Here is a 914856-nt window from a genome sequence, read left to right as displayed (position 1 = left end):
CTACAGCTGCTACACCATGAGCTTTGATTACGGTCAGCGTCACCGTGCAGAACTCAACGCCGCTGCGCGAGTAGCCCGCGACCTGGGTGTGGTTGAGCACAAGGTCATCGGCCTGAACCTGGACGGCATCGGTGGCTCGGCCCTGACCGACACCAGCATCGATGTGCCCGAAGCGCCGAGCGAAGGCATCCCGGTGACCTACGTGCCGGCACGCAATACCGTGTTCCTGTCCTTGGCACTTGGCTGGGCTGAGGTGCTGGAGGCGCGGGATATCTTCATTGGCGTCAACGCCGTGGACTATTCAGGGTATCCGGATTGCCGCCCGGAGTTCGTTGAGGCGTTCGAACGCATGGCTAACCTGGCGACCAAGGCTGGTGTCGAAGGGCAGGGCTTTCGTATTCAGGCGCCACTGCAGAACCTGAGCAAGGCGCAGATCGTCCAGGCCGGTATTGCCCGTGGGGTGGACTACAGCCTGACAGTGTCCTGCTATCAGGCCGACGATGAAGGCCGAGCATGCGGTAAATGCGACAGCTGCCGCCTGCGTGCCGACGGCTTTAAAGCGGCGGGTGTAGAAGACCCAACACGTTATTTTTAAATTATTTTGCGATGGGGTGTTGATTTCCTGTTAGAAATCAGTATTATACGCGCCATCCAACGGGTCGTTAGCTCAGTTGGTAGAGCAGTTGGCTTTTAACCAATTGGTCGTAGGTTCGAATCCTACACGACCCACCATATATGGCCGGATGTGTGAATCTTGAAACGGTAAGGTATTGCCGGATTCATAATCATGCAGACGCCAGTGACGATCCCTAGTTTAGGGCGTCATGTGAAATAGCCCGCTTCCTGCAAAGGAGCGGGCTTTTTCGTGTCTGGACCGCAGCTATTTTCTGCGCGTTGCATCTAGTCGGCGCGTTCAGGTGCACCTCGAGCAATGCTGTAATAGAAAAGCACAAGGCCCATCAATTGATGGGCCTTGTGCGAAGTGGCGCCGTATTTCGGCTCAGGCAGCTTTCTTCAGCTCGCCTGTCTGAGCGACTGATGAAATCAACGAGATGGCCCGCTCAAGCGCGCTCTCGGAGTCATACAGGTGGCTGGTGAGCAGTTCGGTGTTGCCTGCTCCGCGTAGAACAAAGTAGTTCTTGCCACCGCTATGGATACCCTTCTTGAAACGCTCCACCGTCCCGCAGCTGTTCTGGATTGCCTCAATGGTTTGCTCAGCGCTGACGCTGTCCGGATACACTGCGCTTTGCAGTAACCGCTGGCCGTCGCGCGAATACAGATAAAAGCGACACGTACCATTGCTGTAGTTTTTCAGCTCGTACCAACCACTCATTGCAATTCCTTCCAACCTTCGATTAGTTCACTGCACCTGCGTGCAAACGAAGACCCAAGGCTATCAAGAGAGGTTTTGCGGCTTAATAAGATGAATCTGAAAGCATCCAGCGGTATTGCCCGGCCTGGTAACGCCGAATCGTTCTAAAAGCGAGGGATCAAGGCAGTAAAATGGTTAGCACAATGTAGCGCGAGGTTCATGGCGATGAGAACTTTCAGCACACTCGCATTTACCACAACAGTGGTCTTGGTGTTGGTAGCCCAGCAGGTACAAGCCTCTGAATACCAAGAGCCAATCGATAACTCTGCAGTGCATCTGCAGCCCCAACAGCAAAACGGTATCAGCTATGTGACTGGCGGCATTGGCCAGGATGAGTCACGGGCCATTCAGCAAGTCCAGGGTTACAACCTGCAGCTTACGTTTTCCAGCGGCTCGCAAAACAAGTACGTACCGGATGTTGATCTGATGATTCAGGGCGTGCAAGGCCAGATACTGTTGCGGTTGAACCAGGTTGGCCCGATGGTTCAGGTCAAGCTGCCTCCGGGGAAGTACAACCTGATTGCTTCGCGCAATGGTGAGCAACAGGTCGGCGCGGTCAATGTAGTGCCAGGCCAGACTGAGAAAGTGAATCTGCATTGGACGCAGGAGAACTGAGCGTCGAGTACAGACTGTGCCGCGCAAAGCAACAGACTGATTTATAGTAGCGACCTCGTTAACGGCGTCTCCGGGAAAAGGAAGTGGTGTGTTTTTCAGGTTTATTCTGATCGCCGTGATGCTGGCGATGTCCGCATGCAGTTCGCATTCTCCAAACTCTGGTGTCGCTGCTAACAAAGTTGTGGCCGGTACCTACAAGGTCAAGCGTGGCGACACCTTGTATTCGATTGCCTCACGCCACGGCTGGAATTTCAAGGAGCTGGCGCGTTACAACGGTATTGCTGCGCCCTATGCGGTGAATGTCGGCCAGACCATTCGCTTTGGTGGCTCGAAAACCACAACGCGTAGCACCTCGACGGCCAGCAAGAGCAAACCGGTTTCAACCACCAAGGTGACCTTGCGCGGTTGGGATTGGCCGGTGAAAGGCGCCGTGATTCGCCGCTTCTCGGCCGCCGACAAGTTGAACAAGGGCATTACCATTTCCGCGACCCAAGGCCAGCCGGTATATGCCAGCCTCGGTGGCAAGGTGGCTTTTGCGGTGAACATCCGCGGATACGGCAACCTGATCATCCTCCAGCACGGGTCGTCCCATGCCAGCGTCTACGGCCACAACAGCAAGTTGCTGGTCAAGGAAGGGCAGACGGTCAGCAAGGGGCAGAAAATCGCTGAAGCGGGCTCCCTGGACGCTGACAGGGTGCAGCTGTATTTCGAGATTCGCCAGAACGGCAAGCCGATTGATCCGCTGGCCGTGTTGCCGTCTGCCGGCTGAGCTTCGCGGTCTCACCAGGCGTATTGCAGGCGCAGGACCCACGTGTTGAGCTCAAGCCAGGTTGGGCCGATCAGTGAAGGCGATGCATTACTGGTACTTGATAACGATGCCTTTGAGCTTGCGCCCTTCGATGGTCTGGATATCGCGGTCCCAGAGCGGGCCGCTGACATAGGCTGAGACCGGTTGGATGCGGTCGTAGACCACTACGACTGCATCGCCGCCGATCTTCGCAGTTTCCTCGCGTAGTTTCTGTTCGACCTCGGTGATCGGTGGTGCTGGCTCGACGCTGGCGTCGACCACGATCTCGCCCAAGCGGTCGTGGGCGCGGGTTGGCTCGCTGCGCAGTACTTCGACGTTTGCCGCACTGCTGGGCGCGGCGTGAGGCGCACCGACGTACTCTGTGGTGCGGGCGTCAATACTGCTGCAACCTGCCAAGGCCAGCAGCAGAGCGCCAAGAAACCAAGGGGTTGGGCGGTGCGACAGCTGAGCTGCAAACATTCTCCGATGCCCTCCGAAGCAAGTCATATGTTGAAACAAGGACTTAGCTGAAAGTAGCTGCAATTGCGTCTGTCGCAAGTCGCCCGTCGTAAATACTCGTGCCGATTAACCCAGCACTTCGCGCAAGCGGTACCACAACATTCCCAATGCCAGCAGGGGGGAACGCAGCGCCTTGCCGCCCGGGAAGGTCATGTGCGGCACGGCACTGAACACATCCATGCCCTGGCTGTGGCCGACATCGATTGCTTCAGCAAGTAACCGGGCGGTCCAGTGGGTGACATTCAGGCCATGGCCTGAATAGCCTTGGGCGTAGTACACATTCGGGTGCTGTGACAGGCGACCGACCTGGGGAAAGCGATTGGCTGTGATGCCGATCTTGCCCCCCCACTGAAACTCAATGCGGGTGTTGGCCAGTTGCGGGAATACCTTGAGCATCTTCGGACGCATGTAGGCGGCGATGTCCAGGGGGTCGCGGCCGGAGTAGTGGCACGCGCCGCCAAACAACAGGCGCCGGTCGGCGCTGAGGCGGTAGTAGTCGAGGCCGACTTTCTGGTCGCACAGCGCCAGGTTCTGTGGGATCAGTTCACTGGCTTGGGCCGCTGACAGCGGTTCAGTAGCAATGATGTAGCTGCCGGCGGGCAACACCTTGCCGCTCAGGCGGGGTTCCAGTTCATCCAGGTGCGCGTTGCAGGCCAGCACCAAGCTGCCGGCGCGTACGCTGCCTTGGGCGCAGCGTACCTGCACGGTAGCGCCGTGATTGATCTCCAGCACTGGGCTGTGCTCAAAGATCCGTACGCCCAGCGAGGTCGCCACGCGGGCCTCGCCCAGCACCAGGTTGAGCGGGTGCAGATGGCCCGAGCCGCGATCGATCAAACCGCCGGCGTAAGCCGAAGAGGCGACCACCTGGTGCATCTGCTCAGGGCCGACCAATTGCGTTTCGTGGCGGTAGTCCAGTGCTGCCAGGCTGTCCTGCTCGGCGCGAAAGGCGGCGAACTGAGCCGGGGTGTTGGCCAGTTCACAGAAGCCCCAGCGCAGGTCGCAGTCAATGCTGTGCTCCTGGATGCGGTTGGCCACCACCTCGACCGATTCGATGCCGGCACGTTGCAGGTACTTCACACCGTCCTGGCCAACGTAGCGGGCAAAGCCTTCAACCTCGTGACCAATGCCACGGATCAGTTGGCCGCCGTTACGCCCGCTGGCGCCCCAGCCAATGCGTCGTCCCTCCAGCAGTATGACCGAGAGCCCGCGCTGGGCCAGTTCGATCGCCGTGTTGACGCCAGTAAAACCGCCGCCGATAACACACACATCAGCGCTCAGTTCGCCTGCCAAGGCCGGGTGTTCTGGCATCGGGCCTACCGATGCCTTGTAGTAGGAGCTGGCATGTTGCGCAGCAGGATTCATAGAGGCTCCCTGGTTCATTTATTCGACTTCACTTTGCTCCAGGAGCGGGTCATCACGCGCATGATCTGCGGGGTCGGGGTGTTGGAGACATAGAGTTTGTCCAGCACCGCTTGCGGCGGGTACACCTCGGGGTTCTTGACCAGGTCGGCGTCCATGTACTGCTGAGAAGGTGGAATCGCGTTGGCATAACCGACGGTGGCACTGACCTTGGCGATCACTTGCGGGTCGAGCAGGTAGTTCACAAAGGCATAGGCCTCTTTGGGGTTGCTGGCATCGGCGGGGATGGCCAGCAAATCGAACCACAGGTTGGCGCCTTCCTTGGGGATGGCATAGGCAATGTTGACGCCGTTTTTAGCTTCCTTGGCGCGGTTGGCCGCCTGGAACACGTCGCCGGAGTAGCCGAAAGCCACGCAGATATCACCGTTGGCCAGGTCCGAGACGTACTTGGAGGAGTGGAAATAGGTGATGTACGGGCGCAGGGTCAGCAGCTTGGCCTCGGCTTTTTTGTAGTCCTCGACGCTGTTGCTGCGCGGGTCCATGCCCATGTAGTTGAGCACGGCCGGGAACAGTTCATCGGCCGAGTCCATGAACGATACGCCGCACTGGCTGAGCTTCTTGAGGTTCTCCGGTTCGAACAACACCGCCCACGAGTCGATATGATCGATACCGAGCACCTGCTTGACCTTGTCGACGTTATAGCCGATGCCGTTGGTGCCCCACAGGTAGGGCACTGAGTGCTGGTTGCCGGCGTCATTCTCTTCCAGTGCCTTGAGCAGCACCGGGTCGAGGTTTTTCCAGTTCGGCAATTGGCTGCGGTCGAGTTTTAGAAACGCGCCAGCTTCCACCTGGCGCGCCAGAAAGTGGTTGGAAGGCACGACTACGTCGTAACCGGTGCGACCGGCCAGCAACTTGCCTTCCAGGGTTTCGTTGGAGTCGAACACGTCATAGATGACCTTGATGCCGGTGCTGCCCTGGAAATCCGCCAGGGTAGTTTCGCCGATATAGTCGGTCCAGTTGTACACGCTGACACTGGGCTGAGCCTGAGCCGCGGCGCTGACCAGCAGCGCCAGGGTTGCACTTGCAACTGTTTTCAATGAACGCATATCGACCTCTTCGAATTGTTTTATCGATGCTTGTTACGTAACGGCGCTCAGACGCTGAGCAGTAAGAACTCCCGCTCCCAGGAGCTGATCACCCGCTTGAAGTTTTCGTGTTCGGCGCGTTTGACCGCGACATAGCCACGGACAAACTTGCTGCCCAGGTGCTGCTCCACGCTCGGGCAGTCTTCCATGTTGGCCAAGGCGTCTTCGATGGTGATCGGCAGGCGCAGGTTGCGGCGCTCATAGGCCCGGCCTTGGACCGGGGCGCTGGGGTTGATCTTCTCGACCATACCCAGGTAACCGCACAACAGGCTCGCGGCAATCGCCAGGTACGGGTTGGCGTCGGCGCCGGGCAGGCGGTTTTCCACGCGCATGGCGTCTGGGCTTGAGGTTGGCACACGCAGGCCCACGGTACGGTTCTCTTCGCCCCACTCGACGTTAACCGGTGCCGAGGTATCGGGGAGGAAGCGGCGGAATGAGTTGACGTTCGGGGCGAACATCGGCAACACCTTGGGGATGTACTTCTGCAGGCCGCCGATGTGTTGCAGGAACAGCTCACTCATCTGCCCATCGTCGGTGACGAAGATCGGCTTGCCGGTGGCGATGTCGACCACGCTCTGGTGCAGGTGCATGGCGCTGCCGGGCTCGTCGCCGACCGGCTTGGCCATAAAGGTAGCGGTGACGTTGTGCTTGAGCGCTGCCTCGCGCATGGTGCGCTTGAATACGGTGATCTGGTCGGCCAGGTCCAGGGCGTCGCCGTGACGGAAGTTGATCTCCATCTGTGCCGGACCGTCTTCGTGAATCAGCGTGTCGAGGTCCAGGCCCTGGGCTTCGCACCAGTCGTAGACGTCTTCAAACAGCGGATCGAATTCGTTGGCAGCATCGATCGAAAACGACTGCCGACCACTTTCGGCGCGGCCGGAACGGCCCAGTGGCGCCTGCAGCGGTAGGTCAGGGTCTTCGCAACGCTGGGTCAGGTAGAACTCCATTTCTGGTGCGACGATCGGCTGCCAGCCCTTGTCGGCATACAGCTTGAGCACTTTTTTCAGGACATTGCGCGGCGACAGTTCAATCGGGTTGCCCTGCTTGTCGAAGGTGTCGTGGATGACGATGGCAGTTGGCTCCAGCGCCCAAGGCACCACATACACAGCCGCCGAGTCTGGGCGGCAGATCATGTCAATGTCGGCAGGATCGAGCAGGTCGTAGTAGATGTCGTCGTCGACAAAATCCCCGGTTACCGTTTGCAACAGCACACTTTCCGGCAGGCGCATGCCTCGCTCATGCAGGAACTTGTTGGTGGGTGCAATTTTGCCGCGGGCGATACCGGTCAGATCACTGACCACGCACTCGACTTCGGTAATCTTGTGTTCTTTCAGCCACGCAGACAGCTGATCGAAAGGGGCATTCATAAAGACCTCGTTATTGGTTTTATTCCGCGCCAGGACCAGCGATCAAGGCTGGTATGCCGTCTGGACGACTTCCCCTGCAGCGCGTTGCGGTCTATCTTGGGTGACGCTTGCGTATCCATCTATCCACTTTTCGCAGAATAAAATGCACCAAAAGAGTGCGTAACGAGCAGCTCATGACAGCGCCAAATCAGTTCCAGGTCCAGGCTTTCAGCACCGCAACCGTAATCGAGCAAGAGCGTGCATCACCCAATTGGGCGGTGCACTACCAGCAGATGTCACCCGGGCATTTCGCCGGGCGGATCCGTTGCCTGGAACTTGAGGGAGTGGAGATTTACGAAGAGTCGATGAACACGCGGGTGGAGCAGAGTTTTCATGCGCCGTCCGGTGCCCTGACGTTCTGTTTTGACCGTAGCGACAACAGCCTGTACCTGCTCAATGGCGAGAGCCGCAACATCTGGATCACCCCGGAGAACTACCAGGAAGTGGCGGTGGTTTTCGGCCCTGAGTTTGTCCAACGTCATGGGCTTGATATTGCGCGCCTGGAAGGGCTGTTCATGGCCCCGCTCAACTCGATGCAAAATGGGTTGTTCAGCAGTTGGTTGAGCAGCACCTTGACGCGCTTGGGGCAAGAGATCGATCCGCCGAGCCGTGAGGCATTGGCTGAGCAATTGCTCCAGGATTGTCTGTTCATCCTCGACAGTGCCTGTGTCTGTCTGGACCGCAGCGCCTTGTGGCGGCGCACCGAAGAACGCACGATCATGCGCCGGATCAGTCAATGGGCGGCTGACTGCCCGGAAGAAACCCTTAACCTGCTGGAACTGGCGCAGGTCGCCGAAGTGCCCTTGCGCCAACTGCAGCAAGCCTTCAAAACCTATACCGGGATGACCCCGGCCCATTGGCTGCGTTTGCGCCGCTTGAACAGTGCACGCCGCGAGCTGCTGGCCTGCCGTTCAAACGACAGCACCGTCGCCGAAGTGGCCATGCATTGGTCGTTCTGGCACTTGGGGCGGTTCTCCAGCAGCTACCAGCAACTGTTCAAAGAGTTGCCCAGCGAAACCCTCAAACGCGCACAGCGGCGCACTTGAGCGGGCAGGCGCCGTCAATCTGACCCTGTCGGCGAGGGGGCCTGCAGTGGTATGTTCTGTCCAATAAATGAAGTCGATAGATTGGAAAGACCATGCCAAGAGCCTCCCACCAAGACCTGCGTCGCGCGTTTCGTCAACTCCTTGCTTCTCCTGCCTGTTACCACACGGCCTCCGTGTTTGACCCCATGTCAGCGCGTATCGCCGCTGATCTGGGGTTCGAGGTGGGTATCCTGGGTGGTTCGGTCGCTTCCCTGCAGGTGCTGGCTGCACCTGATTTTGCCCTGATCACCCTCAGCGAGTTCGCTGAGCAGGCCACGCGTATTGGCCGTGTGGCGCAGTTGCCGGTGATTGCCGACGCTGACCACGGTTATGGCAATGCCTTGAACGTGATGCGCACGGTTACCGAACTGGAGCGCGCCGGTATTGCCGCGTTGACCATTGAAGACACCTTGCTGCCGGCCCAGTTCGGGCGTAAGTCCACCGACCTGATCAGTATTGCCGAGGGCGTCGGGAAGATTCGCGCAGCCTTGGAGGCACGGGTCGATCCGGAGCTTTCGATCATCGCCCGGACCAACGCGGCGCTGATCCCGGTCGAAGAAGTGATCGCCCGTACCGTGGCTTATCAGAATGCTGGTGCCGACGCGCTGTGCATGGTCGGCATCCGCGATTTTGAGCACCTTGAGCAGATCGCCGCGCACCTGAGCGTGCCGTTGATGCTGGTGACCTACGGCAACCCACAGCTGCACGACGATGCACGCTTGGCGCAACTGGGCGTGCGCATTGCGGTGGATGGCCATGGCGCTTACTTCGCGGCGATCAAGGCCACCTACGACTGCCTGCGCGAACAGCGGCGGATCACCAGCAGTGCCTCAGACCTGAGTGCCACCGAACTGACCCATACCTACACCGTGCCTGGCGACTACATCGTCTGGGCCCGTGAGTACATGGACGTCAACGAATAGGCCACTGGCCTTATAGCAACAACCCTCAACAAATGGACAAGCGGAACAATTCATGAAGAAGTCAGTAGGTGTACTTTCAGGCCTGGTCGTTGCCGTGGCAGCAGTCTGCACGGCCGGGGCCTGGTACACCGGCAAGCAATTGCCTGAAGTGCTTGAGCAGGCCATGGCGCAAGCCAATGTGCAGCTCAAGCAATCGTCGGGGTTAAGCGGTAAGGTGACCCTGGAACTGGCGTCGCTGGAGTCACACCTGTTCTCCAGTACCGCGCATTACCGGGTCAAAGTTACGGAACTGCAGGGCGCCGACGCCTCGCAGAGTTTCGAGCTGGGGTTTGTCGATCATATCGAACACGGCCCGTTGCCCTGGAGCCGGGTCAAGGCGTTGAAACTCATGCCGGTAATGGCAGCCAGTAATTACGCCTTGGAGAAGGACGCGCTCACGGCCGAGTGGTTTGCCGCCAGCGGTGAGGTGCCACCAGTGTTCGGCCAAAGTAGCCTGGGCTATGACGGCTCGACGGACGGCACGCTGATCATGCCGCCTATGCAAGTGACCGAGGTGGGTGGGGCTACGACCAAATTCTCCGGATTGGCGATTCAGGCCAGTGGCACGCGCGATGGCGAGCAGATCACATTCAGTGGCGCTGCGCCGAGCTTTAGCCTGGACCTGGTTGATAAGGAGATCGGGCCGCTGAAGATCGAGCTCAAGAACCTCAGCCTCGACGGTAACTTGACCAAGACGCCCTACGGTTTCTATGTCGGCTCCACCGACATGGTCCTTGACCACTTCAGTGCGGCCAAGGGTGAGGAGCAGAAAGTGCTTTTGCTCAAGCAACTTGAGCAGCGCAGCGAGTCCCGGGCCGACGGCGATCAGTTTGGCGGCAAGATCGTCTACAAAGTTGGCGACATCAGTTTTGATGGTAAGCCGGTAGGTTCCAGCGCCATGGTCTGGAACATCAAGAACATTGACATGCCAGCCATGCAGGCATTGCTGACTTGGTACCAGAGTCGGCTGCCGGAGTTCCAGGCAGCAGCAGCGCAAGGTCAGGTGTTGCCGTCCTTGCCGATGACCGAGTCTGAAAAAAACCAGGTCAACGCCAACGTCCAGCAACTGCTGGCTGCGAAGCCGCAGATTGCCCTAGAAGACTTTTCGTTCAAGACGGCCAACGGTGAAAGCCATTTCAAGCTAAGTGTCGATTTGGGCAAGCCATCTTCCCTGGAGCTACCGTCGGCAGAGCTGTACAAGCAGATGATCACTCAGGTGCAAAGTACGCTGCAGGTGTCCAAACCAATGGTGGGCGACCTGGCGACTTTACAGGCCCGCCTGCAGGGCCAGAGCGATGAACAAGTGCTTGCCCAGCAAGCGTCCCAGACCGGGGAAATGCTCGGCATGATGGCCGTGCAGAGCCAGATGGCAACGGTGCAAGGCAACGACATCCTGGCCAGCGTGCACTATGCCGATGGCATGGTTGACTTCAATGGCCAGAAAATGACCGTCGAACAGTTTGCCAGCCTGATCATGGCCAACTTGGGGGGCATGCCCCCACGCGAGGGCTGATCGTAGGCTTCGGGGCGGCAGGCCTGTCGCTCCGAGGCTGGTTTCACTAAAAAAACCTTTTGAATTCATCCGATTATCTGTAGCCTTCGGCATCCCATAAAAACCCGAGGCCGCAGAAGGTCTTTGGTTCTGCCAGCAACGCCGTTCAGCGCCTTGCCTGCGGAGCCTGTAGCCGATTTGCCAGGGCTCGGTGATACACTCGACTTACGCGCACAAGCGCCTGCAGGTCCAGCGATCATGACCCAGATTTCCGAACGCCTTTTGGTCCAAGCCCACCTCGATGCCAAGCAGCCCACGCCGCTGACCGCCGAGCAAGAGGCCGATTACCGTGCCGCCATCGCCGCCGAACTCAAGGCGCAGAACGCGGTGCTGGTTGCCCATTACTACTGTGACCCGGTGATCCAGGCGCTGGCCGAGGAAACCGGTGGCTGCGTGTCCGACTCACTGGAAATGGCCCGCTTCGGCAACCAGCACGAAGCCAGCACGGTGATTGTCGCCGGGGTGCGCTTCATGGGTGAGACGGCAAAAATCCTCAACCCGGAAAAGCGCGTGCTGATGCCGACCCTGGAAGCGACCTGTTCGCTTGACCTGGGCTGCCCGGTAGAAGAGTTTTCGGCGTTTTGCGACAAGCACCCGGAGCGCACGGTAGTGGTGTACGCCAACACCTCGGCGGCGGTCAAAGCCCGTGCCGACTGGGTGGTGACCTCCAGCTGCGCACTGGAAATCGTCGAAAGCCTGATGGACAACGGCGAAACCATCATCTGGGGGCCTGACCAGCATCTGGGGCGCTACATCCAGAAGCAGACCGGCGCCGACATGCTGCTGTGGGAAGGTGCTTGCATCGTCCATGAAGAGTTCAAGTCGCGTCAGCTGGCCGATATGAAGGCGCTGTATCCCGATGCCGCGATTCTGGTGCACCCGGAGTCGCCGGAGGCGGTGATCGATCTGGCCGATGCTGTGGGTTCCACCAGTCAGTTGATTGCCGCTGCGCAAACTCTGCCGAACAAAACCTTTATCGTTGCGACCGACCGCGGCATCTTCTACAAGATGCAGCAGTTGTGCCCGGACAAGGTGTTCATTGAGGCCCCTACGGCGGGTAACGGGGCGGCGTGCCGCAGTTGCGCCCATTGCCCGTGGATGGCGATGAATACCCTGGAGCGCACCTTGCAGTGCCTGCGTGAAGGCAGTAACGAGATCTTCGTGGAGCCTGCGCTGATTCCTCAGGCGATCAAGCCGCTCAAGCGTATGCTCGACTTTACTCAGGCCGCGCGGATGAAGCTGTCCGGTAATGCCTGATACCTGGGCTCCGTGATTCGACAGCCCCAACGAGGCGGCACCAACTGGCACCCAGCCGATACCCTCGCCAGCAAGGCAGGCTCCCACAATGGATCAGCAAGCGCTGATCGTGTGGGAGCGGGCTTGCCCGCGATGTCAGCGCATCATCTCTTTAATCATCCGCTGCTGCTCCAGCATTTCACGCTGACGCGCATCGATCTTCGACGCCAGCACAAAGTTGGTGCCGGCACGTTGCTTGGCATAGTCGAGCTGCTGCACCGCCTGGTCATAGTCGCCGACCAGGGCGAAGTACTCGGCACGTGCCTGGTGCAGGCCAATCGTATTGCCGGACAGCCCGCGAACTTCAGCGACGTCGTACCACACGTCTGGATCATCCGGGCGGTTCTTCAGTAGGGCATCCAGGGCTTTTTCAGCTTCCGCCGGACGGTTCTGTTTGAGCAACAGGTCAATCCGCGCTTGCTGCAGCGGGTAGTTCGCCGGGTACAGCGCTCGCATCCGCTCAACCCGCTGCTGGGCATCGGCCAGGCGATTGTTGGTGATCTCCAGGTCGATCTGCGCAAGGTTGTAGGTGATGTCGTTGGGCGCCTTGCTCAGCAACGGCTTGAGGCTGTCCCGCGCCTCATTGAGACGGCCACCCTTGATCTGTGCCAGGGCCAAACCATAACGGGCCGAGTCGAGGCTCGGATCCTCGTCCAGTTGGGCGCGAAAGCGCTTGGCGGCAAGGCCTGGGGTGCCCTCATAGATCAGCGCGACACGGGCGCGGATCAGTTGATAGCGCTTGCTGTCTTCGGTGCCGCCCTTGGGCGCTTGCTCTGCACGGTTACGGGTGTCGGCGATACGCGACTCGGTTACCGGGTGAGTCAACAGGAATTCGGGTGGTTTGGCGTCGTAGCGGTACTGGCGCATCAGGCGCTCGAACATGCTGGGCATGTTGCGCGGATCGTAACCGGCCTTTTCCAGGTTGAGGATGCCGATGCGGTCGGCTTCCTGTTCGTTCTGCCGAGAGAATCGCCGTTGTTCCTGAATGGCTGCTGCTTGGGTACCGGCGATAGCGGCGATACCCGCATCGCCCGCACCGGCGGCAGCGGCAACGATACCGGCGAGCAATGCCGCCATCATTGGCAACTGCATGCGCTGTTGGGCTTCAACGCCGCGAGCAAAGTGGCGTTGCGACAAGTGCGCCAATTCGTGGGCCAGTACCGAGGCGTATTCACCTTCGGTCTGGGCATTGAGAAACAGGCCACCGTTGACCCCGACAATCCCGCCCGGGGCGGCAAAGGCGTTGAGCTCGCGACTGTCGATGAGGATGAATTCCAGGCGCCGGTCCTGTAGCTGGCTGGTTTCGGCCAGGCGATAGACGCTGGTTTCAACATAGTCCTTGAGCTGGGGATCGTTCAGTTGGTTGACATTGCCCCGCAGCAGACTGAGCCAGGCGCGGCCCAACTGATGCTCTTGTTGTGGGGAGACAATGGCAGAACTGGCGTCGCCAAGTGACGGCAGGTCGTCGGCATGGCTTGGCAGCGCCATTAAACAGGCCAGCGTCAGCAGGGTAGGGCGCAGTAAATTCATGCACGAAGCTCTGGTCGACAAAGAGCCTTACTGTAGCTGGCTCACACGTTGGCGACCAGTGGCGGTATTCTACGAGACTTGATCGAATCTGCCTGGAGCCCCTGATGAGCGATACCCCGACGTTTGACGCCGAACTCGACGCCTGCGGTCTGAACTGCCCGCTGCCACTGCTCAAGGCGAAGATGGAGCTCAATCGCCTGGCCAGTGGCGCTGTGCTCAAAGTGCTGGCCACTGATGGCGGATCGCAACGCGACTTTCGCACTTTTGCCAAATTGGCCGGTCATACGCTGTTGCTCGAAACAGCTGAGGACGGTGTCTACACCTACTGGCTGCGCAAAGCCTGAGTTTTTCTCCTTAAGGATCGTCAATGTTCAAGGTGCTTCGCGACTGGATGCAACGCTACTTCTCCAATGAAGAAGCAGTGGTGCTGATGGTTCTGCTGTTTCTGGCCTTCACCGCCGTGCTGACCCTCGGTGGCATGCTGGCGCCAGTGCTGGCCGGTATGGTCCTGGCGTTCCTCATGCAGGGGCTGGTCAACGCCCTGGAGCGCCTGCGGGTGCCGACCCGCTATGCCGTCGGCCTGGTCTTTACCCTGTTCATGGGCGCGCTGGCGGTGTTTCTGCTGGTGTTGGTGCCGTTGCTTTGGCATCAGTTGATTACCTTGCTCAATGAGCTGCCAGGCATGCTCGGCAAATGGCAGTCACTGTTGCTGCTGTTGCCTGAACGTTATCCGCACCTGGTGTCTGACGAGCAAGTGCTGCGGGCGATTGAGGCCATGCGTGGTGAGATTGGCAAATTTGGTCAGTGGGCGTTGACCTTTTCGCTCTCCAGTCTGCCGTTGCTGATGAGCGTCATGATCTACCTGGTACTGGTGCCGATCCTGGTGTTTTTCTTCCTCAAGGACCGTGAACTGATCGCGCGCTGGGTCAGCGGCTATCTGCCACGCGAGCGGGCGCTGATGACCCGGGTCGCCGAGGAAATGAACCGGCAGATCGCCAATTACATTCGTGGCAAAGGCATCGAGATCTTGATTTGTGGCGTGGCGACCTACATCGCCTTTATCACCCTGGGGCTCAACTATGCGGCGCTGCTGGCGTTGCTGGTGGGATTGTCGGTGGTGGTGCCGTATGTCGGCGCCGTGGTGGTCACCGTGCCGGTCACCTTGATCGCGCTGTTCCAGTGGGGTTGGGGTGACCAGTTCATCTATTTGATGGCGGTCTACGCGATCATCCAGGCGCTGGATGGCAACGTCCTGGTGCCGCTGCTGTTCTCTGAGGCGGTGAGCCTGCACCCGGTGGCAATCATCTGTGCAGTGCTGCTGTTTGGTGGGCTATGGGGCTTCTGGGGGATTTTCTTCGCGATCCCATTGGCAACTCTGTTCAAGGCGGTGCTGGATGCCTGGCCGCGCCAGGAACCTGCGGTGGCGCCGCTGCTTTGATGATGAGCAGGGTTGTGGGAGCCAGCCTTGCGGCGATGCAGGCAGCGCGCATCAGCTGACACTGCGCTGAAACCATCGCCGCAAGGCCGGCTCCCACTACGGTGTTCAAGGCCGTGGGGCTTAGGCCTTGTTCAGTGCCTGTGCTTCAGCCAAAACGGCATCCACATGCCCAGGCACCTTCACGCCACGCCATTGCTTGCGCAGCACACCGTTCTTGTCGATCAGGAACGTGCTGCGATCAACGCCCAGGTATTCCTTGCCGTACAGCTTCTTCAGTTTGATCACGTCGAACAGCTGGCACAGGGCTTCATCCTTGTCGCTGATCAGTTCAAACGGGAATGCCTGCTTGGCTTTGAAGTTCTCGTGGGATTTGATCCCGTCACGAGACACGCCAAACACCTCGGTATTGGCTGCTTGGAAGGCCGCATACTGATCACGAAAGCCCTGGCCTTCAGTGGTGCAGCCGGGGGTGCTGTCCTTGGGGTAGAAGTAGAGCACCACTTGCTTACCCGCAAGGTCTGCCAGGCTGATGCTTTGGCCACTGGTGGCCTGGGCCTGGAAATCGGCGACGGGTTGGTCGAGTTCAACGGCCATGGAATGCTTCCTTACAGTGGGTTCTGTGGGCGCCAAGGTTCAATCAGCGCATCCAGGTTCAGGGCGTCGGAGAAGTCCAGGAACTGGTCGCGCAGCCAGCTGATCTGGGTGCCGGCCGGCAGGGTCACGGTGAACGTGGCGTTGAGCATGGTGCCGCCGGTCTGTGGCGCCTGGTAGGTGTCGCAGGTCAGGTTCTCCAGTTCGACATGGTGGTCGATGAAGAACTGACACAGCTCATTGATGATGTCCGGCCGATAGGCGGCGCTGACATAGGCCACGTACGGCAGGGCCAGTGGGCGCACTTCAAGTTCGGCGCTACGCACCACATTCACGGTGAAGGTGTGCTTCTTGGCCAGACCCGGCAGGGCGCCTTCAAAGCGCGCCAAGGCGTCCCAGCTACCGGCAACCTGGAGGACCAGCGCACTGCACTCGCCGTGGCGGGTCAGGCGCGAGGTGACGACCGAGCAGCGATTGTCGTTACTGGCTCGGCACAGGATGTTGGTCAGTTCCATGGGATTGGCACCCAAAGCACTGATGACAAGGAATTGTTCGCGAACGGTGGGGGTGGACATGCAGCATTCCTAAAGCGATGAGCGGTCGGTACCCGACAGGTCAGAATGGCGGGAAGGCGTGGTCCCGGGGCTCAGGATCGAGGCTTTGGGCACTGCCTGCGCAGGTTGTCGGCAGCCCGGCGGGCCGCTGTGTACCGATCAAAGAGAGAAGGGTAGCGAAAATGGCCGCTGAGGGGAATGCTCCAGCCGCCTGCTTCGCTTGTGCAAGGCCGATGGCGCCAGTACCATTACCGCTCTCTTTTTCCGGCAGGAGCAGTTTCATGATTGCGGGCAGTATGGTGGCATTGGTCACACCCATGGATGCACAAGGGCGTCTTGATTGGGACAGCCTCAGCAAACTCGTGGACTTCCACCTGGAAAACGGCACCCATGCCATCGTTGCCGTCGGTACCACCGGCGAGTCGGCGACCCTGGATGTCAATGAGCACATTGAAGTCATCAAGGCCGTGGTTAAGCAGGTCAATGGCCGTATCCCGGTGATCGCCGGTACCGGTGCCAACTCCACCAGCGAAGCGGTGCACCTGACCCAGAACGCCAAGGATGCCGGTGCTGATGCCTGCCTGCTGGTTGTCCCGTACTACAACAAGCCGACTCAGGAAGGTCTGTACCAGCACTTCAAGCACATTGCCGAAGCCGTCGACATCCCGCAGATCCTCTACAACGTACCCGGCCGCACCTCCTGCGACATGCAGGCCGAGACCGTGATTCGCCTGTCGAGCGTGCCGAACATCATCGGCATCAAGGAAGCCACCGGCGACCTGAAGCGCGCCAAGGCCATTCTCGATGGTGTGAGCGATGACTTCATCGTGCTCTCCGGCGATGATCCGACTGCAGTCGAGCTGATCCTGCTCGGCGGCAAAGGCAACATTTCCGTGACCGCCAACGTTGCCCCGCGGGAAATGGCTGATCTCTGTGAGGCCGCGCTCGAAGGCAATGCCGAGAAAGCCCGCGCCATCAACGAAAAATTAATGCCTCTGCACAAGGACCTGTTCATCGAAGCCAACCCGATTCCGGTGAAGTGGGCTTTGGTCGAAATGGGCCTGATGCACAAAGGCATCCGCTTGCCGCTGACCTGGCTGAGCGAATCCTGTCACGATACGGTACGCCAGGCGATGCGCCAGTGCGGCCTGAAGTTTTAATTGAGGACGTACACCGCATGAAGCGATTGGCTGGTCTTTCCGCCCTTGCCTTGATCATTTCCAGCACCAGTGGTTGTGGCTGGCTCTGGGGCGAAGAGGGTTACTTCCGTGACCGTGGCAGCGATTATCTGGAGGCCACTCAGAAGGCACCGATGCAACTGCCACCTGACGTCAGCAGTGCCAAACGCCTGGATCCGCTGCTGCCGATCCCGCGCAACGTCGCTGACGATAACGTCAAGGGTGAGTTCGAGGTGCCACGGCCATTGCCGTTGAACGCGGCAGCCGACATCAGTGATTTCAGCCTGCAGAAGAGCGGCAGTTCCCGTTGGGTCCTGGCCCAGCGTGCGCCTGCCGAAGTCTGGCCGGTCGCTCGGCAGTTCTTTGAAGACAACGGTTTCCGCATCGCCGAAGAGCGCCCACAGACCGGTGAGTTCAACACCACCTGGCAGCGTTTTGACGAGCTTTCCGGGGCGATGGCCGGTCGTCTGGCCAGTGCGTCGAGCAGCCGCGACAACGAAGTGCGTACCCGCATTCGTATTGAGCCGGGCGTGCAGCGCAACACCAGTGAGGTTTACATCGTCAGTGTCGAGCGTCCCGCCGGCAGTACTGCCGAGCCTGATTTCCCGGCCCGTTCGGAAAACACCGGTGTCGATGCCATGCTGGTCGATGAAATGCTCGCCAGCATGACCCGCAGCGCCGAGAAGGGCGGTTCGGTATCATTGCTCGCCGCGCGTGACTTCGATGCCCCGAGTCGTGTCAGCCTGAGCGAAGACGGCAGCGGCAACCCGGTGCTGAACATGGGTGCTGACCTTGATCGTGCCTGGTCCAGTGTTGGCCGTGCCCTGGAACAGGGCGAATGGCGCGTTGAAGACATCAACCGCAGCCTGGGCCTGTACTACATCAACCTGGCTGAAACCGCCGAGGCCAAAGACCAGGAGCCTGGTTTCTTCAGCAAGCTGTTCGGCAGCGCGCCGAGCAAGGAAGAGCGTGAAGCCCGTGCCGAGCGTTACCAGGTTCGCCTGAGCAAGGTCGGTGATAGCGTTCAGGTTACCGTCGAGAAGAACATCAACACTGTGGCCCCGACTGATGTCGCCCGCCGCGTGCTGAGCGCGATTCAGGACAACCTGGGTTAAGTGCGCTTCGCCGTACTTGGAAGTGGAAGCCAGGGAAATGGCACGCTGATCGCCAGTGGCAACACCCTTGTCTTGGTCGATTGCGGCTTTTCCCTGCGTGAAACCGAGCGGCGCCTGGCGCTGCTCGGCGTTTCTGCCCAGCAGTTGAGTGCTGTGCTGGTCACCCACGAACATGCCGATCACGTGCATGGGGTGGGGTTGCTGGCGCGGCGCTACAATGTACCGGTCTACCTCAGCCGCGGCACGTTGCGTGGCATGCGTAAGCCGGTCGAGGCAGCGGGTTTTCTGGCGGCAAATGAGCACCTGCAAATCGGTGGATTAAGCATCCGCGCCGTAGGCGTAACCCACGACGCGCTTGAGCCATTGCAGTACGTGTTTGACAACGGAAGCCGGCGTTTCGGCGTGCTGACCGACCTTGGCTCCTACGACGCAGCTCTGCTGGAAAGCTATCAAGGCCTGGATGCCTTGCTGATCGAGGCCAACCATTGCCGCGACCTGCTCGGACGCGGGCCTTACCCGATGTTTCTCAAGCAACGGGTGGGTGGCGACTACGGACATTTGAACAACCATCAGGCCGCGCGCCTGGTGTCGGAGCTGGACTGGCAGAACCTGCAACATCTGGTGCTGGCCCATCTCAGTAGCAAGAACAACCAGCCACAGCTGGCCCGGCAATGTTTCGTCGACACCCTCGGGTGCGACCCGGACTGGCTGCAAGTGGCCAACCAGGATTGCGGGCTCGACTGGCGCGAAATCGCCTAGCCCATCTTATTTAGCAAGCGGAGCCCATCATGGAAAAACGTGAAGAACTCTACCGCGGCAAAGCCAAGTCGGTTTACAAGACCGACGACGCTGACCGCTTGATCCTGCTGTTTCGCAACGACACCTCGGCGTTCGACGGTAAGCGTATCGAACAGCTCGACCGCAAAGGCATGGTGAACAACAAGTTCAACGCCTTCATCATGCAAAAGCTTGAAGAAGCCGGCATCCCTACTCAGTTCGACAAGCTGCTGGGCGACAACGAGTGCCTGGTCAAGAAGCTCGACATGATCCCGGTTGAATGCGTCGTGCGTAACTACGCTGCCGGCAGCCTGGTCAAGCGTCTGGGCGTGGAAGAGGGCATCAAGCTTGAGCCGTCGACCTTCGAGCTGTTTCTCAAGAACGACGAGAAGGGTGACCCGTTCATCAACGAATCCCACGTGGTTGCCTTTGGCTGGGGCACCGCCGAGCAGTTGGTGAAGATGAAAGCCCTGTCGCTCAAGGTCAACGAAGTGCTGAACAAGCTCTTCGACGACGCAGGCCTGCTGCTGGTCGACTTCAAGCTGGAGTTCGGCGTATTCCACGGCGAGATCGTCCTCGGTGACGAGTTCAGCCCGGACGGCTGCCGCCTGTGGGACAAAGAAACCCGCAAGAAGATGGACAAGGACCGCTTCCGCCAGGGTCTGGGCGACGTCATTGAAGCCTACGAAGAAGTTGCCAAACGCCTGGGCGTGCCGCTGTAAGCGGCAAGTTCACGCAAGCGCCTGATACCACGCGAATTTTTTTCGCAAACAGGCTTTGCCTTTGGGCAAACTGCTGGTATCATGCGCGCCACTGGAGAGATGCCGGAGTGGCCGAACGGGACGGATTCGAAATCCGTTGTACTGGCAACAGTACCTAGGGTTCAAATCCCTATCTCTCCGCCATATGCGAAATAGACGAAGCCCCCGAAAACGTTGACGTTCTCGGGGGCTTTGTCGTTCAGGTGTTTCGAGCTAGGGCGTTTTTAGGGCAATTAACCGGACTAATAGGCCGCGTTAGGTCGCCTCAGACCATCTGATTGGGGTGGAAAATAGCGCTTGATATCGTTATGGAATGACGTAGAATTTCGCGAATTTTTTCGGGAAACGGAACTCCGATGACAACGAATGTCTACGATAAGGGCGCGCTGAAGGCTGGTACGGATTCTCGCTGGTCTTTCAATACCGACTATGCTGTGTTTTACGTCGATGACAGCGGCTTTGAGAAGATTGTTGACACCGAGCACGCCGTTTTCCTTTTTGCTGGCGACTCTCAGGTCATTCAAGCTTGGAAAGAGTTCCTTTTCGACGACAGCATCAAGGATGATCCAGGCTTGTCCGGTATCGCAATGCTGATGGTTGACAAGTCTGATGGCAGCGTGATATTGGAATACGGACAGGATATCCAATACCCCGACGCAACTGGCGCAATGGTCGCTAGCTTTGCTGGTTCGGGCGCGAGACACGCAGCAGGTTGCTGGATTCGTAACAGTTGCGCTGTAAAGTCGGTGGACACAGCTAAGCTGATGGACCCATACAGCGGCGGCGAAACAAAATTTTTTGAACTGGCTACAAAGACGGGCAATCTTACTCAAGACGTTGGCCTGAAAGGCCTGAACGTAGCCTTCATGGAGAGGGGAATGGTAATGTACTTGACAAGCGGGCAGAATCCAGTGTCGATCGGAGAAGCGGCGGTCAACGATGATCGCGTGAAAAACGTCGTGGACCAGGTTGCTCAGGGCGCCGTAGCGCTAAGCGCGCCTTGCGACGCTCAGTACATGCAGCCGACTGCCGCTGACAAGGAGCGACTGAGAAGTGCTCTCGGTCGTATTATGCAGCGCTGAGGTTTATTCAGCGTAGCGCCCGAAGCCCCCGGAGTCCGGGGGCTTCGTCGTTTCTGGGGCATGTTACGGGCAGGTCGGTGTTAGTTCTCTTTTAACTCGGGATTCAGTCCTCCCCCGAATCCCATCATCTTTGAAACAATCTCCGCCATACTCTTGGTGTCTTTTGAGACCCACCTGCCATAGTGTTTGCGCACCATTGTTGTGTCGCTATGTCCCAGTTGGCGGGCTACCCACTCAATTGGTACATAGCTCGACAGTGCCTGACTCGCGAATGTGTGGCGTGCCTGGTTTGCTCCCCGATGACGGATGCCTGCTTTTTCAAGGTGAGCGGTGAACCAGTTGCTGACGGTCTTACCGTTCCACAGCAGGCCGCTTGATGAGCTGCGGAACAGGAAGCGCACGCGCTCATGCTTCTTGGTGATGTTGTCCCGCTGGACGACAGTGATGTGCGTCGGCTCAGTCAATGCCGCTTCGCCCACGATGGCGGTCATCAGTTCTAGGGCCGGTGTAATCAGCTCTACAGTGCGGATTCGTGCGCGCTCCTTAGGTACCTTGAACTCTCCAGTGACCAGAGCTCGGCGGATGGTGATGGTGCCGGCCACCAGGTCGACATCCTCGACTGCCGTCGCGATCAGCTCGGACAGAGACAGACCGGCCCAGCAGTTGAAGACGATCATCCGACTGTCTGGCGTGCGCTCAGGGTCTGCCTCTGCAACACGATCTATTTCGCTGCGGGTGAATGGATCGGCAAACTCAACGTCGGCATCAGACTGAATGTTCTCGATACGCGCCATAGGATCGGATTTTATGATCTCGTCGCTGAATGCGTCCGCCCATACCCCGCGCACGATAGTGAAGATGTCATTAACCGTTTTGGGGCTCAGCCCTGAAGTCAGTAGTTCTGCTTGGAATAATTCAATGTCGCTCTTTGAAATGCTTGATATGGTACGGTCGCCAAATTTTTTTATTACATGCTTTGACTTGCTTTTATAGTTAATGAATGTGCTGTTGGCACGTCTGACTTTTTGAACATCCAGCCACCGTTTTATGCCTTCTGCAACTGTGCGTTTCTCAGGTTGTACCTGTTCTTCAATGCGTGCCTTGAGCCAGCTTGAGTCGGGGAAGTGGGCCGCATAATCAAAGCGGCCCTCCCGGATTTCGGCAAGAATTGTCCTGCGCTTGTTATCCGCATATGCGATTGCCGCTTTGTTTATCTTGGCGACATTGCGCAGGGGCTCTCGCCGCCGTTGGCCTTCGTACATGAAGGCGACCCGTAGTTGGTTGCCGTTGATGTCGACGCCCGGGGGCAGCGCATCGACACCTGGTGGCAGCTTCGCTGTCATGGATGACCCGCCATCCATCTTTCAATCTCAACCCGGTTGTAAACAATGACGTTGGCTGGATCGACACGCCATTGCTTTTCCTCCAGCCAGATACCACGGTCTCGATATTTTCGTACTGCCTCGGTGCTCAGTCCAAATACAGGGAAAAGCAGCTCTTTACGTATCCATGTAGAAGGGGTAATCAAGAGTTGCAGTTTTCTCGGCTGGCCACTGGTTGGCCGGTGGCTATGGCAGTCGACTCGGGCAACCTGGTCAAGGTGACAAACGCAATGCGTGCCGCGTACCCGGGCGTACCGATCGTGGTAGCGGGTGATGATGACCCGAGCGCACCTGGTAACCCGGGGCGCACCAAGGCTGAAGCCGCCGCTCTCGAAGTCGGCGGTATTGCCGCGTTTCCGAATTTTGGGGAGGCTGCTTGATGTCCAGGGATTGGAATGATTTGCACATCGAGCAAGGTCTTGATGTGGTGCGTGGGCAGCTTGAGGCTGTGGCGCAACTGGTGGTACCAAACCAATGTGTTGACCTTCCCCACACCCCATCCCTGGCAGAGCCCGCTGATGCTGGCGGGGCTCCTGCTCCAGAGGGGGGCGGGGGGAGTGGCTGGACGGCAGAGCGGATCTTTCAGCGGTTTGCCTTGGTAGAGGGTAAGGCGGTGATTGTTGCCTGCGGCGTGGCCAAGCTTGAGGACGCTGCCGAGCAAACCTCGGCCATCATCGGCGGCGTCTTGGCCGACGGAACCCGTACCGGCCTGCAGGCGCTGCTCGATGGTAAAAGCCGTTTCAACGCCCACCCGTCTGCGCATGGCTGCTTTCATCGCCCAGATCGGTCATGAGTCCGGCCAGTTCCGTTATGTCCGCGAGCTGGGTGGGGATGCCTACCTGGCCAAGTACGACACCGGCAAACTTGCCCAGCGCCTGGGCAACACCCCCGAGGCTGATGGCGACGGGCAAAAGTATCGCGGTCGGGGGCTGATTCAAGTAACCGGGCGGGCTAACTATGAGGCCTGCAGTGAGGCTTTGTTCGGCGACAGCCGATTGCTTGCCACCCCTGAACTGCTGGAGCAGCCGGTGTATGCCTCGATGTCGGCGGGTTGGTTCTGGCATCGCGCCGGTCTGAACACCCTGGCCGATAAGGGCGACTTCCTCACCATCACCAAACGTATCAATGGCGGTACCAATGGCCTGGAGGATCGCGAGGCGCTTTATAAACTAGCGCTTGAGGTGCTGCAGTGAGCGCTCAAGGCTGGCGGTTGGCGGTCGTTGCACTGCTGCTCGGTGTATACGTCGGCGCCCGAGGCGCCTGGGCATGGCAGGCCAACCACTACCAAAAGGAACTCGCCGACCAGTCCAGCGCCTACCAGACGGAGCGAGAGCTTGCCGCCACGGCGGTGATCGATTGGCAGGAGAGCGAGCAGACCCAGCGCCGAGCGCTGGAGGATCGCCTGCAGGCGAATGATCAGACCCACTATCAGGAATTACGCGATGCCCAACAGACTCAAGCCCGCTTGCGTGACCGCCTTGCTACTGCTGATCTCCGGCTGTCAGTCCTACTCGACAGTACCGCCACGTGTAGTGGCAGTGGGCTGCCAGCCACCACCGGCAGCGGCGGCGTGGTTCATGGTGCCGTACGAGCCCAACTTGACCCAGCGCATGCTCGACGAATTATCAGCATCACCGACCATGGCGACCAAGGATTGATTGCCCTAAAGGCCTGTCAGGCCTACGTGCGAGCAATCACACGCTGAGTTGAAAAGGAGCGGGCCGAGTGGATGCGTCAACATCCGTTCGGCCCACCGAACCCGCAGACCCTTCCTGCAAGTCCAGCCGAGGCTCCTGCTCCGTGCACAAAGCGCGGCGAACAAGGCCCAACCCATCACTCGGCGCCTACAAAGATCCAGCATGACAGCTAGGCAATTCCGTGGCCCCTGGGCCCAGACATGGGTGATGTTGGTATCTCACATCTGGCTAGGCGCCGGAGCATCTAATTCCCGATTCAAGATGTTCCGGGTATCGAGTCGCTCTCCTGCCGCTCAGTTACCTAATTTTCCTAGTCCACAGACAAGCGAAAGGTTTTTGTTGCTTGCAGAACTTTCGGAAGGTAACCTACCATTGGTAACTTACTAAAGGTAACTTTGCGAAGCTCCTTCTTCATGCTCGTCCTCGACAAGGCAAGAACAACCTCCACACTCGCTCTACAGAAGGAAATAACAATGCAAAAGTACGATTTGGCGATCATCGGTGCCGGAGCCGGTGGGCTGAACGCGGCCCTGAGCGCTGCCGCCGTAGGCAAGCGTGTCATCCTCATTGAAAAGCACAATCCTGGCGGAGAGTGCACATGGGCTGGGTGCATACCCAGCAAGGCGCTCATCCAGATTGCTAAAGATGTGAAGGTGGCACAGCGGTTCGGTCACGTCAGCGTGGATAGCGCTGCAATCATGGGCAAGGTAAGAGCGCTCATCGAACAAGCCCATCAAGCGGAAACCGTTCCGTTGCTGGAAAGTGCCGGTATCGAATACTTGTGTGGGACTGCACAATTCACCGGTCTTCACACGCTAGATGTAGATGGGCAGACTGTGCATGCTGAGCACATTGTGATCGCCACAGGTTCATCCCCTATCGTGCCCGATATATGTGGTCTAGATACTGTTTCGTATCTCACTAATGAGAACGTCTTTCAGCTTGAATCGCTGCCGAAAAGTTTGATTATCCTAGGAGCCGGTGCGATCGGGGTCGAGCTATCCCAAGCAATGCAGCGCCTAGGCGTCAAGGTCAAGCTTGTGGATCGCGCCGCATCAGTACTCCCTCGCGAGGAGCACGAGTTTGCTGCGGCGGTGCAGCAGTTGCTAACAGAGGAAGGCGTAGAAGTCTATACAAATTGTGCGGTAGAGCACGTTCAGCAGCATGGGTCTGAAGTCATATTGACTGTGACGCATGGGGAGCAAACGGATGAAATTCGCGGAGAGGCTCTCCTGCTCGCTTTGGGCAGAAAACCTAACACTGCTACGATCAATTTGAATGTGATAGGTGTTGATTACGATGGCAAGGGAATCAAGGTCAATGAATTCTGCGAAACAACGGCGCAACGGACTTACGCAGTTGGTGATGTGGTCGGCCCATATCTTTTTTCGCATACAGCTGGCTACCAAGCACGCGGCCTGATCCGTAACCTCTTTGGAAGCGGCAAAAAAAAACCTATTGATCTTGGTGGGGTGGCTTGGTGTACGTTTACCGAGCCTGAATTGGCGCATTGCGGCTTAATGGAGGCGGACGCGCGACTCATGTATGGAGATAACATAACGGTATTCGTCACACAGTATTCGGAGCTTGATCGCGCAGTAGTTGACCAGAAAACCGTTGGGATGGCTAAGGTTATATGCGATGCAAAGGGGGAGATTTTGGGCGCCAGTATTCTGGGCGAGCGTGCCTGTGAACTGCTGGGCGAACTGCAGGTCATGAAGCAACAGCGCATCCCTTTCCAGAAGCTACAGGAAGTTATTCATCCGTACCCAGGGTATAGCGAAATTTTGCTGTATATGAGTTTGGATGCTTATGGACATTACAATAATGTCTGAACATTTCATGGCCGTTCGGGATTAAAAAAGGGGAGGGTATGGCTAAGCGTTTATCGAAAGATGACAGGCGAGAACAACTTCTATCAACCGCTGAAGAAATTGTCAGGACAGAAGGTACAGACGCATTGACGCTGATTACTCTTGCGGAAAAAGCGGGGGTAACAAAGGCATTGACCTACGACCACTTTTCATCGCGAGAGGGACTGCTTGTACAGCTCTACAGGCGTTACGACGAGCAGGTCATCGTCGCAACACAAGCTACTATGGTTTCTGGCAAACGAACTCTGGAATGTGCAGCTTATGCGGTGGCTGATTCGTACATGGCGTGCGTCAGTCTTTGCGGCCCCCAGTACGAATCGGTTGTGTCTGCACTGCTGGCATATCCAGATCATCAAGATATTCGGTTTCGTATACGAGATTTCTTTGTTGAGGCATATTTAGAGGTTTTTGGGAGTTTTCTATCTGGGTCAGAAGTAAAAAATCGTTTAAATGTAATCGCGATTTACGGAGCAATCGAAGAAGTTGCTAGGACCTTGATGGCTGAAGGGTTTGGCGCTCACGAGGCCGTCGAAGTGCTTTCCGCAATAATTATCTCTATACTAAAAGGAATTAAATAAGTTTCTTGAGGTGTGGGGCTGGTGTTTTCTAGGGTAAGCGATGTTGAGAAGATTTAGTCGGAGCGGGCGATAAAAATTTGTCCGTTGAAGCCTTTAAGGAAGACTGAATGGTAAATAAATGGTACGCGAACATATAGTTTTGGTTAAACCCCTTTTGAATCGAGGGCTGTGCCATGAGTCCCCCTATCCATCATTGCTCGGATCATTTCCGCTGCCAAATTTTGGTTCGAGGCGCTCGGTAAGACTGAGGGCGCTTCCGCATGCCGAGCAGCTCCGGCAGATTTAAGACCGCAAGCGTTCTATCCCACGGCAGATCGCTTCGCTATGCGTGTCCAGCGTTGTGAGGGCCACCATCACGTTATCGTGGATTTGAGTCGAGCCACGCTGACTGACCCAGAGCGATACCTCTTCCATCGCCGCTCTGATGGCGGTTTGGTTCATCATCAGCAGTTCCAATGTATCGGCAGTAATGGTCGCATTCTCGTCCATGTGTGATGTCCTGAAGGCTTCGAGAGGGAGCAGATATTTAGGGCACATTTAGGGCAAGTACCAGGCCGCAACGGGCCCAAGCGGGCCATGCGCCAATCAAGAATAGCCGCGTTTGCTGGCCTGTGGCGGTCTGCGGGGCGATCAGGGCGGGTTCAAATCCCTATCTCTCCGCCATACATCAAAAAACCCCTGAAGCCCTGGCTTCAGGGGTTTTTTGTTTTCTGGCCGTTTTAGTTGTTGTGCATGAAACCCTGCGCAGGTTCTTCAATTAATTTTAAAATCCTTTTACGGCAAGCTTCAGAATTTTCTATGGCAGGCTTCAGAATTTTCTACCGCAAGTTTCAGAACTTTCCTATTTTTTGTCAGAATGAGCGTTGTTATTGTTAAAGGCCCACAAAAAATGTGGGAAAGGGCATTTGCATAAGTGCCTCTCTCTGACAATGCATAAGGAAAGGTTTGTGAACAAGGTTTTCAAGTTGCTCGCCCTGTCGACGCTCATTGCTGCAGCCAGCGGTTGCACCAGCTATAACATCAGCCAACCGTCCTCTCCTATCGACAGCCAAGTTAAGGCTGATCTGAAGGCTGATGTTGCAGTAGGCGAAGCGATCTCCGGTCAGTCCTCGGTCAACATCTTGTTCGGTGTGTTCAAGTTCGGCGGTGACACCGAGTTTGCCGATGGCGTGAGCTATGGCGGTGAAAGTGGCGGTGCCCTGGGCATGCTGGACCCGATCAGCGCGGTCAAATCGGCTGCCGCTTACAAGGCTGTCAAGGCTTCTAACGCTGACTTGATCGTAGCGCCACGCTATGAAATCAGTGAAGAAAACTACTTTGTCTTCAAGAAGGTTTCTGTCACCGTTAAGGGCAGCAAAGGTAACATCCGCAGTATTCGTTAATCGAGCGTGCTACGTTTTTCGGTGATAGGGAACGTAGTACTAGCGAGATAAGCGAGTAGTTCACAAAGCAGCTTCGCTATTTAGCAAGCTGCTTTTTTGTGTTGGTAATAGCCCCAAATACCTGCTTCAGTTTGATGCTGTTAATAATTCAATGTGCTGTTGTATTTTTGCAAATAATTGGAAGCAGCTACGCTGCTGATCAGTCTATTTAAGCTCTGTACGAAATCCCGAGAAACCCAATCGCCGCCTCTACCTAAGCGACCGCTTAGCTCGACGGCATAAATCCACAGGCTCTGCGACGCTAACGGGACACCGTAGCGTTTCCTCCTCTCTGGCGGTCAAGCCAGTGACATCAGCTACGCACTGCTGCAAATGGTTGCTCGCCGACAAGGGCTATGACGCCAAGGCGTTACGCCGTTATTGCGACCAGTGTCGAATGCAACCCGTCATCCCGCTGCGTTCGATGAGGCGCAAACCTAAGCCAGGTTTACCGAGGCTGTTTGATCACTCCAAATACCGGCAGCGCAACATCATCGAGCGCATGTTCGGCTGGCAGAAGGAGAACCGTCGGATGGTGATGCGCTTCGACAAGCTCGCGAAAAGCTATGCCGCCATGGCTTCGCTGGCGTGTTCCATGCGGTGTCTGCGACAGCTCTTTTCATGCAGAACCTAGCTATGGATGTACAACTGCGAGGGCCCGTCCGAGGCATGGGTCAAGCAAATTTCTTGCAGGTTGCTGGTGTTGTTGCGTTTGAGGCTTTCCAGGCGGTTCAGCATAGCCTTGGGGAAATCGCCAACCACTGGTGCGGTGTTGTACAGGCGCCAGACCTGTGCATCCACACCGCTGCTGACATAGAGCAAGTTCAACTTCTTCGCTTTAAGGAAGTCGCGCATGCGCTCGGTCAGCCAGATGCTCCACTGCTTGCCCGGCGTTTTACCCAGCAATAAATGAATCTCGTCCTCGGACAGTGGCGCGCTCAATGCGGTCTGGTGCGTGGTCGACAAGCTCAAGCTTTCCAGCAGCGTTTCACGGATGGCGGAGGACCCTGAGTTGAGCGCCACAATGCCCTTCGCGCGGTCGATGACAGGGGTGGTGGCTTTGAGCGAATAGGTCACTTTGTTGATGCCGGTCTGGCATTGGTTCAAGGCAATGTCAAAACGCACCGTTCGCGGCTTGGCGTCAGCGTCGCGAAATTCGTGGAGTTGGTAGTCGTCACCCATGGCGACTGGCACAGAAGGGGTTTGGCAGGAGGCCGCATTTAATACGATGGGGTTGGTCAGGTTGAGTTTTTTCAGAATCAGATCATCGCTTTGCAGGCTCCCCAGGTAGCCCGCATCGACCTTGACTTGTGAGGCCAGCTCACCCGTCTTGACGATTTCCAACCGGTAATCACCTGCGCCGATGTGATAGCTGGGGTTCGCAGGGACACTTCCCGCAGCGAATTCATAGCGACTCATCGAAGCAATCCAGAGGCGGAACGAGAGCCCTGTTTTGCCTAGAGGGAGGGTGGTTGCCAGCTGGGCCGGTGTGCCAAATTTTGGATCCAAAAATATGCCGTACCGCGCGTTTTCCCTGCACAGCCAATGATGCGAAGTCCCTTGCAGGGTGTCTTGGTAGACCACCGTGCCATTGGGCGTATCGGCGGGGATTGTCAGGCTTGCGTTTGCCAGACTGGCGCCGAAGTTGAGGGTTTGGGTGGTGGATTCGATGTCAAAGCAACTCCCGGCCATGGCCTCTGACGTACAGGCGAGCAATGCTGAGGCGAGAACGGTGAGTAGCGGGTGCTGTGGTTTTAAACACTTCATCAGGAGGGCTATACGTGTCGGCCGGTAAGCGCCTTACGTTAAGCCTGCAGCATGCCGATGGATATCAGGCGATTCTTAGAACAGGGTGTTGCTGCCCATTGTCCAGGCTTCATCGATAGGGGGCGTTATTTTAAGCTGTTCCCGCTCTGTGGCCAGCTCCGCAACGTCGGCGCCCAAGACTTTTCACCATCAGAAAAAGGCCACACACCACATCCAGCCGTTCTACCTACGCTAAGTCGTTGCTCCAATTTGCGATGCACTTGGCATTGCGCCGCTTTTGCCAGCAGACCCTCCTGGAAATTCACCCGAGCTTGCCGACACTTATAGCAGAGGCTTTTTTTCTAGAGGAGTGTCAGCATGAAGACGACGTTACCTATAGCTAGTGTGGCCTTGCTCTTGAGCTTCTGCGCCGTGTGTCAGGCGTCGACGCCGATGGCTCAGGGGACGATCAGATTTACCGGCAGTATCGTCGAGTCGCCGTGCACGACATCCTCCCAGCTGAACGGTTGGCGAATGCAGGGGTGTTCGGCATCGGCGCGCGAGCCAGGCATTGAAGTGCGCCCGATCAATTCGCAGGCTGCGGTCAGGGCCTTGGATAATACATCGGTTCAGGTCAAGCGGGTTGCTGGCAGTGGGCACCCGGGCCGCTACTACGATCGGCAGTATGTGCTGGTCGATAACGTCGGTACGCCAGTCACCACTGGCACCTATGTGATTACCCTAACCTTGCCGTAACCCGCCTCAGGGCCGCTGGGTGCGGATAGGCAGTTCCACTTATGCCGCATTCGTTAGGGTGTCTGTGTTCTGGGCTAGCGTCACCCAGCGGCAAGGTCACGGTCAGATCTGTTAATATGCCAGCCTTCAACGCAAGGGCCAGGCTCCTGGCTCGTGCGCGTGGGTCGAAGCGAATCCCGATCCTCGACGTCATTCATCACCAATACGGTGATACCTAAGCGCTATGTTGGAACCGTGGGCGTCTCCCACCGTTTCAGGCCATTCATATTGAAGAAGGCACGGATCGTCCTCTGACGCCGCTTGCTTTACAGACTGAGTAGGGCCCTTCGCGGCCCTGCGCTTTATTTGGGAACATACGATGACAGCCGTGATCAACACACTCAATACCTACCTCTGGGAGTATGTCCTGATCTATGGCCTGCTGGCCGCAGGTATCTACTTCACTGTCCGCTTGGGCTTTATTCAGTTTCGCCATTTGCCCGAGTTCTTCCGCTCGGTGCTGCGTGCACCTGCCAACGACGCGTGCGGGATTACACCGTTCCAGGCGTTGTGCACCAGCCTTGCCTCGCGGGTAGGTACCGGCAACCTCGCTGGCGTCGCCGTGGCCATTACCCTGGGTGGGCCGGGTGCGGTGTTCTGGATGTGGGTGGTGGCCTCGCTGGGCATGGCAACGGCCTATGCCGAAAGCACCCTGGCGCAGTTGTACAAGGTCCGCAATGACCAAGGTGAGTATCGCGGCGGCCCGGCGTTCTATATCGCCAGGGGGTTGAATGCACCCTGGGCGGCGGCCATTTTCTCGGTGTGCCTGATCATTGCCTTTGGCCTGGTGTTTGGTGCGGTCCAGGCCAACTCCATTGCCGATGCCACCCAAGGCGCCTTTGGTGTGCCCAAGCTGACCACCGGCGTGGTGGTGGCAGTGTTGGCTGGGCTGGTGATTTTTGGCGGCATCAAGAAAATTGCTCGCTTTGCCGAGCTTGTCGTGCCGTTCATGGCTGGCGCCTATCTGTTGGTGGCGATCTATGTGATCGTGACCAACCTGGGTGAAGTGCCAGGTGTGTTGATGCTGATCATCAAGAGTGCCTTCGGCCTGGAGTCAGCGGTCGGCGGTGTGGCCGGAGCCATGCTCAACGGCGTCAAGCGTGGTTTGTTCTCCAACGAGGCCGGTATGGGCTCGGCACCGAACATTGCGGCTGTGGCCACTCCCAACCCTCACCATCCGTCCTCGCAAGGTTTTGTGCAGGCACTGGGGGTCTTTATCGATACTCTGCTGATCTGCAGTGCCACAGCGATCATGATCCTGCTGTCGGGTGTGATTCCTGGGCCTGAAATGACCGGCACGCCGCTGACTCAAGCCGCCATGAACGTGCACATTGGTTCGGCCGGGCAGTACTTCATTGCCGTGGCGATTTTCTTCTTTGCCTTTACCTCCATCATCGGCAACTACACCTATGCCGAAAACGCCATGGTCTACCTGAAGCTGAACAGCCGCCTGGGGCTGACCGTGCTGCGTATCGCGGCCCTGTTGATGGTGGTCTGGGGCGCTTACGAAAGTGTTGGCACGGTGTTCGATGCCGCCGATGCGGCAATGGGATTGATGGCAACCATTAACCTGATCGCGATTTGCCTGTTGTCGGGTGTGGTGATCAAACTGACCCGCGACTACTTCGCGCAGCGGGCGGTGGGCACGCCGGAATTCAACGCCAAGGATTATCCGGAGCTGTCGGGCAAGATCGACGCTGGAATCTGGGGGGCTGCCGATGGCGGCGGTCAGCCACTTGAAGTGGTGAAAGACCGGTAATAGCCAGGCTCATCGCGAGGCAACAGGTCATAATGGTCCGACGTTCCAACCATCAGTCAGGGCCTCGCGATGATCGGATTCACCTTCCGCCAGCTGGAGTATTTCGTCGCTGCTGCCGAGCAGGGCAGTGTCAGTGCCGCCGCGCGGGCCAAGCATATCTCCCAGCCTTCAGTCTCCCTGGCCCTGTCGCAGTTGGAGTCGATCCTGGGTGAAAAGCTCTTTCATCGCCAGGTCAGTCGCGGCTTGGAGCTGACCCCGGGCGGACGCAAGCTGCTGGAACGGGCGCGCGGTATTCTTGACATGGCAACGGCCATTACCGGGCCCGGTGAGCAACAAGCCGGGTTGCGCGGGGCGTTGAGCCTGATCTGTTTTCAGGATCTGGGGCCCTACTACGCGCCAAGGCTGTTGAGCGGGTTTCGCCAGCGTTATCCCGAGGTCAGTATCACCTTGTTCGAGGCCGATCTGGCCGAGGTCAATCGCAGGTTGGCTGATGGCAAGGCAGAGCTTGCGCTCACATACGATGTGGGGCTCGACTCGCCCATCGTGAAGCATGTGCTGGCACAACTGGCGCCCTACGCACTGTTGCCGGCTGATCATCCTTTGGCATTACAGGACAAGGTATCGCTGGTCGATCTGGCCGCCGAATGCTTGATCCTGGAAGACATTTCCAGAACCCGGGAGTACTTTCTGTCGTTATTCTGGGCACACGACCTGCAACCTGCGGCGCTGCAATTGACGCAAACGTTCGAGATGCAGCGCGGGCTGGTGGCCCATGGTTATGGCGTGGCGCTGTCTTGCACGCGGCCAGTGAGTGATTGCAGTTATGACGGCAAGCCCTTGGCCTGCCGCCCCTTGCTTGAGGCGGTGAGCCCGCAGCCGGTGGTGTTGGCCCAGTCCAGTGCCATGCGCCCCTCAGCGGCAGCGCAGGCGTTCCTGGACTGGGCAGCCCAGCAGTTTCCCGCTTAACTCAGCTGTTGGCCGACCCGGTTGCCACCACCAGTGGCTTGGATTGGCGCGCCACAAACAGCCAATAGCCCAGCGACAGCAACGCCAGCCAGCCGATGCCAACATACAGGGCCATGCGGGTGTCCGGGAACCAGGCCAGGACCCCAAAGATGAATAGCATGAACGCCGCCGCGCAGGCTGGGCCTACTGGCCACAGGGGGACCGGGAAGTGCAGTTTGGCGACCTCTTCGCTGCTCATGCTGCGGCGCATCACCATCTGTGACAGCAGGATCATCAGCCACACCCAAACGATTGAAAAAGTTACCACTGCGGCCAAGATCAGGAACAGGTTCTCTGGCGCCAGGTAGTTGAGCAACACCCCGAACAACAGCGCTGCACCCATGACCATTACGGTCATCCACGGCACGCCAAAGCGTGACAGGCGCGAGAAGCCTGTCGGCGCCTGACCGTTCTGGGCCATGCCGTACATCATGCGCCCGGCGGCGAAAATATCGCTGTTGATCGCCGACACCGCAGCAGAGATCACCACAATGTTCAGCAGGGTGGCGGCCGAGCCGATGCCCAGGCCACTGAAGATCTGTACGAAGGGGCTACCTTCGCTGCCGATGCGGGTCCAGGGGTAGATCGACATGAGGATGAACAGGGTGAACACGTAGAACAGCAGGATACGCAACGGCACCGAGTTGATGGCTTTGGGAATGACCCGCTGCGGATCCCGGGCTTCACCGGCGGTGATGCCGATCATTTCGACCCCGCCGAAGGCGAACATCACCACGGTGAAAGAGGCGATCATGCCGCTGACGCCGTTGGGGAAGAAGCCGCCGTGGCTCCACAGGTTACTGATGTTTGCCACCTGCTCGGCGGAGCCGCCCAGTTGGATGCCGAACATTAGCACCGCCGCACCGGCCAGGATCATCGACACAATCGCCGTGACCTTGAGCAGTGACAGCCAGAACTCCAGCTCGCCGAACACTTTGACGCTGCACAGGTTCAAGGCGCCGATGAAGAACACGATGCCCAGCACCCAGATCCAGCGCGGTGTCTGCGGAAACCAGAAACTCATGTAGACACCGAAGGCGGTGACGTCCGCCAGGCACACCACCAGCATGGAGAACGCATAGCTCCAACCGGTCAGGAAGCCCGGGAAGCGCCCAAGGTACTGGCTGGCGTACAGGCCAAAAGAGCCGGAGACAGGGTTGCGCACGGCCATCTCGCCCAGCGCGCGCATCATCATGTAGATGGCCGCGCCGCCAATCAGGTAGGCCAGTAGCACAGAGGGTCCGGCCAGTTTGATAGCCGAGGCCGAGCCATAGAACAGCCCGGTTCCAATGGCTGAACCGAGGGCCATGAAACGGATATGGCGGGTGCTCAGACCTCGCCGCAAGGCGGTGTTGTTGTCGTTCATCCCAGGTAACTCCTCATTGTTCTTATTGTTCAGTGGCAAAGCGCCGAAGGAGACAGGCAGGGCTATTAACCGGCCAATTGACGGGCCTGACAATAAGCCGGGTCATACAGAATGCTGATAGTGGCGAATAGGCAAAGTGTCGTTTACCGGCAGCGGGCTGGCGTCCAATACTTTTGGGCATTACAACAAGAGAGGACTGCCCCGATGAAAGCCGATATCGAACAATTCCAACGTGACGGTGCCATCGTCTTACGTGGCGTATTTCGTGACTGGATCGAGCGCTTGCGTGAAGGCTTCGAACAGAACCTGGCGGCCCCCAGCGCTTTTGCCATCGAGAACGTTGGCAGTGGCGAGGGCGGGCGCTTCTTCGAGGACTACTGCAACTGGCAGCGTATTCCCACGTTCACAGACTTTGTGCTCAATTCACCGGCGGCGGGTATTGCCGGGAGCTTGATGCAGTCCCAGCACGTGCAGGTATTCCATGACCATATTCTGGTCAAAGAACCCGGAACGTCCAAGCCAACGCCCTGGCACCAGGACCTGCCGTACTACTGCGTGGACGGACAGCAAACGGCCAGCTACTGGATTCCCCTTGACCCGGTGACCTGTCACAACACGTTGAGCGTGGTGTTGGGTTCCCATCGCTGGCCTAAACCTGTGCGCCCCAAAAGCTGGGCCAACAACAAGGATTTCTATGGCGCAACCGATTCTGAGTCCGGCGAAAGCGTGTTCATGGACATGCCGGATGTGGAAAACGGTGAGTACCACATTCTCTCCCCCGAACTTGAGCCGGGCGATGCCGTGGTTTTCGATTTTCGCACCGTGCATGGCGCTGCTGGCAACACCGGGAGCAACCGCCGGCGGGCCTTCTCGACACGCTTTTTGGGTGATGATGTGCGCTACGTGCAGCGACCGGGGCGCACTTCGCCGCCGTTTCCGGGCATTGACCTGAAGGCTGGCGATCGCATGCGCGAAGACTGGTTTCCAGTGGTTTGGTCACGCACTTGATATCGGTAATGGGACAAACAAAAGCCCCGCAGCAAGCTGCGGGGCTTTTTTATTCTGGGGGACTTTAGGGGTTCACATGGGCGACGATCTCGTCCTTGATCAGCAGGCGTTTTTTTCTCAGGTTGGTGATTTGCTCGTCGGTGGCGCTGCTGCTTTCTGCTTTAAGCACCTCAGCGTCGATGGCGTTGTATTTTTCGTGCAAGTCGCTGAGTCGCGAGTCGGTCTTCTTCTTGGCGTCGAACGCGTCCCTGGTCATGTTCAAGTCTGCGAGTAGATCGTGCTTGACCGGCATTTCTTCACCTCTCTGGGGGTTGGGGTGGAAGTCATGAACTATGAGGATAGTCGTCTTTGCCAGGTTTCGGGGCTGAGGTAGTCTGTTGCAACATTTGCCCCCAAGGATCCGCGAAATGCCTCATCTTCATGTTGAATACAGCGACAACCTCAAGGATCTGAACGCCGACCGCTTGTTGCTGCGCCTGAACCATGCTTTGGTGGGCAGCGGCCAGTTCGCTGATGAGCTGGACATCAAGAGCCGTGCCGTAGCCCTGGCCACTTACCGAGTGGGCGTTGCCCTGAACGAACGGGCCTTTGCCCATGTCAAGCTGGCGATCCTTAGCGGGCGTTCCCCGGAGGTTAAACAACAGCTGTCGGCAAGCCTGCTTGAGGTGCTCAAAGAAGCGATTCCGAGTGCGCCGGGGGTGGATATCCAGTTGTGTGTCGAGGTGCTCGATATTGATCGTGACTCTTATACCAAGCTTCGTTTGCCAGGTTAATGCCAGTTGGCACAACTAATGTGAAAAAAATGTAATGAATAAATAGACGTCGGCCCACTAAATATTGGCGTCTTTTTCACAAAAAATTTATGCGCTTCTAATTAACGTTTGCAAGGTCTAAAGGCAGTGTCGCAATGACACTCTTATCAGTAAATGACCAAGCGGGCATCATGTTCAAGATCAAACCACTGCGAGCCGAATGGGTTACGTTGTTTGCCAGTCTGTACCTGCTGTTCGCCTTCAACTCGGTACTCTGGGAACATTTGTCCAGCGTTGTCGAACCGGGTCTTTCGGGGCTGTTCCTGCGTTTGGCGTTTGCTGTTCTGATCGTCTGTGCGTTCAACCTGGTCTTGACCTTCGTGACCTTCAAGGGGTTGTTGAAACCGGTACTTGTTGTTCTGTTCATGGTCGGCGCTGGTGCGGCGTACTTCATGAACCAATATGGTGTATTGATTGATGTTGGCATGGTGCGCAACACGGCGGAAACCAATACGGCAGAAGTGTTTGATCTGCTTTCGTTGAAACTTGGTTTTTATATGGTGTTGCTGGGTGCGCTACCTTCCCTGTTGCTTTATTACACGCCGATAACTTATCGGGTTTGGTATCGCGAATTGTTTGGCAAGTTCATTACCAGTGTTATCTGTGTCGCCTTGCTCGGCATGGTGGCGTTGCTCAACTACCAGGGGCTGGCCTCATTGTTTCGCAATCATCATGAAATCCGCCTGATGCTGGTGCCCAGCAATGTGGTCGGCGCCTCTATTCGTTACGTCGGCGAGCAGATTGGCACGGCGGCCCAGCCCTTTGCCAAGGTGGGAGAAGACGCCCAGCGTGATCCAGCCTGGCAACAGCATGCACGCAAGTCGCTGACGGTGCTGGTAGTGGGGGAGAGCGCCCGGGCGCAGAACTTTGGGCTGTTGGGCTACAGCCGCGATACCACGCCGCAACTGAGCAAGGAGGCGGGGTTGATTGCCTTCAGTGATGTGCACTCCTGCGGAACTGAAACGGCCGTGTCGGTGCCTTGCATGTTCTCGAATCTGACTCGTAAGGATTATCAGGCCAGCACCGCCAAGCGCCAGGAGGGTGTGCTGGATGTACTACAGCGTGCCGGCTTGAGTGTCCGTTGGCGTGACAACCAGTCAGGCTGCAAGGGCACGTGCGACAGGGTGCAGTACGAAGATGTCAGCAATGGCAAAGACCCGACGCTGTGTACTGATAGCGAATGCCATGACGAGGTTCTCCTGCAAGGCCTGGGCGCGATGATTGACAACCTGCAGCAAGACACCGTGCTGGTCCTGCACCAGATGGGTAGTCATGGGCCGGAGTACTTCAAGCGCTACCCGGTGGCGTTCGAACGCTTCATGCCGGTGTGCCTGAGTAACGCGTTGAACCAGTGCAGCGAACAAAGCATCATCAATGCGTATGACAATACGCTGGTCTATACCGATCATGTGCTGGCGTCGTTGATTGATATCCTGCGCAGCAAACAAGACAAAGTCGACACTGCCATGCTTTACCTGTCTGACCATGGTGAGTCGTTGGGCGAGTACAACTTGTTCCTGCATGGTACGCCTTATGTGTTGGCGCCAGAGCAACAGAAGCACGTGCCGATGCTGGCCTGGTTCTCCGACAGTTATCGCCAGGATTTTGCGGTTGATACCGACTGCCTGAACCAGATGCGTAACGCGCCGTTGAGTCAGGACAATCTGTTCCACTCCATGCTTGGCCTGTTGCAGGTGCGCACTGCGGTCTACAAGCCACAACTGGACATGTTCGCCAGTTGCCGCCCGGTACTGGCTCAACATTGAAACAACGCTCAGGCCAGGCAGGGATAGCGGTCGAGCGGTTTCCCGGCAATGCCCTGCGACGTATATACTGCGCGCCATTGTTTGTGGGAGAGCCTTGTGGCTATCGAAATACACTGGATTTGCGACGACAGCAGCCTGGCCGAACACTGCCAGCAGTGGCGCCAGCTGCCCTTCGTGGCCGTCGACACCGAGTTCATGCGGGTTGATACCTTTTATCCGATTGCCGGGCTGATCCAGGTTGGCGATGGGGCGCGTGCCTACCTCATCGATCCCTTGCGGGTCAGCAACTGGCAGCCGCTGGCCGAGCTGCTCGAAGACACCCAGGTGATCAAGGTGCTGCATGCCTGCAGCGAAGACCTCGAAGTGCTCTCGCGCCTGACGGGCAGCCTGCCAGCGCCGCTGTTCGATACCCAGCTGGCCGCCGGTTACCTGAACCTGGGTTTCTCCATGGGCTATTCGCGTCTGGTCCAGGAAGTGCTCGGCATCGAGCTGCCCAAGGGCGAGACCCGCTCTGACTGGCTGCAACGTCCGTTGTCGGAGACTCAAGTCAGCTATGCCGCCGAAGATGCGGTGCACCTGGCCGAGCTCTACGAGCGCCTGCGCCCGCAACTGTCGGATGATAAGAATGCCTGGGTGTTGGAAGATGGTGCCGAACTGGTAGCCCAGTTGCGCCGTGAAATCGACCCTTACGAGTTGTACCGCGACGCCAAACTGGCCTGGAAACTTTCCCGGGCTCAGTTGGCGGTGCTGCGTGAACTGTGCGCCTGGCGCGAGCGTGAAGCGCGCGCCCGTGACCTGCCGCGTAATCGCATCCTGCGCGAGAATGCCCTGTGGCCGATAGCCAAGACCCAGCCGCAGACGCTTGCGGCGCTGGCTAAGATCGAAGACATGCATCCGCGCACCATCCGTCAGGACGGTGAGTTCCTGCTTGAGCTGATCAAGCAGGCCGCCAGCCTGCCGGCGGCGCAATGGCCGCCGGCCGTGCCCGAGCCATTGCCAATCGAGGCGTCGGCGCTGCTCAAGCAGTTGCGTGCCATCGGCCAGGCCGAGGCCGAGCGCCTGAACATCGCCCCGGAGCTGATGTTGCGCAAGAAAATCCTCGAATTGCTGCTCAAGAGCGGCTACCCGTCCGGACCTTATCAACTACCCGATGCGTTGCGCGGCTGGCGCCGTGAACGGATGGGGCAGGCGCTGCTCGACTGCCTGGCTAGCGCTGGAGAACCGAAATGAAACGCATCTGCTCGATCTACAAGAGCCCACGCAAGAACGAAATGTACCTTTACGTACTCAAGGCCGACGGCCTGGAGCGCGTTCCTGAGGCGCTGCTGCCTTTCTTCGGCAAGCCGGTACATGCTTTTGACTTGGTCCTCACCCCGGAGCGTCAGTTGGCCCGCGAAGACATCGCCAAGGTCCTGGAAAACCTCGAGCAGCAGGGGTATCACCTGCAGATGCCGCCGGTCGAGGATGAGTACATCGAGCACCTGCCCGAAGAGCTGTTGCGTCGCAACGACCCGGTATAAGTCAAGGTTGTAAGAACATGCGTGTTTTGATCGCGGAACAGGATCATGCCCTCTACGCTCGCCTGCTACGCGAGGCTGTACCGGCGCTTGAAGTCCTGACTAGCGGCGACTCGGCGGTATTGGCCGAGCAAGCTGCTCAATGTCCAGTATGGCTAGGTCAGCCTGACCTGCTTGCAACCTTATTGCGCCAGGGGCACCAGCCGCAGTGGTTGCAATCGACCTGGGCGGGTATCACGCCACTGCTGGCAGACGGCCTGCAGCGTGACTATCGCCTGACCCGTGCGGTTGGCATCTTCGGCCAGGTGATGGCCGAATACGTCCTGACCTACCTGCTGGGGCACGAACGGGAAGTGATGGCGCGCCTGGTCAGCCAGGTTGAGCGCAAGTGGGATGACCGCCCCGGGCGCAGCCTGGAAGGGCGCCGGGTGTTGATCGTCGGCACAGGTGATATTGGTCAGCGGGTTGCTGAGTTCCTCCTGCCGTTTGGCGTCAAACTCTACGGTATCGCCAGTCAGGCCCGTGAACAGGCCCCCTTCATCGAAGTGGCGGCCATGAGTGAACTGGGGCGTCTGGTCGGCGATGTCGATTACGTGGTCAATTTGCTCCCGGATACCCCGGCTACCCACGATCTGTACGATGCTGCGCTGTTTGCCCGGTTCAATCCCGATGCGCTGTTCATCAATGCCGGGCGTGGCGTGGCGGTGGTTGATGGTGATCTGGTTGAGGCGTTGAAGCTCGGGCATCTGGCAGGGGCGGTGATCGATGTCTGCCGCCAGGAGCCGCTGCCGGCCCGTCATCCGTTCTGGACCGCCTGGGGTTTGCTGTTGACCGGGCATAGTTCGGCACCGACTTCGCCTGCGGCGATGGTGCGCTTGTTTGTCGAGAATCTGCGGGCGTATCAGGTGGGTGAAGCGTTGCGCGGGGAAGTGGATTTCCAGCGCGGCTATTGAATCGGGTAGCCGCTGCCGCCAGGCTGCGATCGGTCGTGAAACGGCCGTAAAACCAGCCCCCCAGGCCCAATGAGGCGTCTGGGGGGGCGACTGCTTCGCAGTCGATCACAGCCTCGTGCCTCGGCAGCGGCTACAGCGTGAAATCACCCTCAGCCGCCAATTCGCTCAGCGAACGGCGCGGGCTAGGTTCTTCACGGGCCTGCAGCGCTTGAGCCAGGCTGGCCTTGTCGCCCAGCTTGCCAATCGCCACTACCGCATGCAGTGCGTAGCCTTCAGGAATCTTCAGCTCTTTGCGGGTCAGTTCCTGGTCGAAACCGGCCATGCCATGGGTGTGCCAACCGCTGAGGCTCGCTTGCAGGGCCAGGTGCCCCCAGGCAGAACCGGTGTCGAAGGTGTGCCACAAGGCAGGTTTCTCTTCGCTGCTGCCGGGCGCGGCGAAGGTGGTCTTGGAGATGACGATTACCAGCGCGGCGGCATGTTGCGCCCAGCTGCGGTTGAATTCATTGAGCAGGCCCAGATAGCGCTGCCAGTTCGGCGTGTCGCGGCGGGCATAAAGAAAGCGCCATGGCTGCGAGTTGTAAGCCGAAGGGGCCCAGCGTGCGGCTTCAAGGAAGCTCAGCAAGGTGGCTTCGCTGATCGGCTCATTAGTGAAGGCGCGTGGCGACCAGCGCTTGATGAATTGTTCGTCAATGGCATGTTCGGCAACGCGAAGATTTGCACTCATGGTGAGTTCCTGAAAGGTGAAGAGGGACCGCCGGTAAAGCTACTGTGTCGTACTGACACTGACAAGCGGTCTGGTATTGGTCCAAGACTCGCCCTAGACTGGCGCCGCCGCCCTGCGGCACCTCTTTTGAACAGGACACCCGTTACATGATTGCCAGTGCCGACGCTTTCTGGAAGCGTAAAACCCTCGAACAGCTCGACCACCAGGAATGGGAGTCGCTGTGTGACGGCTGTGGCCTGTGCTGCCTGCAAAAGCTTGAAGACGAAGACGACAACAGCGTCTATTACACACGTATCGCTTGCAAGCTGCTGGATTTGAACACCTGTCAGTGCAGCGACTACCCGAACCGGCTCAAGTGGGTGCCCGATTGCATTCAACTGACGCCGGGCAAGGCTGACCAGTTCAAATGGTTGCCGACCACCTGCGGTTACCGTCTGGTCAGCGAGGGCAAGGATCTGCCCAGCTGGCACCATCTGGTCTGTGGTGACCGCGAGCAGGTGCATAAACAGCGTATTTCCCAGTCCGGGCGCATGTTGAGCGAAAACAGCGTGGACGAAGACGACTGGGAAGATTATCTGATTTTCCGCGCTGGCTGAGCCGTCCAGGCTTGCCGGGTATCGCGTTAAAGGAACAAGGAGTTTCTGCATGCGTGTGCGTTGCCATTGGCTGTTGGCCCTGGGCCTGTTAGCCAGTTCGCCGGCCTGGGCGAAGAAGGTCAATCTGGATTATCACGTCCACTTCTTGCCGCACAGCGAGCAAGCCGAGGTGCAACTGACCCTGGCCGAAGGAGCTGCGGTGCGCAGCCTGGATTTTGACTTGGGCAAGGAAGGCGCCTACAGCGACTTCAAGGCTGACGGCCACTGGCAGATGCAAGGCGATGGCTTGCGCGGGCGCTGGCAGCCGGCTCCCGGCAAGAGCCAACTGACGTACCGCGTACGCCTGGCCCATCGCCTGAGCAATGGCAGCTATGAATCACGCGTGACCCCTGATTGGGCGCTGTTTCGCGGTGACGACCTGGTCCCGCCGGCGCGCCTTGATCAGCAAGATGGCACTGAGCTGGTAGCGCGCCTGAGTTTCGAGCTGCCTAAAGGCTGGAAAAGTGTCGAAACGCCCTGGCCGCGAATTGGCAAGCAGCGCTTTCGCATCGACAACGTCTCGCGTTTGTTCGACCGCCCCACCGGCTGGATGATTGCCGGCACCATCGGCACCCGGCGTGCGCGCCTTGGCGAGACCGAAGTCAGTGTCGCCGCGCCCCTGGGCCAGGGCATGCGCCGCATGGATAACCTGACTTTGCTGACCTTCGTCTGGCCGCAGCTGCAGGCGGTGTTCCCGCGCAATCCGGCAAAGCTACTTCTGGTCGGTGCACGAGAGCAGCTCTGGCGCGGCACTCGCGCTGGGCACAACTCAATCTACCTGCACAGTAGCCGGCCGTTGGTCAGTGAAAACGGCTCAAGTCCGTTGCTGCGTGAGCTGGTGCAGGTCTTTGCCCAGGTCAATGACCGTGAGGCCAGTGACTGGATTGGTGAAAGCATCAATGAATATTACGCCATCGAGTTGCTGCGCCGCGCGGGCGGTATTACCGAAGAGCGTTATCAGGCCTTGCAGACCGGGCTTGAACAACGCAGCGCCAAGGTCACCAGTCTGCGCGGCGAGCAGGTTGACAATGCAGTGATCGCACGTGGTGTGCTGCTGTTGCAGGCCTTGGATCGGGAGATCCGCCTGCACACCCACAATCAGCGTTCACTCGATGACGTCAGCCGCGCACTCATGCGCCTGAATGGCGTCAGCACCGCCGAGTTCATTCAACTCAGCGAACGGGTGCTGGGCCGTGAATCCGAGGTGCTGGCGAGCACATTGCTGCGTTAAGGGGTCGGGTTCTTCAGTGAGTCGTTGCCAGTGACTGTGGCGCTGCGGGTGGCGGCGTCGGCACTGGCCCTGAGTGCTTGCAGCTCTGCGCCGTTGCGCTCTAGGGTCGAGCGCAACTGGTCGAGGTCACTGCGGCCACGCTCCAGCAGGCTTTTCAGTGAACTGTGGCCGGTGATGCCACGCGCCAGGGCGACACCGCCGATGGCCACTTGAATCAGCCCGAACAGCCCGCCACGGCGCATGCCCTTGCTGACCATAATCACCCCACCGGCCACGGACGTGGCGCGTTCCCAGCCTTGTACGTTGTGCTCGGGCTTGTCTTGCAGGGCAGGGATTAACGTCTTGTTTGCGGACATGGTCATTCTCCAGTGGGGGCGATGATATCCAGCAGACCACCGCAGGCGCGGGACTGTTCCTTCGGATTACTTGAATTTCGGCCCGGAGCGGGTGTTCAAACCCTTGGCCAAGCGGTCGTAGAGCACCACGTTGACCGTGGCGGCGAGGTTCATGCAACCGTTGGTCGGGATGTAGATGGTCTCTTCGCACCAGGCCCGCACGCTTGGGTCCAGAGAGCCGTCTTCCGGGCCGAAGATGTAGATGGCACGGTCAGGGTGAGTGTACTCGGGCAATGGCCGGGCACCGTCGATCAGTTCAACCGCTACGGGCGTGCAGCCCAGGGGGATGATCTTCTGCAGGTCATCGATGCCGATCAGCGGAATGTCGTAATGCACCCGCTTGGTGTCGGTGACGAAGTCACGGGCGCGCTCATAGCGCTTGCCGGTGTAGAACACCGAGTTGACGCCGTAGCAACCCGCTGCGCGCATCACTGAACCGACGTTCTCCGCTGACTTGGGGTTGAACAGACCAATGCAGCTGTACCGTTTGTTCGCCACGTGCCGGGGCCCTTCGCAAAAAAGAACGCGATTATACGGGCTTGCCGGCGGCTGTGGGGCAGGGGATTTGGCTTAGTCTTTTTTCAGCAGACCGGCCAGCCCGGCGAACGGGTTGTGGGTGGCCTTGGCGATGGTCGGGCTGCTGGTGGAGCCTTCGCTGAAGTACTGCTGGTCGGTGTAGCGGGCGTGCTCGTTGTCGTGGCAATACAGGCACAGCAGCTCCCAGTTGGAACCGTCCTGGGGGTTGTTGTCGTGGTTGTGGTCACGGTGGTGCACGGTCAGCTCACTCAGGCGCTTGCCGGCGAACTCGCGGGCGCAACGGCCGCAGACGTGCGGGTACATACGCAGGGCTTTGTCGCGGTAGCCCATCTCCTTGTCGCGCTTGGCGTCGGCGAGGATACGGTCAAGCCGTGCGGTGGCGGAGGCGGAGGATGGCGAACTCATGGGATTACCTTTTCTCGGGCTTGTTACGGTTATGCCTTGAAGTTTAGCCTGATGACGGGCCATTCGGACAGGCAAACCGCTACGCTTGGGAGTAGCCTGTGAGAAGGTGTTTCAAGGAGTTTGCTCATGCGCTGCCTGACTATTGCCTTGCTGATCCTTGCCAGTGTGCAAACCACTCAGGCCGCCGACCTGCAACCGCGGCCGATAGCACCGGTGCCGGGCGCACCGGGTACGGCGACGCCAACGCCTTACCCACAAATCACCCCCAGTACCCCACCGCGGGCCGGTGATGCGCGACCGGGCTCGCCGCTGCTGCCGTCCATGCCGGTGCCCATGCCGCCCAGGGACCAACCCTTGCCGGGGCTCACACCCGAGGAGGGCAAGGGCGGGATGAAAGCGGACTAGACCTGGGCCAGGCGCTGACCGTCTTGCATGCGCAAACGTCGTGACAGCGCCACGGCCAGGGCGCGGATGATCTTGGCGGCGACCTTTGGGGCGTCGTTGATCATCTTTTCCAGTGAATCCTTGCCCAGGCTCAGCAGTTGGCAGTCGCTGGCGGCCACGCAGCTGGCCGAGCGACGCTCGCCATCGAGCACGGCCATTTCGCCAAAGGCACGGCCTTTGCGTAGGGTGGCGATTTCCACCTGGCGCTGTTCGCTGTCGGTTTTGCGCACCGAGACCACACCGTGGTGGATGATGCACATGAAGGTGCCCGCATCGCCTTCCGCGAAGATTTCTTCGCCAGTGCTCAAGGTGGCAATGCTGAAGTAGCCGGCGGCATGCTGGAAGTCGCCGGGCTGCAGTTGGTCGAACAGCCCGCAGTCCATGAGCATGTCGCGGATTTCGTTGTTCAGATGAGTCGGTTCAGGCATTTACGGTCGTTTCTTGTTGAATTGAGGTCCCAGCCTTTAATCGTGGGAGCGGATTGATACGCTCCCACAAAAGGCTTCATAGTCCTGTGTTCGCGATCAGACAACAAAAAATCCGATTTACACCACGCCCAGCACGTTAAATACAAAGGCATATTCCAGCGCCACATCGCGCAGCCCTTGATAGCGCCCGCTCATGCCGCCGTGGCCGGCATCCATTTCGGTCTTGAGCAGTAACAGGTTGTCGTCAGTCTTGGTCACCCGCAGCTTGGCCACCCACTTGGCCGCTTCCCAATACTGCACGCGGCTGTCGTTGTAACCGGCGACCACCAGCAAGGCCGGGTAGGCCTGGGCCTTGACGTTCTCGTAGGGCGCGTAGGCCTTGATCCGCTCATACACCTCAGGCTCTTGCGGATTGCCCCATTCGTCATACTCGGTGATGGTCAACGGCAGCTCCGGATCGAGCATGGTGTTGAGCACATCGACGAACGGCACCTCGGCAATCGCCGCTTTGAACAGCTCCGGGCGCTGGTTGAGCACCGCGCCGATGAGCAGGCCGCCCGCGCTGCCGCCACTGATAGCCAGCTGATCAGCACCGGTGACACCTTGAGCGATCAGGTGCTCGGCGCAGGCAATGAAATCGCTGAAGGTATTGTGTTTGTGTTCCTGTTTGCCTGCCCGGTACCAGGCTTCACCCAGCTCACCGCCACCACGCACATGCGCAATGGCGAAGGCCACGCCACGATCGAGCAGGCTCAGGCGGGCATGCGAGAACCACGGGTCGAGGCTTTCGCCATAGGCACCGTAGCCATACAGGTACAGTGGCACCGGCTTGCCCAGGTCGCTGCGGCGTTGCACCAGGCTGATCGGTATTTGCGTGCCGTCACTGGCAGTGGCCCACAGGCGCTGGCTGACGTAGGCGTCGGGGTCGAAGGGGCCGAGCACCGGGGTTTCCTTGAGCACCTGTTGGCTGCCATCGGCCAGTTCCAGCTGGCGCACCTGAGCCGGGCGATTCAGGGCCTGGTAGCGCAGGCGGATGCGAGTGCTGGCAAACTCCAGGCTGTCTTGCACGTACAGGCTGTAGGCCGCATCGGGCAACTCGACGCGATAGGGCGCAAGCCCGTGAGGGTGGACTTCGATGATCGGCAGGCCGCCTTCACGCAGGCTCAGGCTCAAGGCGCTGGCATTCAGGCTCAGGCCTTCGAGCATGACGTCGTCGCGATGGGGCACCAGCAGTTGCCACTGGGCGCGGGTCGGTACGTGCTCAGCCTCGGCCTGGTACAGGGCGAAGTTGATGCCGTCCTGGTTGCTGCGGATGAACCAGCGCCATTGGCCGTCGAGCTGACCGTGGTCGGGGAAGTATTCGTGGCCTTCAGCGCGGGGCGCCAGACAGGTGAAATCACCGTCAGGCTGCTCGGCGTCGAGCACCCAGGCTTCGCTGGTGGTCTTGCTGTTGAGCAGCAGGATCAGTTGGCGCTCGGAGCTGGCCCGGTAGCAATGCAGGAAGAAGCGTCCGTCGCTTTCTTCGAACACGTGCTGGCAACCTTCACGACCAAGGCGATGGCGCAGCAGCTTGTGCGGCCGGTGAGTGTCGTCCAGTTCAGCGAAGAACAGGGTCTGGCTGTCATTGGCCCAGGTCATGCTGCCGTCGCAATCTTCGAACGGCAGTTGTTCGATCGCGCCGCTGGTCAGTTCTTTGACGTACAGGGTGTAGATTTCATCGCCGCTGGTATCGAGGCTGTACGCCAGGCGCTGATGGTCGGGGCTGACGTTGAAGGCACCGAGCGAGAGAAAGCCGCCGTTGGCCAGCTGGTTGGGGTCCAGCAGCAGCTCTTCCTGGCTTTCGTCGACGGTGTTCGAGTCATCCGCCGGACGCGGGCAACGGTAATGGCGTGGGTACTCTTCGCCAGCGGTGGTGCGGCTGTAGTACAGGTACGGGCCCCAGGGCGAAGGCAGCGACAGATCGGTTTCCAGGATCCGCCCTTTGATCTCTTCGAACAGTTGCTCGCGCAGCTCGGCCTGGTCGGCCAGTTGTGCTTGCTGATAGGCGTTCTCGGCATTCAGGTAATCAATCACTTCGGGCGTGTCGCGTTCCTGAAGCCAGGCATAGGGATCGGCGCCTTCAGCCTTGCGGGCAATCGGGGCGCGGGGAGCGTTGGCGTCTGCGGACATTCGGGGATCTCTTGGCTGGGGGGCGCCTGCGCGCTGAAATGTGTTTATCATAAGCGTCTATTTGCTTAGCTTGCCACGGACACCATGACCGAGAACGACTATCTGCTCGCCTGGGGCCTTTACGCCCTGGCTGCCCTGGGGTGCCTGGCGGTGGGCTTTCGCCTGACCCGCTGGATGTGGCGCTGGCTGCGCGAACCGCTGCGGGTGGTGATGGCAGTATTGTTGCTGACCCCGACCATCATCGACCCGGTCAAGGACAAACTCGCACCGGCCATTGCCATTGTCGCCCTCGACCTACTGTTCAAGGTGGGCAACAACGCCTTGCGCGCCGCCGCCGACCTGGCTATGTACGGCATGATCGCCTTCGCCCTGTACGGGCTGTTCGTGCTCGTGCGCTGGCCCCTGCAAAAACGTGCCAGAGCCCGCCGCGAGCAGGCTGAGGCAGTCGCCAAGCGGGACGCGGAAGAAGCGCCGGCGGATGCCCCAGGTTTTACTGCCGACAATCGCGACCGCTATCGCAACCCGCCCGAAGCGCCACTGGGTGGCAACCGTCCGCGGGTTGAGCCGCGCTTGTAGTCTTTGCCCGGGAGCAGCCACACATGTGTGAATTATTGGGCATGAGCGCTAATGTGCCGACTGACATCGTTTTCAGCTTCACCGGGCTGATGCAACGTGGCGGGCGCACCGGACCACACCGTGATGGCTGGGGCATCGGCTTTTATGAAGGGCGTGGCCTGCGCCTGTTTCAGGACCCGGCAGCCAGTTGCGAGTCGGAAGTGGCCAATCTGGTCCAGCGTTATCCGATCAAGAGCGAAGTGGTCATTGGCCACATTCGCCAGGCCAATGTCGGCCAGGTCTGCCTGTCCAACACGCACCCCTTTGTGCGTGAGCTGTGGGGGCGTAACTGGTGCTTTGCGCACAACGGTCAGTTGGGTGAGTTCACGGGGCAGGCCACGTTCTATCGGCCGATCGGTGACACTGACAGCGAAGCGGCCTTCTGCGACGTACTCAACCGCATACGCGAGGCGTTCCCTGAACCGGTCGAGGTCGAAATGCTCCTACCGGTACTGGTGGAGGCGTGCGCCGAGTACCGTGACAAGGGCGTTTTCAACTGCTTGCTCAGCGATGGCGACTGGCTGTTCTGCTTCTGTTCGACCAAGCTTGTACACATCACCCGACGCGCACCGTTCGGGCCGGCGCGGCTCAAGGATGTCGATATGATCGTCGACTTCCAGGCCGAAACCACTCCTAACGACGTGGTCACGGTAATCGCCACCGAAGCGCTGACCGAAAACGAAACCTGGCAGCGCTACGAGCCCGGCCAGTGGGCACTGTGGCGCCGTGGTGAATGCATCGCCCAAGGACAACGCTAAGGGATAGTCCATGTTCAGAAGTTACCTGCGGTTGCTGCTGTTTACCTTTGGCTTGTTGGTAGGAGTGCAGGTCCCAGGCCTGATCAATGACTACAGCCAGCGGGTCGAAGCGCACCTGTTGGAGTCCCGTGAGGGCCTCAAAGGCTTCGAAGCCACTGCCCAGCGTTTCTTCAACGGTGATCTGCAGGCCTTGGTCCGTCACTACCGCAGCAGCGACGATCCGGTGTTCAACAGCGATGCCAACAGCATCGAGAGTCTGTTGATTCGCAATCGTCTGTTCGAACACGAGTGGCAGGTGCTTCAGGGCCCCTGGCTGCAGCGGACCTGGCATGTGCTGGTAAGCGCCGACAGCCAACTGCGCGAAGAAACCCTCAAAGGCTACAGCTACCAGATCCTACTGGCCCCCGAGGCCCTGGCCTGGGGCCTGAGTTGTGCCTTGTTGTTGGCGCTGCTGGTGGAAAGCCTGTTGCTGCTGATCGGCTGGGTGGTGCTCGGCGGACGGCGCAAAGCGGTGATCGAGAGCTGGCGCTAGACCAGCTTGATCCGCTGCGGTCCAGCGTTGCTGGCATAGCGTTCGAGCACATTGCGACACAGCGCCACCACTTCATCGACCAACTCGACCCCGGTCTGCCAGGCCACCACCAGCTCCAGGCTCGGTGGTTGTTGGATCAAGGGCAGCTGGGTCAGTTCTCCTCTGGCCAGTTCCTCGCTGACCAAGGCCGGCGGCAGGGCGCCAATGCCGAAGCCATCACGCAGCAAGCGGGTGATTGCCGCCACTGAGTTGACGCAGTTAAGGCGCGGTGCGCTGACCCCCTCAGCCTGAAGCAGGCTGAGGACTTCCTGATGCGGTCGGGAGTTTTTCGAAAAGGTCACGATGCGCTCGCGGGCAAGCTCGGCAAGCGAGGCATAGTCACGGTTGTAGATCGACTGCGTGGCGACAATCCAGCCCATCGGGTAGCGCGCCAGGTCCAGGCTGCGGATTGTCTCCTGACGTAGCAGGTCGGTTTGCAGGATCACATCAAGAAATCCTTTTTGCAGCTGTTCGCGCAAATTTAGCGCAGTATCGGCGACTATCTCGATTTCAACTTGTGGGTAGCGTTCCATCAGTTCCGAGACCAGCGGGCTCATCCAGGTATGGATGACCGTGTCCATCACCCCCAGGCGCACTCGACCGACTTTCGCCCGGTCACTGTCCAGCGATTGCTTGAGGGCCTTGGCGGTGGCGAGCATCTGTTCGGCAAACTCAAGCACCTTGCTGCCTTCGGGGGTCAGGCTGACGCCACGTGAGTCGCGCAGCAGCAGCTTTACCCCCAGGTCAGCCTCCAGCGCAGCGATGCGGCTGGAGATCGAGGCCTGGGTGGTGAAGAGCTTTTCGGCGGTCAGGCGAAAGCTCTTGAGTCTGGCGACCCAGACGAAGGTTTCGAGGAACTTGAGGTTCATGGCACGCTCACTGATCAATTTTTCTTATCCCAGACCGCTGGTATTTCTCGTTGGACGACAGTACGTCTGCGTCGAAAAATGACAGTCCGGTTGCGACAAAGATCGCCGCCTTTTAAAACAATACCAACAAGCTGAGGCAACCATGAACCCATCGGGCGTGCAGCAACAGGTCAAATCCAGTTCTGTAGCGGGACCTTTCGACTGGTACCGCAACATCAACAAACAGGAACGTCGGACTTTCTGGAGCTGCAAGATCGGCTACGGCCTGGATGGCATGGACACCCAGATGCTCAGCTTTGTTATCCCCACGCTGATCGCCCTGTGGGGTATCACCACCGCCGAAGCCGGCCTGATTCACACCAGTACCCTGATTGCATCGGCCCTGGGTGGCTGGATCGCCGGTATCCTCTCCGACCGCATCGGTCGCGTGCGCACCCTGCAACTGACGGTGTTGTGGTTCGCCTTTTTCACCTTCCTTTGCGGCTTTGCCCAGAACTATGAGCAACTGTTGATCGCTCGCACCCTGATGGGCTTTGGCTTCGGAGGTGAATGGACCGCCGGTGCCGTGCTGATCGGTGAGGTTATCCGCGCCAAGGATCGCGGCAAGGCGGTGGGCATGGTGCAGTCTGGCTGGGCCATTGGCTGGGGCCTGACGGCGATTCTCTACGCGGTGCTGTTCACCTTGCTGCCGCCTGAAGACGCCTGGCGCGCCCTGTTCCTGCTGGGGATCGTGCCTGCGGTGTTCGTGATTTTCGTCCGTCGCCTGGTCAAGGACCCAGAAGTTTACCGCCTGGCCAAGGCGGCGGAAAAAACCGAGGCGCCGTCGCACTTCTATGAAATCTTCGCGCCCGGCATGCTTTTCACTACGATCCGCGCATCGCTGCTGACCACCGGTGCCTTGGGCGGCTACTACGCCATCACCTCCTGGTTGCCGACCTTCCTCAAGAACGAACGTGGGCTGAGTGTGCTTGGCACTGGCGGCTACCTGGCGATGGTGATCTTCGGTTCTTACATCGGCTATGTAATCAGCGCTTACCTCACCGACCTGTTGGGGCGAAAAAAGAACTTCATCCTCTTCGCCGTGGGCTCGTTCATCATCGTCCTGCTGTACACCCAGATGCAGGTCAGTGATGGCGTGATGCTCTGGCTGGGCTTCCCCCTGGGCTTTTTCGCCTCGGGCATTTTCAGCGGCATGGGCGCGTTCCTCACTGAACTCTTCCCCACCCGTATTCGTGGTTCGGGGCAGGGTTTCTGCTACAACATCGGTCGTGCCCTGGCGGCGTTCTTCCCGCTGCTGATTGGTATGCTGAGCCAGAAGGTGCCGCTGGGCCTGGGGATCGGCGCATTTGCAGCGGTGTCCTACGGGGTGGTGATTCTGGCGGCCCTGAGCCTGCCGGAAACCCGCGGTAAAGAACTTGAAGCCTGCTAAGACCGAGCCTGAAGGAGTGACAGACGTGAGCCGCCTGCTACTGAATTGCGATATGGGTGAGAGTTTTGGCAGCTGGACCATGGGCCTGGATGCCCAGGTCATGCCGTTTGTTGATTGTGCCAACATCGCCTGTGGTTTCCATGCTGGCGATCCCGGCATCATGCGTCAGACCGTTGCCCTGGCCCTCGCCAACAACGTGCGCATTGGTGCCCATCCGGCCTACCAGGACCTGGCGGGTTTCGGCCGGCGCTCCATGGCCTGTAGCGCCGAGGAAATCCGCGACCTGCTGCATTACCAGATAGGTGCCCTGGATGGCATCTGTCGCACCCAAGGGGCTCGGGTTGCTTACGTCAAACCCCATGGTGCGCTGTACAACGACATGATGGCTGATCCGCTCAAACTGCGGGCGGTATTGGAAGCAGTGGCCAGCTATGACCGTGAGTTGCCGCTGATGCTCATGGCCACGGCCGACAACAGCGCTGCCCAGGCCTTGGGGGACGAATACGGTATCAGCTTGTGGTTCGAAGCCTTCGCTGACCGTGCCTACGACGCTGCCGGCCACCTGGTGTCGCGGCGCTTGCCAGGTGCCGTGCATCACGACCCGGCGCGGATCGTCGACCAGGCCCTGCGCCTGGCCCGTGGTGAGCCACTGATTGCGGTGGATGGCAGTGAGCTGCACCTGCAAGCCCAGACCCTGTGCGTGCATGGCGACAATGACAGTTCGGTGGCAGCCGTGCAGCAGATCCGTCAGGCGCTTGATGCGCTGGTGGCGTCATGAACTACCGGATTGAAACGGTGGCCATCGACTGCCTGATGGTGCGCCTGTTTGACGCCATCGATGAAGCCAACATGCCTTGGATGCTGGCGGCCAGTCAGCGTTTGCGCGCGGTGTTCGCCGAGCAGCTCCTTGATCTGGTGCCGTCCTATACCACGGTGATGGTGCATTTCGACTTGCTGCAGCTGTCGCCGGATCAGGCCCGGACCCTGATTCGTGAGGCCCTGGAAAACCTGCAGGCGGATAACGGCAGTGGCGGGCAGCTGCACGAGATTCCGGTCTGGTACGACCTCAGTGTCGGTCCGGAGCTGAGCCTATTGGCCGAGCGTTGTCGCACCTCGGTGGCCGATATCGTCCGTCGTCACAGCGAGCGCGAGTATCAAGTGTTCGCGCTTGGCTTCGCACCCGGGTTTGCCTTCATGGGCCTGGTCGAAGAGGCCCTGGCCGCGCCGCGCCTGGCCACCCCGCGCAAACGCGTGGCGGCCGGTAGCGTCGGCATCGCCGAGCGCCAGACCGCCGCGTATCCGGCAGTATCACCGGGGGGCTGGAACCTGATCGGCCGCACCCCAAGCAAGCTCTTCGATCGCCAGCGCGACGGCTATAGCTTGTTGCAGCCAGGGGATCGGGTCCGCTTCGTGGCGGTGGATCACGCCACCTTCATCAATCTGGGCGGCGACGATACTCCGCTGGAGGCCTTGGCATGAGCCGCTTGTCGATTGAGGCCAGTACACCGCTGTGCCTGTTGCAAGACGCTGGGCGCTTTGGCGTACGCCATTTGGGGGTGACCCAGGGCGGGGCGCTGGACTGGGTGTCGATGCGCTGGGCCAATTGGCTGCTGGGCAACGCCGCCGATGCTGCGGTGCTGGAGATTACCTTGGGCGGTTTTAGCCTGGTGGCTGAACAGGACTGTTGTCTGGCCCTGGCGGGGGCTGATCTGGATGCGCGTATTGACGGTGAGCCGCTCAAGCCATGGTCCAGCTTCACCCTGAACAAGGGCCAGCGGCTGCGTCTGAACCAGCCGTTGCTAGGTGCCCGGGCTTATCTGGCTGCCCCCGGAGGTTTCGATGCGCCGCAGGTATTGGGCAGTTGCGCCACTGTCCTACGTGAAGAACTGGGTGGGCTTGATGGCTTGGGTTCGCCTTTGGCCAAAGGCCTGCGACTGACTTACAGCGGCCAGTCGTCTGCCGGGCGGGAAGTACCGTTGGCGTTGCGTCCGGACTTCAGCAACCACAGCCTGGATCTGGTGCTGGGTGCACAGATCGGCGATTTCAGTGGTACTAGCCTGTTCGAAGCGTTCAACCGTGACTGGACCCTGGACAGCCGTGCTGATCGCATGGGTATGCGTTTGCTCGGGCCGGCCTTGCAGTATCAGGGGGCGCCGATGATTTCTGAAGGTATCCCACTGGGGGCGGTGCAGGTGCCGCCCGATGGGCAACCGATCGTGTTGCTCAATGATCGTCAGACCATTGGGGGGTATCCGCGCCTGGGGGCATTGACGCCGCTGGCTTTGGCACGTCTGGGACAGATGTTGCCGGGGAGTGTGGTCAGATTCAGGCCGGTGGTGCAGGAATTGGCTTGGGGCGAACAGCGAGACTTTCTGCAGAGATTTGTTGGCTGACAGGGCCTCACCGCCGGCAAGGCCGGCTCCCACATTGGCCTGCAGTAGACCTTGTGGGAGCCGGCCTTGCCGGCGATGGGCCGCTTAGCGGCCCCAAGCTTACTTGGACAAAAAGCGCATCCCTTCCTCCAACCCACGCAAGGTCAGTGGAAACATCCGGTCCTCGATCAGTTCGCGAACGATGTTGGTCGAAGCGGTATAGCCCCAGGTGTCCTTGGGGTACGGGTTGATCCAGATAAGCTTTTTGTATTTCTCCATGAAGCGCTGCATCCACACGTAGCCGGCTTCTTCGTTCCAATGCTCAACGCTACCGCCCGGCTGGGTGATTTCGTAGGGCGCCATGGCCGCGTCGCCAACGAACACCACTTTGTAGTCAGCGCCGTATTTGTGCAGCAAGTCCATGGTCGAGGTGCGCTCGGAGGTACGGCGCATGTTGTTCTTCCACACCGACTCGTACACGAAGTTGTGGAAGTAGTAGTACTCCAGGTGCTTGAACTCGGTTTTGCACGCCGAGAACAGCTCTTCGCAGATCCGCACATGCGCGTCCATCGAACCGCCGATGTCGAACAGCAACAGCAACTTGACGCTGTTGCGTCGCTCCGGACGCATCTGGATGTTGAGCAGGCCAGCGTCGCGAGCGGTGTGGTCGATGGTGCCATCGATGTCCAGCTCTTCGGCTGCGCCCTGGCGCGCGAACTTGCGCAACCGGCGCAGGGCCAGCTTGATGTTGCGCGTCCCCAGTTCGACCTGGTCGTCGAGGTTTTTGTACTCGCGCTGGTCCCAGACCTTGACCGCCTTGCCCTGGCGCTTGCCGGCATCACCGATGCGAATGCCTTCCGGGTTGAAGCCGCCTGAGCCGAACGGGCTGGTGCCACCGGTGCCGATCCACTTGTTGCCGCCGGCATGGCGTTCCTTCTGTTCTTCCAGGCGTTTCTTGAACTCTTCGATCAGCTTGTCGAGACCGCCCAGAGATTGAATCTGGGCGCGCTCTTCATCGGTCAGCGAGCGTTCGAATTCCTTGCGTAGCCAGTCTTCCGGAATCAATGCTTCCAGGTGCTGGTTGAGGTTCTCCAGGCCTTTGAAGTAGGCGGAGAAGGCGCGGTCGAACTTGTCGAAGTGCCGTTCGTCCTTGACCAGGATTGCCCGCGACAGGTAGTAGAACTCGTCCATGTCGGCGAAGGTGACCCGTTGTTTGAGGGCATTGAGCAAATCCAGCAGCTCACGCACCGACACCGGCACCTTGGCGGCGCGCATTTCATTGAACAGGTTGAGCAACATGGCAATTGCCCTCTGACTCAGCGGTTACCGCGACGGCTCATGAAGGCCAGGCGCTCGAGCAGTTGCACGTCTTGTTCGTTCTTCACCAGTGCGCCGGCCAAGGGTGGGATGGCTTTGGTCGGATCGCGTTCACGCAGTACGGCTTCGCCGATGTTGTCGGCCATCAGCAGCTTGAGCCAGTCGACCAGCTCGGAGGTGGACGGTTTTTTCTTCAGCCCCGGTACTTTGCGCACATCGAAGAACACGTCCAGCGCTTCGCTGACCAGGTCCTTCTTGATGTTGGGGTAGTGAACGTCGACGATCTTCTGCAGGGTGTCGCGATTCGGGAAGGCGATGTAGTGGAAGAAGCAGCGACGCAGGAAGGCGTCAGGCAGTTCTTTTTCGTTGTTCGAGGTAATGATGATGATCGGGCGCTGCTTGGCCTTGATCGTCTCGTCGGTCTCGTAAACGTAGAACTCCATCTTGTCCAGTTCTTGCAACAGGTCGTTGGGGAACTCGATGTCGGCTTTGTCGATTTCGTCGATCAGCAGGATCACCCGCTCTTCAGCCTCGAACGCTTCCCAAAGCTTGCCTTTCTTCAAGTAGTTGCGCACGTCGTGAACCTTGTCCACGCCCAGCTGCGAATCACGCAGGCGGCTGACCGCATCGTACTCATAGAGGCCTTGGTGGGCCTTGGTGGTCGACTTGATGTGCCAAGTGATCAGCTTGGCGCCAAAGGATTCGGCGAGCTGTTCGGCGAGCATGGTCTTGCCGGTACCCGGTTCGCCTTTGACCAGCAACGGCCGCTCCAGGGTGATCGCCGCGTTGACCGCCAGTTTCAGGTCGTCTGTAGCGACGTATGCGCGGGTGCCTTCGAACTTCATGAACCGATCCTCAAACGTAGCACCGGGGAGCAGGGCCCCCGGCGGGAAAATTGTTATGCCTGACTATAACGCGGGCCCCGGGCGACTGGGAACGCAGGCGACTCATTCAGTCTCTGAATCGGCCATTACAGCGTTGTTCAGTCAGACTTGGGCGGCGGTTGCTCATAGCGGGCATTAAAAGCCTGGATGAAACCGTTGCGCAGAATCTGCAAGAACGCCTCAAACGCGCTGATGTTGCTTTTATGCACGCTACCACTGAGCTCAACGCGGGTGGCGAACTGATTCTTGCGCTGGTTTTTCAGCACCGTCTCGCCACCCCCCACCAGCGCTTCCCAGATCGAACGGAAGAAGCCCTTGTCCTCTTCCTGGACGTCCTGCTGCCAGTTGAATACATCGACATCGCGCAGCAATGGCTTGATATAACCGTTGAGACGGCCTTTTTGCGCCTCGGCTTCGATTACCAGGTCGCCGTGGCCGGCATTGAAGTCGAACTTGCCGTAGGCTCTGGCAAAGTCATTAAGCCGACGCAACTCGATGCCCGTGACGCGCAGGCGAAACTGAAAGTCATCGAAATCACTGAAGGGGTCGAAGGTGGCACTGCTTTGCACTTGGGCATCGCCCAGCAGCAGCGCCTTACCCTCAAAGCGCGCATCGCGGCGGCCTTTGAGGTCCTCGACATTGGTCAGGTTGCGGATGCTGGCATCGAGTTGGCTGGCCTTGAGGTTGACCGGCGGTTTGGAATTGAAGTTACGAAAGGTCAGGGCGCCGTTGTTGATGCGTACCTCGTTGAGGGTAATGGGCAGCAGCTTTTCCAGCTGCTGGCGCCAGTCGGTGCCCTGACCGGTCTGCGAAGTCTGCTTGCTGGCACCGTCGACGAAGTTCAGTTCGGGGCGCACAAACACCACTTCGGCCACCACTGCATGGTCGTACCACAGCGCATGCCAACTGACCGACAGGTCGATGACGGGCGCCTGAAGAAACGGCACCGGCACCTTACCGGTGGTCTTGACGATGTTCAGGCCGTTGATTCTGTAAGCCCCGCGCCATAAGGCCAGGTCGACGTCGGTGATCTGGCCGCGGTAATCACCCATGTCGGCAAGTTTGTCATTGAGGTAGTTGCGCACCAGTACCGGTAAGGCCAGATGCAGGGCCAGCAGTAACAGGACAATGCTCAACAGCCCCCACAAGGACCAGCGATAGCGACGTTTCATCGGCGGCGGTTCCCGGCACGTTGGTGATCGGTTGACCGTTGTCAGCGCCAGGGGTTTCGCCGGATGTGGACGCACCGTCGCTGCAGGCTTACCCTTGAAGTTTTCCACCCGGTGCATAAAAGGACCCCTGCTATGAGCCGTATCTATGCTGACAATGCGCATTCCATCGGCAACACGCCGCTGGTGCAGATCAACCGTATCGCCCCACGTGGGGTCACCATCCTGGCCAAGACCGAAGGGCGTAATCCGGGCTATTCGGTCAAGTGCCGGATCGGCGCGAACATGATCTGGGACGCAGAAAGCAGCGGTAAGCTCAAGACCGGCATGACCATTGTCGAGCCGACCTCGGGCAACACCGGTATTGGCCTGGCCTTCGTTGCGGCAGCCCGAGGCTATAAATTGCAGTTGACCATGCCGGCCTCGATGAGCATCGAACGGCGCAAGGTGCTCAAGGCGTTAGGGGCCGAACTGGTGCTGACCGACCCTGCCAAGGGCATGAAAGGCGCGATCGAAAAAGCCAATGAAATTGTCGCCAGCGACCCCTCCAGCTACTACTTGCCCGGCCAGTTCGAGAACCCGGCCAACCCGGCGATCCATGAGAAAACCACGGGTCCGGAAATCTGGAACGATACCGATGGCGCGGTCGATGTGCTGGTCGCCGGGGTCGGCACCGGCGGTACCATTACTGGCATCTCGCGCTATATCAAACTGACGCAGGGCAAGGCGATTCTCTCGGTGGCGGTCGAGCCAATCACTTCACCTGTCATTACCCAGGCTCGTGCCGGTGAAGAGCTCAAGCCCAACCCGCACAAGATCCAGGGCATTGGCGCCGGTTTTGTACCGAAGAACCTTGATCTGGCCATGGTCGACCAGGTGGAGCTGGTCAGCGATGACGAGTCCAAAACCATGGCCCTGCGCTTGATGCAGGAAGAGGGCATTCTCTGCGGGATCTCCTCGGGGGCCGCCATGGCGGCGGCCGTGCGCCTGGCGGAAAAACCTGAGATGCAGGGCAAGACCATCGTCGTCATCCTCCCGGACTCTGGTGAACGTTACTTGTCGAGCATGCTCTTTGCTGACCTTTTCACCGAGCAGGAAAACCAGCAGTAAAGTGTTTGCGGGCTGACCCGGGGCAATTTTTTGCGCCGGGGTTTATTGCACAATCCTTAACACTGAATACTGGCAGCGGATATTTTTGCAGAGGCGGTATCCGTTTATGATGGTCGCGTAAACAGGCATAGATTGCCGGATCTTGATTTCAAGGAGTGTTGCATGAGCTTTTCCTTTGTCGCCAAGGCAGGTGTATTGCTGTTGTTTTTTGGCAGTACGCTGTTTGTCCACCTGCGCGGCAAGACGCGTTTGCCTATGCTGCGCCAGTTCGTCAACCATTCGGCGTTGTTCGCCCCGTATAACGCCTTGATGTACCTGTTCTCCGGGGTGCCGTCCAAACCTTACCTGGACCGTGAGCGCTTTCCCGAGCTTGATGTGCTCAAAGACAACTGGGAAGTGATCCGCGAAGAGGCCATGCACCTGTTCGACGAGGGTTACATCCGCGCTGCCGAGAAAGACAACGATGCCGGCTTCGGTTCGTTCTTCAAGAAGGGCTGGAAGCGTTTCTACCTGAAGTGGTACGACAAGGCCTTGCCGTCGGCCGAAGCACTCTGCCCCAAGACTGTCGAACTGGTTAACAGCATCCCCAATGTCAAAGGCGCGATGTTCGCCCTGCTGCCCGGAGGCAGCCACCTGAACCCGCACCGCGACCCCTTTGGCGGTTCCCTGCGCTATCACCTGGGCCTGTCGACGCCAAACTCCGACAACTGCCGGATTTATGTCGATGGTCAGGCGTATGCCTGGCGCGATGGTGAGGACGTGATGTTCGATGAAACCTATGTGCACTGGGTGAAGAACGAAACCGAGACTACCCGGGTGATTCTGTTCTGCGACGTCGAGCGCCCACTCAACAGCCCGTGGATGACTCGCATCAACCGTAAGGTCAGTGCCTTCCTCGGCCGCGCTACGGCACCGCAGAATACCGATGACGAACGGGTGGGTGGGATCAACCAGGCCTACGCTTGGAGCAAGCGCTTCAGCAATGTCATTAGCAGCCAGGTCAAGCAGTTCAAACGTGCCAATCCGAAGGCTTACCGGGTATTGCGCCCGGTGCTGGCTGGGGTGGTGGCTTACCTGTTGTATCGCTGGCTGTTTTGACCGAGTGGGAGCAGTTGATTGTGTGGGAGCGGATGAATCCGCTCCCACGAATATATCGACTTGCCAGCCAGAAACAGGCTGGTCTATAGTCAGCCACAGTTCACCTCACCGAAGACCTGCTCATGCCAGCTTCCCCACTCAGCACCGTATTCGCTACCGCGCCCGACGCGGCAGTAGTCGTGCGTGGGAATCAGCAACCGGCCATGATCAGTCATTACCCTCCACCTGTCAGTAGCGTGGTCGTGTGCGTTGTCGCACCGCCAGGCGTGGTAGTGCTGGGCTAAGCAGCCAATCGCTGCGTCCCATCACACCTGCACCCTACTGAATACGGTTGGCTGCTCAGCACGGGCAGCACCGTTCGGCTTATCTGCCCGAATACAGGTGGCATTTATGTTTGCTCTCTCGAAAGAATCCGTGGCCTCGGCGGCCACCACCAGCCTGTTTGTCCTGCTCTGGAGTAGCGGGGCGATTGTCTCAAAGCTGGGGCTGGCCCATGCCAGTCCCTTTGCCTTTTTACTGATGCGTGCTGCGTTGGCGCTGTGCGGGCTGTTGCTGCTCGCACCGCTGCTCAAGTTGCGCTGGCCACGTGGACGCACGGCGGTGCTACAGGCACTGGCCACCGGTGCGGTGCTGCTCGGCGCCTACCAGATCTTCTATCTTCTGGCACTCAACACTCAGGTCACTCCCGGTGTCATGGCCACGGTCATGGGCGTACAACCAATCCTCACCGTGGTGCTGATGGAGCGCCAGCGTTCCTGGAGCCGCGTGTTCGGATTGTGTCTGGGGTTGAGCGGGCTGATCATGGTGGTCTTTCAGGGCATCAATCTAGGCGGGGTTTCCCTGCTGGGGATGCTCTTTGCGCTGTTGGCGCTGGCGAGCATGACCTTCGGTTCGATCATGCAAAAACGCATCACCAGCAATCCCATGGGCACTCTGCCGTTGCAGTACATTGCCGCGCTGCTGATGTGTGCGGTATTTGCGCCGTTCCAGCCATTGCAGGTGGAATTAACCACGAGCTTCGTCGGCGCGTTGTTGTGGATGAGCCTGGTGGTGTCGTTGCTGGCGACGTTGCTGTTGTACCGCCTGATCGCTCGCGGCAACCTGGTCAATGTCACCAGCTTGTTCTACTTGGTGCCGGCGGTGACGGCAGTCATGGACTACCTGATCTTCGGCAACCGTCTGGCGGCGCTGAGCCTGTTGGGCATGGGCTTGATTGTGGTTGGCCTGCTGTTTGTCTTCCGTAAGCCAGCGATTGGCGCTGGGCAGTTTCAGGCAGAGTGATTCTCGGGGCGAGTCCGCTATCACAGGTTTTCTTCACACTGTGGGAGCGGGCTTGCCCCGCGATTTATTTAGCCGGCTTGAGCACCAGCCACAACGCCACGGCAATCAACAGCCCACCATACAAGTGCGCCATCGACAACGGCTCATCCAGCAGCCAGGCCCCCCACAGCACACCAAATGCCGGGATCATAAAGGTCACGGTACTGGCCTTGACCGGGCCGATTTCGCTGAGCAGACGGAAATAGAGGATGTAGGCAAACGCTGTACACACCAGGCCCAGGCCCAGCAACGACAGCCATACCTCCCAACCGCCCCAACTGGTGGGTGGCTGGCTTATCACGCTGTAACCGAACAGCGGTAACAGCAACAAGGTCGCCCCCATCATGCTGCCCAGTGCCGACAGTCGGCTATCAAGGCCGCCCTGGTGGTCAAGCCAACGCCGCGCGAGGAAGCCGGCAAAACCGTAGCAGATGGTCGCCGCCAGGCACGAAAGAGCGCCTTGCAGCAGTTGTTGGTCGAACGCTACCGGGCCCGCACCGCTGAGAATGCCGACCCCTAACAATCCAAGAAAAATGCCACTGAGCTTGGCCAGGGTCATCGGTTCGCGAAAGAACAGGGCGCCAATCAACACGCCCATCAGCGGTGTGGTGGCATTGAAGATGGCCGAGTAACCGGCCGGCAACACCTGGGCCGCTACCGAATAGAGCGTTGCCGGAATCCCTGAGTTGATCATGCCCAGCACCAGGCAGGCTTTGAGTTTGCCGTTGAAATCCCAGCGCACTCGCAGCAGAGCGAGAATCACCAGCAAGCCCAGGCAGGCAATCGACACCCGGAAGAAGGCGGTTGGCACGGTGCCCAGCACTGGCGCGATGATGCGCATGAAGAGAAAGCTGGCCCCCCAGACAGCGGCAAGTATTAATAAGCGGGTGACAGCGATGGGGCTCATGGGGCTCTCCGGGTCCTTTGGGGCGGGGCGCGAGTTTACGCCAGAACCCAAGGTCGGCTCTCTCCCTTTCTTGCGCTGAAATTGCCAAGGCGGTGAGTTTGGCCGATACACCCGGGTCACCAGGCTTTCCCTGCCTTCGGCTACTGGCTAAGCTCAGGCTTCGACATTCCTGCAGAGGTCTGATGTATGCCCCAGCACTGGCCGGCCGCCGATATCGCCCGGATGATCCTCGATGGCTTCGATGATTACCGTGAGCATTTTCGCCAGATTACCATCGGCGCCCGTGAGCGATTTGAACTCGCGCAGTGGCAACAGACCCAGAGCGCTTCAGCGGCGCGGATCAACCTCTACGAGGAAAAGGTCAGCGAAGTCAGTGCTTGGCTGCACGATGCCTTTGCCGAAGACCTGTTGTTGGATGTGGCGCAGTGGCCGTTGGTCAAGAGCGCTTATATTGGCCTGATCGACCCGCGCCTGGACGATGAGTTGTCGGAGACCTGGTACAACTCGATCTTCTGCAGCCTGTTCAGCCATGACCTGATCAGCGACGGTTGCATGTTCATTCATACCACCCGGCCCTCGCTGCGCAGCCATGAACGTGCAGCGCAAACCCGTACCTATCGACCGCAGGGCAGCCTGGCCAGTGTGCTGGCGCAGATTTTCGCCGACTATTGCTTTGATGTGCCTTATGGTGATCTGCACGGCGACCTGACTCGTCTTGAAGTACAGTTGCGTGGGCATCTGCCGGACTGGGTGTGTAAGGACCCGGCGCTAGCCGTGGAGTTGTTTTCACCGGTGCTGTACCGCAACAAGGGCGCCTATCTGGTCGGACGCCTCTATACCCAGGATGAGCAATGGCCGTTGGTGATCCCGTTGCTGCACCGCGAAGGCCACGGTATCGAGATTGATGCGTTGATCACCGACGAAGCCGAGGTGTCGATCATCTTTTCCTTCACCCGTTCCTATTTCATGGTCGATGTGCCGGTGCCTGCTGACTTTGTCAGCTTCCTCAAACGCATCCTGCCGGGCAAGCACATTGCCGAGCTGTACACCTCGATCGGCTTCTACAAACACGGTAAATCGGAGTTTTACCGCGCCCTGATCAACCACCTGGCCAGCACCGATGATCGCTTCATCATGGCGCCGGGTGTGCGTGGCATGGTCATGAGCGTGTTCACCCTGCCGGGCTTCAACACCGTGTTCAAGATCATCAAGGACCGCTTCTCGCCGTCCAAGAGTGTTGACCGGGCCACCGTGATAGAGAAGTACCGGCTGGTGAAAAGCGTCGATCGGGTCGGGCGCATGGCGGATACCCAGGAGTTTTCCGACTTCCGCTTCCCCTTGAGCAAGTTTGAGCCCGAGTGCCTCGCCGAACTGTTGGACGTTGCGCCTTCGACAGTCGCGGTGGAAGGTGACACCGTGCTGGTGCGCCACTGCTGGACCGAGCGGCGTATGACTCCGCTCAACCTCTATCTGGAGAACGCCAACGATGCCCAAGTGCGTGAGGCCCTCGAAGATTATGGTCTGGCGATCAAACAACTGGCAGCGGCGAATATCTTTCCCGGTGACATGTTGCTGAAGAACTTCGGCGTCACCCGTCATGGGCGGGTAGTGTTCTACGATTATGACGAAATTTGCTTTCTTACTGAGGTCAACTTCCGTTACATCCCGCCGCCGCGTTATCCGGAGGACGAAATGTCCGGAGAACCGTGGTACTCAATTGGGCCGCTCGATGTGTTCCCTGAGGAGTTTCCACCGTTTCTGTTCGCCGACAGTGGCCAGCGCCGGCTGTTCAGTCAGTTGCATGGCGAGTTGTACGATGCGGATTACTGGAAAAGCCTGCAGGAGGCGATTCGTGGCGGCAAGGTGATTGATGTGTTCCCGTACCGGCGCAAGGCGCGGTGACCGAATGACGGCTGCTTTGCAGCCGATCGCAGCCTGACGGCAGCGGCTACGCCTGTATGCACTTCAACGCACTGAAATCCTTGCGCACCTGGTCCAGCTTATGTTCCAGGTGCTGGCGCTGTTGTTCGCTGCTCTGCGCCATCAGGTCGACCAGCAACTTGCGTGCTGCCGCTTCGGCGCGTTGGGTGGTCAGGCGATATTCCGGGGTCCATAGGCTGTCACGGTCTTTGAGCAAGCGCGTCAGTTGCAGCTCGAAGCTGTCACTGTTGCGCTGTTCCATGGCGGCGCTAAAGTGCGCCTGCCAGTTGGCCCGGTTGGCGATCCACTGACGATTCTGTTCGCCCAGGCTTTGCGACCAGGTCATGATTCGCAACCGTTGCTGCGCGCTCAGCTCGCCGAGCCAGGGGGTCAGGCGTTTTTCCATGCGCTCGGCACGGCGCTCGATCTGCCGCGCCAGCGGCGTCTCTACATACTTGGCCTGACGCTCACTAATGTCCTCAGCGAAGGCCTGACGCATCTCGCGCACTTGTTCATCGTCCATCGCCCGCAGCAATTGCGCCGCAGAAGGGGTGATCTGGTCCGCCACTTTGGCGATGGCCTGTTTCGCCTCCTGCGTGCGAACTTGCAGTTGCTGCTCGGTGATCTGATCGTTGGCGACCATCTGTCGGACTTCTTCGATCCAGGCCACGTACCCCGGCAGTTGTGTGCGGCAATGCCAGGCCAGGTGCTGTTTGAGGCGCTGGTTGAGCCAGGTCTTCTGCTGGCGGTTCATGTTCAGGTAGTCGTTGAGCGACCACGGCACCAGCACGTCGAGGTTGCGATAAGCCAGGTCGATGCGGCTGCAGGACAGCACCAGCAGGGCCGAGAGCACCAGCAGTAGCAGGGGACGCAGGTACTTGCGCAGGCAGGCGTACATGAGCGAATCCTTGCAAAGGCTTGCATGTCTTTATAGAACAGCCTGAGCCCTCGGGGTTCCTTTTAGCGATGGGTAAGCAACGGCGACCGGGCGGTTTTGCCGGTTCAGGTGTAGAATGCCGACCTCGCAACGAGGATTTTCGGAAATGGCTTTAGTTGGGCGTTACAACAGTTTGCAAATCGTGAAACACACGGACTTCGGCCTGTACCTGGACGGCGGCGCGGATGGCGAAATCCTCCTGCCCAACCGCTACATCCCCAAGGACACGCCCACCGAGGTCGAAGATTGGCTGAACGTCTTTGTCTACCTGGACAGTGAAGACAAGCTGATCGCCACCACCGAAAAGACCAAACTGCAGGTCGGCGAATTCGCCAGCCTCAAGGTCAAGGAAATCAACAGTATCGGCATCTTCCTCGACTGGGGCCTGCCCAAGGACCTGTTGATGCCGTACTCCGAAGAAAAGCGCCAGATGCGTCAGGGTGAGTACTGCGTCGTGCATGCCTACCTGGACAAGCGAACCCGGCGGATCACCGCCACGGCGCGACTGGACCGCTACCTGGACAAGGTGCCGGCCAACTACGCGACCGGTCAGGAAGTTGATCTGCTGGTGGTCGAAGAAACCCCGATGGGCTTCAAGGCGATTATCAACAACAAGCACTGGGGCTTGATCCACAAGAACGAGGTGTTCAAGTTCCTGCGTTCGGGCAAGCAGGAGAAAGGTTACATCAAGGAGCTGCGCAGCGACGGCAAGATTGCCTTGAGCCTGCAGCCGATGGGTCAGGACCTTGCCAATAGCCTCAACGACAAGATCCTGGCCAAGCTCAAGGACGCCAACGGCGTACTACCGGTCAGCGACAAGAGCGATCCGCAACTGATCAGCGATCTGTTCGGGGTCAGCAAAGGTAACTTCAAGAAGGCCATCGGTGCCTTGTACAAGGATGGCCGTATCGTCATCCACGCTGACCGCATCGAACTGGTCTGATCAGGCCTGCTTGAAGCCTGCAAAACTCAGGTTTTCGCCACCTGGGCGCAGGTCCTGGAGCATCGAGTCGCGGTCGGCGCTCAATGCCAGGCTGATGGTCGAGCGCCGCTTGCCGGGGTGGCGCACTTCCATCTTCTCCAGATGGGCCTTCAGAAAGTTCACCGGCACCTTCAAGTGCTGCAGCTCATCGGTCTCGGGCGTGTGCAGCAGCAGGTTGACCCAGTCAGGCGTGTCTTTGCGCAGTACCAGCTTCACCGGCACATCAAACCACCACAGGCTGCGCTTGGTGTCGAGCACGGCAAACAGGGTGTTGTCGCTGGAAAGTACTGGTCTTTCCAGTTCCTGGTTGCGACGGGCAATGGCGGTGGGTTTATCGAGTTTCATGCAGGTTCCTACGGGTGACGCTTGAAAGGTCGCTCATTGTGCTGGGATTGGCTGGAAACATAAAGCGGCGGTGTGGTGAGCGTTTGTCACGCTGCGCAATGATTAAACCGCTAGCGCCCCACTAGGCCGCAGTTTTGCCGCCAGGCAAATAATTGAAACTCCTGCACAAGGCCACCGGTCCACTGACTGTCGACTCTGACAACCCGTTTTTCCCCTTCAGGAGAACTCCCATGAGTGGCACCAAAGACAAAGTCAAAGGCATGGCCAACGAAGCGGTTGGGAACATCAAGCAAGGCGTCGGTAAAGCCACCGACAATGAGCGGCTACGCGCCGAGGGTGAGCTGCAAGAACGCAAAGGTGAAGCCCAGCAAGTGGTCGGTAAGGTCAAAGATGCTCTGAAAAAGCCTTGATTGCTGTAGGTGTAGTGTCACGACGGCCACTTGAGGTGGCCGTTGTGCTATCTGCAGCAATCAATCGTAACTTAGGGTCGAACGTCGTTTAGACTTCAGTGCAGACCTTAATGAGACGCCTTGCCCATGACCCTCAAGCGGCGAAAGGAGACGCTATGATTTTCCCCGACCTGCGCGGCTTGCCGTTGCATCGTGTGCTGGTGCGCACTGTCAAAGAGTTTCTCGATGATGAGATGTCGACCTATGCCTCGGCACTGGCTTACCAGATGCTGTTCTCGCTGTTTCCCTTCCTGCTGTTCCTGATAGCGCTGATTGGCTTTCTGCACCTGCCTGATTTTTTCTCGTGGTTACGCCTGCAGTCGGAGTTGGTATTGCCACCCCAGGCCTTGGAGCAGGTCAACCCGGTGATTGATCAATTGCAGCAGTCCAAGGGCGGCTTGCTTTCAGTGGGTATTTTCATTGCCTTGTGGACTGCGTCGGCGGGCGTACGGCTGATGATGAGCGCAATGAATGCGGCCTACGATGTGGTCGAAGGCCGACCAGTGTGGAAGCGCATTCCGTTGTCGGTCATTTATACCGTGGGTATCGCCGGCATGCTGTTGGCGGCGGCGGCGTTGATGGTGCTTGGGCCGCAAGTCATGGAGTGGATTGCCTCGCAGATTGGTATGCAGGAGTTTATCGTTACCTTGTGGACGGTATTGCGCTGGCCAGCGATCATTATTCTGATGATGGTGGCGGTGGCGTTGATCTACTATGTGATGCCAGATGTTAAGCAGGAGTTTCGCTTTATTACACCGGGGTCGGTATTGGCGGTGGTGGTATGGATTGTTGCCTCGTTAGGCTTTGGTTATTACGTCAAAACCTTCGCTGACTACAATGCCATGTATGGCAGTATCGGTGCGATTATTGTCTTGCTGTTGTATTTTTATATTTCTGCCGCGGTGCTGTTGCTGGGGGCGGAAATGAATGCAGTGATTGAGCATATGTCCAACGAAGGCAAGAATCCCGGTGAAAAAGAAGCCGGTGAGCAGGTCGTTGAACATGAGAAAAAACATGTGTCCGGGTTGGGGCGCGATCATTCGCACGATCACTCGGACTTGTCTGAAGATCAACCCGTGAGCCGCACATCCCATGATTCGTGACATCCTGAAAATGGGCGATGAGCGCTTGTTGCGCATCGCCCCACCGGTTCCGCCGCAGTTGGTGGGCAGTGTCGAACTGGAGCAGTTGATTGCTGATATGTTCGAGACCATGCGCCATGTCGGGGGCGTTGGCCTGGCCGCGCCGCAGATTGGTGTTGATCTGCAGTTGGTGATTTTTGGCTTTGAACGCAGCGAGCGTTACCCCGATGCCGAGCCGGTGCCGCACACCATCTTGCTCAACCCGTTGATCACACCGTTAGGCAGCGAAGTCGAAGATGGCTGGGAAGGTTGCCTGTCGGTGCCGGGCTTGCGCGGTGTGGTGCCGCGTTTTCGGCGTATTCGCTATGAGGGCATCGATCCCCAGGGGCAGGTGATTGACCGCCTCGCCGAAGGCTTTCATGCGCGGGTGGTGCAGCATGAATGCGATCACCTGATCGGGCGCCTGTACCCTTCGCGGATCCATGACTTTAGTAAGTTTGGCTACACCGAGGTGCTGTTTCCTGGGCTGGATCCGGCCAGCGACGACTGAGGTCGGAACATTGCCAGTAGCGGTTTGCTGCGTTGGTAACGAGCCAGGCGCTCGGCCAATGCAGCGGGCGGGCCTGGGCAAGGGCTGAACCCTTGCTGTTGGTAGAAGTGCGTCAGGTCAGGATGGCAGAACAACCAGATAGTCCCGTCATTGCGTTGCAGCGCAGCCTCAATCAACTGCCGGGCAATCTGTTGCCCTCGGCAGCGTTCAGCCACCCATAACCCGGTCAGCCAATAGCCGTCGGCCTGTGGGCTCAAGCATAACGCCGCTACGATTTCCTCGGCCCGGGCGACCCAGAGCTGCGCTTGAGCGGCCGCGCGCATAGGCGAACCCTGGCTTTTGTAGAATTTATTCAATAGCGGCCGTTCGGCGTCGGTTAGCGGGCAGTAGCGTAAGGCGTTCACGGAGTCGGTCCAGCAGAGGCTCTGGTCCGGGCTTTTACACCGACGCGTGGCGTCTGTCGAGGGTGACAGTCTGGAGGTATTGTTACGGTTTTGGTAACAGTGATTGTCCGGAGTAGGGATTTAACCCCGTCGGGCAACTTGTAAACTATGTCTGTCCCCGCAAAAAACTAACAGTGGGATCGGTACTTCGTGTTATGTCGTCGTATTGATGTAACAACTTCTCCGCGCCAGCCCTGGCCAATGAAGTCAATCGATTAGTTTGATTGCTTTGCAGGCTTATTATCATGAAAAGTTTACTTGTTCTTGCGCTTGTCGGTGTTTCTTCTTTTGCGCTTGCAGATGAAGTTAAACTTGCCAGTGCTCAGGCAGTGGTTGAACAGTATGATTATTCGACCAACTTGGATATTGCCAAGGTGATCAGTTTGTCGACTATTCCTAATGTCTGTGAAGTAGTGCCGGCAACCATGGTGTATGAAGACCACCAAGGTCAGCGCCATACCCTTGAGTATCGCGCCATGGGTAATGGGTGCACCAACGGCTGAGTGCCGCACCTAGGCGCTGTACGAAAAGCCTTGATACTCGGTGATGCTGCGTTGAAACAGCCTGACCTTCGTCTCAAAACTTTTCATACAGAGCCTAGCGCCAATGCTTGATAGCCCGCCTTATTGGCGTTCGCGCTCCAGTAGCTGACGTTTACGCTCAATGCCCCAGCGGTAACCCGAAAGGTTGCCGTCGCTGCGTACCACCCGATGACAGGGAATGGCTACTGCCAGGGCGTTGGCCGCACAGGCCTGGGCCACCGCGCGCACCGCCTTGGGTGAGCCAATCCGTTGAGCGATTTCGGCGTAGCTGGCGGTGCTGCCGGCCGGGATGTTGCGTAACGCCTGCCAGACCCGTTCCTGAAACGCTGTGCCGCGCAGGTCCAGGGGCAAATTCAGACCGATTCCCGGTACTTCAATCAAGCCCACCACTTTGGCTACCAGGGTTTCGAACTCACTGTCGCCACCGAGCAAGTTGGCCTTGGGAAACTTGTCTTGTAAGTCGTGCAGTAATGCCTGCGGATCATCGCCGAGCAGGATCGCGCAGATGCCCCGTGCACTTTGCGCAACGAGAATGGCACCCAACGAACACTGGCCAATGGCAAAGCGGATATCGGTATTGGCACCGCCATCGCGGTAAGTGCCCGGGGTCATGCCCAGACGTGCATTACTGGATTCGTAAAAGCGGCTGTTGGAGTTGAATCCCGCTTCATACAGGGCGTCGGTAATCGTGCTGGAGTGCTGTAATTGGTGGCGCACCTTGCTTGCCCGGTGTGCTGAGGCATAGGCCTTGGGCGTAACCCCGGTGATCGCTTTGAACACCCGGTGAAAGTGGAACGGGCTCATGTTCAGTTGCTCGGCCAGTTGCTTGAGGCTGGGCGCTGACTCGGCGTTCTCGATCAACTGGCAGGCATGGGTGACGTGGGCCCGATGCTGTTCGGCGATCAAGGTCTGGTCGGCCCCGCGGCGTTTGCTCGGACGATAGCCGGCGGCTTCAGCTTGCGCGGCAGTGTCGAACAATTCGACGTTGTCGATCCGTGGCAGGCGCGAGCTGCTGCTTGGTCGGCAGTACACGCCAGTGGTACGCACGGCATAGACAAACGCATGGTCGGCAGCCGGGTCACGGGCCAGAATCGCTTGCCAGCGGGGGTCAGATTCGCTGATGAGGGGTTTGCCTTGGCTCATACCGGTCGTCTCATGCGCAGGGTCGATGCGCTCAGGTTACGGGGCAGGGAGCCTGAGAAAACTCCGGGTCTTGCGTTCAAACTCGCGAACTCGGCACCCGCCACAGGTACCAGGCCGCGATGGTGCGGTAAGGCTGCCAGGCATTGCCAAGTTCGATCATCTGTCGGCGTGTGGGCTGCGTGTCTAGCCCTTGCAGGCGGCGGTAGCCCTCGCGTACGCCAAAATCATCGGCGGGCAGGATATCCATACGTTCGAGGGTATAAATCAGCAGCATCTCCACCGTCCAGCGGCCGACGCCACGCAAACTGACCAGGCGCTCGATCAACTGCTCGTCATCCAGGCTCAGGGCTTCTTGATGGTCTGGCACCACACCTTCCTGGCGCGCCTTGGCGATGCCTTGAATAGTGGTCAGTTTACTGGCCGAGAAGCCGCAGGCGCGCAGTTGTTCGGTCGGGGTGGCCACTACCTGTTCGGGGCTGGGAAAGTCCACGCCAGGGTAAAGGGCGAGGAAGCGCCCGAGAATCGCATCGCCGGCCTTCACATGCAGTTGCTGATAGGCGATGGCGCGCACCAGGGCTTGATAGGGGTCACGCTCGGGGCGTGGCTGATGCAGGCAAGGGCCAATGGCCTGAATATGGGCGGCCCATTGGCAATCGAGTGCGGCGAGAAACTGCTCGGCCTGGCGGAAAAACGCGCTCATTACACCTCCATGGCCTGGACCACGCGTTCCAGGGCCTGCTTCAGTTCTGCGCGGCTGTTGGCAGCAGAGAGGCTGATGCGCACCGCTTGTACGTCGCTCTGTTTTACCGCAAATACGTCGGCAGGGACTACCTCGACAGCGTTGGCCCGGCAGCGCTGTACCAGTGATTGCGAAGGGATTGGGCAACTCACCCAGATGTGTGGCGCAGGTTGTTGGCCGAAGATCCGCTCGCTGCCTAGCAGCTTACGCGCCAGGCGCCAGCGTTGATCGATTTCTTCACGTTGCCAGGCCAGCCGACGGCTGGCACTGCCATCGCTGATCCAGCGGCAAGCGATCTGCAGGTTCAGCGGTGATACCTGCCAGTGTGTGGCCTGGGCATGCGGATCGATTTTGGCCAGCAGCACGGGGTCAGCGACAATCCAGCCCAGGCGTAATCCAGCAGCAACAGTCTTGGACAGGCTGCTGATCAGTATGCCGTGCGGGCCCAACAGCGGCCACAGGGGCGGCTGGTCGATCAGCGCACCATAAACGTCATCTTCAATCAGCAGCAGGCCGTGGCGATGTACCACCTCGGCAATGGCCTGCTGGCGTTCGCGACTCATGCAGGCACCGGTAGGGTTCTGCAGGCTTGGGGTGAGCACCACGACCCGTGCACCGGTTGCTCGCGCGACCCGATCCAGGTCCTCGGCGAGGACCCCTTGCCGGTCTTGGGCAATGCCGTGCAGGGGCAGGCGCAACTGGCGGCAGGCGGCCTTGATGCCCGGCGCGGTCAGGGCCTCGACCAGCACAGGTTCGCCGGCCTGGCACAGCGACAGCAGCAAGCTGAACAACGCTTGTTGGGCACCGCCACACAGTAGCACTTGCTTCGCGCTCAAGTGCAGGCCGCGGTTGCTCAACCAGGCAGCGCCTTGAAGCCGTGCCAACAGCAAGGTGTCGGCGCTCAGATAATGCTCCAGGCTGCGTACCTCGCCAGCCTCCAGCAACGCCTGCAAGGTGGATTCGATGTCGTGATTGTCGGGGTCGATCACGGGCACATTGGTCGACAGGTCAATCAGCCGGGGTTGCAGCTGTGGTTGCTTGAGCTGAAACAGCGTGACTTCCTTGCTGCCTGCCAGCACATAGGTGCCGCGCCCGACCTCACCACTGACCAGATGTCGGGCGGCGGCCTCACGGTAGGCCTGCTGGGTGGTGCTGGGGTTCAGGCCCAGGGCCCAGGCCAGGCGCCGTTGTGGTGGCAGCCGGGCACCGACCTGCAGCTCTCCACGCTCGATGGCTTGGGCAATGGCATCGACCAGTGCCAGGTAGCGGGGTTGGTCGGTATCGGCGAGGGTAGGGGTCCACATTTATTGTTGGCCATGCAATATAAGGTTTTACCCATACAATGAGCCGGCGCTAGGATCAGGTCAAATCCATTGCTGCCGAGGTATCCCATGTTCGACCTGACTGCCCTGCGAGAAGCTGCCCGTCTGGTGCATGCCAGTGTGCCCGCCACTGCTCAGTATGCCTGGCCACGGCTGGCCGAACGGCTGGGGTGCGACGTCTGGGTCAAGCATGAGAACCACGCGCCGACCGGTGCCTTCAAGGTACGTGGGGGCCTGCTGTATGTGCAATGGCTGCTGGAGCAAAAGCCGCAGGTTCGCGGGCTGGTCACCGCAACCCGTGGCAATCATGGGCAGAGCATGGCCCTGGCGGCGCGTAATGCGGGGCTGCCGATCATCATTGTTGTGCCGCAAGGCAATTCGCGGGAAAAAAATGCGGCGATGCGGGCCCTTGGCGCGGAGCTGATCGAGTACGGCGCAGACTTTGACCAGTCCCGTGAAGAGGCCGCACGGCAGGCGCAGCAGCATGGCTACGAAATGGTCCCCTCGTTCCACCCGCAACTGGTGCGCGGAGTGGCCACCTATGCGCTGGAACTGTTTGAGGCGGTTGCTGACCTCGACTGTGTCTACGTCCCAATCGGCATGGGTTCGGGCATTTGTGGGCTGATTCAGGCGCGTAACCTGCTGGGCCTGCGCACCGAAATCGTTGGTGTGGTGTCCAGTGCCGCCGATGCCTTCGCCTTGAGTTTTGAGCAAGGCCACATCGTTACCACCGCCACGGCCAACACCTTCGCCGATGGCATGGCCTGCCGGCTTCCGGTGCCTGAAGCCTTCGAGATTGTCCAACAGCATGCGGCGCGGATCGTGCGGGTCAGCGACGAAGAAATCGCCCAAGCCATGCGGATTTATCACGAAGACACCCACAACACCGCCGAAGGCGCGGGTGCGGCGGGTTTGGCCGCGTTGATGCAAGAGCGCGAGCGCCAGCACGGTCGCAAGGTAGCGGTGATCCTGAGTGGTGCCAACGTTGATCGGCAGCGTTATGCGCAGGTGCTGGGTGTTTAGCGCAGGCGTGCGAAGTGACGGTGGTTTGCAGTGGCTAGCGCGGGCAAGCCGCTGACCAATCGTGGGCGCCAGCGTTGCTGGCGATGGCATCGACGTCGTGTCAGAGAGTGCGCGGTGTCTGCATCGCTGGCAAGGCCGACTCCCACAAAGGCGAGCGCAATGCCTCGCTCTGCTCTGTATGAATGGAGCGAGCGGTTTTGCCTACTTTGCCCCAAAAAAAAGTAAGCCGCCGTAAGGGCGTATGGGGCCGGAAGCGTCAGCACATCGACGGATAAACTCGCGCTGAAGTCGCTCAACCCCGCAAGCACACGTGGCTGCGTCGGCTTACCTAGGGGCGAAGGGCAATTTCTTCCAATACAGCCACCATCAATCCGGCATTAATAATGCCTGTCTTCAGCGCTGTCTATGGAACGCCCGATGCCTTTCTCTAACGGATTTCTCCTCAGTCTTTCCCTGTGCCTGGATATCGGCATCGCCAATATCGCCATGATCACCCTGGCCATGCAGCGTGGTTTTCTCCAAGGCTTTTGGCTGGGGTTGGGCACCTGCGTCGGTGATCTTGTCTACGCCCTGGCGGCTTTGGCCGGGATGACGGTGCTGCTGCAATTCGAAGCCGTACGCTGGGTCCTGTGGTTGGGCGGATCGCTGCTACTGGTGTGGTTCGCGATAAAGATGCTGCTGGCTGCCTGGCGCGGTGACGGGCAGTTACAGCCAGGAAAAATGGTCGTGGAATCGTCCTGGCGGGAGTTTCTGCGTGGGATCTTTCTGGCCATGTCGTCACCCAGTGCGATCCTCTGGTTTGCCGCGGTAGGCGGTGTGCTGATTTCCCGTTCCGGCGGCGGCAGCCTGATGGAGGCTGGCTTGTTCCTGTCCGGTTTCTTTGCCGCAGGGCTGCTCTGGTGCCTGTCGTTGTGCTTGATCGCCAGCCATGGCGGACGGTTACTGGGGCAGCGTTTGCTGACCTGGTCCTACCTGCTCTCGGCGGCGATTTTTTGCTACTTCGCGGTGTACGTGATCGTTTCTGGTTATCGCGAGTTCATCCTCGCCGTGCCGCCTGCCACAGCGGGTCTATAATCAGTCGGGGTGCCCGTGTGCAGGTGCCGTCCGGCCGGAGGGTCTTCGAGATGAAAGGTCTTGATGCGAAAAAAATGGCCAAGAAAAAGCCGCTGAAAACCGCAGATGAAAAACGTGCCGCCAAGCGTGCCAAACGTTCAGCCAGCAGCGGTTTCCTTCCATGATATTGAGCCAGAGCCCCTCCCGGGGCTCTTTTGCTCAGGCGTGCCGGAACGCTGCGCAATAGGCTTGCGGGGTGACACCCATCACCCGGCCAAAGGCATTGATGAAATGGCTCTGGTCATAAAAGCCCAGCGCCAGGGCGACATCCCTGGGGTGAGCGCCTGCGCGCAGCCGTCGGCGCGCTTCAATCAGACGTAGCTGCATGTGGTACTGCAACGGCCCCAAGCCCTTGGCTTTCTTGAAGCAGCGCACGAAGTGGAATTTACTCATTTGCGCCGCTTGCGCCAGTTGATCCAGCGCCAGGCGCTCATCCACGTGAGCGCGCATAAATTTCACACTCTGCTCGATGGCCGGTGCCTGCTCACCAGAGGCTACCGGATCTTGCGCGAACAGCTCGGCCAGTAGCTGCAACAACGCGGCTTCCTGCTCGGCCTCGGAAGGCGCCGCAGCAAAATCCACGATCGAACGGTACAGCGTCGCGTGTTGCAACACCCCTTGCTCAAAAGTGGGGCACCCCTGGGTGGGCCCCAGGTTGTTGTCGCCCATCAGCCGCTGCAAGGCACTGACGTCCAGGTGCAGGCTGATGTACTCGACACCCTCTGGGCCAAAGGTCGAGCCTTGCACCGCCAGTGGGTTGTACAAGGTCACCGCGCCAGGGGGGACATCCAGGTGCATGCCATCAAGCCAGATGTGCTCGTGTCCGGACAGATTGGCACCGAGCACCAGCTCATCATGGGTATGGCGGGGAAAGCTCGCTGCGCTGGCACGCACCCAGGATGACTCGACCAGGCCGCAGCGGTGCAGGGGTTCAGCAATCAGGGCCATGGCTCGGTTCCGAAAACGCATAATTGCGACTACGCTAGCGGACGACCCTGCTGCCCTGCAATCCCTGGGTGGCGCAATGATTTATTGAAGAGGCAAAGGACATGTCCAACGCGAACCAGCAAGCAATTGAACCCGCCCGCTATGAAGACGCTCAAGCCATTACCATCGCCGGTATTGGCCGGCGCTTCACGCAGTCCACGACGGACAGAATTCCTGAGCTGTGGCAGCGCTTCGAACCTCATATTGGGCGGGTGCCCGGACAAGTCCAGGCGCACACTTACGGCGTGTGCTGTAACGCCGATGGCAAAGGCAACTTCGACTACATTGCCGGGGTTCAAGTAGAGAATGTCGAAGTGTTGCCCGTCGATTTTCAGTACGTTGAGCTTAAGCCTCAGCGCTATGCGGTGTTCGAACACCGCGGCAGCGTTGATACCCTCAAGGCGACCTTTCAGGCGATCTGGAACGACTGGCTACCGACGTCCGGCGAGCGAGTGGCGCAAGCGCCGGAGTTCGAACGCTATGGCAAGGATTTCGATCCGTTTGACAGCCGTAGCGTAATGGAAATCTGGCTGCCGCTGGAACGCCGCTAAGCACCGCAGGAAAAATTGCGCAGCGGCTGTCGATTCCTCACCACGTCATTCGACCATCTGTGAATGCGCCGATTTGTTCGGCGCCTGGTACCCGTCGAATTTCAGAGGACACGACCATGAGCAGTGCCGCCGAAAACGAAATCCGCCAACTCATCGAGGCCTGGATTCCCGCCGTCCGCGCCCGTGACATCCCCGCCATCATCGCGCCCTACGCCGACGATATCCTCGCCTTCGATGCCATCAAACAATTGCAGTTCAAGGGCAAGGCCGCTTACCGCGCTCACTGGCAAACCTGTATGGAGCATTGCCCCGGTGAGATGGTTTTTGAGATGGAGCAGTTGCAGATTCATGCCACCCCGGACCTGGCGTTTGCCCATTGGCTCAATCGGTGTGGCCCGCCGGTAGAAGAGGGTGGTGAGGATAAAAGCTGCTACATGCGCGCCACGGTCGGCTACCAACGTATCGGTGGGCAATGGAAGGTGATTCATGAGCATTGGTCGGCGCCGTTCGACATGGAGACCGGTGCCGCCCTGTTCTCGCTCAAGCCTTGAGCTGAAAGCGCAGTGGATTATGCCAATTCGCGCTTTCACCCAGCGCGCGATCTACAGTCATAGTGAGTACCTGCTGTGGAGACGACGATGAAATACCTTTGCCTGGTCTACTGTGAAGAAAGTCTGCTGCACAGCCTGCCTGACAGCCCTGCCGATGCCGAGTGCATGGCCTACGCCGAGTCGATTCAGGGCAGTGGCCGGATGCTCGCCGCCGAGGCGCTCAAGCCGGTACAGACCGCCACCACGGTGCGCGTGCGTGGTGGTCACATGAGCCTGACCGATGGGCCTTTTGCCGAAACCAAGGAGCAACTGGCCGGCTTCTATCTGGTCGATGCCCGCGACCTGAATGAAGCCTTGAACATTGCCAAGGGCATACCTGCCGCCAGGGTCGGCAGTGTTGAAGTGAGGCCGATCCGCGACTTGCAACCTTGAACCGAAGGAGAACCACACGATGAGCCTTCACCCGCCAGGGACCGTGCTGCACGAGCTGTCCCTCAGCCGATTGATCGATGCTCCGCGCAGCAAGGTGTTTCGGGCCTGGACCGAACCCGATTTGCTCGCGCAGTGGTGGGGGCCGAACGGCATGACCACGCCCTTGTGTGAAATGCAGTTGTGGGTAGGTGGCTTGTTTCGCACGGTGATGCGCGCACCTGATGGCACCGAATACCCTAATCAGGGTGTGTTTCTGGAGATTGTTACCCCGTCGCGCATTGTCTTTACCGACGCCTTCGGGCCAGGCTGGGTGCCGTCGAACCGGGCCTTCATGACGGCTGTGGTGACCTTTGAGGATGTCCAGGGTAAGACCCAGTACACCGCACGCGCCTGGCACTGGAGTGCCGCAGATTGCCTGGCCCATGAGGAAATGGGCTTTTACCGTGGCTGGGGGGAAAGCCTGGATCGCCTGGTGGCGTTGGTAACCACCCAGATGCCAGGCTGATGGCCACGCAGGTTCAGGTGCGGGCCGAGGTCGAGTCGGTCTACAGGCGTGAGTCGCGACGTATTCTGGCGACGCTGATTCGCTTGCTGGGTGATTTCGACTTGGCCGAGGAAGCCATGCATGAAGCGTTTTTTGTCGCGGTCGAACGCTGGCAGCGCGATGGTATTCCTGCCAATCCTCGGGCCTGGCTGGTGTCTGCAGGACGCTTCAAGGCCATCGACAGTTTACGTCGGCGTGCCCGTTTCGACCGCTCACAGACGCAGTTGATGATGGCGCTGGAGGCGCTGCAGGAGGACGACGTGAACGATGAGGAGCTACAAGATGATCGCCTGCGACTAATCTTCACCTGTTGTCACCCGGCGCTGGCTGCCGATGCCCAGGTGCCGCTGACTTTACGGGAAGTCTGCGACCTGACCACCGAGGAAATCGCCCGGGCTTTTCTGCTGAACCCGGCAACCATTGCCCAACGCATCGTGCGTGCCAAGGCCAAGATCCGTGACGCGCGGATTCCCTATCAGGTGCCATCGCTGGGCGAATTGCCCGAACGCCTGGACAGCGTCTTGCGCGTTATTTATCTGGTCTTTAACGAGGGTTATTCGGCGTCGTCGGGCGACAACCTGATGCGCAATGATCTGAGCGATGAGGCGATCCGCCTGGGGCGTCTGTTGCAGCAATTGCTGCCCGATCCGGAGGTCTTGGGTTTGCTCGCGCTGATGCTGTTACAGGCCTCGCGCCAGGCCGCGCGCAGCGATGAACAGGGCGATCTGATCCTACTTGATGAACAGGACCGTAGCCTGTGGAATCGCGAACTGATTGCCGAGGGTAGTCAATTGGTGCAACAGGCTTTGCGCAGCCAGCAGTTCGGGGTGTACAGCCTGCAGGCAGCGATCGCTGCGGTGCATGCCGAGGCGGCCAGTGCGCAAGAGACCGATTGGCAAGAGATCGTCGCTTTGTACGACGTATTGCTTCACGGCTGGCCTTCACCGGTGGTGGAACTCAATCGTGCGGCGGCGCTGGCGCGTCGCGATGGACCCCAGGCAGGGCTGTTGGCAGTGGAGGCGATTCTGGCGCGCGGGCAGTTACAGGATTATCACCTGGCCCATGCCGCCCGTGCCGAGCTGTGTCGGCAGTTGGGGCGGCGCGAACAGGCACGCGAGGCGTACCAGACCGCCTGGGGGCTGACCTCGCAAGGCGCTGAACGACGCTACATCGAGCGGCGCCTGAGCGAGTTGTAAGCCTTAACCGATGGTGATCGGTGGCGGGCTGACCAACTCAACAGTCTGCTGTTTGCGCGGGGCGAGGATCTCGGCCTCACCATCGACCACCAGCTCATCGTTCTGGTTGAACACGCGGGTGGCGATACGGACCTTGAACTTGGGCAGCTTTTCCAGGATTTCCAGGCGGACCGTCAGGGTGTCGCCGAACTTCACCGGCTTCTGAAAGCTCATGGTCTGGCCCAGGTAAATGGTGCCTGGCCCTGGCAGTTCGCAGGCCACCGCGGCACTGATCAGCGCGCCGCTGAACATGCCGTGGGCAATGCGTTCCTTGAACATGCTCTTGGCGGCGAACTCAGCATCCAGGTGCACCGGGTTATGGTCACCGGACATGGCAGCGAATAGCTGGATGTCACGTTCTTCGACGGTCTTGCTGAAACTGGCCGTCTGGCCGACTTCAAGGGCTTCGTAGGGCGTGTTGGTGACCTGGGTCATCGATTCGGTTCCTGCTTGGGGCGGGGGCGGCCGTCATTCGCTGCGGGCAGGGCGGCCAAGGGCCAGGGCCTGCTCCAACCAGTCGATGATTGCGGCCGTGACCTCGTCACGGTTGGTTTCATTGAGCAGTTCATGTCGCGCGTTAGGGTACAGCTGCAACTGAACATGCTGGTTGCCGGCCAGGCGCAAAGCACCGGCCAGATCCTTGAGACGCTTGCCGGCACTGACCGGATCACATTCGCCGCCCATCACCAGAATTGGCAGGTTCGGATCGATCTGTTTGAGGTTGGCCGGCAGGCTGATCTGTTCAAGGCCCATCAACAGATCAATCCACAAGCGATTGCTGCAGCGGAAGCCGCACAGCGGGTCGGCGACGTAGTGGTCGACCTCGGCGTTGTCACGGCTGAGCCAATCGAAGGCCGTGCGGGTTGGTTTGAAGGCCTTGTTGAACGAGCCAAACGACAACCATTCGATCAGCGCACTGTGGCCCAGTGGCCCCTGGCGCCAGGCCTCGAAGCGGGCAATCACGCAGGCGGTGCGGTACAGCGCCGGTGGTTGGAAGTTCGAGCCGCTGAGAATTGCTCCTTGCAGGCTGGCGCCGTGGTGCATCAGGTAGGCTTGGGCAATGTAGCTGCCCATGCTGTGACCGAAGAGGAATACTGGCGTGCCGGGGAATTGCTGGCCAATGTGCTGGCTGAGCAGTCCGAGGTCGTTGACCACAGCGCTCCAGCCATCGTGCCGGGCGAACAGGCCGAGGGTGCCGAGCTCGGCGGTACGGCCATGGCCACGCTGGTCATGGGCAATCAGCGCATAGCCTGCAGCGCTCAACGCCTCGCCCAGGCGCTGGTAGCGCCCGGCATGTTCGGCCATGCCATGGGCCAACAGCACCACCGCCTTGATGGGCGTGCTGGGCAGCCATTGGTAGACATACAGGCTGCAGTGATCGCTGGCCGGTAGCCAGAACGCATCGTGGTGCATGGCGAGTCCTTGTGCGCGCAAATGAATCAATCAGCTCAGTGTATAACTCAAGCGTGCAATCGAAGGGCAGCGACAAACAAGATTCACAATGTAAATGACAGCCCTTGGCATATTTGCCACCTGCGGCATACCTGCTAACGTCGGCACAACACCTCCTTCGCCAAGCAGGTCAAGGGGGCCGGAACGGCTCAGGTATGAGGACAAGAATAAATGCAGGCTGATTTCTGGAATGACAAGCGCCCCGCAGGCGTGCCTTCGAACATTGACATGAATGCTTACAAGTCTGTGGTCGAAGTCTTCGAACGCTCTTGCAAGAAATTTGCTGACCGTCCAGCGTTCAGCAACCTTGGGGTGACCCTGACTTACGCCGAACTGGAACGTCACTCGGCGGCCTTTGCCGCCTATCTGCAGCAACATACCGACTTGGTGCCAGGCGACCGCATCGCGGTGCAGATGCCCAATGTGCTGCAGTATCCGATCGCCGTGTTCGGCGCCTTGCGCGCCGGGCTGATCGTGGTCAACACCAATCCGTTGTATACGGCACGGGAAATGCGCCATCAATTCAAGGATTCCGGCGCCCGTGCGCTGGTCTACCTGAATATGTTCGGCAAGCTGGTACAAGAAGTGCTGCCCGATACCAACATCGAATTTCTCATCGAAGCGAAGATGGGCGACATGTTGCCGGCGGCCAAAGGCTGGCTGGTCAATACCATAGTGGCCAAGGTCAAGAAGATGGTCCCTGACTACCAGCTGCCTCAAGCCGTGCCTTTCAAGGCCGCGCTCAGCCAAGGCCGTGGGGTGGTGCCCAAACAAGTGGCGCTGAGCCTCGATGATATTGCCGTGCTGCAGTACACCGGCGGTACCACCGGCCTTGCCAAAGGCGCGATGCTGACCCATGGCAACCTGGTCGCCAACATGCTTCAGGTGCTGGCGTGCTTCTCCCAACATGGTGAGGATGGTCAGCGCATGATCAAAGAAGGGCAGGAGGTGATGATTGCACCACTGCCGCTTTACCATATCTACGCCTTCACCGCCAATTGCATGTGCATGATGGTGACTGGCAACCACAACGTGCTGATCACCAATCCCCGCGACATTCCCGGCTTCATCAAAGAGCTGAAAAAGTGGAAGTTCTCCGGGTTGCTCGGCCTGAACACCTTGTTTGTAGCGTTGATGAACCACCCGGAATTCAAGAACCTCGATTTCTCAGCGTTGAAAGTTACCAACTCCGGTGGCACCGCCTTGGTTACCGCCACTGCTGAACGCTGGGAAAGCCTGACTGGCTGCCGCATTGTGGAAGGCTATGGCCTGACCGAAACCTCGCCGGTAGCCAGCACCAACCCTTACGGCAAGCTGGCGCGCCTGGGGACAGTGGGTATCCCGGTACCGGGTACGGGGTTCAAGGTCATCGATGATGAAGGTCATGAACTGCCGATGGGCGAACGTGGCGAGCTGTGCATCAAAGGCCCGCAGGTGATGAAGGGCTACTGGCAGCATCCGCAAGCGACTGCCGAGTCGCTCGATAGCGAGGGTTGGTTCAAGACCGGTGACATCGCCGTGATCGACCCGGATGGCTTTACCCGGATCGTCGATCGCAAGAAAGACATGATCATTGTCTCGGGCTTCAACGTGTACCCGAACGAGATCGAAGAAGTGGTCATGGGTCATCCACAAGTGGCCAACTGCGCAGTGATCGGCGTCCCGGACGAACGCTCCGGCGAAGCGGTGAAACTCTTTGTCGTGCCGCGTGAAGGCGGGGTCAGCCTGGAAGAGCTCAAGGCCTACTGCAAAGCCAACTTCACCGGCTACAAAGTGCCCAAGCACATTGTCTTGCGCGATTCGTTGCCGATGACTGCGGTGGGCAAGATCCTGCGCCGGGAATTGCGCGATATCGCCTGAATGCCTGTGCCGTAGCCGCTGCCCAAAGGCTGCGATCGAACGCGAAGCGGTCGTCATTGAGCCCCGTCAACGGTGGATGGATGACGACTGCTTTGCAGTCAATCGCAGCCTCTTACCTCGGTAGCGGCCACCGTGAGAATAGGTGTTTAGGTTTTTTACTCTAAAAATGACTATTGAATTATCAAAAGTCATTTTTGTGACTGTTTGGGCTGCTTTAGCTCTAGGCGACCCTTGGCAAAGCTGCTACTCTCGGCCCGCTTCTGATTTTCTGGTTTGCAATAAACCGTAATCTTATATCAATAATAATCGCATCGACTGCGGTGAAGAATTCGCTGGTGCTGGAGGAGTGGGCTTCCATGATCGAAAATTTTTGGAAGGATAAGTACCCAGCCGGGGTTGCGGCGCAAATCAACCCTGATGAGTACCCGAATATCCAGGCAGTATTGAAACAGTCCTGCCAACGCTTTGCTGACAAACCAGCCTTTAGCAACCTGGGCAAAACCATTACCTACGGCCAGCTGTATGAGTTGTCGGGGGCCTTTGCCGCCTACCTGCAAAACCATACCGATCTGCAGCCCGGCGATCGCATCGCCGTGCAACTGCCCAACCTGCTGCAGTACCCAGTAGCAGTCTTTGGGGCCTTGCGTGCAGGCCTGATCGTGGTGAACACCAACCCGCTGTATACCGCACGGGAAATGGAGCACCAGTTCAATGATTCCGGCGCCAAAGCGCTGGTGTGCCTGGCCAACATGGCGCACCTGGCGGAAAAGGTAGTGCCCAAGACCCAGATCAAGCACGTTATTGTCACCGAAGTGGCCGATATGCTGCCACCGGTAAAGCGCCTGTTGATCAACAGCGTGATCAAGTACGTGAAGAAAATGGTCCCGGCCTATCACTTGCCCAAGGCCCTGAAGTTCAACGACGTGTTGAGCAAAGGTGCTGGCCAGCCGGTGAAGGACGCCAACCCCGACAGCAATGATGTTGCCGTGTTGCAGTACACCGGCGGCACCACCGGGGTGGCCAAGGGCGCCATGCTCACCCACCGTAACCTGGTGGCCAATATGCTGCAGTGTCGGGCGCTGATGGGCTCCAACCTCAATGAAGGTTGCGAGATCCTGATCACCCCGTTGCCGCTGTATCACATCTATGCCTTCACCTTTCATTGCATGGCAATGATGCTGATCGGCAACCACAACATCCTGATCAGCAACCCGCGCGACTTGCCGGCGATGGTCAAGGAGTTGTCGAAGTGGAAGTTCAGCGGCTTTGTCGGCTTGAACACGTTGTTCGTTGCCCTGTGCAACAGCGAAGCGTTCCGCAAGCTGGATTTCTCGGCGCTGAAAATCACCCTGTCGGGTGGCATGGCCTTGCAGTTGAGTGTCGCCGAACGCTGGAAAGCGGTGACCGGATGCGCGATCTGCGAAGGTTACGGCATGACCGAAACCAGCCCGGTGGCGGCCGTCAACCCGGCCACGCATAATCAGATCGGGACCATTGGCATTCCGGTGCCTTCGACCCTGTGCAAGATCGTTGATGATGCCGGTACCGAACTACCGCTGGGTGAGGTCGGTGAACTGTGCGTTAAAGGCCCGCAGGTAATGAAGGGTTACTGGCAACGCCAGGATGCCACCACCGAAATCCTCGACAGCGAAGGCTGGTTGAAGACCGGTGACATCGCCCTGATCCAGCCTGACGGCTACATGCGCATTGTCGACCGTAAGAAAGACATGATTCTGGTGTCCGGATTCAACGTCTATCCCAATGAGCTTGAAGACGTACTGGCAGCGCTGCCGGGTGTGCTGCAATGTGCAGCCATCGGTGTGCCTGACGAGAAGTCCGGTGAAGTGATCAAGCTCTTTATTGTCGCCCGACCTGGTGTAACGCTGACCAAAGAGCAGGTGATGGAGCACATGCGTGCCAATGTCACCGGTTACAAGGTGCCGCGTTTCATCGAGTTCCGTGATGCACTGCCGACCACCAACGTTGGCAAGATCCTGCGTCGCGAATTGCGTGATGAAGAGTTGAAAAAACTCGGTCTGAAAAAGATCGCCTGATTGTTGTGGGAGCGGCTTCAGCCGCGAAGGACTGCGTAGCAGTCCCATCCCCCTGGGGCCGCGTGACGGCCCCGGGGGGATGAAGCCGCGCCTACGACCTCAGCGCAACTTCTCAAGCATCTGGTAGTACCACATCCCCGCCGCCAATATCGGATTGCCCAGCACATCGCCCATGGGCACTTTGATGTGCTTGCAGCCAGCAAATGTATCGAACTTCTCCAGCGTACCGGTCAAGGCCTCGGCCATGATCTCGCCCATGATATGGCTGGTGGCGATGCCGTGCCCGGAGTAGCCCTGGCAGTACCAGACATTGTCGGAAAGCTTGCCCAGTTGTGGAATCCGGTTGACCACAATACCCATGGCGCAACTCCACTGGAATTCGATCGGCACGCCTTTGAGCGCCGGGAACGTGCGCTCGATGCAGGGGCGCAGTTCGCCAGCGATATCCCGCGAGTCACGGCCTGAATAGTTGGCGCCACCGCCAAACAACAAGCGGCCATCAGCGGTCAGGCGGTAATAGTCGAGGACAAAGCGGCAGTCATACACCGCCAGGTCCTGTGGGTTGATCTGCGCGGCCAGCTCGCCCAGTGGCGCGGTGGTGACGATGCCACCCATGGCCGGGAAGATCTTGCCTTTGAGCTGAGGCTTTTCCAGTTTGTGATAGACGTCACCGGCCAACAGAATCTGCTTGGCTTCAACCCGACCTTCGGCGGTTACGATGGCCGGCTGGTCACCATGGATGATCTCCAGCACCTCGGAGTTTTCGAAGATCAGTGCACCTAGGCTGTGCGCCGCGCGCGCTTCGCCCAGGCACAGGTTGAGTGGGTGCAGGTGCAGGTTGCGCAGGTTCTTCAAGGCACCAAGGTACAGAGGGCTCTGCAGGTGCTCGGCCATGGCCTTTTGGTCCAGCAGTTGCACCTGGTCGCCCATGCCCCGACGCTGCGCCTCCGATTCGAAGGCCTTCAGCTCACTCATATGCGAGGCCTTCATCGCCGCATGCAAGTGACCGCGCTTGAGGTCGCAGGCGATGCCGTAGCGCTTGACCCGTTGTTCGATAATCTGATGCCCGCGCCAGCGCAAATGCCAGATGAAGTCATCGACGTCTTCACCAAGTTTTTCACGCATCTGTTTGCGCATGGCTTCGTCGCCCGAGAGGCTACCGGTGACCTGGCCGCCGTTACGCCCGCTGGCGCCCCAACCAATCCGGTTGGTCTCGACGATGGCGACCTTCAGGCCGCGTTCGGCCAGCTCGACGGCGCTGGCCACCCCGGTAAAACCACCGCCGATGATCGCGACGTCAACCTTGACCGTGCCTTTGAGCGTCGGGTATTGGGTGGTGTCGTTGAGGCTGGCGGTGTAGTAGGAGGCACTGCGTTGAGCAGTGCCGGTATTCACGGCTGCGTTCATAAAAAATCCTTGGCGCAAAAATAAAGGGGATCAGGCCTGGGTCAGGTACCAGCGCCAGTCCTGTTCGCCGACTTCGGCCATGAACTGTCGGTACTCGGCACGTTTGACTGCCAGGTAGACGCCAAGGAAGGCTTCGCCGAAGGCTTCACGCGCCCACTCCGAGCTTTCCAGGGCCTTGAGCGAGGTGAGCCAGTCGGTGGGCAGCAGCTCCTTGGCCTGGGCGTAGCCGTTGCCTTCGACCGGAGCACCTGGGTCGAGCTGCTGGCACACGCCGTGGTGGATGCCGGCGAGGATCGCCGCTGCCGCCAGGTAGGGGTTGGCATCGGCGCCACAAATACGGTGCTCGATATGCCGGCTGTTGGCCGGGCCGCCGGGAACGCGCAGGCTCACGGTGCGGTTGTCGACGCCCCAGGTCGGTGCCAGGGGGGCATAGCTGTTGGCCTGGAAGCGCCGGTAGGAGTTGGCGTTGGGGCAGAACAGCAGCAACGAATCGAGCAGGTGCTTGAGCATGCCGGCCACCGACTGGCGCAGCAGCGGTGTGCCGGCCTTGTCGTCACTGGCGTAGAGGTTGTTGCCCTGAGCATCGGCCAGGCTCACATGCATGTGCATGCCGGTGCCGGCGAGGTGGTCGAAGGGTTTGGCCATGAAGCAGGCCTGCATGCCGTGTTTGTGCGCCACACCTTTGACCAGGCGCTTGTAGCGTACGGCCTGGTCCATCGCCAGCAAGGCGTCGCCATGCTCCAGAGTGATTTCGACTTGGCCGGGGGCGTATTCGGAAATGGCTGTGCGCGCCGGGATGCCCTGAGCTTTGCAGGCGCTATAGAGGTCCGCGAGAAACGGTTCGATCTGTTCCAGCTCGCGCAAGCCATAGACCTGGGTGCCCCGCGGACGGCCACCGTCGCTGTCTAGTGCTGGCTGCGGGTGCCCTTGGTGGTCGCGTTTTTGGTCCAGCAGGTAGAACTCTAGCTCGCAGGCCATGACCGGGTGATAACCTTCGGCCTTGAGCGCATCGATGACCTTGACCAGCAGGTGGCGCGGATCGGCGATGGTCGCCGGCAAGCCTTCAGTGGGGTGCATGCTCACTTGCAGCGCCGCTGTCGGAATCTGCCGCCAGGGCAAGCGCACCAGGCTGTCTTGCAGCGGATAGGCGCGGCAATCGATATCACCCACGTCCCAGACCAAACCTGAGTTTTCGACATCGTCGCCATTGAGGGTCAGGCCGAGAATGGTGCTGGGCAGAGGCCGGCCGCTTTCATAGACGGCCAGCAGTTCTTCGCGGTGTAACAGCTTGCCGCGTGGCACGCCGTTGGCGTCGAGGATAAACAGCTCAATCATCTCGATATCAGGATTGTTCGCCAGGAACGTTCGGGCCTGCTCGATAGGGGCAAAGTGCATGATGTTCTCGCTCGCGCCTACAGGCGCACAGGACTGTCTGTGCCAAAGGGCGACAGTCGTCGACAAAGAAGGTCGGCTAAAGCTTAGCCGTACGGTTCAGTGCAGAACGAGAAAGGCGTCAGGTGGGCGGGCATGGCGGCAGTGCCACAAGGCCCAGAAGGCGAGAATTACGTGAACCAGCGGGTTTTCCCCAGAGCGAGCCCGCACCTTCGGGAACGAAGGGCGCAACAGCAGGCGAGGCAAGCACAGGGGCGAAGTCATGGCTGGATACTCCCATGCCTGTGAAGGTTCATTAAATCAGCCTTTGTATACCTTCAGGTTGCTCGTGACTAAACAATCACCTGGTGAGCGCCAGCCGTGCCGAGCGGGGGCAAATCTGCGACAATCGCAGCCCTTCCTATGCCGATCATGAAAAAGCAGGCTCACCTGCACGACTAAAAAGCCCCCATGACTGACCACGCTATCGATCAACTGCTGAAAAACCTCGACCATGCCATGATTGCCGAGCGCCATCGCTTGCGTCGGCAGTTGCATGAACTGCGCAAGCGTCCGGACGAAGCCAAGCTGGCCCAGTGGGTCGAGAAGGTCCAGGCGTCCTGCGCCCAGGTCAACGCGCGCAAGCTGAGCGTGCCGAGCATCCGTTACGACGACAGCTTGCCGATTGCCGCCAAGCGTGACGAGATCAAGAAGGTACTGGCCGAGCATCAGGTGCTGATCATCGCCGGTGAAACCGGCTCGGGCAAAACCACCCAATTACCGAAGATCTGCCTGGAACTGGGGCGCGGCCAACATGGCCTGATTGCCCACACCCAGCCACGACGGATTGCCGCGCGTAGCGTGGCCACGCGGGTGGCTGAGGAAATCGGTACGCCGTTGGGGGCGCTGGTCGGTTACCAGGTGCGTTTCGAAGACCAGAGCGACGCCAACACCCTGGTCAAGCTGATGACTGACGGTATCCTGCTGGCCGAAACCCAGCATGATCGTTTTCTTGAGCGCTACGACACCATCATTGTCGACGAAGCCCACGAACGCAGCCTTAACATCGACTTCCTGCTCGGGTACCTGAAGACCCTGCTGCCACGGCGCCCAGACCTCAAGGTCATCATCACTTCGGCGACCATTGACCTGGAGCGTTTCTCCAAGCACTTCAACGATGCGCCAATCATCGAAGTGTCAGGGCGCACCTACCCGGTGGAAACCTGGTACCGGCCGCTGACCAGCGAGCAGGACGAAGAGGGCAACCGGGTTGAAGACGACCTGACGGTGGATCAGGCGATTCTCGCCACCCTCGACGAAATTGCTGCCTTTGAGCGCAGCGAACGCAAAAGCCCAGGTGATGTGCTGGTGTTCCTGCCCGGTGAGCGCGAGATTCGCGACGCTGCCGACATGCTGCGCAAGGCTCAACTGCGTCACACCGAAATTTTGCCGTTGTATGCACGGCTGTCACCGGCTGAGCAGCAGAAGATTTTCCAGTCCCATCCTGGCCGTCGTGTGGTGCTGGCGACCAACGTTGCAGAAACCTCGCTGACGGTGCCGGGGATTCGCTACGTGATCGACAGCGGTACCGCGCGGATCAGCCGTTACAGCTACCGGGCCAAGGTCCAGCGCCTGCCAATTGAGGCGGTCTCCCAGGCCAGTGCCAATCAGCGTAAGGGCCGCTGTGGCCGGGTTGAGCCGGGCATCTGTGTGCGCCTGTACAGCGAAGAGGATTTCAACGCGCGACCGGCATTTACTGATCCGGAGATCCTGCGCACCAACCTGGCGGCAGTGATCCTGCAGATGCTGCACTTGCGCCTCGGTGAGATCGATGCCTTCCCGTTTATCGAGCCGCCGGATGGCAAGGCGATCAGCGATGGCTTCAACCTGTTGCAGGAGCTTTCGGCGGTCAACCGTGAGAACCAGCTGACCCCGCTCGGGCGCCAGCTGGCGCGCTTGCCGGTCGACCCACGCTTGGGCCGCATGCTGCTCGAAGGCGCCAAGCAGGGTAGCCTTAATGAGTTGCTGATCGTCGCTAGTGCCTTGTCGGTGCAAGATCCGCGCGAGCGTCCGCCAGAGCGTCAGCAAGCCGCCGATCAAGCCCATGCCCAGTGGAAAGATGCCGACTCGGACTTCGCCGCGCTGGTCAATCTGTGGCGTGGTTTCGAGGAACAGCGCCAGGCGTTGACCGCCAGTCCGTTGCGCAACTGGTGCCGGAAGAACTTTCTCAACTACCTGCGCCTGCGTGAATGGCGCGATGCCCATCGGCAGTTGAGCCTGATCTGCCGTGATCTGCAGTTGAGCATCAATAAAGAGCCCGCCGACTACCCGAAACTGCACAAGGCGATACTTTCCGGCTTGCTCAGCCAGATCGGCCAGAAGAGTGAAGACGGCGATTACCTGGGGGCTCGCCAGCGGCGCTTCTGGGTGCACCCGTCTTCTGGTCTGGGCAAGAAGCGTCCGCAGTGGATCATGACTGCCGAGCTGGTCGAAACCACCAAGCTCTATGCGCGCATGGTGGCCAAGATCGAGCCGGATTGGATCGAACCACTGGCCACGCACCTGATCAAGAAGAACCATTTCGAACCGCACTGGGAGAAGAAGCGCGGGCAGGTGGTGGCCTATGAACAAATCACCCTCTTCGGCCTGATCGTGGTCGGTCGTCGCCCGGTGCATTTCGGCCCGGTCGATCCGGTGATGTCCCGTGAGTTGTTCATCCGCGAAGCACTGGTCGGTGGAGAGATTCAGTCCAAGGCTAAATGCCTGAGCGCCAACCGGCGCCTGCTCGAACAACTCGACGAGCTTGAAGCCAAGGCCCGGCGTCGGGACATCCTTGCCGATGAAGAGACCTTGTACGGCTTCTACGAAGCGCGCTTGCCGGCAGAGATCCACCAGACAGCGACTTTCGACAGCTGGTATCGGGTCAACAGCCAGAAGGACCCGCAACTGCTGATCATGCGGGAGGAGGATGTGCTGGCCCGTGAAGCCAGCGAGGTCACCGCTGCGCAGTACCCTGACACCCTGCGTCTGGGTGACTTGAGCCTGGCCTTGAGTTATCACTTTGAGCCCAACCATCCGCGGGACGGAGTCACGGTGCGGGTGCCAGCGCCGTTGCTGCCAAGCCTACCCGGCGAACGCCTGGAATGGCTGGTGCCGGGCTTGCTTGAAGCCAAATGCATTGCGCTGGTGCGTAACTTGCCCAAAGCCTTGCGCAAGAACTTCGTACCGGTCCCGGACTTCATCAAAGCCGCCTTGCAGCGCATGACCTTCGCCGAGGGCTCGTTGCCGCAGGCCTTGGGGCGTGAACTACTACGCATGACCGGGGTGCGGGTCAGTGATGAAGCCTGGGCGGAAGCGGCCGGGCAGGTGGACAGTCACCTGAAGATGAACCTGGAAGTGGTCGATGGTCAGGGTAAATTCCTTGGTGAAGGCCGCGACCTGACCGAGCTGACCGCGCGCTTCGTCGCTGCCAGCCAGGCTGCGCTGGCGGTGCCGCAGACCGAGAAAAGCCAGCAGCCGGTGCAGGCCAAGGCCTTTACTCAGGTTGCCGAAACCGCCCAGCAGAAGATTGCTGGCTTGTCGATGACGGTGTACCCAGCACTGGTTGAAGAGAACGGTACGGTCAAGGAAGGGCGTTTCTCAACCCAGGCCGAGGCTGAGTTCCAGCACCGACGCGCCTTGCAGCGCCTGCTCCTGCAGCAATTGGCCGAGCCGGCCAAGTTCCTGCGTGGCAAGCTCCCGGGCTTGACCGAGCTGGGACTGCTGTACCGCGAGCTGGGGCGGATCGAAGCGTTGGTCGAGGACATCCTTCTGGCCAGCCTCGACAGCTGCATTCTTGAAGGTGAAAGCACCTTGCCTCGTGATGGTGCCGGCCTGGCCTCGCTGGCTGAGCGCAAACGCGGCAGCTGGACCGAGCACGCCGAGCGCCTGGCTCGTCTGACCCTGGACATTCTCAAACTCTGGCATGGTCTGCAAAAGCGCTTCAAGGGCAAGATCGACCTGGCTCAGGCTGTAGCGCTCAACGACATCAAGCAACAACTGAGCAACCTGGTTTATACCGGCTTTGTCCGGGAAACTCCGGGGCTTTGGCTCAAGGAGCTGCCGCGCTACCTCAAGGCGATCGAGTTGCGCCTGGAGAAACTGGGTTCGCAAGTGCAGAAGGACCGTGTCTGGAGCGGTGAGCTGGGCAATTTGTGGACGCAGTACAAGGCCCGTGCCGACAAGCACGCCCAGGAAGGCAAGCGTGACGAACAGCTGACGCTCTACCGCTGGTGGCTGGAAGAGTACCGAGTCTCGCTGTTCGCTCAACAGTTGGGTACCAAAGTGCCGGTTTCTGACAAAAGACTCAGCAAGCAGTGGGCTCAGGTAGAAGCCTAACCCCCTGTAGTTGTGGCACACTTGGCCGATGTTCGCTGCTGCCATGCTCAACTTGCCGGCAGCAGCGCTTAACGAGTAAATCCCCTGCGGCTGTTGCGCTTGCAGGGGATATGGCGCGCAAGAGTTGGTACGTTCGTGCCAGCTGACCGAATCGAACAGGCCGTTGCCCGGGGGGCAGCGGCCCCTGAACAGAGGAACGACCGTGCATAACGTCGTCATCAGCGGCACCGGCCTGTACACCCCGGCCAACAGCATCTCCAACGAAGAGCTGGTGGAATCCTTCAACGCTTATGTACAGCAGTTCAACGCTGACAATGCCGAAGCCATCGAGCGGGGTGAAGTGCAGGCGCTGGCCGAATCGAGCGCCGCCTTCATCGAGAAAGCCTCGGGGATCAAGAGCCGTTTTGTCATGGACAAGGACGGTATCCTCGATCCGCAGCGCATGAAACCCCGTTTGCCGGAGCGTTCCAACGATGAGCCGTCGATTCTCTGCCAGATGGCCGTGGCGGCTGCCGAACAGGCCTTGCAACGCGCTGGCCGCACCGCAGCCGATGTCGATGCGGTGATCGTTGCCTGTTCCAACCTGCAGCGCCCGTACCCAGCCATTGCCATCGAAGTGCAACAGGCCTTGGGGATCAACGGCTTTGGCTTCGACATGAACGTCGCGTGCTCCTCGGCCACCTTTGGTATCCAGACTGCGTGCAACAGCGTGCAACTGGGCCAGGCCCGCGCCGTCCTGGTGATCAGCCCGGAGATCTGCACCGGTCACCTGAACTTCCGTGACCGTGACAGCCATTTCATCTTTGGCGATGCCGCCACTGCGGTGCTGGTGGAACGTGCTGACCTGGCAACCTCGGCGCATCAGTTCGATATCGTCAGCACCAAACTGCTGACCCAGTTCTCCAACAATATCCGCAACAATTTCGGCTTCCTCAACCGCGCGGCTGAAGAGGGCATCGGTGCGCCGGACAAACTCTTCGTTCAGGAAGGTCGCAAGGTCTTCCGTGAAGTGTGCCCGATGGTCGCCGAACTGATTGCCCAGCATCTGGCCGAAAACAGCATCGAAGTCAGTGACGTCAAACGCTTCTGGCTGCACCAGGCCAACCTGAGCATGAACCACCTGATCGTCAAGAAGCTGCTCGGTCGCGATGCCCTCGTAGAAGAGGCACCGGTGATTCTCGACAGCTATGCCAACACCAGTTCGGCAGGTTCGGTGATCGCCCTGCACAAGCATCAGGACGACCTGGCTAAAGGCTCGCTGGGCGTGCTCAGCTCGTTCGGTGCCGGCTATTCGATCGGTAGTGTGATCCTGCGCAAGCGCTGAGTGCGGCTGTAACAAACCGCACGCGTCGACGTTCATCGAGCAGGTTCAGGATGAGGTAGTGATGTCGGTCGACTTTGAAACACGCTTGCTTGAACGTCTGTTGCGCGGTGATCAGCAGGCGTTCAAGACGCTGGTGACCACCTACCAGGGCGCGATGCGTGCTGTGGCCTATGCCATCCTTGGCAGTCGCCAGGCTGATGAAGCTGTACAGGATGCCTGGCTGGCTGTGGTTCGCGGCTTGCCAGGCTTTCAGGGGCGCTCCAGCCTCAAGACCTGGCTGCTGACCATAACCGCCAATGCCGCCAAGAATCGCTATAAGCAGAACCGCCGCGAGGTGCTGCTGGATGACCTGCCAGCCCCGCATGGCAGTGTCGGTGACGAGCGCTTCGCCGGTGATGGCCATTGGTTGCTGGCGCCTTCCTCCTGGCATGAAGACTCCCCTGAAGGGCTGCTCAGCCAGGATGAGCTGCGTGAATGCCTGGAACACACCTTGCTCAGCCTGTCACAGCTGCAAAGCAGCGTTCTGATCTTGCGTGAGCGTCAGGGCCTGGAATTGGAAGAGATCTGTAATCTTCTCGATATCTCGCTCTCCAATGTCCGCGTGTTACTGCACCGGGCAAGGCTTAAGGTTTTTGCCACCCTGGAACACTTCGAGGAAACCGGCCAATGCTGAGCTGCAAGGAACTGGTCGCCCGCTCCAGCGATTACCTGGACGGACAACTGACCCTGGGTGAGAAGCTGCTGGCCCGCCAGCACCTGCTGTTCTGCAAAAACTGCCGACGCTTCATCCGGCAGATGCGCCTGACCCAGGCGACGATCAAGGCGCTGCCGGAAGCACCAGTAGACGATGTTGACGAAATCGTCCAGCGCATGACTGCCACCCGTCGGCCGCACGATACCCCCTGACCATCAGCCTGGAAGGCCCTGCAACGGGGTTTTCCTGCTTATTCGCATTCGAAGTAAAAAGTTCCCCTGTCATAAAACATTTATCTAAAAGCCACTGATCTGACATAACCCCCCGCCAAGATTCCTCCCCAGCACAAGCGGCCTGAGTCGCGTGTTTTTCCAACATTATCAAGACCATAAAGTAGGGGAGCTTCTTCGATGATCCGTAAGCACTTCGCAGGTTTCGCAGCCAGCGCCTTGGCCATGGCCGTAACCGCCCAGGCTTTCGCGGGTACCGTGACTACCGACGGCGCCGATATCGTAGTCAAGACCAAAGGTGGCCTCGAGGTCGCTACCACCGACAAGGAATTCAGCTTCAAGCTGGGCGGTCGCATCCAGGCTGACTATAGCAGTTTTGACGGTTTCTACACCAACAATGGCAACAGTGCGGATGCCGGCTACTTCCGCCGTGCCTACCTGGAGCTGGGTGGTGTGATGTACAAGGATTGGGCGTATGCAGTCGCCTATGACTTCTCGCACAACTCCGGCGGTGACAACCGTTCCGAAGATGGTTACTTCGATGAAGCCTCGTTAGCCTACAACGGTTTCAATCCGGTCTCGATCAAGGTGGGTCGCTTCGATCCTGAGTTTGGTCTGGAAAAAGCCACCAGCTCCAAGTGGGTGACCGCTCAAGAGCGTACCGCCGCTTACGACCTGGTCGACTGGACCAACTCGCACAACGGCGGCATGGGCCTGCAAGCATCGGGCACTGCAAGTGACTCGTTGTACGGTTCGGTCGGTGTGTTCGCCAAGGACGCTACCAACCAGGACGAAGACGGTGACAGCACCAAGCAGTTCAACCTGCGCGGTGTGTTCGCACCGATGCACGAAGCAGGCAACGTCCTGCACCTGGGCCTCAACTACGCTCAGCGTGACCTTTCCGACACCGCCTTCGATGGTCGTATCCGCAGCCGTCTGGGCATGCGTGGGGTAAGCACCGACGGTGGTCAGGATGCCGGCAGCAACGGCAACCGTCTGGTCCTGGGGGGCGCCAATAATACGCCGGCCGGCGCTTTCGATACCGATAAGGCCTGGAACGTGGAAGCTGCCTGGGCCTTGGGGCCGTTCTCGGTTCAAGGTGAGTACATCAAGCGTGATACTCAAGCTGATGACGCGGCCTATACCGACATCAAGTCTGAAGGCTACTACGGTCAACTGGCCTACACCCTCACCGGTGAGGCGCGTGGCTACAAGCTGGGTAAATTCGACGCGATCAAGCCGCAGAACAAACAGATTGGCGCCTGGGAAGTGTTCTACCGCTATGACCATCTGAGCACTGATGACGACAACGGTACTTTCGCCGATGTTGATGATGTCGAAGCCAAGGTTCACAACGTGGGTGTCAACTGGTACGCCAACGAGTCGATCAAGCTCAGCGGTGTGTACGTTAAAACCAAGGTCGACAATGCCGAGAACGCTGCCGGTGACGACAGCGGTGACGGTTTTGTCATGCGCGCGCAGTACGTGTTCTAAGCACTACCGCTCCTCATCCGTTAGATCTTCAGCCCCGCTTTGCGGGGCTTTTTTTTGCCTGCGCGAAGGGGCAGACTGCGCGCATGCCAAACCTAATCCTGCAACAGCTTGCCGACCTCGATGCCACCACCTGGGATGCCCTGGTCGCGCCAGAACAACCGTTCTTGTGTCACGCCTTTCTGAGCAGTCTGGAAGACAGTGGCAGCGTCAGCCGGCGCACCGGCTGGACGCCAGCACATCGGCTGTTGACCGACGGCACAGGTCACCTGCGTGCAGCGTTGCCGGCCTATGTGAAGACCCATTCCTTTGGCGAGTACGTGTTCGACCATGGCTGGGCTGACGCCTGCGAGCGGGCAGGTATTGCCTACTATCCCAAGCTCCTTTGCGCCGTGCCGTTCTCACCGGTGACTGGTCCGCGTTTGCTTGGCGATTCGCAGGGCGCGGCCGAACTGGTTGATCAGCTTAGCGCCCAGTTGTTGGAGCAAGGCTTGTCGGGTGCGCATATCAACTTCAGCGACGAGGCTGGCGATGCGTTGATGCGCGGCCGCGAAGGCTGGATGGAGCGCTTGGGGTGCCAGTTTCACTGGCGCAATCAGGGCTATCGGGATTTCCAGGACTTTCTCGACAACCTCAGTTCACGCAAGCGTAAGCAAATGCGCAAGGAGCGTGAGCAGGTGGCGGGGCAGGGCATCGAGTTTCGTTGGTATCGTGGCGATGAGTTGAGCGAGGCACAGTGGGATTTCGTGTTTGCCTGCTATGCCAATACCTATGCGATACGTCGTCGTGCACCTTACCTGACTCGGTCATTTTTCAGCTTGCTGGCTGAGCGTATGCCGAGCGCCATTCGTGTGGTCATGGCCCGGCAGGCGGGTCGCGATGTGGCAATGGCGTTCAGTCTGGTCGGCGGTGACAGTTTGTATGGCCGTTACTGGGGGTGCCTGGATGAATTCGACAGGTTGCATTTCGAGACCTGTTTCTACCAGGGGATGGAATTTGCCATTGCTGAGGGTTTGCAGCGTTTTGATGCCGGGGCGCAGGGTGAGCACAAGTTGATTCGTGGCTTTGAGCCGGTGATCACGCGCTCCTGGCATTACCTGTTGCACCCGGGTTTACGTAGAGCGGTGGCAGAGTTTCTTGAGCAGGAGCGGGTAGGGGTGTTGGCGTACGCCGAAGAGGCTTATACCGCATTGCCTTATCGGCAGGTTTGAGGGCACTTACGTTGGTATTGCCCACACTTGCTGTAGCCGCTGCCGAGGTACGAGGCTGCGATCGACTGCAGGGCAGTCGCAACGCGGGCACCTCGTTGGGTCTGAGGAATCGAGGTGGCCAGGTTTTACGGCCGTTTCACGCCCGATCGCAGCCCGGCGGCAGCGGCTACGGGGTCAGTCCAGACAGTTGCTCCCGCCTGTTGGGCTGACCTTGTATTCAGTCAATTCCGACAAACCCGCCAGTCTGGTGATGCCACAGTCGTGCATACAATCCCTGATGTGCCAACAGTTCAGCATGACTGCCCATCTCGGCAATCCGGCCTTTCTCCAGCACCACCAAGCGATCCATACGGGCAATGGTCGAGAGCCGGTGGGCGATAGCGATCACCGTCTTGCCCTGCATCAGTGTCTCGAGGCTTTCCTGAATCGCCGCTTCGACCTCCGAGTCCAGCGCCGAGGTGGCTTCGTCCATGATCAGGATCGGCGCGTTCTTGAGCAGCACCCGGGCAATGGCGATGCGTTGGCGCTGACCACCCGATAATTTGACCCCGCGCTCACCGACATGGGCATCAAATCCAGTGCGCCCTTGTGCATCGGACAACTGAGGGATGAACTCATCGGCGCGGGCGCGGCGTACCGCCTCCCAGAGTTCTTCTTCGCTGGCATCAGGTCGTCCGTACAACAGGTTTTCGCGGATCGAGCGGTGCAGTAGCGACGTGTCTTGGGTGATCATGCCGATCTGTGCACGCAAACTGGCTTGTGTCACCTGAGCAATGTCCTGGCCATCAATCAGGATGCGCCCGCCTTCCAGGTCGTACAGGCGCAGTAGCAGGTTGACCAGCGTTGATTTACCGGCCCCTGACGGACCGATCAAGCCAATCTTCTCGCCGGGGCGGATGTCCAGGTTCAGGTCGTCGATGATTCGGCTGCTTTTGCCATAGTGGAAACCGACATTCTCGAACTTCACCGCACCACGTTCGACCTTAAGTGCTGGTGCGTTGGGGCGGTCAGTCACGGTCACCGGCTGGGCAATGGTCTGCAGGCCATCCTGAACCATGCCAATGTTTTCGAAGATGCCGTTGACCACCCACATGATCCAGCCGGACATGTTGACGATACGAATGACCAGCCCCGTGGCCAGGGCGATGGCACCTACGGTGATCAGTGACTGGGTCCACAGCCACAGGGCCAGCCCCGTGGTCGTGACGATCAGCAAGCCGTTGAGGCTGGTGATGACCACGTCCATGCTGGTGATGACGCGGGACGCCAACTGGGTCTTTTCGGTCTGTTCGCGGATGGCTTCGCGCGCGTATTGCTGCTCGAAGTCGGTGTGGGCAAAGAGTTTCAGGGTGGCGATGTTGGTATAGCCATCGACGATACGGCCCATGAGCTTGGAGCGCGCATCCGAAGAAATCACCGCTCGGGCTTTGACCCGCGGTACGAAGTAGTAGAGCGCGCCAATGTAACAGAGGATCCAGCTGATCAGCGGCAGCATCAGGCGCCAGTCTGCCTCGGCAAACAGCACCAGCGAACTGATCGCATAAATCAGTACATGCCACAGGGCGTCCACTGCCTGCACGGCTGAATCACGCAGCGAGTTGCCGGTCTGCATGATGCGCTGAGCAATGCGCCCGGCAAAATCGCTCTGGAAAAAATTCAGGCTCTGCTTGAGCACATAGGTGTGGTTTTGCCAGCGGATCATGCTGGTCATGCCGGGGCTGATGGTCTGATGCACCAGCAGGTCGTGCAGGCCAACAAACACCGGGCGCAGGAGCAGGGCCACAACCAACATCCAGATCAGTTCGCCAGCATGTTCGCTGAAGAAATGGGTATTGGGGGTGCCCTGTGCCAGATCGATGATCCGGCTCAGGTAGCTGAACAATGCCACTTCGATCAGCGCGCCAATCAGGCCCACTACCAACAGGACGGCAAAGCTGGGCCAGACCTGGCGAAGGTAGTATAGGTAGAACGGCAACACCGTACTCGGTGGTGACGCGCTGGGTGCTTCACGAAAGATATCGATCAGCTTTTCGAAGCGGCGATACAACATGAAAAGGACAACTCCTGTCTGCTGCGACCCAAAGGCCTGGGTTCACGTCCCTGTGAAACCTTGGGTCAGTCGACGCGTTTGGCCGACTTGATGAACACCGGGTCGACCGGCACATCACGCATGCCTTTCTTGACCGTGGTAGGCGAATTGACGATCTGGTCGACCACGTCCATGCCTTTGACCACTTTGGCAAATACTGCGTAACCGGCGTCACGACCCGGGTCGAGGAAGGCGTTGTCCGCCACGTTGATGAAGAACTGGCTGGTGGCCGAGTTGGGATTGGAAGTACGCGCCATCGACAGCGTGCCGCGGACGTTTTTCAGGCCGTTGCTGGCTTCGTTGCGGATCGGATCCTTGGTTGGCTTTTGCACCATCTGCTCGGTGAAGCCGCCACCCTGGGCCATGAAGCCTGGGATCACGCGGTGGAAAATGGTGTTGTTGTAGAAGCCACTGTCCACGTATTGGAGGAAGTTCTGGCTGCTGATCGGTGCCTTGACCGGATCCAGTTCCACTTCAATCTGGCCGAAGCTGGTGTCGAACAATACGTGGGGTGCTTTATCGGCCGCCATCAGGCTGGTGGCGAAAACGACCGAGCAGGTGGCGAGCAGGAGTTTTTTCAGCATGGGCTCAATGTTCCTTGAGAGGTAGTGGACGCCGCCAGAAAGTGCAGCAGCGTCTGATTGAAAACGTGAGGTTGATCCAGGGGGGTAGCGTGCCGGGAATCTTCAATGACCGCCAGTCGCGCCTGAGGAATCAGGCGCACGTAGCGCTCTTTGAGGTCTACCGGGGTGTAATCATGGTCGGCGCTGATGACCAGCGTAGGACAGCGGATCTGCCCCAGGCGTTCGCTGACGCCCCAACCGACAATGGCATCGAAGCTGGCCAGGTAGGCGCGCTTGTCGTTTTTCGCCCAACGTTCGGCCATCTTGCGGCGCAGGTCGGCTTGTTCCGGCTTGGGAAACAAGCGGGAGGCCAAACCTTTGCCGATGGCTTCCAGACTCAGCAGGCGTGCCATGGCCCAGCGCTGGGCCCAAAATATCCATTCCTGGCGGGTACGGCGTTTGACCTCCGGGGCACTGTTGACGATGCACAGGCTGCGTAACCATTCGGAATGATCAACGGCGAACTGAAAGCCGACCATACCGCCCATGGACAGGCCGACCAGGTGTACAGGTCCAGTCTGCAGTTGTTCGAGCAGGGCCAGCAGGTCGGCGCTGAAACTCTGAATGCTATAGCGTTCGCGAGGCTTGTCGGAGCGGCCGTGACCGCGGATGTCCATGAGGATCACCCGGTAGTGACGGGCAAGTGTCGGCACCTGCATTTCCCAGTCCTGGCAACTCGACCCCAGCCCATGCAACAGCACCAGGGGTTCACCCTGGCCATATTCCTCGTAGTGCAACGAGCAACCTTCATGTTCGAAATAGGCCATGGGCGTGATTCCTGTCAGGCTTGGGCGGGAGCGGCGAAGGGCACGTCCAAGGGTGCTGTATCGAAATTGCGCAGCAACTCGATAAGAATCTGCGTGGCCGGGCCCAAGGGTTTGTCCTTGTTGGAGTAAAGGTAGAACAGTGGATGGCGACTGCCACCCTGATCCAGCGGCAGAGGCTTGAGTACGCCATCGCGCAACTCACGTTCAATCAGGTGGCGCGGTAGCCAGGCAAAGCCCAGGCCGCTGCTGACGAAGGTGGCGGCAGTGGCCAGGCTGCCGACCGTCCAGCGCTGCTCGGCGCCAAGCCAGCCCACATCGAGTGGTTGCGCGCGCCCCGAGTCACGGATGACCACTTGCAGCTGGCTTTCCAGGTCTTGGAAATTCAGCTCGCGGCCCAGGCGGTGCAGGCTGTGGTCAGGGTGGGCAACGGCGACGAACTCCACCGAACTGAGTTCGGTGCCCAGGTAACCGGAAATGCTGAAGCCGCTGATCGCCAGGTCAGCGATGCCTTCGTGCAGCACCTCTTCAACGCCGGACAGCACTTCTTCGCGCAGACGTACACGGCAACCCCGGCTCTGCGGCATGAACGCGCTCAGGGCGCGGACCAGGCGGGCGTTGGGGTAGGCGGCATCAACCACCAGCCGCACTTCAGCCTCCCAGCCCTGTTCCATGTGGTGGGCCAGGTCTTCCAGTTGGCTGGCCTGTTTGACCAACTGCCGCGAGCGGCGCAGCAGGACGTTCCCGGCTTCAGTCAGCACCGCCTTGCGCCCGTCGATGCGCAGCAGTGGCACGCCCAGTTGGTCTTGCATGCGCGCCACGGTGTAGCTCACCGAGGATTGCGAGCGGTGCAATGCTTCGGCCGCTTGGGCAAATCCACCGTGATCGACTACCGCTTGCAGGGTCCGCCACTGATCCAGGGTAACGCGCGGCGCTTTCATCTTCGGCTCCTGTTGTCCTAAGCTGGCGCTCTTTCATGGAGAGCGTCGTATGAAGAAATGTTGTGCTGTACTGCTGGCCCTGCTTCCGCTCACAGCCTTGGCTTATCCCATTGACGTGGAAAAGCATCTCGACGGCGTCAAGCTCGACTACGCCACCTATGACACCGACCGTGACATGGGCTCGATCACCTTGAACAACTATGGTGAGGTGCCCGCGCAATGCAAAGTAAGGTTCCAAAATGGTCCGGAAGCCCCCAGGGTGCGCCGCGTGCAGGTACCGGCCAAGCAGAGTAAGGATGTCACCGCCAAGTTCAACCGCGAGATTATCAAGCTGCGCATCAGCCTGGACTGCAAGCCGCAATAAGGCGCGCGCACTGAGGTTCAGGGTAGTGCACCGACACAATAAAACAAATTAACTGATAGATTGCACCCAGATTTTACGCTTTTTAATCGATCGGTCACTGTTTAGTCTTACCTCCATCGACTTACCGCATTTGCCGATGGAGGCAACCCCATGTCCCGTGTACTTGTTATCGAAAGCAGCGCTCGTCAGCAGGACTCGATCTCCCGGCAACTGACCCGTGACTTTGTCAGCCAGTGGCAAGCGGCCCACCCTGGCGACCAGATCACCCTGCGCGATCTGGCCATCAACCCGGTTCCGCACCTGGATGCCAACCTGCTCGGTGGTTGGATGAAGCCTAAAGACCAGCGTAATGCTGACGAGCTGCAGGCCCTGGCCCGCTCCAACGAATTGACCGATGAAGTACTGGCCGCCGATGTGCTGGTACTGGCTGCGCCGATGTACAACTTCACCATCCCAAGCACCTTGAAGGCCTGGCTGGACCATGTTCTACGTGCTGGCGTCACCTTCAAGTACACCGAAACCGGCCCACAAGGGCTGCTCACCGGCAAGAAGGCTTACATGCTCACTGCCCGCGGTGGCATCCATGCTGGCGCCACCACGGATCACCAGGAACCCTACCTGCGTCAGGTAATGGCGTTCATTGGCATCCACGATGTGACCTTCATTCACGCCGAAGGCCTGAACCTGGGAGGGGACTTCCACGAGAAGGGCTTGAACCAGGCCAAGGCACAACTGGCTGCGGTGGCCTGAGCCACCCCCTGAATTTTCCCGATTGATACCTGCTGCTCCTTTGGGTGTGCTTGCCCGGTCTGCGTATGCATGACCGGGATTTTTTTGTGTGGGCTTCCACAAAGGCGGAGCCTGTACAGGCCCTGTAGGGGCACGGGCTAGAGCGGACCCTTGTTTTTGCAGTTGCCGGGTAGGGAGTGACCGGCTAATGTCGCCGCCTCTACAGCAAGGGGCAACCATGGGCTATTTATTGATCGTCGCGCTGATCCAGGCATTTTCCTTCAGCCTGATTGGCGAGTACCTGGCTGGACATGTGGACAGTTACTTCGCCGTGCTGGCGCGGGTACTGCTGGCCGGACTGGTGTTTTTGCCCTTGACCCGCTGGCGTCAGGTCGAGCCGCGTTTCATGCGCTCGATGCTGCTGATCGGCGCGCTGCAATACGGCATCACCTATGTCTGCCTGTACCTGAGTTTCAGGGTGCTGACCGTGCCGGAAGTGCTGCTGTTCACCATCCTCACGCCGTTGCACGTGACCTTGATCGAAGATGCCCTGAACCGGCGCTTCAACCCGTGGGCACTGGTGGCAGCGCTGGTCGCGGTGGCGGGTGCGGCAGTCATTCGTTTCGACAGCATCAGCCCGGACTTCTTTATCGGTTTCTTGCTGCTGCAACTGGCCAACTTCACCTATGCGGCCGGGCAAGTGCTGTACCGTCACCTGATCGCGCGCAACCCCAGTGACCTGCCGCACTACCGGCGTTTCGGTTACTTCTACCTGGGCGCCTTGTTGGTGGTGTTGCCTGCGTTCCTGGCGTTCGGCAACAGCCAGCACCTGCCAAGCACCGATGTGCAATGGCTGGTGTTGCTGTTCCTCGGGCTATGCCCGACGGCATTGGGCTTGTACTGGTGGAACAAGGGCGCGTGCCTGGTTTCCGGCGCGACCCTGGCGGTGATGAACAACCTGCACGTACCGGTGGGGCTGCTGCTCAATTTGCTGATCTGGAACCAGCACGAGCCCCTGGGCAGGTTGTTCATCGGCGGGGCGATTATCCTGGCTTCGCTATGGCTCGGTCGTCTCGGCAGTCAGCGTCCGTTGCTGGTGGGGCAGGCTCGCCGGTAGCAGCCCGGCGCGCAGGTCGGTGCCGCTGGGTTGCTGGTACAGGCTCAGGCCGAACTCCGGCATCACTGCCAGCAGGTAGTCGAAGATGTCACCCTGGATCCGCTCGTAATCACCCCATGCGGTGGTGCGGGTGAAGCAGTAAATCTCTAGCGGGATGCCCTGGGCGGTGGTCTGCATCTGGCGGACCATGCAGGTCATGTTCGGCTGGATCTCCGCGTGGCTCTTCAGGTAGGCCAGGGCATAGGCGCGGAAGGTACCGATGTTGGTCATGCGCCGACGGTTGGCGGACAACTCGGCGACATTACCCTGAGCCTCGTTCCAGGCTTTGAGCTCGCTGCGCTTGCGGGCGATGTAGTCGGTCAGCAGGTGAACCTGGCTCAGACGCTGTTCTTCGTTGTCGGTCAGGAACCGTACACCGCCAGCGTCGATATACAGGCTGCGCTTGATCCGGCGCCCGCCTGATTGCTGCATGCCGCGCCAGTTCTTGAACGATTCGGACATCAATCGCCAGGTAGGGATCGAGACGATGGTCTTGTCGAAGTTCTGCACCTTGACCGTGTGCAAGGTGATGTCCACCACATCGCCGTCAGCACCGACCTGCGGCATCTCGATCCAGTCACCGACCCGCAGCATGTCGTTGCTGGTCAGCTGCACGCTGGCCACGAACGACAGCAAGGTGTCCTTATATACCAACAGAATCACCGCCGACATGGCACCCAGGCCTGACAGCAGCAACAGCGGCGAGCGGTCGATCAGGGTGGCGACGATGATGATCGCGCCAAAGATGAACAAGACCATCTTCGCCAGTTGCACATAACCCTTGATCGAGCGAGTGCGGGCGTGTTCGGTGCGCGCGTAGATGTCGAGCAGGGCGTCGAGCAGGGCGCTGATGGCCAGTACCAGAAACAGAATGGTGAAGGCCAACGCAACGTTGCCCAGGAAGTGCTGGCTGGTGGCGTTGAGCTCCGGAACTAGCTTCAGGCCGAATTGCACCACCAGCGATGGCGTCATTTGTGCCAGGCGGTGGAAAACTTTGTTGTTCAGCAGATCATTGAGCCAGTGCACAGCCGGCTGTCGGCTCAGCAGCTTGACCGCGTGAAGGATTAGAAAGCGTGCTACCCGGCCGAGCACTAGCGCGATGACCAGCAGAACGCCCAGCCCAAGGCCTGCGTGCAGCACGGGATGTTGATCGAGAGTGCCCCATAGATCGAGGGCGTTTTGCCAGAACTGTTCAATAGCCATGCGGTAGTTGACGTGTCCGATTGGAAAGTGAGGGCTTATTAGAGCGCGGAAAGGTGCATCAATGCCAAAAGAAATTCGGCGTGAGCGCCGGAAAACGTTACCCTATACGGCTGAATTTCTGCACATGCCCGAGGTACACCCGTGTTTTCCCAATTCGCCCTGCACGAACGCCTGCTCAAAGCCGTTGCTGCATTGAACTTCGAAGAGCCGACTCCGGTGCAGGCGGCCGCCATTCCCCTGGCTTTGCAGGGGCGTGACCTGCGGGTGACGGCGAAAACCGGTAGCGGCAAAACCGCAGCCTTCGTACTGCCCGTGCTCAACCGTCTGGTCGATCTGAAGCAGAAGCGCGTCGAGATCCGCGCCCTGGTGCTGCTGCCGACCCGTGAGCTGGCGCAGCAAACCCTGAAGGAAATCGAGCGTTTTGCCCAGTTCACCTTTATCAAGGCTGGCATGATCACCGGTGGTGAAGACTTCAAGGAACAGGCTGCCATGCTGCGCAAGGTGCCGGACATCCTGGTCGGCACCCCAGGCCGCATGCTTGAGCAGCTCAATGCCGGCAACCTGAAGCTTGAGCATGTGCAAGTGGTTGTCCTCGACGAAGCTGACCGCATGCTCGACATGGGCTTCTCCGAAGACGTCGAGCGCCTGTGCGGCGAGTGCCCGAACCGCGAACAAACCCTGCTGTTCTCCGCCACCACCGGCGGTGCAGGCCTGCGCGACATGATCGGCAAGGTGCTCAAAGACCCGGAGCACCTGATGCTCAACACCGTCAGCCAGCTCAACGACGGTACCCGTCAGCAGATCATTACCGCTGATCACAACCAGCACAAAGAGCAGATCGTTCAGTGGTTGCTGGCCAACGAGACCTACCAGAAGGCGATCATCTTCACCAATACCCGGGTCATGGCTGACCGTATCTACGGTCATTTGGTGGCCAAGGACATCAAAGCCTTCGTCCTGCATGGCGACAAAGACCAGAAAGACCGCAAGCTGGCTATCGAGCGTCTGAAGCAAGGCGGCGCCAAGGTGCTGGTGGCCACCGATGTCGCAGCCCGTGGCCTGGACGTCGATGGCCTGGATCTGGTGATCAACTTCGACATGCCGCGCAGCGGCGACGAATATGTGCACCGTATTGGCCGTACAGGTCGTGCCGGTAACGAAGGCCTGGCGGTTTCGCTGATCTGCCACGGCGACTGGAACCTGATGTCGAGCATCGAGCGCTACCTGAAGCAGAGCTTCGAGCGCCGTGTGATCAAGGAAGTCAAAGGCACCTACACCGGACCGAAGAAGGTCAAGGCCTCGGGCAAGGCTGCGGGCGTGAAGAAGAAAAAGACGGACAAGAAGGGCGACAAGAAAGTTGTGGCCAAGCGCAAGCCTACGGCCAAGCCTAAGCCGAACGCACCGTTGGCCAGTGCTGATGGTCTGGCGCCGCTCAAGCGTCGCAAGCCGGCCCCGGCTGCTGAGTAAGGTTATGCGGTGATGGCGCCCATTCGGGCGTCATCGCCGACAATGCCGGCTCCCACAGGGTTGGGCGTAAAACCAACCCTTGTGGGTGCAGGCATTGCCTGCGATTGCTTTACCATCCCTTCAAACCTTTTTCTCCGCCGTCCTCAATTCTTGCAACCGCTTGTCGATCAGTTGGCATTTGTCCGGCAGGTCCTTGCTGGCGCTGTCCAGCTTCATGCCTTGTAACTCGTCGTTGATCTCCTTGGCCTTCTGCGGATTCTGTTCCGTCAGTCGCGTGACCTCCTTGGCCAGTTCCTCGCGTTTCTCCGTGGCTTCCTCAAGTGTGCACGCCCAACTGGGCAGGGCCAGCAACAGGCTGGCGGCAGCAGCGATGTTCAGCAGGGTCTTCATGGTTGCGGCTCCCGTGGCATCAGTCTTGCGGTTGAGGGCTGTAACGCAGGCAAAGTTCAGTCGAACCGCAGCGACTGGCGTCGGTCACAACCTTACACACCCTTAATTGAGGTCATGCTGATGATCACCTACGACTGGGACCTGATCGAACGCCTGCTGCACGAAGTGCAGAACAGTGCCGGTCACAGCTTCACTCCGCGCCCTTATGCCGAACAGCATGCTGCCGAGCGTGCCGCCCATGGCGAGTCGGGTGCGGATCTGGATCACCTCAAAACCCTCGCCTGCGATTATGAAAAGCTGCTGTTCGAGCGCGACTACATCGCAAGTCGACCTGAAGACGAGGGTGGCAACGGCGAGAATTTCGTCCTCACAGCACGCGGTTCGCGTTTGCTTAGCCTGCTCGACAGCAGCATTCCCGGCAATGAACATCCGCGCCAGGTGCTCGATGAGCAGGAGGATGCGCTGGACGAAGCGACCTTCGACCAGTTGGCGTCGAACGTGCAAATTGCCTGAGGGCGACACAAGGCTGGTAATGAGTCCCTGCAGCCGCTGATAATCGGCGTTGGATCCACTGCTGCCGAGACGCTGCCATGCCGTTAACCGATAGCGGGTGCCCGCAATGAGCGCCACCCGTCGTAATACTGATGCCTTTGCTCTGCAAGTAATGGTGTTGCTGTGCCTGATCTGGGGCATCCAGCAAGTGATGATCAAATTGGCCGCTGGCGATATTGCGCCGGTGATGCAGCAGGCCTTGCGATCGGGGATGGCCGCCGTGCTGGTGGGCCTATTGATCTGTTGGCGTGGCGGCTGGAGTCAGGTCCCCCACACGTGGAAAGGCGGTCTGCTGGCGGGAGCCCTGTTCGGCGTGGAGTTTTTGTTCATCGCCGAAGGTTTGAAACTGACGTCGGCAGCGCATATGTCGGTGTTCCTCTACACCGCACCGGTGTTTACCGCCCTGGGGTTGCACTGGCTGCTGCCCAGCGAGCGGTTGCGTGCGCTGCAATGGCTGGGCATTGTGCTGGCCTTTGGCGGCATTGCGTACGCCTTTGCTGGCGGTGGGGCATTCGCGCAGATGGACAGCCGCATGCTCCTGGGCGATGCCTTTGGGGTGTTGGCCGGACTGGCCTGGGGCGCAACCACGGTGGTGGTGCGCAGCTCACGGCTCTCGGAAGCACCGGCGACCTTGACGTTGTTCTATCAACTGGCCGTCGGCTTCGTCGGCTTGCTGTTGATCGCCGCCCTCAGTGGTCAGGTCACCCAGGTGCATTTCACGCCGTTGTCGATTGGTAGCCTGTTGTTCCAGGGGCTGATCGTATCGTTCTTCAGCTACCTGACCTGGTTTTGGTTGCTGCGGCGCTACCTGGCCTCGAACCTGGCGGTATTTTCCTTCATCACGCCATTGTTCGGGGTGACCTTCGGTGTGTTGTTGCTGGATGAACCGCTGAGCCTGAACTTTGTCCTCGGCGCGGTCATGGTGCTGCTCGGTGTAACCCTGGTCAGTGCTGAGCAGTGGGTGCGCCGACGCTTGCGCAGCCTGCTCGGTTAGCCGGCGCGGTACCCTTAGAGGCAGGGGGCTTGGGTTGAGCTGCAACAAGGGGAAACAGTTACACCGACAGGAGAGGGGCAGTCAGGGCTTGATCAAGATCAAGCTTGCCCCCAACTTGTAGTCCATGAGCATGCGTAAAGTACGACATAGGACTATGATCTGTATGAAGCATCGCAGGATTGAAACGCCGTGCAGGCTGACCCGTAAGGGGGAGTTATGAGAAATAATCTGTTCAACTGGCTTCATGACTTGGCTGCGGCCTTGGGCTTGATTCCACCACCGTTGCAGCCGGTGCCGATCCCTACCGATGAGGAGCAGCGCAAGCGCCAGCCACGTCGCTAGGCGCTTTGCCAGGGCCGCCGCATCAGCATGATGCGACGGCCATCGTAGGCCTTGATCAGGCCAGGTTTACCGCACCCGCCGGACGACGAGACATCAGGCTCACGGCAACAAAGCTGACCAGCGCGATTGCCAGGCTGTAGTAGATTGGCGTGTTGGCAGCCATCCCGTCTTTGAACATAAATACCAACGCAGTGACAAAGCCCAGGGTCATGCTGGTAATTGCACCCGCAGTGGTCGCCCGCTTCCAGTAAATTGCACCGATCAATGGCACCAGCATGCCGCCGACCAACAGGTTGTAGGCCAGGGTCAGGGCGCTGATCACGTCTTCGACCACCAGGGCGATACCCAGGACGCAAATGCCGGTGAGCAAGGTGAACAGACGGTTGATCGCCAGGCTCGACTGTTTGCCGCCACGCAGCTTAGGCAGCAGGTCTTCGGTGAGAACGGTCGAGGCAGCCAGCAGGCCAGCACTGGCCGTAGACATCATCGCCGCCAGCGCAGCAGCAATCACCAAGCCGCGGATGCCGTCAGGCAGTGCAGATTTGACGATGGCGGCAAATGCGTTGTTGGCGTTGGCCAGATCCGGCAGCAGCACGTGGGCCGCCATACCGATTACCGCACACACCAGACCGTAGATCACGCAATAGATACCCGCAGTGGTACCGGCGCGCTTGGCGACTTTCTCGTCACGGGCGGTGAACACTCGCTGCCAGATATCCTGACCGATAAGGATGCCGAAGAAGTAGATCAGGAAGTAGGTGATGATGGTGTCCCAGCCGATGGTGGTCAGGCTGAAGCTTGACGCCGGCAGCTTGGCAACCAGTTCGTCCCAACCGCCCACGCGGTATAAGCAGATCGGCAGCAGGACAAACATCAGGCCTACGGTCTTGATCACGAACTGAACGATGTCGGTGAGGGTCAACGACCACATGCCACCGATGGTCGAGTACACCACCACAACGCCACCACCGAGCAGGATAGCGGCCCAGAACTGCATGTCGAACAGCACTTGCAGGACGGTACCGATCGCCAGGGTCGAGGTCACAGCAATCATCAGCGCATAGGCGAGCATGATGACTGCGCTGGCCTGACGGGCCATGGGGTTGTAGCGCTGTTCAAGCACCTGGGTCACGGTGAAGATCTTCAGGCGCAGCAGGGGTTTGGCCAGAAACAGGTTCAGGGCGATGATGCCCAGGCCCAGCGCGGCGCACAGCCAAAAGCCGGAGATGCCGTGAACGTAACCCAGCTTTACCGTACCGACGGTCGAGGCACCGCCCAATACTGTGGCGGCCATGGTGCCCATGTATAGGTTGGGGCCCAGGTTGCGTCCGGCCACCAGGTAGTCTTCATGGGTTTTGGCCCGTCGCATGCCATAGTAGCCAAGCGCGAGCATGCCGGCCGCGTAGATCAAGACAACGAATAAGTCTAAGGCCATGGGTGTCTCCGATTATCTTTATTATGGTGAGATCGATCCTGGCGCCAGGCAAGCCCGGCGCCGGTCATTCGTCTACTGCGCGGGCTGCTTGTGCGACCCGGCGCTCATGGCTCCTGCCTCGTTGTAGCTCCTGGTGCCTGTCGGTCAGCGGCGAGCAACGCCCGGCAAGACACAGAGCATTTCGTACAGCAGGTTGGCGCCGAGCAACGAGGTGTTGCCGGTGGTGTCGTAAGGGGGCGAGACTTCTACCAGGTCGCAACCGATCAGGTCCAGACCCTGGCAGCCACGGATGATTTCCATGGCCTGGATGGTGGTCAGGCCACCAATTTCCGGGGTGCCGGTACCGGGGGCCCAGGCCGGGTCGATACCGTCGATGTCGAAGCTCAAGTAGACCGGGCCACCACCGACTTTTTCGCGGACCTCAGCCATCAGTGGTTCAAGGGACTTGTGCCAGCATTCTTCAGCCTGAACTACACGGAAGCCCTGCTTGCGACTCCAGTTGAAGTCTTCAGCGGTATAACCCTGGGCGCGTAAACCGATCTGTACGACGCGGTCGCAGTCCAGCAGGCCTTCTTCCACCGCGCGGCGGAAGGTGGTGCCGTGGGCGATCTTTTCGCCGAACATGTGATCGTTGACGTCAGCGTGGGCATCGATGTGCACCAGGCCAACCTTGCCGTGTTTCTTGTGGATTGCCCGCAGGATCGGCAGGGTAATGGTGTGGTCACCACCCATGGTCATTGGGATGACGTTGTGTTCGAGGATTTCGTCGTAGGCCTCTTCGATGATGCGCACAGCGTCAAGCAGGTTGAAGGTGTTGATCGCCACGTCACCGATATCGGCGACCGACATCGAATCGAACGGAGCAGCGCCTGTGGCCATGTTGTAGGGACGGATCATCACCGACTCGGCGCGGATCTGCCGTGGGCCGAAACGGGTGCCGGAGCGCAACGAGGTACCGATGTCCAGGGGGATGCCGATGAAGGCAGCATCAAGGCCTTCGGCACTTTGCAGGTGAGGGAGACGGAGCATGGTGGCGATGCCGCCGAAACGCGGCATTTCGTTGCCGCCCAGTGGTTGGTGCAGAATCTTGTCCACGGTCGGGCCTCATCGATTCGATTGTTCTAGTTGTTGGAACCTGTCAGGCCGGTGCGCCAAGAACGCGCAAACGCTGGCAAGCAGGTGCATTGCGGCAGAGTCTGCAAAAGGTAGTGAGCAAAAAGAATCGCTACAGGCAAATACTTAGTTCAGGTTTTTCTAAACTAATGACGGAGAACTGGATAGACTTTCGCCATATGTCACCTTTCGGACCCTGTGAACCATGGCTTCTGCATTGCCTGACCTGAAACTCCTGCGCATTTTTGTCAGCGTCGTGCGCCATCAGGGCTTTGCTAACGCCCAGCGCGAACTCAACCTCTCGACCTCAGCCATCAGCACTTACATGAGTCAGCTGGAGGCGGCGCTGGGTATCGTGCTGTGCCATCGCGGGCGAGGGGGCTTCAGCCTGACCAGTAAGGGTGAGCTGTTCCATCAGGAAACCCTGCGCCTGCTGGCGGAAATGGACGGCTTCGAGCAGTACGCCGCCGCGCTCAAGGGTGAACTGCGCGGGACGTTGAACCTGGGGGTGATCGACTCGACGGTAGGCGATCGGGCCTTGCCGCTGGCCGAGGCCATTGGTGCCTACAGCCAGGAGCACCCGGCGGTGCACCTGCACCTGTCGGTGTCGAGCCCTTATGAACTGCAGTTGGGGGTCCAGGATAATCGCCTGGACCTGGCCATCGGCGCGTTCTCCACACGCATGAGCGGTCTGGTCTACCAACCGCTGTACCGTGAACAGCACTGGCTTTACTGCAGTAACCGCCATCCGCTTTACCACGAGCGGCGCATTCCCGAACAGGTCATCACCCAGCAACGCATGGTTGGGCGCGGCTATTGGAGCCAGGCCGAACTTGCCCGCCACGGCTTCAAACACAGTGCGGCGACGGTGGAAAGCATGGAGGCGCAACTGATTCTGGTGTTGTCCGGCGCTTATATCGGCTACCTACCGGAACACTATGCCCAGGCCTGGGCTGACAAGGGTGATTTGCGCGTGTTGTCGCCGGCGACTTTTGGCTATCAGGCGCCGTTTTCCATGATCATTCGACGCGGGCGCAGCCGTGAACCCTTGATTCAGACCTTCCGCGATTTGCTCAAGGCGCAACTTACACCAACGTGAACAAACGGCCTTCTGGAAAGTTGAATCAGGACCGTACATTTTTCTGAAAATCGTCCGCACCCCTGTAAATGCTCTGCTAAACCTGTACATGCTTGGCTGATGACCTGTGCGGCTGGGTAGCGCGTCCACTCAAGAATCCTTTTGTCTCTCCCACAGGGAAGTGGGCTTTTTCTGGGACTGCTGTGGCACACTTTGCTTGCCCAGGAGAACCCGATGTCCAGAATTCAATGTGAGCGCTGCCTGCGCCCACAAGCCCATTGCCTTTGCCCGTTGATCCCGTACCTCGACAGCCGCACTCGGGTGCTGCTATTGCAGCACCCCAGCGAAGTGCGCCATGCCCTCAATACTGCGAAACTGGCAGCGTTGGGCCTGCGTAATGCCGAATTGCGGGTGGGTGAGGTATTCGAGGACCTGGCCGCGCTGATTGAGCTACCAGGGTATCGCAGTGCCTTGCTGTTTCCGGGTGATGATGCCCAGCCGCTGACGGCCTATGTTAAGGCCCCTGATCAACGTCCGTGGTTGCTGGTGGTGCCAGATGGCACCTGGCGCAAGGCGAGCAAACTGCTGCACCTGAACCCATTACTGGCGGCGTTGCCGCGGGTGACACTGGCCCAGGTGCTGCCGTCGCGTTACCGCTTGCGCAAGGCCCCGGCTGAAGGCGCGCTGTCGACCTTGGAGGCGGTGGTACAGGCATTGAACGTGCTGGAAGCGCCGGCCTGTTTCGATGGCTTGTTAACGCCGTTCGAGGCGTTGATTGAGGGGCAGATTGTGGCGATGGGGCGTGATACCTACGAGCGTAACCATGTGCGCCCGATCGCCGGCAAGACCGGCTCCCACAGTGATTGATGTTGATTGCTAGTGTTTTGGCTGGCCCCTTGTAGCCGCAGCCGTGAGGCTGCGATCGGGCGTGAAACGGCCGCAAAACCTGGCCGCCGCGATTCGTCAGTCCCACTGAGGTGAGCGCATTGTGACTGCCCGCCAGTCGATCACTGCCTCACCGCTCACGCATGGCTTCAGTCCGTGCCTTGAGCACCGGCTTGAGCAAGTAATCGAGCACACTCTTGTGCCCGGTGATGATGTCCACCGTGGCAGTCATGCCAGGAATGATCAGCAGCGGCTTGTTGTCACCGCCCAGGTGATTTTTGTCGGTGCGCACCTGGATCAGGTAAAAGGCATTGCCTTTGTCATCGGTCACGGTGTCGGCGCTGATCAGTTCCAGCTTGGCTTTGAGCCCGCCGTAGATGGTGTAGTCGTAAGCACTGAACTTGACCATCGCCGCCTGCCCCGGATGCAGGAACGCGACGTCCTGAGGGCGGACCTTCGCTTCGATCAGCAGGTTGTCTTCCAACGGCACGATCTCCAGCAGGTCGCTGCCTGGCTGGACCACGCCGCCAATGGTGTTGACCTTGAGCAGCTTGATGATGCCATGCACCGGCGATACGACCGTGGTGCGCGAGACCCGGTCATCAATGGCGATGCTTGAGGCGGTAATCTTCGACAGATCAGTGCGTTTCTCATTGAGTTCCTTGGCCGCTTCCGAACGAAAACCTGCTTCCGACTCTTCGATCTTGCTCTTGATTTCCGCCACAGCCGCCTCGGCGCGAGGAATCGCCAGGGTGGTGGCATTAAGTGAGCCACGGGCTTCCACGGTACTGCGTTTGAGGCGCAGGATTTCCACCGGTGAGATGGCCCCGGTGCCCACCAACGGCGTCGACATGTTCAGCTCTTGCTGCAACAACCCCAGCGCCGAGCGGTATTGCTCGGCCTTGGACCGGAACTCGGCGAGCTCCTGGGTTTTTTGCCGCAGTTGTTCATTGAGGGTCTGCTTCTCGCTGGTCAGGCGCCGTTGCCGGGACTGATACAACGACAGCTCGTCTTCAGCTACCTGCGGCGCCTTGCTGCGCACCTCTTCAGAGACCTGGAAGGGGCGCCCCTCCGCTTCGGCTGAAAGCCGTTCGACCTGGGCGGTGAGGGCATAGCGATCGGCTTCACTCTCACCCTTGTTGGATTGGAAGCGGGTGTCATCCAGGCGCAGCAAGGTATCGCCCTTGTTGACCATTTGTCCTTCACGGACAAAGATTTCCGTGACGATGCCCCCTTCCAGGTTCTGGATGACCTGAACCTTGCTCGAAGGAATGGCCTTGCCTTCACCCATGGTGACCTCGTCCAGCACTGCAAACCAGGCCCACAGCAGTGCCGTCAGCAGCAAGGCAGCCGTTAGCCACACGGTGATGCGCGACAGGCGCGGCGAGTCCTGCAAGGTGGCACCGGCCACATCCGGCATGAAGTCGCGCTCGGCGGTCTTGCCGAAACTCTGCAAGTAACTGCTCAGGCCTTGGCGGATGGACATGACGGGACTCCCTAGATGGCCGTACCAACCCGGCCTTTGCGCAGTGCATCGATAACCGCTTCTTTCGGCCCATCGGCCACTACTTTGCCGTTGTCCAGGACCAGCAGACGGTCGACCAGACTGAGCATCGAAGTCCGGTGGGTGACCAGCAGCAGCGTCTTGCCTTCGACCCAGCCATGCAGGCGCTGGCGCAGCTGGTCTTCGCTGGCGTTGTCCATATGGCTGGTGGGTTCGTCGAGAATCATGATTGGTGGCTCCAGCAGCATCGCTCGGGCGAGCAACACCGCCTGGCGCTGACCACCGGAAAGCAGCTGGCCGCGCTCGCCCACCGGACGCTCGAACCCTTGCGGATGCTGGCGCGCCAGTTCACTGACGCCGGTCAGCTCAGCGACTTCAAGCATGCGCGCATCGCTGACATAGCGCGCGCCGAGGGTGAGGTTGTCACGCAGGCTGCCAGCCAGCAGCGGCAGGTCGTGAGCCACATAGCCGACCTGGTTGCGCAAGTCAGCTATGTCGAGTTGGCGCAGGTCGAGGTTGTCGAGCAGGATCTGCCCTTCATCCGGGGCGTAAAAGCCCATCAACAGTCGGGCCAGGGTACTTTTGCCCGAACCGCTGCGGCCGATGATACCGATGCGCTCGCCAGGCTTGACGCTGAAGCTCACCGCATTGAGGGCGGCGACGTTCTGCCCGGCATAGCGAAAGCTGACATGACTGACCTCAATGGCGCCGCGCAGCTGGGTGCGTTCCAAGGGTTGCTGGCCAGTTTGCCGCTCTTGCGGCAACGCCATCAGCGCGTCGGTGCTGCGCATGGTCAACTGCGCCTGCTGATAGCGGGTGATCAAGCCGGCAATCTGCCCCAGCGGCGCCAGCACCCGGCTGCCGAGCATATAGCTGGCGACCAGGGCGCCAACGCTGAGGTTGCCGGCAATGATGCTGTAAACCCCGGCGACAATGGTGGCCATGCCACAAAACTGCTGAATGAACAGCGTGCCGTTGGTCGCCAGTGCTGACAGGTTACGCGCGTGGGCGTCCAGGCGAGTGAGGGCGCCGTGGGTGCTTTCCCATTGGTACTGGCGCTCACTCTCGGCACTGCAGGCTTTGAGGGTTTCCAGGCCACCGAGGGTTTCGATCAGCAAGGCCTGGCGCACCGCGCCGAGGGTCAGACTTTTTTGCACGGTGTCGCGTAAACGTACCTGGATGAACAAGGCAAAGAGGATGGTGATTGGAAAGGCCACCAGTGGAATCACTACCAGCCAGCCGCCGAGCAGGCCGATCACCAGCAGCATCAGCACCACGAACGGCAGGTCGATGACACTGGTCAAGGTCACCGCGGTGAGAAATTCACGCAGGCCCTGGAAATCATGGATGCTTTGCGCAAATCCACCGACGGTCGCCGGGCGGGCCTTCATCGACATGCCCGTGATGCGCTCGAACAGTGTCGCCGAGAGGATCAGGTCGGTCTTCTTCCCGGCCTGGTCCAGCAGGTGCGCGCGGACCACACGCAGAATCAATTCGAACAGGGTGCCGACCAACAGGCCGATCACCAGCACCCACAGGGTCGAGATCGCTTGGTTGGGTACCACCCGGTCGTAGGTCTGCATGACGAACAGCGGCACCATCAACCCGAGCAGGTTGATCAACAGACTGGCCAGTACCGCGTCGCTGTACAGCCAGCGTGACTGCTTGAGCGTGTCGCGGAACCAGGCATTGACCCGTGGCATCAACGGCGTGCGCAGGTCTTCTAGCTCATGCCGGGGGCGGGCGAACAACGCTTCGCCGCTGTAGGCTTCAAGCAGTTCTTCGCGACTGACCCACTGCTCTCCACCTTCAGCTTCACTGGGCAGGATCAGCGCCTGACCGTCATCGCCCCAACGCCGCAGTACCGCGCAGCGGCCTTCCTTGAGCAGCAACAGTACCGGCAGGTTGAGCTTGGAGATTGCTGCCAGTTCCCGGCGCAGTACGCGTGCCTGCAAACCGGCGCGGGCAGCGGCCCGTGGCAGCAGGTCGAGGCTCAGGCGCTGCTGGGCCAGGGGCAGGCCGGCACTCAGGCCGGCGCGGCTGACGGTGCAACCATGTAGCTTGCAGAGGATCAACAAGCCATCGAGTAACGGATCATCGAAACTCAGGCGCGGATCCGCTGCCGAGCTCGCAGGTTGCATGCTGGTCACAATGGCCTACTCCTGCCGCGGATAGAGGGCTTAGCGCATGTCGGGCAAACGTGCTTCGCTCCTCACTTCACTCTTGGCGATGGCCTCAGGCGGCAGTGAGATACGCTGCTTGTTCAGCAGCTCACCCATGTTGGCCAGGACCCGGTACATCGAGAATTCCTCGACGTAGCGCACCTCGGTGTAGCGGCGGTTGGCGTTGTACAGCTCGTTCTCACTGTCGAGCAGGTCGAGCAGGGTCCGTTGGCCGAGGCCGAACTGATCCTGGTAGGCCGCACGCACACGGGTGGTGGTGTCAGCGTATTCGCGGGCGGTCGGGGTTTGCTTGCGGGCGTTGGTCATGGCGTTCCATGACAGCGCCAGATCCTCGTTGAGGGTGCGCAGGGCATTGTTGCGAATGTCCATGGCCTGGTTGATCTTGTGCGCATCGGATTGCAGGCGGGCCTTGTCGCTGCCGCCACGGAACAGGTTGTAGCTGAGCTCGACACCGGCTTGCCAGTCGTTGTTGTCGTGGCCGACCTGGCCTGCGGTGTTGTTGTTGGCGCCGGTTGCCAGCACGGCATCCAGGCGTGGATAGAATGGCGACTTGGCCACTTCGTACTGCTGTTCGGCAGCTTGCACGTCAGCTTGGGCTGACTTCAGGTAGGGGTTGTGCTCCAGCATGTCCTGACGTGCGTCGATCAGGCTTTGTGGCATTTCGCCCTTGATCGTGACCGGTGTTTCCAGCTCGTCGGGCATACGGCCGATGACACTGTAGAAGTTGGCTTCGGCATCGGCCAGGTCGACTTCGGCGGTGTACAGGTTGTTTTCCGCCAGGGCGCGACGGGCGGTGGATTGGTCCAGGTCGGCGGTACTGCCAACACCTCGCTCACTGCGCAAGCCAATCTGGTCGTTGACGCGCAAGTGGGCCTGCAGGTTGTTCTTGGCCAGGGTTACCAGCTCACGGCGCTTGAGCACCTCTAGGTACACCTCGATGGCACGCAGGGCAATGCTTTGGGCGGTAGCCTGGGTGTAGTAGGCGCGGGAATTGACCACCGCTTCAGTACGTCCCACTTCGTTCGAGGTGCTGAAACCGTCGAACAGCATCTGCCGCAAGCGCAGGTCTGACTGGGTGTAGTTCAACGTTTCGGTGTTGTGATTGCGTGTGCCGTCGGCGTTGAAACCGCGGGTATTGGTGTTGTCTGATTTTTGCCGGCCATAGCCGGCAATCAGGTCGACGCGTGGATACCAACCGCCCTTGGCAACGTTGACGTCTTCGTCGGCAGACAAGCGATTGTTGCGGCTGGCATTGATTTCAGGATGTTGGTCCACGGCGCTTTGTACAGCTTCCGTAATAGACATCGCCTGAGCATTGGCGCATGCCATGGCCAAAAGAATTGCACTGGTGATGGGGGTCAAAACGCGCATGGGGTACTTCTCCCTGATCTCTAATTTGGGTGTTGCTGTCGTCATAAAATTGACGAACTTTTAAGGTCAAACCGTTTCAGGCTTGTAACAACAGAGCTAAGAACATTTATAGGGCGAGCTAAGAAGAATTTTTCATAAGAGTTATGCGAAAAAAAACTTATGCGGTCTAAGGAATCCACGACATTGTTCATATCAGGCGACCCACTGATTCAGGTCTGGGGTGCATTTTTCGGGCGCCAGAAAAAGTTCAATTTTTTTTGCGGCAAAGGGCACGGATGTAGCGGAGGGGATGGAGAAAGAACGTAGATTGGCGACAATTTTTTGGCATATGCCAAATGGCCACTGCGATTTTTCACGTTCACCGAGTGTCTGCAGAGCGAAGGTGTTGATTTCATTGAAATCCACCGGCGCCTGCAGCGCTTTCCGGGTATTGGTCCAAGGCAAGCGCTGCGGGCCGACCACGCGAGATTCAGAGTGCTTTTCTGCGAAAAACCGTTCCGCAGCGGAGGAAAGCGCTCATGGCCAAGTTAATCGGTGTTGTCAGCAAAGTAGTCGGAGAGGTATTCGCGGTCGCCACTGACGGGACACGTCGGGCGCTGTCTGAAGGTGACCGGCTGTTTGCCGGCGAGCAGCTGCAGACAGGCGCAGCTGGCGCCATCGCCGTTCATCTGCAAAACGGCGCCGAATTGACCCTGGGCCGTGACAGCAGCCTGGCACTTTCACCCCAACTGCTGGCCAACCATGCGCCACATGTCGAATCACCCGAGGCGCTGACGCCGAGCCAGGCGCAACTGACTGATGTAGAGAAGCTCCAGCAAGCTATCGCTGCTGGTGCCGACCCGAGCCAGGAGGCTGATCCGACTGCGGCTGGCCCCGGCAGTGGCGGGGCCGCAGGCGCACTCGGTGGAGGGCACTCCTTCGTTCTGCTCAATGAAGTGGCTGGGCGGGTTGCTCCAGAGATTGGCTTCCCGACGGCTGGTTTCAACGGATTTGCAGAACTGCGCTCGCCGGATGCCGGCTTGCTCAACAACAACGATGACGCACCGCCACTGCCGCCAGTGGTCGATAACCCGGTCACCCTCGAAGGCCTGCAGGTGCAAGGCGGCGAACTGTCGCTCAACGAGGCTAATCTGGCCCAAGGCTCGGCCAGTAACCCCGCGGCACTGACCCAAACCGGCAGTTTTACCGTGGTAGCGCCGGATGGGGTATTCAACCTCAACGTCGGTGGTATCAACATCGTCACCGCGGGTGCGGTGACCGGAGTCGGCCAATCGATTACCACCGGCCTTGGCAACGTTTTGACCATCACCGGCTACGATGCGGCGACCGGTGTGGTCAGCTACAGCTACACCTTGACCGGTGCTGAAACGCACCCGAACGGTGGCGGTGCCAACGGGCTGGGTGAGAGCATCAGCGTTTCGGTCAGCGATACCGACGGTGATGTCGCCAGTGGTTCGCTGGATATCAATGTTACTGACGACACGCCGCGAGCGGTGGATGACAGCAATGCACTCACCGCCAGTGAGAATCAGCTGACGTTGACCGGTAATGTCCTTAGTAATGATGTGCAAGGTGCGGATCGCATTGCCTCCGGGCCAATCACTGCAGGCACCTTCACTGGCACCTACGGCACGCTGGTGTTGGCCGCTGATGGCTCCTACACCTATACGCTGAACAGTGCTGATCCTGATTTCATCAAGCTGCACGGTGGTGGCAGCGGTATCGAGACCTTCACCTACACCCTCAAGGATGCCGACGGCGATACCAGCACTGCCAACCTGGTACTCAATGTTACCAACATCGATGATCCAGTCGTCATCGGCGGATTGAGCATCAATGGCGGAGCGCTGACGTTCTACGAGAAAAACCTGGCTGATGGCAGCAGCCCGGATGCGGCGGCACTGACCCGTAGCGGTACTTTCAAAGTCAGCGCCGCCGATGGCCTGCAATCCCTTTCCGTCGGCGGCATCAATCTGATCAGCAATGGTGTGGCCATCACTTCTCCACAAACGGCCACCACCAGCCTCGGTAACAAGCTGTCTATCACCTACAACCCGCTGACCGGTGAGGTGTCCTTCAGCTTTACCCTGCAGGGCCGGGAAGGTCATGCCAGTGGTGAAGGCATCAACAACATGAGCGAAACGCTCGCGGTAACGGCCTCCGATGCCGATGGTCGCAGTGCCAGCCTCAACGTCAATGTCACCATTGTCGATGATGTACCGACGGCAGTTGCCGACACTAACGCGGTCACCGCTACCGAGAATCATCTGACGTTGACGGGCAACGTCCTGACGAACGACATCCAGGGTGCTGACCGTATTGCGAGCGGGCCGATTACGCCGCAGACCCTTGAGGGTGTGTACGGCAAATTGGTACTCGCGGCGGACGGTTCCTACACCTACACACTGAACACCGCGGATCCAGACTTCATCAATCTGCACGGTGGTGGCACAGGCATCGAGACGTTCACCTACACCCTCAAAGATTCTGATGGTGACAGCAGCACGGCGACATTGAAGCTCAACGTCAACAACCTCAACGACCCGATCACCCTCAACGGCCTGAATGTTGAAGGCGGTGAGCTGACGGTCTTCGAGAAGCATCTCTCCGACGGCAGCAACCCGAATGGGCCGGCATTGACCCAGGGCGGCAGCTTCTCGGTGACGGCGCCTGATGGCCTGCAAACCTTGACCATTGGTGGCATTACCGTGGTCAGTGGCGGCAGCGCGGTGGGTTTCCCGCAATCAGCCACGACGCCTGAAGGCAACACCCTGACCATCACTGGCTATAATGCCAGCACGGGGGTGGTGACTTACACCTATACGTTGCTCGACAACGAGTCCCATAGCACTGGCAATGGCACCACCCTGAGCGAGAACTTTGCAGTCGTCGCCACTGACACCGATGGCAGCACAGCCAACGGCACGATCAATGTGAATATCGTCGATGACACGCCGCAAGCCTTCAACGATATCAACAGCACCACCGCCACCGAGAGTCAGCTGACCGTGACTGGTAATGTGTTGACCAACGACACCCAAGGCGCTGACCGCATCGCCAGTGGACCGATCACACCGCAGTCCATCGAGGGCACCTACGGCAAGCTGGTACTGGCCGCCGACGGCTCCTATACCTACACGCTGAACACTGCCGACCCGGACTTCATCAACCGTACTGGCACCGGCGTTGAAACCTTCACCTACACCCTCAAGGATGCCGACGGCGACAGTAGCACCGCGACGCTGAAGATCAACGTCAATAACCTCAACGACCCGGTGACCTTGAAAGGCCTGGATATCGAATGCGGCGAACTGACTGTTTATGAGAAAAACCTGAGCGATGGCAGTAGTCCGAGTGGATCGGCACTGACCCAAAGCGGCAGCTTCACCGTGCATGCACCGGATGGCCTGAAAACCCTGACCATTGAAGGGGTCACGGTGATCAGCAACGGCACGGGTAGCTTTCCACAGTCGGGAACGACCCCGCTGGGCAATACGTTGACCATCACTGGCTACAACCCGGCCACCGGCGTGGTGACCTACACCTATACGTTGCTCGACAACGAAGAGCACACCAGCGGTAACGGCACTACCTTGAGCGAAAGCTTCACCGTGGTCGCGACGGATAACGATGGCAGCACGGCCAGTGGCAACATCGATGTAAACATCGTCGACGACGCGCCGAAAGCCTTCAATGACACCAACAGCACCACGGCCACCGAGAATCAGCTGAGCGTCACCGGTAACGTGTTGACCAACGACACCCAGGGCGCTGACCGCATCGCCAGTGGACCGATCACACCGCAGTCCATCGAGGGCACCTACGGCAAGCTGGTGCTGGCCGCCGACGGCTCCTATACCTACACGCTAAACACTGCCGACCCGGACTTCATCAACCGTACTGGCACCGGCGTCGAAACCTTCACCTACACCCTCAAGGATGCCGACGGCGACAGTAGCACCGCGACCTTGAAGATCAACGTCAATAACCTCAACGACCCGGTGACCTTGAAAGGCCTGGATATCGAATGCGGCGAACTGACTGTTTATGAGAAAAACCTGAGCGATGGCAGTAGTCCGAGTGGATCGGCACTGACCCAAAGCGGCAGCTTCACCGTGCATGCACCGGATGGCCTGAAAACCCTGACCATTGAAGGGGTCACGGTGATCAGCAACGGCACGGGTAGCTTTCCACAGTCGGGAACGACCCCGCTGGGCAATACGTTGACCATCACTGGCTACAACCCGGCCACCGGCGTGGTGACCTACACCTATACGTTGCTCGACAACGAAGAGCACACCAGCGGTAACGGCACTACCTTGAGCGAAAGCTTCACCGTGGTCGCGACGGATAACGATGGCAGCACGGCCAGTGGCAACATCGATGTAAACATCGTCGACGACGCGCCGAAAGCCTTCAATGACACCAACAGCACCACGGCCACCGAGAATCAGCTGAGCGTCACCGGTAACGTGTTGACCAACGACACCCAGGGCGCTGACCGCATCGCCAGTGGACCGATCACACCGCAGTCCATCGAGGGCACCTACGGCAAGCTGGTACTGGCCGCCGACGGCTCCTATACCTACACGCTGAACACTGCCGACCCGGACTTCATCAACCGTACTGGCACCGGCGTTGAAACCTTCACCTACACCCTCAAGGATGCCGACGGCGACAGTAGCACCGCGACGCTGAAGATCAACGTCAATAACCTCAACGACCCGGTGACCTTGAAAGGCCTGGATATCGAATGCGGCGAACTGACTGTTTATGAGAAAAACCTGAGCGATGGCAGTAGTCCGAGTGGATCGGCACTGACCCAAAGCGGCAGCTTCACCGTGCATGCACCGGATGGCCTGAAAACCCTGACCATTGAAGGGGTCACGGTGATCAGCAACGGCACGGGTAGCTTTCCACAGTCGGGAACGACCCCGCTGGGCAATACGTTGACCATCACTGGCTACAACCCGGCCACCGGCGTGGTGACCTACACCTATACGTTGCTCGACAACGAAGAGCACACCAGCGGTAACGGCACTACCTTGAGCGAAAGCTTCACCGTGGTCGCGACGGATAACGATGGCAGCACGGCCAGTGGCAACATCGATGTAAACATCGTCGACGACGCGCCGAAAGCCTTCAATGACACCAACAGCACCACGGCCACCGAGAATCAGCTGAGCGTCACCGGTAACGTGTTGACCAACGACACCCAGGGCGCTGACCGCATCGCCAGTGGACCGATCACACCGCAGTCCATCGAGGGCACCTACGGCAAGCTGGTGCTGGCCGCCGACGGCTCCTATACCTACACGCTAAACACTGCCGACCCGGACTTCATCAACCGTACTGGCACCGGCGTCGAAACCTTCACCTACACCCTCAAGGATGCCGACGGCGACAGTAGCACCGCGACCTTGAAGATCAACGTCAATAACCTCAACGACCCGGTGACCTTGAAAGGCCTGGATATCGAATGCGGCGAACTGACTGTTTATGAGAAAAACCTGAGCGATGGCAGTAGTCCGAGTGGATCGGCACTGACCCAAAGCGGCAGCTTCACCGTGCATGCACCGGATGGCCTGAAAACCCTGACCATTGAAGGGGTCACGGTGATCAGCAACGGCACGGGTAGCTTTCCACAGTCGGGAACGACCCCGCTGGGCAATACGTTGACCATCACTGGCTACAACCCGGCCACCGGCGTGGTGACCTACACCTATACGTTGCTCGACAACGAAGAGCACACCAGCGGTAACGGCACTACCTTGAGCGAAAGCTTCACCGTGGTCGCGACGGATAACGATGGCAGCACGGCCAGTGGCAACATCGATGTAAACATCGTCGACGACGCGCCGAAAGCCTTCAATGACACCAACAGCACCACGGCCACCGAAACCCAGCTGACCGTGACTGGTAACGTGTTGACCAACGATACCCAGGGCGCCGACCGTGTTTCGAGCGGACCGATTACGCCGCAGACACTCAACGGTGTCTACGGCAAGCTGGTGCTGGCCGCCGACGGCTCCTACACCTACACGCTGAACACCGCTGATCAGGATTTCGTCAACCTGCACGGTGGCGGCAGTGGTGTTGATAGCTTTACCTACACCCTCAAGGACGCCGATGGCGACAGCAGCACTGCAACACTGAAGATCAACGTCAGTAACCTGAACCATCCGGTCGTCATCAATGGCTTGGACGTCGAGGGTGGCGAGTTGACGGTCTATGAGAAAAACCTCAGCGACGGCAGCAGTCCAGACACCCCGCCGTTGACCCAGACGGGAAGCTTTAGCGTATCGGCCCCGGATGGTCTGCAAACCCTGACGGTAGGCGGTATCACCGTGGTCAGTGGCGGCAATGCGGTTGGCTTCCCGCAGACAGGGACTACCCCGTTGGGTAACTCGCTGACCATCACGGGTTACAACCCGAGCACGGGTGTGGTGACCTATTCCTACACCTTGCAGGGCAGTGAAAACCACCCTGGTGCCAACGGCATCAACAATCTCAACGAACCCATCACTGTCACCGCAACCGATAAAGATGGCAGTACTGACCATGCCACGCTGGATGTGACCATCGTTGATGATGTGTCTGCGGTAGCGGGCGCGGAGCGTTCGGTGACGCCAGGGCAGGTCGATTCCAATCTGCTGCTGATCATTGATGTGTCCGGCAGTATGCAAGACCCGTCAGGAGTCGGCGGTAAGACACGACTGCAACTGGCCAAGGATGCCATCAGCGCCTTGCTCGACAAGTACGACGAGATGGGCGATGTCAAAGTACAGATTGTGACTTTCAATTCATCGGCTTCGGAAGAGTCGACCACCTGGGTATCGGTCGCTCAAGCCAAGCAGATCGTCGCGGGCCTGTCGGCGGGCGGCGGTACCAACTACGATGACGCGGTCGCCGAAGCCAAGTCGGCGTTTGCCAATAGCGGTAGCCTGAACGGGGCACAAAACGTCGGCTATTTTTTCTCCGATGGCAACCCGTCCACGACCTCACAAGGCATCGGCTCGACCGACGAGGTTGCCTGGAAGTCCTTCCTCGACAGCAACGGCATCAAGTCGTATGCCATTGGTCTGGGCAGCGGCGTCAACGCCGGCAATCTCGATCCTCTGGCCTATGACGGCAGTACCCATACCAACACCAATTCGGTGGTGGTCACCGACCTCAACGAATTGAATCAAGTGTTGTCCGGTACGGTGCAGGCTGCACCCATCACCGGCAGCCTGATGAGCGGCGGATTGTTTGGCGCCGACGGCGGTTTTATCAAAGCGTTGCTGGTCGACGGCACCACCTATACCTATGACCCCAAAGCCTTGGGCGGGCAGGGCAGCTACAGCGCCAACGGTACTGATCGCGGCTCTTTCGACACGGCAACCAACACCTTCAACATCAAGACGGTCAAGGGCGGCACCTTGCTGGTCGACATGGATACGGGGGCGTTCACCTACACGCCACCGAAAGACAATGGCACGACGGTGACCGAGAATGTCGGTTTCACCGCCAGTGATAACGATGGCGACTTGAGCAGCGCCAACCTGGTGGTCACTGTCCACACAAACGCTGCGCCAGTGGCCGGTGCCGACCATATCATCACCAATATCCTCTCTAGTGCCATCACCGTCCCGGCCGAGGCGTTGTTGGCCAATGACAGTGATGCCAACAACGATAGGCTCAGCGCCGCGCCGATCACCTTCGATACCAATTGGGCGGCCAAAGGCGCTGGATTTTCGGTGGGCAGCGGCACGCCTACGGTCAACTTCCTTGGAAGCGCCAGTAGCCCTGCCAACCAACTCAAGGACCTGGCGCGTAGTTCATTCCGCGGCGCGTCAAATACCACTACCGCAGCGTTGATCGTCAGTGGCTACCTGGGGGCGCTGTCCACCAATGCCAATGCCGAAGACGTGCTCACTGTCACCTTGAAACAAGGCGAGACGCTCAAGCTTGATCATGATCGGCCTGCCGGCAACATCCTGATGGAATGGAAAGACGAGAACGGCGTCTATCAGACCATTGCCGATGGTTCCAGCTTTACCGCCAGTCATGACGGGCTCTACAGCATCCATGTGATCAACCAGACCAACCCCACGGGGAACAATGTCAACGGCTCAGAAAACTACGCATTGACCATGACGGTCGACTACGCCAATGCCCAGAATCAAACCTATAACGGCACTTATACAGTCAGTGATGGGCACGGCGGTACCGGCACCGGCAATGTCGATATCACCTACCAGCAAGGCAGCACCCTGACCGGCACCAATGGTCATGACACCCTGCTGGGCGGTTCGGGCAACGACACCCTCAACGCCGGAACGGGCAACGATGTGCTAATTGGCGGTGACGGTAACGACATCCTCAACGCAGGTGATGGCAATGACCTGTTGATCGGCGGTGCGGGTAATGACCAGCTCAATGGCGATGCTGGTATCGATACTGCCAGCTATGCCAGTGCCAACGGTGCGGTGACGGTAAGCCTGGCGAGCTCGTTGGAGCAAAACACTGGTGGGGCTGGTAACGATACCTTGACCGGTATCGAGAACCTGATCGGTTCGGACTACAACGACAACCTGACCGGCAATGGCACCGCCAACCTGCTCCAGGGTGGGCTGGGTAATGACACGCTGGTCGGCGGTGGCGGCAACGATGTCCTGATCGGCGGGCCGGGCAACAATGTCCTGACCGGCGGTGATGGCAACGATATCTTCCTTTGGCAACAGGGCAATTCCGGGCATGACAGGGTCACCGACTTCACCCCTGGCACCGATCGCCTCGACCTGTCGCAATTGCTCCAAGGGGAGAATGCAACGACGGCATCACTGGATGACTACCTGCACTTCAAGGTCACTGGCAGCGGCTCTGGCGTGGTCTCGACCATTGAGGTCAGTGCTGTGGCGGGGGCGGCGCCGACGCAGATCATTGACCTGGCAGGGGTCAACCTGGCCCAGCATTACGGGGTGACGGCGGGGGCGGGTGGGGTGATTGCTGCCGGGCAGGATACCGCGACCATTATCAATGGGATGCTCAATGATCATTCGTTGAAAGTGGATACGGTGTAGTAGGCAGGCGCGGAGGGAGCGTCTGGCCAGCTGTAGCCGCTGCCGTCAGGCTGCGATCGGGCGTGAAACGGCCGTTTAGCGGCCCTTTCCAGCGACGGAATTACAACTGCTTCGCAGCCGATTGCAGCCTGGCGGCAGCGGCTACGCAGGTTTACGAAGGCCGGCGCAAGGTCTTCTGGCGCACGATATAAATGCTGACCAGCACCGCACTGGTCAGCATGAACCCGCGTGCCCACGGCAGGGGCACTAGGTAGCAGGACAGTCCAATGCTCAACCACATCAAGCCGATTGCGTAGACTTTGCCTTTGAGCGGGATACCTTCACCACTGAGGTAGTCACGGATCCACGGGCCCAGCCGTGGGTGGTTGACCAACCAGTGGTGAAAGCGTGGCGAGCTGCGCGCAAAGCACGCCGCTGCCAGAAGCAGGAACGGAGTGGTCGGCAATACCGGCAGGAAGATGCCGATCACTCCCAGCGCGACGCTGAGCCAGCCGATGGCCAGCAGCAGGTAGCGCATGTACGCCGACTCAGTGGTGGCGAGGCTTGAGCAATGCAGGTGCAGGCTTTTCATCCGGCGCATGTTGCAGCAGGTACAGCGCCGTCAGGGCCTCGGGAATCTGCACGACCATGTCGTCCATCAGGTTGGCATCGCTGGCGATGTCGGCGAATTCAGGCTGTTCGTCGAACAGGCCGGAACCGACCATGATCGGCAGCAGCATTTCGCTGACTTCTTCTTCGGCGGTTTCGAACCAGGCTTCTTCACGCATGAACACGCCTTCCATGAAGCCGATGCACCAGCCGCGCAGGTCGGAGTCGTCCGGCTCGTCGCCCAGGTCCAGCTCGCACGGCAGCTCGAATTCCTCGTCGCTGGCCAGTTGGCGAGCGATGTGCGCCTTGAGCTGGATCAGCGTGGCTTCGATCTCTTCACGCTGGGCATCATCCTTGTAATGCGGCTCTTCGGCGAACAGGGCGTCGATCCATTCGCGCTCGGGAACGTTCTCGGTACCGATCGACAATGCCGTCAGGTAGCCGTGGGCGGCAACGTAGTCCAGCGCTTCTTCGTGCAGCTCGTCGGCGTCGAGGAAGGCTTGCAGGCGGTTCAATTGCTCGGCGAAGGACATTACAGGGCTACCTTGGGAATAAACGATGAACGAATTCTAGCATCTTGCGGCCCCTGCGAGGCAAAGTTGACGCCTATCGCAGAGCACCCTGTGCAAGGCAGTGCTCGGGTATAATGCCCGGCTTTTGTACTTGGCAGCGCTGTAATGGCCGGTCAGGTAAAAGCCGCTTACGCATTTTCAGGTGTGGCGGGGAAGATTTTCATCCAGCCTGTGGCCAGGATGGTTCTGCGATTTATGGAGTTTTTATGCTCGAACAGGCTCAGCGCGTCCTTAAGGACATCTTCGGCTACGACAGCTTTCGAGGGCGCCAGGGGGCGATCATCGAATGTGTAGCCAAAGGTGGCGATGCGCTGGTGTTGATGCCCACCGGGGGCGGTAAGTCCCTGTGCTTTCAGGTGCCGGCACTGTTGCGTCCGGGCCTGGCGGTGGTGGTGTCGCCACTGATCGCGCTGATGGAAGACCAGGTGGCGACTCTCGATGAATTGGGTGTTGCCGCCGCCTCGCTGAACTCTACCTTGAGCGCAGAGCAGCAGCGTGAGCTTGCTGGGCGCATTCGCCGTGGCGAAGTAAAGATGCTCTACCTGGCGCCGGAGCGTCTGGTGCAGCCGCGCATGCTGGATTTTCTGCGTACCCTGGATATTGCCCTGTTTGCCATTGACGAGGCTCACTGCGTTTCGCAATGGGGCCATGACTTCCGCCCCGAGTACCTGCAGTTGGGGCAACTGGCCGAGCTGTTCCCCAATGTACCGCGTATTGCCCTGACCGCCACCGCGGACATGCGTACCCGCGAAGAGATCGTCACTCGCCTGCATCTGCAAAATGCCGAGCGCTTCCTGTCGAGCTTCGACCGGCCGAATATTTTCTACCGTATCGTGCCCAAAGAGCAGCCGCGCAAGCAGTTGCTGACCTTCCTGGCTGAGCGACGTGGTAACGCTGGCATTGTCTATTGCCTGTCGCGCAAAAAGGTCGACGACGTTGCCGCCTACCTGTGCGAGCAGGGTTTTCCGGCGCTGCCTTATCACGCCGGCCTGCCGGCCGAGACCCGCGCGTCGAACCAGCGCCGCTTCCTCAACGAGGAAGGCCTGATCATGGTCGCGACCATTGCCTTTGGCATGGGCATCGACAAACCCAACGTGCGCTTCGTCGCTCACCTGGATCTGCCCAAGTCGCTGGAAGCCTACTATCAGGAAACCGGCCGGGCAGGGCGTGATGGCCTGCCGGCCGATGCCTGGATGGCCTATGGCCTGCAGGACATGGTGATGCTCAAGCAGATGCTGCAGAACTCCGAGGGTGACGAGCGGCACAAGCGCATTGAGCAACACAAACTTGACGCCATGCTTGCGCTCTGTGAAGAAACCCGTTGCCGCCGTCAGATCCTGCTCAACTACTTCGATGAAGAACTACCGCAGCCCTGCGGGCATTGCGACAACTGCATCGATGGTGTGCAGACCTGGGACGCCACTGAACCAGCACGCCAGGCCCTGTCAGCGGTGTATCGCACCGGCCAGCGCTATGGTGTCGGCCATTTGGTGGATGTACTGCTGGGTAAGGACAACGAGAAGATCCGTAACTTCGGCCATGAGAAGCTGGCGGTGTACGGCGTCGGTAAGGCCCGTTCCGAGGGTGAATGGCGCTCGCTGTTCCGCCAACTGGTAGCGCGCGGTCTGGCTGATATTGATCTGGAAGGTTATGGCGGCTTGCGCCTGTCCGATACCTGCCGACCCTTGTTGCGTGGTGAAGTCACCCTGGAATTGCGCCGCGATCTCAAGCCGCAGACCAGCAGCAAAGGCAGTAGTGGCGGCGGTAGCCCGGCCAGTCAGCTGGTACGTGGTGACGAGCGCGAGCAATGGGAAGCCCTGCGAGCGCTGCGGCGCAAGTTGGCTGAGGAGCACGGCGTGCCACCGTACGTCATTTTCCCAGATTCGACCCTGCTGGAGATGCTGCGCAGCCAGCCGTCCAGTCTCAGCGAAATGGCTCAGGTCAGTGGTGTTGGCGCACGCAAGCTGGAGCGCTATGGCGCAGCGTTCCTCGACGTGCTCGGCGGTGCTGCCGAGGCGCCGCCTCAGGTTGCTGACCTGCGCCACGAACTGACCAGCCTGGCGCGAGCCGGCATGACCCCGGCTCAAATCGCCGGGCAACTGAACTGCAGCGAAAAGAACGTCTATAGCATGCTTGCCGAAGCCATTGGCCGTCAGCAGTTGTCGCTGGAGCAGGCGCTAGATTTGCCCGAAGACCTGCTCGCCGAAGTGCAGGACGCCTTCCTCGACGGCGAAGGCGAATTGCCGCCAGTCTCAGCCATTGCCGAGCAGTTCGGCGCCCGGGTCCCGGAAGGGGTGCTGTACTGCGTGCGGGCGGCGTTAGCGGCTGAATTTGAGATGTAAACCCGGCATTGTCATCTTTTATAACGATTGTCAGACAGCTAGAGTCTTAATGAGCCTTGCCTGTTGCGCAGGAGCATGGTTAGCTGGCTAATAATTAGTTCTGATGATGAGTTTTCTATGCCGTTGACCGACCAACACCGCTTCGGAATGCAGCTGGCCCAGATGTCGCGGGGCTGGCGCGCCGAACTGGACCGCCGCCTGGCCGGGCTCAATCTGTCCCAGGCTCGCTGGCTGGTGCTGCTGCACCTGGCCCGTTTTGATGAAGCGCCTACCCAGCGTGAGCTCGCCCAGAGCGTTGGCGTCGAAGGGCCGACCCTGGCGCGTTTGCTCGACAGCCTGGAGGCACAAGGGCTGGTACGGCGCCAAGCGGTGCTGGAAGACCGGCGAGCGAAAAAAATCCACTTGTGCCCGCCGGCCAAGCCACTGATCGACCAGATCGAAACCATTGCCAACGCCTTGCGCGCCGAACTGTTCACGGGTGTCGACGAAGAAGAGATGCGCGTGTGCATGAAGGTCCACGCGCGAATCCTGGCCAACCTGGAAAAGTCCTGACCCTGTTTAGAAGGTGTGACCCAGATTGAGGTACAACGCCTTCTCATTCTCGCTGTTGGCCCCGTAGCTGAAGTTCAGTGGGCCCAACGGCGTCTCGAAACCAACGAAGATACTGGCGGCATTGATATAGCCGCTGTCGAATTCATTGTCATTGTTCCAGGCCCGGCCACGCTCCAGTGATCCACCGAGGTACAGTGGGAAATCCAGTGGCAGGTAGGCACGTGGTGTCAGCCGACGGTAGTACACCATGCGCATCAGGCTCATGTTTTGCCCTGACACCGAATCCTGGCGAAAGCCTGACAGCTGTCTGGCGCCACCCAATATAAAGCTTGAGGTGACCACCTCAGCCTCGTCCAGGGTCCGTCCGTACTGAGCCCCCAGCACCCAGGAGTTGGGACCACTGCTCAGGGCTTTGTCCAGTTTGAAGTTCCACTGCCGGTAGCGTTCATCCGAGCCCAGGTCCGGATCGAACTGGCGCAGGGTCAGGCTTATGTCTTCACCGGTGTGCGGGAAGTAGACATTGTCCAGGGTGTCGAACGAGTACTTCAGCTCGTAGAAGCCTTCGTTGAAACTGAAGTGCGGCAGGTCCTGATCACCAATGCGCACATCGGCCTTGCCCCAGGCCTGGCCGACGCCGAAGCGCACTTCACCGCTATTGCCGATCTGGCGCCCCAGGTTCAGACCGAAGCCGTAGCGTTCCAGACGGTACTCGGCAATCGGGTCGTCATCGAGCGTGGCTTCGACGTTCTGCGATCCCAGGTCCAGATACGGGGCGACGAAGTAGCGGGAACCGGTATCCAGCGGTTGATAGAATTCACTGTACAACTCCTGCTGATCACCGATCTGCGCCCGGGTCAGCCACTCTGCACCCAGTTCGTTGATGCCATTGACCCGGTAGCTGGCGCCGATGTTAAAGGCGCTGTCACCACGCATGTCATCCGACAGGTTCAGGCCCAGGCGCAGGTAATCGGTACCGCCACGGCGGCCGCGGGCATTGATTACCAGCGTGTTGTCATTGCCCTTGTGGACCACCCGGTACTGCACCCGGTCGAAATAGTCGAGGCCGTAGAGGGTGCCCATGTCGGTCTGTAAACGGCCCAGCTCCAGGGGTTCACCGATTGGCTGGCGGATATAGAAGCGGATTACATCGTCGCTGACTTTCGAGTCGTTCTCGATCCTGATTGCAGTGATCACTGGCGTACGCTGGCTTGGCGAGCGGGCGACGTTCAGTTCGGTATCTTCGGTGTCCGGGCGCTTGAGCGCGGCCAGGCGTGGGTCGAGGGCGCGGGCGGCGCGATAACCGGCGTCGATCATTTCCTTGGCGCGACCAAAATCGGTAACGCCAAAGCTGGCCAGCGGTGGCTGGATCAGGATGTCATCACGGTGCAAGGACGCCAGTTGCTCTTCGGAGTTGCGCCGGGTCATCAAGGTAATTGACTGATTGAGCACGTCGACCACGGTCGTCATTTCTTTGCGGCTGCGCAACGGGGTTCCGATGTCGACCACGATCGCCATGTCCACACCCATCTCGCGGGCAACGTCCAGGGGAATGTTGTCGACCATGCCACCATCAACCAGCAGCCGCCCATCCAGCTCGACGGGGGCAAACACCGCTGGGATCGACATACTGGCGCGAATCACCTGAGGCAGGTGACCCCGACGGAACACCACTTTCTCACCGCTGGCAATATCGGTGGCCACCGCGCGGAAGGGGATCGGCAACTTGTCGAAATCGCGGGTGTCGCTGGTATGGGCGAGCATGCTTTCCAGAAGCAGGGCCAGGTTTTGTCCCTGAATCACCCCCAGCGGCAGGCCCAGACTGCCATCGTCGCGAAAGCTCAGCTTCTGTTGGACCAGAAAATCGCGGTCATCCTGCTTGCGACGGAACGGCACGTCCTTGCGTGGTGGCGCGTCTGAGAGTGCCTCTTGCCAATCGATGCCAAGGGCCAGCTTTTCCAGCTCCTCGACCTTGTAGCCGGAGGCATACAGGCCGCCGACCACCGCGCCCATGCTGGTGCCGGCAATGGCATCGATCTTGATGCCTTGCTCTTCCAGGGCCTTGAGTACACCAATATGGGCAAGGCCTCGGGCGGCGCCACCGGACAGCACCAGGCCGATTTTCGGTCGCGGTGGTTCGGCAGCCAGGAGCGGGAAGGAAACGACGATCAGCATCAGACTTAACAGCAAGCGGTGCATCATGGCTCTCGGAGCTAGGGGCAAAGACCGCTAGTATAAGCGCGCCCGCCTGTCAGGAGACGGTTACCCCATGAATGCGCACAAAGCCGAAATTGTCATTACCTATTGCACCCAGTGCCAATGGCTGCTGCGTGCGGCCTGGCTTGCCCAGGAATTACTCAGTACGTTCAGCGATGATCTGGCTCGTGTTGCCCTGGAGCCCGCCACCGGCGGCACCTTCCGCATCACCTGTGACGGTGTGCAGATCTGGGAGCGCAAGGCCGATGGTGGCTTCCCGGAAGCCAAGGTGCTCAAGCAGCGGGTGCGCGACCAGATTGACCCCCAGCGCGACCTGGGGCACAGCGATCGTCCGTGACCACTGTCAGCCTTCGGCAGCCGCCGCCTTGGGGATCTGGTTGCTGGCGGCCAGGCGACTGGAAACGACAATCGCGAGAATGATCAGCGCGCCGCCGATCAGCATGCGCAGGGTCGGCGCTTCGGCGAAGATCAGCCAGGCCAGGGCAATGCCGTAAACCGGTTCCAGGGCAAACACCACCGCAGCGGTGCGCGCCTTGATCACCGCAAGGCTGGCGACGAACAGGCTATGGGCGACACCGGTGCAGAACACCCCCAGCAGGCCGATCCACAGCCAGTCCATTGCCGAGACTTCGGTCAGGGCTGGAGCGGCCACCGGCAGCAGACACAGGCCGACCACGGCGTTTTGGCACAATGCTGCCTGCACCGCCGGAATACGCCCGCTGGACGCCCGGTTGGTCAACGACAGCAATGAGAACAACAAGCCTGACAGCAACGACCAGAGCAGACCGCCGGTGGCCTGGCTGGCCAGGTCGAAGTCTGGGGTGACCAAGATCAAACCGATGCTCACCAGCAATACCAGGATGATTTCGTTGCGCCGAACGCGCTCGCGAAACAGCAGCCCTTCAAGGATCACGGTGAAGGCCGGAAAGCTGGCAAAGCCCAAAGTGGCAATGGCCACGCCGGCAACTTTGACGGCGATGAAGAAGCTGACCCAGTGCCCGGCCAGCAACACGCCGCCCAGCAGCAAACGCCGCCAGTCCTGGACCTGCAGGGGCTGCCAGGCTTTTTGTGCAAGGCGGGCGAAGATGCCCAGCGCCAATACGGCGAAGGCAGCCCGCCCAAAGACGATGACCGCAGGTGCCGCTTGGGCCAATTTGCCGAAGACGCCAGTCAGGCCGAAGAACAGCGCGCCAATGTGCAGGGCGCCGAGGGCGGTGCGAGGGTTCATGATGATCCTTGTTGGAAGCAGGGCAGCCCGTCCAGTGTACGAGGCGCCAGCTGCGGCTGTCTGTCGCGATCCTCGCGTCAGTTGTCGTCAGGCTCGCGGCGAAGCTCCCGAGGAGTACGGCCGAAGGTTTTGAGCATGGCGGCGCAAAAGGCACTTTGTGAGCTGTAGCCGACTCGATGGGCGACTTCGCCGATGGCCAGGTTGGTCTCAGCCAGTAAGCGGCGTGCTTGCAACAGGCGGCGTTGGCGGATGTAGTCCATCGGTGTCGTCGAGGCTTCGGCGATGAAGCGGGCATGCAAGCGAGCACTGGAAAGTCCAGCCAGGCGCGCCAGATCCGCTACCTGTAGTGGGTAGGCGGCGTTTTGCTCGATATGCGCATCGAAGCTGGCAAAGGGCAGCTGTTTTTGCACAACGGCAGGACGTGCCGGGGTGTTGAGGCTGGCCAGCAGCAACACCGCGCCTTGTTGTGCGATCAGTGGGTCAGTCATGGGGCTTGCTGCCAGCCAGTCGACCAGTTGCTGTTGGCGACTGTCCAGGGGGCGTGAGCCGCGATGTTCGAGCAGGCGCTGGCTCGCCCCGGCGTGCTCCCCCAAGCTATTTTCCAGCCATGTATCCCCAGGCACATCGAGGACCAGGCAGTGGCTGCCGGTGATACTGCCGCAAGTATGGTGGGCACCGCTTGGCACCACGATTGAGCCCTGGCGCTCGATGCGTGCACCGCGACCGTCAAGTTCGAAGTCCAATTGGCCGCGCAAGCCGAACACCAGTTGCGGGTGTTCGTGGCTGTGGGCAATCAGATCGTCACTGTAGTGACGTAGGGAAAGGATCGAGCCGCCGCTCATTGTGCGCAGTCCTCCAGGCAGTGCCTGCAGTGTACAGGGGCGGGCAAGGCGCTCATATGATCAGGTTGATGGGCAGTTGCCAGGTTTGCTTCGGCGATTCAGGGGTGCTCGCTCATCGATTGCAGCGCAGCCTTGTAGATCGACAGACGTGGCTGGGCGAACAGGCGCTTGAGCATCGGTTCGAAGAAGCTCAGTGGCAGGCTGTCATAGCCTGGATCGAAGGCGGCCGCATCGTAGTGGGCGCAGAATTCGATGGTCTGCTGGTACTGTGGGTGGTCTTGAAACTGTTCCCGCAGGTGCCGGTCCATCCCCAGGTGATGGAAGAAATAGTAGCCCTGGAAAATCCCGTGCTTTTCCACCATCCACAGGTTTTCCGAGCTGACAAACGGCTTGAGAATGGCCGCGGCAATATCGGGATGATTGTAGCTGCCCAAGGTGTCGCCAATATCGTGAAGCAGGGCACAGATCACGTATTCCTCGTCGCGCCCGTCACGCCAGGCACGGGTGGCGGTTTGCAGCGAATGGCTAAGACGATCAATGGGGAAACCGCCAAAGTCACCATCGAGCAGGCGCAGGTGGGCCAGGATCCGTTCGGCGAGCTGAGTGGCATAGACCCGGAAATCCTTGGCGATAATGGCCCAGTCCTGCTGAGTGCCATCCTGCATATGCGTGAAGCGGGCCTGCTGGTTCATTGGCGTTCCAGGCGTTGGGGCTGTGGAACCCACTCTACCTTGACCGCCCGTCGGAGCAGTGGCCGCTGAAGACGCGTTTCTGGCCCTGGGGGCCTAAATCAGAAGGATACTTTGCCACGTAGCATGTCGCGGTACATGGCGAAATCACCGATCAGGCTGTAAAGCGGGTGCGTGAAGGTCGCGGGGCGGTTTTTCTCGAAAAAGAAGTGCCCGACCCAGGCAAACCCATAGCCGGCAATCGGTACGACCAACAGCAATATCCACTGGCCACTGCCCAGGGTGTAGGCAAGTAGCGCAATAACCAGGGTGGTGCCGACGAAATGCAGGCGCCGACAGGTGGGATTGCTGTGTTCTTCCAGGTAATACGGATAGAACTCGGCAAAACTGCGAAATTGCTGAGGACTGTTCACGACACAGCTCCTGAAACTCTCGATACGGATGAAGATACACGGCGTGGAGCCTGAACTGAGTCTAGAGTGAGTAAAATCATCAAGCAGTGACAATAGGCGCCAATTGAGTATCCTTTGAGTTCACCGCAGGAGCGGTCAGTTCGAATATAAGAAGCCAGCCATGAGCGAGAGAACCACGTCAGCAAGCTGGGCATCAGGGATTGTCAAGGCACTTGAGCTCGAAGGGCTCGATTGCCGTGCCATGTTCAAACAACTGGGGCTGGATTTTTCCGCGCTGGACGACCCCGACGCGCGTTTTACCCAAGACTCGATGACCCGTCTGTGGCAACTGGCGGTCGATCTATCCGGCAATCAGGCCATTGGCCTGAACATGGCCCGGGTGGTGCGCCCGGCGTCATTTCATGTGGTCGGTTACGCCTTGATGTCAAGTCGCACCCTGGCCGAAGGGTTCGAGCGTCTGGTGCGTTATCAGCGCATCATTGCCGAAAGCTCTGATCTGAGTTTTCGCCTGGAACCGGACGGTTATGCGCTGATTCTCACCGTTCATGGCGACCACCTTCCACCAACCCGACACAGTGCCGAAGCCTCGTTGGCCTGTGCGCTGTCGCTGTGCAGCTGGTTGAGCGGGCGGGTGATTCAGCCACGACGGGTATTGATCCAGGGGCCACAGCCGGTGGACGTCATGCCTTACAAGACGGCATTTCATTCACCCTTGGTATTCGGCGCGGCCCATGATGCGCTGATTTTCGAGCGCGCCGACATGGAGGCGCCCCTGCCGACGGCTAACGAAGCCATGGCGACCTTGCATGATCGATTTGCCGGTGAGTACCTGGCGCGTTTTTCCGAAAGTCGGGTGACCCACCGTGCCCGTCAGGTCTTGTGTCGGGTGTTGCCGCAAGGTGAGCCCAAGCGTGAGACTGTGGCCCAAGCTCTGCACCTGTCCCAACGCACCTTGCAGCGGCGCCTGCAGGAAGAGGGCACCAGCTTCCAGACCCTGCTCGATGATACCCGTCGCGAGCTTGCCGAGCAGTACCTGGCGCAGCCGAACATGACCTTGCTGGAAACCGCTTACTTGCTCGGCTTTGCCGATCCGAGCAATTTCTTTCGGGCGTTTCGCCGCTGGTTTGATGCTACCCCCGGTGAGTATCGGGCGCGGATGGGAGCATCAGCCGCTGTGCCTGAACCGGGCAGCGAAAACCCGGTCAGTGACGCCAGAACGCCGGCATACACAGCACCAGCACCGTAATAATCTCCAGGCGCCCAAGCAGCATGCCGAACGCCAGGATCCACTTGGCGGCATCCGGTAGAGTGGCAAAGTTGCCGGCCGGGCCAATGGTTTCCCCTAGCCCCGGGCCAACACCGGAAACGGTACTGGCGGCACCGGTCAGAGCGGTCATCCAATCGACCCCAAGCAGCGACAGCAACAGGGCGATCACGCAGATGGTGATGGCGAAGAAGAACGAGAAAGTCAGAATCGAACGGACAATCTCTTCATCAAGACGGTGGCCGTTGTATTTCTGTTTGATCACCGCCCGTGGGTGGATCAGTTGATTGAGGTTGGCCTTGAGCAGGATGTAGGCCACCTGGAAGCGGAATATCTTGATGCCGCCAGCGGTGGAGCCGGAACACCCACCAACGAAGCCTAGGTAGAAGAACAGCATCAGCGAGAAATTGCCCCACAGGCTGTAATCGCCCAGGGCGAAACCGGTGGTGGTGACGACCGAGGTAACGTTCAGCGCGACGTGACGCAAGGCGTCCAGCCAGTGCAGGTCGGTGGTTGCCCAGTACCAGGTACCGAGCACCAGCCAGGTCATCAGTAGCATGGCCAGTAGGCCCTGGACCTGCTGGTCTTTGATCAGTGCCTTACGATTACCACGCAGGGTGGCGACGTAAAGGGCAAAGGGCAAGCTGCCGAGGATCATCACCACCACCGCCACCCAATGCACGGCCGGTTGCTCCCATTTGGCCAGGGATTGGTCGGAGGTGGAGAAGCCGCCGGTGGAAATCGCCGACATGGCATGGTTAATCGCATCGAAAACGTTCATCCCCGCCAGCCAGAACGCCAGCCCGCCCAAGGCGGTGATGCCCACGTAAACCGCGACGATCGACTTGGCGACCATGTGCGAACGCGGCATGACTTTTTCCGAACGGTCCGAAGATTCGGTCTGGAACAGGCGCATGCCACCAATGCGCAGCAGCGGCAGAATCGCTACGGCCATGGCGATAAAGCCGATACCGCCGAGCCAGTGCAGCAGCGAGCGCCACATCAAAATACCCGGCGACATGGTATCCAGACCACTGAGTACGGTGGCGCCAGTGGCGGTGATGCCAGACATGCTTTCAAAGAAGGCGTCGGTGTAACTGATGTGCTGGGTCAGTAGAAACGGCAGGGCGGCGAAGATGCACACCACCAGCCAACTGCTGACCGTCAGCAGGTACATGTCCCGCGGGCGCAGGTGCACATGCTCGGGGCGCCCCTGGAGCACCATGGCCAGTCCGGCGACAAAGGTGATCATGCTGGCCCACAGAAACGACGGCAAGTCGCTGGTGCGATCGAAGATCACCAGGGTGGCCATGGGCACGACCATGCTGATCGCCAGGGTGATCAGGAAGATGCCGATGATAAAACCAATGATCCTTAAGGTCGGCAACGCCATGTGATCTGCTCTGACTCGTAACGGAAGGGCGCCATTCTACCTATGGACCTTTTTAAGTAAACGCTAGAATAGCTGCACATTTCTTTTCAGGGGGTAGCCGATGGAGGCTCTCGACGCATTGCTCAACCGTGTTTCCGTTCCACGACTGGTGGAACCCGCGCCCAATGCTGCGCAGCGTGAGGCCCTGTTTCAGGCTGCGTTGCGGGCACCTGACCATGGTCAGCTACGGCCCTGGCGCTTTCTGACCGTCGAAGGGCAGGCGCGCGAAAAACTCGGCCAACTGCTGGCCGAGGCGGTAAAGCTTGAAGGTGATACCAGTGAGGCGGCCCTGGATAAGGCTCGCGCCATGCCATTGCGTGCACCATTGCTGGTGGTGGTGATTGCGCGTTTGCAGGACCATTTCAAGGTACCGGCGTCGGAGCAACGCCTGGCGGCGGGTTGCGCTGCCCACGGTATTCTGTTGGCGGCACATGCCCAGGGCATCGGTGCGGTCTGGCGTACCGGCGAGCTGTCGTACAGCAAGCATGTGGCCAAGGGCCTAGGGCTGGCTGACAATGAGGAAATCATTGCCTTCCTGTATCTGGGCACACCGCTGAATGAGCCACGTACCGCGCCGGTGCTGGCCACGGCTGATTTTGTCAGTGCCTGGGGGCAGTAAAGTGTTGTAGTACCGGTGCCGGCCTCATCGCCGGCACCCCTCCAAGGTCAGGCACTCCCAGGCCCGGCCAGCGGTAACTCCAGACGCGCGACGAATCCCCCTTCCGGGTGGTTCTCCAGCGTCAGAGTGCCGCCATGGCGCACTGCCGCCTTTCGCGCAATCGCCAGCCCCAGGCCGTGACCGGCGGCACTCTGCCCCGGCGCTCGGAAGAACGGCTCGCCCAATTGCGCCAGGTGCTCTTCAACTACCCCCGGCCCATGGTCGCGCACGCTCAGCACGATGCGTTCATTGTCACGTACCGCAGTGACTTCAATGGGCTGTCCAGGTGGATTAAAGCGCAAGGCGTTACGCAGCAAGTTGTCCAGCGCCCGTTCGATCAGCGTCGGCCAACCTTGCAGGCTCAGCCCACTTTCGTGCTGCAGCTGGATTCTCTGTTCAGGTGCATTGAGCTGAGCATCCTTGTGTACGGCTTGCAAAATCGCATCAAGGTCCACCGGCTCAGCCCGGGCCTGGTCGGCATCGACGCGGGCCAATACCAGAATCTCGCTGATCAGCGCTTCGAGGCGGTCGCATTCGCGGGTCAGGCGCGGCCATAGCGCCTGGCGTTGCTCCGGTTCGGCCCGTTCTGCCAGGGCGAGGGCGATGCGCAAACGTGCCAGCGGCGAGCGCAGTTCATGCGAGACGTCGCGCAACAATTGCCGCTGGCTGCCGATCAGGCTCTGCAGGCGCGAGCCCATGCGGTTGAAGTCATTGGCCAGGACGCCAAACTCGTCGCGACGGTTGGCCAGCCGCGCCAGGCTGTTTTGCTGATAAGTGGTCTGCCCCAGGTCATGCACCGCACCGCGCAGGCGGCTCAGTGGGCGGGTGATGGAGAGGGTCACCAGCAGGCTGAACAAGGTCAGCACCACCAGCGCTATGCCCAAAGCGCTGAGTGGCCACAGCAGGCTGTCACGGTGCCAGGCGTCCAGCTCCGGATGAGGGATGCGATAGATCAGCAGGTAGGTGTTACCGCTGTCAGGGCTGGTGTATTCCTCTGTCAGGCGCCGCCAGGGCAGGTGTCGTTCGTCGTTGTGGCGACGCGCCTCAAAGGCTGCGGCGCGGCGCGGGAAGGTTCCTGGCACAACCGCCTCACCACTGTCGTTGAGCACCTGAACATCGATGTTGTATCGACGTTTGCGTCGCTCAAGAAAGTATTGGGCCGAGTCCGCACCTTGCTGTTCGTAGTGCTGGGTCCATTTTTGCGCCAGGGTGTTGAGGCCCGGATGTCGGCTGAGGATCCAGGCGTCCTGGTTCAGCATGTGCCCAAGCAGGATCGACAGGCCCGCGACCAGGGCAATGGCCAGCCAGAAACTGGCCAGAATGCGCCAGAACAATGAACGCAAGAGGGACTCCTTCAACGGCAAAAAGCCCGGCCTGCTGAGGGGACAGGTCGGGCGGGTGGCTCACAGCTTACTGGGCCTTGCTGGCTTTTTCAGCTTTCCAGGCTTTGAATTCGCTCCATTCGGCGCTACGTTGATCCTGCTCTTTTTTCAGCTCATCGAATTTCTTCTGCTGATCAGGCTTGAGCAGGTCGCGGATCTCGGCGTGGGTCTTGTCTTTCTTGGCTTGCAGCTCGTCCTTAAGGGCTTTCTGATCGGCTGCAGGGAGTTTTTCCAGGTAACGGTTGGTGATTTCCTGACGGCTCTTCATCTGCTCGCCCATCAGTTTGCCGATCTGCTGGCGCTGTTCGCGGCTCAGGTCCAGCTGGGCGAAAGGCGCTCCACCGCGGTGGTGATCGCCGTGGCGCATACCGTCTTCAGGCATGGCCATGGCGACGGTCGGCAGTGCGGCAGCGAACATCAGGGCGATAAGGGTCTTGCGCATGGTGTCTCTCCTTTACTAGGGCCGGTGATTACCGGATGAGCCCAGTTTAGGGAGTTCAAGGTCAACGGCGGTCAGGCAAGGGTAAAGCTTGGGTAAAGATGACCGGGCACCGTGCTGACATTACAGGCTGTAGTAGTAGCCGCGACTGCGCAGGGCAACGATGCGCGGGCGGCCGTCCGGGTGCGGGCCGACCTTCTTGCGCAGGTTACTGACGTGCATGTCCAGGCTGCGATCGTATAGCGTCAGCTTGCGGCCGAGGGCGATCTGCGCCAGTTCCTGCTTGTCCAGTGGTTCGCCAGGCTGGCGCAGCAAGGCTTCGAGAATGCGACTTTCGGACAGGGTCAGGGTCAGTTCATGTTCATCGATACTGACCACGCCGCGGGCTGGGCTGAAACACAGATCACCGACTTCGACCTGGCTCGGTGTGGTGTTGGGGTGGCTGCGGCGCAGCACCGCCCGCAGGCGCGCAGTGAGCTCGCGTGGGTCGCAGGGTTTGGCCAGGTAGTCGTCGGCGCCCAGTTCCAGGCCGAGTATCCGGTCCAGTGGCTCGCCGCGGGCCGAGAGCATCAATACCGGCAGATCGGCATGTTCGCTACGCAGTTGCTTGAGCAACTCCAGGCCGCTGCCGTCGGGCAGCATCACATCCAGCACCACTGCCGCTGGCGCCTGTTCGGCCAGGGCTTTACGGGCGCTCAAACCGTCGTGACAGGCGCGTACCGTAAAACCTTCCTGGGTCAGCCAGCTGCCGAGCAGCTCGCAGAGTTCCTGGTCATCATCAATCAGTAACAGCTCGCTCATGACTCACTCAATTCAACCATTGCCGACGCTTTCTGTGTCCGCCACTGGCAAAGATACCGCAGAGTGCCGCCAAGAGGGCAACTGCTCCGCCAATCACAAACCATTGTTGCTGGTCACTGAGCAGGCGTTGTGGGGCGTTGGCCTGGAGTTCCTTGAGGGCCAGCTTGAGGCGCTGGTTCTCCTGGCGCAGGCGGGTGAGCTGGGCGCTTTCGCGTTCGCTGTCGGCATTGTGCAGTTGTTGGCTCAACGCTTCGCGCAGGCGTTCGCTTTCTGCAAGGCGCTGTTGCAAGTCGGTGATCTGACTGCCAGCACTGAGCGACAGCGGGGTGCTGGCAACGGCAGGCTCTTCGGCCTGGGCCAACGGGGTCAGCAACAACAGGCACAGCAGCAGGGACAACGGACCTTGACGCATTGGAACTCCTGATTCTTGTCGATTCAGCAGGTTGTCGGCTGATGGACGAGAATAATGAGCAGTGGCGTCAGTAAAAGGCGGGGAGTGCGGTGCGCACCGGGGCGCACCGCTTGCAGCAGGTTACGGCAGGACTTGCTTGAACGGTTTGACGATGACGTTTGCATAGACGCCAGCAGCGATGTACGGGTCAGCATCGGCCCAGGCCTGCGCAGCCGTCAGGGACTCGAACTCGGCGACAATCAGGCTGCCAGTGAAGCCGGCGGCACCTGGGTCATTGCTGTCGATGGCCGGGTGGGGCCCCGCCAGGACGACGCGGCCTTGTTCCTTGAGCTGCTGCAAGCGTTCGATATGCGCAGGACGAGCGGCCAGGCGCTTTTCCAGGGAGTCGGCAACGTCACTGGCGATAATGGCGTAGAGCATGTCAATCCTCGTGCTTCGGAGTGGAAGGCGGGGTGCTGGGGTCGTTGTCGTGCAGATGGCGCGACAAGTAGACGCCCTGGCCCACCAGGAACAGTACGGTCATGCCCAGGCTGCCGAACACTTTGAAGTCGACCCAGATTTCCTGAAAGGTAAAGGCGACGAACAGGTTGGCTGCGCCGCAGAACAGGAAAAAGACAATCCAGGCCAGGTTCAGGCGCGTCCAGACTGCGTCTGGCAGCGTAATGGCATGGCCCATGATGCGCTTGATCAGCACGCGGTCGCCGATGAAGTGGCTACCGGCGAAGGCCACGGCAAACAACCAGTTGACCACCGGCGCCTTCCATTTGAGGAAGGTTTCGCTGTGAAAGGCCAGGGTCAGGCCACCGAATACCAGGCAGGCGACCAGCGTCAGCCACTGGCCCTTTTCCAGCTTGCGCTGGCGAATGAACAGCGCGCCGTAGACCACGACGGAGCTGAGGATCAGCATGGCCGTGGCACTGAAGATGCCACCAAGTTCGAAGCTGTGGCCGGCAAATTCGACGGCACGTGGTTCGAGCTTGAAGACGATGAAAAACAGGAGCAGCGGGATGAAATCGATGAATTGTTTCACAGTGGCAGCCAGAAGCAGGATGTGACGGCATAATAACAAACATCAATGACAGCGAAAGCCACCTATGAATGTTGATCTGCACTGCCACAGCACGGCCTCCGACGGCGCCTTGACGCCGACGGTCCTGGTCGCCCGGGCCCATGAGCACGGCGTGCGGATGCTCTCGCTGACCGACCATGACACCCTGGATGGCCAGCGAGAGGCGCGCGCGGCCACCCAGGCCTTGGGCATGCAGTGGGTCAGCGGCATCGAGCTGTCGTGCACCTGGGGGGGCGCGACCATCCATGTTCTGGGCTACAACTTTGCCCTGGACGCCGCGCCGTTGCTGGAGGCCGTCGAGTCGCTGCATCGCGGGCGCTGGTTGCGCGCCGAAGAAATCGACCGACGGTTGGCGCTCAAGCATATGCCGGGTGCGCTGGACGGTGCGCGGGCCATCCAGCAGGAGTTGGGGGACAGCGGCAACGCCCCGGCACGCCCGCACTTTGCTGAGTTCCTGGTACGGGCAGGCCATGTCAAAGACCGTGCTGAAGCCTTTCGCAAGTGGTTGGGCGCCGGCAAGCTGGGCGACGTCAAGCTGCACTGGCCAACCCTCGACGAGACTGTGGACACCCTGCGCAAGTCTGGGGCTTGGGTCAGCCTCGCGCACCCGATGCACTATGAATTAACACGCAGCAAGCGCCGCCGGCTGATTGCCGACTATATTCAAGCAGGCGGCCAGGCGCTGGAAGTGGTCAACGGCATGATGCCAGCTGAACAAGTGGGCACTATGTCCATCCTGGCCCGTGAATTCGGTCTGCTGGCCAGTGCCGGCAGTGACTTCCATGGCCCTGGCACCTGGGGTGAGATCGGTGTCTACCGGCCATTGCCAGAGGACCTGCCACCCTTGTGGCGTCGATTCAAACATGAGCAGCCTATCGCGGCCGTCTGAACAGGAAGAGAATGTGAGTCAGTTTTTCCAGATTCATGCGGAGAACCCGCAACCGCGCCTGATCAAACAGGCTGTTGAAATTATTCGCAAGGGTGGGGTAGTGGTCTACCCGACCGACTCCTCCTACGCCATGGGTTGCCAGATCGGCGACAAAAATGCCGTGGAACGGGTTCGACGCCTGCGCCAGTTGGACAAGAACCACAACTTCACCCTGATTTGCTGTGACTTGTCGCAAATGGGCTTGTTCGCCAAGATCGATACCTCGACCTTCCGCTTGCTCAAGGCCCATGTCCCGGGGGCTTATACCTTCATCCTCAATGCTACTCGCGAAGTGCCGCGCCTGCTGCTGCACGAGAAACGCCGCACCATCGGTTTGCGCGTGCCATCCAACCCAATCGCCTTGGCGCTGTTGGAAGAGCTGGGTGAGCCGTTGATGAGCGTGAGCCTGATCATGCCGGACGAAGACGAGCCGTTGACCGATCCCTATGAAATTCGCCAGACCCTGGAGCATCACGTTGATCTGATCATCGACGGCGGTTTTGGCGACCTCAAGGCGTCCACGGTGATCAATCTGGCGGGTGATGAACCTGAAATCATCCGCGTCGGTTGCGGCGACCCGGCACCATTTATGGTCGAAGCGTGAGTCAGGCCTCACCCCCCGAGTCGAGCCTCGATCCACAAGCAGGTACTCAGCAGGAATTGCCGCTGGTGCTGGTGTATGGCGAGGCCATGACCGAAATGCCGGTGGACCTGTACATCCCGCCGGATGCCCTGGAAGTCTTTCTCGAAGCGTTCGAAGGCCCGTTGGACCTGTTGCTCTACCTGATTCGCAAGCAGAACGTCGACATTCTCGATATTCCCGTGGCGGAGATCACCCGTCAGTACATGGGCTACGTCGAATTGATGAAGACCGTGCGCCTGGAGCTGGCGGCCGAGTACCTGGTCATGGCCGCGATGTTGGCGGAGATCAAGTCGCGCATGCTCCTGCCGCGCTCTGCCGAGATCGAAGAGGAAGAGGGCGACCCGCGTGCCGAGCTGATTCGCCGTCTGCAGGAATACGAACGCTTCAAGGCAGCGGCCGAGGGCATCGATGGCCTCAGTCGGGTCGGTCGCGAAATCATCGTGCCGCGCCTGGATGCGCCGCAGGCCAAGGTCCGTAAGCTATTGCCTGAAGTCAGCCTGGAAGAGCTGCTGATGTCGATGGCTGAGGTGTTGCGCCGTGGTGATCTGTTTGAAAGTCACCAGGTCAGTCGTGAGGCGCTGTCGACCCGCGAGCGTATGAGTGAAGTGCTCGAACGCCTCAAAGGCGGTGGCTTTGTTCCGTTCGTCGAGCTGTTTACGGCCGAGGAAGGTAAGCTGGGCGTAGTGGTGACCTTCATGGCCATTCTGGAACTGGTGAAGGAATCCTTGATCGAACTGGTGCAAAATGAGCCCTTTGCGCCGATCCACGTCCGCGCCCGGGCCGAGTGACCACGAGCAACGCCATGAACCTGAACGATCCGCGCGACCTGGCGCCCCTGCTTGAAGCCTTTTTACTGGCCTCGGGAAAACCGCAATCACTGGAACGGCTGTTCGAGCTCTTTGAAGAAGCTGAACGCCCTGAACCTGTCGTGTTCAAGAAAGCCTTGGAAGTGCTGCGCAAATCGTGCAATGGGCGCGCTTTCGAACTCAAGGAAGTCGCTTCAGGCTATCGCCTGCAGATTCGCGAAGACTATGCGCCTTGGGTCGGTCGCCTGTGGGAAGAACGGCCACAACGCTATTCACGCGCCTTGTTGGAGACTATCGCCCTGATCGCCTACCGCCAGCCCATTACCCGCGGTGAGATCGAAGACGTGCGGGGCGTGGCGGTCAACAGCAACATCGTCAAGACCCTGCTCGAACGGGAGTGGATCCGTATCGTCGGCTACCGTGAAGTGCCCGGCAAACCGGCGATGTTCGCCACCACCAAGGCCTTTCTCGATCATTTCAACCTGAAGAACCTCGATGACCTGCCGGCCTTGGCTGACCTGCGCGAGATGGAGCCAGAGCCGATCCTGGAGCTGGATGATGCGCCGGTGCCGGCTCATCTGCAGGCGCTTGCCGATGAAAGTGCCGAACCTGAGGTGCCACTGGAAGAAACCAGTTTTCGCAGCCTGCTGGTCGAGCTCGACTCCATGGAGGAGGGCCTTAAAACCGATTTTGACGACTTGCTCGAGGCCGAGCCTGCGGCTGAAGACGCCGAGGCGCATGATCCGGAGCCAGAGACGCCACGCCAGTAACCCTACCGCAACGGATCACAAAATATGCACAAGGCTTGCGCACCAGCGGAAATTGGAACGCCAGCCGAAAACAAGCCCGGTCAGTGGGTGCAAACAGAGCGTAAGGCCCATGAAGATTGGGCCAACCTCATAGGTCGAAAGCCAAAGGCAGCGATGCTGCTGCACCATCTGGTGGCCAAAATGGGCCAACAAACGCAGTCGTTATTAGCCAAAAGACGTTGTCGGTGCTCGTGTCGTGCAGCATCGATACCGTCCAGCGATCTCTGCGCGTGCTGTTGTCGGATGGGATTATCAACCACAACCCGAGCGGTTTTATCCCGTTGGAGTTGCTCAGTCAGTATGGTGCTTACGCGGTACTAGGTACCTCCAGTGCAGCATCAGCCTCGGGTACGGCACTCCAATGGATTGGCGGCTCTGGCAGTGCGATGGAACTGGCCAAACGCTTGGGCGGCAGTTTGTGGACGATGGCTCCCCCCAATGTGAAGATCATGGTCGGCATGGTTTTACCCAACACAACTTCACCCGACAGCGCGTTCTACACGTCCGAGCAATACGCCGAATTCACCGAAGCCAATACGCGGGTGCGGGTAACCGTTAAACACCTGCCGGACGGTGCCGTCAGCCTGTACGGGTTCTATACCGGGACCAAGCGGGAATGGCAGAACGTGCCGATGATCAAGGCCGAGGCCAGCGGCGATCAGATGGTCGCGGATTTTGGCGATGGCATCAAAATTATCTGGACACCGGCCGTCGATCCCAAGGCCGTGTTGGGGATTCCGGCACTCCAGGGCGTCATGCTGAAACCCGCTGCATGGGTGTTTCCACCCGGTGAGAAAGCCGACCAAATTCTGATTAATCCGGCTTACCCACCGGACTATCAGGACGCGATTGTCTGGTTTCCGGACACGGACATTCAGCCGATTTACATCTCGCTGAGTGTGATGGGGGGGCATGCCTATCATCCTGCACCTAAAGGGCTAGCTGCTTTTCCTGATGTGGTAAAAGCGGATGCTAAAACCAAGGTGCAAGGTGGTGGCGGGCTTCGTAAGCGCTGGAAAGATCATAAAGGTCGTATTTATGAATGGGACAGTCAGCATGGTGCTGTTGAGATTTACGACAAACAAGGAAAGCATTTAGGGGAGTTCAACCCTGAAACTGGTGAGCAAACAAAGCCCGCAAAACCTGGCAGAAAAGTAGAAAGATAGGAGTGCTTATGTATTTGTGTATCAGTGGTTTTCTCCCTAATGGTTCAGAAGATGATCTGATCAAATTTGAGCTCGATGTTAATGCCTCGTTTAATGATCAAATTGTTAAAGCTCTCGGCCATAAAAGCCTTAATGCAATGGCCCAGGGCGAATGGTTATTGACTAGTGAGCAAGTAGAATTGGTTTCAGAAATTATCGGTCAGTCGCTTCCACCTGATTTGAAACTATTCATTGGTGTCGAGGCATAGATACAAACATAAAGCCGATGTGTGCAGGATAGGGGGAGTGCTTCAAATTGCCTGCAATTTGACTCTACTTTTGGGCATCGAAAAAACGGCAAAGGGGGTTTTGGGAGCACTGGAACAGAAAACCAAACCCCGTGTAGACCTTCGATCAGTAGCCTTTGAGGATCCTCCAGTTTTCGCCTTTGTCGCCGTAGCGGGTGGTAGAGCCATCCGCACCGATTTACCTATCGCTGAGCGTGCGCCGGGGCGAACCTGGTGTTGTCACTGGCATCGGTGAAAATGTCCCTGGTGAATGGCTCGACCATGCTCGAGCAGGACTCGGCGCACCGGTTCCAACCAGCATTGCCGACACACTCCGAGGCCGGAGTTTTTCGAGTATCGACTCGTTCAGGCGGGCATTTTGGGTTGCAGCTTCGAAAGATCCGTCTCTTAGCGGTCAATTTAGCGAGGACAGCCTGTCGCGTATGCAAGACGGGAAAGCACCGCGTGCACGAGAAGTTGACATGGTAGGGAAACGACAGACTCACAACCTTCACCACGTCGAGCAGATCTCGGAAGGTGGAGAGGTCTACAATGTCGATAATTTAAGGGTTAACACGCCGAAAAATCATATTGACGTGCACAAAAATTAAGGACGAAAAACATGAGCGATCCGTTTATAAAAAATAGCCTTTCTGATTACACCGAAGAGGATTTTGTGGGACTTGTCGAGGAAATTCGAAAAGAAGATAAAGCTCCTACTGATGAACGTGCGGATGAGCTGCTGTTCCATTTCAGACAAATCATCGGGCATCCCAGTGGAGCAGATTTAATTTATTACCCGGAACTGGGAGCAGACACATCGTCAGCAGGAATTACTAAGACGATCAAAAAATGGCGGGCAGCCCATGGCCTGCCGGGATTTAAAGAGTGATGGCAAGCCCTGTGTAGATCTTGATCAGTAGCCTTTGAGGATTATCCAGTATTCACCTTTGTCGCCGTAGCGGGTGGTAGAACCATCGCTGTTGAACTGCATGGGGTCGATCAGCGCGCACAGGCGCTTTTTATCCCTGCAATTGGTCAGCTGGATGCGCCCCCCTCGGCGTTCGAGGGCGGTCACGTTCCCAGCCCGGGCCGTTTCGCGCTGGATCTGCGTGACCTGCGGGCCTTCGTGAACCCGCCACCTTCGGGCAGAATTATCTGCCTGACTGAAGAATTTCAACTAGTCTCAGGTGCGCTCGGGGCGTGATCAGCGTATGATTTGCGACCTTTTTGGCGCTTGTTCGCCTATCCAGTTTTCAATTCTTACACCGGGAGGTGCCCAGATGAGTGATAAAGACCTGCAAGAAACCCAACCATTGCCGCCGTCAGGCGAGAAACTGCAAAAAGTTCTCGCGCGTATCGGCGTGGGTTCACGCCGTGACGTTGAAGCCTGGATCAGCCAGGGGCGGATCAAAGTCAACGGCGTCAACGCGACCTTGGGTCAGCGCGTCGATCTGCATGACGCGATTTCCGTTGATGGTCGCCTGATCAAGCGTGAAGAGTCTGCCGAGACTGTGCGCCGGGTGATCATGTACAACAAGCCCGACGGCGAGATCTGCACCCGTGACGACCCAGAAGGCCGTCCGACGGTATTCGACCGCCTGCCACGGCCAAAAGAAGGCCGTTGGATCAATATCGGTCGCCTCGACATCAATACCACTGGCCTGCTGATGTTCACCACAGACGGTGAGCTGGCCAACCGCCTGATGCACCCTTCCTACGAGATGGATCGTGAGTACGCGGTACGGGTTCGTGGCGAAGTCGACGAAGACATGATTGCCCGTCTGAAGGCGGGTGTTGTGCTCGAAGACGGCCCGGCGCGTTTTACCGACATTCAGGAAGCGCCTGGTGGTGAAGGCTTCAACCACTGGTATCACTGCGTGGTGATGGAAGGTCGCAACCGCGAAGTACGTCGCCTGTGGGAGTCCCAAGGCCTGGTGGTCAGCCGCCTCAAGCGCGTGCGTTTCGGTCCGGTGTTCCTCAACTCCGACCTGCCGATGGGCCGCTGGCGCGAAATGAGTCAGCAGGAAGTCGACATCCTTGCCGCCGAGGTAGGTTTGACTCCAGTAGCGATGCCAACCTTGAACCACAAGTCCAAGGACAAGCTGGAGCGTCTGCAGCGCAAGTCCACGCGTCCGTTGGGTCGTGGTGAGCGCGTGCGTACCCTGCGCCCGGCACAGGACGGTGCATCGCCAACGGCTGAGCGTCCGGCCCGTCAGCCGCGCGGGGGTGAAGCTGAGCGCCCGGCTCGCCAGCCGCGTGGCGAAGCGCCGCGCAAGGAAGGCGGGCGTGATGGCCGCAGCGCCGTGGCTGAGCGCCCAAGCGAGATGAACAAGCGTGGCAAGCCAGGGCCCAAGCGTCCAGGCAGCACTCGCAACAAGCCTCGCCCATAGTCCTCTAGCGGCACTTGTTTTGTGCTGAGCGTGTGGGGGCTGACTCCCAGAAAAAAGCCAACCTTCGGGTTGGCTTTTTTTGTTTTTCACGGACTCATCGGGAAGATGTTTTGGGTGCGGGTGCGGGTGCGGGTGCTGGGTGTTTAGAGCGTGAACTTATCCAGTCGATGTGGCGACGCTGTCGGCCCCTTCCGCCCTTACGGCGGCCTACTTTTTTCTTGGAAAAAGTAGGCAAAACCGCCCGCTCCATTCATACGGCCCTACGCTGCGCTTCGGGTTCCCTCGCTCCGGTGCCTTCCGGGGGATCGCGGCCTACGACTTGCTTCGCCAAGTCTACGTCTCGCGTCTTCGGCTAACGCCGAAGGGTGCTGCGCACCTACCCCCTCCAGACACCTCCGCTCGGCCTCCTGAAGTCGCGAAGTTACGGGCGGCGCCTGGGCTGGCGTTATCTTCGAACGCAAGCTTTGCAGTGGACAGTCGGACACCATCGCGGGCACGCCCGCTGATGAATTGTAGGAGCCGGTCTTGCCACCGGTGGTATCGATGCAGTGTCAGGTGTTGCGCGGTGTCTGCATCGCTGGCAAGACCAGCTCCCACAAAACAGTGCAATACCTCGCACTGCACCGCACTGCACCGCTTTTGATCTTCATGCGCGCAAGTTCATGCGCCGCAGTCTGCGACTTCAGGAGGCCGAGTGGAGGTACCAGTAGGGGCAGTGCGTAGCACCTTCGGCGTAGCCGAAGACGCGAGACGTAGACTTGGCGAAGCAAGTCGTAGGCCGCGTGGCCCCGGAGGGTGCCGGAGCGAGGGGACCCGGAGCGTAGCGTAGGGCCGTATGCAGGAGCGAGCGGTTTTGCTGGAACTGTCCCGTGACAACGGACGCCAAGAAGCGATACTTAAATCGCTCTCTTGGAGGTTGCCATGTACCCAAGCACTCGCCGTAACTATACCGATGAGTTCAAGGCTCAAGCCGTCGCATTAGCTGAAAGCGTTGGCAGAACCGAAGCTGCCCGCCAGCTAGAGATGTCCGTGAAAACGCTGGATAACTGGGTTGATGCCACGCGCAGAGGCCAGCCGTTGAGTTCACCTGAACGCAAGCCCATCACCAAGGAAGACAGTGAGCTCGCTCGCCTGCGGGCCGAGATTGCCGAGCTAAAAATGGAGCGTGAAATCCTAAAAAAGGCGGCGGTATTCTTTGCCAAAGAGTCCAGGTGAGATACGCCTTCGTCGCTACTGAGCGGACTCAATACCCCGTACGTGTGTTGTGTCGGGTGATGGATGTCTCGGTTTCAGGTTTCTACGATTACACGCACCGTCAGTCTCGCCCTGACCCTGACGCTCAAATTCGCATTGAGTTGCGTAAGGCCTATGCGGCCAGTCGAAACACCTACGGCCGGCCACGGCTAGTGGCAGCCTTGCGCCAGAAATTGCACGCGGTGGGCCACAAACGGGTTAGGCGGTTGATGCAGGAGGAGCAGATACGGGGCAAGTCCAAAGGCAGTTTCAGGCCCTGCACCACGGACAGCCACCATTACTTGCCGGTTGCAAGTAATGTGCTGGCGCGTCAGTTTTCCATCGATAACCTCACGCCAACCTGGGTCAGTGATATCACCTATCTCCCAACCAAGGAAGGTTGGTTGTATCTGGCCATAGTGTTGAGTATCCAAACCCGCCAGATACTGGGTTACAGCTTGTCTGATCGAATGCCTGACGACTTGGTCGAACGCGCGTTTCTGAACGCCTGGAGCGCCTGCTCTGGCGCCAACGGAGCGGTATTTCACTCCGATCAGGGCCGTCAGTACGCGAGCAGTAAGTTTCGCCTGACACTGGCCAAGAAGGACTTCACACAGAGCATGAGCCGAAGGGGAAACTGTTGGGACAACGCGGTGGCCGAGAGCTTTTTCGCTACGCTGAAAAGAGAGGAGGCTTGCGGGATCTACCCCACGAAAAAACAGGCGCAGTTATCAATCGCCAGTTACATCCATGGGTTTTACAACAGCAGCCGACTGCACTCTGCGCTGGGCTACCGTTCTCCGAACGAATATGCCAAAGGCTTGAGGCAGAGGGCTGGATAACCAGCTTCTTGGCGTCCGCTACCTGGGGGCAGACCCATGCCTACTTTTTCCAAGAAAAAAGTAGGCCGCCGTAAGGGCGGAAGGGGCCGGTAGCCTCACCATATCGAATGGATAAGCTCCCAGTACAACTCAGTACAACCCCGCACATCCCCCCCCACGATAATCCGTAAAGAACCTTTTTTGCCTTAAATAACCTTGCCTTACAGTCGCTAGCGTAAGCGTTGGCAAGTTTTCAAGCCGCCTTGTAAATAAATCGTTACAAAGGTGCCCGCGTGTTGTGGGTCTTTCCAGCATTCTCCGATGTTGTAAACAGAAGTTGCCGAAAACTCCGGTCAAGCGTGATTTACGTACACGTCAAGTGCTTGCCTCTGGCCCTTGGGAGCGGTGTGATGGACGCCATTGCCGTGTGCAAAGCCGGGCCGGAGAGCTGGGCATTCAATAAGAACAAATGGAGGCGCCATGTACGCCGATTTCCTCCCCAGGCTTGATCCTTCCCTCAGAAACGCTGCGTTTTGTCATAAGACATTGACGCAACGTGTTGACCCCTGCGCGGCTACAGGGGTATACAATGCGCCGCGTTTTACCTGTGACCCCAATGCGTACCGCGCACTCTTGTTGACACCCGGCTGATTTGCCCACGGCTTTTGCCCTGGAAGGGCAGCAGTTGTCCAAGACCCTCAAGGTAATCACCTTGTTAATTCCGCTGCGCCACGAGCGTGGTGGGTCCGATTCCGTCACAGATAAAAACAAGCAGGTGACTTCGTTCATGAGTGGACAAAACTCGCATTCAGGCGAGCTGAAACGCGGCCTGAAAAATCGCCACATTCAGTTGATCGCCTTGGGCGGTGCAATTGGTACCGGGCTGTTCCTGGGCTCGGCTGGCGTGATGAAATCGGCCGGTCCGTCGATGATTCTCGGTTATGCGATCTGTGGCTTCATCGCCTTCATGATCATGCGCCAACTGGGCGAGATGATCGTTGAAGAGCCGGTGGCCGGTTCGTTCAGCCATTTTGCCCACAAATACTGGGGTGGTTTCGCCGGCTTCCTGTCTGGCTGGAACTGCTGGGTTCTGTACATCCTGGTGGGTATGTCGGAGCTGACGGCAGTTGGTAAGTACGTCCACTACTGGTGGCCGGAGATCCCGACCTGGGCTTCGGCAGCAGCTTTCTTTGTCCTGATCAACGCGATCAACCTGGCCAACGTCAAGGTGTTCGGCGAGGCCGAGTTCTGGTTCGCGATCATCAAGGTCCTGGCCATCGTCGGCATGATCGCCCTGGGCAGCTACATGCTGGTCAGCGGTAGCGGCGGCCCGCAGGCGTCGGTGAGCAACCTGTGGGAGCACGGCGGTTTCTTCCCCAATGGCGTGAGCGGCCTGGTCATGGCGCTGGCGATCATCATGTTCTCGTTTGGTGGTCTGGAAATGCTCGGTTTCACCGCAGCAGAGGCCGACAAGCCAAAAACCGTGATCCCGAAAGCGATCAACCAGGTGATCTACCGCATTCTGATTTTCTACATCGGCGCCCTGGTGGTACTGCTGTCGCTGACCCCATGGGACAGCCTGGTGTCTAGTCTCGACGCTTCCGGTGGCACCTATGGCGCCAGCCCGTTCGTTCAGGTGTTCTCGCTTTTGGGTAGTGATGTGGCTGCGCACATCCTCAACTTTGTGGTCCTGACTGCGGCGCTGTCGGTGTACAACAGCGGTACTTACTGCAATGCCCGTATGCTCTACGGCATGGCTGCACAGGGCGATGCCCCAGCCGGCCTGGCGAAGATCGACAAGCGCGGTGTACCGGTGCGTTCGATCCTGGCGTCGGCGGCCGTGACCTTGGTCGCAGTACTGCTTAACTACTTCATCCCGCAGCATGCCCTGGAGCTACTGATGTCGCTGGTTGTGGCGGCTCTGGTAATCAACTGGGCAATGATCAGCTACTCGCACCTGAAATTCCGTCAGCACATGAACAAAACGGGTCAGAAGCCGCTGTTCAAAGCGCTGTGGTACCCCTACGGCAACTACCTGTGCCTGGCCTTCGTGGTGTTGATCCTGGGCATCATGCTGCAGATCCCGGGTATCCAGATGTCGGTGTATGCGATTCCGGTGTGGCTGGTGGTGATGTTTGCCTGCTATGGCCTCAAAGGTAATCGCCAGGCCCGTCGTATCCCTGAGGTAAACACGGCGGCCAAGTAAGGCACAGTCGTTGTTGAAGGAGCCCGGCCTTGTGCCGGGCTTTTTGTTTTATGCGGTATCCTTGGGGCCTTATCAGGCCTGTGACTTATGTTGATCATTTCCAATTCCGTGCAGATTCCCGACCATGAAATCGAACTGACGGCTATCCGCGCTCAAGGGGCGGGCGGGCAGAACGTCAACAAGGTTTCCAGTGCCATGCACCTGCGATTCGATACGCAAGCCTCGTCTTTGCCGCCGTTCTACAAGGAGCGCTTGCTGGAGTTGCGCGACAGCCGCATTACCCGTGACGGGGTGATCATCATCAAAGCCCAGCAATACCGAACCCAGGAGCAAAACCGTGCGGATGCGCTGGAGCGCTTGCGGGAGCTGATCCTGGCGGCGGTCAAAGTGGACAAGGCGCGGCGTCCGACCCGGCCAACTCTGGGTTCAAAAACTCGGCGTCTGGACACCAAGAGCAAGCGTGGGGCGATCAAGGCAGGGCGTGGCAAGATCGACTACTGAAAGTCGTGCCGGTGGCAAGTGCGAAGTATCTGTATTTACGGGCAGGCGGGGCGCCAAGGCGATGTGAGCGGGTTTCGAGGAATTCTTGACGGTGTGAAAACGTGTTAACGGGGGTGGTCCCTGCATCAGCCGTTTTCACACAGTCTGATCTGCGCGGTTATTCCTGGTCAGCGCTGGGGGTTTCGTCGCCGTCGTGGTCAGCCTGGGCTGGTTCGGCGCTGTGAGTGGCAGGTGTCTGCTCTTCTGGGTTCAGGCTTGGGAAGGGAAAGTTCGGGATTTCATGCATCTCGTCGTTCCTCGCAAGTGTGTGGAAAGGCTGCGCAAGGCGCGCGTGGCTTATTAAAAGCTCGTGCAGGATACAGGAGTCTGGATGACAGTATGAATTTTCCTGCCTGATGGCGCTTTTGTGGGAGCGGATGAATCCGCTCCCACAACTCAGCGACAGACGTCCGCGATGGCGGCAGCCAGGGCACCAAGGCGTGCCGCATCGGCGCCGGCAATATTTGCCCGGCCCGTGCCGACCATATAGACGCTATGGCGTTCACGCAGTTGTTTGACCTGCTCTGGCGACAAGCCCGTGTAGGAGAACATCCCGCGTTGCGCGGCAATGTGTGCAAAGCGTTCGCTCAATCCGTGCGGGGCAAGGGCCTCGACCAGGCCGATGCGCAGCTCAGCAATACGCTGGCGCATGGCCTCGACTTCTTCGACCCACAGTTGCTTGAGCGCGACATCACCGAGAATCTGTGCTACCACCGCCGCACCATGATCCGGTGGCGTGGACCACAGGTTGCGCGCCAGTAATGCCAGTTGACTGCGTACATCCAGCAATTTCTCGGCATCATGGCTGCACACCAGCAGGGCGCCGGTGCGATCACGGTAGAGGCCGAAGTTTTTTGAGCAGGAGCTGGTGATCAGCAGTTCTGGTAGTTCGGCAGCAAACAGGCGTACTGCCCAGGCATCTTCATGCAGGCCGTCACCGAAGCCTTGGTAGGCAAAGTCGATCAACGGCAGTAGCTCACGGCGGCGAACCACCTCCAGCACTGCGCGCCAGTCGTCCTGGGACAGGTCGAAGCCGGTTGGGTTGTGGCAGCAGGCGTGCAGCAGCACCACATCGCCTTTGGGTGCCATTTCCAGCGCCGCTAGCATCCCGCTTACATTCAACCGGTTGTCCGCCCCCACATAGGGGTAGTGGCTGACCTTGAGGCCGGCGCCAGCGAAAATGGTTTCATGGATGGGCCAGGTTGGGTCACTCAGCCAGATGCCGCGGCCCGGCAAGCAATGTTCGATGAACTCTGCTGCCAGGCGCAGGGCGCCGGTGCCACCCGGTGTCTGGGTGGCGCCGGCGCGCTTACTGGCCAGCAATGCCGAATCGCTGCCGAGCACCAGCTCGCTGATCAAGCGCGCAAATGCGGCATCGCCGTGACCGCCAACATAGCTTTTGCTCGATTGTTGGTCGAGCAGGCGCTGTTCGGCGAGTTTGACGGCAGCCGGAATCGGCGTCAGACCCTGGGCGTCCTTGAAGACTCCAACGCCCAGGTCGAACTTATGGGGGTTGCTGTCGTTGGCATAAGCCTCCATCAGCCCCAGAATTGGATCACCGGGTACGCGCCCAATCGCGCCGAAGTGCATTATTTACGGCCTTCAGCGGTACTGGCGACCTCGTCGGTGCGCGCAGCCATGATGAAGTCGTTACGGTGCAGGCCTTTGATCGAGTGGCTCCACCAGGTAACGGTGACTTTGCCCCATTCGGTCAGCAGACCTGGGTGGTGGCCTTCGGCTTCGGAGATTTCGCCAACGGCATTGGTGAAGGCCAAGGCGTGCTTGAAATTCTTGAACAGGAAGACTTTTTCCAGCTGCATGATGCCGTCACGGACTTCGATGTTCCAATCCGGGATCTGCTTGATCAGTACCGGCAGTTCTTCATCGCTGACCTGTGGGGCATCGGCGCGGCAGGCTTCGCAGTGGGCTTGGTTCAAGGCGTTCATAAGGTTTTCCGCAAGTGGTTTGTTATTGATTTACGAGGCGGCTCAGGCGGCCGCCTTCGGTGGAAATTTCGGTGCGTGCAGGCCCATCTTCATTGCTGTGTGGACCATGCCCATGATGTCTTCGTGAGCGAGGTCGAACAGTCGTTTGAGGTTGGGCAGGGCAAAGTACACCGGTTGCAGGATGTCGATGCGGTAGGGGGTGCGCATGGCTTCCAGCGGGTCGAAGACCTGATGCTCAGGCTCATCGGACAAACTGTAGACGGTCTCTTTCGGCGAGGAGAGGATACCGCCGCCATAGATCTTGCGTCCCTGGGGGGTGTCAACGAGGCCGAACTCGATAGTCATCCAGTACAAACGGGCCAGATAGACGCGCTCTTCCTTGGTCGCTTTGAGACCAAGTTTGCCGTAGGTGTGGGTGAACTCGGCGAACCAGGGGTTGGTCAGCAACGGGCAATGGCCGAAGATTTCGTGGAAAATATCCGGTTCTTGCAGGTAGTCGAGCTCTTCTTCGGTGCGAATGAAAGTTGCTACCGGAAAGCGCTTGCTGGCCAGCAGTTCAAAAAAGGTTTGGAAGGGGATCAGCGCAGGCACGCGGGCGACTTGCCAGCCAGTGGTGGCGCCCAGCACTTTATTGATTTCACCCAGCTGTGGGATGCGGTCGTGCGGCAAGCCCAGTTGTTCGATGCCGTCCAGGTACTCCTGGCACGCGCGGCCCTCGATCACTTTCAGTTGGCGGGTAATCAGGGTATTCCACACCGCGTGTTCCTGCTGCGGGTAGTCAATAAACCCTTGCGCATCGGGCTCGCGAGCCACGTATTGCGTCTGTTTCATACTGCTCTCCTGCTGAGGGCCTTTTTTGTTATGTGATCAAGCCGTTGCTTAAGAGATAACCCGCAGCGCCGTACTTTGCATCGGTCTAGCGCCTGGAGGGCTGGCTAATTTCGCTGCTTTCTGTAACGATTATTTTACATTCTTGGCGGGAGTCCGAAAAATCGAGGGCTGTTCTTGATCGGATTTCGACTTTTTGTCACGTAATCTTTACGAAAAATCTTCCGGGTGACTAAATAATTGCTCGTCCGGTGGGTGCCAAGGTTTTGTTCCAGACCTATAGGTAGGACAGTTCATGCGTATCAAAGTGCATTGCCAGAACCGCATCGGCATTCTGCGCGACATCCTCAACTTGCTGGTGGAGTACGGCATCAACGTCGCCCGCGGTGAGGTCGGCGGCGAGCATGGCAATGCGATCTATCTGCACTGTCCTAACCTGATTAACCTGCAGTTTCAGGCGTTACGGCCCAAGTTCGAATCGATCACCGGTGTGTTCGGCGTCAAGCGCGTAGGTCTGATGCCCAGTGAGCGGCGACACATGGAGCTCAATGCGTTGCTCGGGGCGCTGGATTTTCCGGTGTTGTCGATCGACATGGGGGGCTCTATCGTTGCTGCCAACCGAGCGGCGGCGCAGTTGCTCGGGGTGCGGGTGGATGAGGTTCCAGGGATCCCGTTGTCGCGGTATGCCGAGGATTTCGATTTGCCGGAGCTGGTGCGGGCGAACAAATCGCGGATCAATGGCCTACGGGTCAAGGTCAAGGGTGATGTGTTCCTGGCCGACATCGCACCGCTGCAATCGGAGCACGACGATAGCGAGGCGCTGGCAGGGGCTGTGTTGACCTTGCACCGAGCCGACCGGATTGGTGAGCGCATCTACAACGTGCGCAAGCAGGAGTTGCGCGGCTTCGACAGCATTTTCCAGAGTTCGCGGGTGATGGCGGCGGTGGTGCGTGAGGCGCGGCGCATGGCGCCGTTGGACGCGCCGTTACTGATCGAAGGGGAGACGGGTACCGGTAAAGAGTTGCTGGCCCGCGCCTGCCACTTGGCGAGCCCACGCGGGCAGGCGCCATTAATGGCACTCAATTGCGCTGGCCTGCCGGAATCGATGGCCGAAACCGAGTTGTTCGGTTATGGGCCTGGAGCCTTCGAAGGGGCGCGAGCCGAGGGCAAGCTGGGTTTATTGGAGCTGACGGCGGGGGGCACGCTGTTTCTGGATGGTGTGGGTGAGATGAGCCCGCGCTTGCAGGTCAAGTTGCTACGTTTTTTACAGGATGGTTGCTTCCGCCGGGTGGGCAGTGACGAGGAGGTGTATTTGGATGTGCGGGTTATCTGCGCGACCCAGGTTGACCTCTCGGAGCTCTGCGCGCGTGGCGAGTTCCGTCAGGATCTTTATCACCGCCTGAATGTGCTTTCACTGCACATTCCGCCATTGCGTGAGTGTCTGGATGGCTTGCCGCCACTGGTCGAGCACTTTCTCGATCAAGCCAGTCGGCAGATTGGTTGCCCGTTGCCGCGCCTGGCCCCTGCGGCAATGGAGCGCCTGAGTCAGTATCACTGGCCGGGTAACGTACGCCAGCTGGAGAACGTCTTGTTCCAAGCGGTGTCGTTGTGTGAGGGTGGGGTGGTCAAGGGCGAGCACATTCGCTTGCCGGACTATGGGGCGCGCCAACCGCTGGGGGAGTTTTCCCTGGAAGGCGATCTGGGCGACATTGTCGGGCGTTTTGAAAAGGCCGTGCTGGAACAATTGATGAGTGAATTTCCCACGAGTCGTGCGTTAGGAAAACGACTGGGTGTTTCACACACGACAATCGCCAACAAGTTGCGCGAACATGGTGTTGGTAGGTCGGTTGAGTAAACTAACTTTAATTACAAGGTTGTCAGCTTGACGATAGTTGGGTGTAACGATCTTGTGTGGTTTATTTGAACCGCGCGCCCCGGTCAATGGTGATCGAGGCGCGGCGAGCGGTAATCTTCAGATTATCCGTTAGAGCAACCGTTACCCATTACACGGTACTCAAGAATATGCCGCTGGCCCTGCGAGTCCTCGTAGGTCATGCGCGCCGGGACCACTTCGCAGACATTCGGGACTTCGCTCATGGAAATGACTTTGGCGATGTCCAGGTGCTGCGAGTAACTGTACTGTTCAACCGGAATCTGCTCGGCAGCACCGTTTGCAACTTCGTCGGCCATGGCCACGCTGCAAAGACTGCCAAGTGCCAATACCAGTAACGCTTTCATTTTCATTTTACCTGTCTAAGGTCGTAAGGGGGCACGCAGCGCTTGTGGCGCCGCGTGTGCAACTAAAGTTCAACTATCGGGGTTATCTCGGGATTAACGGCCTTCGTGGGGGCTGTAACAAGAAGTTAATCGCGATGCCGTTGCTGGCGAGGTGAATTTTAGGGGTGGGCGGGTACCTTAAACAGATGGCGTTTTGATAAACACTGTTGGCAAAAACTGTAACAATCGCAGGATTTGCACCTGGCGGATTTTATTTTCTACGCGCTAGTGCCCGGTCTTGAGCCTGCCGTCAATTGCGTGGGTGCAAAAGAGCAGGGCGTTACTACCAACGTCGAATGGTCGGCGAGGTCTGGTACAGTTACAACGAGGTCATACAAAAACAACTATTACACCGAGGTAGATAAAGATGAGTGCGGCTCCCCTGTATCCCGTTCGTCCCGAGGTTGCGGCCACTACGCTGACTGACGAGGCGACCTACAAGGCCATGTACCAGCAGTCGGTTATCAACCCGGATGGCTTCTGGCGTGAGCAGGCCCAGCGCCTGGACTGGATCAAGCCCTTCACCAAGGTCAAGCAGACCTCTTTTGACGACCATCATGTCGATATCAAATGGTTTGCAGACGGCACTCTGAACGTCTCTTACAACTGCCTTGATCGCCACCTGGCCGAGCGTGGTGATCAGGTTGCAATCATCTGGGAGGGTGACGATCCTTCCGAGCACCGCAACATCACCTACCGCGAACTGCACGAGCAGGTGTGCAAATTCGCCAACGCTTTGCGCGGTCAGGATGTGCACCGTGGTGACGTGGTCACCATCTACATGCCGATGATTCCCGAGGCGGTGGTTGCGATGCTGGCCTGTGCCCGTATCGGCGCAATCCACTCGGTCGTGTTCGGTGGCTTCTCCCCCGAGGCATTGGCTGGGCGCATCATCGACTGCAAGTCGAAAGTGGTGATCACCGCCGACGAGGGCCTGCGTGGCGGCCGTCGTACCCCGCTCAAGGCCAATGTTGATCTGGCCCTGACCAACCCGGAAACCGCCAGCGTGCAGAAAATCATCGTCTGCAAGCGCACTGGTGGTGATATTGCCTGGCACCAGCATCGTGACATTTGGTACGAAGACCTGATGAAGGTTGCTTCCAGTCACTGCGCACCGAAAGAAATGGGCGCCGAAGAAGCGCTGTTCATCCTCTATACCTCCGGCTCCACCGGCAAGCCTAAGGGTGTGCTGCATACCACTGGCGGCTATATGGTCTATGCCGCCCTGACCCACGAGCGGGTATTTGACTACCGTCCAGGTGAAGTCTACTGGTGCACCGCCGACGTTGGTTGGGTCACCGGTCACAGCTACATCGTTTATGGCCCGCTGGCCAACGGTGCGACCACTGTGTTGTTCGAAGGTGTGCCGAACTATCCGGATATCACTCGAGTGTCGAAGATCATCGACAAGCACAAGGTCAATATCCTTTACACCGCACCGACTGCCATTCGCGCAATGATGGCGGAAGGGCAGGCCGCCGTGGCTGGCGCTGATGGCTCCAGTTTGCGTCTGCTGGGGTCGGTGGGTGAGCCGATCAACCCGGAAGCCTGGAACTGGTACTACCAGACGGTGGGTAAGGAGCGCTGCCCGATTGTCGATACCTGGTGGCAAACCGAAACCGGTGGCGTGCTGATCAGCCCGCTGCCAGGTGCTACCGCGCTCAAGCCGGGTTCGGCGACGCGACCATTCTTCGGTGTGGTGCCGGCGTTGGTGGATAACCTGGGCAACCTGATTGATGGTGCTGCCGAAGGTAACCTGGTGATCCTTGATTCGTGGCCGGGTCAGTCGCGTTCGCTGTATGGCGATCACGATCGTTTCGTCGACACCTACTTCAAGACCTTCCGCGGCATGTATTTCACAGGTGATGGTGCCCGTCGTGATGAAGACGGTTACTACTGGATCACTGGTCGCGTTGATGATGTGCTCAACGTCTCCGGTCACCGTATGGGCACCGCCGAGATCGAGAGCGCAATGGTTGCGCACCCGAAAGTGGCTGAGGCGGCTGTGGTGGGTGTACCGCACGACATCAAGGGGCAGGGCATCTATGTCTATGTCACCCTAAATGGGGGTGAAGAGCCCAGTGAAGCGCTGCGTCTGGAATTGAAGAACTGGGTGCGCAAGGAGATCGGTCCGATCGCTTCGCCGGATGTTATTCAGTGGGCCCCCGGCCTGCCCAAGACCCGTTCAGGCAAGATCATGCGCCGCATTCTGCGCAAGATTGCCACGGCCGAGTATGACGCGTTGGGTGATATTTCGACCTTGGCTGATCCGGGCGTTGTCCAGCACTTGGTGGATACCCACAAGACCATGAATGTCGCGTAAGTAAAAACGAAGGGTGGGGCCAGCTCCCACCCGGTTTGTCACAAGGCCCCGCTCGGTCGATCCAGGCGGGGCCTTGTGCTTTTTGTTACGTGGGCAGTCATCGGTAACCTTTCTGTCACCACCATTGCCCGAAAGCGAGGCATAGGGAAACATCACCACCCACGTTGACGGCGTTTTAGTCATCAAGTGCGGTGTACTGAAACGCTACGCTTGCCGGATTAGAAGGCTTTGCCAATAATAGGCCCGCTTATTGCTTCGTTGATTGGTTATTTGTCTTTTGCTTTTGCATATTCCGCGAAAGCTGTCAATATCTCCGCTCTCGATTTCCTGCGCTTCTATAACTAGTTGTCGCATTGAGGAAATATCGGCTACGGAGCTGTCGTTAAAATGCCGATCACTCGCTCGTGGCACTCGACCTTCGTTGACGCTACGCAGCTCGCGTTGTACCCATTCGCATATCGGGCAGCGGTAACGCTCTGCCTCGTATTGCCCTTTACCGATGGAGTTCCAGATGAAGAAACTCGCACTGCTTGGCGCACTGGCGCTGTCCGTGTTTTCCCTGGCATCGCTGGCTGATGAGAAACCGCTGAAAATCGGTATCGAGGCCGCCTACCCACCGTTTGCCTCGAAAGCCCCAGATGGCAACATCGTCGGCTTCGACTACGACATCGGCAACGCCCTGTGCGAAGAGATGAAGGTCAAGTGCACCTGGGTTGAGCAAGAGTTCGATGGCCTGATCCCAGCACTGAAAGTGCGCAAGATCGACGCGATCCTCTCGTCCATGTCGATCACCGAAGATCGCAAGAAGTCCGTGGACTTCACCGGTAAGTACTACCTGACCCCGGCGCGTCTGGTGATGAAGGAAGGTACTGCCGTCAGCGATAACCTGGCCGAGCTCAAGGGCAAGAAGATCGGTGTGCAGCGTGGTTCGATCCACGACCGCTTCGCTAAGGAAGTCCTGGCGCCACAAGGCGCGACCATCGTTCCTTACGGCACCCAGAACGAAATTTACCTGGACGTCGCTGCCGGTCGCCTCGATGGCACCGTCGCCGATGCTACGCTGCTCGAAGATGGCTTCCTGAAAACTGACGCGGGCAAGGGTTACGCCTTTGTCGGTCCATCCTTCACTGACGTGAAGTACTTCGGTGACGGCGTTGGTATTGCGGTGCGCAAGGGCGACAAGGCCAATCTCGACCGCCTCAACGCTGCCATCGCGGCCATTCGCGCTAACGGCAAGTACAAGGCGATCCAGGACAAGTACTTCAACTTCGATATTTACGGCCCTGAAGCCAAGTAAATCGTCGACGTTTCACCTGTGTAATGGTGCAAGCAGCAGAGACTCTGAGGTTTGCACCATTTTTTCATCCCTAAGGTCGAGGACCTCATCATGTTGAAAGGCTACGGGGCAGTTATCCTCGACGGCGTGTGGCTAACGCTGCAGCTTGCCTTGTCGTCCATGGCCCTGGCCATTGTACTCGGCCTTATCGGTGTAGCCCTGCGTCTGTCGCCAGTGCGCTGGTTGGCATGGCTGGGTGACCTGTATTCCACGGTGATCCGCGGGATCCCCGACCTGGTACTGATCCTGCTGATTTTCTACGGTGGTCAGGACCTGCTCAACCGCGTAGCACCGCTGCTCGGTTATGACGATTACATCGACCTCAACCCGCTGGTGGCGGGTATCGGTACCCTGGGCTTCATTTTTGGTGCCTATCTTTCGGAAACCTTTCGCGGTGCCTTCATGGCCATTCCCAAAGGGCAGGCCGAAGCTGGCATGGCCTATGGCATGAGCAGCCTGCAGGTGTTTTTTCGGGTCATGGTGCCGCAGATGATTCGCCTGGCGATTCCAGGTTTCACCAACAACTGGCTGGTCCTGACCAAGGCCACGGCCCTGATTTCGGTGGTCGGCCTGCAGGACATGATGTTCAAGGCCAAGCAGGCGGCGGATGCCACTCGCGAGCCTTTCACCTTCTTCCTGGCGGTCGCGGCCCTGTACCTGATAATCACCAGTGTCTCGCTGCTGGCCCTGCGTTACCTCGAGAAGCGCTACTCGGTAGGCGTAAAGGCGGCTGAACTATGATTTTCGACTACAACGTCATCTGGGAAGCGCTGCCGCTGTACCTGGGCGGTTTGCTGACCACCCTCAAGCTGCTGGCGCTGTCGCTGCTGTTCGGTTTGCTGGCGGCGATCCCGCTGGGATTGATGCGGGTGTCCAAGCAGCCGTTGGTGAATATGACCGCCTGGCTCTACACCTACGTGATCCGTGGAACGCCGATGCTGGTCCAGCTGTTCCTGATCTATTACGGTCTGGCTCAGTTCGAGGCGGTGCGTGAGAGCTTCCTCTGGCCATGGCTGTCGAGTGCAACCTTCTGTGCCTGCCTGGCCTTTGCCATCAATACCAGTGCCTACACTGCAGAAATCATTGCTGGCAGCCTCAAGGCCACGCCCCATGGCGAGATTGAGGCGGCCAAGGCCATGGGGATGTCGCGGGTCAAAATGTACCGTCGGATTCTGCTGCCGTCGGCCCTGCGTCGGGCGCTGCCGCAGTACAGCAACGAAGTGATCATGATGCTGCAGACCACCAGTCTTGCCTCGATCGTCACCCTGATCGACATCACCGGTGCGGCGCGCACGGTCAATGCTCAGTATTACTTGCCGTTCGAGGCCTATATCACCGCCGGCGTCTTCTATCTGTGCCTGACCTTCATTCTGGTGCGCCTGTTCAAGCTGGCTGAACGCCGCTGGCTTGGCTATCTAGCGCCGCGTAAGCACTGAGGCCTGCGCTACTTTTTCGCCCTGAGCGTTAGCTCAAGACTGACTGCTTTGTGAGAATCGACAGCATGTACAAACTCGAAATCCAAGATCTGCATAAACGCTACGGCAGTCACGAAGTGCTCAAGGGTGTGTCCCTGGCGGCCAAGGCAGGCGACGTGATCAGCATCATCGGCTCCAGTGGCTCGGGAAAAAGTACCTTCCTGCGCTGCATCAACCTGCTTGAGCAGCCGCATGCGGGCAAGATCCTGCTCAATAACGAAGAACTCAAGCTAGTGGCAAACAAGGACGGCGCGCTCAAGGCTGCCGACCCCAAGCAACTGCAACGCATGCGTTCGCGCCTGTCGATGGTGTTCCAGCATTTCAATCTGTGGTCGCACATGACGGCGCTGGAAAACATCATCGAAGCACCGGTCCATGTGCTGGGCATGCCCAAAAAAGACGCCTTGGAAAAGGCTGAGCATTACTTGGCCAAGGTCGGTGTGGCGCATCGCAAAGATGCCTATCCTGGGCATATGTCCGGGGGCGAGCAGCAGCGAGTAGCGATTGCTCGAGCCCTGGCCATGGAGCCGGAAGTAATGTTGTTCGACGAGCCGACTTCGGCGCTCGACCCTGAGCTGGTCGGCGATGTGCTCAAGGTGATGCAGGCATTGGCCCAGGAAGGCCGGACCATGGTGGTGGTGACCCACGAAATGGGCTTTGCTCGCGAGGTGTCGAACCAGCTGGTGTTCCTGCATAAGGGACTGGTGGAAGAGAGCGGCAACCCACGTGAGGTGCTGGTCAATCCGCAATCCGAACGTTTGCAGCAGTTCCTGTCTGGCAGCTTGAAGTAAGATTGCCGTCTTGCACCAACATGGGTCATGCTGCGAATTCATCGCAGCATGACCAGGCTCTATCTTCTTGACCTCCCTCAGGTTTCGGACCGCACCCCATGACCACCCAGCGCATCGGTTTTCTCATCTGGCCCAGCACCAAAGCCCTGACCCTGGCGCTGGCTGAAGAGGTTTTGCGGGTTGCCCAGAAGGTTCATCCCGAAGTCGTCTATGAATTGTCCTTCCTGCAGGCTGAGCCTGCCGTTGAAGGTGCTTGGCGTTTGCCGGGCGAGCCTTGGGCGGGGCGCCTGGAAGGTTGTCAGAAGCTGTTTCTGCTTGCTGATGAGCCGCCGCAGGCGGTGGCTTCGGGGCTGGCCAGCGCCCTCAAGCAACTGGCCCGCGCCGGGTGTGTGGTCGGTGGCTTGTCGGCAGGGGTCTATCCCTTGGCTCAGTTGGGCTTGCTCGACGGCTATCGCGCGGCGGTGCACTGGCGTTGGCAGGATGATTTTGCTGAGCGTTTCCCCAAGGTCATCGCCACCAGTCATCTGTTCGACTGGGACCGAGATCGCCTGACCGCCTGTGGCGGTATGTCGGTGATCGACCTGTTGCTGGCGGTGCTGGCGCGTGACCACGGTGCTGAGTTGGCCGGGGCCGTGTCCGAGGAATTGGTGGTCGAGCGGATTCGTGAAGGCGGCGAGCGTCAGCGTATTCCATTGCAGAACCGTCTGGGCTCGAGCCATCCGAAACTGACCCAGGCCGTGCTGTTGATGGAGGCCAACATCGAAGAGCCGTTGACCACCGACGAGATCGCCCAGCATGTCTGCGTGTCGCGGCGTCAGCTGGAGCGGATCTTCAAGCAGTACCTCAATCGAGTGCCAAGCCAGTACTACCTGGAGTTGCGCTTGAACAAGGCGCGGCAGATGTTGATGCAGACCAGCAAATCGATCATCCAGATCGGCTTGTCCTGTGGCTTCTCATCGGGGCCACACTTCTCCAGTGCCTACCGCAACTTCTTTGGCGCCACGCCGCGCGAAGATCGTAACCAGCGACGAAGCAGCAGCCCGTTCGAATTGTCCTCGGTGCCTGCCGAGCGCGGTTGAGCTGCGCATTGTAGGAGCCAGCCTTGCTGGCGATGAAATCGGCGCGGTTTTAGCTGTTGCGCAGTGCCTGCATCGCTGGCAAGGCCAGCTCCCACAAAGATCGGGTAGGGCGGGCTGGCCCAGTGGTTGATCCAGTCAATTCCCCGTCCGTACAGAATCTCCCCACCACACCTGCGCACCGTTTAAACTGCGCCTTTGCGACCCTATTTGTCGCATTGCCGTAAGCCTTGGTAAAACAGGGTTTGGCGCTATAAGAAGTTGTCGCTTGGCGGCAAGGTCAGGCGCCAATCTGTCCTTACAATCCCCCCATCGCTCGCCAGTTTCAGGCAGGCGTTCCTCTTCAGGAGACTCCGATGTCCGTTGAGCAAGCTCCGGTGCAACGCGCCGATTTCGACCAGGTAATGGTCCCCAATTACGCACCGGCGGCTTTTATCCCCGTTCGTGGTGCGGGCTCCCGAGTCTGGGATCAGTCGGGCCGCGAGCTGATCGACTTCGCGGGCGGGATTGCTGTGAACGTCTTGGGGCATGCTCATCCGGCGCTGGTTGGCGCCTTGACCGAGCAGGCCAACAAACTGTGGCACGTGTCCAACGTGTTCACCAACGAACCCGCCCTGCGTCTGGCTCACAAGCTGGTTGATGCGACCTTCGCTGAGCGGGCGTTCTTCTGCAACTCCGGCGCCGAAGCCAACGAAGCTGCCTTCAAACTGGCCCGTCGTGTTGCCCACGACCGTTTCGGCCCAGAAAAGCACGAAATCATCGCGACGGTTAACAGCTTCCACGGTCGCACCCTGTTCACCGTAAGCGTTGGCGGTCAGCCAAAGTACTCCGATGGCTTCGGGCCGAAGATCACCGGTATCAGCCATGTGCCGTACAACGATCTGGAAGCGCTCAAGGCGCAGATCTCCGACAAGACCTGCGCGGTAGTGATTGAGCCGATCCAGGGTGAAAGCGGTGTGGTGCCAGCGGATGTTGCCTACCTGCAAGGGGCTCGCGAGCTGTGCGACAAACATAACGCACTGCTGATCTTCGACGAAGTGCAGACCGGTGTTGGCCGTACCGGCGAACTGTTCGCCTACATGCATTACGGCGTGACCCCAGACATCCTCTCCAGCGCCAAGAGCCTGGGGGGCGGCTTCCCGATCGGCGCCATGCTGACCACTGAAGACCTGGCCAAGCACCTGACCGTTGGGACTCACGGCACCACCTACGGCGGCAACCCGCTGGCGTGCGCCGTGGCTAATGCGGTACTGGATGTGGTCAACACCCCTGAAGTGCTGGCCGGCGTCAAGGCCAAGCATGAGCGCTTCAAAGCGCGGCTGGAGAAGATCGGCCAGCAATACGGCCTGTTCAGCCAGGTTCGTGGCGTGGGTCTGCTGATCGGTTGTGTACTGACCGATGCCTGGAAGGGCAAGGCCAAGGACGTGTTGAACGCCGCCGAAAAAGAAAACCTGATGGTGCTCCAGGCGGGTCCCGATGTGGTGCGTTTCGCCCCAAGTCTGGTGGTCGAAGAAGCCGACATCGACGAAGGTCTGGACCGTTTCGAACGCGCTGCAGCAAAACTGACCCAGGCCTGATTCGCGCCCGAGGTCCTTTCGCCGGCCCTGCGGGGTCGGTGAAACCGAATTCCAGAGCATGTGCCCCCGGGCGCCTGCTGTTCTTTTTTGTGCCGGCAGTGGCTGGCCTGTTTTCCCGAAAGGAGTGACACCATGCTGGTGATGCGCCCCGCGCAAATGGCTGATCTGGGCGAAGTACAGCGTCTGGCAGCGGACAGCCCCATTGGTGTCACGTCCTTGCCGGACGATGCCGGTCGCCTGAGCGACAAGATTACCGCCTCGGAAACCTCCTTTGCTGCCGAAGTCAGTTTTAACGGCGAGGAGAGCTATTTCTTTGTGCTTGAGGACAGCGACACCGGCAAGCTGGTCGGCTGCTCGGCCATCGTTGCCTCAGCCGGTTACTCCGAGCCGTTCTACAGCTTCCGTAACGAGACCTTTGTACATGCCTCGCGCGAGCTGAAGATTCACAACAAGATCCATGTCCTCTCGCAGTGCCATGACTTGACCGGCAACAGCTTGCTGACCAGCTTCTACGTCCTGCCGGAGTTGGTTGGCACCGGCTGGTCGGAGCTCAACTCCCGTGGCCGCCTACTGTTCATGGCTGCTCACCCTGAGCGGTTCGCCGATTCGGTAGTGACCGAAATCGTCGGTTACAGCGATGAGAAGGGTGATTCGCCATTCTGGGACGCCATTGGGCGTAACTTTTTTGATCTCAATTATGCGGAAGCCGAGCGCCTGTGCGGCCTCAAAAGCCGGACCTTTCTGGCCGAGTTGATGCCGCACTACCCAATCTACGTGCCATTGCTGCCAGATGCTGCGCAAGAGGCCATGGGCCAGGTTCATCCGCGGGCGCAGATCACCTTCGACATCCTGATGCGCGAAGGCTTCGAGACCGATCATTACATCGATATCTTCGACGGTGGTCCGACCCTGCATGCACGGGTGTCGAGCATCCGTTCGATTGCCCAGAGCCGCGTGGTGCCGGTCAAGCTCGACAGTAGCGTGGTCAAGGGCGGGCGTCTGTACCTGGTCTGCAATGGCCAACTCCAAGATTACCGCGCGGTGCTGCTGGAGCTCGATTGGGTACCAGGCAAGCCGGTTACCCTGAGTCTTGAAGCTGCCGAGGCCCTGGGCGTCGGTGAAGGCGCCAGCGTGCGCCTGGTCGCGGTTTGATCCCTGCGGTTCGATAACCGCGCACCCCAGGTCGAGTTTTGCGGCAGGCCAAAGGCCGCCGCCCGAGGAGATAGCATGATCGTTCGTCCCGTACGCAGCAGCGATTTACCGGCGCTGATCGAGTTGGCCCGCAGCACTGGCACCACCGGCTTGACCACCTTGCCGGCCAACGAGGAGCGCCTGGCGCACCGGGTTGGCTGGGCCGAGAAGACGTTCCGTGGCGAAGCTGAGCGCGGCGATGCCGATTACCTGTTCGTGCTGGAAAACGACGACGGCGTGGTCGTGGGTATTTCCGCCATTGCCGGAGCCGTCGGCTTGCGTGAGCCCTGGTACAACTACCGGGTCGGTCTGACGGTCAGTGCCTCTCAAGAGCTGAATATCTACCGTGAGATCCCGACGCTGTTTCTGGCCAACGACCTGACCGGCAACTCCGAGCTGTGCTCATTGTTCCTGCGCAGTGATTATCGCAGCGGCCTCAATGGCCGCCTGCTGGCCAAGGCGCGCCTGCTGTTCATTGCGGAGTTTGCCGAGCTGTTTGGCAACAAGATCATTGCCGAGATGCGCGGCATGTCTGATGAGGCAGGCCGTTCGCCGTTCTGGGAAAGCCTGGGCCGGCACTTCTTCAAAATGGAGTTCAGCCAGGCTGACTACCTCACCGGTGTCGGCAATAAGGCCTTTATCGCCGAGCTGATGCCCAAGTTTCCGTTGTACACCTGCTTCCTCTCCGAGGCTGCGCGGGGCGTGATTGGCCGCGTACATACCGATACCGAGCCGGCGCTTGCCATGCTCAAGAGCGAAGGTTTCAGTTACCAGGGCTACGTCGATATCTTCGACGCCGGCCCGGCAGTGGAGTGTGAAACCGCCAAGATCCGTGCGGTGCATGACAGTCAGGCCTTGGTGCTCGCCGTCGGTACCCCAGGCGACGACGCCACACCGTTCATCATCCATAACCGTAAGCGCGAAGAGTGCCGAATCACGGCAGCGCCAGCGCGCTTGGCGGCCGGCACCTTGGTGGTTGATCCTTTGACTGCTAAACGCCTGCGCCTGAGCGCCGGTGACCAAGTGCGTGCTGTGCCGCTGTCTGCTGCCCGGGAGGCCAAATAATGACGACTCACTTCATCGCCGGTAGCTGGCAGGTCGGGCAGGGCGAAGCACTGCAGTCACTGGATCCGGTTAGTCAAAAAGTTGTCTGGCAGGGCCAGGGGGCAACCACCGAACAGGTCGACAGCGCGGTCAAGGCTGCGCGTCAGGCCTTTGCTGGCTGGGCATTGCAGTCGCTGGAGGCACGCATCAGTGTGCTCGAGGCTTTTGCCGCCGCGCTCAAGGCCAACGCAGAGGCGCTGGCTCACTGCATCGGTGAAGAGACCGGCAAGCCGCTGTGGGAAGCCGCCACGGAAGTGACCAGTATGGTCAACAAGGTGGCCATCTCCGTACAAAGCTACCGTGAACGTACGGGTGAGAAGAGTGGCCCGCTGGCCGATGCCACCGCCGTGTTGCGGCACAAGCCCCACGGCGTGGTGGCAGTATTCGGGCCCTACAACTTCCCTGGCCACTTGCCTAATGGCCACATCGTTCCGGCGCTGCTGGCCGGTAATACCGTGGTGTTCAAACCTAGCGAACTGACCCCCAAAGTTGCTGAGCTGACGGTCAAGTGCTGGATTGAGGCGGGCCTACCGGCGGGTGTATTGAACCTGGTCCAAGGCGCGCGCGAAACCGGTGTGGCGCTTGCCGCCAATCCGGGTATCGACGGTTTGTTCTTCACCGGTTCGAGCCGTACCGGCAATCTGTTGCACCAGCAATTCGCCGGGCGCCCGGACAAGATTCTGGCGCTGGAAATGGGCGGCAACAACCCGCTGGTCGTTGATGAGGTCAAGGATCTGGAGGCGGCGGTCTACACCATCATCCAGTCGGCGTTTATTTCTGCCGGCCAGCGTTGCACCTGTGCTCGCCGCCTGCTGGTGCCGCAAGGCGCGTGGGGCGACGCGCTGCTCCAGCGTCTGGTCCAAGTGTGCAAAAACATCGCTGTCGGTGCCTTTGATCAGCAGCCGGCCCCGTTCATGGGCTCGGTTATTTCCCTGGCGGCGGCCAAGGCGTTGCTCGATGCTCAGGCGCAGTTGCTAGGTAACGGCGGTGTATCGCTGCTGAGCATGACCCAGCCGCAAGCCACCGCGGCCTTGCTGACCCCGGGGATCATCGACGTGACCGCCGTGGCCAATCGCCCGGATGAAGAATTCTTCGGCCCGCTACTGCAGGTCATTCGCTACAGCGACTTTGATGCAGCGATTGCTGAAGCCAACAACACCCAGTATGGCCTTGCTGCCGGTTTGCTGTCCGACTCCCATGCGCGCTACCAGTACTTCTGGCTGCAAAGCCGTGCCGGCATCGTCAACTGGAACAAGCAACTGACCGGCGCTGCTAGCAGCGCGCCGTTCGGTGGTGTGGGTGCCAGTGGCAACCACCGCGCCAGTGCTTACTATGCGGCCGACTATTGCGCTTACCCGGTAGCCTCGCTGGAGACCGCCAGCCTGACCCTACCTGCCACGCTGACGCCAGGCGTCTCCCTATAACAAAAGGTCCACGGAGCCTTGCCGATGAAATCGTTTGAAGTGAATTTTGATGGTCTGGTGGGACCGACGCATAACTACGGCGGGCTGTCCTACGGCAACGTTGCCTCGCAGAGCAACAGCCAGCAGGGCTCCAACCCGCGTGAAGCGGCGCGTCAGGGTCTGGCGAAGATGAAGGCGCTGATGGAGATGGGTTTCCAGCAGGGCGTGCTGGCGCCGCAAGAGCGTCCGGACGTGGGTGCGTTGCGCCGTCTGGGCTTCTGCGGCAGTGATGCCGAGGTTATCCAACGTGCGGCCAAAGAGGCCATGCCGCTGCTGGTTGCCAGCTGCTCGGCATCGAGCATGTGGGTCGCCAACGCTGCCACGGTCAGCCCGAGTGCTGATACCGCCGATGGCCGCGTGCATTTCACCGCAGCCAACCTCAACTGCAAGTATCACCGCAGCATTGAGCATCCCACCACCAGCCGTGTGCTGGGGGCAATGTTCGCTGACAGTAAGCACTTCGCTCATCACGCGGCGTTGCCGGCGGTGGCGCAATTCGGGGATGAAGGGGCGGCCAACCATACGCGCTTCTGCCGCAGCTATGGCGAGGCTGGTGTGGAGTTCTTTGTCTATGGTCGTAGCGCCTTTGACACCCGCTACCCGGCGCCGCAGAAATACCCGGCGCGCCAGACCCTGGAAGCTTCTCAGGCGGTTGCCCGGCTGCATGGTCTGAGCGAAGAGGGCGTAGTCTTTGCCCAGCAGAACCCTGCGGTAATCGACCAAGGTGTGTTTCACAATGATGTGATTTCGGTCGGTAACGGTGAGGTGCTGTTCTACCACGAAGATGCCTTCCTCGAGACCGAGGCGATGCTTGGCCAACTGCAAGCTAAACTGGCTAAACGGGGTGGCAACTTCAAGGCGATCTGTGTGCCACGCTCAGCTGTGACGGTAGAGGATGCAGTGCGTTCGTACTTGTTCAACAGCCAGCTGCTGTCCCGTGCCGACGGCTCGATGCTGCTGATCGTGCCGGAAGAATGCCGCAACAACGAGCGGGTCTGGGCTTACTTGTCGGCTTTGACCGGTCAAGGTGGTCCGGTTGCCGAGGTCAAGGTCTTCGACCTCAAGCAGAGCATGCAGAACGGCGGAGGCCCAGCATGTCTGCGGTTGCGCGTCGCACTCAACGAAACTGAACTGGCAGCGGTCAATCCAGGGGTTATCATGACGGCGCCGCTGTACGACACCCTGACCCAGTGGGTCGACAAGCACTACCGTGACCGCTTGAGCGAAACGGATCTGGCGGACCCGCAGTTGTTGCTGGAATGTCGTACGGCACTGGATGAACTGACCCAGATCCTCAAACTGGGTTCGGTCTATCCGTTCCAACTCCAACCTTGAAAGAGAATTCGACTATGTCCGACGCCCTGCAGCTGATCCTTGAAGATGACGATGGTACCCAGCTGGAAACTTCCTGCACCCGCTTCGCGGTGGTCTGGCAAGGCAAGGAGGTATGGATTCAGCAAGATGGCCGTGGTCAGCTGCTGATCGGCGTCGATGTTGAAGAAGACGATGCCGAATACGCCAACTTGTTGCTGCGCCCGCTGGCGACCAACCTGGTCAGCCTGCAGCTGGAAATGGAACCGGCCGATGCCGGCGACGATGACGATCACGTTCATGGTCCTGATTGCGGCCACCATCACTAAGGAATAGCCCATGCTCGCCCTCGGCAAACTGCTCGAACTCACCCTGGCCGGTCGTGAACCGGCAGAGAAGACCCAGTTGACTGTCGACGGCGTGCGCATGCGCTGGCTTGGCGAGGGCGCACTTGAAGTGCGCCCTCCAGAGGCGCGTGACAACGGTATGGACCTGCTGCTGTCGGCGGGCATCCATGGCAATGAAACCGCGCCGATCGAGTTGCTCGACGAGCTGCTGCACGGTGTCGCCAGGGGCGAAATCAAGCCGCGGGCGCGGATTCTGTTCCTGTTTGGTAACCCCGAAGCGATTCGCAAGGGCGAGCGTTACCTTGAGCAGGACGTCAATCGGCTGTTCAACGGTCGGCATGAACTGTCCAGTGGTTCGGAAGCCTTGCGCGCTTGCGAGCTGGAGCGTTTGGCCACCACCTTTTTCAGTGTGCCCGGGCGTACCCGGTTGCACTACGATCTGCATACCGCGATTCGCGGTTCGAAGATCGAGCAGTTCGCCTTGTATCCGTTCAAGGAAGGTCGTCAGCATTCGCGTCGTGAACTGGCGCGCCTGCATGCGGCCGGGATGGAGGCTGTGTTGCTGCAAAGCAAGACATCCGTCACGTTCACCGCCTTCACCTATGAGCAGCTTGAGGCTGAGGCCTTTACTCTGGAGCTGGGCAAGGCACGTCCCTTTGGGCAGAACGAGCAGGTCAACCTTGAGCGCCTGGAAACTCGCCTGAAGCAGATCATCGAAGGCAATGAACCTGAGGTGCCCGAAGCGCTGGATGGCCTGCAGCTGTTCAGTGTGGCGCGCGAGATCATCAAGCACAGCGACAGCTTCCATCTGCACCTGCCGGCAGACATCGAGAATTTCTCGGAATTGTCCAAAGGCTATCTGTTGGCTGAAGACCTGAGCAGCACGCGTTGGATTGTCGAGGAGGAGGGGGCTCGCATTATCTTCCCCAACCCTAAGGTCAAGAATGGCTTGCGCGCGGGAATTCTGATCGTGCCGACCACCCCCGACCAGTTGGCCTGATGGCCAGTGCCGGGGGCAATTGATTGATGTTGTGGGAGCCGGCCTTGCCGGCGATGCAGGCACCGTGCAACAGCTGATGTTGTGCCGATGCTATCGCCAGCAAGGCCGGCTCCCACTGAGTTGCTGTCAGCCTACGCGTTTCTGCGGCATTTCATTGCGACGCAGTGCGCGCAGTTTCTGCAGCGTATCAGCACAGGTCTTCGCCGCCTCGGCACCCTTGACCAGGAAATGCTCGAAGTAGAAATTCTGGTGCTCGTCGCCTGCATGGAAGTGATGCGGGGTCAGTACCACCGAGAACACCGGCACTTCGGTTTCCAGCTGAACCTGCATCAGGCCGCTGATCACCGACTGGGCGACGAACTCATGGCGATACAGGCCGCCATCGACCACCAAGCCAGCGGCGACAATGCCGGCATAGCGGCCGCTACGGGCCAGCAACTTGGCGTGCAAGGGAATTTCGAAGGCGCCACCGACTTCAAAAAAATCGATATCGCTTGCCTGATAGCCCAACACCCCCATTTCCTCGACAAAGGCTTTGCGTGCCTGATCGACGATATCCTTGTGCCAGCAGGCCTGGATGAACGCGATGCGCTCGTGGGACGGGTTTTTGCTATCGATTGCGGTAGGTTGCATTGAAACGGACTCCTGTTTGTATGAGAAACAGGGCAGTTGGATCGAAGGGGATTTCGTCACGCAGGCGCGCAACGACAGGCATAGCGGTGCCTATCCCGTTCTCTCTTTATCCGGACTATGACCGTCGGCCCCGGAATCACACCGGGTCTGCTGACCTTGCAAGACATGCCTGCAAGCGCTCGCGGGCTATGCGCATGGGCGCAATTACCGCCGGTGGGGAATTGCACCCCGCCCTGAGAACGTTGCCACCGGTCGCCGGTGGCGGGGAATTATTAGCACACCTGTCAGGCCGACGTATAGGCTGCTAACGATTATTTCCTGGATGAATGACATTTCATCCGGGAAACCTTGCCAATTGCTTTATACGTCCCCAGTAATAACGTATCAGCATGTAAACCAGGTCTAGGCCGCTCAGGCGTGTGTAGCGAAGGAGGTTTTAACCGCTTTTGTCTGCGAATGTCGTTGCAAGCCGTCCAATTGACGGTTTCTATAGCATAAACACACTGCACCCAAGCCTAAGGCCCGATATAATGCGGCCCTTTGCCGTCGTTTCGTCAATTTGACGCAAGCATTTGCCTCAGGGCCGCCGTTTCCGTGGAAGAACCTATGAAAAGCGCAGAAATCCGTGAAGCCTTCCTTCGCTTCTTCGAAGAGCAGGGACATACCCGAGTTGCCTCCAGCTCCTTGATTCCGGGCAATGACCCGACCCTGCTGTTCACCAACGCGGGGATGAACCAGTTCAAAGACTGCTTCCTTGGCCAGGAAAAGCGCGCCTACACCCGCGCCACCAGCAGCCAGAAGTGCGTGCGTGCCGGTGGCAAGAACAGCGACCTGGAAAACGTCGGCTACACCGCGCGTCACCACACCTTCTTCGAGATGCTGGGTAACTTCAGCTTCGGCGATTACTTCAAGAAGGACGCCATCACCTACGCCTGGACCTTCCTGACCAAGGTGCTGGGGCTGCCGGAAGAAAAGCTCTGGGTCACCGTCTACGCCAGTGACGATGAAGCCTACGACATCTGGACCCAGGAAATTGGCGTTCCGGCCGAGCGTATGGTGCGTATTGGCGACAACAAAGGCGCGCCTTACGCTTCCGACAACTTCTGGACCATGGGCGACACGGGCCCGTGCGGCCCTTGCACCGAGATCTTCTACGACCACGGCCCTGACATCTGGGGTGGCCCACCCGGCTCGCCAGAAGAAGACGGCGACCGTTACATCGAGATCTGGAACAACGTTTTCATGCAGTTCAACCGTACGGCCGATGGTGTGCTGCACCCGCTGCCTGCACCGTCGGTGGATACCGGTATGGGCCTTGAACGCATCAGTGCGGTCATGCAGCACGTGCACTCGAACTATGAGATCGACCTGTTCCGCAGCCTGCTCGAGGCCTCTGCCGCCGCTATCGGCTGCAAGAACGAAGAGCAGTCTTCGCTCAAAGTGGTTTCCGACCATATCCGCTCCTGCGGCTTCCTGATTGCCGATGGCGTGCTGCCATCCAATGAAGGTCGTGGTTACGTGCTGCGTCGGATCATTCGTCGCGCCTGCCGTCACGGCAACAAGCTGGGCGCCACGGGCAGCTTCTTCTACAAGATCGTTGCAGCGCTGGTCGCCGAGATGGGCGAAGCCTTCCCGGAACTCAAGCAGCAACAGGCCAACATCGAACGTGTGCTCAAGGCTGAAGAAGAGCAGTTCGCCAAGACCCTGGAGCAGGGCTTGAAGATCCTCGAGCAGGACCTGGCCGAGCTCAAAGGTAGCGTGGTTCCGGGTGACGTGGTGTTCAAACTCTACGACACCTACGGCTTCCCGATGGACCTGACCGCCGACATCGCCCGTGAGCGTGAGCTGACCATCGATGAGGCAGGCTTTGAGCGCGAAATGGAAGCGCAGCGTGAGCGCGCGCGTTCGGCCAGCGCCTTCGGCCTGGATTACAACACCCTGGTCAAAGTCGATGTGGCCACCGAGTTCACCGGTTACACCGCCACCGAAAGCGCTGCCAACATCGTTGCGCTCTATAAAGATGGCAAAGTCGTCGAGCAGTTGGCGGAAGGCGAGCAGGGCGTAGTGATCCTCGATCGCACGCCGTTCTATGCCGAATCCGGTGGCCAGGTCGGTGATACCGGCTACCTGCAGGCCGGCAATGTGCGCTTTGATGTGCGCGACACCACCAAGACCGGCGGTGCCTTCCTGCACCACGGCATCGTTGCCAGCGGTAGCCTGGTGGTCGGTGCTCAGGTTCAAGCCAAGGTCGATGCCGATGTCCAGCACGCCACGTCGCTGAACCACTCCGCCACTCACTTGCTGCACGCAGCCTTGCGTCAAGTGCTGGGCGATCACGTACAACAGAAAGGCTCGCTGGTCGACAGTCAGCGCCTGCGTTTCGACTTCAGTCACTTCGAAGCGGTCAAGCCAGAGCAGCTCAAGGCGCTGGAAGACATCGTCAATCGCGAAGTGCGCAAGAACTCCGAGGTGCAAACCGAAGAGACCGATATCGAAACCGCCAAACAGAAGGGCGCCATGGCGCTGTTCGGTGAGAAGTATGGCGATAACGTACGCGTGCTGAGCATGGGCGGTGACTTCTCCGTCGAGCTGTGCGGCGGTATCCACGCCAAACGTACCGGTGATATCGGCCTGCTCAAGATCATCAGCGAAGGTGGCGTTGCCTCCGGTGTGCGCCGTATTGAAGCGGTCACCGGTGAGGCGGCACTGGCTTACCTCAATGCTGCCGAAGAGCAGCTCAAGGAAGCCGCGCAACTGGTCAAGGGCAGTCGCGACAACCTGATCGACAAGCTCTCGGCAGTCCTGGAGCGCAATCGCCAGCTGGAAAAACAGCTGGAGCAACTGCAGGCCAAGGCCGCTAGCGCTGCGGGCGACGATCTGTCCAACTCGGCCGTTGAGGTCAAGGGTGTCAAGGTCCTGGCTGCACGTCTGGATGGTCAGGACGGCAAGGCGCTCTTGGCGCTGGTCGATCAGTTGAAGAACAAACTCGGCCGCGCAGTGATCCTGCTCGGCAGTGTCCATGAGGAAAAGGTTGTGCTGGTTGCTGGCGTAACCAAAGACCTGACTGGCCAACTCAAAGCCGGTGATTTGATGAAGCAAGCCGCTGCCGCGGTGGGCGGCAAGGGCGGCGGTCGTCCGGACATGGCGCAAGGTGGTGGCGTTGACACTGCAGCGCTGGACAACGCGCTGGCCCTGACCGTGCCATTCGTGGAACAGGGCGTTTAAGACAGCCTTTGGCCCGTCGTCTAGTGGCGGGCCTGGGTGTCGTTTGAATGTTTATTGGGTGCCCTTCATGGGCTGAGGCGGCTTTGAAATGGCGTTGATCGTACAGAAATTTGGCGGCACTTCGGTCGGCACGGTCGAGCGAATCGAGCAGGTTGCCGACAAGGTCAAGAAATTCCGCGAGGCCGGCGATGACCTGGTAGTTGTGCTATCGGCGATGAGTGGCGAAACCAATCGCCTGATCGACCTGGCCAGGCAGATCAGTGATCAGCCAGTTCCGCGTGAGCTGGATGTGATCGTGTCTACCGGTGAGCAAGTGACCATTGCCTTGCTGGCCATGGCGCTGATGAAGCGGGGCGTGCCTGCGGTGTCTTACACCGGCAACCAGGTGCGTATCCTCACCGACAGCGCGCACAACAAAGCACGCATCCTGCAGATCGATGACCAGAAGATCCGTGGCGACCTCAAGGCCGGGCGGGTGGTTGTGGTTGCCGGGTTCCAGGGTGTCGACGAGCACGGCAATATCACCACCCTCGGTCGCGGTGGCTCGGATACCACGGGGGTTGCCCTGGCGGCAGCGCTCAAGGCGGACGAGTGCCAGATCTACACCGACGTCGATGGTGTCTATACCACTGACCCGCGTGTGGTGCCTCAGGCGCAGCGTCTGGACAAGATCACCTTTGAAGAGATGCTGGAAATGGCCAGCCTCGGTTCCAAGGTTCTGCAGATCCGTGCCGTCGAGTTCGCCGGCAAGTACAACGTTCCGCTGCGCGTGCTGCACAGCTTCCAGGAGGGTCCGGGTACCCTCATTACTATTGATGAAGAGGAATCCATGGAACAGCCGATCATTTCCGGCATCGCCTTCAATCGCGATGAAGCCAAGCTGACTATCCGTGGCGTACCGGATACCCCGGGCGTTGCTTTCAAGATCCTCGGCCCGATCAGTGCCGCGAACATCGAAGTCGACATGATCGTGCAGAACGTTTCGCACGATAACACCACCGACTTCACCTTCACCGTGCACCGCAACGACTACGACAAGGCGCACAAGGTCCTGGATACCACCGCGCTGGAGCTCAATGCCCGCGAAGTGGTGGGTGACACCAACATCGCCAAGGTCTCGATTGTTGGCGTCGGCATGCGTTCCCATGCGGGTGTTGCCAGCCGTATGTTCGAAGCCCTGGCCAAGGAGAGCATCAACATCCAGATGATCTCCACGTCCGAGATCAAGGTCTCGGTGGTGATCGAAGAGAAGTACCTGGAGCTGGCGGTACGCGCTCTGCACACCGCCTTCGAGCTGGACGCCCCCGCCCGACAGGGTGAGTAACGCAGTGCCTCAAGGGCGCGGCTTAGCCGCGCCCTTCTTGTTTCTGGCTGGTGTGAGAAATCTGTCGTTTTACTCGCGCTGGTCAATACTTAGGCGTAGGTCGCTAGCCGTCACGGGCTAAAGGCTGAAGCCCTTTTTTTTGCAGACTGTTGTCCCTGAACTGAATTTCGTGAGGAGAAACATATGTTGATTCTGACTCGTCGGTGCGCCGAGAGCTTGATCATTGGCGACGGCGAAATCACCGTGACCGTACTCGGCGTCAAAGGAAACCAGGTGCGAATCGGTGTAAACGCCCCTAAAGAAGTGGCCGTCCACCGCGAGGAAATCTACCTGCGGATCAAGAAAGAGAAGGACGAAGAACCAAGCCATTAATTTTTATCGAGTTTTTTTCAAAAAAGAGTTTGCAAACGGGGAAGGGTCTGGTTATTATACGCCCCGTGTTGCGGAGAGGTGGCCGAGTGGCCGAAGGCGCTCCCCTGCTAAGGGAGTATACCTCACAAGGGTATCGGGGGTTCGAATCCCCCCTTCTCCGCCATTATTCATGTAGGACGCTGTAATCTGCCTGAATCGCCTAAGTCGTTGAAATTAAACGAAAAAGTGGTTGGCAAAAAGATTTAGCGGTCTATAATGCGCGGTAACAAATGCACTCATAGCTCAGCTGGATAGAGTACTCGGCTACGAACCGAGCGGTCGGAGGTTCGAATCCTCCTGAGTGCACCATACGACGAAGCGGTTTTCATCTTGAAAGTTGCTTCAGCTTCAACCAGAGGTGATCTGGTCCATCAAGCGCCAACCCTGCACTCATAGCTCAGCTGGATAGAGTACTCGGCTACGAACCGAGCGGTCGGAGGTTCGAATCCTCCTGAGTGCACCATACGACGAAACAGTGTTCATCTTGAATGTTGTTTCAGCTTCAACCAGAGGTGATCTGGTCTATCAAGCGCCAACCCTGCACTCATAGCTCAGCTGGATAGAGTACTCGGCTACGAACCGAGCGGTCGGAGGTTCGAATCCTCCTGAGTGCACCATACAACAGAAAGCCCGCCTACTCAGGCGGGCTTTTTGCTTTTCTGCGTTCTATCTTTTTCTTGCTGACATGTGTTTTTTTTATTCTGCTCGCCGTCGCACAGAGAGAGGCAGAGGTTGTCCTAACTCTGTCGCGCAAACGATTGTTCTAACCACGATTTTTTCAGCACTCTGACAGCATAAGCGGTGTATGATTGCGCCCGTCAGCCCCGCCGGGGCTTGTGGAATACCACCATGGACTTACCCAGTAGTTACTCAATAGCAAGTTTTGCCAATCAAGATCTGACTGATTGATTCTCCCGGCGTGCTCCGCTGCTGGGAGTGGAGTTCGCCTATGACTGAAATCGAAGCAAAAAAGACGCAAGAGAGCTTGCAGGATCGCCTGGCCCAGGTGGTCGAACTGCTGCAGCGTCAACGCGTGGTCGAAGACCTGACGCACCGTCAGGAGGGTCATCACCATGACCTGGTAGAAAACCTCGTTCACCGCCAGAACCTCGTTGAGCTGCAGCGCAAGCTCGATGATCTGCACTCTGCCGACGTCGCCTACATTCTTGAAGCCTTGCCCCTGGACGATCGTCTGACCGTCTGGCAACTGGTCAAGGCCGAGCGCGACGGCGACATCCTCCTGGAAGTATCCGACTCGGTTCGTGAAACCCTGATCGCCGACATGGACGATCATGAGCTGCTCGCTGCTGCCAAGGAAATGGACGCCGACGAGCTGGCTGACCTGGCGCCTGAGTTGCCGCGTGACGTTGTCCATGAGCTGATGGAAACCCTCGATGCCCAGCAACGTGAGCGTGTTCGCTCCGCGCTGAGCTATGACGAGGAGCAGGTCGGTGCGTTGATGGACTTCGAGATGGTCACCATCCGCGAAGACGTCAGCCTGGAAGTAGTATTGCGTTACCTACGCCGGCTCAAAGAGCTGCCGGGGCATACCGACAAACTGTTCGTTGTCGACTATGACGGCATTCTCAAGGGCGTGCTGCCAATCAAGCGCCTGCTGGTTAACGACCCCGAGAAGAAAGTCGCCGACGTCATGGCGGACGACCCGGTACTGTTCCAGCCGGAAGAGGACGCCTACGACGCTGCCCAGGCGTTCGAACGGTACGACCTGGTATCGGCGCCCGTGGTAGACAAGAACGGTCGCCTGATCGGCCGTCTGACTATCGACGAAATGGTCGACCTGATTCGTGAAGAGAGCGAGACCGAAGTGCTGAACATGGCCGGTCTGCGCGAAGAGGAAGACATCTTTGCCTCGGTCTGGCGTTCGTTGCGCAACCGTTGGGCGTGGCTGGCGATCAACCTGATTACGGCGTTTGTGGCCTCGCGTGTGATCGGCCTGTTTGAGGGCTCAATCGAGAAACTGGTGGCATTGGCGGCGCTGATGCCGATTGTGGCGGGTATCGGCGGCAACTCCGGTAACCAGACGATTACCATGATTGTGCGGGCCATGGCGCTCGATCAGGTCAGCCCTGGCAACACCTCGCGACTGATGCGCAAGGAGCTGGCTGTTGCCTTGATCAACGGCCTGGTGTGGGGCGGTGTGATCGGCGTGGTCGCGTACCTGTTGTACGGCAGTTGGTCACTGGGTGTGGTGATGACTGCGGCGATGACCCTCAACCTGCTGCTGGCGGCGCTGATGGGCGTACTGATTCCGATGACCCTGGCGCGCCTGGGGCGTGATCCGGCCATGGGCGCCAGTGTGATGATCACGGCCGTGACCGATAGCGGCGGGTTCTTTATCTTCCTCGGGTTGGCGACGATCTTCCTGTTGTAAGTGCCATAGCCCAGACACAAAAAAGCCAGCTTACGCTGGCTTTTTCAATTGCGGGTCAGTCTTCAGGAGGCGTCAGCTGCCATCTCGACGTCGTGGGCAATCAAGGCCACCAGAGCGTTCTGCTGGCGGTGGGAAAGTTGACGGAAGCGTTGCAGCAACTCACGTTCGTGCAGCGACAGCTCCGGGCTGTCCAGGCGCATGCTCAGCTCGTCACCCAGGGCTCCTTCCTGGATCAGGCTCTGTTCCAGGCGGGCGATGATTTCCGAGTTCATGCTGCGATGATGGTGGCGCGCTACCTCGGCAATGCGCTCACGCATTCCGTCGGGGAGGCGGACGACGAATTTGTCAGCGGTGCGGCTTGAGTAAACAGCCTGTTTCATTGGGCGCATATAATTGACCGGTTTTAGTTCAGGGGAAGCGGTTCTCGAAATTGGCCGCACGATTTCAGTACGACCATCACGGCGACAAAATGTTCAACCTGAATTGTGAATGAGGTGAGAATCATGCCTCATTGTCGCCGGTTCCTTGGCGTCAATTCTGTGACAAATATTGAGTCGGGTAAAGGCGTTTTGCCAGTACCAATTATCAGAAATGAGCACTGGTTTGAAAAGTTATCATTTTTTCCTTTTGCGGCCCGTCGGGACCTTTTGCTAAGTCCGTAGGCAATAGGCGAAAAAGGCCATGGAAAGCGTCTAGAATGCGCAGGCTTCCTTACCGATGAGCATAGTGGCTATGCAGCATGACGCAAGCGCCGACCCTCGTACAGCACTCCCTGGGCGCCTGATCTATTTGATGGGGCCTTCCGGTTCTGGCAAGGACTCACTGATCGATGCTGCCAGGGCAACGTTAGACACTCACAATGTGGTTGTCGCACGGCGGGTGATCACCCGTTCGGCTGAAGCCAAAGGTGAAGATGCTGTTGGCGTTTCCTGCGAACGCTTTGAACAGCTGTGTGCCGAGGGCGAGTTCGCCTTGCATTGGCGGGCCAATGGCCTGGCGTATGGAATCCCGGTGCAAATCGACAACTGGTTGGCGCAGGGCAGAGCAGTCCTGGTCAATGGATCACGCGCACACTTGGCGCAAGCACGGCAGCAATATCCTGATCTTCTGGCAATTTTGCTCAGCGTCGAACCACACGTCCTACGCCAGCGTTTGCTTGCCCGTGGCCGGGAAGCGCTTGAGGACATTGAGCAGCGTCTGGCGCGCAGTCAGCAATTGAGCGTCGCTGATCACGGCGTGCACCTGTTGGACAATTCCACGAGCCTTGATGAGGCCGTGGCGCGCTTGCTTGACCTGTTGCGGGAGCAGGGCGTGCTCGCCAGTGGATGAGCCTTTAGAACACCAAGCGCTCCTGCGGGGCGCTGGGTTGCAGCAGGGAAGGCTGGGTCGCAGCAGGCGGCTTTTCTGCTTGAGCGTCAAATACTGCCTTTTGCGCAGGTATCGATGGTATTGGTTGCCCCTGGAACGCTGCAGCGGAACCTTCCGGTTGCATTATCAACCCCACCAGTATGGCCAATGCCAGGGCGTTAAGCAGGAGCAATGAGCGGTTCATCAGGCATACTCCACAGGGTGAGGGCGGTTGCCGGGCACTTTTTTATGGAGTAGGTGTTGCACACGGCATGCCAGCCTTTTTCTTTGGTTTAATCCTTTAAAATCAATGACTTGAGATACTTTTTAAGTAACAGCCCCGTGCAATCTGCAATGATGGCCTGCTGCCTTGTTGCAGAATGCACGATCCGCACCTGCAGGTGCAAAATGGCTACAGGCAAAAAGCCCCACGGATGACATGACAAATGCCGACGTGCTGGTTAACATGCACGCCGTCCTCTGCCGCGCAACGCTCGTTGCCGGCGCTTGTGTCTCAGTAGCTCAATTGGATAGAGCATCCCCCTCCTAAGGGGAAGGTTGGCAGTTCGAACCTGCCCTGGGACACCATATAACTCAGCCCTTCAGTACTGTTGAACCACGCCGTCGCCTACAGCGACAGGCTCAGTTCCCTCAGGCCAAGATGCAGTTCTTCACACGTTCTCGTAACCAGATCAGGCCAGGGTCTGCATCGTATCGAGTGTGCCAATACGCAACCAATTCAGGTTCAGGGAACTCCACGGGTGGTTCATGACAGCTGAGGCCGAAATTGTCCGCAAACACCTGAGCGATCAGTTTCGGTAAATTGCAGATGTAGCCGGTTTGCGCCGCGATCACCGGCATCGCCATAAAATTTTGCACCAGCGCACCAATGCGTCGTTCCAGGCCCTGGTCATTGAGGGTTCGGTCGATGATATTGCCAGTACGCTGATGCACCTCGATCATCACTTGTGGTCGCTGCAGATAGAGCTCCAAGGGGAAACGCCCAGGTGGAACGCCTTCACGGGCCCAGATCATCGTCACCAATTGGATAGCGGTGATGTGCTCATGGCGCAGCCCAGCGCCAAGTGTCATGGGGGTATTGATCACCAGATCGATCTCGCCGCTTTCCAGCATTGTCGACAGGCCGTTGGTCGCAGGCAGCGGTACCACTTCAATCATCACCCCCTGTGCTTGATGGGAGATGTACTGGATCAACTTCGGCAGGATCAGAAACTCGACGAAATCGCCCGCAGCGATGCGGAATTTGCGCTGCGTTGTAGCGGGCACAAAGGCATCACCGCCTTGCAACGCCTGGTCGATTTTTTCCAGCGCTTCACGCACCGGAGCAATCAGTTCCATCGCCCGTGGCGTCGGCACCAGGCCGCTGCTGCCCAACACGAACAGCTCATCATCCAGGCGTTCGCGCAAGCGGCGCAGTGCATGGCTCACGGCGGATTGGCTCAGTGCCAGGCGTTCGCCTGCGCGCGTGACGTTACGGGTGTCCCACAACGTGGCAAACACCACCAGTAAATTCAGGTCTAGCGTTTTTGTATTTATATTGTGCATACCATAAATGTTACATATTCATTTCCCCCATTGTCGAGGGTTTGATTTAGTGCATCGCATCGTTCATTCGTACGAGAGCACACATCATGAATAACAATAAAAAGCTGCAATTTGGTTGGTTCATCCCGACATTTGGTGACACCACGGCGTTCAGTGATCCGAGCAAAAGTGTTGCGCAATCGATGGAGCATTTTGAGCGGGTGGGGAGGTCTGCTGAAGACGCCGGTTTCGATTATGTGCTGGTGCCGGTCACCCCATACTGCTGGGACGCTTGGGTCACTGCCTCGTTCCTGATCTCGCGTACGACAAAACTCAAAGCATTGGTCGCTGTGAAGCCCGGCATCATCCATCCTGTGGCGCAGGCGCGGATGTTTTCCACCTTCGACCAACTTTCCCAAGGCCGTATCTACGTCAACCTGATCGCTGGCCTCAGTGAAAAAGACGCGTACGCTGAAGGCTCGATCAGCTCCAAGGAAGCGCGTTACGAGCAGATGGAGGAAGAGGTCGAGCTGATGAAACGCCTGTGGACAGAGGAGGGGGTCGAGTACAACGGCAAGTACTATCAAGTGCACGGGCCGAGAAAGACCCTGGAGAACTTCCAGCAGCCGCACCCGCCCTTTTTCCTTGGCGGCGGTTCAGAGCAGGCTGCGGAGATTTCCGCCAAGCACGCGGCTGTTCACCTGTTCTGGGGTGATTACCCGGAGCGCATCGCCGAACAAATCCAGGAGATGCGTGAGCGCGCAGCGAAGTACGGTCGAGGCGAGGAAATTGAGTTCGCCATGCGGCTGCAAATCATCTGCCGAGAAACCGAAGAAGAAGCCTGGGCTGCGGCCGATGCGTTGGTCACCGGCGCAGATCCGACCTGGCTGTCTGAGGTCAAGACGATGATGGCAGAGTCTGTGGCCAACCAACGGCAGAAAGAACTGTCCCAGACCGTGGGCCGCAAGATGACTCCGCACCTGTGGACTGGTATCACGGAAGTTCGTCCTGGTGCGGGCGTTGCGGTGGTCGGCAATCCACAGCAGGTCGCGGATCAATTAATGGCGTTCGTCGACGCAGGTTGTAGCGGGTTCTGCCTTTCCGGCTACCCCCATCATGAAGAAGCCGAGCGCTTTGGCCGTCTGGTCATGCCGCTGCTGAACCGCTGATTTTTTGAACCTACGACGACAATTCGCTGCCGCCCCGGCAGCGATGGAGCACGCCAATGAACACCTCCCATATCGATCCCAAGCAGTTCCGCCAGGCGCTTGGGGCGTTCACCACGGGTGTGACTATTGTCACCACCCGTGGAGAGGACGGACAGGATTATGGCCTGACCGCTAACAGCTTCAATTCAGTTTCGCTTGAGCCGCCGATGGTGCTGTGGAGCCTGAGCAAGACCTCGTCAAGCGCATCGGCCTTTATCGATGCCGAGCACTTCGCGGTGCATATTCTCTCGGCAGATCAGGAGTCGCTGTCGAACCGTTTTGCCAAACGGGGTGAAGACAAGTTCGCCACACTATCCCTGCAACGTGGTCCGGGTGAGATACCGTTGCTCGAAGGCTGTTCGGCCCGTTTTCAGTGCCGGACTACCTACCGCTATGAGGGCGGCGATCACATCATTTTCGTTGGTGAAGTGGTGGCCTTCGACAGCTTCGACAAGTCGCCTCTTGTCTTCCACAGCGGTGGCTACAGTCTGCTGCTCAAGAAGAACAGCGTGCTTGAGGGCGACAGCTCGAGCTTCGAAGACGACTGGCTTGGTTTTCTGTTGGGCCGTACCTATTACCAATTGCTCATGCCGATTCGAGAGCGCCTCAAGGAGCAGGGCCTGCGAGACATTGACTACGAGTTGCTGACAGTGCTCAGCATGGGCGATGGCCGCACCCTGGCGGATCTGCAGCATCTCGTTGCGATATCGGGGCAGGGGGTTTCGGCGAAAGACCTGCAGCCGTTAATCGATCGCAGCCTGATTGTTTGCGACCAAGATCGACGGGTGCATTTCACTGAGCAGGGACGGCGCTTTGCTATTGAGTTATTGGCGTTTGCCAAGGCCGCCGAAACGTCTGCAGAACAAGCATTGAACTTCGAAGAGGCACAACTGCTGAAAGTGCTGCTCAAGCGAGTCATTCGCTCGACGGGCAGTGGTTTGCCGGCGTACTGGCGCAAGGAAAACTTCTGGCGCGAAAATAACATCTGGACGCAGGCCAGTTGCAAGGACGGAACACACGGTTAACCAGGGCTCGCCCCGCGGCCTGAGCCAAGGGGCGAGTGTTTGCACTCCTCCGTTAAAAATAAGAACAACGAGGCACAACCATGTCCCAGAAGTCCGATGCTAGCGTGCTCGGTGAGCAACCCTGGCTGGGTGTGAGCCGACACAGTGCGTGGTATGCCGTGTGCACCCTGCTGCTGGCTTATGTTTTCTCCATCATGGACCGGCAAATCCTGACCTTGCTGGTCGGTCCAATCCAGCACTCGCTGGGTGTCAGCGATACCTTGATGGGGCTGTTGCATGGCTTCACCTTCGCGGCGTTCTACGCCGTGGTGGGGATGCCCATTGCTCGTTTGGTTGACCACGGCAACCGCCGCATGGTGATTGCCGTGGGGATCGCTCTGTGGTGCCTGGCCACGGCGGCGGGCGGCTTGGCCAGTGACTATTGGCATCTGCTGCTGGCGCGTATTGGCGTAGCAGTCGGCGAAGCGGTGCTGATTCCTGGCACGGTGTCATTGCTGGCCGATCTGTTTCCTCCTCACCGGCGGGGTAAAGCACTGGGTATTTTTGGTGCTGCCGGCCCGTTCGGGGCGGGCGCCGGTTTGCTCATCGGCGGCACGGTGTTGGGGGTGTTCACCGCTGCAGCGCCCACATTGCCACTGCTGGGCAAGTTAGAGGCCTGGCAACTAACGTTCCTGACTATTGGTCTGCCAGGGCTTCTGATCGCTTTGATGGTGACGGTTATTCCCGAGCCCAGGACCCGAAAAAACACCGCTCAACAGCGCATGGCTGGCGCGAGTCAGTTGCCGTTTTCAGAGGTCATGGCCTTTCTTCGCTCGAACCGTAGAAGCTATTCAGCGTTGATGCTGGGCGGTGGTTTTTTCTACATGGGTGTGTACGCGATGAGCAGTTGGGTGCCGACGTTTTTCGTTCGCGAGTTCGCCTGGACCTATGCCGAAATCGGTAAGCAGTTAGGCCTGTTTCTGTGTTTTCTCGGGCCCTTGGGGGCGCTGGTCGGCAGTTGGCTGGGCGACTACTGGCGCAAGCGAGGTGTGATGCATGGCAATTTGCGGGTTGCGGTGGTCGGCGGCTTTGGTCTGACCTTGAGCAGCTCGTTGATGTTGCTGATGCCCACGGCCCAGTTGGCGCTGATCTTTCTCGCGATTTCTTGCCCGTTCTGGTTCATCTTCTTTGGTGCCGGGCCGGCGGCGATTCAAGAGAGTGCTCCGGCACCGATGCGCGGCCAGTTCGCGGCAATGTACACCGGCATGATCAATCTGCTGGGTGCTGGATTGGGCCCCGTCGCCGTTGGCTTGCTGACTGATCATGTGCTGCATGATCTGGCAGCGATTAAGTACGCGATGTTGATTGTCTGCCTGCTGTCGGGGCTGTTGGCCTGTTTCTGGTTCAGCATTGGTTTTACCTCGTTCCGGCACACCGAGCGTCACGCCGCTGTGTGGAAGCCCAAGGCTGTCACGCCTGCTCAGAACACGATGATCGGCCCCCGTCATTCGCCTTTGCTTTAGCGTCCGGCGCCTTGAGGCGCCGGCAATCGCACCTGTTTACTCCATCCCAAAGGAAGCGTTCCCATGACCACTATCGATGGCGGTTGCCTGTGCGGCAGCGTCCACTATTCCAGCGCCATGGCGCCACTGACCACGGCCGTGTGCCATTGCACAGACTGTCAGAAGCAGTCGGGCAGTGCGTTCTCGATCAACCTCTTGTTGCCGGCTGAAGGTTTTGTCGTGCAGGGCAATAGCCTCGCCAACTACGAGAAAGCCGGAGGCAGTGGTCATCCGGTAAAGCGTTTTTTCTGTAACGCCTGTGGCTCGGCGTTGTACTCGGAAATAGCCGCTATGCCAAGTGTACTGGCCATCAAGGCCGGAACCTTGAGCAATGCCGCGCGCGTGCAACCAGGGATGCACCTATGGTGTGCCTCGGCCTTGCCATGGGTCACCGTGGACCGTGATTTGCCGTGCTTTGAACAAGCGCCGTCTGCCTGACCCGACACCCGCAGGGCTTGTGTTAGTCCCCCGGCAACGCTGAGCATCGAGAAAACCTTGCGTCCGGCCTGATAACTCCCCCTTTTGGCATCCGTCACCGTAGTGACGGTAGGCGGAGTGTTGGCTGAATTTTGGGGGGCGCACAAAGCGCCGGGCGGGTAAGCAACAACAAAAACAACAACAACCCAGCAGGGCACCGCATGAAAACAATAAAAACGTGTGCAGCGTTCGAACTGAAGGCGCTTGCGACCGCCATGACCTTGGGCTGCGTAGCTCAAGCCCACGCCGTCAATTTCAATGTGGGTGAAATCGAAGGCCAGTTCGACTCCTCGCTGTCGGTCGGCGCCAGTTGGTCGACCGCAAGCCCGGACAGCAATCTGATTGGGGTTAATAACGGCGGCAAGGGACTGTCACAGACCTCGGATGACTCGCGGCTGAACTTCGAGAAAAACCGCACATTCTCGAAAATCTTCAAGGGTATCCATGACCTCGAACTGAAGTACGGTGATGTCGGTGTGTTCATGCGCGGCAAGTACTGGTACGACTTTGAGCTGCAGGACGAGAGCCGGCCGTTCAAGGACATCGACAACCATGGCCGCAAGGAGGGCGCCAAGTCCTCTGGTTATCAACTGCTCGATGCGTTTGCTTACTACAACTACACCCTGGCTCAGCAGCCAGGCAGTGTGCGGGTCGGTAAGCAGGTCGTGAGTTGGGGAGAAAGTACGTTCATTCAGAACGGTATCAACTCGATCAACCCAGTCGATGTGTCAGCCTTCCGCCGTCCCGGTGCGGAGGTCAAGGAAGGCCTGATTCCGGTCAACATGTTTTTCGTTCAGCAAAGCCTGACCGATAACCTGTCGACCGAGGCGTTCTACCAAGTCGAGTGGGACCAGACCGTGGTGGACAACTGCGGCACATTCTTCGCCCAATCCGATTTGGCTGCCGATGGCTGTACCGACAACTTGCGTTTGCTGACCAACAACCCGGCGGTGGGCAACCTGATTAACAGCCGCCTGCCTGGCACGGCCCTGGACATCAACCAGAATGGTGAAGGTACCCGGGTAAGTCGGGGGGCGGACCGTGATGCGCGTGACAGTGGTCAGTGGGGCCTGGCGCTACGCTACATGTTCGAGCCGCTGGACACCGAGTTTGGCGCCTACTTCATGAACTACCACAGCCGCGCGCCGTTTTTTGGCGACACCGCGCCGGCCCAAAGCGTCTATAACGCCGCCGCCGGATTCGGCGCCGCCGCACCGCTGGTGGTGGCGGGTAACGCCCAGTATTTCATGGAGTACCCGCAAGACATCCGCCTGTATGGCCTGAGCTTTTCCACCACGCTGCCTACTGGCACGGCATGGCAGGGCGAAATCAGCTATCGGCCCAATGCGCCAGTGCAACTGAACACTCCCGACATTCTGTTCGCCGTGGTCGATCCGCTGAAGGCCAGCGTCAACCCGCTGTACGGCAATGCTTCGTTGCTCGACGGCACGCCGGGCAGCGACCTACAAGGTTACCGCCGCAAAGAAATCACCCAGTTGCAAACCACTTTTACGCACTTCTTCGATCAAGTAATGGGCGCCGAGCGCTTGACGCTGGTCGGTGAGGTTGGGGTGGTGCATACAGGGGGATTGGAGGCGTCCAACAAGGCACGGTATGGCCGTGATGCCGTCTTCGGGCCGGGCGAGTTGCCGGCCAGCGGCGCGATCAATACCTGTCAGGCGCTGAACCAAAGCACGATCAATGGCGCCGTTGGCAACACCGGCGCTACCCAGAACCTGGTGCGCAACTGCGAAAACGACGGCTTCGTCACCACTACATCCTGGGGTTACCGCGCGCGCGCCATCTGGGACTACAGCAACGTGTTTGCCGGCGTGAACCTCAAGCCGAACGTGGCCTGGTCGCATGACGTCAACGGCTATGGCCCGAACGGTTTGTTCACCGAGGGCGCCAAGGCTGTGAGCCTTGGGCTGGATGCCGAGTACCGCAACACCTACAACGCCAGCGTGAGTTACACGAACTTTTTCGACGGCAAGTACAACACTCAGGTCGACCGCGATTTTCTTGCCCTCAGCCTCGGCGTGAACTTCTAACGGGTCAACATCAGAAAGGTGATAACAATGAAAACCACCCGAAATCTGCTGCAAACCGGCGCACTTTCTCTGTCGCTGCTGGCCGCCAGTGCCATGGCTGCGGTGCCTGCCGATCAGGTCGCCAAGCTGGGGGCCAGTCTCACCCCGATGGGGGCCGAGAAATCCGCCAATGCCGACGGTTCGATTCCAGCCTGGAGCGGCGGACTGCCGACCAATGCCGGCGCTGTGGATGCCAAGGGTTTCCTGGCCGACCCGTTCGCCAGTGAAAAACCACTGTTCACCATCTCCGCTGGCAACGTCGAACAATATAAGGACAAGCTGACCGCAGGCCAGCTGGCGATGTTCCAGCGTTACCCCCAGACCTACAAAATTCCGGTCTACACCACCCACCGTACGGCGGCATTGCCGGACGAGATCTACAGTGCGATCAAGACCAGCGCGGCCAAGACCGAAACACTGTCTGATGGTAACGGGCTGCAAAACTTCAGCGACAGCCGCTACTACGCCTTCCCGATCCCGAGCAATGGCGTCGAGGTCGTGTGGAATCACACCACGCGCTACCGCGGCGGTAATGTGCACCGTTTCGTGACGCGGGTGCAGCCGCAGGTCAATGGCGCATTCACCATGGTGCATTTTGAAGACGAAATCTCTTACCCGAGTAACCTGCCGGACCTCGACAAGGCCAAGGCGCAGAACAGCCTGTTCTTCTTCATCCAGCGGGTGACTGCCCCGGCACGATTGGCGGGCAGTGTACTGCTGGTGCACGAGACCATTGACCAGGTCAAAGAACCGCGCATGGCATGGCTCTACAACGCCGGTCAACGCCGTGTGCGTCGCGCCCCGCAAGTGGCATACGACGGCCCAGCCACGGCTGCCGATGGTTTGGCCACTTCGGACAACTACGACATGTTCAACGGCTCACCGGACCGTTACGAGTGGAAGCTGATCGGCAAGAAGGAACTGTACATCCCATACAACAGCTACAAGCTCGACTCGCCGCAGTTGAAGTACGACGACATCATCAAACCTGGCCACATCAATCAGGACCTGACCCGCTACGAGCTGCACCGTGTCTGGGAAGTCGAAGCCACGCTCAAGCCGAGTGAGCGGCACATCTATGCCAAGCGCCATTTGTACTTCGACGAGGACACCTGGCAGTTGGCCGAGGTCGATCACTACGACGGCCGTGGGGTACTGTGGCGGGTCGCCGAGGGCCACGCACAACAGTATTACAACCACAAGGTGCCGGGTTACACCGCCGAGACCCTGTATGACTTGGTCTCCGGTCGTTATTCGGTACTGGGGCTGAAGAATGAAGAAAAGCGCAGCGTGGAGTTCGGCGTGAAAGCGTTGATGTCCAGCTACACCCCTGCAGCTCTGCGTCAGGAAGGCGTGCGCTGATTCAGCAGTGAGCCGCGTCACCTGCCAGGGAAGGCGTTTTTTGAGGATCAAATAGCTGTCGCCAAGCGTGGCGCAACGCCCATGTGAGCGCATGCTCAACGCGTATAAGCACGCGTGTTTTGGCATTAACCTGGTGCATACCATGAATGATGGATATTCACTTCCGCCATTGTTCCGCGTTTGATGTAGTGCCTCTCACCGTTCACCGGCATGAGAGCCACATCATGAATAACAAGAAAAAAATACCGATTGGAAGTGCCATTCCCTCACTCGCAGATGCTTGCGCGTGTGGTTTCATTGCCGGGCTGATCACCTGTAGCTGCCGGGCGAACCGGGGGGCAGTGAAATGATCAAGGATGTGCCCTGCGCAACGCCCGCCACCGCCCCCCGACGAATCCTGACCCGCGTACAAACCCTGGGCCCCGGCATGATGGTCAGCTTGGCAATCGCCATGGCTTCGGCCTTTATTGCCGACCATTACGGTGGCCCGACGCTGTTGTATGCACTGCTTTTCGGTATGACCTTCCATTTCCTGATCGAAGACGGTCGCTGCCTGCCTGGTATCGAATATGCCTCGCGTACCATTTTGCGCCTGGGGGTCATTTTGCTGGGGGCACGTATCACCTTGGAGCAAATCGGCGCGTTGGGCGTGGAAACGGTCCTTGCCGCGGTATTGGCGGTTGCTGCAACCATCGGCATCGGCTGGATCAGCGCCCGCCTGCTCGGCCAGCGCGCCGATTTCGGCGTACTCACCGGCGGCGCCGTGGCAATCTGTGGCGCATCGGCGGCCTTGGCTATTTCCGCCGTACTGCCCAAGCATGAGCACAGTGAGCGCGACACCTTGCTTACTGTTGTCGGCGTCACCGGATTGTCGACGTTAGCGATGATCACCTATCCCATTCTGTGCAAGCTGCTTGGCCTCAGTCCTGAGCAGACCGGCACGTTCCTCGGCGGGACTATCCATGACGTCGCCCAAGTGGTCGGTGCTGGGTACATGATCTCGCCGGCAACAGGTGATATCGCGACCGTGGTGAAACTGCTGCGTGTGGCGCTATTGGTACCGGCAGTGGTAGTGATTGCCTGGCTGTTCCGCCATCAACAAGTGGGCAGCGAGCGTGGGCGCATCCCTTTGGTGCCGGGCTTTCTGGTCGCTTTCATGGTGCTGGTGGCAATCAACAGCACGGGCGTCATACCGCACACGGTGACCGATGGCATGAACGACCTGTCACGCAGTTGCCTGGTGGTGGCCATTGCTGCTCTGGGGGTGAAAACATCGCTACAGAAACTGACCAAGGTCGGCTGGCAACCCATCGTCATGCTGGTCGGTGAAACCTTTTTCCTCGCCGCGTTGGTAGTTGCTTTGCTGTTTCTCGGGCGCTAATAGCCAGGAGGTCTGAGCGAAAACTTGACGCCTATGGGCGGGTGGCTTTACTTGAATATAGAAGGACCTGAAAACTAACCAGTTTTCCCGAGTCGCAGTCCGGGTGGTAGCCGTGTGCGAGTTGCCTTGTTCTCGGGAGGTCCTTCATGCCCAAACACGCTGATGTGCTGTGGTTCAAGACCCAATTTCAGCCACTGATTACCCCGCGGCTTGCGGGATTGCCCTTCACGGTGGATTTCATCACCGCAATTGCCTGCCAGGAGACCGGACACGTCTGGTCGGTGCTGCGCGCCAAGGCAATGACCACGGCGCACATCCTCGCACTGTGCGTTGGCGACACGCTGGACGCCGATAAGGGACGCTCAGCATTCCCCAGAACCAAAGCCGATTTGCTGGCCGTGCCGGGTGGTGCAGCGATGTTCGATCTGGCCCATCAGGCCTTGGTCGACATGGCCGAGCACATCCCCGGCTTCGCTGCAGTGGCGAAAAAACCGAACAAGTTCTGCCATGGTTTTGGCATGTTTCAACGCGATCTGCAGTTCTTCAACGTTGATCCGGACTACTTTCTCGAGCGACGTTACGAGCAGTTCGAGGCCACGTTGGGCATGTGCATCGAAGAGCTTAAGCGTGGCTTGAAAAAGTTGGGCTTTCAGGGGCGTTCGACACTGACCAACCATGAGCTGGCTGCTGTGGCCATTACCTACAACACCGGAGGCTTCAATCCGAAAAAGGGGCTACGGCAGGGCCATTTTGATGGCCAGCACTTCTATGGCGAGAAGATTTTCGACTTCATTCTCCTTGCCCAGTCGGTAGCGTTGCCAGGCTCCACCCCGGCGCTCGTGGCACCGGCCGCTGGCTTGGCGTTGGTGCCAACGCCAAGCCCTGTGGAGGCACAAGGTGACTTTTTTCGGGTAGAAACCCGTGAGGGCATGCTGCGGGTGCGAAGCGAACCCAGTATCAGTGATCCGCCGCAAGCCAATGTGATTGGTCACTTGCCTGATGGTCACCCCGTGCGCGCGGTGGCGAAAAAAGCCCAAGGTGGTTTTCGTGAAGTGCAAACCTCCCTGGCGGGTGCGCTGTTGCATGGTTTTGTCTCGCAAAAATTCCTGGTGGCAGCGCCTGACCTAGATGACATTCCTGTCGTCGCTCCAGCGGTTTCATCGCCAAGCACAGGTGTGGTGGCGGTATTAATGCCCAGAAAGCCTGCGCGCGTGACCCGGCGGGCGGATACGGCGGGTGCTCATTACTTGAACGAGTCAGGGCAACCCGCACGCCAAGGCACTTCACCGGATGAGCTGCGCGGTGAACTTGCCGCCATCATCAAATGGCTGGCGGTAGACAGCTCCGCACATAAGCGCTACCAGCCGCACAGTGGGCTGACGTTCTGCAATATCTATTGCCATGACTATTGCCACCTGGCGGGCGTGTACTTGCCGCGTGTGTGGTGGACGTCCAAGGCTGTCATTGCTCTGGCCAAAGGCAATCAGGTAGAGCCCTTGATTGGCGATACGCTTTTCGAAATGCGCGCCAATGATCTGTTTCGCTGGTTACGCGATTTTGGTGCAGATTTTGGCTGGCGCCAGACCGGAACGCTGAGCAAGCTCCAACAAGCTGCCAATCAGGGTGGCATCGGTCTGATCGTGGCGCGGCGCAAGGAAGAGGGCAAATCCGGGCATATCGTTGCAGTGGTTCCAGAAACGCCGACGTTCAGCGCCAGGCGCGATTCTGCCGGCGAGGTGATCGCCCCCTTGCAGAGCCAGGCTGGCGCGAGCAACTTCAGCTATGGCACCGGCAAGGCAAATTGGTGGAATGGCGAACAGTTTGCAGAGAGCGCGTTCTGGGTGCACGGCTGAGACCACCCAGGTTACTTTTTATTGCCAGACGCTTTAGCGTCTGGCTGAAGTTCGGGGGGGGCTCGGGTTTTTATGTTTTTCGAATCGTTCGTTAGGGTGGTTACCTATCATTTTTGTCAGTTGCGGATTTTTACTCATTTGGTTTAATCAGGACTCAGCGCATTTTTAGCGCTTTAATGGAGGTGTATGATGACTGATAGCCCTAAAGATAAATCTGGTCAAAAGGATACTACAACCAAAGTTATTCGCAGTGGCAGTGGCAGTGGCAGTGGCAGTCAAAGTCAAAGTAGCAATACCAATGGTAGTGGTAGTTCGGGATCTTCTGGTTCGTAAACTTAGCAAGATCCTCATGCCCTCAGTTACTGACGTTGAAGATAAATTATATTAATGTTGTCTGTATATCTGATGCGACAAAGACTGAAGAATTGAGGCTGCTTCGGCAGCCTCGATCTAAAGTAATTTAGGTCTGGTTCTTTCTCCCTGCTAAGTTCTGAGAAATGACTCCGCCTTCATTACATAAGCCACATCCTCTATCAGCGCCTTAGCCATACCGCTAAGGTAATGTGCCGCCCACGCCAGCGTGTCATCCTGCTCGATCGCTGCTTGCAAGGTGATCGTATTAACACAGCTCATCAACACGTTGGCCTGCTCCAGCGCGTATTGCACATCCTGCCCGGCAGTGGTGCGGAATAATCGGTTCTCGATTTGCCCCCCGACGCCTTCACCGAAGCTGCCGATACCACAGGTTTGCCAAGGTCCGTTTTTGCCTTGCGATGGGTTACGGCCAGTCATTAACCACTCCTCAACATCTGCCGCCGCCAAGCCCGCCTGTTGCAGCGGGCTTGACCCGCGATGGGTTTGAACTCAGTGCTGTACCTGCACCTTGCTCAAGGCTAACTCGACCAGGCTACGGGCGCTGTCGATCTCATGCATGGTTGCCAAGGTCAGAATCTGCCCGGGTGGTCGCGGGTGCAGGAGCACCGTCTGTTGGGCTACGGTCAATGCACAGACCAGGTACTCCGAAATCTGGACGAGCAGGTCTTCGAGGGAGTGGTGGGTGTCTCGGGGGAGGAGGGGTGGATCGGGGACGATCTTGAGCATATACACCTCTGGAGTTGATGAGGCTGCTACCCACCTGCTGTCAAACAGTTAGGTGGCAGCTGTACGCGGGTTGACAGACCGATAACTCCAGAACAACTCGGCGCACACGAAGTGCCCCACGTACAGCCGCCATTAAGCGGCACATGTTCTGAAGGTTGGTCGGCCTGTCAAAGCCGGTCGTTGAATGTCAACGACCGGCAGAGGTTAGGCCGCACTCCAGAGCAGCGCAATGGCTCAAAGGCGGCACAAGTATCTTTGGGAAATGGACTACAAGGAAGAGGAAAAATCTGCAAATGTTCTGACTAAATCGGAACCATAAAAAAACCCACCGCGATGCGCACAGTGGGTCGAAAAAGGCTGAGGTTCTGCAGCAGTATTGCGATGCGGTCTTCAGACCGGCCTGCTAGGTACACACGCCAGGTCGCCCCGCGAATGCTCTGCTTCCAGGATCAGTAGTCCACGTTTCTTGTCCAGCCCGCCGCTGTAGCCGGTCAGAGCGCCACTGGCAGCGATGACGCGATGGCAGGGGACGATGATCGAAATCGGGTTCACTGCGTTAGCCATGCCAATAGCCCGCGCAGACCCTGGCTTGCCCATCGCCTTGGCCAGGGCACCGTACGTTGTAGTGGTGCCATAGGGAACGGCTCTGAGCAATGCCCAGGCCTCCTTCAAAAAGCTGCTGCCGGCAGGGGCGAGCTCGATATCGAAGTCGGCTCGGTTGCCTGCAAAGTATTCGCCCAGTTGTTGGCAAATTGGCGTGAAGGGTTCCTGCTCGGCGATGGCATTGGCATATTCGACCCGGGTGTAGAGCGCCCCGGGCAATGCGAAATCCAGTCGCAACAATGCACCGTTGCTATTGACCAACAAATCTATCCGCCCCAGTTGACTGTCATAGTGGCCGCGATAGAGCTGAGGTTTGGCAAGGTGCATCCGTGTGATCCCTGTAAATGGATGAATGAGGCCACGGCTGCCAGAGGCGCGAAGGTGCTCTGGCAGTAACGTGTGGGCTGATTACCAGTGTTGTGCAAGTGGCAACACACCGTCGTGAGAAGGAAACAGCGGCAGCACTTCTTCAGCCAGTTCCTGAATGATTTCCTGCGCCGGACGCTCTGCCAGGTGAATGCCGATCGCTGCGTGATTCACGCCGGCGTCACGCCATTCGCCGAGTAGCTCGATCAAGCCCCGTCGACCGGTCTTGAGGACATAGCCGCCGCGTAACGGCGTACGCGGGAAGTTGGGATCTGCGCTCAGGTCAATCCACTCGTTGGTGACGTGGGGGCGGAAACCCTGGTCAGGAATATGGCTGCGCCAGGCACGTATTTTCTCTGCAAGGCGCCGCGGCCCTGAGATGTTCTGCGTTGATTCCGGATAGGTCAGCCAGCCATCGGCCTGTTCACCCAGCCACTGCATCGATTGGCGTGAGGAACCGGTGACCAGCAAAGGAATGTTGCCCGTGGCAGGTTTGGGCAGTAACTGCGCGTCACTCAAGTGTCCCAGCGGTGAGCTGATGGTTTTTTCGCCGCTTTGCAGCAATTGCCGAAAGTAATCCACCGATTCGGCGAAGCGTTCACCGCGCTCGCTGTGCTCCAGCCCGTAAGCGGGAAATTCGACAGGGCGGTCGCCCGATGCGATACCCATGACCAGGCGTCCACCGGACAGTTGGTCGATGGTCGACGCTGCTTTGGCCAGGTCTATCGGGTGGCGCAAAGAGAATATCGCGCTGCCGGTGGCCAGGGTGACACGCTTGGTTCTGGCGGCCAGGTAGGCCAGGTAAGTGAAGGGATCGAAGACTTGCCCGGCATCACCGAAGTACGGATCGAATAACGGCACGTCCCTGACCCAGGTTGCAGCGAACCCGTAGCGGTCAATCTCGCTGACCAGGTCGGCCTGGCCGGCCAAGACGCTCATGTCGCCTTCATAAAAGCGCAGCGGCAGAAAGATGCCCAGCGTCAGTTGGTCTGGCGCAAACATCCGCGTGTAGCCAGGGTGTCCGGCAAAGGCTGGCGCGCTGGCGCCGCGGATGGTGGCGCGGTCGGTGCGTATCACGGTCTCGTTCATGCCGATTCTCTTCTGCGGTAAGTGTCAGGGGCCGGTCGCCGGTTGGGGCAGGTTGATGCCACGTTGTACCGCCGGGCGCTGGCTGACGCGGTCGTGCCAAGCGCTCAGGCGGCTGAAGCGGCTGAAATCGAAATTGATGATGTGCGCGATGTGCATCCAGCCGAAGGTGGCAATGTCGGCGATGCTGTACTCAGGGCCAGCGAGCCAGAAGTTGTCCTTCAAGTGGTTGTCCAATGTTGTGAAAGCCTCTTCGGTGAGGCGTCGAAAGCGCTCGCCAACATCGCTGTGGCTGGTATCGAAAATTTCGTATTGCACGCGTTGGCCGAGAAGGGGCCCCATGCTCGAAGCGTGGAACATCAACCAGGTGATGGCTGACCAGCGCATGACCAGGTTGTCTGGGAGCAGGCGTCCGGTTTTCTCGGCCAGGTACATCAGGATTGCGGCAGACTCAAACAACGTAACGCCAGTGTCTTCGTCGACCAGAACGGGAATCCGTCCATGAGGATTGAGCTTGAGAAAATCAGGGTGACGATGCTCGCCCTGTTCGATGCGCACATGTTTGAGGACGTACGGCAAACCGAGCTCTTCAAGGGCAATGGTGATCTTGAATCCGTTGGGTGAACTGTCGGTATAAAGGATCAAATCAGGGGTCTTCATGTTCCGTTGTCTACCTTAGATAAGCTGCTTTCTAGTCAATGCCTCAGTTGCTATCCTAGTGAGGAGCTACCGTATTGAGAAACGATGAATTCTCCTGCGGTGCGTTAGAATTTCTAATCTGAGGACAGACACATGGGAGCAGTCTTACCGTTGCTCGCACTGCGTGCCTTTACTGAAACAGGGCGCCTTGGGAGTCTGAAGGCCGCGGCTGAAAGCCTGGGGGTTACCCCAGGTGCGGTCAGTCAACAGATTCGTCTGTTGGAGGAGCGCATAGGCGTTGCGTTGTTTGTGCGTGGCCGCCATGGCGTCTACCTCACCGAAGCCGGTGCGCGCGTGCACCCAGGCCTGTTGCGCGGCTTTGACCAGATTGAAAAATCGCTTTCGACACTGGAAACCATGGCGGTTGAAAAGACCCTCACCATCAGTACGGTGCCGTCTTTCGCTTCCGCCTGGCTGGTGCCAAGAATTGGTCGCTTCAGTGAGTTGCACCCGGAAATCGAAGTGCGGGTCGAGGCATCGGCGAAGATGGTCGACTTCAAGCGCGACAGGATTGATGTGGCGCTGCGCCATGGGCTAGGCAGCTACCCAGGGCTTGAGTCGATTCGTTTGATGGCGCCGGTGTTGTTGCCGGTCGCAAGCCCTGGGCTGCTTGCCCAGGGACCGCTGATTCGTGAGCCCATCGATTGCCTCAATTATCCCTTGCTGCAGGATGGTGACCGCGCCGATTGGGTGCTCTGGTTGCAAGCCCATGGCGTGCAGGTGGGAGATGAGGGGCGGCGTGGGATGAGTTTCGAGGAGGACTTGTTGCTGTTGCGTGCTGCCGCTGCGGGGCAGGGAATTGCCTTGGTTCAGGACAGCCATGTCCAGGAAGACATCGAGTCCGGCAAATTGGTTGTGGCGCTGGACAAGCCTTGGCCGTCGCGTTTTGCCTACTACGTGGTCACGCGTCCTGATGCCACGCAGCGCCCTGAGGTACAGGCGTTTATCGACTGGATCATGGGGGAGGCAGGCAGCATTTCTGCCGCGTAAGTTGACGGCTCACCGCCCCTGCCGTTGGCAAGGGCGGCGTTGCGATCACTCTTCTTGCGTGTTGCTGGCAATGCTGTGCTGTTGTTTCAGGGCCTCCTCCCAGCCACCACCCAGCGCCCGGATCAGGCGCACGGTTGAGCGCGCCCTGTCGCCATTGAGGCGCGCGGTCGCCAGTTGTTGAGTGAGCATCGTGCGGTCCGCGTCGATGGTATCGAGCTGGGTATGCGAACCTTCACGGTACTGCAGGTGGGAAAGTTCTGCCGCTCGCTCCGAGGCGGCCAGGGCGATCTGCTGCGCGCGGCTTTGCTCGGCCATGATGCGCAATAGTGCAAGATTGTCTTCGACTTCCCCGAACGCCTTGAGCACCACTTCTCGGTAGCGAGCCGCGTCCTCCTCATAGGCGGCCTGTGAATAGTCCACGCCGGCCTGACGCCGGCCACCATCGAACAAGGGCAGGGTCATGGCGGCGCCTACCAGCGGGCCGAGAAGAAAGGTTCGACTCGACCATTCGAACAGGTTACCCAGTTCACTGGATTCGAAGCCACCAGCAGCGGTGAGCTCCAATTTCGGGAAGAACGCCGCTTTGGCGATACCGACACGGGCGTTGGCAGCTGCCATGGCGCGTTCTGCTGCAGCGATGTCAGGTCGGCGTTCGAGCAGCGAGGACGGCAAGCCGGGGGGGATGGCGATGTCTTTTGCCACCAGTAGCTGGGGTTCGAGGCTGAACTTCGCAGGTGGCAGCCCCAGCAGGATTGCCAGGGCGTGTTCTGCCGATGCGCGATTGCGCTCTACCCCCAATGCTTCGGAGCGGGCCGCTTCCAGTTCGCTGTGCGCGCGCACCAGGTCGAGCTCACCGGCATCGCCGTTGTCGTGGCGATGCTTGATCAGGCGATAGGTGTCATTGCGCAGCTCCAGCGTGCGTCGATAGACATACAGTTGGGTGTCCAGCTCGCGTATCAGGAAGTAGTGCTCGGCAACATCGGCCTGCAAGGCTAAAAGCACGGTCCGATACAGTGCGCCGCTTTTCTCAAGTTCAGCGGTGGCCGCTTCAACTTGTGCGTCGATGCGTCCGGCCAGATCCACTTCATAGCTGATCCCAAGCTCTGCGCGCCAAAGTGTAAAGGTGTTGGCCGGACCGTCGTCGGGCAGGTCCAGGGAGGCTGGGGACTCACGCTGACGCGATGGCCCGAATGCGGCATCGACGCGCGGCATGCGGTCCGCCCGCGCATCCCGTTGCAGAGCACGGGCCTGCTTGAGTCGGGCGGCGGCGGCATGCAAGCCGGGGTTGGCCAGGGCTGCCTGCTCTTCAAGTTGATTGAGGCGCGGATCAGCAAAGACTTGCCACCATTGGCCGCGCAGCTGGTCTTCAGCGGGCTGGGCCTGCTTCCAGGAACCGGTCTGATTCTGGGGGAGGGCGGGTGCCTCTTTGTATACCCAGCTTCGCGCTTCATCGGGTACCGAATAATCCGGTGTGAGCGAGCAGCCGGCAAGTAGCGCCAGGGCCAAGGGCAAGCCCAGGGCCAGTGGCAATCTAGTGCAGGTGAAGGCGGGAATCTTTTCGATGCTTCTCATTGGATATCCTTTTCGCTGAGCATTCCTGAGTGTCTCGGTCAGATGTGGTCAGGGCTTGCGTGCAGCGGTTGTTCGATAGCCTCAGGCTGTTTGTGCGCCAACTGACGGCCAAAACGGGCGTATACCGCAGGCAGGACGAACAACGTGAACACAGTGCCGACCATCAGTCCCGCCACCAGTACCACGGCGATCGAGCGCTGGCTGCCGGCACCGGCGCCGCTTGCAAAGAGCAACGGAAGCAGCCCGCCAATCATTGCTGCGGTGGTCATGAGGATCGGGCGAATACGCGTACGCGCGGCGGCCCGTACCGCTTCGACCCGGTCCAGGTGTTGATTGCGTTGCGCGGCGTTGGCGAATTCCACGATCAGGATGCCGTGCTTGGCAATCAGGCCAATCAGCGTAACCAGGCCAATCTGGGTGTAGATGTTCAGCGTCGCGAAACCGAAGAACATCGCCGTCAGTGCACCGCAGGCTGCCAGAGGGACGGTGGTGAGGATCAGCAGGGGGTCGCGCACGCTTTCGAACTGAGCCGCCAGCACCAGGAAAATGAATGCCAGGGCAAAGGCGAAGGTAATGGCAAAGCCGCCCTGTTCCTGCAGGTACTGACGTGATTCACCGAGGAAGTCATGCTGATAGTCTGCTGGCAGTTTTGCAGCTTCCTGCTGGAGGAAGGCCACCGCCTGGCCCAAGGTAACGTTAGGGGCCGGGATCGCCACCAGGGTGGAGCTGTTGAGTTGATTGAACTGGGTCAGTGCGTTGGCCTCGACACCTCGTTCCAGGGTGATCACCGTGGAAATGGGCACTTGCCCCCCGCTGGCCGTGCGAATGTAGTAGCTTTCGAGAAACTCTGGTGTCAGGCGTTGGTCCCGTGGGGCCTGTGGAATGACATCATAGGAACGACCTTGAGCGCCAAAACGGTTGACATAGGACTCACCGACCAGGCGGGCAAAGGTGTCGCCGATTTCCTTCATGTCCAGGCCCAGGTCATGGGCTTTGGAGCGGTCGATGCGCACCAGTACTGTGGGGTTGGTGAAGGTCAGGTCGGAGTCGATGAAGGCAAACAGCCCACTGTTGCGAGCGGCAGCTTTGACCTTCTCCATGTTTTCATAGACTTCTTCATGCTTGGCCGCAGAAGTCACCACCAGCTGTACCGGAAAACCGCCCACCGAGCCTGGCAGCGGTGCCGGCAGAAAGGCTGACCCGGCGATACCTTCTACAGAGGCCAGCTTGCCCTGTAGCTCGGCCATGATCTCCTCCGCCGAGCGCTCACGATCCCCCCACGGCTTGAGCATGACGCCCGCCCAGCCTTTGTTCAGTGAAGCGCCTACACCGGCGACCATATAAACGGTGCCGGTTTCGGGAATGGACAGCAACGTCGCTTCAACCCGCTTGGCCTGTTCTTCCAGAAACTCCAGGCTGCTTGCTTGTGGCGCCTTCATGTCGACGACAATTTCACCCTGGTCTTCGGCCGGGGCCAATTCCGATTGCAGGCCATTGAACAGTACGGGCAGGCTCACCATGGCGCCGAGGCCAATCAGCAGCGCCAGGCGGACATCCTTGAGCACTTTGCCCAGCAAGCGGTCATAGGCATTCACGACGCGGGTGGTAATGGCCTCGACCTTACGAGCAAAACGGCTGGGTGAGTCATGATGCAACAGTTTGGACGCCACGGTGGGCGAGACGGTGAGGGCGACAACAGCGGACACCGCCACGGCGGCTGCCAGGGTGAAGGCGAACTCGCTGAACAAAGCACCGGTCAGCCCGCCGATCAAGCCCAGTGGCGCATACACCGCGACCAGGGTGGCGGCCATGGTCAGGACCGGGCCGGCAATTTCCCGGGCACCGTTCTTGGCTGCCTCGAAGGAAGACTCGCCTTCTTCCATACGCCTATGGACGTTTTCAACCACGACAATGGCGTCGTCGACCACCAGGCCGATGGCCAGGACCATGGCCAGCAGCGTCAGCAGGTTGAGGCTGAAACCCAGCGCAAGCATGATCGCAGCAGCGCCAAGCAGCGACAGCGGAATACTCAGGACCGGTACGGCAACGGCGCGCATGGAGCCTAGAAACAGGAAAATCACCAGTACCACTTCCAGGCCGGCGATCACGAATTTAACCAATACGTTGTCGATCGCCGCATCAATGAACACAGTGACATCGTAGGGGATTGCCATCTTGACCCCAGGCGGAAGGTTCAGCTTGTCGAGCACCTGTCTGGCCTGGCGGGAAATGGTCAACGGGTTGCCCCCTGGTGTTGCCATGACCTCCAGGTACACGGCTGCTTCGCCGTTCATGCCGGTGATCTGGTCGCGGCTTTGTGTGCCGATTTCAACCGTTGCGATATCTTCAAGACGAACCAGGCTCTCGCCCTTTTTTACCACCAAGCGGCTGAAGCCTTCGACGGTATTGAGGTTGGTGTCGATGCGCACGTTGGCAACCACCAGCGCGCCTTTGATCTGGCCAGGGGCGGCCTGATAATTGTTCTCCTCGATGGCCCGGTCGACGTCGGCGGCAGTAATGCCGTGAGCGGCCATGCGCAGGGGGTCGAGCCAGATACGCATCGACAGGTTTTGACCGCCAAGCACGTTGACGGCGGCCACGCCTTCAACGGTGGTCAGCATGGGCCGGGCCACGCGCATCAGGTAGTCGGTGATACCCGTCAAGGCTTCACCTTCGCCGGGGCTGAAACCGGCGTAAATGACACCGATCGCGCCTGGTGCCTGGCGTACCACAACCGGGTCGTAGGCCTCTTCTGGTAGCAGGTAACGTACCTCGTTGACCTTGGCCAGTACTTCGGTCAAGGCCGCGTCGGAGTTGGCATTCAGGCGTAGATAGGCGGTGATTGTGCTCAACCCCTGCTCAGAGGATGAGCTCATGTATTCCACGCCCTGGGTGGTAGCGACTGCCTGGGCCAAGGTGGTGGTGACGAAACCTTGCATCAGATCGGCCGGAGCCCCGGGGTACTCGGTGGTGACCGTGATCACGGCACTTTCGATTTTGGGGTACTGGCGCAAGGGCAGGTCCATCAATGCGCGAAGACCCACCAGGACGATCAGCAGGGCGAAGGCCAGCGTCAGCACGGGACGGCGTATGAAAATGTCGGTAACAGCCATGGCGGTCTATTCCTTTTTACCGGTATAGGACCCGATAGCCTCGGATCCTGACGCGAGTGCCTCGGGCTGGCGCGGGGCAACCAGGGCTCCGTCCTGCAGGTTGATCTGGCCGGCTACTACAACCAGGTCGCCTTCATTCAGGTTGCTGCCCAGCACTTCGGTGCGGCTGTCTGACTGCGAGCCGGTACGTACGGAAACCAGCTGGGCGCGCAATACGCCATCGGTTTCCCGCAGGGCATAAATACGCTCGCCGGACAGTGATGTTTCCAGCGCTACGGTAGGAATAGTGGTGACGGCAGGGCCGGGACTGAGCTCAAGCACTACATGAGCAAACTTTCCGGGCCACAGGGCGCCTTGTGCGTCGTTGCGCAGAGTGGCCCGCACGCGTATGGCATGGTTTTCCTTGTCCACTTGCGGATCGATTGCAGAAATCTGCCCGCTGAGGGTCTTGCCACTTTCCCCGTCCCCTTTGACTCGCACCTGAAGGCCCGTCTTCAGTGCTGCACGGTTGCGCTCTGGGACAGTAAAGTCGATGTGCAGCACGCGGTTGTCAGTCAGTGTGGCAATTGGTGTGCCGGCCTCCACGTACTGGCCAAGGTTTATCCGGCGCAGACCAAGCTCGCCACCAAAAGGTGCGCGCACCAGGCGTTGGGAAATGTCTTCTTCCGATTGTGCAACCAGAGCTCGGGCCTCGTCATAGGCCGCTACGTGCTGTTCGTACTCTGCGCTGGACATGGTTTGGCCACGCAGGCGCTTGGCGCGATCGAGGTGGGTGCTGGCCAAGCGCAGGGCAACCCGGCGGCGTTCCAGTTCGCTGCGCAGTGGGCCATCGTTGAGTTGAACCAGCGGTGTACCGGCAGTAATGGTCTGACCACTGGTGAAATGCACTTTGGTGATGCGTCCGGCCACTTCCGCCGCCACCAGCACCTGATGATCTGCGACTACGGTGCCGATTGCCTTGACCGTGGCCGGCAACACCTCGCTGCGAACGGCCGCGACCTCCACTGCAATAGGGGCTGGCTCGCCTGCGGCCAAAGCAGCCTGTTCGGCAGCCTGCTTGCGCTGACTGTCATAGAGGTAGAGTCCGCCAATGGCGCAGAGCAGGGCGAGTGCTGTCAGTGCCAACGGCTTGGAGAAGGCCTTGGCCGGTGATTGAGTGCTCATGATTTGCCTCGGTGCGTTGTGTGCTGCACAGGTGAGCCTGGCTGAACTGAGCGCAAGGCCTGCAAATGGTGAGTCAGTGCTCGGATAACAGGTGTTCTAGGCATTATTTTCCCCAGCCGAAAGGTGAGATCTGCTAAAGCGTTATGGATGTGGTATCCGGATACTATTGGGCTTTTGGCAAGAGGAAAAACGATATTCCCTGAGGCTTCAGGATAGTTTTTCTAAACTCGGCTGGTTGTAGTGGTTAGCTGTCAGGCGGCAGGTAGGGCGAGGGGGCGAGGCGGCGAGGCGGGGCGCCCCGAGGTATTTCAGGGGGGGGTGCTAAGGTGTACTAACTGCTGCGGCTAACTCACCGCCAGTTCCTGCACATACACCTCCTCCTGCGTGGTTTGCTCAATCAGCCAGCTCAGTACTTCTCTGATTTCCGAGCGTCGCAGTGTTTCCGGGAGCGTGACTGCATAGTAAGCGAACCTCGCCGGCCAGGTCTTTTCCAGGGCCACGCACAGCTTGCCTTCGCGCAATTCTTCCTCGACGCAAAATTCCGGGACCAGGGCCATGCCTTGACCTGTTGCGGCCGCGCGGGCAAGGAGAAAGTCGTCTTCGAAGCTGGGGCCTTTGCGGGCACGCACATCATCATCGATACCGTGTGCTTGCAGCCACAAGTGCCAGTCGGCGCGATCGGAGTCTTGCAGCAGCGGGTAGTTCAGGCAATCTTCGACGGTATTGATGGCTGGCCCATTGGCCAGCAGGCCGGGGGCTGCAACCGGAATCAGGCGTGGGGCGATCAGGCGCATCGTGCTCAGCCCTGGGTAGTTGCCCAGGCCATGACGCAGTGCAATATCGGTAGAGCTGCGTTTGAGGTCGACCAGTTCGTTGGACGACTCAATGCTGATTTCTATGTGGGGGAATTTGCTATAGAAATCGGTCAGCTTGGGGATCAGCCAGGAGGCAGCGAATGCGGGGGTGGTATTGATCGACACCTTGTGCTCGTACTGCATTGCACGCAGTGACTTCAATGACTTGTCGATGTTGTCGAAGGATATTTGCAGCGTTTCGTAAACCCGCTCGGCGCGTGCTGTGAGCTTGATGCCTTTGGAGGTGCGCAGAAAAAGCGAGAAACCCACCCGGTCTTCGAGAATCCGGATTTGCTGACTGACCGCACCGGGAGACACGCCCATGGATTGGGCTGCAGCTTTAACGCTTCCTCGCCTGCCGACTTCAGTAAACGCCCTGAGTGCCAATAGCGGTAAGACGGCAGTCATCGATAGCTCCTTTTATTGATGATCCTGTGGAAAGCGGCGCGATGCTATCACAGCACGGAACTCGGACAATCAGCATCATGGTTTTCCACACGAAGATATTTCAGATTTTCGCGCTTCTACACTTTCATGATGTCGCGTCGAGTCCCTGTCAAACTAAATAGGCAGGGCAAGCGCGGCATTTTTTATCTCCGCAACCATGAAACAAATGGTTACCAAATGAATTGTCGGCAATGACGCCGAACAAGATCCCGGTGCGATGCTCGAAAAAGCATAAGCTTATAACCTTTTTGGTTTTCGGTGTTTTGCGCCTGAATGACTTGTACTTGGAAAGTGTGACGATAACTTTTCATTGCTGCGACTAATTGCTTGAAAACTTGAGCTTAGAAAAACTAAACAGACACTTTAGATAAAATGATTATGCGCATTGTTAATGCAAGTGATAGCGTTTTGCTGCCTGTTGAGTAAGCCAGTTTCAGTAGTAAGCATAGTGTGCTTTTCTGTTGTGACAAGCGCTCGTTGTTCGGCGTAGTGGTGCTATCAAAGTGTGTTTTTGGACGGTTTAATATTTAGAGGGAGGCTAAGCGTGAGCGCATCTATGCATTACGACATCATTGGTGTGGGCTTTGGCCCTTCGAACATCTCATTGGCAATTACGCTGGAGGAAGAGGCACCGGGCGCGCGATGTCTTTTTTTGGAAAAAGAAGCATCGAGCGAGTGGCAGACAGGATTATTGCTGGCAAACTCGGATATTCAAAATCACCCGTTGCGCGACCTGGCCACGCCACGTAATCCGCGAAGCTACTACTCGTTCACCAATTATCTCCATGAGAAGGGGCGATTGTTCGAGCACCTGAACATGGGGCTTTACTATCCCTATCGGTATGAGTATCGCGACTACATCAAATGGGCGGCCGAACACTTCAATGGTTCGGTGCATTATTCAACGGTCGTCAGTGGTGTCCGCGCCCTGGCACAAAGCGACAGCGACGCCCGCTTTGAGATCAAGACCACGGCCGGCAAGACCTACACCTGCACGAACCTAGTGGTAGGTACTGGCCGCACGCCGTACGTCCCTCCCGTCCTTAGCGGGTTGAGCCGGGATCAACTGGTCCATGGGGCTAAATTCAATAACATCCTTGGCCGCCTCAACGCTGGCGAGGTCAACAGTGTTGCTATCGTCGGTGGCAGTCAGTCAGCGATAGAAATCATGATCTATCTGGCCGATAAGTTTCCTCATGTGGCGGTACACGGGGTGTCGAGAAAGTTCGGTTATCGTTTGAAAGATACATCGCCATTCACCGGGGAAGTGTACTTCCCGGGGTTCGTTGATCTGTTCTACAGCAGCAAGCCAGAGCACAAGCAACGGCTCAAGGATGACCTGAATCTCACCAATTACTCGGCCTCCGATGCCGACGTGCTGGATGAGTTGTACCGTACGCTGTACCGCGACAAGCATTTTGGTAACAGCAAATTGAAGGTGCATAACTCGGTAGAGATTGTCAGCGCCGTAACGGTGGGGTCAAAAGTGTCTCTGGAATTGATAGCCGCGCACAGTGACGAAAACATAACTTCGTTGGAAGTCGACATGGTTATTTCCGCGACCGGTTTCCGTGATTTTGGTCCGTTGGCGCATCAAGAGTTGTGTCCGGCGTTGCTGGATAGTGTCTATCCGTTACTGGAAAAAGATGAAGTCGGTGAGATGAGGGTCGGGCGTGATTATCGCCTTGCATTAGAGGGGCTTGATGGACTGGGGTTGTACCTGAATGGTCTCTGCGAATCTTCCCACGGTATGGGCGATGCGGGGTCATTGAGCCTGGTGTCGATTCGCTCGAAAAATATTCTCGATTCGATAAAGCAACTTTCTACCGCTAACGCCACCTCTGCCAACTTGATGAAAACAGAAGCCTGAATCATGAAAAATATTAGCGTGCAGACCGATATTCCTGGGCCTCGCTCTCAACAAGCATTGCTCAAACAATCGCAGCAGGAATCCACGGCGATTTCTTATCCCAAGCGTTTGCCTATTTCCTTGGCGAAAGGCTTGGGTTGCTATGTCGAGGACCTCGACGGCAACGTATTTATCGATTTTCTTTCAGGGGCTGGTTCTTTGCCGCTGGGCCATTCGCATCCAGAAGTTGTTGCTCAAGTTATCGAGCAGGCCGGGACATTGTGCATGGGGTTGGACTTTCCGACCCAGGCCAAAGAGCAGTTTACTGATGCCCACTTGAGCATGCTTCCGGCAGCCGTACGCGACACTTACCGCATGCACTTCTGTGGACCAACGGGCGCCGATGCTGTCGAAGCGGCGATCAAGCTGGCCAAGGCGGTTACCGGTGGCGATGAAGTCATCAGCTTCCGTGGTGGCTACCACGGTTGTACCAACGGCGCACTGTCGCTAACGGGCAACCGCAGCATGAAAAAGAATGTGCCAGGGAAAATGCCGGGGGTGCATTTCTTCCCCTATGGATCGACGTCTCGTTCACAGGCCAGCTCAGTGTTGAACCAGGCTCAAGTGGATGCTGCGCTGTTGCTCGAATCAGCCCTGGAAGATGTCAACTCGGGCCTTGGCAATGTCGCTGCGATCATCCTTGAACTGGTGCAGGGAGAGGGCGGCGCTTATGTGGCCGACAAGACCTTTGTCGAGCGCGTGGCACGGGTAGCCAAGAAGTTTGCCATCCCGCTGATCATTGATGAGATCCAGACAGGTTGCGGGCGTACCGGCACCTGGTATGCCTTCGAACAGTACGGCATCACACCGGACATCTTCGTGACCTCCAAAGGCACCAGCGGTATTGGCTTGCCTTCGGCGCTGATGTTCTACCAGAAGTCCTTGAAGAACTGGCCGTCAGGCAGCCATATCGGCACGTTCCGCGGTAACCAGCTGGCATTCGTCGCGGGCGCCAAGGCGATTGAAGTATTCAAGCGCGATGATGTGCTGGGGAATGTCCGTGAGCGTTCGCAGCAAATTCGCAGCCACCTCGAGAACCTGCAGCGGGATTTTGCCCTGGTGGGTGAGGTCCGCGGTTTGGGGCTGATGCTGGGTGTCGAAATTCTCAGCCCGTATACAGGCAAGGTCTGTGAAGTAACGGCTTCGAAGATTCAGCAACGTGCACTGCGTCGCGGCCTGATCACCGAATTGGGTGGGCGTGACGATACCGTTCTGCGAGTGCTGCCACCGTTGAACGTGAGCGCTGAAAGCGTGGGGCAAGCACTGGCTGTCCTGGAACAGGTTCTGGCTGAGCACATGCATGCGCTCGATGCCGATCAGGAGGCCGGTCAATGACTGTCTTTCGAAAAATGAACTGGGGCGCGCTGGTTCATGAATACGATCTGGATGGATCCAGGTTGCTGCCTTGGGAAGGCATGAAGTCACCGTTTGGCGGGGCCTGGTGTGTGGTTCGCCCAGGCACCGAGAGCCGACGTCACTCCCATGATGAGTATGAGCTGTTCATTGCCATCGACGGGCGGGCCAACGTCAGGGTGGGTGAGGAGTTCGTGGTCGCGGAAAAAGGCGACTTGATTCTGTTGCCGCTGAACACCGAACACTCAGTGGTCAATGACAGCGATGCGGACTTTCACTTTTATTCGATCTGGTGGGACCGGGAAAGCTCGAAAGACTTTCTCAAGTCGTTGGGAGACCAGCCATGACTGATCAGTTCATTGTCACGATCACGCCGCCGACCCCTAACGGCGACTTGCACATTGGCCATATCGCCGGTCCGTTTCTGAGTGCTGATATCTTCGCTCGTACTCAGCGTCAGAAGGGTGCCCATTGCTACCTGGTGTCCTATTCGGATGATTACCAGTCGTACCTGCGCCGCAAAGCCATGGAAATGTCTGGCGACGAAGTGGCGTTGGCTAAGGAAAATTCCGCGAAGATTCAGCAGTCACTGCGCATGGTCGGGATCGAGGTCGATTACTGGCTGGAGTCGTACCAGAATCCCTATTTCGAGGACGCTGCACGAATGCTCTACGAGCAGGGCCTGGAAAGCGGCCTGATCCAGGCCAAGCCCAGTGTTGAGCCCTACTGTGAACAGTGTGAGGTATGGGGGTACGAAGCCTTCGCCCGTGGCGCTTGCAATCATTGCGGCACCAGCTCTGACCCGAGCCAGTGTGAATCCTGTGCGATGGCACCGAATGCCCTGGAAATGAAGGATTTGAAGTGCATTCTGTGTAAGCAGGCGGTTTCTCACCGGCCGGTCGAGCGTAAATTCCTCACGTTTTCTAAAGTAGCGCCAGCGTTGCGCGCGCGACTTGCCCGGTCGCCTATGCGTGCTCAGCTCAGAACCTGGATCGACGATGCGTTCGCCCGCGGTGTACTTGATTGGGGGGTAACCCGTCCGGATGAGGCGGGGCTCAAACTCTATGATGATGAAGCGCACCGCGTGCATACCTGGTTCATGGGGCAGGCCGGTTACTTCGCGGCGCTCAAAGCCTTGTCCGAAAGCAACGAGCAGGCGCGGGATGCCTATGCGATGTTGTTCAGCGACAAGACGCGCATGGTCAACTTCCTGGGGATGGACTGCTCCTACAGCCATGTACTGGCTTATCCCGCCCAGGTGCTGCTCAACGAGCAGTTCAAGTTCAGTAACGCTTTCTACACCAACGCGTTCTTGAAACTCGATGGCGAAGATTTTTCCACCAGTCGCGGCCATGCCATCTGGGTCCGCGATCTGGTCGGTGATGCCTGTTCCGATAGCGTGCGCTTCTATGTGTCGTTGAACGCTCCGGAAGAGCAGACCGAAAACTTCTCAGCTGAAGAATTCTGGGCTTGGCGCAAGCGTATTTTCGTCGAGTTGCTGCCGAAGATTTCTTCGGTGTTCTTCGATCCGGCTCATGCCGCACGCCCTGGTGACGCTGTGCTGCTGTCCGATTTCGAGCGCGCCATTGTCGAGCAATGGCAGCAGTGTTCGCGGCATGACAACTTTTCAACCAAGCGCATCGCTCAGGTGTTGATGGCAATGCTCGAAGCACTTGAAAGCGACATCGCGCAGGGGCAAGCGCGCCGCAATCTGATTGTGCTGTTCACGTTGCTGTGCGCGCCCACTTTGCCGCAACTGGCCAGTGTTCTGCGTAGCCAGATCAGCGAACACGAACTGGCCGCCTTCTCATCGCTGCTGGGCCTTGAATAATCAGGCAAGGAGCCTCGGATTGACTAATTCAGCACGTATCATCGTCATTGGTGGCGGCATCATTGGGACGACCATTGCTGCCAACCTGGCTGTCGAGGGGCATCAGGTTTCCTTGCTGGAAAAGGAAACCATCGGTGGCAATGGCGCCACGAAATTTTCAGGTGCCCTGTTTCGTCTGTATGACCCCGATCGGGAGATTGCCAAGCTCTCGCGGATCAGTATCGAGATGATGGAGGAGACCCGGGTTGGTCAGGTGTTTGCCCAGAGTTTGAAGCGCTCAGGGATACTTTACGCGTGTGAGAAAAACCAACTCAGCTATGACTCGATCAATGAGTGCATCAACACCTACAGCGATGCCTTGTACCCGCTGGAGTTGATCTCTGCTCAGAAGGCTTACGAACTCAGCTGTGGCTGCTACTCCTCCGACAATGTGCGCACCATTCTCTATGAAGCCAAGGGCGGTTTCGGGGATATTCGCAAGGCGGCCCGGGACTTGGCATTCATGGTCAAGTCCTACGGCAACCCGGTGATGGAGCACACCCAGGTCGACGGCTTCAGCACTAGCGCCAGTGGTGTAACGGTGCGCTGCGCCAATGTCACGCTTGAAGCCGACTATGTGGTGCTGGCTGCTGGTGCCTGGTCCGGCGAGCTGTGCGAATTCTTGCCGATCGAGACCCAGAGCATTCCGTTGGCGAGTCTGTCGACCGCTCGAGAGATTCCGCTGCCGATCATCGATACCAAGACCGGTACCCATCTGATTCCACTCAATCGCGGTTTCTACCAGGCCGGGTCGAAAATCAGGGTGTCGGCAAAAACGCCAGAACTGCTCAATTACGACCAGAAGCTGATCGCGCCGGACATCCTGGCGCGCCTGGGCGGGTCGAAAGTCATGCACAGTGTCGATGATGTGGTTTCGGTGCTCAAAGGCTTTGATTCCTACACCGTGGATGGTCGTCCGGTGCTGGACTTTGTCGATGAAAATCATCGGTGCATTGCGGCGACCGGCTTCTGCGGTATCGGCTACAAGATCGCTCTGGCCGTTGCCCAGAACGTCAGGAATACCCTGCTGGCCGGTCGCGCCCAGGGGCGCCTGGCGCCCGCCCAAGGAAATGCCGTTTACGGCCTTGCACGGTTTCCTCTGGCGGAACTGGCCCAATGAAAAAATCACTGCGTTGCGGCTTTGCCGCGATTCTGGATCCTGCCAGGTCGATTCATAGCGAGACGGTCCTGCGTGCCTTGCAGATCTACAAGGAGCTGTTCGCAGGTGATCGGATCGAGTTCATTCTCTGTGAAGACTACGGCTCGCTGGAGGGCGGCGCACATGCTGCCGATTACCTGGTGTCCCAAGGTGTCGATGTGGTGGTGGGGCACTACGCGAGCAGTTCGGCAATCGGCGCTGCAGGCTTCTATGCCGAGCACGGTGTGGCGCTGCTGTTACCCAGCGCCACCGAAACCAACCTGACACAGGATCGCGACTCGGTCTTCCGGGTGTGTGCAAACAATCGGGATATCGTCGACACCATGCTGGGCCTGTTCGCAGCGGGCGAGGAGTTCAATATCGAGGTCTATACCGACGAGTCCAGCTACGCGCAGAACCTGGCCGGTGTCCTCAAGTCAACGCTGGCCAACCGTTCTCGTGACCCGCGCGCGACGGAAAAGGATTCGAGCATTGTCTTTATCGGCACCGGGCGCCGCAGTGAGATGTTCCTGCAGGCTTGCGAGGGCAAGGACGCAAATCGCGATTTCATCCTGACCGACGACGCCGCCTGTGCGCACCTGGGCATCCCCGCATCGATCAGTGCCGGGCGCATTCGCGGCGTCGGTTTCGCCCCGGCTGCTCTGGTCAACCCGGCGGCACCCTGTGTCCGCGAGTATGTCCAGCGCTACGGGGAAATGCCGGGGGTGTTCTTCCTCGAAACTATTGCCGCGCTGGAAATTGTCAGTGAATTGCAGGCGAGCTCGGATGATTTTATTGCCGACCTCAACACGACCACGTTCACCACTTCCCTGGGTGAGTTGAGTTTCATCAAAGGCGAGCAGCGTCACGCTGCATTGTGCCTGTGGACCAACAACGACAATCAGCAATTGCGCCCCGTCGAACTCATCCAAACTAATCGAGAATCCTGAAATGAACCATGCGACGACGTCCTCCCACTACATCGATACGCTGTGTATCGGCTTTGGTCCGGCAGGCCTGGCACTTGCTTGCGTTTACGATGAAGAATTCACGGCGCAGGGCGGCACCGGCTGGCGTAGTTTTCTGGCGCTGGAAAAGGCCGCAAGCTGCGCTTGGCATCCGAACCTGCTGCTCAGCAACACCGATATCAATCATCACGTCTATCGGGACCTGGTAACCCCGCGTAACCCGCAAAGCCCTTACAGCTTTGCCATGTACCTCAAGGAAAAGAATCGCCTGTTCAAGTTCGGTCTGCTGGGGCGCCCGGCCAGCCGTTTTGAATGGTCGGATTACATGACCTGGGTAGCCGGGAAACTCAAGGACTATGTGCGTTACGACCACGCCGTCCAGGCCATCGAACCGATCCTCAAAGACGGCCAGCTCAGTGGTTTCAGGGTCCAGGGTGACGGTTTCACTTATGAGTCTCGCAAGCTGATTCTCTCCAATGGCTCGTCGCCGAATGTGCCGGCAGTGTTCAGGGAGCACATGGGCAGCCATGTATTTCATGCCAGTGAATACCTGGACCGCCTCAAGGCGTTCAATGGCGATATTCCCAAGCGCTGGTTGGTCCTGGGATCGGGGCAGAGTGCCGGTGAGGTCATTGCTGACCTGATCGCCAAGAAAGACGACATTCATGTTGTCTCGGTGCACCGCTCGATCGGCTTCAAGGTGGCGCAGTTGGGGCAGTTCCCCAACCTGGTGTTCCTGCCGGAAAACATTGAGTACTTCAAGGGCCTGGATAGCGAAGGGCGCGAGCGTTTCTTCAATCACGTCAAGAGCACCAACTATTCGGGTATCGATGTTGATGAAAGTCAGCACCTCTATTCGGTGATTTATGAAGACGAGATCGTCGGCAAAGAGCGCCTGAAAATGGCGGTGAACTCGGAGTTGCTGACGCTTGTGCGCACTGACGAGGGTTATCACGTGACCTTGCGGGACTCGTTCACCGGTGCGCTCAGTGAGTACGTTGTCGATGCCATCGCGCTGGGTACCGGCTATCAACAGCCCATGGTGCCAGGGCTGCTCAAGCCACTGGAGGACTATCTGGTCAAGGATGCTCAGGGTGGCTTGCAAGTCGATGGTCAGTACAAGGTGGCGCTGCGCAACAGTGACGGCGTGCAAATTTATGTCAATGGCTTGTCGGAGCGCACGCACGGCATCAGTGATGGCCAGTCGTTCTCCGCGGTGGCGTTTCGCGCCGGGCTGATCTTTGAGTCGTTGCAGGCCAGCGTTGTTGTGCCTTTCGACTATTCCATCTGACGTGATTCAAGGATTTAAGAACATGAGCACAACAACCCTGAACACGGATGTCAGTCGAGAAATCATCGCGTCCTTCTTTCCGGAGCAAGACGAGCGTACGGAGGTTTTCGGCTTTTTGAAGAATGTGGTGGAGAACTACGTGGCCGACATCTCGACGATCAAGGTCAATCCCTCGATGTCCAAGGCCGACATTGCCGGAGTCATCGCCCGCTACGACTTTGATGGTAGCCTGCCGGCGGCTTCGGTCCTTGGCGATGTGATCAACCTGATGGAGCAGGGCATGGTGCATGTGACCAGCCCCAACTATTTCGGTTTGTTCAACCCTACCTCTTCCTTCTGGGGTGGTATCGCCGATTTCATTACCGCACTCTACAACCCGCAACTGGCCGTCTGGAGCCATGCTCCAGCCTGCGTGGACATTGAAGAGAAACTTATTCGTTACCTGGGGCAATTGGCCGGGTTTACCCCCGCCCACGTCGGCGGGGCGTTCACCACCGGTGGTGCGGAGGCCAATTGCACGGCACTGATTTGTGCCTTGACGCGTAAGATTCCTGGTTTCGCCAAGCAGGGCCTGCAGTCTCAACCGTCGCAACCGGTGTTCTATATTTCTGCCGACAGCCACCTTGCCTGGTTGAAGATCGCCTTGCAGTCGGGGCTTGGGCATGACGCTGTACGGTTGGTCGGGGTGGACGTCAACGGCAAAATGGATGTCGCTCAACTGAGCGCCACCCTTGCCGATGACCGTCAACGTGGGTTTACCCCTTTCATGCTGGTGGGCACTGCCGGTACGACCAACGCCGGGGTTATCGATCCGCTTGCAGAGATGGCGGTTGTGGCCAGAGAACAGGGTCTGTATTTCCATGTTGATGCAGCCTGGGCGGGGGCTATCTTGCTCAGCGATCACCATTCGCCCCTCTTGCGCGGCATCGAGCTGGCTGATTCGATCACCCTGGATGCCCACAAGTGGCTGACCGCTCCGATGGGCACGGGCATGTTCATCTGTGCTGACAAGACCCTGCTCAACGAACCGTTTGCGGTATCGACCAATTACATGCCGGCGGGCGATGACGTCAATATTGATCCCTATGTCAACTCGATGCAGTGGTCTCGGCGCTTCAACGGCTTGAAACTGTTCATCCCGTTGGCAATTCTCGGTCGTGCAGGCTTTAGCAAGATGATCGACTATCAAGTTGAATTGGGCGCCTACTTGAAGTCGTCATTGGAGCTGCATGGGTGGGTAGTGGTAAACGCGACACCGTTGCCGGTTATCTGCTTCAAGGATGCCGGGGGCGTGAATATTGATCAGCTCTTGGTTCAGGTCTTGGCGGCCAACCAGGTCTGGTTATCGTCAACCACGTTCAACAAGGAAAAAGCCCTGCGTACCTGCATTACCAGCTACCGCTCGACCCGCGCAGATGTCGACAATCTGCTGGTGCAACTGAATCAGGCCCGGGACGCCGTGCGCAAGTCGGGTTGAAGGCTTGGGCATCTTGCCCACTGATTATTGAAGTAATAACGAAGCCGGTTAACTGACCACAGTTAACCGGCTTTTTTGTGCGCGGAAAAAGATGGTGCCAAACAAATTTCCCGCCCGTTACTGCATGAGTCAAATTCAAACGCTGTGTTTTACTATACTCAGAGTTTAGAAAAATTCATCGTTGAATTAGTTTTGAAAGTGTTTATTCTCGAAGGCGGCATTGTTTCTTTTCCCTAAAATTGGCGGCTTAAGTTGCTAAGTTGTCCCGTTTTGCAGTGAAAGGAAAACGATAATTGCTTAGAAGTGAGGATAGAAAAACTAAACCATGATCAAGCCTTCGATTCCATTGCTCGCACTGCGTACGTTTGTTGAAGTTGGTCATTACGGAAGTATCAAAACAGCCGCTCAAGTGTTGAACGTCACTTCCGGGGCGGTCAGTCAGCAAATCCGCTTGCTGGAAGAACGTGTCGGCACGTCACTGTTCATTCGCGAGCATCACGGCGTACGCCTGACCGAAGCGGGCGCACAGGCACACCCACTGCTGCAAGAGGCATTTGGTCAGATCGAGAGCGTTGTGCGCGGCCTTGAGGGCACCAACGATCGCCAAGTGCTGACGATCAGCACGGTACCGGCTTTCGCCGCTTCCTGGCTGGTGCCGCGCCTGGGGAGCTTTACCCGTATGTACCCGCAAATCGAAGTCAGGATCGAGACCACGTCTTCGGTGGTCGACTTGCGCCGCGACAGGGTGGATATCGCGCTTCGGCATGGTCTGGGGCTTTATCCGGAATTGCATGTCACGCGCCTGATCACGCCGGTGATGGTGCCAGTGGGCAGCCCTGAGTTGCTGGCCGCAGGCTCGCCACTCAAGGAGCCGGAGGACTGCCTGAACTACCCCTTGCTGCATGATTCTGACCGCGCCGACTGGGCGCTCTGGCTCACCGCCCATGGCGTGGCGGCAGATGTGCGTACAGAGCGCGGTAGCAGTTTTGAGGACGATCTTCTGCTGATTCGTGCGGCCGAGTCGGGTCAGGGGCTGGCGTTGGTTTCAGAGGATCATGCGCAGAAAGAGATGGCCGCGGGTAAATTGGTCAAAGTGCTGGATAAGCCCTGGCCTGCACAATTCTCCTACTACATCGTCAGTCAGAAAGAGGCGGCCGAACGCTCGGAGGTTCAGGCGTTCAGTGAATGGTTGCTCGACGAGGCCCAGGCTACGCGTGGCTAGGGGGATCAACGGTCTTGACTGGCCCCTTATAGCCGCAGCCTCGTGCCTCGGCAGCAGCTACAACAAAAAAACCAAAAAAAGACCCGCGACACCTAAGTGCAGCGGGTCAAATCGGCCGCAGCCGCTTCAGTGTGTTACAGGTGCAGGGCGTGACCGAGTGCCCGCAATGCAGCTTCCTGGACCGCTTCGCCCAAGGTTGGGTGGGCATGGATAGTGCCCGCGACATCTTCCAGGCGTGCGCCCATTTCCAGTGACTGGGCAAAGGCCGTCGACAGTTCCGAGACGCCCACGCCGACGGCTTGCCAGCCGAGGATCAGGTGATTGTCGCGACGCGCGACCACGCGCACGAACCCGCTTTTTGATTCCAGGGTCATGGCTCGACCGTTCGCGGCGAAGGGGAACTGCGCAACGATGCAGTCCAGGCCTTCCTGTTCGATGTTGTCCGGGGTCTTGCCGACCACCACCAGTTCCGGATCGGTGAAACACACCGCGGCAATAGCGTTGGGTTCAAAGCGGCGAGACTTGCCGGCAATAATTTCAGCGACCATCTCGCCCTGGGCCATGGCCCGGTGAGCAAGCATGGGTTCACCGCTGAGGTCGCCGATGGCCCAGACATTGCGCATGCTGGTCTGGCATTGATCGTTGATGGCAATGGCCGCACCGTTCATCTTCAGGGCCAGGCTTTCCAGGTTGAAACCTTGAGTGCGCGGCTTGCGCCCTACGGCAACCAATACCTGATCCGTCTCCAACTGCAGCAACGCTCCCGCCGGATCACGCACTTGCAGGCGTTGAGTGTCAGCCTCAAAGCCTTCGACGCTGTGTTTGAGGTAGAGGGTGATGCCCAGTTTCTTGATTGACTCAGCCACCGGTGCGGTCAGTTCGCTGTCGTAAGTCGGCAAAATACGCTCGCGTGCTTCGACCACGCTGACTTCGACGCCAAGTTTGCGGTAGGCAATACCCAACTCAAGGCCGATGTAGCCGCCACCGACAACCGTCAGGTGCTTGGGCAGGGCTTTAGGTGCAAGGGCTTCGGTGGAGGAAATGACCGCACCGCCCAACGGCAGCATTGGTAACTCGACACTGCTCGAACCGGTTGCCAGCAACAGGTGCTCGCACTGGATGCGCTGGCCATCGACGTCGACGGTCTTGCCGTCGAGGATGTTCGCCCAGCCATGGATCACCTTCACGCCATGCTTTTTCAGCAGGGCGGCAACGCCGCTGGTCAGCCGATCGACAATACCGTCTTTCCAGGCCACGCTCTGGCCGATGTCCAGGGTCGGCGGCGAAACGTTGATGCCCAGATTCGACTGCTGACTGTGCAGGTGGGTCTGGTGGAACTGCTCGGCGACATGGATCAGCGCCTTTGACGGAATGCAGCCAATGTTCAGGCAGGTACCGCCCAGTGCTTGGCCTTCGACCAGAATGGTAGGAATGCCCAGTTGGCCGGCGCGTATGGCCGCGACATAACCGCCAGGGCCGCCACCGATGATCAGCAGGGTGGTGTTTTGCGTCTGTTGCATGATCACTCCACAAACAGGCTGGCGGGTTGTTCGAGCAGGCCACGGATGGCCTGAATGAAGAGGGCCGCGTCCATGCCGTCGACCACGCGGTGATCGAACGAGTTGGAGAGGTTCATCATCTTGCGAATAACGATCTGGCCGTTGATCACCATCGGCCGTTCAACCATGCGGTTAACGCCGACAATGGCCACCTCCGGGGTGTTGACCACCGGCGTGGAAACGATGCCGCCCAGCGCGCCGAGGCTGGTCAGGGTGATGGTCGAGCCGGACAGTTCTTCACGGCTGGCCTTGTTGCCGCGCGCAGCATTGGCCAGGCGCACGATCTCGCCGGCGTTGCTCCACAGGCTGCCGGCTTCGGCGTGACGCAGTACCGGCACCATCAGGCCGTTGTCACCCTGGGTGGCGATACCGACATGCACCGCGCCGTGGCGGGTGATGACCTGGGCTTCGTCGTCGTAGGTGGCGTTGATCTGCGGGAACTCACGCAAGGCCACGACCATGGCGCGGACCAGGAAGGGTAACAGGGTCAGCTTGCCGCGGCTGTCGCCCCACTTCGTGTTCAGGTGCAGGCGCAGCTCTTCCAATGCCGTGACGTCGATCTCTTCGACATAGCTGAAGTGCGCGACACGACGCTTGGCATCCTGCATGCGTTGGGCGATCTTGCGGCGCAGGCCGATGACCGGGATCTGCTCGCTGTCGGTACGTTTGCTGTAGCCGGTGGGTGCACTTTGGCTGCTGCGGGTCGGCTGGGTGAGAAAGGTGTCCAGGTCTTCATGCAGGATGCGCCCGGCCGGGCCGCTGCCGTGGACATAACGCAGTTCGATACCGGCATCCAGGGCGCGCTTGCGCACGGCCGGGGAGGCCAACGGGCGTTCGTTGGCTTCGCGCGGGACGATGGCTGCGGCGCTTGCTGTGCTGGCGGAGGCCGCGCGGGTTACTGCTGCAGGTTGCTCTGGCACCGGCTCGGGTTTGCTGGCGACTACCGCGGCTGGCGCCGCTTCTTGTTTGGCTGGAGCACTGCCAGCGCCTTCCTGATGATTGCCCGCGCCTTCGACTTCAATGCGGATCAGCTCGCTGCCCACCGCCATGACTTCACCGGGTTGCCCGCCCAGGGCCAGGACTTTACCGCTCACTGGCGAAGGAATTTCCACGGTGGCCTTGTCGGTCATGACATCGGCCACGACCTGGTCTTCGGTGACGGTGTCACCGACCTTGACGAACCATTCCACCAGTTCAACTTGTGCGATGCCTTCACCGATGTCCGGCATCTTGATGACGTGCGTGCCCATTCAGACCTCCATAACCCGTTTCAATGCCGCGCCCACGCGTGAAGGGCCGGGGAAATACGCCCACTCCTGCGCATGCGGGTAGGGGGTGTCCCAACCCGTCACACGCTCGATAGGGGCTTCGAGGTGATGGAAGCAGTGCTCCTGAACCAGCGCGATCAGCTCCGCGCCGAAACCGCAGGTGCGGGTGGCCTCATGGACCACGACGCAACGACCGGTCTTTTTCACCGAGGCGACGATGGTTTCCAGGTCCAGTGGCCAGAGGCTGCGCAGGTCGATGACTTCAGCATCGACGCCGGTTTCCTCGGCAGCCACTTGCGACACGTACACGGTGGTACCGTAGGTCAGGACCGTGACGTCATTGCCAGGGCGGGTAATGGCGGCCTTGTCCAGTGGCACGGTGTAGTAGCCATCGGGGACGGCGCTGGCCGGGTGTTTCGACCACGGCGTTACCGGGCGGTCGTGGTGGCCGTCGAAGGGGCCGTTGTACAGGCGCTTAGGCTCCAGGAAGATCACCGGGTCGTCATTTTCGATCGAGGCGATCAGCAGGCCCTTGGCGTCATAAGGGTTGGATGGCATCACCGTGCGCAGGCCGCAGACCTGGGTGAACATCGCCTCAGGGCTCTGGCTGTGGGTCTGGCCGCCGTAGATGCCGCCACCGCATGGCATGCGCAGGGTCAGCGGAGCGACGAATTCACCTGCCGAACGGTAGCGCAGGCGGGCCATCTCCGAGACGATCTGGTCGGAGGCCGGGTAGAAGTAGTCGGCGAACTGGATCTCGACGACAGGACGCAGGCCATAAGCACCCATGCCCACAGCGGTACCGACGATGCCGCTTTCGGAGATCGGCGCATCGAAGACCCGTGACTTGCCGTACTTGGTCTGCAGGCCTTCGGTGCAGCGGAACACGCCACCGAAGTAACCGACGTCCTGGCCATAGACAACTACGTCTTCATCGCGCTCAAGCATGATGTCCATGGCCGAGCGCAGGGCCTGGATCATGGTCATGGTGGTAGTCGCCATGGCGGTGTCCAACTGAATTGAAGTGTTGTGATCGTTCATGTCAGATCCCCAGTTCCTGGCGCTGCCGGCGTAGGTGCTCCGGCATCTCCTTGTAGACATCCTCGAACATGGACGCGGGGCTCGGCATCTGGCCACCGGCCAGGGTGCCGTACTGTTCGGCTTCCTTCTGCGCTTTGATGATTTCGGCTTCAAGTTCGGCCGTGACTGCCTGATGCTCTTCTTCGGACCAGTGGCCGATGGCGATCAGGTGCTGTTTCAGGCGCGCAATCGGGTCACCCAGGGGGAAGTGGCTCCAATCGTCGGCGGGGCGGTACTTGGAGGGATCGTCCGACGTCGAGTGTGGGCCTGCGCGGTAGGTGACCCACTCGATCAGGCTCGGGCCAAGACCACGGCGGGCGCGTTCAGCAGCCCAGCGCGAGGCGGCGTAAACGGCAATGAAATCGTTGCCGTCGACCCGTAGCGAGGCAATGCCGCAACCGACGCCGCGACCGGCGAAGGTAGTCGATTCACCGCCGGCAATGGCCTGGAAGGTGGAAATCGCCCACTGGTTGTTGACCACGTTGAGGATCACCGGCGCGCGGTAGACGTGGGCGAAGGTCAGGGCCGTGTGGAAATCGGATTCTGCCGTGGCGCCATCACCGATCCAGGCCGAGGCGATCTTGGTATCGCCTTTGATGGCCGAGGCCATCGCCCAGCCCACCGCTTGGACGAACTGGGTCGCCAGGTTGCCGCTGATGGTGAAGAAGCCGGCTTCGCGTACCGAGTACATGATCGGCAGTTGGCGGCCCTTGAGCGGATCGCGCTCGTTGGACAGCAGTTGGCAGATCATCTCCACCAGCGACACGTCGCGGGCCATGAGAATGCTTTGCTGGCGGTAGGTCGGGAAGCACATGTCAGTGCGGTTCAAGGCCATGGCCTGGCCGCTGCCGATGGCTTCTTCACCCAGGCTCTGCATGTAGAAGGACATCTTCTTCTGGCGCTGGGCGACCACCATGCGGCTGTCGAACAGTCGGGTCTTAAGCATGGTGCGCATGCCTTGGCGCAGGATTTCGGGGCTGATGTCCTCGGCCCACGGGCCCAGGGCATTGCCTTTGTCGTCCAGCACCCGGATCAGGCTGTAGGCGATATCAGCGGTATCGGCAGCTTCGACATCGACGGGAGGTTTACGGACCTTACCGGCATCGTTCAGACGCAGGTAGGAAAAATCAGTCTGGCAGCCTGGCCGGCCGGTAGGCTCGGGCACATGCAGACGCAGGGGGGCGTACTCGTTCATGCTTTTTTACGCTCGCTCTGTCTTGTGTTTTTGTTGAGCTTTGAAGCGGTCGCTGCTGACACCCCGGCTTGTGACTAGGGAGTCAGTCTTGTCCTACATGATATTCGGGCGCCTGAAGAATATTTCTCTCAAGTTCATTGCCTTTGTTCCGGCTTGCGGATAAACATTCTTTATAAAGACAAAAAACAGGTGAAATTATCTCATGCGTAAACTGGATCGCACCGACATAGGCATTCTCAACAGCCTTCAGGAAAATGCCCGGATCACCAATGCCGAATTGGCGCGCTCGGTCAATTTGTCGCCGACGCCGTGTTTTAACCGGGTCAAGGCCATGGAAGAGCTGGGGGTGATTCGCCAGCAGGTGACCTTGTTGGCCCCTGAAGTACTGGGGCTGGACGTCAATGTGTTCATTCATGTCAGCCTCGAAAAACAGGTGGAGCAGTCCCTGCACCGTTTTGAAGAAGAGATCGCCGAGCGCCCGGAGGTGATGGAGTGCTATTTGATGACGGGTGATCCGGACTATCTGTTGCGGGTGCTGTTGCCGAGCATTCAGGCCTTGGAGCGCTTTCTTGACTACCTTACCCGTCTGCCAGGGGTGGCCAATATCCGCTCAAGCTTTGCCTTGAAGCAGGTGCGCTACAAGACGGCGTTGCCGCTACCGGCCAATGGGTTGACCTTGCCTGGTTGATCGGCCGGACGCTAAGTGCGACCGCTTCGCGATCGATCGCAGCCTTCGGCAGCGGCTACAAACCGTCGCCACTGTCGAAGGTTGCGTCACGATCGGGTTGTAGAAAATTACGATCATTAGCTCTGCGCTTGCTTGAAATTTTGAACGCCCAATGCCTATGTTGTAGCTACCGCCGTTCCCGGCATGCGAAAACAATAAGGATAGTGTCATGACGACCAGTGGCCAGCGTTCTCTTGCCGAGCGCTTGACGGGCATTGATGAGATCGAGTGCATCACGCCGGACCTCAACGGCGTACCGCGCGGCAAAGTAATGACCGGCGCAGGCTTTCTGGAAGGCCGCCGCTTGCAGATGGCCCGAGGGGTGCTGTTGCAGTGCATCATGGGCGGTTATCCCGCGGCGCGCTTCTATGGCAGCGATGACGGCGACCTGGCCCTGGTAGCGGATCCCCAACATATCTATCGCCTGCCTTGGAGCGACGAGCCGCGGGCCTTGGCAATCTGCGATGCCGTCGAGCTGAGCGGCGTAAGTTCCGGCCTGTCCACCCGCGGTCTGCTCAAGGCGGTGATTGCCCGTTACGCCGCACGTGGCCTGGCGCCGGTGGTGGCAACGGAGCTTGAGTTTTTTGTCTTCGCTCCCAATACGGATCCGAATCAACCGTTTCTGCCGCCGGTGGGCAAGGATGGCCGCCGCGAAGAAGGGCACTCCGCGTTCAGTGTCAGCTCCAACAATGGCCTGCGGCCGTTCTTCAATGAGGTTTATCGCTGCATGGAGGCCGTGGGCTTGCCGCGCGACACCTTCATGCATGAGATGGGCGTCAGCCAGTTCGAGATCAACCTGTTGCATGGTGATCCATTGCTGCTGGCCGACCAGACCCTGCTGTTCAAGCATCTACTCAAAGAAGTCGCGCTCAAGCACGGCCTGACCGTAGTGTGCATGGCCAAACCTCTGGCGCACACCCCGGGTAGCTCCATGCACATTCACCAGAGTGTGGTCGAGATCGACAGCGGGCGTAATGTGTTCAGTGATGCACAGGGCAAACCGACGCCAAGCTTCTATCACTTCATTGGTGGTCAGCAGGCGTGCATGGCTGACTTTACTGCGCTGTTCGCGCCGAACGTCAATTCCTACCAGCGCCTGTGCCACCCCTATGCCTCGCCGAACAATGCATGCTGGTCCGAGGACAATCGCGCGGCCGGCCTGCGCATTCCGGCCAGTGCACCGGTAGCGCGGCGGGTCGAGAACCGTTTGCCCGGTGCCGACACCAACCCCTATCTGGCCATTGCCGCCAGCTTGGCTGCCGGCCTGCATGGCATCGAACAGCAGCTTGAGCCAACGGCGGCGATCCAGGGTGAATTTGAAGTGCCGGATCATTTAAGCCTGCCATGTACCTTGCATGCTGCCCTTGAGCGTCTCAAGCGTAGTGAGCTTGCGCGGGAACTGTTCGGTAAGGAGTTCATCGAAGGTTACATCGCCACCAAGACCCTGGAGCTGACCAGTTTCTTTGATGAAATCACCCCATGGGAGCGCCGTGTACTGGCGGCGCAAGCCTAAGCTCGAATCCACGGTCGGCCCGGTAAAAGGGGCGGCGAAAGCAGGTGGCAGGCATTGTTTGGTAAATGTTTGCCACCTGTTTTTTTATGCTTGGCATTCTGCAACACGGTTTTTTTCACTTATGCTTTCAACCAGTTTTTCCACCTGCTCAAGGGGCCGCTCGGGACGCTGATGCGACAGATCTGGAAGTCTTTTCGCGCGCTGTATTTCGCGGCGCTGATGATGTTGATCGGCTCCGGCTTGTTGAGTACTTACTTGGCCCTTCGCCTGGCGGCTGACCATGTCGACAGTCTGTGGGTCGGTGCGTTGATGGCCGCCAACTATTTCGGCCTGGCCCTGGGCGGCAAGATCGGACACCGGCTGATTGCCAGGGTCGGACACATTCGAGCCTATGCCACTTGTGCCGGGATCGTCGGCGCGGCGGTGCTGGGGCATGGCATGGTCAGTTGGCTGCCGGCCTGGATTGTGCTGCGGGTAATTGTTGGCCTGGGCATGATGTGCCAATACATGGTTATCGAAAGCTGGCTCAACGAGCAGGCGGATGCCAAGCAGCGTGGCGCGGTGTTCAGTGGCTATATGATCGCTTCCTACCTGGGCTTGGTACTCGGTCAGTTGATCCTGGTCGCGCACCCGCAACTGGGACCGGAGCTGTTGATGCTGGTGGCCATGTGTTTTGCCTTGTGCCTGGTGCCGGTGGCCCTGACCCGACGTATTCACCCGGCCGCCTTGCATCCGGCGCCAATGGAACCGCGGTTCTTTATCAAGCGAGTGCCCCAGTCCCTGACCACCGTACTGGGGGCGGGGCTGATTGTCGGGTCATTCTATGGTCTGGCGCCGTTGTATGCGGCCAAGCAAGGGCTGAGTACTGAGTACGTCGGCCTGTTCATGGGTTGCTGTATTTTTGCCGGCCTGTTGGTGCAATGGCCGTTGGGCTGGCTGTCGGATCGCTATGACCGTGCGGTGTTGATTCGTAGCGTGGCCATCGGCTTGGCCGTTGCTGCGCTGCCGTTGGCGATCATGCCGACGGTGCCGTTGATGATCTTGTTCATCGCAGGCTTTGCCGTGTCATTGCTGCAGTTCTGCCTGTACCCCTTGGCCGTGGCGTTTTCCAATGACCATGTGGAAAGTGAGCGACGGGTATCGCTGACCGCAATGCTGTTGGTGACCTATGGTGTTGGCGCCAGTATCGGGCCTCTGGTAGCAGGGGTGTTGATGAAGGTACTGGGCACGCAGATGCTGTATGCCTTCTTCGTGTTCTTTTCCCTGGTGTTGGTCTGGCGGATTCGACCGAAGGCGGTTACCGGCTTGCATCAGGTCGACGATGCGCCACTCAATCACGTGGCCATGCCGGCAGCCGGTTCGCCCTTGTCGGCGGCGCTCGACCCGCGGGTGGATGAGCAGGTGGTGCAGGAGCAGATGCAGACGCCGGTGGCGGCTGAGGATACCGAGGAAGAGGATGAGCCGTCAGAGGAGGGTGGTGCTGGCGAGTCGCCGGAGAAACCGGCGCCGGTGTGAGTCAGGGCCGCTGTGCGGCCCATCGCTGGCAAGGCCAGCTCCCACAAAGGCTGATGCCATTCTGCTTGCAGTGGGAGACGGCCTTGCCGGCGAGAGCGGCTTAAAAGTCGTCTTTGTCGAACCGCCGCGCCTCGCGCTGCAACTGATAGACAAAGGTCTCAACCTTGCGCTGCATCGGTCCGTTCAGATTGTGAAAGCGCACACCGGCGAAAGTGGTGTTCAGCCGCTCCTCGAAATGCAAGTGACGCAGTTCCACCTCAACCTGAGACAAGCCCAGCGGTGCGCCCGAGGCGAATCTCTCATACACCTGACCCAGTTGCAGGCGCTCTTCGACATCGCCCTCAAAGCGCAGTTTGCAGCCGGTGGCGGAGATGTCCAGTAACTTGCCCTTCAACTCGCCATTGCCCTTGAGCTTGTCACCGTCGAGTTTGACATCGACCAGTTGTGACAGCTTCAACGCGGCGCGGAAGGCATTGCGACGTTGGTGGTAGGCCACTTCGGTCGGCAATACGCCGCGATAGCAGCGATGGCCATCAACTTCGCTGATACTCAGCGGGGTGTTGCACTCCCAGGCGATACGCACGCCATCATGAAAGCCCTCGACCCGAAACGGTTCGCCATTCTCAAGATAGCGTTCACCGTCGCGAGGAATCATTTCATCAAACGCCAGTCGATTGTTTTCGCGGTCGACTTCGACCACATAGCTCTGGAAACGCTGGCTACGCTCGTGGAAGGTGATGATCAGTGGGTCATGGCTCTCTTGCAGCGACCGCAAGTTGGCGGCAATTTCCAAAGGGGTGGTAAGCACCTTTGGAGGCTGCGGAGCTTCTGCTTCATTGAACACGGGTAATCAATCTCCAGGCAAAAACGGCACACGCAAGTAACGGCATTTTGCCAGTATGTTCCGTGCCTTGATACAGGGAATCACGCCTGGCTGAGCGCCCGCGGCTTGGCCAGGGGCGAGGTCGACCCACGGGCGTCGTAGAGCGACGGTGATTCGCCGCCCATGAGGATTCTGATCTGATTGGCGGTGGTGCTTTGCTGAAGCTGGATCGCACGGCCATTGCGCTCGTTGATGGCCTGGCAGTCGGCAAGCAGTTTGCCCAGGACATCCAGCTGCTGCAGGAGCAGCTCGCCCAGGTCTGACTGGCTGGCCAGTTGCTGAACGCCTTCGCGGTCCTGGCTCAGGCCAAGGCTTGCGAGCAGTTCACTGCGGCGCCGACCTTGCTGATCAAGAAGGATCACCAGCGATTGCTTGCGCGCCAGGATCTCTTCCAGCAACGGCATGTCGCGGCCGTGCAGGGCAGTCGCCTCGGTGTGCAGCAATTCGAGCAATTGTTGCGCTGGAGCAAAATCATCTTCGATCAATTGCAGCAAGGTAGTGTCGTGCATGGCTGGCTCTTTGGTTCAAGCGTCCTGAAGTCAGCGCGCCAGTGGCTAGCGCTGGGCTTCGAAATTAAGCAGTTTGCTGGCGACGCGGTTGCTGTCGACCTGGTAGCTGCCGTCGGCGATAGCCTGTTTCAACTCCGCCACCCGGGCGCTGTTGACAATCGGCTGGTCGCGCAGCTTGTCGCTGACCTTTTGCAACTGCTGGGCCTCGTGGCTGAGGTGTACGGCTTCCCCACTGGCGCCGCTCTGGGCGACAGTGTCGGCCTTGGCTGCGCGGGTTTCGGTGGCGCTTTCCGGGCTGTTGCCAGTGCGCACGCCGGTAACCGACGGGGAGTTATTCAAACGACTGAAGTCGATGACCATGATCAGAAAACCTCTGGGTATATGGACGCTTGCCTTGTTTTCGGCCAACCCGAAAGAAACTTTAGGCGCAATTACGCTGCAACCTGCACGGCATTCGGCGCACCCAATGGGACACAGTTTAGGAAAAGCAGTTCCTGATCGCCAGAGTTCTTCGCAGTTCGCTCCTTTACATGGCCACTTCCACCTGGCCCGGCCCGGTTACTCTGGCCTTGACCACGCGTTTGGAGTTGAGATTACGGACCCGGATCTGTTCGCTCAGGCCGCCTTTGCTCAGGGCTTCGCCGGGCATGCGCACGGCAAGGCTGCCGCTGCGCGCGGTGATGACCACCTGATCGCCCTTGCGGATCACTTCGGCCTGCTCCAGGTGTTGCGGTGTCAGTACCTGGTCCATGACCGTCGGTCGGATAAGCTTGAGTCCGATCGCCTGGTCCAGGCTGCTGAGGAAACCTTGGTTGAGCACGCCTACATCGCGCTCGCGCAGGGCGACGTCCTGTTCACCGACAATGCTCTCGCGCTTGAGCGGTCGCACCACGGTCACCACTTGGCGGAACAGCCGTACCTGGGCGGGCACAAACACCGTCCAGGGTGAGCTTCCTTCGCAGCGAACCCTTATCGTCACGCGGCCCAGGGGCTGTGCCGGGCTTTCCAGGCTGGCATCCAATTGGCGGTCACACAGTGGCATGCGCAGGCGCGGATCAAGGGTGTTGACCTGGATTTCGTAACGCCCTTCGGTCTGGCTGCTGGCCAGGTAATCTTCAACCGTGAATTCAAGAAACCCTTGGGTGACACCGATAAGCTGTTCAGGCAAGGTAAAAGCGTCAGCCAGAGGGCGAGCGCCGGGGACCATCAGGCACAGCACAACAAAGAAGCCGGGCAGGTGGCAGGTAAGGCGTCGGAAAAATGTCGTTTTCGTGTTCATACGATTAAAAAAAGCAAAGCGCGTGCCGACACTGGGTACGAGGCTCGTAGCGTAAGGTGAAGGAGTTCTGGCATGGCTGGTGTAATGGATTCGGTGAACCAGCGCACACAACTGGTGGGGCAGAATCGTCTGGAGCTGCTGCTGTTTCGTCTCAATGGCGAGCAACTCTACGGGATCAACGTGTTCAAGGTGCGGGAAGTGCTGCAATGTCCGCCTCTGACTGTGTTGCCCAAGTCCAACCCGGTAGTGCGTGGTGTCGCGAATATTCGTGGGGCAACCATCCCGATCCTTGATCTGGCGATGGCGACCGGGATGCCCGGTCTGAGTGAAGATGTGCGCAACAGCTTCGTTATCATTACCGAGTACAACACCAAGACCCAGGGTTTTCTGGTGCACTCGGTGGAGCGCATCGTCAACATGAACTGGGAAGAGATCCATCCGCCACCCAAAGGTACCGGGCGCGATCATTACCTGACGGCGGTGACTCGGGTCGACAACAAGATGGTCGAGATCATCGATGTGGAGAAAATCCTTGCTGAAGTTGCGCCGACTTCCGAGGTCATTTCTGCCGGTGTGGTCGATGCCGAGGTGCAGGACAAGGCGGTGCTACTGCGGGTGCTGACGGTCGACGATTCGTCGGTGGCGCGCAAGCAGGTCAGTCGTTGTCTGCAGACGGTCGGGGTGGAAGTGGTGGCGCTCAATGATGGCCGCCAGGCGCTGGACTACCTGCGCAAGCTGGTCGATGAGGGCAAGCGTCCGGAAGAAGAATTCCTGATGATGATCTCCGATATCGAGATGCCGGAGATGGATGGTTACACCCTGACGGCCGAGATTCGCAGCGACCCGCGCATGCAAAAGTTACACATCATCCTGCATACTTCGTTGTCTGGGGTGTTTAACCAAGCGATGGTCAAGAAGGTCGGCGCGGATGATTTCCTGGCCAAGTTCAAGCCGGATGACCTCGCCCAGCGCGTCGTTGATCGGATCAAGGCCACGCACTAACGGCCAGGGGGTGTACCCCTGGCGGTTCACACGATTTAAGAGGCGGCATCATTGTCTACGGGTAATTTGGATTTCGAACAGTTCCGGGTCTTCCTGGAAAAAGCCTGTGGCATCCTGCTGGGCGAAAATAAGCAGTACCTGGTCTCCAGCCGTCTCAACAAGCTGATGGAGCAGCAGGGCATCAAGTCCCTGACTGAACTGGTGCAGCGTATTCAGAGCCAGCCGCGCAGCGGTTTGCGCGAGCAGGTGGTGGATGCCATGACCACCAACGAAACCTTGTGGTTTCGCGATACTTACCCCTTTGAAGTGCTCAAGAACAAAGTGCTGCCTGAGCAGATCAAGGCCAACCCAGGTCAGCGCCTGCGTATCTGGTCGGCTGCTTGTTCCTCGGGGCAGGAGCCGTACTCGATCTCCATGGCGATTGACGAGTTCGAGCGCAGCAACATCGGCCAGTTGAAAATGGGGGCGCAGATTGTTGCCACTGACCTGTCCGGGACCATGCTCAACAACTGTAAGTCTGGTGAGTACGACAGTCTGGCCATTGCTCGTGGTTTATCCCAGGAGCGCTTGCAGCGTTACTTCGATGTCAAGACGCCGGGGCGCTGGGCGATCAAGGCGCCGATTCGCAGTCGCGTGGAGTTTCGCTCGTTCAACCTGCTCGACAGCTATGCTGCTCTGGGCAAGTTCGACATCGTGTTTTGCCGCAACGTGTTGATCTATTTCTCGGCCCAGGTCAAGAAAGACATCCTGCTGCGTATCCACAGCACCCTCAAGCCTGGCGGCTACCTGTTCCTCGGCGCTTCCGAGGCGCTCAACGGTTTGCCGGATCACTACCAGATGGTTCAGTGCAGCCCGGGGATCATTTACCAGGCCAAGTAGCCTTTGGCAGGAGCGCGATTGCCGCCACCAAATTGCCGCTCTGTCGGCAGGTGGCGGAAAGCCTTTGCCGCTTTTCTGGCATTGCCGCTCACCGCACGCCCTGAAAACCCCGTATTTACGGGGTTTTGTTTTTTGGCATGGCTCTTGCTCTGACTCAGTCAACGAAAAACCTTCGAAGGTTTCCCTGACATGAGCATCAGCTTCGACAAAGCGCTTGGCATTCACGAAAAGGCACTGGGCTTTCGCGCCCAGCGTGCTGAAGTGCTGGCCAACAACATCGCCAACGCCGACACGCCCAACTACAAGGCGCGTGACATGGACTTCGCTTCGGTATTGGCGGCGCAGAGCGAGAAGACCAGCAAGGGCCACTTCTCCCTGGATCGCACCAATGCCCGGCACATCGACGCCGAAGGGGTGAGCATGGGTGATGAAGCCCTGCAGTACCGCACGCCGATGCAGCCTTCGGTCGACCAGAACACCGTCGATGCTCAGCTTGAACAATCGAGCTATGCGGAAAACGCCGTCGGTTTCCAGGCCAGCTTTACGCTGCTCAACAGTAAATTCAAAGGGCTGGTATCGGCCCTGCGCGGAGAGTAAGTCATGTCCCTCGCCAGTGTTTTCAACATTGCCGGTAGCGGCATGAGTGCGCAGACCACGCGTCTGAACACCGTCGCTTCGAACATTGCCAACGCCGAGACCGTCTCATCGAGCATCGATCAGACCTACCGTGCTCGCCATCCGGTGTTCGCCACCACCTTCCAGCAGGCGCAGGGTGGCGTCAGCCAGTCGCTGTTCCAGGATCAGGATGCTGCCGGTCAGGGCGTCCAGGTGCTGGGCGTGGTCGAAGACCAAAGCAACCTTGAGGCACGCTACGAGCCAAATCATCCGGCGGCGAACAAGGACGGCTACGTCTACTACCCGAACGTCAACGTGGTTGAGGAGATGGCGGACATGATCTCTGCCAGTCGCTCGTTCCAAACCAACGCCGAGTTGATGAACACGGCCAAGACCATGATGCAGAAGGTCCTGACCCTGGGTCAGTGATAAAGGACGAAGCCAATGGCAAGTGTTAATGATGCCCCAAGCGGGGTAAACCTGAATGACGTGCTCAAGAAGGCCAATCCGACTTCCGACAATGGTGGCAACAACAAGGCTGGCGGCAACCAGGCGTTGGGCAAAGACGCGTTCCTGCAGATGCTGGTTACCCAGATGCAGAATCAGAACCCGCTTGATCCTCAGGACAACAGTGAGTTCGTTGCCCAGTTGGCGCAGTTCAGCAGCCTGGAAGGCATCACCACGCTCAATGAGACGGTGACGGCGATTTCCGGCAACTTCAAATCGTCCCAGGCGCTGCAGGCGTCATCGCTGGTTGGTCGCTCGGTGATCGTCCAGACCGACAAGGCCATGGTCGACACCACCAAGAGCTTCACCGGTTCCGTGGTAGTGCCGCAGTCGCTGAGTAACGCCACCGTCACCATCACCGACAAGGATGGCAAGGTGGTCAAGACCATCGATATGGGTGAGCAGAAGGCCGGCAATTCCGAGTTCGTCTGGGATGGCACCAATGACGCCGGTGAGAAGGTTGATCCAGGTACCTACACCTTTGCCGCCAAAACCACCATCGAAGGCAAGCAGTTGGATATGTACACCCTGCTGCCCGCCACGGTCAGCAGCGTCACCCTCAGTCAGACCGGCGGCGAGATGATGCTCAATCTCGCTGGCCTGGGCAGCATCGCGCTGTCCAAAGTCCAAACCATCGGTATATAGAGCCGGCTAACGCGGCACAAGGAGTTGAAAGATGTCATTCAATATCGGCCTTAGCGGTCTCTATGCAGCCAACAAACAACTGGACGTGACCGGCAACAACATCGCCAACGTTGCAACCACCGGTTTTAAATCGTCGCGCGCGGAATTCGCCGATGTCTACTCGGCCAACAAGCTCGGCGTCGGCAGTCAGAGCGTGGGTAACGGTGTGCGCCTGGCTTCGGTGTCGCAGCAATTCACCAACGGTGAAATCACCAATACCGGCAACGTGCTGGACATGGGTATCCAGGGGCAGGGCTTCTTTGTGCTGAGCGACAACGGCTCGCTCAGTTACTCCCGTGCCGGTGCCTTCCAGACCGACAAAGACAATTACGTGGTCACCGCCGATGGCCTGCGCCTGCGCGGCTACGGTGTGGATGAGAATGGCAAGATCATCAATGGCGTGCTGACTGATCTTAAGATCGACACCTCGGCGTTGGCGCCAAAGTCCACCACCTCGATCAATCAGGGGATCAACCTCAACTCGTCGGACAAGGTCATCCCGGCAACCACCACTTTCGATCCAAGTGATGACACCACCTGGAACAAGACCTTTGCCACCAAGATCTATGACAGCCAGGGTAACGAGCACGTCATGGATCAGTACTACGTCAAGACCGACACCAATGAGTGGAAGTCGTACACCCTGATCGACGGTCGCAACCCGCTCGATCCGAGCCAGGAGCCGCCGCAGCCGCTGGAAGGGACCATCAACTTCAATCCGGATGGTAGCGTCGACACCATGACGGCGGGCGCTGCAGGTTCGGGCTACGAAGTGGAGAACAAGGTCTTCAAGCTGACCGGCTGGGTGCCTGCCACCATTACCGATCCAAACGCCAAGCCGCCGGTATGGGGCTCCAATGGTTCGGAAGCGAGCGCGGGTGGTATCGCCATCGACATGAACGCGACCACCTCCTATAACACCCCGACCACGCGTCTGTCGCAGAGCCAGGATGGTTACGCTACCGGCATCCTGTCGAGCCTGAGCATCGACTCCAGCGGTGTGATGTTCGCCAGCTTCAGCAACCAGCAGTCGCGCGCGATTGGTCAGGTGGCGATTGCTTCCTTTGCCAACGAGCAGGGCCTGCAGCCTATGGGCGGTACGCGTTGGGCGGAAACCTATTCCTCGGGTATCCCGGGTATTGATGCGCCGAAGACCGGTACTCTGGGTGCCATCGCTTCCAACTCGCTGGAGGCCTCGAACGTCAACTTGACCAACGAGCTGGTCGAGCTGATCAAGGCGCAGAGCAACTATCAGGCAAACGCCAAGACCATCTCTACCCAGAGCACCATCATGCAGACCATCATTCAGATGACCTGATGTGGGTGTGAGGCGATAGCTGTGGACAGGCCCCTTTCTCGAAAGGGGTCTTTCATTTCGGAGGTATCGATCATGTTGCAACGAGTGGCGTTGGCCTTGTTTGCGGTATTGCTGATGGCTCAGGTCAGGGCGGATGCTGCGCCTTGGTATCGTTGGGAGAGCCAGGCCGATGGGCGTCTGGTGTGTGCCCAGTTTTCTCCGGGGGATGGTTGGAAGCGCTTTGCCGGCCCCTTCAATAATGGTGCGTGCCGCGCTTACTGAGCGTTGCCGCTAGCGGCAAGCTGGCGCCGTAATTTCGACGGCGCATCTCCCCGTCGTATTCCCCTGCTGTGCGCAAGCCCTTGTCTGGCGGGGCTTTTGGTCACTTCTGCAAAGTTGGTTTGAAACTTGCTACAAGCACTGCAAAGCAGCGGCGAACGGCAAGTGTTCGCCAGCGCAGGGGAGAAAGACTGTGGACAAGATGCTGTACGTGGCCATGACCGGTGCCAGCCAGAACGCGCTGGCGCAGAAGGCGCATGCCAACAACCTGGCGAACATTTCCACCACCGGTTTTCAGCGTGACCTGGAGCAGGCGCGTTCGATGCCGGTGTTTGGTGACAGCTTTCCGGCGCGTGCGTATGCGATGACCGAGCGCCCGGCGACGGATTTCTCGCCAGGCTCGATGCTGGAAACCGGGCGTGACCTGGACGTAGCCATTGGTGGCGACGGTTTCATCGCCGTGCAAGCGCCTGATGGCAGCGAAGCCTATGTGCGTACCGCGAGCATGAACATCGATGCCCTGGGTGTGCTGCGTGCCGGCAACGGCATGCCGATCATGGGCAACGGCGGGCCGATTGCCGTGCCGCCGGAGCAGAAGATCGAGGTCGGTGAAGACGGCACCATCACGATCCGCGCCATGGGCGAGGGGCCACAGGTGATGGCTGAAGTCGACCGGATCAAGATGGTCAACCCTGACCTCAAGACCATGAGTAAGGGCCTGGACGGCTTGATCCACACCAGCAATGGCCAGCCCGCCGTGGCTGACGCCAACGTCAAACTGGTGTCGGGCTTCCTTGAGGCCAGTAACGTCAACGCTGTCGAGGAAATGACCTCGGTGCTGGCGCTGTCCCGTCAATTCGAACTGCACATCAAAATGATGACCACGGCCAAAGAAGGCGATGAAGCCATGGCTCGGGTTTTGCAGATCGGCTAATTACACAGACGTAGCGCCGTAAAACAGGCGCACGAGGAGAACAGCATGCTTCCGGCTCTTTGGGTGAGTAAAACCGGTCTGTCCGCTCAGGACATGAACCTGACCACCATTTCCAACAACCTGGCCAACGTCTCGACCACCGGCTTCAAACGTGATCGCGCTGAATTCCAGGACCTGCTCTACCAGACCCGCCGCCAGGCCGGTGCCCAGTCGACCCAGGACAGCGAGCTGCCTTCGGGCCTGCAACTGGGTACGGGTGTGCGCATTGTTGGCACTCAGAAGAGCTTCACCGCGGGTAGCCTGCAGACTACTGAAAACCCGCTGGACATGGCGCTCGACGGCCGTGGTTTCTTCCAGATCCTGCAGCCCGATGGCACGGTCTCGTACACCCGCGACGGTACCTTCCACCTGAACTCCGATGGCCAGATCGTCACCGCCAGCGGTTTCGCCCTGGAGCCGGCCATTGTCGTTCCGCCTGAGGCGCAGACCTTTACTGTCGGCCGTGACGGCACCGTGTCGATCACCATCGCTGGCAACCCGGCCGCGCAGGTCATCGGCAACATTCAGACCGCCGACTTCATCAACCCGGCCGGCCTGCAGGCAACGGGTGGCAACCTGTTCCTGGAAACCGCAGCCAGCGGTGCGCCACAGGTGGGCACGCCAGGCCTGAACGGTTTTGGTGTGGTTCAGCAGCAGACCCTGGAAAACTCCAACGTCAGCACCGTGGAAGAGTTGGTCAACATGATCACCACCCAGCGAGCCTATGAAATGAACTCCAAGGTCATTTCCACCGCTGACCAGATGCTCTCGTTCGTTACCCAGAACCTGTAATTGAAGTCTTCGAGGTCGCTTGAACGGCGCCTGTTACACCGTGAGGTCAGAGTCATGAGTCGTTTGTTATCCGTACTTGCCCTGAGTGGGATCAGCGTGCTGGCTGGCTGCGTTTCGCCGCCGCCCAAGCCTAATGATCCGTACTACGCGCCAGTATTGCCGCGTACGCCACTGCCGGCGGCGGCCAACAACGGCTCGATCTACCAGGCCGGGTTTGACCAGAACCTGTACAGCGATCGCAAGGCGTTCCGGGTCGGTGACATCATCACCATCACCCTCAACGAGCGTACCCAGGCGAGCAAGAATGCCAACTCGCAGATCGCCAAGAACAGCAAGGCCGATATCGGTCTGACCTCGTTGTTCGGCTCCTCGATGACCACTAACAACCCGTTCAGCGATGGCGACCTGAGTCTCAGTGCGGGCTACAGCGGTGATCGTGCGACCAAGGGCGACAGCAAGGCCGGGCAGGGCAACAGTCTGACCGGCTCGATCACTGTCACCGTGGCTGACGTGCTGCCTAATGGCATCATCGCCGTGCGTGGTGAGAAGTGGCTGACGCTCAACACCGGTGACGAGCTGGTACGCATTGCCGGCATGATTCGCGCCGATGACATTGCCACCGACAACACCGTGCCTTCGACGCGAGTGGCTGATGCGCGCATCACTTACTCGGGCACCGGCTCGTTTGCCGATGCCAGCCAGCCGGGATGGCTCGACCGTTTCTTCCTCAGCCCGCTTTGGCCTTTCTAGGTTCGGATGACCATGTTCAACTTCAAGCAGCTGATTACCGCCGCGCTTTTGATGTCCGTCGCGTTTGTCGCGCAGGCTGAACGCCTGAAGGACATTGCCAGCATTTCCGGCGTGCGCAGCAACCAGCTGATCGGCTACGGCCTGGTGGTGGGGCTCAACGGCACGGGTGACCAGACCACCCAGACGCCGTTCACCCTGCAGACCTTCAACAACATGCTGTCGCAGTTCGGCATCAAGGTGCCGGCCGGTACCGGCAACGTGCAGCTCAAGAACGTCGCGGCGGTCTCGGTGCATGCTGACCTGCCACCATTCGCCAAGCCGGGGCAGGTGGTGGATATCACCGTGTCCTCGATCGGTAACTCCAAGAGCCTGCGCGGCGGCAGCTTGTTGATGACGCCGCTCAAGGGTATCGACGGCAACGTCTATGCCATCGCTCAGGGCAACCTGGTGGTCGGCGGCTTTGACGCTGAAGGCCGCGATGGTTCGAAGATCACCGTCAACGTGCCGTCAGCTGGACGCATCCCTGGTGGCGCGTCGGTAGAGCGTGCCGTGCCCAGTGGTTTCAATCAGGGCAACAGCCTGACCTTGAACCTCAATCGGCCAGACTTCACCACCGCCAAGCGCATCGTCGACAAGGTCAACGAGCTGCTCGGCCCGGGCGTGGCCCAGGCCCTGGATGGGGGGTCGGTGCGGGTGACTGCGCCGCTTGATCCAAGCCAGCGGGTTGATTACCTGTCGATTCTCGAGAACCTGGAAATCGATCCGGGTCAGGCGGTGGCCAAGGTCATCATCAACTCGCGTACGGGCACCATTGTCATCGGCCAGAACGTCAAGGTGTCACCGGCAGCGGTGACCCACGGCAGCCTGACCGTGACCATCACCGAAGACCCGATTGTCAGTCAGCCAGGGCCGTTCTCCAATGGCCAGACGGCTGTCGTGCCGCGCTCGCGGGTCAATGCCGAGCAGGAAGCCAAGCCGATGTTCAAGTTCGGTCCGGGTACCACCCTGGATGAAATCGTGCGTGCAGTGAATCAGGTGGGCGCTGCTCCGAGTGACCTGATGGCGATCCTTGAAGCGCTGAAGCAGGCCGGCGCGCTACAAGCCGACCTGATCGTGATTTAAGGGGCGCTCGCATGGATATGCCGAAAAACCCAATGACCACGATGGCCGACAGTGGCGCTTACACCGACCTCAATCGACTCAGCTCGTTGAAGGTCGGTGATCGCGACAGCGAGGCCAACCTGCGCAAGGTGGCCCAGGAATTCGAGTCGCTGTTTCTCAACGAGATGCTCAAGTCGATGCGTTCGGCCAGTGATGTGCTGGCCAAAGACAACCCGCTTAACACCGAAACCACCAAGCAGTACCAGCAGATGTACGACCAGCAGCTGGCGGTGAGCATGTCGCGCGAAGGGGGCGGTATCGGCCTGCAGGATGTGCTGATGCGTCAGCTGTCCAAGCAGAAAGCCGCCTCTGCGAGCAACACCAGCCCGTTCCCGCGTTTTGACATCGCGCCCAAGCCGCTGGGTGCAACAGCAGTGGGCGTGGCCGAGCGGCCGCAGGAAACTGCTGTTACCCGCAACGATGTGGCCGCCCTCAATTCGCGGCGCCTGGCCTTGCCAAGCAAGCTTACAGATCGGTTGCTGGCGGGGTTGGTGCCCGCAGCCGGCGCTGTGCCGGCTGCTACGAACACGGCACCGATCCCCGGCCGCTCGACCCTCGTTGGCGATGCAGTGGCCAAGGGCGACTGGCAGCCGGCACAAGCTTTCGCGGCGCCCGGCAGCCTACGTATTTATGGTCGCGCCATGGCGCAGCCGCCATTGGCACCGGCCAAGCGTGCCTTCAGCTCTTCCGATGACTTTGTTGCCACCATGCTGCCGATGGCGGAGCAGGCGGCCAAGCGCATTGGTATCGATCCGCGTTACCTGGTGGCTCAGGCCGCACTGGAAACTGGTTGGGGCAAGTCGGTCATGCGTCAGGACGATGGCCGCAGCAGCCATAACCTGTTTGGTATCAAGGCGACCGGTAATTGGCAGGGTGAGCAGGCGCGGGCGATCACCAGCGAGTTCCGTGATGGTCAGTTCGTCAAGGAGACGGCGGCGTTCCGCTCCTACGATTCCTATCAAGATAGTTTCCATGACCTGGTGAGCCTGTTGCAGAACAACGCTCGCTATAAAGAAGCGGTCAAGGCTGCCGATAAACCGGAACAGTTTGTACGCGAGCTGCAGCGGGCCGGTTATGCAACCGACCCGGATTACGCGAGCAAGATCTCGCAGATCGCCAAGCAAATGAAATCCTACGAAAGCTACGCAGCGATTGGCACCACTACGCAACTATAAGGTTTGAACCATGGCGAGTTTGATCAACATCGGGATGTCGGGGCTCGGCGCCAGTCAGTCGGGCCTGCACACCACGGGTAACAACATTACCAACGCCGATGTCGCTGGTTATTCGCGCCAGCAGAACGTGCAGCGGTCCAATGGCTCGCAGCAGAACGGCAACGTGTTCATCGGTACCGGCACCACCCTGTCCGATGTACGCCGGGTCTACAACAGTTACCTGGAAAGCCAGTTGCGTACCACCACGTCGCTCAACAGCGATGCGGCGGCGTACCTCAATCAGGTTGCACCGCTCGACAGCATGCTGTCCGATGCCGACACCGGCATTACCGGCGCCTTGAAAAGCTTCTTCACTGCCATGCAAAGTGCGGCCGCCAAGCCCAACGAAGATGCATCGCGCCAGTTGCTGCTGACCAGTGCCCAATCGCTGAGCAAGCGCTTCAATACCATCGCCAACCAGCTCAACGAACAGAACAGCAACCTCAATGGCAACCTGACGTCGATGACCGATCAGGTCAACAAGTTGTCGGCGACCATTGCTCAGTACAACGACCAGATCTCGCAGATGCAGGGCACCCCGAACGACCTGCTCGACCAGCGCAACGAGGCCGTGCGCCAGTTGTCCGAGCTGGTCGGTACCCAGGTCGTTGAGCGTGAAGGTAACCTGGATATCTACCTGGAGAACGGCCAGCCGCTGGTGATGGGCAAGACCATCAACACCCTGCAGACCGTACCAAGCAAGAACGATCCGACCCGAGTGAGCATTCAGCTCAACCGGGGCACCACAGTGATGGACGTTACCTCCAGCCTCAACGGCGGTGAGATCGGCGGCTTGCTGCGTTATCGCAGCGAAGTGCTCGACCCATCGCTCAACGAGCTGGGGCGTGTGGCCTTGGTCATGGCCGATCAGATCAACCGTCAGTTGGCCCAGGGCATCGACAAGAACGGTGAATTTGGCGCTGCCTTGTTCAACAACATCAACAGCCCTGAGCTCATCAGCCAGCGCAGCATCGCCAAAGCCGGCAATACCGGCAATGGCAGCCTGGATGTGATCATCAAGGACACCGGCAAGCTGAGCACCAGCGACTACCAGGTGACCTTCACCAGCGCCACCGGTTACAGCGTCAAGAAGCTGCCGGATGGCACCGCTTTGGGACCTTACGACATCAACGATGACCCGGCGCCGGTAATCGATGGTTTTACCCTCAAGCTCAGTGGCGGCACTAACAGCGCCGGTGACAGCTTCAAGATCACCCCGACGCGCAACGCTGCCAGCAACCTGGACACGGTGCTCACCGATCCCAAGCGCCTGGCACTGGCCTCGCCTCTGACCGCTACCAGTGGTTCGGGTAACCAGGGTACCGGCATTATTGGCCAACCTGACCTGACCTCGGCGATGGACATCTACGATCCGGCCCAGCGTCTGGACTTGCAGAACGGTCTGAAATATTCGACACCGGTGAAACTGGTGTTCGGTGATGACAAAACTACCCCGCAGACCTACAAGCTGCTCGATGCCCAGGGCGGCACCCTGGGTACCGGTACGATCATTCCGGGCCAGGCCAACAAACTGCAGTTCTCGGTGCCGATGGTCGACGCCAATGGCGATCCGATCAACGATGCCAGTGGCAACCAGAAGTCGTTTACCTTTGAGATGGAAGTCTCTGGCTCGCCCAAGGAAGGTGACAACTACACCGTTTCCTTGACGGGTCCGGGCTCAGACAACAACCGTAACGGCCAGGCAGTGATCGACCTGCAGACCAAGGGGACGGTTGAGATCGGTGCTAACGGTAAAGGTATCAGCCTTACCGATGCCTACGGCAAACTGGTGGAAAACGTCGGTGGCAAGACTGCTCAGGCGCAGATGGACGTCGATTCGACCACGGCACTGCACACCTCGGCCAAGGCTTCGCGTGATTCGCTGTCGGGCGTTCAGCTCGATGAAGAAGCCGGCAACCTGATCAAGTACCAGCAGTACTACACGGCCTCGTCGCAGATCATCAAAGCGGCGCAGGACATCTTCTCCACACTGATCAATGCCCTTTAAGGAGTGGTAGACCGTGCGTATTTCTACTTCCCAGTTCTACCAAACCAGCGCTGCGAACTACTCGAACAATTTTTCCAATCTGGTCAAGACCGGTCAGCAGGCCAGTGACAACATTCGCGTGCGTACGGCTGCTGATGATCCAGTAGGGGCTGCGCGCCTGTTGCAGTTGCAACAGCAGAGCAATCTGATTGATCAGTACGATGGCAATATCACCAGCGTGCGTAATAGCTTGGGTACTGCTGAGTCAACCCTCAACTCCATTACCAACGTTTTGGCACGAGTCAAGGAGCTGGCGATTGGCGCTGGTAACGGCGGCTATACCGATGCCGATCGCAAAGCTAACGCGCAGGAGTTGGCTCAGCTCGAAGAGCAGCTCTACAGCCTGATGAACAGCCGTGACGAGAACGGCAAGTACATTTTCTCTGGTTCGCGTGGCGATACCCAGCCCTATGTGCGCAACGCTGATGGCACTTACAGCTACCAGGGCGACCAAAGTACCCTGAGTTTGCAAGTGGGCGACATGCTCAGCATGGCTACCAACGATAGCGGTTACAGCGTATTCGAACAGGCGTTGAATACCAGTCGCAGCCAGACGAACCTGACTTATCCGGCAGTGGATGATGGTCGGGTCAGCCTGTCCAACGGACAAGTGTCAGGCAGTACACAGTACAATGATCGATTCCGTGGCGGTGAGCCGTACACCATCACCTTCACCAGCAACACCGAATTCAAGATCACTGACGCGGCCAACAATGACGTAACCCTGGAGGCCACCGGTGGCGGCACCTTCGATTCGAAAAAGGACGCCAGCATCAGTTTCCGTGGTGTCGAAATGCGCCTGGACGTCAACTTGAAGGAGGGCGACGATCCGGATACCGCAATCGCCGGGTACACGTTTAATCTGGCTTCCAAAGTCGATGAAGTCAGCGGATCGCGCAGCCCGGGCAATACCTCGTCGGCGCAAATCAACAGCGCCAGCATCACGGACAAGACTGCGTACGACAATGCATTTCCAGGCGGCGGCGCCATCTTTAAATTCACCAGCGCCACCGACTTTGACGTCTATGCTCAGCCCATGGGGCCAGATGCCCGTCCAGTAGCCAGTGGCGTGCTGACCGGCACGCCTGCCACCAAGGCCACCATCGCCGGTGTCGATTTTGACTTCTCCGAGCCGCCAGTTGGCGGTGATCAGTTCTCGGTCAAGGTTGATACCCATCAGACCCAAAACATACTCGACACCATCTCGGAGTTCCGTAAGGCGCTGGAGATGCCGGTCGATACTGATCTCGCGTCGCGACAGAAGTATCAGGCGGCATTGGACTCGGCAGTTGGCAACCTTGAGAGCGGCGCCAACAAAGTGGCTGAAGCGATCAGCTCAATCGGTGCTCGCGGCGCTGCTTTGGATGTCCAGGCCGAAACCAACGAGAGCCTGAAAATGGCCAACACCAAGACCCAGAGTTCGATCCGTGATGCGGACCCGGCCGAAGTGTTGATCCGTCTTAACCTGCAACAGACCATGCTGCAGGCCTCGCAGCTGGCTTTCTCGAAAATTTCCTCGCTGAGCTTGTTCAACCAGCTTTGATTGACTCGGCGCTTTGACAGATGGCAGTAGCTTCTGGCAAAGCGCCTCCCTCCAGGTTTTCCATCGTGAACCACCAAGCATTAGTCAGTATTGCCATCCCGGCTTTCAATCCTGAGTTCTTTCGCCGCGCATTGCTCAGCGCAATCTCGCAGGACTACGCTTGTCTTGAGGTCATTGTCTGTGATGACAGCCGCGGGGATGAGATCAAGGTAATTTTTGACGAGCTGGCAGGTCAGGCAACCTGTGTGTTGCGTTATGTGCGCAATGCAATGACCCTTGGGTTCTCACGCAACGTGTTGGTGTGCCTTGAGCAATCCCGGGGGGAGTACATCAAGTTTCTCTGTGATGATGATTGGTTGCTGTCGACCAGCATCCGTCATCAGGCGCGAGTATTGTCAGACTGTCCTGACGTCAGCATGGTGACCAACCACCGCTTTTTATGTGATGCCCAAGACTCCTTGCTGCCTTCACGTGCGATGAATTGCGTTATCGCTATGGAGAGCGCAGTGCTCAACGGTGGCGATCTGCTGGACGCTGTGGCTGCCAATGCACCGAACCTGTTTGGTGGCTTAAGTCACGTTCTATTGCGTCGGGCACTGGTGGAGCAGTCGCTGGCAATGTTGGTGCAGGAAGGGCAGGGTTTTACCGCGCGCCTGGACATGGCGCTATACATTTGCCTGTTGCGCCGTGGGCACCTGGGGTACCTCCAGCAAATGCTCAGCATCGAGCGGATGCATGCCGGTCGCTTGAGTCATCACACCAGCATGGAAATGGCCTTCAAGGTAGAGACTGAGTGGCTGTTACAAATGCTCGCCTCGCGAACCGGTGAGCCGGCGCCAGCTACCGGTTGGGTGCGTCATGTAACGTTCGAGCAATATGGCGAGGGCGCAGACAAGGATTGGCAGGAGTATGAGCTTTCTCGCTTGTATTCCGGACAAGTCGCCAACTATCAGCAGCAGGTGGGTACCGATAGTCTGAGCTTTGCCGAGCTCTATGCTCAGTGGCTGGAGTGCAGAACCTTGTCTGCTGCGCAGAGTCGTCTGATGTCCCGGCGGATCGAGCAATGGCCGAGCACACCACGCATTGTTCCGGTGGTCATGGATCCCATGGGAGATCCGCTGGCATTGAAAGCTACGCTGGAGAGCATTGCGCTGCAGTCTTACGCCGCCGCTCAGGTGTGGGTGTTCGCCTGTGAACCGGCGCAGGAGCCGGATACTGCCAATGTGCAAACAGCGACTTTGCGTGGAGACGGTTTCGAACAGATCAATGCGCGATTGCAATCTGCAGGTGATGTTGACTGGATTTTCCTGCTGCGCGCTGGCGACCGATTGCATCCGCATGCATTGGTGATCATGGCTGAGCGCATGGCGTTGTATGACGACAGGAACTGCTACTACACCGATGAAGGGGCGAACGACAATCTTCAGGCCTCCAGCCCGATTTTCAAGCCGGACTTCAATCTCGACCTGATGCGCAGTTTTCCCTATGTCGGGCGCATGCTGGCTTTCAAATGCGAGGCCTTGTCCCGTTTAGGTGGTTTTGCTTCGGAGTTCGGCGCGCTGGCGCCCCATGACCTGCTCTGGCGGATGGTCGAGGCGGATGGCTTGCAAGTCGTCGGGCATATCGCTGAGCTGCTCGTGCAGTGTAAGGCCAGTTACACGGATTGGTTACTTGAGCCGGACTGTGTGCTTCAGGCGCCGCAAATACTCAAGGCGCATTTACAACGTCTGGGAGTGCCGTTCGAGCTCGCTGTGGCGCAAGGCAGCATGCTCTCACGCGTTCGTTACCTGCATGATGATAGGCCCGGGGTGTCGATCATTATTGATGCTGGTCATGACCTGCAGTTGTTGCGCCGTTGCGTCGAGTCGATATTCGAATACACGGTCTATGCCCCCTACGAAGTCCTGGTCGTCAGCGGTGGAGGCGAACCTGAACCGATGAGGGACTGGTTCGCCGCCATGCAAGGGTTGGGTAGCGAACAACTGAGAATTATCGAGGTTGCGGGGCACAGTGCCCTACAACGGATAAATCAGGCCAGTCACGAAGCACTGGGTGCCTACCTGCTGTTGCTTGACGCCGGGTGCATGATCTTTGACGGCCAATGGCTGAGCGAGTTGATGACTCAAGCCCAGCGTCCGGAAGTCGGTGTAACAGGTCCGAAACTCTGCGCTCATGACGGTACCGTAGTGGGCGCAGGTCTGGTGTTGGGCCTTCATGGGCCTGCCAGCAGTCCATTCTCCGGGTATTCGGCTGATGCCAGTGGGTACATGAATCGCTTGAGTGTGGTGCAGAGCTGGAGCGCTGTCAGTGGTGAGTGTCTGGTGGTGCGCCGAAGCCTATTCACCGAGCTAGGGGGCCTTGAGGAGGGCGCTTATCAGGATCAATGGTTCGATGCAGACTTGTGTCTGCGGGTGCGCGACCATGGTTATCTGATTGTCTGGACGCCTTTTGCCATGGTCGCTCGAATGAGCGCTCCGAGTGAAGTGCAGACAGGACAGGATACTGCTGATCGGGATCAAGAGGCTTTTTACCAGCGCTGGTTGTCACGTGTGGCCAGTGATCCCGCCTACAATCCTAACCTCAGCCTGAAAATGTCCAGCTTCACCCTTGATCCTGGCTTGCGCGCTGGCTGGGACCCTTTCGTCAGTCGAGCGTTACCCTTTGTTCTGGCTTTGCCGATCAATACGTCGGCGGTAGGGCACTACCGGGTGGCACAACCATTTTTTGAACTGGAAGAGGCAGGCTGGATCCAGGGGCGAATGACCTACACCACGCCTGGATACATCGAGATGGAGCGCGACAAGCCGGATGTGGTCATCCTGCAGTGTCGCTATACCCCCAACGCGCTCGAGGAAATAGAGCGTATCAAGCGCTTCTCCAATGCTCGACGCATTTACGAGATTGATGACTACATCCTCGATGTGCCGAAAAAGAACGCTCACGGTCGCAACCTTCCAGGCAACATGCGCGAAATGGTGACGCGGGGTATTTCCCTTTGTGATCGGCTGGTGGTCTCCACCGAGCCGCTGGCTGAACTGTTGTCGAGCATGAATCAGGATATTCGCGTGGTTCCGAACATGCTGGCTTCGCAGTTGTGGCACGGTCTGCGCAGTCGCCGCCAGACTTCACTCAAACCCCGGGTGGGTTGGGCGGGGGGCACAAGTCACCGTGGTGATCTCGAGCTTATTGTCGATGTCGTCAAGGAGCTGGCGAACGAGGTCGAGTGGGTGTTCTTTGGCATGTGTCCGGATTTGCTGCGTCCTTATGTCCACGAGTTTCATCCGGGTGTATCGCTGCTTGAGTATCCGCGCAAATTAGCCGGTTTGGACCTGGACCTGGCCCTGGCACCACTGGAGTCCAACCTGTTCAACGACTGCAAGAGTAACTTGCGTTTACTTGAGTATGGTGCGTGTGGTTATCCGGTGATCTGTAGCGATGCCAGGGCCTATCGAGGTTATTTGCCTTGTACGCGAGTGGTCAGCAACACCACTCAGGAATGGTTGCAAGCAATACGTATGCATCTGGCCGATCCCCGCGCCAGCTATCGACAAGGCGATGAGTTGCGTGAAGTGGTGCTGCGCGACTATGTGCTGACGGCAGATAAGTTGCAGCACTGGGCAAATGGCTGGCTGGCTGATTGATCACACCCGATCGTTAATCGGCGCCTGCCCGAATTCGAATTTTATGAGTACTAGGTGCGCTATGGGCGAGAAAGCGGTTGAATTGGCGACATCACTGAACGACGTAACGGTTGTTGTGCTGGGCGTGAGTGGCCCTGATTATCAGGGGCGTGCACGCTATTACTACAAACAGCATTTTCGCCAGGTACTGAGCGTCGACATTGCGACACGCTCTGCATCTGCTCAAGCCTGGCGGGAGCAGTTGCTTAGTGTGCTTGAGCAAATAGAGACGCCATTTGCAATCCTGACGCCGGACAGCGACTTCCTACTCGCCGATGCCTTGGCCGTGGGAGTGGACTTTCTCCAGAATCACGCTGATTTCACCATGGCTCAAGGTTATTCAATTGGGTATTCATCAGGCGGCAACGAGGTTGACTATTACAAGCTTGGATCAGCCCGCAGCCACCCTTGTGCCGGTGATTTTTGTGAGCGTGTTGCGTTGTACGCTCGTCTCGGCTTGCAAGCATGGCGTTCGCTGGTAAGGGTCGAGGCCTTGAAGTCTGCGGTGAGTGATGCGCCTACAAATTTGCCACTCGAAGGTTGGTTGGTGGCAGTTGCCTACGCGCTACTGAGACACGGAGCAGGCGAAGTTTTGCCACAGACCAGTGCTGTGGTCGAGTATCGACCTGGTCAGCAAAACCTAATTGCTTATGAAGAATGTCTCAACCAGACAGTACGCAGTTTGCATCAATGGAATGCTGACTCAGGGCGAGCAGACCAAGGCACCGTCGACTTTGCTGTGTTGGGCAATTTCGTTCGTCGCACTCATGAGGGGCGTGAGGCCCAGTTGTTGTTCAAGTCGTGCTGGGGAGGGGTGTTGAAAGACCCGGAGCGGACCTTTGAGCCACGTCAGTTTGTCGAGATGCCTTACTACAATGCAGTGGTGTTTGCACAATTGCATGCGTTGGAGTTTTTGTTGCATGCCTGGCCAGCGGGTCAGCGTCAGATCCTGGCCCTCGAAGGAAGCTGGGTGCGTCAGCAGGCCTTGCTCAAGGTTCACCCCAACGATTCGGCGGAAAGCCTCAAGGAACGATACTGGCAAGCACTGTCTTTGGGGCTGTTCAACACCCAGGTATGTCGGCGCCTGGTTGAATTGCTAGATGGCAAGGATGACGCCGCCAAGGCTCGCGAGCTAGAGGGGTGGCTTGAGCGTCTCGAAGCGCTGGGTGGGGCCTCGGTGCAAGAGCGCTTGGCGTCGACGCCGTCAGGCAAAATTCTCGCAGCCATTGGCGCAGCAACGCCTGACGATGCCACCAGAAAGCATGTACTCGCTCACTTGAGCAAGAAGCCCTCGCAGCAGATCGCTTTCGTGCTGATGGATCTCGACAACGATGATGCTGCATTGCAAGGCACGTTCGACAGTTTACTGGCCAGTGGGTTGCGAGATTTTAAGATTGTCGTGCTCAAGGCGGGTGAGCTGCCGGCGATTACCACGCCGCGGGATATTTTGCATTTTATCAAGGTCACTGCCGGCAACGTGGTTGCCCACCTCAATCAGGTGGTACGGCAGTTGTCCAGTGATTGGGTGATGTTGCTTGAGGCGGGCGATGTGCTGACGCCGGGTGGATTGCTGCGTTTGCAATCTGAACTGGGTGGTGCAGATGGTTGCCAGGCCATTTGCGCAAATGAAGTACAGCGTGCGGGAGATGGTCGTCTGGTCAGTATTATTCGACCTGGCGCCAACTTGGATCTGTTGCGCAGTCGTCCTGATCTGATGTCCCGGCATTGGTTGCTGCGCCGTGAGATCGTAGTTGGTCTGGGGGGATACAGTGAGGCGTATGCAAAAGCCCTTGAGTTCGACTTGCTGCTCAGGTTGATTGAGCAGCAAGGCATGGGCGGGCTGGCGCATCTGGACGAGTACCTGGTTATTGGTCGGCAACGACACGAGAGCATGTCGGTAGATGCGCTGGCTACGCTCAAGCGTCACTTGAGCGGCCTTGGTTACAATGCTCAGGTCAGTGCAAGTGCTGATGGCGCGTTCCAGATTGATTTTCGTCACCCAGTGACACCGCAAGTCAGTATCCTGCTCCCGGTCGACGGTGACCTGGCGCAACTTAGGACTTGTCTGGCGAGTATCTTGCAGCGCACCCGTTATCCCCGTTACGAAGTGATCGTGGCCGGCGACGGGAGCAGCGCAGAAGCACTGGCGGGCGAGCTTGCCGGCCTCCAAGCGGGGGGGCGAATCAGTGTACTGGCGGGCGAGCCGGGGGCGTCTCGTTCGCAGTTGATCAATCAAGCAGCGGCACAGGCTCGCGGAGAATACCTTGTGCTGCTGTCCAGCCGCAGTCAGGTGTCCTCGGCGGCCTGGATCGAGGCGTTGCTCAACCAGGCGCTACGGCCAGAGGTGGGTGTGGTGGGTTGCCTGTTGCATGGTCGCGACGAGAAGGTAACCCATGCCGGTTACGCGCTGTTGGTTTCCGGTCAGGTCCAGAGCGCATTGCTGGGAGTGCCCAAGTCCGCAACTGAGTCGGCCCTTGGCTTGGCACAGGTACGTAGCTGTCAGGCGGTGTCCGATGATTGTCTGATGGTGCGCAAGGACCTGTTCAGTCAATGCGGCGGCATGCAAGTGTTTGGGGGGGGCGATGTCGATTTGTGCCTGAGGGCTGCTGAGGCGGGGCTGCTGGTAATCTGGACACCACAGGCGCAAATGATCAATGACGTTGTTCCGGTTCTGGGGCAACAACAACAGCAGGCATTGGCAGAGCGTTGGCCATCGGCGTTCACGACGCGGGTGGCAGCCTATGATCAATTTGGTGTGGACGTGTCAAGGATTGCCGACTCCGGTCGGCCGATTGTGCTCGAGTGGGTCAGCGAGCTGGCGTGACACAGGCGTAATGACAGGGCCGGGCTTTATGCTCGGCCTTGTCGTTTCTGAGCCACAGCCAAAATTGCCGCTTTCGTGCGCCTTTACTGACTCTTGCCGTTTTCAAGTTGGCAGCATTCTTGCTTTCAGTCCGCACAGTCACTGCTTTGGTCAGTAAATTGTCGGCTCGGATCGAGGCAAAATCCCTTAAGGTAAGCGGATAATGAAAACAGTCATTCTGGCCGGGGGCCTGGGTACGCGTATCAGCGAAGAATCCCACTTGCGGCCAAAACCGATGATCGAGATAGGCGGAAAGCCGATCATCTGGCACATCATGAAAATCTACTCGCACTTTGGTATCAACGACTTTGTCATCTGCTTGGGCTACAAGGGCTACGTGATCAAGGAGTACTTTGCCAACTATTTTCTGCACATGTCCGACGTCACCTTTGACATGGCAGAAAATCGTATGTGCATCCATAACCGCCATGCCGAGCCTTGGCGCGTAACCCTGGTAGATACCGGCGAGAACACTGCCACTGGCGGACGTCTGAAGCGCGTGCGCGACTATGTGGGAGACGAGACGTTCTGTCTGACTTACGGCGATGGCGTTGCCGATGTCAATATTCCTGCACTCATCGACTTTCATCGCAGCCATGGCAAGTTGGCCACCGTCACTGGCGTCCAGCCGCCGGGACGTTACGGCGCCCTGGATATACGCGGGGAGCAGGTACGAGGCTTTCAGGAAAAGCCCCTGGGTGATGGCGGCTGGATCAACGGCGGATTCTTTGTGTTGGAGCCCGGCGTATTCGACTTTATCGACGGCGACGATACCACCTGGGAGTACGAGCCGATGCGTGCGCTGGCTGCGCAAGGCGAGCTCATGAGCCACCTGCACAGAGGCTTCTGGCAGGCCATGGATACCTTGCGCGACCGCAACCTGTTGGAAGATCGTTGGAAGACCGGTGAGGCGCAGTGGCGGCTATGGTCGTGAGTCCATCGTTCTGGTCTGGACGCCGGGTGCTTCTCACCGGGCACACCGGCTTCAAGGGAGGCTGGTTGGCGTTGTGGTTGCGAGAGCTGGGTGCTCACGTCCACGGTTACTCGCTGCCGGCTAATACCGAGCCTGCACTCTGGAATGTCGCAGCGCTTGCCGAACGGGTTCCTGGCACCTTGGCCGACATCCGTGATGTGCAGCGTCTGTCCGAGGCCTTGAGTGCGGTCCAGCCCGAAATTGTCCTGCACCTGGCAGCTCAACCGCTGGTGCGTGAGTCTTACCGCACACCGCTGGAGACCTATACGACCAATGTGATTGGCACGGTGAACCTGCTTGAAGCCGCAAGGCTGTGCGAGTCGGTACGTGCTGTGCTGGTGGTCACCAGTGACAAGTGTTACGACAACCGAGAGTGGCTCTGGCCGTACCGCGAACAAGATGCCCTCGGCGGTCATGATCCCTATAGCAGCAGCAAGGCGTGTGTGGAGTTGCTGTGTACTTCTTGGCGCGAGTCTTTCCTGCGCGAGTCGGGTATTGCCTTGGCGACTGCGCGGGCGGGCAATGTCATTGGTGGCGGCGACTGGTCCGGCGACCGCTTGGTGCCCGACATCCTGCGTGCCTGGCAGGCTGGGGAGTCGCTGACCTTGCGCTACCCACAGGCTATCCGTCCTTGGCAGCACGTGCTTGAGCCGTTGCAGGGTTACTTGCATCTGGCTCAGGCATTGGTAGAGCGAGGCGATGCCGTGGCTTCAGCCTGGAACTTCGGCCCAGACGCCGATGGCGTGGCCACAGTGGGTGAACTGGTTGAGCAACTTGCCCGGCTTTGGCCCGGGGACGCGCGCTGGCAAGTCGATGCGGTAGGGCAGCCGCATGAAGCGGGATTGCTGTCCCTGGACTCCAGCAAGGCACGCCGACAACTTGGCTGGAAGCCGCGCTGGACGTTGGCGCAAGCCCTGGAACACACCCTCGACTGGCACTGTGCTTGGCACGCCGGTGAGGACATGCATGCATTCAGCCGCGCGCAGATCGCGGCCTATCAAGGCGAGACCCCATGAGTGAACAAACGGCGCAACAGCTGCGCCAGCAGATAGCCGAGCTAGTGGGCCGCTATGCGGAACTGGAGTTGGGTACCGTGCCATTCGTAGCAGGCAAGGACGCAGTGCCTCCTTCCGGCAAGGTCATTGGTGCACCCGAGTTACAAGCCATGACTGAGGCGGTACTGGACGGTTGGCTGACAACCGGGCGTTTCAACCAGGCCTTCGAGAAACGGTTGTCGCGCTACTTGGGGCGACGCGGCGTATTGACTGCCAACTCTGGTTCATCTGCCAATCTGCTGGCATTTTCGGCATTGACATCGCCACGATTGGGCGACCGTGCAATTGGCAAGGGGGACGAAGTGATTGGCGTCGCCGCCGGCTTCCCTACCACGGTTAACCCAATCCTGCAGTTTGGCGCGGTACCGGTGTTCGTCGATATTGAACTGGGGACCTACAACATCAATCCGGCGCTGATCGAAGCGGCGATCGGTCCGCGGACCAAGGCGATCATGTTGGCCCACACCTTGGGCAACCCGTTCAATCTCAAAGTGGTGCGCGAGCTGTGCGACCGTTACGGTCTGTGGCTGATCGAAGATTGCTGCGACGCCCTGGGCGCCACCTACGATGGTCGTCAGGTAGGTAGCTTCGGCGACCTGGGCACCCTGAGTTTCTATCCGGCCCACCACATCACCATGGGCGAGGGCGGGGCGGTGTTCACCGATTCGCCGCTGCTCAAGCGTATTGTCGAATCGTTCCGAGATTGGGGGCGTGACTGCTATTGCGGTCCTGGCGAGGACAACACTTGCAGCAAGCGTTTCTGCTGGCAACTGGGTGATCTGCCGCAAGGCTACGACCACAAGTACACCTACTCGCACCTGGGCTACAACCTCAAGATCACTGACATGCAGGCCGCCTGCGCACTGGCGCAGATGGACCGGGTCGATGACTTCATCGCTGCACGCAAGCGTAATTTCGACTGGCTTAGCGAGCGCCTAAGTGGTTGCACCGATCAATTGATCCTGCCGCACGCCACCACCAACAGTGACCCGTCCTGGTTCGGTTTTCCGCTCACCCTGCGCGATGGTTGCGGTGTCGAGCGCCTGGATCTTCTACGTCACCTGGATGCGCAGAAGATCGGTACGCGGTTGCTGTTCGCAGGCAACCTGACTCGCCAGCCCTATATGAAGGACCAGCAATACCGAGTGGCGAGCGAATTAACGGTCACCGACAAGGTTATGAAGGACACCTTCTGGATTGGACTGTGGCCTGGACTTTCCGAACAACACCTCGAGCACGCTGCTCGTAACATAGAAAGCTACGTGCGCAGGCTGCGCTGATAGGTGCTCAATTTTGTGCGGTGGCCTTGGTGTGCGTTCGAAAGCTGTGGGCTCAAGGAGTCTGCGCGCAGCCACCGAGGCCAGGTCTTGAGTAGTCCACCCGACATGTCGAATGTTCTGCGTTAATTCAGGGTTTCAAAAGTCTATGGCCAGTCAATCCTTTCCACCTCTGTTTGTTGCGCCTACGCGTCCCTACTACATTCTCGCTCCAGACTATCGCCGCAATTCGGCAGGCATTCGTGTGATGCACATGCTCTGTCATCTGCTCAATCGGTGCGGTCAGGATGCCTATATGTACCCCGCTCAGACCAATCCGCTGTGGCATACGCCGCTGTTGACGGGGGACTTAGAGCAGCAACATGCACAGGCGGGGCGCCGGCCGATCGTCGTGTACCCTGAAGTGGTTCGGGGCAATCCTGCCAATGCACAATCGGTGGTGCGCTATCTTCTGAACCTGCCGGGCCTGCTTGGCGGTGATACAGAGTTCGCAAGCACGGACTTGATTTTTGCCTATACGCAGAATTTGTTGCCGGAGGGCGAGAGTCCGGATCACATCATGTTCATGCCGCCCATCGATACCTCGATTTACAACAACCTGGCCAATCCCTATGACCGGCAACGCAAGGGGTGGTTGTTGTATCCGGGGCGACATGTCGATGCCCTGAAGGAACACCCTGAACTTGCCGCAAAGTGTACCGTCATTACCGGTGAGTGGCCTGCCACTCCGCAGGAAATGGCCGAGCTTTTCCGAAGGAGCGAGCGGGTCTATTGCTTCGCGTCCACGGCCATTGCCCTGGAGGCGATATTGTGTGGCTGCCCTGCTGTTGTCTTGAAGTCGCCGTTCTTTGACGGTGTTCCTCTTGGAATCGAAGAGTTCGGGACGCATGGGTTGGCATTCGAAGATACGCCAGCGGCGATTGAGCACGCGCTGGCTGGGATTCCCATCGTCGAGGAAAAATATGCGGCCTTGCAGAATCGCTTTTGGCAGCAGCTGGGTACATTCATCGAGAAGACTCAGGCGATGCCCAGTGCGACCTGGGGGTTAGAGAGTCCAAAGACGGGTGGGGCAGAATCCGCTGAGCAACAGCGCATTCGGGAACGTAGCCAGTCCATTGAGCATTGGTTGCGGCAACGTTTTCCCACCGAAGGGCAAGCGGAACTGATGGCTCGGCGCCTTGAGGAGCGCAGGTATGATTTGCCGCGCTTCAATTTCCTCATTGTGCCGGATGGGCAACCCGCCAACACCGAGGCCACACGGCAGAGTCTGCAAACGCAAGGTTATCAATTCATCAACATCCATGTTGCCATGGATGCAGAGGCTGCAACGCTCAATGATCTGGCTTGGCAAATAGTCGACGGCCAATGGCTATGTTTTGTGCGTGCAGGCACTACATTCACTCCGTTCGGGTTGTTTGTACTGGCACTGGAGTTGCTCGATGCGCCAGGTGTCCGGGCGGTGTATGCGGACGAGATCGTCCGCGGGCCGACAGGAGCGCTGGACACCCTGCTGCGTCCTGATTTCAATCTCGACATGTTCCTGTCCTGTCCGGCGAACATGGCACGTCACTGGTTCTATCGTCGGGATGTTTTTCTGGATGCGGGCGGACTCGACCCGGAATGCGCCGGGGCCGTTGAGTTCGGGTTGCTGTTGCGGCTGATCGAAGAGTCTGACGGGCTGGATGGGTTGGCACATATTAGTGAGCCTGTGTGTATCAGTGCCGCGACCGATCTGGTTCACAACCCCCAGGAACAGGCTGTTCTGGAACGGCATCTGCACCAGCGCGGCTATCTCCAGGCCCGGGTCCAGATGCATCGGCCAGGTATTCATCGCATCCACTACGGCCATTTGGATACACCGTTGGTGTCGATTGTCATTGCCGTCAGGGGGCGAGGTGACCAGGTACGCAGTTGTGCCACGTCCCTGATGGAAAAAACCACCTACCAACACTACGAAATCCTATTGCTGGACAACGGCAGCACTGACCCTGCCACCCGTGCCTGGCTTGACGGTATGGCAGCGCTGGAGGCATCGGGTATCTGCGTGCTGCGCTATCCGTCCGACTTCGATTACGGCGCCATCAACAATATGGCGGCTCGTCATGCTCGTGGCGATTATCTGGTGTTGTTGCATTGCGATACCGTAATTGTCCAGGACGACTGGCTGGATGCGTTGCTCAACCACGCACAGCGTCCGGAAGTGGGTGTCGTGGGGGCTAAGCTGCTGCACCCCAACGGCACGGTCGAACATGCAGGCGTGGTGCTGGGGTTGGGTAGTCCGGCCGGTTCGGCATTTGCTGGTCACGCAGACAATGGCGGCTACATGCAGCGTCTGGAAATGGATCAGAACTACAGTGCTGTTTCTGGAGCCTGTCTGATGATTCGCCGAACGCTTTATGAATCGTTGGGTGGCATGGACATGCCACAGTTGAAAGACGAGTACGCAGACATCGACCTGTGCCTTAAGGCGGGCCAGTCGGGCTATCTCACGGTTTGGACGCCGCACGCCGTTGTGCTGAAGGAGCGTGGTGCCGTTCAGGAGGAGTCCACGCCCACGCATCAAGAGGCTAGCACTGCGGAACAGGACGCGATGTACCGCAAGTGGCTACCACTCATTGCCCGTGACCCGGCCTATAACCGGAATTTGTCTCTCCAGGGAGCGGGGTTCGAGTTGGAAGCTGATTCGGCGCTGACCTGGAACCCGCTTGCATGGCGGCCGTTGCCAGTGGTGCTGGCGATGCCCAATGGTCTCGAAAGGAGCAGCGGGTATGGCCGCATCATCGACCCGGCGCTGTCCATGAATATCGGTGGAGTGGCCGATGTGCGCCTGAGCTTGCGCGACTACCTGCCTGCGGAGCTGGAGCGACTTCAGCCGAATGCCTGGGTGTTGCAGGAGCAGATCACTGACTCGCGAATTGAATCGTTACGGCGTAGTGCGCAGTTCTCGAGTGTGTTCAAAGTGGCAGAGGTGGGCTCCTACCTTCCTGCAATACCCGAGGGTCATGTACTTCATGCCAGCGTGCCTGGAGATCTCCAAACCGCGTTGCAACGCTTTGTGAGGCTAGCTGATCGGCTGGTGGTGCCCACTGAAGCCTTGGCCGAAGTGCTACGTGGTTCGAACCAGGATATCCGTGTGCTACCAGATCGCCTGCATCCAGCTCGCTGGGGGGCATTGGAGCGCCACCGGACTATGGGGGGGCGTCCTCGCGTGGGTTGGGTTGGCGACTTCAGTGATCCAGATGTACAGGCGCTGATGATTGATGTCGTCGAGGCATTGGCCGGTGAAGTGGACTGGGTATGCCTCGGTAAGTGCCCGGAGCCGATGCGCGCCTACGTTGGCGAACTGCACGACCCGGTGCCGTTCGACCAATACCCGCAGAAGCTGGCGTCACTGCACCTCGATCTGGCCCTTGCTCCGTTGGGGCACGGCCTGTTCGACGCATGCAAAAGCAATGTGCGACTGCTGGAATACGCGGCCTGCGGTTATCCCGTGGTGTGCAGTGATGTGCAGCCCTATCAGGGCTTGCCTGTGACCCGTGTCAAAAATATCGCTAGGGATTGGCAGAGCGCGATCCGTATGCACGTTGCTGATCTCGATGCCACTGCCAGGTGCGCGGATGTACTGCGTGAAACGGTACTGAGCCAGTGGATGCTGGATGAGCGGTATGTGGAGCAGTGGTTGAAGGTGTGGCTTCCTGATTGAGGCTAGTGCCGGAGCAGTGGTAGAGGCGTTTTACCGAACATTCATACAGCGCACTCGGGATAGACATGCAGCCATTGCTGCGGCCTGAAATGCGGATTTGTGGCAGCCAGGGCCAGAACCTGCCCTGGCGCCAATTTCAATTGAGCAAGGCAAAAGAGCACGGAGTATTCAATGAAAACCATCAGCCAGCGTGACAAAGATTTATTTGAAAACCTGTTCGTTCTGGAACTTGCCAACAATCACTGGGGCAGGTTGGAGCGCGGGCTGAAAATTATCCGTGATCATGGTGCGATTGCGCGCTTCAACAACGTCAAGGCGGCCATCAAGCTGCAGTTCCGAGATGTCGATGAGTTCATTCATCCTGATTTCAAGGGCAATTCTGAACTGCGCTACATCAAGAAAACCGAAGACACCAAGCTCAGCAAGGCTGAATTTGCGCGAATGGTCGAGGAAATCAGGAGCCTGAGTTGCATTCCCATGGCCACGCCGTTCGACGAGGCATCTGTTGATCTGTGCGTTGAGTTCGACATGCCAATCCTCAAGATCGCCAGTTCCGACATGAACGACTGGCCGCTGATCGAGAAAATTGCTTCCACGCGGCGCCCAACCATCATTTCCACAGGCGGTGCATCGGAAAAGGATTTGGATGACATTGTTCACTTCTTTGAAAAGCGTGATATCCCGTTGTCCATCAATCACTGCGTTTCGCTCTACCCCAGCGAGGATGACGAATTGCATCTCGATCAGATCGACTACCTGCGCAATCGCTACCCGGGTCACGTCATTGGATTGTCCACTCACGAGTACCATGACTGGCACTCGTCCATGTTGATCTCGTACGGAAAGGGTGTCCGTACCTGGGAAAGACACATCGACATCCAATACGAAGGAGTGCCCGTTTCCAACTATTGCTCGCTGCCTGAGCAGTGCGACGCCTGGTACAAAGCTTTCCACAAGGCCAAAGAAATGTGCGGTGGTGTCAGCGCCAGTCGACGCATCATCTCGCGCAAGGAAACCGAATACCTCAATGCCTTGGTGCGCGGCGCCTACGCCCGCCGTGATTTGGAGCCTGGCTATGTTCTGGGTAGGGATGATTTCGAGAAAGATTTTTACCTCGCGATTCCCTTGCACAAGGGGCAATTGTCTTGTCGCGAGGTGATGAATGGTGAACGGCTGCTGCAGCAGATCAAGGCCAACGAACGTCTGACCATTGAGCATATTGACGGCCCTTACAGCGAAAGTCCCGCCCTCAAAAATCTCATCCTGAGCCGGGGGCTCTGACCATGAAGCGTGTTGCCGAGCAAATCGCACAATGGCTGGTACAGCAAGGGGTCGAGCAGGTTTTCACTGTCACGGGCGGTGGCGCCATGTTCCTCAATCAGGCGCTTGGGGGGCATGACAGTCTGCGTTGCACTTTCATGCACCATGAGCAGGCTTGTGCGATGGCTGCCGAAGGCTACGCGCGCATTACCGGAAAACCGGCGGTGGTGATGCTGACCACGGGGCCGGGATCTATCAATGCGCTCAACGGTGTGCATGGTGCGTTCACTGATTCCATCCCGATGATCGTCCTCTCAGGACAGATCAAGCGAGAAACCTGCACCTCATTCCATGATGTGCCTGGGCTGCGGCAACTGGGCGATCAGGAAGGCCCGACCATCGCGATGGCCAGTCCGGTCTGCAAGTATGCGCAGTTGGTGCGCTCGGAAAAAGACCTGGAAGTGATGTTACCCAAGGCCTATGCCGAGGCAGTGGGTGGCCGCCCTGGCCCTGTCTGGCTCGACATTCCTCTGGATATCCAGCAATCCACGACTGCCATTACCATACCCGCACCTTCCTTGCCCGAGCCTCAAGCGCCCGAAGGACTGCGCGCTGCCTGCCAGGAAATCGCCGGCAAGCTGCTGCACTCGCATCGCCCCTTGATCCTGGGGGGGACGGGGGTGCGGCTTTCGCGCACCGAGAAGCGACTCCTGGCGCTAATCGAGCGCTACCGTATTCCACTGGCCACCGCCTGGACGCACGATCTGATTGCTTCGAATCATCCCCTGTTCGCCGGTCGGCCTGGGACCATAGGTACTCGAGCGGGCAATCTCTGCTTGCAAGCTGCCGACTTCGTCCTCGTATTGGGTTCCCGGTTGAACGTCCGTCAGACCAGCTACAACTGGCACGCCTTCGCCAAGCACGCGTGGATCGCGCAAGTGGATATCGATGCGGCCGAGTTGGCCAAGCCCACCCTTCAGCCGCACTTGGGGGTGGCTGCCGATCTGGGTGAATTTCTCGATGTTCTGGAACAAGAGCTGGCGCGCGCGTGCCTTCCTGATTTCGGGGCCTGGGTAGAGTGGTGCCAGCGCATCGGCGCCACTTATCGTGCTTCGGCGGAGCATCGCCAGGTAGCAGGCGCTGCGCTTAACCCCTACGTGATGGTCGAACGCATCTTCGCGCAGATGCGCCCTGATGACATTGTTGTGTGCGGCAACGCATCTGCCTGCATTTTGCCGTTCCAGGTCGGCAGCCTGCAGAAAGACCAACGCTTGTTCAGCAACTCAGGCTCTGCCTCCATGGGCTACGACCTGCCTGCTGCCATTGGCGCTGCCACAGCCGCTCGAGCGCAGGGTTCCCGGCGCGTGATCTGCTTTGCGGGGGACGGCAGCCTGCAAATGAACATCCAGGAATTGCAGACGCTGAAAACCATCGGCGTCAATGTGATCGTGATCGTGCTCAACAACCGCGGTTATCTGTCCATCTGGCAGACCCACGAAAACTTCTTTGGCCGGGTCATTGGCGCGACGCCGGAGTCGGGGGTGGAGTTTCCCGACTTTACCGCCGTGGCCCGTGCCTATGGGTTGCGTGCCGAGTCCATCGCCTCGGAAGAGGATCTGCACAGATTCGATAGCTTGCTGGAAACCGACGGGCCGCTGCTGATCGATCTGCATGTCGATCCACGGCAAGAGTTCGTGCCACGCATCAAGTCCCGTGTTGATGCGCAAGGTGCTTTCGTCACCCCGGAGCTTGACGACATGCACCCGTTCCTGGACCAGGCCGTGTTGGAACAGATCCGCAGTGAGGCTTTGGCGATACGTGCACTTGCGCAAGCAGCAAACGGCTCAGGAGCCCATGGCAATGGCTGAAAAGACATACAGCTGCGCTGATTTTCTTTCCCTGCGTGACCAGGCAATTGCCTTGCCGGGCGTTCACATCGAGGCAGGCCGGCACATCTGGATTTTTGGCGCCGGGAATTTTGGCCGCAGCCTTGCAACGGCCATGCAGGCGCAGGGAATTGTTGTTGAAGGTTTTGTCGAAACGTCTCCTGGCGTTACGTCAGTCCTTGATTTGCCAGTGTTGAACTGGAGCCAGCTTGCGAGTGAACATCCACAGGCGCAACTCGCTCTTGGTATCTTCAATCGTGACACCCCTTACGATGAGTTGCTGGGCCTCGTAGCCGGTGCTGGCTTTGCTCCGCCATTGATGCCGTGGATGCTCTATGAGCAATTTTCCCAAGCGCTGGGGTGGCGCTTCTGGTTGGGCGCTCGCTCATTTCTTCTGGAGGCGATGGATAGAATTGCCAGCGTTGCCGATGCATTGGCCGATCAGGAAAGCAGGAAGATACTGTATCGCATGTGCGCTTTTCGCCTTGGCCTGGATATGGAGTACTCCAGCTTTCTGTCCAATGAAACCAGGTATATCAATGAGCTGACTTTGCCCGCCTTGCAGGGGCGCGACATTACTTATGTGGATTGCGGCGCCTACGATGGCGATAGCTATGAAGAGTTGATTGCGCAACCGCAGATCTCTTGCAAGCAGGCTTTTCTGCTAGAGCCCGATCCGCAAAACTTTGCTCGCCTGGTTAGCCAGGTGGCGCTAAAGCAAACCCATGCGGTGTGCTTGCCGATTGCGGCCGCCGAGACCTATAGCATCCTGACATTCAATGCCGGACAGGGCGAAGCCTGCTCCATTAGTCTTGAGGGGGCTGGAACATCCATTGCAGCTGTGGCGCTGGATCAATTGTTGCCCTGTATGCCCGTTGATCTCATCAAGCTCGACGTGGAAGGTGCTGAAGCCCAGGTATTGCGTGGTGCCGAACAGATCATTCGACGTAGTCACCCGGTGCTGATCGTATCGCTCTACCATAACCCGCAGGACCTTTGGGCGTTGCCGGAGTTGCTTTTCGATCTCTGCCCCAATTACCGGTTTTATATCCGGCAGCATTCTCCTAACACGTTCGAATCCGTGTTGTACGCTGTGCCCAACCAATGAAACTGCTGCTGACTGGGGGGACAGGTTTCTTTGGGCGGGCGCTGCTGCGGCATTGGTTGGCATCCGCCGAAGTGGGCGAACAAGTGCCTGCGGTCACCGTGCTGAGCCGGTCACCGCAGGGTTTCCTGGCGCGGTACCCCGAGTTTGCAGGCCAGCCGTGGCTGCGCCTGCACCAGGGAGACATCCTGGAACCGGCTTCACTACCCAGCGCGGGCGGGTTTACCCATGTACTTCACGCCGCTGCGGATTCTACGGCAGGTCCTCAACTCAGCCCGCTGCAGCGGTATACCCAGATCGTTGACGGTACCCGTCACCTGCTGGACTATGCCGCTGCCCATCGAATCCCCCGCTTTCTGCTGACCAGCTCCGGTGGTGTCTATGGCCCCCAGCCACCGCGTATGGAGGTGATCTGCGAGAGTTATAACGCCATGCCGGACCCGCTCAATGCAGCGCATGCCTACAGCGTCGCCAAACGCTGTGCCGAGCATCTGTGCGCTTTGTACCAGCAGCAGTATGGCCTTCAGGTTGTTATTGCTCGTTGTTTCGCCTTCATCGGCCGAGACCTGCCACTGGATGCGCATTTCGCTATTGGCAACTTCATCCGAGATGCTCTTAGTGCACCCGCTATCAACGTGAGTGGGGACGGGGCGCCCGTGCGTTCTTATATGGATCAACGCGACCTTGCGCACTGGCTCGACGTCCTTCTGCGCAAAGGACTGCCCGGGCAGGCGTACAACGTTGGCTCGGATGCGGCCATCACAATTGGCGAGCTCGCGCATTTGGTGCGCGAAACATTGGCACCGCACAAACCTGTATACATTGCCTGCGGCGCGGCAGCGGCGGGGAGTTTTCGCAACCGCTACGTACCCTCCACCCATAAAGCTCGCAGCGAGCTGGGTCTGGGTCTGCAATACACGTTGACGCAATCGATTCGATGCGCTGCCGAGCAAGCAGGGGGCATTGGCTGACTCGTCGCCGTCGATACTTTTTCACTGCGCTTGGGAATTCCATCTTTCATTCGGTGTTTGTCAGGAAATAAACATGATCAACGACTTTCCGTCCTCACTGCAGCGTGAACATGTCGCAACGCAGTGTGTCTGCTGTGGCAGCACGGCGTTGCAAAAGTCCCCGGCCATTCTCATGCCGTTTGTGTCACACCGGGCGCTGGGTTGGCCGCCTGCAGTTATCGACGCCGAATGGGGGTTGCAAACCATTGCTCAAGGCATGGCATATTGCGTGTGTAATACGCTTCACTGCGTGCGCTGCGCGTTTCTATTTCTTGATATCCGCTTCAGTGATCGCGAGATGCAGCAGTTGTACGATGGCTATTATGGTGAGGAATATGCGGCGCTGCGCGAGCATTATGAGCCTGGGTTTTGCGAGCGGAACAAAGCACTGTCAGCGCCAAGTGAGTTGCTTGAGCTGACAAGGGATTTCATTCTTCAACAGGCGACGCCGACCCGCATCCTGGATTGGGGTGGGGGAGATGGCACGAATACCCCGTTCAAGGGGCAAGGGTACGAGACGGATATCTTCGACATCGACAAAAAGCCAACCGTGCCGGGCACACGTGGCGTGTCGAAGGCAGAGATCAGCATGTCCATCTACGACTTGATTGTCTGTCGCCATGTTCTTGAGCATGTTCCCTATCCGTCGGATGCGCTAGGGGAAATACATCAATGTATGCGTGATGACACCCTGCTTTACGTCGAGGTGCCGCATGAAGCGCTGATGGTGGGCAATGACGATCTCTCAGCCGAGCATAAGCGGCACTGGCATGAGCACATCAACTTCTTTTCTATTGCGGCCCTGAACAGCTTATTTGGTGTCTGTGGGTTTACGGTCTTGAATATTCAGTCAACGCCGATTGTGAAAGATGCAAGGTTGAGTTCCGCATCCCGCATTCTTCAGGCAGTGGTGAAAAAAACCAAGCCAACCGAGCTTGCTGGGATGAGTGCTATCAAGTAGCCAGTACTCGTCGAGCCAGGCACGTCCGGCTCGATGCCATCATGCGCAATGGTCAGATAGAGGGGAAGAAAACGGGCGTGACGTTGCGGCGTCCGGCACTTTGGCCTTATAACCGTGACTTAGCAGTCGCAAAGTGCATCTCTAATCTATTGAGTCAGCGGGCAGCCACGTCGACGAGGCTTGCCAGGCCTGCGCAACAGGGCCTGATTCCGCAATATCCGCTATGTCTACCGGGAAGCGACAATGATTGGCATTAAAAGCATCGCCAGTTACGTACCTGCGAAGGGGGTCGACAACTACGCCCAAGGTGCGAAATTCGGCAAGGATCAAGAATTCATCTTCGGCAAGATCGGTTCCACGTTCTTGCCGCGCAAGGACGCTGCCCAAGAAACCTCCGATCTGTGTGTCGAGGCAGCTAAAGCGTTGTTTGCTGCCAACCCATCGCTGGACATGTCGTCAATCGATGCGCTGATCGTCGTCACCCAGAATGGCGATGCCGAAGGGCTGCCGCACACCGCGGCCATCGTTCAGCAAAAGCTCGGCCTGCCGACCCATATTGCCGCGTTCGATATCTCGCTGGGCTGCTCTGGTTATGTGTACGGCATCTACGCGATGAAGGGTTTCATGGAGGCTGCGGGCTTGAAAAATGGCCTGCTGATCACGGCCGACCCTTATTCTAAGATCGTTGATCCCGAAGACCGTAACACCACTATGTTGTTCGGTGATGCCGCCACTGCGACCTGGATGGGGGAGGGCGCGCCTTGGCAACTGGGCAAGTCGCTGTTTGGCAGCGATGGAGCGGGGGCGGAGCACCTGCGTACGACCGAGGGCAAATTCTTCATGAACGGTCGCCAAGTCTACAACTTCGCACTGGTCAAGGTGCCGGCGCACCTGCAGCAACTGCTCGAAGCGAGCAAGCTGCAGCCTGAGGAAATCGACCTTTATTGCCTGCATCAGGGTAGCGCGGCGATTGTCGATGCAGTGTCCCAACGCTTCAATGAAGGAAAGCAGCGGGAAAAATTCGTCAAGGACATGGTGGAGACCGGTAATACCGTGTCATCCAGCATCCCGTTGCTGCTAGAGAAGCATGTGCTGGGCTCGCAGTGCCGGCGTGTCGCCCTGAGTGGTTTTGGCGTGGGCCTGTCGTGGGGTTCGGCGATCATCGAGCGACGCGACTGATAGGGATACTCAAAAAAGAACGCCGCCGTTTCCCGGGCGGCGTTTTTGTTTGTACTCATCTGCAGGTCCTCTCCTGTAGGGGTGCCGGATGGCTGTTTTTTCTTGACATCAAGCCCTTAAATTAAGGGGGCTGGCAGGATGCCAGTAATTTTTTTTGAAAATCCCCTAAAGCAACCCGCCCTGACGACGATAACTACTACGAAGGTTCTCTGTGCCACCCTCGGCGAATTGCCAAGGCCGGAAGCCGTAGTACCCAATCCAACGAGGAATTCGTCATGGCTTTGACCGTTAACACCAACACCACCTCTCTGGGCGTTCAGAAAAACCTGAACCGTGCTTCCGATGCACTGAGCACCTCGATGACCCGTCTGTCTTCCGGCCTGAAAATCAACAGCGCCAAAGACGACGCCGCAGGCCTGCAGATCGCTACCCGCATGACCTCGCAGATCCGTGGTCAGACCATGGCGATCAAGAACGCCAACGACGGTATCTCGATTGCCCAGACCGCTGAAGGCGCGATGCAAGAGCAGACCAACATTCTGCAGCGTATGCGTGAACTGGCTGTTCAATCGCGAAACGACTCCAACAGCTCGAACGACCGTGACGCTCTGAACAAAGAGTTCCAGTCGATGGCTGCGGAACTGACCCGTATCGCTCAGTCCACTCAGCTCAACGGCAAGAACCTGCTTGACGGTTCGGCCAGCACCATGACCTTCCAGGTTGGTTCCAATACTGGCGGCATGAACCAGATCGATATCGACCTGAGCGCCAAGTTCACCGCCAGCGACCTGGGTATCACCAGCACCATCACCATCACTGGTGCTACCAGCTCCGCCGCCGAAGCTAGCTTCAGCGCCGCTGTTTCGGCCATCGACAACGCTCTGCAGAAGATCAACACCAGCCGTGCTGACCTCGGTGCTGCACAAAACCGTCTGACCAGCACCATCAACAACCTGCAGAACATCAACGAAAACGCCGAAGCCGCTCGTGGCCGTGTACAGGACACCGACTTCGCTGCTGAAACTGCCCAGCTGACCAAGCAGCAGACTCTGCAACAAGCTTCGACTTCGATTCTGTCCCAGGCCAACCAGCTGCCATCCGCAGTACTGAAACTGCTTCAGTAATAGCCTGATGGTTATCGGCGGGGGAGTGCAGCTGTTGCGCTCCTCCGCCTTTTGCATTGAGAGGTGGTAGACATGGATATGAGCGTCAAGCTGAACTTGTCTTATCCGGTCGTGCGTCCGGTCGAGCAGGCCACCGACAAGTCGGCAGTCCTGGCGGTTCAGGCGGCTACTGAAGCCCGGGAGCCCTCGCGGGAAAAAACGTCTGAAGCTGAACAAGTGAAAATTGCGGTCAAGGAAATCGAGAAATTTCTCGCCTCGAACCGCCGCAACCTCGAATTTTCCACGGATGAAGAGTCCGGCAGAATTGTCGTCAAAGTTATCGCCAGCGAAACTGGGGAGTTGATTCGCCAGTTGCCCTCGGAAGAGGCCCTGCGTATAGCTCACAGCCTGAGTGACGTGAGCAGCCTGCTGTTCGACGCCAAGGTCTGATACCTTAAGATTCAAATGTTCGCTAGAGTGGTCGGCTAGGGAGCTGCGCAACGGAGAGGAATTTACTCATGGCAAGCCCAATTGTAGCGAGCATCGGCACTGGATCCGGCATGGATATCGGTGCCGTCGTCAAGGTACTGGTCGAGTCTGATACCGGCGCCAAGGCGAATCAGATTGCACGCCAGACCGCCAACAACTCGGCGATGATCTCTGGTGTTGCCTCGCTCAAGAGTGCCCTGTCGACCTATCAGGCCGCCTTGGGTAAGCTCAACAACAAGGATGCACCGTCATTCCTCGCATTCGCTGCAACCAGCGGCAATGAGAAGGTGGTCACCGCAACCGCAAACAACACCGCCGTGGCGGGTAGCTATCAGGTCGAGGTGCTCAAGCTAGCTACTTCCTCGCGAGTAGGTAGCAAGGTGTTCTCTGGCTCGGACGCACCTATCTCTGCTGGTACTCTGGCTATTTCTCAGAACGGCAAGACTTACAATGTTGAAGTGGGCGCCAATGCCACCCTGCAATCTGTGCGGGACAGCATCAACAGCACCTTGGGCAAGGATGGCATAACCGCCAACATCATCAACGATGGCAATGGTTCGCGCCTGGTGTTTGGTTCGACCACTACGGGGGCGGGCTCGGATATTTCCGTGGCTGGCATTCCGGAGTTGACCATCAGCAGTGGTGTAGCCATGTCCGGCAGTGCTGCTGGCCGTATCGGTGACCTGGCTATTGATGCTCAGGTCAAGATTGACGGTATGGCCGTTACCAGCAAGTCCAACACGCTGGACAAGACCATCAGTGGCCTGAGTCTGGAGCTCAAGGCTGAAGGTGAAAAGTCTACTGTAACCGTCGGTCTTAACAGTGATGGCTTGAAGGCTGATGTGCAGTCCTTCGTCGATGCTTACAACAATCTGGTCAAGACCGTAAACAGCCTGACCTCGACCAGCAAGGATGAAAACGATAATACCGTTCTGGGGCCGCTTACAGGCGATCCGACTACGCGCTCACTGTTGGCTGCGCTACGCTCTGAGCTCGCGATTGCACAGACCGGTGGCGGCTTGACCTCGCTGAGCCAGTTGGGGATCAACACGGCTAAAGACGGCACGCTCGAATTCAACGACACTAAGTTCAAGGCGGCGTTGAATGACAAGAAGCTGGGTAGTGAAGTGCAGGCCTTGTTTACCAGTGATGATGGTGTTATCGCGCGGATGAACAAGGCGATTGAGCCTTTTCTGCAGACCGGCGGCTCACTCGACAAGCGCAACGACATGCTCAATCGTTCGCAGCGCGATTTGGCATCGCAGCAGCAGGCGCTGGACTTTCGAATTGAAAGTCTCACCACCTCGTTAACCAAGAAATACATCGCAATGGATGTCGCTGTCGGCAAACTCAAATCTCAGGCTGACAGCATCACGTCGTTGTTCAGTGCGATGGAAGCGCAGAAGAAGAACTCCTGATCGGTTAATCCTTTAAAGTCCGGCGATACCTCAGGGGTGTCCCGGGCTTTTTGCATTGTGTCTAAAGTTTTTTGACGCCCAGGCGATACAAGCGGTATACGAAACCTTTTAGTTGTGACGAGGTAGAACATGAATCCGATGTTGGCTCTTCGCCAGTACCAGAAAGTCAACGGCGTGGCCCAGACCTCCGTGGCCAGCCCGCATCGCTTGGTTCAGATGCTGATGCAGGGCGGACTCGATCGCATCGCTCAGGCCAAAGGCGCTATGGCGCGTAACGACATCGCCCAGCGCGGCATCCTGATCGGCAAGGCCATCGGTATTGTCGGCGGCCTGCGCGAAGGTCTGGATCTGGAAAATCATGCGGACTCGCTGACCGAGCTGGATAACCTGTACTCCTACATGAGCAAACGCCTGGTCGAAGCCAACGTGCAAAACGATCCGGAGATCCTCAATGAGGTGGCCCGCTTGCTGATTACCGTCAAGGAAGGCTGGGACGCGATTGGCGATCAATCCGCCGACGTCTAGGAGGTTGTGATGAGTGTCGTGCTCGAACGTATCGAACAAACCCGCGAAGCATTGCTGGGGGCCCTGGCCAGTCGCGACTGGGAGGCGATCAGCGAGCTCGACGTCAGCTGTCGGTTGTGTGTCGATGATGTGCTGGCCGAGGCATCGGTCAACGAAGCGGTGTTGCGCAGCAGTCTTGAGGAGCTGCTCGGGGTCTATCGGCAACTAATTGAGGTTGCAAGTGACGAGCGTCAATCTTTAGTTGATGAGATGACGCAGATCCGGCATGCCAAAAACGCGGCAAAGGTATACCATTTGTTCAGCTGAAGCTGGGCAAAACCAAAACAGGGCGCCATAAATTTGACTCTGTACGGTTTTTTGACTTAACTAGTAGCTGTTTTCATATTTCAGACGTCCGAACACTGACCGTTCAGTCGGAATGATGTCGAGCTTGCCCTCACTAGGGCGCCGAGATGACTAGGGAAGTTGCTATTGCATGTGGCGTGAAACCAAAATTCTGCTGATCGATGACGATAGCGTTCGCCGCCGCGATTTGGCGGTGGTGTTGAATTTTCTTGGCGAAGAAAATCTCACCTGTTCAAGCCATGACTGGCAGCAGGCCGTTGAGTCGTTGTCATCCAGTCGTGAAGTACTCTGTGTCCTGATCGGGACCGTAAATGCTCCGGCAAGTCTCGTGAGCCTGCTTAAGACAGTGGCGGCATGGGATGAGTTCCTTCCGGTTCTGCATTTAGGTGAAATTTCTTCTGCAGAGCTGCCGGACGAGCTGCGCCGACGTATTCTTTCCAACCTTGAGATGCCGCCGAGCTATAGCAAGCTGCTCGATTCGCTGCACCGTGCCCAGGTCTATCGCGAGATGTATGACCAGGCCCGCGAGCGCGGTCGCCAGCGTGAGCCGAACCTGTTCCGCAGTCTGGTGGGTACCAGTCGTGCCATCCAGCATGTGCGCCAGATGATGCAGCAGGTGGCTGATACCGACGCCAGTGTGTTGATCCTCGGCGAGTCGGGCACTGGCAAGGAAGTGGTTGCGCGTAACTTGCATTACCATTCCAAGCGCCGTGAAGCGCCGTTCGTGCCCGTCAACTGTGGGGCGATCCCGGCCGAGTTGCTGGAAAGTGAACTGTTCGGTCATGAGAAGGGCGCCTTTACCGGTGCCATCACTAGTCGAGCTGGGCGTTTCGAGCTGGCCAATGGCGGTACGCTGTTCCTCGACGAAATCGGCGACATGCCACTGCCGATGCAGGTCAAGCTGCTGCGCGTGCTGCAAGAGCGGACCTTCGAGCGAGTGGGTAGCAACAAAACCCAGGGTATCGACGTGCGCATCATCGCCGCGACTCACAAGAACCTGGAAAGCATGATCGAAGCGGGCACGTTCCGCGAAGACCTGTACTACCGCCTCAACGTCTTCCCTATTGAGATGGCCCCGCTGCGTGAGCGCGTCGAGGACATCCCGCTGCTGATGAACGAACTGATCTCGCGCATGGAACACGAAAAGCGTGGTTCGATCCGTTTCAACTCGGCGGCGATCATGTCTCTGTGTCGGCATGGCTGGCCAGGCAACGTGCGTGAACTGGCCAACTTGGTTGAGCGCATGGCGATCATGCACCCTTACGGTGTAATTGGCGTCTCGGAGCTGCCGAAGAAGTTCCGTTACGTTGATGACGAAGACGAGCAGTTGGTCGACAGCCTGCGTTCCGACCTGGAAGAGCGTGTGGCCATCAATGGCAGCTCGCCGAGCTTTGCCACTCACGCCATGCTTCCGGCCGAAGGCCTGGACCTCAAGGATTACCTGGGTGGTTTGGAGCAGGGTCTGATCCAGCAGGCGCTGGATGATGCTAACGGTATCGTCGCCCGCGCCGCCGAACGGTTGCGCATTCGCCGCACGACCCTGGTGGAAAAAATGCGCAAGTACGGCATGAGCCGTCGCGATGGAGAAGAACAGGCGGAGGATTGACGCCGATCGGCTATGGCGGAGCGCAAGGATGCTCCCGTCATGGTTAATATCCCTACCTTTTAAAGGGCTGTAACGCCCGTCCCATCGGCCTTTACCGCCGCTTTTCGACGCCCCTTACCACGCCCTTGAATCTATCCGGCACGGCTATTGCTATATCGCAGGCAACATACCGTTTTATGACGGTCAGCCACGCGAGAGAGCACGATGCCCCAGGCCGCCACCATCTCCTGTGCCCCTGAACCGAAGGGGCGCAATGCCACCGAACAGGAAAGCCGACTCGGTGTTGAGCAGGCCTTTGCGCTGTTCGATCAGGTGTCCAGTCAGCTCAGTGAGTCTTACAACTTGCTCGAAGCTCGGGTCACTGAACTCAAGGGTGAGCTGGCGGTAGTCAGTGCCCAGCGCATGGCTGAACTTGCCGAGAAGGAGCGCCTGGCCAATCGCCTGCAGAACCTGCTTGACCTGTTGCCGGGCGGGGTCATCGTCATCGATGGTCAGGGCCGTGTACGTGAGGCCAATCCAGCGGCCTGCGATTTGCTCGGCGAGCCGTTGGTGGGCGAGCTGTGGCGTCAGGTCATCGCGCGTAGCTTCGCGCCGCGCGAGGACGACGGTCACGAGGTGTCGTTGCGCGATGGGCGGCGGCTGTCAATTGCTACTCGCTCGCTGGATGCTGAGCCGGGCCAGTTGGTGCTGCTTAATGACCTGACCGAAACCCGTCACTTGCAGGGCCAGCTGGCGCGCCATGAGCGCCTGTCGTCTTTGGGGCGGATGGTCGCTTCACTGGCCCATCAGATTCGTACACCGTTGTCGGCCGCCTTGCTCTACGCCAGTCACCTGGCTGAGCAGAGCTTGCCGCTGGAAACCCAGCAGCGCTTTGCCGGCAGCCTCAAGGAGCGTCTACATGAGCTCGAGCACCAGGTGCGCGACATGCTGGTGTTTGCCCGTGGCGAGCTGCCGTTAACCGACCGAGTCACGCCCAAGGCCCTGTTCCAGTCACTGCAGCAAGCGGCCCAGGCCCATGTCCAAGGGCACGCGGTGCGCTGGCAGTGCGACAGTCACCTCGGTGAGTTGCTGTGTAATCGCGACACTCTGGTCGGTGCCTTGCTCAACCTGATTGAAAATGCCCTGCAGGCCAGTGGCGAGCCTGCGCGCCTGAAGGTGCACCTGTACCGCCGCGGGGCGGTGTTGCGCCTGTGTGTCAGTGACGCAGGGGCGGGGATCGACAGTACCTTGTTGGCGCGCCTGGGTGAGCCGTTCCTCACCACCAAGGCCACGGGCACCGGTCTCGGTCTGGCGGTGGTCAAGGCGGTGGCGCGGGCCCACCAAGGCACTTTGGAGATACGTTCGCGACCGGGTCGTGGTACGTGCGCAGTGGTTACGCTGCCGTTGATTGATGCGCGCAACATGGAGATAGAGCAATGAAGGCAATCAAGGTGCTGCTGGTCGAGGACGATCGGGCACTGCGTCAGGCCTTGGGCGATACCCTCGAGCTGGGCGGTTTTGATTATCTTGCGGTCGGTTCGGCCGAAGAGGCGCTGGAGGCGGTAGCACAAGACGCTTTCAGTCTGGTGGTCAGCGACGTCAACATGCCGGGGATGGACGGGCATCAGTTACTGGGCTTGTTGCGTGCCCGACAGCCGCAACTGCCGGTATTGCTGATGACCGCTCACGCTGCCGTCGAGCGCGCCGTCGAGGCCATGCGCCAGGGGGCGGTGGATTACCTGGTCAAGCCGTTTGAGCCGCGGGCCTTGCTGGATCTGGTCGCGCGTCATGCTTTGGGGGTAGTGGCAGGCGTGGCTGATGAGGGGCCTGTGGCCTGCGAGCCTGCCAGTGCGCAGTTGCTCGAGCTGGCGGCGCGTGTGGCGCGCAGTGATTCGACGGTGTTGATTTCCGGCGAGTCAGGGACTGGCAAAGAAGTCCTGGCGCGGTTCATTCATCAGCAATCGACGCGGGTCAACCAGCCGTTCGTGGCGATCAACTGCGCGGCGATTCCGGACAACATGCTTGAGGCGACCTTGTTCGGTCACGAGAAGGGGTCGTTCACCGGGGCTATCGCTGCCCAGGCGGGCAAGTTCGAGCAGGCGCACGGCGGCACCTTGTTGCTCGATGAGATTTCCGAAATGCCCTTGGGGTTACAGGCCAAGCTGCTGCGGGTTTTGCAGGAGCGGGAAGTGGAGCGGGTTGGTGGGCGTAAGCCGATTGCCCTGGATATCCGTGTCGTCGCCACCACCAACCGGGACCTGGCCGGTGAGGTGGCGGCCGGGCGTTTCCGTGAAGACCTGTTCTATCGCCTGTCGGTGTTCCCTTTGGCCTGGCAGCCACTGCGTGAACGCAGTGCCGATATTCTGCCGTTGGCTGAGCGACTGCTGGCCCGTCACGTCAATAAAATGAAGCATGCGCCAGTGCGCCTGTCGCTTGACGCCAAGGCTTGCCTGCAAGGGTATGCCTGGCCGGGTAATGTGCGTGAGCTGGATAACGCCATTCAACGAGCCTTGATCCTGCAGCAGGGCGGGGTGATCGAGGCGGCAGATTTTTGTCTGGCGGGCGCTATGCCGATGTTCACTACTGCGCCGGTACAAGCGCCGCCGCCACAGCCGGAGGGCGAGGCGCTGGGTGGCCTGGGTGATGACATGCGCCGTCATGAGTTCCAGATGATCATCGATACCCTGCGCGCCGAGCGCGGGCGTCGCAAAGAGGCCGCCGAGCGTTTGGGTATCAGCCCGCGGACCCTGCGTTACAAGCTGGCGCAGATGCGTGATGCCGGAATGGACGTTGAGGCCAGTCTGTACGCCAGTTGAAGGGTTGAATATTCGCGTTTTTGTACGGCGATGACGCAGAGCTGGCACTTTTGTTGCTATGTCCTGCGTATCCGCTGCGTGAGTGTCAAAAAAATGCGGGCCGTCGGAGAGAGAAGTACATGAGCCAAGGTGTTGAGTTTAATCGATTGATGTTGGACATGCGGGCCATGCAAATGGACGCTATGTCTATGCCCAAAGCGGCAGCCGCGCCTGAGCTGGGCTCGAGCAATTTTGCCGACATGCTGGGGCAGGCCATCAATAAGGTCAGCGACACCCAGCAGGCTTCCACGCAGTTGTCCAACGCCTTCGAGATTGGCAAGAGCGGCGTGGACCTGACCGACGTGATGATTGCCTCGCAGAAGGCCTCCGTATCGTTTCAAGCCTTGACCCAGGTGCGCAACAAACTGGTCCAGGCCTATCAAGACATCATGCAGATGCCGGTATAAGGGCGAGATTGAGTCATGGCCGAAGCAGTCGTCGATAACGTGCCCGCCAAAGGCAGCGCCTCAGCGCCCAAGCCGCCGTTGTTCGGCATGTCATTCCTGGAAAACATCTCGCAGATGCCCATGTTGCGTCAGGTGGGCCTGCTGGTCGGCCTTGCTGCGAGTGTGGCGATTGGTTTTGCCGTGGTGCTCTGGTCGCAACAGCCAGACTACCGGCCGCTGTACGGCAGCCTGGCCGGCATGGACACCAAGCAGGTCATGGACACCCTGGCCGCTGCCGATATCCCCTACAACGTCGAGCCCAACTCCGGCGCCTTGCTGGTCAAGGCCGATGACCTTTCCCGTGCCCGGCTGAAACTCGCCGCTGCCGGTGTGGCGCCGAGCGACGGCAATGTTGGCTTTGAGATTCTCGATAAAGAACAAGGCCTGGGCACCAGTCAGTTCATGGAGGCCACTCGTTATCGCCGTGGCCTCGAAGGCGAACTGGCGCGTACTGTCTCCAGCCTGAATAACGTTAAAGCTGCGCGGGTGCACCTGGCGATTCCGAAAAGTTCGGTGTTCGTCCGTGACGAGCGTCGGCCGAGCGCCTCGGTACTGGTCGAGTTGTATCCGGGCCGTGCGCTGGAAGCCGGTCAGGTAATGGCCATCGTCAACCTGGTGGCAACCAGTGTGCCGGAACTGGACAAGTCGCAGGTTACCGTGGTCGACCAGAAGGGCAATCTGCTGTCCGAGCAGCTCGCCAGCTCCGAACTGACCATGGCCGGTAAACAGTTCGACTACAGCCGCCGGATGGAAGGCATGCTCACTCAGCGTGTGCACAACATCCTCCAACCAGTGCTGGGTAATGATCGCTACAAGGCCGAAGTGTCGGCCGACGTGGATTTCAGTGCCGTCGAGTCCACCTCTGAACAGTTCAACCCTGATCAGCCGGCACTGCGCAGTGAGCAGTCTGTTAATGAACAGCGTTCCAGCAGCATGGGGCCGCAAGGTGTGCCAGGTGCCTTGAGCAATCAGCCGCCTGCTCCGGCGTCCGCGCCGCAAACCACTGGCGGCACGCCGGGGGCCACGGCTGCCATTCAACCTGGTCAGCCACTGCTTGATGCCAACGGCCAGCAGATCATGGACCCGGCCACCGGTCAGCCGATGCTTGCGCCTTATCCTGCCGACAAACGCCAGCAGTCGACCAAGAACTTCGAGCTGGATCGCTCCATCAGCCACACCCGTCAGCAGCAGGGGCGTCTGAACCGGCTGTCGGTTGCCGTGGTGGTCGATGATCAGGTCAAGATTGATCCGGCCACGGGCGACAGCACCCGTGCACCGTGGGGTGCTGAGGACCTGGCACGCTTTACCCGCCTGGTTCAGGACGCGGTGGGCTTCGACGCCAGCCGTGGCGACAGTGTCAGTGTAATCAACGTACCGTTTGCCGCTGATCGCGGTGAGGTGATCGCCGAGATTCCGTTCTACTCGCAGCCGTGGTTCTGGGACATCATCAAGCAGGTCATGGGTGTGCTGTTCATCCTTGTGCTGGTGTTCGGCGTGCTGCGCCCGGTACTCAACAACATCACCGGCCATGGCAAGCAAAACGCCGGTGCCGATGGCGACATGGAACTGGGCGGTATGCTCGGTCTGGATGGCGAGTTGGCCAACGACCGCGTGAGCCTGGGTGGTCCGCAAAGCATTCTGCTGCCGAGCCCGAGCGAGGGCTACGATGCACAGCTCAACGCAATCAAGAGCCTGGTGGCCGAAGACCCGGGTCGTGTGGCCCAGGTCGTGAAAGAGTGGATCAACGCCGATGAGTGATAACCGAGCCCTTACCGCCAAACTGACCCGGGTCGACAAAGCCGCGATCCTGCTCTTGTCCCTGGGTGAAACCGATGCTGCGCAGGTGTTGCGGCACATGGGGCCCAAGGAGGTACAGCGAGTTGGCGTGGCCATGGCGCAGATGGGCAACGTCCATCGCGAGCAGGTCGAGCAGGTGATGAGTGAGTTCGTCGAGATTGTTGGCGATCAGACCAGCCTGGGTGTCGGCTCCGATGGCTACATCCGCAAGATGCTCACCCAGGCGCTGGGTGAAGACAAGGCCAACGGCTTGATCGACCGCATTTTGCTCGGTGGCAACACCAGCGGCCTGGACAGCCTCAAATGGATGGAGCCGCGTGCCGTGGCTGACGTCATCCGGTACGAGCACCCACAGATTCAGGCCATCGTCGTGGCTTATCTGGACCCTGATCAGGCCGGTGAAGTGCTGGGCAACTTTGACCACAAGGTACGCCTGGACATCATCCTGCGCGTCTCCTCACTCAACACCGTGCAGCCGGCGGCGCTCAAGGAACTCAACCAGATCCTCGAGAAGCAGTTCTCCGGCAACTCCAACGCGGCGCGTACCACCCTGGGTGGTATCAAGCGTGCTGCCGATATCATGAACTTCCTCGACAGCTCTGTGGAAGGTCAGCTGATGGACGCGATTCGCGACATCGATGGCGATCTGTCCGAGCAAATCGAAGACTTGATGTTCGTCTTCAACAACCTCGCTGATGTTGATGATCGTGGCATTCAGGCGCTGCTGCGCGAAGTGTCTTCCGATGTGCTGGTGGTATCGCTCAAAGGTGCCGACGAGAAGGTCAAGGAGAAGATCTTCAAGAACATGTCCAAGCGTGCCTCCGAGTTGCTGCGCGACGACCTCGAGGCCAAGGGCCCAGTGCGTGTCAGCGATGTCGAGACGGCGCAAAAGGAAATCCTCACCATCGCCCGCCGTATGGCCGAAGCCGGAGAAATCGTGCTCGGTGGCAAGGGCGGCGAAGAGATGATCTAAGCGGGTCTTATCGCTGGCTGCGGTTCCAAAAAACTGTTTTATGAGTGCGTGCAATCATGTCAACCAACGAGCACCTGAGTGAGCTGATTCGCGCCGATGACGTCGAGGCCTTCAATCGCTGGGCGTTGCCCAGCTTTGATCCGGAGCCTGAGCCGGAGCCTGAACCCGAGCCTGAGGTGGTTCAGGAAGAAATCGAGGAAGTACCGCTCGAAGAAGTTCAGCCGCTGACCCTTGAAGAGCTCGAAAGCATTCGTCAGGAAGCCTACAACGAAGGCTTTGCCACCGGTGAGCGTGAAGGCTTCCACAGCACTCAGCTCAAGGTCCGGCAAGAGGCCGAAGTCGCCCTGGCGGCCAAATTGGCCAGCCTCGAGCAATTGATGGGCAACCTGTTGGAGCCCATTGCCGAGCAGGACAGCCAGATCGAGAAAGGCCTGGTGAGTCTGGTTGCGCACATGGCCAAGGAAGTCATCGGGCGCGAACTGCGCATTGATTCCAGTCAGATCAGCCAGGTGTTGCGCGAAGCCCTGAAGCTGCTACCGATGGGCGCAGACAACATCCGTATTCATATCAATCCGCAAGACTTCGAGCAGGCCAAAGCCTTGCGCGAGCGTCACGAAGAACGCTGGAAGTTGCTTGAAGATGAGGCGCTGCTGCCCGGTGGTTGCCGCATCGAGACCGACCATAGCCGTATCGATGCGACCATGGAGACGCGTATCGAAAAGGCCCTGGTGCAGTTGTTCGATCAGTTGCACGATCAGGGGCTGCATCCGGCTGCGCCCGACTTGACCGTCGATCTGGACAGCACCGATGCGCCTTGAACGCACCAGTTTCGCCAAGCGCCTGGGTACCTACGCCGACACCGTCAAACTACCAACCCAGCCGGTCGTCGAGGGCCGCCTGCTGCGTATGGTCGGTTTGACCCTGGAGGCCGAAGGCTTGCGTGCCGCCATTGGCAGCCGCTGCGTGGTAATCAACGACGACAGCCATCATCCGGTGCGGGTCGAGGCGGAGGTCATGGGCTTCGCTGGCAGCAAAGTTTTTCTTATGCCCGTCGGCAGTGTTGCCGGCATCGCACCGGGCGCGCGGGTAGTGCCGCTGGCGGATAATGGCCGTTTGCCGATGGGCATGAGTATGCTTGGACGGGTCCTTGATGGTGCCGGACGGGCGCTAGATGGCAAGGGCGGGATGAAGGCCGAAGACTGGGTGCCGATGGATGGCCCGACCATTAACCCGCTCAATCGCGACCCGATCAGCCAGCCGTTGGACGTCGGTATCCGCAGTATCAACGGCTTGTTGACCGTAGGGCGTGGTCAACGCCTGGGCTTGTTCGCCGGTACCGGCGTGGGCAAGAGCGTGCTGCTGGGTATGATGACCCGTTTCACCGAGGCCGACATCATCGTCGTCGGCCTGATCGGTGAGCGGGGTCGTGAGGTCAAGGAGTTCATCGAACATATTCTTGGCACCGAGGGCCTCAAGCGTTCGGTGGTCGTTGCCTCCCCGGCCGATGATGCGCCACTGATGCGTCTGCGCGCCGCGATGTACTGCACGCGGATTGCCGAGTATTTCCGCGACAAGGGCAAGAATGTCCTGTTGCTGATGGATTCGCTGACCCGTTTCGCTCAGGCCCAGCGGGAAATTGCCCTGGCGATTGGCGAGCCGCCAGCCACCAAGGGGTATCCGCCATCGGTGTTTGCCAAGCTGCCGAAGCTGGTGGAGCGTGCTGGTAACGGCGAGGCGGGCGGTGGTTCGATTACCGCGTTTTATACCGTGTTGTCCGAGGGTGATGATCAGCAGGACCCGATCGCCGACTCGGCGCGGGGTGTATTGGACGGGCATATCGTACTGTCCCGACGTCTGGCCGAAGAGGGGCACTATCCGGCCATCGACATCGAAGCCTCGATCAGCCGGGTCATGCCTCAGGTGGTAAGCCCGGATCAGATGCGCGAGGCCCAGCAGTTCAAGCAACTGTGGTCACGCCTGTCGCAGAGCCGCGACCTGATCAGTGTCGGTGCCTATGTGGCCGGTGGTGATGCCGAGACTGACCTGGCGATTGCCCTGCAGCCAAAACTGGTGCACTTCCTGCGCCAGGGCTTGAACGACAATGTCGGCATGCAGCAGAGTCGTGAGCACTTGGCCAGCGTGTTCACCCAACCAAAATCCGATGCAGGCGCCTGATAAGCCATGGCTCAGCCCAGTCGTGCCGCACGTCTGACGCCAGTGGTGGAAATGGCCGAGAACGCCGAGCGCCAGGCGGCTCAGCGCCTGGGACAGTTCCAGCAGCAGGTGAACATGGCGCAGGCCAAACTCGCTGAGCTCGACCGCTTTCGTGAAGACTACCAGTTGCAATGGATCGACCGCGGCGGGCAGGGTGTTTCTGGTAGCTGGCTGGTCAACTATCAGCGCTTTCTCGGACAGCTTGAAAGTGCCATGACCCAGCAGCGCCAAAGCCTGGCCTGGCATCAAAACAACCTCAACAACGCCCGTGGTACCTGGCAACAGGCTTATGCTCGGGTTGAGGGCTTGCGCAAGCTGGTCCAGCGCTATATCGATGAGGCGCGGATCATTGAAGACAAGCGTGAGCAAAAACTGCTCGACGAGTTGTCCCAGCGTTTGCCGCGTCATGATCGCTACTGATGCAGGGCTAGGCCGGGAAAGGGTTGCCGCAAGGTGTCCAGGCTGCTAAACCTTGTAGCTGTGTGTAGTCGTCGTAATGGAAGGAATCTCCAGCATGGCAGTTAATTCTGAGCTGTCCCAGGATGGGAAAAAGCTGACGATCTCAGTCAAGGGGCGTTTTGACTTTGGCAAGCATCAAGATTTTCGTGATGCGTATGAGCGCAGGGGGGAGGGCCAAAAGCCCGATTCGGTGGTGGTCGATCTCAAGGACGCCACCTACCTCGACAGTTCGGCGCTCGGCATGCTGTTGATGCTGCGTGATCACGTCGGTGGTGATGACTCGGATATCCGTGTAGTCAATACCAACTCGGATGTGCGCACGATCCTCGCCATCTCCAATTTCGACAAACTGTTCGATATCAGTTGATCCAGGCTATGCCTGAGTCAGGCTTGACCGTGCTTATCGCCGAAGACGGTGCGGCGGATCGTCTGCTGCTGGCGCGTATCGTTCGCAACCAGGGTCATTCGGTGCTCACGGCTGAAAACGGCGCGCAGGCGGTGGCGTTGTTTGCTGAGTGTCATCCGCAAATCGTCTTGCTTGATGCATTGATGCCGGTGATGGACGGCTTTGAGGCGGCGCGGCAAATCAAGACGCTGGCAGGTGAGGCACTGGTGCCGATTATCTTCCTGACTTCACTCAGTGAAGAGCAAGCGTTGGTGCGTTGCCTTGAGGCTGGGGGCGACGATTTTCTGGCAAAACCCTACAGTCCGGTGATTCTGGCCGCCAAGATCAAGGCCATGGATCGCTTGCGCCGCCTGCAGGCCACGGTGCTGGAGCAGCGTGACCAGATCATCCGTCACCACCACCACCTGCTCAATGAGCAGCGGGTGGCCAAGGCGGTGTTCGACAAAGTGGCTCATGCCGGTTGCCTGAGTGCGCCTAATATCCGCTACCTGCAATCGCCCTATGCGCTGTTCAACGGCGACCTGTTACTAGCGGCGTTTACCCCGTCCGGGGATATGCATGTGCTGCTCGGCGACTTCACGGGGCATGGCCTGCCTGCAGCGGTAGGGGCAATGCCGCTGGCGGAGGTGTTTTACGGCATGACGGCCAAAGGCTATGGCCTAGCGGAAACCCTGCGCGAAATGAACGCCAAGCTCAAGCGCATCCTGCCTGTGGATATGTTCTGTTGCGCACTGATGCTCAACTTGAGTTTTCAGCGGCGCATGGTCGAGGTCTGGAACGGCGGCATGCCGGATGGTTATCTGTTGGCTGCTGACGGTGCGGAACCATTGCCGTTGGTGTCCCGGCACTTACCCTTGGGCGTACTGACGCCCGAGCGGTTTGACGATACTACTCAGGCGTTGCCCATGGCGCTGGGCGAGCGTTTGTTTCTGCTGTCTGATGGGGTGGTCGACACCAGTGACGAGAACGACCAGTTGTTCGGTGTCGAGCGGCTTCGCCAGGTGCTCAGCGCCAATCGTCAGCCAGACTTGTTGTTCGAGGAGGTGCAGCAAGCGCTGCAGGCATTTGGTGGGCGCTACCGTGATGATGTGAGCCTGCTGGAGATTGCGCTGGTCGAGCCGGAGGCGTTGTCACCCTCGCCAGTGATTTACTCCGACAGTGGGCAATCGACGCCGCTGGACTGGTCGCTGCAGTTTGAGTTTCGCGCCGAAACCCTCAAGCGTTTCAATCCATTACCCTATTTGCTCCAGCTACTGCAGGAGGTGCATGGCTTGCGGGCGCAGAGCGGGGCGCTGTATAGCGTCTTGACGGAGTTGTATTCCAATGCCCTGGAGCATGGTGTGTTGGGCCTTGATTCGGCGCTCAAGCGAGATGCGCAGGGTTTCGGCGATTATTATCGTCAGCGCAACGAGCGCTTGCAGGCGCTGTGCAGTGGCTATATTCGAATAAGCGTGCAGGTTGAACCTCAAGGTTCGGGCGGGCGTCTGATCATTGAAGTCGAAGATAGCGGCAAGGGCTTCGATGTGCGTACAGTGCTTGCGCGTCCGCTGGTTGAGCAGGGCTTGTTCGGGCGCGGGTTGAACCTTATACGGCGGCTGAGCCGGCGTGCTGACTGGGCTGACGAGGGGCGCCGCGTATGCGTGGAGTTTGCCTGGGAGGCTCTGGCATAATCTAACTTGATCAAGGAGTGAGCAAGTGTCCAATATCCATATCGATCATGAGGTGTTAAGCGGCTTGCAGGAGGTCATGGAAGATGACTACCTGACGTTGCTCGATACCTTTCTCAAAGACTCCGAAATCCGCCTCAGTCAGTTGCACGAGGCGACCAGCCCGGAGCAACTCGGCTATGCGGCGCACAGCTTTAAGGGGAGTAGCAGCAACATGGGCGCCAAAGCCCTGGCCGAGCTGTGTCGGCAATTGGAAGAGCGCGTCAAGCAGCCACCGCTGAACGATATCGAGGACCTGATCAACCAGATTGACCGCGAATACGAGGCGGTTCGTCAGTTGTATGCCGATGAGCGCCATCGGGTTTCGATTGGTTGAGTGGTTTTGTGGCAACTTGGCGTGGCTCTTGCAGTGTCTTCGCTCATTAATGTTCAAGACCTCTTCGCGGAGATGCCCACATGCCTGTCGCTTCCAATCCATTGCTGCAAGTCGGTGTCGCGGCAAAGCCCTCGCGCGCAGCCGCTAATCAGCCGGAGAAGTCGCCGCAGGTGGCGGGTGACAAGGCTTCGGGCTTTTCCAGTGTGTATGCCCAGCAGTCTCGGGAAAAGTCGCCGACGAGCGCCGAGGCGCTAAAGCGTGACAAAAACGCCGCCGCCAGCAAAGACGCTGTCGATGGCAAGGACGATGCCGCCGAGCAGTCGAAGCTTGCCGGTAGCGGCAAGACCTTGCCTGAGGGGCAGGATGACACGCTCGCTCCTGGCGCAGCGACGGACCCGACACTGCTCGATCCCAATCTGGTGGCCGGTCAAGTGACCGATGCTCAGCCAGGTGCCCAGTTGATCCAGGCCCAGGCCGAAGCCGTGGCGCCGGTGGTCCAGGCGGCACAATTGCAAGCCCAGGCAGCTGCCGTTGCGCCAACGCCTGAATTCGACCCGGAGGCAGACCCGTTGGCCGATCTGCCTGCCTTGCGCATGGCGCTGGAGCAGAGCGCGCAAGCCCAGGGTACCACCTCGGCGCATGCAGCCAGCAAACCGACGACAGCTCAGCCAGAAGCGGCGTCCGCTCAACCAGCCGTCAATACCCTGGCGGCGCTGCTCGACAAGCCTGGTGCTGATGCCGAGCAGGGTGAGGGTGGTGAGAAAGCCTTTGCCGGATTACTGGATGATGGCCTCAAGGACCTCAAGAGCGCCTCCAGTGACACCCGTGTGGATAACTTCGCTGAGCGCTTGAGTACCTTGACCCAGGCGGCCACGGTAAAAACCGCCACAGCGGTACCGGTCGCTGCAGCGCCTTTGCATCAGCCTCTGGCGATGAACCAGGGGGGCTGGACTGAAGGCCTGGTCAATCGGGTGATGTACCTCTCCAGCCAGAGTTTGAAATCGGCCGATATCCAACTGGAGCCAGCAGAGCTGGGGCGGCTGGATATCCGCGTTAACCTGGCACCTGAGCAACAGGCGCAGATTACCTTCACCAGCGGCCATGTTGGCGTGCGTGAAGCCCTGGAAAACCAGGTCCACCGGCTCAAGGAAATGTTTGCCCAGCAAGGGCTCGGGCAGCCAGATGTCAATGTCGCCGATCAGTCTCGTGGCCAGCAGCAACAGCAAAGTAATCCGGATTCGCCGCGTCTGAGTGGGGTAGCGGCGCGGCGCAATGAGACGGGTGAGAGTGGCGAAGTGGCTGCAAGTACTGCACCCATCGAGCAGCAGACAGTGATTGGCTCCAGTGCAGTGGACTATTACGCCTGATCGGCCTCACCGCGGCTACAGCGGGTCAGACAGAGTGGTCTTTTCTGGACGCCCCTTCTTTTACCAGGTTGGCATAACACTTGCTCAACCCACGCCATGTGACTGAATTCTCCGATGAATGACGGAATATTGGCATGGCGAAGAGCGACGCAGAGAAAGACCCGGCCGCGAAAGGCAAACTCAAACTGATCCTGCTGCTGGTGCTGGCATTGTTGCTGGCTATCGGCCTGTCGGTGGGTGCCACCTGGTTTGTCCTGCACAAGTCTGCGGACCAGCCTGCTGCAGACGCGGCACAGGCCGGCAACCTCAAGCCTGCAGCGATCTATGAGCCACTGGCCCCCGCCTTCGTGGTCAACTTCAACCAGAACGGTCGTCAGCGCTACATGCAGGTGAGCATCACTTTGCAGGGGCGTGATCAGGCGGCGCTGGATAAATTGAAGGTGCACATGCCGGTTATCCGCAACAACCTGGTGATGCTGTTTTCCGGGCAGGGTTTCGACACCTTGGCAAGCCCCGTCGGCCAGGAAATGTTGCGCCAGAAAGCGACCGCCAGCGTGCAGGAAGTCGCCCAGAAGGAAGTCGGCAACCCGGTCATCGACCAGTTGCTGTTCACCAATTTCGTATTGCAGTAGGAGCCACCGATGGCCGTGCAGGACCTGCTGTCCCAGGATGAAATCGATGCCTTGTTGCACGGTGTCGACGATGGGCTGGTACAAACCGAGACCAATGCTGAACCGGGCAGTGTCAAAAGTTATGACCTGACCAGTCAGGATCGCATCGTTCGCGGACGTATGCCGACCCTGGAAATGATCAACGAGCGCTTTGCCCGTTACACCCGTATCAGCATGTTCAACCTCTTGCGTCGTTCTGCGGACGTGGCGGTTGGCGGTGTGCAGGTGATGAAGTTCGGCGAGTACGTGCATTCGCTGTACGTGCCGACCAGCCTCAATCTGGTCAAGATCAAGCCGCTGCGCGGTACTTCGCTGTTTATCCTCGACGCCAAGCTGGTGTTCAAGCTGGTGGACAATTTCTTTGGTGGCGACGGTCGTCACGCCAAGATCGAGGGGCGGGAGTTCACCCCGACCGAGCTGCGCGTAGTGCGCATGGTGCTGGATCAGGCCTTTGTCGATCTGAAGGAAGCCTGGCAGGCGATCATGCCGGTCAACTTCGAGTACATCAACTCCGAGGTCAACCCGGCCATGGCCAACATTGTCGGGCCCAGTGAGGCGGTGGTGGTCTCGACCTTCCACATCGAGCTCGATGGCGGTGGCGGCGACCTGCACGTGACCATGCCGTACTCGATGATCGAGCCGGTGCGTGAAATGCTCGATGCCGGTTTTCAGTCTGACCTGGACGACCAGGATGAGCGCTGGATCAAGGCCCTGCGTGAAGACGTGCTGGATGTCAGCGTGCCGCTGAGTGCGACAGTTGCACGTCGTCAGTTGAAGCTGCGCGACATCCTTCACATGCAGCCGGGTGATGTGATTCCGGTTGAGCTGCCGGATGAGCTGATCCTGCGGGCCAACGGCGTGCCGTCGTTCAAGGCCAAGCTGGGTTCACACAAGGGCACCCTGGCCCTGCAGATTATCGATCCGATCGAGCGCCGCTAGGCGGCGCCGATTGTTCCAACTCCCGAATTGATTGCCCGTCGAGGACAAAATGGCTAACGAAAACGACATCACCTCACCGGAAGAGCAAGCGCTGGCCGATGAGTGGGCAGCTGCCCTGGAAGAAACTGGCGACGCTGGCCAGGCCGATATTGACGCCTTGCTGGCGGCGGACGTTGGCGGCGGTGCGGGGTCCAATCGCCTGCCTATGGAAGAGTTTGGCAGCTCGCCGCGCAGTAACGAACAAGTCACGCTCGATGGTCCGAACCTGGATGTGATCCTGGATATTCCGGTGAGCATCTCCATGGAAGTGGGCAGCACCGAGATCAACATCCGCAACTTGTTGCAGCTCAACCAGGGGTCGGTGATCGAGCTTGATCGTCTAGCCGGTGAGCCGCTGGACGTGCTGGTCAACGGCACGCTGATCGCTCACGGCGAAGTGGTAGTGGTCAACGAAAAGTTCGGCATCCGCCTGACCGACGTGATCAGCCCAAGCGAACGTATCAAGAAGCTGCGCTAAGTGAAACGGCATCTGCACCGCGGTCTGGCAGTGGCCGCCGCCCTGTACATGGACGTGGCCCTGGCCACGGTGCAACCGGCTGCCACCGTGGTGGCGCCGGGCAGTGGTGGCAGTGCTGTCGGCCAGCTGACTCAATTGGTGCTCGGGTTGTTGCTGGTGCTGGGGCTGATCTTTCTCCTCGCCTGGCTGTTGCGTCGAGTGCAGAACGCGGCGCCGGGCGGTGGCCAGGTCATCGAAATCCTGGGCAGTCGCACATTGGGCCCCCGGGATCGTCTGTTGCTGATTCAAGTCGGCAAGGAGCAGATCCTGATCGGTCATTCGCCAGGCAGTATCGAGGCGTTGCATGTATTGGCCGAGCCCGTTGAAGTGCCGGTCAGTGCACGCCAGGCCACACCGGAATTCGCCCAGCGCCTGCTGGAGCTAATGGGCAAGGATCAGAAGGGTAAGTCGTGATGGGCGCACTGCGCATGATGTTGACGCTGCTGTTGCTGTTGGCAGCGCCATTGGCCTTGGCCGCCGATCCGTTGTCGATCCCGGCCATCACGCTGTCCAATGGGGCGGACGGCCAGCAGGAGTATTCGGTCAGTCTGCAGATCCTGCTGATCATGACTGCGCTGAGCTTCATTCCAGCGTTCGTCATCCTGATGACCAGTTTCACCCGCATCATCATCGTCTTCTCCATCCTGCGTCAGGCCCTGGGCCTGCAGCAGACGCCGTCGAACCAGATTCTCACAGGCATGGCGCTGTTCCTGACCATGTTCATCATGGCGCCGGTGTTTGATCGGGTGAACAAGGATGCCTTGCAGCCTTACCTGAATGAGCAGATGGTCGCCCAGGAAGCCATCGCCAAGGCTCAGGTGCCACTCAAGGATTTCATGCTGGCGCAAACCCGCCAGAGTGACCTAGACCTGTTCATGCGCCTGTCCAAGCGTACCGACATCGCCAGCCCCGACCAGGCGCCGCTGACCATTCTGGTGCCAGCCTTCGTCACTTCGGAGCTGAAAACGGCGTTCCAGATTGGCTTCATGATCTTCATTCCCTTCCTGATCATCGACCTGGTGGTCGCCAGTGTGCTGATGGCCATGGGTATGATGATGCTCTCGCCGCTGATCATCTCGCTGCCGTTCAAGATCATGCTGTTCGTGCTGGTCGATGGCTGGGCGCTGATCATGGGCACCCTGGCCGGCAGTTTCGGCGGCGTCTGACGCCTCAAGGAGAACGAGACCATGACCCCTGAAGTTGCCGTCGATCTGTTTCGTGATGCGTTGTGGCTGACCACCCTGATGGTCGCCGTGCTGGTGGTGCCCAGCTTGTTGGTAGGTCTGATGGTGGCAATGTTCCAGGCCGCTACGCAGATCAACGAACAAACCCTGAGTTTCTTGCCGCGCCTGTTGGTCATGCTGGTGACGCTGATCGTGGTCGGTCCGTGGCTGGTGCAGAAGTTCATGGAATACATGCTGTCGTTGTATGGCAGCATTCCGCATTTGATCGGCTGACCTGTGCATGCTTGAGCTGACCGATGCGCAGATCAGCACGTGGGTGGCCAGTTTTATTCTGCCGCTATTTCGTGTGACGGCGGTACTGATGACCATGCCGGTGTTCGGCACCACCCTGGTGCCGGCACGCATTCGCCTGTATTTCGCCTTGGCGATCACAGTGGTAATTGTGCCGGGTTTGCCGCCGATGCCTGAAGTCCAGGCGCTGGACCTTAGTGCGTTGCTGCTGATTGCAGAGCAGATCATCATCGGTGCGCTGTTCGGCCTGTCGCTGCAGCTGTTTTTCCAGATATTCGTGATTGCCGGGCAGATCGTCGCGATCCAGATGGGGATGGCGTTCGCTTCCATGGTCGACCCGGCCAACGGTGTTAACGTCGCGGTGATCAGCCAGTTCCTGACCATGTTGGTGACCCTGCTGTTTTTGGGTATCAACGGTCATCTGGTGGTGTTTGAGGTGCTGACCGAGAGTTTCACCACCTTGCCGGTAGGCAGTGGCTTGCTGGTCAATCATTTCTGGGACTTGGCAGGGCGGCTGAGTTGGGTGCTCGGTGCAGCGCTGTTGCTGGTGCTGCCAGCTATCACTGCGCTGCTGGTAGTCAATATTGCCTTCGGTGTGATGACGCGTGCGGCACCGCAACTGAACATCTTCTCCATCGGCTTCCCGTTGATACTGGTGTTGGGGCTTGGCATTTTCTGGATCACCCTGGCTGATATTCTTCCGCATTATCACTTGCTGGCTTCCGAGGCTTTGCAATGGATGCGTGAACTGGCACGGGCGCGCTGAGCATGGCAGAGAGCGAAAGCGGTCAGGACAAAACAGAAGACCCCACCGACAAGCGCAAAAAAGACGCGCGGGAAAAGGGCGAGATTGCGCGCTCCAAAGAGCTCAATACGGTGACCGTGACCCTGGCGGGGGCGGGGGCGCTGTTGGCGTTTGGTGGTGGTATGGCTCAGGCCTTGATGGAGCTGATGCGCAGCAACTTTATGTTGTCGCGCGAAGTGATCACGGATGAGCGGTTCATGGGTATTTTTCTCATGGCTGCAGGTAAAACTGCACTGATCACTATCCAGCCGGTGTTGCTGGTATTGCTGGTCGCGTCGGTCATTGGGCCGGTAGCCCTAGGTGGTTTTCTATTCTCCGGCAGCCTGTTGCAGCCCAAGTTCAGTCGCATGAATCCGTTTGCCGGGATTAAGCGGATGTTCTCGGTCAATGCCTTATCCGAGTTGCTCAAGGCGTTGGCCAAATTCTTTGTGATTTTGATCATTGCCCTGGTCGTACTCTCGGCTGACCGTGATGACTTGCTGGCAATTGCCAATGAGCCGTTGGATCAGGCCATCATCCACTGTGTTCAGGTGGTGGGTTGGAGCGCCTTGTGGATGGCGGCAGGCTTGCTGCTGATTGCCGCGGCGGACGTGCCGATCCAGCTATGGCAGACGCACAAAAAAATGTTGATGACCAAGCAGGAAGTGCGCGACGAATACAAAGACAGTGAAGGTAAGCCAGAGGTCAAACAGCGCATCCGCCAGCTCCAGCGTGAAGCGTCGCAGCGGCGGATGATGGCGGCGATTCCCGAGGCTGACGTGATCATTACCAACCCGACGCACTATGCCGTGGCGCTAAAATACGACCCGGAAAAAGGTGCTGCGCCGTTACTGTTGGCCAAGGGTGTTGATTTCATTGCCTTGAAGATTCGTGAGATCGGCAACGAGCACAAGATCCAAGTGCTTGAATCCCCGGCGCTGGCGCGCTCGATCTACTACTCCACCGAGCTTGAAGAAGAGATTCCGGCCGGGCTGTACCTGGCGGTGGCTCAGGTGCTGGCCTACGTCTTCCAGATTCGTCAGTACCGGGCAGGCAAGGGCAAGCCACCGGAACCGCTAAAGGATCTGCCGATTCCGCCGGACCTGCAGCGTTCTTAAGAGCTGTCCTGTAGCCGCTGCCGCCAGGCTGCGATCGGCTGCGCAGCAGTCGCCATCCAAGCACCGAGACGGTCGTCACTGACGGCCGCTGCGCGCCCGATCGCAGCCTGGCGGCAGCAACTACGAATGCTATTGTGTTCACCATTTCTCAAAGTTGGAAGGCTTCTTGCAAAGGCAGCGCTGCGCGCGTCAAACGCGTCAAAGTTTTGCTTGAGCTAGACGAGGAATACCGGTGGATCGCTCTCAGTTAATCAACAGTGCCCGTAACAACCTGGCCGGGTTAGGCCGGGGTAATCTGGGTGTGCCGCTGTTGCTGCTGGTGATGCTGGCAATGATGATGTTGCCGATCCCGCCGTTTCTGCTCGACGTGCTGTTCACCTTCAACATCGCCTTGTCGATCGTCGTCTTGCTGGTCTGCGTCTACGCCTTGCGCCCCCTTGATTTTGCCGCATTCCCGACCATCCTACTGGTGGCAACGCTGCTGCGTCTGGCCTTGAACGTGGCCTCCACGCGCGTGGTCATGCTCCACGGTCACGATGGCCACGCGGCTGCCGGTAAGGTGATCCAGGCCTTCGGTGAGGTGGTGATCGGCGGTAACTATGTGGTCGGTATCGTGGTGTTCGCGATTCTGATGATCATTAACTTCGTGGTAGTGACCAAGGGTGCCGGGCGTATTTCCGAGGTGAGTGCGCGCTTCACCCTCGATGCGATGCCCGGCAAGCAGATGGCGATCGACGCCGACCTCAATGCCGGCCTGATCGATCAGGCCCAGGCCAAGGCGCGACGTTCGGAGGTGGCCCAGGAGGCCGAGTTCTACGGTTCGATGGACGGTGCCAGCAAGTTTGTGCGCGGTGATGCCATCGCCGGTCTGTTGATCCTCTTCATCAACTTGATCGGCGGCATGCTGGTCGGTATGTTCCAGCACGGCATGACCTTCGGTGATGCCGGTAAGGTCTATGCCTTGCTGACCATTGGTGACGGTTTGGTGGCGCAATTGCCATCCCTGCTGCTGTCCACCGCCGCGGCGATCATGGTGACCCGTGCTTCCGGCTCCGAGGACATGGGGAACCAGATCAATCGGCAGATGTTCGATTCGCCCAAGGCGTTGGGGGTGTCGGCGGGCATCATGATCGTCATGGGCCTGGTGCCGGGTATGCCGCACTTCGCTTTCCTCAGTCTGGGCCTGCTTGCTGGCGGCGGTGCCTACCTGGTGTGGCGCAAGCAGCATCAAGCCAAGCTCAAGGTCCAGGAAGAGGTGCAGCGCCAGCAAGACCTGCTGCCTTCGCCGCAGCGCGCCATGGAAACCAAAGAGCTGGGCTGGGACGACGTTACGCCGATCGACATGATCGGTCTGGAGGTTGGCTACCGGCTGATTCCGCTGGTCGACCGCAATCAGGGTGGGCAGTTGCTGGCGCGGATCAAGGGGGTGCGCAAGAAGCTCTCCCAGGATCTGGGCTTTCTCATGCCTACCGTGCATATCCGTGACAACCTCGACCTGGCGCCTAGCGCCTATCGCCTGACCCTGATGGGGGTGATCCTGGCCGAGGCCGAGATCTACCCGGATCGCGAACTGGCGATCAACCCCGGGCAGGTGTTTGGCACCCTCAGCGGGATTGCCGCCCGCGACCCGGCCTTTGGTCTGGAAGCGGTGTGGATCGATGTCAATCAACGCAGCCAGGCGCAGTCGCTGGGCTACACCGTGGTCGATGCCAGTACCGTGGTTGCCACCCACTTGAACCAGATCCTGCACAAGCACTGTCATGAGCTGATTGGTCACGAGGAAGTCCAGCAATTGCTTCAGGTGCTGGCCAAGGCCTCACCCAAGCTTGCTGAAGAGCTGGTGCCAGGTGTCATTTCCTTGTCGGGGCTGCTCAAGGTCCTGCAGGCATTGCTTGCCGAACAGGTACCGGTGCGTGATATTCGCAGTATTGCCGAGGCTATCGCCAACAATGCCGCCAAGAGTCAAGATACCGCCGCGCTGGTGGCCGTGGTGCGCGTCGGATTGTGTCGCGCTATCGTGCAAAGCATTGTCGGCGTTGAGTCTGAGCTGCCTGTGATCACCCTTGAGCCAAGGTTGGAACAGATTTTGCTCAATAGTCTGCAAAGGGCCGGGCAGGGTCAGGAAGACGGTGTTCTTCTTGAGCCGAGCATGGCCGAAAAGCTTCAGCGTTCGTTGATCGAGGCTGCCCAGCGTCAAGAGATGCAAGGGCAACCGGCGATCCTGCTGGTCGCAGGACCGGTGCGGGCAATGCTGTCGCGCTTCGGTCGCCTGGCTGTACCGAATTTGCATGTTTTGGCGTATCAGGAAATACCTGACAACAAGCAAGTTACCATCGTTGCCACAGTAGGCCCCAACGGCTGAGGTAGTGGGTTATGCAAGTTAAGCGTTTTTTCGCCGCCGATATGCGTCAGGCCATGAAGCTGGTTCGAGATGAGCTGGGGGCTGATGCCGCCATCATCGGCAACCGACGGATTGCTGGCGGTGTCGAGCTGACGGCGGCGCTGGACTACAAGCTGTCCGCCCTGGCGCCACGGGTTCCGAATGTCGAGCTCGAAGATGAATTGCGCAAGACCCAGTCGCGCATCGTCACCGCCCAGGCCGAGCTCAGCAGTCGCAGCGAAAGTGAAGACGGTAACCGCCAACTGTTTGCCGGTTTGCCGCTGACCGCCTCGGAGCCGCTGGTCGAGACGCCTGTCGAGGCACCCGTCACGCCGGCCCCGGCCGCCGCGCCGGTGGACCCGCGCCTGTTCGATGCCATGCGCTCGGAGCTTACCGGGCTGCGCGAACTGCTTGAAGTCCAGCTCGGCTCGTTGGCCTGGAGCCAGTTGCAGGGCAATCAACCACAGAAGGCCAACCTTTGGCGGCGCCTGCAGCGTATTGGTCTGTCCGGCCCGCTGGCGCATGAGCTGCTGGAGCAGATCAGCGGCATCGAAGAGCCGCGTCATGCCTGGCGCATGCTGTTGGCGCACCTGGCACGCAGAATTGATGTGCCGGAAGTCGAACCGATCGAGGAAGGCGGTGTCATTGCCATGGTCGGTCCGGCCGGCATGGGCAAGACCACCACCCTGGCCAAATTGGCGGCGCGTTATGTGCTCAAGTACGGCGCGCAGAACCTGGCGCTGGTGAGCATGGACAGTTTCCGTATCGGTGCCCAGGAGCAGCTCAAGACCTTGGGGCGGATCCTCAATGTGTCGGTTACTCATGTGGATCCGGGGCAGTCGCTGGCCCAGGCCCTTGAGCCGTTGCTGCGCAAGCGCGTGGTCCTGATCGATACCGCCGGCCTGCAGGCCAGTGATCCAGCCCTGCGCATGCAGCTGGAGACCCTTGCCGGACGCGGTATTGCGTCTAAAAATTATCTGGTGCTGGCAACCACCAGCCAGAAGCAGGTGCTCACCGCCGCCTATCACAGCTACAAGCGCTGCGGGCTGGCCGGGTGCATCCTGACCAAGCTTGATGAAACGGCCAGCCTCGGTGAAGTCCTGAGCCTGGCCATCAGTCACGAATTGCCAGTGGCCTATCTTACCGATGGGCCGCGCATTCCTGACGATTTGCACCTGCCGCGCCGCCACCAATTGGTCAGTCGCGCGGTCAGTGTGCAGATGCAGGACGAGCCCAGCGAAGAGGCGATGGCCGATATGTTCGCTGATCTCTACCACAGTCCCGGCAAGCGTGTCGGCTGAGGTGATTGTGAAGACGTTGCAAAGTATCTGCATTGATGGACTGCCAGGCATTTTTCAGGTGTTGAAAGCGCAGCCGGTCATGTGGCCTCGGTCTAAGCAAGACAAGGTAATGAACAAACATGGGTAGCATGCATCCCGTACAGGTGATCGCCGTAACTGGCGGCAAAGGTGGCGTCGGCAAGACCAATGTGTCGGTGAACCTGTCATTGGCGCTGGCAGAGCTTGGCCGTCGGGTCATGCTGCTGGACGCCGACCTGGGCCTGGCCAATGTCGACGTATTGCTCGGCCTGACGCCCAAGCGCACCCTGGCTGACGTCATTGAGGGGCGCTGCGAGCTGCGCGATGTGCTGCTGCAGGGGCCGGGCGGGGTGCGCATTGTGCCTGCCGCGTCCGGCACGCAGAGCATGGTGCATCTGGCGCCTGCTCAACACGCAGGCTTGATCCAGGCATTCAGCGAAATTGGTGACAACCTCGATGTGCTGGTGATCGATACCGCTGCCGGTATCGGTGACTCGGTCGTCAGTTTTGTCCGCGCCGCCCAGGAGGTGTTGCTGGTGGTGTGCGATGAGCCCACCTCGATCACCGACGCTTACGCCCTGATCAAACTGCTCAACCGTGACTACGGCATGAACCGCTTCCGGGTCCTGGCCAACATGGCGCAAAGCCCTCAGGAAGGGCGCAACCTGTTCGCCAAGTTGACCAAGGTCACAGATCGCTTCCTGGACGTGGCCCTACAATACGTTGGCGCCGTGCCTTACGACGAATGTGTGCGCAAGGCAGTGCAGAAGCAACGAGCAGTCTATGAAGCCTTTCCGCGTTCCAAGTGCGCGCTGGCGTTCAAGGCCATTGCTCAGAAGGTCGATACCTGGCCGTTGCCTGCCAACCCGCGGGGTCATCTGGAGTTTTTTGTCGAGCGCCTGGTGCAGCCGACGAGTGCAGGTCCGGTGCTATGAACGCCAGCGGTTATCGGATGTACAGCAAGGCTTCTCGCGATGGTCAGTACGAGTTGATCGAGCGCTATGCGCCGCTGGTCAAACGTATCGCCTATCACTTGCTGGCGCGTTTGCCGGCCAGTGTGCAGGTGGAAGACCTGATCCAGGCCGGCATGATCGGCCTGCTCGAAGTTGCCAACAAGTACGACGCGAGCAAGGGTGCCAGTTTCGAGACCTACGCCGGTATCCGGATCCGCGGGGCAATGCTTGACGAAGTACGCAAAGGGGACTGGGCACCACGTTCGGTTCACCGCAATACCCGCATGGTCAGTGACGCGATTCGGGCAATTGAAGCAAAAACCGGCCGTGACGCTAAAGATCACGAGGTTGCTGCCGAACTCCAATTGAGTCTCGATGATTACTACGGGATTTTGAATGACACCCTGGGCAGCCGCCTGTTCAGTTTCGACGACCTGTTGCAGGACGGCGAACATGAAGGCCTGCACGAGGATGGCGCCAGTGCCCAGCTCGAGCCTTCGCGCGACCTGGAAGACGAGCGTTTTCAGGCAGCCCTGGCCGATGCCATCGCCAACCTGCCCGAACGTGAGCGCCTGGTATTGGCGCTGTACTACGACGAAGAGCTGAACCTCAAGGAAATCGGTGAGGTGCTGGGTGTCAGCGAGTCGCGTGTCAGCCAGTTGCATAGCCAGTGCGCGGCGCGTTTGCGCAGTCGCCTGGGGGAATGGCGGGCGCGTTGAACGCAGGTTCAATGCAGTCGTGAAATGTAGTGCCCGAATTGATTGAATGCGCGTTCAGCGCTGAGCGCGTTAAAGACTGCTTGGAGGTCTAATTGAACAAAGACATGAAAATCCTCATCGTCGACGATTTTTCGACGATGCGGCGGATCATCAAGAACTTGCTGCGTGACCTGGGCTTCACTAATACCCAGGAGGCTGACGACGGCAACACCGCACTGCCAATGCTCGAAAGCGGCCATTTCGACTTTCTCGTGACCGACTGGAACATGCCTGGCATGTCCGGTATCGACCTGCTGCGCAAAGTACGTGCTGACGAGCGTCTCAAGCACCTGCCGGTGTTGATGGTGACGGCTGAAGCCAAGCGTGAACAGATCATTGAAGCAGCCCAGGCCGGGGTTAACGGCTATGTGGTCAAGCCGTTCACGGCGCAAGTGCTGAAAGAAAAGATCGAGAAGATCTTCGAGCGCGTCAATAGCTAAGACACGCCACGGGGGCACTATGGAGCAAACACATTCATCGTTGGACGGCTTCGAGTCAACACTGAAGAAGCATGCCCACGAACTGGTCGACAGTCTCGAGCGGGGCAAATTCGGCGACGCAGTGCAACTGATCCATCAGCTGAACCAGACCCGTGACCGTGGCCTGTACCAGGAAGTGGGTAAGCTCACGCGTGAGTTGCACAGTGCGATCGTCAGCTTCCAGATCGATCCGCAAATGCCTCAGGCCGAAGAGGTCTCACAGATCACTGACGCCACCGAACGCCTGTCCTATGTGGTCAAGCTGACGGAAGGGGCGGCCAACCGGACTATGGATCTGGTTGAAGCCAGCACACCGGTACTCAATGAGCTGAGCGACGAAGCTCAGGCACTGAGCGTCGATTGGCAGCGCTTCATGCGCCGCGAAGTGGCCGCGCCGGAGTTTCGCGAACTGGCCAAACGCGTCGACAGTTTTCTCACGCGCAGCGAGGAAGGCAACCGCAAGGTCGCCGGCCACCTCAATGATATTTTGCTGGCTCAGGACTATCAGGACCTGACCGGTCAGGTGATCAAACGTGTTACGGCACTGGTCACCGAAGTAGAAAGCAATCTGCTCAAGCTCGTGCTGATGGCCAGTCAAGTCGACCGTTTTGCCGGTATCGAACATGACCACCAGCAGTTGCGCGCTGAAAAAGATCAAGAAAAACATCCAACTCGGGGTGAAGGTCCGCAGATTCATGCCGATAAGCGTGAAGACGTTGTGTCCGGTCAGGACGATGTCGACGATCTGCTGTCCAGTCTGGGTTTTTAGGGAGCACGTTTAATGAGCTTCGGCGCCGATGAAGAAATCCTTCAGGATTTTCTGGTAGAAGCCGGCGAGATTCTTGAGCAACTGTCCGAGCAACTGGTCGAGCTGGAAAGCCGTCCGGATGATGCCGATCTGCTCAATGCGATCTTTCGCGGTTTTCACACTGTAAAAGGGGGCGCCGGCTTCCTCCAGCTCAACGAGCTGGTGGAGTGCTGCCACATCGCCGAAAACGTCTTCGACATCCTGCGCAAGGGTGAGCGGCGCGTTGATGCCGAGCTGATGGACGTGGTCCTGGAAGCACTGGACACGGTCAACAGCATGTTCGGCCAGGTGCGCGAACGCAGTGATATCACCCCGGCCACGCCTGAGCTGCTGGCAGCCTTGTCGCGTCTGGCTGAGCCTGCGGCTGCCGAACCGGCCCCCGCGCCTGAGCCGGTGCAGGAACAGGCGCCTGAGGCAGACATTACCGACACCGAATTCGAGCAACTGCTTGACTCGCTCAATGCGGTCAAGGCCGAAGCTGAAGCACAGGTGCAAGCTCCCGCCGAGGCCAGCGACGAAATCACTGACGCTGAATTCGAATCGCTGCTTGATCAGTTGCACGGTAAAGGTCAGTTCGCCCCCGACAGCGTCAGTGCTCCCGCGCCCGTGGCACCCGTGGCACCAGCTGCTGGTGACGAAATCACGGATGATGAGTTCGAGGCACTGCTCGATCAGTTGCATGGCAAGGGCAACTTTGCCGTTGATGCGTTGCCGGCTGCAGACGTGGTGCAAGCGGCACCTGCTGCTTCAGGCGATCACATCTCTGAGCATGAATTTGAAGCGCTGCTCGATGAGCTGCATGGCAAGGGCAAATTCGCCCCGGACAGCGTGGCCACTGCCGCCGCTCCAGCCGCTGCAGTCGCCGCCAAGCCCGCACCTGCTCCGGCGCCTGTGGTGGCCAAGCCTGCGGCTGCTCCGGCCAAGGCTGCAGCACCTGCGCGTCAGGCTGCTGCGCCTGCAGAAAAACACCCGGCCAGCGAAACGGAAACCACCGTGCGCGTCGATACCGCACGCCTGGACGAGATCATGAACATGGTCGGCGAGCTGGTGCTGGTGCGTAACCGCCTGGTCCGCCTGGGCCTGAACAGTGGCGACGAAGCCATGTCCAAGGCGGTGTCGAACCTCGACGTGGTCACCGCCGATCTGCAGACCGCGGTGATGAAAACCCGCATGCAGCCGATCAAGAAAGTCTTCGGGCGTTTCCCTCGGTTGGTTCGCGACTTGGCTCGGCAGTTGAAGAAAGAAATCAACCTGGAGCTGGTCGGCGAAGAAACCGACCTCGACAAGAACCTCGTTGAGGCCCTGGCTGACCCGTTGGTGCACTTGGTGCGTAACGCTGTCGACCACGGCATTGAAACCCCGCAAGAGCGCGAAGCGACGGGCAAGTCCCGCAGCGGTAAGGTAGTACTGTCGGCCGAGCAGGAGGGTGATCACATCCTGCTGTCGATTTCTGATGATGGGAAGGGGATGGACGCCGATGTCCTGCGCGCCATCGCGGTCAAGCGCGGGGTGATGGACAAGGACGCTGCCGACCGTCTGAGCGAAAGTGAATGCTACAACCTGATCTTCGCCCCGGGTTTCTCGACCAAAACCGAGATCTCCGACGTCTCTGGGCGTGGCGTGGGCATGGACGTGGTGAAAACCAAGATTTCCCAGCTCAATGGCTCGATCAATATCTATTCGACCAAGGGCCTGGGGTCGAAGATCGTCATCAAGGTGCCGTTGACCCTGGCGATCATGCCGACGCTTATGGTCATGCTCGGCAATCAGGCGTTTGCCTTCCCGCTGGTCAACGTCAACGAGATCTTCCACCTGGACCTGTCGCGCACCAATGTCGTCGACGGTCAGGAGGTGGTCATCGTTCGCGATAAAGCCTTGCCGCTGTTCTACCTCAAACGCTGGCTGGTCAGTTCCGCCGCTCATGAAGAGCAGCGCGAAGGCCACGTGGTGATCCTTTCGGTCGGCACCCAACGCATCGGCTTTGTCGTCGATCAACTGGTGGGTCAGGAAGAAGTGGTCATCAAGCCGCTGGGCAAGATGCTCCAGGGCACGCCAGGCATGTCGGGCGCCACCATTACCGGTGACGGGCGCATCGCGCTGATCCTCGACGTACCGAGCATGCTCAAGCGTTACGCCGCCCGGCGTATTTGATTCTGGTGGCGCGGCCCGCACGCCGCGCCCCGTAATGGAGTGTTTATGGCAGTCAAGGTCCTGGTGGTGGATGATTCTGGTTTCTTCCGCCGCCGTGTCTCGGAAATTCTTTCAGCGGACCCGACTATCCAGGTCGTGGGCACCGCGACCAACGGCAAGGAAGCGATCGACCAGGCACTGGCGCTCAAGCCCGATGTCATCACCATGGACTACGAAATGCCCATGATGGATGGCATCACCGCTGTACGGCACATCATGCAGCGCTGCCCGACGCCGGTGTTGATGTTCTCCTCGCTGACCCATGAAGGCGCACGAGTGACCCTCGACGCCCTGGATGCCGGTGCGGTCGATTACCTGCCGAAAAACTTTGAAGATATTTCGCGTAACCCGGATAAGGTCAAGCAACTGCTGTGTGAAAAGGTCCATACCATTTCCCGCAGCAACCGTCGCCTGAGCAGCTATGCCGCGCCGGCGCCGCAGCCGACTCCCCATGCCCAGCCAAGTGTCAGTAGCCTGGGCAGCAGCCCGGCACCGCGTGCAGCGGCACCGGTACGTGCAGCAGCGGTTGCCTCGCCAGCGCCCAAGCGCAAGCCGTATAAGCTGGTGGCTATTGGCACCTCCACTGGTGGTCCGGTCGCGCTGCAACGGGTGTTGACGCAGCTGCCAGCTAATTTCCCGGCACCGATCGTGTTGATCCAGCACATGCCAGCAGCGTTTACCAAAGCCTTTGCCGAACGCCTGGACAAGCTGTGCAAGATCAGCGTCAAGGAAGCCGAGGACGGGGACATCCTGCGCCCTGGCCTGGCCCTGTTGGCCCCGGGTGGCAAACAGATGATGGTCGACGGTCGCGGTGCAGTGAAGATCCTCCCGGGCGACGAGCGCCTTAACTACAAGCCGTGTGTGGATATCACCTTCGGCTCGGCGGCCAAGTCCTATGGCGACAAGGTGCTGTCGGTGGTGCTCACCGGCATGGGGGCTGATGGTCGTGAAGGCGCACGCCTGCTCAAGCAGGGTGGCAGCACGGTGTGGGCCCAGGATGAAGCCAGCTGCGTGATCTATGGCATGCCCATGGCCATCGTCAAGGCCAACCTGGCAGACGCGGTCTATAGCCTGGACGAGATCGGCAAGCACCTGGTCGAGGCCTGCGTCTGATGGATGTCTTGAGCCTGATCGGGATAATTCTGGCCTTTGTCGCCATCGTCGGCGGCAATTACCTGGAAGGCGGCCACCTGTCCGCACTGATCAACGGCCCTGCGGCCCTGATCGTGCTCGGTGGCACCCTGGCTGCGGCGTTGCTGCAGTCACCCATGAGTGCCTTCAAGCGCGCCTTGCAGATCGTGCGCTGGATTCTTTTCCCACCACGCATCGACCTGGCCGGCGGCATCGATCGCGTGGTCAACTGGAGCCTGACGGCGCGCAAGGAAGGCCTGTTAGGCCTGGAAGGTGTGGCCGATGCCGAGCCCGACCCTTACGCGCGCAAGGGCCTGCAACTGCTGGTCGATGGCGCTGAGCCAGAGGCTATTCGCAGCATCCTCGAAGTGGACTTCTACACCCAGGAAAGCCGTGATATCCAGGCCGCCAAGGTGTTCGAGTGCATGGGCGGCTACGCGCCGACCATCGGTATCATTGGTGCGGTAATGGGCCTGATTCATGTTATGGGCAACCTTGCCGACCCTTCGCAATTGGGTAACGGTATTGCCGTGGCCTTCGTCGCTACTATCTACGGGGTGGCCAGTGCCAACCTGATCCTGCTGCCGATTGCCAACAAGCTCAAAGCCCTGGCCATGCGTCAATCGCGCTACCGGGAAATGCTGCTGGAAGGGTTGCTGTCGATTGCCGAAGGCGAGAACCCGCGCTCGATCGAGCTGAAGCTTCAGGGCTTCATGGAGTAACACATGGCGCGGCGCAGACAACCTGAAGAACATGAAAACCACGAACGCTGGCTGGTGTCTTACGCGGACTTCATCACCTTGCTGTTTGCCTTCTTCGTGGTCATGTATTCGATTTCCTCGGTCAACGAGGGCAAGTACAAGATCCTCTCGCAGGCATTGATTGGGGTATTCAACGACCCCGAGAAGAGCGTGCGGCCGATCCCTATCGGCGAAGAGCGCCCGCTGACCGTGAAGCCCGCTGAACCGCTGATCAAGGACAGTGAGCAGGTGGACGCCGGTCTGGCGCAGACCAACAGTGACCCCTTGAAAACCATCACTGATGACGTGCGTGACGCCTTTGGCGATTTGATCAAGTCCGATCAGATGACCGTGCGTGGCAACGAGTTGTGGGTCGAGATCGAACTCAATTCCTCGTTGTTGTTTGGCAGCGGTGATGCCATGCCCAGCGATGTCGCGTTCAACATCATCGAAAAGGTCGCGAAGATCCTCAAGCCCTTCGCCAACCCGGTGCATGTCGAAGGCTTCACTGACGACCTGCCGATCCGGACCGCGCAATACCCGACCAACTGGGAGCTGTCCTCGGCGCGCGCTGCCAGTATTGTCCGTCTATTGGCCATGGAAGGGGTCAACCCGGCGCGCATGGCTTCGGTGGGCTATGGCGAATTTCAGCCTATCGCCGGCAATGACACCGCCGAAGGCCGGGCACGTAACCGCCGGGTGGTGCTGGTGATCTCCCGTAACCTTGAAGTGCGCCGTAGCCTGACCGGTACTGGCAGCGCCAATGCCACACCCGATGCGGCATTGCAGCGGGCTGGCACACAAACTGCACCGCCAGCGGTACCACCGACGGTGGGGGGCAATCGCGTCAATCCTCCGTCACCGAACCTATAACCGTTCCTGGTAGGGCCGTTGGCTGTACCAGGAGGAAGCAACGTAATGAGAGTTTGGGCAGTAGCCAATCAAAAAGGTGGCGTCGGTAAGACCACCACGTCCATCGCCCTGGCCGGCTTGCTGGCCGAGGCGGGTAAGCGCGTGGTCGTGGTCGACCTCGACCCGCATGGGTCGATGACCAGCTACTTCGGCCACAACCCGGACACGCTGGAGCACAGCTGCTACGACCTGTTTCTGCACAAGGGCACTGTCCCAGAGGGCCTGCCGGGACAACTGTTGCTACCAACCAGCGACGAAAAAATATCCCTGTTGCCCTCCAGCACCGCGTTGGCTGTGCTGGAGCGTCAGTCGCCAGGGCAGAGCGGCCTGGGCTTGGTGATCGCCAAGTCTCTGGCGCAGCTGTGGCAGGATTTCGACTACGCCATTATCGACAGCCCGCCGTTGCTCGGCGTGTTGATGGTCAACGCGCTGGCGGCCAGCCAGCAGTTGGTCATCCCGGTGCAAACCGAATTTCTGGCGGTCAAGGGCCTGGAGCGCATGGTCAGTACCCTGGCCATGGTCAATCGATCGCGCAAGCAGGCCTTGCCTTATCACATCGTTCCAACGCTGTTCGACCGTCGCACCCAGGCCTCCATGGGGACTTTGCGGGTGCTGCGCGATGCTTATCCAGAGAATATCTGGCAGGGTTACATCCCGGTTGATACCCGTCTGCGTGACGCCAGCCGGGCCGGGCTGACGCCATCGCAGTTTGATGGCAAGAGCCGCGGGGTCGTGGCTTACCGGGCGCTGCTCAAGCACCTGTTGACGCAAAACACCGCCCAGCAGGTGGCCTGATGAATCGTCCGCAAAAGCTGGCTACTGGCCCGCAACTGGCCCTGCAGTCGTACCTCGATGGCTTGTTGCATGAGGCCACCGAGGAGCTTGAGCACGTTGAGCCGTCGGTTGAAATCGATGAGTTCCGGGCCGCGGTGCTTGAGGAGCAGGCACGTGATGCCCAGGTGAGTCATCAGCGCAAACCGGTAGTTGTCCCGGTTGCGCCGTTGCCCTTCGCCGAGCCTGCACCCATGGTGCTCCCGACAGTGTTGCCGGTAGCAGCCCCGGCCGAGCCTGAGCCGGTCAGTGTTGAAATAACTGCCGAGCTAGCAGCTCCGGTCGAGCCGCTGGTGGAAGTTCACTTGCCGCCGGCACCTAACCTGCCAGTGCCACCGGCAACGGTCGACGGACGCCCCGCCTGGGCTGCCGAGCCTTTCGAATGCTTGCTGTTCGACGTCGCCGGTTTGACCCTGGCCGTGCCGCTGGTATGCCTGGGTTCGATCTACTCGCTGGCCGGTCACGAGCTGACGCCGCTGTTTGGTCAGCCAGACTGGTTTTTGGGCATCCTGCCAAGTCAGAGCGGCAACCTGAAAGTGCTGGATACTGCACGCTGGGTCATGCCCGACCGCTACCGCGAGGATTTTCGTCAGGGGTTGCAGTATGTCATTTCGGTCCAGGGTTACGAATGGGGCCTGGCGGTGCATCAAGTCAGCCGTTCGCTGCGCCTGGACCCCAACGAGATCAAATGGCGCAGCCAGCGTGGCCAGCGTCCCTGGCTGGCTGGCACAGTCATCGAACACATGTGCGCGCTGCTGGACGTTGCCGAACTGGCCGAGTTGATCGCCAGTGGTGCGGTCAAGCAACTGCACGCCAAGGATAAATAATCGGTCGCGCCTGCGACTGCACTGAGCACTCCGCCAAAGGCGGTTTTTGAGGGATAGGGGAATGAAAAAGTCGTCTGCACAAGGTTCCGAAGATCCGATCCTGCAGTGGGTAACCTTCAAACTGGACAATGAGTCCTACGGCATCAATGTGATGCAGGTGCAGGAAGTGCTGCGCTACACCGAAATTGCTCCGGTTCCGGGTGCTCCGAGCTATGTGCTGGGTATCATCAACCTGCGTGGCAACGTGGTGACTGTGATCGATACCCGCCAGCGCTTCGGCCTGATGTCGAGTGAGATTACCGATAACAGCCGCATCGTCATCATCGAGGCTGACAAGCAAGTGGTCGGCATCCTGGTCGACAGCGTTGCCGAAGTGGTTTACCTGCGCCAGTCGGAAATCGAGACCGCGCCAAATGTCGGCAACGAAGAGTCGGCCAAGTTCATTCAGGGCGTGTGCAACAAGAACAACGAACTGCTGATCCTGGTCGAACTGGACAAGATGATGACCGAGGAAGAGTGGTCCGAGCTGGAGAACATCTGAGTTGATCCTAGAGGTTGCAGTCATATTTCTGGCGTTGCTCTGGGCGCTTAGCCTGTGGTTCTTCCTGAACTACAGCAAGCGCCAGCGCGAGCTGGCCGCTCAGCAGGCCCAGGGCGATGCGTTGCGAGACCAGCGCATCAAAGACTTGGCCAAACGTCTGGACGACTACCAGAATGGCACCGTGAGCATGGGTGAGGCCCTGCATGAGTTGCGTGCGACGGTGGCGCCCTTGCCGGACAAGCTACTGCAACTGGAGCAGCGTGACCCCAACAGCCTGTCGTTCGCCCAGGCGGCGCGGTTGGTTGGCATGGGCGCGAGCGTCGATGAACTGACCCAGTCGTGTGGTTTGACCCAGGCTGAGGCCGAGTTGATGAGCAAAGTGCACCGCAACTGAGCTCTTCGGCGTGCTTACCGCCGGCAACGCCGGCTTCCACAATGGTCCAGTGAAACTCGGCCCGGTGGGAGCCGAGGTTGCCGACGATCGACCGCAAAGCGGGATCTTTCCCCGACAATCCGTGAAGAGCCTTTTTAATTGACCCCTGGCAGGCGCAGTTCTGCTGGCGTGATGTCCCGTTCCTGTGGCCCCTCATCGACAAATCCAACTGGCACCTTGCCCTTGAGCTGCCAGGCAAAGGCAATGATCTCAGCAATGGTCAAGTACAGTGCTTCAGGGATCCGTTCGCCCAGTTCCATGCGCGCCAGCAGGCGCACCAGTTCGGGGTTCTCGTAGATTGGCACTTCATGTTCGCGGGCAATGGCGAGGATGGCTTCGGCCAGTTCATCGTCACCTTTGGCGCTCAGTGTCGGCGCCTGTTGGCCGTCATAGCTCAGGGCAATGGCCTGGCGCGGGTTTTTCTCGATCATGCAGTTTCATCCACCCAGCGTTGCTCAACACGGGTACGTGGTCCTTGTGGCGGCGTACCGTGGTGGCAATGCAGCTCCATCACGTTCAAGCCACGCGCCAACAAGCGTTCGCGCAAGTTACTCAGCTGACTTTCGATCAGCTGCGCGGTACTGGGTAACTCAGCCCACAGTTGACTCGACAGTGCTCCCTGGCTGATCTGCGCCTGCACCTGCAATGGCCCCAGCGGGTGCAAGTCGAAAGACAGCTCGATTCGCCAAAGCATTTCCAGCGGATCGCGATGTTCGCGCTCTGGATCTTCTTGCTGTTCCGGGGTTTCTTCGCGTTGCAGTTTCACTTGCAGAGGCATGAAGTCTTGCCCAGTACGCAGAGGGATCTCCAACTGCCAGGTGGTCTGCAGGTTGCCATCAGCGGTGGTGCCGGTTTGTTCGAGGCTAGCCAGCTGATGGCTCTGCAGGCGCGAAATGGCTGCAGCGGCCAGGCGCAGCAGATGTTCCAGATCGCCTTCGCCGTCCTGGCTTTGCAGCAGCCGTAAGGGCAGGGGGAAACCGCCGGGGTGCGGACGTGGACTGACTTGGCCGAGCATGCCGAGGGCATTGCGAACCATGCCAGGCATCACCTGCGCCAGGGTGCTGGCTGCCGCGGCCGGGTTGAACTGAGCGTTACTCGGCAACCCTGGCATTAGCTGCGCCACCAGTCGCACAACCTGAGCCTTGAAGTCGGGGGCAAGGTTGGCAGGGAGGCCAGCGAGCAGCTTGGCCTCAAGGAAGGCTCCGCTGTTGCTCAGGGCCTGAGCGACGCCTTTGGGGTCGCTGAGCTGACGCACGTCCGGCAGGCTGGACAGCAGCTTGTCTACCGTGGCGCGCTGTTCGTTGGGCGACGTATTGCTGTCACGCAGCTGTTGCAAGGCGCTGAGCAGGCCTTGCAAGGACGCTTGGCGACTTTGCTGGCTGCTCAACTGCTGGGCGATGGCCAGTTGGTCCTGGCGCCCGCTCAACGGCACGAACGCTAACGACTGATCACCTTGGACTCGCGCGCTGAGCAAGCTACCCACGGGCAGTGGGCGAGGGCTGTCGATGGTCAAGGTGGCACCCGCTTTTGGGCCCGCCAGTAGCGTCACCAGTGAACGGTACTGGGCCAGCTGGCCTGCCGTCTGGGGCAACGCCTGACTGGTCAGGACCTTGCCTTGCAGCAAGGTGCCGATGGGCAATTCGCGGGTATCGATACGAGTCAGGCTGGCCACATTGTTGGCGATAGCCTGTTGCACCGTAATAGTCAGATTCGAGCTATTGCTCTGGCTCACTGCCAGTTGGCTACCTTGGGCCAGCGGTTGGTTGCTGCTGGCCTGAACGTTGGTCTGCTTGCCGTTTTCTTGGGTCAGCTTGAGCAGCATCTGAAAATCCTGGCCGACTTGACGCAGTGCCAGCACTTCGGCCTTGGCGGTTTCGCCAGGGGCCAGCAGGGCCTGTTGTGGCTGTAGCAGGCGCAGCAGTTCGCCGGTCATCGCCGAGCGCGACTGAGGGGCGGTTGGAATCTGCGCGCCAAGGTTGTTTATTTCACCTGTCATCCGCTGGCAACCTGTTGAAATAGCCCTCTTTGCAGTAGGACATCACATGTATAATGCCGCCCGATCTTTCGCGATCAGAGCGGCCGGGCTGTATCTCCCACTGCCAGTATAACGGCAGGGCCGGGACCGACTTGAGACAGGCATCCCAAGCATAAGGCGAAACTGTGACCCCTCATCTGGAAGCCGTGGGCCTGGCCTGCGAGCGCGACTGGCGAATGCTGTTCGAAAACCTCCAATTGCACCTGGCTGCAGGCGACATGCTGCAGATCAGTGGCCCCAACGGCAGCGGCAAGACCAGCTTGCTACGCCTTCTGGCCGGCCTCATGAGCCCGACCGCCGGGCAGATTCGCCTCGACGGCAAACCCCTGGCAGAACAACGCAATGAATTGGCGCGGATTCTGCTCTGGATTGGTCATGCCGCGGGTATCAAAGACCTGCTCAGCCCCGAAGAGAACCTGGCGTGGCTGTGTGCTTTGCATACACCCGCCGAGCCTGCTGCGATCTGGAAGGCCCTGGAGGCGGTTGGCCTGCGCGGTTTCGAAGATGTGCCCTGTCATACCCTGTCGGCCGGCCAGCAGCGCCGCGTGGCCTTGGCCCGCCTGTACCTGGACTGCCCACCGCTATGGATTCTCGATGAGCCCTTTACCGCCCTCGACAAGCAGGGCGTGGCCCAGCTTGAGGCGCACCTGGCAGCACATTGCGAGCAGGGCGGGATGGTCGTGCTCACCACCCACCACACGCTGGAGCGCAAGCCGTCCGGTTACCGTGAACTGAACTTGGGGCAATGGGCCGCATGAGTGTCTTTGTCCTGTTGTTGCGTCGCGAAGCGCGTCTGTTGTGTCGCCGTCCGGCGGAACTGGCCAACCCGCTGGTATTCTTCGCCATCGTCATCGCCTTGTTCCCACTGGCGGTCGGTCCTGAGACTCAATTGTTGCAAACCTTGTCTCCGGGGCTGGTCTGGGTAGCCGCCCTTTTGTCGGTTTTACTCTCGCTGGACGGGCTTTTCCGCAGTGATTTCGAGGATGGCTCACTGGAACAGTGGGTCCTTTCGTCGCACCCCCTGCCTCTTCTGGTGCTGGCAAAAGTACTGGCACACTGGGCCTTTTCCGGCCTGGCACTGGTATTGTTGGCACCCTTGCTGGCACTGATGCTAGGTTTGCCGGCGGCATGTCTGCCGGTACTGTTGGCATCGTTGTTGCTCGGCACCCCGGTGCTGAGCCTGTTGGGCGCCGTGGGTGCGGCCCTGACAGTCGGTTTGAAGCGTGGCGGCCTGCTGTTGGCGCTGCTGATTTTGCCGTTATATATCCCGGTATTGATCCTGGGCAGTGGCGCCTTGCAGGCGGCATTGCAAGCTATGCCGGCGACCGGTTATCTGCTCTGGCTTGGTAGCCTGACCGCCCTGGCAGTAACTCTGGCACCCTTTGCAATAGCGGCTGGCCTGAAGATCAGCGTCGGCGAATAATGAGGTCTGGGCCCTGCCCAGCAAAGACCCTGGATGTACCGTGATGAAAAGCAGCGTAATCAGCTGGACGTGGTTTCATAAACTGGGTTCGCCCAAGTGGTTCTATGCCATTAGCGGGCGCATGCTGCCGTGGCTGACGGTGGCCGCGATCCTGTTGATCGGTATCGGCGTGATCTGGGGGCTGGCCTTTGCGCCTCAGGACTATCAGCAGGGCAACAGCTTCCGGATCATCTACATTCACGTGCCGGCCGCGATGCTCGCTCAGTCCTGCTACGTGATGCTGGCCGTGGCCGGGGTGGTCGGGCTGGTGTGGAAAATGAAGATTGCCGACGTGGCCTTGCAGTGTGCAGCACCGATCGGCGCCTGGATGACCGCAGTAGCGCTGGTCACCGGGGCCATCTGGGGTAAGCCGACCTGGGGCAGCTGGTGGGTCTGGGATGCGCGCCTGACGTCGATGCTGATCCTGCTGTTCCTGTACTTTGGGCTCATCGCGTTGGGCCAGGCCATCAGCAATCGCGAGAGCGCGGCCAAGGCCTGCGCCGTGCTGGCGATTGTCGGCGTAATCAACATCCCGATCATCAAGTATTCGGTGGAGTGGTGGAACACCCTGCACCAGGGGGCCACCTTCACCCTCACCGAGAAACCCGCGATGCCCGCAGAGATGTGGCTGCCGCTGCTGCTGACGGTGCTGGGTTTCTACTGTTTCTTCGGTGCCGTGCTGTTGCTGCGCATGCGCCTTGAAGTGCTCAAGCGCGAGGCGCGCGCCAGTTGGGTCAGGGAGGAGGTATTGAATAGCCTGGGTCGGGAGATGGCACGATGAGTTTTGCCTCTTTCAGTGATTTTCTCGCCATGGGCCATCACGGCCTGTACGTCTGGTCGGCCTACGGCATTTGCCTGCTGGTGCTGGCCGTCAACGTTGCCTTGCCCTTGATGGCCCGGCGCCGTTACCTGCAAGAAGAGGCGCGTCGTCTGCGCCGGGAGAGCAACCAGTGAATCCGCAACGCAAGAAGCGCCTGTTCATCATCCTCGGTCTGCTGGCCGGGGTTGGCATCGCTGTTGGCCTGGCCCTGAGTGCCCTGCAGCAGAACATTAACCTGTTCTATACCCCGACCCAGATCGCCAATGGCGAAGCGCCGCTCGACACCCGGATTCGCGCAGGCGGCATGGTCGAGAAGGGCTCGTTGCAGCGGTCCGGCGACTCGCTGGATGTACGTTTTGTGGTGACCGACTTCAGCAAATCGGTGCCGATCACCTACCGTGGCATTCTTCCTGACCTGTTCCGTGAAGGGCAGGGCATCGTTGCTCTGGGCAAACTCAACGCCGAAGGCGTGGTGGTGGCCGATGAAGTGTTGGCCAAACACGATGAGAAGTACATGCCGCCTGAGGTGACCAAGGCCCTCAAGGAAAGCGGCCAGGTGGCCACCGATGCGGGAGCCAAGCCATGAACGCAGCACTGATCATTCCTGAGCTCGGCCAGTTGGCAATGATTCTGGCGATCTGCTTTGCCGCTGTGCAAGCCACGGTGCCGTTGCTTGGCGCCTGGCGCGGTGACAGCCTGTGGATGAGCTTGGCCCGGCCTGCGGCCTGGGGGCAGTTTGCCTTCTTGGCCTTCGCTTTTGCCTGCCTGACCCACGCCTTCATGACCGACAACTTCTCGGTCGCCTATGTGGCCAACAACTCCAATAGCGCCTTGCCGTGGTACTTCAAGTTCAGCGCCGTGTGGGGCGCCCACGAAGGCTCACTGCTGCTCTGGGCGATGATCCTCGGTGGTTGGACCTTCGCTGTGTCGATCTTCTCCCGACAACTGCCGCAGGTGATGCTGGCCCGGGTGTTGGCGGTGATGGGCATGATCAGCGTCGGCTTCCTATCGTTCCTGATTGTTACCTCCAACCCGTTCCAGCGGCTGCTGCCGCAGGTGCCGACCGACGGTGCCGACCTCAACCCACTGCTACAAGACATTGGCCTGATCGTGCACCCGCCGATGCTGTACATGGGCTACGTAGGTTTCTCGGTGGCCTTCGCCTTCGCCATCGCCGCCTTGCTCGGCGGTCGCCTGGATGCGGCCTGGGCGCGCTGGTCGCGGCCGTGGACCTTGGTTGCCTGGGCGTTCCTGGGCATCGGCATCACCCTCGGCTCTTGGTGGGCATACTACGAACTGGGCTGGGGTGGCTGGTGGTTCTGGGATCCGGTGGAAAACGCCTCGTTCATGCCCTGGCTGGTAGGCACGGCGCTGATCCACTCGCTGGCCGTTACCGAAAAACGTGGCGTGTTCAAAAGCTGGACCGTCTTGCTGGCGATTGCCGCATTCTCCCTGAGCCTGCTGGGCACCTTCCTGGTTCGTTCCGGGGTGCTGACTTCGGTGCACGCATTCGCCTCCGATCCGGAGCGTGGTGTATTCATTCTGATCTTCCTGCTGTTTGTGGTGGGCGGCTCGCTGACCCTGTTCGCCTTGCGCGCGCCGGTGGTCAAGAGTCAGGTCGGCTTTGCCCTGTGGTCGCGGGAAACGTTGCTGTTGGCCAATAACATCGTGCTGGTCGTTGCCGCGTCGATGATCCTGCTTGGCACCCTGTATCCGTTGATCCTTGATGCGCTGACCGGGGCCAAGCTGTCGGTCGGCCCGCCGTACTTCGATGCCTTGTTCATTCCGCTGATGGCCTTGCTCATGGTGGTGATGGCCATCGGCGTTCTGGTGCGCTGGAAGGATACGCCAAGCAAATGGTTGCTGAGCATGCTGACCCCAGTACTGATCGCCAGTGCAGTGCTGGCGCCGGTCGGCGGACTGCTGGTCGATGACTTCGACTGGCAAGTGCTGACGACCTTCGCTCTGGCCGCGTGGATTGTGCTGGCCGGTGCACGTGACATCCTCGACAAAACCCGCCACAAGGGCCTGTTCAAGGGGCTGCGCGGCCTCAACCGCAGTTACTGGGGCATGCATGTGGCGCACCTGGGCCTGGCGGTGTGTGCCTTGGGGGTGGTGCTGTCGAGCAACAACAGTGCAGAGCGTGACCTGCGCCTGGCGCCAGGCGAGGCGGTTGAGCTGGCCGGTTACCAGTTCATTTTTGAAGGTGCAAAGCACTTCGAAGGGCCGAACTTCACCTCTGACAAGGGCACAGTGCGGGTGGTTGAAAATGGTCGCGAGATCAGCGTGCTGCATCCGGAAAAGCGCTTGTATACCGTGCAGCAGTCGATGATGACGGAAGCCGGTATTGACGCCGGTTTTACCCGTGATCTCTATGTCGCCCTCGGTGAGCCGCTGGACAATGGCGCCTGGGCCGTACGCGTGCACGTCAAACCTTTCGTGCGCTGGATCTGGCTGGGCGGTCTGTTGACCGGCCTGGGCGGCCTGCTGGCGGCCATGGATGGACGTTATCGAGTCAAGGTCAAAGCCCGTGTGCGTGAAGTACTGGGCATGTCGGGAGCAACTGCATGAAGCGTTGGATCATGGTGCTGCCGCTGGCAGTGTTTCTGCTGGTGGCGGTGTTTCTCTACCGCGGCCTGTTCCTCGACCCCAGCGAGTTGCCATCGGCAATGATCGGCAAGCCATTCCCGGCCTTTTCGCTCAAGTCGGTGCAGGACGGCAAGACCCTGACCCAGGCTGACCTGATCGGCAAGCCTGCACTGGTCAACGTCTGGGCCACCTGGTGCCCGTCGTGCAAGGTCGAGCACCCGTACTTGAACAAGCTGGCGGAGCAGGGCGTAGTCATTCATGGCGTCAACTACAAGGATGACAACGCCGCAGCTATCAAGTGGCTGGCCGAGTTCCATAACCCTTATCAGCTGAACATTGGCGACGACCAGGGCAGCCTCGGCTTGAACCTGGGGGTCTATGGCGCGCCGGAGACCTTCCTGATCGATGCCAAGGGCATTATTCGCTACAAGCACGTCGGTGTGGTCGATGCCACGGTCTGGCGTGAGCAACTGGCGCCGCTGTATCAGGGCCTGGTCGATGAGGCCAAACTATGAAGCGTTGGCTCGTAGCGGCGGTGTTGGGATTGAGCCTGGCCGGTGTGACCCAGGCGGCCATCGACACCTATCAGTTCGCCGATGACGCCGAGCGTGAGCGTTATCACGACCTGACCAAAGAGCTGCGTTGCCCCAAGTGTCAGAACCAGGACATCGCCGACTCCAATGCACCGATCGCCGCCGACCTGCGCCGGGAAATCTTCCGCATGCTCGGCGAAGGCAAAAGCAATCAGCAGATCATCGACTTCATGGTCGATCGCTACGGTGATTTCGTACGCTACAAGCCGGAGCTGACGGCGCGAACCTGGTTGCTGTGGTTTGGCCCGGGCGTGTTGCTGGTGGGTGGTTTCGGCCTGCTGGCGCTGATCGTGCGCAAGCGTCGGGCGCAGAGCGCTGGTGGCCCTGTCGACCTTTCCCCTGAGGAGCGTGAGCGCCTCGCCAAATTGCTGGACAAAGAACAGACCCATGATTGATTTCTGGCTTTCTGCAGGCCTGCTGTTGCTGGTGGCCCTGAGCTTTCTGCTGATCCCGGTGTTGCGCGGCCGTCGTGCGCAACTGGAAGAAGACCGTACCGCGCTGAACGTTGCCCTGTACCAGGAGCGGGTCGCTGAACTGACTGCCCAGCAGGCAGCCGGTGTGCTCGATGAGACACAGCTGGCCAAAGGCCGAGATGAAGCCGCCCGTGAGCTGCTGGACGACACTGAAAACGCCGAGCCCCAGCGCCTGGCCCGTCTGGGTAAACCATTGCCACTGCTCGCTGCAGTGCTGGTGCCGCTGATGGGCCTGGGGCTGTACCTGCATTTTGGTGCCAGTGAACAGGTCGAGTTGACCCGGCAGTTCGCTACAGCGCCGCAGTCCATGGAAGAGATGACTACCCGTCTTGAACGTGCTGTCGAGGCGCAACCGGACTCAGCCGAAGGCCTGTACTTCCTTGGTCGAGCCTACATGGCCCAGGAACGACCAGCCGATGCGGCCAAGGTGTTCGAGCGTGCGGCGAACCAGGCCGGTCGTCAGCCGGAGCTGCTCGGGCAGTGGGCGCAGGCCCTGTACTTTGCTAACAACAAGCAGTGGACCGCGCAACTGCAAGCCCTTACCGACGAGGCCCTCAAGGCTGACCCTAACGAAGTCACCAGCTTGGGCCTGCTGGGGATCGCCGCCTTCGAAAGCGAGCACTACCAGCAAGCCATCGACTATTGGAACCGTCTGCTGTTGCAACTGCCTGAAGGCGACGCTTCGCGCGCAGCCTTGCAGGGTGGCATTGACCGTGCCCAGGACAAACTCAAGGCAGGCGAAGGCAAGCTCGCTTCTGAACAGGCGCCAGCGCCGACTGTCGTTGCAGGGCCACGCCTGAAAGTACGGGTTGAGCTCGCTGCTGCGCTCAAGGACAAGGTCAAGCCGGACGACACGGTGTTCATCTTCGCTCGCGCCAGTTCCGGCCCGCCCATGCCCTTGGCGGCCAAGCGGGTGACGGTGGCGCAGTTGCCGATTGATGTCGAGCTCAGCGATAGCGATGCAATGATGCCGAGCATGAAACTGTCGAGCTTTGCCGAAGTCCAACTGGTTGCACGTGTTTCGCGTGCTGGCCAACCGACCCAGGGTGAATGGATTGGCCGTAGCAGCCCGCTGGCCAGCAGCACGACCGCTGCGCAGCACCTGACCATCGACAGCCCGGACCAGTAAGAGAATCACTATGAACAGTATCGCTCGCCTTGCCCTCCTATCCCTGGCCGTGGGCCTGAGTGCGTGTACTGTTCATCAACCCTCTGAACCGCCCGTGCCACCGATCGAAACCATGCCCCCGGGGCCGAGTACACAGCCGGCTCCACGACCAAGCACAGTGCCAAGCAAGCCAGCGGTAACCACCCCGGCGCCCAAGCCAATGCCGCGCACTTCAGCCAGCTTCGCACCACCGCCCGGTGGTGCCAGCCATTGGGATCCACGCCTGGGCGTGTATGTGCTGGAAGGCAAGACCAACACCTTCTACCGCCAACGGACCTACTACCGTTGGGACAACGGCTGGAGCTGGTCGACCAACCTCAACGGGCCGTGGCAAGAAACCGACAGCAGCGGTGTGCCGGGCGGTCTGGGGCGGGCTTTCGCGCAGTAAGTCAAGCCGCGCATAATGCCCCCTCGCATTGATCCGGAGGTTGGCATGAACAAGACAGTCCTGGTGCTGGTGGAAACCGTTGACGATTACTTGCCATTGTTGGAACAGGCGGGTTATCAACTGGTCCGCGCTCCGACGCCGCAACAACGGGTCGAAGCGATTGCTCGCCATGGCGACACCATCGATGCAGTGCTGACCCGCGGTCCATTAGGCCTGACGGCGGATGAAATCAGCGTATTGACGAAGCTGCAGATCATTTGCGTGATTGGTGCCGGTTATGAGCAAGTCGATTTGGCAGCCGCTGCCGCTCGCGGTATCACCGTGACCAATGGTGCCGGTGCCAATGCGGCAGCGGTGGCCGACCATGCCATGGCGTTGTTGCTGGCAGTAGTGCGTGATATTCCTCGTGCCGATGCCTCGACCCGACGTGGCGAATGGAACCGGATTATCAGCCCCGCCGTCAGCGGCAAGCGCTTGGGTATCCTCGGCCTGGGCGCTGTCGGTATGGCCATTGCCAAACGGGCGGCCCTGGGGTTCGACATGCAGGTCAGCTACCACAACCGCAAACCTCGCCCTGAAGTGGCCTACGAGTATTGTGCTAGTCCGTTGACCTTGGCTCAGGCGTCGGATTTTTTGCTCGTCGCCACACCCGGTGGTGCCGATACCCGACAGCTGATCGATAAACCGGTGCTTGAAGCATTGGGTCCAGAAGGCTTTCTGGTGAACATCGGGCGTGCCAGTGTGGTCAGCACCGCTGATTTGGTCGAGGCCCTGCGCAGCGGGGCGATTGCCGGGGCAGGGCTGGATGTGTTCGATGATGAGCCAGCGGTGCCGGATGACCTCAAAGCCTTGGGCAACGTGGTGCTTACTCCGCATGTCGCCGGACAGTCGCCGGATGCAGCACGCGATACCGTGCAATTGGTGCTGAAGAATCTGCAGGCATTCTTTGCCGGGGAGCCGGTGTTGACGCCAGTAACGGCGCCTTTGTAGGCGTGGGCTAGACTTCACGCCTACCTTCACAGCAAGGAGCTTCAACCATGTCCCTGGAAAAGCATGGCAGTTGCCTGTGTGGCGCTGTCAAACTCAGTGTCAGCCTTGAAAAGGCCAGCGTAGACGCCTGCCACTGCAGCATGTGCCGTCAATGGGGCGGCGGGCCATTGCTCTCGGTGCACTGCTCGGAGCCGGTCAAGTTTACCGCCGGGCAGCCGGTGATCTATGACTCGTCCGAATGGGCCCAGCGTTGTTTCTGTGGCACGTGTGGCACCCATCTACTTTACCGACTGAAAAACGGCCAATTTGATTCCGTTTCAGTGGGAGTACTTGAAGGTAATACCGATTGGGTCTTCGACCTGCAGGTGTATATCGACGAGAAGCCGACGTACTACTGCTTTGCCAACGATACGAAAACCATGACCAGAGCCGAAGTCGAGGCCCTGTTCAGCTGAACGCCAGTAACCAGTCGGCGAACACCTGCGCTGCCGGTGAGCGTGGCGCTTGTTTGTCGTGCACCAGATAGTCGGCTTGACCGGTGTGCACGACAAAGGCCGATACCTGGCGGATAGAACCCTGTTCAATGCGCTCACGGGCCATGAACTCCCAGCCAAGGCCCACGCCCATTCCTTGCACTACCGCTTCGAACACCAGGTTGACCTGATTGAAAGTCACTGCCTCAGCGGGTGCCCGATAGCGCAGGCCCTGATGGCTGAACCAGTCCTGCCAGTCCAGACAGTTCCAGGCCGAGGCATCCAGTTGAATCAGCGGCAGCGTTTGCAGCGCCTCCAGTGAGTTGACCGTAGGTAGTGCGCGTTTGACGCTGGCAATCGGGTAGATGGTTTCGTCGAACAGTTTCTCGGCCTTGAGTGAACTCCAATGGCCGTGGCCATAGAGAATGCCGAAATCGTAGTTGGCAATATCGCTTTCACTGATCTCGTTACTGGCGTGAATGTTCACGGTCAGTTCCGGGTGCTGTTCGTTGAAGCGCAGAAGCCGTGGGAACAGCCAGTACTGGGCCACGGCATGGGTACAGATGACGCTGACATTGCGGCTGCTGTGACCCGCTTTCAAGCGCAGGACATTGGCCAACAGACTCTCCAGCATTGGCTCGACAATGGTATTGAGACTTTCCCCCGCCGAGGTCAGGGCGATGCCGCGGGCGCGGCGCTCGAACAGCACGGCGCCAAGCTGCTCTTCAAGCAGCTTGATCTGTTTACTCACCGCGCTTTGGGTCAGGTACAGCTCACTGGCAGCACGGGTAAAGCTGCCGGTACGTACCACTGCTTCAAAGGCGATCAGGGTGTCCAGCGCAGGCAGGTGGCGGCTGAAGCGACTCATGCTGATGATCCGTTTTTAGGAATGGCTACATCATAGAGTCGATGCTTTCAGCGTAAAAGCCATTCCCTATAGGAATGGCTGGATGCCGAATGATCTTTTGTCCAGAGACTGATCAAGCGTTAGCCTGCGCACTTCTTTGAACAGGAGCAGGCAAGTGAAGCAGGGTGTGGCCTACGCCGGGATAGCCGGGGCGATGTGGGGAATGGTGCTGATGGTGCCGCAATTGTTGCCTGAGTTCAGTCCGGTGCTGCTTAGCTGCGCGCGCTTCGTGCTGTTCGGATTGGTCACCGTGATTCTGGCGTTGCCGATGCGCAAGGCCGTAGGGCGTTTGACCCTGGCAGATCTGTGGATGCTTGGGCGCTTGGCGCTGGTCGGCAATTTGCTTTATTTCATCTGCCTGGTGGCGGCCATTCAGCACCTGGGGGTGGCGCCCGCTTCGCTGATTGTCGGCGTCTTGCCGTTGACCATCACCCTCTATGGCCGCCATGACAACGGTGGTGTAGCGCTCAAGCAGCTGCTTGTACCGCTGTTGCTGATTCTCGCCGGTATGCTGTGTATCAATGTGCAAACGTTCGCCGTTGAGCCAGGAGCATTGGGCGACAAGGTGGCCGGCGTACTCTATGCCTTGGCTGCATTGGCTTGCTGGACCTGGTACGCGGTCAACAACAGCCGCTATCTCAAGCAGTGCGGGCATTTTGACAGCCACCAGTGGTCGGTGCTCTGCGGGGTGATGACGGGGGTGTTCAGCCTGGTGTTGGTGGCGTTTGTTGCGCTGTGGCAGCCTGCTCAGTTGCAGGTCGAGGCACCGCCTGAGCGGTGGTGGTTGTTCTGGTTGTATAGCCTGGGTTGCGCGATTTTCGGTTCGTGGTTGGCGGCATTGCTGTGGAATGCGGCGTCCAAGCGCATGCCGCTGACCCTGAGTGGTCAACTGATTGTGTTCGAAACCTTGTTCGCCTTGCTTTACGCGTTCATCTGGCGGCAAAGCGGGCCAAGCCTGCTGGAGGCGGCCGCGATCATTCTGGTCATTGGCGGTGTCTGCTGGTCGATGCGTCAGCACGGTACACCGGCAAACCTTGCCAAACCTGCGCATTCTTGAGAAAAGGCTGCCTCGAAATAGGCATCAACGAGGTCACGCATGAGCAGCGAACTGCAAATCATCGATATCCAGGTAGGCGAAGGCAAGGAGGTGGTCAAAGGCGCGCTGATTACTACCCAGTACACGGGGTGGCTGGAAAATGGCACAAAATTCGACGCTTCCTACGACCGCGGCAAACCCTTCCAGTGTGTGATCGGCACCGGCCGGGTCATCAAAGGCTGGGACCAAGGCCTAATGGGTATGAAGGTCGGCGGCAAGCGCAAGCTGATCGTGCCGTCTCACCTGGCCTACGGCGAGCGCAGCATGGGTGCGATCACACCGCATTCGAATTTGACCTTCGAGATCGAATTGCTGGAAGTCCTGACCCGCGACGAGTGACCCGCGTGTGTCTTAATTCGGCAACATCGCCGCGTTAATCTCACTCGTGCTCAAGGATTGAGTATTCAGGGATCGAACCAAACGGGATTAATGCACTCTCAGTAAGCCCGCTTCACGGATGAAACGATAGACAGGGATCACCCGCGGCTTCGGCCGCGGCGTGTCACAGGCGGGGTCAGCCTCATCCCTTATCGCCGCAAGAGCCCCTCCATGAAGTTGTCGACCCTGTTCCACCGCCACCGCCACGCCTTTTGTTCGCTGGTCCTGCTCGGGGGCGTCTCGCTGCTGGCCGTGGAGGCCGTCGAAAGCCACGCCGAGCCGGTGGACGGTACCCAGACGCTGGTGTTCCTGCGCCACGCTGAAAAACCAGGAGAGGGCCTCGGGCAACTCAACTGCCAAGGGCTCAATCGTGCCCTGGACCTGGCGACGTTGCTCCCAGAGAAATTCGGCAAGGCTGACTACGTGTTTGCCGCCAACCCGTCGCGTCACGTTGAAGAAGGCAGCAAGGACGACGCCTACAGTTACATCCGCCCGCTGATGACCATCAGCCCCAGCGCGATCAAGCTTGGCTTGCCGGTGAACATCGACTTTGGTGCCAACGACACTGGCGAACTGGCCGATGAGCTGCTGCAGGACAAGTACCGCAACGCTACGGTTTACACCGCCTGGTCCCATGGTTACTTGCCTGAGTTGATCAACACTGTGGCCGGCAAGGCCGTGGGTGAGAAGCAGGTGATCACTGAGGACTGGGACGGTGGAGATTTCGATTCGCTCTACGTATTGACCCTGACCTGGCGCGACGGCAAAGCCAGCCTCCTCAGCCGTAACTATAAGCAAGGCTTGAACGACGGCGAACATAGCTGCCCGAGCTGATTGCGCACCGGCTGTCACTGGCTCTAGGCTGAAGGCCTTTGGATGTGTGGATGTCAGCCCATGGCACAGCGGGTAACGATCATCGGGGGCGGTGTGATTGGTCTGGCAACAGCCTATGCGTTGGTGCGCGAAGGTTTTGCCGTCGATCTGATCGAGGCTCGCGACAGCCTTGCGCGTGGCACCAGCTTTGCCAACGGCGGGCAGTTGTCCTATCGCTACGTGTCACCGCTGGCCGACGCTGGGGTGCCGCTGCAGGCGCTGGGCTGGTTGCTGCGCCGCGACTCGCCGCTAAAACTGCGTCCGCGCCTGGACCTGGCACAATGGCGTTGGCTGGGGGCATTCATGGCTGCCTGCCGGACCTCGGTCAATCGCAGCAATACTGCGCATCTGTTGCGCTTGGCGCTGCACAGCCAGACTACCCTGGCGCTCTGGCGCAACCAGGATACCCTGAGCGGCTTCGCCTGGCGGCGCAATGGCAAGCTGGTGACGTTCCGCAACCCGGCGAGTTTCGCCCATGCCCGCACGCATCTGCTCGACCCGCAAGAACAGCAGGTGCTAGGGCCTGCAGACATTGGGGTCATGGAACCGGTCCTGGCCGATGCTCCGTTCATCGGCGGTGTGTTCACTGCCAGTGAAGAAGTCGCCGATTGCCATCGCTTTTGTCTGGCCCTGGCTGAGCGCTTGCAAGCGTCGGGTCAGTGTCGCTTGCTGCTCGGCCAGACCGTCCGGCGCATTCGTCATGCTGAGGGTGTGGTCCAGGCCTTGGAGCTGGGTGACCATGTCCTGCCTGTACAGCGCCTGGTGTTGTGCGCCGGACACCGTAGTGCCAGCCTCGGCCTGCCGGGTCTGCAGGTGCCGATCTATCCGCTCAAGGGCTACAGCCTGAGTGCACCGATCAGGGCCGGGCAACAAGCGCCCCAGGTCAGCATCACCGACTACGACCGCAAGATTGTTTATGCCCGGCTTGAAGATCAACTGCGGGTTGCTGCCATGGTCGATATTGTCGGCTTTGACGAGTCGCTTGATTTGCAGCGTTTGGCCAGCATGCGCCGGCTGGCGGCGACGACCTTGCCCCATGCCGCCGACTACACCCATGCCCTGGAGTGGGCAGGCATGCGCCCGGCAACGCCCACTGGCGTACCGTTGCTGGGCGCAACGGTGTACCGTAACCTCTGGCTCAACCTTGGCCATGGCGCGCTTGGTTTTACCTTGGCTTGTGCCAGCGGCGCGCTGGTGGCCGAATTGATTGCTGGCCGCTTGCCGTCGATCGATCTGCATGGGCTGTGTTCTCATACAGCGTCTTGATGTACGCAGAGCCCGTAGCCGCGCTGCCGCCAGGCTGCGATCGGCTGCAGAGCGGCCGTAGAACCTGATTTGCTGGCAGTATCAGCTCCAAGGCGCGCTTACGCCATCGGCGGCAACCGCCGTTTGACCGGGGTCTTTTTTACAATCGCGGTGTTGGTTTCGGCATGACTGTTGAGTTTGTCCAGCACGGTGTCGAGCTGTTCCATTGAGCGCACATGCAAGCGGGCAATGAAACAGTCGTCACCGGTGACTTTGTCGCACTCGGTGAACTCAGGGATGGCCATGATTTGCCGCTCCACCTCCTGCAATTGCCCTGGTAATGGCCGCACGCGCACGATGGCCTGCAGTTGGTAGCCAAAGCAGCGCGGGTCGATTTCAACCGTATAGCCTTTGAGCACACCCCGTTCTTCCAGGCGACGCAGGCGTTCGCTAACACTGGGTGAGGACAAGCCGCTTAGCTGCGCCAGGGCTTTGAGCGAGCGCCGTGAATCTTCCATCAGCGCCTTTATCAACAACTGGTCAATGTCATCGGTCATTGCAGCCTCGTTAGGCAGATTGCGAAATCTGCCTTAATAATAAAGGTGTATCTACAGTTTAGCCTGCTTTATCCACTGGAGCGGGCGCCGCTAGGCTCGCATAATTTAGCCATCGTCAAGGAGGTGAGTGATGGACAGTTCAATACGCCGTGGGTCGTTTGAGATGGTCGCCGCGATGCTGATTTCGGGGACCATTGGCTGGTTTGTACTGGTGTCCGGGCAGCCGGTGCTGGATGTAGTGTTCTGGCGCTGTGTATTCGGCGCAACCACCTTGTTGCTTATCTGCCTGGCCATGGGCTTTCTCAAACCTGGAATGCTAACCCTGACTACGTTCGCCTTGGCGGTGTTCAGCGGCGTGGCGATCGTCGGTAACTGGGTGCTGTTGTTCGCCTCTTATTCGCGGGCTTCGATTGCCATTGGTACGGCGGTGTACAACGTCCAACCGTTCATGCTGGTGGGGCTGGCGGCGCTGTTTCTCGGCGAGAAAATTACCCTGCAGAAGCTGTTCTGGCTGGCGTTGTCGTTTCTTGGGATGCTGGCGATTGTCAGCGCCCACGGCAGCCAGGGCGGCAGCGGCAATGAATACCTGCTGGGCATCGGCCTGGCGCTCGGCGCAGCGCTTCTGTATGCCGTGGCCGCGTTGATCATCAAACGCCTGAGTGGCACGCCGCCGCACCTGATCGCACTGATTCAGGTGTGCACCGGCATCCTCCTGCTGGCGCCGTGGGCCAATACCTCAGGCCTGCCCAGCGAGGCCGCTGCACTGGCCTCGCTGATCACCCTGGGGGTCGTGCACACCGGGGTGATGTATGTGCTGTTGTACGGTGCAATCCAGAAGCTGCCGACGGCGTTGACCGGTGCCTTGTCGTTCATCTACCCGATTGCGGCGATCCTGGTTGACTGGTTCGCCTTCGGCCATCGCCTGGAGCCGTTGCAGTGGCTGGGGGTGGCGGCGATTCTGCTGGCCGCTGCCGGTATGCAGCAAGGTTGGTGGTTCAAGCCTGCGGCCAAGGCTGCGGCGATCAAGCCAGACTGACTGCGGCACGGTCGATCAGGGCTGCCACCTCGGCGGCCCTGGAGACCAGCGAGGCATGGCTGGCATCCAGGCTCAGTAGTTCCTTTGGGGACATGCGTTCGGCCATGAACTTCTGGTTGTCCGGATGGATCATCCGGTCGTGAGTTGAAAGCTGGTACCAGTTGGGTTTGTGCTTCCATGCTGGGTTGCTGATGGCGTTACCGAAGGTACTGGCCAGCGGTGCTTTTTGCGTAACGCTCATGATCAGGCCTTCGTCCTGGCTCAGGTCCTGGCAGAAGCTTTCATGCAGTTTGTCCGCTTTGATCCACAGGTAACCGTCGCTGTCCGGTTGCAGGTTGGCCGCGGCCTCCGGTGGGTGCTTGGCGGTGATGCCGCCAGGGCTTTCGCCATCATCCGGGGCAAAGGCGGCAATAAAGACCAGACCGGCAACATTGGACTGATTACCCATTTGAGTAATCACTGCGCCGCCATACGAATGGCCGACCAGCAATACCTTACCGGCAATGGACGCGACCATCTTGCGTGTACGTTCGGCGTCATCGGCCAGCGAGGTCAGTGGCATTTCCACTGCGTGTAGATTGCGGTGGCCCAAGCGTGACAGTTCAAGGATGACGTTGCTCCAGTGGGCAGCACCACCCCAAAAGCCATGGACCAGAACAATTGCGGGTTTTTCGCTCATGGTGGTTGTCCAACGCAGGGAATGGGAGTGCTAGTTTAGATGCAAATGCCAAAAGCGGAGTCATAGAGGGTCAAACGCGCTGTCGGCTGTGGGCAGGCAGGGTAGAATAGGCCGCTTCACCCCATTGAATTTGCCCATGACTTCTGTGATCGACACCCTCCAACAGCATCTGCTTAAGGCCCTGAGCCCGGCGCCGACTGAAACCCGCCGGCTGTTTCATGGCCGTGGACGCTGCTGGCCAGGGCTGGAACAGATCACCGTGGACTGGCTGCAAGGTGTTTTGCTGGTGTCGCTGTTTCGCGAGCCTCCCGAGGGGCAGATACCGGCGCTTGAGCACATGCTGCTGAACCTGGCCCAGGCGCCGTGCTGGAGTGGTCAAGCCATACTCATCCAGCACCGCTACCTGCCTGACAGCCCGGGGCAGTGGCTACTGGGTGAACCAAGCGAGCATTGGTTGATCGATGAAGACGGCCTACGCTATGAGCTGGATCTGGGCCTGAAGCAGAACACCGGGTTGTTCCTCGACATGCGCTATGGCCGGCGTTGGGTGCGTGAACAGGCGGGGGGCCAGCGGGTGCTCAATTTGTTTGCCTACACCTGTGGGTTTTCCGTGGCAGCCATTGCTGGCGGCGCCGAGCAGGTGGTGAATCTGGACATGGCGCGTTCGGCCCTTAGCCGAGGGCGCGATAATCACCGGCACAATGGCCATGATCTGGGGCGCGTGAGCTTTCTGGGGCATGAGCTGTTCAAGTCGTGGGGCAAGGTGCGCAAGTTCGGTCCTTATGACCTGATCATCATTGATCCGCCGACTTTCCAGAAAGGCAGTTTTGTCCTGACCCAGGATTACCGAAAAATTTTGCGACGCTTGCCTGAGCTGTTGAATGAGGGCGCGACCGTACTGGCCTGCGTGAATGATCCGGCCATTGGGCCTGAATTCCTGATTGAAGGAATGGCTGAAGAAGCGCCGCACCTTCGCTTCATCGAGCGCTTGGCCAACCCACCGGAGTTTCCGGACAGCGATCCGGCTGGAGGGCTCAAGGCGTTGGTGTTCCAGGCCGGGAGCAACCTTGTGGGATGAACTGTGGGAGCCGGTCTTGCCGGCGATGCAGGCGCCGCACACTATCTGGCACCGCACCGACCCCATCACCCACAAGACTGGCTCAGTAGCGCAAACGGCGCCATCCCAGCACCACGCCGCTAACACTGAGCACTATCCCTCCAGCACTGAATACCACCATCCACACATCCCAAAGCGGGCGCCTTTCAAGCAACGGCAACCAGTCCCAACTGTGCAGCAACGCAAACAGCCAACGTGATACCCGCTTAGGCCGATCCAGAACCCCCACGATTTCTCCCGTATACAGATCCACATGCAGCCAGGTCTGTTGTGGATCATCAAAACGCACCCGCAGCACCGGCAGCCGCTTCTCTAGATGCCCGAGCATGCTTTGCTCCGTCCTGGCGTAGTAGTAGAAGTCATAAACATCCAGCACTTCACTGTGCATTTGTCCTTGTGGCAAAACTGCCTGTGCGGCGTGCTCCAGTACCTCTCTAGGCAAGTGTTCGAGCACCTGCCCATCAGCCATCGACAGTAAGCGGCTGCGACCGAGTCCGTCATGTGCGACCAGATACCCTGCACCACCGAGCAAACGCCATTCCAGCTCGCGCGCCTTGAAGCCCTGTTGAGCAAAGCGTGACAGCGCTTCAGTCGCTGAGATCGGAAAGGCCGCCGCGGTCAGTGCTCCGCCTTGATAGGCCGCCGTATTCAAGGGTGCCGAACTGCTGAACAGCCGCCACGGATTCATCGACATCAAGCCACTGAAAATCCAGGTGATCGCCAGCACCCCGAACAGTAGACCGCCAATATGGTGCCAACGGGCAAAACCGCGATAGGGCGAGCGTGAACCGCTGCGGTAAGGTTTGCGCAGGCGCCAGCGCAACACACCGATTACCGCCCCAAGTACAGCCATGAGCGTGGCCGTCAGCGACAGGTAGATCACCAGATTGCTCCACACACCATCAATGCCGATGCCCCGTAACGGGTACAGCCAGTGCAGCCAGGCACCGACCAGGTTCCAGCCACGTTCCACCGCGCTGGCGTCACGCACTACTTCACCGGTCTGCCCCGAGACATACAGCAGAGTGCCGTTGGCATCGGCCAACTGCACCCGTTGCAAGGGACGGTCGGCATCCAGGGCGCGCGAGTGAGTCCAGAGGTCTTCCTCAACCACCCCCCGGTACTCGCTGGCTGCCGTCGGATCGTATTGCCGGGCACTGGCCAAGGCATGATCGCGGCCAACAACACCCAGACGTAGCCCGCTGCGAGCGTCGACGGCGACAGTGCTGCGGCCCGGATAGCTGACCAGGTAGCGTGGTTGACCCGCGACCGTGCTCAGGCGAATGCTTGCAGGCGCCCGCTGCGGATCGGCCGCCGCGAGAGCAGGGGCCAAGTCAATGCAGCAATCCTGCAGGCTAAGTACCGGCAGGTGCGCCAGGTGTTCGCGAGGTGTCAGCTTGGGGTAGCCGACGTAGAGCATGACCACCCCGGAGAAAAACCACAGGGCCATGAACAGACACACGCCGATGCCCAGCCAGCGATGCCACAGGTACAGATAGCGTTTCATCGGCCGTGTCCTAGAAGCGAGTCTGTAAGGCCAGTTCCAGGGTTCGTGGCGCGCCCAGATAGAGCATGCTCGAACTGGTCCAGCGGGCATAGACTTCATCCGTCAGGTTGCGCACCCGCGCAGTGATGCGCGTGTCGGCGTCAACCTTGTAGCCGACGAATGCGCCAAACACGGTGTAAGACGGCGCATAACGGGTGTTGGCCGCATCAGCGTACACCGACGACACGTAGCGGCTGTCGCCGCCCACCTGCCAGCTGGGGTTGATGTCATAGGTCAGCCACAGGTTGGCCACCCGCTCAGGGATGTTGGTTGGTGTATTGCCTTTGCGCGAAACGCTGGTGCCAGCGACGTTTTCATTGAACTCATCGTACTGGGCATCGACATAGGCGAAGTTGCCCTCGGCCAGCAGTTGCGGGGTCACGCGCAGGGAGCCGGCCAGTTCCACGCCACGTGACGATTGCTTGCCTACCGGTTGGGTAACGCCGGGGTTGGCCGGGTCCGCGGTGGCCAGGTTTTTGCGCTCGATATGGTAAGCGGCGAGGGTGGCGGCACCCCGGCCGTCGAGGAAGCTGAATTTGCTGCCGACTTCGACCTGCTTGCCAGTGCTCAGATCAAAGTCGCGCACCTGGGCAAAGCTGGCCGTGGTCAGAATCCCGGCGGGCGGGTCGGCTGCGGTGCTGTATTGCACGTAGACGTTAGCCGCAGGCGTCAGTTCGTAGACCAGGCCGACGCGTCCGGTCGTCGGTTCGTAGAGGCGTTTGAAGTCGCGCGGGTTGTTGGCGTCGACACTGCGGTAGTTGTGCACCTGAAGGTCGATATGGTCGTAGCGCAGGCCGGTCAGTAGCGACAGGCGTTCGGTAAGCTGCAGGCGATTTTCCACAAAGGCGGCCCAGGTATCGACGGTGTTCTGGCGGTTCTTCTGGTAGCCCGGCACCATGCCATTGAGGTCATAGAAATGACCCGGATCGAAGTGCGCCGGATCGACGCTGTCAAACATCCCGGTTACCGAACGCGGGTAATTGGTCTGCACGTTGTGGCTGTAGTCCAGGCCGGTCGACCATTGGCTGTTGAGGCCGAACAACTGTCCCTGGTGGAGCATTTCGAGGCGATTGCCGTTGAGCTCTTGGTCATGGCGCTGCAACAGCGCATTGGAGCGGTTCACCTGGCTGTTGTCGGCGTTGTAGGCGTACGTCTCAAGGTTGCGGAAGTTACGCTCGGTGTTGTAGTGGTAGAGGGTATTGCGCAGCGAGGTGTCGTCGTTGAAACGGTACTCGGTGATCGAACGCAGCCAGCGCACGCGTTGTTCGTAACGGCCGTCCTCAACGTTGTAGTTCTCGAAGCGACGGCTCTCGTCGACCTTCATTTCGCCACCGAGCGGGTTGAGTACCGGGCTGCCCCAGTAGGGGCTGTCGACGCTTTCGTTCTGGTACTCCAGGGCCAGGGTGTGGGATAGCTGGTCGTTGATGTCAGTCAGCAGCGAAAAGGCCACGCTCCAGGCGTCACGTTCCTCGCGGTCGACGTAGCCGTTGCTGTGGGTATGGCTGAAGTCCAGGCGTGCGTAGTTACGAATACCGTCGCCGTCGTTGAGGGCATGGTTGAAGCCGAACGAGGTTTCGCTGCTGTCGTAGGAGCCGTACTGGATGCGGCCTTCATTGAAGTTCTCGTCGCGGCTGGCGAGCTTGGTGATGTAGTTGATCGAGCCGCCTACAGCACCAGCGCCAAACAGAAAGCTTGAGGGCCCGCCAATGGCTTCGACGCGGTCATAGATCCAGCTGTCCACCGGACGCGCGGCAATCGAGTCGTACTGCACACTGATGCCGTTGAACAGTTGGGTGATCTGCGCCCCGGAAAAGCCGCGGTAGGCCACTGAGCCGGCCGAGCCGGGGGGCGAGGCGGCGGTCATGCCCGGTACGCCGGCGAGCATGTCCTGGGTGGTCTGGGCACCGCGCTGTTCGATCTGCTGGCGGTTGACGATGCTCACTGACGCCGGGGTTTGCCGTGGGGTCAGGCCCAGGCGCGAGCCGGTTTGTGAGGGGGTGTCGAGCAGCACGCCGTCTTCGGCGTCGGCGCGGCCCTCAATGCGCAGGTCGGGCAGGGTGAGCGGCACTTCGGCGCCAGCATTGACGGACAGCGCACACAGCAGCGCCGCGCAACCGGAAAAGCGATAGGAGTAGGGCATGAAACGAACTCTGGAGAGTGAGCCAACGGCCAGTGGCGCCTGTTAGTCAGGCACGGCAAGCAGGCCGATTACAGACAGCTGTACGGTTCAAGCCAGAAGCGGAGAGGCGCGGGGATTGGCGGCAGGCCAGCAATAGCGCGGTGGCGCCTTGCTGCGCAGTTCTCGGTGATAATGACGGATGCGGGCGGCCGCCAGCAGCCAGCCGATGACCAGCACCAGGCCCAGGCAGATCACGGCAGCGGCGCACACCGGGCATGTCTGCAGGCTGTCCCAGCCGGCGACCGACTGATCGCCAAAGTCGCTTTTCAGGCTCGGTCCGGCACTGCCCATGGCCGAGCAGAAGGCGCCGCCGATGCCGTTGAGCTTGAGCCCCATCATCTGCCCATGGCCGATACCGCAGGCGAACAGATTGAACAGGACACAGAAGTACAGGGTCCAGGCAATCAGCGGGCGGTGGGCGCGGGAGGGGTTCATGGCCGCGACTTTAGCACCGATGTCCGCCCGCCAGAAAGGCCAATCAAACCGGTCCTTCGGCTATTCGTGCAGGGGGAGGGTTGTACTGGGCAAAGCTGACATCATCAGTCTCGTCCACGCGTTTTTTCAGGCGCTCGTTGAACGCCCGGTTGACCGCGTATTGGCCGCCGGAGCTGGTGCGAAACTGTGCGGTGAGGGTGATGCCGTTGAGGTTCATGCTATCGACCCCGAACACTTGCAACGGCCCCTGCAGGCTGTGGCGCAGCATCGGGTCCTCGCTGATCGAGTGACCGACTTCGCGAATCAGTTTCAAGGCGCTGTCGACATTGGTGGCGTAGCTGAACTGCACCGAGAAGAAGGCATAGGCAAATTGCCGCGACTGGTTGGTGACCGCCTTGATCTGGCCGAACGGCACCGAGTGCACGAAGCCTTTGCCGTCACGCAGGCGCAGGGTGCGAATGGTCAGGCTCTCGACCGTGCCGGCGTGGCCGGAGTCGAGCACTACCCAGTCGCCGATGGCGATGGTGTCTTCGATGAGGATGAACAGCCCAGTGATCACATCCTGGACCAATTGCTGCGAGCCGAAGCCGATGGCCAGACCGACCACCCCGGCACCGGCCAGCAGCGGCGCAACGTTGATACCCAGGTTGGCCATGGTGGTAATGGTGCAGATCACCACCAGAATGATTTTGATCGCGTTGCGCAGCATCGGCAGGATGGTCCGCACGCGGGTGCTCGGCTGGCGCGCGGAGCGGCGCCCGACCGTGGGCTTGAGCGCTTCCTGAATGGCCGTGTCGATCACCACCCAGAGCAGCCAGGTCACCAGCAAGATCAGGCCGATGCTGCTCAGCGAGTCGCTGATGGCCCGCCCCAGGCTGTTGCGCAGGGCGAAATCGAGCACGGAAAAGCCCCAGATACGCCCCAGCAGTTCGATGAACGTAACGGCCATGACGACCCGCAAGAGGGCATAGGCGAGGTTGCGCAACAGTTCCTTGTAGGGGCGCAGGCGTTGCCTGGCGTCGACTTCTTCGCGATGTTTGAACATGCGTTGCAGGATGGTGCTGAGAAACACCGTACCAATCAGCAGGATTGAGGTCAGCAGGGCTTTTTGCAGGGCGCGCTGGCTCTCTTCACCAGCACCGATCAAATGTACGGCCGAGACCAGAATCATCATCAGGATTGGCAGGAACCACAGCGCCGAGAAGATCCTCAGGGTTTCCTGGACGGCGCGGTGCTGCAGGCGATCAGGCAGGGCGCGATTGCGGATCAGATGCGCCACTGGCCGTCGCAGTTTGAGCACCAACACGGCGAACGCCAGCGTGGCCAGCAAGCCGGTCACAGCGGCGACACTGCTGGTGATATTACCGCCCAGCTGCCGGGCAATCTGCGGGCTGGTCAGGGCATCGCTCCAGGCGGCGAGAAAACCGATCATGAACAACGGTCTAGGTGCCACCGTGCGGATGATCCGTACCGCAGTGCGTTTGTGCCCGGTGTCGAACAGGGTGATCAGACAGAGAATGATCGACGTCGAGAAAATACCGCTACTGGTGGCGTAAGCCAGGCTCATGCCCAATGCGCGCCCGGCGGAAATCACCAGGAAGTGACTGACGTAGAGCGTCACGATCAAGCTGGCCAGGGCGGGTAGGGTATAGGTCAGGAGGTACTTGATCACACGTCGGGGGCGCGGTCGTTCGCGCAGCAGGCGTGAGTGACTGCTGGCGCGTTCGAGCATGCGACCCAGTTGAGAGAGCAGGACAAAGGCAATCAGCCAGGTGACGGTGAGCACCGCAAAATCGCGCCACAGCTCCAGTGAGCTGAGGCCTGAAGGTCGCGTGACCAATTGGTCGACTTCATCGGCGGCGCGATCGGCGCGCAGGCGCCAGTTGTCGATCAGATGGTTGTCGACGTCCAGTTCCTGGCTGACATCGTCCAGGCCATCGGCAATGGCGCCGAGCAAGCCGCCCTGAACCACAGGTTCGGCAGGTTCTGCAGCTTTGTCGGCTTTGGGTAGCAAGGGGGCGGCGCCCGCCAGCTGGAGACTCAGCAGGCAGCTCAAAAGCAGGGCGAAGAACGATCGTGTCACTGGGCACTCCTTGAGCCGTAGATGACGGAAAGGGTAGTCAATGAACTGATCAATGGAGGCGCGGCAAGTTCGAAATAGCGGTTAAACGATCGAGAGGGCCAGTTGATCCGTAGCCGCTGCCGCCAGGCTGCAATCGGCTGCGAAGCAGTCGTCATCCTGTCATCCCGATGGGCAGAATGGCGGCCGTTCCACGGCCGATCGCAGCCTGGCGGCAGCGGCTACAGGCGATTACTGCCCGGTATAGATCTGGTCGAACACGCCACCGTCATTGAAGTGGGTCTTCTGCACGGTGCGCCAGTCACCGAAGGTCTTCTCTACCGACAGGAAATCGACTTTCGGGAAACGGTCGGTGTACTTGGCCAGTACGTCAGGATTACGCGGACGCAGGTAGTTGTTGGCGGCAATTTCCTGGGCCTCTGGCGACCACAGGTACTTCAGGTATGCCTCGGCAGTGGCACGGCTGCCTTTCTTGTCCACGACCTTGTCCACCACACTCACCGGTGGCTCGGCTTCAGCCGAAACGCTTGGATAGACCACTTCGAACTGATCACGACCAAACTCGCGGGCGATCATCTCGGCTTCGTTTTCGAAGGTTACCAGCACGTCGCCGATCTGGTTGGTCATGAACGTGGTGGTCGCAGCACGGCCACCGGTATCGAGCACCGGTGCTTGCTTGAACAGCTTGCCGACAAACTCCTTGGCCTTGTTCTCGTCGCCGCCGTTCTTCAGGACATAGCCCCAGGCCGAGAGGTAGGTATAGCGACCGTTACCGGAGGTCTTGGGGTTCGGGACAATGACCTCAACCCCATCCTTGAGCAGATCAGGCCAGTCCTTGAGGGCCTTGGGGTTGCCCTTGCGCACGATGAACACGGTGGCCGAGGTGAACGGCGCACTGTTGTTCGGCAGGCGAGTGACCCAGTTGTCCGGCACCAGCTTGCCGTTGTCGGCCAGGGCATTTATGTCGGTGGCCATGTTCATGGTGATGACGTCAGCCGGCAGGCCATCGATGACCGAACGCGCTTGTTTGCTCGAACCACCGAAGGACATTTGTACGGTGATTTTCTCTTTATGCTCGGCTTCCCAGTGCTTCTGGAAGGCGACGTTGTAGTCCTTGTAGAAATCGCGCATCACGTCATAGGAGACGTTCAGCAGCGGTGCTGGCGCGGCCTGGGCCAGCGAACCGAAGGCGAGACCGGCGGCCAGAAGCGAGGCACTAAAGAGTTTTTTCACTGCGCATTCCTTGTTCGAATTGGCGTTAAAGGCATTATGCCAGCGACTATAGCGGCTCAGGCTTAGGCGCTAAAAGATTAAAAAGTACTTTGCTTATTCCATTTTTTTGAACAACGCATTACCACAACGCGAGCAGAACGCGGCGCCGTGCTCGTGGTTGTTTTTCCGGCACACTGGGCAGTCATGTTGCAGCTGCTCGCCGCGCATGGCATTGGCCAGCTCCGCAGTGAAGATCCCGGTGGGCACGGCAATGATCGAGTAACCGGTGATCATCACCAACGAGGAAATCACCTGGCCCAGCGGCGTCCTGGGCACGATATCGCCGAAGCCGACCGTGGTCAGGGTGACAATTGCCCAGTAGATCCCTTTGGGAATGCTGGTAAAGCCATGCTCCGGCCCTTCGACCACGTACATCAGGGTGCCAAACACCGTTACCAGGGTCGAGACACTGAGCAGAAACACGATGATCTTCTGCTTGCTGCCGCGCAGTGCCGAGAGCAGGTAATGCGCTTGTTTGAGATAGGGGCTGAGCTTGAGCACGCGGAAGATGCGCAGCATCCTGATTACCCGAATGATCAGCAGGTACTGTGCGTCGCTGTAGTACAAGGCGATGATGCCCGGCACGATCGCCAGCAGGTCGACCAGACCGTAGAAGCTGAAAGCGTAGCGTAAGGGCTTGGGCGAGCAGTACAGGCGAATCAGGTACTCGACCAGAAAGATGGCGGTGAACCCCCACTCGATCCCGGCCAGCAGCCCAGCGTAGTTCTGGTGCACTTCATCGATACTGTCCAGCACCACCGTGATCAGGCTGGCGAGGATGATCAGCAGGAGGATACTGTCAAAGCGACGGCCAGCGACTGTATCGGTTTGAAAAACGATGACATAGAGCCGCTCACGCCAGCTCGAAGGGGTGTCCATACTCAGCTCCATTAAACAATGGAGCTGAGCCTAGGGGCAGCGTCTCAGCTATGCAAGCGACTGGCACGGCGAGTCAGCGGGTGGCGCATCAGGCGCTGGCCGATCAATACCAGCCAGCAGGCAAAGATGAACGGCGCGGTCAGGCCCGGCACTGGCAGTTGGGCTACCAGCGGTTGCAGGACAATGGCCAGAATCATCGCCAGCAACGGCAACCAGGGCTGTTTGCGGGTCTGGCTGAAGGCCAGGGCGGCGAGTGCAGCGTTGAAACCGTAGAGGCCGGCATAGGCAGCATTGGCTTCGCCGCCGAGTAGCGCGACGCTACCGCCCAGCGCCGCGCCGAGCAACGCCCAGGCGGCGGCATAGCGGTTGGCGATCAGTAGGCCGCTGGCGATCAGCAGACCGGCAAGCGGGTTATCCAGCAGGAAAATCTGCCCCAGGCCGCGCGCCAGTGCGTAGAGCGCATTGTGCTCGATCGGGCTGGCGGCGCTGGCTTCGGGGTGGCTAAGCAGAAGCACGGCCCAGCCGATCAGTACGAACGGTGCGGTGTATGCCGGCAGCAGCAGGTTGGAACTGGCGCGTTTTAGCCACTGGTGCACAAGCATGCTGCTTACGCCGCCGGCAGCGATGATGAGTGGCGGCAAGATGGCCGACCAGGGCAGGGCGTAGCTAAGCAACAAGCCGATCAGCACGCCGTTGTAGCTGTACAGGCCAGCCTGGCGATCAGTGCGGTTGTAGCCACGGCGCTGGGCCGTGAGCAGCCCGGCAAGAGCGCCCAGCAAGGCGCCACCGACCAGGTTGGGGGCGGTCAGGGTGATGGCCAGCAGGCATAGCAGGCCGCACAACGGGTTGCGTTGCAACAGGACCTGGCTGAAGCCATTGAGCAAAGCCGTGGCCCAGTCGGGGCACGGGTTGACGAAATTCTTGGTGTACATGGGGGCAGTCTGGGTTGATGTGGAGTGGGGCGGCCTCTATTGGGCTGGGTTTTCCCACCTGAATGTGTATTGGCGCTGGCCTCAGCGCTGGCAAGGCCAGCTCCCACAGTTACGGTATGTGGGAGCCGGTTTTGCCGACGATGGGCTGCAGGGCAGCCCTGTACAGCATCAGATCAAGGTTTCGATCCGCAGCGTGTTAGTCGATCCCGGCTTACCAAAAGGCACACCGGCGGTGATCAACAGGGTATCGCCACGGCTGGCCATGCCTTGTGCCTGGGCGATTTCCAGTGCGGTGGAGCAGATTTCATCGACCTGGCGCAGGCGGTCATTGACCACCGAGTGCACACCCCAGGCCACGCTCAGGCGCCGGGCGGTGGACAGGTTGGGGGTCAGGTTGAGAATCGGTGCCCGTGGCCGTTCGCGCGCAGCACGCAAGGTCGAGGCACCCGATTCACTGTAGTTGACCAGTACCGCCACCGGCAGAATGCCGCTGATACGACGGATCGCGCAGCTGATGGCGTCGGAGACCGTCGCTTCAGCCTTGGGCCGGCCAACGTCGAGCTGAGCTTGATAGTCCGGGCCATTTTCGACCTGACGGATGATCTTGCTCATCATTTGTACGGCTTCGAGCGGGTAGTCCCCCGAAGCGGTTTCGGCAGAGAGCATGACCGCGTCGGCACCTTCAGCCACAGCGTTGGCCACGTCGGTAACTTCGGCGCGGGTCGGGGCTGGGGAGAAGCGCATCGATTCAAGCATCTGCGTGGCAACCACCACCGGTTTGCCCAGCTCGCGGCAGGTGTTGATGATGGTTTTCTGGATCTGTGGCACGCTTTCAGCAGGCACTTCCACGCCCAAGTCGCCGCGGGCAACCATGATCGCATCGCTCAGCTCGGCAATCGCGCGCAGTTGAGTCACCGCCGACGGTTTCTCGATCTTGGCCATCAGGTAGGCGCGGTCACCGATCAGCTGGCGTGCTTCGATGATGTCTTCCGGGCGCTGCACGAACGACAGGGCCACCCAGTCCACACCCAGTTCCAGGCCGAAGGTCAGGTCGCGGCGATCCTTGGCGGTCAGCGGGCTGAGGTCCAACACTGCCTGTGGAACGTTGACGCCTTTGCGGTCAGACAGCTCGCCGCCATTGAGTACTTCAGTCTCGATGGCGTCGCTGTGCTTGGCAGTCACCCGCAGGCGCAGCTTGCCGTCATCGAGCAGCAGGTCCATGCCTGGCTCAAGCGCAGCAATGATTTCCGGGTGGGGCAGGTTGACCCGCTCGACAGTGCCGGGGGTACTGTCCAGGTCCAGGCGCAGGGCCTGGCCGCGTTGCAGCTGGACTTTGCCCTCGGCAAAACGGCCAACCCGCAGTTTCGGCCCTTGCAGGTCCATGAGGATACCCAGCGGGTAATTCAGCTGGCTTTCAACTTCGCGGATCCACTGGTAGCGCAGGGCGTGGTCTTCGTGTTCGCCATGGCTGAAGTTGAGGCGGAAGATATTTACCCCGGACTCAACCAGTTGGCGGATGTCATCGATACCCTTGATGGCAGGGCCGAGGGTAGCGAGGATTTTGACTTTTTTGTCAGGCGTCATGTTTGGCACTCTCGAGGATCAGAATGGCGCGAAAATCGTTAACGTTGGTCCGCGTCGGCTCGGTGACGATCAAGGCATCGAGAGCGGCGAAGTAGCCATAGCCATTGTTGTTGTCCAGCTCATCACTGGCCGACAGGCCGAGGGCTGCGGCGCGCGCGTAACTGTCTGGGGTCATCAACGCACCGGCGTTGTCTTCGGAGCCATCGATACCGTCGGTGTCACCGGCCAGGGCATAGACACCGGGCAGGCCCTTGAGGCTTTCGGTCAGGCTCAAGAGAAACTCGGCGTTGCGTCCGCCACGGCCATTGCCGCGCACGGTCACGGTGGTTTCGCCACCGGAAAGGATCACGCACGGAGGCGACAGTGGCTGGCCGTGCAGGACGATCTGTCGGGCGATGCCGGCATGGACCTTGGCCACTTCCCGTGATTCGCCTTCCAGGTCGCCGAGAATCAGCGGGCTGAAACCGGCTTGACGGGCTTTGACCGCCGCAGCTTCCAGCGACTGCTGGGGGCGGGCGATCAGTTGGAAGTGGCTGCGTGCCAGGGCCGGGTCATCGGCCTTGACGGTTTCCGAGGCCGGGTTGTTCAGCCAGGCAGTGACGGCAGCAGGCGCTTCGATGTTATAGCGCTTGAGGATCGCCAGGGCTTCGGCCGAGGTGCTCGGGTCGGCCACGGTCGGGCCGGAGGCGATGACGGTGGCCAGGTCACCCGGCACGTCGGAAATCGCATAGGTGTAGACCGTGGCCGGCCAGCAGGCCTTGGCCAGGCGGCCACCCTTGATCGCCGAGAGGTGCTTGCGCACGCAGTTCATCTCGCCGATGGTCGCGCCGGATTTAAGCAGCGCCTTGTTGATCTGTTGCTTGTCGGCCAGGGTCAGACCTTCGGCGGGCAGGGCCAGCAAGGCAGAACCACCGCCGGAGAGCAGGAAAATCACGCGGTCGTCGGCGGTCAGGTTGCTGACCATTTCCAACACGCGTTTGGCAACAGCCAGGCCGGCGGCGTCGGGAACCGGGTGGGCAGCTTCGACCACTTCGATTTTCGAGCAGTTGGCACCGTGGCCGTAGCGGGTGACCACCAGGCCGGAGACCGGGCCCTTCCAGTGGCGTTCGACCACTTCGGCCATGGCCGCTGCAGCTTTGCCAGCGCCGATGACAATGACGCGACCGCTGCGGTCGCTGGGCAGGTGCGCTTCAAGGACCTGGTGAGGGTGCGCGGCATCGATGGCCGTGGCGAACAGGTCGCGCAGAAAGTGTTGCGGATCGAGCGACATGGCAGGCTCCAATCTTATTGTTCTTCAGAATCGAAAACGCCCCTGGGCCCGCCTCCGTGCAGGCTGACCCAGGGGCGCTGTTGCCTGGGTATTACTTGTCGTCGCGGATCGAGAAGTTGGCCATGTGCTCAAGCCCTTTGATCAGCGCCGAGTGGTCCCAGTTGGCACCGCCGATGGCTGCGCAGGTGCTGAACACTTGCTGGGCGTTGGAGGTGTTGGGCAGGTTGATGTTCAGCTCCTTGGCGCCTTGCAGGGCCAGGTTCAGGTCCTTCTGGTGCAGGCTGATGCGGAAGCCTGGATCGAAGGTGCCCTTGATCATGCGCTCGCCGTGTACTTCCAGGATCTTCGAGGAGGCGAAGCCGCCCATCAGTGCTTCACGTACCTTGGCAGGATCGGCGCCGTTCTTGGCGGCGAACAGCAGGGCTTCAGCCACTGCCTGAATGTTCAGGGCAACGATGATCTGATTGGCGACCTTGGCGGTCTGACCGTCGCCGCTGCCACCCACGCGGGTGATGTTCTTGCCCATGGCCTGGAACAGCGGCAGTGCGCGTTCGAAAGCATTCGGGCAACCACCGACCATGATGCTCAAGGTCGCGGCCTTGGCACCGACTTCACCGCCGGACACTGGCGCGTCCAGGTAGGTGGCGCCAGTCGCCTTGATCTTCTCGGCGAAGGCTTTGGTGGCGGTAGGGGAGATCGAGCTCATGTCGATCACGACTTTGTTCGGGCCTACGCCTTGAGCCACACCGTTGTCACCGAACAGCACGCTTTCGACCTGTGGGGTGTCGGGCACCATGACGATGATGAATTCAGCTTCCTGGGCCACTTCTTTCGGGTTGGCCAGGGCAACGGCGCCTGCGGCAACGAGGTCGGCCGGGGCTGCATCGTGATGGGTGGACAGGAACAGGCTGTGACCGGCTTTTTGCAGGTTCTGCGCCATTGGGCGGCCCATGATGCCGGTGCCGATAAATCCGATTTTAGCCATGAGAGATGCCTCTTGTAATTGTTTGCAGGTCAGATCGCGTTATGGGATTTCAACCAGCCCAGCCCAGCTTCGGTGGTGGTCAGCGGCTTGTATTCACAGCCCACCCAGCCCTGGTAGCCGATGCGGTCCAGGTGTTCGAAGAGGAAGCGGTAGTTGATTTCGCCAGTACCCGGCTCGTTGCGGCCCGGGTTGTCGGCCAGCTGGATGTGGTTGATCTTGGCCAGGTTGCTTTCCATGGTGCGGGCCAGGTCGCCCTCCATGATTTGCATGTGGTAGATGTCGTATTGCAGGAACAGGTTGCTGCTGCCGACTTCGGCCTGGATTTCCAGGGCCTGTTGGGTGTTGTTCAGGTAGAAGCCTGGGATGTCGCGGGTGTTGATCATTTCCATGACCAGCTTGATCCCGGCGGCTTCCAGCTTGTCGGCAGCGTATTTGAGGTTGTCGACGAAGGTCTTGCGGACGCTGGCGCAGTCCGGGCCTTGCGGGCGGATACCGGCCAGGCAGTTGACCTGGGTGTTGCCCAGCACTTGGGCGTAGGCGATGGCCAGATCGACACCGGCGCGGAACTGCTCGACGCGCGCAGGATCGCAAGCGATACCGCGATCACCCTTGGCCCAGTCGCCAGCCGGCAGGTTGAACAGCACCTGGGTCAGGCCGTGGGCATCGAGTTGCTGCTTGATTTCAGCCGAGCTGAAATCGTACGGGAACAGGTATTCAACTCCGCTGAAGCCAGCGTCAGCTGCAGCTTTGAAGCGGGCGAGGAAGTCCTGCTCGGTGAACAGCATGGACAGGTTGGCGGCAAAACGTGGCATGGAGGTCTCCTTGCAAAAGTGGGCCCTGTGCGCAACGCAACAGGGCCGCTCAAGCGATCAGTCGAGCAGGGAAATCGCGGTTGGCGCGTCGTTGCCGACCAGTGCCAGGTCTTCGAATTCGTTGACCGCGTTGATTTCGGTGCCCATGGAAATGTTGGTCACGCGCTCGAGGATAACCTCGACCACCACCGGTACCTTGAACTCTTCAGCCAGTTTCTGCGCTTTGAGCAGGGCGGGCGCGATCTCGCCAGGTTCGGTAACACGCAGGGCCTTGCAACCCAGGCCCTCAACCACGGCGACGTGGTCGACGCCATAACCGTTGAGTTCCGGTGCGTTGACGTTCTCGAACGCCAGTTGCACACAGTAGTCCATCTCAAAGCCACGCTGAGCCTGGCGAATCAGGCCCAGGTAGGAGTTGTTCACCAGGACGTGGACGTAGGGCAGGTTGAACTGTGCACCCACGGCCAGTTCCTCGATCATGAACTGGAAGTCATAGTCGCCCGACAGGGCCACAACCTTGCGGCTCGGATCAGCCTTGACCACACCCAGCGCAGCAGGAATGGTCCAGCCCAGTGGGCCGGCCTGACCACAGTTGATCCAGTGACGCGGCTTGTACACGTGCAGGAACTGCGCGCCGGCGATCTGCGACAGACCGATGGTGCTGACGTAGCAGGTGTCTTTGCCGAACACCTGGTTCATTTCCTGGTACACGCGCTGCGGCTTGACCGGCACGTTGTCGAAATGGGTCTTGCGCTGCAGGCTGGACTTGCGCTGCTGGCAGTCTTCCAGCCAGGCGCTGCGGTCTTTGAGCTTGCCGGCGGCTTTCCACTCGCGGGCCACTTCCAGGAACACGTCCAGGGCAGCACCGGCGTCGGAGACGATACCCAGGTCCGGGGTGAATACCCGGCCGATCTGGGTTGGTTCGATATCGACGTGAATGAAACGACGACCTTCGGTGTAGACGTCAACGGAACCGGTGTGGCGGTTGGCCCAGCGGTTACCGATACCCAACACCACGTCGGACTTGAGCATGGTGGCGTTGCCGTAGCGGTGCGAGGTCTGCAGACCGACCATGCCGACCATCAGCGGGTGATCGTCGGGGATGATGCCCCAGCCCATCAGGGTCGGGATCACTGGAATACCGGTCAGCTCGGCGAATTCGACCAGCTTGTCGCAGGCGTCGGCGTTGATGATGCCACCACCGGCCACCAGCAGTGGGCGCTCGGCAGTGTCGAGCATGGCCAGGGCTTTTTCGACCTGGACGCGGTTGGCGGCAGGCTTTTGCACCGGCAGCGGCTGGTAGGCGTCGATGTCGAATTCGATTTCGGCCATCTGCACGTCGAACGGTAGGTCGATCAGCACAGGGCCTGGGCGACCGGAGCGCATTTCATAGAAGGCTTTCTGGAACGCGTAAGGCACCTGGCCTGGTTCCAGAACGGTGGTCGCCCACTTGGTCACCGGCTTGACGATGCTGGTGATGTCGACGGCCTGGAAATCTTCCTTGTGCATACGGGCACGCGGCGCTTGGCCGGTGATGCACAGGATCGGGATGGAGTCAGCGGAGGCGCTGTACAGGCCAGTGACCATGTCAGTGCCAGCAGGGCCGGAGGTGCCGATGCACACGCCAATGTTGCCGGCTTTGGTGCGGGTGTAGCCCTCGGCCATGTGCGAGGCGCCTTCAACGTGACGAGCGAGGACGTGATCGATACCGCCGACTTTCTTCAGGGCCGAGTACAGCGGGTTGATTGCAGCACCCGGAATACCAAACGCGGTTTCAACACCTTCGCGGCGCATCACCAGAACGGCTGCATCAATTGCTCTCATTTTGCTCATGGTTTTGTGCCTCTTTGATTTTGTAATTGTATACAAATGGCTTTTCGTCAGAGTGTATTCACGCCAGGCGACTCTGGTCAATCCATTTTCATCGGCGATGGGTGCTTTCGTCGGGAAGGCCATAAAAAAGGCGTTTCGTCAGAATTGGTTTATCGCGCTGAAAATATTGTATACAAAAATATTCACCATTGTGTTCTATTTGTTCTATTGCTTTCACACCTGCCCTCAGGGCTTCTAACAACAAGAGGACCTTTCCATGACCACATTGACCCTGAAAGTCGCTGTCAGCCTGGTGAACGCCGCGCTGGCTGCAGGCCGCAAGATCTCTGCCGCACCCTTGACGGTGGCGGTGCTCGACAATGGCGGCCACCTATTGGCGCTGCAACGTGAAGACGGTGCCAGCCTGCTGCGTCCGCAAGTGGCGATGGGCAAAGCCTGGGGGGCGATTGCCTTGGGCAAGGGTTCGCGCCTGCTGGCGCTGGACGCGCAGCAACGTCCGGCGTTTTTCGCCGCGCTCAATGGCCTGGGGCAAAGCCCGGTGGTGCCTGCACCGGGTGGCGTGCTGATTCGCAATCAGCAGGGCGTGGTGTTAGGGGCGATCGGGATCAGTGGCGATACGTCGGACATTGACGAGCAGTGTGCGATCAGTGCGATCGAAGAGGCGGGGCTGACGGCGGATGCTGGGGTAGCCGCCTAAGGCTCAATGCACGTAGCCGCTGCCGCCAGGCTGCGATCGGCCGCAAAGCGGTCGTAGAGGTTTCAAGGCGACTGCTGCGCAGTCGATCGCAGCCTGGCGGCAGCGGCTACGATGACAGTTTCCCGCAGGGGGTCAGGCGTCCGGCTCGCACCCTTTGAGCACCAGGCGAATGATGGTCTGCGTCGCCGCCTCATAATCGCTGTCTTCCAGCTTGGTTTTACCGGTAACTACCGAGATCTGCCAATCGAAATCAGCGTAAGTCTGGGTCGCTGCCCAGATGCTGAACATCAGGTGGTGCGGGTCGACCGCAGCGATCTGACCACGCTCAATCCAGGCCTGGATGCATTCGATGTTGTGCCGGGCTTGCTCGTTGAGCTGTTCGACCTGGCTCGGGCTCAGGTGCGGGGCGCCGTGCATGATTTCGCTGGCAAACACCTTGGAGGCAAACGGCAGGTCGCGGGAAATGCGCACTTTCGAGCGGATGTAGGCGCTCAGCACTTCTTTGGGATCACCGTCAGCATTGAACGGCGTGGACGCCTGCATGATCGGCTCGATGATGCTTTCCAACACCTCGCGGTAGAGGTTTTCCTTAGATTTGAAGTAGTAGTAGACGTTGGGCTTGGGCAGCCCGGCCTTGGCCGCGATATCGCTGGTCTTGGTGGCGGCAAAGCCCTTGTCGGCGAACTCCTCGCTGGCCGCGCGCAGGATCAATTCTTTGTTGCGCTCGCGAATGCTGCTCATGGTTGACGCTGTTCCTCGTGTCGGGCCGCAGGCGGCACCGGGCCTGAAAGGGCGGTGGCGCATGGTAGCACCGCGTTTGCAAAGGGCTCAAGCTGGCGACTTTGGGCTAGACTGAGCACCTCTTAACCCGCTGGAATCAGGCAAACATGGCAGGAAGCAGTCTTCTGTTGTTGATCGACGACATCGCTACGGTCCTCGACGATGTCTCGGTGATGACCAAGGTCGCGGCGAAAAAGACCGCCGGTGTATTGGGTGACGACCTGGCGCTCAACGCCCAGCAGGTCACGGGCGTGCGCGCCGAGCGGGAAATTCCGGTGGTCTGGGCGGTGGCCAAGGGCTCGTTCCTCAACAAGCTGATTCTGGTGCCGGCGGCACTCTTGATCAGTGCGTTCATCCCCTGGGCGGTGACGCCGTTGTTGATGGTAGGCGGTGCTTTCCTGTGTTACGAAGGCTTTGAAAAGCTGGCCCACAAGTTTTTGCACAATAAAGCGCAAGACCAGGCCGAGCACGAGGCCAGAACCGAAGCGCTAGCCGACCCGGCTGTCGACCTGGTGGCATTTGAGCAGACCAAGATCAAAGGCGCGATCCGTACGGACTTTATCCTCTCGGCGGAAATCATCGCCATCACCCTGGGCGCGGTAGCCGCTGCGCCGCTGACTCAGCAAATCATCGTGCTTTCGGGCATTGCCATTGTCATGACCATCGGCGTTTACGGATTGGTTGCCGGTATCGTCAAGCTTGATGACCTGGGGTTGTGGCTGACGGGTAAAGCCTCAGGCGTGGCCAAGGCTGTCGGCAACGGTATTCTGCGAGCGGCACCGTACATGATGAAGAGCCTGTCAGTGATTGGCACAGCAGCCATGTTTCTGGTGGGGGGCGGGATCCTGGTGCATGGCGTAGCGCCCCTCCATCACGCTATCGAAGCCTTCAGTGCAGAACGGGGCGGGGCGTTGATCGGGGCGTTGCTCAATGGTGGCGTTGGTATTGTTGCCGGTGCAGCGGTGTTGGCCGTCGTGGCCGTTGTTGGCAAGATCTGGCGGTCGGTTAAAGGTTGATAGCCTCATCGCTGGCAAGGCCAGCTCCCAAAAGATCCAGTGGGAGCCGACCTTGCCAGCGATCAAAGCCAGAAGGGCTTTGCCGTGATGATCAGAAGTGCACTTTGACCAGGAAGCTGGCGGTGTTCTGATCGGTATCGAAGGCGTCGCTGTCCTTGATGCCGTACTTGTTCTTCCAGTAGTCGTACTCAAAACCGACATACAGCTGCTTCTCGCCCCAGTTCAACGCTTTACCCAGGTCGTACTTGACCTGTGGGTTGAAGTGCAGGTTGGCGTGGTAGGTGCCACGACGGCTGGTGGCGTCGTTGTCGACTACCCAGTCCATGAAGCCGTCGATGAGGATGTCGGACTTGCCCACAGGAATGGTGTAGGACCACACCGGGGTGATCTGCCAGACATTGTCACCGGCACGGCTGCCTTCGGTGTTGCGCTGATAGAAGTTCAGCTGGAAGTAGTCGAAGCCCGGGATTGCCAGGTCGAAACCCGGACCGATCAGGTAGGACTCGGTATCGCCCTCGCCAAATTCGTAGGTCATTGCCAGCAGCACGTCCTTGATCGGGCCGAACTCCAGCTTCTGGTCGAAAATCTTGCCGAACGACAGACGCGGCTGAATCTCACCGTAGTAGGTGTTGTCGCCGTTGTTAAAGTCTTTATCGCCGTTGTAGAAGATCTTGTCGATGAAGATGAAGTTGTCGCCGTATTTCCAGGCATCAGCGTGCTCGAAGGTCACGGTCTGCTGGATTTCAGGGTTAACGGCGAAGTTCTTGCCCCACAGGTAGGTCAGGCTGTTGTTCTGCCATTGCAACAGATCACCGGCGGTGGCGGCAGTGCTGGCCGCCAGCAGGCCGCCGGCGAGTATCAGGCTATTGGTAATGCGCATCGCTGTGTTGCTCCCTTGATTGAATCTGTTGTCGGTGCTCTGAATGGCACCGTTGCGTTCAAATACTTGTCTTTTGAGTCAGTTTTTTTCGATTAGCCACAGCTATTTGGCAAGAGCTGCGCCAACTTTCCGATACGGCACAACAATCCTGCTCGACGTCTTTCTGAACAGCTGAAAAGGGGGACTTCAGGTTGGCGTGACGCTTGCCAACCGCCCGAATTCATTGACTGAGCGGTCAGCAAACGCAGGTAGGATCCGTCCTACCCTGAGCGAGGGGGCGCGCAGATTACTGGCTTGCGCGCGGGTCCTCAAGTGCTCCGTCGTGGAGCAGGTGGGGCTAAAACTGTGCGTTTGGTCAGGTTTTAGAAGTGAACCTTAACCAGGGCGCTGGTCACGCTCTGATTGGTGTCCAGTCGACCATTGTTTTCGATACCGTATTTGTCTTTCCAGTAGCTGTACTCAATACCCACATACAACTGCTTGGCGCCCAGGTTAAGGGCCTTGCCCAGGTCGTATTTGACCTGCGGGTTGAACTGCAGGTTGGCATGGTAGGTGCCGCGGCGGCTTTCGTCGTTGTCGACCACCCAGTCCATGTAACCATCAATGAGAATGTCGGACTTGCCCACAGGGATCGTGTAGGAAAAGGTCGGGGTAATCTGCCAGACACCATCACCTGGGCGGCTGCCCTCGGTATTGCGTTGCATGATGTTGAGGGTGAAGTAGTTGAAACCGGGAATCGCCAGGTCAAACCCTGGGCCGATCAGGTAGGCCTCGTTGTCGCCTTCGCCGGACTCGTAGGTCATGGCGATCAGTACATCCTTGATCGGGCCGAACTCGAATTTGCGATCGAAGATCTTACCGAACGACAGGCGCGGGCTGAACTCACCGTAGTAGGTGTTGCTACCTTTGTTGCGGTCGGTGCCGCCGTTGTAGAAGATTTTGTCAACGAACAGGAAAGTGTCGCCGTATTTCCACTTGTTGGCGTGCTCGAAGGTCACCGTCTGCTGGATCGCAGGGTTGACCTGGAAGTCCTTGCCGTAGAGGTAGGTGAGGCTGTTGGTGTGCCAGAGCAGCAGGTCTCCTGCGGTGGCTGGCAAAGCGGCCAGCAGACTGCTACCCAACAGGAGAGAAGTGGTGATGCCTTTCATGTTGTGATTCCCGGCTTTGTTATTGTTGGTTTTGGGTTTTTCGGCGCGAGGCGCCCCGGCCGACCCGCTCCTAGGGGGTCGACGGTCCTGCGTATTGCTCGGGTGATACCGGGCGGCAAGCGCCGCCCCAAAGGCTCAGTGTTGGTGGACGGCGTCGTTGTGCGCCGCGCGCTCGGCGCCGCCGAGGATGTTGAACAGCAGGTTGAGGATCAGTGCACTGACCGTGGCCATGGCAATTCCGCTGTGGGTGATCGGTTCCATCCACTGCGGCATCTGTGCGAAGAATTCCGGACGCACCACAGGGATCAGGCCCATGCCCACGCTGACAGCCACCAGCAGTTGGTTGCGACGGTCGGCGATGTCGGCTTCCTGGAGGATCTTGATCCCGGTAGCGGCGACCATGCCGAACATGGCAATGGAAGCACCACCGAGTACTGCGGGTGGAATCGAGGCGATCAGGAAAGCCGCCTTGGGCAGCAGGCTGAGCAGGATCAGAAAGCCGCCGGCAACCACGGTGACATAACGGCAGCGCACGCCCGTCATCTGCACCAGACCGATGTTCTGGGCGAAGGAGGAGTGGGTGAAGGTGTTGAAGAAACCGGCAACAAAGGAAGCCCCGGCGTCGCACATCAGGCCGCGGCGCAACATGCCTGGAGTGACTTCACGGTCCGTGACCTTGCCCAGGGCCAGGAACATACCGGTGGATTCGACAAAGATGATGACCACCACCAGGCACATCGACAGGATCGGTGCGAGGCTAAAGGTTGGCATGCCGAAATGCAGCGGCGTGACCACTTGCACCCACGGTGCTGCGTCGAGGCCGGAGAGGTCGACCATGCCAATGGAGCCGGCGAGGATGTAGCCCAGGCCCATGCCGATCAGTACCGAGACATTGACCCAGAAGCCACGCATGAAGCGATTGACCAGGAGGATGGTGGTCAGCACCAGTGCCGCGACCAGCAGGTAGATGGGCGAACCGAAGGATTCGGCTTCGGCACCGCCACCGGCCCAGTTGACGGCAACCGGGAACAGCGAAAGACCAATCGAGGTGATGACCGTGCCGGTCACCAGTGGCGGGAAGAAACGCACCACCTTGGACATGAACGGGGCGATCAGCATGCCGAAGAACCCGGCGGCGATGGTCGCACCAAAGATACCTTGCAGGCCGACACCGGGCATACCGGCCATGGCCACCATACTGCCGACAGCCGCAAAGCTTGCCCCCATCATCACGGGCATGCGGATGCCAACTGCGCCAATGCCGAACGACTGGACGATGGTAGCGACACCAGCGACCAGCAGGTCGGCATTGATCAGGAAAGCGACTTCTTCACGAGAAAGGCCGGCGGCCTGGCCGATGATCAGTGGCACGGCAATCGCGCCTCCGTACATCAGCAAGACATGTTGTAGACCCACCAGGAACAGTTGGAGCATTGGCAGTGGCTGTCGTGGGGGCGCAACGGGGATGTACGCCTTGCGTGACTCGGACATGCAACACCTCGGTTTTGTTTTTATTCTTTAGAGCTGCAAGCTTCAAGCGCCAAGCTTCAAGTAGAAGCAGGAGGTTGCGCTTGGCTTGCAGCTTTTAGCTTGCCACGTGACGCTTGTTGCTTACTTCGTTGGAGCACCTTTGGCGATCCAGGCGCCGATCAGTTCACGCTCTTGCTGGGTCATCTGGGTGATGTTGCCCAGGGGCATGATCTGTGTGGCCACGGCTTGCGCTTGAATGCGCGCCGCCTGTTGCTGGATCTGTTGCGGGGTATCGAGCATTACACCGGCCGGTGCAGCGCTGAACAGTGGGCTGGTCGGCTTGGCCGAATGGCACACGGCGCAACGTTCCTGGATGACGTTGTGGATCTTGTCGAAACCGGCATCGTCAAGTTTGGCAACGTTGGCTGCAGGCGCTTCGGCAGCAGGGGCGGTAGCCTGGACAGGTTCGGCCGCTTTCTCTGCCGCTTTTTCAGCAGCGGTCTTACCACCCAGCGCGGTTTCCGGCAGCGGTTGGTATTCAACCTTGGCGCTAGCCTGCTCAGGCGCGGTCGGCATCGGCGCAGGGCCAGTGACGTAAGCCAGGCAGATCATCGACAGGGCACCGACTGGCAGGGTCCAGGCGTACTTGTTGCTGTCATGACGGGTGTTGAAGTAGTGACGAACCAACACTGCAGCCACTGCGATACCGGCCAGGATCAACCAGTTGTACTGGCTGCCGTAGGTGCTCGGGAAGTGGTTGCTGATCATGATGAACAGCACCGGCAGGGTGAAGTAGTTGTTGTGACGCGAACGCAGCAGACCTTTGGCCGGCAGTGTAGGGTCAGGGGTTTCGTTCTTCTCGATGGCGGCTACCAGCTGACGCTGGGCCGGCATGATGATGCGGAACACGTTACCGACCATGATGGTGCCGATGATCGCGCCGGTGTGCAGGTAAGCACCACGACCGCTGAACACCTGGCTGAAACCGTAGCAGGCGGCAATGACCAGGATGAACAGCACCAGGCCGAGCAGACCAGGGCGCTTGCCCAGGGGAGAGTCGCAGAGGAAGTCATAGATGAACCAGCCCGCGATCAGCGAGCCGACACCGATGGCGATACCTTCACCGCCCGACAGGGTGCTGCCCGGGGCCAGCAGGTACAGGGTCGGGTTCCAGTAGAACACCAGGCACAGCAGGGCAATACCCGACATCCAGGTGAAATAGGCTTCCCATTTGAACCAGTGCAGGTTCTCCGGCATCTTCGGCGGAGCCAGCTTGTATTTCTCCAGGTGGTAGATCCCGCCACCGTGAATAGCCCAGAGATCGCCGGACAGACCATCGCGCGGGTTAGCCCGGTTGAGGTTGTTTTCCAGCCAGACAAAGTAGAACGACGCGCCAATCCATGCCACGCCAGTGATCATGTGAACCCAACGCACGCTCAGGTTCAGCCATTCCAACAGATGTGCTTCCACAGTCTTTACCTCTACCCTGGCATCCTGTAGCCGGATGCTCAGGTCTTCTCTTATTGGTGGGGGGCGAGGATCAGTTGCTCATCCTCATTGAAAAAATGCTCATCGCAGTTGTTGCCAGTGCCACTGCGATCAACCACCAGGAAGTCATCCCGCTTTTCGATCGTCAGCACCGGGTGGTGCCAGACGCCGCGATGGTAATTGATGCCCTGCCTTCCATTACTCACGAAGGCGCGGACAAGACCTGATACAGGTGCATCGCCAACGGGCGCGACCACGATCAGAAAGGGGTTGCCGAGCAGCGGAATAAACGCCTGGCTGCCCAGCGGATGGCGCTCCAGCATGCGAACGGTCAGCGGCATATCCTGCGCGTCGGCGCGGAAGATGCTGATGATCGCGTTGTCCTCGGGCTGGGCGGTTTCGACCGTCGCCAGCTTATGGAAGCGCATGGTCGAACCGTTGTTGATCATGAAGTGGTCGCTGCCGTCGGTTTCGATCACGTCACCGAAAGGGGCGAAGGCTTCTTTGGTCAATGGCTCAATCACTAAAGTGCGCATGCGGATTCTCTTTATTCTGTGTTGTGGAGGGTGTCGCTCATTCGGCCGTTTGGGCCCTGGGTACGCTCGCGTGGCGCACTCGGGCCCGTGGGCTCAGGCACCCTTTAAAGTTGCAGCAGGCGGAACAGGGCAATCAGGTTGATCTGCGCCAATGCTTCCTTGAACTCAGCTTCGACCGAGTTGTGGATACGTTTTTCGAACGAGGCGAGGATCTGGTGCCGATTGCTACCTTTGACCGCCATGATGAACGGGAACTTGAACTTCTCTTTGTAGGCGTCGTTGAGTTCGGTGAAACGCTCGAACTCTTCGGCATTGCACTGGTGGATACCGGCGCCGGCCTGTTCATTGGTGCTCGATTCGGTCAGTTCACCCTGGATCGCAGCTTTGCCGGCGAGGTCCGGGTGAGCATTGATCAGGGCCAACTGAGCGGCGTGATCGGCGCTGAGGAGGATGTCGCTCATGCGCTGATGCAGGGCTTCGATCTGGTCGATTTCCTGCAGTTGGCCCAGGTCGTAGGCTTTTTCGGCGACCCAAGGTGAGTGTTCATAGATATCGGCAAAGGCTTCGACGAACGCGCTGCGTTCCAGGGCCGAAGGCTTGAGGGTCTTGAAAGCGGTCATTAGACGTTCTCGGCTTTGTAAGGGTGGGTGGCATGCCAGTGACGGGCGATGTCCACGCGCCGGGTGAACCAGACCTGATCGTGGCTCTTGGCGTATTCGATGAAGCGCTTGAGCGCAGCCAGGCGCGCCGGGCGGCCGATCAGGCGGCAGTGCAGGCCGATGGAGAGCATTTTCGGCGCTTCGGCGCCTTCTTCGTACAGCACGTCAAAGGCGTCTTTGAGGTACTGGAAGAATTGCTCGCCACAATTGAAGCCCTGGACCTGGGTGAAGCGCATGTCGTTGGTGTCCAGGGTGTAGGGGATCACCAGGTGCGCCTTGCCGGTCGGGTTGTTTGGTTCCCAGTAGGGCAGGTCGTCGTCGTAGGTATCGCTGTCGTAGAGGAAGCCACCTTCCTCCATCACCAGGCGGCGGGTATTGGCGCCGGTACGGCCGGTGTACCAGCCCAGCGGACGTTCGCCGGTCAGTTCGGTGAGGATGCGGATGGCTTCGAGCATATGCTCGCGCTCCTGGGCCTCGTCCATGTTCTGGTAGTCGATCCAGCGGTAGCCGTGGCTGCAGATTTCGTGGCCAGCTTCGACCATGGCACGGATCACGTCAGGGTGACGTTGTGCAGCCATGGCGACGGCGAAGATAGTCAGCGGTACGCCGGTCTCTTTGAACAGCTTGAGCAAGCGCCAGACACCGGCGCGGCTGCCGTATTCGTAGAGCGATTCCATGCTCATGTTACGAGCGCCCTGCAGGGGCTGGGCGGCGACCATTTCCGAGAGAAAGGCTTCTGACTCCTTGTCTCCGTGAAGAATGTTGCGTTCACCGCCTTCTTCGTAGTTGAGCACGAAAGACAAAGCGATGCGGGCATTCCCCGGCCAGCGCGGATGGGGTGGGGTATTGCCGTAACCGATCAGGTCGCGAGGATAATCAGCGCTCACTGCAGTCTTCCTTCTTATACGTGTAAACGGATGGCGTGGAGCCCTTTGTAGGGTGTCGCCCACGTCGATGAGGTGATTGTATACAACTTTGTTTGCGGTTTGTAAGCCTGTTTTTTCGTATTTCTTTGTCTTTTCACGCTGGAAAACCTCTGCAAGAAACCTGCCTGATTGGTCAGTAAATGACGTGGCCGTCGGCCAGTGCCGTGGTTTTGCGACTGATGGCGTATTTACAGGGGAGGGTGGGCGTGCCAGGAAAGAATACCTAATTATTGTGTACAATTTTACAGAAAAATGTCTTAATAATCCGACAGTCGTACGCTGCCGTGAGCTTTGCCGGTGCCGTGCGGAAATTTTGCCCATCGATAGAACAGAGGCGAGCAAGCAATGGGACGTTTGACCACGCATGTACTGGATGCCGCTCACGGCTGCCCTGGCAGCTCGATCAAGGTCGAGCTGTACCGCGTCGAAGGCCAGCAACTGGAGCTGGTGAACACCACCCTGACCAACAGCGATGGCCGTTGCGACGCGCCGCTGCTGCAAGGTGACGATTACCGCAGCGGTGTCTACCAGCTGCAATTCAATGCCGGCGACTACTACCGCGCCCGCGGCGTACCGCTGCCTGAACATGCATTTCTTGATGTCGTGGTGCTGCGATTTGGCATCAGCGCCGAGCAGGATCATTACCACGTACCGCTGTTGATCTCGCCGTACAGTTACTCGACCTATCGTGGAAGCTAGTTGGTCGCTAGAAGAATCTTCGTAGGTCCTTGCCCGCTCACACTGCGGGCTTTTTTTTGGGACCTTTACGGATTGTCGGGGAAGATGCTCTTGGGCTTGGGGGCTTATCCATTCAATGCGGCGATGCTGCCGGCCCCTTCCGCCTTTACGGCGGCTGGGTCTGCCCCCAGGTAGCGGACGGCCGGACACCATCGCGGGCAAGCCAACACATTTAAGAATAAGCAAGGCAACAGCACGATTTGCTGTAGCCGCTGTCGAGGGACGAGGCTGCGATCGACTGCAGAGCAGTCGCAACTCGGGCACCACGTTGGAGCTAACGAATCGCGGTGGCCAGGTTTTGCGGCCGTTTCACGCCCGATCGCAGCTTCACGGCAGCGGCTACAACGGGCCAGTCAAGACAGTTGCTTGCAGGCAACAAAAAGCCCCACCCGAAGGTGAGGCTCTGTTTGCTCAGGCTGCGTTTACAGGAATACGAACTTGGCTACGAAGATCGCGGTCAGCACCCACAGACTTGCCGAGATCTCACTGAAGCGCCCCGTACCTGCCTTGAGTACCACATAGGTGATAAAGCCCAGGGCAATACCATCGGCTACCGAGAAGGTCAGCGGCATCATGATCGCGGTGACAATCGCCGGGATGCTGTCGGTCGCTTCATCCCAGTTGATGTGCGCCATGCTGCCCATCATAAGCATGGCAACATAGATCAGTGCACCAGCCGTGGCGTAGGCAGGAATCATCCCGGCCAGCGGCGCGAAGAACATTGCGGCAATGAAGAACAGGCCAACCACCACCGCCGTAAGCCCGGTACGACCACCCGCGGCGACACCGGCAGCACTCTCGACATAGCTGGTGACCGGCGGCACGCCAACCACGGCTCCGAACACGCTCGAGGCACTGTCAGCCTTCAATGCTCGTGAGAGGTTTTCGATACGTCCGTCGGCATTCACCAGGTTGGCCCGCTGGGCCACACCCATCAGGGTGCCGGCGGTGTCGAACATATGCACGAAGAGGAAGGCGAACACCACGGCGATCATGCTGACGTTGAACACGCCCGCCACATCCATGGCCATCCAGGTCGGCGCCAGGCTCGGTGGCAGGGAGAACAAGCCGCCATACTCGACCAGGCCCAAGCCCCAACCCGCCAAGGTAACGCTGATGATGCTGATCAGGATGGCGCCGAACACGCGGTGGTAGCTGAGCACCGCGATCATCAAAAAGCAGATCGCCGCCAGCAGCGGGCCAGGCTCGTGCAGCGAGCCAAGCTTGATCAATGTGGCAGGGCTGTCGACGACAATCCCCGCCGTTTTAAGACCGATCAGTCCGAGAAACAATCCGACGCCGGCACCCATTGCATGACGCAGGCTCACGGGAATGCTGTTGAGCAGCCATTCGCGCACACGCGACAATGTCAGCAACATGAACAGCACCCCAGAGACGAACACTGCGCCAAGCGCCGCCTCCCAGGTGTAGCCCATGGTGCCGACCACGGTATAGGTAAAGAAGGCATTGAGCCCCATGCCCGGCGCCAGGCCAACCGGCCAGTTGGCATACAGGCCCATCAACAGGCAGCCCAGAGCGGCGGCGATACAGGTGGCGACGAATGCCGCGCCGTGATCGATGCCGGCATCGGCCATGATGTTGGGGTTGACGAAGATGATGTAAGCCATGGTGATAAAGGTGGTCAACCCGGCGATCATTTCGGTCTTGACGGTGGTGCCATGTAGCTTGAGTTTGAAAATCCGCTCCAGCCAGCTCGTTTCGAGCGGTGGGGCAAGATCCAGCGTAGGGGCTTCGGATTTGCGGCTTTCCACAGCATGTACTCCTCAAGTCTTTTCTTGTTTTTCAGAGCCAGTCCTGCGCACGCACTGGGGAGCTCTGTGAGGCGGATGGGATGGCAGGCAACCGGACCGTAAGTTGACTTCCGGGTCAGGAAGTTGCACGGATGGATTATGCGTTTGTATACAAAGATTGCAAATAATGTTTTTGGTGTTGTTCGCAAATAAATGCATCGTGTCGCTATAAAGGCCATCACCCCCTGCAGAAATCGCTGCGGCTGTGTACAATGTGCCCATACCTTAATCGTTTAATTTTCTTACCAAGACTTGCCTTCGCCCCACTGGCTGGTATTACAGTCAGGGTCCGATAGGCGGATCTCCGTGCTCGAGTGCCCATGAACGAACAGCTGCAACCTCTCAAAAAACCAGTGCGTACCGGCAAGGCCGGGCGCAGCGGAACCCAGGACGACATCGTCTACGCGCATATTTTCGAGGCCATTCTCGAGCAGCGTCTGGCGCCGGGTACCAAGTTGAGTGAGGAGGCCCTGGGCGAGATCTTTGGTGTCAGCCGCACCATCATTCGCCGTGCGTTGTCGCGTCTGGCGCATGAAAGCGTGGTGCTGTTGCGGCCGAACCGCGGTGCCGTGGTGGCCAGTCCTACCGTTGAAGAAGCCCGTCAGGTGTTCTTCTCGCGGCGTATGGTCGAGCGCGCCATTACTGAACTGGCGGTCGAGCACGCCACCGCCGAACAGCTCAATGAGCTGCGGCAGATGGTCCGGGAGGAGCGTGACAGCTTTTCCCGTGGTGACCGCGGCGCCGGTATTCGCCTGTCCGGTGAATTTCACCTCAAGCTCGCTGAAGCGGCTGGCAATGCACCCTTGATCAGCTTCCAGCGCAGTCTGGTGTCGCAGACCTCGCTGATCATTGCCCAGTACGAAAGCGGCAACCGCTCGCACTGCTCCTATGACGAGCATATGCAACTGATCGACGCCATTGAGGCGCGGGATGTGAATCTGGCCGTGAGTCTGATGATGCACCACATGGATCATATCGACAGCAAGCTGAACCTCGACGAGGAGAGTGCCTCGGATGATCTGCATGCGGTGTTCTCGCACCTGCTGCAGACTAAGAAACGCGGAAGTTCGGTGCCGGTTAAGGGCTGAAATCGAATCGCTGCCATCGCCGGCAGGGACCGCCTCCACATTCAATTCGAGTGATCTGGTGTGTGTGGGGGGGCAGGCCTTGCCGGCGATGCATTTCGGCCTGACTGGCACTTCATCCAGTCTCTGCTAAATTCACACCTGTCTCACACCGCAAACCTTCATCAAGCAGTTGGGCTTGCGCGCTTCGCGTAGAACTTCAACTACTTGAGGACAGGTATATGTCGATGCCCCTGAGCAAGCGCATGGGTGCGGAACTGATCGGGACGTTCTGGCTGGTTTTAGGTGGTTGTGGCAGTGCGGTGCTGGCTGCGTCATTGCCGGCTGGGATTGGGCTGGTTGGTGTGGCCATGGCCTTTGGCCTCACCGTACTGACCATGGCGTTCGCCATCGGTCATATCTCAGGATGTCACCTTAACCCCGCTGTATCGCTCGGTCTGGTGGTCGGTGGGCGATTCCCTGCCAAGGAACTGCTACCTTATGTCGTTGCCCAGGTGATCGGGGCCGTCATCGCTGCCGGGGTAATTTATTTTATCGCCAGCGGCAAGGAAGGCTTCGATATCGCTTCGGGCCTGGCCTCCAATGGCTACGCTGATCATTCCCCGGCCGGTTACTCGTTGGCGGCAGGTTTTGCCAGTGAAGTGGTGATGACCGCGATGTTCATTCTGATCATCATGGGCGCTACCGACAGTCGTGCACCAGCAGGCTTTGCACCGATTGCCATTGGCTTGGCGCTGACCCTCATTCACCTGATCTCGATCCCTGTCACCAATACTTCGGTCAACCCTGCGCGCAGCACCGGCCCAGCGTTGTTCGTTGGCGGTTGGGCGCTGCAGCAGTTGTGGCTGTTCTGGGTGGCGCCGCTGATCGGGGCAGTGATCGGCGGCGCTTTGTACAAGGGCCTGTTTCGCGAGCCTTAGCGTTGATGCACGCAGCGACCGGCAGCGAAGGTCTGCTTGACGGTGCGGTCATCGCCCAGGGTCATCAGCACGAACAGCGTCTCATCGATGCTGTTCGATTGCTGGATGCGGTAGTCCATCAGCGGCGTAGCCTTGTAGTCCAGGACCACGAAGTCGGCATCGTTGCCAGGCTTCAGGCTGCCGATGCGGTCATCCAGGTACAGCGCCTGGGCGCCGCCCAAGGTGGCCAGGTACAGGGACTTGAACGGGCTCAGGCGGGCACCCTGTAGCTGCATGACCTTGTAGGCTTCATTGAGGGTGTTAAGCAGCGAGAAGCTGGTGCCGGCACCCACGTCCGTACCCAAACCAACCTTGACCTTGAATTTTTCCGCCTGCGGCAGGTTGAACAGGCCACTGCCGAGGAACAGGTTGGAAGTTGGGCAGAAGGCCACGGCCGAACCGGTTTCGGCCAAGCGTTGGCATTCCTCGTCGCACAGGTGCACGCCGTGCGCAAATACCGAGCGCTCGCCGAGCAGTTTGAAGTGGTCGTAGACGTCCAGGTAGCCCTTGCGCTCAGGGAACAGCTCTTTGACCCAGTCGATCTCCTTGAGGTTTTCGCTCAGGTGCGTGTGCATGTACAGGTCGGGGAACTCACTCAGCAATTGCCCGGCCAGGGTGAGCTGCTCCGGGGTGCTGGTCGGGGCAAAGCGTGGCGTGACGGCGTAGTGCAGACGACCCTTGCCGTGCCAGCGCTCGATCAGCGCCTTGCTTTCGGTATAGCCGGACTCAGCAGTGTCGGTCAGGTAGTCCGGGGCGTTGCGGTCCATCATGACCTTACCGGCGATCATCCGCAGGTCCAGGCGTTCGGCCTCTGTAAAGAAAGCATTGACCGACTCGGGGTGCACACTACCAAACACAAGCGCAGTGGTGGTGCCGTTGCGCAGCAATTCTTCGACGAAGATCTTCGCTACTTTGTCGGCGTGGTTTTGGTCGGCAAACTGCTTCTCGCAGGGGAAGGTGTAGGTGTTGAGCCAGTCCAGCAGTTGCTCACCGTAGGAACCGATCATGCCGGTCTGCGGGAAGTGGATATGGGTGTCGATAAAGCCAGGAGTGATCAGCGCATCTTGGTAGTGCTGCACTTCGATGTCGGCTGGCAGGGTTGGCAGCAGGTCGCTGGCGTGGCCCAGGGCACTGATCTTGCCGTTGTCGATCAACAGCAGACCGTCTTCGAAATATTGGTAGGAAGCTTCGATCCCGACGTCGGCGGGGTCGGCGACACTGTGCAGGATGGCGGCACGGTAGGCTTTGCGGGTTGCGCTCATAGGGCTCTCGTCATATGGCTTGGCTGCGCCGAGAAGGCGGCAGCAATTGGGCAACGGGGCCGGCATTGGCAGCATTGTCATGCTGGCCAAAACTGGCGTTGTAGGTGGCAATGATTTCGGCGGCGATAGACACGGCGATCTCGATCGGCAGCTTGCCCTTGACCTCGGCCAGGCCCATCGGACAGCGCATGCGTTGCAGGCGCTCTTCGCTGTAGCCGCGTTCACGCAGGCGGTGTTCGAACTTGACTCGTTTGGTCTTCGAGCCGATCAGGCCGAACCAGGTGAAATCATTACGTTTGAGGATTGCGGTGGTCAGTTCCAGATCCAACTGATGGTTGTGGGTCATGACAATGCAATAGCTGCCCGCGGGCAGGTCGTCGACTTCATCGACGGGCTCTTCGCTGACAATCTTGCTGACCCCAGCCGGAATGCTGTCGGGGAATTCCTGCTCGCGCGAATCGATCCAGCGCACCCGGCAGGGGAGCGCGGCGAGCAAGGGTACCAGAGCGCGGCCGACATGGCCTGCACCGAATACGGCAATCTGCGCCTGGACCTGGCCCATGGGCTCGAACAGCAGCACCGTGGCACCGCCGCAGCATTGGCCAAGGCTGGCGCCGAGGCTGAAGCGCTCAAGGTGTGGCGATTCGCGACGCTCGCTGAGCATTTGCCGGGCGATCTTCATCGCTTTGTATTCAAGGTGGCCACCGCCGATCGTGTCGAACAGCTGCTCGGTGCTGACCACCATCTTCGAGCCGGCGTTGCGGGGGGTCGAACCGCGCTCTTCGATGATGGTCACCAGTACGCAGGCTTCGCCGCGGACTTGCAGGTCGGCGAGGGCGTTGATCCAGGTGTGCATAGTCTGTTGCCTCAAGGTGCCTGTGCTGGCCTCATCGCTGGCAAGACCAGCTCCCACAAGGAGCTGGCGTTACCGGCAATCAGGTGCTCACGGTGTCACTGTTTCAACTTCGGCCGCGGGCTGTTGAGCCGCCACCACCTTGCGCATCTGCTCGCACCCCCACAGGACCCGCTCAGGTGTGGACGGAGCGTCGATCTTTGGATGTACGCGGTAGTCGGCGAGGCTAGCCACGGCATCCTTGATCGCACACCACGCGGCGATACCCAGCATGAACGGCGGCTCGCCCACGGCTTTGGAGTGGAACACGGTGTCTTCCGGGTTCTTGCGGTTCTCCACCAGTTTGACCCGCAGATCCACCGGTATATCCGCCACTGCCGGGATCTTGTAGCTGGCCGGGCCGTTGGTCATCAGCTTGCCCTTGGCGTTCCACACCAGTTCTTCGGTGGTCAGCCAACCCATGCCCTGGATGAAACCACCTTCGACCTGGCCGATATCGATAGCCGGGTTCAACGAGGCGCCGACGTCGTGGAGGATGTCGGTGCGCAGCATCTTGTACTCGCCGGTCAAGGTGTCGACGATCACTTCGGCACACGCCGCGCCGAAGGCGAAATAGTAGAACGGGCGACCACGGGCCTGGCTGCGGTCGTAGTAGATTTTCGGGGTCTTGTAGAAGCCGGTGCTTGATAGCGACACCTGGGCAAAATAGGCCTGCTGCACCAGGGCTTCAAAGCTGAGAATCTCATCGCGGACGCGCACGTGGCCATTGCGGAATTCGACGTCTTCTTCGCTGACCTTGTACTGGCGTGCGGCGAACTCGGTCAGGCGCTTCTTGAGAATCTCGGCGGCGTTCTGGGCGGCCTTGCCGTTCAGGTCGGCGCCGCTGGAGGCTGCGGTGGGCGAGGTATTGGGTACCTTGTCGGTATTAGTCGCGGTGATCTGGATGCGCTCAAAATCGACCTGGAACACCTCCGCCACCACCTGCGCCACCTTGGTGTTCAGGCCCTGGCCCATCTCGGTGCCGCCGTGGTTCAGGTGAATACTGCCGTCGGTGTAGATGTGTACCAGAGCACCGGCCTGGTTGAGGAAGGTGGCAGTGAACGAGATACCGAATTTTACCGGGGTCAGCGCCAGGCCTTTTTTCAGGATCGGGCTGTTGGCGTTGAAGCAACGGATCGATTCACGGCGCTGCTGGTAGTCGCTGCTGGCTTCCAGTTCGGTGGTGATTTCCTCGAGCATGTTGTGCTCGACGGTCTGGTAGTAGTGGGTGACGTTGCGATCAGTCTTGCCGTAGTAGTTGGCCTTGCGCACGGCCAGCGGATCGAGGGCCAGGTGACGGGCGATATGATCCATCACCTCTTCAATGGCGACCATGCCTTGCGGCCCACCAAAGCCGCGGTAAGCAGTATTTGAAGCGGTATTGGTCTTGCAACGATGGCCATGGATGGTGGCGTCGCCCAGGTAGTAGGCGTTGTCGGAATGGAACATGGCGCGGTCGACAATCGACGCCGACAAGTCCGGGGAGTAGCCGCAGTTGCCGGCCAGGTCGAAGTTGATCCCGTGCAGGCGGCCGGTGTCGTCAAAGCCGACGTCATACTCTATGTAGAAGGGGTGACGTTTACCGGTCATCAGCATGTCTTCGACCCGTGGCAGGCGCATTTTGGTCGGCTGGCCGGTGAGGTGGGCGATGACTGCGCACATACAGGCAGGGCTGGCAGGCTGGGTTTCCTTGCCACCGAAACCTCCCCCCATGCGGCGCAGGTCGACGACGATTTTGTTAAGCGATACATCGAGCACTTCGGCAACCAGCTTCTGGACCTCGGCCGGGTTCTGTGTCGAGCAGTAGACGATCATTCCACCGTCTTCGCTAGGCATCACCGAAGAGATCTGGGTCTCCAGGTAAAAGTGCTCTTGTCCACCGATGTGCAGGGTGCCTTGCAGGCGGTGCGGGGCGCTCGCCAGGGCGCCGGCCGAGTCGCCGCGCTGGTGGGTGTGGCTGTCGAGGACGAAGTGCTTTTTGCGCAGTGCTTCGACGACATCCAGCACCGGCTCCAGGTCTTCGTATTCAATGATCGCAGCCATCGCTGCACGGCGTGCGGTATCCAAGTCACGAGCCGCAACGGCAACCACCGGTTGGCCGACAAATTCGACCTTGTCGATGGCCAGCAGTGGGTCGCCGGGTAGCAGTGGGCCGATGTCCTTGAGGCCCGGAATATCTTCGTGGGTAATGGCGATACGCACGCCTTCGAAGGCGTAGCAAGGGCTGGTGTCGATGCTCAGAATCCGAGCGTGGGCCCGGTCAGACAGGCGCGCATAGACGTGCAGCTGATTGGGGAATTCCAGGCGATCGTCGATGTACACCGCTTCACCGGTTACATGCTTGTCGGCGCTATCGTGCTTGAGGCTGCGACCGACACCGGTGGTCAGGTCCTGGCTGAACAGCTCGGCCATTTCCGCCTGGCTTTTGGCGACGTGATGGTTAGACATAAGCGGTCACCCGAGTCTCGATGTGCGGCGTTTGCAGTTCGATGAAGTATTTGCGCAGCAGGTTCTGTGCGCTGAGCAGGCGGTACTCCTTGCTGGCGCGGAAGTCCGACAGCGGGGTGAAGTCTTCAGCCAAGGCCAGGCAGGCGCGTTCGATGCTGGCCTGGTTCCAGGCTTTGCCAATCAGCGTGGCCTCGCAGGCGTGGGCGCGTTTAGGGATGGCGGCCATGCCGCCGAAAGCGATACGCGCAGCTTCGACCACACCGTTTTCAATGCGCAGGTTGAACGCCGCGCAGACCGCGGAGATGTCGTCGTCCAGGCGTTTGGAAACCTTGTAGGCGCGGAACGTCCAGGCGCTGCGGGCGCGCGGCACAATGATCTTCTCAATGAACTCGCTTTCCTGGCGGGCGGTGATCCGGTAGTCGATGAAGTAGTCTTCCAGCGCCAGGGTGCGGGTACTTTCGCCCTTGCGCAGCACAATCTGCGCATCCAGGGCAATCAGCAGGGGCGGGGAGTCACCGATTGGCGAGGCGTTGCCGATGTTGCCGCCCAAGGTGCCCTGGTTGCGGATCTGCAGGGAGGCGAAACGGTGCAGAAGTTCGCCGAAGTCTGGGTACTCACGCCTCAAGGCGTCATAGCAGTCGGTCAGCGGTGTAGCAGCACCGATTTCCAGATGCTCTGCTTGCGTGTCGATGCGCTTGAGTTCAGCGACGTTGCCGACATAAATCATCACAGGCAGGGTTTTGTGGAACTGGGTGACTTCCAGTGCCAGGTCAGTACCGCCGGCGAGCAGGCGCGCTTCTGGGTGCGAGCCGTACAGGTCGGCAAGGTCGGCCACGGTTAGAGGTACCAGGCAGCGCTTGTCGCCGCTGTTGAGTTCACCGGTTTCACTCGGGGCGATGGCTTTGAGGCGGGCGATGGTCTGCGCCTGATTGCTATCGAATTGGTCAGGCTTGGCCTGGCAGCAGGATTGTTCGGCAGCGGCGAGGATCGGCCGATAGCCGGTGCAGCGGCAAAGGTTGCCGGCCAGGGCTTCCTGGGCCTTGTGCAGATCCGGTGCATCACTGTTTTTTTGCAGGGCAAACAGCGACATGACAAAACCTGGAGTACAAAAACCGCACTGCGAACCATGACAGTCGGCCATGGCCTGTTGCACGCTGTGCAACTGGCCTTGATGCTTGAGCCCTTCGACGCTGATCAATTGCTTGCCATGCAGTGACGAAACAAAGGTCAGGCACGAGTTGAGGCTGCGATAACGGAGTTGTTCGCGGCCGTCGTCGTCCTCGCTCAGTTCGCCGACCACCACTGTACAAGCGCCACAATCGCCGCTGGCGCAGCCTTCCTTGGTACCGGATTTGCCCAGGTGCTCGCGCAGGTATTGGAGCACGGTCAAGTTGGGGTCCAGGGCATGCTCACTGCGCAGCTCCTGGTTGAGTAGAAACTGGATCACGGGAAGGCCTCTCAGGCTGTTTATTGTTGTTGAGCGGACTGTAAGCAGACTTGATTTTCAGGTCAACAGTTTTCTGACCGTTGAGTCAGGAAATTTTCCGTGCTGCTGCCTGACTGCGGCAGCTGTCTCTCTATAGAGCATAGTTCGCTGTCTGCGCGGATAACCTTTTGCGTTAATCATGCCAACTTCTGCCCCCAGGCCCCTGCGCGGCGTGGGGGCAAGTGCGCTACAATTGCGCCTTTTGTACAGTTCAATGATTTTGAAGGAAAACCATGACGTTCAAGGCGCCGGACAGCCTCTCGGAGCAAATCGCCCACTACCTGGCCGAGCGGATTATCCGCGGCGAGCTCAAGCCTGCTGAGCGAATCCAGGAGCAGAAGGTTACCCAAGCGCTGAACGTCAGCCGTGGTTCGGTGCGCGAAGCCTTGCTGATCCTTGAACGTCGCCACCTGGTGACCATCCTGCCGCGCCGTGGCGCCCATGTCACCGAGCTTGATGAGCATGGGGTGCGTAGCCTGTGCACCCTGATGGGCGAGCTTTACACCCTGTTGGGCAATGCCGTTGCGCAAAACTGGCGCAATGATGGCGACTTGCTGCCTTTCCTGAAAATCCAGCAGCGCCTGACCGCCGCCCTCGAACGTCAGGACATCAAGGCCTTCGTCGAAGAGAGTTTTGCGGTAATGCGCGCCGCGTACCCGTTCGCCAACAATCCGTACCTGCAGGAAACCGTCGAAAACCTGCAGCCGGCCATGAGCCGCGCCTATTACCTGGCGCTGGATCAGCGCAAGGCCGAGATGAGCGACTTCCTGGCGCTGTTCGCCAGCTTGCTCGAGGCCGTGGTGGCACGTGATCAGCCGCGCATTCGTGCCGTGCTGGCCGACTACTGCCAGCGCAGCTGCGAGCTGGTGCTGGCGGCGCTGGCGACTGCCTGAGCATGCGCCTCAAGTGCATTCGTCTGGCCGGGTTCAAGTCGTTCGTCGACCCGACCACGGTCAACTTCCCCAGTAATATGGCGGCAGTGGTCGGGCCCAATGGCTGCGGCAAGTCCAACATCATCGATGCGGTGCGCTGGGTGATGGGCGAAAGTTCGGCCAAGAACCTGCGTGGCGAGTCGATGACCGACGTCATCTTCAACGGATCGACCAGCCGCAAGCCGGTGAGTCAGGCCAGTATCGAGCTGGTATTCGACAACTCGGACAGCACTTTGGTGGGTGAGTACGCCGCGTACGCGGAAATTTCCATTCGCCGCAAGGTCACCCGCGACGGTCAGAACACCTACTACCTTAATGGCACCAAATGCCGGCGTCGTGACATCACCGACATTTTTCTGGGCACTGGCCTCGGGCCGCGCAGCTACTCGATCATTGAGCAGGGGATGATCTCCAAGCTGATCGAAGCCAAGCCGGAAGACCTGCGCAACTTCATCGAAGAAGCGGCGGGGATCTCCAAGTACAAGGAGCGTCGGCGCGAGACCGAGAACCGCATCCGCCGTACCCATGAAAACCTGGAACGCCTGACTGACTTGCGCGAGGAGCTGGAGCGCCAGCTTGAGCGCTTGCACCGTCAGGCCCAGGCCGCCGAGAAGTACAAGGAATACAAAGCCGAGGAGCGCCAGCTCAAGGCGCAACTGGCGGCCTTGCGCTGGCAGGCCCTGGACCAGCAAGTCGCGCAGCGTGAAGGGGTGATCGGTGACCAGGAAGTGGCCTTCGAGGCCCTGGTGGCCGAGCAGCGGAATGCCGATGCCAGCATCGAGCGCCTGCGTGACGGTCATCACGAGCTGTCCGAGCGCTTCAATCTGGTGCAGGGGCGCTTTTATTCGGTCGGTGGTGATATCGCCCGGGTCGAACAAAGCATCCAGCATGGCCAGCAGCGTCTGCGTCAGCTTCAGGATGACTTCAAGGAGGCCGAACGTTCACGTCTGGAAACCGAATCGCACCTGGGGCATGACCGCACCTTGCTCGCCACTTTGGGCGAAGAGCTCGAGCAGCTTGAGCCCGAGCAGGAAATGACCCTGGCCGCCGCTGAAGAGTCGGCGGCGACCCTGGAAGAAGCCGAAGGCACCATGCACGGCTGGCAAGAGCAATGGGACACGTTCAACACTCGTTCCGCCGAGCCGCGTCGACAAGCAGAGGTGCAGCAGGCCCGCATCCAGCAGCTCGAACAGGCCCTTGAGCGTTTGGCCGAGCGCCAGCGCAAACTGGCCGAGGAGCGCGACCAACTTAGCGCCGACCCGGAAGACGCGGCGATTCTCGAACTGAGTGAGCAGGTGGCCAGCAGCGAGCTGGTGCTCGAAGACCTGCAGTTGCAAGAGCACCAGATGGTCGAGCAACTGGAAGCGTTGCGCGAACAACTGCAGCAGGCTGTCCAGGCACAACAACAGGCCCAGGGTGAGGTGCAGCGCCTCGGAGGGCGGTTGGCGTCGCTTGAAGCCTTGCAACAGGCTGCGCTGGAACCGGGCACCGGTACCGCGCAGTGGTTGCGCGAGCAGGGCCTGGAGCAGCGTCCGCGGCTGGCTGAGGGCCTGCGGGTCGAGCCAGGTTGGGAGCTGGCGGTGGAAACCGTGCTCGGCGCCGACTTGCAGGCAGTGCTGGTGGATGATTTCAGCGGCCTTGATCTGGCGACGTTCAGTCAGGGCGATCTGCGCTTGCTTGATGCCAGTGCCGATGGTGCGCGAGTGCCCGGCAGTTTGCTCGACAAGGTTGAAGGGCGCGTTGACCTGGCGCCTTGGCTGGGCCAGGTCCTGCCGGTGGATAACCTTGAGCAAGCATTGGCCCAGCGCAGCCGCTTGGGTGATGGTCAGAGCCTGGTCAGTCGTGATGGCTACTGGGTTGGACGGCACTTTTTACGGGTCAATCGCGCCAGTGATGCCGAAGGTGGCGTCCTGGCTCGTGGTCAGGAACTGGAGCGCCTGGGCCTTGAGCGCCAGGAGCAGGAAGCGGTGCTTGAGCTGCTCGACGCACAGCTTCAGGAGCAGCGTGAACAGCAACAAGAACTGGAAGAGCGCCGTGAGTATGTGCGTCGCCGGGCTCAGGACGAAGCCCGGCAGCAGAGTGAACTCAATGCGCGCTTGTCGGCTGGCAAGGCTCGCGCTGAACAGCTGAGCTTGCGCCGCCAGCGCCTGGAAGAAGAGCTGCTCGAACTGCAGGAGCAACGCGCGGTTGAGAGTGAAAACCTCGGCGAGTCGCGCCTGCAATTGCAGGATGCTCTGGAGCTGATGGCTCAGGACACCGAGCAGCGCGAGCTGCTCCTGGCCCAGCGCGACAGCCTGCGCGAGCGCCTCGATCGAGTGCGTCAGGAAGCTCGTCAGCACAAGGATCATGGCCATCAGCTGGCGGTGCGCCTGGGCTCGCTGCGCGCCCAGCACGACTCAACCCGCCAGGCGCTGGAGCGCCTGGAGCAGCAGGCTGAGCGCCTGACAGAAAAGCGTGAGCAGCTCACGCTGAACCTGGAGGAGGGCGAAGCGCCGCTGGAAGAATTGCGCCTCAAGCTTGAAGAACTGCTGGAAAAACGCATGAGCGTCGACGACGAAATGCGTCAGGCGCGCTTGCACATGGATGAGGCTGACCGCGAGTTGCGTGACGCGGAAAAACGTCGAACCCAGGCCGAGCAGCAAGCTCAGTTGTTGCGTGGCCAGTTAGAGCAGCAGCGTCTGGATTGGCAAGGCCTGAGCGTGCGGCGCAAGACGCTCCAGGAGCAGCTGCAGGCAGATGGCTATGATTTGCAGGGGGTGTTGGCCACCTTGGCCGAGAGCGCCAGCGAGGCCGAGGCCGAGCAGGAACTCGAGCGCATCGATGCCCGCATTCAGCGCCTGGGTGCGATCAACCTGGCGGCGATCGACGAATACCAGCAACAGTCAGAGCGCAAGCGCTACCTGGATGCCCAGGATGCCGATCTGGTCGAAGCCCTGGACACCCTGGAAAATGTCATTCGCAAGATCGACAAAGAAACCCGTACCCGCTTCAAAGATACCTTTGATCAGATAAATGCCGGATTACAGGCACTTTTCCCAAAAGTTTTCGGTGGCGGCAGCGCTTACTTGGAACTGACGGGCGAAGATTTACTCGATACAGGGGTAACGATCATGGCGCGGCCACCGGGCAAGAAGAACAGCACCATCCACCTGCTCTCGGGCGGGGAGAAAGCGCTGACTGCCCTGGCCCTGGTATTTGCCATTTTCAAATTGAATCCGGCACCGTTCTGCATGCTCGATGAAGTCGATGCGCCATTGGACGATGCCAACGTCGGACGCTACGCCCGACTGGTCAAGGAGATGAGTCAGACGGTGCAGTTCATCTATATCACCCACAACAAGATCGCCATGGAGATGGCCGACCAGTTGATGGGGGTCACCATGCACGAACCGGGTTGTTCGCGTCTTGTGGCTGTGGATGTCGAGGAGGCGATGGCCATGGTCGACGCCTGATGAGCGGTTATAAAGCGTGAACCTGTGGTAAATGGCCCTGTCAGTTGCGACAGACGGTGTAAAGTTATCTTTGGTCGTGCTAGCTTAATGTCACTTATTTTTTGCGTGGGTAAAAACGCCTGTCAGAACATAGAGTTGGCGCCACGTTTTAAAGGGGTTTAAACCCTTTATTTTTCAGCATTTTTTACAGAGGCACAGGATTACATGGAAATCGGTCTGCGCGAGTGGCTGATCGTCATCGGCATCATTGTCATTGCCGGTATTCTTTTTGACGGCTGGCGTCGTATGCGCGGCGGTAAGGGCAAGCTCAAATTCCGTCTGGATCGCAGCTTCTCCAATGCCCCGGAAGACGATAACAGTGCCGAATTGATTGGCCAGCCACGGGTATTGGACACCCACAAAGAACCTGAGCTGGACGAGCACGACCTGCCGTCCATGAGTGCTGGGCGCGAGCGTGACAGCAACAACAGCAACAGCAAGTCTAAAAACGCCAAGCGCAAGCGTGGCAGCGAGCCGCAGCAGGGCGACCTGAACCTGGCGGCCGAGCCCCGTGAGCGTGAGCCGGACCTGTTTGCCAGTGTTGACGACGATTACCCGGACGAAACCCGCAGCAATGGCCCTGCCTTTGGCGCCAGCGAAGTCCGCGACCTGCCGCCTGTTGAAGAGGTGCTGGTGATCAGCGTGATTTCCCGTGACGAAGGCGGCTTCAAGGGTCCGGCCCTGCTGCAAAACATCCTTGAAAGCGGTCTGCGTTTCGGTGAAATGGATATCTTCCACCGTCACGAAAGCATGGCCGGTAACGGCGAAGTGCTGTTCTCGATGGCCAACGCGGTCAAACCTGGTGTGTTTGACCTGGACGATATCGACCACTTCAGCACCCGGGCAGTGAGTTTCTTTCTCGGCCTGCCGGGTCCGCGTCATCCCAAGCAGGCTTTCGACGTCATGGTCGCTGCCGCGCGCAAACTTGCCCATGAGCTCAACGGTGAGCTCAAGGATGACCAGCGCAGCGTAATGACCGCGCAGACGATTGAGCACTATCGTCAGCGTATCGTCGAGTTCGAGCGCCGTGCGCTGACTCAGAAACGCTAAAGGCATCGCCGGCAAGGCCAGCTCCCACCATGATGGTGTGCAACACTCTCCTGTGGGAGTCGGCCTTACCGGCGATGGAAACACTGCTGATAGTAAAGACATGCCCCAAAGAGCAGCCCAGGCTGCTCTTTTGCTTTGCAAGAGAATTGAACGATGACCGCCGAATCCCGAATCCTCGAACTGCGTGCCGAACTCGACCAGCACAACTATCGCTACTACGTGCTTGATGAGCCCAGCGTTCCGGACGCCGAATACGACCGCCTGTTCAATGAACTCAACGCCCTGGAGGCTGAGCACCCTGAACTGGTCACGACAGATTCGCCAACCCAGCGTGTCGGTGGCAGCGCCTTGTCGGCCTTCAGCCAGGTGCGTCATGAAGTGCCGATGTTGAGCCTGGGTAACGCCTTCGAAGAAAATGACCTGCGCGAGTTCGACCGGCGGGTGGTCGAAGGCCTGGACCTACCCGCGGGTGATCTGTTCGGTGGGGCGGCAGCGGTGGATTACAGTTGTGAGCCCAAGCTCGATGGCCTGGCCGTCAGTCTGCTGTATCGCGATGGCCAGCTGGTACAGGGCGCCACCCGTGGTGACGGCACAACCGGTGAAGATATCAGTGTCAACGTGCGCACCGTGCGCAACATTCCCCTCAAGCTGCAAGGCGAGGGTTGGCCAGCTGTGCTCGAAGTGCGCGGCGAGGTTTACATGTCCAAGGCCGGTTTCGAGCGCTTGAACCAGGCGCAGATCGAGGTGGGCGGCAAAACCTTCGCCAACCCGCGCAACGCTGCGGCGGGCAGCCTGCGTCAGTTGGATTCGAAAATCACCGCCAGCCGCCCACTGGAGTTTTGCTGCTATGGCCTGGGGCAGGTATCGGCGCCGCTGGCTGACACTCATATTGGCACCCTCGAGCAACTCAAGGCCTGGGGTCTGCCGATCAGTCGTGAGCTGCGTCATGCCGCCGGCGTAGCAGAGTGTCTGGAGTACTACCGCGATATCGGCGCGCGCCGCAACGACCTGCCGTATGAGATCGATGGCGTGGTGTTCAAGGTCAACAGCCTGGCCTCGCAGCGCGAGCTCGGCTTCCGTGCCCGTGAGCCGCGCTGGGCGATTGCCCACAAGTTTCCGGCCATGGAGGAGCTGACCGAAGTGCTCGATGTGGAGTTCCAGGTCGGACGTACCGGCGCGGTCACCCCGGTGGCGCGGCTCAAGCCAGTGAAGGTGGCTGGCGTTACCGTGTCCAATGCGACCTTGCACAACATGGATGAAGTGGCGCGTCTGGGGTTGATGATTGGCGATACGGTCATCATTCGCCGGGCGGGCGACGTCATTCCGCAGGTGATGCAGGTTGTCACAGAACGGCGTCCTGACGATGCCCGGCCGGTGCACATTCCTACTCAATGTCCGGTGTGTGGCTCGCAGGTTGAGCGTACTCAGTTGATCAAGCGCAGCAAGGGCAAGGAAACTGTCAGCGAAGGCGCAGTGTATCGTTGCGTTGGGCGTTTGGCTTGTGCCGCGCAACTCAAGCAGGCGATCATTCACTATGTCTCGCGGCGTGCCATGGACATCGAAGGGCTGGGCGAAAAAAGCGTCGAGCAGTTGGTCGATGAAGGCTTGATTCGTTCCCCGGCTGATCTCTATCAGTTGACCTTCGAACAGGTTGTCGAGCTGGAAGGCTTTGCCGAGTTGTCGAGTAAGAACCTGCTGGCAGCCATTGCCGCCAGCAAGCAGCCAAGCCTTGCACGCTTCATCTATGCCCTGGGTATCCCGGATGTGGGTGAAGAGACGGCCAAGGTTCTGGCGCGCTCCCTGGGCTCATTGCAACGGGTCATGGCGGCGTTGCCGCAGGTCCTGACCTACTTGCCGGATATTGGCCTGGAAGTGGCGCACGAGATCCATAGCTTCTTTGAAGACGAGCACAACCGTACGGTCATTGCCCAGTTGCTTGAGCGTGGGCTGCAGTTGCAGGACGAGGGCGAACTGGGCGCTGAGTTCGCGGCCAGTACCACCCTGGCCGGGCTGATCGCCAAACTGGATATTCCTTCGGTGGGCCCCACCGGTGCCGAGAAACTGGTGGCCAAGCTCGACAGCCTGGAAAAGATCATCGCCGCCGACGGCATCGACTTGCGCCAGGCGCTGGCGGCCAAGCAGGCCGATGCCGTGCGCAGCTATTTCCAGGAACCGGCCAATGCGGCGCTGGCCCTGGCGATCGAGGCGCAGTTGCGTGAGTTCGGCATGCACTGGAGCTGTGAAAAGAAAGTTGCCGCCGGCTTGCCGCTGGCCGGTCAGACCTGGGTCTTGACCGGGTCGCTGGAGCGCATGAGTCGCGATGTCGCCAAGGACAAACTGGAAAGTCTTGGCGCCAAAGTGGCAGGCTCGGTGTCAGCCAAAACCCACTGCGTGGTCGCAGGGCCTGGCGCCGGCTCGAAGTTGGCCAAGGCCAACGAGCTGGGGCTCAAGGTGCTGGACGAGGATGCCTTCGTGAGCTTTCTGGCTGAGCAGGGTATCAGCCTCTAAGGGCGGCCGCTCGCGGCGGTAGTGATGGTCTAGTCTTGGCAGCAGCCAGGAGGGATCATCATGTACCGCTTTTTCGAACAGCTGGGCGCCAGGATCGCGGCGTCCTTTGTCAGTCGCGAGCAACGACCGGGCCGGGTCTGGCAATGTCAGTGCGGGCAGTCGGTGTTCTTTCGCAACAGCCAGTGTCTGGCTTGCCATGCGGCATTGGGTTATTGGCCTCAGGGCAACCGGGTGGCCAGCCTGTCGGCAGGATCGGGTGAGGGGCTGTGGTCGCTCGATGGCGAGCCTGCAGCTGGGTTGCTGCGGCGTTGCGCCAATCTTGATACGCCGGCGGCCTGCAACTGGCTGCTGGCCGCTGACGAGCCTCACAGCCTGTGTCTGGCCTGTCGTCTGAATCGGACCATCCCTGATCTTTCGCTTGCTGAGAACCACCCGCGCTGGCGCAAGCTGGAAACCGCCAAGCGCCGTTTGACGGCGCAACTGCTGCACCTGGGGCTTGCCGTTGAACCGAAAAGCGACCACTGCCCCCAAGGTCTGGCCTTTGACTTCATCGGTGTCGACCTGGAAGGCAAAGCGCCTACCACCGGCCATGCCAATGGCTTGATCACCCTGGATGTGCGCGAGGCTGACGATGATTGGCGTGAGCACGTGCGGGTGCAATTGCACGAGCCTTATCGCACCTTGCTTGGCCATTTGCGTCATGAGGTCGGGCACTACTACTGGGATCGCCTGGTCGCCGATAGCGATTGGCTGGACGCGTTTCGAGCGCTGTTCGGCGATGAACGCCAGAGTTACGCCATGGCGCTGGAGCGCCATTATCAACAGGGTGCGCCGAGTGATTGGGCACAGGCCCATGTCAGCGCCTACGCGACCATGCACCCTTGGGAAGACTGGGCGGAAACCTGGGCGCATTACCTGCACATGACCGACGCCCTGGACACCGCCTTGGCCCTGGGCATGAATGCCAGCAGCCTGGACCTTGACTATCCACCGTTCCAGCGTGAAGACCTGTACCGTCCTGACGACCCTCAGGGTGAGCGCTTCTTGGTGTTCCTCAATGCCTGGGTCGAGTTGTCGGCGATGCTTAATGAACTGTCGCGCAGCATGGGTCAGGTGGATTTCTACCCCTTCGTGCTGAGCAAACCGGTGGTGGCCAAGCTGCACTTCATCCACTTGTGCATTACCCAGCAGGCGCCGTCAGCACTGGGCGAGGAGGGTGCCCTTTAGTGTCGGAGCAGAGCCAAGTCATTGAGTGGTGATGGTTTTTTTTGCATTAGTGGTTGTAACTTCACTTGATGCCGGTACAATGGCGCGGCTCGTCGCCAGATGAGCAGCGTTATGGTGACCCCATCGGTCCCTCCGCATCGATCAACCGTGAACCCGGTCAGGCCTGGAAGGGAGCAGCCGCAGCGGTGACATTGAGTGCCGGGGTGTGGCTGGTGGGGTTGCCACCTATCTCTAAGCCATGCGCTTGTTCCTTTTTTAGCTCTCTTGTTTTCTAATCATTGCTCAGTGGACGTACTGTAGCCTCTGCTTGTGTCCGGCTATCAGGTGCTGCCGTATGGCGCTTGATCATCTGCTCAACCTCTCCTGACATCTTCATTTTCAACAAACTACGAAGAATATGCTGCGTAGGGACCTCAGGATCATTTCGCACGTAACAGCTCAACGCCTGTTCCTCCAGCGGTGCCACAGGCTTCAACTGTTGGGCTTGGGGTAGCGAGCGATTGAACCAATCCAGACTCATCTGACTGCTGACCGCGTAACGATAGCGCCCAGCCTGCAGCTTTTGCAGCACTTGAAGTTGGCTTCGAGCGTCATCGCGGATGAAGTGGCCGTTATCGAATTGCGCTTGTAACGTCGGATAGTGGAAGCCAAGCACGGTGCCAATGACCTGGTGGGGAAGGTCCGCGATCTTGATCGGTGAGGCCTGTCGATCCAGGGTAACCAGCATGTCTCGCTGCTGGAACAGCGGCACGCTCCAGCTGTAATCACCTGACAGTCCTCCGGTCCAGGACGGCATGACGAAGCAACGCACGTCGACGATGCCGCGCTCCATCGCCGGTTGCAGGCGCAGGCGCGGCAGCACGTGGTATGCAGGGCGACGCTGGACGCTGGCCGCCAGGCTGTTCATCAGGTCGAACATGATGCCTTCAACCGGCCGGTTGTTTTCCAGGCGTATCAGCGGCATGGTCCAGCTGTCGGCAATGGCAAAACGCAAAGGCGCTGGCTCATGCGCCGGCAGGTAGCCGATGTACAGCATCAACAAGCTTAAAACCCAGCGCATCAACTTCTCCCTGCGTGGTATCAGCAATCTGGCGAACAAAGCTGGGCGATGGACTGCATAGCGGATGCAATTTCAGGCCTGCTCCGCTAGGATTAGCGGTCTTTGGTCTATCTATTTGACGGTTTTCGATGAGTTATCAGGTTCTTGCACGTAAATGGCGTCCGCGCTCGTTCCGCGAAATGGTCGGCCAGACCCATGTGCTCAAGGCTTTGATCAACGCACTGGACAACCAGCGTCTGCACCATGCCTACCTGTTTACTGGCACGCGTGGGGTGGGCAAGACTACCATCGCGCGGATCATCGCTAAATGCCTGAACTGCGAAACCGGCATTACCTCGACCCCCTGCGGTACCTGTTCGGTGTGCCGGGAGATCGACGAAGGGCGCTTTGTTGACCTGATCGAGATCGACGCCGCCAGCCGCACCAAGGTCGAAGACACCCGCGAGCTGCTCGATAACGTGCAGTACGCCCCGAGCCGTGGGCGCTTCAAGGTCTACCTGATCGACGAAGTGCACATGCTCTCCAGTCACTCGTTCAACGCCTTGCTCAAGACGCTGGAAGAGCCGCCGCCCTACGTCAAGTTCATCCTCGCCACCACCGATCCACAGAAGCTGCCAGCGACCATTCTGTCACGCTGCCTGCAGTTCTCTCTGAAGAACATGACCCCCGAGCGGGTGGTCGAGCACTTGAGCCATGTACTCAGTGCCGAGAACGTTCCGTTTGAAGACGACGCGCTGTGGTTGCTGGGGCGCGCAGCCGACGGCTCGATGCGCGACGCCATGAGCCTGACCGACCAGGCTATTGCCTTTGGTGAAGGCAAAGTGCTGGCTGCGGATGTGCGCGCTATGCTCGGCACACTCGATCATGGCCAGGTCTATGGCGTGCTGCAGGCGTTGCTCGAGGGTGATGCCCGAGCCTTGCTTGAAGCAGTGCGCCATTTGGCCGAGCAGGGACCGGACTGGAGCGGTGTGCTGGCCGAGATGCTCAATGTGCTGCATCGCGTTGCCATTGCCCAGGCACTCCCTGAGGCTGTTGACAACGGCCAGGGCGATCGTGACCGGGTATTGGCCCTGGCTCAGGCACTGCCAGCCGAAGACGTGCAGTTTTACTATCAGATGGGCTTGATCGGCCGCCGCGACCTGCCATTGGCGCCCGACCCGCGCGGTGGCTTCGAAATGGTCCTGCTGCGCATGCTGGCGTTCCGGCCTGCCGATACCGACGACGCGCCGACCCCGGTGCTAAAGCCAGTGGGGATCAGCCAGGCCACAGCTGATTCGGCAATGACGGTGGCAGCGGCCAGTGCAGTTGCGCCTGTCGCGATTGCGCCGCCCGTTGTCGAACCTGCGCCCGCTGCGCCTGCGCCGGAGCCGGTTGCTGAGCCTGAACCCGTGCCCGCACCTGTCGAGGTCAAGGCTGAGGCGCCCGAGCCGGTCGTTGACCTGCCATGGAATGATCCTGCCCCAGTTGCAGCTGTCGTCACACCTGAACCTGAGGTGGCGCCTGAGCCCATTGTGGAGTTGCCTCCGGCCCCCTCCGTGCAAGCTGGGGAGGCTGTTCGCCAGGACGAGCCGCCCCACGATGACAACGTGGGCTACAGCCCGGCTGGGATGGAGCGCGACGACGAGCCGCCGCTGGACGAAGACTACTACGAGCCGGAGATGGATCCGGCCAGCTACAGTTACCTGGATGAACTGGCGATCGAGCATGTGCACGAGGAGGTTGCGGCCGTTGCGCCCGAACCGATGCCTGCGGCGATGCCAGCGACTGGTCTGGCGTTGCAATGGCTGGAATTATTCCCGCAGTTGCCGATCTCCGGAATGACCGGCAGTATCGCCGCCAACTGTACGTTGATTGCTGCCGAAGGTGATGATTGGCTGCTGCACCTGGATCCCGCCCATAGCGCACTGTTCAATGCCACTCAACAGCGACGCCTGAATGATGCCTTGAACCAGCATTTCGGGCGTACCCTGAAGCTGTCCATCGAACTGATTCGCCCGGAGCAGGAAACACCGGCCCAGGCAGCATCGCGCAAGCGTGCCGAGCGTCAGGGCGAGGCAGAGGCGTCGATTGAAGCGGACCCGCTCATCCAGCAAATGATCAAGCAGTTTGGTGCAATGGTGCGACACGATACCATTGAGCCTGTAGACGCTCCGTTAGCTCAGGGCGACTGACCGAATGACACAAGCGGCCCGGGCCCGACCCGCGCCGCATCCCGTAAGACTAAATTTGAGGTGATCCCCATGATGAAAGGTGGCATGGCCGGCCTGATGAAGCAGGCCCAGCAGATGCAAGAAAAAATGGCCAAGATGCAAGAAGAGCTGGCCAACGCCGAAGTCACCGGTCAATCGGGCGCAGGCCTGGTGAGCGTGGTGATGACCGGTCGTCACGACGTTAAGCGCATCAGCCTGGACGACAGCCTGATGCAGGAAGACAAAGAAGTACTGGAAGACCTGATCGCTGCCGCCGTCAACGACGCCGTGCGCAAGGTCGAGCAGAACAGCCAGGAAAAAATGGGCGGCATGACCGCTGGCATGCAGCTGCCACCAGGCTTCAAAATGCCGTTCTAAGGCAGCTTCTGTATTACCTTCGGTGGGAGCGCGGCTGCAGGGCTGTTGCTCCCATCGTCGTTTTTCCCGTGCTTATTGAATATCCAGGTTAATCCCCATGAGCTTCAGTCCCCTGATTCGCCAACTGATCGATGCCTTGCGTACCTTGCCCGGTGTCGGCCAGAAAACCGCTCAGCGCATGGCGCTGCAGTTGCTTGAGCGCGACCGCAGCGGTGGCGTGCGTCTGGCCCAGGCCTTGAGCCAGGCCATGGAAGGGGTCGGCCATTGCCGTCAGTGCCGAACATTGACTGAGCAGGAATTGTGCCCGCAGTGCGCCGACACGCGCCGTGACGACGCGCTGCTGTGCGTGGTTGAAGGGCCGATGGATGTCTATGCGGTGGAGCAGACGGGCTACCGTGGCCGCTACTTCGTGCTCAAGGGGCACCTGTCGCCACTCGACGGTCTGGGGCCAGACGCTATCGGCATTCCGCAATTGATGGCGCGTATTGAAGAACAGGGCACCTTTGCTGAAGTAATCCTGGCCACCAACCCGACGGTGGAAGGCGAAGCGACGGCCCATTACATTGCGCAGCTGCTGGCCGACAAGGGCCTGGTTGCTTCGCGCATCGCTCATGGTGTGCCATTGGGCGGAGAGTTGGAGCTGGTCGACGGCGGGACGCTGGCGCATTCCTTTGCCGGGCGTAAACCAATCTCGTTGTAAGCAACAGTGCTCCTTGTAGCCGCTGCCGTGAGGCTGCGATCGGGCGTGAAACGGCCGCAAAGCCTGACCGCCGCGATTTGCCTGGCCGAGTGGGCTAACCGAGTTGCGACTGCTCTGCAGTCGATCGCAGCCTCGTGCGTCGGCAGTGGCTACAGCAAGTCGCTGCCTTAGCGCTCGCTCAGGGAAAACTCGGTCAGGCAAAAAGTCGGCACGCCAGCGGCATTCAATCGTTGTGAGCCACTGAGCTCCGGCAGGTCGATGATTGCCGCTGCCTCGAACACGTGTGCACCCATGCGGCGCACCAGGCTGGTGGCGGCCAGGAGGGTGCCACCGGTAGCGATAAGGTCATCGAAAATCAGCACCGAATCACCTTCGCACAGACTGTCGGCGTGCACTTCCAGGAAGGCTTCACCGTATTCGGTCTGGTAGCCTTCGGCGAGCACGTCAGCGGGCAGTTTGCCCTGCTTGCGGAACAGGATCAGCGGCTTGTTCAATTGGTGGGCAATGATCGAACCGATCAGGAAGCCACGGGCATCCATGGCACCGATATGGCTGAATTCAGCCTCGACATAGCGCTCGATGAAGGCGTCAGCCACATGACGCAGGCCCCGCGGGGACTGGAACAGCGGGGTGATGTCGCGAAAGATCACGCCGGCTTTGGGGAAATCCGGTACCGGGCGGATCAGGGCTTTGAGGTCGAAGGTATCGCTGTGCATGAGGCGGGTATCCTGAAAAACGAATGCCCGCCAGTATACCCTTATCCCGTGGTCTCAGCTGTCCAGCGCGCCACCGGCCAGTGCGCACAGCTGGATCGGGTCGAGGATATGGATTTCCTTGCCTTCGGCGGCGATCAGGCCGTTTTGCTGGAAGCGGGTGAAAACCCGTGAAACAGTTTCCACCGCCAGCCCGAGGTAATTGCCGATTTCGTTGCGCGACATACTCAAGCGGAATTGATTGGCCGAATAACCACGGGCACGGAAGCGTGCCGAGAGGTTGACCAGGAAGGTGGCGATACGCTCGTCGGCGGTTTTCTTCGACAACAGCAGCATCATTTGCTGGTCATCGCGAATCTCCCGGCTCATCACCCGCATCAACTGGCGGCGCAGTTGTGGCAGTTGCACGGACAGTTCGTCGAGGCGTTCAAAGGGGATTTCACAGACCGAAGTGGTTTCCTGGGCCTGGGCCGATACTGGGTAGGCTTCGGTGTCCATGCCAGACAGGCCGACCAGTTCGCTAGGCAGGTGGAAGCCGGTGATCTGTTCTTCACCACCATCACTCAGGCTGAAGGTTTTCAGCGCGCCGGAGCGCACGGCATAGACCGAAGCGAAGCTGTCACCCTGACGGAAAAGAAATTCGCCTTTCTTCAGCGGTCGCCCGCGTTTGACGATTTCATCCAGTGCATCCATGTCTTCCATGTTCAATGACAATGGCAGACACAGAGGCGCCAGGCTGCAATCCTTGCAATGGGCCTGGTTGTGAGGGCGCAGTTTGACTGGCTCGGACATTTCTTCATTCCTTGGTGTAAAGCACACATAAGCCGTAAGGATAACTCAGGGCGTGGAGTTTCGGCCAGTCCGCACCCGGGTAGGGTGCGCTGGTTGAGGTGCGGCGTATCGTCCGACCTCCAATAAACATAGTGTGCTTTACAAGTATGACTGTAAACAGCGTCCGTGGCGGAGGGGTCAGATGACCCGAGAGAATCGTTGTTGATTGTGTTGTCCGAGGTAGGCGTCGAAGACCATACAGACCGAGCGTACCAGCAGACGCCCAGCGGGCAGTATCTGGATGCCCTGATTGCTGAGGTTGATCAGGCCATCGTTGTGCATTGCTTGCAGCGCTGGCCACTGGTCCTTGAAGTAGCCGCGAAAATCGATGGTGAACTGCTGTTCAATGGTGTCGAAATTCAGTTCGAAATGACAAATCAGTTGCTGGATCACCGCGCGCCGCAGACGGTCGTCTGCGCTGCAGATCAGGCCGCGACTGGTGGCAAGCTGGGCGCTGGAGAGGGTGTCCTGGTAGTTGTTCAGGTCACTGGTGTTCTGGCAATAGAGGTCACCGATCTGGCTGATGGCTGAAACCCCGAGGCCAATCAGGTCGCAATGACCGTGGGTGGTGTAGCCCTGGAAATTGCGCTGCAGGGTCGATTCTTCCTGGGCGATGGCCAGCTCATCATCGGGCAGGGCGAAATGGTCCATGCCGATATAGCGGTAGCCTGCGGCGGTCAGTTGTTCGATGGTTCTTTCCAGCATCTCAAGCTTGGTGGCGGGGGCGGGTAGGTCGTTGCTGTCGATACGCCGCTGCGGCATGAAGCGCTCTGGCAGGTGGGCATAATTGAACACCGACAAGCGGTCCGGTTGCAGCTTGATCACTTCTTCCACGGTGCGGGCGAAACCTTCCGGGGTCTGCTTGGGCAGGCCGTAGATCAGGTCGAGGTTGATCGAGCGAAACTGTAGCGTACGTGCGGCATCGATGATCGCCCGGGTCTGCTCCAGGGTTTGCAGGCGGTTGATCGCCCGTTGCACCGCCGGATCAAGGTCCTGAACGCCAAGGCTGACGCGGTTGAACCCCAGCTCGCGGAGTAGGCCCATGGTCGGCCAGTCGGCCTCGCGCGGGTCGATCTCGATACCGTAATCGCCGGAATCATCGTCCAGCAGGTTGAAATGCTGGCGCAAGTGCGCCATCAGTTGGCGCAGTTCGACGTGGCTGAGAAACGTCGGAGTGCCGCCACCAAAGTGCAGTTGTTCGACGCTCTGCTTGGGGTCCAGGTGACAGGCGATCAGCTGGATTTCTTGCTCCAGGCGTTGCAGGTAGGGCTGGGCGCGGGCGCGGTCTTTGGTGATGACCTTGTTGCAGGCGCAGTAATAGCAGATGTTGGCGCAGAACGGCACATGCACGTAGAGCGACAGCGGGCGCACGGCACGGCGGCTGTCGCGCAGGGCGTGCAGCAGATCGAAGGAGCCCACTTCGCTGTGCAGTTGCACCGCGGTTGGGTAGGAGGTGTAGCGTGGGCCTGACAGGTCGTAGCGACGGATCAGGTCGGAGTCCCAACGGAGTGCGTCGAGCATGTGGGCAGTCCCCAGAATAAGCAGCAATGTGCGAATTCTAGGGGGGTGGGGCGTTGCCCATCTTGATTTGTATCAACAGCGCTTTAGTGGCCCATCAGCCAGTGCTGGTGTGGCCCAGGCAGGGTCCATAGGCCAAACAGGATTACCAGCAAGCCGCCGGCAATGCGCACACCACGTTTACGCAGCAAGGCATTGGTGCGTTCGGCGGCAAGCCCGGTAGCCAGTAGGACAGGCCAGGTGCCGAGTCCGAAGGCCAGCATCAGCAGCGCACTGTCGATCGCATTACCCTGGCTTGCAGCCCAAAGCAGGGTGCTGTACACCAAACCACACGGCAGCCAGCCCCACAAGGTGCCCAGCAGCAGCGCGCGCGGCAGGCTGGAGACCGGTAGCAGGCGGTTGGCCATCGGCTGGATATGTCGCCACAGTCCGCGCCCGAGGCGCTCGATGCGGGTCAGGCCACTCCACCAGCCGGCCAGGTATAAGCCCATACTGATCAACAGTAGCGCGGCGACCACGCGCATAGCCACGGCAATCGGGCTGTTGGCCAGTGCCCAGCCCGCCAGTCCCAGCAGCAGGCCGGCGACGGCATAGCTAAGAATGCGGCCAAGGTTGTAAGCCAGCAGCAGGCGAAAACGCTGGCTGCGCTGTTCTTTGGGAATGGCCAGGGTCAAAGCGCCCATCAGGCCGCCGCACATGCCCAGGCAGTGACCGCCGCCCAGCAGGCCAAGGATCAGTGCCGAGCTGAGCAGGGGGAGCAGTTCAAGCACGGGGCGGTGCACCGTCGTCAGGTTTCTTGCCGTCGGCTTCGTCCATGGCGGCGGTGTGCTGTGGGTCCTGATCGTCAAACAGAATGCTGTGGGCCGGGCCGTCGAGGTCGTCGTACTGACCGCTGTCCACCGCCCAGAAGAAGATGTAGACCGCGATGGCGACGATCAGAAGTGCAGCCGGGATCATGATGTAAAGCGCGGGCATGGTGACTCCTGATCAGACCGTGGCGGGGTGTGAGGTGCGGGGTTCGGCACCGGTGCCGGCCACTGTGCTGAGGCGGGTCAGGCGCAGGGCATTAAGCACCACGATCAGCGAACTGACCGACATGCCAATCGCTGCCCAGATCGGGGTGATCCAGCCAAGGGCGGCAAACGGCAACATCAGGCCATTATACAGCGCTGCCCACAGCAGGTTCTCGATAATGATCCGGCGTGTACGTCGGGCCAGGCTGAACGCCTGAACCAGGGCGTCGAGGCGATTGGACAGCAGCACGGCATCGGCACTGGTCTTGGCCAGGTCGGTGGCTGAGCCCATGGCGATACTGATGTCGGCGGCGGCAAGCACCGGTACATCGTTGACCCCATCGCCTAGCATCAGCACTTTGTGTCCTTGCTGTTGCAGGGCTTTGAGTTTTTCCAGCTTGTCGTCCGGGCGTAGGCCGCCGATGGCCTGGTCGATCCGCAGCTCGGCGGCCACACTCTGCACCATTGGCGAACTGTCGCCAGACAGCAGCAGGGTCTGCCAGCCGCGCGCGCGGCAGGCGTCGAGCAGATCGGCAGCGTCGCTGCGCAGGCGATCATCGAGTACCAGCCAGGCCAGGGCACCGCGGGCGTCGCCCAGCAGCAGCCATTGTCCGGCCTCGGCAGGCATTGCTGGCGTCGCGGCGCCGCTCAGGGCGCAGACGTAACCCGGTTCGCCAATGCGCAGGCGTCGCCCTTGCACCACACCTTCCAGGCCCAGGCCCGGCTCGGCCTGTACCTCATCGGCGGGGACGCTGGCGCGGCCAAAGGCGCGAGCAATCGGATGTTCAGAGCGATTTTCCAGGGCTGCGGCGAGCATCAGACACTGGTCGGCGTCAGCGTCGGCCAGCGGGCGAATGCTGCGCAAGGTCAGGCGGCCTTCGGTGAGCGTACCGGTCTTGTCGAAGATCACCGTGTCGATCTGGTTCAGGCCCTCAAGGACATGGCCGCGGGTCAACAGTAAACCGAGCTTGTGCAAGGTGCCGGTGGCGGCGGTCAATGCCGTTGGGGTCGCCAGCGACAGCGCGCATGGGCACGTGGCAACCAGCATGGCCAAGACGATCCAGAACGCCCGGGACGGGTCCAGTTGCCACCAGAGCAGGCCGATGGCGGCAGCGGCGATCAGTGAGAGCAGCAGGAACCATTGCGAGGCACGGTCGGCAATTTCCGCCAGGCGTGGCTTTTCCGATTGTGCCCGTTCCAGCAGACGGACAATGGCGGACAGGCGCGTGTCTTGCCCCAAGGCCTGGACTTCAACGGTCAGTGCGCTTTCCACGTTCAGGGTTCCAGCGGTCACCGCATCGCCCGCGCGCCGGGCCTGCGGCAGGTATTCACCGGTCAGTAGCGATTCGTCGACACTCGATTGGCCACTGACGATGCGTCCATCGGCAGGGACCACATGGCCGGGTTGAATCAGTACGCAGTCACCCAGTTTCAGTTCGCTCAGCAGGATCCGCTCGCTCTGGCCGGCAGCCCCCAGACGCAGGCAAGAGGCTGGCAACAGGTTAACCAGCTGCGCGGTGGCGGCGGCAGTGCGTTCGCGGGCGCGGCGCTCCAGGTAACGCCCGGCCAGCAGGAACAGGGCGAACATGCCGACAGCATCGAAGTACAGCTCGCCGCTGCCTGTGATCGCTGTCCAGATACCGGCAATGTAGGCAAGGCCAATAGCCAGAGACACCGAGACGTCCATGGTCAGGTGGCGTGTGCGCAAGTCACGGGCGGCGCCGCGGAAAAACGGCGCACAACTGTAGAAGACGATGGGTGTGGTCAGAAACAGCGCGACCCAGCGCAGAATGGTATGTAGCTCTGGGCTCAGATCGATATTGAACTCCGGCCAGGTGGCCATGGTTGCCATCATTGCTTGGAACCACAGCAGACCAGCGACACCCAGCTGACGTAGGGCGGTACGGTTTTCATTGGCCAGTTGTTCAGCCGCGCGGTCGGCCTGGTAGGGGTGCGCGGCATAGCCGATATGGCGCAATTCGGCCAGTAACTTGGACAGCGGTAACTGGCTGTCGGCCCAGTTGACTTGTAAGCGATGGTTGGACAGGTTCAGCCGCGCTTCAGCCACACCGGGAAGGTTGCGCAGGTGCCTTTCGATCAGCCAGCCGCAGGCAGCGCAGCTGATGCCTTCAATCAACAGGGTGGTTTCGGCCAGCTCGCCCGTGTGACGGACGAAAGGTTTTTGCACATCGGCACGGTCATACAGGGCTAGCTCATCAACCAACTGCTGGGGCAGGGCATCGGGGTTGGCGCTGGCTTCGCTGCGATGTTGGTAATAGCTTTCCAGGTTGCCGGCGACGATGGCTTCGGCCACGGCTTGGCAGCCGGGGCAGCAGAACAGCCTGTCCTGGCCGAGTACCACGGCGGTAAAGTGGCTGCCGGCGGGAACGGGCAGGGCGCAGTGGTAGCAAGGCGTGGGGCTGGTCATGGTGTTCTATCGTTATTCGCAGGTGAATTCATCGCCGGCAAGGCCCGCCCGCACAGAAATGCCTTCGCAGCATTCCTGAGGGAGCGGGCCTTGCCGGCGATGAAGGCGATTCATTTTTCGAGGTGTTCAGCCCCTTGCAGTGCTTCGTCACCGAGCTGCAGGGTAGCACCGTGCTCGACTTTTTCTTCCTCGAACAACCGCCAGACATGCGCGTCCTGGCTGCCCAGCACTTCGACAAAACGACGCCCTTCGACCTTGTCGCTGAGCTGGCCAATGTAGCGCCCGGCTTCGCTTTCGCTCTGGGTCAGGACGATCTTGCGGTCCTTCTCCGGTTGCGTTGGCGAGATCAGGTTCAGCTCGAGGGTCTTAGGCTGGCTGTTACCGCTCAGGCGCAGGTCGACTTCGCCGGTCAACTCATCCAGGTGCACACTGGCCTTGAGGTTGAGCGTTTGGGCCAGCAGTTCGCGGTCCAGTGAGCGGTTGATGCCTTTGCCGGCCTCGTAGTAGTTATCGTTGACCAGGTTGTCCGGATTGTTCACCGCAATGGTCACCATGGTCAGGCTCAGGGTCACCGAGGTGGCCAGTACCCCGATGATGATCCATGGCCAGAGGTGCTTGTACCAGGGGCTGGCAGCTGTTGCAGGAGGCATAGGCGCAGTCTCAGTCTCTTATCGAATTTGTGGGCCGATGAATCGGCTCTTGGCTTCAACCTGGGTGGCGCTGTCGTCAGCGTCCTTGAGGATGAAGGTGACTTCGTTGGTGCTTGATGGCAGCTTTTCCGGGGCCATCGACAGTTGTACCGGCAGGCTGACGATATCGCCGGCAGCGACGCGGATTTCCCGTGCGCCAGCCAGCTGCAGGTCAGGCAGGCCGGCGGCTTCGAGCACGTAGACGTGGTCGCGCTGGTCTTTGTTCATGACTTTCAGGCTGTACACGTTCTCGATCCGGCCTTGGGCGTTTTCACGGTACAGGACACGGTCCTTGCTGACATCGAAGCCCACCAGCGAACGCATCACGAAAGCGCTGGCGAGCAGGGCGATCATGGTCAGCAAGACGACCGCATAGCCAATCAGGCGCGGGCGCAGCATGTGGGTCTTTTGCCCCGAGAGGTTGTGCTCGGTGGTATAGCTGATCAGGCCTTTGGGGTAGTTCATCTTATCCATGATGGTGTCACAGGCGTCGATGCAGGCGGCGCAGCCGATGCATTCGATCTGCAGGCCGTCACGGATGTCGATGCCGGTCGGGCAAACCTGGACGCACATGGTGCAGTCGATGCAGTCACCCAGGCCTTTGGCCTTGTAATCGAGGTCTTTCTTGCGTGGGCCACGGGTTTCGCCGCGACGTGGGTCGTAGGAAACGATCAGGGTGTCTTTGTCGAACATGACACTCTGGAAGCGGGCATACGGGCACATGTACACGCACACTTGCTCACGCAGCCAGCCGGCGTTGCCGTAGGTGGCGAGGGTGAAGAAGCCGACCCAGAAATACGCCCAGCCATCGGCTTGGCCAGTGAAGAACTCCACCACCAGCTCGCGGATCGGCGAGAAGTAGCCGACGAAGGTCATGCCGGTGACAAAGCCGATCAATAGCCACAGGCTGTGTTTGGCCAGCTTGCGCAGAAATTTGTTGCCGCTCATGGGCGCTTTGTCGAGTTTCATGCGCTGATTGCGGTCACCTTCAGTGACCTTCTCGCACCACATGAATATCCAGGTCCAGACACTTTGCGGACAGGTGTAGCCGCACCAGACCCGGCCGGCGAATACGGTGATGAAAAACAGGCCGAAGGCGGCAACGATCAATAGGCCAGACAGCAGGATGAAATCCTGCGGCCAGATGGTTGCACCAAAGATGTAGAACTTGCGCTCTGGCAGGTTCCACCAGACGGCTTGATGCTCGCCCCAGTTCAGCCAGACGGTGCCGAAGTACAGCAGGAACAGCGTGGCGCCGCCGGCCATGCGTAAATTGCGGAACAGGCCGGTGAAGGCCCGGGTGTAGATTTTTTCCCGGGAGGCGTAGAGATCGATGCTGTCCTTGTCTTTATTGGCAGGCGGGGTGACGTCATGTACTGGAATCTGCTTGCTCATCATTGAGTCCCACGGCAGTGGAATTATGCCGCGATCAGTACGTGCCGACCGCAGTCAGAAGTTTATGCTGCTCTAGGGCGCATGATACGCCTGTCCTGCGGGTAGGGGGGATAGGTGCGACTTTTGGCCGCGTTGGGTAATCCGAGGCAATAGTGTATTGGCCTGTGTCAATTGATTCAGGTCATGCCGGAGCAGTCAAAAAGGATCTTCTCGGATTATCGAGGGAAGATGCTGGCGATCCCAACTGTATGAACGGGTCCCTTGTAGCCGCTGCCGTGAGGCAGCGATCGGGTGTGAAACGGCCGCAAAACCAGGCCGTGCGATTGTCAGACCCAGCGAGGTGACCGAGTTGCGACAGCCCTGCAGTCGATCGCAGCCTCGTGCCTCGGCAGCGGCTACAGCAAGTAGCTATGGCGGCCGACTATTTTCCGACAATCCGTGAAGCGCCACAAAAAAGCCCCGACAGTTTGCGCTGACGGGGCTCTCTTGAAACCGATGGATTACTCCGGGTCGGCCGTTTTCTCCGGCTGATGCGACAGGCTGTAGACGTAGGCCGCCAGCAGATGGACCTTGTCGTTGCCCTGAATCGATTCCTGTGCAGGCATCTGGCCCTGACGGCCGTAACGGATGGTCTGCTGCAGTTGCGCGAAGCTCGAGCCGTAGATGAACGCCTGTGGGTGGGTCAGGTTCGGCGCGCCCATGGCAGGGGTGCCTTTGCCTTCCGGACCGTGGCAAGCCACGCAGTTGGCAGCAAAGATTTTCTGGCCATTGGCCGGATCCGCTTTTGCACCTTCTGGCAGTTTGCGTCCATCGAGGTTGGTCAGGACGTACGCGGCAACGTCAGCCACGCCTTGCTCGCCGATGACTTCCGACCAGGCAGGCATCACGCCATGACGACCGCCCATGATGGTTGCCTTGATGGTTGCCGGGTCACCGCCCCAGCGCCAGTCGTTGTCGGTCAGGTTAGGGAAGCCGTAAGCCCCTTTGGCGTCGGAGCCGTGGCACACCGAGCAGTTGGAGGCGAACAGGCGGCCACCCATCTTCAGGGCTTGCGGATCTTTGGCCACTTCTTCAATAGGCATTGCCGCAAATTTGGCGAAGATCGGCCCAAACTTGGCGTCGGCACGTGCCATTTCCTTTTCCCACTCGTGCACACCGGTCCAGCCCGGCTGACCGTTGGCGAACTCGGTCTTTTTCTCATTGTCGACGTACTGGTAGCCCGGCAGGATGCCTTTCCAGTTGCCCAGGCCCGGGTACAGCACCAGGTAACCCAGCGCGAAAATGATGGTGCCAACGAACAGCATGAACCACCACTTTGGCAGCGGGTTGTCATACTCCTCGATGCCGTCGTAGGCATGGCCCACGGTTTCTTCGGTGGTTTCGCTGCGCTGCCCCTTACGGGTAGACAGCAGCAGCCAGGTCAGGGCGAAGATGGTACCCAGACTCAAAACGGTGACGTACAGACTCCAGAAGGTAGTCATTCGTTGTTACTCCTAGACGCTTTCGCTTGCGCTTGCTCGACGTGCTTGCTGGCTTCGGGATCATCCGCGAAGGGCAGCATGGTCGCTTCGTCGAACTCAGACTTGCGCCGAGAACTGAATACCCACAACGCCAGGCCGATAAAGGCCACCATCACGACGACGGTGCCCAGGCCACGAATCATCCCGATATCCATCAATGTCACCGTTTGCTTTTGATGATGGTGCCCAGGCCTTGCAGGTAGGCAACCAAGGCGTCCATTTCAGTCTTGCCCTTGACCGCGTCGCGGGCACCGGCGATGTCTGCATCGGTGTACGGCGTGCCGAGGGTACGCAGGACGTCCATCTTCTTGGCCGTGTCCTTGCCGTCGAGGTGGTTCTCGACGAGCCATGGGTAGGCCGGCATCTTCGACTCGGGCACAACGTTGCGCGGGTTGTACAGGTGGGCGCGGTGCCAGTCATCGGAGTAGCGGCCGCCGACACGGGCCAGGTCCGGACCGGTACGCTTGGAGCCCCACAGGAACGGGTGGTCCCAGACGCTTTCACCGGCTACCGAGTAATGGCCGTAGCGCTCGGTTTCGGCACGGAACGGACGAATCATCTGCGAGTGGCACTGCACACAGCCTTCGCGAATGTAGATGTCACGGCCTTCGAGCTCCAGCGCGGTACGTGGCTTCATGCCTTCGACCGGCTTGTTGGTGACGTCCTGGAAGAACAGCGGGACGATCTGGGTCAGGCCGCCGATGCTCACGGCGATGACCATGAAGAAGGCCAGCAGGCCAATATTCTTCTCTAGTACTTCATGCTTCATCAGTGAGCTCCAACTACAGCGATCTGAGCGGCGGCTTCAGCTTCGGCCGGCTTCGAGGCGCGCACGGTACGGTAGACGTTGTAGGCCATCAGCAGCATGCCAGAGGCGAAGAACGCACCGCCCAGGGCACGGACGATGAAGCCTGGATGGCTGGCCTGCAGGGCTTCGACGAAGGAGTAGGTGAGGGTGCCGTCATCGTTGATTGCACGCCACATCAGGCCCTGGGTGATGCCGTTGACCCACATCGAGGAGATGTACAGTACGGTACCGATGGTCGCCAGCCAGAAGTGCGCGTTGATCAGGCCGATGCTGTGCATCTGCTCGCGGCCATAGACTTTCGGGATCATGTGGTACAGGGCGCCGATCGAAATCATTGCTACCCAGCCCAACGCGCCGGCGTGTACGTGGCCAACGGTCCAGTCGGTGTAGTGCGACAGCGAGTTAACGGTCTTGATCGCCATCATCGGACCTTCGAAGGTCGACATGCCGTAGAACGCCAGCGATACCACGAGGAAACGCAGGATCGGGTCGGTGCGCAGCTTATGCCAGGCGCCCGAGAGGGTCATCATGCCGTTGATCATGCCGCCCCAGCTTGGCGCCAGGAGAATGATCGACATGGCCATGCCCAGCGACTGTGCCCAGTCCGGCAGGGCGGTGTAGTGCAGGTGGTGAGGGCCTGCCCAGATGTAGAGGGTGATCAGCGCCCAGAAGTGCACGATCGACAGGCGATAGGAGTAGATTGGACGCTCGGCCTGTTTCGGTACGAAGTAGTACATCATGCCGAGGAAGCCGGTGGTCAGGAAGAAACCTACGGCGTTGTGGCCATACCACCACTGGATCATCGCGTCGGTAGCACCGGAGTAGGCCGAGTAGGACTTGAACAGGCTGACAGGCAGGGACGCGTGGTTGACGATGTGCAGCATCGCGGTGACCACGATGAAGGCACCGTAGAACCAGTTACCGACATAGATGTGCTTGGTTTTACGCTTGACGATGGTGCCGAAGAACACCACACCGTAGGTGACCCAGACAATGGCCAGCAAAATGGCAATCGGCCATTCCAACTCAGCGTATTCCTTGGTCGTGGTGTAACCCAGCGGCAGGGTAATGAGCGCACCGACGATCACCGCTTGCCAACCCCAGAAGGTGAAGGCTGCGAGGCTGTCGGAAATCAGTCGCGTCTGGCAGGTACGCTGCACGACATAATAAGAGGTGGCAAACAGTGCACAGCCACCGAAGGCGAAAATCACCAGGTTGGTGTGCAGTGGGCGCAGGCGTCCAAAACTCGTCCATGGCAGGTCCAGGTTCAGCTGGGGCCATACCAGTTGCGAGGCGATGAAGACTCCAAGCCCCATGCCAAGGATCCCCCAGACCACCGTCATGATGGCGAACTGGCGGACGACCTTATAGTTATAAGCAGTCGGACTGATTGCTGTGCTCATTCTAAGGTTCCACGGTTTGGGTGTTTTTGTAGGTTAAAAAATCGGCGCAAGTATGTATAAACCGTGTGGTTATTGCAACGCGATGGCTCCCGCGCCGACCTTTGCCAAAGCCCGTTCTACCGCTGTTCCGGGTCTTGTTGGCGGACGAAGTGTACACAATTATCTGCTTGATATGTGTACCGTTATTCATCTTTTCTTGTCCAATCGGTCAAGCTTGTAGTGACCCTTTTCCGTTGTTCAATAACCGGTAAGAAGAGGTCGAGCCGATCCCATCTGCCTTTGCACGCATTCTTCAACTGTAGCGACTGCGCAAAGGAACGTACGGGCCTTTGGTTGCGGTCGCTGTGGCAACAAGCTTAGTTGCGATCAAGGCGGGTGCAAGGCGGGGTGGCGGGGGAGGTGCGACACTTGGTCGCAAGGGAAGGGCGGAACCGCCGCATCCGGAAGGATGCGGCGGTTTCAGTCAAGGCTCAGTTACGCGATGATTTTACTTGGCAGTGACGCTTTCGCCCTGAGTCGGTTCATCTTGGGACAGGCTGTAGACATACGCGGCCAACAAGTGAACCTTGTCGTTGCCCTGGATGGCTTCCTGTGCCGGCATCTGGCCTTGGCGACCATAGCGAATGGTCTGTTGCAGCTGGGCAAAGCTCGAACCGTAGATGAACGCTTGCGGGTGAGTCAGGTCCGGGGCGCCCATCGCTGGCATACCTTTGCCCTGTGGGCCATGGCACGCTACGCAGGTGGTGGCGAAAAGCTTCTCGCCGTTGCTGACATCCGCCTTGGTGCCCTCTGGCAACTGACGACCATCGAGGTTGGTCAGAACGAACGCGGCCACGTCAGCGACACCTTGCTCGCCAATCACTTCGGCCCAGGCCGGCATGACACCGTGGCGGCCGCTCATGATCGACTGCTTGATGGTCTCCGGCTCGCCGCCCCAGCGCCAGTCCTTGTCGGTGAGGTTAGGGAAACCGTAGGCTCCCTTGGCGTCCGAGCCGTGGCACACCGAGCAGTTGGAGGCGAACAGGCGGCCACCCATTTTCAGCGCTTGCGGATCCTTGGCCACTTCCTCTACCGGCATGGCAGCGAACTTGGCGAAGATCGGGCCGAACTTGGCGTCTGCCTTGTCCATTTCTTTCTGCCATTCGTTGACCTGGGTCCAGCCGTTCTCATAGCCGGGCAGGATGCCTTTCCAGTTACCCAGGCCGGGGTAGAGGATCAGGTAGCCAACGCCGAACGCCAAGGTGCCGACGAACAACCAGAACCACCACTTGGGCAGCGGGTTGTCGTACTCCTCGATGCCGTCGAAGCTGTGGCCCATGGTCTGGTCGCTGGTCCCCGGCTTTTCGCCCTTGCGCGTGGCCAGCAGCAGCCAGGTCAAGCCGATCAGGCTGCCGATGGTCAGTACGCAGATGTACGTACTCCAGAAGGTGGTCATTGCCCGTTACTCCTCGGTGCGGGTTCGTTGGCGGCAGGTGTCAGGCGGTCATCGGCGAACGGCAACAGGCTTGCTTCGGCAAACTCGCGGTCACGCCGACCATTGAATACCCACAGCGACAGGCCGATGAAGGCGATGGCCACCAACAGGGTGCCCAGGCCGCGCAGCTGGCCGATATCCAGTGTGAAGTCCATGGCCCTTACCTCTTGTTCTTGATCGCGGTGCCGAGCACCTGCAGGTAGGCAACCAAGGCATCCATTTCGGTCTTGCCCTTGATCGATTCCACTGCACCGCTGATATCCGCATCGGTGTAAGGCACACCGAGAGTGCGCATGGTGCGCAGCTTGGTCTCGGTGTGGCTGCTGTCGACCGGGCTGGCCACCAGCCATGGGTAGGCCGGCATCTTCGACTCGGGCACAACGTTGCGCGGGTTGTACAGGTGGGCACGGTGCCAGTCATCGGAGTAACGGCCGCCTACGCGGGCCAGGTCTGGACCGGTACGCTTGGAGCCCCACAGGAACGGATGGTCCCAGACGCTTTCACCGGCTACCGAGTAATGACCGTAGCGCTCGGTTTCGGCACGGAACGGACGGATCATTTGCGAGTGGCACTGCACGCAGCCTTCGCGGATGTAAATGTCACGGCCTTCGAGTTGCAGCGCGGTGTACGGCTTCATGCCCTCGACCGGCTTGTTGGTGACGTCCTGGAAGAACAGCGGGACGATTTGGGTCAGGCCGCCGATGCTGACGGCAAAGACCATCAACAGCACCAGCAGGAAGACGTTCTTCTCGATTACTTCGTGTTTCATCTCGGTCTCCTCAGGCCAACTGCGTAGCGGCAGGGGCGGTCGCGGTCACCGGGGCACGCACGGTGCGCCAGGTGTTCCAGGCCATCAGCAGCATGCCGGTGAGGAAGATTGCCCCGCCAACGAAGCGCACGATGAAGCCAGGGTGGCTGGCCACCAGGGTTTCGACGAAGGAGTAAGTCAGAGTGCCGTCGGCGTTGACGGCGCGCCACATCAGGCCTTGGGCGATACCGTTGACCCACATCGAGGCGATGTAGAGTACGGTGCCAATGGTGGCCAGCCAGAAGTGCGCGTTGATCAGGCCGATGCTGTGCATCTGCTCGCGACCGAAGACTTTCGGGATCATGTGGTACAGGGCGCCGATAGAAATCATCGCTACCCAGCCCAGAGCGCCAGCATGGACGTGGCCGATGGTCCAGTCGGTGTAGTGCGACAGGGCGTTGACGGTCTTGATCGCCATCATCGGACCTTCGAAGGTCGACATGCCGTAGAACGCCAGCGATACCACGAGGAAGCGCAGGATCGGGTCGCTGCGCAGCTTATGCCAGGCACCCGAGAGGGTCATCATACCGTTGATCATGCCACCCCAGCTTGGCGCCAGGAGAATCAGCGACATGATCATGCCCAGCGATTGGGCCCAGTCAGGCAGGGCGGTGTAGTGCAGGTGGTGTGGACCTGCCCAGATGTAGAGGGTGATCAGCGCCCAGAAGTGCACGATCGACAGGCGATAGGAGTACACCGGACGTTCAGCTTGCTTGGGCACGAAGTAGTACATCATGCCGAGAAAGCCTGCCGTCAGGAAGAAGCCCACGGCGTTGTGGCCGTACCACCACTGGACCATGGCGTCAGTGGCGCCACTGTACAGTGAGTAGGACTTGGTCATGCTGACCGGCACTTCAAGGTTGTTGACGATATGCAGGATCGCCACGGTGATGATGAACGCACCGAAGAACCAGTTGCCCACGTAGATGTGCTTGGTGGTGCGCTTCATCAGGGTGCCGAAGAACACCACGGCGTAGGCGACCCAGACGATGGTGATCAGGATATCAATCGGCCATTCCAGCTCGGCGTACTCCTTGGAACTGGTATAACCCAGCGGCAGGGTGACGGCGGCCAGCACGATCACCAATTGCCAGGCCCAGAAGGTGAATGCGGCAAGGCGTGGTGAGAACAGGGTGGTCTGGCAAGTTCGCTGGACCGAATAGTAGGAGGCGGCGAACAGCGCGCAACCACCAAAGGCGAAGATCACCGCGTTGGTATGCAGCGGGCGCAGGCGCCCGAAGCTGGTCCAGGGGAGGTCGAAGTTGAGCGAAGGCCAGACGAGTTGCGCGGCAAGAAAAACGCCGAGCCCCATCCCGACGATTCCCCACACCACCGTCATAATGGCGAATTGGCGGACCACCTTGTAGTTGTAGGCGGTACTGCTGGTTGTGTTCATGTATGGGTTCCCATCCACGGTTATAGGCAGGCTAAATAGCGAGGTAAGCATGAGTAATGGGCAAGTGGCCGGTATTGACGGGGATCAATGGGCGCAGCTGCTCGAACGTCGTGGCTGGCGCTGGAATGCCCCGCAAAATCAGGGGGATGGCGAGGATTTAGGCTGTCTGATTCTGGCCCACGGAGCGGGTGCGCCAATGGACAGCGGGTTCATGGAGGAAATGGCGCAAAGGCTGGCAGCACAAGGGCTGGGCGTGTTGCGTTTCGAGTTTCCTTATATGGCGCAGCGGCGTCTCGATGGTGGCAAAAGGCCTCCAAATCCGCAGGCCAAACTGCTTGAATGCTGGTGCGAGGTGTACCAACAGGTGCGACCATTGGTCGCTGGGTCGTTGGCCGTTGGCGGCAAGTCAATGGGCGGGCGGATGGCCAGTCTGCTGGCCGATGAACTGGGCGCCGATGCGCTGGTGTGTCTGGGCTATCCGTTCTATGCCGCAGGCAAACCGGAAAAACCGCGGGTGGCGCATCTGGCTGAATTGAACACGCCAACGCTGATCATTCAGGGTGAACGGGATGCGCTGGGCAATCGGCAGACAGTGGAGGGATATACGTTATCGCCAGCGATTGAGTTGTGCTGGCTGGAGGCGGCGGATCATGACCTTAAACCCTTGAAGGCATCGGGGTTCAGTCATGCCGATCATCTGGCGACGGCGGCGCAGAAGATTGCAGCGTTTTTGCGTTAATAGGGGAGTGGAGCGGATTTATCCGCTCCACTCGTTCAGTGCAGCACGCAGGCTTAACCGCGGTATTCACACAGGTAAGCGGTGTCCACAGCCACTTTCAGTTGAAACTTGCTGTTGGCCGGTACATTGAACTGGCTGCCAGCGCTAAAGGTTTCCCAGTTGTCGCTATCCGGTAGCTTGACGGTCAGTGCGCCAGACACCACGTGCATGATTTCACGCTGGGCAGTGCCGAATTCGTACTCGCCGGGGGCCATCACGCCGACCGTGGCCGGACCTTCAGCGGTGCCGAACGCAATCGACTTGACCGTGCCATCAAAGTACTCGTTGACCTTAAACATGGGCGACTCCTGAAAAGGGGCTGAAAAGATTGGCCAGTATGCCCAAGGCGCCTGGCGCCGTCATCCGCTTTCAGGTGCCGTGGGCCGGTAGGCTCAGGGGCAGCAAGCGTGCGGTGTTGCGTGCATCTTCAAGGGCACGATGCTGTACTCCGCAGAACTGCAGGCCAGCCAGTTGCAGGGCACCGTTAAGGCCCAGCGGGCGCTGGAGCTGGCGAGCTTTGGCGAAGCGTTGCTTGAGGTTGATATGCGGCAAATCGGCCAGCAGGCTGTGCAGCTGATGCAACTGCCACTCTTGCAGCAACTGCAGGCGATCGTAGTCGCCCCAGCTGACCCAAGCTTGCAGGTGCCCCCGGTGATGCCCGATCCAGCGCTCGAACTGGCCCCAGACTTCGTTGAAGGGTGCGGCTGCGTCAACATTGGCCTGGCTGATATGGGTCAATTCGCGGCAAAAAGAGGTAAGTTGCGGGCGTCGCCGTGGTTTGACGAAGCGCTGAAAATGATCGACTTCCCGACCCTGGCGATTGACCAGCGTCGCACCGATTTCGATGACTTCCATATCCGTAACTGGCCAACCACCATCATCGGTGGTTGCTTCCAGGTCGATCACCAGCCAATGCCCCATAGTAGGCTCCCTTGCAAGACTCGCTAGAGCGTAGCCAAACTTGCACGCTTGGGGTATCCCCTGGCGTTTTGCCGGTAACTGCCATTTGCCACAATCGATGGTTGTGCAGCGCCCGGAAAACGCCTAGCTTAGTCTGATTCCGGTTAAGACCCGCAAAGAGTGTGTTGCTTTGACTCCCACGTCCATGCCGCAGGCTGTGCCTTTCCTGTTCATGTTCGCTAGCCTGTGGCTGGCGTCGCCGGCCCAAGCGGTCGAGACAGTAGAGGTCAAAGTCGGTGCGGCACATTTCCCTCCTTATACGGTCCGTCCAGAAAAGGGTGCCGAGACCGGGCTGTTGCCGCAGTTGGTCGAGGCGCTCAACAACGCGCAGCAGCGCTACCATTTTGTCCTGGTACCTACCTCGATCCCGCGTCGATTCGGTGATTTTCGCCAGGGACGCACCGACATGGCGATTTTCGAGAATCCGCAGTGGGGGTGGCAGGGCATCGAGCATGTGGCGGTCGATATGGGCTTGGAAGATGCCGAGGTGTTCGTCACCCATCTTCAGCCCGACCGGGATGAGCGCTATTTCGCTGATCTGCGTGGTAAACGTCTGGCCCTATACAGCGGCTATCATTACGCGTTTGCCGGCTTCAATCCTGATCCCGACTATCTCACCACGCATCACAATGCGACGCTGACCTACTCTCACGACAGCAATCTGCTGATGGTCCAGCGCGGTCGGGCCGATGTCGCCCTGGTCACGCGTTCCTACCTGAGCGACTTTCTGGTGCGCAACCCGCAGAGTGTTGACCAGTTGCTGACCTCCCAGCGGGTCGATCAGGTCTATCACCATTACGCCTTGCTACGCCCTGGCGCACCGATCAGCGGGCTGGCGTTTTCCAGCCTGTTGCAGCAATTGCGCGACAACGGCGAACTGCTACGCATTTTTCAGCCTTACCGGATCAGCGTGACCACGCCTGAGGTGGACTAAATTTCGCTGTGGCGGCGACGTTCACAAAGGTGAGCACTTTTCCTTTGTGAGCTAAGACCATGCCGTTTGATACCGCATCGCAAACGTTATCCTTACCCCGCTGGCGTAGTCTGGAGGCCGATGAAAGTGATTGCCAACTGAGCCTTGTGCTCGAAGGCAAGCCGCTGATTCGTGTACGACTGGAGCGTGGCGATACGCTGCAAGTCCATCTGCAAGAGCTGGCACAGGACTGTTTGCAACAGGCCTTGTGGGCGGCCTGCTATTGGTTGTTTGCCCGTGATCCTGGCTGCCAGTGCCTGACCTGGCACGTCAATGAGCCACCGATGGAAGCCTTGTTCAGTGGTTTGCTGATTGCTCAGCCTCAAGCGGGTGTCTATCGCTGTGAAAGGACACCGTTCTGGCAATTAGCGCAACCTTGGCTGGGGCAGGCCTTTGCCGGTGCCTATCCGCAACAGATGCAGATCACTGAAGGCAAGCGCCATCCACGTCGTGCGCCGAAACCCCGTGGTGAAGTGTACCGGCGCTTCGACGCGCGGCTGGGCGCTTGGGTGTCTTTGCGCACCTTGGAGATCGACACAGACCTGGAGCGCTTCAATCGTTGGCAGAACAACCCGCGGGTGGTGAATTTCTGGCAAGAGGGTGGCAGCCTTGAACAGCACCGTGACTACTTGAGCAAACTGCAAGCCGACCCGCACAGCCTGACCCTTATCGGTTGTTTCGATGATCAGCCCTTTGCCTATTTCGAGGCCTACTGGGCCAAGGAAGACCGTATCGCCCCGTTCTATGCGGTCGGTGACTATGACCGTGGCATTCATATGCTGGTCGGTGAAGAGCATCACCGTGGGCCGCACAAGGTGGCCAGCTGGCTGTCTGCGCTGGTGCACTACCTGTTTCTCGATGATCCGCGCACCCAGCGGGTGGTGGCCGAGCCGCGGGCTGATAACAGCAAGATGATCGGCTACATGCACGATCAATGCTTTCATTGCGAGAAAGAATTCGACTTCCCGCACAAGCGGGCAGCCTTGATGGTGTTGGGGAGGGAGCGCTTCTTCGAGCGTTGCAGGCTTGCCTGAGGCTCAAGCTGTAAGTTGCAAGCTACAAGCTGCAAGTAGGTCTGTGCTTGCCGCTTGAAGCTTGATCCTCTCAAGCCCTCTGGCTTGAGACTTTCCGACAGTGCACCAAGGCATCGCGGATCATGAAGTTGACCAGCGTCGGTGAGACGCCCAGTTCTTTGGCGATGTCCTTTTGTGGCACACCGTGCAGGCGATACATCTCGAAGGCGTAACGCGTGCGCTGCGGCAGTTCGTTCAACGCATCGGCAATGTGTTCCAGGGTGGCGAAGTTGATATGCGCAGCTTCCGGTGAAGCGCCCTGAACCACCACGTTTAGACCTTCCTCTTCACTGCCGCAATAACGCAGTTCCATGGACTGCTTGCGGTAGTGGTCAATGGCCAGGTTGCGCACGATCTGGAACAGGTAGCTGAGCTGGGCCTTGAACGATGAGGTAATTTGCGGTGCCGAGTTCAGTCGAAAGAAAGCGTCCTGCACCACGTCTTCAGCGCGGGAACGGCAGCCAGTAATACGGGCGGCGATTTTGACCAGAATGTTGCGGTTGTCGACAAACGCCTGGAGTAACGGTGAATCGCACTTACTTGTGGACAGTTGTTCCGCCATGGAAATCACCTTGTTTCTAACGAGGAAGGGAAGCTTTCTGAGTTTTGGGATGCTTCCTACGACGTGCGACAAACTATTCTTAATGATAATTATTGTCAAATGAGAAAAGTAATCCATCTCTGAATTTTTCGCTATAAGCAATGAAGTGTGATCCGCTTCAAATTGACGCTCGGCCTGATCGTCCTGGACATGGCGCGTTAATAGGTTTTTTTGGGGGGTGGTGTGCGGGGGGGCAGGGCTTATCCGTTTGATGTGGTGACGCTGCCGGCCCCTTCCGCCTTTACGGCGGCCTACTTTTTTCTTGGAAAAAGTAGGCAAAACCGCTTGCTCCTGCATACGGCCCTACGCTGCGCTACGGGTCCCCTCGCTTCGGCACCTTCCGGGGCCACGCGGCCTACGACTTGCTTCGCCAAGTCTACGTCTCGCGTCTTCGGCTAACGCCGAAGGTGCTGCGCACTGCCCCTACAGGTACCTCCACTCGGCCTTCTGAAGTCGCAGTCGCGGCGCCTGAACTTGCGCGTATGAAGATCAAGAGCAGAGCAGGGCAGTGCGAGGAGTTGCACTGCTCTTGTGGGAGCTGGTCTTACCAGCGATGCAGACACCGCGCAGCAACTGACACCGAGTCGATACCATCGCAAGCGCACCGGCCCCAGCAATCTGAGAAGCACCTAATTATTTGTCCTGTCCGTCCGTTTCTCTGGGTACATCTCCCGGCGCTCGACAGGCGCAAGGTGCACGCGTACAGCGCGCAACGTGCCACTGTCGAGCCCTGATTTCACGTACAGACTCTGGCAGGAACCTCCCATGACGGACGCCTTCGAATTCCCGGTTACGCTGGTCCAGGCACTGGCACAACGCGCTGCGCAAACCCCGCAGCGGGTGGCCTTGCGCTTTTTGGCCGACGATCCGCAAGAGGAGGCGGTGCTGACCTACCAGGACCTGGATTTGCGCGCACGAGCCATTGCCGCAGCACTGCAGGCGCGGACACATGTTGCCGATCGGGCAGTTTTGCTCTTCCCCAGTGGTCCGGATTACGTTGCGGCGTTCTTTGGCTGCCTGTACGCCGGGGTGATTGCCGTGCCGGCCTATCCGCCTGAGTCGTCCCGCCGTCATCATCAGGAGCGACTGCTGTCGATCATCGACGACGCCGAGCCGCGCCTGCTGCTGACCACCAGCGCCCTGCACGACAGCTTGCAGGCGTTGGACGTGCTGGCCGAGGACACCGCACCGCAGTTGCTGGCGGTTGACCAGCTTGGCGCAGAACTGGCGGATGCCTGGCAGGCACCGGCATTGCAGGCTGATGACATCGCCTTCTTGCAGTACACCTCCGGATCCACGGCGTTGCCTAAGGGAGTACAGGTCAGCCATGGCAACCTGGTGGCCAACGAGGTATTGATCCGCCACGGTTTCGGTATCGACCTCAACCCCGACGATGTGATCGTCAGTTGGTTGCCGCTGTACCACGACATGGGCCTGATCGGTGGGTTATTGCAACCCATTTTCAGCGGCGTGCCATGCGTGTTGATGGCCCCGGCCTATTTCCTGGCCCGGCCACAGCGCTGGTTGCAGGCGATCAGCGATCATGGCGGGACCATCAGTGGCGGCCCTGACTTCGCCTATCGGCTGTGTAGCGAGCGGGTCAGCAGTGCCGCCTTGGCGAACCTCGACTTGAGCCGCTGGCGTGTGGCCTATTCCGGGTCCGAGCCGATTCGTCAGGACAGCCTGCAGGCCTTTGCCGAGAAATTCGTTGATTGCGGTTTCAGCGCGCAGAGTTTCTTCGCCAGCTATGGCCTGGCCGAAGCGACCTTGTTTGTCAGTGGCAGTCACCGCGGCCAGGGCATTGCAGCCTTGACCCTCGATGCTGCAGCCCTGGCGCGCAACAGTGCCGAGCCAGGCGTTGACTCGGTGCAGATGAGCTGTGGGCGCAGTCAGCCCGAGCACGCTGTGCAGATTGTCGATCCGCAGCAGCTGAACGTCCTATCGGACAATCAGGTCGGCGAGATCTGGGCCTGTGGCCCGAGCATCGCCAAAGGCTACTGGCGCAACCCTGAAGCGACGGCGAAGACGTTTGTCGAACAGGGCGGGCAGACCTGGTTGCGTACCGGCGACCTGGGTTTCATGCGTGAGGGGGAGCTGTTTGTCACCGGTCGTCTCAAGGACATGCTGATCGTGCGCGGCCATAACCTCTACCCGCAGGACCTGGAAAAGACTCTGGAGCGAGAAGTCGAGGTGTTGCGCAAAGGCAGGGTGGCGGTGTTTGCGGTCGATGACCTGGGCGAAGAGGGCATCGGCATTGCCGTCGAAATCAGCCGCAACGTGCAGAAGATCATTACCCCGGCTAGCCTGATCAAGACCTTGCGTCAGGTGATCGCCGATGCCTGCCAGCAAGCGCCAGCGGTGGTCTTGTTGCTCAACCCGGGCGCACTGCCGAAAACCTCCAGTGGCAAGCTGCAGCGCTCGGCCTGTCGGCTGCGCTTGCACGATGGCAGCCTGGATTGCTATGCGCGTTTCCCTGATGCACAACCGAACTCACTGGTTGACGCCGGTGCTCAGGGCAACCCGTTGCACAGCCTGATTGCCCGTTTGTGGTGTGAGCAATTGGCGCTGGAGCAGGTGGCCGATGACGACCACTTCTTCCTGCTTGGAGGCAACTCCATTGCCGCCACCCAGCTCACTGCCCGCTTGGCCGATGAGCTGGGCCTGCAGTTGAGCGTACGGACTCTGTTCGAAGCCCCATCTCTGACCGATTTCTGCGTCGCAGTGGCCGCCGTGCAACAGCAAGGGGGGGCGGCCCACGGCGCAATCAAGTGCCTGAGTCGTGCCCAGGCGTTGCCGCAGTCGCCGGCGCAAAACCGGCTGTGGCTGCTTTGGCAACTGGAGCCGCACAGCGCCGCCTACAACATCCCCGGCGCGTTGCGCTTGCGTGGCGAACTGGATGAGCACGCTTTGCAGGCCAGCTTCCAGGCGCTGGTTGAGCGTCATGAATCGTTGCGCACGGTTTTTACCGACGTGGAGGGGCAGGCGCTGCAACAGGTTCTGCCCACGCTGGCGCTGACCATCCAGCACCTGCACCTGAGCGGGCTCGACAGCAATCAGGTGCTGGCCCGACGAGAAGCGGAAGCGCAGCAACCCTTCGACCTGCAAGCCGGTCCGTTGCTGCGGGTGACGCTGGTACGCCTGGACAGTGAGGAGCATCAGCTGTGGGTCACGCTGCACCACATCATCGCCGATGGCTGGTCAATGAACATCCTTATCGACGAGTTCTCGCGCCTATACGCCGCCCATTGCCAAAACCAGCAGGCTACTCTGCCGTCGTTGGCTCTGAACTATGCCGACTACGGTAGCTGGCAGCGGCAATGGTTGACTGAGGGCGAAGCGGCGCGGCAACTGAGCTACTGGAAAGCGCAACTGGGCGATGATCAGCCGGTACTCGACCTGGCCACCGATCACCCGCGTTCAAGTCAGCAGCGCAAGTCGGCTGAGCGTCTGAGCGTACGGGTGCCGACGGCGCTGGCCGAGGCACTGCGCAGCACCGCCGGCGAGCACCACAGCACACTGTTCATGATCTTGCTGGCCGGCTTTCAGAGCCTGCTGCATCGCTATAGCGGGCAGTCCGACATTCGTGTGGGTGTGCCGAATGCCAACCGCCCACGCCTGGAAACCCAGGGCGTGGTGGGTTTCTTCATCAATACCCAAGTCCTGCGCGCCCAGCTCGATTCGCGTCTGTCATTCGCCGACCTGCTGGCCCAGGTGCGCCAGACAACCCTGGAAGCTCAAGCTCATCAGGATTTGCCCTTCGAGCAATTGCTTGCTGCCTACCCTGAGGCTCGTGAGCAGGGCCTGTTCCAGGTGATGTTCAACCATCAGCAGCGTGATCTGGGAGCGTTACGACGCTTGCCCGGGCTGCTCGCCGATGAGCTGCCTTGGCACAGTCGTGAAGCTAAGTTCGATCTGCAATTGCACAGTGAGGAAGATCATCAGGGACGCCTGTTGCTGTCATTCGACTATGCCAGCGAATTATTCGACGCCAGCAGTGTGCAGCGTCTGGCGGCGCAGCTGCTGAGTGTGCTGGAGCAGGCCTGTGCAACGCCGAGCTTGACCATTGGCGATCTGCAGTTGCTCGATGCACAAGGCCGTGAGCAGTTGCTGCATTGGGGGCAGGCAGCTGCGCCCCAGGCTCAGCAATGGATCGTCGAGCAACTGAATGAGCAGGCCCGGCTGACCCCGCAGCGTACTGCGCTGGTGTGGGAGGGCGGTAGCCTCGACTATGCCAGCCTGCATCAACAAGCCAACCGCCTGGCCCATTACCTGCGTGACAAGGGCGTCGGTCCGGATGTGTGTGTGGCCATCGCCGCTGAACGTTCGCCGCAGTTGCTGATCGGTGTGCTGGCCATTCTCAAAGCCGGTGGTGCTTATGTGCCGCTGGATGTGGACTATCCAGCTGAACGCCTGGCCTACATGCTCGGTGACTGCGGCGCGAGCTTGCTGCTCAGCCATAGCGATGTGTTGCAACGGCTGCCACAAGTGCCCGGTGTCAGCGCCATCGCCATGGATCAGCTCAAGCTCGACAGCTGGCCGAGCCAGCCACCCGGCCTGCACCTGCACGGCGATAACCTCGCCTATGTGATCTACACCTCCGGTTCCACCGGTCAGCCCAAGGGCGTAGGCAATACGCACGCGGCCTTGGCCGAGCGCCTGCAGTGGATGCAGGAACATTACGCGCTGGATGAGCAGGATGTGCTGATGCAGAAGGCCCCGATCAGTTTCGACGTTTCTGTCTGGGAATGCTTCTGGCCACTGATCACAGGGTGCCGATTGGTGCTGGCAGGCGCCGGTGAGCACCGTGATCCGCAACGCATCGCTGCGTTGGTGCGCGAGCATGGCGTGACGACCTTGCACTTTGTGCCGGCGCTGTTGCAGGTATTTATCCAGGAACCACAGGCGGCCAGCTGCAACAGCCTGCGGCGCGTGTTCTCCGGCGGTGAGGCGCTGTCTGCCGCGCTGCGCGACCGGGTGTTGCACGTGTTGCCCCAGGTCGCGCTGCACAACCGCTATGGCCCGACCGAAGCGGCGATCAACGTCACCCACTGGCACTGCAGTGAAGCCGATGGTGCGCGCTCACCGATTGGTCGCCCCTTGGCCAACGTCGTGTGTCGCGTCCTTGATGAGGAACTGCAACTCAGTGCCGCGGGCGTTCCCGGCGAGCTGTATCTGGGCGGTGCCGGATTGGCGCGCGGTTACCTTGGCCGTCCAGGGTTGACCGCCGAACGTTTCGTCCCGCAGCCAGATGGCGATGGTCAGCGACTGTACCGCAGTGGTGACCGCGCCCGTTGGCAGGCCTGCGTGCAAGCGCTGGAATACCTCGGGCGTCTCGACCAGCAAGTGAAGTTGCGTGGCTTCCGGGTCGAGCCAGAAGAAGTCGAGGCTTGCCTATTACACCAGCCGGGCGTGGCGCAGGCGCTGGTGCTGATTCGCCAGACCGTCGCCGGTGCGCAATTGGTCGGCTATTACAGCGGTGTGGAAAACACCGCGGCACTGATGCAGGCATTGGCTGAGCAACTGCCAGCCTACATGGTGCCGGCGTTGTTGATGCACGTGGTGCAGATGCCCTTGGGCCCGAGTGGCAAGGTTGAGCGTAAAGCGCTGCCGGAGCCGGTATGGGCCAGCCGTGAGCACATCGAGCCGAGTACGACGCTGCAACAACAGATCGCCGCTATCTGGCGCGAGGTGTTGGGGCTGCAACAGGTCGGTCTGCAGGATGATTTCTTCACCCTAGGTGGTCATTCGTTGCTGGCGACCCAGATCATTTCCCGCACCCGTCAGGCCTGCAATGTCGAGTTGCCGCTGCGCGTGTTGTTTGATGCCAGTGAGCTGGGCGCTTTTGCCTCGGCGGTCGAGCGCATCCAACACAGTGGCGCGCACAATTTGCAGGGCGAGATTGCACGCATCGATCGTCGTCAGGCCGTGCCGTTGTCCTACTCCCAGCAGCGCATGTGGTTCCTCTGGCAGATGGAGCCGGACAGCCCGGCCTACAACGTCGGCGGCATGGCGCGGCTGCGCGGTGTGCTGGATGTCAGCCGTTTCGAACAAGCCCTGCAAGCGTTGATTGTGCGCCATGAGACCCTGCGCACAACGTTCCCGAGCATTGACGGCGTGCCGTACCAGTGTGTGCACAGTGACAGCAACCTGCACATGCACTGGCAAGACTTTTCTGCCGATAGTCCGGCCCAGCGCGAGCAGCGTCTGCAGGCCTTTGCCGATGAGCAGGCGCATCAACCGTTCGACCTGGAGCGCGGCCCGTTGTTGCGAGCCTGCCTGGTCAAGGCTGGCGAACAAGAGCACTACTTTGTCCTGACCCTGCACCACATCGTCACTGAAGGCTGGGCCATGGACATCTTTGCCCGTGAGCTGGGTGAGCTGTATGAAGCCTTTGTCGATGAACGTGAGTCGCCGCTGCTGCCGTTGCCGGTGCAGTACCTGGATTACAGTGTCTGGCAACGCCAGTGGCTGGAAGGTGGCGAAGGCCAGCGCCAGCTGGCGTACTGGAAAGCCAAACTCGGCGACCAGCATCCGGTGCTGGAACTGCCCGCTGACCGGCCACGGCCAGCGTTGCAGAGTCACCGAGGCGAACTCTATCGCTTTGACCTCTGCCCCCAGCTGGCGGCGCGGGTGCGTGCCTTTAATGCCGAGCGTGGCCTGACCCTGTTCATGACCATGACCGCGACCCTGGCGGTGCTGCTCTATCGCTACAGTGGGCAATCAGACCTGCGCGTCGGCGCACCGGTGGCCAACCGCATCCGACCGGAAAGCGAAGGGTTGATTGGGGCCTTCCTTAACACTCAGGTGCTGCGCTGCCAGCTTGACGGACAGATGCGCGTGGGCGAGCTGATCGATCAGGTCCGCCAGACCGTGATCGAGGGCCAGTCCCATCAGGACCTGCCGTTCGATCAACTGGTCGAAGCGCTGCAACCAGCGCGCAGCACTGCCTATAACCCATTGTTCCAGGTGATGTGCAACGTTCAGCGCTGGGCGTTCCAGCAGAGCCGGCAATTGGCGGGCATGCAAGTGGACTACCTGGTCAACGACGCCCGCGCAACCAAGTTCGACCTCAACCTGGAAGTCACCGACCTCGACAATCGCCTGGGCTGCTGCCTGACCTACAGCTGCGACCTGTTCGACGAGCCGCGCATCGCACAAATGGCCGCACACTGGCAGAACCTGCTGGCGGCGATGCTCGACAATCCCGCGCAGCGTCTGTGCCAATTGCCGATGCTGGCCACTGACGAACAACAGCAATTGCGGGACAGCCTTGAAGGCAACCTTGATGCAGACCTGGGCCAGACCATTGAAGGCTTGTTCAGTGCTCAAGCAGCGCGCCAGCCACAGGCCATGGCCTTGACCTTTGCCGGTGAGCACCTGAGCTATGCCGAGCTGGATGCGCGTGCCAACCAATTGGCGCGGGTGTTGCGCGAACGCGGCGTTGGCCCGCAGGTGCGGGTCGGTCTGGCGCTGGAACGCTCGCTGGAGATGGTCGTGGGCTTGCTGGCGATTCTCAAGGCCGGTGGCGCTTATGTGCCACTGGACCCGGAGTACCCGCTGGAACGCTTGCACTACATGATTGAGGACAGCGGCATCCGCTTGTTGCTCGGTCAGCGCAGCCTGTTCCAGGCGCTGGGTGAACTGCCGAATCACGTCGCCCGCTGGAGTCTGGAAGACGACGGCCCGGCAGTCGCTGCAGTCAGCGGCGAAGCACTGGTCACGCAAAGTTTGCCGGGCCACCAGGCCTACCTGATCTACACCTCCGGCTCCACCGGCAAGCCCAAGGGCGTGGTGGTCAGCCGTGGCGAGATCGCCATGCACTGCCAGGCGGTTATCGAACGTTTCGGCATGCGCAGCGATGACTGCGAGCTGCACTTTTATTCAATCAACTTTGACGCCGCTACCGAGCGTTTGCTAGTGCCGCTGCTGTGTGGCGCGCGGGTGGTATTGCGCGCCCAGGGGCAGTGGGACGCCGAGGAAATTTGCACGCTGATTCGCGAGCAGCAAGTCTCGGTTCTCGGCTTTACACCGAGTTATGGCAGTCAGTTGGCACAGTGGTTGGCCAGCCGCCAAGAGGCCCTGCCGGTGCGCCTGTGCATCACCGGTGGCGAGGCCTTGACCGCTGAGCACCTGCAGCGGATTCGCCAGGCGTTCGCACCCCAACAGTTCTTCAACGCCTACGGGCCGACCGAAACCGTCGTGATGCCGCTGGCGTGCCTGGCACCCGAGGAATTACCAGTCGGGGCCGGCAGCGTGCCGATCGGGAGTGTGGTGGGTGCCCGAGTGGCTTACATTCTCGACGCTGATCTGGCGTTGTTGCCCCTGGGCAGTATCGGCGAGCTGTATGTTGGCGGCGCCGGTCTGGCTCAGGGCTACCATGCGCGGCCAGGTCTCAGTGCCGAACGCTTTGTCGCTGACCCGTTCAGCGCTGATGGCGGGCGCTTGTACCGCACGGGTGATCGGGTACGCCAGCGTGCTGATGGGCTCGTGGAGTATGTAGGGCGTATCGATCATCAGGTGAAAATTCGCGGCTTCCGTATCGAGCTCGGCGAAATTGAAACGCGTCTGCTGGAGCATCCGGCGGTGAACGAGGCGGCGGTGCTGGCCCTGGACATGCCGGGTGGCACGCAACTGGTTGGCTACCTGGCCTGCGACCAGGCCCAAGCCGAGGCGGCAGAGCAGCTTGCCTTGCGTGACGCGCTCAAGGCCCAGCTTCGCCTGCATCTGCCCGATTACATGGTGCCGACGCACTTGGTATTGCTGACGCAAATGCCGCTGATGGGCAACGGCAAGCTTGACCGACGCGCGTTGCCAGCACCGGACCTGGAGCAAGGGCGTGAGCACTATGAAGCGCCACGCAACGCGCTCGAGCAGCAACTCGCCAACCTTTGGTGCGAGGTGTTGAATGTGCCACGGGTAGGCTTGCAGGATAACTTCTTCGAACTGGGCGGTGATTCGATCCTGTCAATCCAGGTGGTCAGTCGGGGGCGGCAGGCGGGGCTGCATTTCACCCCACGTGACCTATTCCAGCACCAGACTATCCAGACCTTGGCCACGGTGGTGCGCCGCAGCGATGACAGTCAGATCGACCAAGGCCCGTTGAGCGGGCGCGCGGCATTGACGCCGATACAGCACTGGTTCTTCGACAGCGATGTGCCGCAACCGCAGCACTGGAACCAGGCGCTGTTGTTGGCGCCAGTCGAGCGCCTGCTGGCCAAGACGCTGGAGCAGGCTCTGCAGCAACTGGTCGTGCAGCACGATGCGCTGCGTCTGCGCTTTAGCGCCCAGGGTGGCCAGTGGCAGGGTGATTATGTCGAGGCTGAAAACCGTGAATTGCTCTGGCAGGTATCGGTCAGCAGCTTTGCCGATTGCCAGGCCCTTTACAGTGACGTGCAACGCAGTCTCGACCTGCACGAGGGGCCGCTGCTGCGCGCCCTGCTGGTCGAGAACAGCCATGGCCAGCAGCGCCTGCTGTTGGCAATCCATCACCTGGTGGTCGACGGTGTGTCGTGGCGAGTCCTGCTCGAAGACCTGCAGGCGCTTTACCGTGGCCAGGCGCTGGGCGCGAAAACCCGGGCCATGAGCGATTGGGCCGCACGGCTGCTGACCTATGCCAGCAGTGATTCGCTGCGTGACGAACAGCACTGGTGGCAGACCCAGTTGAGCGCCGCTCACCGAGAGCTGCCGTGCGATCACCCACAGGGGGCAAACCTGCACAAGCAGGCGCAGACCCTCAGCGTGCGCCTGGACTCGAACCAGACCCGACAATTGCTCAAGGAGGCGCCAGCGGCCTATCACACCCAGGTCAATGACCTGCTGTTGACCGCCCTGGCGCGTGTCTTGTGCCGCTGGAGTGGCGACAGTTCGGTGCGGGTGCAATTGGAAGGCCATGGTCGGGAAAACCTGTTCGACGACATGGACCTGACCCGCAGTGTCGGTTGGTTCACCAGTGCCTACCCGCTAAGCCTGAGCCCAGCACTGGGTGACGGTGCCCCAGGACAGGCGGCGTCGATCAAGGCGATCAAGGAGCAACTGCGCCAGGTGCCCCATAAAGGCTTGGGTTACGGTGTCTTGCGCTACCTGGCGGACACCGCTGTGCGCGAAGCCATGGCCGCCTTGCCGCAGGCGCGGATCACCTTCAACTACCTTGGCCAGTTCGACCAGCAGTTCCAGGCCGATGCGCTGTTCCAGCCGGTGGATGAGCCCGCTGGGATGGCCCATGACCTGGAGGCGCCGCTGCCTAACTGGTTGAGTGTCGATGGCCAGGTGTATGCCGGTGAGCTGCAACTGCGCTGGACCTTTAGCCGTGAACGGTACGATGAACACACCATTGAGCGACTGGCTCAGGCCTACAAAACAGAGTTGCTGGGCCTGATTGAGCACTGCCTGAGCCCAGGCAACGGCAGCTTCACGCCGTCGGACTTCCCTCTGGCGCAACTGACTCAGGAACAGATCGACAGCTTGCCGGTACCCGCCGCGCAGATCGACGACGTCTATCCCCTGACGCCGATGCAAGAAGGGCTGTTGCTGCATACCTTGCTCGAACCCGGTACCGGTATCTACTACATGCAGGACCGCTATCGGATCAACAGTGCCCTCGACCCGCAACGCTTCGCCCAGGCTTGGCAGGCGGTGGTCGCACGCCATGAGGCGCTGCGCGCATCATTCAGCTGGAACGCTGGCGAAGCCATGCTGCAGATCATCCATAAACCGGGCAACACCACGCTCGACTATCTGGACTGGAGCGATCTTGCCGAGGACGAGCAAGAATCGCGCTTGCAGGCGCTGCACAAGCAGGAGCGCGAAGCTGGCTTCGATCTGCTGCAGCAGGCGCCGTTCCATTTGCGCCTGATCCAAGTCGGTGCCGAACGCTACTGGTTCATGATGAGCAACCATCACATCCTGATCGATGCCTGGTGCCGCTCGTTGCTGATGAACGATTTCTTCGAGTTGTACCTGGCCCTGGGCGAAGGTCGCGAGGCGCAGTTGCCGGTACCGCCGCGCTACCGCGACTACATCAGCTGGCTGCAGCACCAGGACCTGGACGAGGCGCGTCAGTGGTGGCGCGACAACCTGCAAGGCTTTGAACGCAGCACTGCGGTGCCGAGCGACCGGCCGTTGCTGCGTGACCATGGTGCCGAGAACGCCGGAATGGTTGTCGGCGACTGTTACACCCGCCTGGACGTTGCCGATAGTGCTCGCCTGCGTGAATTGGCCCAGGCTCATCAGTTGACCCTCAATACATTCGCCCAGGCAGCCTGGGCCCTGGTGTTGAGCCGCTACAGCGGCGAACGTGATGTGCTGTTCGGGGTGACAGTGGCCGGCCGGCCGGTGAGCTTGCCACAGATGCAGCGTACGGTCGGGCTGTTCATCAACAGTATTGCCCTGCGAGTGAAACTGCCGGCTGCCGGTGAGCGTTGTAGCGTCCAGCAATGGCTAAAAGGCTTGTTCGAACGCAACATGGAGCTGCGTGAGTACGAGTACCTGCCATTGGTGAGCATTCAAGAGTGCAGTGAGCTGCCCAAGGGCCAGCCATTGTTCGACAGCCTGTTCGTGTTCGAGAACGCACCGGTGGAGGTCGCGGTACTGGATCGGGCGCAAAGCCTGAATGCCAGCTCCGACTCCGGCCGTACCCACACCAACTTCCCCCTGACTGCGGTTTGCTATCCGGGCGATGACCTTGGGCTGCACCTGTCGTTCGACCAACGCTATTTCGACACCTCGACGGTCGAGCGCCTGTTGGCCGAATTCAAGCGCCTGCTGCTGGCTTTGGCCGATGGCTTCCTGGGCGACATGAGCGCGCTGCCACTGCTGGGTGAAACGGAGCGTCGCTTCCTGCTTGAAGACTGCAATCGCAGTGAACGAGCGTACAGCCTGGACCAGAGTTATATCGCCCAGTTTGAAGCACGCGTTGCAGCCCATCCGCAGCGCACGGTTGCACGCTGCCTCGAACAGTCGATCAGCTACGCCGAACTCAACCGCCAGGCTAACCGCCTCGGTCATGCGTTGGTCGCCGCCGGAGTGACGGTGGATCAGCCAGTGGCGCTGCTGGCCGAGCGGGATCTGCCCTTGCTGGGCATGATTGTTGGCAGCTTCAAAGCGGGTGCGGGTTACTTGCCTCTCGATCCAGGCCTGCCGACAGCGCGTCTGCAACGCATCGTCGAGCTCAGTCATACGCCAGTGCTGGTCTGCAGCCAGGCTTGCGCCGAGCAGGGGCGTGCACTGCTGGATGAGCTGTCCTGCGCAGGGCGGCCGAAACTGCTGATCTGGGAGCAGCTACAGGGCGCCGAACTGCCAGAGGCCAATCCGGGCCTCTACAGTGCCCCGGACAACCTCGCCTATGTGATCTACACCTCCGGCTCGACCGGCTTGCCCAAGGGGGTGATGGTCGAGCAGCGCGGCATGCTCAATAACCAGTTGAGTAAAGTGCCGTACCTGCAATTGAGCGATCAGGATGTGATTGCCCAAACCGCCTCGCAAAGCTTCGATATCTCGGTTTGGCAATTCCTCGCCGCGCCTTTGTTCGGTGCCCAGGTGGCGATCGTGCCCAATGCCATTGCCCATGATCCGCAGGGGCTGCTCGAACACGTCCAGGCCAGCGGCATCACCGTGCTGGAGAGCGTACCATCGCTGATCCAGGGCATGCTTGCCAACGACCATCAGCCGTTGGACGGCCTGCGCTGGATGCTGCCGACCGGTGAGGCGATGCCGCCTGAGCTGGCCTCGCAGTGGCTGCAGCGCTATCCGCAGATCGGCCTGATCAATGCCTACGGACCGGCGGAATGTTCTGATGACGTGGCCTTCTTCCGCGTCGATGCAGCTTCCACCGGTGGTAGCTACTTGCCGATTGGTACGCCGACTGACAACAACCGGCTGTACCTGTTGGACGATGATCAAGCGCTGGTGCCACTGGGCGCTGTCGGTGAACTCTGCGTTGCCGGTATCGGTGTCGGTCGCGGTTATGTCAGCGATCCAGTGCGCACCGCTCAGGCATTTATCCCGCATCCGTTTGGGGCGCCGGGAGAGCGGCTGTACCGTACCGGTGACCTGGCGCGGCGACGCCTTGATGGCGTGCTCGAATATGTCGGACGCATTGACCACCAGGTGAAGATCCGTGGTTATCGCATCGAGTTGGGTGAAATCGAGGCGCGCTTGCATGAACAGACCGAAGTTCGCGACGCGGCAGTCGGGGTCCAGGAAGGCGCCAACGGCAAGCATCTGGTTGGCTATCTGGTAGCCCGAGACGTTGCAGCGGATACGACCTTACTCCTCGAGCAGATCAAGCTTCGCTTGCGCGCGGAGCTGCCTGAGTACATGGTCCCGCTGCATTGGGCCTGGCTCACGCAACTGCCACTCAATGCCAACGGCAAGCTTGACCGCAAGGTGCTGCCGGCCGTTGACTTTGGCGCTCAGCACAGCCAGGACTACCTGGCCCCGCGTGGCGAACTGGAACAGACCCTGGCAGCCATCTGGGCCGAGGTGCTCAAGGTCGAGCAGGTCGGGGTGCGTGACAACTTCTTTGAGTTGGGCGGGCATTCCCTGCTGGCCACCCAGATCGCTTCACGGGTGCAGAAGGCGCTGCAGTTGAACGTGCCATTGCGGGCGATGTTCGAGTGCAGCACCGTCGAAGCACTCGCAACCTATGTGGAAGGCCTTAAGGCCAGTGAGTTGAGTGACGATAAGGTCGATCGTCTCAGTGACCTGATGGCCGAGCTGGAAGCGTTGTAAGGTGCGGGGCAGCAGCGATCCCCTGCGGTAGAGGGGACGCTGCAGATGCCTTTAACGCTTGCCCAGAATCTTGCCCAGCGTGTCTGGTCGAGGCGCGCCTTGTTGGGTTTGCAGTTGCTGGTTTTCATCCAGGTAGAAGATGGCCGGGGTCGCTGACAAACCCAACTCCTCCATCATCGCCAGGTTGCTATCGAGCTTGGCTTGAACGGCTGCGGGGATCTTCTCCAGTGCCTTGAGGCTGCTGGCCTTGCCGGCCTTCTCGTGTTTTTGCAGGGCCTGGACCGGGTCATTGCTGGCCAGCAGCGCTGCCGATTTGCCCGGGCTGTCTTCACGAATGATACCCACCATGATGTGACGCAACTGCACCTTGCCCGACTCAACCCAGGGCCGTGCCTGTTGCCAGAACATGTTGCAGTACGGGCAGTTGGGGTCACTGAACAGGTAGACAATACGCGGCGCATCGGCCTTGCCGTCGGCGATCCAGGCGGTTTTCTCCATCTTCGCCCAGACTTCTTTGGCCATCGGCGCATAGACCAGTTTTTCCAGTGGCGCTTCGCTCAGGTCCTTGCCTTGTTCGTCGAACAGGCTGCCAACCAGTACATGTTTACCATCAGGCGTCAGGTACAACGCCATCCCCCGGTTCTGGTATTCGGCTGCGTAACCACGCAGGCCGTTGGGGGCATCAAAGCTGCCTTTGACCTTCACGCCCTTGGCTTCCATTTGCTGCACTGCTTTGGGCAGCGTTTCGGCCATGGCGGCCTGGCTGGCCAGCAGGCCGATGGTGAGGGTCAGGGGCAGTTTCAGCAAAGCGTGCATGTGTCGTTCCTTGAAGTGTTGGTGACGGCAGGCGCAGGTGTGCGTTCGAAGGATTCCAGGGCGTGGCTCAGGCTTGCCCGCGACAGTTCACCCAAATGACTGCCGATCAGGCGGCCGTCGGCGTTGTAGAACAGGGTGGTGGGCAGGGCCATGGAGCCGACGCGCTGTGCCAGTTGGCCACCGCCGTCAAACAGCACGTGGGACAGATTTAGTCCGGTGGTGGCGAGAAAGGTACTGACTGTCTGCGGGGTTTCCCCCTGGTTGACGAACAGGAAAGTGATGTCTGGGTGGTCGTGCTGTGCTTGTTGCAGCACCGGCATTTCCCGGCGGCACGGCGGGCACCAGGTGGCCCAGAGGTTGATTACCAGTGGTCGGCCGCGGTAGGTGCTCAGTTGCACGGCTTGGCCTTTGGCGTTGTTCAGACTCATCTCAGGCAACTGTGTACCTTGTTCGTACAGGTGACTGGCCAGGCTGCCGAGCAGCCAGAACAGGGCGCCGCTAAACAGGCCCCAGCCAAGTGGTCGGCGCAGTGTCGGTCGGCGCCAGCCACGCCACAACCCACCGACAGCAACCACCAGCAGCCCCGGCCAGAGCAGGAAGCCGCCATCGCGCAGGTCGATGATCTGTACGGGATCATCGCGGTACATCGGCCAGTAGCTCAGGACAAACCCCAACCGTGCACCGAGCAGGCCAAGCAGGAACAGGCTGAAGAGCACTGATTCAGGGTTGTCGCCGCCACGCTTGGCCACCCGCCAGCCCACCAGGGTGGCCAGGGTCAGGGCGCAAAGCAGCAACAGATGATCAACGGCCATGGTCAACGGCCCGAGGTTAACGGTCATCATCAGCCTTGACTCCGGGTCTGGGCCCATTGTTCGAGGAAGTTCTTCGCATCGATTTCACCGGTGATACGTCGACTGCGGCGCTCGCTACCCTCTGGTCCGATCCAGATCACGCTGGGTGGGCCGGGCACCTGGTAGCGTTGTAGCAGCTCGCGGCTCGAAGGCGCATCGGCGGTGACATCCAGGCGCAGCAAGCGTACGCCGTCGAGTGCTGCTAACACATCAGACCGAGCAAATACCTGCTTCTCCATGACTTTGCACGACACACACCAGTCGGCATAGTAGTCGAGCATCACCCACTGGCCCTGGGCCTTGGCGGTATCCAGCTCGCGTTGCAGTTCGGCTGGCTGGCTGACGGTGATGAAGGCATCGCTGTGAACCGTGCTGGCGACTGCGCCGCTGCCTGCACGAAAGGGCTGCAGCGGCTGCCAAGGGTCATCGCCACCGGCGGCAGCGCCGATGACCAGCAGGCTACCCCAGAACCCCAGTAGCAGCGGGACCGCGCGGATCGCCCGCAGCCCGTGCAGTGCTGGCCAGGCAGCCCAGGCCAGGGCAATCAGCCAGGCGCCGGCAAGACCCAGCCACAGTGACTGTTCCAGCACAGTACGCAGGGTATACAGGGCCATGGCCAGGAACACGAAGCCGAACAGGCCCTTGACCATATTCATCCAGGCGCCGGGGCGCGGCAGGTAGCGGTTGCCGAGGGTAACCAGCAGCAGCAACGGCAAGCCCATGCCGATGCCTAGGGTAAACAGCACCAGGGCGCCGTGCACGGCATTGCCACTCTGGGCGATATACAGCAGGGCGCCAGCCAGCGGTGCGGTCATGCACGGCCCCATCAACAGGCCGGAGAGGGCGCCGAGCAACGCCGCGCCATACAAGTTGCCGCCACGGGTGTCATGCCCCGCGCGCTCCAGTCGATCGCGTACAAAGGCTGGCAGTTGCAGCTCGAAGGCACCAAACATTGGCAGGGCCAGCACCACAAACAATGCAGCCAAGGAGCCCAGTATCCACGGTTGTTGCAACCAGGCCTGCAGACTGGCGCCCAACAGTGCGGCGATTACCCCGAGGGCGGCATAGACCAGGGCCATGCTCAGCACGTAAACACTGGCCAATGCCCAGCCGCGGCGGGCACTGACGCCGTTACCAAGGACTAGCCCGGCAAGAATCGGCAGCATTGGCAAAGAACACGGGGTGAAGGCCAGCAGCAGGCCCAGACCCAGGAACGCCAGCAGGCTCCAGGCCAGGCTCGACTGCTGTAGGCCGCCGGCCAGGGCCTGGTCGCTAGCCTGATCGCTGCCTTGCACGTCGACGCTGGTGGTGCTCAAGCTGACCAAATTGGTCTGCGGCGGATAGCACAGGCCGGCATCGGCACAACCTTGCCAGCCCATACGTAATTGGCCTGTGGCGCTGGCGGGGAGGAGCAGTTCAAGCTCGCCGCGATACACCAGGGTTTGGCCGTAGTACTCATCCTCATGGGGTAGTGCCTCAGGCAGGACTGGCTGCAGTTCAACGGGCAGGCCGTCGAACTTCAGACGCTTCTGATACAGGTAGTAGCCATCGGTAATTTTCCAGTGCAGGCGCATCTGTCCGGAATCCAGCCGCTCACTGCTGAACACGAAGGCCTTGTCCACCGGTAGAAAATCACTTTGGGCAAAGGGGTTGGCCTGGACCAGGCTGCTGAACAGCAGCATCAGGGCAATGAATAAAGTGCGCATCTTCAAACCTTGGCAGTGCGATAAGTGACTGATCCTGGCCGAGTGCGATTAACCGAGTGTTAACCCCAAGCAGTCGATTGTCGCCCCAAGCGCGACGATGCGGCCTTGACCCGGCATAATCCTGACTTAATCCGCCTGCGCTTCACTGCCACTTTCAGCATTGAGAACGACCATGCACGTATTGCTCTGCGAGGATGACGACCTGATTGCCAGCGGCATCGCCGCCGGGCTGACCGCCCAGGGCATGACCGTGGACCGAGTGGCCACGGCAGCGTCGGCCCAAGCCATGCTCCAGGCCGCCACCTTCGATGTCATGGTGCTGGACCTGGGCTTGCCTGATGAAGACGGGCTCAAGTTGCTGCAGCGCTTGCGCCAGCAAGGCCAGAACCTCCCAGTACTGGTACTCACAGCTCGTGATGCTGTCACGGATCGGGTCGACGGCCTGCAGGCCGGTGCTGACGATTACCTGCTCAAGCCTTTCGACCTGCGCGAGTTGGCCGCGCGTTTGCACACCCTGTTGCGCCGCGCAGCGGGTCGGGCCGTCAATATCATTGAGCACGGCCCACTCAGCTATGACCCTAGTAGCCGCGAAACTTGCCTAGGCGGAGTTCCGGTCGACCTGTCACGGCGCGAGCAGGCACTGCTGCAGGCTCTGCTGCAAAACCGTGGCCGGGTGTTGTCCAGTGAGCAACTCAAAGACAGTGTTTACGGTTTTGGTGATGAAGTAGAGAGCAATGCTTTGAACGTGCACATCCATCACCTGCGTCGCAAACTGGGTAATGGCATTGTCGAAACCGTGCGCGGCCTGGGTTATCGCCTGGGGCCTGCAGAGTTGCCTGAGGTCTCGCCGCCATGAGCCTGCGCCTGCGCCTGACCCTGATCCTGGGTACTGTCTTTGTGCTGATCTGGATGCTTGCAGCGGCCTGGATGCTGCGGGACCTGCGTTATCAGATGATGTTTTCCCTGGATCAGCGGTTGGTGGCTTCGGCGCGCATGGTGGCCGGGTTGATTGATCAGTTGCCACAACCGCTGGTGGCCAAGGGCGAAGGCACAAAGCTCAGTGCCGACCAGCTCAGCGTACCGGATGGCATGGCCTGTCAGGTCAGTTCGTTACGCGGCGAGATCATTGCCCGCAACCATAATCAGGAACACAAGATCGACGACGACCGCAGCGGCTTTCGTGACCAGACCATTGAGGGCGCGCGTTGGCGAACTTTTACCTATTACCGCGGTGATGTGCGCATTACTACGGCAGACCGTCACCAGGAGCGCGAGGCGCTGAACCGTTCGATTCTACTGGCGGCCTCGGCACCCGTGTTGATGGCCTTGCTCGGCAGTTTAGGGTTGCTGTGGATCGGCATTGGCAAAGGTCTGGCCCCACTCAATCGTATGCGCGATGCCTTGCGTCGACGTAGCCCGGATGCCCTTGAGCCATTGCAGGTGCGTGCTTTGCCCAGCGAATTGCAGCCGCTGCTCGATACCCAGAACCAGCTGTTCTTGCGTATTGCCCAGACCATCGAGCGTGAGCGACGCCTGACCGACGATGCTGCCCATGAGCTGCGTACGCCGCTGACGGCGATCAAGACCCACCTACAGGTGGCCCGTATGACCGAGGGCGAGGTCCGTGAGCAAGCCCTGGAACACGCTGAGCAGGGTGCCGACCGCTTGCACCGAACGCTTGAGCAACTGCTGCTGTTGGCACGGGTCGAGGGCAGTCTGTCGTTTGAGGACGGTGTGCAGTGCAGCGCCGAGCAGGTCGCGCGCCAGGCAATTCAGGACACTGGTCTGGGTGATTCGCAACGTATCGATCTGCATCTGGCGCCGGACGCCGCGCAGGCCTATCTGGGCATGCCTTCGCCATTGGCGGTCACCGCCTTGCGCAACCTGCTCGACAACGCTTTGCGTCATACCCGTGGCACGGCGCCGGTGGAGCTGGCGGTGCAGATGGAGAAGGGGCAGGTGGCCTTTTTGGTGCGTGATCACGGTCCGGGTATTGCCGATCAAGACCTTGAACGCCTCACCGAACGATTCTGGCGCAATGACCAGAGCGGGGGATGTGGGTTGGGCCTGGCCATTGTCCAAGCCATCGTCCAGCGCTGTGCAGGCTCGCTGCGCTTTGACAGCCGTAGTGACGGCTTGCGGGTGCAGTTGCAGATTCCTCTGCGCGCAGCGTCGCCCCAGCCTGGTTAAATATGGGAAAAATCTTGTTTGGCATCGGATTCGGCTAAATCCACGAGACGCTGAAGCGTTTTTCAAGCGATAACAACCCGACACACATCTGCTTACAGGCGCGTGCCGGGCAAATCCGCTTGCTTGCGAGGGTTTTCTCCGATGTCAGTCGCTATCAGCCTTGCCCAACCGTTGCCGGTGTCCGCAGACGTGGACACTGGCGAAGTGCTTTATCACTTCGACGAGTCGCCCTTGCTGGCCCGTCAAAAGCAGCAGGAGTCCAACGCCCGCAGTTACCCACGACGTATTCCGTTGGCATTGAAAAAAGCCCGTGGTCTGTATGTTGAAGATGTCGAAGGGCGTCAGTTCATCGATTGCCTGGCCGGCGCCGGCACCCTGGCGCTGGGGCACAACCATCCGGTGGTGATCGCGGCGATTCAGCAGGTCCTGGCCGATGAGCTGCCGCTGCACACCCTCGACCTGACCACCCCGGTCAAGGACCAGTTCGTTCAGGACCTGTTCGGCCTGTTGCCACAAGCCTTGCGCGATGAGGCGAAGATTCAGTTCTGCGGACCGACCGGCACCGATGCCGTGGAGGCGGCACTGAAATTGGTACGCACCGCCACCGGACGCACCACGGTACTGTCGTTTCAGGGCGCTTATCACGGGATGTCCCAAGGTGCGCTGAGCCTGATGGGTAGTCTGGGGCCGAAAAAGCCGTTGGCGGGCCTGTTGAGCAATGGCGTGCAGTTTCTGCCGTATCCCTATGACTACCGTTGCCCGTTTGGTCTGGGGGGGGAGGCGGGCGTCAAGGTTAACCTGCACTACCTGGAGAACCTGCTCAACGACCCGGAAGGCGGTGTGCAATTACCGGCGGCGGTGATCGTCGAGGCGGTGCAAGGAGAGGGTGGGGTGATTCCAGCTGATCTGGAATGGCTGCGTGGTGTGCGGCGTATTACCGAAAAGGCCGGTGTGGCCTTGATCGTCGATGAAATCCAGAGTGGCTTTGCCCGTACGGGCAAAATGTTTGCGTTTGAGCATGCCGGTATCGTCCCTGACGTGGTGGTGATGTCCAAAGCCATCGGTGGCAGTCTGCCGCTGGCGGTGGTGGTCTATCGTCAGTGGCTCGATACCTGGCAGCCGGGCGCCCATGCCGGGACGTTCCGCGGCAACCAGATGGCCATGGCTGCAGGTTCTGCGGTGATGAAGTACATCAAAGACCACGACCTGTGCGCTCATGCCCAGGCCATGGGCGAGCGCCTGAGCGGGCACCTGCGCCGTCTGCAGCAGGATTTTCCACAGTTGGGTGATATTCGTGGCCGTGGTCTGATGCTTGGCGTTGAGTTGGTTGATCCGGTCAGTGCCAAAGACATCCAGGGTCATCCGGCTGCCTGTCCACAGCTGGCACCGTTGGTTCAGCGCGAGTGCCTCAAGCGTGGGCTTATTCTGGAGCTGGGTGGTCGTCAGGGGGCGGTCGTGCGCTTTCTGCCTCCGTTGGTGATCACGGCCGAACAGGTGGATGAGGTCGCTGCACGCTTTGGCCGGGCGCTGACGGCGGCGGTGACCAGCCTCGGTATGTAGCCGCTGCCAATCGCAGTCTGCTGGCAGCCGCTACAACCGTCTAGGTAAAAGCGTTGCGTTCACATGGATAGTCAACGCATTTTCAGCCTTAAATTTCCCCCTCCAGCATACGTCCTAGCTGGGATAAAGCCTGCTTTATGGCGGACACGGGTAGGACAATGACGATATCGCGGCGAGGATTCATAGCAGGTCTGGCAGTAGCCGGTGCCACGGTGCCAGCAGTCTATTACGCGCACAAAGAGCTGACCCATGACCCCGAGGACGATATCGTCACCCCCGGGGAAGCCAGTGTCGAACTGGCCGACGTCGCCGGCCAGCAACTGGCGGATCAACTACGTGGCGTCTGGGATCTGCGCTTTGAGGGCAGTCAGGCTGGAATTACCGGATTACCCTTACACGGTGTACAGCTCTATCTGGATGTCGCGACCAAAGGGCGTGGATTGCGTGGATTCGTCGACCAACAAAGCCGTCTCGAAGGCCCAGGCTCCGTGGCTTACCGGGTCGTGGGAGACTTGGTGGGGGCATCCAGCGCCCAAGTGCGTTGGCGTTTGTTGAGTAATCAGGGGGACGTGGATTACGAGTGCATCGCCAGCCTGGATGAAGTCTGGGGCAATTTTGCCAATGCCGGCAGCGGGACCTTGAGCGGTCGCCTGCAGCCGCTGGATCGGTCAATGGCCTTGCCACTGCTCGACAGTCACTTTGTCGCAGTCAAGCGCCTGTTTCCTGAAGCCCGCGAGCGTTTGCCCTATACCCCGGAGCTGGAGGCCTGGCTGACCAGCCCTGAACACCGTTTGTTTCACCAGCTCTGGCATGCCACCCGGGACAAGTGGGATCGCTTACCTGAGGAAAAGAAAGGGGCCTTGCGTGGCTTGGGCTGGCAGCCTGGACCTCGCGATCACGAGCGCGACGCCCGGGGACCCCGCAAGCATCGCAATGGCTCGGGCATCGACTTTCTGTTCATGCACCGGCATATGCTTGAGACGGTGCGCACCCTGCAGGACCTGCCGTCCTGGACCCACTTCCCATTGCCCAAGCCAAACGTCGAGCAGGACCGCCAAGGCTTTGCCCGCTACTTCGACAACCACGATGGCTACTGCGTGCCACCGACCTGGCAAGCCCCTGGCGACGACGCCTATGGTGTGTGGGTGTCGGCGATCAAGGCGGGCGAAACGTTCTGCAGTAATTTTCAGGTTTGGGAGTCGCAGTATCAGGATCCGTTGTACCTGTCGAAACTGACCTTGGGTGCGTTCGGCTCTGAGCTGGAGATGAACCTGCACGACTGGTTGCACATGTGCTGGGCCTCGGTACCCCGGGATCCTGTCAATGGTGCACCGGTACCCTTTGCCCGCGATCCGGCCGATTTCGCCGCGCGTTGGTTCAGTGCCGAAAACGACTTTCTTGGCGACCCGTTTTCCTCCCATGTGAACCCAGTTTTCTGGGGCTTTCATGGCTGGATCGACGACCGTGTCGAAGATTGGTACCGCGCCCATGAACGGCACAACCCCGGTCAGGTACGCAGGCTTGAAGTCAATGGGGTGAACTGGTTTGCCCCAGGGCGTTGGGTTGAAGTCGAGGACCCGTGGCTGGGCCCGGTGACCCATGGTTGCAGCAGCGTGCCCGGGACCTTCCCTGGCAAGTCGGTGGAGATGGACGTGGAAACCATGAAACTGGCGCTGCGCATTACTTTCGGTGAAGACGATAAGATCGGCGACCTGGTGCGTCGGGTGCCGCAACGGCCCTGGTATGCACGGCACCTGTCATTGCGGGGGATTACCCTGTAGCCGCTGCGCTACAGGCGCCAACCACCCCCCAGCGCCTTGTACAACGCCACACTGCCTTGCAGGCGCGCCAGGCGCAGTTGAGCCTGTTGATCCTGTGCCTGGTACAGCGTGCGCTGCGTCTCTAGCACCGTCAGCAAGGTTTCGGCGCCAGCCCGGTAGCGATTCTCCGATAAGGTAAAGGCAATTTGCGCCTGTTCCACTTCCTGGTCTTGCCATTGCCGCTGCTGGTCCACGCCGCTGATGCCGTTGAGGGCTTTCTCGACGTCGGCAAAGCCAGCGATGATGCTGGCGCGATAGCTCTCCAGCAATTCTTCCTGCTGAGCGCGGGCTTTGTCCCGTTCGGCACGCAAGCGTCCGTTGTTGAAGATCGGTGCAGCCAGGCCCGCCGTCAGGGTATAGAAGGGGCTACGCAGGATGTCGGCGAAGGTGTCATCCCCAGAGCCGAGGTTAGCACCCAAGGTCAGGCTCGGCAGCATCGCCGCGCGCGCCACCTGGACGTTGGCCTGGGCGGCGGCCAGGCGCGCCTCGGCCGCTGCGATGTCTGGACGGCGGCTAAGCAGTTCGCTCGGTACGCCACTGCCGATTTCCGGCCAACGCACAGTGTCGATGCTTTCCTGGATCGGTGTTAGTTCCTGCACCGGCTCACCGAGCAAGGTCGCCAGGGTGATGCGGGCTTCCTGCAGTTGTTGTTGGAACAATGGCACCTGGCGCGCTTGACCGGCGACCAGGCTGCGTTGCTGGGCCAGCTCCAGTGCGGTGGCGGAGCCTGAATCGTAGCGGGTTTGCACTAGCCGCAGGACGTCATGGGCATTGGCCAGGTTGAGCTCGGCAATGCGCACCTGTTCAGCCAGCGCCAGGCTTTGCAGGTAACTGTTGGCGACGCCGCTGAGCAGGGTCAGCTCGACCGTCTGACGGTCGTAACGGCTGGCGTCCAGGGCAAATAGGGCGCTGTCATGGGCAGCGGCCTTGCCGCCCCAGAAGTCGATCTCGTAGCTGGCGCTCAGGCGAGTGTTGAATGAGGTGCTGGTACGCTCGCTGTTGCTGGTGTCGAGTTGGTCGAATCCCTTGCCGTGCAGCAGGTGCTGGCGACTGCCATCCAGGTCAAATTTGACTTCCGGCAGCAACGGCGCACCAGCGATCACCGCCGAGGCCTGGGCCTGGCGGATCCGGGCGGCGGCTGCGGCGAGGTCGAAGTTGTTGCGTCGCGCTTGCTCGATCAGCTGGTTGAGCGGGGCGCTGGAAAATTGCTGCCACCAGTCCTGTTGCAGCAGGGGCTGATCAGGCCTGGCGGTTTGGCCTTGCCATGCTGCAGGTGCTTGCAGGCCACTTTGCGGGGGCGTGGGGCTATTGCTGCAGGCCGCGATGAACAGGCAGATGGGCAACACACTGAAACGGCTGGGCAGGTTCATTGATTATTCGCTGGTAAGGGCTTTGACCGGGTCGAGGCGGGCGGCTTTGCGCGCTGGCATGAAGCCGAACACCACCCCAGTGACCACTGCACAGGCAAAGGCGCCGAGCACGGCCGCCAGGGAAAAGGCTACGGCGATGTTGCCAAGCAGCAGGCCACCGCCAATCAGTAAGGCCAAGGCAATACCGGTAACACCACCGACTATCGACAGCAGCACCGCCTCGCTGAGGAACTGACGCAAGATGTCGCGCTGACGGGCGCCGGTGGCCATGCGAATACCGATCTCGCGGGTGCGTTCGCGGACGGTCATCAGCATGATGTTCATCACCCCGATACCGCCGACCAGTAGCGAAATCGCCGCGATCGCGCCGAGCATCAGTGACAGTGTGTTCTGGGTGCGTGCCTCGGCCTGGATCAGCGCCGCGTCGTTGCTCAGTTCATAATCGTGTTTGCCGTGGTGCAATTTGCGCATCAGTTTGTCAATGGCTGCTTCGGTTTCACCGACCCGTCGCGAGTCGGCCGCAGCGATGGTCACATACTCCGGATTGCGACTGCCGAACAGGCGGATAGCGGCCGCGGAGTAGGGCACCACGATGCGTTCGTCACTGTCCTGATCGCCGGAGCTGGCGCCTTTGCCTTGCAGAATGCCAACCACCTGGAAGGGCACGTTCTCCACGAGGATGTACTGGCCAATCGGGTTGAGCTGATTGCCGAGGAGCTTATCCTTGACCTTCTGGCCGATCACCGCGACGGCAGCGGCGGCCTGCTCGTCCGCTTCGGTGAAGAAACTACCTTCAACCACGGGCCAGTTGAATATCTCAGAGAAGTAGGTGTTGTTGCCGCCGACATAGAACTGCTGGTTATTGTTGCCATAGCGCACCATCAGCTTGTTGCCGATCACCGGCATGATCATTTTCACTTGTGGCAGGCTGCCCACCGCGGCGACATCGTCCAGGGTGATGACCCCGGCCGGTTCACGCAGGGTGGGTGCGCTGCCGCTGAGGTAAAGAATGTTGGAGCCGAAGGCCGCCATCTGGGCCATGACCTGACGCTTGCTGCCTTCGCCAACGGCCAGCATGACCACCACCGAGGCCACGCCGATGACAATGCCGAGCAAGGTCAGGGCGGTGCGAAAGCGGTTGATCCACATGATTCGCCACGCCGCTTGCAGGGCTTCGAGCAGTTCGCCTTTCCACGCGCCGGTGTAGGTCGCGCCGCGGTCCAGGCGCTGACGCAGGTCTTCAGCCTGCAAGGCAGGAGCGTCGGTGTGCTGGCTGGGTTGTTCGTTGCCCGAGTCGCTAAGTATCAAACCGTCGCGAATTTCGATGATGCGCTTGGCCCGTGCGGCAACCTCGCGGTCATGCGTAATGAGGATCACCACATGGCCCTGATTGGCCAACTCATCAAGCAAGGCCATGACTTCAGCGCCACTTTGGCTGTCCAGGGCGCCAGTGGGCTCGTCGGCGAGGATGATATGGCCACCGTTCATCAGCGCGCGGGCAATTGACACCCGCTGTTGTTGGCCTCCGGAGAGTTGATGCGGACGGTTGCCAGTCCGGCTGGCAAGCCCCAGGCGCTCAAGCAGGGCCGCAGCCCGTGCATGACGCTCGGCTGCTGGGGTGCCGGCGTAGATCGCTGGCATCTCGACGTTTTCCTGGGCTGAGCCCGAGGCAATCAGGTGATAGCCTTGGAATACGAACCCGAAGGCTTCGCGACGCAGCCAAGCCAGCTCGTCGCTGTCCAGGTCGGCGACGTTTTTGCCAGCGAACAGGTATTCACCTGAGGTTGGGCGGTCCAGGCAGCCAAGAATGTTCATCAGGGTCGACTTGCCAGAGCCGGAGGCACCCATGATGGCAACGAACTCCCCTGGGTGGATGGCCAGGCTGATGCCGCGCACCACTTCAACGGTTGGGGTGTCGATCCCGCCATAGGCCTTGCGGATGTCACGCAGTTCGATCAGCGGCGTACTCATTCAACCTCCGCTGGCAGCAGGTGCGCCGATCAACAACCGTTCGCCTTCATTCAAACCTTCGAGAACTTGCACTCGCAGGCGGTCGCTGAGTCCGGTACGCACTTGGCGTTGTTCAATCTTGCCGTTGGCGTCGAGGACCTGAGCGATGCGCATGCGCTCGTCACTGCCATCGTCGTCCAGCGCTGCCACTGGCACCGTCAGCACGTTGCTGGCACGGCCGGAGACGAAGAACACCTGAGTGGTCATTTCCGCCATTAAGGCGTTATCGGGGTTGTCGACATCCAGCAGTACCGTGTACAGCACCACTTTGCCGCCGCTGCCAGTGCCGCTGGCGCTGGCTGGGCTGCCGCCGCCCTGAGTGGACTGGTCCAGGGGCTTGGGGGGTATCGGCAATATCTGTCGTACCGTACTGGTCCAGCGGCGCTTGCCGCCGGCCAGGGTGGTAAAGTAGGCCGACATGCCCGGTTTGACATGGCCGATGTCGGCTTCGGAAACTTCGGCCCAGACGGTCATCGGTGACAGTTTGGCAATACGCAGGATCAACGGTGTTTGCTGTTGCGCGTTAAGGGTCTGGCCTTCGCGGGCATCAACCGCGACCACGGTGCCAGACATTGGCGCATAGATGCGTGTGTAGCCCAACTCGGCCTCGTCACTGCGCAGGCTGGCTTGAGCCTGGCGAATCTGCGCGCGGAACATATCGATGCGCGCCTGGGTGACCTTGAGCTGGGCCTGAGCGTTTTGCACATCTTCCTCACGGGTGGCACCGCCAGCTGCCAGGTTGCGTTGGCGCTTGTACTGTTGTTCGGCGAGTAGGTATTGGGCTTGCTGTTCCGCGAGCTGGGCCTTGAGGTTATCGATCGAGAAGCGCCCGGCGTCGAGCTTGGCCTGTTGGGTTGAAGGGTCGATCTCGACCAGCAATTGGCCGACCTTGACCTGATCGCCGACTTCCACATGCAGTTTGCGTATCTGCCCGGAAGCCTGAGCGCCGACATCCACGTAACGTCGAGGTTGCAGGGTGCCCAGCGCGGTCACGCTGCTTTCGATATCGTAGCGCGTGACGCTGACAGTGCTCAGCGGGTCGCCAGCGGCGGGCAGAGTTTTCCAGGCGAGCAGGGCACTCAGGCTGAGCAAGCCGAGCCCACAGAGCAGCAGGCGGCGTTGGTTCGAAGGACGTCTCATGCAGGGTTCCAGCCAATAGGGTTGGGCCGTGGCGTCACGCTGTCGGCATACACGACAGACACGGAAGGCATCCTGTAAACGAGAGACTCGCGGCAGAATTTACCGCTATGGAGAGGTTCGGAAGAAGATCAGGTTGAGGCGGGTATTGGCCTGATGGCTTGATCTGATTACCAATAGTCGAACTTTCTGTGTGGGATGTGAAAATTCCGTTGTGGCTGTCCTTGATTTCTGTAGGTTTCCCGACAACTATCAATACAGACCCTTAATCTGGCGAAGTGCCCGCCATCAGCCTGTAGTTGAGTCATTGGCGCAGTATGGTCAAGGAATGCCTCTCATGCTCATATGCCTTGGTCATCGACGATGCCGAACAAATCACTGCGGATCCTGATCGCCGACGAGCACCCCATGCAGTTGCTGCAGCTGGAGAAGATGCTCAATGGCATGGGCTATTACCGCATCGCGCCCGTCGAGTCTTTTGAGGACCTGCAGCGTCTGGTCCAAGGCGCGTTACAGCCGTTCAACCTCTTGGTTGGTAATATTGACTTGGCAAACCACGTCGGGGTCGACCTGGAACGTTTTTGCCGGGTGAATGCGCAAATCCAGCATGCCCTGCTGTACCAGTCCCAACACTTGAAAGTGCCGGCCGTCCCCAGTAGCCAGCGCGAGGCGGTGAATCTCAGCCTGCCGAAGGTGCCGGATAACGAAACCATGCAGACGTTCATGGCCATCATCGACGCGCCGAAGGTCATCGGCCAACTGCCTGATATTTCCGCTCGCACCGCACATCCAGGCTTTGCGCCGCAGCGGATGGATTTCGTGCAAACACTATTTTCCCGCCATTCCTGAGTCGAGCCATCAGCCGGCGCACCCTTGGGGTGTGTTTTGCTATCCTCTTGCGTTCGCCCTGGCGCGCCGAAGCGCGCTGATGCCCACCGATTAACGGATACCCTTATGACAGCCACCACGCCTGCGCCGGCGATCCGCCTGACGCGCAGTGATCACAAGACCTTGAGCCTGGCGGCTTTGGGCGGCGCGCTGGAAATCTACGATTTCATTATCTTTGTATTCTTTGCCCTGACCCTGAGTCAGTTGTTCTTCCCGCCGCAGATGCCCGAGTGGCTGCGCTTGCTGCAGAGTTTCGGGATCTTCGTCACGGGCTACCTGGCGCGACCGCTGGGCGGGATCCTGATGGCTCACTTTGCCGACCATTTGGGCCGTAAAAAGGTCTTCAGCCTGAGCATTCTGATGATGGCTTTGCCGTGTCTGCTGATCGGCGTGATGCCCACCTACGCCGAGATCGGCTACTTCGCGCCGTTGATTTTACTGGCGCTGCGTATTTTTCAGGGCGCCGCGGTCGGCGGTGAAGTGCCCAGCGCATGGGTTTTTGTCGCGGAACATGCACCGGTTGGAAGGCGAGGGTACGCCTTGGGCTTTCTCCAGGCGGGACTGACCTTCGGTTATCTGCTCGGTGCCTTGACGGCCACGGCACTGGCGCAGCTGTTTACGGCGCAGGAAATTCTTGATTACGCCTGGCGTTTGCCATTCCTGTTGGGAGGGGTGTTTGGCGTGATTGGCGTGTGGCTGCGGCGTTGGTTGAGTGAAACGCCGGTGTTTCTGGCGTTGCGTGAGCGTCGCGAGCAGCCGGTGGCCTTTCCGTTGCGCACAGTATTGAGTGAGCATCGACGGGCGCTGACCCCGGCGGTACTGCTGACCTGTGTACTGACTTCGGCGGTCGTGGTGTTGGTGGTGATCACCCCAACCGTGATGCAGCAGCGCTTTGGCATGAGTGCCGGTCATACGTTCGCGTTGAGCAGTATGGGTATCGTCTTTCTCAATATAGGTTGTGTACTGGCGGGCTTGTTGGTTGATCGAATCGGTGCCTGGCGTGCGTTGATGTTCTACAGCTTGCTATTACCGCTGGGTATTGGCGCTCTGTACGCCAGCCTGGTAAGTGGCTGGGCGTGGCCCGGCGTCACCTATGCCCTGGCCGGATTGGCCTGTGGTGTCGTTGGGGTAGTACCTTCGGTGATGGTCAGCCTGTTTCCGGCGGCGATTCGTGTGTCGGGGATTTCCTTCACCTACAACATCGCCTATGCGCTGTGGGCCAGTACCACGCCGCTGATGCTGATCGCACTGATGCCGTGGAGCCCTTGGGTGTGTGTGGGCTTCGCGTTGATCATGGGTACGGTCGGTTTGTTGACGGCGATGTACTTCGGGGCACGAGAGGCAAGCACCTTCGACGATGACGCCGTGCGTTGCTAATGTACCTAACCGCTGCCGCCAGGCAGTGGTTAGGTAACAAAAAAAGCCCCCAGGCCGCGAAGGCGAGGGGGCTTTTTAGTCTGCGCCTGACTTACATGTTCGGGTAAGTCGGACCACCTGCGCCTTCCGGCGTCACCCAGGTGATGTTCTGCGAAGGGTCCTTGATGTCACAGGTCTTGCAGTGCACGCAGTTCTGCGCATTGATCTGGAAGCGCTTGTTGCCGTCTTCCTGGGTCACCACCTCGTACACACCGGCCGGGCAATAGCGCTGGGCAGGCTCATCGTACAGCGGCAGGTTGGTGCCGATCGGGATGCCAGCGTCGGTCAGCTTCAGGTGGCAAGGTTGTTCTTCTTCATGGTTGGTGCTGGAGAGGAACACCGAGCTGAGCTTGTCGAAGCTGAGTTTGCCGTCCGGTTTCGGGTAGTCGATCTTCTTCGAGTCGGCTGCCAGTTTCAGGCAGGCATAGTCCGGCTTGGTGTCGTGCAGGGTGAATGGCAGTTTGCCGCCGAACCAGTTCTGGTCGACATAGTTGAATGCTGCACCCAGCATCGGACCAAACTTATGCATGGCCGGGCCGAAGTTGCGGCTGGCAAACAGTTCTTCATACAGCCAGCTGGCCTTGAAAGCGTCGACATAGCTGTTGAGCTGATCGCCGCCTTCGCCACCGGCCAGCAGCGCCTCGGCGACGGCATCGGCGGCAAGCATGCCGGACTTCATCGCCGTATGGCTGCCCTTGATCTTGGCCACGTTCATGGTGCCCAGGTCACAGCCGATCAAGGCGCCACCGGCGAAGACCATCTTCGGCAACGAGTTCAGGCCGCCCTTGGCCAGAGCGCGGGCGCCGTAGCTGATGCGCTTGCCGCCTTCGAGGTACTGGCTGATGACCGGGTGGTGCTTGAGGCGCTGGAACTCGTCGAATGGCGACAGGAACGGGTTGCTGTACGACAGGTCGACGATCAGGCCAACCACGACCTGGTTGTTTTCCAGGTGATAGAGGAAGGAACCGCCAGTGTTCTCTTTGGCCATGACATCCAGCGGCCAGCCGGCGGTGTGTACCACCAAGCCTTGCTCGTGTTTGGCTGGATCGATTTCCCAGATTTCCTTGAGGCCGATGCCGTAGTGCTGCACGTCGGCATCGCTGTCGAGGTTGAAGCGCTTGATCAGCTGCTTGCCGATGTGGCCACGGCAGCCTTCAGCGAACAGGGTGTATTTGCCGCGCAGTTCCATGCCTGGGGTGTACAGGCCCTCTTTCGGGTTGCCTTCACGGTCGACACCGAGGTCGCCAGTGATGATACCGCGCACAACACCGTTCTCGTCGAACAGCGCTTCCTGGGCGGCGAAACCAGGGTAGATCTCTACGCCAAGGTTCTCGGCCTGCTGGGCCAGCCAGCGGCACAGATTGCCCAGGGAGATGATGTAGTTGCCTTCGTTGTGCATGGTTTTGGGCACGAACAGGTCTGGGACCTTGACCGAGCTGCCAGCATCCTTGAGCACATAGATGTCGTCGCGTTTGACTTCGGTGTTGAGTGGCGCGCCGAGCTCTTTCCAGTCCGGGAACAGTTCGTTCAGGGCGCGCGGTTCGAACACTGCGCCGGAGAGGATGTGGGCACCGACTTCCGAGCCTTTCTCGACCACGCAAACGCTGATTTCGTTACCGGCTTCGGCGGCCTTCTGCTTCAGTCGGCAGGCGGCTGACAGGCCCGCCGGGCCAGCGCCGACGATGACCACGTCGAATTCCATGTATTCGCGTTCCACAGGTTCTCTCCTACTCAAGGCTCATCGGTTTTTCTTTATTGGCGGGTGTCAGGCGGTCATTTTCGGTACGCTCAAGCTGTAGCCTGAGTGATGACGGACTACACCGCTTTCTCTTGGCCGCGCATTATATCTACACCACTCGCGGGGTCCAATACAAACGTTTGTTTGAATTTGCCGCAGGCCAGTAAAATCAAAGACGCACGGCGTGAATCTGACCGATTTGCCGTATTGACCGGATTAGGCGTTACGGTCAAGATACGAGCGGTTTTGCGCTCGCCGTAGGCTGACCGTCGGATGCAGGTGCACCCCTAAAAACCAGGCGAAAAGCCGGGCAGCTGGGCCATAACCCGCTTTGTAGTGGAGTTTACACACCACGACAGAAAATGACTCATGGGTTTTGCTGCTGCAAGGTCGAATTGAGACTGCTGGGTCAGGGTTAAATTCTATCGGCTGCAATCGTTTTTAGAGGTGCCCTTGTACCCACGCGCAATCGCCGGGTTTGCCCCAGGCGACATTCTTTTCACCGGAGAGTAACGAGGAATCCATGAAGGTTCTTGTAGCTGTCAAACGAGTGGTCGACTATAACGTCAAGGTTCGCGTCAAGGCGGACAACTCCGGCGTCGACCTTGCTAACGTCAAGATGTCCATGAACCCCTTCTGCGAAATCGCCGTAGAAGAAGCCGTGCGCCTGAAAGAGAAGGGCGTGGCGAGCGAGATCGTCGTCGTTACCGTCGGCCCGGCCACTGCTCAGGAGCAACTGCGTACTGCGCTGGCCTTGGGCGCTGACCGTGCGGTGCTGGTCGAATCGGCTGAAGAGCTGACCTCGCTGGCCGTGGCCAAACTGCTCAAGGCAGTGGTCGACAAAGAACAGCCGCAGCTGGTGATCCTTGGCAAACAAGCCATCGACAGCGACAACAACCAGACCGGCCAGATGCTGGCTGCGTTGACCGGTTTCGCTCAGGGCACCTTCGCCTCCAAGGTTGAAGTGGCTGGCGACAAGGTCAATGTCACCCGTGAGATCGACGGCGGCCTGCAGACTGTTGCGCTGAACCTGCCAGCGATCGTTACCACTGACCTGCGCCTGAACGAGCCGCGCTACGCGTCGCTGCCGAACATCATGAAGGCCAAAAAGAAGCCGCTGGAGACCGTTACTCCAGACGCGCTGGGCGTCTCCACCGCCTCTACCAACAAGACCCTGAAAGTCGAAGCGCCAGCTGCTCGCAGCGCGGGTATCAAGGTCAAGTCGGTTGCTGAACTGGTCGAGAAACTGAAGAACGAGGCGAAGGTAATCTAAATGACTATCCTGGTTATCGCTGAACACGAAAACGGTGCCGTTGCCCCGGCCACCCTGAACACTGTTGCTGCTGCCGCCAAAATCGGTGGTGACATCCACGTGCTGGTCGCAGGCCAGAACGTCGGTGGTGTTGCTGAAGCTGCTGCCAAGATCGCTGGCGTTGCCAAGGTGCTGGTTGCCGACAACGCAGCCTACGCACACCAGCTGCCGGAAAACATCGCGCCGCTGGTAGCCGAGTTGGGCAAGGGTTACAGCCACGTGTTGGCACCTGCTACCTCCAACGGCAAGAACATCCTGCCGCGCGTCGCTGCGCTGCTGGACGTTGACCAGATCTCTGAAATCATTTCGGTTGAATCGGCTGACACCTTCAAGCGTCCGATCTACGCCGGCAACGCCATTGCCACTGTGCAATCGAACGCTGCCGTGAAAGTCATCACCGTCCGTGCCACCGGCTTCGACGCCGTTGCCGCTGAAGGTGGTTCGGCTGCTGTTGAAGCCGTTTCTGCTGCCCACAATGCTGGTATCTCGGCATTTGTTGGTGAAGAGCTGGCCAAGTCTGATCGTCCTGAACTGACGGCTGCCAAGATCGTCGTTTCCGGCGGTCGTGGCATGCAGAACGGTGACAACTTCAAACACCTGTACGCCCTGGCCGACAAGCTGGGTGCTGCCGTCGGCGCTTCGCGCGCTGCGGTCGACGCAGGTTTCGTACCCAATGACATGCAGGTCGGTCAGACCGGCAAAATCGTTGCGCCACAGCTGTACATTGCCGTCGGTATCTCCGGCGCCATCCAGCACCTGGCCGGCATGAAAGACTCCAAGGTGATCGTTGCGATCAACAAGGACGAAGAAGCGCCGATCTTCCAGGTGGCTGACTACGGCCTGGTCGCTGACCTGTTCGAAGCCGTACCTGAGTTGGAGAAGCTGGTTTAATCCGGCTGCTTCACTTATAAAGGGCCCGGTCCGGGCGGGTTGTGCAAGCCAGTCTTGCGCAGCCCCAGGGCCGGGCTTTTTTATTTTCAGCAGGTGGGTAAGGAGTCGGTTGCATGGGATGGCTTGGCCGGATGAAGACGGCGCTGGTGCTTGCGGCGTTGTTGCTGCCGTCACAGGTAATGGCGGTGGGCAAGTGCGAGCGTCTGGTGGCCACCGGCAGCCCTGATGCGCCACCTTATCTATGGCGTGACCCGAAAGATCCCAAGCACCTGATCGGCGCCAATGCTGATCTACTCAATCAGATCGCTGCCGAACTTGGGCTGAAAATCGACATCCTCTACAGCGGTAAACGTAGCGACGCTCTGGAGGAAGTGCGGAGCGGGCGTGTTGATATGCTTGTCGATTCGCCGCTGTTGGCCGCTGAGCTGACCTCCCTGGACTATGTGCATCCGCCGCTGATGCATAACGAGTACCTGGTATGGACCCGCCATGATTCGCCGCTGGTCTACGAGGGGCTTGCCGACTTGCATGAGCGCCAGGGCAGCCTGTCAGAAAAGGCGCGGCTGACCCCCGAATTCGAGTCTTTTGCCAAAACCCAGCTCAAGCTGGCGCCGGCCCAGAACCTGACCCAAGCCTTCCAGAAACTTTTGCTCGGTCAAGTGGACTATGTATTGGCCGGGCGTTATTCCGGCATGGCCATGGCCCAGACCCTGGGCATGAGCAATGAGCTGGTGGCTCGCGGCTTGCCCTTGGACCGTCCTGGCTTGTACCTGGCGCTGTCGCATAATTCTGCCTGCAATGATCCTTGGATACGCGGACAACTGGCGAAAAAGCTGACAGAATTGCCGGCCTCCGGCGTGTCTCAAGCGGTGCTGCAACGTAATATCGAGCGCTGGAAAGCGCAGATGCAGGTGCCGCTGGATGCCCCTAAACAGTAGGAAGATTGCGTGAGAATCCAACCACTATTTGCAGCCCTGGCGCTGCTGGCGCTGGCCGGATGTGCCAATGATCCGGCACCCACTGAGCAACTGCGTCTGACTGAGCAGGCATTGGCGCAAGCCAAGGCCGTGGGTGCGACCGATCAGGTCGCAGAGCTGAAGATGGCTGAAGATAAAATGGCCCGGGCTCAGGTCAACATGAGCAATGAAGCCTACCGCGATGCACGCATGCGTGCTGAGCAGGCAGAGCTCGACGCCCGTCTGGCTGAGGCGCAGGTGTTGACCAGTAAAAGCAAAGCGCAGCTGGACCTGCTGCAATCGCGGGTCAATCGCCTGCGCAAACAGTTGGGGGAGCAGCCGTGAGTTCGATTAAACCTATGGCCGCGGTGTTGCTGCTCGGCCTCGTCGGCCTGCAGGGCTGTGCCAGCCAGCGCAGCGAAACGGCGCTGGATCAAGCGGCGGCCAAATTCCAGACCGTCAAGGACGATTCCGATGTGTTGCGCAGTGCGCCGCGGGATGTAATCCGTGCTGGTGAGTCGCTGGCCCGGGCTGATCGTCTGTCCAGCTACTTCGGCACCGGTGCTGATGTGCGCCATTATGCCTACCTGAGCCAGCGCTACAGTGACATCGCTCGCGAGCACAGCAATCTGGTCCTCAATCAGGAACGTCTGGCCAAGCTCGAACTTGAGCGCCAGCGTCTGCAACTGGCGTTGCGCGAAGCCAAGCTCGCCAGTGTGCAGCAGCAGGGCAAGTGGGTGGAGGCGCAAATTGTCAGCCTGGCCACCACCGAGGGTGATCGCGGTCTGGTGATGACTCTGGGTGATGTGTTGTTTGATACCGGTCGTGCCGAGTTGAAAAACTCAGCCAGTCGCACGGTGCTCAAGCTTGTGCAGTTCCTGCAACTCAATCCCAAGCGTATTGTGCGCATCGAAGGTTACACCGACAGTACCGGTGCTTCGGAAGACAACCTCAAGTTGTCCCGTGACCGGGCCCAGGCGGTTGCCGATATGCTGGTTGACCTGGGCGTCGACGAGAAGCGGATTCAGGTCGAGGGTTATGGCGATCAGTATCCGGTTGAAGCCAATGCCTCAGAGCGGGGCAGGGCGCAGAACCGTCGGGTCGAGATTGTCTTTTCCGACGATAAGGGCAAGCTCGGCGCGGCGCGCTGAAGCTGTTTCTATAAAGCCCGGTGAGTGCCCCTCACCGGGCTTTTTTATGGGCCTTCAAGCAGCGGCTGGGTGGGACGCGTCGTGTTGTCAGGCCCAATGAGGTCCAGCGTGGCGACTGCCCTGCAGCCGATCGCAGCCTCGTGCCTCACCAGCGGCTACAGCAAGTGATGCTGCTGCCTTGCTTGCAGATTGAAAGGGCCGTCGGGGGGGCTGTCACACAACTGTATTGTCGACTATTCTGCAATCTGTCCCAGTACACTTTGCAACTGTTCCGGTATTCTGGCTTGAGCTCCGCGTCGTACAAAAATAATTACATTGCCTGTGTGTCGAGAAACGATCATGACTAACCTGCTGCTCTATCAGCGCATCGCCCAGCAACTGGCGGAAGACATTCGTCGTGGTGTCTACCAGCCGGGTGAGCGGGTGCCGTCGGTACGCAAGATGAGCTCGCAGCTCAACGTCAGCCACGCCACGGTGCTGCAGGCTTATGCCAATCTGGAAGATCAGGGTCTGATCCGTGCGCGCCCGCAGTCTGGCTACTATGTGCATCAGACCCCAGCACTGACCGCGCAAACCCCGGATATTGCTCGTGTCGAGCGGCCAGGTCTGGTTACCCGCAGCAGTATCATCCAGCAAGTGCTGGCCGAAGCACGCCGCGACGGGGTGTTCCCTTTCGGTGCCGCCGTGCCGCATGTCGATTACTTGCCAGTGCGGGCGCTGCATCAACAATTGGCCAAGGTCACCCGCTTTCACAGTCCGCGGGCGTTCAGCTATATGTTTAGCCCCGGATTTGAGCCGTTGCGCCGACAGATTGCTATCCGCATGCGGGATGCCGGGGTGGTGGTCGACCCGAGCGAGGTCGTCGTCACTCATGGCTGCGTCGATGCCTTGCAGATGTCGCTGCGGGTGTTGACCAAGCCGGGAGACCTGATCGCCGCCGAATCGCCTACTTACTATGGTTTGTTGCAGTTGGCTGATCTGTTGGGGCTCAAGGTCATCGAGATTCCCAGTGATCCGTCTACCGGTATCAGTCTGGAAGCCTTGCAGCTTGCGGCCAATCAGTGGTCGATCAAGGCTTTGGTGCTGACTGCGCGGCTGAGCAATCCACTCGGTGGCACTATTCCAGAAGACCGGCAGAAGCAGCTGCTGCGCCTGGCGTCCGATTTCGATATCCAGATTGTCGAAGACGATATTTACGGCGAATTGATGTTCGAGCAGGGTAAGACCAAGGCGCTCAAGGCGTTTGATCGTCTGGGGCGGGTAATTTATTGCTCGAGCTTTTCCAAGACATTGTCTCCCGGCGTGCGCATTGGCTGGATGGTCGCGGGTAAGTACCAGGCGGAAATCCAGCGCCTGCAGACCTTTACCACGCACTCAGCCTGTAGCGTAACCCAGATGGGGGTTGCTGCTTATCTTGAGAACGGTGGCTACGACCGGCACTTGCGTTACATTCGTCAGGAGTACCGCAAAAACCTCAGCGCCTATCAATTGGCGGTACAGCAGCACTTCCCCGAAGGCACGCAGATGACCCGGCCCACTGGCGGTTTCATTCTCTGGGTTAGCCTGCCTGGACGGGTCAATACTCAGGAATTGCATGTGCGCGCGCTGCAGCAGGGGATCAGTATCGCCCCAGGTCTGATTTTCAGTAATACCGAGCAGTTCAACCACTGTATTCGCCTGAACTGCGGCATTCCCTGGAACCGTGAAGCGGAGCGTGCGTTGATGACGCTGGGCATGTTGGCCAGCCAGCTGTGTCAGGAGTCGGGGGCGGCAAACTTTTTCTAGGCTTGCCAGTCGTGTTCCGAGCGAGGAGCATATACATCTTTGTGAGCGATCTTGGGTGTCTATGAAAGCCTCGTCTCGGGTTGGCGTGCTGCTGTGTTTGCTGGTTTTGCTGGTCGGCGCGGGGAATGCAATGGCCCAGACACCTCCCGCTGTATCGTCGAACAAGCAAGCTGCAGCGGTAAACGCCAAGCCGGTCGATAGGCACGAGCAAGTGACGTCAGCCAGAAAAAAAGTGCCAGCCAAGCCGGTGCGCAAAAAAACGCCAAGAGCGGCGCCAGAGCCCTTGCCGGCCGCCGCGCTGGATCTGCGTCTGCCGGCTGGCATGGTCAAGGACCTCAAGCCTGCAAGCCAGGATCCGGTATCAACACCCAAGCCCTTGTTGCCCCACCTGTTCGGCGAAAAGCCGCCCTCCGATAGCCCGTTTCAGCTGAACGGTCGCTTGCTGAGTAACGAAATGCAGCTGCAGTTGCGTAACGATGCCCGTCAGGATATCGAAGGCGCCGCCATTGAGTTCGAATTCAAGCAATAGCGATGTGCTGACCCGTTGGTTATCGCCGGTCGCGCTAGTTTTCATCGAGCGAGTAATTTCAAACGACCGTTTAAGCGGGTACTATTCGGGTTCTTTCATCATTTGCTGTACCGAGGATTTTGTTGTTATGAACTGCCGTGAAGGATGTGGCGCCTGCTGCATCGCGCCCTCCATTAGCTCACCGATTCCCGGCATGCCCAAGGGCAAGCCGGCGGGCGAGCGGTGTTTGCACCTGTCGGTCGCCAATCTCTGTGATCTGTTCGGCAAGCCCGAGCGACCTGCAGTGTGTGGCGGTTTCAAGGCGGATGTGGAGGTGTGCGGCAGTGATCGCGATGAGGCGATCAGGATCATCGGGTGGCTGGAGCAAATGACGGCAGCTTGAATCGTGGATCTTCAACAATAAGGAATAAGAGCATGGGATCGTTTAAGCAAATTGCAGTGGTTTTCGGGTTGAGCGCCCTGTTGGTGCCGTTGGCGCATGCCGAGAACTGGAAGGTGGCCAAGGATGAGGACGGGATCAAGGTATCCCTGAGCGATGTTGCCGGTTCCGACTATAAAGCTTATCGCGGTGTAACGCTGATCAAGGCGCCGTTGGCGAAGGTCAAAGCCCTGCAGGAAGACGTTGTGGGGGCGTGTACCTGGATTCATGAGTGCAAATCGCAAAAGCTGCTCAAGAGCGAGGGTGACCAGAGCTGGACCTACACGCAGTTCAATACCCCATGGCCGGTTACTGCTCGCGATTCGGTGTTGCACGTCACCACCACGCAGGCCGCCGATGGTAGCCTGACCCGCAAGCTTGAAGGGGTGCCGACCTACCTGCCTGAAGAGAAGGGCTTTGTGCGCGTCGCCAAGGTTGAAGGCTTCTGGACGCTTGTGCCTAAAGACGGCGGTACCGAGGTGACTTATCAGGTTCACACAGAGCCAGGCGGCAGCGTTCCGTCGATGGTGGCGAACAAGTTTGTAGTGGATGCGCCGTTCAATACCTTGAAAGCATTGAAGGCGAAGGCTGAAAAGCCTTGATTCGAAGGGGTACAGATCGCCAGTTTCATGCCGGTTGAGCGACTGTAGGGTCGCCTTGCGACCCATCGCCGGCAAGACCGGCTCCCACGCGGGGCTGCGCTGGTGGTGGGAAATGGCGATATAAGGCAATACCGATCCCAATAAAAAAGGCTGCCCGAGGGCAGCCTTTTTTCGTGTTCAGCGCGGGGCTTACTTGCGGTCTTCCAGCTTGGTGATGTCACGCGACTCGTAGCCGGTGTAAAGCTGGCGCGGACGGCCAATCTTGTACGGGCTGGAGAGCATTTCTTTCCAGTGCGAGATCCAGCCGACGGTGCGCGCCAGGGCGAAGATCACGGTGAACATGCTGGTCGGAATGCCGATCGCCTTGAGGATGATCCCCGAGTAGAAGTCGACGTTCGGGTACAGCGAGCGCTCGATGAAGTACGGATCGGTGAGAGCGATCTCTTCCAGGCGCATGGCCAGTTCCAGCTGCGGGTCGTTCTTGATGCCCAGCTCGCGCAGGACTTCGTCGCAGGTCTGTTTCATCACGGTGGCGCGTGGGTCGCGGTTCTTGTAGACGCGGTGACCGAAGCCCATCAGCTTGAACGGATCGTTCTTGTCCTTGGCCTTGGCGATGAAGGTGTCGATGTTCGAGACATCGCCGATTTCATCGAGCATGGTCAGAACGGCTTCGTTGGCGCCGCCGTGTGCTGGGCCCCAGAGCGCAGCGATACCGGCAGCGATACAGGCGAACGGGTTAGCGCCCGAGGAGCCTGCCAGACGTACGGTAGAGGTCGAAGCGTTCTGCTCGTGGTCGGCGTGGAGGATGAAGATCCGGTCCATTGCCTTGGCCAGCGTCGGGCTGATCGGTTTGATCTCGCACGGGGTGTTGAACATCATGTGCAGGAAGTTTTCCGCGTACGACAGGTCGTTGCGCGGGTACATCATGGGCTGGCCCATGGAGTACTTGTACACCATCGCTGCCAGGGTCGGCATCTTGGCGACCAGGCGCACCGCAGAGATTTCGCGGTGCTGCGGGTTATTGATGTCCAGCGAGTCATGGTAGAACGCCGACAGGGCGCCAACCACGCCGCACATGACGGCCATTGGGTGGGCGTCGCGGCGGAAGCCGTTGAAGAAGGACTTCAACTGCTCGTGCACCATGGTGTGATTCTTCACGGTGCTGACGAACTGGGCCTTCTGCTCGGCATTCGGCAGTTCGCCGTTGAGCAGCAGGTAGCAGGTCTCGAGATAATCGGATTTTTCGGCGAGCTGTTCGATCGGGTAGCCGCGGTGCAGCAGGATACCCTTGTCGCCGTCGATATAAGTGATCTTCGACTCGCACGAGGCGGTCGCCATGAAACCAGGGTCGAAAGTGAAGTGACCCGTGGCCCCCAACCCTCTAACGTCGATAACATCGGGACCAACGGTGCCGGTTAAAATGGGCAGCTCGACGGGGGCTGCGCCCTCGATGACCAACTGCGCTTTTTTGTCAGCCATGTGGCCTCCTATTAATGCTTGAAATCATCAGACAGACCCCCCACGCAGGGCCCGCACCACTATAGTGAGATAAATTCGAATGTCAATTTGCCTAAAGCACGGTTGTAAAGGGCTTTGGGCGTGGTTTTTCCTCGAAATTGCCGTCCGTTTACGCCTTTTATGCGCTAAAGGCAATGCGCTATTTGGGCTAGGGGCTTGCGTTGTCATTAGTAGCCTAACTGTCTATAATCGGCCCCCGACCGCCAGGGGCTTGCAAGCCCGTGTTGCTGGGGTCGTCACTCCCTGGGTGGTGGGTACCTGACCAGTACACTTACCAACAACTTTGCCCTGCTTGCTAGGGGCTCTTCAGTGTGAAAAAAGCCGTGAAAAGCCAACGACCTGTAAACCTAGACCTAAGGACCATCAAACTCCCCATTACCGGCGTTACGTCATTTCTTCATCGTGTTTCCGGCATCATCCTCTTCCTGGGCCTTGGCATCATGCTTTATGCATTGGGCAAATCCCTGGGTTCGGAGGAAGGTTTCGCCGAGGTGAAGGCATGCTTGACCAGTCCGCTGGCCAAATTCGTGGCATGGGGCCTCCTGTCCGCCTTGCTGTATCACTTGGTCGCCGGTGTGCGCCACTTGATCATGGACATGGGCATCGGTGAGACGCTGGAAGGCGGAAGACTGGGCTCGAAAATTATCATCGCCGTCTCTGTGGTGGTGATCGTGCTGGCAGGAGTTTGGATATGGTAACTAATGTCACGAACCTCTCGCGTTCGGGCCTCTATGACTGGATGGCGCAGCGCGTTTCTGCGGTCGTTCTCGCGGCTTATTTCATTTTCCTGATCGGATACCTGGTCGCGCACCCGGGCATCGAGTTTGCCCAGTGGCACGCTCTGTTCTCCAACAACGCGATGCGTATTTTCAGTCTGCTGGCACTGGTTGCCCTGGGCGCTCACGCCTGGGTCGGCATGTGGACCATTGCTACCGACTACCTGACGCCGATGGCGCTGGGCAAGTCGGCGACTGCCGTACGTTTCCTGTTCCAGGCGGTATGTGGTGTCGCGATGTTCGCGTACTTCGTCTGGGGTGTGCAGATTCTCTGGGGTATCTGATTCATGGCTAACATTCCTACGATTTCATTCGACGCCATCATCGTTGGTGGTGGTGGTGCCGGCATGCGCGCTGCGCTGCAGCTGGCTCAGGGCGGTCACAAGACTGCCGTGATCACCAAGGTCTTCCCGACCCGTTCGCACACGGTATCGGCCCAGGGTGGCATCACCTGCGCCATCGCTTCGGCTGATCCGAACGATGACTGGCGCTGGCACATGTACGATACCGTCAAGGGTTCCGACTACATCGGTGACCAGGACGCTATCGAATACATGTGTCAGGAAGGTCCTGCTGCAGTCTTTGAGCTGGACCACATGGGCCTGCCGTTCTCGCGTACCGAAACCGGCCGTATCTACCAGCGCCCGTTCGGTGGCCAGTCCAAGGACTTCGGTAAAGGTGGCCAGGCTGCCCGTACCTGTGCGGCCTCCGACCGTACCGGTCACGCGCTGCTGCACACCCTGTACCAGGGCAACCTGAAAGCAGGCACCACCTTCCTGAACGAGTACTATGCGGTTGACCTGGTGAAAAACCAGGAAGGCGCATTCGTTGGTGTGATCGCGATCTGCATCGAAACCGGCGAAACCCTGTACATCAAAGCCAAGGCCACCGTATTGGCCACTGGTGGTGCAGGCCGTATCTACTCGTCCACCACCAACGCCCTGATCAACACCGGTGACGGTATCGGCATGGCCCTGCGTGCAGGCGTTCCGGTCCAGGACATCGAGATGTGGCAGTTCCACCCGACCGGCATCGCCGGCGCCGGTGTACTGGTCACTGAAGGTTGCCGTGGTGAAGGTGGTTACCTGATCAACAAGCATGGCGAGCGTTTCATGGAACGCTATGCGCCTAACGCCAAAGACCTTGCTGGTCGTGACGTTGTGGCCCGTTCCATGGTTAAAGAGATCATCGCCGGTAACGGCTGTGGCCCTAACGGCGACCACGTGATGCTCAAGCTTGACCACCTGGGTGAAGAAGTACTGCACAGCCGCCTGCCAGGCATCTGTGAACTGTCCAAGACCTTCGCTCACGTTGACCCTGTTGTCGCTCCGGTCCCAGTTGTTCCAACCTGTCACTACATGATGGGCGGCGTTGCCACCAACATTCATGGTCAGGCAATGACTCAGGACGCTGATGGCGTTGATCAGATCATCCCAGGTCTGTTCGCTGTCGGTGAAGTGGCGTGTGTATCGGTTCACGGTGCCAACCGTCTGGGTGGCAACTCGCTGCTTGACCTGGTGGTCTTCGGTCGTGCTGCTGGTCTGCACCTGGAAAAAGCGCTGACCGACGGTATCGAATACCTCGACGCCAGCGACACCGACATCGATGTTGCCCTGAGCCGTCTGAACAAGCTCAACGAGCGTAACACCGGTGAAGACGTGGCTACCCTGCGTCGCGAGCTGCAAAGTTGCATGCAGAACTACTTTGGTGTGTTCCGTACTGGCGAATACATGCAGAAGGGTATCGAGCAGCTGGCTCAGCTGCGCGAGCGTATTGCCAACGTCAAGATCAACGACAAGTCCCAGGCCTTCAACACCGCGCGTATCGAAGCGCTGGAGTTGCAGAACCTGCTGGAAGTCGCTGAAGCGACGGCAATTGCTGCAGAAGTACGTAAAGAGTCGCGCGGTGCTCACGCCCGTGAAGACTTCGAAGACCGTGACGACGAAAACTGGCTGTGCCACACCCTGTACTTCCCGGGCGAAAAGCGCGTTGCCAAGCGCGCCGTCAACTTCGCGCCGAAAACCGTACCGGCGTTCGAGCCAAAAGTCCGGACTTACTAAGGGGTGGTCGCTATGTTGCAAGTCGAAGTCTATCGTTACAACCCCGATACCGACTCTGCGCCGAAGATGCAGACGTTCCAGGTCGATACCGGTGGCAAAGACCTGATGGTGCTGGATGTGTTGGCACTGATCAAAGAACAGGATGAAGGTTTCTCGTATCGTCGTTCTTGCCGCGAAGGTGTTTGCGGCTCCGACGGTATGAACATCAACGGCAAGAACGGCCTGGCCTGCATCACGCCGCTGTCGGCTGTGGTCAAGCGTAACAAGCTGATCATCCGTCCGCTGCCAGGTTTGCCAGTCATTCGTGACCTGGTCGTTGATATGAGCATCTTCTACAAGCAGTACGAGAAGGTGAAGCCATTCCTGCAGAACGACACGCCGGCTCCGGCCATCGAGCGTCTGCAGTCGCCGGAAGAGCGTGAGAAGCTGGACGGTCTGTATGAGTGCATTCTGTGCGCTTGCTGCTCGACTTCCTGCCCATCGTTCTGGTGGAACCCTGACAAGTTCCTCGGTCCAGCTGCACTGCTGCAGGCCTATCGTTTCCTGGCCGACAGCCGTGACACCAAGACCCAGGAGCGTCTGGCTTCGCTGGATGACCCGTTCAGCGTATTCCGCTGCCGCGGGATCATGAACTGCGTAAACGTTTGCCCTAAAGGTCTGAACCCGACCAAGGCAATCGGTCACGTACGTAACATGTTGCTGCAAAGCGGTACCTGATTTTAAAAGTGTTGTACCTGTAGCACGCCAAGGTGCGGGCCTTTGCCCGCACCAAGGTGAAACCCGAGCGAAGGCCCAAAAAGCCTGAGCTTTTACCTATGAAGATATGAGACCAGCAGGGGCTTCCGGGCTGGTACCCGGAAAATCTGTGGGATCCTTGGTGGCTTGGTTCGGTCGCTGCATTAGGACTTTTCCAGGCTTGCTGTGGCTCTCGCCGATCCGTCCCCTAACCGAGGGTGACCAAGCATGCAAGAAAGCGTGATGCAGCGCATGTGGGAAAGCGCCCACCTTTCAGGTGGTAACGCTGCATATGTGGAAGAGCTCTACGAGCTCTACCTGCACGACCCTAACGCTGTGCCAGAAGAGTGGCGCACTTACTTCCAGAAGTTGCCCGCCGAAGGCAGCACCGCTACCGATGTATCGCACTCGACAATCCGCGACCATTTCGTACTGCTGGCAAAGAACCAGCGCCGCGCCCAACCGGTTTCCGCCGGGAGCGTGAGCAGTGAACACGAGAAGAAGCAGGTTGAAGTACTGCGACTGATCCAGGCCTACCGTATGCGCGGCCACCAAGCTGCTAAGCTCGACCCCCTGGGGTTGTGGCAGCGCCCTGCGCCAGTAGACCTGTCGATCAATCACTACGGCTTGACCAATGCCGATCTTGATACGACCTTCCGTGCCGGCGACCTGTTCATCGGCAAAGAGGAAGCGAGCCTACGCGAAATCTTCGACGCTTTGCAGCAGACATATTGCCGCACCATTGGCGCCGAGTTCACCCACATCGTCGACTCCGAGCAGCGCAGCTGGTTCCAGCAGCGTCTGGAGAGCGTTCGTGGTCGCCCGGCTTTCTCTGCGGATGTCCAGAGCCACCTGCTCGAGCGTGTAACTGCAGCAGAAGGTCTGGAGAAGTACCTGGGTACCAAATACCCGGGCACCAAGCGTTTCGGCCTGGAAGGCGGCGAAAGCCTGATTCCGATGCTGGACGAGCTGATTCAGCGCTCCGGTTCCTACGGTACTAAAGAAGTTGTCATCGGCATGGCCCACCGTGGCCGTCTTAACGTGCTGGTCAACACCTTTGGCAAAAATCCACGTGACCTGTTCGACGAGTTCGAAGGCAAGAAGAAGGTCGAGCTGGGCTCCGGTGACGTTAAATACCACCAGGGCTTCTCGTCCAACGTAATGACCGCCGGCGGTGAAGTTCACCTGGCCATGGCGTTCAACCCTTCGCACCTGGAGATCGTCTCGCCAGTGGTTGAAGGTTCGGTGCGTGCCCGTCAGGACCGTCGTAACGACGCCGTTGGCGACAAGGTACTGCCGATTTCCATCCACGGTGACGCGGCATTCGCCGGTCAGGGCGTGGTCATGGAAACCTTCCAGATGTCGCAGACCCGCGGTTTCAAAACCGGCGGTACCGTGCACATCGTGATCAACAACCAGGTTGGTTTCACCATCAGCAATCCGCTGGACTCGCGTTCCACCGAGTACTGCACCGATGTCGCCAAGATGATTCAGGCGCCGATCCTGCACGTTAACGGTGATGACCCGGAAGCAGTGCTGTTCGTGACCCAGTTGGCTGTCGACTACCGCATGCAGTTCAAGCGTGACGTGGTTATCGATCTGGTCTGCTACCGTCGTCGCGGCCACAACGAGGCCGACGAGCCGAACGGCACCCAGCCGCTGATGTACCAGCAGATCTCCAAGCAGCGCACCACCCGCGAACTGTACGCTGACGCCCTGACCCAGGCGGGTCGCCTTGATGCTGAGCGCGTCCAGGCCAAGGTTGATGAGTACCGCAACGCGCTGGACAATGGCCTGCATGTAGTGAAGAGTCTGGTCAAAGAGCCGAACAAAGAGCTGTTCGTTGATTGGCGTCCGTATCTGGGCCATGCCTGGACTGCGCGTCACGACACGCGTTTCGACCTCAAAACCTTGCAGGAACTGTCGGCCAAGCTGCTGGAACTGCCAGAAGGCTTCGTGGTTCAGCGTCAGGTATCGAAGATCTACGAAGACCGCCAGAAGATGCAGGCCGGTGGCTTGCCGATCAACTGGGGCTACGCCGAAACCATGGCGTACGCCACCCTGGCCTTCGAAGGTCACCCGATCCGCATGACGGGTCAGGATATCGGTCGCGGCACGTTCTCGCACCGCCATGCGGTGTTGCACAACCAGAAAGACGCCAGCACCTACATCCCGCTGCAGAACCTCTATAAAGGTCAGCCACGTTTCGACCTGTACGATTCGTTCCTGTCCGAGGAAGCGGTCCTGGCATTCGAGTACGGTTACTCGACCACCCAGCCAAACGCACTGGTTATCTGGGAAGCGCAGTTCGGCGACTTCGCCAACGGTGCCCAGGTGGTTGTCGACCAGTTCATCACCAGCGGCGAGCATAAGTGGGGCCGTCTGTGCGGTCTGACCATGCTGTTGCCACACGGTTATGAAGGGCAGGGGCCTGAGCACTCCTCGGCGCGTCTGGAGCGTTACCTGCAGCTGTGCGCCGAGCACAACGTCCAGGTGTGCGTGCCGACCACGCCGGCTCAGATCTACCACCTGCTGCGTCGCCAAGTCATCCGTCCGCTGCGTAAGCCGCTGATCGTACTGACGCCTAAGTCGCTGCTGCGCCACAAGCTGGCCATCTCGACGCTGGAAGAACTGGCCGAAGGCTCGTTCCAGACGGTGATCCCGGAAATCGATACCCTCGATCCGAAAAAGGTCACCCGCCTGGTCCTGTGCAGCGGCAAGGTCTACTACGATCTGCTGGAAAAACGCCGTGCCGAAGGCCGCGAAGACATCGCCATCGTGCGTATCGAGCAGCTGTATCCATTCCCTGAAGACGACTTGGTCGAAATCCTTGCGCCGTACACCAATCTCAGCGATGTGGTGTGGTGTCAGGAAGAGCCGATGAACCAGGGTGCCTGGTACAGCAGTCAGCACCACATGCGTCGTATTTTGACCCGCCACAACAAAGAGCTGGTTCTGGAATACGCGGGCCGTGATGCTTCGGCAGCACCTGCTTGTGGTTACGCTTCGATGCACGCTGAGCAGCAAGAAAAACTGCTGCAAGATGCCTTCACTGTTTAATGCCATCGCGCACTAGAAACCGAATTTAAGGAACCACTGATAATGGCTATCGAGATCAAAGCCCCTACTTTCCCGGAATCGGTTGCCGATGGCACCGTTGCCACCTGGCACAAGCAACCGGGCGAAGCAGTCAAGCGTGACGAACTGATCGTCGACATCGAGACTGACAAGGTTGTCCTGGAAGTACTGGCTACCGCCGACGGCGTACTGGGCGCTATCGTCAAGGGCGAGGGCGAAACCGTCCTGTCCGACGAAGTCCTGGGTTCGATCGAAGAAGGTGGTGTTGCTGCCGCTGCGCCTGCCGCTGCCGCCGCTCCTGCTGCCGCTGCTGCACCTGCCGCTGTTGCTGGCGACGAAGACGCCATCGGCGCGCCGGCTGCTCGCAAGCTGGCCGAAGAGAACGGCATTGCCCTGAACAGCATCAAGGGCACCGGTAAAGACGGCCGCATCACCAAGGAAGACGTTGTAGCGGCTATCGAAGCGAAGAAATCCGCGCCGGCCGCCGCTCCAGCTGCCAAGCCTGCCGCTGCCGCCGCTGCACCAGTGGTTGCGACTGGCGATCGCACCGAGAAGCGTGTTCCGATGACTCGCGTACGTGCCACCGTGGCCAAGCGTCTGGTCGAAGCACAGTCGAACATGGCCATGCTGACCACCTTCAACGAAGTTGACATGACCGAAGTCATGGCCCTGCGTTCGAAGTACAAGGATCTGTTCGAGAAGACCCACAACGGCGTGCGCCTGGGCTTCATGTCGTTCTTCGTCAAAGCTGCTACCGAAGCACTGAAGCGCTTCCCGGCGGTCAACGCTTCGATCGACGGTTCCGACATCGTTTACCACGGTTATGCGGACATCGGCGTTGCCGTATCCAGCGACCGCGGCCTGGTAGTACCGGTTCTGCGTAACGCCGAGCTGATGAGCCTGGCTGAAATCGAGAACGGCATCGCCACCTTCGGCAAGAAGGCGCGTGACGGTAAGCTGTCGATCGACGAAATGACCGGCGGTACGTTCACCATCACCAACGGTGGTACCTTCGGTTCGATGATGTCGACTCCGATCGTCAACCCGCCGCAGGCTGCAATCCTGGGCATGCACAACATCATCCAGCGTCCTATGGCCGTCAATGGTCAGGTTGTGATCCGTCCGATGATGTACCTGGCGCTGTCCTACGATCACCGCCTGATCGATGGTAAAGAAGCCGTGACCTTCCTGGTGACCATCAAGAACCTGCTGGAAGACCCAGCTCGTCTGCTGCTGGACATCTGATAAACAGCTGCAAGCTGCAAGCGACACGCTTCACATAGAAGCGGTGCGTTTTGTAGCTTGCAGCTTGTCGCTTGAAGCTAAAAGGAATCTTTTATGACCCAGAAATTCGACGTGGTAGTGATTGGCGCAGGTCCTGGCGGCTACGTGGCTGCTATCAAGGCCGCGCAACTCGGTCTGAGCACTGCCTGTATCGAGAAGTACACCGACGGCGAGGGCAAGCTGGCTCTCGGTGGTACCTGCCTGAACGTGGGTTGCATTCCGTCCAAGGCGCTGCTGGACAGCTCCTGGAAGTACAAGGAAGCCAAAGAGAGCTTCAACGTCCACGGTATCTCCACCGGCGAAGTCAAAATGGACGTCGCTGCGATGGTTGGCCGCAAGGCTGGCATCGTCAAGAACCTGACCGGCGGTGTTGCCACCCTGTTCAAGGCTAACGGCGTTACTTCGATCCAGGGTCACGGCAAGCTGCTGGCTGGCAAGAAAGTCGAAGTCACCAAGGCTGACGGTACCACTGAAATCATCGAAGCCGAGAACGTGATCCTGGCTTCCGGTTCGCGTCCGATCGACATTCCACCGGCTCCGGTCGATCAGAACGTCATCGTCGACTCCACTGGTGCCCTGGAATTCCAGAGCGTACCTAAGCGCCTGGGCGTGATCGGTGCTGGCGTTATCGGTCTGGAACTGGGTTCGGTCTGGGCTCGCCTGGGTGCAGAAGTCACTGTTCTGGAAGCGCTGGACACTTTCCTGATGGCCGCTGATGCCGCCGTCTCCAAGGAAGCCCTGAAGACCCTGACCAAGCAAGGTCTGGACATCAAGCTGGGCGCTCGCGTCACCGGTTCCAAGGTCAACGGCGCTGAAGTCGAAGTGACCTACACCGATGCCAATGGCGAACAGAAGATCACCTTCGACAAGCTGATCGTTGCCGTTGGTCGTCGTCCAGTGACCACTGATCTGCTGGCTGCCGACAGCGGTGTGACCATCGACGAGCGTGGCTTCATCTTCGTCGACGATCATTGCGCCACCAGCGTACCGGGCGTTTACGCCATTGGTGACGTGGTGCGTGGCATGATGCTGGCTCACAAGGCGTCGGAAGAGGGCATCATGGTTGTCGAGCGCATCAAGGGCCACAAAGCCCAGATGAACTACGACCTGATTCCATCGGTTATCTACACTCACCCGGAAATCGCGTGGGTCGGTAAAACCGAACAGACCTTGAAGGCTGAAGGCGTTGAGGTTAACGTGGGCACCTTCCCGTTCGCGGCCAGCGGCCGTGCGATGGCTGCCAACGACACCGGTGGTTTCGTCAAAGTCATCGCCGATGCCAAGACCGACCGCGTTCTGGGTGTACACGTTATTGGCCCATCGGCTGCAGAACTCGTGCAGCAGGGTGCAATCGCAATGGAATTCGGCACCAGCGCCGAGGATCTGGGCATGATGGTTTTCTCCCATCCGACCCTGTCCGAAGCGCTGCATGAAGCCGCACTGGCTGTGAATGGCGGTGCCATTCACGTTGCCAACCGTAAGAAGCGTTAAACAATAAGAAACCACGGCGGGTGGCCCGTCGTGAGTCTTGCGTGCATGACTCACCGCGGAAAGTCCGCCGGACTCGAACTCCCGGAGCATACCGGGGGCATGTGGTCACAGGTGGCGCGGCACTCCAAAAGAGCGCAGCGCCGAAGCGCAGTACCTAACGAAGACGGTAAAAAGCATGAATCTTCACGAGTATCAGGGTAAGCAGCTGTTCGCTGAATACGGCCTGCCAGTTTCCAAGGGTTTCGCAGTCGACACCCCTGAAGCTGCCGCAGAAGCCTGCGACAAGATCGGTGGCACCGAGTGGGTTGTCAAAGCCCAGGTTCACGCCGGTGGTCGCGGTAAAGCGGGCGGCGTCAAGCTGGTTCGCAGCAAAGAAGACGCCAAGGCGTTCGCTGCGCAGTGGTTGGGCAAGCGTCTGGTGACTTACCAGACTGACGCCAACGGTCAGCCAGTGACCAAGATCCTGGTCGAATCCTGCACTGACATCGCCAAAGAGCTGTACCTGGGCGCTGTCGTCGACCGTTCGAGCCGTCGTATCGTGTTCATGGCGTCCACCGAAGGTGGCGTGGACATCGAGAAAGTCGCTCACGACACTCCTGAGAAGATCATCAAGGCTACTATCGATCCTCTGGTTGGCGCTCAGCCATTCCAAGGTCGTGAACTGGCGTTCCAGCTGGGTCTGGAAGGCAAGCAAGTTGCACAGTTCGCCAAGATTTTCGTCGGCCTGGCCAAGCTGTTCAAAGAACACGACCTGGCCCTGCTGGAAGTAAACCCGCTGGTCATCAAGGCCGACGGCGATCTGCACTGCCTCGATGCGAAAATCAACATCGACGCAAACGCCATGTACCGTCAGCCTAAGCTGAAAACCTTCCACGACCCGTCGCAAGACGACCCTCGTGAAGCCCACGCTGCCAGCTTCGAGCTGAACTACGTGGCACTGGAAGGCAACATCGGCTGCATGGTCAACGGTGCTGGCCTGGCCATGGGTACCATGGACATCGTCAACCTGCACGGCGGCAAGCCAGCCAACTTCCTCGACGTAGGTGGTGGTGCTACCAAAGAGCGCGTTACCGAAGCCTTCAAGATCATCCTGTCCGACAGCAATGTCGCGGCCGTTCTGGTCAACATCTTCGGCGGCATCGTTCGCTGCGACATGATTGCCGAAGGCATCATTGGCGCTGTGAAAGAAGTCGGCGTTAAGGTGCCGGTTGTTGTTCGCCTGGAAGGCAACAACGCTGAACTGGGTGCTAAAGTACTGGCAGAAAGCGGTTTGAACATCATTGCTGCAACCAGCCTGACCGACGCTGCTCAACAAGTTGTCAAAGCTGCGGAGGGCAAGTAATGAGCGTCCTGATCAATAAAGACACCAAAGTCATCTGCCAGGGCTTCACCGGCTCGCAAGGTACTTTCCACTCCGAACAAGCCATCGCCTACGGCACCAAGATGGTTGGCGGCGTGACCCCAGGCAAGGGCGGCACCACTCATCTGGGCCTGCCAGTGTTCAACACCGTTAAAGAAGCCGTTGCGGCTACCGGTGCTGACGCTTCGGTTATCTACGTTCCGGCTCCGTTCTGCAAAGACTCGATCCTGGAAGCGGCTTTCGGCGGCATCAAGCTGATCGTCTGCATCACCGAAGGCATTCCTACCCTGGACATGCTGGACGCCAAGGTCAAGTGCGACGAGCTGGGTGTTACCCTGATCGGCCCTAACTGCCCAGGCGTTATCACTCCGGGCGAGTGCAAGATCGGCATCATGCCAGGTCACATCCACTTGCCAGGCAAGGTCGGTATCGTTTCGCGTTCCGGCACCCTGACCTACGAAGCGGTCAAGCAGACCACTGACGCCGGTTTCGGTCAGTCCACCTGCGTTGGTATCGGTGGCGACCCGATCCCAGGCTCGAACTTCATCGACATCCTGAAGCTGTTCCAGGAAGACCCGAAGACCGAAGCGATCGTGATGATCGGTGAGATCGGCGGTTCGGCTGAAGAAGAAGCGGCTGCCTACATCAAGGCTAACGTCACCAAGCCTGTGGTTTCCTACATCGCTGGTGTTACCGCTCCTGCGGGCAAGCGTATGGGTCACGCTGGTGCAATCATCTCCGGCGGCAAAGGCACGGCAGACGAGAAATTCGCTGCCCTGCAAGACGCTGGTGTGAAAACCGTGCGTTCGCTGGCAGACATCGGCAAGGCCCTGGCCGAGCTGACTGGCTGGGAAGTGAAGAAATAAGCTTCGGCTAACTCTTCGCTCCAGACACAAAGGCCACCTTCGGGTGGCCTTTGTGCGTTCTGGCTGATGCATCTGTAGCCGCTGGCGCCAGCCTGCGATCGAGCGTAAAGCGCTCGCTCACCAGACGCTACCGTGACATTGGTTGTACCAGGTAGTACCTTTCTTGCTGTCGTGCACGCGACAAACACATGCGCCTTTCGGACACCTCGTCACCTAGCGGTGCGCAGTCGGTGCAACTTGGTTACACTGTCCCTACTTTCGTGTCGGTACCCCAAAAGGATACGGGCATGCTTTAAAGGGCTTGTCTCATCCGGACGGGCTACATTTTCCCTCACCCCAGGGGAAATCCCTCTCTAAATCCCGATTTCAGAAGTGTGGTATTTCCTTAATGAAAGTGTTGAAAGGCCAGGACATCCTGGCGCTTGGTTTTATGACGTTCGCGTTGTTCGTCGGTGCGGGCAATATCATCTTCCCGCCGATCGTCGGCTTGCAGTCCGGTCCGCATGTGTGGATGGCCGCGCTGGGCTTTCTGATTACTGCGGTTGGCCTGCCGGTCATCACTGTTATCGCCTTGGCCAAGGTCGGCGGCGGCATGGACGCGCTGAGCAGCCCGATTGGTAAGGTGGCTGGCGGCTTGCTCGCGGCAGTCTGCTACCTGTCGGTCGGCCCGCTGTTCGCCACCCCGCGTACGGCCACTGTGTCCTTTGAGGTGGGTGTGGCGCCGTTGACTGGCGAAAGTCCGACAGCGCTGTTTATCTACAGCCTGGTGTACTTCGTGGTGGTGCTGGCGGTGTCCATGTACCCCGGCAAGCTGCTCGACACCGTGGGCCGCTTCCTGGCACCTTTGAAGATCATCGCCCTGGCTGCCTTGGGCATTGCCGCCTTCATGCTGCCTGCCGGTACCAGCGGTAACGCAGAGCCCGCTTATCAGGCATCGGCGTTCTCCCAGGGCTTTATCAATGGTTACCTGACCATGGATACGCTGGGTGCACTGGTGTTCGGTATCGTGATCGTCAATGCTATTCGTTCCCGTGGGGTCGAGTCGCCAAGGCTGATCACCCGCTACGCCATCATTGCTGGCTTGATCGCTGGTGTCGGCCTGGCGTTGGTGTACATCAGTCTGTTCCGCCTCGGTGCGAGCAGCCACGAGATCGCTGCTGGCGCAACCAATGGTGCTGCGGTTCTGCATGCTTATGTACAGCACACCTTCGGTTCTCTGGGTAGCGGCTTTCTTGCCGTTCTGATTGCCCTCGCATGCCTGGTTACTGCTGTGGGCCTGACCTGTGCCTGTGCTGAGTATTTCAGCCAGGTACTGCCGCTGTCCTACCGCGCCCTGGTGGTGATCCTCTGCGGTTTCTCGTTGCTGATCTCTAACCTGGGCCTGACCAAGCTGATCATGTTCTCGATCCCGGTGCTGACGGCTATCTACCCGCCGTGCATCGTGGTGGTGGGCTTGAGTTTCTGCAAAGACGTGTGGAACTCGCAGGTGCGCATCCTGGCGCCGGTGATGTTGGTGTCGCTGCTGTTTGGCATGGTTGACGCCATCAAGGGCACCGCGCTGGCAAGTTACCTGCCGGATGCCATGGCACACCTGCCGCTGAGCGAGCAAGGCCTGGCGTGGCTGGTGCCGTCGGTGGTAACGCTGGCGGTAGCCGTGGTCTGTGACCGTATGCTGGGTAAGCCGCGCGAAGCGATGGCCTGAGAATCGGCCTTATGCCTGTCGCCGGCCACAAGCCATAGTGCGTCAGGCAAGGCAGTTTCCGAGCCCCGTATCTGAAAGGATGCGGGGCTTTTTCGTTTCTTGAGTTAGGACGTGTCTTTTTCCTCGGCTAAGCGTCGAAAGCCGGTCAACACACGTTACTGTGCACGAAACTCTTTACCGGGACCTTGCATGAGCTTCATTCAAAGTAATCTGAATCACCTGCTGGCGGCCTGCTGGTTTGTTGTTTGCTGGGGCGGCTATACCCGCTATGCCACCTGGAAAGGGCGCGATACAGCGTGCCTGGCCAGTGTGCTGCACTTGTATCGTGAAGACTGGATGCGGCGCATGCTGATGCGTGACAACCGCATTGCCGATGCCAGTGTGATCGCTAACCTTGAGCGCAACGCCTCATTCTTTGCTTCCAGTACGCTGATCATCCTCGCCGGTATTCTGACCGTGCTGGGGGCGTCGGATCGTGCAGTGTCGCTGTTGGCGGATCTGCCGCTGGTTCAACAGGCGACCCAGGGCATGTCGGAAATCAAGCTGTTGTGCCTGGCCACAGTATTTGTCTATGCCTTTTTCACTTTCAGTTGGTGCATGCGTCAGTACAACTTTGCGGCCGTACTGGTGGGGTCAGCACCGATGGTCGGTGAGCGCCATGTCAGCGAGTTGGAGCGCAAGGCCTTTGCCCAGCGCGCAGCGCGGGTAATTTCCATGGCCGCCAACCAGTTCAACTTTGGCTTGCGTTCTTATTACTTTGGCATGGCCATGCTCAGTTGGTTTATCAGCCCCTGGTTGTTCATGCTGATGAGCGCGGGGGTGGTGCTGGTGCTGTACCGACGTGAGTTTCATTCCGATGTGCTGGATGTGATGGTATATACCCCGACCGAGGTGCCTGCGGTGGAGGCGAGCAAAGAGCCAAGCATTAACTGAATCGTTAAGCGGGTTTATTGCAGGTATAAAAAAACCCGACAACTGTCGGGTTTTTTATACCAGTGCGCTTGCTTATTTAGCAGGCTCAGCTGGAGCGGTTTCTGGTGCTGGGGTAGCTGGAGCTGCTTCTTCAGCGGCTTTCTGCTGCGCTTCAGCACTGTCTTTGGCAGCTTCAGCGTTTTCTTTTGCGGCCTCGTTCACTTTATCCTGAGCTTCGTCCATCTTCTGCTGGGCGTTCTCGGTGTGTTGCGCTGCATCCTGAGCTTTGTCTTCGCTGGCTTTATCGCAAGCAGCGAGACCCAGGGCGGCGGCCAGCATTACGGCAAAAGCAAAAGGTTTACGCATGGGGTGTTTCTCCTTGTGGGAATAAGTTACTTGTTCCTTTGAGCTCAAGTAACGGAAAGAAGTTCCGCATACATTACAGATATATAACTGTAGGATCTACATAGACTTTTCTCTAGGCGTGTGCATTGACCGAATAACCACAAGGGCAATAGTGACATGAGTGAGACTCCATTGATGGCCATGGCCGCACGCTTTCTTTCGGCGCTGCCTCATTGCCAGCGACTAGCGATGCGCGTGCACCATGCTGATGCACAAGGAATGACCCTGATCCTGCCTTATGCAAAGAAGATTATTGGTAATCCGCAGACCGGTGCCATCCACGGTGGTGCGCTGACCACGTTGATGGACACCACCTGCGGTATGGCCACGCTGTGCGCGTTGGCAGAGTTCGAAGTGTGTCCGACGTTGGATCTGCGTATCGACTACATGCATTCCGCTAAACCCGAGCTGGACATCTATGGCTACGCCTACTGCTATCGGGTTACCCGTGATGTGATCTTTACCCGCGGTATGGCCTATCAGGAGGACCCCGAGGAGCCAATTGCTCAAGTGGTGGGCACCTTCATGCGCTTGGGCAAAGGCGTGAAAGGTGGGCTGAATTTTGGCAATGCACTGAAGGGGCGCGCGCAATGATCCCGCCTGAGGTGCACCAGCAATTACGTCAGGCCCATGCTGAAGGTAATTACCAGCCGTTGTTGCAGCTGATTCCGTATGCTGGGCTGATTGGCATCCAGTGCAGCCGCGAGGGCGATGATCTGCTGTTCTGCTTGCCTGCCAATAAGGACAACATTGGTAACCCTATACTGCCCGCGATACATGGTGGGGTGATCGCCGGCTTCATGGAGTTGTCCGCGGCGCTGTACCTGCTGATTTTCAGTGAGAGTGCGACCATTCCGAAAATCATCGATTTTTCCATCGACTACCTGCGCGCCGGGCATTTTCGCGACACCTATGCCCGCTGCCAGCTCTGGCGCCAGGGGCGGCGGGTGACCAACGTGGCCATCACCGCTTGGCAGGGTAACCCGGACGAGCCGATTGCCACCGCGCGTGCGCATTTCAAGATCGAAGAAATCAATGCGCCCTTGAAATAACCTCTACCGCCCCCATCTGCATGACATCCCGCCGTGAAAGTAGGCCTGGGCCGTGGTGCCCACCTGCCGAGCGACAACTGCCATCAGATTGGAGTGTTGAAGACCATGAGTGTGGAAACTCAAAAAGAAACCCTGGGCTTCCAGACCGAGGTAAAGCAGCTGCTGCACCTCATGATCCATTCCTTGTACTCGAACAAGGAAATCTTCCTTCGTGAACTGATTTCCAACGCCTCCGACGCGGTCGACAAGTTGCGTTTCGAAGCCTTGGCCAAGCCTGAGTTGCTCGAAGGCGGCGCCGAGCTGAAAATTCGCGTCAGCTTCGACAAGGACGCCAATACCGTCACCCTCGAAGACAACGGTATCGGTATGAGCCGCGAGGATGTGATCACCCACCTGGGTACCATTGCCAAGTCCGGCACTGCCGACTTTATGAAGCACCTCACCGGTGATCAGAAAAAAGATTCGCACCTGATCGGTCAATTCGGCGTGGGCTTCTACTCGGCGTTCATTGTGGCCGACAAAGTTGACGTGTTCAGCCGTCGTGCTGGTGCGCCGGCTGGCGAAGGCGTGCATTGGTCGTCCAAGGGCGAAGGCGAATTCGAAGTTGCCACCCTCGACAAGGCCGAGCGCGGTACCCGTATCGTCCTGCACCTGAAAAAGGGTGAGGAAGAGTTCGCCGACGGTTGGCGCCTGCGTAACATCATCAAGAAGTACTCCGATCACATCGCTCTGCCGATCGAGCTGCCCAAGCAGGTCGACGCGGCTGAAGGTGAAGAGAAGCCGGCCGAAGAATGGGAAACCGTCAACCGTGCCAGTGCCCTGTGGACCCGTCCGCGTACCGAGATCAAGGACGAGGAATACCAGGAGTTCTACAAGCACATCGGTCACGATTTCGAGAACCCGCTGGCCTGGAGCCACAACAAGGTCGAAGGCAAGCTTGAGTACAACTCGCTGCTCTACGTCCCGGCACGCGCGCCATTTGATCTGTATCAGCGTGAAGCGCCGCGCGGCCTGAAGCTGTACGTCCAGCGTGTATTCGTCATGGACCAGGCTGAGTCGTTCCTGCCGCTGTACCTGCGCTTTATCAAAGGCGTGGTTGACTCCAACGACCTGTCGCTGAACGTTTCGCGGGAAATCCTGCAGAAAGACCCAATCATCGATTCGATGAAGTCGGCGCTGACCAAGCGCGTTCTGGACATGCTCGAGAAGTTGGCCAAGAACGAGCCTGAGCAGTACAAGGGCTTCTGGAAGAACTTCGGTCAGGTGATGAAAGAGGGTCCGGCCGAAGACTTCGCCAACAAGGAGAAAATCGCCGGTTTGCTGCGCTTTGCCTCCACCAGCGACGACAGCGGCGAGCAGAGCGTGTCGCTGGCCGACTACCTGGCGCGTGCCAAGGAAGGTCAGGACAAGATCTACTTCCTCACCGGCGAGTCGTACGCACAGGTCAAAAACAGCCCGCACCTGGAAGTCTTCCGCAAGAAAGGCATCGAAGTACTGCTGCTGACCGACCGTATTGACGAGTGGCTGATGAGCTACCTGAGCGACTTCGACGGTAAGAGCTTCGTCGATGTTGCTCGCGGTGACCTGGACCTGGGCAAGTTGGACTCCGAAGAGGACAAGAAAGCCCAGGAAGAAGTCGCCAAGGAAAAAGAAGGGCTGGTTGAGCGCCTCAAAGCCGCCTTGGGCGAAAGCGTCAGCGAAGTGCGTGTCTCGCATCGCCTGACCGACTCGCCAGCGATCCTGGCCATTGGTGAGCAGGACCTGGGCCTGCAAATGCGCCAGATCCTCGAGGCCAGCGGGCAGAAGGTGCCGGATTCCAAGCCAATCTTCGAATTCAATCCGGGCCATCCGCTGATCGAGAAGCTGGACAACGAGCAGAGCGAAGACCGTTTCGCTGACTTCTCGCATATCCTCTTTGATCAGGCTGCGCTGGCAGCGGGTGACAGCTTGAAGGACCCGGCGGCGTACGTTCGTCGCCTGAACAAGCTGCTGGTCGAATTGTCGGCTTAAGTAGAGTCAGGAAAGCCCGCTTCGGCGGGCTTTTTTCATGGTGCAAGGAGGACTGCATGAGCAAGGTTACTATCGAGTCGCTGGTCTATCATGTTGCCGGCAAAGCCTATGAGAGTCGTTTGGTCTACACCCAGGGCGCCTTGGGGCAGCCTGGATTGCTGATGGCGCCTAACTGGATGGGGATTGGTGAGGGGGCCGAGCGTATTGCCAGGGAGGTCGCCGCTCAGGGCTATGTCGTACTGATTGCCGATATCTACGGTCAGACTGTGCGCCCCTCAAATATGGATGAAGCAGCGGCAGCGATGATGCCCCTCAAAGAGGACCGTGTAGAGCTGCGCAAACGCATGAAAGAAGCATTGAACCAATTGCTCGGGCAGTCCAGGGGTGTGTTGGAACCGGGCAAGCTGGGTACTTTCGGTTTCTGCTTCGGCGGCTGCTGCGCACTGGAACTGGCCCGTGAGGATGAGCGGCTGCAGGCTGCAGTGTCCTTCCACGGTACGCTGGATTCACCCTTGCCGGCGCAGGCAGGTAAGGTCAAGGCCTCGATGTTGGTGCTCCATGGTGCAGCCGATCCGTTGGTGCCCAAGGAGCAGTTGCCGGCATTTGAGGCGGAAATGGACGCTGCCAAGGTTGATTGGCAAGTGATCAGCTATGGTGGCGCGGTGCATTCGTTCACGGATACGGCGGCCAATGTGCCTGGCAAGATGAAGTACGACGCGCGTACCTCCAAGCGTGCCTTCCGGGCGATGTTCAACTTGCTTGATGAAGTATTCAGGGCTTGAGAAGTGGTGGGCTGCGTTGCAGCCCATCGCCAGCAACGCCGACGCCCAACTGCTCTGACTGGCCCCTTGAGGCCGCAGCCTCGTGCCTTGGCAGCGGCTAAGAGGTTGTCTACGCGAAGCGCTCGCAGTGGTTTTAGGGCAACTCGATTCGCTCACTTTCCCCCGGTACCGTCGGCCAATCGCCAGCCGCCCAGCGTGCCCGTGCCTGATCAATCAGCAGTGGATCACTGGCGACGAAATTCCAGTTCATCCGCCGCGGCCCATCCAGTGGCGCGCCACCGAACAGCACCAACTGGCATTCGCTGTCAGCAAACAAACTCATCTCCTGTCCTTCGGGTAGCACGACCAGGCTGTGCGCCTCGACCGCTTCGTCGTTCAGGCTCACCTCACCCTCCAGCACATACAGCGCCCGCTCGGCGTGCTCGTTGGGGATGCTCAGCGTAGTCGCCGCCTGCATCTGCACCAAGGCATACAGTGTCGGCGACAGCACCGGTACCGGCGACTGTAGGCAGAAGCCATCACCGGCAATCATGCGGATGTTCACCCCCAAGTTGTCGCTGACCGGCAAACTGGCAGCCGGGTGATGGCTGTAGTGACTGTCACCTTGTTCAGCGTCCTTGGGCGACGCCAGCCATACCTGTAAACCATGCAGGCGCGAACCCCTGGCGAGCAGATCGGCCGGGGTCCTTTCGACATGGGCAATGCCACGGCCGGCGGTCATCCAGCTGACCTCTCCGGCCTTGACCCGTTGATCGGAGCCAAGGCTATCTTTATGCAGCAACTCGCCTTCGAACAGGTAGGTGAGGGTGGACAGGCCGATATGCGGGTGCTGGCGGATGTTCACGCCATTGCCGGCGGCGTAGTCGGTTTCGAGCATATGATCGAAGAACACGAAGGGTCCGACACTGCGGCATTGTGCCGAGGGCAGGGGGCGCAGGATCGGTTGGCCCTCGACGGATTCAGCGCGAGGGCGGATAACCAGGGGATTGCTCACGGTGGGCTCCAGGCCGGGGATAATGACCCTGAGCATAACCTGTTACAGATAAGGGCTGAACTGCGTGGCGCACTGGTCGGTCTACCCTGACTGAAACGCGAAGAAGGAACGCGCAATGTTTGCCAGAACCCTGGTCTGGGTCGTGTTGATGGGCTTGACCTTGCAAAGTGTGCAGGCGCGGGAGTACCGCTACAGTGATGCGCATTTGCACTATGTGGATTTCTTTCAGGAAAGCGAGGGCATGGACGCGCTGCTCAAAGCGATGGACGAAGCGCGCATCGATCAGTCGATGATCTCCGGTGTGGCGGTGGCAAAAAAATGGCATGAGGATGAACCCAAGCGCCCGCGCTACTACGCCGGTGACGATGCTGATGCCTATTGGTACAGCGCTACTGATATCTATATCGCCGCAGCATTGGAGAAGCTTGAGCCCGAGCAGCGTCGGCGTTTTCACCCGTTTCTGACCGGCTTCAATCCCGTAGACAAAAATGCAGTGGCGCACATCGAGCGGATGCTTGAGCTGAATCCAGGTCTTTGGCAGGGCATTGGTGAGGTTTTCACCCGTCATGACGACCTGACCGCCCTGACCAGCGGCGATACCCCGCGCGCCAACAACGAGGCCATGACGCGTATTTACCACCTGGCGGCTGAGCAGGACCTGCCGGTGCTGATCCACTCCAACATCACCTCCAAGCGTGAGCGCAATCCACTGTACCTGGCGGAAATCGAAGCGCCGTTGCGCAATCATCCGCATACCCGTTTCATCTGGGCCCATGCCGGAACCAGTCTGGAAATTCATCGGCATCAAACACAATTGGATTTCTTGCTGCCGACTCTGTCCCGCATGCTCGAGACGTATCCCAACTTGTACATTGACCTGTCCTGGAGCGTCCTGCAGCCTTACCTGCTGGACGAGCGCGGTAAGCCTAGGGCTGAGTGGGTCGAATTGGTCAAACGCTTCCCAGAACGCTTTATGCTCGGTTCTGACGTGGTCGGGCGCTTCAGTAGCCTGGGGGAGCAATTGCACAGCTTCGATCCGTTCCTCGATGCCTTGCCAGCAGACGTCGCGCAAAAGGTTGCCGTGGATAACTTTCTCGCGGTGCTGCCCAAGCGGCGTTGAGCCAGTTCCCCAGTTGTCATCAGTCTGTCATGCCAGCGTCATAGCCTGCCGCCATCAATTCTGATGGAGTGCATCATGTTTTTCAGTCGTTTGAGCGCTGTGTGCGGGCTTGTGCTGGTCAGTGGCCTGGCCAGTGCCGAGGTCCGGGTCCAAGGACCGATCGAGTACGGGCTGTTTGAAACCCGTCATCAGAACTTCCAGCCTGGCGAACGGGTGCTGACTCAGAACAACCAGACCATCGAGCACACCGACGAGATTCCGGCGCGCCTGGGCAGCAAGTTCGGGATGCGTTATCGCCTTGAGGGCAAGGCTGCTGAAGACACGCCACTGACCCTGTTGTACCTCACCCCTGGGGTGCGCACCCCCGACGGCAAGCGCCATGACAAATTTGAAGTGGTACAGAAGCTGGTGCCAGGGGCGGCACAGGATGTAATGGCCTTCGAGTTCACTGAAAATTACGAAGTGGTGCCGGGCCAATGGCATTTCATGGTGTTCCAGGGGGATCGCCTGCTGGCCGAGCAGCGCTTTACTGTGCGCTGAGACGGGCCGCACCTGTCGTCGAGATGAGCAGGCGCTTTGATATCACGTTTTCGTCTAACGCAATTCTTCCAAGGGCCGATATCTTCTAGAAGAAGGGATTGCTGCATTGTTGTGCAGCGCTTTTGGAAGGAGCCGGAAGATGAGCTTGAGAAATATCAATATCGCGCCCAGGGCAGCCTTGGGCTTTGGTCTGGTGGCCCTGCTGGTGTTTGCTCTTGGCGTATTTGCCTTGATGCAGATGACCAGCATGCGCCAGCAGTCCGAGCAGGTTGACAGCAACTGGCTGCCCAGTGTCATTGCCGTAGGGCAGATGACTCAGGACACCATGCGCATCCGTGCCTTGACCTTGCGCTTGCTGATCAACCGCGATCCGCAATCGCTGCAGCAAAACAAGGCGCGCATCGAAGAAATAAAAGCCGGTCTAAGCAAAGCGCAGCAGCAGTACCAGGCGCTGATTGTTCTACCGCAAGAGCAAGTGCTGTTTGATCGCTACTTGAAGACGGAGCAGCAGTACTTGGGACTGCAGGCCCAGGTTACTCAGCTGTCCCAGGAGGGGCAGGTCGAGGCAGCAGTTGCTGTGGTCAATGGTGAAATGAACCAGTTGGCCGACCAGCTTGCCGCCACGCTCAACGAGTTGATCGCACTCAATAATCATCACGCCAATAACGCTACCGATCTCGCCGAGGCGGTGTACCAACGTGCCTGGATCTGGGTGGTTTGCCTGTTGCTGGCGGCCTTGGTAATGACGGTGCTCCTGGCGCTGACCCTGACCCGCAGTATCGTCCGGCCCTTGGCCCAGTCACTGCAGGTGGCTGAGGTGGTGGCCACGGGCGACCTGACGCCGCAGATTGCGGTACAGGGCAAGGACGAGCCGGCGCGCCTGCTGGCGGCCCTCAAGCAAATGCAGCAAAGCCTGCGCGAGACCATTGGGCGCATTTCTGATTCGTCGAATCAGTTGGCCTCGGCATCTGAGGAGCTCAGCGCAGTGACCGAAGATGCCACTCGCGGCTTGATGCAGCAGAGCCAGGAGATCGAACAGGCGGCTACCGCAGTTAACCAGATGACCACCGCGGTGGAGGAGGTGGCAAGCAATGCTGTGGCCACTTCCGAAGCGTCCCGTGAGTCGGACCGGATTGCTCGCCAGGGCCGAGAGCAGGTGCGTTTGACCGTGGCCTCGATCGAGTCGCTGGCGGCCGGGGTGACGTCCAATGCGGAGGAGGTTGGGCAGCTGGCGCAACAGGTGCACGGCATTACCAAAGTGCTGGATGTGATCGGCTCGATTGCCGAGCAGACCAACCTGCTGGCCCTCAATGCCGCAATCGAGGCAGCCCGGGCGGGAGACGCCGGGCGTGGCTTTGCCGTTGTTGCCGATGAAGTACGGGCGCTGGCGCATCGCACGCAGCAGTCGACGCGGGAAATTGAGCAGATGATCAATGGTATCCAGCAGGGCACAGACCGGGCTGTGGAAGGTATGCAGCAGAGCAACGAGCGTGCCCGCAGTACCCTGGATGGGGCGCATGCGGCGGGGGCGGCGTTGGAGGAAATCGCCACGGCCATCAGCTTGATCAACGAGCGTAATTTGGTGATCGCCAGTGCGTCCGAGCAGCAGGCACAGGTGGCGCGAGAGGTAGACCGCAACCTGACCAACATTCGTGACCTGGCGCTGCAAACGTCTGCGGGGGCAAACCAGACCAATGCCGCGAGTCAGGCGTTGTCGCAGTTGGCGATTGATCTGAATGGCCTGGTAGGCAGGTTCTCGGTGTAGCTGTGCAACTGCAATAGGCTGACTTGGCCTGCTGTAGCCGCTGCCGCCAGGCTGCGATCGGGCGTGCAGCGGCCGCTATTGCGGTCCCTCGCGGCGGCTGGATGGCGACTGCTTCGCAGCCGATCGCAGCCTGACGGCAGCGGCTACGGATCAATTGCAGGTACACACAAAAACGCCCCGAACCAGTCGGGGCGTTTTCAGTGTAAGAGGCTAACCCTTACTTGCCTTCCCAGCGCTTGAGCACCAGGGTGGCGTTGGTGCCACCGAAACCGAAGCTGTTGCTCATCACGGTGTCGATCTTGGCGTTTTCCTGGGTTTTGGTCAGGATTGGCATATCGGCAACGGCGGGGTCCAGCTCGTCGATGTTGGCGGAGCCGGCAATGAAGTTGCCTTCCATCATCAGCATGCAGTAGATCGCTTCGTGAACGCCTGCGGCGCCCAGCGAGTGACCGGACAGGCTCTTGGTCGAGCTGATGGCTGGCGCCTTGTCACCGAACACTTCACGAACACCCTTGATCTCAGCAACGTCGCCCACTGGGGTCGAGGTGCCGTGGGTGTTCAGGTAGTCGATCGGTGCATCAACGGTCGACATGGCCATCTGCATGCAGCGGATGGCGCCTTCGCCGCTTGGCGCGACCATGTCGTAGCCATCGGAAGTAGCACCGTAGCCAACGATCTCGGCGTAGATTTTTGCGCCGCGGGCCAGGGCGTGTTCCAGCTCTTCAACCACGACCATGCCGCCACCACCGGCGATGACAAAACCGTCACGGTCATTGTCGTAAGCACGGGAGGCTTTTTCTGGAGTGTCGTTGCGCTTGCTGGACAGGGCGCCCATGGCGTCGAACAGGAACGACTGGCTCCAATGTTCTTCTTCACCGCCACCGGCGAAGACGATGTCCTGCTTGCCCATCTGGATCTGTTCCATCGCGGTACCGATGCAGTGTGCACTGGTGGCGCACGCCGAAGCGATGGAGTAGTTCAGGCCCTTGATCTTGAACGGGGTGGCCAGGCACGCCGAGACGGTGCTGCTCATGGTCCGGGTGACGCGGTACGGGCCCACGCGCTTGACGCCTTTTTCGCGCAGGATGTCCAGCGCTTCCATCTGGTTCAGGGTCGACGCGCCGCCGCTGCCTGCGATCAGGCCGGTGCGCGGGTTGGACACCTGTTCTTCGGTCAGGCCCGAATCCTTGATCGCGTCGGCCATTGCCAGGTAGGCATAGGCGGCGGCGTGACCGACGAAACGGAAGACCTTGCGGTCGATCAGTTCTTCGAGGTTGAGGTCAATGGAGCCGGAAACCTGGCTACGCAGACCCATTTCGGCATATTCCGGGTTGAATCGGATGCCAGGGCGGCTTGCACGCAGGTTGGCGGAGACGGTCTCTTTGTCATTGCCCAGGCACGATACGATGCCCAGACCAGTGATAACGACGCGGCGCATGCGGATAACCCTTAGAAGTTGTCAGTGGAGGTGAATACGCCGACCCGAAGGCCTTCGGCGGTGTAGATCTCGCGACCGTCGACACTGACCGAGCCATCTGCGATGGCCATGTTCAGCTTGCCCTTCAGGACGCGCTTGATGTGAATGTTGTACGTGACTTTCTTGGCCGTTGGCAGGACCTGGCCGAAGAACTTCACTTCGCCCGAACCCAGGGCACGTCCACGGCCTGGCAGGCCTTGCCAGCCGAGGAAGAAGCCGACCAGTTGCCACATGGCATCAAGGCCCAGGCAGCCCGGCATCACCGGATCACCTTCGAAGTGACAGGCGAAGAACCACAGGTCCGGGGTGATATCCAGCTCGGCGACCAATTCACCTTTGCCGTACTTGCCACCCTCTTCGCTGATATGGGTGATGCGATCCACCATCAGCATGTTCGGGGCGGGCAGTTGCGCGTTACCTGGGCCGAACAGCTCACCGCGACTGCAGCGCAGCAGGTCTTCCCGAGTAAAGGCGTTTTGTTTGGTCATGCGAGCTCCTCAATAGTCCCCGTGCGGCAGGGGGCAAATCTTCCCGGCCGACCCAAAACGCGTGTGTTTGGGGCGGCAGCCTACACATAGACTATTGCGTTGTAGTGAAAGTCACAGCGCACGGGGCAAAGAAGTACACTTGTGCACTGAAATTTTATTTTCAGGCTTTCCAACCAGCCTGTCCAGTTCCTAAGACTGCCGCAATTTCACATTAATCGCCAGTCGCAGCTGACTGACCGGGTAGCCAACGCTGCAGAATTTGCTGCAGATCAGTGCGTTTGAATGGCTTGGCCAGGTAATCATTCATCCCCGCATTGAGGCAGCGCTCGCGATCACCCTGCAGTGCATTGGCGGTCAGGGCGATAATCGGCATGGCGGCTGCCTGCGGGAGTTGGCGGATGCGCCGGGTGGCTTCATAGCCATCGATGATCGGCAGCCGGCAGTCCATCAAGGTGACAGCAAAGCGCTGGTGGGCAACCTGGGCCACTGCCTGGGCGCCGTCCACGGCAATATGCACTTCGAATCCCAGGCTGCGCAACATGGCTTCGATCACGGTCTGATTCACCGGGTTGTCTTCCACCAGCAAGACCCGCCGGCCTTGGCCTTCTTCATCCGGCGTGGTGTGCTGGCTCGGCAAGCGTGGCATTTGCTGGAGTGACAACGCCAACGGCATCTCCAGGGTAAAGGTCGAACCCTGACCTTCGTGGCTCTCTCCGCGCAAAGTGCCGCCCATGCGTTCGGCCAGGGTACGGGCAATCGACAGGCCCAGCCCGGTGCCGCCATAGCGGCGAGAAATTGAGCTGTCAGCTTGCTGGAAGGCGACGAACATGGTTTCCAGGCGCTCATTGTCGATGCCGATACCGGTGTCGTGAACTGCACAGGTGAACCAGATCAATTGACGGTCGAGTACTTGCCAGCGTGGCGCAACGCGCACGCTACCGTGCTCGGTGAACTTCAGCGCATTGCCTACCAGATTGAGCAGAACCTGGCGGATCCGCGTCGGGTCGCCAGTGACCTGCAATTGCTCCATGCCGGGCGGCAACTGCAGTTGTAGGCTCAGACCGCGCTGGGCGGCCAGGTGATGGAAGGACTGCACGCAACTGCCAATCAGCTCGGCAAGGTTGAAATCGATATGTTCCAGTTCCAGGTGGGTGCGCTCGATCCGCGAGAAATCGAGAATGTCGTTGATCACCTTGAGCAGGTGGCCGGTCGATTCACTGGCCACGGCAGTGTATTCGGTCTGTTCTTCGCTCAAGGTAGTGGTTTCGAGTAACTGCAGCATGCCCAGAACGCCGTTCATCGGTGTGCGCAGTTCGTGGCTCATCATCGCCAGGAAGTCGGACTTGGCCCGGTTGGCCTGCTCAGCCTCCTCGCGGGCCTGGATCAGTTGCGACATCGCCTGCTGCTGTTCATGGCTGGCCTGCGCCAGGGCGCGGGCGAGGTTATTGATGTGCCGGGCCAAGTGGCCCAGTTCACTGTCGTCGACCACGGGCAAGGGGGCATTGAAGTCGCCTTGTTGTATGGCTTTTACGGCATAGCCCATATCACTGATCGGCTTGGCCAGGCTCCTGGCCAGTCGGCGGGCCAGAAGAAAAGTGAAGAGCAGGGCGAACAGGGCGAGGATCGCGGCCTTGATCACGATTTCTTTCTGGCGCTCGCTAAATGCATCATTGGACATACCGACGATAACCCGCCCCAGGTAGTCGTCTCCGATGTTTTTCAGCGGTTGCTTACTATTGTGAAGGAAGTCGTTGTCCAGGCGGATCTGCTGCAGGCGGATGGGGGCCTGGAACACTTCGACCTGTTGGGCACGGTTGTCGTGCTCATCCGGCTGCTCGACGTACACCAGAATATGGTTGCTGCTGTCCTGAACTTCGAGGAAGCGTACATGAGGGATGCTCAAGGTCGCGCGCATCAGACTTTCCAGAACTTCGTCGTTTCCGGCGATCACCCCGTACTCCGATGCCGGCGCCAGCTGGTTGGCGATCAGTTGACCGGTGTGATTGAGCTCCTGGCGCAAGTCCTGGATGCGCACGAAGGTAAAGAAGCTGATCAGCAGCAAGGTCAGCAACAAGGCCGGCCCCAGACTGATGATCTGTGTGCGGGTATGGATGTCCCAGCTCAGGCGACGCCTCATGGTCTGCGTTCTCCTTCGGCCAGCGTCAGGGCGGCGCGTTTGGCGTCGATGGATTCGATGCCCAAGGCGCGGGCAACCTGCTGGTTGCCGACGACACTGAAATGTTCGGGGTACAGCGCGCGCGGCCATTTGTTAGGCGATTGGTCGAGCAGGCGATCGAGCACGGCCAACCAGTCGTCCTGATTGCTCAAGGTGCTGGCCAGGGCGCCTGCTCGGACGAAACCGGCATTGGGGCCAATCAAGGCTTTCTGTTGCCCGTAACTGCTGAGCAACAGGTTTTTCGCCGTCTTGGAGTTGTACAACTGGGGATCGTCGATACCCAGTAGTACATCGCTGTTTTGCAGCAAGGTCTGCAAGGGGCGGCTGTCGCGCAGATCTGGCCAGGCTTCGGCGATGATCTCAAGGCCCATGGGCTTGGCGGCGCGGCGCAACTCTTCGACCAGAAAGTAGCTGTGTTCGGTGTAGAGCACGCCAACCCGCCGGGCTTCAGGCAGTAGATAGCGGGTCAGGCGCAACTGACGGTCCACAGGGGGATCGCTCCACAGCAGGCTCAAGTAAGTCGGGCGCAGTTGCCCCAGACGCTGTTCTGCTTGCACGCGGCTGACGCGCAAGGCCAGCGCCGCAGGGCCGGCAGTTTCACTCAAGCGCCATTCCAGGCTGGCGCTGTCGAGCAGGATCAGGCGAACGGCCGGATTGAGCTGCGAGGGGCGCTTCAGCTCGGTCACCGGCACGAAGTGAACGGTGTCGCCAGGGCGGCGTTCGCGCAGCGCCTGGGCGAACTGCTCGACACCGGGACTGTCCTGGCTGCCGGTGAGCAGGATTTCACTGGCCGACAGCCCGCTCAAGGGCCACAAGCAGACCAGTAGCAACCAGCACCGCAACACGCGCATCAGAATTCCAGCTCCGCACTGAAGTACAGGACGTGGCGACTGTCATAGCGGTTGTCGGGGAAGGTGGAGGGCTCGTCGTCCAGGCGTTGCTGCAGGAGCGCCGCCAGTTCAAGTTGGGTGCGATCCCAGTGCAAGTGCTTGGCCACGCGCAGGTCCACGCGTTCAAAGCGATACTGGTTCAATTCATCGTCACCGTAGTAGAACAAAGCGCTGGACCAGCCTTGACCCCAGTCGCGCAACCAGCCGGCTGAACCACTGTTGTGAGCACTCAAGCGCCGATCAGCCGGGTTGCTGGCCCAGGCATCGACGTGGGCGTAGGTCACGCGCAGGCGATCGGCCGGACTCAGGCGCCAGTCCAGCTGCGTTTCAGTGCCGCTGAAGCGTGCTTTATTGCTGTTGCTGGCGATGTATTGGTTGTTGCGCAGTGGTTCGCTGATCATGCCGGTGATTTCGTCGTAGAACAGCTTGAGGTCAACGCTTACGTCGGCGTCGGCGAAGTAACCGTTATAGCCCAGTTCCCGCGAACGCATCCGCTCCTGTTCCAGGTCACCTGGCCCACGGGTCTTGACGAAGTATTGGGCGCTGCGCTGGCCGAACGCGCCCGGGGTCAGGTTGTTGACCCGATAGCTCCAATTGACGTTGTTCTCGAACATGTCTGGTGAGCGCACTGCTTCGGAGTACACAGCACGCAAACCGTGGCGTGGAGTGATCAGGTAGTTCACCGCCAGGCGTGGGGTAAGCGAGCTGCCCGAAAGTCGTGCATCTTCGTACATGGCCCCGCCCTGGATAATCCAGTGCTCATCGGCACGCCACTCCAGGTGGCCGAACAGGCGCCAGGTGCTGTCGTCCAGTCTGCCATTGAAGAACGTCTGTGAATCAGCGCGGTCGTAACGGAAGTTGGCGCCAGTGACCAGGCGCAGGCTGTCGAACAGGCTCAGAGTGTCCTGCAGTTCCAGGTCGTAGCGCGTTTCCCGGGTGCTCTGGTCAATATCGCCGCAGACCTGGCTGGAGCCACCGCTGCGCCACTGTTGTTGCACCTGACGGCCCAGGGTCTGTTCTTGAGCTGTGCCAGAGGGAAGCGGCGAGAGAATATGGCGCGCCACTTGTTCGGCGTAATTGGGGTTGAGCTGCCACAGGCGGGTCAGCTCCGGGCTGAACGATAGCGCCGCATCGCAGGCGCGCCAGACCTGTTGACGATCCCAGTGTTGAGCCGAGCCTTGTAGGTACACGCTGTGGTCGGGGCTCAGGTCGATGTTCCAGCGCAGCGAGCCGGCATAGTCCTTGGCCTTGGTGTCGGCATTGTTGCCATTGGCGGTGACGCCGTAGAACACCGGCTTGTAGGTATAGGGGCGCTGATCGCTGCCTTCTTTGGCGGCCAACTGCCAATCCAGGCTCTGGTTGCTTGCCAGGGTTTGGCTGACACTCAGGTTCAGGCGGTTGAGCCGACGGCTGTCGCGGTAATCCTGGCCGGTGCGGGTTTCATCGAAGCCGTCATCCTGCATGCCGGAAAGCGACAGACGCAGGTCGCCGCCCTCCCAGCCACTGCCTTGGCTGGCGTACCAATCATTGATGCCGCGCTGGCCGCGGGTGACTTTCAGGCGCGTGCCATGGCTGTCGACTGGTTTGCGCGTGAGGATGTTGACCACCGCCATCAGCGCGTTGGCGCCATAACTGACGGTGTTGGGGCCGCGGAACACTTCGATGCGCTCGATGTCTTCCATGGCCAGGGGGATGTCGCTCCAGTCCACCGTGGCCAAGCCTGCACGATACACCGAGCGGCCGTCGATCAGTACCTGCATGCGCCGGGCATCATTGACGTTGCTGCCGTGGTAATTGACCGTGGGCTGGTTACCGGCGCCATAGCCGATCATCATGCCTGGAACCAGGCGCAGCAACTCGGGAATGTCGCGGGCGCCGCTGGCGCGAATCAATGCGCTGTCGAGCACGGTCATGCTCCCGGGCACGGCTGCCGGAGACTGTTTGAGCCGAGTCGCGGTAAGTACCTGGGGTAGCGATTGGCTGTCAACGAACAAGTCGTCTGCCAGGGTGTGTCCGCCGAGAAACGCAGTCAACAACAGGAGTGGTCGGGAAGTAGGAGGGCCAAATGACACGGCGCGGCCTTGGTATCGGGTTCAAACCGGCCATGTTAACCGAGTGGCCAGCATTTTTCAGTGCTGCACAGGGCAATCCCAGCTCAATTCGCTGATCTGGCGCTGGCTCTGTCACGGGCGCTCCGTATAATGCGCACATCGCCACTTAAATTGGTTTTAACGGATTGGATATGACTGAACAGCAGCCTGTTGCAGTTCTGGGAGGTGGGAGTTTCGGCACTGCCGTGGCGAACCTGCTGGCGGAAAACGGCGTTGGCGTACGGCAATGGATGCGCGATCCCGAGCAGGCAGAAGCCATGCGCAGCAACCGGGAAAACCCACGTTATCTTAAAGGCGTGAAGATCCATCCAGGCGTTGAGCCGGTCAATGACCTGTTAGCGACCCTGCAGGATTGCGAGCTGATCTTTGTTGCCTTGCCATCGAGCGCCCTACGCAGTGTATTGGCGCCTCATGCGCAATTGTTGCGCGGCAAGATGCTGGTCAGCCTGACCAAGGGCATCGAAGCGCAAAGCTTCAAGTTGATGAGCCAGATCCTCGAAGAAATCGCTCCACAGGCACGCATTGGCGTGCTTTCGGGGCCCAATCTGGCCCGTGAAGTGGCTGAGCATGCGTTGACCGCCACGGTGGTCGCCAGTGAGGACGAAGCGCTCTGCCAGCGGGTGCAAGCAGTACTGCACGGGCGCACCTTCCGCGTCTACGCCAGCAGCGACCGTTTCGGTGTCGAGCTGGGCGGGGCGTTGAAAAACGTCTACGCGATCATTGCCGGCATGGCTGTAGCCCTGGGCATGGGCGAAAACACCAAGAGCATGCTGATTACGCGAGCACTGGCGGAAATGACCCGCTTCGCCGTCAGCCAAGGCGCTAACCCGATGACCTTTCTCGGTCTGGCCGGCGTCGGCGACCTGATCGTGACCTGTTCCTCGCCCAAGAGCCGCAACTACCAGGTCGGTCATGCCCTGGGGCAGGGCTTGAGTCTGGAAGAGGCGGTCAACCGCTTGGGCGAGGTGGCCGAAGGCGTCAACACGCTCAAAGTGCTGAAGGTCAAGGCTCAGGAAGTGCAGGTCTACATGCCGTTGGTTGCGGGTTTGCACGCCATTCTTTTCGAAGGGCGCACGTTGAATCAGGTGATTGAGCTGTTGATGCGCGCCGAGCCGAAAACTGATGTCGACTTTATCTCCACCAGCGGTTTCAACTGAGTACAGGAGCAAGACATGAATCAATCCCCGAACCAGGCGCAACGTGAGTCGATCATCTTCCGTGTGTTGTGGATGCTGATATTCCTGGTGGTCTGGCAACTGGCCGAGCTACTGCTCGGTGGCCTGGTGCTGGTGCAATTGATCTACCGCCTGATCTACGGCGCACCGAGTGCTGGCCTGATGAACTTTGGCGACAGCTTGAGCCAGTTTCTGGCGCAGATTGGTCGCTTCGGCTGCTTCCACAGTGATCAGAAACCCTGGCCGTTCGCCGATTGGCCAACGCCGCGCGCCCCAGAGGGTGAAGCTGCCCATAGCGTGCCGCCTGCCGCACATCCGGTTCGCGATGAGGAGCCCAAACTGTGAAACTCTGGGTCCTGCGTCACGGCGAAGCGGAGCCTCGCGCCCGTACGGACGCAGAACGCAAACTGACGCCTCACGGGCGTGAGCAGGTGTTGCGCAGCGCTGGGCTGTTGCTCGGTACACCGCTGCAGGTGATCCTCGCCAGCCCGTATGTGCGCGCCCAGCAGACCGCAGGGTTGGTGCACGAAGCGCTAGGATTCAACCAGCCAGTACAGACAGTCGCCTGGTTGACACCGGACTCCAATCCCCAGGAGGTTATCGCCGAGTTGGATAAGCTGGGCCTGGAACAGGTGCTGCTGGTTAGCCACCAGCCGCTGGTGGGCAACCTGGTCGGCCTGTTGCAACAGGGGCACCTGCGTCAGCCAACACCGATGACCACCGCCAGCCTGGCCGAACTCGAAGGTGACTGGCCGCTGGCCGGGCTGATGACCTTGCGCAACCTTTCTCACCCCTGAGCCTGGGGCGCTCTTCACAGCAGGCCACTGATCGACCTGGTCTTTTTTTCAGTTGTCGATCACTGGCCGGCTTGTTAGCGTTCGCCACAGTCGTGGGCAAGGTGGCCCTGGGGATCCGGCAATGAGCAGTACATATCCGCAATTGGCCTATTCGGCTGACCTGAAATCGACGCTGGATAAGGTTCAGAGTGACCAGGTGTTAGGGTTTGCCGAGTACCGCCTGCTTCAAGACAGCGCCGACGCCAAATTGGAATACCTGCTACGCCGGTACGAAGGTCAGTACGAGCTGGAACAATTGCGCCAGACGGGCATACGCATGGCTCACCTGTTGCAAAGCAGTTGCCTGGCCTTGCGCAAGCTGGATCTCGATGCCGAAGACAAGCGCCGCGCCCGTGAGGCCCTGGAACATCAACTGGCGTCTATCCACGCGTGCCTGCGTCGTTCCATGGCCAGTTTTGGCGAGTATTGACCTGATTGCCCTTGCTGATGGCTTTTCCGAACATTGCTGGTTAACCGCCGCATGCCGACAATGTGTCATCACTCCCCTAGGAACCGGCGGCCATGTCGCAGCAGATCTTCTTCGCCCATGCCAACGGCTTTCCTTCCGGGACCTATGGCAAGCTCTTCGCCGCGCTGGCGCCTGATTATCAGGTCTTTCACCTGCCGCAGCATGCCCACGACCCGCGTTTTCCAGTCAATGACAATTGGCAAAACCTGGTGGATGAGCTGATTCATCACTTGCAACAACAGCCAGGGCCGGTCTGGGGGGTGGGGCACTCACTCGGTGGTGTACTGCACCTGCATGCAGCACTGCGCTGTCCTCAGTATTACCGCGGTGTGATCATGCTTGACTCACCGGTGCTCACCCGGCTCGACCAGTGGCTGATTCAGGCGGCCAAACGCATGGGCTTCATCGACCGAATCACACCGGCCGGGCGGACGTTGGGGCGCCGCGAAGCGTTTACCGACCGTGACAGTGCCCGGGCCTATTTCGCCGGCAAGTCGCTGTTCCGACATTTTGACCCTGAATGTCTGGACGCTTACCTTGAGCATGGCTTGCAGGCAACTCATGACGGTTTGCGGTTGCGCTTCGACCCGGCGACGGAAATCAGTATCTACCGCAGCCTGCCGCACACTCGGCCAGCGCCGGCCCAGCGCCTTGAGCTGCCGTTGGCCATGGTTCGTGGCAGCACAAGTGGGGTGGTCAAGCGCCATCATGCCCGAGCAGTACTTAGCTTGCCCCGAGGGGAGTACCACAGCTTGCCGGGTGGTCACATGTTTCCGCTGGAACGGCCCACCGACACCGCCAGCTTGATCAAGGGGTTGTTTGATCGCTGGCAGCAGGGGCCGGCATGAGCACAGAAATGGAAGAAATCCGCCTGAACCTTGGCCATATCGAACTGGCCGCTCACCTGTTTGGCCCAGCCGATGGGCTGCCGGTGATTGCCTTGCACGGCTGGCTGGACAACGCCAACAGTTTTGCCCGGCTGGCCCCGAAACTGCCAGGGCTACGTATCCTGGCCCTGGACCTGGCTGGCCATGGTCATTCCGAGCACCGACCGGCGGGCGCTGGCTATGCCTTATGGGATTACGCTCATGATGTACTGCGCGTGGCCGAGCAATTGGGCTGGGCGCGTTTTGCCCTGCTTGGCCATTCACTGGGGGCGATCATTTCGATTGTGCTGGCCGGTTCGCTGCCCGAACGCATCACACGCTTGGCGCTGATAGATGGAGTGATTCCGCCCACCGGTGGCCCTCAAGATGCCGCTGAACGCATGGGCATGGCATTGCAGGCACAGTTGCGCCTGGACAATAAACGCAAGGCCGTGCATCCAACGGTTGATCAAGCAGTGGACGCGCGGATGAAGGGGGTGGTCGCGGTCAGCCGCGAAGCCGCCGAACTGCTCGCCCAGCGTGGCCTGATGCCGGTACCCGGCGGCTACACCTGGCGTAGCGACAGTCGCTTGACCTTGCCGTCGCCCACGCGTTTAAGTGAAAGCCAAGCGCTGAGTTTCGTTCAGCGCATCGAGTGTCCGGCGCACTTGGTGGTCGCCGCCGACGGTATGTTGGTCCGCCACAAGGCGTTGCTTGAGCAGCTACCCTTTGGCCAGACCTTGTTGCCGGGCGGTCATCACCTGCATGTGAATGACGAAAAGGGTGCAACCCTTGTTGCAGACTGTTTCAATCGCTTTTTTAGCATTTCTTGACTTGCGGCGGGCAACTGTCGAGGCTTGGCGGGTTGAACAGGGAGACAACCATGAACAAGCAAGACAACGTTTCACCCATATTCAGCCTTGGCGCCCCGTGCGGCGTGGCCTGCCAATGAGTATCAAACGCTATAAGCAAGCAGCGGCGGCAGGTTTGGCCGTGCTGTTCAGTGCCCCTCTGCTGGCCGAGGGGCTGCCAGTGCCGGTCGATGCCAAAGTGGTGGTCGAGCGCAGCGCTGCCGACCAGGAGCGCATTTACCCGCTTGGCTCCTTGCGCAAGATCAGTGGTCAGTTGCGCGCCGAAGGCAAGATTGAAAGCCGTGGTCTGATCAGTTCGGTCACCTACGAGTTACCGCCTGAGCGCAGCGCCAATGAAGCGTTTACTACTGCCCGCGAAGCCCTGCAGCAGGACGGCGGTTACCCATTGTTCTGGTGCCAAGCCCGCGATTGTGGCGAAAACAGCCTGTGGGCCAATGAGGTCTTCAAGAACTCCCGGCTTGGTGGTGCCGACGATCAGCAGGCTTTCATTCTCCTGCGGCGCTCCGCCGAGCAGAACAATACCCTGGTTGCTCTCTACAGCATTACCCGCGGCAACAAGCGCGCTTATCTGCATGTAGAAGAATTTGTCGCCGACAAGCCGCTGGGCGAAGTCCTGCCAACCCCCGCTACGGTGCTGCGCGAGCTGCGGGACACCGGCAAGCTCGACTACCCTGATCTGGTGGGTGAACCCCTGCCGGCCTGGGTGACCTTGCTTGGGCGCAGCCTGAATCTGGACAGCACCCTGCGCGTGAGCTTGAGCGGGGCTCAGGCCGAGGCCTGGCGCGAACAGCTGGGCAAGGCCGGCGTGCGCCTGGCGCGGCTGGAAGTGGGTGATGCCAAGACCGACGGTTTTCACGTCGAATTGATTCGTTGAACGAGATGCGCATGCCCAACAATGACCGCTTGCTGGTACAGATCATTCTCCTCGCTCTGCTAGGGGCCGGCCTTTGGGTCATGGCCCCGTTCATGTCGGCGCTGCTCTGGGGGGCCATCCTGGCCTATGCCAGTTGGCCGCTGATGCGCCTGCTGACCCGACTGCTGGGCGGTCGCGAAACCCTTGCTGCCGGGTTGTTGACCACGTTGTGGATTCTGTTGGTGGCCCTGCCGCTGGTCTGGCTGGGCTTCAACCTCGCCGATCACATCCGTGACGCCACCGCATTCGTGCGTGACGTCCAGGTTGGCGGTCTACCGGATGCGCCAGACTGGCTGGGTAGCGTGCCGCTGGTGGGCGAGCGCCTGGTACGCATGTGGGACACAATCGACCAGCAGGGTGCGGCCTTGCTGACCACGATCAAGCCCTATCTGGGTCAGGTCGGAAACTGGTTCCTGGCACGCAGTGCGCAGATCGGCAGTGGTATGCTTGAACTGACCTTGAGCCTGGTCTTCGTGTTCTTTTTCTACCGCGACGGTCCGCGCTTGTCGGCGTTTGTCCTGCGCTTGCTGGATCGCCTGATTGGCGAGCGTGCCGAGTATTACCTGGAGCTGGTTGCCGGTACGGTACAGCGGGTGGTCAATGGCGTGATCGGTACGGCGGCGGCCCAGGCCGTCCTGGCGATGATCGGTTTTTTCATCGCGGGTGTGCCAGGGGCGCTGGTGCTGGGTATTGTCACCTTCATGCTCAGCCTGATCCCCATGGGGCCGCCACTGGCCTGGGTTCCGGCCACTGTCTGGCTGGCCTGGCAGGGCGAATACGGCATGGCGGTGTTTCTCGGGATCTGGGGCACGTTCATCATCAGTGGTGTCGACAACGTGCTAAAACCTTACCTGATCAGTCGCGGTGGCAACCTGCCGCTGGTGATCGTGTTGCTGGGGGTGTTTGGCGGTTTGCTGGCCTTCGGCTTCATTGGCCTGTTCATTGGCCCAACCCTGTTGGCGGTCGCTTATAGCCTGCTGCTGGATTGGTCACGCAGCGAGCCGGTGGCGCCGCCGCGTCCCTGACAGAGCAGCGCAGGTTCAGCCCTGGGGGGCGGTGTTCTTGACCACCGCCAGCTCAGGGTGAGCCACCAGTTTGTCGATGTGCAATTCGTCGTTGTTCATCCAGGTTTCACTTAGTACCCGGTAGTGCTCCATGTCGCGGCAGCGCATACGCAGGCTGTAGTCGAAATGACCGCTGATCAATTGGCAATCGAAGACCTGCGGGCAGGCGCGCATGCAGGCTTCGAAGGCCTTTTGCGCCGCGCGTCCGCTCTGGTTGGACAGGGCCACCAGGACCAGCAGTGACAACCCGGGCGAAATCCGCTGCTCATCAATGATCGCGCTGTAGCCGCGGATCACGCCGCGCCGTTCCAGCTTGCGCACGCGCTCAAGGCAGGGGCGGGGGGTGAGATGTACCAGTGAAGAAAGCTTTTCATAGGTGATGCGCCCGTTGTGGCGCAAAACCTCGATAATGGCTTCGTCGATGCGGTCCAGGGCTGGCTCGGTTTGTGGGCTATTAACCTTGGTGTCCATACAGGTTCGGCTTCACTTAAAACGGTTGATGTCCTGAACATGGTACGACCTTCCTTGGTCACCGTCTGTATCACGTTCAGCCAGCTAACCCCGCTTTGCTTCAGGCGCGCTTTTTCTGCATGCTGGCCAGTGGCTGGCGTAGCAGGGCGTACAGGTCCTTGGGGTCATCAAGTTGGGGAACCAGGCCAAGCTCATGGCCGATGCCCAGTGCCTTGGCCGTATCAAGTACATAGCGCAGCGCTGAATAATCTTCCAGGGCGAAGCCAACCGAGTCGAACAGGGTCACTTGAGCGGCATGTTCGCGGCCAGGTGCCCGGCCGCTGACCACTTGCCAGAACTCAGTGGTCGGCGAGTCGGCGGGCATCTGCTGAATCTCGCCTTCGACCCGGCTCTGCGGTTCATATTCGACGATCACCCGGGCGCGCTCGACAATGTCGCGGTGCAGTTCGGTCTTACCAGGGCAGTCGCCGCCCACCGCGTTGAGGTGCATGCCGGGCTCGATCATCTCTGGGGTGAGAATGGTGGCAAAGGCCTTGTCGGCGGTGACTGTAGTGACGATGTCGGCGCCACGTACCGCTTCGGCAACCGAGCCGGCAATCGTTACCCGCAGCTGCGGGAAGGCGCTGAGGTTGGCCACAAGCTTGGCGCTGGCGTTGGGGTCAAGGTCGTACAGACGGATTTCTTCGATCCCCAGCAAGGTGTGAAAGGCCAGGGCCTGGAATTCACTTTGCGAGCCATTGCCGATCAGCGCCATGCACCGGCTGTCCGGGCGCGCCAGGTAACGGGCGGCCAGGGCCGAGGTGGCAGCGGTGCGGATGGCGGTGGTCAGGGTCATTTCACTGAGCAGCACCGGAGCGCCTGTGTCGACATCGCCCAAGGCGCCGAAGGCCATGACCGTGAGCATGCCGCGCTGGGTATTCTTCGGGTGGCCGTTGACGTACTTGAAGGCGTACAGGTTGCTGTCGGATACCGGCATTAGCTCAATCACGCCATCGGGCGAGTGGTTGGCAAGGCGTGGGCATTTTTCGAAGTCGTGCCAGCGCAGGTAGTCTTCACGAATGTACTCGGCCATTTCGCTGATGCAGGTGCTCAGGCCTTTGCGGGCAACCAGGCGACGCAAGTCAGTCACATCGATATAGCGGGTCATGATCAACTCCTTTGTTATGGGCTCCGAGGCACGAATCCGGGGCAGTGCATCTATTGTCGATGCGCTGGCGCAGATATCTCGGCTGAAGCGCGCTCCCTGCTCAGCCGCTTAAGCTGAAATGCACGGTTTGACAGCGGAATCGGCTGTATACCTTCAGTGTAAGCCGGGATCTTCACACGTCTGGGGGCAGCTGTCGGTTTGCTCCTGGGCATGCAAGCGCTTGTACAGCGTGGTGCGACTGATGCCCAGGTCGCGGGCTAACGCCGAAACATTGCCGTTGAGGGCTTGCAGACGCCGGTTGAGATCGCGTTGATCAGGCGCAAGGGGCGGGGAAGGCTGGCTTGCTTGAACGGTAGGCAGTTCGCTGAAGAAACTGTCCGGTAAGTGTTCAAGGGCAATAGGGTGCGGGCCGGCCAGGGCCAGAGCGACCTGCAACGTGCTGGCAAGCTGGCGCAGGTTGCCCGGCCAGGGGTGCTGCAACAGCAGTTGCAGCACGTTGTGGTCCAGCTGTGGCGGCGCTTCGGCGTCGCGGTAGTGTTGGTGGATTTGCTCGATTAGTGCCAAGCGATCGCTGCGTTCGCGCAACGGTGGCAAGCTCAGGCTGAGCCCGGCAATCCGGTAGTAAAGGTCCTGACGGAATCGGCCCTGGCGCACCCGTTCAGGCAGATCCTGGTGTGTGGCCGAGATGACCCGGACGTTGACGGCTACCGTCTCACCACTGCCCAGCGGCTGAATGTTACGGGTCTGCAGGAACCGCAGCAGGCGCGCCTGGGTCGCCAGCGGCATGTCACCGATTTCGTCGAGAAAAACGATGCCCTGATCGGCCTTACGGATCAGGCCGAGGTTACCCTTGTGGTGGGCACCGGTAAACGCACCTTTCTCATAACCGAACAGTTCCGATTCCACCAGCTCCGTTGGGATCGCTGCGCAGTTCACCGCGATCAGCGGCTGATTGCGACGGCTGCTGGCTTCATGCAGGGCTTTGACGAAGACCTCCTTGCCGACCCCGGTCTCACCGTGGATCAACACCGGGACGTCTTTTTCCAGCAGCAACTGAGCCTGGCGCAGCGCCTTAGTAATGCGTGGGTCGCAGTCGGCTGGCGGGCACCGCGCTGCGGCGGGCAAGGGGCTGGCCAGAGGCTCATGCAGCAGGCAGTGAAAGCGATTGCGCCCGGCCACCTGCACGGCAAAGGCTTGACCTGCGGGATGCTTCAATAACGCCGGGAGTGGCGTCTGGAGCAGTTGTTCCAGAGACTGCTGCAAAGCGACTTGCCCCAGCAAACTGTCAGCCCGACGGTTGGCGGCAAGGATCCGCCCACGATCATCGAACAGGAGCAAACCGGCCCACTGGCTGTCGAGGTTGTTTGCATCGGTGTTGAAACTCAATTGGCGGTACTGCCCGGCGTAACGGGCCATGATCAGGCGGTTTTCCAGGCTCTGGCTCATCATCCGCACCAGGCCCAGGGTTTGCGAGGCCGGCAGGTAACTGTCGCTGGAAACATCGAGCACGCCGATCAGGCGTCGTTGTGCGTCGAACAGCGGTGCGGCGGCGCTGGCCATGTAGCGGTTGAGCTTGAGGAAATGTTCATCCTGACCAACATGCACAGCCTGCGCGCAGGCCAGGGCAGTGCCAATGGCATTGGTGCCGACGCCCTGTTCCAGCCAGCGGGCACCCACGCTAAAGCCCTGTTGTTGGCGCGGGTCGATAAATCGTCGAGTGCCCCAGGTTTCCAGGAGCTGGCCCTGATCATCACTGAGCATGATCAGGTAACTGGAGTTGCCGAGCAGGTGACTGAATTGCGGCATCACTTCGTCGCGTGTGGTGCGCAACAAGGCTTGCTGGCGTTCGAGCAATTCGCTTAGGCGCACGCCTGACAGCTCCCCGAAGTCGGGTGCTGACTGATGTTCAAGGCCAAAGTCGCGGCAACGCGCCCAGGAGGCCTGGATCAGTTGGGCATGGGATGCACTGGAAGCAGCCATGAGCCTTCCCTCTGCCGGGGCAGTATTGTTTTTGTGTGCTCCAGTGTTGTTCAGTCCTGTTCATTGTCAATGCCGGGGCTGTTCAAGTGTTCAGCTGTTGTTGTTCATTTTTGTTCAGGCGCGATTCGGTACCTGCCACAGCAGTAGAAAAAACAGCACGACGACAACAACTTAGCGATCACTGCCGGTGCTGGCATGAATCTGGCTCTACAGCCAGAGCCTGTCATTCACAATAATCAGGGCCACCCATGTCGCTTACGCTGGAGCACGTCAGCCGCACCGTCGACAGCCAGCGCTGGATTGTCGATGCCAGCCTCAGTTTCGAGCCGGGCTCGTTCAATGTCCTGCTTGGCCGCACGCTGTCCGGCAAGACCAGCCTGATGCGACTGATGGCGGGCCTGGATCGTCCCGATCAGGGCCGGGTGCTGATGAATGGGGAAGATGTCACTGGGCGACCGGTGCGCCAGCGCAACGTATCGATGGTCTATCAGCAGTTCATCAATTACCCGATGTTCAGCGTGTTCGAAAATATTGCTTCGCCACTGCGCCAGGCAGGCGTCAGCGAAGAGGAGATTCGTCACAAGGTTCATCAAACCGCGCAGATGTTACGTATTGAGCCCTTTCTGCAACGCTTGCCGCTGGAGCTGTCCGGGGGGCAGCAGCAACGCACGGCGATGGCCCGGGCTTTGGTCAAGGATGCAGAACTGATCCTGTTCGACGAGCCCTTGGTAAACCTGGATTACAAGCTGCGTGAAGAACTGCGTCAGGAGATGCGCGAGCTGTTTGCGTCGCGCCATTGTATTGCGGTGTATGCCACCACTGAGCCGAACGAGGCATTGGCCTTGGGCGGCACCACGACGATCCTTCATGAAGGCACCATCGTGCAAAGCGGGGCCACCGCGCAGGTCTATCACCAGCCGCGCACAGTGCTGGCGGCAGAGTTGTTTTCTGAGCCCCCGATCAACTTGATCCCCGGGCGTATCAACGGCAATGAAGTGAGTTTCGCTGGTGCCGTGCACTTCGCCATGAACGCTGACCTGCGCCGAATCGATGATGGCGAATACCGCTTTGGCGTGCGTCCCAGTCATATCAGCCTGGTGCCATCGAATGACGACGATCTGGAGCTGGCGGTGCTGGTGGAACTGGCGGAAATCAGCGGCTCGGAAACCTTCCTGCACGTGCGCAATGAGCACTTTCGCATCATCCTGCATCTGCCCGGTGTGCACGAATATCACGTCGATGCGCCAATTCGGGTGTTTATTCCCACCCACAAGCTGTTCGTCTTCGACAGCGCCGGACAGTTGGTGCAGGCGCCGGGCGCGCGTGAAGCGAGGGTTGCCTGATGGCCGAGATTCGCCTGCAGCAATTGGCCCACAGTTATAGCTCAAACCCCGCCGGTACCGATGACTATGCCTTGCGCGAGTTGGACCATGTCTGGGCCCAAGGCGGCGCCTATGCCTTGCTCGGGCCTTCGGGCTGCGGCAAGTCGACTTTGCTTAATATCATTTCCGGCCTACTCAATCCCTCCCACGGTGAGGTGCTGTTCGATGGCCGGGTGGTCAATGAGTTGTCGCCGCAAGCACGCAATATCGCCCAGGTTTTTCAATTTCCAGTGGTCTACGACACCATGACGGTGTTCGATAATCTGGCTTTTCCCTTGCGTAACCAAGGCCTGGATGAGGCGCGGGTACGTCGCAAGGTTGAGGAAATCGCTGAAGTACTTGATCTCGGTCCGGTGCTCAAAAGAAAGGCGCGCAACCTCAGCGCTGACGAAAAGCAGAAGGTCTCTATGGGCCGTGGGCTGGTGCGTGATGATGTCTCGGCGATCCTCTTCGATGAGCCGCTGACAGTGATCGACCCGCACCTGAAGTGGAAGCTTCGGCGCAAGCTCAAGCAGATCCACGAGCAGTTCAATATCACCATGATCTATGTCACTCACGACCAGTTGGAGGCCTCGACCTTCGCTGACAAGATCGCGGTGATGTACGGCGGACAGATCGTTCAGTTCGGCACCCCGCGGGAGTTGTTCGAGCGTCCACGGCATACCTTTGTCGGCTATTTCATCGGCAGCCCCGGCATGAACCTGATTGACGTGCAAGCGCAGCCGGGCGGTGTCGGGTTTAGCACCGTGCACCTGCCGCTGCCCGAGCAACTGCAAGCGCGTCTGGCCAGCCTGCCGGCGTCGCGCTTGCAGGTCGGTATCCGTCCGGAATTCATCCAGGTGCGTGAGGCGCCGTTTGACGATGCTTTGACTGCCCGAGTGGTGGATGTCGAAGACTTGGGAACATACAGGATCCTGACCCTGGACCTTGGTGGCGCGCCGCTCAAGGTGCGCCTTGGCGAAGACCGTGCAGTGCCACAGGAGCATGCCTGGATCAGCTTTCCGGCGCAGTGGTTAATGCTCTATGCCGACGACGTGCTGCTGGAGTTCGAACCGTGAACAAGGTGCCCAACAACAAGGCTTGGTGGCTGGTGCTGCCGGTGTTCCTGCTGGTGGCCTTCAGCGCTGTGATCCCGATGATGACCGTGGTCAATTACTCGGTACAGGATATTTTCGACCAGTCCAGCCGCTACTTCGTCGGTGCCGACTGGTATCGCCAGGTGCTGCAGGATCCGCGTCTGCACGACTCCTTGCTGCGCCAGTTCATCTATTCCGCTTGTGTATTGTTGGTCGAGATTCCGTTGGGCATCGCCATCGCCCTGACCATGCCGAGCAAAGGACGCTGGTCGTCGTTGTGTTTGATCGTCATGGCTATTCCATTGTTGATTCCATGGAACGTGGTCGGCACGATCTGGCAGATTTTCGGCCGCGCGGACATCGGCTTGCTCGGTGCGTCGTTGAATCAGCTGGGCATCAACTACAACTATGCGGCCAATACCATGGATGCCTGGGTCACGGTGCTGGTGATGGATGTCTGGCATTGGACCTCGTTGGTGGCGTTGCTGTGTTACTCGGGGCTCAGAGCGATCCCGGATGCCTACTACCAGGCTGCGCGCATCGATCGCGCGTCGGCCTGGGCGGTGTTCCGCCACATCCAGTTGCCGAAGATGAAGAACGTACTTCTGATCGCGGTGATGCTGCGCTTTATGGACAGCTTCATGATCTATACCGAGCCCTTTGTATTGACGGGCGGTGGGCCGGGCAACGCCACCACCTTCCTCAGCCAGACCCTGACCCAGATGGCGGTAGGGCAGTTCGACCTGGGCCCGGCGGCGGCGTTCTCGCTGGTGTACTTCCTGATCATCCTGCTGGTCTCCTGGCTGTTCTACACCGCCATGACCCATACCGATAAAGACTAGGGGGTGGCAATGAACCTGCGCAAGACGCTGCCCTTGCTGCTCTATATCCTGTTTTTGCTGGTGCCGATCTATTGGCTGCTGAACATGTCGTTCAAGAGCAACAACGAAATTCTCGGCGGTCTGACCCTGTGGCCGCAGGATTTCACCTTCGATAACTACCGGGTGATCTTCACTGACCCGAGTTGGTACAACGGCTATATCAACTCGTTGTACTACGTGTGCCTGAACACAGTGATTTCCCTGAGTGTGGCGCTGCCCGCCGCCTATGCGTTCTCACGTTACCGCTTTCTCGGTGATAAGCACCTGTTTTTCTGGCTGCTGACCAACCGCATGGCGCCGCCAGCCGTGTTTCTGCTGCCATTCTTTCAGTTGTATTCGTCCATCGGCCTGTTTGATACGCACATTGCCGTGGCCCTGGCCCACTGTCTGTTCAACGTGCCGTTGGCGGTGTGGATCCTGGAAGGCTTCATGTCCGGGGTGCCGAAGGAAATTGATGAAACGGCCTACATTGATGGCTACAGCTTCCCGCGCTTTTTCGTGAAGATTTTCGTACCACTGATTGGTTCGGGCATCGGCGTTACGGCGTTTTTCTGCTTCATGTTTTCCTGGGTCGAGCTGTTGCTGGCGCGCACCCTGACCTCAGTCAATGCCAAGCCTATTGCCGCCGTGATGACCCGCACGGTGTCGGCCTCGGGGATCGATTGGGGGGTCTTGGCCGCTGCCGGGGTGCTGACCATATTGCCGGGCATGTTGGTGATCTGGTTTGTCCGTAACCATGTGGCCAAGGGCTTTGCCCTGGGCCGGGTTTGAGGAGGCGCGCAATGGACTGGATGGCCTGGACCCTGCCGACCGCCGTGTTTTTCAGCGGCATTGGCCTGCTGCTGGTGGCGATGACCGTGTATGAATTGCGCCGTCCCTGTGTCGAGCGTCGCGGCTTCTTGCCGATTGCCACCACCCGTGGTGATCGGTTGTTCATCGGACTTCTGGCCAGCGCTTACGTGCATCTGCTGGTGATTGGGGTCAGCGATTGGGATCTGTGGGTGGCCTCGCTGCTCTCGGTGGTGTGGCTGTTGATGGTGATGCGCTGGGGTTAGCCGAGCAGGTTCGGTCAGGCTCCATGGGAAAAATCAATCGGGAGATCACGATGTTCGACAACAATAAGAACCGGCGACATTTGACCCTGGCCGCCTTGCTCGTGCTCGGCAGCTTCCACGCCAGCGCCTGGGCCGACGCCTACGAAGACGCGGCGAAGAAATGGATCGGCAGTGAGTTCAAGCCGTCGACCCTGACCCCAGAGCAGCAGCTTGAGGAATTGAAGTGGTTCATCAAAGCCGCGGAGCCGTTTCGTGGGATGAAGATCAATGTGGTGTCGGAAACAATCGCCACCCACGAATATGAATCCAAGGTACTGGCCAAGGCGTTCAGCGAAATCACTGGGATAAAACTGACCCACGACCTGCTTCAGGAAGGCGATGTGGTGGAAAAACTGCAGACGCAGATGCAGTCGGACAAGAACATCTATGACGGCTGGGTCAACGACTCGGACCTGATCGGTACGCACTTTCGTTATGGCAAGACGCAATCCATTACTGATCTGATGGCCAATGAGGGCAAGGACTACACCTCGCCGACCCTGGACCTGAAGGACTTTATCGGTCTCTCCTTCACCACCGCGCCGGACGGCAAGGTGTATCAGTTGCCCGACCAGCAATTCGCCAACCTTTACTGGTTTCGCGCCGACTGGTTCGATCGCCCGGACCTCAAAGCCAAATTCAAGGAAAAGTACGGTTACGACCTGGGTGTGCCGGTTAACTGGTCGGCCTATGAAGACATCGCCAAGTTCTTCAGTGAGGACGTCAAAGAGATTGACGGTAAGCGCGTCTATGGCCACATGGACTATGGCAAGAAAGACCCGTCGCTGGGTTGGCGCTTCACCGATGCCTGGTTCTCCATGGCCGGTGGCGGCGACAAAGGCTTGCCCAATGGTTTGCCGGTGGATGAGTGGGGCATTCGCGTGGAGGATTGTCACCCGGTCGGCTCCAGCGTCACCCGGGGTGGCGACACCAATGGTCCAGCTGCGGTCTATGCGACACAGAAATACGTCGACTGGATGCGCGCCTATGCGCCGCCGGAAGCCCAGGGCATGACATTTTCCGAGTCGGGCCCGGTGCCGTCTCAGGGCAACATTGCTCAGCAGATCTTCTGGTACACCGCGTTTACCGCAGACATGACCAAGCCGGGCTTGCCGGTGATGAATGCCGATGGCACGCCGAAATGGCGTATGGCGCCGTCACCCAAAGGCCCGTACTGGGAAGAGGGCATGAAACTGGGCTACCAGGATGCCGGCTCCTGGACCTTCCTCAAATCGACCCCGGAAAAACAGCGTCTGGCAGCCTGGCTGTATGCCCAGTTCGTCACCTCGAAGACGGTTTCGCTGAAAAAGACCATCGTCGGCCTGACCCCGATCCGCGAGTCGGACATCAACTCCCAGGCCATGACGGACCTTGCGCCCAAGCTCGGAGGGCTGGTGGAGTTCTACCGCAGCCCAGCACGGGTGCAATGGACCCCGACCGGCACCAACGTGCCTGACTATCCGCGCCTGGCTCAGCTGTGGTGGAGCCATATCGCCGAAGCGGCCAGCGGTGAGAAGACGCCGCAAGAGGCACTGGATGGACTGGCTCGTGATCAGGACAAGATTCTTGAGCGTTTGGAGCGTTCCAAGGCCCAGGCTACCTGTGCGCCGAAGCTGAACAAGGAACGCGATGCGCAATACTGGTTTGACCAGCCGGGCGCACCGAAACCGAAGCTGGCCAATGAGAAACCCAAAGGGGAGACGGTCAGCTATAGCGAGCTGCTCAAATCCTGGGAGGCGGCGCGCAAGTAGCACCAGGCGGCCTGCAATCAGGCACAAAAAAACGGCACCTATACAGGTGCCGTTCTTTTTGCTTCATCCCACCTTACTTATGCAGCTCTTCGGCCGCATACAAGGTGTTCTCCAGCAGGCAGGCGCGGGTCATCGGCCCGACGCCACCTGGCACTGGGGTGATCCAGCCAGCGCGGGGCAGGGCGGTCTCGTAGACCACATCGCCCACCAGCTTGCCATCTTCCTGACGGTTGATGCCGACGTCGATGACAATCGCGCCTTCCTTGATCCACTCACCTTTGACCAGGCCAGGTTTGCCAGCGGCAACCACCACCAGGTCGGCACGGCCGACGTGGCCAGCCAGGTCCTTGGTGAAGCGGTGAGTGACCGTCACGGTGCAGCCGGCCAGCAGCAGCTCCATGGCCATCGGGCGGCCAACAATGTTGGAGGCGCCGACGACGACCGCATTCATGCCGTACAGGTCCTGACCGGTGCTTTCCAGCAAGGTCATGATGCCCTTTGGCGTGCACGGACGCAGCAGTGGGATACGTTGGGCCAGACGGCCGACGTTATAAGGATGGAAACCATCGACATCCTTGTCCGGACGAATGCGCTCAAGTAGCAGCGAAGCATCGAGGTGGGCCGGCAGCGGCAGCTGCAGCAGGATGCCGTCGATGTTCGCATCATCATTGAGACGATCGATCAGGTCGGTCAGGTCTTGCTGGGAGGTCTCGCTGGGCAGGTCGAAGGCCTGGGAGATAAAGCCGACTTCTTCACAATCTTTGCGCTTGTGCGAAACATAGACTTGAGAAGCGGGATCGGTGCCGACCAGGATCACTGCCAGGCCTGGAGTACGCAGGCCTTGCTGGCGACGCTCCACGACACGTTGGGCGATCTGCTGGCGCAGGCTGGCGGCGATCGCCTTGCCGTCAATAAGGTGTGCAGTCATGACGCGTGATTAACCATCGAGAGGGAATAAAAAGAGCGCGCATTCTCGCATGAAGGGGGCCGAGGGCAAAGGCGCTTGGTCCGGCTATTCCCCTAAGCCCTTAAATAAAATGAATTTTTTTCAAAAAAGAGTTGACGACCTAACCACTCGTCTATAACATTCGTCGCACTTGTCGGGCAGAGCCTAGCACTGGTTAGCAAGGTCAGGCAGAATGAGCGGATTTGGTAGCTTGTTCGGTACGGCTAAAAGTTAATTTGTAATCGTAACAGAAAGCAGATTAAATATGCGCCCGTAGCTCAGCTGGATAGAGCATCCGCCTTCTAAGCGGATGGTCGCAGGTTCGAGTCCTGCCGGGTGCGCCAATAGGCAGCTTAGGCACAAGTAAAGCGGTAAATGCAATATGGTGGGCGTAGCTCAGTTGGTAGAGCACAGGATTGTGACTCCTGTTGTCGTGGGTTCGATCCCCATCGTCCACCCCATATTCCAAAAGGCGCCCGATGAAAATCTGGCGCCTTTGCTTTAAAAGCTTCACGCGGACGTGGTGAAATTGGTAGACACACTGGATTTAGGTTCCAGCGGCGCAAGCTGTAAGAGTTCGAGTCTCTTCGTCCGCACCATATAAGCTTTCACCGCCCTTCGCTGAGGTGCATGAAAGCCTCGAAAAAGCCGCCTAGTGCGGCTTTTTTCGTTTCTGGGTTTTACAGCTCTTTGGTCCCTGCGCTACGGATGTAGGAGGAGGGCGAAAACTGATACTAATTTTGTTACCAATATAGGCCGCTATTCTTGGCGTGTGCGCTGCCGCAGTGGTTGTCAGTGCAATACCCGTGCTCCTAGAATGCCCGCAAGCCTGCCGTCGGCAGGGCTCAGTCATTCGGATTTCAAATCCATCCTCACTGGTTAGACTCCGACCTCGATCAGCACGATTGCAGCCTCGCTGCCTTAAAGCGTTGCAGCGCAATTGTGCTTATTTGTACCAACGCCATTGGGCCTCATCGGGTGCTGAGCTTTGGTCGCAGACCTTTTGGGCTAAATAGATTTATGCGTTCGAATCAACTCCTGTATCTGCTGTACGGCGACAAGGCATCCTATCGTCACGAAGCAAAATTCAGCATCTTGTCGGCGCTTCGTCATAGGCGGGATGCGCACAGTTTCACGGTCACTGTGATGACCGATCAGCCAGCCGAGTTCGCTGGCTGGCCAGTTGACGTAGTGCCATTGGATGCGCAGACGCTGGCCGCCTGGGTCGGAGCCGGTGGCTACCATCACCGGCGTAAAGCCTGTGCGATCCAGGCGGGGGCGCAGCTCGCCGAAACGACCATATTCATTGATACCGATACCGTGTTTGTCAAAGATCCGGCAGCGCTGTTTGGGCGAGTCAGTGAGGACCGGTTCCTGATGGATGAGTTCGAAATGCTGTGGGCCGAGGCCTCTCAGCGTAATGAGTATGAGGTGTTTGCCCTGGAGTTGGCCCAGTACAATCAGCTGCCTGTCCCTGGCCTGCGCCTGTTCAATAGTGGTGTGTGCGGGCTAACTCGGTCGAACGCCCACCTGTTTGCTGACGTCATCGCGCTGATTGATCGTTGGGCGCACCATGGTCAGATGCTGTTTACGCTTGAACAGGTCGTCGTTTCCATGGTCCTGCGTGATAAAAAGGTAGTGGAGGCAAACGACTGTGTTCATCACTACTATGCCGTCAAGCGTTTTTACCACGCCATGCTCGAGGTGTTTTTTGAGCGCCATGGCGAAGTTTTTCGCGATGAATTGCTTGGTTTGAGTGACCAGGTGCCGAATAGGCTTCCTCGTAACTCGCTGGCAGACCGCCTGCGTATGAAGTGGGTGTTGAGAGGGTGTGGTGCGGCGTCTCGAAAGGTTGCGAAGTTCTATTTTCTGGGGAAGAACACAAAGCATTGTGCCTATCTTGGCGCGTGTCGGTCGCTCTGGTGGGAGAAAGCCCTGGAGGAACTCAAGGTGCTGGAGGCGGAGCCTCGTTATCTGAATGCGCTCAGATCGTTCTGGCGGCGGGATCACGCGTTTTTGGCCTTCGCAGCCGAAAGGAATGTTCGGGTGTTGGTGTAGCGTTCAATGCATTTTGGGTGTTCTGTGCCATGGTGCCGGTGTGCTCAGTGTTAAATGAAAAGGGTCCGTGCTTGCTCGCTTGCAGCTTCTGGGCGCTGTGCGCTGGTGACAAAGGGTCAAAAGCTGATAGATTTCAGCCGGTTGAGACCGTTGCTAACGGCAAGGTAGTGAGGACAGCTTCATGATTTCCAAAGAACACCAGGCCAGCGCGCTGCAGCGCTTTGCTGCAGCCAATCCGCAGCTTCTTGAAGAAATTGCCGGGCTCAGTGCGCATGAGCAGCAACAGCAGCTTGAGTGGGCGTTCGAAGATGCTGCACAAGAGCAGGGGCTTGAGCCTTGGGAGCTGACCCTGCAACTGATTGCCAGTTCTGACGATGAGCTCAAGGCCATGCGCCTCGACGTGCATCGGGAAGTGGCTCAGGCGCTGGGCATGGAGTGGGAAGAGTATTGTAGTTTTAACGAGATCGACGACGTGGCGCCCTGAGTGTCGGCCTTCGATTTCGTAGTGGTTTGACAAGTATTTCTGGCTGCCTGGTGCCGGGCTCGCCGTCTTCATCGAAGGTGGCGTGCAGGCCTTGGGTGGCGGGTCTTGAGCGTCTCTGGGCGAGGTTTTTGCCAGGGGCTGTAAATGAAATGGACCGGCGTACTTTCCCGTCGTCTTGAACGGGGTGACTTCTGGTCTTTGAGCCACTAGAATGCTTGCCCTTGATTCTGGAGTCGGGTATCGCCGGCTAACGTCTGTGCAACGAGGAATATCCATGCAAGTTTCTGTTGAAAATACTTCTGCTCTCGAGCGTCGCATGACCATCGCCGTTCCGGCCGAGCGCGTTGAGACCGAAGTCAACAAGCGTCTGCAGCAGACTGCCCGTCGCGCCAAGGTTCCAGGCTTCCGTCCTGGCAAAGTGCCGATGAGCGTGATCCGTCAGCGTTATGAAGATGCTGCCCGTCAGGAAGCCTTCGGCGATCTGGTTCAGGCTTCCTTCTACGAAGCCGTGGTTGAGCAGAAGCTGAACCCGGCTGGCGCTCCTGCTGTCGAGCCTAAGTCGTTCGAAAAGGGCAAGGACCTGGAATACGTCGCTACCTTCGAAGTATTCCCTGAGTTTACCGTTGCCGGTTTCGACTCGATCGCTGTCGAGCGCCTGAGCGCCGAAGTGGCCGACGCCGACCTGGACAACATGCTGGAAGTGCTGCGCAAGCAGAACGTTCGTTTCGAAGCCGCTGACCGCGCTGCCCAGAACGAAGACCAGCTGAACATCGATTTCGTTGGCAAGGTCGACGGTGAAGTGTTCGCTGGTGGTTCGGCCAAAGGCACTCAGCTGGTGCTGGGCTCCGGCCGCATGATCCCGGGCTTCGAAGAAGGTCTGGTAGGCGCCAAGGCGGGTGAAGAGCGCGTTCTGAACCTGACCTTCCCTGAGGACTACCAGAACCTGGACCTGGCTGGCAAAGCCGCCGAGTTCACCGTTACCGTCAACAGCGTTTCCGAGCCTAAGCTGCCAGAGCTGACCGAAGAGTTCTTCGCCCAGTTCGGTATCAAGGAAAGCGGCATCGACGGTTTCCGTTCCGAAGTTCGCAAGAACATGGAACGTGAACTGCGTCAGGCGATCAAGACCAAGGTCAAGAACCAGGTAATGGACGGCCTGCTGGCTGCCAACCCGATCGAAGTGCCAAAGGCACTGCTGGAAAACGAAGTGAACCGCCTGCGCGTTCAAGCCGTTCAGCAGTTCGGTGGCAACATCAAGCCTGAGCAACTGCCGGCTGAATTGTTCGAAGAGCAAGCCAAGCGCCGTGTCGTGCTGGGCCTGATCGTTGCCGAAGTGGTCAAGCAAAATGACCTGAAGCCAGACGAAGCCCGCGTTCGTGAAATGATCCAGGAAATGGCCTCGGCTTACCAAGAGCCTGAGCAGGTCGTCGCTTGGTACTACAAGAACGACCAGCAGCTGAACGAAGTGCGTTCGGTTGTGCTGGAAGAACAAGTTGTGGATACTGTTCTGCAGAAAGCGACTGTGACCGACAAATCGGTCTCGTACGAAGAAGCTATCAAGCCAGCACAGGCTCCTGCCGCTGACTGATTTCCTTCTCTCGTAGGAAAACACCACAAGCCAGCCTTCGAGCTGGCTTGTGCGTATTCAAGACATGACTATTTGGGAGTGAGTGCAGGACATGTCCCGCAATTCTTATTATCAGCAGAGCTCTGACATCCAGGCCGCAGGCGGCCTGGTCCCGATGGTTATCGAGCAATCCGCTCGTGGCGAACGTGCCTATGACATCTACTCGCGCCTTCTCAAGGAGCGGGTGATCTTCCTGGTCGGCCCGGTAGAGGACTACATGGCCAACCTGATCGCGGCGCAATTGCTGTTCCTTGAAGCGGAAAACCCGGACAAGGATATCCATCTTTACATCAACTCGCCGGGTGGTTCGGTGACTGCGGGCATGTCGATCTATGACACCATGCAGTTCATCAAACCAGACGTTTCCACCACCTGTATCGGTCAGGCCTGCTCCATGGGTGCCTTCCTGCTCGCTGCCGGTGCCAAGGGCAAGCGTCACTGCCTGCCGAACTCGCGGGTAATGATTCACCAGCCACTGGGTGGTTTCCAGGGCCAGGCGACCGATATTGAAATCCACGCCAAGGAAATCCTCTCCATCAAGTCGCGCTTGAACGAGCTGCTGGCCTACCACACCGGTCAAGAGCTGGAAACCATCAAACGTGACACTGAACGCGACAATTTCATGAGCGCGCAACGTGCCGCCGAGTACGGTCTGATCGACTCGGTACACGACAAGCGGCAAATGGCTGTCTGATAAGGCACCAAAGCAGGTGGTTGGGCGTTCCCGCCACCTGTGGACTTGAAAAAGCCCGCAATTGCCTTCATCTTGTGTTGCAAGCCTACCGGATTGGATCGATCGAATGACTGACACCCGTAACGGCGAGGACAACGGCAAATTGCTCTATTGCTCCTTCTGCGGCAAAAGCCAGCATGAAGTACGCAAGTTGATTGCCGGCCCCTCGGTATTTATCTGCGACGAGTGCGTCGACCTGTGCAATGACATCATCCGTGAGGAGGTGCAGGAAGCCCAGGCCGAGAGCAGCGCGCATAAACTGCCTTCGCCGAAAGAAATCAGCACCATCCTGGACCAGTATGTTATTGGTCAGGAACGTGCGAAAAAGGTCCTGGCCGTAGCGGTGTACAACCACTACAAGCGCCTGAACCAACGCGACAAGAAGAACGACGATGTCGAGCTCGGCAAGAGTAATATCCTGCTGATCGGTCCGACGGGCTCGGGTAAAACCCTGCTCGCCGAAACCCTCGCACGTCTGTTGAATGTACCGTTCACCATCGCCGATGCCACCACCCTGACCGAAGCCGGTTATGTCGGTGAAGACGTCGAGAACATCATTCAGAAACTGCTGCAAAAGTGCGACTACGATGTGGAAAAAGCCCAGATGGGCATTGTCTATATCGACGAAATCGACAAGATCTCGCGTAAGTCGGACAACCCGTCGATCACCCGTGACGTTTCGGGTGAAGGCGTGCAGCAGGCACTGCTCAAGCTGATCGAGGGCACGGTTGCCTCGGTGCCGCCGCAAGGTGGCCGTAAGCATCCGCAGCAGGAATTCCTGCAAGTCGATACGCGTAACATTTTGTTTATCTGTGGCGGTGCCTTCTCGGGCCTGGAAAAGGTCATCCAGAACCGTTCCACCCGCGGCGGCATCGGCTTTGGTGCCGAAGTGCGCAGCAAGGAGGAGGGCAAGAAGGTTGGCGAATCGCTGCGTGAGGTCGAGCCTGACGATCTGGTCAAGTTCGGTCTGATTCCGGAATTCGTCGGTCGTCTGCCGGTGCTGGCAACCCTCGATGAGCTCGACGAAGCTGCCTTGATGCAGATTCTCACCGAGCCGAAGAATGCCCTCACCAAGCAGTACGCCAAGCTGTTCGAGATGGAAGGTGTGGACCTGGAGTTCCGTAGCGATGCGCTCAAGTCCGTGGCCCGCAAGGCCCTGGAGCGCAAAACCGGTGCCCGTGGCCTGCGTTCGATCCTCGAAGGCATCCTGCTTGATACCATGTATGAGATCCCTTCGCAGAAGGATGTCAGCAAGGTAGTGATCGACGAGAGCGTCATCGATGGCTCTTCGCAGCCGCTGTTGATCTACGAAAACAGCGAGCCGCAAGCCAAAGTTGCACCCGACGTCTGAGTCGCCAAGCGGCTCGAAAACGCAAGGGGCCTTCGGGCCCCTTTGCTTTTCCTGTCGTAGAGCTTGTTTTTTTGCGGGGCTGCCCCCACATTAACTCCACGCTCAAATTCCACCGGTTTCCGGCCACAAGGCCGCTGTAGAGGCGAAATCATGAAGACCACCCTCGACTTGCCTCTTTTGCCATTGCGCGATGTCGTCGTCTATCCGCACATGGTTATCCCACTGTTCGTGGGGCGCGAGAAGTCCATCGAAGCCCTCGAGGCCGCAATGACGGGCGAGAAGCAGATCCTCCTGCTGGCCCAGAAGAACCCCGCTGATGACGATCCAGGCGAAGACGCCCTGTACCGTGTCGGTACCATTGCCACTGTCCTGCAACTGCTGAAACTGCCCGATGGCACCGTCAAGGTCCTGGTCGAGGGCGAGCAGCGTGGTGCAGTCGAGCGTTTCAACGAAGTCGATGGCCATATTCGTGCCGAGGTTTCGCTGATTGACGAGTCGCAGACCGCCGAGCGCGAGTCTGAAGTCTTCGTTCGTAGCTTGTTGTCACAATTTGAACAATACGTTCAGCTGGGCAAAAAAGTCCCGGCTGAAGTCCTCTCGTCGCTCAACAGCATCGACGAGCCAGGGCGCCTGGTCGATACCATGGCCGCGCACATGGCGCTGAAAATCGAGCAGAAGCAGGAAATCCTCGAAATTCTCGATCTGGCCACCCGTGTTGAGCACGTCATGGCCTTGCTGGATGCTGAAATTGACCTGCTGCAGGTCGAGAAGCGCATCCGCGGACGGGTCAAAAAGCAAATGGAGCGCAGCCAGCGCGAGTACTACCTGAATGAGCAAATGAAGGCCATTCAGAAAGAACTCGGCGACAGCGAAGAAGGCCATAACGAAGTCGAAGAGCTGAAAAAGCGTCTCGACGCCGCGGGTCTGCCAAAAGATGCCTATGCCAAGGCTCAGGCCGAGCTGAACAAGCTCAAGCAAATGTCGCCGATGTCGGCTGAGGCCACTGTCGTACGTTCGTATCTGGACTGGCTGGTTCAGGTGCCGTGGAAGGCCCAGAGCAAGGTGCGCCTGGACCTGGCCAAGGCAGAAGAGATTCTCGACGCTGACCATTACGGCCTGGAAGAGGTCAAGGAACGCATCCTTGAATACCTCGCCGTGCAGAAGCGGGTGAAGAAAATCCGTGGTCCTGTACTGTGCCTGGTCGGTCCTCCGGGTGTGGGTAAAACCTCCCTGGCAGAATCCATCGCCAGTGCGACCAATCGCAAGTTTGTGCGCATGGCCTTGGGTGGTGTGCGTGACGAAGCCGAGATCCGTGGTCACCGGCGTACCTACATCGGCTCGATGCCGGGTCGCCTGATTCAGAAAATGACCAAGGTTGGTGTTCGCAACCCGTTGTTCTTGCTCGATGAAATCGACAAGATGGGCAGCGACATGCGTGGCGACCCGGCGTCGGCGTTGCTTGAGGTGCTCGATCCCGAGCAGAATCACAACTTCAACGATCACTATCTGGAAGTCGATTACGACCTTTCCGATGTGATGTTCCTCTGCACCTCCAACTCGATGAATATCCCGCCAGCGTTGCTGGACCGGATGGAAGTCATCCGTCTGCCGGGCTACACCGAAGACGAGAAGATCAACATCGCGGTCAAGTACCTGACACCTAAGCAGATCAAGGCCAACGGCCTGAAAAAGGGTGAGCTGGAAGTCGACGTCACGGCCATCCGTGACATCATCCGCTACTACACCCGTGAAGCCGGTGTACGGGGCCTGGAACGCCAGATTGCCAAGGTCTGCCGCAAGGTGGTCAAAGAGCATGCTGGCCTCAAGCAGGTGGCCGTCAAGGTCACTGGTGAGCAGCTGGAGCACTTCCTTGGAGTGCGCAAGTTCCGGTATGGCTTGGCCGAACAGCAGGATCAGGTCGGTCAGGTTACCGGTCTGGCCTGGACCCAGGTCGGTGGTGAGTTGCTGACCATTGAAGCCGCTGTGATTCCGGGTAAAGGTCAATTGATCAAGACCGGCTCTCTGGGCGATGTCATGGTCGAGTCGATTACCGCAGCGCAGACCGTTGTCCGTAGCCGGGCGAGAAGCTTGGGTATCCCGGCTGACTTCCACGAGAAGCGCGACACCCACATCCACATGCCCGAAGGGGCGACGCCCAAGGATGGTCCAAGTGCCGGTATCGGCATGTGCACTGCCCTGGTCTCGGCCCTGACGCAGATTCCAGTGCGCGCGGATGTCGCCATGACCGGTGAAATCACCTTGCGTGGACAGGTGTTGGCTATCGGCGGTTTGAAAGAGAAACTGCTGGCCGCGCACCGTGGTGGGATCAAGACTGTGATCATTCCTGAAGAGAATGTGCGCGATTTGAAGGAAATTCCTGAGAATATTAAGCAGGATCTTCAGATTAAACCGGTCAAATGGATTGACGAAGTCCTCCAAATTGCGCTGCAATACGCCCCGGAGCCCTTGCCAGATGTGGCTCCCGAGATTGTCGCCAAGGATGAAAAGCGCGACAGCGATTCCAAGGAAAGAATTAGCACGCATTAGTACGTATTTGGCTGGGGGGCTTTCTTGACAGTATTTTCAGGCCCTTGTTATAAAGCGGCACTTAAGCGTCATTAGGCCACCCAGCGCTCGTTTAGCTTTTCATTACATACTTAGAAACAAACTCAATAGAGATATAAGGGGACTTAGAGTGAACAAGTCGGAACTGATTGACGCTATCGCCGCATCTGCTGATATTTCGAAAGCGAGCGCTGGCAAAGCGCTGGACGCAGTAATCGAATCCGTCACCGGCGCCCTGAAGGCAGGTGATTCCGTGGTACTGGTAGGTTTCGGTACCTTCTCCGTCACCGATCGCCCAGCTCGCACCGGCCGCAACCCGCAAACCGGCAAGACTCTGGAAATCCCTGCTGCCAAGAAGCCAGGCTTCAAGGCTGGCAAGGCTCTGAAAGAAGCCGTCAACTAAGACCTTCCTTCAGGCTTACGCCTAACCAAGCCAGGCTCATGCCTGGCTTGGTTGCTGAACCTCGGGAAATGCTTAAAAGCACCTGATGTTTGGCCGGTTACGAGAAGGCGCATCTTCGGATGCGCCTTTCTTCTATGAGGAATCTACCCACGCTCCACGGTTGTTTCATTCAGTACAACCGTTTCTGGGGGACGCATGCTGCAGAATATCAGGGACAATTCACAAGGTTGGATTGCCAAGACCATCATCGGTGTCATCGTAGCCTTGATGGCACTGACCGGCTTCGATGCCATCTTCCAGGCCACCACCAACAGCCAGGACGCTGCCAAGGTCAATGGTGAAACCATTAGCCAGAACGAGCTGAGCCAGGCCGTCGACATGCAACGTCGGCAGTTGATGCAACAGCTGGGCAAGGATTTCGATCCATCGTTGCTCGACGATAAAATGCTGCGCGAAGCGGCACTCAAAGGTTTGATCGACCGCAAGCTGCTGCTTCAGGGCGCTGAAGACGCCAAGTTCGCCTTCTCCGAAGCTGCGCTTGACCAACTGATCCTGCAGACACCTGAGTTTCAGGTTGATGGCAAGTTCAGTGCCGAGCGTTTTGATCAGGTCATTCGCCAGATGGGCTACGGCCGTCTGCAATTCCGCGAAATGCTGGCTCAGGAAATGCTTATCGGACAACTGCGCGCAGGCCTGGCCGGCAGCGGTTTTGTCACCGATGACCAGGTCAATGCGTTTGCCCGCCTGGAGAAGCAGACCCGTGATTTTGCTTCGTTGACCTTCAAAGCTGACCCAGCTGCAGTCAAGGTGACCGACGAACAGATCAAGGTGCACTACGACGCGCACGCCAAAGAGTTCATGAGCCCGGATCAAGTGGTCATTGACTACATTGAACTGAAGAAATCGGCATTCTTCGATCAGGTTACTGTCGATGAAGGCGAGCTCAAGGCACTGTACGAGAAAGAAATCGCGAATCTGGCCGAGCAGCGTCATGCCGCGCACATCCTCATCGAAGTCAACGACAAGGTGAACGAAGCCCAGGCCAAAGCGAAGATCGAAGAGATCCAGCAGCGTCTGGCCAAAGGTGAAGACTTCGCCACCCTGGCCAAGGAATTCTCCCAGGATCCAGGTTCGGCCAATAATGGCGGTGACCTTGGTTACGCCGGGCAGGGCGTCTATGACCCAGCCTTCGAAGAGGCGCTGTATGCGCTGAACAAGGATCAGGTATCGGCGCCGGTACGCACTGAGTACGGATTCCACCTGATCAAGCTGCTGGATGTACAGGCCCCTGAAGTGCCGACGTTCGCCAGCCTCAAGGACAAGCTGACCCGTGAGCTGAAGACCCAGCAGGTTGAACAGCGCTTTGTCGAAGTGACCAAGCAGCTGGAAGACGCTGCATTCGAAGCGTCCGATCTGGCTCAGCCAGCCCAAGAACTGGGCCTGAAGGTGCAGACCGCTCCGGCGTTCGGCCGTGAAGGTGGCGAAGGTATCACGGCCAACCGTGCTGTGGTTCAGGCTGCTTTCAGTAAGGAAGTACTGGAAGAGGGCGCCAACAGCACTGCCATCGAGCTGGATCCGGAAACCATCGTGGTACTGCGCGTCAAAGAGCACCGCAAGCCAGAGCAACTGGGTCTGGAGCTGGTCTCCGAAAGCATTCGCAAGCACCTGGCTCAGGAGCAGGCGACTGCTGTTGTGAAAGCCAAGGCTGATGCGCTGATCGCTGGCCTGCGTGACGGCAGTATCGCCGCTGACGCTAGCCAGGAAGGTCAAAGCTGGAAGGTTCAGGAGGCGGTCTCTCGCAGTCAGGAGGGCATCGATCCGGTCGAGCTGCAGGCGGTGTTCCGCATGAGCAAGCCTGAGGCCAAGGACAAGCCGGTCTACAGCAGTGTTGCCCTCAATGATGGCAGCTTGGTTGTACTGCGCCTGAATGGTGTCAACGAAGGTGCTTCGGCTACCGACGAAGAGAAAGCGACCTATCGCCGCTTCCTCGCGTCGCGTGCGGGTCAGCAGGACTTTGCTGCTTACCGCAAGCAGCTGGAAGCCAAAGCGGATATCACTCGCTACTGAGTGATCCGTGCTTGAAACAGAAAAGGCCGCGTAAGCGGCCTTTTTTGTGGCGACGGGGCAACCTTGGCTGCCCCGTTGTAGCCGCTGCCGTGAGGCTGCGATCGGGCCAGGGGCGCTACGCGCCCCATCGCCAGCTCCCACATTAACTAGGTGACAGACAGTTGCTCCTACCGCGTGGCAGGGGCCAGGAAGGCGGCTTCGAGCAACTGCCGGGTATAGGCATGTTGCGGTGCAGCAAAGATATCCGCTGCGGCACCTTGTTCCACCACCTTGCCTTGCTTGACCACCATCAACTGATGGCTCAAGGCTTTGACCACCGCGAGGTCATGGCTGATGAACAGGTAGGTCAGGTTGTACTTGCTCTGCAGTGAGCGCAACAGCTCGACCACTTGTCGTTGCACCGTGCGGTCCAGGGCCGAGGTGGGTTCGTCCAGGAGGATCAGCGCCGGTTTGAGCACAAGGGCCCTGGCGATGGCGATGCGCTGGCGCTGGCCACCGGAAAACTCATGGGGATAGCGATGGCGGGCCTGAGGGTCCAGGCCTACTTCCTGCAAGGCGGCAATGATTGCTTGCTCTTGTTCGGCTGCTGTGCCCATGCGATGAATGCGCAGGCCTTCGCCAACGATGTCACTGACGCACATGCGCGGGCTGAGGCTGCCGAAGGGATCCTGGAAGACCACCTGCATTTGCCGCCGCAAGGGGCGTACCTGTTGTTGATTCAAACCTTCAAGGGCGGTGCCCTGAAAGCGAATGGCGCCCTGGCTGCCCAGCAGCCGCAGGATTGCCAGGCCCAGGGTGGATTTGCCCGAGCCGCTTTCACCGACGATGCCCAAGGTCTGTCCCTGAGGCAGGCTGAAGTTGATGCCGTCGACCGCCTTGACGTGATCGACGGTGCGCCGCAGTAGCCCCTTTTTGATCGGGAACCAGACGCGCAAGTCTTCAACCTCAAGCATCGGCTTACCTGCCGGGTTGTCGGCGGGGCCGCCGCTGGGCTCGGCACCTAGAAGCATCTGCGTGTAGGCATGTTTGGGGCTGTGGAACAGCGTCGCGCAGTCGGCCTGTTCGACGATGCAGCCGCGCTGCATCACACATACCCGATGCGCGACGCGCTTGACCAGATTCAGGTCATGACTAATCAGCAGCAGCGACATGCCCAGGCGTGCCTGCAGCGACTTGAGCAATTCAAGGATCTTCAGCTGGACGGTGACGTCCAGTGCCGTGGTCGGTTCGTCGGCAATTAGTAGCTCCGGTTCGTTCGCCAATGCCATGGCGATCATTACTCGCTGTCGCTGGCCTCCTGAGAGCTCGTGTGGCAACGCTTTGAGGCGTTTGTGTGGCTCAGGGATGCCTACCAGGTCAAGCAGCTCCAGCGTGCGTGCAGTGGCCTCCTTGCCGCGCAGGCCTTTGTGCAATAGCAGGATCTCGTTGATCTGCTTTTCGATGTTGTGCAGCGGGTTGAGCGACGTCATCGGCTCCTGAAAGATCATCGCGATGCGGTTGCCACGAATGCCGCGCATCTGCTTTTCATCCAGGGTCAGTAGGTCGCGCCCTTCGTAATGAATGGTCCCGGACGGGTGACGGGCCAGCGGGTAGGGCAAAAGGCGCAGAATCGAATGGGCGGTCACTGACTTGCCTGAACCGCTCTCGCCGACCAAAGCCAGGGTTTCGCCACGGCGAATGTCGAAGCTGATGCCTTCGACCACGCGCTGGACCTGATCACCTGAGGTGAACTCGACAGCCAGGTCGCGCACTTCGATCAAGGTTTCGTTGCTCATTTTATTTCCTCGGGTCGAAGGCATCGCGGGCGGATTCACCAATAAACACCAGTAGGCTGAGCATCAGCGCCAGTACGGCAAAGGCACTGATACCCAGCCACGGCGCTTGCAGGTTGGACTTGCCTTGAGCCACCAGCTCACCCAGAGATGGCGCGCCGGGCGGCAAGCCGAAGCCGAGGAAGTCCAGGGCGGTCAGGGTGCCAATGGCGCCGGTGAGGATGAACGGCATGAAGGTCATGGTCGAGATCATGGCGTTGGGCAGGATATGCCGGAACATGATCGGACCGTCCTGCATACCCAGGGCACGTGCTGCACGGACATACTCGAGGTTGCGCCCACGCAGAAATTCAGCGCGCACGACATCCACCAGGCTCATCCAGGAAAACAGCAGCATGATCCCCAGTAGCCACCAGAAGTTCGGTTGGACGAAGCTGGCGAGGATGATCAGCAGGTACAGCACTGGCAGGCCCGACCAGATCTCCAGGAAGCGTTGCCCGGCCAGATCCACCCAGCCGCCATAGAACCCCTGCAGGGCGCCCGCCAGCACGCCGATGATCGAGCTGAGAATGGTCAGGGTCAGGGCGAACAGCACTGAGATGCGAAAGCCGTAAATGACCCGGGCGAGCACGTCACGGCCCTGGTCGTCGGTACCCAGCCAGTTCTGCGTCGAGGGGGGCGCAGGGGCGGGGACCTTGAGGTCGTAGTTGATGCTCTGGTAGCTGAATGGGATCGGCGCCCACAGCACCCAGCTGTCCTTGGCGGCCAGCAATTCACGGATGTAGGGGCTCTTGTAGTTGGCCTCCAGTGGAAATTCGCCGCCGAAGGTGGTTTCCGGGTAGCGCTTGAGCGCCGGGAAATACCATTCGCCGTCGTAACGCACGGCCAAGGGCTTGTCGTTGGCGATCAGTTCGGCGCCCAGGCTTAGGCCAAACAGGATCAGGAACAGCCATAACGACCACCAGCCACGGCGGTTGGCCTTGAAGCGCTCGAAGCGTCGACGGTTGAGCGGGGACAGGTTCATATCAGTGCTCCCTGCTGCCGAAATCAATACGTGGATCGACCAGGGTGTAGGTCAGGTCGCCGATCAGTTTCACCACCAGGCCCAGCAGGGTGAAGATGAACAAGGTGCCGAAAACCACCGGGTAGTCGCGATTGATGGCGGCCTCAAAACTCATCAGGCCGAGGCCGTCAAGGGAGAAGATCACCTCGATCAGCAGCGAGCCGGTAAAGAAAATGCCGATGAAGGCCGACGGAAAACCGGCGATGACCAGCAGCATGGCGTTGCGAAACACATGGCCATACAGCACCCGGTTCGGGCTCAGACCCTTGGCCTTGGCGGTGACCACATACTGCTTGTTGATCTCATCGAGGAAGCTGTTCTTGGTCAGCAAGGTCATGGTGGCAAAGTTGCCGATTACCAGAGCGGTAACGGGCAGGACCAGGTGCCAGAAGTAGTCGAGGATCTTGCCAGCGGTGCTGAGCTCATCGAAGTTATTCGAGGTCAGCCCGCGCAACGGGAACCAATCCAGGTAGCTTCCACCGGCGAACAGGACGATCAGCAAAATAGCGAACAGAAACGCCGGAATCGCATAGCCGATGATGATTGCCGAACTGGTCCAGACATCGAAATGGCTGCCGTGGCGGGTGGCTTTGGCGATGCCCAGAGGGATCGACACCAGGTACATGATCAGCGTGCTCCACAACCCCAGGGAGATCGACACCGGCATCTTCTCGATGATCAGGTCGATAACCTTGGCATCACGAAAGAAACTGTCGCCAAAATCCAGGTGGGCGTAGTTCTTGATCATGATCCACAGACGTTCCGGCGCCGACTTGTCGAAGCCATACATCTTTTCGATTTCTTTGATCAGGGCCGGGTCCAGGCCTTGAGCGCCGCGGTAGTTGGAGCCGGCTACCGACACTTCGGCGCCACCACCGGCGATACGGCTGGTGGCGCCTTCGAAGCCCTCGAGCTTGGCGATCATCTGCTCGACCGGGCCGCCAGGAGCGGCCTGGATGATGATGAAGTTGATGACCAGGATGCCGAGCAGCGTCGGAATGATCAGCAGCAAACGGCGAAAGATATAGGCCAGCATACTAGTGCGCCCCTTCGGTTGGCGCAGTGTCTGGCGTCAGTGGCACGGCAGGCTCGACGTCCGGCTTGATCCACCAGGTGTTGATGCCAATGTCGTACTTGGGCGATACCTTGGGATGACCTATGTGGTTCCAGTAGGCGACCCGCCAGGTCTTGATGTGCCAGTTGGGGATCAGGTAGTAGCCCCATTGCAGGACGCGGTCCAAGGCGCGGCAGTGTTCGATCAGGCTCTGACGCGAGTCGGCGTTGATCAGGTCTTCGACCAGGCTGTCGATGGCCGGGTCTTTCAAGCCGATGAAGTTGCGGCTGCCGGGGTTGTCCGCAGCGGCACTCTGCCAGAATTCGCGTTGTTCGTTTCCTGGCGAGTTGGATTGCGGGAAACCGCCGACAATCATGTCGAAATCCCGTGAGCGCAGGCGGTTGATGTATTGCGAGACATCGACGCGGCGGATCACCAGCTCGATGCCCAGGTCAGACAGGTTGCGCTTGAACGGCAGCAACACGCGCTCAAACTCGGTCTGGGCGACGAGAAACTCGATCGATACCGGTTTGCCCTGAGCATCGACCATCTTGTCATCGACAATGCGCCAGCCGGCATCCTGCAGCAGCTTGTAGGCCTTGCGCTGTTGCTCGCGGATCATGCCGCTGCCGTCGGTGACAGGGTTGCTGAAGGCTTGCGTGAAGACGTGCTCGGGGACCTTGCCGCGCAGCGGTTCCAGAATCTTCAGTTCGGCTTCATCCGGCAGCCCGCGGGCGGCCATTTCGGAATTCTCGAAGTAACTGCGGGTGCGGGTATAGGCGCCGTTGAACAGCTGCTTGTTGGTCCATTCGAAGTCCAGCAGCAGGCTCAACGCCTCCCGAACACGCACATCCTGGAACACCGGGCGGCGTATGTTGTAGACAAATCCCTGCATGCCGGTCGGGTTGCCGTTGGGGAGCTCTTCCAGGATCAGGCGCTTTTGCCTCACGGCAGGCACGTCGTAAGCGGTGGCCCAGCTTTTGGCTGCAGTTTCCAGGCGGTAGTCGAACTGACCAGCCTTCAGTGCTTCGAGGGCCACTGAATTGTCGCGGTAGTAGTCGGTGGTCATGACATCGAAGTTGTAGAAACCACGATTGACGGCGAGGTCCTTGCCCCAGTAGTCCTTGACCCTTTCATAGCGGATCGAGCGTCCAGCCTTGACCTCTGCAACCTGGTACGGACCGCTGCCCAGCGGAACTTCCAGGTTGCCCTTGGTGAAGTCACGGCCTTCCCACCAATGCTTGGGCAGCACCGGCAGCTGGCCGAGGATCAGTGGTAACTCGCGGTTGTTATTGTGCTTGAACTTGAACAGGACGCGCTGTGGGTCTTCAGCGATAACCTCGGCAACGTCAGCGTAATAGCCACGAAACAGCGGTGCGCCCTGTTTGATTAAGGTGTTGAAGGTGAACACCACGTCGTCGGCGTGAATCGGGTGGCCATCGTGAAAGCGCGCTTCAGGGCGAAGGTAGAAGCGCACCCAGCTGTTGTCCGGGGCCTTCTCGATCTTGCCGGCCACCAGGCCGTACTCGGTGAAGGGTTCGTCCAGGCTTTGGGTCATCAGGGTGTCATAGATTAGGCCGATGTCGTCGGCCGGAACGCCCTTGTTGATGTACGGGTTTAGGCTGTCGAAGCCGCCGAAACCGGCCTGGCGAAAGGTGCCGCCTTTGGGGGCATCCGGATTGACGTAATCGAAGTGCTTGAAGTTGGCTGGGTACTTGGGCGCTTCGTCATACAGGGTCAGGGCGTGTTGCGGGGCGGCCAGTGCCTGGGCACTCAGACAGGTCAGCAGCAGGGCGCAGGCCTTCAGGGGCAGGCGGGGCAGTGACATCATTGGGTGTTCTCCGAAGGCTTTATCCACCAGCTATTGAGCCCCAGGGTGTAGGGCGGCGTGGTGACGAAGGCGAACCGGTTGCGGTAGGCCAGGCGGTGATTGTCCAGGTACCAGTTGGGAATCATGTAGTGCTGCCAGAGTAGCGTCCGGTCCAGGGCGCGTGCCGCTGCCACTTGTTCATCGCGGCTTTGGGCGGCGAGCAGGGTGTCGAGCAGGTGATCGATCACCGGGTCTTTCACGCCAGCATAGTTCTTGCTGCCTTTGGTCGAGGCCTGGCTTGAGTGAAAGTACAGCCACTGCTCAAGGCCGGGGCTAAGGGTCTGGCTCAGGGTCATCAGAATCATGTCGAAGTCGAACTGGTCCAGACGTTGTTTGTACTGAGCTCGGTCTACGGTGCGCAAGCGCGCGTCGATGCCAATGCTGGCAAGATTTTCGACATAAGGTTGCAGGATCCGCTCCAGGTTCGGATTGACCAGCAACAGTTCAAGTTTCAGCGGCGTGCCGTTGCTATCGAGCAGGCGCTGGCCGTTGAGCTTCCAGCCCGCCTGGGCCAACAGCTTGAGGGCCTGGCGCAGGGTCTGGCGATTGATGCCGCGCCCGTCGGTGTGGCTGACCTTGTAAGGTTCGGTAAACATGGCTGCTGGTAATTGCTCGCGGTAGGGCGCAAGCAATAGCCACTCTTTGCCCACCGGCAGACCGCTGGCGGCAAATTCGCTGTTTGGGTAATAGCTGGTGGCGCGGCGGTAGGCGCTGCTGAACAAGGCGCGGTTGGTCCACTCGAAATCCAGCATCAAACCCAGTGCCTGGCGGACCCTGGCATCGCTGAAGGCTGGGCGGCGGCTGTTCATGAACAGGCCTTGGGTCTGGGTTGGGATCTTGTGCGGGATCTGCGCCTTGATCACCTCGCCACGACGTACTGCCGGGAAGTTGTAGCCGTTGGCCCAGTTCTTGGCCTGGTGCTCGATGTAGATATCGAACTCACCGGCTTTGAACGCTTCGAAGGCCACGGCGCTGTCGCGGTAAAACTCGTACTCGACCCGGGCGAAGTTGTATTTCCCACGGTTAACCGCAAGGTCCTTGCCCCAGTAATCCTTGACCCGCTCGAACACCAGGCGGCGCCCCGGCTGGACCTGGCTGATGCGGTAGGGGCCGCTGCCCAGTGGCGGCTCAAAGGTGGTGGCCTTGAAGTCGCGACCTTTCCAGTAGTGTGCTGGCAGTACCGGCATTTCGCCCAGGCGCAGGATCAGCAAGGGATTGCCGGCACGCTTGAACACGAAGCGAATACGCCGCGGGTTGAGGATGTCGACCCGTTTCACTTCCTGCAGGTTGGTGCGGTAGATCGGGTGACCTTCCTTGAGCAGGGTGCGATAGGAAAACGCCACGTCGCTGGCGGTAATCGGATGGCCGTCATGGAAGCGTGCTTCCGGGCGCAGATTGAACACCACCCAGCTGCGGTCCTCGCTGTACTCCACGGAGCCGGCGATCAGCCCGTAACTCGATGTCGGTTCATCCCCTGAGGGATCGTACTGACCGGTACCGACCATTAACGGCTCATTGAGCTCGGTGACCCCATACTGGAGGAAGTTTGGCGTGGTGACCGGGCTTGAACCCTTGAACGTGTACGGGTTGAGGGTATCGAACGTGCCAAATGCCATGGCACGCAAGGTGCCGCCCTTGGGCGCTTGCGGATTGACCCAGTCGAAATGGGTGAACTTGGCTGAATACTTGAGCGTGCCGAACTGGGCGTAACCATGGCTTTCGCTGATTGTGGCGCCCGCGGGAAAGCTCAAGACCAGGCTGAATGACAGCAACAGGAGGGGACGTATCAAGTCGGCGATCCGATCCAGGCGGCTTGGGCTTTGTTCCAGCTACAGTAACAGCTTGTATCGGCTGGAAAAAGAGGTCCGCCAGGACGGTGAGGCTGGCTCCGGCTTATCGCACGGAGCCTGTTGCTTAGTGCGGGAGGTAAACGGTCAGGGTCTGGCCTGGCTTGAGGGCGTGACCACTACGAGGATTCCAGCGTTTGAGGTGCTGCATCTCGACGTTGAAACGCTTGGCCACCGCGTACAGGGAGTCGCCTTTGCGTACCTTGTACTGCGTGGATTTTTTCTGGTTTTTGCCGACTGGCTGGGCGCTTTGCATGACCAGGGTCTGGCCGGCCTTGAGGCTATGGCCCGACAATTTGTTCCAGCGCTGCAGGTCTTTGACGCTGACCTTGTTGGCCTTGGCGATGCTGCCCAGGTTGTCGCCGTGCTTGACCCGGTAGCGGCTGCTGCGGGTGGTCGTGGTGCGTGGTGCGGCCTCGGCCAGTGCTGCTTCGAACACGGCTTTTTTCGGCTGCAACGACAGCAGTTCATCCGGCTTCATGTTCGACAGGCTGGCCGTCAGCAGCTGCGCCTTGGCAGTCGGCACCAGCAGTTGCTGCGGGCCATCAACCGTCATGCGCTTCTTGAACGCCGGGTTGAGCTGCAGCATCTCGTCTTCATCAATCTCGGCCAGAGCGGCTACACGCGACAGGTCCAGGCGATCCTTGATGGCGACGGCTTCGAAATAGGGTTCGTTGGCAATCGGGTTGAGGTTTATGCCGTACGCTTGCGGCGTCATGACCACCTGTGACAGGGCCAGAAGCTTGGGCACATAGTTACGGGTTTCCTGCGGCAGCGGCAGGTTCCAGTAGTCGGTCGGCAAACCCAGTCGTTCGTTGCGTTCGATCGCCCGGCTGACCGTGCCTTCGCCAGCGTTATAGGCCGCCAGCGCCAGCAGCCAGTCGCCATTGAACATGTCGTGCAGGCGCGACAGGTAGTTGAGGGCGGCGTTGGTCGAGGCGGTAATGTCACGGCGACCGTCGTAGAAGCTGGTCTGGCGCAGGTTGAAGTGACGGCCGGTGGACGGGATGAACTGCCACAACCCTACGGCATGGGCCCGGGAGTAAGCCATCGGGTTGTAGGCGCTTTCGATTGCCGGCAGCAGCGCTAGCTCCAGCGGCATGTTGCGCTCTTCGAGGCGCTCGACGATGTAATGGATGTACAGGCTGCCACGGTCGCCAGCGGTTTCCAGGAAGGAGGGGTTGCTGGCGAACCACAGGCGTTGCTGTTCGATGCGCGGGTTGACGGCCATGTCGTCTTGCAGGGCGAAGCCTTGGCGCATGCGCTCCCAGACATCCTGGGGCTCCTGCTCGGCTTGTTTGACCGGGACGATCAGCGGCTTTTGCTTCATCCGAGCCTGGTAGTTGTGCGCGCGAACGCTCTCGGATTCGTCGAGCTGACGGGTGCTCTGGCAGCCCACCAGGGTGGCGGCCAGGGCCAGCGCACTGGCTTGGACCAGGCGCGTCAGGGCGACGGAATTGAAGGTTCTGCGGCTATTCGACGACATTGGCTGGGACAAAGTTCCGGGCAAAAATGTCGGGCGATTCTAGAAAGCAGCCCCCCTGCGGTCAACCTTTGAGAACTTCCAGGTCCTAGCAGGCGCTGTTTAGAACCTGTCCTTCCAAGCCCGTAACCCAGCAAAAACAGTACTTGGCGTAGGGTTTATAAGGGTATTCCGTTCGTCTAGTTTTTCTTTAACGGATGTTTCGGAGGTGCGCAAAAAGGGGTTGGTGAGCTTTTCCAGTGCCAGCGTTGATGGCAATGTGATGCGATCGTGCTCGCGAAGGCGGGTAACGTCGTCGAAGCGTTGGGCAATGTCCTGGTTTTCTGGCTCCACCGCTTTGGCAAAACGCAGGTTGCTCAAGGTGTACTCATGGGTGCAGTACACCAGGGTCTGAGGCGGCAGGGCTGCCAGGCGCTCCAGGGAATGGTGCATTTGCTCGGGCGTGCCTTCGAACAACCGGCCGCAGCCTGCGGCGAACAGAGTGTCGCCACTGAACAGCAGCGGAGTAGCGCTTTGCCCGCAATAATAAGCAATGTGTCCCAAGGTGTGTCCGGGTACGGCAATGACCTGGAAATCCAGATCGAGCACGCGCACGCTGGCGTTATCGTCCAGCGCCAGGTCACGGCCGGGGATCGTCTCGTGTACGGGGCCGCATACCCGCGCACCGGTGGCCGCCTTGAGCTGCTCGACACCGCCGACATGGTCGTGGTGATGGTGGGTGACCAGAATGTCGTTCAGTTGCCAGCCTGGATGGGCCTTAAGCCAGGCCAGCACGGGGGCCGCGTCGCCCGGGTCGACCACCGCACAACGCTGGTTGGCAGAATCCTGTAACAACCAGATGTAGTTGTCGCTGAAAGCGGGTAGGGCGTCGATCTGTATCATGGTGCGATTCGCCAAACGTTGGACATGGGTGCATCTTAGTAGCTATGCACGCTGTCGAGAACCTTCAAGGGAGACTGCAATGACCGATCAAGCCTTTGCTCAGGCCGATCCGCAGTGGCTTGAGCTGATCAGCCTGGCCCGCGACTGGTTCGCTGGCCCCCTGGGGCAGTTAATGCTTCATGAGGAGCAACGCCTGCTCGAGGAAGAGTTGGGGCGTTACTTCGGGGGGTACCTGGTGCACTACGGTCCCTGTGCCGAACCACCACCCAAGGCCCCGCAAGTGCAACGCAACGTGCGCCTGGGCGCGCCGTTACCGGGTGTTGAAATTGTCTGCGAAGAGCAGGCCTGGCCCTTGAGCGAACACGCCGCTGATGTCGTGGTATTGCAGCACGGTCTGGATTTCAGCCTGTCGCCCCATGGCCTGCTGCGCGAAGCGGCCAGCAGCGTTCGGCCGGGTGGCCACCTGGTGATCATCGGTATCAATCCGTGGAGCAGTTGGGGGGTGCGCCGTGTGTTCGCCCACGATGCCTTGCGCAAGGCACGTTGCATATCTCCGTCACGGGTAGGCGACTGGCTTAACCTGCTGGGCTTCGCGCTGGAGAAACGACGCTTCGGGTGCTATCGTCCGCCGCTCGCGTCCCCGGCCTGGCAGCAGCGCCTGGCCGGCTGGGAACGGGTTGCCGGCGGTTGGCAAGGCGCCGGCGGCGGTGTCTACCTGCTGGTGGCGCGCAAAATGGTGGTCGGCTTGCGGCCACTGCGTCTGGAGCGCCGTGAGCCAATGGGCAAATTACTGCCTTTGCCGATGGCCAAGGTCAACCGGCGCCATTCCGAACCTTAAGTGCCGGGCCGTTGGGCGCGGTACGCAATCATTGATGAAAAGGCTGTAAATGAGCGATAGCGTCGAGATCTTTACCGATGGTGCCTGCAAGGGCAACCCTGGCCCCGGCGGCTGGGGTGTGCTGATGGTCTGCAAGGGCGTCGAAAAGGAATTGTGGGGCGGCGAGCTGGAGACCACCAACAATCGCATGGAGTTGATGGCGGCGATCAAAGGTCTGGAAGCACTCAAGCGTGAGTGCGAAGTGTTGTTGGTGACTGACTCTCAATACGTGATGAAGGGCATCAACGAGTGGATGGTCAACTGGAAAAAGCGTGGCTGGAAAACTGCGGCCAAGGAACCGGTCAAGAACGCCGACCTCTGGCAGTTGCTCGATGAACAGGTCGGCCGCCACAAGGTGACCTGGAAATGGGTGCGCGGGCACATCGGTCATCACGGTAACGAGCGTGCCGACCAACTGGCCAATCGCGGCGTTGACGAAGTACGCGGCCTGCGCTGAGCATAGCAGCCGCCACTCGGCCTTAAGCTGAGGTAGAATGGCGGGCTAACCAGACAAGCTGTACGCGACAGGAGACCACCGGCGTGGAGATTCAGAACAACAGGTCGGTCGTCCTGGACACCGAAACCACCGGTATGCCGGTCACTGATGGCCACCGGGTTATCGAGATCGGTTGTGTCGAGCTGATGGGCCGGCGCCTGACCGGGCGCCATTTTCACGTCTACCTGCAGCCCGACCGTGAGAGTGACGAAGGCGCCATCGGCGTCCACGGTATCACTGATGCCTTTCTGATCGACAAGCCGCGGTTTGCTGAAGTCGCTGATGAGTTCTTCGACTTCATTCAGGGCGCGCAGCTGATCATCCATAACGCGGCGTTCGACGTTGGCTTCATCAACAACGAGTTTGCCCTGATCGGCCAGCACGAACGCGCCGATATCTCTCAGCACTGCACCATCCTCGACACCTTGATGATGGCCCGCTCGCGCCACCCAGGGCAGCGCAACAGCCTCGATGCGTTGTGCAAACGCTACGGTATTGATAACTCCGGCCGTGAATTGCACGGCGCGTTGCTCGACTCGGAGTTGCTGGCCGACGTCTACCTGAGCATGACCGGTGGCCAGACCAGCTTGTCGCTGGCGGGGCAGGGCGCCGATGGCGAGGAAGGCAGCGAATCGCGTCGCGGCAGTGAAATCCGCCGTATCGCCGGGCGTCAGCCAGGGCGCATTATTCAGGCCACCGAGCAGGAGCTGGAAGCACACCTCGCGCGCCTGGAAGCGGTTGCCAAGTCGACCGGTGGCCCGGCGTTGTGGCAGCAGATGTCCGAGGCAAACTGAAGCAGATTACTGCGCAAGGGGGCTGGCGAGCTTCTACCCTGAAATGACCGATCCGTCATTTTCAGCAGGCGCCCCCTCATGTACAAGGACCTCAAGTTCCCTGTCCTGATCGTTCACCGTGACATCAAGGCCGATACGGTCGCTGGCGAACGGGTGCGCGGCATTGCCCAGGAATTGGCCCAGGACGGCTTCAGCATTGTGCCGGCAGTCGATTATGATGAGGGGCGCCTGGTCGCCTCGACCCATCACGGCTTGGCCTGCATGCTGATTGCGGCTCAAGGCTCGGCCGACAACAGCCATTGGTTGCAGAACATGGTCGAGCTGATTCGCTTGGCGCGGTTACGTGCTCCGCACCTGCCGATCTTCGCCTTGGGCGAACAGGTGACATTGGAAAACGCTTCTGCCGATGTCATCAGCGAGCTGAACCAGCTACGCGGAATTCTCTACCTGTTCGAAGACACCGTGCCGTTTCTGGCCCGGCAAGTGGCGCGGGCGGCACACAATTACCTCGATGGCCTGCTGCCACCATTTTTCAAAGCGCTGGTGCAGCACACCGCCCAGTCCAACTATTCCTGGCACACCCCGGGGCATGGCGGCGGTGTGGCATATCGCAAGAGCCCGGTGGGGTTGGCGTTTCATCAGTTCTTTGGTGAAAACACCTTGCGTTCGGACCTCTCTGTTTCGGTGCCTGAGTTGGGTTCGTTGCTGGATCACACCGGGCCCCTGGCGGCGGCCGAAGCCCGCGCGGCAAAGAATTTTGGTGCCGATCACACCTTCTTCGTCATCAACGGTACGTCCACAGCCAACAAGATCGTCTGGCACGCGATGGTCGGTCGCGATGACCTGGTGTTGGTGGATCGCAACTGCCACAAGTCGGTGGTACACGCGATCATCATGACCGGCGCAATCCCCTTGTACCTGTGCCCTGAGCGCAACGAGCTGGGTATCATCGGGCCGATTCCGCTGAGTGAATTCAGCCCTGAATCGATCCGCGCCAAGATCGAGGCCAACCCCTTGACCCAGGGGCGGGCACCGAAGGTAAAAATGGCCGTTGTCACCAACTCCACCTATGACGGGCTGTGCTACAACGCTGAACTGATCAAGCAGGTGTTGGCCGGTAGTGTCGACGTGCTGCATTTTGATGAGGCCTGGTACGCCTACGCGCCTTTCCATCCGTTCTTTGCCGGGCGCTACGCCATGGGGACGACACGCAGTGCCGACAGCCCGCTGGTGTTTAGCACTCACTCGACCCACAAGTTGTTGGCCGCCTTTAGTCAGGCGTCGATGATCCATGTGCAGGACGGCGGCGCTCGCCAGCTGGACCGTGATCGCTTCAATGAAGCATTTATGATGCACATCTCCACATCGCCTCAGTACAGCATTCTGGCCTCGCTGGATGTGGCCTCAACGATGATGGAAGGGCCAACCGGGCGGTCGTTGATGCAGGAAATGTTCGACGAAGCCTTGAGCTTTCGCCGGGCCATGGCCAATTTGCGCGAGCATATGGCTGCCGATGACTGGTGGTTCAGTATCTGGCAACCACCGCAGGTCGAAGGTATGCAGCAGGTGAGTACTGCCGACTGGCTGCTTGAGCCACAAGCGCAGTGGCACGGCTTTGGCGATGTCAGCGATGACTATGTGTTGCTCGATCCGATCAAGGTCACCCTGGTCACTCCCGGGCTCAACGAGGTGGGTGCGTTAAGTGCGCACGGCATCCCGGCTGCGGTGGTCAGCAAATTTCTCTGGGAGCGTGGCTTGGTGGTGGAGAAGACAGGGCTCTACACCTTCCTTGTCCTGTTTTCTATGGGGATCACCAAGGGCAAGTGGAGCACCTTACTTACCGAGCTGTTGGAGTTCAAACGCAACTATGACGCCAACACCGATCTACTCGAGAGCCTGCCCAGCGTCGCCCGACTCGACCCTGTGCGCTATCAAGGACTGGGTTTGCGTGACCTGTGCGATCAATTGCACGCCTGCTACCGCAGCAACAGCATCGCCAAACAGCTCAAGCAGTTGTTTGCCTGTTTGCCGCAAGTGGTGATCAAACCCGCCGATGCCTATGACCGGATGGTACGTGGTGAGGTGGAAGCGGTGCCGATCACGCAATTGCTCGGACGTATCAGCGCGGTGATGTTGGTGCCGTATCCCCCCGGTATTCCATTGGTCATGCCGGGCGAACGCTTTACCGAAGCGACCCGTTCAATCATTGACTACCTGACCTTTGCCGCCGCGTTTGACAGCGGTTTTCCCGGCTTCGTCGCCGATGTGCATGGTCTGCAGCAGGAGAACGGGGTGCAGGGGCGAGTCTATACCGTTGACTGCATCAAGGAATGCGGATGATTTCGACACCGCTGCGGGCCAGCTCGAAACGGTTCTCGCCCAGGTGATTGACCTTGTCACCGATGGCCAGCTTATAGGTGGTGATAGGTAGGGATGTGGCACTACCGTCGGCCTCAAGGGTGGCTTCCTGGAACTCATGAACGGGGTAGATGCGGCCTTCTGCGTCCCGTGCATGAAACTGTCCGACCAGTACTGCTGTCATTTACCGTGCAACCTCTAAAAATTTTCTGTCAGGCATAGACCACTGATTTGCCGGGTAAGTTTTGCGGGCGCGGAAAAAAACTTCAGATGCGGGGTAGATCATCTATACCTACAACTTCCTTTGTCCTACATGCAGGAAATCGCCATGAGTCAGGTGTATTCGGTAGCCGTCGTCGTCGGCAGCTTGCGCAAGGAATCCTTCAATCGCAAAGTTGCCTTGGCACTTTCGCAGCTCGCGCCCGCGAACCTCCGGTTGAAGATAGTCGAGATTGGCGATTTGCCACTGTACAACGAAGACATTGATGTCGATCCGCCAGCAGCCTACAAGGCCTTCCGTGAGCAGATCCGCAGCAGTGACGCGGTTTTGTTTGTCACCCCGGAGTACAACCGCTCGGTACCGGGGGTGTTGAAAAACGCCATCGACGTGGGATCAAGGCCCTATGGACAGAGTGCCTGGAGTGGCAAGCCGGGTGCGGTGATCAGCGTTTCACCGGGTGCCGTAGGCGGTTTTGGCGCCAACCATCACCTGCGCCAGTCGCTGGTGTTTCTCGATGTGCCTTGCATGCAGCAGCCAGAGGCCTATATCGGCGGCGCGGCGAGCTTGTTCGATGATGATGGCAAGCTGTCGGAGAAAACTCGCCCTTTTTTGCAGACTTTCATTGACAAGTATGCGGTGTGGGTCGAGCGTCATCAGCAGTAATGCGCTGGCCCTATCGCCGGCAACGCCGGCTTCCAGCGTGTCGGCGACAGGGCCCTGATGTTTTACACCGCTTGCGGCATTTCCCCGCGCGCCAGACGCTTGTTGATATCGGCAATCACGTCCGGTAGTTCGTTGATGGTGTCGATCAGGTAGTGCGGGCGCGAACCCTCGAACAGGGTGTGGATGCGCTTGCGCTCGCTGTCGAGTGTGTCTGAAGCCAGGGCGCGGTAGCCTTCATAGGTGAGGCCCAGAGCGTTGCCCGAACACACCAGTGCCACCGTCCACATGCCGGCGCGACGACCTTCAAGGATGCCAGGCACGGTATCGTCGACCTTGACGCAGGCCGCCACATCGTCAATGCCCAAGGCAATCACGTTTGCCAGCGCCTGGGCCGGCCACGGACGACCGTTAGGGGTTTCGTCGGTGGCGACCACATGGTCGGCGACATAGCCATTCTGCGCCGCCAGCGCTACCACCTTGTCCATCACCACTTTCGGGTAGCCGGAGCAGGAGCCGATCTTCAGGCCGTCCTTGCGCAGGCCCGTCAGCGTGTCCAGGGCGCCGGGGATCAGCGCGGAGTGCACGGCGATCTTTTCGATCTGCAAGGGCATGAAGCGTTCATAGATAGCGGTAACGTCATCGTCTGTCGGGGTACGGCCAAACACGTTGCGATAGCGCTCGGCAATCTGCGGTTGGTTGCACAGGGTGCGGATATGGTCCCACTTGCCCATGCCCATCGGGCCACGGGCTTCTTCGATGGAGACTTCGATATCGAACTCGGCGAATGCTTCGACGAAGATCTGGGTGGGGGCGAAGGAGCCGAAGTCGACCACGGTGCCAGCCCAGTCAAGAATGGCCGCTTGCAGGTGCGTTGGGTTGCTGTAGTTCATGTGCAGATTCCTAGAAAGAGTGTCAGGCGCGTTAGATGTCCAGTACTTCCATTTCTCGCAATACCTCGGCCACCGCGTTCACTGCCGCTTGCATGCCATCCGGGCCGACGACGCCGATGCAACCGACACGGAAGGTTTCGACCTGGGTCAGCTTGCCCGGGTAGAGAATGAATCCCTTGGCTTTGACCCGTTCGTAAAAGTCCTTGAACTGATAGCGTGGATCGTTCGGGGCGTGGAAGGTCACGATGATCGGAGCCTGGATCTCGGTCGGCAGAAAGCTGCGCAAGCCAATTGCCGCCATGCCGTCGAGCAACGCCTTGCAGTTGTTCGCATAACGCTGGTGACGCGCAGGCAGGCCGCCTTCTTCGTTGTATTGCAGCAATGCTTCGTGCAACGCCGCGACAACGTGAGTGGGTGGGGTGAAGCGCCACTGGCCAGTCTTGGCCATGTAGGCATGTTGATCCTGCAGGTCCATGGCCAGTGATGGCGAGTTGCCCTCGGCTGCGGCCAGCGACGCCTTATTGGCGAAGACAAAGCCCATTCCGGGCACGCCTTCCAGGCATTTGCCTGAGGCGGCAATCAGGGCATCGAAAGGTACTTCGCGAGCGTCGATTGGCAGTGCACCGAATGAACTCATGGCATCAATAATCAGACGCTTGCCATGACCGGCGATGACCTCGGCAATCTCGGCCAACGGGTTGAGAATACCGGTGCTGGTTTCGCAATGGATCAGCGCCACATGGGTGATGCTCGGGTCTTCGCTCAGCAGGCGACTTACGTCTTCAGCGGTAGTCGGTTGGTCTTCAGCCGTTTCAAAGGTGCTGTAAGCGCGGCCCAGCACCTTGCAGATCTTCGCCAGGCGTTGACCGTAAGCACCATTGATCAGCACCAGGACCTTGCCATCGCGCGGCACCAGCGTGCCAATCGCCGCTTCCACAGCGAAGGTACCGCTGCCTTGTAGCGGCACGCAGTGGTGGCTGTCGGCGCCGTTGACGATGGCCAGCAGTTGCTCGCACAGGCTGGCAGTCAGTTGGTTGAAGTCGCGGTCCCATGAACCCCAGTCCACCATCATCGCTTGGCGGGTACGGGACGAGGTGGTCAGGGGGCCGGGGGTCAGCAGGATTGGGGCGTTACTCATTCCGGTGGTCCTCACAAGCGGTGGGCTGAATCTACGGGGCCTACGTTGCAATTCTGCGCGTCATCAATCAAATTGTTTGTTGTTATGCCAGCCATAAGTCAGGCCGATAGATATGAACTTGTTTCAGCTCCGCGCGTTTGATGCGGTCGCCCGTGAGGGCAGTTTTACCCGTGCTGCGGCGCGGCTGTTCATCAGCCAGCCGGCCGTCACCGGGCACATCAAAGCCCTGGAGGAGCACTACCAGATCACCTTGCTGCGGCGCACGGCACGACGGGTGGAGTTGACCGAGGAGGGCACGCGTCTGGCCGCGATCACCCGGGCCATGTTTGGCCTGGCCGAGGAAGCCCAGGCCATGCTTGAGGCCAATCGGCAACTGCTCACAGGACGCCTGGAAGTGGCCGCTGACGGGCCGCACCGGGTTATGCCGATGCTCGCCCAGCTACGTGCACGTTACCCCGGCATCACCGTCAATCTGCGGTTGGGTAATGCCCAGGAAACCCTGGCTGCGTTGCTAAGCGAACATGCTGATGTGGCGGTGTTGACCGAGGTCGAGCCGCGCAAAGGACTGCACCTGCAAAGTCTGGGCGAATCAAGAATCTGCGCCTTGTTGCCGGCAGGTCACCCTTGGGCGGCTGAGGTTCAACAACTGCCGATCACCGAGCTTGACCGGCAAATCATGGTGCTGCGCGAGCCCAGCTCAATCACCCGTCGTACCTTCGACCAGGCCTGTGTGCATGCTGAGGTCCAGCCACGAGTACTGCTGGAACTGGACAGTCGCGAGGCCGTGACCGAGGCAGTTGCCGCAGAGCTTGGCATCGGCATCGTCTCGTCAGTCGAGATCAGTCATGACCCGCGGGTGGTGGCACGGCCGATTGTCGGGTCGGGGTTGGTCAATCAGCATATGATCGGCTGCCTGGAGCGTCGCCGCGAACTGCGTCTGATCCAGGCGTTCCTGAGCCTGGCACCGACGGTATGAAGCGACGCTGGCATTTTCTGTGGTGGCCCCTAAGATGGCCGTCAAACAAGACAGGTAAGGCGAAATACAGCTGATGGCGGGTAAAGACACCATCTCCATGCAACTGGTACGCGAAGCGCTGCTGCAAAGCTGTGCACCGGGCGCGCCGAGCGCGGCGTTGCTCAGCCGCATCGGTATTGATCCAGGCCTGCTTGAACAGGCCGATGCACGGGTCCCAGCCAGCGCCTATGCACAGCTCTGGCGTTTGCTGGCGCGGCGTTGCAATGACGAATTCTTCGGCATGGACCCGCGCGGTTTACGTCCTGGCAGCCTGGCCTTTCTGTGCCGGGCGGCAATGGCTCAGCCGACCCTGGCTGCCGGGTTGGACACGGCCTTGACCTTCCTGTCGTTAATGCTCGAAGACCTGCAGCCGGCCTTGGTGCGCCAGCAGAGTCTTGCCGAGATCGTTATCGGTGAACCGCGTGAACAGCCGCGCCGTGCCTTTACCTATTTCACCTTTTGGATGATCGTCCACGGTGTCGCCTGCTGGCTGGCAGGGCGGCGGATTCCGATCCTGGCCATCGAACTGCGCTGCGACGAACCGCCTTTCTGCGATGATTACCGGGTGATGTTCTCGGAAAACCTGCAGTTCAATCGCCCACGCACGCGGATGATCATCGCCGCGGATTGCCTCGACCTGCCGCTGCGGCGCAGCGAGGAAGAATTGCAGCGTTTTCTCGCCGAAGCGCCCGGTAATATTCTGGTCAAGTACCGCGACCCGGCCAGCCTGGCTCGGCGAATTCGCCAGGATCTTCGACAGATGAACCCTGGCAACTGGCCCGATGCCGATAGCCTGGCGCGCCACCTTTGTCTGTCTGCTTCAACCTTGCGCCGTCGCTTGGCCGAGGAAGGGCAGACCTATCAAGGCCTCAAGGACAGTGTCCGACGCGAACTGGCGATTACCTGGCTAGCCGAGGTCGAGTTGGGGTTCGCCGAGATCGCCGAGCGTCTTGGTTTCGCTGACAGCAGTTCGTTTTACAAGGCTTTTCGCAAATGGTTCGGTTGCAATCCGGGGCATTATCGAACGGTGATCCTGCAAGGGCAGACACCGAGCTAAGAGCGAGCCCTTTCCTTCTGCATTCCCTGACGTTGGCAGTGGAAGCTTGACGGCTTCAATCCATCACGTGGAAGACCGTCATGACGCTAAATCCATCCAGCGCTGCGTCACCCTTCGAGGCAGAAAAGCTCGTCGATGTCACCGATGATTTCATTAAGACGCGCTTGCCTGCCTGGCTGACCGAGGCTTCACCCGAACAGATCAATACCTTGCGCGACTGCTTTCGAGCACACCATGTGAGCCAGGAGCAACTGCATCAGCTGACTGCCGGGATCATTCCCCCGGACGACTTCGCCGTCAAACGGCTTGAACCCTTGTTGCAGGTCTTTGGTGTGACGCAAAAGCTTCGCGACCTTTATTGGCGAGAGTTGCGGCGCTCATTTCGGGTGTTTCCAGGAGACAGGCTGCCAGAAGACAACATCCTTTTCGTGCACGCGCCGGCCTTGCAGCGATTGATGCAGAACTTTGAGCCCGACGTGAGCTTTTACCTGGGCTCAGGCTTGGCTACTACGGACATAGACCCTGAACCGGTGACCAATCGCGCTGACCTGGTGAGCGATCAAACGGATGTCATCCTATTGTTCTGTCGCGAACAAAATATAGGTCAGGACTACCAGGTTCATCTTGAACAGCTGTTTGACGAGCGGATGCAATCGACCTTGGCGCAGGACAAGCGCAAAGGGCTGGCTTTAACCGCGCAGATCGCTGCGATGAAAGGGGAAATTACTCAACCGGACCTGCTGATGTTACGGCAGTTGGTGGCTGACACCACCTGGCCCCACACGCCGGGCCCAAGCTGGCGGGTCTTGCAATTTAAGTTGCTGGGCTGTGAAGTGGAGGATGCACTTGCCCTTGAGCATTTTGACGCACAAGGGCATGTCCAGCGGGTGTTACTGTATTTGCCGGGCGCTCCAGAGCGTTCGCTGCGGTGTTTCGACTCCTGGTTGCAGTTGAACGACCACTTGGCAATCGACCTGCGTAAGCGCGACGTTGAAGCGTACTTGCGCCCAAGGGTCGCCCTCAAGCATTTGCCAAACTTACTTAACACCTTGGGCAAAAGGCTCGCGGACCCTTCACCTGATCTGGAGCCTTCCGGGGATGTGTGTGCCAGCGATATTTTTGAGGCCTTGGCTGCTCGTCAAATTGAGCGTATCAAGGATGATGCGCGCAAAATCCTGGTGCCAACAGCGGATGCTGATCACGCAGCCTCCGAGAGGCGTATCGAGCAGATGAAAGACGTTGGTCTGCTCATGCTCAATGTGGCAGGCCTGTTCGTTCCTGTGGTGGGAACTCTGCTTTTGGCAGAGACGGTTGTGCACGTCCTTTCACAGACCTACGAAGGCGTCCGTGATTGGTCTCGGGGCCATCAGCATGAAGCCCTGGAACACTTGATGGGGGTTGCCGAGATCCTGGCGGTCGGTGTTGTAGTCGGCGCAGGAGGGCAAGCAATCGCACGAGGGTTCAATCGCAGCAATTTCGTAGAAGGTCTGGTACCTATCGAGACAGAAGCCGGTGCCAAACGGCTGTGGTCTGAAGACCTGGACGCCTATGCTGCGCAAAACGTGCCTGAGCACACCCAGGTGCTGGACAATGGCTTACACACCGATGGTCAGCGTCAATGGTGGCGGCACGAAAACACCTACTACGAAGTTCGGCAACGTCAGGGGCGTTGGCAGTTGCTGCATCCGCAAAGGCAAGAGGCCTACAGCCCACTGCTGCAGTTCAATGGCGAGCGCAGCTGGCGTCTTAGTTTCGAGCGTCCCTTTGAATGGCAAGGTAGTGCATTGCTGTTGCGTCGCCTATGGCCTGAAGCAGCCAATTTCGAGGTGCGGCGGATCGAGCAGATCTTGCAGGTCGCCGATGTCGATGAGGATCATTTGCGCGGTCTGCTGTTGGAGAATCGGCCGCTGCCAGTGAGTTTGCGCGACACCCTGGAACGCTTCCGTCTAGAGGCGCGGATCGATACCTTTTTCACCGAGTTGGCTCAGCCCTCGATCGGGGATGGCGATCAGGCGTTCCACGCCTGGTGCCTGGCCGAGATCGACATTGCGGGCCTGAGCGCAGCCGAGCAACGAACCGACATACTCTTTCAGGCCGACCGATTACGAGAAGGGCTGTTCGAGCATTTTAGCCGTCAGTACTTGCCCGCCGATGATTTACTGACTTTAGTCCTGCGCGATTTCCCCGGCCTGCCGGATGCCTATGCCTTGCACCTGCTGCAACAGGCGACCGATGCTGACCGGCTACGCATGCTTGAAGAGCGGCGCATTCCATTGGTGCTGGCGGAACAAGCGCGCGGGCTGCTTCGTGAAGCTCGGCTAACCCGGATGCGTGAAGGGTTGTTTCTACCAAGCAGCTACCAGGCCGACTCAGTCGATCTTGCGTTCAATCTGTTACGCCGCTATGCCAATTGGCCGAGCAGCATCAATCTTGAATTGCGTGAAGGTGTTGACAGTGGTCGTCGTCTGGCGGTGCTGCATCCGCAGAGCGACGATGTCAGTGTGATGGTGTGGCGGGCGGGACGTTTTTGGCTGTATGACAGTCAAGGGCATGAACTGGACCTGGAGGTTGCCGAACCGGCCGGCTTGCCTGAGGTGTTACTTGCCGTTCTGCCGGACGCCGAGCGTGAGCGATTGGGTTGGCGTGGGCGTAATGCTGCACAGCAGTTACGCAGCAACTTGCAAGACTGGATGCCAACCAGCCGGGAACAACTGGAGCGATTGTTGGGCTGGCGCAAGGTCAAACCCTGGTTCAATCCGGGTCAGCGCCTGGCGGATGGTCGGGTGGGTTATTTGCTTAGCGGGCGTGGAAGAGGGCGCAACGCGAGCGAACGTCTACTACGCGCTCGCATACGCGCTCGCATACGCGCACTCTATATAGGTTTTAGTGAAAGTCAGGTTGAGGAATTTTTCAACATGCTGATGCAGTCGCCTGGTTCGGCCTTTGAGCGTTTGCTCAACCAGGAGCACGAGTACCTGCAGTTGGATACATCGCTGGCCGCGTGGGAGACGGAGGCTGCACATCCTGACAGGCACCTCGCGCGCCGGGCTGCTGCCGAAGAGCTGCGGCGGTGCTGGCGCTTGCAGGGCGACCCGCTGAGGAATAACGAAGGGCAACCGGAGGGCATGCGCCTGACCCTGGCCGGCGCGGCGATTCATGAGTTGCCAGAGTTACCTGTACGGGTAGACTTTTTCCATGTCGCCGAACTCAATCTGGTCGGCCTGCAGTTGGAGCGGCTTCCGGAAAATTTCCTGCAATGTTTCGCCGGCATTCGTTGGCTGAATCTGAGTAGCAATCAGCTCACCGTGGTGCCTCATGGTCTTGAGCGGCTCCCTTGGCTGCGTACCTTGCAGCTGAATGACAACCGCATTCGGATGACCCGGTCCAGCGCGGATGCGCTGGCGAACTTGTTGCGCTTAAGTACCCTGAATCTGAACGGCAATCCGCTTGGCTCGATCAGTCTGCAATTTCGCCGTCAGTCGCGCTTGAACGGGCTGCACCTGCGCCGATGCAACCTGCAGACCGTGCCATCGGGTTTGATTGGGTGCCGCTTTCTAGAGTGCGCAGACCTACGCAACAATCAAATCGCCATTGTGCCGGAGGAAATCCTGCAAGCACCGCGTTCTTTCCGGAGAGTGGTGTCGTTGCAGGGCAATGCGCTGTCCGCTGCAACCATCACGCGCCTGCATGCACCTGATCCGTTGGTGGTCCGCCCCGTTGCACCGAATAGGGCGCCAAGCCGTGATGTGTGGAGCCACGACCCGGATCCGCGAGTGCAACATCAACGGGGTGTTACATGGGATCGCCTGCAGGCAGAGCCCAATAGTCACGATTTCTTCCAGTTGATCAGTGAGTTGTCTGGCACCAGTGATTTTCACCAGGCACGACAAAGCCTGGGGCGACGGCTCTGGGAGATGCTTGATGCCGCGCAGGCAAGCAGTGAGCTGCGCCAGGAATTGTTCAGCTTGGCCGCGAACCCGCGTACATGTGTCGATAGCGTCGCCTCGTGTTTCAGCGCGTTGGAAGTCCGGGTTTTTGTCGCACGCGCTTTACAGCGCAGTGCCCCCGGCCAGGCCGGTGTTGCACGTCTTGACATAGCCAGGCGATTGTTTCGCCTGGACCAGGTCGAGCAGATTGCCCGTGAGGATATCCAGGCGCGTAGAGCGCAAGGGCGCGGAGTTGATGAAATCGAGGTGAGCCTGGCGTACCGCACCGGCCTGGCGCGTCAGCTTGGGCTGCCAGGTCAGCCTGGCACGATGCAGTTCCAGGCGATCGCCGGCGTCAGCGAATTGCAACTGGCTGACGCTGAGCAGGCTGTGCGCGAGGCCGAAGACAGTGATGCCTTGGCACACTACATCAGTCAGCGGGATTTTTGGTTGGAGTACTTACGCAGTGAATACGCCGAGCGATTTAGTGCCGTCGAGGAGCCCTTTTGGGACCGGCTTGAGGCGCTGAATGAAGGACAAGGCAGCAGTGAGGGCGCCTACCTGGAACTGACCAATCAGTTGGCCCGTGAACGGGAGCTAGCGCTCAGGTCGCTTGCACTGCAGCTAACCCAGGAGGCACTGGCGGCTGAGCGAGCAGGCGAAGGGGGCCATTGAGTAGACGTTTGCAATACGGCCAAACCAGTCATCCAGTTTGACAGCTTTGGCCATTGTCCCGGAGGCTCTCCGGCGCGACTATCGTTAGATTCAGGGTGCTACTCCAACAATAAGAACCAGGAGTCTGACGATGCGTGATTATTCCGACGCCGCGAGCGGTTTCGACTATCTGCGGGTGGCCAGCGCAGACCTGCATGGTGACCTCTCTGCACTCAATGCCTGTATTGAGTGCTGCGATCGCCATGTGGGCAGTAACAAGATCGCTTTGAACTGGGAGGGCCGTGAGGGTGCGCACGCTCAGTACAGTTTCGAACAACTGCAACGACTGGCTGCACGTTTTGCCAATGTCCTGCGGGCACAAGGTGTGGGGCCTGGGGACCGCGTTGCCGGTCTCTTGCCACGGGTTCCCGAACTGCTGATCACAGTGCTGGCCAGTTGGCGGCTGGGGGCGGTCTATCAGCCGTTGTTCACCGCTTTTGGTCCTAAAGCCATCGAGCACCGTCTGCATCAATCGGCAGCGCGGGTGGTAATCACTGATCGTGGTAACCGCAGTAAGCTTGATGAGGTGGGCGATTGTCCGGTGGTGATCTGCATCAGCGCCGATGAAGGCGCTGATGATGTGGACTTCCATCAAGCATTGGAGCGCGCCAGCGACCTGTGCGAGCCGGTCCTGCTAAAGGGCGACGCGCCGTTTCTGATGATGTTTACCTCGGGCACCACCGGACCGGCCAAACCCCTGCTGGTGCCGCTGCGGGCGATTGTAGCCTTTAAAGGCTACATGCGTGATGCCATCGACCTGCGCGATGAGGACAATTTCTGGAACCTGGCCGATCCCGGCTGGGCCTATGGCCTGTACTACGCAGTAACCGGGCCGTTGGCTCTGGGCCATGCCACCACCTTTTACGATGGTCCGTTCAGCGTGGAGAGTACGTGCCGCGTCATCAACAAATATGCCATCAGTAATCTGGCCGGTTCACCCACTGCCTACCGTTTGCTGATTGCGGCCGGCGACGATTTCTGCGTGCCCATCAAGGGCGGTTTACGGGTGGTCAGCAGTGCTGGTGAGCCGCTTAACCCAGAAGTGATCCGTTGGTTTGCCGATGAGTTGGGTGTGACCATTCATGACCATTACGGGCAGACCGAGCTGGGCATGGTGTTGTGCAATCACCATGGTCTTGAGCATCCGGTGCACCTGGGATCGGCGGGTTTTGCCATTCCCGGGCACCGGATTGTCGTGCTCGATGAACAGCATCGCGAACTGCCAGCCGGGCAACCAGGCATTCTGGCCGTGGACCGCGAGCAGTCGCCGCTGTGCTGGTTTGGTGGCTATCACGGCGTGCCAACCCATTCCATTGTCGGCAAGTACTACCTGAGCGGCGATACCGTTGAATTGAACGCCGACGGCAGCATCAGCTTTGTCGGTCGCAGCGACGATGTGATCACCACGTCGGGCTACCGGGTTGGTCCTTTCGACGTGGAGAGCGCGCTGATCGAGCACCCGGCGGTGATTGAGGCGGCCGTGGTGGGCAAGCCGGATCCGGAGCGTACTGAACTGATCAAGGCCTTCGTGGTTTTGGCCAACGGCCACGAGGCCAGTGAAGCTCTGGCGGAGACCTTGCGCCAGCATGTGCGTCAACGTCTTTACGCCCATGCCTACCCACGGGAAATCGAATTTGTCAGCGAACTGCCCAAGACACCGAGCGGCAAGCTGCAGCGTTTCATCCTGCGCAACCAGGAAATTGCCAAACAACACGCCGCACTGGCCTTGACCGCCAGCGCTTGAGGAAGAACATCATGCAGATTGCCAACAAGAATTTCATCGTCAGCGGTGCAGCCTCGGGGCTGGGCGCGGCGACTGCCGAAATGCTCATTGAAGCCGGTGCCCAGGTCATGCTCGTCGACCTCAACGCCGAAGCGGTGCAGGCCAAAGCGCAAGCACTGGGCAGCAAGGCGCGTTATGCCGTCGCCGACATCAGTCAGGAAGCGGCGGCCAAGGCCGCCGTCGATGCAGCGATTGCTGCATTTGGCAGCCTCCATGGCCTGGTCAACTGCGCTGGCATCGTCGGTGCCGAGAAGGTCCTGGGTAAAAACGGCCCCCACGGGCTAGACAGCTTCAGCCGGGTGATCAACGTCAACCTGATCGGCAGTTTCAACCTGCTCCGTCTGGCCGCCGCCGCCATGGCTGAGGGCCAGGCCAGTGACGAAGGGGAGCGTGGGATTATCATCAACACGGCCTCGATTGCCGCTTACGACGGCCAGATCGGTCAGGCCGCCTACGCCGCTTCCAAAGGCGCCATCGCCAGTCTGACCCTGCCGGCAGCGCGTGAATTGGCGCGCTTCGGTATCCGCGTGATGACCATTGCCCCCGGCATTTTCGAAACGCCGATGATGGCCGGCATGACCCAGGAAGTACGCGACTCCCTGGCCGCTGGCGTACCGTTCCCACCACGCCTGGGACGCCCGCAAGAGTACGCCGCGCTGGCTCGGCACATTATCGAAAACAGCATGCTCAATGGCGAGGTGATCCGTCTTGACGGTGCCTTGCGTATGGCCGCCAAGTAATTGCAGGAGTACCTATCATGACCCTCGCCAGTGACCCGATCGTAATCGTCAGTGCCGTGCGCACGCCCATGGGCGGCCTGCAGGGCGACCTGAAAAGCCTGACTGCCCCGCAGTTGGGCGCCGCAGCCATTCGTGCTGCCGTAGAACGTGCTGGCGTTGCCGCTGACAGCGTCGAGCAAGTGCTGTTTGGCTGCGTCTTGCCTGCCGGTTTGGGCCAGGCCCCGGCGCGCCAGGCCGCCTTGGGAGCCGGCTTGAATAAGTCGACTACCTGCACCACGTTGAACAAGATGTGTGGTTCGGGCATGCAGGCCGCCATTATGGCGCATGATCTGCTGCTGGCCGGCAGCGCCGATGTGGTGGTGGCTGGCGGCATGGAAAGCATGTCCAACGCACCCTACCTGCTGGACAAGGCCCGTAGTGGTTATCGCATGGGGCACGGCAAGATCATCGACCACATGTTCTTCGACGGCCTTGAGGATGCCTACGACAAAGGGCGCCTGATGGGCACGTTCGCCGAGGACTGTGCCCAAGCCAACGGTTTCAGCCGCCAGCAACAGGACGACTTTGCGATCGCTTCGCTGACCCGCGCGCAACAGGCGATCAGCGCTGGCAATTTTGCCAGTGAGATCGTCCCGGTGGAGGTCACCGAAGGTAAGACCCAGCGTCTGATCAGTGACGACGAGCAGCCCCCCAAGGCACGCCTGGACAAGATCCCTCAGCTAAAACCGGCCTTCCGCGATGGCGGTACCGTCACTGCGGCCAACTCCAGTTCGATTTCCGATGGCGCTGCAGCCTTGGTGTTGATGCGCCGCTCCCAGGCCGAAAAGCAGGGCCTCAAGCCGCTGGCAGTCATTCATGGCCATGCTGCCTTTGCCGATACCCCGGCGCTGTTTCCGACCGCACCGATTGGCGCTATCGACAAGCTGATCAAGCGTACCGGCTGGAACCTGGCCGACGTTGACCTGTTCGAGATCAACGAAGCCTTTGCCGTGGTCACTCTGGCGACAATGAAGCACTTGGACTTGCCCCATGACAAGGTCAACATCCACGGCGGCGCTTGCGCCCTGGGCCATCCGATTGGCGCATCGGGCGCGCGAATCCTGGTCACGTTGCTGGCGGCGTTGCGCCAGAAGGGCCTGAGCCGTGGCGTCGCGGCCATCTGCATCGGTGGTGGTGAAGCCACCGCCATGGCTGTCGAGTGTCTGTATTGAGGTGCACCATGCTAGTCAATGACGAACAACAGCAAATCAGTGAAGCCGTCCGCCAGTTCGCCCAAGAGCGCTTACGCCCGTTTGCCGAGCAATGGGACCGCGAACATCGCTTTCCCAAGGAGGCTATCGCAGAGATGGCTCAACTGGGCCTGTTCGGCATGTTGGTGCCGGAGCAGTGGGGTGGCAGTGATACGGGCTACGTTGCCTATGCCATGGCGCTGGAAGAGATCGCCGCCGGCGATGGCGCTTGCTCGACCATCATGAGCGTGCACAACTCAGTGGGCTGCGTGCCGATCCTAAAATTTGGCAATGACGCGCAGAAGCAGCAGTTTCTTACCCCGCTTGCCAGTGGTCAGATGCTCGGTGCCTTTGCCCTGACCGAACCCCAGGCGGGCTCCGATGCCAGCAGCTTGAAGACCCGTGCGCGCCGTGACGGCGACCACTATGTGCTCAATGGCTGCAAGCAGTTCATCACTTCCGGGCAAAATGCCGGGGTAGTGATCGTTTTCGCTGTTACTGATCCTGGTGCCGGCAAGCGCGGCATCAGCGCTTTTATCGTTCCGACCGATTCCCCCGGCTATCAGGTCGCCCGGGTCGAGGACAAACTCGGCCAGCACGCTTCCGATACCTGCCAGATCGTCTTTGACGATGTGCGCGTGCCGCTGGCCAACCGCTTGGGCGAGGAGGGCGAAGGCTACAAAATCGCCCTGGCCAACCTCGAAGGTGGCCGTATCGGTATCGCTTCGCAGTCGGTCGGGATGGCACGCGCGGCTTTTGAGGTGGCCCGAGACTACGCCCGCGAACGGCAAAGCTTTGGCAAGCCCTTGATCGAGCACCAGGCTGTGGCCTTCCGCTTGGCTGACATGGCCACTCGCGTGGCGGTGGCGCGGCAAATGGTCCTGCATGCCGCTGCGTTGCGTGATGCTGGGCGTCCCGCGCTGGTCGAAGCGTCGATGGCCAAACTTTTCGCCTCGGAAATGGCCGAAAAGGTCTGTTCGGATGCCTTGCAGACCTTGGGCGGTTATGGCTATCTGAGTGACTTTCCGCTGGAGCGGATCTACCGCGATGTGCGGGTTTGTCAGATCTATGAAGGCACCAGCGATATTCAGCGCATGGTTATTGCGCGCAATCTTTGAGCGGAGCAGCTTGCATGTCATTTGAAACGATTCTGTTGGACATCCACGGCAAGGTCGGCCTGATTACCCTCAACCGGCCGCAGGCGCTCAATGCGCTCAATGCGCAGATCGTCGGTGAGATCAATCAGGCCCTGGATCAGCTCGAAGCCAATTCGAACATTGGTTGCGTGGTGCTGACCGGTTCCGCCAAGGCCTTTGCCGCAGGTGCCGATATCAAGGAAATGGCTGATCTGCGTTATCCGCAGATCTATGTCGATGATCTGTTCAGCGATGCTGACCGCATTGCCAATCGGCGCAAACCGATCATCGCTGCCGTATCGGGCTTTGCCCTCGGGGGCGGCTGTGAGTTGGCGATGATGTGCGATTTCATTCTCGCCGCCGATAACGCCAAGTTTGGTCAGCCGGAAATCAATCTCGGTGTGCTCCCCGGCATGGGCGGCACTCAGCGTTTGACCCGTGCTGTCGGCAAGGCCAAGGCGATGGAACTGTGCTTGAGCGGTCGCCTGATGGGTGCAGAGGAAGCCGAACGCGCCGGTCTGGTCGCACGTGTGGTGCCGCAGGCTGAACTGTTGGAAGAAGCCTTGAAGGTGGCGGCAACCATCGCCAGTAAGTCGATCCCGATGACCATGATGGTCAAGGAAAGTGTCAATCGCGCCTTCGAAGTCAACCTGGCTGAAGGCGTACGCTTCGAACGTCGCGTGTTCCATGCCGCCTTTGCCACCGAAGACCAGAAGGAAGGCATGGCAGCGTTTATCGCCAAGCGGGAAGCGCAGTTCAAAGACTGCTGAACAACAGGGGGCGCTACTGCGCCCCCTGGTGCTGTTACAGGTTGAAGAAGTATTTTGCCGCTGATGCAGCAGTAACCGGTGCACGGTAGACGTCAATGCTTCTACCGCTGGCATCGGTCACGCTCGCCCCTGCAGCAAGGCGTTGATCCGCCGTCTTCAAATGCCCGGCAACGAACGCCTCGCGCGGGGTATTCATGGCCTGATAGTGGAAATGCGCATACCACAACGCAGTGCCCTGATGGCTGATTTCATACTCGTCGAGGTAGTCATCTGCTCGTCCCTTGACCTTGGCCAAGTGTCGGCGCGGGCCCACTGCGCGGACCTGGATCTGGCCACGGTCGATCAGGTATTGAACCTCAGCCATTCTTGGATTCTGCCGTAATGCGGCTTGGGTCCGCAGCTCCAGCGTCTGGGACGTGAGGGTCTGTACGAGTTCATCAAGCGCCTTCATGGTCAACGCGCCATCATCCGTTACAGTTGCTTCATCCGTCTGGTTGTCGTCGGTCAGGTGCTGTTCGATCGCCTCGCGTTCGGCGTTCAACAGCGTTTTATGATGCTGGAGCAGCTCTTCGATCTCGACGGGCAGGTAGCTGGTTGAAGCATTGGTTTGCAAGCTATGGAGCGTCTTGCGGGCGTTGGCCATGTAGATACGACTGTTACGCAATAAGCGCTTCAGTGATTGCGTTGTGCGCGTTGCTGGCTCGGGCGTCGCGACGGCAGAAACTTCAACCCAGTCTTCCTGTTCTCGTCGATAGGTGCGTGTGGCGGTTTTGTTATCCGGGCCCGGGATGTCGACCAGTGTGTCGTCATCGACACGGGGCTCTGCCAACAGCAGGCCGTGCTCGGTGGTGTCGATCAACCCTGGTACCTGACTACGAAGTTGCTGGACCGTACTGGCCACGGGGTAGTCTGGAAGCTCCGCAAGGTCTTGGCGCACACCTTCGGCAATGTGTTCGACATCCGCCTGTAGCTGAGCCAGGGCCTGCAAGGCTGCTGGCTCAATGAGGAGCGATTTGAGGTTGCCCAGTTGGCGTAAACAGACCCCCATCTGATCACTGATGCTCCGCAGCAGGCGTACCTGCAATTCAATCCCCGCTTCCTCAAGATCGCTCAGGCGCACCCGTTGAGCAATGCCAAGTTCAAGGTTCTTCCAGCTGCAATCCAGCCAGTACGTTGCCTGATCATCCAGTGAGTGGAGCAGCTTCAGGCGATTGAAGTGGTTTTCTACCCGAAGATAGCGCCACATAAGGTGCGTTGAAGGCTCCTCGCGGTTGGTCTGTACCCAGTCATTGAGCTGGGCAATCGTTGTTTGTTGGCGACTGGCGAGGCGATTGAGTTGCCGCCGGGCGTCAGTCAACACCTCAGCTCCGGCGATCATCTGATCAAGCAGCGGCGACATGGCATCCAGGCGATGGTTGATAATGCGGCTATCGGCTTCAGGGAACGCTTGCTGTTGCGAATGTTGCTTGGCCAGGTCCACCAGTTGCGCGCGCAGCGGGCGAAAGAGTCTGGTCAGGGCGGTAACGTTTGATTGCTCGCTGCGTACAAGCTCGTAGAGCGCAGTAGCTCTCACTACTTTGTAGTGTGGAACAGGTTCGTGTTCGTTGACCTCTTCCAGCGTGTGCAGGTACTCACGCCAGAACTTTGCATAGCCTTGGGTCTTTTCCAGACAGCTACGCATCAGTCGTTCATCCGTGGCGGTTGCGGCCATCCCCAGCACCCTGTCACGGGTGGCTTTCTGGCTTTTGACTTGTTCGGTGTCACTTGCGAACTTGGTTTTGAGTGCGTTGTATGCTTGCTGGCGTTGCAGTTTCTGTTCCTGTACCCGCCTGCTTAAAGGCATGCCACCGCGTAGTCGCAGTGCCAGATCGAGCTGCCAGCGACCGACTTCGTCGCGTATCAGCCAAGGACCGGGAGCGTCTGATGGAGAGGCGGCGACGATACGGGGTTGTTCGCGATGCGGGTCAATGCTGACCCGGTATACCTGGTTGTCCAGGTGGGCCCAAAGCTGGTCGCCGTACAGGTAGAGTCCGCGCAGCGGACCCTTTGGCACGGGGCTGCCCAGTTGCGACAGTGAAACATTGGCTTGCAGTTTTACCAGGGCTAGGTGTTGTGCTGCATCCAGTGTGTGATCAGGGCGGGCCCAACTGAACGCCAATGTGTTTACGCTGGCAGGACCAGGCTCCAGCGGGGTTACTGCTTGATCGGGAGCTAGGGCCGGCAGGGGAGCGACATTCTGCAGATCCAGACGCAAACCCTGATAGGCATGGGAGAACAACACTACGGCAACGTTGACCAGCAGGTTGATCAGTGCGATTCGATGGCCTGTCGGATCGCGCTGGGCATCGGTATTAATGAAATCAGCCAAGGCAACACTCATCTGTACCAGCCAGGCAGCTCTGGCCAGGGTGCCACCGGCCAGTGGCAAGAGTGTGTTGAACAGCAGCCAACCAAGTGTCTCCCAGCGCTTCCAGCGCGTTGCCGCAGTACTGCGCGACTGTGCCTGGAAGTGCCGGATCGCCTCTTCGACGCAGGTTTGGTAGAGCTTGGAACCTATGTTTGCTACCGGCGTTTGCTGGGACAGACTCGGCGGCCTCGGAGCACCGAAAGGTACTGCGAAATCGTCTTCGACGGACAGGTAGAGGTGGGGTTCAAGGAAGCCGCCGTTGGCATAGATCCGTCGCGAGGCTTCGGGCAGGCGCTCGAGCAGGTCGTCCTGCAAATCTCCCGAGCTGCTGATGGCCTCGAGCACGGCCAGGCGATCAGAAAACTCCAATAAAGGCTGCGGATGCAAAGGGCGATAAAGCACACACGGGCTTGACGACATCCGTTGGGTCTCAATCAACCAGCAATTGTGCGGCTCGTCTGGTGTTGCGCCAGCCTGGCTGATCAAGCCTAACGGGCGCATTACCCAATCGCTTGGCTGAGGCCTGGGCTGCGCGTTGAACACCTGGGTGATGCCGCTAACGGCGTCCTCGCTCAAGCTGTTATCACGCAGGTGCAGTTCCAGCGCATACGCCGGGATTTGCGTGCGCAGCTGTGCATCGAACAATTGCTGGCGCAATTGCCGCTGGTCCGCATCATCGAGCATGTTGTGGGTGAGCATCTGCGGATAAGCGCTACCGATGTCCAGCTTGCTCACCAGTTGACGCATATACCCTTCGTCCATCCAGCTCGGCAGGGCGTGCCCTGTCGCTGACACCAGCTCGATCCGGCCAGGGGCGAGCAGGCCAAGATTGCCGATGGCCAATTGAGCCAGGGAGAACCGCACCGGGCGAACCGTACCGTCGGTGATCAGCGAATCTTGGCTAGGAATGGCCGTCGCTATGACTTGGTGGTTGATGACCACTACGTCGCGCACGTCCAGCTCGCTGCCAGGGTGATCGATATTGATCTGACGGGCCAGCTGCTGGTAGCTGAAGGTCTCTGCGTCGTCGATGCCATCAAGCCAGAATTGTCCGGCGGCATCCTCATAGCTTTGGGCAACATCGAGGAGCATCGCGCCATAGCGGCGCATGAGTGGCCCCTTGCTGTGACTTAGCCAATCAGGGAGGTGATTGGCAAGTTGCGTGCGCCGCTCCTGTTCCGCGGCGCTGCACAGGCCGATCATTGATGTCATGCGGTCCAGTTCCATGCTCATCAAGGGGGCGCTGTATTCGGATTGATATTGCTGCATCAATGCGGTGATGACCCGCAATTGTTGATCCAGTACACCGCGCGCCTGGGCTTCGAAGCAGTTATTGGTGATGTGCGTCAGCTGGAGTTGTGGGCGTGATACGGTCAATGCCGGCCAGAGTCGGCCAAGCCCGGTGAAAAGTGCCTGTTGTGAGGCAAGGGGGAGCACTTCACCGGTAGTTGAGTAGACCAGGGTGGTATTGTGAGACGTGCTGGTATCAAGCCGTTGGATTAGCAATGCACTGGCCAGGTCACGGTCAAGATAGGCGCTTGCCGACGTGTCGAGCATCAGGTGTTGCACGCTCAGGTTGCCAGTATTTGGCCACAGGTTGCGGTCGTGCAGGGAAGGATAGGTGTAGACAAGGTGGGCCGCCGCCGCGTCAGCCTGGCTGAGCACGCCGGCGTCAAAGCCCATGTCGATGGCAGATTTGAATTGTTGTTTGAGATAGTCGGCATACCATTGCCACGGCGATTGCCCAGAACGGTCTGCCTCGCTCCAGAAGTCGACCAGCGCGCGTTGGTAGCTTTCCTGTAGAAACGGTCCCGTTTCATTGATCAATTGCTCCACGGCATGCAGGTCGATATCGACAGCCCCTTGTGGATTGAGGCTCTCATTGAGGCTGAGAAAGTCTTCTTCAGGCGTGAGGTTGAGCGTGGCACGACGGCAAAAGCGCTCTGCTAGGACTTTGAACAGCCGTCTACTGTAAGTGCGTTGCGGGGTACTATCAGTACTGACCAAATACAGCGAGAGAGGGTCATGATCACTGATCTGGTGCTTGAGCCATTGTTCCACCAAGAGACGGGCACACACTTCGTACAGCGTCGGGCGTAGAACGAAGCGATTGGCAACGGCGCAATCGAGATCGGTATTGAGGGAGAGGCGTTCTTGCAGGTTCATGTGTAGTCGCGCTCCATGAGTAGGGGACGTCATGAAGCCGCTTTCGTTACTGCAGGCGGAGCTATCGGGATAACACCTGATCGGTGGTTGGGTGCTATGGTGCACTTGAACACGGGGCCGGTCTGCGAGGCCGATTGGCGGATTCCACGTCGTTTCGCGCTAATGTGCTGTCATTTTTGTTGCCCAGTACGGCGTGGCGCCTTAGACTGCCGCCCCTCGTAAATAGAGTGCCGAAGGGTGCTTGAAGAATTCCGCTGTCGGCGAACTGTCGGTGATGGCAATCCAATCGCTTAAATGCACGTTATTTTCATAGAGAAATCGATGACCAAGGAAAAGTTGCTGGCCATGCCGGCCGATGACTACATGAACGCCGAGCAACTGGCGTTCTTCACCGAGTTGCTGAAGTCGATGAAAGTCGAGACCCAGGAGCGCATCGAACAGAACCGCGTAGCCATCGAGAGTCTGGACAGCCCAGCTGACCCGGCAGATGCTGCCTCCGTCGAGGAGGAGCGCACCTGGTTGGTTAACGCTATCGATCGCGACCAACGCCTGTTGCCACAATTGGAGATGGGGCTGGAACGCATCAAAGATGACAGCTTTGGCTGGTGTGACGACAGCGGTGAGCCGATTGGCCTCAAACGCTTGCTGATCAGCCCGACCACCAAGTACTGCATCGAGGCTCAGGAGCGTCACGAGCAGATCGACAAACACCAGCGTCAGGCCTGATAGGCAATGCCCTCAAGGCCCCGGGGAGTGATCCTTGGGGCCTTGGTGTTTTTTTCCTGGCAACCAGGCACCTAGCCGTGGGTGTGAACGCCCCTCTCCTGACACGGGGTTTGTTGCTTTTGATGCAACACAGCTATTCCGGCAATAGCTTTTTCCATTGCCGGAGCGGGCGTATGATGGCGATATCGTTAGGTTGCTAATTAAGTTCCGGAGGGAATGATGAATAGCCAAGTCGATATCGCCGTGATGATTGGCAGTGCTGTGCCCGCGTCGTTGCAAGCGGTTGGCCAGCGTGTGTGCTGGGTGGTGCTGGTCAATGGTGAGCGGCGTGGAACTGCCTTCGCCAGCCGTGAAGAGGCGCTGGAGTGTCAGCGCGCATGGCAGGGCAGTTGCGTGCTAAGCAACGGCCTGGGGGGTTGCGCCAGGCCGTTTGAACGTGATCTCAACGTTCCAGTGTGCGCGCCAGTTCACACGCATCGATGTGCCGACAACGGAAACCTTTCACCTGTCCGGTCGCGTGATCGGTGATATGGAAAAAGTTGATGCCGGCGGGTACCACGATGTAACGCGTGCTGTGCTCGTTGGGGTTTGAGTTTTTATTTTCGAAGTAAGAAATGCAGCCTGCCTCTCGACGGATTTCGGTATTTTCGTGCATATTCCTTCCCTGTGATATGTAGATGAGACCCAGGTGCCCGTTCTGCCGAGGGGCCTGAATGTATCTATCGCATTTTCTTGGCAGTTTTGATGTCAGAAAGTACGTTTCCGTCGACGGAAATCTGCCGAATGCCTGTTGTGAGGTTTTGGCTGGCCCGCAGGGAGGATGATTCCTGCAAGCTGCGCCACTCGCCCGCACAGACGCTTTATGCATTTACTCATTAGTCTTTCAGACTTCGACATTGAAGTGGCGTTGCCTTCATGGAGCTATGCAGCCTTCGTGGTGACGTCGTGTAATCGGTTTGAGGAATTCTTCATTGGCAGTCAGTAATCTGGATATGCACGCCTTGTTCGTGCTCGGCGATCTTCGGGCCAAACTGGTCAAACAGTTCCAATCGCGTTTTGTTTATGTCACCGAGCAGAGCGCGGAAGGCCTGTACATGGCCGAAATTGACACTGAAACAGCACTGGTTGTCGATGACAAACAGCGGCTGGAGCTTAAGGTTGGTGATCATTTCCGCGCGGCGGTGTTGCCCAGTCGCGAAGGTGGCAAGCTGGAAGTTCGTTTCCGCGACATCAAACTAACCGTCTATGGCCTGGGCGATTATGCGTTTGTCTCGACAGCTGAAGGCGAAGGTATCGTCTTTCGAGAAGGGCAGAGTGTGGTGCTGGTGTTCGCCGCCCACACACAATTGCAAGAAGGCCTGAGCAAAACTCTCAAGGCAGTGACTCGCAAAGTTGCCAAATGGCAAAAGGGTGAACTGACTACGTTCAAGGCCAGCGAGTGATCAAGCCTGCTGACGTACCACTGGGGCGCGCCGATTTTCATGCGCAGCATCAGGTCCAGGCTCGTGAACAGGCCGAGCAATGGCTTGCACAGCGCGCCCACTTGCAGTCGAGTTGGTTCAGCTGGGTGGCCACCCAGCTGTATCAGTTGAGCCCGCCTGAGTACGCGGCCATGGTTCGCCGCGAACTGCAGGCGCTGACCGAATAGTGCTTAGTGACCTCGATCTCGCCCACTGCTGACTTCCTCCGGCACCTCATCGCCCGCCATGCGTTTGCGAAACAGTGCCGCGCGCGCTAGCAGCAACGTGGTCACTGGCACCGTGATTGCCATCAGGATCGGGATCAGCCAAGCGTGCAGCACGGGGCCCTGCTTGAGTGCTGAAAAGTACAGAATCGAGGCCAGGGCAACGCACCAGGTTCCCAGGGTAGAGGCCAGGGCGGGTGGGTGCATGCGCTGAAAGAACGCTTTCAGGCGAACCAGGCCGACTGCACCACTCAGGGCGAACAGGCTGCTCAGCAACAACAGCAGCGCAACCAGCACTTCGATCCAGAGGGGTAGTTCGTTCAGGTTGTTCATTCGATCACCTCGCCACGCAGCAAGAACTTGGCCAGGGCAAACGAGCCGACAAAGCCGAACAAGGCAATTAGCAGTGCCCCTTCGAAGTAGGTGTCACTGGCGTAGCGAATACCCAGTACCAGCATCATCAGCATCGCCAGAATATACAGGTAGTCCAGTGCCAGAACCCGATCCTGCGCTGACGGGCCGCGAAACAGCCGAAACAGGGTCAGGGCCATGGCCAGGGCAAAGATGAACAGGCTGGCGAGAATGGCGTTGGCAAGCAGGCCAGTCATTCGAAGATCTCCATCAGCGGACGTTCATAGGTCTGTTTGAAGTGTTCGATGAAGTGCGCTTCATCGTCCAGGTCGAACACATGCAACAGCAGCATGCTGCGATCGAGTGCCAGCTCCGACCAGATGGTGCCCGGGATCACCGTGGTGATCATCGACAAGGCTGCCAGGCCGTGGGCATCGCGCAGGTCCAGAGGGATATGCACGAAGCGGGAGCGCGGTGCCCGACGCTTTGCCGTCCAGACCCCTCGTGCCACTTGAAGATTGGAAGTCAGCACATCGATACCTACCCGCAGGATCAGGCGCAGTATGGTCCAAGGGTGGCTAATGTGTGCCGACAAGGGGCGCAGCGGTGCCATCAGCAGCGGTGCAAGCACGCCCAGTAATACAGCGAGAAGTAGGTTGCCTGGGCTCACTGAGAGGTTCAGTAACAACCACAGCAGGCAGAGCGATAGCGACAGCAGCGGAGCGGGAAACAGACGCTTCATGGTTGCACCTGTGCGCTGGCGGCTTGGCTGGTAGGGCCTGGGATGGGGCGCGTGCCGAGTACGGCGCTGACATAGTGCTCAGGGTCCTGGAGGCTTGCGGCGGTGTCATGGGCATAACGCAGCAGGGGTTCGGCGCGCACACTCAAGGCGATACACAGCCCGATCAGGGCAACGATGGGGATGCATTCGTAGCGGCGTAGCAGTGGCGAGGGGCGCTCCTGGGGTGTCCAGAAGCGCTGAATGCCGACCCGTGTGAAGGCAATCATCGAGGCCAAGCCGGAGAGTACCAGCAGTGCTACCAGTGCCCAGCCTTGAATCGACAGGGGGTGCTCAGGGGCGACGCCCAACCCCTGGGGGTTGAACAGTGCGCTGATCAGGCTGATCTTGCCAATGAAGCCTGAGAGCGGCGGCAGGCCGATGATCAGTAACGCACAGGCGATAAAACTCAGGCCGAGGAACGCCATGGTCCAAGGGATTACCTGGCCGATGACGGCCTTCTGTTCGTCATCAAGATTGATGCCTTTGGGCGGATGCAGTGACTCGAGCGGTGAGGGGTGGCAATCATCGTCATCCATAGGCAGTTCGTTGGCCGAGCGCGAACGTTCGATCAACTCGGCCAGCAAGAATAGCGCGCACAGTGCCAGCGTCGAGCTGACCAGATAGAACAATGCCCCGGCCGTCAGTGCTACCTGGCCGAAGCCGATGGCTGCCATGAGCGTGCCGGCCGAGACCAGGATGCTTAGGCTCGCCATGCGCTCCAGGCGCTGGGCGGCAAGGATCGATACCGCCGCGCAACCTAGTGTTGCCAGACCGCCATAGACTAGCCATTCGCCACCAAAGAATGATGAGGCGCCAGCCTGGCCGGAAAACAGCAAGGTCCACAAGCGCAGCACCGTGTAGGTGCCGACCTTGGTCATGATTGCAAACAGTGCGGCCACGGGGGCGCTGGCAGCGGAGTAGGCTGGCACCAGCCAGAAATTCAAAGGCCAGATCCCCGCCTTGGCCAGGAACGCGATAGCCAGGATCGCAGCGCCGGCGTGCAGCAGGCCGCGGTCAGCCTCGGGTACCAGCGGGATTTTCAGGGCCAGATCGGCCATGTTCAAGGTGCCAGTGACGCCATAGAGCATGGCTGCACCGATCAAGAACAGCGATGAAGCGAACAGGTTGATGGCGATGTAGTGCAAGCCGGACTTGACCCGTGCCCGGCCAGAGCCGTGCAGCAGTAAGCCGTAGGATGCCGCCAGTAATACTTCGAAAAATACAAACAGGTTGAACAGGTCGGCGGTCAGGAAGGCCCCGTAAAGCCCCATCAGCTGGATTTGAAACAGTGCATGGAAACTTGCCCCAGCGCCGTCCCAGCGGGCCATGGCAAAGAGCAGGGCGCTGACGCCAATGATTCCTGTCAGTACCAGCATCAGTGCAGACAGTCGATCCACTACCAGGGCGATACCGAATGGTGCCGGCCAATTGCCCGGCAGGTAGACGCCGATTGAGGCCGCCTGGCCCTGGGCTTGGACCCACAGAAGCAAGGTGATCGAAATCGCCAATCCCAGGAGGCTGGACATTAGGTTCAGACGGGCTTTCAGAGGCCTGCGCTTCTCGCCCAGGAGCAGCATCACTGCCGCCGTGAGTAAGGGCAGCAGGATCGGAGCGATGATCAGTTGGTTCATCAAACTCATTCGTTGGGCTCCCGGCCATCCACGTGGTCGGTACCGGTCAACCCGCGCGATGCCAGCAGCACGACCAGAAACAGCGCGGTCATGGCAAAGCTGATAACGATAGCGGTGAGTACCAGAGCCTGGGGCAAGGGGTCGGTGTAGTTGAGCAGGTCTTGGGGGACGCCGTCCTTGATGATCGGCTCCTTGCCGATGAACAGGCTACCCATGCTGAAAATGAACAGATTGACCCCGTAGGACAGCAAGCACAGGCCCATCACTACCTGAAAAGTTCGCGGGCGCAGGATCAACCACACGCCGGAAGCCGCGAGAACACCAATGGCTATTGCGATGACTTCTTCCATCAGGCGGCTCCTGTTTGACTGGCTTTGGGTTGATTGACCGGCCGGTGTCCGCGTACTGACTGGTGAGCCAGGGCGGTGAGAATCAACAGGGTCGAACCGACCACTACGGTGAAGATGCCGATATCGAAGAACAGCGCACTGGCCACATGGATATCACCCAGCAGTGGCAGGTGCAGGTGAGCGGTATGTGTAGTCAGGAACGGATAGCCGAGGAACATTGCGCCTGCACCGGTGAGCGTCGCGCAGAGCAAGCCGGTACCCATCCAGCGCAGCGGGCGCAGGCTCATTTGCGCCTCCACCCATTGGGTGCCAGCGACCATGTATTGGAGAATGAAGGCCACCGACATCACCAAGCCCGCAACAAAACCGCCTCCGGGCTGGTTGTGCCCGCGCATGAACAGATACATCGATACCACCAGCGCAATTGGTAGCAACAGCCGTACCAGTACGGCCGGGACCATCATGAACCCTAGCGCGGTGTCGGCAGCCTGGCGCGGGTTGACCAGGTCGGTGACAACGTCGGGTGCCAGCAAACGTTGCTGAGCCGGCAGCTGCATGCTTTCACGCGGCGGGCGGAAGCGACGCAGCAGGGCAAACACCGCCAGGGCCACGGCAACCAGTACTGTGACCTCGCCCAGGGTGTCGAAGCCGCGGAAGTCCACGAGCATGACATTGACCACGTTGCTGCCGCCGCCTTCGGGCAAGGCGCGGCTCAAGTAGAACGAGGAAATATCGTTGGGTGTAGGGCGGGTCAGCATCGAATAGGACAACAACGCCATGCCGCCGCCGACCAGCACCGCCAGAATCAGGTCACGCAGGCGACGCAAGCGCGCCTGCTCCTGGCGACCTGGCAAGGGCGAAACCCCTTCGATACGCCGTGGCAGCCAGCGCAGCCCGAGCAGGATCAGCACGGTGGTGACCACCTCGACTGCCAGTTGGGTCAAGGCCAGATCCGGTGCCGAGAACCAGACGAAGGTAATGCACGTCATCAAACCGCAAACGCTGACCATGGTCAGTGCCGCCAGTCGGTGATACTTGGCTTGCCAGGCGGCGCCCAGGGCGCAGGCAATGGCGATCAGCCAGAGGGTGACGAACACTCCAGATCCTGGAATTTTCGGGCGATCACCCCAGCTCAAACCGCTTTGCAGCATGGGTAGCAAGCCAGCGAGAAACGCTACCAGTACCAGCATGAACAGTTGTTTCTGCAGGCGTCGGGTGGTGAGCGTGCGTTCAAAGCGGCGGGCGACGCGCATCAGCATGACTTGGCCATGTTCGAACAGACGCTTGCCATTGAAACGTTCGATCACGGGCGGATTCGGGAAACGGCCCAGCTTCAATTGGTTGCGCAGCAGCAGGTATAGCCCAATGCCGCCACACATGGCGATCAGGCTCATGATCAGGGGGGCGTTCCAACCATGCCAGATGGCCAGGCTGTACTCGGGCAGGGTACCGCCGACCACCGGTAATGCGGCCGCCGCCAGCAACGGTCCGACCGACTGTGCTGGAAACATGCCTACGACCAGGCAGGTGAGCACCAGTAATTCGACCGGTGCGCGCATCCAGCGAGGCGGCTCGTGAGGGGTGTGAGGCAAGTCAGTGGCCGGCGGGCCAAAGAACACATCGACGGTAAAGCGCAAGGCATAGGCCACGCTGAAGGTGCCCGCTAAGGTAGCGATCACTGGCAGGGCGGCTTCTATCCAGGCACTGGAGCTGATGAACACCGTCTCGGCGAAGAACATTTCTTTGGACAGGAAGCCGTTCATCAACGGCACGCCAGCCATGGCGGCGCTGGCCACCATCGCCAAGGTCGCGGTAAAGGGGATCAACCGGAACAGACCGCTGAGGCGGCGGATGTCACGGGTACCGCTTTCGTGATCGATGATGCCGGCGGCCATGAACAACGAGGCTTTGAAGGTGGCATGGTTGAGGATGTGAAACACGGCCGCCACGGCCGCCAGCGGACTGTTCAGGCCTAACAACAGGGTAATCAGCCCCAGATGACTGATGGTCGAATAGGCCAGCAGGCCTTTGAGATCGTTCTGGAACATCGCCGCAAAAGCGCCAAGCAGCAGGGTACAAGCCCCGGCACCGCCTACAATCCAGAACCATTGCTCGCTACCGGACAGTACTGGCCAGAGGCGTGCGAGAAGAAACACCCCGGCCTTGACCATGGTCGCCGAATGCAGGTAAGCCGAAACGGGGGTCGGCGCCGCCATCGCGTGAGGCAACCAGAAGTGGAAGGGGAACTGTGCGCTTTTGGTCAGGGCGCCGAGCAGAATCAACGGAAGAAGGATCGGGTACAGAGCGTGATTGCGAATCAGCTCGCCGGCAGCAAGGACCTTGTCCAGGTCGTAGCTGCCGACCACATGGCCGAGCAGCAGCACCCCCGCCAGTAGGCACAAGCCGCCCGCACCCGTGACCATCAGCGCCATGTAGGCGCCGCGCCGGGCATCGGCGCGGTGGTGCCAATAGCCGATCAGCAGGAATGAGAATACGCTGGTGAGTTCCCAGAAGAACACGATCTGGATCAGGTTGCCGGAGATCACCAGGCCAAGCATTGCGCCCATGAACGCCAGAAAAAAGGCAAAAAACCGCGGCACTGGGTCCTGCGGCGACATGTAATAGCGTGCATACAGTGACACCAAGGTGCCAATGCCCAGGACCAGCAGGGAGAACAACCAAGCGAAGCCGTCCATGCGCAGGACCAGATTCAGGCCCAGGCTTGGCAACCAGAGGAATTCTTCACGGATGACGCCACCATGGGCGATCTGCGGGTACAGCAAGGCGACCTGGACGGTACCAACCAGGGCCACGAGTCCAGCAAGCAATGACTCACTGTTGCGTGCGTTGTGCGGCAAGACAGCCGCCAGGCAGCTGCCGATAAACGGCAGAAGCAGTAGCACTATCAAGGACATAGATTTCTAATCTGCAGAAGTTTGTAAGGGATCATACGTGGCGCACCGTCGATCACCAACACAGAAGCTGTGCCAGAATTCTACAAACACGGTGTATCAAACGATTTTTTTATAACAGTTTTTTACAAAGGATAGACGGGATTTGTCCCCTAGAGCCCAGGTTCTCTTCCTTGTGCAGGCGCCTGGAGTACGTCGGGAGAAACCTCCCGGCGTTTGATTTTCAGTTCACTGATGATGACGGCAAGCACGATAAGCACGCCACCTAAAAGGGCGATAGCCGGCAGGCGTTCGCCAGCGACCCGGCCGACGACGCCGGCCCAGACGGGTTCACCCGCATAGATCAGGGTCGCGCGGGTGGGCGAAACGGACTTTTGTGCCCAGTTCATCGCCACTTGAATGACCGCACTCATTGCGCCCAAGCCCACCGCGCTAAGCAGTAACAACCAGGAAAAATCCGGCAGAGGTTCCTGAGTAGGCACCACCATCAAGAAGGACAACGCCGATGCGGTTGCCAACTGCACCACGGTCACCCGCCGAACATCCACCTGGCCGGCGTAGCGACTGATCAGAATGATTTCTGCAGCGATTGCTACAGCACTGACCAACGTGGCGATTTCACCGGCACTGAATTGCAGCGAGCCGCCTTCCGGGCCGGCCAGTAGCATCAGGCCGACAAAAGCAAGGCCGATTCCAAGGCTCGGCATCAGGCCCGGACGCCGACCCAGAACCAACCACTGCAGCAATGGCACGAAGGGCACATACAACGCGGTAATAAATGCAGATTGGCTGCTGCTGATAGTTTGCAATCCATAGGTTTGCAAGCCGTAGCCGAGCATGATTGATATGCCGATCAATACCCCGGCCTTGAGTTCAGTGGCAGTCAGCCCCGACAAGGCGCGGGCCGACACCAGGCCGACAAACAGGGTGGCGGCGGCAAAGCGCAGACCGACGAAGAACATCGGCCCGCTGACGGTCATGACGTTATGCACCAACAAGAAAGTGCCACCCCAGAGCACAGTAATAAACACCAGGACCAGTTCGGCCTTGCTCAGCCGGAAGGAAACAGTAGGGCGTTCTGCAGCGTTGGATGAGGTCATGGCCTTGCACACGGAAGTAGAGCGACGCACAATTGCGGCGAAGTGGGCAGTATACTGCGCAAATCCTATCAGTGAGCAATATAGTGCACAAAGATTCCAGTCAGCGCGCGTCGGTGCTGCAACATGTCAGTCAGAACATTCGCCGCCTGCGTCATGTTGCGGCGCTTAGTCAGAGTGCTTTGGCGGAAAAATCGGGGGTCAGCCGGCGCATGCTGGTGGCCATCGAGGCGGGCGAGAAGAATGTCAGTCTGACCACGCTCGACCGTATCGCTGAAGCCCTGGGTGCTGCCTTTACCGACTTGATTCAGGCCCCTGACAACCGCGACCCTAGTCGCATTAACGAACTGGCTTGGGCTGGCGTTCATCCCGGCAGCAGGGCGGTATTGCTGGCCAGTTCGGTTGCCAGTCGCGAGGTCGAGTTGTGGGAGTGGCGCCTGGAGCCAGGGGAGGTGTACCAGTGCGAAGCAGATGCCGATGGCTGGAGTGAACAGCTGTACGTGTTCGAAGGTTGCCTGACACTGGTAATCGAGGATCAGCAGCATCAGCTGCAGGCCGGCGATTTTCTCAGTTATGCCAGCAATCGCATGCATGCCTATCGCAATGATGGTGAGGTGGCGACGCGGTTTGTCCGTAACGTGGTGATCTGAGTAAATACATCACGGGGCAATCGAGCGCCTACCGGATCTATAGGCGCAGGATTGCCCCGTGATCAGCGTCAGCCTTTGATAAATGCCCACAAATCCTGGTTGACCTTGTCTTTATGGGTGTCGGTCAGCCCATGCGGCGCGCCTGGATAGACAATCAGCGTCGCATCCGTGATCAGCTTGGCGGACTCGGGGCCCGCCGCCTGAATGGGTACGATCTGATCGTCGTCACCATGGATCACCAGGGTCGGAATGTCGAACTTGCGCAGGTCCTCACGAAAGTCAGTTTCCGAAAACGCCTTGATGCAGTCGTAGGCGTTCTTGTGGCCGGCCATCATACCCTGCATCCAGAAGGAATCGATCAATCCTTGTGATGCCTTGACGCCTGGCCGATTGAAGCCAAAGAACGGCCCCCCGGCAATGTCTTTGTACAGTTGCGAGCGATCTGCCAAGGCGCCGGCACGGATACCGTCAAAGGCCTCGATCGGGGTGCCCAGGGGATTGCTTTCGGTCTTGAGCATCAATGGCGGCACCGCTGAAATCAACCCGGCCTTGGCCAGGCGCTGGGTGCCGTGACGACCGATGTAGCGGCTGACCTCCCCCCCGCCGGTGGAGAAACCGAACAGGATCACCTCCCGCAAGTCCAGATGCTCGATCAACTGCGCCAGATCGTCGGCATAGGTGTCCATCTCGTTGCCGTCCCATGGCTGACTAGAACGGCCATGACCACGACGGTCATGGGCGATGCAGCGGTAGCCGCGGTCGGCCAGAAATAGCATCTGTGACTCCCAGCTGTCAGACGACAACGGCCAGCCGTGACTGAACACAACGGGCTGGCCGCTGCCCCAGTCCTTGTAATAGAGGGTGGTGCCGTCGCGGGTGGTGAAAGTGCTCATGACTGCAATCTCCTGTTTGGTGAACCGCCAGAGGGTCAAGCAAGCCCATTGAGATTAGAGGTTTTTGCCGGTCAGGTAGTCCTCGGTAGAAATTACGTTGGCATAGGCGAATGCCAGGGCAGCCATGAAGGCGGCATGAACCTGGGCGGCGGGTACGGTGACGCCGTTGAATGCCAGGTCGCGGGTGGCGCAAGCGTCATGGATCACTTTGACTTCATACCCAAGGTCTGCGGCGGCGCGGGTGAAGCCATCGATGCACATATGGCTCATGCTGCCGACCACTGTCACCGCCTCGATGCCATGCTCGTCCAGCACGGCCTTGAGTTTGGTGTTCAGGAACGCGTTGACTTTATGCTTGAGCACCACCGGTTCATTGCTCAGGGGGGTGACCTTGGGGTGGATCTGCGCGCCTTCGGAACCAGGTGTGAAAAAAGGCGCATCGTTGGACTCGAACTCATGGCGTACATGCACGACCAGTTGTTCTTTGGCCCGGGTCGCGGCAAGAATCCGGACAACGTTGTCAGCGGCCTGATCTGCACCGGCCAGGGTCCATTTGCCGCCTGGGAAGTAGTCGTTCTGGATGTCGATAATGATCAGCGCGTGTTTGCTCATTTCAATCGCCTCTTGCGGGGGAGTGGTTGTGGTGTGGTGATAGTTATAGGCTTGAGCGGTGCGCTTGCGGATTGGCGCGAACGACAAATTGGCGGGAAAAACTGACAATGGCCAAAGACGGCGGTACGTTGGAAATCGCTTTGCTGGTCTATCCCGGTGCGCAACTGGCGGCGGTGCATGGGTTGACCGATCTGTTCGCCATTGCCAATCGCTTGCGCCACGAGCTGGGTGCGCTGGAGCGGCCAGTGCTGCGTGTCAGCCATTGGGGCGAAGATGAAGCCCGGCAACTTTCAGTGGTATTCGACAGCCATCCCGATGGTTATCACCGCCCCCGGGTAATGATCATTCCGCCGAGCCTGACTCAGGCACCCTCCCCAGAGCTGCTTGAGCGTTACCGAGAAGCGTTGCGTCAGTGGCACCGTGACGGAGTATTGCTGGTGTCGGTGTGTGTCGGGGTGTTTTTCATTGCTGCCAGCGGGTTGCTCGATGGCCGTCCAGCCACGACCCACTGGAATTTCGCCCAATCCCTGGCCGAGCGCTTCCCTGAGATAAAGGTCGAGGCCAACCTGGCACTGCTCGATGACGGCGATATCATTACTTCAGCTGGGTTGATGGCCTGGACTGACCTCGGCCTGAAACTGGTCGAGCGTTATCTGGGCGAGACCCTGGCCGCTGAGACAGCGCGTTTTCTCGCGGTGGATCGAACCTGCGCCAGTGCGCGAGCGGGCAGTACCTTCAGGCCACGCCTGGATCATGGTGATGAAGCCGTGCTCAAGGTTCAGCACTGGTTGCAAAGTAGTGGGGCGCGGGATGTAAATTTGAAGATCATGGCAGAGTGTGCAGGCTTGGAGTCGCGGACCTTCCTGCGGCGCTTTCGCAGTGCCACCGGCCTCAAGCCCACGGAGTATTGCCAGCAGGTACGGGTTGGCCGCGCCTGCAGGATGCTCGAGTTCACTAACCGCAGCATCGACCAGATTGCCTGGGGTGTGGGCTACCAGGATCCGGGCGCCTTTCGCAAAGTCTTCCTTAAGGTGACCGGGCTAGCGCCCAGCGACTATCGACGTCGAGTGGCCGAAAGCGTCGGCTGAGCCTGAGCATCCGGACCAGGTTCCAGCAACTGCGGGCCTGGGCCCTGTTCACTCAACTGGTCATCACAGTTGCGTAACGGACAGCTCTGCAGCGACATGCAGCCGCAACCTATACAGCCATCGAGCTGGTCGCGCAGTGCCAGCATTTTGTCGATGCGTTGGGTCAGGTCTTGGCGCCACTGTTCGGACAGTCGTTGCCAGTCCGCTACACTTGGCGCGCGGCCCACGGGCAATGTCTGCAGCGCGGTGTGAATGGTTGCCAGGGGGATGCCCAGGCGCTGGGCCATCTTGATCACCGCGACTCGGCGCAGGGTTTCGCGCGGGTAGCGACGTTGATTGCCACTGCTGCGGGTGCTGTGGATCAGTCCTTTGCTCTCATAGAAATGCAGAGCGGTGACTGCAACCCCGCTGCGCAGAGCCAACTGACCGACGGTCATGACCTTCTCGGCGGTGCAAGGCTGCGGCATGTTGAAAAACCTCTTGACCTCTAGTTAGCTGGAGGTTTTACCCTGCCTGCCGTTGCATCGCAAGTACAATGGCAGGGAGACAATGCCCATGACGGCTACAGCGCGTAGTTTGTGCTTTACCCAGATGATCGAATTCGAGGTGGCGCCTGCTCGTCAGTACGCCTTGGCCCAGGCGTTGACCGAGCGCAGCGAAGTGCTCGCTTCGCAACATGTCGGCCTGATGAGCGCGAGCATCCAGGCCAGTGATGATGGCTGCCGTGTTCTGCAATACCTGCAGTGGCAGTCGCGCCACGCCTGGGAGGCGGCTGCCAGCAGTTTTGCCCAGGAACCGTTTCTGCAGCTGATTCAGCAACATCAGGCCAAAGGCGTTAACTTTGCTGCGTTTCAGACCTTGAGTAGCCTGGCGCGCAGCACCACCGATGGGCTGCATTGCAAGCTGCCGTCAGCTCAGGAGTACCAGGGCGAGTGGTGCGGGTAGTGATCGAGGCGGGCGCCGATGACCATCTCGCTGATCCAGGCGCTGAGGATCGAGCTGTAGGCTTTCTGGCTGCGGTCGCTAGAGAGCGCATGATCGGCGCCGTCTACGATTCGATGGGTCAGTGAATGCGCGCTGACGAAAGCCGAGCGGTAGCTCATCAGGGTGCTGTGCGGGACGTAGTCATCCTGCTCAGATTCGACCAGTAGCACGTCCCCGGCAAACTCTGCACACGCCCCTAGTGCACGGTTATCGGTGGGCCCCAGGGGGCGTCGGCGGTAATCCGTCAGGCGCTGGCGATCCAGGCCCTGCTTGGGCATGCTCCATTCATCGTCCCAATACAGAGCCGGTACCCGTAGCGCTAGCCATCTGACCGGTCGCAGGCCGGTCAACAGGGTGGCCAGATAACCGCCGTAACTGCTGCCAATTATGGCAATGGCGCTTGTGTCGACGGCAGGGTGGCAGACCAAGCGGTCATAGGCGGCCACCAGGTCAGCCAGATTCTGTTCGCGCGTGACGCTCAGGCGCTGGCTCTCGGTTTTTTCGTGACCGCGCAAGTCGAAGGTCATGCACACGCACCCCAGGCCAGTGATTTGCTTGGCCCGTGCCAGGTCACGCTGTTGGCTTCCGCCCCAGCCGTGGACGAAAAGAATGCCCGGCACCTTGTCGCCGGGGCTGACGATGGTGCCTGCGATCATTTCGTCGTCGACGTGGATCTCGATGGGTTCACTATGGATGGTCATAGTCGCGCAGCCGTGCATATTTGCAGATTCTTCCGAGCTCACTGTCTACCCCCTTATAGAAAATGGTCGCATCGGCGGGCAGCTCGGGCGCGTCGAAGGCTTCATGAGTGGAGGCGCGAATGTGTGTCAGTGCGGAGTCCGCAGCAAACGCCTGCAAGGCCAGGACCTCGGCGCTACTGGCACCACCAATTCGCCAGGATTGTTCAAGGACGCCACTGCGGGTTTTGCCCTGACTGTTCAGGCCTTGGGCGACGTCGTAATTGCGACGCGAGGCGATAAAGCCGGGAAAATTTTGCAGTGCCGCCTGCTCATAAGTCCTGGCTTGGGTGATGGCCAGGCGCAAAGGGTCTTCGAGTTCCAGTTGCAACAAGGTGTCGTAGTCGCCGCGGACCAGGACGAGGTCCGAACCCCCATAGATTTCTTCACCGGCATGGTCGTGGGTCAATTGCTGGGTGCCGTAGTAACTGCACAGAATGCCAGCCACCAAGGCCTGACCGACGCTGAAGGTCTGCACCTGGGTCAGGTTCTCTTCCAGCGTGAGGCCCCACAGTGCCAGCTCCTTGTCGTCCATGCCGGTCAACGCTTGCTCGACTTCCTTCATTGACGTCACCACGGTTTGGCCCCTTCCAGCGGTAGCTCGCACCGGCTTGATCCGCAGTGGACCGTCACGCAGCAATAGGGCAGCAGCGCTGCCAGCATCTTGCACACTGAACACCGTGTAACCGCGCAGTAGGGCATCACTGGCCTGACGGGCGAAGTCATCAGTCCAGCCAAGGGGATAGCGGGCATTGGCAGGCAAAGGATGGGATATCGCCTTAGTGGCCATATAGGGCCTGGTGACGACCCCACCGAATAGGTCGTGGGCTGTGGTAATGCCCATTTCATGGTAGCGGGCGGGCTCAATCAACGTTTCGGTGGGCAAGTAATAAAAGTTGTCGTACTTCGTCGGCGGTTGAGTAGGGGTAACCACCTGTGTGTGGAGTAATTGCGCCAGACGCTCGGCAAGCTGCACGTGCACACAGTGTTCGTGTTCGGGGGTATGTTCCCGGGTGTCAAGCAGTACCACGCCTTGCTTTTGGTCAGTCGAGCGGGGCATGAGGGTTCTCTCGTGCAAAGGCTGTAGTGTTGTGAAGGCCTAAGGGCAGAGAAGTTCAGCGCGACCGACCAAGAGCGTGATTTTTATTCATATAAATATGCTATTTAATAATTTATTGATCTATGTGGGTTGAGGCAATATGCAGACATTGCTTGCCTCTCCCCTAAAGGAGGCGTTTTCTTTACAAGGCAAGGATCACCAGAGAGTCTGTAGCCCAATGAACGATCTTCCGTTGTACTTCGACTATGCCGCCACGACACCTGTCGACGAGCGAGTCATTCAGGTGATGGTCGAGTGCCTTGGCGCCTCGGGTAATTTTGGCAATCCGGCGTCCGGCTCACATCGCTATGGCCAGCAGGCGCGGCTGGCAGTGGAGCAGGCCCGTGCCCAGGTTGCCGCACTTGTCGGTGCCGATGCTGAGCAAATCGTCTGGACCTCGGGAGCGACCGAGTCCAATAACCTTGCGCTCAAGGGGGTTGCTCATGGGCGGCAGGGTGGCCACATTGTTACCAGCCAGATTGAACACAAAGCGGTGTTGGATACAGTTCTGCAATTGGAGCAGGCAGGTGTTGTCGTGACACGCCTGGCCCCTGACGCCCACGGTCGGATCAGCCCGCAAACGGTACGGAATGCGTTACGCGATGACACCTTTCTGGTCTCGGTGATGCTGGTGAACAATGAGCTGGGTACCGTCAATGATGTCGCTGCGATAGGTAAAGCTGTTCGCCAGCATGGCGCAGTCATGCATGTCGATGCTGCTCAGGGCGCCGGTAAGCTCATTATCGACTTGCAGCAATGGCCTGTTGATTTGATGTCATTCTCGGCCCACAAAGTCTATGGCCCCAAGGGCATTGGTGCCTTGTACGTTGGTGAGCGCGCCCGGCCGCTGCTTCAGGCGCAGATCCATGGAGGTGGGCACGAAGGCGGCTTGCGTTCGGGCACGCTGGCCACTCACCAGATTGTCGGTATGGGGGCCGCCTTTGCCTTGGCGGGGGTGCTGCACAGTGAAGAGCTGTTGCGTATTGGTCAATTGCGCGGGCGTTTGCTTGAGCAGCTTGCCGAGGTTCCTGGGTTGGTGATCAATGGCGGGCGTGGCCCGCATATCGAGCATACGTTGAGCCTGACCTTCAACGGCGAGAGCCCCAACCTTGAGCGCCTTTCCGAGCACCTGGCGTTCTCGTCGACCTCGGCCTGTAACTCATCGAGCAGTCAGCCTTCACACGTATTGCTGGCACTGGGCCTTACGCCACAGGCCGCGCGCCAGACCTTGCGCCTGAGTCTCGGTCGCTATACCCAGGCGCAGGATATCGACCAGGCCGTCAGGGCAATCAAAGCCTCGTTACAGTCACAACCCTTCTGGGCGGTTGCCGGAGGCTGAAGCCTGTTCCATTATCTGCGCCAATAACAATGGATGCCGTGGTAGCAGGAGTCAGCATGAACACTCAGTTTTCAACGCAGGGAGCGGTGAACGCCCGTCTGGCAGCTGTTCGCCAGGTGATGAATCGGGAAGGGGTCAATGCCTTGCTGGTGCCGTCGGCCGACCCGCATCTATCTGAATACTTGCCTGGTTACTGGCAGGGGCGGCAATGGCTGTCTGGCTTCCAGGGTTCGGTCGGCACGCTGATTGTGACAGCCGATTTCGCGGGCCTGTGGGCTGATAGCCGTTATTGGGAGCAGGCTGAAAAAGAACTCGCTGGTAGCAGCATTGAACTGATGAAGCTACAGCCTGGCAAGCCAGGCCCACTGGAGTGGCTGGCTGAACAGACGCCTGAAGGGGCGGTGGTGGCGGTCGATGGCGCGGTCATTGCCCAGGCTTCGGCGCGTCAGCTGGAGGAGCGGCTGCAAACCCGTAATGCACGTTTGCTGACTACCAAGGACCTGCTTGCTGAAGTTTGGGTGGACCGACCGGCGTTGCCGGACAATCCGGTGTACCCACATCTGCCGCCCGAAGCGACGGTGACTCGCCCCGAAAAACTTGCCCAGTTGCGCCAGGTATTGCGAGAACGTCGCGCTGATTGGCACTTCATTGCCACCCTTGACGATATCGCCTGGTTATTCAATTTGCGTGGTAGCGATGTTTCCTACAATCCGGTATTTGTCGCCTTTGCGCTGATCAGCCAGGATCAGGCAATTCTCTTTGTTGCGCCGAGCAAGTTGGATGCGCCGTTGCGCCAGGTGCTTGCGGCTGATGGTGTTGAGGTGCGCGACTATACGGCGATCCAGGCGGCCCTGGCAGAGGTGCCGGCAAGCTGCAGTCTGCTGATTGATCCGGCGCGGGTCACCCGCGGGTTGATCGCCCATTTGCCTGCTGAAGTACGCCTGGTCGAAGGTCTCAATCCTACGACGCTGGCCAAATCGCAGAAAAGCCCGCAGGACCTGGCTCACATCCGTAGCGCCATGGAGCAGGATGGTGCGGCGTTGTGTGAGTTTTTCGCTTGGCTGGAATCCGCGTTGGGGCAGGAAACCGTCACTGAGTTGACCATCGACGAGCAGCTCAGCGCCGCACGTGCCCGCCGTCCGGGTTTCGTTTCGTTGAGCTTTTCGACCATTGCCGCGTTCAACGCCAATGGTGCCATGCCGCACTACCGCGCCACCGAAGCGTCGCATGCGCGTATCGAGGGCGATGGCCTGTTGTTGATTGACTCGGGTGGGCAGTACCTGGGAGGGACTACCGACATCACTCGGATGATCCCAGTGGGTGCGCCTAGCCTTGCGCAGAAGCAGGATTGTACCCGGGTGCTGAAGGGGGTCATTGCCCTGTCACGTGCGCGTTTCCCGCGGGGCATTCTTTCGCCATTACTCGATGCTATCGCTCGGGCGCCCATTTGGGCTGATCAGGTTGATTACGGACATGGCACCGGGCACGGGGTGGGTTATTTCATGAATGTGCATGAAGGTCCGCAGGTCATTGCCTACCAGGCAAACGCTGCGCCGCAGACGGCGATGCAGGCAGGGATGATCACCTCCATTGAGCCGGGTACTTATCGGCCAGGGCAGTGGGGCGTACGTATCGAAAACCTGGTGTTCAATCGAGAAGCAGGGCGCAGTGAGTTTGGCGACTTCCTCGAATTTGAAACCCTGACCTTGTGCCCAATCGATACGCGGTGCTTGCTGCCAGAGTTGTTGAGCGAGGAGGAGCGCAGCTGGCTCAATGGCTACCACCAGCAGGTGTGTGAGCGGCTAGCGCCGCTGCTTGATGGCGAGGCGCTGCAATGGCTGCAGAAACGCACCGCAGCGATTTGACCCTGAGGGTGCAGGCCTAGGCACAAAGGGCAGCTGACTGGCTGCCCTTTGTGTTGAATGCTTTTATTTGCAGATCACGATCATGCTGCGGCTGGTGTATCCCGCTGGATTCAGACCGAAAAGGTAGTCACCAGGCTCTGCGTCGTCGTCGCCAGAGCGGGCGATCACCTTGTAGCCTTTTGCGCCGCACGCTGTGGTCGCTTTGCTATCGCACTTGTCCCAAGATGACGAGAGACCAGAGCAGTTGATGTGCAGCCCTCGCTTGCCATGCTTGACTTGAGTTTTTGCAGTCGCCGCGCACCCGGCAATGGCCAACATGGCCAGGATGAGCAAAATACTTTTCATTCCCGTCCTTAATACGTGCCGGATCTCTCGCCCGGGTCGGTGTCTGTTACGTCTTCGTAATGCTCCGTTGCGTCCCTGTCTTGTCAATTAGATAGCGTTAAGATTGACGTTTAGTGACAGCTTAAAGATCGTCGCTGCGCGGCACAATGACCAGTTTAGTTTTAAATGCAAATATTTCTCAAATCAGTCGGCAGCAACCAGCGCTGGGCTTTCCTTGCGCATTGACAGTGTCGCACCGACCGACGCGGTAATGATTGCACCGATGGCCAGCCATTGCGTCACACTCAATACTTCACCGAGAAACAGCAGGCCCGAGAGTGCGCCGAAGGCAGGCTCGATGCTCATTAGTGTGCCGAAGGTCCTTGCTGGCATGCGTGTGAGTGCGACCATTTCCAGGCTATAGGGGAGGGCGGTGGAAAGAATCGCCACGCCCAGGGCGATTGGCAGGATCGCTGGCGTCAGCAAAGCGCTACCTGCGTGAGCAATGCCAATAGGGGCGACGAAGAGGGCGGCTATCATCACCCCTAGGGCAGCCGTTTGAATGCCGTTCTCGGCACCTGCCTTTTGCCCGTAAAGAATGTACAGCGCCCAGCACACGCCAGCACCGAGTGCATAGCTGGCGCCGACCAGGTCAATACCGCCCCCGGTTTGGCCAATGGGGATCAGCAATAGCAATCCGACAACGGCGAGGGCAATCCAGAGGAAATCTACGGCTCGCCGTGAAGCATACAGTGCTACTGCGAGAGGGCCGGTGAACTCCAGGGCGACAGCAATACCCAATGGCACGGTGCGCAACGACATATAGAAGAGGAAATTCATCCCGCCCAAGGCCATGCCATAGATGATGACCGTGCGTAGTGTGTTGGCACTTAGGCGCGCGCGCCATGGACGCAGGAGTAACAGCATGATCACGCTGGCAAAGATCAGGCGCAGAGTGGTGGTGCCTTGTGCGCCAATCACAGGGAACATGCTCTTGGCCAGCGAGGCGCCGGACTGTATCGAGGCCATGGCAATCAACAGCAGGCCGATGGGGAACAACGTGGCGGCCAGGCTGCGGGGTTGGACGTTCATTGTTGAAGGTTGTTCCTTATATATAGATAGGCGCGCAAGGTCGATGGTGGAGGCTTATGATGCGCAAAGCGTAAAGATTGAGCAATATAGTGCTCATTTTTCTTTCATATAGCCTTTTTTAAATTAAAGCTTGACGCTCGATTCAAACACTCTATAATTCGCCCCACTTCCGGCGTAGTCGGAGCGGAAAACTCCTTGAAATTCAACGAGTTAGATGTTCCAGGTAGTGCCGGAGGGGCTTCGATCGAAAGATCGGCAGCGGTGAAAAAGGTGGTTGACAGCGGATTGAAACGCTGTAGAATTCGCCTCCCGCTGACGAGAGATCGCAGCGAGTTAAGCGGTTGAAGTTGAAAGAGAAATTCTGAGAAACTTCAAAATAAACGCTTGACAGGCTCTGAGGAAAGCGTAGAATGCGCGCCTCGGTTGAAGCGAAAGACTTCAACCACCGCTCTTTAACAATCGAATCAAGCAATTCGTGTGGGTGCTTGTGACTCAGACTGATAGTCAGAAAGATTATCAGCATCACAAGTGACTGCACGAGAAGTCGAAAGACTTCGAATTAGTCATTTGAGATTGCTGAGCCAAGTTTAGGGTTTTCTCAAAACCCAAGCAGTATTGAACTGAAGAGTTTGATCATGGCTCAGATTGAACGCTGGCGGCAGGCCTAACACATGCAAGTCGAGCGGATGACGGGAGCTTGCTCCTTGATTCAGCGGCGGACGGGTGAGTAATACCTAGGAATCTGCCTGGTAGTGGGGGACAACGTTTCGAAAGGAACGCTAATACCGCATACGTCCTACGGGAGAAAGCAGGGGACCTTCGGGCCTTGCGCTATCAGATGAGCCTAGGTCGGATTAGCTAGTTGGTGAGGTAATGGCTCACCAAGGCTACGATCCGTAACTGGTCTGAGAGGATGATCAGTCACACTGGAACTGAGACACGGTCCAGACTCCTACGGGAGGCAGCAGTGGGGAATATTGGACAATGGGCGAAAGCCTGATCCAGCCATGCCGCGTGTGTGAAGAAGGTCTTCGGATTGTAAAGCACTTTAAGTTGGGAGGAAGGGCATTAACCTAATACGTTAGTGTTTTGACGTTACCGACAGAATAAGCACCGGCTAACTCTGTGCCAGCAGCCGCGGTAATACAGAGGGTGCAAGCGTTAATCGGAATTACTGGGCGTAAAGCGCGCGTAGGTGGTTCGTTAAGTTGGATGTGAAATCCCCGGGCTCAACCTGGGAACTGCATCCAAAACTGGCGAGCTAGAGTAGGGCAGAGGGTGGTGGAATTTCCTGTGTAGCGGTGAAATGCGTAGATATAGGAAGGAACACCAGTGGCGAAGGCGACCACCTGGGCTCATACTGACACTGAGGTGCGAAAGCGTGGGGAGCAAACAGGATTAGATACCCTGGTAGTCCACGCCGTAAACGATGTCAACTAGCCGTTGGAATCCTTGAGATTTTAGTGGCGCAGCTAACGCATTAAGTTGACCGCCTGGGGAGTACGGCCGCAAGGTTAAAACTCAAATGAATTGACGGGGGCCCGCACAAGCGGTGGAGCATGTGGTTTAATTCGAAGCAACGCGAAGAACCTTACCAGGCCTTGACATCCAATGAACTTTCCAGAGATGGATTGGTGCCTTCGGGAACATTGAGACAGGTGCTGCATGGCTGTCGTCAGCTCGTGTCGTGAGATGTTGGGTTAAGTCCCGTAACGAGCGCAACCCTTGTCCTTAGTTACCAGCACGTTATGGTGGGCACTCTAAGGAGACTGCCGGTGACAAACCGGAGGAAGGTGGGGATGACGTCAAGTCATCATGGCCCTTACGGCCTGGGCTACACACGTGCTACAATGGTCGGTACAGAGGGTTGCCAAGCCGCGAGGTGGAGCTAATCTCACAAAACCGATCGTAGTCCGGATCGCAGTCTGCAACTCGACTGCGTGAAGTCGGAATCGCTAGTAATCGCGAATCAGAATGTCGCGGTGAATACGTTCCCGGGCCTTGTACACACCGCCCGTCACACCATGGGAGTGGGTTGCACCAGAAGTAGCTAGTCTAACCTTCGGGAGGACGGTTACCACGGTGTGATTCATGACTGGGGTGAAGTCGTAACAAGGTAGCCGTAGGGGAACCTGCGGCTGGATCACCTCCTTAATCGACGACATCAGCTGTTTCATAAGCTCCCACACGAATTGCTTGATTCATTGAAGAAGACGATATCGGTAACAGCTCTTAACTGGGTCTGTAGCTCAGTTGGTTAGAGCGCACCCCTGATAAGGGTGAGGTCGGCAGTTCGAATCTGCCCAGACCCACCAGTTTCTTGTTGGGGCCATAGCTCAGCTGGGAGAGCGCCTGCCTTGCACGCAGGAGGTCAGCGGTTCGATCCCGCTTGGCTCCACCACCCCCTTGTTACCATGTCAAAGCTTAGAAATGAATATTCGCATCGAATATTGATTTCTGAACTTTTTCAGAATCGTTCTTTAAAAATTTGGGTATGTGATAGAAAGATAGACTGGACAGCACTTTCACTGGTGTTTGTTCAGGCTAAGGTAAAATTTGTGAGTTTTCATGAATTTTCGGCGAATGTCGTCTTCACAGTATAACCAGATTGCTTGGGGTTATATGGTCAAGTGAAGAAGCGCATACGGTGGATGCCTTGGCAGTCAGAGGCGATGAAAGACGTGGTAGCCTGCGATAAGCTTCGGGGAGTCGGCAAACAGACTTTGATCCGGAGATCTCTGAATGGGGGAACCCACTCAGCATAAGCTGAGTATCTTGTACTGAATACATAGGTGCAAGAGGCGAACCAGGGGAACTGAAACATCTAAGTACCCTGAGGAAAAGAAATCAACCGAGATTCCCTTAGTAGTGGCGAGCGAACGGGGACTAGCCCTTAAGTGGCTTTGAGATTAGCGGAACGCTCTGGAAAGTGCGGCCATAGTGGGTGATAGCCCTGTACGCGAAAATCTCTTAGTCATGAAATCGAGTAGGACGGAGCACGAGAAACTTTGTCTGAATATGGGGGGACCATCCTCCAAGGCTAAATACTACTGACTGACCGATAGTGAACCAGTACCGTGAGGGAAAGGCGAAAAGAACCCCGGAGAGGGGAGTGAAATAGATCCTGAAACCGTATGCGTACAAGCAGTGGGAGCCTACTTTGTTAGGTGACTGCGTACCTTTTGTATAATGGGTCAGCGACTTATATTCAGTGGCGAGCTTAACCGAATAGGGGAGGCGTAGCGAAAGCGAGTCTTAATAGGGCGTTTAGTCGCTGGGTATAGACCCGAAACCGGGCGATCTATCCATGGGCAGGTTGAAGGTTAGGTAACACTGACTGGAGGACCGAACCGACTACCGTTGAAAAGTTAGCGGATGACCTGTGGATCGGAGTGAAAGGCTAATCAAGCTCGGAGATAGCTGGTTCTCCTCGAAAGCTATTTAGGTAGCGCCTCATGTATCACTGTAGGGGGTAGAGCACTGTTTCGGCTAGGGGGTCATCCCGACTTACCAAACCGATGCAAACTCCGAATACCTACAAGTGCCGAGCATGGGAGACACACGGCGGGTGCTAACGTCCGTCGTGAAAAGGGAAACAACCCAGACCGTCAGCTAAGGTCCCAAAGTCATGGTTAAGTGGGAAACGATGTGGGAAGGCTTAGACAGCTAGGAGGTTGGCTTAGAAGCAGCCACCCTTTAAAGAAAGCGTAATAGCTCACTAGTCGAGTCGGCCTGCGCGGAAGATGTAACGGGGCTCAAACCATGCACCGAAGCTACGGGTATCACTTAGGTGATGCGGTAGAGGAGCGTTCTGTAAGCCTGTGAAGGTGAGTTGAGAAGCTTGCTGGAGGTATCAGAAGTGCGAATGCTGACATGAGTAACGACAATGGGAGTGAAAAACTCCCACGCCGAAAGACCAAGGTTTCCTGCGCAACGTTAATCGACGCAGGGTTAGTCGGTCCCTAAGGCGAGGCTGAAAAGCGTAGTCGATGGAAAACAGGTTAATATTCCTGTACTTCTAGTTATTGCGATGGAGGGACGGAGAAGGCTAGGCCAGCTTGGCGTTGGTTGTCCAAGTTTAAGGTGGTAGGCTGAGATCTTAGGTAAATCCGGGATCTTAAGGCCGAGAGCTGATGACGAGTTGCCTTTAGGCGACGAAGTGGTTGATGCCATGCTTCCAAGAAAAGCTTCTAAGCTTCAGATAACTAGGAACCGTACCCCAAACCGACACAGGTGGTTGGGTAGAGAATACCAAGGCGCTTGAGAGAACTCGGGTGAAGGAACTAGGCAAAATGGCACCGTAACTTCGGGAGAAGGTGCGCCGGTGAGGGTGAAGGACTTGCTCCGTAAGCTCATGCCGGTCGAAGATACCAGGCCGCTGCGACTGTTTATTAAAAACACAGCACTCTGCAAACACGAAAGTGGACGTATAGGGTGTGACGCCTGCCCGGTGCCGGAAGGTTAATTGATGGGGTTAGCTAACGCGAAGCTCTTGATCGAAGCCCCGGTAAACGGCGGCCGTAACTATAACGGTCCTAAGGTAGCGAAATTCCTTGTCGGGTAAGTTCCGACCTGCACGAATGGCGTAACGATGGCGGCGCTGTCTCCACCCGAGACTCAGTGAAATTGAAATCGCTGTGAAGATGCAGTGTATCCGCGGCTAGACGGAAAGACCCCGTGAACCTTTACTATAGCTTTGCACTGGACTTTGAATTTGCTTGTGTAGGATAGGTGGGAGGCTTTGAAGCGTGGACGCCAGTTCGCGTGGAGCCATCCTTGAAATACCACCCTGGCAACTTTGAGGTTCTAACTCAGGTCCGTTATCCGGATCGAGGACAGTGTATGGTGGGTAGTTTGACTGGGGCGGTCTCCTCCTAAAGAGTAACGGAGGAGTACGAAGGTGCGCTCAGACCGGTCGGAAATCGGTCGTAGAGTATAAAGGCAAAAGCGCGCTTGACTGCGAGACAGACACGTCGAGCAGGTACGAAAGTAGGTCTTAGTGATCCGGTGGTTCTGTATGGAAGGGCCATCGCTCAACGGATAAAAGGTACTCCGGGGATAACAGGCTGATACCGCCCAAGAGTTCATATCGACGGCGGTGTTTGGCACCTCGATGTCGGCTCATCACATCCTGGGGCTGAAGCCGGTCCCAAGGGTATGGCTGTTCGCCATTTAAAGTGGTACGCGAGCTGGGTTTAGAACGTCGTGAGACAGTTCGGTCCCTATCTGCCGTGGACGTTTGAGATTTGAGAGGGGCTGCTCCTAGTACGAGAGGACCGGAGTGGACGAACCTCTGGTGTTCCGGTTGTCACGCCAGTGGCATTGCCGGGTAGCTATGTTCGGAAGAGATAACCGCTGAAAGCATCTAAGCGGGAAACTTGCCTCAAGATGAGATCTCACTGGAGCCTTGAGCTCCCTGAAGGGCCGTCGAAGACTACGACGTTGATAGGTTGGGTGTGTAAGCGCTGTGAGGCGTTGAGCTAACCAATACTAATTGCCCGTGAGGCTTGACCATATAACACCCAAGCAATCTGCAACGCAGATTGTGGTGGTGAAGACGAAATGAACCGAAAGTTCGTAAACCACAAACTGTCACATACCCAATTCGCTGGAGTGTCTAACAAGACCTTCTGGCAACAGAATTTCTTGACGACCATAGAGCATTGGAACCACCTGATCCCATCCCGAACTCAGCAGTGAAACGATGCATCGCCGATGGTAGTGTGGGGTTTCCCCATGTGAGAGTAGGTCATCGTCAAGATTAAATTCCGAAACCCCTATCTGCGTATGCAGGTAGGGGTTTTGTCTTTTCCGGCGCTGGCCCTGGCCGTTGCCTGGGAGCCGGCCTTGCCGGCGATACCGCCACTGCGCAATCGCTGACACCCCAGCGGTATCCTCGCCGCCAAGAGCGGATCCCACAGTCCTGCCCGCACCAATCAGCGGGCAAAAAAACCACCCCGTAGGGTGGTTTCATCACATCCAATACCGAATCAGTCGCCGTAATACTCACAACCACTGGTGCAAGTCTCATGAATGCGCACCTTGGACAGCTCAGGCAGCAACGGCTTGACCTGCTCCCAGATCCATTTGGCGATCACTTCACTGGTAGGGTTTTCCAGACCAGGGATATCGTTCAGGTAGTTGTGGTCCAGCTGCTCGTACAGAGGCTTGAAGATCGCCTTGATCTCCGAGAAATCGCGAATCCAGCCGGTATGCGGGTCCAGCGGGCCGGTCAGGTGCAGGGCAACCTTGAACGAATGGCCGTGCAGGCGGCCGCACTTGTGTCCTTCAGGAACGTGCGGCAGGCGGTGTGCCGACTCGAAGGTGAACTCTTTGAAAATTTCCACGATGTCTCAACTCTGAAAGCCAATGCTAGTGAGCAGTTTACCAGCATGGTCGTTACAGCGGTTGCAGTTGCGAGTGCAGCTCGCCGGTTTCTATCAGCTCCAGCAATTCATCGCCCAAGCGCTGGCTTTCGGCCATTGCTTTGTGCCAATAGCGCTGACGGCTACCCGGATCACCCATGAAGCGTTTGAAGTCGCTGCGATCTGGTAGCTTGCCGTAAGGCAGGTTGGCAAGGTACTGGGCTGACGGTGCCAGCAGCAGGACATTGCGCAAGCGTCGGGTGTCGCCGCGCCGCCAGGGCAGGGCCTTATCGAACCAGCCCGGGATGACCTTGTCGGTGAAGTGCGGGTAAAGCACGAGGTCGTCGCCTTGATACGGCAAGTCCAGGTGATAGTCGAGCAAGCCGCCATCACGGTAGGTCCCCACGCCAACTCCCGGAATATCGCGCACCCCTTCCATGATCAGTGGAATGGACCCCGAAGCAAGCAGAGCATGACGTAGGTTGCCCACATCCAGTGGCAAGCAGCGCGAGGGGAAGTCGGTCAGCGGCTGCAACGGTGGATTGCTGCGGGCATCATGGAGAATGATGCGTTCGAAATGACGAGCGAGGCGCGGGCGACCGATCAGGTTGTCGGCGATCACTGAAGACAGGCCCATGCCCAAGCGTGCGCGATGATCATCGGCGAGTAATCCGTGGCTTTTGACCACCATGATATTCAGTCGATAGTCAGGGCTTTGCAGAATATGTGCATCGCGCCCTTGCAACAGTTCATCGAGCATACGCTGGCAACTGCGGCTGACTTCGGCTTGAGTCACGCCTTTGGCAAAGTCTTGTTCGGTGTAAAGCTGCCCAAGGCGCTGCAGCGCCTGAGCCGGGTTGGGCAAGCAGGCACTGGCAAAACGCCAAGAGCCGATCGATGCACCTATCAGCGCGCGTTCGCGCGGTGCACTGGGCAACCAGTGACCAAACAACGCCAAGTCCAAACCCTGGATACCAAGGGCCTTGGGCCCACCCGCAGCGCCCGGCAACACCCCCACATCAGCGGCCTGCAAACCGCGTTCACGAATGCGTTGCAAGGCACCGCTGCCGGCCTTGAGGGTCAGGGCCGGGTACTTGATATGGATTGCGCTCATACGGGCCTCGCTGTCTGGAGGCGGCAATTATAAAGAACAGTGGTCCAGTTGTGGGGCAGGGGTGCGCTATCATGTCGCCAGTTGTTTTCAGCTTCAATTAAGTTCGATTAGTTAATCTAGGCCCCGTAGAAACATTATTGATCTCAACGGAGAGACACCATGAAAACTTTGACTGCCCTGTTCGCCACTGCCGCCCTTGCCCTGAGCGCCAACGTTGCCATGGCCAAGGATGTACAGCCTGATGAAATCGTGAAACTGGTCCAGGCCAAGACCATCATGTCCCTGGACGACCTCAAAGCCAAAGCGGTCGCCAAGCACCCAGGTGCTACCGTCACTGATTCCGACCTGGACGACGAGTACGGCCGCTACATTTACAAGGTCGAGATGCGTGACGCTCAGAACGTCGAGTGGGATGTAGACCTGGATGCCAAGACCGGTGAAATCCTCAAGGACGCTCGGGATAACTAATGACCGTACGATTGCGAACAGCACAGACGGTTCTCATTGCGCTGTTGGCCCTCTGTTCGCTGGCATCGGCCCGCGACCTGGATCAGGATGAAGCCCTGAAGCTACGGCAACAGGGCGTTATCCTGCCGCTGGAGCAACTGCTCGAAGACGCCCTGGGTCGCTATCCCGGGGCGACGTTGCTGGAGGCGGAACTGGAAGAGAAGCACGACCGCTATGAATATGAAGTCGAGCTGTTGACCCCTGCCGGGGTGGTGCGCGAAATCAAACTCGATGCATCCAATGGAGCGCTGCTCAAAGACGAGGAAGATGATTGATGCGCCTGTTACTGGTCGAAGACAACGTCCCGCTGGCTGACGAATTGACTCAAGGCTTGCAGCGTCAGGGCTATGCAGTCGACTGGCTGGCCGATGGTCGCGATGCTGTCTACCAAGGCAGTAGTGAGCCCTATGACCTGATCATCCTCGACCTGGGCTTGCCCGGGTTGCCGGGACTGGAAGTGCTAACCCAATGGCGAGCGTCGGGTTTGGCCACGCCGGTGCTGATTCTGACCGCTCGCAGCTCCTGGGCCGAACGCATCGAAGGCTTGAAGGCCGGCGCTGACGATTACCTGAGCAAACCCTTCCACCCGGAAGAGTTGATGCTGCGCGTGCAGTCGCTACTGCGCCGTGCTCGCGGCCTGGCCAATCAGTCAACGCTGGAGGCGGCCGGCCTGCAGTTGGATGAAGGGCGTCAATGCGTAACTCGCGACGGAGAAGAAATCCAGCTCACTGCCGCGGAGTTTCGTCTGTTGCGCTATTTCATGCTGCATCCGCAGCAGATCTTGTCCAAGAGCCACTTGGCCGAACATCTTTATGATGGCGAGACTGAGCGTGATTCCAACGTCTTGGAAGTTCATGTCAATCACCTGCGTCGCAAGCTCGGACGCAGCGTCATCGAGACTCGCCGCGGCCAGGGTTACCGCTATGCCGGGAGTGCCGAGTGAAGTCGATCCAGGCACGCTTGAGTCTTGGCTTGATTGCGGTACTGGTGCTGGTTGGACTGGCCCTGGCGCAATTAAGCTTGTGGTTGTTCGAGGTGGGGTTGCAACGCTACCTCGAGACTGGGTTACGTAAGGAAAGCGAAAACCTGCTGATCGCCTTGGTGCGTGGGCAGTCCGGTCTTGAGCTGGATGAGCGGCGTATTTCGTCGGCCTACCAGCGACCGTTCTCCGGTTACTACTTTCGCATCGATTTCGACGGCGGTACCTGGCGCTCCCGTTCGCTCTGGGACCTGGAGATGCCCGCACCGGCTACCAGTGGTTTGCATACCGATCTGGAATTGGGCCCTGAAAATCAACAATTGCTGTTGTTGCGCAGTGATTACCGGCGCTTCGGCCAGGCCATTTCCATCAGCGTTGCCCAGGACTACACCCCGGTGCGCGAGCAGTTCCGGCGCATGCAACAGATCGGCCTGGGCCTGGGTCTGGTCGCCCTGATCCTGGTACTGGTGCTGCAACGCATCACCGTTACCCGTTCGTTGCGCCCGCTTGAGCGCGTGCGTGGACAGATCGCCCAACTGCAGCAGGGCAAGCGCTCGCAGCTCGACACCCAGGTGCCAAGCGAGCTCGAACCTCTGGTTGCACAGATCAACCACTTGTTGGCTCACACCGAAGATAGCCTGCGCCGCTCGCGCAATGCCTTGGGCAACCTTGGACATGCGCTGAAGACGCCGTTGGCGGTACTGCTGAGCCTGGCGTCCAGCGAACAACTGAAGAACGCGCCGCAGGTCCGTGTACAGTTGCGTGAGCAACTGCAACAGATCCAGCAGCGTCTGAGTCGTGAGCTCAACCGTGCCCGGCTGGCTGGTGATGCCTTGCCCGGCGCGCAATTCGATTGTGATGCCGAGCTGCCTGGGTTGCTTTCGACCCTCGGCATGATCCATGGCGAGGGCTTGGCACTCAGCCAGCGTGTGCCACCCGGTCTGTTGTTGCCCTGGGATCGTGAAGATCTGCTCGAGCTGCTCGGCAACCTGCTTGATAACGCCTGCAAATGGGCTGACAGCGAAGTGCTGTTGACTATTGAGGAGCAGCCCGAACGCTATCAACTGATTATCGATGACGATGGGCCGGGAATTCCTGAATCTGATCGCCAGCAAGTGCTCGAACGCGGTACCCGGCTGGATGAGCAGGTTGATGGGCATGGCCTGGGATTGGGCATTGTGCGGGACATCGTCGACGTTTGGGGCGGGCAGATGACACTGCAAGACAGCCCTCTCGGCGGGTTGCGGGTCAGTATCGAGCTGCCGCGCAGGGGTTAACACTGCCCACGAAAATTGGCCATTACGATCTCTTTTTGGCCAACCACACACTGTGATCCGCCACAACCCTCAGCAAGAATCAGAAGGCCAAACTCGGGGGAATAATCCATGGTCACACTGAAACGTATGCTTGCTGTCGGCGCTGGGGTACTGACGCTGCTGGCCAGCGCCGTGCATGCTGAAGTACGAGAGTTGAGGGTGTACAACTGGGCAGACTACATTCTGCCCTCGGTGCCCAAGGACTTTGCCGCACAATCGGGCATCAAAGTGACGTGGGACACCTTCGACACCAACGAATCCCTGGAGGCCAAGTTGCTGACCGGCAACTCTGGCTACGACCTGGTGGTGCCTTCTAACCAGTTTCTTGATACCCAGATCAAGGCGGGGGTCTTTCAGAAGCTGGACAAAAGCAAGTTGCCCAACTGGCGTCATCAGGACCCGGCGCTGCTCAAGCTGCTGGAGAGTAATGATCCGGGTAACCAGTATGGCGTGCCTTACATGTATGGCACGGTGTTGATCGGCTTCAACCCGGCCAAGGTCAAGGCTGCGTTGGGTGATCAGGCACCTGTGGACAGCTGGGACCTGGTGTTTAAGCCGGAAAATATGAAAAAGCTCAAGTCTTGCGGTGTGGCCATGCTCGACTCGCCTTCGGAAATCCTGCCACTGGCCTTGCACTACCTTGGCCTGGATCCCAACAGCCAGAACCCTGCTGACTACGAAAAGGCCAAGGCCTTGATGCTCAAGGTGCGCCCTTACGTTACCTACTTCAACTCGGCCAAATACATGACCGACATCGCCAACGGTGATATCTGTGTCGCCATTGGTTACTCCGGCAGTTTTTATCAGTTCGGCAACCGCGCCAAGGAGGCGGGTAATGGCGTAGTTGTCGACTGGCGCTTACCTAAAGAGGGGGCGCCGATCTGGTTTGACACCTTTGCGATTCCCAAGAGTGCGAAGAATGTCGCCGAGGCCCATGAATTCCTCAACAACCTCATGGACCCGAAAGTCATTGCGCCGATCAGTGATTTTCTCGGCTACCCCAATGCCAACAAAGATTCGATAACGCTGATCAACCCGGAAATCACCGGTAACCCGAACCTGACCCCGACACAGGATGCCCTGGCAAAGCTGTACGTGGTTCAGCCCTTGCCACAGAAGCTGGAGCGAGTGCGTACCCGGGTCTGGACCAGCATCAAGTCGGATAAGTAAGGCTGCCGTGCCGGGGGGCTGCGGCGCAGCCCCAACCGTCACGCCAAGGTCAGGCTGAGCATCAGCGGTAGCGTCAGTGCGGCCAGCACGGTCTGTAAGGCAATGATGTTGGCCATCAGGGGGGCATTGCCGCCCATTTGCCGGGCCATGACATACGAAGACGAAGCGGTAGGCAGTGCCTGAAACAATATGGCGACAATGGCCGCCTGGCCGCTGAGTCCGAGTACACGACACACGCCATAAGTCGTCAGTGGCAGCACGACAAACTTGAATATCGACGCCGCGAACAGCGGACGAGGCCCCAGCCCTTGGGCGCTGCTGCCCAGCGCCGCGCCGACGCACAGCAGGCCCAGTGGCAGTGCAGCCTGCCCCAAGGCCTTGATGGTTGGTTCGAGACCTGCTGGCAGCCCTATGCCGGTCAGGCGCAGTGCAATACCGGCAGCACAGCCGACAATCAGTGGGTTGCTAGCAATCGCCTTGAGTACCTTGCCAGGCGAACTGCGTGTACCGCTGTAACGCGCAAAGACCATGACACACAGTACATTCACTGTGGGGACGATGGCGGCATTGGCCACGGCAGCCAAGGCGATGCCCCCTGAGCCATAGATGCCGGCTGCCAAGGTTGCGCCAATGTAGTTGTTAAAGCGCACGCCGCCCTGAAACACCGAGGTGAAGCTGGCGCCGTCTGCCGCTACCGCACCCTTGCACAGCACCAGTAAGGTGGCGCCAATCAGCGTCGAAAGTAGCAGCACCGCCACCATGTCGAACACCGGCAGGCCGCTCAGGTCGGCGGTGGCAAGGCCGTGCATGAACAGTGCGGGTAATAACACGAAATAACTCAGGCGCTCCGCCGCCGGCCAGAAATGTTCGCCAAGAAAGCCGTTGCCCCGCAACCAGCAGCCCAACGCAATCAGCAAGGCAATCGGGACAATGGTGGTGAGGATCAGGTTCAGCATCAGGCGTTTTCCGTCTCAGTCTGCTCCCAACCGGGAGTCGACATCAGGCTAGCCTGTAGCATTGAAAGAAAAAAACGTTGAATTCTCAACCGACTGTTGAGGAAAACTTTATGGTTCGCTCAGCGCTGTCTTCAACGCGGCGGTCAGGTGCCGACGACGACTGCTGGCATGCTCAAGCAGGCCGACGTGACGCACGCGCTGCGGTTCGCCAAAGGGCAGTAAGGTCACCGCGGGCAGGCGCTGCAGATCTTCATCGGCCAGCGGTACGATGGCTACGCCCAAGCCCATTGAGGCCATATGGGTCAGCGCCTGCTGGCTGTCCAGTTCCATTTCTTCGCTCACCGGTAACTGCAACTTGCGTAGTTCCTGCTCGATGATGCGCCCAGCCCAGGCGCGCTTGTCAAAGCGTAGAAATGGCTGAGTGGCCAGCAGTTCCCTGAGGCTTGCGCCCGTAAATGCCGGGCCGGCAATGGCCCAGAAGCGGTTGCGGTACAGCGGGGTAAAGTCCAGGTTGGGCGGGTAGGGGGGGACGGGTTCGGTGGTAATGGCGGCATCCAGTTCACCGTCTTCGACGCGCCGGGCAAGCTCCGCCGACATCCCTGAGAGCACACTGATATGCAGGTGCGGATGCTCGGCCTTGATCCGCACCAGCGCCGCAGGCAGGCGTCCGGCCAGAGCCGTCTGGATTGCACCGATCTTCAGGCGTCCATGCAATCCCGGACCACTGACCAGGGCGTCGGCCATTTCATCATAGGCGGCAAGGATACCTTCGGCCCGTTCAACGGCCAGGTGCCCGGCCTCGGTCAGGCTGACCTGGCGTCGGCTACGGTCAAACAGGCAGACCTGCAGCTCTTCCTCCAGGCTACGGATATGCAGGCTGACCGCCGAGGGTGTCAGGCTCAGGATATCGGCCGCACGAGCAAAGGTGCCGTGGCGAGCGATAGTAACCAGGGTGCGCAGGGCTTTGAGCGACAAACGCGGGCTCCGAGGAGGGTGGCTGAGCATTTATCATGGCGTTGATCAACGCTGATTGAAAGCGCCTGCTTTCGGTTTTCCATAGGCCTGGGTGATTCGGTCAATCACCATGGCCAACGCCACAATGGCCAAGCCTGCTTCAACGCCCTTGCCGACATTCAACGTCTGAATCCCGGCCAGCACATCTTCGCCCAAGCCCCGTGCACCAATCATTGAGGCGACCACTACCATCGACAAGGCCATCATCACCGACTGGTTGAGCCCGGCCATGATGCTCGGCATGGCAAGCGGAAGCATGACCCGGCGCAGGCGTTGCCAGCGCCCGGCCCCCAACCCTTGGGCGGCCTGGGTCAGCGACGGATCGATTTGCGACAAGCCCAGCTCGGTCAGGCGAATCAGCGGCGGCAGCGCGTAGATCAGGGTGGCGAAAATCGCCGGAACCTTGCCCAGTCCAAACAACATCAGCACTGGAATCAGGTAGACGAAGCTAGGCAGGGTTTGCATGACGTCGAGGACCGGCATCATCCAACGGCGTGCTCGCGGGTGGCTGGCCAGCAATACGCCGACAGGTACCCCGATGAGGATGCACAGGCCAGTGCTCACTAGCACCAGGGCGCAGGTTTGCAGGAGCTTGTCCCACAGGCCGATGACTCCAATCAGAAACAGCAGGCCCGTGAGCACCAGCGCCCGGATGATGCTACGGCTGGCATGCCAGGTAAGTAGCGCAACCACCACCAGCAATAACCACCAAGGCGTTGCCCGCAGCAGATTTTCCAAGCCGACCAGCAGGTGTAGCAGGCTTTGCGAAACGCTGCGCAATTGATCCCCGTAGGCCAGTACCAGCCAGTCGACAAAGCGATTGACGCTATCGGCGAAAGAGAAATGCAGCGCTTGCGGAAAACCTTCACTCACAGGCCAGCCTCAACATTGCTGGCGACAGTGGCCGGTAGCCAGGCTTTCCAGATGTCCGGGTGCTCACGCATGAAGGTCAGTGCTGCGTCTTTGGGCGATTGGCGCTTTTCGTTCATGTGCGCCAGAGACGTGTTCAAGGTATCGATAGGCAGATCGACCTTGGCGAAGAACTCGACCAGTTCTGGGTAGTCCTGGCGAAACGGGGCTGAGATGCCGATGGACAGTTTTGCTGGCAGTGAGCGAGTGCCTTTAGGGGTGGGGTTGTTGGCATCGGTCAGTGTCTGCCAGGCCGCCTCATTGAACGCGGGTTCTTCCAGGCGTACCAGCGTAAAGCGTCCCATCAGCGGTGTCGGCGACCAGTAGTAGAACAGGACCGGTTTGCCGCGCTGGATGGCCGAGGTGATTTCCGCATCCAGTGCGGCGCCGGAGCCAGTACGAAAGTTCACGTACAGGTCGTCCAGGCCGTACGCCTTGAGCTTTTGGCTGTTGACGGTTTCCGAGGTCCAGCCACTGGGGCTGTTGAGAAAGCGGCCTTTATCGGGTGATTCCGGGTCGCTGAACACCTTGGCATAGTGTTTGAGGTCATCCACCGATCGCAGCTGCGGCGCCTGGGCCTGGATGCCACGCGCAGCATCACCCTTGATCACATACTCCGGCACATACCAACCTTCATCGGCATTTTTCACCGTGTCGCCAATGGCGAACACTCGGCCGGCCTGTTCGGCCTTGACCCAGGCTGGGCTGCGACCTGCCCATTCTTCGGCAATCACCTGGATGTCGTTGCGCGCCAGGGCTACTTCCATACTGACAGTGCTGCCGGGGAGGGTGTCGGTGGAGTAGCCGTAACCTTTCTCAACGATTAGGCGCAGGATTTCCGTGGTCAGGCTGCCGCTTTCCCACGTGATGTCGCCGAAAAGGATAGGGCTGCGGTTATCGGTGGCAAGGCCTTGGGTAACCAGGCTCAACGTCAGCAGAGCGCTGCTGAGTAGGGTGATGAGTCGGTTCATGGTGCCTCGCTCTCAGAAAGGGAGTCTGGCAAGTGTAGTCGGCGGGCGCCTTCGCGGGGCAATCCCGCTCCTGCTGTGCTGCAGGAGCGGGATTGCCTCGTGATACGGTCACACTCGGAACTGATCCATCAGCCCTTGCTGCTGGTTGGCCAGGCTGTTGAGCGACTGGCTGACCCGGGCCGATTCATTGGCTTGGCCGGAGAGCGACTCGGTCACATCGCGAATGGTCGCGACGTTATTGTTGATCTCTTCGGCCACAGCGCTTTGCTCTTCGGCGGCGCTGGCGATCTGCAGGTTCATGTCACTGATCACGGTGACCGCATCACCGATCTGCTGCAAGGCAGTGACCGCCTGGCTGACCTGTTCAACACTGCCTTGCGCCTGACGATGGCTGCTGTCCATGGCACCGACCACTTCGCGGGTACCGGCTTGCAGCTGTTCAATGACCTGGCGGGTTTCTTCCACCGACTCTTGAGTACGGCGAGCCAGGTTACGCACCTCATCGGCGACCACGGCGAAACCACGACCGGCTTCACCGGCGCGCGCGGCTTCGATGGCCGCGTTGAGGGCCAGCAAGTTGGTCTGCTCGGCGATGGAACGGATCACTTCCAAGACAGAGCCAATCTTGTCGCTGTTCTCGGCCAGACCTTCCACCTGCGCCATGGCGGTGCTCATGTCTGCCGCCAGGGTGTCGATGCTGGTGGTGGTGCGATCGATGACCGCCAGGCCCTGGCGTGTGGCCTGATCGGCGTCGCGGGCAGCCTGGGCGGCCTGGGCGGCGCTGCGGGCAACGTCCTGGGCGGTGGCGCTCATTTCATGCGAGGCGGTAGCGACCTGGTCGACCTGGCGGTATTGCTGTTCCATGCCAGCGCTGGTCTGGCTGGCAATCGCCGACGACTGATCGGCGGTATCGCGGGCGGCCTGAACCGAGCGTTTGACCTCGGCGATAGTCGGCTGCAGCTTGTCCAGGAAACGGTTGAACCAGCCCGCCAGCTCGCCCAGCTCGTCGTGTTTGTCGTAGGTGAGGCGCCGGGTCAGGTCGCCTTCGCCGCTGGCGATGTCCTTGAGCATGGACGCTACGCCGAGAATCGGGCGGGTTACGCCGCGGGCCAGCAGCCAGATCAGCAACAGGCCGACGATGGCTGCCAGTCCGCCCAGACCGAGTTCGACCAGGGTGCCGCTGGTGTTGCTGCGGTCGAGTTCTTGCTTGAGGGCTTCGGCCGGGCCGGTCAGGGCACTTTGCGGAACGTCGAGCAGCACGCCCCAGGCTTTGCCGCCGGGGATCGGCGCAAAGGAAGCCAGGACTTTCAGACGCTGCTCATACTGGATGCTGTGCAGCGGTGTGCTGTCGGCCAGCAGGCGGATCAGTTCGGCACCTTTCTCAGTGTCGACCTGATCAATGCGCTGGGCCAGTTTGCCCGCGTCCGGGCTGTAGCCAGCCAGCAAGCCCACGGGGCTGAGGATGCTCACCTGGGTCTGGCCCTGGTAAAGGTTGCTGCTGGCTTGTTGGCTCAGGGCCTGCAGGCTGTTCAGGTTAATGTCGATGGACAAGGTGGCGACCACTTTGTCTGCGACCATCAGCGGGAACACGATGCTGGTCATCAGCACCCGTTGGCCGTCAATCTCATAGAAATAAGGTTCGATGACACAGGTCTTGCCGGTCGTACGCGGGCACACCGACCAGGTGTTGGCTGGCTCGCCGCTGGGGCCGATGCTGGTATCGGCCATGTCACTTTCCGGCAGGGCCATGGAGGTCAGCTTGCCCGGGGTCGGTTGCGACCAGTACAGGGCAAAGCGGCCTTTTTCGTTGCTGCCCAGTTGCTCCTGGTTGACGAACAATTCGTCTTTGTTGTCCAGCGCATTGGGCTCGAATACCAGCGACAGGCCAAGCAAATCAGGGTTGGCCTGCAAGGCTGCACGTACTTGGCGAGTCAGGTCCTCACGCAGATCGAAAGCATCGAGAAAGCGCTTCTCCGACTGTTCGCGCAAGAATAGGACCTGGCGGGCGAAGCCGGCGCCGTACTGATAGGCATCCATGAACTGGCGGCGAATGTTCAAAGCCTGGACTTCGCCCTGGGATTCGATGCGTCCCTGGGCCGCTTCAGTGAGCATCTGCATACTGCTGGCCTTGACCAGCGCCGAGCTCTGTTCCATGCGGTACAACGAAAGGCCAACCAGCAGGGTAACGATGCTGGCCAGGCACAAGCCGGCTAGCAGGGTGATTTTCCACTGAATGGAAAGTTGTCTGAACGACATGGCGAAGTCCTTTGATCCAAAAAAGATTGAGGCTGCCGACCTTATCGGCAGATTCGCCCGTTTCTTTATTCAAACGTTCAATTTAGATGCGTCGTTTTCGGTCATTCCTACGACACTGATCGCACTGCGGACTTTGACAAGCGCGAAGCCCTGCTTCAGAGTGTGCGCCCTCCATAAAAATACCGTCGTTCGGCCATTGCCTGCGGGCAGTTTGTCGCCGAATCGGTCGCTTTTTGTCTGGTTTCTAGAGGTCACAGGAATGAATGCAGTAATTGCCGCGGTCGGCATCATGCTGATCTTGAGTCTGTCCCGCGTGCATGTGGTGATCGCCCTGATCGTCGGCGCCCTGGCTGGGGGACTGGTGGGTGGCCTGGGCATCGACGGAACGCTCAAGGCCTTCAACAGTGGCCTGGGCGGTGGCGCGACGGTTGCCTTGTCCTATGCCTTGCTCGGCGCCTTCGCCGTGGCGATTGCCAAGTCCGGCATGGCCCATGCCCTGGCCGATCGCGCCTTGGCCATGGTCGGTCAGCAAGGCCATGGCAATGCCGGCAAGGTCAAATGGCTACTGATTGGCTTGTTGCTGGTGGTGGCGATCTCCTCGCAGAATATCCTGCCAATCCACATCGCCTTTATTCCATTGCTGGTGCCGCCACTGCTCTATGTGCTGACCAAGCTGCAGATCGATCGACGCCTGGTGGCCTGCGTGATGACGTTCGGTCTGATTACGCCGTACATGTTCTTGCCGGTGGGCTTTGGCAACATCTTCCTCAACGAGATCCTGCTGGCCAACGTCAGCCGCAGTGGCGTGGATGTCAGTGCTGTCAACGTTACGCACGCGATGGCTATTCCGGCAGCGGGGATGCTCTTTGGCCTGCTCCTGGCGGTGTTGTTCAGCTACCGCAAAAAGCGCGTCTATGATCTGGAAAAAATCGAACAGGTCGAACAGGTGGCGGTGCGCTACAACCCGCTGACCCTGCTGGTGGCCGGTATTGCCATCGCCGCAGCATTCATCATCCAGTTGTGGCTGGACTCGATGATCATTGGCGCTATGGCCGGCTTTTTGATTTTCTCGGTTTCGGGCATCGTGCGCTGGAAGGAAACGGATGACCTGTTCACGGAAGGCATGAAGATGATGGCCATGATCGGCTTCATCATGATCGCCGCGTCCGGTTTCGCTGAAGTCATGAAGGCCACGGGTGAGGTCAAGAGCCTGGTGGAGACCTCGGCGGCCTGGATTGATCACAGTAAAGGTGTCGGCGCACTGTTGATGTTGCTGGTGGGCTTGTTGGTGACCATGGGGATTGGCTCGTCGTTTTCTACCGTGCCAATTCTTGCCGCGATTTTCGTGCCGCTGTGCGTGCAGTTGGGCTTCGACCCGGTGGCCACCGTGTGCATCGTCGGAACCGCCGGTGCACTGGGGGATGCGGGCTCACCGGCTTCGGATTCGACCCTGGGTCCGACCTCGGGGCTTAACGTCGATGGCCAGCATCACCATATCTGGGACACCGTGGTGCCGACCTTCCTCCATTACAACTTGCCCTTGCTGGCGTTCGGTTGGCTGGCGGCCATGATGCTCTAGCACTCAACCAAGCGAGGTTGAGCGCAAGGCTCAACCTCGTGCAGGTGGTGGCGAGATCCGGTTGAGGAGCATGTTGCCGTCTTTGGTCCGGGTCAGGTAGACCGGCAAGACTTTGGGCAAGTTGCCGACCAGGCGCTTGATCTGACTGGTGTCGTAGATGCCACTGATACGAATGTTGCCGGTGCTTTCGTCAGCCAGTTGCAGGGGCTTGTCCAGGTAGCGGTTGATTTGCGGCAGGGCTTGAGCGAGGCTCAGGTTGTCGAGGATCAACTTGCCGTTGCGCCAGGCCAGGCTGGTGTCGTGGGTGTAGGTCTGGCTCAGGCGTGGTTCGAAGTCGCCGGACTGGTAGCTGGCCTGCATGCCTGGTCCCAGGCGATAGCCACCATCGCTGTCATGCGCATCGCTGCTGACCAGTACCGATCCTTCAACCAAGGTTACTTTGACCTGATCTTCATACTTCCAGACATTGAACTGGGTGCCGGTCACTCGGGCCTGGCCTTGGGCGGCATGGACCACGAATGGATGCTGGCTATCGTGCTGGACCTTGAAGAACGCCTCGCCCTTGACCAGGGTGACCCGGCGTTCGTCCTTGTAGTTGGTGAAGCGCAACGCGCTGCCCAGGTTCAACTCGACCTGGCTACCGTCGTTGAGCACTACATGGCTGATGGTGTTGCCGCTTTCCAGGTACTGGTAATGGTTCGGCAGCCAGCCTTGCTCCCAGCCGATCCACGCCCCTGCCGGCAGGGCCAGCAACGTGATGGCGGCGGCTGAAGCGTAGTGACGCCAAACGCTGCGACGGCGCTGAGGAAGGGTAATGACCTTGCCGGGCGTGTGACTGCGTGGCAGTTGGTCAGCAGTCTGCCAAATATCCAGCATGGCCTGGTATTCCTCGGCATGCACCGGATCGGCGGCCAGCCACAGTTCAAAGGCCTGGCGTTCGGCTTCCGTGCAGTCTTCAGCTTGCAGGCGCAGGCACCAATGTGCAGCGGCATCAGTGATGGCATCGTGTGGGTCGGCGCTGCGGCTGGTGTGGTTCATCAAGACTCCCGGTTTTGCCTATTCTACCCTTGCAGCGTAGGTGGGAGAACCCGAGATAATGGCGAATGACTATCAGTTGTAAGATTTTTAGCCGTTAAAATCCTGCAAATGCACTGAGTTCTCAGCACTACCCCGCCTGGTGACGAGGTAGTGCTGTTTAACCGTGGTCGACTGACGCTCGAGGCGACTCAAAATTGCTCGGCTGCGAGGCTGAACAGTGACGCACTGCCTGCCCGGATGCTGGCCTCAAGGGACAAGGTGCGGGGCAGTAGGCGGGCAAAGAAGAACGCGGCCGTGGCACGTTTGGCGCCATAAAAAACCGGATCCTGCATCCGATTTGCTTCGGCTACGGCATCCATGCGTGCCCACATGTAGGCGTAGGCCACATAGCCGAACAACTGCAAGTATTCGACCGAGGCGGCGCCAACGGCATTGGCATCCTCGCCAGCCTGGCGGCAGAGCCACTGACTGAGGCTTTCCAGCGCGTTGGTCGCGCTCAGCAGCGGTTCGCGATAGGGGGAGTCGACAGCACAGAAACGGCGAATCTGTTCCGTGAACTCGGCCAGGGCCGTGCCGCCATCTGCCACCACCTTGCGACCCAGCAGATCAAGGGCCTGGATGCCGTTGGTACCTTCATAGATCTGGGCGATACGTACATCGCGCACCAACTGCTCCTGACCCCATTCACGAATGTAGCCGTGACCGCCAAACACCTGCTGACCGAGCACACAACTTTCCAGGCCGTTGTCGGTGAAGAACGCTTTGGCCACCGGTGTCAGCAAGGCTACCTGACGCTGGGCGAGCTCCCGCTCCTCGGCGATGTCGGCATATTTGGCGATATCCAGTTGCTGACCGACATAAGTAGCAAAGGCCCGTCCGCCCTCAGTCAGGGCGCGCATGGTCAGCAACATGCGGCGAACATCCGGGTGCACGATGATCGGGTCGGCGACCTTGTCGCGTGCTTGCGCACCGGTCGCGGCCCGGCTTTGCAAACGGTCCTGGGCATAGCGCGCAGCATTCTGGTAGGAGGCCTCTGCACAGCCGATGCCCTGGAGGCCAATCGACAGGCGCTCGTAGTTCATCATGGTAAACATTGCCGCCAGCCCGCGGTTGGCTTCGCCTATCAGGTAGCCGGTGGCTTCGTCGAAGTTCATCACGCAGGTGGCCGAGGCCTTGATGCCCATCTTGTGTTCAACGGAGCCGCAGTACGCCGGATTGCGCAGGCCGAGGCTGCCATCGGCATTGACCAGGAACTTCGGCACCAGAAATAGCGAAATGCCCTTGGGCCCGGCAGGGGCGTCGGGCAACTTGGCCAGGACCAGGTGGATGATGTTTTCGGTCAGGTCCTGCTCGCCGCCGGTGATGAAGATCTTGGTGCCACTGATGCGATAACTGCCATCAGCGTTGGGTTCGGCTTTGGTGCGAATGATGCCCAGATCGGTACCGGCATGTGGTTCGGTCAGGCACATGGTGCCGGCCCACTCACCGCTGTACAGCGGCGGCAAGTAGGTAGTCTTGAGGTCATCACTGGCATGGGCGTCCAGCGCCAGGCAGCACCCGGCACTCAAGGCTGAATAAAGGCTGAAGCTGCAGTTGGCGGCATAGAGCATTTCTTCGAACTGCACCGCGAGCATTTTCGGCATGCCCAGACCACCGTGCTCAGGGTTACCCGCCAGACCCACCCAGCCACCTTCGCGGTAAGTCTGCCAGGCCTGGGCAAAGCCGTCTGGGGTATGCACCTGGCCGTTGTCGAACAGTACGCCCTGTTCATCGCCGCTGCGATTGAGCGGGGCAATCAATTGGCCGGTGATTTTTGCGGCTTCTTCGAGGACGGCATCGGCGGTCTCCGCATCAACCCGCTCGGCCAGGAGCGGCAGGCGCGCCCAGAGGGCCGGGCCGTGGAATACTTCATGAAGGACAAAGCGCATATCGCGCAGTGGAGCATTGAATTCTGGCATGGAAATCTCGCTGTCAAAGGGGGTCAGAGCGCCTTGGCCCAGTCGCGCAACAAGTACTTCTGGATCTTGCCGGTGGACGTTTTCGGCAGCTCGCTGAAGACCACGGTCTTGGGCAGTTTGAATCCGGCCAGGTGTTCGCGGCAGAAGCTGATGATTTCCGCCTCGCGCGTCTGCTCGAAACCGATCTTGAGGGTGATGTAAGCGCAGGGCGTTTCGCCCCATTTCTCGTCCGGCCGGGCGACCACCGCCGCCTCAAGCACGGCAGGGTGCTTGTAGAGGGTGTCCTCGACTTCGATGGTGGAGATGTTCTCGCCGCCGGAGATGATGATGTCCTTGAGCCGGTCCTTGATCTCGACATAGCCGTCAGCGTGCCAGACTGCCAGGTCGCCAGTGTGGAACCAGCCTCCGCGGAACGCTTCAGCAGTGGCTTCGGGGTTTTTCAGGTAGCCCTTCATGACCGTATTGCCGCGCATGAAGATCTCACCCAGGGTGTTGCCATCGCGCTGTACCGGCTCCAGGGTTTGCGGATCAGCGACCATCAGGCCTTCAAGGGTGGGATAGCGCACGCCTTGGCGCGACTTGATCCGCGCCCGTTCGGCCAGGGGCTGCTCGTCCCATTCGGCATGCCAGGCGCAAACAGTTACCGGTCCGTAGACTTCGGTCAGGCCATAGACATGGGTGACCTTGATACCCATTTCTTCCACCGCACCGATGACCTTGGCCGGAGGCGCGGCCCCCGCGACCATGGCGTTGACTGGGTGATCGATGGCCGCTTTGGCTGACTCAGGCATGTTGATCAATGCGTTAAGCACGATTGGCGCACCGCAAAGATGGCTGACCTGATGTTCACGGATCAGGGTGAGGATCTTCTGTGGGTCGACCCGGCGCAGGAACACATGGGTGCCGGCCAGTGCGGTGACGGTCCAGGGGTAGCACCAGCCGTTGCAGTGGAACATCGGCAGGGTCCACAGGTACACCGGGTGATTGCCCATGGCCCAGGTCATCTGGTTGCCCAGAGCATTGAGGTAGGCGCCCCGGTGGTGATAGACCACGCCTTTGGGGTTGCCTGTGGTGCCAGAGGTGTAGTTCAGCGAGATGGCCTGCCACTCGTCCTGCGGCCATTGCCAGGCAAACTGCGGATCACCTTCGGCAAGAAACGCTTCGTAGTCCAGTTCGCTGACCGCTTGACCTTCACCGTATTCTGGATCGTCAACATCGACCACCAGGGGTGGGTACTCCATCAATGCCAGTGCGCCGGCAATGACCTTGTGGAACTCCCGGTCGGTGATCAGTACCTTGGCTTCACCGTGTTCCAGCATGAACGCAATGGCTTCGGCGTCCAGGCGTACGTTCAGGGCATTGAGCACGGCGCCAATCATCGGCACGCCAAAATGCGCTTCCAGCATCGCTGGAATGTTTGGCAGCATCACCGCTACGGTGTCGCCTTGGCCAATACCGCGTCCGGCCAGCGCACTGGCCAGGCGCCGGGAGCGTTCGTAGGTTTGTTGCCAGTTGCGGCGGATGGCGCCATGAATCACCGCCGGGTATTGGCCATAGACCGTCGCGGTGCGTTCGATGAAGCTCAAGGGGCTCAATGCTTGATGATTGACAGGAGAGGGCGCCAGGCCCTGAGAGAAAATCGACATGAATGGTTCCTGTGCAGGGGGCGCCTGTGTGGCGTACTGCAAACCCCCGGTGGCTGATTGTTAGCTCTGATCAGGTGGCGCGAAGGGCAGGCCCTTCAGGTGTCACATTTTTTACGTGAAACGCTATGGTACTTGGAAGATAGACTATAGCAATATAGTAGAAGTACTATATGCGCATTCAAAGCCATCCGTTTGAGCGCACCCATGACCCCTTTGCTCGCCAGCGATCCCCAGCCCAGCCTGCTTCTCGACGCATCAGCCGCAGTGCTGGCGGTCAACCCGGCCTTGCAGGCCATGCTCGGACCTTGGCCGCAGCGCTCAGCCGACTACTGGTTGCCAAGTAATTTCCAGGCGCTGGTGAACGCCTGCCGCAGTCAAGCCCGGGCCATTAGTGATGTCGAAGCGCAGGTGGCCGGGCAGATTCTGCTCTGGACCTTTATCCCCATCAGTCCCGATCAGGTACTGGCGCGATGTCGTGATGCCAGCGCCGAACGCCTGGCTGAACGTGAGGCCAGCCAGGCGCGGCGCCTGTATCGGTTGATTACTGAGAACACCACCGACCTGATCTCCCGGCACAGCCCCGATGGCTGCTTTCTCGATGCGTCGCCGGCCTCCTATCGACTGCTCGGTTATTGGCCCGAAGCGTTGCGCGGCGTTGCGGTGCAGTCGCTGTTTCACCCCCAGGACCGTCAACAATCGCTGCTGCAAGCGGCTCAGGCGTTGGAGCAGGATGGTTACCAGACCATGACCTGCCGGGTACGCCATCGTCACGGCCACTACTTGTGGTTCGAAATCGCCAGCCGGGCGATTCGCGAGACCTACACCGGGGCGGTGGTGGAAATCGTCAGTGTTTCGCGGGACATCACCGTGCGCGTCGAGGCCCAGGAAAACCGTCGACGGCTCGCCGAAGTGGTGGAGGCCAACACCGACCTGGTGCTGTTCACCGACCGCGAAGGCCATCTGAGCTACCTCAACGGTTCGGCACGGCGCGCCCTGGGTCTGCAGGACGTACAGACACTCCCGGCTTTGCAGGTGTTGCTCGACCCTGGGCTGCAGCAACAGTTGCAACGTGAAGGCTGGCAGCGCGCCGAGCAAACCGGCGTCTGGCATGCCGAGACACGCTTGATCCCTTGGCAGGGGGGCGCGGCGTTTCCGGTATCACTGGTGTTGATCGCCCATCGCGCCACCGGCGGCCAACGCTACTACTCATTGGTTGCCCGCGACATGACCGAGCGTGAGTTGCGTGAAAGCCAACAACGTCGTCATCAAGATGAACTGGCCCACAGTGCGCGCCTGATCACCCTCGGCGAGCTGGCATCAGGCATTGCCCATGAGATCAACCAGCCGCTGGCGGCAGTGGTCAACTATGCGGGCGCCAGCCAGCGCTACCTGCAGGCTCTGGAGCGTGATCCACAGGCGGCAGCGCGGGTTGCTCAGGGCTTGGCGCGTATTACTGAGCAGGCAACCCACGCCGCTGAAGTGATCAAGCGTCTGCGTGCGTTTCTGCGTAAGGAGCCGCGGCGCCTGCAGGCTTTGTCGATTGCCGATGTCGCTGTTGAGGCGGTGCGCCTTTGTGCCTGGGAGGCGAGCCGAGACCGGGTGAGTGTCGAGTTGCAGGTGAGCGATCCGCTGCCGGCGGTCTATGCCGATCGGGTGCTGCTTGAACAGGTACTGCTCAACCTGTTGCGCAACGCTATTGATGCCAACCGCGAGCAGCATCAAGGGCAGCCTTCGCGTATTGTGCTCAGCGCCGCGCTTGTCGCCGGGCAGGTGCAGATACAGGTCAGCGACCAGGGGCCGGGGGTGGCGGCTGAGCGGCTGGACGGTATTTTTACCCCCTTCAACACCAGCAAACCGGAGGGTCTGGGCCTTGGCTTGAGCATGAGCCGCAGTATCATCGAAGGTTTTGGCGGCACCTTGCAGGCGCTGCCGGGGGCGACGGGTGGATTGATCTTGTGTTGTCGGCTGGCGCCGGTGGCCAGTGTCGGAACAGAGGGCGTGTGATGCAGCAAGCGAAAGTCTATGTGGTCGACGATGACCAAGGCATGCTCGACTCAACGGTCTGGCTGTTGGAGTCAGTTGGTATTCAGGCGCTGCCGTTTACCAATGGCCAGGCGTTTCTGCAGGCGTGTGACGAACACTTGCCAGCGTGTGTGCTGCTTGATGTGCGCATGCCCGGGATGGGCGGTTTGAGTGTCCAGCAGGCTTTGGGCGAGCGCGGTATCGAGCTGCCAGTGATCTTTCTTAGCGGCCACGCCGATGTACCGATCGTGGTTCGAGCGTTCAAGGCTGGTGCCTGCGACTTTATTGAAAAACCTTACAACGATCAGTTACTGCTGGACGCTGTCCAGGCCGCGCTCGATCGCTCGCGTCGAGCCCTTGCTGGTAGCGGACCACGGGCGGTGGTGCAAGCGCGGATCGATAGCCTGACACCGCGTGAGCGGGATGTCTTCGTGCCGTTGGTGCAAGGGTTCAGTAACCGTGAGATTGCCGAACAGCTTGAGGTCAGTGTGAAGACCGTCGACCTGTACCGGTCACGGGTGATGAAGCGCATGGAGGCTGACACGTTGCCTGCATTGGTGGGGATGGCGATTGCCTGTGGCGTGGTTGAGCCGTTGGGGCCACAGCCCTGATATCAGTGGGAGCTGGCCTTGCCAGCGATGCAGGCACCGCGTAACAGCAAGGTTGACTCCCACCGGTCGCTGCGATGATTTAAGAACGCCGCCCCAGAAGCAGCCCCACCACCAAGCCAAAGCCTGCCGAAATAGCTACTGTCTGCCATGGGTGACCACCGATGTAGTCCTGAGTGGCATCCACCACTGGTTGTGCCTTGCTGCGCACATTACCCATCGCTTCTCGCGCCTGCTTAAGTTTGAGGCTGACCTGAGCGCGCAGGGTTTCCGCGTCTTCGCCCACCAGGGCTGCGCTGTCGCGTAGCAGTTTTTCCGAATCTTCGATCAACGCCTGCAGTTCGCTGAAAGCCTGGTCCTTGATTTGCTCGGCTTCGGCTTGCAGGGTGGTTTTCCTGGCCATGGACAGTTCCTCATAGAGTGATGGGCATTGAACAGTGGATAGCGCTGGGGGCGGAAAGTTGCAGCGGCTTTGCCGACCCTTGCTGGCTACAGTGTAAGATAGCGCCTATTTTCCAGCGGCAGGACACCCTCATGAGTTTCAATCTGGCCAATAAGAGCTTCGCCGAACGGGCGCAGATCGAGGACGAGAAAGCACGATTGTTCGAGCTCTGGCAGACCAACCTGGGCAAGGCCAAGGGCGAAGCGGCTCGACTGATCGCGGAAAAACCGCGGCGTAAAGGCAAGTGGGCCGAATGGGTACGTTCTGAACTGGACGGCATGTCGCCGCCCGAGTTCGCCAACATGGTCCGCAGTGAGGTCAACAAGCTGATGGCGGCGGCCAAGTAAGGCCTTCGCAGAGACTGTCAGCGCGGGTGGGCCAATCCGGTACGGCAAATACACGGGGGCGTTGAAAACCACGGTCAATATGAACGATACTGTTTCTCATTAGCGTGTATTTCTTGTTCCCAAGGCCCATCGAACCCCTCCATGTTGACGTCTCCCGTGTCCGGGCTGCTGGCCAGTTTCCAGGAACATTACGATGACTTGCTGCAGTTCCTGACCCGGCGCATGAGCGACCGGCAGCGTGCGGCTGATGTGGCTCAGGAAACCTACCTCAAGTTGGTCAAGATCGAGCAGCAGGAGCTGCCGGTGCTGCATGCCCGCCGTTTTATCTTCCGCGTCGCTGGCAACCTGGCCATCGATACCTTGCGCCGCGAGCAGCGTATGGCCGGCAACCTCGACGATACCGACGCGGTGCGCCAGGTACCGTGTCCGGCACCCGCGCCGGAGGCTGCCTTGCTGGCCCGTGAGCGCCTGGAGCAACTTGACGAAGCCTTGCTGCAGCTATCGCCCAACGCACGTCAGGCGCTGCTGCTCAACCGGGTTGAAGGGCTGACGCAGGCGCAGATTGCACAACAGTTGGGCGTTTCCGAGAGCATGGTGGCAAAATACATCGGCCAGGCACTGCGCCACTGCCGCGACTGGCTCAAACACAACCATGACTGATGCCCTCGCCATGCTTGCACCGCAGCCGATCAGTGATTTGTCCGACGATGCCCTCGACTGGCAGGTATTGCTGCACTCCGGCAATGCTACGGATGCCGAGCGTGCTCGATACCAGCGTTGGCGTCAGCTCAGCCCCGCGCATGCTCATGCCGCCCAAGAAGCCGAATCTTTGTGGGGCGATCTGGGCCAGACCCGAGCGGCCACCGAACTGAAGGCCGCTGCACCGCGTCGCCGTCACTGGGGCAGTGCCTTGGCGGCTTCCCTGGTGTTGGCGCTGGTCGGTTATGGCGGTTGGCAGCAAGCCCCGGCCTTGCTTGCCGACTACCACACCAGCGTTGGCCAACAGCAGCGTATTACCCTCGCCGACGGCTCGCAGGTGTTGCTCAACAGTGGCAGTGCCTTGTCGGTGGATTTCAGCACTGGTCAGCGTCGAGTGATGCTCAAGGCAGGCGAAGCGTTGTTCGAGCCCGCTGACGATCCGCGCCCGTTCATTGTCGAGGCGGGTGGCGAAGCGGTGCAAGGTAGCGGGGCGGTGTTCAGTGTACGTCGTGATGGCAGCCATAACCGTGTGGTGATTGCTCAGGGGCAGGCACAAATCGGCGAGCACGTGCTCAGCAGCACACCCGATGCGCGGGCACAGACTGCCTGGCAGCGCGGCAAGCTGATCTTCAATGGCAAGCCCCTGCGCGAGGTGCTGGCCGAGCTTGAGCGTTATCAGCACGGGCGCATTGTGTTGTCCGATCAGCAGTTGGGGGCAATGCAGGTCAGTGGGGTATTTGACCTGGATGACCCGCAAGGATTGCTGCGTACGCTGGAGCAGCGCTACGCCTTGAAGGTGACTTATCTGCCCTGGTTGGCTGTGGTGTACTGATTGCGCAGCAAGCCCGCTTCTGGCACCTGTAGCCGCTGCCGGAAGGCTGCGATCGGGCGTGAAACGCCCGCAAAACCTGGCCTGCGCGATCTGCCAGGCCCAACGCTGCGCTCGAGTGGCGACTGCTCCGCAGTCGATCGCAGCCTCGTGCCTCGGCAGCGGCTACAGCATGTAGTGCTGCTCACTTGAGCCTGCCAAAAAATTATTTCACTTATTCACTGCAAGTTCTTCCTCGCTCAATCGTCGTAGTGAGACTGATCAGCAATTCATTCTCATTTACATAATTTGTCTGGAAGAACACTGTGAAGGGTCCGCTTAAGCCAATCGCTTGCTCCACCGCTCGTTTCAAACACGTTCTGCTGGCTTCAACCGCCGTCGCCGCACTGCTCGGCCCGGTTTGGGCATTGGCGGCCGAAGCCGTGAGTGCTGGGCAAGCGAGCGCCCAGCAAGACCGCGAGGTCAGCCTGGATCTGCCGGCCCAGAACCTCGATCAGGCCCTGACAGCTTTCGCCGACCAGGCTGGGCTTCACTTGCTGTTCACCACCGCCGATGTCGCCGGCTTGCACAGCCCGGCCCTCAGCGGCCGCTACAGCATCGCCCAGGCCTTGCAGAGCCTGCTGGCCGGCAGCGGCATGAGCTGGCAGTTCAGCGATTCGCGCACGGTTATCCTGCGCAAGGCCCAGGCTGCACCGGCGAGCGTCAGCCTCAAGCCGATTGAAGTCAGTGTGGCTTCGCGTACCAGCACCTCGATCAGTGAAATTCCGGGCACCGTCTGGGTGGTCGACCAGCAGCAGCTCAACGAGCAGATCAACAGCGGTGTCAGCCTTAAAGAAGCTATTGGCAAATTGGTACCTGGCCTCGACCTCGCCCCGGAAGGGCGCACCAACTACGGCCAGAACATGCGCGGGCGCAATGTGCTGGTGATGATCGACGGGGTCAGCCAGAACAGCTCCCGTGGCTTGTCGCGCCAGTTCGACAGCATCTCACCATTCAACGTCGAGCGCGTTGAAGTGCTCTCGGGTGCCAGCGCCATCTACGGTGGCGGCGCCACCGGCGGTATCATCAACATCGTGACCAAGAAAGGTGAGGCAGGCCCAGCCCGCTTCGAGACTCAGTTGGGCGCCAGTAGCGGTTTCAACAACAGCGACGACCTGTCGACCCGCATTGCCCAGTCGGTCAGTGGTGGCAACGAGCGAATCAATGCGCGCCTGGGTATTTCTGGCGAGCAGAACGAAGCCTTCTACGATGGCGCTGGCGACCAGGTCTTCATCGACAACACCCAGACCGACCTGCAGTACAACCGCACCATCGACGTGCTCGGCAGCCTGGGTATGAAATTCAACGATGAACAGAGTCTGGACCTGCTCGCCCAGTACTATGACTCAGGCAATCATGGCAGCACCGGGATTTACTTTCCCAACCTGAACCACAACGCCCCCTCTGACCTGGAAGACGCTGAACTGCGCGGCGGTTACTCCACGGACCTTGAGCCACGGACCAAGCGCGTGCTGCTCAATGCCAACTATCACCACAGCGATGTGCTTGGCCAGGACTTCTACCTGCAGGCCTCGTACCGCAAGGAAGACGACAACTTCTACCCGTTCCCGTACTACAACGGCAAACCGGCCGGTGCCAAGGGTGTGTATTTTGCCGCTTCGCAGCAGAACTTTGAGGTCAGTAGCCTCAAGGCACTGTTTGCCAAGCAATGGGACACCCTCAAACTGACCTATGGGGTGGACCTGGACCGTGAGCGTTTCAATGCCGAGCAGACTACCTTCGACTCCCAGACCTCATCCGAAAGCGGCGGGCTGGACCTGGACAAGGAAAGCAAGGCCCCGCGCTATCCCAGTTACCGGGTTGATGGTCTGTCGTACTACGCCCAGATGGACTGGCATGCGACGGACAACCTGACCGTCTCCGGCGGTGCCCGCCGCCAGCAAATGGATGTCGATGTCGGCGATTTCAAGGGTGTGCCCGGCGGCAGCAACGATTATCAGGTTAACCTGTTCAACCTCGGTGCCATCTACGACTTCAAGAATGGTCATCAGGTCTGGACCAACTACGGTGAGGGCTTCGACCTGCCAGACCCGGCCAAGTTTTATGGAAAACCTGGCCTGAGCGTTGAGGACAACCCGCTGGCCGGAATCAAGAGCCGCCAGGTGGAAATGGGCTGGCGCTACGCCGACCTTGACTGGGATGCGCAAGCGGCGGTGTATTACATCTGGTCGGACAAGATCATCACCACCGACATGGCCACCCTGACCATCAACGTGGAGGACCAAAAGAGCCGTGACTTCGGGTTTGAAGGGGCACTGACCCGTCATTTCGAAAGCGGTTGGGAAGCCGGTAGCACCCTGCACCTGGTGCGTTCAGAGGAAGAAGACAAAGACGGTGACTGGATCAAGCGTGACGCCCGTTATGCTTCGTTGTCCAAGTCCACGGCCTTTGTCGGCTGGAAAAACGAGGGGCGAAGTGCGCGCCTGCAAGCCAACCATGCCTTCACCCTCAAAGACGATGCTGATCACGAGATCAAGGGCTACACCACCTTCGACTTGCTGGGCAGCCAGGAGACAGGTTTCGGCACCTTCAGCGCTGGCATCCAGAACCTGCTGGACAAGGAATACAGTACAGTCTGGGGTCAGCGTGCAACCCTGTTCTACTCGCCAACCTACGGCCCGGAGTACCTGTATGACTACCAAGGCCGCGGTCGCACCTACACCTTGACCTGGTCGATGGCGTATTGAGTCAGGCGAAGGTCGTCAGCAGGTCGGCTTCAAAGGCCTGCTGAGCGTCGCTGGGCACTTGGGCGCGATGACGAGCGAGGACGAAGGGCACCTCAAAGTTCAATGCCGGGTCCAAGCCCTGCAACAACCCACGCTCAACCCAGGGCGCGGCGAAGTGGCAGGGCAGATAGCCAATGTGGCGCCCGGAAAGAATGAACGCCAGGGCACCCTCGACCTGTTCGGAGCGTGCTGAAGCACGGCCACCACTGAGCGGGTCGGGACTTTCCAGAAAGCTGTAGGGGTGCTCGACCTGGTCGGCCTGCAGCAGTACTTCCAGGCTCACCTGCGCCTGGTTGGCCAGCCGATGGTGGCTGGCGCAATACAGGCGCTGGGTCTCCTCGAACAACGGCGTGTAGTCGAACGCCGATTGTTTGCCGGAGAAGTAACCAATGGCAAGGTCAAGGCGCTGCTGCAACAGCAGGCGCTCAAGATCCGCGGGCATGGCACTGACCAGTTCCAGGCGCACGGATTCGTCGCGCTGGCGAAAACGCTCGATGGCCTGCGCCAGGCGTAGGGTCACGCTGCTGTCCTGGGCTTCAGAAATACCTACGCGCACTTCACCAAGCAAGCGTCCAGCGACGCCATTGGCCTGATGACGGAAGGCTTCTATCTGTACCAGCAGTTCCCGGGTTGCCTTAAGCAGCACCTCGCCTTTGGCGGTCAGGCCAAAGCCGCCTTTGCCGCGACTGCACAGACGATAGCCGAGACGCGTTTCCAGGCGCGCCATCTGCTGGCTGATACTGGGCTGGCTCAGCCCGAGTACGCCCTGAGCGGCGCTGAAGCCGCCGGCCTCGACTACAGTGACGAACAGCCGCAGCAGGTGCAGGTCGAGGTCGTGCAGTTGTCCGAGCATCAAACATTGCTCCTGATGAATGTCAGCTTAAGGAAGTTGCCATTTTTGTAATGTAACCCGGCGTGCATGCTGGCGGCATTCACTGATAAAGGTGCCCGACATGCGTAGATACCTGTGGTTGTTCCCGGTGATGCTGGCCTTGCCGCTTCAGGCCGAAGAAAAAGTCCTCAACCTCTACAGCTGGGCCGATTACGTGGCGCCAGAGGTTTTGCAGCGCTTTGAAAAGGAAAGCGGCTACAAGGTGCGGTACGACACGTTCGACACCACAGAGGTATTGGAAACCAAGTTGCTCACCGGTGGCAGTGGTTATGACGTGGTTGTGCCGTCCTCCAGCCTGCTGGCCCGTGCTCTGGCGGCCGGCGCCCTGCAACCGCTGCAGGCCCAACAAATGCCCGGCTACAGCAATCTGGACAAGGACCTGTTGGCCAAGCTGGCCGAAGTGGACCCCGGCAACCAGTACGCGGTGCCTTACACCTGGGGCACGCTGGGACTGGGGATGAACCTTGAAGCGGTGCGCCAGCGTGTGGGCGATGCGCCGCTGGACAGCCTTGACCTGTTGTTCAAACCCGAATACGCCAGCAAGCTCAAGGACTGCGGAATAGCCATGTCCGACTCGCCTCAGGAGGTGATCGGTGTGGCCTTGCACTACCTGGGCAAAGACCCGTACAGCCGTAACAAGGACGATCTGGCCGCAGCCCAGGCGCTGCTCCAGCAGCTGCAGCCGTCGGTCAGCTATGTGGCCAACGGTCGGCAGATCAACGACCTGGCCAACGGCAGTGTGTGTTTGGCGCTGACCTATAACGGTGATGCGGCCATGGCCGCCGATCAGGCCCGGCAAGCCGACAAGCCCTACCAGGTGGTGTACCGGATTCCCCGGGAAGGCACGATCATTTGGCAAGACAATCTGGCCATCCCCAAAGATGCGCCGCACCCAGAGGCGGCCAAGGCCTTCATTGCTTTCATGCTGCGCCCTGATTCGGTGGCGCCGCTGACCAACACGCTGTTTTTCGCCAACGCCAACCAAGCTGCCACCGTATTGGTGGACGAAGCGGTACGTGGCGACCCGGACATCTACCCCTCGGATGAAGTGCGCGCGCGGCTGTTTGCCGACCGTAGCATGAGCTTGGCCGACATGCGCCAGCGCACCCGGCTGTGGACCGCTTTTCGTAGTCGCCAATAACAAAGAACCAGGAGCCCGATGATGGATCTCGCCCCCAACAACGACCAGGCCATGACCCGCGAAAGCCTGTATGGCACGGTCGCGGAAAATACCTTTGCCGGTATCACCAGTTTTTCCAGGCGGCGCTACAGCCGCGACCTGCGCGGTGTCGATGTGGTAGTCAGCGGCGTGCCGTTCGACACCGCCACCAGTAACCGTCCGGGTGCGCGCTTCGGCCCGCGGGCCATTCGTGCAGCCTCGGTGCAACAGGCCTGGGCTCGCCACTGGCCATGGGAATTCGATCCGTTCGATCATCTGGCGGTGATCGACTACGGTGACTGTGATTTCGATTACGGCAGCCCGCAGACCATTCCCCAGCGCATCCAGGCTCATGCCGAACAGATCCTTGAAGGGGGGTGCGCCATGCTCACCCTGGGGGGTGATCACTTCATCAGTTATCCGCTGCTCAAGGCGCATGCGCGTAAACACGGGCCGTTGTCTCTGATTCATTTTGATGCCCACAGCGACACTTGGCCGGACGAGGAGGGGGGCGGGCGTGTCGACCACGGCACGATGTTTTGGCACGCCGCGCGTGAAGGCCTGGTGGATCCGTCGCGCTCGGTGCAGATCGGCCTGCGTACCACCAATGACGATCCTCAGGGCTTTGCCGTACTTGATGCGCGGCAGGTGCACCAGCGGGGATGTGCGGCGATCATCGAGGCGGTTCGCGCGCGCGTAGGTGACCATCCGGTGTACCTGACCTTCGATATCGATTGCCTTGATCCGGCTTACGCGCCGGGCACCGGCACGCCGGTGTGTGGCGGGCTAAGCACGTTGCAGGCGCTGGAAATCATCGGCGGCCTGCGCGGTATCAACCTGGTGGGGATGGACCTGGTAGAGGTCGCGCCAGCCTACGATCATGCCGATATCACCGCCTTGGCCGGGGCGACGCTGGCGATGGAAATGCTCTGCCTGTACGCCGCCCGGCACAAGGTCGACCGCTGAGCTGGAAACAAAATGAATTACCTGTAGGAGAAATTGCGGTTTGCTGACGAACCTGACGCGCCTTAGGCTATCCAATGCTTGGGCGCGTCGTTTCGCGCAGGAGGTAACCGTGAACAGATCACTGTTGGGCCTGGCCCTGGGCTTGCTGTTGAACGTACCGGGGCTGGCAGGGGCGGCACCGATACACGTGGCCGCCTCGCCGAACAACCCCTACAACAGCCCGATCATGCGGGCCAACCCCAACAGCCGACAAGGCAGCGTACCGGCCACGCCTCCCGTACGGGGTCCATCGACCCAGCCCAACCCCCGTATCCCGACTGTTGAGAATCGTGGCATCGGTAATGGCGAAAACATGCGCCGCGAACAAACCACGCCGCACCTGGAACCCACCCGCCCGCCACGCGAGTCGCCCCGCATGCCTTGATTGGCTTGCCCTCCCTGGAAGGAAACGCTGATGCCCGTACGTACCTGGATTCCCAGCCTGTTGACCGCGGCGTTGTTGCCGCTGCTGGCCGAGGCCGCGCCTGAGCGCAGTTTCAAGAGTGAAGAGGGCAGTGTGACGGTCAGCACACTGGCCGAAGGCCTGCGCCACCCCTGGGCCCTGGCCTTCTTGCCAGACAGTAAGGGCATCCTGGTCACTGAACGACCCGGTAATCTGCGTATTGTCAGCCCCGAGGGCAAGGTCGGCGCGCCGCTGGCTGGGGTGCCTGAAGTCTGGGCTACGGGCCAGGGCGGTTTACTCGATGTGGTGCTATCGCCGACCTTCAAGCAGGACCGCATGGTCTACCTGAGCTATGCCGAGGGCGGTGGCGAGGAGGGTAAAGCCGGTACTGCGGTGGGCCGTGGGCGTTTGTCTGCAGACTTGGCCAAGCTTGAAGACTTCAACGTGATTTTCCGTCAACAGCCCAAGCTGTCGACGAGTAATCACTTTGGCTCACGTTTGGTGTTTGATCGTGATGGCTATCTATTCATCGCGTTGGGTGAAAACAACCAGCGCCCTACGGCCCAAGACCTGGACAAGCTGCAAGGCAAGGTCGTGCGCATCCTCCCGGATGGCACCGTGCCCAAAGACAACCCCTTTGTCGGCCAGGACAACGTACGCCCGGAAATCTGGTCCTTTGGTCACCGTAATCAGCAGGGCGCAGCGCTCAACCCCTGGACCGGTGAGTTGTGGACCAACGAGCACGGCCCGCGTGGCGGCGATGAGATCAATCTGCCCAAGCCCGGCAAGAATTACGGCTGGCCGATTGCGACCCATGGCATCAACTACACGCTGCTGCCGATTCCTGAAGCCCAGGGCGAGCATGTCGACGGTATGGTCGATCCTCATCATGTCTGGGAAAAATCGCCCGCTATCAGCGGCATGGCGTTTTACGACAACCCACGTTTCAATGCCTGGAATCAAAGCGTGTTCATTGGCGCGCTGTTGAGCCAGGAGCTGATCCGTTTACAGCTGGACGGGGATAACGTGGTGCATGAAGAGCGCTTGCTTGGCGAGCTCAATGCACGGATCCGCGACGTGCGGGTAGGGCCGGACGGGTACCTGTATCTGCTGACAGATGCTGAGGATGGCGCGTTATTGAAGGTGGGGCTTGATCTGTAAAGCCCTGCAGTGCTTCTAACAGCCACGAAGAAGGCTAGAATAAGGCCTTTTGCCACAGGCGCTGTTCATGTCCTGCCTCACCGAACCGTCCCCTTTGCAGTTGTACCAGCAGGCTATCGACTCGCAGGGTTTTGTCAGTGACACGGCGCAATTGCAGGCTGCAGCTGAGCTTCAACTCTGCTTTGAGGCCCTGCAGCGCGGCGAAACGCCTAAAGGCGTTTATCTCTGGGGGCCAGTCGGTCGCGGCAAAACCTGGCTGATGGACCAGTTTCATGCCTGCTTGCAGGTGCCCGCGCGGCGTCAGCATTTTCACCACTTCATGCGGTGGGTGCATCAGCGTCTGTTTCAGCTCAACGGCACCGCAGAGCCCTTACAGGCCCTGGCACTGTCATTGGCTGAAGAAATTCGTGTGCTCTGTTTCGATGAGTTGTTCGTCAATGACATTGGCGATGCAATCATTCTCGGCGGTCTATTCCAGGTGTTGTTCGAGGCCGGTGTGGTAATCGTTGCCACCTCCAACCAGCCGCCAGATCAGCTTTACAGCGATGGCTTCAATCGAGAGCGCTTTCTGCCAGCAATTGCGGCGATCGAGCAGCACATGCAGGTAATTGCTGTGGCCGGTGACCAGGATCACCGTTTGCATCCAGGCGCCGGGCAACAACGCTACTGGGTGCGCGACGACGGACAACCCACGGCACTTGAGCAGGTGTTCGAACAACTGCGCGGCGAGCAAGCTGCAACTGATCAGGCACTGAGCATTGGGTCTCGGCGACTGACGGTGGTGCAACGCTGCGCTAGCGTCCTCTGGTGCCGTTACGCCGATCTTTGCGAGCAACCCTTCGCTGCCATGGATTTCATGGCCCTGTGTGACAGTTTTCAGGCCATTTTGCTCGGCGATGTCCCAGCCCTTGGCGCGCGCCAGCGCCCGGCGAAGATTGCCCGCGGCACCGAAGATGGTGCCCAGCGGGTCGTGGCCGGCGACCGTGAGCTGCCGCAGTTGTCGATTCACGATGACAGCGTGCGGCGCTTCATCGCCTTGGTCGATGAATGCTACGACCGTCGGATCGCCTTGTACCTGGAAGCCGAAGTGCCCCTGGAAGCACTCTACACTCAAGGGTATCTGGAGTTCCCGTTCCGGCGCACCCTGAGCCGCTTGCGGGAGATGCAACTGCAACGCTTCTGTTGAAGGAGTCGATCATGCAGCCGCTATCGCACCATCTGCTGACCATGGCCTACCAGAACGGTTGGGCCAACCACAGGCTCTACAAGGCCTGCCTGCAACTGAGCCAGGACGAGTTCCTGGCGCCGCGCTGCAGTTTTTTCGGGTCGATCAAGGCGACCCTCAACCATATCCTCACGGTGGACTGGTTCTACCTCAATGCCCTTGAATCCGAGCAACGTGGCCAGGCCCCGGAACCGGACAGCGAGCGCTTCTTCGAGCCCGAAGAACCGTTTGCCGACTGCGAGGCACTGAATGCCGAACAGGCCCAGGCAGATCACCGCTTGATTGCTTATTGCAGCCAACTGCACGACGAGCAATTGCAACGCTACGTGAGTATCGTGCGCCCCGACTGGGTTCAGCGTGAGCAACGACTGCGGCTGCTGTCGCACCTGTTCCAGCACCAGATCCACCACCGCGGCCAGGTGCATGCCATGCTCAGTGATACGTCGGTACGCCCGCCGCAGCTGGATGAGTTCTTTTGCGAGGACGAAGCGCACCTGCGCGCCCAGGACTTCGCAGAACTGGGTTGGACCGAAGCGCAGATCTGGGGGCGTTAGCGCTTAAGCTATCCGAGCAGGCGCTGGTGAAAGCGCTCGGGCTCCCCGATCTGCGGCGCGTGGCCCCGCAGACGAGGATTCAGTGTTGCATCCAGCCCACGGTCAACAGCGCCAACACCACATAGCGCCCGGCCTTGGCCAGGGTGACCAGCAAGACGAAGCGCCAGAACGGCTCGCGCATGATCCCGGCGATCAGGGTCAACGGGTCACCGATTACCGGCATCCAGCTCAGCAACAGCGACCATTGACCGTAGCGCTGATAACGCTGCTGGGCTTTCTCAAGCTGGGCGGGCTTGAACGGAAACCAGCGCCGGTCACGCAGGTGCTCGATGCCGCGCCCCAGCAGCCAATTGACGATCGAACCCAGCACATTGCCCGCGGTGGCAATCAACAACAGGCTATAAAGTGCCTGCCGGTCGTGCAGGAGCAAGCCCACCAGCACGGCTTCCGATTGCAGCGGCAATAGCGTTGCGGCGCCGAAGGCGCTGAAGAACAGCGCCCATTCACTCAACATCGAAACAGGATCAGTAGTTGGCGACCACTTCGTCGCGGCCGTCCTGGGTCAGGCCGATGACCTGGTAGGCGTCCTTGTGATCGCCCATTTCCATGCCCGGCGAGCCCATCGGCATGCCAGGCACGGCCAGGCCGCGCAGGTCGGAACGCTTGGCCAGCAGCTTGACCTGCTCGGCCGGTACGTGACCTTCGACGAACTTGCCGTCAATCACGCCGGTGTGGCACGACGCCAGGCGCGGAGCCACGCCCAAGCGCTGCTTGACCGCGCTCATGTTCGGTTCGACATGGTCGTTGACGGTAAAGCCGTTGTCGCGCAGGTGGCTAATCCACTCCTTGCAGCAACCACAGTTGGGGTCGCGGAAGACATCAATGGTCTGCCCCGCCTGGGCCAGGGTGCTCAGGGCCAACAGGCCGAAAGCGACGATTTTTTTGCTCAACATGTGATTCTCCACTGCTAGAAACGTAGGCGGACACCGGCGACCAGACGGGTCTGGCCGATATCGCCAGCGTCATCGCGGATCTGTTCGGCGGCATTGCCGTAGCTGCGGTTGACACTGACCCCCAGGTAAGGGGCAAAGCCGCGGGTGATCTCATAACGCAGACGCAGGCCGATCTCGCTGTCGGCAAGGCCACTGCCCTGATCGCGGCTGGCATCGTTGCGGCCATAAAAATTGGCCTCCAACGAAGGTTCAAGTATCCACCGATTGGTCAGCAGGATAGCGTAACTGCTCTCTATGCGCAGCGCGGTTTGTTGCCGCTCACCGACATAGGCGGTGGCCTCCAGCTCCAGGCCATACAAGGGCATGCCTTGAACACCGAACGCGGCCCAGGTTTGCCCGCTGGACGGTTTGAAATCCTGGCGCAGGCCTCCCACCAGTTCCCACCAGGGGCTGATGGCATGGCCCCACAGTGCCTGCAGTTCGGCCTTGTGGGTGACACCCTCTTCACGCTCACCTTCGCTGCGTAGCCACAGGCGATCGATATCACCGCCGACCCAGGCGTTGGCGTCCCATTTGAGTGCGCTACTGCTTTCGAAGTTCTGGTATTCGAGTTGCTCGACAACCACAGCCCAGTTGGTCTGCCGGTCATGCACCTGATGCCCTGGCAAGGGCGGGAAGGCGGCGCGGCGGTCGGCATCAGTGATCGGTGGTAGCGGCGTGCGCGGTGCGTCCGCTGCTTGGCCGTGGCCCATGCTGCTGTGGTCCATACCGGCGTGATCCATTGGCGCTTGGGACTTGCTGCTGTGGTTCATGCTGCCGTGATTCATCGCGCCATGGCCCATGCCCTGGGCGCGGACGTCTTCACTGGCCAGCAAGGTGAGCAGCGCCAGGCTGCCCAGCAGTGGACGGCTGAAAACTTCATTCATCGACGCGTACCTCGCGGAACATACCCATCTCCATGTGGTAAAGCAGGTGGCAGTGGTAGGCCCAGCGCCCCAGGGCATCTGCACTGACCCGGTAGCTGCGGCGACTGCCCGGCGGTATGTCGAGGGTGTGCTTACGCACCTGGAAGCGCCCGTGCTCGTCCTCCAGGTCGCTCCACAGGCCATGCAGGTGAATCGGGTGGGCCATCATGGTGTCGTTGACCAGGGTGATGCGCAGGCGCTCGCCATAGCGCAACCGCAAGGGTTGGGCGTCGGAGAATTTGATGCCGTTGAACGACCAGGCAAAGCGCTCCATGTGTCCGGTCAGGTGCAGCTCGATGTCGCGTGACGGCTCGCGGCCATCGGGGTCGGCGAAGGTGCTCTTCAGGTCGGCGTAGGTCAGCACCCGTCGACCATTGTTGCGCAGGCCAATGCCAGGGTCGCTGAGGTTGGGCTTGGGGCTCATGGTCTGCATGTCGACCAGTGGATTGTCGGTTTCGCTGGCAGGGTGGGTTTGCATCCCCCCCATGGCGGAATGATCCATATTGCCCATCTGGCTATGGTCCATGCCCGCCATCGCCTCCATGCCGCCGTGGCCCATGTCGGCCATGGTCAGGATTGGTCGTGGGTCCGGTGCGGGAACTTCGGCGCTCAGGCCAGGGCTACGGGCGAGTGTGCCGCGGGCATAACCGCTGCGGTCCATGCTCTGGGCATACAGGGTGTAGGCAGGCAGATCGCCGACGCGAACCAGCACATCGTAGGTCTCGGCCACGGCGATGCGCAGTTCATCGACTTCAACTGGCTGTACCGGCTGGCCGTCGGCAGCGATTACCGTCAGTTTCAGGCCGGGGATGCGGAAGTCGAAATAGCTCATCGCTGAGCCATTGATCAGGCGCAGACGTACGGTTTCACCAGGCTGGAACAGGCAGGTGAAATTGCCGTCTGGCGGCTGGCCGTTAAGCAGGTAGGTGTAGGTTGCGGCGCTGATGTCGGCCAGGTCGGTCGGGCTCATGCGCATCTGGGCCCAGCCTTTGCGCTCGGCCACCGTCTTCGACCAGCCGTGCGCGGCGACGTCTTCGATGAAGTCACCCACGGTACGCTTGTGATAGTTGAACGCGTCCGATTGCTTCTTCAGGGTCGCCATCAGCGCCTCGGGCGTCTGGTCACTCCAGTCACTGAGCAGCAGCACATAGTCGCGTTGGTAGCGATGAGGTTCAGGTTCTTTCGGTTCGATGACGATCGCCCCGTACACCCCAGCCTGCTCTTGCAGTCCGGAATGACTGTGATACCAGTAGGTGCCGCTTTGCTGCAGGGTGAACTGATAGAGGTACTCGCCACCAGGCTCAATGCCGGCAAAGCTAAGGCCTGGCACGCCGTCCATGTTGGCCGGCAGGATGATGCCGTGCCAGTGCAGCGATGTCGGCTCGGTCAGGCGATTGCGCACGCGCAAGGTGACAGTGTCGCCTTCACGCCAGCGCAGCACCGGGCCGGGCAGGCTGTTGTTGATGGTCAGCGCTGTGCGCGGGCGACCGGTAATATTGACTGGGGTCTGGCCGATAATCAGGTCGAAGTCGCGACCGCTGAGGGTATTGCCAAGTGGGGCGTCTGCGGCGAAAGCGGGCAAGCGCCAAAGGCCGAGACCGGCCAGGGCGCTACCGGCGGCGAATCCTTTGACGAAGGTGCGGCGGGTCGGGTGTGCAAGCATGGTGATGCCAGTCCTTAAGCGAGGATGGCATGACCTTAGCGAGCAATGACTGTCAGCAAACTGAGCAGTGGATTACAGAATTGTCAGCTCAACGGGCAAGTGGCTGTGGTGTGATGGCCGTTGCCGAGGGCAGGCCGGTATACTTTGCGCCGTAGGGAGACTCATCACATCTAAGGAACAACGATTCATGCAGGCAATCAAGGCCTATTTCAAACGCCACGGCAATGCGCCGTTCAAGCTTGGTGAAGGGCGTATCAGCGGTTACATTTCGGCAACGTTAGGGCTGCTCAGCCTGCTGGCAGTACTGTGTTTTCTGTTTCCACAGTGGTTGACCTTTGCCGAGTTTCGCAAGGTCTACAGCGAACAGTTCGCCCGTACGGTGCTGTTGATTGGCCTGATCCTGGCCTTCGGTCTTGGTACCCTGAACATCCTCCTCAACCAGCGTAAGCGCCTGGGATTCACCGGCATCACCGCCGCTGGCCTGGCAATGTTTCTCGGCGGCACCAACATTCAGACCGAAACCATCGGCCAGACCCCCTATTCACTGGGCCTGGACTGGTTCGTGTTGGCGCTGCTGGTCTCGGCCATCATTTTCATCCCGCTGGAAAAGCTCTACGCCAAGGATCCCCAGCAGAACATCCTGCGCCCGCATTGGCGCACGGACCTGAGCTACTTTTTTGTCAGTCATATGCTGGTGCAATTCATCCTGATCTTTGTCACGGCGTCGTCCAGCTGGCTGGCCGACTGGGTGGTGTCTGACACGCTGCAGGCCAAGGTGCAGAGCCTGCCGATTGTCGTGCAGTTTCTGCTCGCGGTGCTTGTTGCTGACCTCGGTCAGTACTGGCTGCACCGCCTGTACCACGTGGTGCCTTGGATGTGGCGCTTTCATGCCGTGCACCATTCGAGTACGCACATGGATTGGTTGGCCGGTTCGCGCATCCATTTCTGCGAAATCCTCCTGACCCGTACGGGGGTGCTGGCGCCGTTGATCCTGCTGGGCTTCTCGCCGCAGGCGATGAACGCCTATGTCATCCTGGTTGGTGTCCAAGCCGTGCTGGCGCATGCCAACGTGCGCATTGACGGTGGTTGGCTCAATTACCTGCTGGTGCTGCCGCGCTACCATCACTGGCACCACGCTCGGCACAAGGACTACATCTACAAAAACTACGCCATCCACACCCCCTTGGTGGACATGCTGTTCGGCACGTTCAAGCTGCCCCCCAAGGAATGGCCAACACGTTACGGTGTGTTCGGTAAGGACTTGCCCGAAGGCATACTGCGCCAGCACTTGTACCCGCTGCGCAAGCCCGAACCCAAGGTGCCACCGGCGGCCTGAAGCAACTTTCCGCTTGCCCCCTGACTGCGATAGCCTTCAAGGGGCAAGGTCATTGGGGCAAGGAGAATTGATGGACAAGGTCATTGTGATTACCGGCGCCAGCCGGGGTATTGGTGCGGCGACTGCACGTCTGGCCGCACGTGAAGGCTATCGTATCTGCATCAACTATCTGAACGACGATGAGGCTGCCCAGCGGGTGCTGGCTGAGGTCCGTGAAGCGGGGGCCGAGGCCATCACGGTCAAAGCCGATGTCAGTGTCGAAGACGAAATCATCCACTTGTTTCAGCGCGTCGATGCCGAGCTTGGGCCGATCACTGCATTGGTCAACAATGCCGGGACCATCGGCCAAAAGAGTCAGCTTGAGCACATGTCGGAATTTCGCCTGCTTAAACTGATGAAAACCAACGTGGTCGGACCAATGCTTTGTAGCAAGCATGCCTTGCAGCGCATGTCCAAGCGCCACGGCGGCAAGGGCGGCAGTATCGTCAACGTGTCATCGGTGGCCGCGCGGCTCGGTTCGCCCAATGAGTATGTCGATTACGCGGCGTCCAAGGGGGCGTTGGACACGCTCACGCTGGGGCTGGCCAAGGAAGTCGCTGCTGACGGTGTTCGGGTCAATGCCGTGCGTCCTGGCTATATCTTTACTGACTTTCATGCCCTCAGCGGCGACGCTGAGCGTGTCAGTAAGCTTGAACCGAGTATCCCGATGGGGCGGGGCGGTCAGGCTGAGGAAGTGGCTGAGGCGATTCTCTGGCTACTTTCGGATAAAGCCTCGTACGCCACCGGTAGCTTCATTGACCTGGGGGGCGGGCGCTAAGCCAGCCCCAGATCAAGGGTTGGGCCTGCCAGGTATTTAGAACGAACGCACGATCCTGCCCAGGGTTTCCATGGCCTTTTCCGATTGTTCGGTCCAAGGGCTGCCGTAATTCAGGCGGATGCAGTTGCGAAAGCGTTGGGTCGGCGAAAAGATCGGTCCCGGCGCGATGCTGATGCCCTGGGCCAGGGCCATCTGGAACAACTTGAGCGAATCCATCTGTTCCGGTAGCTCCAGCCACAGGAAATAACCGCCGGACGGATGACTGACCCGAGTCTGTGCGGGGAAGTGCCGGGCAATGGCGGCAAGCATGGCGCTCTGTTGCTCTTCCAGGGCGTAACGCAATTTGCGCAAGTGCCTGTCGTAGCCACCGTGCTGCAAGTAGTCGGCGATTGCTGCCTGAGCCGGCATCGAGGCACACAGTGAAGTCATCAGCTTGAGCCGTTCGATTTTCTGCGCATAGCGGCCAGCGGCGACCCAGCCAATCCGGTAACCCGGCGCCAGGCTCTTGGAAAACGAGCCGCAATGCATCACCAGACCATCGGTGTCGAAGGCCTTGGCCGGTTTCGGCGCTTGTTGGGCGTAATACAGTTCGGCATAGACATCGTCTTCGATCAGTGGCACCTGATGCTCACGCAGCAATTCGACCAGTTGCTGCTTTTTCTCCTCTGGCATGCTCGCGCCTACCGGGTTCTGGAAGTTGGTCATGCACCAGACCGCTTTGACCGGGTGCTTGGCCAGGGTCTGCGCCAGGACCCCAAGGTCGATTCCTTCGCGCGGGTGCACGGGGATTTCTACGGCCTTGAGCTTAAGCCGTTCAAGCACTTGCAGGCAGGCATAGAAGGCCGGGGCCTCGATCGCCACCAGGTCACCCGGCTCGGTCACTGCCTGCAGGCACAAGTTCAGCGCCTCCAGTGCACCATTGGTGATCAGCAGCTCTTCCATTGGCAGCATCAAGCCGCCGACCATGTAACGCAGGGCAATTTGCCGGCGCAACTGCGGGTTGCCCGGTGACAGGTCGGTGACCACCATGCGTGGGTCCATTTCGCGGCTGGCACTGGCCATGGAACGGGCCAGACGCGGCAGCGGGAACAGGTTGGGGCTGGGGAAGGCCGAGCCGAAGGCGACGGTCTGCGGGTCCTTGATCGAGTCGAGGATCGAGAACACCAGCTCACTGACATCCACTTCGGTGGACTCGCTGGCTTGTTCGATGATCTGCGGTTCGCTGAATTGGCGCGGCGCATGGGCATTGACGAAATAGCCCGAGCGCGGCCGCGCGCGAATCAGTCCACGGCGTTCCAGCAGGTAATAAGCCTGGAACACCGTGGAGGGGCTGACCCCGTGGGTCTGGCTGGCATAGCGCACCGACGGTACACGCTGACCGGGGCCCAGGACCCCGGAGCGAATCAGTTCGGCAATGTCGTCGGCAAATTTTTCGTAGCGTTTCATCATGGCTCAGGACAGTTCTGACTGCTGCGAAGTGTATGTGATCAACGGTTCAATGGCGCGACAAAACGGCTGTGAGCCACACTGGAAACCCCTGGCTCGTCGCTGTCACTGATTTCGAAGCCGATTTCCCGGGAGCTGCTTTGTGCCCGTTCGGCAAGCATCGCCACCGATACCGGCAACTCGCTCATCTCGCCAGCGTCCAGGGTGAACTCGGTCTTGCCGTGTAATTCGAAGCCCTCGGCATCGACCAGGCGCAAGCGATAGTGTTGTGCTTGCTGGGTTTTGTTGATGACCTTGAGGGTATAAATATTTTCGATCTGACCCAGGTTGTTCTCACGGAACAGGCCACGGTCCTTGATCACGTCCATCGATACCATCGGTCGTTGTTGCAGGGCGATGACCAGCGCACCAATCATGACCACCAGCGCGGTGACATAGCCGAGCAGGCGAGGTCGCAACCAGTTGGTCTTGCCACCTTGCAGGTTGTGTTCGGACTTGTAGCCGACCAGGCCACGGGCGTAGCCCATTTTGTCCATGATCGAATCACAGGCGTCGATGCACGCCGCGCAGCCAATGCATTCCATCTGCAGGCCATCGCGGATGTCGATACCGGTCGGGCAGACCTGCACACACATCTGGCAATCAATACAGTCGCCCAGGCCTTTGGCCTTGTAGTCGCTGTCTTTTTTGCGCGGGCCGCGGGATTCGCCGCGTGAAGGGTCGTAGGCGATGGCCAGGGTGTCCTTGTCGAACATCACGCTCTGGAACCGTGCGTAAGGGCACATGTGCATACATACCGCTTCACGCAGCCAGCCGGCATTGATGTAGGTGGCACCGGTGAAGAACAGGATCCAGAACAGGCTGACTCCGCCCAGTTGCAGGGTGAACAGCTCCTCAGTCAACGGCCGGATCGGCGTGAAGTAACCAACGAAGGTCAGGCCCGTAAGCAGGCTGATGGCCAACCACAGTGTGTGCTTGGCCGAGCGCCGCGCCAGTTTGCTAAGGCCCCACGGCGCGGCATCGAGTTTGATCCGCTGGTTGCGATCACCTTCGGTGACTTTTTCGCACCACATGAAGATCCAGGTCCAGGAGCTTTGTGGGCAGGTGTAACCACACCACACCCGGCCGGCAAACACGGTGATGGCGAATAGACCGAAGGCGCAGATGATCAGCAGGGCTGACAGGAGGATGAAGTCCTGGGGCCAGAAGGTCGCACCGAAAATATGGAATTTGCTCTCGGCCAAGTCCCAGAGCACGGCCTGGCGGCCGTTCCAGTTCAACCAGACGGTGCCAAAAAACAGCAAAAACAGAAAACCCGCGCCCGTCAGGCGCAGGTTACGAAACAAGCCGGTAAAGCTGCGGGTGTGGATCTTTCCGTCGCTACTGGCGGTCTTCTTCTTGAAAGTGGAAGGCTCGGCAATTTCAACGATCTGGACGGGAATTCTATCGCTCATGGTTCGTCGCTCATCAGGCCTCGATCAGGCCAGAGCACTATGGCGTCCCATCTGTTTGCATAACAGACTCAGGTATTTCGATAAAAACCGTATCAGATTTTCCTGCAATAACCTGCAGGCCTTAGATTACCGAGCCTGGCTCGGTAGTCTTGAGGTGCCTGCGACCATCCACCGCACCCGCTACAGTTAAGGCGTCCGCTTCGGCTTCTGTGATCGGTACACGCTGTCCGCCGAGCTCTGCCACAGACATGCGCAGGTTTTCATCAGTGACCACTGTGACATCGGCTGCGGCGCCCTGGATATGCATGTCGTCGCTGATCAGCGTGCAGCGCTGGCTGGTTTCATCGATTTCGATGGGCATGTTGGCGATCTCCTGGCGAGTGGGGCTTATAGGTTGAGACCCCAGCGTGGACGTTGTTGCTGTAGTCAACCGATCAGCGGTCACCGCCGCACTTGTGCGCCGCCGCGCAGTCCATCTTATAACACCTCTGTTGCGGAGCACGTCAATGGACGCCTGGTGGCATCAAGTCTGGTTGACCCTGGTGGCCGAGTTCGCTGACCTCAACGATGCCAAGCAACTGACCCAGGTAACGGTGCGCATGCTGATGGCCGCGTTGCTCGGTGGCATTCTGGGTTTTGAGCGTGAACTCAAGGGCAAAGCCGCTGGTGTGCGCACGCATATGCTGGTGGCGATGGGGGCCGCCTTGTTCGTACTGGTACCGCGCATGGCTGGCGTCGACGATGCCGGCTTGAGTCGGGTCATCCAGGGTATCGTTGCCGGTATCGGCTTTCTCGGTGCCGGCACCATTCTCAAAGGGCACCATCAGCAACTTGACCACGTCAAAGGCCTGACCACCGCGGCCGGGTTGTGGATGACTGCTGCCATCGGTGTGGCTGCCGGCATGGGACGCGAAGCCACGGCAGTGATCAGCACGCTACTGGCGTTGCTGGTGCTGGGTGTGATGCCTTGGGTAGTGAACACGTTCGAGAAGGATGACGATGACCAAAACGAGGAGGGCAGGAAGCACTGAGGGGAGCCGAAGCTCCCCTCAAAGATTGTTGCGTGCTCTTTTTTTGTTATTGGAGGGCGGTCTATTGTTGTTTTTGGCAACCGTTGCCTCTTGTCACTGGCGATCCCCATTCGGGATCAAGAGCAAACGTATTTTTTTGAGCGCTGATCTACTCTCATCATTGCTGATCCAACCGTGACAGGCGCTACCTTGGGGTAGTTTTATTGTTCTGTGTCCGGTTGCGGGGCAAGCCCCTGGAAAGCACATCCTCTCCAAAAAAATCTGTTAGCTGCGTCTCTGTCGTGTTGTTCTTGTTATGTCAGAGTCGTTACGTCTTATTTTTATTGGGTGTTTCGTATTTTTTATTGTTCTTGTACCAAAGATATAGCAGATGCCGTGCCAACTTTTAAAAACCCAATAAAATCAATGGCTTGGTTTTTTTGAGGGGCAGGGGGAGGAGGGAGGGCTGTCGATTTGTTTCCGTGTTACCCGGTTTTTCACCGGAAAGTGCGGGTGCGGTAACACCCCGGCCGCGGCCGGACTGTTACCGCCTGTGTTTATTGCGCGTTACGCGCGCGCGCTACCCGTGAGCCGCTGGCGCGGCCCAGCACGGCGCTGATCCGCTGGCCGGCGAGGATCAACTGTTCAAGGTCGATGCCGGTGTCGATACCCAGCCCCTGAAGCATGTAGAGCACATCTTCGCTGGCGACATTGCCGCTGGCGCCCTTGGCATAGGGACAGCCGCCCAGGCCTGCGACCGAGCTGTCGAAGACGCTGATGCCTTCGAGCAGGCTGGCATAGACGTTGGCCAGCGCCTGGCCATAGGTATCGTGGAAGTGGCCCGCCAGTTGCGCGCGCGGCACCTGCGCTGCGACCACCTCGAACAGTCGACGGGTAGCGCCTGGAGTGCCGGTGCCGATGGTGTCGCCCAGCGACACTTCATAGCAGCCCATGTCGTACAGCTCGCGGGCCACAGGCGCGACCTGTTCGGCAGCAACCGCCCCGTCATAAGGACAGCCCAGAACGCAGGAGACATAGCCGCGTACGCGCACACCGTGTTCGCGAGCGGCCTCCATGATTGGCACAAAACGCTGCAGGCTGTCGTTGATTGAGCAGTTGATATTGCGCTGGGAGAAGGCCTCAGTGGCCGCAGCGAACACCGCGACCTCTTTCACGCCGGCCGCCAGCGCATCCTCGAAGCCGCGCAAGTTCGGTGCCAGGGCCGCGTAGGTGACGCCGTTCTGCTGACGGATATTGGCAAACACCTCAGCTGATCCGGCCATTTGCGGTACCCACTTGGGGGACACGAAGCTGCCTACTTCGATATAGGACAGGCCCGCCGCTGTCAGGTCATCGACCAGCCGGACCTTATCCGCCACGCTGATAGGCTGGGCTTCGTTCTGCAGGCCGTCGCGCGGGCCGACCTCAACCAGGCGGACTTTTTCAGGCAATGACATGGCACGGTTCCTCAGGGCTCAATGGCTATTTTTCTGATTGTTCAAGGTGGCGGCCAGCGCTTGCTCGCAGCGCTCTTCGGCGGTGTCCAGCTCCAACTGCATCTGCTGGATGTCGAGCAATTGCTGTTCGAGCTGGGCACGGCGTTCGGCAATTTTTGCCAACATGCTGTGCAACTGCTTCAGGTTGCCGCTGGACGGGTCATAAAGTTCGATCAACTCACGGCATTCGGCCAGAGAAAAGCCGATACGTTTACCGCGAAGGATCAGCTTCAGGCTGACCTTGTCACGGGCCGTATAAATGCGTTCCAGGCCTCGGCGTTCCGGGCTGAGCAAGCCCTGTTCTTCATAGAAGCGGATAGCCCGGGTGGTGATGTCCAGCTCGCGGGACAGGTCGGAGATACTGTAGGTCTGGCTGCTCATGGTCTGGCTCGGGAAAAGGGCATGAGCTAACCTAAAGGCAGGTTGACGTATACGTCAAGCAAGGAATCGTCGAGCTCGGGGCTTGCTCAGACCTTTTCTGTAACCTTGCTGACCCGCTCATCCTGCGCCACTACCGCCTGGCACAACTCAATAATCTGTTCACGCATCCAGCGATTGGCTGGGTCCTGGTCGGTGCTTTCGTGCCAGTACAGGTGGGTCTCCAATGGCGGTACGTCGTTGACCGGCAGGCGCAGGTAATTGAGTTGATGGCGACGGGCGAAGCGCTCCGGTACGGTCATGACCATGTCGGTCTGCTGCAGCACTTGTGAGGCCATCAGATAGTGCTGTGAGCGTAGTGCGATCTTGCGCTGCAAGCCCATTTTGCCCAATGCCAGGTCGACATACCCCAAGCCATTACGGCGGCTGGAAATATGGATGTGGGTCAGGCTCAGGTAATCGTCCAGGCTAAGTTTATCTTTCGTCAGCGGATGACCCTGGCGCAAGGCGCAGACGTATTGATCCTGCATCAGCTTGACGTGGCGTACCTGCGGATCGGTATTGAGGGGCGCATCGACGGCAAAGTCCAGGCGCCCGGCGGCAAGTTCCTTGGTGGTCTCTCGGCGCTTGCACAAAAAGCTTTCGATCACCACCGCCGGGGCCAGGCGGCGCAGGCGTTGGAACAATGGTGGCAGGATCACCGCCTCGGTGAGGTCGGTCATGCTGATGCGAAACGTCTTGTTCGCCTGCAGTGGGTTGAAGATTCGGCTTTCCTGCACCGACACCCGCAACAGCGACAGGGCATTGCGCACCGGGCCGATGATGTTCTGTGCCATGGGCGTGGGCACCATGCCTTGAGCGGTGCGCACGAACAGCGGGTCGTTGAAGGTCTCGCGCAGCCGCGCCAGGGCGTTGGAAACCGCAGGCTGGGTAATGCCGACAATCTGCCCGGCACGGGTCAGGTTGGCTTCGGTGTAGATGGCATCGAAGACGATGAACAAATTCAGGTCGACCTTGCTCAGGTTCATGGGCGCTGCTCTTTGTTGGTGTTATGGGTGGATCATATATTGGTTATGAATGTTTATACACGCCGAGAATAGATTAGGTGGATTTTGCTGGCTGATCTAGGCTCTTGATCAGATCCCCTTTCCACTGAAGGTACTGCCCATGGATTTCGCCTATTCACCCAAGGTCCAGGCGTTGCGCGAACGTGTCACAGCGTTCATGGATGCTTATGTCTATCCCGCTGAAGCGGTGTTCGAGCGGCAGGTCGCCGAAGGTGACCGTTGGCAGCCCACGGCGATCATGGAAGAGCTCAAAAACAAGGCCAAGGCTGAAGGGCTGTGGAACCTGTTCCTGCCTGAGTCGGAGCTGGGCGCAGGGCTGACCAACCTGGAATATGCGCCGCTGGCAGAGATCATGGGCCGCTCGCTGCTCGGTCCGGAGCCGTTCAACTGCTCGGCACCGGACACCGGCAACATGGAAGTACTGGTGCGCTACGGCAGCGAGGCGCAGAAACGCCAGTGGTTGGAGCCGCTGTTACGCGGTGAGATCCGTTCGGCCTTTGCCATGACCGAGCCGGACGTAGCCTCTTCCGACGCCACCAACATGGCCGCACGTGCTGAGCGCGTGGGTGACGAATGGGTGATCAATGGCCGCAAGTGGTGGACTTCAGGTGCCTGTGATCCGCGCTGCAAGATCATGATCTTCATGGGCCTGAGCAATCCGGACGGCCCGCGTCATCAGCAGCATTCGATGATCCTGGTGCCGACGGATACCCCGGGGGTAAAAATCGTCCGACCACTACCGGTCTTCGGTTACGACGATGCCCCTCATGGCCATGCCGAAGTGTTGTTCGAGAATGTACGGGTGCCTTACGAAAACGTGTTGTTGGGCGAGGGCCGCGGCTTCGAAATTGCTCAGGGGCGACTGGGCCCTGGGCGTATCCACCACTGTATGCGCTCGATCGGCATGGCTGAACGAGCCTTGGAATTGATGTGCAAGCGTTCGGTGGAGCGCACCGCGTTTGGCCGGCCGCTGGCGCGCCTGGGTGGCAACGTCGACAAGATTGCCGACTCGCGCATGGAAATCGATATGGCGCGGTTGCTGACGCTCAAGGCGGCTTACATGATGGACACCGTAGGCAACAAGGTGGCGCGCAGCGAGATCGCGCAGATCAAGGTAGTGGCGCCGAACGTGGCGTTGAAGGTTATTGACCGGGCGATTCAGATCCATGGCGGGGCCGGCGTCAGTGGCGACTTCCCGCTGGCTTACATGTACGCCATGCAACGTACCTTGCGCCTGGCCGATGGCCCGGATGAGGTGCACCGGGCAGCGATTGGCAAGTATGAAATCGGCAAGTATGTGCCCAAGGAGATGCTGCGCAGCGAGCATTGATTTGCACGCTGTCGATATCAGGCCCGCCACTGCGGGCCTGTGTCATTTGTGGCTGCCGGAATTGGCCGGGTGTTGCGGCTGGTCGCGCGTTTTGAACAATGACAACAGCACGCCGCCACTCAACAGCCCCAGCGTCACACTCAACGACAGCAACGCCGGTACCGCGCCGATGAAGCCGTGATAGAAGATTTTGCCACCGATGAAAATCAACACCAGGGCCAGCGCGTACTTAAGGTAGATAAAACGGTGCATCAGCGCCGCCAAGGCGAAATACAGCGCACGCAGGCCAAGGATCGCGAAGATGTTCGAGGTATAGACAATGAACGGGTCTTGGGTAATGGCGAAGATGGCCGGCACGCTGTCCACGGCAAACACCAGATCGGCCAGTTCGATCAGCACCAGTGCCAGGAACAGTGGCGTCGCATAAAGCATCGCCTTGTGCTGCCCAGCAGCTTTGAGCCGAACAAAAAAGCGCGGTCCATGCAGGTCATCGGTGACGCGCAAATGGCTGCGCACAAACTTCAGCACCCGATTGTTGGCCAGGTCTGGATGAGCTTCCTCGCGGGAAAACAGCATTTTCACGCCGGTGATCAGCAAGAAGGCGCCAAACACATAGAGAATCCAGGCGAACTCTTGAACCAGTGCGCTGCCCACACCGATCATGATCGCGCGTAACACCACCACACCGAGGATGCCCCAGAACAGCACGCGGTGCTGGTAGAGGCGAGGGATAGCGAAGTAACTGAAGATCATCGCCATGACGAAGACGTTGTCCATGGACAGCGACTGCTCGACCAGAAAGCCGGTGTAGAACTCCAGGGCAGGTTGCGCGCCTAACTCCAGCCAGACCCAGCCGCCAAACAGCACGCCGACGCTGAAATAGCCTGCGTACAGCAGCAGGCTTTCGCGCATTTCGATTTCGTGAGCTTTGCGGTGCAGCACGCCCAGATCCAGTACCAGCAGGGTCAGGACAATGCCAATGAATGCCAACCAGAACCAGGTGCTGGTGCCGAGAACGTCATTGTTGAGAAATGCCTGTAGAGCCGCCATGCGCCCCTCCTTGATTGTCGTCGTTGCCAACAGCGGCAACAGTGACTCCGACATGGCGGCTTGGCAGCCGTCAGAGGGGCCCGGCGTCACACCTGAAAGCCTAGACCCGATGACGGCGGCAGCCCAACTGGGGGTGTAACAAATGGTTGCGTGAGCCTTCGGCCAGGGGCTAGTAGACCCAGACTTCCACTCTTCGATTGCGCAGGCGGCCTTCTTCGGCGGTATTGGTTGCTACGGGGAGTTCGTCGCCCAGCCCCATAACTTCACGCAAGGTGATGCCTTCCTTTGCCAACTCCCGGCGCACAGCCATGGCGCGCAGACGTGAAAGCAGAGCGGCGCGCTCAGGGTCGTGCTTGGCATCGCCGAATCCTACCAGCACGACGTCCTGTTTCAGCTTATTGTGTAGGCGCAGGTAGTCGATCACTCGCTGAACATCGCGCAAGGCTTTGTTGTCCAGGTTGGCACTACCTTCCTGGAAGCGGAAATTCACTGATAAGCGTTGCGCGTTGCGCACCAGTGCCCGATACGGCGGCGGCATGCCGTCGGCCGGGGGCACTTTGATTGCATGGATGTGCTGACCGACAAAACCGTTGGCGGTGACGATGGCCTGGCCCTTGGCACTTTGCGCAAACTCCACCAGTGCCCGAGCCCAGGGTGTGGCTTGAGTGGGCGGCATATACAAATACAGGCGCCGCGACAGTGGGTAGTCTTCACTGGCCACCAGGGCTGAGCTCGGTAGCATGGCGCGAGAATCACCGTCGGCAATCGCCAGTACCTTGGCACCATGCACCGAGGCCAGGCTGCTGAAGCCGATGGCCTGACGATCATTGAGCACCTCTTTGGCCAACTGTTCGCCGGATTCGAAGCGTTTCGCGGTGTTGGCCAGCGTCTGACCGCGGTCATCGAGCACCAGAGCCTTGAAGGTTTCGAATGTGCCCGAGCGATCGTCTCGGGCGTACAGATGAATAGGCCCATTTCCGAGGCCCAACGCCTCCCAGGTGGTAATTTGCCCGGCAAAGATCTGCGCCAGTTGCACGGTGCTGACCTGAGGCAGTGGGTTGTCGGGGTGAACGATTACGGCGACGCCATCCAGGCCGATGATCTGTTCGGCGGCGGCACTGTTGAGGTCACCCAAGGGCTGCAGTTCGGCTCGCTCGCTAGGCTTGACCGGGCGTGACGCTGCAGCCAGGTCTGCCTCGCCGCTCTTGAGGGCGGTGAAACCGGTGCTGGAGCCGTGGGCGGCGATGTCGACGCGGATCGGCGTGCCCTGCTGATCGAGGGCGCGGACCTGGACTTCGTTGGCCGTTGCCTGCGTTTCAATCCTTACCTCGCCGGCACCTTGTGCTTCCAGCATGCCTTTGACCAGTGCCGGTGCCAAGGCAGCACCAATGGTATTGGAGCCCTGAATACGCAACTGCGCCGGCGCTTGCGGGGCGGCAGGTGCAAGGAGGGGAAATAGACAAAGCAGGAGCAGGCTGAGGTGGCGGAGCATGCCGGCAGGCACTCTTCAGGCAAAGGATGTGCCGCAGATTAAGACGGTTGGATGACCGTAAGATGACAGGGTGATCACCTGTAGCGCTGCCGCCAGGCTGCGAACGGCCGCAAAAGGGCCGTATAACACTGTCCTGCGCAGTCGATCGCAGCCTCGCGGCAGTGGCTACACCGTATCCCGCCCTTAAGCCAGCTCCAGCCAGATCGGTGCATGGTCCGAAGGCTTTTCCATGGCGCGCAGGTCGTAGTCGACGCCTGCAGCCTTGATCCGCGGCAGCAAACCTTGGGAGGTCATGATCAGGTCAATACGCAGACCGCGCTTGGGCTCGTCTTCGAAACCGCGACTGCGGTAGTCGAACCAGCTGAAACGGTCGGCGACCTCCGGATGCAGGTGGCGGAAACTGTCGACCAGCCCCCAGTTTTTCAGGCGCACCATCCACTCGCGCTCTTCGGGCAAGAAGCTGCACTTGCCGGTCTTGAGCCAGCGCTTGGCATTGTCGGCTCCGATGCCAATGTCACAGTCCTCGGGCGAAATGTTGACATCGCCCATCACCACCAACGGATGATCGTTCTTGAACTGGCTTTCCAGCAAGGCCTGCAGGTCACTATAGAAGCGCTGTTTGGCCGGGAACTTGGTGGGGTGGTCGCGGCTTTCGCCCTGGGGGAAGTAGCCGTTCATGATGGTGATCGGGGTGCCATTGGCATCGGCGAAGGTGCCCCAGATAAAGCGGCGCTGGGCATCTTCTTCATCGCTGGCAAAGCCCTTGTGCAGGCTTAGGGGCGCCTGGCGTGAGAGCAGGGCGACGCCGTAGTGGCCTTTCTGGCCATGAAAATGCACGTGATAACCCAATGCCTGGACCTCGGCCAAGGGAAACTGCTCGTCGCTGACCTTGGTTTCCTGCAAGCCGATCACGTCCGGCTGGTGCTTTTCGATCAACGCCGCCAACTGATGGGGCCGGGCGCGCAGGCCATTGATGTTGAACGAGACGATCTTCATGGCAAACACAATCCTGGTAAAACGAAGGATCCTAGCCGACATCGACGCCTGCGGCCAGCGTGGCGCGCCTCGCCATAGGCTGCTAACGTGGTGCTCGAAGTGAACATCGGGGCAACGTACGCTTCAACGGCAATGAATGCCCATTGTGGAGGGTTGTCAGCATGACCGATTCGACTACTGTCCCGGCTCAGCTTCGCCTGCTTGATGGTGGCTATAGTCGTGAGGCGCGTTCGCTGTTGTATCACGCCTATCGCCACGACCCGACCTATGCATTTTTGTTCGAGGCCCAGCGCCCGGGGTATGACCAGCGCATTCGCGCCACTGTACGCGAACTGGTCAAGCAACACTTTTTCCAAGAGTTGCCGGCGTTGGGCTTGTTGGTCGACGACCGCTTGATCGGTATTGCCCTGATCGCGCCGCCACAGCGACGCCTGGGGATTACCGAGAGCTGGGCCTGGCGCATGCGCATGGTCCTGAGCACCGGTTTTCGCTGCACTCGGCGTTACCTGGATTACCAGGCGGCGCTGATGGCGTGCCTGCCCGGTGATGCGGTGCATGTCTTGCCGTTGCTGGGGATTCATCCGCAGTTCCAGGGTCAACAGTATGGTGAGCAGTTGTTACAAGCGGTGCATGACTGGTGTGCTGAAGATGAACACTCCCAAGGCGTCGTGCTGGACACGGGTAACGAGCATTACTTGGCGTTCTATCAGCGTCAGGGCTACCAGGAAATTGGCGAAATTGCTGTAGGAACAGTTCGCGAGCATGTGTTCTTTCATCCTAATCCCCAGTCATCTCAGCGTGCTTCGGCCCTGCCTGCGTAGCAGGCTGAAGCGCCTCGGGCTCCATGCTGGCGCCAAGCTCTGGTAGCATCCGCGCCTATGACGTATTCAGGACGATTCACCTGCGGTTTGATTCTGTGTTTTACCAGCATTGGCGTGTATGCGCAGAGCGAGCTGGTGGTACGGATCAAGCCTGCCAATAACGAACTCAAGGCCAATGTCGAAGGCTATATCGGCAGCCTTGGTAAACGCGATGAAGAGGCGCTACTGCGCTTCAGCCGCGGCGCTGTCGAGCAGGCGCGCAAAGCAGCCCAGGCGTTGGGTTACTACCAGGCGCAGATCGACACCGAGGTCAAAGCGCCGGCCAAAGCCGATAAAGAGCCACAGCTGATTCTCACCATCGAGCCGGGCGAGCCGGTACACCTGCGTGATGTCACCATTCGCATCGATGGCCCGGCCAGTGAACTCAAGACATTTCGCCTGCCCAACAGCAAGGCCCTGCGCACTGGCGAAGTACTCAATCATGGCCAATACGAAGATGCCAAGCGCCTGATTCAAAACCAGGCTGCGCGTTACGGTTTCTTCAGTGGGCGTTTTACTCGTCAGCGCCTGGCAGTCGACCCCCAGGCGGGCGTGGCCGACATTGAACTGATCTACCAGAGTGGCCCACGCTACAGTCTGGGCAAGGTCAGCTTTGACGGCGACACACCGTTCGATGAGACCTTGCTGCAGCGCATGGTGCCATTTAAGGCTGACACCCCGTACGACTCTGAACTGATTGCCGAACTCAATAACGCCCTGCAATCGAGTGGCTATTTCGAGGGTGTGCGCGTGGATGCCGCGCCCACCGCTGCAGTGGAGCAGCGCATTCCGGTGGCGGTCCAGCTGCAGACTCGCAAGCCACGCACCATGGGCCTGGGCCTGGGGTTTTCGACAGACGTCGGTCCGCGGGGCAAGGCCAACTGGACGCGTCATTGGGTCAACCCGCAAGGCCACAGTTATGGTTGGGAAACCGAACTGTCGGCACCTCGGCAGAACGTCGGGCTGTGGTACGACATTCCTCTCGATCCGCCGTTGACCGATAAATTTCGCTTTGCCGGTGGCTACCAAAACGAGGAGATCGCCGGCACCGACACCTTGAGCAAGCTGCTCACCGTTGGCCCGGAATGGCACAGCAAGCTGCCCAGTGGCTGGCAACGGGTGCTGTCGCTCAAGTATCAACGCGAAGAATACCGCCTGGGAGATGACTCGGGCCTGAGTAACCTGTTGATGCCCGGCGTCAGTTATTCCTATCTGCGCAGCGACAACCGCATCGATCCACACAATGGCTATCGCCTGCAATTCGATGTACAGGCGGCCAAGGAAGGGCTGGTGTCCGACACCAACCTGCTGCATGCCAATGTGGTGCTCAAGGGCTTGACCACGCTGGGCCGTAAACACCGTTTTCTCGGCCGTGTGCAGGCCGGCGGCAGTGCCACCAACGATTACCAGAGTTCGATACCGCCGTCGCTGCGCTTCTTCGCCGGTGGTGACCAGAGTGTGCGTGGCTATGACTACCAAAGCTTGTCGCCGGAGAACTCCGATGGCGATCGTATTGGTGGCCGCTATCTGGTGGCCGGCAGTGTCGAGTACCAGTACGAGGTGATGGACAAGTGGCGCGTGGCGACCTTTGTCGACCAGGGTAATTCATTCAACAATCTGGAGTTTCCCAGCCTCAAGACCGGTGTCGGTATCGGTGTGCGCTGGGTCTCTCCAGTGGGGCCGTTGCGTCTGGATCTGGCCCATGCGCTGGATGACGACGGTGGTTTTCGTCTGCACTTCTCCATGGGGCCGGAATTGTGAGTCGCGTTTTCAGAAATATCCTCCTCACGCTGCTGGCTCTGCTGCTGTTGCTGGTGCTTGCGCTGGGCCTGTTGCTCGGCACCCAGGCGGGCAGTCGCTGGACGCTGGGGCTGGTGCCAGGCTTGCAACTTGATAACTTCCAAGGACGCCTGGCGGGTCAGTGGCAGGCTGAACGTGTGCTATGGGAGCAGGGTGAGGATCGGGTCGAGGTGGTAGCACCTAGGTTCGATTGGTCGCCTCATTGCCTGTTGCGCATGACCCTGTGCATCGAACGTCTGCAGGCAGATCAGGTCAACCTGGCTTTCGCGCCGAGTGAGCCGAAACCCGAGAGTGGTCCGCTGCAATTGCCGGCGCTGAAGCTGCCGCTGGCGATTGAGCTGGGTGAGGTGCGTATCGGTCACCTGCGTCTGGATGGTAATGAGCAATTGAGTCAGTTGCACCTGGCAGCCCATTGGACCGTCGCGGGCTTGCAGATCGACAGCCTGCAGCTGCAGCGTGATGACCTGCGCTTGAGCCTGCAAGGGCTGCTGCAACCTGAGGGCGATTGGCCGTTGCAGGTCAAAGGCCAGCTGCAGTTGCCCAAGGTCGATGGACAAGATTGGCAGGTGGCATTGCAGGTCAACGGTGAGCTGCAGAAAACCCTCTCGCTTAGTGCTGACAGCAGTGGTTACCTGAATGCCCGGCTCAACGGTGAACTGCAAGCGCTGGCTGAGCAGTTGCCGGCCACTTTGCAAGTCAGTGCAGCGTCCTTCAAACCCGGTGCTGACCTGCCCGATACCCTGCAGTTGAACAATCTTGTACTCAGCGCCAAGGGCAACCTGCAAAGCGGCTACCAATTGCTCGGCTCAGCCAGCCTGCCGGCGGAACAGGGGCCTGTGGCGTTGAGCCTGCTGGGCAACGTCGACGCCAAGGGTGCCCAACTGAGCGCCTTGGACCTTACGGCCAGCGCGGATCAATACCTTAAACTGACGGCCAGCGCCGACTGGCAACAGGGCCTGAGCGCGGTGGCGACCATCGACTGGCTGGACTTCCCCTGGCTGCGACTGTATCCGCTGGAACAAGCCCCTCAAGTGTCCCTGCGGCGTTTCAACGGCCAGGTGCAATACCTTGATGGCACCTATCAAGGCGAGTTCAAGGGCGACCTTGATGGGCCGGCTGGGGCGTTCAGTCTGAGCAGTCCGTTCAAGGGCGACCTGCAACAAATCACCTTGGCACAATTGGCGCTGACTGCAGGGCAAGGCAAGCTCGCCGGTAACGTAAGTGTGCAGTTTGCTGACGCGTTGGCCTGGGATGCGGCGCTGGAACTGTCGGCGCTGAACCCGGCGTACTGGCTCGCCGAACTGCCCGGCACGCTAGCGGGCCCGCTGCGCAGCAAGGGTCAGATAAAAAATGGCGAAGTGAGCCTGGATGCTGATCTTGACCTGAAAGGGCGCCTGCGTGGCCAACCGGCGGTGCTCAAGGCTGTTGCCCAAGGCGCTGGCCAGAACTGGACCCTCGGTACCCTGGATATCCGCCTGGGCGATAACCACATCAACGGTAGTGGCAGCCTGCAGCAACGTTTAGCCGGGCAACTGGACCTTAACCTGCCGCGTCTTGGTCAACTCTGGCCACAATTGCAGGGGCAGCTCAAGGGTAAACTGGAGGTTGCCGGTACCTTGCAGGCACCGCAAGGCACGTTGACCGTGCAAGGTCAGCAACTGGCGCAAGCGGACAATCACCTGCAACGCCTGGCGTTGGACGCCAAGCTGGACAGTGCCCAGCGTGCAGTTATTGACCTGCAGGCCGGCGGTATTCGTCTAGGTGATACTGCCTTGGGTGTACTCAGTGCCAAGGGCCGCGGCGATATTCGCCAGCAACAGTTGGAGCTCGGCCTAGACGGGCCGAAGCTCAAACTCGATCTGGGCTTGGATGGCCAGCTGGACAAAGGTAACTGGCGTGGGCGCCTGGCCAGCGGCCAGATCCAGGCCGGCGGTCAGGACTGGCGCCTGCAAGCACCGGCGAAACTGCAGCGCCTGGCTTCTGGGCAGTTGGATTTCGGTGCCCATTGCTGGCGTTCGGGGCAAGCCAGTCTGTGTGGTGACGATCAGCGCCTGGCGCCAGAGCCGCGCCTGCGTTATCACCTCAAGCAGTTCCCGCTGCAAAGTCTGGCCCAGTGGTTGCCCAAAGACTTCGCCTGGCAGGGCCTGCTCAATGCCGACATTAATCTGGATCTACCCGCCAGCGGCCCCAAAGGCACCATCGTCGTCGATGCCAGCGGTGGCACCTTGCGCTTGCGCGAGAAAGACCAATGGCTGGACTTTCCTTATCAGACCTTGCGTCTGGAAAGCACCCTGGCGCCACGTCGGGTTGATACGCGGGTCGATTTTCGCGGTGAACGCCTGGGTGAACTGGCGTTGGTCACCCGGCTTGATCCGATTGCCAACCACAAGCCATTGAGTGGGACGTTCCGCCTGACCGGTCTGGACATCGCCATTGCCCGTCCTTTTGCACCAATGGTCGAGCGCCTGGCCGGGCAACTTAACGGCAGCGGACAGTTGTCTGGCACGTTATTGTCGCCGCAGGTCAACGGTAGCTTGAACCTGGTCGGTGGAGAAGTTGCTGGCGCAGAATTGCCGATTAGCCTCAAAGACCTGAACGTGCAGGCAATGATTGCGGGTGAGCAGGTGCAGCTCAGTGGCGCCTGGAAAAGTGGCGAAGCCGGCCAGGGCAGCTTGCGTGGGCAAATCGGTTGGGGGCCGGCGCTGGCTGTTGATCTGAAGTTGCAGGGGCAACGCCTGCCCGTCACTGTTGAGCCCTATGCCGACCTTGAGGTGGCGCCCGATCTCTTGATCAGCCTGGCCGGTGACAAGTTGGCGATCGCGGGCAAGGTGCTGGTACCCAAAGGTAAAATCACCGTGCGTGAATTGCCACCTTCGACGGTTAAGGTGTCTGATGACACCGTGATCGTCGGTCATCAGACCGAAGAGGGCAAAGCACCCATTGCGGTGGCCATGGACATTGATGTCGAGGTCGGTCAGGACACACTTTCGTTCAGTGGCTTTGGTCTGACCGCCAATCTGCTTGGCCATGTGCACATCGGTGACAACCTCGACACCCGCGGTGAGCTGAGTCTGGCCGATGGCCGTTACCGTGCATACGGGCAACGCCTGACCATCCGCCGTGCGCGCTTGTTGTTCGCCGGGCCCATCGACCAGCCTTACTTGGACATTGAAGCCATTCGCCAGACGGATGACGTGATTGCCGGTATCCGCCTCAGTGGCAGTGCCGAACAGCCCACCACCCAGGTGTTCTCGGAACCGGCCATGAGCCAGGAGCAGGCGTTGTCATACCTGGTCTTGGGCCGACCACTGGGCACCACGGGGGAAGACAATAACATGCTTGCCCAAGCAGCCCTTGGCCTGGGGCTGGCGAGCAGTGCCGGGGTGACCGGTAGTCTGGCGTCAAGCCTGGGGATCGACGACTTCCAGCTGGATACCGAAGGCAGTGGCGACAGCACCAGTGTAGTGGCCAGTGGCAATCTGACTGAGCGCTTGAGCTTGCGGTATGGTGTGGGTGTCTTCGAACCGGTCAACACGGTTGCGTTGCGTTACAAACTGAGCAAGAAGGTTTACTTGGAAGCGGCCAGTGGCCTGGCCAGCTCCTTGGACATTTTCTACAAGCGCGACTTCTGACAATCGCTATCGGCGTACGGTCGCAGCATCGATGAACTCGTTGCTGTCGTCCGTGGGCTTGGCGGGAACGTGCAGGCGCTGCGGGCTGATCAAGTGGGTGTACTCTTCAATCAGGCGATTAAGGGCTTCGGGTGGCTCGCACGCCTGGAACTGCATGCGGATCTGCACTTCATCGGGATCTCGGGCGTCTCCATTACGTTTGGTCTGGCCCCCCACCGTCACAAAGAAGCGCTCGCGTTGGAGGTTTTCACTGGCCGCTGTGGTTTCGGTATTCTGGATCCTCACTGACAGGTCAACCTGCATACGCTCCAGTGCCAACCCTCTGGGTGAAACCAGGGCAATCAGCGGAACGTGCATCTTGTGCTGATCGTCCATTGCCACTTCAACCATCTTGGCTTTCATCGGTGTGCCCAACGCTTCGGCGTCATAGTCGAAGAATTGGTCGAAGAGCTTGATGTACTGCTGGGCAATCAGGTTGTTGGTGGCGGCAGCCGCTTCTTGCAGTCCACGGGTAATGTCACAAAGATCGCTGGCGGTAATGGGGGCGTTTTTCGAGGAGAGATCATCCAAGCGTTCGCACTCCTTGTATATCTAGCAAGAGGCCTCTCGTGTGGGAGAGGCCAAGGTCGTTAGCAGTGAGTCTCGATCAAGCGATGTTTAAGGCTGTGCTGCTGCCTTGTCGGGCATTGGCAACGCCGACGGAGGCAGCGCATCAAGGTTTTGAGCGCTGGCATCTGCCATGATCACCGGCTTGGTGGCTGCGTCGGTGAGAAAATCAATCACGCGCATCAACGCCTCCGGTGGGTCCTGGCGACGGACTTTGGTGTTGAACGCATAGCGTGCGCGGGTGTCGGTTTTACGGGTCTGGCTGGACTTGTGGCTGACCTGACCCTTGACGTTGAGTTTGAACGGCCCCCAACCCAATGAGGCGCCAAAACTGGACTCGCCGCTTGTTTCAGAGGTGCTCTCGGCTTGTTGGCTGATGGTCAATTCGAAGTCGATGTTGCCTTCTTCAATGACAATGTTGGGGTGGGTAATCGCTGCCAGCAGCGGGATCTGCATCTTCTTGGATACAGTACCCTGATAAACCCCTTGTTCATCGGTGATGGTTTCGTCGTAGTCGAATTGAATGGCGACGGCCTTGCCGTCCTGGATACAGACCCCCATAAGGAAGTCGGCGTACGACTTGCTTGCCGATACCTGCGCCTGAATCATCGCCTGCAAGGGGCCGGAGATCATCCGATCCAGCGGCAGTGCGTTCATTACCGAGCCGATCAAGCTGTTATCAATTGTTGCCATTGGGAAGTTCCTTTTGGTGGATGCACTTCATTGTGCGGATAGGTCTCTGAGTGCCGAGGTTGGCGACTCACAGGGTAAGGGGTCAGTGCGTGCAGGCTTCCTGTCGGCGAATATTGCCGATCTGGCGCAAGCTCAAACCGTATTTATTGGCCAGCATGCTGCGCGACAGACCCTCGGCGCTTTCTTGCTGGATTTGTTGATTGCGCAATTGGCGCAGGAAGTGGTCGACCTTGGGAATCTCCAGGGCCATGCCGGCAAAACGTTGGATCAGGGCATCCAGGGCCGCAGGGGGAAGCACTTCGGCCAGTGCAGTGCGCTCACGATGCTTGGGGATGTACTTGGGGCGGCCACCAAAAGCACAGGTGAGGTTATAGGCGTTTTCAATACCCAGGCATTCGATCAGCATTTGCAGGGAATGGGGCAGTTGGTGAATGTCGATACGGTCGAGGTCGCGCAGTTCCATGGTGACTTCCTTGTAGGTGTTGACTGGACACCTTCATGTTTGAACATCCGTGCAGTTAGTAACAGGCAGCAAGCACAGCAGGAAGGGTGGGCATCGGGTATATGGTCTGTAGGCAATGTGGGTCATGTGAATAGGAAGGCCATCCTGGATAGGCTGAAAGCCCTTGGTTCTTCGTTCCAGGTGCAGGATTGAGTGCTTCAAGGTTGAGCAACCCATGCTCATCAGCAGGGACGCGCCAGCAGCAGGCTGATTTGTCCAAGGTAAGGGCCGGGTCGGTTGACTGAGTGCGTCGGCAGCGTGCGCCAATCAACCCAGACACAGATGGCGCTGAAATGGGTTTCAGCGTGCTTGCCGACGGTTTGCGGCAGGAAATCCCGGCGATACAGCACCTGAGTCTGTTTAACCGCGCTTGTCTGCTGCGGCTGGGACAACGTCAAGAAGACCGACGCGATGAGCTGGGTTGGAGCAAGGTCGAAGTAGGCGGTATTGGCGTGCCCATCCAGGTGCCCGGCGTGTCGCGTGCGCTGCCAAAGCTGCTGCCATTGGCTGGCGCCGGCCTGCTCAGCCAGTTGCTTGCCTAGTGCAGTTCGTTGTTCAGAAGACAGTGCTGCGGTCGGGAGCGCTTGCGCTTCAAGACCTATCAGCAAGGTGATACAGCCAAGCAAGCTGCGGATGAACATGGCGATCTTCCATTCGTCTGGGCAATACCCGGGATGCCATGGTTTCAGCAAGCAGGGGGCTGCTGAAGAAGGAAATTATCCGCTCGCGGCAGGTCTGCGTTGTATGATGCGCCTGGGCCTTTTCGGCTTCTTATCTCGATGTTGCAAGGAAATATCAATGACTCAAGGTCAACGCCTGAAATATTCCATTCTGATCTCGCTGCTGGTGCTGGGGATCATGCTCGGACTGTCTTACCTGCAAAAGCAAGGAACGATCACTGAGCAAGTGTTCCAGTACATTGCCATTGCTGTGGCAGTCGCGGTGGTGGTGATCAATGGCATTATGCGCCGCAAGGTCAAGCCCTGAGGTGTTCCACGCGGCCGGCTTCTGCCGGCCTGTCGCTTAGCGTGAGCCGGGTTGCTGCAGAATGCTGCGGGCCTCGGGGTTGAGGCTGTAGCATTTGTCCGGGCCCATGGTGATCACACCTTCTACACACAGGCGTTTGAGTACCTCTCGAACGCTGAGGAACGACAGCGGAATGTCCAGCTGCTCAAGCTGGCTGTGAACACCTCGGACACCGATGCTGCGCCCGTTGCGATCGGCCATGTGCAAGGCATCGATGACCTTGAGGCGAATCAGGCTGGTGCGCAGGCCGAATGACTTGAGCAATTCGCGAATATGCTCGTTGCCAGGGCGCTCGTTGTCGCCGCTCTCGGCATTCATGGCCATGGCTTGCCGAGTTTTTCGCGCCGGGCGGTTGGCGATCGCTGCCTGTTGCTGATTGTACATGTGAACGCTCCCTTTCGTGGCCAGTCCAGATACCGTCGTGATGATGCCTCTCACCCTATAAGACGAATGAGCGTGGCAAAACTGCAGTGCCTGACGAAAAAAATTATCGGGCCACATAGGTAAAGACGTTTCGAGCCTGCAGTTACCGTAAATTTTTCGGCTGTGCTTCGTTCAATCAGAACCAATCGTTCCGTGAGCAGGAGTACCCGTGATCAAATCCCGTCCTTTGGCAAGCGTCTGTCTGGCCGGACTGCTCGTCGTGCTCAACGGCGCGGCCCAGGCTCGTGTCGCCCAGGGTGATGCCAGCGCTGAGATCCGCCGCAGCAGTTTTGGTGTACCGCACATCCTGGCCAGGGATGAACAGGGGTTGGGATACGGAATCGGTTATGCCTATGGCCAGGACAACCTGTGCCTGTTGGCCAACGAAGTCGTCACCGTCAATGCCGAGCGTTCACGTTACTTCGGGCCTGAGCAGGTCACATTCGAGCAGCGTGAGAACCTTGCCAGCGACCTGTTCTTCAGCTGGCTCAATACGCCTGCAGCGGTGTTCGGCTTCTGGCAGGCACAGCCGCCGCAGGTGCGCGCATTGCTCGAAGGTTATGCCAAAGGTTACAACCGTGCGCTGGCCGAGCGCCTGGCTCAGGGGCAGGGGGCGCAGTGTTTGCAAGCCCAGTGGCTGCGGCCGATTACCACGCTTGACCTGATCAAGCTGACCCGGCGCTTGCTGGTCGAAGGCGGCGTCGGGCAGTTTGCTGAAGCGTTGGCGGGTGCCACACCACCCAACGCTGTGGCAGGGTTGCACCTGGACATGAGTATGGCGCAGGCACGTCAGGACAATTTTGCCCTCGAACGAGGCAGCAATGCGGTGGCGGTGGGCAGCGAACGCTCCGCCACCGGTTATGGCATGTTACTGGCGAATCCACACTTTCCCTGGGCAGGCGGCATGCGTTTTTATCAGATGCAACTGACGCTGCCGGGCAAGCTGGATGTCATGGGCGCTGCCTTGCCAGGACTGCCATTGATCAACATCGGTTTCAACCGCCACCTGGCCTGGACCCATACGGTAGATACCTCCAAGCACTTCACCTTGTATCGGTTGGAACTCGACCCCAAGGACTCGACCCGTTATCTGCTTGATGGCAAGTCACAGGCCATGAGCCGCCAACCGTTGACGGTGATGGTCAAGGGAAAGGACGGCACGCTTACGCCGGTCAAACGCGACGTCTACAGCTCGGTATTCGGCCCGGTGGTCCAGTGGCCAGGGCGCCTGGACTGGAACAAGCAATACGCCTACAGCTTGCGCGATGCCAACCTGGATAACACCCGCGTTCTGCAGCAGTGGTACAGCATGAACCAGGCTGACAGCCTCAAGGCCATGCAAGACTCGGTGCAGCGCCTGCAAGGGATACCCTGGGTTAACACCCTGGCGGTGGATGCCAAGGGCCAGACGTTATATCTGAATCAGTCTGTGGTGCCCTTTGTCGACGCTGCTTTGCTGGCCAAGTGCAGCGATCCAGCCGCCGGTCAGGAGTTGATTGTGCTCGACGGTTCGCGCAGCGCCTGCAACTGGAAGGTCGATCCGCGGGCCGCGCAGCCAGGCATTTTCCCCACACAACTGCAACCGAGCCTGAGCCGAAAGGATTATATCCAGCACTCCAATGACTCCGCCTGGATGGTCAACCCGGCGCAACCGTTGCGTGGTTTTTCGCCGTTGGTCAGTCGCGAGGACCAGCCCCTGGGCCCACGTAGCCGCTTTGCCCTGCAACGTCTGAGTCGCGACGGCAAGCTCAGCGGTGCCGACCTGCAGCAGATGGTGATGGACAACCAGGTTTATCTGGCCGAACTGTTGATGCCGGATGTATTGCATTGGTGTGGCAAGCAGGCGGATGTACAGATTGTCGGGCTGTGCAGCAGTTTGAAAGCCTGGAACCTGCGCGCCGATCTGGACAGTGGCCTAGGCCTGGTACATTTCCAGAATATCCTGCAGCGCTTGCTTGAGCGTCCGGATATCTGGCGAGTGGCTTTTGATCCGGCTGACCCTCAGCACACCCCGAGTGGCTTGGCCGTCGAGCGTGTCGAGGTGGCAGACGCCTTGAACCAAGCGGTCTTGGCCTCACTGGCGCAGGTGCAACAGGCCAAGCTGAGCCCCGATGTACGCTGGGGACAGATTCAGCAAGCCGCTGACGGCACGCCGATTCATGGCGGACCTGCCCGTCTTGGCGTTTACAATGCCATCCAAAGCGTGCCGACCGGTCAGGGCAAGCGTCTCGTTGTCAGTGGCACCAGTTACTTACAGCTGGTCACCTTTGATAATGAGGGACCGCAGGCTTTGGGGCTGCTCGCTTTTTCAGAGTCCAGCGAAGCAGGGTCGCCGCACGCCAGTGACCAGACCCGCGCCTTCTCGGCCAAAAAATGGCACCAGATTCCATTTACTGAGGCGCAGATCAAGGCTGATCCGCAGTATCGACTGCAGGTAATTCGTGAAGCGGACACAACGGCGGTAGCAGCCTCCCTGCCTTGACCCTAAGCATAGGGCAAGCCTTGCTGGCGATAGAATCGGCGCTGGCAAGGCCAGCTCCACAATTAAGACAAGAGCTCCCCATAACCAAGAGCATTGGGTTTTTTACACTAACTCCCGTAACAACAGGCCAAACGCCAGATCCACCTGCTCAGGAATCGGCAGGTACACCGTATGTCCATCCCCCGGTGCCACTTCGATTGCTGCACCCTGACGATCACGTAACTGGTGCAGGTCGAAGTGATAGTTGCCACGCGGGGTCATCAGTTCCAGGTGATCGCCCAGGACGAAGCGATTTTTGACCTTAACTTCGGCCAGACCATCAACACGTTCACCGGTCAGCTCGCCCACAAACTGCTGACGATCAGACACCGAATTGCCGCGCTGATAGTTTTGATATTCATCATGCACATGGCGGCGCAGGAAGCCTTCGGTGTAACCGCGCTGGGCCAATGACTCGAGGTTGAGCATCAGGCTGCGGTCAAACTCACGTCCGGCCACGGCATCATCAATGGCCTGGCGATACGCCTGGGTGGTGCGTGCACAGTAAAAGTGCGACTTGGTCCGGCCTTCGATTTTCAGCGAATGCACCCCCATTTGTGTCAGCCGTTCGACGTGTTGAACGGCACGCAGGTCCTTGGCGTTCATGATGTAGGTGCCGTGTTCGTCCTCGAACGCTGGCATGTCTTCATCCGGACGGTTGCTCTCCTGGAGCAGGAATACCTGTTCAGTGGGGGCGCCAACACCCAGGGTCGGCTGTACTTCGCGCACGATATCGCCGCTGACATCTTCCGTCGCTGCGGTGGCGCTGTACTTCCAGCGGCAGGCATTGGTGCAACTGCCCTGGTTGGCATCGCGGCGGTTGAGGTAGCCCGACAGCAGGCAACGACCGGAGTAGGCCATGCACAGCGCGCCGTGAACGAACACCTCCAACTCCATTGTTGGCACCTGCTGGCGGATTTCCTCAATCTCTTCCAGCGACAGCTCGCGGGACAGGATCACCCGCGTCAGCCCCTGACTGCGCCAGAATTCGACGCTGGCCCAGTTCACGGTATTGGCCTGTACCGACAGGTGAATCGGCATCTGCGGGAAATGCTGGCGAACCAGCATGATCAAGCCAGGGTCGGACATGATCAACGCATCCGGAGCCATCTCAATGACCGGCGCCAGATCTTTGAGGAAGGTTTTCAGCTTGGCGTTATGCGGAGCAATGTTGACCACGACGTAAAAGCGCTTGCCTTGCGCCTGGGCTTCCTTGATGCCGAGAGCCAGGTTGGCGTGGTCGAACTCGTTATTGCGCACCCGCAGGCTGTAGCGAGGCTGGCCGGCATACACCGCATCGGCGCCGTAGGCGAAGGCGTAGCGCATGTTTTTCAGGGTGCCGGCAGGGGCGAGCAGTTCAGGTTTGGCAAGCGGAGTCATGATCGGGCCGGATTAAAAGGCGCGGATGCTACCGGTTCAGGCCCATCGGCTAATTGACGTGGGTCAATAGCCCAGCGCGGATGGTGTTGTTGTATCGGCTGACACTTTTTTGAATTTATTCATTAAATTCAATGGCTTGATACTAAATGACGATTATTGAGAAGCATCTCAATCGGGCCCGGGGGAATATTGAATGGCTCGTAAGCTGCGCCTGATTGCTAAGGCTCAGGCACGCATCGTGTCATTTCGTAAGGACCTCTACATGCTCGACTCGGTAAAGCTGCACGCTGACAGCCAGATGCATTGCAAGACCTGCAGCCTTGCGCTGCTATGTCTGCCTGGTTCAGTGAGCTACGAAGAAATCGACCTGCTTGATGACATCGTCAAACACGGTCGCCAAGTGAAAAAGGACGAATTTCTGTTTCGTCAGGGCGACAGTTTCAATGCCATTTACGTGATACGTTCCGGCGCGTTGAAGTCCTTTAGCGTGAGCAAAGACGGCGAAGAACAGATTCTGGGTCTGCATCTGCCCGGTGAACTGATTGGCCTCTCGGGGATGGGCGCGGCCACCTATCCGATTTCGGTTCGGGCGCTAGACAACAGCGAGGTCTGCGAGTTGCCTTTCGACGCGCTGGATGCGCAGTTGATTCGCTTGCCCAAGATCCGCCGCCATCTGATTCGGGCGATGAGCCGCGAGATTCGCAATACCCAGCAAATGACTCGGTTGCTGACGAAAAAAGCGGCCGATCCGCGGGTCGCCAGCTTGCTGGTTGACCTGGCAGAACGCTTCAGCGCCTTAGGCTATTCCGCCAATCAACTGCACTTGAGCATTTCTCGCAACGACATCGGCAACTACTTGGGGTTGGCGGGAGAGACCGTATCCCGAGTGTTCACCCGTCTTCAGCAAAACGGCTTGATTGAAGTTGAAGGCAAGGAAGTACGCATTATTGACCCCGTGCAGATGTTTAACTAGTCGCGTTAAGGCGTATAAAATGACTTTGACTTTATCGCATGGGCAGTGGTCCATCACCGTCAATCGACCCACCGACTCTCGTGCAAACTTCCAAGCCCATTACACCTTGAATGAAAGCACCGGAGTGGATACCACTTACTCCTGGAACTGGAAAGGGCAAACCCTGGCGGGGGCCAGCAACTGCACGTTCTCGTTCTCAAGCCAAGTCATTCCTTTGGCATCCGCCGCGCACACAATGCCCCCCCAACCTACCGCGCACAACGGTAGTGAGCACGATGGCGGTTCGCAACTGCCTGGAGCGATCAGCTGGAGCACGTCGATTGCCCAGGGGGCCTGGTATAACGCGCCCCAACCAGGCAGCGACGAGTGTTACGGACAGTCACTGACCAGCTGGAATTATGCTCAGAGAGACTGCGACGATGATTCAGACTATGTGCAAATAGAACTGAACGCGCTGTTTTACTGGGAGAGCGATTTGCTGGCGGGGCTAGAGGCTCAGAATTGGCATGCTGGGGCTTGATGCCCGGCCAGAGGAGGATTGTTTCGGCGCAACGGCACTTTTACCACGCTGGCGTGCACTAACGTTGTGAACAGCAACGGAGCGCACATGAACGAAACCGCCCTGCAGCACAAGGCCCTGCACCTGTTTCTGGCCTTGGTGACCATTGCCTTTATCTGGATCTTGCTGCCGTTCTACGGCGCGGTGTTCTGGGCGGTGATTCTCGGCATCCTCTTTGCGCCTTTACAGCGACGGCTGCTGCCGCGCATGGGCTGGCGGCGTAACCTGGCGGCCGGCCTGACCTTGCTGGTGTGTCTGTTGATCGCTATCTTGCCGATGATCGTCATCAGTACCCTGCTGGTCCAGGAAGGTGCGGCGTTATACAAAAACATTGAAAGCGGCCAGCTGGATATCGCCGGTTACATTGAGCGCTTCCAGGCCATGCTCCCGCCTTACGCCCAGAATGGTCTTGAGCGCATGGGTATGGGCGATCTGGAGGGTATGCGCGACAAAATTACCAAAGGCGCGATGCAAGGCAGCCAGTTCTTCGCCGGCCAGGCGTTCAGTTTTGGCCAGGGTACGTTCGAATTTCTGGTGAGTTTCGGCGTCATGCTCTATTTGTTGTATTTCTTTTTGCGCGACGGCGCGGAACTGGTGCGCAAGATCCGCGCGGCGGTGCCACTGGCCGAGCAGCAGAAGCGCCGCCTGCAATTGAAGTTTAACCGTGTGGTACGGGCCACCGTGAAGGGCAACCTGCTGGTGGCCGTGACCCAGGGGGCCTTGGGAGGCGTTATCTTCTGGGTTCTGGACATACCCAGCCCACTGGTCTGGGGCGTGCTGATGGCCTTTCTATCATTGCTGCCGGCAGTGGGCGCCGGCATTGTCTGGGCACCGGTGGCAGTGTACTTCGTCGCTACCGGTTCATTCTGGCAAGGTGTAGTGCTGGCGCTGTACGGTGTCTTCGTGATTGGTCTGGTGGACAATGTGTTGCGGCCGATCCTGGTGGGCAAGGACACCAAAATGCCGGATTACCTGGTTCTGGTCTCAACCCTGGGTGGCCTGGCCGTATTCGGTATTAACGGCTTCGTCATCGGACCGCTGATCGCCGCACTGTTTATCTCCAGCTGGGCGATCTTCGTCGCGACTAAACCTCAGGTGCAACTGCCCAGTTAGCGGAAACTGTAGGACACGCCAGCGTAGACGCCAAAGCCTTCGCCTGGGGTCGAGTGGGCAATGTCCTTGCCATTGTCGTTGTAGCCTGGTGTTACCGTGGCGGCATAACGCTTGTTGGTCAGGTTGCGTAGATCCAGCCAGGTCTGCCAGTCTTGTTTCGGCGAGTTGTAGCCCAAGGTTGCGCCAAGAAGGGCATAGGCATCTGTCGGATAGCTGTTGGCATAATCGACCTGGACCTTGGACGCCATCTGCGTATTGATCCCGGCATACAAACCGCTGGGCAGGTCAAAGCGCAGCTCGGCCTGGTAGTAGTGCATCGGGATACCGGGCAGGCGATTGTCGCCAAAGGTATCGTCATCACGGTAGTGGAAGTCACTGAAGGTGTAGGCCTGGCGCAGCGACAGCTTGCCGACGTCGGCACGTTGCCAGAGCAGGCTGTCGAGGCCAGCTTCTACGCCTTGATGGACGGTGGGGCTGGCGTTGAATTCGGCGGCGGGCAGGCCCGACACGATCTCCACTGCCAGCAACTCGTGGCGCACGTCCGAGTAATACCAGGCCAGGTCCCAGCGCCCGATCTGCGCCTCACCGCGAGCACCCAGTTCCAGGGTTGTGGCGGTCTGGTTTTGCATTTCGATGGGCTGGATCTGCTGGCCATTGACCCGCGGCGAGCTCCAGATCAACGCCCAGGGGTGGGGCGGTTCAACGGAGCGGCTAAGGTTGCCGTACAGTTGCAGGCTTGGGTTCAGGTCATAGCGTAAACCCAGGCGTGGAGCGTAGTCCCAGTCATGTTGGCTGACCTTGCCGCCGTTTTCCGGGTAGGTCACGGCACTTTCGCGACGGGTGTAGATCATTGCCAGGCCGCTGGTCAGCCACAGATTCGGCACCAACTCAAGGTCATTGCCAACATGCACAACGCTGTCGGAACCTTGGTAGCTGAAGTCGCGGGTGCGGGTGCCTACGGGCAGGTTGCCATTGCTGTTTTCCGATACCCGGACAAATTCGGACGCACCACTGTTGGGCAAGTGCTTTGTGGTGCGCCAGCCAACAGTGGTTTTGCTCTCGTGGCCGAACAGCGTGTCACGACGCAAGTAGTTCAAGGTGCCGCTGACGTCGCTGTAAGCGACTTTCAAACGGTTAGCACCTTCGCGTAGGTCCATCGGGTAGTCGTGGTAGACCAGCCCGGCCTCCAGACGTGAATCATCATCAAGGAAAAACGTGGTCTTGTTGCCTACCCAGGTACTGCCCGGTTGCGGACGGCTGGCATCGCGACTCAGGTAGAGCGGATTGGCCGCACGCGGATCATGTTTGATTTGCGCTTTGGTCAGGCGCCCAGCCAGGTCGTTCTCGGTTTCCCTATAGCGCAGGTAGAAACGCGTTTCCAGATTCGGATTGAAACGGTAACCGACGTTGGCGGCAATCCCCTTGCTGCTGCCACTGCTGTGCTCCTGATAGCCATCGTACTCAGCGTCAGTCAGGGCCACGTAGTAGTCCAGGTCACCCAAGACCTGGCCCGAACTGATCTGGCGCTTGGCATAGCCGCGGCTGCCCACTTCATAGCGAACTTGCAAAGGCGCGGCGTCGTAACCGGTGTGGGTGATGTAATCAATGGCGCCACCCAGGGCCAGAGCGCCGCGGTCGAAACCGTTGGCGCCGCGTAGGACTTCGGCACGGCTTAGCCACAACGGTTCGAACAACTCATAAGGCGTGCCGCCCGGACCGGTCAGCGGCAGACCGTCGAACATTGTGTACACGCCAGAACCGTGGCTGCCCGGTGCGCGGTTGATGCCAGAGCCACGGATCGACAACTTGATGCCGTCGTTGCCGGCGGACTGGGCGAATACGCCCGGCTGGTAGGCCAGTACGTCCTGGTTGCTGGCGACCCGACCTTGCTCCACCCGTTGCATGTCAATCAGGTTGCTGGCGCCTGGTACCTGATTCAGGCGTTCACGGGCGTCTTGCAGTTCGCTCTGCTCCTGTTCCTGGATCAACACTTGGCCAAGTTCAATGCCTTCGTTGGCCTGGACTGAGGCGGCGCAGGAGATCAGCACGGCGAGGGAGGAGCGGGGTAGGGTGGGGCGCATCGAAGGGGTTCCGGGACTGTGAGCGGGAATCAGACGTCGCAACTATCAGACGAAGCACAGTCGCTGATCTGTACCGGCGTCATCGCCGGCAAGGCCGGCTCCCACAAGGGGGCAGCGCGTTATACGAGTGGGGGGCAAAAAAAAACACCCCGCCGAAGCGGGGTGTCTGTCATTGCAAGATCGATCAACCGATCAGTTGCAAGCCTGCATGCTGAACCATGTCCAGTAACGGCTGCGGGTACACACCCAGCACAAAGGCCAGGATCGCGATCGCCAGCAGCATGACGCCACCGGTACGCTGTTCCCAGTTCAGCGGGGCATCGTGACGACGCAGGTTCGGCTCAATCAGGAACAGGGTGACCATCACGCGCAGGTAATAGAACACACCGATGGCACTACCGATCACCAGGGCACCGACCAGCCACCACAGCTGCGATTCGACACCGGTGGCGATGATGTAGAACTTGCCGATGAAGCCTGCGGTCAGCGGGATACCGGCCAGCGACAGCATCATGACGGTCAGCACTGCGGTCAGGTACGGACGACGCCAGAACAGGCCGCGGTACTCATACAGGGCGTCCGCGTCACGGCCGTTGTACGGCGAGGACATCAGGGTGATCACGCCGAAAGCACCGAGGCTGGTGATCACGTAGGTGACCAGGTACACGCCGATGGCTTCAACGGCCAGACCCTTGCTCGCCACCAGGGCAATCAGCAGGTAGCCGAAGTGGGCGATGGACGAGTAACCAAGCAGACGCTTGAGGTTGCTCTGGGTCAGTGCCAGCAGGTTACCGATCAGGATCGAGGCAACGGCAATCACCGACAGCACGGTGGTCAGCACGCCGCTGCTGGCAGCAGGCGAAAGCATGTACAGACGCACGACAACGGCGAACACCGCGACCTTGCTGGCGGTGGCCAGGAAGGCGGCGACCGGTGCCGGAGCACCTTCGTAGACGTCCGGGGTCCACAGGTGGAACGGCACCAGCGACAGTTTGAACGCCAGACCCACCAGCATCATGCCCAGGCCCAGCTGTGCCAGCAGGCTTGGCATGTTGGTAGCGGCCAGCGCCTTACCGATACCGTCGAAGCTCAGGCTACCGGCATCGGCGTAGAGCAGGGCCATACCGAACAGCAGGAACGCAGAACCGGCAGCTGACAGCACCATGTACTTGATGCCGGCTTCCAGCGAACGCTTGTTGAAGAAGGCATAAGCGACCAGGCCGTAGACCGGTACCGACAGCAGCTCAAGACCAATGAACAGGCCAGCCAGGTGCTGCGCGCTGACCAGTACCAGGCCACCGAGAGCAGCCATGAGGATCAGCAGGTACAGCTCTTCGCGGTTGCCTGGGTAGCCTTTGCCGCCATCACCCAGATACGCGTGGGCGAGGGTGACGCACGCCAGGGTGGCGACCAGGATCAGCGCCATGTACAGGCAGGCGAACTTGTCGATGGTCAGCAGCGGGGTCACTGCCAGGGGTACGACTTTCAATACCGGCAGGATCGACAGCAGGGCCAGGTTCAGGCCTACGGTCGACAGCAGGAAGGTTTGCGAATGGTTGCGGCGCCAGGCGATTGCCAGCATCACCACGACAACGGTGATGGTGGTAATCAGCAGCGGCGCAAGCGCGATAAAGTGTTGAATCGTCAGGTCCATAGCGCTCTTACCGGGCCGAAGCGAGTTGAGTGAAAGCGGAGCCGAGCCACTGCTGCACACCACTCATGGTGGCGGCGGAAGTGTCCAGGAACGGCTGCGGGTAGACGCCCAGCAGGATCAGCAGGCCAGCCAGGCCCAGTACCATGATCATTTCGCGGGTATCCATGCCAGCCAGGACTTCGTCCGACTTCGCCGGGCCAAAGTAGGCGCGGTGAATCATGATCAGCGAGTAGACCGAACCGAACACCAGGCCGGAAGTGGCGATGACCGTGACCCATGGCGAAGCGACGAAGCTGCCAATCAGGATCAGGAACTCACCGACAAAGTTACCGGTACCCGGCAGGCCCAGAGACGCTGCGGCGAAGAACAGGCTGATGGCCGGCAGGTAAGCGATGCGATGCCACAGGCCGCCCATCTCACGCATGTCACGGGTGTGCAGGCGCTCATACAGCTGGCCGGCGAGGATAAACAGTGCCGCCGCCGACAGACCGTGAGCCAACATCTGGATCACCGCGCCTTGCAGTGCTTGCTGGCTGCCGGAGTAGATACCGATCAGTACGAAACCCATGTGCGAAACGCTGGAGAAGGCGACCAGACGCTTGATGTCGGTCTGAGCGAACGCCAGGAAGGCACCGTAGAAAATCCCGATCAGACCCAGGGTCATGGCAATCGGCGCAAACTCGGCCGAAGCGTTCGGGAACAGCGGCAGGGCAAAACGCAGCAGGCCGTAGGCAGCGGTCTTCAGCAAGATACCCGCCAGGTCAACGGAACCTGCGGTTGGCGCCTGGGCGTGCGCATCAGGCAGCCAGGAGTGGAACGGTACCACCGGCAGCTTGACCGCAAAGGCGATGAAGAAGCCCAGCATCAGCAGGTATTCGGTGCCCGCTGGCAGGTCGGCCTTGAGCAACTGGGTGTAGTCGAAGGTGATCACACCGGTGTTGCTGTAGTTGACCAGTACCAGACCGAGGATCGCCACCAGCATGATCAGGCCGCTGGCCTGAGTGAAGATGAAGAACTTGGTCGCAGCGTAGATCCGGGTCTTCTTGCCGTCTGAAGAGCTGTGACCCCAGAGCGCGATGAGGAAATACATCGGCACCAGCATCATTTCCCAGAAGAAGAAGAACAGGAACAGGTCCAGGGCCAGGAACACACCGACCACGCCGCCAAGGATCCACATCAGGTTGAGGTGGAAGAAGCCGACGTGACGCTGGATCTCTTTCCAGGAACACAGTACCGACAGCACACCGAGCAGGCCGGTGAGCAGGATCATCAGCAGCGACAGGCCGTCGAGGGCCAGGTGCAGGCTGATGCCGAAGCGCTCGATCCACAGCACTTTGAATTCGACCGCCCACTCAGGCGCAGCGCCCGGTGCAGGGGCCAGGGTGTAGTCCCCGTTGGCCCACAGCCAAAGGCCGATACCAAGCAGCAGGGACATGGTCAGCAGCGCAATCCAGCGCGGCAGGGTGGCGCCGAAGCGCTCACCCAGCCAGCACAGCAGGCCGCCGATAAAGGGGATCAGGATCAGCCAAGGCAAAATCATGACGGGCTCAATTCCTTTCGCAAAGTCGCAAGGTTCATATCAGACCGCAGCCATTACAACGGCACCGAGCACAAGCACGGCACCTACGGCGATCGAAGCGGTGTACCAGCGCAGCTGACCGGTTTCGGTTTTGCTCATGGCGGCATGGCCGCCCTTCGCCATACGCGGAATCAGGCCAATACTGCGGTCAACCGGATCCTTGCGCAGGATGTGGGCGATCAGCAGGTAAGGTTTGACGAACAGCTTGTCGTAGATCCAGTCGAAGCCCCAGGCGGCGAACCACCAGGCCGAGAGGACGCGGCCGATGCCGCTGTTGGCAATCGCGGTGACCAGGCGACGCTTGCCCAGGAACAGCACCGCAGCCAGCAGAATACCGGCGATGGCGATGGCGCCCGAGGCAATTTCCAGGCTGTGCTTGGCTTCGCCGCCGGCATGGCCGACGCTCTGCGGCAGCACGCCCGCCAGTGGTGGATGAATCCAGGCACCGATGAAGGTCGACAGCACGATCAGCACGCCCAGTGGCAGCCAGTGGGAGATCCCGTGGCCAGCATGGGCTTCGGTCTTGGCTTCGCCGTGGAAGGCAATGAAGATCAGGCGGAAGGTGTACAGCGAGGTCATGAACGCACCGACCAGGCCGGCGTACAGCAGACCGTTGTTGCCGCTGGCGAAGGCTTCCCAGAGGATCTCATCCTTGGAATAGAAGCCGGCGGTCAGCAGCGGCAGGGCAGCCAGGGCGGCACCACCGACGATGAAGCTGGCGTAGGCCAGAGGCAGCTTCTTCCACAGGCCACCCATCTTGAAGATGTTTTGCTCGTGGTGGCAGGCAACGATCACCGCACCGGAGGCAAGGAACAGCAGGGCCTTGAAGAAGGCGTGGGTCATCAGGTGGAAGATCGCGCCTTCCCAGGCGCCAACGCCCAAAGCCAGGAACATGTAGCCGATCTGGCTCATGGTCGAGTAGGCGAGGATACGCTTGATGTCGGTCTGTACCAGCGCCGCAAAGCCAGCCAGAACCAGGGTCACACCGCCGACCACACCGACCAGGTGCAGAACGTCAGGGGCCAGGGCGAACAGGCCGTGGGTACGGGCGATCAGATAAACGCCGGCGGTTACCATGGTTGCGGCGTGGATCAGTGCCGAAACCGGGGTAGGGCCGGCCATCGCGTCAGCCAGCCAGGTTTGCAGCGGCAGCTGGGCGGATTTACCGACCGCACCACCGAGCAGCATCAGAGTGGCCAGAACCATCCAGAAGTCACCCGCCTGGAATTTCTGCGGCGCCAGTACCAGCAGCTCTTGCACGTTCAGCGTACCGAGCTGGGCGAACAGAATGAACAGGCCGATGGCCATGAACACGTCGCCGATACGGGTGACGATGAAGGCTTTGAGTGCGGCGTTACCGTTGTTGCGGTTGCTGTAGTAGAAACCGATCAACAGGTACGAGCACAGGCCCACGCCTTCCCAACCGAAGTAGATGAACAGCAGGTTGTCGCCCAGGACCAGGAACAACATGCTGGCAATGAACAGGTTGGTGTAGGCGAAGAAGCGCGAGTAGCCAGCTTCACCACGCATGTACCAGGAGGCGAACAGGTGGATCAGGAAGCCTACGCCGGTGACCACGCCGAGCATGGTGATCGACAGACCATCCACGTACAGGGTGAAGTTCGGCGCAAAGCCATCCACCGACATCCACTGCCACAGCAGCTGGCTGTACGCGCCACCTTCCGGCGGCGCGACGTTGAATTGCCAGATCACGTAGGCGGCTACGGCGGCCGAGAGGCCTACCGAACCGACGCCGATCAGCGCCGAGAGGTTCTCAGAGAACCGTCCACGGGAGAACGACAACAGCAGGAAGCCGATCAGGGGGAATACGAACGTCAGAAAGATAAGGTTCATCCGCGCATCTCACTGGCTGCATCGATGTCGAGAGTGTGGAAGCGGCGATACAGCTGCAGCAGGATCGCCAGGCCAATACTGGCCTCGGCGGCTGCCAGGCTGATCACCAGGATGAACATGATCTGTCCATCCGGCTGTGCCCAGCGGCTGCCGGCGACGATGAACGCCAGTGCCGAGGCGTTCATCATGATTTCCAGGCTCATCAACACGAAAAGAATGTTGCGGCGCACCATCAGGCCGACAAGACCGAGGCAGAACAGGATGCCGGCGACTGCCAGACCGTGCTCGAGAGGGATAGCTGGCATGTGATTACTCCTTCGCCTCGTTGCGGCCGAGGTGGAATGCCGTCACCGCTGCGGCGAGCAGCAGCATCGAGGCCAGTTCCACCACCAGCAGGTAAGGACCATACAGGCTGATGCCGACAGCTTTGGCGTCGACCGTGGTGTGGCCGATGCCGGCGCCGCTTTCATTGGCGAACAGCACGTACAGCAGTTCAAGCAGCAGCAGCGCAGCGAGGACCACAGGCCCCAACCAGATGCCCGGCTTGAGCCAGCCACGTTCCTGGGCGACCGAAGCCGGCCCGAGGTTGAGCATCATCACCACGAAGACGAAAAGCACCATGATGGCGCCAGCGTAAGCGATCACTTCCAGGACGCCGGCGAACGGAGCACCGAGGGCGAAGAAGGTCATTGCCACGGAGATCAGCGAAATGATCAGGTAGAGCAGGGCGTGCACGGGGTTGGTGTTGGTGATCACCCTAAGGGTGGACACCACAGCGACACCGGATGCGAAATAGAAAGCGAATTCCATCTTTCTTCCTTAAGGGAGCAAGCTCTTCACGTTGATCGGCTCGGCTTCGTTCTGCGCGGCGCCTTTCGGCTTGCCGGCAACAGCCATACCTGCAACACGGTAGAAGTTGTAGTCAGGGTTCTTGCCGGGACCGGAGATCAGCAGATCTTCTTTCTCGTACACCAGATCCTGACGTTTGAACTCGGCCATTTCGAAATCCGGCGTCAGCTGGATCGCGGTGGTCGGGCAGGCTTCCTCGCAGAGGCCGCAGAAAATGCAACGGGAGAAGTTGATGCGGAAGAATTCCGGGTACCAACGACCGTCTTCTGTTTCGGCTTTCTGCAGCGAGATGCAACCAACCGGGCAGGCCACAGCACACAGGTTGCACGCTACACAGCGCTCTTCGCCATCCGGGTCGCGGGTCAGGACAATGCGGCCACGGTAGCGTGGCGGCAGGTAGACCGGCTCTTCGGGGTACTGCAGGGTGTCACGTTTGCGAAAACCGTGAGAAAACACCATCACCAGGCTGCGCAGCTGGGTGCCAGTGCCCTTAACGATGTCGCCAATATATTTGAACATGGGTCAAATCCTCACTGGGCCGCAACAGCTGGCGTGTTGAGCAACACGAGCGCAGCGGTCACCAGCAAATTGATCAGGGTCAGCGGCAGGCAGAACTTCCAGCCGAAGTCCATCACCTGGTCATAGCGCGGGCGCGGGATCGAGGCACGCAGCAGGATGAACAGCATGATGAAGAACGCGGTCTTCAGGGCGAACCACAGGAACGGTACTTGCGGCAGAATGCCGAACGGTCCGTGCCAGCCACCGAAAAACAGGGTTACCAGCAGCGCTGAGATCAGGATGATGCCGATGTACTCACCGACGAAGAACATGCCCCATTTCATGCCGGCATATTCAATGTGGTAACCGTCGGCCAGTTCCTGTTCCGCTTCCGGCTGGTCGAACGGGTGACGGTGAGTCACGGCGACGCCAGCGATGAAGAAGGTGCAGAAGCCGAAGAACTGCGGAATGATGAACCACAGGTTCTGAGCCTGGTAGTCAACGATATCGCGCATGTTGAACGAGCCGACCTGGGCAACAATACCCATCAGCGCCAGGCCCATGAACACTTCGTACGACACGGTCTGCGCCGAGGCCCGCAGGCTGCCGAGCAGGGCGTACTTGTTGTTCGACGACCAACCGGCGAACAGCACGGCATACACCGACAGACCGGCCATGGCGAAGAAGAACAGCAGGCCGATGTTCAGGTCCGCGACACCCCAGGTCGGGGTGATCGGGATGATGGCGAAAGCGATCAGCAAGGCACTCATGGCCACGACCGGCGCCAGGGTGAAGATCATCTTGTCGACGAAGGGTGGGTTCCAGTCTTCCTTGAAGAACATCTTCAGCATGTCGGCTGCGATCTGGAACATACCGAACGGGCCGACGCGGTTCGGACCGTAACGGTCCTGCCACCAGCCCAGCAGACGCCGCTCGACAAAGCTGAGCAGCGCACCGCAGACCACCACGGCCAGCAGGATGACGATGGCTTTGACGACGGTAATGATCACTTCGATCACTTCAGGGGTGAACCAGGTCATTGTGCTGCCTCCTGCAAGCCTTCGACGGATGCACCGAAGATGGCAGGCGGAATGCCAGCCAGGCCTTTGGGCAGGGCAACCAGGCCTGCGCCCAGTTCTTCATTGATACGCAATGGCAGACGCAGGGTCTGACCCGCTACGTTGACGTTGAGCATCGCACCGTCGTTGACGCCCAGGCGATCGGCTTCGGACTTGGCCAGGCCAATGTAAGCCTGCGGGATACGCTCTTGTACCGGCGCGGCGCGCGAGGAGTTCTCTTCGCTACCGAACAGGTGGTAGAACGGCACAACCTGCCAGGTGCCACGGGCTGGGGAGAAGGCCGCCGGGATGTTGGCGAACCAATTGAGCTTGTCGCCCTGGGTTTCGATCAGGCGGGTGCCTGGGTCGCCAGCGCGCAGGTGACCACCGACCTCGTCCTGGAACTTGTTCCAGGCCTGTGGCGAGTTCCAGCCTGGAGACCAGGCAAACGGCACTTGCGAGCGTGGTTCGGCCGAGCCCGAGTAACCTTCCATGGAGAAGGCGAAGGCGCTGTCTTTGTCTTGCGGGGTACGTGGTTCATGGACGCTGATATTGGCGCGCATGGCGGTACGACCGGAGTAACGCAGCGGCTCACGCGCAAGCTTCATGCCCTTGATGCGGAACGAAGCGGACGGTGCGGCGTTGACGATACCCGACAGCTGCGGCGCAACATTGGCGCAAGCGCTGGTGACGTGGTCCAGTTGGGTCCAGTCCACCGGCTTGTTGAGCAGGGTCGCACGCAGGGCGTGCATCCAGCGCCAGCCTTCGTGAACCAGGATGCTGCTGTCCAGGTAGGTTGGATCGAACACCTGGAAGAAACGCTGGGCACGGCCTTCCTGGCTGACCAGGGTACCGTCGCCTTCGGCGAAGGTGGCCGCAGGCAAGACCAGGTGAGCGCGCTCGACGGTCGGGGTTTTCTGGTGATCGGCGACGATCACGACCTTGGCTGCAGCCAGGGCCGCGTCAACCTTGGCCGCAGGCACACGGCTGTACAGGTCGTTTTCAAGGACGACGATGGCGTCGGCCTTGCCGGAAATCACGGCGTCCAGGGCGGCGTCGACGGACTCGCCACCGAGCATGGCCATACCGAGGCTGTTGGCTTCAGGCACTACCAGGCTCAGCGAGCCGTTCTTCTCGCGCAGCTTCAGGGCTTTAGCGATGTTGGCAGCCGCTTCGATCAGCGCGTTGGAACCCAGCGAAGTACCGGCAACTACCAATGGACGGTTAGCGGCAACCAGGGCATCGGCGATGCGCTTGGCCAGGGCCAGGGCTTCGGTATCCAGGCCTTCGACAGCAGGCGCGCTCGGGTCGATGGCGTGGGCCACGGCGAAACCGATACGGGCCAGGTCGTCCGGTGCTGCGTGTACGCATTCTTCGGCGACGTCATCGAGCTTGGTTTCGGCCAGGCTGGCAATGAACAGCGGGTACATGGCGTGTTGACCGATGTTCTTCACCGCAGCATCGAGCCATGGCTGTACGCGCATGGCGTCGGCCATCGCTTCAGCCTTGCCCTTGACCGACTGGCGCAGGGCCAGGGCAACGCGGGCAGCGGTTTGGGTCAAGTCTTCACCCAGTACGAACACCGCGTCATGGTCTTCCATGTCACGCAGGGTCGGTACTGGCAGCGGGCTGTCGTTCAGCACTTGCAGGGCCAGGCGCACGCGGGCCAGTTCACCGGCTTCCATACCCGAATAGAAGTGCTCGGCACCGACCAGCTCGCGCAGACCGTAGTTGCTTTCCAGGCTGGCACGTGGCGAACCGATACCGACGATGTTGCGGCCGCGCAGCATGTCGGCGGCCTTGTCCAGCGCCGCATCCAGGCTCAGCTTGCTGCCGTCGGCCAGCAGAGGCTGACGTGGACGGTCTTCGCGGTTGACGTAGCCATAACCGAAGCGGCCACGGTCGCAGAGGAAGTACTGGTTGACCGAACCGTTGAAGCGGTTTTCGATCCGGCGCAGTTCGCCGTAGCGCTCACCCGGGCTGATGTTGCAACCGCTGGAGCAGCCATGACAGATGCTCGGGGCAAACTGCATGTCCCACTTACGGTTGTAGCGCTCGGAGTGGGTCTTGTCGGTGAACACACCGGTCGGGCAGACCTCGGTGAGGTTGCCGGAGAATTCGCTCTCGAGGGTGCCGTCTTCAACGCGACCGAAGTAGACGTTGTCGTGGGCACCGAACACGCCCAGGTCAGTACCGCCGGCGTAGTCCTTGTAGTAACGCACACAACGGTAGCAGGCGATGCAGCGGTTCATCTCGTGAGCGATGAACGGGCCGAGCTCCTGGTTCTGGTGAGTACGCTTGGTGAAGCGGTAGCGGCGCTCGTTGTGGCCGGTCATTACCGTCATGTCTTGCAGGTGGCAGTGACCGCCTTCCTCGCAGACCGGGCAGTCGTGCGGGTGGTTGGTCATCAGCCATTCGACGACGCTGGCACGGAATACCTTGGCTTCTTCGTCTTCGATGGAAATCCAGCTGCCATCGGTGGCAGGGGTCATGCAGGACATGACGATACGACCGCGGGTGTCGTTCTCGTCGGTGTACTGCTTGACCGCGCACTGGCGGCAGGCACCGACGCTACCGAGCGCCGGGTGCCAGCAGAAATAGGGGATGTCGAGGCCGAGCGACAGACACGCCTGTAACAGGTTGTCTGCGCCGTTGACTTCGAGCTCTTTGCCGTCTACGTGGATAGTGGCCATGGTTCAAAGTTCTTCGTTGGCCCGCGTCTGCGGGCGTGGCTAATGGAAATCTGTGTGCCTGCAGCCCGCTACAGGTATCCCCGGGGCGAGCTGGGCAAGCAGCGAACGGCACGGACCGTTCGCATTTTTATTCGTTATGCGCCGACGACGATCGGCTTCGCCAGGTCCGGGCGCAGGGCAGCAGCTGCAGGTGCAGCCGAAGCAATGCCAGCCTCGAACTCAGGGCGGAAGTACTTGATCGCGCTGCCCAGCGGCTCTACCGCGCCCGGTGCGTGCGCACAGAAGGTCTTGCCTGGGCCGAGGAAACCGACCAGACCCAGCAGGGTCTCGATGTCGCCCTGCTGGCCCTGGCCTTTCTCGAGGGCACGCAGGAGCTTGACGCTCCACGGCAGGCCGTCGCGGCACGGGGTGCAGAAGCCACAGGATTCTCGGGCAAAGAACTCTTCCATGTTGCGCAGCAGCGAGACCATGTTGACGCTGTCGTCTACGGCCATGGCCAGACCAGTACCCATACGGGTGCCAACCTTGGCGATGCCGCCGGCGTACATTTGCGCGTCCAGGTGCTCGGGCAGCAGGAAACCGGTGCCAGCGCCGCCAGGCTGCCAGCACTTGAGCTTGAAGCCATCGCGCATGCCGCCGGCGTAGTCTTCGAACAGCTCGCGGGCGCTGACACCGAAGGGCAGTTCCCACAGGCCAGGGTTCTTGACCTTGCCGGAGAAGCCCATCAGCTTGGTGCCGTGGTCTTCAGAGCCTTCGCGGGCCAGCGACTTGTACCAGTCGATGCCGTTGCCGACGATCGCCGGTACGTTGCACAGGGTCTCGACGTTGTTCACGCAAGTCGGCTTGCCCCAGACGCCCACGGCGGCAGGGAAGGGCGGCTTGGAGCGCGGGTTGGCGCGGCGACCTTCGAGGGAGTTGATCAGTGCGGTTTCTTCACCACAGATGTAGCGACCGGCACCGGTGTGGACAAACAGCTCGAAGTCGAAACCGCTACCGAGAATGTTCTTGCCCAGCAGGCCTGCTGCTTTGGCTTCCTCGACCGCACGGTTGAGGTTGCGCGCTGCGGTGGTGTACTCGCCACGCAGGAAGATGTAGCCGCGGTAGGCTTTCAGCGCACGGGCGCTGATCAGCATGCCTTCGATCAGCAGATGGGGCTGTTGCTCCATCAGCATGCGGTCTTTCCAGGTGTTGGGCTCCATTTCATCCGCGTTGCACAGCAGGTAGCGGATGTTCATGGATTCGTCTTTGGGCATCAGGCCCCACTTGACGCCCGTCGGGAAGCCCGCACCGCCCCGGCCCTTGAGGCCGGAGTCTTTTACGGTCTGGACGATATCGTCCTGGGACATTTGCGCCAGTGCCTTGCGGGCAGCGGCGTAGCCGTCCTTGGCCTGGTACTCGTCAAGCCAGATCGGCTCGCCGTCGTCACGCAGGCGCCAGGTCAGCGGGTGGGTCTCGGCGCTGCGGGCAATGCGGTTGGCTGGACCAAAGGAGGTGATGGTCATACGTAACCCTCAAGCAGCTTGGAGACGCCAGCAGGCTGGACATCGCCAAAGGTGTCGTCGTCGATCATCAGTGCCGGGGCCTTGTCGCAGTTACCCAGGCAGCACACTGGCAGCAGGGTGAAACGGCCGTCGGCGGTGGTCTGGCCCAGGCCAATCCCCAGCTCGCTCTGGATCTGGCTGACCACGGACTCGTGGCCACCGATGTAGCAGACCATGCTGTCGCACACGCGGATGATGTGTCGGCCAACCGGCTGACGGAAGATCTGGCTATAGAAGGTGGCCACGCCTTCAACGTCGCTGGCAGGGATGCCGAGCACTTCGCCGATGGCATAGATGGCGCCGTCCGGCACCCAGCCGCGTTCCTTCTGAACGATCTTCAGGGCTTCGATGGACGCCGCGCGCGGGTCCTCGTAGTGATGCATCTCGTGCTCGATGGCCGAGCGCTCGGTTTCGCTCAGAGCGAAACGGTCGGTTTGGATAAGCGTGTTATTCATGCTTAGCGGTCCACGTCAGCCATAACGAAGTCGATACTGCCCAGGTACGCAATGAGGTCCGCGACCATGCTGCCGCGGATCACCGAAGGGATCTGCTGCAGGTGCGGGTAGCTCGGGGTACGAATCCGGGTGCGGTAGCTCATGGTGCCGCCATCGCTCGTCAGGTAGTAACTGTTGATGCCCTTGGTCGCCTCGATCATCTGGAAGGATTCGTTGGCCGGCATGACCGGGCCCCACGACACTTGCAGGAAGTGAGTGATCAGGGTTTCGATGTGCTGCAGGGTGCGCTCTTTCGGCGGCGGCGTGGTCAGCGGGTGATCCGCTTTGTACGGGCCTTCCGGCATGTTGCGCAGGCACTGATCGATGATGCGGATACTCTGGCGCATCTCTTCGACACGGACCATGCAGCGATCGTAGGCATCGCCGTTGTGGGCCAGCGGTACTTCGAACTCGAAGTTCTCGTAGCCGGAGTAAGGACGGGCTTTACGCAGGTCGAAGTCCAGACCGGTGGAGCGCAGGCCAGCACCGGTGACGCCCCATTCCAGGGCCTCTTTGGTGTTGTACTGGGCAACGCCGATGGTCCGGCCTTTGAGAATGCTGTTCTGCAGGGCCGCCTTGGTGTATTCGTCCAGGCGCTTTGGCAGCCATTCGACGAAGTCTTTCACCAGTTTGTCCCAGCCGCGTGGCAAGTCGTGGGCGACACCACCGATGCGGTACCAGGCCGGGTGCAGACGGAAACCGGTAATGGCCTCAATCACGGTGTAGGCGCGTTGACGGTCGGTGAAGGTGAAGAACACCGGGGTCATGGCGCCGACGTCCTGGATGTAGGTACCCAGGAACAGCAGGTGGCTGGTGATCCGGAAGAACTCGGCGAGCATGATACGGATCACGTCGACTTTCTGCGGCACCTGGATGCCGGCCAGCTTCTCGACCGCAAGCACGTACGGCAGGTTGTTCATTACCCCGCCCAGGTAGTCGATACGGTCGGTGTAAGGAATGAAGCTGTGCCATGACTGACGCTCGGCCATTTTCTCGGCACCACGGTGGTGGTAACCGATGTCTGGCACGCAGTCGACGATCTCTTCACCGTCCAGTTGCAGGACGATACGGAAGGCGCCGTGAGCCGAAGGGTGGTTCGGGCCGAGGTTGAGGAACATGTAGTCCTCGTTGGCACCAGAACGCTTCATGCCCCAGGCTTCCGGGTTAAAGCGCGCGGCTTCTTCCTCAAGCTGCTGTTTGGCCAGGGTCAGGCTGTACGGATCGAATTCGGTGGCGCGCGCCGGGTAGTCCTTGCGCAACGGGTGACCTTCCCAGGTCGGCGGCATCATGATCCGGGTCAGGTGCGGGTGGCCGGCAAAGTCGATGCCGAACATGTCCCAGACTTCGCGTTCGTACCAGTTGGCGTTCGGCCAGATACCGGTCACGGTCGGCAGGTTCAGGTCGCCTTCGCTCAAGGCCACCTTGATCATCACGTCACTGTTTCGTTCCACCGAGAGCAGGTGATAGAACACACTGAAGTCAGCACCTGGCAGGCCACGGCGCTGGGTGCGCAGACGCTCGTCCACGCCGTGCAGGTCGTAGAGCATGCTGTACGGTTTGGCGACGTTGCGCAGGAAGGTCAGAACGTCTTTGAGTTTGGCGCGGGTAACCCAAAGCACCGGCATGCCGGTGCGGGTTTCCTGGGCGACGAACGCCTCGGGGCCAAATTTGTTGTTCAGTTCGACAACCACATCCTGGTCGTCAGCCTTGTAAGGCGGGATATAAATAGCGGTGTCCGCTGTCATGGTCTCGGTCGCTTTCGGTCAACGTAGAGAATGAAGCCAGGCTGCCTGTCGCGCACGCGCAGGCAACTGATAGCTGGATCAGACTTCGTCGGGGCTGCGCAGGTTGGTGACCTGGATGCGCTGTTCACGGCGTTGCTCTTTCTGCGACGGCATCTCGGCACGGTAAATGCCTTGATCGCCGACAACCCAGGAAAGAGGACGACGCTCCTGGCCAATCGACTCCTGCAACAGCATCAAGCCTTGCAGGAAGGCTTCAGGGCGAGGCGGGCAACCAGGGACATAGACATCCACGGGGAGGAACTTGTCGACCCCCTGAACGACCGAGTAAATGTCGTACATGCCGCCGGAGTTGGCGCACGAACCCATGGAGATGACCCACTTGGGTTCGAGCATCTGCTCGTACAGGCGCTGGATGATCGGCGCCATCTTGATGAAGCAGGTGCCGGCGATAACCATGAAGTCGGCCTGACGCGGCGATGCCCGGATGACTTCGGCGCCGAAGCGGGCGATGTCGTGGGGCGCCGTGAAGGCTGTGGTCATTTCCACGTAGCAGCAGGAGAGGCCGAAGTTGTACGGCCACAGGGAGTTCTTACGTCCCCAGTTGACCGCGCCACTGAGCACATCTTCAAGTTTGCCCATGAAGATGTTCTTGTGGACCTGGTCCTCTAGCAGCGAATCGGAGACGGTTTCCCGCTCTCCGATTGGATATTGCTCGTTGGGAGCATCCGGGTCGATTCTGGTGAGATTGTATTGCATTGCCAAAGCCTCATTGTTTCAGCTTCGCTTGCCGCTTACGACGAGCTTCCGGAGCCCAGTCAAGGGCGCCCACTCGGAATAGGTAGACAAGGCCTGCCAACAGAATTGCTATGAAAACGAGAGCTTCGACGAATCCGGTCCAGCCGCTTTCGCGGACGGACACAGACCATGCAAAGAGAAAGAGGGCTTCGATATCGAAGATCACGAACAGCATCGCGACCAGATAGAATTTGGCTGACAAGCGCAAGCGGGCGCCGCCAGTAGGCAGCATGCCGGACTCGAAGGGTTCGTTCTTGCTGCGGCCCCAGGCCTTGCTACCGAGCAGGGCGGACAGGCCGAGCATGAAGGCACAGAGGCCGACGACACCCAAAAGGAAAATGGCAAAGCCCCAGTTGTGGGCGATGAGTCCTGTCGAATCGGGCATGCTGAAAATCCTTATACAGAGACCAGTCTCTGCGGTTTGGAAAGTAGTGGAGCAGTGACGATATGTCGCAGCGGAATCTATCGTGCTGATTTTATGGGTAAACCCGGTGCAAGTAAAATTTCTGCAGCAAATTTATTCGTAGGATTAAGAACAAAAATCTTTCGTAACTCGCTGCAGGCCGCATGGGACGGGCATTGTCTCGGGTTTTGTTAATTATGTTTCTTGCAAAGCGTAATGAAGCTGTAGATTAGAAATGATAATTAATATCATTTGAAGCTGTGTAATTCGTCCTACTGTTCAGGTCAACTACAAAGTTGTGTGGCATAGGCTTCATCTGCAAGTTTCCACACCCCGTGTTTTAACCGAATTTATTCTGCCGTGCCGCGGTCTGGATCAAGGTTTTTGCTGAGCGTCTGGTGTAGACCGACGCGGCAATCGCCCACTGCCCTAGCCAGTAAGCGAGGATGATCAGGTACGGGGCCGCCTGAAAATGTGCGACAAAGCGGTCAATGCCGATCAGGCTGTCGGAAAATACGAAGGCGATAGCGCCCAGTGCGGCGACACCCCCACAGGCCAGGGCGCGCCAGAGCATGGCGCTGATGGCCAGGGCGTACACCGTCACCGGGATCAGCAGATCGCCCAGGCCACGGCTGATCAGTATGGCCAGCAGCGTGGTGCCGACAAGCGCCGAGATTACCAGTGCCGAGGCTGCCCGCTCGCGTGTTTCGCTCAGGTATCCGCGCAGGTAGGCCAGATGGGCGCAAAGAAACGCTGCCAGGCCAAATACGAACAGATCGCCAGGCACAGCCAAAAGGATGTCGCCCAGTACTGAGAAGCCCAGGCCAATGGTGATCCAACGTCGGTAGGGGGATGGTTCGGCGGCCTTCAGCCAGGCGATCAGGGCCAGTACCGGGATCGGTTTGACGGCAAGGCCAAGCAGCGCATTCTGGCCGGCCAGTGCGTATATATAGAAAGCTGTGCCGAGCAGCGCCAGGCAGAGCAGGGTAAATGGGCGGAGCATGGCCAATCCTTGGTGTTGTTGTGCACCCAGCATAGCCAATGGAAAATAATAAGGAAGTACTTCAATGGCTCTGTGGCAGTCGACGTTGCCGATGATTGGGTCATTACTGGCGGCATACTGGCCGCGACTTGATTGCCAGCGCTTCGCGCTCGATCACTGGCAAGGCCAGCCCACAGGCGGCGCTATATACAGCTGAGTCCGCCATCGATCACCAGATCTGCCCCGGTCATCCAGGCCGATTCGTCTGAAGCGAGGAGGATAGCTGCGCCGACCATGTCAGCAGGCATGCCGCAACGCTGCAGGGGGATGTCCTTTTTTCGTGCCTGCCAGACGTCCGGGGCGTCGCGCCATTGATCGGCGTTGCCTTGGGTGGCGGTCAGCCCAGGAGACAAGGTGTTGACCCGAATGCCGTGGACCGCCAGCTCCAGAGCACAACTGCGCGTGAGCATCGACAGCCCGGCCTTGCTGGCCTGGTAGGCGGCCATGCGGCTCAACGCCCGGAAGGCGCTCACCGATGACAGGTTGATGATGCTGCCGGCGCGGCCCTGGGCAATGCAGTCCCTGGCGAAGCGCTGGATGGCAAAGAACGGAAACCGCAGGTTCACTGCCAGGGTACGTTGGTACTCCTGTTCGCTGAAGTGCAGAAACGGTGTGCGCGAGACGAATGCCGGTCCATTCACCAGTACGTCGAGGCCGCCTAGTGCGTCATGAGCCTGGTCGAACAGCGTGTCGACATCGGCTTCGGCCAGATCGACGCGTGCCGATTCGGCGCGTCGACCGCTGTCGTGTGCCGCTGCCACGAGCGCTTCGATCGCCCTGGTGTCGGTGTAGGCGGTGACGAAGATATCGGCCCCTTCGGCTATGAACGACTCGGCGATGGCTCGGCCAATGCCGTTGGAGGCTCCGGTGATCAGTGCGCGCTTGCCCTTGAGTCTGCCCATTGGTGGATGTTCTCCGGTTTGCAAAGTTGGTAGCGGACAAGTAGTTCGCAAATAAAGGCTAGGGCGTATCCGGGTAATTTCCTGCAGAAAATGTCACAAATATTTTCTAAGTTATGTTGGTGTGTCTTGTTCTCGTTGAATGTGTCGGTAAGTGAGCGGGTGCTTTGTTTGAAAATAGCGCCTTAATTAATCCTGCGCGCGACTTTCTGATGCTTCAGTTGCTCTTCTCTGGTCTGTTGCTTGACCTGTCGTTTCAAATGGTGTTGGTATTGTTGCTCGGTGATTTTTACTGAGGGCTCACAAAGGTTACATATGTTGTATTCCGCTGTAAGAAATTTCCTGTTGTATTCGTTAGCTTTATACGTGTGAACTTCTTAATAAGGTTTATGGGGAATACCATGTCCGAAAAAAGAAATATGTTCATCAACACTGCCCGTACTATCGAACTGGGTAATACCTCTTGGCAGCTTGCCCAGGAGTCCGGCCTGACCGATCGCAGCGTTGTTCAATGTCATCCCAGCCGGCTGCGCGATCAGGACGGTCATACCTTCATGAATATGTGCTCCTGCTCCTACCTGGGGCTGGAGACCGATGAGCGGCTGGTCCAGCGGGCTGCGCGGTATGTCTTGGACAGTGGCACCGTCAACCTGCCGACGTCGCGCATCCGTATTCGCCTGCGCGAACTGGATGAGTTGGAGGACGCGCTGTCGGCTCACTTCGACTGTCAGGCTTTTACCGCGACATCCTGCAGTGCCGGCATTGTCGCTTCATTGCCGCTGTTGGCTGCCGGCATTTTCACTGATGGCGTGCGGCCCTATCTGGTCTTTGACAAGCACGCGCACTTTGCATTGAACCAGGTCAAGGCAATCTGTGGTGATGAAACTCAGGTGACTACCTGTGCGCATAATGATGTGGAATTCATCGAAGATATGTGCAAGCGCCATCGTCAGGTGGCCTATGTTGCAGATGGTGCCTACAGCATGGGAGGAAGTGCACCGATCGAGCGCTTGCTGGCATTGCAGGAAAAGTACGGATTGTTTCTTTATTTCGATGATTCCCATTCACTTAGTGCTTATGGCAGAAAGGGTGAGGGATATGTCCGTAGTTTGATGCCTGAGATAAACAGCAGAACCATACTGGTTTATTCGCTGGCGAAGGCATTTGCTGCGAATGGCGGCGGCATATTCATGTCCAGGCAGGCGTCTTATCACAAGGTATTTCGACGCTTCGGCGGTCCGATGTCTTATTCGCAATACCTGAATCCTGCGGCGATCGGGGCGGCAATGGCATCGTTGGAGATCCATCGTTCTGCCGAACTGGCCACCTTGCAGGGCAGGCTGATGCGCAATATCGCATTGTTCGATCAACTGATGCCGACCGAACATGCTGGTACACCGTCGCCGATTCGTGTCGTGCCCATGGCTAGCCCGGACATGGCGGTCAGTGTTTCCGGGGCGGTGTTCAGGGAGGGTTTCTACACCTCGGCAGTGTTCTTTCCGATTGTTGCCCGTGACAAGTCCGGCCTGCGCGTGATGCTGCGTGCAGACATGACCGAGGAAGATATCCGCAGCTTCTGCTCGATCGTCGCCCAGCAGGTACAGCGCTGCGGCGGGTCGCTCACAGGGAATGAGGAGGCGCGTCCATGAGTCCGTTCGTACCGAGAAGCCTGCTCTACTGTTCTGCTCTGCATCCAGGGCAGTACTGCAAGAGCGAACTGAGCGATGTCATGGTCCTGGACCTTGAGGATGGCGTGCCAGCCGGGCAGAAGGCCGCAGCTCGCCTGAACCTGGAGTTGTTCTTTGTTGAACAGTCACCGGTCAGCATGGCGGTACGCATCAATCCCCTGCGTAGCAACGAGGGGTTGCAGGATCTTCTGCTGCTCCAGCGAATGCGGCAACGGCCGGCTCATGTGGTCATGACCATGGTCCAGTGTGCCAGCGAGGTCGATATTGTGCGCGCCAATCTGGCCCGCGACGGCATATCTCCCTTGCTGTTCGTCACCGTGGAAACCCCGTCGTGTCTAGGTGACATCCACGCGGTGGCGCGTAGTGCCGACGGGCTGATCTTTGGCTCCGCGGATTATGCCGCCAGTCTGGGCGTAGACATTGGCGGCTGGCAGAACATGCTGCATGCCCGCTCAAGCATCGTCGCTGCCGCTGCGGCGTCGGGGATTCCGGCATTCGATACCGCTTACTTCCACCTGGATGACGAGTCGGGCCTGCGGGATGAGAGTCTGGCCGCCCGAGATCTGGGCTTCAGTGGCAAGACGGCCATCCACCCACGTCAAGTGGAGATCATCAATCAGGCATTCACACCTTCGGTGGAGGCGCGCGAAAAGGCCCACGCGATTATCGAGGCTTCTCAGGGCAGCGGCAGCAAGATCACCCGATTGAACGCGCTGATGATCGGGCCGCCGTTCGTCAAACAAGCCATGAAAGTCATGCAGCGTGCCCAGGAGCTGGGACTCTGAGGAGGTTGACGATGGAACCGATGATTACTGGCTATCAGCGCATTACGCCGAGCCGCTATCGTGAAACGCCCGGTTTGTCCTACGAAGCATTCGTTGTCGGCGATGTGTTCGAGCACCGTCCCGGGCGGACTGTCAGCGAGTTGGACAACCTGTGGCAGTCGCTGATCAACATGAACAATCACCCCGCCCATATCGACGCGCATTATGCGCAGCGTACCGAATTCGGTCGCCTGCTGGTCAACAGCTCGGTGACCCTGGCCATCGTCAGTGGCATGACGGTCGCCACCCTGAGTGCGCGTGCTATTGCCAACCTGGGTTGGGATGAAATCCGCCTGCCGAATCCCGTGTTTGCAGGCGATACGTTGTATGCCGAGAGCGAGGTGCTGGCCAAGCGCCTGTCCAGATCCCGACCGGGGCAGGGCATCGTCACCGTTGGAGTGATGGGTCGCAATCAGGACGGCTTGCCTGTCATTACCTATCGACGAACCTTTCTGGTGCCCTGCGAAGAATGTTCGCAGGACTATCCGATTGGTTGAGCGCATGGCAATCGAGGCTTCGGACATGCTTTTACTCAACGAACAGGATATCCACCAGTGCACCGATATCGCGGGAATTCTCGCGATCCTGGCGCGGGACTACCGAGCCAGTGTGCGTATGCTGGACAAGGTGCCCGCGCGGCAAATCATCGAGCATCGCTCGCATCGGGCGTTCTCACTGTTCATGCCTGCGTCTCTACCGGAGAGCCAGGTGATGGGCATCAAGGTGTCGTCTTTCTTTCCGGCCAATCCCCGCCGAGGGCTTGCGGCGATCAATGGTGCGGTGCTGCTTCTCGATCCCGAGACGGGACGTCTGCAGGCCATGCTCGACAGTGGCGCCCTGACTGCACTTCGAACCGCCGCCATGAGCGCCCTGGTTACCGACCGACTCTGCCCAATGACGCAACCGACGCTGGCCGTGCTCGGAGCGGGGGTCCAGGCCGGCGCGCACATACGGGCCATCGCCGCGATCCGGAAGCTGCGCCGGATCAAGGTGGTGTCCAGGAGCATTGACCGCTGTCGTGCCTTTGCCACCGCGCTGAGTGCGCAGATCGGTGTGCCAGTGGAAGCCGTCAGTTCTGTCGGGCAAGCACTGGCGGATGCGGACATCGTCTGCACCACCACATCCCACGACCGGGAAGAACCTCTGGTCCTGGCCCATCAGCTCAAGCCGGGCGTGCATATCAACGCTATAGGGGGCAGTACTTTGCAAGCCTGCGAAGTCGATCCCGGCTTACTCGGCCATGCGCTTATCCACGTCGATGACCCGCAGGCGGCGATGCGTGAATCGGGGGAAGTCAGCCAGGCCCTGGCTCGTTCGCTGATTACGCCCCGGCAGATTACCGCCCTCGATGCATTGCTACACAAGCCCCCGTCACCTCGGCACGCGGCAATCAGCTACTTTCGCTGCGTTGGCCACGCCAGCCAGGACATGCTTGTCGCCAGGCATCTATATACCACTGCGCTTGAGCGACAGTTGGGGCGGTGGTGCGATTACCTCAGCGGTTCGACGAAGAATCATACCCAGGGGCACAGGCAACCAGCGCCAAATGGAGAAGGATGACCACGTGAATATTCTGATGATTGATTCGCTGCGGGTGAACTATGTCGAGCATGGCGAGTTTGATGGCCAGCGTGATGACGGGACTGAGATCAAGGTGACCTGCACCCCGACGTTCAGGCAACTGGCATGGGCCGACGGTATCGTTGCCTTTCATTCTGTGGTGGTTGACGAAGCGCTGCTGGCCCGGGCATCGCGGTGTCGAGCGCTGGTAAAGGCGACCACGGGTGTGGATGACGTTGATATGGCGGCCCTGCAAAAACGGGCTGTGCGCTTTGCCAACATAGGCCAGGTGGGGGTGGATGAAGTTGCCGAGCATAGCTTCGCCCTGGTGCTGCTCGCCCAGCGCAGGCTGCTCGATTATTTCAGGCACACCCGCCAGGGTGGGTGGCGCTGGCGCGACCACGGTGGCGAGGTAGGCGAAGGTGGGGTGAAACCCTGCCGCGAGACGGTGCTCGGGCTGCTGGGGTATGGGGCCATCGGTCAGACTGTGGCCCGGCGCGCAGCCGCGTTCGGTTATAGAGTGAAGTTTCACGATCCAGCGCTGACACGCTGTCCGGACGAAGCAGCGCAGGCCTGTTCGTTCGAGACTTTGCTGGCACAGGCCGATATTTTGTCATTGCATTTGCCGCTGTCGCCGGCTACCCGTCACTTGCTCAACGATCGCAGTTTCGCCCGGATCAAGCCTGGCGCTGCGTTGATCAACACGTCTCGCGGTGCGCTCATCGATAACGACAGCCTGTTGCGGGCACTGGACAGCGGGCGTGTAGGGCAGGCCCTGCTCGATGTCGTCGAGCACGAGCCGGATGTACCGCGCGCACTTCGCGAACATGAACGCGTGGCAATGACACCTCACGCGGCGTTTTACAGCCATCGGTCATTATCGACACTGAAGGCAAAGGCGCTGCAGACCCTGCTGGCGATGTTGGAAGAAGATGCGGCAATCGGGGCCGATCAGTGCAGGCTGCAAGGCAGGGAGGGCAAGGTCCATGTTTGAATCGACCATCAAGGCTTGGCCTGCGCAGCGGTGTGAGATTCCCGAGTGGTTCGACCGCGCGACGGCTCAAGGCATTCTGCTCTACGGGCAACGCCTGGCTGCCAGGCGTCTGCTGATGAATACCTTGGGCAATATCGCCGTGCGCCGCCATTGCCCGCACTGGCGGTGCGATGTCGTCTATACCAAGCACCTTGGCCTGTCGCTCGAAGAGTGCGAATTGGAACACATCGTCGTGCTGGACCTGCTTTCGAATGAGTTGTTGCATGGCACTACAAGGCCGAGCCTGGGGCATCGGATGCACCGGGAGATCCTCTGCCGCCGCCCTGACATCAATGCCACCGTGCACTTGCATCCCAATGACGTCATCGCGTTCTTTTCGGTCTTGCGCTGGCGGGCGATGAAGTACGTTTCCACCGACACGGCCCTGGTGATGGGCAAGCCGCCCTGCATTTTGGGCGAAGGTGTGAACATCGAACTGGATATCCAGGCCATTGCCCGATGTGTGTCCGATACCAATTGCATCGTCATGCCCGGCCACGGTATCACCACCTTGGGGCGCAACCTCTCGGAGGCGTTTCATCGTGCCCTGGCCTTCACCGCAGAGGTCGGGCGCTTGATCGTCAGTCAACAGCTGGCTGCTGCCAGTGGCTTCCCGGTGGTTTACGTCGACGAGGCTGATGTACAGCAGATGTACCGGCAGGGCGAGGAAATCATCTATGGAGGGGCAGGCCGGTGAAACTGCATCCGCACACCTTGGCGGCCGGGCAATGGAGAGCACCGGAGCGTGATTTCTCTTCGGTATTGCTTGATCTCAATGAGAACCAGTTTCTCGAATCCTTCCTGGATACATTCCTTACCGGTGCATTGAGCCCGAGGGACTTGTACACCTACCCCAACTACAGGCTATTGCTTGATGCGCTCGCTGATTATTGCCAGGTCCCCAGGCAGCATCTGCTCCTGACCAATGGTGCCGACCAGGCCATCGATCTGGTGGTGCGGCTGGTCTTCGCGCCAGGCGCGCGGGTGGTCATTCCGTCGCCGGTGTTTTCGTTCTACTACCAGATGCTCGACGTCAACGGGGTGACGTCGGTCGTCGTGCCCTATGAGCGCCACGGACAGTCATTCCGCTTGCCATGCGATGCGGTGCTCGATGCCTTGCCCGGTAGCGATGGGCTGATCCTGTGCAATCCGAATAATCCGTTGGGGGTGCAGATTGAACCTGGCGATCTTCATCGGTTGATCAATCACTGTGTAGGGCTGAACAAGCCGGTGATCGTGGATGAATGTTATTACGAGTATCTGCGCCACTCCTGCCTTCCGGCTTTCAGCGGCCTTGAGCAGGTGTTCGTGATCCGCTCTTTTTCCAAGTACTTTGGCCTGGCAGGCTTGAGGTTGGGTTATGTCGTTGCCGGTGCCCATGCCGTCAGGCAATTACTCAAGGTGCGTGGCCCTTGGGATATCAACCATGCCGCAGTGAAGGCGGCCCTGCACTGCCTGTCCAACCTGCCGGCTTTGGCGTCGGCACATGGTCGCCAGGATCACGTACGGACGCAGCTCATCGAGTGCTGTCAGGGCCTGGGGGTCGGTGTCATCGATACCCACGCGAACTTCGTGCTACTCGATGATTGCAATGAGCAGCGTCTGACCAAGGCCCTGCACAGGGCTGGAATCCGCTTCGCCGATTGTTCGGGGTATCCCCATGCCGGTGCTCTGCTCGCTAATGTCCTGCGTGTGGCGATACCGGGGAGCGCCGACCTGCATACGCTCATCCAGGCTCTACATGAGGCTTGAAGTCATCCGTCGGGGTCGTGGGGGGCTGCGCACCCACAGTCATCGACGCTGGCCGACCAGAAACAGCGGAGTGCGGGCTATGTCAACACAACAATATTCATTGATCAGAAAGCTCTATATCTCCCAGCCCAGAGAGATGCTGCTCGATCTCAGCGCGTTGCAGCGCATCGGTATCTCGAGTCAGCGGGCTGCGAGCTACGCAAAGAATGGCTGGCTGAACCGTATCGCCCACGGGCTGTATGCCTTTCCAGAGACCGAACCGAGCCTGTGCGCTGGTTTCTCCTACCTGACACGGCAGATTGCTGGCTTGCATATCGGGGGTGACAGTGTGCTGGGGACCGTCTGTGAAGATGATGTCGCACCGCTGGTGTTGTGGGGTGATAGTCGCGCCTCATTGCCCCGCTGGTTTGTCGAACGTTATCCGGTGCGTTACGTGCATGCCCGATTGTTCGACTGGAGCGGCGCACCGACGCTAGGTACAGCGACGCTTGAACGGCAGGCAGGTTTGCTCAGGTCAACGCGCGAGCGTGCGTTGCTGGAGATGCTTTACGAGGTGAGTTGTAGTCATGATCTACTCAAGGCCAGGGATCGGTTCTGCGCTGTCGGTGACGTCTGCTCCCTGACCAGCGGGCGATTGCTCCAGCACTGTACCAGTGTGAAGGCTGTTCGCCTGTTCCTGCGTCTGGCGCGCCAGGCGCAGTCGCTGGACGTCGATGAGTTGCTTGGGCGCTGGCGGGTGCACACCGGTAGCGAGCGGCGCTGGATTGCACGGCTCAAGGATGGCACGACCCTGTGCCTCGGCCCTCGTGGATAGTGCAGTGCCCCGCGGTTTCATGCGCATGAGTCCACTGATGCACAAGGTGGCACTGCTCAAGTTATTGTTCGTCATGGCTAACGGCGTAGGATCGTTTGCGGCGTTGTTCATGCATCGACACTTCGGGCTGACGGATGCCGGGCTTGCGACTACTGTGGCGTTGATGATCACCAGTTACCTGGCGGGTAATTTGCTTGGCGGTCAACTGACCGGCCGGGTGGGCAGCCGGGCCCTGTTGTTGGTCTGCTCGGTGGGGGCGCTGCTGGCACTGCTGGCAGGCCTGGTGCTGGCCTCGCCGATCGCTATCGCGATGGTGTTGCTGTTTATGTTCAGTGCGGGCGCCATCACGCCGTTGTTCAGTGTCATGGCAGCCCAGGCTGCTCCGCCGGGCGACCATGTGGGTGCCTTTGCTTACCTGCACCTGGCCAGCAATGCCGGTGGTGTTCTGCTGTTCGTGGTCGGCAGCCTCCTGTTGAGCTGGCAAAGCCAGTATCTGTTGTGGTTCAACGCTGCAATTTGCCTGGTCTGCCTGGTCGCTAGTGCCGTGCTGACCCTGCCTGCGCCTGAACATGTGCCCGATGAGCGGGTAACGCAACGTAGCGCAAGGCGCGCGCCGATACCCGTGGTGGTGATCCTGGCCGGTGCGATGTTCTTCGTGCTGTCGTTGCTCGATGGGCAGCGCGAATACCAGTTCCCCCTCTGGCTGGCAGCGCTAGGTATAGGTGATGCTGCACGTTTGTTCGGGATGGCCGGTATCGTCAACGGGCTGCTGGTCATTGCCTTGACGCGACCGCTGATTGTCTTGACCCGACGCTGGTCAGCCATGAGTAATCTGGCGCTTGCGGCCATCTGCTATGGCATTGGCTTCGGCGCCTATGCCTTCGTCGATACGTGGCTGACGATACTGCTGCTGGTGGGTATCTGGACCCTGAGCGAGATCATTGGCATAACCTACATGGCTGCTCTGATTGCCCGGTATGCGCCAAAGTCGCGCCAGGGGCTGCTGTTCTCGCTGATACCCGTGGTGCAGGCAGGAGCGAAGGTGCTTTGCGTGGCGATGGCTGTACCGATGCTGGACAGCCTTGGTTTCAACGCGACCTGGGCAGTGTTTGGTAGTACAGGCGTGGTGTTTGGCGTGACCTGTCTGTTGCTGGGCCGGGGCAGAGCGGGTTCGCCGACTGACGTCAGCAACAGTCGATGACACATGAAATGAAAAAACCCGGAGAGCAGGGCTTCTCCGGGTTTTGATGCTGCTTAGGCGTTAGCTGCCTATCAGTGGAACTGCTCTTCTTCAGTCGAACCGGTCAGAGCGGTAACCGAAGACTTGCCACCTTGGATGACGGTGGTCATGTCGTCGAAGTAGCCGGTGCCGACTTCTTGCTGGTGGGCCACGAAGGTGTAGCCTTTCGAGGCGTCAGCGAACTCTTGTTCCTGCAGTTTCACGTAGGCGGTCATGTCGTTGCGTGCGTAGTCGTGCGCCAGGTTGAACATGCCGTGCCACATGTTGTGGATGCCAGCCAGGGTGATGAACTGGTGCTTGTAGCCCATGGCCGACAGTTCGCGCTGGAACTTGGCGATGGTCGCGTCGTCCAGGTTCTTCTTCCAGTTGAAAGAAGGCGAGCAGTTGTAGGACAGGATCTGGTCCGGGTATTCCTTCTTGATCGCTTCGGCGAAGCGACGGGCTTCGTCCAGGTCCGGTTTGGCGGTTTCACACCAGATCAGGTCGGCGTAAGGCGCGTAAGCCAGGCCGCGGGCAATGGCTTGGTCCAGGCCAGCACGTACCTTGTAGAAACCTTCCTGAGTGCGCTCGCCAATCACGAATGGCTGGTCGTACGGGTCGCAGTCGCTGGTCAGCAGGTCAGCGGCGTTGGCGTCGGTACGGGCCAGGATGATGGTCGGTACGCCAGCAACGTCGGCAGCCAGACGGGCAGCGCTGAGCTTCTGAACGGCTTCCTGGGTCGGTACCAGTACCTTGCCGCCCATGTGGCCGCATTTTTTCACCGAGGCCAGTTGGTCTTCGAAGTGAACGCCGGCGGCGCCTGCTTCGATCATGTTCTTCATCAGTTCGTAGGCGTTGAGAACGCCGCCGAAGCCGGCTTCAGCGTCAGCCACGATCGGTGCGAAGTAGTCGATGTAACCGTCGTCACCTGGGTTCTTGCCGGCTTTCCACTGGATCTGGTCGGCGCGACGGAACGAGTTGTTGATGCGCTTGACCACGGTTGGAACCGAGTCCACCGGGTACAGCGATTGGTCTGGGTACATGGACTCAGCCGAGTTGTTGTCGGCAGCCACTTGCCAGCCGGACAGGTAGATCGCCTGAATGCCGGCTTTAACCTGTTGAACGGCCTGGCCACCGGTCAGGGCGCCCATGCAGTTGACGAAATCTTTTTCCGGGCGGAAGGCCGGGTGGGCACCCTGGGTGACCAGCTTCCACAGCTTCTCGGCACCCATGCGGGCCAGGGTGTGCTCAGGCTGGACCGAGCCACGCAGACGTACGACATCGGCGGCGGTGTAGGTACGGGTCACGCCTTTCCAGCGCGGGTTCTCGGCCCAGTCTTTTTCGAGGGCTGCAATTTGCTGTTCGCGTGTCAGTGCCATGGAAATAAACCTCGTCGCATCGGTCTTGGAAAAAATTCTCGCTCACACAGCGCAGATCAGAAGCCTGGCGTAAGTCATGTTCAGCGAACGTTGCGACGGTCGAACGATGGGGCTCGAAGAGGGGAAGTGAGCAGGCGTAGGCGAGGTGTTCGCTGCAGGGTGGCTCGTGGTTGCCGAGCTGCAGTGACAGTGCTGCCGGGTGCCTCATGATGCGCTTCCGTCCCTCGGGACAACTTCGTTCCAGTCGCAACCTCGTCAAACTGCCTTGTGGGCTGTACAGACACGAGTCGGCTCAGGTGGGTAAGTTAGAGCGCGGCTCGAAGGCCCTTGCCAGGGCCTCTGATTAGCGGGAGCGGGGCCATCATGCCTCGACGATTTGAGGTCGTCAAATGTTTTGTAGTGCTTTTTTCATTCCACTACATCTTTGGTCTAATGCGACTCTTCAGTCAGTTTCGAGGCCTTTGGTCGAGACCTTGATTTGCCTGGGTTCAGTCCAAAGCGTCGACTTTCACCCGTAAAGTCATGTTTTCTCCGCGTTGAGTGCTGTAGGAGAGGGTTGAGGCGCTGCGTTCGGCTTGGCTCTGCTGGTTGACACCGGCCAGAGTGATCCACTCACCGAGCTTGCCGCTGACCTTTGTGTCGGTGCTTTGTACCTTCACTACATCAGGACGTTCCTGGCTCATCCGGTCATTGTTGGTGCTGATGCTTAGGGTCACGTTGTCGCCGCTGACGTTTGCCGTGACGTAGAAACCCTGGGTGACGTTACGGTATTCGGTATCACTCTGCAGGCGGCCGTAGCCATCAGTACTGGTGCTGGTGATCGGAACGCTCTGGCCCACCTGAATCAGCGCCGGGCTGCCTTCGCTGGCCTGTACTTGCTGCATCCCGCCTTCGCGGTTGGCGGTGCCGTAGCGAATCACCCGGGCGTTGCCACGGTTGTCCTGGAAGTTGCTGTCGTTGTTGTCGACGCTGATCATCAGGCGCCGCGGCGCGGTGTCCAGTTGTTGCAGGAGGGTGCGCAGGTCGTCGATCCGTTCAGGGTCGGCATTGACGATAAGCTTGTTCTCGAAGGCGCTCACCGTGCCGTTCTTGCCGATAAAAGATTGTGCGGTGGGGAGTAATTCGGCGCTGGTGCGGTGGTTCAGTGGCAGGACTTCAGTGGCGGCCAGCGCATTCAGGCTGAACGTCAGAAGCAGGGAGGCGAGTAGGGGGCGTAGCGGCATGTCCATGATCTCCGCGGGTGGAGTGGACATGATGGCAAATTTGCAGGGGTTATGGGAGTGACCCCGGTGGCGCAGCGCACTTGCACTTGGTTAATAAGGGCCGGCCTTGCCAGCGATGGGGCGGTCCGCATTCAGTGTGCAGTGCCCCTGGCCCGGCAATGCCGGGCCTCGCCAGCAAGAAGTCAGACCAGTTCCCGCGACTCGCGAACCATGTCCACGTGCGGAATCCCCGCTTCGAGGAACTCTTCGCTGACCACCTTGAAGCCAAGGCGCTCATAGAACGGTGTGGCATGCACCTGTGCGCTGAGCATCTGCTGCTTGAGGTCGCGGTTCTGCGCTTCGACGATAACCGCCTGCATCAGTGCATCGCCGACTTTCAGGCCGCGCCAATCCTTGAGCACCGAGACGCGACCGATCTGACCGTCGCCGAGCAGGCGGGCGGTACCGATGGCGTAATCACCTTCCATGGCAAGGAAATGCACGGCGCTATCGTCGTCGGCATCCCACTCCAGTTCAGGCGGCACGCATTGTTCGGCGATGAATACGGCTTCACGGATACGGCGAATGTCGGCGTTGTCTTTGTGCCAGTCGGCGAGGCGAACGCGGATTTTATTCATTGGCAAACCCCAAGCTTCCTTGTTTGACCAGTTCGCAGATCAATGTAAGGCCTTGATCGCTTTCAAGCCACTCTTCGAGGTTTTCGATGTGCAACGCATCGGCGGCGCAGATCAGTTTCAGCAGTTCGCGCAGATCGCCTGGCAGCAAGCGGCTTTGGCCGCTGGCGAACAGCAACAGGTTGTCGTCGACTTCCGACCAGGCCAGGCGAGCACTTGGATTGCGAATCAGGATCGCACCTTGGGCCAGGCTTTCGATCAGGTCGGCTTCGTCCAGCGGCTCGCCGGCGACCATTTCCGGATAGCGTGGCTCGGTCATGAACTGGCCGAACCAGGTCAGCAGCAGGCGCTCGTCGCCCATGTGCTCGGTCAGCAGGCTCTTCAGGCGGCCGAGGGCGTCGTGCTGGATCTGGTGTGGATCGCTGACCGGCTGAGCGTCGGCGTCGCTGTAGCGCTCTTCGTCCGGCAGGAACTGGCTGAGGAAGTCGGTGAAGTGGGTCAGTACTTCGGCGGCACTTGGCGCACGGAAACCCACCGAGTAGGTCAGGCAGTTGTCTTCGGCAATGCCGTAATGTGCCAGGCGCGGCGGCAGGTAGAGCATGTCGCCCGGTTCCAGGGTCCACTCCTCGCTCTGCTCGAACTCGGCCAGGATGCGCAGGTCGGCATGCTCGAGCAGCGGGCTGTCGCTGTCGCACATTTGGCCGATCTTCCAGTTGCGCTTGCCTTCGCCTTGCAGCAGGAACACGTCGTAGTTATCGAAGTGCGGACCGACGCTGCCACCTGGGGCGGCAAAGCTGATCATCACATCGTCGATGCGCCAGCTTGGCAGGAAGCGAAAGTGCTCCAGCAACTCATGGACTTCTGGCACGAACTGGTCGACCGCTTGTACCAGCAGGGTCCAGTCACGTTCAGGCAGGGTGCTGAACGTGTCTTCTTCGAACGGGCCGCGGCGCAGTTCCCACGGACGCTCGCCGTGCTCGATCACCAGGCGCGATTCGACTTCTTCTTCCAGGGCCAGGCCGGCCAGTTCGTCGGCATCGATCGGGCTTTCGAAGTCGGTAAAGGCCTGGCGTACCAGCAGAGGTTTTTTCTGCCAGTAGTCGCGCATGAATTCACGGGCTGTGAGGCCGCCCAGCAGCTGCAGTGGAGTATCAGGATTCATGTGTAACCTATTGAAAAAAAGTAATTTTCTTTCGCTAATAAAAACGCCCGGCTGAGCCGGGCGTTTTCGCGCAGGGCGCAGATCAGATGCGTTTGGCTTGCGCCGCGGCGTTACCGATGTAGGAAGCTGGGGTCAGCTTCTTCAGCTCTTCGCGCGCTTCGACTGGCATGTCCAGACCATCGATGAAGGTCAGCAGTGCTTCAGGGCTGATGCCTTTGCCACGGGTCAGCTCTTTGAGCTTCTCGTAGGGGTTCTCGATGTCGTAGCGACGCATGACCGTTTGGATTGGCTCGGCCAGAACTTCCCAGCAGGCGTTCAGGTCTTCGGCGATGCGGGCTTCGTTGATTTCCAGCTTGCTGATGCCCTTGAGGCTGGCCTCGTAGGCAATCACGCTGTGGGCAAAACCAACGCCCAGGTTGCGCAGCACAGTAGAGTCGGTCAGGTCGCGCTGCCAGCGCGAGATCGGCAACTTGCTGGCCAGGTGCTGGAACAGTGCGTTGGCAATACCCAGGTTACCTTCGGAGTTTTCGAAGTCGATCGGGTTGACCTTGTGCGGCATGGTCGAGGAGCCGATTTCGCCAGCGATGGTGCGCTGCTTGAAGTAACCCAGGGAGATATAGCCCCAGATATCGCGGTCGAAGTCGATCAGGATGGTGTTGAAGCGAGCGATCGCATCGAACAGCTCGGCGATGTAGTCGTGTGGCTCGATCTGGGTGGTGTACGGGTTGAACACCAGGCCCAGCTCGTCTTCGATGAAGGCGCGGGCGTTGGCTTCCCAGTCGATCTGCGGGTAGGCCGACAGGTGGGCGTTGTAGTTGCCCACGGCGCCGTTGATCTTGCCCAGCAGCGGTACGGCAGCAACCTGAGTGATCTGGCGCTCAAGGCGGTAGACGACGTTGGCCAGCTCTTTGCCCAGGGTGGTCGGCGAAGCCGGTTGACCGTGGGTGCGCGATAGCATCGGTACGTCGGCGAAGCGGTGGGCCAGCTCACGGATAGCCTGAGCGATCTGGCGCATCAGTGGCAGCAGCACGCTGTCACGGCCTTCGCGCAGCATCAGGGCGTGGGACAGGTTGTTGATGTCTTCACTGGTGCAGGCGAAATGAATGAACTCGCTGACCTTGGCCAGTTCTGGCAGCTTGGCAGCCTGCTCTTTGAGCAGGTACTCAATGGCCTTGACGTCGTGGTTGGTGGTGCGCTCGATTTCTTTCACGCGTTCGGCGTGCTCGAGGGCGAACTCATCAGCCAGGCCGTTGAGCAGTGCATTGGCTTCAGCGGAAAACGCTGGAACTTCAGCGATTTGCGGATGGGCGGCGAGGCGTTGCAACCAGCGCACCTCAACCAAGGCGCGGAAACGGATCAGACCGTATTCGCTGAAGATAGGGCGCAGGGCCTGGGTTTTGCCGGCATAACGGCCGTCAACAGGGGAAACCGCAGTGAGCGAGGAAAGCTGCATGGGGTGTTCTCGGACAGTCAGGCTTTGAAGAGGGCGCATATCATACATGAAAAATGCGCTCGGGTCGGGTGGCTGACAAAAGGTAATGCCAGCACATCAATCAAAAAATACGGCCGGCAAGGTCGGCCACCACAAGGTTTCGGTGTACACCGAACCACTGTGGGAGCCGGTCTTGCCGGTGATGGGGCAGTCAGCCGCGCAGCATCGGATACAGCTCTTTGAGCAGTTTGCGCCGGCTGATCACCAACTGCCAGCGATGTCCGCCCAGCTGACGCCACAGGCGCGCAGCACGAATGCCGGCCAGCAGCAGGGCGCGGATCTTCGAGGCGTTGCTCGGCTGTTGCAGGTGGCGCATGTCGCCGTGTACCTGAATGCGCTGGCGCAGGGTGCTCAAAGTGTCCTGGTACAGGGCGCCGCTGGAGGCAATGACGTTCTCGTGCACCAGGCCAAAATGCTCAGCCTGGGACTGGATCTGCGGCAGGCGATTGCCGATCACATCGAGCATATCGCCGCGTTTGGCCAGCTGGCGCTCAAGGCCTAGCATCGACAAGGCATAACGCAGCGGCTCGCGCTGCAGGCTGCCCGGGTCGCGCTCCAGGGCGCTGGCCAGGGCGCGGTACCCGTCGCGCAGGTTGAGGTCGTCACCGCCGAACACTTCCAGGGTGTTTTGCGGATCACGCACCAGCAGGCTGCCGAGCATGCAGCCCAGATTGGCCTCGCTGGCCTGGCCGGTGCGAGCGATGCGGTCAACCAGCACCGCGGCCTGAAAGACACCGCCAAGGGCGATCAACTGCTCTTGAATCGAGCTCATCAGTGGGCGCTCCACGGCTCGGCCGTTTCGATTACGCCGCCACCGAGGCAGATTTCACCGTCGTAGAACACCACGGACTGCCCCGGCGTCACCGCGCGCTGCGGTTCGTCGAAGACTGCGCGGTAGCCACCTTCGGTGCGCTCCAGGGTGCAGGTCTGGTCGCTCTGGCGATAGCGTACTTTGGCCGTCAGCTGGCGCGGGTTGGACAGGTCGATCGGGTTGACCCAGAAAATCTCCGAGGCCAGCAAGGCGCGGGAGAACAGCCACGGGTGCTCGTTGCCCTGGCCGACCACCAGCACGTTACGGCTGAGGTCTTTTTCCAGGACATACCACGGCTCGTCGCTGGCGTCCTTGAGGCCGCCGATGCCCAGGCCCTGGCGTTGGCCGATGGTGTGATACATCAGGCCGTGATGACGGCCGATCACTTCACCGTCGGTGGTCTGGATCTCGCCGGGTTGCGCCGGCAGGTATTGCTTGAGGAAATCGCTGAAGCGACGTTCGCCAATAAAGCAGATGCCGGTGGAGTCTTTCTTCTTCGCGGTGGCCAGGCCGTGTTTCTCGGCAATAGCACGTACTTCAGGCTTTTCCAGCTCGCCGACCGGGAACAGGGTGCGGGCAATCTGCTCGCCGCCGACGGCGTGGAGGAAGTAGCTCTGGTCCTTGTTCGGATCCAGGCCCTTGAGCAGCTCAGTGCGCCCGTCGGTGTCGCGGCGGCGCACGTAGTGGCCGGTGGCGATCAGGTCGGCGCCGAGCATCAGGGCGTAGTCGAGGAACGCCTTGAACTTGATTTCGCGGTTGCAGAGGATGTCCGGGTTCGGCGTGCGACCGGCTTTGTACTCTTCGAGGAAATGTTCAAAGACGTGATCCCAGTACTCGGCGGCAAAGTTGGCAGTGTGCAGCTTGATGCCGATGCGGTCGCACACGGCCTGGGCATCGGCCAGGTCTTCGCGGGCGGTGCAATATTCGGTGCCGTCGTCCTCTTCCCAGTTCTTCATGAACAGGCCTTCCACCTGATAGCCCTGCTCCATCAGCAGGAGGGCGGAGACGGAAGAGTCCACGCCGCCGGACATGCCGACGATAACGCGTGTCTTTTCGGGTTCGTAAAGTGCTGGACTGATCATAGGTACCGGCTGTGTATCTGGAAAAAGACAACGATTCTATCAGGCTGTGGGCCGCAAGGCATCGTCGCTGTCAGTCGCGGATTAAGGCCAGGCTGTGCAGCGGCCCGGTCAGGTAATCGTCAATGCAGCGTGGCACCAGCTCGCTGCGCCAGCGTGCGGGGTCGGCCAGCAGCTCCTCGCGGGTCAGCCACACGGCGCGGACGATGTCGCTGTCCAGAGCGCGCTCAGGGTGGTGTTTGAGCGGGCGGGCGGCAAAGCAGATGCGCTGGTAGGTCACGCCGTTACTGGGGGCAGTATAGAGATAGATGCCGACAACCCCTGTCAGCTCGACCTCCCAGGCGGTTTCTTCGAGGGTTTCGCGCAGGGCTGCGTCGAGCAGGCTTTCGTTGGCCTCCAGGTGGCCGGCGGGCTGATTGAAGACATGCTTGCCGGCTTTGAATTCTTCGACCATGAGGAAGCGGCCCTGGTCTTCGATGAGGGTGGCGACAGTGATATGCGGTTGCCAGGTCATGTGCGAGGTCCTTGGGTGATCTCTAGGGCCCTATCGCTGGCAAGCCAGCTCCCACGGGATCACCGCTGACCTCTGGGAGCTGGCTTGCCAGTGATAGGGGCGCTGCTGTAGTCCGAAAAAGCAGAAGCCCCGGTGCGTGGCCGGGGCTTCTGATGTTACGTCAAGTGAACCTTACAGTGCGGTAATCGCGCTGTTGAGGGTCTGGCTTGGGCGCATCACTTTGCTGGTCAGCTCGGCATCTGGGTAGTAGTAACCACCGATTTCAACCGGCTTGCCTTGTACGGCGTTGAGCTCAGCGACGATGGTCGCTTCGTTCTCGGCCAGGGTTTTTGCCAGTGGCGCAAAGCGCGCTTGCAGTGCCGCGTCGTCGCTCTGTGCAGCCAGTGCCTGGGCCCAGTACAGGGTCAGGTAGAAGTGGCTGCCACGGTTGTCGATACCGCCGACCTTGCGCGCAGGGGACTTGTTGGTGTCCAGGAACTGGCCGGTGGCCTGGTCCAGGGTCGCCGCCAGTACCTTGGCTTTCGAGTTGTCGTAGGTAGTGCCCAGGTGCTCCAGGGAAGCTGCCAGGGCCAGGAATTCGCCCAGCGAATCCCAACGCAGGAAGTTCTCTTCAACCAGTTGCTGTACGTGCTTCGGAGCCGAGCCGCCGGCGCCGGTTTCGAACAGGCCGCCGTTGTTCATCAGCGGTACGATCGACAGCATCTTGGCGCTGGTGCCCAGTTCCATGATCGGGAACAGGTCAGTCAGGTAGTCGCGCAGGACGTTGCCGGTCACCGAGATAGTGTCCTGGCCCGCACGGATGCGCTGCAGGGAAACCTTCATGGCCTCGACAGGCGACAGGACGCGGATGTCCAGGCCGGTGGTGTCGTGGTCTTTCAGGTACTGCTGGACCTTTTCGATCAGCACGCCGTCGTGGGCGCGCTGTGGGTCGAGCCAGAACAGCGCTGGGGTGTTGCTGGCGCGGGCGCGGTTGACGGCCAGTTTGACCCAGTCCTGGATCGGCGCGTCTTTGGTCTGGCACATGCGGAAGATGTCGCCGGCTTCGACTTCCTGGGACAGCAGCAGGTTGCCCTTGCCATCAACCACACGGATTACGCCGTCGGCCTTGGCCTGGAAGGTCTTGTCGTGAGAGCCGTACTCTTCGGCTTTCTGCGCCATCAGGCCAACGTTCGGTACGCTGCCCATGGTGGTCGGATCGAAGGCGCCGTGTTGCTTGCAGTCTTCGATAACGGCCTGGTAGATGGTGGCGTAGCAACGATCCGGGATCACGGCCTTGGTGTCTTGCAGTTGGCCTTCGGTGTTCCACATCTTGCCCGAGTCACGGATCATGGCCGGCATCGAAGCGTCGACGATGACGTCGCTTGGTACGTGCAGGTTGGTGATGCCCTTGTCGGAGTTGACCATGGCCAGCGCTGGACGCACGTCGTAGACAGCTTTGACGTCGGCTTCGATCTGCGCCTGCTGCTCAGCTGGCAGGGCCTTGATGCGGGCGTACAGGTCGCCGATACCGTTGTTCAGGTTGAAGCCGATCTCTTCGAGTACGGCGGCGTGCTTGTTCAGCGCATCCTGGTAGTACTCGGCAACGATCTGGCCGAACATGATCGGGTCGGAGACCTTCATCATGGTAGCTTTGAGGTGTACCGACAGCAGTACGCCTTTGGCCTTGGCATCTTCGATTTCGACGGCGATGAATTTACGCAGCGCCTTGGTGCTCATGACGGCGCAGTCGATGATCTCGCCGGCATTGACCGCAGTCTTTTCTTTCAGAACGGTGGTGGTGCCGTTCTTGTCCAGCAGCTCGATGCGCAGGGTGTCATCGGCTTCGATCAGTGCGGCTTTTTCGCTGCCGTAGAAGTCGCCATGGCTCATGTGGGCCACGTGGGACTTGGAGTCAGCAGCCCAGGCGCCCATCTTGTGCGGGTGCTTGCGCGCGTAGTTCTTGACCGACAGGGGGGCGCGGCGGTCAGAGTTACCTTCACGCAGCACCGGGTTTACGGCGCTGCCCTTGATGCGGTCGTAGCGCGCCTTGGCTTCTTTCTCGGCATCGGTAGCGGCGGCTTCTGGGTAGTCTGGAACATTGAAGCCCTTGGCTTGCAGTTCCTTGATCGCGGCTTTGAGCTGCGGTACCGAGGCGCTGATGTTCGGCAGCTTGATGATGTTGGCTTCTGGCGTGGTTGCCAGTTGGCCCAGTTCTGCCAGGTGGTCGGCCACTTGCTTGTCGGCGCCGAGCTGTTCAGGGAAGGCAGAAAGGATGCGGCCGGCCAGAGAGATGTCCCGGGTTTCTACGGCGATGTCGGCGCAAGCGGTAAAGGCTTCGACGATGGGGAGCAGTGAATAGGTGGCGAGGGCAGGGGCTTCGTCGGTGAAGGTGTAGATGATCTTGGATCGGGTGGGCATATTCGGGTTAACTCTCTGTTTTGCTGAGCGTGCGCAGAATCTCGAAGTGCGCAGGGTAGGCGCTTCGCTCAGACACATCTATGAGCAGAAGGTCGAGGGTTCTGTGCGGTGATGGTGGATTGCATCAGTCGAGTGTCAAGCGGCTGAACTGCGGTAGCAGCCCAGTCAGGTCGGGGTCGCGCTTCAGACGCTTTGCCCCTGTGACCCTTTGGTCACCGGCGGAGTATATCAAATCCTTGATCGGAATCACCAAGATCAACGTGTAACGGCGGCTTTTTTAGACCAAAGATGTAGGCGCAATGGCCCCAGAATGGTGCATTCGCGCCCATGGTTCCCGTTGCCGTGCAACTGGGGTACGCTCTGGGGATCCAGATGACGTACCACACCAAAAAAAACGGAGTGCAGCATGGGATACCAGAAAATCAAGGTTCCGGCAGTCGGCGACAAAATCACCGTCAATGCGGACCATTCTCTCAATGTTCCTGATAATCCGATCATCCCGTTCATCGAAGGCGACGGCATTGGCGTAGACGTCAGTCCCGTCATGATCAAAGTGGTCGATGCTGCTGTAGAAAAAGCCTATGGGGGCAAGCGCAAGATTTCCTGGATGGAAGTCTATGCCGGTGAAAAGGCCACCCAGGTGTATGACCAGGATACCTGGCTGCCTCAGGAAACCCTGGACGCGGTCAAAGATTACGTCGTCTCCATCAAAGGCCCGCTGACCACCCCGGTCGGTGGCGGTATTCGCTCTCTCAACGTGGCCCTGCGCCAGCAGCTGGACCTGTATGTCTGCCTGCGTCCTGTGGTGTGGTTCCAGGGTGTGCCCAGCCCGGTGAAAAAGCCTGGCGACGTCGATATGGTGATCTTCCGGGAAAACTCCGAAGACATTTATGCCGGTATCGAATGGAAAGCCGGTTCGCCCGAGGCGAACAAGGTCATCAAGTTCCTCAAAGAAGAAATGGGCGTTACCAAGATCCGTTTCGACCAGGATTGCGGTATCGGCATCAAGCCGGTGTCCAAAGAGGGTACTCAGCGCCTGGTGCGTAAAGCCCTGCAGTATGTAGTGGATAACGACCGCAAGTCGCTGACCATCGTGCACAAAGGCAACATCATGAAGTTCACCGAAGGTGCCTTCAAAGATTGGGGCTACGAGATCGCCAAGAACGAATTCGGCGCCGAGCTGCTCGACGGCGGCCCGTGGATGAAGTTCAAGAACCCGAAAACCGGTCGTGAAGTGATTGTCAAAGATGCCATCGCTGACGCCATGCTCCAGCAGATCCTCCTGCGTCCGGCTGAATACGACGTGATTGCCACTCTCAACCTCAACGGTGACTACCTTTCTGACGCCCTGGCGGCGGAAGTTGGTGGTATCGGTATTGCGCCGGGTGCCAACCTGTCTGATACCGTGGCAATGTTCGAAGCCACGCACGGTACCGCGCCAAAATACGCTGGCAAGGACCAGGTAAACCCCGGTTCAGTGATTCTCTCGGCTGAGATGATGCTGCGTCACCTGGGCTGGACTGAGGCGGCGGATCTGATTATCAAAGGTACCAATGGCGCTATTGCTGCCAAGACGGTGACCTATGACTTCGAGCGTCTGATGGATGGCGCAACCCTGGTCACCAGTTCCGGTTTCGGTGAGGCCCTGATCAAGCACATGTAAAACGTCACAAAAAACCGGCCAACTCTCATGGGTTGGCCGGTTTTTTATTGTCTGCCGGGGTGGGTCAGGCGTCGGCCGTTACCGGGTTGCTGGTGGGCGAGGCAGTGATTTGCGTCGCGGCATTGGAGATATTTACCGCGTGCAGTCCTTTGGGGCCCTGGATGATCTCGAAGCTGACAGGTTGGCCGGCCTTCAATGTTTTATAACCTTCCATTTGAATGGCCGAGTAATGAGCAAACAGATCCTCTGTTTTGCCATCTTCATTGATGAATCCATAGCCCTTGGCATTGTTGAACCACTTGACTTTACCGCTTGCCATCCTCATTCCCTCTGCAAAGGACTCCATCACTGGAGTATCATCCACTCCATCCGCATATGAACCTGCGAAAATTCTGGTTGACTGCGCGGATCTTTATCGACCACGGTGGGTTCTTATTGGTTGTAACACCGTTTTGCCGATAGTCAAGGTGAGGTGACGGCAATCCCGCGTCGCCTGTGCGGTCAACCCATAAACCAACTTGCCGAAATGATGAAATTCTTTCCATGCATGCACATAGCCAGATTCGACTAACATTCAATCAGGATCGCCCGCAATCGCATGAGGACGATGGTGCTGGCCTGGCGGTACAGGAGGCCAAGCCGGCCCTGCAGGCACCACCCATGTATAAGGTGGTTTTGTTCAACGATGACTACACACCGATGGATTTCGTCGTCGAAGTGCTCGAGGTGTTTTTTAACCTGAATCGCGAGCTGGCGACCAAGGTCATGCTAGCCGTCCATACAGAAGGACGGGCAGTATGCGGATTGTTTACCCGCGACATCGCCGAAACCAAGGCCATGCAGGTCAACCAATACGCAAGGGAAAGCCAGCATCCGCTACTCTGTGAAATCGAGAAGGACGGTTAATCGCCGACCACTTGGGTATGAGGTGAAGCTATGTTAAACCGCGAGCTCGAAGTCACCCTCAATCTGGCCTTCAAGGAGGCACGTTCGAAGCGTCATGAGTTCATGACCGTCGAGCACCTGCTGCTGGCACTATTGGATAATGAGGCCGCCGCGACCGTTCTGCGCGCCTGCGGCGCGAACCTCGACAAACTCAAACACGACCTGCAGGAGTTTATCGACTCCACCACGCCATTGATCCCCGTGCATGACGAGGACCGTGAAACCCAGCCAACCCTGGGCTTCCAGCGTGTATTGCAGCGCGCAGTCTTTCATGTCCAGAGCTCGGGCAAGCGTGAAGTCACCGGCGCCAATGTGCTGGTTGCGATTTTCAGCGAACAGGAAAGCCAGGCGGTGTTTCTGCTCAAGCAGCAGAGCGTGGCGCGTATCGATGTGGTCAACTACATCGCCCATGGTATCTCCAAGGTGCCGGGCCATGGTGAGCACTCCGACGGCGAGCAAGATATGCAGGACGAGGATGGCGGCGAAACGTCATCGTCGGGCAATCCGCTGGATGCCTATGCCAGCAACCTCAACGAACAAGCCCGTCAAGGGCGGATTGATCCGCTGGTCGGTCGTGAGCTGGAAGTCGAGCGTGTGGCGCAGATCCTTGCGCGTCGCCGCAAGAATAACCCGTTGCTGGTCGGTGAGGCCGGTGTCGGCAAGACGGCCATTGCGGAAGGCTTGGCCAAGCGAATCGTCGATGGCCAGGTGCCTGACCTGCTGGCGCAAAGCGTGGTCTACTCCCTGGACCTCGGTGCGCTGTTGGCCGGCACCAAGTACCGTGGTGACTTCGAGAAGCGCTTCAAGGCGCTGCTGAACGAATTGCGTAAACGGCCACAGGCGATCCTGTTCATTGACGAGATCCACACCATCATCGGTGCCGGTGCGGCCTCAGGTGGCGTCATGGACGCTTCCAACCTGCTCAAGCCGTTGCTGTCTTCGGGTGATATCCGTTGCATCGGATCGACCACGTTTCAGGAGTTTCGTGGCATCTTCGAGAAGGACCGGGCCTTGGCGCGGCGCTTCCAGAAGGTCGATGTCAGCGAGCCCTCGGTGGAAGACACTGTGGGCATCTTGCGTGGGCTCAAGGGGCGTTTCGAGTCGCATCACAATATCGAATACAGTGATGAGGCCCTGCGCGCTGCTGCCGAGTTGGCAGCCCGTTACATCAATGATCGCCACATGCCTGACAAGGCTATCGATGTCATCGACGAAGCGGGTGCCTACCAGCGTCTGCAGCCGGTCGAAATGCGCGTCAAGCGTATCGAAGTACCGCAAGTCGAAGACATCGTCGCGAAAATCGCGCGGATACCGCCAAAACACGTGACCAGTTCCGACAAGGAGCTGCTGCGTAACCTTGAGCGTGACCTGAAGCTGACGGTGTTCGGCCAGGATGCGGCGATCGATTCGCTGGCCACTGCCATCAAGCTGTCGCGTGCCGGGTTGAAGGCGCCTGATAAGCCGGTTGGTTCGTTCCTGTTTGCTGGCCCCACGGGTGTCGGTAAAACCGAAGCAGCGCGCCAGTTGGCCAAGGCCTTGGGCGTCGAGCTGGTACGCTTCGACATGTCCGAGTACATGGAGCGTCATACCGTTTCGCGCCTGATCGGTGCGCCTCCAGGCTATGTTGGTTTCGATCAGGGCGGTTTGCTCACCGAGGCCATCACCAAGCAGCCGCATTGCGTACTGTTGCTCGATGAAATCGAGAAGGCCCATCCGGAAGTCTTCAACCTGCTGCTGCAGGTGATGGACCACGGTACCCTGACCGACAACAACGGGCGCAAGGCGGATTTCCGTAACGTCATCGTCATCATGACCACCAACGCCGGTGCTGAAACTGCTGCGCGAGCCTCGATCGGCTTCACTCAGCAGGATCACTCCTCCGACGCCATGGAAGTGATCAAGAAGAGCTTCACGCCGGAGTTCCGCAACCGTCTGGACACGATCATCCAGTTTGGTCGCCTCAGTCACGACGTGATCAAGAGTGTGGTGGACAAGTTCCTCACCGAGCTGCAGGCGCAGTTGGAAGACAAGCGTGTTCTGCTGGAGGTGAGCGATGCGGCGCGCAGTTGGCTGGCTGCCGGTGGTTACGATGCGCAGATGGGCGCACGGCCAATGGCGCGGCTGATTCAGGACAAGATCAAGCGGCCTCTGGCTGAAGAGATCCTGTTTGGCGAGCTGGCTGAGCATGGCGGAGTGGTGCACATCGATATTCGCGATGGCGAGTTGGTGTTCGACTTCGAAACTACCGCTGAGATGGCATAAGAAAGGTCGGGCCGCTGCGGCTCATCGCCGGTAACGCCGGCTCCCACAAGGGTTTCAATGTGACAGTGTGGGGGCTGGACTTGCCGGGCGATACTTTTCAAAGGCCAACAAAAACGCCCGGCATATAGCCGGGCGTTTTTGTTGGTGTCGCTTAGCGGGCGCGGTAGGTGATGCGCCCCTTGCTCAGGTCATAAGGCGTCAGTTCGACGCGGACCTTGTCACCGGTCAGAATACGAATGTAGTTCTTGCGCATTTTTCCGGAGATATGCGCGGTAACGACGTGCCCATTTTCCAACTCCACACGGAACATGGTGTTGGGCAGGGTGTCGACGACAGTGCCTTCCATTTCGAAGCTGTCTTCTTTCGACATGCAGTAAAGCCCTCGGTGTCCAGTTAATGGCCCGGTGCACAACTGCGCCAGGCAAAAAAAGTGGCGTGCATTGTGCCCAAAAAATGGACTTTAAGCCAATGATTTCAGTTCAGGGTCACCCAACGTTGATTGATCAGTAGCTCAATGGGGCGGTACTGGGTCTTGTAGTTCATCTTTTTGCAGTTTTTGATCCAGTAGCCGAGGTAGACCGCGTCCAGTTCCTGGCGCAGGGCTTCGGTGATCTGCCAGAGGATGGCGAAGCGGCCGAGGCTGCGGCGCTCCTCGTCGGGATCGTAGAAGGTATAGACCGCTGACAGGCCGTTGGGCAGCAGGTCAGTGACTGCGACAGCGAGCAGTCTCCCATTTAGGCGAAACTCATAAAAACGTGAAAACGGCAGGTCGCGGACCAGGAAGGTGGCGAACTGGTCACGGCTGGGCGGGTACATGTCGCCGTCGGCGTGTCGTTGTTCGATGTAACGCCGGTACAGCTCGAAATGTTCCTCTTTGAATGCCGGGCGGGCAGCGGTGACCGTGAGGTCGGCATTGCGCTTGAGGATGCGTTTTTGCTGGCGATTAGGCAAAAAGCGCGCAGCCGGGATCCGTGCCGGCACACAGGCATTGCAGTTCTGGCAGTGCGGGCGATACAGGTGATCGCCGCTGCGCCGAAAGCCCATTTCCGACAGGTCTGCGTAGACATTTACATCCATCGGCTGGCTCGGGTCGAGAAACAGCGTGGTGGCTTGCTCGTCTGGCAGGTAGCTGCAGGAATGGGGTTGAGTGGCATAAAACTTCAACCGCGCCAGCTCTGTCATGATCAACCCCTCGGGAGGTGCTTTAGAATTAAGTGTAAGCCAGCTGGAAAAACTCGCCTAGCAAACCCAGCTGGCGCTGTTGGGTTGCTCGACATAACGCTGCAGGTAGTCGGCAAAGCTTGCGCGCGCAATGGCTCGGGCACCGAGGCTGTGCAGGTGATCGGTCGGCATCTGGCAGTCAATCAGGACAAAACCGGCCTGTTGCAGGTGCTCGACCAGGGTGACGAAGCCGACCTTTGAGGCATTGTCGGCGCGGCTGAACATGGATTCGCCGAAAAACAATCGACCCATGGCCAGGCCGTACAGGCCGCCGACCAGTTCACCGTCCTGACGCACCTCCACTGAATGGGCAAAGCCCTGTTGATGCAGCTTCAGGTAGGCGGCCTGCATATTGTCGGTAATCCAGGTGCCATCAGCGTAGTCGCGAGGCGCGGCGCAAGCGGCGATGACCGCGGCAAAATCCTGGTCGAAGCTGACCTGATAGTGACCTTGGCGGATGAATTTACGCAGCGAGCGCGACACGTGCAGTTCGTCGGGAAACAGCACCGTGCGTGGGTCGGGCGACCACCAGAGGATCGGCTGGCCGTCCTGATACCAGGGGAAGCAGCCGTGGCGGTAGGCCTGTACCAGGCGTTCGGCGCTGAGGTCGCCGCCGGCGGCAAGCAGGCCGTTGGGGTCGCGCATGGCTTTGTCCAACGGGGGGAATGTAAGGGTGTCGCGGCTCAACCAGGTCAGCATCGTCGTTCAGTGATGGAGGAGGGGAGGGCGGTCAGCATTGCCTGAAAGGGTGTCGTGGGGCAAGCCTGCATCTGCAGGGTGTGAACCCTTCAAGCAACTTGCAACCGGCTTTGTTGTCACACTTGGATAAAAACAGCGCATAAGCCTTTGTCACAAAAGAAAATGCGTGCTCAAATTGCGATATAGGAAATTGGCCCCCGTTTACGCTTGTTTCTGGCGTGCCGCCATGGCGGTAGGCGGGCAGTAATGTTAAAAGTAGTGGTTTATTGACTGTTCAATTAGGTCACACACTGTTGGACGCGCATTGAGCGCAGGAATAGAAGCGTTTTGAAGAAATCCACCGCAACATCGAATCCCTTGCCTGTGCCGCTCTGGCGCCAGCAGCTGCATTATCGCCTCAAGGAAGGTGCGCTGATCGCCATGGGGGCGCTGTGCCTGTACCTGTGGATGGCGCTGCTGACCTACGACCAGGCTGATCCGGGTTTCAGCCACACCAGCAACGTCGAGCAGGTGCAAAATGCCGCCGGACGTGCGGGTGCTTACTTCGCTGATGTCCTGTTCATGGTGTTGGGCTATTTCGCCTATATTTTCCCGTTGCTGCTGGCGATCAAGACCTGGCAGATCTTCCGTGAGCGTCACCAGCCCTGGCAGTGGAGCGGCTGGCTGTTCTCCTGGCGCCTGATCGGTCTGGTGTTCCTGGTGCTGTCGGGCGCGGCGCTGGCGCATATCCACTTTCATTCCGCTGCCAGCCTGCCAGCTTCGGCCGGTGGCGCGCTGGGTGAAAGCCTTGGTGACCTGGCCAAGAACGCCCTGAACGTGCAGGGCAGCACCCTGATGTTTATCGCCCTGTTCCTGTTCGGCCTGACGGTGTTTACCGACCTGTCCTGGTTCAAGGTCATGGACATTACCGGCAAGATCACGCTCGACCTGTTTGAGTTGTTCCAGGGCGCCGCCAATCGTTGGTGGGCCGCGCGTAATGAGCGCAAGCGCCTGGTGGCCCAGCTGCGCGAGGTCGATGACCAGGTCCATGACGTAGTCGCCCCGGCGGTGCCGGATCGCCGTGAGCAGGCCAAGGCCAAGGAACGCATCATCGAGCGTGACCAGGCCCTGAGCAAGCATGTGGCCGAGCGCGCGCAGCAGCCGGCGCCGGTGATCATGCCAGCGCCGGTCAAGGCGCCTGAGCCGAGCAAGCGTGTGCAGAAAGAAAAACAGGCGCCGCTGTTTGTCGATAGCGCCATCGAAGGCACCTTGCCACCGATCTCGATCCTCGACCCTGCCGAGAAAAAGCAGGTCAATTACTCACCTGAATCCCTGGCCGGTGTCGGTCACCTGCTGGAAATCAAACTGAAAGAATTCGGCGTTGAAGTGTCGGTGGACTCCATTCACCCCGGCCCGGTGATTACGCGTTACGAAATCCAGCCGGCCGCAGGCGTCAAGGTCAGCCGTATCGCCAACCTGGCCAAAGACTTGGCCCGCTCCTTGGCAGTGACCAGCGTGCGTGTGGTTGAAGTGATTCCTGGCAAGACCACCGTCGGTATCGAAATCCCCAACGAAGACCGGCAGATCGTGCGCTTCTCCGAAGTGCTGTCGTCGCCGCAATACGACGAAGCCAAATCGCCAGTCACCATGGCCCTGGGGCACGATATCGGCGGTAAGCCGGTGATCACTGACCTGGCGAAGATGCCGCACCTGCTGGTAGCCGGTACCACCGGTTCCGGTAAGTCGGTAGGTGTCAACGCGATGATTCTGTCGATCCTGTTCAAGTCGGGTCCGGAAGACGCCAAGCTGATCATGATTGACCCGAAAATGCTCGAGCTGTCGATCTACGAAGGCATTCCGCACCTGCTGTGCCCAGTGGTGACCGACATGAAGGACGCTGCCAACGCCCTGCGCTGGAGCGTTGCCGAGATGGAGCGGCGCTACAAACTGATGGCGGCCATGGGTGTACGTAACCTGGCGGGCTTCAACCGCAAGGTCAAAGACGCTGAAGAAGCGGGCGAGCCAATCTACGACCCGATGTTCAAGCGCGAAAGCATGGACGACGTGCCGCCGCTGCTGAAAACCCTACCGACCATCGTTGTGGTGGTCGACGAGTTTGCCGACATGATGATGATCGTCGGCAAGAAGGTCGAAGAGCTGATCGCCCGTATCGCCCAAAAGGCCCGTGCCGCCGGGATCCACTTGATCCTGGCGACCCAGCGGCCGTCGGTAGACGTCATCACCGGCCTGATCAAGGCCAACATCCCGACCCGTATGGCGTTCCAGGTGTCGAGCAAGATCGATTCGCGGACCATCATCGACCAGGGTGGCGCCGAGCAGTTGCTCGGTCACGGTGACATGCTCTACATGCCGCCTGGCACCAGCCTGCCGATCCGCGTACACGGCGCCTTCGTTTCTGATGAAGAGGTCCACCGTGTGGTCGAGGCGTGGAAGCAGCGCGGCGCGCCGGACTACAACGACGACATCCTCAACGGTGTCGAAGAGGCGGGCAGCGGCTTTGAAGGCGGCAGTGGTGGCGGTGACGATGATGCCGAAACCGACGCGTTGTACGACGAAGCCGTCCAGTTCGTCCTGGAAAGTCGCCGCGCCTCCATCTCCGCCGTACAGCGCAAGCTGAAGATCGGCTACAACCGCGCTGCGCGGATGATCGAGGCGATGGAGATGGCCGGTGTAGTCACCGCCATGAACACCAACGGCTCGCGCGAAGTGATTGCTCCTGGGCCGTCCCGCGACTGATGAATTACTCAGCCTGTGGCCCGTAACGGCCACAGGCCCATTCTTACTGCAATGAGGATTGCCATGCGCCTGATTCGCATGATGTTGGTTTCTGCCTTGACCCTGTCCAGCACCGCCGCATTTGCCGGTGAGCAGGATGTGGCGCGTCTGACCCAGTTGCTGGAAAAGTCCAGGACCATTGAGGCCCGTTTCTCCCAGCTGACCCTGGATGGTAGCGGCACCCAGCTTCAGGAAACGGCAGGGCAAATGGCGGTTCAGCGTCCTGGCCTGTTCTACTGGCACACCGATGCGCCACAGGAGCAGGTGGTGGTTTCCGACGGCAAGACTGTCACCCTGTGGGACCCGGACCTGGAGCAGGCGACCATCAAGAAGCTCGACCAGCGCCTGACCGAGACGCCGGCACTGCTGCTGTCCGGTGACGTTTCGAAGATCAGCCAGAGCTTCGATATCAGCTCCAAGGAGCAGGGTGATGTCATGGACTTCACCCTCAAGCCGAAAACCAAAGACACGCTGTTCGACTCGCTGCGTCTATCGTTCCGTAAGGGCCTGGTCAATGATATGCAGCTGATCGACAGCGTCGGCCAGCGCACCAATATTCTGTTTACCGGGGTCAAGGCCAACGGCACGATCCCTGCGAGCACATTCAAGTTCGATATCCCCAAAGGCGCGGATGTCATTTCTGAGTAAGAGGTAGTAGCGCCGTCCATGGACCTGTTTCGTAGCGATCCTGTAGCCCAGCCTCTGGCCGCGCGCCTGCGCCCGGCCAACCTGGACGAGTACGTCGGCCAGGAGCATCTGCTGGCCCGCGGCAAGCCGCTGCGTGAGGCGCTGGAGCAGGGCGCGCTGCACTCGATGATATTCTGGGGCCCGCCCGGGGTCGGCAAGACCACCCTGGCGCGGCTGCTGGCACAATTTTGCGACGCGCACTTCGAAACTGTCTCGGCGGTACTGGCGGGGGTCAAGGAAATCCGCCATGCGGTGGAGATCGCCAAGCAGCAGGCCGGGCAATACGGCAAGCGCACCATCCTGTTTGTCGATGAAGTGCACCGCTTCAACAAGTCACAGCAAGACGCGTTCCTGCCGTACGTTGAAGACGGCACGCTGATTTTCATTGGTGCCACTACCGAAAACCCTTCGTTCGAACTGAACAATGCATTGCTCTCGCGCGCACGGGTCTATGTACTCAAAAGTCTGGACGAGATGGCCCTGCGCAAGTTGGTCAACCGTGCCCTGACTGAAGAGCGTGGCCTCGGCAAGCGCCAATTGCGGGTCGGTGACGAAGCCTTCCAGATGCTCATGGCCGCTGCCGACGGTGACGGTCGGCGCATGCTCAACTTTCTGGAAAATGCCTCGGACCTGGCCGAAGATGGCGGTGAAATTGACGTCGAGCTCCTGCAAAGCCTGCTCGGCGACAGCCGCCGGCGTTTCGACAAAGGCGGAGAAGCGTTTTACGACCAGATTTCGGCACTGCACAAATCGGTGCGCGGCTCCAACCCCGATGGTGCGCTGTACTGGTTCGCGCGCATGCTCGACGGTGGCTGCGATCCGCTGTACATCGCCCGCCGTGTCGTGCGCATGGCCAGTGAAGACATCGGCAACGCCGACCCGCGCGCCCTGAGCCTGTGCCTGGCCGCGTGGGACGTGCAGGAACGCCTGGGCAGTCCCGAAGGTGAACTGGCAGTGGCCCAGGCCATTACTTACCTGGCCTGTGCGCCGAAGAGTAACGCCGTGTACATGGGGTTCAAAACCGCCCTGCGCGAAGCTGGCGAGCATGGTTCGCTGGAAGTGCCGTTGCACCTGCGCAATGCGCCGACCAAGCTGATGAAGCAACTGGGTTATGGCGACGAATACCGCTATGCCCACGATGAACCCGATGCTTATGCTGCTGGCGAAGACTACTTCCCCGACAACCTGGCGCCGCGAAACTACTATCAACCGGTACCGCGCGGCCTGGAACTGAAGATCGGCGAGAAGCTCAAGCACCTGGCCGAACTGGACCGCAAAAGCCCACGGCAACGGAGAAAGCCATGATTGCGGTAGTCGCCGCAGTTAGCGCGGGTGGTGTTGCCGGGACGTTGCTGCGCTTTGCTACGGCCAATTGGGTCAATGCCCACTGGCCACGCCACTTCTATCTCGGTACGCTGGCGGTCAATTTGATTGGCTGCCTGCTGATCGGCCTGCTCTACGGGTTGTTCCTGCATCGCCCGATCGTGCCGGTCGAGTTGCGCGCGGGCCTGATCGTCGGCTTTCTTGGCGGTCTGACGACTTTTTCATCTTTTTCACTGGACACCGTGCGCTTGCTTGAAAATGGGCAGGCGCCGCTGGCTTTTGGCTATGCCGCGGCTAGCGTATTGGGTGGGCTGCTCGCAACGTGGGCCGGCCTGTCTTTGACCAAATTCTGAACCAACGAGAGAACGATATGCTCGATTCCAAACTGTTACGCGGCCAACTTCAGGAAGTGGCGGACCGCCTGGCCTCCCGTGGCTTCAGCCTGGATGTCGCGCGCATCGAAGCACTGGAAGAACGCCGCAAGGTGGTGCAAACCCGCACTGAACAACTGCAGGCCGAGCGTAACGCCCGCTCCAAGTCCATCGGTCAGGCCAAGGCCCGTGGCGAAGACATCGCCCCACTGATGGCCGATGTCGAGCGCATGGCCAATGAACTGGCCAGTGGCAAGGTCGAGTTGGACGGCATTCAAGCCGAGCTGGACGCGATTGTGCTGGGTATCCCCAACCTGCCGGACGCGAGCGTGCCGGTCGGCGCCGATGAAGATCACAACGTTGAAGTACGCCGTTGGGGTACTCCGCGCAGCTTCGACTTCGAGATCAAGGACCACGTTGCCCTCGGCGAGCTGAGCGGCGGCCTGGACTTCGAAACGGCGGCTAAGCTGTCGGGCGCCCGTTTTGCCCTGCTGCGTGGCCCGATCGCCCGTCTGCACCGCGCTCTGGCGCAGTTCATGATCAACCTGCACACCAGCGAGCACGGCTACGAAGAAGCCTACACCCCGTACCTGGTGCAAGCGCCGGCGCTGCAAGGCACCGGTCAGTTGCCAAAGTTCGAGGAAGACCTGTTCAAGATCAGCCGCGAAGGCGAGGCCGACTTCTATCTGATCCCGACTGCCGAAGTGTCGCTGACCAACATCGTTGCTGGCGAGATCCTCGACGCCAAGCAACTGCCGGTCAAGTTCGTCGCCCATACGCCGTGCTTCCGCAGTGAGGCCGGTGCGTCGGGTCGCGATACCCGTGGCATGATCCGTCAGCACCAGTTCGACAAGGTCGAGATGGTTCAGATTGTTGAGCCGAGCACGTCCATGGAAGCCCTCGAAGGCTTGACGGCCAACGCCGAGCGCGTTCTGCAGGCCCTGGAGCTGCCGTACCGGGTATTGGCACTGTGCACCGGCGACATGGGCTTCAGCGCTGTCAAAACCTACGACCTGGAAGTGTGGGTGCCGAGCCAGGACAAGTACCGCGAAATCTCCTCGTGCTCCAACTGTGGTGACTTCCAGGCGCGCCGCATGCAGGCACGCTGGCGCAACCCGGAAACCGGCAAGCCGGAGCTGGTCCACACCCTCAACGGGTCGGGCCTGGCGGTAGGACGTACTCTGGTAGCGGTGCTGGAAAACTACCAGCAAGCCGACGGTTCGATCCGTGTGCCGGAAGTGCTCAAGCCGTACATGGGTGGCCTGGAGGTCATCGGCTAAATGGAATTTCTGCCGCTGTTCCACAAACTACGCGGCAGCCGTGTGCTGGTTGTCGGCGGCGGCGAGATTGCCCTGCGCAAATCGCGTCTGCTGGCCGATGCCGGCGCGGTGCTGCGGGTGGTCGCGCCCGAGATCGAAGCGCAACTGGCCGAGTTGGTTCGGCACAGCGGTGGTGAAATCCTTAGCCGTGGCTATCAGCCCGGTGACCTCGACGGTTGCCAGCTGATCATTGCCGCTACCGATGACCAGGCGCTCAATGCTCAAGTCTCGGCGGATGCTCACCAGCGCTGCGTACCGGTCAATGTGGTTGACGCGCCGGCCCTGTGCTCGGTGATCTTCCCGGCTATCGTCGACCGCTCGCCCTTGGTGGTTGCGGTGTCCAGCGGCGGCGATGCGCCGGTGCTGGCGCGGCTGATCCGGGCCAAGCTGGAAACCTGGATTCCGGCCGCCTATGGCGAACTGGCCGGGCTCGGCGCGCGTTTTCGCGACAAGGTCAAGGCGCTCTACCCGGACGTCAATCAGCGTCGCGGCTTCTGGGAGGATGTCTTTCAGGGCCCGATCGCCGAGCGGCAACTGGCCGGGCAGGGTGCTGAAGCCGAGCGCTTGCTGCAGGCCAAGATCGAGGGTGCCAGCTATCAGGCGCCGGGCGAGGTGTATCTGGTGGGGGCGGGTCCGGGTGACCCAGACCTGCTGACCTTTCGCGCCTTGCGCTTGATGCAGCAGGCTGATGTGGTGCTCTACGACCGTCTGGTTGCGCCGGCGATAATCGAGTTGTGCCGCCGTGATGCCGAACGCATTTATGTCGGCAAGCGCCGTGCCGACCATGCCGTGCCGCAGGAGCAAATCAATCAGCTGCTGGTTACCCTGGCCCGTCAGGGCAAGCGTGTGCTGCGTCTCAAGGGCGGTGATCCGTTTATCTTTGGCCGTGGTGGCGAAGAGATCGAAGAGCTGGCCGAGCAGGGCATTCCGTTTCAGGTGGTACCGGGGATCACCGCTGCCAGTGGTTGCTCGGCCTACGCCGGGATCCCGCTGACCCATCGTGATTACGCCCAATCGGTGCGCTTTGTCACGGGCCACCTCAAGGACGGTACCAGCAACCTGCCGTGGAATGATCTGGTCGCCCCGGCGCAGACGTTGGTGTTCTATATGGGGCTGGTCGGTTTGCCGACTATCTGTGCGGAACTGATTCGTCATGGTCGTGCTGCTGATACGCCAGCTGCGTTGGTGCAGCAGGGCACTACGCGGAATCAGCGGGTGTTTACCGGCACCTTGGCTGATCTGCCGACCTTGGTGGCCGAGCACGAAGTGCATGCGCCAACCTTGGTGATCGTCGGCGAAGTGGTTCAGTTACGTGAAAAACTAGCCTGGTTCGAAGGTTCTCAAGGCTGAAGAGCATCGCCGACAAGGCCGGCTCCCACAGAGGTTGTGCGTCACACCGACCCTTGTGGGAGCCGGCCTTGCCGGCAACGTGGTCAACAAGCGCTACTTCAGGCCTCGCTCTTGTTCCAGATCCCGCGCCCCACCAACCTCTCCCGATCATGCGCCACAGCAAAGTCCTGCAAGGGCCCTTTAGGCACAATCCCGTTCGGGTTGATGGTCTTGTGGCTCATGTAATAGTGCTTCTGGATATGCTCGAAATTCACCGTCTCGGCCACCCCCGGCCACTGATACAGCTCGTGTAGCCAGTTCGACAGGTTCGGATAGTCGGCCAGGCGTCGCAGGTTGCACTTGAAGTGCCCGTGATACACGGCATCGAAGCGAATCAGCGTGGTAAACAACCGCCAGTCGGCCTCGGTCAAGAACTCACCGGCCAAGTAACGTTGCTCGCTCAGATGGCTCTCCAGGCAGTCCAGTTCGGCAAACACTTCATCAAAGGCCTGCTCGTAGGCCTGCTGTGAGGTGGCGAAGCCTGCGCGGTACACACCGTTGTTGATCGCCGGGTAGATCCGCTCGTTGAGCGTCTCAATCTGGGCTTGCAGTGGCGCGGGATAGAGGTCCAGCTGATTGCCGGTCAAGTCGTCGAACGCCCGGTTGAAGATACGGATGATCTCTGCGGATTCATTGTTGATGATGCGCTGTTCCTGCTTGTCCCACAGCACGGGCACCGTGACTCGACCACTGTAGTGCGGGTCATCACGGGTGTAGCGTTGATGGAGAAAGTCCAGGTGATCGACCTTGTCGCCGCTGGAGCCTTTGCTCTGGTCGAAGGTCCAGCCGTTTTCACCCATCAGCCAGCTGACCACCGACACGTCGATCAGGTTTTCCAGGCCCTTGAGCTTGCGAAAGATCAGGGTGCGATGGGCCCAGGGGCAGGCCAGGGATACATACAGGTGATAGCGTCCTGCTTCAGCGGCTGGCAGCTGATTGTGACGTTGCGAGCTTTCGCGCTGGAAGGCGCCGTCTTTGCTGCTTTCATACCACTGGTCATGCCAGCGTCCGTCGATCAACAGGCCCATGGTGAGCTCCTTGGCGATTCGTTCGAATATAGAACCCAGTGTACGGGCTTGAGTTCGAACGAATAGCGCAAAGTCTACGCCTGTTTAATCGACTTTTTTGATGTTTGCCTTATGCCTGACGTTGATCCCAGTACCCTTGTGCCGCTGCGAATGCATCGTCACGGTTGCGACCCAGTCCACGCAAAGCCAGGGCCATGGTGGCAACCACGGCAAGCTCGCCGTAGCTATCGCGGGCTTCGCCGCGCCATACCGTCAGCAAGTGTTGAGGCTCAAGGCTCGCCGGTTTGACGTGGCGTTGCGCGGCCAGTGCTGGCCATTCTTCGTCCCAGTCAATGCCGTGGGCGGTGCCATACAGATGGCTGTTGCTGTCCGGGTTGATCTCGATTTCACCGCCATCGCCCTTGACCACAATCGCGGTGTCGCCAAGCAGGCGACTGGCTTCGCGGTGCACCGCCTGGTACCCGGGGTGGAAGATGCTCTGCAGGCCGCAGCGGGCGCCGAGCGGATTCAGCACCCGGGCCAGGGAGTGAATGGGCGAGCGCAGGCCCAAGGTGTTACGCAGGTCGATCATCCGTTGCAGGCGCGGTGCCCAGTCGTGCAGCGGAATAAATGCCAGCTGTTGGCTGTCCAGGGCGTGCGCGACGGTATCCCAATCACGGCACAGCGGGATCTGCAGCAGCGTCAGGACCTGTTCGCTATACAGTCGCCCGGCGGTGTGTGCGCCACCGCCATGCATCAGGATGCGCACGCCGTTGGCGGCCAGGCATTTGGCTGCGAGCAGGTACCAGGGCAGATGACGCTTCTTGCCGGCATAGGTTGGCCAGTCCAGGTCTACAGCAATCGGCGGAGCCTGCACGCGCTGACGTAAGGCCTCGGTGAAACCGGCCAGTTCCTCCGGACTTTCCTCCTTGTGCCGCAGCAGCATCAGGAAGGCGCCCAGCTGGGTTTCCTCGACTTCGCCGTCGAGCAGCATGCCCATGGCTTGGCGAGCCTCCTCACGGCTCAGGCCGCGGGCACCGCGCTTGCCCTTGCCAAGGATGCGCACGAACTGGGCAAAGGGGTGTTCGGCCGGGGTTTCCAGGGTCAGCGGGCGAGGGTCGGTCATATGCAATTGGTCGGCTTCGGCAGGCCCGCAAGCTTTGCGGCAAGTTTGGCGGGAGTGCCTTTGAACAGGCGGTTCAGGTGCATGCTGTTGCCTTTTTCCGGGCCCAGCTTGAGAGCGGTGTACTTGATCAGTGGGCGGGTTGCTGGTGACAGCTCGAACTCCTGATAAAAAGCGCGCAGCAGGGTCAGCACTTCCCAGTGTTCAGGGGTCAGCTCCAGTTGCTCCTGGGCTGCCAAGGCTTGGGCGACTTCGTCGGACCAGTCTGCAAGGTCGACCAGGTAGCCGTCCTTGTCCAGGGCAATAGGGCGTTCGCCCACGATCAAGGTCGTCATAGCCAGCTGTTGACCTTGTCGTAGTTCAGCGACAGTGCGACAAACGCCGGATAGTCGATCACCTGAGTGTCATTGCCAACGCTGATGGCGCGGGCTTGCAGGTCTTCTTCAAGGGCGAACAGCCGACCTTGCAGGCTGCTCGCTTGCAAGCTGGCCAGCGGTGCGCTGCCAGGTTGCAGGGCATAGACCGCATCGCCGCAGAGCAACAGGCCATCTGCGCTGCCGAGTAGGCGTAGACAACTGCTCAGGCGATTGTCGCCGAAGGGGGAGTGGGCAATAACGTGCAAGGTGCTCATCAGAGGGTTACCACCTGGTCGAAACGGTCGATCAACGCGGCTAGCGCGGCGTCATCCAGTACCTGCACCGGCAGGCTCAGGCCGTCGGCGGCCAGGCCGCGTTCCTGCAAACTGCTGCTGGCGGCAAACAGCGCTTCGACGCCGAACATCGGCAGAGCCTGCAGGTTGGCGGCGAGGTTCTTTTGCTGCAGGTGCGCAGGTTGTTGCCCGGGTGCGAGCTGGAACACCCCATCATCGAGAAACAGCATGCCCAGCGGCAGGTCGAAGGCACCTCCGGCCAAGGCGATATCTAGCGCTTCGCGCGCCGATGGTCCGGCCCATGGGGCTTGGCGGCTGATAATCAGCAAAGATTTGGCCATCTCAATCGCCTCCAAAGCACAGCAAGCGGTCGGCGCTTTGCGCACCTTCGTGCAGTTGGCCGAGCCCGGACAGTTCCCAAGGGGCTGGCAGGTTTACCGCCGGGCGCTGATAGCGTTGGGCTTCTTCGGCGTTGAGCACGCCACGGCGCAAGGCGGCGGCAATACACACCACGGCATCGAGGCTGTGCTCGCTGATAAAGCTGCGCCACTGCGCAGCGACGTCCAGCTCATCCTGCGGCGTGACCACGTTGCTGGAGGCGCTGTGTACACCGTCTTGATAGAAAAACAGCCGGACAATCTCATGGCCAGCGGCCAGCGCCGCCTGAGCGAACAGCAAGGCGCGGCGCGAGGAGGGCGCATGGGCCGGAGAAAAAACCGCGATGGCGAACTTCATGGAAGGCTCATTCAGCAAAACTGCGCCAATAATAAAGCAAAAAGCCCGCAGCAACATGCTGCGGGCTTTTCAGGGGGATTAGCGAATGCCTTGCAACCCTTGTGGGAGCTGGCATTGCCAGCGATGGGCCGCAACGAGCGCCCGCGCAATCAAGCGTTCTCTTTATGCTCCGGCAAGAACCAATTCAACACCAACGCACAAATCCCACCGGTAGCCACCCCTGATTCCAGCACATTGCGCAGCGCCGCTGGCATATGCGCGAGGAACTCGGGCACCTGTGCCACACCCAGGCCCAACGCCAGTGACACTGCAATAATCAACAGCGCCCGACGATCCAGGCTGATGCTGGCCAGGATATTGATCCCGGAAGCGGCCACCGCGCCGAACATCACCATCGCCGCGCCACCGAGCACCGGTTCCGGCACAGCCTGGATTACCCCCGCAACAGTGGGGAACAGGCCGAGGATCACCAGCATGGCCGCAATCCATACGCCGATGTGACGGCTGGCGATACCGGTCAGCTGAATAACCCCGTTGTTCTGGGCAAAGATCGAGCTTGGGAAGGTATTGAATACCCCGGCCAACAGCGAGTTGGCACCGTTGACCAAGACTCCGCCCTTGATCCGCTGCATCCACAGTGGGCCTTCGACCGGCTGGCGCGAAACCTTACTGGTGGCGGTAACGTCACCAATGGCTTCCAGCGACGTCACCAGATAGATCACCAGCATGGGAATGAACAGCGCCCAGGAGAAGCCCAAGCCGAAATGCAGCGGCATCGGCACCTGAAACAGCTCGGCCTGGTGCATACCGGTGAAGTCCAGGCGGCCCAGATAGCCGGCCAGGGCATAACCGACCGCCAGCGCGATGACAATCGCGCAGCTGCGCATCCACACCACCGGAACACGGTTAAGCACCACGATAATTGCCAGCACCACACCCGACAGCAGCAGGTTCTCGCCATTGGCGAATGTGCCGTTGCTCATGGCGCCAAAACCACCGCCCATGCTGATCAGGCCGACCTTGATCAGGGTCAGGCCGATCATCAGCACCACGATACCGGTCACCAGCGGCGTGATCAGGCGTTTAACGAACGGCAGAATGCGCGAAATGCCCATCTCGACGAACGAGCCGGCAATCACCACACCGAAAATCGCCGCCATGACCGCTTCCACCGGCGTACCTTGCTTGACCATCAGCGCGCCACCGGCGATCAGCGGCCCGACAAAGTTGAAGCTGGTGCCCTGAACAATCAGCAGCCCGGCGCCGAACGGCCCGAAGCGTCGGCATTGAACAAAGGTAGCGATCCCGGAAATCACCAATGACATCGATACAATCAGGTTGGTATCGCGCGCCGACACCCCGAGCGCCTGACAGATCAGCAGCCCCGGCGTCACAATCGGCACAATGATCGCCAGCAGATGTTGCAGCGCGGCCAGCATGGCAATCAGCGGCCGCGGCCGATCCTCAAGGCCGAGAACCAGTTCATTGACCTGCGCAGGTGCGCCGGGCCCTTGCTCGATTGAACTCATGGGAATGCTGCCCCGGAAGAAAAAAGGAGCGCATTCTACGGGGCTGTGGCCATTTGCGGTAGTAATTACGGCGTCCACCGTCTATGTAGGGGCGGACCTTGCCAAAAAACTCACCCACAAAAAAGCCCGCCGAAGCGGGCTTTTTCACAATCTATCCAACACAAACCAGATCAGTCATCCCGACCCATCAGGCCGAACAACTGCAGCAGGCTGACGAACAGGTTGTAGATCGACACATACAGGCTGACGGTCGCCATGATGTAGTTGCGCTCGCCACCGTGAATGATCGCGCTGGTCTGGAACAGAATGCACACCGACGAGAACAGCACGAAGCCGGCGCTGATCGCCAGTTGCAGGCCGCTGATCTGGAAGAACAGGCTAGCCAGCACGGCGCCCATCAGCACGAAGAAACCGGCGGTGATGAAGCCACCGAGGAAGCTCATGTCCTTGCGGGTAATCAGCACATAGGCCGACAGACCACCGAACACCAGCGCGGTCATCGCGAAGGCCGAGCTCACCACCTCAGCGCCACCGGCCATGCCCAGGTAACGGTTGAGGATCGGGCCGAGGATAAAGCCCATGAAACCGGTGAGGGCAAAGGTAGACACCAGGCCCCAGACCGAATCACGCAGCTTGTTGGTGAGGAAGAACAGGCCGTAGAAACCGATCAGCACCACGAAAACGTTCGGGTAGCCGACGCGCATTTGTTGCGCGACGAAGGCCATGACGCCACTGAAGGCGAGGGTGATAGCCAGCAAACCGTACGTATTGCGCAGGACTTTGCTGACCTCCTGCTGCTCGACCTGCTGGCCGTGATTGACGGCGTAATCCTGTTCGCGCATGGCGACACTCCTGTGGGTTTGAAACGTTCAGATGCAAAGATAATAACAGAGCCTGGCAAACCAGCTACACAGAGAGTTTGACAGCTTGTTTCATTTCGGTATTATGGCGCCCGCAATACGAGGAAGCGTGGCCGAGTGGTTTAAGGCAACGGTCTTGAAAACCGTCGATGGGCAACTATCCTAGAGTTCGAATCTCTACGCTTCCGCCATATTCAAAGCCCTGATTATTCAGGGCTTTTTGCGTTTCTGGGGCAGCTGTTTTGTCTCATTCTCAGACCTGATCGTTTCCGCATTTTTGTGATCGTTTCCGCAACCAGTTGAGATATTTCAATTTGGAACGCATGAGCATTATTGGTTGCGCGCGCTGGGCAGGCTGATTCCGGTTGCGCAGGGATGGCCATCTACCTTGAATTCCGGTAGGCTACGTGCCTGCTAACCCATGGAGTTACAATGTCCACCGCCCCTTCATTCGTTACACCGCTGCGTTACCCCGGAGGCAAAGGTCGATTGGGGGCTTGGTTGTCTGATCTCATCAAGCATAACGGGCTGGAGGGTGGGACGTATGTTGAGCCCTATGCCGGGGGGGCTGGGGCGGCGATGTACCTCCTCAGCAATAATTTTGTCGACCGGATTGCTATAAACGATATCGACCCGGTGGTGCATGCATTCTGGTGGGCAGTGCTTAACGACACCGACCGTTTCGTAGCCATGATTCGTGATACGCCCGTCACCATGGAAACTTGGCACGATCAGCGTGCTGTCATCGCTGATCCCACTGGCTTGGATTTGACTACGCTGGGGTTTGCCGCATTTTTTCTTAATAGAACCAATCGGTCAGGTATTATTAAAGGCGGCGTTATTGGCGGCCAGAAACAGACTGGTAATTATCTAATTGATGCCCGTTACAATAAAGAAAAGCTTATCGAGCGCGTGGTCAGGATTGGCTCGCTGAGCGAACGTATCCAGTTGTTCAATATGGATGCGCTGGAGTTGATTGTGCATCCAGATATTAATATGAATGAGCAGTCTTTGATATATTTGGATCCGCCATATTATGAAAAGGGCGGGCAGCTCTATCGTAATCACTATCAGCCGCAGGATCACCAGCGAATTGCAGAGGCTGTTATGGGGATAGGTACTCCTTGGTTGGTGACCTACGATAACTGTACAGAAATCAAAGACCTCTACGAAGATGCGCAAGTAGTGGAGTTTTCTCTCCACTACTCAACTCATATGCTCAGGCCAAAAGCGACTGAGGCAATGTTCTATGGAAACTTGGAGCTTCACACTTCTCCAGTCCTAAGGCGTTAATGTTACTTCCAGCACTCGCCTACGAAAAATGATATCTGGTCCCAGAGTGAGTTTAGGACGTCTGCCGTGGGATGGAATGCCTCAGAGTGCACGTACTTTTGTAACGTCTTGACGTGGAGCATGCTTTCGGCATCTCGTGTCATGCGGTTGATCAGTGTGTGTTGATCAACGGTGATTCGAGAATTACCACGCATGTGATCCGCTATTATAGCGACCTGGCGAGTGAAGTCTTGGTCGGCTTTAACGGCATAGACGTCTCGGTAGCGATTGGTGCTGATCTCAATTAGCGCTCGGAGCAACATGGCAACGGCTATTGGTGTGCCTGTGTTGCCGCCTGTTTTTAGGCGGCGCAGCTCGGCAACAATGTTCCATGCTTTGGAGTTCTCCTCAGGAATTGAGAGCCCATCTCTGCCTCGTGCGAATAGGGACTTCCGATCCCAAGACGGCGTTTGGGGAGTGCGAGGTTTTCGAGGTTTGGTTGTATTGGATTCCGCCTCGTCACCCTCAGAGGTATCTTCTACGGGTTCCCAATTATCATTTGCGGACTCATCGATTGGGATAGGCGTCTCTACTTCGTACTCCGGCCAATTATTTTCCGTGCGAAGTGTTTTTGTGAAACCTTCACGCAGCTCTTTAGTTTTTAAATCGGTAACAGTTTTTTCGCCAGAGGCGAGGATTTTTAGGACTCTTTCGATTGCTTGGTCGAAATAAGCTTCGCTTGCTACTCTGTGTATCTTTCCTTTTATTAGGTCAAAACCCAAATCTTTACGGGCTACAGGAGTAGATACGAGTCGAAATAAAGTCGTGACCGGCACGGATTTAAATTCTTTTTGGCTGATCAGCTCTTTCTTAAGTGCATAGCTAAGAATCTCTACTGCTGGTCGATTGGTGGTTTTTTTGCCTAGTCGTGCAGCAAAATTGTCTACCTCCATCGGCCCCCAAGAAATAATGCCTGCGCCGCCATTCTCCCCGCCGTGGCGCAGATCAATCCAATAACTAGCAATATCAATACTGTCGAAAGTAACAAACTCAAATTTGCTTTTTATTGGGGTTGCGGCATTTGCTTTCAAACGTTCATATTGTTTGCGTAACTTTTGATCTGGGCATAGCTTTGGGTCGTTCAAAAATTTAAGTGCGGCAACTCGTCGATTGCCCTCGACGACAATCCAAGGCTTACGTTCCCCATCAGGAGAAGGTACTACTGCAGGAGTTTCAAGCGGGCTTATACCTTTTTTTGCTATTTCAGTAGCTAATCGCATCACCTTTGGGGCGATTTCACCGCTACACATCCAAGCATATATTTCACGCTGTGACTCTTTATCTCCATGGCGAGCATTCTCAGTGTCCAATAAGATACTGTTTATGGAAATATTCTTTCTAGATGACATGTATGCCCCAAAAGAAAAAGGAGTGTTGAAAGGGGGAGGTGAGGTTCGGGGCCACAGAGAAGGTTGTCGAGCAAAGGGATGCTGCATCACTCGGGGGCTTTGCCAGGATGTTATGGCCTGTGTCTTGGCCAGACGGCTCAAACGGCGGCCAGAGGCATCTCAGGCGGGTCAATGAGTCATTGATGTCGTCTGGCCTGAGCAAAGCGTATCAGCTCCAATGGTGTCCGTTGAGGCCGATCATGCCATCCTTTTAATATCAACGACAATGCCATCGAATGCGATGTGCTGGGGAGTGGACTTCAATGATGTCCAATGCGCTAGCGGCTCTTGTGCAGGTAGCTGATTCAACTATCGGGTCGGCTTCACCACCTCGCCAACCCGGCGATAGACAGTCTCAGTGATTCTCTTGTCGGTATGCCCGAGCAGGCGACTCGCGTGCGCCAGGTCCAGGATTTCGCTGGCTGCTTTAGGCCGGATATCTCTAAATTGAAAGAGTCGGATTTGCTCGGCCAGCAGTTTGTCCTGGCTTCCGAGTGCCTGTTCAGCGGCTGATTTCCTGGCCCCATCGAACCGGAGGCGTAACATCAATGCAGTTACATTCCTTCCATCTTCAGTGGTGATGAGGTAGGGATTGCGGACACCGCGGTCTTTACGTTGCTGCAATAAACGTCTTAAAAGCAGTCCTAACTCCTTCATCTGGTTATTAGTTTCTAATTGTATCCTCAGTTTTTTAGATGTCTTACCCTGGGCCACCTGAAGGTGGCCATCTACGCAATCAGTTGCTCGCATCGAGAGCACATCGGCAGGGCGTTGCCCTGTCAGATATGCCAGGTCCATAGCGTCCCGCAACTCAGATGCTGCCCCTCGATAGACCGCATCCCAAATCTCTGGCCCGGCATAAAAATCGCGCGGCCGTTCTTTGTTTTTTCGCACACCGGTCGCAGGGTTCTCTTTTTCGGTAATTCCCCACTCTCGGGCCATGTTGTAGATATGGGAGAGCAGGGCGATTTCGCGGTTCGCCCGCACCTTTCCTGTTCGTTTATCTCGGTACTGAGCGATTATCTGAGGGGTGATGGCATCAATCGGTGCATCGGCAAGTCGTGGTTTGGCGGGGAAGACAAGCCCGAGCAAGTCGCTGAAAGCAGTGAGGCCAGCGCCGAGAAGAATGCCCACGCACCCCCGGCAGTCTCCCCCGTAGTGGTCGGTGCGGCGGTGCCTGCACCCTCGGCGCCGGTGCCGGTATCGACCTTGGCCCGTCCGACCTCGGTAGCACCGACGTCAGTTGACTCGATGAGCGACGAGGAGGTGGAAAAGCAGTGGAATGAACTGCCAGCGTTTGCCCGGCGAAAGCCAATCGGCGAGCGGAGCCTACTTGGTATTGCGGTGCCTGGCCTTGGAGAAGGTTTTTCCCCGACCCTATCGCTTGATACGGTTCACAAACCCGTGGAGCGGGCTCAGGCGCCGACGCAGCTTTCGCAGGCTGATTTAGGTATGGCCATGCGCGCCCTGGACGGAGTTACCCAGCAGGCTGGGGTGGCTGCTCCAGTAGTGGCCAAGGTCATTGAACGCAGCAAGCCCGAGGCGCTGAGAGTGGGGCAGGGTGACACCTCGAACCAGGCCAACGGTATGGGCGATGTGGTGCGTTCCTTGGTCGATTCTGCCAAGCCGCCGCCGGTGTCGTTGCCAGCTGCCGCCAAGGTGGTTGAGGCGAGCAAGCCTGTGCCTCCGAAGGTTGACCAGACTTTCACCTTTGCACCGAACATACCCATCACGGTGCAAGGGGATGTGAAAGATCCCGCGCAACTGGTCCGCGAGTTGACCCCGCTTCTCCAGCAGCCGTTTGAGGCTTTCATGCGGGAGGCGCTTGCCCGTCAGTCCTCAATCCAGTTGTTTGATGCGCCACACGTTTAAGGAGGTGCCATGGCCTACATGGAGCAGTTGCAATCGGGGCTCAAGTACATCGTGAAAGCAGGGGAGGCTGGGCGAACCAGTCTCGACGGCATGCTGGGGCCGCTCAATGGCGCCATTGGCGACATGACCGGCGCCGCCTCTGAGCTGGAGAGTTTGCCCTTCGTGGGGCCGATGGTCGGCGAGAAGCTGCAGCGGACTATGCGTGCGGTCAACGCCGCGCAATCCATGGTTGGCGAGGCCGCAGCCAAGTACAACCAGGCGGTGAGTGCTGCCAGTCAGGTGCAGGAGCGCCTGGGGTCGCTGAAGGAACAGGCTGGTAAGGCGGGCGCTGCGATCAACCGTATCGCTGGTAAGATCAGCCCATCCCTGGGCAACATCATGCCAACGGGCGACTTTGCACCAGAGCTGACCCCTGCGGCCGAGGCAGTGAAACCGTTCCCGCATCTGCTGATCGTGCAGCCGCTGGAACCGAACGCCCAGCCCTATTACTTCAACCTCGACACGGCGGCGTTCGATGAGCTGCGTAGGCAGACCGCGTTCAGATGGGCAGGGCAGGAGCGGCTAAGTCGGAGCATTGCCCAGCAGGCCATCGGCCAGGGTGAGGACAAGCTGAGCCTCAAGGGAGCGATCTTCCCAGGGCACAAGGGTGGCCTCAAGCAACTGGACACCCTGCGCAGCATGGGCCGTCGCCTGCAGCCACTGAGCCTTACCACCGGCTATGGCGAGGTGCTGGGTAACTGGTGCCTGCTGAGCCTGGACGAGGAACAAAGCAGCCTGTTGGCCGGTGGTATCCCGCGCAAGCAAGGCTTTAGTTTGGAGTTTGTGAGCTATGGCAACGACCTGCAGAACGTCTGACGGGGATCTGCTCGACATCCTCTGTCAGCATTATTACGGCCACCTCAACGGTACGGTCGAGGCGGTTCTGGGTGCCAATCAGGGGCTAGCCGATGAGTCGCAGCCCTACCGGGCGGGCGTATTGATCGTGCTACCGGATCTGCCAGCACCGACCGAGGCGCTGTTTCAATTGTGGGATTGATCCCGCACTACACCCAACCACAAAGCCCCGCCCCGTGCGGGGTTTTGCATTTCTGGAGCAGGCACCATGAGACCTGTTTTTCGCCTTGTCGCTGATGGCAAGGACATCACCGCACTGATCAATGACCGTCTGTTGATGCTGCGTACATCGGATAAGCCGGGCATGGAGTCGGATGAGTTCGAGTTGCGCATTGATGACCGTGACCAGGCCGTAGCACTACCCAGTCGCGGCGCTCATATCGAGGTTCTACTTGGCTACTCCGGCAAGGCCCTTGCCCGGTTGGGTCGATACACCGTCGATGAGGTCGAGTTGTCTGGCCCACCTGACACGCTGGTGATTCGCGGCAAGGCCAGCGACATGCGTGGCAGTGGCAAGACCACGCGCAGCGGCAGTTGGGAGGGCGTCCCCCTGCAGCAGATCGTTGGTGACCTCGCAGCCCGCAATGGTTGGCAACCGGTATGCCCGGTGGCCACCAAGGTGCCCCGCATCGACCAACTCAACGAGTCCGATTTCAACTTCATCACGCGCCTGGCCAAGCAGTACGACTGCACGGCCAAGGTCGGCGACGGCAAGTTGCTGGTGCTGCCGCGTCAGGGCGGGCAGAGCGCGAGCGGCAAAGCCCTGGGCATGGTCACCATTACTCGCCAGGACGTCAGCCGCTACCAGTTCCGGTTGAGCGACAAGTCCAGTCAGAGGCTGTGCAGGCCAGGCATCAGGACAAGAAGAGCGGTTCGCTGCAGACGGTTGATCTGGGCAACGAGGATGCACCTGATGGCCTGCCGCCGGTGCATACCGACCGACATATCTACCCGAACAAGTCCGCCGCTCAGCAGGCCGCCAAGGCGCGCTTGGCCGCGTTCAACCGCAGCACGGCCAGCGTGCGCCTGGAGATGGCGGGGCGTACTGACTTGTTTGCCGAGCGCATGATCAGCGCCCAGGGCTTCAAGGGCGGCCTCGATGGCGAGTACCTGGTGGATTCAGTCGAGCAGGTTTTTACCCAGTCCGGTTGGACCACCACGGTCGAGTGCAACGGCGGCAAGAAGGGCAAGGCCAAAGCCAAGTCCAAGAAAACGAAAGAAACCAAGCCACTGCAAGTGGTTGACCCATCAAAACCGGCCTGACAGCCGCACTCGGAGAAGTCCTATGTCTATCAGTGCGCAGCAGCTGCTGCAGATCCTTCCTCACGCCGGCCGCAACGCCGGCGTTTTTGTTCCTGGCCTCAATGCCACCATGGGCAAGTACGCCATCATCACCCGCCTGCGCATGGCTGCGTTCATCGCCCAGATCGGACATGAGTCCGGCCAGTTTCGTTATGTCCGCGAGCTGGGTGGGGATGCCTACCTGGCCAAGTACGACACCGGCAAACTTGCCCAGCGCCTGGGCAACACCCCCGAGGCCGATGGCGACGGGCAAAAGTATCGCGGTCGGGGGCTGATTCAAGTGACCGGGCGGGCCAACTATGAGGCCTGCAGTGAGGCTTTGTTCGGCGACAGCCGATTGCTTGCCACCCCTGAACTGCTGGAGCAGCCGGTGTATGCCTCAATGTCGGCGGGTTGGTTCTGGCATCGCGCCGGTCTGAACACCCTGGCCGATAAGGGCGACTTCCTCACTATCACCAAGCGTATCAATGGTGGTACCAACGGTCTGGAGGATCGCAAGGCGATCTACAAGCGGGCGCTAGAGGTTCTGCAATGAATGCCTTGGGTTGGCGTCTTTGCGGCGCTCGCCCTGCTGCTCGGGCTGGTTTTGGGTGGGCGTGGGGCATGGTTGTGGCAGACGAATGACTACGGCAAGCAGCTTTCCGATCAGGCTACGGACTACGACCGGCAGCTGGCAGCGAAAGATCGAGCGCATGGCCGCGAGCGCGAGGCTGCGGCTGCAGCTGCGCTCGATCAATTGGCGGCACAGCAGGATGCTCGCCGCGGCCTGGAAGACCGTCTGCAGGAGCAGGCAAAAACACACTGGAAGGAGATGGGCGATGCTCAACAAAATCAGGCTCGCCTGCGTGACAGGCTTGCTACTGCTGACTTGCGGTTGTCAGTCATTATCGACGCCGGATCCGTTGCCGCCCAGGGTTGTGACGGTAAGGTGCGAGAAGCCGCCGGCACCGGAGGCTTGGTACATGCAGCCTTACGCGCCGACCTTGACCGAACGCATGCTCAACGAATTTTCGCCATTACTGATGAAGGAGAGCGAGGAATAATTGCTCTTAGAGCTTGTCAGAATTATGTATCTGAAATACTAGGGCGGCAGTTTGGAACATTACCTTAAATTCTTGTCGAGTCTATAAGGATTTGGAGGCGACTTATGGTTGATGCTTTTCATGGCACGATCTTTTAAAAAAACGACCATGCAGTTTACATGTAGGAGGGAAATGACTCCTATGTATGCTCCAAGTATCTCTCTTGGGCTCGCAGTAATAATTTGAGTTGTGTGAACGAGATATAAACACCCGATGGTTGCTCCTAGACCAGTTCTAGAAATCGTGAGAAACCCAGTCCCCACCTCGCTGATTAGTAAGTGAAGATATTCGAATTTTTCCCGGCTAGAGTCAAAGCTTAGTCGGATTCCCCACTTCACTAATAAAACTATTGCGTAAGGAATTAGCAAGTAGAAAGAATATTTTATCAGCTGGTCACCGGCAAGGAGACCTCCCAAGATCGCATCAACGTCACTTTCTTTTCTGCTAAATATGATAACAGGCAGGGAGCCTTGCAGAATAGGAAGAGGTATTTCTGTTTTAAGCTTGCTCAGGAATTCGTAGCACTCGATCTTGGTTTTATTCAAGTTTTTTCTGACTGTGTTTTCCATGCGGAGAAATCCATGATCTAAGACATGAAAGGAGCGGGCCAAGGGGATGCGCTAACATCCACCCCGGCCCGCCGAACCAGCAAGACCCTTCCTGCAAGTCCAGCCGTGGCCCCTGCCTTGTGCACAAAGCACGGCGAGCCTAACACCTGTTTATCCATACAGTAAAGACTTGCTATCAAATGACGACTCCAATTATTCCCTGGATGGGTGGCAAGCGCCGCTTGGTCGACCGCCTTATCCCCCTTTTTCCCCCTCATGAATGCTACGTCGAAGTCTTCGCCGGTGGCGCTGCGCTGTTCTTCATGCGTCCGTAGCCCGCGCCGGTGGAGGTGCTCAATGATCTAAACGGCGACCTGGTTACACTCTATCGGGTGGTGCAGAACCACCTGGAAGAGTTCGTGCGTCAGTTCAAATGGGCGCTCAGCTCGCGCCAGATCTTCGAATGGCAGAAGATGACCCGCCCGGAAACCCTCACTGACATCCAGCGCGCCGCTCGGTTCTTCTACCTGCAGCAACATGCGTTCGGTGGCAAGGTAACCGGGCAGACTTTCGGTAACGCGACCACGGGTCCGGCCATCAACCTGCTGCGGATCGAGGAAAACCTCTCGGCAGCCTGGCAGCGGCTCGCGGGGACCTATGTCGAGAACCTCTCGTGGTTGGAGTGCGCAGAGCGTTACGATCGAGTGCACACCTTCCACTCCATGGTCCCACCGTACTGGTAGACTGCTGGGTACGGGTTCGACTTTCCGTTCGAGAATTACGAACGTATTGCCGAGTTCATGCGCCGCTGCAAAGGTAAGGTGATGGTCAGCATCAACGACCATCCTGACATCCGTCGAGCTTTCGACGGCTTCCACTTCGAGCTTCTGGACATTCGTTACAGCAACACCAATCAGCGTCAAGGTAAGGCTGAAGTGACGGGTGAATTGGTGATTATGAACTGGCCTCCAGCTGTTTTGGGAGGGCTGTTTTGATTAAATTAGCGCCAATGCTTCTCATTTGGACTCCTTGAGGGAGTTGCCGCCAATTAAACAACTCCGTAGCAACCTATATGGTGCGTGCCTCAGAAAATTTTTGGCAGTTTAAGTGGGCCAGTGTTTAGTCTCGCCCTCTACAAGTTTTAGTTGGTTTATTTCGTCTTTAAATGATCTTATGAAGTAGGAGTAGTTGTGGGAGTATGAGGGGCGAGTTTTAATCCACGCGTCAGGCATCCAGCCGCACTCAATCATGTCTGAAGCAGAAAAAACAAACTCAAGGGCATCTGTGAATAGAGGTAAAAATTGTTCATATTTTTTGTAGTTGAAATCATCGCTGCCGTGGACGAAGTAGTTTCGGGTTTTTATTGCTAGGATTAATACTCGATCGATTCCGTCCATGATTTCTGTTATATGGCTTTTTACGATTTTTGCCCTATGGAGAACCTTGCTTCGAAGATTGGCTCTTCCCCATCTCTTCATCACTCCGATAGCCGCGGCTCTGTCATCAGATATCGGTAGACCTTCTAGAATTTTAATGCATTCATTGCGCGCGATTTCATATTCCGTAGATATTTCTATGTCAGGTACGGTGGCTTTTGAAGGTAATATATCAAAGGCGTTGGCCGCAGAAACAAGCCTGTCGGTATCATAAGAGCGGCTTTTGTTTAAACCATTTAAATATTGAGTTCGCCCAGTACGCCATTCTGGCTCCCTAATGATCCATTCTTGTAGAACAGCGGAAAACTCATCTGGTCTGTGAATTGGGTTTAGAGGGGTGTCGTTGGCATTTTGAAGGGGGAAGGTGGGAGTTGTGGGGTTGTAGCTGCAATATATGTCTATGTAGCTTTCTGGTAATGCATCATTTTTCTTTATTTTTATATTGCTGGCTTTTTGAGTGCGTCCTGCGACGATGGAAAAGAATCTATTGAAAGTCGAAATGCTGTCAATGGCTTTTTGAAAATTAATTGGGCTGTCAAAATTTAAGTATGCAATTATATTGTTGTCGCAAGTTATTCCTGATTTACCGTCAACAGAAAAGCTGGGGCTGTGGGCTATCTTCAGAGAGGCAATGTTAGTGTCGCATTTGAAAATGTCTAATTTCCCCGTCCAGTAGAAAATGTGTGGGGTCTCTGATATTTCTGGCGGCTCAAATTTGTAATTAAGGCTAAAATGCTTTTTGATTGTTTCTTGGTTTTGGGTTAAGAGTTTATTTAACTGGTCTTTGTTGCTAAATAAATGTCCAAATGCGCTGCGGTCATTGAATAAGGTTGGGAGGTCGTTTGTTGTAAAGCAGATCTCGGTTATAGTGTTTTCTGTGGTGCTGAGATTTGCGTCCCCAACAGATACGTAATGAGGGAAAGTAGAAGCGGTGAACTCAGTTCCTCCATGATGATAGTTTTCTTGAAATCCTGCATCGATACAATCTAAGCATGAAATGATTTTATGGTCGAAGCCTATGCCAGTTAAGTAGTTAAGTTCGTTGAGGGAGGGGATGGTGGATTTGCTTTTTAACGTAACTAACGTATCTTCACCATCAAGCTGGATTGTGCCAAAAACTTCTTGATCATAGATCTTGAAGAATCCATTTATTTCTTTTGGGTTGGTGTCCATTTGGAATTCCTAAGAAAGTGGGAGAGCTTTAGGTTATCTCTGAAATACTAGCGAAGCGTCCTCCGGCCAAGTAAGAAGGATTTCGAACCCTATCTGTGCCATGCTATTGGTGATCAAATTTACCAAGCAGGTCGCATGGGATTCAGTCAGCTATATGTCGAAGCAGTCCATGTAAGGGACAGCCATGCCTATACATCTAACACGGCTTTGTGGGGATGGCAAAGTGCTCTTGGGCGGTGTCTGTTTCTTGCTGAAGGCACTGGCTGCTGTGCGAGGATGAGATGGTAGGTACAAAAATGGTACGAGCGCTATCGATATGCGCTGAAGTCTCGACCATTATTGGGCCTTAAGGAAAGCATGTTCAATTCTTCACATGTAGCTTGGTCACTGCAAATTCTCGATTCTGGTACGAGGAGATGAGGCAAGGGGGTGCTGTGGGATGGCCCGCTTCAGACCCAATGCAGCCGGTCAGCACCACTAGGCGAATATCTGTCCTTCGCTTTGCCTATCGGCCACAACCCCAGTCATCATGGCTACTAACCCTTGAAGCTTTTTGAAAATTTTAGATTGAACCTGTTAGGGCTGGTGATGGCTTTAGACAGTTTCGTGCCGCTGCCGATTCGTTTGAAGTAGTTGATATCCCGTTTCATGTAATTGTCCAAATCATCCCAGTCAGATGCACGTCCCAACGAGCGCGCGGAAAAATCGTTTTCCTCCAGTACTCCCAGCATCTCGGGGTAGCGCTGCTTGTAGAAGTCCCAAGCCGCCAAGAACTTAGTGCGGACATGCGGCACTTGATGGTTGCGCATCTGATTGTATATATCTTGGAGGAAACGAACCTGCCATGTGACGTAAAGGGCAATATCTCCCATAGGCAGCTGATAGTTCTCAACAGGAAAGTGACCACCGGTATGTTTATTCAGCTGCTCCAATGAGCGGTTGAGATAGACGAAGGAGTAGTCAGCATTGAACGGTGCCAAGCAGAAATATTGGTTGTACTTTGCGCACTCGCGGTCCATGAACAAGCCAAGCGACGGAATATCCTTTTCAGCCAGATATGCTGAGATCAAGGCAGTGCCATAGAAACACTCTACGTGCTTCAAATCGTAGTGGGAGAAATCGCCGGCCACGAGGGCCGCGCGGAAGTAGATATCCTGACCGGTAAGCCGGTGGTGTAAGTCCTCGGCGAACTCGGTGAGGTACCAGACTAGATATTCCCTCTTGGCGTCATTGGAGGCCGGCTCAATGTTGTAGACCAAGACCGTGTCTGAGAAAACGATGGTCTTGAAGTTGTTATGTTTGTGTACATTCAGGCTATCTAGAATCGAATAGATGCGCGCTACCTTCCTTGGTTCTTTGCGCACCATATCGGTAAAGCCCAGAATATCTATGTAAAGAAGAAATCGGTCCGTCATCCCAAAGTTCCCTGTCTAGCTGGAGACGGCATCATCGCCAGTTTTGAGCCGTTTTCATAGCCCTTCGTGCCGCTCACTATAGCTCCGTGATTTCAACAAAATCGGCTCAAATCTGAGCACCTGAGGGCCCGTTTTGGGTAGGCACCAGTCCTTTACGGCAGGTAGTAATTGGCCGTTAGGTGACTCTGATGCAAGCGGTTTTTTTCATCGCAGTAGTCCGCTTTTGTAGGGTGTGGTGGTACAAAATTGGTACAGGGATATTATGGCTGCTCTGTAAACCTTTGTTTTAATGGGATAGAGGCTAGTTCGTCCAATCCGTCATCAGACTTTATCCAGAGCTGTACCAGGTAGCGCGATGGAACCGGGTGCTGACCGATGCCGAGATGGTGGATCAATACGTGTATTCCAAGGCGCTGTTCCCGAAGGTCGGTATCTAGCCGAGCATGAAAATGGCCCGCGCAATGCGGGCCTTGTTGTAACTAGTCTGCCAACTCAGGGCGCCCCCACTCGCAATCGCGTTCCAACTCGTCCGCAACTTGCTGGATAAGTTCCTCATCAAATTGATCGCCGAACTCCTCCATCAGCTCGGCCTTCAACTCAATGACCGCGCTGTCATCCCGCCATGCTTCCTGGTCTTGATCCCAGCTGGAAAACTCCTCCATTGGCCGGAGTTCCTGCTCAACCCACGGCTTCATTACAGAGCGTGCGGCCTCCAGGGCCTGCTCGTACAGCTCGTCCTCGTCCACCCGAACCTCCTGGCACGAAGGGCACCGACTTGGGCCCAAGGATGGAGTAGATGAGGCCAGCCCTCAGCATTTCAATGAACGCGCTGACGAACGGCTGGCAGATCCCTCCCGGGGAAGCACCTTGGAGGATTTACAAGCAGGGAATGGTACAAAATTGGTACACGAAAGCGATAGTCAGTGGAAAGGCTCAGTAAACACTAGGGCGTACCCAGAGTAGGTACAATCCATCATCGAGCCTATCGGCAGTGATCTATGCTGGAAATGATTCGATTTTCTAGGCGGCAAGGATGGCGATGATGGACGCGAAAACGTTGCTTGAGCAAATGGTGCAGGGAGAGGAGTTGATGGCTCAGGCCCTCGACGCCAAGCGACGCTATGACGCAGCGAAGGGGGGCTCGCTGCGGAGGAGGTAGAGGCATTGTTTGAAGCTGTCCAGGCATATCAGCAACGCGCTCTTGGCGGTTCGGCCCCGATTCTTCACTGAGATCATGCTGCGATGATTGGCTCGAAATTCAGTTCCGCAACTGAAAACTCGACCCTTGCACCGTAAGGGTTTCAGCTCCTACAGTTTAGGCGATTTGCGGAATAAAAATTTGTCTATGTTATTGTTTTTAAGGGGATATTATGTGGACTTGAAAACCGTCGATGGGCAACTATCCTAGAGTTAGAATTTCTACGCTTCCGCCATCTTCAAAGCCCTGGTTAGTCAGGGTTTTTTGCGTTTCTGGAGGCCGAAAAAGAGGGCCTTGGGAACACGGCTGGGAACAACTCAAAGGCGATAGATTTTCGGACGCGTCCTAAAACTATCGTTATGGGGCCGGCTTGCCTGCCGCTCCGATCCGCCGGTAAACAAGCTCCGTGATGTCACCTTTGGCGTGCCCGAGAAGCATCCTGGCGTCCTCACCGGAGCCGCGTGATTCGTTGAGCTGGGTGATATGCTTCGCCGCTTACCAAACAGGGAGCGTGGTAATGGCCTTGCGAAGCAAACTAGAGCAGTTTCGTGCGCGAATTACACTGACGCATGTTCGCATTTTCGGACTCGGTGTGCTCACGTTATGGATTGTCGGTCTCGTGCTGTACCCAAAGCCCTTACTGATCGCGTTCTCGATACCTTTAGGTATTCTTTCCATGGCCGCTCTGCCGCTGGATCTCATCCCCGACCATTGGTGCAGGCTTAATCGTTTCGTCGATCTGATGATCAGTGCATTGTTCCAGGTGAGTCTGATGTTCCTGGGCGCTGTTCTTGCCTATGAACTCCCTGGAAATAACCCGGATAGCAGACTCGGATTTTTGCTTTGCTGGATCGCTCTGCAGTACATCATCTGCCGCTGGATACAGCGTAGGATCTGGCGCTCGCAAGTTCGTCAGCGAAGCGGGCGATGAGATGCCGCCAGAAAGTCAGGCCCGGCGGACCTTGAAGTAATACGTGTTCTTGCTGTCGCAGTCGATGTCATGCGGCTCTAGGTATCGAGGGGAAAAAGAAGCTGCACCGTTCTGGTCGACCACAAAAAAGCCCGCTCAACGGCGGGCTCATTCAAGCGAAGCAAAGTATCAACGCTTAATGGTATGAGTACTTATCTTCAACCTTGCGCTTTTCAAGCGTGTACAGCTTGATGTCGATTTCATCCATGGCCAGCCTATCATCAAGTGTATCGAGCTCGCGTCTTTTGAGGCGGCTGACATGCGCTTTGCTGGCTTGATAGTTCAAGCTTTCTGCTGCGCTATACCCGCTTACCGGGTCCCAAAAGATAGAGATTGGCCAGAGCAGGAGATTCACTGCACCGTAGCCATAGGCGCGCCCATAGAAAGAACCTCCTCCAGGTAAAAAGCCCAGGCCTGCTGCAAGCCCAGGGCTCTTTTCTTCTGCCGAAAGATTCCTCGCGCGATAGCTGGCGAGTTCCGCTTCTTGGGCCGAGTTGAGCCCATTTGCACATCCAGTGGTGAGCGCAATCAGTATGGCTGCGGTCAGACGTCGAACGGTGTACATCCCAAATTCCTTTGCTGTTTTCATCCAGATCCCTGCCAGGGACGAGCGGCGGAGAATCCTACATCAGGTGATGGCATTTTGCCTTATTTGTCGTCTTGTAGAGGCTGTAAAGTGGCTGATGATGAGCGGCGGCCTCGATCGTTTATCAGCCTGCTTCTGGCTCGGATGGGGGCCCATTGCGCCGTGCGGCGGGTGGCATGATCTGTCCATCGTAATAGTTTCGTTTTAGGCGAAAAGCGAATGAACCCAGTCATTGTTCTGAATTTTTTGTTTGAGAAAAGTAATTGCACCGGTGGTCCGGTATAAGCCTTATTAAAAGGTATGACGCGCATACTCCAAGCAGCTCAGAAACTCTGGGCAATTGAGAGGTATGTATGACCAGCAAAAAAAATGGAAATGGAAATCTTCCTCAAGGCACTGAAAAACAGGATGAGAAGGCGCTCTCATCAGGTGCTAAAGGCCATCAATCACTGCATCAATCAGAAGAGCAGGACGACAACCTCGGCTACACGCCTGACGTGAATGAAAAGGCTCTGGAAAGTAACCGTATTACTTTCCTCGCCGCCTCAAACGCAGAGAGATACAGTTACGACAGAGCACCATCCCCCAAGCGGCGTAACCGTTAGCCCACTGCACCATGATCCTGCTCTTTTGAGTGAGCAATGGCATTGATTGCTACTGCGCTCCAATTGGATGTGAAGGCCCGGCCGTTGAGCCGGGTTTTTATTGGCTGCCGTTCGTTCAATGCCCGGGCCCGAGAATGCACAGACCACCTCAGGGTGAGCTGAACGTTTCAATGCAGTGGATTGATCTGTCGGTAACCGCTACTTTGAGACTTCACCCAGGAGTTCGGACATGGCAGATAAATATGTTGGAAAAATAGTTGGGGTTGGCACGGACAACTTGGAGTACGTGATTAACATTTATCAGGACGAGACCGTTGAGCGCTCGCCACATGGCATGGTGCGACATGAGGGCCTGAAGCATTTCGAAATGCAATTTGGAGGTGACGTGAAAAAGATTTCCGAGACGGAGTACGAGATTGTGGCTACAGGCGTGAGGGTCACGGTGCATGAGGGCCAGCGCTAAGAGCGTCGGCCTTTCAGTTGTGCACGTGAACGAGCCTACCGGGCAGGGTCTGTTGCAGTTGAAATCTTCGCAAGGTCGACGGCTGCAGTGATGGCGGCTCGAGCCTGAGGGCTGTTCTTCCAGCAGGTCGAGCCTAACGCCGCTGATGCTTGTGCCAAGATGTCGCTGACATCCGATTTACCGAGCTCAGCCAGCGATTCGATTCCCATCTGCTCAAGCCGGGTAATGACGGTTGGGCCTACGCCTTTGAGCGCAAGCAGTGCAGTCCGCTCGTGAGGTGGAAATGGCATCCGGGAACTCCTTTTCTGATCCATGAGTGTTTGGAAGATTGCCCTATGTTGGTGATTGCCTCAACAGCGCAGCCAAACGCGCAGGGAGCAGGGGCTAGGATTAGCATGGTCAGCTATGTCGGTTGTTGCCCAAAGGCGCTACCTCGACGGTCTAGCAGCGCTGTTCAACTGAGAGATTGTGTAAAAACAAAGTCGGCGCTGGAGCTTCCCAGCGTCGCCGCAGATGAGCCTTTGCGATTGCGCGACGACGCTGTGAATCATCAAGGGTGGAACAGCGCTCCAGCCACTGCGCGACGACCTAGAAGTCGTACTTCAGGCCGAGCGTAGTGTTGCGCGGGGTGCCGTAGTAGCTGCTCCCGGCCGTGCTGGTGTAATACTCCTCGTCGAACAGGTTGTTGACGTTGAGGGTGGCGCTCAACTGGCGGGTGATCGGATAGCGTGCCATCAGATCGACCACCGCGTAGTCGTCCTGAGTGAAGCGCACGCGGTTCGGGCCCTGGTTGTTACTGTAGATCTGGCTCTGCCAGTTCACTCCGCCGCCTAGGGTCAGGCCGTTGCCGATGCTGCGCAGGGTATAGGTGCTGAACAGCTTGAAGGTGTTCTGCGGAACGTTGGTGTTGAGCTTATTGCCATCGGCGTTCTGCACAATGTTCCGACTGAAGCTGGCGCTGGCCTGCCAGTCTGGGGCCAGTTCCCCGCTGACTTCCAGTTCGAATCCGCGGGTCTTGGTGCCGGACTCGGCGCGGTAGGCGAAGCCACCGCCGGGGACCGGAACATTCGGCTGGATGAGGACTGCCAGGTTGTCCTGCTTGATTTCGTACAGTGCCAAGCCTAGGTTCAGCCGGTCATCGAAGAAAGCGGCCTTGCTGCCTACCTCGTAACCGTCACCTTCAAGCGGGTCGATGTATTTGCCGCTGATGTCCTTGTTGCTCTGCGGTTTGAAGATGCTGGTATAGCTGGCATACACCGACCAGTGCTGGTCGAGGTCATAGACCACGCCGGCAAATGGCGTGACCACACCGGTTTCCTGGCGGCGCTCGTCGGTGTCTGGCGTCTGGTCGTAGTAGTCGGTCTTGACGGTGTTCTTCCAGTCGTTGACGCGGGCGCCTAGGATGAGCGACAGATCGTTGCTCAGGCGCAGGCGCGTGCTGCCATAGGTCGCAGACTGATCTTCCTGATAGTCGATGCGGCTGGTAGCTGGCAACGGTGGTTTGCCCGGGGTGTCGCCGTTCCAGGTGTAGATGTTCGGAATGGCGTTGCTCCAGCCATCGAACCACCACAGCGGATAGCCGTCGGTGCGGTACTCCGTGTGCTGGCGGGTATAGCCCAGCACGGCATCGTGTTCGAGGCCCCACAGGTCGAAGCTCCCCGCGATGTTCAGGTCAATGCTCGTTTGCACAGGCTTGGCAGCCCAGCGCCCCGCCCACAGATTGACACCGGCCCCGGTTGCCGGATCGGGGTTGCCACCGGCGGCGTAGCCGAGCACCTCGTCATATTCGTAGCGGTCCCGGTTCAGGGTCAGCTTGGTTTTCCAGCGTTCGGTGAGGTTGTGCTCAAGGGTCGCGAACGCGGTGGTGAAGTGGCGGTCGGAGTAGGCCCAACTGGCGGCCGCCGAATCCGAGCGAGACCATTTGGCCCGTGAACCGTCGCTGTTGAACAGAGGCCGACCGCTGCGGGCATGGTCGTCGGCCTCGTGGGACTGCGAGTCCATGCCGAAAGTCAGCAACGTGTCGGGTGTCAGGTCGGCCTCAAGGATGCCGTAGAACACCTTCTTGCGTTCGTTGAAACGATCGATGTACGACTCATTGTCTTGATAGGCACCGACCACCCGACCACGCAGGGTGCCGCTGTCGTTCAACGGGCCGCTGGCATCGAACTCGCTACGCTGGTAGTCCCACGAGCCGGTAGCGGCCGAGACGCTGCTTTGGAAGTCGGCGGTCGGGCGCTTGCGGATCAAGTTCACCGTGGCCCCGGGGGTGCCCACGCCATTGGTCAGGCCGGTGGCACCGCGGATGATCTCGACGCGGTCGTAGAGAATCATGTCGTTGCTCTGAGCCACGGATTTGTAATTGCTATCCAGGCGCTGCAGGCCATCGACCTGATAGTTCTCCACCTCAAACCCGCGCGAGTAAATCTGGCTGGAATCCGAACCGGCGTTGCCACCCTGGTTGACGCTCAAACCGGGTGATTGCTTGATCACGTCGAGCAACTGAGTAAGGTTCTGGTCTTCCATGCGCTGGCGGGTCATCACGCTGACCGCCTGGGGTGTTTCGCGGATCGACAGCGGTAGTTTGGTCGCGGTGGCGGTCGAGCCGCTGGTGTAGGAGCCGGTGCCCTCGGTGGTGGCGCCGAGGGCGGAGCCGTTGATGCTGGTGGCGCCGAGCTCCAGGGCATTCCCGCTGGGCTGACTGACGATCAGGGTGTTGCCGCTCTGCTGATAGCTCAGCCCACTGCCGGCGAGCAGCAGTGTGAGTGCGTTGTACACGTCCAGCTGGCCGCTGACGGCCGGGGCCTGGCGGCCTTGGACGAGGCTACTGTCGACGGCGATGGTCAGGCCAGCCACTTCGCCGAGCTGACGCAGTGAGGTCGCCAGCGGCTGTGCTGGCAGGTCGAGATCGATGGGCGCGGCCAGGGCGTGTGTGGCCAGCGTCATGGCCACCGCGGCCGAGAGGGCACGCAGGGTCGATTGCATCGGCATGCAGATAATCCTTCTTGTGTTTGATAGCTGTAGCAATAACGCGCGGAGGGAGGCTTACCCTGATGTTGTGATTGCGAATTATTTGCGATGCCGACGAGCGGTAATGCCGTTGCTGGATGCTTGGGCCTAGCGGGGCTGCAGGAGGGTAGTGCCCGCTTCGTTATGCAGACGCACAGGCACGACCCGCGGAAGCGACTGGAGGAAGCCTTCGACGTCGCTGAGCTGCACCACTGCGCTGATTCGAGGACCTTTGCCAGGGGCGGCCCGAACAGGGGTCTGACGGTAACGTGACAGGCTGGCGGCGACTTCTGCGAGGTCGGCTTGCTCGAATACCAAGCGGTCGTTCTCAAAGGTGAAGGCGTCGCTGGCGGCGCGGGGCAGGCGTTGCACGCGCCCGTCGGCGCTCACCTCGGCGACCTGGCCGGCCTCCAATACCTGGCTTTCGCCGGGTTTGGCAAGGCTGTCGACCTGCACCACGCCATGATCGACGCTGATCCGCAGTCGATCTGGCAGACGGTTGATCACGAAGCGGGTGCCGAGCACGCGAATCCGTGCCAAACCACTGTCGATGACGAAGGGGCGTTCGGGCTGTCGCGCAACGGAAAAGATGGCCTCGCCGCGCAGCAGTTCAACCTGGCGCAAGTGGGGGGCATAGTGCACGTGCAGGTGGGTATCAGCATCGAGCATCAGTTCGGTGCCGTCACGCAACTGTTGCACCTGCCGTTTGCCGATGTCGGTTTGTAGATCGAGTTCCAGTGCGCCGTAGCGGTGGGCGTGCCAGCCGAGCACGCTACCTAACGCGAGCAACACCGCCAGCACGCTGCCCTGTAGCAGCCGACGACGTTGCCGCTGACGGTTCTGCTCCATGGACTGGGCCAGCGCTTCGGTGCGTTGAGTGCAGGCGAAGTCGCCCCACAGTTCAGCGAACTCATGGTATTCGGCCGCGTGGCGTGGGTCGGCGGCCAGCCAAGCCTCGAACTGCGCGCGTTCAGGATGGTCGGCGGCGGCGTTATACAGGCGCGCAAACCACAATGCTGCCTGTTCGCGGGGTGTACTCATGAACGGAGCAATTCGCGTGCGTTGCGCAGGTCGACCAGGGCACGGGCCATGTGGCGTTCGACCATGTTCAGACTGATCCCCAACTGCTGGGCGATCTCGTTTTGCGTGCAGCCCTCGATGCGCGCCATCCAGAATACTTCGCGGCAGCGCGGGGGTAGGCAGTCGAGAATGCGTTGTAGGGCGATCAGCCGTTGCTGGATGTCCAGTAAATGCTCGGCGGACGGGGCGAAATGCGTATCGCCGGCTTCTTCATGGTACTCAGGCAGTGGCTGCAGGCGGGCGTTACGGCGGAAATGGTCAATCAACACCGACTGTGCGACCTGCCTGAGGTAGGCGTTGGGCTGGGTCAACGGCTGGGAGGGCCGGGCCAGTGCGAAACGCAATAGGGCGTCATGCAGCACGTCATAGGCCAGCTGCACGCAACGGGTCTGGCGACTGAGGCTGAGTAGCAGGTCACTGTACGCCCAGCGCAGGTCGATGTCCTGCCAGTTCAACGACGGGCTCCGAGGATTGGCGGGAAGGCGTGGGCAATCGGCACGATCGGCTGCTCTGTAATACGACCGGGCTAGTCGCGCAGGAAAGCTTAAATACTTGCCAGTGATATGTAAATAAGAAGTATTGCTATTAATGTTTCGCTCGGACAAAACGAGACAACTGTCCGAGCGCTCAATCCCTAAGAGGTGGTTTCAAGGCTATGATTGTTAAGGTTTTTTCGATCTAGATTCGTTCGATCCTGGAAAATCAACTACTACCTTCGGGCAATTCGCCCACGCTTTCTGATTGCCCTGCTTCCTCAGTGATCACACTGAAATCACTGACCTCAACAGCGCCGAGCCCATAGCCCAGTAGGTGGAAAGAGAAGGCCTTGCGCGGCTCTGGGTTATCAAAACTGAAATCCATCTGCAGCGGCTGATCAGCTGTCACTACCATTTCTTCCGGCAGGCCCAACGGTACATCCTGCTCCAGCTCCTTGGCCTTGAGCAGGATGTAGGCTTTCTGTTGTGGATCTACTGAGCGTACGGTCATGCGCACCCGAGTATGGGAGCCTTTGGGCATTTCCAGGTACTGGGCACCGATAAGGTTGTCGGCCCAGTCATCCTTGATCTGCGCTTGCAGCGGGATGATCGCCGGGCTGCCGAACTGGTAATGCTGATTCAGTGGCGTGCGAAGCAACGAATGATTCAGCGCTGTAGCTTTTGCCAAGGTCTGTCGAGCACGTTTGCCACGGTACCGCTCCGTCAAGGTGACCTGTTCGGAGATGAACCCCTCGCTCGCGTAATTCCGGCAGCGCTGTTGGAAGTCACACTCCGTCAAGGTGCCACGGCCATTGTGATAACGAAGCTTGCCGTTGGTGTACGACATGATTTCGCGGCCTGTTTGATAGTCGCGAAATAGCGAGCGACCGCTCAACGCGGAGGGGACAGGCAAGCCGAAATAGTCGAGTATCGAAGTGCTCAAGTCGACATGCCCGTAAACGCCGGACTTCACATGGGGTAACTGACTTTGTTCGGGGGAAAGCGTCAGGTTGAAGCCCCAGGAGGAGGCCAAGCGCACGCCATCAATGCCGTGGGACTCATCCGAGGTGATGACCACCAAGGTGTCTTTCAAGGTGCCATTACGTTCCAGTCCGTTGAGAAATTCACCAAGAGCATCATCCAGATAAGCAACGGCCGCCTGCTTGGGGGTTTCATAGCGTTGCAGGTAATCGTCCGGGGCCGAGTAAGGTTGGTGAGTACCAACGGTGAGTAGGGTCAGCATCCAGGGCTGCTTCTGTTTTTTCAACTGGCCGACGTAGTCCAAAGCGCCTTCAAAAAACGCTTTGTCATCTTTGCCCCAAGGGAACTCCAGATAGTTTTTATTGGTGAACCATTCCAGCCCGAGGGTGGTATCGAAGCCGATGTGCGGCATGATTTTGTCTTTGGCCATAAAGCGCAGACCAGCACCCTGCAGGTAGTGTGTCGAGAACCCGTTTTTGCGTAACTGGGCAGGCAGGCAGGCCTGGTTGCGTTCGTTTTGGGTCAGCATCTCGACGCCTTTGGGCGTGCCGTTGTCGAGCTTGTCGTAATCGCCGCAGAGCATGGCATACAGGCCACGAATGGTTTGGTGGCTATGCAGTACATAGTCTGGCGTGTTCATGCCGCGTTCAGCCCAGCGGCTGAGGTTGGGCATGAGGTTTTCTTGATAGCTGCTGTGCAAAGCCTGGCGGTTGACCCCCACATAGGCACCTGGGATACCTTCGAGGGCAATGATCAACACGTTGCGTGCGCTTCCCGGTGTCGCCAGTAGTTTCTGGCCATCAAGATCCAGTTGGGTGAGCCCAGCCATGTCGGGTGGGGCTTCTTCCGTGTCACCCTCGAGCCATTCTTCTGTGCGCATTTGCACATCGCCAACGCTCGCGGCCAGCAGTTGATGGGGTAGGTTGTATACGTCCCACTGGTCTGCCTCAGAAGGCTGCAGGTGTTGAATGCCCCAATGGGTTATCAAGAGCAGCAGCGGCGCTGCCCATGCGCTTCGCGGCAAGCCAGGTGCAGGTGTGGACCGTCCCATCCACTGGCTTACCAGCCAAATCACCAGCCCGAGCAGCAAGGTGACGGCAAGCCAGGGTTGTGCGAACCCGCCACCAGTGGAGTTTTCCAGAAACTGAGGGTCAACCAAGTAGTGCAGGTCGGCAATCGTTGGCAGTCTGCCCACTGCGCTGACCAGTTCGACGGTAGCCAGCGTCATCAGGCCCCATGCCAGCAAAACAGGCAGTGATTGCCACCAGGGACGTTTATGCAAGAGCACGATCAGCAGGCTTGCAATCCCAAGGTCGGAGAGAAAGCCGAGCGGGTTCGACCACCCCAGCGCTACGCGCAGGCACACAGGGATGAACAGCACCAGCCCGGTCAGGGCGATAAGGCGCGAAATGGGGTGCCGTAACAGGCGACGGATGACGTTCACAAAAGTCCTTCTAGCCATCAAAACTTCACATAACTGTGCTTCATAGTATCAGCTCTGTGAAAAGTATCCGGGATAGCCGAGGGATTTTGCAGGTATGGAGCGGCGTGGTTTTTGTTACGAAATTGAACACGTTTGGCAGGAATGGGTGAACAGGAGGGGCGTTTCTTCCAATTAGGGGCAGGCTATCCGACCGCTTAATGCCCATTAAGCGTAATCAATATAGCGAACGAGAATGCCTTCGGACTACGCCAAAAGCTAAAATTCACGGACGTGGAGTTTCTTGATCTCGGTAGGACGCTATTACAAAAAATGGCCGGTCTTATCCCAGGCAATCCAATGCTTTTAACGGGGGTAGTCGGAGGATGTCGTATGAAGAGTTCAACGTCCAACGAAGTGATCCTGGCGTTTGTTGTCAGCCTTTTTCTGGCTGGATGTGCACAAAATCAAGATATCCGTATGGGAGATGATTACACCGCTGGTACTACCGCGAAGAGTTCGAGGGATTATGTTGCATGTGTGCAAAGTGAGCTTCCAGGAAGTTCAAAAACTTACACGGTAAAGGAAGATAACGGGCTAAAACTCTTTGTTGATAGCACAGACCCCACTACAGCCACAGGCCTGATTGAAGTCTCCGCTGCAGGGAGTCAGCATCAATTTTCTGCCTATCAACGAGATGCCTGGTATGACAAGGGACGGCTGCTTGACGCTGCGTTAATGTGTTCAAACACCTAGCCGTCGCCAAAGCCCAGCCCCGCGCTGGGCTTTTTGGTGCAGCTGCGCAATGCATGCATTATCGGCAATCCCTCTCCTACCGAGTACCGCATGCGGTAATATTCAATTCCTTATAAAATCTGATAAATCGGTCATGAGCCGCGAAACGGAATTCAACAACGCAGGCAGGTCGTCCAATTGGAAAAGCTACTATGACCATCATGAAGGCCGCCCAGCCTCAGCGCTGCTCCAATCTGCCTTACACCTTGTTGAAACGGATACGCCACTTCGGCAAGCAGTGGACCTCGGCTGCGGTGGTGGCAATGACGCAAGGTTTTTGCTTGAGTCGGGATGGAACGTGCTCGCGATTGATCGCGAGGAGAATGCAATCAATCTGGTAAAGGCAATTGGTCGAGAGTTCCCAGCAGGTCAATTGCACGCAGTGACGCAGGCGTTTGAATATCTGTATCCCTTGCCTTCGTCATCGCTGATTTTTGCCGGTATGGCTTTACCTTTCTGTCATCCCGAGCATTTCACAGACGTCTGGTCGAACATTCTCTCGGCGCTGGAGCCGGGCGGCGTTTTTGCCGGGAACCTGTTCGGTGACAGAGATGATTGGGCTGACAGAATATTCATGAATTTCCATTCCCAAGCGCAAGCCCGTGCGTTGTTCCAGGATTTGGATCTGCATCTGTTCCAGGTGTATGAAGAGGACGGTCCGTGCATGCACGGTTTCAAGCATTGGCACCGTTTTGACTTTATTGCAAAGAAGCCAATAGCGGGCGCCTAGCGTCGTCTCCACTGATACCCCGTTGCGCAAGGACCATGCCCCATCCTTGCGCGATCATGCGGCGGGTAACTATTACTTCGACAACGCCATAATCATCGCCACCGTCAAATACAAGCGCGGCGCAACGCTACCCAGCTCAATGTACTCGTCATCAGCATGCAGCCCCGCACCCACCACGCCCATCGTTTCCAACACTGCCGGCTTGGCGCTGCCCGGTACATAGGCGTAACCGGCGTCGGTACCAAAACGCATGGCAATCGGCTCAATCTTCATGCCGATCTCGCTATACAGCTGCTGCGCTGTTTTCGCCAGTTGTTCTGAACCCTCATTTTTAGCCAACGGTGGCCGACCTTTCTGCAGCGTGACAGTGGTTTCGGTGTCGGCAATCAGCTTTTTCTCAGCAATGCGTTTGGCGTCAGCCAGCACCCGCTCGGTTTCACGCAGATCCGAGTAGCGCATGTCGGCTTCAGCCGTGGCCAGGGCAGGGATGATGTTGGCTTTCTCGCCAGCTTTGGCCAACGTCCAGTTCACCGTGGTGCCTTTGCTTGGGTCACCCAGGTCTTTGAGCTGGACGATCTGATGGGCCACTTCCGTCAGAGCGTTGCGCCCTTGTTCCGGGGCGGAACCTGCGTGGGAGGAACGGCCCTTGACCTCCAGGTTCAAGCGGTTGATGCCGTTGGTGGCGACAGTCACGGCATCCTTGTCCGGCGGCTCGTAGGAGAACACGTAGTCATGTTTGCGGGCCAGTTCGCTGATGATGGTTTTGGAGCCGGCTGAGCCCATTTCCTCGTCCGGGTTAAACAGCACGGTAAGGGTGTCATAACCTTTGAACTGTTGCTCCTGGAGCAGCTTGACTGCATGCAGGATCATGGCTACGCCGCCCTTGGCGTCGGCAACACCGGGCCCGTAGGCGCGTTCGCCCTCGGTGCGAAACGGGCGCTTGGCGACGGTGCCGGGGCCGAAAACGGTGTCGTAATGCACCATCAACAAAAAATGCTTGCTACCGCTGCCTTTGAAGGTGCCGACGATGTTGTCGCCCACAGAGGGTGTTGCCGGGCTGGTCTGAACCGTGGCGCCCAACGCTTGCAGACGCTTGACCAGCAGCGCGCTGATTTCATTCAGGCCTTGTTCGGTGCCGGTGCCGGTATCAACTGCAACCAGGGTCTTTAAGGTCTCCAGATACCCTGGGCGCTCGGCTTGTGCTTGCTTGAGTAGCACGTCGGCCGAGGGTTCGGCGGCATGGGTGGTAAGACAGGTAAGAGACAGGGCAAGGGCTGTAGACAAGGGGAAGCGGGACAACGGCATAGGGGGGACCTCGATCCATGATAGGGATTTTGCCTGTCGCTGCAGGCACAGACGCTCACTCATAAAGGTGAATGGACAGGTATTGAGCGTAGACCCTTCGTTGCCACTTGCGCATTGCTATGCTGCTGACTAGCGACGAGGGATGCATTGGCGCCCCGCAAATTCGCTGGGATAAACCGCATGGAACCTCTTCAGGATTATGTGGTGTACGTCGTAGCGGCCCAGGAAGGCTGGTGGTCTCAGGTGTCAACGCTGTTGACGGCCTTGGCGGCGTTTGCTTCGGTGTTCGTCGCCTGCATTGCCGTGCGCTTTAGTGCCAGGCAAATAAAAATGCACGAGTTGCACAATCGGCGCATGGCTACGCCCCATCTATCGGCGTGGAACAGCACCGATGTGAAAGCCAAAACCTATAGTTACACCCTGGAGAACAATGGCCTGGGGCCGGCGATCATTCGCGAGGTCAGCCTCTGGGTGGATGGCGAGCAAATGCTGGGCGAGGGGCCGGATTTGTTGGAGGAAGCCAGCAGACTGTTGCTCGGGGATATCCCTTATGAGCAGCACGCTGAGCTGTTTATCGTCGGTGAATTCATTCCGCCGGGTAAGAAATTCATTACCTCTACCGTGCTGCTCGAAAACCATGAGCCGGCAGCCATCATGGCCGTAGCCAAGGCGCGATTACGCCTGCTGGTCCGCTATGACAGCATCCTGGGTGATTCTTTTGTCTACGATTCGGATCGTTGGCGAGATCGGCAGTGATCGGCTAATTGCATGACGCTCAAGAGGGCACTCCAATGGCAAACCCAAGCGCAATTACGTTGGTCGGATTCATCGCGTGGGCGTTGGCACTGCTTATTCTGATGGAGCTGCTGCGAGGGTATCTGGTGATGTTCAAAGGCGTGCCCGCCAATGAGTTCAGACCGGACAACGGCAATCTTTCCCCCTTCATGCAACGCTTGGCGCGGGCGCACGCAAACTGCGTGGAAGGGCTGCCGATTTTCGGTGGTTTGTTGCTGTTGGCGTTGATCACGGGACAAACAGCGATCACGGATCCTTTGGCCTATACGTTGCTCGGCGCGCGACTGATCCAGTCCTGTGTCCACTTGCTCTCGCGAAGCACCACAGCGGTTTTCATCAGGTTTGCCGCGTTCGCTGTGCAATTGGCAGTTGCCACTGTTTGGGCAGTTCACCTCTTCTTAGTGTTCATAAAATAGAACAATGTGGGCGATTTTAGAGGTATTGTGCGGTTGTCGTCGCAATCCTAAGCTTCCTGCGCGCTGCCTATGTGCGCTGTATGGAGACCCGGATGAAACCTCGCGCACTACCTGTAGTACTGTTTTCGACCCTCACAACACTCGCTAACACCGAGGCGCAAGCGGATGCCGTCAGCTTGCCGCCGTTGCCGCTAGGTAACACAAGTTTTATGGATGGCGTCGTCGGGCCGGGGGTATTGTTCGAACTGCCGATCCAGCATTACCGCTCCAGTGATGCAACAGACCCTCGCGGCAACGCGGTGCCAGGTCGGCAAAAAGTACAAAGCACCACCGTGCTGCCGCACCTTGCCTACATCAGTCAGCACAAAATCCTCGGCGCTTACTATGGTGCCGAAGTGTTACTGCCGATCGTTAATCTTGATCTGGATATCGACGGCGGCCCTGATGGCTCGCGAACACGTCAAGGCGATCTGATTTTCAGCCCCATGCTCCTGCAGTGGGCGCCGGTGTCGCTGTTTGGGCGGCCCTATTGGCAGCGCCTGAACCTGGTGATCACCGCGCCAACCGGCGATTACGACAGTGACGCCAGTATCAATGTTGGCAGCAATGTCTGGGTGGTCAGTCCGCACTACGCCTTTACCTGGGAGCTGACCGATCGACTCGAAGTCAGTGGCCGTCTGCACTACGCCTGGTCCAGCCGCAATGACGACCCAGGCGCGCACCTGCAAGCAAACAGCATCCAGCCAGGGGAAGCTTTTCACAGTAACTTCGCTGTGTCGTATGCCGTGTCCGAGGCCTGGCGAGTGGGCTTGGCCGGTTATCAGTTGCAGCAGGTTTCTGCCGATCGCATTGATGGAACGCGCCAATCAGATTCCAAAGAGCGTGTGCTGGGGTTTGGTCCCGGTGTGATGTATCGCCACGGCTCGCAGAGCTTTTTCGCTAACTACTATGTCGAGCAAGGTGCCAGAAATCGCTCCGAGGGCAACCAACTGACGCTGCGTTATCTGCTGCCGTTCTAGCCGCCTGCGTCAACTACGCTACATTTCCACTTCTTGGCCAAGCATGGGCGCACTGCAGATGATTACAGGTGCTATTGATCGTCGTTTACTGCTGCTGCCCCTGAGTTGGAGCCTGCTCTGGGCCCTGCCGGCTGAGGCGGACAATGCTATGGGCCAGAAGGACACCATCTTCACCGGCGTCAATGACCGCCAAGCCGTCGAGCTGGCAATAGCGCCAGGCCTGGTGCAGGGCTCGCGCCTGGATGGTGTGCTCAGGAACTACTACTTTCAGCGCGATAACCATTCGGACTTGGTGCGGCGTGATCCGACCGAGTGGGCCCAAGGCTTTCTGTTGTCATTTCGCTCCGGCTTTACCGATACCCCGATTGGGGTGGGTGTTGATGCTCATGCCTTTCTGGGCCTGAAACTCGATGGCGGAGGAGGGAGCGGTGGCGCCGGTTTGCTGCCATTGGATGCATCCGGCGCGCCTGAAGATGAGTTTTCCAGTGCCGGTGCTGCACTCAAGCTGCGCTACCTCGATACCTTGGTCAAGGCGGGGGATCAGTTGGTGGAAAATCCTCTGGTCGGCAGCGGCACCAGTCGCTTGTTTCCCCAGGGGTACCGTGGCGTAACGCTCAAGAACCACAGTCTGAATGACCTGTGGCTAGACGCGGGTTTTGTCGAGTCCACCCGTTTGCGTAACCAGAGTGGGCACAGCCACCTGGTCACCGCCTATGGTGCGGGCACAGCCGACCGGGAAAGTCCTCATGTGGCCTGGCTCGGCGGCAGTTACAACACGCTTCAGGGGCTGCAGCTCACCGTTTACGGCGGCCAGCTCGAAGACATCTGGGACCAGTATTACCTCGGCATTTCAGAGCGCTTCCAGGTGGGGGAGCAACTGACCCTGAAACCCTACCTGCATTGGTACAGAACAACCGACCAGGGCCGCAGTCAGTTGGGACGAATTGACAACGATACCTACAGTGGCGGAATAGCCGCGACGGCATACGGACAGACCCTGATTCTTGGCTTGCAGAAGGTCGATGGCAGAACCCCGTTTGATTACCTCACCCAGGACGATCGGATTTTTCTCTATCTGAGCAACTCCCAGCAGTTTGCGGATTTCAACGGCCCTGGCGAGAAGTCCTGGCGTTTGCAGTACGAAACCAACTTGAGCGTCCTTGATGCGCCGTCAATGCAACTGATCGTCGCCTACACACGCGGCGAAGCAGACTTGACCCGCGTGGACCCCAACAGCATCGGTTATGGCTACATCTACAATCCTGACGGTAAGGATGCCAAGCATTGGGAGCGCGATGTTGCGCTCAAGTATGTGGTGCCTGCAGGGGCGGCCAAGGATTTGTCCCTGACCCTGCGCTGGGCCACCCACCGCGAGGGTGACGGCTATACCGCGCCAGGCAACACCCGCGGCAACAGCAGTGCCGATGAGTACCGGCTGATTGTCGATTATCCGGTCAATTTCTTCTGATCGACAGGTGATGGCGCATGCCTGGTCAATGACTGTGAGCGTGCCCGTCTTGTGCTTCGGCGGGTTGTACGTTGACCAGCACTTCAACCTTGCCGGCCCTTTCGAATTCCAGCATCAGCGGGAACTGCTCGCCAGCTTTGAGCGGTTGATCGGTTCCAGACAACATCACATGGTTGCCGCCTGGTTGCAGTGTCACCTGCGCCTGAGCCGGAATATCCATGACCGCCACATGTTGCATGCTCATCAAGACATCCGTGGCGGCCTGGGTATGCAGTTTGGCCTGTTGTGCACGAGAGCTGCTGACGGCGATCAGGCGATCACTCTGGTTCCCCAGATTGCTAACGGTGAAGTAGGCCGAACCACCGGGCAGCTCGACCGGCAGTTCACGCGACCACGGGTTACTGATCAGCAGCTCGCCGAGCTGATAGTCCTGAGCCATACCCAGGGTGCTGCAAGCGAAGAGCGCGGAAAATACCAGGAGGCGGGTAGCCATGCGCGAATCCCCTCAATAGTGGTGATGTCACCGGTTGTTGTGCTTGGCTGTAAGGCTTGGCCGTGCCTGCAAGCGTTCGGTCTCTTCTTCCAGGTAGGTCAGCAACGCCGAGATCTCCAGGTCGCCCAAACGTAGATTCGGCATCGCCAGACGGTTGTATTGTTCGTACAGCTGCATGGCCAACGGATCTTTCTCTTCCAGCATCAGATTGGGTTCCTTGATCCAGCGCGTGAGCCAGACCGGGTCACGTTGCCGGGTGACCCCGAGCAAATCGGGGCCGATGCTGCGCATTCCGGCGTGCTCGGTATCACCGAGGGTGTGGCAAGAGGAGCAGCGCGTGCGATAAATCTGCTCGCCCGCGCTGGGCGGACGCACACTGGGCGCTGCGGCACTGTCGTTGGTGTTGGCACTGACCAGCTTCCAGTTGTGCAGGCTTTTGCCGAGCCGATCGGCTAGCACATAGGGGTTCTCCATGGGCGATGTCTTCATCCAGCGCCCGGTGCTTTGATTGCCGATGATCAGGCTGAGGTTATGGTCCTTGGTTTGCCCGTCGTCGACACCCTTCATGAACAGGCCGAGCTTTTGCCGCAGCACGGTGATGTCGTCCTTGTTGCCGGTCAAAAACTGCCAGCCGGGGCCAATCTTGAAGGCCTCTTTGTAGTGCTTGAGCGCTTCGGGGGTATCGGTTTCTGGGTCGATACTGATCGAGTAGAAAAACACATCCTGGCCCACGCGCTCACCGAGCAGTTTCTGCACTTGGCGCAAGCGCGCGGTTTCCAAGGGGCAGGAGTCAGTGCAGGTGGTGAAGATGAAGTTGATCGCCACCACCTTGTCCTTGATCAGGTCGTCAAAAAAACGTACTGACTGCCCGTCCTGATTGATCAGCGGCGTGTTGGGAAAGTAGTCCCGCCCCCATTGTTGCCCAGGGTCGCTGTCACTGATGGCCGCAAGCGAGCACTGCGCGCTGCCGAGCGTCAGCACCAGCAGCCAACGCTTGAGTCTCTTCCAGGTGTTGCCGGCCATGACGTTTGCCTCCTGATCCGGGTTCAGCGCACCGTTAAGGGCGCAGTGACGGCTTTGCCGTTGGCGGACTTGATCGTCACCGTCGGGTTCGGTGCTGGCCCTGCGCCTGTGGTGCTCGCAGACAGCCGCCAGTTGCCGCCGGACAACACCGTGGCGGTGCCCAGGTTCAACAGTCCGCTGGTGGTCGATGCACTGACTGCAAGGGTGTTACCGATCTTCAGTGAACTGGTTCCGGAAATGTCCCAGGCATAGCGGCTGTTGCTGCGTACCGTGACGCTGGCGCTGGTCACTTTGAGGTTCTGATCCTCTTCAACAACCGCCGGGCTAACGGCGATCCTGACGTTGGCCGGCAGTTGCGACACCGCCCCGCGAGCATCTTTGACCTTGTATTCGAAGAGCGCGCTGTAGGCTTCGTTTACCGTCACCGGTGGGATGAAGGTCACGCGGGTACCGTCAGTGCTGACACTGCCCTGGCCAGAGTCCGGTTGCCCGAGGCTGACGACTGTCAGCGGCAGGTCGCCATCCGCGTCGCTGTCGTTGGCCAGGATATTCAGGGTGATGGGCACAGCAGCTTTGGTGGCGCCACTGTCGTCCCTGGCAACAGGCAATTGATTGTCTTCATCGTCACCATCGCCCGGCCCTTCATTGTCCTCATCACGGAAGTTGGGCAGGGCGGCGGAGCTGATGTACGCCACACCGTCCCAGGTCGGCATCGGTGAAGGCATCAGCTCGAATTGGCCAGGGTTCTCCAGGTCAAAACGCAGCAACATGGAACTGTCTTCATGCTGGGTGTTGTGACAGTGCTCCATGAACGTACCGGCGAATTCGCGGAAGCGAATTGCCATCTCGACTTCGCCGGAGCTGTCCACTTCCGGGCCAACCCGGTAGAGGTCTTTACGCGCCCACTTTTCCCACTCGGGTGGCGCGTTGCCGTCGCGGTTGAGAATCACCCCTTCCTCGAAGTGCACGTGTACCGGGTGGCTCCAGCCGTTGCCACCATTTTTGATTTTCCAGACTTCCAGGGTGCCGTCGCCGCCGTAACCCGCGTCGGAGGGGCCGTTGGCCAGTTTCGGCGCGGCGGTGATGCGCCGCGGGTCCATGGAGTAGCCAAAGCCGCCGTCAGTCTTGATCGTCCAGGGCGCGGTGTCTGTGCCGTCGGAGCGACCAAATTCGAAGCTGCGATGGCGTGCCTTTTTGAGCTTGGCCTGCATGGTCGGATCGTTTCGATCGATGGTCAGCGGGATCATTTTCTTGCCGGCGGCTTTGCCCGGCTTGGCGGGCTCAAAGGCCACGGGGTCCATGCTTTGGTCCTGGCCGGTGTAAGCCTTAACGTTGAACTGCAAAAACTTGCCGATCACCGGGTCGCCATCACGCCACCTTGGACCCTTGCTGGTTTGGTCGACGACCGCCTTATACTTCTCCGAGAGCACGTCGGCCAATGACACGGGGTCCTCGCTCGGGCCCTTGCCGGTGTCATGCTCCATAAGGTTGACAAAAAAGATCTTGTCGCCGGGTTTGATCCCGTGTTTGGCGAAGTTGATGATGATGTCGTAACGCTCGGCGATGGCCAGCGTCGGCAGGATGCCGTTGTCGTCCTTGAGGTCGCCGTTGCCATTGAGGTCCATGCTGCCGTCAAACGGTACGGCGTGTTCCATGATGTTGCCGTCGTTGGCAATCATGTGGAACGGCACCCGGTTGTACGACACCCCGGAGCCCTGCGGGCCGCGAAACTCGCCGCTGCTGCCCTGGATTTCGCGGACCACGGCGATCTTCATGTAGCGCGATACCGAGCCATTGAGGATGCGCAGGCGATAGCTGCGGGCGCGCACGTCGAAGTAGGGCTTATACAGCCAGTTGACCATCATCTGGTCGCCGATGAAGCCGTCGATATTGAAAGGGTTGAACCACAGTTGGCCGCTCTGGTCCCAGGCTTTGTCGGCAATGGTCAGGTTAACGTCATAGTCGCGATTACCCCATGCCAATGCCGTGCCGCTGGGCAGGCGCAGGTTGACGCCGTCTTCGATGGTCTCGTTACCGCGATCCAGGGCGCTGTAGTAGTTCATCATCGCCGCATTGCCTTTGTAGACGTTGTGGGCGGTGAAATCGAGCATGTGATCGTGGAACCAGTGGGTGCTCATGGTCTCGCGCCAGTCACCGCGGACCTTGATGCTGCCGTTCTCGCAGGTTTTGCGGCCCGGATTGCCATCGTTGACCCAGAGGGTCTCGCCGGGTGCACACGGGAACGCGGCCCTTGGGTCTTGGGCGTTGGTGTTGATGGTGTCGTAGCCGGCCAGTTGCACTGGCCAGCGGTAGTCGTAGTACTGGCCGGGAAAGAAGAAGGCATTGGTGTAGCCGTCGCTTTCAGCCGGGTTGTGGCCATTGTGTTCGTGGGTGCTGAGGGTATGCAGGCCAAAGCCGCCATTGGCCGCCGGGTCGATCGGCAGGGCGTTGTAGTGGCGCATCAATATCGGTTGCCCGTAGCGCGCCATCAGCAGTTTTGGCGGCAGTGTGCCGTCGAACGTCCACAGCGAATTGTGGTTCTGGATCGGCATGTTCGGGTGGAAGCGGATGCCGATGCCTTTGGCCGTCCCTTCAGTGGCGGGGACACCTGCGGTGTTGTGATAAAGCCCGCCCGGACCGAATTCGCCCAGGGCGTAGTGGTGCATTTGCCGGCTGTCGCGCAAGCCCTGATTGACCCGCGCGCCTGCTTGCGCGGTCTTGATTGCAGCTTGGGGATAGAACTCGTTCCAGCGTTGATGCGACCAGCCTTTTCCAGGTGGCCGTCCTTCTGCTGGCGAACCTACTGGATGGCGATTGAGGAAGGCTTCGATCTGCGCCTTCCAGGGGTTGCGGTCGAGAACGTTGGAATTCTGGGTGGGGAACGGCAGTAGCCCAGGTTGGCGCAAGAACGTCTCCAACGCGGCGCCCGCGGGGCCACTACGGGCGACGCTGTTGGGGTCCTGTTCGGGGGCTGGCCCGGTGGTGGGGATGGGGAAGGGAAGGGTGCCGGCTTCAACGGTGGGGTCGAGTTTCTCCGGGCCGAATTCCTCATACAAGAGCATCTGCTGGGTGAACGGTTGCGCGCCAAACAGCGGGCTGGCCAGGCCATTGGTGGGGTAGTTGAAGGAGGTCTGCAGCGCTGGCGGCAAGACGTTTTCGCCACGCGGAGTGTTTCTGTTGCCGTATTCACCATTGGGCAGGGCGAGTGCGCCGTGGTTGCCTTCTGGCAGTAGCTTCAACGCTTCCAGTGCCTCTAGCGCGGCCTGAGGGGTAGCGGGAAGCTGGGTATAGGCAGAGGGATCTGTCGGCGATGGTGGGCTCGTATCGTCCATCGGCACTGCACTGGCTTGGAGGGTGCTGAATGCGACTAACAACGCCGATGCAACGCCTGAGAGTCGGAAAAGGTAGTGGGGTGCTCGACGCTGCGTCGTGGTGATGTACATAGCGTATACCTCGGTCCCTACGGGTTCGCGGGCTTAAGCGCTGGCCAATAAATATCAATTGGCCACATGTTTGGGCATTGCGCAAAAACCGCACCAAGATGGAGAAACGAGGGCATTAAAGAAAAAGCTTGAGGCTATTCAGTAGCTTGCTAACTACTACGCCAATCGTCGAGTGACGGATTCTGTTGGCGTGTGGGGGCAGTTCCCCACATTTGGTTATTTATAAAAAATTTCCCCACTTGTAGGCCATGTCTTTCCAGGGCCATCGAGGTTTGTGAGCCGGCACCCACGCTGGACCATCCGCGCCCGGGTCCTTATACTCGTCCATCGCACTTCATACCTGACCCTGCCTTAGCAAGGTCAATCATTCAGGCCACGCTCAGTGGCCCGACGTAAAACGTCGAAGCATCCTCTGCCTTTTCGCAGATACCTCGCACCGTCGCGGTGTGCCTTGGCCGTTCGCGCCCGCCTGCGCGCACCCGTTACTGCGGTCCATTGGCTTCGACTGTTTTGCCATGGGGCTCGCCGCCCATCGCATCCCGCGCAAACGGCTTTCTCGCAGCCAGCTCTGGTCATGCATGACCGACCCTGCGAAAAAAGGAAATGCATAATGCAAGAAACCGCTTTTTTTCAGCTCTCTGCCACCTCAGCGATACTGCTGCTGGTTGGCTTCTACGGCGCCACGTTCCTTCTGTCCCTGTTGATCCGCGAGAAAAACGAAAACGTTGATGGATTCATTGTTGCCAACAGCGCGGTCGGTTTTGGTCTGTCGAGCGCGAGCATGATCGCCACCTGGATCTGGGCCGCTTCGTTCTACGCCAGCGCCACCTCGGGCTTCAAATACGGTCTGTCGGGGCCGCTGCACTACGGCTTTTGGGGCGCGCTGATGATCCTGTTCATCTATCCCTTTGGTAAGCGCTTTCGCCAGCTGGCGCCCAAGGCGCATACGTTGGCCGAGATCCTTCATGCCCGGCATGGCACCTCCAGTCAGATGATCATGGCGGTCTCAAATATTGTCGGTAGCTGCATCAGTCTAATGGTCAATTTCACCGCCGCCGGCGCCCTGGTGTCGATGCTCAGTCCTTTGTCCTTTATCCAAGGTGTGTTGATCGCGGGGCTGGGCGTCTTGTCCTATACCCTCTGGTCAGGGTTTCGCGCCTCGGTGATGACCGATTTCGCTCAACTGGTGGCGATGATCCTGGCTGCAGTGATTATTATCCCGCTGATCTTCTTCAATGCCGGTGGCCCTGATCTGCTGGCAGCCAACCTGTGGCGCCTGGACGGGGAACAAGCCAGCTTCTACTCAACCAAGGCCATTCTCGAGCAGGGCGCGCCTTACTTCGTCGCGGTGCTGGCCTACGCGATTGGCAATCAGACCATCGCCCAGCGTTTGTTCGCCGTACGTGAAGACCTGATCAAGCCCACCTTCCTGATCGCCACCATTGGCTATGGCGCCATAGTCATTGGCCTGGGCATGCTCGGCTTGTTGGCGTTGTTTACCGGGCTGGAACCGATCAATGGCGACATGAACAACATCATTGCGCAGATGGTTTCCCAGTACCTGCCACCGTTGGGCATTGCCTTGTTCTTTATCCTGGTGATTGGTTCGCTGTCGTCGACCGCAGACTCTGACCTGGCAGCACTGTCGGCTATCGTCATGACCGATGTCTACGGCAAGAACCTCGCCAAGGGCCGTCCGGACCCGCGTCGCATGTTGTGGTGGGGGCGGGCGACTATGGTCATCGCCACGCTGCTGGGAGTGATCTTCGCCAGCCTACAGTTCGACATTCTGGTGATGCTGGTGTTCGTCGGTGCGTTATGGGGCGCTATCGTCTTTCCGGTCATCGCCAGTTGCTACTGGGATCGGGTAGATAACCGGGCATTTGTCTGGTCGGTGTTGCTGGCGGTGCTGCTGTTCAGCGTGGTGCGCTTTGAGTGGGTTGCTATCGAGGGTGTGGTGGCGGTGTTCTTTGAGGCCTGTGCGGCGGTCGGTGGTGCTGTGGTGCTGGGGCTGATGACCTTCGGCTTCTTCGGGCGCCGAGCGGCACTTGCGGTGGGAGCGCTGGCGCTGGCGATCATGCTGCCGTTCTCTATTGGCACCTTGCGTGAGTACATCGTACTGCTGAGCTCGTTGACGGCCTACGGCGTTAGCACGATGGTGTGCGTGGCGCTGAGCCTGCGCAATCAGGAACGTTTCGACTTCACTGTGCTGGCGACGCGGGTGACCTCGTTCCAGCATGAACAGTCCGCGATCAAAGGAGAAGTGGTATGTGGTTAACCCTTTATTTCCTGGCCTGGCCGGCCATTTCCCTGGTGGTGCTGCTGGTGTTGTTGGTGACCCTGTGGCGTGATCTGCGTGCTGCCCGCAAAAGCGGACAGGCGATGATCTGACTCATCGCCTGTCCAGTTCAATCCAGATCTGCCGCGGTGTGCCGTTCCGCCACTTGGCTGGCTTCATCGCCCCAGGTGCGGTTCACCCGTAAGCCGCGAATCACAGCAGGGCGCTTGGCAATCTCTTGCGCCCAGCGCTGTACATGGGTGTATTCGTGCACAGCGAGGAACTCACCTGCCGAATACAGCCTGCCCAGTGCCAGCTGACCGTACCAGGACCAGATGGCGATATCGGCGATGCTGTAATGGTCGCCCGCCAGGTACGTGCTTTCGCTGAGGCGGCGGTCGAGCACATCCAGTTGGCGCTTGGTTTCCATGGCGAAGCGGTTGATCGGGTACTCGAACTTCTCCGGTGCATAGGCATAGAAATGTCCGAAGCCACCGCCCAGGTAAGGGGCCGCGCCCATTTGCCAGAACAACCAGTTCAAAGTCTCGGTGCGCTCCGTCAGGTCCTTGGGCAGGAAGTGGCCGAATTTTTCTGCCAGGTACAGCAGGATCGAGCCGGACTCGAAGACGCGAGTGGCCGGCGTGACGCTACGGTCGAGCAAGGCCGGGATCTTCGAGTTGGGGTTGATCTGGACAAAACCGCTGGAAAACTGATCGCCTTCGCCAATGCGGATGAGCCAAGCGTCGTATTCGGCGCCGCTACAGCCGAGGGCCAGCAATTCTTCAAGCAATATGGTGACTTTTACGCCATTGGGGGTGGCCAAGGAATAAAGCTGCAAGGGGTGTTTGCCAACCGGGAGCACCTTGTCATGGGTCGGTCCGGCGACGGGTCGGTTGATGTTGGCAAATTCGCCGCCCGACGGTGCGTCGTGTTTCCAGACCTGAGGTGGGACATAGGTTGCTTTGCTCATTAAACGAACCTCCTGGTGCGCGTGATGTGCTGTAGACGAGTGTGCTCAACAGCATAACCTTGGCGGTAGCCTCAGAGGCAAATCAATCGTGGCGCAGTTGCAAGGTGCTGAGGATGCATACCGACGCATCGCTTGCGGGTGTGGCATCGGTGTAATCCACCTGGTTGTAGACGCCACCGTGGAAATTGAAGATCCGTGTCTTCCAACTGGCGTCCAGTTGCAGCGGGCCAGTGCTGGCGCCGTTGCCGTTGCACTTGGCCGTCAACGTGAGGACGCCGCTGCCACTGACGTCGACGGTGACCTGGAACGGCGTATCAAGGGGCACATTGTTCAGTAGGGTGATGCTGGCCGGCGATGCCTGGTTGAAGGATTGACGAAAGCCGTAGCTGATCTTGCCCTTGTTCCAGAACACCTTGAGGGGCGGGCTGTCGTCGTTTTTGACATGCAACTGTGAGATCACCACCTTTTGCGCATGGTTGACCTGGGTCAGGGTCATGACCTGGTGGTTGCGATGCTCGTCAGCGCTATCCAGCGCCCAGTACACCGGTTCTTTCCATTCGCAGCGGGTGCGGTGGGTGCTCTTGCTCGAGGCGCCTTTGGTGGGCGCGGTAAAGCGTACCGAGCCATCGGCGAGGGTGGCGAGCACCGCCGGCAGACGGTCCAGCGCTTCGGCACCTGTGAGTTCCAGTGCTACCGGGTCGGTGCTGGATTTAGGTACCGGAGTGGCGATGATCAGGTTGTTGATATTGACGGTCATAGAGTGTTCTCCTGAACAAGCTAACGGCATAATTGCCAATGAGGCGCGACAAAATGCGTCGCGCTCGTCATTGAAGTTAGCTTCAGGCTAAATAGCGGTCAATGCTGTAAGCTAAATTAATTTAGCTAAAAGGGTTCTTGCGGATTGTGTGTGGGTACCAGTCTTGCTGATGCCCCCTCACCTTCAGCCGATCAGAGGAACCAGCGATACTCCCGGGCGCTGATGGCCTGCATAAACGCCAAATGGTCCTGGCGCTTGTTCTCGCAATAGACCATGACGAACTCGCTACCCAAGCGCTCATTGACCACCGGATGCTGGCGCATGGCACTGACCGCGGTGAGCATGTCTTTGGGAAAGTCGATGCCGCTGTTGCGATCTTCATTGAGTGGAGTGATCGGCTCGCGGGCGGCATCCAGCCCATGTTCCATGCCGCTTAGGATCGCCGCCAACACCAGATACGGGTTGGCGTCGGCACCGGCCAGGCGATGTTCAATGCGCAGGTTGCGAGGGTCAGACTCAGGAATGCGAATGCACGCATCGCGGTCCTCATAACCCCAGCTGGCACGGCTGGCCGCATTGACCATGGCGCCGTAGCGGCGCATGGCGTTGTGGTTGGCCGCGAAGATCGGCATGCAGTGCGGCAACAGTTCCAGGCAACCGGCCACGGCGTGGCGTAAAGGGCGCTGGTCATCGGCGGCCAGGAGGTTGTTGCCATCCTGGTCATAAAGGCTGACATGCACGTGCATGCCGCTGCCAGGCGCCTCCAGATACGGTTTGCTCATGAAGCTGGCGCGCATCCCATGCTTGAGCGCCACGCCGCGTGTACTGCGGCAGAACAGGGCGGCCCAGTCGGCAGCGCGCAAACCGTCATCGCAATGGCCGAAGTTGATCTCGAACTGGCCAGGGCCCAGCTCAGCGGTGATGACGTTGGCGTCAACGCCTTGCTCGTTGGCCGCCTCAACCATGTCGCGCAGTACATCGGAGTACCGTGACAGACGCTCGATGTGCATGTTCGGCTGGTCGTCGGGGTCCTCACTGAACGGATCGCGGGGAAACTGTGGCAGGCCCTCCTTGAGGGTGCGGTCGAACAGGTAGAACTCCAGTTCGAACGCTACCACCGGGCGAATGCCGCGACGCTCCAGGCGCTGCAGAACTTGAGCAAGCACCTCCCGCGGTTCGAATTCGATGGGCGCATGGGTGCCGTCGGAGCTGATCAGCATCTGTCCCAGCGGCTGATTCTCCCAGCGCACCGGCTTGAGCGTACCGGGGATCAGGCGCCGCGGCGCGTCCGGGTCGCCATCGTGGAAGCAGTAGTCAGCGATCGGGAACAGACCGCCCTGAACGCCCAGCAGCACGCAGTTCTGCGGCAGCTTCAAGGGGCTGCCGGCAGCGACTTTTTCCAGCATGTCGATGGGGTAGCGCTTGCCATAGAAATGCCCCGGAATATCAAGGCTGATCAGGTCTACATAGCGTACCTCGGGGAATCGAGTACGAAACTCACGGACTTCAGTGAGCAGATCGGGGAAGCTTTTTGTTGTTGTCATCGATTGCGATCCTGCAGCGTGGTTCAACGGAATACCCAGAGCACCCGGGTGGGTTGCTCGGTCAGGTTGGCGTAGCGAAACTGGCTGTGTGGCGGTAGCTGGAAGCTGTCATTGGGGCCCAGGGTCACCGGTTCAGTGTTGTCGTCGAGCCACACGCTCAACTGTCCCTCAAGGACGAAACCACCTTGTTCAGAGCTGTCGTCCAGGTGGCCTTCACCACTGCTGGCGCCCGGATCCAGGTGACTTTCGAGCATGGAAAACCCACCAGTGAGTTTGGGCGAGACCAGCACGTCGGTGATGCCGCCGGCGTAGTAGAGCGTGCGTCGCTCCCCGGGACGGGTAACCCAGTCCAGCTCCCGCGGTTTGCTCAGGTTGTAGAAGTAAGTGGTGGGCACATCCAGGGTTTCACTGATGGCGGTAAGGTCAGCCACCGTGGGGCGCGACAGACCACGCTCGACCTGAGAGAGAAAGCCTACTGAACGGTCGATGCGTTGGGCCAGTTCACCCAAGGTCAAATTGCGGTGCTTGCGCAGGTCACGGATCAGGATCGCCAGGCCTTCGATTTCATCCTGCATGTCCATGGAGCTGTCCTCTTCAAAGGTTGTCGCGCAGGCGGTACCAGGCTTTGGCTGCTGCTTCCAGGGGCGCGGCAAGGACATCGCCGCCGGGGAAGCGGCCGTTATCGATAGCCTGGTACAACGCCAGCAAGTCGTTGTCGCCGAGAATGGCATCGCTGACCGCGCGGGCGCCGGCCAGGGTCGGCAGTACGCCATGCCCGGAGAAGCCCTGCAACCAGTAACGTTGACCGCTGCGGCCAATGTCCGGGGTGCGCCGCAGACTGCAGTCGATATGCCCGCCCCAGGCGTGCTCGATGGCTACGCCACGTAGTTGCGGGAAGGCCCGTTCCAGCACCGGCCGGGTAGCCGCTTCGACGTCTTTAGGAATGCCACCCAGATAGGTGCAGCCACCGCCAAACAGCAGGCGGTGATCTGGGGTCAGGCGGAAATAGTCGGGGACGAACTGGTTATCGATCACGCAGCTGTTGCGTGGCAGCAGCGACTGGGCCAGCGCTGGGTCCAGGGGCGCGGTGGCCACCTGGTAAGAGCCGACTGGCAGCAGGCGTCGCGAGAGATGTCGGTCGAGCTTGTCGATGTAGGCATTGCAGGCCAGCACCAGCACGTCGCTGCGTACTTCGCCGTGCTCGGTGCGGGCGACAAAGCCGTTGGCGGTCTCACGGTAATCAAGTACGCGGGTCTGTTCGAACAGGCGCCCGCCGGCTGCTTCGAAGGCGGCGGCCAGGCCCTGGGCCAGTTTCAGCGGGTTGAGGTGGCCACCTTCCGGGTCGTAGAGCGCAGCCTGGTAGCGTGGGCTGTCGATCCACTCGGGCAGCGCCTCACGATCGATCAGTTGCAGTTTGTCGTAGCCCCACTTTTCGCTGGCCTCGCGCTGAGCCTCACGCAGCATACCGACCCGTCGCGGCAGTACCGCAGTCCACAGGCTGCCAGGCCGGTAGTCGACATCGAAGCCATGGCGCGCGGGGAGTTCACGCAGTTCTTGAGCCGCCCAGCACATGCTGTCCCACAAGCGTCGGGTCCGCTCAAGGCCGAGGGCTTTTTCCAGCGGCGGCATGTCGCACGACCAGCCCAGCAGCGCTTGTCCGCCATTGCGCCCGGATGCGGCCCACGCCACGCGGCTGGCCTCCAGCACCGTTACCCGTTTGCCAGCCAAGGCCAAACGCAGGGCGGTGTGCAAACCACTGAAACCGGCACCAACAATCAATACTTCTGTGTCCAGACCCTCGTGCAGGGTAGGGCGCAAAGGGATCGCACCGGGGTAGGTGCGGGCATAGTAGCTGGCGACATGCTGGGCGGATTGCTTGAACATGGCGAGTCTCGTGAATTTTTATTGGTATATTTTCATGAAAAACTACCAGATAAATTTCACGATACCAAGCCCGGCGTTTTTTATAGGCGGCGAGCGTTCCACACCAACAGCACCCGCGCTTGAACATGCAGCTTCTCAAGCGCAGCACCTTCTATCATCAGCGCGGGGTACAGCGGATTGTCGGAAATCATCCGCAGACCGCCGCCAGTCATGCGTTGCAGGCGCTTGACGAAGAGGTCGCCGTCCAGGCTGAAGACGTAGATGGCGTCGGTGCGCACTTCGGAGATGCCGCGGTCCACCAGCAAGGCGTCGCCGTCATTGAACGTGCCGGCCATACTGTCGCCGTCGCCGCAAATGATCGCCAGGTTGTTCAGGCTGGAAAAGCTGATGCCTTGGCCACGCAGCCAGTCCTGGTGCACGGTCAGGTCGCGAATCACGTCGACATGGCTTGGCGGAGTGTTGCCGCTGCCCATGGAGCCGCGGATGTCGAAATGCGGGATGGTGACAAACCCCGTGAGGGCGCTGGTGGCTACCGGCACGCTGCGGTGTGCCGTCGCATTCTCCTGCAACACATCCATCCAGCCCGGCGCCAGACCTTCGGCCGTTTCGATGCGCCGCGCCACCTCGTCGCCGAGGTTTTTCTCGGTCTTTTGCGAAAGGATCTGGCTCAGGTGGGCCGGGCTGATCCCCCAGCGTTCGGCGCAACTGGCCTTACGCTGGGTGCCGATCAGACGGAGCAGGTTGGTTTTACGGATGCTGTGAATGTTCATGGGCGCTGGAGCCATTATTTAGCTATGTGCTAAACAGGCTAAACCAAAAGCGCCCAGGGACAAAGCCGCTTACTGCACCTGAAGTGTCGCGCTGCGAGCGTTGACCCAGCGCTGGCGCAGCAGGTCGTAAGCCCAGTTGTAGGCCATCGTGTAGGGCAGCATGAAGACGAAGAAGCCGATCTCCAGCATGAACGCCTCTACCAGCGACAGGTTAAGCATCAACGCGGCAATCGGTACGCCGATCAGCACAAAGCCAATCTCGAAGCCGCTGGCATGCAGCGCCCGGACTTTGACACTGCGCACCACCCGCTCAGCGGGCCAGAGCCGGTCGAAGAGGCTGTTGTAGAGCATGTTCCAGAGCATCGCTACGGTCGACAGGAGCACCGCCAGGGTGCCGACTTCGAGCATCGAACGGTTGAGCAACCAGGCGCCAATCGGCGCACAGATCAACACGGCAATGGCCTCAAAGCCCACGGCGTGGACAATACGCTCGGCAAAGGATTTAGTGGACGTGATCATGACAACACCTGAACGGTTGGTTTCGATGGGGTGATTGTCATCGCTTTTTTGCTTATGTTAAAAATGGATTCCATCGATAAAAGCGATACACGTCATGCGTTATTCTCCCGAAGCACTGCAAGCTTTCGTCGAAGCGGTTGCCCTGGGTTCATTCTCGGCGGCGGCGCGCAAGTTGCGCAAAAGTCAGTCCACCGTCAGTGCCGCTATCGCCAACCTTGAGGCGGACCTGGGCGTCAGCCTGTTCGACCGCCAGGCTCGCCATCCGGTGCTCACTGAAGCCGGGCGTAAAGTGTTGGGCCATGTACAGGAAATCCTCGCCGCCAGCGAGCGCCTCGACGAACTGAGCATCCGCCTGGCCGATAACGTTGAGCCGCGCCTGACCCTGGTGCTTTCCGACATGTACCAGCTCTCGCCAGGTAACCACGTGATGCATCAGTTCGAGCAGCGCTACCAGGACATCGAACTTGAATGCATGATCGCTGAGGCGGGGGATGTGTTGAGCTTGCTACAAAGCGGGCGCGCGCACCTGGGATTGTTGGCGGCACAAGCGAATTACCCGCCAGACATCGCTGTACGACGATTACCCAAGCAGGCGCAGATGGGCATTTTTGTTGCCCGTGGGCATCCGTTGGCGGCGCTGGCACAACCGACCCAGGCGAACCTGGCCAGCCATCGTCAGCTTTACCTCAACACCTACGCAGACAGCGAGAACAAGCCGCAGGGGCGGGTTTGGTCAGCGCCCGATTATCTGTTGCTGTTGGAAATGACCGAACAGGGCTTTGGTTGGGCTGAGCTACCCCTTGGCCTGGTGCAGCAGTACGGGCACGGCCAATTGGTGGCGCTGGCGTTGGGCGGATGGCCACGACCGATTGCGGTGGATGCAGCCTGGTCGCGGCTTACGCCGCCGGGGCCGGCGGGGTTGTGGTTGTTGGACTGGTTGTCTCGGGAGCAGTGACCACCGCGCGGTACACCTGCACGCGGTTACGGCCTTGATCCTTGGCTGCGTACAGCGCGTGGTCAGCCCGCGACAGCAGGCGCGCCAGGTCGTGCTCATCGCCGGTGCTGTGAGCGATACCAATGCTGACGCTCAGCAGCCCTGGGGCCAGTAGCGGCAACTCATGAAAGCTGCTGCAGATACGCTGGGCGACCAGTAACGCGGCGTGCTCACCGGTATTGGCCAACAAGCAGGCAAACTCTTCTCCCCCGATGCGCCCGAACACATCCTGTTGGCGAATACGCTGGCTCGCGACTTGACCGAAAGCAATCAAGGCCTGGTCGCCAGTCTGATGACCATAGGCATCGTTGAGCCGCTTGAAGTGATCCAGATCGCACAGCAACAAGGCGACGGGTTCGCCCCGGCGACTGCACTCGGCCAACAACTGCTTGCCACCCGACAGGAACGCGCGGCGATTACCGATACCGGTCAGCGGGTCGGAATAGGCTGCAGCCTTGAACTTCAGCTCGGCGCGCTCACGGACCATGGCCAGGGTGATGTAGGCGATGCCGATCGCGTAGAGCATGGATTCGAACAGCAGGAAGGAGAAAAACCTGGTACCGCGACCCGTGCCGGCCAGCGCGTGCTCCAGGGAGATTCCGTGGTCGGCGACCATCCGCACCGTGTAGAACCCACTGTGCATCACCAGCAGCACCAGTGCAGGCAGGTAGCTGACTTCCAGGCGCTTGCGATTGCGCCACAGCTCGAACGCCGATAAGCCGCCATAGACGGCCGTCAACAGCGAATAGACCGTTACACGCAGGCCGAGGTTTTCGTAGTAGCCCGGTGTGAGACCCCACAATGCCCACAGCAGGGGGGCCGCGAGGATGCCCGGCAGGTGCGGTGCCCGACCGCCGAACACGCGCATGGCGGTCCAGTTCATGGTCGCACCGAGCAGCAGAACGACATTGCCCAGTACCAGGGCAATGGTGTCTGGGGCTATGCCGCGCAGGCTGACCAGCGTCACGCCAAAGGCGGCGAGCAGCAACGTGCTGGCAAGATAGCCCAGGGTCTGTTCGCGCGCGCCACGGCTCCAGGCGTGCAAGGTCAACAGACCCATCAGACTGAAGATGAATATGGCCACCAGCAACAGGGTGGGGATGCTCAGCAGCACGTGTTTCGCTCTCCATGCGGCCTTGCGGCCAACCGGCCAATACCGATTTTCAGCGGCATGCTAGCGGAGCGGATGGTACTTTGCCAGCATTCAGGGCGGCGTCAAATGAGCTGCGGATAAAAAGATTGCTATGCTGGCAGGTCGATTTTTAACCTGTACCCGAATGTCACTGCGGTTGCGCGTCTGAGGAAACCCCATGCGTCGATTGCCTTCACTGACTGCCTTGCGCGCCTTCGAGTGCGCCGCACGCCATGGTCACTTTGGTCGTGCCGCTGCCGAGCTGTGTGTGACCGACAGTGCCGTGAGCCACCAGATCCGTCAGTTGGAAGAACAACTGGGCGTTGAGTTGTTCGTCCGTGAAGGCCGCCAGGTGCGTTTGACGAGTGAGGCGGGGCGCTTGTTACAGCACCTTCAGCAAGCCTTTGAACTGATCGGCAAGGCTTGCGATGAATTGCGTGATCCGGCCTCGCAGGCAGTGTTGCGCCTGGCCGTGACCGCCGAGCTTGCGCAAAAGTGGCTAGTCGCACGCTTGGCTGATTTCAGTAGCCGCTACCCGCATATCACTTTGCATCTGCACGAGCAGCCTATCGACGTCGGTGCGCCGGCCAGCGATATCGACATCGCCATCACCTACGGCACCAGTCCGTTGGATGCCAGCACCCATTTCGTCCGGCCGTTGCCGCTGTTGCAGTTCTTTCCGGTGTGCAGCCCTGGGTTGTTCAACCTGGGTGGCCTCAAGCGCCCGCGCGACCTGGTGCGCCAGTGCTTGCTGCACGACGATCAGGACGGCAAGACCTGGACCGCCTGGCTCGCCACCCACGCCGAAGACGCCCAGCCCGGCCGCCAACTGTATTTCCCCCATGCGGCCTTGGCCCTGGAGGCCGCCGCACTGGGGCAGGGTGTAGCCATGGGCGACAACCTGACCTGTCAGGCCGACTTGCTCAGCGGCCGTCTGGTGCGGCCGTTCGCTGCCAGTGTCGCGGCCATGGGCCAATATGCGCTGGTGTGCGAGCGCTTGCGCCTGGAGCGCGGGGCGGTGGCGGACTTCATAGAATGGTTCACCACTCAGATCAGCGAACCCTGAATTCAATTCATCAATCGCTGAGATTTCATCGTTGGAAGCGCTGACGGTGGCGGCGTAGCGTGCAGCTATCCCCACCCACTGCAGAGGTTGTCCATGGCACGTTCACTTACCACCACTCCCAAGGCTGATGGCTTCCGCTTGCCCGGCGAATTCGAGAAGAAGTCCGGTTGCTGGCTTGGCTGGCCGGAACGTCCGGATGTCTGGCGCAACGGTGCCAAACCTGCGCAGAAAGTCTGGGTCGACATTGTCAGTGCCATTGCGTCGAGTGAGCCGGTGACTGTCTGCGCTTCGGCGGCGCAGTACGCCAATGCCCGGCGCTTGCTACCCGCGCAGGTACGGGTGGTGGAAATGACCTGCAACGACACCTGGTTTCGCGACAGCGGCGCTTGTTTTGTGGTTAACGATGACAGCGGAGAAGTACGCGGCGTCGACTTCGAGTTCAATGCCTACGGCGGGCTCGATGGCGGTCTCTATTATCCTTGGGACAAGGACGATCAGATTGCCCAGAAGATCCTCGAAATCGAAAACCTCGACCGTTACCGCGCGCCGTTGATTGCCGAGTTGGGCGGTATCCAGAGCGATGGTCAGGGCAGCCTGCTGACCACCGAGCAATGCCTGCTCAATCGTAATCGCAACGCCCACCTGGGCAAGGACGAAGTGACGCGTCGCCTGCAGGATTACCTGGGTGCCGAGCAGGTGATCTGGTTGCCGCGCGGTTGCAAGTTCGACGAGACCGATGGCCACGTCGACGATCTGGCCTGCTTCGTGCGTCCCGGCGAAGTGGTGCTGCAGTGGACCGACAACCGCGACGATCCACAGTGGGAAATCTATCAGGAGGCCTACGACATTCTGCGCAGCACCCGCGACAGTCGTGGTCGCGAGCTCAAGGTACACAAGCTGCCGCAACCCGATGTATTGCAGTGGACTGCCGAAGAAGCCGCCGGGCTGGACCAGGTCGACGGCACCCACTTGCGTCAGGCCGGGACAAAAATCTGTGCGTCGTACATCAACTACTACGCCGGCAACTCGGCCATTGTCCTGCCGCTGTTCGGTGATCGTAATGACACCATCGCCCAAGCCACTCTGGCCGAACTGTTCCCCAGCCATCGCATCATCGGCATTGAAAACTCCCGCGAGATCCTACTGGGGGGCGGCAACGTCGCCTGCATCACCATGCCTCAATACGCTGGAGGAAAAACCTCATGAACCTGCGCACCTTCGGTCTGGCGCTATCGCTGGCCTGCAGTGCGGCGCAGCTACAGGCCGCCGATGGCCCGCAACAAACGGTGAACCTGTATATCTGGGGCGAGTACCTGGCCCCCGATACCCTGGCCAATTTTGAGAAAAGCACCGGCATCCGGGTGGTCGCCGACCATTTCGACTCCCTGGAAACCGTCGAGACCAAACTGCTCACCGGGCGCAGTGGCTATGACCTGGTGCTGACCGCTGGCCAGCACCTGTCACGGGCCATCAGCAGCGGGGCGCTGCAGCCGCTGGACAAGGCGCGCTTGCCGCACCTGGCCGGCGTCGGCACAGAGTTCCGCCAGCACATGGCGGTGTTTGATCCGGGTAACCGTTATGCCGGTACCTATGCCTGGGGCACTACGGGTGTCGGTTATCAGCAACAGGCCGTTGATGCTCGCTTGCCGGCGGCGCCGACCGATAGCTGGGCGATGTTGTTTGATCCAGAGGTGGTGTCGAAATTCGCCAGTTGCGGCGTCAGCCTGCTCAACGATCCCAACGAGGTATTCGCGGCGGCCATGCGTTACTTGGGGCTGGACATCAACCAGCAACGCAGCGAAGACCTGCGCCGGGCCGAAGCCTTGTTGCAGAAGGTGCGGCCGTACATTCGCTACTTCGACAACGACCGCAACATCAACGACTTGGCCAACGGTGAAACCTGCCTGGCAATGTCCTGGAACGGCAACGTTGCCATTGCCCGCAACCAGGCGCAGCAGGCAGGTAAGCGCGTCGACCTGGTCTTCAGTATTCCGCGCGAAGGCACCTTGATCTGGCTCGATGCGCTGGTGATCCCCAAAGATGCGCCGCACCCTGAGGCCGCCCTGGCGCTGATGGATTACTTGATGCGCCCGGAGGTGATTGCACCAATCACCAACAGCATCCAGTACGCCAACGCCATCAGCGCGGCCGACACCCTGGTGGCTCCGGCGATTCGCAATGACGCCGGCACCTATCCACCCGCGGCGGTGCGGGCGCGGCTATACAGCAAGAATGACAACAGCAAGGCGTTCAACCGTGAGCTGACTCGCGCGTTCAGTCGACTCAAATCCGGTACCTAGGGCCAGACAAGTTTCGCCTGGCGGCCGAGCGGGGCGGTGGGAAACCGGCCAGCTGAGTGCAAAAAAAATCCCGATGGCTGCAAGGCTATCGGGATGTGTTGTTGAAGCGGTGAGTGCTACTCAGGCGCGGCGGATATCGAACTGCAGCCCGACGGGCGCATCCAGCAACTGCCCGCGGCGGACCATCCGCCGCTCGGCGGGGGCCGCGGCAACGGCAGCGGCGCCGTTGTCGGCCTTGAGCACGATAAAGGTCGCGTCATTGCCCACCATCAGCCCGTAGTCTTTTTTCTCTATGGCTGCCGCGCCTGCCGAGGTGGCCATGGCCAGGGCTACATTCAGCGCTTCATCGCTGTAAAAGCCCGAACGGTAGCCAATCAGCATGGCGCGCTGGAGCATGTCAGCGTTACCGTAGGGCCACCAGGCATCGCGAATATTGTCGTTACCGGCAAATACATTCACCCCCGCAGCGCGCAGGCGAAGGATCGGTGGGAAGTCATGATCACCGGGGGCATTGGTCATGATCGAGACCCGGGCTTGGGCAAGGCTTGCGGCGATGCGCTCAAGTACCTCTTCAGTCACCTGGCCAAGGGCATAGGCATGACTGACACTCACACGCCCTTGCAGACCGGCGGCGCAGGTGCGTTCGGCGATCCGTTGCAGCTGTACAACACCTTGCAGGCCCGGCTCGTGCAAGTGGATGTCGACCTTAACACCATGCCGTTCGGCAATCCCGAAGACCACCTCCAGCTGACCTTCGGCATCACCGTCAAGGGTGGTCGGATCGATGCCGCCGATCACCTCGGCGCCGTCGCGAATGGCCGCTTCCAGTACGTCAGCGGTACCCGGGCAGGACATCACCCCGGCCTGAGGAAAGGCTACCAACTCAATGTCGACGATACCGCGCCATTTCTCCCGTGCCTCCATCACCGCATGCAGGTTGCTCAGGCCGGTGGTGGCATCGACATCGACATGGCTGCGCATGGCTACGGTGCCGAACGACACCGCCTGGGCGATCAAGGCGTCGGCGCGCTCGACGATTGAGGGGGCCAGAGCCAGCTCACGCTTTTCCACGGCCAAGCGCTCACGCAGACTGCCGACTGATTGATGCGGATGCCAGCGGTCACCGACAAAACTCTTGTCCAGGTGGATATGGCCGTCGACGAAGCCGGGCAGTAGCAGATGCCCCGCCAGATCAATGCGTTCTACGCCTTCAAGGGGGCCGAAGTCGGCACCCAGGTGAGCGATACGGCCATCGACGACGGCCAGAGATAGGGGGCTGCCGTCGGCAGCGACGGCATTGACGAATACGCGATCAAACATTTCACGACCTCTTGGGGGAGGCTGCACACCCTACAAAAAGCCTGCGGCTATCGGCCAATTAAATATTGGGATCGATAGTAGTGTTTTTATGAATGCTGCGAGGAGCTCGATTATTAACATCAGCCAAGCAGGTGTTTGAGCGGACGGTAATCGGCCTTCAGCGATATAGCGAACCGCGTTCGATCAGTTTACGGAACCAGTCCATCAGCACCGGGTTGTCGAGTACCTCGGCCAGGCGCAGATGGAATTCGCCCAGCAGCGTCCCGTCCCGCACAAGGAACTGACTGATGTGGAGCGGGTACTGACCTACGACCAGCCGTATGACGCGGTAATCCAGGCCGGTTACGGCGAACATGGGCGTGAAGGCTTGCAGGAATTGCTCAATGTGCCGGTGATCACTGAAGCAGCGGCCAGCGTTGCCATGCTGTTGGGTCAAAGCTACTCGATGGTCACCACACTGGACCGTACGGTGCCGCTGATCGAGGATCGCTTGAAGCTGACGGGGCTGGATAGCCGTTGTGCCTCAGTGCGCGCCAGTGGCCTGGCGGTGCTGGAACTGGAAGAAGATCCCGAGCGGGAATCGAGGCAGTGGTGTGGCAGTCAGCTCAGCGGCGCAGTTGTGCGCAGTGGTCCTGCTCCGGTTGGGCTGCGGTGTACCATACGTAATCGGCACGCTCGGCGGTCACCGTCTTGCCGACTTCGGCCAGAATCAGCACTTGATTACCTTCATCAGCCCCCAGGTCGCTCAGGTGCAGCGGCACCCCCAGATCCTTGCGCACATGGAAGGCCCCCGCCAGCAACACTGCAGGTGTTGGTGCGGCCAGCAGGCGTTCGGCCATGCGTCGGTCACGCTGTTGTTGCACGGCGAGCATGGCTGGCATTTGCGTTTCGGGCAACAGGCCGCAGTGGGACTGGCGAATGTCATCGAGCAGTGTGGCTTGCACCGCAGGGCGAGTCGACGCCGAGCCTTCGAGCACGGGGCGCTGCTTGTAGATCTGCATGATCTGCGCCCGGTTGAGGTTCGCCGACAGCAATGGATACGGCTGGCGCAGGGCGTAGGTAACCAGCGGCCCGTACAGGCTCCAGTCCCAATTGGCCTGCCAGGCCAGGGCCTGGAACGGATCGCTTGGCTGTTGACCTGCACGGGTCGCCACTTGCGCTGCATCGACCTTGGTCTGCTGATCGGGGTTGACCATCTCCATCAGCAGGCTGCCTTGTGGTCGCTGGCTGGCCAGTTCGCGCAGCAGCCACAGCTCGATAGCGTGGTGATCAGGGTTGTCGTGTTGTTCGCCGACCAGCACCCGTGGTGCAGCGGCCAGGCGTTCGATCAGTTGTTGTGGGGTCAGGGTACGGCCGGTGGCCAGTTCGCGGATCATTCCCAGTTCGGCGTGATCGCGCCCTTGTGTGGCAATCGCTGCCGGGGGTGGCAGTACCTCGTGGGTTTGGCAGGCCGCCAATAGGCTGAGCAGGCAGAGCAGCAAAACACGCATCGGGATTCCTTGCTAAAGAGTTGTCCCTCGTTCAGTGCTGAGCGAGGCGAGGTGGCGTTAGCGTGCGATGATCAGGGGATCGCCGCATTCCGGGTGCTGGTGAATGAGCACTTGCAGTCTATACACCTGCGTTAGCGCATCGGCGGTGAGTACCTTAGCCGGTGGGCCATAGGCGTGGGGTAAGCCATCCTGCAACAACAGTAGTTGATCGCAATAGCGTGCGGCCAGGTTGAGGTTGCGGAGAATCCCCAGCATCGCGGCAGGTGACCGGGTAAGTGTGATCAACGGCGGTCTGGGCCGATTGACTCCGCTAGGGCGTTATGCAGGCGTCAATGTGGTTTGGGCGATCTGATTGCGTCAATGGCCGCGCTGCCCTGCAAGGGGCGAGCGCGGCTTGAACGGCTCAGTTGATGGGGGGATGACGATCAATCGTCATCGTCGTCATCATCCCGGTCGCGACGGCGGTCATTGTCGTAGTAGCGATAGCGATCGTCGTCGCGATAGCGTTTGTTGTATTTGTGGTTGTCGCGGTCATCGCGGTCGTCGTCCCAATCGCGGGAGTAGCGATGGTCGCGGTCCCAGCGATGATCGTCGCGGTCGTAGTCGTGGTAGTAGCAGCCGGAGGTGGCCAGGACCGTGGCGATCACGGCGAATCGGGTCAGATGTTTCAGCACTGTGGTTCCTTGATCCGCACAGCGGTAGGGAGGGTACAGGCTCAGACCATGAATTGGGTTTTTTGTTTCGCCTGGGGTGCTGGGTGTTTAGAGGGTGAACAGGACTTGTCCCCTGACAACGGACGCTATCGCGGGCAGGCTCGCTGACGAATTGTGGGAGCCGGTCTTGCCGGCGATGGTATCGACGCCGTGTCAGTTGCTGCGCGGTGTCTTCATCGCTGGCAAGACCAGCTCCCACAAGAGCAGTGCAACACCTCGCTCTGCTCTGCTCGGTACTGCACTGCTCTTGATCTTCATACGCGCCAGTTCAGGCGCCGTAGACTGCGACTTCAGGACGCCGCGTGGTCCGGAAGGGGCCAGCAACGTCGCCGCATCGAATGGATGAGCGCCCAATCCCAATACCCAAAAAAAAGGCCCACACGAGGTGGGCCAAAACAACGTTCTGAAGGGAAGAAGCCCTACAATAGAGGTCTGCCGTTAACTGGGCATTAACGGTAATTGCGATCAGTCATTGACCCGCGGCAACTCGATACGTGCCAACAAGCCACCGCCAGGCGGATTGCGCAGCGTCAACTCGCCGCCTTGTTCGCGAATCGCCGTGCGTGCAGACGGCAAGCCGAGACCGACACCACCGGTGTCGCGATTGCGCGAGCTCTCCAGGCGAAAGAACGGCACAAACACCTCTTCCAGTGCCGAATCCGGGATCCCAGGACCTTGATCACGCACCTCGATGAACAGGCTGTGGGCGTTGCTACTCAGGCGAATCGCTGGGGAGTGGGCGTACTTGACCGCATTGTCTATCAGGTTTGTAACTGCCCGCTTCAAGCCCAGCGGTCGACCGAGGTACACGACGTTTGCAGGTCCTTCGAAGTCGACAGCAATCTGTTGGTCGCGGTAGTCGTCGACCAAGGTTTGCAGCAGCTCGGCCAGGTCGAAGGGCGTGGTGGTTTCCAGACGTGTTTCGTCGCGAAAGAAGCTCAGGGCCGAATTGATCATGCTCTGCATTTCATCGACATCACGAAACAGCTTGCGCTGTTGCTCGGCATCTTCGATGAACTCGCCACGCAGGCGCATACGCGTGAGCGGCGCACGCAAGTCGTGGGAAATAGCGGCAAGCATTTGCGTGCGCTCAGCAATGAAATGCTGGATCTGCGCCTGCATGGTATTGAATGCGGTGATCGCCTGGCGCAGTTCATGGGGGCCTTCCGGGCGGATCGGTGGAGCGCGCAGATCACTGCCAAAACGCCGCGCGGCGCGGGCGAATCGCTGCAGGGGACCGGCCAGCTGCCGGGTGCCGATCCAGGCCACCAATAACGCCGCGATCAGTGCCAACACGCCGATAATGGTAAAGCGCATACCGGAACTCAAGCCCCAACTGCGGTACGGCGGGGTGAAGTCCAGCCAACTGCCGTCGGCCAATTGCATCACCAGTTTGTAGTGCGCCTCGGGGCTGTCTTCGGGCCAGTCGGCAGGCTGGAAGCCTTCCATATGGCGCGGACGATTGGCCAGTAACAGACGAAACTCCGGCACGGCATCGACGTCGATTGATTCGCCGCGGCCGGGTAGGGCGAGGGCGTCGCGTTGCGCGCTCCAGTGCACCTGCAACATGGGGTTGCTCGCAGCACGGGCCAGTGGCTCGCGCTGTTCCACCGGGGCTGCCTCCAGCATACGGGTGGTGACGGCAATCTGCTCGAGCAGGCCGGTCTGGCTTAACGGCGGTCGCGCCCAGACCCCGGCCAACTGCACGAACAAAATGTTCAACGCTACCGAGATCAGCATCGCGGCAATGATGGTCAGGGCAATGCGCCGACTAATACCGTCGCGGCGCAGGTCCAGGCGACTCATGAGCGGCTGACCTTGGCGTCGAACAGGTAGCCGCCATTGCGTACGGTGCGGATCAGTGCCGGGCGCTTGCTGTCCGGTTCGATTTTGCGCCGCAGGCGGCTGACCTGCACATCGATGCTGCGGTCGTAGGCCTCATGACCCTGACCACGGGCCAGATCAATCAGCTGCTCGCGGGTGAGGATCCGTTGCGGGTGTTCAAGAAACACCAGTAACAAATCAAATTCACCGGCAGAGAGCGGCACCATCACCCCCTGCGGCGTGCGCAGTTCACGGCGGGTCACATCCAATTGCCAATCGTCGAAGCGGATCACTGGACGGGTTTCTTCGCCCAGGCTGCGCACCTGCTCGCCAGCGCGACGCTGCACGGCCCGCAGGCGGGCGAGCAGTTCGCGGGCATCGAAGGGCTTGCCCAGGTAATCATCGGCGCCCAGCTCCAGGCCGACAATTCTGTCGCTCAGCTCGTCCATGGCGGTGAGCATGATGATCGGGATACCGGTACTGCTGCGCAGTTTCTGACACAGGCTCAGGCCGCTTTCACCGGGCAGCATCAGGTCGAGAATGATGATGTCCGGGCGCTGCTGCTCGATGGCCGCCCACATTGCCGTGCCGTTGGCTGCCAGGTCGACCTCGTAGCCATGCATGACAAAGAATTTCTTCAGCAGGGCACAAATTTCCACATCGTCATCGACGATCAGCAGTCTGCTCACGTTGGGGTCCAGTGGGGCATGAAAAGTGCGTATCTAAAACCATTCTGCGCTGCTGGTCATATATTTCAATCCCGCAATAATCCTGCAAGCCCGACACAAAGCGGACATCTGCCAGCAAAAGCCCTGGGGCATCCTGAGGGCAGTTCAAACCAAGGGAATTTTCCATGCCGGCACAACCTCCAATAGACGGCCTCGACTGCAGCCAATCCCTGACCCTCGATCTGCGCACCCAGGATCTGTGGCGCAATTCGTTGCTCAGCTATCAGGATTCGCGCCTGGAGCTGTGCAGCGACGCTACGCATATGATTTTGAGTCATTACTTCGAGCGTTTCAGCCCCAACAACAGCCAATGGATGGAATACAGCTATAAAGTACCACTGGCCGAATTGGTGCATTGGATCATGGCTAATGGCCAATTGAGCGTCGACCGTTCCGGCAGTGCCCCTAGGGCGGTGCGCCAGCAGAACGGGAGCAGCCGTCATGCGTAAACAACTCTTCGCACCGGCACTGTGCCTGTCCTTGTTGATGGTTGGCTGCAGCCAGAACCGAGTGTCGCCCAAAGAATATTCCGGCTTCTTGCGCAACTACGACCAGTTGAGTGAGCAGAAAACCGCCTCGGGCGATTCGGTGTTGCGCTGGGTCAGTCCTAAGTTGAACATGGACCGCTACACCCAGGTATACATCGCGCCAAGCCAGTTCTACCCAACGCCCAAGGCCAGCGCGCAGATCCCGGCGTCGACGCTGACGGCGGTGACCACCTATTACGATGCGGCGCTCAAGCGTGAGCTGAGCAAGGTCCTCAACCTGGTCGAACAGCCTGGTCCGAACACCCTGATCATTCGCCCGGCAATTACCTCAGTCGCGGCTCACACTCAGTCACTGCACTTTTATGAGTACCTGCCGGTGACCTTGGTGGCTGCTGGGGTCAGCACAGCTGTCGGCATTCGCGATCTGGACAGCGTTATTGCCACCGAAGCGGCCTTCCTCGATGGCGGCAGCCGCACCGTGGTCGCCGAAGTGGTACGTAAAGGCACCGGCCTGCCGCTGGAGAACGACGAGCAGGTCATGACCGCCGAGAATCTCAAGTTGGTACTGGATGGCTGGGCCCAGGACTGGCGCGTGGCTGCCGATAACCTCAAGCAACACAAGATCAGTGCTACTACAGGGCAAATATCCACGGCACCATGAACACGCTGACCACCATCACCAGCAAGGTGAACGGTACGCCGACTTTAACGAAGTCGGCAAAGCGGTACTGACCCGGACCGAGCACCAAGGTGTTTACCGGTGAGGAGACCGGCGTCATGAACGCCGCAGAAGCCGCCAAAGCAACAATCATGGCGAAGGGGTAGGGCGAGGCGCCCAACTGTTCAGCGGTACTGATTGCCACAGGGGCCATCAGTACTGCGGTCGCCGTGTTGGAGATGAACAGGCCGATGATCGCGGTGATGGCGAACAGGCACGCGAGGATCATGTACGGCCCGGCGTCGCCGAGCACCTGCACCAGGCCATTGACTGCCAGGGCGATACCGCCGGTTTTCTGCAAGGCCAAGGCAAACGGCAGCATGCCAACGATCAGCACCAGGCTCTGCCAGTGGATCGCGCGGTAGGCGCTGTTCATGTCGATGCAGCGCCCGGCCCCCATCAACAGGCAGGCAATCAGCGCGGCGATTACATTCGGCACCACACCGCTGATCATCAGGCCGACCATTACCGCCAGGCTGATCAATGCATAGGGTGCCTGGTTCAAGGCCGGTGCGACGTTGTCGACTTCGGCCGGCAAGCTCAACACCAGAAAATCCTTGGGCTGCGCTTGCAACTGACGCACGGCCTTCCACGGTCCGATCACCAACAGAGTGTCGCCGAGCTTGAGCTTTTCTTCCACCAACTGTTCCTCAATCGCGCTCTGACCGCGGCGCAGGCCGACCACGTTCAGGCCCCAACGGTTGCGAAAATTGAGGTCCAGGACACTTTTGCCGATCAACTGCGAGCCGGGCACCACCGCCACTTCGGCCATGCCTACGGCGTGGGATTGATCGATGAAATAAGCCGCCTTGAAGTGCAGCGGTTCGAGCTTCATGCGCTGGCACAGGCTGCGCAGGTCGTCGCGAGGGGCGAACATATCGAGCAGCAACACGTCACCTTCGTGCACCGTGGTGCTGGAATCGGGACTGATCACCCGAGTGCTGAACTTGTGCTGCCGTTCGATGCCCACTACGTTGGCGCCATGCACCGTGCGCAACTTCAGATCACTTAGGCTGTGGCCAATCAAGGGGGAACCGGGGCGCACCCGCAAGCGTCGTTCACGACCGGCGAGCTTGTAGTCAATGATCAGGTCGAGCAGGGTACGGCGGGTTTGCGCAGTACCGTCCTTGCGCACTTCACCACTGAGCCAGTGGCGGGTCAGCAGCATATAGCCGATGCCCAGAACCAGGATCACCAGACCGAACGGGGTAAAGCTGAAAAAGCTGAAACCGGCTTCACCGTGGCGCACCAGTTCACTGTGCACCACCACGTTGGGCGGTGTGGCGACCAGGCTGAGCATGCCACTGATCAAACCGGCGAAACTCAGCGGCATCATCAAACGGCTGGGTGAGACCTTCATGCGCGCGGCAATGCTCAGCACCACCGGAATGAAAATGGCGACCACCCCGGTAGAGCTCATCACCGACCCTAGCCCGGCGACGCAGACCATCAACAGCACCAGCAAACGCACTTCGCTGTTGCCGGCGCGATCAGCCATCCACTCGCCAATGCGGTAGGCAATACCGGTGCGCACCAGCCCTTCACCGATCACAAACAGCGCGGCAATCAGCACCACGTTGGGGTCGCTGAAACCGGCCAGGGCTTCCTGGACGCTGAGAATCCCGGTCAGCGGCAGCGCGACAATCACCAGCAACGCCACCACATCCATGCGTGGTCGGTTGGCGATAAACAGGGCCACGCAGGTAAACAGCAGGCCAAGGACCAAGAGCAACTCGTCGTTCATGCAATCTTCCTGATATCTGAAGGCGTAGAGTCTGGCAGAAAGCGTATTGCCGTTTGTTGATTTAATGCAGGGCTGTTGCCACCGCGCCGATGCCATCGCCAGCAAGACTAGCCCCACGATCAACTTACTGGCCGCAACAACTCACTACCCTGGTTACGCACATTGCCCACCGCCTTATTGACCCGAAACCAGCTGAACGCCTCTGACGGCTCACACAGATTAAGCAGCATCTGTTCAGCCTCAGCTTTCTCACCCTCGGGGTTCAACCAGGCCCTGGCCAGGGCGGGTGAGAACACCACCGGTCGCCGATCATGGACATCGACCATGCCGCCAACACTGTCAGCGGTAATGATGACAAAGCCATCGTCGTCGCCCACACCCCATTGACCAATGCCGGCACAGAACACCGGCAGACCGTCACAACGATGAATGTAGAAGGGCTGCTTTTTTGCCTCACCTTCGTCGACCCATTCAAACCAGCCATCGACCGGCACGATCAATCGGTGCCCCCAGATCGCCCGAAAAAACGGCGAATGCGCGACTTTTTCCAACCGTGCATTGATCGGCGCTGCCCGGTCACGGGCCCAGTGTGGGCGCCAGCCCCAGCGCAACCAGTGAGCCCGTTGAGGCGTGAACACTGCCACAGGGGTACTCGGAGCGACGTTGTAGTGCGCCAAGGCCTGCTCGCCGATTTCGTTGGCCCAGGCACCGGGCATGCTCAGGGCGTCGACGAAGTCGCGGATGCCGTGGTACTGGCTCAGTCTTCCACACATGGGGTTGCCCCGCGATCAGGGATATAGCGAAGGGTTATTGGCTTATGGGCGAAACTTCCCTTAACTATAGCCATTGATGTTGTAAGGTTTTGTTCGCAGGGAAGCGGATCTATGGCAAAGCATATTCTCATCGTAGGCGGTGGTGTTGGCGGCACCATGCTCGCCAATCAACTGGTCAGCAAACTCTATCCAGAGATTCTACGTGATCAGGTGCGCATCACCTTGCTGTCAAATTCACCGGATCACTACTACAAGCCGGCGTTCATGTATGTGGCGTTCAACCTGTTCTTCCAGGAAGACTTAAAACGCCCTGAGCGGTCCTTGCTGCGCCCGGAAATTGATTTTCAGGTTGAGCACGTAAGCCGTTTCGATTTCACTGGGCAGACCCTGCACACACGGTCCGGCAAGCGCTTTGGCTATGATTTTCTGGTGATCGCCACCGGTTGCGTACCGGCCCCCGAACGCATCGAAGGTTTGCAGCAGGGCGGGGATCACTTCTACCAGTACGAACCCGCACGGCAATTGGCCCAGCGCCTGGCCAGTATCGAGAGGGGGCGAATCTTCATCACCGTATCCTTTCCGCAAACCCCCAATGTGCCGCATCAGTGCGGTATTGCGCCGGTGGAAACCACACTGATGCTTGACGACTATCTGCGCCGGCGTGGGGTGCGCGACAAGGTCGAGATCATCTACACCTACCCAACCACCGCACAGCTGCTGCGCAACTGTTTGTTCCTGCAGCGGCCCACTGGCGAAGTTCTGCCGAACCTCTTTGCCCAGAAGAACATCAAGTTTCAGCGCGGATTTACCCTGGGTAAGGTCGACCCCGAGCAGCGCATCGCCTACTCAGAAGAAGGCGCTGCGCAGCCCTACGACATTCTCATGGCCACGCCACCGATTCGGGCGGTGGACGCGGTGCTGGAAAGTGGTGCATCGCAGGCGGCGAACAACGAAGGGTGGCTGCCAACCAACCATGAAACCTTGCAGGTGTATGGCCTGCAAGGGGTGTATGTGATTGGCGACACGGTCGATCTGCCGGTCAGCAAGGCCGGCGGTGCCTGCCACAATCAGGCACCGGTGATAGCGGACAACATTGCTGGCGAAATTCGCTTGGGCACCACCGTGGCGGTGTATGACGGCAAAGTCCAGGCCACTGCGCAAATGGGCTTGAACGCCGGTATGCCATTGATCTATGACTACCGTCACGACGTGCTGCCGACGCCGCCAACCAAGCTGGGTGGCCTGCTCAGAAATGGATTCAACCGTGGCCTGTACTGGGCCGTGGCCCGCGGCATGCTGTGACCCGACGTTGAGAGGAACAAGTAGACATGGAAGTGACTGATACACTCGCCGTGCAGGGCGGAAATCCGGGCTTAGAGGCCTTGTTGGATAAACTCCAACCCTTGCTCGAGGGCGGACGCCTGGACAACCTGGTCGACCTGGCGTCGCTGCTATCTGACCTGGTTGATCTGCTCGATGCGGCGATGGTTGAGAAACTGTCGGTGCAGTTCGAGCAAGCCACCGCGCTGTCCTGGAACCTTGGCAATGCCATCCGCCTGGCCAAGGCGCAGACTCGCAAGGAAATCGAGCCCCCCAATTTATATGGCCTGCTGTCGCTGCTGCGAGCGCCACACACCCGTCGTGGTATGGCCCTGATGCTCAGGGTATTGAATGCCATTGGCCGTCAGGAATGATTGTTTGCAAAGGACTGCAACCATGCTTACCAAACCCCGCACCCGTGCGTCTGGCGGTAACGGCGCCTGGGACCCTGAGAGTTATCTGCAATTTGCCCGGCTGCGTGAGCGGCCAGTGCTCGAACTGCTCGAGCACCTGCCGGAGCAGACACCCGAGTGCATCTACGACCTGGGCTGCGGCACGGGCATCGCCACGCGGCTGCTGGCCGAGCGTTGGCCTCGGGCCGAGCTGTTCGGTATCGACAGCTCGGTTGAGATGCTTGAACAAGCCCTGGCGTTGCCGATCAAGGTCAACTGGCTGAATGTCGATGTCAGCCAGTGGCAGGCGCAAAAGCCGGCCAATCTGCTGTTTGCCGCCGCCGTACTGCACTTTATCGAAGACCATGAGCGCCTGTTGCCACGCTTGCTGGCACAACTGCAGGTGGGTGGTTGCCTGGCCGTACACATGCCTAACTGGTGTGACGCACCTTGGTATCAGTTGATGCTGCGCGCCTTGAGCGAACCCGGGCCGAGTGGTCAGCCGCTGGGCACGTTGGCGCTGCGCAAATTCATGGCGTCGCGCAATGTGCTGTCGCTGGACAGCTATTACCGTCTGCTGGCACCCCTGACCCGCGAGCTGGATATCTGGGAAACCGAGCATCTGCAGGTGGTCGAAGGCAATTCGCCGATCTTCGACTGGGTCAAGGTTTCGGCCCTGCGTCCGGTGCTCAGCGCCCTGGACGATGGCGAGCGAGAGCTGTTCCTTGGCAAGTACCTGAAGCTGTTGCACAACCACTACCCACCGGAGGAGGACGGTCGCACCCTGTTTCCGTTCAAGCGCATCTTTATCATCGCCACCGTGTGAGGCGCGGGTGTTGGCGGCCCGGCAATGATACAGTCGGCTTTTTTCCGACGAGGGTGTGTCATGCGGGTAGTAATGGTGATGGTCGCTGCAGCACTGTTGGCCGGGTGTGCCTCTTCGGCCATGGAAGCAGCACGCACCAAGGCGCCGACCAAGCATTTTACGTCGAGCAAACCGGCTGACCGTGTTGCCCAGTGCATCCAGTTCGGCTGGCAGGATGAAGCGGTATTTGGCGTCGATGCCAGTGGCTACCTGGAACCGGGCAAGCAGGGTGGCTTTACGGTTTACACCCGTGAGGCGGAATCCTTCGCGGATATCCAGCCGCAAGGTGTAAGCAGCACAGTCAGCTATTACGCGCAAAAGGACGACAGCGTCGCCCTGCGGCGCATGGCGGCCCTGGCCACCTGCCTGTAACGGCTAGCGGGGCATGTAGCCCAGTTGCCAGCGCCGGGGGATCTTCAACGAGATCAGCCCCAGCGCGGCAGCGAGCAGGGCGCTGAACAGCAGCGCGGCCAGATCGAAGGCTTGCTCCAGCAATACCCCGGCAATGGCGCCAACGAACATCCCGGTCCAGGGAATCAGTTGCACCCGCCAGCCGTGCCGACGTTCACCCAGCAACGTCCGGCCAAGCCCGCGGCCAAAACGCGACAGCGCCCCAGTGACGTAGGTCAGGCCGATCGGCATGCCGTTCACTTCCTCGACCACCGCATTGATCATGCCCATGGCGATGACCGCAGCGACCAGTGCGGGCAATTGCCAGGCGAGTGGGAGCAAACCGGCCAGTGCCAGCAGGGCAGCGATAAGCGACAGCAGCGGCCATGGCCGGCGTCCGGTCAGGCGGGCAATCACTACACCCAGGGCATTGCCGAGCACAAAGGCCAGTAACACCAGGCCAATGCGCAACACCAACTCGACGTCACCTGCCCCCAACGATACCGCCAGGCGCGTAGTATTGCCGCTCATGAACGAGACAAAATCACCGGTGGCCATAAAGCCGATGGCATCGGTCATCCCGGCCAGAACCGACAGGGCGGCGACAAAATACAAGCCGACCTTGCCGCGCAACCGGGCTACCCGCAACGACCGGGCTGATAGAAAGGAAGAACCTGGCAGCATTCAGTACGCTCCCGATCAACGAGGGGTGACTCAGGCCTTTTGCGCCAACCTGGCTTCGAGCCCGGCGATGTGCGCTTCGAGGCGTTCGTGTTCGCAACGTTCGGCCGCGATGTCTTCGAACACACTGATCAGGTGTTCCGGCTCACCGTCTTCCCGGCGTTGCAGCGAGGTGCGCGCGCGTACCCAGATATAGCGGCCATCCTTGTGACGCACGCGCTTTTCAACCTCATAGCGGTCGATCTCGCCCGCCAGCATGCGCTGCAGCAATTGCAGGTTGGCGGGTAGATCGTCAGGGTGGGTCAGTTGCTGGAAGGTCATGGCGTAGAGCTCTTCGGCGCGGTAACCGAGCAGGTCGCAGAGGCTGCGGTTGACCCGCTGCCACGCGCCATTGGGATCAATGTACGCCAGAGCGCCCCAGGCCAGTTCGAAGATGGTGCGAAAGCGCTCTTCACTGTTGCGCAACTCGGCTTCAGCGACCATGCGCTGCGTGTTGTCCATGCTGATGCCGACCATCTTCACCGAGCGGCCGACGCTGTCGCGTACCACCGTGGCCCGGGAGGAAATCCAGCGCTGCTCGCCGTCGGGGCGGGTAATGCGGAAATCACACTCACAGCCGGTGCCGTCAGCCACTGCCTGAGCGTACAGCTGCTGCATGTGGTTGATGTCTTCCTCGGGCAGGTGCGCCCAGAAATCTTCATTGCGAGTGACTGGCCAGCCGTAGACCTGCTCGACGTTGGGCGAGTAGGTGACCTCGTCGCTGATCAGGTTCCATTCCCAGGTGACGATGCGCGCGCCTTCCTGGGCCAGCTTCATGCGTGTTTCGCTTTCCATGATCTCGGCGGTGTAGCGGCGGCGCAGGTCGGTCATCGGCAGCTCGACCACCTGATGCTGCTGGACGTTCTCCAGGGCCTCTTCGCCATAGCGCAGCCAGATCCAGTTGACCTTGAGAAAGTCGGCCAGCTTGCGCAGGTTGTCGTAGTCGATTTCGCCGCCACGGGTCCATTTGTGCACCGCCGTGCGCGAGATGCCCAAGGCCGTGCCCACGGCTTGCAGGGTCAGCTTGTGATGCTCGAGCAGTTCCTTGAGGCGGAAGGCGAAACTGTTTTCCAACATGGGCAGGTGTCCTGATCGGGGCCAAGAGCCTGTCAGTATACCTAAGCTGTCAACTTTTGGTTAACGGTAAAGCCAGGCGCTGGGCAAGCCTGCTTGTGGCTTGAGTGCCCCCTCAACTGACAGCCAGAAAGTACAGATGCATTTTAGGAAGCGTCTGACATCATTTCTTTGCCGCGCTTGGTAACTTTTCCGGGTGTTTACGCCAGCTCAAGCAGGATATGGCTTGGGTATCGTGTTTTTGTCTCACCCGTTTAAGGACAAACGTATGTTCGCGCCGGCCCATAGCGTGCATTTCGAGTTACTGATCCCCACGGTTCGCAACGACTTCAAAGTGCTGGCTTTCAGCGGTACTGAAGCCATTAGTTGCTTGTATGCGATCAGCGTCGAGCTGGTCAGCGAGTACCCTGATTTCGATCTGGAAAGCCTGCTCGGTCAGCCGGCGTTCCTGCGCTTTGGCTTGCAGGGTGAAGGGATTCACGGGCATATCGAAGATGTTCTGGTCGGCGAATCCGGCAGACGCCTGACCCGCTATCAGCTGACCTTGGTGCCCGCACTGCACTACTTGCAATTCAGCTACAACCAGCGGATTTTCCAGCAACTGACGGTGCCGCAGATCGTTGCCCAGGTGCTCAAGGGCCATGGCATTCAGGCCGATGCTTTTGTCTTTCATGTCCGCACCAGCCCTGAACGTGAATACTGCACTCAATATTTTGAAAGCGACTACGAGCTGATCCTGCGGCTGTGCAGTGAGGACGGGATTGCCTGGCACCACCAGCACAGCCCGGACGGCCATCGGCTGGTGTTCACCGACGACCAGACGTTTTTCCCCAAGCTTGGCGCCACGCCGTATCAGCAAGGCAGTGGTCTGGTGGCGGACCACCCGGTCATCAGCCAGTTCTCCCGGCGCTTCAGCACCCGCACCAGCACGGTCACGCGCCGCGGCTATGACTTCCAGCGGCCAAGCCTGCTGCTGGAGAGCCAGTTCACCGCCGAGTTCAGCCCGGAGCTTGAGGACTACCGCTACCCGTTGTCGATGGACACCGAGAGCCTTGGCAGACAACGCGCCCGCCAGGCCCTGGAGCGGCACCGCTGTGACTACCAGTTGGCCGAAGGTCAAAGCGACCAACCATTTCTGCGCAGCGGCCACTTCTTCGACCTGACCGAGCACCCGCGTAAAGACAGCAACGACTTGTGGCTCTTGCTCAGCGTCACCCATGAAGGTAAACAGCCGCAGGTGCTTGAGGAGTCAGTCCGCAGCGACAGCCAACCCGAAGGCGGCTTCAGCCAAGGCTATCGCAACAGCTTCAGCGCCATTCCCTGGGACGTGTTCTACCGGCCACCGCTGGTCACCCGCAACGCCGTGCTGGTCAGCCAGACCGCCCGGGTTACCGGGCCGGCCGGGGAAGACATCTACTGCGATGAATACGGGCGGGTCAAAGTCGAGTTCCACTGGGACCGTACCGAACTGAACAGCGACAAGAGCAGTTGCTGGCTACGGGTAGCGTCCAGCTGGGCTGGACAGGGTTTTGGCGCGGTGACCCTCCCGCGCATCGGCATGGAAGTGCTGGTCACCTACCTGGAAGGTGATCCCGACCAGCCGTTGATTACCGGTTGCGTGCCCAACAAGCTCACCCCGCAGCCTTACCCGTTGCCCGCGAACAAAACCAAGACCGTGCTGCGCAGCCGTAGCTCGCCTGACAGCGGTGGCTACAACGAACTGTCGATAGAGGACCGCAAAGGCCAGGAGTTGATCTACCTGCGTGCCCAGCGCGACCTGGAGCAAAAGATCGAGAATGACAGCCGCCTGGAAGTCGGTAACGAGCGCCGGGAAACCATCAAGGGCAACAGCATTGCAGTGCTGGAAGCTGAAGACCAGCGCACCGTGAGCGCGGACCGCAAGGTCGAACTCAAGGCCAACGACTACTTGCAGGTCGCCAGCAGCAGCCATACCCGGATCGGACAAACGCTGGCAGTTGAAGCGGGTCAGCAAGTGCACCTCAAGACAGGCGTGCAGGTGATCCTCGATGCGGGGGCCAGCATCACCTTGAAAGGTGGCGGCCAGCACATCGTCATCGGCCCCGGTGGTATTTTCAGCAGTAGCGAAATTCTACTCGGTGGGGCGCCGGTAGCCGGCGTTGCGGCCAAACAAGCGCTGCCAACTGAACTGGCGGCGCTTCAAGCGCCTTTGCTACCCCAGACGCAGCGCGTGGCCTTGATGGCCAAAAAGCCAATCTGTGCGGTGTGCGAAGCGGCGAAACTACAAGCGGGGCAAGCCGATGCGTGAGTTACCGCCACTGCCGCAAGAGTTGCCCTGGATGACACCTGCGTACTTGCTGCTGGACGGTGTCAGCATGCCGGATCTGCTGCAACGTCTGCACCCCTGGGGCAATCCGCCCTACAGCCTGTACCTGAATACACGCTGGCATGAACTGTCAGACATCTCACCCTGTTTGGTTCCGCTCACAGGCCGCGATGATCCGCTGCTGGCGCATTTTCAGGAACACGCCGCCCTCGAGTGGGGCTATTTGCTGTTCAGTGATGCCGATGTCCATCGGCTTTGTGAGCATTGGCGCCACTTGCTCAGTGTTGAACAGGCACAAGGCGTGGAGGTGATGCCGCGCATTGCCGACCCAGCGGTGATGCATCAACTGTTCGGTATCGCGGTGCAAGACGGCAGTGCCCGCTGGTTTGGCCCTGTCACGCATGTTTGCTTGCCGGATGGCGTGGACGCCACCTGGCGGCAACACGCGCGAACACCGCAAGCCAGTGCTGAGCCGGCGTCCTATCGATTGAGCGATCAGGAGCTTACCGCGTTGGGGGACGTCGAGTTTCGCAACACTGTCTCCAGCGTGTGTGAGCACCTGCAACAGTACTTCCCGGATTTCATGGCGACTGTTGCACCGCCTGAGCGTCGTCAGTATGTGCAGACATTAGCGGGCGACGCCTATCAACTAGGCTTTGCCAGCCCACAGGAAATCACCCTGTACGCGAATGTTTTCGGCTACCTGGGCGGGCGGCCGCTGGCTGACCACCCAGACATCGTTCAACTGCTGACGGAATCGACGCCAGATGCCCCATTGACCCGTGTGCGGCGTGCTGCCGAACTGGCCGAACACTGGGCCGCTGACCGACAAGGACGCCTGCTGTGACTGTTCAACACCCCCCCAAGATCAGCGCCAATACTGCCGCCATGGCCAAAAGCATCAAGGACGCACGTGCTCCTCTCGGGGTGTGTCCATTGATGAATACGAAAGTGCAGTTGCTGCCGCTGCGCTACGGCTTGGTCGAGCACCTCGATCCTGCCGCTGAGCTGTCCATGCCATTCAAACTACAGAGCCAGCCGTTGGGCATCCGCCTGTTGCGTGATGGATATCTGTACATCATCGACGACACCAGCGGTTATCTGCATGAGTACAGCATTGAAAAAGGCCAGATCAGCAAGTTGCTCTGGAACAGTCAGGAGGTTGCCAGTGACACACGCACCAGTGCTGTCGGCGAACCACATTTGGTGTTCAAGCGTAATCACACCTTGTATGCCTGCTACTGCGAAATTCAGTGGACGGCCTTCAAATGCGCGCAAGTGCTCACGTCCAGGGACGAACGCCAACGCTTGATGCAGCGGGTCGACCTGCAGAGTGCCTGCCCGCTGCGCGGCGGTGCCAACCTGTTGAGCAAGCCACAGGCAAACAAATGGCTGGCGGAAGTGGCGGAAAACGCCCAGCCGCCCGACGCGACAGGCGCCAGCCAACGGCCAGCGTCCAAAGCCTTTCCCGACGGCGCCAACCCTGAGGAGACACAGCCCTACCACTGGGAAGAGCAGCCGTTGTTCCAGGACACGGAAATTGAAGCACTGACCAGTAAAGTACTCGGTGCTTACCAGGACGATTACCTGTTTCTGGTGCTGCGCGACGACATTGGCGTGATGCGCGACCTGGCCGCCGCCCAACTGAAAGTGGCCGACTGGATCGATCAGTGGAGTGCTGACGACACGCGCCAGGCCCAATACCTCAGTGGTACTTACATCCAGTCCTTGTACACCGTCAATACCGCACGCTTGGTGGCGCAGAGCGAAACCGATTCGGCCATTCGCGCGCTGAAAGATGACACCACAAAGCAACAGCAATCGAGAATCTTTGAGTTTCTAACGGTCCGGCACGAACATCCGGCACCGGGCATCTTCGGTAGCGAACAGCACTGGCGACAAGCGGCCGAGGACAATGTCTATGCCCGTGCCTTTATCGACATGAAAGACGCGCTGGGAGCTGCGCTCTATCAAAAACATCAGGATGCCCTCAACACGCTCAGCCTGGAGAGTTGGCACGCGCTGTACGGCAAGGACATTGGCCAGCGCGGCATCGACGACCTGGTCAAGCGGGCAGAAATGGAAGCCTTTGTCCTGGCGCAGCAAAACCTGCTGAGTCACTGGCATGCCCGCCTGCAAACCCTACGCGACGATCGCCTCAACCTGTTCACCGCCGGCCTGTTCCACCGCGCAGCCTGGTACTACGATTTCACACTCGATGCACAGATCAAGCACCGTCTGGAAACCGAATTCGTTTGTGTGGCGGCGATGTGCGCAGATCGAAACGCTGCGAAAAAACTGGCTGCTTACCTGGAGTCCGACCTGTTGACGGTGGTGCCTGGGCTCGACACCTTGAGCCTGGCAGAGCAAATCGACATTGCAAAAAAACTGGCGGACTTGAGCAGCTTCACCATCAAGGTGCTTGATGCTGCGCAAAGCACCAATAACGTCAATGTATTGAGCAATCAATTTCACAGCTTGATGATTAAACGCCTGCCCAATTACACCAAACTGAATACTCAGTTCATGGGTTTGCAGAGCATGTTGGATGAAGCTTACATCCCGGCCCGACAGCTAAAGATTGCGGATCAACTGGAAAGGGCTCACGAAACCTTCAAGCTAGGCCGCAACATTGACCCCAATGACTACATTCGCCACATCGGGTCGTCGGCAAGGCTGCAGCTGCTCCGTGAATTCTCACGTCAGGGCCTGACGTTACGTGCTGCATCAGTGGCAGAACTCACGGAGTTCAATCAGGCCCGTGAGCATTCGATGAACCTGCGTAGCCAGCTCAAGGAAATCTACAAGCTGCGCAACCGCGAACTGATACGCCAGTCCACAGGTTTCGCCATGGCTGGCAGCGAAGCGGCCTATAACCAGCGCATTGTCCTGCTGAAAGCTGCCTTGATGCCTTTAGAAGAGCGGCTTGCAGGGGCCTTGACCGTCGGTGGCGACAGCCCGGCACAAATTGGCACGGTAATCGATGGCCTGGATCCGCAGTTGCGTGCAGAGATGACCAGGACCGCACGGGACTTCCGGGCTACTGGAACCTTTAACAAGCCGCTATTGGGAACGGTGAAGTCGAAAGGCGACGGGATTGCGTTGGCGTTGTTTGTGATTCAGGGGCTGAAGTTTATTGAGGCGATGAGCGTACTGGTAAAACCTGATCGCTCATTAGCTGACTTTGGCGCGGCAGGGGAATCTTTCTTAGGCATGTCGGCTGCAGGATTTTCGGCAGTACAAGGACTGTCCGTTACGCTTTTTCAAGCGCATATCGAGCAGATGGAAAGTGCTGCTGGCAAGCTCAATACCATGAGCCGCTTGGGGCGCTGGAGTGGGACTTCTGGACTTGGTGCATTCGGTTTTGGCGGCATTGCTGCATCAATCGACTTGGGCAAACACTCACTGCAATGGGGCAGAGCCTTGGCTAAAGGCGATTACAAGGGGCTGGGTGCTGCCACTGTGCAGATTACCGGCGATGGGATATTGGCTGGTACCAACACCTGGGCCGCCAAGCACACAGGCTCCATCATCAAGAACATTTTGAAAACACCGACCGAACTGCGCGCTTTGGCCTGGGCAGAGGCTAGTCCACGGCTTTTGGCCATCGGTGCGCGTGCCAATCTGATAGGCCTGGTCGCCACTGCCCTGCAATTGGTGGGTGAGGGGTTATACAACTACTTCAATCTGTATGATCTGCAAGCGTGGATGGAAACCAGTACTTGGGGCAACAAATCCAGGCACCGCACCCTGCAAGACGAGTGGAGTGAACTGGCGAGGGTCGTGCAAAAGCCAACCTGTGAACTGATCCGCGATGAAAAACAAACCTACTTGAAACTGGTGCTGCCTGGCATCAGCACTCAGGAAATGGACCAGCGCAAGTTACAGCTACAAGCCTACGAACAGGTCCGTGATAACTACGTACACCAGCCGTACAGGCGCAACCTGCCGCCAGCAAGCTGGAAAGAACGCACCGCCATATGGGCCACGCGTTTCATCGTCGTCAGTGAAGGGCAACAAGCACTGACGCTGCATTTGCCGATCAATGATTGCGAGCAAACCTCAGATTTCGCCCTGGCCTTCACCATCGCCTACCAATTGGACGCTGAACGCGATGTACTCCACCAAACCACTTTTGTCCTGCGTAACCTGTACATCACCCGCTCTTATGGTGTGACCATCATGGCCAAGGGTACCTATCGACTCGACTCGGTAGAGAGCATGCCCCCCGGAACAGGCAAGGCCCCTTTCAGGCTGTTCATCAGAGACGACTTGGCGACTGTCGATGTTTAGCAAACTGTTCAAACGCCAAGAAAAAGCCGTTGCCACCGAACCTGCACCAGACATTCGCAGTCAGCGCCCCAGTGCCGGTGAAATCCGGGGCAAGGGATTGAACGAAACCCTGTTTCTGTCGCCCTTGCCCGTATACACAGGTCAGTCCCAATCATCTCGTCGCAACTTTTCGCAGATGAACGATACCTATCTGGAGTTGGGTGGTAGTAACCGGGGAATGGTAGAGCAAGGGAAGATACTAGCCGCAGGGATCTGGATGCTGTTGTTTTCTGCATTTATTGCACCTGTTCTTATCATCACCTATGGAGTAGTTTTCTACCCTGAGAACTTTCCTACACCATTTAAAGATCTAGCAATGGCCGTCCAGGTATTTTCTGGATATACGCTTTTAGGCATTCTCCCATTCGGCGCCTACGTATACGGAATGATCTCTAGCGTCTACGAGGCCGCCAAAACCTACCCCGTACGCTTCAACCGCCAACGCCGCGAAGTCTGCTACGTCGACTCCAAAACCCATCGGGTCCTGATCGTTCCTTGGGAAAGTGTGGTCGCCTGGGTGGCCAATACCCAGGGCGTCACCAGCTATGGCGCGACTCGCCAGTACACCTTGGGCATGGGCCTGGAGGATGAGGAACAAGACACCGTGCAGTTTCTGCTGCTGCCGCAGCCTAGCGACGCCCATTCACTGGGAATGTGGACGTCGATCCGTAATTACATGGAAGACGGGCAATTGGTGGATACACCGAGCCCGCTAATGGCCTTAGCGGGTTTGACCCCGAGCGAAGATCGGCTCAAGCCCTACGAAGGGTTGCACACTTTCGAAGTCGAACGCGAAGACGCTCGCGCGCTGGGCTCTCTAGATGATGGTGGAGAGCATTTAACAGCCGAGGAGCGGGAGCGTTATGGCTATTCCAAGCGATCCCGATGGCCCTTGCGATTCTGGTACATCCGCCGAGTGCTGGTGTTCTGGAAAATGCCTTACCTGCTTGCCGAATGGGGCCATCGAAAAGGGCGTCCGACATTGCCGGAATCCGTGCAGGCATGGTCACAGCCGCTGCCACCGGAGCAGTGGGCAAAGCCAAGCGCAGCCTTGGTGAAAGCCAATAAGGTCGTCAAAGAGGCGATGGACAAAAAAGGCTTAACCTTTGTCGAGGCATGCAAGGCGGCGGGCTTACATTGATGGCACGTCAAGGGGCGGGGTGGTGAAGGGTGATGTTTAAGAGGCTGCTCAAACGCAAAGACAAAAGCGTCGCTACTGAGCCGGCTCTGGACATTCGCAGTCAGCGCCCCAGTGCCGGTGAAATCCGGGTCAAGGGATTGAACGAAACCCTGTTTCTGTCGCCCTTGCCCGTATACACAGGTCAGTCCCAATCATCTCGTCGCAACTTTTCGCAGATGAACGATACCTATCTGGAGTTGGGTGGTAGTAATCGGGGGATGGTTGAGCAAGGGAAAATTTTGGCAGCGATGATTTGGATGGTGTTATCTACGGCCTTTATTGCGCCTATTCTAATTGCTATTTGGCTTGTGGTTTTTAGCGCCCCGGAAGTCGACCAAAAATTTTTCGAAATTGTTGGAGAAGGTGTGCAAGTTTTCGCCAGTGGTGCACTCCTATTTATTATTCCGTTTGGAGCCTATGTATACGGCATGGTCTCCAGCGTTTACGAGGCCGCCAAAACCTACCCCGTACGCTTCAACCGCCAACGCCGCGAAGTCTGCTACGTCGACGACAAAACCCATCGGGTCTTGATCGTACCTTGGGAAAGTGTGGTCGCCTGGGTAGCCAATACCCAGGGCGTCACCAGCTATGGCGCCACCCGCCAGTACACCTTGGGCATGGGCTTGGAGGATGAGGAGCAAGACACCGTGCAGTTCCTTCTGCTGCCGCAACCCAGCAATGCCCATTCACTGGGAATGTGGGCGTCGATCCGTAATTACATGGAAGACGGGCAATTGGTGGATACACCGAGCCCGCTAATGGCCTTAGCGGGTTTGACCCCGAGCGAAGATCGGCTCAAGCCCTACGAAGGGTTGCACACTTTCGAAGTCGAACGCGAAGACGCTCGCGCGCTGGGCTCTCTAGATGATGGTGGAGAGCATTTAACAGCCGAGGAACGGGAGCGTTATGGCTATTCCAAGCGATCCCGATGGCCCTTGCGACTCTGGTACATCCGCCGAGTGCTGGTGTTCTGGAAAATGCCTTACCTGCTTGCCGAATGGGGCCATCGAAAAGGGCGTCCGACATTGCCGGAATCCGTGCAGGCATGGTCACAGCCGCTGCCACCTGAGCAGTGGGCAAAGCCAAGCGCAGCCTTGGTGAAAGCCAATAAGGTCGTCAAAGAGGCGATGGACAAAAAAGGCTCAACCTTTGTCGAGGCGTGCAAGGCGGCGGGCTTACATTGATCAGGGCGCGACCGTCTTGCCCGTTGTAGCCGCAGCCTGGCGGCAGCGGCTACGAGTTGATTACCTGGTCATTCCTACAGATCCAGCACCAACCGCGCCGAGCGCGCCCGCGACACACACAGCATCATGCTCTGTTGCGCGGCCTTTTCGTCGTCGCTCAGGTACTGGTCATAATGCTCGGCTTCACCTTCCAGGATCGCCGTCTCGCAGGTGCCACACACGCCTTCACGGCACAGGCATTCGACCTTGGCGGCCTTGGATTTTTCAATGGCCTGAAGAATGGTCATGCCTTCTTCGACCTGCAGTTCGGTGCCGGAGCGGGCCAGCACCACGGTGAAGGCTGCACCGGTTACCGGGGTGGCGGCGAACTGTTCCCAATGCACGCGTTGTTCGGCGATGCCGGCGTTGCCCGCAGTGGCGATTACGGCATCGATCAGCGGCTTGGGGCCACACACATACAGGTGCGCATCCTCAGCCAGGCCCGCGCACAGCGCGCTCAGGTCGAGCTTGCGATCGAGGCTGTCGATGTAGAAGTGGGTGTTGTCCGCATGCGGACCATTGGCCAGTTGTGTCTGGAAGGCGCCGTGTTCCGGTGCGCGGAAGGCATAGTGCAGCTCGTAGTCGGTGGCACCGCCTTCGAGTTCGTGCAACTGGGCCAGGAACGGGGTAATGCCGATGCCGCCGGCGATCAGCACATGGCGACCGGCGCTCGGGTCCAGCGCGAACAGGTTGTTCGGCGAGGAGATGGTCAAGCGGGTGCCGACTGCAACCTGCTGGTGCATGAATGCCGAGCCACCTTTGGATTGCTCTTCCAGGCGCACGCCAATCTGGTAGCTGCGAGTGTCTCGCGGGTCGCTCATCAGCGAATAGGCATTGCTGAACTGGCTGCCGTCGGCACTCTGCATCTGCACGATGACATGGCTGCCACCGGTGAAGGCGGGCATCGGCGCGCCATCTTCGCGGGCCAGGGTGAAGCGCTTGATCAGCGGCGTGGCCTGTTCCACTTCGGTCACGTGCACGCTGAACATTTCATATGTGTTGGCCATGGTTCACCTCGACTGCAGGGGCACGCGGCAGGCCCTGCCGCGTCCCGGAACCGGTGCGCTCAGACGGCGAGGCACAGGTATTTGATTTCCAGATAATCTTCGATGCCGTACTTGGAGCCTTCACGGCCCAGGCCCGATTGTTTGATGCCACCGAATGGCGCGACCTCGTTGGAGATCAGGCCGGTATTGATTCCGACCATGCCGTATTCCAGCTGCTCAGCGACCTTGAACACCCGGGCGATATCGCGGCTGTAGAAGTAGGCGGCGAGGCCGTACTGGGTAGCGTTGGCCAGGGCGATGACTTCGGTGTCAGTGGTAAAGCGCACCAGCGCCGCAACCGGGCCGAAGATTTCTTCTTCCAGCAGCTCCATGCCCGGGCCGACATTGGCCAGCACGGTCGGCTCGAAGAAGTTGCCACCCAACATATGGGCCTGACCGCCGAGTACCCGTTCAGCGCCTTTGCCGACAGCGTCGTCGATCAGGCTGCGAACTTTGGCCACTGCTTTGTCGCTGATCAGCGGACCGATCTGCGTGCCTTCGGCGCTGCCATGGCCAACGCCCAATTGGCGCACGCGTTCGATGAAGCGCTGGCTGAACTGCGCATAGACGCTGTCATGGATATAGAAGCGGTTGACGCACACGCAGGTCTGGCCAGCGTTACGGTATTTGGCCATCAGCGCGCCTTCGACAGCCGCATCGATGTCGGCGTCGTCGAACACAATGAACGGTGCATTGCCGCCCAGTTCCAGGCTGACTTTCTTGATGGTTTCGGCGCACTGGCCCATCAACAGGCGGCCCACCGGGGTCGAGCCGGTGAAGCTCAACTTACGTACCGCCGGATGGCCGGTGAACTGCGCACCAATGGCCGGGGCATCACCGGTCACCACACTGAACACGCCGGCAGGCACGCCAGCGCGCTCGGCCAGTTCAACCAGGGCCAGGGCGCAGAAGGGTGTTTCGTTGGCGGGTTTGACCACCATGGTGCAGCCAGCGGCCAGGGCAGGGGCGACCTTGCGGGTGATCATCGCCGCCGGGAAGTTCCACGGCGTGATGGCGGTACACACGCCGATGCCTTGCTTGATCACCAGCAGGCGTTTGTCATTGGCCGGGCTCGGGATTACATCGCCGTAGACGCGTTTGCCTTCTTCGGCGAACCATTCGACAAAGGAGGCGGCGTAACGGATTTCGCCCAAGGCTTCGTGCAGAGGTTTGCCCTGTTCGAAGGTCATCAGCTGGGCCAGGTCGTGTTCGTGTTCGAGCAGCAGTTCGAACCAGCGGCGCAGGATCTGTGCGCGGTCCTTGGCGGTGCGGGCGCGCCAGTCGGCCAAGGCCGCTTCGGCGGCTTCGATGGCACGTTTGGCTTCGGCGCCACCCATCAAGGGCACATGGCCGAGCAGCTCGCCGTTGGCAGGGTCGGTTACCGGCAGGCTACGGCCATCGTCGGCGTCGCACCAGCGCCCGGCAATGTAGGCCTGTTGGCGCAGCAGCGTATTGTCATTGAGTTTCACGCAAGGTACTCCGAAGCGCGCCGCACAGCCAAAGGCCGGCGGCGCCGCGTTATCAGTCGTCGAGGTGGGCGACGGCGATCAGGTTGTGGAAGTGGGCGATGCCGTGTTCGCTCATGCCGCTGCGCTCGCGGTCGGCCATGATCCGGCCCTGGCCACGGTAGCCGCGGGATTTCAAACCCTTCTGCACGCTTTCAACCAGACGCAGGTCTTCTGGGCGGAACACTTCGCGGTACCAGTCGATCAGCTTCTGCTGTTCTTCGCTGATGTCCTTGTTGAGGAAGTAGATGTCGTAGTGCTGCAGGGTGGTTTCGGCATCGACCGGGAACTCGTAGATCACGGTCATGAAGTTCGCCCCTGGTGGCACGTTGAACATGGTGCACGGCCAGGCCCAGAAGCCGGCGAAGGACGGATCTTTCACGCTCTCGTCGAACGTGAACGACTGCTCCGAAGGCTTGGCCAGGCCGTACTGCAGGGTCCAGTTACCATGCAGGTTGTGGCTGTACTGCCCGACGTCTACCGAGTCGGCGAAGCCTGGGTGGGCCGGGGCGCAGTGGTAGCACTCCAGGTAGTTGTCGACGATCGACTTCCAGTTGGCCGGAGTATCGCTGACAAAGCGTGCCGCCAGGTGCAGATCGTCGATGACAGCACAGGCTTCACGCATGCGCTTTTGCAAACCTGGCAACTGGTCTTCGACGGAGCCAGCGTCCATGTCCATATTGATGAAGATGAAGCCTGCGTACTCTTCAACGCGCAGCTGTACCAGCGACGAATTCTCTTTGTCGAAGTTGACCACGTTGTCGCAGTTACGCGCGTGGGCAAGGTCGCCATCGAGCTTGAAGGTCCAGGCGTGGTACGGGCAGGTGATGACGTTCTTGGCTTTGCCGCTGCCGCTGAGCAATTGGTGGCCGCGGTGCGGGCAGACGTTGTAGAAGGCGCGCAGGACGCTGTCGCGACCGCGTACGACAATGATGCTTTCACCGATTACTTCACGGGTAATGTAAGCATTGTTCTCGGCGACTTCGCTGCGATGACCGACACAGATCCAGCTACGGGCGAAGATGGCTTCTTTCTCGTGCTCGAATACTGAGGCCTGGGTGTAGAAACTGGCAGGGATGGTGAACGCCTCTTCGGCGTTGGCGCAAAAGTCAGCGGGCAGGCGTTTGAAGTCATTCATGATTGGGGTCTCACAAGCTCGGTTTTTTAGTTATTGGTTAACGCGTATCTATCAGTTAACAAGTCAGGCAAAAAAATTTGTCAGCAAGGAGCGGGCCAGCCCGCTCCAGCAAGGCTCAATGCACGGCTGCGGCGCTGCGCGGCGCTTGCGCTGCTGGTTCTTCACCCGCCAGGCGCGCTGCTTCTTCTTCGATGCGATAGGCCGGCATCTGGCCGTAGTCTTCGAACATCCATTTGAAGAAGCCGTAGATCTTCACCAGCAAGATCACCATGAACGGAATCGCGGTCAGCACCACCGCCGTTTTCATGGTCGACAGCGAGGCTTTGGCAAACAGCATGGCCAGTGGCACCAGGGTCAGCACCACACACCAGAACAGGCGGTGGGTTGGCGATGGGTCGTCGCCTTCACGCAGGTTCTGGGTGCTGGTAGCCGCGACTGCATACGCTGCGGCGTCCATGTGCGAGGCACAGAAGATCGCCATGATGAACAGGTACACGCCAAGGAACACCTGGCCCCACGGCAGGGCGAGCAACAGGTGGGTAACTGCCGACTCACCGCCTTGCTCGCTGAGCATTTTCGGCACGTCCACGGCACCGGTAATAAACTGGTGCATGCTGTAGCTTTCCAGGGCGCCGAAGAAGAACCAGCAACCGAAGCTGCCGCCCATCAGCAGGGCCAAGACCACTTCCTTGATCTGCCGACCGCGCGATACACGGGTCACGAACATCGCCACGCCAGGTGCGTAAGACACCCACCACAGCCAGTAGAACACCGTCCAGTTACGGGTGAAGGCACCGTCACCGGCAGGGTCGGTGAACAGGCTCATGTGCACGTAGTTCTGGATCATCAGGCCAATCGAGTTGGCGGTGTTGTTGATGGTGAACTGGGTCGGGCCGACCAGCAGTACCACCAGCGCAAACACCAGCGCGCCGATGCAGACCATCTTGCTCAAGCGCTGCAGGCCGCCATCGATACCGATGTAGGAGCTGAGCGAGAACATCACCGCTACGCCACCAATCACCATCAGTTGCACGGTGAAGGTGTCCGGGGTGCCGGCCAGGTCATGCAGGCCGCGGGTCAGGGTCGAGGCGGTGAGGGCCAGCGACACGGTCAAGGCGCCCATCATGGTCAACAGGAAGATCAGGTCGACACTACGACCAACCGGCCCGGTAGCCTTGAAGCCGGTCACGGCTTCGACAATCGAGGCCAGGTTCAGGCCGCTCTTCTTGCGCACGTGGAAGTGATAGGCCATGGCCAGCGACGCCAGGGCATAGATCGACCAGGCGCTGACGCCCCAATGGAAGAACGAGTAGCTGATGCTGTACTCGAGGGCTTTGGGGGTGGCTGCGGCGATATTCAGGCCTGGGGTCTGGTAGTAGTAGGCCCACTCCATGACGCCCCAGTACAGGGTCGAGGACCCCATGCCAGCGCAGATGAACATGAATACCCAGGTGGCGGTGGCGTATTCAGGCTTGCCACTGCCCAGGCGGATGTTGCCGTATTTGCTGAAGGCCAGGTACAGCACGGCCAGGGAGCTACCGAACACCAGCACCTGGACACTGGTGCCGAAGGTGCGGGTGGACAATTCGAACAACTGGTTAGCCGCGTTACCGGCCTCGACCGGAAAGGCCGCAAGCCCTATTACAGTGAGCAGCACGGCAATCAAACTCACGGTAATCAGGAACACATCTATCTTTTTATTCTTGTGCGACATCATCGTCTCCTGGACGTTGGCGTACTTATCTATACCCGGCAGGCAATCCGGGGTGCTGCGGTCTTGCTCCTTCCCTGGCTGTTAACTAAAAGTTAACTTGAATCTTTTGGTTAACAGATTCTGCATTCAATCTACGCCGCTCGCAAGAGGGGAAGGGCCGGTTTGTCAGACAATTCTGATAATCGGCCCCACCTCATCACGCTTCGATCAAGGCAGTGATGGCCTGGCCGACTTCCTGGGTCGACTTCTTTCCGCCCATGTCGCGGGTGGTGTCGCCGGCAGCGATGACCTGTTCGATAGCCTTGAGGATGTCATCGTGGGCGGCGCGGTAGCGCGGGTCGGCACCGTCGTTGCCGAGGAACTCGAGCATCAGCGCGCCGGACCAGATCATCGCAATCGGGTTGGCGATGTTCTTGCCGAAGATGTCCGGGGCCGAGCCGTGTACCGGTTCGAACAGCGACGGGAACTTGCGCTCAGGGTTGAGGTTGGCCGATGGTGCGATGCCAATGGTGCCGGCGCAGGCCGGGCCGAGGTCGGAAAGGATGTCGCCGAACAGGTTCGACGCCACCACCACATCAAAGCGATCTGGCTGCAGCACAAAGCGGGCGCAGAGGATATCAATGTGCTGCTTGTCCCAGCTGATTTCCGGATAATTGGCTGCCATGGCGGCAGTGCGCTCGTCCCAGTAGGGCATGCTCACGGCCATGCCGTTGGACTTGGTTGCCGAGGTGACGTGCTTGCGTTCGCGGGTCTGGGCCACGTCGAAGGCGTACTTGAGGATGCGATCGACACCACGGCGGGTGAACACCGACTCCTGTAGCACGAACTCATTCTCGGTGCCTTCGAACATGCGCCCGCCCAGCGACGAGTATTCGCCTTCGGTGTTTTCGCGGATCACCACGAAGTCGATATCACCGGGCTCGCGGCCGGCCAGCGGGCACGGCACGCCAGGGAACAGGCGTACCGGGCGGATGTTGACGTACTGGTCGAAGTCACGGCGGAACTTGAGCAGCGAGCCCCACAGCGAAATGTGGTCCGGGACCTTGTCTGGCCAGCCGACGGCACCGAAGTACAGGGCGTCAAAGTCCTTGAGTTGTTCGAACCAGTCGTCGGGCATCATCTTGCCGTGGGCCAGGTAGTAATCGCAGCTGGCCCACTCGAAGAATTCAAAGCTGATGTCCAGGCCGTGCTTGCGGGCAGCGGCCTCGACCACGCGGATGCCTTCGGGAAGCACTTCGATGCCAATGCCGTCACCAGGGATAGCGGCGATTCTGAAAGTCTTGCTCATGGGGCGCACTCGATGTCTAGGGAACAGGTGCGGACCATGCTATAAGGGCTTGATTCAGAGATAATCCAGCCATTCATAGATTCTTAGAACACGAAACGTGAATAATCTTCCGAGCCTCGACGACCTCAATATCTTTCTTCAGGTGGCCAAACGCGCCAGCTTTGCGGCGGTGGCCGATGAGCTGGGGATGTCGGCGGCGTTCATCAGCAAACGCATCCGTGTGCTCGAACAAACCCTTGAAGTGCGCCTGCTGCACCGCACCACCCGGCGGGTGACGGTGAGCGAGGAGGGCGAGCGGGTGTACCAGTGGGCGCAACAGATCTTCGATGCGGTGCAGCGCATGGGCGACGACATCAGTGCTCAGCACCGTGAACCGGTGGGGCAGTTGCGCATTGCCAGCAGCCTCGGCCTGGGCCGGCGTTTCGTGGCGCCGGCATTGTCGGAATTGGCTGAACGCTATCCGCGCCTGGATATTCGCCTGGACGTGCATGACCGGTTGGTTGACCTGATTGAAGAGGGCGTCGACCTCGACATCCGCGTGGGCAACGCGATTGCCCCTAACCTGATTGCCAAACCCCTGGCCAGGAACCGCCGGGTGCTCTGCGCCTCGCCCGCTTACCTGGCCCGGCGTGGCACACCGAAAGTGTTGGCGGAATTGGCCAGCCACGATTGCCTGGTGATCAAGGAACGTGACCATCCTTTTGGCATCTGGCAACTGGAAGGGCCCAATGGCGAAGAGAGCGTGCGGGTGACCGGTGGCTTGTCGAGCAACCATGGTGAAGTGGCGCACCAGTGGTGCCTGGATGGGCGTGGGATCTTGCTACGCTCCTGGTGGGATGTGCACGACAGCCTGGCGGACGGGCGCTTGGTCCAGGTGTTGGTGGACTATCACCAGCCAGCGGATATCTGGGCGGTGTACACCTCGCCATTGGCCAGTTCGGCCAAGGTGCGCGTGGCGGTGGAGTTTTTTCGGCAGTACTTTGCCGAGCGCTATAGTTTGCCGGAGTTGGTCTGAGAACCACTGTCTTGACTGGCCGCCTGTAGCCACTGCCGTAAGGCTGCGATCGAGCGTGAAACGGTCGCAAAGCCTGGCCACTTTGATTCGTCAGGTTAATTGAGGTACCTGAGTTGCGACTGCGCTGCAGTCGCTCGCAACCTCGTGCTTGGGCAGCGGCACAGCCTTGATAGACACGTCCAGGTGGAACTTCTCCCGAAAGGTGAGGAAGGGCATGAGCTTGCCAGCTCGTCGCCGGTACCGAGGCTCCCTCAGTTGTGAAAAATTCGTTAAGCAATTTTGCTACGGCGGCTTTTTCTTTGCGACATATTCTGACATGATAATGCGAACGATTATCAAAAGTAGTCGTATTGGCGAAGCCTTCTCCCGGCATTAGCCGTTTCAACCGCAGCAAGACCTACCCCGTCGCGCCTGCCTCTGAGACACCCCCGCAGCCCCTGTTCACCCCCTACGTACCTGCAAATGTAAGGAGAGTTCTGCGTGCACCCTTTTTGGCCCCGTGCCCTCGCTGTTGCTGTTTCGTTGGCAATCGTTTCGCCCTTCGTCGTTGCACAGGAACCGGCCACGGCCGATGAAACCGCTGAGGTGCAAACCGACACTGGGCAGACGATGGTCCTGGATGCCCTGAGCATCAACTCCACCCGGCTGGGCGAGACCACTGAGGGCACTGGTTCCTACACCACCGGCGAGATGAAAACAGCGACAAAACTGCCGCTGACCATGCGCGAAACCCCTCAGGCGGTGACCGTGATCACCCGCCAACGCATGGACGACCAGGCCATGACCAGCGTCAACGACGTGGTCAAGGCCACCCCAGGCCTGTTCCTCAGCCAGTCCAGCGGGCCAGGGCGCCAAACTTACAGCGCCCGCGGTTTCGATATCGACAACATCATGTACGACGGCCTGCCAAGTTCTTACCAGGGGTGGAGCGTAGGTGTGCAGCCTAACCTGGCGATGTTCGACCGCGTCGAAGTGATCCGCGGCGCCACCGGCCTGGTCACCGGCAGCGGCAACCCTTCGGCTGCCATCAACATGGTGCGCAAGCGGCCAACCGCCGAACCACAAGTGACCGTCACCGGTGCGACCGGCAGTTGGGATGACAATCGTGGTGAGTTCGATGCCTCAAGCGCGCTCAACGACAGTGGGACCCTGCGTGGACGGGTCGTAGGCTCCTACCGTGACGCCGACACTTTTCGTGATGAGGAAAACAGCAACCATGGTCTGTTCTACGCGGTGGGCGAGGCTGACCTGAGCGAGAACACCACGGCAACCTTGGGTTTCTCCCGTCAGGAAGACCGGACCAACTTTTTCTGGGGCGGTCTGCCTATCGGTACGGATGGCCACCACCTGGACCTGCCACGCTCCACCTACCCAGGCACCGACTGGGAAGACAAGAAGCAGGACATCAATACCGTGTTCGGCGAGGTGAAACATCGATTCGCCAACGACTGGCAATTGCAGATGGCCGCCTCGCAAGCAACGCAGAAGGCGTTATTCTCCGGCACCTACTTGTCACGTTACGACGGCCCGCTGGCGAATACCGCTTGGCAGGCGCGCTACGATGAAGTCCAGACGGCCTACGATGTGTTCGCCAATGGTCCAGTTCAAGCGTTTGGTCGTACCCATGAAGTCGTGGTCGGCGCCAGCAGCCGCGAATACGACATGACCACGCACAACTACAGCCCTTATGTGTTCAGTCTGCCAATCAACGCGCCGAAGCCGGATTTCGCCCGTACCACTGACGACCATGAAGTTACCACCCAGAACGGTGTTTACCTGACCACCCGCTTGAGCCTGGCCGACCCGCTGACGCTGATTCTCGGCGGTCGCCTGGACTGGTACGACTATGACAACCAGACCGGCGCGGGCGATTACAAAGTCACCCGCAACGTTACCCGTTACGCTGGCGTGATCTACGACCTCAACGATACTTACTCGGTGTACGCCAGCTACACCGACATCTTCACCCCACAAACCGCCAAAGATATCTCGGGCAAACTGCTTGAACCGATCGTGGGTGAAAACTATGAAATCGGCATCAAGGGCGAGTACTTCGACGGTGCCCTCAACGCCAGCCTGGCGGTGTTCCAGATCGACCAGTTGAACCGCGCCGTGCAAGTGGATGATCCGGTTGGCTGCCCGAAACTCGACTGCTACGACGCCTCCGGCAAGGTCCGTAGCCAAGGTATTGATCTGGAACTGCAAGGGGCCTTGACCGAGAACTGGCAAGTGGGAGCAGGGTACACCTACACCCGTACCCGCTATCTCAAGGATCAAGACCCGTCCAACGAGCATCAGCCCCTCGAGACGGATAAACCGGAGGATCTGTTCAAGCTTTCCACCGTCTACCGCTTCCAGGGCCCGCTGGAAAAACTGCGCATCGGTGGCAACGTCTACTGGCAGAGCCGCATGTACAACGACGTGCCTGTCACTGGCGGCAGCTATCGCATTGAACAAGGCAGCTACGCCGTCACCGACCTGATGGCCGGCTATGAGGTAAACAAGCACCTGGACCTGCAACTCAACGCCAACAATGTCTTTGACCGTGTCTATTATTCGGCGATTGGCTCGGACGTGAAGTGGGGTTCCACCGATACCTATGGCAACCCGCGTAGCTACATGCTGACGGCCAAGTACCGGTTCTGACGGGGCATTCGTACACACCCAAGGGCAAGCGTGGAAGGAATCACCTTGCCAGGCACAAGACGTGCGGTGGAAAAACCCGGATAATGGCGGCCAATTTGTTTTGCTCGCTATGGTAATTCCGCATGGAAATCAAGGTTAACTTTCTCGACAACCTTCGACTTGAAGCCAAGTTCGATGACTTTACGGTAATTGCCGATCAGCCTATCCGCTACAAAGGCGATGGTTCGGCACCGGGGCCGTTCGATTACTTTCTGGCTTCGTCGGCGTTGTGTGCGGCTTACTTTGTGAAGTTGTATTGCGAAACACGCAATATCCCCACCGACAATATTCGTCTGTCGCAAAACAACATTGTCGACCCGGAAAACCGCTACAACCAGATTTTCAAGATTCAGGTTGAATTGCCAGCGGATATCTCCGATAAGGACCGCCAGGGCATTTTGCGCTCCATCGACCGTTGCACCGTGAAAAAGGTGGTGCAAACCGGGCCTGAGTTTGTCATTGAGGAGGTCGAGAACCTCGATGCCGATGCCCAGGCATTGCTGATGCTTGACTCGGCTTCGCAAGCGAGCACCTACGTGGCCGGCAAGGACCTGCCGCTGGAGCAGACCATCGCCAACATGTCGGCCATTCTCGCCGGCCTGGGCATGAAGATTGAAATCGCCTCGTGGCGCAATATCGTCCCTAATGTGTGGTCGCTGCACATCCGCGATGCGCATTCGCCGATGTGCTTCACCAATGGCAAGGGTGCGACCAAAGAAGCCGCGCTGGCCTCGGCGTTGGGCGAGTTTATCGAGCGCCTGAACTGCAACTTCTTCTACAACGATCAGTTCTGGGGCGAAGAACTCGCCAACGCGGCGTTTGTGCATTACCCCAACGAGCGCTGGTTCCAGCCTGGCCGTAAAGATGCGCTGCCAGCGGAAATCCTCGATGAGTACTGCCTGCAGATCTACAACCCCGATGGCGAGCTGCGCGGCTCGCACCTGTACGACACCAACTCCGGCAACGAAGAGCGCGGCATCTGTTCGCTGCCGTATGTGCGCCAGTCCGACGGCGAGGTGGTGTATTTCCCGTCCAACCTGATCGAAAACCTCTACCTGAGCAACGGCATGAGCGCCGGTAATACGCTCGCCGAAGCACAGGTGCAGTGCCTGTCGGAAATCTTCGAACGTGCGGTCAAACGCGAAATTCTCGAAGGTGAACTCGCGTTGCCGGATGTGCCGCAGGAAGTGCTGGCGAAATACCCCGGCATTCTTGCCGGTATCCAGGGCCTGGAAGCCCAAGGCTTCCCGGTGTTGGTCAAGGATGCGTCGCTGGGCGGTGAATTCCCGGTGATGTGCGTCACCTTGATGAACCCGCGCACCGGCGGTGTGTTTGCCTCGTTCGGCGCCCATCCAAGCTTCGAAGTAGCGCTGGAGCGCAGCCTCACCGAGTTGCTTCAGGGCCGCAGTTTCGAAGGCCTGAACGACTTGCCTCCGCCGACTTTTGAAAGCCATGCGCTGACCGAGCCGAACAACTTCGTTGAACACTTCATTGATTCCAGCGGTGTGGTGTCGTGGCGCTTCTTCAGTGCCAAAGCGGATTTCGAATTTGTTGAGTGGGACTTCTCTGGCCAGGGTGAAAACTCCAACGCCGAAGAAGCCGCAACCTTGTTCGGCATCCTCCAGGACATGGGCAAAGAAGTGTACATGGCGGTGTATGAGCATCTGGGGGCAACCGCCTGCCGCATTCTGGTGCCGGATTATTCGGAAATCTATCCGGTGGACGACCTGATCTGGGACAACACCAACAAGGCACTGTTCTTCCGCGCCGACATCCTCAACCTGCATCGCTTGGACGACACCGAACTGCAAGCGTTGGTGGCGCGTCTGGAAGAGAGCGAACTGGATGATTACACCGACATCAAAACCTTGATCGGTATCGAGTTTGACGACAATACCGCCTGGGGACAGCTGACGATTCTGGAGTTGAAGCTGCTGATTTACGTGGCCTTGCAGCAATTTGACCCGGCCAAGGAGCTGGTCGAAACCTTCCTGCAGTTCAACGACAACACCGTTGAGCGCGGGCTGTTTTACCAGGCCTTGAACGTGGTTCTGGAAGTGCAGCTGGACGATGAGCTGGAACTGGCCGATTACGAAGTCAATTTCCGACGCATGTTCGGCAACCCGAGGATGGACGCGGTGATTGGTTCGGTGGACGGCAGCGTGCGCTTCTATGGTTTGACGCCTACCAGCATGAAGCTCGAAGGGCTCGACAGGCACCTGCGGCTTATCGATAGCTATAAAAAGCTGCATGCGGCGCGGGCTAAGTTCACCGCTTAGTTTCGTTCCTGGCGATAAACAAAAAGCACCTTAAGGTGCTTTTTGTTGTTTGCAGCTAGGCAATCAGCTCGACCTTACCGGTGCCAAGACGATAGACCCCGCCGACTATGTTCAATTTGCCCTTGCCAAGTGCATCGGTGAGCAGCGGCGTGGCGTTTTTCAGGCGCGTTGCAGCGCCTGATCGGGGTTGATTGCATTTTGGGGCTTGGGCGGCGCAGACGATTTCTCCGCCGCCTGGATGATCCTTTCCGGCAACGCGCTGGCCAGTAGCAGGGCACCTGCTCCAAGTCCGGCAAACTTAAGAAATCGACGACGGTCCGTGGGGGTTGACGTGGAAGTTGAATCACATGATTTACACATGATGGTGTGTACTCAGTTCAACTCGGTGGAAATGACTACTGTTGGGTGACCGGTGCCTTGAGGCATGTTCAGCACCAGAACCTTGAAGTCTAGTTGACCGGTATCTTTTGCGGCGCTGCGCTTACGGGCTCCGACGTCTGCACCGCGGTCTTGGCGCGCACCGGTTTCAACCGCGAAACCCCGAACAGCACCAGGGCAAGCCCGGCAATCTGGTACAGCGAAACCTCCTCACTGAGTACCGCCCATGACGCCAGTACGGTCAGCACCGGCCCCAGATTGCCGACCGCCGCTGTATGGGTCGCGCCCATACGCTGAATCGCCAAGGCCACCCAATAGATCGGCAGCACCGTCGAGACCACGGCCATCAACCCCGCATACACCCACACGGTCGCGGGCAGTTGCATGAGCAGCGAGGTATCCGCCGCCAACAGGTAGTGGGTTAATACCATCAGCGACGAAGCACCACCAGCCAACCCGGCCAGGCGCATGGAACTCATGCGTTTGAGCATGATGCCGGTGCCGGAGTAATACAGCGCATAGGTCACCGCGCTGGCGAACACCCACGCTGCGCCCAGTATCACTTGCCCACCCATCCCCGCGACGCTGACGTCATGCACAAAGGCGATGCCCAGGCCCAGGTAGCACAAGCCCATCGCCGCCAGGGTGCGCAGGGTAGGGCGCTCGCGCAGGGCAATGGCCTGGAACACCAGCACCAGGGTCGGGTAGGTAAACAGGATCAGCCGCTCAAGCCCGGCGCTGATGTAGTGCAGCCCATAGAAATCGAACAGGCTCGCCAGGTAATAACCGAACAAACCCAGCAGCATCACCCGCACGCCGTCGCCCAGGCCCAGGCGTGCATTGGTCGGGCCGCGGCTGGCCCATACCAGCCAGGCAAACAACGGCAGCGCCAGGCCCATGCGCATTGCCAACAGGGTGATCGCATCCACAGAGCTGGCGGCGTAAGACAGCTTGACGAAAATCGCCTTGAGGCTGAACCCCAGTGCAGACAGCACCGCAAACAGGCTGCCGTTCTGGACGCAACGCTGGTACAACCCACGCACATTATTCATCAGCAGCCCAACCAAGGAAGAGATTGGGGTTATTCTAAAGTGAAGGCTTGTCACGCAGAATCGCATTTTTCCGAATCAAGCCTTCGCCAAAAGAGAAACCCCGTGCACTTCGATCTCGCCGATTTACGCTTGCTGACCGCCATTGCTGCCGCCGGCAGTTTGAGCAAGGCCGCCGCCAGCATCCCGGTGGCTGTCTCGGCCGCCAGTACCCGTTTGCGCCTGTTCGAGGAGCGCTACGGTATTGCCGTGTTCACCCGCAAGGCCGATGGTATGCAGCTCACGCCTTCCGGCCGCTTGGTACTGGAGGCCGCCCGCAGTGTGCTTGGCGAAGCGCAAACGCTTGAAAACACCCTCAAGGAACTCGCCGGTCAGCGGCGCATCACCCTGCGTCTGGCCGCTACCACCGTGACCACCAGCACCCTGCTGCCGGCAGTGCTCGGCACATTTTTGGCCGACTACCCGGAAGTCGATCTGCAACTGACCGAATACCGCAGTACGGACGTCATGCGTGCGGTGCTGACCGGCGAATGTGACATCGGCGTATATGACGGTAGCGTCATCAGCGATGGCGTGCTGTCGTTGCCGTTTCGCAATGAGCGACTGGTGATGTTGGTGCCGAGCGAACACCCTTTGGCCGCGCGCGAACACACCCAGTTGCGTGATGCCCTGGGTTACCCGTTCATCGGTATGCCGCCCGAGCGGGCGATGCAGCGTTTTGTCGAAGAGCGGGCAAGAAAGCTGGGCATGCCCTTGCAGATCCGCGTGCGTGCACCCAGCTTCGAAGCCATCGCCCAGTTGGTCGCCCAGCGCGCCGGTATCGCTATGCTGCCGCAGACCACTGCTCTGCGCATGGAGCAAGAACTGCCCGTGCGCATGATCCTGCTGGAAGAGCGTTGGGCCACCCTCGAACTGCGCCTGTGCATCAAGGGCTGGGAATCGCTGAGCAGCCACGGTCGTCAGTTGGTCAGTTTCCTCTCGGGCAAGGGCGACTAGACTCAGGGGCCAGTCCTCAATCTGGAGTAGCCCCATGACCAGCACACCCACCCTGTGCCTGTGGTACGACGGCACCGCCCTGGAGGCCGCCACCTTCTACGCCAAGACCTTCCCCAACAGCGCTGTGAACGCCGTGCACCTTGCGCCTGGCGACTTTCCCTCAGGTAAGGAGGGTGATGTCCTGACGGTCGACTTCACCGTGATGGGTACCTCGTGTGTGGGCCTGAACGGCGGTCCCCTGTTCAAGCACAGCGAAGCTTTCTCCTTTCAGGTCATCACTGAAGACCAGGCTGAAACCGACCGCTTGTGGAATGCCATTGTCGGCAACGACGGCGAAGAAAGTGCCTGCGGTTGGTGCAAGGACAAGTGGGGGCTGTCCTGGCAGATCTCGCCACGGGTCTTGATCGCTGCGGTTAGCAGCCCCGACCGTGCCGCTGCCAAGCGGGCGTTCGAGGCGATGATGACGATGAGGAAGATCGATATTGCGGCCATTGAAGCGGCGCTTAAAGGCTAACACTGGCCTGTGGAAGTCGGCCTTGCCGGCGATGCAATCGACGCGCAGTCTGCGGTGATGCGGTGTTTGCATCGCTGGCAAGGCCAGCCCCACATTAGAAAACAAGTAAGGCCGTCGCAACGCGGGCACCTCGTTGGGGCTGACGAATCGCGGTGGCCAGGTTGCGGCCGTTTCACACCCGATCGCAGCCTGACGGCAGCTCAATACATTTAATCGGCCAGTTGCTTGGTTCTCCAACGGATCAAATCCACGTTACAGGCACTTAAAAAATCTCCCGCACCCGAGCCACCCATCGCGGCGTCTGCTTGCCATTGGCACTGCGCATCCTTGAATTTCTCGAAGGCCTCCTGCGACGCGCGCAGCGAGGCAAGGGCTTTGGCCGTCGCGCTCGAGTCTATCTCCTTGGTCTGCGCTTCCAGCGTGTTGTAGGCGGTAGTCATTTGCGAGGTAGCTTCGACAGCCTTACGCTCAAGGCAAGGCTGCAACGCGGTGCGGGGCTGATCGCCTGTGCTTTCGTAACATTCGTTCAATGCGCCAGATTCTGCGGATTCTTGAGCGGTTGCCGTACCCATGGCAAATGCCGTCGCCACGATGACCACAGAAATGATTTTTCTCACGTTCACTATCCTGTTTAAAAGTCTGTTTCGAAGACCATAAACAATTTTTGGTATCCGGCCAAATATTCATCACACCTAGCGGAACAGACCCCTGCTTACAGCGCACTGGCATTCGCTTCATGTTCATCGGCAAAGGCCATGAATACCTCCAGATCGAGCACATCCAGTTTGATCCGCGAGATAAAGGCAGAGAAGGCCAAGTTGGCGGCGAGGCGACGCAAATCGCTGGCCCAGTGTGGGACATACACCGGTCCCTGTAGCCAGCCGGATTCGAACAGCGGTGCCAGGCGCACGGTATCCCCCAGGTTGAGGCGACCGGCAAACAAATGGCCGACCAGGTCCGGGCGGTTATCGCGGATGGCGATGCGCAGGAGGGTATGCACGCCGAGCAAGCCCGTCAGATAGGCGGCATCCTTGGTGAAGGCTGAGCCACCACGCAGGTTGGCACCGCGGTATATCCGTTGCGTGGAGCGGAAGGATTCCTCCTGCGACTGGCCGCCGGCCAAAAAGCCTTCGAACACCTGGATGAAATCGGCACCGTCGAGCGCTTGCTGAACCGCGAGTACGCGCAGGGCGAGGCGTCGCAAGCGATTGATGTCCATGCTACCGGTGAACAGCTCGGCCAGGGTGGCGATGCCTTCCTGAGTTTGGGTGGTGCGTGGTGCACCCAGGCCCAGGCTTTTGAGGTTGGGTTGGCGTGCGCCATTTTGTGCGGTGGCCACATGCACGAAGGCTTCGTGTTGCAACAGCTGATGCTTGTCCAGCTCCGAGAACAGCGCGCTGGCACGTAAGCGGATCCGGCTGGAGCCGGCGATGGCTTTGGCGGCCAGGGTCGGATCGAGTATGACGGTGATCTGGCCTGGGCCGAAGAACTGATCCAGTTCCGGTTGCATCCAGGCGGCAAAGGCTGCGGCCGGAATGTCGGCCTGGGTCGGTGGAATCTGTGTGCCACCCAGTAGGGCATCGGTGGTATCGAGGAAGAACCGGGCAGCGTCGAGCATGTTAAGGTTCAGCCGCGGGTATTCGAAATCCGGACGCCGGTACAACGCTGACGAATATTGGGTAAAGGCAGGGGTGCCAATGGCGCCGAGCATGCGTGCCGCAGTGGCATAGCTGCGGGCCGTCATGGCCAGGTAGTTGCCGGCCGGATGGCCCTTATCGCAACGACTCGCAAAGGCCTCAAGGGCAGCAATGTCGGCAGCGTGATCACGCGGGCACAACGCAATGTCGGGCAGTCGCGCCTGTCCGCGACGCCACTGGTCCAGGAAGATTTCCTCGACGCCAATGGGCCAAGCCAAGGCGTCGAGCACGCGGATGTTACGAGCCAGGCCGGGCAGAGCGGCATCAAGTTCGGACAGCGGCGCGGCGCTCATGGGGGCCTCTTTGGCAGGCAAGGTGTCATCGACAAGCGTAGTCGTTGCCAAGGTATCGTGGCGTTACCCGTCGATGGCAGACGGCATGCGCTGCTGGACGGTTGAGCTGCCGTCCATCGCTGCAGCCATTGCAGGACGCCCTGCACAGTCCTATCGTTGGAGTCCATGCGCTGCGGGGAATTTTGTAGATTTTCAGCGAAGCAACCGAGCGATTTCGAGCTGGAGGACGATCATGAATGGCAAACACTGCGTCAAAATGCTGATGGCACTGCTCATCTGCGCTGGCGTGCAAGGGTTGGCGCTGCCGACGTATGCCACCGAGCAGGGGGAACAACGCCGCGAAGCACGGGATACTCGCCAGGAAGGACGCTCCACTGCACGCGAAACCAAGTATGACTGCCGCCGGGACAATGAAAAGAGCAATGCCGGATGTCGCCAGGACAAGCGCAGTACCAAGCAAGACACGCGCCGCACTGCTCGGGACATCAAATACTGATGGGTGATGTAAATCCCGTTGAAGACCGCGCATTGTTAGCCGACTCGGGACGTTTCAGGGCGGACTAAACGTTCAGGTTGAGCAGTTGCTGGTATGACTGCCGATCCCTTTTCTCTTTCGCTGCGGGGGGAGACTGTAGAGGTATAACGTGACGACTGACTCGGCGGATAAAGAACGTATCCATCGTGTGCTCGGCAGTTATGTAGAGGGTATGGTGTTCGCAGACGAAACATTGCTGCGTCAAGCTTTTCACCCAGCCTGTCGTATCATTGGCCACTACCATCAAGAACTCGAATGGTTATCCCTTGATGACTTTATTGCCGCCATCAAGGCCGAAGGCCCGGCAGCAAAAGGCTCACAGCCCTTCTGGGAGGTCATTAGCGTAGATATTACCGGCGACGCTGCCGCAGTAAAAATGATTGATGACTATGTCGGAATGAGGTTTACAGATTACCTATCGCTACTGAAAATCGATGAGCATTGGATAATCATCAATAAGCTCTATTACTACCACGCGTAGCGACAATCCGCTGCGCGCGTATTGCGCGTTTATGACCCGCTGCTACAACGCTGCAGTGTTGTAGCGGCGGGTACTCCAACAGTGGCAGATCAGATACGGAAACTGCCGACCAGGTGTTTCAGGCGAGCGGCTTGCTGTTCCAGGTCGGTACAGGCGCGCAGGGTGGACTGCAGGTTCTCGACCCCTTCCTGATTGAGCATGTTGATTTCGTTGATGTCCATGTTGATCGCGTCAACCACGGCAGTCTGTTCTTCGGTGGCGGTGGCCACTGACTGGTTCATGCCGTCGATCTCGCCGATGCGCAAGGTCACACTGCCCAGGCGCTCACCCGCCTGGTTAGCGATTTCGACACTGTCCTGGCTGTGGCGCTGGCTTTGGCCCATGGTGTCGACCGACTCGCGGGCACCGACCTGTAGCTCCTCGATCATTGTTTGCACCTGCTGCGCTGACTCCTGGGTACGGTGCGCGAGGTTGCGCACTTCATCGGCAACCACGGCGAAACCACGCCCGGCTTCACCGGCCCGCGCAGCTTCGATCGCAGCATTGAGGGCCAGCAGGTTGGTCTGCTGCGAGATGCTGGTGATCACTTCGAGGATCTGGCCGATGTTCACAGTTTTGCTGTTGAGCGTCTCAATGTGCGAGCTGGAGGTGCAGATAAGGTCCGATAAGCGGTTCATTGCGGCAATGTTGCGATCAACCACCTGCTGGCCTTCTTCGGCCAGGTGACGTGCCGAGCTTGCCTGTTGCGAGGCTTGGGCGGCGTTATGGGCAATCTCCTGAGCGGCAGCGCCGAGCTGGTTGATGGCCGCAGCAACGCTGTTGGTACGGTTGGATTGCTCGTCGGAGTTGACCATCGAGGAGTTGGAGGCACTGACCACGCGCAGGGCCACTTCGTTGACCTGCTCGGTCGCCGAGGACACTTCGCGGATCGAGGTGTGGATACGTTCGACGAAACGGTTGAAGGCAGTGCCCAGGATGCCAAACTCGTCCTGGCTGTGAATGGTCAGGCGTTTGGTCAGGTCGCCTTCACCTTCGGCAATGTCTTCCATGGCCCGGGTCATGATGTGCAGCGGTTGCAACAGGACACGGATCAGCAGGCCAAGCAGACCGATAATAATGGCCACGGCAACCAGGGTGGCAATCACCGCCGAGGTACGGAACTCGCTAAGCATCGCATAGGCTTTGTCCTTGTCGACGGACAGGCCGATGTACCAGTTGGCCGAAGGCAGGCCCTTGATCGGCGCGAAGGTCAGCAGGCGGGTCTGGCCATTGGCCTGGACCTCGGTGAGCTCAGCAGACAGTTTTGGTGTGCGCGCCGGAAACAGGTCCGCCAGCGACTTCATCACCAGCTTCTGGTCCGGGTGGACGAGGATTTTGCCTTGGTCGTTGACCAGGAAGGCGTAGCCCATGCCGCCGAAGTTCAGTGAGTTGATGATCTCCACCAAACCATCCAAGGCCAGATCACCACCGACCACGCCGATGTTGCTCGACACCTTGCTGAGGATGCCGATGACCATCTTGTTGGTGGTCAGGTCGATGTAGGGTTCCGTCAGTACTGCGCCGCTGGCGCTCATGCCGTCCTTGTACCAGGGGCGAATGCGCGGGTCATAGTCGTCGGGCATCTTGGCATCCGGACGCACGCTGAAGCCGCCATCGACCTTGCCCAGGTAAACGGTAAGAAAGCTTGAGATCAAGGCGCTCTGGCCCATCAGGGTCTCGGCACTGGCAGGTTCCTGGGCGATGTTCTGTGCCAGGTTTTCCACCAGGCGGATTCGCCCCTCCAGCAGGTTGCGAATATTGGTGGACGTCGACGCCCCCATTTCAGCCAGGTAGTTTTCCAGGTTGAGGCGGGTGGCATTGCGCTGCAGGTAGTCGTTGTAGAGGGTGAACAGGGTGAAGGCGAGCATCACGATCAATGAGGCGACAAGCAGAATTTTGTGGCTGAAACGTAGACTTTTATTCATGGCGTGTGGAGTTCACTCGGTCTTTTATTGGAACGTTTCAACGCTATCGGCCTGAGCGCGTTAGATCTTGAGCGACGAAAGGTGGCTAGTTGCCACTATAGTTTTGTGCTAGCAGCCGATAGGGGGCGTGGTGGCCCTGATCGCATAAATTTGAAATGTACGGCGTTGCCCGACAGAATCGCGGCCCGATCCGGCCAAAGGTGCCGGGCGTTCGTGCTGAAAAGGGGCTGCAGTTGAACCAACAGACATTGTCCATGCGCTTGGAGCGTGTGGCGGCGCACGTACCAACAGGTGCGGGCCTGGCCGACATCGGCTCGGACCATGGCTACTTGCCGGTGGCGTTGATGCGCCGTGGTGTTATCGCCATGGCGGTGGCCGGCGAGGTCGCGTTGACGCCGTTTCACGCGGCCGAGCGCACGGTGCGTGAAAACGACATGACCCCATGGATCAGTGTGCGTCTGGCCAATGGCCTGGCAGCCATCAAGCCTGAAGACGAGATCACCGCGATCAGCCTCTGCGGCATGGGTGGCGAAACCATCCGCGACATCCTTGACAGCGGCAAGGCGCGGCTCAGTGGCCAGGAGCGCCTGATCCTGCAGCCCAATGGCGGCGAGCAGCCATTGCGCCAATGGCTGATGGAACAGGGCTACCGCATCCTCTGCGAGGAGGTGCTGCGGGAAAACCGCTTCGATTACGAAATCATCGTCGCCGAACGTGCTGAGCCTGTGACCTACACCGCTGAGGAGTTGTACTTCGGCCCGCTGCAGTTGCAGGCGCGTAGCCCGGCATTTGTGGCCAAGTGGCAGCGTATCCTGCGCCTGAAACAGCAGACCCTGAGCCACTTCGCCCGGGCGCAGCAGGCTGTCCCTGAAGAAAAGATGCAAGACATCGCCCGACACGTCCAATGGATCACCGAGTTGCTGGCTTGAGCGCGGTTTTCTGATGGATCGTGGGGGAGTGGCGCAGCGCTTGAATAACGGCATGACCACACGGTCTTGATCTGCTCGGCGATGCGCTGCGGGTGTAAGTCTGGCGCAAACCTCGGCGGCCTATTCGCAGCTGCCGTGAGGCTAGGAGGGGCCAGGCAAGCCCGTTGCTTGTTAGCTAAGGCAGCAATTATCCGGGGACAGAGCGGCGCCTTTTCATCCGGTACATCTGGCCGTCAGCATGGCTGAGCAGGGTGTCGGCATCTTCCCCGTCGGTAGGGTAAAAGGCGACACCTACGCTGCAGGATGGCATGTCGATCCCGTCAAACTCAGCGCCCAACGGCTCGGCCAAGGTTGCGATAATCTGCGTCACCTTTTCGGCAACGGCGTCCTGCGACTGGATATCGGTCAACAGCACCGTGAACTCGTCACCCCCCATTCGCGCCACTGTGTCCGTCTCGCGCACGCAGCCCTCCAGGCGTCGTGCAATCGAGCAGAGTACCCGATCACCCACGGCATGCCCGTAGACATCGTTGATACCCTTGAAGTCATTGACATCCAGAAACAGCAACGCCAAGGCATTTTGGTGGCGATGCGCCGCACGCAGGGCCGATTCCAGTCGATCATTGAAAATCGAGCGGTTGGTCAATTGTGTCAACGGATCATGATGGGCCAGGAAGCGTAACTCTTCCTCGGCATGGCGCAGGGCAGTCACGTCTCGCGCCACGCCGATTCGTGCACCCACCTCTTCGGACCAGAAGGCAGCCCACAGAATGTGCACGATACCGCCATCCTTGCGGATATAGCGGTTGCGAAAATCGACGTGTGATTGGCCGTTCATCACTCGGATAATGGACGCCCGGGTGACCGTCAGGTCTTCAGGATGTATGTAGTCGGTTATCGGTGTGCCGGTCAGCTCTTCGGCACGGTAACCGAGCAATGCCTCACAAGCATCACTTACAAATACAATCTGGTTGTTCCTGTCGACCACGAAAACCGTGTCCAGCATTAGATGGATCAGTTTGGGATAGAGCGCTTGTAGGTCAACTGACATAGGCCAGGACGTCCAGAATGAGTATTTTGATCGTAGCCCGATCACAACGGGCGGCAGCGAGCCATTCTGCAGATTTATTAGCAGGCATGCACTCACCTCATCACAACGTCCAGACGTCCTTGTCTCAGGCACGGTAGTGTAGTGCGATGGCGAAGGTCAATCCGGCCTACGCTGCACATTGATGAAATCAGTAGGTGCCTTGTACCGGACCATCGGCGGCCAGTTTCTGCGCCTCCTCGACGAGAATCGGAGCGCCTAGTGCCATGCTGTGGATACCGAGTATCGAAGTCAGTTGTAGGACCGCCAGTATTTCCTCGACACTGGCGCCAACTTCCAGAGCCTTGCGGATGTGCCGACGCACACCCGGGGCATACAAATGGGTGCAGGAGGCATCGACGGCGATGGCGATCAGTTCGAAGGTCTTGGGTTCCAGAATGCCCTTTCGTAACGGGTGGGTGGCCATGCCGAGAAACTTCTCCATCCACTGCGCGTCCAGCTCGGCCAGCGAATCCCAAGCGGGATTCCAGTTACCCGCGTCACGCAGGCCATCGCAGGTAGGGGTGCCAGGGTGGGTCTGGTGTTCATTCATCTGCAGTGCCTCGCGGTTGAGTGGTTACCTGCAACTCTAAGCCTGCCGATGGCATCTGAATTGACTCCCGGGGGCATGGGTTTGACATTTCGGGACATGTGTAACCTAGGGATGATTGCTCATGAAAGGACTGGTTCGAAGTGCCTGCCTTACCCACTACACGGACATTGTCCGCGCCTTGAACGTTGAGCCGATGCGCCAACTGCGTCTTGTGGGTCTTGATCCGCGCTGTTTGCTGCAATCGGACCTGAGAATCTCCATCGAAGCGGTAGCCCGGCTGCTGGACAACTCGGCGCGGGAGGCCGGTGTGGACGATTTCGGCCTGCGCATGGCAGAACGTCGCACTGTCTCCAACCTAGGGCCGCTGGCGTTGTTATGGCGTGAGCCCACCTTGCGCGCAGCGCTGAAGGCCCTCCAGGAATTTATCTGCCTGCACAACCAGGGGTTGGTCCTGCAGATTGAGGAAGGAGAGGGGGTGGCGGTGTTGAGGCTTGAGCTGGTAACCGTCAGTCATCTGCCTGTGCGTCAGTCGATGGAGTTGGCGGTCGCCGTTGCTCACCGAATGCTCAAGACCTTACTGGGTAACCATTGGCATCCATCAGCAGTCTGTTTTCGCCACAGCGCGGCGCTGGACGCCAGCCGCCATCAGCGGGTGTTCGGTACAGCCGTACAGTTCAATTGTTTGCTGGACGGCATTGTCTGCCGGAGCAGCGATCTTGACCGGAGCCTGCCCAGTGCCGATCCGGAAATGGCCCGCTACGTCCATCAATACCTGCACAGTATTCAGGAGGACGCCAGGGCCGCGTTGGTGGAGCAAGTGCACCAGATGATCTGGATGCTACTGCCCACGGGACGTTGTTCGGTGGAACAGGTAGCCGCCCACCTGGGACGTGACCGACGGACATTGCACCGGCAACTGACGCGCGAGGGTGAGACGTTTTCGTCGCTGTTGGATCAAGTGCGAAGGGCGTTGGCGACACGTTACCTCGCAAACCCCCATCACTCCTTGAGCGAAATTGCTGGCGTGCTGGGCTTTTCCGAGCTCAGCGCCTTTTCCCGCTGGTTCAGCCGGCTATTCGATTGCAGCCCTTCGTCCTGGAGAGCGCGGCCTTTCCCGCTAGCAGCAGGTAAGCCGAGATCACCTTGAAATTAATCCTCTCTATGTCATGTCCACAGACTTTCTACTGTCAGTTAATCCCCCTGATGGTAATTTCGCGACGGTCGTGCTCAGCCCCAGCAATACTACGGCGCCGATGATCATTACTCCCCAGGCCCAGTGCAAAGAACTGAGCTGGTCACGCACGATACCGGCGATCAGCGGCATGCTGGCAGCGATCAGGTAGCCGCCGCCTTGCACGAACGCCAACAGCGCGCCAGCCGTGGTCGGTGAATCTGCACGGTCCAGGGTGACGATCAAGGACAACGGGAACAGCGCACCGATCCCTAGACCTAGGCACACTGTTGCCAATGCTGCCAGCTGTTGTGGGGCAACCATCAGGCAGGCCAGGCCAGCAATGAGTAGCACAATGACCAGCACTAACGGTTTTCGGCGGTCGGGAAAGCGCTGGATCAGCGATGACACGAGCAGCCCGGCGACCACTTCGGTGACCGTCAGTGCGCCGAGCAGGTAGCCGGCGTCAGTCGCCGTCCAACCCAGTTCGATGTAAAACGGCGGCAACCAGGCCAGCACCAAGGTGTAGGCGCCTGTGCCAATCCCAAAGAATATCAACAGTAACCAGGCCTGCATGTTGCGATAGGGCAGCTTGGCACCGGCATGACGGGGTTGGCTGCCACCGGCTGCCAACAGCCAGACGATCAGGGTGAATAACGCCGGCACAGCGGCGAAGCCCAGGGCTAACTGCCAGCCGAAATTGGCCGCACTGGGTGCTGCGGTTGCAGCACCCAGTGCGGCACCGGCCATGATGCCTGTAGTGAACAAGCCCATCAGCATGCCAGCGCTCTGCGGATAGCTGCGTTTCAGAAAGGCGGGCATCAGCGACTGGATGACTGCAATGCCGATACCGCCCAGTGCGGCGGTGCTGATGAGCGCTTCGGCAGAACTGGTATAGGCGCGTGCGGCACAGCTGACAGCAATCAGGGCGATGCCCAGCGCCACGCCCTTGACCTCACCGACCAGGCGCAGCAGCCAGGGGCCGGAGAGCGCGAACAAGCCCATCATCATGACCGGCAGGGTGGTCAGTAGGCCACCTTGGGTATTGGTCAGGCCCAGGTCGAGTTGCAGCATGTCCAGCAGGGGGCCGATCGAAGCCATGATGGGGCGCAGGTTCAAGCCGATCAATACGGCCAGAAGTCCGACACACGCTTTGCTGGGAATATTAGGCATGGTTGGCTGGCTCCTGTAGGAAAGCGCTTGTCGCCTCATTGAATGCGTGTGCGTGAGGGACGTTGAATACGTGGCCTTCGCCGGCGATGGTGACCAGGCGGGCACATTCGATGTTTGTGTAGAGGTCTTCGGCTTCGGACCACGGGCTGATGGCGTCGCGTTCCGTGGCGAGTACCAACGTGGGGGCCTGTATCTGCTGCAACTTGGCACTCAAGTCGTACTGCTTCATGCCCTTGCACCAGCGGATCTGGTTGTGCGCCTTCAACAAAGCGGCCTGGGCGTGCCACGCCTGGTAGAGGCGCTGACCACGCGGCGAGGCAGAAAAGTCTGCGCCCACCAGTGCAGGCCAACTCGACTTGAAGTGCTTCAGGCAACCATTGTGCAGCTCCAAGGTGGTTGCCCATTCGCTGAGCAGCCGTTGGCGATGTGCGCTGCTCATACTGGCGAACGTGCCGGCAACGATCAGCTTTTCCACTGCTTCAGGTGTATGGCATGCCATTTCCAGCGCTACCATGCCTCCCAGGGACAGGCCGATAAGCTGAATGCTGTCGAGCCCAAGGTGTTCCTGCAGCGCCAGCATTTCCAGGGCCTGAAGATGAGGGGTAATACCGTCAGGTGCATCACTGGACGCGCCGTGCCCCAGCAGGTCGGGTACGATGACGCGGTGACCGAGAGCGAGCAGTGCACTTACCTGTGGTATCCAGGCCCTGCCGCTGTTACCGAGCCCGTGCAACAGGAGCACGGGGCTGCCGGAGCCTGAGTCGTAATAGTAGTGACGATGCTGTCCATGTACGAAAAAAGCCATGTTTCCTCCTGATCCTTCAGTCACGTGCGTGTCAAGATAGCTTAACGTTAAGATTGTTTAAAGGCGCTTGGGTTGAGCAGGTGCATTGGCTAATACTGATTTCGGTCGAACGATGAGTGCAGCTATGAACGATCATGTCGATTTCGTCGTCGCGCAATGGGCGCAGGCGATGCCTTCCGTGGATGTCTCGTCCATGGAAATTTTTGGCCGTATGGCACGCATCCAGAAGCACCTCGAGCGCATTCGTGGGGAGGCGCTGACGCAATATGGGTTCAAGGAAGGCGAGTTCGATGTACTGGCCACCCTGCGACGGTCAGGAGCGCCTTACCGTCTGACGCCAACCGAGCTTTACCGCTCATTGCTGATTACTTCCGGAGCCATGACCAATCGATTGGCCAGGCTGGAAAGTGCAGGGATGGTCGAGCGCATTGCTGACAGCCTAGACAAGCGCAGCTCCCAAGTGGCGCTCACTGCTCAGGGTAAGGCGTTGATTGACAAGGCAGTTCTTACCCATACTGAGATCCAGGAACTGGTATTGACCCCCCTGGACGCAGAGCAACGCGTACTGTTCGCGCAATTGTTGAAGGCAATGCTCGCTCATCTTCCAGGAGAGGGTGCCCCCAGCCAATGAACTGGAAAACTCAGGAAGAATTTTCATGCTTCATAGCAATTACCTAAAGCAGCTGGATCTGCAAGACATCGTGGTTTTCCTCAATTTGCTGGAACTGCGCAGCGCCAAGCGTACTGCCGAGTTGATGAATGTCAGCCAGCCCACGGTCAGTTACTGCCTCAAGCGCCTGCGCGGATGTTTCGATGACACCCTGTTCTCGTCTTTGCAAGGTGTGCTCAAACCCACCACCAAAGCGGAAAAAATTGCGCCTTATCTGCGAGTGGTGGTCGAGTCGGTCAACCGTTGTGCGGAAGACGACAGCACCGTCTCCCCTCAGGCACTGCGTAAGATCTGGAAGCTGTGCGCTCCCGAGTATTTCGAGCTGTCCTTCCTGCCACAGGTGCTGGCAGTGCTTTCACGTACTCACGCCAACACCTCGCTGCACCTCGAACGCTTGAGCCGAGACCTGCCGGTGGACCGGCTGATCTCAGGTGATATAGACATTGCCATCGGCTTCGGTCCGGGTTACCACCAGATGCACCCTGAGCTGCAATGGCAACCGGTGCTCAACGATGACTTCGTATGCCTGACCAGCCAGGGTTCGCTGGCAAGTGACGGGGCTATGAGCCTGGACGAGTTCTGTGCTTCGCCACACGTGTTCCCCACGCCGTGGATATCCGAAAAGAACATGGTCGATAGCTGGCTGGACAAGGTTGGCCGGTCGCGCAACGTGCTGGTGCGGGCCAACGGTTATCAAGCCTGTGTGAACATCGTTGCCGCGGTGCCCTCGACAGTGGCCCTGCCTGCGCGCCTGCTGCCGCACCTGCGTATTGCGCCCGAGCTGAAGGTCTGCCAACCGCCTTTGGGCTTCCCAAGCTTTACCCTGGACATGATTTGGGCCCGAGACCGTAGCGATAGCAAGGATATTTCCAGTTTGCGCTCGCTCGTTGCGCAGGTGGCCGGGTCAATGTTGACGGAACGATGAATCCACCTTATTAAATTTTCTGCGGGCTTTTAGATTTCTTAAAACCAGCGACTTGTTCTTTTCACTTACTGTGAGGTCATCGGGTAGCGGTTCTACCTGACCCACAATTCATGGAGGAATGAGTCATGCTGGCGCAAGTACAATCAATGGTGTTTCCGTTCTATCGGCAACCTACACCGTGCTACGGCTTCGAATGTGTATATGCCGTTGACCGCGAGCTGCGGGTTTCCGACTCGGTAAGCAGTGCGACACTCTATGAAGACCTTGCCCACAGTGGCGCGGTTATTTATCGCGACTTTGCTAATACCCTGCAAGATTTCAATGAGTTCGTCAGTGCACATTCTTCGCGCGTCACCTTCGACCCTGCCCGCAAGGCAGCGACTTCGAACACCGCGGAAATCGAGGCCGGTGTGCATGAGATGGGTCTTCATCGTGAGAACGGCAATCTGCCGTTCAATCCCGATCTGCAGTGGTTCTACTGCCTGGAGCCTGCTGCCGTCGGCTCTGAAACGACAATGTGTGACGGCCAACGGGTGCTCTTCGACTTGTCGGCGAAAACCCGAAAGAGTTTCGAAAACCGCGATATCCGTTATGTTCGGCGCATCCCTTGGAGCAATGTAAAGCGTTTCCTCAGCATTGAACTGCAACTTCCCATTGATGAGGTTAGCGATGAACATCTGCAGTTCGTTAATGAGCAGGTGGAAGGCCAAACCTATCGCCGCATTGATCAAAATCTAATTTCGTCGGAGCTGATTATCTCCGCTGTTGAAACCAGTTGTTTTAGCGGCAGAAAAGCATTCTGTAATTCGATGCTTGGTCCAAGCGTCAACTATGAGCCGCCACTCATTACCTGGGCTGATGGCGAGGATATCGCGTTGGAAATCTGGGACGAGATCAAGGACGTCACAGCCCGCAATACCTATAGCCACTTTTGGCAGAAAGGCGACATCGTCGTTATCGACAATACCCGCGTCATGCATGGGCGCCGGCGGCTGGATGACACCTCACGGCGGATATTTGGTGCTCAGAGCTATCGCATTGGAGGTATTGGCCAATGATCAGCCAAAAGATGCAGGACTACCTGGCGGCAAACCCTGACCGCGTGGTGATCAAGGAAATGAACGGTCGTTCTTATACATTGCACGAGCTGCGTCGTGACGTGATGCGCCTGGCTTGTGCCCTTGAGGGGCGAATTGGCCGCTGCGAGCGCAAGGTGTTCGGCATTGCCATGCGCTCCTGCTACGAGTGGATCTATACCTTGTTGGCTATCCAGAAGGTCGGCGGGGTTTTGCTGCCGGTGCCCATCGAGTTTTCCGATGACCAGATTGGCAGCCTGCTGGGCAAGGCTGCGGCCGTGTTTGTCAGCGATGAGAAGACTGCCAGTCGCTTGCACGGCATTCTGCCGGATAAACCCTGCTTCATTCCCGGCCAGCTCATGAACCAAGGCATTGGTGATGAGTGGCGGCATGAGGACGAGCTCATTCCGGAGGGGATCGTTTCAATCATCCACACGTCCGGTACCACCTCCAAACCCAAGGGCGTGATGATTCGCGACGAGGCGGTCGGGCTGCTGGTGGACAATGTGATGAAGCGTTTGCCACAACAGCCGCTGCACTACTTTTCGATCGTACCCATGAGCCTGTTGATCGAGCAGGTGCTCGGTGTCTTCATCCCGATCCTCTCAGGGGGCTCTTTGACGCTGATGCCGGAAGGCATGACCGAGTATGGCGCGGCAAGTGGCAACGCGCGGCAGTACCTGGAGCTGATTGCCCCTAACCAGCCGAACTTCCTGTACCTGCCACCTAAGTTGCTGGAGGAGGCCAACCTGCTGCTTGAGCACTGCTCGGTGGAAGCACTGTTCGGGGCCCAACGACCACACATCATCACCGGTGGTGCAAAAATTCCGGTGAGTGTGCTGGAGGCTTTGGACGCGCAGGGTGTGCAGGTGTTCGAGGCCTATGGGCTGAGCGAAAACTCTTCAATCATCTCACTGAACTCACCGGCCGAGCGACGTATCGGTTCGGCGGGCAAGTTGCTCGACGGCATCGAACCCAAGCTGGTCGACGGCGAATTGCAGGTGCGCACGCCGACGCTGTGCGCGGGCTACTACAACGCCGACGATACCGCCTGCGATCTGTCCGACGGCTATCTGCATACAGGTGACATCGCCGAATTTCGTGACGGGTTCCTGTACATCACTGGCCGCAAGAAGCACGTGATCATCCTGTCCACGGCGCGCAACATTTCGCCCGAATGGGTCGAGAACGTCTACAAAGAGAGCCCGTTGGTCGATGACATGATCGTCATGGGTGAAGGCAAGGACGAACCCTGTGCCATCGTGCTGAGCACCGCTTGCGAAGACACGGTACGCCACGAGATGTCGCGCCTGGAACACCGGCTCGCCGACTTCGCCAGGGTCAGGCAGATCCGCATCATCGATGACATCGCCACCTTCCGTGACCAGTACTACACCGTCACCGGACGGCCGCGCAGGGCCGAGATCGAGGCCCATTTCATCGACCGGATGTACGCCTGAGGGCGAGAGGACAGCCATGTACATCGTACGCAATTTCTATAAAGGCCGCCCCGGCTACCGTTGTCTGCAGGAAGCGGTACGTGCTCACTACCTCAAGCACTATGACGCGACGCCGGAGCCCCAGCCCGATCTGTTCGTCTGCCTGACCGACTCGAATGGCGGTGCTCCGGGCTATGCCTGTGCCGGCATCAGCTACGGGGATTCGGGCAAGCTGTTCAGCGAGTACTACCTGGGTCAGGGTCTGGATGAGCGTTATGACCTCGAGCGGGCGCGGATTGCCGAGGTTGGCGCTTTTGCGTCATTCCGTAGCGGCAGCGGGGCAGGTAAGTATTTGCTCAACAACGTGATCAAGACGCTGGCACTGCGAAACTTCGGCCTGGTGGTCCTGACGGCAACCGAGCAAGTGCGCCAGTTGCTGATGCCGATCGTCGACAACCTTGAGGATCTTGGCGGTGCCGACTGCCGCAGGGTCAAGGACCCCAGTGTCAACTGGGGCACTTACTACGACCATGCGCCGCGGGTGGTGGCCTCGCGTTTGTCATCGCCCAGCACGTGGGCCAGTGGGCCCGCGCTTGCACTCACCCAGCCGCATTTCGCCAGCCAGGCATCTGCCTGACCACATCACGCTCCGGGCATAGCTGTGCCCGGAGCGCTGGAGGTAACTATGAACGCGAACAAGCGTTATGAGAATTTCATCGTCTTCCTGGCGCCACTGATCAACAGCGTCGGTGGTATCGCCATCGACCTGTATGCGCCCAGTCTTCCATCGATCGGCCACGAGCTGAGTGCCAGCCCGTCGCTCATGCAGAACACCATCACCATCACCTTGCTGTTCTATGCGCTCGGCCAGCTATTTTTCGGCGTCATGGCCGATGCCCGCGGTCGTAGACCAGCCGTGCTGATGGGCCTTACCGTGTTCCTGGGCGGCAGCCTGCTGGCAACAGTTGCCACCTCCATTGAAATGCTATTGCTGGCCCGCGCACTGCAGGGCTTTGCGATCGGCGCCTGCCAGGTGGTTGCCCGTGCTTTGCTGGTCGATATTGTCAAGGGCCCGCGCTTCTATGTCGCGATCATCTACCTGAGCCTTGCCTTTGGCCTCGGCCCCGTTATCGCGCCGTATGTTGGCGGGTTGATCGAGGTACACCTGGGGTGGCGTTACAACTTTGTCCTGTATACGGTGTATGCCTTGATCGTGATGGCATTCGTCTTCGCCGGGCTCAAGGAATCGCTGGCACCTTGTGCCCGGCGCAGCGCCCTGCAGACCGTGGGTGGCTACCGCTACATCCTTGCTGACGGGCGCTTCCGCTCTTCCGTTATCGTGCTCGGTTCGAGCTTCTCGGCGTTCCTGTTGTGGAACGTGTTTGGACCGCACATTGTCCAGGAACGCTTGGGCCACGATGCGCAGTACTTTGGCAGCACGGCGCTGGCTGTGGGCAGTTGCTATCTGGTGGGTACCCTGGTGAACCGCATGCTGATCCGACGGGTCCAGGCTGCTGCATTGATGTGGACGGGTATGCTGCTGTTCTTGCTCGGTATCGTAGCCATTGCTGTGATGCCAGCAGGGTTGAACCTGGTAAGCATCCTGGGTGGCATCATGCTCATCGCGTTCGGCCAAGGTTTCATCTTCTCCAACGCCATGGCCCGCTCCATGTCCCTGTTCCCCGACCGGGCAGGGGTGGCGGCGAGTCTGCAAGGCTGCCTGATGCTGATATTCGGGGCACTGGCCTCGGGCATCGTCAGTGCTCTGCCATTGGCCTCGAACCTGGCGATCTCCGGCGTGTTTCTGGTGCTCTGGCTGGTCGCGCTGTCGGGGATGCTGCCGGTGCGGGTGAAGCGTCAAGCATCGGTAGCCTGAAGGGCTATCCACTGATAGGGCTCGACGTTCCGGAGCTGCGCAGCAGCCCCGGAATCAGCCGTCCTGCAACAGCTCCAAGGCATGATCAAAGTCGAACCGCTCGACCTGTTCGGCGACCAGTGCCAGGCGCTTGGCCAAGGCCCGATCGAGTGACAGGTTGCGCAGCTCGGCAAGCGCCTCCATGGCCGCGGTGTCGCTTTCGGCCAACAGCACTTTGAGCCTGTTCAAGTGCTCACTCAACTCGGGCACCTCCTGCAGGCGCTCGTCTATCGATGCCGGCGCATTTACCGTCAGACCGGACAACGCCGCCAGGCTCGGCAATAGGCATCGCTCGACCTCTGCCGCCAAGGCCTGCACCTGCGTAGCGGGTTCGCCGTTCTGGCAGGCTTGCTCCAGCACGGCGGCAGCTTGCGCCACGGCCTTGGCGCCGATGTTGGCGGCGGTGCCGCGCAGGCTGTGAGCCATCCGCTCGGCCGCGCCAGCATCCGGGTCGCTCTGTGCGGCCCGGAACTGCTCGGCAAAGCCTGCCTGAGTGTCGCGAAACTTACACAGCAGGCGCAGATAGAGGTCCTGCCGGCCCATGCAGGTAGCCAGGCCGGCAACCTTGTCAATGCCCTCAAGATGATCCGGCAACCGCTTTGCCGGGCCTACCGCTGGCGATGCTGGAACGGCTGGAACGGCGGCCTGCGGCGTGATCCATTTGGCCAGTGTGGCGAACATGTCATCGACATTGAGTGGCTTGGAGATATGGTCGTTCATGCCACTGCTCAGGGCCCGTTCACGATCACCGTCCATGGCGTTGGCGGTCATGGCGATCACCGGCAACGCCGTAAAGCGCGGCTGCTGACGAATTCGCTGGGTGGCGGTGTAACCGTCCATCACCGGCATTTGGCAGTCCATCAACACGCCGTCGAAGTTGCCATCCTCGGCGAGGATGTCGAGAGCCTCCTGGCCGTGCCAGGCCAGCCGCAGAGCTATGCCGACACTCTCCAGCAGTTCGCAGGCCAGCTCCTGATTGAGCTCGTTGTCTTCCACCAACAGCAGCCGAGCCCCCCTAAGGCTGGCGACAGTGTTGGCACTCTGATGAGAACGTTCGCTGGCCCGCGTATCGCCCTGCGGCCATCTACCCAGCACCACGCCAATGGCTTCGAGCAATGAAGACGGGGTCACTGGCTTGGTCAGCACCACCGGCAACTGGATGCCCTGGCGCTCGGCTTCCTCGCGCGCCTCCTCGCGGCCAAACGCAGTGACCATGATCACCGACGGTGTATGCGTCAGGTGGGCGGAATGCATTCTGCTCACTGCCTCCATGCCATCCATGCCGGGCATCCGCCAGTCCATCAGTACCAGATCGTAGGGCAGCGCGTTTTGCTCGGCATCGGCCAGCAGGCGCAAGGCCTGGCTGCCGTTTTGCGCACCATCCACCTCCAGGCCGAAGCTGAGCGCCATGCCCGACAGGATCTGGCGGGCACTGGCGTTATCGTCCACTACCAGTACCCTTATACCAAGCAGTTCGTCGGCCTTGAACATCCGACGCGGCTGAACGCCTTGCTGCACGCCGAGGCTTACATGGAAATGGAACGTGGAGCCCACCCCTGGCTCGCTCTCCACCCAAATGTGGCCGTCCATCAACTCCACCAACTTCTTCGAAATGGACAATCCCAGCCCGGTGCCGCCGTACTTGCGCGTGGTCGAGCTGTCGGCCTGACTGAACGACTGAAACAGGCGCGAACACTGCTCGGCGGTCATGCCAATGCCGGTGTCGCGCACCCAGAAATGCAGCTGAACGCGCTCCTCACGGGTGGCCACTGCTTCCACCCCGACCACAATCTCGCCACGTTCGGTGAACTTGGCAGCGTTGTTGCCCAGGTTAATCAGCACCTGGCCCAGGCGCAGAGGATCGCCGAGCAGTGCAGTGGGTAATTCAGGCGGGGTCTGGAACAACAGCTCCAGGCCTTTGTCCTCAGTCTTTAGGCCGACCATGGCGGCGAAATTATCGAGGACGTCTTCAAGGCGGAAGGGGATTTGCTCAAGGCTCATCCTGCCAGCCTCGATCTTGGAGAAGTCGAGGATGTCGTTGATGATCCCCAAGAGGTTCTCCGCCGAGCGGTGAACCTTTTCAATGTAGTTGCGCTGGCGCGTATCCAGTTCGGTACGCAGCGCCAGGTGGCTCATGCCGATGATGGCGTTCATTGGCGTGCGGATCTCGTGGCTCATGTTGGCGAGGAACTCGCTCTTGGCTTGGGTGGCCGCCTCAGCTGCCGCCCGAGCCTGTGCCAGTGCCGTCACGTCGATGTTGATGCCGGTTGCGCGTAAAGGCTTGCCGTCAGGTGTGCGTGAGAAGCGGTTGAGCGATTTGAACGTGCGTACACGGCCATCATCTTGGCGCACAATTCGGAAGTCGAACTCGACGCGATCACTGCCGCTTTCGACGGCACGCTCGAACGTGCTGCTGGCACGGGCCACGTCATCAGGGTGCACCAGTGCCTGCCAGTGCTCCAGCGAGCCACCGAATTCGCCAGGAGCAAGCCCGAACATCGATTCCAGCTGGGGCGTCCAATAGTTTTTGCCGCTGATCAGATCGACGTCGAACAGACCAATATCGCCAGCTTCCTGCGCCAGGTTCAGACGATCGCTGGCCGTACGCAGCTTGGCTTCCATTGCCCTGCGTTCCGTCACGTCGCGCACCGAGGCACACACGCAAGCGCCACGCCCCTCCAGGCGGGGCAGATGGGACAGGCCAATTTCCACGCAGAACAGGCTGCCGTCCTTACGGACGCCACGCAGGTCATCCAGATTGGCCCCCATCTGGCGAGTGCCTTCACTGGCAATAAACCCGTCGCGTAGTGGGGCATGCCGTTCGCGCGCAGCCTGGGGCACCAGTCGCTCGATGTCGGCACCGATCAGTTCGCCGGGGGCGTAGCCAAACAGGGCGTCCATCTGTGGATTGGTCATCAGAATGTGGCCGTCGTCCCCCAGCACCAGCATGCCGTCTGGTGCCGCTTCAATAATGCCGCGGTACCACGCTTCGGTGGCGCGCAAGGCCACCTGCTGGGCCTCCAGCGCCTGGGCCTGGTGTTCCAGTTGCTGGGTCTGGGCCCCCATCTCGTCAGCCTGGCGGCGAGTCTCCTGCAGCAGCGCTTGAGCCGCTTCACTGCGCTCCATGATGGCCATGGCACCGGCCAGCCTGGGCAGCACTTCTTGCAGCAGCAATGCTTCGTGCTCTTGCAGCGTGTGAAAGCCGGCCATTTCCAGAACACCCAGCAATCGATCGCCTCGCAATACGGGCTGCACCAGCAAATGGCTGGCGCAGGCCTCACCCAACTGTGCGCGTACACGCCAGAACGGTTCAGGCAAGTCGTTGAGTTGTCGCGGTTGGTGATCCAGTGCGCATTGGCCCAGCAGCCCTTCACCGAGTTCGAGCTCCGCGCGCAGTGGATGCTCACTGTCTACCGCATAACCACCGAGCAATTGCAGGCGCGGCGCGCCCTCATACAGGGCGTACAACGCCCCCTGGTACACCCCCAACTGGGGCGCGATGCGGCAAAAGAACGCTTGGGCCAACTGCTGCGGCGTCTCTGCCTGTTGCAGGTCCACTTGCAGGAGTGAGGCATGGGCTTTGACCCAACGTTGACGTTCAAGTTGACACGCCTCCAGTTGCAGCGTGGCGATGGCACGGGCCAGGTCGCCGGTTTCGTTGTGCAGGTCGGTGTGAGGGATCCGACTGTCCAGCTTGCCGGCAGCCAGCTCGTCAACCGCGGCACGTACCCGGTTCAGCGGCACGCGGATGGAGCGGCTAACCAACCAGGCCAGCAGCAGGGCCAGTGTCGAGCCGCCCAGCAGCAAGACATAAGTAATCGTGCTGCTGCGCTGCGCATAGTCGGCCAGATTTTTCGCCGTATCGTGGATATCGGCTTCTTTGTTATTTTCTATCAGGATGAGCAACGCGTCGCTTTCCTGCTCCAATGCCAGGAATTCCTCACTGTTGAGTAGGGTCAGGGCCTGGCCCAGGGCGCCCTTGCCGGCCAGCTCCAGCGCTTGCTCGCCATTTTTTCGCAGGCGCTGCAACAGCACATCGAACGCAGCTAAACGGGTCACGCTACTCTGACGCCGTAGCGTCGGCCTAACCTGCGCCAGCGCTTCGAGCAAACGCGTCTGGGCGGCTTCCATCTGCGCCCGGGCGCTTATGCGGGTGTTCGCGTTGCTGGTGGCCACTGCACGTTGCAGTGCCTGCGTCAGACGCGGCAACTGCACCCGCAGCTCCTGCATATGCTGAATACCGACCAGATCCTGCTGGTACAGCTGCTGCATTTCGGATCTCAGCGAGTACTGGGTGCGCAGGCTTTGCACGCCCAGCAGCAGGATCAACGCCAGCAACGCAGCGAAACCGATGATCAATTTACTGCCCAGGGACAGGCGCTCGAGCAGATCGAACAGTCTGTTCATGTATCGCCTCGTTTAGCGGTTATGCGCAGTGATGTGAAGGGCTCAGGGCTCTTCAGGAACCTACTCAAGTGCAGTCGATGGTGGGTCCACGTCCTGGTCAGCGTCAGTGAACCGCGCGGCAATGTCCCGGAACCGCTCGGCATTGGCCACAAAGGCGTCACAGATATCGGGGTCGAAATGCGAGCCGCGGCCTTCGCGGATAATCTCCATCGCCTGCGCGTGGGACATGCCGGGCTTGTAGACGCGACGGCTGATCAGTGCATCGTAGACATCCGCCACGGCCATCAACCGGGCGCTGATGGGGATGGCGTCACCCGCCAAGCCTTGCGGATAGCCACTGCCATCCCACTTTTCCTGGTGGCTGTAAGCGATTTCCTTGGCCAGACGAAGGAAGTCGACGTCTATCCCCAGTTGGTCTTCGGCATGCTGAATGGCGTCGCGCCCCAACGTCGTGTGGGTTTTCATGATCTCGAACTCCTCTGGGGTGAACCGTCCGGCCTTGAGGAGGATGCGATCGGGGATGCCGACCTTGCCGATATCGTGCAGCGGTGCTGACTTGAACAGCAGCTTGATGGTTTGCTCATCGAGGAAGTGACGAAAGCGTGGGTGCTCGCGCAGCAGCTCGGCGAGCAGATTGATGTAGTGCTGGGTTCGGCGAATGTGGTTGCCGGTTTCGTTGTCACGGGTTTCGGCCAGCGACGCCATGGCGTGGATGGTGACGTCCTGGATGGCGGCGACCTCGCGGGTGCGGCGCTGCACCTCCTGTTCCAGAAAGGCATTTTTGTCGCGTAGGAAGTCGGCAGCGGCCTTGATCTTGAGCTGCGTCTCGACCCTGGCCATGAGCACCGGGGGGATGATCGGCTTGGTGATGTAGTCTGCAGCGCCCAGGCCCAAGCCGTGAATCTCGTCTTCGGCGCCAGCCATGGCGGTCAGGAAAATGATCGGAATGTGACGTGTGCGGGGGCCACGCTTGAGCTGCTCGGCCACCTCGTAACCGGACAGACCTGGCATCATGATATCCAGCAGGATCAGGTCCGGAAGCGGGTCACCTTGAAGGAGACGCAACGCTTTATCGCCGCTGTTGGCCGCCTTGACCCGGTACTTGTCCTTGAGCAAGTCGGCAATCAACATCAGGTTGTCGGGGGTGTCGTCGACCACCAGAACGGTGGCTGATGGATGAACATCCTGCCTGTTATCCATAGATGTTGGCTCTCTTGCCTGGTCAGTAAGGAGAGGCCGCGTCGACGCTATGCCATGCCCTTGGTGACTAGCGTAGCTAGAAAAATCTGCAATCGCCGACGGTTTTACATACGTTGCGTATGATAAGGGGCTTTTGTTCATCGTTACTGGCCATTGTGTTGCGCGATGCCAGGGCCGTGCCAGGGGGGGCGGTTCGCCAGATGCGCAACGCCACTGTGTGGCGTCGATGCAGTTGCTGATTCACAACCTGATACAGCAGGGCATCCCTGATCTGTGGCAGCCTGGCTGAAGCGGCGTTGTGGATCGCAGAAGGGGAGGATGGCAATGCGCGGCTGGCACAGAGTGTTGCCGCGTTGGAGTTGCTGCTGCGTGAAACCTTGGTCAAACGCCACGATGAACAAGCATGAGCATCAATACCTGGTAAGGAGCCCCCATGGCCAAAGACATCGACAATCCCTGCGTTTCACTTTGCCAGCTCAACAGTGAGCTGTGTGTCAGCTGTGGCCGAAGCCGGGACGAAATCCGCAAATGGCGAGGGATGAAGCGCCCTGAGAAGATGGCGACCGTGCAGCGGGCGGCTACGCGGTTGAAGGCTATCGTCAAGAAAAATGCGAAGCGCCAGGCTGGGCAGGAACCTTAGCTCGCCGCGCCTGAAGCGTACGCGGGAGAGCACAACGGGAGCGGGGGCCGTGCTGGGTGATTGGCACACCAGCAACGGCCGTTCAGGGCTACTCCGTGGCCTCAGCCACCCCCTGATCCTCGCCGAGGAACCCACCGCTCTGATGGTGCCAAAGCCCTGCGTAGGTGCCGTTTTTGCGCAGCAGCTCGGCATGGGTACCTTGTTCGATGATGCGCCCGTCATCCATGACAATCAGCCGATCCATGGCCGCGATTGTTGACAGTCGATGGGCGATTGCGATGACGGTCTTGCCCTCCATCATTTCATCGAGACTTTCCTGGATGGCCACTTCGACTTCCGAATCCAGGGCGCTAGTGGCCTCGTCAAGTAACAGGATCGGGGCGTTCTTGAGCATCACCCGGGCGATGGCGATGCGCTGGCGCTGGCCACCCGAAAGTTTGATACCGCGCTCACCCACCAGGGTGTCATAGCCGCTATGGCCTTGCCGATCGCTCAGTTGACTGATGAAACCGTCGGCTTGGGCATTCGCCGCGGCGGTGCGGATCTGTGAGTCGGTCGCGTCCGGGCGGCCGTAGGCGATGTTGTCGCGAATGGAACGGTGCAGCAGAGAGGTATCCTGAGTGACCATGCCGATGGCGCTGCGCAGGCTGTCCTGCGTCACTTGAGCGATGTTTTGACCGTCGATACGAATCTCACCACCGTCCACGTCGTAGAAACGCAGCAGCAGGTTGATCAGCGTGGATTTACCGGCGCCGGAACGACCCACCAGGCCGATTTTTTCGCCCGGGCGGATGTGCAGGCTCAGGCCGTTGAGTACTTGGCGCTCACCGTTGTAGTTGAACGCGACATTGTCGAAGGTCACCGCACCGCCGGTGGGCACCAACACATCGGCGTTCGGGGCATCCTGCACCTTGGGGCCACGGGTCAAAGTCGCCATGCCATCCTGCACCGTGCCGATGTTTTCGAACAGCGAAGTCATTTGCCACATGATCCAATGCGACATGCCATTGATACGCAACGCCATGGCGGTAATCGCCGCGACGGCCCCGGTGCCGACTTCGCCCTGATGCCACAGCCACAGGGCATAGCCGCCGGCGCCCATGATCAGCGCGACCACCAGCGCCTGGTTGACGATCTCGAACTGGCTGACCAAGCGCATCTGGCGAAAGCCGGTAAGCTTGAAATCCTCCATCGCCGCGCGTGCGAAGTGGGCCTCGCGTTTGGAGTGCGAGAACAGTTTCACGGTGGTGATGTTGGTGTAGGCGTCCGAGATGCGCCCGGTCATCGACGACCGCGCATGGGCCTGTTCCTGCCCGACTTGCCCCAAGCGTGGCACAAAGTACAGCATGGCCAGACCGAACAATACGATCCAGGCAATAAAAGGCAGCATCAGTTTCAGGGCAAAACCGCCGGCCAGTGCAATGATCGCGATGAAATAAACCCCGATTCCGGGGGCGATCTCGATGACGGTGAACAGGACCTCGCGCACGGCGAGTGCCGTCTGCATCACCTTGGTCGTCACCCGGCCGGAGAACTCATCGGAAAAGAATGAAAGGCTTTGCCGCAGCATCAGGCGATGGAAGTCCCAGCGCAGCCGCAGCGGCAGATTGATCGCCAATACCTGGTGCTGCACCATGGTGCGCAGTGCTACCAAGCCGATGCTGGTGATCAGTACGATGCCGATCCCCCATAGCACTCGACTTTCCTGCGCCTGCGCATCGCTGCCAGCCTGCCAGGTGGAGAGCAGGTCCACGACTTGCCCAAGAAAGGAAAACAACCACGCTTCGTAAATCGACACACTGGCACTGAGCAGCGCAAACGCAAGGATATAGCCGCGGGCGCCTCGGGTGCAGGCCCAGAGGAACCGCACCAGGCCAACAGGTGGTGGCGGTGCTTCATCGGGTGGGAAAGGGTCGAGTCTTCGTTCAAACACACGAAGCATTGTGGCCTCCGAAAGGATCAAGTTAAGGCAATTCTGCCATTTAACGATTGCTTTGAGGCTTTTGCTGTTCAGGGGGTGGCACGGAAGGGGTGTGTTTGCTCTGGGAGCGCAAAGCGTGAGTGTCGAAGCAGCAGGCCTCTGTTGGGTCACAAGCGCTTGTTTGAAAAGTAGTTTTCGGTGTGCCCAAACGATCAGTGATCGATTTCACATCGACGAAGCGCTGTAGCACAAGCACGAAACGGCCTCCAACCCCTTGCGGTCGACAATGGTGATCTCACCTCTTGAGTATTGAATTAGCCCCTGATGCTGTAGCAACCCGGCAGCTAGTGTCACCCCGCTGCGACGTACCCCCAACATGTTTGCCAAACATTCATGGGTGAAGTGGAAGTGGTCGCAATGGACTCGGTCGTGGGTCATCAACAACCAGCGCGCCAAGCGCTGTTCAATGTCGTGAAAATGAATGCACGCCGCCGACTGGGCTAACTGCGTGACCTGCAGATAAAAAAAGTGATTGAGGGCGTTGCGTAGCTCGGGAATCTCGATCAGCGCGGCTTGCAACTGCACACGGCTCAGGTGCAGGCAACTGCCGCTACTATGGACCGATGCCTGCATCGGAGCGGTCGACACACCCAGGACCAGGCTGGCACCCAGCATACCTTCGTTGCCAACAAGGCTCATCTCCAGAGGGTGGTGGTCAGGTAGGGTCGCCATCAGGCAGATGACAGCGCTGAGTGGGAAGTAGGCGTGTTCAATTGTGTGCCCTGACTCATACAGCACCGTACCGGGCAATAGATCAATGCAGTCGCCTTGAGCGCTGATCCTGTCGCGATCCGTTGGTGATAAACGCAGAAGTAATTGGTTTTCTATCGTGTTAGGCCGGTTGACTGACACGTGCAATTCCTGAGGCACCGAGAATAGTGGACAGGGTGACGACCGGTACCTTGCCGCCCTATGCAATAGTGTGAGGGCTGCATGGTCAGGAGTCTGTTCGCTAGAGCACCTAGCTGGCCAGTCCGCCAGAGGGAGGGCATGGGGGTAAATAGGGCAGCAGACGCTCGGTTTCCTTCTTCACCACGGCGTAGCATTCGCAACTGAGCTGTTCCAGGCGGTCCCTGTCCAGCACCTTGATATGCCCGCGACTGTATTCGATGACACCCAGGCGCTGCAGCTTGCCAGCAGCGTCGGTTACCCCTTCGCGGCGAACCCCCAGCATGTTGGCGATCAGTTCCTGGGTCATGCAAAGTTGATCACCTTGCAGACGGTCCAACGACAACAGCAACCAACGGCACAGTTGCTGGTCGATGGAGTGATGACGGTTGCAGACGGCCGTCTGCGCCATTTGCGTGATCAGTGCCTGGGTGTAGCGCAACATCAACAGCAGCAGCTCGCCATGGCGATTGAATTCGTCTTTGAGACGTTGCCCCGGCAAGCGGTAGGCATACCCGGCACTTTGAACAATTGCACGACTTGGCGTGCTTTCACCGCCCATAAACACTGCGATGCCGATCAGCCCCTCATTGCCTACCACGGAAATCTCCGCTGAAGCACCGTTCTCCATGACATACAGCAGAGAGACGATGGAGTCGGTGGGAAAGTAGACGTGGCGCAAGGCATCGCCGGATTCGTAGAGCACTTTTCCCAAGGGCAGGGGCGCCAGCTCTAAGTGCGGTTGCAAGCGCTCCAGCGCTGGCAGGGAGAGCGCTGCCAGCAGGTGGTTGTGGCGCGGCTCGGGTGCAGCAGGCATATTCACCACCCTGCGAGATTCAGTTGGCTGATACCCCAAGACTACTCCAATGCCGGTGGTGGCGTTATCGCGCCGGACGGATCGCTGCGCTAAGCGGTCTGGCGCACCGACTCGCAGGCGCCGATCCACGATGATCCAGAGGAAACGCACGCTTTATTGCGGCGAACTCCGGAGATCACCATGAACAGATACAACGATCCGAACCGGGTCCTGGGGCCAGGCAAACCCCTTGCCCGCCACCCTCAATCCCTGCCCATTCCCGGCGAGTATGTATTCAATCGCGGACAATCCGCCAATGAGCCGCTGCCTTCCACTCAGAGTGGTAACGAACCCCCTCGCCGCGAGCGGCCACGGCCACGGCTATGAATCATGATTGGGACACGCCTATGAACCCGTTCTATTTCGTCATCGCTCGGGACACCGGCAATGTGATTCGGGTGATCCAGCGCGACAGCCGCCCGGTCAACACCCGCACGCTGATCCACCGTAGCGCATCAATAAGGCACCGTGACCGTTATGCGGACTTCTTTGCCACCGGAAGGAATCTTATCCACGCCTCCCAGGTGCTGGAGGACTTCAACAACAGCGAACTTCAGACCTAAGGCACCGGTACAACGCATCCCTGATATCGGGCAATGACGCGATGTTGTTGGCCATCATCGTGCAACTGCAGCAATGGCTCGGTGAGCATTACCCCATCAAGGCTCAACTTCAATTCGTCGCCTGCACCGTTGATCACCTCAATGTGATAGTACGTAGTACCGAAGCGGTAGTGGAGGGTGTAACCAGGCCAGTCAGCCGGCAACAGCGGCAGGAGGCGCAAGGTATCGCCAGTACGCTGTAGTCCCAGCAGGTCCTCCACGATCAGTCGGTACATCCAGCCTGCCGAACCCGTGTACCAACTCCAACCTCCTCGCCCGGCATGGGGTGGTACCGCATAGACATCGGCGGCCATCACGTAGGGCTCGACCCTATAGGTGTCGATCAAACCTTCAGCGCCCTGGCGAACCGGGTTGATCAGGCGCAGCAGTTCCCAGGCCTTGGCCCTGTCGCCCAGACGGGCGAAAGCCATGCTGGCCCACACCGCAGCGTGGCTGTATTGCCCGCCGTTCTCGCGCACACCCGGTACATACCCCTTGATATAGCCAGGCTCGAGCGCGCCATTGTCGAAGGGCGGATCCAGCAGTTGCACAATGCCAATATCGCGACGTACCAGGTACCGATCCACGGCGCTCATGGCCATGCGGCTGCGTTGCAAAGGGGCGGCCTGGGACAGCACCGCCCAGCTCTGGGCAATGGAGTCGATCCGGCATTCCTCGTTGCTCGCTGAGCCCAGCAGCTGACCATCATCGAACCAGGCACGGCGGTACCAGCCTCCATCCCAGGCATGTGCTTCAAGGTTGGCGGCCAGGGTCACTGCCTGCCGGGTGCAGTGCAATGCGAATTCACTATCACCGTGGCGCTCGGCGGTACCGGCGAATTGCTGGAGCACCTCGATGCCGAAGAACCCCAGCCAGACTGATTCGCCTTGTCCCTGTTCACCCACCCGATTCATGCCGTCGTTCCAGTCGCCACTGCCGATCAGCGGCACGCCATGGCGCCCGCATTTGAGCCCCTGGCGCAAGGCGCGCTGACAATGGTGATAGAGGCTCTCAACCAACGGCGAACGGCCGGGCAAGTCGTAGTAAGACTCCTCCGCGGCATTCAGCAGGCGGCCTTCGAGATAACCGACCTGTTCGTCCAGTACGCTGCTGTCGCCGGTAATCTGCAGGTACCGGCTGGTGGCCAGCGGCAGCCACAGCAGGTCATCGGAGCAGCGGGTGCGCACCCCGCGCTGCAGCGGTGGATGCCACCAGTGCTGCACGTCGCCTTCGGCATATTGATGGGCGGCGCACACCAGTAAGTGCTGACGTGCACCTGCCGGATCGGCGTAGAGCATGGCCATGCTGTCTTGCAACTGGTCGCGAAAGCCGATGGCGCCACCTGATTGATAGAAGCCACTGCGCGCCTGAAAGCGGCAGGCAATCACTTGGTACATCAACCAGCCATTGGTGAGGACGTCCAGCGCTGGCTCCGGGGTTTCGATGCGCACGCTATCCAGCGTATGGCGCCAGTACGCTCGCACCCGTTCCAATTCCACGGTTGCTGCTCGCAGTCCGCGATATTGCTGGACACGGCGGGTGGCTGCGGTGGCGTCTTGTTCGGCGCCTAAACGGAACACCACGTCACGGCTTTCGCCATCGTCCAGTGTCAGGCTGACCTGCAGGGCTGCACAGGGGTCCAGCCCTCCACCTGTGCGGCCGGACAGCCGCGCCCGGCTCAAGGCGGCGGGTGACTGCAACGTGCCGTTGCGTCCCAGGAACTCACTGCGGTCGCAGGTGATACTGCGGTATGGCAAATCACTGTCGAGAAACGCCACTCGCTCGGAAAACTCGATGGAATAGGCATTGCGTGCGAACAGCGCACCGCTGAAGGGGTCCGCTTCACTGACCACATGCATGGCCGACTTGCTGCGCAGGTCGCCCAGCACCCATTCCACAAAGCAGGTTGCCGACAGCCGCCGTATGCGTCCGCTGGTGTTAGTCACCTTGAGCCGGGAGAATTTGACCGGCGCGTCCAGCGCGACAAAAACCCACAGCTCGCAGCTCAAACCGTCATCGACATACTCGAAGACACTATAGCCAAAGCCGTGACGGGTGCGATAAGTGCCTGGGCCCGGGCAGGGTTGCGGGGTGGGTGACCAATATTGACCGCTGTCCTCGTCGCGCAGGTACAAGGCTTCGCCACTGGGATCGCTTACCGGGTCGTTGTGCCAGGGCGTGAGTCGGAATTCATGCGCATTTTCACTCCACGTGTAGGCACTGCCAGCCTCCGACACGATGCTGCCGAACTGGGGATTGGCCAGAACATTGATCCACGGTGCTGGCGTCGGCCGACCGGACACCAGCGGCATGATGTACTCGCTGCCATCGGCACTGAAACCGCCATAGGGGTTGGCGAGTTTCAGCGTCGGTTGGCGCTCTTGTTTGGGCGTTGCTTTGGGTGGCGCACTGAAGGAAGGGGTGGGTTTGAACGCCGCCAGTAAGTGTTCGGCACGGTGCCGGTGCAATTGTTCGGAAAGGCTGCCGTGGCCGTCGCTTAGCACCAGCCGCGCAGCCGCGAGCATCAAGGTCCGGTCCTCGCTGGACAGCTGCTGTGCCGGGCGTACGAACAGACCGCCGGGGCGGTCGAGCAGGGCGGCTTCGCTGCCAGAGGTCACCACGCCCATGATCAGCTCCTGCAGCTGCTGGCGGTAGCCGGCCTGGTCTTCGTTCCAGATCACCAGATCGACCACCAGACCTTTTTGCCGCCAGTAGGCATGGGCATTGACCATCTGCTTAACCAACTGGATGTTGCCAGGATCGCTGATTTGCACCAGCACAATCGGCAGATCGCCAGAAATCGCCTGGCCCCAGAGACCGGACTGATTACGCCGGTTGCTGGCCAGCAGGGTACTGTTGGCCCGCAGGGTGGCGTTGGCGTAAATCAGCGAGGCGGCCATCTGCTCGAACAGTCGCGCATCGGTCAACGATCCGTTGAGCTGACGCAGCAGCACCTGGCTATGGGTCCAGGCCAGGTCGAAGACCCGATCGGCCAGATGACGGTCGCGGTACTTGGCAATCTGTTGCAGGCAGGCTTCACGGCTGCTGGCTACGCCGGTGACCAAGTCGATGGTCGCCGTTTGTCCAGGCTCCAGGCTGATACGACAACGGATCGAGACGATCGGGTCGAGAACCGCACCGGCGCTGCCACTGAGTTGTACATGCTCTGGTGCCAAGGCCGCCGGGGCGACCAGGGTACGGCCCCGGCCGATGAACCGGGCGCGATCGGTTTCATAGGAAATGGTATCAATGTCGACACCATGGGCTGCCAGCAGATGACACATCCACGGCGCGGGCTCCTGCTGCGAACGCGGGCGGCGGCTGCACATGATCGCTTGCAGCGCGGGTAGCAGTTCGGTCTGTACAAAGAGCTTGCTGAAGGCCGGGTGCAGTGCGTCGCTGATGGCTGGCGCCAGTACCACCTCGGCGTAACTGGTCAGCTCCAGCGTGCGGCGAGTACCTGCATGATTGGTCAGATGCAGGCGGCGCAGCTCGATGTCGTCTTCAGGAGATACGACAATCTCAGTGTGGCAATCGAAGTCATGCTCACGCACCTTGAACTCTGCCCGGGCATCACTAAAGATTGCTTCCTGGCTCTTAGGCTTGTGCAGGGTCGGCTGATGGGCGGTAGACCAATAGACACCGCTGGCCACGTCGCGCAAGTAACAGAATATTCCCAGGTTGTCACTGGCGATATCCTCACGCCAACGCGTCACGGCCAGGTCATTGCAACGGCTGTAACCACCGCCTGCGCTGTTGACCATTACATGGTAGCGGCCATTGGACAGTAATTGCACGGCCGGGTGCCGTCGATCCGGCTCGCTGAAGACTCGCAAACGGGTCTCGTTGGCTTTCACTGTCTCATCTGTTGGTGGTGCCTGGGACGCGTGCAGGTATTGTGCAGCCGTTTTTGGCACCCGCTCCTGCAGCAACAGAACACTGGCCTGAAACTGCGGGTCGGATTCGAAGCGGCGCTGCATCGGCCTGTCCAACAGCAGTGAGGTAAGGGCGAGGAAGCTCATGCCCTGATGATGCGCCATGAACGAGCGCACGATCACCGCGCTTTGTCCCGGTGGCAACCGTGCTTCGCTGTAATCGACTGCCTCATAAAGCCCGAAGCGTCCGCTCAAGCCTTGAGCGGCCAAGCGCTGTAGGTTATGGCAGGCGGCAGTCGGTGCCACCATCAAGGCCAACGCGCTGGCGTAAGGAGCCACCACCCGGTCTTCTCCCAGGCCGCGTTTAAGGCCCAGACCCGGCACGCCAAAGGCACTGTACTGATAATTGAAATGGGCATCGAGGGCGTTATAGGCCGACTCAGACACGCCCCACACAATATCTAACTGATTGCCGTAATCGATCTGCCGGGTAACGGCGGCCTGGCAGGTCTGATCGAGTAGGGTGCCTTCGTAGCTGGGCATCACCAACATGGGCATCAGGTACTCAAACATCGAGCCTGACCAGGACAGCAGCACCGGCACCCCAGCATTGCTGGTGAGCAAGCGGCCGAGGGCAAACCAGCTGTCCTGGGGCACTTGGCCCTGAGCGATCAGCACAAAGTTGGTCAGGCGCATCTCTGAGGCGAGTAAGTCATAGAAGGCGGCATCGAGGCGATGCTCGTCGGCGTTGTAGCCAATCACGAAGAGATCGCGCTGGGCGTCATACAGGAACCTGAAGTCCATCTGCGCAATCACTGCAATCTGGCTGGCCAGGCGCGAGCAGGTAGCCATACGATTCTGGGCCAGTGCTTTGACTGCGGCGACAGCAGGCTGGTCGGCCGGGGGCCACTCGCAGAGCTCCAGTTGCGCCAACTGCCGCCAGCTCTGGGGCGTATTCAGGACAGGATCACCGCCAGGTGGCAGCGCAAAGCGCAGGACTTCAGCTTGCAGATCCAGACTCTGCGCATGCAGGGCCTGGCGCCAGAAATCGGCTTCGCTGTTCGCTTCGGTGGCAGTGGAGCCTGGGCTGGACAGAGCAATAACACGCTGCAGCAGGTTGAGTAACTGCGAGGTGCGATCCGGCGAGAGGGTTGGCAGTTGCTGCAGTTGCAAGGTGTCGTCGTACAAGGATTGCGCCTCGCTACCGTTAGAGCCTTCGTCTTCTAGGGCGTGCAGCCATACGTCCAGCGCATCCAGAAGTCCTCGCGTCAGTCGTATGTCGAGTAAGGGGCTGTCGGCCAGTGTCAGCAGCCCAGGCTTCAACGTCAGGAGTAGGGCCACCAGGTTCCCACTGTCCACGGTCGAGACGTACAAGGGCGACAGGGGCTTAAGGGTCTGGGTGTCGTACCAGTTGTAAAAGTGGCCTTGGTAACGTTCAAGGCGGCTCATGCTGTCGAGCATCAGCGTAAGGCGCTCAAGCAATCGCCCCGCACTGAGGTAGCCGAAATCCTGTGCGGCCAGGTGTGAGAGTAACGCCATGCCCATGTTGGTCGGTGAAGTACGGTGGGCGACGTTGGCATAGGGCGCCTCCTGGATGTTGTCGGGCGGTAGCCAGTGATCGTCGGGGCCCAGGTACTGATCGAAAAAGGCCCAGGTGCGGCGAGCCAGGCGACGCAAAAAGGCGAGGTCTGCAGTTGAAGGGTTGAAGGCGGCGCCAGTGCTTGTTTGACTGAGCCACCAGGCCAGTGCCGGGCTGGCCAGCCATAGCAGCAGAACCGGCGAGGCGAGGAGCAGCAATAGGGGGGTGACCGACAGCAGACCTACCAGTAACAGCGCAAGCGCCGGCGCGATCCACAGGCTCCGATACAAACCGTACAGGTCGTTGACACTGGTGCGCTCCACGTCGCGCGACGGGCTCCATTGCAGCAACCGCCGTTTACTGACAGCCATGCGCCAGAGGGTTCGGGCTACCGCATCCAGGCTGTAATAGGCTTCGAAGGGCAACCATGCCAGGGAAAGGCCGGCGCGAAGAAAGTGCAGGCTCGAACTGCGCAATGCCGCCGCAAGGTGCTGGTGCAGGGGTACCTCAAGGGTTCTAGCGCGCAGCTCCAGCACGGAACTCAGTAGCGGCTGGAATAGTAACAGCACGAGCACCGCCAGCATCCACAGGACCGGTGCCGATGACGCCAGCCAGCCCCACAGCAGCACCGATAGGAAGGCCGCCGGCTCAAGGCTCCGGCGCAAGTTGTCAAAGATTTTCCAGCGCGAAAGCGCGCTGAGCCGCTGGCATGCCAGTCCGTCAGCCGCAGGTGAGGTCCACGGCAGCAGCCAAAGTAGCAACTGCCAGTCGCCGCGTATCCAGCGGTGGCGGCGCTTGACGTCTGCGCTGTAATGCGCCGGATATTCCTCGAACAGTTCGACATCGCTGAGCAGTCCGCAACGGGCGTAACAGCCCTCGATCAGGTCATGACTGAGAATGCGGTTTTCGGCAAAACACCCGTCCAGGGCCTGTTCAAACGCGTCCACGCTGTAGATGCCCTTGCCAATGAACGAGCCCTGCAGAAACAGGTCCTGATAAACGTCAGAAACCGCACGGGTGTAGGGGTCGACGCCGGCATCACTGCCGAATAGCCGGGCATAGGCCGAGCGCGAGGCGCTGGGCAGGCTGATGCCCACCCGCGGCTGCAAAATGGCGTAGCCTGCGCTGATACGCCCTGTCTGCGGATTGACACGAGGGCGGTTCAACGGGTGTTGCAAAGCGCCGATGAACTGTCGCGCCGCATCACGAGGCAACTGCGTATCGGTGTCCAAGGTAATCACGTATTGAACGTCGCGCAGTTTGCTGACATCCCCGACGATCAGCATAAAGCGATCCTGGCCCTTGCCTCGTAGCAAGGCATTGAGCTCGGCGAGCTTGCCGCGCTTGCGCTCGTAGCCCATCCACACCTGCTCCGCAGCGTTCCAGCGTCTTGGGCGATGCAACAGGAAAAACCGTTCGGCCCCGGCGGCCGGGTATTTATGGTTCAAGGCTTCGACCCGCTCGGCAGCCAACTGCAGTAAAGCGTCATCCTCGGGTAGCGCCGCCTGCGAAGCGTCCATGAAATCACTGAGGAGCGCGAAGTGCAGGTGCGCGTCGCGGTTGGCCAGAAAACGTACCTCCAGCCCCTCGACCAGTTCCTCGACATCACGGGCGCTGGCCATCAGGCAAGGGATCGCAACCAGGCTGCGGGCTTGGGCAGGGATCCCTTGGCGATAGTCCAAGCGCGGCAAAAAGCAGGGCACTACAGTCAGTGTCACCAGCCAGTTGACCAGGCCAATTGCCAGGCGGCTGGTCATCAACAGGATGGGTACGGCGAGCCCTGCCAGCACTGGCGTGGACCAGCCATCATCGTAGATCGCCCGGAGGAAGACTCCAGCAAAGATCAACGAGAGCAGCACCACTGGGCCCAAGTAGAAACTCAGGGGCGCTTTGCGCAACAGCCGTTGCCAGCGTTCGCCAAGCGGCACGGTGGCCGCCAAGCGTTGTTCGAGCAGCGCCAGCCCCGGCCCGATCAGGTAGAAACCTACATGATCTGCTGGTGCCTCCAGAGCGGCGGCGGGGGCACCGGCCAGTTCGATGGCGATTTTGGCAATGCCCGCTTCGTTGTGCGCGCAGTGGCGTGCCAGACGTTCGACGACATGGCGATAATGATCGCGGCTGGCAAAGTCCATGAGCGGATAGACCGCTGCCGGGTCCTGGCTGAGGATCCGTTCGACATGGCTCAAGCGTTCGACGAACTCCCGCCAATCGCTGGTCGACAGCATGCGCAGACTACCGATGCTGTTGCTGATCGATACCTGGTCCGCCGCCTGCTGCTGCGCATCAAGCTGCACCTGACGTTCGATACTGAGCCCGGACTCGGCGAGCATCTGCTCGACCCACGCCAGCGGCTGGCTGAGAGTGGCACTCTGCCCCTGAAGGCGCCTGGCCAGTTCGGCGACGAAACCAGCCGTCATCGGTGGTTTGGAGCGGGCCATGTCAGCGACCACCAAGACCACATTCTTGACGTCGCGCTCAGCGATTTCGCTCAGTCGATCGGCCCAGTCGTTGGCCAGGTTGCGGTCGCCCCAGTTGGCCATGACCCGCGCGGCGACGCGCCGCAGGTTCTCGATCAGTGCCAGGCGCAACATGATCGGAATCGCCCACAGTTCACCCAGGGTCAGTGGGGTCACGGTCTGATAACACTCGACGAAGCGGCTCAGGCTCTCGCCGTCGACGCGGCCATCACCATGGGCGATGGTCTCCAGGGCAATGTCATAGACGCGCGGCAAATTGCTGGACGGGCCATTGGCCAAGCGGGGCAGCTCGCGGCTGTAGCCGGCCGGCAAATGCGTCTTAGCAATGCGGATGTGCGCTTCGACCAGGTAGTAGTTGTCCAGTAACCATTCTGCCGCGGGTGTCACCCTTCCTGAGGTGGGCAGGGCCGTGGCGAACGCGGCACACGTGGTGGCGAGGGTGGACTCGTTGTCCGCCAAGCGGGCGAGCAGGGTATCGGCGGCAGACAACGGACTGAGCCGGTGCTGGCTGGCCAGGTAGGTCCCATGCTCGGCCATCTGTTCGGCGCTGAACAACTCTGAACGCAGTAGGCTTTCGTACTCAAACCTGCGGGGTTTAGGGGGCCAGCGACGTAGGATGGACGATAGCCGTTTAAGCGATGCAAGTGCGCGTGGCCAAGGGTTATCCATAGTGTCCTTGCTGAACGAGGTCGGGCTGGAAAGTCAGTTTGCCGATGCCCGACGCCGGGGTCTGTTCGGTAGCGAACAGACTCGTTACACCTTTGGCCTCACTCTAGAACCTGTCATTCACAGTCAGCCGGCAGGCACCGGTGTCGGAGTGCGTCATGAAACAGTTACTGAGGCCCTTTCTTGCCATCGCACTGATGGCTCTTTCACTGTTGGTCGTGGGGCTGCAAAACACAGCCAGTGCCGCCACTGCAGATGATCTGAACAAGGACGCTCGTCAGGCTTTGCAGATTCTCTACAAGGCCTATCCGTTGGCCGAAAACATGTCACGCAGCGCTAAAGCCGTGCTGGTTTTCCCCAAGGTCATCAAGGCCGGACTGGTGTTTGGTGGCAGCTATGGGGAAGGGGTCTTGTACAAGGGCAAGAACGTGGCGGGCTATTACAACTCGGTTACAGGTTCCTGGGGATTGCAAGCCGGGGCCCAGTCCTATGCGTATGCAGTGTTTTTGATGACCGATAACGCCCTGAAGTATGTTCAAGACAGCAAAGGCTGGGAGGTTGGTGTTGGCCCGACGGTGGTGCTGGTGGACCACGGCGTAGCGAAGAACCTTTCGAGCTCGACGATGAAGCAGGACGCCTATGCCTTTGTTTTCGACCAGCAAGGGCTGATGGCCGGGATCAGTATCGAAGGTACTAAGATATCGTTGATAAAACGGTAAATTTTCCAGATAGAGGAAGCTTGAAGCTCTTCTTGGGCCACACCGTCATGCTAAGCCACAATGAACCTGATCCTGCAGCAGAACTACCCAGTGGAGACGCCGTTCAAGGGTTGCTTTTGACGGCAGAAAACGGATGCATCGAACGTGCGAACCTGACGTTCTGCCGCTGGATGGGCTACTCGCAGCAAACACTGCTTGGCATGCGCATCCAAGAGCTGATGAGCCTGGAAGCGAGGACTTTTCATCAGGCGTACTGGCAGCCGCTCATGCAACTTCAGGGGGGCGTAGCCAACGTCAAGTTCGACCTTATGCACCATGATGGCTACAAGATACCTATGATGTTAAGTGCCATAAGCTGTGCGCGTTCTAATGGCGTTTTTCATGAATTGGCTCTTTTTAAGACAGAGGACCGGCGTAAATATGAACGAGGCCTGGTCAATGCCCGCTTGCTTGCTGAGGGGCACTTAGCCAAGAACCTGAAGGCCCAGCGCTCCCGGGAGATTGCGCAAGGCAAGCTACGCACTGTCTATGCTGCCGCCGAAGACCGGGCGCTCTTTGCTGAGCAGATGATTGGAATTGTCAGCCACGATTTACGCAATCCGCTGTCGGCGATAAGAATGGCGGCGGAAATTCTGTTGCGGCGTGATCCGGACGCTAGGACTATCCAGATGCTGGGCCATATCAGCCATTCGGTCGAGCGTGCTCAACGTTTGGTTGCTGACCTGTTGGACTTTACCCTGGTCCAGGTAGGGCGCGGGATTACTGTGGAGCGCATGCCGCTTAGCTTCCATGATGTGGTTGCTGACTGCCTTGAAGAAATTCGGCTTTCATTCCCCAAGAGCGACTTGGTCCATCTACGTAGCGGCGAGGGGGAATTCTACGCAGACAGTGATCGACTGTATCAGTTAGTAGGCAATCTGGTGGCCAACGCTATCGCCTATGGTGCAGAGCGTTCAACTGTCACTGTGTCTACTCACATTGAGGACAACACAGTGACCCTTTCCGTGCACAACTTAGGGACACCGATTCCTGCGGCACTGCTGAGCAATTTGTTCGAGCCGATGATTCGCGGTAGTCATGACAATGCAGAACTACGAAGTGTTGGACTCGGTCTGTTTATCGTTCGTGAAATCGTCAGCGCTCATCAAGGGCACATCACGGTCAGCTCTACCGCCGCGTTGGGTACCCAATTCATTGCCACTTTCCCACTGTCTGGGCGGTGAGGTTGTCCAACGTGTAAACGTTGGCCTCAGCGTTATTGCGCATTTCGCGCCCGGAGTAGGGCTGTTTGTGACGGGGTGGCTGTTGACACTGCTTTTTACCGCACTGCTCTGCCCAAGGTGACTCAAAATCAGCCATTGAGAACAGCCGTGGCCGTTTTTAGGTGGTTGATATCGAACGTTTGATAATGAATAAAACTTGTGTTGATCAAGAGGAAAATGAGTTTGTCTCACGCTAGGGTGAGTGTCGACAATGGCTCCCATCAAACACATTGGAGTTTCTGTCATGGCATTGGCCCATTCCCTTGGCTTCCCGCGCATTGGACGCGATCGCGAACTGAAGAAAGCTCAAGAGGCTTTCTGGAAGGGTGAACTCAGCGAAGCCGGCCTGCGTGCTATGGGTAGTGATCTGCGCAAGACGCACTGGGCGCTTCAGAAACAGGCGGGGATCGAGCTGCTGCCGGTTGGTGATTTTGCCTGGTACGACCAAGTGCTGACCCACTCATTGATGGTTGGTGTGATCCCCGAGCGTTTCCGCCCGCACGACGGCAACGTGTCCTTGCAGACCCTGTTTGGCATGGCCAGGGGTGTCAGCGACAGCTGCTGCGGCGGTGCGCACGCCCAGGAAATGACCAAGTGGTTTGACACCAACTATCACTACCTGGTCCCTGAATTCACCGCCGACCAGCAGTTCCAGCTGGGTTGGGACCAGTTGTTCGAAGAAGTCGAAGAAGCCAAGGCCCTGGGCCACAACGTCAAACCTGTCGTCATCGGTCCACTGACCTACCTGTGGCTTGGTAAGGCGAAAGGGGGGGAGTTCGACAAACTCGAACTACTGGATCGTCTGTTGCCGCTGTACGGTCAGATTTTCCAGCGCCTGGCAGCTCAGGGCGTTGAGTGGGTTCAGATCGACGAGCCGATCCTGGTGCTCGACCTGCCTCAAGAATGGAAAAACGCGTTTGAACGCGCCTATAACCAGATCCAGCGTGATCCCCTGAAAAAACTGGTCGCCACGTACTTCGGTGGTCTGGAAGAGAACCTCGGCCTGGCGGCCAACTTGCCAGTCGACGGCCTGCACATTGATCTGGTACGTGCACCGGACCAGTACCCGACCATTCTTGATCGCCTGCCAGCCTACAAGGTCCTGTCGTTGGGCTTGGTCAATGGTCGCAACGTGTGGCGCTGCGACCTGGAAAAAGCCCTGGCCGTGCTGCAGCACGCCAACGAGCGTCTGGGTGACCGTCTGTGGGTAGCGCCTTCGTGCTCCTTGCTGCACAGCCCGGTTGATCTGGGTCGTGAAGACACGCTGGATGCTGAACTCAAGCGCTGGCTGGCCTTCGCCGTACAGAAGTGCGAAGAAGTCGCCATCTTGGCCCATGCAGTGAACGAGCCGCACGCCCCGGCAGTATTGGAAGCCCTGACCCAGAGTCGTGCAGTACAAGCCAGCCGCGCTGCCTCGACGCGCATCCACAACCCTGGCGTACAGGCTCGTGTGGCGGCGATTACCGCCAAGGACAGCCAGCGTCAGTCACCGTTCGCCAGCCGTATTGTCAAGCAGCGTGCCGGCCTGGAGTTGCCACTGCTCCCAACTACGACAATCGGCTCGTTCCCGCAAACTGGCGCAATCCGCCTGGCACGTCAGTCATTCAAACAAGGCAAGTTGTCCGAAGCTGAATACACCGAAGCGATGCAGAGCGAAATTCGCCACGCCGTCGAAGTGCAGGAGTGCCTGGGCCTGGACGTATTGGTTCACGGTGAAGCCGAGCGAAACGACATGGTCGAGTATTTCGCCGAGCAACTGGACGGCTACGTGTTCACCCGTTTTGGCTGGGTACAGAGCTACGGCTCACGCTGTGTGAAACCGGCGGTGATTGTCGGTGACTTGAGCCGTCCAAAAGCGATGACCGTCCAATGGACACGTTACGCTCAAGGCCTTACCGCCAAGGTCATGAAAGGCATGCTGACCGGCCCTGTTACCATGCTGATGTGGTCGTTCCCGCGTGAAGACGTGACCCGCGAAGTACAGGCACGCCAACTGGCGCTGGCCATTCGTGACGAAGTGGTCGATCTGGAAGCGGCAGGCATCAAGATCGTACAGATCGACGAAGCCGCATTTCGAGAAGGGCTGCCCCTGCGCCAGGCGCAATGGCAGCACTACCTGGACTGGGCCACCGAAGTCTTCCGCTTGTGCGCATCGGGTGTGCGTGACGAAACCCAGATCCACACGCACATGTGCTACAGCGAGTTCAACGATGTCATCGAGTCCATTGCGGCAATGGATGCCGACGTCATTACCATTGAAACCTCGCGCTCGGACATGGAACTGCTGGAGGCGTTCGAAGCCTTCGACTACCCGAACGAAATCGGCCCAGGTGTCTACGACATCCACTCGCCACGCGTCCCGGATGCTGCGGAAATGGCCAACTTGCTGCGCAAAGCTGCCAAGCGCATTCCTGCCGAGCGCCTGTGGGTCAACCCGGACTGCGGCCTGAAGACACGCGGCTGGCCAGAAACCGAAGCCGCTCTGGTGCACATGGTCACCGCCGCCCGCCAACTGCGTAAAGAGCTGGCTTGAAGCCCTAGCGGTCTATGCATGACCCGCCAGCCGGACCACGTGAATGTGCGCCGGCTGGCGTTTACTACTGGGACTAAAACTGGCGCAAAGGTACACCGCCTACAGTGACACCAGCACATCACACTGCGATTCGTTAAGGACATGCTTGGTGACGCTGCCGATCAACAGCTCTTCCAGTGCGCTTTCACCCTGCTTGCCAATCACGATCAGATCGCAGTCCAGCTCTTGCTCCTGTTCAACGATCCGCCAGGACGGGTCACCGTGCACCACGATTTGCCGAGCATTGGACAGCCCAGCGGCAGCGCTCAGGGTGGCGAGTTGTTCCGCCGCGTCTTTGCGGATGACATTTCGGTAGTGAGTGAGGGTGTCTTGGTCAATGTGGGCGAACCGCATGCTCCCCTCGAACGGGGCTTCGAATACGTGCAGGAGTACGATCTCGGCTTGCGGGGCAATCGACTTCGCGAGTTCGATGGACCGGAGCGATGACGGCGAAAAATCAACGGGAACGAGCACGGTACGGTATGCATCGCGGGGTGCGTGCTTGACCACCAGCAAAGGGCAGAGCATACGGTTCAGCATTCTTTGCACGGTAGAACCCAGCAGCAGGCGACGGGCCAGGCTATGTCCTTTCGCCCCACACACCAGCAAATTGGAGTGTTTGTCTTGCACCACACGGGTGATTTCCGTGACAACCGAACCAGGGGCCACCTGTACGCCAGCGGCGATGTCATAGCGTTGGAACAGCCGGTCTGCCAGTTCGTGAGTTTTTTCTCTTGCTGTCTCTAGCGCGTGTTTCAACAAATCGTCATCAGGTACCACTGCCTGCTTGAGACGCTCGAAAGGGGCCGGATTTGCGACGTACAGCAAATCCAGTGACGCGTGCTGCGCCTTGCTCAATTGTGCCGCCCGCTCTGCCGCGTTGCGGGCAGAGGTCGACAAGTCAGTGGCAACCAGTACGTGGTTCAACGAGGTCATATGAGGCTCCTTATACAGTGCTGTGCACATGAATCGACGACGTTACCTTGAGTTCAAAGGGGGCGTTATCGATCCATTCCTTGCGTTGAGCCATCCTCTCGCGAACCAGACCTAGCGTTTTGATTTACGTCAATGGAAGGGCCGCGCTAGCACCGGGTCGAAACGTAGCGCATCAAGTCGTAACATACGACCCTCTGTCCGGCACATGTTCCGGGTACTTATTCCGGCGGCAATGTAAAGCTGAACACCATCAGGGCCCAGAGCAGCACGCCGAGCACGATGAAAACATAGTTGATCGGCGTGAGGCGCGCGTTGCTTTCACCCAGCGGGTCGCCGGCCGCTTTATTGAGACCACGCTGACCCTGCCAGGTAACCCAGCCATGCAGCGGTAGGAGCGCCAGGCTGATCAGATCGATAGTCGGAAAACCGATGTTCTTTCGCACCAGTGAATCCAGCACGTTGCTGATGATCGCGATCACCACATACAACGTGGCTAACTCGCCGGGTCGCCAGTCATAGGTGGTCCCGTTTTGCTTGATTCGGGCATTAGCTTCCCGGTACAGCGCGTGAGTGAAGAAAATCGCAAACAAGGCGCGAGCGATGGGCCACATTTCCTTGCCTGAGGCCTGCTTGAATTGCTGCCAGTTTTTGTAGGCCCAGTACAACTGGTAGCTACCAAAGGTCAGCAGGAACAACGTCAGGAATTTGGTTCTGGATACCGTATAGAAGGGGCGTTGCGCTTCGGTTGCGCTGACCCCTTCTGCTCGTTGAGGGGCGTAGAGATTTTCAGACACGTCCATTTCCTATGTTGATCTGATTGGGCTGCCACGGTAGCACAGCCGCTTCATCCCTCTTTCTCCACCACGAACGGGTTAATTTCGAGCAGGTGATTCGCCCAGCGCTCCGGGTCAATATTCGCGGGCGCCCAGGCCTCGATCTGGTCGTGGGAGTCATCGCGTGATGCGATACCATGAACGGCGGAGTAATAGACGCGAAACAATGCTGTCGATAAGGAGATCATCATGTCACCCAACAAAGCTTGCCCCATTATTCTGGCGGGCACGGCCGCCCCACGCATCTTGTTATTCCGCCATCCGCTGGCAGGCGTGCAGTTGGTCAAAGGGACGATCGAACCCGGTGAAACACCTGCCCAGGCCGCGTTACGCGAGTTAAGCGAAGAGTCCGGAATCGACGCTGCTACCGTTGTCTGCGACTTGGGCTGTTGGAGCGCGGGCCATCTGGATCAGGTGTGGTCATTTCAACGGTGTGAGGCGCACGTTCCGTTGTCGGAGCAATGGACTCACCAAACACTCGACGATCATGGCCACGCCTTCAGTTTCTTTTGGGCGCCTCTCAATGATTTGCCGCTTGCCCATTGCCATCCGGTCTTTCAACGCGCGTTGCTGTATGTGAAAAGCGCGTTGGCCAAGCATGCATAAGTCCCATGTACCTAGCTTCGACGGCGCGTGCGCACTTGGCCGGAAGCGGTCGATCATCCCCCCTCATTTTTTGATCCCGACCAGGCAGACCAGTCGCTTAAAGGTTGCGCCTGGCCCTTAAGCGATAAGTAAGGCTCACAGGCCACCCTTGTGTGCCCCATTATTCTTGCGGACATTACGTTACACCCGTCGGGCAAGGCCACGTAGGTCGTTCTGCGGCGCCAACGGCATACGTACGCCTAACCACTCGCTGTAGGCCGGTGTTCCCGATGGGGTGTGCACTTGGCTTGGGCACTTGTTGCGCAAGGCGCTGCCCCCACGGGTGGCGTGGGGGCAGCTCAATGAAGAGAGGGCAGCCTCAACGCTCCATGACATAGGTGCCAGGTGCGGGGCAGAGGGGTGGGTACTTGCGCGAGCCGAGTTTCTTCGGCGCGGGCAGGCTGTCGCCCGAGCGCTGCCCGATCCATTCGCGCCAATGCGGCCACCAGCTGCCTTGCTGGCGCTCCCCGGCATTCTGCAGCCAGGTTTCCGGGGCCTCGGCGGCGGCAGGCGCCGCGTAGTAGAACGACTTGGGGTTGCCCGGCGGGTTTACCAGACTCTGCAGGTGGCCGGCGTTGGACAGCACGTAGGTTGTGTCCTCGCCAAACAGCCGGGCGGTGCCATAACAGCCTTGCCAGGGGGTGATGTGGTCAGTGGTGCCGCCAACCACATAGGCCCCCACCTTCACCTGGGTCATGTCGATTGACTCGCCGGCAATCTCCAGGGCGCCCGGGTTGCTGTAGGGGTTCTGCTGGATCAGGTCGAGGTAGTCCGCGTGCAGTTGGGCGGGTAGCCGCGTGGTGTCGTTGTTCCAGGCAAGGATGTCGAAGGCCGGCGGCTTATTACCCAACAGGTAGTTGTTGACCCAGTAGTTCCAGATCAAGTCGTTGGGCCGCATCCAGGCGAACATGCGGGCCATGCCCTGGCCGCTCAGAACGCCCTTGCGCCGTGAGCTGGCCTTGGCCGCGCGCAGCGCGGACGGGGTGGTGAACAGCCCTAAGGTGGTGTCGTCCAGCGCCGAGGGCATGTCGAGCACGCACACGGCCCAGCTGGTGTTGGCCACCTTGTGGTTTTCGCCACGGGCCGCCAGCCAGCCCAGGTAGGCCGCCAGGGTGATGCCACCCGAGCAGGAGCCCCACATGTTCACATCCGGGCTACCAGTTATCCTGCGCGCCACGTCCACAGCCTGGTCCAGGCACAGCGCGTAATCGGACAAGCCCCAGTCGCGATGCTCGCGGGTGGGATTGCGCCAACTGATGACGAAGAGGTTCACGCCGCTGTCCTGGATCCACTTGATCAGGCTTTTCTCCGGCGACAAGTCGATGGCGTAGTACTTGTTGATTTGCGGCGGCGACATCACCAAGGGTCGGGCATAAACCTTTTCGGTGGTGGGTGCGAACTGCAGCAGCTCGAACATCTCGGTGCGAAACACCACTTCGCCCTTAGCCGTGGCGATGTTTTCTCCTACCTTGAACGGCGTGCTGTCGACCTGTCTCGGCAGCCCGCGGTTGTTCAGCATATCCTCGCCGAACTGACGCACGCCCCTGGCCAGGCTCATGCCACCGGTGTCCACCAGTTTGCGCAGCGCCGCCGGATTGGTTAGCGGCGAGTTGCTCGGTGCCAGTGCATCGGCCAAAAGTGCTGCTACGAACCGGGCTCGGCTCTTTTCCAACGGGGCAAGGTCGGTGGACTCGATGAAGCGGGTCAACTCACTTTGGCCGGCCAGGTAGCTCTGCAGCAGTGCACGCAGGAAGGCGTTGGATTGCCAGGCCGGATCGGCGAAGCGCTTGTCCTTCGGATCTGGCGCAATGCAGGCGTTGCCAGCGACGATGCCGCGCAACGCCTTCAGGTAGCCGCCCAGATGAGCGCCAGCTTTGAGCGGCGACGTGCCCACGGCCTTGAACAGGTAGCCGGCCGAGCTGGCCAGGTCGGCCGGGCGCACGCTGACAAGCGGATTGCCTGCCAGGGTCTGGTTGGCCGCCGTGCCGATCAGTTCGTGTTGCAGGGGATTGCCCGGGACATCGCCATCCTTGCGAACGCGACGCTTTCGGCCGGTCGCCTGCGGGCCTTTGGTGGGCGTTGTGGTCTCGCTTGTTCGGGGGGATTTGCTCATGGCGGCTCTCGTGTTTCCGGGCGCGGTGTCCGGTTTTATTGTTTGACACCGACTTTAGGGCAGCAGCGGTTGCGGCAACCTCTCATCGCACGACAGCGGATTTTCATTTCATGACAAGGACGGTGCGGACCGACGAACTGAAGGGGGGATGCCGATAGACGTTCGCTCATCAAACGGTCAAATCCTTGGACCGTTTGATTGCCACACAGTGAGACAGGGCCGACGCGTCGTGACGTGCTGCACGATCGGTGATACCCGGTCAGCCGTCATTAACGACGGTAGTAGCGATGATCGTCCTCATAGCGGTAGCGCATGGCCCGATCATGATGGCGTTCCCAATCTCGGCGCCGGTCAGCTTCGCGGCGGGCTTGCTCTCTACGCCATTGATCTCTACGCCAGTTTTCCCGACGCCAATCATCTCTACGCCAATCATTTCTATGATCGTGCCAACGGCCGTCATGCGAGTACCGATCGTCATGGGCGAGCAACGGGCCTGGTTGTTTTTCAGCGATGCTGACCAAGGTTGGCCAAGGGTTGCCGGCAGCCTGGGCCGGAGCCTCAATAGTCGGGGCTTCAGTGGCTAGAGCAGGGGTTGAGACCTTCATCTGTGTTGCTGATGCCGAGCCCAATGCCGCGAACGCGAACAGGCCAAAGAGCACCCTCCGTGGATCATGGAATTTCATGAGCGAAGACAACCTCTGATTGACAATCGGACGTGTGGCGACCTGGCGACGGGAAGCGTGCGAATTCGCACTTACCAAGCGCATGGGCCTATCCACATAGACCAATAAACAGAGAAAAGTTCTGGGAAGCGGCTACTTAAAAAACAACTGTTTTACTCTGCGGGAATGTTTGGCTCGCAACTGGATTCAGCTTCCAGTTTCAATCGGTCAGCTTTACAAATGTATTTAGGCTTGTTTTTCGGTGCCAATTTGGCGCTGGCTTTTTTGGCGTGTGCCTTTAAAAGCTGCTTTATTTTTTTCTGACGGTTCATTGTCGACTCGGCGGGTAAAGTCTTGAATGATATCAGCTCCAGCTGGCGCGGGTATCGGACCGGTGCGATCGCGCCTGGAGCACGTCGCGCCGGCCTCGGTACCGCGTTGCTGGCTCGCCTCGCGTCTAGCCTGCGCTGATCTTGCCGCAGAACAGCGGACGGCTGCCATCTGCCGGGCTGGTGCTGACGAGCAAGGCATAGTCACCCTGGGTCAAGTCACTCAGCGCCACCGGGGCCTGGGCCCAATACCGCGTACGTGGGGCCATCGAGAGATAATTGACGTTGTCGGCCTTGTCGGTCTGGTACGCAGGGGTTGCACTCAAATGCTGGCAGGAGCCCGCGTAGATAGCGGTGTCCAGGCGGCTAGGAACCGCCATGTGGTTGGGGACGCCGCCAACGTTAAGGTAGATGCTGGTGTGGTTGCCCACCGGGCTGAGTGAGGCGCGAGCGATGTGTCCTGCATTTTGCGGGGTAGCATTGAGGGGGACATCGACGATCTCGGTTCTGCTTGCGCACCCTGAAATCGCCCCAACCGCCACTACCAACGCCAGCCAAGATGTTCTGTTCATCACAGATCTCCTGATGTGAGGTGCGTTGATGTCGTCCCCCCTATGAAGTCTAGTGGTCTGCTCCCGGCGCGGGATCTGGCTGATGGGTGGTCATCCGCACCCGCCTGCGGATAGGCTAAATACCACTGAACATGCCGATGATGATGGCATTGACCAGGTCAATGAAAAAGCCACACACCAGCGGTACTATCAGGAAGGCCTGGTGGGCTGCACCGTATTTTTGCGTCACGGTGGTCATGTTGACGATGGCCGTCGCCGTAGAACCCAAGGTGATCCCGCCGAACCCCGAAGCAATGACGCTGGCTTCGTAATTGCGGCCCATGAAGCGGAACACCACAAAGTAGGTATAAACAACCGTCAGCAGCACTTGCAGGGTCAAGGTGCACAGAATGAACAGCAGCGCGCCGCTGAGCTGCCATAGTTGCAGGCCCATCAGGGCCATGGTCAAAAACATGCCCAGACAGATATCAGAGATCAGTGCCAGGCCCAGGCTAGCGCCACTCCAGCTTTTCAGCCGCTTGTCACCCAGTACGGCCAGAACGATATGGTGAATGACGATACCGGCGAACAGGCAACTGACGAATTTGGGTAGGGTGATGCCGGCATCCACCAGCAACAGGTTGAGGCCATAGCCGAGCATCAGGGTCAGGTTGAGCCACATCCACGCCCAGAGCACGTCGTAGTAGTCCACCGCCTTGTTGCGTTGGTGCTCGAGGATGCCGATTTCCAGCTCGCCTTCCCGGGACGGGGTCAGGCGATAACGCTGTATCAGTTGGTTGGCGATAGGGCCGCCGATCACGCAAGCGGCAATCAGGCCGACGGTGTTGCTGGCGATGCCCAGTTCATGGGCGTTTGTTATTCCCAGCTTTTCGACAAACAGCGGTGCCCACGCCAGGGTAGTGCCCACCCCACCGGTGAGGGATATTGAACCGACCATCAAACCGGCCTTGGGGTCGAGCCCAAACGCCTCGGCCATGCCCATGCCCAGTACGTTTTGCAGGACGATAAACGCACTGGCAAGCAACAGCAGGATCAGTAACGGGCGCCCGCCCTTGAGCAGTTGGCGCATGTCCGATTTCAAGCCGATGCCGGCAAAGAAATACAACAATAAGGTGTCGCGTACTTGCAGGTCGAATTCGATCTGGATATTGAGACCGAAGTAAAGAAGGGAGGTAACCGCTGCACACACGAAACCGCCCACCACTGATTCGGGAATACAGTACTGACGCAGTAAGGCGTTGTGCTGGACCAAGGTTTTGCCGAGGAACAGCAGGAGGATAGCCAGGGTGAAACTTACAAGGCCATGAACCGTAAAGATTTGGGAGGTCATTAACGCCTGCCTTAAAATTTGGACAACGCATTATCAGGATTTGTCGGTGCAGCGTTCTGATCGGCATCAATAAACGGTGGATGGAGCATAGCAGGGAGGTTAAAGCGTCCTCGTAGTCGTCGATAGCAAGGGGCACGATGATGCTTGACCCCGCAGCGCAGACGCCTCTAAGCAATCGGTAGCGCTGTTGATCTGTAGCAACGTGCATTGGCAGGCGCCGTCTTAGGCTGTGATGGCAGGGCACAGGCCAACGGCCAAGGCGGCACCATGAATCGAAAACGTATTGTCTGGGGAAGCGTCCTCCTGGGGCTTCCGTGTGTCCTGCTGCCGGTGTTGTTGATGGGCTATCTGGCCTGGGTGTTGAATCTGCACGCTGCCCAGCAGCGCCTGGACACTTTGGCTGCGGTTGCTTCCAGCCGGGCCAGCGGCACCTTCCACGAGGCTGGCGAAGCACTCAAGAGCATCGCCGGCTCCAGCTTCGCGCCGTGCACACCAGAAGGTATCGACGCGATGCGTCTGTTGACCATCAACACCTTCTCGGTGAAGTCGGTTGGCTATGTCGAGGAAGAAATCTACGCCTGCGATTCTTGGGGCGCGGTGGGACACTCTGTGACGCCCTGGCAAGAGGACTTCACCACCGCCGACGGCGTACGCGTGTCGCTCGGCGTGCAGCCGAACCTTGTCTCGGCGAAACCGATGATGGCGCTGCAATACGCGGCGTTCAATGTATTGGTAGACCCCGAGCAGTTCCTCCAGGTAATGGTCGAAGACGATCTGCAGTTGGCCGTCGGTACTGCTGCAGGCCACTTGGTCAGTGCGTCGCGGCCGGGGGTGGAGCGATTTTTAAGTCGCGTGCATTCGGGCTCGGCCAAGGGGCTTGAGGAGGGGTATCTCTATACCGTGGTACACAACGGCGACTGGGTGGCCATTGCCGCACTGTCGCGTCAGGAGTTACTGCAAGGCCTGGTTCGCAAAGAGATGCTGTTATTGCCCGTTGGCGGGCTGCTCGCCGGCGTGCTGGCGGTGATGCTCATCAAGCGTACGCGTCAGCGCTTGTCGCCGCTGGCCGAACTCGGCAGGGCGGTGCGCAATCGCGAGTTCATCGTGCATTATCAGCCGATCATGAACCTGAGTGATGGCCGCTGTGTGGGGGCCGAAGCGCTACTGCGCTGGCGCCGCTGCGATGGCAGTTTGGTGCGTCCTGACCTGTTCATTCCACTGGCTGAGCAGAGCGGCTTGATCTTGCCGATCACCGACCAGTTGATCGACAGCGTACTGCATGACCTCGGCCCACTGCTGGTGCAGGAGCGCAGCCTGCACGTGGCGATCAACCTGGCGGCCGAAGACGTTAGCAGTGGCCGCTTCCTGCCCAAACTGGAGATGGCCCTGCGCCGCAGCGGAGTGCTCCCGAACCAGATCTGGCTGGAGGCTACAGAGCGTGGCTTTATGCAGATCGATGCTGCCTGTGCAACCGTTGACCGCGCACGGGCGTTGGGCCATCTGGCCGCCATCGATGATTTCGGCACCGGTTTCTCCAGCCTCCAGCACCTGCAGCAATTGCCGTTGGATATTCTCAAGATCGACAAATCGTTCGTGGATAGCATCGGCGCGGATGCTACGGCGGGCCCAGTGACCAGCCACATCATCGAAATGGCCAAGAGCCTGCAGCTGAAAATGGTCGCGGAGGGCATCGAGACCCAGGCCCAGCTGGACTACCTGCGCGGACAAGGGGTGCACTTCGGGCAGGGCTGGTTGTTCGCCAAAGCGTTGCCTGCTGAGGCGTTCGAAGCCTTCTATCAGGCCCATGCGGGCATGGCTGTTGAGCACGCGGCATAATAAGTGACGTCTAGCCGGGTTACACCACACGCTGTAGCCGCTGCTCACCCAAGACCGCCCAACCTGATGCGGTTCGGCAAATGACCTTGTCGTTTTCACCGTTGCGAGCTAGCACCACACGATATTCCTCATTGTTCTACCGGCAGTGAGAAAACGCACTAGCACATGACCTTGATTGTCATCGGCCAGCCACTAGCCTCGACAACAGTGTCAGCACCCTGAGGACATCCGCTGATGAACACGCGCAGCCATGCAGTGCTATTGAGCTTTGATCCGGCGTTAGCGTCATTGCGCGATGGCCTTTCGGTTGCTCAGCAAATTGGCGACACACTGTGGGTGGCCAACGATGAAACCACGAGCCTGGAACGCCTGAAAATTCAGGCCGCTGCGCCCGGTGAAGTGTTGATGTGCGATGCGCACCGGTCATTTCAGCTCCAGGCGTTTCTGGACTTGCCCATACCCAAGTCCGACGCCGAGATCGACATCGAAGGCTTGGCCTATGACAGGGGTTACCTCTGGGTGGTGGGTTCTCATAGCCTCAAGCGCAAGACGGCTGAAGCCGACAAGCCTGCGCAGAAGAACATCAAGCGACTGTCGACGGTGGAGGCGGACGGCAATCGTTTTCTGCTCGCTCGCATCCCTGTGCTGCAGGAGCCTGACGGCTATGCACTTGTCAGGAAGGTGGACGCTGATGGACGCACGGCTGCGCAGCTACAGGGCAACACGATCGGTAACGACCTGACCGCGCAAATTACGGAAGACGATCAGCTGCGCGACTTCCTGCGCATCCCCGGTAAAGACAACGGTTTTGATATCGAAGGTTTGGTGGTAATCGGCTCGCGCCTCTTGCTGGGGCTGCGTGGCCCCGTGCTTCGCGGTTGGGCTGTACTGCTGGAGATCGAGCCCGAGCTGTCCGATGGTTCTACTGACACGCTGGTGCTGAAGAAGATTGGCCCCCAGGGACGCCGCTACCGCAAACATTTCTTCGCGTTAAACGGACTGGGTGTACGCGACCTGTGCATCAGCGGCGACGATCTGCTGATCCTCGCGGGCCCGACCATGAACCAGGACGGGCCGGTAACGGTGTTTCGCTGGCGCGGTGGCTTTACGTCCGACGCGGAAAATGTGGTCTTTGTCGATCAACTGGAGCAAGTAGTGGAGGTGCCTTTCGGCCAAGGTGACGATCACGCTGAGGGGATGTGTTTGTTTGAGTCGGGGGAACCACCCGGGGAGCAGCTGTTGATCCTCTACGACTCTGCGTCGCAGGGGCGCAAACACGGCGATACGGAGGTGGAAGGGGATCTGTTCGTTTTGAGTTAGCCGCGCAACTCGACGTGCTCGCGCTCGCTTGCACTGTTAACGCTTTGTGCATTCAGGGCCCGCCAACGACGGGCCTTTCTTGCTCAGCTCCGGCGGTAAGCCCGCGCTGATAGGTACTCAATAACCAAGCGGTGTTTAGCGCCCGAGCATGACCGCCTGCATGCGTACTTGAGCCTGTTGAATGGTTTGAGCCTGGGCGTTCAACTCCTGCAGCAGCGTGTTCAACTCCGCCTGCACGTTAGGGTCCTGGACCTTGACCACCGGGCCATTGATTTCGATCTGTGCCTTGTGGGCATTGACGTAATCGGCCACTTTCAGGCTGCTGTCGAGGGTGCTGTTGATTTGCGGCAGCACTTGCAGGAAGGTGTTGGCCGGGACGCTGACGGTTTTTTCGAAGGCTTTGTCATACACCACCTTCAAGTCTTCCGGTTGCTTGAGCTGGGCGTGGGCGCTATCGGCTTTTGCCTGTTGCTGCTTGAGCTGCGCGGCCATGTCGTTCAGGCCGGTTTGAATCGCCTTGATATCGTCACGGCGTGAAATGACATCATTCAATGAGCGCATCGAGCCTTTCTGCACCAGGCTGCCCAGGGGTTTTACCGTCGCGTCCATCTCGCCATTGAAGTCGGTGATCACTGCGTAATGTACGCGGTAGTCGCCAAACGCCTTCGACTCATCCGGCGTCAGCTTGGGGACGCGGACACCGGGCTTGTCGATGATACGAGTTTGCAAAAACTGGGTGAACGCGGCGCGCTGTTCAGGTTCATCATTGCCGCAGGCGATGAGGGCGAGGGGAAGGGCGAGGGCGAGTAGCCAATGAGGGCGAAACGAGACGTTCATGTCTGTGGAGCTCCTGTAAGGTATGAACACGCACACGGTAGAGGTGTGCGCTGTGTAGCGCGGGCAAGTTTATCGTTTCTGTAGTATGGATCCAATCAGCACATTTGCGGTATGAGGATTAGCTCACGGTTGTCCTGTACCATGCAAAACCCTGCCAATCACTGATGAACCGGAAAAATGGATTTTCACGCGCTTCTCGCTTTTACCCTGGTTGCGGCGATTGCCATTGCCAGCCCGGGGCCTGCCACCTTGATGGCGATCAACAACAGCCTCGCTTATGGGCCGCGTTATGCACTGTGGTCTTCGCTGGGCAATGCCTGCGGCCTGTTTTGCCTGTCGGCGGCTGCCATGCTGGGGCTGGGCGCCTTGCTCGCCAGCTCTGAATGGATGTTTAACGCGGTGAAGATCATGGGCGCTGGTTACTTGTTCTATTTGGGCGCCAAGCAGTTGATGAAAAAGAGTCCGATGCTCACGGACGCTGTTCAAGCGGATCAACATGCACTTAAACCATCGCGACTGAAGCTGTACAAGTCGGCCATGCTGACCGCAGCCACTAACCCCAAAGCGACGATGTTCTTCACCGCGTTGTTCCCGCAGTTCATCGACCAGAGCGCAGCCCTGCTACCGCAGTTTCTGATCCTTACGTCGATATTCATGGCTTTGTCGTTGGCTTCATTGAGCCTGTATGCCGCACTGGCTGCCCGGGCCAAGGGCATGCTGACACGGCCGAAGTTTTCGCTGTGGGTCAGTCGGCTGGTGGGTTCGACGTTCATTTGTTTCGGCGCTGCCATTCTCACAATGCGTCGCCAGGTTGCTGCGTAACACCCGGTAGAAAAGCGGAAATTTTCCAATCCAAAACTGAGCCACATTAGCTGCCTATCCTGCTGAGAAACTCAACAGGGAAGTGCGGAGGTGATCAGCGCGCAGACTCTGCGAAAACTCCGGTATCTGGTACACCATGAAGGTGTCTCGGTGCGTGAAGCTGCCCGACGCCTGTGTATCTCCAGAAACACTGCCAAACGTTGGCTGTCCGCACCGCAAGGGGGACAGCCACGTTACCCGCAACGCGCAACGGCTGCGGGGCTGCTTGACCGCTACAAGGAGCACCTGCTGCTCTGGCTCAAGGCGGGTATCGACAGCGGCGAGCGTCAACGCAGCAGCGTTGCCACCTACTTCGAGTGCCTGCAGGCCATCGGTTTTCCTGGTAGCAAGAGCCTGGTTTACCGCTACTGCCGGTCCTGGAAGTTGCAACTGAACAATGCACCCGGCCGTGCGGGTTCTGTGCCACTCAATGTTGAGCCTGAAGAGGCTTGTACGTTTGTCGGGCTGACCACCCGGGAGCGGGAGGTGCTCAGTTGGGTTGCCAGGGGCCGGTCCTGCCGGGAAATCGCCTCATCGATGGGGATCGCGTCCCTTACCGTGCGTAAACATCGATGCAACATTCTTGGCAAGTGTGGTCTGCATAGCACTGCGCAGTTAGTCGCATTCGCCGTCGGCACGCTGCAACGGCAGGGCCAGGCCCAGGATCAGTTGGCACTTTCCCGGCTCAGCGCGCGTGAGCGGCAAGTTGTGATGTGCCTGGCTAAAGGATTGACCAGTAAAGAAATTGCCAAATGCCTACGTATCAGTCCTGCAACGGTGCGCAAGCATCGTGAGCACGCCATGAAGTCTATGGGGGTGCACACCATGGCATCGCTCATGTGGTATGCCGTTGGCGGTGAGCGCTCATGATTACTTGCATTAAAACACTACGCCATCGGCGTTATTTAAGTACTGACGGTGCACGCACAAGATGATGGCGACGCACGACTAACCATCCTTGTCGGGCGTTATGCGGCTTTTTCAAGTCGTACAGTCGCATCAGTAAAAAGGATCTTTCAATGCGCAGCACTTAAGGCGAATAAACATGATCAACTGGAATGGGCAGTTTACTCAAATTATCAGGAAATCTAACCCGACGCTCTGGGGCAACTGGACGCTGAGCAGTGAAGTTGCTCCCGGTGCAGTCGGCATCTTGGACCCGCTGACAGGCACCTTCAAACTCATTGCCGATACGCTGCCGGGATTAACGCCTGGCGATTTTAAAAAAACCGCAGTCAGTTCAGATTGGGACACGATGTCCAGCGAAGTATCTCGCACCGAGACCGAAGTTGACCTGGGGGCTGAAGTCACTGACCCGGAGACGGGCGTTACCGCCAAAGCCGGTTTGGAGATTGCCTGGAAGTTTGGCCGAGAGGGGTCAATGGTGTCCAAGTGTGCGCTGGACTCAGAGTCGGTCCTGAACAACCCGGATGCAGTGCTGGCCAATCAACTGGATTGGTTGGTCCAGCGTGCCGGCCAATCCGGCATGGGTTCGGGCAACGGCATCGCGCAAGGCTTTGGCATTATCACCAGCGTGCTGTATGCCCGCAGTGGCTTGAATGTCGGTTCGATGGCCAGCGATAACTCGTTCACCTTGAAAGGCAATGCCTCAGCTGTACAGAAGATGGTCGGTGAAGCGAAAGGCAAAGGCTCCTTTACCTCGGCAAGTTCCAGTAAAAGCGTCGACAAGCACTTGTGGCCAAGCGAGTCAGGCGTGCTGGCAGAAGGTTCGGCGCCGCTGGCGTACACCTTTGCCTCTTTCGACGGGCGGCTGTTGCTGCCGCGCTGGATCACCCACATCAGCGCTTTTCAGTTGATCATCAGTAACGCTAACGGTGGCACCTATATCGTCGACGCCCACTTGGCCTACGACACGGCGGGCGGACGCAAGCGTGCCGAAGGTACGGCTTCGGGCGGGTTGACCGTGACCTTCAGCGATATCCCGTTGGACGCCAGCAATGTTGTTCTGGAGTGTGGGTTTCGCGGCGTGATGACGACGGAAAAACACACGCTGCAATGGAAAAGCCCGCGTGGGCAGTGGATCGGTGGCGTGCGGCATGTCCAGTTGTACGGCGTCTGGCCGGGTAGCACGCGCGCTGTCGATGTTGAGGCTGGAACGGCTTGACACCTTAACAAGGCTCATACTTCAACGTAGGAGATATCTCCATGGTCGTTAATTTGAACAGTATTCCAACCGCCAACCCTCCAGGTGCAATTAACTTGCGCGTAACGTTCTTTCTAAAAAAGAAGCCGGTGGCAAGTTTGAATGTCGGCGAAGCGGTAACGTTAACTATTACTTTCGATTCAATAGGTGTGGGTACGTCTGAGCCCATGGCGATGTATCGAAAAGAGTCGCCAGCAGACGTTACGATCAATCCCGGTAATCTGGCCTTCATGGAAAGGAATGGCGATACCCAGATCGCGTTGCGTTACGGTGCGCCGGGTGGCGCCGAGCAGAGTGTTGTTTTTAGCCGTTAAGGGCTGCCTGTGGTGAAAGTTGCTCGCTTGTAGGGGTAGCTTTTTCAGCCGATATCGATAACGAGGAATGACGTATGCCAATTGAATTTCATGGTGATGATTTAAAACTCACCGGCGTCTCGTGGGATCATATTTTGACGGTGCACGGTCTTGAAGGGTGCGACTCCGCCATGGCCAATGGATGGCAGCGCAAATCCAAATGGTATGGCGATGAAGAGCAGATCAAAGCACGGGTCAATAGTGCTTTTGACCTGTTTCGCCAGCAGGCAAAAAGCATTGGTACCATGACCCTTGCGCAAGATGCCAATAAACGTAGTACCTACGACGTCGACACTCAGGTGCAATGCGGGACGGGGAGGAATGGGGTGGATACCCAGTCAGTGCGCCTGGTGATGGAGATAAAACACTCGGGTGATACCTTCATTGTTACCGCTTTCCCTTGGTAATGCTGGCAAGACGTTTAAACGTAACCGACCGGCGCTGTCGATCGGTTACGTTACATTAGTGCGAGGCCTGTGCCCTTGGGAGAAGAGTGCCATTAAAGCGTGGGCAACTGCCCGATACGGCCCATCATCTCGGTCACGATCTGCAACCACACGCAAACGGTAGAGGAGCCCTCGGTGAGCGAACTGTCGCAAAGAAACGCCAAAGCGGCACAATGGCGGCAACGGCTACAGACGGTCACCGTCCAGCAGTCGCCTGACATCGTCATAAACCTGCCGGTCTACGTCCACCCCCTGCGCAATCGAGCGCCTGCGCGCTGCAAAGCGTCGCTGTGAGGGCAACCGTGCACCTTGCTCGGTGATAGCGCGGAACATGCCCTCAGCCCGGTGCAGTCCGGCCTCAAGCTCGTCACCCAAAAACACCTTGGGATCAAACGCCAGCAGCAATTCGCCATGACACGGCGTGGCGCCAACCCCTTGGTCAAAGGCCATTGACTCGGCGCTGGTCAGGTCGCCAATAAGTGCCGCTGCCAGCAGTTCAATCATCGCCGACAAAGCCGAACCCTTGTGCCCACCAAAGGTCAGCATTGCGCCTTCCAGCGCCGCGCGTGCGTCAGTGGTTGGCTGCCCCTCGGCATCCACCGCCCAGCCCGATGGAATCGCTTTACCTTGGCGTGCATGCAGTTCGATGTCGCCGCGGGCAATGGCGCTGGTGGCGAAGTCAAACACGAACGGCTCGCCTACAGGCCGAGGCCAGGCGAACGCCAGCGGGTTGGTGCCGAACACGCCGCGGTTGCCACCGGCCGGTGCCACCCAGCTGTGGCTTGGGGTCATGGCCAGGCCCGCGAGGCCGTTGGCGGCGATGGCTTCGACCTCTGGCCACAGGGCCGAAAAATGAAAGCAGTTGCGAATGACCATGGCGGCCAGGCCAAAGGTGCGGGCCTTTTCCACGAGCACCGGCAAGCCGGTTTCGAAGGCGAGCAGGGAGTAGGCGTGGTGGGCATCGACGCTGACGATGGCCGGGCTGAGTGTGTGTAGGGCTGGTAGGGCAGTGGGGTCGACCTTGCCGCTGCGCAGCGAGTGTACGCACACCAGCACCCGGTACAGGCCATGGGAGTGGCATTCGTCACGCTGGCCCTGGGTGATCACCCGGGCGATGGCCTGGGCGTGGGCATCGCCCATGCCGTTGTGGGTCAATGCATGTACAGCAAGGTCATGGACTTCTTCAAGGCTTAAGTGGACGGTATCGCTCACGAGCGCAGTTCTCCATTCAGGCGACGGGGCAGGTTGAGGGGGTTAGCCTGTTGCAGTTCGGGCGGCAACAGCGCGTCCGGCAGGTCCTGGTAGCTGACTGGGCGCAAGAAGCGTTGGATGGCCAGGCTACCCACCGAGGTGGTGCGGCTGTCTGAGGTGGCGGGGAAAGGGCCGCCGTGAACCATGGCGTGGCCGACTTCCACACCGGTACCAAAACCGTTGACCAGGATCCGTCCGGCCTTGCGCTCCAGCAGCGGCAGCAGGTGCGCGGCCTGCGGGTGGTCGGCGGCGTTCAGGTGCAGGGCGATGGTGAGCTGACCTTCGAGGGTATGGATGACCTGTTGCAGCTCCGACAGGTCTTTGCAGCGCACGATCAGTGAACAGGCACCGAAGACTTCTTCGCGCAATGCCGGTTGTGCCAGAAAGGTTTGCGCACTGGTCACAAACAGGGCGGCGCGCGCTTGCTGTTCGCTGCCACTGTCACCCTCGGCCAGTAGCTGGACATCGCCGCGCTCGCGCCAAGCGACAACACCGGCGCGGTAACTTTGGCAGATCCCGGGGGTGAGCATGGTTTGTGCTGGTACCGCTTGCAGGCGGGCACTGGCAGCGAGTTCAAACTGGCGCAGGGTCGGGCTGTCGATGGCCAGGATCAGGCCGGGGTTGGTGCAGAACTGCCCGGCGCCGAGGGTCAGCGAGGCAATGAAGCTGTCGGCAATGCTGCTGGCACGCTCGGCCAGGGCAGAGGGCAGCAAGATCACTGGGTTGATGGCGCTCATTTCTGCGTACACCGGGATCGGTTCGTGGCGGTTGGCGGCGATCTGCATAAGCACTACGCCACCGCTGCGTGAACCCGTAAAGCCGACGGCCTTGATTCGCGGGTCGGCCACCAGGCCCTGGCCGATTGAGCGGCCGCTGTCGAACAGCAGGCTGAACACGCCTTCGGGCAGGTCGCAGTCGCGTACCGCTTGTTGTATGGCGCGGCCCACCAGTTCCGAGGTGCCGGGGTGCGCCGAGTGGGCTTTGACGATCACCGGGCAGCCAGCGGCCAGGGCTGAAGCGCTGTCGCCACCGGCCACAGAAAAGGCCAGGGGAAAGTTGCTGGCACCGAACACCGCCACCGGGCCAAGCGGAATGTTGCGCAGGCGCAGGTCGACTTTCGGCAGCGGTTGGCGCAGCGGTTGTGCCGGGTCGATACGACAGTCCAGGTAGCTGCCTTCGCGCAGTACTTGCGCGAACAGGCCAAGCTGGCTGACGGTGCGCCCGCGCTCACCTTCAAGGCGGGCGCGGGGCAGACCGGTTTCGCTCATGCAGCGTTGAATCAACGCGTCACCCAAGGTGAGGAGGTTGCTGGCGATAGCGTCAAGCAACGCGGCGCGTTGCGCCGGGGTGGTGGCGCGGTAATGATCGAAGGCTTGTGCGGCCAAGGCACAGGCTTGATCGAGGTCGTCGAGGCTGGCACCGCCGAACACCGGAACCAGCGCTTGGGCGCTGGCGGCGTCGATGGCCTGGAAGGTGCCGTTTTGGCCTGGGCGGGCCGTGCGGCCGATCAGCAGTTCACCGAGAATGGGCATGCAGTCCTCACTTAGTTGGGTTGCGGCTGGCCAAGAGGGCGGCCGTGAACGGGTTGGGCTTCGCTGGTTTCTTCATCACCGTCCAGGCGTACCAGGTGCGCCGGTACACCGGTGCGTGCGCCCCAGTAGTAGATGACCAGGGCACTGGCAGCCACGGCCAAGGTATCGAACGGGTGGCTGAGCACGCCCAGGCCACCGAAACTGCCCAGGCCCGAGAGAATGATGGTGGCGGCGTAGAAACCGATCAGCCAGGCCGAGCTGCGCACTTGCTGGGCGATGCTCAGGTGGTCAGTAGGCACCAGGTGCTTGCACAGCAGGTAGACGATGAACATCAGAATCTGCAGGCCAAGCAGCCACGACACGGTGTTCCAACCCGACCAGTAGACGATCAGCGCAGCGATGATGAACGACACCGGGCCGAGCACGGCAAAGCCTTTGACCCGGAACGGCCGCTGCAGGTCTGGGGCGTTACGGCGCAGGGCCGCGACAGTGACCGGGGCGATCGCATAGCTCAGCACCAGGGCAGCGGAGACCACATTGATCAGCGCTTCCCACGAGGGGAAAGGCAGGGTCCAGAATACCGACAGGGCGAAGGTCAGCCACAGGCCAGGGCGTGGAATGCCGGACTTTTCATCAATGCGGGTGAATATCTTGAAGAACGTCCCGGTGCGCGCCCAGCCGTAGACCACGCGCGGCGTGGCGTTCATGTAGATGTTGCCGCAGCCGCTGGGTGAGATCACCGCATCAGCCACCACCATGTAAGCCAGCCAGCCGATGCCCAGGGTCAGGGCGATGTCGCGGTAAGGCAGGGAGAATTCCTTGGCGATGCCGCTCCAGCCATTGGCGAGCATTTCGGTGGGGATGCTGCCGAGAAAGGCCACTTGCAGCAGCACGTAGATCAGGGTCGAGAGCAGGACTGAAAGGATCAGGGCGATGGGGATGGTGCGTTGCGGATTGCGCACTTCGCTGGCCACGGAAATGATCGGTGTCAGGCCTAGGTAGGCGAAGATGATCCCGCCTGCCGACACCGCCATTTCAATGCCGGACAGGCCGTAGGGGGCGAAGCCCTGAACCGTGAGATTTTCTGGTTTGAAGAAGGTGAACAGTACGCCGATCACCAGCAGCGGCACGATGAACTTGAACAGGCTGATGAAGTTGTTGGCTTTGGCGAAGGTCTTGACGCTGTAGTAGTTGAGCAAGAAAAACAGGCACAGCAGGCCGAACTGCAGCAGCCAGCCCACCACCGTCGGGTTGCTGGAGCCCGCTTGAGTCAGGCTGGGAAACCAGGCAGCGGCGTATTGGCGGGCGGCGACCACTTCGATCGCCACCAGGCTGGAAAAGGCGATCAGGGTGATAAAGCCCATCAGATAGCCGAGTAGCGGGCCGTGGGAAAACACTGGGTAGCGCACCACACCACCGGCCCGCGGCAGGGCGGCGCCCAACTCGCAATAGACGATGCCTAGCAGCAACACGGCGAAGCCGCCCAGCAGCCAGGAGAAAATACCGGCGGGGCCGGCGATCGTTGAAACATGACTGGCGGCGAACAACCAGCCGGAGCCGAAGATGGCCCCGAGGCCGATGAACGTGAGGTCGGTCAGCGACAGCTGCTTCTTGAATTTACCTTGGCCGGACATAGCGCTTGCCTTCTTGTGGGTTATTGGAGTCGGCAGTTCGTTGAGTCTTCGTGGTGGTGCTGTGTGTGGTCTTCCTCCTTGAGCTTCAAAGCGTGCTGTTTTCATGTGGGAGCCAGTCTTGCTGGCGATGGCATCGGCGCGGTGTCAGCTGTTACGTGGCGTCTGCATCGCTGGTAAGTCCAGCTCCCACAGGTTCGGTACAAGGCTTTATTTGAGGCCCACCTCCGGCAGCTGCGGCCGCTCAGCCAGGGCCTTGCGTACGGTGGCTTGGACCTCGGCCAGGGTTTCACCCTGCAAGGCCAGACGCGGAGGTCGAGTGATCGCCGAACCACGACCGACCATCTCTTCACACAGCTTGATGCACTGCACCAGGTCCGGGCGCGCGTCCAAATGCAGCAACGGCATGAACCAGCGGTACAGGGCCAGGGCTTCGTCATAGCGCTTTTGCATGGCCAGGCGGAACAGGGTTTCGCCTTCTTTCGGGAAGGCATTGGACATACCCGAGACCCAGCCTTCAGCGCCGACGGCGATGGATTCGACCACCACGTCATCCAGGCCGGCGAACAGTACAAAACGATCACCAACAGCGTTGCGCAGGTCGATGAAGCGGCGGGTGTCCCCCGACGAGTCTTTGAAGCAGACGATGTTTTCGCAATCCTGCAGGGCGATTAGCACGTCGGGGGTCACGTCGTTTTTATAGATCGGTGGGTTGTTGTAGACCATCACCGGCAAGTCGGTGCCCGTGGCCACGGCACGAAAGTGCGCCGCGGTTTCGTGAGGCTTGGCCGAATACACCAGCGCAGGCATCACCATCACCCCATCGACGCCAACGCGGGCGGCTTCGCGCACGGTGTTGCGGGCAAACTCGGTGGTGAACTCGGCGACTCCAGCAATCACCGGCACACGGCCACGGGAAGCGTCTTTGGCCACTTCGATCACGGCGAGCTTTTCGTGGGTGCTCAGCGAGGTGTTTTCACCCACCGTGCCGCACACCACCAGGCCCGAGACACCATCGTCGACCAGGTTGCTGATGACCTGGTGGGTGGCCTCCAGGTTGAGGGAGAAGTCGGCGTTGAACTGAGTGGTAACGGCAGGGAAGACCCCGCTCCAGGCAATGGATTTACGGCTCACGTTGATTGTCCTTGTTGGTTTGCGGTGGGGATAGGTTGGACGGATCAGAGGGGATGCGCTTGAGGGTTTTCCCTGCTGAGTGGGACGAAATCGGCACAGTTGGCCGGGGCTTCATGAGTGGTCGGTAGGAGGGTTTCATCAGTAAGGGCCTCTCGCCGGCAAGGCCAGCTCCTACAGAAGAGTGGGGCGGTGCTGGCTGAAAGGGCAGGCGCGACTGTGCCGATTTCGTCATCAAAGCCTGCGAAAACCTACAAGCGCCAAACCCGGCAACGCGCCACGCTTTCAGGCAACTTGAACAGGGGGCGTCATGAAGCAGATCTGCATCGTCGATTCACATACAGGCGGCGAACCGACCCGGTTGGTGGTCGCCGGTTTCCCCGATCTTGGCACCGGCTCGATGGCCGAGCGTCTGGCGCTGCTGCGCCGCGAACACGATCACTGGCGCCGGGCCTGCATGCTCGAACCGCGTGGCAATGAGGTGCTGGTCGGCGCCTTGCTCTGTGCGCCGCAAAGCGATGGGGCCTGTGCCGGGGTGATCTTTTTCAACAATAGCGGCTACCTCGGCATGTGCGGCCACGGCACCATCGGCCTGGTGCGTTCGCTGCACCACATGGGCCGGATCGAACCGGGCCTGCACACGATCGAAACGCCGGTGGGTATCGTCGAGGCCACCCTGCATGCAGACCTGTCGGTCAGTGTGCGCAATGTGCCTGCCTACCGTTACCGCCAGGCCGTGGCCGTCGAGGTGCCGGGGCACGGCACGGTAGTGGGTGATATCGCCTGGGGTGGTAATTGGTTTTTCCTGATCAGCGAGCACGATCAGCGTATCGCCGGGGACAATGTCGAGGCGTTGACGGCTTACACCTGGGCGGTGCGACAGGGGCTGGAAGCGGCAGCAATCACCGGCGCTGAAGGTGGTCTGATCGACCATATCGAGCTGTTCGCCGATGACGATCAGGCCGACAGCCGCAACTTCGTGCTGTGCCCCGGCAAGGCCTACGACCGCTCGCCGTGCGGCACGGGGACCAGTGCCAAACTGGCGTGTCTGGCGGCAGACGGCAAACTCTCGCCGGGGCAGATCTGGCGTCAGGCCAGTGTCATCGGCAGCCAGTTCAGTGCCAGCTACGAATGGGTCAACGGTCAGGTGGTGCCCACCCTGCGTGGTGATGCCTACATCAGCGCCGAAGCCACGCTGCTGATTGATGAGCGCGACCCCTTCGCCTGGGGCATTGGCTCGTGAGCGTCGATGCCATTGTCATCGGTGCCGGCATCGTCGGCGCCGCGTGTGCCCACGAGCTGGCCGGGCGTGGGCTGCGGGTACTGGTGCTGGACAATGCCAGCGGCGGCGCAACGGCGGCGGGCATGGGCCATTTGGTGGCGATGGATGACAATCCGGCGGAGCTGGCCCTGAGTCATTATTCGATTGGATTGTGGAATGCCCTGTGCGAGCGTTTGCCCGGTCAATGCGCCTATCGCAATTGCGGCACCCTGTGGTTGGCCAATGATGCCCAGGAGCTGGACCTGGCACGGGCCAAGCAACAGACCCTGGCCGCGCAGGGGGTGGTCAGTGAGCTGATTGACAGCGCTACCCTGGCCAGCCTTGAGCCGATGCTGCGCCGCGGCCTCGGTGGCGCCTTGAAAGTGCCCGGCGACGGCATTCTCTATGCCCCGGCCACCGCCAACTGGTTGCTGCAAGACAGCCCGCGTATCGAACGTCGACAGGCCACCGTGCAGGCCGTGGAGGGTGATTGTGTCGTCCTCGACGACGCTCAGCGCCTGAGGGCACCCAGGGTGATTGTCGCCAACGGCCTGGGGGCGAAAGCGCTGGTGCCGGAGCTGGCCTTGCGGCCGAAAAAAGGTCACTTGCTGATCACTGATCGCTATCCACCGCAGGTCAGTCATCAGTTGGTCGAGCTGGGCTATGCGGCCAGCGCTCACAACAGCGACGGCACCTCGGTGGCGTTCAACGTTCAGCCGCGTCCGACCGGGCAATTGCTGATCGGTTCCTCGCGGCAGTTTGACACCCTTGACCCGGCGTTGGAGCATCCGATCCTCGCGCGCATGTTGCAGCGGGCCGTCGACTACTTGCCAGCCTTGGCTACCTTCAATGCCATTCGTGGCTGGACCGGCTTTCGCGCCGCCAGCGCCGACGGTCTGCCGATTCTCGGCCAGCATCCGCAGCGGCCGGGGCTGTGGTTGGCGGTCGGCCATGAAGGCTTGGGGGTCACCACCGCGCCGGGCAGTGCACGGCTGTTGGCTGCGCAGATGTTTGGCGAACGTCCCGACATCGACCCCACCCCGTACCTGCCCGAACGCCTGCTGATAGGAGCTGCAGCATGATCATTTACCTGCAACACCAAGCCCTTGAAATACCGGCGGGCATCAGCGTGGCGGCAGCCCTGGCGTATGCGGGCAACAGCGCCAGTCGCCATTCGTGCAGCGGCCAGTTGAGGGCACCTTTTTGCGGCATGGGCATCTGTCAGGAGTGCCGGATGACCATCGATGGCCAACGTCAATTGGCCTGCCAGACCCTGTGCCGTGAAGGCATGCAGGTGGAGTGTTGGTCATGAAGTGTGAACTGGTGATTGTCGGTGCAGGCCCGGCGGGCCTGGCTGCGGCGCAGGCCGCTGCGAGCCGTGGCTGCGATATCGTGATCATTGATGACAACCCACGTGCCGGTGGGCAGATCTGGCGCAATGGTCCGCAGCATGCACCTGGGACCGCTGCGCGGGCGCGTTTGTGTGTGCTGCAGCTGCCTTCGGTGCGCTACTTGCCTGGTACCCGCATTATTGCTTCGCCAGCACCTGGCTGCCTGCTGTTGGAGAATGCCGAACAGGGCTTGTTGCTACATTACCAGCAACTGATCCTGTGCTGTGGCGCCCGTGAATTGCTGCTGCCGTTTCCCGGTTGGACCTTGCCCGGGGTGACGGGGGCAGGGGCCTTGCAGGCGCTGGTCAAGAACGGCATGCCGATGAAGGACGAACGAACGGTAATCGCCGGCAGTGGCCCGCTCTTGCTGGCCAGCGCCGCCACCGCACAAAAGGCTGGGGCCAAACTGCTGCGGGTGCTGGAGCAGGCGCCAATGGCCAGGCTGCTGGGTTTCTCCGCGCAGTTGTGGCGCTGGCCGAGTAAGGCCGTGCAGGCAATCAGCCTCGCTACCGCCTCGTACCGCACAGGCGCGCTGGTGCTGGAGGCGTTAGGTGATCAGCGTTTACAGGCCGTGCGGATTCAACAGGGCCAGCGCGTAGAGGAAATCGAATGTGATCACCTGGCCTGTGGCTACGGGCTGATCCCCAACACCCAGTTGGCCAGTCACCTCGGTTGCCAGCTCAACGGCAATGCGGTCGCCGTCGATTTACTGCAACGCACCAGCCGCCCAGCTCATCTGGCGGCCGGGGAGTGTACCGGTGTGGGTGGCAGCGAACTGGCCCTGATCGAAGGTGAGATTGCCGGTTGGATGGCCGTCGGAGAAGAGCGTAAGGCCCGGGAGCTGCTCACCCGTAAGGCCCAATGGCAGCGCTTTGCCGATCAACTGCGTGAATGTTTCACGTTGACGCCGAAGGTCGGCAACTTGGCCCGCGCCGACACGCTGCTATGCCGTTGCGAAGACATTGCACTGCGCGATATCCAGGGCCAACCCGGTTGGACAGCGGCCAAACTGCAAAGCCGTTGCGGTATGGGCGCCTGTCAGGGGCGAGTATGCGGTACGGCAGCCCAGGTCTTGTTCGGCTGGACACCCACCCCGCCACGGGCGCCCCTGGTGCCGGCACGAATCGGTACACTGCTGCTTGAAGGGACTGCCCAGGAGCGTTGACCTATGAGCCTTGCTGCACTGAACACCTTCTGCGACGGCATCGGTGCCCAGCGCCCGGAGAGCATCGATGCACTGCTGGTGGGCATCGCGCCGATCCTGCCGCTGCTCGATGACATCCCCAATACGGTGTTTTTCATCAAGGACCTCAAGGCGCGTTACCTCAGCGCCAACCTGACCCTGGCCCTGCGCTGCGGCTTCAAGACCGTGCAACCGCTGCTGGGCAAAACCAGCGCCGAGGTGTTCCCGGCCCAGCTCGGCCCGCGCTATACCGAGCAGGACCAGCGTGTGCTGGAACAGGGCCTGACCCTGCAGGACCAGCTCGAACTGCACCTGTATGGCAGTCGTGAGCCAGGCTGGTGCCTGACGCACAAACGGCCATTGCGCGGGCGTCAGGGCCAGGTGATCGGCATGGCCGGGATCTCCGTGGACCTGCAAGCGGCCCGCGATACTCACCCGGCATATCAGCGCCTGGCGGCAGTCGATGGGTATATCCGTGAGCGCTATAACCACCCGGTAGCGCTTGAAGACCTGACCCGTATCGCCGGCATGTCGGTGGCGCAACTGGAGCGGTACTGCAAGCGTATCTTCCATCTCACACCGCGACAGATGATTCACAAAGTACGGTTGGAGCATGCTCATCGGTTGTTGCAGACCGACACACCGATCACCGAAATAGCCCTGCAGTGTGGCTACACCGACCACAGTGCCTTCAGTCGCCAGTTCAAGACCCTCACCGGCGTCTCGCCGCGCCAATACCGTCAGGCCACTCAGGGCTGACCGCCTGTCGGTTGTTGCCTGGGGCTGTCGATTCACCGCATGACGAATCGACTACTGCACAGATCAACCTGATCGTTTCCACCTCTGTGCAGGAGTAAGCGTCATGTCTTATGTCGATGGTTTTGTCCTGGCCGTACCTACCGCCAACCGCGAGACGTTCAAGCAGCATGCCGAGGAAGCTGCTGTGGTGTTCAAGGAGTGCGGCGCCCTACGCGTGATCGAGTGCTGGGGCGACGATGTGCCTGAGGGCAAGGTGACGTCGTTTCCGCTGGCGGTGAAATGCAAGCCGGATGAGACAGTGGTGTTTTCCTGGATTCTCTGGCCCTCGCGCGAGGTGCGGGATGCCGGAATGAAAAAGATGATGGAAGACCCGCGCTTGCAACCGGATAAGAATCCGATGCCGTTTGATGGGCAGCGGCTGATCTTTGGCGGATTCACTATTTTAGTTGATGTGTAGCGACGGCAGGCCTGATCGCCGGCATTGCCAGCGATCAGGCGATCCCGCTCAAACCCTGAACCGCGCCACTAGCCCGGTCAGTTCCTGGGCCAGCCGCGACAATGCCTGGCTGGCCTCCCGTGTCTGTTGTGCTCCATCGGCCGAGCGGGTCGACAGCGCTCGGATGTTCAGCAGGTTACGGTCCACCTCCCGGGCCACTTGCGCCTGTTCTTCCGCGGCGCTGGCAATCACCAGGTTTCGTTCGTTGATTTCGCCAATGGCACTGTAGATCCCTTCGAGCACCTGACCTGAAGCCTGGGTGATACCCAGGGTCGACTGCGCACGCTGAGTGCTGGACTGCATGGCGGCCACCGCCGCTTCCGTACCCTGTTTCACCCCCGTCATCATCTGTTCGATTTCCTGGGTCGACTGCTGGGTACGGTAGGCGAGGGTGCGTACTTCATCGGCAACCACGGCAAAACCACGCCCGGCTTCCCCGGCACGTGCCGCTTCAATGGCGGCGTTGAGGGCCAGCAAGTTAGTTTGCTCAGACACCGAACGGATCACATCCAGCACTTGGCCAATGTCGCGAATCTGCCCGGCCAGTTGCTGTAGACGCTCGCTGCTGGTGTGCACTTCGCTGGCCATGGCGCGGGTGCCATCGAGGTTTTCCGTGACCTGTTGGCGACTTTGCTCGGCCAGTTGGTTCGAGGCATTCGCGGCTTGTGAAGTGGACACTGCATTGCGCGCCACTTCTTCCACTGCGGTGGTCATTTCGGTGACGGCGGTGGCCGCTTGCTCTAGCTCTTGGTCTTGCTGGCGCAGGCTGTGGGTGCTTTGCTCGGTGATGTTGTCCAGGGTCTGGGCGGCGCGGGCCACTTGTGTGGCGTAGTCGGTGAATTGGGCCAAGGTGGCGCGCTGGCTCTGTTGCATGCGCGCCAGATCGGCGAACAACTGGCCGATCTCGTCGCGACGGGTGACGTGTACGGTTACGCTCAAATCATCTTTGGCAAAGCGCTGAAAGTGCTGGCTGGCATCGAGCAATGGGCGCAGCACACGGCGGGCGATAAACCCCCAGCACAGCACCGCCAGCAGCAGACTCACCATCACCAGCGCCACGCTCAGCACCTGTGCAGCACTCAGGCGGTGGTCGGACTCAAGCATGATCTGTTGGCTGCGTTCGCTCAGGGCGGCCACCAGTTGCTGGCGCAATGACTGCAGGCGGGCCATGGCATTGCCCGCCTCAGTATTGACGACAAAGTAGCGTTGCAGATCGTTTTGCCGAGTCGCTTCGCGTTGCCCGGCAACCGCCTTGGCGTAGGTCTCGAAGGTCCCTTGCAGGTCGACGGCCAAGGCCTTGAACGCCGGGTCCTGGGCGTTGCTGACCAGCTCGTCGATCAGCGTGCGGCTGTTAGCAATCAGTTGCTCGGACAGCGCCATGCGCTTGTTGGCACTGTCGCCGTGGCCACCGCTCTGTTCGACAAAACCGGAGGAGACGTTGGCGCTGGCGCGGATCGCCATCAGCAGGGCGTTGTTCAGCCGGTCCGACTGGTGCGCGGTGCGATCCAGTTCGGTGATCTGCTGGTCACTGCCCACCGCCGCCTGCCAGGCACTGACGGTGGAGAACAGCAAGGTCAGGGTGAACAGCGACAGCACCCAGAACATCCCGGTGCGGATTTTCAGGTCGGCGAACATGCGGGCAGTACTCCTTTAATTATTATCAGCGCCACGCTGTGCCGATCGATCGGCGGTGGGTGTTCTGCTATCGGAGTGTGCGCAGGTGGACTTGAGGGCTGGAATCCGCTTGTGTTCGATTACCGCACGCAGTTTGCTTCAACGGCCCTCATGCTGGCGTCGGTAGGCCCCGGGCTGTACCCCCATGGCCTTACTGAAGGCACGGGTGAAGGCGGCAATGGATTGATAACCGACGGCGGCACCAACCTGTTCGACCGTGTTGTGGGCTTTGAGCAACTGGCAGGCGTGGCGCATGCGCAGGGCCAGCAGCACTTGCCCCGGTGATTGGCCGGCCAGTTCGCTGAAGCGCTTGAAGAAGGCTGAGCGCGACAGCCCTGTGCAGGCCGCCATGCTTTCCAGCGGCCAGGGGTGTTCGGGGTGTTCAATCAGTTGTTCAACCAGGGCCGCAAATTGCGGGTGGCGAGCCAGTGCCACCAGGCCGCCCATGGTGAGGTCGGTTTGGACTTGCTGGCGCAGCACGTAGAGAAACAGCAAATGGCTCAGGCGCTCGAGCAACGTCGAGGAGGGCGCCGGTTGGCGTTGGCACTCGGCGAGGATCAGTTCGAACAACGCGGTGGCGGCGCTCAGGGCCGGATCGCCGGCGCGCAGGATGATCCAGGCGGGCAAGCCTTCGATGATCAACGACGACAGCCCCGGCTGGAAATGAAAGAACCCGCACACCAGGCCCACGCCGTCGCTGGCGTCGCTGTCCAGCGGCAACATGCTCATGCGCGGTTGCTGGCGTGCCAGCTCGGGGTCAGCGGTGCCAGACAACCGGTACTCAAGGTCGCGCAGCAAGAACACCGCATCACCGGCTTCCAGGGCAACGGCCTGGGGCGCGTCGGCGATGTGCAGCCAGCAATGGCCCTGCACCACCAGATGAAAACTGGCCCGTGCCAGACCCTGGGTGCTGGCGTGCCAGCCACCGCAGTAACGCCCGATATGGAACAGGCTGGCGTCTAGCTCAAGGCTTTCTAATAACCAATCGACAAGGGGGCTGGAGGAAATCATCTAAGGGAAAGACTCAGGAGCAAGTAATAACGACTCTAGAATATGGAAGGTATTTCTTATAACCAACAGACTTATGCGACACCCCTAGTATGCAGGAGTCCAACCCATGTCGCGCGTTACGTTACACACGCTGCAAAGCGCCCCTGAGGCCGCCCGTCCCTTCCTTGAAAACGCTCAGAAGAACTCGGGCTTTATTCCCAACCTGCTCGGTGTACTGGCCAACGCCCCGGCGGCACTGGAAACCTATGTCACCGTTTCGGCCCTCAACGGCAAGGCCGAGCTGAGCTTGGCCGAGCGCGAAGTGGTGCAACTGATCGCCGCCACCAACCATGGCTGCGACTTCTGTGTGGCTGGCCACACCGCCGTGGCCCTGAACAAGGCCAAGCTGCCGCAAGAGGTGGTTGACGCCCTGCGCGCCTGCGGCGAACTACCGCAGGAAAAACTCGAAGCGCTGGCAGCCTTCACCCGTGAAGTGATCGCCACCCGTGGCAATGTTAGTGACGCCGGGTACCACACCTTTCGTGAAGCAGGCTACAGCGAAGGCCACGCCCTGGAAGTGATTCTCGGTGTGAGTCTCGCCACCCTGTGCAACTTTGCTAATGTGTTCGCCCAAACGCCGCTCAATAACGAGCTGAGCAAGTACCGCTGGCAGCCTTCGGCATAACGATCCCTTGGCGCCAGCGCAGACTGGCGCATTTTTAAAGGAGTAAACGACATGCTCGAACCCGCATTGGTCACGTGGCTGGATGCTCAGGCCGAAGCCCTTGATTTGGGCCACTGCGACCCGCAAACCGTGTTGGCACAGTTGGCCGCAGCGCAGGTGCTGCGCGTCGGCATCGATCAGACCCACGGCGGTAGCGGTGGCACGGTGGCTGACGCGGTAGAAACCATCGCCAACGTTGCTAGCCACTCGTTGGCTGCCGCGTTTGTATTTTGGGGCCAGCGCGCGTTTATCGAATACTTGCTGCACAGCCCAAACGCCGCCCTGCGCGAGCGCCTGCTGCCGGCGCTGCTGAGCGGCGCCCTGGCCGGTGCCACCGGGTTGTCCAACGCGATGAAGTACCTGTCCGGGATTGAAGCGCTTCAGGTCAAGGGCCTGGCTGATGATCAGGGCTGGACCCTCAACGGTCGTCTGCACTGGGTCACCAACCTGCGCAAGGGTGGTTTCGTGGTCGCGGCGGCAATTGAAGAAGAGGGTGGTTCACCGTTCGTACTGGCGATTCCTGATCATGCTGTTGGGCTCACCCGTTCGGATGATCTGCAACTGATGGGCCTGCAATCGAGCAACACCGCGGCGTTGAATTTTGAGCAGGTCGCCATCAGTCGTGACTGGCTGCTGCACGAGAACGCCAAGCAGTTCCTGCCGGCTGTTCGTCCTGCATTCCTTGGCCTGCAATGTGCCATGGCCATCGGCCTGGCGCGGCGTTCGCTGGCTGAGGTGCACCTCCACCTGCAAGGCGCACGCTCGTTTCTCGGCGAAGCGCTGAGCGTGCTGCACGAACGCCTGGAAAACACCGTCAGTGAGTTGAAAAGGGGCTTGCTTGACGGGCGCTTCCTGAGCCAACCGGCAGCCTTGTTCAAGTTGCGTATCACCCTGGCCGAGACGGCGGCCGATGCTGTACAGCTAGAGTTGCAGGCCAGCGGCGGCAAGGCGTACCTGAGCGCCTATGGCGCAGGCTTTGCCCGGCGCTGGCGTGAATCGGCTTTCGTCCCGATCGTTACCCCAAGCCTGGTGCAATTGCGCGCCGAGCTGCAGCGCCAGGCGTCAGCAGCATGACCGAGGTGTTACTCGAAGCCCGTGGGATCAGCCTCGGTTACCCGCGCGAACAGGGCTGGCAAAGTGTGCTGGAAAACTTCGACCTGCAACTGGCGCCGGGCGAGGTGATCACCCTTCTTGGCCCCAGCGGGGTCGGCAAGTCGAGCCTGCTGCGGGTGTTGGCCGGGCTCCAGCAGGCGCGCAGTGGCAGCGTCAGTTTGCTCGGCGAGCCGCTGCAGGGGCCGCATCCGCGGTTGGCCGTAGCCTTTCAGGACCCCAGCCTGTTGCCTTGGTTGAGCCTGGAAAAGAACGTCGCCTTTGGCCTGGATTTCGCCCGTCAACCCAAGCTTGCCGCCAGCGAACGCCGGGCCCGGATTGACCACGCCATCGAAGCGGTCGGCCTGCAGCATGCCCGCGAGCAGTACCCGGCGCAGCTGTCTGGCGGCATGGCCCAACGTACCGCGTTGGCCCGTTGCCTGGCGCGTCAGCCGCAGGTCTTGCTGCTCGACGAGCCGTTCGGTGCCCTCGATGAGGTGACCCGCGCCGACATGCAGCAACTGTTGCTGCAACTGATCGCCCAGCACAACACCGCGGCGATCCTGATCACCCACGATATCGACGAAGCCTTGCTGTTGTCTGATCGCGTGTTGCTACTGGGCAACCACCCGGCGCGCACCCTCGGCCAATGGCACATTGACCTGCCGCAGCCACGCGAGCAGCGGGTTGAGGAACTGGGCGCGCTGCGTATCGACATCCTCAAAACCCTTCGGCGGGCCAGCCGCACACCCGAACCTACTTCTGAACCTTTGCCGCTGCCGTCGGAGACTGCCCATGTGCCTGGACGACTTCACCCACACGCGTCGTGATTTCATCAAACTCAGTGCCTTGCTGACTGCCGGTGGCGCCATGCCGCTGCTGAGCAGTTTGCAGGCCCGTGCGGCCAGCGACCCGGATGCGCCGGTGCGTATCGGCTACTTGCCGATCACTGACGCCACCCCGTTGCTGGTGGCGCACAACAACGGCTTGTTCGAAGCCGAAGGCATCAAGGCTGAACGCCCCGTGCTGCTGCGCAGTTGGGCACAGGTGATTGAGGCGTTCATTTCCGGCCAGGTCAACGTCATCCACCTGCTCTCGCCGATGACCGTCTGGGCGCGCTATGGCAGTAAGGTGCCGGCCAAGGTGGTGGCCTGGAACCATGTCGGTGGCTCCGGCCTGAGCGTCGCCCCCGGTATCACGCAGATCAAGCAGCTGGGCGGGCAGAGCGTGGCGATTCCGTTCTGGTATTCGATTCATAACGTGGTGGTGCAACAGCTGTTTCGCGACCACGGCCTGACGCCAGTGTCCAAGCCGACCAGTGCGCCATTGGCTGCCAACGAGGTCAACCTGGTGGTGCTGCCACCGTCTGACATGCCGCCGGCCCTGGCGAGCAATCGCATTGCCGGCTATATCGTCGCCGAACCGTTCAACGCCCTGGCTGAAGACCTCAAGGTCGGTCGCGTGCAGCGCTTTACCGGTGACATTTGGCGCAACCACGCCTGCTGTGTGGTGTTCATGCACGAGCATGACCTGAACAACCGACCTGAATGGTCGCAAAAGGTGGTCAACGCCATCGTCAAGGCTCAGTTGTGGACCCGCGATCACCGTGCCGAAGCCGCGGCCTTGCTGTCCAAGGCCGGTCCAAACCGTTACACCCCGCATACCCCACAGGTATTGAGCCAGGTACTGGCGCCTTCTGACGCGGCGCGTTCGGCCTACATCGCCAGCGGCGCAATCGAGCATGTGCAGTGGGACGAGCAACGCATCGACTTCCAGCCCTATCCCTTCCCCAGTTACACCGAGGAGCTGGTGCGGCGCTTGCAGAACACCCTGATCGAGGGTGACAAGGGTTTCCTCGCTGGCCTCGATCCGCAACAGACGGCGCGTGACCTGGTCGACGACCGCTTTGTGCGTAACAGCATTGCCGCGGTGGGCGGGCTCAAAGCCTTTGGTTTGCCGGAGAGCTTCGAGCGCAATGAGGAGTTCGCGATCTGATGGTTAAGCATGTAGTGCATGGCGCCCTGGGGGCTGCCGGCTTGCTCGGCTTGTTGTTGCTGTGGTGGTCGGGCGTGCATGTGTTTGGCGAGGCGGATGGCCTGTCGGCGCGCTTTTCTCCCGAGGCCACCTTGGCCAGTCTGGTCGAGTTGCTAGGGCAGGGCGAGGTCTATGAGCATGTCTGGGTGAGCCTCAAGCGCATCCTGATTGGCTTGTTGCTGGCGTTGTTGATCGGGGTGCCGCTAGGATTGCTGGTGGGCAGTTACCGTCACCTTGAATCAGCGACCACCCCGGCGTTTCAGTTCCTGCGCATGATCTCGCCGCTGTCATGGATGCCAGTGGTGGTGATGTTGATGGGCGTGGGCGATCAGCCGATCTACTTCCTGTTGGCCTTCGCTGCGTTGTGGCCGATTTTGCTCAATACCGCGGCGGGGGTGCGTCAGCTTGATCCGCGCTGGTTACAGCTGAGTCGCAGCCTCAGCGCTACGCGTTGGGAGACTTTACGCAAGGTGATTATCCCCGGCGTGATCGGGCATGTGCTGACCGGCGTGCGTTTGGCCATCGGCATCCTGTGGATTGTGCTGGTGCCGTGCGAGATGCTCGGGGTCAGTGCCGGGCTGGGTTACTTCATCCTCGACACCCGCGATCGCCTGGCGTACTCGGAGTTGATGGCCATGGTGCTGTTGATCGGGGTGCTTGGCTTCATGCTTGATGCCCTGGCCCGTGGCCTGCACCGGCGTTGGGTGCATGCCTGACAGTAGCCGCAGCCTGGCGGCAGCGGCTACAGAGGGTCTGCGGTCAATGCACGAAAAACCGCCGCATCAGGCAACCGGAATCTGCGGGTCAGCGGCGGCCAGCGCGCTGGCGCGGTCGGCGGCAGGCGGGTAGATCCAGGTGGTGTTGATCTGGGTCTTGAGGTCTTTGGCCTCTTTTTGCAGCAACTTGACCTGACGGTCCCAGCCTTCGGTGTACACCGCACCCCAGGCGCCCAGGTCCAGGCAGGTGACGTACTTGGGCTGGCTATAAGGCATAGGCTCAACACCGAGCAGGTCCGCCGCCACGTTGTTGCCGCTGTAGCGGCCCAGGGCAATGGCATGCTGGCAGGACATCACCGCGAAGTTGCCCAGGTCGTCGGTGGCGGCATAGGCCATGTCTCCGGTGGCATAGACATGCGCCTGGCCTTTGACTTTAAGGTTGCGATCGACATGCAGGCGACCCTGCGGGTCACGCTCGGCGGGCACTTGCGCGGTCAGCGCATTGGCGCGTACGCCGACGGTCCAGATCACCGTCTTGGCCTCGATGCGTTCGCCATCGGCCAGGGTCACACCGTCAGCATCGACCGCCGCCACCGACGCATTGACCCGCCACTCTACGCCCAAAGCCTCGCTGGCTTCGATGATCGCGGGGCTGATGCCTTCACCCAAGGCCGCGCCGATTTTGGCGCCGCGGTCGACAATGATCACCTTGACGTCCGTCTCGGTACCGAGGATGGCGCGCAAGCGGCCAGGCATTTCGGTAGCGGTTTCAATCCCGGTAAAACCGCCACCGGCAACGACCACGGTATTGCGTGCGTTCGACGCCGGCAACTGGGCCAGTGACTTGAGGTGCTGTTCCAGGCGCGCCGCCGACTCGATCTGATCGACATCGAAAGCATGCTCGTTCAGGCCATCAAGGTTGGGGCGCCATACACCACTGCCGGCGGCCATGACCAGGCGGTCGTAGCGGATGTCGGTGCGTTGGCCTTGGGCGTCGGTGTAGCTGACACGCTTGCCGGCGACGTCGATCTGCTCGGCGGCGCCCTGGATGAAGGTCACGCCGACGGCGTTGAACAGGTCGCCCAGCGGCGCTTTCATCTGGTGCACGTCGGGTTCGTAGAAGCGTGGACGAATGCGCAGTTCGGCTTGCGGCGCGAGGACGCTGATGGCGACATCGTTGCGGCCATGCTGGTCGAGCAGGCGGGCTGCGCTCAACGCGCTCCAGACACCACCAAAACCTGCGCCGACAATCAGAATGTGCTGTTTCATTTTGCTGCTCCACATAAAAGAGATTGTTGTTTGAACGGGTGCTCACAGGCGTTGTAGATCAAGTACCTGTGGTGGCTGTTGGCGGACTGTTAAAGAAGCCCTAGCTGCGCCGAACAACTACGACTTTATTGGTCGTAGTTTATTCGTGCAAGTCATTTTTCCTCTCGATCACCGAAGGGATCCGGGTAACCTTGCCCTCAGGGCGCTCTGTTTCTTGGTTATACCTAAGGATTAAGCGCTTCGTCTGCTAGGGATTAGCCGACGGACGGCGGCTGCGGGAGACGGTCGGATCCCGTTTAGGTAGAAATCATTGTTATTATTTACGACAAAGTTAGTCGGAGATTGTCATGTCACTGTACAGCGCAGGGGTGGAGTACGGCATCCACTGCCTGGCCTTTTTGGTCGATGAGTTGGGCGATAGCCGTGAAGCCAGCGTGCGCGACCTGGCCGAACTGCAAGGGGTGCCTCAAGAGTACCTGGCCAAAGTCTTCACCAAGCTGGCCAAAGCCAAACTGGTGGTTGCCACCGAAGGTGTGCGTGGCGGTTTCAAGCTGGCCCGCCCTGCTGACGAAATCACGGTGCTGGATATCGTCACCGCCATCGACGGGCGCAAGATGATCTTCGAGTGTCGGGATGTGCGTGACCGCTGCGCGTTGTTCGAAGGCTCGCCACCCTCGTGGGCGCAGGAAGGCACGTGCTCAATCCACGCGGTGATGCTCACGGCGCAAAAACGTATGGAAGAAGCACTGGCCCAACAGACCATCCTCGACATCGCCCGACGGGTGGGGCGCAAGGCCCCGGCCGAGTTCGGCGAACAGCTGGCCAGCTGGATGAATGACCGCCGTGCCGGTAAGGCCACGGGTGCCGAGCAAGGGGATATTTCGCTGGTGGACGTCAGCGAGTAGGTGAGATTAAACCACGGTTACCGCGCCGTTCCGTTGCGCGGTTTATAGAACAGAAAGTCGCTGGTTTCTGTGGTTTTCACATACGCATGCGCCCAGTTCGGGGACACGTTGCGGTCATGGAAATACAGGGCACCCTGAGTGCGGTCATCCAACTGCCGGTTCAAGGCTTTGCGTGCGATTTCCTTGGCAATCGAATAGCGGGTTTCCTCCTGCACTGAGTCAGAGCGCCCGTCGCACCACCAGGAAAACTGACAATTACCGGTCTCGGAACCTTGCTTGACTACCCCGCAGACGGTATCCGGAAACCCCTCATGGCCCAGGCGGTTCATCACCACGTTGGCCACCGCCTGCATGTCTGAGGACTTGCCGCCTTTCGATTCCCAATAGATGCTGCGTGCCATGCAGGTGATGGCATCGTCCAGGGCTGCCTGGCCAGCGGGGTCCACTGCCTGGACTTCGGTCTGGCTGATGGCTTTACTTTTAGGCGCTGGTGGCGCATCCGGTTGTACCACCGCTTTTTGCTCCAACACGTGAGCTTTCTCTTCGGCCACCTTGGCTTTAGGCTCAGCGGCCACCGCCAGCGGTGCAGAGAAGGCCAGAAAAAGGCAGGTTACCATCGTGGCAAGGCGCATGTAGGGACCCTTGGCAAGAAAGGGAAGCAGCACTTCCCGTTACAAGGTCGACCACGCCGCGCTCAAAACATTCCAGCTGTTCGACGACGGGTGACATCGCGCATCATGGGCGCAGTCCGTCCAAGGGAGATCTTCATGTGCGTCCTGTCATCCGTTCTGCGTCTTGCCAGCCTGCCCGTGGCGTTGGCGCTTGCTGTTGCAGCCCAGGCCAGCGAGCCTGAGCAACTGATTGATTCGATCAACAGCTACCGCAGCCAGGCTCAGCGTTGCGCCGGGCAGGCATCGTTGGAGCTGCCGCCGCTGGCCAGTGACCCGCGGCTGGTGTTGCCGGTTAGTGGCAGCAATGATTTGCGTGAGGCGCTGGCCCAAGCCAGCTACCCCATGGTCAATGTCCAGGCCATCACCCTCAATGGCCCTCGCGATGCTCAAGCGGCGATGAAAGCGGTGCAGGAAAGCTTTTGCCAGGTGGTGCTCAATCCGCAGTTCATCGATATCGGCGTGAGCCAGCAAGGGCGTGAATGGCGCATTGTGTTGGCACGGCCGTTGTTGGCTGCACGGCTGGGCGACTGGCAGGCGGAAGGGCAGAAGCTGTTGGCGCTGATCAACAGTGCCCGTGGTCAACAGCGCCAATGTGGCAACCAGGCCTTCAGCGCCACTGCGCCGTTGGCTTGGAACGCCGTCTTGGCCGGGGCCGCTGAGGCGCATACGCGGGCCATGGCCAACCAGAACTTTCTCGACCACGTCGATCGCGATGGCCGTACGCCAGGAGACCGGGCGGAACTGGCGGGCTATGCCGGCCAGGTGAGCGGCGAAAACATCGCCGCGGGCCAGGACACCCCGAGCAAGGTGGTCGATGGCTGGCTGGCCAGCCCTGGCCATTGCGCCAACCTGATGAACCCGCAATACAGCGAGCTGGGCGCGGCCTACGCGGTCGATCCAAAAAGCGACGCCGGGATTTACTGGACCGCGATGTTCGGTGCGCCGTAAGTACGCTTTTTAGCTGTAGTGCAGGTCGGTACGCTTGAGCAATTGCTTGCAGCGCTCGGACAGATGCACCACGCGCAGATGCTTGCCGTTGTTGCTGTAGCGCTCGCGCAGGGTTTTGAGCGCCGCAATCGCCGAGTAGTCAACGAAGTTCAAGTGCTGGCAGTCGAGGGTCACTTGGGCCGGGTCGTTGACCGGGTCGAACTGGTTGAGAAACGGCGTGGTCGAAGCGAAGAACAAGGTGCCGTGGACCCGGTACAGCTTGCTGCCATCGGTTTCCAGGTGGCTATCGGCATACAGTTCGCGCGCTTGCTGCCAGGCGAAGTTGATCGCAGCGATGACGATACCGAACAGTACGGCGGTGGCCAGGTCGGTGAGTACGGTGACGACGGTCACCGCAATGATTGCCAGGGTGTCGCTCGCCGGCACCTTGTGCAGCACCCGCAGCGACGCCCAGGAGAAGGTCTGCTGGGCGACCACGAACATCACCCCGACCAGCGCCGCCAGGGGGATCCGCTCGATCAGTGGCGACAGAAACAGCACGAACATAAGGATCATCACCCCAGCCACTACCCCGGACAGGCGGCCGCGGCCGCCGGAGCTGAGGTTGATCGCGGTCTGGCCGATCATTGCGCAGCCGCCCATGCCACCGAACAGGCCGGAGGTCATATTGGCCACACCCAAGGCGACACACTCGCGATTGGGGTAGCCGCGGCTTTCGGTGATTTCGTCGGTGAGGTTGAGCGTCAGCAGGGTTTCCAGCAGGCCGACCAACGCCATCAGGATCGCGTAGGGCGCGATGATCTGCAGGGTTTGCAGGTTCCACGGGATGTCTGGCCAAGTCAGCATCGGCAAGCCACCGGCGATGTGCGCCAGATCACCGAGGGTGCGGGTTGGCAGGTCGAGCAGATAGACCCCGGCACCCACACCAAGGATCGCGATCAACGCCGGGGGCACACTGCGCGTCAGGCGTGGCAGCAGATAGACAATCGCCATGGTCAGCGCCACCAGGCCGGCCATCAGGTACAGCGGCGAACCGCTGAGCCAGGCGCCGTCATGCTTGAAATGTTCCAGCTGAGCCAGGGCGATGATGATCGCCAGGCCGTTGACGAAACCGAGCATCACCGAATACGGCACCATCCGTACCAGCTTGCCCAGGCGCAGCAGCCCGAAGGCGATCATGATCAAGCCACCGAGCAGTACCGTCGCCAGCAGATACTGCACGCCGTGCTGCACCACCAGCGCGACGATGACGACCGCCATAGAGCCGGCTGCGCCGGAGATCATCCCGGGCCGGCCACCGAGCAAGGCGGTCAGTGTGCAGATGATGAATGCGCCGTAGAGGCCCATCAACGGATTCAGGTGCGCGACCAGCGCGAAGGCGATGCACTCGGGCACCAGGGCGAAGGAGGTGGTGAGTCCTGCCAGGACGTCGGTGCGTATGGAACGTGTTTTCATGAACTACCCGAAGCGCGGAGCGGCAGCGCTGGGCTGCTCGCGAAAAAAGGGTAGGATGCTACGTAAATTCACAAGAGCCGGCCAGTGCTGGTTGGCAATTGGAACCTGTGCAGTCATACGGAGGTGACAGAAGGTGAAGTTCATAGCACTCAGCAGCCATCGAAACGAGTACCCCGAACCCATTACCCTGTCCAAGGGCGATCTATTGGCCATTGGTGAACGCTACTCAGGTGATGAAGGCTGGGATAATTGGTACTTCTGCACCACCCCAGGCCAGCCAGGCGGCTGGGTGCCGGACCAAGTCCTTGAGCGCTTGGATGAAGGCCACGGCAGGGCGCTTGAGGATTACTGTGCCAGGGAGCTGGAGGTGGACCCGGGCGATAGGCTGGAGGGTGGCAGGCAGTTGAATGGTTGGGTGTGGTGTTGCCGGACCCGCGATGGTGTGGCGGGGTGGGTGCCGTTGGCGGTGGTGCAGCGGGTCGATTAGGTCTGGCGCCAACCCCCACCTTGTGGGAGCTGGTCTTACCGGCGATGGGGCGCGCAGCGGCCCTGAATCAGGCCATCGCCGCCAACATCAGCTCCAGGTTCTGCACCGCAGCCCCCGAGGCACCCTTACCCAGGTTGTCAAACACCGCCGTGAGCAGCACCTGCCCATGGGCCTCATTGGCAAATACCGCCAGGCGCAGGTTGTTGCTGTCATTCAGCGCTTGCGGATCAAGCATTGGCGTTGCTTCGCCATGCTCCAGCGGCGCTACCTGCACATAACGCGAACCGTGGTAGTGCTCGCGCAGGCAATCCTGCAAGTGAGCAGCGCTGACGCCGGCCGGTAGCAGCCGTGTCTGCAGGGCAATGGTCAAGGCAATGCCCTGACGGTAACTGCCATAGCTGGGCACAAACACCGGCCGATGGGACAAGCCGGCATGCTGCTGGATTTCTGGCACATGCTTGTGATCCAGGTTCAAGCCATACACCAACACCCCTTGTGCCGCGTACAGCCCAGGCGTCTCGTGGCGCTCGACCGCCGCGCGGCCACCGCCGGAATAGCCCGACACGGCGTTGACGGTCAATGGATAGTCCGTCGGCACCAACCCGGCAGTCACCAAGGGGCGCAACAAGGCAATCGCCCCGGTGGGGTAGCAACCGGGGTTGCTCACGCGCTTGGCCTGGGCGATTTGCTCGGCCTGCTGTTGATCCAGTTCAGGCAAGCCGTACACCCAACCGGCGCTGGTGCGGTGTGCAGAACTGGCGTCGATCACCCGTACGCTCGAGTTGACGATCGCTGCCACCGCCTGGCGCGCGGCGTCGTCAGGCAGGCACAAAATCGCCACATCGGCACTGTTGATGGCCTCGGCGCGGCGCTGTGGGTCTTTGCGCTCGGCGTCGGGCAGGGTCAGCAAGCGCAGGTCATCACGCCCGTGCAGGCGGGCGTGGATCTGCAGGCCGGTAGTGCCTTGGTCACCATCGATAAAGACAAGAGGCTGGTGCATGGTGTTCTCAATGAATCAATTCGGGAAGTGCCTATGCTCGCGCCGATCTGGACGAAAGAAAATTTGAATATCATGATGTTGTCATTCATAAATACTGAATGAAAATATCCCATGCGTGAAATCAGCCTCGACCGTCTGCGAACCCTGGTGGTGATTGCCGACCTGGGTTCCTTTGCCCAGGCCGCCCGCGTGCTGAACCTGGCCCCCCCTACGGTCAGCCTGCACATTGCTGACCTTGAGGCGCGCATCGGCGCACCATTGCTGACGCGCAAGCGCGGGCAGATCCACCCCACGGCGATTGGTGAGACATTGCTGGAGCGTGCACGCCGGCTATTGGCTGATGCCGAACAGGCGCTGGATGAAGTGCAACGACAGGTGCAGGGCTTGAGTGGACGCGTGCGTCTGGGGGCGTCGACCGGTGCCATCGCCCACCTGTTACCCCAAGCACTGGATATTCTTGGCGTGCGCCACCCTGGCATTGATGTGCAGGTTCAGGTGCTGACCTCGCGCGAGTCGCTCGGCCGCCTGCAGGACGGTACCCTCGACCTGGGCTTGGTGGCCTTGCCGCAAGCCGCAGTCAAGGGCGTGCAGATCCAGCCGTGGCGTCGCGATCCGATCATGGCCTTTGTCCCTTCCAGCTGGGCGCCGCCATCGCGTATCACGCCGGCCTGGATGGCCAGCCGCGCGCTGATTCTCAATGACAGTACGACGCAGCTGTCACGGGTGACCAGCGAGTGGTTCGCCACGGCAGGCCTGCAACCGCAGGCGCGCATCCAGCTCAACTACAACGACGCGATCAAGAGCCTGGTGGCCGCCGGTTATGGCGCTACCTTGCTGCCCCACGAGGGTAGCGCGCCGGCGCCTGACTCACGGTTGTGCATGCGCCCGCTACGCCCTGGCCTATGGCGCCATCTGGGAATTGCCAGTCGGCAAGGGCAAGTGGAGCAGAGCACCGGGTTTGTCTTGCAGGTGCTGGTCGAGTTGGCGGCGCAGGTCGGCCATTAGACCAGGTGCACCGTGGTGCCACGCTGCTGCCAGGCGCGCTCGCCCAAACGCTCCTGGACAAAGGCCTGTGCCTTGCGTTGCAACTGGTCAAGGTGGCGGTCGCGTTGCTTTTCAGCATCGACCATGGCCCGCTTGCCGTGCTGTTTGAGCAGGTAGGTATGGATCTGCTGCACTTCCAGGGTACGGTAGATCGGTGCCACGTCGAGCATGGCCACTTGGCCCTCGCTGGTATGATCGCGGGTGTTCATCAGCACCTGAGGTCCGCGCGCCGCCAGCACTGTAAAGCCCATGGCCTCGAAGTACCCCACCTTGTTCACCGCGCAGGCCAGTTCTGCATGCGGGTACCGTGCAGTCATTTGCGCCAGCATGGCGCGGGCGATGCCCAGGCGACGGTAGCGGCTGTGCACGGCAAGGTAGGCCACGCTGCATGCTTGGGAATCGCCCTGTACCGGCAGGTAGAGGAGAAAGCCGGTGACGGTCTGTGGGTCCCGCGGGTCGCACGCCACAATCAGTTCGACTGACAGGTCGCGGGTTCCGGCCATGGCCTCCAGGTACAGGTGCACCTCAAAACCGATACCGTATTGGTAGAGGCTGTACAGCGGGTTGCTCGGGGTGATGCCAATCGCGCTGATGTCGGTCAGGTTGTCGACCACCAGTTGCAGGATCTGGCTCTTGATCGACTCCTCAGGCGGGGCGACAAAGTGGGTGAGGGCGAACATCGGGGGGCAAACTCCAAACGAAAGACGGCCGGTGACTTGGCTTTGCAGGCAAGTCTACAGGTCTGGTGGGCAAGGTGGGAGCAACTCTATTGCCCGAGCGCGATCGATTCGTAGCCGTTGCCGCCAGGCTGCGATCGGCTGCGAACGGTCGTCATCCCGCCACCCTGATGGGGTGTGAGTGGCGGGCGTTTCACGCCCGATCGCAGCCTGGCGGCAGCGGCTACAGGCCTTATCCCTGTTTTTTGATAATCGCGTCCGCGATGCTTGCCGGGGCTTCGGCGTACTTGGTGAATTCCATGGTGTAACTGGCCCGGCCCTGCGTCATGGAACGCATTTGGGTGGAGTAACCAAACATCTCGCCCAGCGGCACTTCAGCCCGTATCACCTTGCCGGCAGGGGTTTCGCCACCTTCCTGGATCATTCCGCGACGGCGGCTCAGGTCACCCATGATGTCGCCCTGGTATTCCTCTGGGGTCACTACCTCGACTTTCATCACCGGCTCCAGCAACACGGCACCGCCTTTTTGCGCCAGTTGCTTGGTGGCCATGGAGGCCGCGACCTTGAACGCCATTTCGTTGGAGTCAACGTCGTGGTACGAGCCATCAAACACCGTTGCTTTCAAGCCAATCAGCGGGTAACCGGCCAGCACACCGTTCTGCATCTGCTCTTCGATGCCTTTTTGAATTGCCGGGATGTACTCGCGAGGAACCACGCCACCGACGACTTCGTTGACGAACTCCAGGCCTTCCTTGCCTTCTTCACCCGGTGCGAAGCGGATCCAGCAGTGGCCGTACTGGCCGCGACCACCGGACTGGCGGACGAACTTGCCTTCAATCTCACAGGTATTGCGGATCTTCTCGCGATAGGCCACTTGCGGCTTGCCGATGTTGGCCTCGACACCGAATTCACGCCGCATGCGGTCAACGATGATGTCCAGGTGCAGCTCGCCCATGCCGGAGATAATGGTTTGTGCGGTTTCTTCATCGGTGCGCACGCGAAAGGACGGGTCTTCCTGGGCCAGCTTGCTCAAGGCGATGCCCATCTTCTCCTGGTCGGCCTTGGTCTTGGGTTCGACCGCCACCGAAATCACCGGGTCCGGGAAGTCCATGCGTTCGAGGATGATTGGTTTGTTGATATCGCACAGGGTGTCGCCAGTGGTGACGTCTTTCATGCCGATCAACGCGGCGATATCACCGGCGCACACGGCCTTGATCTCGGCGCGCTGGTTGGCATGCATCTGCACCATACGCCCGACCCGTTCCTTTTTGCCTTTGACCGAGTTGAGCACCGCGTCGCCGGAACTGAGTACGCCGGAATAGACGCGGGCGAAGGTCAGGGTGCCGACGAAGGGGTCGGTGGCAATCTTGAACGCCAGGGCAGAAAACGGCTCGCTGTCGTCAGCGTGGCGCTCCAGGTGCTTGTCTTCGTGATCCGGATCGGTGCCATTGATGGCGGGGATTTCCGAGGGCGCTGGCAGGTAGTCGATGACCGCATCGAGCATCAGCGGCACGCCTTTGTTCTTGAACGAGGAGCCGCAGATCGCCGGGACAATTTCATTGGCCAGGGTGCGTTGGCGCAGGCCGGCCTTGATCTGCTCATTGCTCAGCTCTTCACCGTTGAGGTAAAGCTCCATGAACTCGTCATTGGCCTCGGCGGCCGCTTCGATCATGTGTGCGCGCCACTCGTTGGCCAGCGCCAGCATGTCTTCAGGAATGTCTTCTTCGCGATAGCTGGTGCCGTTGTCATCTTCATTCCAATAGATGGCCTTCATCTTCACCAGGTCGACCTGGCCGATGAAGTGCTCCTCGGCGCCAATCGCCAGTTGGATCGGTACCGGATGGTGGCCCAGGCGCTGGTCGATCTGTTTGACCACCTTGAGGAAGTCAGCGCCCTGGCGGTCCATTTTGTTGACATAGGCCATGCGCGGCACATGGTATTTGTTGGCCTGGCGCCAGACCGTCTCCGATTGCGGTTCCACGCCATCGGCGCCGCTGAACACCACCACGGCACCGTCGAGTACACGCAGCGAGCGCTCCACCTCAATGGTGAAGTCAACGTGACCGGGGGTGTCGATGATGTTGAAACGGTATTTTTCCGGGAACTGCTTGGTCGAGCCTTGCCAGAACGCCGTGGTCGCTGCCGAGGTGATGGTGATCCCGCGTTCTTGCTCCTGGGCCATCCAGTCCATGGTTGCGGCGCCGTCGTGCACCTCGCCCATTTTGTGGTTGACCCCGGTGTAGAACAGGATCCGTTCGGTGGTGGTGGTCTTGCCCGCGTCAACATGGGCGACGATACCGATATTGCGGTACAGCTCGATGGGGGTGGTGCGCGCCATGATGGGTCACCTGTAGATGTGTGCGTCAGACGATGAAGAGGGTATTCCCAAGGTAGCAGAAGTGCGCCGGTCTGCACGTTGGCGCATGGCTGAACAGGGATCATCCATGGCCTGAGTAACCATCGGTTGTAATGCACCCGGCGCCTGACGCTTAATCGTTCTATCCGCTTGCCAATGGAGTATGACCATGCCGCTGCAACGACCTGTGAACGACTGGTGTCAGAGCCACCCGCTGATCGCCGAGCTGGTGGCGTTGCGCCCGACCTGCTGGTTCAACCCGCACTGTGCGCCGACTGCTGAAGCGTTGGGTGATGTGCCGTTGACTGCGCAGGATGTGCGCGAGGCCAGCGAGCGATTGCAGCGTTTTGCACCGTTCATCCAGTCGGCGTTTAGCGAAACCGCAGCCAGCGCCGGCATCATCGAGTCGCCCTTGTTGCCGCTCCCGGCGCTGCAGGCTGTGCTGCGCGCCGAGCATCAGTTGCCCGAGGGCGGTGCCCTGTGGCTCAAGGCCGACAACCTGCTGCCAATTTCCGGTTCGATCAAGGCCCGTGGCGGCATCTATGAAGTGCTTAAGCACGCGGAAGACCTCGCGCTGGCCGGTGGACTGCTGCAGCCGGGTGATGATTACGCCACGCTCGACAGCGAGGCGGCACGGGCGTTCTTTGCCCAGTACAGCATTGCCGTGGGCTCGACCGGCAACCTCGGCTTGTCGATCGGTATCATCAGTGCGCGCCTGGGCTTCAAGGCCACGGTGCACATGTCGGCGGACGCTCGGCAGTGGAAGAAAGACCGCTTGCGCGCCCATGGGGTCGAGGTGCGCGAATACAGCGCTGACTACAGCGTAGCGGTGGAACAGGGGCGTCAGGAAGCTGAAGCCGATCCGCGGTGTCATTTCGTCGACGACGAGAACTCGCACAACCTGTTTCTTGGCTACGCTGTGGCGGCCGAGCGCCTGCAGCGCCAATTGATCGAGCAGGGCATTGCGGTGGATGCCGAGCATCCATTGTTTGTCTACCTGCCGTGCGGCGTCGGCGGTGGCCCTGGCGGCGTGGCGTTTGGCCTGAAGTTGGTGTTTGGCGATGCGGTGCATTGCCTGTTCGCTGAACCCACCCATTCGCCGTGTATGTTCCTCGGCGTTTATACCGGGCTCCATGATGAGGTCTCGGTGTATGACGTTGGTATCGATAACCAGACCGCGGCCGATGGCCTGGCGGTGGGGCGGCCTTCAGGCTTTGTCGGCCGGGCGATGCAGCGCCTGATCGACGGTTACTACACCGTCGACGATGCCACCCTGTACCGCTTGCTGGCGCAGATGCAGGCCTGTGAGGGCTATGAACTGGAGCCGTCGGCACTGGCCGGGGTGCCCGGCATGGTGCAGGTGCTGCACGAAACCCAGGGCTATCGCCAACGCCTGGGGCTGGATGACGCGCGTATGCAGCGGGCCACTCACCTGGTCTGGGGTACGGGCGGCAGCATGGTGCCGCGGGCAGAAATGGACGCGTATCTGGCCAAGGGCCGTATCGTGCTGGCCGGGCAGTGAGCATGCTCAACCTGCCACCACGCCTTGGCAACCGTCTGACCGGGGCGCAGTTTGCCAACCTGCACACCTTCGCCGTGGCCGCGCGGCACTTGAGTTTTACCCTGGCAGCGCAAGAGTTGCACCTGACCCCCAGCGCAGTCAGTCACCGTATTGCCCGGCTCGAACAGGTGCTGGCGTTGCGCCTGTTTGAACGCCTGACCCGACGCATTCGCCTGACGGACGAAGGTGAGCGCCTGTACCGATTGGTGCAGGGGCTGGTGGAGGACCTGGAAGAAGCCCTGCAGGCGGATTCCACCTCGACCGTCAGCGGCGCCCTGACGCTCTATGCCCGGCCGTCCATTACCCAATGTTGGCTGGTACCGCGGCTGGCGGACTTCCAGCAGCGCAATCCGCAGATCAGTCTGGACATCCGTACCGGCAACGAGGCGGTGGATTTTCGTGCCCGGCATATCGACCTGGCACTGCTGTATGGCGACGGGGACTTTCCGGGGTTGGTCAGTCAATTGCTGATGGCCGAACAGGTGGCGCCGGTGTGCAGCCGCCAATACGCCGAGCGTCATGGCCTGATTGATGCGCCCGAGCAATTGCGTCAATGCACGTTATTGCACGATGCCCTGGCCTGGGAGCATGCCGCCTTTGATGCCGAGTGGCAGCGTTGGGCGCGCCAGCATGATGCGCAGGCGCACCTGCCAAGTGCAGCGCTGACGTTCGATCGTGCTGATTTATGTGCGGTGGCTGCAAGCAATCATGTCGGCGTGGCCATGGGCCGTCGGCAATTGGTGCAACCGCTGATCGATCAAGGGTTGTTGATCCTGCCGCTGGGTGAATTCGAACCCGCGGTGGGGCAGGGCTATTACCTGGTGCATCCGCCGCGTGATCCGTTGCCGTTGCGGGTTAGGGTGATGATTGAGTGGTTGCGTGAGTGTGCTGAGTGAGGTGTCGACCTTATCGCCGGCAAGGCCGGTGCCCACACTGACCGCCTTCACTCATCGGCACCGCTCTTCCACTGCCGGTAGGCTGCTCGCATGCACACCGCACAGGGTCGATACCCCGCGGCCCGCGCAGCCTCGACATCGAGAAAGAACACCCGGTGCTTTACATACCCGCCCCGCGCGATAGCCCGCAACGCCCCCGGACAGTCCAGTCGTCCATAGATCTTGCTGCGACGATGGCCACCCAGTTCGCCGGGTTGCGCGCTCAGGTACTCAATGCCATCGGCGCCGAGCAGCCGCCAAGGCCCGCAGCTCACGCGCACGCCTGACGTTCATGGTCCAGCAGCCAGCGTTTGCGTTCGATACCCCCACCATACCCAGTCAGCGCACCGCTGCTGCCGATCACACGGTGGCAGGGAATAGCCAGGCTGATCGGGTTCAAGGCATTGGCCAAGCCAACCGCCCGTGCCGCAGCGGGGCTGCCGATCATTGCGGCAAGCTGGCCATAGGTTCGGGTGCTGCCCACAGGAATGTGCCGCAACGCCGCCCACACGCGTTGCTGAAACGGCGTGCCACCGGCATCGACCGGCACCGCGTCCAGTGCATGCAAGTCGCCAGCAAAATAGGCGCGGATCGGGTCACTCAGTTGCTTCAGGTCAGTGGTGTCATGCAGGGTGAAACGCCCCCTGAAGCGCGTCTGCAGCAGGCGCAGCAAACGCTTTTCCGGCTCGTCGAATTCCAGGCCTAACAACTGTCGACCGTCACTGACGATCAGTACCTGGCCGATGGGGGCGGGCAGCGCAATGCGCTCCAGCAGAAGCTCACAAGCGGGCATGCGGCAATCCTCGTTCGACAGGTTTGGCTGGCCACTGTAAGGATTGTGCCGCGTTGCGTCACCCCGCTGCTTGTGTTCGAACTCAGAACCAGCGGTCGTTACGTTTGCGCCCACGACTCAACGCCGGAAGGATCAGGCCGGCGAGCAGGCCTGCGCCCGCGATACCGCCGCCGTAGACCATGTAACGCATCAACACGTGTTTGTTTTCATCGCCCAGGCGTGCCTGGGTGCTGCGCAGCTCCGACTGGGTGTCGCTGAGCTCGGCATTGAGCGCCTTGCTGCGTGCCTCCAGTTCGTCAATCAGGGCTTTGCGTGAGTCCAGGGTCTCCTGCATGCCTTGCACGCGTGCTTTCCAGCTGTCGTCGATGGTCTTGAGTTGCTCGCTCAGTTGCGTGACCTGCTCGGTCAGTTGTGGCAAACGCTCGGCTTGGCCGGGAACCGCTTGCAGGTCGCTGCTGGTGATCCAGACGATATCGCCGGATTCGCCACGCACCTGGCTGTAGTTACCCTGGGTGCTGAGCAGGGTGACTTTCTGCCCGGACTTGAGGTTGCCGACGATGCGGTGGCCATTGGTCGGCCCGCTACGCACGAAGGTGGTCAGGCTGTCGCTGACCCAGCGCTCACCCGTGTCGGTGGTTTCTTCGGCCTGCAAGGGGCCGCTCAGGGCAATCAGGGCACCGATCACGCCAAGGGAAAGTCTGTTGCGCGGGCGCAGCAAAGCAGGGGAATCGGGGGTAAGCGCCGCAGGCACAGGACGAGAGATAGGCATGATGGTCTTCGCGTGAAGTAAAAATTAAAAGCCCGGTGACTGGGCCAGTGAACGTGGGCGTGCACGCAAGCCGCCAGCTGAAAGACCATTTTTCTGCAGGCAGGTTCACTGAGGGAGGTAGGAAAATGGCAGCAAATGTTGCGGGCACAGCCTGTGCCCGCCATCAGGGGAGGCTCGAAGTCAGGTCACGACACGGTAGCAAGGCACGTACTCGGCGCCGCCTGGCAGCTTCATGCGGTGCTGGGCAACGAAGGCTTCCAACAACTTGCCGAGCGGGTGCAGCACGGCCGCATCGCCATGAATTTCGTAAGGACCTTTCTCTTCAATCAAGCGGATACCCTTGTCCTTGACGTTGCCGGCAACAATCCCGGAAAACGCCCGACGCAGGTTGGCCGCCAGTTCATGGGCGGGCAGGTCCCGGCGCAGTTGCAGGCCGGCCATGTTCTCGTGGGTCGGATCGAACGGGCGTTGGAAACCTTCTTCGATCTTCAATAGCCAGTTGAAGTGGAAGGCGTCATTACGCTCGCGGCGGAACTGCTTGACCTCCTTGAGCCCTTCGACCATCTGTCGGGCCACTTCAGCCGGGTTGTCGATGATGATCTGGTAATGGCGCTGGGCGGTGTCGCCGAGCGTGGCTTGCACAAAGGCATGCAACTGCAGCAGGTACGGCTCGGCGCTTTTCGGGCCCGTAAGGATGACCGGGAACGGCAGGTCGCGATTGTCCGGGTGCATCAGGATGCCGAGCAGGTACAGGAACTCTTCGGCGGTACCGGCGCCACCGGGGAAGATGATGATGCCATGGCCGACGCGTACGAACGCTTCAAGGCGCTTTTCGATGTCCGGCAGGATCACCAGCTCATTGACGATCGGGTTGGGCGCCTCGGCGGCGATGATGCCGGGTTCGGTCAAGCCCAGATAGCGGCTGCCGCTCATGCGCTGCTTGGCGTGGGCGATGGTTGCGCCCTTCATCGGGCCTTTCATCACGCCCGGGCCGCAGCCGGTGCAGACATCCAGCTTGCGCAGGCCCAACTCGTGGCCAACTTTCTTGGTGTACTGGTATTCCTCGGTGCTGATCGAGTGACCGCCCCAGCACACCACCATTTTGGGCTCAACGCCAGGGCGCAGGGTGCGGGCGTTGCGCAGCAGGTGGAAGACGTAGTCGGTGATGCCCTGGGAACTCTCCAGGTCGATGCGCTGGCTGGCCAGCTCGCTCTCGGTGTAGACAATGTCGCGCAATGCGCTGAAGAGCATTTCGCGGGTGCTGGCGATCATTTCGCCATCCACGAAGGCATCGGCCGGGGCGTTCAGTAGCTCCAGGCGCACGCCGCGATCCTGTTGGTGAATGCGTACTTCGAAGTCCTTGTAGGCTTCGAGGATGGTTTTGGCGTTGTCGACATGCGCGCCGGTGTTGAGAATTGCCAGCGCGCACTGGCGGAACAGGGTGTACAGGCTGCCGGAACCGGCTTCACTCAGTTGCTGTACTTCACGTTGAGACAGTGTTTCCAGGCTGCCTTTTGGGCTGACAGATGCATTGATAACTTCACGTTGGGGCATTCTGGGTTTCCTGTGAGCGGGTAAACGTCCATCTTCAGAACACCACCATACCGACAAATTGTCGCAGCAACGAGTGCCTTTAATGCTCAGGTTGTTGGCACTGCGCGAGGACCAGCCTTCCAACCGACGGCCGCTAAGGCTTCTAGCAGTTGTTCGGGCTTCAGTGCGAGTGCTTGGTGGCCATTGGCCTGAAGGTCGCTGGCGGCGAGCAGCGCATTGAGGATCGCTTCCTCGACGGCATCGGCCGCGGCGCTGAACAAGGCTGAAATGTGATCGTTATTGACCATCTGCACCGTGGTGGTGGGTACTCCAGGGCGACCGACATTGGTCACCGGCAGGTCGCGGTTGCCCACTGAGAACGCCACGAAGATGTCGCCGCTGCTGTCTTCAGTACCGCCGCCGACCCGCGCCAGGCCCACGCTGGCACGCTGAGCCAGGCGCGTGCATTGGTGCGGCAGCAGCGGTGCGTCGGTGGCCAGGGTCACGACAATTGAGCCCATGCCAGCCTCACCCACGGTGTCGCTGCCGCGAAACGGCGAGGGCAGTTCGCTTAACGCTTCGCCCACCGGGTAGCCGCCGACTCGCAGCGCTTCGCGTACGCCATAGTTGGCTTGCACCAGCGCGCCGACCGTCCAGCCGCCGATTTCCGCGTTCAGTACCCGTGACGAGGTGCCGATGCCGCCCTTGAACTCGTGACAGATCATTCCGGTGCCGCCACCCACGCAGCCTTCGGCCACCGGCCCTGAGCGCGCATCGGCCAGGGCGGCCTGGACGTGCTCGGCAGTGACATGCTGGCCCCAAATATCATTGAGCACGCCGTCATAGGTTTCCAGCACCGTCGGCATGCACCAGTAGGTGCGTTGCTTACCCAACTCGCGCTCGGCAGCCACCAGGGCATCACGGACCACACCCACGCTGTGAGTGTTGGTGTAGGCAATCGGTGTGGTCAACAGGCCAGCTTCGCGAATCCATTCAAGGCCAGTCGCATCGCCATTGCCGTTGAGCACGTGCACGCCGGCAAAGCATGGCTGCAGGTGCGCCGACTGCGGTCGCGGCTCGATGACGGTGACACCGGTGTGCACCGCCTGCGCACCGCTTTCATCATGAAGGGTGTAATGGCCCACACGCACGCCAGGCACATCGGTGATGGCGTTGTAGACGCCAGGTTTGCCCATGCCAATACGAATGCCCAGGTCACGAATACGCATTGCTTCACTGCTCCATCGGGAAGGTTCGAAGGCCGGCGGTTGCCGCACTTGCCGCAGCATCATGCGGTGCATGACAAACCGGGCGGGCAACGGCAATACTGCGTGCCGGTGTGCAGAGTCTAGGAACTCGGCCCGCCGTTGGCGATTACCCCCAGTTGTTACCCCCGAGGAGTTATCGGTGCAGATGCTATTCGAAGCCGCCGCCCATCATCACGGGCTGGCCAAGGTGATCGCGCAGTTGGGCCAGCCAGGATTCTGGCACCAGACCCTGGCCCTGCTGAACCAGATGCTGCCGTTCGACAACGGGCTGGTGATCTTTGCCGAGCATGACCACGCCCCCGTGGTACTGGCCGAATTCGACCGTGGTTTCAGTAACGCACCGTCACCCATGCCGCTGTACCTCAGTGGCCTGTATTTGCTCGACCCGTTCAACCAGGCCATGCACGAAGGCCTGGCCGATGGCGTTTACCGCATGGAAGAGGTGGCGCCGGACGAATTTCGCCAGAGCGACTATTTTCAGAACTACTTTCGCTCAGCCATCGGTGAAGATGAGCTGCAACTGGTGCTGAACCTGGCGCCCGGACAGTTGTTAGCCATTTCTCTAGGCGCCAATCAGCGCTTCGAGACTGCGCACCTGGGCCAGATGCAGCTGTATGCGCCCTGGTTGCTGGCGCTCTTGCGTCAACACTGGGCGCTGCAGAATCCGGCCCTGGCCAACCGCAGCCATGCCACGCCGGTGGAGCGTGCACTGGAGCACTTTGGCAGCGATACGCTGTCGGCCCGCGAGCTGGAAATCGCCCGCCTGGTGCTGCGCGGTAATTCCAGCAAGGCGATTGCCAAGCGCCTGGCCATCTCTCAGGAAACGGTAAAAGTGCACCGGCGCAACCTGTACGCCAAACTGGGTGTTTCGTCGCAATCAGAACTGTTCAGCCTGTTCTTGCAACGGCTGGGTCAACACGAGTCACAGGAGTGAATGATGGTGCGGATACTGGGCAAGGCGTCATCGATCAACGTGCGTAAGGTGCTGTGGACCTGCGCGGAGCTGCAGCTGGCTTTTGAGCGGGAAGACTGGGGCTCGGGGTTTCGTTCGACCCAGGACGAGGCCTTTATGGCGCTCAATCCCAATGCCATGGTCCCGGTGATCCAGGACGGCGATTTCGTGCTGTGGGAGTCCAACACCATCATTCGTTACCTGGCCTCGCGTTACGCGGGTGAGTGGCTGTACCCGTCAGCGCCTCAGGCACGGGCGCGGGTCGACCAATGGATGGACTGGCAAGCCACCGATCTCAATGGCTCGTGGAGCTACGCTTTTGTCTCCCTGGTGCGCCAATCACCCGCCCATCAAGATGCTGACACGCTGGCCGCAGCCTGCCGCAATTGGAATCGGCATATGACCATCCTCGACCGCCAGCTTGAACGCACCGCAGCCTATGTCAGTGGTCAGGACTTTTCGCTGGCCGATATCCCTATCGGCCTGTCGGTCAACCGTTGGCTGCAGACCCCGTTGGAGCGTCCGCCGTTGCCCGCCGTCGAGGCGTACTATGAGCATTTGAGCACCCGCGAAGGCTACCGCCTGCATGGACGCAACGGCACCCCTTGAGGGCGACTACTGGTCCAGCGCAGTGAGAATGGCATGGGCGACTTTTACCCGCTCGGTATTCGGGTAGTTCTTGTTCGCCAGCAAGACAATGCCGATCTGCCTGGACGGCACGAACAGTACGTACGCACCGAAGCCATTGGTTGAACCGGTTTTGTTCAGCAGCGTGTTGGCGTGCAGCGGCTGGGCCGGTTTCAGCCAGGTTGTCGGGTGTGGCTCAAGGGTCATCGAGGAAAAGTTCCCTGCCAGTAGTTGGTCGAGGCTGATCGGGTAGTCATACATTTCCCAACCCAGCCCCTGGGTCATGGCGCCGACGCGGTAATAGCCGGTTTGAGTGGTGGCGATGGCGCGCTGCAACGGCGGACTCAGGCGCTGTGGCTGCATGTTCACGTCGAGGTAGTGAAGCAAATCAGCGGCGCTGGTTTTCACCCCGTAGGCTTCGGCATCCAGCGCGCCCGGACCGACCCGCAGCGGTTGATTGTCTTTGTTGTAGCCTTGGGCGTAGCGGTCCATTTGTGTCGCGGGTACTTGCAGGTAGGTGTGTTGCAAGCCCAGTTGTGGCAGCAGCTGCTGTTGCATCAGCTCAGTGAAGGGTGTGCCCATGCTTCTTGCCGCCAAATAACCGAACAAGCCCAGGCTTGGGTTGGAATACAGCCGCTGTGTGCCGGGGGCATAGGCAGGCTTCCAGTGCGCGTAGTAGCGGAGCATGTCGTCCTGGTCCTTGACCTGGTCAGGGAACTGCAGGGGCAGGCCACCGGCGCTGTAGGTTCCCAGGTTGAGCAGGGTAATGCCGTCAAAAGGCGTTTTGGCCAACGCCGGCCAGTGCTTGCTCGCTGGGTCGCTGAGCGACAGCTTACCGCTGGCCTGGGCAAAACCGGCGAGGGTGGCGGTGAAGGTCTTGCTCACCGAACCGATCTCGAACAGGGTGTCGGCGTTGACGGCCTGCCCCGTCTGTATTGAGGCCACCCCGTAGTTTAAGTAATGCTGCTTGCCCTTGACGCTGATGGCGACGGCCATGCCGGGGATGGCGTGTTGCTGCATCAATGGGCGCACGGCAGCGTTCACGGTCGATGCCACTTCTGCGTCAGAAAGGGGAGACGCGAGCGTCTGACTGGTAAACAAGAAAAGTCCTACAGCTGCCAGAATCCCTGGCTTGGCCTTGATTGTCTTGGGCATCATCGGGCAAGGTTCCATGTGCGTTGATTGTAGTGAGCCTGTCTGCAGCAGGGAGCGCCAATCTAGGTGCATTGCCGGCTGGGGACAACCGATGATATTTCGCAGCAGTCATTAGAAAAATTAGGGGTTATGAATGATCCGACCGCATCTGCCGCTGAATGCCCTGCGGGCTTTTGAAGCTTCGGCGCGGCACTTGAGTTTTACCCGTGCGGCGATCGAGTTGTGCGTGACGCAAGCTGCGGTCAGTCATCAGGTCAAGAGCCTCGAAACCCAGCTCAATGTCACCTTGTTCAAACGCTTGCCACGGGGTCTGATGCTGACCCGCGAAGGCGAGACTTTGTTGCCGGTACTGCGCGAAAGCTTCGACCGCATTGCCCAGACGTTGGAATGTTTTGAAGGCGGGCATTATCGTGAGGTGCTGACAGTGGGGGCGGTGGGTACGTTCGCTGTCGGTTGGTTGTTGCCACGATTGGCGGATTTCCAGGCCCGTTATCCCTACATCGACTTGCGTCTGTCGACCAACAACAACCGTGTCGATGTCGCTGCTGAAGGGCTCGATTATGCGATTCGTTTCGGCAGTGGTGCCTGGCACGGTACCGAGGCATTGCCGTTGCTCGAGGCGCCGTTGTCGGTGCTCTGTACACCGCAGATTGCTGAGCGATTGCACACCCCGGCGGACCTGCTGCAGCAGACTTTGCTGCGCTCCTACCGGACCGATGAGTGGCAGGCGTGGTTCCAGGTCGCCGGTGTACCCAGCGCCTTGCAACCCTCGCGCACGGTGGTTTTCGACTCGTCGCTGGGTATGATGGAGGCTGCGCAGCAAGGGGTTGGCGTGGCCCTGGCGCCACCCTTGATGTTCGAACGGCTACTGGCCAGCGATGCGATTCGTCAGCCGTTCGCCTTCAGCATCAGCACCGGCAGTTACTGGCTGACACGCTTGCAGTCGCGGGCCGAGAGCACCGCGATGCAAGCCTTCAAGGATTGGCTGCGCGGTGCCGTGGCGACACCTGGCAGCAATCTCAACGCTCGGCTATCTGATCGGTGATGGTCGGATCACTGATTTTGTCGTCATCGATCAGCAGCAAGGCTTTGGAGAGGATGATCGATAACAGCGTGTCACCTTCAAACGGCAGGTAGTGCGGCATGGCCTGGGTGCGCGCCTTGGCGTCAGGGACGATACACAGGTACTGATCGTTCGGCTGCATCAGGATGTTGCCCGAACCCAGGTGGATTTTGTAGCTGCGCAATTTGCCAGTGACTTCCAGGAAGCGTCCGCGCAGGGACCATTTGCCTTTGAGGCGGGTCATGCGCGGTAGCAGTTTTTCCAGCAGTTGCTTGCGGGTTTGCGCTGTAGCGCCCAGTTCTGCAAACGCCTCTTGTCGCCAATAGTCGCGCAGGCGGCCGTCGGCCCCGCCATCGGCCCATTGCGGGTCATTGGCCAGCGACGCCACGCCGACAAACAGGTCGATGTCGCGCATGACTTCGCTCAACACCAGCGCTGGCACCTGGGTCAAAGGCAGCGGTGCGGCATCTTCGGCATTACGCCAATGCTCTGGGGTGTAACCACCGCCAGCGGCAGGCGCAGTACGTTGCTCGGCATCGATGGGGTAGAAGCGCACCTGGTCAGTGCTCAGGTGCAGGAAGGTGCCAGAATCGTTGGTGTCGACTCCAAAATTGTCACCCACACCCTCGATCCAGAACTCCGCCCGCAGGCCCCAGGTCGGCAGTTCGCGGCTGGCCGCAGGGTAACTGTCGTCAACCAGCAGGCGTAGTTGATTGCGCCAGCCGCGGCCGGTGGCCAGCGCATGGAACTGGTGCTGGCGCAGAATATGGGCGGCGAAGCGGTTGGAGTAGGTCGCAGTGTGACGCTCGGCGTCGGTCAGCAGGTAGACCTCACGGTGTGCCTGCTTGAACGGTTGGGTGATGTGCAAGGCTTCGATGCGCTCGCGCCAGGCAACAATCTCTTCCAGGGGGCGGCCGATGGGGTGCCAGAGGCGTACCTGCGCCTCGCTGGAGGGCATGACGATGCTGCCATCGAGGGTTTGCAGGCAAGCGTCGTTGAAGATCAGCGCACGGTCCTGGCCGGATTCGCTGACCGTCCAGATCAATCGACGCGCCAGGGTGCCTATCAGCGGGTGGTCGAGGTAACGTTCCTGCCACTCTGCGAGGGGCCAGTGCTTTTCCAGCAGGAACAAGGTGTCCAGTCGCGCCGCCTGGGCCGGGAGCATGGCGCTGATGTCTTTTACCGCAGCCTGCAGGTCTTTGAGTGCCTCTGTGTGTTCGGTCTTGACCTTGGCGGGCACCGATTTCTGGGGCGTACCGTCAGCGTGGAACCAGTTCAGCGTTGCCTGCTTGCCATCAACGCTGACCTCGGCAATGTAGGCGCCCTCGGCAAAGGTTTCCCGGCGCAGGCCCACCTGCTCCAGGCCATAGGTGGGAACAGCGAGTTCTTCGATCTGATCGCGTGGCAGTTGCAGCGCTTGGGCGGCACTGGTGAAGGCTTTTTCGATCTCTTTTTGTGCGCTGCTGAGCTTGACCCGCGCCTTGAGCACGGCCAACTGGCCGACTGCTTCACGGGTCGGGATTGATGCCAGAGCGAACACCGCCGCATTGCCCACCTTGGGCGCCCGCGCGCCAATGCCGCGGACTTTGCGGTAGCCACTCAAGGCAACCCGGGTCAGGGCGCGTGTCAGTTCGCTGTCGGCCAGCATTGGAGTGATCCACAGCAAGCCGCGCAAAACTGTGGCATTGCCTTGGCTCATACGCGCGCGATCATCGACACTGTGCCAGCGGTCAAACAACAGCGCCCCGGTGCGACCGCTATCAACGCTGGCGAACCAGCGCAACAGCGCAGAGCGTAGCGGCGCTTCCCCGACCTTGTGCACTAAGGATTGAGCGTGCTTGAGCCACTTTGCCGCAGGCCGCGCCGAGGTGGCAGTACCGGCGTGACGCAACAGGTCCAGCCACTGAGCTTGGCTATCAGCAGGTAACGTTTCGACGTCCTTGAAGGCCAACTGCGTCCAGTGTTCGCAGGGCACAAGCACCTGCCAGATGCCGTCGCCCAACAGTGGATCGAGCTTGGTTGCCAGGTGTTCGCCATAATTGCCGACTATGACGGCATTACCGTACTGGTCGGGATCGGTGCATTGGCTGCGCAATACCCTGAGCAGGTCGCGCAGAGCTTCAGGCAGTTGAGGCAATGGCTGGGTACTGATCCAGTTGATCACCGTCAGGGTCGGCACAACGTTGTAATAGCCGAAACGGTAGCCGGTGATCCACTGCAGTACCGGGACAGCCAGTTGTTCGAGCACCTCATCGCTTTGCATCAACAGACTGACCAGCGTCGGCATGACCCCGTCGTCGAAGCTATGGGCAAAGCCATAGGTGATGCTGGCGCTGCTCAGGCCGCCATCGTAGGCAACGATCCGCTCGATCAGCGCCAGGGCCAGACGCATACGCTGTTGCGGTTGTGCCAGTGTGGCAATGGCCGGCAGTTTGCCCAGGGCGGCGAGTATTTCCTCGGGACGGCCGTGGATGTCTTGCAGCAAGGGCAGCAGTTCGCTGATCAACTGGTGTTCGTGGCGCAGTTCGCTGGTGGCCAGCAGCGGATAGCCGTCCGGGCCGATGTGCTCAGCCACGCCAAGGTCGGTTTGCGGGAGGTCGAGGACAAACGCCTGAAGTTGTTCGAGTGCCATGATTCAGCCTCCCACCAGCGGTGTCAGTTTGATGAAGTTGACCACGCTGTCATGGCGGATGGTCAGGGTTTCGTCGAGGCTTTCGGCCTGGTGCTCATCAAAGAGAATGACGAAGCCATTGCGTTCGAACGCCTGGTAGGCGATGTCGACCTGTTTGCGCCAGTCCACCGGCTCATGCTCAGGGGTCTTGCGCACACCGTTGAGGGCGACCTCCAGCGGATCGGGGATCACCAGGCGTTGACGACGGCAAGTGTCCTGAGCCTGCAGTTGGACTTCCTGATGGATACGCTCACGGATTAACTGGCGTACGGTGATGTTGTCGCTAGGAAAGTGCAGGGCGAACGTTTCAAACACTTCCCCTGAGACTGATTCGTCGCGGACGGTGAGCGTTGTCATGGGAACTCCTTTTCTGACAGGCGGCTTAGCGGACGGGCGCAAGGGTAGCAGGCCGGGCAGAGGATTTCGACGCGATTACTGCTGCTGTTGGGCATCCATTCGTGCCCGCAAGAACGCGCCCGGTGGCAACCCGAACTGCTGGCCGAACGCGGCAATGAAGGCAGACAGCGAGTCGTAGCCGCAGGCCAGCGCCACATCGGTAACCCGCTCACCACGCTCCAGTGCTGGCAATGCGCTGAGCAGGCGCATGCGCTGGCGCCAAAGGCGGAAACTCAGGCCGGTTTCGCGCTGGAACAGGCGGCTCAAGGTCTTTTCCGATACGCCTGCTTGCCTGGCCCAGGCGCTTAGGCTGGTTGATACATCGGGCTGAGCCTGAAGGTGGCTGCACAATGCGCGCAGGCGAGGGTCCTGGGGGAGGGGCAGCATCAGTTGTTGCTCGGTCGCCATCGCCAGTTGGTCGAGCAGTACTTGCACCAGGCGTCCATCGGCGCCGTTGATGTCGTAATGCACCGGCAGTTCGCTGAAGGTTCGGATCAACTCGCGCAACAAAGGATTGACTGCAATCACCCGGCAGAGGCTAGCCGACCAGCCGGCGGGGGCGTGTTCAAGATACAAACTGCGCAAGCAGGCATCGCCGGGGCAACTTACCCGGTGCTGGACCTGTGCCGGCACCCACACCGCACGCTGCGGCGGCACCAGGTAGAAACCGCTGTCGGTGTGTACCTGCAGCACGCCGCCAATGGCGTAGGACAACTGCCCCCAGGGATGCGCATGGCGGTAGCCCAGGACGATGTTGGGCAACGTCTGGAGATGACCGTAGAGCGGGCGTGGCAGCCGCTGCAGGTGCTCGAGCACTTGCGGCTCGGGCAGGGAGGATTGTCCGTTTGGCGACACTGTCAGGGTTCTGGCGTTAGTGAAGTCGGTGCAAAGACCTTATCGTCTGCCGCGCCACAATAACAAGTCAGGATCGACCATGAAGTACTTGCGGATGCTGTTCGACAATTTCACCCTGGCCCTGCTTGGGGTGATCCTGGTTGCAACCTTGCTGCCCTGTGAAGGCAGCGGTGCGGTGCTGTTCGGTTGGCTGACCAACCTGGCTATCGGCCTGCTGTTCTTCCTGCACGGTGCGAAATTGTCTCGCGAGGCAGTGGCGGCCGGGGCCGGCCACTGGCGTCTGCATTTATTGGTGTTTGCGTGCACCTTCGTCATGTTCCCGGTGCTGGGCATGGCGCTCAAGCCGTTGCTGTTGCCCCTGGTGGGTGACGAACTGTACCTGGGTGTGCTCTATCTGTGCGCCTTGCCAGCCACTGTGCAGTCGGCGATTGCCTTTACCTCGCTGGCCCGCGGCAATGTGCCAGCGGCGATTTGCAGCGCGGCCGCCTCGAGCCTGCTGGGAATCGTCTTGACGCCTGTGCTGGTGGTGGTGCTGATGGGCGTGGAGGGCGACAGCGGCTCAAGCCTGGATGCCGTGCTGAAGATTGTTCTGCAGTTGCTGGTGCCCTTTGTCGCCGGGCAATTGGCGCGGCGCTGGATTGGCAGTTGGGTGGCGCGTAATGCACGCTGGCTGAAAATCGTTGACCAAGGCTCGATCCTGCTGGTGGTCTACACCGCGTTCAGTGATGCGGTGGTCAGTGGCCTGTGGCATTCGGTGGCGCCCTCGCGGCTGGCCGGCCTGGTGCTGGTCTGTTGTTTGTTGCTGGCGCTGGTGCTCTGGTGCACGGCAGCCCTTGGGCGCTGGCTGGGGTTCAATGTCGAAGACCGCATCACTATCCTGTTCGCTGGCTCGAAGAAGAGCATGGCCACTGGCGTGCCAATGGCCCAGGTGCTGTTTGTCGGCGGCGGCATTGGCGCGATGATCCTGCCATTGATGATCTTTCATCAGATCCAGCTAATGGTCTGCGCGGTGTTGGCCCAGCGCTACGCGGCGCGCAATGAGGCAATCGGGGATTCGGTTCGACAACAGTAGCGTGTTACATTATATCGTTATATTTGTCTTGAGCCCGTCATGCCTTCGAGCCACTCCCGCCTGCAATCGATCGACGCCTTACGTGGTCTGGTGATGCTGTTCATGTTACTTGACCACGTGCGCGAAACCTTCTTCCTGCACCGTCAGGTCAGCGATCCGATGGATGCCTTGAGTGTTGAACCTGAACTGTTCTTCACTCGTTTGCTCAGCGCCCTGTGTGCCCCAGTGTTCATCTTTCTGACCGGCTTATCGGCCTGGCTCTACAGCCAGAAGCACAACCGCCGTGACACCTCAATGTTTCTGCTCAAGCGTGGCCTGTTTCTGGTGCTGCTGGAGCTGACTCTGGTCAACCTGGCCTGGAATGGCACCTTGATGCCGCAGACGCTGTGGTTGCAAGTGATCTGGTGCATCGGCATCTGCATGATCGTCCTGGCGGCAGCCCTGCATCTGTCGCGCGGGGTGTTGCTGGTGCTTGGCGCATTGATTGTGACCGGGCACAACTTGCTTGATCCGCTGCTGTTCAGCAGCGACTCACCCTGGTTCGTGCCATGGGCGATCCTGCACCAGCGCGAATTTATCGACGTGGTCGGGGACACTCGGGCGCGTACCACCTATCCAGTACTGCCATGGATCGGTGTGATTCTGCTGGGGTGGGGCGCCGGGCCCTGGTTCGCGCAACGCACCGAACCGGACGAGCGCCTCAGGCTATTGGTGCGCTGGGGTGCAGGGTTGCTGCTGGCGTTTGTGGCCGTTCGTTATGTGAATGCTTATGGCGAGCAACCTTGGGTGGCGACCGGGGATGCCTTGCGCACCAGCATGAGCTTCCTCAGCGCGCGCAAGTACCCGCCGTCGCTGATGTTCCTGCTCCCGACCCTGGGCCTGTGCCTGTTGTTGCTGGCCATGCTGGAGCGGTACCAGGCCCGGCGTTGGGTGCCCGTGCTCGCGCTGTTTGGGGCCGCGCCGATGTTTTTCTATTTGCTGCATCTCTATGTGCTCAAAGCGCTGTACTGGCTAGCGCTGGCGCTGTGGGGCGCGAACCAGGGCGACTACTTCGGCGTTGCCCACGTCCGTAGTCTCTGGTTATGCAGCGTGGTCCTGGCAGTTGTGTTGTATCCCCCGACGCGCTGGTTCGCGGCGCTCAAACAGCGACGTCGGGATATTGCCTGGCTCAAGTACTTCTGAGGTGGAGTCAGTCGTGGCAGCACTGCGCTTTGACGGCGTCGGCCCCTTCATAACGGTCGTGATGGCGTACCCAGTCCATGGTGCCTTCTTCGTTGCGGCCCTTGGGCATCAGGTCGAGGAAGTTGTAGGCGCCGACCAGGATGTCCAGGCCGCGGGCATAGCTTGAATAGGTATGAAAGATCGTCCCGTCGGCATCGCGATAGAACACGCTCAAGCCGGGCAGTTCGGTTTCGTCGCCAGTGTACGGCTCGTAGTTGTACTGGCTGCTGCCATCGTCGCTGACACTGACACCGAATGCCTTGTTGAAGGGGCTACCGTGGGACGAGACCCAGGGGAATTTCCAGCCCATGCGTTGCTTGAACGCCTGGAACTCGGCAAACGGCGCCTGTGACACGGCGACCAGTGAAACATCGTGATGGGCCAAATGCAGATTGGCGCCGTCGAAGTGATCGGCGAGATACGAGCAGCCGGGGCAACCTTCGCTCCAGCCCTCGCCGAACATGAAGTGATAGACCAGCAGCTGACTGCGCCCAGCGAACAGATCGGCCAGGCTCAGCGGGCCGTGGGGGCCCTCGAAGCTGTAGGGCTGTTCGACGCGAACCCAGGGCAGGGCACGCCGGGCTCTGCTCAGCTCGTCGCGCTGATGGGTCAGGGCTTTTTCATGCAACAGCAATTGCCGGCGGGCACTGAGCCATTCGCTGCGGGAAACCACTTGCGGGTTGCGGTAGTTGTCCATGGTCACGCTCCAGCGGAGGAATGTAACCCTGGTCGTTCGGGCGCGAAGCGAATCGACAGGATGGGCAGAAATGACCGATCGGGCTGATGAGCGGTAAGGCGTGCGCAAGCTAAACGTTTCAGCTGGCGTTTGGCCATTCTCGACATTGTCGGTGACGCGGGATGGGCCTACTATTCTTAGGCTTATGAAAAAAAAGCCTAAGCTTATAATAAAAGAATGGAGTCCGTGATGATCCCAATGGATCGAATCCTGATGAGTAGCCTGCTGCTGTTCTCAGTCACTGCCGTGCATGCCGCCGATGGTCAGAAAATCTTTACTCAAGGCGGGCAAAACCCTGCTGCAATGGCCTGTCTGAGCTGCCATGGTGCAGACGCCAAGGGCATCGCGGCGGCCGGCTTTCCGCGCCTGGCCGGGTTGCCAGCCGCCTACCTGAGCAAACAACTGCACGATTTTCGCTCTGGTAGTCGCAAGCATCCGATTATGGAGCCCCTGGCCAAGGCCCTTAGTGATGACGAAATCCAGGCGGTGACCACCACGCTGGCAGCCATGCCTAGCGATGCAGTAGCTGATACGCGCAGGCAGCAGATGGCTGCCGATGCCACGCAGAAGCTGGCGTTGTACGGCGACTGGAATCGCAAGATCCCGGGGTGTGTGCAATGCCATGGCCCCGGCGGTGCCGGGGTGGGCGAGCATTTCCCGCCGTTGGCCCATCAGCCAGCCACTTACCTGGTTGCGCAGCTCAATGCCTGGCGTGACGGCAGTCGCAGCAATGACCCGAACCAGCTGATGGTGGGGGTGGCCAAGGCTATGACTGACGAGGAAGTCAAGGCGGTGGTCGAGTATTTCGCCAATCCCGCCAGCCAGGAGGTCAAACCATGAAACCACTCATGTTCGCAGCCCTGGCGCTGACCCTGGGTACTGCCCACGCCGCACCCATCGCTATGGAAGATCAGTCGCAGCTCAAGGTGCCAGCGGCCAATAGTGCACCGGGATTTGCCCCGCCATCGGAAAGTGAATTGCCGGACAACGCCTTTGGCAAGATGGTCCGTCAGGGCCATGCGCTGTTTGTCGATACGCGGCGGCTGTTGCCGGATAAAGTCGGCAACGGTCTGAACTGCAGCAACTGCCACCTTGATCAAGGCCGTCTAGGCAACTCGGCGCCACTCTGGGGCGCGTATCCCATGTACCCGGCTTATCGTAAGAAAAATGACAAGGTCAACACCTTTGCCGAACGCATCCAGGGGTGCTTCCAGTTCAGTATGAACGGTACACCGCCGGCCGCTGACAGTCCGGAAATGACCGCGCTATCGGTCTATGCCTACTGGTTGGCGAGCAAGGCGCCGATTGGCGTAGAAACCCCCGGCCGTGGCTATCCAGAGGTGGCGCAGCCAGCCCAGGGCTATGACTTCAAGCGCGGCGAGCAGGTGTACCAGCAGCAGTGTGCGATCTGTCACGGCGCCGACGGGCAGGGGCAGAAGGTGGCGAAGGATTATGTTATGCCGCCCCTGTGGGGCAAGGACTCGTACAACTGGGGCGCTGGCATGCACCGGATCAACACCGCAGCCTCGTTTATCAAGTACAACATGCCGTTGGGCAAACCGGGCAGCCTGAGCGACCAGCAGGCTTGGGATGTTGCCGCATTTATCAACCGTCATGAGCGGCCGCAGGATCCGCGTCTGGTGGAGGGGTCGATCGAGAAAACCCGGCTCAAGTACCACGCCAATGATGGGGTTAACCTGTATGGGCAGAAGGTTGAGGGTGTGCTGATTGGGCAGGGGGCCTTATAACGGAACACGTGCAAGCCCGCCTCTACAGCGCTGTAGACGCGGGGCTGCCTCTGCGATTTGGCAGGTGGCAATGCCCACGCCTAGTCCCAATACCCACAATTTTTATGTTCCATGGGAACTATCTCTACTAGGATTTCTCTATCATGGCAGCGATTGACCGTTGGCGGGGCATTGTAAGCTGACCGCCGCCTGATTAGACTGCGCCGAATTTCGTACGCAAAGCCCTTGTTAAGGACGTATATGATCAAGAAATGCTTGTTCCCGGCAGCCGGTTACGGCACCCGCTTCCTGCCTGCTACCAAAGCCATGCCCAAGGAAATGCTGCCGGTGGTAAACAAGCCACTGATCCAGTACGGCGTTGAAGAGGCGTTGGACGCTGGGCTGAACGAGATCTCCATGGTTACCGGCCGCGGCAAGCGCGCCCTGGAAGATCACTTCGACATCAGCTACGAGCTGGAAAACCAGATCAAAGGCACCGACAAGGAAAAATACCTGGTCGGTATCCGTCGTCTGCTCGACGAGTGTTCGTTCTCCTACACCCGTCAGACTGAAATGAAAGGCCTGGGCCACGCGATTCTGACCGGTCGCCCGCTGATCGGTGATGAGCCGTTCGCCGTGGTGCTGGCGGATGACCTGTGCGTCAACCTCGACGGTGACGGCGTGCTCAAGCAAATGGTCAAGCTGTACAAACAATACCGCTGCACCATTGTTGCCATCATGGAAGTCGACCCGCAGGAAACCAGCAAATACGGTGTGATCTCCGGTGACCTGATCGGCGATGACCTGTACCGTGTACGCAACATGGTCGAAAAACCAAAACCTGAAGATGCCCCGTCGAACCTGGCGATCATCGGCCGCTACATCATGACCCCGGACATCTTCAAACTGATTGAAGAAACCGAGCCGGGCAAGGGCGGTGAGATCCAGATCACCGACGCACTGATGAAACAGGCCCAGGATGGCTGCGTTATTGCCTACAAGTTCAAGGGCAAGCGCTTTGACTGCGGCGGCGCCGAAGGCTACATCGACGCCACCAACTTCTGCTTCGAGAACTTGTACAAGACCGGTAAGGCTTACTGAGCCCGGTACTAGCGGTTTGACAAAGCCACCTTCGGGTGGCTTTTTTGTTCCTGGCCGTTACTGGAGGTATGCTGACGGCCTGCCAAGGAGACTGAGATGGCCTACGATTTTGATCTGTTCGTGATTGGTGCCGGGTCCGGCGGTGTGCGCGCTGCGCGTTTTGCTGCGGGTTTCGGGGCAAAAGTGGCGGTTGCTGAAAGCCGTTACCTGGGGGGCACCTGTGTCAATGTCGGCTGTGTGCCGAAAAAACTGCTGGTCTACGGCGCGCATTTTGCCGATGACTTCGAGCAGGCCGCAGGCTTTGGCTGGTCGTTGGAAGACGCCCAATTCGACTGGGGCCAGTTGATCGCCAACAAGAACCGCGAAATCTCGCGGCTTAATGGCATCTATCGCAACTTGCTGGTCAACAGCGGGGTGACCTTGCTGGAAGGCCACGCCAAGCTCACGGGCGCCCATGAAGTGGAAGTCGATGGCCAGCGCTACAGCGCCGAGCACATTCTGATTGCCACCGGCGGCTGGCCGCAGATTCCGGATATTCCAGGCAAGGATCTAGCGATCAGTTCCAACGAGGCGTTCTTCCTCAAGGACCTGCCCAAGCGTGTGCTGGTGGTCGGTGGCGGCTATATCGCCGTCGAGTTTGCTGGCATCTTCCAGGGCCTGGGGGCGAAAACTTCGCTGCTGTACCGTGGCGACCTGTTTTTGCGCGGTTTTGACGGTGCCGTGCGCACGCACCTTAAGGAAGAGCTGGAAAAGCGCGGCATGGACTTGCAGTTCAACAGCGACATCCAGCGCATCGATCGCCTGGACGACGGTAGTCTCAAGGCCACCCTCAAAGACGGCCGTGAGCTGGTCACCGACTGTGTGTTCTACGCCACTGGGCGCCGACCGATGCTCGACAACCTGGGCCTGGAAAACACCGGCGTGGAGCTTGACCCGCGCGGGTTCATTCGTGTCGATGACTTGTACCAGACCACCGAACCGTCAATTCTGGCGATTGGCGATGTGATCGGTCGTGTACAGCTGACGCCCGTGGCCCTGGCCGAAGGCATGGCGGTGGTCCGGCGTTTGTTTAAGCCCGAGCAGTACCGTGCGGTGGACTACCAGAATATTCCAACGGCGGTGTTCAGCCAGCCACCTATCGGTACCGTTGGCCTGACCGAGGAGCAGGCGCTGGAGCAGGGGCACAAGGTGCAGATCTTCGAAAGCCGTTTCCGGCCGATGAAGCTGACCTTGACCGAGGTTCAGGAAAAGACCCTGATGAAGCTGGTGGTCGATGCTGACACCGACCGGGTGCTGGGCTGCCATATGGTTGGCCCGGACGCGGGTGAAATCATCCAGGGCCTTGGCATTGCGCTGAAGGCCGGCGCGACCAAGCAGCAGTTCGATGAAACCATTGGTGTGCACCCGACCGCTGCCGAAGAGTTCGTCACCCTGCGCACGCCCGTTTCGCGTTGAGTCACGCCCCTGCGAGTCGACCTCGCAGGGGCAGTGTCATTTCCTACCACAGCCGTAACGAAAAACGCTTTTCCTGGCTACCACAGCTGACATTCGTCGATAGGGACATTCCAGATACTGACCGGGCGATGCGTAGTCGCATCCAATCAGGTCAGGGCCTGATTGCTCCCTACAAACAAACGACGGAATGTCACGATGAACGCTACAAAAAAATCCCTTCTGGCGCTGGGGTGCAGCCTGCTGCTGAGTGTTGGGGTAGCCCAGGCCAGTGGCCAGATGAGTTTCAGCGGTACCGTTCTGGCAGGAACTTGTGAAGTCAATGGTGGCCACAACAACGTTGCGGTAATCCTGCCTCCTGTGTCCTCCAGCCTGTTGCGCAATCCGGGTCAGATCGCTGGCAACACGCCATTTGAGTTGAGGCTGAGCAACTGCTCGGCCGGTTTGAATCGCGTTGCCACCTATTTTGAAGCCGGTCCGACCGTTAACCCGCAAGGGCGACTGATCGTTGATACCGGTGGCAGCAATAACGTTGAAGTGCAACTGCGCAACCACAACAACGTCGCAATGAACCTGGCAGGTGCCCAAGGCAGCCAGAACTCCCAGGTGGTCGACATCACTAGCGGCCAGGCACTGCTCAGCTACTCGGCTGAATACTACTCATTGGGTAACACCACCCCAGGGCTGGTGAACACCCGAGTGCAGTACACCTTGATCTACCCGTAAATCCCCCCGGCAGCCCGCCAAGGGCTGCTTTCTCCCTGGTCTGGTCGCCTCAGGAAAACACCGATGAAACGAAACTGCCTGCCATTCTGGTGCGGGTGGCTGCTGGCTGCCTGTCTGTTCAGTGGTGCGGTCAACGCCAATGTGGTCATTTCTACTACCCGCGTGATTTATCCCGCCGAAGCGTCGGAAGTCACAGTAAGCCTGAGTAATGCCGGGCAGCATCCCTCGTTGGTCCAGGTATGGATCGATGACGGCGGGGCAGACGTCGCGGTCGAACAACTACAGGTGCCTTTGAGCCTGACTCCGGCACTGTTTCGCCTCGAACCGGGCAAGGGTCAGACGCTGCGGTTGTTTCAGGGCGAGCATAGTCTGCCTGCAGACCGCGAGAGCCTGTACTGGCTCAATGTGCTCGACATCCCGCCCAAGGCCCAAGGTAATGCCTTGCAGGTGTCCCTGCGCTCGCGGATCAAGCTGCTCTACCGCCCTCAGGGGCTGCCGGGCACCGCCTCACAGGCTGCACAAACGTTGAGTTGGCGCCTGGTCAAGTACAACGACGCGTGGATGCTTGAGGCGCATAACCCCAGCCGCTTCTTCGTCAACCTCAGTGAACTGGCGGTGCAAGTGGGCACGCGTCGACACGAGGCAGCCAGCAGTCATATCGCGCCCATGTCAACGCAACAGTTTGCAGTGCCGGGTTTGCTGCAAACCCGGCACGAGACGGCCACCGTGCACGTTGCCAGCGTCAATGACTATGGCGCCGTCTTGCCAGCGCAGCAGCCTGCCGTGGTTGTGCGCACGCCCTGAGCGCGCTGGAGTCCAGATCAATGAGTACGATTTCTGCCGGCCTCCAGCGGCTGGCGGTGCGGTTACTGCTGTGCATTGCCATTGTGTCGGCGAGTCGTTGGGCCCAGGCGGACGCTCTGGAATTTGATCCCAGGTTTCTGCACGGTGAACGCGGCACGGGTACCGATGTCAGCCGTTTTCAGCACGCGAGTGCAGTCCCTGAAGGTGACCCGCTCCTGGACCTGGTGATCAACGAGCAGTGGAGCGGACGTTGGCCAGTGCCCCTGCGTCGGCAAGGCCAAGACGTGCAAGCCAGCCCTTGCTACAGCGACGCCTTGCTTCAAACCCTGGCCATTGACCAGGCACAGCTTGCAGCGTCTGTTCGCGAGCAATTGCAACAGGCGGATGGCTGTTTGCCGTTGTCGGCACTTGGGCTTGAGGCCAGCGAACACCTGGATTTTTCGGGGTTACGGCTAAGCCTGAAGGTTGCCCAGCAGGCAATGCTGTACACCCCGCGCGATTACTTGCCGCCGGAGCAGTGGGACAGTGGTACTCCTGCGGCCTTTGTCGATTACCGCCTTAACCTGTTCAGTCAACACAACCGCAGCGATGATCAGCGCTGGAGTCAGACGTTTCTGGGGCTGCGCAGCGGTGTCAATGCCGGTGCCTGGTATTGGCGCCATGAAGGGACGCTACAGGTGGGAGACGGCATCGAGCGTGGTTATCAACCGGTGCGCACCTATGTGCAGCGCGATGTTGTCCCGTGGAGGGCGCAACTGACCCTCGGGGAAGCCTATAGCCGGGGCGAGGTATTTGACAGCATCGCCTATGTAGGCCTGGGCCTGGGCAGTGACGAGCGCATGCTGCCAGCGTCGCAGCGCGGTTTTGCACCGACCGTCAGTGGCATTGCCTACAGCACCGCGTTGCTGACCATACGCCAGCGTGGGGTGGTGTTGCATGAGTCGACGGTGCCGGCCGGACCGTTCGAAATCAACGACCTGTATGCTAACGGGTTCAGTGATGACCTGCAGGTGACGTTGCGGGAAGCCGATGGAAATGAGCGTACATTCATCGTGCCTTACCAGGCGGCGCCACTGGCCTTGCGCCCCGGTGCCAGTCGCTTTGATTTCAGCCTCGGACGCTGGCGCGATGGCCTGGGGGCCACCGCAGCGGAGCATGTTCAAGGCAGTTGGCAGCAGGGCTTGAACAACCGCTTGAGTCTGCATGGCGGTGTGCTGGGGGCTGACGGCTACCAGTCCGCGGCGCTGGGGGCGACCTTGAACAGCCCTTTGGGGGCCGTGGCGCTGACAGTGCTGCAGTCACGTGCAGCGCTAGGCGAGCCCGATCAAACCAGTGGTCAGGCGCTGCGCCTGAACTGGCGCCAGGTAATGGCCTCATCAATGACCGACCTGAACGCCAGCTTGACCAGCAGTGATTACGGTTATCTAGGTTTCAATGACTTTGCCCGTACGCAGCACAATCCCAGTGTGGCCCTGCTTGAGCTGCCGCGCTCACGCCTTCGCGCAAGCCTTGCGCTCAATCAAGGCCTGGGTGAGCAGGGTGGACGGGTGCAACTGCAGGCCACGCGCACGCAACGGTGGGGACAAGCGGGAAGCGACTTGAGCTACTCAGTGGGTTATTTCCACCATCACGGCGTGATGGGCTATGGGATCACGGCCAGCCGTGAGCAATATGCTTCGACCGGGCACCGCAACCAGGTCGGCTTGACCTTGAGCATGCCACTGGGTGACACCCGACGTAGTTCGTTAGTCAGTACCCTCAGTAGCGATGGCAGGGGCCAGGCCGTGAGCAATACCCGGCTAAACACCACCGCCGGTGAGCATAGTCAGTGGGGGTACGGCCTGGGGCTGACCACGCGGCATGCTCCGAACGACGACACAGCCGGGCTGGATGCCAATCTGCTCTATCGCGGTCCGGTGGCGGAAGTCAGCGGTTCGTTAGCCCAGCACAGCGACTACCGCCAGGCCTCATTGGGCGTTCGCGGTGCGCTTGTTGGTCACGCCGCCGGGCTGACCGGTGCGCAATCGCTTGGCGAGAGTTTTGCCATCGTGCATGCACCGGGCGCGGCGCGGGCACGGCTCAAACAGGCACCGCAGGTACAGTTGGATGCACGTGGTTATGGCGTGCTGCCGCACTTGACGCCTTACAGCGTCAATACCGTGGAGCTGGACCCCAAAGGTACCTCGCAGGATGTCGAATTGCAGATCAGCAGCCAGCGCGTGGTGCCGCGTGCCGGTGCCGCATCGTTGTTGTATTACCCGACCCGCAGCGGCCGCAGCGCCTTGATCGATGCGCGACGGGAGGATGGCAGTGCCTTGCCGTTCGGTGCCCAGGTGCTGGATGAGCGCGGTGAGGAACTGGGGATGGTTGGCCAGGGTAGCCGCTTGCATGTACGCGGCATCAATGAGCAGGGGCGCTTGCAGGTGCGTTGGGGGGAGGGCCTGGAGCAACACTGCACACTCTTCTATCAACTACCGGACAGCAAACAGAAAGCGAGAGCGCCAATTGTGCTGACGGCCACCTGCGGCGCAGCCGGTAACGATCGCCTGCAGGCCTGGTTATGAGGGTTCAACCTATTTGGCACGGTACTTATAGCCAAAACCAATCAACAACATGAGCTTTACCAATGAGCATTGAGCGAATGTATTAGATACGATTTCCCCATCAGATTTTTCAACCCCCTGAAGGAGAGTCACTCATGCCTATCATCAACAGCCAGGTAAAACCGTTCAAAGCCACTGCTTACCACCAGGGCAAGTTCGTCGAAGTGTCTGAAGCCGACCTCAAGGGCAAATGGTCCGTGGTGTTCTTCTACCCAGCCGACTTCACCTTCGTCTGCCCGACCGAGCTGGGCGACCTGGCCGACAACTACGCCGAATTCAAAGACCTGGGCGTGGAAATCTACGGTGTGTCCACCGACACCCACTTCACCCACAAAGCCTGGCACGACACCTCGGACACCATCGGCAAGATCCAGTACCCACTGATCGGTGACCCGACCCACGTGATTTCGCGCAACTTCGACGTGCTGATCGAAGAAGCCGGTATCGCTGACCGTGGCACCTTCGTGATCAACCCAGAAGGTCAGATCAAGATCGTCGAACTGAACGACGGTGGTGTAGGCCGTGACGCCAGCGAACTGCTGCGCAAGATCAAGGCTGCCCAGTACGTTGCCGCTCACCCAGGTGAAGTCTGCCCGGCCAAGTGGAAAGAAGGCGAAGCCACTCTGGCGCCATCGCTGGACCTGGTCGGCAAGATCTAAGACCGTGAGCCAGCTGAGGGCGGTGGCCTACCGCACCTGACGTTGTCACCGCCCCGCAAAACGCCCGGGCGCTTTCGCCCGGGCGTTTTTATTTCTACCGTTTGAAAAAGGAATCGCCCGTATGTTGGACGCCACGCTTAAAACTCAGTTGAAAACCTACCTGGAGCGGGTCACTCAGCCGATCGAGATCGTTGCTTCCCTCGATGACGGCGCGAAGTCCCGCGAATTGCGCGACCTGCTGGTGGAAATTGCCAGCCTGTCCACATTGATTACCTTGCGTGAGGACGGCAGCGACGCCCGTCGCCCATCGTTCTCGCTCAATCGCCCTGGTGCCGACATCAGCCTGCGCTTTGCCGGTATTCCCATGGGCCACGAGTTCACCTCGCTGGTGCTCGCGTTGCTGCAGGTCGGCGGTCACCCGTCCAAGGCCAGCGCCGAAGTGATCGAGCAGATCAGTGCCCTTAAGGGTGAATTCAACTTCGAAACCTACTTCTCACTGTCATGCCAGAACTGTCCGGACGTGGTCCAGGCGCTGAACCTGATGGCGGTGCTCAACCCTAATGTGCGCCATGTCGCTATCGACGGTGCGCTGTTCCAGGACGAGGTCGAATCGCGCAAGGTCATGGCCGTGCCGAGCGTCTACCTCAATGGCGAAGTCTTCGGCCAGGGCCGCATGGGCCTGGAAGAGATCATCAGCAAGCTGGACACCAGCGCTGGTGAGCGCCAGGCCGAGAAGATCAATGCCAAGGACGCCTTTGACGTGCTGGTGGTCGGTGGTGGCCCGGCCGGTGCCGCAGCGGCTATTTACGCCGCGCGTAAAGGCATCCGTACTGGGGTCGCGGCTGAACGTTTTGGTGGCCAGGTACTCGACACCATGGCGATCGAGAACTTTATCTCGGTCCAGGAAACCGAAGGCCCGAAACTGGCCATGGCCCTGGAAGAGCACGTCAAGCAGTACGACGTCGACATCATGAACCTGCAGCGCGGGGAAGCACTGATTCCCGGCACCGACGGTGGTCTGCACGAAGTGCGCCTGGCCAGTGGCGCCTCGCTCAAGGCCAAGACCGTGATCCTCGCCACTGGCGCGCGCTGGCGCGAAATGAACGTGCCAGGTGAGAAAGAGTACCGTAGCCGCGGCGTTGCCTACTGCCCGCACTGCGATGGCCCGTTGTTCAAAGGCAAGCGCGTGGCCGTGATTGGTGGTGGTAACTCCGGTGTCGAAGCAGCGATTGATCTGGCCGGTATTGTTGCCCAGGTCACGCTGATCGAATTCGACAGCCAGTTGCGTGCCGACGCGGTCCTGCAGCGCAAGCTGCACAGCCTGCCGAACGTCAAAGTAATCACCCATGCGCTGACCACCGAAGTGCTGGGTGATGGTGAGAAGGTCAACGGTCTGCGTTACAAGGACCGCAACAGTGATGAACTGCATGACATCGCGCTGGAAGGGATCTTTGTCCAGATCGGCTTGCTGCCTAATACTGACTGGCTCAAAGGCACCGTAGAGCTGACTCCGCGTGGCGAGATTATTGTCGATGCCCGTGGCCAGACCAACCTGCCAGGTGTGTTTGCCGCCGGTGACGTCACCACCGTGCCGTACAAGCAGATCGTGATTGCAGTGGGCGAGGGGGCCAAAGCTTCGCTGGCGGCCTTCGATCACCTGATCCGGACGTCAGCACCGGCGTAACGCTCCACATCGCGGGGCCAGCCCGTTCCTACACAGTCGGTAGGAGCGGGCTGGCCCCGCGATTGCATTGCTAGGCTCTGTACAAAAAGCCTTGATACTCGGTGATGCTGCGTTGAAAACAGCCTCGGAATGCTCATTTACAACCCGTAAACTCCGCTTCCTCGGCTGTTTTCGCCTTGCCTGACCTTCGTCTCAGAACTTTTCATACAGAGCCTAGATCAACCGCTCACCGACGCACGCCCGCCGATACTCGCCGGGCGTCACGCCATACGCCTGCTTGAACTGTCGGTTCAAATGGCTCTGATCAGAAAAGCCCAAGGCAAAGGCCACGTTAAACGGCAGGCAGTCGTTTTTCAGGAGCTCCCGGGCACGGCTCAGGCGCCGTTGCTTGAGCCAAGCATGGGGCGGCACGCCGGTAGCCTGGCGAAATACTCGAGCGAAATGGAAGGGCGAGAGGTTGACCGAGTCGGCCAACTCTTGCAGTGACGGCGGGTAGGCCAGGCGACTGTCCATCAGTTCCTTGGCCCGGGCCACGGCGCAGGGTTCGTTGCCGGGCTGGCGCACACTGGCGACGCGGGCATGGCGTTGCACCAGCAGCAACACGGCCTCGCGCCAGGCGGTTTGTTGCTCCAGGGCACTGGCGCCTTGTTCAGCCGAACAGTGCAGCCAGCTGAACGCCTTGGCCAGTTGTGGGTCATGAAGGACGCTGGCGTCGAAAAAGGGCAGGCCGTCACGCTTGAGCTCCAGCTCGTCCAGCACACCAGTGATGCGCTCACTGTCCGGGTAAAAGCCGCGGTAGCGCCAGCCTTGCTCGTGTGCCTTGGCGCCGGTGTGCAGTTCATCCGGATTGATCAGCACCATGCTGCCCACCGGTGCCAGGTGCTCACTGCCGCGGTGCCAAAAGCGCTGGGCACCGGACTCGATGATGGTGATCACATAGCCTTCATGCACATGCGGGGCAAACCGTTGCTGGAAATACCGAGCGTGTAACAACTCGATATCGTCCAACGCCGATGCTTGCCAGAAGCGGGTCTGTTCCTGTGGGGCGAGGTTCATGGACTGCCGTTTAACCACCAGCGAAAGACGAAAAATAAAGCCATGCTCACCAGCATGCTGATCAAGGTGCTGCGGGTCAACAGGACCAGTACCACTGCCACTACCGAACCGAGCAGGTAAGGGTTGGTCAGGCTCAGGTCGAGTTGATGGCCAGGCAGGAAAATGATCGGCCCGCAGATCGCGGTGAGCATGCCCGGTACGGCAAAGCCGAGAAACTGCCGCGCATTGGAGCTCAGGCGCAGTGGCAAGCGCGGCTCGAGAAAGGCGTAGCGGTTGAGAAACACCAGCAAGCCCATACCGATAATCAAGGCAAAGATCATGTGCGTGCCCCGCTGAATTTCTGACAGATAAAGCCAGCGCTCATGCCCAATAGCCCGGCAGCTACCAGGCCGGTTTCCCACTGCCAGAAACTGAACAGTACCGAACTGAACAACGACACCGCGACGCAAACCACCGTAGGCACGTTGCGCACCAATGGCGCGATCAGCGCGACAAAGGTGGCGACGATGGAGAAGTCCAGGCCAAGCTGGTCCAGGTGCGGGATGTTTTGGCCGAGGATGATGCCCGCCAGGGTGAACAGATTCCAGGCGATGTAGAAGGTCAGGCCCACACCGAGCGCATACCAGCGATTGAACTGTTGTTGATCATATTGGCTGGTAAGGGCAAAGAACTCGTCGGTGAGCAGAAAACCCAGGCCCAAGCGCCAGCGGGTGGGTAGCCCTGACAGCACTGGGCGCATCGACAGACCATAGAGCAGGTGCTGTGAGGTCAGCAGCAAGGTGGTCAACAGAATCGAAAACAGGTTGGCCCCGCCCTTGATCATGCCAATCGCCACCAACTGGGCGGCGCCGGCAAAAACAATGGCCGACAGGCCCTGGCCTTCCCACGGGCTAAGGTTGGCTTCGATGGCCATAGAACCGGCCAGCAGGCCCCAGGGGGCAACGGCCAGCGACAAGGGCAGGATAGCAATGGCGCCCTGGATAAAGGCTTGGCGGGCGAACGGCGGATTGGACATGGAGATCTGCGACAGCTGAACAAGGTTGCACAGCATGCCAGAGCCGTGCGCAGGTGACTTGAACGATCTTGCTGTGCAACCTCACCCGCTCGTTACGCTTAACCTCAGGGATGGCTGCTGAGCATGCGTTGTCGGACCGCGAAACAGCCGTTCAGATCGACGGCTTTCTGCCAATAAGACTGACGTAGGTCCGGGTTGCTGTTGCCTTGCAGCCGGTAGATTTCTGCCTGGTAGTCGCGCTGACGACCCCACTGCAAGGCCAGCCCCTGCGGCTGTTCACGGTTGCACAGCAAGCGTTCGGCCGGTTGCGGGTAGTAGGGTGCGTAGCGGGTGGCCATGCTTGGGATATTGTCCAGAGCCTTGGCAAATGCTGCACTTTCCCGGTAATCCGAGCACCAGGCCTCAATCCCCAGGGCTGAGGGTGCAAAGCCTTGGCCAAGGCTGGTTTTCAACAGCGGGCAGGCCGCTGACGGTATCTGCTCGGCAGGCAGGTAGGTCATGTAGTAGAGCGCCAGGCGGTAGCGTGCCACCGGATGGTCCAGCTCCACGGCTTTCTTCAACAGGCTCACGGCAGGTGCCAGGGTGCGGCCCATGGCCTGGCCCTGTTGTGCCAGGTCTTGGTCGGTGGTGCTGGTCTTGAGACTGAAGCTGTTGTTCTGATTGTCGGCTTGCTCCAGCAGGGGCAGGGCCTGGCGGTACAGCAGGTCGGCATGGGGGTCGATGCGCAGGCCATCAGCTATGGCGCATGCCGGTGCAAGCGTGCCAAACAGGGCAGCTAACAGCGGTGCGCGGAGCAGGGTGAAGGCTGCGTGGCGTGGTGTCTGGTGGCTGGGCATCAAAATAGTAATGTGACGGTGATGTTCAGGATTCAAGCCAACTGTCCGTAGTGGGGTTCGAAGGTGCCTGTCATGGACTCAAGCATTCTACCCGTTGTAGGACCGGTCTCGAAAGCCATGAAACCGTCGAGCCAGAGCGTATGGAGATTATAAAGCAGGCCCATAGCAGCCATCACCAGTAGCAGCGCACCGCTGGTCAGGCTGATCAGCTGCTGGCGCCGTGGGGTTGCCAGTTTGTTGGTCAACAAGATGAGCAGCCCTAGTATGGCGATATCGAGCATTAGCCAGACCAGAGAAAGTAGTAACAGGCTGTGACTCACCTGAGAAGTGATCTGGATGAACTGTGGGAATAAGGCCACGAAGAACAGAATGTCCTTAGGGTTTGACACCCCGATGGCAAACCCTTGCCACAGGCCTCCTTGCCCAGACACGGTCATCGCGGCATCGGCTGTTGGCGCTACTGTCTGGCGCAGGCTGCAAGCCGCCCGATAGCCGATGAACAGGCAGCCCAGCACGCTAACCAGGGTCAGCCAGCGCGGATCAATCACCGCACTGGTGAGAATCAGGCTGGCGGCCATGGCAATCAGCACGAGTGAAGCGCCGTTGGTGCCCAGGGCCGTCAACAGCGCCTGGCGCCGACCACCGGTGGCAGCGGTGTGGATCACCAGTGCCACGACCGGTCCTGGTGTGGCAATCAACAGTGTCACAGTCAATACATAGGTCAGCAGCAACGCAGTATTCATCAGGGCGCTCGGCAACAAGAGGGGGAGGCGGGCATTCTTGCCAGCCCATTGAACCTTGTAAAACGCCTGTTGCTATGGCTTTCTATTAGTATTACTCATGCTTGAGGCTGGCCATGTCCGAACGAATTCCTGCCCTGCAGGCCCTGCGGGCGTTCGAGGTGGCGGCGCGCTATGGCTCCTTTACCCGTGCGGCTCAGGAACTGGCGCTGACCCAGGGTGCCATCAGTCACCACATCAAGACCCTTGAAGGCTTGTTCGATTGCGCGCTGTTCGAACGCCGAGGCCCGAAGCTGGCGCTGACCGAACCCGGCCGTACATTGGCTCAAGAACTGAAAGTCGGCTTCAAGATCATCGACAATGCCTGCGCCGTGCTCAAGAAAGACCGTAACGGCATTCGCCTCAAGGCACCTTCAACGCTGACTATGCGCTGGCTCCTTGAGGGGCTTGGACAGTACCGTCAAGCAGCGCCACAGAGCAGGGTGCAGCTGTCCAGTGTGTGGATGGACATCGACTGCGTGGACTTTTACAGCGAACCCTATGACGCCGCGATCCTGTTGGCCGACGGGCGTTTTGGCCCTGATGTAGACAGCCTCAAACTGTTCGATGAGTGGTTGCTACCGGTCTGCAGCCCTGCTTATCAAGCGCTGATTGAAACCGGAATTGCCGGCTTGCAGCGTGCTGAGCATCTGCACTGCTCCGCGGATCGCCGGGACTGGCGCCGCTGGCTGGCGCGGGTTGGCGCGTCGCCAAGTGGGGGCGAACGTGGGCAGTTGTTCGACACCCTCGACCAGGGCATGTCCGCTGCCCAGCAAGACGCAGGTGTTGCCGTGGTCGATTTGTTGCTGGCTCGCGGCGAGCTGGATGCCGGGCGTTTGGTCGCGCCAGTGCCCCAGGCGGTATCTACCGGTGAGGGGTACTACTTGACCTGGCTGACGTCTTCTCCTCAAGCGCGGCAGGTGCAGGCGCTGGGCGATTTTTTACTGGCCAGGGTGCCGCAGCTGCCTTTGCTGGGTATTGACTATTTGTATGACTAATAGCAGTGCGGAACCTGGCGGGCAGGCTCGGCAAACACCCGCTCGGCCATGAAATCGATGAAAACCGGTAAACGCGTCCGGTGCCCGGCAGTACGGCTTTAAACCGGGCATTCGGGTGGCTGGCTAAGGTAGAATCCTCACTTACTCAGTGGTTCAGAGGTTGCAGCGGTGGAGTTACAGCAGGGCTTTGTCCTGACTCGGCATTGGCGCGATACCCCGGCAGGCACCTGCGTTGAGTTCTGGCTGGCCACCGATCAGGGCCCACGGCGCTTGCGCTTGTCGCCGCAGACGTCAGTGGCCTTCATTCCTGCAGCTCACCGTGAGCAAGCACAGGCGGTACTGCGTGGTGAGCGTGGGGTGGAGTTGCGCCCGCTTGAGCTGCGTGACTTCGAGCAACGGCCGGTACTGGGCTTGTATTGCCGCCAGCATCGTCAATTGATTCAACTGGAAAAGCGTTTGCGTGCCGCCGGGGTGCAAGTTTACGAGGCTGACATTCGTCCCCCCGAGCGCTACCTGATGGAGCGTTTCATCACCGCGCCGGTCAGCTTCAGCGGCACCGTGGACGAGCATGGTGTGCTGCAGGATGGCCAACTCAAGCCCGCCGCCGATTACCGGCCGACACTGAAGCTGGTATCGCTGGATATCGAAACCACCGAACGTGGCGAGCTGTATTCCATTGCCCTGGAAGGCTGCGGCCAGCGCCAGGTGTACATGCTCGGTCCGGCCAATGGTGATGCCGAGGGCATCGATTTTGACCTTGAGTATTGCGACAGCCGTGCGCAGTTGCTCGAGCGCTTGAACCACTGGCTGTCAGTGCATGACCCGGATGCAATTATTGGCTGGAACCTGGTGCAGTTCGACCTGCGCGTGTTGCAGGCCCACGCCGAGCAATTGCAGGTGCCGCTGCGCCTCGGGCGTGAGGGCGAGGTGATGGAGTGGCGCGAACAGGGTAGCCGCTCGCATTTTTTTGCTGCGGCCAGTGGCCGCTTGATCATCGACGGCATCGAAGCGCTGCGCTCGGCAACCTGGAGCTTCCCCTCGTTCAGCCTGGAGAATGTCGCCCAGACCCTGCTTGGCGAGGGTAAGGCAATCGATACGCCATACCAGCGCATGGATGAAATCAACCGCATGTTCGCCGAGGACAAGCCGGCCCTTGCCCGCTACAACCTCAAGGATTGCGAGCTGGTCACGCGCATCTTCGCCAAGACCGAGCTGCTGACCTTCTTGCTCGAACGGGCTACGGTCACCGGTTTGCCGGCCGATCGCAGCGGAGGTTCGGTTGCCGCCTTCGGCCACCTGTACATGCCCTTGATGCACCGCCAGGGTTTTGTTGCGCCGAATCAGGGGGAGCGCCCAGACGAGGCCAGCCCCGGCGGCTTTGTCATGGACTCGCGGCCTGGCCTGTACGAGTCGGTGTTGGTGCTCGATTACAAGAGCCTGTATCCCTCGATCATTCGCACCTTCCTCATCGACCCGCTGGGTTTGGTGGAGGGCCTTCGAGAGCCCGGTAATGAGACATCGGTACCGGGTTTTCGAGGTGCACGCTTTTCTCGCACCCATCATTGTTTGCCGGCCATTGTCGAGCGGGTCTGGCAAGGCCGCGAGACCGCCAAACGCGAGCAAAACGCGCCGCTGTCCCAAGCCTTGAAGATCATCATGAACGCGTTTTACGGGGTGCTGGGCTCCAGTGGTTGCCGTTTTTTCGATCCACGTCTGGCGTCGTCAATTACGATGCGCGGCCACGAGATCATGCGCCGCACCCGCGAGCTGATTGAGGCCCAAGGCTATGCGGTGATTTATGGCGACACCGATTCCACCTTTGTCTGGCTCAAGCAAGCCCACGGCGAAGCCGAAGCCGAGGCCATCGGACGGCACCTGGTGCAGCAAGTCAACCAATGGTGGCGCGAGCATCTGCGGGCCACCTATGACCTGGACTGTGCTCTGGAGCTGCAGTACGAAACCCACTACAAGCGCTTTCTGATGCCGACCATCCGCGGTGCAGAAGAGGGCAGCAAGAAGCGTTATGCCGGCTTGGTCCAACGTGCCGACGGGCATGAAGAGATGGTCTACAAGGGCCTGGAAAGCGTGCGTACCGACTGGTCGCCGCTGGCCCGACAATTCCAGCAGGAACTGTACGAGCGTATTTTTCGGCGCCAGCCCTACCAGGCGTATTTGCGCGAATACGTGCGCAAGACCCTGGCCGGTGAACAGGATGAGCTGCTCATCTACCGCAAGCGCTTGCGTCGGCCGCTGGCGGACTACCAGCGCAATGTTCCGCCTCATGTGCGTGCTGCGCGCATGGCCGATGCGTTCAACCAACGCGAGGGGCGGCCACGGCAGTACCAGAATGGTGGCTGGATCAGTTATGTGATTACCGTGGCAGGTCCTGAACCGCTGGAGACCCGGCACTCGGCCATCGACTACGACCACTACCTGACCCGGCAACTGCAACCGGTGGCCGATGCGATCCTGCCGTTTGTGCAGGACGATTTTTCGGCGTTGATTGATCGGCAGATGGGGTTGTTCTAACAACGGCCTGATTGGCCCGTGGTAGCCGCAGCCTGGCGGCAGCGGCTACGAATCAACAGTCCCCCACCTGGTGCTATACCCCGCGAATCAAGGCCAGCGCCAACATCAACCAGGCCGCCGCCGCCAAGGCGGTCACCGTGCGCACATGATTCCAGCGATTCCACGTCGGTACATAACGATGCCAGGCAACTGCCGCCTCGGCACTGGCCGGGTCAAGGCGGGCGAGGCTCTGGTTTTTCGGTACGTTGAACAGCATCGTCACCACCACGTTACCCGCCAGGTACAGCGCACTGCCGATGGCCATGCACAAGCTGCCCGGCAGCGGCCAGCGCTGGTAGGCCCAGACCAGCAAGGCAATGCTGGTCAGCGCAGTACCAAAGAACAGGGCCAGGAACAAGCGATTGAGCACCACCTGGTTGATCGACTGCATGGCCGTCACCGCGCTCTGCTCCGGGATGCGCTCCAGGGCTTTCATGACGAAGTTGGAGAAGGCAAAAAACAACCCGCCCATCAGGCCACACCCCAGGGCAGTGGCAAGGATCAGCAACAACAGCAAGGTATCGACAACGCTCATGGTCCAGTCCTTCGACAGGGGGAGTGGCAGGCGTGGCTGACAGCCATCAGCTATCCTCAGATTCAGATGTCAGCCTATTCTGAGCACGCTCAAGGCCTTACATGGAAATCGGAAGTTACTTTTGAGCTGCCCACGGATTTCGTCCTGTAGTTTAGGCTCGCACTTCGGATCTTTCGTCGCGATCTGTAGTCTTTGTTGCATGGAAACTGAAGGAGATGCGCATGCGCGTACGGTCACTGACCCTTGCTATCCTATTGGCCGTTGCTGGCCCCGTCTTCGCGGACGAGAAGCCCCTGGAACAGGACCTGTACAAGGCCCGTCCGCTGGTCATCATCGCGCCTAGCACCGCCGACCCGACTCTGCGCGGTTTGAATAAAGCCCTCGAGGACCCGGCCACCAAGAAAGCATTTGATGATCGCAACCTGGTGCTCTATAGCGTTGCGGGCATGATTGGCAAGCGTGACGACAAATTCCTCGAACAGCAGACCACCATGGCGCTGATCCGTGAGTTCAAGTTCAGCGCCAAAGACACGGTTGCTACTCTGGTAGTGCTGGTGGGCAAAGATGGCACACAGAAAATAATAGAACACACGGGCACCGTCGAACCCAAGACGATCTTCGACGCAGTCGACGCTTTACCCGCTGCAGAAAAAGCCATCGTCGCACCGACTGTGGCAGAGCAGAAGCAGGCCGCCAGCGCACCGCCCAAAGACGGTAAGCAGGCCAAGCCGGCAAAACCTGCCAAGCCGCTTTCACCGCCTAAACCACTGGAAGACTGAAGGCGGTCAGCTACCGGTTTTAACCTTGCTCCACACCCGGGTACGTACCCGTTCAAGCTTCAGTGGCAAGGGCTCAAGGGGGAACAGGGTGTCGAGCACGGCCTGCGACGGGTACACCGTAGGGTTGTCGCGGATGTGAGCGTCGACCAGGGAAGTGGCGTCTTTATTGGCATTCGGGTAGCCCAGGTAGTTGGTCGACTCAGCGATGACTTTGGGCGTGAGCATGTAATTGATGAATGCCAGGCCTTGTTGCGGGTTCGGCGCCTGCTTGAGCAGGACCATGCTTTCCAGCCATAACGGTGCGCCTTCGCGCGGAATGCTGTAGCGGATATGCCGACCATTGCCGGCATTTTCCGCACTGAGCTTGGCCTCGAACACGCCGCCAGACCAGCCGAGCACCACGCAGACATTGCCATTGGCCAGGTCCGAAATGAACTTCGATGAGTCGAAATAGCGAATGTGCGGACGCAGCTTGAGCAGCAGCGCCTCGGCTTTGCGGTAGTCATCCGGATTCTTGCTGTTGTAGGGCAAGCCTAGGTAATGCAGGGCGATGGGGATGATCTCATTGGGTGCGTCGAGCATGGCCACTCCACATTCGCCCAGCTTGGCAAGGTTTGCTTCATCGAAAATCAGTGCCCAGGAGTCCACCGGGGCCTGATCGCCGAGCAAGGCGTTGACCTTGTCCTGGTCATAGCCGATGCCAGTGGTCCCCCACATGTAGGGCGCCGCGTAGCGGTTACCGGGGTCGTTGCTCTGCAACTTGGCGAGCATCTGCGGGTCCAGGTGCGGGAAGTTGGGCAGCTGGCTGCGGTCAAGTTCTGCCAATACCCCGGCCTTGATCAGGTTGGGCAGCAGATCGCCGCTGGCGAACACGACGTCATAGCCACTGCGCCCGGCCATCAACTTGCTTTGCATCACGTCGCTGTTGTCGAACACGTCATAGACCGGGGCGATGCCTGAAGCGTGCTGAAAGTCCTTGGTGGTATTCGGTGCGATATAGTCGTACCAGTTGTAGATGTGCACGCTGGGCGTGGAGGTTTCTTGCGCCTCAGTGCCAGCCATACACAGCAACGCAGCCAAGGCCAGGGGTAAGCAGCGGATCGGCTTCATCGGAGCACTCCAGAGTTCTTGTTGTTGTGGGGTGGTGCTAGGCAATCAACAGTTCGCGACGCCCGTCGGCGTGCTCTACCTGGGTGCCTGGCACGTGCAGGCGGCGGTCCTTGAGGTAGTCGTAGTCGCGGCGGGCCCGCTGCAGCAGTTCAAGGTTCAGCTCGATCTGTTCACGACCCGCTTGGCGACCTGCTTCGAACAGCACGCGACCAAAGGGGTCAACCACGCTGCTGCCACCGGCAAACACCAGCCCACCGTCACCGCTGCCTACCCGATTGACCATCACGGCAAAGGCCTGGTTTTCCTGGGCGCGTGCCATGATCGCGGTGCGGTGCACCGGGCCATAAGGGTCCATGTTGCCGTTGCTGACAATGATCAGGTCGACACCCAGTTGCGCCAGGGCGCGACTGCTTTCCGGGAACTCGATGTCGTAGCAGATCAGCAGGCCGACGCGCAGCCCGTTCCAGCTGGTGGTGGCGAAGCGATCACCGGCCTGGAACAGGCCACGTTCGGACGGCCACAAGTGGGTCTTGCGGTAAGACAGGGCCAGGCCGTCAGGGGTGAGCAGGACTGAGGTGTTGTAGTACACGCCGCCAGCGACTTCGGCAATGCCGACCACGGCGGCCACACCGCGTTCGCGCAGTGCCTGCTGCACAGCCTGCAGGCTTGGGCCGTGCAGGGGTTCGGCAACTTCTGGCAGTTGCTCGGCGTTGGCAAAACCCATCAACTGGGTTTCCGGGAACACCAGCAGGTCGGTGTCCGCCTTGCAACTGGCAATGGCCTCCAGCGTGCGTTGCAGGTTGTAGGCAGTATCGCCGTCGCGGCCTTCAAGCTGTATGAGTTCAATCTTCATCTCGGTTCCTTGGTCAGGGCTGGAACCGAGTATGCGCGGCCCAACGCGGGCCGCACATCACAGCGATGGAGTAACCCTCAATGGGTAATACAGCGCTTTAGTCCACGCGGGTCCAGCAGCCTTGATCCTGGTCGGAGCGCACGCAGGCGTCGATAAACGCCATACCACGCAAGCCGTCTTCTGCTGTCGGGCACAGGCGTGCCAAGGGTGAACTGGGGCGTTGTTCGCGACGGGCCCTGATCAGTTCGGCAGCATCGCTGTAGAGGTTGGCGAAGGCTTCGAGCAAACCTTCAGGCTGACCAGCCTTGATGCGTGTGGCGTGCTTGGCCGCGTCGCTGAGCCAGGCTTCGCCACGGCGCAGCACCTGATGGGGTTGATCCTGATGACGCAGTTCCAGACGCTCCGGTTCCTCCTGATGCCAATACAGTGAACCGCTGGAGCCGAACACCCGGATCTGCAGGCCATGGCGATGACCAGCAGCGACGAAGCTGGCCCAGAGCATGCCGCGCGCGCCGCCGCTCAGGCGCAGTTTGACGTGGGCGTTGTCGTCCGAGCGGCGCCCGGGCACCAGGGTACTGAGCTCCGCCGAGACTTCGCTGATCTCCTGGCCAGTGACAAAGCGCAGCAACTGATGGGCATGCACGCCGACATCGGCCAGCACCGACGAGCTGCCGGCCTGGCTTGGGTCGGTACGCCAGGTGAGGGCTTTGACCCCTTGTTGTTCCAGCGGATGGGTGCCGAAGGCGCTGCCATGCTCGACCTGCACCAGGCGCACGTCGCCAATGGCGCCTTGGGCAATCAGTTCGCGGGCTTCGCGGATCATGGGGTAGCCGCTGTAGTTATGCGTCAGCAATTGCAGGGCTGGCCCTTGGCGCACTCGCTCAAGCAGGGTTCTGGCTTCATTCAGGCTGGTGGCCAGGGGCTTGTCACAGATGACATCGATGCCTTGTTCGAGAAAAGCCAGGCTCGCCGGGACATGCACGGCATTGGGCGCCATGATCGCTACTGCCTCAATACCATCGTCGCGCTCAGCTTCGGCCCGAGCCATCTGCTGGAAGTCGGCGTAGGCACGCGCTGGCGCCACACCGTACGCTTGTGCGGCGGCCAGGTTGCGCTGTGCATCGCGGGCAAATACTCCGGCAACCAGTTCGAAGTGACCATCCAGATGGGCCGCATAGCGGTGGGTGGCACCGATGGACGACTCCAGGCCTCCGCCGACAAAGCCCAGGCGCAAGCGTTGGGTTGGGTTGGCCAGGGTTTTCATGCGTTACCTCCTTGGTGTGTGCGCAATTGACGGGCGAAGTGCTCGATGGCCAGCACGTAGCCGTGGGTACCAAAACCCGCCAGCACCGCCTGGGCCACCAGCGACACATAGGAGTGGTGGCGGAACGCTTCACGGCGGTGCACGTTGGAAATGTGCACTTCGATCACTGGCACTTCAGCGGCGATCAGTGCGTCATGGATCGCCACTGAGGTGTGGGTCCAGGCCCCTGGGTTGATGACGATGCCGGCAACGCGGCCGCGGGCCTGGTGAATCCAGTCGATCATCTGTCCTTCGTGATTGGTCTGCTGGAACTCCAGGGTCAACGCCAGGCGCTCGGCGGTCTGTTGGCACAGGCCGTGGACGTCGGCCAGGGTTTCCCGGCCGTAGACCTCAGGCTGGCGCAGGCCGAGCATGTTCAGGTTGGGGCCGTTGAGTACGAGTAGGGTGGTCATGGATGCAGGTTTCCGTTCAGTGAGGTGGCGCGCAGGGCGTCATAGGCGGGTTTGTCCAGGGCGACGGCATCAACGCGGCCGAGCTGGTCCAGGGGAGTGCGGTAGGTTTCTGGCGCGCTCCAGGCCGCGACGGCCGAGATCGCGGTGACCAGGCAGGTGATGCTGCCAATCAGCAGCGGCACGTTGTCCGAGCCCGGTGGTGCCACGGCGGTGAACAGTGCTGGGAGCAGGGCGGTGAACAGGTAACCGATGTTCTGGGCAATGGCCATGGCCGAAACCCGGTAATGGGTCTGGAACTGTTCAGGAAAGAAGCTGGGGAAAATCGCGTTGTAGCCCTGGTAGATCATCCCCCACATCAACAGCGACGCGGCAAACGCCAAAGGCAGGTTGTGCAGGCTGATGGCGTACAGGTAGAGGAACGACATCAAGCCGCAACCCAGCGCGCTGCCGATGATCAGCGGTCGCCGACCGACGCGGTCAGAGAGGTTGCCGACAAAGGGAATCACCAGCACCGCGACGATGTTGCCGACCACTGGAATCCACAGGTACACGCTTTTGTCGAAGCCCACGCCGTAGGCCGGCTGCACTGCATAGGCTGCGCCGAACACGGTGGTTACCACCGGTATAACGTTCATCAGCGACACCCCCAGCACCACCAGCATGCCGCGCCAGCTGTACGTGAACGCATCGCGAATCGGTGAACGTTGGCGCAGCTGGCCGCTGACTTTGCGGGTAAAGGCCTGGGGCTCTTCGACTTCACGGCGGATGATGAACGCCGCGAGCAGCACGGCGGCACTGAGCAGGAACGGAATCCGCCAGCCCCAGCTGTTGAAGGCCTCTTCAGGCATGAAATAGGCCAGCGGCAGGAAGATCGCCGCCGCCAGCACCTGGCCGGCTTGTACCCCTTGTAGGGTGAAACTGGCAAAGAAGCCGCGTCGCCCGGGCGGTGCATGCTCAAGAATCATAGAACTGGCGCCGGCGATTTCCCCGGCTACGGCAAAGCCTTGGATCAGGCGCAGCACCACCAGCAGTGCCGGTGCCCAGTAGCCGATCTGGTTGTAGGTCGGCAGCAGGCCTACGGCGAACGTGGCCAGGCCCATGAGCAGCATGCACAGCAACAGCACGTGCTTGCGGCCACGGGTGTCTCCCCAGTGACCGAGGACGAACGCGCCGATCGGGCGTGCCAGGTAACCGACGCCATAAGTGGCCAGTGAGGCGATGATTGCCACGCTCGGATCGCTGGAGGGGAAGAAAATTTGCGGGAAGATCAGTGCCGCCGCTTGGGCGTAGATAAAGAAGTCGTAGTACTCCAGGGCTGAGCCGACCCAGCCACTGGCGGTGGCTTTTTTCGTTTGTTGTGTCGCATGCAACCCTTCGGGGTGCTTGGCCATGAGGTGTCTCCGTTTGTTGTTGTTATGGAGGTACGGCGGGTATCACAGCGAGTCGGTGAGGACGATCTGGCCGCTGTCGGCGGCCTGGCGGATGGCTTCGACGATCTGCAGGTTGCGCAGACCATCACGGACCGTGACCAGTGGTTGGGCTTGGTCGCGGATTACCTGACAGAAATGCGCCAACTGGCGTTGCAAAGGGTCGACGTGTTCCAGCGGCGCGACGGCAGTGTTGAAGGGCTTCCACCAGGAGCGCTCCTCGCTGCGTTCGTAGTACTTCAGGCGCATGGTCGGAATCGACAGCGAGCCGCGTGTGCCGGCGATGACGTAGCAGTCTTCGTCGGCATAGCTTGGGTAATCGAGGTTTTCCCGTGCGGTCTGTTCCCAACTGCGGGCGCAGGCAGCGCTGTCCGAGAGCAGGAAGGTACCGAGTGCACCACTGGCAAAGCGCAGGCTGATGGCCACGCTGTCTTCCACGGCAAAGCCACGGGTGGCGTTGGACGCCTGGGCTTGCACGGCAACGATTTCACCGCACAGCGAACGCAGGTTGCCGATCTCGTGGATCATGTTGATCAGCACCGGCCCGCCACCGGCTTGGCGCCGCCATGGTGCGGCATCGAAGTAGTCATCGGGCTTGTAGAACAGCGCACTGCCCATTACCGCCACCAGGTTGCCGAGCAGGCCTTCGGCGATCACCTCGCGGGCTTTGTCGAGAATGGCGCTGTGTGCCCGATGGTGGCCGACCAGCAGCTTTGCCCCGCATTGCTCGGCAATGGCCAGCAGGCGCTTGCCCTCTGCCAGGCTATGGGCCACCGGTTTTTCGATCAGTGCGGCGACGCCTTGCTCAACACAGGCCAACGCGCCTTCCACATGCAGGGCATTGGGGGTGGCAAGAATGACCCCGTCCGGGCGTTGCTCAGCGAACAGCTGTTGCAACGAGGGATACAGCGGCACTCCGGCGGCTGCGGCAAGCGCTGCTGCAGCCGGAGCCGGATCAACCAGCGCGCACAGCTGGCACGTGGTGTTGGCCTGGATCAGTTCGATGTGACGACGGCCGATCAGGCCGGCACCGGCGACGGCGATGCGTAGGGTAGTCATGGCGCTCTCATTGTTCTTGTAGGGCAAGGCAGACCGCGACGGCGGTTTTGTGAGAGGCTAATAAAAAACGTTGGGGAGATAATCGGCCTGAATGAAGAATCAGAATGCGCTAATAGCGAATAATGAGCCGCTGCTGCGCGACCTGCAGTTGTTCTGCGAAGTGGCCCGGCGTTCCAGTTTCATTGCCGCTGCCACTGAGATTGGCCTGTCCCCGGCGCATGTCAGCAAGCGCATCGCCACCCTGGAGACGCTTCTGGGGGTGAAGTTGTTCAACCGCACCACACGACGGGTCAACATCACCAGCGATGGCGAGGCAGCGTTTATCTGGGCTCAGAAGATTCTCGAGAACGTAGAATCAATGTTCGAATCGCTGTCTGCGGCGCACAGCGAACCACGGGGCACCTTGCGCATCAGCACCAGCCTGCGTTTGGGCCGTGAGCATGTGGCGCCGATCCTGTCGTTGCTGCGCAAGCGCCATCCGAATCTGGACGTCTGGCTGGAGTTGATGGACCGTCGGGTGGACCTGATTGGCGAGAACTTCGACATTGATATTCGCGTCGGCGAAGTGCAGGAAAAGCACCTGATTGCCCATCGCATTGCCGAGAACAAACGGGTGCTGGCGGCCGCGCCCGACTACCTGGCGCGGCGTGGGCCGGTGCGCGTGCCGGCGGAGTTGGCGCAGCAGGATTGTTTGCTGTTTCGCAGCCGCGATGATCGCTTCGGGGTCTGGCGCCTGGTCGGCCCGGGCGGTGCCGAGACGGTCAAGGTCACCGGGCCCATGGCCGCCAACCACAGCGATATTGTCCGGCAATGGGCGCTGGACGGGCACGGCATCATCATGGCCTCGTACTGGGATGTGGTCAGTAATCTGGAAGACGGTTCGTTGGTGCGGGTGCTGCCGGCGTACCACCAACCTGCGGATGTCTGGGCGGTGACGGCGGCGCGTTCAAGCAGCTCGGCCAAGGTGCGCAGCTGTGTGGCGTTCCTGCGCGAGCAGTTGGCCGAAGGGCCGTATGCCTTGGCGGTGGGTGGTTGACCCAGGGACGTCTTTTGTAGCCGCTGCCGCAAGGCTGCGATCGGGCGTGAAACGGCCGCAACACCTGGCCACCGCGATTCGCCAGGTCCAATGCAGTGCCCGAATTGCGACTGCTCAGCAGTTGATCGCAGCCTCGTGCCTCGGCAGCGGCTACAGCACGCAACCGCTGACACAGGCTCGGTGGCGCGTCGCTACTTAGTCGCCAGCCTGGGCTTGCAACATCAGCTGGCCATCCACCTCGCGGACCAAGCCGCTGGCCAGCAGCAACGGCAGCAGGCGCTTGTGCAATTGAGGCTCGACAAAGGCGCGCAGGGTATCGAGGTCAAGTGCGCCCAACGGTTGCAGTTCGGCTTTGGTGTACGACAGCCAGGCCTTTTTCAATACCATCAATACGTCACTGCCGGCGGTTGTAGCAAAGCGCCGGTGTACTTTCTGGCCTTGCAGCTCGAAGGTATGTGCGTGCTCGTAGCCTGATTCATCGCCAGCGCCCGCCAGGCAGCGACTGCAACGGCAGGGGCCGTCGCCAAAAGCCTTTTCCAGGTAGGCGTTGAAATCCACCACAGGCTTGAGGCCCAGGCGCTTGTCGACTTCGAACAGGTCCGAGGTCAGGTGTTGTTCAGCGGTCAATGTGGTTTCCCTGAATTGTCTTGGCGGGGGCGCACAATACCAGTCTTTGCGATTGCCGGATGTCGAAGTGAACGGGATTTTTCCGTGACAGTCCATTACCCTAGGCGCCCCCGTGCGTCAGCAGACGCCGATCTATCCGTCGTTGGAGTTCAAGCATGTACAACTACACAGCCACCGTGACCGTCAGCGACGATCTGCACGATGACGTCGAAGCGGTGGAAAACGTCGCGATTCGGATCGGGCTTGAGGCCGTCACTGACACCCTGAAGAAAGTCCATTTTGTCGGCGCCCTGGCCGCACCGGACAAACCCACGCACATCTGTGTGACCCTGGACAACGGCCTGAGCTACTACGGCCCGATCGTCAATGGTCACGCCGAACTTGAAGGCGGTTGGATTGCCTTTGAATGTGACATGCTCACCCCGCAGGAACTTGGCCTGTAACGTCTACGCGCTTATCGCCCTCAGGCCAGCACCGCCGACCACAGCAAGCCCGCCAGGTACAAGGCAATGCCGAAGACGATATGGGCTAGCAAACTGCGGGCGCGTGCGGCGGGAGGGTTTGGCGTTTTCGACGCGGCAAGGCCTGCACCCATGCCGGGTTGCATGATCAAGAAGGGCGCCAGTACCGTGGCTATTCCCAGCGCCAGGGCGGGTAGCAGGGTCGGCTGACGCACCCACTCCACGCCATTGAGTGCCAGCAGTAGCGCAGCAAAGACAATACCGATGGCGTAGTGCATGGACCAACCCAGTACCCGCTCTCCCGGTAGGGCCTGAGCCTTGGCGATGCTGGCGTGGACGAAGTGTCCGCGTTGCATATGCCCGACCCAGCGACCGACCATAGCCCAGTTCGGCCCGGGTGTACCCAGTACGCGCTGTTGAAACAGCGTCCACAGGTCGGCCAGGGCTGTGGCGGTGAGGCCAATCAACACCGCGAGGACCAGTCCTTCGAGCATGAGCGTCTCCCGCAACATCATCCGTTTGCCTGAATGATTGGCCCTCGCTGGCGTCAGGTCAATGCAGTCGGGCCAGACAACTCTCAAGAATATCCAGGCCCTCGTTGAGTACGTCAGCTTCGATGGTCAGCGGTGCCAGCAGGCGGATGATGTGCCGCGCCTTGCCACTGGGCATCAGCAGCAACCCGGCATCCCTTGCCGTTTGGAGCAATTGCGCCAGCTGTGCGGGCGCCGGTGCGCCGTTGACGTCGACCAGTTCAATGCCGCGCATGGCGCCGGTGCCGGTGAGGCGCCCCAGGTAGGGTGAAAGCTGCTGAGCCTGCCAGCGCTGGTAGCGGCTGACAATGGCCGTTTCCTGCAGCTCACCCCAGGTGGCAAGGTTGGCATCGGTCATTTGCTCAAGCGTCGCCAGGGCCGCTGCACAGGCCATTGGGTTACCTGAATAGGTACCGCCGAGGCCGCCTTTGGGCAAGTTGTCGAGCAGGGCCTTGCGCCCGAGGACTGCGCCCAACGGCATGCCGCCAGCAATGCTCTTGGCTACCAGCAGCAGGTCCGGTTCGATACCCAAGCGTGGGAAGGCAAAGCGCTGGCCGGTGCGACCGAACCCCGACTGGATTTCGTCGGCAATGATCAGGATGCCATGGGCATCGCAAACGCTGCGCAGTGCGAGGGCAAAGGCCGGGTCCATGGCCAGGAAGCCCGCTTCGCCCTGGACGGGTTCGAAGATCACCGCCGCCACCTCATTGGCATCGATTTCGACGCTGAACAGGCGTTCCAGGGCCGTCACAGCCTGATCACTACTGACCCCGGTATCGACACTTGGGTAGGGCAGGTGATAGACCGGGCCGGGCAATACCCCGACCCGCTGCTTGTACGGCGCGACCTTGCCATTGAGGTTCAGGGTGGCCAGGGTACGGCCATGAAAGCCGCCGTCAAAGGCGATGACCGCGGTTCTGCCGGTGGCGCCACGGGCAATCTTCAGGGCATTTTCCGCCGCTTCGGCACCACTGTTGGTGAGCATCCCGCTCAGTGGGTAGGAAACCGGCACAAACGCTGTCAGGCGCTTCATCAGGTCGATGTAGGGTTCGTGCCCGGCGGCATTGAATGCGTAGTGCGTCAGGCGTGTGGCCTGTTGTTGGATCGCGGCGACAATCTGCTGATTGCAATGGCCCAGGTTCAATACGCCAATACCGCCAACAAAATCAATATAGCGTTTGCCCTGCGTATCCCACACTTCCGCATTTTTACCGTGGGACAGTGTTATGGGGTGAACTACGGAGATGGACTGACTGATATGTTCGTGGCTCATGTGCACGCGGCCTCTGCAAGTTATGCCGGTATATAAACGGCACAGTGGCGGCGAGCGCAAACGAAATAATCGATTGCTGTCATTCCTGCAATTCTGAATGTGCGACTGGCTGCTGCACGTTGGACAGGACGGTTGATCCTTTCCTTGGACGACGTGAAAGCCACAAAAAGCCTGAGGTCATTCCGTCAGGGAATTATGTGCTTCTAAAAGGTCGTTTGTGAACGTCAGTGAACTGGATTAAAACTGACTCACATCAAGGATTTCAACTGAAATTATCAGTAGCCAAAACAGCGCTGTCAGGGCAACTAATTGATGACTGTTCGCCGCGCGAACGTTTATTAATCACAGCGTGTCACCTGTGCACAGGAGGGTACTTATTTCGGCTTGGGGCGGGCCGCCGACAACAACAACCGTCACCACCACTAATAACAACTACTGCTCTAACCCTGTCGGCTGCGCACGTTGTGCAGCGGCATACCCAGTTGAGGGTTGAACATGGCATCGCTACAACAAAAGAAACAGCGTTCGCTACAACACGGCTTGACATCCCGTCAGGTGTCGATGATTTCCATTGCCGGCATCATCGGTGCCGGCTTGTTTATTGGCTCATCTACCGCCATCGCCACAGCCGGGCCGGCCATTCTTATCTCCTATGCAATGACCGGCCTGCTGGTGCTGCTGGTGATGCGTATGCTCGGTGAAATGGCCATTGCCAATCCCAACAGCGGCTCGTTCTCCACCTACGCCAGCCAAGCCATCGGCCCTTGGGCCGGCTTTACCATCGGTTGGTTGTATTGGTGGTTCTGGGTGCTGATCATTCCGGTCGAAGCGATAGCCGGGGCCGATATTCTTCATGCCTATTTTCCGACAGTACCGTCCTGGCTGTTTGCCTTTCTGATCATGGTCGTGCTGTCGTGCACCAACCTGATCAGCGTGAAGAACTTCGGTGAGTTTGAGTATTGGTTCGCTCTGATCAAGGTGGTGGCAATCGTCGCCTTCATTGTCGTCTGCAGCCTGGCGGTGTTTGGCGTCTGGCCACTGGCACAGCAGACTTCCGGGGTCAGCCAGTTGTGGGCCAATGGCGGCTTCATGCCCAACGGCTTTGGCGCGGTGCTCGGTGGCGTGCTGGTCACCATCTTCTCGTTCTTCGGCGCAGAAATTGTCACCATTGCCGCCGACGAAACCGCCAACCCCAAGGAGAAGATTCGCAAGGCCACTAACCTGGTGGTCTACCGCATCGCCATCTTCTATATCGTCTCGATCTTCTTCATCGTTTCGCTGGTGGCCTGGAACGATCCGGGGCTCAAAAGCGTGGGTTCGTTCCAGCGGGTGCTAGAAGTGCTGAACGTGCCGGGGGCCAAGTTGTTGGTCGACCTGGTGGTACTGGTGGCGGTGACCAGTTGCATGAACTCGGGGCTGTACACGGCCTCGCGGATGCTCTATTCGCTGGGCTCACGGGGTGAGGCGCTGTCGATGACCAAGCGCATTTCCGGTAACGGGGTGCCGACGGTGGCGGTGATTCTTTCGACCTTTGCAGGGTTTGCTGGCTGCCTGGTCAATTATGTGTTCCCTGGCAAGGTCTTTGGCTTTTTGCTCTCGACCACCGGCGCCATTGCCCTGTTGGTGTACCTGGTGATCGCCGTGTCGCAACTGCGTATGCGCGCCATCAATGATCGCGAAGGCACTGAGTTGGCGTTCAAGATGTGGCTGTTCCCCTGGCTGACCTGGCTGGTCATCGGCCTGATCGTCACGGTGCTGGGCTACATGCTGATCAGCCCGGCCTACCGCTACGAAACGCTGATGACGGCCGGGGTGACCCTGGCGATCCTGCTGATCTCGCTGACCCGGCGAAAATCAGCCGCCGGTGGCGTGTCGAAGCAGCCAATGGCGCCAGTTAAAGGTACCTAGGCCAGTCCCGTGCACTGAACAAAGCCCATGACCTGTTCATGGGCTTTTGCGTGACACAGCGGTACTATCGGCAACGCTTTCCCTCTAACACAGACAACCAGGAAGCTTATGAACGATCACCTGCTTTCCCTTCAGGAACTGGCCGCGCCCGAAGGCGTCTGCTATGGCTGCGGCTGCTCTCATTCCAGTGGCCTGCACGTAAAAAGCTATTGGGACGAGGATGCTGTGCACCTGGTCTGCCGGCACTCACCCGACAGCACCTTTCTCGGTTGGCCGGGGCTGGTCTATGGCGGTCTGTTGGCCATGTTGGTCGATTGCCATTCCAACTGGACAGCCATGGCCTATCACTACCGCGCCGAAGGGCGTGAGCCGGGGAGCCTGCCACGCATCGACTGCGTCACCGGCCAGCTCAACCTGACTTACCTAAAACCCACGCCCATGGGCGTTGAGCTGGTGCTCAAAGCCCGGGTCGAAGGCGAGGTGGGGCGCAAGAGTCGGGTGATCTGCGAGGTCTGGGCCGGCGATGTGCTGACCGTGACCGCCGACTCGGTGTTCGTGCGGGTCGACACCGAGAAACTCAAGCACAAGGCCCACGGTCAGGCTTGACCCTCCTGCACGGGTCGGCGCCCTCAGCGCAGGGTGGCGACCATCTGCCCAAGGACATCCAGCACGGCACTGGCCAGCGCTTTTGAGCGCAGGCCATTCCAACCGGTTTGCGGGTTGGGTGCACCGTCGTGGTCTTTGAACGGCATCTCCAGGGTCAGGGACAGGCACTCGTAGGCTTGGCCGACGCTGTTGGCGCCCAGCGTCAGGTTAGCCTGGCCAGGCGCGGAGCGTGGGTAGCCGTGGACTTGCTGGAAATCGACGGTACGCTTGCACAGGCTGTCGCGGAAGGTCTTTTCCAAGTCAGCCAGGCGCGGGGTGTAACCCGGATTACCTTCGCAGCCGGCAGTAAACACATGAGGGATTTCCTCATCGCCATGCACGTCGAGGAACATATCGACGCCATGCTGTTTCATTTGCAGTTGGGCGAATAACACCTCCGGGCTTTTGTCGGTGCTTGCGCTTTGCCAGGCGCGGTTGAGGTCCTGACCTGCAGCGTTGGTGCGCAGGTGGCCGCGCACGGCGCCGTCTGGGTTCATGTTGGCGATCAAATACAGGTCAGCCTGCTGCAGCAGCGCCGCCATGCTCGGATCATTGTGCTCCAGGCGGTCGATCACGCCTTCCATGAACCATTCGGCCATGTGCTCACCTGGATGCTGCTGGGCGATGATCCAGAGCTTGCGCTTGCCAGGCGCACCGTCACCGGCTCGCAGCAACGGAATATCACGCCCTTCGACACTGCGGCCGGTCGCCAGCAGTTCAACGCCGGGCACGCGGGTGGCACGTTCGATCAGTTGATTGTGGCGGGCGCGGGGGTAGGGCTCGAAATAGGCAAACCAGGCCTGTGGCTGCTCAGCCTTGAGAGCAAAGCTCAGAGCCTTGCCGTCGAACTGGGTGGGCACCCGGAACCATTGCTGCTGATCGTAGGACGCTACCGCCTGATAACCCGTCCAGGCTTCGTTATAAGAAGACTGACCGGCGTTTTCCAGTACGAAGGTGTGTACCTGTCCGGGTGTCAGGCCACTGGCCTTGAAGTGAAACCACTGAAAATGATCGCTGCAGCTGTCGGGGCGAATCGCCAGGCGTGTATGGCTGGGGTCACTGGCATCGGAGATCAGGATGTTACCGGAATCGAAGTCGCAATCGATGTGCAGGGGGGATAGCGTCAGGGTCATCACCAGGCTCCTGTAGAGTTGTTGTGGAGCTCACTCTACACGCCTGGCTCAGGACCAGAAACCAATCGCTGCCAATGCGGCCAGGGCCAGCCCGATCGCTACTGAGCAGCCGCCGATGGAGAGCGCCGCACGCGGTTGCCGGTACCAGGCGTCATGGCCCAGTTGCCGGGCCGGCGCCAACAGGGTGCGCCAACGCAACTCGGTGGCATGGAAGGCTTCTCGGTGTGCTGGGGCGGCGTCGAGCCAACGGCGAAAGTCAATGCGTTCGCTGGCGGTAACCTGTGGGCTTTGTAGGCGTACATACCACTGACCGGCCGCGTTGGCCACCGCATCATGCACTGGACGTATGCTTTGCAAAGCTTGGTTCATATGGCGCTCGACGGTGAGCGCAGGCAGGCCCAGGCGCTCGGCGATGGCGGCAAAGCTCAGTTGATCAAGGCGGCTGAGGAGAAACACCTGCTGAACGCGGCGGGGCAACTGTTTGAGTTGCGCCAGCAAGGCATCGTCAGCGAGGTCTTGGGAATGGGGGTGATGCTCAAGGGGCAGCAATAGACGGGTCATGTACAAGCTCCTTGCTGAATAGGGGGAGGGGGCGTCCTCCGTGACGCGATGACAGCTTAGTCGTAACGAGATTGATTCTCAAGTGCTAATTCGGCAAAGCGCCGTCGCCTGCTTCACCCTGCGACATTCATTTGCTATCATCGCGGCCATTCAAGCAACACCTGCCTTCATTAGCCTGAAGAGCCAAAAAAAAGACCCGGCAAAAAAGCCGGGTCAAAAACCGTGATTAGCCTGATGAGGAGATAATCTGAGAGTCCGACCTAAGGGCTTTCAGTTATCCAACCAGTCTCGCGACCAGTTGTGAGCAATAATAATCGTTATCATTTGCAAGTCAAATGAATTTTCTGTCATTCCGTAAAAAACTTTTACCGAATGCGCTCCCTCGCACTATCGACGGCTCTAGCACCGTTGTCGCAGTACTTCCCACGTTTAACGCTTAGCGCATAGGCTCAAGATCGCTGAAGAGCGCTCGGCGTGTGTTCCAGCATTGTTCTGGCCATGTTGATCATGTGCATCACGGTCAGCGCCAGATCCCGGTGCATCCCCTGTAAACCATTGGCCGCCTCGTGCGCGGTAGCGGCAGCACAACGCAGCAGCTCGGTCGCGTGCTCGGTGGCCTGAGCCTCGTTCAAACCCTCGCGCGGCACCAGCCAGCACGCCTTTACTGCATCGGCAGGTGGCGTGGGATTCAGGTAGAAATCCAGCGCACGGCGGGCGGCATCGCTATTGCTCAGCGATTCGTTGTCCAGGGGAAGATCCTTGTCAGAGGGGTGCTTTTTCATTTGGCTGCCTGCCTTGTGAGTGAGCAATGAACGGTTGAGGCAAATACTAATACGATTTGTAGTTGTCTCTAATCTTTAAATACTACAATTTGTGTATTGAGCGCCGAAGGGCAGTCCGTATCGTGCCAGCGATGGATAATTGGACTGAACTGGTTAAAGCCAGAATGCGTGATCTGAAGATTACGCAGGAAAATCTCGCCGAGCGGATCGGCGTCACTCAGGGCGCTGTGGGCCACTGGCTGCGTGGTGGACGTCAACCCAAATTGCGCGTGCTCAACCAGATTCTGGTAGAGCTGGGGTTTGCGCCGCTGCAGATTGTTTATCCCCATCAACTCAAGGAAAGCAGCGGTGTGTATGACACATCGAGTTTCCCTGCCGCCGTGACGGGCGCCGATGGCCATCGACACGAATTGTATTTTCGCTATCCAATTTTGACCGGGGGCGATTTGGACCCTGAGCAGGTAGCGGATCCCAGCGCGCAGCAGTCAAGCGACTATGCAGCGCAAGGGCGAGGGTTCTGGTTGCGCGTCGAAGGCGATGCGATGACCGCACCGATGGGCCTGAGTGTGCCGCACGGCATGTTGATCCTGGTGGACACCGGGGTGGGTGCTGAGCCTGGCAAGCTGGTTATCGCCCGTTTGCCAGGCTCCACGACCACGGTATTCCGTCAGTTGATTGAGGAAGGTGGTCAGACCTACTTGAAGCCGCTTAACCCCACCTATCCCAAGGCCCTGTTTACGGAGCAGACTGATGTGATCGGCGTGGTGGTGCAGGCATTGGTCAAGTTCTAACACCGCGGCACCTAGGCCCTGTACGAAAAGCCTTGATACTCGGTGATGCTGCGTTGAAAACAGCCTCGGAATGCTCATTTACAACCCGTAAACTCCGCTTCCTCGGCTGTTTTCGCCTTGCCTGACGTTCGTCTCAAAACTTTTCATACAGAGCCTAGGGCGTGGCGATGAGCTGCAGTTGCCGGCTTATCTGGGCAAACGCAGGTCGTAGCGGCACCTGCGGCTGTAAACAACGCCGCTGTAGCAAGCGCAGCGCGTCGCAATCGTCGTCGCAACAATCGAGCAATTCACCCAACAACACCCCGAATGCCAACACTTCGATGCGCTGCAACGCCGCCGCCGTTGGGCTGTCATCCTGGGCGTAGAACGACGCCGCGCCAAAGTCGCCGAGCAAGCACTGACCCTGTTCATCACAGAGAATGTTGTGCGCATACAGATCACCATGGGCAATGCCGTGGTGGTGTAAGTGCTCGCCAACCGAGGCGATCGCACAGGCCAGGCGCTTGACGGCTGCCAGGCTCAACCGGCGTTCGCTGGCATAGGTGTCGCGGGTGCACGCCTCAAGGGTCGGTGGCCCGGCCAGGTTGAACCAGTGTGGGTCGATCAATTGCATCACCAGCGCTGGCAACTGGTCGGGGTGGTTGTCGATGCGCCCTGCCAGGCGCACTAACTGCGGATGATCACCGGCGGCAATGCAAGCGTGCATCTCGTTGAGAGGAGAGCCATCGCTGGTCATCTGGCCTTTGTACAACTTGACCGCCACCGGTGCGTCCTGCTGTTGCCAGTTGGCTTGGTAAATTACCCCGGAAGCGCCTTGACCCAGCACGTGGGCAAGGTTGATGTGCTGCCAATCGATGCGCGGGCAATGCCCGGCATCTTCGGGGGCACAGTAGGCTGGGGGCAAGGGGTTGCCTGCGTAGGCCAACCAGGCCAGACGTGGCAGGTGCAGGAGCCAGTCCGGGAGCGTTTGCAACTGGTTGGCGGCGATGCGCAGCAGTTCAAGCTTTTGGCAACGGGCAAGGCGTTGCGGCAGCTCGTGCAAGCGGTTGCCGGCCAGCATCAGTTTTTGCAGCTCCGGGCAATCGCCCAAGGCCTCGGGCAGGGCACTGATGCAGTTGTCGGTGAGGATCAGCGCACGCAAGCGTCGGGGCAGGGCGGCGGGGCTGACCTGCTCGATGCGATTGCTTTTGAATCCGACCACTTCAAGGGCGGGGCAGCGGCCCACGCTTTCCGGCAACCGGGTGAAGCGGTTGTCCGAGCAAAACAGCACCCTGAGTTTGTACAGGCGGTCGAGGTCGTCGGGCAGCTCACTGAGGCGGTTGCCGGTCAGGTTGAGGATTTCCAGGCTGTCGGCCAGGTCGAAGATTTCCTGGGGGAACTGCTCAAGCCCGCACTGCAGATTGAGGCGGGTAACGCCTGCCAGTCGGCCGGCCTTGAGATCGTCGAGGGTATGCATGGAGTGGATACGGGGCCAGTGAAGAAAACGCGGCGGCCATGATACCGACAATCGGCGCGGCGCATGCGACTTAAGTCCCATGGCAGACTGACCCTTGCGGTTCATACTCGATGCTCGCCCTTTATAAATAACAACAAGTTCAGGGTTTGAATCGATGACCTATCAGCACAGCTACGCCCATTCCATCACCGATCCTGCCGCATTCTGGGCCGAGCAGGCCGATCACCTGGCCTGGTACCACAAACCCCACAAAACCCTTACTGAAAACCCCGATGGTACCCATCAGTGGTTTGCCGACGGGCGCCTGAACAGTTGCTACCTGGCCCTGGATCACCAGATTGAGCAGGGGCGCGGCGAGCAGACGGCGCTGATCTACGACTCGCCGGTAACCGGCAGCCAGCAATCATTCACCTATACGCAGTTGCGCGATGAAGTGGCGCGCCTGGCCGGGTTGCTGCGTTCGCTGGGGGTGGAGAAGGGCGACGGGGTGATCATTTATATGCCCATGGTGCCCCAGGCGGCCATGGCCATGCTCGCCTGTGCCCGCATTGGCGCGGTGCATTCAGTGGTGTTCGGCGGCTTTGCCGCCAATGAGCTGGCGCTGCGTATCGATGATGCCCGGCCCAAGCTGTTGCTGACGGCCTCTTGCGGGCTGGAGTTCGACCGGGTCATCGCGTACAAACCGTTGGTGGACCGCGCGCTGCAACTGGCTAAGTACCCACCACGCCAGGTGCTGGTGCAGCAACGCCCGCAAGCCTTGGCCACGCTGGTCGAAGGCCGTGATCTGGACTGGCAGGCGGCAGTGGCCGGGGCAAGTCCGGTGGCCCCGATCGAGATGGCCGCATGCGACCCGCTATACATCATGTACACCTCAGGCACGACCGGAAAACCCAAGGGCATCGTCCGCGAAAACGGCGGCAATGCGGTAGCCCTGTGCTTTGCCATGCGCCATATCTATGGGATGCAGGCGGGGGATGTATGGTGGGGGATATCGGATGTCGGCTGGGTGGTTGGCCATTCCTTGATCGTCTACGGCCCGTTGATGAGCGGCTGCACCACGGTGTTCTATGAGGGTAAACCGATCCGCACGCCTGATGCGGGCGCGTATTGGCGGGTGGTCGAGCAATACCGGGTTAATGGCCTGTTTTGTGCGCCGACGGCCATGCGCGCGATTCGTAAGGAAGACCCCAACGGCGAGCTGATGCGCCGTTATGACCTGAGCTCCCTGCGCCAGCTGTTTCTGGCGGGCGAGAAGCTTGATTCCAGCACGCATCAGTGGCTGGAATCGACCAGCGGCAAGGCCGTCCATGACCACTGGTGGCAAACCGAAACCGGCTGGCCGGTCACCGCGCCCTGCGTCGGTTTGGAAGGTAGCACGGCACGTTCGGGTTCCAGCAACCGCGCAGTACCGGGTTACCACGTGCGGGTGCTCGATGACGACGGTCACTTGCTTGGCGCCAACCAACAGGGTGCCATCGTCATTGCTCTGCCCTTGCCGCCGGGCTGCAGTCAAACGCTGTGGGGCGACCACCAACGCTACCTGGAGGCGTACCTCACCACTTATCCGGGCTACTACCATACCGGCGACGGCGGCTATCTGGATGACGATGGCTTCGTCTATATCATGGGGCGCACCGACGATGTCATCAACGTTTCCGGGCATCGGCTGTCCACGGGGGAAATGGAGGATCTGGTCGCTCGTCATCCGGCCGTGGCCGAGTGTGCGGTCATTGGCGTACATGATGAGATCAAAGGGCAGGTGCCTTTGGCCCTGGTGGTGCTCAAGGATGGTCAGGGCATCAACGAGGCGGCCTTGCAGAGTGACCTGGTGACTAGCGTACGTGAGCACATCGGTGCTTTGGCTTGTTTCAATCAGGTGCGGGTGGTCAAGCGCCTGCCCAAGACCCGCTCAGGCAAGATACTGCGTGCGGTGCTGCGCAAAATTGCTGACCAGCAAGCCTACACGCCGCCCTCGACCCTGGACGATCCGGCGGTGCTTGGGGAAATCGAGGCGGTGCTGGCGGATTTTGCTCGGGCGGGATGAGGCTACGGGGCGATCCATCGCCGGTGTTGCCGGCGATGGTTTACAGCTGCTGGCGTAACTGCCCGAGGCGGCTGCGGGTACGCGCCAGGTCGCTCGCGCTGCCACCGAGGCTTTCGGCCAGCGGCAACTGGCCGATCAACACCAGGTGCTTGTCCTGGTCATAGAGCACATCCACCAGATTGATGAAGCGCTGCTGCTCGGCCATCGAGCAGTCTTCCAGGCGCGGTAAACCATCGATGATCCAATGGTCGAAACGCCGGGCCAGTTCCAGGTAGTCGATGACTGCTGTGGGTTGTTCACAGAGCTGGGCAAAATCGAACCCCAGGGTGTCCTGTTCAATGAGCCGGACCAGCAGTTGGCGTTTACCGACCTGCAGGGGTATCGACACTTCGCCCAGCTCCGGCAATTGCAGCGCCTGACGCTGTGCCGGGCTGCCCGGCCAAAGGTAATGGCCTTGGGTAAAACGCTGCTGGCTGGCATCACTGGGCAAACTGCGGTAATCCTGCTCGCCACCGACCTCCAACACCTGCATACGACTGTTGATCAGGCGGATCACCGGCTCGAAGCGCTGGTGGTAGAGCGGGTTGGGGAGTAAACCTGCGGGCGCGTAGTTGGAGGTCACCAGAAGGAAAATCCCGCGCTCAAACAGGGCCTGAAACAGCCGGGTGATCAACATTGCGTCGCCGATGTCATGCACATGGAACTCGTCAAAGCACAGCACTTGACAGTCTTCGAGCAATTCATCGAGGGTGCAGGCCAGGGCATCCTGCTGATGGCGGTGCTCGAACATGCCCTGATGCAATCGGGCAAAGAAGTCGTGAAAGTGCACGCGGCGCTTGTGTGGCTGCACCAAGGCGTGAAAGAAACCCTCCAGCAGCCAACTTTTGCCTCGCCCGACTGCGCCATACAAGTACAGGCTACGGGCCTGACCTCGGTCGAGGGCGGCGGCCTGGGTGGCCATCTGTTCGATAACGTGCAGCTGGCCTTGGCTTAGGGTGTAGCCTTGGGACGCTGCCTTGTGGCGAAAATGCTGACGAACGGCGGCAGAACGATCGGCGTCTTCCCGTGCCATCGTTGCGAGTCGGTGACGCAGGGCGCGCAGCGGTGAACGTATCCATGAGGGTGGCAGGGCAGACAAACCGGGCTCCTTAGGGGATCGGGAAGCAACGACGGGTGTGAGCGGGGGCGGCTAATTTAACCAATAGGCTGCGGGGTTGCCAGCGATGCGGACACCGCGCAGCAACTGACACACTTTTCTTCAAGCTGGCAGCTTTGGGCTCGGCTGCTACCCTCAACGTCAGATCAATCCTGTGTTGAGGGATGACAAGGTGAAGGGATGCACGCTGGCGCCGTTGCTCGGGCTGATCCTCGTTGACAGCTCAGTTGCCGCCGAATTCATGGTTGAAGTCAAAGTGCAGGTGCAGCGTGGCTGCGTCCTCATCCACACGCCACGAGATGCCGGCGCCCAAGCGCTGGGTGTCCTCGACTTTGGCAGCACGGCGCGCCTCGATGCCCCGGCCGGGCCGCTGACCAGCCAGTTACTTGCCCAGCGCCCGCCGCGCCTTGAGTGCAACCCCGACACTGCTTATCAGGTTCAGGTCGATGGTGGTCAGCACGGCGGCATCGGTGAGGTGCGTTACCTGGCCAGCAGCCAGCCATCAGCACCACCCATTCCCTACCGTTTGTATCAGGACCCTGCCTGGCGTCAGCCGTTACCGGTCAATGTCGCGCAGCACGCCCGGGTGCCTGAATCCGGTTCGGTAGCGCTGCCGTTGTACGCGCGTATTGACAGCCTAGCCCAGGTGCCACAGGTCGGTCGTTACTCGGATCTACTCAAAGTCACCGTCACCTGGTAGTTGCCAGGGTCGGCACCTGCTAAAGGAACTGGCAGTATGAAACCGCTCTTGCTGTTGACCGTTGGCCCGCTGCTGCTGATCAGTCCCGCTGCGTTCGCGGCCATGAGCGGCCATATCCAGGCCCAACTGGTGATCAGCAGTGCCTGCCAGATCAGCGGCGAGCCGGGCGCTGGGGGCGTAAAGGCGCCTGAGGCCGGTGTACTGGACTTCGGCAGCCAGGGCCCAAGCTGGACCGAAGCGCTGCACAGTGATCTGGAAGAGTCTGCCGGCCATGGCAGCTTGCAGGTGCGCTGCAACCCGGCGGTACGCGCGTTCACCGTGAGCATCAACGGCGGCGCCCACGGCGACGGTGCGACGCGGCGCCTGAGCAATGGCCGTGAACTGATTGCCTACGAACTGTCGGCTGACCCCTTGGGCCGGGCCCGCTACACCATCGGCCAGAGCCGCAACTTCTCGGTCAGCAGCGCTGCGCAGATTCCGATTCCGATCTACGGCGTGGTAGTTGCTCAACCCAAAGCGCTGCCCGCCGGAATCTACCGCGATACCCTGATGGTGACTCTGGATTGGTAACACGCAAGGAGAGACGCATGCACCCGAGGATTTCTCGCTTCATCTTCGCCGGCGTTGGCCTGGCCCTTGGCGCGCAAGCCCAGGCGGCCACGGTGACCGGTAACATTAACGCTACCTTGACATTGACCTCCAGTTGCCAAGTCAACGGTGGCAGCGGCGCCAGCGGCCTGAACTTCGGTACGCTTAACTTCGGCACTCACGATGCCATGTTCACCTCGGCCTCGGGTCAGGTGCTCGGCAATGGCGGGGGCGCCATGAGCATTCTGTGCTCCGCCGGCACAGTGCCGGCGATCAAGGTGGGTGCCGGAGCCAACGACAACCAGTCCGATGGCGGTACCCGAGCGCTTTCCGATGGCAGCGGCAACTATGTGCCTTATGATTTCTATACCGATTCGGGGCACACTCAGGTATTGGTCATCGACGGTGTGATCACCCTGCCGACCAGTACCGGGGTGGCGCAGACGGTCAATCTCTACGGTCAAGCCCAGGGCAAGGTGGGCCTACCTGCTGGGGTATACACCGATACGGTGGCGGTCGAGCTGAGTTTCTGAACCGTGATCCGTGTAGTGCCGACCGTGCTGGCGCTGCTCGCTGGCGGTGTGCCGGTGCCGCTGGATGCGGCCACCACCAGTACCTTCCAGGTCAGCGCCACGGTGGTGGCCGGTTGCCTGGTGGTCGGTGGGGTCAGCAACTACGGCAATCTGGATTTCGGCAGTTGGTCGGCGCTGTCGACCAGCAGCGTCACCACGGCCCTTGGGGGTACCACGGTGACCTTGCAATGCACACCAGGGGTGAGCTTGAGCATGAGTGTCGATGCCGGGCAGAACAGCGCCAGCGGCACGCGCAACCTCAAGCGCAGCAACGGTACGGCGCGGGTGGCCTATCAACTGTTTCGTGATGCCGGTTTCAGCCAGAGCCTGGGCATCAACCAGAGTGTGGCGGTGACCTACAGTGATCCGTCGGCGATCAAGCTACCGGTATTTGCCCGGGCGCAGTTGCCCGGCAATCTGCCGGCCGGCAGTTACACCGATGTGGTGCAAGTGGTGCTGAGCTTTTGAGCCAGCCTTAGGAAGCTTTGAACAATAAGGAGCGTGTGCATGAACCTGAGCGCTGGCGGTTTGCGCTTGAGCTACACCCTGTTGGTCTGTGGCGTTTCCCTGCTGTGCAGCGCACCGCTGCAGGCCGCGACATCCGTGCTGATCTGGCCGATCGATCCGGTGCTTGAGGCCGGGCAGAAAGCCGGTGCGCTGTGGCTGGAGAATCGCGGCGACGCACCGGCCAACCTGCAGGTAAGGGTGTTCGCCTGGCGTCAGGGTGAGTTTGACGACCAGTACCAAGCCCAGCGCGAGGTTATCGGCAGCCCACCGGTTGCCAACATCGCCCCCGGGCAGAAGCAGCTGATTCGCCTGACCCGTACCGGTACTTCTCCGGTTGGCCAGGAGCAGGCGTACCGCATCATCATCGATGAAATCCCTCCAGCATTGTCCGCAGCGAACAATGCCGATAAGCCGCAGGCTGCCATTCGTTTCCAGATGCGCTACTCGGTGCCGTTGTTCGTGTATGGCGAAGGCTTGCGCGGCAAGGTCGATGCCAGTGGCCAAAGCAGTGACAGCGGCGTCGGCAAGCCGGCATTGAGCTGGCGCCAGGTCTCGGTGCAGGGCAAGCCCTATGTGGAAATCCGCAACCGCGGGCCGGTGCATGCGCGCTTGACCGACGTGGTCGTACAGCAGGGTGGCCAGAGTCGGCCGCTGGTCGACGGTCTGCTCGGCTACGTGTTGCCCGGCGCAAGCATGCGCTGGCCGGCACCACAGACACTGACAGCCGCCTCAGTGCTCAAGGGTCGGGTCAACGGGCAGGAGTCCGCGCAAGCCTTGAACCAGGGGCAATGACACCGCGCTAGTAAAACGCTACAGGGGCCAGGGAGGACCCGGTAATGGTCGGATACGGTGTGTGAGGTTTTCTCTGGCGCTGCGGGCCTGTGGCCTGACCGTGCTCGGCTGCGGTCCGCTATTGGCTGGCGAACTGCCGCCACCGCCGGCGACCCTGGAAGTGATCGCCGATGCGCCGTTGTTTCTCGAACTGGTGGTCAACCAGATGAGCAGCCCTGAGCTGGTGGCGGTACAACAGCGCGCCGGGCGCCTGTACATGGCCAGTGCCGACTTGCAGGCGGCCGGCCTGGAGCTGCCTGGCGAGTATGGCGCCGAAGTGGCATTGGACAGCATTCCCGGTCTGCACAGCGACTACGACAGCCAAGGCCAACGGCTGGTCCTGCAGGTGCCACCCAGCTGGCTGCCCACCCAACGCATCGGCAACCGCCAACTGTACCCGGCCAGCGAAGCGCAAAGCAGCTTTGGCGCACTGTTCAACTATGACCTGTACTTCAACGACACCGACGACGGCGGCCGCTATCTGGCCGCCTGGAACGAGCTGCGCCTGTTCGACAGCTGGGGCACGCTGGCGACCACCGGCCAATGGCGCCAGGCCCTGGGCGGCAACGATTACGCCGATAGCCAGGAAGGCTTTCGCCGCTACGACACGACCTGGCGCTACACCGACGAAGCCCGCCTGCTGACCCTGGAAGTTGGTGACGTGCTCAGCGGCGCGTTGCCCTGGACAAGCTCGGTACGCCTTGGCGGCCTGCAGTTGTCGCGGGATTTTGCCGTGCGCCCGGACCTGGTCACTTACCCCTTGCCGGCGTTTGCCGGTGAGGCGGCGGTGCCGTCCTCGGTCGACCTGTTCATCAACGGCTACAAGAGCTCCAGTGCTGAGCTGCAGCCGGGCCCCTATACCTTGACCAACGTCCCGTTCATCAACGGCGCCGGCGAGGCGGTGGTGGTCACCACCGATGCCCTTGGTCGACAGGTTTCGACGACCTTACCTTTCTACGTCACCAGCAACCTGCTGCAGAAGGGCCTGGCGGATTTCTCGCTGACCGCCGGTAGCCTGCGCCGTGACTACGCGATTCGCGATTTCGCCTACGGTCCGGGTGTGGCGGCGGCCAGCCTGCGCTATGGCCTGAGCGACAGCTTTACCCTGGAAAGCCACGCCGAGACGGCCGAGTCCCTGGCCTTGGGTGGGCTGGGAGGGAACTGGCAGGTGGGCAACTGGGGGGTAGTCAATGCGGCGCTGAGCCGGAGCAGCTTTGACAGCCGCAGCGGTCAGCAATTGAGCCTCGGCTACCAGTACAACAGCCAGCGTTTGGGCTTCAACTACCAGCGCCTGCAACGCCGTGGCGACTATGCCGACCTGTCGTTGGTAGACAGCCCCTATCGGCGTCTGAGCCAGCGCAGCGAACAGCTGACCCTGAGCCTTAACCTTGATCGTTACGGCAGCCTTGGTGCTGGCTATTTTGACGTGCGCGCCGGTGACAACAGCCGCACCCGGCTGCTCAACCTGAGTTGGAGCAAGCCGCTGTGGGGCAATAGCAGCCTGTACCTATCGGCCAACCGTGAGATTGGCGACAGCCAGTGGGCGGTGCAGGCGCAAGTGGTGGTCCCCTTTGACCTGCGCGGCACCTTGAGCCTGAGCCTTGAGCGCAACCAGGATGGCGAGAACCTGCAGCGGGTCAACTACAGCCAAGCGGTACCCAGCGAAGGCGGTGTCGGCTTCAACCTCGGTTATGCCGATGGCGACCGCGAGGCCTATCGCCAGGCAGATCTGACCTGGCGGCTGCAGTCGGTACAACTGCAGGCTGGGGCTTATGGCAGCGATGGCAGCATGACCCGTTGGGCGGATGCCAGTGGCTCGCTGGTGTGGATGGATGCCGGAGTGTTCGCGGCCAACCGCATCGACGATGCCTTTGTGGTGGTCAGTACCGACGGTTTTGCTGATGTGCCGGTGCGCTACGAAAACCAGTTGGTCGGACGTACCGACAACAACGGACACTTGCTGGTGCCCTGGAGCAGCGCGTATTACCGGGCCAAGTACGAAATCGACCCGATGGAGCTGCCGGCCAACGTGCAGACGCCAGAGGTCGAGCAGCGAGTAGCCGTGCGCCGTGGTAGTGGCTACTTGCTGGAGTTCCCGCTGCAGCGGGTGGTGGCGGCGAGCATCATCCTGGTCGATGCTGGCAACAAGGAATTGCCGTTGGGTAGCCAGGTGCTGCATGAGCAGAGCGGGGCGCAGGCAGTCGTCGGATGGGATGGGCTGGTGTACCTCGAAGGCCTGGCCGCAGACAACCGCCTGCAGGTGCAGATTGCCGGGGGTGGCCGCTGTCGGGCGCAGTTCACGCTGGCGCCCGAGCAGGACCAGGTGCCGTTGATTGGCCCGCTGGTGTGCCAGTGATGCGTTTGCGCCAGGCCCTTATGCTGCTGGCACTGTGCGCCAGTGGTACGGCGCACGCATTGTGCTCGGTGATCGATACCACGCCAGCCAGTTTCGGCACGATCAGCTCGACGCTGGTGCGCAGCGCGGTCCAATCGGCCTCCACCCTCAATGCCGGATTGCAGTGCACAGGCTCGCTGCTGAGCCTGTTGGCCACTGACGACCATTTCTACGCCACCTTTACCCCACCCGCGGGCAGCACAGGGCTGGTCGGGCCGAGCGGTGATGTGATCGGCTATACCTTGTATGCCAACAACACGACGAACTTCCCGATCAACCGTAGCCAACCCTACGACTTCGCCCGCAACGGCATCATCGATGCCCTGGGGCTGCTCAATGGCACTGTGCCAAAATCAGTGCCGATCTACTTGAAAAGCCTAAGCGGCAGCAACGTGGCCGCCGGCTTCTATCAGGAAACCTTGTCGGTGTATTGGAACATCAGTTACTGCTATGGCGTGAGCATCATCAACGTCTGCCTTGGTCGGCAGAATCTCACCGGCACTACCAGCCTGACGGTCAGCCTGACGGTGACCAACGACTGTCAGATCACCAGCCCGGCCATCAGCTTCGGCAGCGCGCCGGTGGTTGCTGGCTTTGGTACGGTCAACAGTAACGTCAATGTCTCTTGTACCAAGGGCAGCAACTACACGGTGGGGCTCGACGATGGCCAGAATGTTTCAGGCGGGCGTCGGCGGATGAAGTCAGCGGCCAACAATTTTTTGGCCTATGACATTTTCAAGAGTGCCAGTAGTGTGCGCTGGGGCAAGTTGGTCGGTGCGCGGCGCGCCAGTACTGAAGCGGATATCAATCCTGGTGCCGGGACCGGGACAGGGAGTCAGGTGTTTAACTATAACGCCAAGGTTTACCCGGATCAGGGTACGCCGCCGGCGGGGACGTACCTGGACAGTGTGATTGTGGATGTGCAGTTTTGAGGCGGCTGCATGCAAGCGGCCAGTGCTCCGATAGCACTGGCCGCGCATCGCCTCAGAGCCAGTAAGTCACCGCCCACCAGCCCAGCCCACCCATCACCACGGTATAGGGCAAGGCCATCCACACCATGCGCCCATACGACAGGCGAATCAGCGGTGCGATCGCTGACGTCAGCAGGAACAGGAACGCTGCCTGGCCATTGGGGGTCGCAACGCTTGGCAGGTTGGTACCGGTGTTGATGGCCACCGCCAGGGTCTCGAAGTGCTCACGGCTCATATGGCCGTTGAGGAACGCCTGTTTGACTTCGGTGATGTAGATGGTGGCGACGAATACGTTGTCGCTGATGGCTGAGAGCAAGCCGTTGGCGATGAACAGCATGCCCGGTTGCTGGTCGGTTGGTAGCGTCAGCACCCATTGGATCAGCGGGGTGAACAACTGCTGGTCATGAATGACTGCCACCACGGCAAAGAACACCACCAGCAGTGCGGTGAATGGCATGGCGTCCTGGAACGCCCGGCCCAGGCGATGCTCATCGGTGATGCCGGTGAAGGCGGTGATCAATACGATCACCAACAGGCCAATCAACCCCACCTCAGCGATGTGCAGGCCCAGAGCGATGATCAGGATCAACGCTGCCAGGCCTTGTACCAGCAGGGCGGCGCGTTGCTGCGTCGTACGCTGGGCATCGTCTTCAGCTGCATAGGCGGCCAGCACCTGACGCACATTGTCCGGCAGCAAGGTGCCGTAGCCGAACCAGCGCAGCTTCTCCAGCAGTACGCACGTTACCAGGCCTGCG

General features: G+C 59.5%; 822 protein-coding genes, 13 tRNA genes, 3 rRNA genes, 1 other RNA gene, 11 pseudogenes and 1 riboswitch (2 of these 851 running past the window's edge). Of the genes and pseudogenes, 488 read left to right on the top strand and 362 right to left on the bottom strand.

What is annotated here, in order from left to right:
* Together queC and CX511_RS19960 are read left to right on the top strand one after the other, a co-directional pair.
* Positions 1–595: the 3' portion of a 7-cyano-7-deazaguanine synthase QueC gene (gene queC, locus CX511_RS19965; protein WP_045187709.1), read on the top strand. The gene continues 80 nt to the left of window position 1, outside the view; the window shows 595 of its 675 coding nt (coding positions 81–675); the start codon falls outside the window, past its left edge; its stop codon occupies positions 593–595.
* A gap of 61 nt (positions 596–656) precedes the next feature.
* Positions 657–732: transfer RNA gene (locus CX511_RS19960), tRNA-Lys, on the top strand.
* A 268-nt stretch (positions 733–1000) separates the two neighbouring features.
* Here CX511_RS19960 and CX511_RS19955 read toward each other — a convergent pair.
* Positions 1001–1333, bottom strand: a complete 333-nt coding sequence (locus tag CX511_RS19955) for a YegP family protein (protein WP_045187707.1) — start codon at positions 1331–1333, stop codon at positions 1001–1003.
* 204 nt (positions 1334–1537) lie between these two features.
* Between CX511_RS19955 and CX511_RS19950 the strand changes: the two genes are divergently transcribed.
* Together CX511_RS19950 and CX511_RS19945 are read left to right on the top strand one after the other, a co-directional pair.
* Positions 1538–1987, top strand: a complete 450-nt coding sequence (locus CX511_RS19950; protein WP_045187831.1) for a hypothetical protein — start codon at positions 1538–1540, stop codon at positions 1985–1987.
* A gap of 88 nt (positions 1988–2075) precedes the next feature.
* Positions 2076–2756, top strand: coding sequence for a peptidoglycan DD-metalloendopeptidase family protein (locus CX511_RS19945; protein WP_045187705.1), 681 nt, complete (start codon positions 2076–2078; stop codon positions 2754–2756).
* Positions 2757–2843: 87 nt separating this feature from the next.
* On the opposite strand, the gene CX511_RS19940 is transcribed toward CX511_RS19945, so the two are convergent.
* The 4 genes from CX511_RS19940 to CX511_RS19925 all read right to left on the bottom strand — a co-directional run bounded on the left by CX511_RS19940 (position 2844) and on the right by CX511_RS19925 (position 7164).
* The gene (locus tag CX511_RS19940) at positions 2844–3254 is read right to left on the bottom strand and encodes a hypothetical protein (protein ID WP_101291918.1); all 411 of its coding nucleotides are present in this window, start codon (positions 3252–3254) and stop codon (positions 2844–2846) included.
* A 105-nt stretch (positions 3255–3359) separates the two neighbouring features.
* Positions 3360–4655, bottom strand: a complete 1296-nt coding sequence (locus tag CX511_RS19935) for an NAD(P)/FAD-dependent oxidoreductase (RefSeq protein ID WP_101291917.1) — start codon at positions 4653–4655, stop codon at positions 3360–3362.
* 14 nt (positions 4656–4669) lie between these two features.
* Positions 4670–5758, bottom strand: a complete 1089-nt coding sequence (locus tag CX511_RS19930) for a polyamine ABC transporter substrate-binding protein (RefSeq protein WP_045187700.1) — start codon at positions 5756–5758, stop codon at positions 4670–4672.
* Positions 5759–5805: 47 nt separating this feature from the next.
* On the bottom strand, positions 5806–7164 hold the full coding sequence (locus CX511_RS19925) for a glutamine synthetase family protein (protein WP_045187698.1): 1359 nt from the start codon (positions 7162–7164) through the stop codon (positions 5806–5808).
* A 173-nt stretch (positions 7165–7337) separates the two neighbouring features.
* Here CX511_RS19925 and CX511_RS19920 point away from each other — a divergent pair, with 173 nt between their 5' ends.
* The 4 genes from CX511_RS19920 (at position 7338) to nadA (ending at position 12059) form a co-directional block, all read left to right on the top strand.
* Entirely contained in the window at positions 7338–8249 is a 912-nt protein-coding gene (locus CX511_RS19920) for a helix-turn-helix domain-containing protein (RefSeq protein ID WP_101291916.1), read from the top strand.
* 92 nt (positions 8250–8341) lie between these two features.
* A complete protein-coding gene (locus tag CX511_RS19915) occupies positions 8342–9211 on the top strand; it encodes an oxaloacetate decarboxylase (RefSeq protein ID WP_045187694.1) in 870 nt (289 codons plus the stop codon).
* Positions 9212–9263: 52 nt separating this feature from the next.
* Positions 9264–10763, top strand: coding sequence for a YdgA family protein (locus CX511_RS19910; RefSeq protein ID WP_045187693.1), 1500 nt, complete (start codon positions 9264–9266; stop codon positions 10761–10763).
* Positions 10764–11000: 237 nt separating this feature from the next.
* Positions 11001–12059 (top strand): quinolinate synthase NadA, encoded by a 1059-nt coding sequence (gene nadA, locus CX511_RS19905; RefSeq protein ID WP_045187691.1) that lies wholly within the window; start codon positions 11001–11003, stop codon positions 12057–12059.
* 135 nt (positions 12060–12194) lie between these two features.
* On the opposite strand, the gene CX511_RS19900 is transcribed toward nadA, so the two are convergent.
* Positions 12195–13628 (bottom strand): M48 family metalloprotease, encoded by a 1434-nt coding sequence (locus CX511_RS19900; protein ID WP_045187689.1) that lies wholly within the window; start codon positions 13626–13628, stop codon positions 12195–12197.
* Positions 13629–13732: 104 nt separating this feature from the next.
* Between CX511_RS19900 and CX511_RS19895 the strand changes: the two genes are divergently transcribed.
* Positions 13733–13972 (top strand): sulfurtransferase TusA family protein, encoded by a 240-nt coding sequence (locus CX511_RS19895; protein ID WP_045187687.1) that lies wholly within the window; start codon positions 13733–13735, stop codon positions 13970–13972.
* A gap of 23 nt (positions 13973–13995) precedes the next feature.
* Complete coding sequence (locus CX511_RS19890; protein ID WP_045187685.1) at positions 13996–15066, top strand: AI-2E family transporter; 1071 nt, start codon at positions 13996–13998, stop codon at positions 15064–15066.
* A gap of 120 nt (positions 15067–15186) precedes the next feature.
* On the opposite strand, the gene CX511_RS19885 is transcribed toward CX511_RS19890, so the two are convergent.
* Both CX511_RS19885 and CX511_RS19880 read right to left on the bottom strand, forming a co-directional pair.
* Positions 15187–15660 carry a peroxiredoxin gene (locus CX511_RS19885; protein WP_101291915.1) on the bottom strand — a complete coding sequence of 158 codons (474 nt, stop codon included), beginning with the start codon at positions 15658–15660 and terminating at the stop codon, positions 15187–15189.
* Between the two features lie 11 nt (positions 15661–15671).
* Positions 15672–16232, bottom strand: a complete 561-nt coding sequence (locus CX511_RS19880) for a glycine cleavage system transcriptional repressor (protein WP_045187680.1) — start codon at positions 16230–16232, stop codon at positions 15672–15674.
* A 260-nt stretch (positions 16233–16492) separates the two neighbouring features.
* Between CX511_RS19880 and dapA the strand changes: the two genes are divergently transcribed.
* The 6 genes from dapA to CX511_RS19850 all read left to right on the top strand — a co-directional run bounded on the left by dapA (position 16493) and on the right by CX511_RS19850 (position 21124).
* Positions 16493–17371 carry a 4-hydroxy-tetrahydrodipicolinate synthase gene (gene dapA, locus CX511_RS19875; RefSeq protein WP_045187678.1) on the top strand — a complete coding sequence of 293 codons (879 nt, stop codon included), beginning with the start codon at positions 16493–16495 and terminating at the stop codon, positions 17369–17371.
* Between the two features lie 17 nt (positions 17372–17388).
* Positions 17389–18504, top strand: a complete 1116-nt coding sequence (gene bamC, locus CX511_RS19870) for an NlpB/DapX family lipoprotein (RefSeq protein WP_045187676.1) — start codon at positions 17389–17391, stop codon at positions 18502–18504.
* Entirely contained in the window at positions 18505–19263 is a 759-nt protein-coding gene (locus tag CX511_RS19865; RefSeq protein WP_101291914.1) for an MBL fold metallo-hydrolase, read from the top strand. It begins immediately after the preceding gene.
* Positions 19264–19292: 29 nt separating this feature from the next.
* Entirely contained in the window at positions 19293–20003 is a 711-nt protein-coding gene (purC, locus tag CX511_RS19860; protein WP_038613804.1) for a phosphoribosylaminoimidazolesuccinocarboxamide synthase, read from the top strand.
* Positions 20004–20096: 93 nt separating this feature from the next.
* Positions 20097–20186 (top strand) — tRNA-Ser (locus tag CX511_RS19855).
* 212 nt (positions 20187–20398) lie between these two features.
* A complete protein-coding gene (locus CX511_RS19850) occupies positions 20399–21124 on the top strand; it encodes a hypothetical protein (RefSeq protein ID WP_101291913.1) in 726 nt (241 codons plus the stop codon).
* 80 nt (positions 21125–21204) lie between these two features.
* Here CX511_RS19850 and CX511_RS19845 read toward each other — a convergent pair whose 3' ends face one another.
* Positions 21205–22467: an Arm DNA-binding domain-containing protein gene (locus tag CX511_RS19845; RefSeq protein ID WP_101291912.1), complete on the bottom strand. Its 1263-nt coding sequence runs from the start codon at positions 22465–22467 to the stop codon at positions 21205–21207.
* On the bottom strand, positions 22464–22652 hold the full coding sequence (gene xisR / locus CX511_RS25785) for an excisionase family protein (protein WP_503636303.1): 189 nt from the start codon (positions 22650–22652) through the stop codon (positions 22464–22466). The genes CX511_RS19845 and xisR overlap by 4 nt, the downstream gene beginning before the upstream one ends.
* An 84-nt stretch (positions 22653–22736) precedes the next feature.
* On the opposite strand from xisR, the gene CX511_RS19835 reads away from it, so the two are divergent.
* The 6 genes and pseudogenes from CX511_RS19835 (at position 22737) to CX511_RS19810 (ending at position 26655) form a co-directional block, all read left to right on the top strand.
* On the top strand, positions 22737–22886 hold the full coding sequence (locus CX511_RS19835) for a hypothetical protein (protein ID WP_158239989.1): 150 nt from the start codon (positions 22737–22739) through the stop codon (positions 22884–22886).
* A gap of 224 nt (positions 22887–23110) precedes the next feature.
* A pseudogene (locus CX511_RS19830) lies at positions 23111–23260 on the top strand (phage tail sheath family protein); the annotation flags it as partial.
* Positions 23232–23699 carry a glycoside hydrolase family 19 protein gene (locus tag CX511_RS19825; RefSeq protein WP_220639158.1) on the top strand — a complete coding sequence of 156 codons (468 nt, stop codon included), beginning with the start codon at positions 23232–23234 and terminating at the stop codon, positions 23697–23699. The pseudogene CX511_RS19830 and the gene CX511_RS19825, both read left to right, overlap by 29 nt.
* Positions 23696–24211: a lysis system i-spanin subunit Rz gene (locus CX511_RS19820; RefSeq protein ID WP_101292352.1), complete on the top strand. Its 516-nt coding sequence runs from the start codon at positions 23696–23698 to the stop codon at positions 24209–24211. The genes CX511_RS19825 and CX511_RS19820 overlap by 4 nt, the downstream gene beginning before the upstream one ends.
* Positions 24212–24676: 465 nt before the next feature.
* Positions 24677–26038, top strand: coding sequence for a dihydrolipoyl dehydrogenase family protein (locus tag CX511_RS19815; protein WP_158239995.1), 1362 nt, complete (start codon positions 24677–24679; stop codon positions 26036–26038).
* Between the two features lie 38 nt (positions 26039–26076).
* Positions 26077–26655 (top strand): TetR/AcrR family transcriptional regulator, encoded by a 579-nt coding sequence (locus CX511_RS19810; RefSeq protein ID WP_101292355.1) that lies wholly within the window; start codon positions 26077–26079, stop codon positions 26653–26655.
* A gap of 282 nt (positions 26656–26937) precedes the next feature.
* Here CX511_RS19810 and CX511_RS19805 read toward each other — a convergent pair whose 3' ends face one another.
* Complete coding sequence (locus CX511_RS19805) at positions 26938–27144, bottom strand: hypothetical protein (RefSeq protein ID WP_101292357.1); 207 nt, start codon at positions 27142–27144, stop codon at positions 26938–26940.
* A gap of 458 nt (positions 27145–27602) precedes the next feature.
* Here CX511_RS19805 and CX511_RS19800 point away from each other — a divergent pair, with 458 nt between their 5' ends.
* Both CX511_RS19800 and CX511_RS19795 read left to right on the top strand, forming a co-directional pair.
* Positions 27603–28037 carry a hypothetical protein gene (locus CX511_RS19800; protein ID WP_101292359.1) on the top strand — a complete coding sequence of 145 codons (435 nt, stop codon included), beginning with the start codon at positions 27603–27605 and terminating at the stop codon, positions 28035–28037.
* A 282-nt stretch (positions 28038–28319) separates the two neighbouring features.
* Positions 28320–28710, top strand: a pseudogene (locus CX511_RS19795) (transposase); the annotation flags it as partial.
* Here the strand turns inward: CX511_RS19795 and CX511_RS19790 are convergent.
* A complete protein-coding gene (locus tag CX511_RS19790; RefSeq protein ID WP_177409680.1) occupies positions 28707–29495 on the bottom strand; it encodes a hypothetical protein in 789 nt (262 codons plus the stop codon). The pseudogene CX511_RS19795 and the gene CX511_RS19790 overlap by 4 nt on opposite strands.
* Positions 29496–30200: 705 nt before the next feature.
* Here CX511_RS19790 and CX511_RS19785 point away from each other — a divergent pair.
* The 3 genes from CX511_RS19785 to CX511_RS19775 all read left to right on the top strand — a co-directional run bounded on the left by CX511_RS19785 (position 30201) and on the right by CX511_RS19775 (position 33342).
* Complete coding sequence (locus CX511_RS19785) at positions 30201–30578, top strand: fimbrial protein (protein WP_101292361.1); 378 nt, start codon at positions 30201–30203, stop codon at positions 30576–30578.
* Between the two features lie 358 nt (positions 30579–30936).
* A complete protein-coding gene (locus CX511_RS19780; protein WP_045187666.1) occupies positions 30937–32376 on the top strand; it encodes an alanine/glycine:cation symporter family protein in 1440 nt (479 codons plus the stop codon).
* A gap of 69 nt (positions 32377–32445) precedes the next feature.
* Positions 32446–33342: a LysR substrate-binding domain-containing protein gene (locus CX511_RS19775; RefSeq protein WP_101292363.1), complete on the top strand. Its 897-nt coding sequence runs from the start codon at positions 32446–32448 to the stop codon at positions 33340–33342.
* Position 33343: 1 nt separating this feature from the next.
* Here CX511_RS19775 and CX511_RS19770 read toward each other — a convergent pair whose 3' ends face one another.
* Positions 33344–34747, bottom strand: coding sequence for an L-histidine transporter HutT (locus tag CX511_RS19770; RefSeq protein ID WP_101292365.1), 1404 nt, complete (start codon positions 34745–34747; stop codon positions 33344–33346).
* 204 nt (positions 34748–34951) lie between these two features.
* Here CX511_RS19770 and CX511_RS19765 point away from each other — a divergent pair, with 204 nt between their 5' ends.
* Positions 34952–35755: a phytanoyl-CoA dioxygenase family protein gene (locus tag CX511_RS19765; RefSeq protein WP_101292367.1), complete on the top strand. Its 804-nt coding sequence runs from the start codon at positions 34952–34954 to the stop codon at positions 35753–35755.
* Between the two features lie 64 nt (positions 35756–35819).
* On the opposite strand, the gene CX511_RS19760 is transcribed toward CX511_RS19765, so the two are convergent.
* Complete coding sequence (locus tag CX511_RS19760) at positions 35820–36047, bottom strand: HP1242/YdcH family protein (protein WP_045187657.1); 228 nt, start codon at positions 36045–36047, stop codon at positions 35820–35822.
* A 115-nt stretch (positions 36048–36162) separates the two neighbouring features.
* On the opposite strand from CX511_RS19760, the gene CX511_RS19755 reads away from it, so the two are divergent.
* From CX511_RS19755 to CX511_RS19735, 5 genes are all read left to right on the top strand, one after another.
* Positions 36163–36528 (top strand): 5-carboxymethyl-2-hydroxymuconate Delta-isomerase, encoded by a 366-nt coding sequence (locus CX511_RS19755; RefSeq protein ID WP_045187656.1) that lies wholly within the window; start codon positions 36163–36165, stop codon positions 36526–36528.
* 170 nt (positions 36529–36698) lie between these two features.
* Complete coding sequence (locus tag CX511_RS19750) at positions 36699–38333, top strand: phosphoethanolamine transferase (protein ID WP_101292370.1); 1635 nt, start codon at positions 36699–36701, stop codon at positions 38331–38333.
* Positions 38334–38429: 96 nt separating this feature from the next.
* Positions 38430–39563 carry a ribonuclease D gene (gene rnd / locus CX511_RS19745; RefSeq protein ID WP_045187651.1) on the top strand — a complete coding sequence of 378 codons (1134 nt, stop codon included), beginning with the start codon at positions 38430–38432 and terminating at the stop codon, positions 39561–39563.
* A complete protein-coding gene (locus CX511_RS19740; protein ID WP_045187650.1) occupies positions 39560–39853 on the top strand; it encodes a YcgL domain-containing protein in 294 nt (97 codons plus the stop codon). Before rnd ends, CX511_RS19740 begins: the two co-directional genes overlap by 4 nt.
* Before the next feature lie 17 nt (positions 39854–39870).
* On the top strand, positions 39871–40803 hold the full coding sequence (locus CX511_RS19735) for a D-2-hydroxyacid dehydrogenase (protein WP_045187648.1): 933 nt from the start codon (positions 39871–39873) through the stop codon (positions 40801–40803).
* A gap of 130 nt (positions 40804–40933) precedes the next feature.
* Here CX511_RS19735 and CX511_RS19730 read toward each other — a convergent pair whose 3' ends face one another.
* The gene (locus CX511_RS19730) at positions 40934–41527 is read right to left on the bottom strand and encodes a nitroreductase family protein (protein WP_101292372.1); all 594 of its coding nucleotides are present in this window, start codon (positions 41525–41527) and stop codon (positions 40934–40936) included.
* 146 nt (positions 41528–41673) lie between these two features.
* Here CX511_RS19730 and CX511_RS19725 point away from each other — a divergent pair, with 146 nt between their 5' ends.
* Positions 41674–42123 carry a YcgN family cysteine cluster protein gene (locus CX511_RS19725; protein WP_045187644.1) on the top strand — a complete coding sequence of 150 codons (450 nt, stop codon included), beginning with the start codon at positions 41674–41676 and terminating at the stop codon, positions 42121–42123.
* Between the two features lie 55 nt (positions 42124–42178).
* Positions 42179–43393, top strand: a complete 1215-nt coding sequence (locus CX511_RS19720; protein ID WP_045187826.1) for a hypothetical protein — start codon at positions 42179–42181, stop codon at positions 43391–43393.
* On the opposite strand, the gene CX511_RS19715 is transcribed toward CX511_RS19720, so the two are convergent.
* The 3 genes from CX511_RS19715 to CX511_RS19705 form a co-directional block, all read right to left on the bottom strand.
* Entirely contained in the window at positions 43390–43749 is a 360-nt protein-coding gene (locus CX511_RS19715; RefSeq protein ID WP_045187643.1) for a YgaP family membrane protein, read from the bottom strand. The genes CX511_RS19720 and CX511_RS19715 overlap by 4 nt on opposite strands.
* A 66-nt stretch (positions 43750–43815) precedes the next feature.
* Positions 43816–44286, bottom strand: coding sequence for an RNA methyltransferase (locus tag CX511_RS19710; RefSeq protein WP_045187641.1), 471 nt, complete (start codon positions 44284–44286; stop codon positions 43816–43818).
* 72 nt (positions 44287–44358) lie between these two features.
* Positions 44359–44730 (bottom strand): YajD family HNH nuclease, encoded by a 372-nt coding sequence (locus tag CX511_RS19705; RefSeq protein ID WP_045187639.1) that lies wholly within the window; start codon positions 44728–44730, stop codon positions 44359–44361.
* A gap of 126 nt (positions 44731–44856) precedes the next feature.
* Between CX511_RS19705 and CX511_RS19700 the strand changes: the two genes are divergently transcribed.
* Positions 44857–45135, top strand: coding sequence for a hypothetical protein (locus CX511_RS19700; protein WP_045187637.1), 279 nt, complete (start codon positions 44857–44859; stop codon positions 45133–45135).
* On the opposite strand, the gene CX511_RS19695 is transcribed toward CX511_RS19700, so the two are convergent.
* Positions 45132–45602: a cyclic nucleotide-binding domain-containing protein gene (locus tag CX511_RS19695; RefSeq protein WP_045187635.1), complete on the bottom strand. Its 471-nt coding sequence runs from the start codon at positions 45600–45602 to the stop codon at positions 45132–45134. The two genes, CX511_RS19700 and CX511_RS19695, sit on opposite strands and share 4 nt — an antisense overlap.
* Before the next feature lie 117 nt (positions 45603–45719).
* On the bottom strand, positions 45720–47771 hold the full coding sequence (locus CX511_RS19690) for a S9 family peptidase (RefSeq protein WP_101292374.1): 2052 nt from the start codon (positions 47769–47771) through the stop codon (positions 45720–45722).
* An 84-nt stretch (positions 47772–47855) separates the two neighbouring features.
* Between CX511_RS19690 and CX511_RS19685 the strand changes: the two genes are divergently transcribed.
* From CX511_RS19685 to CX511_RS19675, 3 genes are read left to right on the top strand one after another with little or no spacing between them, the layout of a single operon-like run.
* A complete protein-coding gene (locus CX511_RS19685) occupies positions 47856–48347 on the top strand; it encodes a hypothetical protein (RefSeq protein ID WP_045187632.1) in 492 nt (163 codons plus the stop codon).
* A gap of 23 nt (positions 48348–48370) precedes the next feature.
* The gene (locus CX511_RS19680) at positions 48371–49144 is read left to right on the top strand and encodes a class II glutamine amidotransferase (RefSeq protein WP_045187630.1); all 774 of its coding nucleotides are present in this window, start codon (positions 48371–48373) and stop codon (positions 49142–49144) included.
* A gap of 10 nt (positions 49145–49154) precedes the next feature.
* Entirely contained in the window at positions 49155–49676 is a 522-nt protein-coding gene (locus CX511_RS19675) for a DUF2937 family protein (RefSeq protein ID WP_045187628.1), read from the top strand.
* On the opposite strand, the gene CX511_RS19670 is transcribed toward CX511_RS19675, so the two are convergent.
* Positions 49673–50584 carry a LysR family transcriptional regulator gene (locus CX511_RS19670; protein ID WP_101292376.1) on the bottom strand — a complete coding sequence of 304 codons (912 nt, stop codon included), beginning with the start codon at positions 50582–50584 and terminating at the stop codon, positions 49673–49675. The genes CX511_RS19675 and CX511_RS19670 overlap by 4 nt on opposite strands.
* Positions 50585–50726: 142 nt before the next feature.
* Between CX511_RS19670 and CX511_RS19665 the strand changes: the two genes are divergently transcribed.
* Genes CX511_RS19665 through CX511_RS19650 form a run of 4 tightly spaced genes read left to right on the top strand, consistent with a single transcriptional unit; the run spans position 50727 to position 54406 of the window.
* Positions 50727–52013, top strand: coding sequence for an MFS transporter (locus tag CX511_RS19665; protein ID WP_045187624.1), 1287 nt, complete (start codon positions 50727–50729; stop codon positions 52011–52013).
* A 25-nt stretch (positions 52014–52038) separates the two neighbouring features.
* On the top strand, positions 52039–52791 hold the full coding sequence (locus CX511_RS19660; protein ID WP_045187622.1) for a 5-oxoprolinase subunit PxpA: 753 nt from the start codon (positions 52039–52041) through the stop codon (positions 52789–52791).
* Positions 52788–53492 carry a 5-oxoprolinase subunit PxpB gene (gene pxpB, locus CX511_RS19655; RefSeq protein ID WP_101292378.1) on the top strand — a complete coding sequence of 235 codons (705 nt, stop codon included), beginning with the start codon at positions 52788–52790 and terminating at the stop codon, positions 53490–53492. Before CX511_RS19660 ends, pxpB begins: the two co-directional genes overlap by 4 nt.
* A complete protein-coding gene (locus tag CX511_RS19650; protein WP_045187617.1) occupies positions 53489–54406 on the top strand; it encodes a 5-oxoprolinase subunit C family protein in 918 nt (305 codons plus the stop codon). Before pxpB ends, CX511_RS19650 begins: the two co-directional genes overlap by 4 nt.
* A 99-nt stretch (positions 54407–54505) precedes the next feature.
* On the opposite strand, the gene CX511_RS19645 is transcribed toward CX511_RS19650, so the two are convergent.
* The 3 genes from CX511_RS19645 to CX511_RS19635 form a co-directional block, all read right to left on the bottom strand.
* Positions 54506–55684, bottom strand: a complete 1179-nt coding sequence (locus CX511_RS19645; RefSeq protein ID WP_045187615.1) for a vWA domain-containing protein — start codon at positions 55682–55684, stop codon at positions 54506–54508.
* Positions 55685–55701: 17 nt separating this feature from the next.
* Complete coding sequence (locus CX511_RS19640; protein ID WP_101292381.1) at positions 55702–56547, bottom strand: AAA family ATPase; 846 nt, start codon at positions 56545–56547, stop codon at positions 55702–55704.
* Between the two features lie 137 nt (positions 56548–56684).
* On the bottom strand, positions 56685–57758 hold the full coding sequence (locus CX511_RS19635; protein ID WP_045187611.1) for a DUF748 domain-containing protein: 1074 nt from the start codon (positions 57756–57758) through the stop codon (positions 56685–56687).
* A 132-nt stretch (positions 57759–57890) separates the two neighbouring features.
* Between CX511_RS19635 and cysK the strand changes: the two genes are divergently transcribed.
* The gene (gene cysK / locus CX511_RS19630; RefSeq protein ID WP_101292383.1) at positions 57891–58865 is read left to right on the top strand and encodes a cysteine synthase A; all 975 of its coding nucleotides are present in this window, start codon (positions 57891–57893) and stop codon (positions 58863–58865) included.
* Positions 58866–59027: 162 nt separating this feature from the next.
* Positions 59028–59963 carry an aspartyl/asparaginyl beta-hydroxylase domain-containing protein gene (locus CX511_RS19625; protein ID WP_045187607.1) on the top strand — a complete coding sequence of 312 codons (936 nt, stop codon included), beginning with the start codon at positions 59028–59030 and terminating at the stop codon, positions 59961–59963.
* An 89-nt stretch (positions 59964–60052) separates the two neighbouring features.
* Here CX511_RS19625 and CX511_RS25460 read toward each other — a convergent pair whose 3' ends face one another.
* Complete coding sequence (locus CX511_RS25460; RefSeq protein WP_256205394.1) at positions 60053–60178, bottom strand: hypothetical protein; 126 nt, start codon at positions 60176–60178, stop codon at positions 60053–60055.
* A 175-nt stretch (positions 60179–60353) separates the two neighbouring features.
* Between CX511_RS25460 and CX511_RS19620 the strand changes: the two genes are divergently transcribed.
* The gene (locus tag CX511_RS19620) at positions 60354–61244 is read left to right on the top strand and encodes a DMT family transporter (protein WP_045187605.1); all 891 of its coding nucleotides are present in this window, start codon (positions 60354–60356) and stop codon (positions 61242–61244) included.
* Positions 61245–61308: 64 nt separating this feature from the next.
* Here the strand turns inward: CX511_RS19620 and CX511_RS19615 are convergent, their stop codons facing one another.
* Complete coding sequence (locus CX511_RS19615) at positions 61309–62190, bottom strand: DMT family transporter (protein ID WP_045187602.1); 882 nt, start codon at positions 62188–62190, stop codon at positions 61309–61311.
* 186 nt (positions 62191–62376) lie between these two features.
* On the opposite strand from CX511_RS19615, the gene aceK reads away from it, so the two are divergent.
* Complete coding sequence (gene aceK, locus CX511_RS19610; RefSeq protein WP_045187600.1) at positions 62377–64092, top strand: bifunctional isocitrate dehydrogenase kinase/phosphatase; 1716 nt, start codon at positions 62377–62379, stop codon at positions 64090–64092.
* 46 nt (positions 64093–64138) lie between these two features.
* Here aceK and CX511_RS19605 read toward each other — a convergent pair whose 3' ends face one another.
* Positions 64139–65008 (bottom strand): DUF6279 family lipoprotein, encoded by an 870-nt coding sequence (locus tag CX511_RS19605; protein WP_045187598.1) that lies wholly within the window; start codon positions 65006–65008, stop codon positions 64139–64141.
* 145 nt (positions 65009–65153) lie between these two features.
* Between CX511_RS19605 and CX511_RS19600 the strand changes: the two genes are divergently transcribed.
* Positions 65154–65990: a CvfB family protein gene (locus CX511_RS19600; RefSeq protein WP_045187596.1), complete on the top strand. Its 837-nt coding sequence runs from the start codon at positions 65154–65156 to the stop codon at positions 65988–65990.
* Here CX511_RS19600 and CX511_RS19595 read toward each other — a convergent pair whose 3' ends face one another.
* Complete coding sequence (locus CX511_RS19595) at positions 65991–66374, bottom strand: hypothetical protein (RefSeq protein WP_045187594.1); 384 nt, start codon at positions 66372–66374, stop codon at positions 65991–65993.
* Positions 66375–66604: 230 nt separating this feature from the next.
* Here CX511_RS19595 and CX511_RS19590 point away from each other — a divergent pair, with 230 nt between their 5' ends.
* The 3 genes from CX511_RS19590 (at position 66605) to def (ending at position 68455) form a co-directional block, all read left to right on the top strand.
* Positions 66605–66784, top strand: coding sequence for a CsbD family protein (locus tag CX511_RS19590; RefSeq protein WP_045187592.1), 180 nt, complete (start codon positions 66605–66607; stop codon positions 66782–66784).
* 155 nt (positions 66785–66939) lie between these two features.
* Positions 66940–67926: a YihY/virulence factor BrkB family protein gene (locus tag CX511_RS19585; RefSeq protein WP_101292385.1), complete on the top strand. Its 987-nt coding sequence runs from the start codon at positions 66940–66942 to the stop codon at positions 67924–67926.
* Positions 67916–68455, top strand: coding sequence for a peptide deformylase (gene def, locus CX511_RS19580; RefSeq protein WP_045187588.1), 540 nt, complete (start codon positions 67916–67918; stop codon positions 68453–68455). Before CX511_RS19585 ends, def begins: the two co-directional genes overlap by 11 nt.
* Here the strand turns inward: def and CX511_RS19575 are convergent.
* A complete protein-coding gene (locus CX511_RS19575) occupies positions 68407–68859 on the bottom strand; it encodes a GNAT family N-acetyltransferase (RefSeq protein ID WP_231353328.1) in 453 nt (150 codons plus the stop codon). The genes def and CX511_RS19575 overlap by 49 nt on opposite strands.
* A 284-nt stretch (positions 68860–69143) precedes the next feature.
* On the opposite strand from CX511_RS19575, the gene CX511_RS19570 reads away from it, so the two are divergent.
* Positions 69144–69401: a DUF2790 domain-containing protein gene (locus CX511_RS19570; RefSeq protein ID WP_101292387.1), complete on the top strand. Its 258-nt coding sequence runs from the start codon at positions 69144–69146 to the stop codon at positions 69399–69401.
* Between the two features lie 120 nt (positions 69402–69521).
* Here CX511_RS19570 and ada read toward each other — a convergent pair whose 3' ends face one another.
* The 3 genes from ada to CX511_RS19555 form a co-directional block, all read right to left on the bottom strand.
* The gene (ada, locus tag CX511_RS19565) at positions 69522–70583 is read right to left on the bottom strand and encodes a bifunctional DNA-binding transcriptional regulator/O6-methylguanine-DNA methyltransferase Ada (RefSeq protein ID WP_101292389.1); all 1062 of its coding nucleotides are present in this window, start codon (positions 70581–70583) and stop codon (positions 69522–69524) included.
* A 76-nt stretch (positions 70584–70659) separates the two neighbouring features.
* Positions 70660–71283, bottom strand: coding sequence for a DNA-3-methyladenine glycosylase family protein (locus CX511_RS19560; RefSeq protein WP_045187580.1), 624 nt, complete (start codon positions 71281–71283; stop codon positions 70660–70662).
* On the bottom strand, positions 71283–72626 hold the full coding sequence (locus tag CX511_RS19555; protein WP_045187578.1) for an aminotransferase-like domain-containing protein: 1344 nt from the start codon (positions 72624–72626) through the stop codon (positions 71283–71285). The genes CX511_RS19560 and CX511_RS19555 overlap by 1 nt, the downstream gene beginning before the upstream one ends.
* A gap of 87 nt (positions 72627–72713) precedes the next feature.
* Here CX511_RS19555 and CX511_RS19550 point away from each other — a divergent pair, with 87 nt between their 5' ends.
* Positions 72714–73667, top strand: a complete 954-nt coding sequence (locus CX511_RS19550; protein ID WP_045187576.1) for a threonine dehydratase — start codon at positions 72714–72716, stop codon at positions 73665–73667.
* A gap of 417 nt (positions 73668–74084) precedes the next feature.
* Positions 74085–74741 (top strand): LysE family translocator, encoded by a 657-nt coding sequence (locus CX511_RS19545; protein ID WP_101292391.1) that lies wholly within the window; start codon positions 74085–74087, stop codon positions 74739–74741.
* Positions 74742–74939: 198 nt separating this feature from the next.
* Here CX511_RS19545 and CX511_RS19540 read toward each other — a convergent pair whose 3' ends face one another.
* Positions 74940–75728, bottom strand: a complete 789-nt coding sequence (locus tag CX511_RS19540; RefSeq protein ID WP_045187572.1) for a helix-turn-helix transcriptional regulator — start codon at positions 75726–75728, stop codon at positions 74940–74942.
* 101 nt (positions 75729–75829) lie between these two features.
* Here CX511_RS19540 and CX511_RS19535 point away from each other — a divergent pair, with 101 nt between their 5' ends.
* From CX511_RS19535 to CX511_RS19515, 5 genes are all read left to right on the top strand, one after another.
* On the top strand, positions 75830–76318 hold the full coding sequence (locus CX511_RS19535) for a GyrI-like domain-containing protein (protein WP_045187570.1): 489 nt from the start codon (positions 75830–75832) through the stop codon (positions 76316–76318).
* 116 nt (positions 76319–76434) lie between these two features.
* A complete protein-coding gene (locus CX511_RS19530) occupies positions 76435–76869 on the top strand; it encodes a YybH family protein (RefSeq protein WP_045187568.1) in 435 nt (144 codons plus the stop codon).
* Positions 76870–76956: 87 nt separating this feature from the next.
* Positions 76957–77301, top strand: coding sequence for a YciI family protein (locus CX511_RS19525; RefSeq protein ID WP_045187566.1), 345 nt, complete (start codon positions 76957–76959; stop codon positions 77299–77301).
* A gap of 19 nt (positions 77302–77320) precedes the next feature.
* Complete coding sequence (locus CX511_RS19520) at positions 77321–77806, top strand: SRPBCC family protein (protein WP_045187564.1); 486 nt, start codon at positions 77321–77323, stop codon at positions 77804–77806.
* Positions 77806–79041: an RNA polymerase sigma factor gene (locus CX511_RS19515; RefSeq protein ID WP_045187562.1), complete on the top strand. Its 1236-nt coding sequence runs from the start codon at positions 77806–77808 to the stop codon at positions 79039–79041. Before CX511_RS19520 ends, CX511_RS19515 begins: the two co-directional genes overlap by 1 nt.
* Before the next feature lie 3 nt (positions 79042–79044).
* Here the strand turns inward: CX511_RS19515 and CX511_RS19510 are convergent, their stop codons facing one another.
* Positions 79045–79515 (bottom strand): MaoC family dehydratase, encoded by a 471-nt coding sequence (locus CX511_RS19510; RefSeq protein ID WP_045187560.1) that lies wholly within the window; start codon positions 79513–79515, stop codon positions 79045–79047.
* A gap of 33 nt (positions 79516–79548) precedes the next feature.
* Positions 79549–80493 (bottom strand): alpha/beta hydrolase, encoded by a 945-nt coding sequence (locus CX511_RS19505; protein WP_045187558.1) that lies wholly within the window; start codon positions 80491–80493, stop codon positions 79549–79551.
* Between the two features lie 210 nt (positions 80494–80703).
* On the opposite strand from CX511_RS19505, the gene fadD2 reads away from it, so the two are divergent.
* Together fadD2 and fadD1 are read left to right on the top strand one after the other, a co-directional pair.
* Complete coding sequence (fadD2, locus tag CX511_RS19500) at positions 80704–82392, top strand: long-chain-fatty-acid--CoA ligase FadD2 (protein WP_045187556.1); 1689 nt, start codon at positions 80704–80706, stop codon at positions 82390–82392.
* Positions 82393–82748: 356 nt separating this feature from the next.
* On the top strand, positions 82749–84446 hold the full coding sequence (gene fadD1 / locus CX511_RS19495; protein ID WP_045187554.1) for a long-chain-fatty-acid--CoA ligase FadD1: 1698 nt from the start codon (positions 82749–82751) through the stop codon (positions 84444–84446).
* Between the two features lie 99 nt (positions 84447–84545).
* Here fadD1 and CX511_RS19490 read toward each other — a convergent pair whose 3' ends face one another.
* The 3 genes from CX511_RS19490 to CX511_RS19480 all read right to left on the bottom strand — a co-directional run bounded on the left by CX511_RS19490 (position 84546) and on the right by CX511_RS19480 (position 87509).
* A complete protein-coding gene (locus CX511_RS19490; RefSeq protein WP_101292393.1) occupies positions 84546–85853 on the bottom strand; it encodes an NAD(P)/FAD-dependent oxidoreductase in 1308 nt (435 codons plus the stop codon).
* 30 nt (positions 85854–85883) lie between these two features.
* Positions 85884–87248 (bottom strand): glutamine synthetase family protein, encoded by a 1365-nt coding sequence (locus tag CX511_RS19485; protein WP_101292395.1) that lies wholly within the window; start codon positions 87246–87248, stop codon positions 85884–85886.
* A 96-nt stretch (positions 87249–87344) separates the two neighbouring features.
* The gene (locus CX511_RS19480) at positions 87345–87509 is read right to left on the bottom strand and encodes a hypothetical protein (RefSeq protein WP_218187403.1); all 165 of its coding nucleotides are present in this window, start codon (positions 87507–87509) and stop codon (positions 87345–87347) included.
* A gap of 186 nt (positions 87510–87695) precedes the next feature.
* Between CX511_RS19480 and hrpA the strand changes: the two genes are divergently transcribed.
* From hrpA to CX511_RS19450, 6 genes are all read left to right on the top strand, one after another.
* Complete coding sequence (gene hrpA, locus CX511_RS19475; RefSeq protein ID WP_101292397.1) at positions 87696–91601, top strand: ATP-dependent RNA helicase HrpA; 3906 nt, start codon at positions 87696–87698, stop codon at positions 91599–91601.
* 202 nt (positions 91602–91803) lie between these two features.
* A complete protein-coding gene (locus tag CX511_RS19470) occupies positions 91804–92925 on the top strand; it encodes a beta-ketoacyl-ACP synthase III (RefSeq protein ID WP_101292399.1) in 1122 nt (373 codons plus the stop codon).
* 61 nt (positions 92926–92986) lie between these two features.
* Entirely contained in the window at positions 92987–93598 is a 612-nt protein-coding gene (locus CX511_RS19465) for an RNA polymerase sigma factor (RefSeq protein WP_045187544.1), read from the top strand.
* Complete coding sequence (locus tag CX511_RS19460; protein ID WP_045187542.1) at positions 93592–93831, top strand: anti-sigma factor family protein; 240 nt, start codon at positions 93592–93594, stop codon at positions 93829–93831. The genes CX511_RS19465 and CX511_RS19460 overlap by 7 nt, the downstream gene beginning before the upstream one ends.
* 198 nt (positions 93832–94029) lie before the next feature.
* Positions 94030–95343: an OprO/OprP family phosphate-selective porin gene (locus CX511_RS19455; RefSeq protein ID WP_045187540.1), complete on the top strand. Its 1314-nt coding sequence runs from the start codon at positions 94030–94032 to the stop codon at positions 95341–95343.
* 83 nt (positions 95344–95426) lie between these two features.
* Positions 95427–96551, top strand: a complete 1125-nt coding sequence (locus CX511_RS19450; protein ID WP_101292401.1) for a GNAT family N-acetyltransferase — start codon at positions 95427–95429, stop codon at positions 96549–96551.
* 217 nt (positions 96552–96768) lie between these two features.
* Here CX511_RS19450 and CX511_RS19445 read toward each other — a convergent pair whose 3' ends face one another.
* The 4 genes from CX511_RS19445 to CX511_RS19430 all read right to left on the bottom strand — a co-directional run bounded on the left by CX511_RS19445 (position 96769) and on the right by CX511_RS19430 (position 100968).
* Positions 96769–98601, bottom strand: a complete 1833-nt coding sequence (locus tag CX511_RS19445; RefSeq protein WP_045187534.1) for an ABC transporter ATP-binding protein — start codon at positions 98599–98601, stop codon at positions 96769–96771.
* A gap of 65 nt (positions 98602–98666) precedes the next feature.
* On the bottom strand, positions 98667–99224 hold the full coding sequence (locus CX511_RS19440; protein WP_101292403.1) for a peptidylprolyl isomerase: 558 nt from the start codon (positions 99222–99224) through the stop codon (positions 98667–98669).
* Positions 99218–100030: an alpha/beta fold hydrolase gene (locus CX511_RS19435; protein ID WP_045187530.1), complete on the bottom strand. Its 813-nt coding sequence runs from the start codon at positions 100028–100030 to the stop codon at positions 99218–99220. Before CX511_RS19435 ends, CX511_RS19440 begins: the two co-directional genes overlap by 7 nt.
* Positions 100031–100044: 14 nt before the next feature.
* Positions 100045–100968 (bottom strand): PA3225 family LysR-type transcriptional regulator, encoded by a 924-nt coding sequence (locus CX511_RS19430; protein WP_045187528.1) that lies wholly within the window; start codon positions 100966–100968, stop codon positions 100045–100047.
* A 49-nt stretch (positions 100969–101017) separates the two neighbouring features.
* On the opposite strand from CX511_RS19430, the gene CX511_RS19425 reads away from it, so the two are divergent.
* From CX511_RS19425 to CX511_RS19415, 3 genes are all read left to right on the top strand, one after another.
* The gene (locus CX511_RS19425; protein ID WP_045187526.1) at positions 101018–101332 is read left to right on the top strand and encodes a hypothetical protein; all 315 of its coding nucleotides are present in this window, start codon (positions 101018–101020) and stop codon (positions 101330–101332) included.
* Positions 101333–101482: 150 nt separating this feature from the next.
* Positions 101483–102082, top strand: coding sequence for an FMN-dependent NADH-azoreductase (locus CX511_RS19420; RefSeq protein WP_045187524.1), 600 nt, complete (start codon positions 101483–101485; stop codon positions 102080–102082).
* Between the two features lie 217 nt (positions 102083–102299).
* Complete coding sequence (locus CX511_RS19415) at positions 102300–103178, top strand: carboxylate/amino acid/amine transporter (RefSeq protein WP_045187522.1); 879 nt, start codon at positions 102300–102302, stop codon at positions 103176–103178.
* Here the strand turns inward: CX511_RS19415 and CX511_RS19410 are convergent.
* Entirely contained in the window at positions 103119–104420 is a 1302-nt protein-coding gene (locus CX511_RS19410; protein ID WP_045187520.1) for a mechanosensitive ion channel family protein, read from the bottom strand. The two genes, CX511_RS19415 and CX511_RS19410, sit on opposite strands and share 60 nt — an antisense overlap.
* A 141-nt stretch (positions 104421–104561) precedes the next feature.
* On the opposite strand from CX511_RS19410, the gene CX511_RS19405 reads away from it, so the two are divergent.
* On the top strand, positions 104562–105887 hold the full coding sequence (locus CX511_RS19405) for a DEAD/DEAH box helicase (RefSeq protein WP_045187517.1): 1326 nt from the start codon (positions 104562–104564) through the stop codon (positions 105885–105887).
* Positions 105888–106007: 120 nt separating this feature from the next.
* Here the strand turns inward: CX511_RS19405 and CX511_RS19400 are convergent, their stop codons facing one another.
* Positions 106008–106277: a hypothetical protein gene (locus CX511_RS19400; protein ID WP_045187515.1), complete on the bottom strand. Its 270-nt coding sequence runs from the start codon at positions 106275–106277 to the stop codon at positions 106008–106010.
* 120 nt (positions 106278–106397) lie between these two features.
* Between CX511_RS19400 and CX511_RS19395 the strand changes: the two genes are divergently transcribed.
* From CX511_RS19395 to CX511_RS25455, 3 genes are all read left to right on the top strand, one after another.
* Entirely contained in the window at positions 106398–106790 is a 393-nt protein-coding gene (locus CX511_RS19395) for a hypothetical protein (protein WP_045187825.1), read from the top strand.
* 106 nt (positions 106791–106896) lie between these two features.
* Positions 106897–107823, top strand: a complete 927-nt coding sequence (locus CX511_RS19390; protein WP_045187513.1) for a DMT family transporter — start codon at positions 106897–106899, stop codon at positions 107821–107823.
* Positions 107824–108039: 216 nt separating this feature from the next.
* A complete protein-coding gene (locus tag CX511_RS25455) occupies positions 108040–108165 on the top strand; it encodes a PA1414 family protein (protein ID WP_256205393.1) in 126 nt (41 codons plus the stop codon).
* Positions 108166–108220: 55 nt separating this feature from the next.
* Here CX511_RS25455 and CX511_RS19385 read toward each other — a convergent pair whose 3' ends face one another.
* Positions 108221–109600 carry a sodium:solute symporter family protein gene (locus CX511_RS19385; protein ID WP_045187511.1) on the bottom strand — a complete coding sequence of 460 codons (1380 nt, stop codon included), beginning with the start codon at positions 109598–109600 and terminating at the stop codon, positions 108221–108223.
* Positions 109601–109744: 144 nt separating this feature from the next.
* Entirely contained in the window at positions 109745–110695 is a 951-nt protein-coding gene (gene speB / locus CX511_RS19380) for an agmatinase (protein WP_045187509.1), read from the bottom strand.
* Positions 110696–110918: 223 nt separating this feature from the next.
* Between speB (CX511_RS19380) and CX511_RS19375 the strand changes: the two genes are divergently transcribed.
* Both CX511_RS19375 and CX511_RS19370 read left to right on the top strand, forming a co-directional pair.
* Positions 110919–111812, top strand: coding sequence for a LysR family transcriptional regulator (locus CX511_RS19375; RefSeq protein WP_045187508.1), 894 nt, complete (start codon positions 110919–110921; stop codon positions 111810–111812).
* 213 nt (positions 111813–112025) lie between these two features.
* Positions 112026–112658 (top strand): tRNA-uridine aminocarboxypropyltransferase, encoded by a 633-nt coding sequence (locus CX511_RS19370; protein WP_045187506.1) that lies wholly within the window; start codon positions 112026–112028, stop codon positions 112656–112658.
* Positions 112659–112806: 148 nt separating this feature from the next.
* On the opposite strand, the gene CX511_RS19365 is transcribed toward CX511_RS19370, so the two are convergent.
* From CX511_RS19365 to CX511_RS19350, 4 genes are all read right to left on the bottom strand, one after another.
* Positions 112807–114162 carry an HlyD family type I secretion periplasmic adaptor subunit gene (locus CX511_RS19365; protein ID WP_045187504.1) on the bottom strand — a complete coding sequence of 452 codons (1356 nt, stop codon included), beginning with the start codon at positions 114160–114162 and terminating at the stop codon, positions 112807–112809.
* An 11-nt stretch (positions 114163–114173) separates the two neighbouring features.
* Positions 114174–116321: a type I secretion system permease/ATPase gene (locus CX511_RS19360; protein ID WP_409077865.1), complete on the bottom strand. Its 2148-nt coding sequence runs from the start codon at positions 116319–116321 to the stop codon at positions 114174–114176.
* A gap of 39 nt (positions 116322–116360) precedes the next feature.
* Positions 116361–117734: a TolC family outer membrane protein gene (locus CX511_RS19355; RefSeq protein ID WP_045187500.1), complete on the bottom strand. Its 1374-nt coding sequence runs from the start codon at positions 117732–117734 to the stop codon at positions 116361–116363.
* Between the two features lie 192 nt (positions 117735–117926).
* On the bottom strand, positions 117927–118196 hold the full coding sequence (locus CX511_RS19350) for a hypothetical protein (RefSeq protein WP_101292407.1): 270 nt from the start codon (positions 118194–118196) through the stop codon (positions 117927–117929).
* Positions 118197–118252: 56 nt separating this feature from the next.
* Here CX511_RS19350 and CX511_RS19345 point away from each other — a divergent pair, with 56 nt between their 5' ends.
* Positions 118253–126799 (top strand): retention module-containing protein, encoded by an 8547-nt coding sequence (locus CX511_RS19345; RefSeq protein ID WP_220639157.1) that lies wholly within the window; start codon positions 118253–118255, stop codon positions 126797–126799.
* Between the two features lie 151 nt (positions 126800–126950).
* On the opposite strand, the gene CX511_RS19340 is transcribed toward CX511_RS19345, so the two are convergent.
* Both CX511_RS19340 and CX511_RS19335 read right to left on the bottom strand, forming a co-directional pair.
* Positions 126951–127370: a YbaN family protein gene (locus CX511_RS19340; protein ID WP_177327799.1), complete on the bottom strand. Its 420-nt coding sequence runs from the start codon at positions 127368–127370 to the stop codon at positions 126951–126953.
* The gene (locus tag CX511_RS19335; protein ID WP_045185895.1) at positions 127327–127920 is read right to left on the bottom strand and encodes a UPF0149 family protein; all 594 of its coding nucleotides are present in this window, start codon (positions 127918–127920) and stop codon (positions 127327–127329) included. The genes CX511_RS19340 and CX511_RS19335 overlap by 44 nt, the downstream gene beginning before the upstream one ends.
* 245 nt (positions 127921–128165) lie before the next feature.
* Between CX511_RS19335 and recQ the strand changes: the two genes are divergently transcribed.
* On the top strand, positions 128166–130301 hold the full coding sequence (gene recQ / locus CX511_RS19330) for a DNA helicase RecQ (protein ID WP_045185896.1): 2136 nt from the start codon (positions 128166–128168) through the stop codon (positions 130299–130301).
* 117 nt (positions 130302–130418) lie between these two features.
* The gene (locus CX511_RS19325) at positions 130419–130853 is read left to right on the top strand and encodes a MarR family transcriptional regulator (RefSeq protein WP_045185897.1); all 435 of its coding nucleotides are present in this window, start codon (positions 130419–130421) and stop codon (positions 130851–130853) included.
* Between the two features lie 6 nt (positions 130854–130859).
* Here the strand turns inward: CX511_RS19325 and CX511_RS19320 are convergent, their stop codons facing one another.
* The gene (locus CX511_RS19320) at positions 130860–133049 is read right to left on the bottom strand and encodes a patatin-like phospholipase family protein (protein WP_101291967.1); all 2190 of its coding nucleotides are present in this window, start codon (positions 133047–133049) and stop codon (positions 130860–130862) included.
* Between the two features lie 70 nt (positions 133050–133119).
* On the opposite strand from CX511_RS19320, the gene CX511_RS19315 reads away from it, so the two are divergent.
* The gene (locus CX511_RS19315; protein WP_045185899.1) at positions 133120–133404 is read left to right on the top strand and encodes an Rdx family protein; all 285 of its coding nucleotides are present in this window, start codon (positions 133120–133122) and stop codon (positions 133402–133404) included.
* A 6-nt stretch (positions 133405–133410) separates the two neighbouring features.
* Here the strand turns inward: CX511_RS19315 and CX511_RS19310 are convergent, their stop codons facing one another.
* From CX511_RS19310 to CX511_RS19295, 4 genes are all read right to left on the bottom strand, one after another.
* Positions 133411–134295, bottom strand: a complete 885-nt coding sequence (locus tag CX511_RS19310) for a DMT family transporter (RefSeq protein WP_045185901.1) — start codon at positions 134293–134295, stop codon at positions 133411–133413.
* Between the two features lie 77 nt (positions 134296–134372).
* Entirely contained in the window at positions 134373–135137 is a 765-nt protein-coding gene (locus CX511_RS19305; RefSeq protein ID WP_101291968.1) for an AraC family transcriptional regulator, read from the bottom strand.
* A 98-nt stretch (positions 135138–135235) separates the two neighbouring features.
* Positions 135236–135829, bottom strand: coding sequence for an HD domain-containing protein (locus tag CX511_RS19300; RefSeq protein WP_045185905.1), 594 nt, complete (start codon positions 135827–135829; stop codon positions 135236–135238).
* A 98-nt stretch (positions 135830–135927) separates the two neighbouring features.
* Positions 135928–136239, bottom strand: a complete 312-nt coding sequence (locus CX511_RS19295; protein WP_101291969.1) for an Mpo1-like protein — start codon at positions 136237–136239, stop codon at positions 135928–135930.
* 160 nt (positions 136240–136399) lie between these two features.
* Here CX511_RS19295 and CX511_RS19290 point away from each other — a divergent pair, with 160 nt between their 5' ends.
* A complete protein-coding gene (locus tag CX511_RS19290) occupies positions 136400–137485 on the top strand; it encodes an AraC family transcriptional regulator (RefSeq protein ID WP_045185909.1) in 1086 nt (361 codons plus the stop codon).
* Here CX511_RS19290 and CX511_RS19285 read toward each other — a convergent pair.
* Positions 137442–138896: a TrkH family potassium uptake protein gene (locus tag CX511_RS19285; protein ID WP_045185911.1), complete on the bottom strand. Its 1455-nt coding sequence runs from the start codon at positions 138894–138896 to the stop codon at positions 137442–137444. The two genes, CX511_RS19290 and CX511_RS19285, sit on opposite strands and share 44 nt — an antisense overlap.
* A 100-nt stretch (positions 138897–138996) precedes the next feature.
* Here CX511_RS19285 and CX511_RS19280 point away from each other — a divergent pair, with 100 nt between their 5' ends.
* On the top strand, positions 138997–139554 hold the full coding sequence (locus CX511_RS19280) for a nitroreductase family protein (protein WP_045185912.1): 558 nt from the start codon (positions 138997–138999) through the stop codon (positions 139552–139554).
* A 47-nt stretch (positions 139555–139601) separates the two neighbouring features.
* Here CX511_RS19280 and CX511_RS19275 read toward each other — a convergent pair whose 3' ends face one another.
* From CX511_RS19275 to CX511_RS19250, 6 genes are all read right to left on the bottom strand, one after another.
* On the bottom strand, positions 139602–140936 hold the full coding sequence (locus CX511_RS19275; RefSeq protein ID WP_045185914.1) for a sensor histidine kinase: 1335 nt from the start codon (positions 140934–140936) through the stop codon (positions 139602–139604).
* A 67-nt stretch (positions 140937–141003) separates the two neighbouring features.
* Positions 141004–141417, bottom strand: a complete 414-nt coding sequence (locus CX511_RS19270) for an LTXXQ domain protein (RefSeq protein WP_045185916.1) — start codon at positions 141415–141417, stop codon at positions 141004–141006.
* A gap of 120 nt (positions 141418–141537) precedes the next feature.
* Positions 141538–142215, bottom strand: a complete 678-nt coding sequence (locus tag CX511_RS19265; RefSeq protein WP_045185917.1) for a response regulator transcription factor — start codon at positions 142213–142215, stop codon at positions 141538–141540.
* A gap of 7 nt (positions 142216–142222) precedes the next feature.
* Entirely contained in the window at positions 142223–142627 is a 405-nt protein-coding gene (locus CX511_RS19260; protein ID WP_045185918.1) for an SH3 domain-containing protein, read from the bottom strand.
* Positions 142628–142747: 120 nt separating this feature from the next.
* Positions 142748–143047 (bottom strand): YciI family protein, encoded by a 300-nt coding sequence (locus tag CX511_RS19255; RefSeq protein WP_045185919.1) that lies wholly within the window; start codon positions 143045–143047, stop codon positions 142748–142750.
* 1 nt (position 143048) lies between these two features.
* Complete coding sequence (locus CX511_RS19250) at positions 143049–143657, bottom strand: septation protein A (protein ID WP_045185921.1); 609 nt, start codon at positions 143655–143657, stop codon at positions 143049–143051.
* Between the two features lie 64 nt (positions 143658–143721).
* Here CX511_RS19250 and CX511_RS19245 point away from each other — a divergent pair, with 64 nt between their 5' ends.
* From CX511_RS19245 to CX511_RS19215, 8 genes are all read left to right on the top strand, one after another.
* On the top strand, positions 143722–144585 hold the full coding sequence (locus tag CX511_RS19245) for a PHP domain-containing protein (protein WP_045185922.1): 864 nt from the start codon (positions 143722–143724) through the stop codon (positions 144583–144585).
* A gap of 13 nt (positions 144586–144598) precedes the next feature.
* Entirely contained in the window at positions 144599–145228 is a 630-nt protein-coding gene (locus CX511_RS19240; protein WP_101291970.1) for an L-threonylcarbamoyladenylate synthase, read from the top strand.
* The gene (locus CX511_RS19235; protein ID WP_101291971.1) at positions 145225–146055 is read left to right on the top strand and encodes a segregation and condensation protein A; all 831 of its coding nucleotides are present in this window, start codon (positions 145225–145227) and stop codon (positions 146053–146055) included. The genes CX511_RS19240 and CX511_RS19235 overlap by 4 nt, the downstream gene beginning before the upstream one ends.
* A 14-nt stretch (positions 146056–146069) precedes the next feature.
* The gene (gene scpB, locus CX511_RS19230) at positions 146070–146843 is read left to right on the top strand and encodes an SMC-Scp complex subunit ScpB (RefSeq protein ID WP_101291972.1); all 774 of its coding nucleotides are present in this window, start codon (positions 146070–146072) and stop codon (positions 146841–146843) included.
* 224 nt (positions 146844–147067) lie between these two features.
* On the top strand, positions 147068–148048 hold the full coding sequence (locus tag CX511_RS19225; protein WP_231353327.1) for a colicin E3/pyocin S6 family cytotoxin: 981 nt from the start codon (positions 147068–147070) through the stop codon (positions 148046–148048).
* Positions 148049–148056: 8 nt separating this feature from the next.
* Positions 148057–148296: a pyocin S6 family toxin immunity protein gene (locus tag CX511_RS19220; RefSeq protein ID WP_045185930.1), complete on the top strand. Its 240-nt coding sequence runs from the start codon at positions 148057–148059 to the stop codon at positions 148294–148296.
* 194 nt (positions 148297–148490) lie between these two features.
* The gene (locus CX511_RS25505) at positions 148491–148925 is read left to right on the top strand and encodes a pyocin-S2/colicin E7-DNase domain-containing protein (RefSeq protein WP_331275181.1); all 435 of its coding nucleotides are present in this window, start codon (positions 148491–148493) and stop codon (positions 148923–148925) included.
* A gap of 11 nt (positions 148926–148936) precedes the next feature.
* Positions 148937–149206 (top strand): bacteriocin immunity protein, encoded by a 270-nt coding sequence (locus tag CX511_RS19215; RefSeq protein ID WP_101291974.1) that lies wholly within the window; start codon positions 148937–148939, stop codon positions 149204–149206.
* Between the two features lie 24 nt (positions 149207–149230).
* On the opposite strand, the gene CX511_RS19210 is transcribed toward CX511_RS19215, so the two are convergent.
* On the bottom strand, positions 149231–149392 hold the full coding sequence (locus CX511_RS19210) for a hypothetical protein (RefSeq protein ID WP_158239991.1): 162 nt from the start codon (positions 149390–149392) through the stop codon (positions 149231–149233).
* A 205-nt stretch (positions 149393–149597) separates the two neighbouring features.
* Here CX511_RS19210 and rluB point away from each other — a divergent pair, with 205 nt between their 5' ends.
* The 5 genes from rluB to arfB all read left to right on the top strand — a co-directional run bounded on the left by rluB (position 149598) and on the right by arfB (position 155468).
* Complete coding sequence (gene rluB / locus CX511_RS19205) at positions 149598–150707, top strand: 23S rRNA pseudouridine(2605) synthase RluB (RefSeq protein ID WP_101291976.1); 1110 nt, start codon at positions 149598–149600, stop codon at positions 150705–150707.
* Positions 150708–151628: 921 nt separating this feature from the next.
* Positions 151629–151922, top strand: coding sequence for a transposase (locus CX511_RS19200; protein WP_220639103.1), 294 nt, complete (start codon positions 151629–151631; stop codon positions 151920–151922).
* A complete protein-coding gene (locus CX511_RS19195; RefSeq protein WP_220639111.1) occupies positions 151919–152782 on the top strand; it encodes an IS3 family transposase in 864 nt (287 codons plus the stop codon). Before CX511_RS19200 ends, CX511_RS19195 begins: the two co-directional genes overlap by 4 nt.
* Before the next feature lie 766 nt (positions 152783–153548).
* Complete coding sequence (locus CX511_RS19190) at positions 153549–154967, top strand: amino acid permease (RefSeq protein WP_045189771.1); 1419 nt, start codon at positions 153549–153551, stop codon at positions 154965–154967.
* 87 nt (positions 154968–155054) lie between these two features.
* Complete coding sequence (gene arfB, locus CX511_RS19185; protein ID WP_045189741.1) at positions 155055–155468, top strand: alternative ribosome rescue aminoacyl-tRNA hydrolase ArfB; 414 nt, start codon at positions 155055–155057, stop codon at positions 155466–155468.
* Positions 155469–155625: 157 nt separating this feature from the next.
* On the opposite strand, the gene CX511_RS25450 is transcribed toward arfB, so the two are convergent.
* The 4 genes from CX511_RS25450 to phhA all read right to left on the bottom strand — a co-directional run bounded on the left by CX511_RS25450 (position 155626) and on the right by phhA (position 158284).
* Complete coding sequence (locus CX511_RS25450; protein ID WP_256205418.1) at positions 155626–155754, bottom strand: hypothetical protein; 129 nt, start codon at positions 155752–155754, stop codon at positions 155626–155628.
* A 149-nt stretch (positions 155755–155903) separates the two neighbouring features.
* Complete coding sequence (locus CX511_RS19180; RefSeq protein WP_101291986.1) at positions 155904–157097, bottom strand: amino acid aminotransferase; 1194 nt, start codon at positions 157095–157097, stop codon at positions 155904–155906.
* Positions 157097–157453, bottom strand: coding sequence for a 4a-hydroxytetrahydrobiopterin dehydratase (locus CX511_RS19175; RefSeq protein ID WP_036994257.1), 357 nt, complete (start codon positions 157451–157453; stop codon positions 157097–157099). The genes CX511_RS19180 and CX511_RS19175 overlap by 1 nt, the downstream gene beginning before the upstream one ends.
* A gap of 42 nt (positions 157454–157495) precedes the next feature.
* Complete coding sequence (gene phhA, locus CX511_RS19170) at positions 157496–158284, bottom strand: phenylalanine 4-monooxygenase (protein ID WP_045189744.1); 789 nt, start codon at positions 158282–158284, stop codon at positions 157496–157498.
* A 292-nt stretch (positions 158285–158576) separates the two neighbouring features.
* On the opposite strand from phhA, the gene CX511_RS19165 reads away from it, so the two are divergent.
* Positions 158577–160136, top strand: coding sequence for a sigma-54-dependent phenylalanine hydroxylase transcriptional regulator PhhR (locus CX511_RS19165; protein WP_045189745.1), 1560 nt, complete (start codon positions 158577–158579; stop codon positions 160134–160136).
* Positions 160137–160258: 122 nt separating this feature from the next.
* Here CX511_RS19165 and CX511_RS19160 read toward each other — a convergent pair whose 3' ends face one another.
* A complete protein-coding gene (locus CX511_RS19160; RefSeq protein ID WP_045189747.1) occupies positions 160259–160519 on the bottom strand; it encodes a DUF2790 domain-containing protein in 261 nt (86 codons plus the stop codon).
* 406 nt (positions 160520–160925) lie between these two features.
* Between CX511_RS19160 and acs the strand changes: the two genes are divergently transcribed.
* The 13 genes from acs (at position 160926) to astE (ending at position 175552) form a co-directional block, all read left to right on the top strand.
* Positions 160926–162881, top strand: coding sequence for an acetate--CoA ligase (gene acs, locus CX511_RS19155; RefSeq protein ID WP_045189749.1), 1956 nt, complete (start codon positions 160926–160928; stop codon positions 162879–162881).
* Positions 162882–163392: 511 nt separating this feature from the next.
* Positions 163393–164178, top strand: a complete 786-nt coding sequence (aotJ, locus tag CX511_RS19150) for an L-arginine-binding protein AotJ (protein WP_101291987.1) — start codon at positions 163393–163395, stop codon at positions 164176–164178.
* Positions 164179–164268: 90 nt separating this feature from the next.
* On the top strand, positions 164269–164958 hold the full coding sequence (locus CX511_RS19145; RefSeq protein ID WP_101291988.1) for an ABC transporter permease: 690 nt from the start codon (positions 164269–164271) through the stop codon (positions 164956–164958).
* Positions 164955–165653 carry an ABC transporter permease gene (locus CX511_RS19140; RefSeq protein ID WP_038613479.1) on the top strand — a complete coding sequence of 233 codons (699 nt, stop codon included), beginning with the start codon at positions 164955–164957 and terminating at the stop codon, positions 165651–165653. Before CX511_RS19145 ends, CX511_RS19140 begins: the two co-directional genes overlap by 4 nt.
* Positions 165654–165718: 65 nt before the next feature.
* Positions 165719–166483 (top strand): ABC transporter ATP-binding protein, encoded by a 765-nt coding sequence (locus CX511_RS19135; protein ID WP_101291989.1) that lies wholly within the window; start codon positions 165719–165721, stop codon positions 166481–166483.
* A gap of 98 nt (positions 166484–166581) precedes the next feature.
* A complete protein-coding gene (gene argR / locus CX511_RS19130) occupies positions 166582–167562 on the top strand; it encodes a transcriptional regulator ArgR (RefSeq protein ID WP_045189756.1) in 981 nt (326 codons plus the stop codon).
* A gap of 353 nt (positions 167563–167915) precedes the next feature.
* Positions 167916–169136 (top strand): aspartate aminotransferase family protein, encoded by a 1221-nt coding sequence (locus CX511_RS19125; RefSeq protein WP_045189757.1) that lies wholly within the window; start codon positions 167916–167918, stop codon positions 169134–169136.
* A 132-nt stretch (positions 169137–169268) separates the two neighbouring features.
* On the top strand, positions 169269–170288 hold the full coding sequence (gene aruF / locus CX511_RS19120; RefSeq protein WP_045189758.1) for an arginine/ornithine succinyltransferase subunit alpha: 1020 nt from the start codon (positions 169269–169271) through the stop codon (positions 170286–170288).
* Between the two features lie 75 nt (positions 170289–170363).
* Positions 170364–171392, top strand: a complete 1029-nt coding sequence (gene astA, locus CX511_RS19115; protein ID WP_045189759.1) for an arginine N-succinyltransferase — start codon at positions 170364–170366, stop codon at positions 171390–171392.
* Positions 171389–172855 (top strand): succinylglutamate-semialdehyde dehydrogenase, encoded by a 1467-nt coding sequence (gene astD, locus CX511_RS19110; RefSeq protein WP_177327833.1) that lies wholly within the window; start codon positions 171389–171391, stop codon positions 172853–172855. The genes astA and astD overlap by 4 nt, the downstream gene beginning before the upstream one ends.
* Before the next feature lie 24 nt (positions 172856–172879).
* Positions 172880–174229 carry an N-succinylarginine dihydrolase gene (astB, locus tag CX511_RS19105; protein ID WP_045189761.1) on the top strand — a complete coding sequence of 450 codons (1350 nt, stop codon included), beginning with the start codon at positions 172880–172882 and terminating at the stop codon, positions 174227–174229.
* Positions 174230–174243: 14 nt separating this feature from the next.
* On the top strand, positions 174244–174534 hold the full coding sequence (locus CX511_RS19100; protein WP_028944689.1) for a topoisomerase II: 291 nt from the start codon (positions 174244–174246) through the stop codon (positions 174532–174534).
* A gap of 10 nt (positions 174535–174544) precedes the next feature.
* Positions 174545–175552, top strand: coding sequence for a succinylglutamate desuccinylase (astE, locus tag CX511_RS19095; RefSeq protein WP_101291990.1), 1008 nt, complete (start codon positions 174545–174547; stop codon positions 175550–175552).
* Between the two features lie 126 nt (positions 175553–175678).
* On the opposite strand, the gene CX511_RS19090 is transcribed toward astE, so the two are convergent.
* Entirely contained in the window at positions 175679–176185 is a 507-nt protein-coding gene (locus tag CX511_RS19090) for a 6,7-dimethyl-8-ribityllumazine synthase (RefSeq protein ID WP_045189764.1), read from the bottom strand.
* 93 nt (positions 176186–176278) lie between these two features.
* Positions 176279–176430, bottom strand: a riboswitch (FMN riboswitch).
* Positions 176431–176791: 361 nt separating this feature from the next.
* Between CX511_RS19090 and alaS the strand changes: the two genes are divergently transcribed.
* The 8 genes from alaS (at position 176792) to mgtE (ending at position 183537) form a co-directional block, all read left to right on the top strand.
* Complete coding sequence (gene alaS / locus CX511_RS19085) at positions 176792–179410, top strand: alanine--tRNA ligase (RefSeq protein WP_045189766.1); 2619 nt, start codon at positions 176792–176794, stop codon at positions 179408–179410.
* 88 nt (positions 179411–179498) lie between these two features.
* Positions 179499–180734: an aspartate kinase gene (locus CX511_RS19080; RefSeq protein ID WP_045189768.1), complete on the top strand. Its 1236-nt coding sequence runs from the start codon at positions 179499–179501 to the stop codon at positions 180732–180734.
* A gap of 183 nt (positions 180735–180917) precedes the next feature.
* Positions 180918–181106 (top strand): carbon storage regulator CsrA, encoded by a 189-nt coding sequence (gene csrA, locus CX511_RS19075; RefSeq protein WP_002554426.1) that lies wholly within the window; start codon positions 180918–180920, stop codon positions 181104–181106.
* Positions 181107–181178: 72 nt separating this feature from the next.
* Positions 181179–181269, top strand: a tRNA-Ser gene (locus tag CX511_RS19070).
* A gap of 108 nt (positions 181270–181377) precedes the next feature.
* Positions 181378–181454, top strand: a tRNA-Arg gene (locus tag CX511_RS19065).
* A gap of 77 nt (positions 181455–181531) precedes the next feature.
* Positions 181532–181608: transfer RNA gene (locus CX511_RS19060), tRNA-Arg, on the top strand.
* A 77-nt stretch (positions 181609–181685) separates the two neighbouring features.
* Positions 181686–181762 (top strand) — tRNA-Arg (locus tag CX511_RS19055).
* A gap of 332 nt (positions 181763–182094) precedes the next feature.
* Complete coding sequence (mgtE, locus tag CX511_RS19050; protein ID WP_045189183.1) at positions 182095–183537, top strand: magnesium transporter; 1443 nt, start codon at positions 182095–182097, stop codon at positions 183535–183537.
* 62 nt (positions 183538–183599) lie between these two features.
* Here the strand turns inward: mgtE and CX511_RS19045 are convergent, their stop codons facing one another.
* Positions 183600–183926, bottom strand: a complete 327-nt coding sequence (locus CX511_RS19045; RefSeq protein ID WP_038616878.1) for an Arc family DNA-binding protein — start codon at positions 183924–183926, stop codon at positions 183600–183602.
* Between the two features lie 343 nt (positions 183927–184269).
* On the opposite strand from CX511_RS19045, the gene phnN reads away from it, so the two are divergent.
* A complete protein-coding gene (gene phnN / locus CX511_RS19040) occupies positions 184270–184866 on the top strand; it encodes a phosphonate metabolism protein/1,5-bisphosphokinase (PRPP-forming) PhnN (protein WP_045189182.1) in 597 nt (198 codons plus the stop codon).
* A gap of 4 nt (positions 184867–184870) precedes the next feature.
* Here the strand turns inward: phnN and CX511_RS19035 are convergent, their stop codons facing one another.
* A complete protein-coding gene (locus CX511_RS19035) occupies positions 184871–185089 on the bottom strand; it encodes a hypothetical protein (RefSeq protein WP_045189180.1) in 219 nt (72 codons plus the stop codon).
* 306 nt (positions 185090–185395) lie between these two features.
* Between CX511_RS19035 and CX511_RS19030 the strand changes: the two genes are divergently transcribed.
* Positions 185396–185472, top strand: a tRNA-Arg gene (locus CX511_RS19030).
* A gap of 63 nt (positions 185473–185535) precedes the next feature.
* Here the strand turns inward: CX511_RS19030 and CX511_RS19025 are convergent.
* Entirely contained in the window at positions 185536–186450 is a 915-nt protein-coding gene (locus tag CX511_RS19025; RefSeq protein ID WP_101293460.1) for a LysR family transcriptional regulator, read from the bottom strand.
* Between the two features lie 86 nt (positions 186451–186536).
* On the opposite strand from CX511_RS19025, the gene CX511_RS19020 reads away from it, so the two are divergent.
* From CX511_RS19020 to CX511_RS18985, 8 genes and pseudogenes are all read left to right on the top strand, one after another.
* Positions 186537–187598, top strand: a complete 1062-nt coding sequence (locus CX511_RS19020) for an LLM class flavin-dependent oxidoreductase (RefSeq protein WP_052675676.1) — start codon at positions 186537–186539, stop codon at positions 187596–187598.
* 56 nt (positions 187599–187654) lie between these two features.
* Complete coding sequence (locus tag CX511_RS19015) at positions 187655–188662, top strand: flavin reductase (RefSeq protein WP_045189175.1); 1008 nt, start codon at positions 187655–187657, stop codon at positions 188660–188662.
* 80 nt (positions 188663–188742) lie between these two features.
* The gene (locus CX511_RS19010; protein WP_052675674.1) at positions 188743–190164 is read left to right on the top strand and encodes an MFS transporter; all 1422 of its coding nucleotides are present in this window, start codon (positions 188743–188745) and stop codon (positions 190162–190164) included.
* Positions 190165–190227: 63 nt separating this feature from the next.
* Complete coding sequence (locus tag CX511_RS19005; RefSeq protein ID WP_101293459.1) at positions 190228–190641, top strand: GFA family protein; 414 nt, start codon at positions 190228–190230, stop codon at positions 190639–190641.
* A gap of 278 nt (positions 190642–190919) precedes the next feature.
* A pseudogene (locus CX511_RS19000) lies at positions 190920–192731 on the top strand (DUF1302 domain-containing protein); the annotation flags it as partial.
* A gap of 27 nt (positions 192732–192758) precedes the next feature.
* Positions 192759–194132: a DUF1329 domain-containing protein gene (locus CX511_RS18995; RefSeq protein WP_101293457.1), complete on the top strand. Its 1374-nt coding sequence runs from the start codon at positions 192759–192761 to the stop codon at positions 194130–194132.
* A 346-nt stretch (positions 194133–194478) separates the two neighbouring features.
* Positions 194479–195513, top strand: a complete 1035-nt coding sequence (locus tag CX511_RS18990) for a YeiH family protein (RefSeq protein WP_101293456.1) — start codon at positions 194479–194481, stop codon at positions 195511–195513.
* Between the two features lie 146 nt (positions 195514–195659).
* Positions 195660–197366: an SH3 domain-containing protein gene (locus tag CX511_RS18985; protein ID WP_101293455.1), complete on the top strand. Its 1707-nt coding sequence runs from the start codon at positions 195660–195662 to the stop codon at positions 197364–197366.
* Between the two features lie 483 nt (positions 197367–197849).
* Here the strand turns inward: CX511_RS18985 and CX511_RS18980 are convergent, their stop codons facing one another.
* From CX511_RS18980 to CX511_RS18960, 5 genes are all read right to left on the bottom strand, one after another.
* Positions 197850–198158, bottom strand: coding sequence for a DUF3077 domain-containing protein (locus CX511_RS18980; protein WP_101293454.1), 309 nt, complete (start codon positions 198156–198158; stop codon positions 197850–197852).
* Between the two features lie 72 nt (positions 198159–198230).
* A complete protein-coding gene (locus CX511_RS18975; RefSeq protein WP_045189167.1) occupies positions 198231–198467 on the bottom strand; it encodes a hypothetical protein in 237 nt (78 codons plus the stop codon).
* Between the two features lie 390 nt (positions 198468–198857).
* Entirely contained in the window at positions 198858–199397 is a 540-nt protein-coding gene (locus CX511_RS18970; protein ID WP_045189165.1) for a methylated-DNA--[protein]-cysteine S-methyltransferase, read from the bottom strand.
* 81 nt (positions 199398–199478) lie between these two features.
* Positions 199479–200525, bottom strand: a complete 1047-nt coding sequence (locus CX511_RS18965) for an LLM class oxidoreductase (RefSeq protein ID WP_101293453.1) — start codon at positions 200523–200525, stop codon at positions 199479–199481.
* A gap of 24 nt (positions 200526–200549) precedes the next feature.
* The gene (locus tag CX511_RS18960; RefSeq protein ID WP_045189161.1) at positions 200550–201182 is read right to left on the bottom strand and encodes a glutathione S-transferase family protein; all 633 of its coding nucleotides are present in this window, start codon (positions 201180–201182) and stop codon (positions 200550–200552) included.
* Between the two features lie 132 nt (positions 201183–201314).
* Here CX511_RS18960 and CX511_RS18955 point away from each other — a divergent pair, with 132 nt between their 5' ends.
* A complete protein-coding gene (locus CX511_RS18955; protein ID WP_101293452.1) occupies positions 201315–202211 on the top strand; it encodes a LysR substrate-binding domain-containing protein in 897 nt (298 codons plus the stop codon).
* A 45-nt stretch (positions 202212–202256) separates the two neighbouring features.
* On the opposite strand, the gene CX511_RS18950 is transcribed toward CX511_RS18955, so the two are convergent.
* The 4 genes from CX511_RS18950 to CX511_RS18935 all read right to left on the bottom strand — a co-directional run bounded on the left by CX511_RS18950 (position 202257) and on the right by CX511_RS18935 (position 209322).
* Positions 202257–203783 (bottom strand): efflux transporter outer membrane subunit, encoded by a 1527-nt coding sequence (locus CX511_RS18950; protein ID WP_101293451.1) that lies wholly within the window; start codon positions 203781–203783, stop codon positions 202257–202259.
* Between the two features lie 38 nt (positions 203784–203821).
* On the bottom strand, positions 203822–206896 hold the full coding sequence (locus CX511_RS18945; RefSeq protein ID WP_045189158.1) for an efflux RND transporter permease subunit: 3075 nt from the start codon (positions 206894–206896) through the stop codon (positions 203822–203824).
* 6 nt (positions 206897–206902) lie between these two features.
* Complete coding sequence (locus tag CX511_RS18940) at positions 206903–208060, bottom strand: efflux RND transporter periplasmic adaptor subunit (protein ID WP_052675670.1); 1158 nt, start codon at positions 208058–208060, stop codon at positions 206903–206905.
* 344 nt (positions 208061–208404) lie between these two features.
* Positions 208405–209322: a LysR substrate-binding domain-containing protein gene (locus CX511_RS18935; protein WP_101293450.1), complete on the bottom strand. Its 918-nt coding sequence runs from the start codon at positions 209320–209322 to the stop codon at positions 208405–208407.
* A gap of 583 nt (positions 209323–209905) precedes the next feature.
* Here CX511_RS18935 and CX511_RS18930 point away from each other — a divergent pair.
* The 9 genes from CX511_RS18930 (at position 209906) to CX511_RS18890 (ending at position 220589) form a co-directional block, all read left to right on the top strand.
* Positions 209906–211231, top strand: a complete 1326-nt coding sequence (locus tag CX511_RS18930; protein ID WP_143527783.1) for a lysine N(6)-hydroxylase/L-ornithine N(5)-oxygenase family protein — start codon at positions 209906–209908, stop codon at positions 211229–211231.
* A 3-nt stretch (positions 211232–211234) separates the two neighbouring features.
* Positions 211235–212605 carry an aspartate aminotransferase family protein gene (locus CX511_RS18925; protein WP_045189152.1) on the top strand — a complete coding sequence of 457 codons (1371 nt, stop codon included), beginning with the start codon at positions 211235–211237 and terminating at the stop codon, positions 212603–212605.
* Positions 212602–212970, top strand: a complete 369-nt coding sequence (locus tag CX511_RS18920) for a cupin domain-containing protein (protein ID WP_045189149.1) — start codon at positions 212602–212604, stop codon at positions 212968–212970. Before CX511_RS18925 ends, CX511_RS18920 begins: the two co-directional genes overlap by 4 nt.
* Complete coding sequence (locus tag CX511_RS18915) at positions 212967–214454, top strand: methionine--tRNA ligase (protein ID WP_101293448.1); 1488 nt, start codon at positions 212967–212969, stop codon at positions 214452–214454. Before CX511_RS18920 ends, CX511_RS18915 begins: the two co-directional genes overlap by 4 nt.
* Positions 214455–214473: 19 nt before the next feature.
* Positions 214474–215613, top strand: coding sequence for an FAD-dependent oxidoreductase (locus CX511_RS18910; RefSeq protein WP_045189145.1), 1140 nt, complete (start codon positions 214474–214476; stop codon positions 215611–215613).
* A complete protein-coding gene (locus CX511_RS18905) occupies positions 215610–216581 on the top strand; it encodes an ABC transporter substrate-binding protein (protein ID WP_045189143.1) in 972 nt (323 codons plus the stop codon). Before CX511_RS18910 ends, CX511_RS18905 begins: the two co-directional genes overlap by 4 nt.
* Position 216582: 1 nt before the next feature.
* The gene (locus CX511_RS18900) at positions 216583–217890 is read left to right on the top strand and encodes a SidA/IucD/PvdA family monooxygenase (RefSeq protein WP_101293447.1); all 1308 of its coding nucleotides are present in this window, start codon (positions 216583–216585) and stop codon (positions 217888–217890) included.
* Between the two features lie 22 nt (positions 217891–217912).
* Positions 217913–219367: a pyridoxal phosphate-dependent decarboxylase family protein gene (locus CX511_RS18895; protein ID WP_101293446.1), complete on the top strand. Its 1455-nt coding sequence runs from the start codon at positions 217913–217915 to the stop codon at positions 219365–219367.
* A gap of 325 nt (positions 219368–219692) precedes the next feature.
* Positions 219693–220589 (top strand): LysR substrate-binding domain-containing protein, encoded by an 897-nt coding sequence (locus CX511_RS18890; RefSeq protein ID WP_045189138.1) that lies wholly within the window; start codon positions 219693–219695, stop codon positions 220587–220589.
* A gap of 134 nt (positions 220590–220723) precedes the next feature.
* Here CX511_RS18890 and lpdA (CX511_RS18885) read toward each other — a convergent pair whose 3' ends face one another.
* Genes lpdA (CX511_RS18885) through CX511_RS18870 form a run of 4 tightly spaced genes read right to left on the bottom strand, consistent with a single transcriptional unit; the run spans position 220724 to position 225691 of the window.
* Positions 220724–222109 carry a dihydrolipoyl dehydrogenase gene (lpdA, locus tag CX511_RS18885; RefSeq protein WP_045189135.1) on the bottom strand — a complete coding sequence of 462 codons (1386 nt, stop codon included), beginning with the start codon at positions 222107–222109 and terminating at the stop codon, positions 220724–220726.
* Positions 222110–222111: 2 nt separating this feature from the next.
* Entirely contained in the window at positions 222112–223398 is a 1287-nt protein-coding gene (locus CX511_RS18880; RefSeq protein ID WP_101293445.1) for a dihydrolipoamide acetyltransferase family protein, read from the bottom strand.
* Entirely contained in the window at positions 223399–224457 is a 1059-nt protein-coding gene (locus CX511_RS18875; protein WP_045189130.1) for an alpha-ketoacid dehydrogenase subunit beta, read from the bottom strand.
* A 1-nt stretch (position 224458) separates the two neighbouring features.
* On the bottom strand, positions 224459–225691 hold the full coding sequence (locus CX511_RS18870) for a 3-methyl-2-oxobutanoate dehydrogenase (2-methylpropanoyl-transferring) subunit alpha (protein WP_045189128.1): 1233 nt from the start codon (positions 225689–225691) through the stop codon (positions 224459–224461).
* Between the two features lie 202 nt (positions 225692–225893).
* Here CX511_RS18870 and bkdR point away from each other — a divergent pair, with 202 nt between their 5' ends.
* The 3 genes from bkdR to CX511_RS18855 all read left to right on the top strand — a co-directional run bounded on the left by bkdR (position 225894) and on the right by CX511_RS18855 (position 229446).
* On the top strand, positions 225894–226379 hold the full coding sequence (bkdR, locus tag CX511_RS18865; protein WP_045189126.1) for a Bkd operon transcriptional regulator BkdR: 486 nt from the start codon (positions 225894–225896) through the stop codon (positions 226377–226379).
* 310 nt (positions 226380–226689) lie between these two features.
* Positions 226690–227931: a glutamine synthetase family protein gene (locus tag CX511_RS18860; protein ID WP_177327825.1), complete on the top strand. Its 1242-nt coding sequence runs from the start codon at positions 226690–226692 to the stop codon at positions 227929–227931.
* A 171-nt stretch (positions 227932–228102) separates the two neighbouring features.
* Positions 228103–229446 carry an MFS transporter gene (locus CX511_RS18855; protein ID WP_045189209.1) on the top strand — a complete coding sequence of 448 codons (1344 nt, stop codon included), beginning with the start codon at positions 228103–228105 and terminating at the stop codon, positions 229444–229446.
* A 100-nt stretch (positions 229447–229546) separates the two neighbouring features.
* On the opposite strand, the gene CX511_RS18850 is transcribed toward CX511_RS18855, so the two are convergent.
* From CX511_RS18850 to flgA, 4 genes are all read right to left on the bottom strand, one after another.
* Positions 229547–230290, bottom strand: a complete 744-nt coding sequence (locus CX511_RS18850; RefSeq protein WP_045189122.1) for a flagellar brake protein — start codon at positions 230288–230290, stop codon at positions 229547–229549.
* 80 nt (positions 230291–230370) lie between these two features.
* Positions 230371–230838, bottom strand: coding sequence for a flagella synthesis protein FlgN (locus tag CX511_RS18845; protein WP_045189120.1), 468 nt, complete (start codon positions 230836–230838; stop codon positions 230371–230373).
* Between the two features lie 45 nt (positions 230839–230883).
* Positions 230884–231198 (bottom strand): flagellar biosynthesis anti-sigma factor FlgM, encoded by a 315-nt coding sequence (flgM, locus tag CX511_RS18840; protein ID WP_045189118.1) that lies wholly within the window; start codon positions 231196–231198, stop codon positions 230884–230886.
* Between the two features lie 166 nt (positions 231199–231364).
* On the bottom strand, positions 231365–232117 hold the full coding sequence (flgA, locus tag CX511_RS18835) for a flagellar basal body P-ring formation chaperone FlgA (protein WP_045189116.1): 753 nt from the start codon (positions 232115–232117) through the stop codon (positions 231365–231367).
* Positions 232118–232189: 72 nt separating this feature from the next.
* Here flgA and CX511_RS18830 point away from each other — a divergent pair, with 72 nt between their 5' ends.
* The 66 genes from CX511_RS18830 to CX511_RS18505 all read left to right on the top strand — a co-directional run bounded on the left by CX511_RS18830 (position 232190) and on the right by CX511_RS18505 (position 304643).
* Positions 232190–233119 (top strand): chemotaxis protein CheV, encoded by a 930-nt coding sequence (locus CX511_RS18830; protein ID WP_045189114.1) that lies wholly within the window; start codon positions 232190–232192, stop codon positions 233117–233119.
* Between the two features lie 51 nt (positions 233120–233170).
* Complete coding sequence (cheR, locus tag CX511_RS18825) at positions 233171–233998, top strand: protein-glutamate O-methyltransferase CheR (RefSeq protein WP_045189112.1); 828 nt, start codon at positions 233171–233173, stop codon at positions 233996–233998.
* 189 nt (positions 233999–234187) lie between these two features.
* A complete protein-coding gene (flgB, locus tag CX511_RS18820; RefSeq protein ID WP_045189110.1) occupies positions 234188–234595 on the top strand; it encodes a flagellar basal body rod protein FlgB in 408 nt (135 codons plus the stop codon).
* 3 nt (positions 234596–234598) lie between these two features.
* A complete protein-coding gene (gene flgC / locus CX511_RS18815) occupies positions 234599–235042 on the top strand; it encodes a flagellar basal body rod protein FlgC (RefSeq protein ID WP_045189108.1) in 444 nt (147 codons plus the stop codon).
* Positions 235043–235057: 15 nt separating this feature from the next.
* Complete coding sequence (flgD, locus tag CX511_RS18810) at positions 235058–235765, top strand: flagellar hook assembly protein FlgD (RefSeq protein ID WP_101293444.1); 708 nt, start codon at positions 235058–235060, stop codon at positions 235763–235765.
* A gap of 31 nt (positions 235766–235796) precedes the next feature.
* Positions 235797–237122 carry a flagellar hook protein FlgE gene (gene flgE / locus CX511_RS18805; protein ID WP_101293443.1) on the top strand — a complete coding sequence of 442 codons (1326 nt, stop codon included), beginning with the start codon at positions 235797–235799 and terminating at the stop codon, positions 237120–237122.
* Positions 237123–237194: 72 nt separating this feature from the next.
* On the top strand, positions 237195–237383 hold the full coding sequence (locus tag CX511_RS18800) for a hypothetical protein (protein ID WP_101293442.1): 189 nt from the start codon (positions 237195–237197) through the stop codon (positions 237381–237383).
* Positions 237384–237573: 190 nt separating this feature from the next.
* Positions 237574–238314 (top strand): flagellar basal body rod protein FlgF, encoded by a 741-nt coding sequence (locus tag CX511_RS18795; RefSeq protein WP_045189100.1) that lies wholly within the window; start codon positions 237574–237576, stop codon positions 238312–238314.
* A gap of 45 nt (positions 238315–238359) precedes the next feature.
* Entirely contained in the window at positions 238360–239145 is a 786-nt protein-coding gene (flgG, locus tag CX511_RS18790; protein WP_045189098.1) for a flagellar basal-body rod protein FlgG, read from the top strand.
* 54 nt (positions 239146–239199) lie between these two features.
* Positions 239200–239895, top strand: coding sequence for a flagellar basal body L-ring protein FlgH (gene flgH / locus CX511_RS18785; RefSeq protein ID WP_045189096.1), 696 nt, complete (start codon positions 239200–239202; stop codon positions 239893–239895).
* 12 nt (positions 239896–239907) lie between these two features.
* The gene (locus CX511_RS18780) at positions 239908–241017 is read left to right on the top strand and encodes a flagellar basal body P-ring protein FlgI (protein WP_045189094.1); all 1110 of its coding nucleotides are present in this window, start codon (positions 239908–239910) and stop codon (positions 241015–241017) included.
* Positions 241018–241028: 11 nt separating this feature from the next.
* On the top strand, positions 241029–242231 hold the full coding sequence (gene flgJ, locus CX511_RS18775; protein ID WP_045189092.1) for a flagellar assembly peptidoglycan hydrolase FlgJ: 1203 nt from the start codon (positions 241029–241031) through the stop codon (positions 242229–242231).
* A gap of 10 nt (positions 242232–242241) precedes the next feature.
* Positions 242242–244278, top strand: a complete 2037-nt coding sequence (gene flgK / locus CX511_RS18770) for a flagellar hook-associated protein FlgK (RefSeq protein WP_101293441.1) — start codon at positions 242242–242244, stop codon at positions 244276–244278.
* A 13-nt stretch (positions 244279–244291) separates the two neighbouring features.
* Positions 244292–245860 (top strand): flagellar hook-associated protein 3, encoded by a 1569-nt coding sequence (locus CX511_RS18765; protein WP_101293440.1) that lies wholly within the window; start codon positions 244292–244294, stop codon positions 245858–245860.
* Between the two features lie 65 nt (positions 245861–245925).
* A complete protein-coding gene (locus tag CX511_RS18760; protein ID WP_101293439.1) occupies positions 245926–249501 on the top strand; it encodes a glycosyltransferase in 3576 nt (1191 codons plus the stop codon).
* A 61-nt stretch (positions 249502–249562) separates the two neighbouring features.
* Complete coding sequence (locus tag CX511_RS18755; protein WP_101293438.1) at positions 249563–252364, top strand: glycosyltransferase; 2802 nt, start codon at positions 249563–249565, stop codon at positions 252362–252364.
* Between the two features lie 202 nt (positions 252365–252566).
* Positions 252567–253337, top strand: a complete 771-nt coding sequence (gene rfbF, locus CX511_RS18750) for a glucose-1-phosphate cytidylyltransferase (RefSeq protein ID WP_101293437.1) — start codon at positions 252567–252569, stop codon at positions 253335–253337.
* Positions 253328–254392: a CDP-glucose 4,6-dehydratase gene (rfbG, locus tag CX511_RS18745; RefSeq protein ID WP_101293436.1), complete on the top strand. Its 1065-nt coding sequence runs from the start codon at positions 253328–253330 to the stop codon at positions 254390–254392. The genes rfbF and rfbG overlap by 10 nt, the downstream gene beginning before the upstream one ends.
* Positions 254389–255711, top strand: coding sequence for a lipopolysaccharide biosynthesis protein RfbH (gene rfbH, locus CX511_RS18740; protein ID WP_101293435.1), 1323 nt, complete (start codon positions 254389–254391; stop codon positions 255709–255711). The genes rfbG and rfbH overlap by 4 nt, the downstream gene beginning before the upstream one ends.
* Before the next feature lie 145 nt (positions 255712–255856).
* Positions 255857–259411 carry a glycosyltransferase gene (locus CX511_RS18735; RefSeq protein ID WP_101293434.1) on the top strand — a complete coding sequence of 1185 codons (3555 nt, stop codon included), beginning with the start codon at positions 255857–255859 and terminating at the stop codon, positions 259409–259411.
* Positions 259412–259582: 171 nt separating this feature from the next.
* Entirely contained in the window at positions 259583–260692 is a 1110-nt protein-coding gene (locus tag CX511_RS18730) for an N-acetylneuraminate synthase family protein (RefSeq protein WP_101293433.1), read from the top strand.
* Positions 260693–260694: 2 nt separating this feature from the next.
* Entirely contained in the window at positions 260695–262539 is a 1845-nt protein-coding gene (locus tag CX511_RS18725; protein WP_101293432.1) for a thiamine pyrophosphate-binding protein, read from the top strand.
* On the top strand, positions 262532–263665 hold the full coding sequence (locus CX511_RS18720) for an FkbM family methyltransferase (RefSeq protein ID WP_101293431.1): 1134 nt from the start codon (positions 262532–262534) through the stop codon (positions 263663–263665). Before CX511_RS18725 ends, CX511_RS18720 begins: the two co-directional genes overlap by 8 nt.
* A complete protein-coding gene (locus tag CX511_RS18715) occupies positions 263662–264633 on the top strand; it encodes an NAD-dependent epimerase/dehydratase family protein (protein ID WP_101293430.1) in 972 nt (323 codons plus the stop codon). The genes CX511_RS18720 and CX511_RS18715 overlap by 4 nt, the downstream gene beginning before the upstream one ends.
* A 73-nt stretch (positions 264634–264706) precedes the next feature.
* Positions 264707–265633, top strand: coding sequence for a class I SAM-dependent methyltransferase (locus tag CX511_RS18710; protein WP_101293429.1), 927 nt, complete (start codon positions 264707–264709; stop codon positions 265631–265633).
* 243 nt (positions 265634–265876) lie between these two features.
* Complete coding sequence (locus tag CX511_RS18705) at positions 265877–266812, top strand: ketoacyl-ACP synthase III (RefSeq protein WP_101293428.1); 936 nt, start codon at positions 265877–265879, stop codon at positions 266810–266812.
* 275 nt (positions 266813–267087) lie between these two features.
* The gene (locus tag CX511_RS18700) at positions 267088–267936 is read left to right on the top strand and encodes a flagellin domain-containing protein (protein ID WP_101293427.1); all 849 of its coding nucleotides are present in this window, start codon (positions 267088–267090) and stop codon (positions 267934–267936) included.
* Between the two features lie 72 nt (positions 267937–268008).
* Entirely contained in the window at positions 268009–268365 is a 357-nt protein-coding gene (locus CX511_RS18695; RefSeq protein WP_101293426.1) for a flagellar protein FlaG, read from the top strand.
* A gap of 68 nt (positions 268366–268433) precedes the next feature.
* Entirely contained in the window at positions 268434–269822 is a 1389-nt protein-coding gene (fliD, locus tag CX511_RS18690) for a flagellar filament capping protein FliD (protein ID WP_101293425.1), read from the top strand.
* A 129-nt stretch (positions 269823–269951) separates the two neighbouring features.
* Positions 269952–270347, top strand: coding sequence for a flagellar export chaperone FliS (fliS, locus tag CX511_RS18685; protein ID WP_045189069.1), 396 nt, complete (start codon positions 269952–269954; stop codon positions 270345–270347).
* Positions 270348–270356: 9 nt separating this feature from the next.
* Positions 270357–270653: a flagellar protein FliT gene (gene fliT / locus CX511_RS18680; protein ID WP_045189066.1), complete on the top strand. Its 297-nt coding sequence runs from the start codon at positions 270357–270359 to the stop codon at positions 270651–270653.
* Positions 270654–270822: 169 nt separating this feature from the next.
* The gene (gene fleQ, locus CX511_RS18675; RefSeq protein WP_045189064.1) at positions 270823–272298 is read left to right on the top strand and encodes a transcriptional regulator FleQ; all 1476 of its coding nucleotides are present in this window, start codon (positions 270823–270825) and stop codon (positions 272296–272298) included.
* Positions 272299–272502: 204 nt separating this feature from the next.
* On the top strand, positions 272503–273717 hold the full coding sequence (locus CX511_RS18670) for a sensor histidine kinase (protein ID WP_101293424.1): 1215 nt from the start codon (positions 272503–272505) through the stop codon (positions 273715–273717).
* Positions 273714–275093, top strand: coding sequence for a sigma-54-dependent transcriptional regulator (locus CX511_RS18665; RefSeq protein WP_045189060.1), 1380 nt, complete (start codon positions 273714–273716; stop codon positions 275091–275093). Before CX511_RS18670 ends, CX511_RS18665 begins: the two co-directional genes overlap by 4 nt.
* 119 nt (positions 275094–275212) lie before the next feature.
* On the top strand, positions 275213–275539 hold the full coding sequence (gene fliE / locus CX511_RS18660; protein WP_045189058.1) for a flagellar hook-basal body complex protein FliE: 327 nt from the start codon (positions 275213–275215) through the stop codon (positions 275537–275539).
* 15 nt (positions 275540–275554) lie between these two features.
* A complete protein-coding gene (gene fliF / locus CX511_RS18655; RefSeq protein ID WP_101293423.1) occupies positions 275555–277336 on the top strand; it encodes a flagellar basal-body MS-ring/collar protein FliF in 1782 nt (593 codons plus the stop codon).
* Positions 277329–278348: a flagellar motor switch protein FliG gene (gene fliG, locus CX511_RS18650; RefSeq protein WP_045189054.1), complete on the top strand. Its 1020-nt coding sequence runs from the start codon at positions 277329–277331 to the stop codon at positions 278346–278348. The genes fliF and fliG overlap by 8 nt, the downstream gene beginning before the upstream one ends.
* A gap of 56 nt (positions 278349–278404) precedes the next feature.
* A complete protein-coding gene (fliH, locus tag CX511_RS18645) occupies positions 278405–279166 on the top strand; it encodes a flagellar assembly protein FliH (protein ID WP_045189051.1) in 762 nt (253 codons plus the stop codon).
* Positions 279156–280523 carry a flagellar protein export ATPase FliI gene (fliI, locus tag CX511_RS18640; protein ID WP_045189049.1) on the top strand — a complete coding sequence of 456 codons (1368 nt, stop codon included), beginning with the start codon at positions 279156–279158 and terminating at the stop codon, positions 280521–280523. The genes fliH and fliI overlap by 11 nt, the downstream gene beginning before the upstream one ends.
* A gap of 6 nt (positions 280524–280529) precedes the next feature.
* Positions 280530–280982: a flagellar export protein FliJ gene (fliJ, locus tag CX511_RS18635; protein ID WP_045189047.1), complete on the top strand. Its 453-nt coding sequence runs from the start codon at positions 280530–280532 to the stop codon at positions 280980–280982.
* Between the two features lie 94 nt (positions 280983–281076).
* Positions 281077–281388: an STAS domain-containing protein gene (locus CX511_RS18630; RefSeq protein ID WP_101293422.1), complete on the top strand. Its 312-nt coding sequence runs from the start codon at positions 281077–281079 to the stop codon at positions 281386–281388.
* An 8-nt stretch (positions 281389–281396) separates the two neighbouring features.
* Positions 281397–283097 carry an ATP-binding SpoIIE family protein phosphatase gene (locus tag CX511_RS18625; RefSeq protein ID WP_218248956.1) on the top strand — a complete coding sequence of 567 codons (1701 nt, stop codon included), beginning with the start codon at positions 281397–281399 and terminating at the stop codon, positions 283095–283097.
* A 25-nt stretch (positions 283098–283122) separates the two neighbouring features.
* Positions 283123–283470, top strand: a complete 348-nt coding sequence (locus CX511_RS18620) for an Hpt domain-containing protein (protein ID WP_045189043.1) — start codon at positions 283123–283125, stop codon at positions 283468–283470.
* A gap of 80 nt (positions 283471–283550) precedes the next feature.
* Entirely contained in the window at positions 283551–284837 is a 1287-nt protein-coding gene (locus CX511_RS18615) for a flagellar hook-length control protein FliK (RefSeq protein ID WP_045189041.1), read from the top strand.
* Positions 284838–284971: 134 nt separating this feature from the next.
* Complete coding sequence (fliL, locus tag CX511_RS18610; RefSeq protein ID WP_045189038.1) at positions 284972–285469, top strand: flagellar basal body-associated protein FliL; 498 nt, start codon at positions 284972–284974, stop codon at positions 285467–285469.
* A gap of 9 nt (positions 285470–285478) precedes the next feature.
* Positions 285479–286447 carry a flagellar motor switch protein FliM gene (gene fliM / locus CX511_RS18605; protein ID WP_101293421.1) on the top strand — a complete coding sequence of 323 codons (969 nt, stop codon included), beginning with the start codon at positions 285479–285481 and terminating at the stop codon, positions 286445–286447.
* 49 nt (positions 286448–286496) lie between these two features.
* Positions 286497–286964 (top strand): flagellar motor switch protein FliN, encoded by a 468-nt coding sequence (fliN, locus tag CX511_RS18600; RefSeq protein WP_045189035.1) that lies wholly within the window; start codon positions 286497–286499, stop codon positions 286962–286964.
* Between the two features lie 48 nt (positions 286965–287012).
* Positions 287013–287417, top strand: a complete 405-nt coding sequence (gene fliO / locus CX511_RS18595) for a flagellar biosynthetic protein FliO (RefSeq protein ID WP_045189197.1) — start codon at positions 287013–287015, stop codon at positions 287415–287417.
* Entirely contained in the window at positions 287417–288169 is a 753-nt protein-coding gene (gene fliP / locus CX511_RS18590; RefSeq protein ID WP_038613345.1) for a flagellar type III secretion system pore protein FliP, read from the top strand. Before fliO ends, fliP begins: the two co-directional genes overlap by 1 nt.
* Positions 288170–288190: 21 nt before the next feature.
* The gene (gene fliQ, locus CX511_RS18585) at positions 288191–288460 is read left to right on the top strand and encodes a flagellar biosynthesis protein FliQ (protein ID WP_045189033.1); all 270 of its coding nucleotides are present in this window, start codon (positions 288191–288193) and stop codon (positions 288458–288460) included.
* A gap of 7 nt (positions 288461–288467) precedes the next feature.
* On the top strand, positions 288468–289244 hold the full coding sequence (fliR, locus tag CX511_RS18580) for a flagellar biosynthetic protein FliR (RefSeq protein WP_045189031.1): 777 nt from the start codon (positions 288468–288470) through the stop codon (positions 289242–289244).
* Positions 289245–289246: 2 nt separating this feature from the next.
* The gene (gene flhB / locus CX511_RS18575; RefSeq protein ID WP_101293420.1) at positions 289247–290380 is read left to right on the top strand and encodes a flagellar biosynthesis protein FlhB; all 1134 of its coding nucleotides are present in this window, start codon (positions 289247–289249) and stop codon (positions 290378–290380) included.
* Positions 290381–290612: 232 nt separating this feature from the next.
* Positions 290613–292742, top strand: a complete 2130-nt coding sequence (flhA, locus tag CX511_RS18570) for a flagellar biosynthesis protein FlhA (RefSeq protein WP_045189027.1) — start codon at positions 290613–290615, stop codon at positions 292740–292742.
* 11 nt (positions 292743–292753) lie between these two features.
* The gene (flhF, locus tag CX511_RS18565; protein WP_045189023.1) at positions 292754–294061 is read left to right on the top strand and encodes a flagellar biosynthesis GTPase FlhF; all 1308 of its coding nucleotides are present in this window, start codon (positions 292754–292756) and stop codon (positions 294059–294061) included.
* A 119-nt stretch (positions 294062–294180) separates the two neighbouring features.
* The gene (gene fleN / locus CX511_RS18560; protein WP_038613333.1) at positions 294181–295014 is read left to right on the top strand and encodes a flagellar synthesis regulator FleN; all 834 of its coding nucleotides are present in this window, start codon (positions 294181–294183) and stop codon (positions 295012–295014) included.
* The gene (gene fliA / locus CX511_RS18555; RefSeq protein WP_045189022.1) at positions 295011–295751 is read left to right on the top strand and encodes an RNA polymerase sigma factor FliA; all 741 of its coding nucleotides are present in this window, start codon (positions 295011–295013) and stop codon (positions 295749–295751) included. Before fleN ends, fliA begins: the two co-directional genes overlap by 4 nt.
* Positions 295752–295855: 104 nt before the next feature.
* The gene (locus CX511_RS18550; protein WP_036990294.1) at positions 295856–296230 is read left to right on the top strand and encodes a chemotaxis response regulator CheY; all 375 of its coding nucleotides are present in this window, start codon (positions 295856–295858) and stop codon (positions 296228–296230) included.
* Positions 296231–296249: 19 nt separating this feature from the next.
* Positions 296250–297038, top strand: a complete 789-nt coding sequence (locus CX511_RS18545) for a protein phosphatase CheZ (RefSeq protein WP_045189019.1) — start codon at positions 296250–296252, stop codon at positions 297036–297038.
* A 12-nt stretch (positions 297039–297050) separates the two neighbouring features.
* Entirely contained in the window at positions 297051–299228 is a 2178-nt protein-coding gene (locus tag CX511_RS18540; RefSeq protein WP_101293419.1) for a chemotaxis protein CheA, read from the top strand.
* A 45-nt stretch (positions 299229–299273) separates the two neighbouring features.
* The gene (locus CX511_RS18535) at positions 299274–300380 is read left to right on the top strand and encodes a protein-glutamate methylesterase/protein-glutamine glutaminase (RefSeq protein WP_045189016.1); all 1107 of its coding nucleotides are present in this window, start codon (positions 299274–299276) and stop codon (positions 300378–300380) included.
* Positions 300380–301120, top strand: coding sequence for a flagellar motor protein (locus CX511_RS18530; protein ID WP_045189014.1), 741 nt, complete (start codon positions 300380–300382; stop codon positions 301118–301120). The genes CX511_RS18535 and CX511_RS18530 overlap by 1 nt, the downstream gene beginning before the upstream one ends.
* 3 nt (positions 301121–301123) lie before the next feature.
* Positions 301124–302011: a flagellar motor protein MotD gene (motD, locus tag CX511_RS18525; RefSeq protein WP_045189011.1), complete on the top strand. Its 888-nt coding sequence runs from the start codon at positions 301124–301126 to the stop codon at positions 302009–302011.
* Positions 302012–302056: 45 nt separating this feature from the next.
* Positions 302057–302845: a ParA family protein gene (locus tag CX511_RS18520; protein WP_045189009.1), complete on the top strand. Its 789-nt coding sequence runs from the start codon at positions 302057–302059 to the stop codon at positions 302843–302845.
* Positions 302845–303708, top strand: a complete 864-nt coding sequence (locus CX511_RS18515; RefSeq protein WP_101293418.1) for a CheW domain-containing protein — start codon at positions 302845–302847, stop codon at positions 303706–303708. Before CX511_RS18520 ends, CX511_RS18515 begins: the two co-directional genes overlap by 1 nt.
* Positions 303709–303769: 61 nt before the next feature.
* Positions 303770–304249 carry a chemotaxis protein CheW gene (locus CX511_RS18510; protein WP_028945467.1) on the top strand — a complete coding sequence of 160 codons (480 nt, stop codon included), beginning with the start codon at positions 303770–303772 and terminating at the stop codon, positions 304247–304249.
* Between the two features lies 1 nt (position 304250).
* A complete protein-coding gene (locus CX511_RS18505; RefSeq protein ID WP_045189005.1) occupies positions 304251–304643 on the top strand; it encodes a DUF2802 domain-containing protein in 393 nt (130 codons plus the stop codon).
* A 134-nt stretch (positions 304644–304777) separates the two neighbouring features.
* Here CX511_RS18505 and CX511_RS18500 read toward each other — a convergent pair whose 3' ends face one another.
* Entirely contained in the window at positions 304778–305113 is a 336-nt protein-coding gene (locus CX511_RS18500) for an EscU/YscU/HrcU family type III secretion system export apparatus switch protein (protein ID WP_101293417.1), read from the bottom strand.
* Positions 305110–306678 carry a flagellar hook-length control protein FliK gene (gene fliK, locus CX511_RS18495; protein ID WP_101293416.1) on the bottom strand — a complete coding sequence of 523 codons (1569 nt, stop codon included), beginning with the start codon at positions 306676–306678 and terminating at the stop codon, positions 305110–305112. The genes CX511_RS18500 and fliK overlap by 4 nt, the downstream gene beginning before the upstream one ends.
* A 164-nt stretch (positions 306679–306842) precedes the next feature.
* Here fliK and ccmA point away from each other — a divergent pair, with 164 nt between their 5' ends.
* Genes ccmA through CX511_RS18435 form a run of 12 tightly spaced genes read left to right on the top strand, consistent with a single transcriptional unit; the run spans position 306843 to position 315655 of the window.
* Positions 306843–307475 (top strand): cytochrome c biogenesis heme-transporting ATPase CcmA, encoded by a 633-nt coding sequence (ccmA, locus tag CX511_RS18490; protein ID WP_045188999.1) that lies wholly within the window; start codon positions 306843–306845, stop codon positions 307473–307475.
* Positions 307472–308140, top strand: coding sequence for a heme exporter protein CcmB (ccmB, locus tag CX511_RS18485; protein WP_028945462.1), 669 nt, complete (start codon positions 307472–307474; stop codon positions 308138–308140). Before ccmA ends, ccmB begins: the two co-directional genes overlap by 4 nt.
* 43 nt (positions 308141–308183) lie before the next feature.
* On the top strand, positions 308184–308960 hold the full coding sequence (locus tag CX511_RS18480; protein WP_045188997.1) for a heme ABC transporter permease: 777 nt from the start codon (positions 308184–308186) through the stop codon (positions 308958–308960).
* A complete protein-coding gene (ccmD, locus tag CX511_RS18475; RefSeq protein ID WP_045188995.1) occupies positions 308957–309133 on the top strand; it encodes a heme exporter protein CcmD in 177 nt (58 codons plus the stop codon). Before CX511_RS18480 ends, ccmD begins: the two co-directional genes overlap by 4 nt.
* Positions 309130–309585, top strand: coding sequence for a cytochrome c maturation protein CcmE (ccmE, locus tag CX511_RS18470; protein ID WP_045188993.1), 456 nt, complete (start codon positions 309130–309132; stop codon positions 309583–309585). Before ccmD ends, ccmE begins: the two co-directional genes overlap by 4 nt.
* A gap of 11 nt (positions 309586–309596) precedes the next feature.
* Entirely contained in the window at positions 309597–311570 is a 1974-nt protein-coding gene (locus tag CX511_RS18465; protein ID WP_177327823.1) for a heme lyase CcmF/NrfE family subunit, read from the top strand.
* Complete coding sequence (locus CX511_RS18460; RefSeq protein ID WP_045188989.1) at positions 311567–312103, top strand: DsbE family thiol:disulfide interchange protein; 537 nt, start codon at positions 311567–311569, stop codon at positions 312101–312103. The genes CX511_RS18465 and CX511_RS18460 overlap by 4 nt, the downstream gene beginning before the upstream one ends.
* Positions 312100–312576 carry a cytochrome c-type biogenesis protein gene (locus CX511_RS18455; RefSeq protein ID WP_045188987.1) on the top strand — a complete coding sequence of 159 codons (477 nt, stop codon included), beginning with the start codon at positions 312100–312102 and terminating at the stop codon, positions 312574–312576. Before CX511_RS18460 ends, CX511_RS18455 begins: the two co-directional genes overlap by 4 nt.
* Complete coding sequence (gene ccmI / locus CX511_RS18450) at positions 312569–313783, top strand: c-type cytochrome biogenesis protein CcmI (protein ID WP_045188985.1); 1215 nt, start codon at positions 312569–312571, stop codon at positions 313781–313783. The genes CX511_RS18455 and ccmI overlap by 8 nt, the downstream gene beginning before the upstream one ends.
* 10 nt (positions 313784–313793) lie before the next feature.
* A complete protein-coding gene (locus tag CX511_RS18445) occupies positions 313794–314210 on the top strand; it encodes a hypothetical protein (protein WP_045188982.1) in 417 nt (138 codons plus the stop codon).
* Between the two features lie 45 nt (positions 314211–314255).
* Positions 314256–315200, top strand: a complete 945-nt coding sequence (locus tag CX511_RS18440; RefSeq protein ID WP_045188980.1) for a 2-hydroxyacid dehydrogenase — start codon at positions 314256–314258, stop codon at positions 315198–315200.
* 47 nt (positions 315201–315247) lie between these two features.
* A complete protein-coding gene (locus CX511_RS18435; protein ID WP_101293415.1) occupies positions 315248–315655 on the top strand; it encodes a GFA family protein in 408 nt (135 codons plus the stop codon).
* Here the strand turns inward: CX511_RS18435 and CX511_RS18430 are convergent.
* Positions 315648–316541, bottom strand: a complete 894-nt coding sequence (locus tag CX511_RS18430; protein WP_045188977.1) for a LysR substrate-binding domain-containing protein — start codon at positions 316539–316541, stop codon at positions 315648–315650. The genes CX511_RS18435 and CX511_RS18430 overlap by 8 nt on opposite strands.
* 154 nt (positions 316542–316695) lie before the next feature.
* On the opposite strand from CX511_RS18430, the gene CX511_RS18425 reads away from it, so the two are divergent.
* The 4 genes from CX511_RS18425 (at position 316696) to CX511_RS18410 (ending at position 320193) form a co-directional block, all read left to right on the top strand.
* Complete coding sequence (locus CX511_RS18425) at positions 316696–317637, top strand: DMT family transporter (RefSeq protein ID WP_045188975.1); 942 nt, start codon at positions 316696–316698, stop codon at positions 317635–317637.
* Between the two features lie 39 nt (positions 317638–317676).
* Positions 317677–318015 carry an FKBP-type peptidyl-prolyl cis-trans isomerase gene (locus CX511_RS18420; protein ID WP_045188973.1) on the top strand — a complete coding sequence of 113 codons (339 nt, stop codon included), beginning with the start codon at positions 317677–317679 and terminating at the stop codon, positions 318013–318015.
* A gap of 210 nt (positions 318016–318225) precedes the next feature.
* On the top strand, positions 318226–318888 hold the full coding sequence (locus CX511_RS18415) for a histidine phosphatase family protein (RefSeq protein WP_101293414.1): 663 nt from the start codon (positions 318226–318228) through the stop codon (positions 318886–318888).
* Between the two features lie 60 nt (positions 318889–318948).
* Positions 318949–320193 (top strand): D-amino acid dehydrogenase, encoded by a 1245-nt coding sequence (locus CX511_RS18410; RefSeq protein ID WP_045188970.1) that lies wholly within the window; start codon positions 318949–318951, stop codon positions 320191–320193.
* A 98-nt stretch (positions 320194–320291) separates the two neighbouring features.
* Here the strand turns inward: CX511_RS18410 and CX511_RS18405 are convergent, their stop codons facing one another.
* Complete coding sequence (locus CX511_RS18405; RefSeq protein ID WP_045188968.1) at positions 320292–320729, bottom strand: Lrp/AsnC family transcriptional regulator; 438 nt, start codon at positions 320727–320729, stop codon at positions 320292–320294.
* Between the two features lie 130 nt (positions 320730–320859).
* Here CX511_RS18405 and CX511_RS18400 point away from each other — a divergent pair, with 130 nt between their 5' ends.
* Positions 320860–321765 carry a DMT family transporter gene (locus tag CX511_RS18400; protein WP_045188966.1) on the top strand — a complete coding sequence of 302 codons (906 nt, stop codon included), beginning with the start codon at positions 320860–320862 and terminating at the stop codon, positions 321763–321765.
* On the opposite strand, the gene CX511_RS18395 is transcribed toward CX511_RS18400, so the two are convergent.
* The gene (locus tag CX511_RS18395) at positions 321752–322444 is read right to left on the bottom strand and encodes an alpha/beta hydrolase (RefSeq protein ID WP_045188965.1); all 693 of its coding nucleotides are present in this window, start codon (positions 322442–322444) and stop codon (positions 321752–321754) included. The genes CX511_RS18400 and CX511_RS18395 overlap by 14 nt on opposite strands.
* 136 nt (positions 322445–322580) lie before the next feature.
* On the opposite strand from CX511_RS18395, the gene CX511_RS18390 reads away from it, so the two are divergent.
* Positions 322581–323522, top strand: a complete 942-nt coding sequence (locus CX511_RS18390) for a class I SAM-dependent methyltransferase (protein WP_101293413.1) — start codon at positions 322581–322583, stop codon at positions 323520–323522.
* 82 nt (positions 323523–323604) lie between these two features.
* Here CX511_RS18390 and CX511_RS18385 read toward each other — a convergent pair whose 3' ends face one another.
* The 12 genes from CX511_RS18385 to gcl form a co-directional block, all read right to left on the bottom strand.
* On the bottom strand, positions 323605–325068 hold the full coding sequence (locus CX511_RS18385) for a PepSY domain-containing protein (RefSeq protein ID WP_101293412.1): 1464 nt from the start codon (positions 325066–325068) through the stop codon (positions 323605–323607).
* A 10-nt stretch (positions 325069–325078) separates the two neighbouring features.
* Complete coding sequence (locus CX511_RS18380; RefSeq protein ID WP_101293411.1) at positions 325079–327247, bottom strand: TonB-dependent receptor; 2169 nt, start codon at positions 327245–327247, stop codon at positions 325079–325081.
* A gap of 87 nt (positions 327248–327334) precedes the next feature.
* A complete protein-coding gene (locus CX511_RS18375; RefSeq protein ID WP_101293410.1) occupies positions 327335–327721 on the bottom strand; it encodes a DUF2946 domain-containing protein in 387 nt (128 codons plus the stop codon).
* A gap of 43 nt (positions 327722–327764) precedes the next feature.
* Complete coding sequence (locus CX511_RS18370) at positions 327765–329804, bottom strand: mechanosensitive ion channel family protein (protein WP_045188954.1); 2040 nt, start codon at positions 329802–329804, stop codon at positions 327765–327767.
* A 228-nt stretch (positions 329805–330032) separates the two neighbouring features.
* On the bottom strand, positions 330033–331034 hold the full coding sequence (locus tag CX511_RS18365; protein ID WP_045188952.1) for a sulfate ABC transporter substrate-binding protein: 1002 nt from the start codon (positions 331032–331034) through the stop codon (positions 330033–330035).
* Positions 331035–331127: 93 nt separating this feature from the next.
* Positions 331128–331952 (bottom strand): ion transporter, encoded by an 825-nt coding sequence (locus CX511_RS18360; protein WP_045188950.1) that lies wholly within the window; start codon positions 331950–331952, stop codon positions 331128–331130.
* A gap of 44 nt (positions 331953–331996) precedes the next feature.
* Positions 331997–332884: an urea transporter gene (locus CX511_RS18355; protein WP_101293409.1), complete on the bottom strand. Its 888-nt coding sequence runs from the start codon at positions 332882–332884 to the stop codon at positions 331997–331999.
* 168 nt (positions 332885–333052) lie between these two features.
* Positions 333053–334468: a pyruvate kinase gene (gene pyk / locus CX511_RS18350; protein ID WP_045188946.1), complete on the bottom strand. Its 1416-nt coding sequence runs from the start codon at positions 334466–334468 to the stop codon at positions 333053–333055.
* Complete coding sequence (locus CX511_RS18345; protein ID WP_045188944.1) at positions 334458–335738, bottom strand: glycerate kinase type-2 family protein; 1281 nt, start codon at positions 335736–335738, stop codon at positions 334458–334460. The genes pyk and CX511_RS18345 overlap by 11 nt, the downstream gene beginning before the upstream one ends.
* A gap of 91 nt (positions 335739–335829) precedes the next feature.
* A complete protein-coding gene (locus tag CX511_RS18340; protein ID WP_045188942.1) occupies positions 335830–336723 on the bottom strand; it encodes a 2-hydroxy-3-oxopropionate reductase in 894 nt (297 codons plus the stop codon).
* 29 nt (positions 336724–336752) lie between these two features.
* Positions 336753–337535 (bottom strand): hydroxypyruvate isomerase, encoded by a 783-nt coding sequence (gene hyi / locus CX511_RS18335; RefSeq protein WP_045188941.1) that lies wholly within the window; start codon positions 337533–337535, stop codon positions 336753–336755.
* A 57-nt stretch (positions 337536–337592) separates the two neighbouring features.
* The gene (gene gcl, locus CX511_RS18330) at positions 337593–339368 is read right to left on the bottom strand and encodes a glyoxylate carboligase (protein WP_045188939.1); all 1776 of its coding nucleotides are present in this window, start codon (positions 339366–339368) and stop codon (positions 337593–337595) included.
* Positions 339369–339624: 256 nt separating this feature from the next.
* On the opposite strand from gcl, the gene CX511_RS18325 reads away from it, so the two are divergent.
* Positions 339625–340065, top strand: a complete 441-nt coding sequence (locus CX511_RS18325; protein WP_045188935.1) for a GlcG/HbpS family heme-binding protein — start codon at positions 339625–339627, stop codon at positions 340063–340065.
* A 132-nt stretch (positions 340066–340197) separates the two neighbouring features.
* Here the strand turns inward: CX511_RS18325 and CX511_RS18320 are convergent, their stop codons facing one another.
* On the bottom strand, positions 340198–340806 hold the full coding sequence (locus tag CX511_RS18320; protein WP_045188933.1) for a TetR/AcrR family transcriptional regulator: 609 nt from the start codon (positions 340804–340806) through the stop codon (positions 340198–340200).
* A 146-nt stretch (positions 340807–340952) separates the two neighbouring features.
* Here CX511_RS18320 and CX511_RS18315 point away from each other — a divergent pair, with 146 nt between their 5' ends.
* Positions 340953–341861, top strand: coding sequence for a DUF808 domain-containing protein (locus tag CX511_RS18315; protein WP_045188930.1), 909 nt, complete (start codon positions 340953–340955; stop codon positions 341859–341861).
* Between the two features lie 91 nt (positions 341862–341952).
* Here CX511_RS18315 and CX511_RS18310 read toward each other — a convergent pair whose 3' ends face one another.
* From CX511_RS18310 to puuE, 7 genes are all read right to left on the bottom strand, one after another.
* Positions 341953–342741 carry an outer membrane protein OmpK gene (locus CX511_RS18310; RefSeq protein WP_045188928.1) on the bottom strand — a complete coding sequence of 263 codons (789 nt, stop codon included), beginning with the start codon at positions 342739–342741 and terminating at the stop codon, positions 341953–341955.
* A 362-nt stretch (positions 342742–343103) separates the two neighbouring features.
* The gene (locus CX511_RS18305) at positions 343104–343889 is read right to left on the bottom strand and encodes an outer membrane protein OmpK (protein ID WP_045188927.1); all 786 of its coding nucleotides are present in this window, start codon (positions 343887–343889) and stop codon (positions 343104–343106) included.
* 135 nt (positions 343890–344024) lie between these two features.
* Positions 344025–345380 carry a nucleobase:cation symporter-2 family protein gene (locus CX511_RS18300; protein ID WP_045188925.1) on the bottom strand — a complete coding sequence of 452 codons (1356 nt, stop codon included), beginning with the start codon at positions 345378–345380 and terminating at the stop codon, positions 344025–344027.
* A 120-nt stretch (positions 345381–345500) separates the two neighbouring features.
* Positions 345501–346829 (bottom strand): urate hydroxylase PuuD, encoded by a 1329-nt coding sequence (locus CX511_RS18295; RefSeq protein WP_045188923.1) that lies wholly within the window; start codon positions 346827–346829, stop codon positions 345501–345503.
* A gap of 50 nt (positions 346830–346879) precedes the next feature.
* Positions 346880–347383: an ureidoglycolate lyase gene (locus CX511_RS18290; RefSeq protein ID WP_045188921.1), complete on the bottom strand. Its 504-nt coding sequence runs from the start codon at positions 347381–347383 to the stop codon at positions 346880–346882.
* A 104-nt stretch (positions 347384–347487) separates the two neighbouring features.
* Positions 347488–348003: a 2-oxo-4-hydroxy-4-carboxy-5-ureidoimidazoline decarboxylase gene (gene uraD / locus CX511_RS18285; RefSeq protein ID WP_045188919.1), complete on the bottom strand. Its 516-nt coding sequence runs from the start codon at positions 348001–348003 to the stop codon at positions 347488–347490.
* Complete coding sequence (gene puuE, locus CX511_RS18280; protein WP_045188917.1) at positions 348003–348929, bottom strand: allantoinase PuuE; 927 nt, start codon at positions 348927–348929, stop codon at positions 348003–348005. Before puuE ends, uraD begins: the two co-directional genes overlap by 1 nt.
* A 384-nt stretch (positions 348930–349313) precedes the next feature.
* On the opposite strand from puuE, the gene uraH reads away from it, so the two are divergent.
* A complete protein-coding gene (gene uraH / locus CX511_RS18275; RefSeq protein ID WP_101293408.1) occupies positions 349314–349667 on the top strand; it encodes a hydroxyisourate hydrolase in 354 nt (117 codons plus the stop codon).
* A 461-nt stretch (positions 349668–350128) separates the two neighbouring features.
* Here uraH and CX511_RS18270 read toward each other — a convergent pair whose 3' ends face one another.
* Positions 350129–351478, bottom strand: a complete 1350-nt coding sequence (locus tag CX511_RS18270; protein WP_045188914.1) for an NCS2 family permease — start codon at positions 351476–351478, stop codon at positions 350129–350131.
* 359 nt (positions 351479–351837) lie between these two features.
* Here CX511_RS18270 and CX511_RS18265 point away from each other — a divergent pair, with 359 nt between their 5' ends.
* Positions 351838–352605, top strand: a complete 768-nt coding sequence (locus tag CX511_RS18265; protein ID WP_045188912.1) for a GntR family transcriptional regulator — start codon at positions 351838–351840, stop codon at positions 352603–352605.
* Positions 352606–352823: 218 nt separating this feature from the next.
* Positions 352824–353522 carry an aquaporin Z gene (aqpZ, locus tag CX511_RS18260; protein ID WP_045188911.1) on the top strand — a complete coding sequence of 233 codons (699 nt, stop codon included), beginning with the start codon at positions 352824–352826 and terminating at the stop codon, positions 353520–353522.
* Here the strand turns inward: aqpZ and guaD are convergent.
* The 4 genes from guaD to xdhA all read right to left on the bottom strand — a co-directional run bounded on the left by guaD (position 353519) and on the right by xdhA (position 359610).
* Positions 353519–354823, bottom strand: a complete 1305-nt coding sequence (gene guaD, locus CX511_RS18255) for a guanine deaminase (RefSeq protein WP_101293407.1) — start codon at positions 354821–354823, stop codon at positions 353519–353521. The two genes, aqpZ and guaD, sit on opposite strands and share 4 nt — an antisense overlap.
* Before the next feature lie 10 nt (positions 354824–354833).
* On the bottom strand, positions 354834–355679 hold the full coding sequence (gene xdhC / locus CX511_RS18250) for a xanthine dehydrogenase accessory protein XdhC (protein ID WP_101293406.1): 846 nt from the start codon (positions 355677–355679) through the stop codon (positions 354834–354836).
* 87 nt (positions 355680–355766) lie between these two features.
* Positions 355767–358163, bottom strand: coding sequence for a xanthine dehydrogenase molybdopterin binding subunit (gene xdhB / locus CX511_RS18245; protein WP_101293405.1), 2397 nt, complete (start codon positions 358161–358163; stop codon positions 355767–355769).
* Positions 358156–359610 carry a xanthine dehydrogenase small subunit gene (xdhA, locus tag CX511_RS18240; RefSeq protein ID WP_101293404.1) on the bottom strand — a complete coding sequence of 485 codons (1455 nt, stop codon included), beginning with the start codon at positions 359608–359610 and terminating at the stop codon, positions 358156–358158. Before xdhA ends, xdhB begins: the two co-directional genes overlap by 8 nt.
* Before the next feature lie 272 nt (positions 359611–359882).
* On the opposite strand from xdhA, the gene CX511_RS18235 reads away from it, so the two are divergent.
* The 6 genes from CX511_RS18235 (at position 359883) to ffs (ending at position 369075) form a co-directional block, all read left to right on the top strand.
* On the top strand, positions 359883–360542 hold the full coding sequence (locus CX511_RS18235; protein ID WP_045188899.1) for a GntR family transcriptional regulator: 660 nt from the start codon (positions 359883–359885) through the stop codon (positions 360540–360542).
* Between the two features lie 2 nt (positions 360543–360544).
* A complete protein-coding gene (smc, locus tag CX511_RS18230; RefSeq protein ID WP_045188897.1) occupies positions 360545–364033 on the top strand; it encodes a chromosome segregation protein SMC in 3489 nt (1162 codons plus the stop codon).
* Positions 364034–364237: 204 nt separating this feature from the next.
* On the top strand, positions 364238–365122 hold the full coding sequence (zipA, locus tag CX511_RS18225) for a cell division protein ZipA (protein WP_045188894.1): 885 nt from the start codon (positions 364238–364240) through the stop codon (positions 365120–365122).
* A gap of 153 nt (positions 365123–365275) precedes the next feature.
* On the top strand, positions 365276–367630 hold the full coding sequence (gene ligA, locus CX511_RS18220; RefSeq protein WP_101293403.1) for an NAD-dependent DNA ligase LigA: 2355 nt from the start codon (positions 365276–365278) through the stop codon (positions 367628–367630).
* 60 nt (positions 367631–367690) lie between these two features.
* On the top strand, positions 367691–368857 hold the full coding sequence (locus tag CX511_RS18215) for a zinc-binding metallopeptidase family protein (RefSeq protein WP_101293402.1): 1167 nt from the start codon (positions 367691–367693) through the stop codon (positions 368855–368857).
* Between the two features lie 121 nt (positions 368858–368978).
* Positions 368979–369075: signal recognition particle sRNA small type (gene ffs, locus CX511_RS18210), an RNA gene on the top strand.
* 53 nt (positions 369076–369128) lie between these two features.
* Here the strand turns inward: ffs and CX511_RS18205 are convergent.
* A complete protein-coding gene (locus CX511_RS18205; protein ID WP_101293401.1) occupies positions 369129–369917 on the bottom strand; it encodes a substrate-binding periplasmic protein in 789 nt (262 codons plus the stop codon).
* A gap of 128 nt (positions 369918–370045) precedes the next feature.
* On the opposite strand from CX511_RS18205, the gene dnaX reads away from it, so the two are divergent.
* The 3 genes from dnaX to recR all read left to right on the top strand — a co-directional run bounded on the left by dnaX (position 370046) and on the right by recR (position 373184).
* Entirely contained in the window at positions 370046–372088 is a 2043-nt protein-coding gene (gene dnaX / locus CX511_RS18200; RefSeq protein ID WP_101293400.1) for a DNA polymerase III subunit gamma/tau, read from the top strand.
* Between the two features lie 69 nt (positions 372089–372157).
* Positions 372158–372484 (top strand): YbaB/EbfC family nucleoid-associated protein, encoded by a 327-nt coding sequence (locus CX511_RS18195; protein WP_028945400.1) that lies wholly within the window; start codon positions 372158–372160, stop codon positions 372482–372484.
* A 97-nt stretch (positions 372485–372581) separates the two neighbouring features.
* Positions 372582–373184, top strand: coding sequence for a recombination mediator RecR (gene recR / locus CX511_RS18190; RefSeq protein WP_045188882.1), 603 nt, complete (start codon positions 372582–372584; stop codon positions 373182–373184).
* 167 nt (positions 373185–373351) lie between these two features.
* On the opposite strand, the gene CX511_RS18185 is transcribed toward recR, so the two are convergent.
* The 16 genes from CX511_RS18185 to ccoN (CX511_RS18110) all read right to left on the bottom strand — a co-directional run bounded on the left by CX511_RS18185 (position 373352) and on the right by ccoN (CX511_RS18110) (position 389180).
* Positions 373352–373900 carry an adenine phosphoribosyltransferase gene (locus CX511_RS18185; protein WP_045188879.1) on the bottom strand — a complete coding sequence of 183 codons (549 nt, stop codon included), beginning with the start codon at positions 373898–373900 and terminating at the stop codon, positions 373352–373354.
* A gap of 54 nt (positions 373901–373954) precedes the next feature.
* The gene (fnrA, locus tag CX511_RS18180) at positions 373955–374689 is read right to left on the bottom strand and encodes a Crp/Fnr family transcriptional regulator FnrA (protein ID WP_045188877.1); all 735 of its coding nucleotides are present in this window, start codon (positions 374687–374689) and stop codon (positions 373955–373957) included.
* A 177-nt stretch (positions 374690–374866) separates the two neighbouring features.
* Positions 374867–376249, bottom strand: coding sequence for an oxygen-independent coproporphyrinogen III oxidase (hemN, locus tag CX511_RS18175; RefSeq protein WP_045188875.1), 1383 nt, complete (start codon positions 376247–376249; stop codon positions 374867–374869).
* 83 nt (positions 376250–376332) lie between these two features.
* The gene (locus tag CX511_RS18170; RefSeq protein ID WP_101293399.1) at positions 376333–377016 is read right to left on the bottom strand and encodes a sulfite exporter TauE/SafE family protein; all 684 of its coding nucleotides are present in this window, start codon (positions 377014–377016) and stop codon (positions 376333–376335) included.
* Complete coding sequence (ccoS, locus tag CX511_RS18165) at positions 377009–377221, bottom strand: cbb3-type cytochrome oxidase assembly protein CcoS (RefSeq protein WP_045188870.1); 213 nt, start codon at positions 377219–377221, stop codon at positions 377009–377011. The genes CX511_RS18170 and ccoS overlap by 8 nt, the downstream gene beginning before the upstream one ends.
* Positions 377222–377233: 12 nt before the next feature.
* The gene (locus CX511_RS18160) at positions 377234–379687 is read right to left on the bottom strand and encodes a heavy metal translocating P-type ATPase (RefSeq protein WP_101293398.1); all 2454 of its coding nucleotides are present in this window, start codon (positions 379685–379687) and stop codon (positions 377234–377236) included.
* 110 nt (positions 379688–379797) lie between these two features.
* Positions 379798–380337 carry a FixH family protein gene (locus CX511_RS18155; protein WP_045188867.1) on the bottom strand — a complete coding sequence of 180 codons (540 nt, stop codon included), beginning with the start codon at positions 380335–380337 and terminating at the stop codon, positions 379798–379800.
* Positions 380338–380355: 18 nt separating this feature from the next.
* On the bottom strand, positions 380356–381771 hold the full coding sequence (gene ccoG, locus CX511_RS18150) for a cytochrome c oxidase accessory protein CcoG (RefSeq protein WP_045188865.1): 1416 nt from the start codon (positions 381769–381771) through the stop codon (positions 380356–380358).
* Between the two features lie 500 nt (positions 381772–382271).
* On the bottom strand, positions 382272–383252 hold the full coding sequence (ccoP, locus tag CX511_RS18145; protein WP_045188862.1) for a cytochrome-c oxidase, cbb3-type subunit III: 981 nt from the start codon (positions 383250–383252) through the stop codon (positions 382272–382274).
* Positions 383249–383446, bottom strand: a complete 198-nt coding sequence (locus CX511_RS18140; protein WP_010225992.1) for a CcoQ/FixQ family Cbb3-type cytochrome c oxidase assembly chaperone — start codon at positions 383444–383446, stop codon at positions 383249–383251. The genes ccoP (CX511_RS18145) and CX511_RS18140 overlap by 4 nt, the downstream gene beginning before the upstream one ends.
* A 5-nt stretch (positions 383447–383451) precedes the next feature.
* Entirely contained in the window at positions 383452–384060 is a 609-nt protein-coding gene (gene ccoO, locus CX511_RS18135) for a cytochrome-c oxidase, cbb3-type subunit II (RefSeq protein WP_045188859.1), read from the bottom strand.
* A complete protein-coding gene (gene ccoN, locus CX511_RS18130; protein ID WP_038613180.1) occupies positions 384060–385502 on the bottom strand; it encodes a cytochrome-c oxidase, cbb3-type subunit I in 1443 nt (480 codons plus the stop codon). Before ccoN (CX511_RS18130) ends, ccoO (CX511_RS18135) begins: the two co-directional genes overlap by 1 nt.
* Positions 385503–385989: 487 nt before the next feature.
* Positions 385990–386937, bottom strand: a complete 948-nt coding sequence (gene ccoP / locus CX511_RS18125) for a cytochrome-c oxidase, cbb3-type subunit III (RefSeq protein ID WP_045188856.1) — start codon at positions 386935–386937, stop codon at positions 385990–385992.
* Positions 386934–387131 (bottom strand): cbb3-type cytochrome oxidase subunit 3, encoded by a 198-nt coding sequence (locus tag CX511_RS18120; RefSeq protein ID WP_045188855.1) that lies wholly within the window; start codon positions 387129–387131, stop codon positions 386934–386936. The genes ccoP (CX511_RS18125) and CX511_RS18120 overlap by 4 nt, the downstream gene beginning before the upstream one ends.
* 5 nt (positions 387132–387136) lie before the next feature.
* Positions 387137–387745 carry a cytochrome-c oxidase, cbb3-type subunit II gene (gene ccoO, locus CX511_RS18115; RefSeq protein ID WP_038613174.1) on the bottom strand — a complete coding sequence of 203 codons (609 nt, stop codon included), beginning with the start codon at positions 387743–387745 and terminating at the stop codon, positions 387137–387139.
* A 10-nt stretch (positions 387746–387755) separates the two neighbouring features.
* Positions 387756–389180, bottom strand: a complete 1425-nt coding sequence (gene ccoN / locus CX511_RS18110) for a cytochrome-c oxidase, cbb3-type subunit I (protein WP_045188853.1) — start codon at positions 389178–389180, stop codon at positions 387756–387758.
* Between the two features lie 49 nt (positions 389181–389229).
* On the opposite strand from ccoN (CX511_RS18110), the gene CX511_RS18105 reads away from it, so the two are divergent.
* Positions 389230–389919 (top strand): alpha/beta family hydrolase, encoded by a 690-nt coding sequence (locus CX511_RS18105; RefSeq protein WP_101291806.1) that lies wholly within the window; start codon positions 389230–389232, stop codon positions 389917–389919.
* A gap of 53 nt (positions 389920–389972) precedes the next feature.
* Here the strand turns inward: CX511_RS18105 and ppnP are convergent, their stop codons facing one another.
* Both ppnP and CX511_RS18095 read right to left on the bottom strand, forming a co-directional pair.
* Entirely contained in the window at positions 389973–390257 is a 285-nt protein-coding gene (gene ppnP / locus CX511_RS18100; protein ID WP_010225980.1) for a pyrimidine/purine nucleoside phosphorylase, read from the bottom strand.
* A 70-nt stretch (positions 390258–390327) separates the two neighbouring features.
* Positions 390328–390879, bottom strand: coding sequence for a 3'-5' exonuclease (locus CX511_RS18095; RefSeq protein WP_045188844.1), 552 nt, complete (start codon positions 390877–390879; stop codon positions 390328–390330).
* Positions 390880–391090: 211 nt separating this feature from the next.
* On the opposite strand from CX511_RS18095, the gene CX511_RS18090 reads away from it, so the two are divergent.
* Positions 391091–391852, top strand: a complete 762-nt coding sequence (locus CX511_RS18090; protein ID WP_101291807.1) for a substrate-binding periplasmic protein — start codon at positions 391091–391093, stop codon at positions 391850–391852.
* 59 nt (positions 391853–391911) lie between these two features.
* Entirely contained in the window at positions 391912–392925 is a 1014-nt protein-coding gene (locus tag CX511_RS18085) for a GNAT family N-acetyltransferase (protein WP_045188837.1), read from the top strand.
* Positions 392926–392995: 70 nt separating this feature from the next.
* Here CX511_RS18085 and CX511_RS18080 read toward each other — a convergent pair whose 3' ends face one another.
* Positions 392996–393526 carry an RNA polymerase factor sigma-70 gene (locus CX511_RS18080; protein WP_045188835.1) on the bottom strand — a complete coding sequence of 177 codons (531 nt, stop codon included), beginning with the start codon at positions 393524–393526 and terminating at the stop codon, positions 392996–392998.
* Between the two features lie 804 nt (positions 393527–394330).
* Between CX511_RS18080 and CX511_RS18075 the strand changes: the two genes are divergently transcribed.
* A complete protein-coding gene (locus CX511_RS18075) occupies positions 394331–407293 on the top strand; it encodes a non-ribosomal peptide synthetase (RefSeq protein ID WP_101293155.1) in 12963 nt (4320 codons plus the stop codon).
* A 51-nt stretch (positions 407294–407344) separates the two neighbouring features.
* Here CX511_RS18075 and dsbG read toward each other — a convergent pair whose 3' ends face one another.
* Genes dsbG through dsbD form a run of 3 tightly spaced genes read right to left on the bottom strand, consistent with a single transcriptional unit; the run spans position 407345 to position 410666 of the window.
* Positions 407345–408109, bottom strand: coding sequence for a thiol:disulfide interchange protein DsbG (gene dsbG, locus CX511_RS18070; protein ID WP_045188831.1), 765 nt, complete (start codon positions 408107–408109; stop codon positions 407345–407347).
* Positions 408094–408951, bottom strand: a complete 858-nt coding sequence (locus CX511_RS18065) for a TlpA disulfide reductase family protein (protein WP_045188829.1) — start codon at positions 408949–408951, stop codon at positions 408094–408096. Before CX511_RS18065 ends, dsbG begins: the two co-directional genes overlap by 16 nt.
* On the bottom strand, positions 408951–410666 hold the full coding sequence (gene dsbD, locus CX511_RS18060; RefSeq protein WP_101293154.1) for a protein-disulfide reductase DsbD: 1716 nt from the start codon (positions 410664–410666) through the stop codon (positions 408951–408953). The genes CX511_RS18065 and dsbD overlap by 1 nt, the downstream gene beginning before the upstream one ends.
* A gap of 172 nt (positions 410667–410838) precedes the next feature.
* On the opposite strand from dsbD, the gene CX511_RS18055 reads away from it, so the two are divergent.
* From CX511_RS18055 to pvdP, 4 genes are all read left to right on the top strand, one after another.
* Positions 410839–411522, top strand: coding sequence for a response regulator (locus CX511_RS18055; protein WP_045188824.1), 684 nt, complete (start codon positions 410839–410841; stop codon positions 411520–411522).
* Complete coding sequence (locus CX511_RS18050) at positions 411519–412856, top strand: ATP-binding protein (protein WP_045188822.1); 1338 nt, start codon at positions 411519–411521, stop codon at positions 412854–412856. The genes CX511_RS18055 and CX511_RS18050 overlap by 4 nt, the downstream gene beginning before the upstream one ends.
* A gap of 141 nt (positions 412857–412997) precedes the next feature.
* Complete coding sequence (locus CX511_RS18045) at positions 412998–414416, top strand: aspartate aminotransferase family protein (RefSeq protein ID WP_045188819.1); 1419 nt, start codon at positions 412998–413000, stop codon at positions 414414–414416.
* Positions 414417–414574: 158 nt separating this feature from the next.
* On the top strand, positions 414575–416197 hold the full coding sequence (gene pvdP, locus CX511_RS18040; protein WP_101293153.1) for a pyoverdine maturation tyrosinase PvdP: 1623 nt from the start codon (positions 414575–414577) through the stop codon (positions 416195–416197).
* A gap of 8 nt (positions 416198–416205) precedes the next feature.
* On the opposite strand, the gene CX511_RS18035 is transcribed toward pvdP, so the two are convergent.
* The 3 genes from CX511_RS18035 to CX511_RS18025 are packed head-to-tail and all read right to left on the bottom strand — an operon-like array spanning position 416206 to position 420756.
* Positions 416206–417606: an efflux transporter outer membrane subunit gene (locus CX511_RS18035; RefSeq protein ID WP_101293152.1), complete on the bottom strand. Its 1401-nt coding sequence runs from the start codon at positions 417604–417606 to the stop codon at positions 416206–416208.
* A gap of 3 nt (positions 417607–417609) precedes the next feature.
* A complete protein-coding gene (locus tag CX511_RS18030) occupies positions 417610–419577 on the bottom strand; it encodes a MacB family efflux pump subunit (RefSeq protein WP_101293151.1) in 1968 nt (655 codons plus the stop codon).
* Complete coding sequence (locus CX511_RS18025) at positions 419578–420756, bottom strand: efflux RND transporter periplasmic adaptor subunit (protein ID WP_045188809.1); 1179 nt, start codon at positions 420754–420756, stop codon at positions 419578–419580.
* A gap of 360 nt (positions 420757–421116) precedes the next feature.
* Here CX511_RS18025 and CX511_RS18020 point away from each other — a divergent pair, with 360 nt between their 5' ends.
* Complete coding sequence (locus tag CX511_RS18020; RefSeq protein ID WP_045188806.1) at positions 421117–421602, top strand: hypothetical protein; 486 nt, start codon at positions 421117–421119, stop codon at positions 421600–421602.
* A gap of 105 nt (positions 421603–421707) precedes the next feature.
* Positions 421708–423018 (top strand): MFS transporter, encoded by a 1311-nt coding sequence (locus tag CX511_RS18015; protein WP_045188803.1) that lies wholly within the window; start codon positions 421708–421710, stop codon positions 423016–423018.
* A gap of 91 nt (positions 423019–423109) precedes the next feature.
* On the opposite strand, the gene CX511_RS18010 is transcribed toward CX511_RS18015, so the two are convergent.
* Positions 423110–424774, bottom strand: coding sequence for an electron transfer flavoprotein-ubiquinone oxidoreductase (locus tag CX511_RS18010; RefSeq protein WP_045188801.1), 1665 nt, complete (start codon positions 424772–424774; stop codon positions 423110–423112).
* Between the two features lie 544 nt (positions 424775–425318).
* Between CX511_RS18010 and CX511_RS18005 the strand changes: the two genes are divergently transcribed.
* The 9 genes from CX511_RS18005 (at position 425319) to CX511_RS17965 (ending at position 432439) form a co-directional block, all read left to right on the top strand.
* Positions 425319–426068, top strand: coding sequence for an electron transfer flavoprotein subunit beta/FixA family protein (locus CX511_RS18005; protein ID WP_009396278.1), 750 nt, complete (start codon positions 425319–425321; stop codon positions 426066–426068).
* Positions 426069–426998 (top strand): electron transfer flavoprotein subunit alpha/FixB family protein, encoded by a 930-nt coding sequence (locus CX511_RS18000; RefSeq protein WP_045188798.1) that lies wholly within the window; start codon positions 426069–426071, stop codon positions 426996–426998.
* Between the two features lie 131 nt (positions 426999–427129).
* Positions 427130–427936: a substrate-binding periplasmic protein gene (locus CX511_RS17995; protein WP_101293150.1), complete on the top strand. Its 807-nt coding sequence runs from the start codon at positions 427130–427132 to the stop codon at positions 427934–427936.
* Positions 427937–427945: 9 nt separating this feature from the next.
* The gene (locus CX511_RS17990) at positions 427946–428299 is read left to right on the top strand and encodes a DUF4398 domain-containing protein (protein WP_045188794.1); all 354 of its coding nucleotides are present in this window, start codon (positions 427946–427948) and stop codon (positions 428297–428299) included.
* 14 nt (positions 428300–428313) lie between these two features.
* Complete coding sequence (locus CX511_RS17985) at positions 428314–429105, top strand: OmpA family protein (RefSeq protein WP_045188791.1); 792 nt, start codon at positions 428314–428316, stop codon at positions 429103–429105.
* A 339-nt stretch (positions 429106–429444) separates the two neighbouring features.
* Positions 429445–430890 (top strand): aminotransferase-like domain-containing protein, encoded by a 1446-nt coding sequence (locus CX511_RS17980; protein WP_045188789.1) that lies wholly within the window; start codon positions 429445–429447, stop codon positions 430888–430890.
* Between the two features lie 61 nt (positions 430891–430951).
* Positions 430952–431419: a hypothetical protein gene (locus CX511_RS17975; RefSeq protein ID WP_052675666.1), complete on the top strand. Its 468-nt coding sequence runs from the start codon at positions 430952–430954 to the stop codon at positions 431417–431419.
* Between the two features lie 127 nt (positions 431420–431546).
* Complete coding sequence (locus tag CX511_RS17970; RefSeq protein WP_045188788.1) at positions 431547–431801, top strand: YkgJ family cysteine cluster protein; 255 nt, start codon at positions 431547–431549, stop codon at positions 431799–431801.
* Between the two features lie 32 nt (positions 431802–431833).
* Positions 431834–432439 carry an START domain-containing protein gene (locus CX511_RS17965; RefSeq protein ID WP_101293149.1) on the top strand — a complete coding sequence of 202 codons (606 nt, stop codon included), beginning with the start codon at positions 431834–431836 and terminating at the stop codon, positions 432437–432439.
* Between the two features lie 189 nt (positions 432440–432628).
* Here CX511_RS17965 and gltA read toward each other — a convergent pair whose 3' ends face one another.
* Positions 432629–433918 carry a citrate synthase gene (gltA, locus tag CX511_RS17960; protein ID WP_045188785.1) on the bottom strand — a complete coding sequence of 430 codons (1290 nt, stop codon included), beginning with the start codon at positions 433916–433918 and terminating at the stop codon, positions 432629–432631.
* 350 nt (positions 433919–434268) lie between these two features.
* On the opposite strand from gltA, the gene sdhC reads away from it, so the two are divergent.
* The 11 genes from sdhC to CX511_RS17905 all read left to right on the top strand — a co-directional run bounded on the left by sdhC (position 434269) and on the right by CX511_RS17905 (position 448242).
* Entirely contained in the window at positions 434269–434655 is a 387-nt protein-coding gene (gene sdhC / locus CX511_RS17955) for a succinate dehydrogenase, cytochrome b556 subunit (protein WP_174446946.1), read from the top strand.
* Entirely contained in the window at positions 434649–435017 is a 369-nt protein-coding gene (sdhD, locus tag CX511_RS17950; RefSeq protein ID WP_028945358.1) for a succinate dehydrogenase, hydrophobic membrane anchor protein, read from the top strand. Before sdhC ends, sdhD begins: the two co-directional genes overlap by 7 nt.
* Positions 435018–435020: 3 nt before the next feature.
* On the top strand, positions 435021–436793 hold the full coding sequence (sdhA, locus tag CX511_RS17945) for a succinate dehydrogenase flavoprotein subunit (RefSeq protein WP_045188782.1): 1773 nt from the start codon (positions 435021–435023) through the stop codon (positions 436791–436793).
* Positions 436794–436805: 12 nt separating this feature from the next.
* The gene (locus tag CX511_RS17940; protein ID WP_045188779.1) at positions 436806–437510 is read left to right on the top strand and encodes a succinate dehydrogenase iron-sulfur subunit; all 705 of its coding nucleotides are present in this window, start codon (positions 436806–436808) and stop codon (positions 437508–437510) included.
* A 246-nt stretch (positions 437511–437756) separates the two neighbouring features.
* Entirely contained in the window at positions 437757–440588 is a 2832-nt protein-coding gene (locus CX511_RS17935) for a 2-oxoglutarate dehydrogenase E1 component (RefSeq protein ID WP_045188768.1), read from the top strand.
* 42 nt (positions 440589–440630) lie between these two features.
* A complete protein-coding gene (gene odhB, locus CX511_RS17930; RefSeq protein ID WP_101293148.1) occupies positions 440631–441851 on the top strand; it encodes a 2-oxoglutarate dehydrogenase complex dihydrolipoyllysine-residue succinyltransferase in 1221 nt (406 codons plus the stop codon).
* A gap of 93 nt (positions 441852–441944) precedes the next feature.
* Positions 441945–443381 (top strand): dihydrolipoyl dehydrogenase, encoded by a 1437-nt coding sequence (lpdA, locus tag CX511_RS17925; protein WP_045188764.1) that lies wholly within the window; start codon positions 441945–441947, stop codon positions 443379–443381.
* A 175-nt stretch (positions 443382–443556) separates the two neighbouring features.
* Positions 443557–444723: an ADP-forming succinate--CoA ligase subunit beta gene (gene sucC, locus CX511_RS17920; RefSeq protein ID WP_043863134.1), complete on the top strand. Its 1167-nt coding sequence runs from the start codon at positions 443557–443559 to the stop codon at positions 444721–444723.
* The gene (gene sucD / locus CX511_RS17915; RefSeq protein WP_038613108.1) at positions 444723–445607 is read left to right on the top strand and encodes a succinate--CoA ligase subunit alpha; all 885 of its coding nucleotides are present in this window, start codon (positions 444723–444725) and stop codon (positions 445605–445607) included. The genes sucC and sucD overlap by 1 nt, the downstream gene beginning before the upstream one ends.
* 388 nt (positions 445608–445995) lie before the next feature.
* On the top strand, positions 445996–447309 hold the full coding sequence (gene brnQ / locus CX511_RS17910; RefSeq protein ID WP_045188755.1) for a branched-chain amino acid transport system II carrier protein: 1314 nt from the start codon (positions 445996–445998) through the stop codon (positions 447307–447309).
* A 189-nt stretch (positions 447310–447498) separates the two neighbouring features.
* A complete protein-coding gene (locus CX511_RS17905) occupies positions 447499–448242 on the top strand; it encodes a DUF599 domain-containing protein (protein ID WP_045188754.1) in 744 nt (247 codons plus the stop codon).
* Between the two features lie 72 nt (positions 448243–448314).
* Here CX511_RS17905 and CX511_RS17900 read toward each other — a convergent pair whose 3' ends face one another.
* Positions 448315–448587 (bottom strand): hypothetical protein, encoded by a 273-nt coding sequence (locus CX511_RS17900; protein ID WP_045188752.1) that lies wholly within the window; start codon positions 448585–448587, stop codon positions 448315–448317.
* A gap of 156 nt (positions 448588–448743) precedes the next feature.
* Between CX511_RS17900 and CX511_RS17895 the strand changes: the two genes are divergently transcribed.
* The 4 genes from CX511_RS17895 to CX511_RS17880 all read left to right on the top strand — a co-directional run bounded on the left by CX511_RS17895 (position 448744) and on the right by CX511_RS17880 (position 452470).
* Positions 448744–449220 (top strand): PaaI family thioesterase, encoded by a 477-nt coding sequence (locus CX511_RS17895; RefSeq protein ID WP_101293147.1) that lies wholly within the window; start codon positions 448744–448746, stop codon positions 449218–449220.
* Positions 449217–449678: a PaaI family thioesterase gene (locus CX511_RS17890; protein ID WP_101293146.1), complete on the top strand. Its 462-nt coding sequence runs from the start codon at positions 449217–449219 to the stop codon at positions 449676–449678. Before CX511_RS17895 ends, CX511_RS17890 begins: the two co-directional genes overlap by 4 nt.
* A 105-nt stretch (positions 449679–449783) precedes the next feature.
* Complete coding sequence (gene htpG / locus CX511_RS17885) at positions 449784–451688, top strand: molecular chaperone HtpG (protein ID WP_101293157.1); 1905 nt, start codon at positions 449784–449786, stop codon at positions 451686–451688.
* 56 nt (positions 451689–451744) lie between these two features.
* Positions 451745–452470 (top strand): dienelactone hydrolase family protein, encoded by a 726-nt coding sequence (locus CX511_RS17880; RefSeq protein WP_101293145.1) that lies wholly within the window; start codon positions 451745–451747, stop codon positions 452468–452470.
* Between the two features lie 133 nt (positions 452471–452603).
* On the opposite strand, the gene CX511_RS17875 is transcribed toward CX511_RS17880, so the two are convergent.
* Complete coding sequence (locus CX511_RS17875; protein WP_101293144.1) at positions 452604–453464, bottom strand: pirin family protein; 861 nt, start codon at positions 453462–453464, stop codon at positions 452604–452606.
* A gap of 115 nt (positions 453465–453579) precedes the next feature.
* Between CX511_RS17875 and CX511_RS17870 the strand changes: the two genes are divergently transcribed.
* From CX511_RS17870 to CX511_RS17860, 3 genes are all read left to right on the top strand, one after another.
* Complete coding sequence (locus CX511_RS17870; RefSeq protein WP_101293143.1) at positions 453580–454584, top strand: amidohydrolase family protein; 1005 nt, start codon at positions 453580–453582, stop codon at positions 454582–454584.
* A gap of 75 nt (positions 454585–454659) precedes the next feature.
* Positions 454660–455124 carry a DUF3859 domain-containing protein gene (locus CX511_RS17865; protein WP_045188742.1) on the top strand — a complete coding sequence of 155 codons (465 nt, stop codon included), beginning with the start codon at positions 454660–454662 and terminating at the stop codon, positions 455122–455124.
* Between the two features lie 139 nt (positions 455125–455263).
* The gene (locus tag CX511_RS17860; RefSeq protein ID WP_045188741.1) at positions 455264–456889 is read left to right on the top strand and encodes a methyl-accepting chemotaxis protein; all 1626 of its coding nucleotides are present in this window, start codon (positions 455264–455266) and stop codon (positions 456887–456889) included.
* Positions 456890–457106: 217 nt separating this feature from the next.
* On the opposite strand, the gene fabB is transcribed toward CX511_RS17860, so the two are convergent.
* From fabB to CX511_RS17835, 5 genes are all read right to left on the bottom strand, one after another.
* Positions 457107–458327 (bottom strand): beta-ketoacyl-ACP synthase I, encoded by a 1221-nt coding sequence (gene fabB, locus CX511_RS17855; RefSeq protein ID WP_045188739.1) that lies wholly within the window; start codon positions 458325–458327, stop codon positions 457107–457109.
* 11 nt (positions 458328–458338) lie between these two features.
* Entirely contained in the window at positions 458339–458854 is a 516-nt protein-coding gene (gene fabA, locus CX511_RS17850; protein ID WP_011060067.1) for a 3-hydroxyacyl-[acyl-carrier-protein] dehydratase FabA, read from the bottom strand.
* Between the two features lie 211 nt (positions 458855–459065).
* Positions 459066–460991: a response regulator gene (locus CX511_RS17845; protein WP_045188736.1), complete on the bottom strand. Its 1926-nt coding sequence runs from the start codon at positions 460989–460991 to the stop codon at positions 459066–459068.
* Complete coding sequence (locus tag CX511_RS17840; protein ID WP_101293142.1) at positions 460988–461884, bottom strand: ABC transporter substrate-binding protein; 897 nt, start codon at positions 461882–461884, stop codon at positions 460988–460990. The genes CX511_RS17845 and CX511_RS17840 overlap by 4 nt, the downstream gene beginning before the upstream one ends.
* The gene (locus CX511_RS17835; RefSeq protein WP_101293141.1) at positions 461881–463992 is read right to left on the bottom strand and encodes a TonB-dependent receptor plug domain-containing protein; all 2112 of its coding nucleotides are present in this window, start codon (positions 463990–463992) and stop codon (positions 461881–461883) included. The genes CX511_RS17840 and CX511_RS17835 overlap by 4 nt, the downstream gene beginning before the upstream one ends.
* Before the next feature lie 170 nt (positions 463993–464162).
* On the opposite strand from CX511_RS17835, the gene CX511_RS17830 reads away from it, so the two are divergent.
* The 8 genes from CX511_RS17830 (at position 464163) to CX511_RS17795 (ending at position 470187) form a co-directional block, all read left to right on the top strand.
* Positions 464163–465188, top strand: a complete 1026-nt coding sequence (locus tag CX511_RS17830; protein WP_045188732.1) for an NAD(P)H-dependent glycerol-3-phosphate dehydrogenase — start codon at positions 464163–464165, stop codon at positions 465186–465188.
* Between the two features lie 15 nt (positions 465189–465203).
* Positions 465204–465551, top strand: a complete 348-nt coding sequence (locus CX511_RS17825; RefSeq protein ID WP_101293140.1) for a DUF4389 domain-containing protein — start codon at positions 465204–465206, stop codon at positions 465549–465551.
* Positions 465548–466003 (top strand): phosphohistidine phosphatase SixA, encoded by a 456-nt coding sequence (gene sixA / locus CX511_RS17820; protein WP_045188728.1) that lies wholly within the window; start codon positions 465548–465550, stop codon positions 466001–466003. Before CX511_RS17825 ends, sixA begins: the two co-directional genes overlap by 4 nt.
* Positions 466004–466124: 121 nt before the next feature.
* On the top strand, positions 466125–466472 hold the full coding sequence (locus tag CX511_RS17815; RefSeq protein ID WP_045188726.1) for a hypothetical protein: 348 nt from the start codon (positions 466125–466127) through the stop codon (positions 466470–466472).
* A gap of 92 nt (positions 466473–466564) precedes the next feature.
* On the top strand, positions 466565–467359 hold the full coding sequence (locus CX511_RS17810) for an alpha/beta fold hydrolase (RefSeq protein ID WP_045188724.1): 795 nt from the start codon (positions 466565–466567) through the stop codon (positions 467357–467359).
* A complete protein-coding gene (locus tag CX511_RS17805) occupies positions 467356–468210 on the top strand; it encodes an alpha/beta hydrolase (protein WP_045188722.1) in 855 nt (284 codons plus the stop codon). Before CX511_RS17810 ends, CX511_RS17805 begins: the two co-directional genes overlap by 4 nt.
* Before the next feature lie 115 nt (positions 468211–468325).
* The gene (locus CX511_RS17800) at positions 468326–469123 is read left to right on the top strand and encodes a DUF4892 domain-containing protein (protein ID WP_045188720.1); all 798 of its coding nucleotides are present in this window, start codon (positions 468326–468328) and stop codon (positions 469121–469123) included.
* Positions 469124–469134: 11 nt separating this feature from the next.
* Positions 469135–470187, top strand: a complete 1053-nt coding sequence (locus CX511_RS17795) for an AI-2E family transporter (RefSeq protein ID WP_045188719.1) — start codon at positions 469135–469137, stop codon at positions 470185–470187.
* Positions 470188–470202: 15 nt separating this feature from the next.
* On the opposite strand, the gene CX511_RS17790 is transcribed toward CX511_RS17795, so the two are convergent.
* From CX511_RS17790 to CX511_RS17780, 3 genes are all read right to left on the bottom strand, one after another.
* A complete protein-coding gene (locus CX511_RS17790) occupies positions 470203–470697 on the bottom strand; it encodes an Lrp/AsnC family transcriptional regulator (RefSeq protein WP_045188718.1) in 495 nt (164 codons plus the stop codon).
* A gap of 100 nt (positions 470698–470797) precedes the next feature.
* Entirely contained in the window at positions 470798–471844 is a 1047-nt protein-coding gene (gene ocd / locus CX511_RS17785) for an ornithine cyclodeaminase (RefSeq protein WP_101293139.1), read from the bottom strand.
* Between the two features lie 153 nt (positions 471845–471997).
* Positions 471998–473824, bottom strand: a complete 1827-nt coding sequence (locus tag CX511_RS17780) for a sigma-54-dependent Fis family transcriptional regulator (protein ID WP_101293138.1) — start codon at positions 473822–473824, stop codon at positions 471998–472000.
* Between the two features lie 248 nt (positions 473825–474072).
* Between CX511_RS17780 and CX511_RS17775 the strand changes: the two genes are divergently transcribed.
* The 6 genes from CX511_RS17775 to CX511_RS17750 are packed head-to-tail and all read left to right on the top strand — an operon-like array spanning position 474073 to position 480008.
* The gene (locus CX511_RS17775) at positions 474073–475167 is read left to right on the top strand and encodes an ABC transporter ATP-binding protein (RefSeq protein ID WP_101293137.1); all 1095 of its coding nucleotides are present in this window, start codon (positions 474073–474075) and stop codon (positions 475165–475167) included.
* The gene (locus CX511_RS17770) at positions 475167–476264 is read left to right on the top strand and encodes an ABC transporter ATP-binding protein (protein ID WP_101293136.1); all 1098 of its coding nucleotides are present in this window, start codon (positions 475167–475169) and stop codon (positions 476262–476264) included. Before CX511_RS17775 ends, CX511_RS17770 begins: the two co-directional genes overlap by 1 nt.
* Positions 476261–477124: a carbohydrate ABC transporter permease gene (locus tag CX511_RS17765; RefSeq protein WP_045188710.1), complete on the top strand. Its 864-nt coding sequence runs from the start codon at positions 476261–476263 to the stop codon at positions 477122–477124. The genes CX511_RS17770 and CX511_RS17765 overlap by 4 nt, the downstream gene beginning before the upstream one ends.
* 9 nt (positions 477125–477133) lie before the next feature.
* Positions 477134–477934, top strand: coding sequence for a carbohydrate ABC transporter permease (locus CX511_RS17760; RefSeq protein WP_045188707.1), 801 nt, complete (start codon positions 477134–477136; stop codon positions 477932–477934).
* A gap of 11 nt (positions 477935–477945) precedes the next feature.
* Positions 477946–478218: a DUF2160 domain-containing protein gene (locus CX511_RS17755; protein WP_101293135.1), complete on the top strand. Its 273-nt coding sequence runs from the start codon at positions 477946–477948 to the stop codon at positions 478216–478218.
* A 50-nt stretch (positions 478219–478268) separates the two neighbouring features.
* Positions 478269–480008 (top strand): ABC transporter substrate-binding protein, encoded by a 1740-nt coding sequence (locus CX511_RS17750; protein WP_101293134.1) that lies wholly within the window; start codon positions 478269–478271, stop codon positions 480006–480008.
* Between the two features lie 73 nt (positions 480009–480081).
* Here the strand turns inward: CX511_RS17750 and folD are convergent, their stop codons facing one another.
* Positions 480082–480936 carry a bifunctional methylenetetrahydrofolate dehydrogenase/methenyltetrahydrofolate cyclohydrolase FolD gene (gene folD, locus CX511_RS17745; RefSeq protein ID WP_045188700.1) on the bottom strand — a complete coding sequence of 285 codons (855 nt, stop codon included), beginning with the start codon at positions 480934–480936 and terminating at the stop codon, positions 480082–480084.
* Between the two features lie 285 nt (positions 480937–481221).
* Here folD and CX511_RS17740 point away from each other — a divergent pair.
* The 11 genes from CX511_RS17740 to CX511_RS17690 all read left to right on the top strand — a co-directional run bounded on the left by CX511_RS17740 (position 481222) and on the right by CX511_RS17690 (position 492239).
* Positions 481222–481298: transfer RNA gene (locus CX511_RS17740), tRNA-Arg, on the top strand.
* A gap of 41 nt (positions 481299–481339) precedes the next feature.
* Positions 481340–481415: transfer RNA gene (locus tag CX511_RS17735), tRNA-His, on the top strand.
* A gap of 53 nt (positions 481416–481468) precedes the next feature.
* Positions 481469–481553: transfer RNA gene (locus CX511_RS17730), tRNA-Leu, on the top strand.
* 421 nt (positions 481554–481974) lie between these two features.
* Complete coding sequence (locus CX511_RS17725) at positions 481975–483012, top strand: hypothetical protein (RefSeq protein ID WP_101293133.1); 1038 nt, start codon at positions 481975–481977, stop codon at positions 483010–483012.
* Positions 483013–483193: 181 nt separating this feature from the next.
* Positions 483194–483496 carry a DUF6388 family protein gene (locus tag CX511_RS17720; RefSeq protein ID WP_045188697.1) on the top strand — a complete coding sequence of 101 codons (303 nt, stop codon included), beginning with the start codon at positions 483194–483196 and terminating at the stop codon, positions 483494–483496.
* A 274-nt stretch (positions 483497–483770) separates the two neighbouring features.
* On the top strand, positions 483771–485081 hold the full coding sequence (tig, locus tag CX511_RS17715) for a trigger factor (protein ID WP_045188695.1): 1311 nt from the start codon (positions 483771–483773) through the stop codon (positions 485079–485081).
* A gap of 91 nt (positions 485082–485172) precedes the next feature.
* A complete protein-coding gene (gene clpP / locus CX511_RS17710; protein ID WP_045188693.1) occupies positions 485173–485814 on the top strand; it encodes an ATP-dependent Clp endopeptidase proteolytic subunit ClpP in 642 nt (213 codons plus the stop codon).
* Positions 485815–485920: 106 nt separating this feature from the next.
* Positions 485921–487204, top strand: coding sequence for an ATP-dependent Clp protease ATP-binding subunit ClpX (gene clpX / locus CX511_RS17705; RefSeq protein WP_045188690.1), 1284 nt, complete (start codon positions 485921–485923; stop codon positions 487202–487204).
* Positions 487205–487354: 150 nt separating this feature from the next.
* Positions 487355–489751 carry an endopeptidase La gene (gene lon / locus CX511_RS17700; protein ID WP_045188687.1) on the top strand — a complete coding sequence of 799 codons (2397 nt, stop codon included), beginning with the start codon at positions 487355–487357 and terminating at the stop codon, positions 489749–489751.
* Positions 489752–489899: 148 nt separating this feature from the next.
* Positions 489900–490172 carry an HU family DNA-binding protein gene (locus CX511_RS17695; protein ID WP_010224366.1) on the top strand — a complete coding sequence of 91 codons (273 nt, stop codon included), beginning with the start codon at positions 489900–489902 and terminating at the stop codon, positions 490170–490172.
* Positions 490173–490367: 195 nt separating this feature from the next.
* Positions 490368–492239, top strand: coding sequence for a SurA N-terminal domain-containing protein (locus CX511_RS17690; RefSeq protein ID WP_101293132.1), 1872 nt, complete (start codon positions 490368–490370; stop codon positions 492237–492239).
* 167 nt (positions 492240–492406) lie between these two features.
* Here CX511_RS17690 and CX511_RS17685 read toward each other — a convergent pair whose 3' ends face one another.
* The 7 genes from CX511_RS17685 to gloB form a co-directional block, all read right to left on the bottom strand.
* Positions 492407–494014, bottom strand: coding sequence for an ABC transporter ATP-binding protein (locus tag CX511_RS17685; RefSeq protein WP_101293131.1), 1608 nt, complete (start codon positions 494012–494014; stop codon positions 492407–492409).
* A gap of 1 nt (position 494015) precedes the next feature.
* Positions 494016–495035 (bottom strand): ABC transporter permease, encoded by a 1020-nt coding sequence (locus CX511_RS17680; protein ID WP_045188681.1) that lies wholly within the window; start codon positions 495033–495035, stop codon positions 494016–494018.
* Between the two features lies 1 nt (position 495036).
* Positions 495037–496110 (bottom strand): microcin C ABC transporter permease YejB, encoded by a 1074-nt coding sequence (locus CX511_RS17675; protein ID WP_045188679.1) that lies wholly within the window; start codon positions 496108–496110, stop codon positions 495037–495039.
* A gap of 1 nt (position 496111) precedes the next feature.
* On the bottom strand, positions 496112–497959 hold the full coding sequence (locus CX511_RS17670; protein WP_101293130.1) for an extracellular solute-binding protein: 1848 nt from the start codon (positions 497957–497959) through the stop codon (positions 496112–496114).
* Positions 497956–499785: an extracellular solute-binding protein gene (locus tag CX511_RS17665; RefSeq protein ID WP_373432779.1), complete on the bottom strand. Its 1830-nt coding sequence runs from the start codon at positions 499783–499785 to the stop codon at positions 497956–497958. Before CX511_RS17665 ends, CX511_RS17670 begins: the two co-directional genes overlap by 4 nt.
* A gap of 127 nt (positions 499786–499912) precedes the next feature.
* On the bottom strand, positions 499913–501331 hold the full coding sequence (locus CX511_RS17660; RefSeq protein WP_045188674.1) for a lytic transglycosylase domain-containing protein: 1419 nt from the start codon (positions 501329–501331) through the stop codon (positions 499913–499915).
* A 99-nt stretch (positions 501332–501430) separates the two neighbouring features.
* Positions 501431–502210, bottom strand: a complete 780-nt coding sequence (gene gloB, locus CX511_RS17655; protein WP_101293129.1) for a hydroxyacylglutathione hydrolase — start codon at positions 502208–502210, stop codon at positions 501431–501433.
* 79 nt (positions 502211–502289) lie between these two features.
* Here gloB and CX511_RS17650 point away from each other — a divergent pair, with 79 nt between their 5' ends.
* The 4 genes from CX511_RS17650 to CX511_RS17635 all read left to right on the top strand — a co-directional run bounded on the left by CX511_RS17650 (position 502290) and on the right by CX511_RS17635 (position 506717).
* Positions 502290–503048, top strand: a complete 759-nt coding sequence (locus CX511_RS17650) for a methyltransferase domain-containing protein (protein ID WP_045188670.1) — start codon at positions 502290–502292, stop codon at positions 503046–503048.
* 49 nt (positions 503049–503097) lie between these two features.
* Positions 503098–503544 (top strand): ribonuclease HI, encoded by a 447-nt coding sequence (rnhA, locus tag CX511_RS17645; RefSeq protein ID WP_045188667.1) that lies wholly within the window; start codon positions 503098–503100, stop codon positions 503542–503544.
* An 83-nt stretch (positions 503545–503627) separates the two neighbouring features.
* On the top strand, positions 503628–504377 hold the full coding sequence (gene dnaQ, locus CX511_RS17640) for a DNA polymerase III subunit epsilon (protein ID WP_082071417.1): 750 nt from the start codon (positions 503628–503630) through the stop codon (positions 504375–504377).
* 78 nt (positions 504378–504455) lie between these two features.
* Positions 504456–506717: an Orn/Lys/Arg family decarboxylase gene (locus CX511_RS17635; RefSeq protein WP_101293128.1), complete on the top strand. Its 2262-nt coding sequence runs from the start codon at positions 504456–504458 to the stop codon at positions 506715–506717.
* Here CX511_RS17635 and CX511_RS17630 read toward each other — a convergent pair.
* Positions 506701–506919 (bottom strand): hypothetical protein, encoded by a 219-nt coding sequence (locus CX511_RS17630; protein ID WP_045188662.1) that lies wholly within the window; start codon positions 506917–506919, stop codon positions 506701–506703. The genes CX511_RS17635 and CX511_RS17630 overlap by 17 nt on opposite strands.
* Positions 506920–507063: 144 nt before the next feature.
* Between CX511_RS17630 and CX511_RS17625 the strand changes: the two genes are divergently transcribed.
* Positions 507064–507618, top strand: a complete 555-nt coding sequence (locus CX511_RS17625; RefSeq protein WP_101293127.1) for an NADPH-dependent FMN reductase — start codon at positions 507064–507066, stop codon at positions 507616–507618.
* A gap of 62 nt (positions 507619–507680) precedes the next feature.
* Here CX511_RS17625 and phnX read toward each other — a convergent pair whose 3' ends face one another.
* Both phnX and CX511_RS17615 read right to left on the bottom strand, forming a co-directional pair.
* A complete protein-coding gene (phnX, locus tag CX511_RS17620; protein ID WP_101293126.1) occupies positions 507681–508508 on the bottom strand; it encodes a phosphonoacetaldehyde hydrolase in 828 nt (275 codons plus the stop codon).
* A 31-nt stretch (positions 508509–508539) separates the two neighbouring features.
* Positions 508540–509646: a 2-aminoethylphosphonate--pyruvate transaminase gene (locus CX511_RS17615; protein WP_045188656.1), complete on the bottom strand. Its 1107-nt coding sequence runs from the start codon at positions 509644–509646 to the stop codon at positions 508540–508542.
* Between the two features lie 112 nt (positions 509647–509758).
* Between CX511_RS17615 and CX511_RS17610 the strand changes: the two genes are divergently transcribed.
* The 8 genes from CX511_RS17610 (at position 509759) to CX511_RS17575 (ending at position 522016) form a co-directional block, all read left to right on the top strand.
* A complete protein-coding gene (locus tag CX511_RS17610; protein WP_101293125.1) occupies positions 509759–510622 on the top strand; it encodes a LysR substrate-binding domain-containing protein in 864 nt (287 codons plus the stop codon).
* 73 nt (positions 510623–510695) lie between these two features.
* Positions 510696–511718 carry an AraC family transcriptional regulator gene (locus CX511_RS17605; RefSeq protein ID WP_045188652.1) on the top strand — a complete coding sequence of 341 codons (1023 nt, stop codon included), beginning with the start codon at positions 510696–510698 and terminating at the stop codon, positions 511716–511718.
* 80 nt (positions 511719–511798) lie between these two features.
* A complete protein-coding gene (locus CX511_RS17600) occupies positions 511799–516319 on the top strand; it encodes an NEL-type E3 ubiquitin ligase domain-containing protein (RefSeq protein ID WP_101293124.1) in 4521 nt (1506 codons plus the stop codon).
* 130 nt (positions 516320–516449) lie between these two features.
* Positions 516450–518102 carry an AMP-binding protein gene (locus tag CX511_RS17595; RefSeq protein ID WP_101293123.1) on the top strand — a complete coding sequence of 551 codons (1653 nt, stop codon included), beginning with the start codon at positions 516450–516452 and terminating at the stop codon, positions 518100–518102.
* A gap of 11 nt (positions 518103–518113) precedes the next feature.
* A complete protein-coding gene (locus CX511_RS17590; RefSeq protein WP_045188647.1) occupies positions 518114–518881 on the top strand; it encodes an SDR family NAD(P)-dependent oxidoreductase in 768 nt (255 codons plus the stop codon).
* A gap of 17 nt (positions 518882–518898) precedes the next feature.
* Positions 518899–520092: an acetyl-CoA C-acyltransferase gene (locus CX511_RS17585; protein ID WP_045188646.1), complete on the top strand. Its 1194-nt coding sequence runs from the start codon at positions 518899–518901 to the stop codon at positions 520090–520092.
* A gap of 8 nt (positions 520093–520100) precedes the next feature.
* Positions 520101–521228: an acyl-CoA dehydrogenase gene (locus CX511_RS17580; protein ID WP_045188644.1), complete on the top strand. Its 1128-nt coding sequence runs from the start codon at positions 520101–520103 to the stop codon at positions 521226–521228.
* Between the two features lie 14 nt (positions 521229–521242).
* Positions 521243–522016, top strand: a complete 774-nt coding sequence (locus CX511_RS17575; protein WP_045188640.1) for an enoyl-CoA hydratase — start codon at positions 521243–521245, stop codon at positions 522014–522016.
* A gap of 34 nt (positions 522017–522050) precedes the next feature.
* On the opposite strand, the gene CX511_RS17570 is transcribed toward CX511_RS17575, so the two are convergent.
* A complete protein-coding gene (locus CX511_RS17570) occupies positions 522051–526589 on the bottom strand; it encodes a DUF6543 domain-containing protein (RefSeq protein WP_101293122.1) in 4539 nt (1512 codons plus the stop codon).
* Positions 526590–526910: 321 nt separating this feature from the next.
* On the opposite strand from CX511_RS17570, the gene CX511_RS17565 reads away from it, so the two are divergent.
* Entirely contained in the window at positions 526911–527315 is a 405-nt protein-coding gene (locus CX511_RS17565; RefSeq protein ID WP_045188636.1) for a TraR/DksA family transcriptional regulator, read from the top strand.
* Positions 527316–527757: 442 nt separating this feature from the next.
* Here the strand turns inward: CX511_RS17565 and CX511_RS17560 are convergent, their stop codons facing one another.
* The gene (locus CX511_RS17560) at positions 527758–527970 is read right to left on the bottom strand and encodes a hypothetical protein (RefSeq protein ID WP_045188634.1); all 213 of its coding nucleotides are present in this window, start codon (positions 527968–527970) and stop codon (positions 527758–527760) included.
* A 316-nt stretch (positions 527971–528286) separates the two neighbouring features.
* Between CX511_RS17560 and CX511_RS17555 the strand changes: the two genes are divergently transcribed.
* Both CX511_RS17555 and CX511_RS17550 read left to right on the top strand, forming a co-directional pair.
* Positions 528287–528757: a hypothetical protein gene (locus CX511_RS17555; protein ID WP_082071415.1), complete on the top strand. Its 471-nt coding sequence runs from the start codon at positions 528287–528289 to the stop codon at positions 528755–528757.
* Positions 528754–528963, top strand: coding sequence for a hypothetical protein (locus tag CX511_RS17550; RefSeq protein ID WP_101293121.1), 210 nt, complete (start codon positions 528754–528756; stop codon positions 528961–528963). The genes CX511_RS17555 and CX511_RS17550 overlap by 4 nt, the downstream gene beginning before the upstream one ends.
* A gap of 3 nt (positions 528964–528966) precedes the next feature.
* Here the strand turns inward: CX511_RS17550 and CX511_RS17545 are convergent, their stop codons facing one another.
* The 7 genes from CX511_RS17545 to CX511_RS17515 form a co-directional block, all read right to left on the bottom strand.
* Complete coding sequence (locus CX511_RS17545) at positions 528967–529332, bottom strand: Na+/H+ antiporter subunit G (RefSeq protein WP_045188626.1); 366 nt, start codon at positions 529330–529332, stop codon at positions 528967–528969.
* The gene (locus CX511_RS17540) at positions 529329–529607 is read right to left on the bottom strand and encodes a K+/H+ antiporter subunit F (RefSeq protein WP_038612978.1); all 279 of its coding nucleotides are present in this window, start codon (positions 529605–529607) and stop codon (positions 529329–529331) included. The genes CX511_RS17545 and CX511_RS17540 overlap by 4 nt, the downstream gene beginning before the upstream one ends.
* Positions 529604–530092, bottom strand: coding sequence for a Na+/H+ antiporter subunit E (locus CX511_RS17535; RefSeq protein WP_045188622.1), 489 nt, complete (start codon positions 530090–530092; stop codon positions 529604–529606). The genes CX511_RS17540 and CX511_RS17535 overlap by 4 nt, the downstream gene beginning before the upstream one ends.
* Entirely contained in the window at positions 530089–531771 is a 1683-nt protein-coding gene (locus CX511_RS17530; RefSeq protein WP_101293120.1) for a monovalent cation/H+ antiporter subunit D, read from the bottom strand. Before CX511_RS17530 ends, CX511_RS17535 begins: the two co-directional genes overlap by 4 nt.
* The gene (locus CX511_RS17525; protein WP_010224297.1) at positions 531768–532112 is read right to left on the bottom strand and encodes a Na+/H+ antiporter subunit C; all 345 of its coding nucleotides are present in this window, start codon (positions 532110–532112) and stop codon (positions 531768–531770) included. Before CX511_RS17525 ends, CX511_RS17530 begins: the two co-directional genes overlap by 4 nt.
* Positions 532112–535027 (bottom strand): monovalent cation/H+ antiporter subunit A, encoded by a 2916-nt coding sequence (locus tag CX511_RS17520; protein WP_045188616.1) that lies wholly within the window; start codon positions 535025–535027, stop codon positions 532112–532114. The genes CX511_RS17525 and CX511_RS17520 overlap by 1 nt, the downstream gene beginning before the upstream one ends.
* Before the next feature lie 149 nt (positions 535028–535176).
* The gene (locus CX511_RS17515; protein ID WP_045188614.1) at positions 535177–536124 is read right to left on the bottom strand and encodes a DMT family transporter; all 948 of its coding nucleotides are present in this window, start codon (positions 536122–536124) and stop codon (positions 535177–535179) included.
* Between the two features lie 83 nt (positions 536125–536207).
* Here CX511_RS17515 and CX511_RS17510 point away from each other — a divergent pair, with 83 nt between their 5' ends.
* On the top strand, positions 536208–536771 hold the full coding sequence (locus CX511_RS17510; RefSeq protein WP_045188611.1) for a helix-turn-helix domain-containing protein: 564 nt from the start codon (positions 536208–536210) through the stop codon (positions 536769–536771).
* A gap of 68 nt (positions 536772–536839) precedes the next feature.
* Here CX511_RS17510 and CX511_RS17505 read toward each other — a convergent pair whose 3' ends face one another.
* On the bottom strand, positions 536840–537664 hold the full coding sequence (locus CX511_RS17505; protein ID WP_045188609.1) for an alpha/beta fold hydrolase: 825 nt from the start codon (positions 537662–537664) through the stop codon (positions 536840–536842).
* Between the two features lie 54 nt (positions 537665–537718).
* Positions 537719–538276 (bottom strand): cysteine hydrolase family protein, encoded by a 558-nt coding sequence (locus tag CX511_RS17500; protein ID WP_045188607.1) that lies wholly within the window; start codon positions 538274–538276, stop codon positions 537719–537721.
* Between the two features lie 107 nt (positions 538277–538383).
* Between CX511_RS17500 and CX511_RS17495 the strand changes: the two genes are divergently transcribed.
* Positions 538384–539364 carry a GlxA family transcriptional regulator gene (locus CX511_RS17495; RefSeq protein ID WP_101293119.1) on the top strand — a complete coding sequence of 327 codons (981 nt, stop codon included), beginning with the start codon at positions 538384–538386 and terminating at the stop codon, positions 539362–539364.
* On the opposite strand, the gene soxR is transcribed toward CX511_RS17495, so the two are convergent.
* Positions 539331–539831, bottom strand: coding sequence for a redox-sensitive transcriptional activator SoxR (gene soxR / locus CX511_RS17490; protein ID WP_045188603.1), 501 nt, complete (start codon positions 539829–539831; stop codon positions 539331–539333). The two genes, CX511_RS17495 and soxR, sit on opposite strands and share 34 nt — an antisense overlap.
* A gap of 88 nt (positions 539832–539919) precedes the next feature.
* Here soxR and CX511_RS17485 point away from each other — a divergent pair, with 88 nt between their 5' ends.
* Positions 539920–540309, top strand: coding sequence for an antibiotic biosynthesis monooxygenase (locus tag CX511_RS17485; RefSeq protein WP_045188600.1), 390 nt, complete (start codon positions 539920–539922; stop codon positions 540307–540309).
* On the opposite strand, the gene CX511_RS17480 is transcribed toward CX511_RS17485, so the two are convergent.
* Together CX511_RS17480 and CX511_RS17475 are read right to left on the bottom strand one after the other, a co-directional pair.
* On the bottom strand, positions 540279–541049 hold the full coding sequence (locus CX511_RS17480; protein ID WP_045188598.1) for an alpha/beta hydrolase family protein: 771 nt from the start codon (positions 541047–541049) through the stop codon (positions 540279–540281). The genes CX511_RS17485 and CX511_RS17480 overlap by 31 nt on opposite strands.
* Positions 541036–542145 carry a DUF3182 family protein gene (locus CX511_RS17475; protein WP_045188597.1) on the bottom strand — a complete coding sequence of 370 codons (1110 nt, stop codon included), beginning with the start codon at positions 542143–542145 and terminating at the stop codon, positions 541036–541038. The genes CX511_RS17480 and CX511_RS17475 overlap by 14 nt, the downstream gene beginning before the upstream one ends.
* Before the next feature lie 217 nt (positions 542146–542362).
* Between CX511_RS17475 and CX511_RS17470 the strand changes: the two genes are divergently transcribed.
* On the top strand, positions 542363–543523 hold the full coding sequence (locus tag CX511_RS17470) for a cysteine desulfurase family protein (protein ID WP_101293118.1): 1161 nt from the start codon (positions 542363–542365) through the stop codon (positions 543521–543523).
* Between the two features lie 56 nt (positions 543524–543579).
* Positions 543580–545388, top strand: coding sequence for an aminopeptidase P family protein (locus CX511_RS17465; protein ID WP_101293117.1), 1809 nt, complete (start codon positions 543580–543582; stop codon positions 545386–545388).
* A 63-nt stretch (positions 545389–545451) separates the two neighbouring features.
* Here the strand turns inward: CX511_RS17465 and CX511_RS17460 are convergent, their stop codons facing one another.
* Positions 545452–545733: a hypothetical protein gene (locus CX511_RS17460; protein ID WP_045188594.1), complete on the bottom strand. Its 282-nt coding sequence runs from the start codon at positions 545731–545733 to the stop codon at positions 545452–545454.
* 183 nt (positions 545734–545916) lie between these two features.
* The gene (gene rhtA, locus CX511_RS17455; protein WP_045188593.1) at positions 545917–546804 is read right to left on the bottom strand and encodes a threonine/homoserine exporter RhtA; all 888 of its coding nucleotides are present in this window, start codon (positions 546802–546804) and stop codon (positions 545917–545919) included.
* Between the two features lie 617 nt (positions 546805–547421).
* Between rhtA and CX511_RS17450 the strand changes: the two genes are divergently transcribed.
* From CX511_RS17450 to rrf, 5 genes are all read left to right on the top strand, one after another.
* Positions 547422–548958: ribosomal RNA gene (locus tag CX511_RS17450) — 16S ribosomal RNA — on the top strand.
* Positions 548959–549042: 84 nt separating this feature from the next.
* A tRNA-Ile gene (locus CX511_RS17445) sits at positions 549043–549119 on the top strand.
* A 10-nt stretch (positions 549120–549129) separates the two neighbouring features.
* Positions 549130–549205, top strand: a tRNA-Ala gene (locus CX511_RS17440).
* 223 nt (positions 549206–549428) lie between these two features.
* A 23S ribosomal RNA gene (locus CX511_RS17435) occupies positions 549429–552319 on the top strand.
* Positions 552320–552449: 130 nt separating this feature from the next.
* Positions 552450–552565 (top strand): 5S ribosomal RNA (gene rrf, locus CX511_RS17430).
* Together the 16S, 23S and 5S rRNA genes with 2 tRNA genes alongside form the textbook arrangement of a ribosomal RNA operon.
* Positions 552566–552794: 229 nt before the next feature.
* Here the strand turns inward: rrf and queD are convergent.
* Positions 552795–553151 (bottom strand): 6-carboxytetrahydropterin synthase QueD, encoded by a 357-nt coding sequence (gene queD / locus CX511_RS17425; RefSeq protein ID WP_082071411.1) that lies wholly within the window; start codon positions 553149–553151, stop codon positions 552795–552797.
* 52 nt (positions 553152–553203) lie between these two features.
* Positions 553204–554283: a patatin-like phospholipase domain-containing protein gene (locus CX511_RS17420; protein WP_101292937.1), complete on the bottom strand. Its 1080-nt coding sequence runs from the start codon at positions 554281–554283 to the stop codon at positions 553204–553206.
* Between the two features lie 159 nt (positions 554284–554442).
* Between CX511_RS17420 and CX511_RS17415 the strand changes: the two genes are divergently transcribed.
* The 5 genes from CX511_RS17415 to CX511_RS17395 all read left to right on the top strand — a co-directional run bounded on the left by CX511_RS17415 (position 554443) and on the right by CX511_RS17395 (position 558255).
* Entirely contained in the window at positions 554443–554751 is a 309-nt protein-coding gene (locus tag CX511_RS17415) for a PepSY domain-containing protein (RefSeq protein WP_045188546.1), read from the top strand.
* Positions 554751–555065: a PepSY domain-containing protein gene (locus tag CX511_RS17410; protein WP_101292938.1), complete on the top strand. Its 315-nt coding sequence runs from the start codon at positions 554751–554753 to the stop codon at positions 555063–555065. Before CX511_RS17415 ends, CX511_RS17410 begins: the two co-directional genes overlap by 1 nt.
* The gene (locus CX511_RS17405; protein ID WP_101292939.1) at positions 555065–555733 is read left to right on the top strand and encodes a response regulator transcription factor; all 669 of its coding nucleotides are present in this window, start codon (positions 555065–555067) and stop codon (positions 555731–555733) included. The genes CX511_RS17410 and CX511_RS17405 overlap by 1 nt, the downstream gene beginning before the upstream one ends.
* Entirely contained in the window at positions 555730–557046 is a 1317-nt protein-coding gene (locus CX511_RS17400; RefSeq protein WP_045188540.1) for a sensor histidine kinase, read from the top strand. Before CX511_RS17405 ends, CX511_RS17400 begins: the two co-directional genes overlap by 4 nt.
* Positions 557047–557154: 108 nt before the next feature.
* Positions 557155–558255: a polyamine ABC transporter substrate-binding protein gene (locus CX511_RS17395; protein ID WP_101292940.1), complete on the top strand. Its 1101-nt coding sequence runs from the start codon at positions 557155–557157 to the stop codon at positions 558253–558255.
* Between the two features lie 38 nt (positions 558256–558293).
* On the opposite strand, the gene CX511_RS17390 is transcribed toward CX511_RS17395, so the two are convergent.
* The 5 genes from CX511_RS17390 to CX511_RS17370 all read right to left on the bottom strand — a co-directional run bounded on the left by CX511_RS17390 (position 558294) and on the right by CX511_RS17370 (position 564361).
* On the bottom strand, positions 558294–559211 hold the full coding sequence (locus CX511_RS17390; protein ID WP_045188535.1) for an AEC family transporter: 918 nt from the start codon (positions 559209–559211) through the stop codon (positions 558294–558296).
* Between the two features lie 108 nt (positions 559212–559319).
* Positions 559320–560186 (bottom strand): LysR family transcriptional regulator, encoded by an 867-nt coding sequence (locus tag CX511_RS17385; RefSeq protein WP_045188533.1) that lies wholly within the window; start codon positions 560184–560186, stop codon positions 559320–559322.
* A gap of 45 nt (positions 560187–560231) precedes the next feature.
* A complete protein-coding gene (locus tag CX511_RS17380; protein ID WP_045188531.1) occupies positions 560232–561098 on the bottom strand; it encodes an ABC transporter permease in 867 nt (288 codons plus the stop codon).
* Entirely contained in the window at positions 561095–562105 is a 1011-nt protein-coding gene (locus CX511_RS17375; protein ID WP_045188529.1) for an ABC transporter substrate-binding protein, read from the bottom strand. The genes CX511_RS17380 and CX511_RS17375 overlap by 4 nt, the downstream gene beginning before the upstream one ends.
* A gap of 108 nt (positions 562106–562213) precedes the next feature.
* On the bottom strand, positions 562214–564361 hold the full coding sequence (locus tag CX511_RS17370) for a methyl-accepting chemotaxis protein (RefSeq protein WP_045188527.1): 2148 nt from the start codon (positions 564359–564361) through the stop codon (positions 562214–562216).
* A gap of 259 nt (positions 564362–564620) precedes the next feature.
* Here CX511_RS17370 and CX511_RS17365 point away from each other — a divergent pair, with 259 nt between their 5' ends.
* Positions 564621–565940 (top strand): Na+/H+ antiporter family protein, encoded by a 1320-nt coding sequence (locus CX511_RS17365; protein ID WP_045188525.1) that lies wholly within the window; start codon positions 564621–564623, stop codon positions 565938–565940.
* A gap of 30 nt (positions 565941–565970) precedes the next feature.
* Here the strand turns inward: CX511_RS17365 and CX511_RS17360 are convergent, their stop codons facing one another.
* The 3 genes from CX511_RS17360 to CX511_RS17350 all read right to left on the bottom strand — a co-directional run bounded on the left by CX511_RS17360 (position 565971) and on the right by CX511_RS17350 (position 570582).
* Positions 565971–566978: a FecR family protein gene (locus CX511_RS17360; protein ID WP_045188522.1), complete on the bottom strand. Its 1008-nt coding sequence runs from the start codon at positions 566976–566978 to the stop codon at positions 565971–565973.
* 188 nt (positions 566979–567166) lie between these two features.
* The gene (locus CX511_RS17355; RefSeq protein ID WP_101292941.1) at positions 567167–568936 is read right to left on the bottom strand and encodes an acyl-CoA dehydrogenase C-terminal domain-containing protein; all 1770 of its coding nucleotides are present in this window, start codon (positions 568934–568936) and stop codon (positions 567167–567169) included.
* A gap of 23 nt (positions 568937–568959) precedes the next feature.
* A complete protein-coding gene (locus tag CX511_RS17350) occupies positions 568960–570582 on the bottom strand; it encodes an acyl-CoA synthetase (protein ID WP_045188518.1) in 1623 nt (540 codons plus the stop codon).
* 204 nt (positions 570583–570786) lie between these two features.
* On the opposite strand from CX511_RS17350, the gene CX511_RS17345 reads away from it, so the two are divergent.
* Together CX511_RS17345 and CX511_RS17340 are read left to right on the top strand one after the other, a co-directional pair.
* Positions 570787–572586 (top strand): PAS domain-containing sensor histidine kinase, encoded by a 1800-nt coding sequence (locus CX511_RS17345; protein ID WP_045188516.1) that lies wholly within the window; start codon positions 570787–570789, stop codon positions 572584–572586.
* Positions 572586–573215: a response regulator transcription factor gene (locus tag CX511_RS17340; protein ID WP_045188514.1), complete on the top strand. Its 630-nt coding sequence runs from the start codon at positions 572586–572588 to the stop codon at positions 573213–573215. Before CX511_RS17345 ends, CX511_RS17340 begins: the two co-directional genes overlap by 1 nt.
* Positions 573216–573294: 79 nt before the next feature.
* Here the strand turns inward: CX511_RS17340 and CX511_RS17335 are convergent, their stop codons facing one another.
* On the bottom strand, positions 573295–573615 hold the full coding sequence (locus CX511_RS17335) for an ElaB/YgaM/YqjD family protein (RefSeq protein ID WP_045188512.1): 321 nt from the start codon (positions 573613–573615) through the stop codon (positions 573295–573297).
* 131 nt (positions 573616–573746) lie between these two features.
* Between CX511_RS17335 and CX511_RS17330 the strand changes: the two genes are divergently transcribed.
* From CX511_RS17330 to CX511_RS17315, 4 genes and pseudogenes are all read left to right on the top strand, one after another.
* On the top strand, positions 573747–574001 hold the full coding sequence (locus CX511_RS17330; protein WP_038612906.1) for a hypothetical protein: 255 nt from the start codon (positions 573747–573749) through the stop codon (positions 573999–574001).
* 141 nt (positions 574002–574142) lie between these two features.
* A pseudogene (locus tag CX511_RS17325) lies at positions 574143–574649 on the top strand (RNA polymerase sigma factor); the annotation flags it as partial.
* A 4-nt stretch (positions 574650–574653) separates the two neighbouring features.
* The gene (locus CX511_RS17320) at positions 574654–575532 is read left to right on the top strand and encodes a FecR family protein (RefSeq protein WP_231353325.1); all 879 of its coding nucleotides are present in this window, start codon (positions 574654–574656) and stop codon (positions 575530–575532) included.
* Between the two features lie 323 nt (positions 575533–575855).
* Positions 575856–578276 carry a TonB-dependent receptor gene (locus CX511_RS17315; protein ID WP_101292973.1) on the top strand — a complete coding sequence of 807 codons (2421 nt, stop codon included), beginning with the start codon at positions 575856–575858 and terminating at the stop codon, positions 578274–578276.
* 1 nt (position 578277) lies between these two features.
* Here CX511_RS17315 and CX511_RS17310 read toward each other — a convergent pair whose 3' ends face one another.
* Positions 578278–579168: a LysR family transcriptional regulator gene (locus CX511_RS17310; RefSeq protein WP_045188509.1), complete on the bottom strand. Its 891-nt coding sequence runs from the start codon at positions 579166–579168 to the stop codon at positions 578278–578280.
* A gap of 100 nt (positions 579169–579268) precedes the next feature.
* Between CX511_RS17310 and CX511_RS17305 the strand changes: the two genes are divergently transcribed.
* The 6 genes from CX511_RS17305 to CX511_RS17280 all read left to right on the top strand — a co-directional run bounded on the left by CX511_RS17305 (position 579269) and on the right by CX511_RS17280 (position 584714).
* Positions 579269–580348 carry an extracellular solute-binding protein gene (locus CX511_RS17305; protein ID WP_045188506.1) on the top strand — a complete coding sequence of 360 codons (1080 nt, stop codon included), beginning with the start codon at positions 579269–579271 and terminating at the stop codon, positions 580346–580348.
* 21 nt (positions 580349–580369) lie between these two features.
* Positions 580370–581332, top strand: coding sequence for an agmatinase (gene speB / locus CX511_RS17300; RefSeq protein ID WP_045188502.1), 963 nt, complete (start codon positions 580370–580372; stop codon positions 581330–581332).
* A 109-nt stretch (positions 581333–581441) separates the two neighbouring features.
* Entirely contained in the window at positions 581442–581756 is a 315-nt protein-coding gene (locus CX511_RS17295) for a hypothetical protein (RefSeq protein WP_045188500.1), read from the top strand.
* 30 nt (positions 581757–581786) lie between these two features.
* A complete protein-coding gene (locus CX511_RS17290; RefSeq protein WP_101292942.1) occupies positions 581787–582935 on the top strand; it encodes a PQQ-dependent sugar dehydrogenase in 1149 nt (382 codons plus the stop codon).
* 67 nt (positions 582936–583002) lie between these two features.
* Positions 583003–584121, top strand: coding sequence for a cell division protein ZapE (zapE, locus tag CX511_RS17285; protein WP_045188495.1), 1119 nt, complete (start codon positions 583003–583005; stop codon positions 584119–584121).
* A gap of 11 nt (positions 584122–584132) precedes the next feature.
* Positions 584133–584714: a DinB family protein gene (locus CX511_RS17280; protein WP_045188493.1), complete on the top strand. Its 582-nt coding sequence runs from the start codon at positions 584133–584135 to the stop codon at positions 584712–584714.
* A gap of 79 nt (positions 584715–584793) precedes the next feature.
* Here the strand turns inward: CX511_RS17280 and CX511_RS17275 are convergent, their stop codons facing one another.
* The 4 genes from CX511_RS17275 to CX511_RS17260 are packed head-to-tail and all read right to left on the bottom strand — an operon-like array spanning position 584794 to position 588295.
* Entirely contained in the window at positions 584794–585228 is a 435-nt protein-coding gene (locus CX511_RS17275; protein WP_045188491.1) for a YqaA family protein, read from the bottom strand.
* Positions 585229–585238: 10 nt separating this feature from the next.
* A complete protein-coding gene (locus tag CX511_RS17270) occupies positions 585239–585667 on the bottom strand; it encodes a DUF411 domain-containing protein (protein ID WP_101292943.1) in 429 nt (142 codons plus the stop codon).
* A 14-nt stretch (positions 585668–585681) separates the two neighbouring features.
* Entirely contained in the window at positions 585682–586593 is a 912-nt protein-coding gene (locus CX511_RS17265; RefSeq protein WP_101292944.1) for a copper resistance protein B, read from the bottom strand.
* Positions 586586–588295 carry a copper resistance system multicopper oxidase gene (locus CX511_RS17260; RefSeq protein ID WP_101292945.1) on the bottom strand — a complete coding sequence of 570 codons (1710 nt, stop codon included), beginning with the start codon at positions 588293–588295 and terminating at the stop codon, positions 586586–586588. The genes CX511_RS17265 and CX511_RS17260 overlap by 8 nt, the downstream gene beginning before the upstream one ends.
* A 187-nt stretch (positions 588296–588482) precedes the next feature.
* Here CX511_RS17260 and CX511_RS17255 point away from each other — a divergent pair, with 187 nt between their 5' ends.
* Positions 588483–589631, top strand: a complete 1149-nt coding sequence (locus CX511_RS17255) for a sterol desaturase family protein (protein ID WP_101292946.1) — start codon at positions 588483–588485, stop codon at positions 589629–589631.
* A 70-nt stretch (positions 589632–589701) separates the two neighbouring features.
* A complete protein-coding gene (locus CX511_RS17250; protein ID WP_045188480.1) occupies positions 589702–590448 on the top strand; it encodes an SDR family oxidoreductase in 747 nt (248 codons plus the stop codon).
* Positions 590449–590484: 36 nt separating this feature from the next.
* On the opposite strand, the gene mapR is transcribed toward CX511_RS17250, so the two are convergent.
* From mapR to CX511_RS17235, 3 genes are all read right to left on the bottom strand, one after another.
* Positions 590485–591894, bottom strand: coding sequence for a GntR family transcriptional regulator MpaR (gene mapR / locus CX511_RS17245; RefSeq protein ID WP_101292947.1), 1410 nt, complete (start codon positions 591892–591894; stop codon positions 590485–590487).
* A 41-nt stretch (positions 591895–591935) separates the two neighbouring features.
* On the bottom strand, positions 591936–593348 hold the full coding sequence (ccoG, locus tag CX511_RS17240) for a cytochrome c oxidase accessory protein CcoG (RefSeq protein ID WP_045188476.1): 1413 nt from the start codon (positions 593346–593348) through the stop codon (positions 591936–591938).
* Positions 593349–593469: 121 nt separating this feature from the next.
* On the bottom strand, positions 593470–593709 hold the full coding sequence (locus tag CX511_RS17235) for a DUF3203 family protein (protein ID WP_045188475.1): 240 nt from the start codon (positions 593707–593709) through the stop codon (positions 593470–593472).
* A 145-nt stretch (positions 593710–593854) separates the two neighbouring features.
* Between CX511_RS17235 and CX511_RS17230 the strand changes: the two genes are divergently transcribed.
* On the top strand, positions 593855–594379 hold the full coding sequence (locus CX511_RS17230) for an MgtC/SapB family protein (RefSeq protein ID WP_045188473.1): 525 nt from the start codon (positions 593855–593857) through the stop codon (positions 594377–594379).
* A 536-nt stretch (positions 594380–594915) separates the two neighbouring features.
* Here the strand turns inward: CX511_RS17230 and CX511_RS17225 are convergent.
* From CX511_RS17225 to CX511_RS17215, 3 genes are all read right to left on the bottom strand, one after another.
* Positions 594916–595815 (bottom strand): hydroxymethylglutaryl-CoA lyase, encoded by a 900-nt coding sequence (locus CX511_RS17225; protein WP_101292948.1) that lies wholly within the window; start codon positions 595813–595815, stop codon positions 594916–594918.
* An 18-nt stretch (positions 595816–595833) separates the two neighbouring features.
* The gene (locus CX511_RS17220; RefSeq protein ID WP_045188469.1) at positions 595834–596235 is read right to left on the bottom strand and encodes a MerR family transcriptional regulator; all 402 of its coding nucleotides are present in this window, start codon (positions 596233–596235) and stop codon (positions 595834–595836) included.
* Between the two features lie 86 nt (positions 596236–596321).
* Positions 596322–597260 carry a LysR family transcriptional regulator gene (locus tag CX511_RS17215; RefSeq protein ID WP_045188468.1) on the bottom strand — a complete coding sequence of 313 codons (939 nt, stop codon included), beginning with the start codon at positions 597258–597260 and terminating at the stop codon, positions 596322–596324.
* Between the two features lie 139 nt (positions 597261–597399).
* Here CX511_RS17215 and CX511_RS17210 point away from each other — a divergent pair, with 139 nt between their 5' ends.
* Complete coding sequence (locus CX511_RS17210; protein WP_101292949.1) at positions 597400–598629, top strand: acyl-CoA dehydrogenase; 1230 nt, start codon at positions 597400–597402, stop codon at positions 598627–598629.
* 42 nt (positions 598630–598671) lie between these two features.
* Here CX511_RS17210 and CX511_RS17205 read toward each other — a convergent pair whose 3' ends face one another.
* Positions 598672–599679: a TerC family protein gene (locus CX511_RS17205; protein WP_045188464.1), complete on the bottom strand. Its 1008-nt coding sequence runs from the start codon at positions 599677–599679 to the stop codon at positions 598672–598674.
* Between CX511_RS17205 and CX511_RS17200 the strand changes: the two genes are divergently transcribed.
* Entirely contained in the window at positions 599678–599818 is a 141-nt protein-coding gene (locus tag CX511_RS17200; RefSeq protein ID WP_156156620.1) for a hypothetical protein, read from the top strand. The two genes, CX511_RS17205 and CX511_RS17200, sit on opposite strands and share 2 nt — an antisense overlap.
* Positions 599819–599848: 30 nt before the next feature.
* Here the strand turns inward: CX511_RS17200 and CX511_RS17195 are convergent, their stop codons facing one another.
* Positions 599849–601171 (bottom strand): substrate-binding domain-containing protein, encoded by a 1323-nt coding sequence (locus CX511_RS17195; protein WP_101292950.1) that lies wholly within the window; start codon positions 601169–601171, stop codon positions 599849–599851.
* Between the two features lie 183 nt (positions 601172–601354).
* Positions 601355–602167, bottom strand: a complete 813-nt coding sequence (xthA, locus tag CX511_RS17190) for an exodeoxyribonuclease III (RefSeq protein WP_101292951.1) — start codon at positions 602165–602167, stop codon at positions 601355–601357.
* A gap of 161 nt (positions 602168–602328) precedes the next feature.
* Here xthA and CX511_RS17185 point away from each other — a divergent pair, with 161 nt between their 5' ends.
* From CX511_RS17185 to CX511_RS17175, 3 genes are read left to right on the top strand one after another with little or no spacing between them, the layout of a single operon-like run.
* Complete coding sequence (locus CX511_RS17185; protein ID WP_045188457.1) at positions 602329–602988, top strand: GNAT family N-acetyltransferase; 660 nt, start codon at positions 602329–602331, stop codon at positions 602986–602988.
* Positions 602989–603045: 57 nt separating this feature from the next.
* Positions 603046–604788, top strand: a complete 1743-nt coding sequence (locus CX511_RS17180; protein WP_045188455.1) for an autotransporter assembly complex protein TamA — start codon at positions 603046–603048, stop codon at positions 604786–604788.
* Entirely contained in the window at positions 604785–608459 is a 3675-nt protein-coding gene (locus CX511_RS17175; protein ID WP_177409686.1) for a translocation/assembly module TamB domain-containing protein, read from the top strand. The genes CX511_RS17180 and CX511_RS17175 overlap by 4 nt, the downstream gene beginning before the upstream one ends.
* A gap of 6 nt (positions 608460–608465) precedes the next feature.
* Here CX511_RS17175 and CX511_RS17170 read toward each other — a convergent pair whose 3' ends face one another.
* The 4 genes from CX511_RS17170 to CX511_RS17155 all read right to left on the bottom strand — a co-directional run bounded on the left by CX511_RS17170 (position 608466) and on the right by CX511_RS17155 (position 610901).
* Entirely contained in the window at positions 608466–608999 is a 534-nt protein-coding gene (locus tag CX511_RS17170; RefSeq protein ID WP_045188576.1) for a DUF2589 domain-containing protein, read from the bottom strand.
* Positions 609000–609116: 117 nt separating this feature from the next.
* Positions 609117–609758 carry a DUF2589 domain-containing protein gene (locus tag CX511_RS17165; RefSeq protein WP_045188451.1) on the bottom strand — a complete coding sequence of 214 codons (642 nt, stop codon included), beginning with the start codon at positions 609756–609758 and terminating at the stop codon, positions 609117–609119.
* 82 nt (positions 609759–609840) lie between these two features.
* A complete protein-coding gene (locus CX511_RS17160) occupies positions 609841–610221 on the bottom strand; it encodes a Mor transcription activator family protein (protein ID WP_045188449.1) in 381 nt (126 codons plus the stop codon).
* Positions 610222–610442: 221 nt separating this feature from the next.
* A complete protein-coding gene (locus CX511_RS17155; protein WP_101292952.1) occupies positions 610443–610901 on the bottom strand; it encodes a hypothetical protein in 459 nt (152 codons plus the stop codon).
* A gap of 157 nt (positions 610902–611058) precedes the next feature.
* On the opposite strand from CX511_RS17155, the gene CX511_RS17150 reads away from it, so the two are divergent.
* On the top strand, positions 611059–611247 hold the full coding sequence (locus tag CX511_RS17150; RefSeq protein WP_045188447.1) for a hypothetical protein: 189 nt from the start codon (positions 611059–611061) through the stop codon (positions 611245–611247).
* A gap of 36 nt (positions 611248–611283) precedes the next feature.
* Here the strand turns inward: CX511_RS17150 and CX511_RS17145 are convergent, their stop codons facing one another.
* Positions 611284–611670, bottom strand: a complete 387-nt coding sequence (locus CX511_RS17145; RefSeq protein ID WP_045188445.1) for a fe2+ zn2+ uptake regulation protein — start codon at positions 611668–611670, stop codon at positions 611284–611286.
* A 208-nt stretch (positions 611671–611878) separates the two neighbouring features.
* On the opposite strand from CX511_RS17145, the gene pvdQ reads away from it, so the two are divergent.
* Positions 611879–614191: a bifunctional acylase PvdQ gene (gene pvdQ, locus CX511_RS17140; RefSeq protein WP_101292953.1), complete on the top strand. Its 2313-nt coding sequence runs from the start codon at positions 611879–611881 to the stop codon at positions 614189–614191.
* 102 nt (positions 614192–614293) lie between these two features.
* Here pvdQ and trhP read toward each other — a convergent pair whose 3' ends face one another.
* Entirely contained in the window at positions 614294–615610 is a 1317-nt protein-coding gene (trhP, locus tag CX511_RS17135; protein ID WP_101292954.1) for a prephenate-dependent tRNA uridine(34) hydroxylase TrhP, read from the bottom strand.
* A gap of 262 nt (positions 615611–615872) precedes the next feature.
* On the opposite strand from trhP, the gene fnr reads away from it, so the two are divergent.
* The 3 genes from fnr to CX511_RS17120 all read left to right on the top strand — a co-directional run bounded on the left by fnr (position 615873) and on the right by CX511_RS17120 (position 618255).
* Positions 615873–616583 carry a fumarate/nitrate reduction transcriptional regulator Fnr gene (gene fnr, locus CX511_RS17130; RefSeq protein ID WP_045188571.1) on the top strand — a complete coding sequence of 237 codons (711 nt, stop codon included), beginning with the start codon at positions 615873–615875 and terminating at the stop codon, positions 616581–616583.
* Positions 616584–616602: 19 nt separating this feature from the next.
* Positions 616603–617103, top strand: a complete 501-nt coding sequence (locus tag CX511_RS17125) for a hypothetical protein (protein WP_045188440.1) — start codon at positions 616603–616605, stop codon at positions 617101–617103.
* Positions 617104–617190: 87 nt separating this feature from the next.
* The gene (locus CX511_RS17120) at positions 617191–618255 is read left to right on the top strand and encodes an AI-2E family transporter (protein ID WP_045188439.1); all 1065 of its coding nucleotides are present in this window, start codon (positions 617191–617193) and stop codon (positions 618253–618255) included.
* On the opposite strand, the gene CX511_RS17115 is transcribed toward CX511_RS17120, so the two are convergent.
* The 16 genes from CX511_RS17115 to CX511_RS17040 form a co-directional block, all read right to left on the bottom strand.
* On the bottom strand, positions 618252–620336 hold the full coding sequence (locus tag CX511_RS17115) for a TonB-dependent receptor family protein (RefSeq protein ID WP_101292955.1): 2085 nt from the start codon (positions 620334–620336) through the stop codon (positions 618252–618254). The two genes, CX511_RS17120 and CX511_RS17115, sit on opposite strands and share 4 nt — an antisense overlap.
* 184 nt (positions 620337–620520) lie before the next feature.
* Complete coding sequence (gene nuoN, locus CX511_RS17110; RefSeq protein WP_045188434.1) at positions 620521–621990, bottom strand: NADH-quinone oxidoreductase subunit NuoN; 1470 nt, start codon at positions 621988–621990, stop codon at positions 620521–620523.
* 7 nt (positions 621991–621997) lie between these two features.
* The gene (gene nuoM, locus CX511_RS17105; RefSeq protein ID WP_045188432.1) at positions 621998–623530 is read right to left on the bottom strand and encodes an NADH-quinone oxidoreductase subunit M; all 1533 of its coding nucleotides are present in this window, start codon (positions 623528–623530) and stop codon (positions 621998–622000) included.
* A gap of 39 nt (positions 623531–623569) precedes the next feature.
* On the bottom strand, positions 623570–625423 hold the full coding sequence (nuoL, locus tag CX511_RS17100; RefSeq protein ID WP_045188429.1) for an NADH-quinone oxidoreductase subunit L: 1854 nt from the start codon (positions 625421–625423) through the stop codon (positions 623570–623572).
* Positions 625420–625728: an NADH-quinone oxidoreductase subunit NuoK gene (gene nuoK / locus CX511_RS17095; RefSeq protein ID WP_028944232.1), complete on the bottom strand. Its 309-nt coding sequence runs from the start codon at positions 625726–625728 to the stop codon at positions 625420–625422. The genes nuoL and nuoK overlap by 4 nt, the downstream gene beginning before the upstream one ends.
* Positions 625729–625732: 4 nt before the next feature.
* The gene (nuoJ, locus tag CX511_RS17090; RefSeq protein WP_045188427.1) at positions 625733–626233 is read right to left on the bottom strand and encodes an NADH-quinone oxidoreductase subunit J; all 501 of its coding nucleotides are present in this window, start codon (positions 626231–626233) and stop codon (positions 625733–625735) included.
* Between the two features lie 9 nt (positions 626234–626242).
* Positions 626243–626791 carry an NADH-quinone oxidoreductase subunit NuoI gene (gene nuoI, locus CX511_RS17085; protein WP_009400993.1) on the bottom strand — a complete coding sequence of 183 codons (549 nt, stop codon included), beginning with the start codon at positions 626789–626791 and terminating at the stop codon, positions 626243–626245.
* 11 nt (positions 626792–626802) lie between these two features.
* Positions 626803–627810: an NADH-quinone oxidoreductase subunit NuoH gene (gene nuoH, locus CX511_RS17080; protein WP_101292956.1), complete on the bottom strand. Its 1008-nt coding sequence runs from the start codon at positions 627808–627810 to the stop codon at positions 626803–626805.
* The gene (nuoG, locus tag CX511_RS17075) at positions 627807–630521 is read right to left on the bottom strand and encodes an NADH-quinone oxidoreductase subunit NuoG (RefSeq protein WP_045188421.1); all 2715 of its coding nucleotides are present in this window, start codon (positions 630519–630521) and stop codon (positions 627807–627809) included. Before nuoG ends, nuoH begins: the two co-directional genes overlap by 4 nt.
* A gap of 134 nt (positions 630522–630655) precedes the next feature.
* Entirely contained in the window at positions 630656–632023 is a 1368-nt protein-coding gene (gene nuoF / locus CX511_RS17070) for an NADH-quinone oxidoreductase subunit NuoF (RefSeq protein WP_101292957.1), read from the bottom strand.
* Positions 632020–632517, bottom strand: a complete 498-nt coding sequence (nuoE, locus tag CX511_RS17065; protein WP_045188416.1) for an NADH-quinone oxidoreductase subunit NuoE — start codon at positions 632515–632517, stop codon at positions 632020–632022. Before nuoE ends, nuoF begins: the two co-directional genes overlap by 4 nt.
* 2 nt (positions 632518–632519) lie before the next feature.
* Positions 632520–634301: an NADH-quinone oxidoreductase subunit C/D gene (gene nuoC / locus CX511_RS17060; RefSeq protein ID WP_045188414.1), complete on the bottom strand. Its 1782-nt coding sequence runs from the start codon at positions 634299–634301 to the stop codon at positions 632520–632522.
* 78 nt (positions 634302–634379) lie between these two features.
* Positions 634380–635057 carry an NADH-quinone oxidoreductase subunit B gene (locus tag CX511_RS17055; RefSeq protein ID WP_010220398.1) on the bottom strand — a complete coding sequence of 226 codons (678 nt, stop codon included), beginning with the start codon at positions 635055–635057 and terminating at the stop codon, positions 634380–634382.
* Between the two features lie 10 nt (positions 635058–635067).
* A complete protein-coding gene (locus CX511_RS17050; RefSeq protein ID WP_028944238.1) occupies positions 635068–635481 on the bottom strand; it encodes an NADH-quinone oxidoreductase subunit A in 414 nt (137 codons plus the stop codon).
* A gap of 358 nt (positions 635482–635839) precedes the next feature.
* A complete protein-coding gene (locus CX511_RS17045) occupies positions 635840–636502 on the bottom strand; it encodes a lysoplasmalogenase (protein WP_101292958.1) in 663 nt (220 codons plus the stop codon).
* A gap of 182 nt (positions 636503–636684) precedes the next feature.
* Positions 636685–637443 carry an SDR family NAD(P)-dependent oxidoreductase gene (locus tag CX511_RS17040; RefSeq protein ID WP_045188411.1) on the bottom strand — a complete coding sequence of 253 codons (759 nt, stop codon included), beginning with the start codon at positions 637441–637443 and terminating at the stop codon, positions 636685–636687.
* A 398-nt stretch (positions 637444–637841) separates the two neighbouring features.
* On the opposite strand from CX511_RS17040, the gene CX511_RS17035 reads away from it, so the two are divergent.
* The 9 genes from CX511_RS17035 to CX511_RS16995 all read left to right on the top strand — a co-directional run bounded on the left by CX511_RS17035 (position 637842) and on the right by CX511_RS16995 (position 646312).
* On the top strand, positions 637842–639089 hold the full coding sequence (locus CX511_RS17035) for an aminotransferase class I/II-fold pyridoxal phosphate-dependent enzyme (protein ID WP_101292959.1): 1248 nt from the start codon (positions 637842–637844) through the stop codon (positions 639087–639089).
* Positions 639086–639913 carry an HpcH/HpaI aldolase/citrate lyase family protein gene (locus CX511_RS17030; protein ID WP_101292960.1) on the top strand — a complete coding sequence of 276 codons (828 nt, stop codon included), beginning with the start codon at positions 639086–639088 and terminating at the stop codon, positions 639911–639913. The genes CX511_RS17035 and CX511_RS17030 overlap by 4 nt, the downstream gene beginning before the upstream one ends.
* Before the next feature lie 11 nt (positions 639914–639924).
* Complete coding sequence (locus tag CX511_RS17025) at positions 639925–640449, top strand: MaoC family dehydratase (protein WP_045188405.1); 525 nt, start codon at positions 639925–639927, stop codon at positions 640447–640449.
* 4 nt (positions 640450–640453) lie between these two features.
* A complete protein-coding gene (locus CX511_RS17020; protein WP_231353321.1) occupies positions 640454–641512 on the top strand; it encodes an ornithine cyclodeaminase family protein in 1059 nt (352 codons plus the stop codon).
* A 4-nt stretch (positions 641513–641516) separates the two neighbouring features.
* Positions 641517–642506 carry an NAD(P)-dependent oxidoreductase gene (locus tag CX511_RS17015; RefSeq protein ID WP_101292977.1) on the top strand — a complete coding sequence of 330 codons (990 nt, stop codon included), beginning with the start codon at positions 641517–641519 and terminating at the stop codon, positions 642504–642506.
* Positions 642499–643242: a class II aldolase/adducin family protein gene (locus tag CX511_RS17010; RefSeq protein WP_045188403.1), complete on the top strand. Its 744-nt coding sequence runs from the start codon at positions 642499–642501 to the stop codon at positions 643240–643242. Before CX511_RS17015 ends, CX511_RS17010 begins: the two co-directional genes overlap by 8 nt.
* On the top strand, positions 643239–644297 hold the full coding sequence (locus tag CX511_RS17005; protein ID WP_101292961.1) for a pyridoxal phosphate-dependent aminotransferase: 1059 nt from the start codon (positions 643239–643241) through the stop codon (positions 644295–644297). Before CX511_RS17010 ends, CX511_RS17005 begins: the two co-directional genes overlap by 4 nt.
* 79 nt (positions 644298–644376) lie before the next feature.
* Entirely contained in the window at positions 644377–645111 is a 735-nt protein-coding gene (locus tag CX511_RS17000; protein WP_045188399.1) for a type IV toxin-antitoxin system AbiEi family antitoxin domain-containing protein, read from the top strand.
* 37 nt (positions 645112–645148) lie between these two features.
* Positions 645149–646312 carry an MFS transporter gene (locus CX511_RS16995; RefSeq protein ID WP_158240004.1) on the top strand — a complete coding sequence of 388 codons (1164 nt, stop codon included), beginning with the start codon at positions 645149–645151 and terminating at the stop codon, positions 646310–646312.
* Between the two features lie 71 nt (positions 646313–646383).
* Here the strand turns inward: CX511_RS16995 and aceA are convergent, their stop codons facing one another.
* The 9 genes from aceA to CX511_RS16950 form a co-directional block, all read right to left on the bottom strand.
* On the bottom strand, positions 646384–647709 hold the full coding sequence (gene aceA / locus CX511_RS16990) for an isocitrate lyase (protein ID WP_045188397.1): 1326 nt from the start codon (positions 647707–647709) through the stop codon (positions 646384–646386).
* Between the two features lie 488 nt (positions 647710–648197).
* The gene (locus tag CX511_RS16985) at positions 648198–648962 is read right to left on the bottom strand and encodes a secretin N-terminal domain-containing protein (protein ID WP_082071409.1); all 765 of its coding nucleotides are present in this window, start codon (positions 648960–648962) and stop codon (positions 648198–648200) included.
* Between the two features lie 152 nt (positions 648963–649114).
* On the bottom strand, positions 649115–649549 hold the full coding sequence (locus CX511_RS16980) for a GNAT family N-acetyltransferase (RefSeq protein WP_045188393.1): 435 nt from the start codon (positions 649547–649549) through the stop codon (positions 649115–649117).
* A complete protein-coding gene (locus CX511_RS16975) occupies positions 649542–650708 on the bottom strand; it encodes a ribosomal protein uL16 3-hydroxylase (protein ID WP_045188391.1) in 1167 nt (388 codons plus the stop codon). Before CX511_RS16975 ends, CX511_RS16980 begins: the two co-directional genes overlap by 8 nt.
* An 82-nt stretch (positions 650709–650790) precedes the next feature.
* On the bottom strand, positions 650791–652161 hold the full coding sequence (gene purB / locus CX511_RS16970) for an adenylosuccinate lyase (protein WP_045188389.1): 1371 nt from the start codon (positions 652159–652161) through the stop codon (positions 650791–650793).
* A 190-nt stretch (positions 652162–652351) separates the two neighbouring features.
* Complete coding sequence (gene hflD, locus CX511_RS16965) at positions 652352–652972, bottom strand: high frequency lysogenization protein HflD (protein WP_045188388.1); 621 nt, start codon at positions 652970–652972, stop codon at positions 652352–652354.
* Positions 652972–654093, bottom strand: a complete 1122-nt coding sequence (mnmA, locus tag CX511_RS16960) for a tRNA 2-thiouridine(34) synthase MnmA (protein ID WP_101292963.1) — start codon at positions 654091–654093, stop codon at positions 652972–652974. Before mnmA ends, hflD begins: the two co-directional genes overlap by 1 nt.
* Before the next feature lie 70 nt (positions 654094–654163).
* A complete protein-coding gene (locus CX511_RS16955) occupies positions 654164–654604 on the bottom strand; it encodes an NUDIX hydrolase (protein WP_045188384.1) in 441 nt (146 codons plus the stop codon).
* 171 nt (positions 654605–654775) lie between these two features.
* Complete coding sequence (locus tag CX511_RS16950; RefSeq protein ID WP_101292964.1) at positions 654776–657001, bottom strand: NADP-dependent isocitrate dehydrogenase; 2226 nt, start codon at positions 656999–657001, stop codon at positions 654776–654778.
* A gap of 406 nt (positions 657002–657407) precedes the next feature.
* Here CX511_RS16950 and icd point away from each other — a divergent pair, with 406 nt between their 5' ends.
* Entirely contained in the window at positions 657408–658664 is a 1257-nt protein-coding gene (gene icd, locus CX511_RS16945; RefSeq protein ID WP_045188381.1) for an NADP-dependent isocitrate dehydrogenase, read from the top strand.
* Positions 658665–658728: 64 nt separating this feature from the next.
* On the opposite strand, the gene cspD is transcribed toward icd, so the two are convergent.
* Positions 658729–658983, bottom strand: a complete 255-nt coding sequence (gene cspD / locus CX511_RS16940) for a cold shock domain-containing protein CspD (protein WP_177327821.1) — start codon at positions 658981–658983, stop codon at positions 658729–658731.
* Between the two features lie 224 nt (positions 658984–659207).
* On the opposite strand from cspD, the gene clpS reads away from it, so the two are divergent.
* Together clpS and clpA are read left to right on the top strand one after the other, a co-directional pair.
* Entirely contained in the window at positions 659208–659570 is a 363-nt protein-coding gene (gene clpS, locus CX511_RS16935) for an ATP-dependent Clp protease adapter ClpS (protein ID WP_045188377.1), read from the top strand.
* Positions 659571–659600: 30 nt separating this feature from the next.
* On the top strand, positions 659601–661871 hold the full coding sequence (clpA, locus tag CX511_RS16930; protein WP_045188375.1) for an ATP-dependent Clp protease ATP-binding subunit ClpA: 2271 nt from the start codon (positions 659601–659603) through the stop codon (positions 661869–661871).
* Between the two features lie 151 nt (positions 661872–662022).
* On the opposite strand, the gene infA is transcribed toward clpA, so the two are convergent.
* The 3 genes from infA to aat form a co-directional block, all read right to left on the bottom strand.
* Entirely contained in the window at positions 662023–662241 is a 219-nt protein-coding gene (gene infA / locus CX511_RS16925) for a translation initiation factor IF-1 (RefSeq protein WP_002553999.1), read from the bottom strand.
* A 104-nt stretch (positions 662242–662345) separates the two neighbouring features.
* Positions 662346–663053 carry an arginyltransferase gene (locus CX511_RS16920; protein ID WP_045188371.1) on the bottom strand — a complete coding sequence of 236 codons (708 nt, stop codon included), beginning with the start codon at positions 663051–663053 and terminating at the stop codon, positions 662346–662348.
* A 57-nt stretch (positions 663054–663110) separates the two neighbouring features.
* Complete coding sequence (gene aat / locus CX511_RS16915; RefSeq protein ID WP_045188369.1) at positions 663111–663791, bottom strand: leucyl/phenylalanyl-tRNA--protein transferase; 681 nt, start codon at positions 663789–663791, stop codon at positions 663111–663113.
* A gap of 303 nt (positions 663792–664094) precedes the next feature.
* Between aat and ftsK the strand changes: the two genes are divergently transcribed.
* From ftsK to cysG, 6 genes are all read left to right on the top strand, one after another.
* Complete coding sequence (gene ftsK, locus CX511_RS16910; protein ID WP_177409687.1) at positions 664095–666527, top strand: DNA translocase FtsK; 2433 nt, start codon at positions 664095–664097, stop codon at positions 666525–666527.
* A gap of 63 nt (positions 666528–666590) precedes the next feature.
* The gene (gene lolA / locus CX511_RS16905; protein ID WP_045188364.1) at positions 666591–667214 is read left to right on the top strand and encodes an outer membrane lipoprotein periplasmic chaperone LolA; all 624 of its coding nucleotides are present in this window, start codon (positions 666591–666593) and stop codon (positions 667212–667214) included.
* Between the two features lie 18 nt (positions 667215–667232).
* Positions 667233–668558, top strand: coding sequence for a replication-associated recombination protein A (locus CX511_RS16900; protein ID WP_045188362.1), 1326 nt, complete (start codon positions 667233–667235; stop codon positions 668556–668558).
* Positions 668555–668929, top strand: coding sequence for a fluoride efflux transporter CrcB (gene crcB / locus CX511_RS16895; RefSeq protein ID WP_045188359.1), 375 nt, complete (start codon positions 668555–668557; stop codon positions 668927–668929). The genes CX511_RS16900 and crcB overlap by 4 nt, the downstream gene beginning before the upstream one ends.
* 17 nt (positions 668930–668946) lie before the next feature.
* A complete protein-coding gene (serS, locus tag CX511_RS16890) occupies positions 668947–670227 on the top strand; it encodes a serine--tRNA ligase (RefSeq protein ID WP_045188356.1) in 1281 nt (426 codons plus the stop codon).
* Entirely contained in the window at positions 670228–671616 is a 1389-nt protein-coding gene (gene cysG, locus CX511_RS16885; RefSeq protein ID WP_045188354.1) for a siroheme synthase CysG, read from the top strand. It begins immediately after the preceding gene.
* A 98-nt stretch (positions 671617–671714) separates the two neighbouring features.
* Here the strand turns inward: cysG and CX511_RS16880 are convergent, their stop codons facing one another.
* The 8 genes from CX511_RS16880 to CX511_RS16845 all read right to left on the bottom strand — a co-directional run bounded on the left by CX511_RS16880 (position 671715) and on the right by CX511_RS16845 (position 677540).
* Positions 671715–672683, bottom strand: coding sequence for a glutathione S-transferase family protein (locus CX511_RS16880; RefSeq protein ID WP_101292966.1), 969 nt, complete (start codon positions 672681–672683; stop codon positions 671715–671717).
* Positions 672684–672792: 109 nt separating this feature from the next.
* Positions 672793–673788 (bottom strand): glycosyl transferase family protein, encoded by a 996-nt coding sequence (locus CX511_RS16875; protein WP_045188349.1) that lies wholly within the window; start codon positions 673786–673788, stop codon positions 672793–672795.
* Entirely contained in the window at positions 673785–674120 is a 336-nt protein-coding gene (locus tag CX511_RS16870; protein ID WP_101292967.1) for a TusE/DsrC/DsvC family sulfur relay protein, read from the bottom strand. The genes CX511_RS16875 and CX511_RS16870 overlap by 4 nt, the downstream gene beginning before the upstream one ends.
* Positions 674117–674416: a sulfurtransferase complex subunit TusB gene (gene tusB, locus CX511_RS16865; protein ID WP_101292968.1), complete on the bottom strand. Its 300-nt coding sequence runs from the start codon at positions 674414–674416 to the stop codon at positions 674117–674119. The genes CX511_RS16870 and tusB overlap by 4 nt, the downstream gene beginning before the upstream one ends.
* On the bottom strand, positions 674416–674775 hold the full coding sequence (gene tusC / locus CX511_RS16860; RefSeq protein ID WP_045188343.1) for a sulfurtransferase complex subunit TusC: 360 nt from the start codon (positions 674773–674775) through the stop codon (positions 674416–674418). Before tusC ends, tusB begins: the two co-directional genes overlap by 1 nt.
* A gap of 1 nt (position 674776) precedes the next feature.
* The gene (tusD, locus tag CX511_RS16855) at positions 674777–675169 is read right to left on the bottom strand and encodes a sulfurtransferase complex subunit TusD (RefSeq protein WP_045188342.1); all 393 of its coding nucleotides are present in this window, start codon (positions 675167–675169) and stop codon (positions 674777–674779) included.
* A 149-nt stretch (positions 675170–675318) separates the two neighbouring features.
* Positions 675319–676698, bottom strand: coding sequence for a nucleobase:cation symporter-2 family protein (locus CX511_RS16850; RefSeq protein ID WP_045188339.1), 1380 nt, complete (start codon positions 676696–676698; stop codon positions 675319–675321).
* A 170-nt stretch (positions 676699–676868) separates the two neighbouring features.
* Positions 676869–677540 carry a Bax inhibitor-1/YccA family protein gene (locus CX511_RS16845; RefSeq protein ID WP_045188336.1) on the bottom strand — a complete coding sequence of 224 codons (672 nt, stop codon included), beginning with the start codon at positions 677538–677540 and terminating at the stop codon, positions 676869–676871.
* A 121-nt stretch (positions 677541–677661) separates the two neighbouring features.
* Here CX511_RS16845 and CX511_RS16840 point away from each other — a divergent pair.
* Together CX511_RS16840 and CX511_RS16835 are read left to right on the top strand one after the other, a co-directional pair.
* Positions 677662–677749 (top strand) — tRNA-Ser (locus tag CX511_RS16840).
* A gap of 241 nt (positions 677750–677990) precedes the next feature.
* A complete protein-coding gene (locus CX511_RS16835) occupies positions 677991–678851 on the top strand; it encodes a DNA adenine methylase (RefSeq protein ID WP_101292969.1) in 861 nt (286 codons plus the stop codon).
* Positions 678852–678853: 2 nt separating this feature from the next.
* On the opposite strand, the gene CX511_RS16830 is transcribed toward CX511_RS16835, so the two are convergent.
* Complete coding sequence (locus tag CX511_RS16830) at positions 678854–680239, bottom strand: hypothetical protein (RefSeq protein WP_143527744.1); 1386 nt, start codon at positions 680237–680239, stop codon at positions 678854–678856.
* A gap of 348 nt (positions 680240–680587) precedes the next feature.
* Positions 680588–681370, bottom strand: a complete 783-nt coding sequence (locus CX511_RS16825; RefSeq protein ID WP_231353469.1) for a tyrosine-type recombinase/integrase — start codon at positions 681368–681370, stop codon at positions 680588–680590.
* A 159-nt stretch (positions 681371–681529) separates the two neighbouring features.
* On the opposite strand from CX511_RS16825, the gene CX511_RS25500 reads away from it, so the two are divergent.
* The 6 genes and pseudogenes from CX511_RS25500 (at position 681530) to CX511_RS16795 (ending at position 685457) form a co-directional block, all read left to right on the top strand.
* Positions 681530–682150, top strand: coding sequence for a hypothetical protein (locus CX511_RS25500; protein ID WP_143527746.1), 621 nt, complete (start codon positions 681530–681532; stop codon positions 682148–682150).
* A 9-nt stretch (positions 682151–682159) separates the two neighbouring features.
* Positions 682160–683005 carry a phage tail protein gene (locus CX511_RS16815; RefSeq protein WP_045189785.1) on the top strand — a complete coding sequence of 282 codons (846 nt, stop codon included), beginning with the start codon at positions 682160–682162 and terminating at the stop codon, positions 683003–683005.
* Positions 682980–683186, top strand: coding sequence for a tail protein X (locus CX511_RS16810; RefSeq protein ID WP_101292972.1), 207 nt, complete (start codon positions 682980–682982; stop codon positions 683184–683186). The genes CX511_RS16815 and CX511_RS16810 overlap by 26 nt, the downstream gene beginning before the upstream one ends.
* A gap of 66 nt (positions 683187–683252) precedes the next feature.
* Positions 683253–684307 (top strand): annotated as a pseudogene (locus CX511_RS16805) (phage late control D family protein).
* A 22-nt stretch (positions 684308–684329) separates the two neighbouring features.
* Positions 684330–684881, top strand: a complete 552-nt coding sequence (locus CX511_RS16800) for a glycoside hydrolase family 19 protein (protein WP_220639156.1) — start codon at positions 684330–684332, stop codon at positions 684879–684881.
* Entirely contained in the window at positions 684882–685457 is a 576-nt protein-coding gene (locus CX511_RS16795; protein WP_101292157.1) for a lysis protein, read from the top strand. It abuts the gene before it with no gap.
* Here CX511_RS16795 and CX511_RS16790 read toward each other — a convergent pair.
* Positions 685449–685997 (bottom strand): hypothetical protein, encoded by a 549-nt coding sequence (locus tag CX511_RS16790; protein ID WP_101292158.1) that lies wholly within the window; start codon positions 685995–685997, stop codon positions 685449–685451. The two genes, CX511_RS16795 and CX511_RS16790, sit on opposite strands and share 9 nt — an antisense overlap.
* A 179-nt stretch (positions 685998–686176) precedes the next feature.
* Between CX511_RS16790 and CX511_RS16785 the strand changes: the two are divergent.
* A pseudogene (locus CX511_RS16785) lies at positions 686177–686971 on the top strand (DNA adenine methylase).
* Between the two features lie 108 nt (positions 686972–687079).
* Here the strand turns inward: CX511_RS16785 and CX511_RS16780 are convergent.
* The 3 genes from CX511_RS16780 to CX511_RS16770 form a co-directional block, all read right to left on the bottom strand.
* On the bottom strand, positions 687080–688585 hold the full coding sequence (locus tag CX511_RS16780) for an ApeA N-terminal domain 1-containing protein (protein ID WP_101292159.1): 1506 nt from the start codon (positions 688583–688585) through the stop codon (positions 687080–687082).
* 536 nt (positions 688586–689121) lie between these two features.
* Positions 689122–690000, bottom strand: coding sequence for a hypothetical protein (locus CX511_RS16775; RefSeq protein ID WP_101292160.1), 879 nt, complete (start codon positions 689998–690000; stop codon positions 689122–689124).
* A gap of 479 nt (positions 690001–690479) precedes the next feature.
* Positions 690480–690746, bottom strand: coding sequence for a hypothetical protein (locus CX511_RS16770; protein WP_101292161.1), 267 nt, complete (start codon positions 690744–690746; stop codon positions 690480–690482).
* Between the two features lie 969 nt (positions 690747–691715).
* Here CX511_RS16770 and CX511_RS16765 point away from each other — a divergent pair.
* On the top strand, positions 691716–692129 hold the full coding sequence (locus CX511_RS16765; protein ID WP_101292162.1) for a hypothetical protein: 414 nt from the start codon (positions 691716–691718) through the stop codon (positions 692127–692129).
* Positions 692130–692304: 175 nt separating this feature from the next.
* Here the strand turns inward: CX511_RS16765 and CX511_RS16760 are convergent, their stop codons facing one another.
* Positions 692305–692733, bottom strand: coding sequence for a hypothetical protein (locus CX511_RS16760; protein ID WP_101292163.1), 429 nt, complete (start codon positions 692731–692733; stop codon positions 692305–692307).
* 374 nt (positions 692734–693107) lie between these two features.
* Here CX511_RS16760 and CX511_RS16755 point away from each other — a divergent pair, with 374 nt between their 5' ends.
* Together CX511_RS16755 and CX511_RS16750 are read left to right on the top strand one after the other, a co-directional pair.
* Positions 693108–693359, top strand: coding sequence for a hypothetical protein (locus CX511_RS16755; RefSeq protein ID WP_143527700.1), 252 nt, complete (start codon positions 693108–693110; stop codon positions 693357–693359).
* A 229-nt stretch (positions 693360–693588) separates the two neighbouring features.
* The gene (locus CX511_RS16750) at positions 693589–693822 is read left to right on the top strand and encodes a hypothetical protein (protein ID WP_045188309.1); all 234 of its coding nucleotides are present in this window, start codon (positions 693589–693591) and stop codon (positions 693820–693822) included.
* A gap of 35 nt (positions 693823–693857) precedes the next feature.
* Here CX511_RS16750 and CX511_RS16745 read toward each other — a convergent pair whose 3' ends face one another.
* From CX511_RS16745 to CX511_RS16725, 5 genes are all read right to left on the bottom strand, one after another.
* On the bottom strand, positions 693858–694112 hold the full coding sequence (locus CX511_RS16745; protein WP_045188307.1) for a Pathogenicity locus: 255 nt from the start codon (positions 694110–694112) through the stop codon (positions 693858–693860).
* A gap of 298 nt (positions 694113–694410) precedes the next feature.
* Complete coding sequence (locus CX511_RS16740) at positions 694411–696810, bottom strand: TonB-dependent siderophore receptor (RefSeq protein WP_101292164.1); 2400 nt, start codon at positions 696808–696810, stop codon at positions 694411–694413.
* Positions 696811–696936: 126 nt separating this feature from the next.
* A complete protein-coding gene (locus tag CX511_RS16735) occupies positions 696937–697869 on the bottom strand; it encodes a FecR family protein (protein ID WP_101292165.1) in 933 nt (310 codons plus the stop codon).
* Positions 697866–698363 carry an RNA polymerase sigma factor gene (locus tag CX511_RS16730; protein WP_045188303.1) on the bottom strand — a complete coding sequence of 166 codons (498 nt, stop codon included), beginning with the start codon at positions 698361–698363 and terminating at the stop codon, positions 697866–697868. Before CX511_RS16730 ends, CX511_RS16735 begins: the two co-directional genes overlap by 4 nt.
* A gap of 247 nt (positions 698364–698610) precedes the next feature.
* On the bottom strand, positions 698611–700827 hold the full coding sequence (locus CX511_RS16725) for an LTA synthase family protein (RefSeq protein WP_101292166.1): 2217 nt from the start codon (positions 700825–700827) through the stop codon (positions 698611–698613).
* 351 nt (positions 700828–701178) lie between these two features.
* Between CX511_RS16725 and CX511_RS16720 the strand changes: the two genes are divergently transcribed.
* Both CX511_RS16720 and CX511_RS16715 read left to right on the top strand, forming a co-directional pair.
* On the top strand, positions 701179–701541 hold the full coding sequence (locus CX511_RS16720) for a hypothetical protein (protein ID WP_101292167.1): 363 nt from the start codon (positions 701179–701181) through the stop codon (positions 701539–701541).
* Between the two features lie 133 nt (positions 701542–701674).
* On the top strand, positions 701675–702310 hold the full coding sequence (locus CX511_RS16715) for a class I SAM-dependent methyltransferase (RefSeq protein ID WP_045188301.1): 636 nt from the start codon (positions 701675–701677) through the stop codon (positions 702308–702310).
* A gap of 72 nt (positions 702311–702382) precedes the next feature.
* Here the strand turns inward: CX511_RS16715 and CX511_RS16710 are convergent, their stop codons facing one another.
* The gene (locus CX511_RS16710; protein WP_101292168.1) at positions 702383–703615 is read right to left on the bottom strand and encodes a M20/M25/M40 family metallo-hydrolase; all 1233 of its coding nucleotides are present in this window, start codon (positions 703613–703615) and stop codon (positions 702383–702385) included.
* 180 nt (positions 703616–703795) lie between these two features.
* On the opposite strand from CX511_RS16710, the gene CX511_RS16705 reads away from it, so the two are divergent.
* The 4 genes from CX511_RS16705 to CX511_RS16690 all read left to right on the top strand — a co-directional run bounded on the left by CX511_RS16705 (position 703796) and on the right by CX511_RS16690 (position 707313).
* Entirely contained in the window at positions 703796–704371 is a 576-nt protein-coding gene (locus CX511_RS16705) for a hypothetical protein (RefSeq protein WP_045188298.1), read from the top strand.
* Positions 704372–704406: 35 nt separating this feature from the next.
* Positions 704407–704826 (top strand): MAPEG family protein, encoded by a 420-nt coding sequence (locus CX511_RS16700; RefSeq protein WP_101292169.1) that lies wholly within the window; start codon positions 704407–704409, stop codon positions 704824–704826.
* Between the two features lie 92 nt (positions 704827–704918).
* Positions 704919–705845: a SphA family protein gene (locus CX511_RS16695; protein ID WP_045188294.1), complete on the top strand. Its 927-nt coding sequence runs from the start codon at positions 704919–704921 to the stop codon at positions 705843–705845.
* A gap of 58 nt (positions 705846–705903) precedes the next feature.
* A complete protein-coding gene (locus CX511_RS16690; RefSeq protein ID WP_052675663.1) occupies positions 705904–707313 on the top strand; it encodes an OprD family outer membrane porin in 1410 nt (469 codons plus the stop codon).
* 25 nt (positions 707314–707338) lie between these two features.
* On the opposite strand, the gene CX511_RS16685 is transcribed toward CX511_RS16690, so the two are convergent.
* From CX511_RS16685 to CX511_RS16675, 3 genes are read right to left on the bottom strand one after another with little or no spacing between them, the layout of a single operon-like run.
* Complete coding sequence (locus tag CX511_RS16685; RefSeq protein ID WP_045188292.1) at positions 707339–707806, bottom strand: copper chaperone PCu(A)C; 468 nt, start codon at positions 707804–707806, stop codon at positions 707339–707341.
* Between the two features lie 27 nt (positions 707807–707833).
* Positions 707834–708829, bottom strand: coding sequence for an SCO family protein (locus tag CX511_RS16680; protein WP_045188289.1), 996 nt, complete (start codon positions 708827–708829; stop codon positions 707834–707836).
* A 23-nt stretch (positions 708830–708852) separates the two neighbouring features.
* Entirely contained in the window at positions 708853–712272 is a 3420-nt protein-coding gene (locus CX511_RS16675) for an Ig-like domain-containing protein (RefSeq protein WP_101292170.1), read from the bottom strand.
* Between the two features lie 610 nt (positions 712273–712882).
* Here CX511_RS16675 and CX511_RS16670 point away from each other — a divergent pair.
* A complete protein-coding gene (locus CX511_RS16670; protein WP_101292171.1) occupies positions 712883–714550 on the top strand; it encodes a sodium:solute symporter family protein in 1668 nt (555 codons plus the stop codon).
* The gene (locus CX511_RS16665) at positions 714541–714663 is read left to right on the top strand and encodes a putative transporter small subunit (RefSeq protein ID WP_218187405.1); all 123 of its coding nucleotides are present in this window, start codon (positions 714541–714543) and stop codon (positions 714661–714663) included. Before CX511_RS16670 ends, CX511_RS16665 begins: the two co-directional genes overlap by 10 nt.
* Positions 714664–714680: 17 nt before the next feature.
* Here CX511_RS16665 and yghU read toward each other — a convergent pair whose 3' ends face one another.
* The 7 genes from yghU to CX511_RS16630 form a co-directional block, all read right to left on the bottom strand.
* Entirely contained in the window at positions 714681–715520 is an 840-nt protein-coding gene (gene yghU / locus CX511_RS16660) for a glutathione-dependent disulfide-bond oxidoreductase (RefSeq protein WP_101292172.1), read from the bottom strand.
* An 82-nt stretch (positions 715521–715602) separates the two neighbouring features.
* On the bottom strand, positions 715603–716277 hold the full coding sequence (locus CX511_RS16655) for a polysaccharide lyase family 7 protein (protein ID WP_101292173.1): 675 nt from the start codon (positions 716275–716277) through the stop codon (positions 715603–715605).
* A gap of 191 nt (positions 716278–716468) precedes the next feature.
* Positions 716469–717821, bottom strand: coding sequence for a glutamine synthetase family protein (locus CX511_RS16650; RefSeq protein WP_045188277.1), 1353 nt, complete (start codon positions 717819–717821; stop codon positions 716469–716471).
* Positions 717822–717844: 23 nt separating this feature from the next.
* Positions 717845–718402, bottom strand: a complete 558-nt coding sequence (locus tag CX511_RS16645; protein WP_045188275.1) for a helix-turn-helix domain-containing protein — start codon at positions 718400–718402, stop codon at positions 717845–717847.
* Between the two features lie 13 nt (positions 718403–718415).
* Positions 718416–719705, bottom strand: a complete 1290-nt coding sequence (locus tag CX511_RS16640) for an NAD(P)/FAD-dependent oxidoreductase (protein ID WP_101292174.1) — start codon at positions 719703–719705, stop codon at positions 718416–718418.
* Between the two features lie 80 nt (positions 719706–719785).
* Positions 719786–720475, bottom strand: a complete 690-nt coding sequence (locus CX511_RS16635; RefSeq protein WP_101292175.1) for a S24 family peptidase — start codon at positions 720473–720475, stop codon at positions 719786–719788.
* Between the two features lie 69 nt (positions 720476–720544).
* Positions 720545–720994: a multidrug/biocide efflux PACE transporter gene (locus CX511_RS16630; RefSeq protein WP_045188272.1), complete on the bottom strand. Its 450-nt coding sequence runs from the start codon at positions 720992–720994 to the stop codon at positions 720545–720547.
* Between the two features lie 94 nt (positions 720995–721088).
* On the opposite strand from CX511_RS16630, the gene CX511_RS16625 reads away from it, so the two are divergent.
* Positions 721089–721949, top strand: coding sequence for a LysR family transcriptional regulator (locus tag CX511_RS16625; RefSeq protein ID WP_045188270.1), 861 nt, complete (start codon positions 721089–721091; stop codon positions 721947–721949).
* On the opposite strand, the gene CX511_RS16620 is transcribed toward CX511_RS16625, so the two are convergent.
* The gene (locus tag CX511_RS16620) at positions 721891–723102 is read right to left on the bottom strand and encodes a GGDEF domain-containing protein (RefSeq protein ID WP_101292176.1); all 1212 of its coding nucleotides are present in this window, start codon (positions 723100–723102) and stop codon (positions 721891–721893) included. The two genes, CX511_RS16625 and CX511_RS16620, sit on opposite strands and share 59 nt — an antisense overlap.
* A gap of 196 nt (positions 723103–723298) precedes the next feature.
* On the opposite strand from CX511_RS16620, the gene CX511_RS16615 reads away from it, so the two are divergent.
* The 3 genes from CX511_RS16615 to CX511_RS16605 all read left to right on the top strand — a co-directional run bounded on the left by CX511_RS16615 (position 723299) and on the right by CX511_RS16605 (position 726486).
* Positions 723299–724186 (top strand): LysR substrate-binding domain-containing protein, encoded by an 888-nt coding sequence (locus CX511_RS16615; RefSeq protein WP_045188267.1) that lies wholly within the window; start codon positions 723299–723301, stop codon positions 724184–724186.
* 93 nt (positions 724187–724279) lie between these two features.
* Positions 724280–725392, top strand: a complete 1113-nt coding sequence (gene aguA / locus CX511_RS16610; RefSeq protein ID WP_045188265.1) for an agmatine deiminase — start codon at positions 724280–724282, stop codon at positions 725390–725392.
* Positions 725389–726486, top strand: a complete 1098-nt coding sequence (locus tag CX511_RS16605; protein ID WP_045188264.1) for an extracellular solute-binding protein — start codon at positions 725389–725391, stop codon at positions 726484–726486. Before aguA ends, CX511_RS16605 begins: the two co-directional genes overlap by 4 nt.
* Before the next feature lie 120 nt (positions 726487–726606).
* Here CX511_RS16605 and CX511_RS16600 read toward each other — a convergent pair whose 3' ends face one another.
* Positions 726607–727806, bottom strand: coding sequence for an amidohydrolase family protein (locus CX511_RS16600; protein ID WP_101292177.1), 1200 nt, complete (start codon positions 727804–727806; stop codon positions 726607–726609).
* Positions 727807–727969: 163 nt separating this feature from the next.
* Positions 727970–728065 (bottom strand): annotated as a pseudogene (locus CX511_RS16595) (GntR family transcriptional regulator); the annotation flags it as partial.
* Positions 728066–728095: 30 nt separating this feature from the next.
* Between CX511_RS16595 and CX511_RS16590 the strand changes: the two are divergent.
* A pseudogene (locus tag CX511_RS16590) lies at positions 728096–728383 on the top strand (aspartate/glutamate racemase family protein); the annotation flags it as partial.
* Between the two features lie 28 nt (positions 728384–728411).
* Here CX511_RS16590 and CX511_RS16585 read toward each other — a convergent pair.
* From CX511_RS16585 to CX511_RS16565, 5 genes and pseudogenes are all read right to left on the bottom strand, one after another.
* The gene (locus tag CX511_RS16585; protein WP_101292178.1) at positions 728412–729296 is read right to left on the bottom strand and encodes a ChaN family lipoprotein; all 885 of its coding nucleotides are present in this window, start codon (positions 729294–729296) and stop codon (positions 728412–728414) included.
* Between the two features lie 57 nt (positions 729297–729353).
* A pseudogene (locus tag CX511_RS16580) lies at positions 729354–729557 on the bottom strand (heme ABC transporter ATP-binding protein); the annotation flags it as partial.
* Between the two features lie 164 nt (positions 729558–729721).
* Positions 729722–729970 carry a hypothetical protein gene (locus tag CX511_RS16575; RefSeq protein ID WP_177409673.1) on the bottom strand — a complete coding sequence of 83 codons (249 nt, stop codon included), beginning with the start codon at positions 729968–729970 and terminating at the stop codon, positions 729722–729724.
* A gap of 504 nt (positions 729971–730474) precedes the next feature.
* Complete coding sequence (locus CX511_RS16570) at positions 730475–731815, bottom strand: ATP-binding protein (RefSeq protein WP_045188256.1); 1341 nt, start codon at positions 731813–731815, stop codon at positions 730475–730477.
* Positions 731812–732522 (bottom strand): response regulator, encoded by a 711-nt coding sequence (locus CX511_RS16565; RefSeq protein WP_045188254.1) that lies wholly within the window; start codon positions 732520–732522, stop codon positions 731812–731814. Before CX511_RS16565 ends, CX511_RS16570 begins: the two co-directional genes overlap by 4 nt.
* Positions 732523–732686: 164 nt before the next feature.
* On the opposite strand from CX511_RS16565, the gene CX511_RS16560 reads away from it, so the two are divergent.
* Together CX511_RS16560 and CX511_RS16555 are read left to right on the top strand one after the other, a co-directional pair.
* Positions 732687–733010: a hypothetical protein gene (locus CX511_RS16560; RefSeq protein ID WP_045188252.1), complete on the top strand. Its 324-nt coding sequence runs from the start codon at positions 732687–732689 to the stop codon at positions 733008–733010.
* A complete protein-coding gene (locus CX511_RS16555; protein WP_045188250.1) occupies positions 733003–733710 on the top strand; it encodes a DUF3313 domain-containing protein in 708 nt (235 codons plus the stop codon). The genes CX511_RS16560 and CX511_RS16555 overlap by 8 nt, the downstream gene beginning before the upstream one ends.
* Here CX511_RS16555 and CX511_RS16550 read toward each other — a convergent pair.
* Positions 733682–735511 (bottom strand): SLC13 family permease, encoded by a 1830-nt coding sequence (locus CX511_RS16550; RefSeq protein WP_101292179.1) that lies wholly within the window; start codon positions 735509–735511, stop codon positions 733682–733684. The genes CX511_RS16555 and CX511_RS16550 overlap by 29 nt on opposite strands.
* 119 nt (positions 735512–735630) lie before the next feature.
* The gene (locus CX511_RS16545) at positions 735631–736284 is read right to left on the bottom strand and encodes an SOS response-associated peptidase (RefSeq protein ID WP_101292180.1); all 654 of its coding nucleotides are present in this window, start codon (positions 736282–736284) and stop codon (positions 735631–735633) included.
* A 111-nt stretch (positions 736285–736395) separates the two neighbouring features.
* Here CX511_RS16545 and CX511_RS16540 point away from each other — a divergent pair, with 111 nt between their 5' ends.
* From CX511_RS16540 to CX511_RS16525, 4 genes are read left to right on the top strand one after another with little or no spacing between them, the layout of a single operon-like run.
* Entirely contained in the window at positions 736396–737586 is a 1191-nt protein-coding gene (locus CX511_RS16540; RefSeq protein WP_045188244.1) for an NAD(P)/FAD-dependent oxidoreductase, read from the top strand.
* Between the two features lie 26 nt (positions 737587–737612).
* The gene (locus CX511_RS16535) at positions 737613–737978 is read left to right on the top strand and encodes a DUF1641 domain-containing protein (RefSeq protein ID WP_045188242.1); all 366 of its coding nucleotides are present in this window, start codon (positions 737613–737615) and stop codon (positions 737976–737978) included.
* A gap of 22 nt (positions 737979–738000) precedes the next feature.
* Positions 738001–738822 (top strand): methyltransferase domain-containing protein, encoded by an 822-nt coding sequence (locus CX511_RS16530; RefSeq protein WP_045188240.1) that lies wholly within the window; start codon positions 738001–738003, stop codon positions 738820–738822.
* Between the two features lie 60 nt (positions 738823–738882).
* The gene (locus CX511_RS16525) at positions 738883–739233 is read left to right on the top strand and encodes a hypothetical protein (RefSeq protein WP_101292181.1); all 351 of its coding nucleotides are present in this window, start codon (positions 738883–738885) and stop codon (positions 739231–739233) included.
* A gap of 3 nt (positions 739234–739236) precedes the next feature.
* Here CX511_RS16525 and CX511_RS16520 read toward each other — a convergent pair whose 3' ends face one another.
* Together CX511_RS16520 and CX511_RS16515 are read right to left on the bottom strand one after the other, a co-directional pair.
* Entirely contained in the window at positions 739237–739935 is a 699-nt protein-coding gene (locus CX511_RS16520; protein ID WP_045188236.1) for a YoaK family protein, read from the bottom strand.
* A gap of 30 nt (positions 739936–739965) precedes the next feature.
* A complete protein-coding gene (locus tag CX511_RS16515; protein WP_045188234.1) occupies positions 739966–741048 on the bottom strand; it encodes a helix-turn-helix domain-containing protein in 1083 nt (360 codons plus the stop codon).
* A 265-nt stretch (positions 741049–741313) separates the two neighbouring features.
* On the opposite strand from CX511_RS16515, the gene CX511_RS16510 reads away from it, so the two are divergent.
* From CX511_RS16510 to CX511_RS16490, 5 genes are read left to right on the top strand one after another with little or no spacing between them, the layout of a single operon-like run.
* Positions 741314–743332 (top strand): type VI secretion system Vgr family protein, encoded by a 2019-nt coding sequence (locus CX511_RS16510; RefSeq protein WP_220639155.1) that lies wholly within the window; start codon positions 741314–741316, stop codon positions 743330–743332.
* Positions 743325–744197 carry a DUF4123 domain-containing protein gene (locus CX511_RS16505; RefSeq protein WP_045190612.1) on the top strand — a complete coding sequence of 291 codons (873 nt, stop codon included), beginning with the start codon at positions 743325–743327 and terminating at the stop codon, positions 744195–744197. Before CX511_RS16510 ends, CX511_RS16505 begins: the two co-directional genes overlap by 8 nt.
* Complete coding sequence (locus CX511_RS16500) at positions 744194–747643, top strand: toxin VasX (RefSeq protein ID WP_220639154.1); 3450 nt, start codon at positions 744194–744196, stop codon at positions 747641–747643. The genes CX511_RS16505 and CX511_RS16500 overlap by 4 nt, the downstream gene beginning before the upstream one ends.
* Entirely contained in the window at positions 747636–748823 is a 1188-nt protein-coding gene (locus CX511_RS16495; RefSeq protein WP_231353319.1) for a DUF6708 domain-containing protein, read from the top strand. Before CX511_RS16500 ends, CX511_RS16495 begins: the two co-directional genes overlap by 8 nt.
* A gap of 32 nt (positions 748824–748855) precedes the next feature.
* Complete coding sequence (locus tag CX511_RS16490; protein WP_231353316.1) at positions 748856–750046, top strand: DUF6708 domain-containing protein; 1191 nt, start codon at positions 748856–748858, stop codon at positions 750044–750046.
* Between the two features lie 74 nt (positions 750047–750120).
* Here the strand turns inward: CX511_RS16490 and CX511_RS16485 are convergent, their stop codons facing one another.
* From CX511_RS16485 to CX511_RS16465, 5 genes are all read right to left on the bottom strand, one after another.
* Positions 750121–751092: a PDR/VanB family oxidoreductase gene (locus tag CX511_RS16485; RefSeq protein WP_101291861.1), complete on the bottom strand. Its 972-nt coding sequence runs from the start codon at positions 751090–751092 to the stop codon at positions 750121–750123.
* Positions 751093–751151: 59 nt separating this feature from the next.
* A complete protein-coding gene (locus CX511_RS16480) occupies positions 751152–752600 on the bottom strand; it encodes an NAD-dependent succinate-semialdehyde dehydrogenase (protein ID WP_101291860.1) in 1449 nt (482 codons plus the stop codon).
* A gap of 52 nt (positions 752601–752652) precedes the next feature.
* Entirely contained in the window at positions 752653–753774 is a 1122-nt protein-coding gene (locus CX511_RS16475) for an aromatic ring-hydroxylating oxygenase subunit alpha (protein ID WP_101291859.1), read from the bottom strand.
* 115 nt (positions 753775–753889) lie between these two features.
* The gene (locus CX511_RS16470) at positions 753890–755488 is read right to left on the bottom strand and encodes a BCCT family transporter (protein ID WP_052675694.1); all 1599 of its coding nucleotides are present in this window, start codon (positions 755486–755488) and stop codon (positions 753890–753892) included.
* A 196-nt stretch (positions 755489–755684) separates the two neighbouring features.
* Positions 755685–756776 carry a tartrate dehydrogenase gene (locus CX511_RS16465; protein ID WP_045190332.1) on the bottom strand — a complete coding sequence of 364 codons (1092 nt, stop codon included), beginning with the start codon at positions 756774–756776 and terminating at the stop codon, positions 755685–755687.
* Positions 756777–756873: 97 nt separating this feature from the next.
* Between CX511_RS16465 and CX511_RS16460 the strand changes: the two genes are divergently transcribed.
* From CX511_RS16460 to CX511_RS16450, 3 genes are all read left to right on the top strand, one after another.
* Positions 756874–757791: a LysR substrate-binding domain-containing protein gene (locus tag CX511_RS16460; RefSeq protein WP_045190334.1), complete on the top strand. Its 918-nt coding sequence runs from the start codon at positions 756874–756876 to the stop codon at positions 757789–757791.
* 480 nt (positions 757792–758271) lie between these two features.
* Positions 758272–760437, top strand: a complete 2166-nt coding sequence (locus tag CX511_RS16455; RefSeq protein ID WP_045190336.1) for a TonB-dependent siderophore receptor — start codon at positions 758272–758274, stop codon at positions 760435–760437.
* 122 nt (positions 760438–760559) lie between these two features.
* Entirely contained in the window at positions 760560–762755 is a 2196-nt protein-coding gene (locus tag CX511_RS16450) for an OsmC domain/YcaO domain-containing protein (RefSeq protein ID WP_045190337.1), read from the top strand.
* Between the two features lie 159 nt (positions 762756–762914).
* Here CX511_RS16450 and CX511_RS16445 read toward each other — a convergent pair whose 3' ends face one another.
* Positions 762915–763115, bottom strand: coding sequence for a twin-arginine translocation signal domain-containing protein (locus tag CX511_RS16445; protein ID WP_082071439.1), 201 nt, complete (start codon positions 763113–763115; stop codon positions 762915–762917).
* Between the two features lie 89 nt (positions 763116–763204).
* On the bottom strand, positions 763205–764185 hold the full coding sequence (locus CX511_RS16440) for a DMT family transporter (protein WP_101291858.1): 981 nt from the start codon (positions 764183–764185) through the stop codon (positions 763205–763207).
* A gap of 102 nt (positions 764186–764287) precedes the next feature.
* Here CX511_RS16440 and CX511_RS16435 point away from each other — a divergent pair, with 102 nt between their 5' ends.
* Together CX511_RS16435 and CX511_RS16430 are read left to right on the top strand one after the other, a co-directional pair.
* Positions 764288–765178, top strand: a complete 891-nt coding sequence (locus tag CX511_RS16435; RefSeq protein WP_101291857.1) for a LysR family transcriptional regulator — start codon at positions 764288–764290, stop codon at positions 765176–765178.
* Positions 765179–765212: 34 nt separating this feature from the next.
* On the top strand, positions 765213–765692 hold the full coding sequence (locus CX511_RS16430) for a VOC family protein (protein WP_045190343.1): 480 nt from the start codon (positions 765213–765215) through the stop codon (positions 765690–765692).
* Between the two features lie 209 nt (positions 765693–765901).
* Here CX511_RS16430 and umoC read toward each other — a convergent pair whose 3' ends face one another.
* The gene (umoC, locus tag CX511_RS16425; RefSeq protein WP_045190345.1) at positions 765902–766309 is read right to left on the bottom strand and encodes a lysozyme inhibitor LprI family protein; all 408 of its coding nucleotides are present in this window, start codon (positions 766307–766309) and stop codon (positions 765902–765904) included.
* Between the two features lie 95 nt (positions 766310–766404).
* The gene (locus CX511_RS16420) at positions 766405–767682 is read right to left on the bottom strand and encodes a peptidase MATCAP family protein (RefSeq protein ID WP_101291856.1); all 1278 of its coding nucleotides are present in this window, start codon (positions 767680–767682) and stop codon (positions 766405–766407) included.
* Between the two features lie 232 nt (positions 767683–767914).
* On the opposite strand from CX511_RS16420, the gene CX511_RS16415 reads away from it, so the two are divergent.
* Positions 767915–768178, top strand: a complete 264-nt coding sequence (locus CX511_RS16415) for a hypothetical protein (RefSeq protein ID WP_045190349.1) — start codon at positions 767915–767917, stop codon at positions 768176–768178.
* Between the two features lie 148 nt (positions 768179–768326).
* Entirely contained in the window at positions 768327–768698 is a 372-nt protein-coding gene (locus CX511_RS16410) for a nuclear transport factor 2 family protein (RefSeq protein WP_082071440.1), read from the top strand.
* Between the two features lie 89 nt (positions 768699–768787).
* On the opposite strand, the pseudogene CX511_RS25705 reads toward CX511_RS16410, so the two are convergent.
* Together CX511_RS25705 and CX511_RS25700 are read right to left on the bottom strand one after the other, a co-directional pair.
* Positions 768788–769384 (bottom strand): annotated as a pseudogene (locus tag CX511_RS25705) (methyl-accepting chemotaxis protein); the annotation flags it as partial.
* Between the two features lie 261 nt (positions 769385–769645).
* Positions 769646–770518, bottom strand: a pseudogene (locus CX511_RS25700) (HAMP domain-containing protein); the annotation flags it as partial.
* Positions 770519–770895: 377 nt separating this feature from the next.
* Here CX511_RS25700 and CX511_RS16400 point away from each other — a divergent pair.
* Positions 770896–771591: a tRNA (adenine(22)-N(1))-methyltransferase gene (locus tag CX511_RS16400; protein WP_310794529.1), complete on the top strand. Its 696-nt coding sequence runs from the start codon at positions 770896–770898 to the stop codon at positions 771589–771591.
* A gap of 187 nt (positions 771592–771778) precedes the next feature.
* Here CX511_RS16400 and CX511_RS16395 read toward each other — a convergent pair whose 3' ends face one another.
* Both CX511_RS16395 and CX511_RS16390 read right to left on the bottom strand, forming a co-directional pair.
* Entirely contained in the window at positions 771779–772642 is an 864-nt protein-coding gene (locus tag CX511_RS16395) for a diguanylate cyclase (protein ID WP_045183417.1), read from the bottom strand.
* Between the two features lie 187 nt (positions 772643–772829).
* Positions 772830–773231, bottom strand: coding sequence for a carboxymuconolactone decarboxylase family protein (locus CX511_RS16390; RefSeq protein WP_101292688.1), 402 nt, complete (start codon positions 773229–773231; stop codon positions 772830–772832).
* 121 nt (positions 773232–773352) lie between these two features.
* Here CX511_RS16390 and CX511_RS16385 point away from each other — a divergent pair, with 121 nt between their 5' ends.
* A complete protein-coding gene (locus tag CX511_RS16385) occupies positions 773353–774378 on the top strand; it encodes an AraC family transcriptional regulator (protein ID WP_045183413.1) in 1026 nt (341 codons plus the stop codon).
* A gap of 12 nt (positions 774379–774390) precedes the next feature.
* On the opposite strand, the gene CX511_RS16380 is transcribed toward CX511_RS16385, so the two are convergent.
* Together CX511_RS16380 and CX511_RS16375 are read right to left on the bottom strand one after the other, a co-directional pair.
* Positions 774391–775575 carry an MFS transporter gene (locus CX511_RS16380; protein ID WP_101292691.1) on the bottom strand — a complete coding sequence of 395 codons (1185 nt, stop codon included), beginning with the start codon at positions 775573–775575 and terminating at the stop codon, positions 774391–774393.
* The gene (locus CX511_RS16375) at positions 775568–776380 is read right to left on the bottom strand and encodes an alpha/beta fold hydrolase (protein ID WP_101292693.1); all 813 of its coding nucleotides are present in this window, start codon (positions 776378–776380) and stop codon (positions 775568–775570) included. The genes CX511_RS16380 and CX511_RS16375 overlap by 8 nt, the downstream gene beginning before the upstream one ends.
* A gap of 124 nt (positions 776381–776504) precedes the next feature.
* Here CX511_RS16375 and CX511_RS16370 point away from each other — a divergent pair, with 124 nt between their 5' ends.
* The 6 genes from CX511_RS16370 to CX511_RS16345 all read left to right on the top strand — a co-directional run bounded on the left by CX511_RS16370 (position 776505) and on the right by CX511_RS16345 (position 782366).
* A complete protein-coding gene (locus CX511_RS16370; RefSeq protein ID WP_045183406.1) occupies positions 776505–777011 on the top strand; it encodes a MarR family winged helix-turn-helix transcriptional regulator in 507 nt (168 codons plus the stop codon).
* 25 nt (positions 777012–777036) lie between these two features.
* Positions 777037–777975, top strand: coding sequence for a LysR family transcriptional regulator (locus CX511_RS16365; protein WP_045183404.1), 939 nt, complete (start codon positions 777037–777039; stop codon positions 777973–777975).
* 125 nt (positions 777976–778100) lie between these two features.
* Positions 778101–779033: a TauD/TfdA family dioxygenase gene (locus CX511_RS16360; RefSeq protein WP_045183402.1), complete on the top strand. Its 933-nt coding sequence runs from the start codon at positions 778101–778103 to the stop codon at positions 779031–779033.
* Complete coding sequence (locus CX511_RS16355) at positions 779030–780511, top strand: AMP-binding protein (protein ID WP_045183400.1); 1482 nt, start codon at positions 779030–779032, stop codon at positions 780509–780511. Before CX511_RS16360 ends, CX511_RS16355 begins: the two co-directional genes overlap by 4 nt.
* A 16-nt stretch (positions 780512–780527) precedes the next feature.
* Positions 780528–781127, top strand: a complete 600-nt coding sequence (locus CX511_RS16350) for a thermostable hemolysin (RefSeq protein WP_045183398.1) — start codon at positions 780528–780530, stop codon at positions 781125–781127.
* 48 nt (positions 781128–781175) lie between these two features.
* Positions 781176–782366 carry a multidrug effflux MFS transporter gene (locus CX511_RS16345; RefSeq protein ID WP_101292695.1) on the top strand — a complete coding sequence of 397 codons (1191 nt, stop codon included), beginning with the start codon at positions 781176–781178 and terminating at the stop codon, positions 782364–782366.
* Between the two features lie 54 nt (positions 782367–782420).
* Here the strand turns inward: CX511_RS16345 and CX511_RS16340 are convergent, their stop codons facing one another.
* Entirely contained in the window at positions 782421–786812 is a 4392-nt protein-coding gene (locus tag CX511_RS16340) for a response regulator (RefSeq protein WP_101292697.1), read from the bottom strand.
* A gap of 60 nt (positions 786813–786872) precedes the next feature.
* Positions 786873–788012, bottom strand: a complete 1140-nt coding sequence (locus CX511_RS16335; RefSeq protein WP_045183391.1) for an HD-GYP domain-containing protein — start codon at positions 788010–788012, stop codon at positions 786873–786875.
* A 266-nt stretch (positions 788013–788278) separates the two neighbouring features.
* Here CX511_RS16335 and CX511_RS25695 point away from each other — a divergent pair, with 266 nt between their 5' ends.
* Together CX511_RS25695 and CX511_RS16325 are read left to right on the top strand one after the other, a co-directional pair.
* Positions 788279–788419, top strand: coding sequence for a TetR family C-terminal domain-containing protein (locus CX511_RS25695; RefSeq protein ID WP_425312586.1), 141 nt, complete (start codon positions 788279–788281; stop codon positions 788417–788419).
* Between the two features lie 26 nt (positions 788420–788445).
* A complete protein-coding gene (locus CX511_RS16325; protein WP_045183389.1) occupies positions 788446–788652 on the top strand; it encodes a DUF1289 domain-containing protein in 207 nt (68 codons plus the stop codon).
* Between the two features lie 88 nt (positions 788653–788740).
* Here CX511_RS16325 and CX511_RS16320 read toward each other — a convergent pair whose 3' ends face one another.
* From CX511_RS16320 to CX511_RS16310, 3 genes are all read right to left on the bottom strand, one after another.
* Positions 788741–790594 carry an ABC transporter ATP-binding protein gene (locus tag CX511_RS16320; RefSeq protein ID WP_101292699.1) on the bottom strand — a complete coding sequence of 618 codons (1854 nt, stop codon included), beginning with the start codon at positions 790592–790594 and terminating at the stop codon, positions 788741–788743.
* Positions 790595–790798: 204 nt separating this feature from the next.
* The gene (locus CX511_RS16315) at positions 790799–791305 is read right to left on the bottom strand and encodes a Crp/Fnr family transcriptional regulator (RefSeq protein ID WP_231353314.1); all 507 of its coding nucleotides are present in this window, start codon (positions 791303–791305) and stop codon (positions 790799–790801) included.
* Positions 791306–791594: 289 nt separating this feature from the next.
* A complete protein-coding gene (locus tag CX511_RS16310) occupies positions 791595–792338 on the bottom strand; it encodes a Crp/Fnr family transcriptional regulator (protein WP_045183385.1) in 744 nt (247 codons plus the stop codon).
* A gap of 180 nt (positions 792339–792518) precedes the next feature.
* On the opposite strand from CX511_RS16310, the gene CX511_RS16305 reads away from it, so the two are divergent.
* Positions 792519–792704, top strand: a complete 186-nt coding sequence (locus tag CX511_RS16305) for a hypothetical protein (protein WP_156156588.1) — start codon at positions 792519–792521, stop codon at positions 792702–792704.
* A 20-nt stretch (positions 792705–792724) separates the two neighbouring features.
* Complete coding sequence (locus CX511_RS16300; protein ID WP_045183383.1) at positions 792725–792940, top strand: hypothetical protein; 216 nt, start codon at positions 792725–792727, stop codon at positions 792938–792940.
* Here CX511_RS16300 and CX511_RS16295 read toward each other — a convergent pair.
* Positions 792937–801579: a glycoside hydrolase family 94 protein gene (locus tag CX511_RS16295; protein WP_101292701.1), complete on the bottom strand. Its 8643-nt coding sequence runs from the start codon at positions 801577–801579 to the stop codon at positions 792937–792939. The two genes, CX511_RS16300 and CX511_RS16295, sit on opposite strands and share 4 nt — an antisense overlap.
* A gap of 155 nt (positions 801580–801734) precedes the next feature.
* On the opposite strand from CX511_RS16295, the gene CX511_RS16290 reads away from it, so the two are divergent.
* The 3 genes from CX511_RS16290 to metE all read left to right on the top strand — a co-directional run bounded on the left by CX511_RS16290 (position 801735) and on the right by metE (position 806090).
* Positions 801735–802295, top strand: a complete 561-nt coding sequence (locus CX511_RS16290; RefSeq protein WP_101292703.1) for a lipid-binding SYLF domain-containing protein — start codon at positions 801735–801737, stop codon at positions 802293–802295.
* A 47-nt stretch (positions 802296–802342) separates the two neighbouring features.
* Complete coding sequence (locus CX511_RS16285) at positions 802343–803518, top strand: sensor histidine kinase (protein WP_101292766.1); 1176 nt, start codon at positions 802343–802345, stop codon at positions 803516–803518.
* A 283-nt stretch (positions 803519–803801) separates the two neighbouring features.
* The gene (metE, locus tag CX511_RS16280) at positions 803802–806090 is read left to right on the top strand and encodes a 5-methyltetrahydropteroyltriglutamate--homocysteine S-methyltransferase (RefSeq protein WP_101292705.1); all 2289 of its coding nucleotides are present in this window, start codon (positions 803802–803804) and stop codon (positions 806088–806090) included.
* Positions 806091–806189: 99 nt separating this feature from the next.
* Here the strand turns inward: metE and CX511_RS16275 are convergent, their stop codons facing one another.
* The 3 genes from CX511_RS16275 to CX511_RS16265 all read right to left on the bottom strand — a co-directional run bounded on the left by CX511_RS16275 (position 806190) and on the right by CX511_RS16265 (position 808089).
* Positions 806190–807065: a universal stress protein gene (locus tag CX511_RS16275; RefSeq protein ID WP_101292707.1), complete on the bottom strand. Its 876-nt coding sequence runs from the start codon at positions 807063–807065 to the stop codon at positions 806190–806192.
* Positions 807066–807283: 218 nt separating this feature from the next.
* Complete coding sequence (locus tag CX511_RS16270; protein WP_409077862.1) at positions 807284–807865, bottom strand: hypothetical protein; 582 nt, start codon at positions 807863–807865, stop codon at positions 807284–807286.
* Positions 807866–807909: 44 nt separating this feature from the next.
* Positions 807910–808089 (bottom strand): GNAT family protein, encoded by a 180-nt coding sequence (locus tag CX511_RS16265; protein WP_101292709.1) that lies wholly within the window; start codon positions 808087–808089, stop codon positions 807910–807912.
* Between CX511_RS16265 and CX511_RS16260 the strand changes: the two genes are divergently transcribed.
* Positions 808088–808504, top strand: coding sequence for an NUDIX hydrolase (locus CX511_RS16260; RefSeq protein ID WP_045183372.1), 417 nt, complete (start codon positions 808088–808090; stop codon positions 808502–808504). The genes CX511_RS16265 and CX511_RS16260 overlap by 2 nt on opposite strands.
* A 358-nt stretch (positions 808505–808862) precedes the next feature.
* Here the strand turns inward: CX511_RS16260 and CX511_RS16255 are convergent, their stop codons facing one another.
* The 5 genes from CX511_RS16255 to gltS form a co-directional block, all read right to left on the bottom strand.
* Positions 808863–810656, bottom strand: coding sequence for an alpha/beta fold hydrolase (locus CX511_RS16255; protein WP_045183370.1), 1794 nt, complete (start codon positions 810654–810656; stop codon positions 808863–808865).
* Between the two features lie 269 nt (positions 810657–810925).
* Positions 810926–811339, bottom strand: a complete 414-nt coding sequence (locus CX511_RS25690) for a hypothetical protein (RefSeq protein WP_101292770.1) — start codon at positions 811337–811339, stop codon at positions 810926–810928.
* Positions 811340–811491: 152 nt separating this feature from the next.
* Positions 811492–811650: a DUF2986 domain-containing protein gene (locus tag CX511_RS16245; protein ID WP_082071314.1), complete on the bottom strand. Its 159-nt coding sequence runs from the start codon at positions 811648–811650 to the stop codon at positions 811492–811494.
* A 125-nt stretch (positions 811651–811775) separates the two neighbouring features.
* A complete protein-coding gene (locus CX511_RS16240; RefSeq protein WP_045183368.1) occupies positions 811776–812219 on the bottom strand; it encodes a hypothetical protein in 444 nt (147 codons plus the stop codon).
* A 115-nt stretch (positions 812220–812334) separates the two neighbouring features.
* On the bottom strand, positions 812335–813549 hold the full coding sequence (gene gltS, locus CX511_RS16235) for a sodium/glutamate symporter (protein ID WP_045183366.1): 1215 nt from the start codon (positions 813547–813549) through the stop codon (positions 812335–812337).
* A 267-nt stretch (positions 813550–813816) separates the two neighbouring features.
* Here gltS and CX511_RS16230 point away from each other — a divergent pair, with 267 nt between their 5' ends.
* Positions 813817–815385, top strand: a complete 1569-nt coding sequence (locus tag CX511_RS16230; RefSeq protein ID WP_101292711.1) for an EAL domain-containing protein — start codon at positions 813817–813819, stop codon at positions 815383–815385.
* Positions 815386–815619: 234 nt separating this feature from the next.
* Positions 815620–816705, top strand: coding sequence for a DUF3616 domain-containing protein (locus CX511_RS16225; protein WP_101292713.1), 1086 nt, complete (start codon positions 815620–815622; stop codon positions 816703–816705).
* Positions 816706–816840: 135 nt separating this feature from the next.
* On the opposite strand, the gene CX511_RS16220 is transcribed toward CX511_RS16225, so the two are convergent.
* Positions 816841–817542, bottom strand: coding sequence for a DUF3053 domain-containing protein (locus tag CX511_RS16220; protein ID WP_045183361.1), 702 nt, complete (start codon positions 817540–817542; stop codon positions 816841–816843).
* Between the two features lie 177 nt (positions 817543–817719).
* Between CX511_RS16220 and CX511_RS16215 the strand changes: the two genes are divergently transcribed.
* From CX511_RS16215 to CX511_RS16195, 5 genes are all read left to right on the top strand, one after another.
* On the top strand, positions 817720–818364 hold the full coding sequence (locus CX511_RS16215; protein WP_045183360.1) for a LysE family translocator: 645 nt from the start codon (positions 817720–817722) through the stop codon (positions 818362–818364).
* 90 nt (positions 818365–818454) lie between these two features.
* Complete coding sequence (locus CX511_RS16210) at positions 818455–819273, top strand: LuxR C-terminal-related transcriptional regulator (RefSeq protein ID WP_052675509.1); 819 nt, start codon at positions 818455–818457, stop codon at positions 819271–819273.
* Between the two features lie 385 nt (positions 819274–819658).
* Positions 819659–820528 (top strand): hypothetical protein, encoded by an 870-nt coding sequence (locus CX511_RS16205; RefSeq protein ID WP_143527723.1) that lies wholly within the window; start codon positions 819659–819661, stop codon positions 820526–820528.
* A gap of 41 nt (positions 820529–820569) precedes the next feature.
* On the top strand, positions 820570–820881 hold the full coding sequence (locus CX511_RS16200; protein WP_045183357.1) for a hypothetical protein: 312 nt from the start codon (positions 820570–820572) through the stop codon (positions 820879–820881).
* Between the two features lie 74 nt (positions 820882–820955).
* A complete protein-coding gene (locus tag CX511_RS16195; RefSeq protein WP_045183355.1) occupies positions 820956–821327 on the top strand; it encodes a hypothetical protein in 372 nt (123 codons plus the stop codon).
* A gap of 225 nt (positions 821328–821552) precedes the next feature.
* On the opposite strand, the gene CX511_RS16190 is transcribed toward CX511_RS16195, so the two are convergent.
* From CX511_RS16190 to CX511_RS16175, 4 genes are all read right to left on the bottom strand, one after another.
* Positions 821553–822578 carry an Ldh family oxidoreductase gene (locus tag CX511_RS16190; RefSeq protein WP_101292715.1) on the bottom strand — a complete coding sequence of 342 codons (1026 nt, stop codon included), beginning with the start codon at positions 822576–822578 and terminating at the stop codon, positions 821553–821555.
* Positions 822575–824149 carry an aldehyde dehydrogenase (NADP(+)) gene (locus CX511_RS16185; RefSeq protein ID WP_101292717.1) on the bottom strand — a complete coding sequence of 525 codons (1575 nt, stop codon included), beginning with the start codon at positions 824147–824149 and terminating at the stop codon, positions 822575–822577. Before CX511_RS16185 ends, CX511_RS16190 begins: the two co-directional genes overlap by 4 nt.
* Before the next feature lie 11 nt (positions 824150–824160).
* Positions 824161–825783: an APC family permease gene (locus tag CX511_RS16180; protein ID WP_101292719.1), complete on the bottom strand. Its 1623-nt coding sequence runs from the start codon at positions 825781–825783 to the stop codon at positions 824161–824163.
* Positions 825784–825990: 207 nt separating this feature from the next.
* Positions 825991–826914 carry a dihydrodipicolinate synthase family protein gene (locus tag CX511_RS16175; protein WP_045183347.1) on the bottom strand — a complete coding sequence of 308 codons (924 nt, stop codon included), beginning with the start codon at positions 826912–826914 and terminating at the stop codon, positions 825991–825993.
* Between the two features lie 307 nt (positions 826915–827221).
* Here CX511_RS16175 and CX511_RS16170 point away from each other — a divergent pair, with 307 nt between their 5' ends.
* From CX511_RS16170 to CX511_RS16145, 6 genes are all read left to right on the top strand, one after another.
* On the top strand, positions 827222–828154 hold the full coding sequence (locus CX511_RS16170) for a 4-hydroxyproline epimerase (protein ID WP_101292721.1): 933 nt from the start codon (positions 827222–827224) through the stop codon (positions 828152–828154).
* On the top strand, positions 828151–829254 hold the full coding sequence (locus tag CX511_RS16165) for an NAD(P)/FAD-dependent oxidoreductase (RefSeq protein WP_101292723.1): 1104 nt from the start codon (positions 828151–828153) through the stop codon (positions 829252–829254). The genes CX511_RS16170 and CX511_RS16165 overlap by 4 nt, the downstream gene beginning before the upstream one ends.
* Positions 829251–829484, top strand: a complete 234-nt coding sequence (locus CX511_RS16160; RefSeq protein ID WP_045183341.1) for a 2Fe-2S iron-sulfur cluster-binding protein — start codon at positions 829251–829253, stop codon at positions 829482–829484. The genes CX511_RS16165 and CX511_RS16160 overlap by 4 nt, the downstream gene beginning before the upstream one ends.
* Positions 829481–830728 (top strand): NAD(P)/FAD-dependent oxidoreductase, encoded by a 1248-nt coding sequence (locus CX511_RS16155; RefSeq protein ID WP_101292725.1) that lies wholly within the window; start codon positions 829481–829483, stop codon positions 830726–830728. The genes CX511_RS16160 and CX511_RS16155 overlap by 4 nt, the downstream gene beginning before the upstream one ends.
* A gap of 3 nt (positions 830729–830731) precedes the next feature.
* Positions 830732–831505 (top strand): AraC family transcriptional regulator, encoded by a 774-nt coding sequence (locus CX511_RS16150; RefSeq protein ID WP_045183336.1) that lies wholly within the window; start codon positions 830732–830734, stop codon positions 831503–831505.
* A gap of 103 nt (positions 831506–831608) precedes the next feature.
* On the top strand, positions 831609–831962 hold the full coding sequence (locus tag CX511_RS16145) for a DUF1428 domain-containing protein (RefSeq protein ID WP_045183334.1): 354 nt from the start codon (positions 831609–831611) through the stop codon (positions 831960–831962).
* A gap of 48 nt (positions 831963–832010) precedes the next feature.
* Here the strand turns inward: CX511_RS16145 and CX511_RS16140 are convergent, their stop codons facing one another.
* Both CX511_RS16140 and CX511_RS16135 read right to left on the bottom strand, forming a co-directional pair.
* A complete protein-coding gene (locus CX511_RS16140; protein WP_101292727.1) occupies positions 832011–833636 on the bottom strand; it encodes a methyl-accepting chemotaxis protein in 1626 nt (541 codons plus the stop codon).
* Positions 833637–833774: 138 nt separating this feature from the next.
* Positions 833775–834686 (bottom strand): AraC family transcriptional regulator, encoded by a 912-nt coding sequence (locus CX511_RS16135; RefSeq protein ID WP_045183330.1) that lies wholly within the window; start codon positions 834684–834686, stop codon positions 833775–833777.
* Between the two features lie 106 nt (positions 834687–834792).
* Here CX511_RS16135 and CX511_RS16130 point away from each other — a divergent pair, with 106 nt between their 5' ends.
* Genes CX511_RS16130 through CX511_RS16110 form a run of 5 tightly spaced genes read left to right on the top strand, consistent with a single transcriptional unit; the run spans position 834793 to position 839228 of the window.
* Positions 834793–835350, top strand: a complete 558-nt coding sequence (locus CX511_RS16130) for a carboxymuconolactone decarboxylase family protein (RefSeq protein ID WP_101292729.1) — start codon at positions 834793–834795, stop codon at positions 835348–835350.
* Between the two features lie 51 nt (positions 835351–835401).
* On the top strand, positions 835402–836463 hold the full coding sequence (locus CX511_RS16125; RefSeq protein ID WP_101292731.1) for an acyl-CoA dehydrogenase family protein: 1062 nt from the start codon (positions 835402–835404) through the stop codon (positions 836461–836463).
* Complete coding sequence (locus CX511_RS16120; RefSeq protein ID WP_101292733.1) at positions 836460–837308, top strand: ABC transporter ATP-binding protein; 849 nt, start codon at positions 836460–836462, stop codon at positions 837306–837308. Before CX511_RS16125 ends, CX511_RS16120 begins: the two co-directional genes overlap by 4 nt.
* The gene (locus tag CX511_RS16115; RefSeq protein ID WP_045183317.1) at positions 837274–838473 is read left to right on the top strand and encodes an ABC transporter substrate-binding protein; all 1200 of its coding nucleotides are present in this window, start codon (positions 837274–837276) and stop codon (positions 838471–838473) included. The genes CX511_RS16120 and CX511_RS16115 overlap by 35 nt, the downstream gene beginning before the upstream one ends.
* On the top strand, positions 838473–839228 hold the full coding sequence (locus CX511_RS16110; RefSeq protein WP_045183315.1) for an ABC transporter permease: 756 nt from the start codon (positions 838473–838475) through the stop codon (positions 839226–839228). Before CX511_RS16115 ends, CX511_RS16110 begins: the two co-directional genes overlap by 1 nt.
* A 66-nt stretch (positions 839229–839294) precedes the next feature.
* On the opposite strand, the gene CX511_RS16105 is transcribed toward CX511_RS16110, so the two are convergent.
* Positions 839295–840497, bottom strand: coding sequence for an NAD(P)/FAD-dependent oxidoreductase (locus tag CX511_RS16105; protein WP_101292735.1), 1203 nt, complete (start codon positions 840495–840497; stop codon positions 839295–839297).
* 347 nt (positions 840498–840844) lie between these two features.
* On the opposite strand from CX511_RS16105, the gene CX511_RS16100 reads away from it, so the two are divergent.
* Positions 840845–841402 carry an RrF2 family transcriptional regulator gene (locus tag CX511_RS16100; RefSeq protein ID WP_045183311.1) on the top strand — a complete coding sequence of 186 codons (558 nt, stop codon included), beginning with the start codon at positions 840845–840847 and terminating at the stop codon, positions 841400–841402.
* A 17-nt stretch (positions 841403–841419) separates the two neighbouring features.
* Here the strand turns inward: CX511_RS16100 and CX511_RS16095 are convergent, their stop codons facing one another.
* Complete coding sequence (locus CX511_RS16095) at positions 841420–842034, bottom strand: cell wall hydrolase (protein ID WP_101292737.1); 615 nt, start codon at positions 842032–842034, stop codon at positions 841420–841422.
* A 135-nt stretch (positions 842035–842169) separates the two neighbouring features.
* Here CX511_RS16095 and CX511_RS16090 point away from each other — a divergent pair, with 135 nt between their 5' ends.
* Entirely contained in the window at positions 842170–843021 is an 852-nt protein-coding gene (locus CX511_RS16090; protein ID WP_045183307.1) for a CAP domain-containing protein, read from the top strand.
* A 9-nt stretch (positions 843022–843030) separates the two neighbouring features.
* Here the strand turns inward: CX511_RS16090 and CX511_RS16085 are convergent, their stop codons facing one another.
* The gene (locus CX511_RS16085) at positions 843031–844476 is read right to left on the bottom strand and encodes a SulP family inorganic anion transporter (RefSeq protein ID WP_045183306.1); all 1446 of its coding nucleotides are present in this window, start codon (positions 844474–844476) and stop codon (positions 843031–843033) included.
* Between the two features lie 133 nt (positions 844477–844609).
* Here CX511_RS16085 and CX511_RS16080 point away from each other — a divergent pair, with 133 nt between their 5' ends.
* Positions 844610–844963, top strand: coding sequence for an SH3 domain-containing protein (locus CX511_RS16080; protein ID WP_101292740.1), 354 nt, complete (start codon positions 844610–844612; stop codon positions 844961–844963).
* A gap of 67 nt (positions 844964–845030) precedes the next feature.
* Here the strand turns inward: CX511_RS16080 and argC are convergent, their stop codons facing one another.
* Positions 845031–845963, bottom strand: coding sequence for an N-acetyl-gamma-glutamyl-phosphate reductase (gene argC / locus CX511_RS16075; RefSeq protein ID WP_101292742.1), 933 nt, complete (start codon positions 845961–845963; stop codon positions 845031–845033).
* Between the two features lie 111 nt (positions 845964–846074).
* Between argC and CX511_RS16070 the strand changes: the two genes are divergently transcribed.
* Positions 846075–846968 carry a LysR family transcriptional regulator gene (locus CX511_RS16070; RefSeq protein ID WP_045183300.1) on the top strand — a complete coding sequence of 298 codons (894 nt, stop codon included), beginning with the start codon at positions 846075–846077 and terminating at the stop codon, positions 846966–846968.
* Here CX511_RS16070 and CX511_RS16065 read toward each other — a convergent pair.
* Together CX511_RS16065 and fusA are read right to left on the bottom strand one after the other, a co-directional pair.
* Positions 846965–847687: a GNAT family N-acetyltransferase gene (locus tag CX511_RS16065; RefSeq protein WP_101292744.1), complete on the bottom strand. Its 723-nt coding sequence runs from the start codon at positions 847685–847687 to the stop codon at positions 846965–846967. The genes CX511_RS16070 and CX511_RS16065 overlap by 4 nt on opposite strands.
* Before the next feature lie 229 nt (positions 847688–847916).
* A complete protein-coding gene (gene fusA / locus CX511_RS16060; RefSeq protein WP_045183298.1) occupies positions 847917–850022 on the bottom strand; it encodes an elongation factor G in 2106 nt (701 codons plus the stop codon).
* A gap of 187 nt (positions 850023–850209) precedes the next feature.
* On the opposite strand from fusA, the gene dsdA reads away from it, so the two are divergent.
* Together dsdA and dsdC are read left to right on the top strand one after the other, a co-directional pair.
* Entirely contained in the window at positions 850210–851562 is a 1353-nt protein-coding gene (gene dsdA, locus CX511_RS16055; RefSeq protein ID WP_101292746.1) for a D-serine ammonia-lyase, read from the top strand.
* Positions 851563–851564: 2 nt separating this feature from the next.
* Entirely contained in the window at positions 851565–852497 is a 933-nt protein-coding gene (dsdC, locus tag CX511_RS16050; protein WP_045183294.1) for a DNA-binding transcriptional regulator DsdC, read from the top strand.
* Positions 852498–852544: 47 nt separating this feature from the next.
* On the opposite strand, the gene CX511_RS16045 is transcribed toward dsdC, so the two are convergent.
* The 5 genes from CX511_RS16045 to CX511_RS16020 all read right to left on the bottom strand — a co-directional run bounded on the left by CX511_RS16045 (position 852545) and on the right by CX511_RS16020 (position 856860).
* Positions 852545–852817: an Ada metal-binding domain-containing protein gene (locus tag CX511_RS16045; protein ID WP_231353313.1), complete on the bottom strand. Its 273-nt coding sequence runs from the start codon at positions 852815–852817 to the stop codon at positions 852545–852547.
* Positions 852808–853329 carry a methylated-DNA--[protein]-cysteine S-methyltransferase gene (locus CX511_RS25445; RefSeq protein ID WP_101292748.1) on the bottom strand — a complete coding sequence of 174 codons (522 nt, stop codon included), beginning with the start codon at positions 853327–853329 and terminating at the stop codon, positions 852808–852810. The genes CX511_RS16045 and CX511_RS25445 overlap by 10 nt, the downstream gene beginning before the upstream one ends.
* Before the next feature lie 82 nt (positions 853330–853411).
* Entirely contained in the window at positions 853412–854098 is a 687-nt protein-coding gene (locus tag CX511_RS16030) for a TIGR04211 family SH3 domain-containing protein (RefSeq protein WP_101292750.1), read from the bottom strand.
* 180 nt (positions 854099–854278) lie between these two features.
* Complete coding sequence (gene ppnN, locus CX511_RS16025; RefSeq protein ID WP_045183289.1) at positions 854279–855652, bottom strand: nucleotide 5'-monophosphate nucleosidase PpnN; 1374 nt, start codon at positions 855650–855652, stop codon at positions 854279–854281.
* Positions 855653–855738: 86 nt separating this feature from the next.
* Positions 855739–856860 carry a DmpA family aminopeptidase gene (locus CX511_RS16020; protein ID WP_101292752.1) on the bottom strand — a complete coding sequence of 374 codons (1122 nt, stop codon included), beginning with the start codon at positions 856858–856860 and terminating at the stop codon, positions 855739–855741.
* A 178-nt stretch (positions 856861–857038) separates the two neighbouring features.
* Between CX511_RS16020 and CX511_RS16015 the strand changes: the two genes are divergently transcribed.
* Positions 857039–857833 carry a helix-turn-helix transcriptional regulator gene (locus CX511_RS16015; protein WP_373432760.1) on the top strand — a complete coding sequence of 265 codons (795 nt, stop codon included), beginning with the start codon at positions 857039–857041 and terminating at the stop codon, positions 857831–857833.
* A 3-nt stretch (positions 857834–857836) separates the two neighbouring features.
* Positions 857837–858460: a glutathione S-transferase gene (locus CX511_RS16010; RefSeq protein ID WP_045183465.1), complete on the top strand. Its 624-nt coding sequence runs from the start codon at positions 857837–857839 to the stop codon at positions 858458–858460.
* A 6-nt stretch (positions 858461–858466) separates the two neighbouring features.
* Here CX511_RS16010 and ampC read toward each other — a convergent pair whose 3' ends face one another.
* Entirely contained in the window at positions 858467–859633 is a 1167-nt protein-coding gene (gene ampC / locus CX511_RS16005) for a class C beta-lactamase (protein WP_101292774.1), read from the bottom strand.
* A 133-nt stretch (positions 859634–859766) separates the two neighbouring features.
* Between ampC and CX511_RS16000 the strand changes: the two genes are divergently transcribed.
* A complete protein-coding gene (locus CX511_RS16000; protein WP_101292754.1) occupies positions 859767–860678 on the top strand; it encodes a LysR family transcriptional regulator in 912 nt (303 codons plus the stop codon).
* Here CX511_RS16000 and CX511_RS15995 read toward each other — a convergent pair.
* The 3 genes from CX511_RS15995 to CX511_RS15985 all read right to left on the bottom strand — a co-directional run bounded on the left by CX511_RS15995 (position 860653) and on the right by CX511_RS15985 (position 864618).
* Positions 860653–863328, bottom strand: coding sequence for a DUF4132 domain-containing protein (locus tag CX511_RS15995; RefSeq protein WP_101292756.1), 2676 nt, complete (start codon positions 863326–863328; stop codon positions 860653–860655). The genes CX511_RS16000 and CX511_RS15995 overlap by 26 nt on opposite strands.
* A 3-nt stretch (positions 863329–863331) precedes the next feature.
* On the bottom strand, positions 863332–863724 hold the full coding sequence (locus tag CX511_RS15990; protein ID WP_052675505.1) for a hypothetical protein: 393 nt from the start codon (positions 863722–863724) through the stop codon (positions 863332–863334).
* 75 nt (positions 863725–863799) lie between these two features.
* Positions 863800–864618 carry an AraC family transcriptional regulator gene (locus CX511_RS15985; protein WP_045183276.1) on the bottom strand — a complete coding sequence of 273 codons (819 nt, stop codon included), beginning with the start codon at positions 864616–864618 and terminating at the stop codon, positions 863800–863802.
* 79 nt (positions 864619–864697) lie between these two features.
* Here CX511_RS15985 and CX511_RS15980 point away from each other — a divergent pair, with 79 nt between their 5' ends.
* Entirely contained in the window at positions 864698–865690 is a 993-nt protein-coding gene (locus tag CX511_RS15980) for a bile acid:sodium symporter family protein (protein WP_045183274.1), read from the top strand.
* A gap of 39 nt (positions 865691–865729) precedes the next feature.
* Positions 865730–866872, top strand: a complete 1143-nt coding sequence (locus CX511_RS15975; protein WP_101292758.1) for an acetyltransferase domain-containing protein — start codon at positions 865730–865732, stop codon at positions 866870–866872.
* A 7-nt stretch (positions 866873–866879) separates the two neighbouring features.
* On the opposite strand, the gene CX511_RS15970 is transcribed toward CX511_RS15975, so the two are convergent.
* Positions 866880–867608 carry a DUF899 domain-containing protein gene (locus tag CX511_RS15970; protein WP_045183271.1) on the bottom strand — a complete coding sequence of 243 codons (729 nt, stop codon included), beginning with the start codon at positions 867606–867608 and terminating at the stop codon, positions 866880–866882.
* 228 nt (positions 867609–867836) lie between these two features.
* Between CX511_RS15970 and CX511_RS15965 the strand changes: the two genes are divergently transcribed.
* The 9 genes from CX511_RS15965 (at position 867837) to ahpF (ending at position 878403) form a co-directional block, all read left to right on the top strand.
* Entirely contained in the window at positions 867837–868487 is a 651-nt protein-coding gene (locus CX511_RS15965; RefSeq protein ID WP_101292760.1) for a c-type cytochrome, read from the top strand.
* A 62-nt stretch (positions 868488–868549) separates the two neighbouring features.
* Positions 868550–869395: a c-type cytochrome gene (locus tag CX511_RS15960; protein WP_373432761.1), complete on the top strand. Its 846-nt coding sequence runs from the start codon at positions 868550–868552 to the stop codon at positions 869393–869395.
* Between the two features lie 240 nt (positions 869396–869635).
* On the top strand, positions 869636–870475 hold the full coding sequence (galU, locus tag CX511_RS15955) for a UTP--glucose-1-phosphate uridylyltransferase GalU (protein ID WP_045183266.1): 840 nt from the start codon (positions 869636–869638) through the stop codon (positions 870473–870475).
* Positions 870476–870571: 96 nt separating this feature from the next.
* Positions 870572–871930 carry a glutathione-disulfide reductase gene (gorA, locus tag CX511_RS15950; protein ID WP_045183265.1) on the top strand — a complete coding sequence of 453 codons (1359 nt, stop codon included), beginning with the start codon at positions 870572–870574 and terminating at the stop codon, positions 871928–871930.
* A gap of 195 nt (positions 871931–872125) precedes the next feature.
* A complete protein-coding gene (locus CX511_RS15945; protein WP_045183264.1) occupies positions 872126–872653 on the top strand; it encodes a fimbrial protein in 528 nt (175 codons plus the stop codon).
* A 63-nt stretch (positions 872654–872716) separates the two neighbouring features.
* Positions 872717–873457: a fimbrial biogenesis chaperone gene (locus CX511_RS15940; protein WP_101292762.1), complete on the top strand. Its 741-nt coding sequence runs from the start codon at positions 872717–872719 to the stop codon at positions 873455–873457.
* A gap of 20 nt (positions 873458–873477) precedes the next feature.
* Positions 873478–876021 (top strand): fimbria/pilus outer membrane usher protein, encoded by a 2544-nt coding sequence (locus CX511_RS15935; protein ID WP_101292764.1) that lies wholly within the window; start codon positions 873478–873480, stop codon positions 876019–876021.
* A 134-nt stretch (positions 876022–876155) separates the two neighbouring features.
* Positions 876156–876719, top strand: a complete 564-nt coding sequence (gene ahpC / locus CX511_RS15930) for an alkyl hydroperoxide reductase subunit C (RefSeq protein WP_038612379.1) — start codon at positions 876156–876158, stop codon at positions 876717–876719.
* Positions 876720–876840: 121 nt separating this feature from the next.
* Positions 876841–878403 (top strand): alkyl hydroperoxide reductase subunit F, encoded by a 1563-nt coding sequence (gene ahpF, locus CX511_RS15925; protein WP_045183261.1) that lies wholly within the window; start codon positions 876841–876843, stop codon positions 878401–878403.
* Between the two features lie 213 nt (positions 878404–878616).
* Here the strand turns inward: ahpF and CX511_RS15920 are convergent, their stop codons facing one another.
* The 5 genes from CX511_RS15920 to CX511_RS15900 all read right to left on the bottom strand — a co-directional run bounded on the left by CX511_RS15920 (position 878617) and on the right by CX511_RS15900 (position 882053).
* A complete protein-coding gene (locus tag CX511_RS15920; protein WP_045183259.1) occupies positions 878617–879459 on the bottom strand; it encodes a helix-turn-helix transcriptional regulator in 843 nt (280 codons plus the stop codon).
* Positions 879456–879779, bottom strand: coding sequence for an AzlD domain-containing protein (locus CX511_RS15915; protein WP_101291948.1), 324 nt, complete (start codon positions 879777–879779; stop codon positions 879456–879458). The genes CX511_RS15920 and CX511_RS15915 overlap by 4 nt, the downstream gene beginning before the upstream one ends.
* Positions 879776–880474: an AzlC family ABC transporter permease gene (locus CX511_RS15910; protein WP_101291956.1), complete on the bottom strand. Its 699-nt coding sequence runs from the start codon at positions 880472–880474 to the stop codon at positions 879776–879778. The genes CX511_RS15915 and CX511_RS15910 overlap by 4 nt, the downstream gene beginning before the upstream one ends.
* Positions 880475–880578: 104 nt before the next feature.
* Positions 880579–881310: a hypothetical protein gene (locus tag CX511_RS15905; protein WP_101291949.1), complete on the bottom strand. Its 732-nt coding sequence runs from the start codon at positions 881308–881310 to the stop codon at positions 880579–880581.
* A 32-nt stretch (positions 881311–881342) separates the two neighbouring features.
* Positions 881343–882053 (bottom strand): LysE family translocator, encoded by a 711-nt coding sequence (locus tag CX511_RS15900; protein ID WP_082071313.1) that lies wholly within the window; start codon positions 882051–882053, stop codon positions 881343–881345.
* Positions 882054–882166: 113 nt separating this feature from the next.
* Here CX511_RS15900 and CX511_RS15895 point away from each other — a divergent pair, with 113 nt between their 5' ends.
* Positions 882167–883087, top strand: a complete 921-nt coding sequence (locus tag CX511_RS15895; RefSeq protein ID WP_045183255.1) for a LysR substrate-binding domain-containing protein — start codon at positions 882167–882169, stop codon at positions 883085–883087.
* Between the two features lie 168 nt (positions 883088–883255).
* Complete coding sequence (locus tag CX511_RS15890) at positions 883256–885616, top strand: DNA polymerase II (RefSeq protein ID WP_101291950.1); 2361 nt, start codon at positions 883256–883258, stop codon at positions 885614–885616.
* 73 nt (positions 885617–885689) lie between these two features.
* Here CX511_RS15890 and CX511_RS15885 read toward each other — a convergent pair whose 3' ends face one another.
* Positions 885690–886190 (bottom strand): anthrone oxygenase family protein, encoded by a 501-nt coding sequence (locus CX511_RS15885; protein ID WP_045183252.1) that lies wholly within the window; start codon positions 886188–886190, stop codon positions 885690–885692.
* Positions 886191–886411: 221 nt separating this feature from the next.
* On the opposite strand from CX511_RS15885, the gene CX511_RS15880 reads away from it, so the two are divergent.
* Positions 886412–886969 carry a DUF4174 domain-containing protein gene (locus CX511_RS15880; protein ID WP_101291951.1) on the top strand — a complete coding sequence of 186 codons (558 nt, stop codon included), beginning with the start codon at positions 886412–886414 and terminating at the stop codon, positions 886967–886969.
* A 6-nt stretch (positions 886970–886975) separates the two neighbouring features.
* Here CX511_RS15880 and CX511_RS15875 read toward each other — a convergent pair whose 3' ends face one another.
* The 6 genes from CX511_RS15875 to CX511_RS15850 form a co-directional block, all read right to left on the bottom strand.
* Positions 886976–888079 (bottom strand): polyamine ABC transporter substrate-binding protein, encoded by a 1104-nt coding sequence (locus CX511_RS15875; RefSeq protein WP_045183249.1) that lies wholly within the window; start codon positions 888077–888079, stop codon positions 886976–886978.
* A gap of 37 nt (positions 888080–888116) precedes the next feature.
* Positions 888117–888932, bottom strand: a complete 816-nt coding sequence (locus CX511_RS15870) for a carbon-nitrogen hydrolase family protein (protein WP_101291952.1) — start codon at positions 888930–888932, stop codon at positions 888117–888119.
* Between the two features lie 97 nt (positions 888933–889029).
* Positions 889030–890196, bottom strand: a complete 1167-nt coding sequence (locus tag CX511_RS15865) for a Gfo/Idh/MocA family protein (protein WP_101291953.1) — start codon at positions 890194–890196, stop codon at positions 889030–889032.
* The gene (aroQ, locus tag CX511_RS15860; RefSeq protein WP_045183242.1) at positions 890193–890648 is read right to left on the bottom strand and encodes a type II 3-dehydroquinate dehydratase; all 456 of its coding nucleotides are present in this window, start codon (positions 890646–890648) and stop codon (positions 890193–890195) included. The genes CX511_RS15865 and aroQ overlap by 4 nt, the downstream gene beginning before the upstream one ends.
* Positions 890645–892039 carry an MFS transporter gene (locus CX511_RS15855; protein ID WP_045183240.1) on the bottom strand — a complete coding sequence of 465 codons (1395 nt, stop codon included), beginning with the start codon at positions 892037–892039 and terminating at the stop codon, positions 890645–890647. The genes aroQ and CX511_RS15855 overlap by 4 nt, the downstream gene beginning before the upstream one ends.
* Before the next feature lie 42 nt (positions 892040–892081).
* A complete protein-coding gene (locus CX511_RS15850; protein WP_045183236.1) occupies positions 892082–893134 on the bottom strand; it encodes a Gfo/Idh/MocA family protein in 1053 nt (350 codons plus the stop codon).
* Between the two features lie 91 nt (positions 893135–893225).
* On the opposite strand from CX511_RS15850, the gene CX511_RS15845 reads away from it, so the two are divergent.
* On the top strand, positions 893226–894170 hold the full coding sequence (locus tag CX511_RS15845) for a LysR family transcriptional regulator (RefSeq protein WP_045183234.1): 945 nt from the start codon (positions 893226–893228) through the stop codon (positions 894168–894170).
* A 195-nt stretch (positions 894171–894365) separates the two neighbouring features.
* On the opposite strand, the gene CX511_RS15840 is transcribed toward CX511_RS15845, so the two are convergent.
* Positions 894366–894797 (bottom strand): hypothetical protein, encoded by a 432-nt coding sequence (locus tag CX511_RS15840; RefSeq protein ID WP_045183232.1) that lies wholly within the window; start codon positions 894795–894797, stop codon positions 894366–894368.
* Positions 894798–894952: 155 nt separating this feature from the next.
* Between CX511_RS15840 and CX511_RS15835 the strand changes: the two genes are divergently transcribed.
* A complete protein-coding gene (locus tag CX511_RS15835; protein WP_045183231.1) occupies positions 894953–895240 on the top strand; it encodes a hypothetical protein in 288 nt (95 codons plus the stop codon).
* Positions 895241–895260: 20 nt separating this feature from the next.
* On the opposite strand, the gene CX511_RS15830 is transcribed toward CX511_RS15835, so the two are convergent.
* Together CX511_RS15830 and CX511_RS15825 are read right to left on the bottom strand one after the other, a co-directional pair.
* On the bottom strand, positions 895261–895752 hold the full coding sequence (locus tag CX511_RS15830) for a DUF2938 domain-containing protein (RefSeq protein WP_218248880.1): 492 nt from the start codon (positions 895750–895752) through the stop codon (positions 895261–895263).
* 58 nt (positions 895753–895810) lie between these two features.
* Entirely contained in the window at positions 895811–897061 is a 1251-nt protein-coding gene (locus CX511_RS15825; RefSeq protein WP_045183229.1) for a 2-aminoadipate transaminase, read from the bottom strand.
* Between the two features lie 495 nt (positions 897062–897556).
* Between CX511_RS15825 and CX511_RS15820 the strand changes: the two genes are divergently transcribed.
* Positions 897557–898969, top strand: coding sequence for an amino acid permease (locus CX511_RS15820; RefSeq protein WP_045183227.1), 1413 nt, complete (start codon positions 897557–897559; stop codon positions 898967–898969).
* Between the two features lie 108 nt (positions 898970–899077).
* Positions 899078–899575: a PaaI family thioesterase gene (locus tag CX511_RS15815; RefSeq protein ID WP_045183225.1), complete on the top strand. Its 498-nt coding sequence runs from the start codon at positions 899078–899080 to the stop codon at positions 899573–899575.
* A 23-nt stretch (positions 899576–899598) separates the two neighbouring features.
* Here the strand turns inward: CX511_RS15815 and CX511_RS15810 are convergent, their stop codons facing one another.
* From CX511_RS15810 to CX511_RS15800, 3 genes are all read right to left on the bottom strand, one after another.
* Positions 899599–900747: a M14 family metallopeptidase gene (locus tag CX511_RS15810; protein ID WP_101291954.1), complete on the bottom strand. Its 1149-nt coding sequence runs from the start codon at positions 900745–900747 to the stop codon at positions 899599–899601.
* Positions 900748–900795: 48 nt separating this feature from the next.
* Positions 900796–901308, bottom strand: a complete 513-nt coding sequence (locus CX511_RS15805) for a DUF4880 domain-containing protein (RefSeq protein WP_101291955.1) — start codon at positions 901306–901308, stop codon at positions 900796–900798.
* Positions 901309–901757: 449 nt separating this feature from the next.
* Positions 901758–902090 carry a DUF6124 family protein gene (locus CX511_RS15800; RefSeq protein ID WP_045183219.1) on the bottom strand — a complete coding sequence of 111 codons (333 nt, stop codon included), beginning with the start codon at positions 902088–902090 and terminating at the stop codon, positions 901758–901760.
* A gap of 131 nt (positions 902091–902221) precedes the next feature.
* Here CX511_RS15800 and CX511_RS15795 point away from each other — a divergent pair, with 131 nt between their 5' ends.
* Positions 902222–902881 (top strand): LexA family protein, encoded by a 660-nt coding sequence (locus CX511_RS15795; RefSeq protein ID WP_045183217.1) that lies wholly within the window; start codon positions 902222–902224, stop codon positions 902879–902881.
* 154 nt (positions 902882–903035) lie between these two features.
* Here the strand turns inward: CX511_RS15795 and CX511_RS15790 are convergent, their stop codons facing one another.
* A complete protein-coding gene (locus tag CX511_RS15790; protein ID WP_045183215.1) occupies positions 903036–904337 on the bottom strand; it encodes a leucine-rich repeat-containing protein kinase family protein in 1302 nt (433 codons plus the stop codon).
* 154 nt (positions 904338–904491) lie between these two features.
* Here CX511_RS15790 and CX511_RS15785 point away from each other — a divergent pair, with 154 nt between their 5' ends.
* Complete coding sequence (locus CX511_RS15785) at positions 904492–906381, top strand: propionyl-CoA synthetase (RefSeq protein WP_045183214.1); 1890 nt, start codon at positions 904492–904494, stop codon at positions 906379–906381.
* Positions 906382–906421: 40 nt separating this feature from the next.
* Here the strand turns inward: CX511_RS15785 and zapE (CX511_RS15780) are convergent, their stop codons facing one another.
* A complete protein-coding gene (gene zapE / locus CX511_RS15780; protein WP_231353308.1) occupies positions 906422–907519 on the bottom strand; it encodes a cell division protein ZapE in 1098 nt (365 codons plus the stop codon).
* Positions 907520–907709: 190 nt separating this feature from the next.
* Between zapE (CX511_RS15780) and CX511_RS15775 the strand changes: the two genes are divergently transcribed.
* The 7 genes from CX511_RS15775 to CX511_RS15745 all read left to right on the top strand — a co-directional run bounded on the left by CX511_RS15775 (position 907710) and on the right by CX511_RS15745 (position 914062).
* Entirely contained in the window at positions 907710–908237 is a 528-nt protein-coding gene (locus CX511_RS15775) for a Csu type fimbrial protein (protein ID WP_425312582.1), read from the top strand.
* 36 nt (positions 908238–908273) lie between these two features.
* Positions 908274–908807 (top strand): Csu type fimbrial protein, encoded by a 534-nt coding sequence (locus tag CX511_RS15770; RefSeq protein ID WP_045183211.1) that lies wholly within the window; start codon positions 908274–908276, stop codon positions 908805–908807.
* A gap of 17 nt (positions 908808–908824) precedes the next feature.
* On the top strand, positions 908825–909358 hold the full coding sequence (locus tag CX511_RS15765) for a Csu type fimbrial protein (RefSeq protein WP_045183209.1): 534 nt from the start codon (positions 908825–908827) through the stop codon (positions 909356–909358).
* 24 nt (positions 909359–909382) lie between these two features.
* A complete protein-coding gene (locus CX511_RS15760; RefSeq protein WP_045183454.1) occupies positions 909383–909865 on the top strand; it encodes a Csu type fimbrial protein in 483 nt (160 codons plus the stop codon).
* Between the two features lie 39 nt (positions 909866–909904).
* Positions 909905–910696: a fimbrial biogenesis chaperone gene (locus tag CX511_RS15755; RefSeq protein ID WP_101293542.1), complete on the top strand. Its 792-nt coding sequence runs from the start codon at positions 909905–909907 to the stop codon at positions 910694–910696.
* A 61-nt stretch (positions 910697–910757) separates the two neighbouring features.
* Positions 910758–913091, top strand: coding sequence for a fimbria/pilus outer membrane usher protein (locus CX511_RS15750; protein WP_101293541.1), 2334 nt, complete (start codon positions 910758–910760; stop codon positions 913089–913091).
* The gene (locus CX511_RS15745; RefSeq protein ID WP_045183205.1) at positions 913091–914062 is read left to right on the top strand and encodes a Csu type fimbrial protein; all 972 of its coding nucleotides are present in this window, start codon (positions 913091–913093) and stop codon (positions 914060–914062) included. Before CX511_RS15750 ends, CX511_RS15745 begins: the two co-directional genes overlap by 1 nt.
* A 52-nt stretch (positions 914063–914114) precedes the next feature.
* Here CX511_RS15745 and nhaB read toward each other — a convergent pair whose 3' ends face one another.
* On the bottom strand, positions 914115–914856 hold the end of the coding sequence (nhaB, locus tag CX511_RS15740; RefSeq protein WP_101293539.1) for a sodium/proton antiporter NhaB. Its footprint extends 761 nt past the window's final position; the window shows 742 of its 1503 coding nt (coding positions 762–1503); the start codon falls outside the window, past its right edge — the gene reads right to left on this strand; it ends in the stop codon at positions 914115–914117.

Source organism: Pseudomonas sp. S06B 330, from assembly GCF_002845275.2.
In the GTDB taxonomy this organism is placed as follows: Bacteria; Pseudomonadota; Gammaproteobacteria; order Pseudomonadales; family Pseudomonadaceae; genus Aquipseudomonas.
Note: the sequence above shows the minus strand (reverse complement) of the source record. Positions and strands in the feature narration are given on the sequence as shown.

What these genes read in the sequence shown, in the direction of transcription:
- CX511_RS19955 (WP_045187707.1), bottom strand. Translation starts at nt 1,333, where the DNA reads ATGAGTGGTTGGTACGAGCTGAAAAACTACAGCAATGGTACGTGTCGC.
- CX511_RS19950 (WP_045187831.1), top strand. Translation starts at nt 1,538, where the DNA reads ATGAGAACTTTCAGCACACTCGCATTTACCACAACAGTGGTCTTGGTG.
- CX511_RS19940 (WP_101291918.1), bottom strand. Translation starts at nt 3,254, where the DNA reads ATGTTTGCAGCTCAGCTGTCGCACCGCCCAACCCCTTGGTTTCTTGGC.
- CX511_RS19935 (WP_101291917.1), bottom strand. Translation starts at nt 4,655, where the DNA reads ATGAATCCTGCTGCGCAACATGCCAGCTCCTACTACAAGGCATCGGTA.
- CX511_RS19930 (WP_045187700.1), bottom strand. Translation starts at nt 5,758, where the DNA reads ATGCGTTCATTGAAAACAGTTGCAAGTGCAACCCTGGCGCTGCTGGTC.
- CX511_RS19925 (WP_045187698.1), bottom strand. Translation starts at nt 7,164, where the DNA reads ATGAATGCCCCTTTCGATCAGCTGTCTGCGTGGCTGAAAGAACACAAG.
- CX511_RS19920 (WP_101291916.1), top strand. Translation starts at nt 7,338, where the DNA reads ATGACAGCGCCAAATCAGTTCCAGGTCCAGGCTTTCAGCACCGCAACC.
- CX511_RS19915 (WP_045187694.1), top strand. Translation starts at nt 8,342, where the DNA reads ATGCCAAGAGCCTCCCACCAAGACCTGCGTCGCGCGTTTCGTCAACTC.
- CX511_RS19910 (WP_045187693.1), top strand. Translation starts at nt 9,264, where the DNA reads ATGAAGAAGTCAGTAGGTGTACTTTCAGGCCTGGTCGTTGCCGTGGCA.
- nadA (WP_045187691.1), top strand. Translation starts at nt 11,001, where the DNA reads ATGACCCAGATTTCCGAACGCCTTTTGGTCCAAGCCCACCTCGATGCC.
- CX511_RS19900 (WP_045187689.1), bottom strand. Translation starts at nt 13,628, where the DNA reads ATGAATTTACTGCGCCCTACCCTGCTGACGCTGGCCTGTTTAATGGCG.
- CX511_RS19895 (WP_045187687.1), top strand. Translation starts at nt 13,733, where the DNA reads ATGAGCGATACCCCGACGTTTGACGCCGAACTCGACGCCTGCGGTCTG.
- CX511_RS19890 (WP_045187685.1), top strand. Translation starts at nt 13,996, where the DNA reads ATGTTCAAGGTGCTTCGCGACTGGATGCAACGCTACTTCTCCAATGAA.
- CX511_RS19885 (WP_101291915.1), bottom strand. Translation starts at nt 15,660, where the DNA reads ATGGCCGTTGAACTCGACCAACCCGTCGCCGATTTCCAGGCCCAGGCC.
- CX511_RS19880 (WP_045187680.1), bottom strand. Translation starts at nt 16,232, where the DNA reads ATGTCCACCCCCACCGTTCGCGAACAATTCCTTGTCATCAGTGCTTTG.
- dapA (WP_045187678.1), top strand. Translation starts at nt 16,493, where the DNA reads ATGATTGCGGGCAGTATGGTGGCATTGGTCACACCCATGGATGCACAA.
- bamC (WP_045187676.1), top strand. Translation starts at nt 17,389, where the DNA reads ATGAAGCGATTGGCTGGTCTTTCCGCCCTTGCCTTGATCATTTCCAGC.
- purC (WP_038613804.1), top strand. Translation starts at nt 19,293, where the DNA reads ATGGAAAAACGTGAAGAACTCTACCGCGGCAAAGCCAAGTCGGTTTAC.
- CX511_RS19850 (WP_101291913.1), top strand. Translation starts at nt 20,399, where the DNA reads ATGACAACGAATGTCTACGATAAGGGCGCGCTGAAGGCTGGTACGGAT.
- CX511_RS19845 (WP_101291912.1), bottom strand. Translation starts at nt 22,467, where the DNA reads ATGACAGCGAAGCTGCCACCAGGTGTCGATGCGCTGCCCCCGGGCGTC.
- CX511_RS19835 (WP_158239989.1), top strand. Translation starts at nt 22,737, where the DNA reads ATGCGTGCCGCGTACCCGGGCGTACCGATCGTGGTAGCGGGTGATGAT.
- CX511_RS19825 (WP_220639158.1), top strand. Translation starts at nt 23,232, where the DNA reads ATGGTAAAAGCCGTTTCAACGCCCACCCGTCTGCGCATGGCTGCTTTC.
- CX511_RS19815 (WP_158239995.1), top strand. Translation starts at nt 24,677, where the DNA reads ATGCAAAAGTACGATTTGGCGATCATCGGTGCCGGAGCCGGTGGGCTG.
- CX511_RS19810 (WP_101292355.1), top strand. Translation starts at nt 26,077, where the DNA reads ATGGCTAAGCGTTTATCGAAAGATGACAGGCGAGAACAACTTCTATCA.
- CX511_RS19805 (WP_101292357.1), bottom strand. Translation starts at nt 27,144, where the DNA reads ATGGACGAGAATGCGACCATTACTGCCGATACATTGGAACTGCTGATG.
- CX511_RS19790 (WP_177409680.1), bottom strand. Translation starts at nt 29,495, where the DNA reads ATGAGTCGCTATGAATTCGCTGCGGGAAGTGTCCCTGCGAACCCCAGC.
- CX511_RS19785 (WP_101292361.1), top strand. Translation starts at nt 30,201, where the DNA reads ATGAAGACGACGTTACCTATAGCTAGTGTGGCCTTGCTCTTGAGCTTC.
- CX511_RS19780 (WP_045187666.1), top strand. Translation starts at nt 30,937, where the DNA reads ATGACAGCCGTGATCAACACACTCAATACCTACCTCTGGGAGTATGTC.
- CX511_RS19775 (WP_101292363.1), top strand. Translation starts at nt 32,446, where the DNA reads ATGATCGGATTCACCTTCCGCCAGCTGGAGTATTTCGTCGCTGCTGCC.
- CX511_RS19770 (WP_101292365.1), bottom strand. Translation starts at nt 34,747, where the DNA reads ATGAACGACAACAACACCGCCTTGCGGCGAGGTCTGAGCACCCGCCAT.
- CX511_RS19765 (WP_101292367.1), top strand. Translation starts at nt 34,952, where the DNA reads ATGAAAGCCGATATCGAACAATTCCAACGTGACGGTGCCATCGTCTTA.
- CX511_RS19760 (WP_045187657.1), bottom strand. Translation starts at nt 36,047, where the DNA reads ATGCCGGTCAAGCACGATCTACTCGCAGACTTGAACATGACCAGGGAC.
- CX511_RS19755 (WP_045187656.1), top strand. Translation starts at nt 36,163, where the DNA reads ATGCCTCATCTTCATGTTGAATACAGCGACAACCTCAAGGATCTGAAC.
- CX511_RS19750 (WP_101292370.1), top strand. Translation starts at nt 36,699, where the DNA reads ATGTTCAAGATCAAACCACTGCGAGCCGAATGGGTTACGTTGTTTGCC.
- CX511_RS19740 (WP_045187650.1), top strand. Translation starts at nt 39,560, where the DNA reads ATGAAACGCATCTGCTCGATCTACAAGAGCCCACGCAAGAACGAAATG.
- CX511_RS19735 (WP_045187648.1), top strand. Translation starts at nt 39,871, where the DNA reads ATGCGTGTTTTGATCGCGGAACAGGATCATGCCCTCTACGCTCGCCTG.
- CX511_RS19730 (WP_101292372.1), bottom strand. Translation starts at nt 41,527, where the DNA reads ATGAGTGCAAATCTTCGCGTTGCCGAACATGCCATTGACGAACAATTC.
- CX511_RS19725 (WP_045187644.1), top strand. Translation starts at nt 41,674, where the DNA reads ATGATTGCCAGTGCCGACGCTTTCTGGAAGCGTAAAACCCTCGAACAG.
- CX511_RS19715 (WP_045187643.1), bottom strand. Translation starts at nt 43,749, where the DNA reads ATGTCCGCAAACAAGACGTTAATCCCTGCCCTGCAAGACAAGCCCGAG.
- CX511_RS19705 (WP_045187639.1), bottom strand. Translation starts at nt 44,730, where the DNA reads ATGAGTTCGCCATCCTCCGCCTCCGCCACCGCACGGCTTGACCGTATC.
- CX511_RS19700 (WP_045187637.1), top strand. Translation starts at nt 44,857, where the DNA reads ATGCGCTGCCTGACTATTGCCTTGCTGATCCTTGCCAGTGTGCAAACC.
- CX511_RS19695 (WP_045187635.1), bottom strand. Translation starts at nt 45,602, where the DNA reads ATGCCTGAACCGACTCATCTGAACAACGAAATCCGCGACATGCTCATG.
- CX511_RS19690 (WP_101292374.1), bottom strand. Translation starts at nt 47,771, where the DNA reads ATGTCCGCAGACGCCAACGCTCCCCGCGCCCCGATTGCCCGCAAGGCT.
- CX511_RS19685 (WP_045187632.1), top strand. Translation starts at nt 47,856, where the DNA reads ATGACCGAGAACGACTATCTGCTCGCCTGGGGCCTTTACGCCCTGGCT.
- CX511_RS19680 (WP_045187630.1), top strand. Translation starts at nt 48,371, where the DNA reads ATGTGTGAATTATTGGGCATGAGCGCTAATGTGCCGACTGACATCGTT.
- CX511_RS19675 (WP_045187628.1), top strand. Translation starts at nt 49,155, where the DNA reads ATGTTCAGAAGTTACCTGCGGTTGCTGCTGTTTACCTTTGGCTTGTTG.
- CX511_RS19670 (WP_101292376.1), bottom strand. Translation starts at nt 50,584, where the DNA reads ATGAACCTCAAGTTCCTCGAAACCTTCGTCTGGGTCGCCAGACTCAAG.
- CX511_RS19665 (WP_045187624.1), top strand. Translation starts at nt 50,727, where the DNA reads ATGAACCCATCGGGCGTGCAGCAACAGGTCAAATCCAGTTCTGTAGCG.
- pxpB (WP_101292378.1), top strand. Translation starts at nt 52,788, where the DNA reads ATGAACTACCGGATTGAAACGGTGGCCATCGACTGCCTGATGGTGCGC.
- CX511_RS19650 (WP_045187617.1), top strand. Translation starts at nt 53,489, where the DNA reads ATGAGCCGCTTGTCGATTGAGGCCAGTACACCGCTGTGCCTGTTGCAA.
- CX511_RS19645 (WP_045187615.1), bottom strand. Translation starts at nt 55,684, where the DNA reads ATGTTGCTCAACCTGTTCAATGAAATGCGCGCCGCCAAGGTGCCGGTG.
- CX511_RS19640 (WP_101292381.1), bottom strand. Translation starts at nt 56,547, where the DNA reads ATGAAGTTCGAAGGCACCCGCGCATACGTCGCTACAGACGACCTGAAA.
- CX511_RS19635 (WP_045187611.1), bottom strand. Translation starts at nt 57,758, where the DNA reads ATGAAACGTCGCTATCGCTGGTCCTTGTGGGGGCTGTTGAGCATTGTC.
- cysK (WP_101292383.1), top strand. Translation starts at nt 57,891, where the DNA reads ATGAGCCGTATCTATGCTGACAATGCGCATTCCATCGGCAACACGCCG.
- CX511_RS19625 (WP_045187607.1), top strand. Translation starts at nt 59,028, where the DNA reads ATGAGCTTTTCCTTTGTCGCCAAGGCAGGTGTATTGCTGTTGTTTTTT.
- CX511_RS25460 (WP_256205394.1), bottom strand. Translation starts at nt 60,178, where the DNA reads ATGACTGATCATGGCCGGTTGCTGATTCCCACGCACGACTACTGCCGC.
- CX511_RS19620 (WP_045187605.1), top strand. Translation starts at nt 60,354, where the DNA reads ATGTTTGCTCTCTCGAAAGAATCCGTGGCCTCGGCGGCCACCACCAGC.
- CX511_RS19615 (WP_045187602.1), bottom strand. Translation starts at nt 62,190, where the DNA reads ATGAGCCCCATCGCTGTCACCCGCTTATTAATACTTGCCGCTGTCTGG.
- aceK (WP_045187600.1), top strand. Translation starts at nt 62,377, where the DNA reads ATGCCCCAGCACTGGCCGGCCGCCGATATCGCCCGGATGATCCTCGAT.
- CX511_RS19605 (WP_045187598.1), bottom strand. Translation starts at nt 65,008, where the DNA reads ATGTACGCCTGCCTGCGCAAGTACCTGCGTCCCCTGCTACTGCTGGTG.
- CX511_RS19600 (WP_045187596.1), top strand. Translation starts at nt 65,154, where the DNA reads ATGGCTTTAGTTGGGCGTTACAACAGTTTGCAAATCGTGAAACACACG.
- CX511_RS19595 (WP_045187594.1), bottom strand. Translation starts at nt 66,374, where the DNA reads ATGAAACTCGATAAACCCACCGCCATTGCCCGTCGCAACCAGGAACTG.
- CX511_RS19590 (WP_045187592.1), top strand. Translation starts at nt 66,605, where the DNA reads ATGAGTGGCACCAAAGACAAAGTCAAAGGCATGGCCAACGAAGCGGTT.
- CX511_RS19585 (WP_101292385.1), top strand. Translation starts at nt 66,940, where the DNA reads ATGATTTTCCCCGACCTGCGCGGCTTGCCGTTGCATCGTGTGCTGGTG.
- def (WP_045187588.1), top strand. Translation starts at nt 67,916, where the DNA reads ATGATTCGTGACATCCTGAAAATGGGCGATGAGCGCTTGTTGCGCATC.
- CX511_RS19570 (WP_101292387.1), top strand. Translation starts at nt 69,144, where the DNA reads ATGAAAAGTTTACTTGTTCTTGCGCTTGTCGGTGTTTCTTCTTTTGCG.
- ada (WP_101292389.1), bottom strand. Translation starts at nt 70,583, where the DNA reads ATGAGCCAAGGCAAACCCCTCATCAGCGAATCTGACCCCCGCTGGCAA.
- CX511_RS19560 (WP_045187580.1), bottom strand. Translation starts at nt 71,283, where the DNA reads ATGAGCGCGTTTTTCCGCCAGGCCGAGCAGTTTCTCGCCGCACTCGAT.
- CX511_RS19555 (WP_045187578.1), bottom strand. Translation starts at nt 72,626, where the DNA reads ATGTGGACCCCTACCCTCGCCGATACCGACCAACCCCGCTACCTGGCA.
- CX511_RS19550 (WP_045187576.1), top strand. Translation starts at nt 72,714, where the DNA reads ATGTTCGACCTGACTGCCCTGCGAGAAGCTGCCCGTCTGGTGCATGCC.
- CX511_RS19545 (WP_101292391.1), top strand. Translation starts at nt 74,085, where the DNA reads ATGCCTTTCTCTAACGGATTTCTCCTCAGTCTTTCCCTGTGCCTGGAT.
- CX511_RS19540 (WP_045187572.1), bottom strand. Translation starts at nt 75,728, where the DNA reads ATGGCCCTGATTGCTGAACCCCTGCACCGCTGCGGCCTGGTCGAGTCA.
- CX511_RS19535 (WP_045187570.1), top strand. Translation starts at nt 75,830, where the DNA reads ATGTCCAACGCGAACCAGCAAGCAATTGAACCCGCCCGCTATGAAGAC.
- CX511_RS19530 (WP_045187568.1), top strand. Translation starts at nt 76,435, where the DNA reads ATGAGCAGTGCCGCCGAAAACGAAATCCGCCAACTCATCGAGGCCTGG.
- CX511_RS19525 (WP_045187566.1), top strand. Translation starts at nt 76,957, where the DNA reads ATGAAATACCTTTGCCTGGTCTACTGTGAAGAAAGTCTGCTGCACAGC.
- CX511_RS19520 (WP_045187564.1), top strand. Translation starts at nt 77,321, where the DNA reads ATGAGCCTTCACCCGCCAGGGACCGTGCTGCACGAGCTGTCCCTCAGC.
- CX511_RS19515 (WP_045187562.1), top strand. Translation starts at nt 77,806, where the DNA reads ATGGCCACGCAGGTTCAGGTGCGGGCCGAGGTCGAGTCGGTCTACAGG.
- CX511_RS19510 (WP_045187560.1), bottom strand. Translation starts at nt 79,515, where the DNA reads ATGACCCAGGTCACCAACACGCCCTACGAAGCCCTTGAAGTCGGCCAG.
- CX511_RS19505 (WP_045187558.1), bottom strand. Translation starts at nt 80,493, where the DNA reads ATGCACCACGATGCGTTCTGGCTACCGGCCAGCGATCACTGCAGCCTG.
- fadD2 (WP_045187556.1), top strand. Translation starts at nt 80,704, where the DNA reads ATGCAGGCTGATTTCTGGAATGACAAGCGCCCCGCAGGCGTGCCTTCG.
- fadD1 (WP_045187554.1), top strand. Translation starts at nt 82,749, where the DNA reads ATGATCGAAAATTTTTGGAAGGATAAGTACCCAGCCGGGGTTGCGGCG.
- CX511_RS19490 (WP_101292393.1), bottom strand. Translation starts at nt 85,853, where the DNA reads ATGAACGCAGCCGTGAATACCGGCACTGCTCAACGCAGTGCCTCCTAC.
- CX511_RS19485 (WP_101292395.1), bottom strand. Translation starts at nt 87,248, where the DNA reads ATGCACTTTGCCCCTATCGAGCAGGCCCGAACGTTCCTGGCGAACAAT.
- CX511_RS19480 (WP_218187403.1), bottom strand. Translation starts at nt 87,509, where the DNA reads ATGACTTCGCCCCTGTGCTTGCCTCGCCTGCTGTTGCGCCCTTCGTTC.
- hrpA (WP_101292397.1), top strand. Translation starts at nt 87,696, where the DNA reads ATGACTGACCACGCTATCGATCAACTGCTGAAAAACCTCGACCATGCC.
- CX511_RS19465 (WP_045187544.1), top strand. Translation starts at nt 92,987, where the DNA reads ATGTCGGTCGACTTTGAAACACGCTTGCTTGAACGTCTGTTGCGCGGT.
- CX511_RS19460 (WP_045187542.1), top strand. Translation starts at nt 93,592, where the DNA reads ATGCTGAGCTGCAAGGAACTGGTCGCCCGCTCCAGCGATTACCTGGAC.
- CX511_RS19455 (WP_045187540.1), top strand. Translation starts at nt 94,030, where the DNA reads ATGATCCGTAAGCACTTCGCAGGTTTCGCAGCCAGCGCCTTGGCCATG.
- CX511_RS19450 (WP_101292401.1), top strand. Translation starts at nt 95,427, where the DNA reads ATGCCAAACCTAATCCTGCAACAGCTTGCCGACCTCGATGCCACCACC.
- CX511_RS19445 (WP_045187534.1), bottom strand. Translation starts at nt 98,601, where the DNA reads ATGTTGTATCGCCGCTTCGAAAAGCTGATCGATATCTTTCGTGAAGCA.
- CX511_RS19440 (WP_101292403.1), bottom strand. Translation starts at nt 99,224, where the DNA reads ATGCTGAAAAAACTCCTGCTCGCCACCTGCTCGGTCGTTTTCGCCACC.
- CX511_RS19435 (WP_045187530.1), bottom strand. Translation starts at nt 100,030, where the DNA reads ATGGCCTATTTCGAACATGAAGGTTGCTCGTTGCACTACGAGGAATAT.
- CX511_RS19430 (WP_045187528.1), bottom strand. Translation starts at nt 100,968, where the DNA reads ATGAAAGCGCCGCGCGTTACCCTGGATCAGTGGCGGACCCTGCAAGCG.
- CX511_RS19425 (WP_045187526.1), top strand. Translation starts at nt 101,018, where the DNA reads ATGAAGAAATGTTGTGCTGTACTGCTGGCCCTGCTTCCGCTCACAGCC.
- CX511_RS19420 (WP_045187524.1), top strand. Translation starts at nt 101,483, where the DNA reads ATGTCCCGTGTACTTGTTATCGAAAGCAGCGCTCGTCAGCAGGACTCG.
- CX511_RS19415 (WP_045187522.1), top strand. Translation starts at nt 102,300, where the DNA reads ATGGGCTATTTATTGATCGTCGCGCTGATCCAGGCATTTTCCTTCAGC.
- CX511_RS19410 (WP_045187520.1), bottom strand. Translation starts at nt 104,420, where the DNA reads ATGGCTATTGAACAGTTCTGGCAAAACGCCCTCGATCTATGGGGCACT.
- CX511_RS19400 (WP_045187515.1), bottom strand. Translation starts at nt 106,277, where the DNA reads ATGAAGACCCTGCTGAACATCGCTGCTGCCGCCAGCCTGTTGCTGGCC.
- CX511_RS19395 (WP_045187825.1), top strand. Translation starts at nt 106,398, where the DNA reads ATGATCACCTACGACTGGGACCTGATCGAACGCCTGCTGCACGAAGTG.
- CX511_RS19390 (WP_045187513.1), top strand. Translation starts at nt 106,897, where the DNA reads ATGAGCGCCACCCGTCGTAATACTGATGCCTTTGCTCTGCAAGTAATG.
- CX511_RS25455 (WP_256205393.1), top strand. Translation starts at nt 108,040, where the DNA reads ATGAGAAATAATCTGTTCAACTGGCTTCATGACTTGGCTGCGGCCTTG.
- CX511_RS19385 (WP_045187511.1), bottom strand. Translation starts at nt 109,600, where the DNA reads ATGGCCTTAGACTTATTCGTTGTCTTGATCTACGCGGCCGGCATGCTC.
- CX511_RS19375 (WP_045187508.1), top strand. Translation starts at nt 110,919, where the DNA reads ATGGCTTCTGCATTGCCTGACCTGAAACTCCTGCGCATTTTTGTCAGC.
- CX511_RS19370 (WP_045187506.1), top strand. Translation starts at nt 112,026, where the DNA reads ATGTCCAGAATTCAATGTGAGCGCTGCCTGCGCCCACAAGCCCATTGC.
- CX511_RS19365 (WP_045187504.1), bottom strand. Translation starts at nt 114,162, where the DNA reads ATGTCCATCCGCCAAGGCCTGAGCAGTTACTTGCAGAGTTTCGGCAAG.
- CX511_RS19360 (WP_409077865.1), bottom strand. Translation starts at nt 116,321, where the DNA reads ATGCAACCTGCGAGCTCGGCAGCGGATCCGCGCCTGAGTTTCGATGAT.
- CX511_RS19355 (WP_045187500.1), bottom strand. Translation starts at nt 117,734, where the DNA reads ATGCGCGTTTTGACCCCCATCACCAGTGCAATTCTTTTGGCCATGGCA.
- CX511_RS19345 (WP_220639157.1), top strand. Translation starts at nt 118,253, where the DNA reads ATGGCCAAGTTAATCGGTGTTGTCAGCAAAGTAGTCGGAGAGGTATTC.
- CX511_RS19340 (WP_177327799.1), bottom strand. Translation starts at nt 127,370, where the DNA reads ATGAAAAGCCTGCACCTGCATTGCTCAAGCCTCGCCACCACTGAGTCG.
- CX511_RS19335 (WP_045185895.1), bottom strand. Translation starts at nt 127,920, where the DNA reads ATGTCCTTCGCCGAGCAATTGAACCGCCTGCAAGCCTTCCTCGACGCC.
- recQ (WP_045185896.1), top strand. Translation starts at nt 128,166, where the DNA reads ATGCTCGAACAGGCTCAGCGCGTCCTTAAGGACATCTTCGGCTACGAC.
- CX511_RS19325 (WP_045185897.1), top strand. Translation starts at nt 130,419, where the DNA reads ATGCCGTTGACCGACCAACACCGCTTCGGAATGCAGCTGGCCCAGATG.
- CX511_RS19320 (WP_101291967.1), bottom strand. Translation starts at nt 133,049, where the DNA reads ATGCACCGCTTGCTGTTAAGTCTGATGCTGATCGTCGTTTCCTTCCCG.
- CX511_RS19315 (WP_045185899.1), top strand. Translation starts at nt 133,120, where the DNA reads ATGAATGCGCACAAAGCCGAAATTGTCATTACCTATTGCACCCAGTGC.
- CX511_RS19310 (WP_045185901.1), bottom strand. Translation starts at nt 134,295, where the DNA reads ATGAACCCTCGCACCGCCCTCGGCGCCCTGCACATTGGCGCGCTGTTC.
- CX511_RS19305 (WP_101291968.1), bottom strand. Translation starts at nt 135,137, where the DNA reads ATGAGCGGCGGCTCGATCCTTTCCCTACGTCACTACAGTGACGATCTG.
- CX511_RS19300 (WP_045185905.1), bottom strand. Translation starts at nt 135,829, where the DNA reads ATGAACCAGCAGGCCCGCTTCACGCATATGCAGGATGGCACTCAGCAG.
- CX511_RS19290 (WP_045185909.1), top strand. Translation starts at nt 136,400, where the DNA reads ATGAGCGAGAGAACCACGTCAGCAAGCTGGGCATCAGGGATTGTCAAG.
- CX511_RS19285 (WP_045185911.1), bottom strand. Translation starts at nt 138,896, where the DNA reads ATGGCGTTGCCGACCTTAAGGATCATTGGTTTTATCATCGGCATCTTC.
- CX511_RS19280 (WP_045185912.1), top strand. Translation starts at nt 138,997, where the DNA reads ATGGAGGCTCTCGACGCATTGCTCAACCGTGTTTCCGTTCCACGACTG.
- CX511_RS19270 (WP_045185916.1), bottom strand. Translation starts at nt 141,417, where the DNA reads ATGCGCAAGACCCTTATCGCCCTGATGTTCGCTGCCGCACTGCCGACC.
- CX511_RS19265 (WP_045185917.1), bottom strand. Translation starts at nt 142,215, where the DNA reads ATGAGCGAGCTGTTACTGATTGATGATGACCAGGAACTCTGCGAGCTG.
- CX511_RS19260 (WP_045185918.1), bottom strand. Translation starts at nt 142,627, where the DNA reads ATGCGTCAAGGTCCGTTGTCCCTGCTGCTGTGCCTGTTGTTGCTGACC.
- CX511_RS19255 (WP_045185919.1), bottom strand. Translation starts at nt 143,047, where the DNA reads ATGCTCTACGCCATTATCGCCAGTGACGTTGCCGACTCCCTGGAAAAG.
- CX511_RS19245 (WP_045185922.1), top strand. Translation starts at nt 143,722, where the DNA reads ATGAATGTTGATCTGCACTGCCACAGCACGGCCTCCGACGGCGCCTTG.
- scpB (WP_101291972.1), top strand. Translation starts at nt 146,070, where the DNA reads ATGAACCTGAACGATCCGCGCGACCTGGCGCCCCTGCTTGAAGCCTTT.
- CX511_RS19220 (WP_045185930.1), top strand. Translation starts at nt 148,057, where the DNA reads ATGTATTTGTGTATCAGTGGTTTTCTCCCTAATGGTTCAGAAGATGAT.
- CX511_RS19215 (WP_101291974.1), top strand. Translation starts at nt 148,937, where the DNA reads ATGAGCGATCCGTTTATAAAAAATAGCCTTTCTGATTACACCGAAGAG.
- rluB (WP_101291976.1), top strand. Translation starts at nt 149,598, where the DNA reads ATGAGTGATAAAGACCTGCAAGAAACCCAACCATTGCCGCCGTCAGGC.
- CX511_RS19200 (WP_220639103.1), top strand. Translation starts at nt 151,629, where the DNA reads ATGTACCCAAGCACTCGCCGTAACTATACCGATGAGTTCAAGGCTCAA.
- CX511_RS19190 (WP_045189771.1), top strand. Translation starts at nt 153,549, where the DNA reads ATGAGTGGACAAAACTCGCATTCAGGCGAGCTGAAACGCGGCCTGAAA.
- arfB (WP_045189741.1), top strand. Translation starts at nt 155,055, where the DNA reads ATGTTGATCATTTCCAATTCCGTGCAGATTCCCGACCATGAAATCGAA.
- CX511_RS25450 (WP_256205418.1), bottom strand. Translation starts at nt 155,754, where the DNA reads ATGCATGAAATCCCGAACTTTCCCTTCCCAAGCCTGAACCCAGAAGAG.
- CX511_RS19180 (WP_101291986.1), bottom strand. Translation starts at nt 157,097, where the DNA reads ATGCACTTCGGCGCGATTGGGCGCGTACCCGGTGATCCAATTCTGGGG.
- CX511_RS19175 (WP_036994257.1), bottom strand. Translation starts at nt 157,453, where the DNA reads ATGAACGCCTTGAACCAAGCCCACTGCGAAGCCTGCCGCGCCGATGCC.
- phhA (WP_045189744.1), bottom strand. Translation starts at nt 158,284, where the DNA reads ATGAAACAGACGCAATACGTGGCTCGCGAGCCCGATGCGCAAGGGTTT.
- CX511_RS19165 (WP_045189745.1), top strand. Translation starts at nt 158,577, where the DNA reads ATGCGTATCAAAGTGCATTGCCAGAACCGCATCGGCATTCTGCGCGAC.
- CX511_RS19160 (WP_045189747.1), bottom strand. Translation starts at nt 160,519, where the DNA reads ATGAAAGCGTTACTGGTATTGGCACTTGGCAGTCTTTGCAGCGTGGCC.
- acs (WP_045189749.1), top strand. Translation starts at nt 160,926, where the DNA reads ATGAGTGCGGCTCCCCTGTATCCCGTTCGTCCCGAGGTTGCGGCCACT.
- aotJ (WP_101291987.1), top strand. Translation starts at nt 163,393, where the DNA reads ATGAAGAAACTCGCACTGCTTGGCGCACTGGCGCTGTCCGTGTTTTCC.
- CX511_RS19145 (WP_101291988.1), top strand. Translation starts at nt 164,269, where the DNA reads ATGTTGAAAGGCTACGGGGCAGTTATCCTCGACGGCGTGTGGCTAACG.
- CX511_RS19140 (WP_038613479.1), top strand. Translation starts at nt 164,955, where the DNA reads ATGATTTTCGACTACAACGTCATCTGGGAAGCGCTGCCGCTGTACCTG.
- CX511_RS19135 (WP_101291989.1), top strand. Translation starts at nt 165,719, where the DNA reads ATGTACAAACTCGAAATCCAAGATCTGCATAAACGCTACGGCAGTCAC.
- argR (WP_045189756.1), top strand. Translation starts at nt 166,582, where the DNA reads ATGACCACCCAGCGCATCGGTTTTCTCATCTGGCCCAGCACCAAAGCC.
- CX511_RS19125 (WP_045189757.1), top strand. Translation starts at nt 167,916, where the DNA reads ATGTCCGTTGAGCAAGCTCCGGTGCAACGCGCCGATTTCGACCAGGTA.
- aruF (WP_045189758.1), top strand. Translation starts at nt 169,269, where the DNA reads ATGCTGGTGATGCGCCCCGCGCAAATGGCTGATCTGGGCGAAGTACAG.
- astA (WP_045189759.1), top strand. Translation starts at nt 170,364, where the DNA reads ATGATCGTTCGTCCCGTACGCAGCAGCGATTTACCGGCGCTGATCGAG.
- astB (WP_045189761.1), top strand. Translation starts at nt 172,880, where the DNA reads ATGAAATCGTTTGAAGTGAATTTTGATGGTCTGGTGGGACCGACGCAT.
- CX511_RS19100 (WP_028944689.1), top strand. Translation starts at nt 174,244, where the DNA reads ATGTCCGACGCCCTGCAGCTGATCCTTGAAGATGACGATGGTACCCAG.
- astE (WP_101291990.1), top strand. Translation starts at nt 174,545, where the DNA reads ATGCTCGCCCTCGGCAAACTGCTCGAACTCACCCTGGCCGGTCGTGAA.
- CX511_RS19090 (WP_045189764.1), bottom strand. Translation starts at nt 176,185, where the DNA reads ATGCAACCTACCGCAATCGATAGCAAAAACCCGTCCCACGAGCGCATC.
- alaS (WP_045189766.1), top strand. Translation starts at nt 176,792, where the DNA reads ATGAAAAGCGCAGAAATCCGTGAAGCCTTCCTTCGCTTCTTCGAAGAG.
- CX511_RS19080 (WP_045189768.1), top strand. Translation starts at nt 179,499, where the DNA reads ATGGCGTTGATCGTACAGAAATTTGGCGGCACTTCGGTCGGCACGGTC.
- csrA (WP_002554426.1), top strand. Translation starts at nt 180,918, where the DNA reads ATGTTGATTCTGACTCGTCGGTGCGCCGAGAGCTTGATCATTGGCGAC.
- mgtE (WP_045189183.1), top strand. Translation starts at nt 182,095, where the DNA reads ATGACTGAAATCGAAGCAAAAAAGACGCAAGAGAGCTTGCAGGATCGC.
- CX511_RS19045 (WP_038616878.1), bottom strand. Translation starts at nt 183,926, where the DNA reads ATGCGCCCAATGAAACAGGCTGTTTACTCAAGCCGCACCGCTGACAAA.
- phnN (WP_045189182.1), top strand. Translation starts at nt 184,270, where the DNA reads ATGCAGCATGACGCAAGCGCCGACCCTCGTACAGCACTCCCTGGGCGC.
- CX511_RS19035 (WP_045189180.1), bottom strand. Translation starts at nt 185,089, where the DNA reads ATGAACCGCTCATTGCTCCTGCTTAACGCCCTGGCATTGGCCATACTG.
- CX511_RS19025 (WP_101293460.1), bottom strand. Translation starts at nt 186,450, where the DNA reads ATGCACAATATAAATACAAAAACGCTAGACCTGAATTTACTGGTGGTG.
- CX511_RS19020 (WP_052675676.1), top strand. Translation starts at nt 186,537, where the DNA reads ATGAATAACAATAAAAAGCTGCAATTTGGTTGGTTCATCCCGACATTT.
- CX511_RS19015 (WP_045189175.1), top strand. Translation starts at nt 187,655, where the DNA reads ATGAACACCTCCCATATCGATCCCAAGCAGTTCCGCCAGGCGCTTGGG.
- CX511_RS19010 (WP_052675674.1), top strand. Translation starts at nt 188,743, where the DNA reads ATGTCCCAGAAGTCCGATGCTAGCGTGCTCGGTGAGCAACCCTGGCTG.
- CX511_RS19005 (WP_101293459.1), top strand. Translation starts at nt 190,228, where the DNA reads ATGACCACTATCGATGGCGGTTGCCTGTGCGGCAGCGTCCACTATTCC.
- CX511_RS18995 (WP_101293457.1), top strand. Translation starts at nt 192,759, where the DNA reads ATGAAAACCACCCGAAATCTGCTGCAAACCGGCGCACTTTCTCTGTCG.
- CX511_RS18990 (WP_101293456.1), top strand. Translation starts at nt 194,479, where the DNA reads ATGATCAAGGATGTGCCCTGCGCAACGCCCGCCACCGCCCCCCGACGA.
- CX511_RS18985 (WP_101293455.1), top strand. Translation starts at nt 195,660, where the DNA reads ATGCCCAAACACGCTGATGTGCTGTGGTTCAAGACCCAATTTCAGCCA.
- CX511_RS18980 (WP_101293454.1), bottom strand. Translation starts at nt 198,158, where the DNA reads ATGACTGGCCGTAACCCATCGCAAGGCAAAAACGGACCTTGGCAAACC.
- CX511_RS18975 (WP_045189167.1), bottom strand. Translation starts at nt 198,467, where the DNA reads ATGCTCAAGATCGTCCCCGATCCACCCCTCCTCCCCCGAGACACCCAC.
- CX511_RS18970 (WP_045189165.1), bottom strand. Translation starts at nt 199,397, where the DNA reads ATGCACCTTGCCAAACCTCAGCTCTATCGCGGCCACTATGACAGTCAA.
- CX511_RS18965 (WP_101293453.1), bottom strand. Translation starts at nt 200,525, where the DNA reads ATGAACGAGACCGTGATACGCACCGACCGCGCCACCATCCGCGGCGCC.
- CX511_RS18960 (WP_045189161.1), bottom strand. Translation starts at nt 201,182, where the DNA reads ATGAAGACCCCTGATTTGATCCTTTATACCGACAGTTCACCCAACGGA.
- CX511_RS18955 (WP_101293452.1), top strand. Translation starts at nt 201,315, where the DNA reads ATGGGAGCAGTCTTACCGTTGCTCGCACTGCGTGCCTTTACTGAAACA.
- CX511_RS18950 (WP_101293451.1), bottom strand. Translation starts at nt 203,783, where the DNA reads ATGAGAAGCATCGAAAAGATTCCCGCCTTCACCTGCACTAGATTGCCA.
- CX511_RS18945 (WP_045189158.1), bottom strand. Translation starts at nt 206,896, where the DNA reads ATGGCTGTTACCGACATTTTCATACGCCGTCCCGTGCTGACGCTGGCC.
- CX511_RS18940 (WP_052675670.1), bottom strand. Translation starts at nt 208,060, where the DNA reads ATGAGCACTCAATCACCGGCCAAGGCCTTCTCCAAGCCGTTGGCACTG.
- CX511_RS18935 (WP_101293450.1), bottom strand. Translation starts at nt 209,322, where the DNA reads ATGACTGCCGTCTTACCGCTATTGGCACTCAGGGCGTTTACTGAAGTC.
- CX511_RS18925 (WP_045189152.1), top strand. Translation starts at nt 211,235, where the DNA reads ATGAAAAATATTAGCGTGCAGACCGATATTCCTGGGCCTCGCTCTCAA.
- CX511_RS18920 (WP_045189149.1), top strand. Translation starts at nt 212,602, where the DNA reads ATGACTGTCTTTCGAAAAATGAACTGGGGCGCGCTGGTTCATGAATAC.
- CX511_RS18915 (WP_101293448.1), top strand. Translation starts at nt 212,967, where the DNA reads ATGACTGATCAGTTCATTGTCACGATCACGCCGCCGACCCCTAACGGC.
- CX511_RS18905 (WP_045189143.1), top strand. Translation starts at nt 215,610, where the DNA reads ATGAAAAAATCACTGCGTTGCGGCTTTGCCGCGATTCTGGATCCTGCC.
- CX511_RS18900 (WP_101293447.1), top strand. Translation starts at nt 216,583, where the DNA reads ATGAACCATGCGACGACGTCCTCCCACTACATCGATACGCTGTGTATC.
- CX511_RS18895 (WP_101293446.1), top strand. Translation starts at nt 217,913, where the DNA reads ATGAGCACAACAACCCTGAACACGGATGTCAGTCGAGAAATCATCGCG.
- CX511_RS18890 (WP_045189138.1), top strand. Translation starts at nt 219,693, where the DNA reads ATGATCAAGCCTTCGATTCCATTGCTCGCACTGCGTACGTTTGTTGAA.
- lpdA (WP_045189135.1), bottom strand. Translation starts at nt 222,109, where the DNA reads ATGCAACAGACGCAAAACACCACCCTGCTGATCATCGGTGGCGGCCCT.
- CX511_RS18880 (WP_101293445.1), bottom strand. Translation starts at nt 223,398, where the DNA reads ATGGGCACGCACGTCATCAAGATGCCGGACATCGGTGAAGGCATCGCA.
- CX511_RS18875 (WP_045189130.1), bottom strand. Translation starts at nt 224,457, where the DNA reads ATGAACGATCACAACACTTCAATTCAGTTGGACACCGCCATGGCGACT.
- CX511_RS18870 (WP_045189128.1), bottom strand. Translation starts at nt 225,691, where the DNA reads ATGAACGAGTACGCCCCCCTGCGTCTGCATGTGCCCGAGCCTACCGGC.
- bkdR (WP_045189126.1), top strand. Translation starts at nt 225,894, where the DNA reads ATGCGTAAACTGGATCGCACCGACATAGGCATTCTCAACAGCCTTCAG.
- CX511_RS18860 (WP_177327825.1), top strand. Translation starts at nt 226,690, where the DNA reads ATGACCGGCGCAGGCTTTCTGGAAGGCCGCCGCTTGCAGATGGCCCGA.
- CX511_RS18855 (WP_045189209.1), top strand. Translation starts at nt 228,103, where the DNA reads ATGCGACAGATCTGGAAGTCTTTTCGCGCGCTGTATTTCGCGGCGCTG.
- CX511_RS18845 (WP_045189120.1), bottom strand. Translation starts at nt 230,838, where the DNA reads ATGCACGACACTACCTTGCTGCAATTGATCGAAGATGATTTTGCTCCA.
- flgM (WP_045189118.1), bottom strand. Translation starts at nt 231,198, where the DNA reads ATGGTCATCGACTTCAGTCGTTTGAATAACTCCCCGTCGGTTACCGGC.
- flgA (WP_045189116.1), bottom strand. Translation starts at nt 232,117, where the DNA reads ATGAACACGAAAACGACATTTTTCCGACGCCTTACCTGCCACCTGCCC.
- CX511_RS18830 (WP_045189114.1), top strand. Translation starts at nt 232,190, where the DNA reads ATGGCTGGTGTAATGGATTCGGTGAACCAGCGCACACAACTGGTGGGG.
- flgB (WP_045189110.1), top strand. Translation starts at nt 234,188, where the DNA reads ATGAGCATCAGCTTCGACAAAGCGCTTGGCATTCACGAAAAGGCACTG.
- flgC (WP_045189108.1), top strand. Translation starts at nt 234,599, where the DNA reads ATGTCCCTCGCCAGTGTTTTCAACATTGCCGGTAGCGGCATGAGTGCG.
- flgD (WP_101293444.1), top strand. Translation starts at nt 235,058, where the DNA reads ATGGCAAGTGTTAATGATGCCCCAAGCGGGGTAAACCTGAATGACGTG.
- flgE (WP_101293443.1), top strand. Translation starts at nt 235,797, where the DNA reads ATGTCATTCAATATCGGCCTTAGCGGTCTCTATGCAGCCAACAAACAA.
- CX511_RS18800 (WP_101293442.1), top strand. Translation starts at nt 237,195, where the DNA reads ATGTTGCAACGAGTGGCGTTGGCCTTGTTTGCGGTATTGCTGATGGCT.
- flgG (WP_045189098.1), top strand. Translation starts at nt 238,360, where the DNA reads ATGCTTCCGGCTCTTTGGGTGAGTAAAACCGGTCTGTCCGCTCAGGAC.
- flgH (WP_045189096.1), top strand. Translation starts at nt 239,200, where the DNA reads ATGAGTCGTTTGTTATCCGTACTTGCCCTGAGTGGGATCAGCGTGCTG.
- CX511_RS18780 (WP_045189094.1), top strand. Translation starts at nt 239,908, where the DNA reads ATGTTCAACTTCAAGCAGCTGATTACCGCCGCGCTTTTGATGTCCGTC.
- flgJ (WP_045189092.1), top strand. Translation starts at nt 241,029, where the DNA reads ATGGATATGCCGAAAAACCCAATGACCACGATGGCCGACAGTGGCGCT.
- flgK (WP_101293441.1), top strand. Translation starts at nt 242,242, where the DNA reads ATGGCGAGTTTGATCAACATCGGGATGTCGGGGCTCGGCGCCAGTCAG.
- CX511_RS18755 (WP_101293438.1), top strand. Translation starts at nt 249,563, where the DNA reads ATGGGCGAGAAAGCGGTTGAATTGGCGACATCACTGAACGACGTAACG.
- rfbF (WP_101293437.1), top strand. Translation starts at nt 252,567, where the DNA reads ATGAAAACAGTCATTCTGGCCGGGGGCCTGGGTACGCGTATCAGCGAA.
- rfbG (WP_101293436.1), top strand. Translation starts at nt 253,328, where the DNA reads ATGGTCGTGAGTCCATCGTTCTGGTCTGGACGCCGGGTGCTTCTCACC.
- rfbH (WP_101293435.1), top strand. Translation starts at nt 254,389, where the DNA reads ATGAGTGAACAAACGGCGCAACAGCTGCGCCAGCAGATAGCCGAGCTA.
- CX511_RS18735 (WP_101293434.1), top strand. Translation starts at nt 255,857, where the DNA reads ATGGCCAGTCAATCCTTTCCACCTCTGTTTGTTGCGCCTACGCGTCCC.
- CX511_RS18730 (WP_101293433.1), top strand. Translation starts at nt 259,583, where the DNA reads ATGAAAACCATCAGCCAGCGTGACAAAGATTTATTTGAAAACCTGTTC.
- CX511_RS18725 (WP_101293432.1), top strand. Translation starts at nt 260,695, where the DNA reads ATGAAGCGTGTTGCCGAGCAAATCGCACAATGGCTGGTACAGCAAGGG.
- CX511_RS18720 (WP_101293431.1), top strand. Translation starts at nt 262,532, where the DNA reads ATGGCTGAAAAGACATACAGCTGCGCTGATTTTCTTTCCCTGCGTGAC.
- CX511_RS18715 (WP_101293430.1), top strand. Translation starts at nt 263,662, where the DNA reads ATGAAACTGCTGCTGACTGGGGGGACAGGTTTCTTTGGGCGGGCGCTG.
- CX511_RS18710 (WP_101293429.1), top strand. Translation starts at nt 264,707, where the DNA reads ATGATCAACGACTTTCCGTCCTCACTGCAGCGTGAACATGTCGCAACG.
- CX511_RS18705 (WP_101293428.1), top strand. Translation starts at nt 265,877, where the DNA reads ATGATTGGCATTAAAAGCATCGCCAGTTACGTACCTGCGAAGGGGGTC.
- CX511_RS18700 (WP_101293427.1), top strand. Translation starts at nt 267,088, where the DNA reads ATGGCTTTGACCGTTAACACCAACACCACCTCTCTGGGCGTTCAGAAA.
- CX511_RS18695 (WP_101293426.1), top strand. Translation starts at nt 268,009, where the DNA reads ATGGATATGAGCGTCAAGCTGAACTTGTCTTATCCGGTCGTGCGTCCG.
- fliD (WP_101293425.1), top strand. Translation starts at nt 268,434, where the DNA reads ATGGCAAGCCCAATTGTAGCGAGCATCGGCACTGGATCCGGCATGGAT.
- fliS (WP_045189069.1), top strand. Translation starts at nt 269,952, where the DNA reads ATGAATCCGATGTTGGCTCTTCGCCAGTACCAGAAAGTCAACGGCGTG.
- fliT (WP_045189066.1), top strand. Translation starts at nt 270,357, where the DNA reads ATGAGTGTCGTGCTCGAACGTATCGAACAAACCCGCGAAGCATTGCTG.
- fleQ (WP_045189064.1), top strand. Translation starts at nt 270,823, where the DNA reads ATGTGGCGTGAAACCAAAATTCTGCTGATCGATGACGATAGCGTTCGC.
- CX511_RS18670 (WP_101293424.1), top strand. Translation starts at nt 272,503, where the DNA reads ATGCCCCAGGCCGCCACCATCTCCTGTGCCCCTGAACCGAAGGGGCGC.
- CX511_RS18665 (WP_045189060.1), top strand. Translation starts at nt 273,714, where the DNA reads ATGAAGGCAATCAAGGTGCTGCTGGTCGAGGACGATCGGGCACTGCGT.
- fliE (WP_045189058.1), top strand. Translation starts at nt 275,213, where the DNA reads ATGAGCCAAGGTGTTGAGTTTAATCGATTGATGTTGGACATGCGGGCC.
- fliF (WP_101293423.1), top strand. Translation starts at nt 275,555, where the DNA reads ATGGCCGAAGCAGTCGTCGATAACGTGCCCGCCAAAGGCAGCGCCTCA.
- fliG (WP_045189054.1), top strand. Translation starts at nt 277,329, where the DNA reads ATGAGTGATAACCGAGCCCTTACCGCCAAACTGACCCGGGTCGACAAA.
- fliH (WP_045189051.1), top strand. Translation starts at nt 278,405, where the DNA reads ATGTCAACCAACGAGCACCTGAGTGAGCTGATTCGCGCCGATGACGTC.
- fliI (WP_045189049.1), top strand. Translation starts at nt 279,156, where the DNA reads ATGCGCCTTGAACGCACCAGTTTCGCCAAGCGCCTGGGTACCTACGCC.
- fliJ (WP_045189047.1), top strand. Translation starts at nt 280,530, where the DNA reads ATGGCTCAGCCCAGTCGTGCCGCACGTCTGACGCCAGTGGTGGAAATG.
- CX511_RS18630 (WP_101293422.1), top strand. Translation starts at nt 281,077, where the DNA reads ATGGCAGTTAATTCTGAGCTGTCCCAGGATGGGAAAAAGCTGACGATC.
- CX511_RS18625 (WP_218248956.1), top strand. Translation starts at nt 281,397, where the DNA reads ATGCCTGAGTCAGGCTTGACCGTGCTTATCGCCGAAGACGGTGCGGCG.
- CX511_RS18615 (WP_045189041.1), top strand. Translation starts at nt 283,551, where the DNA reads ATGCCTGTCGCTTCCAATCCATTGCTGCAAGTCGGTGTCGCGGCAAAG.
- fliL (WP_045189038.1), top strand. Translation starts at nt 284,972, where the DNA reads ATGGCGAAGAGCGACGCAGAGAAAGACCCGGCCGCGAAAGGCAAACTC.
- fliM (WP_101293421.1), top strand. Translation starts at nt 285,479, where the DNA reads ATGGCCGTGCAGGACCTGCTGTCCCAGGATGAAATCGATGCCTTGTTG.
- fliN (WP_045189035.1), top strand. Translation starts at nt 286,497, where the DNA reads ATGGCTAACGAAAACGACATCACCTCACCGGAAGAGCAAGCGCTGGCC.
- fliO (WP_045189197.1), top strand. Translation starts at nt 287,013, where the DNA reads ATGGACGTGGCCCTGGCCACGGTGCAACCGGCTGCCACCGTGGTGGCG.
- fliP (WP_038613345.1), top strand. Translation starts at nt 287,417, where the DNA reads ATGGGCGCACTGCGCATGATGTTGACGCTGCTGTTGCTGTTGGCAGCG.
- fliQ (WP_045189033.1), top strand. Translation starts at nt 288,191, where the DNA reads ATGACCCCTGAAGTTGCCGTCGATCTGTTTCGTGATGCGTTGTGGCTG.
- fliR (WP_045189031.1), top strand. Translation starts at nt 288,468, where the DNA reads ATGCTTGAGCTGACCGATGCGCAGATCAGCACGTGGGTGGCCAGTTTT.
- flhB (WP_101293420.1), top strand. Translation starts at nt 289,247, where the DNA reads ATGGCAGAGAGCGAAAGCGGTCAGGACAAAACAGAAGACCCCACCGAC.
- flhF (WP_045189023.1), top strand. Translation starts at nt 292,754, where the DNA reads ATGCAAGTTAAGCGTTTTTTCGCCGCCGATATGCGTCAGGCCATGAAG.
- fleN (WP_038613333.1), top strand. Translation starts at nt 294,181, where the DNA reads ATGGGTAGCATGCATCCCGTACAGGTGATCGCCGTAACTGGCGGCAAA.
- fliA (WP_045189022.1), top strand. Translation starts at nt 295,011, where the DNA reads ATGAACGCCAGCGGTTATCGGATGTACAGCAAGGCTTCTCGCGATGGT.
- CX511_RS18550 (WP_036990294.1), top strand. Translation starts at nt 295,856, where the DNA reads ATGAAAATCCTCATCGTCGACGATTTTTCGACGATGCGGCGGATCATC.
- CX511_RS18545 (WP_045189019.1), top strand. Translation starts at nt 296,250, where the DNA reads ATGGAGCAAACACATTCATCGTTGGACGGCTTCGAGTCAACACTGAAG.
- CX511_RS18540 (WP_101293419.1), top strand. Translation starts at nt 297,051, where the DNA reads ATGAGCTTCGGCGCCGATGAAGAAATCCTTCAGGATTTTCTGGTAGAA.
- CX511_RS18535 (WP_045189016.1), top strand. Translation starts at nt 299,274, where the DNA reads ATGGCAGTCAAGGTCCTGGTGGTGGATGATTCTGGTTTCTTCCGCCGC.
- CX511_RS18530 (WP_045189014.1), top strand. Translation starts at nt 300,380, where the DNA reads ATGGATGTCTTGAGCCTGATCGGGATAATTCTGGCCTTTGTCGCCATC.
- motD (WP_045189011.1), top strand. Translation starts at nt 301,124, where the DNA reads ATGGCGCGGCGCAGACAACCTGAAGAACATGAAAACCACGAACGCTGG.
- CX511_RS18520 (WP_045189009.1), top strand. Translation starts at nt 302,057, where the DNA reads ATGAGAGTTTGGGCAGTAGCCAATCAAAAAGGTGGCGTCGGTAAGACC.
- CX511_RS18515 (WP_101293418.1), top strand. Translation starts at nt 302,845, where the DNA reads ATGAATCGTCCGCAAAAGCTGGCTACTGGCCCGCAACTGGCCCTGCAG.
- CX511_RS18510 (WP_028945467.1), top strand. Translation starts at nt 303,770, where the DNA reads ATGAAAAAGTCGTCTGCACAAGGTTCCGAAGATCCGATCCTGCAGTGG.
- CX511_RS18500 (WP_101293417.1), bottom strand. Translation starts at nt 305,113, where the DNA reads ATGATCGAGAAAAACCCGCGCCAGGCCATTGCCCTGAGCTATGACGGC.
- fliK (WP_101293416.1), bottom strand. Translation starts at nt 306,678, where the DNA reads ATGACAGGTGAAATAAACAACCTTGGCGCGCAGATTCCAACCGCCCCT.
- ccmB (WP_028945462.1), top strand. Translation starts at nt 307,472, where the DNA reads ATGAGTGTCTTTGTCCTGTTGTTGCGTCGCGAAGCGCGTCTGTTGTGT.
- CX511_RS18480 (WP_045188997.1), top strand. Translation starts at nt 308,184, where the DNA reads ATGAAAAGCAGCGTAATCAGCTGGACGTGGTTTCATAAACTGGGTTCG.
- ccmD (WP_045188995.1), top strand. Translation starts at nt 308,957, where the DNA reads ATGAGTTTTGCCTCTTTCAGTGATTTTCTCGCCATGGGCCATCACGGC.
- CX511_RS18460 (WP_045188989.1), top strand. Translation starts at nt 311,567, where the DNA reads ATGAAGCGTTGGATCATGGTGCTGCCGCTGGCAGTGTTTCTGCTGGTG.
- CX511_RS18455 (WP_045188987.1), top strand. Translation starts at nt 312,100, where the DNA reads ATGAAGCGTTGGCTCGTAGCGGCGGTGTTGGGATTGAGCCTGGCCGGT.
- ccmI (WP_045188985.1), top strand. Translation starts at nt 312,569, where the DNA reads ATGATTGATTTCTGGCTTTCTGCAGGCCTGCTGTTGCTGGTGGCCCTG.
- CX511_RS18445 (WP_045188982.1), top strand. Translation starts at nt 313,794, where the DNA reads ATGAACAGTATCGCTCGCCTTGCCCTCCTATCCCTGGCCGTGGGCCTG.
- CX511_RS18440 (WP_045188980.1), top strand. Translation starts at nt 314,256, where the DNA reads ATGAACAAGACAGTCCTGGTGCTGGTGGAAACCGTTGACGATTACTTG.
- CX511_RS18435 (WP_101293415.1), top strand. Translation starts at nt 315,248, where the DNA reads ATGTCCCTGGAAAAGCATGGCAGTTGCCTGTGTGGCGCTGTCAAACTC.
- CX511_RS18430 (WP_045188977.1), bottom strand. Translation starts at nt 316,541, where the DNA reads ATGAGTCGCTTCAGCCGCCACCTGCCTGCGCTGGACACCCTGATCGCC.
- CX511_RS18420 (WP_045188973.1), top strand. Translation starts at nt 317,677, where the DNA reads ATGAGCAGCGAACTGCAAATCATCGATATCCAGGTAGGCGAAGGCAAG.
- CX511_RS18415 (WP_101293414.1), top strand. Translation starts at nt 318,226, where the DNA reads ATGAAGTTGTCGACCCTGTTCCACCGCCACCGCCACGCCTTTTGTTCG.
- CX511_RS18410 (WP_045188970.1), top strand. Translation starts at nt 318,949, where the DNA reads ATGGCACAGCGGGTAACGATCATCGGGGGCGGTGTGATTGGTCTGGCA.
- CX511_RS18405 (WP_045188968.1), bottom strand. Translation starts at nt 320,729, where the DNA reads ATGACCGATGACATTGACCAGTTGTTGATAAAGGCGCTGATGGAAGAT.
- CX511_RS18400 (WP_045188966.1), top strand. Translation starts at nt 320,860, where the DNA reads ATGGACAGTTCAATACGCCGTGGGTCGTTTGAGATGGTCGCCGCGATG.
- CX511_RS18395 (WP_045188965.1), bottom strand. Translation starts at nt 322,444, where the DNA reads ATGAGCGAAAAACCCGCAATTGTTCTGGTCCATGGCTTTTGGGGTGGT.
- CX511_RS18390 (WP_101293413.1), top strand. Translation starts at nt 322,581, where the DNA reads ATGACTTCTGTGATCGACACCCTCCAACAGCATCTGCTTAAGGCCCTG.
- CX511_RS18385 (WP_101293412.1), bottom strand. Translation starts at nt 325,068, where the DNA reads ATGAAACGCTATCTGTACCTGTGGCATCGCTGGCTGGGCATCGGCGTG.
- CX511_RS18380 (WP_101293411.1), bottom strand. Translation starts at nt 327,247, where the DNA reads ATGCCCTACTCCTATCGCTTTTCCGGTTGCGCGGCGCTGCTGTGTGCG.
- CX511_RS18375 (WP_101293410.1), bottom strand. Translation starts at nt 327,721, where the DNA reads ATGAACCCCTCCCGCGCCCACCGCCCGCTGATTGCCTGGACCCTGTAC.
- CX511_RS18360 (WP_045188950.1), bottom strand. Translation starts at nt 331,952, where the DNA reads ATGGACACCCCTTCGAGCTGGCGTGAGCGGCTCTATGTCATCGTTTTT.
- CX511_RS18355 (WP_101293409.1), bottom strand. Translation starts at nt 332,884, where the DNA reads ATGTACACCAAGAATTTCGTCAACCCGTGCCCCGACTGGGCCACGGCT.
- pyk (WP_045188946.1), bottom strand. Translation starts at nt 334,468, where the DNA reads ATGACGCCTGACAAAAAAGTCAAAATCCTCGCTACCCTCGGCCCTGCC.
- CX511_RS18345 (WP_045188944.1), bottom strand. Translation starts at nt 335,738, where the DNA reads ATGTCGCTCGATCCGCAACACTTTCTGCGCGACCTGTTCGCCACGGCC.
- CX511_RS18340 (WP_045188942.1), bottom strand. Translation starts at nt 336,723, where the DNA reads ATGGCTAAAATCGGATTTATCGGCACCGGCATCATGGGCCGCCCAATG.
- hyi (WP_045188941.1), bottom strand. Translation starts at nt 337,535, where the DNA reads ATGCCACGTTTTGCCGCCAACCTGTCCATGCTGTTCACCGAGCAGGAC.
- gcl (WP_045188939.1), bottom strand. Translation starts at nt 339,368, where the DNA reads ATGAGCAAAATGAGAGCAATTGATGCAGCCGTTCTGGTGATGCGCCGC.
- CX511_RS18325 (WP_045188935.1), top strand. Translation starts at nt 339,625, where the DNA reads ATGACCACATTGACCCTGAAAGTCGCTGTCAGCCTGGTGAACGCCGCG.
- CX511_RS18320 (WP_045188933.1), bottom strand. Translation starts at nt 340,806, where the DNA reads ATGAGCAGCATTCGCGAGCGCAACAAAGAATTGATCCTGCGCGCGGCC.
- CX511_RS18315 (WP_045188930.1), top strand. Translation starts at nt 340,953, where the DNA reads ATGGCAGGAAGCAGTCTTCTGTTGTTGATCGACGACATCGCTACGGTC.
- CX511_RS18310 (WP_045188928.1), bottom strand. Translation starts at nt 342,741, where the DNA reads ATGCGCATTACCAATAGCCTGATACTCGCCGGCGGCCTGCTGGCGGCC.
- CX511_RS18305 (WP_045188927.1), bottom strand. Translation starts at nt 343,889, where the DNA reads ATGAAAGGCATCACCACTTCTCTCCTGTTGGGTAGCAGTCTGCTGGCC.
- CX511_RS18300 (WP_045188925.1), bottom strand. Translation starts at nt 345,380, where the DNA reads ATGTCCGAGTCACGCAAGGCGTACATCCCCGTTGCGCCCCCACGACAG.
- CX511_RS18290 (WP_045188921.1), bottom strand. Translation starts at nt 347,383, where the DNA reads ATGCGCACTTTAGTGATTGAGCCATTGACCAAAGAAGCCTTCGCCCCT.
- uraD (WP_045188919.1), bottom strand. Translation starts at nt 348,003, where the DNA reads ATGACCGCTTTCAAGACCCTCAAGCCTTCGGCCCTGGAACGCAGCGCG.
- uraH (WP_101293408.1), top strand. Translation starts at nt 349,314, where the DNA reads ATGGGACGTTTGACCACGCATGTACTGGATGCCGCTCACGGCTGCCCT.
- CX511_RS18265 (WP_045188912.1), top strand. Translation starts at nt 351,838, where the DNA reads ATGAACGAACAGCTGCAACCTCTCAAAAAACCAGTGCGTACCGGCAAG.
- aqpZ (WP_045188911.1), top strand. Translation starts at nt 352,824, where the DNA reads ATGTCGATGCCCCTGAGCAAGCGCATGGGTGCGGAACTGATCGGGACG.
- guaD (WP_101293407.1), bottom strand. Translation starts at nt 354,823, where the DNA reads ATGAGCGCAACCCGCAAAGCCTACCGTGCCGCCATCCTGCACAGTGTC.
- xdhC (WP_101293406.1), bottom strand. Translation starts at nt 355,679, where the DNA reads ATGCACACCTGGATCAACGCCCTCGCCGACCTGCAAGTCCGCGGCGAA.
- xdhB (WP_101293405.1), bottom strand. Translation starts at nt 358,163, where the DNA reads ATGTCTAACCATCACGTCGCCAAAAGCCAGGCGGAAATGGCCGAGCTG.
- CX511_RS18235 (WP_045188899.1), top strand. Translation starts at nt 359,883, where the DNA reads ATGACGTTCAAGGCGCCGGACAGCCTCTCGGAGCAAATCGCCCACTAC.
- smc (WP_045188897.1), top strand. Translation starts at nt 360,545, where the DNA reads ATGCGCCTCAAGTGCATTCGTCTGGCCGGGTTCAAGTCGTTCGTCGAC.
- zipA (WP_045188894.1), top strand. Translation starts at nt 364,238, where the DNA reads ATGGAAATCGGTCTGCGCGAGTGGCTGATCGTCATCGGCATCATTGTC.
- ligA (WP_101293403.1), top strand. Translation starts at nt 365,276, where the DNA reads ATGACCGCCGAATCCCGAATCCTCGAACTGCGTGCCGAACTCGACCAG.
- CX511_RS18215 (WP_101293402.1), top strand. Translation starts at nt 367,691, where the DNA reads ATGTACCGCTTTTTCGAACAGCTGGGCGCCAGGATCGCGGCGTCCTTT.
- CX511_RS18205 (WP_101293401.1), bottom strand. Translation starts at nt 369,917, where the DNA reads ATGCGCTGGGTTTTAAGCTTGTTGATGCTGTACATCGGCTACCTGCCG.
- dnaX (WP_101293400.1), top strand. Translation starts at nt 370,046, where the DNA reads ATGAGTTATCAGGTTCTTGCACGTAAATGGCGTCCGCGCTCGTTCCGC.
- CX511_RS18195 (WP_028945400.1), top strand. Translation starts at nt 372,158, where the DNA reads ATGATGAAAGGTGGCATGGCCGGCCTGATGAAGCAGGCCCAGCAGATG.
- recR (WP_045188882.1), top strand. Translation starts at nt 372,582, where the DNA reads ATGAGCTTCAGTCCCCTGATTCGCCAACTGATCGATGCCTTGCGTACC.
- CX511_RS18185 (WP_045188879.1), bottom strand. Translation starts at nt 373,900, where the DNA reads ATGCACAGCGATACCTTCGACCTCAAAGCCCTGATCCGCCCGGTACCG.
- fnrA (WP_045188877.1), bottom strand. Translation starts at nt 374,689, where the DNA reads ATGTCCGAGCCAGTCAAACTGCGCCCTCACAACCAGGCCCATTGCAAG.
- hemN (WP_045188875.1), bottom strand. Translation starts at nt 376,249, where the DNA reads ATGCTCGACGCACTCCGTTGGGACTCCGACCTGATCCGTCGCTACGAC.
- ccoS (WP_045188870.1), bottom strand. Translation starts at nt 377,221, where the DNA reads ATGCCCGCGCTTTACATCATGATCCCGGCTGCACTTCTGATCGTCGCC.
- CX511_RS18160 (WP_101293398.1), bottom strand. Translation starts at nt 379,687, where the DNA reads ATGACCAGCCCCACGCCTTGCTACCACTGCGCCCTGCCCGTTCCCGCC.
- CX511_RS18155 (WP_045188867.1), bottom strand. Translation starts at nt 380,337, where the DNA reads ATGCCTCCTGCAACAGCTGCCAGCCCCTGGTACAAGCACCTCTGGCCA.
- ccoG (WP_045188865.1), bottom strand. Translation starts at nt 381,771, where the DNA reads ATGAGCAAGCAGATTCCAGTACATGACGTCACCCCGCCTGCCAATAAA.
- ccoP (WP_045188862.1), bottom strand. Translation starts at nt 383,252, where the DNA reads ATGACTACCTTCTGGAGTCTGTACGTCACCGTTTTGAGTCTGGGTACC.
- CX511_RS18140 (WP_010225992.1), bottom strand. Translation starts at nt 383,446, where the DNA reads ATGGATATCGGGATGATTCGTGGCCTGGGCACCGTCGTCGTGATGGTG.
- ccoO (WP_045188859.1), bottom strand. Translation starts at nt 384,060, where the DNA reads ATGAAGCATGAAGTACTAGAGAAGAATATTGGCCTGCTGGCCTTCTTC.
- ccoN (WP_038613180.1), bottom strand. Translation starts at nt 385,502, where the DNA reads ATGAGCACAGCAATCAGTCCGACTGCTTATAACTATAAGGTCGTCCGC.
- ccoP (WP_045188856.1), bottom strand. Translation starts at nt 386,937, where the DNA reads ATGACCACCTTCTGGAGTACGTACATCTGCGTACTGACCATCGGCAGC.
- CX511_RS18120 (WP_045188855.1), bottom strand. Translation starts at nt 387,131, where the DNA reads ATGGACTTCACACTGGATATCGGCCAGCTGCGCGGCCTGGGCACCCTG.
- ccoO (WP_038613174.1), bottom strand. Translation starts at nt 387,745, where the DNA reads ATGAAACACGAAGTAATCGAGAAGAACGTCTTCCTGCTGGTGCTGTTG.
- ccoN (WP_045188853.1), bottom strand. Translation starts at nt 389,180, where the DNA reads ATGAACACAACCAGCAGTACCGCCTACAACTACAAGGTGGTCCGCCAA.
- CX511_RS18105 (WP_101291806.1), top strand. Translation starts at nt 389,230, where the DNA reads ATGAGTAATGGGCAAGTGGCCGGTATTGACGGGGATCAATGGGCGCAG.
- ppnP (WP_010225980.1), bottom strand. Translation starts at nt 390,257, where the DNA reads ATGTTTAAGGTCAACGAGTACTTTGATGGCACGGTCAAGTCGATTGCG.
- CX511_RS18095 (WP_045188844.1), bottom strand. Translation starts at nt 390,879, where the DNA reads ATGGGGCATTGGCTGGTGATCGACCTGGAAGCAACCACCGATGATGGT.
- CX511_RS18090 (WP_101291807.1), top strand. Translation starts at nt 391,091, where the DNA reads ATGTTCGCTAGCCTGTGGCTGGCGTCGCCGGCCCAAGCGGTCGAGACA.
- CX511_RS18085 (WP_045188837.1), top strand. Translation starts at nt 391,912, where the DNA reads ATGCCGTTTGATACCGCATCGCAAACGTTATCCTTACCCCGCTGGCGT.
- CX511_RS18080 (WP_045188835.1), bottom strand. Translation starts at nt 393,526, where the DNA reads ATGGCGGAACAACTGTCCACAAGTAAGTGCGATTCACCGTTACTCCAG.
- CX511_RS18075 (WP_101293155.1), top strand. Translation starts at nt 394,331, where the DNA reads ATGACGGACGCCTTCGAATTCCCGGTTACGCTGGTCCAGGCACTGGCA.
- dsbG (WP_045188831.1), bottom strand. Translation starts at nt 408,109, where the DNA reads ATGCACGCTTTGCTGAAACTGCCCCTGACCCTCACCATCGGCCTGCTG.
- CX511_RS18065 (WP_045188829.1), bottom strand. Translation starts at nt 408,951, where the DNA reads ATGATGACCGTTAACCTCGGGCCGTTGACCATGGCCGTTGATCATCTG.
- dsbD (WP_101293154.1), bottom strand. Translation starts at nt 410,666, where the DNA reads ATGCGCACTTTATTCATTGCCCTGATGCTGCTGTTCAGCAGCCTGGTC.
- CX511_RS18055 (WP_045188824.1), top strand. Translation starts at nt 410,839, where the DNA reads ATGCACGTATTGCTCTGCGAGGATGACGACCTGATTGCCAGCGGCATC.
- CX511_RS18050 (WP_045188822.1), top strand. Translation starts at nt 411,519, where the DNA reads ATGAGCCTGCGCCTGCGCCTGACCCTGATCCTGGGTACTGTCTTTGTG.
- CX511_RS18045 (WP_045188819.1), top strand. Translation starts at nt 412,998, where the DNA reads ATGTCAGTCGCTATCAGCCTTGCCCAACCGTTGCCGGTGTCCGCAGAC.
- pvdP (WP_101293153.1), top strand. Translation starts at nt 414,575, where the DNA reads ATGACGATATCGCGGCGAGGATTCATAGCAGGTCTGGCAGTAGCCGGT.
- CX511_RS18035 (WP_101293152.1), bottom strand. Translation starts at nt 417,606, where the DNA reads ATGAACCTGCCCAGCCGTTTCAGTGTGTTGCCCATCTGCCTGTTCATC.
- CX511_RS18030 (WP_101293151.1), bottom strand. Translation starts at nt 419,577, where the DNA reads ATGAGTACGCCGCTGATCGAACTGCGTGACATCCGCAAGGCCTATGGC.
- CX511_RS18025 (WP_045188809.1), bottom strand. Translation starts at nt 420,756, where the DNA reads ATGAGACGTCCTTCGAACCAACGCCGCCTGCTGCTCTGTGGGCTCGGC.
- CX511_RS18020 (WP_045188806.1), top strand. Translation starts at nt 421,117, where the DNA reads ATGCCGAACAAATCACTGCGGATCCTGATCGCCGACGAGCACCCCATG.
- CX511_RS18015 (WP_045188803.1), top strand. Translation starts at nt 421,708, where the DNA reads ATGACAGCCACCACGCCTGCGCCGGCGATCCGCCTGACGCGCAGTGAT.
- CX511_RS18005 (WP_009396278.1), top strand. Translation starts at nt 425,319, where the DNA reads ATGAAGGTTCTTGTAGCTGTCAAACGAGTGGTCGACTATAACGTCAAG.
- CX511_RS18000 (WP_045188798.1), top strand. Translation starts at nt 426,069, where the DNA reads ATGACTATCCTGGTTATCGCTGAACACGAAAACGGTGCCGTTGCCCCG.
- CX511_RS17995 (WP_101293150.1), top strand. Translation starts at nt 427,130, where the DNA reads ATGAAGACGGCGCTGGTGCTTGCGGCGTTGTTGCTGCCGTCACAGGTA.
- CX511_RS17985 (WP_045188791.1), top strand. Translation starts at nt 428,314, where the DNA reads ATGGCCGCGGTGTTGCTGCTCGGCCTCGTCGGCCTGCAGGGCTGTGCC.
- CX511_RS17980 (WP_045188789.1), top strand. Translation starts at nt 429,445, where the DNA reads ATGACTAACCTGCTGCTCTATCAGCGCATCGCCCAGCAACTGGCGGAA.
- CX511_RS17975 (WP_052675666.1), top strand. Translation starts at nt 430,952, where the DNA reads ATGAAAGCCTCGTCTCGGGTTGGCGTGCTGCTGTGTTTGCTGGTTTTG.
- CX511_RS17970 (WP_045188788.1), top strand. Translation starts at nt 431,547, where the DNA reads ATGAACTGCCGTGAAGGATGTGGCGCCTGCTGCATCGCGCCCTCCATT.
- CX511_RS17965 (WP_101293149.1), top strand. Translation starts at nt 431,834, where the DNA reads ATGGGATCGTTTAAGCAAATTGCAGTGGTTTTCGGGTTGAGCGCCCTG.
- gltA (WP_045188785.1), bottom strand. Translation starts at nt 433,918, where the DNA reads ATGGCTGACAAAAAAGCGCAGTTGGTCATCGAGGGCGCAGCCCCCGTC.
- sdhD (WP_028945358.1), top strand. Translation starts at nt 434,649, where the DNA reads ATGGTAACTAATGTCACGAACCTCTCGCGTTCGGGCCTCTATGACTGG.
- sdhA (WP_045188782.1), top strand. Translation starts at nt 435,021, where the DNA reads ATGGCTAACATTCCTACGATTTCATTCGACGCCATCATCGTTGGTGGT.
- CX511_RS17940 (WP_045188779.1), top strand. Translation starts at nt 436,806, where the DNA reads ATGTTGCAAGTCGAAGTCTATCGTTACAACCCCGATACCGACTCTGCG.
- CX511_RS17935 (WP_045188768.1), top strand. Translation starts at nt 437,757, where the DNA reads ATGCAAGAAAGCGTGATGCAGCGCATGTGGGAAAGCGCCCACCTTTCA.
- odhB (WP_101293148.1), top strand. Translation starts at nt 440,631, where the DNA reads ATGGCTATCGAGATCAAAGCCCCTACTTTCCCGGAATCGGTTGCCGAT.
- lpdA (WP_045188764.1), top strand. Translation starts at nt 441,945, where the DNA reads ATGACCCAGAAATTCGACGTGGTAGTGATTGGCGCAGGTCCTGGCGGC.
- sucC (WP_043863134.1), top strand. Translation starts at nt 443,557, where the DNA reads ATGAATCTTCACGAGTATCAGGGTAAGCAGCTGTTCGCTGAATACGGC.
- sucD (WP_038613108.1), top strand. Translation starts at nt 444,723, where the DNA reads ATGAGCGTCCTGATCAATAAAGACACCAAAGTCATCTGCCAGGGCTTC.
- brnQ (WP_045188755.1), top strand. Translation starts at nt 445,996, where the DNA reads ATGAAAGTGTTGAAAGGCCAGGACATCCTGGCGCTTGGTTTTATGACG.
- CX511_RS17905 (WP_045188754.1), top strand. Translation starts at nt 447,499, where the DNA reads ATGAGCTTCATTCAAAGTAATCTGAATCACCTGCTGGCGGCCTGCTGG.
- CX511_RS17900 (WP_045188752.1), bottom strand. Translation starts at nt 448,587, where the DNA reads ATGCGTAAACCTTTTGCTTTTGCCGTAATGCTGGCCGCCGCCCTGGGT.
- CX511_RS17895 (WP_101293147.1), top strand. Translation starts at nt 448,744, where the DNA reads ATGAGTGAGACTCCATTGATGGCCATGGCCGCACGCTTTCTTTCGGCG.
- CX511_RS17890 (WP_101293146.1), top strand. Translation starts at nt 449,217, where the DNA reads ATGATCCCGCCTGAGGTGCACCAGCAATTACGTCAGGCCCATGCTGAA.
- htpG (WP_101293157.1), top strand. Translation starts at nt 449,784, where the DNA reads ATGAGTGTGGAAACTCAAAAAGAAACCCTGGGCTTCCAGACCGAGGTA.
- CX511_RS17880 (WP_101293145.1), top strand. Translation starts at nt 451,745, where the DNA reads ATGAGCAAGGTTACTATCGAGTCGCTGGTCTATCATGTTGCCGGCAAA.
- CX511_RS17870 (WP_101293143.1), top strand. Translation starts at nt 453,580, where the DNA reads ATGTTTGCCAGAACCCTGGTCTGGGTCGTGTTGATGGGCTTGACCTTG.
- CX511_RS17865 (WP_045188742.1), top strand. Translation starts at nt 454,660, where the DNA reads ATGTTTTTCAGTCGTTTGAGCGCTGTGTGCGGGCTTGTGCTGGTCAGT.
- CX511_RS17860 (WP_045188741.1), top strand. Translation starts at nt 455,264, where the DNA reads ATGAGCTTGAGAAATATCAATATCGCGCCCAGGGCAGCCTTGGGCTTT.
- fabB (WP_045188739.1), bottom strand. Translation starts at nt 458,327, where the DNA reads ATGCGCCGCGTCGTTATCACTGGTCTGGGCATCGTATCGTGCCTGGGC.
- fabA (WP_011060067.1), bottom strand. Translation starts at nt 458,854, where the DNA reads ATGACCAAACAAAACGCCTTTACTCGGGAAGACCTGCTGCGCTGCAGT.
- CX511_RS17845 (WP_045188736.1), bottom strand. Translation starts at nt 460,991, where the DNA reads ATGAGGCGTCGCCTGAGCTGGGACATCCATACCCGCACACAGATCATC.
- CX511_RS17830 (WP_045188732.1), top strand. Translation starts at nt 464,163, where the DNA reads ATGACTGAACAGCAGCCTGTTGCAGTTCTGGGAGGTGGGAGTTTCGGC.
- CX511_RS17825 (WP_101293140.1), top strand. Translation starts at nt 465,204, where the DNA reads ATGAATCAATCCCCGAACCAGGCGCAACGTGAGTCGATCATCTTCCGT.
- CX511_RS17815 (WP_045188726.1), top strand. Translation starts at nt 466,125, where the DNA reads ATGAGCAGTACATATCCGCAATTGGCCTATTCGGCTGACCTGAAATCG.
- CX511_RS17810 (WP_045188724.1), top strand. Translation starts at nt 466,565, where the DNA reads ATGTCGCAGCAGATCTTCTTCGCCCATGCCAACGGCTTTCCTTCCGGG.
- CX511_RS17805 (WP_045188722.1), top strand. Translation starts at nt 467,356, where the DNA reads ATGAGCACAGAAATGGAAGAAATCCGCCTGAACCTTGGCCATATCGAA.
- CX511_RS17800 (WP_045188720.1), top strand. Translation starts at nt 468,326, where the DNA reads ATGAGTATCAAACGCTATAAGCAAGCAGCGGCGGCAGGTTTGGCCGTG.
- CX511_RS17795 (WP_045188719.1), top strand. Translation starts at nt 469,135, where the DNA reads ATGCCCAACAATGACCGCTTGCTGGTACAGATCATTCTCCTCGCTCTG.
- CX511_RS17790 (WP_045188718.1), bottom strand. Translation starts at nt 470,697, where the DNA reads ATGGACACCAAGGTTAATAGCCCACAAACCGAGCCAGCCCTGGACCGC.
- ocd (WP_101293139.1), bottom strand. Translation starts at nt 471,844, where the DNA reads ATGACCCGCTATATCGATGTGACTGACTTGCGTCGCCTGGTTGCCCGC.
- CX511_RS17780 (WP_101293138.1), bottom strand. Translation starts at nt 473,824, where the DNA reads ATGGCTGCTTCCAGTGCATCCCATGCCCAACTGATCCAGGCCTCCTGG.
- CX511_RS17775 (WP_101293137.1), top strand. Translation starts at nt 474,073, where the DNA reads ATGTCGCTTACGCTGGAGCACGTCAGCCGCACCGTCGACAGCCAGCGC.
- CX511_RS17770 (WP_101293136.1), top strand. Translation starts at nt 475,167, where the DNA reads ATGGCCGAGATTCGCCTGCAGCAATTGGCCCACAGTTATAGCTCAAAC.
- CX511_RS17760 (WP_045188707.1), top strand. Translation starts at nt 477,134, where the DNA reads ATGAACCTGCGCAAGACGCTGCCCTTGCTGCTCTATATCCTGTTTTTG.
- CX511_RS17755 (WP_101293135.1), top strand. Translation starts at nt 477,946, where the DNA reads ATGGACTGGATGGCCTGGACCCTGCCGACCGCCGTGTTTTTCAGCGGC.
- CX511_RS17750 (WP_101293134.1), top strand. Translation starts at nt 478,269, where the DNA reads ATGTTCGACAACAATAAGAACCGGCGACATTTGACCCTGGCCGCCTTG.
- folD (WP_045188700.1), bottom strand. Translation starts at nt 480,936, where the DNA reads ATGACTGCACACCTTATTGACGGCAAGGCGATCGCCGCCAGCCTGCGC.
- CX511_RS17725 (WP_101293133.1), top strand. Translation starts at nt 481,975, where the DNA reads ATGCGTTCGAATCAACTCCTGTATCTGCTGTACGGCGACAAGGCATCC.
- CX511_RS17720 (WP_045188697.1), top strand. Translation starts at nt 483,194, where the DNA reads ATGATTTCCAAAGAACACCAGGCCAGCGCGCTGCAGCGCTTTGCTGCA.
- tig (WP_045188695.1), top strand. Translation starts at nt 483,771, where the DNA reads ATGCAAGTTTCTGTTGAAAATACTTCTGCTCTCGAGCGTCGCATGACC.
- clpP (WP_045188693.1), top strand. Translation starts at nt 485,173, where the DNA reads ATGTCCCGCAATTCTTATTATCAGCAGAGCTCTGACATCCAGGCCGCA.
- clpX (WP_045188690.1), top strand. Translation starts at nt 485,921, where the DNA reads ATGACTGACACCCGTAACGGCGAGGACAACGGCAAATTGCTCTATTGC.
- lon (WP_045188687.1), top strand. Translation starts at nt 487,355, where the DNA reads ATGAAGACCACCCTCGACTTGCCTCTTTTGCCATTGCGCGATGTCGTC.
- CX511_RS17690 (WP_101293132.1), top strand. Translation starts at nt 490,368, where the DNA reads ATGCTGCAGAATATCAGGGACAATTCACAAGGTTGGATTGCCAAGACC.
- CX511_RS17685 (WP_101293131.1), bottom strand. Translation starts at nt 494,014, where the DNA reads ATGAGCAACGAAACCTTGATCGAAGTGCGCGACCTGGCTGTCGAGTTC.
- CX511_RS17680 (WP_045188681.1), bottom strand. Translation starts at nt 495,035, where the DNA reads ATGAACCTGTCCCCGCTCAACCGTCGACGCTTCGAGCGCTTCAAGGCC.
- CX511_RS17675 (WP_045188679.1), bottom strand. Translation starts at nt 496,110, where the DNA reads ATGCTGGCCTATATCTTTCGCCGTTTGCTGCTGATCATTCCGACGCTG.
- CX511_RS17670 (WP_101293130.1), bottom strand. Translation starts at nt 497,959, where the DNA reads ATGATGTCACTGCCCCGCCTGCCCCTGAAGGCCTGCGCCCTGCTGCTG.
- CX511_RS17660 (WP_045188674.1), bottom strand. Translation starts at nt 501,331, where the DNA reads ATGTCGTCGAATAGCCGCAGAACCTTCAATTCCGTCGCCCTGACGCGC.
- gloB (WP_101293129.1), bottom strand. Translation starts at nt 502,210, where the DNA reads ATGATACAGATCGACGCCCTACCCGCTTTCAGCGACAACTACATCTGG.
- CX511_RS17650 (WP_045188670.1), top strand. Translation starts at nt 502,290, where the DNA reads ATGACCGATCAAGCCTTTGCTCAGGCCGATCCGCAGTGGCTTGAGCTG.
- rnhA (WP_045188667.1), top strand. Translation starts at nt 503,098, where the DNA reads ATGAGCGATAGCGTCGAGATCTTTACCGATGGTGCCTGCAAGGGCAAC.
- CX511_RS17635 (WP_101293128.1), top strand. Translation starts at nt 504,456, where the DNA reads ATGTACAAGGACCTCAAGTTCCCTGTCCTGATCGTTCACCGTGACATC.
- CX511_RS17630 (WP_045188662.1), bottom strand. Translation starts at nt 506,919, where the DNA reads ATGACAGCAGTACTGGTCGGACAGTTTCATGCACGGGACGCAGAAGGC.
- CX511_RS17625 (WP_101293127.1), top strand. Translation starts at nt 507,064, where the DNA reads ATGAGTCAGGTGTATTCGGTAGCCGTCGTCGTCGGCAGCTTGCGCAAG.
- phnX (WP_101293126.1), bottom strand. Translation starts at nt 508,508, where the DNA reads ATGAACTACAGCAACCCAACGCACCTGCAAGCGGCCATTCTTGACTGG.
- CX511_RS17615 (WP_045188656.1), bottom strand. Translation starts at nt 509,646, where the DNA reads ATGAGTAACGCCCCAATCCTGCTGACCCCCGGCCCCCTGACCACCTCG.
- CX511_RS17610 (WP_101293125.1), top strand. Translation starts at nt 509,759, where the DNA reads ATGAACTTGTTTCAGCTCCGCGCGTTTGATGCGGTCGCCCGTGAGGGC.
- CX511_RS17605 (WP_045188652.1), top strand. Translation starts at nt 510,696, where the DNA reads ATGGCGGGTAAAGACACCATCTCCATGCAACTGGTACGCGAAGCGCTG.
- CX511_RS17600 (WP_101293124.1), top strand. Translation starts at nt 511,799, where the DNA reads ATGACGCTAAATCCATCCAGCGCTGCGTCACCCTTCGAGGCAGAAAAG.
- CX511_RS17595 (WP_101293123.1), top strand. Translation starts at nt 516,450, where the DNA reads ATGCGTGATTATTCCGACGCCGCGAGCGGTTTCGACTATCTGCGGGTG.
- CX511_RS17590 (WP_045188647.1), top strand. Translation starts at nt 518,114, where the DNA reads ATGCAGATTGCCAACAAGAATTTCATCGTCAGCGGTGCAGCCTCGGGG.
- CX511_RS17585 (WP_045188646.1), top strand. Translation starts at nt 518,899, where the DNA reads ATGACCCTCGCCAGTGACCCGATCGTAATCGTCAGTGCCGTGCGCACG.
- CX511_RS17580 (WP_045188644.1), top strand. Translation starts at nt 520,101, where the DNA reads ATGCTAGTCAATGACGAACAACAGCAAATCAGTGAAGCCGTCCGCCAG.
- CX511_RS17575 (WP_045188640.1), top strand. Translation starts at nt 521,243, where the DNA reads ATGTCATTTGAAACGATTCTGTTGGACATCCACGGCAAGGTCGGCCTG.
- CX511_RS17570 (WP_101293122.1), bottom strand. Translation starts at nt 526,589, where the DNA reads ATGAACCTGCAAGAACGCCTCTCCCTCAATACCGATCTCGATTGCGCC.
- CX511_RS17565 (WP_045188636.1), top strand. Translation starts at nt 526,911, where the DNA reads ATGACCAAGGAAAAGTTGCTGGCCATGCCGGCCGATGACTACATGAAC.
- CX511_RS17560 (WP_045188634.1), bottom strand. Translation starts at nt 527,970, where the DNA reads ATGCACGAAAATACCGAAATCCGTCGAGAGGCAGGCTGCATTTCTTAC.
- CX511_RS17545 (WP_045188626.1), bottom strand. Translation starts at nt 529,332, where the DNA reads ATGAACAACCTGAACGAACTACCCCTCTGGATCGAAGTGCTGGTTGCG.
- CX511_RS17540 (WP_038612978.1), bottom strand. Translation starts at nt 529,607, where the DNA reads ATGACTGGCCTGCTTGCCAACGCCATTCTCGCCAGCCTGTTCATCTTT.
- CX511_RS17535 (WP_045188622.1), bottom strand. Translation starts at nt 530,092, where the DNA reads ATGAAGCGTCTGTTTCCCGCTCCGCTGCTGTCGCTATCGCTCTGCCTG.
- CX511_RS17530 (WP_101293120.1), bottom strand. Translation starts at nt 531,771, where the DNA reads ATGAGTTTGATGAACCAACTGATCATCGCTCCGATCCTGCTGCCCTTA.
- CX511_RS17525 (WP_010224297.1), bottom strand. Translation starts at nt 532,112, where the DNA reads ATGGAAGAAGTCATCGCAATAGCCATTGGTGTTCTCGCGGCTTCCGGC.
- CX511_RS17520 (WP_045188616.1), bottom strand. Translation starts at nt 535,027, where the DNA reads ATGTCCTTGATAGTGCTACTGCTTCTGCCGTTTATCGGCAGCTGCCTG.
- CX511_RS17515 (WP_045188614.1), bottom strand. Translation starts at nt 536,124, where the DNA reads ATGACCTCATCCAACGCTGCAGAACGCCCTACTGTTTCCTTCCGGCTG.
- CX511_RS17505 (WP_045188609.1), bottom strand. Translation starts at nt 537,664, where the DNA reads ATGAGCACTTTCACCACCCGCGACGGCACCACCCTCTATTACAAGGAC.
- CX511_RS17500 (WP_045188607.1), bottom strand. Translation starts at nt 538,276, where the DNA reads ATGAGCAAACACGCGCTGATCATTATCGACATCCAGAACGACTACTTC.
- CX511_RS17495 (WP_101293119.1), top strand. Translation starts at nt 538,384, where the DNA reads ATGGCCAAAGACGGCGGTACGTTGGAAATCGCTTTGCTGGTCTATCCC.
- soxR (WP_045188603.1), bottom strand. Translation starts at nt 539,831, where the DNA reads ATGCCGCAGCCTTGCACCGCCGAGAAGGTCATGACCGTCGGTCAGTTG.
- CX511_RS17485 (WP_045188600.1), top strand. Translation starts at nt 539,920, where the DNA reads ATGACGGCTACAGCGCGTAGTTTGTGCTTTACCCAGATGATCGAATTC.
- CX511_RS17480 (WP_045188598.1), bottom strand. Translation starts at nt 541,049, where the DNA reads ATGACCATCCATAGTGAACCCATCGAGATCCACGTCGACGACGAAATG.
- CX511_RS17475 (WP_045188597.1), bottom strand. Translation starts at nt 542,145, where the DNA reads ATGCCCCGCTCGACTGACCAAAAGCAAGGCGTGGTACTGCTTGACACC.
- CX511_RS17470 (WP_101293118.1), top strand. Translation starts at nt 542,363, where the DNA reads ATGAACGATCTTCCGTTGTACTTCGACTATGCCGCCACGACACCTGTC.
- CX511_RS17465 (WP_101293117.1), top strand. Translation starts at nt 543,580, where the DNA reads ATGAACACTCAGTTTTCAACGCAGGGAGCGGTGAACGCCCGTCTGGCA.
- CX511_RS17460 (WP_045188594.1), bottom strand. Translation starts at nt 545,733, where the DNA reads ATGAAAAGTATTTTGCTCATCCTGGCCATGTTGGCCATTGCCGGGTGC.
- rhtA (WP_045188593.1), bottom strand. Translation starts at nt 546,804, where the DNA reads ATGAACGTCCAACCCCGCAGCCTGGCCGCCACGTTGTTCCCCATCGGC.
- CX511_RS17420 (WP_101292937.1), bottom strand. Translation starts at nt 554,283, where the DNA reads ATGAGCGCAATCCATATCAAGTACCCGGCCCTGACCCTCAAGGCCGGC.
- CX511_RS17415 (WP_045188546.1), top strand. Translation starts at nt 554,443, where the DNA reads ATGAAAACTTTGACTGCCCTGTTCGCCACTGCCGCCCTTGCCCTGAGC.
- CX511_RS17410 (WP_101292938.1), top strand. Translation starts at nt 554,751, where the DNA reads ATGACCGTACGATTGCGAACAGCACAGACGGTTCTCATTGCGCTGTTG.
- CX511_RS17405 (WP_101292939.1), top strand. Translation starts at nt 555,065, where the DNA reads ATGCGCCTGTTACTGGTCGAAGACAACGTCCCGCTGGCTGACGAATTG.
- CX511_RS17395 (WP_101292940.1), top strand. Translation starts at nt 557,155, where the DNA reads ATGGTCACACTGAAACGTATGCTTGCTGTCGGCGCTGGGGTACTGACG.
- CX511_RS17390 (WP_045188535.1), bottom strand. Translation starts at nt 559,211, where the DNA reads ATGCTGAACCTGATCCTCACCACCATTGTCCCGATTGCCTTGCTGATT.
- CX511_RS17375 (WP_045188529.1), bottom strand. Translation starts at nt 562,105, where the DNA reads ATGAACCGACTCATCACCCTACTCAGCAGCGCTCTGCTGACGTTGAGC.
- CX511_RS17370 (WP_045188527.1), bottom strand. Translation starts at nt 564,361, where the DNA reads ATGTCGTTCAGACAACTTTCCATTCAGTGGAAAATCACCCTGCTAGCC.
- CX511_RS17365 (WP_045188525.1), top strand. Translation starts at nt 564,621, where the DNA reads ATGAATGCAGTAATTGCCGCGGTCGGCATCATGCTGATCTTGAGTCTG.
- CX511_RS17360 (WP_045188522.1), bottom strand. Translation starts at nt 566,978, where the DNA reads ATGAACCACACCAGCCGCAGCGCCGACCCACACGATGCCATCACTGAT.
- CX511_RS17355 (WP_101292941.1), bottom strand. Translation starts at nt 568,936, where the DNA reads ATGCCAGAATTCAATGCTCCACTGCGCGATATGCGCTTTGTCCTTCAT.
- CX511_RS17350 (WP_045188518.1), bottom strand. Translation starts at nt 570,582, where the DNA reads ATGTCGATTTTCTCTCAGGGCCTGGCGCCCTCTCCTGTCAATCATCAA.
- CX511_RS17345 (WP_045188516.1), top strand. Translation starts at nt 570,787, where the DNA reads ATGACCCCTTTGCTCGCCAGCGATCCCCAGCCCAGCCTGCTTCTCGAC.
- CX511_RS17340 (WP_045188514.1), top strand. Translation starts at nt 572,586, where the DNA reads ATGCAGCAAGCGAAAGTCTATGTGGTCGACGATGACCAAGGCATGCTC.
- CX511_RS17335 (WP_045188512.1), bottom strand. Translation starts at nt 573,615, where the DNA reads ATGGCCAGGAAAACCACCCTGCAAGCCGAAGCCGAGCAAATCAAGGAC.
- CX511_RS17330 (WP_038612906.1), top strand. Translation starts at nt 573,747, where the DNA reads ATGAGTTTCAATCTGGCCAATAAGAGCTTCGCCGAACGGGCGCAGATC.
- CX511_RS17320 (WP_231353325.1), top strand. Translation starts at nt 574,654, where the DNA reads ATGACTGATGCCCTCGCCATGCTTGCACCGCAGCCGATCAGTGATTTG.
- CX511_RS17310 (WP_045188509.1), bottom strand. Translation starts at nt 579,168, where the DNA reads ATGCTCGGACAACTGCACGACCTCGACCTGCACCTGCTGCGGCTGTTC.
- CX511_RS17305 (WP_045188506.1), top strand. Translation starts at nt 579,269, where the DNA reads ATGCGTAGATACCTGTGGTTGTTCCCGGTGATGCTGGCCTTGCCGCTT.
- speB (WP_045188502.1), top strand. Translation starts at nt 580,370, where the DNA reads ATGGATCTCGCCCCCAACAACGACCAGGCCATGACCCGCGAAAGCCTG.
- CX511_RS17290 (WP_101292942.1), top strand. Translation starts at nt 581,787, where the DNA reads ATGCCCGTACGTACCTGGATTCCCAGCCTGTTGACCGCGGCGTTGTTG.
- zapE (WP_045188495.1), top strand. Translation starts at nt 583,003, where the DNA reads ATGTCCTGCCTCACCGAACCGTCCCCTTTGCAGTTGTACCAGCAGGCT.
- CX511_RS17280 (WP_045188493.1), top strand. Translation starts at nt 584,133, where the DNA reads ATGCAGCCGCTATCGCACCATCTGCTGACCATGGCCTACCAGAACGGT.
- CX511_RS17275 (WP_045188491.1), bottom strand. Translation starts at nt 585,228, where the DNA reads ATGTTGAGTGAATGGGCGCTGTTCTTCAGCGCCTTCGGCGCCGCAACG.
- CX511_RS17270 (WP_101292943.1), bottom strand. Translation starts at nt 585,667, where the DNA reads ATGTTGAGCAAAAAAATCGTCGCTTTCGGCCTGTTGGCCCTGAGCACC.
- CX511_RS17265 (WP_101292944.1), bottom strand. Translation starts at nt 586,593, where the DNA reads ATGAATGAAGTTTTCAGCCGTCCACTGCTGGGCAGCCTGGCGCTGCTC.
- CX511_RS17260 (WP_101292945.1), bottom strand. Translation starts at nt 588,295, where the DNA reads ATGCTTGCACACCCGACCCGCCGCACCTTCGTCAAAGGATTCGCCGCC.
- CX511_RS17255 (WP_101292946.1), top strand. Translation starts at nt 588,483, where the DNA reads ATGCAGGCAATCAAGGCCTATTTCAAACGCCACGGCAATGCGCCGTTC.
- CX511_RS17250 (WP_045188480.1), top strand. Translation starts at nt 589,702, where the DNA reads ATGGACAAGGTCATTGTGATTACCGGCGCCAGCCGGGGTATTGGTGCG.
- mapR (WP_101292947.1), bottom strand. Translation starts at nt 591,894, where the DNA reads ATGAAACGCTACGAAAAATTTGCCGACGACATTGCCGAACTGATTCGC.
- ccoG (WP_045188476.1), bottom strand. Translation starts at nt 593,348, where the DNA reads ATGAGCGATAGAATTCCCGTCCAGATCGTTGAAATTGCCGAGCCTTCC.
- CX511_RS17235 (WP_045188475.1), bottom strand. Translation starts at nt 593,709, where the DNA reads ATGCCCATCGAAATCGATGAAACCAGCCAGCGCTGCACGCTGATCAGC.
- CX511_RS17230 (WP_045188473.1), top strand. Translation starts at nt 593,855, where the DNA reads ATGGACGCCTGGTGGCATCAAGTCTGGTTGACCCTGGTGGCCGAGTTC.
- CX511_RS17225 (WP_101292948.1), bottom strand. Translation starts at nt 595,815, where the DNA reads ATGTCATTGCCTGAAAAAGTCCGCCTGGTTGAGGTCGGCCCGCGCGAC.
- CX511_RS17220 (WP_045188469.1), bottom strand. Translation starts at nt 596,235, where the DNA reads ATGAGCAGCCAGACCTACAGTATCTCCGACCTGTCCCGCGAGCTGGAC.
- CX511_RS17215 (WP_045188468.1), bottom strand. Translation starts at nt 597,260, where the DNA reads ATGAACCTGAGCAAGGTCGACCTGAATTTGTTCATCGTCTTCGATGCC.
- CX511_RS17210 (WP_101292949.1), top strand. Translation starts at nt 597,400, where the DNA reads ATGGATTTCGCCTATTCACCCAAGGTCCAGGCGTTGCGCGAACGTGTC.
- CX511_RS17200 (WP_156156620.1), top strand. Translation starts at nt 599,678, where the DNA reads ATGCGCCCCTCCTTGATTGTCGTCGTTGCCAACAGCGGCAACAGTGAC.
- CX511_RS17205 (WP_045188464.1), bottom strand. Translation starts at nt 599,679, where the DNA reads ATGGCGGCTCTACAGGCATTTCTCAACAATGACGTTCTCGGCACCAGC.
- CX511_RS17195 (WP_101292950.1), bottom strand. Translation starts at nt 601,171, where the DNA reads ATGCTCCGCCACCTCAGCCTGCTCCTGCTTTGTCTATTTCCCCTCCTT.
- xthA (WP_101292951.1), bottom strand. Translation starts at nt 602,167, where the DNA reads ATGAAGATCGTCTCGTTCAACATCAATGGCCTGCGCGCCCGGCCCCAT.
- CX511_RS17185 (WP_045188457.1), top strand. Translation starts at nt 602,329, where the DNA reads ATGACCGATTCGACTACTGTCCCGGCTCAGCTTCGCCTGCTTGATGGT.
- CX511_RS17180 (WP_045188455.1), top strand. Translation starts at nt 603,046, where the DNA reads ATGACGTATTCAGGACGATTCACCTGCGGTTTGATTCTGTGTTTTACC.
- CX511_RS17165 (WP_045188451.1), bottom strand. Translation starts at nt 609,758, where the DNA reads ATGGCAACAATTGATAACAGCTTGATCGGCTCGGTAATGAACGCACTG.
- CX511_RS17160 (WP_045188449.1), bottom strand. Translation starts at nt 610,221, where the DNA reads ATGGAACTGCGCGACCTCGACCGTATCGACATTCACCAACTGCCCCAT.
- CX511_RS17155 (WP_101292952.1), bottom strand. Translation starts at nt 610,901, where the DNA reads ATGTTCATCCGCAGCTTGCTTGGCTGTATCACCTTGCTGATAGGTCTT.
- CX511_RS17150 (WP_045188447.1), top strand. Translation starts at nt 611,059, where the DNA reads ATGACTCAAGGTCAACGCCTGAAATATTCCATTCTGATCTCGCTGCTG.
- CX511_RS17145 (WP_045188445.1), bottom strand. Translation starts at nt 611,670, where the DNA reads ATGTACAATCAGCAACAGGCAGCGATCGCCAACCGCCCGGCGCGAAAA.
- trhP (WP_101292954.1), bottom strand. Translation starts at nt 615,610, where the DNA reads ATGACTCCGCTTGCCAAACCTGAACTGCTCGCCCCTGCCGGCACCCTG.
- fnr (WP_045188571.1), top strand. Translation starts at nt 615,873, where the DNA reads ATGCTCGACTCGGTAAAGCTGCACGCTGACAGCCAGATGCATTGCAAG.
- CX511_RS17125 (WP_045188440.1), top strand. Translation starts at nt 616,603, where the DNA reads ATGACTTTGACTTTATCGCATGGGCAGTGGTCCATCACCGTCAATCGA.
- CX511_RS17120 (WP_045188439.1), top strand. Translation starts at nt 617,191, where the DNA reads ATGAACGAAACCGCCCTGCAGCACAAGGCCCTGCACCTGTTTCTGGCC.
- CX511_RS17115 (WP_101292955.1), bottom strand. Translation starts at nt 620,336, where the DNA reads ATGCGCCCCACCCTACCCCGCTCCTCCCTCGCCGTGCTGATCTCCTGC.
- nuoN (WP_045188434.1), bottom strand. Translation starts at nt 621,990, where the DNA reads ATGGACCTGACGATTCAACACTTTATCGCGCTTGCGCCGCTGCTGATT.
- nuoM (WP_045188432.1), bottom strand. Translation starts at nt 623,530, where the DNA reads ATGATTTTGCCTTGGCTGATCCTGATCCCCTTTATCGGCGGCCTGCTG.
- nuoL (WP_045188429.1), bottom strand. Translation starts at nt 625,423, where the DNA reads ATGAACCTTATCTTTCTGACGTTCGTATTCCCCCTGATCGGCTTCCTG.
- nuoK (WP_028944232.1), bottom strand. Translation starts at nt 625,728, where the DNA reads ATGCCAGCTATCCCTCTCGAGCACGGTCTGGCAGTCGCCGGCATCCTG.
- nuoJ (WP_045188427.1), bottom strand. Translation starts at nt 626,233, where the DNA reads ATGGAATTCGCTTTCTATTTCGCATCCGGTGTCGCTGTGGTGTCCACC.
- nuoI (WP_009400993.1), bottom strand. Translation starts at nt 626,791, where the DNA reads ATGTTCAAATATATTGGCGACATCGTTAAGGGCACTGGCACCCAGCTG.
- nuoH (WP_101292956.1), bottom strand. Translation starts at nt 627,810, where the DNA reads ATGACCTGGTTCACCCCTGAAGTGATCGAAGTGATCATTACCGTCGTC.
- nuoG (WP_045188421.1), bottom strand. Translation starts at nt 630,521, where the DNA reads ATGGCCACTATCCACGTAGACGGCAAAGAGCTCGAAGTCAACGGCGCA.
- nuoF (WP_101292957.1), bottom strand. Translation starts at nt 632,023, where the DNA reads ATGACCATCACCTCCTTTGGTCCAGCCAACCGCATTGCCCGCAGCGCC.
- nuoE (WP_045188416.1), bottom strand. Translation starts at nt 632,517, where the DNA reads ATGAATAACACGCTTATCCAAACCGACCGTTTCGCTCTGAGCGAAACC.
- nuoC (WP_045188414.1), bottom strand. Translation starts at nt 634,301, where the DNA reads ATGACAGCGGACACCGCTATTTATATCCCGCCTTACAAGGCTGACGAC.
- CX511_RS17055 (WP_010220398.1), bottom strand. Translation starts at nt 635,057, where the DNA reads ATGCAATACAATCTCACCAGAATCGACCCGGATGCTCCCAACGAGCAA.
- CX511_RS17050 (WP_028944238.1), bottom strand. Translation starts at nt 635,481, where the DNA reads ATGCCCGATTCGACAGGACTCATCGCCCACAACTGGGGCTTTGCCATT.
- CX511_RS17045 (WP_101292958.1), bottom strand. Translation starts at nt 636,502, where the DNA reads ATGCTCCGCCCATTTACCCTGCTCTGCCTGGCGCTGCTCGGCACAGCT.
- CX511_RS17040 (WP_045188411.1), bottom strand. Translation starts at nt 637,443, where the DNA reads ATGGGCAGACTCAAGGGCAAGCGCGCACTGATCACCGGAGCCTCCAAC.
- CX511_RS17035 (WP_101292959.1), top strand. Translation starts at nt 637,842, where the DNA reads ATGTCCGAAAAAAGAAATATGTTCATCAACACTGCCCGTACTATCGAA.
- CX511_RS17030 (WP_101292960.1), top strand. Translation starts at nt 639,086, where the DNA reads ATGAGTCCGTTCGTACCGAGAAGCCTGCTCTACTGTTCTGCTCTGCAT.
- CX511_RS17025 (WP_045188405.1), top strand. Translation starts at nt 639,925, where the DNA reads ATGGAACCGATGATTACTGGCTATCAGCGCATTACGCCGAGCCGCTAT.
- CX511_RS17020 (WP_231353321.1), top strand. Translation starts at nt 640,454, where the DNA reads ATGGCAATCGAGGCTTCGGACATGCTTTTACTCAACGAACAGGATATC.
- CX511_RS17010 (WP_045188403.1), top strand. Translation starts at nt 642,499, where the DNA reads ATGTTTGAATCGACCATCAAGGCTTGGCCTGCGCAGCGGTGTGAGATT.
- CX511_RS17000 (WP_045188399.1), top strand. Translation starts at nt 644,377, where the DNA reads ATGTCAACACAACAATATTCATTGATCAGAAAGCTCTATATCTCCCAG.
- CX511_RS16995 (WP_158240004.1), top strand. Translation starts at nt 645,149, where the DNA reads ATGCACAAGGTGGCACTGCTCAAGTTATTGTTCGTCATGGCTAACGGC.
- aceA (WP_045188397.1), bottom strand. Translation starts at nt 647,709, where the DNA reads ATGGCACTGACACGCGAACAGCAAATTGCAGCCCTCGAAAAAGACTGG.
- CX511_RS16985 (WP_082071409.1), bottom strand. Translation starts at nt 648,962, where the DNA reads ATGTCCACTCCACCCGCGGAGATCATGGACATGCCGCTACGCCCCCTA.
- CX511_RS16980 (WP_045188393.1), bottom strand. Translation starts at nt 649,549, where the DNA reads ATGAATAAAATCCGCGTTCGCCTCGCCGACTGGCACAAAGACAACGCC.
- CX511_RS16975 (WP_045188391.1), bottom strand. Translation starts at nt 650,708, where the DNA reads ATGAATCCTGATACTCCACTGCAGCTGCTGGGCGGCCTCACAGCCCGT.
- purB (WP_045188389.1), bottom strand. Translation starts at nt 652,161, where the DNA reads ATGCAGCTTTCCTCGCTCACTGCGGTTTCCCCTGTTGACGGCCGTTAT.
- hflD (WP_045188388.1), bottom strand. Translation starts at nt 652,972, where the DNA reads ATGAGCTCGATTCAAGAGCAGTTGATCGCCCTTGGCGGTGTCTTTCAG.
- mnmA (WP_101292963.1), bottom strand. Translation starts at nt 654,093, where the DNA reads ATGATCAGTCCAGCACTTTACGAACCCGAAAAGACACGCGTTATCGTC.
- CX511_RS16955 (WP_045188384.1), bottom strand. Translation starts at nt 654,604, where the DNA reads ATGACCTGGCAACCGCATATCACTGTCGCCACCCTCATCGAAGACCAG.
- CX511_RS16950 (WP_101292964.1), bottom strand. Translation starts at nt 657,001, where the DNA reads ATGCCCACCCGATCCAAGATCATCTACACCTTCACCGACGAAGCCCCT.
- icd (WP_045188381.1), top strand. Translation starts at nt 657,408, where the DNA reads ATGGGATACCAGAAAATCAAGGTTCCGGCAGTCGGCGACAAAATCACC.
- cspD (WP_177327821.1), bottom strand. Translation starts at nt 658,983, where the DNA reads ATGGCAAGCGGTAAAGTCAAGTGGTTCAACAATGCCAAGGGCTATGGA.
- clpS (WP_045188377.1), top strand. Translation starts at nt 659,208, where the DNA reads ATGCATGCACATAGCCAGATTCGACTAACATTCAATCAGGATCGCCCG.
- clpA (WP_045188375.1), top strand. Translation starts at nt 659,601, where the DNA reads ATGTTAAACCGCGAGCTCGAAGTCACCCTCAATCTGGCCTTCAAGGAG.
- infA (WP_002553999.1), bottom strand. Translation starts at nt 662,241, where the DNA reads ATGTCGAAAGAAGACAGCTTCGAAATGGAAGGCACTGTCGTCGACACC.
- CX511_RS16920 (WP_045188371.1), bottom strand. Translation starts at nt 663,053, where the DNA reads ATGACAGAGCTGGCGCGGTTGAAGTTTTATGCCACTCAACCCCATTCC.
- aat (WP_045188369.1), bottom strand. Translation starts at nt 663,791, where the DNA reads ATGCTGACCTGGTTGAGCCGCGACACCCTTACATTCCCCCCGTTGGAC.
- lolA (WP_045188364.1), top strand. Translation starts at nt 666,591, where the DNA reads ATGCGCCTGATTCGCATGATGTTGGTTTCTGCCTTGACCCTGTCCAGC.
- CX511_RS16900 (WP_045188362.1), top strand. Translation starts at nt 667,233, where the DNA reads ATGGACCTGTTTCGTAGCGATCCTGTAGCCCAGCCTCTGGCCGCGCGC.
- crcB (WP_045188359.1), top strand. Translation starts at nt 668,555, where the DNA reads ATGATTGCGGTAGTCGCCGCAGTTAGCGCGGGTGGTGTTGCCGGGACG.
- serS (WP_045188356.1), top strand. Translation starts at nt 668,947, where the DNA reads ATGCTCGATTCCAAACTGTTACGCGGCCAACTTCAGGAAGTGGCGGAC.
- cysG (WP_045188354.1), top strand. Translation starts at nt 670,228, where the DNA reads ATGGAATTTCTGCCGCTGTTCCACAAACTACGCGGCAGCCGTGTGCTG.
- CX511_RS16880 (WP_101292966.1), bottom strand. Translation starts at nt 672,683, where the DNA reads ATGGGCCTGTTGATCGACGGACGCTGGCATGACCAGTGGTATGAAAGC.
- CX511_RS16875 (WP_045188349.1), bottom strand. Translation starts at nt 673,788, where the DNA reads ATGACCGACCCTCGCCCGCTGACCCTGGAAACCCCGGCCGAACACCCC.
- CX511_RS16870 (WP_101292967.1), bottom strand. Translation starts at nt 674,120, where the DNA reads ATGACGACCTTGATCGTGGGCGAACGCCCTATTGCCCTGGACAAGGAC.
- tusB (WP_101292968.1), bottom strand. Translation starts at nt 674,416, where the DNA reads ATGAGCACCTTGCACGTTATTGCCCACTCCCCCTTCGGCGACAATCGC.
- tusC (WP_045188343.1), bottom strand. Translation starts at nt 674,775, where the DNA reads ATGGCCAAATCTTTGCTGATTATCAGCCGCCAAGCCCCATGGGCCGGA.
- tusD (WP_045188342.1), bottom strand. Translation starts at nt 675,169, where the DNA reads ATGAAGTTCGCCATCGCGGTTTTTTCTCCGGCCCATGCGCCCTCCTCG.
- CX511_RS16850 (WP_045188339.1), bottom strand. Translation starts at nt 676,698, where the DNA reads ATGAGTTCAATCGAGCAAGGGCCCGGCGCACCTGCGCAGGTCAATGAA.
- CX511_RS16845 (WP_045188336.1), bottom strand. Translation starts at nt 677,540, where the DNA reads ATGCGCGAACAGGATTACGCCGTCAATCACGGCCAGCAGGTCGAGCAG.
- CX511_RS16835 (WP_101292969.1), top strand. Translation starts at nt 677,991, where the DNA reads ATGTCCACCGCCCCTTCATTCGTTACACCGCTGCGTTACCCCGGAGGC.
- CX511_RS16830 (WP_143527744.1), bottom strand. Translation starts at nt 680,239, where the DNA reads ATGTCATCTAGAAAGAATATTTCCATAAACAGTATCTTATTGGACACT.
- CX511_RS25500 (WP_143527746.1), top strand. Translation starts at nt 681,530, where the DNA reads ATGAGCGACGAGGAGGTGGAAAAGCAGTGGAATGAACTGCCAGCGTTT.
- CX511_RS16815 (WP_045189785.1), top strand. Translation starts at nt 682,160, where the DNA reads ATGGCCTACATGGAGCAGTTGCAATCGGGGCTCAAGTACATCGTGAAA.
- CX511_RS16810 (WP_101292972.1), top strand. Translation starts at nt 682,980, where the DNA reads ATGGCAACGACCTGCAGAACGTCTGACGGGGATCTGCTCGACATCCTC.
- CX511_RS16800 (WP_220639156.1), top strand. Translation starts at nt 684,330, where the DNA reads ATGTCTATCAGTGCGCAGCAGCTGCTGCAGATCCTTCCTCACGCCGGC.
- CX511_RS16795 (WP_101292157.1), top strand. Translation starts at nt 684,882, where the DNA reads ATGCCTTGGGTTGGCGTCTTTGCGGCGCTCGCCCTGCTGCTCGGGCTG.
- CX511_RS16790 (WP_101292158.1), bottom strand. Translation starts at nt 685,997, where the DNA reads ATGGAAAACACAGTCAGAAAAAACTTGAATAAAACCAAGATCGAGTGC.
- CX511_RS16780 (WP_101292159.1), bottom strand. Translation starts at nt 688,585, where the DNA reads ATGGACACCAACCCAAAAGAAATAAATGGATTCTTCAAGATCTATGAT.
- CX511_RS16775 (WP_101292160.1), bottom strand. Translation starts at nt 690,000, where the DNA reads ATGACGGACCGATTTCTTCTTTACATAGATATTCTGGGCTTTACCGAT.
- CX511_RS16765 (WP_101292162.1), top strand. Translation starts at nt 691,716, where the DNA reads ATGGCCTTGCGAAGCAAACTAGAGCAGTTTCGTGCGCGAATTACACTG.
- CX511_RS16760 (WP_101292163.1), bottom strand. Translation starts at nt 692,733, where the DNA reads ATGTACACCGTTCGACGTCTGACCGCAGCCATACTGATTGCGCTCACC.
- CX511_RS16755 (WP_143527700.1), top strand. Translation starts at nt 693,108, where the DNA reads ATGACCAGCAAAAAAAATGGAAATGGAAATCTTCCTCAAGGCACTGAA.
- CX511_RS16750 (WP_045188309.1), top strand. Translation starts at nt 693,589, where the DNA reads ATGGCAGATAAATATGTTGGAAAAATAGTTGGGGTTGGCACGGACAAC.
- CX511_RS16745 (WP_045188307.1), bottom strand. Translation starts at nt 694,112, where the DNA reads ATGCCATTTCCACCTCACGAGCGGACTGCACTGCTTGCGCTCAAAGGC.
- CX511_RS16740 (WP_101292164.1), bottom strand. Translation starts at nt 696,810, where the DNA reads ATGCCGATGCAATCGACCCTGCGTGCCCTCTCGGCCGCGGTGGCCATG.
- CX511_RS16735 (WP_101292165.1), bottom strand. Translation starts at nt 697,869, where the DNA reads ATGAGTACACCCCGCGAACAGGCAGCATTGTGGTTTGCGCGCCTGTAT.
- CX511_RS16725 (WP_101292166.1), bottom strand. Translation starts at nt 700,827, where the DNA reads ATGGCTAGAAGGACTTTTGTGAACGTCATCCGTCGCCTGTTACGGCAC.
- CX511_RS16720 (WP_101292167.1), top strand. Translation starts at nt 701,179, where the DNA reads ATGAAGAGTTCAACGTCCAACGAAGTGATCCTGGCGTTTGTTGTCAGC.
- CX511_RS16715 (WP_045188301.1), top strand. Translation starts at nt 701,675, where the DNA reads ATGAGCCGCGAAACGGAATTCAACAACGCAGGCAGGTCGTCCAATTGG.
- CX511_RS16710 (WP_101292168.1), bottom strand. Translation starts at nt 703,615, where the DNA reads ATGCCGTTGTCCCGCTTCCCCTTGTCTACAGCCCTTGCCCTGTCTCTT.
- CX511_RS16705 (WP_045188298.1), top strand. Translation starts at nt 703,796, where the DNA reads ATGGAACCTCTTCAGGATTATGTGGTGTACGTCGTAGCGGCCCAGGAA.
- CX511_RS16700 (WP_101292169.1), top strand. Translation starts at nt 704,407, where the DNA reads ATGGCAAACCCAAGCGCAATTACGTTGGTCGGATTCATCGCGTGGGCG.
- CX511_RS16695 (WP_045188294.1), top strand. Translation starts at nt 704,919, where the DNA reads ATGAAACCTCGCGCACTACCTGTAGTACTGTTTTCGACCCTCACAACA.
- CX511_RS16690 (WP_052675663.1), top strand. Translation starts at nt 705,904, where the DNA reads ATGATTACAGGTGCTATTGATCGTCGTTTACTGCTGCTGCCCCTGAGT.
- CX511_RS16685 (WP_045188292.1), bottom strand. Translation starts at nt 707,806, where the DNA reads ATGGCTACCCGCCTCCTGGTATTTTCCGCGCTCTTCGCTTGCAGCACC.
- CX511_RS16680 (WP_045188289.1), bottom strand. Translation starts at nt 708,829, where the DNA reads ATGGCCGGCAACACCTGGAAGAGACTCAAGCGTTGGCTGCTGGTGCTG.
- CX511_RS16675 (WP_101292170.1), bottom strand. Translation starts at nt 712,272, where the DNA reads ATGTACATCACCACGACGCAGCGTCGAGCACCCCACTACCTTTTCCGA.
- CX511_RS16670 (WP_101292171.1), top strand. Translation starts at nt 712,883, where the DNA reads ATGCAAGAAACCGCTTTTTTTCAGCTCTCTGCCACCTCAGCGATACTG.
- CX511_RS16665 (WP_218187405.1), top strand. Translation starts at nt 714,541, where the DNA reads ATGTGGTTAACCCTTTATTTCCTGGCCTGGCCGGCCATTTCCCTGGTG.
- yghU (WP_101292172.1), bottom strand. Translation starts at nt 715,520, where the DNA reads ATGAGCAAAGCAACCTATGTCCCACCTCAGGTCTGGAAACACGACGCA.
- CX511_RS16655 (WP_101292173.1), bottom strand. Translation starts at nt 716,277, where the DNA reads ATGACCGTCAATATCAACAACCTGATCATCGCCACTCCGGTACCTAAA.
- CX511_RS16650 (WP_045188277.1), bottom strand. Translation starts at nt 717,821, where the DNA reads ATGACAACAACAAAAAGCTTCCCCGATCTGCTCACTGAAGTCCGTGAG.
- CX511_RS16645 (WP_045188275.1), bottom strand. Translation starts at nt 718,402, where the DNA reads ATGGACATGCAGGATGAAATCGAAGGCCTGGCGATCCTGATCCGTGAC.
- CX511_RS16640 (WP_101292174.1), bottom strand. Translation starts at nt 719,705, where the DNA reads ATGTTCAAGCAATCCGCCCAGCATGTCGCCAGCTACTATGCCCGCACC.
- CX511_RS16635 (WP_101292175.1), bottom strand. Translation starts at nt 720,475, where the DNA reads ATGAACATTCACAGCATCCGTAAAACCAACCTGCTCCGTCTGATCGGC.
- CX511_RS16630 (WP_045188272.1), bottom strand. Translation starts at nt 720,994, where the DNA reads ATGATCACGTCCACTAAATCCTTTGCCGAGCGTATTGTCCACGCCGTG.
- CX511_RS16625 (WP_045188270.1), top strand. Translation starts at nt 721,089, where the DNA reads ATGCGTTATTCTCCCGAAGCACTGCAAGCTTTCGTCGAAGCGGTTGCC.
- CX511_RS16615 (WP_045188267.1), top strand. Translation starts at nt 723,299, where the DNA reads ATGCGTCGATTGCCTTCACTGACTGCCTTGCGCGCCTTCGAGTGCGCC.
- aguA (WP_045188265.1), top strand. Translation starts at nt 724,280, where the DNA reads ATGGCACGTTCACTTACCACCACTCCCAAGGCTGATGGCTTCCGCTTG.
- CX511_RS16605 (WP_045188264.1), top strand. Translation starts at nt 725,389, where the DNA reads ATGAACCTGCGCACCTTCGGTCTGGCGCTATCGCTGGCCTGCAGTGCG.
- CX511_RS16600 (WP_101292177.1), bottom strand. Translation starts at nt 727,806, where the DNA reads ATGTTTGATCGCGTATTCGTCAATGCCGTCGCTGCCGACGGCAGCCCC.
- CX511_RS16585 (WP_101292178.1), bottom strand. Translation starts at nt 729,296, where the DNA reads ATGCGTGTTTTGCTGCTCTGCCTGCTCAGCCTATTGGCGGCCTGCCAA.
- CX511_RS16570 (WP_045188256.1), bottom strand. Translation starts at nt 731,815, where the DNA reads ATGAGTCGCCTGGACCTGCGCCGCGACGGTATTAGTCGGCGCATTGCC.
- CX511_RS16560 (WP_045188252.1), top strand. Translation starts at nt 732,687, where the DNA reads ATGCCGGCACAACCTCCAATAGACGGCCTCGACTGCAGCCAATCCCTG.
- CX511_RS16555 (WP_045188250.1), top strand. Translation starts at nt 733,003, where the DNA reads ATGCGTAAACAACTCTTCGCACCGGCACTGTGCCTGTCCTTGTTGATG.
- CX511_RS16550 (WP_101292179.1), bottom strand. Translation starts at nt 735,511, where the DNA reads ATGAACGACGAGTTGCTCTTGGTCCTTGGCCTGCTGTTTACCTGCGTG.
- CX511_RS16545 (WP_101292180.1), bottom strand. Translation starts at nt 736,284, where the DNA reads ATGTGTGGAAGACTGAGCCAGTACCACGGCATCCGCGACTTCGTCGAC.
- CX511_RS16540 (WP_045188244.1), top strand. Translation starts at nt 736,396, where the DNA reads ATGGCAAAGCATATTCTCATCGTAGGCGGTGGTGTTGGCGGCACCATG.
- CX511_RS16535 (WP_045188242.1), top strand. Translation starts at nt 737,613, where the DNA reads ATGGAAGTGACTGATACACTCGCCGTGCAGGGCGGAAATCCGGGCTTA.
- CX511_RS16530 (WP_045188240.1), top strand. Translation starts at nt 738,001, where the DNA reads ATGCTTACCAAACCCCGCACCCGTGCGTCTGGCGGTAACGGCGCCTGG.
- CX511_RS16525 (WP_101292181.1), top strand. Translation starts at nt 738,883, where the DNA reads ATGCGGGTAGTAATGGTGATGGTCGCTGCAGCACTGTTGGCCGGGTGT.
- CX511_RS16520 (WP_045188236.1), bottom strand. Translation starts at nt 739,935, where the DNA reads ATGCTGCCAGGTTCTTCCTTTCTATCAGCCCGGTCGTTGCGGGTAGCC.
- CX511_RS16515 (WP_045188234.1), bottom strand. Translation starts at nt 741,048, where the DNA reads ATGTTGGAAAACAGTTTCGCCTTCCGCCTCAAGGAACTGCTCGAGCAT.
- CX511_RS16510 (WP_220639155.1), top strand. Translation starts at nt 741,314, where the DNA reads ATGTTCGCGCCGGCCCATAGCGTGCATTTCGAGTTACTGATCCCCACG.
- CX511_RS16505 (WP_045190612.1), top strand. Translation starts at nt 743,325, where the DNA reads ATGCGTGAGTTACCGCCACTGCCGCAAGAGTTGCCCTGGATGACACCT.
- CX511_RS16495 (WP_231353319.1), top strand. Translation starts at nt 747,636, where the DNA reads ATGTTTAGCAAACTGTTCAAACGCCAAGAAAAAGCCGTTGCCACCGAA.
- CX511_RS16490 (WP_231353316.1), top strand. Translation starts at nt 748,856, where the DNA reads ATGTTTAAGAGGCTGCTCAAACGCAAAGACAAAAGCGTCGCTACTGAG.
- CX511_RS16485 (WP_101291861.1), bottom strand. Translation starts at nt 751,092, where the DNA reads ATGGCCAACACATATGAAATGTTCAGCGTGCACGTGACCGAAGTGGAA.
- CX511_RS16475 (WP_101291859.1), bottom strand. Translation starts at nt 753,774, where the DNA reads ATGAATGACTTCAAACGCCTGCCCGCTGACTTTTGCGCCAACGCCGAA.
- CX511_RS16470 (WP_052675694.1), bottom strand. Translation starts at nt 755,488, where the DNA reads ATGTCGCACAAGAATAAAAAGATAGATGTGTTCCTGATTACCGTGAGT.
- CX511_RS16465 (WP_045190332.1), bottom strand. Translation starts at nt 756,776, where the DNA reads ATGAGCAAGACTTTCAGAATCGCCGCTATCCCTGGTGACGGCATTGGC.
- CX511_RS16450 (WP_045190337.1), top strand. Translation starts at nt 760,560, where the DNA reads ATGGAAATCAAGGTTAACTTTCTCGACAACCTTCGACTTGAAGCCAAG.
- CX511_RS16445 (WP_082071439.1), bottom strand. Translation starts at nt 763,115, where the DNA reads ATGTGTAAATCATGTGATTCAACTTCCACGTCAACCCCCACGGACCGT.
- CX511_RS16440 (WP_101291858.1), bottom strand. Translation starts at nt 764,185, where the DNA reads ATGAATAATGTGCGTGGGTTGTACCAGCGTTGCGTCCAGAACGGCAGC.
- CX511_RS16430 (WP_045190343.1), top strand. Translation starts at nt 765,213, where the DNA reads ATGACCAGCACACCCACCCTGTGCCTGTGGTACGACGGCACCGCCCTG.
- CX511_RS16420 (WP_101291856.1), bottom strand. Translation starts at nt 767,682, where the DNA reads ATGAGCGCCGCGCCGCTGTCCGAACTTGATGCCGCTCTGCCCGGCCTG.
- CX511_RS16415 (WP_045190349.1), top strand. Translation starts at nt 767,915, where the DNA reads ATGAATGGCAAACACTGCGTCAAAATGCTGATGGCACTGCTCATCTGC.
- CX511_RS16395 (WP_045183417.1), bottom strand. Translation starts at nt 772,642, where the DNA reads ATGTCAGTTGACCTACAAGCGCTCTATCCCAAACTGATCCATCTAATG.
- CX511_RS16390 (WP_101292688.1), bottom strand. Translation starts at nt 773,231, where the DNA reads ATGAATGAACACCAGACCCACCCTGGCACCCCTACCTGCGATGGCCTG.
- CX511_RS16385 (WP_045183413.1), top strand. Translation starts at nt 773,353, where the DNA reads ATGAAAGGACTGGTTCGAAGTGCCTGCCTTACCCACTACACGGACATT.
- CX511_RS16380 (WP_101292691.1), bottom strand. Translation starts at nt 775,575, where the DNA reads ATGCCTAATATTCCCAGCAAAGCGTGTGTCGGACTTCTGGCCGTATTG.
- CX511_RS16375 (WP_101292693.1), bottom strand. Translation starts at nt 776,380, where the DNA reads ATGGCTTTTTTCGTACATGGACAGCATCGTCACTACTATTACGACTCA.
- CX511_RS16370 (WP_045183406.1), top strand. Translation starts at nt 776,505, where the DNA reads ATGAACGATCATGTCGATTTCGTCGTCGCGCAATGGGCGCAGGCGATG.
- CX511_RS16365 (WP_045183404.1), top strand. Translation starts at nt 777,037, where the DNA reads ATGCTTCATAGCAATTACCTAAAGCAGCTGGATCTGCAAGACATCGTG.
- CX511_RS16360 (WP_045183402.1), top strand. Translation starts at nt 778,101, where the DNA reads ATGCTGGCGCAAGTACAATCAATGGTGTTTCCGTTCTATCGGCAACCT.
- CX511_RS16355 (WP_045183400.1), top strand. Translation starts at nt 779,030, where the DNA reads ATGATCAGCCAAAAGATGCAGGACTACCTGGCGGCAAACCCTGACCGC.
- CX511_RS16350 (WP_045183398.1), top strand. Translation starts at nt 780,528, where the DNA reads ATGTACATCGTACGCAATTTCTATAAAGGCCGCCCCGGCTACCGTTGT.
- CX511_RS16345 (WP_101292695.1), top strand. Translation starts at nt 781,176, where the DNA reads ATGAACGCGAACAAGCGTTATGAGAATTTCATCGTCTTCCTGGCGCCA.
- CX511_RS16340 (WP_101292697.1), bottom strand. Translation starts at nt 786,812, where the DNA reads ATGAACAGACTGTTCGATCTGCTCGAGCGCCTGTCCCTGGGCAGTAAA.
- CX511_RS16335 (WP_045183391.1), bottom strand. Translation starts at nt 788,012, where the DNA reads ATGGATAACAGGCAGGATGTTCATCCATCAGCCACCGTTCTGGTGGTC.
- CX511_RS16325 (WP_045183389.1), top strand. Translation starts at nt 788,446, where the DNA reads ATGGCCAAAGACATCGACAATCCCTGCGTTTCACTTTGCCAGCTCAAC.
- CX511_RS16320 (WP_101292699.1), bottom strand. Translation starts at nt 790,594, where the DNA reads ATGCTTCGTGTGTTTGAACGAAGACTCGACCCTTTCCCACCCGATGAA.
- CX511_RS16315 (WP_231353314.1), bottom strand. Translation starts at nt 791,305, where the DNA reads ATGGCGACCCTACCTGACCACCACCCTCTGGAGATGAGCCTTGTTGGC.
- CX511_RS16310 (WP_045183385.1), bottom strand. Translation starts at nt 792,338, where the DNA reads ATGCCTGCTGCACCCGAGCCGCGCCACAACCACCTGCTGGCAGCGCTC.
- CX511_RS16305 (WP_156156588.1), top strand. Translation starts at nt 792,519, where the DNA reads ATGAACAGATACAACGATCCGAACCGGGTCCTGGGGCCAGGCAAACCC.
- CX511_RS16300 (WP_045183383.1), top strand. Translation starts at nt 792,725, where the DNA reads ATGAACCCGTTCTATTTCGTCATCGCTCGGGACACCGGCAATGTGATT.
- CX511_RS16295 (WP_101292701.1), bottom strand. Translation starts at nt 801,579, where the DNA reads ATGGATAACCCTTGGCCACGCGCACTTGCATCGCTTAAACGGCTATCG.
- CX511_RS16290 (WP_101292703.1), top strand. Translation starts at nt 801,735, where the DNA reads ATGAAACAGTTACTGAGGCCCTTTCTTGCCATCGCACTGATGGCTCTT.
- CX511_RS16285 (WP_101292766.1), top strand. Translation starts at nt 802,343, where the DNA reads ATGCTAAGCCACAATGAACCTGATCCTGCAGCAGAACTACCCAGTGGA.
- metE (WP_101292705.1), top strand. Translation starts at nt 803,802, where the DNA reads ATGGCATTGGCCCATTCCCTTGGCTTCCCGCGCATTGGACGCGATCGC.
- CX511_RS16275 (WP_101292707.1), bottom strand. Translation starts at nt 807,065, where the DNA reads ATGACCTCGTTGAACCACGTACTGGTTGCCACTGACTTGTCGACCTCT.
- CX511_RS16270 (WP_409077862.1), bottom strand. Translation starts at nt 807,865, where the DNA reads ATGGACGTGTCTGAAAATCTCTACGCCCCTCAACGAGCAGAAGGGGTC.
- CX511_RS16260 (WP_045183372.1), top strand. Translation starts at nt 808,088, where the DNA reads ATGTCACCCAACAAAGCTTGCCCCATTATTCTGGCGGGCACGGCCGCC.
- CX511_RS16265 (WP_101292709.1), bottom strand. Translation starts at nt 808,089, where the DNA reads ATGATGATCTCCTTATCGACAGCATTGTTTCGCGTCTATTACTCCGCC.
- CX511_RS16255 (WP_045183370.1), bottom strand. Translation starts at nt 810,656, where the DNA reads ATGAGCAAATCCCCCCGAACAAGCGAGACCACAACGCCCACCAAAGGC.
- CX511_RS25690 (WP_101292770.1), bottom strand. Translation starts at nt 811,339, where the DNA reads ATGAAATTCCATGATCCACGGAGGGTGCTCTTTGGCCTGTTCGCGTTC.
- CX511_RS16245 (WP_082071314.1), bottom strand. Translation starts at nt 811,650, where the DNA reads ATGAACCGTCAGAAAAAAATAAAGCAGCTTTTAAAGGCACACGCCAAA.
- CX511_RS16240 (WP_045183368.1), bottom strand. Translation starts at nt 812,219, where the DNA reads ATGAACAGAACATCTTGGCTGGCGTTGGTAGTGGCGGTTGGGGCGATT.
- gltS (WP_045183366.1), bottom strand. Translation starts at nt 813,549, where the DNA reads ATGACCTCCCAAATCTTTACGGTTCATGGCCTTGTAAGTTTCACCCTG.
- CX511_RS16230 (WP_101292711.1), top strand. Translation starts at nt 813,817, where the DNA reads ATGAATCGAAAACGTATTGTCTGGGGAAGCGTCCTCCTGGGGCTTCCG.
- CX511_RS16225 (WP_101292713.1), top strand. Translation starts at nt 815,620, where the DNA reads ATGAACACGCGCAGCCATGCAGTGCTATTGAGCTTTGATCCGGCGTTA.
- CX511_RS16220 (WP_045183361.1), bottom strand. Translation starts at nt 817,542, where the DNA reads ATGAACGTCTCGTTTCGCCCTCATTGGCTACTCGCCCTCGCCCTTCCC.
- CX511_RS16215 (WP_045183360.1), top strand. Translation starts at nt 817,720, where the DNA reads ATGGATTTTCACGCGCTTCTCGCTTTTACCCTGGTTGCGGCGATTGCC.
- CX511_RS16205 (WP_143527723.1), top strand. Translation starts at nt 819,659, where the DNA reads ATGTCCAGCGAAGTATCTCGCACCGAGACCGAAGTTGACCTGGGGGCT.
- CX511_RS16200 (WP_045183357.1), top strand. Translation starts at nt 820,570, where the DNA reads ATGGTCGTTAATTTGAACAGTATTCCAACCGCCAACCCTCCAGGTGCA.
- CX511_RS16195 (WP_045183355.1), top strand. Translation starts at nt 820,956, where the DNA reads ATGCCAATTGAATTTCATGGTGATGATTTAAAACTCACCGGCGTCTCG.
- CX511_RS16185 (WP_101292717.1), bottom strand. Translation starts at nt 824,149, where the DNA reads ATGCCCATTCTCGGTGAACTGCTGATCGGCCGCACGGCCCGCCCAGGC.
- CX511_RS16180 (WP_101292719.1), bottom strand. Translation starts at nt 825,783, where the DNA reads ATGTCCGGCCAAGGTAAATTCAAGAAGCAGCTGTCGCTGACCGACCTC.
- CX511_RS16170 (WP_101292721.1), top strand. Translation starts at nt 827,222, where the DNA reads ATGAAGCAGATCTGCATCGTCGATTCACATACAGGCGGCGAACCGACC.
- CX511_RS16160 (WP_045183341.1), top strand. Translation starts at nt 829,251, where the DNA reads ATGATCATTTACCTGCAACACCAAGCCCTTGAAATACCGGCGGGCATC.
- CX511_RS16155 (WP_101292725.1), top strand. Translation starts at nt 829,481, where the DNA reads ATGAAGTGTGAACTGGTGATTGTCGGTGCAGGCCCGGCGGGCCTGGCT.
- CX511_RS16150 (WP_045183336.1), top strand. Translation starts at nt 830,732, where the DNA reads ATGAGCCTTGCTGCACTGAACACCTTCTGCGACGGCATCGGTGCCCAG.
- CX511_RS16145 (WP_045183334.1), top strand. Translation starts at nt 831,609, where the DNA reads ATGTCTTATGTCGATGGTTTTGTCCTGGCCGTACCTACCGCCAACCGC.
- CX511_RS16140 (WP_101292727.1), bottom strand. Translation starts at nt 833,636, where the DNA reads ATGTTCGCCGACCTGAAAATCCGCACCGGGATGTTCTGGGTGCTGTCG.
- CX511_RS16135 (WP_045183330.1), bottom strand. Translation starts at nt 834,686, where the DNA reads ATGATTTCCTCCAGCCCCCTTGTCGATTGGTTATTAGAAAGCCTTGAG.
- CX511_RS16130 (WP_101292729.1), top strand. Translation starts at nt 834,793, where the DNA reads ATGTCGCGCGTTACGTTACACACGCTGCAAAGCGCCCCTGAGGCCGCC.
- CX511_RS16125 (WP_101292731.1), top strand. Translation starts at nt 835,402, where the DNA reads ATGCTCGAACCCGCATTGGTCACGTGGCTGGATGCTCAGGCCGAAGCC.
- CX511_RS16120 (WP_101292733.1), top strand. Translation starts at nt 836,460, where the DNA reads ATGACCGAGGTGTTACTCGAAGCCCGTGGGATCAGCCTCGGTTACCCG.
- CX511_RS16115 (WP_045183317.1), top strand. Translation starts at nt 837,274, where the DNA reads ATGTGCCTGGACGACTTCACCCACACGCGTCGTGATTTCATCAAACTC.
- CX511_RS16110 (WP_045183315.1), top strand. Translation starts at nt 838,473, where the DNA reads ATGGTTAAGCATGTAGTGCATGGCGCCCTGGGGGCTGCCGGCTTGCTC.
- CX511_RS16105 (WP_101292735.1), bottom strand. Translation starts at nt 840,497, where the DNA reads ATGAAACAGCACATTCTGATTGTCGGCGCAGGTTTTGGTGGTGTCTGG.
- CX511_RS16100 (WP_045183311.1), top strand. Translation starts at nt 840,845, where the DNA reads ATGTCACTGTACAGCGCAGGGGTGGAGTACGGCATCCACTGCCTGGCC.
- CX511_RS16095 (WP_101292737.1), bottom strand. Translation starts at nt 842,034, where the DNA reads ATGCGCCTTGCCACGATGGTAACCTGCCTTTTTCTGGCCTTCTCTGCA.
- CX511_RS16090 (WP_045183307.1), top strand. Translation starts at nt 842,170, where the DNA reads ATGTGCGTCCTGTCATCCGTTCTGCGTCTTGCCAGCCTGCCCGTGGCG.
- CX511_RS16085 (WP_045183306.1), bottom strand. Translation starts at nt 844,476, where the DNA reads ATGAAAACACGTTCCATACGCACCGACGTCCTGGCAGGACTCACCACC.
- argC (WP_101292742.1), bottom strand. Translation starts at nt 845,963, where the DNA reads ATGCACCAGCCTCTTGTCTTTATCGATGGTGACCAAGGCACTACCGGC.
- CX511_RS16070 (WP_045183300.1), top strand. Translation starts at nt 846,075, where the DNA reads ATGCGTGAAATCAGCCTCGACCGTCTGCGAACCCTGGTGGTGATTGCC.
- CX511_RS16065 (WP_101292744.1), bottom strand. Translation starts at nt 847,687, where the DNA reads ATGTTCGCCCTCACCCACTTTGTCGCCCCGCCTGAGGAGTCGATCAAG.
- fusA (WP_045183298.1), bottom strand. Translation starts at nt 850,022, where the DNA reads ATGGCGCGCACCACCCCCATCGAGCTGTACCGCAATATCGGTATCGTC.
- dsdA (WP_101292746.1), top strand. Translation starts at nt 850,210, where the DNA reads ATGCCGCTGCAACGACCTGTGAACGACTGGTGTCAGAGCCACCCGCTG.
- dsdC (WP_045183294.1), top strand. Translation starts at nt 851,565, where the DNA reads ATGCTCAACCTGCCACCACGCCTTGGCAACCGTCTGACCGGGGCGCAG.
- CX511_RS25445 (WP_101292748.1), bottom strand. Translation starts at nt 853,329, where the DNA reads ATGCCCGCTTGTGAGCTTCTGCTGGAGCGCATTGCGCTGCCCGCCCCC.
- CX511_RS16030 (WP_101292750.1), bottom strand. Translation starts at nt 854,098, where the DNA reads ATGCCTATCTCTCGTCCTGTGCCTGCGGCGCTTACCCCCGATTCCCCT.
- ppnN (WP_045183289.1), bottom strand. Translation starts at nt 855,652, where the DNA reads ATGCCCCAACGTGAAGTTATCAATGCATCTGTCAGCCCAAAAGGCAGC.
- CX511_RS16020 (WP_101292752.1), bottom strand. Translation starts at nt 856,860, where the DNA reads ATGCGTATTCGTGACCTGGGCATTCGTATTGGCATGGGCAAACCTGGC.
- CX511_RS16010 (WP_045183465.1), top strand. Translation starts at nt 857,837, where the DNA reads ATGGTGCGGATACTGGGCAAGGCGTCATCGATCAACGTGCGTAAGGTG.
- ampC (WP_101292774.1), bottom strand. Translation starts at nt 859,633, where the DNA reads ATGCCCAAGACAATCAAGGCCAAGCCAGGGATTCTGGCAGCTGTAGGA.
- CX511_RS16000 (WP_101292754.1), top strand. Translation starts at nt 859,767, where the DNA reads ATGATCCGACCGCATCTGCCGCTGAATGCCCTGCGGGCTTTTGAAGCT.
- CX511_RS15995 (WP_101292756.1), bottom strand. Translation starts at nt 863,328, where the DNA reads ATGGCACTCGAACAACTTCAGGCGTTTGTCCTCGACCTCCCGCAAACC.
- CX511_RS15990 (WP_052675505.1), bottom strand. Translation starts at nt 863,724, where the DNA reads ATGACAACGCTCACCGTCCGCGACGAATCAGTCTCAGGGGAAGTGTTT.
- CX511_RS15980 (WP_045183274.1), top strand. Translation starts at nt 864,698, where the DNA reads ATGAAGTACTTGCGGATGCTGTTCGACAATTTCACCCTGGCCCTGCTT.
- CX511_RS15975 (WP_101292758.1), top strand. Translation starts at nt 865,730, where the DNA reads ATGCCTTCGAGCCACTCCCGCCTGCAATCGATCGACGCCTTACGTGGT.
- CX511_RS15970 (WP_045183271.1), bottom strand. Translation starts at nt 867,608, where the DNA reads ATGGACAACTACCGCAACCCGCAAGTGGTTTCCCGCAGCGAATGGCTC.
- CX511_RS15965 (WP_101292760.1), top strand. Translation starts at nt 867,837, where the DNA reads ATGATCCCAATGGATCGAATCCTGATGAGTAGCCTGCTGCTGTTCTCA.
- CX511_RS15960 (WP_373432761.1), top strand. Translation starts at nt 868,550, where the DNA reads ATGGAAGATCAGTCGCAGCTCAAGGTGCCAGCGGCCAATAGTGCACCG.
- galU (WP_045183266.1), top strand. Translation starts at nt 869,636, where the DNA reads ATGATCAAGAAATGCTTGTTCCCGGCAGCCGGTTACGGCACCCGCTTC.
- gorA (WP_045183265.1), top strand. Translation starts at nt 870,572, where the DNA reads ATGGCCTACGATTTTGATCTGTTCGTGATTGGTGCCGGGTCCGGCGGT.
- CX511_RS15945 (WP_045183264.1), top strand. Translation starts at nt 872,126, where the DNA reads ATGAACGCTACAAAAAAATCCCTTCTGGCGCTGGGGTGCAGCCTGCTG.
- CX511_RS15940 (WP_101292762.1), top strand. Translation starts at nt 872,717, where the DNA reads ATGAAACGAAACTGCCTGCCATTCTGGTGCGGGTGGCTGCTGGCTGCC.
- CX511_RS15935 (WP_101292764.1), top strand. Translation starts at nt 873,478, where the DNA reads ATGAGTACGATTTCTGCCGGCCTCCAGCGGCTGGCGGTGCGGTTACTG.
- ahpC (WP_038612379.1), top strand. Translation starts at nt 876,156, where the DNA reads ATGCCTATCATCAACAGCCAGGTAAAACCGTTCAAAGCCACTGCTTAC.
- ahpF (WP_045183261.1), top strand. Translation starts at nt 876,841, where the DNA reads ATGTTGGACGCCACGCTTAAAACTCAGTTGAAAACCTACCTGGAGCGG.
- CX511_RS15920 (WP_045183259.1), bottom strand. Translation starts at nt 879,459, where the DNA reads ATGAACCTCGCCCCACAGGAACAGACCCGCTTCTGGCAAGCATCGGCG.
- CX511_RS15915 (WP_101291948.1), bottom strand. Translation starts at nt 879,779, where the DNA reads ATGATCTTTGCCTTGATTATCGGTATGGGCTTGCTGGTGTTTCTCAAC.
- CX511_RS15910 (WP_101291956.1), bottom strand. Translation starts at nt 880,474, where the DNA reads ATGTCCAATCCGCCGTTCGCCCGCCAAGCCTTTATCCAGGGCGCCATT.
- CX511_RS15905 (WP_101291949.1), bottom strand. Translation starts at nt 881,310, where the DNA reads ATGCCCAGCCACCAGACACCACGCCACGCAGCCTTCACCCTGCTCCGC.
- CX511_RS15900 (WP_082071313.1), bottom strand. Translation starts at nt 882,053, where the DNA reads ATGAATACTGCGTTGCTGCTGACCTATGTATTGACTGTGACACTGTTG.
- CX511_RS15895 (WP_045183255.1), top strand. Translation starts at nt 882,167, where the DNA reads ATGTCCGAACGAATTCCTGCCCTGCAGGCCCTGCGGGCGTTCGAGGTG.
- CX511_RS15885 (WP_045183252.1), bottom strand. Translation starts at nt 886,190, where the DNA reads ATGAGCGTTGTCGATACCTTGCTGTTGTTGCTGATCCTTGCCACTGCC.
- CX511_RS15880 (WP_101291951.1), top strand. Translation starts at nt 886,412, where the DNA reads ATGCGCGTACGGTCACTGACCCTTGCTATCCTATTGGCCGTTGCTGGC.
- CX511_RS15875 (WP_045183249.1), bottom strand. Translation starts at nt 888,079, where the DNA reads ATGAAGCCGATCCGCTGCTTACCCCTGGCCTTGGCTGCGTTGCTGTGT.
- CX511_RS15870 (WP_101291952.1), bottom strand. Translation starts at nt 888,932, where the DNA reads ATGAAGATTGAACTCATACAGCTTGAAGGCCGCGACGGCGATACTGCC.
- CX511_RS15865 (WP_101291953.1), bottom strand. Translation starts at nt 890,196, where the DNA reads ATGAAAACCCTGGCCAACCCAACCCAACGCTTGCGCCTGGGCTTTGTC.
- aroQ (WP_045183242.1), bottom strand. Translation starts at nt 890,648, where the DNA reads ATGACCACCCTACTCGTACTCAACGGCCCCAACCTGAACATGCTCGGC.
- CX511_RS15855 (WP_045183240.1), bottom strand. Translation starts at nt 892,039, where the DNA reads ATGGCCAAGCACCCCGAAGGGTTGCATGCGACACAACAAACGAAAAAA.
- CX511_RS15850 (WP_045183236.1), bottom strand. Translation starts at nt 893,134, where the DNA reads ATGACTACCCTACGCATCGCCGTCGCCGGTGCCGGCCTGATCGGCCGT.
- CX511_RS15845 (WP_045183234.1), top strand. Translation starts at nt 893,226, where the DNA reads ATGAAGAATCAGAATGCGCTAATAGCGAATAATGAGCCGCTGCTGCGC.
- CX511_RS15835 (WP_045183231.1), top strand. Translation starts at nt 894,953, where the DNA reads ATGTACAACTACACAGCCACCGTGACCGTCAGCGACGATCTGCACGAT.
- CX511_RS15830 (WP_218248880.1), bottom strand. Translation starts at nt 895,752, where the DNA reads ATGCTCGAAGGACTGGTCCTCGCGGTGTTGATTGGCCTCACCGCCACA.
- CX511_RS15825 (WP_045183229.1), bottom strand. Translation starts at nt 897,061, where the DNA reads ATGAGCCACGAACATATCAGTCAGTCCATCTCCGTAGTTCACCCCATA.
- CX511_RS15820 (WP_045183227.1), top strand. Translation starts at nt 897,557, where the DNA reads ATGGCATCGCTACAACAAAAGAAACAGCGTTCGCTACAACACGGCTTG.
- CX511_RS15815 (WP_045183225.1), top strand. Translation starts at nt 899,078, where the DNA reads ATGAACGATCACCTGCTTTCCCTTCAGGAACTGGCCGCGCCCGAAGGC.
- CX511_RS15810 (WP_101291954.1), bottom strand. Translation starts at nt 900,747, where the DNA reads ATGACCCTGACGCTATCCCCCCTGCACATCGATTGCGACTTCGATTCC.
- CX511_RS15805 (WP_101291955.1), bottom strand. Translation starts at nt 901,308, where the DNA reads ATGACCCGTCTATTGCTGCCCCTTGAGCATCACCCCCATTCCCAAGAC.
- CX511_RS15800 (WP_045183219.1), bottom strand. Translation starts at nt 902,090, where the DNA reads ATGAAAAAGCACCCCTCTGACAAGGATCTTCCCCTGGACAACGAATCG.
- CX511_RS15795 (WP_045183217.1), top strand. Translation starts at nt 902,222, where the DNA reads ATGGATAATTGGACTGAACTGGTTAAAGCCAGAATGCGTGATCTGAAG.
- CX511_RS15790 (WP_045183215.1), bottom strand. Translation starts at nt 904,337, where the DNA reads ATGCATACCCTCGACGATCTCAAGGCCGGCCGACTGGCAGGCGTTACC.
- CX511_RS15785 (WP_045183214.1), top strand. Translation starts at nt 904,492, where the DNA reads ATGACCTATCAGCACAGCTACGCCCATTCCATCACCGATCCTGCCGCA.
- CX511_RS15770 (WP_045183211.1), top strand. Translation starts at nt 908,274, where the DNA reads ATGAAACCGCTCTTGCTGTTGACCGTTGGCCCGCTGCTGCTGATCAGT.
- CX511_RS15765 (WP_045183209.1), top strand. Translation starts at nt 908,825, where the DNA reads ATGCACCCGAGGATTTCTCGCTTCATCTTCGCCGGCGTTGGCCTGGCC.
- CX511_RS15755 (WP_101293542.1), top strand. Translation starts at nt 909,905, where the DNA reads ATGAACCTGAGCGCTGGCGGTTTGCGCTTGAGCTACACCCTGTTGGTC.
- CX511_RS15745 (WP_045183205.1), top strand. Translation starts at nt 913,091, where the DNA reads ATGCGTTTGCGCCAGGCCCTTATGCTGCTGGCACTGTGCGCCAGTGGT.